The organism is Pseudomonas sp. Pme6b (genome assembly GCF_058129925.1).
In genome coordinates this window covers 2,347,497-3,270,242 of the sequence record NZ_CM176704.1, presented here as the reverse complement: position 1 = coordinate 3,270,242, position 922,746 = coordinate 2,347,497, and the positions used below count along the sequence as shown (strand labels likewise).

General features: G+C 58.5%; 734 protein-coding genes, 8 tRNA genes, 69 pseudogenes and 8 other annotated features (2 of these 819 running past the window's edge). Of the genes and pseudogenes, 311 read left to right on the top strand and 500 right to left on the bottom strand.

What is annotated here, in order from left to right; all coding sequences use genetic code 11:
• Positions 1 to 141, top strand: the 3' portion of a protein-coding gene (locus tag AC4ANE_RS14780) for a DUF3829 domain-containing protein (protein ID WP_002553467.1). 822 nt of this gene lie to the left of the window's left edge; only the last 141 of its 963 coding nucleotides appear in the window; the start codon falls outside the window, past its left edge; it ends in the stop codon at positions 139 to 141.
• 66 nt (positions 142 to 207) lie between these two features.
• On the opposite strand, the gene AC4ANE_RS14775 is transcribed toward AC4ANE_RS14780, so the two are convergent.
• Positions 208 to 516, bottom strand: coding sequence for a putative quinol monooxygenase (locus AC4ANE_RS14775; RefSeq protein WP_002553466.1), 309 nt, complete (start codon positions 514 to 516; stop codon positions 208 to 210).
• A gap of 26 nt (positions 517 to 542) precedes the next feature.
• A complete protein-coding gene (locus AC4ANE_RS14770; protein ID WP_002553465.1) occupies positions 543 to 1,727 on the bottom strand; it encodes an L-dopachrome tautomerase-related protein in 1,185 nt (394 codons plus the stop codon).
• A gap of 72 nt (positions 1,728 to 1,799) precedes the next feature.
• Between AC4ANE_RS14770 and AC4ANE_RS14765 the strand changes: the two genes are divergently transcribed.
• A complete protein-coding gene (locus tag AC4ANE_RS14765) occupies positions 1,800 to 2,012 on the top strand; it encodes a hypothetical protein (protein WP_223216219.1) in 213 nt (70 codons plus the stop codon).
• A 29-nt stretch (positions 2,013 to 2,041) separates the two neighbouring features.
• Here the strand turns inward: AC4ANE_RS14765 and AC4ANE_RS14760 are convergent.
• Positions 2,042 to 3,050, bottom strand: a pseudogene (locus AC4ANE_RS14760) (aldo/keto reductase).
• Between the two features lie 209 nt (positions 3,051 to 3,259).
• On the opposite strand from AC4ANE_RS14760, the gene AC4ANE_RS14755 reads away from it, so the two are divergent.
• A complete protein-coding gene (locus AC4ANE_RS14755; RefSeq protein WP_002553464.1) occupies positions 3,260 to 3,832 on the top strand; it encodes a TetR/AcrR family transcriptional regulator in 573 nt (190 codons plus the stop codon).
• 6 nt (positions 3,833 to 3,838) lie between these two features.
• On the opposite strand, the gene AC4ANE_RS14750 is transcribed toward AC4ANE_RS14755, so the two are convergent.
• From AC4ANE_RS14750 to AC4ANE_RS14740, 3 genes are all read right to left on the bottom strand, one after another.
• Positions 3,839 to 4,813 (bottom strand): 5-oxoprolinase subunit C family protein, encoded by a 975-nt coding sequence (locus AC4ANE_RS14750; protein ID WP_002553463.1) that lies wholly within the window; start codon positions 4,811 to 4,813, stop codon positions 3,839 to 3,841.
• Entirely contained in the window at positions 4,810 to 5,682 is an 873-nt protein-coding gene (locus AC4ANE_RS14745; RefSeq protein ID WP_002553462.1) for a 5-oxoprolinase subunit B family protein, read from the bottom strand. The genes AC4ANE_RS14750 and AC4ANE_RS14745 overlap by 4 nt, the downstream gene beginning before the upstream one ends.
• An 86-nt stretch (positions 5,683 to 5,768) precedes the next feature.
• Positions 5,769 to 6,524 (bottom strand): 5-oxoprolinase subunit PxpA, encoded by a 756-nt coding sequence (locus tag AC4ANE_RS14740; protein WP_002553461.1) that lies wholly within the window; start codon positions 6,522 to 6,524, stop codon positions 5,769 to 5,771.
• Positions 6,525 to 6,681: 157 nt separating this feature from the next.
• Between AC4ANE_RS14740 and AC4ANE_RS14735 the strand changes: the two genes are divergently transcribed.
• Positions 6,682 to 7,599 (top strand): LysR family transcriptional regulator, encoded by a 918-nt coding sequence (locus AC4ANE_RS14735; protein ID WP_002553460.1) that lies wholly within the window; start codon positions 6,682 to 6,684, stop codon positions 7,597 to 7,599.
• A gap of 5 nt (positions 7,600 to 7,604) precedes the next feature.
• On the opposite strand, the gene AC4ANE_RS14730 is transcribed toward AC4ANE_RS14735, so the two are convergent.
• The 3 genes from AC4ANE_RS14730 to AC4ANE_RS14720 all read right to left on the bottom strand — a co-directional run bounded on the left by AC4ANE_RS14730 (position 7,605) and on the right by AC4ANE_RS14720 (position 10,469).
• Positions 7,605 to 8,066 carry a hypothetical protein gene (locus AC4ANE_RS14730; protein WP_005731821.1) on the bottom strand — a complete coding sequence of 154 codons (462 nt, stop codon included), beginning with the start codon at positions 8,064 to 8,066 and terminating at the stop codon, positions 7,605 to 7,607.
• A complete protein-coding gene (locus AC4ANE_RS14725; RefSeq protein ID WP_031595650.1) occupies positions 8,063 to 9,379 on the bottom strand; it encodes an AAA family ATPase in 1,317 nt (438 codons plus the stop codon). The genes AC4ANE_RS14730 and AC4ANE_RS14725 overlap by 4 nt, the downstream gene beginning before the upstream one ends.
• Positions 9,380 to 9,533: 154 nt before the next feature.
• Entirely contained in the window at positions 9,534 to 10,469 is a 936-nt protein-coding gene (locus AC4ANE_RS14720; protein ID WP_002553459.1) for a LysR family transcriptional regulator, read from the bottom strand.
• 154 nt (positions 10,470 to 10,623) lie between these two features.
• Between AC4ANE_RS14720 and AC4ANE_RS14715 the strand changes: the two genes are divergently transcribed.
• Positions 10,624 to 11,028, top strand: coding sequence for a RidA family protein (locus AC4ANE_RS14715; protein ID WP_002553458.1), 405 nt, complete (start codon positions 10,624 to 10,626; stop codon positions 11,026 to 11,028).
• Positions 11,029 to 11,042: 14 nt separating this feature from the next.
• On the opposite strand, the gene AC4ANE_RS14710 is transcribed toward AC4ANE_RS14715, so the two are convergent.
• The 5 genes from AC4ANE_RS14710 to AC4ANE_RS14690 all read right to left on the bottom strand — a co-directional run bounded on the left by AC4ANE_RS14710 (position 11,043) and on the right by AC4ANE_RS14690 (position 17,176).
• Positions 11,043 to 11,387 carry a hypothetical protein gene (locus AC4ANE_RS14710; RefSeq protein ID WP_002553457.1) on the bottom strand — a complete coding sequence of 115 codons (345 nt, stop codon included), beginning with the start codon at positions 11,385 to 11,387 and terminating at the stop codon, positions 11,043 to 11,045.
• Positions 11,388 to 11,526: 139 nt separating this feature from the next.
• Entirely contained in the window at positions 11,527 to 12,771 is a 1,245-nt protein-coding gene (locus AC4ANE_RS14705; protein ID WP_002553456.1) for a thiolase family protein, read from the bottom strand.
• Positions 12,768 to 14,654 carry a feruloyl-CoA synthase gene (locus tag AC4ANE_RS14700; RefSeq protein WP_057443004.1) on the bottom strand — a complete coding sequence of 629 codons (1,887 nt, stop codon included), beginning with the start codon at positions 14,652 to 14,654 and terminating at the stop codon, positions 12,768 to 12,770. Before AC4ANE_RS14700 ends, AC4ANE_RS14705 begins: the two co-directional genes overlap by 4 nt.
• A gap of 152 nt (positions 14,655 to 14,806) precedes the next feature.
• Positions 14,807 to 16,255: an aldehyde dehydrogenase gene (locus tag AC4ANE_RS14695; RefSeq protein WP_002553455.1), complete on the bottom strand. Its 1,449-nt coding sequence runs from the start codon at positions 16,253 to 16,255 to the stop codon at positions 14,807 to 14,809.
• A gap of 90 nt (positions 16,256 to 16,345) precedes the next feature.
• Complete coding sequence (locus tag AC4ANE_RS14690; protein WP_002553454.1) at positions 16,346 to 17,176, bottom strand: p-hydroxycinnamoyl CoA hydratase/lyase; 831 nt, start codon at positions 17,174 to 17,176, stop codon at positions 16,346 to 16,348.
• A gap of 211 nt (positions 17,177 to 17,387) precedes the next feature.
• On the opposite strand from AC4ANE_RS14690, the gene AC4ANE_RS14685 reads away from it, so the two are divergent.
• Entirely contained in the window at positions 17,388 to 17,876 is a 489-nt protein-coding gene (locus tag AC4ANE_RS14685; RefSeq protein ID WP_002553453.1) for a MarR family winged helix-turn-helix transcriptional regulator, read from the top strand.
• Positions 17,877 to 17,920: 44 nt separating this feature from the next.
• Here AC4ANE_RS14685 and AC4ANE_RS14680 read toward each other — a convergent pair.
• The 4 genes and pseudogenes from AC4ANE_RS14680 to AC4ANE_RS14665 form a co-directional block, all read right to left on the bottom strand.
• Positions 17,921 to 19,096, bottom strand: a pseudogene (locus AC4ANE_RS14680) (OprD family porin); the annotation flags it as partial.
• A gap of 103 nt (positions 19,097 to 19,199) precedes the next feature.
• Positions 19,200 to 19,955, bottom strand: coding sequence for an IS21-like element ISPsy14 family helper ATPase IstB (gene istB / locus AC4ANE_RS14675; protein ID WP_002552598.1), 756 nt, complete (start codon positions 19,953 to 19,955; stop codon positions 19,200 to 19,202).
• Between the two features lie 20 nt (positions 19,956 to 19,975).
• Positions 19,976 to 21,490, bottom strand: a complete 1,515-nt coding sequence (istA, locus tag AC4ANE_RS14670) for an IS21 family transposase (protein WP_460408373.1) — start codon at positions 21,488 to 21,490, stop codon at positions 19,976 to 19,978.
• A 201-nt stretch (positions 21,491 to 21,691) separates the two neighbouring features.
• Positions 21,692 to 21,847 (bottom strand): annotated as a pseudogene (locus tag AC4ANE_RS14665) (outer membrane porin, OprD family); the annotation flags it as partial.
• A gap of 326 nt (positions 21,848 to 22,173) precedes the next feature.
• Between AC4ANE_RS14665 and mhpT the strand changes: the two are divergent.
• Positions 22,174 to 23,394, top strand: coding sequence for a 3-(3-hydroxy-phenyl)propionate transporter MhpT (gene mhpT / locus AC4ANE_RS14660; protein ID WP_002553451.1), 1,221 nt, complete (start codon positions 22,174 to 22,176; stop codon positions 23,392 to 23,394).
• Between the two features lie 363 nt (positions 23,395 to 23,757).
• Here mhpT and AC4ANE_RS14655 read toward each other — a convergent pair whose 3' ends face one another.
• The 3 genes from AC4ANE_RS14655 to AC4ANE_RS14645 all read right to left on the bottom strand — a co-directional run bounded on the left by AC4ANE_RS14655 (position 23,758) and on the right by AC4ANE_RS14645 (position 27,125).
• Positions 23,758 to 24,705 carry a SphA family protein gene (locus AC4ANE_RS14655; RefSeq protein ID WP_002553450.1) on the bottom strand — a complete coding sequence of 316 codons (948 nt, stop codon included), beginning with the start codon at positions 24,703 to 24,705 and terminating at the stop codon, positions 23,758 to 23,760.
• Positions 24,706 to 24,789: 84 nt separating this feature from the next.
• The gene (locus AC4ANE_RS14650) at positions 24,790 to 25,557 is read right to left on the bottom strand and encodes a coniferyl-alcohol dehydrogenase (protein ID WP_002553449.1); all 768 of its coding nucleotides are present in this window, start codon (positions 25,555 to 25,557) and stop codon (positions 24,790 to 24,792) included.
• Positions 25,558 to 25,643: 86 nt separating this feature from the next.
• Positions 25,644 to 27,125, bottom strand: coding sequence for a benzaldehyde dehydrogenase (locus tag AC4ANE_RS14645; protein ID WP_002553448.1), 1,482 nt, complete (start codon positions 27,123 to 27,125; stop codon positions 25,644 to 25,646).
• Positions 27,126 to 27,404: 279 nt separating this feature from the next.
• Here AC4ANE_RS14645 and AC4ANE_RS14640 point away from each other — a divergent pair, with 279 nt between their 5' ends.
• Positions 27,405 to 29,177 (top strand): sigma-54-dependent Fis family transcriptional regulator, encoded by a 1,773-nt coding sequence (locus tag AC4ANE_RS14640; RefSeq protein ID WP_057442678.1) that lies wholly within the window; start codon positions 27,405 to 27,407, stop codon positions 29,175 to 29,177.
• On the opposite strand, the gene treS (AC4ANE_RS14635) is transcribed toward AC4ANE_RS14640, so the two are convergent.
• From treS (AC4ANE_RS14635) to AC4ANE_RS14620, 4 genes are all read right to left on the bottom strand, one after another.
• On the bottom strand, positions 29,174 to 31,237 hold the full coding sequence (treS, locus tag AC4ANE_RS14635; protein WP_002553446.1) for a maltose alpha-D-glucosyltransferase: 2,064 nt from the start codon (positions 31,235 to 31,237) through the stop codon (positions 29,174 to 29,176). The two genes, AC4ANE_RS14640 and treS (AC4ANE_RS14635), sit on opposite strands and share 4 nt — an antisense overlap.
• Before the next feature lie 158 nt (positions 31,238 to 31,395).
• Positions 31,396 to 31,965 carry a LysR substrate-binding domain-containing protein gene (locus AC4ANE_RS14630; protein ID WP_230848522.1) on the bottom strand — a complete coding sequence of 190 codons (570 nt, stop codon included), beginning with the start codon at positions 31,963 to 31,965 and terminating at the stop codon, positions 31,396 to 31,398.
• A 35-nt stretch (positions 31,966 to 32,000) separates the two neighbouring features.
• A complete protein-coding gene (locus AC4ANE_RS14625) occupies positions 32,001 to 32,261 on the bottom strand; it encodes a helix-turn-helix domain-containing protein (RefSeq protein ID WP_002553444.1) in 261 nt (86 codons plus the stop codon).
• Positions 32,262 to 32,490: 229 nt separating this feature from the next.
• Positions 32,491 to 33,096, bottom strand: coding sequence for a DJ-1/PfpI family protein (locus tag AC4ANE_RS14620; RefSeq protein ID WP_005734627.1), 606 nt, complete (start codon positions 33,094 to 33,096; stop codon positions 32,491 to 32,493).
• 142 nt (positions 33,097 to 33,238) lie between these two features.
• On the opposite strand from AC4ANE_RS14620, the gene ftrA reads away from it, so the two are divergent.
• The gene (ftrA, locus tag AC4ANE_RS14615) at positions 33,239 to 34,192 is read left to right on the top strand and encodes a transcriptional regulator FtrA (RefSeq protein WP_002553443.1); all 954 of its coding nucleotides are present in this window, start codon (positions 33,239 to 33,241) and stop codon (positions 34,190 to 34,192) included.
• Here ftrA and AC4ANE_RS14610 read toward each other — a convergent pair.
• The 11 genes and pseudogenes from AC4ANE_RS14610 to AC4ANE_RS14560 all read right to left on the bottom strand — a co-directional run bounded on the left by AC4ANE_RS14610 (position 34,152) and on the right by AC4ANE_RS14560 (position 47,709).
• Complete coding sequence (locus tag AC4ANE_RS14610) at positions 34,152 to 35,345, bottom strand: serine hydrolase domain-containing protein (protein ID WP_002553442.1); 1,194 nt, start codon at positions 35,343 to 35,345, stop codon at positions 34,152 to 34,154. The two genes, ftrA and AC4ANE_RS14610, sit on opposite strands and share 41 nt — an antisense overlap.
• A gap of 3 nt (positions 35,346 to 35,348) precedes the next feature.
• A pseudogene (locus AC4ANE_RS14605) lies at positions 35,349 to 36,390 on the bottom strand (iron-containing alcohol dehydrogenase).
• A gap of 24 nt (positions 36,391 to 36,414) precedes the next feature.
• The gene (locus AC4ANE_RS14600) at positions 36,415 to 37,059 is read right to left on the bottom strand and encodes a LysE family transporter (protein ID WP_002553440.1); all 645 of its coding nucleotides are present in this window, start codon (positions 37,057 to 37,059) and stop codon (positions 36,415 to 36,417) included.
• Positions 37,060 to 37,086: 27 nt separating this feature from the next.
• Positions 37,087 to 38,835, bottom strand: a complete 1,749-nt coding sequence (locus tag AC4ANE_RS14595) for an FAD/NAD(P)-binding protein (RefSeq protein WP_031596890.1) — start codon at positions 38,833 to 38,835, stop codon at positions 37,087 to 37,089.
• Complete coding sequence (gene sbnB, locus AC4ANE_RS14590) at positions 38,835 to 41,018, bottom strand: 2,3-diaminopropionate biosynthesis protein SbnB (protein ID WP_002553438.1); 2,184 nt, start codon at positions 41,016 to 41,018, stop codon at positions 38,835 to 38,837. The genes AC4ANE_RS14595 and sbnB overlap by 1 nt, the downstream gene beginning before the upstream one ends.
• Before the next feature lie 5 nt (positions 41,019 to 41,023).
• Positions 41,024 to 42,343, bottom strand: coding sequence for a lysine N(6)-hydroxylase/L-ornithine N(5)-oxygenase family protein (locus AC4ANE_RS14585; RefSeq protein ID WP_002553437.1), 1,320 nt, complete (start codon positions 42,341 to 42,343; stop codon positions 41,024 to 41,026).
• Positions 42,344 to 42,397: 54 nt separating this feature from the next.
• A pseudogene (locus AC4ANE_RS14580) lies at positions 42,398 to 43,374 on the bottom strand (ABC transporter substrate-binding protein).
• Positions 43,371 to 44,510: an NAD(P)/FAD-dependent oxidoreductase gene (locus tag AC4ANE_RS14575; RefSeq protein ID WP_002553435.1), complete on the bottom strand. Its 1,140-nt coding sequence runs from the start codon at positions 44,508 to 44,510 to the stop codon at positions 43,371 to 43,373. Before AC4ANE_RS14575 ends, AC4ANE_RS14580 begins: the two are co-directional and overlap by 4 nt.
• A gap of 13 nt (positions 44,511 to 44,523) precedes the next feature.
• Positions 44,524 to 46,023, bottom strand: coding sequence for a methionine--tRNA ligase (locus AC4ANE_RS14570; protein WP_002553434.1), 1,500 nt, complete (start codon positions 46,021 to 46,023; stop codon positions 44,524 to 44,526).
• Positions 46,016 to 46,408 (bottom strand): cupin domain-containing protein, encoded by a 393-nt coding sequence (locus tag AC4ANE_RS14565; protein ID WP_002553433.1) that lies wholly within the window; start codon positions 46,406 to 46,408, stop codon positions 46,016 to 46,018. Before AC4ANE_RS14565 ends, AC4ANE_RS14570 begins: the two co-directional genes overlap by 8 nt.
• Before the next feature lie 335 nt (positions 46,409 to 46,743).
• On the bottom strand, positions 46,744 to 47,709 hold the full coding sequence (locus AC4ANE_RS14560; protein WP_031596904.1) for a site-specific integrase: 966 nt from the start codon (positions 47,707 to 47,709) through the stop codon (positions 46,744 to 46,746).
• A gap of 232 nt (positions 47,710 to 47,941) precedes the next feature.
• On the opposite strand from AC4ANE_RS14560, the gene AC4ANE_RS14555 reads away from it, so the two are divergent.
• The gene (locus AC4ANE_RS14555) at positions 47,942 to 48,415 is read left to right on the top strand and encodes an antitoxin Xre-like helix-turn-helix domain-containing protein (protein WP_002553430.1); all 474 of its coding nucleotides are present in this window, start codon (positions 47,942 to 47,944) and stop codon (positions 48,413 to 48,415) included.
• 5 nt (positions 48,416 to 48,420) lie between these two features.
• Here AC4ANE_RS14555 and acuI read toward each other — a convergent pair whose 3' ends face one another.
• Together acuI and acuR are read right to left on the bottom strand one after the other, a co-directional pair.
• Positions 48,421 to 49,404: an acrylyl-CoA reductase (NADPH) gene (gene acuI / locus AC4ANE_RS14550; protein ID WP_002553429.1), complete on the bottom strand. Its 984-nt coding sequence runs from the start codon at positions 49,402 to 49,404 to the stop codon at positions 48,421 to 48,423.
• A 50-nt stretch (positions 49,405 to 49,454) separates the two neighbouring features.
• On the bottom strand, positions 49,455 to 50,090 hold the full coding sequence (gene acuR / locus AC4ANE_RS14545; RefSeq protein ID WP_032074467.1) for an acrylate utilization transcriptional regulator AcuR: 636 nt from the start codon (positions 50,088 to 50,090) through the stop codon (positions 49,455 to 49,457).
• Between the two features lie 142 nt (positions 50,091 to 50,232).
• Here acuR and AC4ANE_RS14540 point away from each other — a divergent pair, with 142 nt between their 5' ends.
• The 6 genes from AC4ANE_RS14540 to AC4ANE_RS14515 all read left to right on the top strand — a co-directional run bounded on the left by AC4ANE_RS14540 (position 50,233) and on the right by AC4ANE_RS14515 (position 55,365).
• Positions 50,233 to 51,312 (top strand): NAD(P)H-dependent flavin oxidoreductase, encoded by a 1,080-nt coding sequence (locus AC4ANE_RS14540; protein ID WP_002553427.1) that lies wholly within the window; start codon positions 50,233 to 50,235, stop codon positions 51,310 to 51,312.
• 101 nt (positions 51,313 to 51,413) lie between these two features.
• A complete protein-coding gene (gene modA / locus AC4ANE_RS14535) occupies positions 51,414 to 52,181 on the top strand; it encodes a molybdate ABC transporter substrate-binding protein (RefSeq protein WP_002553426.1) in 768 nt (255 codons plus the stop codon).
• On the top strand, positions 52,182 to 52,862 hold the full coding sequence (gene modB / locus AC4ANE_RS14530) for a molybdate ABC transporter permease subunit (RefSeq protein WP_002553425.1): 681 nt from the start codon (positions 52,182 to 52,184) through the stop codon (positions 52,860 to 52,862). It begins immediately after the preceding gene.
• A gap of 3 nt (positions 52,863 to 52,865) precedes the next feature.
• Positions 52,866 to 53,954, top strand: coding sequence for a molybdenum ABC transporter ATP-binding protein (gene modC / locus AC4ANE_RS14525; protein ID WP_002553424.1), 1,089 nt, complete (start codon positions 52,866 to 52,868; stop codon positions 53,952 to 53,954).
• 87 nt (positions 53,955 to 54,041) lie between these two features.
• The gene (locus tag AC4ANE_RS14520) at positions 54,042 to 55,112 is read left to right on the top strand and encodes a DNA topoisomerase IB (protein ID WP_002553423.1); all 1,071 of its coding nucleotides are present in this window, start codon (positions 54,042 to 54,044) and stop codon (positions 55,110 to 55,112) included.
• 167 nt (positions 55,113 to 55,279) lie between these two features.
• Positions 55,280 to 55,365 (top strand) — tRNA-Leu (locus tag AC4ANE_RS14515).
• A 316-nt stretch (positions 55,366 to 55,681) separates the two neighbouring features.
• On the opposite strand, the gene AC4ANE_RS14510 is transcribed toward AC4ANE_RS14515, so the two are convergent.
• The 3 genes from AC4ANE_RS14510 to AC4ANE_RS14500 all read right to left on the bottom strand — a co-directional run bounded on the left by AC4ANE_RS14510 (position 55,682) and on the right by AC4ANE_RS14500 (position 57,478).
• On the bottom strand, positions 55,682 to 56,317 hold the full coding sequence (locus tag AC4ANE_RS14510; RefSeq protein WP_044424107.1) for a DUF2625 domain-containing protein: 636 nt from the start codon (positions 56,315 to 56,317) through the stop codon (positions 55,682 to 55,684).
• 596 nt (positions 56,318 to 56,913) lie between these two features.
• Positions 56,914 to 57,129, bottom strand: a complete 216-nt coding sequence (locus AC4ANE_RS14505) for a recombination protein NinG (RefSeq protein WP_031599121.1) — start codon at positions 57,127 to 57,129, stop codon at positions 56,914 to 56,916.
• Positions 57,130 to 57,289: 160 nt separating this feature from the next.
• Positions 57,290 to 57,478: a hypothetical protein gene (locus AC4ANE_RS14500; RefSeq protein ID WP_080394808.1), complete on the bottom strand. Its 189-nt coding sequence runs from the start codon at positions 57,476 to 57,478 to the stop codon at positions 57,290 to 57,292.
• 312 nt (positions 57,479 to 57,790) lie between these two features.
• On the opposite strand from AC4ANE_RS14500, the gene AC4ANE_RS14495 reads away from it, so the two are divergent.
• Positions 57,791 to 58,771, top strand: coding sequence for an IS5 family transposase (locus AC4ANE_RS14495; protein ID WP_044424202.1), 981 nt, complete (start codon positions 57,791 to 57,793; stop codon positions 58,769 to 58,771).
• A 365-nt stretch (positions 58,772 to 59,136) separates the two neighbouring features.
• Positions 59,137 to 59,583: an NUDIX hydrolase gene (locus AC4ANE_RS14490; RefSeq protein WP_002553759.1), complete on the top strand. Its 447-nt coding sequence runs from the start codon at positions 59,137 to 59,139 to the stop codon at positions 59,581 to 59,583.
• Between the two features lie 4 nt (positions 59,584 to 59,587).
• On the opposite strand, the gene AC4ANE_RS14485 is transcribed toward AC4ANE_RS14490, so the two are convergent.
• From AC4ANE_RS14485 to AC4ANE_RS14385, 21 genes and pseudogenes are all read right to left on the bottom strand, one after another.
• On the bottom strand, positions 59,588 to 60,226 hold the full coding sequence (locus tag AC4ANE_RS14485; protein ID WP_002553758.1) for an RraA family protein: 639 nt from the start codon (positions 60,224 to 60,226) through the stop codon (positions 59,588 to 59,590).
• Complete coding sequence (locus AC4ANE_RS14480) at positions 60,223 to 61,002, bottom strand: IucA/IucC family C-terminal-domain containing protein (protein WP_002553757.1); 780 nt, start codon at positions 61,000 to 61,002, stop codon at positions 60,223 to 60,225. Before AC4ANE_RS14480 ends, AC4ANE_RS14485 begins: the two co-directional genes overlap by 4 nt.
• The gene (locus AC4ANE_RS14475; protein ID WP_002553756.1) at positions 60,999 to 61,790 is read right to left on the bottom strand and encodes an ABC transporter ATP-binding protein; all 792 of its coding nucleotides are present in this window, start codon (positions 61,788 to 61,790) and stop codon (positions 60,999 to 61,001) included. The genes AC4ANE_RS14480 and AC4ANE_RS14475 overlap by 4 nt, the downstream gene beginning before the upstream one ends.
• 10 nt (positions 61,791 to 61,800) lie before the next feature.
• Positions 61,801 to 62,831: pseudogene (locus AC4ANE_RS14470) on the bottom strand (FecCD family ABC transporter permease).
• The gene (locus AC4ANE_RS14465) at positions 62,824 to 63,813 is read right to left on the bottom strand and encodes a FecCD family ABC transporter permease (RefSeq protein WP_002553754.1); all 990 of its coding nucleotides are present in this window, start codon (positions 63,811 to 63,813) and stop codon (positions 62,824 to 62,826) included. Before AC4ANE_RS14465 ends, AC4ANE_RS14470 begins: the two are co-directional and overlap by 8 nt.
• The gene (locus AC4ANE_RS14460; protein WP_010214057.1) at positions 63,810 to 64,730 is read right to left on the bottom strand and encodes an ABC transporter substrate-binding protein; all 921 of its coding nucleotides are present in this window, start codon (positions 64,728 to 64,730) and stop codon (positions 63,810 to 63,812) included. The genes AC4ANE_RS14465 and AC4ANE_RS14460 overlap by 4 nt, the downstream gene beginning before the upstream one ends.
• Positions 64,720 to 66,603 (bottom strand): IucA/IucC family protein, encoded by a 1,884-nt coding sequence (locus AC4ANE_RS14455; RefSeq protein WP_002553752.1) that lies wholly within the window; start codon positions 66,601 to 66,603, stop codon positions 64,720 to 64,722. Before AC4ANE_RS14455 ends, AC4ANE_RS14460 begins: the two co-directional genes overlap by 11 nt.
• 4 nt (positions 66,604 to 66,607) lie before the next feature.
• Complete coding sequence (locus AC4ANE_RS14450; protein WP_002553751.1) at positions 66,608 to 67,381, bottom strand: HpcH/HpaI aldolase family protein; 774 nt, start codon at positions 67,379 to 67,381, stop codon at positions 66,608 to 66,610.
• Entirely contained in the window at positions 67,381 to 69,234 is a 1,854-nt protein-coding gene (locus tag AC4ANE_RS14445; RefSeq protein WP_002553750.1) for an IucA/IucC family protein, read from the bottom strand. Before AC4ANE_RS14445 ends, AC4ANE_RS14450 begins: the two co-directional genes overlap by 1 nt.
• 24 nt (positions 69,235 to 69,258) lie before the next feature.
• Positions 69,259 to 70,662: a DHA2 family efflux MFS transporter permease subunit gene (locus tag AC4ANE_RS14440; RefSeq protein ID WP_031596321.1), complete on the bottom strand. Its 1,404-nt coding sequence runs from the start codon at positions 70,660 to 70,662 to the stop codon at positions 69,259 to 69,261.
• Entirely contained in the window at positions 70,659 to 71,867 is a 1,209-nt protein-coding gene (locus AC4ANE_RS14435; protein ID WP_002553748.1) for a type III PLP-dependent enzyme, read from the bottom strand. The genes AC4ANE_RS14440 and AC4ANE_RS14435 overlap by 4 nt, the downstream gene beginning before the upstream one ends.
• Positions 71,860 to 73,644 (bottom strand): IucA/IucC family protein, encoded by a 1,785-nt coding sequence (locus AC4ANE_RS14430; protein WP_005734302.1) that lies wholly within the window; start codon positions 73,642 to 73,644, stop codon positions 71,860 to 71,862. Before AC4ANE_RS14430 ends, AC4ANE_RS14435 begins: the two co-directional genes overlap by 8 nt.
• Before the next feature lie 238 nt (positions 73,645 to 73,882).
• Positions 73,883 to 75,259 (bottom strand): diaminobutyrate--2-oxoglutarate transaminase, encoded by a 1,377-nt coding sequence (locus tag AC4ANE_RS14425; RefSeq protein ID WP_002553746.1) that lies wholly within the window; start codon positions 75,257 to 75,259, stop codon positions 73,883 to 73,885.
• A 345-nt stretch (positions 75,260 to 75,604) separates the two neighbouring features.
• The gene (locus tag AC4ANE_RS14420; protein ID WP_002553745.1) at positions 75,605 to 78,013 is read right to left on the bottom strand and encodes a TonB-dependent receptor; all 2,409 of its coding nucleotides are present in this window, start codon (positions 78,011 to 78,013) and stop codon (positions 75,605 to 75,607) included.
• 69 nt (positions 78,014 to 78,082) lie between these two features.
• Positions 78,083 to 79,048, bottom strand: coding sequence for a FecR domain-containing protein (locus tag AC4ANE_RS14415; RefSeq protein ID WP_002553744.1), 966 nt, complete (start codon positions 79,046 to 79,048; stop codon positions 78,083 to 78,085).
• A complete protein-coding gene (locus AC4ANE_RS14410) occupies positions 79,045 to 79,554 on the bottom strand; it encodes a sigma-70 family RNA polymerase sigma factor (protein ID WP_002553743.1) in 510 nt (169 codons plus the stop codon). Before AC4ANE_RS14410 ends, AC4ANE_RS14415 begins: the two co-directional genes overlap by 4 nt.
• Before the next feature lie 232 nt (positions 79,555 to 79,786).
• Positions 79,787 to 80,503 carry an ABC transporter ATP-binding protein gene (locus AC4ANE_RS14405; RefSeq protein WP_002553742.1) on the bottom strand — a complete coding sequence of 239 codons (717 nt, stop codon included), beginning with the start codon at positions 80,501 to 80,503 and terminating at the stop codon, positions 79,787 to 79,789.
• A complete protein-coding gene (locus AC4ANE_RS14400; protein ID WP_002553741.1) occupies positions 80,500 to 81,348 on the bottom strand; it encodes an ABC transporter ATP-binding protein in 849 nt (282 codons plus the stop codon). The genes AC4ANE_RS14405 and AC4ANE_RS14400 overlap by 4 nt, the downstream gene beginning before the upstream one ends.
• On the bottom strand, positions 81,338 to 82,192 hold the full coding sequence (locus AC4ANE_RS14395; protein WP_002553740.1) for an ABC transporter permease: 855 nt from the start codon (positions 82,190 to 82,192) through the stop codon (positions 81,338 to 81,340). The genes AC4ANE_RS14400 and AC4ANE_RS14395 overlap by 11 nt, the downstream gene beginning before the upstream one ends.
• Positions 82,189 to 83,223, bottom strand: coding sequence for an ABC transporter permease (locus AC4ANE_RS14390; protein WP_044423760.1), 1,035 nt, complete (start codon positions 83,221 to 83,223; stop codon positions 82,189 to 82,191). The genes AC4ANE_RS14395 and AC4ANE_RS14390 overlap by 4 nt, the downstream gene beginning before the upstream one ends.
• Positions 83,220 to 84,797 carry an ABC transporter substrate-binding protein gene (locus AC4ANE_RS14385; RefSeq protein ID WP_002553738.1) on the bottom strand — a complete coding sequence of 526 codons (1,578 nt, stop codon included), beginning with the start codon at positions 84,795 to 84,797 and terminating at the stop codon, positions 83,220 to 83,222. The genes AC4ANE_RS14390 and AC4ANE_RS14385 overlap by 4 nt, the downstream gene beginning before the upstream one ends.
• Positions 84,798 to 85,255: 458 nt before the next feature.
• Between AC4ANE_RS14385 and AC4ANE_RS14380 the strand changes: the two genes are divergently transcribed.
• The 3 genes from AC4ANE_RS14380 to AC4ANE_RS14370 all read left to right on the top strand — a co-directional run bounded on the left by AC4ANE_RS14380 (position 85,256) and on the right by AC4ANE_RS14370 (position 89,814).
• Positions 85,256 to 88,021 carry a toxin VasX gene (locus AC4ANE_RS14380; RefSeq protein WP_460408369.1) on the top strand — a complete coding sequence of 922 codons (2,766 nt, stop codon included), beginning with the start codon at positions 85,256 to 85,258 and terminating at the stop codon, positions 88,019 to 88,021.
• Between the two features lie 51 nt (positions 88,022 to 88,072).
• The gene (locus AC4ANE_RS14375; RefSeq protein WP_054082596.1) at positions 88,073 to 89,332 is read left to right on the top strand and encodes an IS256-like element ISPsy17 family transposase; all 1,260 of its coding nucleotides are present in this window, start codon (positions 88,073 to 88,075) and stop codon (positions 89,330 to 89,332) included.
• Between the two features lie 68 nt (positions 89,333 to 89,400).
• Entirely contained in the window at positions 89,401 to 89,814 is a 414-nt protein-coding gene (locus AC4ANE_RS14370; RefSeq protein WP_460408367.1) for a hypothetical protein, read from the top strand.
• Positions 89,815 to 89,889: 75 nt separating this feature from the next.
• Here AC4ANE_RS14370 and AC4ANE_RS14365 read toward each other — a convergent pair.
• From AC4ANE_RS14365 to AC4ANE_RS14335, 7 genes and pseudogenes are all read right to left on the bottom strand, one after another.
• A pseudogene (locus AC4ANE_RS14365) lies at positions 89,890 to 90,914 on the bottom strand (ABC transporter ATP-binding protein).
• Positions 90,904 to 91,902 carry an ABC transporter ATP-binding protein gene (locus AC4ANE_RS14360; RefSeq protein WP_002553736.1) on the bottom strand — a complete coding sequence of 333 codons (999 nt, stop codon included), beginning with the start codon at positions 91,900 to 91,902 and terminating at the stop codon, positions 90,904 to 90,906. The pseudogene AC4ANE_RS14365 and the gene AC4ANE_RS14360 overlap by 11 nt, the downstream one beginning before the upstream one ends.
• The gene (locus AC4ANE_RS14355; RefSeq protein WP_031596326.1) at positions 91,899 to 92,819 is read right to left on the bottom strand and encodes an ABC transporter permease; all 921 of its coding nucleotides are present in this window, start codon (positions 92,817 to 92,819) and stop codon (positions 91,899 to 91,901) included. The genes AC4ANE_RS14360 and AC4ANE_RS14355 overlap by 4 nt, the downstream gene beginning before the upstream one ends.
• On the bottom strand, positions 92,816 to 93,790 hold the full coding sequence (locus AC4ANE_RS14350) for an ABC transporter permease (protein WP_002553733.1): 975 nt from the start codon (positions 93,788 to 93,790) through the stop codon (positions 92,816 to 92,818). The genes AC4ANE_RS14355 and AC4ANE_RS14350 overlap by 4 nt, the downstream gene beginning before the upstream one ends.
• Positions 93,787 to 95,230 (bottom strand): annotated as a pseudogene (locus tag AC4ANE_RS14345) (NAD(P)-binding domain-containing protein). The gene AC4ANE_RS14350 and the pseudogene AC4ANE_RS14345 overlap by 4 nt, the downstream one beginning before the upstream one ends.
• A gap of 241 nt (positions 95,231 to 95,471) precedes the next feature.
• The gene (locus AC4ANE_RS14340) at positions 95,472 to 96,422 is read right to left on the bottom strand and encodes a LysR family transcriptional regulator (protein WP_002553730.1); all 951 of its coding nucleotides are present in this window, start codon (positions 96,420 to 96,422) and stop codon (positions 95,472 to 95,474) included.
• Between the two features lie 108 nt (positions 96,423 to 96,530).
• On the bottom strand, positions 96,531 to 97,586 hold the full coding sequence (locus tag AC4ANE_RS14335) for a GGDEF domain-containing protein (protein WP_002553729.1): 1,056 nt from the start codon (positions 97,584 to 97,586) through the stop codon (positions 96,531 to 96,533).
• Positions 97,587 to 97,988: 402 nt separating this feature from the next.
• On the opposite strand from AC4ANE_RS14335, the gene yghX reads away from it, so the two are divergent.
• Complete coding sequence (gene yghX, locus AC4ANE_RS14330; RefSeq protein WP_002553728.1) at positions 97,989 to 98,876, top strand: YghX family hydrolase; 888 nt, start codon at positions 97,989 to 97,991, stop codon at positions 98,874 to 98,876.
• A gap of 94 nt (positions 98,877 to 98,970) precedes the next feature.
• Here yghX and AC4ANE_RS14325 read toward each other — a convergent pair.
• Positions 98,971 to 99,621, bottom strand: a pseudogene (locus AC4ANE_RS14325) (IS3 family transposase); the annotation flags it as partial.
• Positions 99,622 to 99,668: 47 nt separating this feature from the next.
• On the opposite strand from AC4ANE_RS14325, the gene AC4ANE_RS14320 reads away from it, so the two are divergent.
• A protein-coding gene (locus AC4ANE_RS14320; protein ID WP_095178853.1) for an IS3-like element IS51 family transposase occupies positions 99,669 to 100,891 on the top strand; the annotation gives its coding sequence in 2 pieces (ribosomal slippage) (positions 99,669 to 99,954 and positions 99,954 to 100,891; 1,224 coding nt in all).
• Positions 99,947 to 100,063, top strand: a sequence feature (AL1L pseudoknot). Its footprint overlaps the gene before it by 117 nt.
• 39 nt (positions 100,892 to 100,930) lie before the next feature.
• Here AC4ANE_RS14320 and AC4ANE_RS14315 read toward each other — a convergent pair.
• Together AC4ANE_RS14315 and ydiJ are read right to left on the bottom strand one after the other, a co-directional pair.
• Positions 100,931 to 101,637 (bottom strand): annotated as a pseudogene (locus AC4ANE_RS14315) (transposase); the annotation flags it as partial.
• A gap of 135 nt (positions 101,638 to 101,772) precedes the next feature.
• Positions 101,773 to 104,820: a D-2-hydroxyglutarate dehydrogenase YdiJ gene (gene ydiJ / locus AC4ANE_RS14310; RefSeq protein ID WP_002553727.1), complete on the bottom strand. Its 3,048-nt coding sequence runs from the start codon at positions 104,818 to 104,820 to the stop codon at positions 101,773 to 101,775.
• Between the two features lie 154 nt (positions 104,821 to 104,974).
• Here ydiJ and AC4ANE_RS14305 point away from each other — a divergent pair, with 154 nt between their 5' ends.
• The 4 genes from AC4ANE_RS14305 to AC4ANE_RS14290 all read left to right on the top strand — a co-directional run bounded on the left by AC4ANE_RS14305 (position 104,975) and on the right by AC4ANE_RS14290 (position 109,570).
• Positions 104,975 to 105,880, top strand: a complete 906-nt coding sequence (locus AC4ANE_RS14305) for a LysR substrate-binding domain-containing protein (protein ID WP_002553726.1) — start codon at positions 104,975 to 104,977, stop codon at positions 105,878 to 105,880.
• Between the two features lie 24 nt (positions 105,881 to 105,904).
• Positions 105,905 to 106,816, top strand: a complete 912-nt coding sequence (locus AC4ANE_RS14300) for a LysR substrate-binding domain-containing protein (RefSeq protein WP_002553725.1) — start codon at positions 105,905 to 105,907, stop codon at positions 106,814 to 106,816.
• A gap of 187 nt (positions 106,817 to 107,003) precedes the next feature.
• Positions 107,004 to 108,314, top strand: coding sequence for an MFS transporter (locus AC4ANE_RS14295; RefSeq protein WP_002553724.1), 1,311 nt, complete (start codon positions 107,004 to 107,006; stop codon positions 108,312 to 108,314).
• Positions 108,311 to 109,570: a metal-dependent hydrolase family protein gene (locus tag AC4ANE_RS14290; protein WP_002553723.1), complete on the top strand. Its 1,260-nt coding sequence runs from the start codon at positions 108,311 to 108,313 to the stop codon at positions 109,568 to 109,570. Before AC4ANE_RS14295 ends, AC4ANE_RS14290 begins: the two co-directional genes overlap by 4 nt.
• 7 nt (positions 109,571 to 109,577) lie before the next feature.
• Here AC4ANE_RS14290 and AC4ANE_RS14285 read toward each other — a convergent pair whose 3' ends face one another.
• Both AC4ANE_RS14285 and AC4ANE_RS14280 read right to left on the bottom strand, forming a co-directional pair.
• A complete protein-coding gene (locus tag AC4ANE_RS14285) occupies positions 109,578 to 110,480 on the bottom strand; it encodes a polysaccharide deacetylase family protein (protein WP_002553722.1) in 903 nt (300 codons plus the stop codon).
• Positions 110,477 to 111,637, bottom strand: coding sequence for a peptidase C39 family protein (locus tag AC4ANE_RS14280; protein ID WP_002553721.1), 1,161 nt, complete (start codon positions 111,635 to 111,637; stop codon positions 110,477 to 110,479). The genes AC4ANE_RS14285 and AC4ANE_RS14280 overlap by 4 nt, the downstream gene beginning before the upstream one ends.
• A gap of 93 nt (positions 111,638 to 111,730) precedes the next feature.
• Between AC4ANE_RS14280 and AC4ANE_RS14275 the strand changes: the two genes are divergently transcribed.
• Both AC4ANE_RS14275 and AC4ANE_RS14270 read left to right on the top strand, forming a co-directional pair.
• The gene (locus AC4ANE_RS14275) at positions 111,731 to 113,317 is read left to right on the top strand and encodes a RimK family ATP-grasp domain-containing protein (protein WP_031594795.1); all 1,587 of its coding nucleotides are present in this window, start codon (positions 111,731 to 111,733) and stop codon (positions 113,315 to 113,317) included.
• Between the two features lie 4 nt (positions 113,318 to 113,321).
• Positions 113,322 to 114,253: pseudogene (locus AC4ANE_RS14270) on the top strand (magnesium transporter CorA family protein).
• A gap of 4 nt (positions 114,254 to 114,257) precedes the next feature.
• Here AC4ANE_RS14270 and AC4ANE_RS14265 read toward each other — a convergent pair.
• The 8 genes from AC4ANE_RS14265 to lexA form a co-directional block, all read right to left on the bottom strand.
• Positions 114,258 to 115,109, bottom strand: coding sequence for an urea carboxylase-associated family protein (locus AC4ANE_RS14265; RefSeq protein WP_002553718.1), 852 nt, complete (start codon positions 115,107 to 115,109; stop codon positions 114,258 to 114,260).
• A gap of 105 nt (positions 115,110 to 115,214) precedes the next feature.
• Positions 115,215 to 115,565 carry a hypothetical protein gene (locus AC4ANE_RS14260; protein WP_489981738.1) on the bottom strand — a complete coding sequence of 117 codons (351 nt, stop codon included), beginning with the start codon at positions 115,563 to 115,565 and terminating at the stop codon, positions 115,215 to 115,217.
• Positions 115,566 to 115,578: 13 nt separating this feature from the next.
• Positions 115,579 to 117,159 carry a hypothetical protein gene (locus AC4ANE_RS14255; protein ID WP_460408366.1) on the bottom strand — a complete coding sequence of 527 codons (1,581 nt, stop codon included), beginning with the start codon at positions 117,157 to 117,159 and terminating at the stop codon, positions 115,579 to 115,581.
• 111 nt (positions 117,160 to 117,270) lie between these two features.
• Entirely contained in the window at positions 117,271 to 119,190 is a 1,920-nt protein-coding gene (locus AC4ANE_RS14250) for an NACHT domain-containing protein (protein WP_144001797.1), read from the bottom strand.
• A 99-nt stretch (positions 119,191 to 119,289) separates the two neighbouring features.
• Positions 119,290 to 122,391: an error-prone DNA polymerase gene (locus AC4ANE_RS14245; protein WP_031594794.1), complete on the bottom strand. Its 3,102-nt coding sequence runs from the start codon at positions 122,389 to 122,391 to the stop codon at positions 119,290 to 119,292.
• Positions 122,388 to 123,803, bottom strand: a complete 1,416-nt coding sequence (locus tag AC4ANE_RS14240; protein WP_010215271.1) for a Y-family DNA polymerase — start codon at positions 123,801 to 123,803, stop codon at positions 122,388 to 122,390. Before AC4ANE_RS14240 ends, AC4ANE_RS14245 begins: the two co-directional genes overlap by 4 nt.
• Positions 123,804 to 123,810: 7 nt before the next feature.
• On the bottom strand, positions 123,811 to 124,431 hold the full coding sequence (imuA, locus tag AC4ANE_RS14235) for a translesion DNA synthesis-associated protein ImuA (RefSeq protein ID WP_032074412.1): 621 nt from the start codon (positions 124,429 to 124,431) through the stop codon (positions 123,811 to 123,813).
• Entirely contained in the window at positions 124,431 to 125,048 is a 618-nt protein-coding gene (gene lexA / locus AC4ANE_RS14230) for a transcriptional repressor LexA (RefSeq protein WP_031594792.1), read from the bottom strand. The genes imuA and lexA overlap by 1 nt, the downstream gene beginning before the upstream one ends.
• Before the next feature lie 181 nt (positions 125,049 to 125,229).
• Here lexA and AC4ANE_RS14225 point away from each other — a divergent pair, with 181 nt between their 5' ends.
• A complete protein-coding gene (locus AC4ANE_RS14225; RefSeq protein WP_031594791.1) occupies positions 125,230 to 126,225 on the top strand; it encodes an aldo/keto reductase in 996 nt (331 codons plus the stop codon).
• A gap of 19 nt (positions 126,226 to 126,244) precedes the next feature.
• Here the strand turns inward: AC4ANE_RS14225 and AC4ANE_RS14220 are convergent, their stop codons facing one another.
• Positions 126,245 to 126,931 (bottom strand): hypothetical protein, encoded by a 687-nt coding sequence (locus AC4ANE_RS14220; RefSeq protein ID WP_002553713.1) that lies wholly within the window; start codon positions 126,929 to 126,931, stop codon positions 126,245 to 126,247.
• 190 nt (positions 126,932 to 127,121) lie between these two features.
• On the opposite strand from AC4ANE_RS14220, the gene AC4ANE_RS14215 reads away from it, so the two are divergent.
• The 4 genes from AC4ANE_RS14215 to AC4ANE_RS14200 are packed head-to-tail and all read left to right on the top strand — an operon-like array spanning position 127,122 to position 130,004.
• Positions 127,122 to 127,517: a hypothetical protein gene (locus AC4ANE_RS14215; protein WP_154618438.1), complete on the top strand. Its 396-nt coding sequence runs from the start codon at positions 127,122 to 127,124 to the stop codon at positions 127,515 to 127,517.
• Positions 127,432 to 128,442, top strand: coding sequence for an aliphatic sulfonate ABC transporter substrate-binding protein (locus AC4ANE_RS14210; RefSeq protein WP_002553712.1), 1,011 nt, complete (start codon positions 127,432 to 127,434; stop codon positions 128,440 to 128,442). The genes AC4ANE_RS14215 and AC4ANE_RS14210 overlap by 86 nt, the downstream gene beginning before the upstream one ends.
• The gene (locus tag AC4ANE_RS14205; RefSeq protein WP_031594790.1) at positions 128,439 to 129,290 is read left to right on the top strand and encodes an ABC transporter permease; all 852 of its coding nucleotides are present in this window, start codon (positions 128,439 to 128,441) and stop codon (positions 129,288 to 129,290) included. Before AC4ANE_RS14210 ends, AC4ANE_RS14205 begins: the two co-directional genes overlap by 4 nt.
• Complete coding sequence (locus AC4ANE_RS14200; RefSeq protein WP_002553710.1) at positions 129,291 to 130,004, top strand: ABC transporter ATP-binding protein; 714 nt, start codon at positions 129,291 to 129,293, stop codon at positions 130,002 to 130,004. It begins immediately after the preceding gene.
• A 19-nt stretch (positions 130,005 to 130,023) separates the two neighbouring features.
• Here the strand turns inward: AC4ANE_RS14200 and AC4ANE_RS14195 are convergent, their stop codons facing one another.
• Entirely contained in the window at positions 130,024 to 131,103 is a 1,080-nt protein-coding gene (locus AC4ANE_RS14195; protein WP_002553709.1) for a polyamine ABC transporter substrate-binding protein, read from the bottom strand.
• 388 nt (positions 131,104 to 131,491) lie between these two features.
• Between AC4ANE_RS14195 and AC4ANE_RS14190 the strand changes: the two genes are divergently transcribed.
• A complete protein-coding gene (locus AC4ANE_RS14190) occupies positions 131,492 to 131,758 on the top strand; it encodes a DUF1652 domain-containing protein (RefSeq protein WP_002553708.1) in 267 nt (88 codons plus the stop codon).
• 10 nt (positions 131,759 to 131,768) lie between these two features.
• Here AC4ANE_RS14190 and AC4ANE_RS14185 read toward each other — a convergent pair whose 3' ends face one another.
• The 14 genes from AC4ANE_RS14185 to AC4ANE_RS14120 all read right to left on the bottom strand — a co-directional run bounded on the left by AC4ANE_RS14185 (position 131,769) and on the right by AC4ANE_RS14120 (position 144,034).
• Positions 131,769 to 134,261: a UvrD-helicase domain-containing protein gene (locus tag AC4ANE_RS14185; protein WP_002553707.1), complete on the bottom strand. Its 2,493-nt coding sequence runs from the start codon at positions 134,259 to 134,261 to the stop codon at positions 131,769 to 131,771.
• Positions 134,262 to 134,390: 129 nt separating this feature from the next.
• Complete coding sequence (locus AC4ANE_RS14180) at positions 134,391 to 135,257, bottom strand: sugar kinase (protein WP_460408365.1); 867 nt, start codon at positions 135,255 to 135,257, stop codon at positions 134,391 to 134,393.
• A 28-nt stretch (positions 135,258 to 135,285) separates the two neighbouring features.
• Positions 135,286 to 136,491: an amino acid deaminase gene (locus tag AC4ANE_RS14175; protein ID WP_002553705.1), complete on the bottom strand. Its 1,206-nt coding sequence runs from the start codon at positions 136,489 to 136,491 to the stop codon at positions 135,286 to 135,288.
• A gap of 31 nt (positions 136,492 to 136,522) precedes the next feature.
• The gene (locus AC4ANE_RS14170; protein ID WP_002553704.1) at positions 136,523 to 137,287 is read right to left on the bottom strand and encodes an IclR family transcriptional regulator; all 765 of its coding nucleotides are present in this window, start codon (positions 137,285 to 137,287) and stop codon (positions 136,523 to 136,525) included.
• A 59-nt stretch (positions 137,288 to 137,346) separates the two neighbouring features.
• Positions 137,347 to 137,733, bottom strand: coding sequence for a RidA family protein (locus AC4ANE_RS14165; RefSeq protein ID WP_002553703.1), 387 nt, complete (start codon positions 137,731 to 137,733; stop codon positions 137,347 to 137,349).
• A 40-nt stretch (positions 137,734 to 137,773) separates the two neighbouring features.
• On the bottom strand, positions 137,774 to 138,565 hold the full coding sequence (locus AC4ANE_RS14160) for an amino acid ABC transporter ATP-binding protein (RefSeq protein ID WP_002553702.1): 792 nt from the start codon (positions 138,563 to 138,565) through the stop codon (positions 137,774 to 137,776).
• Positions 138,562 to 139,224: an amino acid ABC transporter permease gene (locus tag AC4ANE_RS14155; RefSeq protein WP_002553701.1), complete on the bottom strand. Its 663-nt coding sequence runs from the start codon at positions 139,222 to 139,224 to the stop codon at positions 138,562 to 138,564. The genes AC4ANE_RS14160 and AC4ANE_RS14155 overlap by 4 nt, the downstream gene beginning before the upstream one ends.
• Before the next feature lie 9 nt (positions 139,225 to 139,233).
• Positions 139,234 to 139,896: an amino acid ABC transporter permease gene (locus tag AC4ANE_RS14150; RefSeq protein WP_002553700.1), complete on the bottom strand. Its 663-nt coding sequence runs from the start codon at positions 139,894 to 139,896 to the stop codon at positions 139,234 to 139,236.
• Between the two features lie 63 nt (positions 139,897 to 139,959).
• Complete coding sequence (locus AC4ANE_RS14145; protein WP_002553699.1) at positions 139,960 to 140,811, bottom strand: transporter substrate-binding protein; 852 nt, start codon at positions 140,809 to 140,811, stop codon at positions 139,960 to 139,962.
• 347 nt (positions 140,812 to 141,158) lie between these two features.
• Positions 141,159 to 141,518 carry a hypothetical protein gene (locus AC4ANE_RS14140; RefSeq protein ID WP_002553698.1) on the bottom strand — a complete coding sequence of 120 codons (360 nt, stop codon included), beginning with the start codon at positions 141,516 to 141,518 and terminating at the stop codon, positions 141,159 to 141,161.
• A 49-nt stretch (positions 141,519 to 141,567) separates the two neighbouring features.
• Positions 141,568 to 142,011 (bottom strand): hemerythrin domain-containing protein, encoded by a 444-nt coding sequence (locus AC4ANE_RS14135; RefSeq protein ID WP_002553697.1) that lies wholly within the window; start codon positions 142,009 to 142,011, stop codon positions 141,568 to 141,570.
• Between the two features lie 115 nt (positions 142,012 to 142,126).
• Entirely contained in the window at positions 142,127 to 142,552 is a 426-nt protein-coding gene (locus AC4ANE_RS14130) for a DUF3830 family protein (protein WP_002553696.1), read from the bottom strand.
• Positions 142,553 to 142,669: 117 nt separating this feature from the next.
• On the bottom strand, positions 142,670 to 143,236 hold the full coding sequence (locus AC4ANE_RS14125; protein ID WP_161938528.1) for a GNAT family N-acetyltransferase: 567 nt from the start codon (positions 143,234 to 143,236) through the stop codon (positions 142,670 to 142,672).
• 96 nt (positions 143,237 to 143,332) lie between these two features.
• A complete protein-coding gene (locus AC4ANE_RS14120) occupies positions 143,333 to 144,034 on the bottom strand; it encodes a DUF3053 domain-containing protein (protein ID WP_002553694.1) in 702 nt (233 codons plus the stop codon).
• An 858-nt stretch (positions 144,035 to 144,892) separates the two neighbouring features.
• Between AC4ANE_RS14120 and AC4ANE_RS14115 the strand changes: the two genes are divergently transcribed.
• Positions 144,893 to 145,741: an LPS biosynthesis protein gene (locus AC4ANE_RS14115; protein WP_002553693.1), complete on the top strand. Its 849-nt coding sequence runs from the start codon at positions 144,893 to 144,895 to the stop codon at positions 145,739 to 145,741.
• Between the two features lie 397 nt (positions 145,742 to 146,138).
• Positions 146,139 to 147,728, top strand: a complete 1,590-nt coding sequence (locus AC4ANE_RS14110; protein ID WP_002553692.1) for an ABC-F family ATPase — start codon at positions 146,139 to 146,141, stop codon at positions 147,726 to 147,728.
• A 63-nt stretch (positions 147,729 to 147,791) separates the two neighbouring features.
• On the opposite strand, the gene AC4ANE_RS14105 is transcribed toward AC4ANE_RS14110, so the two are convergent.
• Positions 147,792 to 148,862 (bottom strand): lactonase family protein, encoded by a 1,071-nt coding sequence (locus AC4ANE_RS14105; RefSeq protein ID WP_460408993.1) that lies wholly within the window; start codon positions 148,860 to 148,862, stop codon positions 147,792 to 147,794.
• 22 nt (positions 148,863 to 148,884) lie between these two features.
• Between AC4ANE_RS14105 and AC4ANE_RS14100 the strand changes: the two genes are divergently transcribed.
• The 3 genes from AC4ANE_RS14100 to AC4ANE_RS14090 all read left to right on the top strand — a co-directional run bounded on the left by AC4ANE_RS14100 (position 148,885) and on the right by AC4ANE_RS14090 (position 154,592).
• Positions 148,885 to 150,236, top strand: a protein-coding gene (locus tag AC4ANE_RS14100) for an IS3 family transposase (RefSeq protein ID WP_095077641.1) whose coding sequence is annotated in 2 segments (ribosomal slippage) — positions 148,885 to 149,344 and positions 149,344 to 150,236 — 1,353 coding nt in all. Because the reading frame shifts where the segments join, the coding sequence is not laid out codon by codon here.
• 288 nt (positions 150,237 to 150,524) lie between these two features.
• Positions 150,525 to 151,718, top strand: a complete 1,194-nt coding sequence (locus tag AC4ANE_RS14095; protein WP_057442612.1) for an MFS transporter — start codon at positions 150,525 to 150,527, stop codon at positions 151,716 to 151,718.
• Positions 151,719 to 151,970: 252 nt separating this feature from the next.
• Positions 151,971 to 154,592 (top strand): autotransporter family protein, encoded by a 2,622-nt coding sequence (locus AC4ANE_RS14090; RefSeq protein WP_095178867.1) that lies wholly within the window; start codon positions 151,971 to 151,973, stop codon positions 154,590 to 154,592.
• Between the two features lie 30 nt (positions 154,593 to 154,622).
• Here the strand turns inward: AC4ANE_RS14090 and glgB are convergent, their stop codons facing one another.
• From glgB to AC4ANE_RS14075, 3 genes are read right to left on the bottom strand one after another with little or no spacing between them, the layout of a single operon-like run.
• Positions 154,623 to 156,848, bottom strand: a complete 2,226-nt coding sequence (gene glgB, locus AC4ANE_RS14085) for a 1,4-alpha-glucan branching protein GlgB (protein ID WP_031594785.1) — start codon at positions 156,846 to 156,848, stop codon at positions 154,623 to 154,625.
• The gene (treS, locus tag AC4ANE_RS14080; RefSeq protein WP_460408364.1) at positions 156,845 to 160,171 is read right to left on the bottom strand and encodes a maltose alpha-D-glucosyltransferase; all 3,327 of its coding nucleotides are present in this window, start codon (positions 160,169 to 160,171) and stop codon (positions 156,845 to 156,847) included. Before treS (AC4ANE_RS14080) ends, glgB begins: the two co-directional genes overlap by 4 nt.
• Positions 160,172 to 160,190: 19 nt before the next feature.
• Positions 160,191 to 162,209: an alpha-1,4-glucan--maltose-1-phosphate maltosyltransferase gene (locus tag AC4ANE_RS14075; protein ID WP_002553687.1), complete on the bottom strand. Its 2,019-nt coding sequence runs from the start codon at positions 162,207 to 162,209 to the stop codon at positions 160,191 to 160,193.
• 293 nt (positions 162,210 to 162,502) lie between these two features.
• On the opposite strand from AC4ANE_RS14075, the gene AC4ANE_RS14070 reads away from it, so the two are divergent.
• Positions 162,503 to 162,661, top strand: coding sequence for a hypothetical protein (locus AC4ANE_RS14070; RefSeq protein ID WP_080393906.1), 159 nt, complete (start codon positions 162,503 to 162,505; stop codon positions 162,659 to 162,661).
• 48 nt (positions 162,662 to 162,709) lie between these two features.
• On the opposite strand, the gene AC4ANE_RS14065 is transcribed toward AC4ANE_RS14070, so the two are convergent.
• The 11 genes from AC4ANE_RS14065 to AC4ANE_RS14015 form a co-directional block, all read right to left on the bottom strand.
• Entirely contained in the window at positions 162,710 to 163,456 is a 747-nt protein-coding gene (locus AC4ANE_RS14065) for an SDR family oxidoreductase (RefSeq protein WP_002553686.1), read from the bottom strand.
• A 102-nt stretch (positions 163,457 to 163,558) separates the two neighbouring features.
• Positions 163,559 to 165,670, bottom strand: coding sequence for a putative bifunctional diguanylate cyclase/phosphodiesterase (locus tag AC4ANE_RS14060; protein WP_460408363.1), 2,112 nt, complete (start codon positions 165,668 to 165,670; stop codon positions 163,559 to 163,561).
• 168 nt (positions 165,671 to 165,838) lie between these two features.
• A complete protein-coding gene (locus tag AC4ANE_RS14055; protein ID WP_002553684.1) occupies positions 165,839 to 167,308 on the bottom strand; it encodes an efflux transporter outer membrane subunit in 1,470 nt (489 codons plus the stop codon).
• Positions 167,305 to 170,412: an efflux RND transporter permease subunit gene (locus AC4ANE_RS14050; RefSeq protein ID WP_002553683.1), complete on the bottom strand. Its 3,108-nt coding sequence runs from the start codon at positions 170,410 to 170,412 to the stop codon at positions 167,305 to 167,307. Before AC4ANE_RS14050 ends, AC4ANE_RS14055 begins: the two co-directional genes overlap by 4 nt.
• On the bottom strand, positions 170,409 to 173,519 hold the full coding sequence (locus tag AC4ANE_RS14045; protein WP_460408361.1) for an MdtB/MuxB family multidrug efflux RND transporter permease subunit: 3,111 nt from the start codon (positions 173,517 to 173,519) through the stop codon (positions 170,409 to 170,411). The genes AC4ANE_RS14050 and AC4ANE_RS14045 overlap by 4 nt, the downstream gene beginning before the upstream one ends.
• Positions 173,516 to 174,817 carry an MdtA/MuxA family multidrug efflux RND transporter periplasmic adaptor subunit gene (locus AC4ANE_RS14040; RefSeq protein WP_031594783.1) on the bottom strand — a complete coding sequence of 434 codons (1,302 nt, stop codon included), beginning with the start codon at positions 174,815 to 174,817 and terminating at the stop codon, positions 173,516 to 173,518. Before AC4ANE_RS14040 ends, AC4ANE_RS14045 begins: the two co-directional genes overlap by 4 nt.
• Positions 174,818 to 174,969: 152 nt before the next feature.
• Positions 174,970 to 175,470, bottom strand: a complete 501-nt coding sequence (tpx, locus tag AC4ANE_RS14035) for a thiol peroxidase (RefSeq protein ID WP_002553680.1) — start codon at positions 175,468 to 175,470, stop codon at positions 174,970 to 174,972.
• 90 nt (positions 175,471 to 175,560) lie between these two features.
• Positions 175,561 to 176,478: a LysR family transcriptional regulator gene (locus AC4ANE_RS14030; RefSeq protein ID WP_002553679.1), complete on the bottom strand. Its 918-nt coding sequence runs from the start codon at positions 176,476 to 176,478 to the stop codon at positions 175,561 to 175,563.
• A 105-nt stretch (positions 176,479 to 176,583) separates the two neighbouring features.
• On the bottom strand, positions 176,584 to 180,264 hold the full coding sequence (locus AC4ANE_RS14025) for a translocation/assembly module TamB domain-containing protein (RefSeq protein ID WP_460408360.1): 3,681 nt from the start codon (positions 180,262 to 180,264) through the stop codon (positions 176,584 to 176,586).
• A 5-nt stretch (positions 180,265 to 180,269) separates the two neighbouring features.
• Positions 180,270 to 181,994 (bottom strand): autotransporter assembly complex protein TamA, encoded by a 1,725-nt coding sequence (locus AC4ANE_RS14020; RefSeq protein WP_002553677.1) that lies wholly within the window; start codon positions 181,992 to 181,994, stop codon positions 180,270 to 180,272.
• A 59-nt stretch (positions 181,995 to 182,053) separates the two neighbouring features.
• On the bottom strand, positions 182,054 to 182,725 hold the full coding sequence (locus AC4ANE_RS14015) for a GNAT family N-acetyltransferase (protein WP_002553676.1): 672 nt from the start codon (positions 182,723 to 182,725) through the stop codon (positions 182,054 to 182,056).
• A gap of 191 nt (positions 182,726 to 182,916) precedes the next feature.
• Between AC4ANE_RS14015 and xthA the strand changes: the two genes are divergently transcribed.
• Together xthA and AC4ANE_RS14005 are read left to right on the top strand one after the other, a co-directional pair.
• Positions 182,917 to 183,729, top strand: coding sequence for an exodeoxyribonuclease III (xthA, locus tag AC4ANE_RS14010; protein WP_002553675.1), 813 nt, complete (start codon positions 182,917 to 182,919; stop codon positions 183,727 to 183,729).
• A 132-nt stretch (positions 183,730 to 183,861) separates the two neighbouring features.
• On the top strand, positions 183,862 to 185,205 hold the full coding sequence (locus AC4ANE_RS14005; protein ID WP_031594781.1) for a substrate-binding domain-containing protein: 1,344 nt from the start codon (positions 183,862 to 183,864) through the stop codon (positions 185,203 to 185,205).
• Between the two features lie 26 nt (positions 185,206 to 185,231).
• Here AC4ANE_RS14005 and AC4ANE_RS14000 read toward each other — a convergent pair whose 3' ends face one another.
• Positions 185,232 to 186,461, bottom strand: coding sequence for an acyl-CoA dehydrogenase (locus tag AC4ANE_RS14000; RefSeq protein ID WP_002553673.1), 1,230 nt, complete (start codon positions 186,459 to 186,461; stop codon positions 185,232 to 185,234).
• 183 nt (positions 186,462 to 186,644) lie between these two features.
• On the opposite strand from AC4ANE_RS14000, the gene AC4ANE_RS13995 reads away from it, so the two are divergent.
• From AC4ANE_RS13995 to AC4ANE_RS13985, 3 genes are all read left to right on the top strand, one after another.
• On the top strand, positions 186,645 to 187,574 hold the full coding sequence (locus tag AC4ANE_RS13995; protein ID WP_002553672.1) for a LysR family transcriptional regulator: 930 nt from the start codon (positions 186,645 to 186,647) through the stop codon (positions 187,572 to 187,574).
• Positions 187,575 to 187,739: 165 nt separating this feature from the next.
• Positions 187,740 to 188,132, top strand: a complete 393-nt coding sequence (locus AC4ANE_RS13990; RefSeq protein WP_002553671.1) for a MerR family transcriptional regulator — start codon at positions 187,740 to 187,742, stop codon at positions 188,130 to 188,132.
• Positions 188,133 to 188,150: 18 nt separating this feature from the next.
• Positions 188,151 to 189,050: a hydroxymethylglutaryl-CoA lyase gene (locus AC4ANE_RS13985; RefSeq protein ID WP_002553670.1), complete on the top strand. Its 900-nt coding sequence runs from the start codon at positions 188,151 to 188,153 to the stop codon at positions 189,048 to 189,050.
• Between the two features lie 283 nt (positions 189,051 to 189,333).
• Here the strand turns inward: AC4ANE_RS13985 and AC4ANE_RS13980 are convergent.
• A pseudogene (locus AC4ANE_RS13980) lies at positions 189,334 to 189,590 on the bottom strand (hypothetical protein).
• A 181-nt stretch (positions 189,591 to 189,771) separates the two neighbouring features.
• Between AC4ANE_RS13980 and AC4ANE_RS13975 the strand changes: the two are divergent.
• From AC4ANE_RS13975 to AC4ANE_RS13960, 4 genes are read left to right on the top strand one after another with little or no spacing between them, the layout of a single operon-like run.
• A complete protein-coding gene (locus AC4ANE_RS13975; protein WP_002553669.1) occupies positions 189,772 to 190,935 on the top strand; it encodes an isovaleryl-CoA dehydrogenase in 1,164 nt (387 codons plus the stop codon).
• A gap of 13 nt (positions 190,936 to 190,948) precedes the next feature.
• Positions 190,949 to 192,556: a carboxyl transferase domain-containing protein gene (locus AC4ANE_RS13970; RefSeq protein WP_002553668.1), complete on the top strand. Its 1,608-nt coding sequence runs from the start codon at positions 190,949 to 190,951 to the stop codon at positions 192,554 to 192,556.
• A gap of 14 nt (positions 192,557 to 192,570) precedes the next feature.
• The gene (locus AC4ANE_RS13965; RefSeq protein ID WP_002553667.1) at positions 192,571 to 193,431 is read left to right on the top strand and encodes a gamma-carboxygeranoyl-CoA hydratase; all 861 of its coding nucleotides are present in this window, start codon (positions 192,571 to 192,573) and stop codon (positions 193,429 to 193,431) included.
• The gene (locus AC4ANE_RS13960; protein ID WP_002553666.1) at positions 193,428 to 195,377 is read left to right on the top strand and encodes an acetyl/propionyl/methylcrotonyl-CoA carboxylase subunit alpha; all 1,950 of its coding nucleotides are present in this window, start codon (positions 193,428 to 193,430) and stop codon (positions 195,375 to 195,377) included. The genes AC4ANE_RS13965 and AC4ANE_RS13960 overlap by 4 nt, the downstream gene beginning before the upstream one ends.
• 68 nt (positions 195,378 to 195,445) lie before the next feature.
• On the opposite strand, the gene nfuA is transcribed toward AC4ANE_RS13960, so the two are convergent.
• From nfuA to AC4ANE_RS13945, 3 genes are all read right to left on the bottom strand, one after another.
• Positions 195,446 to 196,039, bottom strand: coding sequence for a Fe-S biogenesis protein NfuA (gene nfuA, locus AC4ANE_RS13955; RefSeq protein WP_002553665.1), 594 nt, complete (start codon positions 196,037 to 196,039; stop codon positions 195,446 to 195,448).
• A gap of 70 nt (positions 196,040 to 196,109) precedes the next feature.
• Positions 196,110 to 197,132 (bottom strand): acyltransferase family protein, encoded by a 1,023-nt coding sequence (locus AC4ANE_RS13950; RefSeq protein ID WP_002553664.1) that lies wholly within the window; start codon positions 197,130 to 197,132, stop codon positions 196,110 to 196,112.
• 180 nt (positions 197,133 to 197,312) lie between these two features.
• Positions 197,313 to 199,445: a fatty acid cis/trans isomerase gene (locus AC4ANE_RS13945; RefSeq protein ID WP_031594779.1), complete on the bottom strand. Its 2,133-nt coding sequence runs from the start codon at positions 199,443 to 199,445 to the stop codon at positions 197,313 to 197,315.
• Positions 199,446 to 199,777: 332 nt separating this feature from the next.
• On the opposite strand from AC4ANE_RS13945, the gene metH reads away from it, so the two are divergent.
• Entirely contained in the window at positions 199,778 to 203,497 is a 3,720-nt protein-coding gene (gene metH, locus AC4ANE_RS13940; RefSeq protein WP_460408358.1) for a methionine synthase, read from the top strand.
• 6 nt (positions 203,498 to 203,503) lie between these two features.
• Here metH and AC4ANE_RS13935 read toward each other — a convergent pair whose 3' ends face one another.
• Positions 203,504 to 204,604: an ABC transporter substrate-binding protein gene (locus AC4ANE_RS13935; RefSeq protein WP_002553659.1), complete on the bottom strand. Its 1,101-nt coding sequence runs from the start codon at positions 204,602 to 204,604 to the stop codon at positions 203,504 to 203,506.
• Positions 204,605 to 205,158: 554 nt separating this feature from the next.
• Here AC4ANE_RS13935 and AC4ANE_RS13930 point away from each other — a divergent pair.
• A complete protein-coding gene (locus AC4ANE_RS13930) occupies positions 205,159 to 206,817 on the top strand; it encodes a nitrite/sulfite reductase (protein ID WP_002553658.1) in 1,659 nt (552 codons plus the stop codon).
• Complete coding sequence (locus AC4ANE_RS13925; RefSeq protein ID WP_002553657.1) at positions 206,801 to 207,295, top strand: DUF934 domain-containing protein; 495 nt, start codon at positions 206,801 to 206,803, stop codon at positions 207,293 to 207,295. Before AC4ANE_RS13930 ends, AC4ANE_RS13925 begins: the two co-directional genes overlap by 17 nt.
• A gap of 501 nt (positions 207,296 to 207,796) precedes the next feature.
• Here the strand turns inward: AC4ANE_RS13925 and sohB are convergent.
• Positions 207,797 to 208,824 (bottom strand): annotated as a pseudogene (sohB, locus tag AC4ANE_RS13920) (protease SohB).
• Between the two features lie 205 nt (positions 208,825 to 209,029).
• Here sohB and AC4ANE_RS13915 point away from each other — a divergent pair.
• The 6 genes from AC4ANE_RS13915 (at position 209,030) to AC4ANE_RS13890 (ending at position 214,312) form a co-directional block, all read left to right on the top strand.
• Positions 209,030 to 209,740 carry a histidine phosphatase family protein gene (locus AC4ANE_RS13915; protein ID WP_002553653.1) on the top strand — a complete coding sequence of 237 codons (711 nt, stop codon included), beginning with the start codon at positions 209,030 to 209,032 and terminating at the stop codon, positions 209,738 to 209,740.
• Positions 209,741 to 209,795: 55 nt separating this feature from the next.
• Positions 209,796 to 210,113, top strand: coding sequence for an SCP2 sterol-binding domain-containing protein (locus AC4ANE_RS13910; protein WP_002553652.1), 318 nt, complete (start codon positions 209,796 to 209,798; stop codon positions 210,111 to 210,113).
• Between the two features lie 213 nt (positions 210,114 to 210,326).
• Entirely contained in the window at positions 210,327 to 211,394 is a 1,068-nt protein-coding gene (locus tag AC4ANE_RS13905) for a phosphotransferase family protein (protein ID WP_002553651.1), read from the top strand.
• A gap of 27 nt (positions 211,395 to 211,421) precedes the next feature.
• Positions 211,422 to 212,189 carry an SDR family oxidoreductase gene (locus AC4ANE_RS13900; protein WP_002553650.1) on the top strand — a complete coding sequence of 256 codons (768 nt, stop codon included), beginning with the start codon at positions 211,422 to 211,424 and terminating at the stop codon, positions 212,187 to 212,189.
• A gap of 102 nt (positions 212,190 to 212,291) precedes the next feature.
• Positions 212,292 to 213,440 (top strand): Gfo/Idh/MocA family protein, encoded by a 1,149-nt coding sequence (locus tag AC4ANE_RS13895; protein WP_031594776.1) that lies wholly within the window; start codon positions 212,292 to 212,294, stop codon positions 213,438 to 213,440.
• Positions 213,441 to 213,532: 92 nt separating this feature from the next.
• Positions 213,533 to 214,312, top strand: coding sequence for a TSUP family transporter (locus tag AC4ANE_RS13890; protein ID WP_005732809.1), 780 nt, complete (start codon positions 213,533 to 213,535; stop codon positions 214,310 to 214,312).
• On the opposite strand, the gene nudC is transcribed toward AC4ANE_RS13890, so the two are convergent.
• Both nudC and AC4ANE_RS13880 read right to left on the bottom strand, forming a co-directional pair.
• Positions 214,280 to 215,116 carry an NAD(+) diphosphatase gene (nudC, locus tag AC4ANE_RS13885; RefSeq protein WP_002553648.1) on the bottom strand — a complete coding sequence of 279 codons (837 nt, stop codon included), beginning with the start codon at positions 215,114 to 215,116 and terminating at the stop codon, positions 214,280 to 214,282. The two genes, AC4ANE_RS13890 and nudC, sit on opposite strands and share 33 nt — an antisense overlap.
• A gap of 39 nt (positions 215,117 to 215,155) precedes the next feature.
• A complete protein-coding gene (locus tag AC4ANE_RS13880; protein WP_002553647.1) occupies positions 215,156 to 215,968 on the bottom strand; it encodes a crotonase/enoyl-CoA hydratase family protein in 813 nt (270 codons plus the stop codon).
• 228 nt (positions 215,969 to 216,196) lie between these two features.
• On the opposite strand from AC4ANE_RS13880, the gene AC4ANE_RS13875 reads away from it, so the two are divergent.
• A complete protein-coding gene (locus AC4ANE_RS13875; protein WP_002553646.1) occupies positions 216,197 to 217,681 on the top strand; it encodes an ATPase domain-containing protein in 1,485 nt (494 codons plus the stop codon).
• A complete protein-coding gene (locus AC4ANE_RS13870) occupies positions 217,678 to 219,708 on the top strand; it encodes a response regulator (protein WP_002553645.1) in 2,031 nt (676 codons plus the stop codon). The genes AC4ANE_RS13875 and AC4ANE_RS13870 overlap by 4 nt, the downstream gene beginning before the upstream one ends.
• 69 nt (positions 219,709 to 219,777) lie before the next feature.
• On the opposite strand, the gene AC4ANE_RS13865 is transcribed toward AC4ANE_RS13870, so the two are convergent.
• From AC4ANE_RS13865 to AC4ANE_RS13845, 5 genes are all read right to left on the bottom strand, one after another.
• Entirely contained in the window at positions 219,778 to 220,155 is a 378-nt protein-coding gene (locus AC4ANE_RS13865) for a response regulator (protein WP_002553644.1), read from the bottom strand.
• A 144-nt stretch (positions 220,156 to 220,299) separates the two neighbouring features.
• A complete protein-coding gene (locus tag AC4ANE_RS13860) occupies positions 220,300 to 221,481 on the bottom strand; it encodes a hybrid sensor histidine kinase/response regulator (protein WP_002553643.1) in 1,182 nt (393 codons plus the stop codon).
• The gene (locus AC4ANE_RS13855; protein WP_002553642.1) at positions 221,475 to 222,089 is read right to left on the bottom strand and encodes a chemotaxis protein CheB; all 615 of its coding nucleotides are present in this window, start codon (positions 222,087 to 222,089) and stop codon (positions 221,475 to 221,477) included. Before AC4ANE_RS13855 ends, AC4ANE_RS13860 begins: the two co-directional genes overlap by 7 nt.
• The gene (locus tag AC4ANE_RS13850) at positions 222,086 to 222,907 is read right to left on the bottom strand and encodes a CheR family methyltransferase (protein ID WP_002553641.1); all 822 of its coding nucleotides are present in this window, start codon (positions 222,905 to 222,907) and stop codon (positions 222,086 to 222,088) included. Before AC4ANE_RS13850 ends, AC4ANE_RS13855 begins: the two co-directional genes overlap by 4 nt.
• A 49-nt stretch (positions 222,908 to 222,956) precedes the next feature.
• Entirely contained in the window at positions 222,957 to 226,475 is a 3,519-nt protein-coding gene (locus tag AC4ANE_RS13845) for a response regulator (RefSeq protein ID WP_002553640.1), read from the bottom strand.
• Between the two features lie 333 nt (positions 226,476 to 226,808).
• On the opposite strand from AC4ANE_RS13845, the gene AC4ANE_RS13840 reads away from it, so the two are divergent.
• Both AC4ANE_RS13840 and AC4ANE_RS13835 read left to right on the top strand, forming a co-directional pair.
• Complete coding sequence (locus AC4ANE_RS13840) at positions 226,809 to 227,168, top strand: response regulator (protein WP_002553639.1); 360 nt, start codon at positions 226,809 to 226,811, stop codon at positions 227,166 to 227,168.
• Complete coding sequence (locus AC4ANE_RS13835) at positions 227,161 to 228,495, top strand: glycosyltransferase (protein WP_002553638.1); 1,335 nt, start codon at positions 227,161 to 227,163, stop codon at positions 228,493 to 228,495. Before AC4ANE_RS13840 ends, AC4ANE_RS13835 begins: the two co-directional genes overlap by 8 nt.
• On the opposite strand, the gene cobF is transcribed toward AC4ANE_RS13835, so the two are convergent.
• Positions 228,492 to 229,250 (bottom strand): precorrin-6A synthase (deacetylating), encoded by a 759-nt coding sequence (cobF, locus tag AC4ANE_RS13830; protein WP_002553637.1) that lies wholly within the window; start codon positions 229,248 to 229,250, stop codon positions 228,492 to 228,494. The two genes, AC4ANE_RS13835 and cobF, sit on opposite strands and share 4 nt — an antisense overlap.
• Before the next feature lie 129 nt (positions 229,251 to 229,379).
• On the opposite strand from cobF, the gene AC4ANE_RS13825 reads away from it, so the two are divergent.
• The 8 genes from AC4ANE_RS13825 (at position 229,380) to AC4ANE_RS13790 (ending at position 238,800) form a co-directional block, all read left to right on the top strand.
• Positions 229,380 to 230,285, top strand: a complete 906-nt coding sequence (locus AC4ANE_RS13825; protein WP_002553636.1) for an AraC family transcriptional regulator — start codon at positions 229,380 to 229,382, stop codon at positions 230,283 to 230,285.
• A gap of 240 nt (positions 230,286 to 230,525) precedes the next feature.
• Positions 230,526 to 231,848, top strand: coding sequence for an ABC transporter substrate-binding protein (locus AC4ANE_RS13820; RefSeq protein ID WP_002553635.1), 1,323 nt, complete (start codon positions 230,526 to 230,528; stop codon positions 231,846 to 231,848).
• Between the two features lie 87 nt (positions 231,849 to 231,935).
• Positions 231,936 to 232,868, top strand: coding sequence for a carbohydrate ABC transporter permease (locus AC4ANE_RS13815; protein WP_002553634.1), 933 nt, complete (start codon positions 231,936 to 231,938; stop codon positions 232,866 to 232,868).
• 10 nt (positions 232,869 to 232,878) lie between these two features.
• The gene (locus AC4ANE_RS13810; RefSeq protein ID WP_002553633.1) at positions 232,879 to 233,712 is read left to right on the top strand and encodes a carbohydrate ABC transporter permease; all 834 of its coding nucleotides are present in this window, start codon (positions 232,879 to 232,881) and stop codon (positions 233,710 to 233,712) included.
• Between the two features lie 30 nt (positions 233,713 to 233,742).
• Positions 233,743 to 234,849, top strand: coding sequence for an ABC transporter ATP-binding protein (locus AC4ANE_RS13805; RefSeq protein ID WP_002553632.1), 1,107 nt, complete (start codon positions 233,743 to 233,745; stop codon positions 234,847 to 234,849).
• A gap of 17 nt (positions 234,850 to 234,866) precedes the next feature.
• Positions 234,867 to 236,348: a mannitol dehydrogenase family protein gene (locus tag AC4ANE_RS13800; protein ID WP_044320720.1), complete on the top strand. Its 1,482-nt coding sequence runs from the start codon at positions 234,867 to 234,869 to the stop codon at positions 236,346 to 236,348.
• A 9-nt stretch (positions 236,349 to 236,357) separates the two neighbouring features.
• Positions 236,358 to 237,839, top strand: coding sequence for a xylulokinase (gene xylB / locus AC4ANE_RS13795; RefSeq protein ID WP_002553630.1), 1,482 nt, complete (start codon positions 236,358 to 236,360; stop codon positions 237,837 to 237,839).
• A 22-nt stretch (positions 237,840 to 237,861) separates the two neighbouring features.
• Entirely contained in the window at positions 237,862 to 238,800 is a 939-nt protein-coding gene (locus AC4ANE_RS13790; protein ID WP_002553629.1) for a carbohydrate kinase family protein, read from the top strand.
• A gap of 221 nt (positions 238,801 to 239,021) precedes the next feature.
• Here the strand turns inward: AC4ANE_RS13790 and AC4ANE_RS13785 are convergent, their stop codons facing one another.
• Together AC4ANE_RS13785 and AC4ANE_RS13780 are read right to left on the bottom strand one after the other, a co-directional pair.
• Positions 239,022 to 239,576 (bottom strand): hypothetical protein, encoded by a 555-nt coding sequence (locus tag AC4ANE_RS13785; protein ID WP_002553628.1) that lies wholly within the window; start codon positions 239,574 to 239,576, stop codon positions 239,022 to 239,024.
• Positions 239,577 to 239,754: 178 nt separating this feature from the next.
• Positions 239,755 to 242,637, bottom strand: coding sequence for a bifunctional diguanylate cyclase/phosphodiesterase (locus tag AC4ANE_RS13780; protein ID WP_002553627.1), 2,883 nt, complete (start codon positions 242,635 to 242,637; stop codon positions 239,755 to 239,757).
• 267 nt (positions 242,638 to 242,904) lie between these two features.
• Here AC4ANE_RS13780 and AC4ANE_RS13775 point away from each other — a divergent pair.
• The 3 genes and pseudogenes from AC4ANE_RS13775 to istB (AC4ANE_RS13765) form a co-directional block, all read left to right on the top strand.
• Positions 242,905 to 243,384, top strand: a pseudogene (locus AC4ANE_RS13775) (alcohol dehydrogenase catalytic domain-containing protein); the annotation flags it as partial.
• An 81-nt stretch (positions 243,385 to 243,465) separates the two neighbouring features.
• Entirely contained in the window at positions 243,466 to 244,965 is a 1,500-nt protein-coding gene (gene istA / locus AC4ANE_RS13770) for an IS21-like element ISPsy20 family transposase (protein ID WP_122302115.1), read from the top strand.
• Positions 244,958 to 245,761, top strand: coding sequence for an IS21-like element ISPsy20 family helper ATPase IstB (gene istB, locus AC4ANE_RS13765; protein WP_031598096.1), 804 nt, complete (start codon positions 244,958 to 244,960; stop codon positions 245,759 to 245,761). Before istA (AC4ANE_RS13770) ends, istB (AC4ANE_RS13765) begins: the two co-directional genes overlap by 8 nt.
• A 735-nt stretch (positions 245,762 to 246,496) precedes the next feature.
• On the opposite strand, the gene AC4ANE_RS13760 is transcribed toward istB (AC4ANE_RS13765), so the two are convergent.
• A tRNA-Val gene (locus AC4ANE_RS13760) sits at positions 246,497 to 246,573 on the bottom strand.
• Between the two features lie 166 nt (positions 246,574 to 246,739).
• Positions 246,740 to 246,816: transfer RNA gene (locus AC4ANE_RS13755), tRNA-Val, on the bottom strand.
• A gap of 181 nt (positions 246,817 to 246,997) precedes the next feature.
• Here AC4ANE_RS13755 and AC4ANE_RS13750 point away from each other — a divergent pair.
• Complete coding sequence (locus AC4ANE_RS13750; protein ID WP_002553626.1) at positions 246,998 to 248,281, top strand: NAD(P)/FAD-dependent oxidoreductase; 1,284 nt, start codon at positions 246,998 to 247,000, stop codon at positions 248,279 to 248,281.
• 59 nt (positions 248,282 to 248,340) lie between these two features.
• Here the strand turns inward: AC4ANE_RS13750 and AC4ANE_RS13745 are convergent, their stop codons facing one another.
• Complete coding sequence (locus tag AC4ANE_RS13745) at positions 248,341 to 249,036, bottom strand: peptidase C39 family protein (protein ID WP_031597430.1); 696 nt, start codon at positions 249,034 to 249,036, stop codon at positions 248,341 to 248,343.
• A gap of 219 nt (positions 249,037 to 249,255) precedes the next feature.
• Between AC4ANE_RS13745 and AC4ANE_RS13740 the strand changes: the two genes are divergently transcribed.
• A complete protein-coding gene (locus tag AC4ANE_RS13740; RefSeq protein WP_002553624.1) occupies positions 249,256 to 249,438 on the top strand; it encodes a hypothetical protein in 183 nt (60 codons plus the stop codon).
• 97 nt (positions 249,439 to 249,535) lie between these two features.
• Here the strand turns inward: AC4ANE_RS13740 and AC4ANE_RS13735 are convergent, their stop codons facing one another.
• Both AC4ANE_RS13735 and AC4ANE_RS13730 read right to left on the bottom strand, forming a co-directional pair.
• The gene (locus tag AC4ANE_RS13735) at positions 249,536 to 250,294 is read right to left on the bottom strand and encodes a TerC family protein (RefSeq protein WP_460408981.1); all 759 of its coding nucleotides are present in this window, start codon (positions 250,292 to 250,294) and stop codon (positions 249,536 to 249,538) included.
• Positions 250,295 to 250,337: 43 nt separating this feature from the next.
• The gene (locus AC4ANE_RS13730) at positions 250,338 to 250,574 is read right to left on the bottom strand and encodes a hypothetical protein (RefSeq protein ID WP_460408979.1); all 237 of its coding nucleotides are present in this window, start codon (positions 250,572 to 250,574) and stop codon (positions 250,338 to 250,340) included.
• Positions 250,575 to 250,706: 132 nt separating this feature from the next.
• Here AC4ANE_RS13730 and nhaR point away from each other — a divergent pair.
• A pseudogene (gene nhaR / locus AC4ANE_RS13725) lies at positions 250,707 to 251,609 on the top strand (transcriptional activator NhaR).
• Here nhaR and AC4ANE_RS13720 read toward each other — a convergent pair.
• Together AC4ANE_RS13720 and AC4ANE_RS13715 are read right to left on the bottom strand one after the other, a co-directional pair.
• The gene (locus AC4ANE_RS13720; protein ID WP_460408978.1) at positions 251,606 to 252,760 is read right to left on the bottom strand and encodes an MFS transporter; all 1,155 of its coding nucleotides are present in this window, start codon (positions 252,758 to 252,760) and stop codon (positions 251,606 to 251,608) included. The pseudogene nhaR and the gene AC4ANE_RS13720 sit on opposite strands and share 4 nt — an antisense overlap.
• A gap of 210 nt (positions 252,761 to 252,970) precedes the next feature.
• On the bottom strand, positions 252,971 to 253,480 hold the full coding sequence (locus AC4ANE_RS13715) for a DUF1993 domain-containing protein (protein ID WP_002553619.1): 510 nt from the start codon (positions 253,478 to 253,480) through the stop codon (positions 252,971 to 252,973).
• A gap of 154 nt (positions 253,481 to 253,634) precedes the next feature.
• Between AC4ANE_RS13715 and AC4ANE_RS13710 the strand changes: the two genes are divergently transcribed.
• The gene (locus AC4ANE_RS13710) at positions 253,635 to 254,297 is read left to right on the top strand and encodes a YceH family protein (protein WP_002553618.1); all 663 of its coding nucleotides are present in this window, start codon (positions 253,635 to 253,637) and stop codon (positions 254,295 to 254,297) included.
• Between the two features lie 40 nt (positions 254,298 to 254,337).
• Here the strand turns inward: AC4ANE_RS13710 and AC4ANE_RS13705 are convergent, their stop codons facing one another.
• Positions 254,338 to 255,153 (bottom strand): shikimate 5-dehydrogenase, encoded by an 816-nt coding sequence (locus AC4ANE_RS13705; protein ID WP_002553617.1) that lies wholly within the window; start codon positions 255,151 to 255,153, stop codon positions 254,338 to 254,340.
• Between the two features lie 210 nt (positions 255,154 to 255,363).
• Here AC4ANE_RS13705 and AC4ANE_RS13700 point away from each other — a divergent pair, with 210 nt between their 5' ends.
• Together AC4ANE_RS13700 and AC4ANE_RS13695 are read left to right on the top strand one after the other, a co-directional pair.
• Entirely contained in the window at positions 255,364 to 255,720 is a 357-nt protein-coding gene (locus tag AC4ANE_RS13700) for a hypothetical protein (RefSeq protein WP_002553616.1), read from the top strand.
• A 172-nt stretch (positions 255,721 to 255,892) separates the two neighbouring features.
• On the top strand, positions 255,893 to 256,075 hold the full coding sequence (locus tag AC4ANE_RS13695; RefSeq protein ID WP_005733406.1) for a hypothetical protein: 183 nt from the start codon (positions 255,893 to 255,895) through the stop codon (positions 256,073 to 256,075).
• Between the two features lie 96 nt (positions 256,076 to 256,171).
• Here AC4ANE_RS13695 and AC4ANE_RS13690 read toward each other — a convergent pair whose 3' ends face one another.
• Positions 256,172 to 256,732 carry a hypothetical protein gene (locus AC4ANE_RS13690; RefSeq protein WP_005757910.1) on the bottom strand — a complete coding sequence of 187 codons (561 nt, stop codon included), beginning with the start codon at positions 256,730 to 256,732 and terminating at the stop codon, positions 256,172 to 256,174.
• A 267-nt stretch (positions 256,733 to 256,999) separates the two neighbouring features.
• Between AC4ANE_RS13690 and pbpG the strand changes: the two genes are divergently transcribed.
• Positions 257,000 to 257,935 (top strand): D-alanyl-D-alanine endopeptidase, encoded by a 936-nt coding sequence (gene pbpG, locus AC4ANE_RS13685; protein WP_002553614.1) that lies wholly within the window; start codon positions 257,000 to 257,002, stop codon positions 257,933 to 257,935.
• Between the two features lie 72 nt (positions 257,936 to 258,007).
• On the opposite strand, the gene AC4ANE_RS13680 is transcribed toward pbpG, so the two are convergent.
• From AC4ANE_RS13680 to AC4ANE_RS13665, 4 genes and pseudogenes are all read right to left on the bottom strand, one after another.
• Positions 258,008 to 259,438, bottom strand: coding sequence for an NAD-dependent succinate-semialdehyde dehydrogenase (locus AC4ANE_RS13680; RefSeq protein ID WP_002553613.1), 1,431 nt, complete (start codon positions 259,436 to 259,438; stop codon positions 258,008 to 258,010).
• A 43-nt stretch (positions 259,439 to 259,481) separates the two neighbouring features.
• Positions 259,482 to 259,877, bottom strand: a complete 396-nt coding sequence (locus tag AC4ANE_RS13675; protein WP_005733403.1) for a low affinity iron permease family protein — start codon at positions 259,875 to 259,877, stop codon at positions 259,482 to 259,484.
• Between the two features lie 232 nt (positions 259,878 to 260,109).
• Positions 260,110 to 260,970: an SDR family oxidoreductase gene (locus AC4ANE_RS13670; RefSeq protein WP_002553611.1), complete on the bottom strand. Its 861-nt coding sequence runs from the start codon at positions 260,968 to 260,970 to the stop codon at positions 260,110 to 260,112.
• 105 nt (positions 260,971 to 261,075) lie between these two features.
• Positions 261,076 to 261,627: pseudogene (locus AC4ANE_RS13665) on the bottom strand (zinc-binding dehydrogenase); the annotation flags it as partial.
• Between AC4ANE_RS13665 and AC4ANE_RS13660 the strand changes: the two are divergent.
• The 6 genes and pseudogenes from AC4ANE_RS13660 (at position 261,589) to AC4ANE_RS13635 (ending at position 266,460) form a co-directional block, all read left to right on the top strand.
• On the top strand, positions 261,589 to 262,080 hold the full coding sequence (locus AC4ANE_RS13660; RefSeq protein WP_460408976.1) for an amino acid synthesis family protein: 492 nt from the start codon (positions 261,589 to 261,591) through the stop codon (positions 262,078 to 262,080). The pseudogene AC4ANE_RS13665 and the gene AC4ANE_RS13660 overlap by 39 nt on opposite strands.
• A gap of 49 nt (positions 262,081 to 262,129) precedes the next feature.
• On the top strand, positions 262,130 to 262,978 hold the full coding sequence (locus AC4ANE_RS13655) for an alpha/beta fold hydrolase (protein WP_002553608.1): 849 nt from the start codon (positions 262,130 to 262,132) through the stop codon (positions 262,976 to 262,978).
• Entirely contained in the window at positions 262,975 to 264,456 is a 1,482-nt protein-coding gene (locus AC4ANE_RS13650; protein ID WP_002553607.1) for an aldehyde dehydrogenase, read from the top strand. Before AC4ANE_RS13655 ends, AC4ANE_RS13650 begins: the two co-directional genes overlap by 4 nt.
• 13 nt (positions 264,457 to 264,469) lie before the next feature.
• A pseudogene (locus tag AC4ANE_RS13645) lies at positions 264,470 to 264,954 on the top strand (flavin reductase family protein).
• 188 nt (positions 264,955 to 265,142) lie between these two features.
• Complete coding sequence (locus AC4ANE_RS13640; RefSeq protein ID WP_002553605.1) at positions 265,143 to 265,895, top strand: GntR family transcriptional regulator; 753 nt, start codon at positions 265,143 to 265,145, stop codon at positions 265,893 to 265,895.
• A 1-nt stretch (position 265,896) separates the two neighbouring features.
• Positions 265,897 to 266,460 carry an NUDIX hydrolase gene (locus AC4ANE_RS13635; protein ID WP_002553604.1) on the top strand — a complete coding sequence of 188 codons (564 nt, stop codon included), beginning with the start codon at positions 265,897 to 265,899 and terminating at the stop codon, positions 266,458 to 266,460.
• 51 nt (positions 266,461 to 266,511) lie between these two features.
• On the opposite strand, the gene AC4ANE_RS13630 is transcribed toward AC4ANE_RS13635, so the two are convergent.
• A complete protein-coding gene (locus tag AC4ANE_RS13630; protein ID WP_031595592.1) occupies positions 266,512 to 266,802 on the bottom strand; it encodes a DUF1330 domain-containing protein in 291 nt (96 codons plus the stop codon).
• Positions 266,803 to 266,896: 94 nt separating this feature from the next.
• Here AC4ANE_RS13630 and ribBA point away from each other — a divergent pair, with 94 nt between their 5' ends.
• The 5 genes from ribBA to AC4ANE_RS13605 all read left to right on the top strand — a co-directional run bounded on the left by ribBA (position 266,897) and on the right by AC4ANE_RS13605 (position 272,236).
• Positions 266,897 to 268,006 carry a bifunctional 3,4-dihydroxy-2-butanone-4-phosphate synthase/GTP cyclohydrolase II gene (gene ribBA, locus AC4ANE_RS13625; RefSeq protein WP_002553603.1) on the top strand — a complete coding sequence of 370 codons (1,110 nt, stop codon included), beginning with the start codon at positions 266,897 to 266,899 and terminating at the stop codon, positions 268,004 to 268,006.
• Positions 268,007 to 268,296: 290 nt separating this feature from the next.
• Positions 268,297 to 269,322, top strand: coding sequence for an ABC transporter substrate-binding protein (locus tag AC4ANE_RS13620; RefSeq protein WP_002553602.1), 1,026 nt, complete (start codon positions 268,297 to 268,299; stop codon positions 269,320 to 269,322).
• The gene (locus AC4ANE_RS13615) at positions 269,307 to 270,263 is read left to right on the top strand and encodes an ABC transporter permease (RefSeq protein ID WP_031595590.1); all 957 of its coding nucleotides are present in this window, start codon (positions 269,307 to 269,309) and stop codon (positions 270,261 to 270,263) included. Before AC4ANE_RS13620 ends, AC4ANE_RS13615 begins: the two co-directional genes overlap by 16 nt.
• A gap of 6 nt (positions 270,264 to 270,269) precedes the next feature.
• Positions 270,270 to 271,085: an ABC transporter permease gene (locus tag AC4ANE_RS13610; RefSeq protein WP_031595588.1), complete on the top strand. Its 816-nt coding sequence runs from the start codon at positions 270,270 to 270,272 to the stop codon at positions 271,083 to 271,085.
• A complete protein-coding gene (locus AC4ANE_RS13605) occupies positions 271,082 to 272,236 on the top strand; it encodes an ABC transporter ATP-binding protein (protein WP_002553599.1) in 1,155 nt (384 codons plus the stop codon). The genes AC4ANE_RS13610 and AC4ANE_RS13605 overlap by 4 nt, the downstream gene beginning before the upstream one ends.
• A 16-nt stretch (positions 272,237 to 272,252) precedes the next feature.
• Here AC4ANE_RS13605 and AC4ANE_RS13600 read toward each other — a convergent pair whose 3' ends face one another.
• Entirely contained in the window at positions 272,253 to 273,164 is a 912-nt protein-coding gene (locus AC4ANE_RS13600; protein WP_002553598.1) for a LysR substrate-binding domain-containing protein, read from the bottom strand.
• Positions 273,165 to 273,277: 113 nt separating this feature from the next.
• Between AC4ANE_RS13600 and AC4ANE_RS13595 the strand changes: the two are divergent.
• A pseudogene (locus AC4ANE_RS13595) lies at positions 273,278 to 274,371 on the top strand (tartrate dehydrogenase).
• Positions 274,372 to 274,385: 14 nt separating this feature from the next.
• On the opposite strand, the gene ptrR reads toward AC4ANE_RS13595, so the two are convergent.
• The gene (gene ptrR, locus AC4ANE_RS13590; RefSeq protein ID WP_002553597.1) at positions 274,386 to 275,264 is read right to left on the bottom strand and encodes a putrescine utilization regulator PtrR; all 879 of its coding nucleotides are present in this window, start codon (positions 275,262 to 275,264) and stop codon (positions 274,386 to 274,388) included.
• A 102-nt stretch (positions 275,265 to 275,366) separates the two neighbouring features.
• Between ptrR and AC4ANE_RS13585 the strand changes: the two genes are divergently transcribed.
• On the top strand, positions 275,367 to 276,758 hold the full coding sequence (locus tag AC4ANE_RS13585) for an aldehyde dehydrogenase family protein (RefSeq protein ID WP_002553596.1): 1,392 nt from the start codon (positions 275,367 to 275,369) through the stop codon (positions 276,756 to 276,758).
• Between the two features lie 240 nt (positions 276,759 to 276,998).
• Here AC4ANE_RS13585 and AC4ANE_RS13580 read toward each other — a convergent pair whose 3' ends face one another.
• A complete protein-coding gene (locus tag AC4ANE_RS13580) occupies positions 276,999 to 277,583 on the bottom strand; it encodes a flavin reductase family protein (RefSeq protein ID WP_002553595.1) in 585 nt (194 codons plus the stop codon).
• A 128-nt stretch (positions 277,584 to 277,711) separates the two neighbouring features.
• On the opposite strand from AC4ANE_RS13580, the gene AC4ANE_RS13575 reads away from it, so the two are divergent.
• Positions 277,712 to 278,335: a nucleotidyltransferase family protein gene (locus tag AC4ANE_RS13575; protein WP_002553594.1), complete on the top strand. Its 624-nt coding sequence runs from the start codon at positions 277,712 to 277,714 to the stop codon at positions 278,333 to 278,335.
• Here AC4ANE_RS13575 and AC4ANE_RS13570 read toward each other — a convergent pair.
• From AC4ANE_RS13570 to AC4ANE_RS13555, 4 genes and pseudogenes are all read right to left on the bottom strand, one after another.
• Entirely contained in the window at positions 278,316 to 279,284 is a 969-nt protein-coding gene (locus AC4ANE_RS13570; protein ID WP_002553593.1) for an XdhC family protein, read from the bottom strand. The two genes, AC4ANE_RS13575 and AC4ANE_RS13570, sit on opposite strands and share 20 nt — an antisense overlap.
• Before the next feature lie 2 nt (positions 279,285 to 279,286).
• Positions 279,287 to 281,502, bottom strand: a pseudogene (locus AC4ANE_RS13565) (xanthine dehydrogenase family protein molybdopterin-binding subunit).
• A 9-nt stretch (positions 281,503 to 281,511) separates the two neighbouring features.
• Entirely contained in the window at positions 281,512 to 282,495 is a 984-nt protein-coding gene (locus AC4ANE_RS13560) for an FAD binding domain-containing protein (RefSeq protein WP_002553591.1), read from the bottom strand.
• Positions 282,495 to 283,166 (bottom strand): (2Fe-2S)-binding protein, encoded by a 672-nt coding sequence (locus AC4ANE_RS13555; protein WP_002553590.1) that lies wholly within the window; start codon positions 283,164 to 283,166, stop codon positions 282,495 to 282,497. Before AC4ANE_RS13555 ends, AC4ANE_RS13560 begins: the two co-directional genes overlap by 1 nt.
• Before the next feature lie 894 nt (positions 283,167 to 284,060).
• Here AC4ANE_RS13555 and mqo point away from each other — a divergent pair.
• The 3 genes from mqo to AC4ANE_RS13540 all read left to right on the top strand — a co-directional run bounded on the left by mqo (position 284,061) and on the right by AC4ANE_RS13540 (position 289,431).
• Positions 284,061 to 285,704 carry a malate dehydrogenase (quinone) gene (gene mqo / locus AC4ANE_RS13550; RefSeq protein WP_002553589.1) on the top strand — a complete coding sequence of 548 codons (1,644 nt, stop codon included), beginning with the start codon at positions 284,061 to 284,063 and terminating at the stop codon, positions 285,702 to 285,704.
• A 359-nt stretch (positions 285,705 to 286,063) separates the two neighbouring features.
• The gene (locus AC4ANE_RS13545) at positions 286,064 to 289,057 is read left to right on the top strand and encodes an ATP-binding protein (RefSeq protein ID WP_460408975.1); all 2,994 of its coding nucleotides are present in this window, start codon (positions 286,064 to 286,066) and stop codon (positions 289,055 to 289,057) included.
• Entirely contained in the window at positions 289,054 to 289,431 is a 378-nt protein-coding gene (locus tag AC4ANE_RS13540) for a response regulator (protein WP_002553587.1), read from the top strand. The genes AC4ANE_RS13545 and AC4ANE_RS13540 overlap by 4 nt, the downstream gene beginning before the upstream one ends.
• A gap of 5 nt (positions 289,432 to 289,436) precedes the next feature.
• Here the strand turns inward: AC4ANE_RS13540 and AC4ANE_RS13535 are convergent.
• Positions 289,437 to 290,196: pseudogene (locus tag AC4ANE_RS13535) on the bottom strand (COG4705 family protein).
• A 162-nt stretch (positions 290,197 to 290,358) separates the two neighbouring features.
• Positions 290,359 to 293,718, bottom strand: a complete 3,360-nt coding sequence (locus AC4ANE_RS13530) for a type III effector HrpK domain-containing protein (protein WP_460408974.1) — start codon at positions 293,716 to 293,718, stop codon at positions 290,359 to 290,361.
• Between the two features lie 669 nt (positions 293,719 to 294,387).
• Here AC4ANE_RS13530 and AC4ANE_RS13525 point away from each other — a divergent pair.
• Entirely contained in the window at positions 294,388 to 297,240 is a 2,853-nt protein-coding gene (locus AC4ANE_RS13525) for an ATP-binding protein (protein WP_460408973.1), read from the top strand.
• 23 nt (positions 297,241 to 297,263) lie between these two features.
• Here AC4ANE_RS13525 and AC4ANE_RS13520 read toward each other — a convergent pair whose 3' ends face one another.
• The 13 genes from AC4ANE_RS13520 to AC4ANE_RS13460 form a co-directional block, all read right to left on the bottom strand.
• Entirely contained in the window at positions 297,264 to 298,310 is a 1,047-nt protein-coding gene (locus AC4ANE_RS13520) for an EscU/YscU/HrcU family type III secretion system export apparatus switch protein (RefSeq protein WP_002553583.1), read from the bottom strand.
• Positions 298,307 to 299,125 carry a type III secretion system export apparatus subunit SctT gene (sctT, locus tag AC4ANE_RS13515; protein WP_002553582.1) on the bottom strand — a complete coding sequence of 273 codons (819 nt, stop codon included), beginning with the start codon at positions 299,123 to 299,125 and terminating at the stop codon, positions 298,307 to 298,309. The genes AC4ANE_RS13520 and sctT overlap by 4 nt, the downstream gene beginning before the upstream one ends.
• A 6-nt stretch (positions 299,126 to 299,131) precedes the next feature.
• Positions 299,132 to 299,401: a type III secretion system export apparatus subunit SctS gene (gene sctS, locus AC4ANE_RS13510; protein WP_002553581.1), complete on the bottom strand. Its 270-nt coding sequence runs from the start codon at positions 299,399 to 299,401 to the stop codon at positions 299,132 to 299,134.
• A gap of 4 nt (positions 299,402 to 299,405) precedes the next feature.
• Positions 299,406 to 300,062: a type III secretion system export apparatus subunit SctR gene (gene sctR, locus AC4ANE_RS13505; protein WP_002553580.1), complete on the bottom strand. Its 657-nt coding sequence runs from the start codon at positions 300,060 to 300,062 to the stop codon at positions 299,406 to 299,408.
• Positions 300,059 to 301,114, bottom strand: a complete 1,056-nt coding sequence (gene sctQ, locus AC4ANE_RS13500; protein ID WP_031595575.1) for a type III secretion system cytoplasmic ring protein SctQ — start codon at positions 301,112 to 301,114, stop codon at positions 300,059 to 300,061. Before sctQ ends, sctR begins: the two co-directional genes overlap by 4 nt.
• Positions 301,111 to 301,596: a hypothetical protein gene (locus AC4ANE_RS13495; RefSeq protein ID WP_005733364.1), complete on the bottom strand. Its 486-nt coding sequence runs from the start codon at positions 301,594 to 301,596 to the stop codon at positions 301,111 to 301,113. The genes sctQ and AC4ANE_RS13495 overlap by 4 nt, the downstream gene beginning before the upstream one ends.
• A gap of 73 nt (positions 301,597 to 301,669) precedes the next feature.
• Positions 301,670 to 302,998 carry a FliI/YscN family ATPase gene (locus AC4ANE_RS13490; RefSeq protein WP_002553577.1) on the bottom strand — a complete coding sequence of 443 codons (1,329 nt, stop codon included), beginning with the start codon at positions 302,996 to 302,998 and terminating at the stop codon, positions 301,670 to 301,672.
• Positions 302,995 to 303,588, bottom strand: a complete 594-nt coding sequence (locus tag AC4ANE_RS13485; protein ID WP_002553576.1) for a FliH/SctL family protein — start codon at positions 303,586 to 303,588, stop codon at positions 302,995 to 302,997. The genes AC4ANE_RS13490 and AC4ANE_RS13485 overlap by 4 nt, the downstream gene beginning before the upstream one ends.
• Entirely contained in the window at positions 303,581 to 304,201 is a 621-nt protein-coding gene (locus AC4ANE_RS13480; RefSeq protein WP_002553575.1) for a hypothetical protein, read from the bottom strand. The genes AC4ANE_RS13485 and AC4ANE_RS13480 overlap by 8 nt, the downstream gene beginning before the upstream one ends.
• Positions 304,198 to 304,977, bottom strand: a complete 780-nt coding sequence (sctJ, locus tag AC4ANE_RS13475; protein ID WP_002553574.1) for a type III secretion system inner membrane ring lipoprotein SctJ — start codon at positions 304,975 to 304,977, stop codon at positions 304,198 to 304,200. Before sctJ ends, AC4ANE_RS13480 begins: the two co-directional genes overlap by 4 nt.
• Before the next feature lie 3 nt (positions 304,978 to 304,980).
• Positions 304,981 to 305,412: a hypothetical protein gene (locus AC4ANE_RS13470; protein ID WP_002553573.1), complete on the bottom strand. Its 432-nt coding sequence runs from the start codon at positions 305,410 to 305,412 to the stop codon at positions 304,981 to 304,983.
• Between the two features lie 9 nt (positions 305,413 to 305,421).
• The gene (locus tag AC4ANE_RS13465) at positions 305,422 to 305,640 is read right to left on the bottom strand and encodes a hypothetical protein (protein ID WP_002553572.1); all 219 of its coding nucleotides are present in this window, start codon (positions 305,638 to 305,640) and stop codon (positions 305,422 to 305,424) included.
• 21 nt (positions 305,641 to 305,661) lie between these two features.
• Positions 305,662 to 306,273, bottom strand: coding sequence for a hypothetical protein (locus tag AC4ANE_RS13460; protein WP_002553571.1), 612 nt, complete (start codon positions 306,271 to 306,273; stop codon positions 305,662 to 305,664).
• Positions 306,274 to 306,424: 151 nt separating this feature from the next.
• On the opposite strand from AC4ANE_RS13460, the gene AC4ANE_RS13455 reads away from it, so the two are divergent.
• Entirely contained in the window at positions 306,425 to 307,207 is a 783-nt protein-coding gene (locus AC4ANE_RS13455; protein ID WP_031595571.1) for a tetratricopeptide repeat protein, read from the top strand.
• A 2-nt stretch (positions 307,208 to 307,209) separates the two neighbouring features.
• On the opposite strand, the gene AC4ANE_RS13450 is transcribed toward AC4ANE_RS13455, so the two are convergent.
• The 7 genes from AC4ANE_RS13450 to AC4ANE_RS13420 form a co-directional block, all read right to left on the bottom strand.
• Positions 307,210 to 307,626, bottom strand: a complete 417-nt coding sequence (locus AC4ANE_RS13450) for a hypothetical protein (RefSeq protein WP_002553570.1) — start codon at positions 307,624 to 307,626, stop codon at positions 307,210 to 307,212.
• A gap of 12 nt (positions 307,627 to 307,638) precedes the next feature.
• Entirely contained in the window at positions 307,639 to 308,934 is a 1,296-nt protein-coding gene (locus AC4ANE_RS13445; protein ID WP_460408972.1) for a type II and III secretion system protein family protein, read from the bottom strand.
• Positions 308,931 to 311,114, bottom strand: a complete 2,184-nt coding sequence (gene sctV / locus AC4ANE_RS13440) for a type III secretion system export apparatus subunit SctV (protein ID WP_044317900.1) — start codon at positions 311,112 to 311,114, stop codon at positions 308,931 to 308,933. Before sctV ends, AC4ANE_RS13445 begins: the two co-directional genes overlap by 4 nt.
• Positions 311,111 to 311,449: a type III secretion apparatus assembly chaperone SctY gene (gene sctY, locus AC4ANE_RS13435; protein ID WP_002553567.1), complete on the bottom strand. Its 339-nt coding sequence runs from the start codon at positions 311,447 to 311,449 to the stop codon at positions 311,111 to 311,113. Before sctY ends, sctV begins: the two co-directional genes overlap by 4 nt.
• Positions 311,446 to 311,805 (bottom strand): hypothetical protein, encoded by a 360-nt coding sequence (locus AC4ANE_RS13430; protein ID WP_002553566.1) that lies wholly within the window; start codon positions 311,803 to 311,805, stop codon positions 311,446 to 311,448. Before AC4ANE_RS13430 ends, sctY begins: the two co-directional genes overlap by 4 nt.
• The gene (locus AC4ANE_RS13425; protein WP_002553565.1) at positions 311,802 to 312,740 is read right to left on the bottom strand and encodes a SctD/MshK family protein; all 939 of its coding nucleotides are present in this window, start codon (positions 312,738 to 312,740) and stop codon (positions 311,802 to 311,804) included. Before AC4ANE_RS13425 ends, AC4ANE_RS13430 begins: the two co-directional genes overlap by 4 nt.
• A 122-nt stretch (positions 312,741 to 312,862) precedes the next feature.
• Complete coding sequence (locus tag AC4ANE_RS13420) at positions 312,863 to 313,024, bottom strand: hypothetical protein (RefSeq protein ID WP_003377029.1); 162 nt, start codon at positions 313,022 to 313,024, stop codon at positions 312,863 to 312,865.
• 550 nt (positions 313,025 to 313,574) lie between these two features.
• Between AC4ANE_RS13420 and AC4ANE_RS13415 the strand changes: the two genes are divergently transcribed.
• Positions 313,575 to 317,069, top strand: a complete 3,495-nt coding sequence (locus tag AC4ANE_RS13415) for a hypothetical protein (RefSeq protein ID WP_002553564.1) — start codon at positions 313,575 to 313,577, stop codon at positions 317,067 to 317,069.
• A gap of 50 nt (positions 317,070 to 317,119) precedes the next feature.
• Here the strand turns inward: AC4ANE_RS13415 and AC4ANE_RS13410 are convergent, their stop codons facing one another.
• The gene (locus AC4ANE_RS13410) at positions 317,120 to 318,007 is read right to left on the bottom strand and encodes a CAP domain-containing protein (RefSeq protein WP_080718884.1); all 888 of its coding nucleotides are present in this window, start codon (positions 318,005 to 318,007) and stop codon (positions 317,120 to 317,122) included.
• A gap of 198 nt (positions 318,008 to 318,205) precedes the next feature.
• Between AC4ANE_RS13410 and AC4ANE_RS13405 the strand changes: the two genes are divergently transcribed.
• The gene (locus tag AC4ANE_RS13405; RefSeq protein ID WP_031595561.1) at positions 318,206 to 319,522 is read left to right on the top strand and encodes an APC family permease; all 1,317 of its coding nucleotides are present in this window, start codon (positions 318,206 to 318,208) and stop codon (positions 319,520 to 319,522) included.
• 44 nt (positions 319,523 to 319,566) lie between these two features.
• Here the strand turns inward: AC4ANE_RS13405 and AC4ANE_RS13400 are convergent, their stop codons facing one another.
• Positions 319,567 to 319,761 (bottom strand): nitroreductase family protein, encoded by a 195-nt coding sequence (locus AC4ANE_RS13400; RefSeq protein ID WP_230851579.1) that lies wholly within the window; start codon positions 319,759 to 319,761, stop codon positions 319,567 to 319,569.
• A 404-nt stretch (positions 319,762 to 320,165) separates the two neighbouring features.
• Here AC4ANE_RS13400 and AC4ANE_RS13395 point away from each other — a divergent pair.
• Positions 320,166 to 320,981, top strand: a pseudogene (locus AC4ANE_RS13395) (sensor histidine kinase); the annotation flags it as partial.
• Positions 320,982 to 321,246: 265 nt separating this feature from the next.
• Entirely contained in the window at positions 321,247 to 321,489 is a 243-nt protein-coding gene (locus AC4ANE_RS13390; protein WP_005733063.1) for a hypothetical protein, read from the top strand.
• A 186-nt stretch (positions 321,490 to 321,675) separates the two neighbouring features.
• On the opposite strand, the gene araH is transcribed toward AC4ANE_RS13390, so the two are convergent.
• From araH to AC4ANE_RS13375, 3 genes are read right to left on the bottom strand one after another with little or no spacing between them, the layout of a single operon-like run.
• On the bottom strand, positions 321,676 to 322,641 hold the full coding sequence (gene araH / locus AC4ANE_RS13385; protein ID WP_004664988.1) for an L-arabinose ABC transporter permease AraH: 966 nt from the start codon (positions 322,639 to 322,641) through the stop codon (positions 321,676 to 321,678).
• A 41-nt stretch (positions 322,642 to 322,682) separates the two neighbouring features.
• Complete coding sequence (araG, locus tag AC4ANE_RS13380; protein WP_002553558.1) at positions 322,683 to 324,206, bottom strand: L-arabinose ABC transporter ATP-binding protein AraG; 1,524 nt, start codon at positions 324,204 to 324,206, stop codon at positions 322,683 to 322,685.
• Positions 324,207 to 324,261: 55 nt separating this feature from the next.
• A complete protein-coding gene (locus tag AC4ANE_RS13375) occupies positions 324,262 to 324,447 on the bottom strand; it encodes a hypothetical protein (protein ID WP_152561431.1) in 186 nt (61 codons plus the stop codon).
• Here AC4ANE_RS13375 and AC4ANE_RS13370 point away from each other — a divergent pair.
• The 3 genes from AC4ANE_RS13370 (at position 324,446) to AC4ANE_RS13360 (ending at position 327,936) form a co-directional block, all read left to right on the top strand.
• Positions 324,446 to 325,480: an IS110-like element ISPsy16 family transposase gene (locus AC4ANE_RS13370; protein WP_015060660.1), complete on the top strand. Its 1,035-nt coding sequence runs from the start codon at positions 324,446 to 324,448 to the stop codon at positions 325,478 to 325,480. The genes AC4ANE_RS13375 and AC4ANE_RS13370 overlap by 2 nt on opposite strands.
• 399 nt (positions 325,481 to 325,879) lie before the next feature.
• On the top strand, positions 325,880 to 327,100 hold the full coding sequence (locus tag AC4ANE_RS13365; RefSeq protein WP_002553551.1) for a putative DNA modification/repair radical SAM protein: 1,221 nt from the start codon (positions 325,880 to 325,882) through the stop codon (positions 327,098 to 327,100).
• Positions 327,097 to 327,936 carry a TIGR03915 family putative DNA repair protein gene (locus AC4ANE_RS13360; RefSeq protein ID WP_031595991.1) on the top strand — a complete coding sequence of 280 codons (840 nt, stop codon included), beginning with the start codon at positions 327,097 to 327,099 and terminating at the stop codon, positions 327,934 to 327,936. Before AC4ANE_RS13365 ends, AC4ANE_RS13360 begins: the two co-directional genes overlap by 4 nt.
• A 68-nt stretch (positions 327,937 to 328,004) precedes the next feature.
• On the opposite strand, the gene AC4ANE_RS13355 is transcribed toward AC4ANE_RS13360, so the two are convergent.
• Entirely contained in the window at positions 328,005 to 328,850 is an 846-nt protein-coding gene (locus AC4ANE_RS13355; RefSeq protein ID WP_002553549.1) for a PhzF family phenazine biosynthesis protein, read from the bottom strand.
• A gap of 165 nt (positions 328,851 to 329,015) precedes the next feature.
• Here AC4ANE_RS13355 and AC4ANE_RS13350 point away from each other — a divergent pair, with 165 nt between their 5' ends.
• Positions 329,016 to 329,861, top strand: a complete 846-nt coding sequence (locus AC4ANE_RS13350; RefSeq protein ID WP_002553548.1) for an NAD-dependent protein deacetylase — start codon at positions 329,016 to 329,018, stop codon at positions 329,859 to 329,861.
• Here the strand turns inward: AC4ANE_RS13350 and AC4ANE_RS13345 are convergent.
• Positions 329,858 to 332,221, bottom strand: a complete 2,364-nt coding sequence (locus tag AC4ANE_RS13345) for a DNA polymerase II (RefSeq protein ID WP_002553547.1) — start codon at positions 332,219 to 332,221, stop codon at positions 329,858 to 329,860. The genes AC4ANE_RS13350 and AC4ANE_RS13345 overlap by 4 nt on opposite strands.
• Positions 332,222 to 332,443: 222 nt before the next feature.
• Between AC4ANE_RS13345 and AC4ANE_RS13340 the strand changes: the two genes are divergently transcribed.
• Positions 332,444 to 332,884 carry a CBS domain-containing protein gene (locus AC4ANE_RS13340; RefSeq protein ID WP_002553546.1) on the top strand — a complete coding sequence of 147 codons (441 nt, stop codon included), beginning with the start codon at positions 332,444 to 332,446 and terminating at the stop codon, positions 332,882 to 332,884.
• A gap of 53 nt (positions 332,885 to 332,937) precedes the next feature.
• On the opposite strand, the gene AC4ANE_RS13335 is transcribed toward AC4ANE_RS13340, so the two are convergent.
• The gene (locus AC4ANE_RS13335) at positions 332,938 to 333,483 is read right to left on the bottom strand and encodes a DUF4174 domain-containing protein (RefSeq protein ID WP_002553545.1); all 546 of its coding nucleotides are present in this window, start codon (positions 333,481 to 333,483) and stop codon (positions 332,938 to 332,940) included.
• Between the two features lie 124 nt (positions 333,484 to 333,607).
• Positions 333,608 to 334,810, bottom strand: coding sequence for an aspartate aminotransferase family protein (locus tag AC4ANE_RS13330; RefSeq protein WP_002553544.1), 1,203 nt, complete (start codon positions 334,808 to 334,810; stop codon positions 333,608 to 333,610).
• Positions 334,811 to 334,913: 103 nt separating this feature from the next.
• On the opposite strand from AC4ANE_RS13330, the gene AC4ANE_RS13325 reads away from it, so the two are divergent.
• On the top strand, positions 334,914 to 335,819 hold the full coding sequence (locus AC4ANE_RS13325) for a LysR substrate-binding domain-containing protein (protein WP_002553543.1): 906 nt from the start codon (positions 334,914 to 334,916) through the stop codon (positions 335,817 to 335,819).
• A gap of 70 nt (positions 335,820 to 335,889) precedes the next feature.
• Here the strand turns inward: AC4ANE_RS13325 and AC4ANE_RS13320 are convergent.
• Together AC4ANE_RS13320 and AC4ANE_RS13315 are read right to left on the bottom strand one after the other, a co-directional pair.
• Positions 335,890 to 336,489 (bottom strand): annotated as a pseudogene (locus AC4ANE_RS13320) (methyl-accepting chemotaxis protein); the annotation flags it as partial.
• Positions 336,490 to 336,744: 255 nt separating this feature from the next.
• Positions 336,745 to 337,782 (bottom strand): annotated as a pseudogene (locus tag AC4ANE_RS13315) (methyl-accepting chemotaxis protein); the annotation flags it as partial.
• Positions 337,783 to 338,014: 232 nt separating this feature from the next.
• Between AC4ANE_RS13315 and AC4ANE_RS13310 the strand changes: the two are divergent.
• Both AC4ANE_RS13310 and AC4ANE_RS13305 read left to right on the top strand, forming a co-directional pair.
• Positions 338,015 to 338,518, top strand: a pseudogene (locus AC4ANE_RS13310) (GAF domain-containing protein).
• A 392-nt stretch (positions 338,519 to 338,910) separates the two neighbouring features.
• Entirely contained in the window at positions 338,911 to 339,450 is a 540-nt protein-coding gene (locus tag AC4ANE_RS13305; protein ID WP_002553539.1) for a BRO-N domain-containing protein, read from the top strand.
• A 66-nt stretch (positions 339,451 to 339,516) separates the two neighbouring features.
• Here AC4ANE_RS13305 and AC4ANE_RS13300 read toward each other — a convergent pair whose 3' ends face one another.
• Together AC4ANE_RS13300 and AC4ANE_RS13295 are read right to left on the bottom strand one after the other, a co-directional pair.
• Entirely contained in the window at positions 339,517 to 339,753 is a 237-nt protein-coding gene (locus AC4ANE_RS13300) for a hypothetical protein (RefSeq protein WP_004661480.1), read from the bottom strand.
• Positions 339,754 to 339,845: 92 nt separating this feature from the next.
• On the bottom strand, positions 339,846 to 340,685 hold the full coding sequence (locus AC4ANE_RS13295) for a TauD/TfdA dioxygenase family protein (protein WP_002553538.1): 840 nt from the start codon (positions 340,683 to 340,685) through the stop codon (positions 339,846 to 339,848).
• 138 nt (positions 340,686 to 340,823) lie between these two features.
• On the opposite strand from AC4ANE_RS13295, the gene AC4ANE_RS13290 reads away from it, so the two are divergent.
• Together AC4ANE_RS13290 and AC4ANE_RS13285 are read left to right on the top strand one after the other, a co-directional pair.
• Positions 340,824 to 341,327: a GNAT family N-acetyltransferase gene (locus AC4ANE_RS13290; protein ID WP_002553537.1), complete on the top strand. Its 504-nt coding sequence runs from the start codon at positions 340,824 to 340,826 to the stop codon at positions 341,325 to 341,327.
• Between the two features lie 309 nt (positions 341,328 to 341,636).
• Positions 341,637 to 342,215: an ATP phosphoribosyltransferase regulatory subunit gene (locus tag AC4ANE_RS13285; RefSeq protein WP_002553536.1), complete on the top strand. Its 579-nt coding sequence runs from the start codon at positions 341,637 to 341,639 to the stop codon at positions 342,213 to 342,215.
• A 58-nt stretch (positions 342,216 to 342,273) separates the two neighbouring features.
• Here the strand turns inward: AC4ANE_RS13285 and AC4ANE_RS13280 are convergent, their stop codons facing one another.
• Positions 342,274 to 343,173: a LysR family transcriptional regulator gene (locus AC4ANE_RS13280; protein ID WP_031595995.1), complete on the bottom strand. Its 900-nt coding sequence runs from the start codon at positions 343,171 to 343,173 to the stop codon at positions 342,274 to 342,276.
• Between the two features lie 181 nt (positions 343,174 to 343,354).
• Here AC4ANE_RS13280 and AC4ANE_RS13275 point away from each other — a divergent pair, with 181 nt between their 5' ends.
• Together AC4ANE_RS13275 and AC4ANE_RS13270 are read left to right on the top strand one after the other, a co-directional pair.
• Positions 343,355 to 344,371, top strand: coding sequence for a zinc-dependent alcohol dehydrogenase family protein (locus tag AC4ANE_RS13275; protein WP_002553534.1), 1,017 nt, complete (start codon positions 343,355 to 343,357; stop codon positions 344,369 to 344,371).
• 123 nt (positions 344,372 to 344,494) lie between these two features.
• A complete protein-coding gene (locus AC4ANE_RS13270; RefSeq protein WP_002553533.1) occupies positions 344,495 to 344,953 on the top strand; it encodes a metallophosphoesterase family protein in 459 nt (152 codons plus the stop codon).
• A gap of 43 nt (positions 344,954 to 344,996) precedes the next feature.
• On the opposite strand, the gene tssM is transcribed toward AC4ANE_RS13270, so the two are convergent.
• The 12 genes and pseudogenes from tssM to AC4ANE_RS13210 form a co-directional block, all read right to left on the bottom strand.
• Complete coding sequence (tssM, locus tag AC4ANE_RS13265; RefSeq protein WP_031595997.1) at positions 344,997 to 348,500, bottom strand: type VI secretion system membrane subunit TssM; 3,504 nt, start codon at positions 348,498 to 348,500, stop codon at positions 344,997 to 344,999.
• Between the two features lie 13 nt (positions 348,501 to 348,513).
• Positions 348,514 to 349,377 (bottom strand): type IVB secretion system protein IcmH/DotU, encoded by an 864-nt coding sequence (gene icmH / locus AC4ANE_RS13260; RefSeq protein WP_005734665.1) that lies wholly within the window; start codon positions 349,375 to 349,377, stop codon positions 348,514 to 348,516.
• An 8-nt stretch (positions 349,378 to 349,385) separates the two neighbouring features.
• The gene (gene tssK / locus AC4ANE_RS13255) at positions 349,386 to 350,717 is read right to left on the bottom strand and encodes a type VI secretion system baseplate subunit TssK (RefSeq protein WP_031595998.1); all 1,332 of its coding nucleotides are present in this window, start codon (positions 350,715 to 350,717) and stop codon (positions 349,386 to 349,388) included.
• Positions 350,714 to 351,214 carry a type VI secretion system lipoprotein TssJ gene (tssJ, locus tag AC4ANE_RS13250; RefSeq protein WP_031595999.1) on the bottom strand — a complete coding sequence of 167 codons (501 nt, stop codon included), beginning with the start codon at positions 351,212 to 351,214 and terminating at the stop codon, positions 350,714 to 350,716. The genes tssK and tssJ overlap by 4 nt, the downstream gene beginning before the upstream one ends.
• Before the next feature lie 321 nt (positions 351,215 to 351,535).
• Positions 351,536 to 352,477: pseudogene (locus tag AC4ANE_RS13245) on the bottom strand (sigma-54 interaction domain-containing protein); the annotation flags it as partial.
• A 1-nt stretch (position 352,478) separates the two neighbouring features.
• Positions 352,479 to 355,073, bottom strand: a complete 2,595-nt coding sequence (gene tssH, locus AC4ANE_RS13240) for a type VI secretion system ATPase TssH (RefSeq protein ID WP_031596000.1) — start codon at positions 355,071 to 355,073, stop codon at positions 352,479 to 352,481.
• Positions 355,061 to 356,089 (bottom strand): type VI secretion system baseplate subunit TssG, encoded by a 1,029-nt coding sequence (tssG, locus tag AC4ANE_RS13235; protein ID WP_002553526.1) that lies wholly within the window; start codon positions 356,087 to 356,089, stop codon positions 355,061 to 355,063. Before tssG ends, tssH begins: the two co-directional genes overlap by 13 nt.
• Positions 356,053 to 357,840 (bottom strand): type VI secretion system baseplate subunit TssF, encoded by a 1,788-nt coding sequence (gene tssF, locus AC4ANE_RS13230; RefSeq protein ID WP_002553525.1) that lies wholly within the window; start codon positions 357,838 to 357,840, stop codon positions 356,053 to 356,055. The genes tssG and tssF overlap by 37 nt, the downstream gene beginning before the upstream one ends.
• A 92-nt stretch (positions 357,841 to 357,932) precedes the next feature.
• Entirely contained in the window at positions 357,933 to 358,340 is a 408-nt protein-coding gene (tssE, locus tag AC4ANE_RS13225; protein ID WP_002553524.1) for a type VI secretion system baseplate subunit TssE, read from the bottom strand.
• 8 nt (positions 358,341 to 358,348) lie between these two features.
• Entirely contained in the window at positions 358,349 to 359,824 is a 1,476-nt protein-coding gene (gene tssC, locus AC4ANE_RS13220) for a type VI secretion system contractile sheath large subunit (protein ID WP_002553523.1), read from the bottom strand.
• 28 nt (positions 359,825 to 359,852) lie between these two features.
• Positions 359,853 to 360,353 (bottom strand): type VI secretion system contractile sheath small subunit, encoded by a 501-nt coding sequence (tssB, locus tag AC4ANE_RS13215; RefSeq protein WP_002553522.1) that lies wholly within the window; start codon positions 360,351 to 360,353, stop codon positions 359,853 to 359,855.
• A 31-nt stretch (positions 360,354 to 360,384) separates the two neighbouring features.
• A pseudogene (locus tag AC4ANE_RS13210) lies at positions 360,385 to 360,549 on the bottom strand (type VI secretion system protein TssA); the annotation flags it as partial.
• Positions 360,550 to 360,591: 42 nt separating this feature from the next.
• Here AC4ANE_RS13210 and AC4ANE_RS13205 point away from each other — a divergent pair.
• A protein-coding gene (locus AC4ANE_RS13205; RefSeq protein WP_095178853.1) for an IS3-like element IS51 family transposase occupies positions 360,592 to 361,814 on the top strand; the annotation gives its coding sequence in 2 pieces (ribosomal slippage) (positions 360,592 to 360,877 and positions 360,877 to 361,814; 1,224 coding nt in all).
• Positions 360,870 to 360,986, top strand: a sequence feature (AL1L pseudoknot). (Overlaps the previous gene by 117 nt.)
• A 44-nt stretch (positions 361,815 to 361,858) precedes the next feature.
• Here the strand turns inward: AC4ANE_RS13205 and tssA are convergent.
• Positions 361,859 to 363,250, bottom strand: a pseudogene (gene tssA, locus AC4ANE_RS13200) (type VI secretion system protein TssA); the annotation flags it as partial.
• Positions 363,251 to 363,851: 601 nt separating this feature from the next.
• Here tssA and AC4ANE_RS13195 point away from each other — a divergent pair.
• The 4 genes and pseudogenes from AC4ANE_RS13195 to AC4ANE_RS13180 form a co-directional block, all read left to right on the top strand.
• On the top strand, positions 363,852 to 364,370 hold the full coding sequence (locus AC4ANE_RS13195) for an Hcp family type VI secretion system effector (RefSeq protein WP_005759943.1): 519 nt from the start codon (positions 363,852 to 363,854) through the stop codon (positions 364,368 to 364,370).
• A gap of 69 nt (positions 364,371 to 364,439) precedes the next feature.
• Positions 364,440 to 366,473, top strand: coding sequence for a type VI secretion system Vgr family protein (locus tag AC4ANE_RS13190; RefSeq protein ID WP_031596001.1), 2,034 nt, complete (start codon positions 364,440 to 364,442; stop codon positions 366,471 to 366,473).
• Positions 366,470 to 367,351, top strand: a complete 882-nt coding sequence (locus tag AC4ANE_RS13185) for a DUF4123 domain-containing protein (protein ID WP_031596007.1) — start codon at positions 366,470 to 366,472, stop codon at positions 367,349 to 367,351. The genes AC4ANE_RS13190 and AC4ANE_RS13185 overlap by 4 nt, the downstream gene beginning before the upstream one ends.
• A pseudogene (locus AC4ANE_RS13180) lies at positions 367,341 to 369,917 on the top strand (toxin VasX); the annotation flags it as partial. The gene AC4ANE_RS13185 and the pseudogene AC4ANE_RS13180, both read left to right, overlap by 11 nt.
• Positions 369,918 to 369,981: 64 nt before the next feature.
• Here the strand turns inward: AC4ANE_RS13180 and AC4ANE_RS13175 are convergent.
• The 3 genes and pseudogenes from AC4ANE_RS13175 to AC4ANE_RS13165 all read right to left on the bottom strand — a co-directional run.
• A pseudogene (locus AC4ANE_RS13175) lies at positions 369,982 to 370,749 on the bottom strand (IS256-like element ISPsy17 family transposase); the annotation flags it as partial.
• A gap of 31 nt (positions 370,750 to 370,780) precedes the next feature.
• A protein-coding gene (locus AC4ANE_RS13170; RefSeq protein ID WP_095178853.1) for an IS3-like element IS51 family transposase occupies positions 370,781 to 372,003 on the bottom strand; the annotation gives its coding sequence in 2 pieces (ribosomal slippage) (positions 370,781 to 371,718 and positions 371,718 to 372,003; 1,224 coding nt in all).
• Positions 371,609 to 371,725, bottom strand: a sequence feature (AL1L pseudoknot). It overlaps the preceding gene by 117 nt.
• A 53-nt stretch (positions 372,004 to 372,056) precedes the next feature.
• A pseudogene (locus tag AC4ANE_RS13165) lies at positions 372,057 to 372,557 on the bottom strand (transposase); the annotation flags it as partial.
• Positions 372,558 to 372,580: 23 nt separating this feature from the next.
• Here AC4ANE_RS13165 and AC4ANE_RS13160 point away from each other — a divergent pair.
• The 4 genes and pseudogenes from AC4ANE_RS13160 (at position 372,581) to AC4ANE_RS13145 (ending at position 375,466) form a co-directional block, all read left to right on the top strand.
• Positions 372,581 to 373,264 (top strand): hypothetical protein, encoded by a 684-nt coding sequence (locus AC4ANE_RS13160; protein ID WP_460408970.1) that lies wholly within the window; start codon positions 372,581 to 372,583, stop codon positions 373,262 to 373,264.
• Between the two features lie 20 nt (positions 373,265 to 373,284).
• A complete protein-coding gene (locus tag AC4ANE_RS13155; protein ID WP_044424202.1) occupies positions 373,285 to 374,265 on the top strand; it encodes an IS5 family transposase in 981 nt (326 codons plus the stop codon).
• A 131-nt stretch (positions 374,266 to 374,396) separates the two neighbouring features.
• Positions 374,397 to 374,834 (top strand): annotated as a pseudogene (locus AC4ANE_RS13150) (permease); the annotation flags it as partial.
• A gap of 56 nt (positions 374,835 to 374,890) precedes the next feature.
• On the top strand, positions 374,891 to 375,466 hold the full coding sequence (locus tag AC4ANE_RS13145; protein WP_005734614.1) for a GNAT family N-acetyltransferase: 576 nt from the start codon (positions 374,891 to 374,893) through the stop codon (positions 375,464 to 375,466).
• A 71-nt stretch (positions 375,467 to 375,537) separates the two neighbouring features.
• Here the strand turns inward: AC4ANE_RS13145 and AC4ANE_RS13140 are convergent, their stop codons facing one another.
• Positions 375,538 to 377,106: a TerC family protein gene (locus AC4ANE_RS13140; RefSeq protein ID WP_031597214.1), complete on the bottom strand. Its 1,569-nt coding sequence runs from the start codon at positions 377,104 to 377,106 to the stop codon at positions 375,538 to 375,540.
• A gap of 652 nt (positions 377,107 to 377,758) precedes the next feature.
• On the opposite strand from AC4ANE_RS13140, the gene AC4ANE_RS13135 reads away from it, so the two are divergent.
• From AC4ANE_RS13135 to AC4ANE_RS13115, 5 genes are all read left to right on the top strand, one after another.
• Positions 377,759 to 378,040, top strand: coding sequence for a hypothetical protein (locus AC4ANE_RS13135; protein ID WP_002553776.1), 282 nt, complete (start codon positions 377,759 to 377,761; stop codon positions 378,038 to 378,040).
• Positions 378,041 to 378,190: 150 nt separating this feature from the next.
• Positions 378,191 to 378,532, top strand: a complete 342-nt coding sequence (locus tag AC4ANE_RS13130) for an FKBP-type peptidyl-prolyl cis-trans isomerase (protein ID WP_002553777.1) — start codon at positions 378,191 to 378,193, stop codon at positions 378,530 to 378,532.
• A gap of 122 nt (positions 378,533 to 378,654) precedes the next feature.
• Positions 378,655 to 378,882: a hypothetical protein gene (locus AC4ANE_RS13125; protein WP_002553778.1), complete on the top strand. Its 228-nt coding sequence runs from the start codon at positions 378,655 to 378,657 to the stop codon at positions 378,880 to 378,882.
• Positions 378,883 to 378,933: 51 nt separating this feature from the next.
• Positions 378,934 to 379,638, top strand: a complete 705-nt coding sequence (locus tag AC4ANE_RS13120) for a YoaK family protein (protein ID WP_002553779.1) — start codon at positions 378,934 to 378,936, stop codon at positions 379,636 to 379,638.
• Between the two features lie 65 nt (positions 379,639 to 379,703).
• Positions 379,704 to 380,666, top strand: coding sequence for a class I SAM-dependent methyltransferase (locus AC4ANE_RS13115; RefSeq protein WP_002553780.1), 963 nt, complete (start codon positions 379,704 to 379,706; stop codon positions 380,664 to 380,666).
• 62 nt (positions 380,667 to 380,728) lie between these two features.
• Here the strand turns inward: AC4ANE_RS13115 and AC4ANE_RS13110 are convergent.
• The 3 genes and pseudogenes from AC4ANE_RS13110 to AC4ANE_RS13100 all read right to left on the bottom strand — a co-directional run bounded on the left by AC4ANE_RS13110 (position 380,729) and on the right by AC4ANE_RS13100 (position 385,319).
• A pseudogene (locus AC4ANE_RS13110) lies at positions 380,729 to 382,344 on the bottom strand (methyl-accepting chemotaxis protein).
• 310 nt (positions 382,345 to 382,654) lie between these two features.
• Entirely contained in the window at positions 382,655 to 384,274 is a 1,620-nt protein-coding gene (locus AC4ANE_RS13105) for a methyl-accepting chemotaxis protein (protein WP_031597219.1), read from the bottom strand.
• A gap of 198 nt (positions 384,275 to 384,472) precedes the next feature.
• Positions 384,473 to 385,319, bottom strand: a pseudogene (locus AC4ANE_RS13100) (IclR family transcriptional regulator).
• Between the two features lie 241 nt (positions 385,320 to 385,560).
• Here AC4ANE_RS13100 and AC4ANE_RS13095 point away from each other — a divergent pair.
• The 9 genes from AC4ANE_RS13095 (at position 385,561) to moaA (ending at position 394,955) form a co-directional block, all read left to right on the top strand.
• Positions 385,561 to 386,589 (top strand): ABC transporter ATP-binding protein, encoded by a 1,029-nt coding sequence (locus AC4ANE_RS13095; RefSeq protein WP_002553784.1) that lies wholly within the window; start codon positions 385,561 to 385,563, stop codon positions 386,587 to 386,589.
• On the top strand, positions 386,586 to 387,458 hold the full coding sequence (locus AC4ANE_RS13090; RefSeq protein ID WP_002553785.1) for an ABC transporter permease: 873 nt from the start codon (positions 386,586 to 386,588) through the stop codon (positions 387,456 to 387,458). Before AC4ANE_RS13095 ends, AC4ANE_RS13090 begins: the two co-directional genes overlap by 4 nt.
• A gap of 3 nt (positions 387,459 to 387,461) precedes the next feature.
• Positions 387,462 to 388,256 carry an ABC transporter permease gene (locus tag AC4ANE_RS13085; protein ID WP_005734602.1) on the top strand — a complete coding sequence of 265 codons (795 nt, stop codon included), beginning with the start codon at positions 387,462 to 387,464 and terminating at the stop codon, positions 388,254 to 388,256.
• Positions 388,257 to 388,273: 17 nt separating this feature from the next.
• Positions 388,274 to 388,564: a (2Fe-2S)-binding protein gene (locus AC4ANE_RS13080; RefSeq protein WP_002553787.1), complete on the top strand. Its 291-nt coding sequence runs from the start codon at positions 388,274 to 388,276 to the stop codon at positions 388,562 to 388,564.
• On the top strand, positions 388,561 to 389,952 hold the full coding sequence (locus tag AC4ANE_RS13075) for an FAD/NAD(P)-dependent oxidoreductase (RefSeq protein ID WP_002553788.1): 1,392 nt from the start codon (positions 388,561 to 388,563) through the stop codon (positions 389,950 to 389,952). The genes AC4ANE_RS13080 and AC4ANE_RS13075 overlap by 4 nt, the downstream gene beginning before the upstream one ends.
• A complete protein-coding gene (locus tag AC4ANE_RS13070) occupies positions 389,949 to 391,133 on the top strand; it encodes an NAD(P)/FAD-dependent oxidoreductase (RefSeq protein WP_460408968.1) in 1,185 nt (394 codons plus the stop codon). Before AC4ANE_RS13075 ends, AC4ANE_RS13070 begins: the two co-directional genes overlap by 4 nt.
• Positions 391,130 to 392,182, top strand: a complete 1,053-nt coding sequence (locus AC4ANE_RS13065) for an ABC transporter substrate-binding protein (RefSeq protein ID WP_002553790.1) — start codon at positions 391,130 to 391,132, stop codon at positions 392,180 to 392,182. The genes AC4ANE_RS13070 and AC4ANE_RS13065 overlap by 4 nt, the downstream gene beginning before the upstream one ends.
• Before the next feature lie 149 nt (positions 392,183 to 392,331).
• A complete protein-coding gene (locus AC4ANE_RS13060) occupies positions 392,332 to 393,678 on the top strand; it encodes a cation:proton antiporter (protein ID WP_002553791.1) in 1,347 nt (448 codons plus the stop codon).
• 278 nt (positions 393,679 to 393,956) lie between these two features.
• A complete protein-coding gene (moaA, locus tag AC4ANE_RS13055; protein WP_002553792.1) occupies positions 393,957 to 394,955 on the top strand; it encodes a GTP 3',8-cyclase MoaA in 999 nt (332 codons plus the stop codon).
• Positions 394,956 to 394,994: 39 nt separating this feature from the next.
• Here moaA and AC4ANE_RS13050 read toward each other — a convergent pair whose 3' ends face one another.
• The 13 genes and pseudogenes from AC4ANE_RS13050 to AC4ANE_RS12990 all read right to left on the bottom strand — a co-directional run bounded on the left by AC4ANE_RS13050 (position 394,995) and on the right by AC4ANE_RS12990 (position 409,366).
• A complete protein-coding gene (locus AC4ANE_RS13050) occupies positions 394,995 to 395,528 on the bottom strand; it encodes a DUF3833 domain-containing protein (RefSeq protein WP_002553793.1) in 534 nt (177 codons plus the stop codon).
• A gap of 17 nt (positions 395,529 to 395,545) precedes the next feature.
• The gene (locus tag AC4ANE_RS13045) at positions 395,546 to 396,064 is read right to left on the bottom strand and encodes a chalcone isomerase family protein (RefSeq protein WP_002553794.1); all 519 of its coding nucleotides are present in this window, start codon (positions 396,062 to 396,064) and stop codon (positions 395,546 to 395,548) included.
• Positions 396,065 to 396,288: 224 nt separating this feature from the next.
• Positions 396,289 to 396,606, bottom strand: a complete 318-nt coding sequence (locus AC4ANE_RS13040; protein ID WP_002553795.1) for a hypothetical protein — start codon at positions 396,604 to 396,606, stop codon at positions 396,289 to 396,291.
• 656 nt (positions 396,607 to 397,262) lie between these two features.
• The gene (locus AC4ANE_RS13035) at positions 397,263 to 398,603 is read right to left on the bottom strand and encodes a DUF6531 domain-containing protein (RefSeq protein WP_460408966.1); all 1,341 of its coding nucleotides are present in this window, start codon (positions 398,601 to 398,603) and stop codon (positions 397,263 to 397,265) included.
• A gap of 341 nt (positions 398,604 to 398,944) precedes the next feature.
• Entirely contained in the window at positions 398,945 to 399,232 is a 288-nt protein-coding gene (locus tag AC4ANE_RS13030) for a hypothetical protein (RefSeq protein ID WP_031597223.1), read from the bottom strand.
• A 427-nt stretch (positions 399,233 to 399,659) separates the two neighbouring features.
• Positions 399,660 to 400,910 (bottom strand): annotated as a pseudogene (locus AC4ANE_RS13025) (RHS repeat-associated core domain-containing protein); the annotation flags it as partial.
• A pseudogene (locus AC4ANE_RS13020) lies at positions 400,903 to 401,290 on the bottom strand (chemotaxis protein); the annotation flags it as partial. The pseudogenes AC4ANE_RS13020 and AC4ANE_RS13025, both read right to left, overlap by 8 nt.
• Positions 401,291 to 401,375: 85 nt before the next feature.
• Positions 401,376 to 402,098 carry a general secretion pathway protein GspK gene (locus AC4ANE_RS13015; RefSeq protein ID WP_044423844.1) on the bottom strand — a complete coding sequence of 241 codons (723 nt, stop codon included), beginning with the start codon at positions 402,096 to 402,098 and terminating at the stop codon, positions 401,376 to 401,378.
• Positions 402,095 to 402,517 (bottom strand): type II secretion system protein, encoded by a 423-nt coding sequence (locus tag AC4ANE_RS13010; protein ID WP_002553800.1) that lies wholly within the window; start codon positions 402,515 to 402,517, stop codon positions 402,095 to 402,097. The genes AC4ANE_RS13015 and AC4ANE_RS13010 overlap by 4 nt, the downstream gene beginning before the upstream one ends.
• A gap of 188 nt (positions 402,518 to 402,705) precedes the next feature.
• Positions 402,706 to 404,667 (bottom strand): methyl-accepting chemotaxis protein, encoded by a 1,962-nt coding sequence (locus AC4ANE_RS13005; protein ID WP_002553801.1) that lies wholly within the window; start codon positions 404,665 to 404,667, stop codon positions 402,706 to 402,708.
• A gap of 372 nt (positions 404,668 to 405,039) precedes the next feature.
• Complete coding sequence (gene poxB, locus AC4ANE_RS13000; RefSeq protein ID WP_002553802.1) at positions 405,040 to 406,758, bottom strand: ubiquinone-dependent pyruvate dehydrogenase; 1,719 nt, start codon at positions 406,756 to 406,758, stop codon at positions 405,040 to 405,042.
• Positions 406,759 to 406,909: 151 nt separating this feature from the next.
• Positions 406,910 to 408,799: a penicillin-binding protein 2 gene (mrdA, locus tag AC4ANE_RS12995; protein WP_002553803.1), complete on the bottom strand. Its 1,890-nt coding sequence runs from the start codon at positions 408,797 to 408,799 to the stop codon at positions 406,910 to 406,912.
• Positions 408,800 to 408,937: 138 nt separating this feature from the next.
• Entirely contained in the window at positions 408,938 to 409,366 is a 429-nt protein-coding gene (locus AC4ANE_RS12990) for a winged helix-turn-helix transcriptional regulator (protein ID WP_002553804.1), read from the bottom strand.
• Positions 409,367 to 409,454: 88 nt separating this feature from the next.
• Here AC4ANE_RS12990 and AC4ANE_RS12985 point away from each other — a divergent pair, with 88 nt between their 5' ends.
• The 3 genes from AC4ANE_RS12985 (at position 409,455) to AC4ANE_RS12975 (ending at position 411,732) form a co-directional block, all read left to right on the top strand.
• Entirely contained in the window at positions 409,455 to 410,312 is an 858-nt protein-coding gene (locus tag AC4ANE_RS12985) for an SDR family oxidoreductase (RefSeq protein ID WP_002553805.1), read from the top strand.
• Between the two features lie 97 nt (positions 410,313 to 410,409).
• Complete coding sequence (locus AC4ANE_RS12980) at positions 410,410 to 410,715, top strand: RcnB family protein (protein WP_002553806.1); 306 nt, start codon at positions 410,410 to 410,412, stop codon at positions 410,713 to 410,715.
• Positions 410,716 to 410,898: 183 nt separating this feature from the next.
• Positions 410,899 to 411,732 carry an AraC family transcriptional regulator gene (locus tag AC4ANE_RS12975; RefSeq protein ID WP_031596177.1) on the top strand — a complete coding sequence of 278 codons (834 nt, stop codon included), beginning with the start codon at positions 410,899 to 410,901 and terminating at the stop codon, positions 411,730 to 411,732.
• A gap of 9 nt (positions 411,733 to 411,741) precedes the next feature.
• On the opposite strand, the gene AC4ANE_RS12970 is transcribed toward AC4ANE_RS12975, so the two are convergent.
• On the bottom strand, positions 411,742 to 412,326 hold the full coding sequence (locus AC4ANE_RS12970) for a LysE family translocator (protein WP_004667690.1): 585 nt from the start codon (positions 412,324 to 412,326) through the stop codon (positions 411,742 to 411,744).
• 198 nt (positions 412,327 to 412,524) lie between these two features.
• Here AC4ANE_RS12970 and AC4ANE_RS12965 point away from each other — a divergent pair, with 198 nt between their 5' ends.
• From AC4ANE_RS12965 to AC4ANE_RS12955, 3 genes are all read left to right on the top strand, one after another.
• On the top strand, positions 412,525 to 413,013 hold the full coding sequence (locus AC4ANE_RS12965; protein WP_031596179.1) for a DUF3828 domain-containing protein: 489 nt from the start codon (positions 412,525 to 412,527) through the stop codon (positions 413,011 to 413,013).
• Between the two features lie 63 nt (positions 413,014 to 413,076).
• Positions 413,077 to 413,280, top strand: a complete 204-nt coding sequence (locus AC4ANE_RS12960; protein WP_002553810.1) for a hypothetical protein — start codon at positions 413,077 to 413,079, stop codon at positions 413,278 to 413,280.
• Positions 413,281 to 413,439: 159 nt separating this feature from the next.
• Positions 413,440 to 413,637: a hypothetical protein gene (locus tag AC4ANE_RS12955; protein WP_002553811.1), complete on the top strand. Its 198-nt coding sequence runs from the start codon at positions 413,440 to 413,442 to the stop codon at positions 413,635 to 413,637.
• 8 nt (positions 413,638 to 413,645) lie between these two features.
• Here AC4ANE_RS12955 and AC4ANE_RS12950 read toward each other — a convergent pair whose 3' ends face one another.
• The gene (locus AC4ANE_RS12950; RefSeq protein ID WP_002553812.1) at positions 413,646 to 415,097 is read right to left on the bottom strand and encodes an MFS transporter; all 1,452 of its coding nucleotides are present in this window, start codon (positions 415,095 to 415,097) and stop codon (positions 413,646 to 413,648) included.
• Positions 415,098 to 415,158: 61 nt separating this feature from the next.
• The gene (locus tag AC4ANE_RS12945) at positions 415,159 to 416,466 is read right to left on the bottom strand and encodes an Nramp family divalent metal transporter (protein WP_161938286.1); all 1,308 of its coding nucleotides are present in this window, start codon (positions 416,464 to 416,466) and stop codon (positions 415,159 to 415,161) included.
• A 316-nt stretch (positions 416,467 to 416,782) separates the two neighbouring features.
• On the opposite strand from AC4ANE_RS12945, the gene AC4ANE_RS12940 reads away from it, so the two are divergent.
• On the top strand, positions 416,783 to 418,201 hold the full coding sequence (locus AC4ANE_RS12940) for an MFS transporter (RefSeq protein ID WP_057425673.1): 1,419 nt from the start codon (positions 416,783 to 416,785) through the stop codon (positions 418,199 to 418,201).
• A gap of 22 nt (positions 418,202 to 418,223) precedes the next feature.
• Here the strand turns inward: AC4ANE_RS12940 and AC4ANE_RS12935 are convergent, their stop codons facing one another.
• Positions 418,224 to 418,448 carry a DUF6555 family protein gene (locus AC4ANE_RS12935; RefSeq protein ID WP_004658504.1) on the bottom strand — a complete coding sequence of 75 codons (225 nt, stop codon included), beginning with the start codon at positions 418,446 to 418,448 and terminating at the stop codon, positions 418,224 to 418,226.
• A 116-nt stretch (positions 418,449 to 418,564) separates the two neighbouring features.
• A complete protein-coding gene (gene norR / locus AC4ANE_RS12930) occupies positions 418,565 to 420,115 on the bottom strand; it encodes a nitric oxide reductase transcriptional regulator NorR (protein WP_002553816.1) in 1,551 nt (516 codons plus the stop codon).
• Between the two features lie 371 nt (positions 420,116 to 420,486).
• Between norR and AC4ANE_RS12925 the strand changes: the two genes are divergently transcribed.
• The 5 genes from AC4ANE_RS12925 to AC4ANE_RS12905 are packed head-to-tail and all read left to right on the top strand — an operon-like array spanning position 420,487 to position 426,432.
• Entirely contained in the window at positions 420,487 to 421,938 is a 1,452-nt protein-coding gene (locus AC4ANE_RS12925) for a UbiA family prenyltransferase (RefSeq protein ID WP_002553817.1), read from the top strand.
• On the top strand, positions 421,935 to 423,251 hold the full coding sequence (locus tag AC4ANE_RS12920) for an FAD-binding oxidoreductase (RefSeq protein ID WP_002553818.1): 1,317 nt from the start codon (positions 421,935 to 421,937) through the stop codon (positions 423,249 to 423,251). The genes AC4ANE_RS12925 and AC4ANE_RS12920 overlap by 4 nt, the downstream gene beginning before the upstream one ends.
• On the top strand, positions 423,248 to 423,988 hold the full coding sequence (locus tag AC4ANE_RS12915) for an SDR family oxidoreductase (RefSeq protein WP_002553819.1): 741 nt from the start codon (positions 423,248 to 423,250) through the stop codon (positions 423,986 to 423,988). Before AC4ANE_RS12920 ends, AC4ANE_RS12915 begins: the two co-directional genes overlap by 4 nt.
• On the top strand, positions 423,985 to 424,950 hold the full coding sequence (locus tag AC4ANE_RS12910; protein ID WP_031596188.1) for a lysylphosphatidylglycerol synthase transmembrane domain-containing protein: 966 nt from the start codon (positions 423,985 to 423,987) through the stop codon (positions 424,948 to 424,950). The genes AC4ANE_RS12915 and AC4ANE_RS12910 overlap by 4 nt, the downstream gene beginning before the upstream one ends.
• 54 nt (positions 424,951 to 425,004) lie before the next feature.
• Positions 425,005 to 426,432 carry a DUF2723 domain-containing protein gene (locus AC4ANE_RS12905; protein WP_002553821.1) on the top strand — a complete coding sequence of 476 codons (1,428 nt, stop codon included), beginning with the start codon at positions 425,005 to 425,007 and terminating at the stop codon, positions 426,430 to 426,432.
• 48 nt (positions 426,433 to 426,480) lie between these two features.
• On the opposite strand, the gene AC4ANE_RS12900 is transcribed toward AC4ANE_RS12905, so the two are convergent.
• The 7 genes from AC4ANE_RS12900 to AC4ANE_RS12870 all read right to left on the bottom strand — a co-directional run bounded on the left by AC4ANE_RS12900 (position 426,481) and on the right by AC4ANE_RS12870 (position 435,357).
• Positions 426,481 to 428,307, bottom strand: a complete 1,827-nt coding sequence (locus AC4ANE_RS12900; RefSeq protein WP_002553822.1) for a glycoside hydrolase family 15 protein — start codon at positions 428,305 to 428,307, stop codon at positions 426,481 to 426,483.
• Positions 428,300 to 429,100, bottom strand: coding sequence for an SDR family oxidoreductase (locus AC4ANE_RS12895; protein WP_002553823.1), 801 nt, complete (start codon positions 429,098 to 429,100; stop codon positions 428,300 to 428,302). Before AC4ANE_RS12895 ends, AC4ANE_RS12900 begins: the two co-directional genes overlap by 8 nt.
• Before the next feature lie 67 nt (positions 429,101 to 429,167).
• Positions 429,168 to 430,205, bottom strand: coding sequence for an NADP(H)-dependent aldo-keto reductase (locus AC4ANE_RS12890; protein WP_002553824.1), 1,038 nt, complete (start codon positions 430,203 to 430,205; stop codon positions 429,168 to 429,170).
• An 87-nt stretch (positions 430,206 to 430,292) separates the two neighbouring features.
• Positions 430,293 to 432,104: an ABC transporter ATP-binding protein gene (locus AC4ANE_RS12885; RefSeq protein ID WP_460408963.1), complete on the bottom strand. Its 1,812-nt coding sequence runs from the start codon at positions 432,102 to 432,104 to the stop codon at positions 430,293 to 430,295.
• A 307-nt stretch (positions 432,105 to 432,411) separates the two neighbouring features.
• Positions 432,412 to 433,482 carry a DUF1615 domain-containing protein gene (locus AC4ANE_RS12880; RefSeq protein ID WP_002553826.1) on the bottom strand — a complete coding sequence of 357 codons (1,071 nt, stop codon included), beginning with the start codon at positions 433,480 to 433,482 and terminating at the stop codon, positions 432,412 to 432,414.
• A gap of 80 nt (positions 433,483 to 433,562) precedes the next feature.
• A complete protein-coding gene (gene glsB / locus AC4ANE_RS12875) occupies positions 433,563 to 434,471 on the bottom strand; it encodes a glutaminase B (protein WP_002553827.1) in 909 nt (302 codons plus the stop codon).
• Between the two features lie 70 nt (positions 434,472 to 434,541).
• On the bottom strand, positions 434,542 to 435,357 hold the full coding sequence (locus AC4ANE_RS12870) for a class II aldolase/adducin family protein (protein ID WP_002553828.1): 816 nt from the start codon (positions 435,355 to 435,357) through the stop codon (positions 434,542 to 434,544).
• Between the two features lie 233 nt (positions 435,358 to 435,590).
• On the opposite strand from AC4ANE_RS12870, the gene AC4ANE_RS12865 reads away from it, so the two are divergent.
• Positions 435,591 to 436,628 carry an ABC transporter substrate-binding protein gene (locus tag AC4ANE_RS12865; RefSeq protein ID WP_002553829.1) on the top strand — a complete coding sequence of 346 codons (1,038 nt, stop codon included), beginning with the start codon at positions 435,591 to 435,593 and terminating at the stop codon, positions 436,626 to 436,628.
• Between the two features lie 452 nt (positions 436,629 to 437,080).
• On the opposite strand, the pseudogene AC4ANE_RS12860 reads toward AC4ANE_RS12865, so the two are convergent.
• From AC4ANE_RS12860 to AC4ANE_RS12845, 4 genes and pseudogenes are all read right to left on the bottom strand, one after another.
• Positions 437,081 to 439,483 (bottom strand): annotated as a pseudogene (locus AC4ANE_RS12860) (TonB-dependent receptor plug domain-containing protein).
• A 279-nt stretch (positions 439,484 to 439,762) separates the two neighbouring features.
• The gene (locus AC4ANE_RS12855; protein ID WP_002553831.1) at positions 439,763 to 440,164 is read right to left on the bottom strand and encodes an ExbD/TolR family protein; all 402 of its coding nucleotides are present in this window, start codon (positions 440,162 to 440,164) and stop codon (positions 439,763 to 439,765) included.
• Position 440,165: 1 nt separating this feature from the next.
• Complete coding sequence (locus AC4ANE_RS12850) at positions 440,166 to 440,894, bottom strand: MotA/TolQ/ExbB proton channel family protein (RefSeq protein ID WP_002553832.1); 729 nt, start codon at positions 440,892 to 440,894, stop codon at positions 440,166 to 440,168.
• A 117-nt stretch (positions 440,895 to 441,011) separates the two neighbouring features.
• Positions 441,012 to 441,335: pseudogene (locus AC4ANE_RS12845) on the bottom strand (energy transducer TonB); the annotation flags it as partial.
• A gap of 51 nt (positions 441,336 to 441,386) precedes the next feature.
• Between AC4ANE_RS12845 and AC4ANE_RS12840 the strand changes: the two are divergent.
• A protein-coding gene (locus AC4ANE_RS12840) for an IS3-like element IS51 family transposase (RefSeq protein WP_095178853.1) occupies positions 441,387 to 442,609 on the top strand; the annotation gives its coding sequence in 2 pieces (ribosomal slippage) (positions 441,387 to 441,672 and positions 441,672 to 442,609; 1,224 coding nt in all).
• Positions 441,665 to 441,781, top strand: a sequence feature (AL1L pseudoknot). Its footprint overlaps the gene before it by 117 nt.
• A 29-nt stretch (positions 442,610 to 442,638) precedes the next feature.
• Here AC4ANE_RS12840 and AC4ANE_RS12835 read toward each other — a convergent pair.
• The 4 genes and pseudogenes from AC4ANE_RS12835 to AC4ANE_RS12820 all read right to left on the bottom strand — a co-directional run.
• A pseudogene (locus AC4ANE_RS12835) lies at positions 442,639 to 443,157 on the bottom strand (energy transducer TonB); the annotation flags it as partial.
• 292 nt (positions 443,158 to 443,449) lie between these two features.
• A protein-coding gene (locus tag AC4ANE_RS12830; protein WP_095178871.1) for an IS3 family transposase occupies positions 443,450 to 444,825 on the bottom strand; the annotation gives its coding sequence in 2 pieces (ribosomal slippage) (positions 443,450 to 444,354 and positions 444,354 to 444,825; 1,377 coding nt in all).
• A gap of 78 nt (positions 444,826 to 444,903) precedes the next feature.
• Positions 444,904 to 445,398, bottom strand: coding sequence for a copper chaperone PCu(A)C (locus tag AC4ANE_RS12825; protein ID WP_031596194.1), 495 nt, complete (start codon positions 445,396 to 445,398; stop codon positions 444,904 to 444,906).
• Entirely contained in the window at positions 445,392 to 445,997 is a 606-nt protein-coding gene (locus AC4ANE_RS12820) for an SCO family protein (RefSeq protein ID WP_002553835.1), read from the bottom strand. The genes AC4ANE_RS12825 and AC4ANE_RS12820 overlap by 7 nt, the downstream gene beginning before the upstream one ends.
• 394 nt (positions 445,998 to 446,391) lie before the next feature.
• Here AC4ANE_RS12820 and AC4ANE_RS12815 point away from each other — a divergent pair, with 394 nt between their 5' ends.
• On the top strand, positions 446,392 to 448,893 hold the full coding sequence (locus AC4ANE_RS12815; protein WP_460408962.1) for a TonB-dependent receptor plug domain-containing protein: 2,502 nt from the start codon (positions 446,392 to 446,394) through the stop codon (positions 448,891 to 448,893).
• Between the two features lie 17 nt (positions 448,894 to 448,910).
• Here AC4ANE_RS12815 and AC4ANE_RS12810 read toward each other — a convergent pair whose 3' ends face one another.
• Entirely contained in the window at positions 448,911 to 449,465 is a 555-nt protein-coding gene (locus AC4ANE_RS12810; protein ID WP_002553837.1) for a TetR/AcrR family transcriptional regulator, read from the bottom strand.
• A gap of 179 nt (positions 449,466 to 449,644) precedes the next feature.
• On the opposite strand from AC4ANE_RS12810, the gene AC4ANE_RS12805 reads away from it, so the two are divergent.
• Together AC4ANE_RS12805 and AC4ANE_RS12800 are read left to right on the top strand one after the other, a co-directional pair.
• Positions 449,645 to 450,805: an efflux RND transporter periplasmic adaptor subunit gene (locus AC4ANE_RS12805; RefSeq protein WP_031597984.1), complete on the top strand. Its 1,161-nt coding sequence runs from the start codon at positions 449,645 to 449,647 to the stop codon at positions 450,803 to 450,805.
• 33 nt (positions 450,806 to 450,838) lie between these two features.
• A complete protein-coding gene (locus tag AC4ANE_RS12800; RefSeq protein ID WP_002553839.1) occupies positions 450,839 to 453,982 on the top strand; it encodes an efflux RND transporter permease subunit in 3,144 nt (1,047 codons plus the stop codon).
• A 45-nt stretch (positions 453,983 to 454,027) separates the two neighbouring features.
• Here the strand turns inward: AC4ANE_RS12800 and AC4ANE_RS12795 are convergent, their stop codons facing one another.
• Both AC4ANE_RS12795 and sfnG read right to left on the bottom strand, forming a co-directional pair.
• Positions 454,028 to 455,611, bottom strand: a complete 1,584-nt coding sequence (locus AC4ANE_RS12795) for a sensor domain-containing diguanylate cyclase (protein ID WP_002553840.1) — start codon at positions 455,609 to 455,611, stop codon at positions 454,028 to 454,030.
• A 334-nt stretch (positions 455,612 to 455,945) separates the two neighbouring features.
• Positions 455,946 to 457,046, bottom strand: coding sequence for a dimethylsulfone monooxygenase SfnG (sfnG, locus tag AC4ANE_RS12790; protein WP_002553841.1), 1,101 nt, complete (start codon positions 457,044 to 457,046; stop codon positions 455,946 to 455,948).
• A 323-nt stretch (positions 457,047 to 457,369) separates the two neighbouring features.
• Between sfnG and AC4ANE_RS12785 the strand changes: the two genes are divergently transcribed.
• Both AC4ANE_RS12785 and AC4ANE_RS12780 read left to right on the top strand, forming a co-directional pair.
• The gene (locus AC4ANE_RS12785) at positions 457,370 to 457,705 is read left to right on the top strand and encodes a hypothetical protein (protein ID WP_002553842.1); all 336 of its coding nucleotides are present in this window, start codon (positions 457,370 to 457,372) and stop codon (positions 457,703 to 457,705) included.
• A gap of 208 nt (positions 457,706 to 457,913) precedes the next feature.
• Positions 457,914 to 458,951 carry an LLM class flavin-dependent oxidoreductase gene (locus tag AC4ANE_RS12780; protein ID WP_002553843.1) on the top strand — a complete coding sequence of 346 codons (1,038 nt, stop codon included), beginning with the start codon at positions 457,914 to 457,916 and terminating at the stop codon, positions 458,949 to 458,951.
• A 137-nt stretch (positions 458,952 to 459,088) separates the two neighbouring features.
• On the opposite strand, the gene AC4ANE_RS12775 is transcribed toward AC4ANE_RS12780, so the two are convergent.
• The 3 genes and pseudogenes from AC4ANE_RS12775 to glnT form a co-directional block, all read right to left on the bottom strand.
• Positions 459,089 to 460,440, bottom strand: a protein-coding gene (locus AC4ANE_RS12775; protein WP_095077641.1) for an IS3 family transposase whose coding sequence is annotated in 2 segments (ribosomal slippage) — positions 459,089 to 459,981 and positions 459,981 to 460,440 — 1,353 coding nt in all. Because the reading frame shifts where the segments join, the coding sequence is not laid out codon by codon here.
• Between the two features lie 52 nt (positions 460,441 to 460,492).
• Positions 460,493 to 461,041 (bottom strand): annotated as a pseudogene (locus AC4ANE_RS12770) (class II glutamine amidotransferase domain-containing protein); the annotation flags it as partial.
• 124 nt (positions 461,042 to 461,165) lie between these two features.
• Positions 461,166 to 462,500, bottom strand: coding sequence for a type III glutamate--ammonia ligase (gene glnT, locus AC4ANE_RS12765; protein WP_002553848.1), 1,335 nt, complete (start codon positions 462,498 to 462,500; stop codon positions 461,166 to 461,168).
• Between the two features lie 290 nt (positions 462,501 to 462,790).
• Between glnT and AC4ANE_RS12760 the strand changes: the two genes are divergently transcribed.
• Positions 462,791 to 463,396 (top strand): helix-turn-helix domain-containing protein, encoded by a 606-nt coding sequence (locus AC4ANE_RS12760; RefSeq protein WP_002553849.1) that lies wholly within the window; start codon positions 462,791 to 462,793, stop codon positions 463,394 to 463,396.
• A gap of 48 nt (positions 463,397 to 463,444) precedes the next feature.
• On the opposite strand, the gene AC4ANE_RS12755 is transcribed toward AC4ANE_RS12760, so the two are convergent.
• The 4 genes from AC4ANE_RS12755 to AC4ANE_RS12740 form a co-directional block, all read right to left on the bottom strand.
• The gene (locus tag AC4ANE_RS12755; protein ID WP_002553850.1) at positions 463,445 to 464,611 is read right to left on the bottom strand and encodes an acetyltransferase domain-containing protein; all 1,167 of its coding nucleotides are present in this window, start codon (positions 464,609 to 464,611) and stop codon (positions 463,445 to 463,447) included.
• Between the two features lie 51 nt (positions 464,612 to 464,662).
• Positions 464,663 to 465,223 (bottom strand): gamma carbonic anhydrase family protein, encoded by a 561-nt coding sequence (locus AC4ANE_RS12750; RefSeq protein WP_002553851.1) that lies wholly within the window; start codon positions 465,221 to 465,223, stop codon positions 464,663 to 464,665.
• Positions 465,224 to 465,234: 11 nt separating this feature from the next.
• On the bottom strand, positions 465,235 to 466,140 hold the full coding sequence (gene folE2 / locus AC4ANE_RS12745) for a GTP cyclohydrolase FolE2 (protein ID WP_002553852.1): 906 nt from the start codon (positions 466,138 to 466,140) through the stop codon (positions 465,235 to 465,237).
• 173 nt (positions 466,141 to 466,313) lie between these two features.
• Entirely contained in the window at positions 466,314 to 467,222 is a 909-nt protein-coding gene (locus AC4ANE_RS12740; protein ID WP_002553853.1) for a LysR substrate-binding domain-containing protein, read from the bottom strand.
• A gap of 205 nt (positions 467,223 to 467,427) precedes the next feature.
• Here AC4ANE_RS12740 and AC4ANE_RS12735 point away from each other — a divergent pair, with 205 nt between their 5' ends.
• The 12 genes and pseudogenes from AC4ANE_RS12735 to AC4ANE_RS12680 all read left to right on the top strand — a co-directional run bounded on the left by AC4ANE_RS12735 (position 467,428) and on the right by AC4ANE_RS12680 (position 480,184).
• Complete coding sequence (locus AC4ANE_RS12735; protein ID WP_031596833.1) at positions 467,428 to 468,948, top strand: ABC transporter substrate-binding protein; 1,521 nt, start codon at positions 467,428 to 467,430, stop codon at positions 468,946 to 468,948.
• 102 nt (positions 468,949 to 469,050) lie between these two features.
• On the top strand, positions 469,051 to 469,968 hold the full coding sequence (locus AC4ANE_RS12730) for an ABC transporter permease (RefSeq protein WP_002553855.1): 918 nt from the start codon (positions 469,051 to 469,053) through the stop codon (positions 469,966 to 469,968).
• Between the two features lie 8 nt (positions 469,969 to 469,976).
• Positions 469,977 to 470,885: an ABC transporter permease gene (locus AC4ANE_RS12725; protein WP_002553856.1), complete on the top strand. Its 909-nt coding sequence runs from the start codon at positions 469,977 to 469,979 to the stop codon at positions 470,883 to 470,885.
• A 16-nt stretch (positions 470,886 to 470,901) separates the two neighbouring features.
• A complete protein-coding gene (locus AC4ANE_RS12720) occupies positions 470,902 to 471,903 on the top strand; it encodes an ABC transporter ATP-binding protein (RefSeq protein ID WP_002553857.1) in 1,002 nt (333 codons plus the stop codon).
• The gene (locus tag AC4ANE_RS12715; RefSeq protein ID WP_031596834.1) at positions 471,900 to 472,913 is read left to right on the top strand and encodes an ABC transporter ATP-binding protein; all 1,014 of its coding nucleotides are present in this window, start codon (positions 471,900 to 471,902) and stop codon (positions 472,911 to 472,913) included. Before AC4ANE_RS12720 ends, AC4ANE_RS12715 begins: the two co-directional genes overlap by 4 nt.
• Positions 472,910 to 474,337, top strand: coding sequence for a M20 family metallopeptidase (locus tag AC4ANE_RS12710; protein ID WP_002553859.1), 1,428 nt, complete (start codon positions 472,910 to 472,912; stop codon positions 474,335 to 474,337). The genes AC4ANE_RS12715 and AC4ANE_RS12710 overlap by 4 nt, the downstream gene beginning before the upstream one ends.
• Positions 474,334 to 475,340: pseudogene (locus tag AC4ANE_RS12705) on the top strand (M20 family metallopeptidase). Before AC4ANE_RS12710 ends, AC4ANE_RS12705 begins: the two are co-directional and overlap by 4 nt.
• Before the next feature lie 118 nt (positions 475,341 to 475,458).
• Complete coding sequence (locus AC4ANE_RS12700) at positions 475,459 to 476,982, top strand: amidase (RefSeq protein ID WP_031596835.1); 1,524 nt, start codon at positions 475,459 to 475,461, stop codon at positions 476,980 to 476,982.
• Between the two features lie 347 nt (positions 476,983 to 477,329).
• Positions 477,330 to 478,700 (top strand): DUF6861 domain-containing protein, encoded by a 1,371-nt coding sequence (locus AC4ANE_RS12695; RefSeq protein WP_002553862.1) that lies wholly within the window; start codon positions 477,330 to 477,332, stop codon positions 478,698 to 478,700.
• Positions 478,700 to 479,173 carry a hypothetical protein gene (locus AC4ANE_RS12690; protein WP_004665578.1) on the top strand — a complete coding sequence of 158 codons (474 nt, stop codon included), beginning with the start codon at positions 478,700 to 478,702 and terminating at the stop codon, positions 479,171 to 479,173. The genes AC4ANE_RS12695 and AC4ANE_RS12690 overlap by 1 nt, the downstream gene beginning before the upstream one ends.
• Positions 479,174 to 479,274: 101 nt before the next feature.
• A complete protein-coding gene (locus AC4ANE_RS12685) occupies positions 479,275 to 479,736 on the top strand; it encodes an SMI1/KNR4 family protein (protein ID WP_031596836.1) in 462 nt (153 codons plus the stop codon).
• 145 nt (positions 479,737 to 479,881) lie between these two features.
• The gene (locus AC4ANE_RS12680) at positions 479,882 to 480,184 is read left to right on the top strand and encodes a contact-dependent growth inhibition system immunity protein (protein WP_031596837.1); all 303 of its coding nucleotides are present in this window, start codon (positions 479,882 to 479,884) and stop codon (positions 480,182 to 480,184) included.
• A 79-nt stretch (positions 480,185 to 480,263) separates the two neighbouring features.
• On the opposite strand, the pseudogene AC4ANE_RS12675 reads toward AC4ANE_RS12680, so the two are convergent.
• The 16 genes and pseudogenes from AC4ANE_RS12675 to AC4ANE_RS12600 all read right to left on the bottom strand — a co-directional run.
• Positions 480,264 to 482,622, bottom strand: a pseudogene (locus AC4ANE_RS12675) (glucose/quinate/shikimate family membrane-bound PQQ-dependent dehydrogenase).
• Between the two features lie 138 nt (positions 482,623 to 482,760).
• Complete coding sequence (phnP, locus tag AC4ANE_RS12670) at positions 482,761 to 483,510, bottom strand: phosphonate metabolism protein PhnP (RefSeq protein ID WP_002553864.1); 750 nt, start codon at positions 483,508 to 483,510, stop codon at positions 482,761 to 482,763.
• Positions 483,501 to 484,067, bottom strand: a complete 567-nt coding sequence (gene phnN, locus AC4ANE_RS12665) for a phosphonate metabolism protein/1,5-bisphosphokinase (PRPP-forming) PhnN (protein ID WP_002553865.1) — start codon at positions 484,065 to 484,067, stop codon at positions 483,501 to 483,503. The genes phnP and phnN overlap by 10 nt, the downstream gene beginning before the upstream one ends.
• Positions 484,067 to 485,212, bottom strand: coding sequence for an alpha-D-ribose 1-methylphosphonate 5-triphosphate diphosphatase (locus AC4ANE_RS12660; protein ID WP_005732942.1), 1,146 nt, complete (start codon positions 485,210 to 485,212; stop codon positions 484,067 to 484,069). The genes phnN and AC4ANE_RS12660 overlap by 1 nt, the downstream gene beginning before the upstream one ends.
• The gene (phnL, locus tag AC4ANE_RS12655; RefSeq protein ID WP_002553866.1) at positions 485,206 to 485,922 is read right to left on the bottom strand and encodes a phosphonate C-P lyase system protein PhnL; all 717 of its coding nucleotides are present in this window, start codon (positions 485,920 to 485,922) and stop codon (positions 485,206 to 485,208) included. The genes AC4ANE_RS12660 and phnL overlap by 7 nt, the downstream gene beginning before the upstream one ends.
• A gap of 41 nt (positions 485,923 to 485,963) precedes the next feature.
• Positions 485,964 to 486,785, bottom strand: coding sequence for a phosphonate C-P lyase system protein PhnK (gene phnK / locus AC4ANE_RS12650; RefSeq protein ID WP_031596842.1), 822 nt, complete (start codon positions 486,783 to 486,785; stop codon positions 485,964 to 485,966).
• Positions 486,782 to 487,654 (bottom strand): alpha-D-ribose 1-methylphosphonate 5-phosphate C-P-lyase PhnJ, encoded by an 873-nt coding sequence (locus AC4ANE_RS12645; RefSeq protein WP_369812060.1) that lies wholly within the window; start codon positions 487,652 to 487,654, stop codon positions 486,782 to 486,784. Before AC4ANE_RS12645 ends, phnK begins: the two co-directional genes overlap by 4 nt.
• A gap of 11 nt (positions 487,655 to 487,665) precedes the next feature.
• Positions 487,666 to 488,745 (bottom strand): carbon-phosphorus lyase complex subunit, encoded by a 1,080-nt coding sequence (locus AC4ANE_RS12640; protein ID WP_002553868.1) that lies wholly within the window; start codon positions 488,743 to 488,745, stop codon positions 487,666 to 487,668.
• Positions 488,745 to 489,341, bottom strand: coding sequence for a phosphonate C-P lyase system protein PhnH (phnH, locus tag AC4ANE_RS12635; protein ID WP_005732946.1), 597 nt, complete (start codon positions 489,339 to 489,341; stop codon positions 488,745 to 488,747). The genes AC4ANE_RS12640 and phnH overlap by 1 nt, the downstream gene beginning before the upstream one ends.
• The gene (gene phnG / locus AC4ANE_RS12630; protein WP_002553870.1) at positions 489,341 to 489,805 is read right to left on the bottom strand and encodes a phosphonate C-P lyase system protein PhnG; all 465 of its coding nucleotides are present in this window, start codon (positions 489,803 to 489,805) and stop codon (positions 489,341 to 489,343) included. Before phnG ends, phnH begins: the two co-directional genes overlap by 1 nt.
• Before the next feature lie 14 nt (positions 489,806 to 489,819).
• A complete protein-coding gene (gene phnF / locus AC4ANE_RS12625; RefSeq protein WP_002553871.1) occupies positions 489,820 to 490,554 on the bottom strand; it encodes a phosphonate metabolism transcriptional regulator PhnF in 735 nt (244 codons plus the stop codon).
• Positions 490,555 to 490,590: 36 nt separating this feature from the next.
• Positions 490,591 to 491,379, bottom strand: coding sequence for a phosphonate ABC transporter, permease protein PhnE (gene phnE, locus AC4ANE_RS12620; RefSeq protein WP_002553872.1), 789 nt, complete (start codon positions 491,377 to 491,379; stop codon positions 490,591 to 490,593).
• A 28-nt stretch (positions 491,380 to 491,407) separates the two neighbouring features.
• Positions 491,408 to 492,418 carry a phosphonate ABC transporter substrate-binding protein gene (gene phnD, locus AC4ANE_RS12615; protein WP_002553873.1) on the bottom strand — a complete coding sequence of 337 codons (1,011 nt, stop codon included), beginning with the start codon at positions 492,416 to 492,418 and terminating at the stop codon, positions 491,408 to 491,410.
• Positions 492,419 to 492,456: 38 nt separating this feature from the next.
• The gene (phnC, locus tag AC4ANE_RS12610) at positions 492,457 to 493,290 is read right to left on the bottom strand and encodes a phosphonate ABC transporter ATP-binding protein (protein WP_002553874.1); all 834 of its coding nucleotides are present in this window, start codon (positions 493,288 to 493,290) and stop codon (positions 492,457 to 492,459) included.
• Between the two features lie 257 nt (positions 493,291 to 493,547).
• Entirely contained in the window at positions 493,548 to 494,312 is a 765-nt protein-coding gene (locus AC4ANE_RS12605) for a methyl-accepting chemotaxis protein (RefSeq protein ID WP_369812061.1), read from the bottom strand.
• 93 nt (positions 494,313 to 494,405) lie between these two features.
• Positions 494,406 to 495,437 (bottom strand): annotated as a pseudogene (locus tag AC4ANE_RS12600) (HAMP domain-containing protein); the annotation flags it as partial.
• Positions 495,438 to 495,770: 333 nt separating this feature from the next.
• Between AC4ANE_RS12600 and AC4ANE_RS12595 the strand changes: the two are divergent.
• From AC4ANE_RS12595 to AC4ANE_RS12585, 3 genes are all read left to right on the top strand, one after another.
• Positions 495,771 to 496,598, top strand: coding sequence for an HDOD domain-containing protein (locus AC4ANE_RS12595; RefSeq protein ID WP_002553876.1), 828 nt, complete (start codon positions 495,771 to 495,773; stop codon positions 496,596 to 496,598).
• A 158-nt stretch (positions 496,599 to 496,756) separates the two neighbouring features.
• The gene (locus AC4ANE_RS12590; protein WP_002553877.1) at positions 496,757 to 498,730 is read left to right on the top strand and encodes a DNA topoisomerase III; all 1,974 of its coding nucleotides are present in this window, start codon (positions 496,757 to 496,759) and stop codon (positions 498,728 to 498,730) included.
• 77 nt (positions 498,731 to 498,807) lie between these two features.
• A complete protein-coding gene (locus tag AC4ANE_RS12585) occupies positions 498,808 to 499,206 on the top strand; it encodes a RidA family protein (RefSeq protein WP_002553878.1) in 399 nt (132 codons plus the stop codon).
• A gap of 8 nt (positions 499,207 to 499,214) precedes the next feature.
• Here the strand turns inward: AC4ANE_RS12585 and AC4ANE_RS12580 are convergent, their stop codons facing one another.
• The 3 genes from AC4ANE_RS12580 to AC4ANE_RS12570 form a co-directional block, all read right to left on the bottom strand.
• Entirely contained in the window at positions 499,215 to 499,526 is a 312-nt protein-coding gene (locus AC4ANE_RS12580; protein ID WP_031595366.1) for a DUF6482 family protein, read from the bottom strand.
• A gap of 106 nt (positions 499,527 to 499,632) precedes the next feature.
• Positions 499,633 to 501,429 carry a methyl-accepting chemotaxis protein gene (locus AC4ANE_RS12575; RefSeq protein ID WP_460408961.1) on the bottom strand — a complete coding sequence of 599 codons (1,797 nt, stop codon included), beginning with the start codon at positions 501,427 to 501,429 and terminating at the stop codon, positions 499,633 to 499,635.
• Positions 501,430 to 501,594: 165 nt separating this feature from the next.
• Positions 501,595 to 503,208: a methyl-accepting chemotaxis protein gene (locus AC4ANE_RS12570; RefSeq protein ID WP_002553881.1), complete on the bottom strand. Its 1,614-nt coding sequence runs from the start codon at positions 503,206 to 503,208 to the stop codon at positions 501,595 to 501,597.
• Positions 503,209 to 503,418: 210 nt separating this feature from the next.
• Between AC4ANE_RS12570 and AC4ANE_RS12565 the strand changes: the two genes are divergently transcribed.
• Complete coding sequence (locus AC4ANE_RS12565; protein WP_460408959.1) at positions 503,419 to 504,378, top strand: DNA/RNA non-specific endonuclease; 960 nt, start codon at positions 503,419 to 503,421, stop codon at positions 504,376 to 504,378.
• Positions 504,379 to 504,513: 135 nt separating this feature from the next.
• Here AC4ANE_RS12565 and AC4ANE_RS12560 read toward each other — a convergent pair whose 3' ends face one another.
• The 7 genes and pseudogenes from AC4ANE_RS12560 to AC4ANE_RS12530 form a co-directional block, all read right to left on the bottom strand.
• Positions 504,514 to 505,434, bottom strand: coding sequence for a substrate-binding domain-containing protein (locus tag AC4ANE_RS12560; RefSeq protein ID WP_002553883.1), 921 nt, complete (start codon positions 505,432 to 505,434; stop codon positions 504,514 to 504,516).
• Between the two features lie 17 nt (positions 505,435 to 505,451).
• On the bottom strand, positions 505,452 to 507,437 hold the full coding sequence (locus AC4ANE_RS12555; protein WP_002553884.1) for a methyl-accepting chemotaxis protein: 1,986 nt from the start codon (positions 507,435 to 507,437) through the stop codon (positions 505,452 to 505,454).
• A 199-nt stretch (positions 507,438 to 507,636) separates the two neighbouring features.
• A complete protein-coding gene (locus tag AC4ANE_RS12550; protein ID WP_460408957.1) occupies positions 507,637 to 508,470 on the bottom strand; it encodes a DUF1206 domain-containing protein in 834 nt (277 codons plus the stop codon).
• A 72-nt stretch (positions 508,471 to 508,542) separates the two neighbouring features.
• Positions 508,543 to 509,615, bottom strand: a pseudogene (locus AC4ANE_RS12545) (SMP-30/gluconolactonase/LRE family protein).
• A 122-nt stretch (positions 509,616 to 509,737) separates the two neighbouring features.
• Positions 509,738 to 510,007, bottom strand: coding sequence for a hypothetical protein (locus tag AC4ANE_RS12540; protein ID WP_016981348.1), 270 nt, complete (start codon positions 510,005 to 510,007; stop codon positions 509,738 to 509,740).
• 25 nt (positions 510,008 to 510,032) lie between these two features.
• Positions 510,033 to 510,552: pseudogene (locus tag AC4ANE_RS12535) on the bottom strand (DUF2778 domain-containing protein).
• A 23-nt stretch (positions 510,553 to 510,575) separates the two neighbouring features.
• A complete protein-coding gene (locus AC4ANE_RS12530; RefSeq protein ID WP_460408991.1) occupies positions 510,576 to 511,076 on the bottom strand; it encodes an Hcp family type VI secretion system effector in 501 nt (166 codons plus the stop codon).
• Between the two features lie 341 nt (positions 511,077 to 511,417).
• Between AC4ANE_RS12530 and AC4ANE_RS12525 the strand changes: the two genes are divergently transcribed.
• The 3 genes from AC4ANE_RS12525 to AC4ANE_RS12515 all read left to right on the top strand — a co-directional run bounded on the left by AC4ANE_RS12525 (position 511,418) and on the right by AC4ANE_RS12515 (position 513,333).
• Entirely contained in the window at positions 511,418 to 511,789 is a 372-nt protein-coding gene (locus AC4ANE_RS12525; RefSeq protein ID WP_002553888.1) for a hypothetical protein, read from the top strand.
• A gap of 1 nt (position 511,790) precedes the next feature.
• Positions 511,791 to 511,973, top strand: a complete 183-nt coding sequence (locus AC4ANE_RS12520) for a DUF1289 domain-containing protein (RefSeq protein ID WP_002553889.1) — start codon at positions 511,791 to 511,793, stop codon at positions 511,971 to 511,973.
• Between the two features lie 106 nt (positions 511,974 to 512,079).
• On the top strand, positions 512,080 to 513,333 hold the full coding sequence (locus AC4ANE_RS12515) for an MFS transporter (RefSeq protein ID WP_031595374.1): 1,254 nt from the start codon (positions 512,080 to 512,082) through the stop codon (positions 513,331 to 513,333).
• Between the two features lie 6 nt (positions 513,334 to 513,339).
• Here AC4ANE_RS12515 and AC4ANE_RS12510 read toward each other — a convergent pair whose 3' ends face one another.
• Entirely contained in the window at positions 513,340 to 514,080 is a 741-nt protein-coding gene (locus tag AC4ANE_RS12510) for a carbon-nitrogen hydrolase family protein (protein ID WP_002553891.1), read from the bottom strand.
• Between the two features lie 162 nt (positions 514,081 to 514,242).
• On the opposite strand from AC4ANE_RS12510, the gene AC4ANE_RS12505 reads away from it, so the two are divergent.
• The 11 genes and pseudogenes from AC4ANE_RS12505 (at position 514,243) to AC4ANE_RS12455 (ending at position 527,862) form a co-directional block, all read left to right on the top strand.
• Positions 514,243 to 515,544: an Nramp family divalent metal transporter gene (locus AC4ANE_RS12505; RefSeq protein ID WP_002553892.1), complete on the top strand. Its 1,302-nt coding sequence runs from the start codon at positions 514,243 to 514,245 to the stop codon at positions 515,542 to 515,544.
• A 225-nt stretch (positions 515,545 to 515,769) separates the two neighbouring features.
• Positions 515,770 to 517,881, top strand: a complete 2,112-nt coding sequence (locus AC4ANE_RS12500) for a TonB-dependent siderophore receptor (protein ID WP_031595376.1) — start codon at positions 515,770 to 515,772, stop codon at positions 517,879 to 517,881.
• Positions 517,882 to 517,919: 38 nt separating this feature from the next.
• A pseudogene (locus AC4ANE_RS12495) lies at positions 517,920 to 518,648 on the top strand (DUF4198 domain-containing protein).
• A gap of 272 nt (positions 518,649 to 518,920) precedes the next feature.
• The gene (gene purU / locus AC4ANE_RS12490; RefSeq protein WP_031595378.1) at positions 518,921 to 519,787 is read left to right on the top strand and encodes a formyltetrahydrofolate deformylase; all 867 of its coding nucleotides are present in this window, start codon (positions 518,921 to 518,923) and stop codon (positions 519,785 to 519,787) included.
• A complete protein-coding gene (folD, locus tag AC4ANE_RS12485; protein WP_002553896.1) occupies positions 519,784 to 520,686 on the top strand; it encodes a bifunctional methylenetetrahydrofolate dehydrogenase/methenyltetrahydrofolate cyclohydrolase FolD in 903 nt (300 codons plus the stop codon). Before purU ends, folD begins: the two co-directional genes overlap by 4 nt.
• The gene (locus tag AC4ANE_RS12480; RefSeq protein ID WP_002553897.1) at positions 520,668 to 521,909 is read left to right on the top strand and encodes an FAD-dependent oxidoreductase; all 1,242 of its coding nucleotides are present in this window, start codon (positions 520,668 to 520,670) and stop codon (positions 521,907 to 521,909) included. The genes folD and AC4ANE_RS12480 overlap by 19 nt, the downstream gene beginning before the upstream one ends.
• Positions 521,910 to 521,922: 13 nt before the next feature.
• Positions 521,923 to 522,228: a sarcosine oxidase subunit delta gene (locus AC4ANE_RS12475; protein ID WP_002553898.1), complete on the top strand. Its 306-nt coding sequence runs from the start codon at positions 521,923 to 521,925 to the stop codon at positions 522,226 to 522,228.
• Complete coding sequence (locus AC4ANE_RS12470) at positions 522,225 to 525,131, top strand: 2Fe-2S iron-sulfur cluster-binding protein (RefSeq protein WP_002553899.1); 2,907 nt, start codon at positions 522,225 to 522,227, stop codon at positions 525,129 to 525,131. The genes AC4ANE_RS12475 and AC4ANE_RS12470 overlap by 4 nt, the downstream gene beginning before the upstream one ends.
• Before the next feature lie 3 nt (positions 525,132 to 525,134).
• Positions 525,135 to 525,707, top strand: a complete 573-nt coding sequence (locus AC4ANE_RS12465; protein WP_002553900.1) for a sarcosine oxidase subunit gamma — start codon at positions 525,135 to 525,137, stop codon at positions 525,705 to 525,707.
• Positions 525,708 to 525,849: 142 nt separating this feature from the next.
• Positions 525,850 to 527,004, top strand: a pseudogene (locus tag AC4ANE_RS12460) (HAMP domain-containing protein); the annotation flags it as partial.
• Positions 527,005 to 527,094: 90 nt separating this feature from the next.
• The gene (locus AC4ANE_RS12455; protein WP_371875232.1) at positions 527,095 to 527,862 is read left to right on the top strand and encodes a methyl-accepting chemotaxis protein; all 768 of its coding nucleotides are present in this window, start codon (positions 527,095 to 527,097) and stop codon (positions 527,860 to 527,862) included.
• 120 nt (positions 527,863 to 527,982) lie between these two features.
• Here AC4ANE_RS12455 and AC4ANE_RS12450 read toward each other — a convergent pair whose 3' ends face one another.
• Positions 527,983 to 528,879, bottom strand: a complete 897-nt coding sequence (locus tag AC4ANE_RS12450) for a LysR family transcriptional regulator (RefSeq protein ID WP_002553902.1) — start codon at positions 528,877 to 528,879, stop codon at positions 527,983 to 527,985.
• Between the two features lie 109 nt (positions 528,880 to 528,988).
• Here AC4ANE_RS12450 and AC4ANE_RS12445 point away from each other — a divergent pair, with 109 nt between their 5' ends.
• Together AC4ANE_RS12445 and AC4ANE_RS12440 are read left to right on the top strand one after the other, a co-directional pair.
• Entirely contained in the window at positions 528,989 to 529,864 is an 876-nt protein-coding gene (locus AC4ANE_RS12445) for an MBL fold metallo-hydrolase (protein ID WP_031595383.1), read from the top strand.
• A gap of 94 nt (positions 529,865 to 529,958) precedes the next feature.
• Positions 529,959 to 530,357, top strand: coding sequence for a hypothetical protein (locus AC4ANE_RS12440; protein WP_002553904.1), 399 nt, complete (start codon positions 529,959 to 529,961; stop codon positions 530,355 to 530,357).
• A gap of 87 nt (positions 530,358 to 530,444) precedes the next feature.
• Here AC4ANE_RS12440 and AC4ANE_RS12435 read toward each other — a convergent pair whose 3' ends face one another.
• The 5 genes and pseudogenes from AC4ANE_RS12435 to AC4ANE_RS12415 all read right to left on the bottom strand — a co-directional run bounded on the left by AC4ANE_RS12435 (position 530,445) and on the right by AC4ANE_RS12415 (position 534,232).
• Complete coding sequence (locus AC4ANE_RS12435; RefSeq protein ID WP_080164905.1) at positions 530,445 to 530,570, bottom strand: hypothetical protein; 126 nt, start codon at positions 530,568 to 530,570, stop codon at positions 530,445 to 530,447.
• 65 nt (positions 530,571 to 530,635) lie between these two features.
• Positions 530,636 to 532,117, bottom strand: a complete 1,482-nt coding sequence (locus AC4ANE_RS12430; protein WP_002553905.1) for a chemotaxis protein CheW — start codon at positions 532,115 to 532,117, stop codon at positions 530,636 to 530,638.
• Positions 532,114 to 532,581 (bottom strand): annotated as a pseudogene (locus AC4ANE_RS12425) (methyl-accepting chemotaxis protein); the annotation flags it as partial. The gene AC4ANE_RS12430 and the pseudogene AC4ANE_RS12425, both read right to left, overlap by 4 nt.
• 207 nt (positions 532,582 to 532,788) lie before the next feature.
• A pseudogene (locus tag AC4ANE_RS12420) lies at positions 532,789 to 533,394 on the bottom strand (PAS domain-containing protein); the annotation flags it as partial.
• Positions 533,345 to 534,232, bottom strand: coding sequence for a PAS domain-containing protein (locus AC4ANE_RS12415; protein ID WP_223216191.1), 888 nt, complete (start codon positions 534,230 to 534,232; stop codon positions 533,345 to 533,347). The gene AC4ANE_RS12415 and the pseudogene AC4ANE_RS12420, both read right to left, overlap by 50 nt.
• An 819-nt stretch (positions 534,233 to 535,051) precedes the next feature.
• Here AC4ANE_RS12415 and AC4ANE_RS12410 point away from each other — a divergent pair.
• From AC4ANE_RS12410 to AC4ANE_RS12395, 4 genes and pseudogenes are all read left to right on the top strand, one after another.
• Positions 535,052 to 535,198, top strand: a pseudogene (locus tag AC4ANE_RS12410) (arginase family protein); the annotation flags it as partial.
• Between the two features lie 172 nt (positions 535,199 to 535,370).
• Positions 535,371 to 536,717 (top strand): LLM class flavin-dependent oxidoreductase, encoded by a 1,347-nt coding sequence (locus AC4ANE_RS12405; protein WP_031595384.1) that lies wholly within the window; start codon positions 535,371 to 535,373, stop codon positions 536,715 to 536,717.
• Positions 536,714 to 537,673 (top strand): D-isomer specific 2-hydroxyacid dehydrogenase family protein, encoded by a 960-nt coding sequence (locus AC4ANE_RS12400; RefSeq protein WP_031595385.1) that lies wholly within the window; start codon positions 536,714 to 536,716, stop codon positions 537,671 to 537,673. Before AC4ANE_RS12405 ends, AC4ANE_RS12400 begins: the two co-directional genes overlap by 4 nt.
• A 76-nt stretch (positions 537,674 to 537,749) precedes the next feature.
• The gene (locus tag AC4ANE_RS12395; RefSeq protein WP_031595386.1) at positions 537,750 to 538,724 is read left to right on the top strand and encodes an aliphatic sulfonate ABC transporter substrate-binding protein; all 975 of its coding nucleotides are present in this window, start codon (positions 537,750 to 537,752) and stop codon (positions 538,722 to 538,724) included.
• 60 nt (positions 538,725 to 538,784) lie between these two features.
• Here AC4ANE_RS12395 and AC4ANE_RS12390 read toward each other — a convergent pair whose 3' ends face one another.
• The 3 genes and pseudogenes from AC4ANE_RS12390 to AC4ANE_RS12380 all read right to left on the bottom strand — a co-directional run.
• Positions 538,785 to 540,455 carry an amidase gene (locus AC4ANE_RS12390; protein ID WP_460408953.1) on the bottom strand — a complete coding sequence of 557 codons (1,671 nt, stop codon included), beginning with the start codon at positions 540,453 to 540,455 and terminating at the stop codon, positions 538,785 to 538,787.
• 88 nt (positions 540,456 to 540,543) lie between these two features.
• The gene (locus AC4ANE_RS12385; protein ID WP_058887073.1) at positions 540,544 to 541,176 is read right to left on the bottom strand and encodes an ANTAR domain-containing response regulator; all 633 of its coding nucleotides are present in this window, start codon (positions 541,174 to 541,176) and stop codon (positions 540,544 to 540,546) included.
• Positions 541,173 to 541,508 (bottom strand): annotated as a pseudogene (locus tag AC4ANE_RS12380) (transporter substrate-binding protein); the annotation flags it as partial. The pseudogene AC4ANE_RS12380 and the gene AC4ANE_RS12385, both read right to left, overlap by 4 nt.
• 107 nt (positions 541,509 to 541,615) lie before the next feature.
• Between AC4ANE_RS12380 and istA (AC4ANE_RS12375) the strand changes: the two are divergent.
• The 4 genes from istA (AC4ANE_RS12375) (at position 541,616) to AC4ANE_RS12360 (ending at position 545,570) form a co-directional block, all read left to right on the top strand.
• Positions 541,616 to 543,115, top strand: coding sequence for an IS21-like element ISPsy20 family transposase (gene istA, locus AC4ANE_RS12375; RefSeq protein WP_122302115.1), 1,500 nt, complete (start codon positions 541,616 to 541,618; stop codon positions 543,113 to 543,115).
• A complete protein-coding gene (istB, locus tag AC4ANE_RS12370) occupies positions 543,108 to 543,911 on the top strand; it encodes an IS21-like element ISPsy20 family helper ATPase IstB (RefSeq protein ID WP_031598096.1) in 804 nt (267 codons plus the stop codon). The genes istA (AC4ANE_RS12375) and istB (AC4ANE_RS12370) overlap by 8 nt, the downstream gene beginning before the upstream one ends.
• A gap of 210 nt (positions 543,912 to 544,121) precedes the next feature.
• A complete protein-coding gene (locus tag AC4ANE_RS12365) occupies positions 544,122 to 544,577 on the top strand; it encodes a topoisomerase DNA-binding C4 zinc finger domain-containing protein (RefSeq protein ID WP_081050545.1) in 456 nt (151 codons plus the stop codon).
• A gap of 354 nt (positions 544,578 to 544,931) precedes the next feature.
• Entirely contained in the window at positions 544,932 to 545,570 is a 639-nt protein-coding gene (locus AC4ANE_RS12360) for a hypothetical protein (protein ID WP_058886976.1), read from the top strand.
• Positions 545,571 to 545,591: 21 nt separating this feature from the next.
• Here AC4ANE_RS12360 and AC4ANE_RS12355 read toward each other — a convergent pair.
• Positions 545,592 to 545,789: pseudogene (locus tag AC4ANE_RS12355) on the bottom strand (SGNH/GDSL hydrolase family protein); the annotation flags it as partial.
• Between the two features lie 167 nt (positions 545,790 to 545,956).
• Here AC4ANE_RS12355 and AC4ANE_RS12350 point away from each other — a divergent pair.
• Genes AC4ANE_RS12350 through AC4ANE_RS12340 form a run of 3 tightly spaced genes read left to right on the top strand, consistent with a single transcriptional unit; the run spans position 545,957 to position 547,330 of the window.
• Positions 545,957 to 546,460, top strand: coding sequence for an Hcp family type VI secretion system effector (locus tag AC4ANE_RS12350; RefSeq protein ID WP_002553420.1), 504 nt, complete (start codon positions 545,957 to 545,959; stop codon positions 546,458 to 546,460).
• Between the two features lie 11 nt (positions 546,461 to 546,471).
• A complete protein-coding gene (locus AC4ANE_RS12345) occupies positions 546,472 to 546,903 on the top strand; it encodes an STM2901 family protein (protein ID WP_460408952.1) in 432 nt (143 codons plus the stop codon).
• Positions 546,881 to 547,330, top strand: a complete 450-nt coding sequence (locus AC4ANE_RS12340; RefSeq protein WP_058886975.1) for a DUF1493 family protein — start codon at positions 546,881 to 546,883, stop codon at positions 547,328 to 547,330. Before AC4ANE_RS12345 ends, AC4ANE_RS12340 begins: the two co-directional genes overlap by 23 nt.
• A gap of 81 nt (positions 547,331 to 547,411) precedes the next feature.
• Here AC4ANE_RS12340 and AC4ANE_RS12335 read toward each other — a convergent pair whose 3' ends face one another.
• The 10 genes and pseudogenes from AC4ANE_RS12335 to AC4ANE_RS12290 all read right to left on the bottom strand — a co-directional run bounded on the left by AC4ANE_RS12335 (position 547,412) and on the right by AC4ANE_RS12290 (position 558,306).
• Positions 547,412 to 548,656: an SGNH/GDSL hydrolase family protein gene (locus AC4ANE_RS12335; protein WP_460384846.1), complete on the bottom strand. Its 1,245-nt coding sequence runs from the start codon at positions 548,654 to 548,656 to the stop codon at positions 547,412 to 547,414.
• Positions 548,653 to 548,832 carry a hypothetical protein gene (locus AC4ANE_RS12330; protein WP_019741277.1) on the bottom strand — a complete coding sequence of 60 codons (180 nt, stop codon included), beginning with the start codon at positions 548,830 to 548,832 and terminating at the stop codon, positions 548,653 to 548,655. Before AC4ANE_RS12330 ends, AC4ANE_RS12335 begins: the two co-directional genes overlap by 4 nt.
• Before the next feature lie 56 nt (positions 548,833 to 548,888).
• Positions 548,889 to 549,333, bottom strand: a pseudogene (locus AC4ANE_RS12325) (DUF2514 family protein).
• On the bottom strand, positions 549,330 to 549,863 hold the full coding sequence (locus tag AC4ANE_RS12320; RefSeq protein WP_058887065.1) for a glycoside hydrolase family 19 protein: 534 nt from the start codon (positions 549,861 to 549,863) through the stop codon (positions 549,330 to 549,332). Before AC4ANE_RS12320 ends, AC4ANE_RS12325 begins: the two are co-directional and overlap by 4 nt.
• 64 nt (positions 549,864 to 549,927) lie before the next feature.
• Positions 549,928 to 551,268, bottom strand: a complete 1,341-nt coding sequence (locus AC4ANE_RS12315; protein ID WP_058887066.1) for a tail fiber domain-containing protein — start codon at positions 551,266 to 551,268, stop codon at positions 549,928 to 549,930.
• Between the two features lie 23 nt (positions 551,269 to 551,291).
• A complete protein-coding gene (locus AC4ANE_RS12310; protein ID WP_058887067.1) occupies positions 551,292 to 552,017 on the bottom strand; it encodes a hypothetical protein in 726 nt (241 codons plus the stop codon).
• A gap of 426 nt (positions 552,018 to 552,443) precedes the next feature.
• Positions 552,444 to 556,184, bottom strand: coding sequence for a TipJ family phage tail tip protein (locus AC4ANE_RS12305; protein ID WP_460408951.1), 3,741 nt, complete (start codon positions 556,182 to 556,184; stop codon positions 552,444 to 552,446).
• A gap of 54 nt (positions 556,185 to 556,238) precedes the next feature.
• A complete protein-coding gene (locus tag AC4ANE_RS12300; protein WP_058887069.1) occupies positions 556,239 to 556,826 on the bottom strand; it encodes a tail assembly protein in 588 nt (195 codons plus the stop codon).
• Entirely contained in the window at positions 556,823 to 557,605 is a 783-nt protein-coding gene (locus tag AC4ANE_RS12295) for a C40 family peptidase (RefSeq protein WP_058887070.1), read from the bottom strand. Before AC4ANE_RS12295 ends, AC4ANE_RS12300 begins: the two co-directional genes overlap by 4 nt.
• Positions 557,606 to 557,607: 2 nt before the next feature.
• The gene (locus tag AC4ANE_RS12290; RefSeq protein WP_003370693.1) at positions 557,608 to 558,306 is read right to left on the bottom strand and encodes a phage minor tail protein L; all 699 of its coding nucleotides are present in this window, start codon (positions 558,304 to 558,306) and stop codon (positions 557,608 to 557,610) included.
• Between the two features lie 181 nt (positions 558,307 to 558,487).
• On the opposite strand from AC4ANE_RS12290, the gene AC4ANE_RS12285 reads away from it, so the two are divergent.
• On the top strand, positions 558,488 to 558,715 hold the full coding sequence (locus AC4ANE_RS12285; RefSeq protein WP_223216248.1) for a protein L: 228 nt from the start codon (positions 558,488 to 558,490) through the stop codon (positions 558,713 to 558,715).
• A 199-nt stretch (positions 558,716 to 558,914) separates the two neighbouring features.
• Here AC4ANE_RS12285 and AC4ANE_RS12280 read toward each other — a convergent pair whose 3' ends face one another.
• Positions 558,915 to 559,895: an IS5 family transposase gene (locus AC4ANE_RS12280; RefSeq protein WP_044424202.1), complete on the bottom strand. Its 981-nt coding sequence runs from the start codon at positions 559,893 to 559,895 to the stop codon at positions 558,915 to 558,917.
• Positions 559,896 to 559,969: 74 nt separating this feature from the next.
• Between AC4ANE_RS12280 and AC4ANE_RS12275 the strand changes: the two genes are divergently transcribed.
• Complete coding sequence (locus AC4ANE_RS12275) at positions 559,970 to 560,131, top strand: hypothetical protein (RefSeq protein WP_460408949.1); 162 nt, start codon at positions 559,970 to 559,972, stop codon at positions 560,129 to 560,131.
• A gap of 14 nt (positions 560,132 to 560,145) precedes the next feature.
• Positions 560,146 to 561,405, top strand: a complete 1,260-nt coding sequence (locus tag AC4ANE_RS12270) for an IS256-like element ISPsy17 family transposase (RefSeq protein ID WP_054082596.1) — start codon at positions 560,146 to 560,148, stop codon at positions 561,403 to 561,405.
• Positions 561,406 to 561,779: 374 nt separating this feature from the next.
• On the opposite strand, the gene AC4ANE_RS12265 is transcribed toward AC4ANE_RS12270, so the two are convergent.
• From AC4ANE_RS12265 to AC4ANE_RS12205, 13 genes are all read right to left on the bottom strand, one after another.
• Positions 561,780 to 562,124, bottom strand: coding sequence for a phage tail protein (locus AC4ANE_RS12265; protein WP_057446852.1), 345 nt, complete (start codon positions 562,122 to 562,124; stop codon positions 561,780 to 561,782).
• Positions 562,124 to 564,694, bottom strand: a complete 2,571-nt coding sequence (locus AC4ANE_RS12260; protein WP_095178994.1) for a phage tail tape measure protein — start codon at positions 564,692 to 564,694, stop codon at positions 562,124 to 562,126. Before AC4ANE_RS12260 ends, AC4ANE_RS12265 begins: the two co-directional genes overlap by 1 nt.
• 47 nt (positions 564,695 to 564,741) lie before the next feature.
• Positions 564,742 to 564,894: a hypothetical protein gene (locus AC4ANE_RS12255; RefSeq protein ID WP_474200106.1), complete on the bottom strand. Its 153-nt coding sequence runs from the start codon at positions 564,892 to 564,894 to the stop codon at positions 564,742 to 564,744.
• A gap of 50 nt (positions 564,895 to 564,944) precedes the next feature.
• Positions 564,945 to 565,382 carry a phage tail assembly chaperone family protein, TAC gene (locus AC4ANE_RS12250; RefSeq protein ID WP_024691401.1) on the bottom strand — a complete coding sequence of 146 codons (438 nt, stop codon included), beginning with the start codon at positions 565,380 to 565,382 and terminating at the stop codon, positions 564,945 to 564,947.
• Positions 565,383 to 565,391: 9 nt separating this feature from the next.
• The gene (locus AC4ANE_RS12245) at positions 565,392 to 565,892 is read right to left on the bottom strand and encodes a phage tail tube protein (protein ID WP_236471192.1); all 501 of its coding nucleotides are present in this window, start codon (positions 565,890 to 565,892) and stop codon (positions 565,392 to 565,394) included.
• 62 nt (positions 565,893 to 565,954) lie between these two features.
• The gene (locus AC4ANE_RS12240) at positions 565,955 to 566,323 is read right to left on the bottom strand and encodes a DUF3168 domain-containing protein (RefSeq protein WP_057446206.1); all 369 of its coding nucleotides are present in this window, start codon (positions 566,321 to 566,323) and stop codon (positions 565,955 to 565,957) included.
• The gene (locus tag AC4ANE_RS12235) at positions 566,323 to 566,808 is read right to left on the bottom strand and encodes an HK97-gp10 family putative phage morphogenesis protein (RefSeq protein WP_057446205.1); all 486 of its coding nucleotides are present in this window, start codon (positions 566,806 to 566,808) and stop codon (positions 566,323 to 566,325) included. The genes AC4ANE_RS12240 and AC4ANE_RS12235 overlap by 1 nt, the downstream gene beginning before the upstream one ends.
• Complete coding sequence (locus AC4ANE_RS12230; RefSeq protein ID WP_057446204.1) at positions 566,801 to 567,139, bottom strand: phage head closure protein; 339 nt, start codon at positions 567,137 to 567,139, stop codon at positions 566,801 to 566,803. The genes AC4ANE_RS12235 and AC4ANE_RS12230 overlap by 8 nt, the downstream gene beginning before the upstream one ends.
• Positions 567,139 to 567,615 (bottom strand): head-tail connector protein, encoded by a 477-nt coding sequence (locus AC4ANE_RS12225; protein ID WP_057446203.1) that lies wholly within the window; start codon positions 567,613 to 567,615, stop codon positions 567,139 to 567,141. Before AC4ANE_RS12225 ends, AC4ANE_RS12230 begins: the two co-directional genes overlap by 1 nt.
• A gap of 3 nt (positions 567,616 to 567,618) precedes the next feature.
• A complete protein-coding gene (locus tag AC4ANE_RS12220; protein WP_223216226.1) occupies positions 567,619 to 568,023 on the bottom strand; it encodes a hypothetical protein in 405 nt (134 codons plus the stop codon).
• Between the two features lie 62 nt (positions 568,024 to 568,085).
• Positions 568,086 to 569,279 (bottom strand): phage major capsid protein, encoded by a 1,194-nt coding sequence (locus AC4ANE_RS12215; protein WP_057446201.1) that lies wholly within the window; start codon positions 569,277 to 569,279, stop codon positions 568,086 to 568,088.
• Positions 569,276 to 570,139, bottom strand: coding sequence for a head maturation protease, ClpP-related (locus AC4ANE_RS12210; protein ID WP_095178991.1), 864 nt, complete (start codon positions 570,137 to 570,139; stop codon positions 569,276 to 569,278). The genes AC4ANE_RS12215 and AC4ANE_RS12210 overlap by 4 nt, the downstream gene beginning before the upstream one ends.
• A 3-nt stretch (positions 570,140 to 570,142) precedes the next feature.
• Positions 570,143 to 571,306 carry a phage portal protein gene (locus AC4ANE_RS12205; RefSeq protein WP_420803542.1) on the bottom strand — a complete coding sequence of 388 codons (1,164 nt, stop codon included), beginning with the start codon at positions 571,304 to 571,306 and terminating at the stop codon, positions 570,143 to 570,145.
• Here AC4ANE_RS12205 and AC4ANE_RS12200 point away from each other — a divergent pair.
• The gene (locus AC4ANE_RS12200; RefSeq protein ID WP_157063155.1) at positions 571,287 to 571,598 is read left to right on the top strand and encodes a hypothetical protein; all 312 of its coding nucleotides are present in this window, start codon (positions 571,287 to 571,289) and stop codon (positions 571,596 to 571,598) included. The genes AC4ANE_RS12205 and AC4ANE_RS12200 overlap by 20 nt on opposite strands.
• 8 nt (positions 571,599 to 571,606) lie before the next feature.
• On the opposite strand, the gene AC4ANE_RS12195 is transcribed toward AC4ANE_RS12200, so the two are convergent.
• From AC4ANE_RS12195 to AC4ANE_RS12175, 5 genes are all read right to left on the bottom strand, one after another.
• Positions 571,607 to 573,340, bottom strand: a complete 1,734-nt coding sequence (locus AC4ANE_RS12195) for a terminase large subunit (RefSeq protein ID WP_057446198.1) — start codon at positions 573,338 to 573,340, stop codon at positions 571,607 to 571,609.
• Positions 573,341 to 573,826: a phage terminase small subunit P27 family gene (locus tag AC4ANE_RS12190; RefSeq protein ID WP_057446197.1), complete on the bottom strand. Its 486-nt coding sequence runs from the start codon at positions 573,824 to 573,826 to the stop codon at positions 573,341 to 573,343. It lies immediately after the preceding gene.
• Between the two features lie 166 nt (positions 573,827 to 573,992).
• Complete coding sequence (locus AC4ANE_RS12185) at positions 573,993 to 574,388, bottom strand: HNH endonuclease (protein WP_057446196.1); 396 nt, start codon at positions 574,386 to 574,388, stop codon at positions 573,993 to 573,995.
• Positions 574,379 to 574,738, bottom strand: coding sequence for a hypothetical protein (locus tag AC4ANE_RS12180; RefSeq protein ID WP_046235914.1), 360 nt, complete (start codon positions 574,736 to 574,738; stop codon positions 574,379 to 574,381). Before AC4ANE_RS12180 ends, AC4ANE_RS12185 begins: the two co-directional genes overlap by 10 nt.
• 465 nt (positions 574,739 to 575,203) lie before the next feature.
• Complete coding sequence (locus AC4ANE_RS12175; protein ID WP_156174823.1) at positions 575,204 to 575,380, bottom strand: hypothetical protein; 177 nt, start codon at positions 575,378 to 575,380, stop codon at positions 575,204 to 575,206.
• Positions 575,381 to 575,677: 297 nt separating this feature from the next.
• Between AC4ANE_RS12175 and AC4ANE_RS12170 the strand changes: the two are divergent.
• Positions 575,678 to 576,448 (top strand): annotated as a pseudogene (locus AC4ANE_RS12170) (MCP four helix bundle domain-containing protein); the annotation flags it as partial.
• The gene (locus tag AC4ANE_RS12165; protein WP_412779094.1) at positions 576,422 to 577,303 is read left to right on the top strand and encodes a methyl-accepting chemotaxis protein; all 882 of its coding nucleotides are present in this window, start codon (positions 576,422 to 576,424) and stop codon (positions 577,301 to 577,303) included. The pseudogene AC4ANE_RS12170 and the gene AC4ANE_RS12165, both read left to right, overlap by 27 nt.
• Before the next feature lie 37 nt (positions 577,304 to 577,340).
• Here the strand turns inward: AC4ANE_RS12165 and AC4ANE_RS12160 are convergent, their stop codons facing one another.
• From AC4ANE_RS12160 to AC4ANE_RS12100, 13 genes and pseudogenes are all read right to left on the bottom strand, one after another.
• A complete protein-coding gene (locus tag AC4ANE_RS12160) occupies positions 577,341 to 577,724 on the bottom strand; it encodes a hypothetical protein (protein WP_031598203.1) in 384 nt (127 codons plus the stop codon).
• Positions 577,721 to 578,044 (bottom strand): phage holin, lambda family, encoded by a 324-nt coding sequence (locus tag AC4ANE_RS12155; protein ID WP_031598201.1) that lies wholly within the window; start codon positions 578,042 to 578,044, stop codon positions 577,721 to 577,723. Before AC4ANE_RS12155 ends, AC4ANE_RS12160 begins: the two co-directional genes overlap by 4 nt.
• A 99-nt stretch (positions 578,045 to 578,143) precedes the next feature.
• The gene (locus tag AC4ANE_RS12150; RefSeq protein ID WP_031598199.1) at positions 578,144 to 578,611 is read right to left on the bottom strand and encodes a hypothetical protein; all 468 of its coding nucleotides are present in this window, start codon (positions 578,609 to 578,611) and stop codon (positions 578,144 to 578,146) included.
• Positions 578,612 to 578,771: 160 nt separating this feature from the next.
• Positions 578,772 to 579,158, bottom strand: a complete 387-nt coding sequence (locus tag AC4ANE_RS12145) for an antiterminator Q family protein (RefSeq protein ID WP_031598197.1) — start codon at positions 579,156 to 579,158, stop codon at positions 578,772 to 578,774.
• A 2-nt stretch (positions 579,159 to 579,160) separates the two neighbouring features.
• The gene (locus AC4ANE_RS12140) at positions 579,161 to 579,481 is read right to left on the bottom strand and encodes a hypothetical protein (RefSeq protein WP_002553180.1); all 321 of its coding nucleotides are present in this window, start codon (positions 579,479 to 579,481) and stop codon (positions 579,161 to 579,163) included.
• Positions 579,482 to 579,653: 172 nt separating this feature from the next.
• Complete coding sequence (locus AC4ANE_RS12135) at positions 579,654 to 580,931, bottom strand: tyrosine-type recombinase/integrase (RefSeq protein ID WP_002553179.1); 1,278 nt, start codon at positions 580,929 to 580,931, stop codon at positions 579,654 to 579,656.
• Complete coding sequence (locus AC4ANE_RS12130) at positions 580,928 to 581,242, bottom strand: hypothetical protein (protein WP_002553178.1); 315 nt, start codon at positions 581,240 to 581,242, stop codon at positions 580,928 to 580,930. Before AC4ANE_RS12130 ends, AC4ANE_RS12135 begins: the two co-directional genes overlap by 4 nt.
• Positions 581,239 to 581,604 (bottom strand): hypothetical protein, encoded by a 366-nt coding sequence (locus AC4ANE_RS12125; protein ID WP_025168077.1) that lies wholly within the window; start codon positions 581,602 to 581,604, stop codon positions 581,239 to 581,241. Before AC4ANE_RS12125 ends, AC4ANE_RS12130 begins: the two co-directional genes overlap by 4 nt.
• Positions 581,601 to 581,804 (bottom strand): hypothetical protein, encoded by a 204-nt coding sequence (locus AC4ANE_RS12120; protein ID WP_002553176.1) that lies wholly within the window; start codon positions 581,802 to 581,804, stop codon positions 581,601 to 581,603. Before AC4ANE_RS12120 ends, AC4ANE_RS12125 begins: the two co-directional genes overlap by 4 nt.
• A complete protein-coding gene (locus AC4ANE_RS12115) occupies positions 581,801 to 581,995 on the bottom strand; it encodes a hypothetical protein (RefSeq protein WP_031598189.1) in 195 nt (64 codons plus the stop codon). The genes AC4ANE_RS12120 and AC4ANE_RS12115 overlap by 4 nt, the downstream gene beginning before the upstream one ends.
• A 1-nt stretch (position 581,996) precedes the next feature.
• Entirely contained in the window at positions 581,997 to 582,791 is a 795-nt protein-coding gene (locus tag AC4ANE_RS12110; RefSeq protein ID WP_031598188.1) for an ATP-binding protein, read from the bottom strand.
• Positions 582,781 to 583,571, bottom strand: a pseudogene (locus AC4ANE_RS12105) (LvrA C-terminal domain-related protein). Before AC4ANE_RS12105 ends, AC4ANE_RS12110 begins: the two are co-directional and overlap by 11 nt.
• Positions 583,572 to 583,811: 240 nt before the next feature.
• Positions 583,812 to 584,051: a helix-turn-helix domain-containing protein gene (locus AC4ANE_RS12100; protein ID WP_020304837.1), complete on the bottom strand. Its 240-nt coding sequence runs from the start codon at positions 584,049 to 584,051 to the stop codon at positions 583,812 to 583,814.
• A gap of 83 nt (positions 584,052 to 584,134) precedes the next feature.
• Between AC4ANE_RS12100 and AC4ANE_RS12095 the strand changes: the two genes are divergently transcribed.
• The gene (locus AC4ANE_RS12095; RefSeq protein ID WP_031598186.1) at positions 584,135 to 584,830 is read left to right on the top strand and encodes a S24 family peptidase; all 696 of its coding nucleotides are present in this window, start codon (positions 584,135 to 584,137) and stop codon (positions 584,828 to 584,830) included.
• A gap of 103 nt (positions 584,831 to 584,933) precedes the next feature.
• Positions 584,934 to 585,431: a hypothetical protein gene (locus AC4ANE_RS12090; protein ID WP_031598185.1), complete on the top strand. Its 498-nt coding sequence runs from the start codon at positions 584,934 to 584,936 to the stop codon at positions 585,429 to 585,431.
• Positions 585,432 to 585,873: 442 nt separating this feature from the next.
• Here the strand turns inward: AC4ANE_RS12090 and istB (AC4ANE_RS12085) are convergent, their stop codons facing one another.
• Positions 585,874 to 586,629, bottom strand: a complete 756-nt coding sequence (gene istB, locus AC4ANE_RS12085) for an IS21-like element ISPsy14 family helper ATPase IstB (RefSeq protein ID WP_002552598.1) — start codon at positions 586,627 to 586,629, stop codon at positions 585,874 to 585,876.
• A gap of 20 nt (positions 586,630 to 586,649) precedes the next feature.
• Positions 586,650 to 588,164 (bottom strand): IS21 family transposase, encoded by a 1,515-nt coding sequence (gene istA / locus AC4ANE_RS12080; protein ID WP_054082386.1) that lies wholly within the window; start codon positions 588,162 to 588,164, stop codon positions 586,650 to 586,652.
• A gap of 144 nt (positions 588,165 to 588,308) precedes the next feature.
• Between istA (AC4ANE_RS12080) and AC4ANE_RS12075 the strand changes: the two genes are divergently transcribed.
• The 6 genes from AC4ANE_RS12075 to AC4ANE_RS12050 all read left to right on the top strand — a co-directional run bounded on the left by AC4ANE_RS12075 (position 588,309) and on the right by AC4ANE_RS12050 (position 591,537).
• Entirely contained in the window at positions 588,309 to 588,740 is a 432-nt protein-coding gene (locus tag AC4ANE_RS12075) for a response regulator transcription factor (protein ID WP_460408946.1), read from the top strand.
• Positions 588,741 to 588,771: 31 nt separating this feature from the next.
• A complete protein-coding gene (locus AC4ANE_RS12070; RefSeq protein ID WP_031595194.1) occupies positions 588,772 to 588,969 on the top strand; it encodes a hypothetical protein in 198 nt (65 codons plus the stop codon).
• A 358-nt stretch (positions 588,970 to 589,327) separates the two neighbouring features.
• The gene (locus AC4ANE_RS12065) at positions 589,328 to 589,666 is read left to right on the top strand and encodes a hypothetical protein (protein WP_031595196.1); all 339 of its coding nucleotides are present in this window, start codon (positions 589,328 to 589,330) and stop codon (positions 589,664 to 589,666) included.
• Positions 589,666 to 590,256, top strand: a complete 591-nt coding sequence (locus tag AC4ANE_RS12060; RefSeq protein ID WP_031595198.1) for a hypothetical protein — start codon at positions 589,666 to 589,668, stop codon at positions 590,254 to 590,256. The genes AC4ANE_RS12065 and AC4ANE_RS12060 overlap by 1 nt, the downstream gene beginning before the upstream one ends.
• A gap of 88 nt (positions 590,257 to 590,344) precedes the next feature.
• Positions 590,345 to 590,692: a YfdP family phage-associated protein gene (locus tag AC4ANE_RS12055; protein WP_002553171.1), complete on the top strand. Its 348-nt coding sequence runs from the start codon at positions 590,345 to 590,347 to the stop codon at positions 590,690 to 590,692.
• A gap of 29 nt (positions 590,693 to 590,721) precedes the next feature.
• Positions 590,722 to 591,537, top strand: coding sequence for a YfdQ family protein (locus AC4ANE_RS12050; protein WP_031595200.1), 816 nt, complete (start codon positions 590,722 to 590,724; stop codon positions 591,535 to 591,537).
• Positions 591,538 to 591,673: 136 nt separating this feature from the next.
• Here the strand turns inward: AC4ANE_RS12050 and AC4ANE_RS12045 are convergent, their stop codons facing one another.
• The gene (locus AC4ANE_RS12045; RefSeq protein ID WP_002553169.1) at positions 591,674 to 592,540 is read right to left on the bottom strand and encodes a hypothetical protein; all 867 of its coding nucleotides are present in this window, start codon (positions 592,538 to 592,540) and stop codon (positions 591,674 to 591,676) included.
• A gap of 72 nt (positions 592,541 to 592,612) precedes the next feature.
• Between AC4ANE_RS12045 and AC4ANE_RS12040 the strand changes: the two genes are divergently transcribed.
• From AC4ANE_RS12040 to AC4ANE_RS12020, 5 genes are all read left to right on the top strand, one after another.
• Positions 592,613 to 594,670: a DNA cytosine methyltransferase gene (locus tag AC4ANE_RS12040; protein WP_002553168.1), complete on the top strand. Its 2,058-nt coding sequence runs from the start codon at positions 592,613 to 592,615 to the stop codon at positions 594,668 to 594,670.
• A 209-nt stretch (positions 594,671 to 594,879) separates the two neighbouring features.
• Complete coding sequence (locus AC4ANE_RS12035) at positions 594,880 to 595,194, top strand: hypothetical protein (protein ID WP_002553167.1); 315 nt, start codon at positions 594,880 to 594,882, stop codon at positions 595,192 to 595,194.
• A 419-nt stretch (positions 595,195 to 595,613) separates the two neighbouring features.
• On the top strand, positions 595,614 to 595,805 hold the full coding sequence (locus AC4ANE_RS12030) for a hypothetical protein (protein WP_031595204.1): 192 nt from the start codon (positions 595,614 to 595,616) through the stop codon (positions 595,803 to 595,805).
• A gap of 36 nt (positions 595,806 to 595,841) precedes the next feature.
• On the top strand, positions 595,842 to 596,054 hold the full coding sequence (locus tag AC4ANE_RS12025; RefSeq protein WP_005753573.1) for a hypothetical protein: 213 nt from the start codon (positions 595,842 to 595,844) through the stop codon (positions 596,052 to 596,054).
• A complete protein-coding gene (locus AC4ANE_RS12020; protein ID WP_031595208.1) occupies positions 596,054 to 597,166 on the top strand; it encodes a tyrosine-type recombinase/integrase in 1,113 nt (370 codons plus the stop codon). Before AC4ANE_RS12025 ends, AC4ANE_RS12020 begins: the two co-directional genes overlap by 1 nt.
• A gap of 88 nt (positions 597,167 to 597,254) precedes the next feature.
• Here the strand turns inward: AC4ANE_RS12020 and AC4ANE_RS12015 are convergent.
• From AC4ANE_RS12015 to thrS, 9 genes are all read right to left on the bottom strand, one after another.
• Positions 597,255 to 597,331 (bottom strand) — tRNA-Pro (locus tag AC4ANE_RS12015).
• 88 nt (positions 597,332 to 597,419) lie between these two features.
• Complete coding sequence (locus AC4ANE_RS12010; protein ID WP_002553165.1) at positions 597,420 to 597,776, bottom strand: MerR family transcriptional regulator; 357 nt, start codon at positions 597,774 to 597,776, stop codon at positions 597,420 to 597,422.
• Positions 597,757 to 598,059 carry an integration host factor subunit alpha gene (gene ihfA / locus AC4ANE_RS12005; protein WP_002553164.1) on the bottom strand — a complete coding sequence of 101 codons (303 nt, stop codon included), beginning with the start codon at positions 598,057 to 598,059 and terminating at the stop codon, positions 597,757 to 597,759. Before ihfA ends, AC4ANE_RS12010 begins: the two co-directional genes overlap by 20 nt.
• Before the next feature lie 3 nt (positions 598,060 to 598,062).
• On the bottom strand, positions 598,063 to 600,441 hold the full coding sequence (gene pheT / locus AC4ANE_RS12000) for a phenylalanine--tRNA ligase subunit beta (protein ID WP_002553163.1): 2,379 nt from the start codon (positions 600,439 to 600,441) through the stop codon (positions 598,063 to 598,065).
• Positions 600,442 to 600,469: 28 nt separating this feature from the next.
• Complete coding sequence (gene pheS / locus AC4ANE_RS11995) at positions 600,470 to 601,486, bottom strand: phenylalanine--tRNA ligase subunit alpha (RefSeq protein WP_002553162.1); 1,017 nt, start codon at positions 601,484 to 601,486, stop codon at positions 600,470 to 600,472.
• 104 nt (positions 601,487 to 601,590) lie between these two features.
• Positions 601,591 to 601,947 carry a 50S ribosomal protein L20 gene (gene rplT, locus AC4ANE_RS11990; RefSeq protein ID WP_002553161.1) on the bottom strand — a complete coding sequence of 119 codons (357 nt, stop codon included), beginning with the start codon at positions 601,945 to 601,947 and terminating at the stop codon, positions 601,591 to 601,593.
• 29 nt (positions 601,948 to 601,976) lie between these two features.
• Positions 601,977 to 602,171, bottom strand: a complete 195-nt coding sequence (gene rpmI / locus AC4ANE_RS11985) for a 50S ribosomal protein L35 (protein WP_002553160.1) — start codon at positions 602,169 to 602,171, stop codon at positions 601,977 to 601,979.
• A 60-nt stretch (positions 602,172 to 602,231) separates the two neighbouring features.
• Positions 602,232 to 602,783: a translation initiation factor IF-3 gene (gene infC, locus AC4ANE_RS11980; protein ID WP_170855886.1), complete on the bottom strand. Its 552-nt coding sequence runs from the start codon at positions 602,781 to 602,783 to the stop codon at positions 602,232 to 602,234.
• Positions 602,783 to 604,705 carry a threonine--tRNA ligase gene (thrS, locus tag AC4ANE_RS11975; protein ID WP_002553158.1) on the bottom strand — a complete coding sequence of 641 codons (1,923 nt, stop codon included), beginning with the start codon at positions 604,703 to 604,705 and terminating at the stop codon, positions 602,783 to 602,785. Before thrS ends, infC begins: the two co-directional genes overlap by 1 nt.
• 360 nt (positions 604,706 to 605,065) lie before the next feature.
• On the opposite strand from thrS, the gene AC4ANE_RS11970 reads away from it, so the two are divergent.
• Positions 605,066 to 605,365 (top strand): hypothetical protein, encoded by a 300-nt coding sequence (locus tag AC4ANE_RS11970; protein ID WP_002553157.1) that lies wholly within the window; start codon positions 605,066 to 605,068, stop codon positions 605,363 to 605,365.
• A 300-nt stretch (positions 605,366 to 605,665) separates the two neighbouring features.
• A complete protein-coding gene (locus AC4ANE_RS11965) occupies positions 605,666 to 605,878 on the top strand; it encodes a cold-shock protein (RefSeq protein WP_002553156.1) in 213 nt (70 codons plus the stop codon).
• A 65-nt stretch (positions 605,879 to 605,943) separates the two neighbouring features.
• Here AC4ANE_RS11965 and AC4ANE_RS11960 read toward each other — a convergent pair whose 3' ends face one another.
• Entirely contained in the window at positions 605,944 to 606,285 is a 342-nt protein-coding gene (locus tag AC4ANE_RS11960) for an I78 family peptidase inhibitor (protein ID WP_002553155.1), read from the bottom strand.
• A gap of 309 nt (positions 606,286 to 606,594) precedes the next feature.
• Here AC4ANE_RS11960 and AC4ANE_RS11955 point away from each other — a divergent pair, with 309 nt between their 5' ends.
• Positions 606,595 to 606,789: a hypothetical protein gene (locus AC4ANE_RS11955; protein ID WP_002553154.1), complete on the top strand. Its 195-nt coding sequence runs from the start codon at positions 606,595 to 606,597 to the stop codon at positions 606,787 to 606,789.
• A gap of 27 nt (positions 606,790 to 606,816) precedes the next feature.
• Here the strand turns inward: AC4ANE_RS11955 and AC4ANE_RS11950 are convergent, their stop codons facing one another.
• The 8 genes from AC4ANE_RS11950 to AC4ANE_RS11915 all read right to left on the bottom strand — a co-directional run bounded on the left by AC4ANE_RS11950 (position 606,817) and on the right by AC4ANE_RS11915 (position 614,209).
• Positions 606,817 to 607,842 carry a nucleoside hydrolase gene (locus AC4ANE_RS11950; protein WP_460408944.1) on the bottom strand — a complete coding sequence of 342 codons (1,026 nt, stop codon included), beginning with the start codon at positions 607,840 to 607,842 and terminating at the stop codon, positions 606,817 to 606,819.
• A gap of 22 nt (positions 607,843 to 607,864) precedes the next feature.
• Complete coding sequence (rbsD, locus tag AC4ANE_RS11945; protein ID WP_002553152.1) at positions 607,865 to 608,269, bottom strand: D-ribose pyranase; 405 nt, start codon at positions 608,267 to 608,269, stop codon at positions 607,865 to 607,867.
• Positions 608,266 to 609,186, bottom strand: a complete 921-nt coding sequence (rbsK, locus tag AC4ANE_RS11940; RefSeq protein WP_031595216.1) for a ribokinase — start codon at positions 609,184 to 609,186, stop codon at positions 608,266 to 608,268. Before rbsK ends, rbsD begins: the two co-directional genes overlap by 4 nt.
• A 30-nt stretch (positions 609,187 to 609,216) precedes the next feature.
• A complete protein-coding gene (locus AC4ANE_RS11935; protein ID WP_002553149.1) occupies positions 609,217 to 610,233 on the bottom strand; it encodes a LacI family DNA-binding transcriptional regulator in 1,017 nt (338 codons plus the stop codon).
• A gap of 1 nt (position 610,234) precedes the next feature.
• Positions 610,235 to 611,227, bottom strand: a complete 993-nt coding sequence (locus tag AC4ANE_RS11930; RefSeq protein WP_460408943.1) for an ABC transporter permease — start codon at positions 611,225 to 611,227, stop codon at positions 610,235 to 610,237.
• Complete coding sequence (locus tag AC4ANE_RS11925; RefSeq protein WP_002553147.1) at positions 611,224 to 612,777, bottom strand: sugar ABC transporter ATP-binding protein; 1,554 nt, start codon at positions 612,775 to 612,777, stop codon at positions 611,224 to 611,226. Before AC4ANE_RS11925 ends, AC4ANE_RS11930 begins: the two co-directional genes overlap by 4 nt.
• A gap of 53 nt (positions 612,778 to 612,830) precedes the next feature.
• The gene (locus tag AC4ANE_RS11920; RefSeq protein ID WP_369812058.1) at positions 612,831 to 613,751 is read right to left on the bottom strand and encodes a sugar ABC transporter substrate-binding protein; all 921 of its coding nucleotides are present in this window, start codon (positions 613,749 to 613,751) and stop codon (positions 612,831 to 612,833) included.
• Positions 613,752 to 613,984: 233 nt separating this feature from the next.
• Positions 613,985 to 614,209 carry a YgdI/YgdR family lipoprotein gene (locus AC4ANE_RS11915; RefSeq protein ID WP_002553145.1) on the bottom strand — a complete coding sequence of 75 codons (225 nt, stop codon included), beginning with the start codon at positions 614,207 to 614,209 and terminating at the stop codon, positions 613,985 to 613,987.
• Positions 614,210 to 614,342: 133 nt separating this feature from the next.
• Between AC4ANE_RS11915 and AC4ANE_RS11910 the strand changes: the two genes are divergently transcribed.
• The 3 genes from AC4ANE_RS11910 to AC4ANE_RS11900 all read left to right on the top strand — a co-directional run bounded on the left by AC4ANE_RS11910 (position 614,343) and on the right by AC4ANE_RS11900 (position 615,771).
• Positions 614,343 to 614,594, top strand: coding sequence for a DUF1654 domain-containing protein (locus AC4ANE_RS11910; RefSeq protein WP_004662361.1), 252 nt, complete (start codon positions 614,343 to 614,345; stop codon positions 614,592 to 614,594).
• Positions 614,595 to 614,598: 4 nt separating this feature from the next.
• Positions 614,599 to 615,300, top strand: a complete 702-nt coding sequence (locus AC4ANE_RS11905) for an endonuclease (protein WP_002553143.1) — start codon at positions 614,599 to 614,601, stop codon at positions 615,298 to 615,300.
• A gap of 234 nt (positions 615,301 to 615,534) precedes the next feature.
• Positions 615,535 to 615,771, top strand: coding sequence for a DUF6555 family protein (locus AC4ANE_RS11900; protein ID WP_002553142.1), 237 nt, complete (start codon positions 615,535 to 615,537; stop codon positions 615,769 to 615,771).
• Positions 615,772 to 615,848: 77 nt separating this feature from the next.
• Here AC4ANE_RS11900 and map read toward each other — a convergent pair whose 3' ends face one another.
• From map to AC4ANE_RS11880, 4 genes are all read right to left on the bottom strand, one after another.
• Positions 615,849 to 616,640 carry a type I methionyl aminopeptidase gene (gene map / locus AC4ANE_RS11895; protein WP_460408942.1) on the bottom strand — a complete coding sequence of 264 codons (792 nt, stop codon included), beginning with the start codon at positions 616,638 to 616,640 and terminating at the stop codon, positions 615,849 to 615,851.
• Positions 616,637 to 616,894, bottom strand: coding sequence for a ParD-like family protein (locus AC4ANE_RS11890; RefSeq protein ID WP_002553140.1), 258 nt, complete (start codon positions 616,892 to 616,894; stop codon positions 616,637 to 616,639). The genes map and AC4ANE_RS11890 overlap by 4 nt, the downstream gene beginning before the upstream one ends.
• An 87-nt stretch (positions 616,895 to 616,981) precedes the next feature.
• The gene (locus AC4ANE_RS11885) at positions 616,982 to 617,179 is read right to left on the bottom strand and encodes a hypothetical protein (protein ID WP_031595220.1); all 198 of its coding nucleotides are present in this window, start codon (positions 617,177 to 617,179) and stop codon (positions 616,982 to 616,984) included.
• Positions 617,180 to 617,281: 102 nt separating this feature from the next.
• Positions 617,282 to 618,313, bottom strand: a complete 1,032-nt coding sequence (locus AC4ANE_RS11880; protein WP_002553139.1) for an Ldh family oxidoreductase — start codon at positions 618,311 to 618,313, stop codon at positions 617,282 to 617,284.
• A gap of 255 nt (positions 618,314 to 618,568) precedes the next feature.
• On the opposite strand from AC4ANE_RS11880, the gene AC4ANE_RS11875 reads away from it, so the two are divergent.
• Both AC4ANE_RS11875 and AC4ANE_RS11870 read left to right on the top strand, forming a co-directional pair.
• The gene (locus AC4ANE_RS11875) at positions 618,569 to 619,597 is read left to right on the top strand and encodes a FecR family protein (protein ID WP_460408941.1); all 1,029 of its coding nucleotides are present in this window, start codon (positions 618,569 to 618,571) and stop codon (positions 619,595 to 619,597) included.
• A gap of 229 nt (positions 619,598 to 619,826) precedes the next feature.
• Entirely contained in the window at positions 619,827 to 620,219 is a 393-nt protein-coding gene (locus tag AC4ANE_RS11870) for a Fe2+/Zn2+ uptake regulation protein (protein ID WP_002553137.1), read from the top strand.
• 33 nt (positions 620,220 to 620,252) lie between these two features.
• Here AC4ANE_RS11870 and AC4ANE_RS11865 read toward each other — a convergent pair whose 3' ends face one another.
• Positions 620,253 to 620,441, bottom strand: coding sequence for a hypothetical protein (locus tag AC4ANE_RS11865; protein ID WP_005779813.1), 189 nt, complete (start codon positions 620,439 to 620,441; stop codon positions 620,253 to 620,255).
• A 243-nt stretch (positions 620,442 to 620,684) separates the two neighbouring features.
• On the opposite strand from AC4ANE_RS11865, the gene AC4ANE_RS11860 reads away from it, so the two are divergent.
• Entirely contained in the window at positions 620,685 to 622,493 is a 1,809-nt protein-coding gene (locus AC4ANE_RS11860; protein ID WP_002553134.1) for a monovalent cation:proton antiporter-2 (CPA2) family protein, read from the top strand.
• A 42-nt stretch (positions 622,494 to 622,535) separates the two neighbouring features.
• Here AC4ANE_RS11860 and AC4ANE_RS11855 read toward each other — a convergent pair whose 3' ends face one another.
• From AC4ANE_RS11855 to moaB, 3 genes are all read right to left on the bottom strand, one after another.
• On the bottom strand, positions 622,536 to 623,462 hold the full coding sequence (locus AC4ANE_RS11855; protein ID WP_002553133.1) for a glycosyltransferase family 2 protein: 927 nt from the start codon (positions 623,460 to 623,462) through the stop codon (positions 622,536 to 622,538).
• A gap of 87 nt (positions 623,463 to 623,549) precedes the next feature.
• On the bottom strand, positions 623,550 to 624,761 hold the full coding sequence (locus tag AC4ANE_RS11850; protein ID WP_002553132.1) for a molybdopterin molybdotransferase MoeA: 1,212 nt from the start codon (positions 624,759 to 624,761) through the stop codon (positions 623,550 to 623,552).
• Between the two features lie 6 nt (positions 624,762 to 624,767).
• Complete coding sequence (gene moaB / locus AC4ANE_RS11845) at positions 624,768 to 625,307, bottom strand: molybdenum cofactor biosynthesis protein B (protein WP_002553131.1); 540 nt, start codon at positions 625,305 to 625,307, stop codon at positions 624,768 to 624,770.
• A gap of 75 nt (positions 625,308 to 625,382) precedes the next feature.
• Here moaB and mobA point away from each other — a divergent pair, with 75 nt between their 5' ends.
• Positions 625,383 to 625,988 (top strand): molybdenum cofactor guanylyltransferase MobA, encoded by a 606-nt coding sequence (gene mobA / locus AC4ANE_RS11840; RefSeq protein WP_002553130.1) that lies wholly within the window; start codon positions 625,383 to 625,385, stop codon positions 625,986 to 625,988.
• 97 nt (positions 625,989 to 626,085) lie between these two features.
• The gene (locus AC4ANE_RS11835; protein ID WP_002553129.1) at positions 626,086 to 626,310 is read left to right on the top strand and encodes a YgdI/YgdR family lipoprotein; all 225 of its coding nucleotides are present in this window, start codon (positions 626,086 to 626,088) and stop codon (positions 626,308 to 626,310) included.
• A gap of 83 nt (positions 626,311 to 626,393) precedes the next feature.
• Here the strand turns inward: AC4ANE_RS11835 and AC4ANE_RS11830 are convergent, their stop codons facing one another.
• On the bottom strand, positions 626,394 to 627,284 hold the full coding sequence (locus tag AC4ANE_RS11830) for a pseudouridine synthase (RefSeq protein WP_460408940.1): 891 nt from the start codon (positions 627,282 to 627,284) through the stop codon (positions 626,394 to 626,396).
• A 184-nt stretch (positions 627,285 to 627,468) separates the two neighbouring features.
• Here AC4ANE_RS11830 and AC4ANE_RS11825 point away from each other — a divergent pair.
• Positions 627,469 to 627,996: pseudogene (locus AC4ANE_RS11825) on the top strand (shikimate dehydrogenase); the annotation flags it as partial.
• A gap of 266 nt (positions 627,997 to 628,262) precedes the next feature.
• Here the strand turns inward: AC4ANE_RS11825 and AC4ANE_RS11820 are convergent.
• The gene (locus AC4ANE_RS11820) at positions 628,263 to 629,150 is read right to left on the bottom strand and encodes a DMT family transporter (RefSeq protein WP_002553127.1); all 888 of its coding nucleotides are present in this window, start codon (positions 629,148 to 629,150) and stop codon (positions 628,263 to 628,265) included.
• 90 nt (positions 629,151 to 629,240) lie between these two features.
• On the opposite strand from AC4ANE_RS11820, the gene AC4ANE_RS11815 reads away from it, so the two are divergent.
• Positions 629,241 to 630,500 (top strand): IS256-like element ISPsy17 family transposase, encoded by a 1,260-nt coding sequence (locus tag AC4ANE_RS11815; RefSeq protein ID WP_054082596.1) that lies wholly within the window; start codon positions 629,241 to 629,243, stop codon positions 630,498 to 630,500.
• A 291-nt stretch (positions 630,501 to 630,791) separates the two neighbouring features.
• Positions 630,792 to 632,048, top strand: coding sequence for an OprD family porin (locus AC4ANE_RS11810; RefSeq protein WP_031595227.1), 1,257 nt, complete (start codon positions 630,792 to 630,794; stop codon positions 632,046 to 632,048).
• Between the two features lie 252 nt (positions 632,049 to 632,300).
• Here the strand turns inward: AC4ANE_RS11810 and pcaC are convergent, their stop codons facing one another.
• The 8 genes from pcaC to AC4ANE_RS11770 all read right to left on the bottom strand — a co-directional run bounded on the left by pcaC (position 632,301) and on the right by AC4ANE_RS11770 (position 639,329).
• Positions 632,301 to 632,699: a 4-carboxymuconolactone decarboxylase gene (gene pcaC / locus AC4ANE_RS11805; RefSeq protein WP_002553125.1), complete on the bottom strand. Its 399-nt coding sequence runs from the start codon at positions 632,697 to 632,699 to the stop codon at positions 632,301 to 632,303.
• On the bottom strand, positions 632,696 to 634,057 hold the full coding sequence (locus AC4ANE_RS11800) for a 3-carboxy-cis,cis-muconate cycloisomerase (protein ID WP_460408939.1): 1,362 nt from the start codon (positions 634,055 to 634,057) through the stop codon (positions 632,696 to 632,698). The genes pcaC and AC4ANE_RS11800 overlap by 4 nt, the downstream gene beginning before the upstream one ends.
• Positions 634,058 to 634,081: 24 nt before the next feature.
• Positions 634,082 to 635,431 (bottom strand): 4-hydroxybenzoate transporter PcaK, encoded by a 1,350-nt coding sequence (gene pcaK, locus AC4ANE_RS11795; RefSeq protein WP_002553123.1) that lies wholly within the window; start codon positions 635,429 to 635,431, stop codon positions 634,082 to 634,084.
• 86 nt (positions 635,432 to 635,517) lie between these two features.
• The gene (gene pcaG, locus AC4ANE_RS11790) at positions 635,518 to 636,120 is read right to left on the bottom strand and encodes a protocatechuate 3,4-dioxygenase subunit alpha (protein ID WP_004665140.1); all 603 of its coding nucleotides are present in this window, start codon (positions 636,118 to 636,120) and stop codon (positions 635,518 to 635,520) included.
• Between the two features lie 11 nt (positions 636,121 to 636,131).
• On the bottom strand, positions 636,132 to 636,851 hold the full coding sequence (pcaH, locus tag AC4ANE_RS11785) for a protocatechuate 3,4-dioxygenase subunit beta (protein ID WP_002553121.1): 720 nt from the start codon (positions 636,849 to 636,851) through the stop codon (positions 636,132 to 636,134).
• A gap of 125 nt (positions 636,852 to 636,976) precedes the next feature.
• Positions 636,977 to 637,906 (bottom strand): pca operon transcription factor PcaQ, encoded by a 930-nt coding sequence (pcaQ, locus tag AC4ANE_RS11780; protein WP_002553120.1) that lies wholly within the window; start codon positions 637,904 to 637,906, stop codon positions 636,977 to 636,979.
• Between the two features lie 52 nt (positions 637,907 to 637,958).
• Positions 637,959 to 638,201: a glutaredoxin family protein gene (locus AC4ANE_RS11775; protein ID WP_005732565.1), complete on the bottom strand. Its 243-nt coding sequence runs from the start codon at positions 638,199 to 638,201 to the stop codon at positions 637,959 to 637,961.
• 57 nt (positions 638,202 to 638,258) lie between these two features.
• On the bottom strand, positions 638,259 to 639,329 hold the full coding sequence (locus AC4ANE_RS11770; RefSeq protein ID WP_002553119.1) for an acyltransferase family protein: 1,071 nt from the start codon (positions 639,327 to 639,329) through the stop codon (positions 638,259 to 638,261).
• A 243-nt stretch (positions 639,330 to 639,572) separates the two neighbouring features.
• On the opposite strand from AC4ANE_RS11770, the gene AC4ANE_RS11765 reads away from it, so the two are divergent.
• The 7 genes and pseudogenes from AC4ANE_RS11765 to AC4ANE_RS11735 all read left to right on the top strand — a co-directional run bounded on the left by AC4ANE_RS11765 (position 639,573) and on the right by AC4ANE_RS11735 (position 647,395).
• The gene (locus AC4ANE_RS11765) at positions 639,573 to 639,887 is read left to right on the top strand and encodes an ElaB/YgaM/YqjD family protein (RefSeq protein WP_002553118.1); all 315 of its coding nucleotides are present in this window, start codon (positions 639,573 to 639,575) and stop codon (positions 639,885 to 639,887) included.
• A gap of 4 nt (positions 639,888 to 639,891) precedes the next feature.
• On the top strand, positions 639,892 to 640,284 hold the full coding sequence (locus AC4ANE_RS11760; protein WP_002553117.1) for a phage holin family protein: 393 nt from the start codon (positions 639,892 to 639,894) through the stop codon (positions 640,282 to 640,284).
• A complete protein-coding gene (locus tag AC4ANE_RS11755) occupies positions 640,281 to 640,637 on the top strand; it encodes a hypothetical protein (protein ID WP_002553116.1) in 357 nt (118 codons plus the stop codon). Before AC4ANE_RS11760 ends, AC4ANE_RS11755 begins: the two co-directional genes overlap by 4 nt.
• A gap of 173 nt (positions 640,638 to 640,810) precedes the next feature.
• Positions 640,811 to 642,142 (top strand): deoxyguanosinetriphosphate triphosphohydrolase, encoded by a 1,332-nt coding sequence (locus AC4ANE_RS11750; protein WP_002553115.1) that lies wholly within the window; start codon positions 640,811 to 640,813, stop codon positions 642,140 to 642,142.
• Between the two features lie 250 nt (positions 642,143 to 642,392).
• Positions 642,393 to 642,785 carry a response regulator gene (locus AC4ANE_RS11745; RefSeq protein WP_002553114.1) on the top strand — a complete coding sequence of 131 codons (393 nt, stop codon included), beginning with the start codon at positions 642,393 to 642,395 and terminating at the stop codon, positions 642,783 to 642,785.
• A gap of 357 nt (positions 642,786 to 643,142) precedes the next feature.
• The gene (locus AC4ANE_RS11740) at positions 643,143 to 643,769 is read left to right on the top strand and encodes a response regulator transcription factor (RefSeq protein ID WP_005732559.1); all 627 of its coding nucleotides are present in this window, start codon (positions 643,143 to 643,145) and stop codon (positions 643,767 to 643,769) included.
• 56 nt (positions 643,770 to 643,825) lie between these two features.
• Positions 643,826 to 647,395, top strand: a pseudogene (locus tag AC4ANE_RS11735) (transporter substrate-binding domain-containing protein).
• 82 nt (positions 647,396 to 647,477) lie between these two features.
• On the opposite strand, the gene AC4ANE_RS11730 reads toward AC4ANE_RS11735, so the two are convergent.
• Entirely contained in the window at positions 647,478 to 647,822 is a 345-nt protein-coding gene (locus AC4ANE_RS11730; RefSeq protein WP_002553059.1) for a YggL family protein, read from the bottom strand.
• 330 nt (positions 647,823 to 648,152) lie between these two features.
• Between AC4ANE_RS11730 and dacB the strand changes: the two genes are divergently transcribed.
• Positions 648,153 to 649,619, top strand: a complete 1,467-nt coding sequence (gene dacB, locus AC4ANE_RS11725; protein ID WP_002553058.1) for a D-alanyl-D-alanine carboxypeptidase/D-alanyl-D-alanine endopeptidase — start codon at positions 648,153 to 648,155, stop codon at positions 649,617 to 649,619.
• A 52-nt stretch (positions 649,620 to 649,671) separates the two neighbouring features.
• Here dacB and AC4ANE_RS11720 read toward each other — a convergent pair whose 3' ends face one another.
• Together AC4ANE_RS11720 and rlmKL are read right to left on the bottom strand one after the other, a co-directional pair.
• Complete coding sequence (locus AC4ANE_RS11720; protein ID WP_002553057.1) at positions 649,672 to 652,062, bottom strand: sensor domain-containing diguanylate cyclase; 2,391 nt, start codon at positions 652,060 to 652,062, stop codon at positions 649,672 to 649,674.
• Between the two features lie 140 nt (positions 652,063 to 652,202).
• A complete protein-coding gene (gene rlmKL / locus AC4ANE_RS11715) occupies positions 652,203 to 654,455 on the bottom strand; it encodes a bifunctional 23S rRNA (guanine(2069)-N(7))-methyltransferase RlmK/23S rRNA (guanine(2445)-N(2))-methyltransferase RlmL (RefSeq protein WP_002553056.1) in 2,253 nt (750 codons plus the stop codon).
• A gap of 590 nt (positions 654,456 to 655,045) precedes the next feature.
• Here rlmKL and rmf point away from each other — a divergent pair.
• Positions 655,046 to 655,261 (top strand): ribosome modulation factor, encoded by a 216-nt coding sequence (rmf, locus tag AC4ANE_RS11710; RefSeq protein WP_002553055.1) that lies wholly within the window; start codon positions 655,046 to 655,048, stop codon positions 655,259 to 655,261.
• A gap of 138 nt (positions 655,262 to 655,399) precedes the next feature.
• On the opposite strand, the gene AC4ANE_RS11705 is transcribed toward rmf, so the two are convergent.
• A complete protein-coding gene (locus AC4ANE_RS11705; protein WP_002553054.1) occupies positions 655,400 to 656,431 on the bottom strand; it encodes a quinone-dependent dihydroorotate dehydrogenase in 1,032 nt (343 codons plus the stop codon).
• 251 nt (positions 656,432 to 656,682) lie between these two features.
• On the opposite strand from AC4ANE_RS11705, the gene AC4ANE_RS11700 reads away from it, so the two are divergent.
• Positions 656,683 to 657,894 carry a CmpA/NrtA family ABC transporter substrate-binding protein gene (locus tag AC4ANE_RS11700; RefSeq protein WP_460408936.1) on the top strand — a complete coding sequence of 404 codons (1,212 nt, stop codon included), beginning with the start codon at positions 656,683 to 656,685 and terminating at the stop codon, positions 657,892 to 657,894.
• A 14-nt stretch (positions 657,895 to 657,908) separates the two neighbouring features.
• The gene (locus tag AC4ANE_RS11695; RefSeq protein WP_002553052.1) at positions 657,909 to 658,484 is read left to right on the top strand and encodes an ANTAR domain-containing response regulator; all 576 of its coding nucleotides are present in this window, start codon (positions 657,909 to 657,911) and stop codon (positions 658,482 to 658,484) included.
• Between the two features lie 63 nt (positions 658,485 to 658,547).
• On the opposite strand, the pseudogene AC4ANE_RS11690 reads toward AC4ANE_RS11695, so the two are convergent.
• Positions 658,548 to 659,069, bottom strand: a pseudogene (locus AC4ANE_RS11690) (glycoside hydrolase family 68 protein); the annotation flags it as partial.
• Between the two features lie 64 nt (positions 659,070 to 659,133).
• On the opposite strand from AC4ANE_RS11690, the gene AC4ANE_RS11685 reads away from it, so the two are divergent.
• Positions 659,134 to 660,114 (top strand): IS5 family transposase, encoded by a 981-nt coding sequence (locus AC4ANE_RS11685; RefSeq protein WP_044424202.1) that lies wholly within the window; start codon positions 659,134 to 659,136, stop codon positions 660,112 to 660,114.
• A 123-nt stretch (positions 660,115 to 660,237) separates the two neighbouring features.
• Here AC4ANE_RS11685 and AC4ANE_RS11680 read toward each other — a convergent pair.
• Positions 660,238 to 660,966: pseudogene (locus AC4ANE_RS11680) on the bottom strand (glycoside hydrolase family 68 protein); the annotation flags it as partial.
• A gap of 900 nt (positions 660,967 to 661,866) precedes the next feature.
• On the opposite strand from AC4ANE_RS11680, the gene AC4ANE_RS11675 reads away from it, so the two are divergent.
• The 5 genes and pseudogenes from AC4ANE_RS11675 (at position 661,867) to cobA (ending at position 669,743) form a co-directional block, all read left to right on the top strand.
• Positions 661,867 to 663,078: a nitrate/nitrite transporter gene (locus AC4ANE_RS11675; RefSeq protein ID WP_002553050.1), complete on the top strand. Its 1,212-nt coding sequence runs from the start codon at positions 661,867 to 661,869 to the stop codon at positions 663,076 to 663,078.
• Between the two features lie 7 nt (positions 663,079 to 663,085).
• Positions 663,086 to 664,747: a bifunctional protein-serine/threonine kinase/phosphatase gene (locus tag AC4ANE_RS11670; RefSeq protein WP_031596331.1), complete on the top strand. Its 1,662-nt coding sequence runs from the start codon at positions 663,086 to 663,088 to the stop codon at positions 664,745 to 664,747.
• 277 nt (positions 664,748 to 665,024) lie between these two features.
• Positions 665,025 to 666,230: pseudogene (locus AC4ANE_RS11665) on the top strand (NAD(P)/FAD-dependent oxidoreductase); the annotation flags it as partial.
• A gap of 20 nt (positions 666,231 to 666,250) precedes the next feature.
• Positions 666,251 to 668,971: a nitrate reductase gene (locus AC4ANE_RS11660; protein WP_002553046.1), complete on the top strand. Its 2,721-nt coding sequence runs from the start codon at positions 666,251 to 666,253 to the stop codon at positions 668,969 to 668,971.
• A gap of 10 nt (positions 668,972 to 668,981) precedes the next feature.
• The gene (cobA, locus tag AC4ANE_RS11655) at positions 668,982 to 669,743 is read left to right on the top strand and encodes a uroporphyrinogen-III C-methyltransferase (RefSeq protein ID WP_460408935.1); all 762 of its coding nucleotides are present in this window, start codon (positions 668,982 to 668,984) and stop codon (positions 669,741 to 669,743) included.
• A gap of 87 nt (positions 669,744 to 669,830) precedes the next feature.
• Here cobA and AC4ANE_RS11650 read toward each other — a convergent pair whose 3' ends face one another.
• The 8 genes from AC4ANE_RS11650 to ppsA form a co-directional block, all read right to left on the bottom strand.
• Positions 669,831 to 670,865 carry an OmpA family protein gene (locus AC4ANE_RS11650; RefSeq protein WP_002553044.1) on the bottom strand — a complete coding sequence of 345 codons (1,035 nt, stop codon included), beginning with the start codon at positions 670,863 to 670,865 and terminating at the stop codon, positions 669,831 to 669,833.
• A gap of 105 nt (positions 670,866 to 670,970) precedes the next feature.
• On the bottom strand, positions 670,971 to 671,561 hold the full coding sequence (sigX, locus tag AC4ANE_RS11645) for an RNA polymerase sigma factor SigX (protein ID WP_002553043.1): 591 nt from the start codon (positions 671,559 to 671,561) through the stop codon (positions 670,971 to 670,973).
• 82 nt (positions 671,562 to 671,643) lie between these two features.
• Positions 671,644 to 672,468, bottom strand: coding sequence for a mechanosensitive ion channel family protein (locus AC4ANE_RS11640; RefSeq protein WP_002553042.1), 825 nt, complete (start codon positions 672,466 to 672,468; stop codon positions 671,644 to 671,646).
• 2 nt (positions 672,469 to 672,470) lie between these two features.
• Positions 672,471 to 672,719, bottom strand: coding sequence for a hypothetical protein (locus AC4ANE_RS11635; protein ID WP_002553041.1), 249 nt, complete (start codon positions 672,717 to 672,719; stop codon positions 672,471 to 672,473).
• A gap of 86 nt (positions 672,720 to 672,805) precedes the next feature.
• Positions 672,806 to 673,801 (bottom strand): zinc transporter ZntB, encoded by a 996-nt coding sequence (locus tag AC4ANE_RS11630; protein WP_002553040.1) that lies wholly within the window; start codon positions 673,799 to 673,801, stop codon positions 672,806 to 672,808.
• Between the two features lie 11 nt (positions 673,802 to 673,812).
• Positions 673,813 to 674,301 (bottom strand): ribonuclease E activity regulator RraA, encoded by a 489-nt coding sequence (rraA, locus tag AC4ANE_RS11625; RefSeq protein ID WP_004659258.1) that lies wholly within the window; start codon positions 674,299 to 674,301, stop codon positions 673,813 to 673,815.
• An 87-nt stretch (positions 674,302 to 674,388) separates the two neighbouring features.
• Positions 674,389 to 675,381 carry an alpha/beta fold hydrolase gene (locus tag AC4ANE_RS11620; RefSeq protein WP_002553038.1) on the bottom strand — a complete coding sequence of 331 codons (993 nt, stop codon included), beginning with the start codon at positions 675,379 to 675,381 and terminating at the stop codon, positions 674,389 to 674,391.
• A 161-nt stretch (positions 675,382 to 675,542) separates the two neighbouring features.
• On the bottom strand, positions 675,543 to 677,918 hold the full coding sequence (gene ppsA / locus AC4ANE_RS11615; RefSeq protein ID WP_002553037.1) for a phosphoenolpyruvate synthase: 2,376 nt from the start codon (positions 677,916 to 677,918) through the stop codon (positions 675,543 to 675,545).
• 205 nt (positions 677,919 to 678,123) lie between these two features.
• Between ppsA and ppsR the strand changes: the two genes are divergently transcribed.
• On the top strand, positions 678,124 to 678,942 hold the full coding sequence (gene ppsR / locus AC4ANE_RS11610) for a posphoenolpyruvate synthetase regulatory kinase/phosphorylase PpsR (protein WP_002553036.1): 819 nt from the start codon (positions 678,124 to 678,126) through the stop codon (positions 678,940 to 678,942).
• A gap of 53 nt (positions 678,943 to 678,995) precedes the next feature.
• Here ppsR and prpF read toward each other — a convergent pair whose 3' ends face one another.
• The 5 genes from prpF to AC4ANE_RS11585 all read right to left on the bottom strand — a co-directional run bounded on the left by prpF (position 678,996) and on the right by AC4ANE_RS11585 (position 685,992).
• Positions 678,996 to 680,177, bottom strand: a complete 1,182-nt coding sequence (gene prpF / locus AC4ANE_RS11605; protein WP_004667523.1) for a 2-methylaconitate cis-trans isomerase PrpF — start codon at positions 680,175 to 680,177, stop codon at positions 678,996 to 678,998.
• Positions 680,178 to 680,311: 134 nt separating this feature from the next.
• Positions 680,312 to 682,900, bottom strand: coding sequence for a Fe/S-dependent 2-methylisocitrate dehydratase AcnD (gene acnD, locus AC4ANE_RS11600; protein WP_002553034.1), 2,589 nt, complete (start codon positions 682,898 to 682,900; stop codon positions 680,312 to 680,314).
• A gap of 69 nt (positions 682,901 to 682,969) precedes the next feature.
• Positions 682,970 to 684,097: a bifunctional 2-methylcitrate synthase/citrate synthase gene (gene prpC / locus AC4ANE_RS11595; RefSeq protein ID WP_002553033.1), complete on the bottom strand. Its 1,128-nt coding sequence runs from the start codon at positions 684,095 to 684,097 to the stop codon at positions 682,970 to 682,972.
• Positions 684,098 to 684,394: 297 nt separating this feature from the next.
• Positions 684,395 to 685,288: a methylisocitrate lyase gene (gene prpB, locus AC4ANE_RS11590; protein WP_002553032.1), complete on the bottom strand. Its 894-nt coding sequence runs from the start codon at positions 685,286 to 685,288 to the stop codon at positions 684,395 to 684,397.
• Positions 685,285 to 685,992 carry a GntR family transcriptional regulator gene (locus AC4ANE_RS11585; protein ID WP_460408933.1) on the bottom strand — a complete coding sequence of 236 codons (708 nt, stop codon included), beginning with the start codon at positions 685,990 to 685,992 and terminating at the stop codon, positions 685,285 to 685,287. The genes prpB and AC4ANE_RS11585 overlap by 4 nt, the downstream gene beginning before the upstream one ends.
• 296 nt (positions 685,993 to 686,288) lie before the next feature.
• On the opposite strand from AC4ANE_RS11585, the gene rloA reads away from it, so the two are divergent.
• The 4 genes from rloA (at position 686,289) to pabB (ending at position 690,776) form a co-directional block, all read left to right on the top strand.
• Positions 686,289 to 686,840: a retropepsin-like aspartic peptidase RloA gene (gene rloA / locus AC4ANE_RS11580; RefSeq protein WP_002553030.1), complete on the top strand. Its 552-nt coding sequence runs from the start codon at positions 686,289 to 686,291 to the stop codon at positions 686,838 to 686,840.
• Positions 686,841 to 686,844: 4 nt separating this feature from the next.
• Complete coding sequence (gene rloB, locus AC4ANE_RS11575) at positions 686,845 to 688,380, top strand: osmotic stress tolerance membrane protein RloB (RefSeq protein ID WP_002553029.1); 1,536 nt, start codon at positions 686,845 to 686,847, stop codon at positions 688,378 to 688,380.
• The gene (locus AC4ANE_RS11570; RefSeq protein ID WP_161794680.1) at positions 688,380 to 689,357 is read left to right on the top strand and encodes an alpha-L-glutamate ligase-like protein; all 978 of its coding nucleotides are present in this window, start codon (positions 688,380 to 688,382) and stop codon (positions 689,355 to 689,357) included. The genes rloB and AC4ANE_RS11570 overlap by 1 nt, the downstream gene beginning before the upstream one ends.
• A 75-nt stretch (positions 689,358 to 689,432) precedes the next feature.
• Complete coding sequence (gene pabB / locus AC4ANE_RS11565) at positions 689,433 to 690,776, top strand: aminodeoxychorismate synthase component I (protein WP_002553027.1); 1,344 nt, start codon at positions 689,433 to 689,435, stop codon at positions 690,774 to 690,776.
• 118 nt (positions 690,777 to 690,894) lie between these two features.
• On the opposite strand, the gene thrH is transcribed toward pabB, so the two are convergent.
• A complete protein-coding gene (gene thrH, locus AC4ANE_RS11560) occupies positions 690,895 to 691,512 on the bottom strand; it encodes a bifunctional phosphoserine phosphatase/homoserine phosphotransferase ThrH (protein WP_002553026.1) in 618 nt (205 codons plus the stop codon).
• 139 nt (positions 691,513 to 691,651) lie between these two features.
• Here thrH and AC4ANE_RS11555 point away from each other — a divergent pair, with 139 nt between their 5' ends.
• Positions 691,652 to 692,386 carry a phosphoadenylyl-sulfate reductase gene (locus AC4ANE_RS11555; protein ID WP_002553025.1) on the top strand — a complete coding sequence of 245 codons (735 nt, stop codon included), beginning with the start codon at positions 691,652 to 691,654 and terminating at the stop codon, positions 692,384 to 692,386.
• Positions 692,387 to 692,477: 91 nt separating this feature from the next.
• On the opposite strand, the gene cysB is transcribed toward AC4ANE_RS11555, so the two are convergent.
• The 4 genes from cysB to AC4ANE_RS11535 all read right to left on the bottom strand — a co-directional run bounded on the left by cysB (position 692,478) and on the right by AC4ANE_RS11535 (position 696,072).
• Complete coding sequence (cysB, locus tag AC4ANE_RS11550; protein WP_002553024.1) at positions 692,478 to 693,452, bottom strand: HTH-type transcriptional regulator CysB; 975 nt, start codon at positions 693,450 to 693,452, stop codon at positions 692,478 to 692,480.
• Between the two features lie 159 nt (positions 693,453 to 693,611).
• Entirely contained in the window at positions 693,612 to 694,100 is a 489-nt protein-coding gene (locus AC4ANE_RS11545) for a universal stress protein (protein WP_002553023.1), read from the bottom strand.
• A gap of 76 nt (positions 694,101 to 694,176) precedes the next feature.
• Positions 694,177 to 695,097 carry a 5'-nucleotidase gene (locus AC4ANE_RS11540; RefSeq protein ID WP_002553022.1) on the bottom strand — a complete coding sequence of 307 codons (921 nt, stop codon included), beginning with the start codon at positions 695,095 to 695,097 and terminating at the stop codon, positions 694,177 to 694,179.
• Between the two features lie 3 nt (positions 695,098 to 695,100).
• Positions 695,101 to 696,072: a putative 2-dehydropantoate 2-reductase gene (locus AC4ANE_RS11535; protein ID WP_002553021.1), complete on the bottom strand. Its 972-nt coding sequence runs from the start codon at positions 696,070 to 696,072 to the stop codon at positions 695,101 to 695,103.
• A gap of 243 nt (positions 696,073 to 696,315) precedes the next feature.
• Between AC4ANE_RS11535 and AC4ANE_RS11530 the strand changes: the two genes are divergently transcribed.
• Positions 696,316 to 697,392 carry a 3-deoxy-7-phosphoheptulonate synthase gene (locus AC4ANE_RS11530; protein WP_002553020.1) on the top strand — a complete coding sequence of 359 codons (1,077 nt, stop codon included), beginning with the start codon at positions 696,316 to 696,318 and terminating at the stop codon, positions 697,390 to 697,392.
• Positions 697,393 to 697,477: 85 nt separating this feature from the next.
• Here the strand turns inward: AC4ANE_RS11530 and AC4ANE_RS11525 are convergent, their stop codons facing one another.
• A complete protein-coding gene (locus tag AC4ANE_RS11525) occupies positions 697,478 to 697,765 on the bottom strand; it encodes a GNAT family N-acetyltransferase (protein WP_002553019.1) in 288 nt (95 codons plus the stop codon).
• A gap of 475 nt (positions 697,766 to 698,240) precedes the next feature.
• Here AC4ANE_RS11525 and oprI point away from each other — a divergent pair, with 475 nt between their 5' ends.
• Entirely contained in the window at positions 698,241 to 698,492 is a 252-nt protein-coding gene (oprI, locus tag AC4ANE_RS11520) for an outer membrane lipoprotei OprI (RefSeq protein ID WP_002553018.1), read from the top strand.
• 183 nt (positions 698,493 to 698,675) lie between these two features.
• Here oprI and AC4ANE_RS11515 read toward each other — a convergent pair.
• The 8 genes and pseudogenes from AC4ANE_RS11515 to AC4ANE_RS11480 form a co-directional block, all read right to left on the bottom strand.
• Positions 698,676 to 699,661: pseudogene (locus AC4ANE_RS11515) on the bottom strand (IS3 family transposase); the annotation flags it as partial.
• 40 nt (positions 699,662 to 699,701) lie between these two features.
• A protein-coding gene (locus tag AC4ANE_RS11510; RefSeq protein ID WP_095178853.1) for an IS3-like element IS51 family transposase occupies positions 699,702 to 700,924 on the bottom strand; the annotation gives its coding sequence in 2 pieces (ribosomal slippage) (positions 699,702 to 700,639 and positions 700,639 to 700,924; 1,224 coding nt in all).
• Positions 700,530 to 700,646 (bottom strand) — a sequence feature (AL1L pseudoknot). Its footprint overlaps the gene before it by 117 nt.
• 50 nt (positions 700,925 to 700,974) lie before the next feature.
• A pseudogene (locus AC4ANE_RS11505) lies at positions 700,975 to 701,343 on the bottom strand (transposase); the annotation flags it as partial.
• A 414-nt stretch (positions 701,344 to 701,757) separates the two neighbouring features.
• Positions 701,758 to 703,109 (bottom strand): IS3 family transposase gene (locus AC4ANE_RS11500; RefSeq protein ID WP_095077641.1). Its coding sequence is split into 2 segments (ribosomal slippage): positions 701,758 to 702,650 and positions 702,650 to 703,109, totalling 1,353 coding nucleotides; the frame shifts between segments, so codons are not numbered across the junction.
• A gap of 439 nt (positions 703,110 to 703,548) precedes the next feature.
• A protein-coding gene (locus AC4ANE_RS11495; protein ID WP_095178871.1) for an IS3 family transposase occupies positions 703,549 to 704,924 on the bottom strand; the annotation gives its coding sequence in 2 pieces (ribosomal slippage) (positions 703,549 to 704,453 and positions 704,453 to 704,924; 1,377 coding nt in all).
• Positions 704,925 to 705,462: 538 nt separating this feature from the next.
• Entirely contained in the window at positions 705,463 to 706,428 is a 966-nt protein-coding gene (locus AC4ANE_RS11490) for a L,D-transpeptidase family protein (RefSeq protein WP_002553017.1), read from the bottom strand.
• A 112-nt stretch (positions 706,429 to 706,540) separates the two neighbouring features.
• Positions 706,541 to 706,822: a hypothetical protein gene (locus AC4ANE_RS11485; RefSeq protein WP_002553016.1), complete on the bottom strand. Its 282-nt coding sequence runs from the start codon at positions 706,820 to 706,822 to the stop codon at positions 706,541 to 706,543.
• 56 nt (positions 706,823 to 706,878) lie between these two features.
• Positions 706,879 to 707,484, bottom strand: a complete 606-nt coding sequence (locus AC4ANE_RS11480; RefSeq protein ID WP_004664750.1) for an arylesterase — start codon at positions 707,482 to 707,484, stop codon at positions 706,879 to 706,881.
• A 10-nt stretch (positions 707,485 to 707,494) separates the two neighbouring features.
• On the opposite strand from AC4ANE_RS11480, the gene AC4ANE_RS11475 reads away from it, so the two are divergent.
• Positions 707,495 to 708,178 (top strand): ABC transporter ATP-binding protein, encoded by a 684-nt coding sequence (locus tag AC4ANE_RS11475; RefSeq protein WP_002553014.1) that lies wholly within the window; start codon positions 707,495 to 707,497, stop codon positions 708,176 to 708,178.
• Positions 708,178 to 710,694 (top strand): ABC transporter permease, encoded by a 2,517-nt coding sequence (locus AC4ANE_RS11470; RefSeq protein ID WP_031598287.1) that lies wholly within the window; start codon positions 708,178 to 708,180, stop codon positions 710,692 to 710,694. The genes AC4ANE_RS11475 and AC4ANE_RS11470 overlap by 1 nt, the downstream gene beginning before the upstream one ends.
• 37 nt (positions 710,695 to 710,731) lie before the next feature.
• Here the strand turns inward: AC4ANE_RS11470 and greB are convergent, their stop codons facing one another.
• The 5 genes from greB to AC4ANE_RS11445 all read right to left on the bottom strand — a co-directional run bounded on the left by greB (position 710,732) and on the right by AC4ANE_RS11445 (position 714,198).
• Positions 710,732 to 711,205: a transcription elongation factor GreB gene (gene greB, locus AC4ANE_RS11465; RefSeq protein ID WP_002553012.1), complete on the bottom strand. Its 474-nt coding sequence runs from the start codon at positions 711,203 to 711,205 to the stop codon at positions 710,732 to 710,734.
• A 46-nt stretch (positions 711,206 to 711,251) separates the two neighbouring features.
• Positions 711,252 to 711,581 (bottom strand): hypothetical protein, encoded by a 330-nt coding sequence (locus tag AC4ANE_RS11460; RefSeq protein ID WP_002553011.1) that lies wholly within the window; start codon positions 711,579 to 711,581, stop codon positions 711,252 to 711,254.
• 104 nt (positions 711,582 to 711,685) lie between these two features.
• Positions 711,686 to 711,994, bottom strand: coding sequence for a hypothetical protein (locus tag AC4ANE_RS11455; RefSeq protein WP_002553010.1), 309 nt, complete (start codon positions 711,992 to 711,994; stop codon positions 711,686 to 711,688).
• 242 nt (positions 711,995 to 712,236) lie between these two features.
• Positions 712,237 to 712,671 (bottom strand): DoxX family protein, encoded by a 435-nt coding sequence (locus AC4ANE_RS11450; protein WP_002553009.1) that lies wholly within the window; start codon positions 712,669 to 712,671, stop codon positions 712,237 to 712,239.
• Positions 712,672 to 712,776: 105 nt separating this feature from the next.
• Positions 712,777 to 714,198 carry an MltF family protein gene (locus AC4ANE_RS11445; RefSeq protein ID WP_002553008.1) on the bottom strand — a complete coding sequence of 474 codons (1,422 nt, stop codon included), beginning with the start codon at positions 714,196 to 714,198 and terminating at the stop codon, positions 712,777 to 712,779.
• A gap of 182 nt (positions 714,199 to 714,380) precedes the next feature.
• On the opposite strand from AC4ANE_RS11445, the gene AC4ANE_RS11440 reads away from it, so the two are divergent.
• From AC4ANE_RS11440 to AC4ANE_RS11430, 3 genes are all read left to right on the top strand, one after another.
• Positions 714,381 to 715,217, top strand: coding sequence for a TatD family hydrolase (locus AC4ANE_RS11440; RefSeq protein WP_002553007.1), 837 nt, complete (start codon positions 714,381 to 714,383; stop codon positions 715,215 to 715,217).
• Positions 715,218 to 715,301: 84 nt separating this feature from the next.
• On the top strand, positions 715,302 to 716,792 hold the full coding sequence (locus AC4ANE_RS11435) for a methyl-accepting chemotaxis protein (protein ID WP_460408931.1): 1,491 nt from the start codon (positions 715,302 to 715,304) through the stop codon (positions 716,790 to 716,792).
• Between the two features lie 105 nt (positions 716,793 to 716,897).
• Positions 716,898 to 717,140 carry a hypothetical protein gene (locus AC4ANE_RS11430; RefSeq protein ID WP_002553005.1) on the top strand — a complete coding sequence of 81 codons (243 nt, stop codon included), beginning with the start codon at positions 716,898 to 716,900 and terminating at the stop codon, positions 717,138 to 717,140.
• 13 nt (positions 717,141 to 717,153) lie between these two features.
• Here the strand turns inward: AC4ANE_RS11430 and AC4ANE_RS11425 are convergent, their stop codons facing one another.
• The 12 genes from AC4ANE_RS11425 to kdpF all read right to left on the bottom strand — a co-directional run bounded on the left by AC4ANE_RS11425 (position 717,154) and on the right by kdpF (position 731,434).
• Positions 717,154 to 717,951 (bottom strand): acyl-CoA thioesterase, encoded by a 798-nt coding sequence (locus tag AC4ANE_RS11425; protein WP_005746099.1) that lies wholly within the window; start codon positions 717,949 to 717,951, stop codon positions 717,154 to 717,156.
• Positions 717,952 to 718,072: 121 nt separating this feature from the next.
• Positions 718,073 to 718,834 (bottom strand): CHAD domain-containing protein, encoded by a 762-nt coding sequence (locus AC4ANE_RS11420; RefSeq protein WP_031597556.1) that lies wholly within the window; start codon positions 718,832 to 718,834, stop codon positions 718,073 to 718,075.
• A gap of 24 nt (positions 718,835 to 718,858) precedes the next feature.
• Complete coding sequence (locus AC4ANE_RS11415) at positions 718,859 to 720,868, bottom strand: transglutaminase TgpA family protein (protein WP_031597555.1); 2,010 nt, start codon at positions 720,866 to 720,868, stop codon at positions 718,859 to 718,861.
• Positions 720,865 to 721,848, bottom strand: coding sequence for a DUF58 domain-containing protein (locus AC4ANE_RS11410; RefSeq protein WP_057446434.1), 984 nt, complete (start codon positions 721,846 to 721,848; stop codon positions 720,865 to 720,867). The genes AC4ANE_RS11415 and AC4ANE_RS11410 overlap by 4 nt, the downstream gene beginning before the upstream one ends.
• On the bottom strand, positions 721,818 to 722,735 hold the full coding sequence (locus AC4ANE_RS11405) for an AAA family ATPase (RefSeq protein ID WP_002553000.1): 918 nt from the start codon (positions 722,733 to 722,735) through the stop codon (positions 721,818 to 721,820). The genes AC4ANE_RS11410 and AC4ANE_RS11405 overlap by 31 nt, the downstream gene beginning before the upstream one ends.
• A 393-nt stretch (positions 722,736 to 723,128) precedes the next feature.
• Complete coding sequence (locus AC4ANE_RS11400) at positions 723,129 to 723,407, bottom strand: hypothetical protein (RefSeq protein WP_002552999.1); 279 nt, start codon at positions 723,405 to 723,407, stop codon at positions 723,129 to 723,131.
• Between the two features lie 96 nt (positions 723,408 to 723,503).
• Positions 723,504 to 724,196 (bottom strand): response regulator, encoded by a 693-nt coding sequence (locus tag AC4ANE_RS11395; protein WP_002552998.1) that lies wholly within the window; start codon positions 724,194 to 724,196, stop codon positions 723,504 to 723,506.
• Positions 724,193 to 726,859: a sensor histidine kinase gene (locus tag AC4ANE_RS11390; RefSeq protein WP_031597553.1), complete on the bottom strand. Its 2,667-nt coding sequence runs from the start codon at positions 726,857 to 726,859 to the stop codon at positions 724,193 to 724,195. Before AC4ANE_RS11390 ends, AC4ANE_RS11395 begins: the two co-directional genes overlap by 4 nt.
• Positions 726,860 to 726,925: 66 nt before the next feature.
• Positions 726,926 to 727,498: a potassium-transporting ATPase subunit KdpC gene (gene kdpC / locus AC4ANE_RS11385; RefSeq protein ID WP_002552996.1), complete on the bottom strand. Its 573-nt coding sequence runs from the start codon at positions 727,496 to 727,498 to the stop codon at positions 726,926 to 726,928.
• A gap of 54 nt (positions 727,499 to 727,552) precedes the next feature.
• Positions 727,553 to 729,631 carry a potassium-transporting ATPase subunit KdpB gene (gene kdpB / locus AC4ANE_RS11380; RefSeq protein ID WP_031597552.1) on the bottom strand — a complete coding sequence of 693 codons (2,079 nt, stop codon included), beginning with the start codon at positions 729,629 to 729,631 and terminating at the stop codon, positions 727,553 to 727,555.
• 10 nt (positions 729,632 to 729,641) lie between these two features.
• On the bottom strand, positions 729,642 to 731,336 hold the full coding sequence (gene kdpA, locus AC4ANE_RS11375; protein WP_044344885.1) for a potassium-transporting ATPase subunit KdpA: 1,695 nt from the start codon (positions 731,334 to 731,336) through the stop codon (positions 729,642 to 729,644).
• A gap of 2 nt (positions 731,337 to 731,338) precedes the next feature.
• Positions 731,339 to 731,434: a K(+)-transporting ATPase subunit F gene (gene kdpF, locus AC4ANE_RS11370; protein ID WP_003406089.1), complete on the bottom strand. Its 96-nt coding sequence runs from the start codon at positions 731,432 to 731,434 to the stop codon at positions 731,339 to 731,341.
• 242 nt (positions 731,435 to 731,676) lie between these two features.
• Here kdpF and AC4ANE_RS11365 point away from each other — a divergent pair, with 242 nt between their 5' ends.
• Positions 731,677 to 731,940, top strand: a complete 264-nt coding sequence (locus AC4ANE_RS11365; protein ID WP_004659166.1) for a helix-turn-helix domain-containing protein — start codon at positions 731,677 to 731,679, stop codon at positions 731,938 to 731,940.
• Between the two features lie 84 nt (positions 731,941 to 732,024).
• Here AC4ANE_RS11365 and AC4ANE_RS11360 read toward each other — a convergent pair.
• A pseudogene (locus AC4ANE_RS11360) lies at positions 732,025 to 734,982 on the bottom strand (RHS repeat-associated core domain-containing protein); the annotation flags it as partial.
• A gap of 49 nt (positions 734,983 to 735,031) precedes the next feature.
• Here AC4ANE_RS11360 and AC4ANE_RS11355 point away from each other — a divergent pair.
• Positions 735,032 to 736,254 (top strand): IS3-like element IS51 family transposase gene (locus AC4ANE_RS11355; protein WP_095178853.1). Its coding sequence is split into 2 segments (ribosomal slippage): positions 735,032 to 735,317 and positions 735,317 to 736,254, totalling 1,224 coding nucleotides; the frame shifts between segments, so codons are not numbered across the junction.
• Positions 735,310 to 735,426: a sequence feature (AL1L pseudoknot), on the top strand. Its footprint overlaps the gene before it by 117 nt.
• A 38-nt stretch (positions 736,255 to 736,292) precedes the next feature.
• On the opposite strand, the pseudogene AC4ANE_RS11350 reads toward AC4ANE_RS11355, so the two are convergent.
• The 4 genes and pseudogenes from AC4ANE_RS11350 to AC4ANE_RS11335 form a co-directional block, all read right to left on the bottom strand.
• Positions 736,293 to 738,176: pseudogene (locus AC4ANE_RS11350) on the bottom strand (sugar-binding protein); the annotation flags it as partial.
• A gap of 92 nt (positions 738,177 to 738,268) precedes the next feature.
• On the bottom strand, positions 738,269 to 738,754 hold the full coding sequence (locus AC4ANE_RS11345; protein WP_031598855.1) for a hypothetical protein: 486 nt from the start codon (positions 738,752 to 738,754) through the stop codon (positions 738,269 to 738,271).
• 51 nt (positions 738,755 to 738,805) lie between these two features.
• Complete coding sequence (locus tag AC4ANE_RS11340; protein WP_058886730.1) at positions 738,806 to 743,998, bottom strand: hypothetical protein; 5,193 nt, start codon at positions 743,996 to 743,998, stop codon at positions 738,806 to 738,808.
• A 53-nt stretch (positions 743,999 to 744,051) separates the two neighbouring features.
• Positions 744,052 to 748,344 carry a hypothetical protein gene (locus AC4ANE_RS11335; protein WP_081029278.1) on the bottom strand — a complete coding sequence of 1,431 codons (4,293 nt, stop codon included), beginning with the start codon at positions 748,342 to 748,344 and terminating at the stop codon, positions 744,052 to 744,054.
• A 281-nt stretch (positions 748,345 to 748,625) separates the two neighbouring features.
• Here AC4ANE_RS11335 and AC4ANE_RS11330 point away from each other — a divergent pair, with 281 nt between their 5' ends.
• The 5 genes from AC4ANE_RS11330 (at position 748,626) to AC4ANE_RS11310 (ending at position 759,356) form a co-directional block, all read left to right on the top strand.
• Complete coding sequence (locus AC4ANE_RS11330) at positions 748,626 to 753,875, top strand: RHS repeat-associated core domain-containing protein (protein WP_460408928.1); 5,250 nt, start codon at positions 748,626 to 748,628, stop codon at positions 753,873 to 753,875.
• 356 nt (positions 753,876 to 754,231) lie between these two features.
• Entirely contained in the window at positions 754,232 to 754,786 is a 555-nt protein-coding gene (locus AC4ANE_RS11325) for a fimbrial protein (protein WP_031594896.1), read from the top strand.
• A 107-nt stretch (positions 754,787 to 754,893) separates the two neighbouring features.
• The gene (locus AC4ANE_RS11320; protein ID WP_031594897.1) at positions 754,894 to 755,640 is read left to right on the top strand and encodes a fimbrial biogenesis chaperone; all 747 of its coding nucleotides are present in this window, start codon (positions 754,894 to 754,896) and stop codon (positions 755,638 to 755,640) included.
• Between the two features lie 36 nt (positions 755,641 to 755,676).
• Positions 755,677 to 758,193 carry a fimbria/pilus outer membrane usher protein gene (locus AC4ANE_RS11315; protein WP_031594898.1) on the top strand — a complete coding sequence of 839 codons (2,517 nt, stop codon included), beginning with the start codon at positions 755,677 to 755,679 and terminating at the stop codon, positions 758,191 to 758,193.
• 47 nt (positions 758,194 to 758,240) lie between these two features.
• The gene (locus AC4ANE_RS11310; RefSeq protein ID WP_031594899.1) at positions 758,241 to 759,356 is read left to right on the top strand and encodes a fimbrial protein; all 1,116 of its coding nucleotides are present in this window, start codon (positions 758,241 to 758,243) and stop codon (positions 759,354 to 759,356) included.
• Between the two features lie 41 nt (positions 759,357 to 759,397).
• On the opposite strand, the gene AC4ANE_RS11305 is transcribed toward AC4ANE_RS11310, so the two are convergent.
• From AC4ANE_RS11305 to AC4ANE_RS11295, 3 genes and pseudogenes are all read right to left on the bottom strand, one after another.
• Positions 759,398 to 760,930 carry a hypothetical protein gene (locus AC4ANE_RS11305; protein WP_031594900.1) on the bottom strand — a complete coding sequence of 511 codons (1,533 nt, stop codon included), beginning with the start codon at positions 760,928 to 760,930 and terminating at the stop codon, positions 759,398 to 759,400.
• Between the two features lie 89 nt (positions 760,931 to 761,019).
• Positions 761,020 to 763,217, bottom strand: a pseudogene (locus AC4ANE_RS11300) (autotransporter outer membrane beta-barrel domain-containing protein).
• Between the two features lie 318 nt (positions 763,218 to 763,535).
• Positions 763,536 to 765,593, bottom strand: coding sequence for a hypothetical protein (locus AC4ANE_RS11295; RefSeq protein ID WP_031594901.1), 2,058 nt, complete (start codon positions 765,591 to 765,593; stop codon positions 763,536 to 763,538).
• A 365-nt stretch (positions 765,594 to 765,958) separates the two neighbouring features.
• Between AC4ANE_RS11295 and AC4ANE_RS11290 the strand changes: the two genes are divergently transcribed.
• The 3 genes from AC4ANE_RS11290 to xopAW all read left to right on the top strand — a co-directional run bounded on the left by AC4ANE_RS11290 (position 765,959) and on the right by xopAW (position 768,604).
• Positions 765,959 to 766,708 (top strand): response regulator, encoded by a 750-nt coding sequence (locus AC4ANE_RS11290; protein WP_031594902.1) that lies wholly within the window; start codon positions 765,959 to 765,961, stop codon positions 766,706 to 766,708.
• Complete coding sequence (locus AC4ANE_RS11285; protein WP_005732413.1) at positions 766,705 to 767,730, top strand: sensor histidine kinase; 1,026 nt, start codon at positions 766,705 to 766,707, stop codon at positions 767,728 to 767,730. Before AC4ANE_RS11290 ends, AC4ANE_RS11285 begins: the two co-directional genes overlap by 4 nt.
• A 115-nt stretch (positions 767,731 to 767,845) precedes the next feature.
• Positions 767,846 to 768,604, top strand: coding sequence for an EF-hand domain-containing protein (gene xopAW, locus AC4ANE_RS11280; RefSeq protein WP_031594903.1), 759 nt, complete (start codon positions 767,846 to 767,848; stop codon positions 768,602 to 768,604).
• Positions 768,605 to 768,649: 45 nt separating this feature from the next.
• On the opposite strand, the pseudogene AC4ANE_RS11275 reads toward xopAW, so the two are convergent.
• From AC4ANE_RS11275 to AC4ANE_RS11235, 9 genes and pseudogenes are all read right to left on the bottom strand, one after another.
• Positions 768,650 to 769,698: pseudogene (locus tag AC4ANE_RS11275) on the bottom strand (AI-2E family transporter).
• A gap of 91 nt (positions 769,699 to 769,789) precedes the next feature.
• A complete protein-coding gene (locus AC4ANE_RS11270) occupies positions 769,790 to 770,608 on the bottom strand; it encodes a DUF4892 domain-containing protein (RefSeq protein WP_031594904.1) in 819 nt (272 codons plus the stop codon).
• Between the two features lie 139 nt (positions 770,609 to 770,747).
• Entirely contained in the window at positions 770,748 to 771,602 is an 855-nt protein-coding gene (locus AC4ANE_RS11265; protein WP_460408927.1) for an alpha/beta fold hydrolase, read from the bottom strand.
• Positions 771,599 to 772,408 (bottom strand): alpha/beta fold hydrolase, encoded by an 810-nt coding sequence (locus AC4ANE_RS11260; RefSeq protein ID WP_031594906.1) that lies wholly within the window; start codon positions 772,406 to 772,408, stop codon positions 771,599 to 771,601. Before AC4ANE_RS11260 ends, AC4ANE_RS11265 begins: the two co-directional genes overlap by 4 nt.
• Before the next feature lie 130 nt (positions 772,409 to 772,538).
• Complete coding sequence (locus AC4ANE_RS11255; RefSeq protein WP_005732408.1) at positions 772,539 to 772,826, bottom strand: hypothetical protein; 288 nt, start codon at positions 772,824 to 772,826, stop codon at positions 772,539 to 772,541.
• A gap of 317 nt (positions 772,827 to 773,143) precedes the next feature.
• Positions 773,144 to 773,587 (bottom strand): hotdog fold thioesterase, encoded by a 444-nt coding sequence (locus AC4ANE_RS11250; RefSeq protein WP_002552994.1) that lies wholly within the window; start codon positions 773,585 to 773,587, stop codon positions 773,144 to 773,146.
• 60 nt (positions 773,588 to 773,647) lie between these two features.
• A complete protein-coding gene (gene sixA / locus AC4ANE_RS11245) occupies positions 773,648 to 774,103 on the bottom strand; it encodes a phosphohistidine phosphatase SixA (RefSeq protein WP_002552993.1) in 456 nt (151 codons plus the stop codon).
• Positions 774,100 to 774,444 (bottom strand): DUF4389 domain-containing protein, encoded by a 345-nt coding sequence (locus AC4ANE_RS11240; protein ID WP_002552992.1) that lies wholly within the window; start codon positions 774,442 to 774,444, stop codon positions 774,100 to 774,102. The genes sixA and AC4ANE_RS11240 overlap by 4 nt, the downstream gene beginning before the upstream one ends.
• A gap of 25 nt (positions 774,445 to 774,469) precedes the next feature.
• Positions 774,470 to 775,495 carry an NAD(P)H-dependent glycerol-3-phosphate dehydrogenase gene (locus AC4ANE_RS11235; RefSeq protein ID WP_002552991.1) on the bottom strand — a complete coding sequence of 342 codons (1,026 nt, stop codon included), beginning with the start codon at positions 775,493 to 775,495 and terminating at the stop codon, positions 774,470 to 774,472.
• A 285-nt stretch (positions 775,496 to 775,780) separates the two neighbouring features.
• Here AC4ANE_RS11235 and AC4ANE_RS11230 point away from each other — a divergent pair, with 285 nt between their 5' ends.
• The 3 genes from AC4ANE_RS11230 (at position 775,781) to fabB (ending at position 779,688) form a co-directional block, all read left to right on the top strand.
• Positions 775,781 to 777,718: an ATP-binding protein gene (locus AC4ANE_RS11230; RefSeq protein ID WP_031594907.1), complete on the top strand. Its 1,938-nt coding sequence runs from the start codon at positions 775,781 to 775,783 to the stop codon at positions 777,716 to 777,718.
• A 220-nt stretch (positions 777,719 to 777,938) separates the two neighbouring features.
• The gene (gene fabA / locus AC4ANE_RS11225) at positions 777,939 to 778,454 is read left to right on the top strand and encodes a 3-hydroxyacyl-[acyl-carrier-protein] dehydratase FabA (RefSeq protein WP_002552989.1); all 516 of its coding nucleotides are present in this window, start codon (positions 777,939 to 777,941) and stop codon (positions 778,452 to 778,454) included.
• Between the two features lie 10 nt (positions 778,455 to 778,464).
• Positions 778,465 to 779,688: a beta-ketoacyl-ACP synthase I gene (fabB, locus tag AC4ANE_RS11220; RefSeq protein WP_002552988.1), complete on the top strand. Its 1,224-nt coding sequence runs from the start codon at positions 778,465 to 778,467 to the stop codon at positions 779,686 to 779,688.
• A gap of 260 nt (positions 779,689 to 779,948) precedes the next feature.
• Here fabB and AC4ANE_RS11215 read toward each other — a convergent pair whose 3' ends face one another.
• Positions 779,949 to 780,677, bottom strand: a complete 729-nt coding sequence (locus AC4ANE_RS11215) for a dienelactone hydrolase family protein (protein WP_002552987.1) — start codon at positions 780,675 to 780,677, stop codon at positions 779,949 to 779,951.
• A gap of 90 nt (positions 780,678 to 780,767) precedes the next feature.
• A complete protein-coding gene (gene htpG, locus AC4ANE_RS11210) occupies positions 780,768 to 782,675 on the bottom strand; it encodes a molecular chaperone HtpG (RefSeq protein ID WP_031594909.1) in 1,908 nt (635 codons plus the stop codon).
• A 313-nt stretch (positions 782,676 to 782,988) separates the two neighbouring features.
• Here htpG and AC4ANE_RS11205 point away from each other — a divergent pair, with 313 nt between their 5' ends.
• Entirely contained in the window at positions 782,989 to 783,249 is a 261-nt protein-coding gene (locus tag AC4ANE_RS11205) for a lipoprotein (RefSeq protein WP_002552985.1), read from the top strand.
• A gap of 107 nt (positions 783,250 to 783,356) precedes the next feature.
• On the opposite strand, the pseudogene brnQ reads toward AC4ANE_RS11205, so the two are convergent.
• The 10 genes and pseudogenes from brnQ to sdhC all read right to left on the bottom strand — a co-directional run bounded on the left by brnQ (position 783,357) and on the right by sdhC (position 796,488).
• Positions 783,357 to 784,669 (bottom strand): annotated as a pseudogene (brnQ, locus tag AC4ANE_RS11200) (branched-chain amino acid transport system II carrier protein).
• 371 nt (positions 784,670 to 785,040) lie between these two features.
• Positions 785,041 to 785,922, bottom strand: a complete 882-nt coding sequence (gene sucD, locus AC4ANE_RS11195; RefSeq protein ID WP_004664700.1) for a succinate--CoA ligase subunit alpha — start codon at positions 785,920 to 785,922, stop codon at positions 785,041 to 785,043.
• On the bottom strand, positions 785,922 to 787,088 hold the full coding sequence (gene sucC, locus AC4ANE_RS11190) for an ADP-forming succinate--CoA ligase subunit beta (protein WP_002552981.1): 1,167 nt from the start codon (positions 787,086 to 787,088) through the stop codon (positions 785,922 to 785,924). Before sucC ends, sucD begins: the two co-directional genes overlap by 1 nt.
• Before the next feature lie 208 nt (positions 787,089 to 787,296).
• On the bottom strand, positions 787,297 to 788,733 hold the full coding sequence (gene lpdA / locus AC4ANE_RS11185) for a dihydrolipoyl dehydrogenase (protein ID WP_002552980.1): 1,437 nt from the start codon (positions 788,731 to 788,733) through the stop codon (positions 787,297 to 787,299).
• A gap of 163 nt (positions 788,734 to 788,896) precedes the next feature.
• Complete coding sequence (gene odhB, locus AC4ANE_RS11180; RefSeq protein ID WP_460408925.1) at positions 788,897 to 790,126, bottom strand: 2-oxoglutarate dehydrogenase complex dihydrolipoyllysine-residue succinyltransferase; 1,230 nt, start codon at positions 790,124 to 790,126, stop codon at positions 788,897 to 788,899.
• 41 nt (positions 790,127 to 790,167) lie between these two features.
• The gene (locus AC4ANE_RS11175) at positions 790,168 to 792,999 is read right to left on the bottom strand and encodes a 2-oxoglutarate dehydrogenase E1 component (protein ID WP_002552978.1); all 2,832 of its coding nucleotides are present in this window, start codon (positions 792,997 to 792,999) and stop codon (positions 790,168 to 790,170) included.
• A 259-nt stretch (positions 793,000 to 793,258) separates the two neighbouring features.
• Positions 793,259 to 793,963 (bottom strand): succinate dehydrogenase iron-sulfur subunit, encoded by a 705-nt coding sequence (locus AC4ANE_RS11170; protein ID WP_002552977.1) that lies wholly within the window; start codon positions 793,961 to 793,963, stop codon positions 793,259 to 793,261.
• Between the two features lie 12 nt (positions 793,964 to 793,975).
• A complete protein-coding gene (gene sdhA, locus AC4ANE_RS11165; RefSeq protein ID WP_002552976.1) occupies positions 793,976 to 795,748 on the bottom strand; it encodes a succinate dehydrogenase flavoprotein subunit in 1,773 nt (590 codons plus the stop codon).
• A 3-nt stretch (positions 795,749 to 795,751) separates the two neighbouring features.
• Entirely contained in the window at positions 795,752 to 796,120 is a 369-nt protein-coding gene (gene sdhD, locus AC4ANE_RS11160) for a succinate dehydrogenase, hydrophobic membrane anchor protein (RefSeq protein WP_003382006.1), read from the bottom strand.
• Complete coding sequence (gene sdhC, locus AC4ANE_RS11155) at positions 796,114 to 796,488, bottom strand: succinate dehydrogenase, cytochrome b556 subunit (protein WP_002552975.1); 375 nt, start codon at positions 796,486 to 796,488, stop codon at positions 796,114 to 796,116. The genes sdhD and sdhC overlap by 7 nt, the downstream gene beginning before the upstream one ends.
• 362 nt (positions 796,489 to 796,850) lie before the next feature.
• Here sdhC and gltA point away from each other — a divergent pair, with 362 nt between their 5' ends.
• Positions 796,851 to 798,140: a citrate synthase gene (gene gltA / locus AC4ANE_RS11150; RefSeq protein WP_002552974.1), complete on the top strand. Its 1,290-nt coding sequence runs from the start codon at positions 796,851 to 796,853 to the stop codon at positions 798,138 to 798,140.
• A 66-nt stretch (positions 798,141 to 798,206) separates the two neighbouring features.
• On the opposite strand, the gene AC4ANE_RS11145 is transcribed toward gltA, so the two are convergent.
• From AC4ANE_RS11145 to AC4ANE_RS11105, 9 genes are all read right to left on the bottom strand, one after another.
• Positions 798,207 to 798,818 carry an START domain-containing protein gene (locus tag AC4ANE_RS11145; protein WP_002552973.1) on the bottom strand — a complete coding sequence of 204 codons (612 nt, stop codon included), beginning with the start codon at positions 798,816 to 798,818 and terminating at the stop codon, positions 798,207 to 798,209.
• A gap of 57 nt (positions 798,819 to 798,875) precedes the next feature.
• Positions 798,876 to 799,133 carry a YkgJ family cysteine cluster protein gene (locus AC4ANE_RS11140; RefSeq protein ID WP_002552972.1) on the bottom strand — a complete coding sequence of 86 codons (258 nt, stop codon included), beginning with the start codon at positions 799,131 to 799,133 and terminating at the stop codon, positions 798,876 to 798,878.
• 94 nt (positions 799,134 to 799,227) lie between these two features.
• On the bottom strand, positions 799,228 to 799,869 hold the full coding sequence (locus AC4ANE_RS11135; RefSeq protein ID WP_002552971.1) for a hypothetical protein: 642 nt from the start codon (positions 799,867 to 799,869) through the stop codon (positions 799,228 to 799,230).
• A 116-nt stretch (positions 799,870 to 799,985) separates the two neighbouring features.
• Positions 799,986 to 801,425, bottom strand: coding sequence for an aminotransferase-like domain-containing protein (locus tag AC4ANE_RS11130; RefSeq protein WP_002552970.1), 1,440 nt, complete (start codon positions 801,423 to 801,425; stop codon positions 799,986 to 799,988).
• Between the two features lie 217 nt (positions 801,426 to 801,642).
• A complete protein-coding gene (locus AC4ANE_RS11125) occupies positions 801,643 to 802,458 on the bottom strand; it encodes an OmpA family protein (RefSeq protein WP_031594911.1) in 816 nt (271 codons plus the stop codon).
• On the bottom strand, positions 802,455 to 802,808 hold the full coding sequence (locus AC4ANE_RS11120) for a DUF4398 domain-containing protein (protein ID WP_004658957.1): 354 nt from the start codon (positions 802,806 to 802,808) through the stop codon (positions 802,455 to 802,457). The genes AC4ANE_RS11125 and AC4ANE_RS11120 overlap by 4 nt, the downstream gene beginning before the upstream one ends.
• 10 nt (positions 802,809 to 802,818) lie before the next feature.
• Complete coding sequence (locus tag AC4ANE_RS11115; RefSeq protein WP_031594912.1) at positions 802,819 to 803,646, bottom strand: substrate-binding periplasmic protein; 828 nt, start codon at positions 803,644 to 803,646, stop codon at positions 802,819 to 802,821.
• 119 nt (positions 803,647 to 803,765) lie between these two features.
• Entirely contained in the window at positions 803,766 to 804,695 is a 930-nt protein-coding gene (locus AC4ANE_RS11110; protein WP_002552967.1) for an electron transfer flavoprotein subunit alpha/FixB family protein, read from the bottom strand.
• Entirely contained in the window at positions 804,696 to 805,445 is a 750-nt protein-coding gene (locus AC4ANE_RS11105; protein WP_002552966.1) for an electron transfer flavoprotein subunit beta/FixA family protein, read from the bottom strand.
• A 519-nt stretch (positions 805,446 to 805,964) separates the two neighbouring features.
• Between AC4ANE_RS11105 and AC4ANE_RS11100 the strand changes: the two genes are divergently transcribed.
• On the top strand, positions 805,965 to 807,620 hold the full coding sequence (locus AC4ANE_RS11100) for an electron transfer flavoprotein-ubiquinone oxidoreductase (protein ID WP_460408923.1): 1,656 nt from the start codon (positions 805,965 to 805,967) through the stop codon (positions 807,618 to 807,620).
• A 47-nt stretch (positions 807,621 to 807,667) separates the two neighbouring features.
• Here AC4ANE_RS11100 and AC4ANE_RS11095 read toward each other — a convergent pair whose 3' ends face one another.
• Entirely contained in the window at positions 807,668 to 808,561 is an 894-nt protein-coding gene (locus AC4ANE_RS11095) for an AraC family transcriptional regulator (protein WP_002552964.1), read from the bottom strand.
• A 179-nt stretch (positions 808,562 to 808,740) separates the two neighbouring features.
• Here AC4ANE_RS11095 and AC4ANE_RS11090 point away from each other — a divergent pair, with 179 nt between their 5' ends.
• Positions 808,741 to 809,793 carry an NAD(P)-dependent alcohol dehydrogenase gene (locus tag AC4ANE_RS11090; protein WP_031594913.1) on the top strand — a complete coding sequence of 351 codons (1,053 nt, stop codon included), beginning with the start codon at positions 808,741 to 808,743 and terminating at the stop codon, positions 809,791 to 809,793.
• 11 nt (positions 809,794 to 809,804) lie between these two features.
• Here AC4ANE_RS11090 and AC4ANE_RS11085 read toward each other — a convergent pair whose 3' ends face one another.
• From AC4ANE_RS11085 to leuC, 9 genes are all read right to left on the bottom strand, one after another.
• Entirely contained in the window at positions 809,805 to 810,614 is an 810-nt protein-coding gene (locus AC4ANE_RS11085) for an IclR family transcriptional regulator (protein ID WP_031594914.1), read from the bottom strand.
• A gap of 76 nt (positions 810,615 to 810,690) precedes the next feature.
• On the bottom strand, positions 810,691 to 812,001 hold the full coding sequence (locus AC4ANE_RS11080) for an MFS transporter (RefSeq protein ID WP_002552961.1): 1,311 nt from the start codon (positions 811,999 to 812,001) through the stop codon (positions 810,691 to 810,693).
• Positions 812,002 to 812,304: 303 nt separating this feature from the next.
• Positions 812,305 to 813,483, bottom strand: coding sequence for a galactonate dehydratase (dgoD, locus tag AC4ANE_RS11075; RefSeq protein ID WP_255872618.1), 1,179 nt, complete (start codon positions 813,481 to 813,483; stop codon positions 812,305 to 812,307).
• A gap of 23 nt (positions 813,484 to 813,506) precedes the next feature.
• The gene (locus tag AC4ANE_RS11070) at positions 813,507 to 814,142 is read right to left on the bottom strand and encodes a 2-dehydro-3-deoxy-6-phosphogalactonate aldolase (RefSeq protein ID WP_002552959.1); all 636 of its coding nucleotides are present in this window, start codon (positions 814,140 to 814,142) and stop codon (positions 813,507 to 813,509) included.
• A 1-nt stretch (position 814,143) separates the two neighbouring features.
• Positions 814,144 to 815,148, bottom strand: a complete 1,005-nt coding sequence (locus AC4ANE_RS11065) for a 2-dehydro-3-deoxygalactonokinase (protein WP_002552958.1) — start codon at positions 815,146 to 815,148, stop codon at positions 814,144 to 814,146.
• A gap of 179 nt (positions 815,149 to 815,327) precedes the next feature.
• On the bottom strand, positions 815,328 to 816,440 hold the full coding sequence (asd, locus tag AC4ANE_RS11060) for an aspartate-semialdehyde dehydrogenase (RefSeq protein WP_002552957.1): 1,113 nt from the start codon (positions 816,438 to 816,440) through the stop codon (positions 815,328 to 815,330).
• A 70-nt stretch (positions 816,441 to 816,510) separates the two neighbouring features.
• Positions 816,511 to 817,593: a 3-isopropylmalate dehydrogenase gene (leuB, locus tag AC4ANE_RS11055; protein ID WP_002552956.1), complete on the bottom strand. Its 1,083-nt coding sequence runs from the start codon at positions 817,591 to 817,593 to the stop codon at positions 816,511 to 816,513.
• A 147-nt stretch (positions 817,594 to 817,740) separates the two neighbouring features.
• The gene (leuD, locus tag AC4ANE_RS11050; RefSeq protein WP_031594915.1) at positions 817,741 to 818,382 is read right to left on the bottom strand and encodes a 3-isopropylmalate dehydratase small subunit; all 642 of its coding nucleotides are present in this window, start codon (positions 818,380 to 818,382) and stop codon (positions 817,741 to 817,743) included.
• A 10-nt stretch (positions 818,383 to 818,392) separates the two neighbouring features.
• Positions 818,393 to 819,817: a 3-isopropylmalate dehydratase large subunit gene (leuC, locus tag AC4ANE_RS11045; protein WP_002552954.1), complete on the bottom strand. Its 1,425-nt coding sequence runs from the start codon at positions 819,815 to 819,817 to the stop codon at positions 818,393 to 818,395.
• Between the two features lie 145 nt (positions 819,818 to 819,962).
• Here leuC and AC4ANE_RS11040 point away from each other — a divergent pair, with 145 nt between their 5' ends.
• The gene (locus tag AC4ANE_RS11040; protein WP_002552953.1) at positions 819,963 to 820,832 is read left to right on the top strand and encodes a LysR family transcriptional regulator; all 870 of its coding nucleotides are present in this window, start codon (positions 819,963 to 819,965) and stop codon (positions 820,830 to 820,832) included.
• A gap of 70 nt (positions 820,833 to 820,902) precedes the next feature.
• Positions 820,903 to 823,091, top strand: a pseudogene (locus tag AC4ANE_RS11035) (putative bifunctional diguanylate cyclase/phosphodiesterase).
• Positions 823,092 to 823,136: 45 nt separating this feature from the next.
• Here AC4ANE_RS11035 and AC4ANE_RS11030 read toward each other — a convergent pair.
• The 10 genes from AC4ANE_RS11030 to uvrB form a co-directional block, all read right to left on the bottom strand.
• Positions 823,137 to 823,580 (bottom strand): Hsp20 family protein, encoded by a 444-nt coding sequence (locus tag AC4ANE_RS11030; RefSeq protein ID WP_002552950.1) that lies wholly within the window; start codon positions 823,578 to 823,580, stop codon positions 823,137 to 823,139.
• A 204-nt stretch (positions 823,581 to 823,784) separates the two neighbouring features.
• Positions 823,785 to 825,007 (bottom strand): IS3-like element IS51 family transposase gene (locus tag AC4ANE_RS11025; protein WP_095178853.1). Its coding sequence is split into 2 segments (ribosomal slippage): positions 823,785 to 824,722 and positions 824,722 to 825,007, totalling 1,224 coding nucleotides; the frame shifts between segments, so codons are not numbered across the junction.
• Positions 824,613 to 824,729, bottom strand: a sequence feature (AL1L pseudoknot). (Overlaps the previous gene by 117 nt.)
• Positions 825,008 to 825,019: 12 nt before the next feature.
• Entirely contained in the window at positions 825,020 to 825,991 is a 972-nt protein-coding gene (locus AC4ANE_RS11020) for a tRNA dihydrouridine synthase (protein ID WP_460408921.1), read from the bottom strand.
• A 29-nt stretch (positions 825,992 to 826,020) separates the two neighbouring features.
• Entirely contained in the window at positions 826,021 to 826,482 is a 462-nt protein-coding gene (locus AC4ANE_RS11015; protein WP_004658990.1) for an acyl-CoA thioesterase, read from the bottom strand.
• 318 nt (positions 826,483 to 826,800) lie between these two features.
• Positions 826,801 to 826,876 (bottom strand) — tRNA-Glu (locus AC4ANE_RS11010).
• Between the two features lie 46 nt (positions 826,877 to 826,922).
• Positions 826,923 to 826,998: transfer RNA gene (locus tag AC4ANE_RS11005), tRNA-Ala, on the bottom strand.
• A gap of 52 nt (positions 826,999 to 827,050) precedes the next feature.
• Positions 827,051 to 827,126 (bottom strand) — tRNA-Glu (locus AC4ANE_RS11000).
• Between the two features lie 88 nt (positions 827,127 to 827,214).
• A tRNA-Ala gene (locus tag AC4ANE_RS10995) sits at positions 827,215 to 827,290 on the bottom strand.
• A gap of 148 nt (positions 827,291 to 827,438) precedes the next feature.
• Positions 827,439 to 828,920 (bottom strand): glutamate--tRNA ligase, encoded by a 1,482-nt coding sequence (gene gltX, locus AC4ANE_RS10990; RefSeq protein ID WP_005734390.1) that lies wholly within the window; start codon positions 828,918 to 828,920, stop codon positions 827,439 to 827,441.
• A 557-nt stretch (positions 828,921 to 829,477) separates the two neighbouring features.
• Positions 829,478 to 831,493 (bottom strand): excinuclease ABC subunit UvrB, encoded by a 2,016-nt coding sequence (gene uvrB / locus AC4ANE_RS10985; protein ID WP_002552947.1) that lies wholly within the window; start codon positions 831,491 to 831,493, stop codon positions 829,478 to 829,480.
• A 378-nt stretch (positions 831,494 to 831,871) separates the two neighbouring features.
• Here uvrB and AC4ANE_RS10980 point away from each other — a divergent pair.
• Positions 831,872 to 833,057, top strand: a pseudogene (locus tag AC4ANE_RS10980) (amino acid aminotransferase).
• Positions 833,058 to 833,292: 235 nt separating this feature from the next.
• Positions 833,293 to 833,616 carry a hypothetical protein gene (locus AC4ANE_RS10975; RefSeq protein ID WP_002552945.1) on the top strand — a complete coding sequence of 108 codons (324 nt, stop codon included), beginning with the start codon at positions 833,293 to 833,295 and terminating at the stop codon, positions 833,614 to 833,616.
• Between the two features lie 55 nt (positions 833,617 to 833,671).
• Here the strand turns inward: AC4ANE_RS10975 and pvdQ are convergent, their stop codons facing one another.
• A complete protein-coding gene (pvdQ, locus tag AC4ANE_RS10970) occupies positions 833,672 to 836,011 on the bottom strand; it encodes a bifunctional acylase PvdQ (protein WP_044423753.1) in 2,340 nt (779 codons plus the stop codon).
• Positions 836,012 to 836,214: 203 nt separating this feature from the next.
• Between pvdQ and AC4ANE_RS10965 the strand changes: the two genes are divergently transcribed.
• The 3 genes from AC4ANE_RS10965 to AC4ANE_RS10955 are packed head-to-tail and all read left to right on the top strand — an operon-like array spanning position 836,215 to position 840,754.
• The gene (locus tag AC4ANE_RS10965) at positions 836,215 to 837,387 is read left to right on the top strand and encodes an efflux RND transporter periplasmic adaptor subunit (protein WP_002552942.1); all 1,173 of its coding nucleotides are present in this window, start codon (positions 836,215 to 836,217) and stop codon (positions 837,385 to 837,387) included.
• A complete protein-coding gene (locus AC4ANE_RS10960) occupies positions 837,388 to 839,358 on the top strand; it encodes a MacB family efflux pump subunit (RefSeq protein ID WP_002552941.1) in 1,971 nt (656 codons plus the stop codon).
• A 7-nt stretch (positions 839,359 to 839,365) separates the two neighbouring features.
• Positions 839,366 to 840,754, top strand: a complete 1,389-nt coding sequence (locus AC4ANE_RS10955; RefSeq protein ID WP_002552940.1) for an efflux transporter outer membrane subunit — start codon at positions 839,366 to 839,368, stop codon at positions 840,752 to 840,754.
• Positions 840,755 to 840,890: 136 nt separating this feature from the next.
• Here the strand turns inward: AC4ANE_RS10955 and pvdP are convergent, their stop codons facing one another.
• Positions 840,891 to 842,525 carry a pyoverdine maturation tyrosinase PvdP gene (gene pvdP / locus AC4ANE_RS10950; protein WP_002552939.1) on the bottom strand — a complete coding sequence of 545 codons (1,635 nt, stop codon included), beginning with the start codon at positions 842,523 to 842,525 and terminating at the stop codon, positions 840,891 to 840,893.
• Between the two features lie 183 nt (positions 842,526 to 842,708).
• Between pvdP and pvdM the strand changes: the two genes are divergently transcribed.
• The 6 genes from pvdM to AC4ANE_RS10920 all read left to right on the top strand — a co-directional run bounded on the left by pvdM (position 842,709) and on the right by AC4ANE_RS10920 (position 853,177).
• On the top strand, positions 842,709 to 844,109 hold the full coding sequence (gene pvdM, locus AC4ANE_RS10945) for a pyoverdine-tailoring dipeptidase-like protein PvdM (RefSeq protein ID WP_002552938.1): 1,401 nt from the start codon (positions 842,709 to 842,711) through the stop codon (positions 844,107 to 844,109).
• Positions 844,102 to 845,382 (top strand): pyoverdine-tailoring periplasmic protein PvdN, encoded by a 1,281-nt coding sequence (pvdN, locus tag AC4ANE_RS10940; protein ID WP_031594917.1) that lies wholly within the window; start codon positions 844,102 to 844,104, stop codon positions 845,380 to 845,382. Before pvdM ends, pvdN begins: the two co-directional genes overlap by 8 nt.
• Positions 845,383 to 845,430: 48 nt before the next feature.
• Positions 845,431 to 846,297: a dihydropyoverdine dehydrogenase gene (gene pvdO / locus AC4ANE_RS10935; protein WP_002552936.1), complete on the top strand. Its 867-nt coding sequence runs from the start codon at positions 845,431 to 845,433 to the stop codon at positions 846,295 to 846,297.
• A 69-nt stretch (positions 846,298 to 846,366) separates the two neighbouring features.
• Positions 846,367 to 848,043: a cyclic peptide export ABC transporter gene (locus tag AC4ANE_RS10930; RefSeq protein ID WP_002552935.1), complete on the top strand. Its 1,677-nt coding sequence runs from the start codon at positions 846,367 to 846,369 to the stop codon at positions 848,041 to 848,043.
• Between the two features lie 307 nt (positions 848,044 to 848,350).
• Positions 848,351 to 850,582: a TonB-dependent siderophore receptor gene (locus tag AC4ANE_RS10925; RefSeq protein ID WP_002552934.1), complete on the top strand. Its 2,232-nt coding sequence runs from the start codon at positions 848,351 to 848,353 to the stop codon at positions 850,580 to 850,582.
• A 189-nt stretch (positions 850,583 to 850,771) separates the two neighbouring features.
• Positions 850,772 to 853,177 (top strand): TonB-dependent siderophore receptor, encoded by a 2,406-nt coding sequence (locus AC4ANE_RS10920; RefSeq protein ID WP_002552933.1) that lies wholly within the window; start codon positions 850,772 to 850,774, stop codon positions 853,175 to 853,177.
• A gap of 135 nt (positions 853,178 to 853,312) precedes the next feature.
• Here AC4ANE_RS10920 and AC4ANE_RS10915 read toward each other — a convergent pair whose 3' ends face one another.
• From AC4ANE_RS10915 to AC4ANE_RS10895, 5 genes are all read right to left on the bottom strand, one after another.
• The gene (locus AC4ANE_RS10915) at positions 853,313 to 861,940 is read right to left on the bottom strand and encodes an amino acid adenylation domain-containing protein (RefSeq protein WP_460408919.1); all 8,628 of its coding nucleotides are present in this window, start codon (positions 861,938 to 861,940) and stop codon (positions 853,313 to 853,315) included.
• A gap of 1 nt (position 861,941) precedes the next feature.
• Positions 861,942 to 868,397, bottom strand: coding sequence for an amino acid adenylation domain-containing protein (locus tag AC4ANE_RS10910; protein WP_460408917.1), 6,456 nt, complete (start codon positions 868,395 to 868,397; stop codon positions 861,942 to 861,944).
• A 14-nt stretch (positions 868,398 to 868,411) separates the two neighbouring features.
• Positions 868,412 to 876,352, bottom strand: a complete 7,941-nt coding sequence (locus AC4ANE_RS10905) for a non-ribosomal peptide synthetase (RefSeq protein ID WP_031594920.1) — start codon at positions 876,350 to 876,352, stop codon at positions 868,412 to 868,414.
• Positions 876,349 to 879,759, bottom strand: a complete 3,411-nt coding sequence (locus AC4ANE_RS10900; protein WP_002552926.1) for a non-ribosomal peptide synthetase — start codon at positions 879,757 to 879,759, stop codon at positions 876,349 to 876,351. Before AC4ANE_RS10900 ends, AC4ANE_RS10905 begins: the two co-directional genes overlap by 4 nt.
• A gap of 415 nt (positions 879,760 to 880,174) precedes the next feature.
• Positions 880,175 to 881,152, bottom strand: a complete 978-nt coding sequence (locus AC4ANE_RS10895; protein ID WP_002552925.1) for a TauD/TfdA family dioxygenase — start codon at positions 881,150 to 881,152, stop codon at positions 880,175 to 880,177.
• Between the two features lie 296 nt (positions 881,153 to 881,448).
• On the opposite strand from AC4ANE_RS10895, the gene AC4ANE_RS10890 reads away from it, so the two are divergent.
• Genes AC4ANE_RS10890 through AC4ANE_RS10855 form a run of 8 tightly spaced genes read left to right on the top strand, consistent with a single transcriptional unit; the run spans position 881,449 to position 887,652 of the window.
• Entirely contained in the window at positions 881,449 to 882,675 is a 1,227-nt protein-coding gene (locus AC4ANE_RS10890) for a PepSY-associated TM helix domain-containing protein (protein WP_002552924.1), read from the top strand.
• Positions 882,672 to 883,214, top strand: coding sequence for a hypothetical protein (locus AC4ANE_RS10885; RefSeq protein WP_002552923.1), 543 nt, complete (start codon positions 882,672 to 882,674; stop codon positions 883,212 to 883,214). Before AC4ANE_RS10890 ends, AC4ANE_RS10885 begins: the two co-directional genes overlap by 4 nt.
• Positions 883,211 to 883,543 carry a hypothetical protein gene (locus tag AC4ANE_RS10880; protein WP_002552922.1) on the top strand — a complete coding sequence of 111 codons (333 nt, stop codon included), beginning with the start codon at positions 883,211 to 883,213 and terminating at the stop codon, positions 883,541 to 883,543. The genes AC4ANE_RS10885 and AC4ANE_RS10880 overlap by 4 nt, the downstream gene beginning before the upstream one ends.
• A complete protein-coding gene (locus AC4ANE_RS10875; RefSeq protein ID WP_002552921.1) occupies positions 883,540 to 884,106 on the top strand; it encodes a DUF6162 family protein in 567 nt (188 codons plus the stop codon). The genes AC4ANE_RS10880 and AC4ANE_RS10875 overlap by 4 nt, the downstream gene beginning before the upstream one ends.
• A 35-nt stretch (positions 884,107 to 884,141) precedes the next feature.
• Positions 884,142 to 885,074, top strand: coding sequence for a metal ABC transporter substrate-binding protein (locus AC4ANE_RS10870; RefSeq protein WP_002552920.1), 933 nt, complete (start codon positions 884,142 to 884,144; stop codon positions 885,072 to 885,074).
• Positions 885,071 to 885,835 carry a metal ABC transporter ATP-binding protein gene (locus AC4ANE_RS10865; RefSeq protein WP_002552919.1) on the top strand — a complete coding sequence of 255 codons (765 nt, stop codon included), beginning with the start codon at positions 885,071 to 885,073 and terminating at the stop codon, positions 885,833 to 885,835. The genes AC4ANE_RS10870 and AC4ANE_RS10865 overlap by 4 nt, the downstream gene beginning before the upstream one ends.
• Positions 885,835 to 886,734, top strand: a complete 900-nt coding sequence (locus AC4ANE_RS10860) for a metal ABC transporter permease (RefSeq protein ID WP_031594922.1) — start codon at positions 885,835 to 885,837, stop codon at positions 886,732 to 886,734. The genes AC4ANE_RS10865 and AC4ANE_RS10860 overlap by 1 nt, the downstream gene beginning before the upstream one ends.
• On the top strand, positions 886,735 to 887,652 hold the full coding sequence (locus tag AC4ANE_RS10855) for a metal ABC transporter substrate-binding protein (protein ID WP_031594923.1): 918 nt from the start codon (positions 886,735 to 886,737) through the stop codon (positions 887,650 to 887,652).
• Positions 887,653 to 888,014: 362 nt separating this feature from the next.
• On the opposite strand, the gene AC4ANE_RS10850 is transcribed toward AC4ANE_RS10855, so the two are convergent.
• The 4 genes and pseudogenes from AC4ANE_RS10850 to AC4ANE_RS10835 form a co-directional block, all read right to left on the bottom strand.
• On the bottom strand, positions 888,015 to 888,233 hold the full coding sequence (locus tag AC4ANE_RS10850; protein ID WP_002552917.1) for an MbtH family protein: 219 nt from the start codon (positions 888,231 to 888,233) through the stop codon (positions 888,015 to 888,017).
• Positions 888,234 to 888,314: 81 nt separating this feature from the next.
• A complete protein-coding gene (locus tag AC4ANE_RS10845) occupies positions 888,315 to 889,727 on the bottom strand; it encodes an aspartate aminotransferase family protein (RefSeq protein ID WP_002552916.1) in 1,413 nt (470 codons plus the stop codon).
• Between the two features lie 163 nt (positions 889,728 to 889,890).
• A pseudogene (locus tag AC4ANE_RS10840) lies at positions 889,891 to 902,900 on the bottom strand (non-ribosomal peptide synthetase).
• 96 nt (positions 902,901 to 902,996) lie between these two features.
• Positions 902,997 to 903,755, bottom strand: a complete 759-nt coding sequence (locus tag AC4ANE_RS10835) for a thioesterase II family protein (protein ID WP_002552914.1) — start codon at positions 903,753 to 903,755, stop codon at positions 902,997 to 902,999.
• Positions 903,756 to 904,071: 316 nt separating this feature from the next.
• Here AC4ANE_RS10835 and AC4ANE_RS10830 point away from each other — a divergent pair, with 316 nt between their 5' ends.
• The gene (locus AC4ANE_RS10830) at positions 904,072 to 904,608 is read left to right on the top strand and encodes an RNA polymerase factor sigma-70 (RefSeq protein WP_002552913.1); all 537 of its coding nucleotides are present in this window, start codon (positions 904,072 to 904,074) and stop codon (positions 904,606 to 904,608) included.
• Positions 904,609 to 904,680: 72 nt separating this feature from the next.
• Here the strand turns inward: AC4ANE_RS10830 and AC4ANE_RS10825 are convergent, their stop codons facing one another.
• A complete protein-coding gene (locus AC4ANE_RS10825; RefSeq protein ID WP_002552912.1) occupies positions 904,681 to 905,205 on the bottom strand; it encodes an SgcJ/EcaC family oxidoreductase in 525 nt (174 codons plus the stop codon).
• A 193-nt stretch (positions 905,206 to 905,398) separates the two neighbouring features.
• On the opposite strand from AC4ANE_RS10825, the gene AC4ANE_RS10820 reads away from it, so the two are divergent.
• Genes AC4ANE_RS10820 through AC4ANE_RS10805 form a run of 4 tightly spaced genes read left to right on the top strand, consistent with a single transcriptional unit; the run spans position 905,399 to position 910,042 of the window.
• Positions 905,399 to 906,583: a sensor histidine kinase gene (locus AC4ANE_RS10820; RefSeq protein WP_005746811.1), complete on the top strand. Its 1,185-nt coding sequence runs from the start codon at positions 905,399 to 905,401 to the stop codon at positions 906,581 to 906,583.
• Positions 906,580 to 907,248, top strand: a complete 669-nt coding sequence (locus tag AC4ANE_RS10815; protein ID WP_002552911.1) for a response regulator — start codon at positions 906,580 to 906,582, stop codon at positions 907,246 to 907,248. The genes AC4ANE_RS10820 and AC4ANE_RS10815 overlap by 4 nt, the downstream gene beginning before the upstream one ends.
• The gene (locus tag AC4ANE_RS10810) at positions 907,245 to 909,581 is read left to right on the top strand and encodes an ATP-binding protein (RefSeq protein ID WP_460408916.1); all 2,337 of its coding nucleotides are present in this window, start codon (positions 907,245 to 907,247) and stop codon (positions 909,579 to 909,581) included. The genes AC4ANE_RS10815 and AC4ANE_RS10810 overlap by 4 nt, the downstream gene beginning before the upstream one ends.
• On the top strand, positions 909,578 to 910,042 hold the full coding sequence (locus AC4ANE_RS10805; RefSeq protein WP_002552910.1) for a response regulator: 465 nt from the start codon (positions 909,578 to 909,580) through the stop codon (positions 910,040 to 910,042). The genes AC4ANE_RS10810 and AC4ANE_RS10805 overlap by 4 nt, the downstream gene beginning before the upstream one ends.
• Before the next feature lie 7 nt (positions 910,043 to 910,049).
• Here the strand turns inward: AC4ANE_RS10805 and AC4ANE_RS10800 are convergent, their stop codons facing one another.
• From AC4ANE_RS10800 to dusA, 3 genes are all read right to left on the bottom strand, one after another.
• Positions 910,050 to 910,481 carry a universal stress protein gene (locus tag AC4ANE_RS10800; RefSeq protein WP_002552909.1) on the bottom strand — a complete coding sequence of 144 codons (432 nt, stop codon included), beginning with the start codon at positions 910,479 to 910,481 and terminating at the stop codon, positions 910,050 to 910,052.
• A 180-nt stretch (positions 910,482 to 910,661) separates the two neighbouring features.
• The gene (locus AC4ANE_RS10795) at positions 910,662 to 912,149 is read right to left on the bottom strand and encodes an OpgD/OpgG family glucan biosynthesis protein (RefSeq protein WP_031594926.1); all 1,488 of its coding nucleotides are present in this window, start codon (positions 912,147 to 912,149) and stop codon (positions 910,662 to 910,664) included.
• A 194-nt stretch (positions 912,150 to 912,343) separates the two neighbouring features.
• Positions 912,344 to 913,363, bottom strand: coding sequence for a tRNA dihydrouridine(20/20a) synthase DusA (dusA, locus tag AC4ANE_RS10790; protein WP_460408914.1), 1,020 nt, complete (start codon positions 913,361 to 913,363; stop codon positions 912,344 to 912,346).
• 101 nt (positions 913,364 to 913,464) lie between these two features.
• Between dusA and AC4ANE_RS10785 the strand changes: the two genes are divergently transcribed.
• Positions 913,465 to 914,637, top strand: a complete 1,173-nt coding sequence (locus AC4ANE_RS10785) for a tyrosine-type recombinase/integrase (RefSeq protein ID WP_460408913.1) — start codon at positions 913,465 to 913,467, stop codon at positions 914,635 to 914,637.
• Between the two features lie 61 nt (positions 914,638 to 914,698).
• A complete protein-coding gene (locus tag AC4ANE_RS10780) occupies positions 914,699 to 915,193 on the top strand; it encodes an Hcp family type VI secretion system effector (protein WP_460408912.1) in 495 nt (164 codons plus the stop codon).
• A 63-nt stretch (positions 915,194 to 915,256) separates the two neighbouring features.
• Here AC4ANE_RS10780 and AC4ANE_RS10775 read toward each other — a convergent pair whose 3' ends face one another.
• The 3 genes from AC4ANE_RS10775 to AC4ANE_RS10765 form a co-directional block, all read right to left on the bottom strand.
• Positions 915,257 to 915,559, bottom strand: coding sequence for a hypothetical protein (locus tag AC4ANE_RS10775; RefSeq protein WP_460408910.1), 303 nt, complete (start codon positions 915,557 to 915,559; stop codon positions 915,257 to 915,259).
• A 4-nt stretch (positions 915,560 to 915,563) separates the two neighbouring features.
• Positions 915,564 to 916,193, bottom strand: coding sequence for a hypothetical protein (locus tag AC4ANE_RS10770; protein WP_460408908.1), 630 nt, complete (start codon positions 916,191 to 916,193; stop codon positions 915,564 to 915,566).
• Positions 916,194 to 916,286: 93 nt separating this feature from the next.
• Positions 916,287 to 917,081, bottom strand: a complete 795-nt coding sequence (locus tag AC4ANE_RS10765) for a DNA adenine methylase (protein WP_460408906.1) — start codon at positions 917,079 to 917,081, stop codon at positions 916,287 to 916,289.
• A gap of 270 nt (positions 917,082 to 917,351) precedes the next feature.
• On the opposite strand from AC4ANE_RS10765, the gene AC4ANE_RS10760 reads away from it, so the two are divergent.
• Positions 917,352 to 918,574, top strand: a protein-coding gene (locus AC4ANE_RS10760) for an IS3-like element IS51 family transposase (RefSeq protein WP_095178853.1) whose coding sequence is annotated in 2 segments (ribosomal slippage) — positions 917,352 to 917,637 and positions 917,637 to 918,574 — 1,224 coding nt in all. Because the reading frame shifts where the segments join, the coding sequence is not laid out codon by codon here.
• Positions 917,630 to 917,746: a sequence feature (AL1L pseudoknot), on the top strand. Its footprint overlaps the gene before it by 117 nt.
• 1 nt (position 918,575) lies before the next feature.
• Here the strand turns inward: AC4ANE_RS10760 and AC4ANE_RS10755 are convergent.
• From AC4ANE_RS10755 to AC4ANE_RS10730, 6 genes are all read right to left on the bottom strand, one after another.
• On the bottom strand, positions 918,576 to 920,555 hold the full coding sequence (locus AC4ANE_RS10755) for a phage terminase large subunit family protein (protein ID WP_460408904.1): 1,980 nt from the start codon (positions 920,553 to 920,555) through the stop codon (positions 918,576 to 918,578).
• Positions 920,556 to 920,559: 4 nt separating this feature from the next.
• A complete protein-coding gene (locus AC4ANE_RS10750) occupies positions 920,560 to 921,129 on the bottom strand; it encodes a hypothetical protein (protein WP_054080297.1) in 570 nt (189 codons plus the stop codon).
• Positions 921,130 to 921,342: 213 nt separating this feature from the next.
• The gene (locus AC4ANE_RS10745; protein ID WP_460408903.1) at positions 921,343 to 921,531 is read right to left on the bottom strand and encodes a hypothetical protein; all 189 of its coding nucleotides are present in this window, start codon (positions 921,529 to 921,531) and stop codon (positions 921,343 to 921,345) included.
• Positions 921,491 to 921,877, bottom strand: a complete 387-nt coding sequence (locus AC4ANE_RS10740; protein WP_096114789.1) for a hypothetical protein — start codon at positions 921,875 to 921,877, stop codon at positions 921,491 to 921,493. The genes AC4ANE_RS10745 and AC4ANE_RS10740 overlap by 41 nt, the downstream gene beginning before the upstream one ends.
• A complete protein-coding gene (locus tag AC4ANE_RS10735; RefSeq protein WP_460408902.1) occupies positions 921,874 to 922,200 on the bottom strand; it encodes a phage holin, lambda family in 327 nt (108 codons plus the stop codon). The genes AC4ANE_RS10740 and AC4ANE_RS10735 overlap by 4 nt, the downstream gene beginning before the upstream one ends.
• A gap of 526 nt (positions 922,201 to 922,726) precedes the next feature.
• Positions 922,727 to 922,746, bottom strand: the final stretch of a protein-coding gene (locus AC4ANE_RS10730) for a PA0613 family protein (protein WP_011104541.1). It continues 340 nt past the right edge of the window; only the last 20 of its 360 coding nucleotides appear in the window; its start codon lies off the right edge, out of view; it ends in the stop codon at positions 922,727 to 922,729.

Below are 922,746 nucleotides of genomic sequence, written 5' to 3'. Positions count from 1 at the left end.
CTATCAGCTCTGGACACCTTGCAACGGCAGTGGGCCGCTCATGCCGATGTTGACCAATTGAACAAGAGTCTGCTGACGGTAGAGCAGCAGTACGATCAACTTCTGAAGCAATACAACGCATCGGTGCTTGGACAGTACTAACCGCTTCAAGTGAAGCCGGCAGAGAAATGTATCGGCAGATACATTTCTCTTGAGAGATGAATGAACTCAGCCAGACACCTGATCCAGAAATATCAGCTGCGGTGGCTCTGCCAGCCACTCGCCGCTTGCAGCTGCAAACTGTTGGTAATGCGGCGTGGCAACGTGCGCATCCAGTGCCGCCTGATCCTTGAAGCATTCACGCATGTAAAACGTGCCGTGCTCATCGCGCGCTTCGAACAGTGTGTACTCGATATTGCCCGACTCTGATCGGGACGGTTCCACCAGTGCTGATAATGCTTCTTTCAATGCGGACTCTTTGCCCACAACGGCTTTCAGAACGGCGATCAAGGCCAACGGCTTTGCAGGTGTATTCATTATCAATGCTCCGGTATTCAATTCGATCAATGAGTGGGGGCAGGCGCAGCGTCGACTTTCACGCGTAGCAGGCTATAAGGTTTGGCACGCTTGTCGTGGCCCGAATTGAAACCGGCCTGACGGTGCAATTGGTTGACGATGAAATACAGGTAGCCATCCGGACCGATAGACAACGTATCAGGCCACAGCATGCGAGGATCGTGCGCCACGGTTTGCCATACACCGCTCGGCAGGCGTTTGCGAATTGCATTGTGCTCGTAGTCACCTGCATATACAGCACCGTCTGCATCAGCCTCAAGACCATCGGAGGCGCCCTTTTCACCGAGGTCCTGAACAGCCGCGGCCAGTTGCTGCTCACTTACACCGCTGTCGTTCAACAGCTCGGTCGCGACGGAGTACAGGTGGCGGCTGGACAGTGGCGAGAAATAAAGCGTTTTGCCATCGGCCGACAGCGCAATGCCGTCTGCGGCTACGTGAACCGGTTTGCGCGATCCGTCCGGGCCATCACCCAGCACCGGCACGCCCTCGACCACGGGCACGAAAGCCGGGTCGGCAGACGTCGACTTCGCGCCGCTCAGGCGCCGTACGGCATGCCCACTGGCAATGTCCATGACAATGATTGCACCCGGACCGCTTACCGAAGAGTCAGTCACATAGACAGTCCCCTGCGATCCTTTGCGAAAGTCGAAGCGCATGTCGTTGACATAAGTGCTGGGCAATATGACGTTATCGGGAAACACCAGCCGATTGACGATTCGGTTGGTGGCCAGGTCTACCGCAACCAGCTTGGCACCACCCGGACGCGGAGCAGCAAACTGCGGTGCGGCAGTGTCCAGAAGCCAGACGCGTCCTTTGCCGTCAGCCACCACACTCTGCACGCTGATCAGTCCGTCGCCGGGGTCCTTCGGATTCTCGTGGTTGACCGCCAGATCCGGGTAGGCAACAACTTTGCCTTCACGAATCTCGCCCACCGTAAAAGGCACCTTGTCGCCCCAACGAGGGAAGTTGACGAAGATTCGCCCGGTTTCAGTGACTGTCACACCGGTAGGCATCGCATCGTAAAAGGCATGCACCTGTTCAAGCTTGCCTACCGACCTGTCGGCAGGGGCGCTTGCAGGGAGCCCGGTGATGGTCGCGCCGTAGGCCAGTGAGGTGGTGAGTGTGGCGGCGGACAGGATGGCCAGTGCTGCGCAAATTGATTTTCGATGCATGGTGCTCTCCTGATGGGACAGCCAGGGCTGCTCATCGGTATTCAGTAATACGGGCTGTGCGCACGGAAGGTGATGACGTTCATCACTCTACGTGGCTCAAGGACGATGGATGGACAAGACTGCGAGTATTTTGGTCTTTCTCATTACAAAGAAAAACGCGGGGAATACGCTAACACTTTCAACGCCGAGGCGAAGATCACCGCCTTTGCCAAGACACGCAAGCACCACGCTCATGCGGCAACGCTGCGCCTGGAAGGACTCCAGCCGCTCATTTGGCGGCTATAAACAAATATCCGAGTCAGGCCAATAACAACTCAGGCCACTCCCCTTGCACGAGTCTCATCCGACCAATCAGCCGCCGACCTTGGCCCAGCGGAGGGATCCAGACTGCTGACCGCATCCAGGCGTTGAATCTGTTCGTCAGTCAGCGTCAGCGACAAGGCGCCCAGATTATCGGCAATCTGCTCGTGCGAACGAGGCCCGATGATAGGAACAGCACCGTGCGAACCTGCCCAGGCAATGGCTACCTGACCCGCGCTGACACCAAGCTCACCGGCAACCTCCAGAACAGTATCGAGAATCCGTGTGCGCTGCGCCGAGTTCTCAGGCTGGAATACCTTGCCGCCAAACCCCTCAGCGCGCCCGCTCTCCCCTTTGCGATATTTGCCGGTCAGCATGCCACCCCCCAGAGGTGACCAGGTGACGACGCCAAGGCCAAGCGCGTAAGAAGCCTGAATAAAGATCAGCCTCAGGCTCGCGATGCACCAGGCTGTGCTCGAACTGAGCGGCTGCAATCGGTAATGCACGGCTGATTTCGGCCAGCGTAACCGCGCGAGCAAGCAGCCATGCAGGGAAATTGGACAGGCCTGCGTATAGGATTTTCCCTGCACGCGCCAGATCTTCAAACCCTCTGACAATTTCCTCGATGGGTGTAACAGCGTCTGGATGGTGCGCCCAATAGATGTCGATGCGATCCGTCTTCAAGCGTTTGAGACTTGCTTCCACCGAGCTGACCATTGCCTTGCGATTGTTGCCGATGGCCAGTCGGCCGGGATTGGCCGAGGCACCGTTGGTAAATTTGGTCGCCAGCACGAAATCATCGCGCCGGCCTTCCAGCAGCGTACCGAGTAACTCTTCGGACTGACCGAACTGATATATGTCTGCAGTATCGATGAAGTTGCCACCCGCCTCTGCATAGGCGTTGAAAATTGCCTTGCTGGCAACCGGGTCTGCGCCGTAGCCCCAGCCCGTGCCGAAGTTTCCTGTGCCCAGCGCCAGTTGCGAAACATTGAGCCCGGTTTTGCCAAACGTTCTGTATTTCATGGTTTTGCTCCTGCCGATTGAGGATCGCCCGTGGCGCGATCCTGTTGCCGAGAAACAAGGTGGACAGCTAACAGTCAGCTTTGAGCGGTTATGATTACGATCAGCATCTTAACTGTCAATCATTTTGATGATGGTCAGCATCAATGCTATATTCACGCCCTGCCGAACCCGGACGGGTAAAAACCAAGCAGGCAAGAGAGGCAACTCACATGAGAGTCACCAAGGCGCAGGCCCAGGCCAACCGGGCACACATTGTCGAGACGGCATCCATCCAGTTTCGCGAGCACGGCTTTGACGGTGTCGGGGTGGCAGACTTGATGGCCGCAGCGGGTTTTACCCACGGCGGGTTCTACAAGCATTTCGGCTCCAAGTCCGATCTGATGGCCGAATCGGCTGCCTGTGCCATCTCGCGCACCGTGGAGCAATCGAAAGACGTCGATCCTGCGCAGTTCATCGAGTACTACCTGTCCAGAGAGCACCGGGATAACCCAGGCACAGGCTGCACGATAGCCGCACTCAGTGCTGATGCTGCACGTCAGTCAGACGACGTCAAGGTAACCTTTGCCGAGGGCATAGAGAGCATGCTTGCCGCCCTGGCTCCGGCAGGCACGTCTCCTGGCGACAACGAATGGAAACAGGCGCGGGCAAACACCATCGATATGTTTGCCCATGCACTGGGCGCGCTGCTGCTATCGCGCAGTTGCCCGAACGACTCGCCACTGGCAGACGAAATACTCGATGTGTGCCGTACGAAAATGCTTGAGCAACTGCAGGCTCTTTGACCGCTTCTATGAAGGAAACAGTTTGCTCAGGCACGCCAGCTTCTTTTTGTACGACTTTCGCGCTTCGAGAGCCTCCTCCAGCGTTACCGCCACGAATCGCGCTTTCTGGTTGGGTTGCATCTGACCGATCAGGTCGAGGTCGGCACTGATCACCGTACCGATCATCGCGTAGCCTCCGCCGGACACCGCGTCACGGTGCAAGACAATGGGCTCAAGCCCGGCAGGCACCTGAATCGAGCCGATCGGGTAGCAGCTGTCGACGATATTCGATGGATCGGAGCCTGCCCCGAAAGGCTGCTCCCTGGGCTGGAACGTCAACGCCCTGCCGCCCTTGAAGCGATAACCGATGCGGTCGGCTTCCGAGCCTACGCTCCAGGACTCGGAGAAAAAGCTGGTGGCTGCGAATTCGGTCAGACGCTCGTAATACAGGCCAGGCACCACACGCAGATACACTTCCCCGCCCAAAGACTGTCGCAAAGCCATCGGCAGGCTCGCCCCGGCCCGGCCTTTGCCGCCAGGAATACCTATCGGCAACTGATCATCAGCCATCAGTCGGCGGCCCTGAAAGCCGCCAAGCGCACCCAGCGTGTAAGTCGACCGACTGCCCAACACCAGCGGCACATCAATCCCCCCGGCAACCGCCAGATAGGTGCGCGCGCCGTCCTTGGGGAAGTCGAAACGCAGCACCTGTCCGGCCTTTACCGCAAAGGCAGTGTCGTGGTGCATTTCCACACCGTCGAGGCGCGCCGTCATGTGCGCGCCACAGACAGCGGCCAATGTATCGCACTGAAACTCCAGCTCCGGCCCCAGCAATGTGCATTCAAGCCCGGCGGCACCGGGTGGGTTGCCGACCAGTTGATTGGCAGCGCTGAGCGCATACTGGTCCAGCGCACCCGAGGGCGGAATGCCCAGGTGGTAATAGCCTTCGCGGCCAAGATCCTGCACCGAGGTCGCCAGACCGGGTTTGAGCACCTTGATCATGCCAGCACCTCCTGCAACGACTTGGGATAACCAGCGGGATCAGCCAGAAAGGCATCCAGGGAAAACTTGACCGGACGAATCCGCAAATCGAAGCGTCCGGCTTCAACCTCTGCAACGGCCATATCATAGGTGTCCCGATCAACCGGTTTGAACTGGACGATGTCGCCTGGCCGGAAAAACACCATGTGCTCTTTCAGATAAGCCAGCCCCTGCTGCGGATCGTAGATCGGAGCGGGCGTAACGCCGAACATCTGGTAGCCACCCGCTCCGCGCACCGAATAGATGCAGCCGAAGCAGCCACCGTGACCTAGCGTAAGCTTGGGTGTATCGGTACGTGGCCGCAGGTATTTGGGCACTTGCAGTTGGCGCTCGCGTTCGACCATCTGAAACATGAACGGCAGACCGGCCACAAAACCGACCATCGAGACGAACCACGGCGCGCCGCTATGAGCCGCAATAAAGGCATCGACATCCGCCAGGTTATTGATGCGCGCAGCGTATTCCAGGTCCGTCGAACCCGGGTCCTGGTGGCGGTCACGAAAACGCATCAGGGTTTCATGGGTCCAGGGATCGTTGTAGAGCACCGGAATCTCGATGATACGGGTTTGCAGCGTACGTTCGGCCACCGCATCGACCTCGGCAGCTCTCACCGCTTCGAGCAAGGCATGCGGTGCGATACGGTCCGGGTCGAAGCGGATCTGGAACGACGCGTTGGCCAGGCATACGTCCAGTACACCGTCCAGTTCCAGACGCTCGACTGCACGGGTCACCGCCAGCCCTTTGAAAAATGCCTCCAGCGACATACTCTCGCTGACTTCCGCGAACAGGTGTTCATCAGCGCCAAAGCTGTAGCGAATCGGATCAGCCATGTCTGTTCCTTGTTGAATTTGTTGTAGAACGGCAGGCAAATATCAGTAACGTAGCTCGTGTGTCTGTGCACACGATGCCATTTGACTCAGCGCGGCTTACGCACCGTGATTCCGGCAGCGTCCAGCGCCTTGCGGGTCGCTTCGGCAAGGGCCAGAGCGCCCGGCGTGTCGCTGTGCAAGCAGATCGAATCGAATTCGATGCTCAGGTCCTCGCCCTCGACGGTGCGCACCAGACCTTGCTGGCACGCCCGAACCACGCGTGCCGCGACCTCGGCCGGGTCATGCGCGCGCACATTACGGGTGAAGACGATGGAACCGCTAAGGTCGTAGTCGCGATCAGCGTAGAACTCGCGAATCACCGGCTGACCGAGCTCCTGAGCGATCTTGCAGATAACCGAACCGGGCATGCAGTAAAGCAGTAATTCGGGCTCCAGGCGCTGAAGGTTTTCCACCAGTAGACGGGCAGCGGCTTCATCCCGGGCGAGGTGCATATACAACGCCCCATGAGGTTTGAAATGCTGCAATGCCACGCCCTGAACCCGGGCCAGCTCACGTAATGCACCCAGTTGGTAGAGCATGTCATCGACCAGCTCCTGCGGCGCTGCGTTGATGTGCCTCCGCCCGAAGCCGACCAGATCGCGGAACCCTGGGTGCGCGCCAATGGCAACGCCCAGCTGTTTAGCCTGTTCGATGGTGCGGCGCATGGTGCCGGGGTCACCCGCGTGAAAACCGGTAGCGACGTTGGCGGAACTGATGAAGGCCATCAATTCGTTATCGACACCATCACCAATGGTCCACGCGCCGAAGCTTTCACCCATGTCCGAGTTGAAATCCACCTGCATGGCTTTTGCTCCTGGGGCTATCGGGTTAAGGGTCAGTCCGGAAAAGAAGCTATCCGGCTTCCTGCAAAACACGTTAGATTCGCTTGCACCCCTTGGGTAGATCTATTTACAGATACATCATCTTCTGAAAAACAGATACCCGCCGATTGGAGTGCTTATGTCCCTGACGTTGCGCCAGGTTCGTTATTTCGTAGCAACGGCCGAGATCGGGCAAATCTCGCAGGCGGCCATTCACCTGAACATTTCCCAGTCTGCGGTGACCACGGCCATCAAGGAACTGGAAAGCATGCTCGGCACGCTGTTGTTCCAGCGCTCGGCCCAAGGCATGAGCCTGACCGAAGCGGGTCGACATTTTCTCAACCGCGCCTACGTGATCCTGCGCAGCGTCTATGACGCACTGAACAGCCCGCTACCCGATATTCGCGCCAGCGGCGTATTGCGCCTGGCCGCCAGCTACACCGTGATTGGCTACTTTCTGCCTCACCACCTGCAACGTCTGGAACATTGGCACCCGGATGTAGCCATCGAGGTTCATGAGCGCGAAAGGCAAGCCATCGAACAGGGTCTGTTGCAGGGGCGCTTCGATATGGCAGTGGTGCTGACAGCCAACATCACTCACCCGGATATCGTCTCGGAGACGCTGTTCAACTCCGAACGCCGTCTATGGCTGTCCAGCCATCACCCGCTGTGCCAGCGCGCCGCCGTGAGCCTTGCCGATGTGGCACAAGAGCCCTATATCCTGTTGACCGTCGATGAGGCGGAGCAAAGTGCAATGCGTTACTGGGAACTGGCCGGCCAACGACCTAATGTCAGAGTGCGCACCAGCTCCGTGGAAGCAGTGCGCAGCATGGTCGCCAACGGCAGCGGCGTGGCGATTCTCTCCGACCTGGTACATCGTCCCTGGTCGCTGGAAGGCAAACGTATTGAAACGTTGACTGTCACCGACTCGGTAACGCCAATGAGCGTCGGCCTGGCCTGGCACCGCGAGCGAGAGCTGAGCCCGGCGATGCAGGCGTTTCGTAACTATTTTCACGATGCGTTTCTGGCACCGCAGCAGCTGTCGGCGCGGCGTTGAGGATATTACAACCGGGGCAGTTGATCGAACGCACCGAGATGTACATCTTCAGACCAGATATAAACCCGTCTCGATGGATTCAGAGAACAGAGTCGTCTCCAGTCATGAATGATGGAAAGATCGCCAAGCCCGCTGCCACACATTGCATGCTCTGGAAACTCGCGCAACCAACCGCTCATTTCATCCTCTTGCAGGAAGCTGATGGCTTTGAACGGGGAACGCCCTTTCAATGCATCCTGTACCTGCCTGACAAAACGCTCTGCACATTTACGTCGAGCGCCTCCGTCTCCATTCTGTCCAATATGATTGCCGGTTTCGAGTATCGTAGCCATCGGCAAAAACAGCGACTCTCCAGCAAGTATGCGTTGTTCTAACTGACGAAGGGTTTCAATGTGTTGTTGCGCCTTGATGGGCACATTGAGAATTTCGACGAAGACAGAGGTATCAATCAAGCAGACGGCTGTCATTCTGCTCCTCCATCTGTGTTTTGGCGCAATTCAGCCAACCAGTCCAGCGCTTGTGCCTTGCGCTCATCTTCCGTTGTATCGTCCTTCAAGAAACGATCCAGGATCCTCCGCGTCATGAGTTGCCCTAATGGCCCCTGCGCGACCAGTTCCGGATAGCGACTCAGGTCTCCCAGGCGCACCAGACGGCTGTCGCCGTGTTCAGGATCGCGATAGCAGGCAACCACATCAGCCAGCGCACTATCAGGCAACGCATCCATCAAAGCAGGGTTGTGTGATGTCAGCAGGACTCGCAGCTTTCTTTCGGCAGCGGTAGCTCGGAGTTGTCTTACAAGGGTTTCCGCACGACTGGGATGGACACCATTGTCAATCTCTTCGATAACCACCAGCGCTCCTTCAGGAGCGGTTAAAAGCGTTGCGCCGACGGCTAAAACGCGAAGGGTCCCATCAGAGAGCAGCGGTGCGTCCACGGTTCTGCTTTTCTGTCCGAAAGACTCCACCAGCCTCACCATGACGTCGTTGCGATCAGTCTTTATAAACTCTATGTCGGTGATGTCCTGTTCGGGCAAGGATTTGATAAAGGCGAGCAGTCTGGTTTTCTGTTCCGGCTCTTGAGAAATCCTGTAGAGGACCGCAGACAGATTGCTGCCGTCCTCTTTGATGAGGTCGTCCTTCACATAAGCATAGTCACGCATCAGCGCAGGACGCGGATCAAGAAACACCACATTGCGCAAGGTTTCACGTATGGCTTTTGTAACAGCAGGAATGATGCGCTGTGAGTCATGATGAGCCGACTCAAATCGACCTGGCGTTTCGAGCTGATAGAAAATGGCTTGTCGGTTTGAACAAGGAATATGAGGCTTGTTTTTTCCTCGTTTGAAGTTGTTGTAGGCAACCCTGATCTCATCGGTATGGTCATTGGCGCGACCGTCGACCTGGTACAGAGGAACCGCTTCACCCGGTTTCACTACGCTTTCCGCTGTGACGACCAACTGATCGGCTACCAGGCCAATCGATATTTCAAAATGCCCCCACCCCTTTGGCATGCCCTCAAACCTGCCCCCCAAACTGAAACTCGCAAGAGGATCGCGCAGCAAATCATTTGCCTGCCCACGAACAACCGCATCGCCACTCTGAATTGATCGTGTGATGTCTTCAAGACGGCTGCCTTTGGCCAGCCAGTTGAGCAAGCGAATAGCTTCAAGGACGTTGCTCTTGCCCGAAGCGTTGGCACCGATTAAAAAGGTCATGGCTGCCAGCGGAAGACTTGCACTCTCGTAACTCTTGAAGTTTTTCAGTTCAATCGAAATCAACATGCTTTCGAAACTCGCACACGCGTCATCAAGTCGTTCTCCAATAATCGATGTTGCCCAAGTGCATGAAATCCCCGCCGCCTTGAGCTTTTCATACTCAGGTCAAGAATTTAACACTATTCCTGACATGGCAAGTCGCCAATGCTGCGAGCGCAGATTACGATTGCTCGGCTCCGTGACGCTGACTGACAGGCGCATGCTCGGCCATCAGCTCGGTAATCCAGTCAATGAACACACGCACCTTGATGCTGATATGCCGGTTCGGCGGGAATGCCACGTACATCGGCATGCTGTCCAGCTGCCAGTCTTTGAACAGCGGTATCAGGTCGCCGCGCACCTGATGCTGCCTGGCCATGTAGTCCGGTAGCCAGAGAATGCCCATTCCGGCCAGACCTGCGGCAATGTAGGCATTGCCATCATCCACCGCCAGCGCATAGCGGCCCTGCACATGGACCTTTTCACCGTCGCGGTGCATTGCGTATGGCAGCGCCTTGCTGGTGCGCGCCCACAGGTAGCCAACGATACGATGGGCAGAATCTTCAAGTTCGCGCGGGTGAACAGGCGTGCCCATTCGCGTTAGATAATACGGCGCGGCGTACACACCCAGTTGCAGGTCGCCCACCCGCCGCGCGATCAGTGACTGATCGGTTATTTCACCACCGCGCACGACGCAGTCAACATTTTCGCCAATCATGTCGACAATACGGTCGCTGACACCCATGTCGATCTGGATGTCCGGATAGCGGGCATGGAAACCAGGCAGCGCAGGCATCAACAGCATGCTGGCAAACGGGCTCGGCACGTCCACGCGCAATCGACCTCTGGGCAGCGACGTCGCGTCGGAAAGGCTGGTCTCCGCGTCATCCATGTCGGCCAGCAGCCTGACCACGCGCTCGTAATAGGCTGCGCCGTCGGCAGTCACGTTGACCTTGCGTGTGGTGCGGTTGAGCAGCCTGACCCGCAGGCGTGCCTCCAGTTGCTGCACCAGCTGCGTCACGCTGGTCTTGCTCATGTGCAGCGTGGCGGCAGCTTTGGTGAAGCTGCCTGTTTCCACCACTCGGGCAAACGCTTGCATCGCGTCAAAACGGTCCATTCTCGCCCTGCCTGTCTCGTCACGCTGGCCTGCCGGATTGTTTGGGTTCTCCAAACAGTGCTGAGTACGGTTGCTCGTTTATCGGTTCGGCGCAAGTCCCTACAGTGGCTTCACCACTGATTTCAGGTCACTCGACCCTTTGATGGAGGCACCCATGCCACACCGTGACGTCGTTTTCCCCGCTGGTCGTCAGGCGCTTTACGAGCGCAATCGCTATTCGCCCGCGGTACGTTCCAATGGTTTTCTGTTTGTTTCTGGACAAGTGGGCAGTCGCCAAGATGGCTCACCGGAGCCGGATCTCGAAAAGCAGGTGCGCCTGGCGTTCACCAACCTCAACGCCATTCTGCTGGCCGCTGGCTGCACGTTCGATGATGTGGTCGACGTGACGGTGTTCATTGTCGACCCCGAAGCGAAGTTCGAGCGTATATGGAAGGTGGTCCCGGAATTCTGGGGCAACGCGCCGAACCCGACCCTGACGGGAGTCGGCGTCACCTGGCTTTATGGCTTTGATTTTGAAATCAAGGTGATTGCCAGGTTGCCGGAAACTGCACGCGGCTAGCCGCAGCCGGCAGCTCAGTTGCTGCGAATCGGTACCACGCGGTCGCTGGCATAAACAGCCGCGGGCTCTTCAAACTGCTGGAAGAATTTTCCGGACACCACATGATCAAGAAACTGTGCCTGGTCTTCAGTGGCGTGCAGCATCGGCGAGTAGCCATCGGCATCGGGCACTGCAAAAAGACGAGCCTTGCGTTCATGCGCCACAGCGATGAACGCTCTTTTCTCTTCGTCGGACATCGCCGAAAAGTAGTCAGACAGATTTTCCAGCGAGCGCACCGCCAGATCCTGGTCGAGCTGATCGTCATCCGTGAACATCAAATGCCAGACGAAATCGAAAGAAAGCTCAGCGAGGGCACGCATAGACGGGTTCCGTAGTGTTGAGAGACGCGAGAGTCACTGTTCACTTCAATTCGGTCAAGCGCTAAAGGATGACCTGCGTCAAGTGCAGCGCTTTAAATGGCTGAGTGTCGCTTTCGAGTCATGGATAAGGGGGGCAGGCTCAGCGGGCAATGAATGCCGGATTCTCGATCAGCAGCGCCATACCCTGCCCGCCGCCTACGCAGGCGGCGGCAATCCCGTAGCGCAGGTTTTTTTCGCGCAATTGCCGCGCCAGAGTCATGACCAGACGCAATCCGGTGGCAGCCAGCGGGTGGCCCAGGCCCAGTGAACCGCCCAGACAGTTGAGTCGTTCGTTGTCCAGTTCCAGCGTTTGTGTCACCGCCAGCATCTGGGCCGCCTGCGCTTCGTTTATTTCCAGCCGGCCAATGTCGCTCAGCGCCAGCCCGCTGCGCTGCAATAACAGCTGGATGGCAGGCGTCGGGCCAATGCCCATTAACTCCGGAGCGACGCCAATCACAGCACTGGCCAGCAGGTGCGCCAGTACCGGCCTTTGTGACTGCGAAGCGCTGCCCACCAACGCCGCTGCCGCACCATCGACCACCGCACAGCTGTTGCCTGCAGTCTGCACACCATCAGCATGAATAGCACGCAAACGGGACAACGCCGCCAGGGTGGTCGCTCGCGGATGGCTGTCCTGCGTAACCGTTTCAACCCCGCGCGGCAACTCGATGCCGCGCGGCTGATACCCCTCCAGCTCAAAGCGCTGGCTGTTGACCGGCACAATTTCGCCAGCCCATTGGCCGCCAAACTGCGATTGCAGTGCGCGCTGATGGCTGAGCAATGCATAACCGTCGACGGCTTCACGGCTCAAGCCGTAACGTTTTGCAAGATTATCCGCCGTAGCGATCATGTCCATTGCCGGTGCCGGGTCGTACAACGCTTCCCAGAGAAAGTCCTTGAACTGCACGGCACCGCCCAGCGGGAAACCGTCACGATGGGTATAGGCCGCAATCGGGTTGCGCGACATCGATTCGGCAGCAACGCACAGCGCCATCTGCCCGCCTTCGCTCGCATGCTGAGCGGCCTGACGCAACAGTTCAAGACCTGTGGCGCAGATGCGTTGCACGCCCAGCGCCGGAACGCTTTGCGCGACGCCGCTGTAGAGGCCGATATGCCGGGGCAGCAGGTACGCATCGAAACTGGCTTGCGCCATTGAGCCAGCCAGTACACTGTCGACCTGATCAGGCTGAATGGCAGCACGCGCCAGAACCTCACGACCGACCTTTATACCCAGATCGATGGGTGAAATATGCCCCAGAGCGCCGCCCAGATCGACCCACGGCGTGCGCACTGCGTCGACAATGGCCACGTCGCTGAACGCCAGATATTGCCCGCCGCTGCTCATGCCGTCGGCTCGGCACTGATTTTGTCCGGGGACTGATCACGATAAAGCGCTTCGACTATTTCTGCCCGCCACTGCAGCACCGCACGCTGGTTGATAGACCCCTTATCGGTGATTTCGCCACGATCAATAGACGCGGGTTCGTCAAGCAGCACGATCCACTCCAGACGGCTGGCATTGCCATTCGCACCTTGATTCAGGCGGATCAGCCATTCGCCAAACCACGCACGTACCGGCGCACTGGCCAACACCTGCGCATCAGAGGCCTGCGCATCCAGCCCGGCCAATTGGCGACATTCATGCAACCTTGGAAACACCAGCGCACCCAGGCATTCACGATCAGGCGCGGTGATGACCACATCCTGCACGTACGGCGAGCCTTCCAGCACGGCGCGGTTGCGCATGGGGCCGACACTTACAAACACGCCGGACGACAGTTTGAAGTCCTCGGCAAGACGCCCGTCGAACATCAGGCCCAGCTCGGGCGCCGCAGGATCGGCGAGCTTGATCGCATCGCCGGAGCAATAAAAACCGTTTTCGTCGAACACGTCGGCAGTCTGCTGCGGCGAGCGCCAGTAGCCGGGCATGATGTGCGGACCGCGGAAACGGCCTTCCAGCTTGCCGTCCACCGGCACCAGACACACTTCGCAACCGGGCGCAGGCAAGCCGATATAGCCAGCCATCGACAGCGGTCCGGTGGTGAACGTGCAGGAAGGCGCAGCCTCGGTCATGCCCAACCCCGCCATCATGCGAATCCGTTCGCCACAATGCTGCTCGGCGACACGGTCAAGGCGATCCCAGATACTTTGCGACAGGCCGGCTGCGGCGAAGAAGAACAGTTTCATGCGCGAGAAGAATCGCTCACGCAGTTCGGCGTCCTGCTCCAGCGCGTTGACCAGCTCTTCCCAGCCCTTGGGCACGGTCAGGTAGGCCGTCGGCGAGATTTCCTTAAGGTTGCGTAGGGTTTCGGCAAAACCCTGGACGGTCGGTTTGCCGTTGTCCAGATAGAACGTGCCACCGTTGTACAACACGATACCGAGGTTATGGCTGCCGCCGAAGGTGTGATTCCACGGTAGCCAGTCGACCAGCACGGGCGGCTCTTCGCCGAACACCGGAAATGTCTGCAGCAGCATCTGCTGATTGGCACACAGCATGCGCTGCGTGGTCACTACGGCCTTGGGCAGTTTGGTCGAGCCCGAGGTGAACAGGAACTTGGCGATACTGTCCGGACCACTGGCCAGAAAAGCCGCCTCGGCTTCACGGCCGCCAGGCTGATCGAACAGGCTGGCGAAGCTCAGTGGACGCCTGCCAGCGAGTTGGCCGCGTACAGTGATGATCGGCGTATCCGCTGGAATGACCGCATCAATGGCGCGCTGAAACGGCGCGGCTTCGCTGACAAACACCAGCCCTGGCTGCACCACTTCGCAAACATGCCGCAGCTTGGCGAAATCCTGGGACATGACTGAATACGCTGGCGATACCGGGCAATAGGGAATCCCCGCGTACATGGCACCCAATGCAAGCTGCAAATGCTCGATGTCGTTACCCGAGAGCAGCGCCAACGGCCGCTCGGCGGAGAGGCCATACGCCAGAAGGCTCTGCGCGATGGCGCGCACGTCTGTGAGCATGTCGGCGTAACTGACCTTGCGCCAGCCACCACGGCTGTCGCGGGCGGCAATAAAGGTTTGCTGCGGACGGATGCTGGCCCAGTACAACAATCGGTCGAGCAAGCGATCGGGCAATTGCGCCAGTGGTTCCAGAGCGCGCATATGCAAAATGCCCTGCTCTTCCCGCACCTCGATGGGCGGATGACCGATGGAGACCTGGCGATAGCGTGGTGAGCTATCTTCACTGTGCAGCGTTGATGATCTGATATCGGAACTCACGTGCGTTCTCTCCATCAAGGTACGCAGACACCCAACGGCTTGCAGCGGTTCGGGCGGGGCGTAGCAGCACAGGCTGCAGCCTTGTTATTGTTATGCCTGACTTGCTGGCGACACCGTCTTTTGCAACATCGGTGACGCCAGCGCCGGAGGATTCAGATCGGGTAGTGCCGCGGCCCGTTTTGCAAGGTCACCCAGCGCAACTGAGTAAAATGCTCGACAGAAGCCTTGCCACCGAAACTGCCATACCCGCTGGACTTGACCCCGCCAAAGGGCATTTGCGCCTCGTCGTGCACAGTCGGTCCGTTGATGTGGCAGATACCCGACTCGACCCGCTGCGCAAGCGCCAGAGCACGGCTGGTGTCGCGACTGAAAATTGCCGCCGAGAGGCCGAATTCCGAATCATTGGCCAGCCGCAATAACGCCTCGTCACCTTCGCCACGGATCACCACAGCCACCGGCCCGAAGGACTCTTCGCGGTACAGGCGCATGGTGTCAGTCACGCCATCGAGCAACGTCGGTTGCAGAATGCTGCCCTGTAACTGCCCGCCAATCACCAGCGTTGCGCCCAGATCCACAGCGTCATCGATCAACGCCTTGATGCGCGTGCCAGCCCCGACGTCTACCAGCGACCCCAGCACCGATTCACTGTCATCCGGGTTGCCGGCACGCAACGTTTCGATCTTGGCGCTCAGTTTTGCAACAAAGGCATCCGCCACCTTCCGATCAATGATCAACCGTTCGGTGGACATGCAGATCTGGCCCTGATTGAAATAGGCACCAAATGCGGCCGCTTCCACCGCCGCGTCCAGATCAGCGTCGTCCAGCACCAGAAACGGTGCCTTGCCGCCCAGTTCAAGCAGTGCCGGTTTCAGATGGCGTGCCGAGAGCTCACCGACGATACGCCCCACATGGGTCGAACCGGTGAAATTGACTCGACGCACGGCCGGGTTGGCGATCAGACGCTCGACAATCGCCGCAGCATCGGCAGGCGCATTGCTGATCACGTTGACGACACCGTCGCCCAGCCCGGCATCCTGCAATACCTGACCGATCAGCCGATGCACTGCAGGGCTGAGCTCCGATGCCTTGAGCACCACGGTGTTACCGCAGGCAAGCGGCATGGCGATGGCGCGGGTAGCAAGAATCACCGGCGCATTCCACGGTGCGATGCCGAGCACCACGCCGCAGGGTTGGCGCAGCGCCATGGCAAAGCAGCCGGGCACATTGGAGGGAATGACTTCACCGGTAATCTGCGTGGTCATCGACGCAGCTTCGCGCAGCATGCTGGCGGCCAGTTGTACGTTGAAGCCATACCAGTTGGCCATCGCCCCGGTTTCGCCAGCGGCAGCGATAAATTCGCCACTGCGCGCCTGCAACTGCTCGGCAGCCTTGAGCAGGCGCGCTCGGCGCTCGCCGGGTGCCAGCGCCGCCCAGGCAGGGAACGCAGCCTGAGCAGCCCCGACTGCTGCATCGGCATCTTCCAGGGTCGCTGCGGCCACACGCGAAACCACTTCGCCAGTCACCGGGTTACAGCGTTCAAATGTACGTCCATCATGGGCGGGGCACGACTGGCCGCCGATCAGCAGGGGCACGTCCAGCATGATCATTCCTCTTTGTTATTGTTGTTCAAGGGCTGCCTCGAACCTTGCAATGCAAGCCTCAAGTCAAAGCCTTACGCGTGCAGCTGCCATCTACCGCTTATAAGCTTCCAACCCTGGTTTGATGCTCTTGTCGTCGAGGAATTGCTTCATGCCTTGCTCGCGCCCGCCTTCCTTGTCCAGCAGTCGTGACTGATCGAGTTTGGCATACAGGTAGTCTTCGTTCTGCTCCCAGGTCAGTTCGCGGCAGCGCTTGAAGCCGTGCTTGGCGGCGCGCAGTACCACCGGGTTCTTTTCCAGCAGGTTGAGGGCCAGGTCGATGGTCACCTGACGCAGTTGTGCCAGCGGCACGCTCTCATTGACGAGCCCCATTTCAGCGGCTTTCTTACCATCGAAGGTCTTGCCGGTCATGATGTAGTAAAGCGACTGGCGATGACCCACGGTATCGGCCATAGCCTTGCTCACCAGGTTGCCAGGCGGAATGCCCCAGTTGATTTCCGACAGCCCGAAGGTCGCTTCATCGGCGCAGATCGCCAGGTCACATGCCACCAGCGGGCTGAAGCCCCCGCCGAAACACCAGCCGTTGACCATTGCGATGGTCGGTTTGGCGTACATGCGCAACATCTTCCATTGCCACTGGGAGGCCTCGCGACGGATTTTTTCCTGAAGAATCTCCGGTCCGGCGTCCACCTCACGAAAGTACTCCTTGAGGTCCATGCCGGCAGTCCAGGCCTCGCCCGCACCGGTCAACACCAGAACACCTGCGTCGGGATCCTGCTCGAGTGTTTCCAGCACATCGATCATTTCACGGTTCAGGGTCGGGCTCATGGCATTGCGCTTTTCAGGCCGATTGAGTATGACCCACGCGATGCCTTGCTCAATTTCGACCTTGACGGTTGCCCAGCGACCTTCGTACTTGCTCATGGCGATACTCTCTTGTTCTTGGCTTGACGATAGCTCAAAGCTAAACGGCAAATATAGTTATGTCAATTAACTGTTATATTTATCAATCAAAAAGTCGGCACTCTGCCTGCACAGGCTGGTCACAGTGACGTATACCCCATAGCTATCGTTCGCTAACCTCGGCAAACTGATCGGCTGATTGACCCACCCCATCAAAAGGACTGCACTTTCAATGGCCAAGCCATCCGACATTGCCGACATTTGCCAGGCCTCCGCACAGGTTGCCGAAGCAGCTTTGCCAACGGATTCTGCGCTGGATGATCTGATCGGTTATGCCATGCGCCGGGCACAGCTCAAGCTGTTCCAGAACCTGATCGGACGTCTTTCCGCCCACGACCTGCGTCCGGCGCAGTTTTCGGCGCTGGCGATCATCGAGCAAAACCCGGGCCTTATGCAGGCAGACCTGGCCAAGGCGCTGGCTATCGAACCGCCCCAGGTCGTACCGTTGCTGAACAAGCTCGAAGAACGTGCACTGGCCGTGCGGGTTCGCTGCAAGCCAGACAAACGCTCGTATGGCATCTTCCTCAGCAAGAGCGGCGAGACATTGCTGCGCGAACTGAAACAGATCGCCGCCGACAGTGACCTCGATTCCACTTCGGCGCTGGATAACCAGGAACGTCAGGACCTGCTCAGGCTGTTGAAAAAGGTCTACCATTCGTAAAAATCCGTCATCAACGGCGATTTTTGCCGTCGATGACGGGCTGATTACCAGAGTGGCAAGCTGTACTGAACAATAAAGCGCGTCTGGTTTTCATCGCGAAAGGCGGCGCCTGCGGGGAAGTCGTTGCGATAGATCGACTTGCGCGCCAGCAGGCCGATATTCTTCAGCGGGCCGCTCTGAACGACGTAGCCCAGCTCCATCTGAAACTCACGCTCCTTGCGATCATCGGCATTGAAAGCGGCCAGTTCGATGTTGTCGCCGCGCACATAACGCAGGCGACTGCGTAACCCGACAAGCCCCACGGCAGTGAAGTCATAGTCGTAAATGGCTTGCCAGGTACGCTCCCTGGCATTGAGAAAGTCAGAACTCATGGTCATCTCGCTCAACCCCATCAGTTCGGTGCCCGATACATAGGGTGTAGCGGTATCGCCGCTCGAATGCATATAACCAAGGCTGACGCTGTGCCCTCCCCACTTGTAACCCAACAGCGCCGACAGGTTCTGGTTATCCACGTCTCCGGCTTTCGCGCTGCCCGTGTCGCTACTGAAAAAGCTGCGCAGATCAGTGGTAAGCACGCCATCGCCGATTGCCAGTTTGTGTAGTAGCGCGAGCGTGTTCTGAGTATAAAGATCAGCCACTTCAGCGTGATACGCGCGTATGCTGAGCTCCTTGTTGACCTGATAGTCGCCCCCGGCATAGGCCATGTGCGATGACGTTGCTGCACCATTGAAGCGCCGGTTCGGCGAAGCGATGGTCATTGCCTGATAGTTGCTGGAATCGCGCTTGTTGACCCGATCAATATAGCCGGCATTGAAGGTCAAGCCGTCGATGTCCTTTGAGGTCAGCGTCGTGCCCCGAAAAGTCTGCGGCAACAGGCGTGAGGGGCTGGCGAAAGCAAACGGCAGAAAAATCGACACGTCGCCAGTCTTGATTGTGGTTTCGCGGAATTTAAGCTTGCCGGTCAGCGCCAGTCGGGAATACTCGTCAGCAGCCCGTCCGTCACTGGCCGATATCGGCAATAGCTCGGTACCGCTGCGGTCTGGCGAAGAATCAAGCTTTACACCCACCAGCGTTCGCGCATCAAGACCGAAGCCCACCGGTCCTTCTGTGAAGCCGGATTCGGCGTTGATAATGAACCCCTGCGCCCACTCCCGCGTGGCTGTTTTGGCACCATCGTCCTTGTAATCACGGTCCATATAATAATTGCGCAGCGTCAAGGTGCGAATTCCACGTCATCCGGACACTCAGCCCACCAACATCCGGACACTCGTTCCACGCTTATCCGGACAGGCAGTCGGAGCGCAGCGACGCAGGTTTGCATTGTTAGTCTGAAGCCCCTGCCGCCGTCAATTTCGTTGCGCGCCTGCGCATCGATTCACCCTTCAGTTCAATTCGATAAGCGTTATGCACCAGCCGGTCGAGGATCGCATCGCCCAAGGTCGGATCGCCGATCAACGCATGCCATTTGTCCACTGGCATTTGGCTGGTCACCAGCGTCGAGCGGTTGCCGTAGCGGTCGTCCAGCAGCTCAAGCATGTCGCGCCGTTGCGCGGCGGTAAACGGTGCCAGGCCCCAGTCGTCCAGGATCAGCAGGTCAGTCTTGGCGTAGCCGGCCATCAATTTGGCGAAGCGGCCATCGCCGTGGGCCAGGCCTAGTTCTTCCATCAAGCGCGGCAGACGCAGATAGCGCACGCTGTAACCGTCGCGGCAGGCTTTGTGAGCCAGCGCGCAGGCAAGCCAGGTTTTACCTACGCCCGTCGGCCCGCCGATGATCAGGTTCAGGCCATCGCGCAGCCATTGGCCGCTGCCCAGTTGCAGGATCAAGGCCTTATCCAGGCCACGCGGGCTGCGGTAGTCGATGTCTTCCAGGCAGGCGTTGTGGCGCAGCCGCGCGGCTTTGAGGCGGGTGGTCAGGCGGGCGTCTTCGCGCTCGGTCAGCTCGCGATCGACCATCAGACCGAAGCGTTCGTCGAAGCTCAGATCATTGATATCAGGCGTTGCGTGTTGTTCGCCCAGCGACTTGATCATGCCGTGCAGGCGCAAGGTTTGTAGCTTGTCGAGCGTTGGATTCGGTAGCATTTCGAAGCTCCTTTCTCAGGTCAGTGGTAGTAGCCCGGGCCACGCAGGTTGATGTGCTCGTCAGGCAGCAGCGGCAGGTTTTGCTGGGCCAGCGGCAGGCGCTCCAGCCCTTGGCGCAGGATCGACTCGAGGCTTTTGTAGCTGCATGCGCCCAGTGCCAGCGCACGCTGGCACGCGGCTTCCAGCCGCGCTTCGCCGTGCTGTTTGCTCAGGCGCAGGATGCCCAGGCAGGCGCGGAAGCCGTGTTGCGGATGGATTCGGCGTTCGAGGATGTAGGTGATGACGCCGGCGGTGTTAGGCCCGGTCTGCTCTGCCCAGCGGATCAGCCGTTGCGGTGTCCATTCGGCGTGCTCGCGGTGGCTCTTGGGCATGTGCTCGGTTTGGGTGGTGTGGCGGCCTTTGTGCTGCGAGCGAAGGTGGCTGGCCACGCGCTGGTTGGCGTGGAAGCACTCGACGGTCTGGGCCGTGAGCCGCACTTCGACTTGGTGCTTCACCAGCTGGTACGGCACCGAGTAAAAGTGGCCATCGACCTCAACGTGATAGTCGATATGGACGCGTACCTTTTTCCATTCGGCATAGACGTACGGGTGTTCCGGCAGGCCTTCCAGGGCCGGTTGGTCGATGGCCTCGAAGGCTGACCGGCGTGAGCCGGGCAGCTTTTTGAAGGGCTTGTGGTTGAGGCGATCCAGCAGTAGCGCGATGGCTGTGTTGAGTTCGCCAAGCGAGAAGAACTGGCGGTTGCGCAGCACCGCCAGGATCCAGCGTTCGACCACTTGCACGCCGACTTCGACCTTGGCTTTGTCCTTGGGCTTGCGCGAGCGAGCAGGCAAGACGGCGACGCCGTAATGCTCGGCCAGATCGCGGTAGCTGGGGTTGATATCCGGCTCGTAACGGTGCGCTTTAGTCACGCCACTGCGCAGATTATCGGGCACCAGGATCTGCGTTGTGCCGCCGAAAAAAGCAAAGCATCGGACGTGCGAGCCCAGCCAGTCGGGCAGTTTCTGCGACCAGGTGGCCTCGGCAAAGGTGTAGCTGGACGCGCCGAGAACGGCGACGAAGATCTGAGCCTGACGGATCTCGCCGGTTTGTCGGTCGATGACCGGCGCTGTTTGCCCGGCGTAATCGACGAACAGCTTTTCGCCAGCACGATGCTCCTGGCGCATGACCACGTCGACCTTGGCGGTCCAAAGGCGGTAGTGCTCGCAGAACCAGCTGTATTGGAAGCCTTGCGGGTGAGCGAGTCGATATTCCTGCCAGAGCAAGGCCAAAGTGACGCCGGGGCGGCGCAACTCCGCGTGTACCCATGCCCAGTCAGGCATTGGGCGCTGGTAGGTCGGCACTGGCACTGCCGGTGGAAACAGCCGTCGATTCAACTCCGCGTCAGAAATATCGATGGGCCACTGAAGCCCACTGGCGGCGAACCGGCAAAGGTAATCCCCTGCACTCGAATGGCCGATGGATAAGCTGGCGGCGATCTTGCGCACGGACAGGCCAGCGTCGAACTTTAGGCGTAGTACCTCTCGGATTTTACGCATGGATAAACGCTCCACGACGACCTCTTCGCTTCGAAAAAAGAGGTCGATAGTAGTGAATAGTCCTGCGTTGCTGCCTGCCTGAAAGTGTCCGGATGGCCGTGGAATCGGTGTCCAGATGCTTGTGGAATGAGTGTCCGGATCAGCATGGAATCAGTGTCCGGATGTTGGTGGAATGGGTGTCCGGATAGTCGTGGAATCCGCAGTCAAGGTGCCGTGGCTGTCCTTCAGAAACCCCTGAGCCTGTGCGAGGTCAGGTACAGCGCTGACGCCCAGCAGGCCCAGCGCGAGACCGCAATTTTTTCCACGGAAAAAGAGAGTTGACACAGCTTTTGCTGCACCACGAGTGAGCGTTGGCATGTTGGATGTCCACTTATTGTTGTTGTTTTTGGATTCGGTCCGGCGCTGGCCGCAGGTCCGTGGAAGGAGAATTGGAGGATTTCGTATCGACGTCAATCCAGAGCGACCGATAATCGAACATTAATAATGTTAACTACTTGACTACCACTCTTTAAATACCTCCCTAACTAAATGTTTTAAAAAGACTAATTCGTGCTTTTATTGAATTCTTGGTCCGGATTCATTTTTTAGTTATTTTTGTTACCTTGATCAGCACCTGTCACAACGCCTCGTCGGCGCTCGGGAACAGGCTTTTCTCCACAACAAAAACAACAATGAGGCTTGCCATGAACAGTTCGTTGCGTCGTTCGACGCTGACCATCATCTTGTGTTTTATCGTCGCACTCATCGAAGGTTTCGACCTGCAGGCTGCCGGGACGGCGGCGGCGGGACTTCGTCAAAGCTTTGCCCTTGACCCGAAAATGATGGGCTGGGTATTCAGCGCAGGGATCATCGGGCTGCTGCCGGGCGCTTTTTTTGGCGGCTGGATTGCGGATAGCATCGGCCGCAAGAAGATTCTGGTAAGCGCAGTACTGCTGTTCGGGGTCTTCTCGCTGAGCACTGCTTATGTCGAAAGCTTTTCTGCCCTGTTGCTGGTGCGCTTCATGACCGGCCTGGGGCTGGGGGCTGCGCTGCCCAACCTGATCGCCTTGTGCGCCGAAGCTGTCGGCGAACGCCATCGCGGGCTCGCCATCAGCGTCATGTATGCAGGCGTTCCGCTGGGCGGAGCCCTGGCTGCGGTGGTCGCGATGTTTACCAGCGAGCACTGGCAGACAACTTTCATCATCGGTGGTCTGGTGCCACTGCTGGTGGTCCCGTTGATGATCCTGTTACTGCCCGAATCCAGTGCCTTTAAACAGCAGACGACTGCCAGCGCTGCCCGGCATTCAAGCGCCAGCGCACTGTTCGGCGAAGGCAGAGCTCGCACGACACTGGCCTTGTGGGTCGGCTACTTTTTTACCCTGACCGTCATGTACATGCTGCTCAACTGGCTGCCGTCGCTGTTGATCGGCCAGGGTTTCAGCAAACCTCAGGCGGGCCTGGTGCAGATGCTGTTCAATATTGGCGGCGCGCTGGGCTCGCTACTGGGCGGGCTGTTGCTGGATCGCTGCAACGGCACCAAGGTCGTGCTGTTCGTCTACGCCGGTTTGCTGGCTGCGTTGGCGGGCGTGGGCGTGTCGGTCGGCATCGTGCCGATGGCAATTGCCGGGTTTGCTGCCGGGGTATTTGTCATGGCCGCGCAACTGGTGCTGTATGCGCTGGCCCCTCCTTCGTACCCGACTTCGGTACGTGCCACCGGTGTCGGCGCTGCGGTAGCCATCGGCCGCCTCGGCTCTGTGGCCGGCCCTTTGGCTGCCGGGCATCTGCTCGGAGCCGGTGCGGGAACCGCTGGCGTACTGTTGGCCACCTCACCCGGCCTGGTGATTGCCGCACTGGCGGCGATCACGGTGCTGTCCAGGTCGGTCGCCCTCGAGAAACGTGAACTCAAGGTTGCAGAGTCGAGGTGATCAGGTCGCTATGTCCATCGTCATGCACAAGTCTTGAAGAGCCCGAAAACATAGCTGAAATCCCGATACTTCTCGCTCCCACGCTCCGCGTGGTAATGCATTTCGTGACGCTCTGCGTCACATTGCAGCCGTGACGCATCATTCAATTCGGCCCGAGATACAGGCAGCACCAAAGCCTGAGACTGCTTCGCCCTTGATACCGCGCAAGGCTGCAGATTTGTGACGCGGAGCGTCACCCAATGCATGCCAACGCGGAGCATTGGCACGATAGTCAGCTGGACTCATGTGTAACGCCGAGCACTCCGCGTAGCGCCGCGAACTGCACGCTACGCATTGGCCGATCGCTATACGACGAGTAATGCCTTACAGCTTGTGCAGAAAATTCAGCACCAGCTTGTTGCCTTCGGTGCGGTTTTCCGCACCCTGCTCGAAGTAGCGGTTGACCGTCAGGACGTTCTCCTTGCTAAAGGCGTACAGGAAGCCGGGGCCGATGGCCCAGACTTTTTCCTTGCGGCCACTGACATCATGGCCATCCACCTGGGTGTCCGTGAACTGCTTGAGCCAGTAGCCGTTGAGCCCCAGCGAAAGCTGTTCGGTCACTGCGTATTGCACGGTCAGGTTGGCATGCAGCGCCTGGCCCGCCTGAGTGTCGGAGACATTGCCGAACCCGGCTTGCGGGTCGTCATTCTTGCCGTTCCACAAGTACATGAAACGCCCGCTGGCCGACCATTTCGGGGAAAACCAGTAAGTCGCTGCGTAGTATGGGTTGAACGACCAGAAGTTGCTGCCGGGGTTGATCGAACGATTGCGATTGTAGGCACCAACCGGGATCGCAATATCCGTCTCGATACGCTGGGTCAACAGTGGGCTACCGTCAGCACGAGTTATCGTCGGTAACTGAAGAAACGGGCCGATGATCACATCGCCAAACCCTGCGCGCGAACTCAGCACGGTGTTATCCAGACCATCGTCCACGTCGACATGCGCCAGCGACGTGTTGATTGCGGTAATACCCGGCATCGCGCCATTGGCCAAAGGCTGGCCGACGTAAATGAGCTGCGTGGTCACGGCCAGTACATCCACATCCTGTTTGGAAAGTTGCAGTTTGTCGCCATTCACGTCATTGAAGCGATCGGCCCTGGCGTAGTTCAGGTACTCCTCCAGATACCAGCCTGGCCCTGCCGGGGCTGGCGATCCGTCGTAGAAGCTGGTGTTGCCCAGATTAAGGCCGGGCAAGTCATAGGCATAGGTGGTCGATGAAAGGCCGATGATTGATACGGTCGCAACGGTACGCAAGATAGACTTGGGCATCTTGTGATTCCTGTACTTATTGTTGTTGTTTTCAATATCCCCGACGCCACGAGCGTGCCATCGGGGTTGCACCGCTTGCAGCCATTACACGTAAGAAGCTGCCAGCCCTCCGTCTACCGGCAAGTTGACACCGTTGATCCAGCGCGATGCGTCGGAACACAGAAACGCAATCACCTCGGCCACCTCATCAGCCAGCGCAGGACGCTTCATGTGCAAGCCGTCACGGGTGACCCGCTCCTGGCCGACCATGCTGACAAAATCCCCCAGAATAGGTGTGAACACCGGGCCCGGCGCGACGCAGTTGACACGCACCGACTGCTCGCGAAACCACTCTTGCGACTGCTGAAAGCTCCAGACAATCAGCGCCTCCTTGAAGTACTGGTAGCAGGTCTCCTGAGCGACCGGATTGGCTGCCAGCCACGCCTGCCCTTCGCTGTAGCTTTCAGTGGCGGCCAGCGCCTTGTGCAACTCCAGCCGTTTAACCCATTGGTCACCGAGTATCGACGATACGTTGACGATACTGCCGCCTGGGGCCATGCGCGGCAGCAAACACTGGGTCAGATGGCGCAGCCCCAGGTAATTGACTCGGGCGACCGCCTGAACCGGCGCAGTGCCGGGCACGCCGGCGATGTTGCACAGGGCGTCGATCTGTCTGGGCAAGCGCTCGACCAGCGCATTGATACTGTCAGGATCAGCCAGGTCCGCCTGGAAGAATCCGTCCACGGTCAGTTGCGGTTCATGAAGATCGATGCCAATCACTCTGGCACCTTGAAAGCGCGCCACCCTCGCCAGCTCAGCGCCAATTCCGGAGGACACACCCGTAATGATCAGTGTTTTATTATTCAGGTTCATAGTCACGCGCTCTTATTGTTGTTGGATCACGTTTTGTCGTTGCATCACATCACTACTTGCAATAAAGCATGGAAGCCCAGGCACCCTCAGAATGGGTAGGTCGGAGCCTGATTCTTCACGGTCACCCACTGCCACTGGCTGTACTCCTCCCAGTCTGAAGGGCTGCCTGCGCTGCAGCCGTTGCCCGACGCTCCGCGCCCGCCGAACGAGTTGATGCACTCATCGGCCACGGTCTGGTCATTGATGTGCAGCATGCCGCACCGCAGTCGATCGCCAATCGCCGTCGCGCGGCCCACATTCGGGGAAATAACGGCAGCGGCCAGGCCATATTCAGAGCGATTGGCCAGTTCAATGGCTTCCTCATCGGTGGAAAAACTGACCACTACGGCCACCGGGCCAAAAATCTCCTCCTCGAATGCACGCATACCGGGCTTCACGCCGCTGAGCACTGTAGGGCGATAGAACAGGCCCTCGTATTCACCACCGGTTTCCAGCTGCGCACCAGCTTGCAGGCTGTCGCTGACCACCTGGTGTACGTGCTGCAACTGGCGTTTGTTGATCAGCGGCCCCAACGCAGCTTCACCGCGTGCCGCATTACCGACCGTCAACGCCCGTGCCTTGCCTGCCAGCTTGCGGGTCAGGTCGGCGACAATCGATTCGTGAACCAGAATCAGGCCGGTGGCCATGCAGATCTGCCCCTGATGGAGCCAGGCTCCAAACGCTGCATTGCTGGCAGCCAGATCAAGGTCGGCGTCTTCGAGAATGATCAGGGGGTTCTTGCCTCCCAATTCCAGCGACACTTTCTTCAGATTGCGCCCGGCAGCCTCGGCAACCTTGCGTCCGGCCGCAGTTGATCCGGTAAACGTGATCATCTGTACATTGGTGTCGCGGCACAGCGCTTCGCCCGCATCCGCCGCCCCCGGCAACACATGCAACAGCCCTTTGGGCAGCCCTGCTTCCTCGAACAGCCTGGCAATCAGAAAACCGCCACTGATCGGCGTCTGCGGGTCAGGCTTGAGCACCACGGCATTGCCAGCGGCAAGCGCAGGAGCAACCGAGCGCATGGACAGCACCAACGGAAAGTTGAACGGCGAAATCACCCCCACCACACCGTGTGCGACGCGCCGTGCATAAGACAGGCGACCGGCAGCGCTGGGCAGCATCAGACCGTGACCATGAGCCTGCGAAAGCATACCCGCGGCCTGGCGCAGCAACACAATGGCCTCATTCACTTCGTGCTGGCCCTTGTGCAGACTGCCGCCGCTCTCCCGAGCCACGTACAAAGCCAGTTCATCGAACGCACAGACCGCGTGATCGGCGGCCAGCAAAAATATTTCAGCCTTTTCACGAGGCCCCAGCGCCGCCCAGGCAGGCTGGGCAAGCGCAGCTTCCCGGCAGGCAACGGCGATATCCGCCGCGTCAGCCATGGCAGTGTTCATCAACAGCTCGCCGGTCGCAGGCTCGATGACGGGCAATAACGGGGATGAGGAAGGAATCCAGTCGCCATTGAATACACATTCGGCTTCAATCGCGCGGTGCAACAGGGGGGTGCCATCAGACGCTGACATATTCAGACTCCGGCTTTTATGGTTGTAATCGCCTGCTCCACTCCAATGGACAGCACGCGCCGTAAACAGGCCTGAGCAAAGCCTGTGCCGGGATTGCAATCAGGTTGTCATATAGCCGCTCAACCGCTCTGGAACAAGACTTTTCGGCAACCTCATTAACGGAGCAAACATCAAGGACCGGAAATACTGCGCGGCCGAGCTTGTTCATTTGATAAAGTTATGTTTATTAACCAAGTCATGAATTGATCATTTAGACCAATGCCGGGCCGAGGTACAAGAATGAGAATTCCTCACTGCGAGCTTCCCGACCACAGCGTCTCCACTGAGCACTTCCTGCCTCGGGGCGACAGTAGTCAGCCAGACGCCAGTGGCTCACCGACCGCCGAGGAATTGACCGGTTGCCTGTTCTTCTCGCCTGACGATGGGCGCATCTGGCTCAACGATCAGCGCATGTTGCTGCTGCACACCTCATCGTTCGGCACCTTGCGCCGCGAGATCATCGAGCGTCTGGGGCAGGAGCAGGCACGCGGAATGTTCACCCGTGCCGGTTATCTGTCTGGCGCGCGCGACGCCCGGCTGATTCGCGAACGCTGGCCACTGGCTGATGCAACATCGGCGTTTCGTGCCGGTACGCACTTGCACACGCTGGAAGGCATGACCAAGGTCGAGCCGTTGCACTTCAAGTTCGACGCCGAGTCCGGGTTCTACGAAGGGGAGTTTCTGTGGCACCACTCCTGCGAAGCCGACGAGCATGTTGCGGCATATGGCATCGGGCAGGATTCGGTGTGCTGGACCGAAATCGGCTACGCCATCGGTTTTGTCAGCGGCCTGTTCGGGCAGATGGTGGTCTTCCGCGAAGTGGAGTGCCGCGGCATGGGCCACGCGAACTGCCGGGTCGTTGGCAAGACCGCGGAACAATGGGGCGACGTCGAGCGCGACCTGGGCTACCTGAACGTGGTCAAACCACCTGCCCCTGAACAAACTCCTTCACTGGCAAAAGCGAACCATGACGCAAGTCCGCCCACCGGCACCGAGCAGCCGCTGATTGGTGCCAGCGCCGCATTCAACGCCGCCACCCAGGCACTGCAGCGTGTGGCAATGACCCCGGCAACGGTATTGATCAGCGGTGAATCCGGCGTCGGCAAGGAAATGTTCGCCCGCCAGTTGCACCAGCTCAGCCGCAACCGCGAAGGCCCGTTCGTGGCGCTCAACTGCGCAGCCATTCCCGATAACCTGATCGAGGCCGAGCTGTTCGGTGTCGAGCGTGGGGCATACACCGGGGCGACGCACTCAAGGCCCGGGCGTTTCGAGCGCGCCAATGGCGGCACGCTGTTTCTGGATGAAATTACCTCCCTGAGCCTGGCCGGGCAAAGCAAACTGCTGCGTGCCCTGCAGGAGCGGGAGATCGAACGCGTCGGGGGCGGCCACGGCATCAAGGTCGATGTTCGGGTGGTGGCGGCGACCAACGTCGACTTGCGCAAGGCGGTGGCCGATGGCGAGTTCCGCGAGGACCTGTTCTACCGCCTGAATGTTTACCCGATCACCCTGCCCCCATTGCGCGAACGCCGCGATGACATTCCGTTGCTGATCAACGCTTTTCTCAAAAGATTCTGTCAGGAGTACGGCAGGACGCCGGCCGGCTTGACCATGCGAGCATTGAAGACGTTGCTGCGTTATGACTTCGCCGGGAATGTGCGCGAGCTGCAGAACCTGATCGAGCGTGGGCTGATTGCCAGCGACGAGGGCCAGGCGATTGATCTGGTGCATATCTTCCGCAACGAGTCGTTACCGGAGGACTCCTACTCGTTGAACCCCGAGGGCACGTTGCGGCAGACTTCTGTTTCAGAAACCTGGCAGGCATCGACTGCCAGACTGCTGGACACTTTGGGGCAGTCAGGCCAGGCATTCTCCATCGACGACCTCGAACAGCGCCTGATCCACGAAGCGCTGGACGAGAGCGAAGGCAACCTGGCGGCCGCCTCGCGTTTACTGGGCCTGAGTCGCGCCCAGCTTGCCTATCGCCTGAAAAAACAGCAGCCAGGGGGCGCCTAGATCGGCAAGGTGCTCACCACACGCAGGGCAAGCCCTTCGTAGGCATCCAGCGTGATGGTGAACTCGCCCTGATCGGTCAGATCGCCCTCGACCCGCTCGTTGATGATATCGACCACCGGACCCGGCGCGATGCCAGGCAGGTGCAGCGTTTCGACAATAGTCTCTGAGCTGAAGTTGAGCGCGGTGATCTGCGTGCCCTTGCCGGCAGGCAACTCGTGCACCATGACCAACAGCCCTGGATGCTCGACGTCGGGAATCAGAATCTGGCGGCTTGCTGCAATGTCGTAGGCGCGGCGCACAGCAAGAATTTTCTTGAGCTGCGAGGCAAACGAGTCAGGTCGCTGGAGCTGACTGACCAGGCTGCCATACAGCGTCTTCGGACGCGGCATGTCACCAGCAGAAAATTCAGCTTCCGGGTCCAGATCCACCAGATCGTAGGCACCCCGATGAATCCAGCGCGTGTCACCGTCCTGCATCAGGTGGTCGACCTGCTCTGCCGGTAACGTCAAGGCGCCGACCAGGTCCCAGCCCGACAAGGCAAACACGCCAGGCTGCATGGCGTTGTACATCACCAGCAGCAGGTGGATGTGCTGGATCTGCTGAATGTCTGCATCGCTGATCGTGCTCAGGTCGCGAATGCCCAGCGCGGCGGTGATGATGCTGGCCGTTGTGCAGGAGACACCATTGGTGACGAACTTGAGGTTATACGGCGCGTGTTCACCGGACAACTTCTCGTACATCTCTTCACGGATGTGCTCGCGCAGGATATTACCCGGGAACGTCTGCCCCTGGTAATGGAAGGTGTCATGGGCGTGCAGCGTCCAGAAATGCACCAGCTCCAGAGTCAGCTCATCGTGATTCTGCAAGGCATGGATCAGCGATGCCGGATCAATGCCGTACGCATGCACCTGGCGCAGCATCAAGCGCAGGAACTCGGTGGTGCCGGTCAACAGTGCATGCTGATAGGCCGGTCGCGTGATGAAGTCGTAGGACAGGTCAGCGCCGCCCTGCCCCATGGACGCGATGTCATCGATGGTCAGGTTGAGTTCCTGGAAGCTGAAACCGCCTGCCTTGCGGATCGCACCGGCCAGTAGCTGGTTGCCGGTGATCGACAGCGGATGGCTTTCCGACCAGGCAGTGCCTTCGGCGCGACGCTCCACGCCAAGGAAGCCGTTGGCGTCCAGACGCAGTACCCGCGCGCCCATCACATCAATGGCATGCAGCGCGTCACCGATGATCATCTGCTGCGCGGCAAAACTTGGGTCCAGCCAGTTCAATGAAGGCTGACCGTCCTTGAAATAATGCAGATAGACCCAGCGGCGAGCCTTGCCATCGACGCCATGCACCACGTCGGTGGCGCTCCAGTCGGTTTCCTTGACGCCAGGCTCGAAGAAAATCACCCGTTGCAACTGACCGACGATGTAATGCTTGTCGCGTAACTGATCGACCACATCGGGCATCAGGTTGACGGCGTCGCGACCGGTCGGCACTTCAGGTAACAGCGGCCAGTCTTCCTCACGGATCTCGACCATGTGGAACAGGCCTGGGTAATCCTCGTACGCCAGCTCGGCAAGACGGAAATCTGCGCCCTTGCCGGTGTGCGACGGGATGATGTCATCGATGATCACCGCGTTGTGCGCTGCAGCGATGCGCGACAGGCTCAACAGTTGTGCTTCGGTGCCCAGATCAGGGTCGATGCCGAAACTGATGCGGTCGAAGTTGCCATCGATACTCGGAGTCCGCTCGCGGCCTTTCAGCCCGCCGGACAGCTTCAGCGGGCCGTTGTGAATGCCCTGAATGCCGATCTCCGACAGCGCGTGCCACAGGGTTTCATCACCCAGCGCTTCCAGCACCGACCCACCTTCGCGAGTGACGATAGAAGCCGGATAGGCGGTGAACCAGACTGACGCAATGGCGGATGCATCTCTGGGACGTGCAAGGGCGAAAGGACGCTGCCAGAGCCTGCCCTGCCCCGAATAGGTCTTGGCGCGCTGTCTTGCGGCATTAAGCATCGATTGCTCGACCAGCCAGTCCACGTACTGCTTGTCCGGTATCGTCATAGCGTCCAGTCTTCCTCTCGAATCGGCGACCTGAGACGCTCCGCAGGCGGAGCGCCCTGAATGTATTGCTTACGGATATGAGCCCAAAGGGCCCGATTCGTTGCATTCATGTCGCGGTCTGACGCTCGCCGACCGTGCTATGACGAAGTTTTGCGGCATCAATAAGGTTGAGGGATGGCAACAGGAGGCTTTTTCAGTGCCTGAATCACCGCATTGGCGGCATTGGAAAGCAGCGAGGCCGGCCGCGCCACCACACTGATGTGCCGCATCACGGTCAGCGGCAGCGGAATCGACTCCAGCTCACGGAAGCGCCCGTTCAACAACGCCCTGGGCAGAATCGAAATGCAATGGCGCTTGGCGACCAGATCCAGAAGTGTGTCCAGACAGGTCAGTTCGCCGCGTTGACTGAGCCGCACCTGCGCCGATGCCAGCTGCTGGTGCAAACGCTCGACCCCGGGATGCCGCCAGGCCACGTAACGTGACACCTGCGAAAGCTCGGCGAAGCTTTGCGGCGTTGCCTGTTTGCTGCGCGCCGCCACCAGCACGTAATGGTCCGACCAGCAATGATGCTCGAGATAATGCTCATTCAGGACAGTACCGGGCAGGATGAGGATGTCGGCTACTTCCTTTATCAACGCGTCCAGCGATGGGTTTTGTTCGGAGCGGTGCAGCACGTTCAAGTGAATATCGGGGTAGTGATGGGCGAGAAAGTCCAGCGAGGCGCTCAGGCTGGTCTCGAGGATATGCGAGTGGTAATGAATGGTTACGCTGCCGCTGACCCCATTTTTTTTAGTTGTTCGAGTGTGGCCATGATGTTTCCGAGGGTCTGGTTGATGACCTTGCCTTCAGGGGTGAGGGTGCAGCCCGTACGGCTGCGAATGAACAGGCGTTTTTCAAAGAAGTCTTCGACTTCCTTGATGGCATAGCTGATGTTCGACTGGCTGCAGCCCAGAATGGCTGCGGCCTCCGAGAACGAACCGTGCTGGGCAACGGTTTGAACGACTTTGAAGAAATGGGTTTTCATGTGTCCTGCACTCTGGTTTTGCAAAGGTGGGTGCGGCCCTGCCGCTGAGCCGAAGGCTCGGGAATACAGGAAACCCCCGCTGAAACACCGAACTGGCCGGGATATCGGCCGTTCGAATAAATGTCTCAAGCGGGGGTAAAGCGAACGCTGGCTATCAGGTTGAAGGCGTGGCTATGCACATTTCGGGTGCACGGCGTCTTCAGGGGTATCCGCAGCGGAACTGAGTGGCTCAGTCGTTCTCGGTCCAGTCGAAATCCATTTGCAGCGCCGTGCGTTCGGCCAATTCACGACTGTGCAGGCGCTCTACCAGGTGAAGACTCATGTCGATACCGGCGGAGATACCTGCCGATGTCACAAATGAGCCCTCGTCGACCCAGCGCAGGGTGCTGAGCACGTCTACCGAAGGGAACATTTCCTTGAGGTCGTCAATGTCTTCCCAGTGCGTGGTTACTTGCTTGCCTGCCAGCTTGCCGGTCCTGGCCAACAGAAAAGCACCGGTGCACACGGCAGCCACAACGCGCCCGGGTTCTGACTGATCGCTGATCCAGTGAATCACGTCGGGTTTTTCCAGTTCGGCAGTCACGACCCCGCCCGGGACGATCAGGCAGTCGATGGCCGGATGGTCGTTGATCGAAAAGTCCGGATCGACCTTGAGCCCGGCGCGGGCACGCACTGGTGCAGTGCTGCGCCCGATGGTGAACACATTGAACAACTGCCGGTCATCGCGGCTGTTGCGAGCATGCATGCGTGTTGCGGTGGTGAACACTTCGTAGGGGCCAGCGAAGTCGAGAACCTCGACGTCGTCATAAACGTAGATACCGATATTGAGTGGCACGAGTTGGCTCCAGGGCCTGCATGGCAGACCACTTGCATCATATTAAGGTTTAAGCAGTTTCAAGCGGTGACAGGGTGCAGATTACCCAGTAGCATCACGCCAAACTACTGGCTGAAATGCCAATATCCGGTAACATCGCGCCATGAAAAATCATCTCGTTGTCGCACTCATCTACAACCAGTTGTGCACCTTCGAATTTGGCTGCACGGTCGAAGTATTTGCGCTGAAAAGACCTGAACTGGGGGTCAACTGGTACGAATTCGCGACCTTCCCGGTCGACGATGGGCCGATCACCGCCGCCGGGGGCATTACCATCGTGCCAACGCCTGGCGAAGTGCTGCTGGAGAATGCCGATACAATCATCGTGCCAGGCTGGCGCGGAGTGGAGTCCGCAGTTCCGCAGCGGCTCATCGAACAGCTCCAGGCTGCTCATGCACGCGGCGCGCGGATCTGCTCGATCTGTACAGGCGCTTTCGTTCTGGCCGCGGCCGGTTTGCTCGACGGGCACAAAGTCACCACCCACTGGCGCTACACCGACCTGCTGGCAACCATGTATCCGGGCCTGACCATTCAACCCAACGAACTGTATGTGGACCAAGGCACTATCGTGACAGCTGCGGGCTCGGCCGCAGGGCTGGACATGATGCTGCACCTGGTGCGCAACGATCACGGCTCGCGCGTTGCCAACATGGTGGCGCAGCGCATGGTCATCCCGCCTCATCGCGAAGGCGGGCAATCGCAATATGCGTCCCGGCAACTGGTGTCGGCCAGCGACGGGCCGATTTCCAACCTGATGGACTGGATCCGCAGCGATCTGCAGCGCCCTCACACCATCAAGGAAATGGCCTCAAGGGCGGCGCTCAGTACCCGCACCTTGCACCGCAGCTTTATGGAAAGTACCGGCCTTACGCCTTACGACTGGCTGCTCGGCGAGCGCATTGCCTACGCCAAGGAATTGCTGGAATCCTCGAAGCTGCGTCTCAACGAAGTGGTGGACCGCGCCGGTTTCGGCTCCGAAGAGTCTTTTCGCCGACACTTCCGCAATCTGGTGGGCATCAGCCCGAGCAGCTATCGCAAGCAGTTTGCCCGGGCGTGACCTCGGGCCTGGCGTAGACCGCATCGACAAGCGTATCGGCAAACTCACCCCACGCGCCCGCAACAGCCGTGTTGGTCAGGACGACCATGCTGAGCGCAGAAACCGGATCAACCCAGTAATGACTGCCATACAAGCCGCACCACGACCAGGTCCCGACACCCTGTTGCTGCCCCCGCACCGCAGCGGGATCGGCAAGGATCATCGGCCCCAGGCCGAACTTCCAGCCAGGCCCCCGACTGGCAATGGTTATGCTTCCAATCGCGTTATTCAGCAAGCGCTCGGTACTGACGGCGCTCAATAACGGCGCGCCCCCCAGACGCAGGCACTCAAGCAGCCGAAGATAGTCATCAGCCGTGCCCAGCATGCCTGCCCCGCCAGATTCATATGCGCCAGCGTCGCGAGCCCGAGCCGACGACAACCGCGCCTGTCCGCTGTCGAGCAACAACACATCATTGGCACCGATACGCTGCGGGCCGTTGACACTGTCCTTGTAGGCGCTGGCCAGCGTTAGTTGCTGGTCGTGCCTGAAGGAAGTCGCATCCATGCGTAAAGGCAGGGTGACCCACTTGGCAACAGCCTCTGACAACGGCATGCCGGTGGCCTGTTCAATCACTGCGCCCAGCACATCAGTGCCCAACGAGTAACCCCAGGCGCTACCCGGCTCAAACAACAGTGGCAGGCGCGCCAACCGGGTCAGGTTTTCCGGTAGATCGAACGGCACCCAATCCAGCCCGTCCGACACCCCTGCCCGCTCATAGGCATTACCGGGCGTTTGTTCGAAGCCGTAGCTCAAGCCGCAAGTGTGCGACAGCAAATGCTGCAGTGTGATGACAGGCTCACGGCCGCTGACCAGCCGTGGGCGAAAGGCTGGCAGCCAGTCCGTTACCGAGGCTTGCAGGTTCAAGGTGCCCAGTTCGCAGAGCCGCAACACCAGCACCGAGGTCAACAGCTTGGTCAGTGACGCCAGACGAAAGCGCGTACTGCGAGTGACCGGAATCTGTTGCTCGCGATCTGCCCAGCCGAGTGCGCTGGCGTAAACCAGGCGTCCCTGCCGGGCCAGCAACAGCACCCCGCCAACGATCCGACGCTGGTCGATGAAGCGTTGCCAGACCTTATCGACACGCTGCACGGCGGGCTCATTCAAGGCAATCATCGCTCACAGGCCCTTCACTGCACGGCTGAAGATCTGCGCATACGCCTCGGCCGAATGACGAATCGGATTGGTGTGCGAGCAGCCGTCGGCAAATGCCATGCGTCCGACCCGCTCGGCGTCGCGATCGTCGATACCTATTTCGCCCAGCGTATGCGCAATGCCGATCTGCTCGCGTAGCGCCAGTAACCAGTCCATTACCCCGGTAAAACCGGGCGTGGGCAACCGCAGGTAAACCGCCAGATCATCCATTTGCTTCAGCAGCACCGAGCGATTGGCCTCCAGCACGTAGGGCAGCAGAATCGCGTTCAGTAAGCCATGATGCTGGTCGTAGAGCGCCCCAAGGCTCTGAGCAATCGCGTGTACGCCGCCCAGACCGCGCTGAAACGCGGCGGCACCCAGGCTGGAGGCCACCAGCATCTGCTGCCGCGCCTCCAGGTCCTGACCATCAGCAACAACCCGAGGCAAATATTCCTTGATCATCTGCATGCCCTTGACCGACACCGCTTCGGCCATCGGGTGCCAGGCCGGTGAACACCAGGATTCCATGCAGTGAGTCAAGGCGTCCGCACCCGTCGCGGCAGTCAGGTGCGTTGGCAGGTTCAGGGTCAGCGTGGCATCCAGAATCGCGATGCGCGGCATCATGCGAATGTGCAGGATGGTGCGCTTGACCTGTGCCTGTTCATCGGTAATCACCGACGCACGCCCCACTTCAGAGCCGGTGCCAGCCGTCGTCGGCAGCGTCCAGCGCCGAGCCGCCGCCAAACGCGATGACGCCGTCGTAGCCACCGGTTCTGTAGGCGTGCAGGCCCTCGGCGACGTTGGTGCCGGTGGGGTTACCCTTGACTCGGTCAAACAGGCCGCAATGGCCTAATTGGCTGCGGCAATCCTCCACGGCGCTGGCGATCATATCGGTGCTGCCGAGAAAGCTGTCGGTAATCAGTAACGGCCGTTTTATGCCGGTCTTCCGGCAGGCGTCGACCAGTTCATTGACGCGTCCAGCGCCTGCACGGATTGAAGTCGGGTAGTGCCAGTCGTTGCTGTGCATGTACGTAGTCCCTTGCAGGTTATTTCAGTAAAAGAAGTTGGCGGGCAGCAAACCGATCAGCAGGCGCAGACCGAAGGCGATCATGAAAAGACCGGTGACGATATCGATGGCCTTTTTCATCCGTTGATAGCGCACCTGCACGGCAGGGATCGAAAACAACGTGGCCAGCAGCACGAACCAGGAAATTGCCAGCACCGCGATGATCGATACACCCGCAGTGCGCACCCACATCGGCATGCCCGGCGTGGTCACGGTGGTGAACACGCTGGTGTAGAACGCCAACGCCTTGGGATTGGTCAGGTTAGTCAGCAGGCCAAACCGATAGGCGCGGCTCAGGCTACCGATGCCCAGCGCACCGATGTCCCTCGGTTTGGGCTGGCTGCCAGCACTGCGCAGGCTCTTGGCGCCGAGCCATGTCAGGTAAGCGCCGCCCAGCAATTGCAACGCCGGCTGCAGCCACGGCAACTGCTGAAACACAAGCCCTAACCCGGTGGCTGCCAGCAAGGCCCAGAGAATGCTGCCCGAGGCGACCCCCAGCCCGGCACAAATGCCCTGCTGCCGTGACTGGCTGAACGAGAGCTGGGTGATTACCAGGAAGTTCGGGCCGGGACTGATGATCAGCACGATGAACGCCCCCGCCAGCGCGGTCAGTAAAGTGACTTCATACATATCAGTAATTCCTTTTTAATTAATAAGTTAAACAGCTTTATTAAACTTGAATGTGATGCTACTTGAAGTGTGCTTTCCCAGCGTCTCCAGGCATGACTCGACCGCCCTGCGCGCTTCGATCAGTGCATGGCAGGTCGGGTCAGGCGTGGGCACGTAGTGGTTGTAAAAGGTGCAGCCTTCTACGGCCGGCCCCAGAACCCAGAGCCGCTGCTGCACAGAACCATCGCGGCCAATGGCACGAGCAGACTCATCGGTTTCAATACCGTCGGCAGGCCAGGCGTGCGCAGCGCGAATCAGCCCTTGCTCGTACAAATCACTGATCAGCCCCGGGCCATTGCCCGACAGACCGCCGTGGGCGACCCGCGCGCCAATCATGCTGTCGGGGCGAAAATCGGCCCTTTGCACATCGTCCATCGGCGGCAGGATCGTCACGACGCCAGCCTCGATCAGCGCCAGCAGATCTTCCTGGCGCTCCTTTTGCGGCCCGCCGACCAGCCGGTTGCTCAACCCGGCCCATGTGCCATAAAACTCCAGGGTCGACGATTCAGTCAGGCCGTTGCGATCTGCGATCAGGCGCAACAGGTCGCGATAATCTCGCCAGACCTCCAGTGCCTGGCAGATCGGACTGCCTGCCGTGCCCAGGCGACTCAGCGCCAGGTCCCGTTTGATCCAGTCGACGAACCATTGGCCATACGCGCCTTGCGCACCCGACCAGCGTTGGGTCAACAGCCATTGCTCAGGGTCAAATTCACCCCACAGCTCGGCCAGCCGCTCAAACGCTGCCGGTGTGGCGGTTGACTCGCTCAGCAGACGCTGCACCGATGCCAACTGCGCTGGCGCATCGAGCCGGACCCTGGCCTGATAAAATACGGCGCGCATTTCATCCTTGATCAGCGGCAGCACATCGGCCCGAAAGTCGAGTTGCCCGCCCTCCTTTTGCTCGCGCAAACGGGCTATGGCGGCAGCGGTGAAGAACAGCCTCGGCAAGGGGGGCTGGCTGCAGGCATTCCATTGCGGCCGTGCATGAAACGGCAGCCCTGTGCGCGAGTACAGGAACACCTTGGGCTCGCGGCCGGACGGCAGATATCGCCAACCTGCAAAGCCTCCATCCCGCACGTAGCGCCCGCCGCGCCCTTGAGTCAGGCGGGCCAGTGTGTCCATCGCGGTCAGTCCCAGTCCCTCGATGGCCACCGTATCGCCGACCTCCAGTTGCACGCCGGTTTTAAAGGCATGCCCGCTGGTGAGGAACACGGCATCGACATCCATCTCCTGACTTCGGGTGTGCAACCTGAAGCCGGGGGCTTCCAATAGCGGCCCACAGGTCATGACCTGCTCGGCGTGATAGCGCACCTGCACATGCGCCGGGCAGCACTGCAGGAGCAGGCGATAGCTGTCCTGCAAGTAGCGCCCGAGCAATGCACGCGGCAAAAAGTCGCCAAACGCCACCGCTCTGCCCTGCCCGTCCGTGCTGACATGGCCGCGCTCGTCAAGGCGCACATCCTGGCTGAGGCACCATTGCAGAAAGGTCGGACCCGGCGGCGCACACGCCGGGAATGCGGAAGAAAACGCGGATAACTGGCCGGCCATGGTGTTGAGCATCAGGTAATCCGCCTGCTGCGCATGGTGCAGCCCGCTGCCGGGCGGTTGCGGGTCGAACACTTCGATATTCAGCGACGGCCGACCGGCATGGCGACTCAGGCCGATCAGCTGCTCCAGAACGCTCAAACCACGCGAGCCCAGGCCGATAATCGCGACGGTATGTGTCTGCATGGCCATCACCAGCGCTTCGACTCAAAGAAGAACGTCGGCACCGGCAACGCACTGCCTTCGGCTACTGCCTGGCGATACACGCGCTGGCCTACGGCAAGGTCCAGTACGCCGAGACCGAATGGCGAGAAGATCGAGGCTCGATCCGGGCTCAGTTCCACCTGCCCGGTCATCAGTTGCGCCAGCGTCCCGGTGATGAACGATCGGTCCTGATACTGCTGCACGGCGAGATCAGGAGAAGTCTGAGCCTTGAGGCAGTGCTCAACGTCATCAAGAATGTTATTGGCCTGCGCAATGACGTCCGGGCCCAGGTCACGCAACGAAATGTTCAGCAGCAGTTGCCCTGGCCGAAGCAGTGGTTCCAGCACATAAGGGCGCGGCGCGGTGGTAGCGAACACCACCACATCAGCCTGCAAGGCGGTCGGCAAGTCGCTGGGCTGGCTGTTCAACTGATGTCGACTGGCGGCATGCCGGACCAACGCCAATGCCGAGTCGTCGTGTTGATCGAAGACGGTTATTGCGTCCATCGTCCAGCCATCGCTGACGAACATGTCGAGGATGGTTCGGGCGATGAAACCGGCACCGATGAACGCCATTCGTCCGACGTGGCGCTGATGGCGGTTCATCCAGCGCGCACCGAGCACCGCCGAGGCCGCCGTGCGCATGGCGCTGATGCGTGAGGCTTCCAGACAGGCAAACGCATAGCCGGTGAGCGGGTCATTGAGGATCAGCACAGCCGAGGCGCGTTGCAGGCCCATTTCGATATTGCCCGGAAAACTGGATATCCATTTGATGCCACTGACTGCCTGCTCGCCGGACAGGCTGGCGGGCAAGGCAATGATCCGATTGGCCGGTGCCTCGGGAAAACGCAGAAAGTAACTGTCGGGGTTGATCGTGCGCCCGGCCTCGTGGGCCAGATAAGCTGCCTGCACATCCTCGATGCAAGCCAGCGGATCAGCCGCCAGCAGGCGCGCGACCACTTCGCCATCGACCACATGAAACGCCGCCTGCTTCAGGCGCTCGGCAGCCAGCCAGAAGGTTGAACACTGCTCCTGCGCAAGCGCACCTGCACCCGAAGGCGCTGTCGCCGACCCACCGCTTTCGCGAGCAAGCTCGCTCCCACAAGGGCTTGCGCACGTGCATACAACAGATTCACACACATCCTGTGGGAGCGAGCTTGCTCGCGAAGGCGTTTTCACGCTTCCCGGAAATGTTGCAGCCTCTGGTGAGGAAAGATCCGCCAGGGTCATGTTCAGCACTTCACGGCCAAAACGCTGCTCGACCCACTGGTCATCGTAGAGGGTGTCCAGATAGCGCTCGCCCCAGTCTGGCGACAATGCCACGACCACCGAACCCGGCTCGATGCGCTCGCGCCAGGCATGTACCGCGGCGATCACCGTCGCGGTGGACCCGCCAACCAGCAAGCCCTTGCTGCGCGCCAGAATGCGACACATGGCGACGGTACGGGATTCCGGAACCATCTCCAGCGCGTAAATACCATCAGCCTTGAAGATCGGCGGATGCTGGCTGGTACCCAGCCCCGGTATGAAGCGACGGCTGGCCGGAGTGCCAAAGGTCACCGAACCGACGCTGTCGACGGCAATGATTCTGGTGCTCGGGTGATGCCGCTGAAAATGCTGGACACAACCCATCAGCGTGCCGGTGGTCCCGGCACCGACGAACAGATAGTCGACATGACCGAAGTGCTGGCTGATCGAGCGTGCCGTAGTCCGGGCGTGAGCACGCGGGTTGGCCGCATTCTCGTATTGATTGAGCCAGACGTATCGCGGGTCGCTGGCGAGCTTTTCCCGGATCAGCGCAATGCGTGTTCCCAGAAACCCGCCGTTGGCGTCCGGGGCCTGAACCTGAATCACCTCGGCGCCATAGCTGCGCATCATGCGGACGTTATGGCTGGAGCTGTTGGGGTCAACCACGCAGGTAAAGGGTATCGCCCGCTCAGCGCAGATCATCGCCAGCGCCACGCCAAGGTTGCCCGACGAAGATTCGACCAGAATCGTGTCAGGGCCCAGCAAACCCCGAGTCTGAAGGTCATTGATCAGCCCTACGGCGGTTTTGAGCTTGATCGAGCCAGCCGGGTTGAGTGATTCCATTTTCAGGAAAAAGTCTGCGCCCAGGCCAGACACCTTGAGGAAGGTCTGATCGTGAACGATGTCGCAAATAGAGTCGTACATAAGGGTCACTTCCACTGTGCCAGCAAAGGTTCGGCTGCCGGTTCTACCGCCCGCTCAAGCGCATTGGCGATACGCTCGGCGCGTAGCGCCATCAGCGAGAACGACTGGCTGTCGCTGATTCCGTGACTGCGTTCGGAAAGACCGTTGACCCAGATATTCACGTCGCACTCGCCCTGCATAGCGACGCGGTAATCCCGATCAATCAGCAGGCCGCCATCCAGATCGGCCTTGAGCCATGGCTGCAAACCACTCAATAACGGCGGTATCAGGTACTGCTGATAACCGGTGCCGAGCACAACGGCATCGACTTCCAGCACCTGGGTGCGCTGGCTGAAGGTGTCGGTCAACTCGATCCGGTAGCCCTCGGCGCTGTGCTCGATGGCACTGATCAGGCTGTAGGCATGGGTCTGCAGACGCTTGCGTCCGGCGATGGAGTCCTCGTAGATCAGCGAAAACAGCTTCTGACTTTCATCCGGGTCGATCCCGGCGTAGTTGGTCGAACGGCTCCAGTCGAGAAAGCGCTGCCGCGCTGCGGAGCTCAGGCTATGGAAGTAATCAACGTGATCCGGGGCAAACACCCGGTTGGGGAACTGCCCCAGTTGAGTGAGCTTGAAACCGGCAGAGCGATGCACTGACTGCACTTCGATAGCAGGATCGCGGCTGACCAGTTCCAGCACCGACTCACTGGCGCTCTGCCCCGAGCCCAGCACCAGCCAGCGCTTGGGCAATTGTTCGCCAAAGGCTTGCAGGCGGGTCAGAAACTGCGACGTGTGAAACAGCGTCGGGCCAAGCAGCGCCTCGAACGCGTGTGGAATGCGCGGTGCGCTGCCGCTGGACAGCACGACATTGCGCGTCGTGAAGCAGGTTTGCGGCGTGCAGACCCGTACTTCGTGCAAACGACCGTTGCGCAGCACAGGGTCAATCCCGGTGACCGGCGTGTTGAAGCAGGTCTGGCTGTCCACTTGCCTGGAAACCCAGGCCAGATAATCCGACCATTCATGGCGACTGGCGGGACGGCCCAGCAGGCCGAAATCGAACATCCGCCCCTGTTCCTTGAGGTACATGGCGAAGGAAAAGCGGCTGCGCGGGTTGCGCGGCGTCACCAGGTCGCGAAATACGTGATGGTTGATGTCAGTCCCGGCCAGCAACAGTTCGCGGTGCCATTGGCTGTCTTGCGCAGCTTCCAGATAGCGGATGGACAGCGCGCCGAGCGGGTCATTGGCCTCCCGTGCGTCTTCAAGAGCACAGGCCAGCGCGATGCCGGCTGGACCAAAGCCGATACAGACGGCGTCCGAGTGCAACGTGTGTGGTGTCGAGTTACCCATGAAATTCCTGTCCTTAGAGTTGGCGTGAAGCGGTGTTCTTGGTTTTTCTTGCGGCTATCGGGTGACGGGGGTCAGTCCTTTGGGGCCCGGGGTCCAGACGCAGGTCATCGCGCCTCGCAGCTCGCCCCGATCAAAGCTGACTGCGCCCAGCGGTGTGTTGAAGGTGGTGTGCTGCAACGCGTTCAGCAGTTGCCCGGCGTAAAGACGGCCGTTGGCCAGTTCGGCCAGCACGTAAAGCATCAGCAGGCTTTCGCGAAAGTAGGTGTGTGGCTCGGCAGCGAAAAACGTTTGGTGCAGCGCGCTGGCATGGCAGCCGTTTCCTGGGTGGTCAGGAGTCCCGAAACCGATGACGAACGTCTTGCCACGCTGGTCCTCTGCGCAGCCCAGATACGGCGAGGCAGCGTCGTCAGTCAGCACCAGCGGGCGGTACTCCCGGCCTGTCGTCGCGCCTGCCAGTGTTCACGACTGGGCTTGAGGCGGCCGGCAAATACCTCGACATCGGCGTGCTCAGGCCCTTCGACGCGCAGCAATCCGGCGCGTACCAGCGCTTCGCAGATAGCAACGCACAAGGCCTGACCGTGAGCGCTGTCATCAGACTGGACATGCACGCGGTGCCATTGACGGCTCGCCAGCCAGTTCACCAGGTCCCCCGCCAGTTGCCGGTCCGAAGGGCAAAAGCGAAAGACGTTGGGATGCGCAAGCGTCAGGCAATCTATCGTTGCTGCCGGTGTCAGCAGCGCGATACCGGCTTGCCGATACAGCGCGGCGGCGCTGACGGCTGCGTCCGAAGAGAAATGGCCGATGACCAGATCGGCTTTCCAGTCGACCATTTGCCGCGCCACTTCGGCCCCGCGAACGGCGTTGGCTCCGTCGTCGAGAAAGTGCCATTGCACCCGCGCAAGCCCCGGTACGCAATTGCGCGCCACGGCCAGCGCCCTCATGAAGGTCCGCGCGTGCGGCGTGTCGTGGGGGTCGAACAGTGCGCTGACCCCGACCCGCAGACCCGGCACAGGTGACGCGAGCGGTGTCATGGCTGTATCCCCGCCAGACTGGCAGCGGGCATGTGTCGGCGTGGCGACAATGCCGACCAGCCGAGGCTCGGCCGGTCCTTTCCTGCCAGATGACTGCGCAGTTGCTCGAAAGCGATACCGGCAACACCAGGAGCAAACTTGAACCCCAGTCCCGACATGCCTGCGGCCAGATAAACCGGGCTGTACTCGGCGCAGAAACCCAGCAGCGGACGACCGTCGGCGCTGTAACTGTCGAAACCCGGCAGCACATCCAGCACACGTGGGTGGGTTGCCGAACCGCACAGCCGGGCAATGCGCTTGCAGGCGTCTTCGGCATGCCGCGCATCAGGCTGTGCCAGATGCTCTGGCCAGAGGCTGTTATCGCGACTGCCGCAGCCGGTCTGCACGATATGGCGGGTCAGCGGTATAGCGTAGCTCTGAGTAACCGCATCGATCACCGGCATTGACCAATCGCTGTCAGTCAGTACCCGGGCAAAGGGAATAGAACGGGCTTCCAGCCCCGCCTGCGGCACCAGATGCTGACTCCAGGCACCCGCAGCCACCACTACGGCCCGACAACGCAATGTAGCGTCCCCTATGTCGATATGTACGAGGTCCGCAGCACGACAGTCGATGGCTTTGATCTCGCGATGCTCCAGCAGCAAGCCTTGCTGACGAACCACGTGGCACAGCGCAGCGACAGCCTGACGTACATTGCCGACGCAGGCACGAGGTTCGAACAGGTTGACCCGCTCAACTGCCGGGCAGTGCGGATAGCGACCGCCATCGAGTTCATGGCCCGCCAGCAGACGCATCGGGTAGCGCTCGCTGCCGTGCTGCTCGATAGCCCGGTACAGATTATCCAGCTGGTCCATGGCGGTCCGGTAGATCACCCCGGTACGTCGCAGCGCGCTTGCGTAAGTGGTCGCGAAAATGCCGTCGTCCATCAGGCTGATGGACCACGCCGCAAGCTCCATCAGCATTGGATCGCTGTCGTACAGGCGAACCAGTCCGCCGGAATAACCGCTCGCCCCCAGACTGCCGGCTGCGCCCTTGTCGATCAGAGCGACCGACACACCTGCGCTGCACAGCTTCGCCGCGATACTGGCGCCGGTAATCCCGGCGCCGATGACCGCTATCTCGTAATCGATGAACATGTGGTGCATCCGTTCAGATGGAGTATTCAGCGGCCGAGCCGTTCATGAGCGTGGCGTTGACCCGGGCTTCGGGCAGTCCGAATGCGGTCATGATCTGCGCTGACATTTCCGGAATCAGCGCCTTGCCAGCCACTGCGATGAACGCCGCCAGATGGCTGACGGGCCGACCTTCGGCCAGACGTGCGCGAGCAATGGCGATGACGTCGAGCAGCACCTGAGCCATGCCCTTCATAGAGAACTGCGCAGGCTCTGCAGCCCTGCTCCATTGCAGGCGTAACGCTTCCAACAGCCCGGCATCGGCCCCACAGATACCGCTCCACCAGTTGTCATCTCGATGCTTTCCAGCGTCCAGCAACGCGGGAAAAAATTCGTCGAATATCTGCTCCCGCCATGCGCGGAAATGCGTCAGACGAAAATCGCCTTCGCTTTGCTCGGGTGCGATGCTTGCCAGATACAGGCGCGCACTGTCGGCACAGGCTTCACGGGCCAGATCGCCGACCCAGATCGCATGATTGCGGCTGGTCGACAGGTTCAGGCCGTCCAGTTTCAGAAACTGATTGGGCATGAAGCGCTGGCGAACTTTGATATCGCGCAGCGCCGACAGCTGCGCCGGGTAGACGATGGCGTGGCTGAACACGCAGTCAAAACCGAGAAAATGCACCAGCGTGCCCTGTCCCGACTGCCAGTACTGACGGAACAGCTCCGGACGCCCGACACTGTCGGCATATTCACGAAATGCCGCCATATAGCCCGCCAGCCCCATGAACCAGGTGTGGACCCGGCACGAGCCGTCGGCCTGCAGGTCAAGCCCGCCGTCGCCCGGACGGGTTACGCCCCAGTCATGCAAGTGCTCCAGCGTATCGCGCAACCAGTTGTCGAGCGGCTTGCGCCATTGCTGGCCCAACAGACGATCACGCAAGTGCGGCTTGAAATCAGCCAGCTTCAGAAATGCACGATGGGCCTTTTTCCATTGCGACGGCTGCCTGCACAATTTGCAGTGCAGACCGGTCATCAACTCGGCGTCAGGGGCCTGAGCGCAGTTCTCGCACTGGCTGGCATCAGACTCGGCCCCACAGTAATTGCAGTTGCCTCGGGCAAATGCCTCGTAGCCCCACACATCGCAATCGGGGCAGTACGGCTCGCTGGAATCGCGAAACTCGATCGAGCCCGCTTCACGCAACGCGTTGAACACCTCGCCAACCGCCTGGGCAAACCATGGATTGTTGTGCGGACGCATCCAGTTGTCGGGTTTGATGTTGATCGCCGCCAGCGACGCTTCGATGCGGTCGGAATTACGCCCGGCCAGCTCGACCGGATCAACGCCCTGCTCCAGTCCTTTGCGCAGCATGTAGGACTGGTAATCGTCGGAATACGACACCAGCACACAGTCGTGACCGCGCTGGCGCTGGACCCGGGTGAACACGTCAGCGGCCAGAAACGGGCCGGCGATATGACCTATGTGCAAATCGCCATTCGGGGTGGGCGGCGTGATGGTCACGATGTACTTACTCATCGAGGCACCCCGTGGTTTCGCTGTGCTGAGCCACGAAAGCATTCACGTAGTTCATGTCCCACCACACCACATAGAAGTGGAAGTCCTCGGCGGAATCATTGATGACGTAATGATTGGTGTGTTTCGGAATCGCGGCGATATCGCCCACGACGAAATCCATCTGTTTTTCGCCGACCACCAGACGGGCGCTGCCCTTGATGGCAATGAAGATTTCCTGATCGATCTGGGTATGCGCTTCGCTGCTGGTGCCCGGACGGACCACGCACCAGCCGCCAGCGAACGGCATCGGGTAGCCTTCCCAAGGCAACAGACGACTGCCATCGAGCCCGTACTCGTGTACCAATGAGTCGAAGCGGGTTTTACGGTGTATATCGAACTTTTCCATGCTCAGTCCCGTACGTTTCAAGTCCGGTAAAGCATGAAATTGTTGCCAATTGTTGGCTATCCAATTGCCGGATAGCTCGGAGGTGAGAAATCGATTTTTGGAGATGGCTGGCCACGCAAACACGTGCGGGTCATATGTTTTTTGGCAATGACGGGTATCAATAACGCTGATAATTGAATCAGGGGCGGCGGTGTTACCGTTGTCAGCGATGAACGAACATATCTCCCGGCCTCGCGAATCCGCGTCGCGAGGCCAGTGAATCTCTGCTCTGCTTCATCACTCCTTTGGTTAGATCTTTTAAGCCACCCCGCTTGTGCGAGGTGGCTTTTTTTTGCCTAAAGATCAAACCCGTCCACCACATTGCGGCGCTCGTTCTCGCTGCGCATGTCGTAACTGGCGGTGGTCGAAATATGCGTGTGATGCGCAAGTTTCTGGGCAATCGACAGATCGAACTCTTCGATCACCCTGGTTATGAACGACCGCCGAAAATCGTGGGGCATGATGTTCACCCCCACCTGCCGCCCGCGTTGCTTGGCGATGAAGTAAATGGCATGTTTAGTGATTCTGTCGCGGGTGATGTGACTGCCGCGGCGAATCCGGTTGAACAGGAACGGGTCATCGCCCTGCCCCGGCTGCAGGCACGAGCGGCGCAGTTCCAGCCAGTCGTTCAGCGCCTTGAACGCCCACTCGGGGGCATATTTGATCAACTGCTTGTTGCCTTTGCCCAGCACCCGCAGGCTGCGTTCGGCGAAATCGATCTGTGACAGGTCCAGGTTGACCGACTCGGACTTGCGCATCCCAGAGCCGTACAGAATCGCAATGATTGCGGCGTCGCGACGCCCTTGCGGCCTGGGGTCCGCAGCGCAGGCCTCCATCAATTCACGAATCAGCGTGCGGCGGATATTACGGCCCTTGGCCAGACGCGTACCGCTGACCGGTTTGATCGAGCGAATCTTCAGTAATTGCTCGTGGCTGATCAGGTCGTGCCGCCAGGCTTCGTTCATTACACCGCGAATAGCGTTCACGTACAGCGAGGTGGTATTGGGTGCGTAGTCGTCTTCACGCAGCGTCGCGACCAGTGCGGTCACGTGGCCAGGCTGCAGGGTGTGCCAGGGAATGTCATGAATATCGACGTCAGCCATACCCAGACGATCTGCCGCGTCCTGCAAAACGTAAGTCATGGTCAGGCGGCTTGAGGGTGCCAGGCGGTCGAGATAGAGGCGCAGCGGCTTGTTGACGTCGGGCAGCGAAGGCTGGCTGACAATGCGTGCGTCCTGATCGGTACAAGGGTCTTGCGGCATGTGGAACGACGCCTTTTCTGGTGCAAGCGCGCGAACAGCTGCGGCGCTCTTCATTCATATTCAGGCAGCCGACTTTAGCACGAGGGCCCTGGTGCGACACCTCTGGCGCGGCTCGTTCAGCTCAGCAGCTTCAGCCCACCCGGCAATCATCGGTAACACCCTGCAGCTTGAACGACGCGCTGTCTGAGATAGCCTTGGCCGACTTTTCCGGCCCTCAAGGCAAGCACGTATCTTGATTCCGCCCCTCGTTAGCAAAGCACATGGCCGTCGCGACGCGGCTGCGCATTTCTGGTTGCTGGCCCATCAGGTCAGTCAGCGCAGCGAGGCCGAACGCCTGGCGAACATTCAGGCAGGCCTTGCGCATGGCTGGATCCGCGCGGTACGCGACGCGCTGGCCCTTGGCCCGCGGCAAATGGAGGCGCTGTTCAATGCATCAATTTCAACGCTGGAACGTCGCCAGCGCCAGAAACAGCCATTGGACCCCGTGGCTTCGGAGCGTCTGGACCGCCTCGCAATGATCGCCAGTCACATCCTTCGCGTGCTTGAAACACCCGAGCGCGCCGGTCGCTGGCTGGTGACACCCAACGCAGCAGTTGGCGGTTGCATCCCGTTGCAATTATGCGAAACCGGGCTAGGCACCGCCCGGATGCATCGCGCACTTGAACATGCGCAGTCAGGTGACAAGGGCGAACCCAGCGTTTTTTGACCGACTCAGCGCCCGGTGTCCACCACAACCCGGCCACGGATCTGACCCGCGATCAATTGCGGCGCGATGTCGATCACCTCGCTCAAACCGACTTCACGACTGATCAGCGGCAGCAGCGCCAAATCCAGGTCGCTCGCCAGCCTGGACCAGGCTTCCAGCTGGTCAGCGCGCGGGCGAGTAACGCTATCGATACCAGCCAGAGTGACGCCGCGCAGAATGAACGGTGCAACCGAGCCCGGAAACTCCATACCCTGCGCCAGACCGCAGGCCGCGACTACGCCGCGATAACGAATACCGGCGCACACATTGGCCAGCGTATGACTACCGACAGAGTCGATTGCCGCCGCCCATTGCTCCTTGACCAAAGGTCGCCCCGGCTGCGACAGGGTCGCCCGGTCGACGACCTGCGCTGCGCCGAGTTGATGCAAATATTCGCTTTCCGAAACACGCCCGGTGGAGGCAATCACCCGATAGCCAAGCCTGGCAAGAATAGCGATGGCGAAACTGCCAACTCCCCCATTGGCACCGGTCACCAGCACATCGCCGTGGTCGGGTGTCAAACCGTGCTTCTCAAGGGCCAGCACGCTGAGCATTGCGGTATAGCCCGCCGTGCCAATGGCCATCGCCTGCGCGGGCGTGAAAGCATCCGGCAATGGAATGAGCCATTCGCTCTTGAGCCGCGTCTTCTGTGCCAGACCGCCCCAGTGCCCTTCGCCAACACCCCAGCCATTGAGCAGAACCTTGTCGCCCACCTTGTACTCAGGCGTATCGCTGGCTTGCACCGTACCCGCCAGATCAATACCCGGCACCATCGGAAAACTACGCACAATAGGGCTTTGGCCGGTGATTGCCAGCGCATCCTTATAGTTCAGCGTGCTGTGCGACACGTTTATCGTCACGTCACCTGCAGGCAACTGTGCTTCGTCGATATCGGTCAGATTGACGCGATAACCTGCCTCGTCCTTGTCGATCAAAATGCCCTTGAACATGTGCGCCTCCAATTTAGACTGATCGTCTTTAAATAGCCCTGAAGAAAAAGTCATCGCGGTAAACCACGAAGATAACCGGCAATAAACGTGTTCAGCGGTGTGTCGCTTTTGACCAGCCGGGCGCGGAGCACCGCCCCTTCCCAGCCGATCCAGAAAAACGCGGCCAATTCATCGCAATCGGCACTTCTAGCCAACTCACCATGCGCCTGCGCGGCCCTGAGGCAGCAGGCCAGCTTTGACTGCCAGTCCAGCAGCGTCTGCTCCAGTACGGCACGAAACCCCTCCGGCAACAGACCGACTTCCTGGCCCAGATTACCGACCATGCAACCGCGTCGATAATCATGCCGCGCCATGCCGCTCTTGGCGCTTTGGACAAAGCCCACCAGTCGCTCCAGTGGCGAAAGCGCTTCGTCCAGCAGCCAGTGGTCCAACCGCTGTGCAAAATAGCGGGCGTATTCATCCAGTACCGCCCGGCCGAAGGCTTCCTTGCTGGTGAAGTAGTGATAGAACGAGCCTTTGGGGATGCCGATTTCCTTGAGGATGTAATCCAGCCCGGTGGCCGAGAAGCTTTGCTCGGTGAGCACTTCCAGACCGCGGCGCAACAGTGCCTCGCGGGTTTCGAGGTTATCGCGGTCCACTTTCGGTGGCCGCCCGGGGCGTCTGGTTTTTAAAGGCAATTGAGTCATGCAGGAATACTAGACCGATCGTTTTTTATGTCAACCTCGCCGCGCGGTCTATGTGTTGCGCCGGAAATGCCGTTTGCCATTCACGCTATTCTCGCGCTCAATGCCCTGTGCATGACTGCCCGAATACAAGCCGGAGAAACACATGAGCCAATGGCCGGACACCCGCATTATTGACCTGTTAACTATAGAGCTGCCGGTGCTGCAAGCGCCTATGGCCGGAGCCACCGGATCACAAATGGCCATTGCTGTCGCGAAGGCTGGCGGGCTGGCATCGCTGCCCTGCGCAATGCTGACCCCTGAGCAAATCGAACAGGAAGTCACCACCTTTCGGCAACATACCGGCAATCTGCCCCTGAACCTGAACTTCTTCTGCCATCAGGCTCCGGCCTACGATGCCGAACGCGCCGAGCATTGGAAACAGGCACTTAAACCCTATTACGAAGAGTTGGGGGCCGATTTCGATGCACCGACGCCCGTCTCCAACCGTGCCCCTTTCGACAGCGCCACCTGTGCTCTGGTCGAGCGCCTGAAGCCGGAGGTGGTGAGCTTCCACTTCGGCCTTCCCGAGCGAGCGCTACTGGAACGGGTCAGAGCCACCGGGGCAAAGATCATTTCATCGGCGACCACGGTCGAGGAAGCCGTCTGGCTGGAGCAGCATGGCTGTGATGCGGTAATCGCCATGGGCTACGAAGCCGGTGGTCATCGGGGCCTGTTCCTCAGCGATCAACTGCACACTCAAGTCGGCACTCTGGCGCTGGTGCCGCAAATAGTGGACGCCGTGCGCATTCCGGTCATCGCTGCGGGTGGTATTGCAGATGGTCGCGGGGTTGCGGCGGCGTTTGTACTGGGTGCCTCGGCGGTACAGGTAGGTACGGCGTATCTGTTCTGCCCTGAAGCCAGCGTCAGTGCACTGCATCGCCAGGCGCTGCACACTGCAACGGACAGCCAGACTGCGCTGACCAACCTCTTCACCGGGCGTCCGGCGCGCGGCATCGTCAACCGGATCATGCGCGAAGCTGGCCCCGTCAGCCCACTCGCCCCTGCGTTCCCTCTGGCAGGCGGTGCCTTGATGCCGTTGCGCGCACAAGCGGAAAAACAGGGCAGCAGTGACTTTACCAACCTCTGGGCAGGTCAGGCAGTTGGTATCAAACACCAGTTGGGTGCGACCGAACTGACTCGGCAACTGGCTGAAAACGCGCTGAAAATTCTCTCACCCCGGTAAAACAGTGCTTTCAGAACAACAGGCTATCGCTATATATTTAACTATATAGCGAAACGCCTTTATTTCGACGGCGTGCGTTTTCATCATCAAGGAGCTGTTCCATGCGAACGACCACGCTGCGCGCCATTCTCAAGTTCTCTGCCCTGGCCTTCGCCGTATCAGCTACAGCCAACGTGTTTGCCGACGAGGTGCAGGTCGCCGTCGCAGCCAATTTCACAGCGCCCATTCAGGCGATTGCCACTGACTTTGAGAAGGACACCGGCCACAAGCTTGTTGCTGCGTTTGGCGCTACCGGTCAGTTCTACACACAGATCAAGAATGGTGCCCCTTTCGAGGTGTTCCTGTCGGCCGACGACACCACCCCGGCAAAGCTTGAGCAGGAAGGCGACACCGTCAAGGGCTCGCGTTTCACGTATGCGGTGGGCACCCTGGCGCTGTGGTCGGCCAAGGACGGTTATGTAGACAGCAAGGGCGAAGTGCTCAAGGCCAATCAGTATCAACACTTGTCCATCGCCAACCCAAAAGCTGCCCCTTATGGTCTGGCAGCGACGCAAGTGCTGAGCAAACTGGGTCTGACCGACGCAACCAAAGCCAAGATCGTGGAGGGCCAGAGCATTACTCAGGCCTACCAGTTCGTTTCCACCGGCAATGCGGAACTTGGCTTTGTGGCCCTGTCGCAGATCTACAAGGACGGCAAACTGACCAGCGGGTCGGCCTGGATCGTGCCGGACGCCCTGCATGACCCGATCAAGCAAGACGCCGTCATCCTCAACAAGGGCAAGGACAACGCCGCTGCCAAGGCGCTGGTCGAGTACCTGAAAGGGCCGAAAGCCGCCGCCATCATCAAGTCCTTCGGATACCAGCTGTAAATGCCACTGGGAAGTGCCGACATCGCGGCGATCTGGCTGACACTGAAGCTGGCGTCATTGACCACCGTCATCCTGTTGATCATCGGCACGCCCATCGCGCTGTGGCTGGCGCGCACTGATTCATGGCTCAAGGGGCCGATTGGCGCGGTCGTCGCCCTGCCCCTGGTTTTGCCGCCGACAGTCATCGGCTTTTATCTGCTGCTGTTGCTTGGCCCCAACGGAGCTGTGGGCCAGCTCACCCAGAGCCTGGGACTGGGCACGCTGACTTTCAGCTTTGCCGGACTGGTGATCGGCTCGGTCCTGTACTCGATGCCTTTCGTCGTCCAGCCGCTACAGAACGCATTTGCAGCCATTGGCACCCGTCCGCTGGAGGTGGCAGCCACGTTGAGAGCGGGCCCATGGGACACGTTCTTCCACGTGATTCTGCCGCTGGCAAAGCCTGGCTTTATCACTGGGGCGATTCTGGGATTCGCGCACACGGTCGGCGAGTTCGGCGTGGTGCTGATGATTGGCGGCAACATTCCCGAGAAAACCCGCGTGGTGTCGGTGCAGATTTTCGATCACGTCGAGTCCATGGAGTACCTGCAAGCACACTGGCTGGCCGGAGCGATGCTGGTGTTCTCCTTCCTGGTGCTGTTGGCGCTGTATTCCAGCGGTAAATCCAAATCAGGATGGAGCTGAGTCATGGCCTCACCGATAGAAGTCCGCCTGCACATGACCTACCCGGATTTCACCGTGCGTACCGACCTGACCCTGCCGGGGTCGGGCATCACAGCACTGTTCGGGCCTTCGGGCTCGGGCAAGACCACCTGCCTGCGCTGCATTGCCGGGCTGGAAAAAGCTGGCCAGGGCTTCATTCGTGTTCATGATGAAGTCTGGCAAGACACTGAAAAAGGCGCTTTCCTCGCTCCGCACAAACGGGCGATCGGCTATGTATTTCAGGAAGCCAGCCTGTTCCCGCACCTGTCCGTGCGGGCCAATCTGGAATTCGGCATGAAACGCATCCCGCGTCAGCAGCGCAACATTCAATTGCCGCAGGCCACTGAACTGCTCGGCATCGACCATCTGCTGGAGCGCAGTCCTGACAAGCTGTCCGGTGGGGAGCGTCAGCGCGTGGGCATTGCACGCGCACTGTTGACCAGCCCGCGCCTGATGCTGCTCGATGAACCTCTGGCAGCGCTGGACGCCAGGCGCAAAAGTGAAATCCTGCCGTACCTCGAACGCCTGCATCGAGAGCTGGACATCCCCATGCTGTATGTCAGCCACGCTCAGGATGAGGTTGCACGCCTGGCAGATCATCTGGTGCTGCTTGAAGCCGGCAACGTACTGGCCAGCGGCCCGATTCGCGAAACACTGGCGCGGCTGGACCTGCCACTGGCCATGGGCGGCGATGCGGGCGTGGTCATTGAAGGCACGGTCAGCGCCTATGATCGTCATTACCAGTTACTGAGCGTGACGCTGCCCGACAGCACATTGTGCATGCGCGTCGCACACGCCGAAATGCAGATCGGCACCCTTCTGCGCGTCAAGGTTCAGGCCCGGGATGTCAGCCTGAACCTGCAACCCGACGATCAAAGCAGCATTCTCAACCGCTTGCCGGTCACGGTGATGGAGGAAGCGCTGGCTGACAACTCGGCACATGTGCTGGTGAAACTGGACGCCGGGGGCACGCCTTTGCTCGCGCGCATCACGCGCTACTCCAGTGACCAGTTGAACCTGCACAGAGGCCAGTCGCTCTGGGCGCAGATCAAGGCGGTTGCCGTACTGGCCTGATGCCCTGAAAACCGGTCAGTCAGCAAATAAACGGCACCACGGTAAAAGACCGAGGTCAGTGTTTTTAACTGCCTTTGGAAATTAGCCATGCCTGACTCGACTGCCATCAGCCAGCCCGCCAGTGACCTGCATTATGTAGACGACACTCAGCCGGGCCTTACGCGCAAGGTACTGCGCGGCAAATTCGCCTACTTCAACATTGAGGGTAAACGCATCAAGGACGAGTCGGAGATCAAGCGCATCAACGCGCTGGCAGTCCCGCCCGCCTACACCGATGTGTGGATCTGTGCCGACCCGATGGGCCACCTGCAGGCTACCGGACGTGACGCACGCGGCCGCAAACAATACCGCTACCACCCGCGCTGGCGCGAGATACGCGATCAGGACAAATACTCGCGCCTGATAGAGTTCGGTCATGCGCTGCCCAAGGTTCGCAAGCAGATAGAAGCACAACTCGCGCAGCCGGGCATGGGCCGGGAAAAGGTCATGGCGACGGTCATTTCATTGCTGGATGCGACGCTGATCCGCATCGGCAACAGCCAGTACGCCAAGGAAAACCGCTCATACGGCCTGACCACGCTGCGCAACAAGCATGTCGAGGTAAAGGGCGGCCAGATCCTCTTTGAGTTCCGGGGTAAAAGCGGCGTTGAACACAAGGTCAGCGTCAAAGACCGGCGCTTGGCCAATGTGATCAAGCGTTGCATGGAATTGCCGGGACAAAACCTCTTTCAGTACCTGGACGAAGATGGCGTGCGCCATGCGGTGACGTCATCCGATATCAACGCCTACCTGCAAAGCCTTACCGGCTCGGATTTCACCGCCAAGGATTACCGGACCTGGGCAGCGAGTGCGCTGGCGCTCGCGACGTTGCAGAAACTGCATTGGGAGCCGGAGGCCGACGCCAAGCGGCACATCGTCGATATGGTCAAGGCGGTCTCGAAACAACTGGGAAACACCCCTGCCATCTGCCGAAAATGCTACATCCACCCCGCAGTACTGGAAGGCTTCCTGCTCGGCAACCTGGCCAAACTCCCCCGCTCCCGGCAACGCAAAGGCCTGCGCCTGGAGGAAGTCGCCCTGGCGAGCTACCTGCGAATACTGGCTGACAAGGTCGAGGCTGTAGTGAACGATGCGGTGGTGAAAGAGAGCAAAGCCTGAGCCGTCTGAACGCTGCAAGTCAGCCTTTGCTCCAATAAAATTTCGTAGCCTCATGATTTACCAAGCATTTCCGGCAGGCAAAAAAGCGGCATTCCGAGTCATTTGTGACGCTTTCAAGCTTGCTTCATGGGGGCCGGGTGTATATATTCCCTGCTCTTGGCGCTACCGCCCCGATGGCGAAATTGGTAGACGCAAGGGACTTAAAATCCCTCGTCCTTTGGACGTGCCGGTTCGACCCCGGCTCGGGGCACCACATATATGAAGGGCTTACTGGGCATTTTGCTGGGTAGGCCCTTTTTGTTTTGTTCCGCAAAAACAGTCGTGGTCCGCAATTCTTGTTTCAATCCTCCGGCGGCCTTCAGCCCACCGACCACACCTCCAGATCTGAAGCACTCGACCGCTGAATGCTGTCACAGCGATTGGGGGTCGCTCTGCGCACGTCAAATACGCCAAAGAAAGCTCCATCGACCTTGACCCCGAACAGAAGACAGCGATGAAGAAGGATCAACCACGCAGTAGCCTTAATGAAAGCGGCGCAGAACATTATTTGTCCAGTTGAACACGGCAGTTTACAAGCGAGACAGATCGACGTTCATTTCAAACTGCTTGATGACATCAATCATTGCCCGGCTGCTTCTATCGATCGAGCCGTCCTGTGTCCAAAGAAACGGAAAGAACGAGAAGCATTGGTCTGAGCCAAGCGTTCTCAAGTCGTTACGCCAGCCTTCCCATCGCAATCCGTCGTAAAAAATAGCAATTCGGTCACTCAAAGCCCAGCTTAGAAAGTCCGTATAGCCAATTTCCAACTGTTCCCACTTCAACGTATCTGGCGCCCAGTAATACATCTCTCCAACATCATCGCCCAAGCCACCGCCATTGATAGCAAAGAACCCGCCGACGACATCGTCGGCAACAAGCAAGCAACCGTCTGCGCGACCTTCGTTCCAGTCAGCGAGATTTCGAGGCAATAGTGGATGGCCGGAACCCAAGACACGAAGCCAGCCGTGATCGATCAATAGCCCGCCCGTGTGGTAAGCAATGGTGCCCAGCGTTGATCTGGTTGTCACCTGAAGACGGGTGAGAACTCTCGAACTTTCGGCGGACGAAGGCAGCAATTGATGATTCACAGATGCGTCTGCCAGCATTTTCTCAACTAGAGGTAATGCAGGTTCCCGATGGTCTACAAGGTCTTTCAATTCTTTCATTGCTGATCCATGAGAACAGTAAACGTGGTATTTATGATGACTGTGTTCAGTCACTGATAGTGAGCCGGGGCCTGCGGGAAAACTGGTACACATCCAAGGTGCTGAATTCCAAATAGACAGAGTAACCATCGCCGTTACAAGTCGCACCCCTCCCGCTACGCAAGGAGCGACCATGCCACAATACACCTCGCCCGGCCCAGTCCAAATAGGCCCAGCTATCAGCACCCGGCTTAGGGTCCAACGCCTGACAGTGGTTGACACATCCACAGTTACTGCAAAGTAGGGTCCTCAACGTTTTTTCACCCCCCGACGTAATTGCCCTGAGCAATGTCACTCCTTCGAGCTTGAATGATTGACCGGTGCCAGTATTAACAGCGGATCAGAAAGCATATGGGGTTAGCGCATGGCAGACTTCCAGGCGGCGCTGAAGCCTCTTACGAAGGAACGAGCTCTTTTAGCGGTAAAGATGAGTCCCTACCAAAAGCAAACCTGACCTACTGAACACTCGGCTTCTTAACAAGCATCCTCACCAGCCCACCAGACTGGTAAGCGCGAGCAGCGGCCTCTTTACGAATCAGGCGTTCCGATTCAGTTGTTCATTCAGCATGGAGACGATGCCGATATGGCTCACAGCAGATGCACGGCAGATTCATGTACCTCTCACGAATGACGGCGTTGAATCCGGTTTGAGCATCTCTTATGAAGTCCGCCCCGCTCTTCAGCTTCTGCTTGAAGATTTTGAGATCTCGTGGCTCTAGGTCGGCAATTGCGTTTCGCGCCGTGTCTCTGTTCGCCGGCACGATCGCAAGCATGCAACCCGGGCCGCCGCCCCCCCACTGATGACGACGTTACAAATGCGAGGCACACGCTGGACTCATGCTCTTCCTCTTGGAAATGTTCAGGTTTGAAAGCATCATCTCCAGCCCCCTACTCAGTTGCCAGGCGCGGTCGTACAGATCCCGGATCTACTGCCTACTTTTCCCTGAATACTCTTGTGCAGATTCGATCGACAACAAATGCCATAGCGATCATCCAGCCGACGAAAAATACTGTCCGTGTGCCGTGATCTATTCCAGGTATCTCAAACCCAAGCCACGCACCTGCAAACATCAGAGGCACAAACAAAACAAGGGCAAGCAATCGTTCTAAAAGCCTGTTCACACTTGAAACTCCACATAAAAAGCGTGAGTCAGTTTAAGCCTTTTCATGTTGCCAGAGCCCAAGGCGCTGACTTCTCGCCCTCGGAAATATGCAAGGCTGCCCTTTCAGTTGAAATGGGTCGTAAAACCAGAACCATGAAGACGGTTCAGCAAAATCCACCTGAGATAGCCTATCGACGGGACGATGGCGACCGTTTCAGGTATCGCTGCAAACTGGAGAGTGAGCGAGTCATTTGGAGAACATCCCTTTAGGGAATCTCCGAACAAGTCCCGGTTATGCGAAAATCGCCTGACCACCTGATCCGAGCCTCCCATGAGCCAGATGAGCTTTTCCGATTTCGAATATGCCAGCAAGCGCAAGCAGACACGCCGCGAACGCTTCCTCGCCGAGATGGATCAGGTCGTCCCCTGGACAGGTCTGCTGGGCCTGATCGAACCGTTCTACCCCAAGGCCGGCGGTGGCAGAAAACCTTATCCGCTGGAAACCATGCTGCGCATTCACCTGCTGCAGAACTGGTTCTCCCTGAGTGATCCGGCCATGGAAGAAGCGCTCTACGAAATCACCCCCATGCGCCAGTTTGCACGCCTGACGTTGAGTGCGCCGATACCGGAAGACACCACGATCATGAACTTCCGGCACCTGCTGGAGAAACATCAACTGGCTCCTGCAATCCTCGCGGTCATCAACGGTTATTTGCAGGAAAAAGGCCTGTCGCTGCGCCAGGGCACCATCGTCGATGCCACCATTATTCATGCCCCAAGCTCGACCAAGAACAAAGACGGCGAGCGTGATCCCGAGATGCATCAGACAAAGAAGGGTAACCAGTATTTCTTCGGTATGAAGGCCCACATCGGCGCTGACGTTGAGTCTGGACTGGTTCATCACGTCCATGGCACTGCGGCCAATGTGGCCGATGTCACTCAAGTCGCCGAACTGCTCCACGGGGAAGAAAACGCGGTCTATGCGGACGCTGGCTACACCGGTGTCGAGAAGCGTGAAGAGCACGAAAATCGTAACGTGATCTGGCAAATCGCGGCGCGGCGCAGCACGTATTCCAAGCTGAACAAACGCAGCCTGTTGTACAAAGCCAAGCGCAAGATCGAGTACTGCAAAGCGCAGACACGCGCCAAGGTCGAGCATCCGTTTCGGGTCATCAAGCGCCAGTTTGGTTACGTGAAAGTACGCTTTCGTGGGCTGATGAAAAACACGGCCCAACTGACCACGCTGTTCGCCCTGTCGAACCTGTGGATGGCTCGAAAGCGACTAATGGGTTTGGGTGAGTTGCGCGCTTAACACGGAAAACCGAGCGAAAAACGCGCTCGACTCACACTGCATCAGACCGTTTTCAGAAAAATAGCGCTATGTGCCTGGCAAATTACGGCTTGCCACCGCTGCGCGGCAAGTTGATCGGAGCATCCTTAGCGCGCTGGTCAACTAAACGTCGGAAAATCCTGATGTAAATTCCGAAATCTGATTAGGATCCAGATTGCCTGTCTGGTCGTACGATAACGGTTAATACATGACAATTAATTGTAAGTTTGCACGGAATTAAATTGCAAGGTGGCTGTCGGTCAGCTATTCACCTGAATAATGGCTGAACAACAACTTGATGACGTCTGTGTGTGACTCATGCAGAACGCTGGAAAGGAGATTTATTCATGTCAGAACCGCGCATTCGTGCCCTCGCTCTTTGCGTTTTTCACCACCAGGGAAAAATACTGGTCAACGAATTCCACGACGTCGTTGGAAAGCAAACGCTTTTTCGCCCTCTTGGCGGAGGCATAGAATTTGGCGAACGGAGTATCGATGCCGTGGTCCGGGAAGTGTATGAAGAACTGGGCTTTTCGATCAGCAACGTTCGGTTGATTGGCACGTTGGAGAGCATTTTTACCTACGCGGGCAAGCCAGGGCACGAGATCGTGCAGGTCTACGATGCAAGATTTGACGACGCAGAAATCTATAAGAAGCCCTGGCTGGATGGCCTTGAAAGCGACGGGGCAACTTTCAAGGCCGCGTGGCATTCTGGTTCCAGTTTTACCCGCGAATCTACGCTTGTACCTGAAGGGCTGTTTGATCTACTCAAGAATGCGTCTCTGCTGGATTAATGTGCTAACCGGCAGCAGGTGCTTCATCCCTGTCCAGTCGTCGCAAAAACTCCTCCCGTTTGTCATGGTCCGCTTGTTCCTTGGCCAGCAACCCAGGCAACAACTCACTCGCCTGCTGCGCACTCAGAATGAACACTCCGTCGTCATCGCCAATGGCAATGTCTCCCGGATTAACAACAACCCCACCGATATTAATCTGCCCATTGAGTTCGCCACATTCCCCCAGGCTTCGCGTGGTCACAGCACTGATACCTCGGCTGAATACCGGCAGACGATGTTCGCGTAAGGCGGCGACGTCGGTAACCGCGCCTGATATGACTACGCCGGCCAGGCCTTTGATGAGCGCGGCCAGGGTGCGCAGCTCGCCCCAGCAGGCGCAATGATCGTCGCCGACGCACTCAATGACCAGCACGTCGCCAGGCAGGCTGTTAAGCAATGCATCGCGCAGGATGCTGCCGTCGGGTAGCTGTACTTTGACTGTAACCACGTTGCCGACCAGTCGCGCGCCGTCGAACAGCGGTCTGATCCCTGGCAGATAACCACTGTCAGTCAGGTGGCCGATGGTGGAGGCGGCAATGCCCCGGTATTGCTCTATCACGGCGTCACTGAGTTGTTGCTGACGGTGTGCAATGTGCTTGTTCATCGACATTTTTTTGGCCTCAATAACGGGCAGGTCGAGCAATACTCGACGGGGTTGCTGGCGTCGTAATAGAAGCAACAGGTGCGTCGAAAACGGATGCTTTTGCCCTCTGCTTCCAGCAAAACCGGTGGGCGGCGGAAGTGTTTCAGCGGGTTGTAGTTCAGGCCGAACAGTGCCGGCTCGGCCTGATTCAGCAGCCAGTCGAAATCTGCTTCATAGCGCTGTCGAATCGCCGGGTCTTCAACCTTTTCCATACGTTTGTCGTACAGCGAATAGACACGTACGGCGGTGTTTTCCCAAAGGATGCGCCGGGAAATGCCAGTGATACGGTTGAAGGTCTCCCACAGAGGCTGCAACAGGTCGCGGAACAAGGTGCCGACAATCACCTCCCGCCACGCCTCGCGAGTGCCCGGCTCATAACCCGCAGGTGTTACGTCGTCCAAGGGCATTGAAGAGGTCCACAGGCCCTCCTCGTGTGCGTATTCAATCACGCTATTGTCCAGCGACAGGATCAAGCCCTTGTCGTAGACCGACATGGCGTAAAGGCAGGCACCGGTGCTCAGGAAAGAAAAGCGCTTGGCCAGCAGCGACGCGGTGATCGCCTGCGTCGGAGAGCCGATGACCGGCCCCAATGCTGCAAGCAATTGTTCGCACACCTCGTCGTCCAGCAATGCACGGGCTGGCAACGAGCGGGTATCGCGGTCAACTGCGTGTTTGAGGCGCAGCGCCCCGGACAGCAGCGCCCATTCAGGCTCGCTGAAAGCCTGTGCCAGGCTCATTGCGGCAGTTCCCGGCCAAAGGGAATGCACAGCGGCGTACCAAAGAACGGGTCGGCGATGATCCGGCAATTAAGGCCGAAGACCTGCTTGACCAGTGCTTCACTGAGGATGTCGGCCGGACGTCCCTGGGCAAAGGCGGTGCGCTCGTGGACGGCGACCATGTGATCGGCATAACGGCAAGCCAGGTTCAGATCATGCAGGACCATGACGATGGTCTTGCCTTCCTGGCGATTGAGGTCGCGTAACAAGTCCAGCACTTCGATCTGATGAGCCAGGTCGAGAAAGGTCGTCGGCTCATCCAGCAATACGATGTCGGTATCCTGGGCCAGCGTCATGGCGATCCACGCGCGCTGACGCTGGCCGCCTGACAGCGCATCAACGGGCCGCTCGGCCAGTTCCTGCATACCGGTCTGCGCCAGCGCCCGTTCGACCATGGCTTCATCCTGAACGGACCACTGCTGCATCCAGTTCTGATAGGGATAACGGCCCAGTGCCACCAGCTGACGTACGCTGATGCCTTCCGGGGCGCTTGGCATTTGCGGCAGAATCGCCAGTTCGCGCGCGACCGTAGCAGTGGATTTCTGGTGGATATCGCCACCGTTGAGCACCACAGTGCCCTGCTGCGGCTTGAGCAGACGCGCCAGGGATTTGAGCAAGGTGCTTTTGCCGCAACCGTTACTGCCGATCAGAACGGTCACCTCGCCCGCGGGCAACTGCAGATCAAGGCTGTCGATGATCACCTGCCGCTGGTAACTCAGGGTCAGGTCGTGGGTTGCGATTGACGCCATCCGTAATTCCTTAATGCCGCTGGTTGATCAATAAATAGAGAAAAACGGTGTGCCCAGCACCGCGACAAAAATCCCTGCAGGCAGGTCCAGTGGCAGGAACAGCGTGCGGCCAGCCAGATCGGCGAGCATTACCAGGTTGGAACCGATCAGCGCCGCCATCAGCGCCTGTCCGGTAAACCCCGGTGGCATCAGGCGTTTGGCAATGTGTGGTGCAATCAGGCCGACAAAGGCAATGGCCCCGCCCCACGCAACCGCCAGACCTGCAAGCGCAACACTCACCAGCAGCAGCCCGGCGCGCAGCCATTGCACACGCACACCGATGCCCTGAGCCAGATCATCATCGAGCTGCTGCATGCGCACCTGTCGGGCGAGCAGCACCAGCAGCGGCAAAGTCAGCGCCAGCCAGCCCGCCAGGGCGCGAGGCTCCGGCCAACTGGCACCATACACGCTCCCGGTCAGCCAGACATAAGCCGACAAGGTAGTGGTCAGCGGGCTGAACACCAGAACGAATGTCGTCACCGCTGCCAGCAGGGCCGACACCCCTACCCCGATCAACACCATGCGCAATGGTGAAGCGCCCTGATTCCACGCCAGCAGATAGATGACCAGTGCGGCAAGGCCTGCACCGCAAATCGCCGCCAAAGGCAGGAATTGCGCCCCCAATGCAGCCGAGAAAAATGACAGATACAACACTGCCGCCGCACTGGCACCGCTGGTGATACCCAACAGGTCCGGCGAAGCCAGCGGATTGCGGATGATGCTTTGCAGGATCAGCCCGGACACCGCAAGCGCCGCGCCGACGAGTGCTGCCAACACCAGTCGGGGCATGCGCAGTTGTTCGACGATGAAAACCAGACTTGCATCCGCCTGACCGGTAAAAACATTCAAAAGGGTCGCGGGCGACAGGTTGATTTTGCCCACAGCCAGCGAGCCCAGAGCGATCAGCAATGTCAGCGTTGCGCCGATCAACAGACGTATCAATGCAGTCAGGCTGAACTGCCTGGAAAAACCGCGGTAGCGCAGGGTCAGATGCCTATCCATAACGTGCCCCCCGGCGAACCAGCGCAATAAAGAACGGCGCGCCGAACAGTGCGGTCATCACGCCCACCGGCACTTCCTGAGGCACGATCACCACCCGCGCCAGCGTATCGGCCAGCAGCAACAGCGTTGCGCCCAGCAACGCGCAGCCGGGCAGCAGCCAGCGATGATCGATGGACAGTGTCTTGCGTACCATGTGCGGCACCAGCAGCCCGATGAAACCAATGCTCCCGGCCAACGCTACAGCACTGCCCGCCAGGACAATGATCACGATGCTCATCAGCAGGCGAATCAAGCCTGTACGCTGGCCCAATGCGGTTGCGATGGTTTCTCCGGTATTGAGCACGTTGACCTGCCCGGCCAGCACCAGTGACCCGGCCAGTGCCACAACCACGCATATCAGTAATGGCGCGGCGGTGGCTAGATCGCGTTCCGACAAGGAACCGGCCAGCCAGAACAATACGGTGTCCAGACCGTCCTGATTGACTACCAGTAACGCCTGACTGAACGCAGTAAACAGCGCGGTAATCGCCGCGCCGGCCAACACAATTCGCAATGGGTTGAGACTGCCCTGCCCGCGGTTGCCGATTATCCAGACAATAGTCCCTGCTACCGCCGCGCCAATGAACGCGCACCACAGCCACTGGCTCATTGACGAAAGCGCAAACAACGACGAACAGGCAATGATCGAAAACGTCGCCCCGGCATTGATGCCGAACAGACCGGGCGAGGCCAGCGGGTTGCGCGTCAGTGCCTGCATCAGCGCGCCAGCAACCGCCAGACTGGAACCCACGGCGACGGCCATCAGGGTTCGCGTCAGGCGCGTATCGAGCAGCACATGCTCGATAGCGCTAAGCGCATCGGGCTGCCACACACTTCGGACAATCGCAGAGGGCGATATCCAGGTGGCTCCGGTTGCCAGGCTCAATCCCATGCACGCTATCAACACCAACAGTCCCAGACCCAGTTTTACCGCAGCGGTCATGAGGGACTATCCGCCATGGCCACGCGAGCGATTTCATCGAGCATGCGGTTGGCACCCAGAATGCCACCGGACAGGCTCCAGGCAACGGCATCCACGCGCCATACCTGACCATCCTGCGCTGCGCGCAACTGTTGCCAGAACGGGTGTCGGACCAGCTTGTCGTAGTTTTGCTGCGCGGCTTTGCTGTCCGCGCGCTGAAAAATGAAAAACAGGTCGGCATCGACCACAGGCAAACTCTCTTTGCTGCTGAGTTTAAGGGAAACGCCCGTTGCTTCGCGGGCAGTGGGCGTCCAGGCGAAGCCCAGTTCGGTCAGCACCGAACCTGCAAAGCTGGCGGGCAGATAGCTGCGGATATGATCTTCACGAATGTCGAGCACCGATACGGTGATCGGCCAGCGCCCGGCGAATTTTTCCTGCAACTGACTGCGTAACGCCGTCACACGCTGTTGCCATTGGTCAAGCAGGTCCATGGCTTGCTGTTGACGCAGCATGGCAGCGCCCATCATCGCCAGCGTGCGCTTGAACTCGAACACCTCTTCCAGCATCAGCACGGGGCTGATCTGCTCGAGCAACGGCGCGATGCGTTGATGGCGAAAGCGTGATGCGACGATAAGATCGGGTTTGAGCAGCACGATATCTTCAAGGCTAGGCTGGGTTTCCAGGCCCACATGCGGTACCACCGCCAGCGCCGGGCGCAGGTAGCGGTACATCGGTTTTTCGCTCCAGGAATCCACCACGCCGCACGGCGTCACGCCCAGGGCCACGGCGCTGTCGGACGCCCCCTGAAACAAGGTGACGACTCTTGGTGGCGTTGCGCGCAATGGCTCTGCCCAGGCAATGCCGGGCAGCGCCAGTAACCCCAATGACAGGCGCAATACCGTGCGCCGCGAAGGATGCAAATGTTGGTCAGGTTGCACGGCGCAACCTGTGGAACGGGTTGACCACCTCGCCCTTGCCGAACGGCATGCTGCCCGGTCCGCCTGCGCGCTCGATCATGGGTGTAAGCAGGAGTTTTTGCGGCCAGTTGGGGGCTTCGAACAGTTGATGCCTGATCATGGCACGCGCCTCGTCGTCAAATTCGATGGTTGTAATGAGATTATCCAAAACATCGCGCAATACCGTCCACAGCGCTGTTAACGGTACCTCATACACCTGGGCCAGAGTATCCATGATTGCCCGCACGTTTACCTGAATGCCCAGTGTCTGCAGCCAGAACAACAGGTCTTCAGGACGGTCATGATAAAGCGTATTGGCATGGCCTTTCTTGATTCGATATTCCGGGTCGCGCATGCCGTTACGCTCAAGCCAGGGCACGAAAATACGCAACGAGTCGTGGTCGCGCAACAACAGCCCTTGTGCCTGACCGGCTTTCCAGACCATGACTGCGTTCTGGCCATGCACCTCGCCGAGCATGCCCAGGCGGAACATGCGCAGGTTGATGTCGAAGAAACTGTGGCTCAGCTCGCGGAACAGTGTCAGTACCGAAGCCTGATTGCGCGGCAGGTCGCGATAGTCCATCCACTCATCGAAGAAATGCCGATTGCTGCCTGGCAACGGTGTACCCAGCGCCGCCATCGGCAGCAGGCGACATTCCGGATCGTCGAGCAAAGCTGCCGGATAGCCTCGCACCATGGCCGAAAGATGCCGGGGGCCTTCGTCGAACAGAGTGGCTTGGGGTGGCATGAACGCCCACCATTTGCGTTCGTCGCACAGGTGCAGCGAGCGACTCAGGGTTTCATCCTTGTCGACAACCTGGCGCAACAGTTTTTCACTCAGCCCGCCGTTGATCATTTTCACCGCTGGCAGGTAGCGGGACGCGCCGAGCGAATAGATCGCCATGGGCAATTTGAGGTAATCGGGGCTGTCGAGGCACGGTGTCATCGAACGCAGCGATGAGGTGGCGTATACCGCGGCCTCGTTGAAGGCCAGACGTTGACAATCGCCCCTGGTGAAGGCATCGCCCAGTTGGACCTGCAGAACATGCTCGAATTGCCAAGGATGAACCGGCAGCGCAACGTGACTGTCGGCAATGCCGCGCTGTTGCAGTTCCTGCTCAAGGACAGCTTGCAGATTCTCTGGCAGCAGGTGGCGAGCAGGGAAAGACTCGTGCAAATCCCCTACTCCGTCACCGCATTGCAGCAAGGTTTTGTCGACGGCGACCCAGTTCAGCGCCACCGGCCGGGCAAACTCAGCCTGATACTGTTGGTATTCCTGCTCGTTCAAGCCTTGCTTGGCTTTGGCCAGTGGATGGTATGGGCGATCACGTAGCGAAGCCCACTGTTCCATCGTCCTGAAGAACGTAGCGCCATCCTGTGCCATCAGGTTGTGCTCGTCGACTTTATGGTCCAGCGACAACGCGGTCTGCCAGACACTGATGCGCAACACCTCCAGAAACAGCGCTATGCCCTTTTCATTGTCCTGGCGCTCGCTGTCCTGAAGCAGGGTTGTTTTACCGGCGAATACCCATTTCATGAACTCTTCCGGGGACAACTGTGTCCAGCGCTCAGCCTGACGGCCCAGCACCGGCGTGCCGGGCACTTTCTCCCATTGTTGAGTAATGCCTGGGCGCAGCGCGGCGCTGATGAAGCGCTGCTCCGAGTCATCGCAGCACCATTCCCAGATTTGCTGTGTGCTGCTCTGCCCTTCAAGTTTTGGGGCGTGCGGGTGGCGCGCTTGCCAGTGAGCGGTGTCCTGCAGGCTCAATGGCTCGCGGCCAAAGAAATCTTCAGCCAGCAGGCAATCGACCAGATCCTGCATGACCAGGTCAGCGGCGAGTGAAGTGAAGTTCATCGGATTATTTTCCTTCTGCTGAATGTTGGGCCAGACGCGCCTGAAGTGCGCGAAAGGCAATGCCACGCTCATCGCCGAGGACGAAGGCATTGACGCCGCGAGCCTGCCAGCGGGCAGCGTCGCCGTCTTTACGGGGAATGGTGCAATAGGCGACGCCTGCTGCCTTGGTGGCTTGCCAGGTGGCCAGCAACGCTTGTTGTACATCGGGTTGATCGATCTGCCAGGGCATCCCGAGTGACTGCGACAGGTCTGCGGCCCCTTCCAGAATCATGTCCAGCCCCGGCACACGGGCAATCTCGGCGGCGCGGCGCACGCCTTCGGCGCTTTCGATCATCGCCACTACCATGATCTGTTGATTGGCGGCTTCAACGTACTGCGCCAGGCTGTGCTTGCCGAACGAGCCGGGACGACCGGCGTTGAGGCTGCGGCGGCCCAGCGGGTGGTACTTGCAGGCGGCAATGGCATCCGCCAGTTGCTCGGGGCTCTCGATCATCGGCAAAACGATGCCCTGCGCACCGCCATCAAGCAGGCGCAGCAGGGTTTTCGGGTTTAGATCGGCGACCCGCACCAATGGCGTGAGGGCGTAGCTCTCTGCAACACGGATCATGTTCTCCACGGTTTCCGGGTTGATCAGCACGTGTTCCATGTCGATGATCACGAAGTCGAAACCGGCCTCGGCGATCAACTCGATGGCGGCCGGGGCCGGGATCGAACTGATTAGCCCGTACACAGGCTGTCCGCTGCCAAGTCTGCTCTTGAGTGTATTGGTCCTCAGCATCATTGCGGCCTGTAGGTATGCAGCGGGTTAGGCACCGAGCGGAAGCGACGCTCACCGTCACCCAACAGGCGGCGCTTGGTCAGTTCTTCCACTTCATAGGATGGTGCGAAGACGTCAAACAGCTCGAAGCGCTCGCGATGCTGCGGGTGCGCACGCTGGTAGTCGAGAATGACGTCGGCGGTCATCTGCCAGAACAGCGCCTCATCCAGCTGGTATTGCTGGCGCAGGAAGATCGCCATTTCGGCCAGGCAGATGAAGAAGAAACAGTCGCAGGAGAAGTCGCGTACCGCATTCACGTCATCGGTAATGATGAACGAGTTACGGTTGAGTTTCGCGTGGCTGTCGGGCAGCGGGACCAGCTCCGGACACAGTTCAGGGCGGCCAAGATGTGCGGGTGAGTAACGCACACCGTCGTGGAAGTCCTTGAGGGCGATACGCTGCGGCCAGCCCTGCTTGACGATAAGCACGATGTTCTGACCGTGAGACTCCATGCCGATGCCCTCGGCGTAGAGCATATGGATGATCGGAGGCACCGTGACCTGCAGCAATTGGCGGGTCCACTCCTTGACGCCGTACTGGCGGATCCACGCATCGATGAACGGTGCCTGCTCACCATCGCCATAGCGGTTTTCCACATGGCTCAGGCCATTGAACGGCACCGCCTGCTCATCGTCCTTGAGGTACTGATGCAGGCTTTCGCGCCATATTGCACCCAGCGTGCCGTAGGTCTGCGCCGAGCGCGCTTCCGGCAGGTGGCGATAGTCGTAACTGACACCGGCAACTTCGCCGAGAATCACAAAATTCAGCGCACGCGCAGTGCTGTCGGTGGCGATCAACTGGTGCAGCCAGTCGGTGATGATCGGACCGTTGAGCACCGTATGCCGCGCCAGAATGCGCGTGCTGGAGGTGTTGGTCATACTCATCGCCAGTTTGACGTAAGGTCGTTTGGGCTGGCTGGCATTGGCCAGTGTACGAATCGACTGCTGAGCCTTGTAGACGTCGGTCGAGGTGCCCAGGTAAATCAGCTCGCCGCTGGCCAGTTCCGGGTAGAAAGTCGACACCGTGACGTTGTCCCATTGCCACGGATGCACTGGCATCAGTTGATAATCGTCAATGGATTTGCCCTGCGCGGCCAGGTCCCGGGACATTTCCTGCCAGCGCTGTGTGCCCAGTTCCTGGCGGATAAACGCCTGGAAATCCATGTTGCGCGCATGACCGACCGACGCGCTCGATTTCGCCACTGCCAGCCAGACCACCCCGAACGGCGTAGCAAATTCGGGCCCGTAGTGACGGTTGTCAGCCAACGAAAAACCGATCCTTGACTTGTAGCACGGGTGGTAGCTGTGGGCGTCCATGAAGTGCTGCTCCAAAGCGTCAACGTCCAGCTCATGTGCGGGTTTTGCGGGCTGATAACCCTGACTGCGCGCTTGCAGGTCCTTAAGTTGGGTTTGCTCGATTTCCTGGATGAAGCGTGCCAGGTGCGGGCTGTCTTTGAACGGGCTGAGTAGCTCGCTCAACGCCAGATGCAAATCCGGCACGCTACGCTCCCCGGCGCTGTCCAAGCGTTCAAGGGTGGCGTGATCCAGGCGTATCAGCTCGAAGCTGGTACTCAGCAGGCCTTCGCAGTGGTACTCCACACCATCACTGACAGCGACAGTGAAACGATGCCGATGATCGTCCAGCGGCTCGCACCGATAAGGCAGTGCAGCCTCGTACAGCAAGGTTTGCAGCAATTGACCGATTACCCGGCGCTGTACTTGTTGGTAGCGCTCGGGGTTGATATCAGCCAGCCAGGCACCGGTGGCCGTTGAGGGTGAAACGGTGTTGCGTTTCAGCGGTAAAGGGGTAGCCATGTTCATACCTCGAACGAAAAATTATCAGGGTTCGACCGCGCCGGGCTGTGCCTCGGTGCGTTCGTCGTTAAGGGGGAAACGCCAGGCACACGGCAGTGCCAGCAGGATCAGCAGGCCGGTGGCAATGAAGACTTCATTGATGGCCGAAGGCGTGGCGGCCGGTCCCGCAGTGTTCAGGCGAAATTCCAGCCACAGCGAGGCGATGACAATTGCCAGCGACGCCACAAGACGGCGGGAAATGTTGTTCATCGCAGCGCCCTGCGTGACCATCGGCTCGGGCAAGGCATTGAGCCCAGCCGTCGTCACCGGCATGTAGGACAGCCCGAGGCCTGCGCCACGAATCATCATCAGCATGAACACCACGCCGATCGCCGTATCCGTCTTGAGCATGCCCAGCGCCAGGGTTGAAGCACCGGTCAGCAGCAGGCCGATGGCGACTACGGTGCGCGGACCATGCCGGTCCAGCGCCTTGCCACCCCACTGCCCGAACAGGCTGGCGAACGCGGCGGTACACAGCAGGGCCAGGCCGGTCCAGATCGGGTTGTAGCCCAGTACCGTCTGCACCAGCAGCGGCAACAGGACCAGACATTCGAACATGCCGACCGACTGCACGACGGCAACGATCACGCTCAGACGGTAACCGCGCAGGTTGAACAGACGCAGATTCAGCAGCGGTGCCTTGCGACTCAACTCGACCCTGACGAAAGCAATCAGACAGGCCACTGCGACCAGCACCATGCCCTGATTGAACGGGTCGAGCAGCGCTTGAGCGTGATGCATGCGGCTGATGGCGATCATCAGCAAGCCGATGCCCGAGGCAACCAGCAAATAGCCGATCAGGTCGAACGGTTTGCGCTCGACAGGCTCGGAGTCTGGCAGCACGCCGACACCCAACAGCAAGGCCAGCAGGCCGATGGGCACATTCATCAGGAACAGCGAGCGCCAGCTGAACCACTCCAGCATCAGGCTGCCGCACAGCGGCCCCAATGCCGGAGCGAGCATTACCGCTGCGCTCCAGAGCCCGGTCACCCTGCCCCGCTCATGCTTTTCATACACGGAGAAAATGATCGCCAGCGACAGTGGGATCATCAACCCGCTAGCGATGCCCTGCACCACCCGCGCAGTGATCACCAATGCGATGGAGTTGGCCAGCGCGCCCAGCAGGGAGCCACCGATGAACAGCGCCACGCCCCACAGGTACAGGCGTTTGCGGCCAATGCGCTGACTGAGAAAGCTGGTCAGCGGCATGGTCATGCCCATGCTGGTCATGAACCCTGCAACGATCCAGGTGGCCAGCAACGGACCGACCTGAAACGCCTCCATGAAGGTTGGCAGCGCCGGGTTGAGCGAGCTATTGCTAAGGCTGACAGTCAGCGTACCGAGCAGCACATTGAACACCACCCAACGGCGTGGGACGTTCAGACTCATGTGCGAACCCGTTCGCCGTTGCGCACAAAGTGCTGTATCGGTCTTGGGTGGCAGAGAAAATCGACATGGGAGATGTTGTAGCCGTAAGCCCCTGCCAGCGGCAACACCAGCAGATCGCCGATGTTCACGCCTTTGAGCGGCTGCTGGCGGCTCAATACGTCCTTTGGCGTACACAACTGGCCGACCACGGTGTAGGCCTGCTCCTCAGATGCGCCCGTCGCTGGCGCACACGGCACATGGATAACCGGATGGTCATGGCCTTGCGCAACCGGCAGACGAAACTGGTGAGTGCCGCCGCGGCAGACCAGAAAATGCTCGCCGTGGCTGGTTTTGCTGTCCAGCACCTCGATGGCGTAATAGCCGCAATAGGCGCTGATGAAACGTCCTGGCTCAAAGCGCAGGATCGGCGCATCACGCTGCTCGCCCAGGCGTTTTTCCAGATAGCGGCACAGGCGCTGCCAGTCGAACTGCTGACTGTTCAGATAATCGACGCCAATGCCGCCGCCAACGTTGAAATGGGTCAACTGCTCCGGGTAGCTGGCCAGTGCTTTCCATTCCTGCCAGCGCTGCAGGTAGAAATCCAGCAACTGCTCGTGACGCTCAACCGACATCTGATGGGACATGGCGTGTACATGGAAACCCTTGAGCGTCAGGTGGCTGGCGCCGTCTAAGCGCCTGATCGCCTCGGCCAGATCGGTTTCGTCAATGCCGAACGGTGTGGCGGTGCCAGCCATCGCCAGCTTGCTCGACTGCGCGGCTGGCAACTGAGGGTTGATGCGCAGAAACACCGGCTGCACGCGCCCGGTTTCCTCTGCCAGATGTTGCAGTCGCGCAATTTCGTTGAGGCTTTCCAGATGGATGGCTTCAACCTTGTTCAGCAACGCCGAGCGCAAGTCGGAGTCAAGCTTGCCAGGGCCGGAGAACACGTAAGGTTTGCGTGTCGGGCAGGCCATCACACGCTCGATCTCGCCCCCCGAAGAGATTTCAAAGCCACTGACCAGCGGCGCGAGGGTTTCCAGCATCAATGCTTCGCTGTTGGCTTTGATCGCGTAATACAGCTCTACGCCCGCAGGCAGCGCTGCCATGACGTCAGTGACATGCTGTTGCAACGCATCCAGATCGTAGACGAAAGCCGCCAGCGGGTCGGTTTCCAGTGCCTGAGCTTCTTTGATGGCGCCCAGTACGGTTTCCGGCAACTTATGCATAACGTGCCTCCTTGGCCCATGGTGAAGCGAGGCGCACATAGTTGGCCTCACGGTCGGCCTTGGCGGCGAGCCGGACCTTCAGGTTGGTCTTGCAGGCAATTGACTGGCCGGCGATCAGCGCGTCCAGTTCTGGCGCGGGCAGCACCAACTCGTCGCGGATGCGTTGCAACTGCCGCTCGACCCGCTGCCACATCAGCGGCGCGAGGTGCGGACGTTCCCAACTCAAGGCCAGCACGGCCTCGGACAGGTTGTTGACCAGCAGGCAATAGGTGATGCGGTTCCAGCCTTGTTCGCGGGTGTAGAGCAATGACTGTCTAATCCGCGGGTGCAGCCCGACCTGAATCGCCTTGATGCCCAGTTCATCGGTCAGTTTGACGCCTTCGAAGTCACGTAATAGCAGCTGTTGAGGGCGTCCGTTATCGTGAATCAATACCGCGTTCTGCAAATGTGGCTCCATCACGATGCCGTGATTGAAGAACAGCGCCATGACCGGGCGCAGCAGCAAGGCCTGGTATTCATCGAACCAGTCCAGCAGGTGCGGGTCCTCAAGTTCACCGCCGTTGAAACGCTCAAGGAAATCGTGCACCAAAGGCCGCGAACGCAGATCACGCGCGAACAATGTACCCGCCATCACGCTGCAGTCCGCGCCGGATCGGCGACAGAAGTTTTCCCGCAGAATCGCGCCGGTCTGCTCGCGAAACCAGTGGCCGTCGGTCTCGCTGGAGCCTTTTGGAGCCCAACTCATCGAACCCGGTTCAGCCACGGTGGACAGCCCGCCGAGGGTTTGCGGGCGGGTCTGCTGCAAGCGCTGAAACAATTCGTCGATGATCAGCGTGCTTTCCAGTTCGTACCAGGCGTTTTTCCTGACGCAGTTGGTAATGCGCACATTCAGTGAGCCCTTGATGAAGTAATCATGCCCTTCGATGTACCAGGTGCGCATCGAAGCCGTCGGGCTGGCCAGCGGCCCGCTGGTGCCCAGATCGGTGATCTGCCCGAGTTCGATCAGGCGCTGCACACGGCGGTCCTGCATAAATAATTGGGCTTGTACCGGATGCATGCAGATCAGCGCATGCCCGGGCCTGGCCCGCGATTGATCCGCGAACCCTGACATCACCTCGGCTTCGCTCAAGCCATTGGAGGTGATTCGCAACCCGTCCAGAGGCACTTCGAACAGATGCAGCGCGGTCTGCGCCTGAAATTCCGGAGCGTAGGTCTCCTGCGCCAGATGCGCAGGCCACAGACGCGCCTTGGGTGCCGGGTGATTGGGATGGCCGAACCACAAGCCCTGTTCGCTGGCCAGATAACCGCTCAGCGGTGCCGGGTGCTGACCGGTCATGTTGTGGGCGACGATGGCGGCAGTCAGGTGCTGGCTTTGCAGGACCTGATCGAGCAGTTCGTCGTTGCTGGCCCGGGTCATGTGCTCGCAGGCGGCCAGCAATTGCCGGGCGAACTCGGCAAAAGCCAGGCAGCGCCAGGTACCCTGCCCCTGCCGCGCATAAACATCGGAAAGGTAGCGATGGCTGCCCAGATGGTCGCGGCGGTCCACCAGCACGAAAAACTGCTGCTCATTAGGCAGGCTGATGGTGAGTGGAATGCCCTTCCATTGCCCGCCATCCACGAAGCTGCCCGGCGCAATACCTTGCATGCCCTGTGGCCAAGTGTAATGAAGGCACTGTTCAGGCAGTGCGAATTCCTTGATCAGGCAATTAAGTAATGCACGAGTGGTTGCCAACTCGCTCACCATGTTTGATAAAACGGTGCGATCGGTATTAGTCATGTCTGCTCCACAGTCGCCTTGACGCTTACTGTTTAAGTGACGTCGCAACAAGCGTTGATTTATCGCTTGCGGCACAACGGCTTAACTGTCGGTGTGGCTTATTATCTGCAACAAGCCAATTGATAATCTGTGCACGACGTGCGATAGGGTCGCTCAGTCCAACGTTGTGTGCGTGTTCTGTTTCAAGCGCAGTGATGTCCTCACTGTTAGTACTGCTTACGCGCTGTTTACAAGCTGCTTACTTGCGCAGCTGGGCCAGTGCAGCCTTGAGGGCGTCCTCGAATCGCTGGATGACCAGTTGGCATTGTTCTTCGGTAATGATCAACGGCGGCAGCAAACGGATCACGTTGCCATTTCGGCCGCCGCGCTCAAGTAACAGCCCCTGCTTGAAACAGTGCTGCTGAATGGCAACTGCCAGTTCCGGATCCATTGGCAAGCTGCCTAGGCGGTCCGCCGGTTTGCGCTCATCGACAATCTCGATGCCCAGCATCAGCCCGCGTCCGCGCACCTGGCCCATCATCGGATAACGTTGCTGCAAAAGGCCAAGCTGTGCCTTGAGCCAGTCCCCGCGTTTTGCGGCCTGGGCAGCCAGGTTTTGCCGTTGCAGCACTTCAAGGGTCGCAAGGCCGGTGGCCATCGCCATTTGATTGCCGCGGAAAGTACCCGCGTGATTGCCCGGAGCCCAGGCGTCGAACTCGCGCTTGAAACCGAGCACGGCCAACGGCAGGCCGCCACCGACGGCTTTGGACATGACGATGACGTCGGGCTCGATCCCGGCGTGTTCGAAGGCGAACATCTTGCCGGTACGGCCGAAGCCGGCCTGTACTTCATCCAGAATCAGCAGAATGCCGTGCTTGCGGGTCACTTCGCGAATCTGCCGCAGCCATGCAGCGGGCGCTGGATTGACACCCCCTTCGCCCTGCACCGCCTCCAGAATCACGGCGGCCGGGAGCGACACGCCACTTTCCACGTCTTCGATGAACTGGGTGAAGTAATAACTCAGCGCCTCGGTGCCGGCTTCACCGCCAATACCCAGCGGGCACCGGTACTCATGAGGGTAAGGCAGGAATTGCACGCCGGGCATCAGGTTGGTGACGGCATTTTTCGGCGCGGTGTTGCCAGTCAATGCCAGAGCCCCGTGGGTCATGCCGTGGTAAGCGCCGGAAAAGCTGATGATGTTGTGCCGGCCGGTGGCAGTCTTGGCCAGCTTGATTGCGGCTTCGACAGCATCGGCACCGGACGGCCCGCAGAACTGCAGGCAGTAATCGCGTCCCTGGCCCGGCAGCAGGCTCAGTAGCGTCTCGCTGAAGGCATCCTTGACCGCGGTGGTCAGGTCAAGGGTGTGCATCGGCATTCCGGACGTCAGGAAGCTGTCGAGACTGGCCATGATAGCTTCGTGATTGTGACCCAGAGCCAGTGTTCCGGCACCGGCCAGGCAGTCCAGATACGTGGTGCCTTCAACATCAGTGACCCATACGCCATGTGCCTTGGCGATGGCCAATGGCAACTTCCGCGGGTAACTTCTTACATTGGATTCAAATCTGCTCTGCCTGTCCAGATAGTTGGCATTGGTTTTCTGCGACGTAGTAGACTGCAATAAGCCATTATTCAACATCGGTTAGTCCTCGCTAAATGCTGGATGCAAACTATTATCATTTCCTTGAAAGTGCAACCCGTTGTTTCAAAAAACAAGATGAAATTTAAATGAACGTTATTGCTTACTTAAAAAGTAGCCAAGCACATGAATAGGCCGCCCTGTAAGTCGGAATTATTCAAAGTGCCATCACTCAGTGGGACGATTGTTATTTATGTAAGGCACCTAAAGAGAGTCTTATATAACAGACTCTTCTATGCTTATACTCAGGTTAATTATTTATATAGCCGCACACGTTGTTCCTCGATGAGGACTGCCAGTTTGTTTACTACGCCGGTGAGCCCTTCCCTGGGCGTCGCGGTCGACTCAGAACCCGATAGTCGCTGACAGCAGATAGGTCCGGGGTGTCGACAGGGTCAGGCCCGGCTCGCTGTCATCCGACGCTCCTGCCGAACTCCAGTAATACTTGTTCATGACGTTCTCGACATTGGCCCGCAGTGTGATGTCCTTCTGATCGACCTTGAACGCATACCGCGCGCCCACGTCGAAGCGCTCGGAAGAATCGATGCTTTTGCTGTTGGCCTGGTCCAGGTACTGCGAGCTGGTGTAGATACCCCGCCCGGTCAGGGTCAGGCCCTTGACGCTCGGCACGTCCCATTCTGCGCCCAGATTGACGTTGTACTCGGGGGTGGCAGGTGCGCGATTGCCATCGAACGTGCCGTTGACGGTATTGGTCAGCTCGCTGTCGATGTACATCACCCCGCCCAGCAGACGGAAGCCCTTGAGCGGTTCGCCGAACATGGTCAGCTCGACGCCGTCGTTGCGGCGCTTGCCGTTCGGGCCGAAGACGCGCGAGATTGTGTTGGTCTCGTAGGCCGGTTGCTTGATACGGAATACGCTGGCAGTGAAGGCGTATGACCCCAGGTCATATTTGGCCCCGACCTCGATCTGGCGGCTGACGAAAGGCGGGAAGATCTGGTCTTCGTTCACCGACGTCGACGGCGCGATCTTGCCCTGGCTCAAGCCCTCCATGTAGTTGGCATACACCGAGAGGTCGTCGGTCACTTTGTACAGAATGCCGCCTGAAGGTGAGACCTTTTCCTCGTCGTAGGAGGTGTCGCCCTTGACGTTGTCGGTCCAGTCATCAACCTTGACTCGCTGCCAGCGGGCACCGAGTGTCAGCAGCAGGCGGTCATCGAAAAAGCCCAGTGTGTCGGTCAGGGCCACACCGCTGAAGCGGTTCTCGGTGTAAACCTTGGAGTCGGCCCGCGTGGGGTTGGAGGGTGTCGGCGTGTCGACCGGATTGTAGAGATTGCTCGGCGCGGCTGCGTAGCGTGCACCACCGTTTTCAAAGTCCATGTAGAAATAGCTGGCAGCCAGATTGACCTCGTGGCTGACCGGTCCGGTATTGAACCAGCTGCGTGCGCCGGCAGTGGCTGTGCGAACATTTTCGTCGCGGGTGAAGTCGCGCGGCTGAACGCTGAAGTCACCTGCGTCGTTGGTGACCGATACCGCATGGCGCAGGAAGTCATGGTTACTTTTGCGCGCGCCGACACCGCCGTACAGCATCACCGAGTCGCTGAAGTCATATTCGGCATTCACTGCGCCGAAGGTATCCTTGGTGCGCGCCTTGCTCCAGGACTGCGCATAGTTGTCGCGAACATCGTTGGCGTTGGGCACCTTTGCATTGGCACCCACCTGTACGCGCTCCTGCGGGGCATCGGTATCGCGCTCGGTGTGCCCGATATCCGTCGACAGGCGCAGGCGGTCGCCGCGAAAATCCAGGCCCAGCACGGCCATGTCGCGATCAACGCTCTGATGATCCCATTCAGTGTCGCCAGACTGCTTCACGCCATTGAAACGGATACCGAACTTGTCGTCCTCGCCAAAGCGACGCGCCACATCCACCGCCGCGCCTGCCTGCCCCTTGGACGCATAGCTGGTGGTCAGCTCGGTGATGGGTTTATCCGTTGCGCGCTTGGGGACCACGTTGATCCCCCCACCGACACTGCCGCGCGGCGAAATGCCATTAATCAACTGGCTTGGACCCTTGAGTATGTCTACCCGCTCGGCCATTTCCATGTCGATGGTGTATGTAGGCAGGATGCCGTACAAGCCGTTGTATGAGACGTCGCTATTGAACAGGCTGAAGCCGCGAATGGTGAACTGTTCGTAACGCCCGCCTGCCGGGTTGGTGGCACGCACCGACGGGTCGCTGGCAATCAGGTCGCCAAGGGTACGGGCCTGCTGGTTTTTCACCGCGTCCTTGGTGTAAGTGGTCATGCTGAAGGGCGTTTCCATGAAGTCCCGCGAACCCAGCATGCCTTGCGAGCCTTTGCGTGCCACTTGGCCGCCTGCGTATTCCTGGCCATCGGTAGAGCCGCTATCACCGACAATCGAGGTGGGTGCGAGTTGCAGGCCTGCGCTCGCGCTGTCAGGTGCCGGGATCAGCGTGTAAGCCTGCTCTCCGACGGAGATCAGTTGCAGACCGGAACCTTGCAGCAAGCGCGCAAAGCCTTCCTCGACCGCGAATTCGCCGGACAACCCCGAACTGTTTCGACCGTTCACCAGCGCAGGGTCTACCGAAAGGTTGACCCCGGCCTGACCGGCAAAGCGGGTGAGCGCGGCGCTCAGGCTGCCAGCCGGCACCTCATAGGCACGTTTGCCCGAGGTTTCGGCCCAACTGGTCGAGGCAAACAACGGACTGGAACTCAACGTCAGCAACAGGCTGAAATGCAAAAGCGGACGCAAACGGTAGGAAGACACTGCGGACATAGAGGGAAACTCTCGTATTTTTTGTGCACTTACCTGAAATGACCAGCGAGACAAAAAAAAGGGACAGCTTCACGCATTATTTTTTGTCGAAATGTTTTTTCGAGGTACCAGCGTGACCCAGTAACGGGTCCGCATCTGCACGTCCACCGGCAGGCTGGCAGCCAGTAACGAAAGCACGCGGTCGGTATTGTCGAGCCTGAAACTGCCCGTCACTCGCAGGGCTTCAAGTGCCGGCTCCCAGCGCAGCAAACCGGGGCGGTAGCGGCCAAGCTCGCGCAGGAAATCACCCAGAGACTGGTTCTGTGCGGTCAATACATCGTCGCGCCAGCCGGGCAGCAAGGCGTCGAAGGCGCTGACAGGCCCGGCTCCGTCCTGTTTGAGGCTGACCTGTTGTTGTGCATGCAATGCCAGCACCGGCCCCTGCAGCGGATAGAGTTGCACTGCGCCGCTGACCACCGATACACGGCAATCGCTCTGGTTGAGACGTACACAGACTTCACTCTGACTGACCACGACGCGCCCGTAGGGGCCCTCGATGGTCAGCGCTGCCCTGCCCGGCACCTTGAGTGCTATCTCGCCACGCACAAGGGTGACTCGACGTGCACCCAGATCGACATTCACCGCGCTGTCGGTGTTCAGTTGCAAGGTGCTGCCATCGGCCAGGGACAGACGCTTGTGCTCGCCGACGGAGGTTTGCAGGTCGGCACGCCAGACATCCAGCGGCAACTGACGGCCCACCAGCCAGGCGGTAGGGACCAATGCCACAGCGCCCAACGCTCTTTTGAGCGCCGCGCGTCTTGCTTTGTCGGGACGATCCAGAGTAGCCATAGCCAGATTGGCAGGCAGGCCGAAAAAACGCTGCCGCAGCTGTTGCGCCTTTTGCCAGGCGCGCTCATGACTGGCAGAGCTGTCGCGCCAGTGCTGCAGCATGGAGTGATCTTCTTCGCTGGCGCCGCCGGATTCCAGAAGCGCCAACCACTGCGCCGCCCTGCGTACTACCTCGCGTTCTTCGTTAGAAGGTGCCGAGCGAATCACCAATCCACCAGCAGGCAGTGTTCGTAGGCTTGCGCCATATAACGTTTGACGGTGCGTTCGGAAACATCCAGGCGCTCTGCGATTTCCCGATACCCCAGCCCCTCAAGCTGGCTCCAGAGAAACGCCCGGCGCACCACTGCCGAAAGACCGTCGAGCAACTCGTCCAGCGCCTGCAGGGTTTCCAGCAACAGCCAGCGCTGCTCAGGCGACGGCACGCTGTCTTCAGGCAACCGCTCCAGCGCTTCGAGGTAAGCCTGTTCCAGGCTGCGGCGAGTATAGAAGTTACTGAGCAGGCGCTTGCCCACCGTCAGCAGGTAAGCGCGTGGCTCCTGCATATCGGCGATCTGCTGAGAGCTGGACAGTACACGCAGGAATGTATCCTGACTCAGGTCCGCAGCATCCCAGGCATTGCCCATGCGTCTGCGCAACCAGCTTTCCAGCCAGCCATGATGATCGCGGTAAAGGGAATGCAAGGTCTGCTGTGATAGCGTCGCTGCTTCAGTCATGTCAAAAGCCTTGAGCGATGGGTGCGCCAAATGAGACTGATTCTAATTAGTGTTATATCCCGAGTCCACGCTCTTTTTTTCAAAAAGCCCGCCGCCGCTGCGTAAAATCGGGGTCATTGGTCCGCAACGCGTTGATCTGCGCTGTATACAAGTGATTCACTCGAGCGACAAATAAACGCGATGTGTAACTTTTTTGTACCACTTTCGACGTAAATTTCTTCCGGGAAATCGATCAGTGGTTCGCCCCCGCTAATACGCCAAGTGCCGCACGATCAAGATGTCGCTCGACACGTCCCTCGCGGATCAACAGTGCCCTGTCACACAAATGGGCAACGGTATTCATGTCGTGACTGACCAGAATCATGGTCATGCCCGTGTCGCGACGCAGGGCCTGGAGAAGATTGAGTATTTCCGCCTGAACGGTCATGTCCAGCGCCGAGGTCGGTTCGTCCAGCAACAACAGTGCTGGATTCAATTGCAGCGCACGAACGATGGCAACGCGCTGACGCTGGCCGCCGGACAGTTGATGCGGGTAGCGATCGAGCATGTCACCCGACAGGCCCACCTGTTCCATCGATGCAACCAGATTGGCCTCGTCGAAAGGAAGGCCGTTGATCTGCCGCGGCTCGCGCAGGCTGCGGCGGATCCGGTGCAGCGGATGCAATGACGCATAAGGGTCCTGAAACACCATCTGCACCTGCTGACGCAAGGTTCCCGTGAAGGCTTTCTGCGCGTGAAGCGGCTGCCCCAAGAGGTTCACACTGCCCTGCCAGTCGCGCTGGAGGCCGGCGAGCACTCGCAACAAAGTCGATTTGCCAGAGCCCGACGCGCCGATCAGGCCAAAGCATTCACCCGGTTCGATTCTCAACTCTGCCATCTGTAGTGCAGTAAAGGCATGCAGGCCGCGCTTGAAGCTTACCGTCAGTTCATTGATATCCACCACGCTCATGGCAGCGCCTCCATTAGTTTGCGATCAAGGGTCGCAAGTGCCTGACCATAGGTCAGAGCAGAGGGCTGACAGCGCCATAGCGTCTGCGTGTAGGGGTTACTGGCAGTTGCCAGTTCGGCGGCGTTGCATCGGTCGACAATCCGCCCGCGGTACATGACCAGCGCCCGGTCACAATATTTCGCCACCAGAGGCAGATCATGACTGATCAGCAGTAACCCCATGTTGCGTTGTTCGACAAGGCCCAGAATCAACTCCAGAATCTGATCGCGCAGGCCGCTGTCGAGTGCCGAGGTGGGTTCGTCGGCAATCAAAAGGCGCGGATCATTGATCAGCATCGCGGCGAGCATCACCCGCTGCCCCATGCCGCCGGACAGTTCGTGGGGGTAGCTGTCATACAGCGCCAGCGGGTTGGGCAAGCCTACAGCCTCCAGCATGTCGAGTGCTTTTTCGCGGCGCTCACGGCGTCCCAGCCGGGTATGCAGCACCAGCGCCTCTTCAACCTGAATGCCGACCCTGAGCACCGGGTTGAGCGAATACCTGGGGTCCTGCAACACCAGTGACAGACGAGTACCGCGCAGGCCCTGCCATTGCTTTGCCGTCAGGCTGCGCAGGTCATCGCCTGCCAGGCTCATGTGTTCGGCGGTCACCTGACCGGGGCGTGCGACAAGCCCCAGCAACGCACGCGCGGTGAGTGACTTGCCCGAGCCGGACTCACCCACCAGCGCGACCTTTTCAGTGCCCACAGTGAAATCGATCCCCTTGACCACCTCGATCAGTTCCGGGCCCGAGCCTGGAAAACCGATCCGCAAGCCCTGCACGTTCAACAGCGATTGTTCATGAGTCATGACGAGGATCCAGTACATCGCGCAGACCGTCGCCCAGCAGGTTGAAAGACAGGCTCGTCAGCAATATCGCGATTCCCGGTGCAGCGGCGACCCACCACTGATCAAAGATGACCCGGCTGCCGTCGGCAACCATCGAGCCCCATTCCGCAGTCGGTGGCTCGACACCCAGGCCAAGAAATCCCAGCCCTGCGGCGGCCAGAATGATGCCGCCCAGGTTCAGTGCTACACGCACGATCACCGAAGGCAGGCACAGCGGCAGGACGTGACCGATCAACAGACGCATGCCACGTATGCCCTGCAAGTGAGCTGCGGCCAGATAGTCGCTGTTGCGCAATACACTGGTTTCCGCCCTTGCCTGACGGGCATACGCGGGCCATGCCGTGAGCGACAGTGCCAGTGCCCCGTTGAGCAGGCCCGGCCCCAGAATTGCGACAAACGCCAAGGCCAGCACCAATTGCGGAAAGGCCATGATTATGTCGGTCAGGCGCATCAGGATTCGCTCGGCCCAGCCGCCGTAAAAGCCGGCAGTAACGCCCACCAGCAAACCGATGGGCAAGGTCAGCAGCAATACCAGCGTTACCAGCAGCAAGGTCGGGCGTGTGCCGTAAAGCAGGCGTGTGAACAGATCCCGGCCAAACGCATCGGTGCCCAGCCAGTGGGTGGCAGACGGCGGCAGCAGACGCTCCTGAATATTCTGCGTATTGGGATCAAAACCACTCAACAGCGGCGCCAGCAACGCCACAAGTACCAGCACCCCGATAATCGACGCGCCGATGAGTAATGCGGGTGAGCGACGCCATCCGCTGCGAGCCACTATATTGTCGAACGCTACGGAAACACTCATGACACCCCCCGTGTTCGCGGATCGATCATGCCAGCCAGCACATCGGCGATGCCGTTGACGACCACAAAACAGAGTCCGATAACCAGCGTGCTACCGAGGATCGCTGGTACGTCACCGGCAAACAACGCCGTGGTGAGGTAGCGGCCGATACCCGGCCAGGCGAAGACCGTCTCGGTGAGAATCGAGCCTTCGAGCAGACTTGCGTAAGACAGGGCAACGACGACCACCAGCGTCCCGGCAACGTTCGGCAACACATGGCGCAACAGCACCCGACCACGTCCCGCCCCCTTGGCCAGCGCAGTCACGACGTACTCCTTGCCCATTTCTCCCAGCAGCGCGGAGCGTGTCATGCGGCAAATGCCTGCCATCGAGTAAAACGCCAGGACTAGAACAGGCAAGACCAGATGACTGAAGGCGTTGGCCAGCGCGCCGCTTTCGCCAGAGCGCCAGGTGTCCCACAACATCAATCCACTGCTCAATTCAAGGGCGTAGAGGTACGAATCGTCCAGACGGCCTGGCCCGCCAGCCCATTCCAGCCTGGCGTAGAACAGCAGGAGCATCAGCAGACCGAGCCAAAAGATCGGCACTGAATAGCCAATCAGCGAGACCAGCCGCACCAGCCCGTCAACCCAGCCTCCCGGCCGCCACGCTGCCAGCAGGCCCAATGACAGGCCGAGGGTACTGCCCAGCAGAATGGCCAGGGTCGCGAGCTCAAGTGTGGCTGGCAGCGCACGGCTCAAACCTTCCAGCACGGGCTGTCCGGAGGTAATGGAAACTCCTAGATCGCCCTGCCTGAGGTTGTTCAGATATCGACCGAACCGCGCTGGCCAAGGTTGATCAAGGCCCAGATCGGTTCGAACCTGGGCCAGCGACGATTCGCTGGCGTGATCGCCAGCAATCCGTAGCGCCGGATCGACTGGCGATAGAGTGGTCAGCATGAATGTGAAGAACAACAGGCCGATCAGTGTTATCGACAACGACAACAGTCCGCTGGCCGCCACTTTAACTCTGCGTGAAGCCCCTGCTCTCACTTGCTTTTGCTCACCTGATCAAAATACGGCAGCGAAACGGTGATGTTCTGTAACACACCTTGCACGCCGTCATGTACCGCGACCTGGTTCTGACCTTGCAGCGCCACGACAAATGGCGAGCTTTGCTGCACAGTTTTTTGCAGGTCGGTATACAGCGCAACACGTTTTTGCGGGTCACGTTCGGCAGCAGCCGTGCGGGTTTCCTGGCTCAGTTGCGGGATATCCCACTGAGTGCGCAAGGCGATGGTTTTCGGACCGTTGGCGACGTTGTAAGTGAAGGCGCTCGCGTTGGAGTGAGGATCCAGATAATCCATCCCCCAGTAGGTGAAGATCAGCTGAAAGTCCCGGGCGCGCATTTTCGCCAGTAGCTCGCTTTCTACCAGCGGACGCACTGAAATCTCTATGCCGGCTTTGGCAAAACTGGCTTGCAGCGCCTGGGCAATATCTGTGTAGGGAGGTTGATTGAACACATTGAGTTCGATTTTCGTGCCTTCGGCAATACCACCCGCCTTTAAGGCGGCCTTGGCTTTATCGACGTCCAGTTTGAACGGTTTGTCGACCAGCGAGCCGATGACACCCTCAGGGAGGAATGCCTGGTGGACGCTGTACTGGTTTTTCAACAGATCTTTGGAAATGCCCTGATAATCAACCAGCCAGCGAGCAGCTTCCCAGAACGCCGGGTTCTTAAGTGCAGGCGCCTGCGTGCTGCCACTGTTGATGGCCAGGTAATAGATCATTGAGGACGGGAATCGCTGCACACTGACGCCCTTCTGCTTTTCCAGAGCGCTGAACTGGTCTGCACCCAGATCGAACGCAAGGTCAGCATCGCCCTGCACCACCAAAAGACGTCGGGTTGCCGGGTCAGTGACGTTCTTGAGGATTACTGTTTTCAGCTTGGGGGCCTTGATGGCATTAGGATTGGCCTGAAGCACCAGCGCCTCGTGCGGCACGTAGCTGCGCAGCGCATAGGAACCCGTACCGGCTGAATGATTTTTCAGCCAGCCGTTGCCCAGATCAGCGTCTTTCGTATGCTTGCCGACCTCTACCGCGTCGACAATGAAGCCCACTGGCGTCGCAGACAGAATGCTCAACGCAAATGAACTGCCTACCGCTGCTGGCCAGGAAATCTTCACATGCTGGTCATCCACCCGGGTCAGGAAGCTGTCGACGTTTTCCGCCGTCCAGCCCAACTCACCCAGGATGAATGCAGGTGACTTGTTCAGTTTGACCACGCGGCTCAGTGAGTAAATGACGTCTTCCGGGCGAACACTGTTGCCCGCGGCAAATCTGGCACCGTCACGCAGTTCGAAAACCAGACTCTTGTCGTCGTCACCCGCCTTCCATCTGGATGCCAGGGCAGGCACCAGACTGGCCGGGTTCTGCCGGTCTGGCTCAAGCAAGCGCTGATAGATATTAGCCAGGGTGTTGGTCGCGGTTATTTCAAAACTTTCGGCGGGGTCCAAGCTGGCAATGTCGTCTATTGAACGCGCCACCACCAGCGTATCCGGGGGCGTCGCAGCCCATGCTGAACCGCTGATTGTGATTGCCATAGCCAGAGCTGTCAGACGCCGCATCGTGAATTCCCTTATGAGCTTGAGTTATTGGGAGCAGACGATATAGCGCATTTGGTAATATAAAAAAGACTGTTTAGTCATTAACTTAGAACGTTTTTCCGGGTTGAGACGCTCGGGGATAGGGCTGCGTTGCGGTTTGGGGAGTGGTGCGCAATAGGTTGCGCAATCAGCGGTCGCTTTAGATCACTTAAGGGCTTGCGAGCCTCGCTTAGCGGCGCTTTGACGGCGTTGCGCAATATCTTGTAATCGCACGCAGAATCTCGCGCAGGTTTTTATTGGATTTTCGACTGAGAAATCACTCTCGAATCACATTTAAAATTAACCTTTTGATTTATATGAATAAAAAATATTTGGCACTGTTCTTGTTAGCTCTCACGGCATTCAACTAGCCCAACTGTCCGTTTCTGTCTGGGCCTCGACGGTATCGATCACCAACGCCAGAACAGGGAATTCACACAATGACCAACGGCAGCCTTAGCGCTGGACCATCCTGCGAAATGGACAAACTGATCGTCCAGATCGTGGGTAAGGATCATTCGGAACAGCAGCAGGTTTTGCTGCTGGGTTCTGATGGAACCCGTATCTATTCACCCAAATCAGAAGTGCTGGAAAGGGAGCTGTTCAGCAGCACCCTGAAGGTCTGGGATCACATCGAGGGCACGCACCTTCATCTGCAGATCGCGACCCTTGAAGGCGAGCCGATTCGCCTGCCGTTGCTCAGCGGCACGAAAGTCACGCCGCGACAGGCCGATGCGCAGTTCAACCAGATCGTTCCGGTATTACCGTTCGTGGCATTGCCCGGTTCGAAAACGGTGGACGATATGGGTACACCGGTGCTGGCTCGCGGGGGTTATGTGTATGTGTTTTATCAGGAGAAGCTGTGGCGCGAGCTGGAGATCCACGTCAGCGAAAACGGCAACACGTATCACGACATCGACGTGGCCCGATATCGTCAGCAAAGCGGGTTTCTAGCGGGCGAGCGCAAGGCCACTGGCCAGGCACTTGAGGACATCTGGCTGCCGGCACTCTGGAACAACCGGCACGTGCAGACGCTACAGTTGTGTTTCTCGGAAATACAGCTCAGCGCGGCACGCCTGGAGCATCTGGAAAAAGACGCGGCTTCAAGAGATCAGCGCTGCACCAGCCCTGATCTGAGCGGGTCGAAAATGCGCTTCACGGACCTGTACAAGGGCAAGCCCGATGGCAAGGCGATGCTCGATGCGTTTTCCGGCTTTGATGCCAAAAACCCTGTCGCCCAGGCACTCATCGCCCCGATCAAGGCGACCCGGCTGAATCTGCAATACAACGCGTTTCCGGTCAGCCTGGCTGCACCGCAGCGCGCCCGCCAGCCCGGTTATGAAAGGCTGCTCGATCATCCGGCGCGGTATCTGTGTGATCTGTCGGGGCAGTTTCCGGTCGAGTCCTTCAGAGAAGCCAAGGCATTTCTCGCTCAGGCTGGCAGAGGTGTTGCTGTGCAGGATGTCAGGCACCTGGAAATGACCGCTATGGCCGATGCGCTGCTCGCCAGTCTGCCGGTCGATGACGTTGCCGAGCCCGTCGATGCGGGCGTGCTCTGGGAAGCGCAGGCCGGTGTCGTCGATGTGCTGGACAAAGCGCGGCAGCGGCAGGTCTGCGGCGTGCTGCTGGACGATGCCTGCTATCGACTGCGTCATCTGCGACAACGTGTCGATACGTGCCAGCAACTGTTCGCGCTGTGCGCCCGACACGCCGTTCTTCACCTACACCATGCCAGCGCGTTGCTGGTGCAACAACTGGTGGTGCCGCGCAGTATTCGCGGTCAGGAAAACCCGCTGCATGCGGCGATGGCCAAGCTGCATGAGCCTGGCAGGCGAGCGATCAACCAATGCACTGCCACGGTCCAGCGCGCGGTGGTCTGGCGGCACATGCTCAGTGCTCAGGACGCGCTGGTCGCCAGCCTTAAACAAAGCGCCACGGAGCAAATGCTGGCGGATCACCTGAGCCTTGAAGGTTTCGACTACGTGGCGGCGATGTATGAGTTGAGTCGGACGCTGGCGACTCTCGCGCTGCTGCCATCCAACGTCGATCCGCTGGCACCCGGTGGCGACATGGTGGATGCGGTCACAGGTGTTGGGCTATGGGATCAGGCCGTGAGCCTTGGGCAGAAGTTTTTGAACCAGGCCGCCAGCGATGACACGTCGCCCCTGCACCTCATGCTCTGGCCCGAATGCGATCTACAGACCGCTTGCGCGCCTTATGTCGTGCCGGTTACAGATGACGAGAACAAAGGCGACGGCCGTTTTCGCGCCACCGAACTGGCCCGTTTCGAGACTCAGCCAGCGCCTGACCCCATCGCCCAAGTCACACTGGACGCCACCACCCTCGCTAACTTGCTGGCGGGCGACAGCCTGCAGAACTTCTTCCTGATCAACAACGGCAAAGCCACAACAGCGGCGCTGGTCGGGATCTTTGAAAACCTGCAAAGCGCCGCAGATGGCGCTGCGAACGCCGTCGCCAAAGCCAGCCAGACTCTTGCGTCAGCCAAAGGTAATGCAAACAGCGCCAATGCCAACGTCCGGTCGGCAAACGACCGACTGGCCCAGATGCAAGAACGACTCGGCGCAAACACTGACAAGATCAACGTCAACCGCCAGGGCCGAGGCGTACAACAACTGCGCAGCATGATGCCCGAGCATTTTGGTGCTGCTTTCCTGATCCGGCGCAATCAGGCCACCCCACAACACTACGTGTTCGGCCTGGAAGACCTGCCTGGCAGAGAGTCGCTGCCAAAAACACGTTACGGCGAATACCTGAGACCCGACGGAACGCCCTTCGGCGACATCGCCCCACCGCATCCCTCTTCTACCCGCCTGCCCAAGGGCGACCATCTGGTACTGGTGATTCCCCGCGGCCACAAAACCGCGCAGGTGGTCGGCGACATGAACCGAACGCTTAAAAAAGCTCGTGAGGCGGCCGGTGCGGTGGGTGATGCTGAACGGGGTCATATTCGGGCGAAGAGCGGGTTGAGCGAGGCGATAGAGGGACTGGATTCGGAGAAGAACAAGGCGGCTTATCGGGTGCTGGGGTCGACACCGTTTTGTCTGGCGGTGTTGATGTTGGAGGTTTGGAATGTGAGTTCGGAGAGTGAGGCATTTGCGCAGTCAATACGCGAAAAAGGATTTCTGAGAGCCGGCGCGGGATTGGGAGGAGCCTTATTGGATTTAGCAATTGCGGCCGAGGCCTGAGACTGTCAGAAATTTTGTGTTCGGGCATAACATGTAGCTAGAGGTGCATGTATGCCGACCAAAAAGAAGTCCGCCAATGCAACAGCGAGGGAGTTGCCCTCGATTCCCCAAGAGCTGATCGAGCAGTTTGTTAAAGGCCCGATGAGCGCCGAAGCCATTCAAGACGCGTCCATGGCGTTCAAGAAGGCTCTGATCGAGCGTGCGCTAGGCGCCGAGCTGGGTCACCACCTTGGTTACCCTCAGGGCGCGGAGCGCCCTGAGGAGTCGACCAATCAGCGTAATGGCAAAAGCAGCAAGACGGTTCTGACCGACGACGGGCCGCTTCGCCTGGATATCCCCAGAGACCGCGATGGTAGCTTCGCCCCGATCCTGATTCCCAAGCACGAACGACGTTTTACAGGCTTCGACGACAAGATAATTGCCATGTACGCCCGGGGCATGACGGTGCGTGAGATCCGCGCTTTTCTATCTGAGCAGTATGGAACTAACGTGTCCCATGACTTCATCAGCTCAGTCACCGATGCGGTCATGGAAGAGGTGGGCACTTGGCAGCAACGACCCTTGGAACCGATGTATCCGGTGATCTTCTTCGATGCGTTACGGGTCAAAATCCGGGACGAGGGGTTAGTGTGCAACAAGGCTATTTATCTGGCGCTGGGGGTATTACCTGATGGCACGCGCGACATTCTGGGTATATGGATCGAGAGCACCGAGGGTGCCAAGTTTTGGATGAAGGTGTTCAACGACCTCAAGACTCGTGGCGTTGAAGATGTTCTGATCGCCGTCACGGATGGCCTCAAAGGAATACCGGAGGCGTTGGGGGCGGTTTTTCCTGCCACGACGCTGCAAACCTGCATCGTGCATCTGATCCGCAACAGCTTGGACTATGCCGCTTGGGATAAACGTCGGGCACTGGCCAAAGCACTCAAGCCGATCTACCAGGCGATCAATGCAGATGTGGCTGAGCAAGAGCTTAACGCCTTTGAAGCGGGCCCCTGGGGCAAGCAGTATCCGACTGTGGTTGCTGCATGGCGTCGCGCCTGGGATCGGGTTATACCGTTTTTTGTTTTCCCGGCGGGCATCCGCAAAGTGGTTTACACGACCAATGCCATCGAGAGCATCAATGCCCAGTTACGCAAGATCATCAAGACTCGAGGGCACTTCCCGACCGATGAGGCCGCGACGAAACTGATATGGCTTGGGTTGCGCAACATCACCGCCAACTGGGGTCATGCGGCACACGACTGGAAAGTGGCAATGAATCAATTTGCGATCCTGTACGGAGACCGATTTACCAGACCGAGCTGGTAAAACAAGGGCCTGCCTGACGGCAGGCCCTAACCAGCCCGAACACAAAAAAACTGATACTCCCCGAGGCCTTGGCGGTCAAGCTGGCCAGTCAAAAAATATTATTTTCTTTAGGACGGAAAACTTTATTCAACATCAATTCAAAAAAGACAGCGATTTTCTTTGGTGAGTTGCTAGCCAAAAAACTCATTCATTCAGTGACGGGTCGGATAATAGGTATTTTTGTTTCCGGAGTAACTCTATCCGCAGTGAATGCAATAGATGCGTGGCAAGCATGGCAATGGAACGATAAAGCGCTGTACGGATATTTGCTGATATCTCTAGGTGGTCTAGCAGGTTCGCTGGGAACCTTGTTCGGGGCGGCTGTAACTCTTCTTAATCTCACCGCTTTGGGTTGGGCCGCATTACTGTTGGTCGGAGTGGGCGTAGGCCTGGTCATCTTGCTGAGTTCAACGGCGCTGGAATCATGGTTGGCCAACGGCTAACAACGAACGAACGAGTGGTTTCATGGGTGATTCCTTGTACGCAATGGCAGAGGGTGACGAGCTTCAGGCGCTCGTTCAGCGTTGATCATTCAAATGGCACGCGCTCTGGTGGTTCGGCGAAACCTCCCTCAGCGCTGGAACTTCCTCGCGGCAGCGCGCCATGGCGTGCGGACAGCGAGGGTGGAAATGACACCCGGTTGGCGGGTTCAGCGGGCTGGGGATTTCCCCTTGGATCGCGTCATAACAGGTACTGCGGATATCAAAGCGCGGGATCTGCGCCAGCAGGGCCTGGGTATACGGGGGATTGGCACGCGCAAACAGGTCATCGACCGATGCCGTCTCGACCACACGGCCCAGATACATCACGACCACGCGGTCGCACAGGTGCTCGACCACGCCCAGGTCATGGCTGATAAACAGATAGGTCAGCCCCAGTTCGTCGCGCAGGTCCATGAACAGATTGAGGATCTGGGCCTGAATCGACACGTCCAGCGCTGCTACCGACTCGTCGCATACCAACAGTTCCGGCTGCACCGCCAGTGCACCGCCAGTGCACGGGCAATGCCGATGCGCTGACGCTGACCGCCACTGAATTGATGCGGATAGCGCTGGCGCAACTGCGGGCTGAGCCCGGCACGTTGCAACTGGGCACTGACGTAATCATCAGCCCCTTTGCGGTCGGTCAGGCCATGCAGCAGCGCGCCCTCCCCGACGATACGGTCGACCCTCAGGCGCGGGTTGAGGCTTGACGACGGGTCCTGAAAAATCATCTGTACTTTCAGGCGCAGCGCCTTGCGCTCCTGCGTCGTCAGGCTGTCGAGCGGCTTGCCGTCCACCGATGCGACACCTGACGAGACCGGCAGCAGCCCAGCGACCATGCGCCCAAGGGTCGATTTGCCACAGCCCGACTCGCCCACCAGCCCGACCACTTCGCCACGCATGATCCGCAGATCGACTCGATCCACAGCATGGGTCACCGGTTTCGGACGTGTCAGGTGCAGTCGCTGCAGCAGTCCTTGAAGAGAGTGTTCGGCCACCGGTTTGCCGAAGGTCTTGCTGACCTGGTGCAGCTCGATAAGGGGAATCAGATCACTGGGCATCGGCAGCTCCCGGATGAAAGCAGCGAACCGTCTGGCGCGGTCCCGCCTCGTGGGGTTCGGGGTCGCTCTGTACACATATCTGCGACGCTCTGGAGCAGCGCGCCGCAAAGGCGCAGCCGGCAGGCATAGACAGAAGGTCCGGCGCCATGCCGGGTATCTGACGCAGGCGCTGGCCACGCTTGTTGCGACTTGGCAGGCTGTCGATCAGCCCCTGTGTATAAGGATGTTGCGGGCGATCCAGCACCTCGGCGACCGGGCCTTGTTCGACAATGCGTCCGGCGTACATCACTGCCACGTCATCAGCCAGCCCGGCAATCACGGAAAGATCATGGGTGATCCAGATCAGTGAGGTGCCCTGCTCACGTACCAGCTTCTGCACCTCACTGAGAATTTGCGCCTGAATGGTGACGTCCAGCGCAGTGGTTGGCTCATCGGCAATGATCAGGTCCGGGGCGTGCAGCAGCGCGATGGCAATCGCCACTCGCTGGCGCATGCCGCCAGACAGTTGATGCGGGTAGGCGCGCAGGCGTTCTTCAGGGCTGGCGATGCCCATCAGCGCCAGAGTACGACTGGCATGCTCACGGGCCTCTCGCCTGCCGAGCGGGCTATGCGCGCGCACCGCTTCGATCATTTGCGTGTCGACCCGCAGCACCGGGTTGAGGGTCATCATCGGGTCCTGAAAAATCATCGCCACCCGGTTGCCCTGAATGCCGCGCAGTTGCGAGGCAGACAGTTTGGTCAGATCACGCCCTTTGAACAGCACCTGCCCGCCACTGATGCGCCCTGGCTCATCGACAAGGCCGAGAATCGAAAACCCGGTGACCGATTTGCCCGAACCCGACTCACCAACCAGGCCGAGAATACGCCCCGGCTGCACGCTCAAGGACACATCACGCACCGCTGGCAGCACGCCTGCGCGGGTATGGAACGAAGTGCACAGGCCACGCACATCAAGGGTTGGCTGTGCTGACACCTCAGGCTGGCTCATCGCTGCAACCTCGGGTTGAGAACATCACGCAGACGGTCACCGACCAGATTGATCGCCACAATGGTGATCAACAGTGCCAGCCCCGGAAACAGGCTGATCCAGTATTCATTACTGAGCATGTACTGAAAGCCGTTGGCAATCAGCAGCCCCAGTGAAGGCTCGGTCACCGGCACACCCAGACCGAGAAACGACAGGGTCGCTTCCAGGGTAATGGCGCGGGCGATTTGCAGCGCGCCGATCACGATCAGCGGCGGCAGGCAGTTGGGCAGAATGTGGCCGATCACAATGCGCAGCGGACCAACGCCCTGCCCGCGCGCTGCATCGACGTATTCGCGACGGCTTTCGGTTAGCGCCTGACCACGCGCTGTACGGGCGTAATAGGCCCATTCAAGCACTATCAGGGTAAGCATCACGTTGCCGACGCCCTTGCCCAGCCAGGCGAGAATCATCAGCGCCATGAGAATGACCGGGAATGACAGCAGCAAGTCGACCAGACGCATCAGCAAGGCATCGACCCAGCCGCCGACATACGCAGATACAAGCCCCAACAACGTGCCGATCACTGCCGCAATCAGCGCCGAGCCAATGCCGACCCACAGGCTGATGCGCAGGCCATAGATAATCGCCGAGACCAGATCGCGACCCTGTCCGTCGGTGCCCAGCCAATAGGTATAGCCGCTGTCCATATTGAGGCTGCCTGGCGGCATTCGCGCATCCATCACGTTGAGCTGCATCAGGTCGTAGGGGTTCTGCACCACGATCCAGGATGCCAGGACAGCCACCAGCACAATGACCAAAAGGACCATCAGGCCTGTCACCGCAGTCGGTGAGCTGAAGAACTCGGTCAGCACCCGCCGCCATGGCGATTGAGCCTGCAACAGCGTGCTGCCGATCGGGGCTTTTTCAATGACATTCATCGGGAGGCCTCGATGCGTACGCGTGGGTCCAGCAGGTAATACAGGCCATCCACGATCAGGTTGAGCACCACGAAAATCACCACGACCACCATCAGGTAAGCGACCACCACCGGGCGATCAAGCATGTTGATGCTGTCGAGGATCAGCTTGCCGGCACCGGGCCAGGCAAAAATGCTCTCGGTTACCACGGCGTAGGCGATAGTCGAACCCAGTTCCATGGCCAGCACCGTCACCACCGGGATCATGGTGTTGCGCATGACGTGCATGCACATCACACGCATCGGCGAAAGGCCCTTGGCCCGGGCGAATTTGACGAATTCCTGAGGCAGCACCTCACGCACTCCGGCACGGGTCAGGCGCAGCACCAGCGAAATCTTGAACAGCGCCAGGTTCAGCGCAGGCAGTAGCAGATGTTGCAAACCGTCCAGCGTCAGCCATGACCATTGCACACCCAGCCATTCACGGGTTTCGCCCCGACCGCTGGCCGGCAGCCAGCCCAGCGTGATCGAGAACAGCATGATCATCATCAATGCCACCCAGAACGCCGGCAGCGAAAAACCGACGATGCTGGCCGCCATCATCAGCCGGGAAAGCGGGTGCTCGGGGTACATACCAGCGAACATGCCCAACGGCACACCGATGACTACGGCCAGAAACAAGGCGCTGAACGCCAGCTCAAAGGTCGCGGGCAAGCGCTGCAGAATCAGGCGCATTGCATCTTCGTGGTACACAAAACTTTGCCCAAGATTGCCGTGAACCGCGCCTTTGAGAAAAATCAGGTACTGCTGCCACAGCGGCTGATCCAGCCCCAGATGAGCGATGGCCTGCAGACGTTCGGCCTGATTGAGGTCTTCACCAACCAGAATATCCATCGGATTACCGATGGCGTTGAGGCCGACGAACACCACCACGGTCATCAACAGAATGACCAGCAACGACTGAGTGAGCCTGCGCAACGCCCAGCCGATCATTGGCGCAGCTCTTCGGCGGTCGGCTGGCTGGCCACCCACTCATCGCCCAGCAGCTCCGGTTCGGCGTAATCGAGCATGGTGTCGAAATGCAGCGCGATGTCCTCATTGAACAGCTGCCCGACCAAGGCATGGGCCAGACGCTTGGAGCCTTCGCTGATGGCAGGAATATCCCCGGACACCGCGCCATAGCTCAGCGCTGCCGGGTAACTGAAGCAATGGATATGGTTCAGCCCCGGACAGGCGCCGGGGGTCTTTTCCTGAAACTCGAAACAATTGCCCAAATCCGGCAGCACCGCCAGTTCGCTGTCGGTTTCGCCTTGCGGCGCTTCGAAACGATCCTGCCAGACGCGAATCTGCGACGAAAACGGGGCAAATTCAGGGCGCTGCCGGAAGTCGGTACGAAACCCGGTGGCAAACACCACAAAATCGGCCTCGATACGCGCTTTGGGCGTGTTCAGCCACACGCCGCCAGCCGGGTTCTGTTCGACTGAAAGCACCGGGCTGTCGAGCATGAAGCGGGCTTTGCCCGAACCAGAAGCGTGGCGGTGGCACTTGCTGAGTGTTCAGGTAGTGGCGAATGCGCCATTTCCAGATATCCGGCAGGCGCCAATAACCGTGAACCATGCCCGGGTTACCGACCCCCTTGCCTTTGTTGATGCGAGGCAGCTCGGCGCGCCGGATGAGCAGGTCAACCCGCGTTGCGCCCGCTTCAAGCGCAGTGGCGGCGCTGTCCATGGCCGATGCGCCACCGCCAATGACTGCCACACGTTTGCCGGTGAACCAGCCATCCTGCAGGCCCGCCGCCGAATGCGTCCACAAATGCTCCGGCAACTGCCGGGCAAAATCCGGCACCCAGGGGCCGCCCAGACCGTCACGGCCCGTGGCGAGCACCGCATGCCGGGCCAGCAGGAATTGCGTTTGCACAGGCGTCACGATATCCAGTTCGATCAGGCCGTCCGCTCTGGGTGCGACCCGGCTCACCCGGTGTTCGTTGCGTACGTCCAGCGCCAGCACCTTGCGATACCAACGCAAGTATTCGGCCCATTGCAGGCGTGGAATCTTGTCCAGTAATGCCCAGCCGTCGATACCGAATTGCGCTTCGTACCAGGCGCGGAACGTCAGCGCCGGCAGCCCCAGCGCCGGTCCGGTCAGTTGCTTTGGCGAACGCAGGGTTTCCATTCGCGCGGTGGTTGCCCAAGGGCCTTCGAAACCGGCCGGGGACTGATCGAAAATCACCGCCGCCACGCCGAGGTTGCGCAGTTCTGCGGCCAGAGCAAGACCGGCCATGCCACCGCCGATGATCGCCACATCAAGCACTGCCTGCCCGGCGCTCACCCTGGCTTTGACCCAGGGCCTGGCGGGCAGGTCCAGCCAGACCAGATCCTGCTGCAAACGAGCTTCCAGGGCCGCCAGACCAGCGGGTGCATTTACATCTGACATTGATCGGTACTCGAAAAAATGTTCGGGCCACAAGCCCAAGCAGTGACTCAAACACTTCAAGAATCATTCCAATGTCGCATTAAATGAATTCTTTAAGCCTTTGAATGCTTAATTCGAATAGTAAGAGGCGCTTTTTATTCTCGCAATGCGCAAAAAAAGCATATTGATATTCCTGAATGGAATTTTAACGGGCTCTGCGTGCGGTGCCGTGGAGCGTCACGACACGCATTGCACCTTACGCTCACTCGGCATAAATGCTCTGCAACAGGGCATCGTGCGCGCTGGCTTCGTGCATGATCATTGCCGGCAACAGGGTTTTTGCGCTGTCGGCAATCTCATCGATCAGCGCGCTTGCCACATCGGACAACGGGCTGGCGAAGGCTGAAATCAGACCGAAGAAAAACGGGATGTTGCAGGCGATCGGCCGGACCACTACACCTTGCAACGGCACGCCGATAGCGGTGAACGGATCGACCAGCGCAATGCCCAGCCCGACTCTGGCCATTTGCATGGCGATCAGGGACGTATTGGTGTCAAGCATGCGCGGCGGCTGACCGCCCGCGTCCTGAAACGCCTTGTCGATGCGTCGACGAAAGCGATACGGGTTGGCCATGGTGATCAGCGTTTGCTGACGCAGCAGCTCCATCGACAGCACTTCATGGGTGGCCAGCGCAGAATCGGCAGGCAATACCGCCACGCAAGGCGCTTCGCCGATCCAGTGGATTTCCAGGCCGCGATGCTCCAGCGGCAGGCTTACCGCGCCCAGGTCCATGGTTTTCGACAACACGGCCTGAACCACATTCTCCGGGGACATGCTCTGCAACTGGATCTGTTGCGGACGCAGATGTTCAGGCAATCGCGACAAGGCCGTAGGCAGCAAGCCAGCCGCCAGGGCCGAGATCGCCACCAGCTTGATCTGGTGATTTTCTTCCTGGGCAATATGCTGCGCACGTTGGCGGATATTCCGCACGCCCAGCAGCGCGCTCTCCACTTCGCCATACATCATGAACGCCTTGTGGGTAGGCGTGACCTTCGGCCCGCTGCGCTCGAACAAGGCAAAGCCCAATTCCTGCTCAAGCTCCTGAATAGCCCGTGTAACCGATGGCTGAGAACGGCCAAGCATTTTCCCGGCAGCAGTGACACTGCCTGCCGACATGACCGCCGCGAAGGCTTCGAGCTGACGCAAATCCATAAGCATGCCTTGATCGATACATAGCCAATGAGGAAGCGCGACGCAATGCGCCCTCTGTTCAAAGCGCGAAAGTCTACACGCTGATGGAGCACTGGGTGAATGAACACCTCACCCGGCGATCATTACCCGGTTTCGGCCTTGCTGTTTGCCCAGATAAAGCGACGTGTCGGCACGATTGAGGGTTATCTGAAAGGTCTCGCCCGCGGCAAGGGTTGCCATGGCAAGGGTTGCGGTGACCGCAATGCTGCGTTCATCGATCTGACCGGCCTCTTCAGCAATACGCCGCCAGATGCGCTCCGCCACCCGCAGCGCATCATCGGGCGCGGTGTCCGGCATCAGCACCAAAAACTCCTCACCGCCCCAACGGGCAGCCATATCGCTGTTGCGCACGCTTGAACTGATGACTTCGGCCACCCGCTGCAACACCGCGTCACCGGTCTCATGCCCGTGAAGATCATTGATCTGTTTGAAATGATCGATGTCGAGCAGGATCAGTGAAGCCGAGAACCCCTGACGCCTTGCCTCCAGCTCGCGTATGCGATGCAGGACTCTCCTGCGCGTATAAAGATTGGTCAGGCTGTCGCGGTTGGCAATATGAAACAGGCTCAGTTGCATCGACGACGTGAAACGTACCGAGAGTGCGGTGGCATAAATCGACAGGACAGTGGCCACCAGCGCATTGACGATACCGAACGCATCAAGCACGTTCTGGCTAAGGCCTGATTCCTGGCCCATGTGCCGGCGAAAGGCGAAGCATCCGACCAGCGACAGGAGTATCGCCAGGCTATAGGCAATGCGTCTGATAGCGACCAGTTGAAAGGTAAAGGCAATGATCGGGATCACGCAGAACAGGTAGAAGCTGAAGTTGCTTTCCCAGCCCAACTCCCATGTCGCGAGCAGTGCATGGCCGATGATTTCCAGACACATCAGCTGTCCGGCCTGGCGATAGCGCTGTCTGCGGATCAGGTAAAGGCAGTTGATGTAGAGCAGCGTGCTGACGATGTTCGCTACCCACAGGACCTTCATGCCCAGCCCCAGGAACACCATCAGCAAGACACAGTGAATGCCCAGCGCGACATACACGATCGGAGTGATGTGTTTCCAGAACTGGATAGCCGTGTCCTTGAATAGCTGGGTGCGGTCTTCCGTCGGGAGGGTCATCATCACGTTATCTCGAAATGCAGGTGGAATATGACCATGAGCGTGGGGTGAAGATCATGATGTGTTGTCGGCCTGAACCGACGCTGCTTGATACGGCGGCTCGATAATATGTTGTTTTGCACAGCGCAAACGCCGTGGCATGTGCCGAAGGAGTCAAATGGACATCACTGATGGCAAGTAGTGCAATTAGATGCCTGATTTTCCTGAACCACTGGCAGCAGGCACGGGCCTGCACATCAGGCTCGTTGGCGAGATCGGTAAGGGATGACGGCTTTTTTTCAATTTGCAGTAGCGATCCCGGTGTTCTGGAAATACTATCGGGACCGGACATTGTGTTGATCGCGCTGCGCCCATCAGCCCGCCAACACGCAGGCAGCCCTGTATGATTCAGAAGGAAGCGTACTGATGGAACGTCTCACTGCAAAAGACTTTGCCCCTGAATTGCTTGAGCTTTACGACTACTACGCGCACGGCCGGATCAATCGACGCGAGTTTCTCGATCGTGCTGCGTTGTTCACCTTCGGCGGCCTGACCGCCAGCGCGCTGCTCGCTTCCCTCAGCCCCAACTACGCGCTGGCCGAACAGGTGGAATTCACCGATCCGGATATCGTTGCCGAGTATGTGTCCTATCCCTCACCCAAGGGGCATGGTCAGGTTCGTGGCTATCTGGTACGCCCGGCAAAAGCCACCGGCAAAGTACCGGCAGTGGTCGTGGTGCATGAAAACCGCGGTTTGAACCCCTATATCGAAGACGTTGCCCGCCGTGTGGCCAAAGCCGGTTTCATCGCGCTGGCACCTGATGGCCTGTCCTCGGTCGGCGGCTATCCTGGCAATGACGACAAGGGCCGGGAGCTTCAGCAGACCGTTAACCCGGAAAAGCTCATGAACGATTTCTTCGCTGCCATCGAGTGGCTGATGAAGCATGACGCGAGCACCGGCAAGGTCGGCATCACCGGTTTCTGTTATGGCGGCGGCGTGGCCAATGCTGCAGCCGTGGCGTACCCGGAACTGGGCGCTGCCGTATCGTTCTATGGCCGCCAGCCCAACGTCGAAGACGTGGCGAAGATCAAGGCGCCGGTCATGATTCACTACGGCGAACTGGACACCCGCATCAACGAAGGCTGGCCGGCTTATGAAAAAGCCTTGAAAGCTGCGGGCAAGACGTACGAAACGTACATTTATCCGGGTGCCAACCACGGCTTCCACAATGACTCCACCCCGCGTTACGACGAAGCCGCGGCCAAACTGGCCTGGGACCGCACATTGGGGTGGTTCAACAAATACCTGGTTTAAGTTCTGGCCGAACGGCGCGGCACGGATCTGTGACACGCAGCATCACGCAAGGCATTCCCACGCAGGTGAACTGCCCCCCAAAAGTTGGACGGTTTTAGCTTGCCGCCTGAGCCCTGTATTTTACGGGGCTTTGGCCGTTGAGCTTCAGCTTGATGCGGTCATGGTTGTAGTAGTGGATGTACTCATCCAGACCTGCTTTCAACTCATCGATGCTTTCAAACTGTTTCAGGTAGAAAAACTCGGATTTCAGTGTACCGAAAAAGCTTTCCATTGCCGCATTGTCCAGGCAGTTGCCCTTACGGGACATGCTTTGTTTGACGCCTCGTACCGATAGCTTATGGCGATACTGCGCGTGTTGATACTGCCAGCCCTGGTCCGAGTGCATCACAAGCTTCGGCTCGTCCTGCAACTGCTGAAGCGCCTTGTCCAGCATGCTGGTGACCAGCTCAAAGCTCGGCCTTGTCGACACTTCATACGCCACGATTTCACCGTTGTACAAGTCCATCACGGGTGAGAGATACAGCTTTCGATTGCCTACCTTGAACTCAGTCACATCGGTCACCCACTTCTGGTTCGGGCGTTGCGCGCTGAAATTGCGCTCCAGCAAATTCGGCGCAATGGTTCCGATTACGCCCTTATAGGAGCGGTATTTTTTGGGGCGCACCACTGATCGCAGGCCCAGTTCTGCCATCAGTCGTTCTACAACCTTCTTGTTGACCAAAATACCTGCAGTGCGAATGACTGAACCGCCCCGGGTTTCTCGGAGACTCCAACCTTTGAGAGGATGGAGCGATGAAAAAACTACCGAAGTATTCCCCAGAGGTCCGTGAGCGGGCCATCAGGATGGTTTTCGAACACCTTCCTGAGTACGAGTCGCAGTGGGCCACCATCAGTGCCATTGCCCCCAAGATCGGCTGCACGCCCGAGACATTACGGCTGTGGGTTCGCCAATCTGAGCGCAACAGCGGCCAGCGTGATGGGCTGAGCACAGTCGAACGTGAGCGAGTCAAGCTCTTGGAGCGTGAGAACCGTCAGTTGCGTCAAGCTAACGAGATCTTGCGTAAGGCCTCAGCCTATTTTGCCCAGGCGGAGCTCGACCGCCCATTCAAACGATGAAGACGTTTATTGATGAAAACCGCCAGTCTTACGGGGTCGAGCCGATTTGCAAGGTGTTGCCAATCGCCCCGTCGACGTACTACCGGTACGCTGCTCAGCAGGCTGACCCCAGCCAGCAGTCAGCGCGTGCGCAGCGTGACCAGGAACTGGGTGAGCACATCCAGCGAGTCTGGGATGAGCACTTCCAGGTATATGGCGTGCGCAAGGTCTGGCGACAATTGCTGCGTGACGGACTGCAAGTCGCCCGCTGTACGGTGCAACGTCTGATGGGAGAGCTGGGCCTGCAAGGCGTGGTACGCGGCAAGCCCGTCAAGACGACGGTCAGCGACCAAGCCAGGCCGTGCCCGCAGGATCATGTCAACCGTCAGTTTGTGGCTGAGTGCCCGAACGCCCTATGGGTATCGGACTTTACCTACGTCAGTACCTGGCAGGGTTTTGTTTACGTGGCCTTCATCATTGATGTCTTTGCCCGATTCATCGTCGGTTGGAAGGTGTCCAGTTCAGCGCGTACCGATTTTGTACTCGATGCACTGGAGCAAGCCCTTTACGCCCGTCGCCCAGTCAAGCAGGGTGGACTCATTCACCACAGTGACCGTGGCGTGCAGTACGTGTCCATTCGCTATACCGAGCGTCTTGTCGAAGCCGGTATTGAGCCATCGGTCGGGAGTGTCGGTGACTCTTACGACAATGCTTTGGCTGAGACCATCAATGGTCTTTACAAGGCTGAAGTGATTCATCGACGCTCTTGGCCCACACGGGGGGCGGTGGAGCTGGAAACCCTGAAATGGGTGGACTGGTTCAATCACCGCCGCCTGCTGGAGCCAATCGGTCATATTCCACCGGTCGAAGCAGAAGCAATCTATTATCAGCAACTCACCGAGTCTGCCCAGGTGGCATGACTCAAACAAAAGGGTCTCCGAGAAACCCGGGGCGGTTCAGACCGCCGTGATACGCCGAGCGCCATAAAGGCCTTTCTCCTCGTGGTAAATGCTTTCGACTAACTGTTTCAAAGCAGCATAGGGATCGGGTCTGGATTGCACCTGAACCTGATAGTAAAACGTGCTGCGTGCCAAGCCCGCCAGCCTCAGCAGAGCGCAAAGCGGGAACCGGCCCCTCAGTTGCTTGATGCTCAGGGCTTTTTCGGTTGCCGTCGTTTCTGCTCCTTCAGCTCTTCCAACTTTTTTAGGTAAGCGTTCTCCATGCGCAGATATTCAAGCTCGCTCATCAACTGGTCGCGCGTCTTCTGCGTATCGTCGGCGGTTACTGGTTTGGCGGGATAAGGCTTCTTTGGCATGGCGACAGGCTTTCTTCTGGCAGGAACATACGGGGCTGTACCGCTACTGTAATGCCGCTTTTCCCAAATGACTATTTGGCCGGGATCCCCGATACCAAAATGCGCAGCGGCCTGACGGAGCGATAGCTTGTGTTCACGCCTGTGCTCAAGCACTGAGCGCTTGAAAGCTTCGCTGTATCGAAGACCAGGCTTGCGATGGCCGGTGTGACCATGACTCTTGTAGTTAGCGACCCAGCGTCGAAGCAGGCTGAAATCGATCGAGAACTGGCGGGCTACCATACGAAAGCCCATGTTGTCTTCAAGATACGCTTTGACGACAGTGAGCTTGAACTGCTCTGAATACTTACCCATTTGAACACCCCCGTGAGGTCGGATTGGTGTCCAACTTCTTGGGGGCAGTTCACAGGAGCGTGAGGAACGATAGTTTTGTAACTATCGTGCCCATGCTCCGCGTGGGCATGCCGTTATGGACGCTCTGCGTCCTCTCTATAGCGCCCTCACCCGTTCCAGCAGTACCTGTAGTGGATGCTGCACCACTTTGCCATCCTGGCGCTTGACCTGGCTGCGGCATGAGTAGCCATCGGCGACCAGTCGACCTTCACCGCCATGCCGGGCCACCAGCGGCTGCCAGGACTGACGATAGATGGTGTCGCTGGTTTTCGCGTTTCGGGTTTCATGCCCATAAGTGCCGGACATGCCACAGCAACCGCTGGCCAGCACATCAAGCCTGAGCCCGGCGCGAGCGAAGGCTTTCTGCCAAAGGCCGACACTGGCGGGCTCGTTGGTCTTTTCAGTGCAATGCGGCAGGAAGTAATACGTCTCACCTGACGGAGCGTCACACTGCTCCTCAAGCGCAGAAGCCAGCCATTCCTGCGGCAGCATGACGGTCGGTACGCTCTCGCTGCCCAGCGTCTTGCTGTACTCCTGGCGATAGACCAGGGTCATGGCCGGGTCCAGACCGATCAGCGGAATGCCATACCCTGCCAGCTTGACAAGCGACTGGCTGTTGAAACTGGCAGCCTTCTCGAACGCGGCCAGAAAACCCTGCACGTGCAGCGGCTTGCCGTTGGGTGCGAACGGTGCGAGATAAACCTGATAACCCATGCGCGAGATCAGCTCCAGCCAGTCTGCTGCCAGCGGGGTTTCAAAGTATCGGGTGAACGCATCCTGAACCAGCACCACCGTACGTTTGCGCTCCTGCTCGCTCAACGCGGCCAGACGCTGCGGCGTGGCAATGCCGACATTCCAGCGGGCGCAGGCCGCGCGAAAGTCCATCAGGCTGAGCAATGGGCTGTCGACCATACCGGCGACATGCTCAAGCAGGTAACGCACCGGTTTTGCGCCCATGATCGCGTTATACAGCTTCGGAAAGCGCGCCAGGTGCGGAGTGCTGAACTCCAGCGAGCCAATCAGGTAATCCTTGATCGGGCGCAGGTAGCGGCTGTGGTACAGCTCCAGAAAACGCGAACGGAACTCAGGCACGTTGACCTTGACCGGGCACTGCCCCGCGCAGGACTTGCAGGCCAGACAACCGGCCATGGCATCGTAGACTTCATGAGAGAAATCCTTCTGCCCTGCTACTCTGGCCACGCTGTTGACAGTTCGCTCGGCAAGACTTTTCAGCACATTGGCATTCCGCGCCCTGGCGCTGGCGGTCAGGACGTCGACATCCTGCTCGCCTTGCAGACGCAGCCATTCCCGGACCAGCGAAGCGCGGCCCTTGGGTGAGTGAATGCGGTCACGCGTGGCTTTCCATGACGGACACATGGCATCGTCGGTGTCGTAGTTGTAACAGGCACCGTTGCCATTACAGTGCAGCGCGCTGTCGTAGCTCTGCCAGACCCGTTCATCGATAGTGCGATCCAGATCACCGCGCAACGTCACTTCATCCACCAGCGTCAAGCGTGATTCCGGCACCGTCGCAGGCGTGGCGATCTTGCCGGGGTTCAGCTGGTTGAACGGGTCGCAGGCAGCCTTAAGGGCCTGCAATGCGGGATACAACTCGCCGAAATATTCAGGCACGTATTGCGAACGCAGGCCCTTGCCATGTTCGCCCCACAGCAGCCCGCCGTAGCGCTTGGTCAGCGCGGCGACGGCGTCGGATATTGGCCGAATCAACGCAGCCTGCGCAGGGTCTTTCATGTCCAGAATCGGTCGTACGTGCAGCACGCCTGCATCAACATGGCCAAACATGCCGTATTGCAGGCCGTAGCTGTCCAGCAGCGCACGAAACTCCTGAATGTAATCGGCAAGGTTTTCCGGTGGCACAGCCGTGTCTTCAACAAACGGCTGCGGCCGCGCTTCACCCTTGACGTTGCCGAGCAGCCCTACCGAACGCTTGCGCATGGCGTAGACGCGGTTTACCGCAGCGCTGCCAGTTGCCAGGGTATGACCTAGGCGCACCACCGAGGTGTCTTTTTGCAGGTGAGCGACGAATGCATGGACGCGCTGTTCCACTTCGTCCAGCTCATCACCACTGAACTCGATCAGGTTGATGCCCAGAGTCGGCGTGGCCGGGTCCTGCGGGAAATACTCGGCCACGCCGTGCCAGACGATATCCTGCATGGCCAGCATCAGCACTTTGGAGTCCACGGTCTCGATGGACAGCGGCTTGTGCGCCATCAACGCCTTGGCATCCCGCAGAGCGTCCATGAAACCGGCATAACGAACGTTGACCAGAATCGAATGTTTGGGGATTGGCAGGACGTTGAGTCGGGCCTCGACGATAAAACCCAGCGACCCCTCGGAACCGCAAAGCACGCTGTTGAGGTTGAAACGCCCGTCTTCCTCACGCAGGTGCGCCAGATCGTAACCGGTCAGGCAACGGTTGAGCGGCGGAAAAACGTCCTTGATCAATTGCGCCTGCGTATCGGCGATCTGCTGCGCACAGCGATACACATCGCCAGCACGGTCAACACGCGCTTGCTCGCTGGCCAGCTGCTCAGCGCTGAATGACTGACTGTTGACGTAGGAACCACCGAGCAGCACGGTCGTCAGTTCCAGCACATGGTCACGGGTCTTGCCGTAGGTGCAACTGCCCTGCCCGCTGGCGTCGGTGTTGATCATGCCGCCAATCGTGGCGCGGTTGGAGGTCGACAGTTCCGGCGCGAAAAACAGCCCGTGCGGCTTCAGCGCTGCGTTGAGCTGGTCCTTGACCACGCCGGTCTGCACCCGCACCCAGCGTTTCTCGACGTTGATTTCAAGGATATTGTTCATGTGCCGCGACAGGTCGACCACCACGCCGTCGGTCAACGACTGCCCATTGGTCCCTGTGCCACCACCACGCGGGGTCAGCACCACCTGCTTGTACTCGGGCCGCGCTGCCAGGCGGGCGACAATTGCCACATCGTGGCTGTCCATCGGGAACACCGCAGCCTGCGGCAGGCGCTGATAGATGGAGTTGTCAGTGGCCAGCACAGTACGCGAGCCGAGGTCCCTGGCTATTTCGCCGCGAAAGCCGCCCTCCACCAGGGCATTGAGGAAACGGTCATAGTGACCGACCTGCTCGGAGGTCGGTTTCAACAGCGCAATCATGGTGGTCTTCCTGGCTGGCTAGGCGTTTTATATGCAAAGCACGTATGCTTCGAAACGCTCGTATGCATGGCGTTATCAACGGTTATCGTGATTCTCCGGCGTGTCATGCTTCAGTGCAAACGTAAAAGATGCCGTTTTTCCATGAGTTTTATGAATGAACACCAGAAGACTGACGCCCTCCATGTCTTTGTTGCTCGCTTTCGAGGCGGCCGCGCGGCATGGCAGCTTCACCAAAGCCGCAGACGAACTGGCCTTGACCCAGAGCGCCGTCAGCCGCCAGGTGCAGGCGCTGGAAGCCCAACTGGAAGTCGAGCTGTTCAAGCGTGATGGCAGACGTATCGAACTGACCACTGCCGGTGCCTTGTACCAGCATGAGCTGGCCGCGGCGCTGGGCCGTATTCGCAGTGCAACCCTGCAAACCATTGCGCACAAGGCAGAAGGCGGCACGCTGCACCTGGCCGTGCTGCCCACCTTCGGCTCCAAATGGCTGCTGCCGCGGATGAATGATTTTTACACCCGGCATCCGGGCTATGTGGTGCACATCCACTCACGCATCGTGCATGCCGACCTGACGCCGGCAGCCAGCGAAATGAACGCGATCATCTGTGCGGGTAACGGCAACTGGCCCGGTTACATCGCCCACCCGCTGGTCAGCGAAAAACTGGTGGTCATTGCCAGCCCTGCTGCGCTTGTCGGCTACCAGACGATCACCCCGGCGCAGGTGGCCCAGCATTCGTTGCTGAGCGTGGTATCGCGGCCCAATGCCTGGTCGGACTGGTTCGACAGTAATCGGCTGGACCACCACATCATGCGCCCCGGCCCGAGTTTCGAACTGACCTCGCACCTGATCCAGGCTGTGGCGGCGGGCATCGGTATCGCACTGGTACCGCGCATTCTGGTGCAGGACGAAATCAACAGCGGCGAACTGGTCACCCTGTTCGAGCCGCTGGACAGCGGGCGCAATTACTACCTGGCGTACGCGACGCGCTTTCAGAACCTGCCATCGCTGTGCGTGTTCAGGGATTGGCTGCTATCGACACCGTTTCCCGACCCTTTGTAAAACCTGCCCGCAACAGGAGCCGCCGTGCGTATCGAGCCCCTTCCACCCTTGCAGAACCTGATCGCCTTCGAAGCCGCCGTTCGGCACGCTAGTTTTACCCGTGCCGCCAGCGAACTGAACCTCACCCAGAGCGCGATCAGCCGTCAGGTCGCGCAACTGGAGGAATTTCTCGGCCGCGCGCTGTTTCGTCGCGAGCACAAGCGCATTCATCTGACGGTCGCCGGGCAGATTTACGCCGAGCAGATCCAGCGCGTGCTGACCCTGTGTGCAGAGGCCACGGCACAAGTCATTACCCATAGCGGCGAACAACAACTGACGCTGGCGTGTTCCAGCGGCGTGGCCGCACTGTGGCTGGGCCCTTTGCTGGGACGCTATCGCGATGCCTTCCCCGCCGTGGATATCCGCCTGCGAGTGGTTGACGGGCTGGACTCGCTGATTCGCGCGGAATTCGATCTGGCGCTGTATTTCCTGCGCGAAACATCACCGACGGGCCTCGACAGTCGTTTGCTGTTCGCCGAATCGGTAAATGCCTACTGCTCGCCAGACTACCTGAACGGCCAACTGCTGGAACCTGCACAGTTGCTGGACCACTGCCTGCTGATGCTGGAAGACGGGCAACGTCAGTGGCTGTCCTGGGGAGACTGGTTCGGCCGTCAGGGCGTTGATGCGTCGCTGATCCGCAAGCGCATGACCGTCAACCTGTATCCGGTGCTGGTCGACCTGGCTGTCGCCGGGCACGGCATCGTGCTTGGCTGGCAGCCAATGATTGACCGCCATGTGCAATCCGGTGCACTGGTACCAGCCTGCAAGAAAAGCGTCGGCGCGGTAGGCGGCTATTACTTGCTGACACCCAGCGGTAAAACGCCCCGGCGCGCTGCGCGTGCGTTCGAGAAATGGCTGACAGATGAGATAACCACACTAGCGCCCCGCCTCTGACGCTTGCATGCACATAACGCATGCAAACCTGCGCAATGAGCGTTTTCTTAAAATCGGCCCAGCACCTACTCTCGACTGAAACGGGCAAAAAGACCTGACTCAGCCGCACTTACATCAACCCTGCCCCTTAATCAATGCAGCCACTGCAGGGGCTTCCCTGCGCGCATCGCATGCAGGAGCTTATCCAGTGAGCACATTACGATCCTCTGCTTCACGCACCCATGAACAAAAGACACGCCGCGCGGTGACCGCTACGGTGATCGGCAATGGCCTGGAATGGTTTGACTTCACGGTCTACAGCTTCTTCTCGGTGATCATTGCCAAAGTGTTCTTCCCCACCGGCAGCGAGCTGACCTCTTACCTGTTGGCGCTGGCGACCTTTGGGGTCGGCTTCTTCATGCGTCCGGTGGGCGGCATTGTTCTGGGCATCTACAGTGACAAGCGCGGGCGCAAGGCGGCTTTATCCCTGACCATCCTGCTGATGGCGCTGGGGACGCTGATCATCGGATTGACGCCCAGCTTCGCGCAAATTGGCTATCTGGCACCGCTGCTGATTGTTCTGGCGCGACTGCTGCAAGGGTTCTCTGCCGGTGGCGAGATGGGCAGTGCCACCGCATTCCTGACCGAGCATGCTCCGCCCGGCAAGAAAGCCTTCTACTCCAGCTGGATTCAGGCCAGCATCGGCGTTGCAGTGCTGCTCGGCTCTGCGCTGGGTGCCATTCTGTCCAGTTACCTTACCCAGGCGCAGCTGGAAAGCTGGGGCTGGAGGGTGCCATTTCTTATTGGCACACTGATCGGGCCGGTCGGCTTCTATATTCGCAGCCGGGTGGATGAGACGCCTGCCTACAAGGCCGCAAAACCAGTCGAGTCGCCTCTGCGCGAAGTCATCAAGACCTACCCGCGCCAGACCCTGATCAGCTTTTCGCTGGTCGTGCTGTGGACCGTCTGCACCTATGCCATCCTGTTTTACATCCCCTCCTACGCCCAGCGCTTGCTCGGCCTGCCGTCATGGATGGGCTTCAGCGCCGGCATGATGGGTGGTGCAGTACTGATCGTCGCCACACCGATTGTCGGCGCCCTGGCAGACCGTAGCGGGCATCGCCCATGGTTGTTGGGCTCGGCAATTGCCATCTTCTTCAGCGCCTACCCGATGTTCCTGTTCATCAACCAGATGCCGGGACTGTTTTCGCTGCTGGTCTTTGAGCTGGTACTCGGCCTGCTGATTTCCGGTTACATCGGTTCGATCCTTGCAGCCTTTGGCGAATTACTGCCCACCCACGTGCTGTCCACCGGGCTTTCGGTGGCCTACAACTTTGCCGTCACCATTTTCGGCGGCTTTGCCACCTTCACCATCACCTGGCTGATTGCCTCGACCGGCAGCAACCTGGCACCCGCTTTCTACATCATGTTCGCGGCCGTCGTCAGCGGCATTGGTGCGCTGCTGTATCGCGACCGTGCGCCTGCTGCCCATCGTCCCCTGTCTGGAGCTTTCCAATGAGTAGTGCTGATCCTACACGCCTGATCCTGCGCAACGGCCGTCTGCTGGACCTGCAAAAAGGGCAATTGATTTCCGGCCAGGAAGTCGTGATCGAGGGTGAGCGCATTATCGACGTGCGTGCCGAAGGCGAGCCTGCCGCGGTTGGCGCTCAGATTATCGATCTGGGCGGCAGAACCCTGATGCCCGGCCTGATCGACTGCCATGTGCATGTGCTGGCTTCCAACGCCAACCTGGGCATGAATGCCCTGCAACCCAACGCAATCATCATGTACCGCGCATTACCGATTCTGGCTGCGATGCTCAACCGCGGTTTTACCACTGTTCGTGATGCTGGGGGTGCCGACTGGGCGCTGGCGCGTTCGATCCAGATGGGGCTGATTCCCGGGCCAAGGATCTTCGCTTCGGGCAAAGCACTGTCGCAGACCGGCGGCCATGGCGACATGCGCGCACGGGGCGAATTGCTGCTCAACGAGCCTTGCTCGTGCTGCTTTCGGGCCGGGGCCATCGCCCGCGTAGTGGACGGCGTCGATAACGTGCGTCTGGCCGTGCGCGAAGAGCTGCAACAGGGCGCCAACCAGATCAAGATCATGGCTTCGGGCGGCGTCTCGTCACCAACCGATCCGATTGCCAACACCCAATACAGCGAAGCTGAAATCCGCGCCATCGTTGACGAAGCCGCCGCTGCGAATACCTACGTGATGGCCCATGCCTATACCGCACGAGCGATTCGGCGCGCCATAGAATGCGGCGTAAGAACCATCGAGCACGGCAACCTGGTGGATGCCGACACCGCCCGACTGATGGCCGAAAAAGGCGCATTTGCGGTGCCGACTCAGGTCACCTATGAAATGCTTGCCGAATACGGCGAGCGCTTCGGCCTGCCAGCGGACTCGGTGGCCAAAATCGAGGATGTGCGCCAGGCCGGCCGCAACGCCCTGCTGCTGTTCGCCGAAGCGGGCGTACCGATGGGCTATGGCTCGGATTTACTGGGGGAAATGCACGAGTACCAGACCCACGAACTGAAGATTCGCGCCGAACTGCTCGGTAATCTGGCGGCGTTACGCAGTGCAACAAGTGTTGCGGCGCAGATACTCCAGCGCGAGGGTGAACTGGGTTGCATCAGCGCCGGTGCGATAGCCGATCTGCTGGTGGTGGATGGCGACCCGCTGAGCGATATCGGTTGTCTGGTCGGTCAGGGCGAGCATCTGGCGATGATTGTTCAGGGCGGTCACGTGCGTAAGAACACCCTAGTCTGACCGGGCGTCAGTGAGCGTTGTGGTCCCAGATCCAGCTCCATGCGCCGGGTAGCCTTACAGGCTGCCCCGCGTCCTTGACCGTGCGCGCCAGGGCAGCGCGCTGCAACTGCGCGCTGTCATCGTAGAACGGCTTGTCGGCAAGTCGCACGCCGGTCTGATGGGCACTGTCGACCAGTATCTGCAGGTACTCCCGCGCATGCCGCGCGGTGTAGCGGTTCAGGTCGTGAAAGGTCACCACCACCGGAATCACCCCGTCCACCGCAGGCAGCTCTCCGGCGGCAATGCGCTCGCGCACCTGCGAGAGCTGACTGACCATGTTGGAACGGCGGCGCAGGCTGAAGTTATAGCCCCAGATCTTGCCGTCATTGGCGCTCAGGTCAGTCAGTAATACATGCAGGTCGTGACGCTGGTAGGCGCTGAACGTGCGCTTGTCGTAGTTCCAGAACGGCGGGCGCAACAACGTGGTCGGCACGCCGGTAATCGAGGCGATGATGGCGCAGCCTTGGGTCAGGGACTGCTCCAGCTCCTCATCGGTCAACGAACGATGATTGGTGTGGTGCGGCGTGGCGGTATGAAAGCCGAGCAAATGCCCCTCTTCATGCTGACGATGCATGATCGCCCGCCCCTGATCACTATTCCCTGCGCCTGTGGCGCCGGTCTGCACGAAGAACACGGCCTTGATGTTCGGCTGCAACGGATTGTCGGCCAGGCTGTCGAGTACGGTGATACTGGGGTTGTAAAAAGTCGTCGCACTGGGGCCGTCATCAAAGCTCAGCAGAAACCGCACTGGTGGCTGTTGCTGCAACTGTTCGGCAGTTTTTGGCGTCAGAGGGACTGGCGCGCTGATGCAGGCCGACAGGCTCGCGGCGATGGCCAATGCGCAAAGGGCCTTGAGGGCTGACTTGATCAATGTACGGGATCCTGTGGCCGGGCTGCTGAAGCCGCTTGGGAAGCGCACGCATGATCATCCACAGGCGCGGCAAACACAATCACTGCGGCGCGCAGTTTATCGGTGCCGAAACAACTCATGCGGTTGAAATCGGCATGGCTTACCGGCATATGCTGGCAGTCGATGGCCTGGCGATGCAGGCTGTGATCAATATCAGGATCGTGCAGGTAGACAAAATCGCTGTCGCAATCGGTGACCATCACCCAGTGCGGTGCCTTGGAGCGTGTCAGGCGATAGCTGCTGATCAACACCAGCGGCTTGCCGCCCTCGGCCAGTACGCGAGGCAGGTTCAATGAGCGGTTGGGCAGCGTCTCTACACCGCAGGTTCGCAGCTCATGACAGAACTGCTCGTGAACCAGGCGAATCACCTGTTTCTTGTTGTCGCTGCGCACGCCGCCCAGAAACAGCGGGCCTGCCACCGACACCAGCAACTTCACGGCGAAGCCCCGTCGCCGGGCAGCCAGCGCCAGCCCTTGAGGGCTGCATCCACCGTGGCCGGAGGTCATGAACACCGTGGTCGCCTCGCGCCAGATCTGCAGTTCTTCGGCGCGATCCATCAAACGCGCAGGTTGCAGAGCCTTCATCGCCATCAACAGGCAGGCCGGGCCACAGGTGAATTCCAGAGTCTGCTGGTAGTAAGGCACTGAACGACTGTCCAGCCGGGCATGCTCGACGATGCGCTTCTCGTAACGCAGCGCCGGCGCATGGTCCTGGTAATAGTCGTCGACCTGAGCGAAGCGCCGGTAACCGTTGCGTTCGTACAGCCCGATAGCCGCGTGGTTATCACGGCGCACCTCAAGGCGCAGGTAAGCGCAGTCGCGGCCCACGGCCTTCTGCTCGGCACGTTGCAACAACTGCTTGCCCAGCCCCTTGCCCCGCGCCGCATCGGCAATCGCCAGCGAATACAAACGCCCCAGCGAGGTGCCCCGATGAAACAGCACCAGCGCATAGCCGGTGAGCTTTCCGACCTGCTCGGCGACGATCAGGCTGGCATTGGCGCGGCGAATCATCCAGTGAAAGCTGCGCGCGGTCAGGCGGTCGCCGTCAAAGCACTGGTTCTCCAAGAGCAGCAATTCGTCGACATCGGTTTCAACTGCATCGCGAAATATAAAGTCCATCTGCACCGCCGTAAAAGTTGTGTAACGAAACGGGACATTTCAAAAAGCACATGCTTAATAGAAAGGACTTGTTTCCCATCGGATCGATTACACATGTCAGCGGCACAGGTGAAGATGAACGAAGTATCTGCGCAACTTGCGCTTTCAGCAACAACCCGACGAGCAGACCCCACAACACTCTTTGCAGCGCAGAGGCAACTGGTGATTATTGTCGAACGGCTCGAAGACTGGGCATCGTACTTCCCCAGCGAAGACTTGATCAGCGCCCAGGATTATCTGGAAAAGCCGCTGAAAGCCACGGCAGGCAAGCGTGTGCAAGTCATCAACCTGTGCCGCAGCTACAAATACCTGGGCCACGGTTATTACTGTTCCCTGCTGGCCGAAGCACGCCAGCACAATGTCATTCCCTCGGTAAAGACCATCAGCGAATTGACCCGCAAGTCACTCTACGGCCTGGCACTCGATGACCTGGACAAGTTGCTGGAAACCGCACTTCAGGATCACCCCTATGACGACACCGAAGGGTTTACCCTGACACTTTACTTCGGCCAGACCACACTTGAGCCGTTGAAGGATCTCGCCCGTCAATTGTTTGAAGTCTTCCCCTGCCCGATCCTGATGGTGGAGTTTCGCAAGCGCGACAATTGGCACATTGCCGGTATCAAGGCCGGTGCTTTGCCGCGCCTGCGCGATGATCAGCAGGATGAGTTCGCCATGGCGCTGGAAGGCTTCAGCCGCAACGTCTGGCGCCAGCCCAGCTCCCGGCGCATGGCCCGCTATGACCTGGCGATCCTGCATGACCCGCAGGAACAGCTGCCACCGTCCAACACCGAGGCGCTGGCCAATTTCATCCGCGTCGGTCAGCGCCTGGGCATCGATGTCGAGCTGATTGAAAAGAAAGACTACGCCCGACTGGCCGAGTACGACGCGCTGCTGATTCGCGAAACCACCAGCGTTGACAACCACACCTACCGCTTTGCCAAGAAGGCCGAGAGCGAGGGGCTGGTGGTAATGGATGACTCCACCTCGATCCTGCGTTGCACCAACAAGGTTTACCTGACTGACCTGCTAAAAAGCCACGATCTGGGCATGCCGCGAACGGAAATCCTCTACAAGGATCGCCCTGAAGAACTGCAGCACGTGGCCACACGCCTGGGTTTCCCGCTGGTATTGAAGATTCCCGATGGCTGTTTTTCCAGAGGCGTGATCAAAGTCAGTACGCCCGAGGAAATGCATACGGCGACAGCCCAATTGTTCGAGCATTCGGTGTTGTTGCTGGCTCAGGAGTTTTTCTACACCGAGTACGACTGGCGCATTGGCATTCTCAACCGCAAACCGATATTCGCCTGCCAGTACTTCATGTCCAAAGGGCATTGGCAGATCTACAACCACAAGGCAATCGGTGCCGAGGTCATTGGCGAATGCCGTACCCTGGCGGTGCACGAAGCGCCGCGCGCCGTGGTCGAACTGGCGCTCAAGACTGCCAACCTGATTGGTGACGGGTTGTATGGCGTGGACCTGAAACAGTCAGGCGATCAAGTGGTGGTGATTGAGGTCAACGACAACCCGAATCTGGACGCCGGCATCAAAGACGCTTATCTGCAGAATGATCTGTACAGCCTGGTGCTGGAAGAATTCGTCCGCCGTCTTGAGCTCAAGCGCCTCGGCCAGGCATGGTGAAACGATGATTCAGGGCCTGAAACTCGACAACAACCAGTTGCTGGCATGTGACCCGCAAAAGGCTCAGGTGCTGTGGTTCAGCAAACCCGATGCCGGGGAACGCAGATTATTGCTGGAGCGATTTCACCTTGATGAGCATGCCGTTGCCTCGGCACTCGACCCCGACGAAATTTCGCGCATCGAGTTTCACCCTGATGCGTTGTTCGTCATCTGGAAACGTCCCGAGAACTATTCGGGCAAGGACAGCTTCTCGTTCGACGTTTCGTCCTTTGGCGTGCTGTTGAGCCGGGACCAGCTGGTGCTGATCTGCGATGACGAGCAACCCTTGAGCGCGCTGGGGGCTCACCGCCCGTTGGACCAGCCGCTGGATATCCTTCTGGAGCTGCTGTTCAACAATATTCATCACTATCTGGGCCATTTGAAAGTCATCAAGATGGTCGCCCGGGAATTGCAGCAGAAATTCAACTCTTCCCTGGAAAACCGCCATTTGCTGCAGATGTTCAACCTCAGCGAAAGTCTGGTGTATTACATCAATGCCATCCACAGCAACGGTGCGGTCCTGACGCGTCTGCGCAACCATGCGCAAGGCCGGCAATACGCAGCCGACAGCCTGGCGCTGATCGACGACATGATCATCGAGAACGACCAGTGCTACAAACAGGCGGAGATCTATTCCACGGTGTTCGCCGGGTTGATGGATGCACGCGGAAATCTGGTCAATAACAGCACCAACACCCTGCTGCGCAAACTGACGCTAATCAATGTGGTGTTTCTGCCCCTGAACCTGATTGCCGGGATCGGCGGCATGTCGGAATTCAGCATGATGACCGCCCCCCTGCACTGGTGGGTGGCCTACCCGGCACTGCTTCTGGGGCCATGCTCGGGCTGGGGGCGGTGATGGTCTGGGGGCTGCGCAAGATGGCTCGCGCAGCCTGAGCGGTTATTTTTCCCATTCAGCCTTGGCAATCTGCAAGCCATGCTGACCGTTATAAGCTGCACGTTCGGGAGACTGCCAACCCTCCAGCAACGCAGCGTCGAGATCGTAGATTTCGACGCCCAGCGGACGGCAAACGCTTAACGGGTCCTGCGCGTCAGGCCCCCACATCGGCAGTGACAGGTCTCCCCCCGGACAGGTCGACAAGGCGCACAGCAGGTCGATTTCAGCAAAGAACTCCAGGTAATCGCCCTTTTGCGCCGGACAGGCTTTCATGAAGTACATGTCGTCATGGTTCAGGCCGGTGCACTGGAAGATATTCAACACGTCATGCACATCGAATTCGGTCAGCCCGTGCGGCAACACTGCGCGGGTCAGGTTCGAATGGCAGTGATGATGAAAGTCTTCGCCGGTCAGCATCTTGTTGACGTAGGGATCACAGCGCGTGCCGAGCAAATCGTGCAGGCGGCCACCATGCTCGTCGATCCCGTAGCTGGCCAGGCTGTCATCGGTGATGGTGACCAGCGGCCGTAAAAACGGCAGGTTCGACCACAGCCGGTCATGGGTGCTGACATGCGCGCCCTGCAACTGACGCGTGCGCGCCGCCCACAGGCGCTCCCGAGGGTCGTTGGCGTTCCACAGATTGAAATCGCCCACCTGCGGGCCAAACGGTGTGGTGACACGAAACACCTGACCGGCCTTGACCTTCCAGGCCCGCCCGGTACGAATCGGTACTTCGAACTGTTCGACGAGGGTGCGTTGCTGCGCATTCGTGCGGATGCGCTCATAAAAGGCAGTGTCCACTTGCAGCGCCGCGCCTTTGCTGACCTGGTAAGCGGCTGGATAGTCTTTGTACATACAGGGCTTCTCGTTGGCAGGATGAAAGTGTTCAACACTGCAAATTGCGGGCCTAATGCCTTTTTTGAAGGTGATGGGCTTGGCCAATCTATTTTCCGAGTGCCCCTAATTGTTGGATGCCGTTAAACGTGCCAAATCCAGCACAACCACGGCGACTCTCCCACTACATGCGGAGCTGCTCTCGCCAGCAAGCATATCTCTGAGCTCATCAGGAGTCGTAGGCGACAGCTTTTCCCTCCCGGGGCTGCGCAAGGATTTATTCTTCATTTCCTGCGCCCCAAACCAAAGTATCAGATATATTCCAAAACTATCAGCACGCCAGTCCCTGGTATAAAGCGTATCAAGCTGCTGGTCAGCGCTTTTCCAGAGTTGAGCGTGCCACTGCCCCTTTACCTCAATCGGTAAACGAAGTGCGCCAGCCGAACAGGTTATATCGACCTCTTTATCGTTAGCCACATGAGTTTCAGGATCATATGAAATATCTGACGATCCTTGATCGTAGTATGCCTAAAAGATGGTCGCGACAACGCTCTTCTGCGTAAGGATTTCCGCTATCATCATAAAAACCCCGCCAAGACTCGGCATCATCGCTTTTGATTTTTGCCTGCGCTATTAAAAGCTCTTCAATAACAATGGCTTGTAGATCCGGCATGCATGCTGGGAGGTTATCATGCATGATAGCGGCAATAGCATCCAAGGTTGGCGGCCTATACAAGCTTTCTACAATTTTTCTCGCCTGCTCCGCCACAACAGACTTAATCAATTCAGAGTAGCCATCCGTGCTAGCATCCCTTATACCCGCTAACGCACTCACGCCTTCTTCGTTGCAATAGTTACCTATTCGAGAAATTTGATTAGAAATAAAACTGCTTGCATCCCATGCATTTGAGTTACCTGACGTCGTACCGCTCGGGCGCCCAACCATAGGCCATGATGAGCGGAACGTTTCTACAATCCATTCACGTTGCCCCGCTGTAAGCGGTGAGATACTAACGTCGTTACTGCTTCGATCGCCGACCCTATCTCGTATATACCAAAAAAGCTCAGGAAGAATCTGCTGCGTCTTGAGATAGATTGCAGTGCTAGAGAAGTCCACTATTAGCCCAATAGCAATCCAATTAAGGCGACGCTCTTCGCTCGCCAAAATCAAACGCTGCCCAAGTAAATCTCTTAAAATTTCAAGTCGACTCGAACGAATCAGCCTTTCAATCAGCTCTATTTCTATACCGCTTACTAAATTTGTAAATCGCTGAAGCCATTCGCCAGCAAACACTGTACTCATTTCCAAGTCTAAGGGGTCGCGCATAAGCCTATACAATCCTTCAACGTGTTGATTGCACTCATGCAACTGTGGCTCATAAAACATTCTCATAGCCTCATTCCATATGCCGCGATCCCGAACGGCAGTCTCGACATACCTAAATAGCTCCGGAACTCCTGCATGGTGATCCACGCGACTATGAAGAAGCTGGAATAATCCAGCCATCAGGCGTTCGTTAGATAAGTCTTCTACACCTATCTTTTTTCTATACCTTTCTGCGAGAGCAGCAATAAGAATATAACCAGCCCCAGAGAATCGGCCGTTAGCATGACTATGCGCAATCTGTTGTGCAGTGGGCTCTGGAGAGGCAAGCATAAGAAAAGCTTCAAACCCTTCATGGACAGACTCGGCAATATCATCCCCCAACCATCGACTTACTCGCTCGTGAGCAGGAGCGTCCTCAATATCGTTATAGAGGTTAAGATAGGCTTGGGCAGGTGCCACGAGTTCCTCTGAAGAACCACGGCGCATTTTGTTGATGCGTGCAGCAAAGTAATTTCGATGCCCAGCATGCGCCGCTAAGCGCTTAGCCTCTCGTTGACGATCGTCCTCTATCTGCTGGATTTGCCATTCAGGCATAATGGGTTCTGCCAGATTTTTTATCCAGCTCATTTCTTCTAAGCTATGTGCTGCGAAAGGAATTGCAAGAGCACGAACCTGCACGCCATTCTGAGAGTCATGCGCAATGAGCTGAATAATATCCCGCCAACGCCTGTCGCTTTTGTCCAACGGATCAAGAAACCCCAACAAGATAATGAGGTCGGATTCGGAAACTCTGAAACCGCCTGAACGCTCGTATAATTTACAAGCTTGCTGATAGGAACCACGATCACCAGCCAGTTACAATATCACTAAGCGCTGTACTGCTTGTCGAAAACAATCGTTAACCAAGAGAAACTCATTAAGTTTCTGCCGCGACTCATATCCATATCCAGCACCACTTCGAAACGGCTCTATCCAACGCCAAAGCAACTTTGGATCAGTATTGCCAAAAACAATTCGGCGAGCCACCAAGTGATATACGAAGTCAGTTAGCACATCATTACCTGGACGCTCATAATACTTACCCATTGAGACCGCTAAAACCGCCAAGTTTTCAAGCACACTTTCCAAACTAGACTCTGGAAGATTTTTTTCCAGAGACATTAGAACACCAACGGTACAACTGCCACTTTTAGCGAAAGTAACAACAAGCTCAGCTATCAAACAACCGTCTATCCATTCGTAACCAATGTCATCAATCAACTCAATAGCCAAACGAACCGACAGCTCATCTTCGAAGCTGCGTAATAACGATAAAATCCCAGGCCAAGATAATGCACACTCTAAATCAACAAGTATTTCTCCCGCAACTTTCCTGCATGCAAAATCGGCTACAGGATCCAAAAAGAGCTTTTTTAAGTCATCCTTTAGCGCCGCTGCAATATTACTATCCTGCACTGCCTCCAACATTAGCAATCGAAGACCAAAGGGTGTTTCAGGGGAAACTATCAGTCGCCTAATCTCCTCTATAAGCACTGGAAATCCAAGGCCGTGCATTGCGTAATGGCGCCAATCTCGAAATCTGGGGTTCTCCATTGCTAATTTTTCTAAAGATTTAATTAGGCATTTTGCTTGATCAACTGTTAGCCCGCTTACATCTCCGTATTCAATCAAACCCATTGGATCTGCAGCAATCACATCTTTGGCCAAAGCTGGATCAAGTGCAAGCCATGCATGAATCCCTCGAAGGCTGGAGGGCACGAGCCCATTTACTTGCAACAACGAAAGAAGACGCCTGCGTTTAGTATGTGTATTAGCCTGTTTAGCCAGCCATTGGGCTCCTAAGTATTCTCCCACCCTGCGGTGAAGATAAGAAAATCGATCAGCCCCCTCGGCTTTGAATAGCCTAGTACCAAGAATCTCTTTTAGTACATCCCCACCCGGCAAGAGTGAGACGTCTGCAAGTTGTAGCTCGCCTTCAGAAGCACTTGCTTCAGAAAGTCGAACGATGGCTTCGCTACCGGTCAAAATCAGGCACGCGAACGCAGCACCTGCGCCGTTTAGGCTGGCATCTCTAGGTAGCTGATTTTGGGCATTGGAGTTCCGATGCTCAATTCGTAAAATCTCAATTGCTTGCTTGAATAGTTCGCCAGTCGTCTCAGGAAGTTTTTTCGAACTAGCAATACGGGCAATCAACTCAAGGGTTTGCGGATTACCAAGCAATCCTTCTAAGTGACGAAAATTAAAATGCTCAATTATCGACTGAGCGGCTTCTAGACCCACCGAAGCGCTTAAAAACCTTTCAGAGTCATCTTTATCAAAAGCATTCAAGTGCATTTCCAATGTGGTCTTGGGGTATTGTTCTTGAATGGCTTCTAGACTTGTAGCGCCCCACCAATCTGCCACCCGACAAGAAAGAATAAAGCGAGGGTATTCGAGCTCTCCTAATCGACGCAAAACAAGGTCAACAGCGTCGCCGTCTCTCTGGCTGCTTACCTCATCTAATGCGTCAATCACGATGGTCTGAGCGGTGCCCAAAATCGTTTGAGGATCACGGCGGTTGATGAGTTGCCGGGCAGTGCAAAACGCATATCCGGGATGATCGGCAAGCCACTTAAGTAGATGAGACTTCCCCATGCCAGCCTCGCCAAGGATGACTACCGGCTCTTCTTTTGCCAGGACGTCAGCTTGAGATATATGGGTTCGACCATCTGAGGACTCGTACCAAAGGGTACGCATTACGCTCGGAAGCACTTCCATATTTTCGCGTTCGCTCATGTGGTACTGTAACCTTAATAGGGTCAACCCGGATTAGCAGAGATTAAATGAAGGATGTCATAAACCACCATCATCAAGCGATAACCAACAATATGACTTTCACTGAAAATCCCGACTGCGCACATCCAGTCCGGTCAACAGCGGCGTCAGGTCATACAGCCGCTGGGCGATCAGGTGCCGTACGCCGCTTTTTGATTCCAGGCGCCCGAATACCTGCAGCAGTTGCGAGCCCACCAGCACCTTGCGCTGACGTTCGGCCAGGTCGCGCCAGACCACGATGTTGACCATGCCGAATTCGTCTTCCAGCGTCACGAAGGTCACGCCACTGGCGGTGCCCGGCCGTTGACGGCCAATGACCAGCCCCGCCACGCTGAGGGTCCGGTCGTTTTCCAGGTGTAACAAGTCTTGTGAGCTGCGAAAGCGCTTGGCAGCCAGTTGCCGGCGCAGCAAGGCCAGCGGGTGTGGGCCCAGGGTGGTGCCCAGCGTTGTGTAGTCGGCCACCAGGTCTTCGGCCACAGTCGGCAGTGGCAAGATCACTTGGGTTTCTTCGCTGGGCAGGTCGTCGAACAGCGGGCGCTGGGCCTCAACCCCGGCGACTTCCCAGCGCGCCCGGTGCCGATGGCCGATCAGGCCGCCCAAGGCACCGGAATCCGCCAGTGCTTCGGCGGCGCGCGAGTCCAGTTCGGCGCGCAACGTCAGGTCCGTGGCATCGACAAACGGGCGTTTCGCGCGCGCGACTTCGATGCGCAAGGCATCTTCCTCACGAAAGCCACGGACCATGCGCAGCCCGAGGCGAATCGCCAGATTGCGTGTGCGGTCGGGATGATCGAGCGGCTCCAGCGAACAATCCCAGTCGCTGTAGCGCACATCCACCGGGCGGATTTCAATGTGGTGGCGACGTGCGTCCTGCAGCAGTTGATCCGGGCTATAGAACCCCATCGGCCAGCTGTTGATCAGTGCGCAGGTGAACGCTGCCGGTTCATGGCACTTAAGCCAGCAACTGGCGTAGGTCAGCAAGGCGAAACTGGCGGCATGGGACTCGGGGAAACCATAACTGCCAAAGCCCTTGATCTGTTCGAAAATCCGGTCGGCAAAATCCGCTTCGTAGCCGTTTTTCAGCATGCCCGTACGCAGCCGTTCGCGATGCGGCTCCAGCCCGCCGTGACGTTTCCATGCGGCCATCGCGCGGCGCAACTCGTCCGCTTCGCCCGGGGTGTAGTCGGCAGCGATGATCGCCACTTCCATGACCTGCTCCTGGAACAGCGGCACGCCCAGGGTGCGCTCAAAGACGCTTTTTAGTTTAGGCGGATAGGTAATGGCTTCCTCTTTATTACGCCGACGCAGATATGGGTGAACCATGTCGCCCTGGATCGGCCCGGGCCGGACGATGGCGACTTCGATGACCAAGTCGTAGAATTTTTCCGGCCTCAGGCGCGGCAGCATGGCCATCTGCGCACGCGACTCGATCTGGAACACGCCGATGGTGTCGGCGCGGCTGATCATTTCGTAGGTTTTCCGGTCGTCTCCCGGCAGGTCTGCGAGGGTCCAGCGCTTGCCCCGGTGCAGATGCACCAGATCGAACGTGCGGCGCAAAGCGCTGAGCATGCCCAGTGCAAGTATGTCGACTTTCAACAGGCCGACCAGGTCCAGGTCGTCCTTGTCCCACTGAATGATCGTGCGGTCGGCCATCGCGGCGTTCTCGACAGGCACCAGCGTCTCCAGCGGATGCTCGGAAATCACGAAGCCGCCCGGATGTTGCGACAAATGCCGAGGAAAGCCGATCAGCTCGCCGGTGAGTGCCAGCACACGCTTGAGGATTGGCATGTCGGCATCGAAGCCGTATTCGCGCAGGCGTTCGGGCGACGGCAGCGAATCGCTCCAGCGGCTGAAGGCATCGGCCAGGGCGTTGATCTGGTCAGGCGGCAAACCCAGCACCTTGGCCACATCACGCACTGCGCCCGAGCCGTGATGCGTGCTGGCCACCGCCGTCAGCGCCGCCCTGCCCCGACCATAACGCCTGAATATGTACTGAATGACTTCTTCGCGGCGGTCGTGCTCGAAATCCACGTCGATGTCCGGTGGCTCGTTGCGCTCTTTGGAGATGAAGCGCTCGAACAGCAGGTTGCTCTTTTCCGGGTTCAGCTCGGTGATCCCCAGCGCATAACACACTGCCGAGTTGGCCGCCGAGCCACGTCCCTGGCAAAGGATATGCTGGCTGCGGGCAAACTCGACGATGTCATGCACGGTCAAAAAGTAGCTGTCGAACTTCTTTTCCGTGATCAGGGCCAGTTCCTTCTCGACCTGCGCGCGGGTGGCTGGCGTCAGCCCGTTCGGCCAGCGTTTGCGGGCACCGCGCTCGGTCAGTTCACGCAGCCACGACGTGGGTGTCTGGCCTTTGGGGACCAGCTCGTGCGGGTATTCATATTTCAATTGTTTGAGATCAAACGTGCAGCGCCGGGCAATACGCACCGATTCGGCCAGCAGCCAGTCCGGGTAATGCTCGGCAAGCGCATCCAGTGGCCGTAAATGACGCTCGCCGTTGGCAAACAACAGGTGCCCTGCTTCGGCCACGGTCGTGTGATGGCGAATGGCAGTCATGGTGTCCTGCAGGGCACGCCGACCGCGCGCGTGCATGTGCACATCACCGCTGGCAACTGCCGGGATACCCAACGATTGCGCCAGCGCCAGCGCCAGCAAGTCGGCCAGACGCTGCTCGTCATCCGCGCCGCGATGTAACTCCACGCCGAGCCAGAGGCGCTCGGCAAAGCGCTCACGCAACCAGCGTCCATGCGCCAGGCAGGCTTGCGCGTCGCCTTCGATGTCCGGCAGCCAGATGGCCAGCAACCCGTCCGGAGACGGCTCGAAATCTTCACGCAACAACCGGTACTCACCTTTCCTGGCTCTGCGGCGTGCCACCGTGATCAATTTGCACAACGCCTCATAACCTGTCTGGCTTTTCACCAGCAGCACGGCTTTCGGCCCGTTCTCGATGTGCATTTCGCTGCCGATGATCAACGGCAGGCCGGTGCTGATGGACGCCTGCCACGCACGTACGATACCGGCCAGCGTGCACTCGTCAGTGATGGCCAGCGCCTGATAGCCGTGGCGCGAGGCTCGTTCGAACAGCTCACGGGCGCTTGAGGCGCCGCGCTGAAAACTGAAGTTGGACAGGCAATGCAGCTCGGCGTATTCGCTGGTCATGCGAACCAGCCATGCAGCAGCAGTTCACCCTGCTCGCCCACGCTGCGATAGGCCCAGGCGCGCTGGCCGCTGGAGGTTTCGACCAGATAGTAGTCGCGACGTACATCGCCGCCGTCCCACCAGCCTGATTCGATTCGCTCGGGCCCCGCCACGATGCGCGTGGCATGAAGTGGCAGCGGCTGGGGTTCTCGCAGCAACCAGCCCGGGCGCATACAAGCTTTGGCCGGCAAGACCGGTTTGCTTGTGCTGTGTGGTTGCCAGGCACATTCAGGACGGTGATCGGCCTGGGCGCGCAAGCCATTCACAGACTCGTCACCCAGTCGCGCACGCAGGCGCTCGCGCAGTTGCTCCCAAGGCAGGGTCTGCTGCACGCGCTCATCGAACAACTGGCGGTGCGCCGGGACAAAATCCGGCAAATCCTGCGCCAGCAAGCGCACGGCACGTACCGGCGACGCCACCAGCACTTGTTCCAGCCTGCCGCGGGCCAGTTCGAACAGCATCGACGCATCGCGCTCGGCGCTCAGCAGTCCGACTGGCACCACAGTCTCCGGACCTTCAACGTGCTCCAGATGCAGGGAAAATCGCTGCACACCGCTGTCGCGTCCGGCCAGGAACAAAGCCAGATCGGCGATCAGCCGCTTGAGCGGAAACAACAGGGCCTGATGCGACTCGACGTCGAAATTCAGCTCGATGCGTACATCGAAGAAGTCCGGCGGTGTGTAGCACTCCAGTGCCACCGGTCGTTCGCCAAGCAATGTATCGAGATGCTGCAGCACGCTGGCCGGGAACCGCCGCGCCAGTGTATCGCGCGGCAGGGCCAGCACCTGCCGCACAGAGCGCAGCCCCATGCGTGTCAGGGCTGTGGCGGTTTCACGGCTCAGACCGATACGTTCCAGCGGCATATGCTCCAGGCTGCGGCGCAACGCCTGCGGGCAATCAATGCTCAGCCCGTCATGCATGTTGGCCAGCATGCGTGCGGCTATCGGGTTGGGCGCGACCACGATGCGATGCCGGAAGCCCTGCGCGGTCAACTCTTCACGCAAGCGTGCCTCGAACACCGGCCATGGGCCGAACAGCTTGAGGCTGGACTCGATTTCCATCAGCAGCACTCGAGGGTACTTGAGGCTGACATTGGAGCTGAAACCGTATGCCCAGGCCGCGAGCAGTTGCTGCAAGCGCTCGATGTCGGCTGGGTCATGCTCGACCATGGAGAAGTTCGACACCAGCGCCTGAGCGGCCGTCAGTGACTGCCCGGCTTTCAAACCCAGCGCACGCGCCGCCGGATTGACGGCTTGCAACACGCGACGTTGAGCACTGCCGCTGATCAGCGCCAGAGGCTCATCGGGATCGTTACGACGACGCATGACGCCGTCGAGCGCCAGTTGCGGCAGCAAGACACAGGCCCAGAGCATAAGAACCTCAAACGTCGGTCGAAAATGGAATGGGGAAAGGCGGCGCAAGCCCGCCACGGCACTTGAGCACCCGCAATTGTGCAGGACGGGTATCGATAGCGATGCGCAGGGCCGCCGGTGACGGGTTGGCGGCGGCCTGCTGCGGGCGGCAGGCAAACGCCAGGGTCTGCCCGGTTTCGGCAGCGACCTGCAAACGTCGCAGCGCACGGTCATCGACCATGCCGGGCCAGCACACGACCGCGCCACAGCTGCCGGAGCGCAGGCATTGTTCGGCAGCCCATAGGGCATCGCGGGGACCGGCCTCGCTGACGACCAGTTGGCGCAGATCGACCCCGGCGGCCAGCCAGGCTTGCGGGTACGGAATGTAGGGCGGTGCAACCAGCACAATGCGCTCACCGATCGCGGACAACCTTGCCAGACTTGGCCACAGCAGACGCAATTCCCCACTGCCATTGGCCGGGATGAGAATTTCAGTCAGGGCGGCAGCAGGCCAGCCGCCAGTGGGCAAGGCGCTGTCCAGCAATGCATGGCCACTGGGGTGCGGGCTGACCTGCGGCGCGCTCTGCTGACGGCCTTTCCAGACCCTGCGCTCATCCAGCAAAGCGTCAAGGCTGACCACCGCGCCCATCATTCGCGCCGGACCAGCCCGCAGAACACGCCTTCGATGGCGAAGTCCTGATCAGGCGTGACAATGATCGGTTCGTAGGCCGGGTTGCGCGGCAACAGGCGCACCTGATAGGCACTGCGTTGCAGGCGCTTGATGGTGACTTCGCCGTCCAGGCGGGCAACGACGATCTGCCCGTCACTGGCCTGCGGGTTACGGTGCACGCCGACCAGATCGCCATCGAGAATACCGTCTTCGATCATCGAGTCGCCCTGCACGCGCAGTAGGTAGTCCGGCACACGGGTAAACGTGCTGCGATCCAGATGCAATGTGGTGTGAATATCGAGATCCGGCCCGATAGGTACGCCCGCTGCTACGCGCCCCAACACCGGAATTTCGAGCAATTCGGGCCGCGGCTCACTGTTGAGCAGGCGAATACCCCGGGCCTGGTGCGCTACGACCTCGATCAGACCGGCTTCTGTGAGGGCCACAATGTGCTTGCGCGCCACGCTGCGTGAAGCAAAACCGAAAGCCTCGGAGATTTCCGCCAGGCTCGGCGATTGCCCTTGCTGCGCGATGCGATCGCGGATGAAGGTAAGGATTGCGCTGCGACGGGGAGATAATGTGTTCATGGAGTACATTTGTACTCCACTCGTGATTTTGTGACTAGTACGGTTTGTCGGATTGACGCCGCACGCTCTTGCGCTTCGTGGACGTTAATTATTCGGATTTTCACAACAGTGAAATAAGAAACTCCCGGTTTATTGCGCCAACTAAAGCGTAGAGACTTGACGGCTATTTCAACGATCAGGAGAGTTCATTGTGATCACTCGCCAACTGGGTCACCACGGTCCGCAGGTTTCTGCCATCGGACTGGGCTGCATGGGAATGTCGGACTTCTACACCACCGGCATCGACGAAAAGGAATCCATCGCCACCTTGCACCGCGCGCTGGAACTGGGTGTCACTTTTTTTGATACCGCTGACATGTATGGCCCGCACACCAACGAGACGTTGCTCGGCCGGGCTCTTGAAGGCAAGCGTGAAGGTATTTACCTGGCCAGCAAGTTCGGCATCGTGCGTGGCGATGACCCGCATGCGCGTGGCGTGAATGGCAGCCCGGCGTACATTCACCAGTCCATCGATGCCAGCCTGAAACGGCTGAATACCGATTATCTTGATCTCTACTATCAGCACCGTGTCGACCCCAATGTGCCCATCGAGGACACCATCGGTGCCATGGCCGAGCTGGTCAAGGCTGGCAAGGTTCGCCATATAGGTATCTGCGAAGCCAGCGCAGCGACCATCGAAAGAGCCCACAACGTGCATCCGCTGGCGGCCGTGCAAAGTGAATATTCGTTATGGTCACGCGATCCGGAGCACGACAATGTGCTCGCCACTTGCCGTCGCCTGGGTATTGCTTTCGTGGCTTACAGCCCGCTGGGCCGTGGTTTTCTGACTGGCGCATTGCGCACCCCGGACGATTTCGCTGCCGATGACTACCGTCGTTTCAGCCCGCGCTTTCAGGGCGAAAACTTCAATCGCAATCTGGCGCTGGTAGAAAAGGTCAAGGCACTGGCTGCGGCCAAAGGCGTCAGCGCGTCGCAACTGGCGCTGGCCTGGGTACTTGCTCAAGGCGACGACATCATTCCGATCCCGGGCACCAAACAGCGCAAGTACCTGGAAAGCAACGTGGCAGCGGCTTCATTGACACTGAGTACCGATGAGCTGGCTCAACTGGATGCGATCTTCCCGGCGCAAGGGGCCGTGTCGGGCGAGCGTTACAGCCCGGAGTCGATGAAGTCGCTCAACGGCTGAAAACGTTTGCGGTTCGAGATCAGGTCGCCTCAGGGCAGGTCTCGGTGCCGTTGTTTAGGCCCTGTTTTTGATTCTTGTAATCGAGCGTGGCCTTGCCATCGACCCATTTCAGGGTGACGACAATCACTGAGTCGAAATCATCGTTCGTCCAGTCATCAAGCAGGTTAGTGCTCTTGCCGGACGCTTCTTCAGCAACCTTGTTGATCAGCTCCGGCAGGTAGCCATGCGACCAGGCGGTGTAGATAACTGCGTTGTGGTACTTGTCCCGCATCAGCTCATCGGCCAGGTCTGCGGTGTCGTTGGCACCAAAGTCGAGGTTGACGGGCAGACCCAGTTTGATTGCGCTGGGCCCTACCGTCATCAGCGGACGCACGTAGTTGTAGGACAGGTCGCCCTCACCCTCTTCCACGTGTCGGCTGGGGTTGGCGGCGAAGATAAAGTCAGCTTTGCCGAATTCCCTGGGCAAGACCTCCGACAGTTCGATGGCCCGGTTGAGCCCTTGGCAGTTCAGTTGCCCCAGCCCCATGGCCGGTTTTTCGGCATGACGAAGAAATACCAGTGTCTGCGTGCCGTTCTTGGGCTCGGCATGAACCCCCTTGCCCATGGTGAACAGGGCCAGGGCAGAAGCCACCAGCAAGGAGGGGAAGAAGCACCATGCGATGCGGCGCTGGAGTCGGGTGATCGAAGGCATTTTCGGCATATTCATTATTTTCTGAGTCCGGTGCGCATTTGAAAGGGATCAGCCATCTGGCTGGTGCGAATACGCAGGCTTATGCAGCTCGCCCCAAGAATTTCTGCGGATCAGTCAAACAAGGGCGCAGTGGGCGCACACTCATGGATCACGCGCGAATCTTAGTGCTCACATGTTTCGAAATTAAGAATGTGGACGATTAGGAGTGTCAAAAAACGATTCTGTTGCAAACCTGGCGAAAAAAATCACCCGAAAAGCAGAAAACTGTCAGAAAATCGTCGAAAAACAGGCCGTGAGCCTTACTGTTTACCAGGCAACAACAGTTCAACACCTTGCTGCCAGATCAACATCACTTACACTGGAAAATTGCCCTGATACCTTGCTGTTCAAGCACCCGGACCCTTGGCACAGAGCATGCAATATTCCATTTGTGAATTTCATGCTCTCTGGACTGCTGTTTTTGAAATATGCAAACCAGTCTTGCAGCCCTTGCCTCCCCGATCTGGACGCTCACTATGCCACAACCCCCTATTTCTTTTTGGTTGCAAACGCCGCGAGCCCTGATTCGCTGGATGGTAACGACCTGCACATTGGCGATTAGCCTGCAGGGAGTAGCACAGGCCGCTGAAACCGCGCCTGCCGAAGTCCGCCTGGATTACGCCTATTATTCGCCGGTCAGCCTGGTGCTCAAGCATTTTGGCTGGCTGGAGAAAGCCCTGCCGGAGGCGAAAGTCACCTGGGTGTTGAGCCAGGGCAGCAACCGCTCGCTGGAATACCTGAACAGTGGCAGCGTCGACTTTGCTTCGTCGGCCAGCCTGTCTGCGGTGCTGGCCCGGGCCAACGGCAGCCCGATCAAATCGGTGTATGTCTACAGCCGGGCAGAATGGACGGCTCTGGTGGTGCGCAAGGATTCTCCCCTGCAATCGGTTGCCGAACTCAAAGGCAAGAAAATCGCCGCCACCAAAGGCACCGACCCTTATCTGTTCACCTTGCGCGCGCTGCAGAAGGCCGGGCTGAAAAAGGATGATGTCGAGTTGCTGCACCTGCAGCATCCCGATGGACGCACCGCCCTCGAAAAAGGCGACGTAGATGCCTGGGCAGGGCTTGACCCGCACATGGCGGCCAGTGAAATACAGTCCGGCTCGCGCCTGCTTTACCGCAACAAGGACTTCAACAGCTATGGCGTACTGAGCGTCACGGAAACCTACGCCAAGGAGCATCCACAGGCGATCAGAACAGTATTGAGCGCTTATGAGCAGGCTCGGGAATGGGCAGTAAAAAATCCTGATGAGCTGGCCAGGCTGCTGGCGACCGAGTCAGGTTTGCCGCTGGAAGTCGCCAGGCTGCAATTGACCCGCACAGACCTGAGCAACCCGCAACTGAGCGCGAAAGACATGGAAGCGTCCAAGGCCGCGGCGCCGATTCTGGTGTCCGAGGACCTGGTGCGCAAAGGCGTAAACGTCGAACAAGTGATCGATCAGTTGATCACGCCAGAGTTTTCCAAAGCCGTGATCGCAACGCCATGACCAGCCCAGACAAGTCCCTGCCTGCCTGTGCGCAGGCGGCCTTGCCTGACAGGGCGCAGCGCACGTTTTGGCAGCGCTACAAAACGCCGCTCAAAGGCCTGGTAGTCCCCGCTGCAATCATTGTTTTGCTGGAAATTATCGTGCGCATCGGCTGGCTGCCCTCCTACCAGATGCCAGCCCCCAGCGAGATCGTGCTGACATTAAGTGATCTGGCCGATGGTGCGTTGTGGAAACACATCAGTGCCAGCCTGTTGCGTGTGCTCAGCGGCTTTGTGATCGGCGCAAGCCTGGCCTTGGTATTTGCTGCGTGGGTGGGGCTCAGTCGTGAGGCGGAGGCGTATCTGGAGCCGACGTTCGCCGGGCTTCGTTCCATCCCCAGCCTGGCCTGGGTGCCGCTTCTACTGCTGTGGCTGGGCATTGGCGAGACCTCCAAGGTTGTGCTGATCGCCATCGGTGCGTTTTTTCCGGTCTACCTCAACGGCGTGGCCGCGATTCGGGGCATTGACCGAAAGCTGGTGGAAGTCGGCAAGATGTATGGCTTCAGCCGCTATCGCCTGACCCGGCGTATTCTTCTGCCCGCCGCCCTGCCCGGCCTGTTCACCGGTTTGCGCAGCGGCATGAGCCTGTCATGGATGTTTCTGGTAGCCGCCGAGCTGATCGCGGCCACCAAAGGCCTGGGCTACCTGCTCAGTGACGGACGCGAAACCTCGCGCCCGGACATCGTGCTGGCGGCCATCATCGTTCTGGCGACACTGGGCAAGTTGAGCGACGGCCTGTTGGCAGGCCTGGAAAAACGCTTTCTGGCCTGGCGGGACACATTCACCGGTCAAAGCCGCGAGGGTCGATAGATGCCGGAATCGTTGATGAACATACGCGTAGACCGCAAAGCATTCGCTGGCAATACCGTACTGCAGGATATCGATCTGTCATTACAGTCAGGTGAGATCGTCAGCCTGCTGGGGCCAAGCGGTTGCGGTAAAAGCACGCTGCTCAGAATTGTCGCCGGGCTGGAGCAGGACTTTCGTGGCTCGGTGGACAACATTGAGGGAGAAGTCGCGTTTGTGTTTCAGGAACCGCGCCTGATGCCCTGGCTGACCGTCGAACAGAATATCGGCTTCAGTGACGATGCCGGCTACGACCGCAGATGGGGCGGTCAATTGATCGAAGAAGTGGGCCTGTCCGGTTTCGCCGATGCCTTGCCAAAAGCATTGTCCGGAGGCATGGCGCAACGCGTGGCCATTGCTCGCGGCCTGTACTCGCACCCTACGGTACTGCTGCTGGATGAGCCTTTCAGCGCAGTGGACGCGTTTACCCGAATGAAGCTTCAGGACCTGCTGCTGCAATTGGCCGAGCGTCACGCTATCACCCTGTTGCTGGTGACTCACGATGTCGACGAGGCGTTGTACCTGAGCGACCGGGTATTAGTGATGGGCAGCCGCCCCGGCACGATCACCCAGCAACTGCCGGTCGGGCTGCAAGCACCAAGGGATCGCCGCGATCCGTTACTGGCTCGACTGAAAGCTCAGGCACTGACCGAGCTGCATCAGGCGCATATCATTTGACGTCGGTCGCCTCGCAGCCTTACTTGTCGGCCTTGAGCTCTTTCCAGAGTCCCTGGCGCAACGCCTCGATATTAACCGGGACCTGAGACATCACGAACAAGCGGCTCAGCATGTCGGCGTCTGGATAGACAGTGGTATCCGTCCACAGGCCGGGATTGATCAGGGCGTCGGCCTTTTCGTTACCGTTGGCGTAATGCACCGTATTGGTAATGTTGGCGATCACTTCCGGGCGCAGCAGGTAGTTCATGAACGCGTAGGCACCTTTGACATCAGGGGCATCAGCCGGGATGGCGATCATGTCAAACCACATTGGCGCGCCCTCCTTTGGAACCACATAGCTGATTGTGATGTTATTGCCCGCTTTTTGGGCCTGCTCCTGCGCCAGGGAAATATCCCCTGAGTAGCCTACTGCCACACAGATCTTGCCCGTAGCGAGGTCGCCAATATAGTCGGCTGAACTGAAATTGCGCACATACGGCCGTACCTCATCCAGCAGCGCCTTGGCCTTTTTGTAGTCGTCCGGCACCTCGCTGTGCGGTGGCAGGCCGAGGTAGTTCAGAGCGATAGGGATCAGCGCCGGTGCGCTGTCCAGAAAAGCGACACCACACTGGGCGAGCTTTTTCATGTTTTCCGGCTTGAGCACCAGATCCCATGAGTCAAGCGGTGTGTCCTTGCCAAGAATGGCCTTGACCTTCGCCATGTCATAGCCGATTCCGGTGCTGCCCCACAGGTAGGGAAACCCATGCTGGTTGCCCGGATCACTGCCCTCCAGTGCCTTGAGCAGAACCGGGTTGAGGTTTTTCCAGTTGGGGAGCTGCCGTTTGTCGAGGGTCTTGAGCAAGCCGTTTTCAATCTGTCGACCCATGAAATGAATGGACGGAAAGACCAGGTCGTACCCGGAATGGCCAGCAATCAGCTTTGTGTTCAGCGTCTCGTTGGTTTCGAAAGTCTCGTAAGAGGTCTTGAAACCGGTGGCCGCTTCAAAATTTTTTAGAGTGTCCGGGGCGATATAATCCGTCCAGTTGTAGATATTGACCGTCTCCGCCGCATGGCTGGTCGAGGCCAGCAACATCAGTGCAGCAAGGGATTTTCTCAGCATTTTCAGCTCCTCGGGTCAATAACGATAGCTTGCCCCAGACCGGGCATGAAAACCACCTTCGTCAAGCAAATTCAGTTCACTACGGGGCCTTCTCCGGGGTGAATGACAAATGCATGGAACGTGCCCATTGATACCTTGCGATGATGACAGCCATATAATTGATTTTTTTGTGCTGCGTCATAAAAAATTTTTCCAGAACGGTGCTGGCGAATGCTATTTTCAGTACTCGTCAGACCGCTCAGCGATCCTGCTGGAAAGCAACCCGACCGACCGATAGTCCGCTGCGCTGATTATCTTCTCGTCATCATGCTTTACCGGACGAATTCTGGCTGTCTGCCTACCCATTGGAGCAAGGGAAATGCTCGATTGATTAAGGTGGGCCATTGTCATGAACAAAGTCACATTCCCCAATGCGTGCCAGCTGATGCGCTGGCACTTCCATCCGGTAGGCTTTGAAGCCTCGATGGATGCTCCCGGCAGCATGATTGCACGACTTTTCGACCGCGCCAGCGGTGAGACAGTCGTCGCCATCGCCGGCCTTCCGTGTTCCACGGTGATGAATGCCGCAGATGTAGAGCGCATCATCGAAGCCATCGAGGATGAGCTGGAATTGTTCGGCACTCATACGCAGCAACAGGTCGCCGGTTTTTCCTGAGATGACAGCCTCAGCCTGTTCGGACTTTACCGCGCAAGTCTTCGAAGAAAGGCTTGTCCTGGGCAATTCTGTCTGAAGCTTTAGGCATCTGGGCACTTTCCCCGCCGCCGGTGCCTTGATCGATATACCAATAGCAATGCCGCGCCGCACGAGTAATGGCGACATAAGCCAGGCGCAAGACTTCATCCTTCTGCGCTGTATCAAAGGGCTGAAGATCGCTCGCATCACCCAGCCCTGCCAAACGGTAAACCTGATTCTTGTAAGGCGAGACAGTCAGATGCTGGCAGTCGCCCAACAAAAACACGGCATCCGCCTGCAAGCCTTTGGAACTGTGGTACGTCAACGTCCTGATGCGACGACCTTGCGCGCCCATCGCCGCATCAGCATCGATCAATGCCTGCAAACGCTCCGAGAACCGGCTTTTCTCGCTGCCTTTGCGGTACAGCAGCAGAATCGAGTCACCGTCGTTGTAGTGCTCGGCTACACGCTCGGCCAGTTCGTCTTCGTCACGATCCAGCACCGTGACCGGCAGCAACTCTTGCGGCATGCCGCTGGCACGAGCCTTCTTGCCCGCAATCGCCGGAGCTGCCCGGACAATATGCTCTGCGGCATCGATAATGTGCTGATGGCTGCGGAAGTTGTCACTGAGCATGACTCTGGTGGTCGCCGGTGACGAAAACTCCCTGGCGAACTCCATGAAATACTTGGGTGAGCTGCCGCGCCAGCCGTAGATCGATTGCCAGTCATCGCCGACACACAGCAGTGATGAATGCTGAGCGATCCGGCCTGTATGCAGAGCAGGACCACGACGCCGGATTTCGCGCAGGCTGGCGCGTATCCATGAGACGATCTGCGGCGACACATCCTGGAACTCGTCGATCATCAAATGCGACAGCGGTCTGAGCATCTGGTCACTGACGTGTTTGAGGTTTTCCGGCGATGTTTCACCGAACAACGCAAACATCCGGTTATAGGTCATGATCGGAGGCGACTGAGCCAGCAGGTGCGTTTCGAAAGCTTTCCAGAACAGACTCAGCGCTTCGAAGAAGAAACGATCCGGGTCGTCGCTGGCAAAGCTCATCTCGGACACGGCATTGGGTACATCCAGTCCCAGGTTCTCGATGAAGCTGGCGGCGGTGACAAAACAGTCCAGTAGCGGCGCAGCACCGAGCTCACCCTTGACCCGATAGTCGAATCCGGGCCCGGCAACCGCGTCGCCCGCCAATGACTGCAATAGCTTGTTGGCAGACTGATAGTTATCCAGCCAGATCAAAGGCTTACTGCAGAAAGCTTGAAACAGAGTGCGCTTTATGACCCCCTCGGCCCACACTGGCAATTTGGCACCCGGCCGCTTGAGTTGCTGGTCTTCACTGGCGTCCAGGCCCAGCACAACCCAGGCATCAAGCTCAGCGATATAGCCGTGAAAACAAAAGGAAAATCCATTTATTTCAACAGCTTGGCGCATAGGCTCAATGCCCTTTATAGGCCATGCTCCTGCGCGAATCCACAAGTCCTCGACGGTGTCACACCACTCTTCATCCCGTTTCGAGGATAGCTCGGTCACCGCGACACGCTTCTGCACGTCAGGATGGTCGCGATCCAGTTCCTTGAGCTGCAAGGCATGGCGATACAGCGGCGCCATGACTTCGCGGAAACGCTCGTTGCCGGCGTACAGATCGCGGTAGCAGAGATTGAGTTGCTGACGCTGCGCATCGTTGATCCGCAGGTCGAAAGGATTGCTGTCCGCCTCTTCCAGGCCGGATGACTGGCTGCTCAGGTTCTCGAACGCCCTGAGCTGCTCAAAACCCGGCAGGCTGCGCACCAGCGGCAGAATACGCGAGTGAAAGGTGCGAACCAGGTCACGAGCCTGTTTCTGCCCCGTCACATGCCCCCACAAGGCCATCACCTCGATCAGCTTGCCGATGAAGTCCTTGCGCGACTCACGGGTGAAGGTCACGACTGTCATCGCATTCAGTTTAAAGCCCAGGTAGTGATGCAACAGCAGAATGCGCAGCACCAGCGATGTGGATTTGCCTGCGCCCGCCCCGGCAATGACGTAGGTAGATGGCGTATCGCTGAAAATCATCTTCCACTGCGCCGTGCTGGGCTGAGCATGCGCAGGGAGCTTTTCGGCGACATCGGCCTTGATACGCTTTTTCAGTTCAGGCGTGAGCGCCAGCCGCCAGTCGTCGAACAGATGGTCGTCAACTCTGGGGCCGCGATGTCGGACAGGCCGGGTATCGTTGATGACCAGCACCTGACGCGCTGCTTCCTCACCATCCAGGTAGCCGTCGGCATAACCCTCGCGCACGCCCTCTATGTGCCCATTCAGATAGCCGTCGGCATGGCCCTGGAACCACGACGGCGTGTGCTGCGAGCCCAACGCTGTAAGGCCGCGGCCCATCAGGCGCGATAACAGACGCCTGAAGAACGGCAGTTGCCGAGGCGGCATGAGATCGACATCCAGGTCATGAGGAAGCGCAGAAGGAAGGTCGTCAGGCACGCAGACTCCGGTGGATGGCTTGCAGGCAAAAAGGTCGCCTATGGTGGCCGGATTTGCGCGCAGGTTCCAGCGAAATGCTTGTCTGTCAGTGCGTTAGCCGATCAACTGCATGTTCCGTCGCAGGTGCCATCAGACTGGCATGACCGATTTTGGTACCAGCGCACCCGGGTGTTGAATCACCACACTGGCCAGACGATGACCTGCTTCGGCAGCCTGTCGCGGGTGTTCCCCCATGAGCCGGGCGGCCAGATAGGCAGCGCTGAACGAGTCCCCTGCTGCCGTGGTATCGACGACACGCTCGACCTTTTGCGACGCAATGTCGAAACGCTCGCCGCCGGCTTCCACAAGACAACTTTGCGCGCCGCGCTTGACGACGATCTCACCGATGCCGCGACCTCGATAGGCCGCCAGTAATTGCTCACTGTCGGCATAACCATAGAGCGCCTGCTCATCGTCTTCTGTGAGCAACGCCAGATCCACATGCTGCAGGCATGCCTGATAGGCCTCGCGAGCCTGCTCCACGCTGGCCCACAGCCGAGGCCGATAGTTATTGTCGAAGGCAACCCTGACCCCACGTTGACGAGCACGGTCCAGTGCTTCCAGCAATCGGGCGCGGCCTTGCTCGCCAAGTACCGCCAGGGTGATACCACTGAAATACAGCACGTCGTAGCTGGCCAGCGCCGCGAGGATCGGCTCGGCCGCAGGCGTCATGAAACAGTCCCGCACGGCGGCTTCGTTGCGCCAGTAGAGGAAACGACGCTCGCCATTGGCATCGGTCTGAATGCAGTAGAGCCCGGGCAAACGCCCCGGCAGGCGTTGCACCTTGCCCAGACCAATGCCCTCATCGGCCCAGATCCGGCACATTGCATCGCTGAAGCTGTCGTCACCCAGCGCCGTGACGTAATCCACCTTGGCCCGCTCACCCAACAATCGGGCAAGGTAAACCGCCGTATTGAGCGTGTCACCGCCGATCAGGGCGACCCGTGGAAGGCTCATGAGACGATTACTCCCGCCAATACCGGAATTAGAAATACGTGCTGAAAGGCTCGATCACTCGCATGTCATTATCCACCAGACAACCTGAACGCCACTTGTCGAAGGTCAGACACGGGTGTGAGGTACCGAAGGAAATGATGTCGCCAACCTTCAACTCGCATCCGGGCGCGACTGTCATGAAAGCGTGCTGATCCATCACAGCGGTCACTTTGCAGGCACTGACGTCGTCGCCTGATGCAGGCTGCACACCCGCCTTGTAACGCAGCAGCGGGTTGGGCAAGCCGGCATCGTAGGCAACGTCGCGCTTGCCCATGGCGATCACCGCAAAACCCGGCTCCGGCATGGACTGCACATGCGCCCAAACCTCCAGCGCAGGGCGCAGCGCTTCGCTCAGCTCGGCACGTCGGTCCAGCACGCAGCACTGCGCGTCCTTGTAGATGCCGTGGTCATGCACCACATAACTGCCGGGGCGCAGCACGCTGAGGAACCGTTCGCGAACGGCCCGGGCATCGAATGCTTCAGCGATCAGGTCGTACCACGCCGAGCCGGATGCAGTGACAATCGGGCGATCCAAAGCGAATGCGCCCTTGTCCTGCAGGTCGACAGCCAGGCGCACCAGCGACGCCGCAAAAGCCTTGATGCCATCGATGGCATGGTCGCCGTGGATGACGCCTTCGTAACCCTCGATACCCGTCAACGCCAGCGCCGGTTGCGCCTGAACAGCATCCGCCAGGGCCAAGACCTGCTCTTCGCTACGACAGCCGCAGCGTCCACCGGGTACGCCATATTCGATCATCACGTTCAGGCGCAGGCCGCGTGCCGCGAAAAACTGGCCCAGTGCAGCGACATTGTCTGGGTGATCGACCATGCAGTGAAACTCGAACATCGGGTCAGCCAACAGATCGGCAATCACCGCCATGTTCGGCGCGCCGACCAGCTGATTGGCCATTAACACCCGCCGTACGCCATGCGCATAAGCGGCCTGGGTCTGGACCGCCGTGGCGAGGGTCATGCCCCATGCGCCCGCGTCCAGCTGTCGCCGAAACAGCGCTGGCACCATGCTGGTCTTGCCATGCGGTGCAAGCTCTGCACCGCTGTCAGTGACAAAACGTTGCATCCAGCGAATATTGTGATCCAGCGCCTGACGATGGATGACCAGTGCAGGCAGGCTGACATCAGTGACCAGGCTGTCGCCCGGCTGTGCAGTGCCCTTGTCCATGACGGCGGTGTCCATGACAGCGATGCTCATCAGTAATCTCCTGCAGTTATTCGTTGATTCGACGAGCCAGGCCGTTGGCGCTGTCGATCAGCACCCGCCGATAGTCGTCGTAATGGGTCTTGGCATCGGCACGCGGCGCGACAATGCACAGGGTTGCGATGCACTGACCGTGCTCGTTTTTCACCGGCGCGGCGAAACAGTGCGTGAAGGTGTCGGCCACGCTATCGAAGGAGAAGAAACCCTCTTCGCCTGCCTTACGGATCTCCCGCAAAAAGGTTTCCAGCGGCAGACGCTCGCCACCCGGGAGGATGAAATCGTCGGGATCAATCAGGTCGATGATCTGCTGATCGCTGAGGTGGCTGAGCAGCAGACGCCCGGAAGCGGTCCACGGGATGGGCGCGTTTTCACCGATGTCCGAGGAAATCCTGAAATGCCGCTCACCCTCTTTCATCAGCGCAACGGTGTATTTCCGGCCATTGAGCAGGCACATCTGCGCGGTTTCTCGCGTCTGGCTGACGATCTCGCCCAGGCAGACTTCCGCCTCGCGAGTGAAATCGAAGTGGCGCAAATGCGCCTGACCGAGAAAGTACAACTGACGGCCAAGGTAGACATGCCCGTCCTTGCTGACCGTCTCCAGAATACGCCGCTCCAGCAGCGACGCCACCAGCTCGTAAACCGTCGATTTGGGGCTGCCGATTCCGCTGGCAATTTCGTTGGGACGCATGGGTCTGGCCTTTTCCTTGAGGAAATCCAGAATATCGAACGCCCGGTCCAGTCCACGTGCCCGGCGCTTGATTGTGTCTTCAGTCATGGCTCATTCCTTAAGTAGAGCTGTAAGCCAGATAACCCGAGGCTTCTGGCTTGAAGCTGCTACTTGCGCCTATAAGCAATACAGTCGATTTCAACCTTGCAGTCGACCATCATGCTGGCCTGCACGCAAGCGCGCGCCGGTGCATGCTCGGGGCTGAAGTATTCACCGAACACCTTGTTGAAACTCCAGAAGTCCCGTGGGTCTTCCAGCCACACACCGACACGTACTACGTCTTCGAGCGCATAACCGGCTTCGTCGAGGATCGCGATCAGGTTACGCATGGTCTGGTGGGTCTGCTCGACGATACCGCCGACGATAATCTCGCCATCCTGCGCAGGCACCTGGCCAGAAACGTGCAACCAGCCGTCGGCCTCGACTGCTCGGGCGAATGGACGTGGCTGGCCGCCCCCTGCGGTGCTGCCTGCGCCATAACGGGTAATAGTCATGAGTTTTTCCTTGTCTTGAAGCATTGGACGTCGTGAAACGTTAAAAACGGATGTTCTTGAGAAACTCGCTCAAGCGCGTCGATTTCGGTTGTTCGAACAGTGTCTTGGGTGGCCCCTGCTCCTCGATGCGCCCCTGATTCATGAATACAATCTGGTCTGAAACCTCATAGGCGAAACGCATTTCGTGAGTCACCAGCAGCATGGTCATGCCGTCTTCGGCCAGGTCCTTGATAACGCTCAGCACTTCGCCGACCAACTCAGGGTCGAGCGCAGAAGTGACTTCATCGAACAACATCAGGCTGGGATTCATGGCAATGGCACGGGCAATTGCGACCCGCTGCTGCTGACCACCGGACAACTGGCCGGGGAAGTGATTGCGGCGCTCCAGCAGCCCGACCCGGTCCAGCCACTTTTCCGCCAGGGCAATGGCCTGATCCTTGGGCATCTTCTTGACCTTGAGCAGGCCCAGGGTCACGTTCTGCAGAGCGCTGAGGTGCGGAAACAGGTTGAATTGCTGAAATGCCATGCCAGTCATTGCCCGGTGCTGTGCAATAACCCGCTCCGGATGACGGGTGCGCTTGCCGTCTACGTCGCTGTAACCGATATCCTGCCCCTCGAGCCGGATATGACCGCCCTGAAACTCTTCCAGCAGATTGACGCAGCGCAGCAAGGTGGTCTTGCCCGAGCCACTGGAACCGATCAGGGTAACAACGTTGCCTTTCTGCATACGCAGATCGACCCCCTTGAGCACTTCCACTGCGCCATAGGACTTGTGCAGGCCTTCGATGCTGAGCAGCGCCGGGCCGGGGGTTGCGGTATGAGTCTGTGTCATGGCAATACCACCCGTTTTTCGATTTGCCGCCCAAGAAGCTCGATGGCGTAATTAATGAGAAAGAACAGAAAACCTGCAAACAGGTAGAACTCCAGGGTCATGAACGTGCGCGCAATCACCTGCTGAGTGCTCAACAACAGTTCAGCCACACCGATGACTGAAAGCAGTGTCGAAGCCTTGACGATCTCGGTCGAGGAATTGACCCACGTCGGCAGGATCTGGCGCATGGCCTGCGGCAACAACACATAGCGCAGCGACTGATTGAAACGCAGCCCGATCGCCTTGCCAGCCTCCAGCTGGCCAGCGGGAATGGCCTGCAGGGCACCGCGCACGATTTCCGATACGTGAGAGCCGCAGAACAACGTCAGGCCTATTGCGCCAGCTTGAAACGCGCTGATTTGCCAGCCCAGTGCTGGCACCATATAAAAGACTGCCAGTACCAGCACGAACACCGGCGTACCGCGTATCAGATCCACATAGAGTCGGATCGGCAACCGTGCGAAGAATCCGCCGTAGGTCAGCACCAGACCGGCCAGCATGCCGATCAACGTGCCCGCAGCAATCGCCAGCGCCGAGCACTGGATACTGGTCAAAAAGCCGGACCAGAGCACTTCTCTCGCGGTCCACAATTCCTGCAACCAGCCAGGGGGTTGATACATGACAGCCTCCTAGCGGCGAATCGCCAGACGTTGTTCGAGGGTGCGCAAGAGCATGGCGATCACATAGCAGGCCACTACGTAGAGTGCAGTGGTCACCAGCCAGGTTTCGATCACACGGTAGCTTTCGACATTGATCTTGCGCGCGTAATAGGTCAGCTCCGGCACCGCAATGGCGGCTGCCAGCGAGGTGTCCTTGAACAGCGAAATGAAATTGTTGGATAGCGCTGGCAACACGTTGCGCAACATCACCGGCACGATGATGTATGCCCTCACCTGCCACTCGCCCAGACCGATGGCCAACCCTGCTTCGCGCTGACCTTTGTGGATGCTCAGCAAACCGGCACGGAAAACTTCGGTCAGATAGGCGCCAGCGTACAGCGACAGCGTGACAATGAACGACGCCAGCTTGTCCAGACGAATGCCCAGCCCGGGCAAGGCGAAGTAGATCAGCAGGATCAACACCAGAATGGGCGTGTTGCGCACCACGGTGACGTAGATCGACGCGACAATGCGCAGTGCCTTGTAACGTGACAGCAGCGCAAATGCATTTGCCAACCCGATCACACAGCCGATGGCGATCGAGATCAGGGCCAGTTCCAGCCCCAGGCCCAAGCCCGCCAGCAAGCTGGGGAAGTCACGCCATACGGCATCAAAATTCAATTGATAATTCATGCTTGCCCGTACCTGGCAGGGAAAGCCCGAAGGCCTGCCCTGCCCTTGAAGGTCAGAGTGGACTTATTTGTATTCCATCGGGAAACCGATTGCAGGCACAGGCAGATCGACACCGAACCATTGCTTGAACGAGGCGGCGTAAGCCGGGAACTCGACACCGGTCATGGCTTCATGCAAGGCGGTGTTGACGAAGTTCAACCAGTCCTGATCGCCACGTTTGACGGCACAAGCGTAGGTTTGCGGGCTCCAGGCAAAAGCCGGCGAGCGGTAGCGGCCAGGGTTCTGAACCATCAGATACTTCACTGAAGACTGGTCGGTGGCGGCCGTGTCGGCGCGGCCCGAGTTGATCGCCTGGTACATCAGGTCGACGCTGTCGTACTGATCGACCTTGGCTTTGGGCAGCGCCTGATGCACCAGCTCTTCGGCATATACGTTCTGCAGCACGGCAACCGTCACTCCGTCGCCCGCGGCTTTAAGGTCATCTATTTCCTTGTATTTGCTGTTGGCAGGCAGCAACAACGCTACGCCTTCGCGGTAGTACGGCAAGGTGAACGCCACCTGCTGTGCACGACTGGCGGTAACGGTGATGAACTGGCAACTGATGTCGACCTTGTCGGTCAGCAGGTTGGGAATTCGCGCATCCGAGGACTGCACCACGAACTCGACCTTGCTCGGGTCATTGAACAGGCCCTTGGCGATGATCCTGCCGATGTCGATATCGAAACCCTGCAACTTGCCGTCCGCTCCCTGAAAATGCCACGGGGCATTGGTACTGCCTGTACCCACCACCAGATTGCCACGTTTCAATACTGCATCCAGCTTGCTGCCTTCGGCGGCCTGAGCCGCGTTGGCCAGCGTGAATGAGGCTGCAAGGACAAATGCACAAGCTTTCACAAAAGAAGGTCCGCGATGCATGACATAGACTCCGCCGAAGTATTTTTATTCCGCTATAGCGGACAATGGTATGTAACAACGGAATAGACAGCAGAAAGTGTGCCATACGAGGCCTGCGAAAAACACCGCATAAAAATGTCGAGGCAAATCAAAAGGCTGGAGATGAAGGAGTTGATGGCTGGGTGATATTACGGCTTGAGGGCATCGCTACCATTTGTCACGTTTGAGTGGTAAGGCCCCACTCTTGTGCGCGCGCGCTGTCGAGTACGCAGTACTGGTGCAGGCGCAATGGTCGCGCCGCAGTGATGATAGGGGGGCAAAGCGCCACGAACTACTTGCCAATGCGGGAGCATTGGCAAGAGATTCAGTCAGAGGCAGGTAGCAATCGCAGCAGATCGCAAGGCGGACTGGGTATCGCCCTGCGGGGCGTAGAACTCGACAGCAGTGGCAGGACCTTTGGCGTGTACGTCTGCGAAATACCTGGATTCGGTAGTGAACACGGTGAAGCCGCCACCGGAAAGATCATGCAGGAACACATCTGAAGATGTGCCAAACATCGCTTCGTTCTGCCAGGTCACCTGAATGCACTGGGCAACGGCGGCATCCTGTTTGGCACTCGACAGGACCTTGAATGGCCCTGCCGCACGTGCTGAGTTTGAAGGCGCTGCGCACCCGGCCAGAACCGTTGCCGCAATCACCGTTGCGCTCGTCAAAAACAGAAGCTTCATGTCGTGCCTTCGCTAATGAAAAAGCCGATTCTAGCACTGCACGGGCCTATTACCCCTCAGCCAATTGCTCTTCGTATTCCTTCACGTATTCGCCAGCCAGGCTCTGTTTCTGCTTTTCATCAAGTAACTTGCCCGCCATCTGAAAGAACTTCTGCTCTTCTTCCTTCAAGTGGTGATGCACTTTTTCCGACAGCTTTTTCGCAGTCGCCAGCCAGGCCGGGCTCGACATCTCGGTTTCATCGAGCTCTTCCATCATCTCGTCCATTTCATGATGCTCGGAAATGGCATGGCGACTGAGGTCCACGCCGTTGTCGTGGGCCATCAGGGGAATGTAGAAAAACCGCTCTTCGGCTGTCTCGTGAGCCTGAAGCTCATCCTTGAGCTGTTTGTAGGCTTTTTCCCGTTCGACACTGTCGCCGCTGGTCTGGATCAGTGCGTCAGCGTAACCGCGCTGACGATCATGGCTTTCACGCAATGCTTCAAAGATATTCAAGGTCTTGTCTCCAGGTCGGCTTCCGGGAGCTGGAAGCATTGTGGACTAGACCCCTGGCGAAGATCAGCAGTTCCGAGAAATGCTGGCAAATGACTACTGCGCAATAACCGCAGGCTCAGGCCAGCTCGAAAACCACATCCTGAGCGCCTTCCCAAAGCGTCTTGACGCCCAGTTTGCGCAGGTTTTCCTTGCCTTGAGTGATGGTCAGAAAGTGATTGCCGGCCAGTTGCCCCATCTTGCTGGCGAAACAGCACGAACCGTACGCCAGGATAATCTCGGTTTCGCTGTAACCACCCGGATAAAACAGAATGTCGCCCACAGAAGGATGACTCGTTGCGTTCTCGAAACCGATCAACGTGTCATTCAGCTTCAGTTGATAATCATCCAGCGGCACCCAGCAGCCTTCGCCACTCCAGCGCACATGGATGAATTTCTGCCGATAAGGCAGCAGCTTGAGAAACGCTTCCACCGTTTGCGGCGCATCCGGATTGGCTTCGGCCAGAAACTCGTATCCGCCCGCGGTAATTTTGATGGTGGTCACTGCAACGACTCCTTGAAGGCAACAATGCTCAGAATGATGCGCAAGGATAAACGCGAGTCTTGTGAGGCGTCACGGAGTTCCGCTGCGCTCACAGGGACACACATCTGCAATCGTTGATCAAACAGAATTCCGCGTCAGATTTGACCCGCCGAGCAGTTTGGCGAATAGCCTATTCTCATGCGTTTCGCCCTGAAACTCATAACGTGGCGAACCTTTCACTTCATGACCCTGCCGCGGGTAAAACCCCAACGCGCGCGGGTTGCCAACCCAGACAGTCGCCCACATCAACGCCGCCTTTCTGGCCGTAGCGCGCTGCTCGGCGGCTTCGAGTAGCAGTCGCCCTGCTCCACATCCAGTGAAACGTTCCTGCACATAGAGGCGTTGCAACTCGGCAGCCGTCGATATGCCAAGCATCGGGTGATCGACGCACAGCGTAACCTGAGCGAAGCCGATCAGATGCCCTAGAGATTCAGCCACGATAATGAGCGTTTCCGGTTTGCCAAGCAGATGCGCAAACGCCTGCGGGGAGAACGCGTCGAGGGCTTCGCGTGCGATGGACTCACGGATGCCCTGCGTTGCGTAGGTGTCGAGAAAGACCTGCATGCCCAGCGCGCTCAGGCATATAGCGTCAGCGGGCACTGCTTCACGCAGGGCAATCGTCGATAAGAGAGGTTTGATTATCAAACAGGCAGGCCCCGGGTCAGGCAAACAGACACGCGAATCATACCCGACACACGGCCTGGCCCGGCAACAAGGCCGGGGCAAGCCGCCAGATCAGTCTCAGCGACCGGTCATGAGCGATTGCAGGCGAGCCTGAGCCTGCTGAGCGTTTTTGCCCTGCTCGTTCAGCTCTTGCAGCAATTTGTTGAGTTCAGCCTGTACGACCGGGTCCTTGACGGTTATCGCCGAACCGGAGATATCGATTTGCGATTTGTGCGCGCCCACATAATCGGCAACCTTGAGGCCGCTCGAAAACGTGCCCTTTATTTGCGGCAAGACTTCACGGAACGTGTTGGCGGGCACGCTCACAGTCCGGTCATAAGCCTTGTCATAAACGACTTTCAAGTCATCGGGCTGCTTGAGTTTGGCATGTGCCGCATCGGCCTTGCCCTGCTCGATGGTCAACTTCTCGCCGACTTCATCCAGACCTGTCTGCACGGCAGCCAGGTCTGCGCGACGTTGAATGACATCGCTTACCGAGCGAAAGGATCCTTTCTGCATCAAGCCAGCGAGAGGCTGCACTGCAGTGTCCATGCCCGCGCCGAAGTCGGAAATAACGGCATAGTGCGAGCTGTAGTCACCAAAGTCTTTCTTTTCATCGTCCGTCAGTTTGGGAACGTGCACACCTGGCTTGTCGATAATTCGGGTTTGCAGGAACTGAGTGAACGCAGTGCGTTGTTCGGGCTCCTTATCCCCGCAGCCAGTCAGCAACAGGGGTAAAGCAACAGCCAGCAGCAAGACTGGACGGAAAAGGGACTTCATGTCAGGAACCTCCGGGTGATGAGAATGCGCGCTCATAGACACGGCCCGATGAACGCGAGCGTGCTTATAGTCTCGTCATCACCTCATCTAGTTCCGCGACGGGTGAATTTTGAGAAGTCCCGTCCCCAGACCGGCTCACGGAAAATCCGCTCCTTCTCAGCTATTTGAGTCAACAAACGCGAGTACTTCATAGCTTCGCCGCGACAGCACTAGCCAGGCAAAAGCTCGCCTCGCGGCCCCCGCCAGGAAAGTTCATTAAAATTTCTTCATGAGGTGAAGCGTTTCAGCGGCTAGTCTTCAGCGGACCGACAAAGTGAACAACAGGAGTCAATCACTATGTTTGCACACGAGGGCCTGGGCCTGATCCTTGTCTCCATCGTCTTTCTGCTCGGAGCGATTGCGATGTTCATTCACCCTTTCCACGCGCTGGGGAGCTGGTGCAGGAGGAAGCGGCAGGAACGGAAATCCGATTAGCTATCAATAAATTCGCCACAACAAGGAGGCCCGGTAATAGCCGGGCCTTGCAGCCTCACCCTCTCCCGCCTTCCTTCCCCCGCACAGCGCCAAGACTGTGTGCATACACAGTATTGTTGCGTTAAGTGCATCTAGCGGCAGGAGCATTAACCACTAGTTTGATACTAGCCAATTAACATTAAACAATGCCGCGCGCCATGTCTTACATCCGAGAACATTGTAAAGGAATGGCAAATTCTCAAAAATTAGTCATCAATCTGTGGCGTGATGTTTCCAGTATGATACGCTTTTGAAACTCTTTTATGTTGAACTAATGGCCACCAGCCAGTAGTATTGCGCGCAAAATGTCCCAACTAATTTGCCACTAGTGCTTACAGGGTAGTCATGACTAGTCAATCCATCAATGCGACTGCTTATCTTCGCAAATCGGCTGAAGACCACACTCCGAAGCCTACCCGCGTACTTGATTTCGGCAAATGCAGAGGCACCAGAAAAGGCCCGGTTCTTCTGATTGGCTCAGGTCAATCTGCCCGAAACTTCCCGATTCAAGATTTTTCGGACGTCCCCATGATTACCATGAACGGGGCGTTCTCGATGTTTGCAGAAACGAACATCAAACCATTGTTCTACGTGTGTACTGACCGGGACTTTCCCAATCAGCAGCCCGAGCTGTTCGCTGCGGCAATGCGCGAGAGCGAGAATGTCGGCCTCTGGGAAGACCAGTTCAGCTCCGGCATTCCCAGGCCTTCCGGGCGCGCCTATGCGCTGAAGAAATCACCGAGGTTATCCACGGTTGCGGCGCTCTGCTCACGAGACGACGCACTGGTCAGAAAAGTGTCTTTATGGAGTCATAGAAGCAGGGATATCGGCTTCAGCAAAAACCTGGAATTGGGGTTTTTCGACGCTCGCACGGTCATGTATCTCGCCTTGCAATTGTCTTATCACCTTGGTTTTGATAGCGTCTTTCTCGTGGGCTTCGATATGAATCAGTCTGCAGGCCGGTTCTATGAATCGTCGACAGACGTGTGCTCGCCTTGTGGACTGGACCAGCACTACGAATCAAGAATTCTCCCGTCACTGGAACTTATGTCGAAGCATGTAGTCGGGGATGATTTTCAAGTGTTCAATTTATCCGACAGCTCGCGAGTTCCGGATGAAGTCATTCCCAAGTTGAGCATTGATGAGGCCCGACTTAAAGTGAGCGTTGCCCATTACAACGCCAGCCGAACGTAAACGACCTCCCGATCAGTCAACTTGACGACCCTGTCTATTTCTTCTGCGACTTCCTTTGAAATCGCACCTGCCTCTGCCCTGCGCAAACGCCTTGAGCAATGCTAACCGACAGGCACCTGAGCGAACCGCAACGCAGACAACTCGGCAATCCGGCACTGTCCACCATGTCACTGCCGCCTGACCTATGCGACAATGCGCGCCAATGTCTGGGATGAACCCCCACATTCATATCCCGGCAACGCGGCCATGGCAGGCTGCCGTTGCTGTAGACGTATGCCTGTTGGATCAGCTCATGCTCAGGCGGAGCAGGCTGAACAGCTCCGGTCGTGTCTCGAACACGACACCGCTGACACCAGCGCTCCCCAGTTATTGCCCAAGTTATTGATAGGTAAAGTAATTGATCTCCACAGCTAACATCACGATGCAGTTCGGCCCCAAACCCTTGTTCGAGAATGTCTCGGTCAAGTTTGGCGCCGGTAACCGTTATGGCCTGATTGGCGCGAACGGCTGCGGCAAGTCCACCTTCATGAAAATCCTCGGTGGCGACCTCGAGCCTTCGGGCGGTCAGGTGATGCTGGAGCCGAACGTACGACTGGGTAAGCTGCGCCAGGATCAGTTCGCCTACGAAGAATTCACGGTACTCGACACCGTGATCATGGGCCATGAAGAGCTGTGGAAGGTCAAGGCCGAGCGCGACCGCATCTACTCGCTGCCGGAAATGAGCGAAGACGACGGCATGGCCGTGGCCGAGCTGGAAACCGAGTTTGCGGAAATGGACGGCTACACCGCCGAGTCCCGTGCCGGCGAACTGCTGCTGGGCCTGGGTATCGGCATCGAGCAGCACAACGGCCCGATGAGCGAAGTGTCGCCCGGCTGGAAGCTGCGCGTTCTGCTCGCGCAGGCACTGTTCTCCGATCCGGAAGTGCTGCTGCTCGACGAACCAACCAACCACCTGGACATCAACACCATTCGCTGGCTGGAAAACATCCTCACCCAGCGCAACAGCCTGATGATCATCATCTCCCACGACCGTCACTTCCTGAACAGCGTGTGCACGCACATGGCCGACCTGGATTACGGCGAGTTGCGCCTGTTCCCGGGCAACTATGACGAGTACATGACCGTCGCGACCCAGTCCCGCGAGCAATTGCTGTCCGACAACGCCAAGAAGAAGGCACAGATCTCCGAGCTGCAATCGTTCGTCAGCCGCTTTTCGGCCAACGCATCGAAAGCCAAGCAGGCCACGTCCCGAGCCAAGGCGATCGACAAGATCCAGCTGGCCGAGGTCAAGCCGTCCAGCCGTGTCAGCCCGTTCATTCGTTTCGAACAAACCAAAAAGCTGCACCGTCAGGCGGTCATTGTCGATCGCATGGCCAAAGGCTTCGATGGCAAGACACTGTTCAAGGACTTCAGCTTCCAGGTCGAAGCCGGCGAACGTGTTGCAATCATCGGTCCGAACGGCATCGGCAAGACCACCCTGCTACGCACCCTGGTCAACGAGTTGCAACCCGATGCAGGCACGGTCAAGTGGACCGAAGCAGCGGAAATCGGTTACTACGCTCAGGACCACGCTCACGATTTTGAAGACGAATCTACCCTCTTCGACTGGATGGGCCAGTGGACGCAAGGCGGCGAGCAAATGGTACGTGGCACTCTGGGCCGCATGCTGTTCTCCAATGACGAGATCCTCAAGTCGGTCAAAGTGATTTCCGGTGGTGAACAGGGCCGCATGCTGTTCGGCAAGCTGATCCTGCAAAAACCGAACGTGCTGGTGATGGACGAACCGACCAACCACCTGGACATGGAATCCATCGAAGCGCTGAACCTTGCGCTGGAAAACTACCCGGGCACCCTGATTTTCGTCAGCCACGACCGCGAGTTCGTGTCCTCGCTGGCAACCCGCATCATCGAACTCAGCCCAAGCGGCGTGATCGACTTCAGCGGTACCTACGACGACTACCTGCGCAGCCAGGGCGTTTCGTTCTAAGCCTGTCAGGCTGCCTCAACAAAAAGCCCTGTCTTGTGACAGGGCTTTTTATTTTCAAAACCGCTATTGGCCCGGCTGGCTGAGCATTTCAATCCACAGCGCACCCTTGCCCGAGGGCGCTTCGCTGACCCGCTGCAAGGCACCGTTCGCCGCAATGGCGTAACTGCCGACCTTGTCGCTTTTCTCACCGCTCACCAGCAACCAGCGCCCATTGGGTGACACCGCAATATTGCGTGGCTGTTTTTCCTGCACCAGATAGTTTTCGACAAACGTCACCTTGCCACTGGCAGGCTCGACCTTGAACACCGACAAGCTGCTGGTGGTGCGCTCGCTGATAAACAGCAACCTGCCATTCGGCGCGAGGCGAATGTCTGCCGCCCAGATACGCGGGGTGGGGTCATCCTTGAGATCATTGTTGCGCGCATCGCGGGCCTGCCCCGGCGCCAGATTCAAGCGTTTCGGGATACCGTCCGCCGTGCTTGTCTGCTTCAACGCACCGGTTTTCTGGTTGATCGCGAAGGCAGTGACGGTGCCACTCATTTCGCCAACCACGTACAGAAATTTGCCATCGGAAGAGAATGCCAAGTGGCGCGGGCCGGTACTCTCGGCAACCGCAACGTAGCCCTCGCCAATGGGAACAAGCTTGCCGTCTTTTGGCTCCAGCCGGTATTGCAGAACACGATCAACGCCAAGATTACCGGCGTATACAAAACGGTTGCTCGGGTCGGTGCGCACCGAATGCGCATGCATGCCGGTCTTGTAGGTCTGGATACTGTCGCTGGGGCGGTGTTGCGCATCGATGGGCTGTACGCTGAGCAAATCGGCACCATAGGATGCGCCGAACAGGAAGCGCCCGCTGCGATCGGTAGACAAATAGGCCAGGCTCTCGGCCAATGGTGCCTGGCTCAGCGGCTTGAGATGCCCTGTTGCAGGCTCGATGCTGAAACTCAGCACTTGATAAGGCTTGGAACGCAGCGCTGCAAATAACGCTTTGCCGTCCGGTGAGATGGCCATCGGATTGACCTGGTCTCCGGCTTTGGTCTGCTCGACCAGGCTGAGCGCGCCGCTCTGCTCATCCAGACGGTATTGGGATATAAGGCCGTCTGAACTGCCCCCAAGAAGTTGGACACCAATCCGACCTCACGGGGGTGTTCAAATGGGTAAGTATTCAGAGCAGTTCAAGCTCACTGTCGTCAAAGCGTATCTTGAAGACAACATGGGCTTTCGTATGGTAGCCCGCCAGTTCTCGATCGATTTCAGCCTGCTTCGACGCTGGGTCGCTAACTACAAGAGTCATGGTCACACCGGCCATCGCAAGCCTGGTCTTCGATACAGCGAAGCTTTCAAGCGCTCAGTGCTTGAGCACAGGCGTGAACACAAGCTATCGCTCCGTCAGGCCGCTGCGCATTTTGGTATCGGGGATCCCGGCCAAATAGTCATTTGGGAAAAGCGGCATTACAGTAGCGGTACAGCCCCGTATGTTCCTGCCAGAAGAAAGCCTGTCGCCATGCCAAAGAAGCCTTATCCCGCCAAACCAGTAACCGCCGACGATACGCAGAAGACGCGCGACCAGTTGATGAGCGAGCTTGAATATCTGCGCATGGAGAACGCTTACCTAAAAAAGTTGGAAGAGCTGAAGGAGCAGAAACGACGGCAACCGAAAAAGCCCTGAGCATCAAGCAACTGAGGGGCCGGTTCCCGCTTTGCGCTCTGCTGAGGCTGGCGGGCTTGGCACGCAGCACGTTTTACTATCAGGTTCAGGTGCAATCCAGACCCGATCCCTATGCTGCTTTGAAACAGTTAGTCGAAAGCATTTACCACGAGGAGAAAGGCCTTTATGGCGCTCGGCGTATCACGGCGGTCATTCGCACTGCAGGTATTTTGGTCAACAAGAAGGTTGTAGAACGACTGATGGCAGAACTGGGCCTGCGATCAGTGGTGCGCCCCAAAAAATACCGCTCCTATAAGGGCGTAATCGGAACCATTGCGCCGAATTTGCTGGAGCGCAATTTCAGCGCGCAACGCCCGAACCAGAAGTGGGTGACCGATGTGACTGAGTTCAAGGTAGGCAATCGAAAGCTGTATCTCTCACCCGTGATGGACTTGTACAACGGTGAAATCGTGGCGTATGAAGTGTCGACAAGGCCGAGCTTTGAGCTGGTCACCAGCATGCTGGACAAGGCGCTTCAGCAGTTGCAGGACGAGCCGAAGCTTGTGATGCACTCGGACCAGGGCTGGCAGTATCAACACGCGCAGTATCGCCATAAGCTATCGGTACGAGGCGTCAAACAAAGCATGTCCCGTAAGGGCAACTGCCTGGACAATGCGGCAATGGAAAGCTTTTTCGGTACACTGAAATCCGAGTTTTTCTACCTGAAACAGTTTGAAAGCATCGATGAGTTGAAAGCAGGTCTGGATGAGTACATCCACTACTACAACCATGACCGCATCAAGCTGAAGCTCAACGGCCAAAGCCCCGTAAAATACAGGGCTCAGGCGGCAAGCTAAAACCGTCCAACTTTTGGGGGGCAGTTCAGTCAGTGGGACTGGAAATGTAAGCAAACGTGGCTGCCTGGGCAGGCAGGCCAAACGAACAACCGACTGCAGCGGCCAGCAACAGAATATTTCTCATGGTGAACCTTTTTATTATTGTGGTGTGATCAGTCATCCTATGACCATATCTACAGAACAGCAACTGCCTGATAATCAGCCCGCATAAAACCGTTAGCCTGCTTTCTTTTAGTCACAGCGCACGCCATGATGAGGCACTCCCACCGCCTGCCAGCGAAGAGCCCAATGCCTGCCGCACACTCCGGTTCCATGACGATTACCCTGCAGATCGTTTCCATCGTTTTCTACACGTTCATCGCCTTCCTGTGCATCGGCCTGCCTATTGCGGTGCTGCCCGGCTATGTTCACGACCAGCTGGGTTTCAGCCCGTTGATTGCAGGCCTGACCATTGCCTCGCAATACCTGGCAACGCTGCTGAGTCGACCTTTTGCCGGCCGGGCGACCGACACGCTGGGCAGCAAGCGCTCTATCGTGTTCGGACTGTGGGGCATCGTCATCAGTGGCAGCATGACGTTACTGGCAACGCTGCTTCAGGAGTTTGCCACGCTGAGCCTGTCGATTCTGATCGTTGCGCGACTGTTTCTCGGCATTTCCCAAGGGCTTATCGGAGTTGGCACTATCAGTTGGTGCATCGGCAAGCTCGGCGCGGAACATACGGCCCGATCAATCTCGTGGAACGGCATCGCGTCCTATGGTGCGATAGCCATTGGTGCACCGCTGGGAGTGATTGTCATCGACGCCGTGGGTTTCAACAGCCTGGGGGGCGCCTTGATCGTGATGGCAGGGCTGGCACTTTGGCTGATCCGCAACAAGCCATCGGTACCGGTCGTAGTCGGTGAGCGCCTGCCCTATTGGTCAGTGTTCGGCCGGATCGCGCCTTATGGTCTGGGACTGACGTTGTCCTCCATCGGCTACGGCACGCTGACCACCTTCATCACCCTGTTTTATCTAAGCCGCGGCTGGGAAGGTGCGGCCTATTGCCTGAGCATGTTTGGCGTGTGCTTTATCCTCGCCCGCCTGCTGTTCATCGGTGCCATCAACCGCCTCGGCGGCTACAACGCGGCCATCGTCTGCATGGCTGTGGAGATCTGCGGACTGCTGATGCTCTGGCTTTCACCGAGCAGCGGCATTGCTCTGGCTGGGGCAGGACTGACCGGTGTGGGGCTTTCACTGGTCTACCCGGCGCTGGGCGTGGAAGCGATCAAAAGCGTACCTACCCCCAGCCGAGGCGCAGGCCTGAGTGCCTACGCTGTGTTCTTCGATCTGGCCCTGGCAATTGCCGGCCCTGTAATGGGGGCTATTGCCTTGGGTCAGGGCTATGACTGGATATTTTTTTACGCGGCGTTGCTGTCGGCGTGCGCGCTGGCGCTGACAATCTGGTTATCACGCCGCACCGCCAACCAAACATATCCAGCATGAACACTACCTTTAGCGCATAAGTTTTTTACTTGTAATTCCAATAGTTGGTAGCAAAAGTTTAAATCTCGCCACCGGTCGGTCAACTTCTTGACGCATCGGCCAACGACCTCTTGACTTCGTACTGCGGGCCTTGAAAACAGGCCCGCAAAGCGACCGTCGCCAGCCTTGGGGCGACGTCACTGAGCGTGGCAGTCTGGCGCCTTGATCCGTTTCGATTGCCTCCCTGCTGCCTGCCTGGCCGGGAGAGCTGTCATGAAAATTCGTTGTATTCATCTGTACCACACCCGTAATGTTCTGCCATTCATTATGCTGGCCATTATCCCGTCCTGTGCGGAGGGAGCCTGCGCACTTGGGTCCTCGACGTCGTCCGGCGTTCAAGTCTGCGACAGTGACATCAGCGGCTCATTTATCGGTCTGAGCGGCGATCACATTCTGATATTTCCCAAAGGCGGAACAGGCACGGTCGCCGGCGATATCAGCTATGGGTCAGGAATCGACAGCGTTGATATGCAGTCAGGCCGTATTCTCGGCAACGTAACCCAGAGTGCCGGAATCGACTCATTCACGTTGTCGGCGGGCGAGATCAGCGGCGGCCTGAACCAGGGCGACGGGCGAGATACCTTTCTGATGACCGGAGGCACCATCACTCGTGCGTTCGAGGACGGCGACGTTGCGGTGATGACCGGCGGCAGCATTGGCCGAGTTGACATGAAGCTCGACAACAACGTGTTCGAGATGTCCGGTGGCACGATCATCAACAACCTGGTAACCGGCTTTGGCAGGGATACGATCACCCTCTTGGGCGGCTCTGTGGGCGGCAATGTCAGCGTCAGCGGCGGCGACGACCTGATCACCCTCAGCGGTGGCGATATTCGTGGTGAAGTTCGTGCCAGCGCCGGTAATGACAGCTTCAATTGGCTGAACGGTGGCTACGCCCGCAACAGTGTGTTGATGGCCGACGGCGATGATGCGGCGCGGCTGTACAACCTGAGCGAATATTACCTGAGCGCCAACCCGCTGCTTGACGGCGGCCCTGGCAATGACGTGCTGACGCTTGATAACACTGTGTCTTTGCAGCCGGGTCGCTATGGCAACTGGGAGACCGTCAACCTGAGCAACGGCTCGCAGCTGGATCTGGCCGGTAAGCTGGTCCTTGGTGACGGCGTGAGTAACACCGGCGTTCTGAACATTGATTCCAGCAGTACGCTGATCTCGACCTCGGGCAGCATTGCGCCCTTCCGCGCAGCATCCCTCGCTTCATTAGAGAATGCCGGAACGCTGGACGTGCGCGATGCAGGCAGTGCGCTCACTGGCACATTGACGGTGAACGGCAATTACACCGGCCAGAACGGGCGGCTGCTGTTGCTCTCGGCACTGGGCGATGATGCATCCGCCAGCGACCGACTGGTGGTGGCACAGGGTAGGATCAGTGGTTCTACGCGCATGATCGTCAGCAACGCGGGTGGGCTGGGCGCCCTGCCCCTTGGCAACGGCATTGAAGTGGTACAAGCCATCAACGGTGCAACCAGCGATAGCAGCGCCTTTTCGTTGCAAAGTCCGCTGTCTGCAGGCGCTTATCAGTATTACCTGTTCAAGGGCGGCGCCACTGCCGGCTCGGAGAACAGCTGGTTCCTGCGCTCTGCGGTGATTGCGCCGCCAACGCCAGCGCCGCCCCCTGTAGAGCCCCTCCCCGAACCTGCACAGCCAACTCCCCAGCCAACTCCCCAGCCGACACCTGAGCCGACTCCCGAACCTGCTCCCGAGCCGACACCAACACCGCAACCTGTGCCCGCCCCGCTCCCAAACCCTGAGCCTGCGCCGACCACCCCGGCCCCGGTCCTCCCGGCAGCCGCACTGCCAGTGCCCGCGATCGGAACACCGCCACTGCCGGAACCCGTTCGCGGAGCCTCGCCCATCGCGTTGTACCGCCCCGAGGTCGCCAACTATTCAGTGGCAGCGCCAAGCGCTGCGGTCCTGGCGCTGAGTTCGCTGGGCACCTTTCATGAGCGCCAGGGTGATCAGGCGCTACTGACTGAATACGACATGGCGCCTGCCGGATGGGCACGTGTGTTTGGCAGCGACTTCAGGCAACGCTGGTCTGGAGACGTGAGCCCAGGCCTGGACGCTTCATTCAAGGGCTACCAGATCGGCCATGATCTGTATGCCTGGCACTTGGACAACGGGCGGAGCCAGCGCGTCGGGCTGTTCGTCGCGCATAACCGTCTGGATGGCAAAGTGCAGGGTTTTGCTGAGGGTTTCAGAAACTACGAAACAGGGCACCTGAAACTGAGCGGGCAAAGCCTGGGGGCCTACTGGACGCTGACGACACCCGGTGGCGGGTACGTTGACGCAGTCGCGATGTGCACTCGCCTGGACGGCCGCAGCCGCTCCGTCAGGGGCACAGGTGTCGACATTGAAGGCCATGTGATGAGCCTGTCTGCAGAGGCCGGGTATCCGCTGCCACTCTCACAGCGCTGGGTTGCAGAGCCTCAGCTACAGATCATCTACCAACGCATAGACCTTCAGGATCAGCATGACGGCATTGCCCATCTCGGATTCGACAGTCAGTCTTACACCACAGGGCGCATCGGCATACGTTTCAAGGGGCGCTATCAATTCAGTAGCGTACCGATAGCGCCTTATCTGCGAGCCAACCTCTGGCACACCAAAGACGGCCATGACACGCTGACATTCGATCATGCAGAGCAGATAAGAACCGAGCATCGATCAACGACGGGCAGTATCGGCGCCGGGATGATAGCGACATTGAGCAGCAAGGCCAGTCTGCACTGGAGCGCTGATTACCTTGTTGATCTGGGCGAACAAGGAACGGAGGGAGTAAACACCAGCCTGGGTTTCAGGCTGGTGTGGTAATGCGACCGTCAGCGCGGGGATGCGCCCTGGTCAGTCTTTCTTCGGTTTGAGGATAAGCACGGCAAGCGGCGGCAGGTTCAGTTTCAGTGAAGCCTCCATCCCATGTGCTGGCTCGTCTTCGGTGTTCACTTCCCCACCATTGCCCATGTTAGAACCTGCGTAGGTTTCCGCGTCGCTGTTCAGCAACTCAGTCCATGCACCTGATACCGGCGCGCCGACACGATAATCCAGGCGCGGCACTGGCGTCATGTTGGCCACCACCAGCAGCGGCTCGCCATCATTGCTCCAGCGCAGGTAGGCAAACACGCTATTGGCCTGGTCGTCGCCGATCAGCCACTGGAAGCCCGCTGGATCAGCATCGCGCTGGTACAACGCCTTTTCCTGACGATAGATTCGGTTCAGGTCACTGACCAGCTTCTTCACGCCAATATGTTCAGCGTATTTCATCAAGTACCAGTCCAGTTCACGGTCGTGATTCCACTCACGCCACTGACCGAATTCACAGCCCATGAACAGCAGTTTCTTGCCCGGGTGCGTCCACATGAACGACAGATAAGCGCGCAGGTTGGCGAACTTCTGCCAGTGGTCACCCGGCATCTTGTCGATCAGCGAATGTTTGCCGTGTACCACTTCGTCATGGGAAATAGGCAGTACGAAGCGCTCTGACCACGCGTACACCAGGCTGAAGCTCAGCTTGCCGTGGTGGTGTCCGCGATTGATCGGGTCCTCCTCCATGTACTGCAGCGAATCATGCATCCAGCCCATGTTCCACTTGTAGTTGAAGCCCAGCCCACCCTGCTGGGTCGGCTCGCTGACACCCGGCCACGCGGTCGACTCTTCCGCAATCACCATGGTCCCTGGGGCTTCCAGCGCAACTACGTCGTTCAAATGACGCAGAAAGTCGATTGCCTCGAGGTTTTCGCGTCCGCCAAAGCGATTTGGCACCCATTCGCCTGCATTACGCGAATAGTCGCGGTACAGCATTGACGCCACCGCATCCACGCGCAGACCGTCAATGTGATAATGCTTGAGCCAGTGCAACGCCGAGGCCAGCATGAAGCCGTGAACTTCGGTGCGCCCCAGGTTGTAGATCAGCGTGTTCCAGTCCTGATGGAAGCCTTCCTTGGGGTCGGCGTACTCGTACAGAGCGGTGCCGTCGAACTGCGCCAGGCCGTGGGTATCGGTCGGGAAATGCGCAGGCACCCAGTCAAGAATCACGCCGATTTCAGCCCGATGACAGGCGTCGACGAACGCAGCGAAATCTTCTGGCGAACCGTAGCGAGCAGTCGGTGCAAACTGGGCCAGCAACTGATAGCCCCATGACCCCCCGAACGGGTGCTCCATGATCGGCATCAGCTCAATGTGGGTGAAGCCGAGTTCCTTCACATAGGGAATCAAGCGGTCAGCCAGCTCGCGCCAGTTGTACTGTCGCCATTGACCGTCTTCGTGCTGCTCCATCTGCCACGAGCCTGCGTGCAGTTCGTAGATCGACAGCGGCGCGGCAACATCGTGGCGGCCTGTCCGTGTTTGCAGCCATTCCTGGTCGTTCCACTCGAATTGCAGTGGCGCAGAGACCTTTGACGCGGTGTCGGGCGGCAGCGTAGTGGCCAGAGCCATAGGGTCGCTTTTCAGCGGCAGAATCCCGTGGGCACCGAGGATCTCGTATTTGTAGACTTCACCGGGCTGCAGACGCGGAACGAAAATCTCCCATACGCCGGTCGGGTGACGCAGGCGCATCGGGTGACGACGACCATCCCAGCTGTTGAAACTGCCGACCACCGACACATGGCGGGCATTCGGCGCCCAGACCGCAAAGCGCACACCGTCGACGCCATCGACGTTGGTCACTTGCGCGCCCAGGCAACTGCTCAGGTCGCGGTGGTTGCCTTCGGCAAACAGATAAAGGTCCATCTCGCCCAGCAGCGGACCGAAGCTGTAAGGGTCCTCGGTGATCTGCTCGCCGCCAGCCCATTGGATTTTCAGCAGGTAAGGCTGTGGCTGTTCGAGATGACCGACGAAAAACCCCGGCACCTCGCTCATTTCCATCTCGCCCAGCTCGCGACCATCATCTTTGGCCAGCAGACGCACGCTCAACGCAGCGGGCAGATAGGCACGAACGTATTGCCCGCTGCCGCCGTCACCGTGCGGACCCAGGATCGAGAAAGGATCACGGTGTTCCGCGCGGATCAGCGCGTCGAGGTCCGCAGCAGCGGGAATCGCGCGGCGGCCTGTGCCGGTTTTGTGAGGCGCATTCATATTGGCTCTCCATCAGACGGTTGCAGCAACCCACGCAAGCCTTGCAAGGGAACGGCCAACCAGGCTGGACGATTCTCGGCTTCGTAGATCACTTCATAAGCAGCTTTTTCAAGGGTGAACAATTCCAGTGCGGCGTCCTCCCCTTTTGCATCTTTCCAGGCATGAGCCATTCCGCTCGTTGCCGAGCGATAACCTTCGATAAAGGCTTCCCGCGCCTGCGCCAGGTAGGTCTCGGCGACACGTTTGCGAGCACCGGCAGCCTCAGGCGAGGTATCGACGCTTTGTGCGCTGCGTACTGCCATGGCGGCAGCGTAGTCAAACGAGCGCAAAACACCGCTGACATCCTTGAACGGGCTGTGCTTGGCACGGCGTTCTTCAAGTGCGCGGGCCGGTTCACCCTCGAAATCGATCAGGTAGGCATCGCCTTTGACCACCAGCACTTGCCCGAGGTGCAAGTCACCATGCACGCGAATCCGCAGGCCACCTGCCGAGCGCTTGGCCAGACCTTCGACGCGCTGACGAATCTGCTTGCGCTGTGCAAGCAAATCGCTGACCAGTTGCTGATCGTCCTGTTCCAGATCGCCCTTGCGCTGCTCAAGCAGTTGCAAGGCGCGCTCAAGCTGAGCATTGACGCTGGTTCCGGAGGCCTTGCTGTCCTGACTGCTGGTGACTTCAACAGCGAAGTCTGCATTGTCGGTAGGCGACGCCAGAATCTGGTGCATTTCACCGAGACGCTGACCAAGGCTACGCGAAAAGTCCGCCAGCTCCAGCAACGCATTGTAATGCTGTTCCTGGCCGGAAACGCCATGCGCCAACTCATCGCGTACTGCGCGTTCCAGATTGTTCTGTGTCCACTCCCAAGCGTCACCCTGATTGCTCAGGTAGCCTTGGGCAATCATCAGCAGATTCGGTTTTCCGTCGTTGCCGACACGCACCACAGAGCCAAGCAACGGCGAGATATTCTTGAAGCCAGCGTTGGTCAGGAAAGCACCCATTTCCAGCTCCGGGTGCGTCCCGGCACTGACTTTACGAATCAGTTTGAGCACCAGGCTGCCACCGACGACCACCGAGCTGTTCGACTGCTCGGCAGACAGGTAGCGCACTTCCGACTCTGCGGTGAGGGCGAGCGGTGCCAGCTGAGAACTTTGCTCGAAACGCAACTCGCCGTCAGCGCAGGGGATGACCGTATCCGACTGCATGCCCTGAATCACTGCACGAATGAAGGTTTCCAGAGTAAACGCATCGGTGATCAGCCCTACATCACGATTACGCCGCACTCTGGCAAGTGCCAGTTGCTGTGGCAACGCGCTGCTGATGTCGTCTTCGGCGAGCAAGCCGAATGGCAGCTGATAGCGATCGGTCTGGCCGTCTGCAGTCACTTCTATTTCGCTGAGCAACACAGGGTGCGCCTCATCGCCGAAACGCACCGCATACGCGATATTGACCTGCTCTATGTCCTTGCCCTTGCCTGCGAACCAGCGGCGTTTTGGCAAATAAACAGCCAGTGACGTTTTTTCCATGGTGCTGCGCAGCGGCTCTTCGAGCAACTCCTCAAGGCGCTTCTTGAGCACCAGGGTCGGGAAGTCCGGCATGCTCTGTGCGGGTTCAACGTGCCAACTGGGCATTTGATTCTCCGAAGCCAGTAAAAACCAGTAAAAACCATACGGCGGGAGCGTCAGCAAATAGCTTAACTGCCCGATAGGCGGAAATGCGCTGCCACCGAGCATTTCCACCAGCACTGTGCCTGCGTGAGCCGACAGCTCAAGCTCTGCAGCCTGAGCGGCGCTGGAAACGTTGGCAACACACAACACCACTTCGCTGTGACCATCGGGTGCCGTGTACTCGCGGGTATACGCAAGAATGCGGCGGTTCGACGGCGAGAGCATTTTCAGCGTGCCACGCCCGAATGCCTTCTGCTGTTTGCGCACCGCCAGCATGCGTCGATTCCAGTTCAGCAGCGAGTGCGGGTCACGCTCCTGAATTTCGACGTTGACCGACTGAAAGCCGTACATCGGGTCCATGATCGGCGGCAATACCAGGCTGGCCGGATCTGCACGCGAAAAGCCGCCGTTGCGGTCGATCGACCACTGCATCGGCGTACGCACACCATCCCGGTCGCCTAGATAGATGTTGTCGCCCATGCCGATCTCATCACCGTAATACAACGTCGGCGTGCCGGGCATCGACAACAGCATGCTGTTCAACAGTTCGACCCGGCGGCGGTCCCGATCAACCAGTGGTGCCAGGCGTCGACGAATACCCAGGTTGATCCGCGCGCGGCGGTCAGCGGCATAGTAATTCCAGAGGTAATCACGCTCACGATCCGTCACCATTTCCAAGGTCAGTTCGTCGTGGTTGCGGAGGAAAATCGCCCACTGGCAATTATCCGGAATTTCCGGTGTCTGGCGCAGAATATCGGTGATCGGAAAGCGGTCTTCCTGCGCCAGCGCCATGTACATGCGCGGCATCAGCGGGAAGTGAAACGCCATGTGACATTCGTCGCCATCCGGCCCCTTGCTGTCGCCGAAATACAGCTGGGTGTCTTCCGGCCATTGATTGGCCTCGGCCAGCAGCATGCGGTCCGGGTAGTTCGCATCGATCTCGGCGCGAATACGCTTGAGCACCTGATGGGTTTCCGGAAGGTTCTCGTTATTGGTGCCATCGCGTTCGATCAGGTATGGGATAGCGTCCAGACGCAAACCGTCAATGCCCAGGTCCAGCCAGAAGCGCATGACTTCAAGCACCGCATCAAGTACGTGCGGGTTATCGAAGTTCAGGTCTGGTTGGTGGGAGTAAAAACGGTGCCAGAAGTATTGCTCGGCGACCGGGTCCCAGGTCCAGTTGGACGTTTCTGTGTCGAGAAAAATGATCCGCGTGCCGTCGTACTTCTGGTCGGTGTCCGACCAGACATAGAAATCCCGTGCCTTTGAGCCGGGCTTGGCATGACGCGCTTTCTGAAACCACGGGTGCTGGTCGGACGTATGGTTGATAACCAGCTCACTGATCACCCGCAGGCCACGCTTGTGCGCCTGAGCAATGAAGCGCTTGGCATCGGCCATGGTGCCGTAATCGCTATGCACATCGCGGTATTCGGAAATATCGTAGCCATCGTCCCGGCGCGGCGACGGGTAGAACGGCAGCAACCAGATGGTGTTGACCCCCAGCGCGGCAATGTAGTCGAGCTTTTCGATCAAGCCCGCGAAATCGCCGATCCCGTCGTTATTGGAATCGAAGAACGATTTCACATGAACCTGGTAAATCACCGCATCCTTGTACCAGAGCGGGTCTTTGATGAATGTCGCGTCACCGGGCTTCTTGGCCATTACTGACTCCTTGGGAGTGTTATTGCGCAGCCTGGATGCGCCAGATTCCAAACGGTTGTGATGGATCAAGACGCGTGTGCTGATACTTGCCGTACCAGGTCCAGCGGTGTCCGGTCATCAGGTCTTCACCCGACGTCGCCGCGTCATCCGGCAGGCCCATTTCCCACAGCGGCAGCTCGAAATCTGCTTCCTGTGCGTTGAAGGGGTCAAGGTTGACGGCAATCAGAATGAAGTTGCTGCCATCCGCCGAACGCTTGCCGAAGTACAGAATGTTGTCATTCCACGCGTTATACAGTTTCAAGCCCAAGTGCGTTTGCAGCGCGGGGTTCTGCCTGCGAATGCGGTTGAGCTGGGCGATCTCGGCAATGATGTTGCCCGGTGCGGCATAGTCCCGAACGCGAATCTCGTACTTTTCCGAGTCCAGATACTCTTCCTTGCCGGGAATCGGTGCCGCTTCACACAACTCAAACCCCGAATACATGCCCCACAGCCCGGAGCCCATGGTGGCCAGCGCTGCACGGATCAGAAATCCAGGACGGCCAGACTCGTGCAGGAAGCGCGGGTTGATATCAGGTGTGTTGACGAAAAAGTTCGGGCGATAGCAGTCACGCCAAGGCACTTCGTTGAGCTGGGTGAAATACTCGGACAGCTCTGCCTTGGTGTTGCGCCAGGTGAAATACGTGTAACTCTGGCTGTAACCGACCTTGCCCAGTCGCGCCATCATGGCAGGCTTGGTGAACGCTTCGGCAAGGAACATGACCTCAGGATGCTGATTGCGCACCTCGCCGATAATCCACTGCCAGAAAGGCAGCGGCTTGGTGTGCGGATTATCGACGCGGAAAATCTTCACGCCTTCATTCACCCAGCCCAGAACGATGTCACGCAATTCCAGCCACAGACCAGGAATGGCATCAGGCGCGTAGAAATCGACGTTGACGATGTCCTGATACTTCTTCGGCGGGTTTTCCGCATAGCGGATCGTGCCGTCCGGACGCCATGAGAACCAGCCCGGATGCTGCTTGAGCCAAGGGTGGTCCTGCGAACATTGAATGGCGAAGTCCAGTGCGATTTCCAGCCCGTGATCGGCCGCAGCCTTCACCAGGTTACGGAAGTCTTCACGGCTGCCCAACTGCGGGTGAATGGCTTCATGACCGCCATCCTCGCTGCCAATTGCGTACGGGCTGCCCGGATCATCCGGCCCTGCGGTAAGAGAGTTGTTCGGTCCCTTGCGATGGGCACGGCCGATCGGGTGAATCGGCGGAAAGTACAATACGTCGAAACCCATGTCGCGGATGATCGGCAAACGCGAATGGACATCGTTGAAGGTGCCGTGGCGCGCAGGGTCATCAGTGATCGAGCGAGGAAACAGCTCGTACCAGCTGGCGAACTGCGCCAGCTCACGCTCGACATCCAGCGGAAATTCAACGCTACGACTCAGGAAGGCCTGATTATCAGCCAGCTTCATCAGGTTTGCGGTTTCGCTGTGCAACAGCAACGCGACTTTCTCGTCTTTATCGCCCTGCTCCAGCTGACCTAGCAGGCTTTCAATCTGCTGGCGCTGATCGTGCTGGCTGCGCTCAGCGGCATGCACCAGATGAATGCGCCCCTCTTCCAGTTCCAGGTCGACAGGCACACCAGCGCCGAACTTCTTGTCCAGTTCGTAACGATAGCTGCCGAACTGATCGATCCAGGCTTCAAGGCGAAACACATAGCGACTGACCAAAGTCGGGGTGAACTCACCGACCCAGCTGTCATTGCCCAGTTCGTGCATTGGCGCGCTATGCCAGGTGTCCTCATCGGCAGCACGCCAGCGAATATTGACCGCCATTTTGTCGTGCCCGTCGGCGTAGACCTTGCTGGTCACGGTGACCGGTTGCCCGATGATCGCCTTGGCCGCAAACAGGCCACCGTCGATCACTGGCAGCGTGTCTTCGATCACGATGCGGGGCAATTGCAGCGCCTGGGTCAGTGACAAGGGTTGGGTTGGGTGCGGTACATCGGTGGCCAGGGAATCCGGACCATATGGCTGTTCACTCATCGAGCATCACTCCTCACGCCCCAGGGACGCTCCTGTGCATTCCATGCAATGGAAAAATTGACGGTATGGCAGCGGACAATCGCGAAATGCAGAAGACTCGTCGAATTCAGCTGCCTAGGTTCCGAGCGGTCAACGAAGGTAAAGTTCAAAGGTTTTGAGGTTGTCAGGTGGGCGCATTGAACATGAGCCAAAGGCAGGGCAGAACAATCGGGCAAGGGTGATCCGGTTAAAATCAATTGAATCATCAATCAAGCCGGGGGGTCGTAAAAAGGGTCAACAAGGAGGCTGCAACCATGACTCTACCCAATCCAGTAGAAGTACCTGATCCAAACATCGACGACCCCGTTCTGCCCGAGCCAGTACCCGAGCAGGAGCCCCCCCCCTCACCGCCTCTACCCGATCAAACACCGGTAGGCGACCCGCCCGCCAATGCGCCACCTGTAACGGTGTGACGAGTCAGTAAGCGGTATCTGAAGGCGCTTGCCAGACCATGCACGCCTTCAGCGCCCGCCCGCCAGATCGATGAACGTTCCTGTGGCATACGACGCATTGTCCGACAGCAGCCAGAGAATGGCCTCGGCCACTTCCTCCGCCGTCCCCCCACGGCCCATGGGCAGTGCGCCCTCGAGTTTGCTGACGCGGAACGGATCGCCGCTCAGGGCGTGAAAGTCGGTGAAGATGAACCCCGGCCGCACCGCGTTGACGCGAATGTTCTCCCCGGCCACTTCCCTGGAAAGTCCGATGGTGAACGTGTCCAGCGCGCCTTTCGAAGCGGCGTAATCCACATATTCGCCCGCCGAGCCCAGGCGGGCCGCGAGCGAGGATACGTTGACGATACTGCCACCGTGCCCGCCGTGACTCGGCAGCATGCGTAACAAGGCATGTTTGCTGCACAGCATCGGTCCGACCACGTTGGTCATCATCATTTTGAGCATTCGGAATTCGGACATGTCCTCGACTCTTGAAGCCTGAGCGAGCGTGCCTGCATTGTTGACCAGATGGGTAACGCGGCCGAGTTCCGAATCGACCCTGGAGAACAGGCGCATGATCTCGTCTTCGTTGCTGACGTCCGCCTGCAAGGTGATCGCCTGAGCACCCAGGGCCCTGACCTGCCCTGCCGTCTTTTCGGCTGCGGCATGGTCAGACAGATAATTGATACAGATCCGATAGCCCTGTACAGCGGCCAGACGCGCAGTGGCTGCGCCGATTCCGCGCGAGCCACCGGTAATAATGAGGACTTTTTCCATGATTTTTCTCAGAAGCCAGCATCAAGGCGCAGCTAACACCCGCAGGTTAGCCAGACGTTTCTGATCGTGCCAGCCTTTGCCGTCCAGCGCCATCCATGCGCTTCAGAAAGCCGGTTGCCCAACATCGGGCACGTCGACTGCCGCTTTCGCCTCGGCGGCGCGAATTTCGTCGAGAAATTGCTCAGCCGGCAAAGGATAACCGAGCAGGAAGCCTTGCAGGGAGTGACATCCCAAGTGCGTCAGGAAGCGCTTCTGAACCGCTGTTTCTACGCCTTCGGCGACGATCCGCAGGTTCAACGCCTGCCCTACCGCAACGATGGCCGACACGATGGCGGCATCGTCGGTGTCATGCTCAAGGTCACGCACAAAACCTCGATCAATCTTGATTTCATTGGCGGGCAGGCGCTTCAGGTACATCAGGCTGGAGTAACCGGTGCCAAAATCGTCAATCGATAGATCCACGCCCATTTCCGACAGCCTTTGCAACACCGCCAGGCTGGCATCGGCGTCATGCATGGCCGTAGTCTCGGTGATTTCCAGGGTCAGGCAGTTGGCCGGGAGCTGATGTCTGGCCAGGGTATCCGCCACCGCAGTGACCAGCCCGGCATGACAGAACTGCAACGCTGACAGGTTCACCGCAATGCGCCAGTGCGCGTAGCCCTGGGTGTACCACTCACGCATCTGTCGGCAAGCCTCATCCAGTACCCACTCGCCGATCTGAATGATCAGGCCGGTTTTCTCTGCCATGGCGATGAACTGATCGGGGCCCATAACGCCTTGTTCCGGATGGTTCCAGCGTAATAGCGCTTCTGCGCCCAGGGGCAGTCCGGTCAAAGCGTCGAACTTGGGCTGGTAATAGATACAGAACTGCCTGTGCTTGATCGCCTTACGCAAGTCCTGAGACATCTGCAGCTGATTGCGTGCGTTGCTGTTCATCGAGGCATCGAAAAAGCTGTAGCCGTTCTTGCCGGCCGCTTTGGTGTGATACATGGCGGCATCGGCGTTGATCAGAAGTTCGTGCTGGGTATTGCCATTGCCCGGGTACATGCAGATGCCGATGCTCAGCGAGATCTGCAATTGATGCTCGCAGATGGTAAACGGATTGCCTATTTCATTGACCTGACGCGTTGCGACAGCCAACGCATCCTGCGGGTCATGCAGTTCGACCAGCAGCACGAATTCATCACCACCGATCCTTGCCAGCGTGTCGTGCCGGTGCAGGTTGTTACGAAGACGCAAAGCGACCTGCCGCAACAGCAAGTCCCCGGTATGGTGGCCGAATGCGTCATTCACCGGTTTGAAACCATCCAGGTCCATGAACATCAACGCAAAGCAGCCGCCGCTTTCGCTGACTTTCTTCATCGCCTGCTCGATGCGATCCGTCAACAACACACGGTTCGGCAGCCCGGTGAGGTTGTCATGCAGAGCCAGGTGGGTAAGCTCCTGATTGGCTTCAGTCAGGGAATTGGCCAGGACAGCGGTACGTGTCTCGAGGTGGGAGTCGAGAATACAACTGAACAGCGCGATACCCAGTATCGAAAGACTGGCGACCAGAACAATCCTGTCCAGTCCATTGCTGCTCAATCCATCGGGCAACGCACCACAAAAGCTGCCATCGGCAAAGGTGGCCGCCGCCATGCCGGTGTAATGCATACCGATGATGGCCGTTCCCAGCAGAATTGCCGCTACCGCACGCATCAGGTATATCCTGGGCCTTTGCTGGCGAAGACGAAACGCTATCCATAACGCCGCCGCAGAGGCGGCAATGCTGATCGCCAGGGAAAGCGCAAACAACCAGGGCGTGTATTCGATGCCGGGTTGCATGCGCATTGCCGCCATGCCGGTGTAATGCGTGGCGCTGATGCCAAGCCCCAGCAACAACCCACCCAGGCCAATCTGCGCGGCGGATAATAGCGGCCGGGCGGCCAGCCACAGCGCGAAACCGGAAGACAGTATTGCGATCAGCAAGGACAACAGTGCCAACGGCACATCATAGCCAACGTCGATAGGCAGGACGAATGCCAGCATACCGATGAAGTGCGTCGACCAACTGCCAACGCCCATTGCGAAAGCACCTCCCGCAATCCATACATAAACGGCGCGGCCCCTGGCCGAAATAATACGGCCAACCAGATCGAGAGCAGTGTACGCAGCAACAATTGCGACGAGAACGGAGACCACGACGAGCGACGGGGTGTAGCTGCCAATCAACATAAACGCACCTGGAGCCCAATGAGCGCGTCCATGCCGATACTGCGGGGGATGATTGTACGCAATAGCTGCCAAATGTCGCGGTATCTGGTCGAAAAGATGGCAACCAGCTATTGATTTTTCATTTATCACGAACAGTTCAAGAAAAACCGCCTTTGCTCCGTGAAGCACTCACTCCCTGAGGGTCAAACCTGTTTCGGCATTCCAGCCGCCACCCAATGCGGCAATCAACTGAACGCTGGCAATCAAGCGACTTTGCAGAACGTTCAGCACACTGCGTTCATTGCTCAAAGCAGTGGCCTGTACGTTGACGACGTCAAGATAACCGATCAGCCCGGCCTTGTACTGGTTGTTGGTCAGGCGCAACGAGTCGCGAGCCGATACCAGCGCTTCCTGGCGCACGGCGGCCTCCTGCTCGTAGACTTTGAGTTGAACGAGGTAATTTTCGACTTCCTGAAAACCATTCAGCACGGTCTGCCGGTACTGGGCGACAGTCTGGTCGTACACGGCCTCGGTACGATCAACTTCCGCCGTCCGCCTGCCACCGTCGAACAACGTCAACGCCAGTTGCGGCCCTACCGACCAGAAGCGGTTGGGCAGGCTGATCCAGTTGGCGAACGTACTGCTGCTGTAACCGCCGCTCATGCTCAGCGTGAAGTCTGGGTAGTAAGCGGCCTTGGCGACGCCGATGTTGGCATTGGCGGCCATGACCGAGCGTTCGGCCGCGGCAATGTCCGGTCGGCGTTCAAGCAACTGTGACGGCAGCCCTGGCGGGATCTGCGGCAATTGCGGAATCGAAGTGCTGGCCGGCAGATTGAAGTCAGCGGGCGCCATCCCCATCAGCACGGCAATGGCGTTCTCGAATTGTGCACGCTGCCAGGCCAGATCGATCAAGTCGGCCTGAGTACTTTTCAACTGTGTCAGCGCCTGGGCGACAGCGTCACTTCCTGAAATACCGGCGCGGTATTGATTCCGGGTGAGGGTCAGGGAGCGCTGATAGGTGTCCACAGTGGATTCCAGCAGGCGTTTCTGTTCGTCAATGACCCGCAATTGCAGATAATTCTGCACCAGCTCCGATTGCAGGCTGAGGCGCATCGCTGACAGGTCCGCAAGACTTGCCTGCGCACTGGCGGTGTCAGCCTCCAGCCCACGGCGCAACTTGCCCCACACATCGGCTTCCCAACTGACGCCCAGTTGAGCGTTGTAACTGTTGCGAATTCCCGAGGCGCCGGTATTCGTACCGGTATTGGATGTGCCTGTGCCCTGCCCCGAGCGGGTCTTGCCGGTGGTCAGATCCAGTGTCGGCAGAAATGCGCCTCTGGAGCTACGCACCAGTGCTTGTGCCTGCCGGTACTGCGCATCGTACTGGGCGACGGTCTGGTTGGAGGTGTTGAGCCGTTCGACCAGCGAGTTCAGTTGCGGATCCCTGTACACCTCCCACCATGCACCTTTGGCCATCGCGTCACCGGGTGTGGCTGCACGCCAGCCTTCGGCGGCCTTGAACTGCGCAGGCGCGGCCATCGACGGCGCCTGGTAATCAGGACCAACAGCACAAGCGCTGAGCAGCACAACGCAGAGCCCCAGCGCGAGTGGACGAATCAGCCCTGTCGGGCGGGATATAAAGGCCAGGCGTTCGGTCATAGCGGGGTTTCCAGAGCAGCATCGGTACGCACGCCACGCCATTTATTGTAACGGTGGCGCAGACGGTCGAGATAAAGGTAAACCACCGGGGTGGTGTAGAGAGTCAGGACCTGGCTGAAGATCAGTCCACCAATAATGGTCAGGCCCAGCGGTTTGCGCATTTCAGCGCCTTCCGCAGTACTCAGCAGCAACGGCAATGCACCCAGAATGGCGGCCATTGTGGTCATCAGAATGGGTCGTAGGCGTTGCAGACAAGCGCTGCGGATCGACTCTTGTGGCGTCATTCCCTGATCACGCTCAAGGTGCAGGGCCAGGTCGATCATCATGATTGCGTTTTTCTTCACCACGCCAATCAGCAGGAACAGCCCTAACAGGGAGATCAGGCTGAATTCGCTGCCCAACACGTAGATCGTCAGCAATGCGCCCACACCGGCCGATGGCAGCGTCGAGAGGATCGTCAATGGATGGATGTAGCTTTCATAAAGAATCCCCAGCACCAGATACACCGCCAGCAACGCACCGAGAATCATCCAGGGCTGGCTTTTCTGGGTCGAGGCGAAGGCGTTGGCGGTCCCGGCCATCTTGGAAATGATGTCGGACGGCAGTCCGATGGCGGCAATTGCGCGCTCGATAGCCACCGTCGCCTTGTCGAGGCTGGCACCTTCGGCCAGATCAAAGGAAATGTTTTCGGCAGCGAACTGACCGTCATGCGAAACCCGATCATTCGCCAGACTGCGCTCGTAATGAGCAATGCTCGACAGCGGCACGCGCTGCCCGTCGGCAGTAATCACCTGAACCTGCTCCAGCGTCGCCGGGTCCTGAGCGTATTTGGGATTGACCTCCATCACCACCTTGTACTGGTTGAGGCTGTCATAGATGGTCGAGACCTGACGCTGGCTGTAGGCATTGTTGAGCACCGCCGTGACCATGTTCATATCGATGCCCAGCCGTTTGGCCGTATCACGATTGACCACCAGGGTCACTTGCTGCGCCCCGCGCCCTTCCCTGGCGTCGATAGCCGTCAGCTCCGGAATCGATTTGAGCGCCGCAACGATCTTCGGATACCACAGCCGCAGGCTGCTCAGGTCTGCACTTTGCACAATGTACTGATACTGCGAACTGGTCTGCTCGCGACCACCCCCCAGTTGCAGGTCCTGATCAGGCGCCAGGAATAGTCTGCCACCGGGCACATGCGGCATGTTCTTGCGCAGGCGCTCGACCACTTTTTCGGCAGACAGCTCGCGCTCGGCAATCGGCTTGAGGCGTACGATCATGAAGGCGTTATTGGTGCCACCGCTACCGCCGATAAAACCGGCAACGCTCTCCACCGCAGGGTCTGCCAGAATCGAACGGCGAAAGATTTCCATTTTCGGCTGCATGACCGAGAACGAAAGACCGTCGTCACCGCGTACAAAACCCATCAGTTGCCCGGTGTCCTGCTGTGGCAGAAAGGTCTTGGGCACCACCACATACAGCGCGACATTCACCACAACGGTAATCAGCAGGCTGAGCAGTGTCAGCCTGCGATGCCGCATGACCCAGCCGAGCGAGCGGTCATAGCCGGCGACCATGCGGTCGTTGACCCGCTCGCTCCAGCGCTGAAAGGCATTGTCCTTGCCCGAATCGTGGGGTTTGAGCCAGCGCGCGCACAACATCGGCGTCAGGGTCAGGGATACGATCAGCGAGACGACGATCGACACCGACAAGGTAATGGAAAACTCGCGAAACAGACTTTCGACCAGCCCACCCATGAACAGAATGGAAATGAACACCGCCACCAGCGAGACGTTTATCGACAGCAAGGTGAAACCCACCTCTTTGGCCCCCAGAAAGGCCGCTTTCATGGGGTCGAGACCGTTGTGAATGTGCCGGGAAATGTTTTCCAGCACCACGATTGCATCGTCCACCACCAGTCCGGTGGCGAGGATCAAAGCCATCAACGACAGATTGTTCAGGGAAAAACCGAGCAGGTGCATGATCGCAAAGGTGCCTACCAGCGATACCGGAACCGCCAGAGTGGGGATCAGCGATGCGCGAAAACTGCCGAGAAACAGAAATACCACCATCACCACCAGAACCACGGCAATCAGCAGGGTCATCTCTGCCTCGTGAAGCGTCGCCTTGATCACCGGCGAGCGATCCATCGCGACGTTGAGGCTCACGCTGGCAGGCAGCACGGCCCGCAGGGCTGGCATTTGCGCCTTGATCTGCGCCACGGTTTCAATGATGTTGGCACCCGCCTGGCGGTTGACGACCAGTAACACCGCCCGGTCATTGTTATAAAACCCGCTGTTGTAGCGATCTTCCACGGCATCGCTGACTTTCGCGACGTCCTTGAGGCGCAAGGTCGCCCCATCCTTGTAGCGAATGATCAGCGGCGCATAGTCCTTTGCGGTTTCCAGCTGGTCGTTGGCCTGAACCTGCCAGTTATGCTGATCATCCTCCACAAAACCCTTTGGCCGCCGCACGTTCGCACCGGTAATCGCGGTGCGCACGTCGTCAAGCGATACGCCGTACTGGGAGAGCATCTGTGGCTCCAGCTCGATACGAACCGCTGGCAGCGAACTGCCGCCGATCTGCACTTCGCCGACCCCGGAAACCTGCGACAGGCTCTGTGACAGGATGGTGGATGCCAGGTCGTAAAGCTGACCTTTTTCCAGCACCGTCGACGTCATAGACAGGACCATGATCGGCGCCTGGGACGGGTTGACCTTCTTGTAGGTCGGCATGCTGCGCATACCGCTGGGCAGCAGGTTGCGCGAAGCATTGATTGCCGCCTGCACTTCCCGCGCCGCACCATTGATGTCGCGATTGAGATCGAACTGCAGGATGATCCGTGTCGTGCCCTGGCTTGAATTGCTGGTCATGGTATTGACCCCGGCAATACTGCCCAGCGAACGCTCCAGCGGAGTGGCCACAGTGGAGGCCATCACCTCGGGGCTGGCACCCGCCAGACTGGCGGACACCACAATTACCGGGAAGTCCATGTTCGGCAACGGCGCGACCGGCAACAAGCGGAAGCTGACCGCGCCCAGCAGCAGGATCGCCAGGCTCAGCAGTACGGTCGCAACCGGGCGACGGATAAACGGCGCTGACAGGTTCATGCGTCAGCCCGTTCCAGCCGGTCCGGGTCGGCAGGCCTGCGACTCCAGCGACGGCCAAGCCGGTCGAAATACAGATAGATGACCGGCGTGGTAAACAGCGTCAGTACCTGGCTGACGAGCAGACCGCCGACCATCACCAGCCCCAGTGGCTGGCGCAACTCTGCGCCGGAGCCGCTGGCAAGCATCAACGGAATGGCGCCGAACAATGCTGCCAGGGTGGTCATGAGAATCGGCCGGAAACGCAGCAGCGCCGCTTCGTAGATCGCCGTTTCCGGTGCAACACCCCGGTTGCGCTCTGCGTCGAGCGCGAAGTCGATCATCATGATCGCGTTCTTCTTGACGATGCCGATCAGCAAAATGATACCGATGATCGCGATCATCCCCAGGTCATTGCCGCTGATCAGCAAGGCCAGCAAGGCACCCACTGCTGCCGACGGCAGTGTCGAGAGGATGGTGATCGGGTGGATATAGCTCTCGTAGAGCACGCCCAGCACGATGTACATGGTCACTACAGCCGCCAGAATCAGCAGCAACGTGCTCGACAACGATGCCTGAAATGCCTCGGCAGCGCCCTGAAACTGGGTCTGCACACCAATCGGCATGCCGATGTCGTGCTCAACCTGTTCGATGACCTGCACGGCCTTGCCCAATGCAACGCCGGGCGCAAGGTTGAACGACATCATCACTGCGGGAAACTGCCCGAGGTGAGCGATGGCCAACTGTGCCTGACGCTGCTCGACGCGTGCCAGGCTCGACAGTTTTACCTGTGCGCCATCGGTGGTCTTGACGTGTATCTGCTCAAGTGCGGCTGGGCCGAGCTCACTGCCCGACGCGGCTTGCAGCACCACGCGGTACTGGCTGACCTGGGTATAGATGGTGGAAATCTGTCGCTGACCGAATGCGTCGTACAGCGCATCGGTAATATTCGCAACGGTGACCCCTACCCGACTGGCCGCATCACGATCGATGCTCAGATATACCTGCAGGCCCTTGTCCTGCAGGTCGCTGGCCACATCCGTCAGTTCGGACCGTTTGCTGAGCGCCTCGACCAGCCTTTCGCTCCACAGCGTCAGCAGCTCGGCGTCGGGCGATGACATGCTGAACTGATACTGAGTACGACTGACCCGGTCTTCAATGGTCAGGTCCTGCACCGGCTGCATGAACAGACGAATGTCAGAAAGCTTGTCTACCTCTGGCTGCAGGCGCTGGATCACCTCGGATGCGGTGAGGTCACGCTCTGAATGGGGCTTGAGGTTGATCAGCAGACGCCCGCTGTTGAGCGTTGCGTTATCACCGTCAACACCAATGTAGGAAGACAGACTGACCACCGCAGGGTCCTTGAGAATGATGTCAGCCAGCGCCTGCTGACGCTGGCTCATGGCAGCAAAGGAGACCGACTGTGGCGCTTCCGAAATACCCTGGATCACGCCGGTGTCCTGCACCGGAAAAAAGCCCTTGGGCACAACGATGTACAGCAGCACAGTCAGTGCCAGAGTGGCCAATGCCGCCAACAGGGTCAGTGGTTGATGCCTGAGCACCCAGCGCAATCCGCCCGCGTAGATATCGATCAGCCAGTCGATCCAGGCACCGCTGGCACGATAGAAACGGCTCTGCTCTTCTTCCTTTGGCTCGCGCTTGAGCAACCGCGCGCACATCATGGGCGTCAGGGTCAGCGATACCACCAGCGATATCAGGATGGCGACTGCCAGGGTTATCGCAAACTCGCGAAACAGCCGCCCGACCACATCAGCCATGAACAACAGCGGTATAAGCACTGCAATCAGCGACAGGGTCAACGAAATCAGGGTAAAACCGATCTGTTTCGCGCCCTTCAGGGCGGCCTGCAGAGGTGTTTCGCCCTCCTCGATATGCCGGGAGATGTTTTCCAGCATTACGATGGCGTCATCAACAACGAAACCGGTCGCGATGGTCATGGCCATCAGCGTGAGGTTGTTGACCGAGAAGCCCGCCAGGTACATGACGCCGAAGGTGCCTACCAGTGACAGCGGGACGGCGATGGAGGGAATGATCGTCGCGCTGAAACGACGCAGGAACAGGAAGGTTACCAGCACCACCAGGATAATCGCGATCAACAGTTCGTGCTGAACATCGGTCACCGACGCGCGGATCGTCTGAGTGCGGTCCGTCAGGACCACGACGTCGAGGCCGGCCGGAAGGTTCTCGGTGATTGACGGCAGCAATGCCTTGATCCGGTCGACCACCTCGATCACGTTGGCGCCCGGCTGGCGCTGAATGTTCAGCAGCACCGCCTGACTCCGATTGGCCCAGGCCGCCAGGCGTTCGTTTTCGGCACCGTCGACGATTTCGGCCACATCCTTCAGACGCAGGGGAGCGCCATCCTTGTAGGCCAGAATAAGGTTGGCGTACTCCTCTGGAGACTTCAACTGATCGTTGGCATCCAGCATCGAAACCCGGGTTGGCCCGTCGAAGTTACCCTTGGGCTGGTTGACGTTGGACGCGCCGATCAGAGTCCGCACATCAGACAGGTTCAGGCTGTTGGCGGCCAGCGCTTCCGGATTGACCTTGATCCGCACAGCCTGACGCTGGCCGCCGGCAATGCTGACCATGCCGACACCGCTGATCTGCGAGATTTTCTGCGCCATGCGTGTATCGACCAGATCATTGAGCTTGGGCAGCAGCATGGTTTTCGAGGTAATCGCCAGGGTCAGAACCGGCGTGTCTGCCGGGTTGACCTTGTTATAGACCGGCGGTGCCGGAAGATCGGTAGGCAGAAGGTTGGTGGCCGCGTTGATCGCGGCCTGGACCTGCTGCTCAGCCACATCCATATTGATTTCGAGGCTGAAACGCAGGGTAATGACCGACGCGCCGCCCGAGCTCGTCGAGGCCATCTGGGTCAAACCGGGCATCTGCCCGAATTGACGCTCAAGAGGCGCAGTGACGGAGCTGGTCATGACCTGCGGACTGGCACCGGGATACAGCGTCATCACCCGAATGGTCGGATAGTCGACCTGAGGCAGCGCCGACACCGGCAGCAAGGTGTAGGCGATCAGACCCGCCAGGACGATTGCCAGCATACTCAGCGTGGTGGCAACCGGACGCAGGATGAACAGGCGCGACATGTTCATACGTTTGGTTTTTCCACCTTGCCGAGTGCTGCCGACTTGTCTGTCTTGCTGTCAGGCTTGCCCTGCAGCTTCTGAACCGGACCCGCCGGTACATCCTTGCTGTCGTTGACGACCTCGACTTCAGCGCCGTCGCGCAGACGGTCGGTGCCTTCTAGCACGACCCGTTCTCCGGCTGCCAGACCTTCGGTAATCACCGTCGATGTCTCGTCGCTCGGGCCGGTCTTCAACAGTTTGAGTTTGACCTTCTTGTCACCGTCCAGGACATAGACAAAGGTCCCGTCGGTGCCGAACTGCACGGCAGCCGTTGGCACCAGTGTCACCTGTTTCAACGTATCGGCGCGCAGACGCACATTGACGAACTGGTTGGGGAACAGGATCTCGTCACCGTTATCGAAACGGGCCTTGAACTTCAGTGTGCCGGTCGTCACATCGATCTGGTTATCGAGGCTGGCGAGTACACCGGAAGCCTGCATTTTCGTATCGCCCCGGTCCCAGGCTTCGACGGGCAGCTTGTCGCCGGTGCGGTAGCGGGAAATGACTTTCGACAGGTCTTTTTCCGGGAGCGTGAAGGCGACCGAAATGGGCTGGGTCTGGGTAATTACCACCAGCGCCGTGGTGTCGTTGGCGGCAACCAGGTTGCCGACGTCCAGCTGTTTGAGGCCGACACGACCTGCAATAGGCGCACGAATGCGTGTGAAGTCCAGGCTCAGCTTCGCATCAGCCACGGCCGCCTGATTGGTCTTGATCGTGCCCTTGTACTGATTGACCAGCGACTCGGCAGTGTCGAGGGTCTGTTTGGCGATGCTGTCCTCGGCAAAAAGCCCACGGTAACGCTGTACGTCGAGCTGAGCATTCTTGAGCAGCGCCTGATTGGTGGCCAGCGTACCTTCGGCCTGCTGCAACGCCACCTGATAACTGCGCGGATCGATTTCCGCCAGCAGGTCACCCGCCTTGACCATCTGCCCTTCCTGGAAATAAAGCTTGACCAGCTCTCCCGCCACCCGGCTGCGCACATTGATGGTGTTCATCGCCGTTACCGTGCCAAGCGCCTTGTAGTAGATCGGGAAATCGCCTTCGGTTGCCGGGGCTACCCGCACCGGGACAGCGACAGCCGATGCACCGAAGCCAGGACGCGCCACGCCACCTGCGCCATGCTTCTTGCTCTCGGCCCCTTTGCCGGGAGTGGAGGCAGGCCATAACCCCCAGCACAGGGCAACAATGGCCAACAGGATCAACAAACTGATCAACCAGCGACGGGATTTACGAGAGCCAGACGATTGCATGAATAAATCAACCATTACAGGTGGGGGCTTCTTCAGAAGGCTGAACAATAAGCACAGATGCGTTACAAGCAAAGCGCCTTTACCAAGCGCTTACTTTCGATAAACGTATGACGCACAAACAAAAAAACGGCCTGAGCGGATTCAGGCCGTCGAAGTGTTGCGGAAAGTTACTTAAGCACAGCCAATGCAGCGTCGTAGTCGGGTTCGTTAGCGATCTCTGTTACCAGTTCGCTGTGCAGCACTTTGTCGTTTTCGTCCAGAACAACCACCGCACGAGCGGTCAGACCTTTCAGCGGGCCGTCTGCAATTGCAACGCCGTAATGCTCGCTGAAATCGGCAGCGCGGAAAGAAGACAGGTTCTTGACGTTTTCCAGACCTTCGGAGCCGCAGAAGCGGGCCTGTGCAAACGGCAGGTCAGCAGAGATACACAGAACAACGGCATTGCCCAGCTCGTTTGCCTGGGCGTTGAATTTACGTACCGACGTTGCACAGGTCGGTGTATCGACGCTCGGAAAAATGTTCAGCACCTTGCGCTTGCCAGCGAAGTCAGCCAGGGTCTTGTCGGCAAGACCTTCACCCACCAGCGTGAAGGCAGGTGCCTTGCTGCCGACTTCAGGCAGCTTGCCATTGACTTGAACAGGGCCGCCTTTGAGGGTTACTTGAGCCATGAAACACATTCCTTTTTTGAGATGAATAAAAGAACCGGAAGTTAAACACGAAAGTGTGCCGTGTCCTATATAGGATAATTCCGAATTTTCTCAGGAAACCAGTCTGTCCCTGATATCTGGGTGGGCACATAATTCCACCAGCCAATCGACGAATACCCTGATCCGGCGTGACAACTGGCGATGAGGTGGGTAAAGCACCGTCAACGCCAGCGGCGGCGGACGATGCAACCGCAGCACCTCGACCAGTATGCCGCTGCGCAACTGTGCGGCGACATGGTAACGCGGCACTTGTATCAGGCCAAAACCCGCCTCGCAAGCCGCTACATAACCGTCGGCACTGTTGACCGAAATAGAACAGGCCAACGCTTGATCGACCTCCACGCCACCGGCCATGAACTCCAGACCATAGCGCTTGCCCGTGCTGGTCGAGAAATATTCGATTACCTGATGTTGCGCGAGGTCCGGCAGATTCAGCGGCGTACCGTATCGCTGCAGGTAATCGCGACTGGCGCAAGTGATCTGGGTCAGGCTGCCCAGCGGCCTGGCGACCAGCGTTTCGTCCAATGCTGCTCCGGCGCGCAAGACACAGTCCACGCCCTCGCGGATCAGGTCGACCGGTCTGTCGCTCATGCCGATTTCCAGCCGGATCTGCGGGTAGCGCCGGGCAAATTCAGGCAACGCGGGTATCACGATCATGCGCCCCAGGCTCACTGGCAGGTCAACACGCAGCAACCCCTTGGGCTCGGCACCTGCCGCAGAGAAGGAAGCTTCGGCGTCATCCAGATCGGCCAGCAGGCTTACGCAGCGCTGGTAGTAGGCCTTGCCGTCAGGCGTGGTGCTGACCTGACGCGTAGTGCGTTGCAAGAGCTGCACGCCCAGGTGAGCTTCCAGTTGTTTGATCAGAATCGTCACGGATGCACGGGGCATGTGCAGGCTCTCGGCCGCCCTGGCGAAACCGCCTAGCTCGACGATACGGGTGAATACGCGCATGGCGTTGAATCGATCCATGATTACCGGCAGCCTGAATAGAGAGAGCGTGTGATGGGTCACACTGTTTTAACAGGGTAAACCGGTTGAACGCAGGCCAGTGCCATTACAGCCGCTGGCCAGTATTCAGAAGTCTCTTTTATAGAAAATATCCAGCGAACTGGCAACACCGCTTGCAGCCTCAAGGTACACGCGCTTGCTGAGCAGATAGCGCAACGCAATGGTATTGGCCGGTTCAAACACGCCGACGCCATAACGCAGGCTGAGCTTCTCGGTGATCTTGCCGCTGGCAACCACATTGGTCTTGTCGCCGGTTCCCGAGGTATCCAGCTCGAAGTCCTTGATACCCAGATTGTCCGCGAGCTTGCCGGTGGTCGACGAGCTACCGGCAACGCCAAGCGCCAGTGCAGCCTGAGCGACCATGTTGTTGTCTTCGCCCGAGGTACTCAGCGGTCTGCCCATGACCAGATAGGAGAGCGCCTGCTCCTGGCTCATCGCGGGTTCGGAAAACACTTCGGTGGTGGGTTGCTCGGCACTGCCGGTCAGACGAATGCCTGCGATCACGTCATCTGTCTGGCGAATGGCCTCGATATCCAGATAGGGCTGGTCCACAGGGCCTGCAAACAGCAGGCGCGCCTTGCGGATGGTCAGCCGCTGCCCGTAGGCACGGTAACGGCCGTCGTTCAGGTTCAGCTCACCACGGGTGTCCAGGTTGTCGCCAATGTGCACCCTTCCGACCAGATTGGCAGTAAGCCCGAAACCGCTGAAGGCGAGCTTTTCCTGACCAACCTCCACATCGATATCCATGGCCACTGCCAGCGGTGGCGCGCCCTCCTCGGTCTGCTGCCCGACGATCACCGTATCGCCCGAGAGCTTGACCGTAGACGGCGGCAGCTCACGCACGGTGATCGCCCCCTTGGGCACCAGCACCTTGCCGGAAATGGCCAACCGCTCACCCTGCATGGAAATTTTCAGGTCAGGCGCTACCTCCACTTCCGCGTAGGGCTCGACATTGATCGGCAGACGCGCGCCCTTGAGGCTCACATCAACGTTCAGATTCTGCCCCCAGGCCACCTGACCGCCGATGCTCCCCTGCCCGGTGCTGCCACTTTTCCAGCCACCGGTGAGCTGTACGCTCTCCCCGGCGATAAACGCCTGCACCTTGAGGTCATGCAGTTCCATCGGCAACTCGGCACCCGCCACTTCACCGCCTTCAAGTGTCACGCTGCCGTTGACCAGAGGTGCCAGCAAGCTGCCTGACAATCGACCATTGCCGTTCAGGCGGCCATTGAGTTTCTGCACCATTGGCGCAAAGGGTCGTGCCACCGAGATGTCCAGCCCGGAGAGACCGAAATCGCCTGACAGAGGCTTGTCTTTGGCCAGCGGATCGATCTGCGCATTGACCAGCAACCGGCCCAGCTTTCCGCCTTCGAAATCCAGCCGCGTATCGATACGTCTGGGTGCCAGTGTGGTGTCGAGTTTGAGTGTCTGATACGGGAAGTCCAGCCACTGGTCATTGCTGCGCACCCGCAATGTGCCGCCTCCGGCATCAATCGTAACCTTGCCGGTGGGGCCTGCAGCCGGAAGATCAAGCTGAACGTCGGCATTCAGCGCGCCCTGCCAGGCAAAATCCTTTGGCATCCATTGCGCCAGACTGTCGAGTGGAAAATTCTTCAGCTGATAGCGCAAACGTGGCTCCGGCATCAGTCGTTGATCGCCACCGCACAGGCTGGAGGCACCGGACAGCCAGCAATGCGCACCGAAGTTCAGCCGACCGTCGGCCAGACGCTCGATCTTCGCCGGTTGCTGCAAACGCCAGTTCTGTCCGCCGCTCTGTACCGTGCCGCTGGCCAGCCGACCGCGCCAGTCGCCCTTGTCCAGGCCGCCGTCCAGTGCGATAGCAAGCTTGAGTAACGGCCCTTGCAGGTCCAGCTTCAATTGTTGCGCCTTGAGCGTACCCTGACCGTCCACCAGCAACGTCCCCAGCCCGGTGTCGCCGGCCTGAATGCCAACGCCCTTGAGGTTGATGGTCGCGCGCTGCGACTGATCCAGGCGGGCATTGAGAGTCAGGCTTTGCAGGCGATTGTCCTGCAGCGCGAGCTGACTGCCCTGCAACGCCAGTTGCCCTTGTGGTGCCTGAAGCGTTCCCGTCAGGTCGAGCCTGCCTTTGGCCTGCCCCTGCAAGCGCGGCCACAATTGAGCCAGACGCGGCAGGTCAAGGTCCAGCTGCCCTTTGAGACGTTCCTGCAAACTGCCATTACCCTGAACCCGGTTGTCACCCAATCGAATGTTCAGGTTGCTGACATTCCACTGCTGATCACGACCGTCAGCCTTGGCTTGCAGCAGCGCGGGCTGGCCACGCAGACGTCCCTTGAGGTCCAGGTCGGCAGTCAGTTCAAGCTCCTCGTTGACCCGTTGACCTTTGCTGCGCAAGGGCCCTGCCAGTGTGCCGGGCAATTCGGCAACCCAGAATGAAGGGTCCAGCGCGCTCAGATCAAGTGCAGTGTCCCAGCCGAAGCCATTGGCAAATTGCAGGTTCAGAAAACCGCTGGCCTTACCCTGCCCTGCGACCAGCTCCAGTTGCGGCAGATGGACTTCCTGCAAATTGCCGCTGAAGGGACTGATCAGCGTGAACGCACCAGCAGGTCCTTTGAGGCTGGCGTTGAAATTGCCAAGATAATTGCCGTCAGTGTAGGAAATTTCACCTTTGAAAGCGTGCAACGACACTTGCGGTTCGGACTCCAGCGGATACAGACGCTGCCAGGGGAAATCCAGCCAGTCGATGCTCGCATCAGCCGAGAAACCACTCTGCCAGTTCAACGTGCCGTTGATGGCCAGACGCTGTTGATCATTGGCGGCCAGATCAAGCGCTGCAATGGTTGCCCCGTTGGCATCCGTACGCCCCTGCAACGACAACGCCACAGGGCCTTTTTCTGCGGGCAGGCTGGCAGTGCCGTTGATCTGGTAACCCGAGTCGAGATCGCCTTCGGCAGTCAACAGCAGCTGGTCGAGTTGCAGGGTATCGGGCAATGCTGCGCTGGGTTTGAAATGTTCTGCAGTCAGTTTCAATCGTGCTGGCACATGCTCAGCCAAAGGTTGCAGCTCACCGGTCAGTTGCCCTGGTAGATAGCCGCTGCTGTCAGCCTTGAGTTGCAAGGTCTTGAGCACGTCACCTTGAATATCCAGCGCCAGCGTCCAGGGCTTACCGTCCTGTGGCGGCAGTTGCAGTTGACCTTTTACGCTCAATGGCCAGTCGCCCTCGGGCTTCAGCAGACCATTGAGGTCCAGCACCAGCGCATCGCGTTGCAAGTGCGCGCTGTCGATCTGCAAGCCTTCGGCGGTCCAGTGCGCCGCCAGTTTGAGGTCGCGCAACTGTTCGACGCCATCCAGTTGCAGGCTGCCCAGCTGTGTATCACCCAGTTGCAGGGCAAGCGGCAACTTGACGGCGGGCAGGCTCAAAGGATCTTCGTTGCTCGGCGCACCGCTCGGAGGAAAGCGCAGCATTACTTGCCCCGCGTGCAGGCGATCAATGCATAAGGTCATCTTCAGCAGGCAGGCGGGCGTCCAGGCGAAATCGACAGAATGCACCTCGACACGGTCTGCGCCTTGCTGCCAAACCAGGCGCTCGGCACTCCACTGCCCGCCCAGGCGGCCCTGAAAGTTTTCCAGTTGCACGCCGGGCACGCGAGCCAGCGCCCACCGGCTGCCTGCCTGGGTTCCAATCAACACCCCGACGCTGACGATCACCAGCAGTAGTAACGCGATCACGCTCAGTCCGGCAATCTTTGCGCCACGCTTGATGTTCATTCTGTTCAAAGTTCCGGCCCCATCGAGAAGTGCAGGCGGATGCCACCGTCGTCATCCAAAGCATGCGCCAGATCGAGACGCAGCGGACCCACCGGAGATACCCAGCGCACCCCAAAACCGACGCCGGTTTTCAGGTCTGGCTTGTCGAGACTGTTGAATGAGTTGCCCTGATCGATGAAAGTCGCGAGCCGCCATTTATCCGCAATGGAATACTGGTACTCGACGCTCCCGGCAAACATGTAACGCCCACCAATGCGGTCGCCGTCCGAGTTGGTCGGTGACAGTTTCTGGTAGTCATACCCTCGTACGCTTTGATCACCACCGGCAAAAAAACGCAGCGACGGCGGTATCGAGGTGTAACCGTCAGTCAGGTTGCCACCCAGTTGCACGCGCCCGAGAAAGCGATGGTTCTGAGCGACTGTCGTCAGCCCTTTGAGCAGCACATTGGCATGCACCAGATTGGCATCCGACAACATGCCCTCCTTGGCCACCTGGGTGTCGAACTGTAAACGGTAGCCCTGGTGGGGATCGATACTGTTATCGCTGCGCAGGTACGAATAACTGATGCCGGGCATTAGCAGCGTGCTCAGACCCGAATCGTCGCCCAGCCGGTATTCTTCACGCTGCCATTTCAGTGAGATAACCCGTTCCCAGCCGCTGGGCAGTTTGCTGTGCCATTCAGGCCCGGCAGTCAGCAGCTTGCTGAGGCTGTCGGTTCCAGCAATCTCTTCGTATTGATAGCCACCGGCATAACGCAGTTTATCGGTCAACGGCGGATCGAGCGGCACGTCGTACCACAGGCCGACATTCTGCCGAGGCGCGGATATTTCCGATTCGAACCCGTAGCTGTGCCCTTGTGGATTGGCCCAGTGCCGGGTCCAGTTGGCTTTGCCACGCGGACCGACATCGGTTGAGTACCCCAGGCCAAGGCCCATGGTTCGGGGTTTACGGGTTTCAAGCTGAACGGTTACCGGAATGACCTGATGGTCAGCTGCAGTAGGCGCGGCATCGACCCGCACGCCTTCAAAATAGCCACTGCCCTGCATGGCCTGGGTCAATTCGGCGATCAGTTGTGAATCGTAAGGAGTATTTTCCTTGAACGGCACCATGCGCTTGAGCAAATCTTCATCGAAGGGCGCATTGCCACTGAACATGACCTTGCCCAGCGAGTAGCGCGGACCACTGTCATAGACCAGCTCGATGTCGGCAAGCCCGGCTCGCGGGTCAATAGCCAGGCGCTGGCTGGTAAAGTGGCCGCTGAAAAAGCCGTAACGCGACGCCTGATTCTGGATCAGGCGTTTGGCATCCTCATAGTTGCCATGATTGAGCACCGCGCCGGTTTTCAGCGCGTCGCTTTTGGGTACCCGAAAGGCTTTCAGCGATGCTGCCGGACCCTCGACGCGGATTACCACATTGCGCAGGTGAATCGGCTCGCCCGGCTGGATATTGATCACCAGACGCGGCTGGTCAGCGTCCTTGATCTCGCTGTCGATCTGCGCCTGATAATAGCCAAGCGCCTGAGCCGCTTTCTCTGCCTGCTGTTCGGCACCCAGGCTGAAGTTACGCAACGCCTGAACGTCACGCTCGCCCAGGTCCCCCACATACCCTTCGACGTTGGCCTTGAGTTCCGGGTTGGCGGGCTTGATCCTGACGTCGAGGCGGGCCTGTGCAAGCGCCGCTGCACTCATGGTCATCAGAAACAGGCTGCTGAATAGTCTGAAAAGCTTCATGGGCGTAGATGCTAACACGATCGACGGGCCGCACTGGAAGCCCACGAATTGTCGGAGATTCAGACCGTTACGTCAGGCACCGGCAGTGAAACCTGAGGATTGGGGTGAAAAAACACGTGCTCTCGGACAGGTCCTACCGCAATCTCGCCGATTTCCTCATAGCCTTGACGCTTATAGAACTCGAGATAACGAGGATTTCCCGTGTCTACGACGATGCCCTGAGAGTGCTCATCCACCGCGCACCAATCGTGCAACGCCCCAAGCAGTTGTTCGCTCAAATCCTGCCCCAGCTTCTGACCCTGAAATTCCGGATCCAGGCCTATCAACGGCAGCACATGCACGGTTTCGGACGGAACACAGGCCAGCACCGCGTTGTAATAAGCCAGATAACGCTGGGTGCAACCAAGGCCGGTGTCCATCACCATGCGCAGACGCCAGGCCCAGCTTTCAGTGACGCCCAGACGACGTTGCGGTGGCGCGATCAGCGCTACGCCGACCAGCCGATCCTGCAAAAACAGACCGAGTGCAGGCTGGTCTTGCAGGAAGTGTTGTTTGACCAGTTGGCGAATGGTCGCCAATACGCGTTGCTCATATCCCTCGCGCTCGGCATTGAACAGATAGGCGAACGTCGGATCGTGCCGATAGGCCCTGAACAGCAAGGAGCGGGTTTCACGGGAATAACCACTGTCGAGTTGACGAACTTCACCCGTGATGGCAGCAGGTAGGGACATAAAGGGCCTCGTGTTAACGGAACTGCGTCTGGCGCAGCAGTTTTGGCAAGCAGGCTTTCGAGTGATGGCACTTGATAACAGTTCCAACGATTTGTCCGGGCCTGTGTTTGCGCGGTGCCTTACACGGTGCTGGTCCTGAAACCACAGGTCAGCTAGCATCGCTGTTTGTTTTTGCTCAGGACCGCCGTTTTATGAAAATCGTCTCGTTCAACATCAATGGTCTGCGCGCTCGACCTCATCAGTTGGCGGCGCTGATCGACAAACACCAGCCTGACGTAATCGGCCTTCAGGAAACCAAGGTTTCGGACGAGCAGTTCCCCCACGCGGAAGTCGAAGCGCTGGGCTATCATGTGCATTTCCACGGTCAGAAAGGCCATTACGGTGTTGCCCTGCTATCGCGCAATCCTCCGCTGGCCCTGCACAAGGGTTTTGAAGGCGACGACGAGGAATCGCAGAAGCGCTTCATCTGGGGCACTTGTGCCGACAGCAATGGGCAGCCGGTCACCATCATGAATGGCTACTTTCCGCAGGGCGAGAGCCGTGATCACCCGACCAAATTTCCAGCCAAACAGCGTTTTTACGAGAATCTGCAGACCTTGCTGGAGAGCCATTTCAGCAACGAGCAGCCGCTTATCGTGATGGGTGACGTAAACATTTCTCCGCAGGACTGCGACATCGGCATCGGTGCCGACAACGCCAAGCGCTGGCTGAAGACCGGCAAGTGCAGCTTTCTCCCCGAAGAGCGCGAGTGGATGGAACGCTTGAAAAACTGGGGCCTGGTGGACAGCTTCCGTCATCTGTACCCTGAAGTCGTCGACCGATTCAGCTGGTTTGACTATCGCAGCCGCGGCTTCGAAGACGAACCCAAGCGCGGCCTGCGCATTGACCTGATCATGACCTCCACCGGCCTGCAGCCACGCATCAAGGCGGCCGGGGTGGACTACGATTTGCGCGGCATGGAAAAGCCGTCGGACCATGCGCCGATCTGGCTGGAACTGAACTGAAAAAGCGCCCTATCGTGCGATCCGGCTTTATGCATAAACGGGTCGCGCGCGCAGTGGTCGAGCAATCGTCATACTCCGGAAATCTTTCTGTCTTATTCTCCCGGCACCCTCCCGTGACTCATGGTGACGCCGATGTTGCGCGCTTTGCTAACGGCGCTGACTCTGTCGAGCGCCACCCTGCCCGCCCTTGCGCTGGCGGCACTGCCGCTGCCCGCGGGTGAAATACCGGCCTTGCGCATTCAAGGCTCAAATACCATCAATGCCCAATTGGGCCCCGCACTGGCTGAAGGGTTGATGCGCCAGCAAGGCCTGCAATCAGTGCAGACTGTTGCCGGCAATGTCATGAATGAACAGCGCGTCGTCGGCACTACCGCCGCAGGGCAGACGGTCAGTATCGAAATCGCCGCACATGGTTCAGGCACCGGGTTTACTGCGCTCAAAGCAGGTAACGCCGATATTGCCACCTCTTCACGACCTATCAAGGATCAGGAAGCCAAGGACCTGGCGGGCCTGGGCGACCTGAAAAGCGCAGCAAGCGAACAAACCATTGCCATAGATGGCGTTGCTGTGATTCTGCATCCAGGCAATCCGGTCAGACAGCTGGATACGCTGCAGCTGGCGCGCATTTTCAGCGGGGAAGTCAGGGACTGGGCCGAAGTGGGTGGAAATCCGGGAGCCATTCATCTTTATGTTCGCGATGAGAAGTCCGGCACCTACGAAACATTCAAGGACCTGATACTTGTAAAGTACGGCAAGAACCTGTCCGGCACAGCCGCGCGCTTTGAATCCAGCGAGCAGCTCTCCGACGAGGTCAGCAAGGACATCAATAGCATCGGTTTTATCGGGCTACCGTCCATCAGGCGTGCCAAAGCGGTGGCCATTGCCGATGGTGATTCCAGACCCATGCTCCCGACTGTCAGTCTGATTGCCACCGAAGACTATCCTCTGTCGCGACGGCTCTACTTTTATGTGCCTACCTCAGCTCATCAACGCTGGGCGCAGGCGCTGGTCCGTTTCGCGCAAAGCGCCGAGGGTCAGGCCATCGTCGCGCAGAGCGGCTTTGTCGCGCAGACCGTGCAGGCACTCAAGGTGCAGCCTACCGCGCAGATGCCTGCGGATTATCAGGCGCTGGCGCGCAAGGCCGAACGGCTGTCGGTCAATTTTCGCTTTGCCCAGGGCAGTGCGAAGCTGGATAACAAGGCGCAGCAGGACCTCAAGCGGGTGGCGGAGTACCTGAAAACCAGCAACCAGCTCAATCAACATGTCACGCTGGTCGGCTTTGGTGATGCCAAAAGCGATCCGGCTCGCGCAGCCCTGCTCTCAAGGCTGCGCGCCATGGCGGTGCGCCGTGAGCTGCTGAAAAGCGGCGTGACATTTCGCGACATCGTCGGCCTGGGGGATGAGATGCCGGTAGCTACCAATGACATCGATGACGGCCGAATCAAGAACCGTCGGGTCGAAGTCTGGGTGCAGTAGCCTGGGCGCAGTTATCGGCTACCGGCTCAGGACTGGCTGCGCTCCCTGTCTGCCGGCAGGTATTTGCCCAGTTCATACTTGCCGATAGCGGCGCGGTGTACTTCATCCGGGCCGTCTGCCAGACGCAGTGTGCGCTGCATGGCGTACATATAGGCCAAGGGGAAATCATTGGAAACACCCGCCCCGCCGTGCATCTGGATCGCCCGATCGATGACCTTCAGCGCCACGTTCGGCGCTACCACCTTGATCTGCGCGATTTCGCTTCTGGCGACCTTGTTGCCTGCTGTATCCATCATGTAGGCAGCCTTCAGGGTCAGCAGACGGGCCATATCGATCTCCATGCGCGAATCGGCAATCCTGTCGATATTGCCCCCCAGCCTGGCCAGCGGTTTGCCGAAGGCAACCCGGTCTACGGAGCGCCTGCACATCAGCTCAAGTGCCCGTTCAGCCATACCGATGGAGCGCATGCAGTGGTGAATGCGGCCTGGTCCCAACCGGCCTTGAGCGATTTCAAAGCCGCGCCCCTCACCCAGCAAGACGTTTTCAAACGGCACCCGGACGTTATCGAACACCACTTCGGCATGCCCGTGGGGCGCGTCGTCGTAGCCGAACACAGGCAGCGGCCTGACAATCTTCACGCCCGGCGTGTCGACCGGGACCAGAATCATCGAGTGTTGCTGATGGCGCGGCCCGTCAGGATTGCTCAGGCCCATGAAAATCAGGATTTTGCAGCGCGGGTCGCAGGCACCGGAAGTCCACCACTTGCGGCCATTGATCACCCATTCATCACCATCGCGCTCGGCGCGCGCGGCCATATTGGTGGCGTCCGATGACGCCACGTCGGGCTCGGTCATGGCAAAAGCAGAACGAATTTCGCCGCGCAGCAACGGTTCCAGCCAGCGAGCTTTCTGTTCCTCGCTGGCATAGCGAACCAGCACCTCCATGTTGCCGGTGTCAGGCGCAGAGCAATTGAACGGCTCGGGTCCCAGCATCGAACGCCCCATGATTTCCGCCAGCGGCGCGTATTCCAGATTGCTCAGGCCGGCACCCAGCGCAGACTCCGGCAAAAACAGATTCCACAACCCCTCGGCTCTTGCACGGGCTTTCAGTTCTTCCATGATCGCGGTGGGCTGCCAGCGATGGCCTTCGGCCACTTGCTGTTCGAAAACCGGCTCGGCCGGATAAACGTATGCATCCATGAACGCGGTGACGCGCTCACGCAATGCCTGCACCTTCGGGGAATACGCGAAATCCATGGGCCACTACCTTCTCGATCAGGGTGTCGAATGCATGATCCTGATGCTAGAGAAACGCCGTACATTTATCTAATCTATTCTCGGCGTGTATAAACATTCATAACCGATATATGATCCATCACCGCTGCGGCGTCCCCAGCCTGCCGAACAGCGAATCAAAATAACAGCACGAGGCGCCCATCAATGAACCTGAGCAAGGTCGATCTCAATCTTTTCATTGTCTTCGACGCCATCTACACCGAAGCCAATCTGACCCGGGCCGGGCAGATCGTCGGCATTACCCAGCCTGCGGTGTCCAACGCCCTGGCGCGGCTGCGAGAGACCTTCAACGACCCGCTGTTTGTGCGAACGGCTCAAGGCATGGTGCCGACACCGATGGCACAGAACATCATCGGCCCGGTGCGCAATGCACTCTCATTGCTCAGGGTTTCGGTGCAGGAAAGCCGTATATTCAACCCGTTGCAGGCCAACAAGAACTACCGCATCAGCATGACCGACCTGACCGAGGCCGTGATCCTGCCGACGCTGTTCCAGCGCCTGCGACGCCTTGCGCCTGCCGTGACCATCGAGAGCTTTCTGTCCAAGCGGCGGGAAACCACCAAGGAGCTGGCTGCCGGGCGCCTCGACTTCGCCGTGGATGCACCGCTCAATACCGACCCGCAGGTTCGCCACGTCAAGCTGCTGGAAGACCGCTATGTGTGCGGCATGCGCAAGGCGCATCCGCTGGCGAACAAGGCCACGTTGACGCTGGATGATTACATGAGCCAGGCACACATCCATATTTCCAGTCGGCGTAGCGGACTGGGGCACGTGGACCTGGCGTTGGGCAAGATGGGCATTCAGCGCAGGATTGCGTTGCGCTCGCAGCATTACCTGATGGCGACACAGGTCCTGCAGCAGACTGATATGGTCATGACCATACCTGAACGCTTCGCCCGCCGTAACGATTTGCACTATGTCCACTTACCGGTCAACGATGTGCCTTCGGTCGAAACCCATCTGTACTGGCATGAAAGCACTGATCAGGACCCAGCCAACCGCTGGATGCGCGAACAGATCATCGAGCTTTCACAGCGGGTCGTGGCGCAGGAACAAAGCCTCGAGAAAGCATGAGATAAAAACACCAAGCCATTGTTTTTAAATTAAATATTTAAATTTGTTAAAGTCGTTTCTAATTTGGCAGGCGCGGCTTGGCGCGCCTTGACAACACGACTTCTGCTTGACGCTTACGTAAAGCACGCCGTAGGTTGAGTGCTGAATATCTCGTTGAGCGACACCATGAGCAGTCAGACCTACAGCATTTCCGAGCTCGCCCGTGAGCTGGATATCACCACCCGCGCGATCCGCTTTTACGAAGAGCAAGGCATGCTCAGCCCTGAACGCAAGGGACTGGAGCGCATCTACACCGCCCGTGACAAAGTCACCCTGAAACTGATCCTGCGCGGCAAACGCATTGGTTTTTCGCTGGCTGAATGCAAGGAACTAATCTCGCTGTACGACCCTTCCGGTGACAACCAGAAGCAGTTGCAGACCATGCTCGGCAAGATCGCCGAGCGCCGTGAACAGCTCGAACAACAATTGCTGGACATCCGGCAAATGCAACTGGAGCTGGACACCGCCGAAGAGCGTTGCCGGACTGCGCTCGATAAAACTGCTGCCACTTCACACTGACCACCAAAAGGCACTGCCATGTCTCTTCCACAAAAGGTAAATATCGTTGAAGTCGGCCCGCGTGACGGCCTGCAGAATGAAGCACAACCGATCAGTATCGACGACAAGGTGCGCTTGGTGGATGACCTGACGGCAGCCGGACTGAGCCACATTGAAGTCGGCAGCTTTGTCTCGGCCAAATGGGTGCCGCAGATGGCTGGCTCCGCCCAGGTGTTCGAAAATATCCAGCGGCGTGAAGGCGTTATCTACTCTGCCCTGGCACCCAACCTGCGCGGGTTCGAAGATGCGTTGGCGGCCGGCGTCAGAGAGGTCGCGGTGTTTGCAGCGGCAACCGAAGGGTTCTCCCGGCGTAACCTCAATTGCTCGATCAGCGAAAGCCTGGAGCGCTTTGCGACCATCATGGCGGCGGCGCAGATGCATGGTGTGCAGGTTCGGGGTTATGTGTCGTGCGTGTTGGGCTGCCCTTATGAGGGCAGTGTCTCGCCGCAGCAGGTCGCAGCCGTCGCCAACGAACTCTACGCGATGGGTTGCTATGAAGTTTCGCTGGGCGACACCATCGGCACCGGCACGCCGGGGGCCACGCGAGCGCTGTTCAACGCCGTCTCTGCGCAGATCCCGCGAGGCAAGCTTGCCGGGCACTTCCACGACACTTACGGTCAGGCGCTGGTGAATATCTACGCCAGCCTGGAGGAAGGTATCCAGGTCTTCGACAGTTCCGTGGCAGGCCTGGGCGGCTGCCCGTACGCCAAGGGTGCCAGCGGCAATGTTGCCACTGAGGACGTGCAGTACATGTTGCAGGGCATGGGTATTGAAACCGGGGTAGATCTGGACCAGGTCATCGCCGCAGGCCAGCGCATCTGCGGCGTACTGCAACGCAGCAATGGCTCGCGCGTGGCCAGGGCCCGGCTGTCTGCGTAACGACTGTCACCTGTCGGTAACAGGGTGCGACAACTTGTCACACAGTGTTACCCTGCCCCGCGTCCAGTCGAGACAAACCGGTAACACAGAAACACTCGGCAACTGAATCAGATGGCCCGATGCCCGAAAAAGACGTTCAGCTCCCGGTATTACGGGGCTTTTAAAAAACTGGCACGGGTCCTGCTATATCCTTTGTACAACAAAAATAAAAACACGCAGCAACCCAATAAAAACAACACGTACCGGCTCTGACACAACAAGAACAACACGGACAGAGACGTAGCTAACAGATTTTTTTGAAGTGGACAGCTTTTCTGAACTGCTTGCGTTGCAAGTCGTTCTGCAGCCAGACAGAGAATAACAAAACTGCCCCGAGGCAGCTCCCGAACTGGTGGATCACATGATGAAAGCTTGATCAGCGCTCAAAAAAATACGTTTGCTCTTGGTCCCGCATGCGGACCGCTCAAAAAAGCAGTAAAGGGCCAGGTCGCCAAAAACAACAACAGGCCACCCGAAAAACAAAAAAGAGCATAGAGACATACCTTGAAGGGGAGCCCAGGCTCCCCTTCGTGCTTTCCAGCGTTTGCTTTTGCCTCCCGACTCTCCCCCACCCTCTGCGCACAGCCTGATTGACAGCACACATCCGCAGGTTTACGTTAACGTAAAGGTCATAGCCAGTCCGCATAGAATCATCTCCAAGAATAAAACAGGAACGCTACCCATGAGTTACCCCAGCCTGAACTTCGCCTTGGGCGAAACCATCGACATGCTGCGCGACCAATTGCAATCCTTCGTCGCCGCAGAGCTTGCCCCGCGCGCCGCGCAGATCGACAAGGACAACCTGTTCCCAGTCGACATGTGGCGCAAATTCGGTGAGATGGGCGTGCTCGGCATCACGGTCAGCGAGGAATACGGTGGCGCAGGCCTGGGTTATCTGGCGCATGTCGTGGCGATGGAAGAAATCAGCCGTGGCTCGGCATCGGTGGCACTTTCCTACGGCGCACATTCCAACCTGTGCGTGAATCAGATCAACCGCAATGGCAGCCCGGCGCAGAAAGCCCGATACCTGCCCAAGCTGATCAGCGGCGAGCACATTGGCGCGCTGGCCATGAGCGAACCCAATGCAGGCTCGGACGTGGTATCGATGAAGCTGCGCGCCGACAAGCGTGGTGATCGCTATGTGTTAAATGGCAGCAAGACCTGGATCACCAACGGGCCTGACGCCAATACCTACGTGATCTACGCCAAGACCGATCTGCAAAAGGCTGCGCATGGCATTAGCGCATTCATCGTCGAGCGTGACTGGAAAGGCTTCTCGCGCGGCAGCAAGTTCGACAAGCTGGGCATGCGCGGTTCCAATACCTGCGAGCTGTTTTTCGACAACGTAGAGGTGCCTGAGGAAAACCTGCTGGGCGTACTGGACGGTGGTGTCAGAGTCCTGATGAGCGGCCTCGATTATGAACGCGTCGTGCTCTCTGGCGGGCCGACCGGAATCATGCAGGCCTGCATGGACGTGGTGGTGCCCTACATTCACGACCGCAAGCAGTTCGGCCAGAGCATCGGCGAGTTCCAGCTGATTCAGGGCAAGGTCGCAGACATGTACACCCAGCTCAACGCCAGCCGGGCCTACCTGTACGCCGTCGCCCAAGCCTGTGATCGTGGCGAGACCACGCGCAAGGACGCAGCGGGCGTGATCCTCTACAGCGCCGAACGCGCCACGCAGATGGCGCTGGATGCCATCCAGATTCTGGGCGGCAATGGCTACATCAACGAATTCCCGGCCGGTCGACTGTTGCGCGACGCCAAACTCTACGAGATCGGTGCAGGCACCAGCGAGATCCGGCGCATGCTCATCGGTCGCGAACTGTTCAACGAAACCCGTTGATTGCGGAGCTACCATGACCATTCTGCAGACTCGCATCAACGCCCGCTCGCCGGAATTTGCCCTTAATCGCACCACGCTGCTCAAGCAGGTCGAAGAGCTCCGTATGTTGCTGAGCATCGTTCGCCAAGGCGGCGGGCCCAAGGCACAGGAACGTCATACGTCACGCGGCAAGCTGCTGCCGCGCGAGCGTATCAACCGTTTACTGGACAGCGGATCACCGTTTCTGGAGATCGGCCAACTGGCCGCCCATGAGGTATATGGCGAAGAGGTTCCGGCCGCCGGGGTAATAGCCGGTATTGGCCGGGTCGAGGGCGTCGAGTGCATGATCATCGCCAACGACGCGACGGTCAAAGGTGGCTCCTATTACCCGCTGACCGTCAAAAAGCACCTGCGCGCGCAGACCATCGCCCAGCAAAACCGCCTGCCGTGCATTTACCTGGTGGACTCCGGTGGTGCCAACCTGCCGCGCCAGGACGAAGTGTTTCCGGACCGCGAACACTTCGGGCGAATCTTCTTCAATCAAGCCAACATGAGCGCACAAGGCATTCCCCAGATTGCCGTGGTCATGGGTTCCTGTACCGCAGGCGGGGCCTATGTTCCGGCCATGGCCGACGAAGCGATCATGGTGCGTCAGCAAGCCACCATCTTCCTCGCAGGCCCGCCACTGGTAAAAGCTGCCACCGGAGAAATAGTCAGCGCTGAAGACCTGGGCGGTGCCGATGTGCATTGCCGCACCTCCGGGGTGGCCGATCACTATGCCGACAGCGACGAGCACGCGCTGGCATTGGCGCGACGCAGCATCGCCAATCTGAACTGGCGCAAGCAGGGTCAACTGAACACTGTCACACCGATTGCGCCGTTGTACGCAAGCGATGACCTGTACGGCATTATCCCGGCCGACACAAAGCAGCCGTTTGACGTACGCGAAGTCATCGCGCGGTTGGTGGATGGCTCGGTACTGGATGAATTCAAGGCGTTGTTTGGCACCACGCTGGTCTGCGGCTTCGCTCGCCTGCATGGCTACCCGATCGCGATTCTAGCCAACAATGGGATTCTGTTCGCAGAAGCTGCGCAAAAAGGCGCGCACTTTATCGAACTGGCCTGCCAAAGGGGAATTCCCCTGCTGTTTCTGCAGAACATCACCGGTTTCATGGTCGGTCAGAAGTATGAAGCCGGGGGCATCGCCAAGCATGGTGCCAAGCTGGTGACCGCCGTGGCCTGCGCGAAGGTGCCGAAATTCACGGTCATCATCGGCGGCAGTTTCGGCGCAGGAAATTACGGCATGTGCGGCCGCGCCTACGACCCGCGCTTCCTGTGGATGTGGCCCAACGCGAGAATCGGCGTGATGGGCGGCGAGCAGGCAGCGGGCGTGCTGGTGCAGGTCAAGTGCGAGCAGGCGGAACGTGCCGGCCAGGCCTTCAGCGCCGAGCAGCAGGCTGAACTGAAGCAGCCGATTCTCGATCAGTACGAGCATCAAGGGCATCCTTATTACTCCAGCGCCCGACTGTGGGACGACGGAGTCATCGACCCGGCACAAACCCGCGACATTCTTGCGCTGGCCCTGTCCGCCTCGCTCAATGCGCCCATCGAACCTACCACCTTCGGCCTGTTCCGGATGTGAGGCGGGAAATGACCATGACTTCGACCTCATTCGCGACCATAGAGTTGATCACCGACCCACGTGGTTTCGCCACGCTGTGGCTAAATAGACCGGACAAGAACAATGCCTTCAATGCGCAGATGATTCGCGAGTTGATCCTCGCGCTGGACCAGGTGCAAAGTGATGCCGGCCTGCGCTTTCTGCTGGTGCGCGGGCGTGGCAGGCATTTCAGCGCCGGTGCCGATCTGGCCTGGATGCAGCAGGCCGCAGAGCTGGACTACAACACCAATCTGGATGATGCCCGTGAACTGGCAGAGCTGATGTACAGCCTCGCCAAATTGAAAATCCCGACGCTTGCGGTGGTGCAAGGTGCAGCGTTCGGTGGCGCGCTGGGCCTGATCAGTTGCTGCGACATGGCCATTGCGACGGCAGATGCGCAGTTCTGCCTGTCAGAAGTACGCATAGGTCTGGCTCCAGCGGTTATCAGTCCGTTTGTGGTACAGGCCATCGGCGAACGCGCCGCGCGGCGCTACGCCCTGACCGCCGAGCGTTTCGATGGCCAGCGAGCGCAGCAGATGGGGCTGATAGCTGAGTGCTACCCGGCTGCCGACCTGCAAGCCCGCACGCAGGAGTGGATCGACAACCTGCTGCTCAACAGCCCGCAGGCCATGAGAGTCAGCAAGGAGTTGCTGCGCGAAGTCGGTAGCGGCGAACTCACACCCGCATTGCGTCGCTACTGTGAAAGCGCCATCGCGCGCATCCGCACCAGCGCCGAAGGCCAGGAAGGCCTGCGTGCCTACCTGCAAAAACGCACACCCGGCTGGCAGCCACACGGCGATCAAACGCCAGCAGCGCTTGCAGCCCGGCAAGAATCACAGAAGGACTCGCAATCATGAGCACTCCCGAGCTGACCACGCTGCTGATTGCCAACCGTGGTGAAATTGCCTGTCGTATCATGCGTACCGCAAAAACCATGGGGCTCACCACAGTCGCCGTGCACAGTGCCATTGACCGTGACACACGGCATAGCCGTGAGGCTGATATCCGTGTGGACCTTGGAGGCAGCAAGGCAGCAGAAAGCTACCTGGCGATCGACAAGCTTATCGATGCGGCCAGGGCAAGCGGCGCGCAAGCGATTCACCCCGGCTACGGTTTTTTGTCCGAAAATGCCGACTTTGCCCGTGCCATTGAAGAGGCAGGGCTGATTTTCCTCGGCCCACCCGCCTCGGCCATCGACGCCATGGGCAGCAAATCTGCCGCCAAGGCGCTGATGGAGCAGGCTGGAGTGCCGTTGGTACCTGGCTATCACGGCGACGCACAGGACATCGAGACGTTCCGCAGCGCCGCTGAACGCATCGGTTACCCCGTGCTGTTGAAAGCCACGGCAGGCGGTGGCGGCAAAGGCATGAAGGTGGTGGAGCACAGCGGCGAACTGGCCGAAGCGCTGGCCTCTGCGCAACGCGAGGCGCTCTCATCGTTCGGCGACGCGCGAATGCTGGTGGAGAAATACGTCCTCACCCCACGCCACGTCGAGATTCAGGTGTTTGCCGACCGCCATGGTCACTGTCTCTACCTCAATGAGCGCGACTGCTCCATTCAGCGCCGACACCAGAAGGTCGTCGAAGAAGCACCTGCGCCCGGCCTGACACCCGAACTGCGCAAAGCCATGGGTGAAGCGGCGGTCAAGGCCGCACAGGCAATCGGCTACGTGGGTGCAGGCACGGTGGAATTCCTGCTGGACGCGCGCGGCGAGTTTTTCTTCATGGAGATGAATACCCGCCTGCAAGTCGAGCACCCGGTGACCGAGTACATCACGGGCCTGGATCTGGTGGAATGGCAGATTCGGGTGGCCAGAGGCGAACCGCTGCCTATTACTCAGGAACAAGTGCCACTGATCGGTCACGCCATTGAGGTCCGGTTATACGCCGAAGACCCGGCCAACGATTTTCTGCCTGCGACCGGCACGCTGGAACTCTACAGAGAATCCGCGTCCGGCCCCGGCAAGCGTGTGGACAGTGGCGTTAGCGAGGGTGACAACATTTCACCCTTCTATGACCCCATGCTCGGCAAACTGATTGCCTGGGGCGAAAACCGTGAGCAGGCCCGTTTGCGCCTGCTCGCTATGCTGGATGAGTTTGCAGTGGGCGGTGTCAGAACCAACCTCGCATTTTTGCGCAGAATCATCGCCCATCCGGCGTTTGCCGCCGCGGAACTGGACACCGGCTTCATCCCCCTTTATCAGGATAAATTGCTGCCGCAAACGGGTGAACTGTGTGAGGAACTCTGGCAGGCCGCCGCCGAGGCCTTCAGCCAGAGCGAACCGGCACGTGTCGATCAAGACGACCTGCACTCGCCCTGGGCGGTCACGACAGGCTTTCGTGCAGGCCTGCCTGCGGAGACGGATCTGCGGCTGAGCTGCAATGGTCAAACCCGAACCGTCTACCTGCGCAACAGCAGCGACTCACCATTTAAACTCAGCAACGAGCATCTGACTGTCGAACACAACGGCGTGCGCCGCTCGAATCTGGCAATACGCCGTGGCGATACGCTTTACCTCAAATGGCAAGGCGACCTGCACACCATCAACCGACTGGACCCCATCGCGCAGGCCGACGTCAGCGATAGCAAGCATGGCGGCCTGACCGCCCCCATGAATGGCAGCATAGTGCGCGTGCTGGTTGAAGTGGGTCAGGCGGTCGAGTCCGGGGCGCAACTGGTGGTGCTGGAGGCCATGAAGATGGAACACAGCATCCGCGCTGCCAGTGCCGGCGTTGTCACAGCGCTTTACTGCCATGAGGGAGAGATGGTCAACGAAGGCGCAGTACTGGTGGAACTGACCTGACCACCAGCGACGGCCGCACACGAAAACGCCCTGAACAGTCAGGGCGTTTTTGCGCAGCAGAGAAAGGCTTAGTAGTAAGCGTTTTCTTTCTGCGTATGGTCGGTCACATCGCGAACACCCGACAGCTCGGGAATGCGCTCAAGCAACGTACGCTCGATACCTTCCTTCAACGTGACATCGGCCTGACCGCAACCCTGGCAACCGCCACCGAATTGCAGAACGGCAATGTTTTTCGCTTCTTCTTCAACCACATCAATCAGCGTGACCTGACCACCGTGACTGGCAAGGCCGGGATTGATCTCGGTTTGCAGATAATAATTGATGCGCTCGTTGATCGGGCTGTCGGCGTTGACCATCGGCACCTTGGCGTTTGGTGCCTTGATGGTCAACTGGCCGCCCATGCGATCAGTGGCGTAGTCAACCACGGCATCATCCAGAAACGCTTCGCTGAAACCATCGATCCAGGCGGTGAAGCTCTTCAGGCCGATAGCCTTGTCTTCCGGCTTTTCTTCACCCGGCTTGCAGTAGGCAATGCAGGTTTCAGCGTACTGAGTGCCGGGCTGGGTAATAAATACGCGGATGCCAATGCCCGGGGTGTTCTGCTTTTCCAGCAGATCGGCCAGATAATCGTGGGCGGCATCGGTAATAGTGATAGCGGTCATGAAAATTCCTCGCAGACGTGCCAGCAGTTTACGCCAATCGGCACCGTCACACAAAGTCCTAGTATTTTTGTCAGGTTAATGCCTGCGCCTGGCTGACCGCTCGGCGTCCATCCAGCCAGGCTTTCATCCGGCGGTAAAGACCCTTCTCGATCCACTCATAACTGACCCAGGCACCGATGGCGATGATCGGCACGCAGAACGCGAAAACCACATAGGGGCTGAGGCCAAAGCGCTGCGCCATCAGCAAGCCGCCGTACAGCACCAGAACGTGCAGCAGGTAGACCGAGTACGAGCAGTCGCCCAGTACCTTGAGCAGCCTGTTGCCCTGGAAATACGGTTCCAGCGAGATGCACGATAGTACGATCAAGGCACTCGGCAGGCCCCAGTTAAGCAGACGCTGCTCGTTGGTCAGGTGATTGATCGCATACAGCCCTACCGCAATGCCCGCCAGCGGCAGCCATAGCGCCTGTTTGATCCAGCCACGGCGATAGAGGATGCCGATGCCGATACCCAGCAGGAATTCGTAAATGATGTCATTGCCATAGAAGCGGCTGATCAGCCCGGCGCGAGCCAGAACCTCACTGACCGCAAACAGTGCTGCGGCAATGATCAGCGGCCGGTGACGCTGTTGAAAGAGGAATACCACCGAGAACAGCAGGTAGAAAAACATCTCATAGTTGAGCGTCCAGCCGACGTTAAGCGTCGGGTAAAGGCCATAACCACCGGGGTTTTCGGAAGGAATGAATACCAGTGACAAGAGGAAGTTCTGCCAGCCGATGACCTGATGCGGGAGCATCGGTGCTGCAATCAGCAACAACAGAGCCATGGCGGCGGTGTACAGCCAATAGGCCGGAACGATGCGAATCAGACGATGCAGAATGAAGCGCCGTGCAGGCATATCGCTGTTCTGCGTCGACAAAAAGATAACCAGACCACTGATGACAAAGAAGATATCAACGCCGACCGCGCCCTTCGACACAAAGAACTGTCCCACCGGGCCGCTGGCCTTGAAATCGAAAAAAATCTGCATGAAGTGATGACACACCACGACCCACGCTGCGAACGCCCGTAGCGCCTGAACTGAAATCAACATCACAAAAAACCTCTACTGCCTGACTTTCAATCATGGGTCGTTTGATAAACCGGCCTATGACGCGCACCATTTCGGACCACCTTTTTGGAAAAAAGATCGCGCGAGATACATTTTGTTCAGGAAGTAAAGATGGCCGCAGGCCATGTTGCACAAGGGCCTGCGGCGTGAAGCCCCGGTTTTTCAGAGGTTCTCGTAGCGATTCATGTCCAGCACACCCGCTTCGCGTGGTTCAGTTTCCTGAACGTAGCGATTCAGATCGTGGAAGTAACTCCAGAACAGTGGATGAGTACGACGGATGCCCCAACGCTGGACGATTTTTCCGAAACTCGCCTGATCCTTGCTCTGCTGCATGGCATCGACAAAGGCCGGCACCTGTGCGACCGGAATATTGAAGATGAAATTCGGATAACTGCTGAGCACGCCCGGGTAGACGGTCAGTGTGTCCAGCCCCGGTATATAGCGATAAGACTCGCCCAGCAGAAACGCGACGTTACTGTGCGCACGGTTGCGCAGCATGCTGTAGATCATGCGTTTGCCGTCGCTGCCCTCAATGCGCAGCATGCTTGCTTCCGGCAATTGATCGATGACTTTCAGGCCCGCCGCCGGGCGTGAGGTCAAACGGCTCAGTGCCTGTTCCGCCTGGGCAAAACTGCTGTCGAGGTTTGGCCGAGAACAATACGCCCCGCTACAGCGGTTGATTGGATCAGGCGCGGCATTCAGGTTGCCGGAACGCTCGATCAGCTTGAACGCAAAGTCACGCTGCGGGGCCTTTTCATCGAGTTTGATACCGGTTGGCGTATCGTCATCGATCTTCTGGTAATCCAGCCACATCTTGATCTTGCCGCCATCCTGATAAAGATTGCTGAGTATGTCTTCCCGACGATCGGCAGGCATCAGGCGCAGGAAGTTGATCTCGGCACCGTTGCGGATCAAATCGAAATACAGCCGGGTCTGTGCCTGATGTGAAACGTTGCCATAGACATCGAAGTTCACCGCCAACTGGTAATAGGTACGCTCCAGCAACGGGAAGTCGAACAACCACATGGAGTGCGGCACGTCGCCAATCAGGCCTTTATTGACCGAAGCGCTGTCGAAATGACGGAAAACGGTCAGCAAGGCATTGTCGTTGCCAGCCCACAGCGTGCTCCACCCCGGTGCCGGCATTTTTGCGTAACTGTCGCGGCGCATGTCTTCATATTGATTACGCCGGTCCCGGTACGACAGCCACAGGCTGAGCACGCTGCCGACGTCATCGTTCTGCCCCGGCATGGCCAGTAAAGGCGTGGCCTGCCCGCGATAAGCCGCATCGGTGATGTAGTGGTCGTGCGCCGGGTCCTGGAACAGTACCCAGAACTGATCGCGAATCACATCGGTCGCGATCTGCCCGCGACAGACCGGCCCGCGAATGAAGGTGCGGACGAAATACTCGGCGTTGTCGAGCATGAACTGATAACGCGCCGCTGCCGGGATCGCTTCAAAGGTCAGGAACGGATTGGCCCGATGGCCAGGGCCATAGCCAGGCAGTGCGTTGACCTTCCAGTCGTTACCATAGAACAACTGCCTGACCCGCATCAGTTTCTGTGGGCTCATGGCATAGGTAATGTGGGTCTTGTGAACGATCACGCCCTGCACAGGGATCAATCGATAATAGAAGTCACTGCCCGGATCATCGTCGGGGCGACGAGTAGCGATCAGGTCCACAGGCTTGCCGCTTGGAGTTCGCGAGCGCACCCACTGGAAGAAGTGCCCCGCCTCACCGCCTTCGAAATAGATGTGCGCCAGGAACAGGTGCTCGAACAGCCAGCGACCGACCAGCGCCTGATTCGCGCCAGGCTCGTTGAGCTGCGCCTCCCAGGCATTGATCTGCGCGGCCTCGGTGACACTCGGGGTAATGGTCTGCTGCTCCACCGGCGCACCGGCAGCCAGCCAGCGCTGCAGCGTCTGGTATTCGGCATCGGTCAGGCCAGCCACCGCCAGTGGCATGCCTTGTTGCGCATGAGCTGCGGCATAGGCGTTGAATTCGCCGGGCAGCGGGCAGACATTTTCGCGATTGATGCCCAGCGCGATCTCGTCCGGAATTTTGCTGTTGGCCGGCAACGGCGCGCTGCGCCCCAGATCGAGCATGCGCGCCATCAGGGCAGCCTGACCGCCCTGGGCCTCCAGCACTGAGTAAAACCCCTTGCCGCGCCAAGCCTCGGTATCACGCGCATCATAAAACAGTCGGGTCGGCGCTACCGCCTCACTGCGCTCGCCCTGGTAAACCGGGATCTTGCTGGCACCACGGCTCACGCCTTCCCCGCTGCCCAGGTTCAGCTGGCAGGGAGCGTCGTTGCAGGCATGGCAGGCAACGCATTTCTCGGTAAGGATCGGCTGAATATGCTTTACGTAGGAAATAGCCGGGCTTGCGGGTATGGCTGAGGGTGTCTGGGCCTGTGCAGCACAGCAGATAAAAAGCAAGGCGATGCTTGCCAACAAACGGTGCGGCATATCCCGTAGGCTCTGTCATTAAAAATGGCACAATTCTACTAGGCCGTAATTGCCTCCAACATGAATGATTTTCATGCAAAAGCCGCAGCACCACCAAAACCGCTCCGGTTTGCTATCATCCCGTCCTTTAAAGTATCGACCTTCTCAAGGTAGCCCCCATGTCTGACCGCAGCGCCCGCCATCAAGCCTTTCTCACTGCTCTGAAACAGAGGATTCTAATCCTCGATGGCGGCATGGGCACCATGATTCAGAGCTACAGGCTTGAAGAGCACGATTATCGGGGCAAGCGCTTCGCCGATTGGCCAAGCGATGTCAAGGGCAACAACGACCTGTTGATCCTGACCCGGCCTGACGTGATCGGCGCCATTGAGAAGGCTTATCTGGATGCCGGTGCCGACATTCTCGAAACCAACACATTCAACGCCACCCAGGTGTCTCAGGCCGATTACGGCATGGAATCGATCGTCTACGAGCTGAACGTCGAAGGCGCGCGCCTGGCGCGCAAGGTCGCAGACGCCAAGACACTGGAAACCCCGGACAAGCCACGCTTCGTCGCCGGCGTGCTCGGCCCTACCAGCCGCACCTGCTCGCTGTCGCCGGACGTCAACAACCCCGGCTTTCGCAATGTGACCTTCGACGAGCTGGTCGAGAACTACAGCGAAGCCACCAAGGGGCTGATCGAGGGCGGCGCCGACCTGATCCTGATCGAAACCATTTTCGATACCCTCAACGCCAAGGCGGCGATCTTTGCCGTGCAGGGCGTGTTCGAAGAAGTGGGTTTTGAACTGCCGATCATGATTTCCGGGACCATCACCGACGCATCGGGACGCACCCTGTCGGGACAGACCACAGAAGCCTTCTGGAACTCGATCAGCCACGCCAAACCGATCTCGGTCGGCCTGAACTGCGCACTGGGTGCCAGCGAGCTGCGCCCTTACCTGCAAGAGCTGGCCAACAAGGCCAACACCCATGTATCTGCGCACCCCAACGCCGGTCTGCCCAACGCCTTTGGCGAATACGACGAGCTGCCGAGCCAGACGGCGAAGATCATCGAAGAGTTCGCGCAAAGCGGCTTCCTGAACATCGTCGGCGGTTGCTGCGGTACGACGCCGGCGCACATCAAGGCAATTGCCGAGGCTGTTTCGGGCTACGCGCCACGCGAAATTCCGGACATTCCAAAAGCCTGCCGCCTGTCGGGCCTGGAGCCGTTCACCATTGATCGTCAGTCGCTGTTCGTCAACGTCGGCGAGCGCACCAACATCACCGGCTCTGCCCGCTTTGCCCGTCTGATTCGTGAAGACAACTACACCGAAGCGCTGGAAGTCGCCCTGCAGCAGGTCGAAGCCGGTGCCCAGGTGATCGACATCAACATGGACGAAGGGATGCTCGATTCGAAGAAGGCCATGGTGACCTTCCTCAACCTGATAGCAGGCGAGCCGGACATTTCCCGCGTACCGATCATGATCGACTCCTCCAAGTGGGAAGTGATCGAGGCCGGCCTCAAGTGCATCCAGGGCAAGGGCATCGTCAACTCCATCAGCATAAAGGAAGGCGTCGAGCAGTTCATTCATCACGCGCGGCTGTGCAAGCGATACGGCGCGGCCGTGGTGGTCATGGCCTTCGACGAACAGGGTCAGGCCGATACCGAGGCGCGCAAGAAGGAAATCTGCAAGCGCTCCTACGACATTCTGGTCAACGAAGTGGGCTTCCCGCCGGAAGACATTATCTTCGACCCGAACATCTTCGCCATCGCTACCGGTATTGAAGAGCACAACAACTATGCCGTGGACTTCATCAACGCCTGCGCCTACATCCGTGACGAGCTGCCGTATGCGTTGACCTCGGGTGGCGTGTCCAACGTGTCGTTCTCGTTCCGCGGCAACAACCCGGTGCGCGAGGCGATTCACTCGGTGTTCCTGCTGCATGCGATCCGCAACGGCCTGAGCATGGGCATCGTCAACGCCGGCCAGCTGGAAATCTACGACCAGATCCCTGCTGAACTGCGTGACTGCGTCGAAGACGTGGTGCTCAACCGTAACGCCGAAGGCACCGACGCACTGCTGGCAATTGCCGACAAGTTCAAGGGTGATGGCAGCGTCAAGGAAGCGGAAACCGAGGAATGGCGCAGCTGGCCGGTCAATCAACGGCTGGAGCATGCGCTGGTCAAGGGCATCACCACTCATATCGTGCAGGACACCGAAGAGTCGCGTCTGGCATTCACCCGCCCCATCGAAGTGATTGAAGGCCCATTGATGGCGGGCATGAACGTGGTCGGTGACCTGTTTGGCGCAGGCAAGATGTTCCTGCCTCAGGTGGTGAAGTCCGCACGGGTCATGAAACAGGCAGTTGCGCACCTGATCCCGTTCATCGAGCTGGAAAAAGGCGACAAGCCCGAAGCCAAGGGCAAGATCCTCATGGCCACGGTCAAGGGCGACGTCCATGACATTGGCAAGAACATCGTTGGCGTGGTGCTGGGCTGTAACGGCTACGACATCGTCGATCTCGGGGTGATGGTGCCTGCCGAGAAAATTCTCCAGGTGGCGCGCGATGAAAAGTGCGACATCATTGGTCTGTCAGGCCTGATCACGCCGTCGCTGGACGAAATGGTCCATGTTGCCCGGGAAATGCAGCGCCAGGACTTCCATCTGCCCTTGATGATCGGTGGCGCGACCACCTCCAAAGCCCACACTGCGGTCAAGATCGAGCCTAAATACAGCAATGATGCAGTCATCTACGTCACCGACGCTTCACGTGCGGTGGGCGTGGCGACCCAGTTACTGTCGAAAGAACTGAAACCGGCCTTCATCGAAAAGACCCGCCTGGAATACGTCGAAGTACGTGAGCGTACCTCGGCACGCAGTGCGCGCACCGAGCGCTTGAGCTATGGCGCGGCGGTGGCGAAAAAGCCGCAATTCGACTGGGAAAACTATACCCCTGCCCAACCGACCTTCACCGGCACCCGGGTCCTGCAGGATATCGACCTTAACGTGCTGGCCGAATACATCGACTGGACACCGTTCTTCATCTCCTGGGATCTGGCCGGTAAATACCCGCGCATCCTGACCGACGAAGTGGTCGGTGAAGCGGCCACCGCGCTGTATGCGGACGCCACTCAGATGCTGCGCAAGCTGATCGACGAGAAACTGATCAGCGCCCGTGCAGTATTCGGCTTCTGGCCAGCCAATCAGGTCAACGATGATGATCTGGAAGTCTATGGCGACGACGGCAAGCCGCTGGCGAAGCTGCATCACCTGCGCCAACAGACCATAAAGCCTGACGGCAAGCCGAATTTCTCGCTGGCCGACTTCGTCGCGCCGAAAGACAGTGGCCTGACCGACTACATCGGTGGCTTCATCACCACAGCCGGCATTGGTGCCGAAGAAGTTGCCAAGGCGTATCAGGACAAGGGCGACGACTACAACTCGATCATGGTCAAGGCGCTCGCCGACCGTCTGGCCGAGGCCTGTGCCGAATGGCTGCACCAGCAGGTGCGCAAGGAATACTGGGGTTACGCGAAAGACGAGGCGCTGGACAACGAGGCGTTGATCAAGGAGCAATACATGGGCATTCGTCCGGCTCCCGGCTACCCGGCCTGCCCGGATCACACCGAAAAAGGCACCCTGTTCGCCCTGCTCGATCCACTGCCGGAAGGCACACCCGAACATACGCCCGGCAAAAGCGGCGTGTTCCTGACCGAGCACTACGCAATGTTCCCGGCTGCGGCCGTCAGCGGCTGGTATTTTGCCCATCCTCAGGCGCAGTACTTTGCGGTAGGCAAGGTGGATAAGGATCAGGTCGAAAGCTACACCGCCCGCAAAGGCCAGGACCTGAGCGTCACCGAGCGCTGGCTGGCACCCAACCTGGGTTATGACGAGTAAGCACGACTACTTGCCGCCTGGGCGATCAGGCGGCAACATGTTTTTCAGGGAAAACGGTGAGTCCTCGCCAAAAGCCCCCACGTTGAATGCCTGAATATCAAGCCGGTAGCGCTCCTCGCGGGTTGCGTTCAGAAAGCGTTGCGTGTCCTGTGGCTCGACCAGGTGCAACACATCGATAGTGCGTGCGCCGACCTGTTGCCGGGCTTGCCGCTGGGCAGTGTCATAGCGATGCAACAGGATGATTGCCCATCCGCCCAGGGTGAAATGCCCGGTAGCAACCACGCTCAGATTGCCATTGAGCTGGGCCTGCAATGAAAGCGAGGTGCCATTAATGGCACTGAACAACAAATCTTCACCCGGTTTACCGCCTTTTTCCCGCAATGCATCCATCGCACCGAACGCCATTTGCTCATTGGCAGCCCATACCAGGCGTGTCTGCGGGTAGCGTTTGAACAACACGCGCGCCTGCTCGAGTGCGCGATCCCGACGCCATCCTCCCAGCGCAACTTGCCGCAAATGCACCTCCGGGTGCTCTGACAAGGCGCGCAGCATGCCTTTTTCACGCAACAGGGACACAGGCGTGGTGTTGGTACCCGAGAACGCGAGCATTTCAACCTCCTGCCCGTCCATGACCGGGTGAGCAAGGCTGATAAGCCTTTTCGCCGTCAGGTAACCACCCTGCTCGTCGTTGCCGACCAGGCTGCCAATGAAATCCGGATAGCGCGACGGCAGATCACCCAGAATACGAATCTGATCCGCCGTCAGTGTATTGTTGACGGCGAACAGCTTGACCCCGCTGCCTGTAGACATACGCAGGATTTCAGGGGCGACATTCAGCTCATTGGAAAACATCAGGTAGTCCGGACGCACATACCCTTGCAGCGTATCGCGCGCCATGGCCAGCAACTTGCGGGTGTCGCGATCGGTATAGAGAATTTTGAGTGACATACCGGTGGTATCGGCGGCCGTCTGCATCACCCGGGCATGGCTCTGCCAATAGCCATCGGTCTCTGTACCGGGACTCAGAAATACCACCGAGGCGGCAAATGCGGATCCTGCCCACCAAAAGCCGAATAGCATTAGCCAGCCAACAAATAGCGCCTTCATATCAACGAACCTTGAGGTAGCAGGAATTTATCGCTACACGCGAGTTATCGGCTGCTACAGCAAGGTTCTGGAGACTCAGGCAAATTCTTTGTTCAGCCTGTCACTGGCTGCTGGCCCAGAACATCGCCGCGCCCACGGCCAGTATGACAATGAATAAAATGGCCCAGGTGTCCACGGATCTGCCCGGTTTGGTTACTTTCGGGTGCTTGCTCATCGCATCGCCTCTTGTCGGTCTTATGGGTGATTGCATATGAAAGGAAGGGTTACGACACTCATTCGGCATCGGTCAATGCACAGTTAAGTCGAGTCTTGCCCACACGGCAAGCAGGGATATGATCAAACCTTTTTTGCTTATCGCTTTTAGTGATTTGCATATATATAAACATCACTTTTATCGATATCTGCAAACTGCTATCGTCGCCTTCGCTCCCGACGGAGTGCGCGGCCGTGCGCGCAGAATTGACCAGATGAAGCAGGCTACCGCGAGTGACGGGCGTGTGCCCGGACTGACGCAACTGCCCTGCTTCATGACGAAGCCTGAGAACAGGACCTATATGTACGTATACGACGATTACGATCAGAAGATCATCGAGGACCGCGTCAAGCAGTTCCGGGATCAGACCCGACGCTATCTGGCCGGGGAACTGAGCGAAGAAGAATTTCGACCGTTGCGCCTGCAAAACGGCCTTTATGTGCAGCGCTTTGCGCCGATGTTGCGTGTGGCGGTTCCATACGGCCAGCTGACCTCGCGTCAGGCGCGCATGATGGCCAAAATTGCCCGTGACTACGACAAGGGCTACGCGCACATCAGTACTCGCCAGAACGTACAGTTCAACTGGCCTGCGCTTGAAGATGTACCGGATATTCTCGCTGAACTGGCGACCGTGCAGATGCACGCGATCCAGACCAGCGGCAACTGCCTGCGCAACGTGACCACCGACCAGTTTGCCGGTGTTGCTGCAGACGAGCTGGTGGACCCACGCCCATGGTGCGAAATCGTCCGCCAGTGGACCACGTTCCACCCGGAGTTCGCCTACCTGCCGCGCAAGTTCAAGATCGCAATCAACGGTTCGACCAGTGATCGCGCCGCCATCGAAGTACATGACATCGGTCTTGAACCGTTGCGCAACGAAGCCGGCGAGCTGGGTTTCCGCGTCCTGGTGGGTGGCGGCCTTGGCCGTACGCCGGTTGTAGGTGCCTTCATCAACGAGTTCCTGCCGTGGCAGGACCTGCTGAGTTACCTCGACGCCATCCTGCGGGTCTACAACCGTTATGGCCGTCGCGATAACAAGTACAAGGCGCGGATCAAGATTCTGGTCAAGGCACTGACGCCCGAGGTGTTCGCCGCCAAGGTCGACGCCGAAATGGCGCACTTGCGTGGTGGCCAGACCACCCTGACCGAAGCCGAAGTGCAGCGCGTTTCCCGGCACTTCGTCGACCCGCAATACAAGGCTCTCAGCGACCAGCACGCCGAACTGGCAGCACTGGACGCTCAACACCCAGGTTTCGCTCGCTGGCGTCAACGCAATGTGCTGGCCCACAAAAAGCCTGGCTACATTGCTGTGACCCTGTCGCTCAAGCCCACCGGCGTTGCGCCGGGCGACGTGACCGACAAGCAGCTTGACGCCATCGCCGATCTGGCCGATCGCTACAGCTTTGGTCAACTGCGCACTTCCCACGAGCAGAACATCATCCTGGCCGACGTCGAGCAGGCCGAGCTGTTCACCCTGTGGAACGAGCTGCGCGACAATGGTTTTGCCACACCGAACATTGGTCTTCTGACCGACATCATCTGCTGCCCTGGCGGTGATTTCTGCTCGTTGGCCAACGCCAAGTCGATTCCGATTGCAGAATCCATCCAGCGCCGCTTCGACGATCTGGACTACCTGTTCGATATCGGCGAGCTGGACCTGAATATTTCCGGCTGCATGAATGCTTGCGGCCACCACCACGTCGGCCATATCGGCGTGCTGGGCGTGGACAAGAAAGGTGAAGAGTTCTATCAGGTCTCACTCGGCGGCAGTGCCAGCCGTGATGCGAGCCTCGGCAAGATCCTCGGCCCTTCCTTTGCCCAGGAGGCGATGCCGGACGTGATCGAGAAGCTGATCGACGTCTACGTTGAAAAACGTACAGAAGACGAGCGCTTTATCGACACCTACCAACGTATTGGCATTGACCCTTTCAAGGAGCGCGTCTATGCAGCGAATCATTAAGAACAACGAAGTCATTGATGAAACCTGGCACTTGTTGCCGAAGGAAACCACCTTTGACAGCCTGTCGAACTGCGACGACCTGATCGTGCCGCTGGCACTGTGGCGCGAACACGCGCATGCATTGAAGGCACGCGATGGCGGTTTGGGCGTATGGCTGGACAGTGATGAAGAAGCCGAAGAGATTGGCGCAGATGTGGACCAGTTTCAGGTCATCGCCCTGAACTTTCCGGCTTTCACTGACGGTCGTAGCTTCTCGAACGCGCGCCTGTTGCGTGATCGCTTTGGCTACAAGGGCGAATTACGTGCCATCGGCGACGTGTTGCGCGATCAGTTGTTCTACATGCGCCGCTGTGGCTTCGACGCCTTTGCAGTGCGTGCCGACAAGGACCCGTACGAGGCGCTGGAAGGCCTCAAGGACTTTTCGGTGACCTATCAGGCTGCAACCGACGAGCCGCTACCGCTGTTCCGGCGCCGCTGATTCAGGCGACCTGCATTATCGTCTCTGTGCTCACTTGAGATGACTATCGTGCCTGCGCTCCGCGTAGGCATGCAGTTCGTGGTTCTGTGGTGTCAGGTGATTGGCGTTCGGCTCAGATTCTCGTTCCCACGCTCCGCGTGGTAATGCCTTTCGTGACGCTCTGCGTCACACGGTCGTCCTGCGAGATCAGGCGCCCTGTCACTAACGTCGCACTCTGCGTCGACAGTGCCATCGTGATAAAAAGCGCTTTGGTTTATGTGCCGTGATTACGGGCAAGGCATGACGTTACGCGGCAGCCCAATTGTGACGCAGAGCGTCACGAGACAGCGTGACGACGCGGAGCGTCGCACGATAGTTGGAGATTATCGTTCCGCACGCTCCAGCGTGGGAACGCGGCTCTGGACGCTCTGCGTCCGATCTTGATGTGCGACGCAGAGCGCCGCACGATAGTTGAGGTTATCGCGGAGCATTGGCACAAGTCGTTACCCCCCTAAACAATGCCTACCAGAACCGCTGCTGAGTCAAACGTCCCCACCACTTAGCAGCCAACTGATCCGCCGAGGTGGCTGCAGCCATACCCATGCGCTCTTGCAGGCTCTTGCGTTGCACGTAGTGCAGGTGGAACACGTCTGCATCCTTGGCGCGCTCGGCCAGGTACTCGTCGCTGGTCTTGAGTTCGTCGACCAGCAGTTTGTCGACCGCTGCCATGCCCAGCCATATCTCACCCGTCGCCACTTCGTCGATAGACAACTGCGGGCGGTAGCTGGCAACGAAGTTCTTGAACAGGTCGTGGGTGATGTCCAGGTCCTGCTGGAATTTCTCGCGACCCTTCTCGGTGTTTTCGCCAAACACCGTCAGGGTGCGTTTGTATTCGCCTGCGGTCAGCACTTCAAAATCGATGTCGTGCCGTGCTTCTTCAGCAAGCGATTGACGTTCGGCAACTGCGCCACGACGCCGATGGACCCGAGGATGGCGAAGGGTGCGCTGATGATCTTGTTGCCGATGCAGGCCATCATGTACCCGCCACTGGCCGCAACCTTGTCGATGCATACGGTCAGTGGAATACCGGCCTGCCGAATGCGTGCCAGTTGCGAGGACGCCAGACCATAGCTGTGCACCATGCCGCCACCGCTTTCCAGACGCAGGACCACTTCGTCCTTGTCGGTGGCCAGCGTCAGCAGAGCGGTAATTTCATGACGCATGCTTTCAGTAGCCGAGGCCTTGATGTCACCGTCGAAATCCAGCACATAGACACGGGATTTTGGCTCGACCTGCTTTTTTTCTTTTTTCAGGGCCTTGCCCTGCTCCTTGCGCAGCGTCTTGAGGCGCTCTTTGTCGAGCAAGGATTGCTCGAGCCGCTCACGCAGGCCTTTATAGAAATCATTGAGCCGGGTGACCTGCAGTTGCCCGGCCGTTTTGCGACGCCCCTTGCCACGCATGGACGCAATGGCAACCAGCACCACCACGATGGCGATCACCAGCGTCACGGTTTTGGCCAGAAAACTTGCGTAATCGACAACGAAATCCACGAATATCCCTCATTTGCGTCAGGCCCTTACCAATCAAGGGCCGCAATAAATGCAGCATACCGACGCCCCGTGCGACGCACCAGCTATCGAGCCGTTACAAACCATTAAAACGATGATTTCAAACGAGCGTATGTTTTTTCATTGACAGTCGCCCGGCATCCCTCATAACCTCGACCCACCTTCAACGTACCGAGACAACACGGACGTGGGCAGCATCTATCTGATACGACATGGCCAGGCCTCATTTGGTGCAGACAATTACGACGTCCTGTCGCCCATGGGCATTCGTCAGTCACAAGTGCTGGGTGCTCACCTCGCGCAGTCGGGCGTGACCTTTGACCGGTGTGTATCGGGTGAGCTCCTGCGCCAGAAAGACACGGCACAGCATGTGCTGGGCCAGTACACAGAAGCAGGTATTGAAACGCCTCCCGTACAGCTCGACAGCGCCTTCGATGAATTCGACGCTGAAGGCGTGATCAGGGCGTTGATACCGGCGATGCTTGTCGATGAACCGCAAGCACTGGATATTCTGCGCGACGTGGCTGGCAACCCCGCAGGGTTTCATCGGTTGTTCAACCTGATTACCAAACGCTGGCTGAGTGGCGAGCACGACACGCCGGGGCTGCAAAGCTGGCAAGGTTTCTTAGACCGCGTCAAGGCAGGCCTGGACAGAATTCTTCAGGACGCAGGTCCGCATGAGCGTATTGCCGTGTTCACCTCCGGCGGCACCATTACTGCCCTGCTCCACCTCGTTACCGGAATGCCTGCAGCAAAGGCACTGGAGCTGCACTGGCATATCGTCAACACTTCTCTGCATCAGCTCAAATTCAAAGGCAACGACGTTACCCTGGCTTCCTTCAACGGTTACACACACTTGCAACTGCTGAAGACGCCGGCGCTCATTACCTATCGCTGAGCCCGGCCAATCGCGTCCTTGCGGACGCAAGTACTCACCACAAAAGGATCAAGACATGACCTCAGTAGCAGACGCCGTACAAACCATGAAGAACAAGTTCAACCCGGCTGCTGCTGCCGGTCTGGACCTGGTCTTCGGTTTCCATATCACCGACGAAGACAAACACTACGCCCTGATCGTCAAGGACAGCACCTGCGAATTGCAGGAAGGCGAGAACCCGGACGCCAACGTGACCCTGGTCATGGACAGCGAAACCCTCAAGGGCATTGTCAGCGGCGAGACCGATGGCATGCAGGCATTCATGGGCGGCAAGCTGCGCGCCGAAGGCGACATGATGCTGGCCATGAAGCTCAGCGAACTGTTCCCGGTTTAAACACCTGACACTTTGCAAGCTGCACCAAAAAAACCGAAGCCCCGCCGGCTTCGGTTTTTTTGTCTGTGCCGTTCTGTACAAAGCAGCAATCAGAGCCGCTGATTGCCCGGCAACACGCTAGTCTATAACGCTGCCGCGAGCTTGCTCGTGGTTCAGACGGTCATTAGATTAGTCAATAGTTTGAGCTGACCATAATAAACACAAGGTATACGTATGGCACTGACTGACCAGTCCACCGGGATTCGCAGCGGCGAAGAACTGGACGCCTCCCTGATAGATCCGTACCTGAAGGCGCATCTGGCGGATCTGCATGGCACCCCGGCGATCAGTCAGTTCCCCGGTGGCGCATCGAACCTGACTTATCTGATTCAGTACCCCGAGCGCGAGTTAGTGCTGCGGCGCCCGCCGTTCGGACACAAGGCGCGATCGGCACATGACATGGGTCGTGAATACCGCATTCTCAATCAGCTCAAGAATGCCTTCCCCTATTGCCCGCAAGCGTACCTGCACTGTACGGATGAGTCGGTGATCGGCTCGGAGTTTTACGTGATGCAGCGCGTCAAGGGGATCATCCTGCGCTCTGACCTGCCGCCCGAATTGGCGCTGGATGCACGACAGACTGAAGACCTGTGCAAGAGCTTCATCAACAAACTGGTGGACTTGCACCGCGTTGATTACCAGGCGTGCGGCCTGGGTGATCTGGGCAAACCCCAGGGTTACGTGCAGCGGCAGATTTCGGGCTGGTCGGAGCGTTATGAAAAAGCGCGAACCCCGGACGCTCCGGCATGGGAGCAGGTCCAGGCGTGGCTGGCAGACAAAATGCCCGCCGACTCGCCCACCTCCAGCATCGTGCATAACGACTACCGCTTCGACAATGTGATCCTCGATCCGGATAACCCGATGAACATCATCGGCGTGCTGGACTGGGAACTGACCACGCTCGGTGATCCGCTGATGGACCTGGGCAATACCCTCGCCTACTGGGTCCAGGCTGACGACCCGCTGCCGGTTCAGTTGACGCGTCGCCAGCCGAGCAATGCCCCCGGCATGCTGACGCGCCAGGCGTTCGTCGACTATTACGCCGAACGTTCGGGCATCCGTATCGACAATTTCGACTTCTACTACACCTACGGCCTGTTTCGTCTGGCCGGTATCGTGCAACAGATTTACTACCGTTTTTTCCATGGACAGACTCAGGACAAGCGCTTTGCCCGGTTCATTGACATGAACAGGCTGCTGGAGCAGATGAGCCTGAATGTAATCACCAAATCCAGCCTTTGACCGCCAACGCCAAGACAAGGAAACGACATGTCCAGAACCCAGCTTTTCGACCTTGATGGCAAGGTTGCTTTTGTTTCAGGTGCGAGCCGGGGAATCGGTGAAGCCACTGCCAGGCTGCTCGCTCAACAGGGCGCGCACGTTGTTGTGTCGAGCCGCAAGCTCGACGGGTGTCAGGCGGTTGCCGACGCCATCATCAGCGAGGGCGGCAAGGCCACAGCCATTGCCTGCCATATTGGCGAGATGGAGCAGATAACCAGCGTTTTCGCCCAGATTCGCGAGCAATTCGGGCGCCTGGATATACTGGTCAACAACGCAGCCACCAACCCGCAGTTCTGCAATGTGCTGGACACCGACCTCAGCGCGTTTCAAAAGACTATCGACGTTAACATTCGCGGCTATTTCTTCATGTCGGTGGAAGCCGGCAAGCTGATGCGCGAAGGCGGCGGTGGCAGCATTATCAATGTTGCATCCATCAATGCGGTGTCGCCGGGTGCCTATCAAGGTGTCTATTCAATGACCAAAGCGGCGGTGGTCAACATGACCAAGGTGTTCGCCAAGGAATGCGCCGAGTTCGGAATTCGCTGCAACGCTTTGCTGCCCGGCCTCACAGATACCCGATTTGCATCGGCGCTGGTCAAGAACGATGCGATTCTCAATATGGCCCTGGCGCAGATTCCGCTGAAACGCGTCGCAGCGCCCAGCGAAATGGCTGGCGCGGTCTTGTATCTGGCGAGCGCAGCATCCAGCTACACCACCGGCGTTGCGCTTAATGTCGACGGCGGATTTTTATCCTGATGTCTGGAACTGACTACCACGCTGAAAAATGAATTAATTTTCCATATTTTATATTTATGGAATATATTTTCCGCACAACAACAATCCTCTCTGGAGAATGTCATGCGGGAAAACCCTTCTACGTCGCAGGCGCAACTGGGCATCGGGCTGATCGGCACCGGTTTCATGGGCCGTGCCCACGCCCTGGCCTTCGGCAATGCCAATGCCGCCCTTGATCTGCCGGCACGCATTCGGCTGACCGCCCTGGCGGATGCGGACAGCGTCAGGGCCGAGCAGTGCGCTAGCTCCTGGGGCTTCGATCACAGCCACGCTGACTGGCAGCACCTGATCAGTGATCCGCAGGTGCAGATCGTGGCGATCACAACGCCCAATCATCTGCATTTCCCCATGGCCATGGCCGCCATCGCCGCAGGCAAGGCAGTGTATTGCGAAAAACCGCTGGCGGTGAGCCTCGCCCAGGCCGACGACATGCGCCGTAGCGCCAAGGCCGCCGGGGTTGTTACTCAGGTTGGCTACAACTACCAGCACAACCCTATGATCGGCCTTGCCAGGGAAATGATCGACGCGGGCGAACTGGGCGATATCGTCAGTTTTCAGGGTGAGTTCAGCGAGGACTTCATGGGCAACCCGTCGTCCCCTTGGTCGTGGCGTTGCGAAGCGGCGCATGCGGGCGGCGCGCTGGCCGATCTGGGCAGTCACTTGCTGGCGATGGCTCGCCATTTGCTGGGCGATGTCGAAGCGGTCTGCGCAGACTCCAGCACCGTACACCGCCAACGCCCTGCGAGGAACGGAAGCCAGGAAATGCGCAGCATCGCAGTGGATGACCAGACCCACGCACTGCTGCGTTTTGCCAATGGTGCGCGCGGAACGTTCAGTAGCAGTTGGCTGAAACACGGCTACAAAAACCACCTGAGTTTCGAAATCAGCGGCACCAAGGGCACATTGGCATTCGATCAGGAGCGCCTTAACGAACTGCGCATCTATCGCACTGGCGCAGCTGGGCGCGATGGTTTTCAGCGTCTTCTGGCAGGCCCTGCGCAACCCGGTTACGCGGCATTCTGCCCGGCACCGGGCCATCAGCTGGGTTACAACGAACTCAAGGCACTTGAGGTACAGGCACTCATTCTTGCGGTATGCGGCAAGGGCAGCCGTGGTCCGGACTTCGAAGAAGCCTGGCAGATCGAGCGTCTGGCGACTGCCATTCGCCTCGCCGCCGCCGAGCAACGCTGGGTCGCGCTCAGCGATATCTGACTTCCTGCAACGCTTGGCAAGGGGGTAGAATGCGCCACATTCAGGCAGCCATTCTGCCCCCTCCCGCCTCCCCTATAAGCACGCTTGCCACCATGCCTTTTGAACTCAGCGTCGACCTGACCACCCTCGCCATTCTTGCTGTCGTTGCGTTCATCGCGGGTTTTATAGACGCCATCGCCGGTGGTGGCGGACTGCTTACTACACCCGCCCTGATGACAGCCGGTCTGCCACCGCATCTGGTGCTGGGCACCAACAAGCTCAGTTCGACGTTCGGTTCGGCAACCGCCAGTTTTACGTTCTATCGCCGCAAACTGTTTCATCCCAGACAGTGGATACACGCAGTGGTCGGCACTGCGGTGGGTGCCGCAGCCGGCGCGGTCATTGCTCATTACCTGCCAGCCGAATGGCTGAACCAGATGTTGCCGGTCATTGTGTTCGGTTGCGGGCTGTACTTGCTGTTTGGCGGCACGCCCAAGGCACCACTGGATAGCAATGCTCCGATCAAAAAGAAATGGCAACTGCCACAAGGGCTGGGGCTGGGCTTCTATGACGGTGTTGCCGGGCCCGGTACCGGCGCCTTCTGGACGGTCAGCACGCTGCTGCTCTACCCGGTGGATCTGGTCAAGGCCAGCGGCGTGGCGCGCAGCATGAATTTCGTCAGCAATGCCGTGGCGCTTTCGGTATTCATATTTTCCGGCCAGGTGGACTATATCATCGGCCTGAGCATGGGCCTTGCGGTAATGCTGGGTGCCTACTTCGGCGCAGGCACTGCAATCAAGGGCGGTGCCAAATTCATCCGCCCAGTGTTCATCACCGTGGTATTGGGCCTGACCGTGCGCCTAGCCTGGCAGCACTGGTTCGGGGGCGCCTGAGCGCTCGGCCAGATACGCCTCGATAAGATAGCGGGCGATAGAACGGTTGGCCGGTAACGGCGGCAAGTCATCAACATGAAACCAGCGTGCGTCCTCGATTTCTTCCGCCTGGGGCACTATGTCACCGCTATCATATTCGGCATGGAAGCCAAGCATCATCGAGTGCGGAAACGGCCAGCACTGGCTGCCCATGTATTTCAGGTTCTTGATGCGCACCTGCACTTCTTCCATCACTTCGCGGTGCACGCAGTCTTCGGCAGACTCGCCCGGCTCTACAAACCCTGCCAGCGCGCTGTACATGCCGGTGACAAACCGTGGTGAGCGGGCCAGCAGTATTTCATCGCCCCGCGTGACCAGCACGATCATGCTCGGGGAAATACGCGGGTACAGACGCAGGTTGTCGTGCTCGCAGAACATCGCCCGCTCTCCACGGATCTGCACCGTCGCACGACCGCAGGCTCCGCAAAAGCGATGTTCTCTGGCCCACGTACTGACTTGCGCGGCGTAGCCGAGCATCTGGAAGACCGCAAAATCGCCTTCCAGCATGAACTGACGCAAGCCTTGCCACGAACAGCCCTCAACCGCAACCGAGCGCTCAAGCACCAGCAGGTAGACAGGCTCACCCTCAAAATAGCCGATGCCGTGCTCGCTCTGCACTGGCAAATCCAGCCCCGCCAGCCAGCCTCTGGGGAACATTGCCCCATTGGTATCCAGCAAAAACCCCTGATCACTCTGGACCACAGCCAAACCACCATCGGCCTCGACATCCAGAACTGCAGTTGTCCAACGCTCCGGGTGCGCCATGGAAAAACTCCTTTGCTCAGATTCGAGCTCTATCATGAATCAATTATCGAAGACCGGCTTGTGCTTGTTCATCTGCGCAACCATCGCCAGCTTCAGGTCAGGTGATTGCAGCATGGCTGCGTTCCAGATGGCAACGTGTTCCAGGCCGTCCTCCACTCGGTGATCGCGCATGTAGCTGATCATTTGCTTGGTGCCTTCGATGGCAATGGGTGATTTGCCGGCTATCTCCCGGGCCACCGCGAAGACGCCCTGCAACAGACCTTCCAGGTCATCGAAGGTGCGATTGACCAGCCCGATCCTCTGCGCCTCTTCAGCTCCCACGGTACGTCCGGTATAAGCCAGCTCACGCAGCACGCCATCGCCGATGATTCGCGGCAGACGTTGCAGAGTCCCTACATCCGCTGCCATGCCCATGTCGATCTCGCGAATGGCAAACTGGGCGTCGGCGGCGGCGTAACGCATGTCACAGGCCGAAATCAGGTCTATGGCACCACCCAGGCAATAGCCCTGAATAGCAGCCAGAACCGGCTTTCGGCAATTTGCCACTGCAGTGAACGAAGCCTGCATGTCACGGATCTTGCGCCTCAACAGCCGGGCATTACGGCCTGGATCCTTGCCCATCTGGTTGGCAACAGAAGCCAGCAATGCCAGATCGATACCCGACGAAAAATGTTTACCCGCTCCGCTGAGTATTACTGCCCGCACTTCGTCATTGCGCTCAATCCAGTCGAATATGCCGATTATTTCAGTCCAGAACGCCTCGTTCATTGCGTTGAGCTTTTCAGGCCGGTTGATCTGTACGTGAGCAATGCTGTCAGCCAGCTCGACCCGGAAACTTTGATAATCGGTCACGACGTGATCCTCAGGGCATGTTGAGTATTCAGGCGCTGGACTATAACAACAGCGACGCAATCATCGTAACCGGGCTTAAGTGACATTTGCCGGACCGACCGCCAGCCGCGTTTATATATTCGCTGTACCCGCTACCGTTAAATAGTGTGAACGGTCAGAATGCCGGGAGGTCCAATAATCAGTGATAGCAAAACCTATATACCTATATGGGTTATTAGAGGGCGATACTTGAATACGTCAAAAGCGGCAACCGGGATTGAAGGTCTGGATGACATCCTTGCGGGTGGTCTTTCACGCAGTCATGTTTTTCTCCTTGAAGGAGAACCCGGAACCGGCAAGACAACCGTGGCACTGCAGTTCCTGAAGGCAGGCGCAGCAGCGGGTGAAATATCGCTGTACATCACCCTTTCCGAGACTGAAAGCGAGCTACGCTCGGGTGCTGCCTCACACGGCTGGGAGCTTGACGAGCAGATCAATATTTTCGAGCTGACGCCGCCTGAAAGCTTGCTTGATGCGGATCATCATCAAAGCCTGCTGTACTCCTCGGATCTGGAGCTGGGCGAAGCGACGCGGCAGATATTCGAGGTGGTGGAGCGGGTCAAACCCTCTCGCGTGGTGATCGACAGCCTCTCGGAAATTCGTCTTCTGGCGCAAAGTTCATTGCGCTACAGACGCCAGATTCTGGCCATCAAACATTACTTCACGCGTTATAACGCGACGGTATTGCTGCTCGATGACCTGACCACCGAAGCGCTGGATAAAACCGTACACAGTGTGGCCCACGGGGTTATCCGTCTTGAAGCGCTGACACCCACCTACGGTGCCGAGCGTAGACGGTTGAAGATCGTCAAATACCGCGGCCAGAAATACCGCGGCGGTTTCCACGACTTCACCATCGCCGAGAACGGCATCCATGTATTCCCACGCCTGGTAGCGGCCGAACACCGCTCCAATTACGCCCGTACTCAGGTCAGCAGCGGCATCACAGAACTGGACGACCTGCTGGGCGGCGGCATAGAAAGCGGCTCCAGCACGCTGATTCTGGGCCCTGCCGGGACCGGTAAATCGCTCATTTCACTGGTTTTCGCGGCACAGGCAGTGGCACGTGGCGAGCGCGTGGGGCTGTTCATATTCGATGAAGAAATGGGCCTGCTGTTCGAACGGATGCTCAAGCTCGGGATTGACCTGCGGGCGCTTCAGGAAACCGGCAATCTGGTGGTCGAGCAGATCGACGCGGCTGAGCTTTCTCCTGGCGAATTTGCGCACCGCGTAAGGCGCGCAGTGGACCGCAAGCAGATAAAGACCGTGATCATCGACAGCATCAATGGTTATCAGGCGGCAATGCCGGAAGAGAGCGCACTGGTTTTGCACATGCACGAGCTTCTGCTCTACCTCAATCGCCAGGGCGCATCGACCTTCATGACCGTTGCACAACACGGGCTGGTCGGTGACATGCGCTCACCGGTCGACATTACCTACCTTGCCGACAGCGTTATTCTGTTGCGTTATTTCGAAGCTTTGGGTCAGGTGCGTCGCGCGATATCCATCATCAAGAAGCGCACGGGCACTCACGAGTCCACTATTCGTGAATACCGCATCAGTGCCAACGGTCTGAAGATCGGTAAGCCGCTTGAAGCCTTCCAAGGCGTACTGCGCGGGGTGCCGTCATACTTTGGCGACAAGAAACCGCTGCTTGAGGATGACGACCTGTGAGTATTCCAGGACTGTTGTCGGAGCGCGCAATCATTCTGGCGCCCAGAGGTCGAGACAGTCAGATCGCTATGCGGATCCTCGATGAAGCCGGCTACCTGGCAACGGTGGCCCATGACTTGTTCGAACTGGTCAAAGAGTTGAGCTCGGGCGCTGGCCTGGCAATCATCGCCGATGAGGCGTTGCGCAATAGTGACATTAAACCGCTGCTGGACCTCATCAGTCGCCAGCCAGCGTGGTCGGATCTGCCGATCGTCCTGATGACTCATCATGGCGGTCCGGATCACAATCCGTCTGCACGGATGGGTAATCTACTGGGCAATGTGACCTTTCTCGAACGCCCCTTCCATCCTGCGACTCTGGTCAGCCTGGTCGTCACGGCCGTGCGCGGGCGCAGACGTCAGTATGAAGCACGAGCGCGCATGGAGGACCTGCACGAAAGTGAAGGCCGTCTGCAGAATGCGCTCAAGGCCGGCAGGCTGGGCTCCTGGTTGCTGGAAGCGGAATACCTCAAACTGACTTGTTCGGATATTACTAAAAGTCACTATGGCCGCAACGAACAGGACACGTTCAATTACGACGACTGGCTCGCCGCTGTGTATTTCGAAGATCAGCCCAGAATGCAGTCGGCGCTTCAGCGCAGCCTGGACACCGGTGTCGATCTGATCATCGAATACCGCAACGTCTGGCCGGATGGCTCACTCAGTTGGGTGGATGTGCGCGCCCGCGCCATTTGCGGCAAGAACGGTCTGGTCAGTTCTCTGGCAGGCGTGACCTCTGACATCACCGAACGCAAGCAAGCCGAGTCGCAATTGCGGCGTCTCAATGAAACATTGGAACAACAGGTCGAAGAACGCACCTCGCAGTTGCGCCACAAGGAAGACATTCTTCGTCAGTCTCAGAAAATGGAAGCAGTCGGCCAATTGACCGGCGGTATTGCCCATGACTTCAACAACATGCTGACCGGGATCATCGGCAGCCTGGAATTGATAAGAAGACGCCTGGCGCGCGGAAGTATAGAGGACCTCAACAGCCTGATCGACCTGGGTGTGACCTCGGCAAATCGCGCCGCAGCACTTACCCATCGCTTGCTGGCATTCTCGCGGCGCCAGTCACTGGACTCAAAGCCGGTGGAGATGAACCATCTGGTCAATGCCATGGACGAACTGTTGCAGCGCAGTGTCAACGAGAGCATTCATTTGCAATTGCGCATGGCCAGCGATCTGTGGACTGCAGAAGCGGACCCTAACCAGCTGGAGAGCGCCCTGCTCAACCTGGTGCTCAACGCACGCGATGCAATGCCCGACGGCGGCACGCTGGTGGTCGAAACCTTCAATCAGCAGCTGGACAGATCGTTTACCAATGCCCATGAGAACCTGCTGCCCGGTGATTACGTGGTGCTGAGCGTCAGTGACAATGGCTGCGGCATGCCGGAAACAGTGATCAGCCGTGCGTTTGACCCGTTCTTTACCACAAAGCCTATCGGTCAGGGCACCGGTTTGGGTCTTTCAATGATCTATGGTTTCAGCAAACAGTCGCATGGTCATGTTTCAATCAAGAGTGAAGTAGGCCGAGGCACTACCGTACAGCTGTTCCTGCCGCGCTTTAAGGGGCTTGCAGATGAAGCCGAGCAGAGTTTCCAGAGCAATGCCGTTTACGCCGAAAATGGCGAAACCGTGCTGATCGTCGAAGACGACCCGGCTGTTCGGACGCTGGTCAGTGAGGTACTCAGCGAATTGGGTTACACCTTCATCGAGGCCGGCGAAGCACTGGACGCCGTGCCGATACTGGAATCAGGCCAGCGTATTGATTTGCTGATCAGCGATGTAGGGCTGCCGGGCATGAATGGCCGGCAGCTTGCAGAAATCGCCAGGCAGCTGCGACCGGAACTCAAAGTGTTGTTTATCACCGGTTACGCAGAGCATGCCGCCGTCCGCGGAGGCTTTCTGGAGAACGGTATGCAACTGATTACCAAACCCTTTGCGTTCGACCACCTGACCTCGAAAGTGCGGGAAATGATAGAAGCCTGAGAAACGCTCAGGCTTTGCATGACTCCGGCCTGTAAGACGGCCTGCTCACTCGACGGTTAAAGCGCGTCTTCAGGCCAGCAGTTCCTGAATACGCGAATGCAGCGTTTCCATGGTGAACGGTTTGGCGAGAATGGGTGCCTTCAGCGCAATCGGGCTGCCTGAATCGAGTATTTCCGCCGGATAGCCGCTGATGAAGATCACTTTCAACTCCGGTCGAAGCATCACCGCAGGCTCGGCAATCTGTACACCCGAGACACCACCCGGCAATCGATAATCGGTGATCATCAGGTCAAGGTGGGGTTTGGTCGCCAGAATCTCGAAAGCCTGCTCACCATTCTCGGCTTTCAGGACTCGATAACCCTCACCAGACAGATAATCGGCCAGAAGCATCAGGATCAGGGGTTCGTCTTCGACGATTAATACGACGTTTTCTGCATCAGCGCTCATTGAACTGCCTTTGATCTTATAAATAGCTGCCATTACGACCACGGCATGCATGGGAGGTTGCGCCGATGTGTGATTAAACTTGATTGCCAGTGGCTATCATCTACATCGCCAACGGCTGTCACCTGTATCGACAGCAGCTGTCATCTATAAAGGCAGGCAGATACGAAAGACGGAACCCTTGCCTTCTTCGCTCTCCACCTCGATACGACCGCCGTGAGCCATGACGATCTGATCGGAAATGAACAACCCCAGGCCAAGCCCGGCAACAGCGTGATTGCTCGATACTCGCTCGAATTGCTGAAAGATGCGCTTCTGGTTTTCAGCAGTAATACCGATGCCTTGATCCCGAACCTCAATGAAGGCTTCGCCCTCCCTGCTGTACACATGCACTTCAATCGGTTTGCGCGCACCGTAGCGCAGCGCATTGGTCAACAGGTTGGCAACCACTTGCTCGATACGGAACTCATCCCAGACGCCGATCACGGGCTCTTCGGCAAACCGGGTGACCGTCGAATCGGCGGCGGCAATCTGTGCGGCAAAGCTTTCCAGCAACTGACAGACCAGTTCGCTCAAGTCAAAGGGGCTCGGCCTGATAGACAGCTTGCCGGTACGAATTCTGGAGACATCAAGCATGTCTTCTATCAGGCGGATAAGGCTCTGAATCTGCCGCTCGTCACGGTCGACCATTGCCCGCAGCTTTTCCATGGTGAACGCTGAAGCGTTGTCTTTGGCCAGGTGAAGTTTGCGCAGCTGGGTCTCCAGAATCAGACCGTTGAGCGGCGTACGCACCTCGTGGGAAACGATGGACATGAAGTCATCACGCATACGGATCGCGTGTTCCAGTTCGCCCTGGGTCGACTGCAGACGCTTGAGCAAGGCTTCCTGCTCCTGGCGACTGCGCTCCAGCTCTTCGACCTGTAGTTTCATGGCCTTGCGCTGCCGATACAGATCAACGAAAACATTGACCTTGCTCTTTACCGCATGGATATCCAGCGGCTTGTGCAGGAAGTCCACGGCACCACTTTCATAGCCCTTGAAGGCATAATTGAGCTCGCGACCGGCAGCGCTGACGAAAACGATCGGTATGCTCTTGGTCTTCTCGGTGCTGCGCATCATCTCGGCCAGCTCGAACCCGTTCATTCCAGGCATCTGGACGTCGAGGATGGCCAGCGCGAACTCGTGCTGCAACAGCAGTGACAACGCTTCGTCCGCCGAGAGTGCCTTGTAGACGAGTCGATCACCGCGCTTGATCAGCGCCTCGAGGGCCAGCAGGTTTTCCGGCAAATCATCGACGATGAGCAGTTTTGCCTGAATTTCACTTAACATGCGGTTCGTTCCAACTCGACCAGCAAGCGGCCAATATCGTTCAGGGAAAGAAGGTAATCCGGCGAGTGCAACGCCAGGCCCGCCTCGGGCATGGTCGACGCCTGGGCCTGCGAGGGGTCTTGAATCACCGTGAAACCACCATACTTCTTGATCTGCAGCAAACCTTGTGCGCCGTCATTATTGGCACCAGTCAGCAATACGCCAGCCAGTCGCGGGCCGTAGGCATCCGCGGCCGAACCGAACAAAATGTCGATACTGGGCCTTGAGTAAAACACCCTGTCTTCCTGACTCAATGACAGTGAAAAGTCAGACTCCACCGAGACGTGGTAACCCGCTGGCGCAACGTACAAAGTCCCCGGCACGATATCTTCCTTGTCATCGGCTTCCTTGACCGGGATCGCCAAGCGATTCTGGAATACATGGGCCAACTGGCTGCGCCGGTCATCCGGCAAATGCAACACCATCAATATAGGCAGACTGAAACCCGGCCGCAGGTTTCTGAATATTTTCAGCAGGGCCTCTACACCACCCGCTGACGCGCCTACGACAATAGCATCGACCACGGGCAACGGGCCGCAGGACAGGTCATCGTCAAAGGTGGTTCTCATAATTTCCGGTAGATCCGCTCGGGTTTCACCAGCGTCTCGAACGCCCCGCCGTAGGCAGAGAAATCCAGGGTTTCCTTACTGCCTAGCGCCAGAAAGCCGCGATGACACAGCGAGTCATGAAACAACCCGAAAGCTCGATCCTGAAGTTTTTTGTTGAAGTAAATCAGTACGTTACGACAGGAAATAAATTGCGTTTCGGAGAATACACTATCTGTGGCCAGACTGTGATCGGCAAAAGTGACGTTCTCGCACAGTGTCTTGTCGAAGATCGCGTAATCGTAGGCAGACGTGTAGTAATCGGCGAAATTGCGCTGCCCTCCCGAGTTACGGTAGTTCTCCGTATAGGTGCGCAGGTTATCCATGGAAAAGATGCCCTGCTTGGCCTTCTCCAAAGAGCTGGGATTGATATCGGTCGCATAAATGATGGTCCGCTCCAGCAGCCCCTCTTCGCGCAATAGAATAGCCGTTGAATAAACCTCCTCACCCGTACTGCAACCGGCAATCCACACCTTGATCGACGGATAAGTGCGTAGCACCGGCACGACCTCGTTGCGGATCGCCAAAAAGTGCGAGGGGTCACGGAACATCTCACTCACCGGGATGGTGAGAATCTGCAGCAGCTGCATGAATGCTGCCGGGTCATGAAGCACACGCTCCTGCAGGGCCGAGATGGTCGCGCAATCGAACTGACGCAACGCATGGATCACGCGGCGCTTGATCGACGCACCGGAATAGTCGCGGAAATCGTAGCTGTACTGGAGGTAGATAGCCTCTATCAGCAGGCGCAGCTCGATCTCTATGCTTTGATCAAGGTGCATGATGCCATCCGTTTTTGCGCCCCGGAAAGCACGGCCAGTGACCCCTCATTCAAATGCGCTCCATCTTCGGCAGCCAGACGCGAATCAGTGAAAACAGTCGATCCAGGTCAATGGGCTTGGCCAGGTAATCGTTGGAACCTGCCTGCAGACAACGCTCCTGATCATCTTTCATGGCCTTGGCAGTAACGGCGATGATCGGCAGCTTGCGCCAGCGCGGGTCTTTGCGGATCTCGATGGTGGCTTCGTAACCGTCCATTTCAGGCATCATCACGTCCATCAGGACCAGATCGATGTCTTCGACCTCATTGAGCTTTGCAATCGCTTCAAGACCATTGCGGGCAATTTCCACCACTGCCCCCTTGTGCTCCAGGGCGCTGGTCAGGGCGAAGATGTTACGCACGTCGTCATCGACCACAAGGATTTTGCGCGCTTCAAAGACCTTGTCACGGCTGCGCGCGGTCTTGAGCATCTTTTGTCGCTCGTTGGACAGTTGCGACTCGACCTTGTGCAGGAACAGCGTGACCTCGTCCAGCAGGCGTTCAGGCGAGCGTGCGCCCTTGATGATGATAGAGCGCGAATATTTCATCAGCTCGGCTTCTTCATCACGGGTCATGTTGCGCCCGGTATAGACAATCACCGGCGGAAAGGCGCAGATGTCTTCAGTGGACATGCGCTTGAGCAGCTCATTGCCGAGCATGTCCGGCAGTTTCAAGTCGATGATCATGCAGTCGTAGACATTCTCGCGCAGCAGGTCCAATGCCTCCTGGGCAAAACCCACCGCAGTGATTTCAATATCATCGTCGCCGATAAGGCGAGCAATGCTGTCACGTTGCAGCGCATCGTCTTCGACCAGCAGGATGCGTTTGACCTTCTGGGTCAGTTTGGCCTCCAGCTTGGCAAATACATCCTTGAGCTCTTCGCGGGTGGTCGGCTTGACGGCGTAGCCAATGGCGCCCATGTGCAGCGCAGCTTCCTGGCGATCCTCGACCGAAATTACATGCACCGGAATGTGTCGGGTAGGTGCCAGCTCCTTGAGACGCTGAAGCACGGTCAGGCCCGAGTGATCCGGCAGGCGCATGTCCAGCAGGATCGCGTCCGGCGTGTAGCGTGACGCCAGGTTGAACCCTTCATCCGCAGCATGCGCGACCAGACAGTCATAGCCCAGCTCATGGGCCAGATCGAAGAGGATCTGAGCGAAGCGCACTTCATCTTCGATGACCAGAATGCAGCGCCGCTGAAACGGTGCCTTGTCACGATCATCGGCAAACACGGCTACAGGTGTTTCCACCGGCACCGGGGCCGGGGCCGACTGCTGGATGACCGGCGCGGCAGGAACCGGCAATGAAGGCGCGGGAGGCGCAAGCATGACCGCAGACTCATTGCCTGGCTCTTGAGGGCCTTGCTCGACATAGCTTTCCGGCAACACCAGGCTGAAAATACTGCCCTGCCCTGGCGCGCTGGTCACACTGATGGATCCGCCCAGCAATGCCGCCAGATCGCGGGAGATCGACAACCCCAGCCCGGTACCGCCATAACGCCGGTTGGTGGTGCCATCTGCCTGACGGAATGCCTCGAATATACCCTGCTGATGCTCCTCGGCGATGCCGATGCCCGAGTCGCGCACGATAAACACGATGCCTGCACCCGGCTGGCGCGAAACGACCATGCTGACGGCGCCCGCTTCGGTGAATTTGATCGCGTTGGACAGCAGGTTCTTGAGAATCTGTTCAAGACGCTGGCGGTCCGTGAACAGCATGGTCGGCGCGCCTGCCTGTATGTCGACCGTGAACGCCAGCTTTTTCTCGGCGGCAAGCGGCTGGAACATGCTGCGCAGGCCTTCGACAAGGCGAGATACGCTGCTGTTTTCCGGGCGCATTTCGAGCTTGCCGGCTTCAACCTTGGAAATATCCAGAATGTCGTTGATCAGGTTCAACAGGTCATTACCCGCCGAATAGATCGACTCGGCAAACTTGACCTGTTCGGCGGTCAGATTTTCGCCCGGATTTTCGGCCAGCAGCTTGGCCAGGATCAACGAACTGTTGAGCGGCGTGCGCAGCTCATGGGACATGTTGGCAAGGAACTCGGACTTGTACTTGCTGGCGCGCTGCAGCTCGTCCGCACGCGCCTGCAACTCGGCCTGAGCGATGCTCAGTTCCTCGTTGTTGCGGTCCAGCGCATCACGCTGATCGGCCAGTGCCTGACTCTGATCGGCCAGCTGCTCGTTGGTCTGTTCCAGCTCGGCCTGCTGAGTTTCCAGGTGTGCCTGAGACTCCTTGAGAATACGCGACTGCTCTTCCAGCTCTTCGTTGGCCGTGCGTAATTCTTCCTGCTGCACCTGCAATTCTTCGTTGAGTTGCTGGGTCTCGGCCAGCACCTCTTGCAGACGCTGGCGATAACGGGCCGCTTCAATCGAAGTGCCAATGTTGTCCGCGATCAGCTCAAGAAACTCTAGATCCTGCTCGGTAAGCGGGCGCAGAAAGCCCAACTCGATCACCCCGTTGACCTGATCGTCATTGCTGGTAGGCACTGCCACTATGCTGCGCGGCGAGCCTTCACCCAGACCGGAAGCCACTTTGAAGTAGTTTTCGGGCAGTTCATCCAGCGTGATGATCCGGTCCTGTTGTGCGGCCTGCCCCACAATGCCTTCATCGCTGTGAATGGTCTGATCCTGCTGCTCCTGTTCGCGAGAGAAACCGTAGGAAGCAGCACGCGTCAAGCCGCCGTGATCCTGGCGAATATAGACCGCCGCCACCGACGCGCCCAGATAATGAGTCAGAAACTGAAGGATGTTTCGACCCAGCATATTGAGTGTCAACTGACCCAGTACCTGTTCGGCCAGTTCGCTCTGACCGTTGCGCAACCAGGCGACTTTTTGCAGACGCTCGGCATTGATTTCCTGCTGCCTGAGGTTTTCGCTGTAGGTGGCCGAAAGCGACAGCAAATCACGTCGTCCGATATACGCCAGGATAGCGCTGACAATCACCACGAATATCAGATACAGGCAGACGGAAAGAATGGTACTGCGCGTGACCTCTGCGTTACGGGTCAACCGAAGTTGCTGTTCCATTTCGACAGCCTGATCGTACTCGGTGCGGATCTGATCAGTAATTCGCTTGCCACGTCCGGCCAGCACAGCAGTTTGATAGTCGCCGTTGTTGCGCCGCAGATTGATCATCTCCTGAGCAAACGCATTCCACTCCTGCTGCATCGTGGACAGACGCCTGAACCGGTCCTGTTGCGTCGGGTTGTCTTCGACCAGACTCTTGAGTCCGTCCAGCTCGGCAACCAGCAACGGTTTGGCGATTTCATAGGGGTCGAGAAAGTGTTGATCGCCGGTCAGCAGAAAACCGCGCATGCCGGTTTCCATGTCTATCGACAGTTTCATCGAACGGTTGGTGTTATTGATCACCCGGTCAGTATGCTCGACCCACTGTATGGCCGTGAGCAGATAACTGATCAGCAAAATGAAGAAAACGGCGCTCAGTACCCCCACACCCAATGGCAAGCCGACGTTACGCCCCAGCAGTTTTCGAAAGCGTTGCTCATCGACAACAGACGTCCGATTCATGAAATATCCCTGACGAGTGGATCAAAACCGTAGAGTTTGCCGTAAACCCACGAAAAACACTCTTATTTCTGACATAGAGGATTGAAATTTCACACATAAATCGGTGATAAGCTCACGCACATATCGCGTTCATGACGTAAAGCCATCAATCACCCTCACAATTCACCGTATTTGTGCGCCGATTGAACTTCCACCCGGTTTTTATTTACTGATACAGGGACAGTATCAACAGTGGACAGGACGGCGCTCGGTTACTCTGAGCTGCCGGAAAAGGAAGCATGGCATTCCATGCTGTCTGCGCTATCACCATTTTTCAGGTTTAAGGAGTCAACAATGCCGGACACAGCCCGCACCATTCTCGTGGTCGAAGACGACGCCATTGTGCGCATGCTGATTGTCGACGTGCTCGAAGAGCTGGAATACAAGGTACTGGAAGCCGAGGACGCCACTTCAGCCCTGACTTTCGTTGTTGACGATACCAGGCACATCGACCTGTTGATGACTGATCAGGGGTTGCCCGACATGAAGGGCACCGCGTTGGCTAAAAAGGTCATCGAACTGCGGCCTCAATTGCCTGTACTGTTCGCCAGCGGTTATTCCGAGAACATCGATGTGCCGCCAGGCATGCATTCGATCGGCAAGCCTTTTTCGATCGACCAGTTGCGTGACAAGGTAAAAAGCATCCTTGACTGACATCAAAGCTGCTTTCAGTCACACCGACACGCACGCCAGTACACGTGTATTGATCATCGGCTACGTATGGCCCGAGCCACGCTCTTCGGCTGCCAGCGGGCACATGATGCAACTGATCCAATGCTTCCTCGAGCAGAACTGGCAGATTACCTTTGCCAGCCCTGCCACTGAAGGTGAACATAGGGCCGACCTGGTCAGCCTGGGCATCGAGGAAGTACGAATCGCGCTCAATGACAGCAGTTTTGACCTGTTTGTCAGCAAATTGCAGCCCGATATCGTTGTTTTTGATCAGTTCATGATCGAAGAGCAGTTCGGCTGGCGCGTCGAGCAACAATGCCCCGACGCCCTGCGCATTCTGGAAACGTCGGATTTTCAAAGCCTGCGCCATGCACGCCATCAGATGTTGAAGGACTCGCTGAACAGCGATTCCGCGGGTGATCCGAGCGATATTTGCGACACTTCAACGCCGGGGCTTTTCAAGCAGATCGCCTCCAGTGAGCTGGCGCAGCGCGAGGTCGCATCGTTGTATCGCTGCGACCTGAACCTGATGACATCCGACGTTGAAATGGCATTACTGACCGGTTCGTTTGGGCTGCCCGCCTCGCTGCTGCACTGGTGTCCGCTAATGATTGACGGCGTTCCCGACAGCGTTCGGCCTTTTGCAGAACGCGCGCACTTCCTCAGCATCGGTAATTTCCGTCACGCCCCCAACTGGGATGCGGTGCTATGGATGAAAACCGCAATCTGGCCGCTGATCCGTCAGCAATTGCCTGAAGCGCAGCTGCATATTTACGGTGCCTACACGCCACCCAAGGCAACAGCGCTGCACAATGGCGCTCAAGGGTTTCATGTGAAGCACTGGGCTGAAGATGCGTTGCGGGTCATGTCATCAGCACGCATTTGTCTTGCGCCGTTGCGTTTCGGTGCCGGCATCAAGGGCAAATTGATGGATGCCATGCTCTGCGGCACTCCGTCAATCACCACTGTGATCGGCGCAGAAGCCATGAGCGGCGGGCTGCCGTGGCCTGGCGTCATCGCCGATAACCCGAAAGACATCGCTGATGCTGCGGTCAGACTCTATCAAGACCAGACCCGCTGGCTAGAGGCGCAGAACGCCGGGCTGGCGTTGCTGCAGGCGCGTTACCAGCATCGGCAACACTGTGCGAGCCTGATCCAGCGCATTCAGACCCTTCGTAACCAGTTGCCCGAGCATCGTCTGGCGAACTTCACCGGCGCCATGCTTCGCCATCATCACCACAAGAGCACCAAGTACATGGCGCAGTGGATCGAAGCCAAGAACCGTAACAAGGCTGAAGATACGGTCTAAGCTGGTTTGCGCAGCAGATAGGTATCCATGATCCACCCCCTGCGGTCGCGCGCTTCGGCGCGCAACAGCTTGATCTGCTCACACACGTCATCGAGCCTGCCAGACACCAGTATCTCGTCCGCGGTGCCCAGATAAGCGCCCCAATAGATATCCAGCCCGTGCCCGACGTAACGCTCGAATGTGCACTGTGCATCCAGCATCACCACGACATTGCTGTGTTGCTCAAGCGCTGCCGCCGCCAGGCGTCGCCCTGTGGTGATGTGAATCGACTCACCAATACGATTGAGCGGTATCCGGTGTTGCGCCACCAGGCTCTGGACACTGGTGATGCCGGGAATCACCTGATATTCGAATGTTTCCCTGCCGCGCGCCAATACGCGGTCAAGGATGCGCATGGTGCTGTCATACAGTGACGGATCGCCCCAGACCAGAAATGCACCAACCTGATCTGCGCCAAGCTCATCGGTCAACAGCCGTTCGAACAATGCAGCGCGCTGCTCGTGCCAACTCTCGATACCCCGCTCGTAGACGTCAGGGTCGCCTTCGCGCCGTGGGTCCTGAACCTGTACCAAACGGTAGCCCTGATGAGTGATATGGCGCTGGCAAAGCGCTTTGCGCAGACGCAGCAGCTCATCGTCGACATAGCCCTTGTCGAGGATGAAGATCACGTCGGCACGGTTCAGCGCGGCAATGGCCTGCAAGGTAATCTGCTCGGGATCACCGGCCCCCATGCCGATCAGCAGGATCTGTTTCATCGGATAACCACTCCACTGTGGCAAATCATGTGAGACGCGTGATCGTAGGTGATTTTTGTCAGCGACCGGGCATTGAAGCTGAAAATCAGGCACATTATCGTTCTGGCAACTGCTGAACACGACATAGCCATGAGTAAAACAACAAGAATCGCCGACCCTTCCTACGAATTGATGGACGACCACAACGGGCTGTCGATCATTTATCGCGAGCACGGATTCCCCTGTCCGCTGGTGCGCTGGCACTTTCACAAGGAATACGAGCTGCATTTGATTGTGGCCAGCTCAGGCAAGGTATTTGTCGGCGATTACATCGGCAATTTCAACCCTGCCAGCCTGTTTCTGACCGGCCCCAACCTGCCGCATAACTGGATCAGCCAGATCGATGAGGGTGAAGTTGTGGCCAAACGCGACATGCTGGTCAACTTCACCGATGAACTGCTGGAAAGTGGCAATCAGGTGTTTGCCGAACTAAAAACCCTGACGCCATTACTGGAACGCGCCCGCTACGGCATCGAATTTCGCTGCAAACGTACGATTCGTCAGGCCATGAAGCTGATGCAGAAGATTGCCGACTCACGGGGCATCACCCGCCTGGGTCATTTCTTCATTCTTCTCGAGTTGCTGGCGGCCAGCGACGACTATCAGTTGCTCTCTGGCACTGCGGTCGCCCATACGGCTGACGAGCACAGCGTCGATCGCACCAACCGGGCGGTGGATTACATCTTTGCCCACTATGGCCGTGAGCTGCCGCTGGAGGAAGTGGCCGAGTATCTGGGCATGAAGCCAACCTATTTTTCCAGAGTGTTCAAGCAGGCCACGGGGCGATGCTTTGTAGAGTTCGTCAATCGACTGCGCATCAGCAAGTCGTGCGAATTGCTGGCTGATGGCGACAAACCGGTCACTGATGTGTGCTTTGAATCCGGGTTCAACAATATCTCCAACTTCAATCGGCGCTTCCAGCAACTCAAGGGCATGACGCCCTCGCATTATCGCCGCCTGGCCGTGCAGCGCCTGACCGAACAAAACCTGTACTGATTCACCCTGCCCTTGCGCCTATCGTCTACGCTGCAGATGCGGCGAAGCCAGCCTATGGGCGATTCGGCTCTATCGGCCTTTCGTGCATCAGTGCAAAAAAGTATCAGTCAGAGTGCGGCGCAGGATTTGTCTTTCCGACCGAACGCCGGTGTAATCAATCCACATCTTCCTCACCTCCGGAAGAGAAAAAAACAATAACCATCCTTCTACTGCTCACTGGGCGTGGAAGAGGAGTGATCAATGAAGAACTCAGCAAAACTTCTGCTCGCCAGTTCCGTGCTCAGCACCTGTTTCGTCTTCAGTGGCAGCGCCACGGCAGGCACCGTGACCATTGCCACGGTCAACAACAGCGACATGATTCGCATGCAGCGCCTCTCCAAGACCTTCGAAGAAAAGCACCCCGACATCAAGCTCAACTGGGTCGTGCTGGAAGAGAACGTCCTGCGCCAACGACTGACCACCGACATCGCCACCAAGGGCGGCCAGTTCGATGTGCTGACCATCGGCATGTACGAAGCCTCACTCTGGGGCAAGAAAGGCTGGCTGCAGGAAATGAAAGACCTGCCTGCCAGTTATGAACTGGACGATGTCTTCCCCTCGGTGCGTGAAGGCCTGTCGGCGGATGGCAAACTGTTCGCCCTGCCGTTCTATGCTGAAGCTTCGATCACTTACTACCGCACCGACCTGTTCAATGCCGCCGGCCTGACCATGCCCGAGCGTCCTACCTGGACACAGATTGCCGAATTCGCTGGCAAACTGACCGACAAGTCCAAGGAACAGTACGGCATCTGCTTGCGTGGCAAGGCTGGCTGGGGCGAAAACATGGCGCTGATCACCACGCTGGCCAACGCTTATGGTGCAAGCTGGTTCGATGAGCAGTGGACGCCACAGTTCGATCAGCCAGAGTGGAAGAATGCGCTGAATTTCTACGTCAACACCATGAAGCAGTCCGGCCCTCCGGGTGCCTCCAGCAATGGCTTCAACGAAAACCTTGCGCTGTTCAATAGCGGCAAGTGCGCCATCTGGGTCGACGCCAGCGTTGCCGGTTCGTTCGTGACCGACAAGAAGCAGAGCAAAGTGGCCGACAGCGTCGGCTTCACCTACGCCCCGCATGAAGTAACCGACAAGGGCTCGTCGTGGCTGTATTCGTGGTCGCTGGCGATCCCGACCAGCGCCAAGAACACCAAGGATGCTGCCGAGTTCACCCAGTGGGCCACCTCGAAAGAGTACGCCAAACTGGTTGCCGATACCGACGGTGTGTCCAACGTGCCGCCAGGCACCCGTGCCTCGACCTACACCGATGAGTACAAGAAAGCCGCACCATTCGCCAATATCACGCTTGAGTCGCTGAAGAAGGCCGATCCCAAATCGCCATCGCTCAAAACAGTGCCTTACGTAGGTATTCAATTGGTCACCATTCCTGAGTTTCAGGCCATCGGTACCAGCGTCGGCCAGCAGTTCTCCGCAGCACTTATAGGCCAGTCCACTGTGGATCAAGCCTTGCAGAATGCGCAAACAGCGACTGCACGTGACATGAAACGAGCGGGTTACCCGAAAAAGTAACCGTCACGCACCAGGGCGAAAGCCGATGCTTTCGCCCTGCCGCTCAACTGCGCAACAACTCTGGTGCAATCCGGTTCGGAGCTCTCCATGAATACCTCAGCCTCCCCTGAACGCACGGACCTGTCCGGCGAACAGCAACCGCTCAAAAGCCGTCGATTCAAGCCGGGCTGGTTTCTGGTCAGTCCTTCAGTGGCGCTTCTGCTGGTGTGGATGATCGTGCCGCTGGGCATGACCATTTATTTCTCGCTGATCCGCTACAACCTGCTCTCCCCCGGCGAAAACGAGTTCGTCGGGCTGGAGAACTTCCAGTATTTCGTCACCGACAGCGGCTTTCTGCCCGGTGCCGGTAACACCTTGCTGCTGGTCGGCAGCGTGCTGGCGATCAGTGTAATCCTCGGCGTGCTGATCTCGGCGCTGCTCGAAGCCAGTGAGTTTTTCGGCCGCGGCATCGTCCGCGTTCTGCTGATCTCGCCCTTCTTCATCATGCCCACGGTCAGCGCGCTGATCTGGAAAAACCTGATTTTCCATCCGGTGTCCGGCGTACTCGCGGCGGTGTGGAAGTTCTTCGGTGCGCAGCCCATCGACTGGTTTGCCCATTACCCGATGCTGTCGATCATCATCATCGTGTCCTGGCAATGGCTGCCGTTCGCGATTCTGATCCTGATGACCGCCATGCAGTCGCTGGATCAGGAACAGAAAGAGGCGGCGCGTCTGGATGGAGCCGGCCCCATCGCGATCTTCTGGCACCTGACCCTGCCGCACCTGGCACGGCCGATTGCCGTGGTGGTCATGATCGAGACGATCTTCCTGCTCTCGGTGTTCGCTGAAATATTCACCACCACCAATGGCGGCCCCGGTTTTGCCTCGACCAACCTGGCATACCTGATCTACATCCAGGCGCTGCTGCAGTTCGACGTGGGTATGGCCTCGGCGGGCGGACTGATCGCCGTAGTAATCGCCAACATCGCGGCGATCATCCTGATCCGGATGATCGGCAAAAACCTCACCGACAAGTCATGAGGACCTTGCCATGATGACCCTCAAACAATCACGCCGCCTGCAAAGCCTGCTACTCGGGAGCCTGTCCTGGCTGATCGCTGCGCTGGTGTTCTTCCCGATCTTCTGGATGGTGCTGACCAGCTTCAAGACCGAGATCGACGCATTTGCGACGCCGCCGCAATTGTTCTTTACCCCAACGCTGGAAAACTACCTGCACATTCAGGAGCGCAGCGATTACTTCCACTTTGCCTGGAACTCGGTGCTGATTTCCTTCAGCGCCACCGCCCTGGCCATGCTGATCGCCATTCCTGCGGCGTATTCCATGGCGTTCTTCGAAACCAAACGCACCAAAAGCACCCTGCTGTGGATGCTCTCGACCAAGATGCTGCCGCCAGTGGGCGTGCTGATGCCGATCTACCTGCTGGCCAAGACCTTTGGCCTGCTGGATTCGCGGCTGGCGCTGATCATCATCTATACGCTGATCAACCTGCCGATCGTGGTCTGGATGATCTACACCTATTTCAAGGATATTCCCGGTGAGATCCTCGAGGCCTCACGGCTGGACGGAGCCAGCACCCGCCAGGAGATCTTTCGCGTGCTGATGCCGATCTGCAAGGGCGGGCTGGCCTCTACAGCACTGCTATCGCTGATCCTGTGCTGGAACGAAGCGTTCTGGTCACTGAACCTGACCTCGTCCGCAGCGGCACCGTTGACGGCACTGATCGCCTCCTACTCCAGCCCCGAAGGGCTGTTCTGGGCCAAGCTGTCGGCGGTCTCGACCCTGGCGTGTGCGCCCATCCTGATTTTCGGCTGGATCAGTCAGAAGCAGCTGGTTCGCGGCCTGTCGTTCGGCGCTGTCAAATAGCCCGCCTCAAAGAACAAGAAGGAATCCAACATGGCTAACCTGAGCATCCGCAACCTGCAAAAAGGCTTTGATGGTCATCAAATCATCAAGGGTATCGATCTGGACGTGAATGACCGCGAGTTCGTGGTCTTTGTCGGGCCTTCGGGCTGTGGCAAATCCACCCTGCTGCGGCTCATCGCCGGGCTTGAGGAGGTCACCTCGGGGACCATCGAACTCGATGGCCGCGACATTACCCAGGTCACGCCGGCCAAACGCGATCTGGCGATGGTGTTCCAGACCTACGCGCTTTACCCGCACATGACGGTAGGCAAGAACCTGTCATTCGCACTGGACCTGGCGGGTGGCGACAAGGCCGAGATCAAGAAGAAGGTCGATGAAGCCGCGCGTATTCTGGAGCTCGGCCCGTTGCTGGAACGCAAACCCAAGCAGTTGTCCGGTGGACAACGACAGCGTGTTGCGATTGGCCGGGCCATCGTGCGCAATCCGAAGATTTTTCTCTTCGATGAACCATTGTCCAACCTCGACGCCGCGTTGCGCGTGCAAACCCGCCTGGAGCTGTCGCGCCTGCACAAAGAGCTGCAGGCCACGATGATCTATGTGACCCACGACCAGGTTGAGGCAATGACCCTGGCCGACAAGGTGGTGGTGCTCAACGGCGGCAAGGTCGAGCAGGTCGGCTCGCCGCTGGAGCTTTATCACCACCCGGCCAATCTGTTTGTCGCAGGCTTTCTCGGCACGCCGAAAATGGGCTTCCTCAAGGGCAAGATCAGTCGAGTGGACAACGCCGGCTGTGAGGTCGAGCTGGATGCAGGAACGCGCATCAGTCTGCCGGTCAATGTCGCAGGACAGAGCGTTGGCGCGGCTGTAACGCTGGGCATCCGCCCGGAACACCTGAACCTTGCCCAGAGCGAAGATTGCCAGTTGCAGGTGATTGCCGATGTCAGCGAACGTCTTGGCAGCGACACGTACTGTCACGTGCGCACCCGTTCGGGCGAGGCGCTGACCATGCGTATTCGTGGCGACCTGGCCAGCCAGTACGGCGAGACGCTGAACCTGCACCTGGACAGTGCCCAATGCCACCTGTTCGACGATCAAGGTCTGGTGATTGCCAAAGCCTTGCAGACTGTCGCCGCCTGAGTTCCGGAGAGCCCTTCATGAAACTGACCAAAAACAATCTGTCCCGACTGGACACCGACATTGCCCTGCCCGCCTACACCGTCGACAGCACTCGCCAGGGCATTGCCCATATCGGCGTTGGCGGCTTCCATCGGGCGCATCAGGCGTTTTACACCGATGCACTGATGAACAGCGGCGAAGGCTTTGAATGGAGTATATGCGGCGTCGGTCTGCGCCCTGAAGACAAAGCCGTACGTGACGCACTGGCGCAGCAGGACTATCTGTACACGCTCTACGAACTGGGCGACACGCCAGATACCGAAACCCGCGTCATTGCCTCGATCAGCGGCATGCTGCTGGCCGAAGACAGCACTCAGGCGTTGATCGACAAGCTAGCCAGCCCGGACATTCGCATCGTCTCGCTGACCATCACCGAAGGCGGCTATTGCATCGACGACAGCAATGGCCAGTTCATGGCGCATCTGCCACAGATCCAGCATGACCTGGCAAACCCGGACCAGCCAAAGACGGTATTCGGCTTCCTCTGCGCTGCACTGGCGCGCCGCCGTGCCGAAGGTACGCCAGCCTTTACCCTGATGTCCTGCGATAACCTGCCGCACAATGGCGCAGTCACTCGCAAGGCGCTGCTGGCATTTGCCACCTTGCGCGATGCCGACCTGCATGACTGGATCAAAGACAACGTCAGCTTCCCCAACGCGATGGTCGACCGCATCACCCCCATGACCAGCGCTGCTCACCGGCTGAAGCTGGCGGACGAGAAGCACATCGACGACGCCTGGCCGGTGGTCTGCGAACCGTTCGTGCAATGGGTGCTGGAAGACAAGTTCGTCAACGGTCGCCCGGCCTGGGAAAAGGTCGGCGTGCAGTTCACCGATGATGTAACGCCCTATGAGGAAATGAAGATCAAGCTGCTCAACGGCAGCCATCTTGCCCTGACCTATCTGGGCTTCCTCAAGGGTTATCGTTTTGTCCACGAAACCATGAATGACCCGTTGTTCGTGCGCTACATCCGCGCTTACATGGACCTGGACGTCACGCCGCAGCTGGCGTCGGTGCCGGGCATCGACCTGGAAGGCTATAAAGACACGCTGATCGAGCGCTTTTCCAACCAGGCGATCGCCGATCAGCTGGAGCGGGTTTGTTCGGACGGTTCGTCCAAATTCCCCAAATTCACCATTCCGACGATCAATCGTCTGATCGTCGATCAGGGCAATTTCGAGCGCGCCTCGCTGGTCGTTGCCGCGTGGGCGCTGTATCTGAAGGGTGTCGACGAGAACGGCACGACCTACAAAATTCCCGACCCGCGCGCCGAGTTCTGTCAGGCACTGGTGGCCGACGACGCGCTGATTACCCAGCGGCTGTTGCAGGTTGAGGAAATATTTGGCGTTGCCATTCCGAAATCAGCCGAGTTTGTCGCAGCGTTCGAGCAGAACCTCAATGACCTGCGCACACTGGGCGTCAGTGGCACGCTGGAAAAACTTCTGGCCAACCGCCTTTGAGGTGCGCCCATGTTTCTTGGAATTGACTGCGGCACCCAGGGCACCAAGGTACTGGTGCTCGATACCGAAAGCGGTACTGTGCTGGGCGAGGGTTCGGCCTCGCATAGCCTGATCAGCGACCATAACGGCCGCCGCGAGCAGGACGTAGGGCAATGGCTGAATGCGCTGCAACAGGCCACCCGCGATGCCTTGGCACAATCTGGCGTGTCGGGGCAGCAGATTCTCGGCATCGGCGTATCGGGCCAGCAACATGGTCTGGTGCTACTCGATGCTCAAGGTGAGGTGCTGCGCCCGGCCAAACTGTGGTGCGACACCGAATCGGCTCCTGAAAACCAGCGCTTGCTGGATTACCTGGGCGGCGCGCAGGGTTCCCTGCAACGCCTTGGCCTGGTCATTGCGCCGGGCTATACCGTGTCCAAACTGCTGTGGACCAAGGAACAGTACCCGCAGCTGTTTGAGCGTATAGACAAGGTGCTGCTGCCCCACGACTACCTCAACTATTGGCTGACCGGCCGCTGCTGCACTGAATTCGGAGACGCATCGGGCACCGGTTATTTCAATGTGCGCACCCGTGAGTGGGACCTGCCGCTGCTCGCGCACATCGACCCGAGCGGCCGTCTGGGCAAGGCGCTGCCGCAATTGGTGCAAGCACACGAAGCGGTTGGCGTGCTGCGTCCTGAAATCGCCCGACTGCTGGACCTGAACCCCGCAGCACTGGTGTCCAGTGGTGGCGGCGACAACATGATGGGCGCCATTGGCACGGGCAATATCCAGCCCGGTCTGATCACCATGAGCCTGGGCTCGTCAGGCACTGTCTATGCCTACGCCGATGAGGCGCGGGTCAGCGAGCATGAGTCGGTCGCTACCTTCTGCTCATCCTCTGGTGGCTGGCTGCCATTGATCTGCACCATGAACCTGACCAATGCGACTACGGCAATTCGTGAGCTATTCGCTCTGGATATCGCTGGTTTCAACCAGACCGTCGCCGAGGCTCCGATAGGGGCCGAAGGCGTGCTGATATTGCCTTTTCTGAACGGTGAACGCGTGCCCGCGCTTCCTGATGCCACTGGCAGCATCGTCGGGCTGGACAGTACCAATCTGACCCAGGCCAACCTGTCCCGCGCCGTGGTCGAAGGCACCACCTTCGGCCTTCGCTACGGATTGGATCTGCTGCGCGACAGTGGTATCAAAAGCGAGAAAATCCGCCTGATTGGCGGCGGTTCCAAAAGTGCGGTATGGCGGCAGATCGTAGCTGACATCATGAATACTCCGGTGATCTGCACCGACCACGCAGAAGCCGCCGCGCTGGGCGCGGCCATTCAGGCCGCATGGTGCTGGTCGCATGCCGACGGCAAGGCTGAGGGCCTGCAGCAACTGTGCGAACGCTGTGTAAGTCTCGATCAAAGCAGTGAGACGCACCCCGTGGTGCATAATGTGGCCGCCTATCAGCAGGTCTATCAGCGTTATCAGGCGCAACTGCGCAAGGTTTGAACCGTTTTTTCATGGAGCACTTATGTTTCTGGTTTGTGGCGAAGCACTGTTCGATATTTTTACCCGCGCTGATGACAGCGGTTCCCTGAACAGATTGGGGTTTGATGCGATTGCCGGCGGCTCTCCATTCAACGTTGCGATCGGACTGCGCCGCCTGGGTGTGGAGGCAGGCTTCTTTGCCGGGCTGTCCACCGATTACCTGGGCCGCCGTCTGCGTGCCGTGCTGGAAAAGGAAACGGTCAATACCGATCACCTGGTTGAGTTCGACGCGCCCACGACACTGGCCATGGTCGCCGTGGGCAGCGACGGCTCGCCGACTTACAGCTTTCGCGGCGACGGCTGCGCGGACCGGCAGTTGCGCCTTGAACATCTGTCGGAACTCGATGCGCAGGTACGCGGCATTCACGTCGGCTCGTTTTCGCTGGTGGTGCAGCCGATTGCCGACACACTGCTGGCGCTGGTCGCCCGCGAAAGTGCGACGCGCCTGATTTCACTGGACCCCAACGTGCGCCTCAACCCGGCACCGGACATTCAGCGCTGGCGCAGCCAGATCGCAGCGTTCGCCGAACATGCGCACCTGATCAAGGTCAGTGACGAAGATTTGCACCTGTTGTACCCGGACAGCGATCCACAAAAAATCGCCGAAGGCTGGCTCGGCAAGCGTACGCAACTGGTCATCGTCACCCGCGGCACGCAAGGTGCCAGCGTCTTTACCCGGCAGCATGGTACTTGGTCAGTGCCGGCAAAAACGGTGGTCACCGCCGATACCGTCGGGGCCGGGGATACTTTTCAGGCGGCGCTGCTGACCTTCCTCAGCGAGCGTCAGCTCGATACGCCAGAAGGCTTGTCGACGCTGTCACGGGAAACCCTGGACGAGATGCTGAATTTTGCCGTCGGCGCAGCCGCGCTGACCTGCACAAAGGTCGGGCCGGATCTGCCGTATCGGCATCAGTTGGGGTGATTCAGTTTTCGACGAGAAACAAAAACAGCGGTACATCCGCAACATGTAACGCATGAAATAAAGTCTTCGTGAGCAAGCTCACTCCCACATTCCGAACCTGTTCCAAGCGGGAGAAGTTTCAGGATTCACTCCCATTTGGAAAGCATTCCATCTGTGGGAGTGAGCTTGCTCACGAAAGAGCCATTACAGTCGCCGAACAAGCAACCGAACCCACTGCCTGGTCAAGCCACCATCCCGGCCTTGATACCTCTGATGCGGGTGTTGATGTCATCCGCAACGTTGTTCTGCTTGTCCTTGAGCGCGTCCTGGACTTTCTGGTCAATGGCCAGTTGGTCCTGAGGTGCCATGGCGTCGTAGTCTTTCTGGGTGATGCCCGTCAGCTTCTCGCGCACTTTCTCTTCGGCCGTCTGCTTCAGAGAGTCCATGAACTTCTGTTCTACCGAACCCGTCGATGCAGTGTCAGTGGTGCTGGTGGCGCTGGCCACTGAACCGATGACACCGTTGTCGCGATCAGCCGTCTTTTCCGACAGTGACGAATCACCGGCAGACTTGAGATTGATCATCATCCGCGCGAAGGATTCGTTGTAACCGCTGTTGTCCTGCTTGCTGTCTTGCGATGTTGAATTGCTGACCGGCGTGGTAACCGGTGCCGAACCTGATGTCAGGCCAGCGGCGGCAACCGAGCTGAATGCGTCCTGAGACACCTCATCTACGGTTTTGCGCCCAACCACAGCCCGGGAAACAAGCTGCTCAAGCGCACTCGTGCCAATAATCATCTTTCACCTCCTGATGAACCTGTTGCGCAGGTTCAACAGCAAGTCCAGTGCCAAGTGCACAGTAAATCCATAAGTTACTGATTTTTATAATTTAAATTCAGATACTCATGATCGGCACTGTCAAAAAAACCCATACATTCTGCCGTTTGCGGCAAACATTCACCGACACAGGCTGCTTTCAGCCTGCCGCACGACCGGTATTGACGTTCAACAGCTCGATCGGCAAAGGTTCAGAGAAGTAGTAACCCTGCGCCTGGGTCGCGCCGATCTCGCGCAGCAACTCGAGTGTTTCCAGATCTTCGACACCTTCGGCGACGACGTTCAGATCAAGGGATTCGGCCATGCGTACGATGGCCCGCACGATGGCCCGGCTGCGTATGCTGGAGGCCAGTCCGAAGATAAACGATTTGTCGATTTTCAAGCCGCTGAAATGGTACTGATGCACATAGCTGAGCGAAGAAAACCCCGCGCCAAAATCGTCCAGCATGACCGACATGCCCTGCTCGGCCAGTTGCTTCATTGACAGGCGTGCCTGCTCGGAGTCGGCCACCAGTGCCCCCTCCGTAAGTTCCAGGCACAGACGCCAGGGCGCAACATTCTGTTCAGCAAGCATCGCCAGCACTTCTGCAGCGAATGCCGGGCGGGTGATGCTGTAGCTGGAGCAGTTCACATGCACTGGCGGCCAGTGGCCGTTCTCGGGTTGCGCCAGGATGTTCACCACGCATTTGAGCATGTAGATATCCAGACGACCAATCAGGCGCAAACCCTCCAGCGCGGGCAAAAAGCTTTCCGGCCCGACGATCCGTCCATCCGGCATGCGCCAGCGGATCAACGCTTCGAACGCCAGTAACTCTCCGGTCCTGACACAGATGACCGGCTGAAAATAGGGGATCAGTTGATCAGTACGCTTCAGGGCCGTGCGCAACGCTCCCTCTTGCTCGACCTGATCCGACACCTCCCGACGCAGAGCCTGATTGAACACGGCGAAGCTGTCACGCCCACCATTCTTGACCCGGTACATGGCGGTGTCGGCATCACGCAAGAGGTCTGCCGGCTCCTCATGAAAGCGGCTGTCAGCACCCACCACGCCGATGCTGCAAGAAGAAAAGACACTGTGATCGTCAATCACGAACGGTTGCTCGAAGGCGGTCAGGATCCGCTGGGCTATATCCGTACCGGCCTGTAACGGTGCATCGATGCTTAGCACCGCAAATTCGTCACCTCCAAGCCTGGCCAGCAGATCCCCTTCACGCATGCAACTGCGCAGCCGCTCGGCGGCCTGCACCAGAAGGATATCGCCGCAGTGGTGGCCAAGGCTGTCATTGATCATCTTGAAGCGATCCAGATCGATGAACATGACAATCAGCTGCTGGCCGTTCAGGCAAAAGTCTTGCCATGCCTGTTTCAGGCGATGTTGCAAGTGACTGCGGTTGGGCAACCCGGTCAACGAGTCGTGGGAGTTTTCATGCTGCAACCTGGCGTTGGCCTGGTCCAGCTCCCGGGTCCGGTCGCGAACCCGGGCTTCCAGGAGCACATTGGCGGTATGGATCGCTTCTGCCGCACTGCGCCGGGACAGTGCCGTGTCGATGTGGCGAGAGACAAAGGTCAGCAGTTCCTGATCACGCAAGGTATAGCTGACATCCTTCGAATAGCTTTGCACCACCAGGACGCCGCGCACTTGCTCGCCATCGAACAACGGAATGCCCAGCCAGGAAGAAGAACGACCAGTGTTTTTTTGCACCTCGATTTCGCCGAGGCTTTCCAGCCTGCGGGCATCGTCGTAATCGATCAGACAGGGTCGCCGCTGACCTATCACATACTCGGTAAAGCCACGCTGCCCACGCCGTGAACGTGGCGGCGTGTGTTGGTATTCGTCGATGTAGTAAGGAAAGGTCACTTCGCCTGTGGCGCTGTCGTAAAGGGCGATGTAGAAATTGAGCGCTACCAGCAGCTCGCCGACAATCATGTGCAGGCTGCGAAACAGCTCATTCATGTCGCCGGGCTGGCTGGACAGCTCGGCAATCTGGAACAGGGCACTCTGCAAATGCTCGGCGCGTTCACGGTCGCGCACTTCCTGGCGCAGGGCGTCGTTGGCTGCCGAAAGCTGTTGCGTGCGCAGTGCCACAATCTGCTCCAGGTCGGTACGCCGCAACAGCCGGTCCAAGGCCATCGCCACATGTCGCGACACCACGGAAAACAACGCGCGATCCTGAGCACTGTAGACGCGGGACACGTCATAGACCTGCATCGCGACCATGCCGAATACTTCGTCCGAGGCGTTTTTCAAGGGCGCGCCCATCCAGAACTCCGGCAGACGCCCCACCCAGAAAAAACGACCTTCGGCTTTTGCCCGCTCGATACAGGCTGCTTCCAGAAACAAGGGTTGCCCGGTGCTCAAGACATACCCGGTGAGCGACATTCGATCGGCGTCGATGAATTCGAACGTCTCGTGGCCCATCGCTTCGTCATCGAAACGGTCGATGTAATACGGATAAGTGATCTTGCGGCTTTGCTGGTCATACAGCGCGACGTAGAAGTTCTCGGCATCGATCAGCGCACTCAACTGCTCATGAATACCCTGCAGAAAAGCCCCGCGATCCAGCGTGGAGCTGGCCAGCAGGCTGATTTCATAGAGAACCCGCTGGGTGTTCTGCGCCCGGATCAACGCAGCGGTCTGCAACAGTGAACCCAGTCTGGCAGCGAGATCCACCAGCGCGGGATGGTCTTTTTCAGCCATTGGCGCCAGCACCCAGCCCAACACGCCCTCGCCCTGCCCGGCGACTCGGCAATGAAGCTGCAATTGAGCACAGTATGTGTCGAAGTCTTCAGCAGCGATGTGCGCAGGCCAGACGACTGCAGGGTCGCCCTGCCCGAGCAGACATTTCAGCTCGCCTGCAGCGTAGGCCGCCCAGGCGATATCCGGTATCTGTTCCCGTGCAGCGCTCAAAAGTGCGTCGATGGGCGCGTGACTGGCGAATCTGTCATGGTTGGCAGCCAACGTGGTGTCTGGACTGAACGCTACGCTTGGGCATATACCCGTGGCCAGATGTGAGACTGTCATGGAAACACCAGATGCATGAGCCGACGACGGTCATCCGTAAAAACCATGACCAAAGGTAACAAGTGTGCTGCTGCATTGTTGCAAAGTTCATACCTTTTTGGCAGACCCTTTGCCTGTCAGATGACATCCATGTGACGTGGGGCACTACACGGCTGCCATACGGGTCAGATTCAGGTGTGTCGCGAGACCGCCAAGGTGAATGAGCAGGGCTCGGCTATGCTTGCTCGCGGCGTTACATATTCTTCCCCCACTGAACAGGTGACAGTCATGGTCAAGACTTACAGTTACGCAGCGCAGTCTGCTCAGGAAGTGCTAAAACCATATCAGTTCGAACGCCGCTCACCCGGTGCCGAAGACGTTCAGATCGACATTCTCTACTGCGGCGTTTGTCACTCGGACCTGCATACCGCACGCAATGAGTGGCACAACACACTCTATCCTTCGGTTCCGGGCCACGAAATCGTTGGCCGGGTAACGGCAGTCGGTGCAGACGTCAAACATTTCAAGGTCGGCGACCTCGCGGGTGTCGGCTGCATGGTAGACAGTTGCCAGCAATGTACACCCTGCGCAGAGGGTGACGAGCAATATTGCGAGAGCGGCTTCACAGGAACCTACACCGGCCCGGTATTTGGCGGCGAGAACACCTTCGGCGGCTACTCCGACAAGATCGTGGTCAAGGAGAAGTTCGTCCTGCGCATCTCTCACGACGCCAATCTGGCCGCCGTCGCGCCGCTGTTGTGCGCAGGTTGTTGCCGCTGACCGAAAACTGACCCAGGTGTTCAACTGCTTCTGCTCACTTTTTGAGCAGGAGAACACAGGGTGATCAGCATGGAAATGTTGGGAAAAATCCGGCGGATGTACTTCCGCGACAAGCTCTCGCTGCATCAGATAGCCAAGCGTACCGGGCTGTCGAGAAACACCATCCGAAAATGGGTCAGAGCGCCCGAAGCCAATCAACCAGCGTACCAACGGTGCGCATCCTTCAATAAGCTCAACCCTTTTCACGAGACCTTAGAGCAGGCGCTCAAGGCTGATTCGTTCCGGCCAAAACACAACCGTAGGAGCGCCAAGGCACTTTTTGAGCAGATCAAGGCCGAGGGTTATGACGGCGGTTACAGCCAGCTCACGGCGTTTGTCCGCTCTTGGCGGTGCGAGCAAGGCAAGTCTGTACGCGCTTTTGTACCGCTGACTTTTGCCCTCGGTGAGGCCTTTCAGTTTGACTGGAGCGAAGAAGGCCTGCTGATCGGTGGCCTGTTTCGACGTATCCAGGTCTCCCATATGAAGCTGTGCGCAAGTCGCGCGTTCTGGTTGGTTGCGTACCCCAGTCAAGGCCACGAGATGCTGTTTGATGCCCATACACGTTCGTTTGGAGCGTTGGGTGGCGTGCCACGTCGCGGCATCTACGACAACATGAAAACGGCTGTCGACAAGGTTAACAAAGGCAAAGGCCGCACGGTCAATGCCCGGTTTTCCGTGATGTGCGCGCACTATCTGTTCGATCCGGACTTCTGCAACGTGGCCTCTGGCTGGGAGAAAGGCATCGTCGAAAAGAACGTGCAAGACAGCCGGAGGCGAATCTGGCTCGATGCTCAAAATTGCATGTTCCATACCTTCGAGGAGCTGAACGTCTGGCTCGGCCAACGCTGTCGTACGCTCTGGGCTGAACTTGTACATCCGCAGTACAACGGTTTGACGGTGGCAGAAGTCCTGGAGCTGGAGCAGGCTGAAATGATGCCGATGCCGACGGCCTTTGATGGCTACGTGGAACGCACCGTCCGTGTCTCTAGCACCTGCCTGATCAGCGTGGCGCGCAATCGTTATTCGGTGCCTTGCGAGCGTGTGGGTCAATGGGTCAGCAGCCGTTTGTACCCTTCGCGAATCGTGGTCATTGCCGACGAAACGGTGATCGCCAGTCACGAGCGCCTCTTTGATCGAGATCAGATCGGTTTTGACTGGCAGCACTACATCCCACTCATCGAACGCAAGCCTGGTGCACTGCGCAATGGCGCTCCATTTGCTGATCTGCCAAAACCGTTACAGCTTCTTAAACGCGGACTGAGGCGTCACACCAACGGTGATCGAATCATGATGCAGGTACTGGCTGCTGTGCCCATCGCCGGTCTCGAACCAGTGCTGGTGGCGGTGGAGCTGGTACTTGAATCGGGAAGTCTGAGCGCCGATCACATCCTCAATGTCGTTGCCCGCCTGACCTCCACCGCACCACCTCCCTGTGTAGAAACCAGCCTGCAACTCAAAGTGGCGCCGGTTGCCAATACAGCACGCTACGACCGGCTCCGTACGACCGATGAGGAGAATCGCAATGCGTGACCTAATGACTGAACTCAAAGAACTGCGCCTGCACGGCATGGCCAGTGCTTGGGAAGAACTGGTCTCTCAAGGAACAGCGTCGACGGCTTCATCGAAATGGCTGCTGGAACATCTGCTTCAGCAGGAACATGCGGATCGCGCGGTGCGCTCGGTGAATCATCAGATGAACATGGCAAAACTCCCCATGCACCGTGACTTAGCTGGCTTTGACTTCAGCGCTTCCAGCGCTGATGCCCGGCTGGTCAGCGATCTATCCAGCTTGGCGTTCACTGAAACCGCGCAGAATGTCGTGTTCATCGGCGGCCCTGGCACCGGGAAAACACACCTGGCCAGTGCCTTGGCTGTATCCGGAATCACGGCCTACAACAAACGCGTGCGCTTCTTTTCCACGGTGGATCTGGTGAATCTGCTGGAGCGTGAGAAGTACGATGGCAAGGCAGGGCGAATCGCCCAGGCACTGCTGCGCACAGACCTGGTGATACTGGATGAACTCGGATATTTGCCCTTCAGCCAAAGCGGTGGCGCCCTGTTATTTCACCTGCTGTCCAAACTGTACGAACACACCAGCGTGGTCATCACCACCAACCTGAGCTTCTCGGAATGGTCGAGTGTGTTTGGCGACGCCAAGATGACCACCGCGTTGCTGGATCGGCTGACACACCACTGCCACATCGTCGAAACGGGCAACGAGTCCTACCGCCTACAACACAGCACATTGGCTGCCCAGACAAAGATCAAAACACGCGAACGAAAGCGAAAGGACGGAAATGATATCGAGGACGATGAGCCATTTTGATCCGCACCATAAATGCCCTGCTGCATGCGGTGGGGCTTGATGCGTCTTCAATCGGAACACTGCTGCTAAGCTTATCCACAATTGCTGGGGCAAAAATCAGCAATCCGTCCTGGGTCAATTTTCAATCGGCAGGGTGGGTCAGTTTTCAATCAGCGCCAACATGTATAGCCTTGCGGGCCAAATATGTGCTGATCACGAATCCAAAACCCTGTGTACATAGCGTCCTACCTGCTGAGACCTTTGCCCCTAAATATCAGACTGCCAGCATTTCTACCAGAAATTCCTGACCAGCAATGCATAAGAAAGGACAACCCCTAACCCCCCCCTGCCCACCCCTCGCCTTGATGACCCCACGCACACAGAAATAGCCCTGCCCCTTGAGCGTTAAGAAAACTCTACAGAGGGATTGGATAGCGTCCAGCCCACAGCAGGCACGTAGCTCAGTTGGTTAGGAGCCTGCCATTGTGAGGCCACGAACAATGAGCACCACCTTAACAAGAAGGTGTTCAAGTCATACAGATCAGTAGCTTAGGTATGGTCGTTCACATTTACTCGTGTGAATGCCACTGTGAATGAGGTGTGAACGTTCGTGTGAACGACGATTTGAACGAGAACGGACGTTCCCATTGCAGTGTGTGAACGATGCCTATAGATTGTGAACGTTTTCTCAAGGAACAAAAAAGGGGAACCCTTTCGGATTCCCCCTCTCGACCGCCCAGCAGAGCGGATTTTATCTGGTAGGCGCGATTGGACTCGAACCAACGACCCCCACCATGTCAAGGTGGTGCTCTAACCAACTGAGCTACGTGCCTGCTGTGGGTCGGCATTCTACGGATATTCGAATGCCTGTCAAATTCTTTTTTGCAGTAACTCTCTGAATACGCGAAATTTTTACCCTGGGGTTCAGCACCCAGAGACAAAAAAGGGCCAGCCTTTCGGCTGACCCTTTTCTTACCGCCCAGCAGAGCGGATTTTATCTGGTAGGCGCGATTGGACTCGAACCAACGACCCCCACCATGTCAAGGTGGTGCTCTAACCAACTGAGCTACGTGCCTGCTGTGGATCGGCATTCTACGGATATTCAGATACCTGTCAATCTGTTTTTTCTCTAAGCCTATGAATTACAGCGTTTTTTGCCCGTTGGCAGGGAATGACACTTTTCGCCTGTTGCTGGCAGAGCTTTTGGTTCTCGGGTACGATCCCCCCATCGTCAAGAATATTAAACGGAGTCTCAGGATGGCAAATACGCCCTATCCGCAGTCCTACTATGCCGCTTCAGCCAATGCCGCCCCGGAACGTCCAGCGTTGCAGGGTGAAGTCGAAACCGACGTGTGCGTCATCGGCGCTGGCTATACAGGCCTGTCGAGTGCGCTGTTCCTGCTGGAGAATGGATTCCGGGTCACGGTGCTGGAAGCGGCAAAAGTCGGCTTTGGCGCGTCGGGGCGTAATGGCGGGCAGATCGTCAACAGTTACAGCCGTGACATTGATGTGATCGAGCGAACCGTCGGGCCACGCCAGGCGCAGTTGCTGGGGCAGATGGCCTTTGAGGGCGCATCCATCATTCGTGATCGGGTTTCCCGCTACGGTATCCAGTGCGACCTGAAGGATGGCGGTGTATTTGCAGCGCTGACCGGCAAGCAACTGGCGCATCTGGAAGCCCAGCAGCGACTGTGGGAGCGTTACGGCCACACCGGCCTTGAGCTGATGGACAAGCGCCGGATCAACGAAGTCGTTGCCTGTGATCAATATATCGGCGGGCTGCTGGACATGACCGGCGGCCATATTCACCCGCTCAATCTGGCGCTGGGTGAAGCGGCCGCAGTCGAAACCCTGGGCGGCACGATTTACGAGCAGTCGGCGGCCATTCGCATCGAGCGCGGTGCCAGCCCTGTGGTCCATACGGCGCAAGGCAAGGTCCGCGCGAAATTCATCATCGTGGCCGGCAACGCCTATCTGGGCAATCTGGTTCCGGAGCTGGCTGCCAAGTCGATGCCTTGTGGCACTCAAGTGATCACCACAGAGCCGCTGAGCGATGAACTGGCCAAAACACTTCTGCCGCAGGATTACTGCGTCGAGGATTGCAATTACCTGCTGGATTACTACCGCCTCAGCGCCGACAAGCGCCTGATCTTCGGCGGCGGCGTGGTCTACGGTGCCAGAGATCCCGCCAACATCGAAGCCATTATCCGGCCGAAGATGCTCAAGGCGTTTCCACAGCTCAAGGATGTGAAGGTCGACTACGCATGGACCGGCAACTTTCTGCTGACCCTGTCTCGCCTGCCTCAGGTTGGCAGGCTTGGCGACAACATCTATTACTCGCAGGGTTGCAGCGGACACGGCGTGACTTACACGCATCTGGCGGGCAAGGTACTGGCCGAGGCGTTGCGCGGTCAGGCAGAGCGCTTTGATGCGTTCGCCGACCTGCCCCACTATCCTTTCCCCGGCGGACAGATGCTGCGCACCCCGCTTACTGCGTTGGGCGCCTGGTATTACAGCCTGCGTGACCGGCTGGGTTTTTAACTTCGCTGACAGTAAAACGGCACCTTATCGGTGCCGTTTTTATTTGTGCCGCGTTTATTTCATTTAACGCCGCGTGCCAATGTTCGTTTCGCCTCGCCCGCCGCCTGCTCCTGTCCGGACTTCGATAAAGCTTCAGCGGCCTGCAACCAGCGCTGCTGATCGACATTGGCGGGCAGCTGCCGGGGCGACTGAACCAGCACCGCCCAACTGCCGGCCTCTTTCCACGCCGATGTGAAGCGGCTGAAACTCATTGAATAGCGACGATCCATGCCTGCATTCAACAACACCGTCTCCTTTACCCGGTTGTAACCAATCAACACGGCATAACGTGGGCTCTTCCACAGTGCAGAGCCCTGGGCAAAGCGCAGCATGACCGGATAGCCCGCCGACACCTGAGTCAGCAGGTCCTGTAATTGACCATCAAGCGGATAGACCATGAAGCCGTATTCCCGCGCAACCTTCTGCATATTCTGTTCGAGCCGGTCTTCGGCACCTGGCAGTTGCAGCGGCTTGTCGAGCAAGCCGGGCGTGGTCTGTACCTGTTGGTTGGCCAGCATGCTTGCCAGCACCATTGGCCCACTCTGGTAGGCGTTACCCCGGAAGAACGGGACCGACGTCAGTTCGACCCGGTCCGGAAGGCGTTTCATCTCGGGCGTGACCATTGAAGAACAGCCGACAAGACCCATGAGAAAGGCTAAAACCAGCCATGAACGTAATGCACCGGCAGTACCGGAATAGAAAGAGACCGACAAGATGTTCACTCGCTTCAACTGATGCCGGGCAACCCACGACCCGGCCTGGACACCGATCATAGAGCTCTGGGGGTTCAGGGTATAGTCAGGCACTGCGGCTCATCGGGCCGAATGGAGAAAATAGTTCATAGCCCTGCGCCACTGGTCAATTAACCGAAACATGCCCCGTACTAGACTGTCAGTTATCAAGACCGCAACAAAAGCAGGAATGTGGAGGCACTTATGAGCCTGGAACTGACAATCGTGATGCTGCTCGCTTCGTGGCTTGCTGTAGCCAGTGCCATGCTGTGGGGCGTAATGCGCATATCCCGTCGCCATCACCAGCCGCGCAGTGCATCGCCACCTGCGGCAAAACGGCCGAACCTGGTTAAGGCTGTCAAAGTAGCCGCTGCTGTGGCCAGCTGATAGTTCGTTGTGCCGCTCGAATAAAGTTGTCGGCAGTGGAAATGCAAAAAGGTCGACCCGGTTACCCGGGTCGACCTTTTTTCAGCCTGGCCTGCTATCAGTGCGCGGACACCTGAGCAGCAGCCTTTTTACGTCTTGCTCTGCGTACCAGCATGTTCAGGCCTTCAATGGCTGCCGAGAAGGTCATGGCAGCGTAGATGTAGCCCTTGGGCACATGAGCGCCAAAGCCTTCGGCGATCAGCGTCATACCGATCATGATCAGGAAGCCCAGGGCCAGCATGACCACCGTCGGGTTATTGTTGATGAACTTCGCCAGCGGGTTGGCGGCAACAAGCATCACGACGACGGCAGTGATTACAGCAATGACCATAATAGGCAAGTGTTCGGTCATGCCCACGGCAGTGATGATACTGTCGATGGAGAACACCAGATCCAGCATCAGGATCTGCACGATGGCCGCGCTCATGCTCAATGCCACAACCGAACCCAGGGCTTTCTCTTCTTCGGTCTTGACGTCCATGCTGTGGTGAATTTCCGTCGTCGCTTTCCAGACCAGGAACAGGCCACCAGCGATCAGGATCATGTCCTTCCACGAGAACGCCTGGCCGAACACCTCGAATACCGGCTCTGTCAGTTGCACGATGTACGCCACGGTGCTGAGCAAGCCAAGGCGCATCACCAGCGCCATACCGATACCCAGTTTGCGGGCCTTTTCTCGTTGGTGCTCAGGGAGCTTGTTGGTGATGATCGAGATGAAGATCAGGTTATCGATACCCAATACGACTTCCATGACCACCAGTGTTGCCAGCGCGATCCAGGCTGCCGGACTTGTTGCGAGTTCCAATAGGTATTCCATAGATCACTGCCCTGCCTGAGCCAATATTAGTTGTAAGTCAGATTTATTTATCGGTCGTATTTTCGGTTTCAGCCGAGCTTTGTGGTGGCTGCTGCACTGAAAATTCCTGTTTTGCCTCATCAATCGCCTTGGTTGCGGCTTGATGTGTTTCGTCAATCGCCTGTTTTGCAGTGTCGGCTGCTGCATTCACCACATGCTTGGTGGATGACTCTATCTGATCGCATCCTGCCATTGCCAGCAGCGAGCAGCCCAGCAGTGCAGCGTAAAGGGTTTTATTCATGGCTTCCTCGTTAAGCAAGGCTGGGCGGCGTGTTCAGCCCGGCGTTGGAAGCAGATTCTAGACATTTTGAAACATACGGAAAATTCGATTTTATAAGGCTTATACTTCGGTTTTACCGAACCGGCAGAGATCATGCTTAATTACCGTCAGCTTCACTATTTCTGGGTAGTAGCCAAAACCGGGAGCATCGTGCGCGCCTGCGAGCAGTTGAATCTCACCGCGCAGACTGTCAGCGGACAGATAAGCCTGCTGGAGGCGTCACTGGGTGTCGATCTGTTCCAGCGCGTAGGCCGGCAACTGGAAATGACTGAAGCGGGTCGCCTGGCCCTGCCTTACGCCGAACAGATGTTTCAGTTGGGCAATGATCTGGAAAACCTGCTGCGCTCGCAGCCCGATGAGCAGCAACTGCTGTTGCGCATCGGAGTAGCTGATGTGGTGCCCAAGTCCATCGTGTACCGGTTGATTGCCCCGACCATGAACCTCAGCGAGTCCATTCGCATCACCTGCCGGGAAGACAAACTGGAAAGGCTGCTGGCAGACCTGGCAATCCAGCGTCTGGACCTGGTGATCTCGGACAGCCCCATGCCGCAGCACCTGGATATCAAGGGCTACAGCCAGAAACTGGGAGAATGCGGGGTCAGCTTTTTTGCGACCCGTGAAGTGGCAGAACGTATCGGAAGTGGCTTTCCGCAGTGCATGCACGGTGCGCCGCTATTGATTCCAGGCCAGGAAACCGTCGTTCGCGGCAGGCTGATGCGCTGGTTTGCCGAACAGAGCATCCAGCCGCGCATCATCGGCGAGTTCGATGACAGTGCGCTGATGAAGGCGTTTGGCAAATCCGGCAGCGGTGTCTTTGTTGCACCCAGCGTCATCGCCGATGAGGTGCAGAGCCAGTATGGCGTACAACTGATAGGCCACACTGATGCGGTGACCGAATCATTCTACGCCATCACCGTGTAGCGCAAGGTCAAACACCCCGGCGTTGTCGCCATCGCCGAAAGCGCACGAAACCAGCTGTTTACCGACGCAGGTTAGGCGGCAAGCGGGCCGGGATCACATCTGATCAGCAGCACTGCCAGCACAATCGCAAGAACGATAATGCCCGCAGCGGCAAAACCGACGTTACCCAGACCGAGATGATCGATGACCCTGCCGCCGATCATCGCACCGATGCCGATGCCAAGATTCGCTCCGGCGATGTTAAGCGACGCCGCGAACGCAGGTGCTTGCGGCGCGGCCTTGATCAACCGGACATGACTGACCAGAAACAAGGCGGCCTGGGTGATACCCCATATTGCCAGCGCGACTGGTAAGGCGAACACCGAATGAATGCTGGGCACCACAGCGACCATGCCGACTACCATGAAGGCGCAGAATACCAGGCTGGCAATCAGCGGATGCCGGTCAACCATGCGCCCGCCCAGCGAGTTTCCGAGCAAGCCGACCGCGCCAAACCCCATCAGGCACCAGCCCACCAGGCTGCCGTCGAACCCGGCGAGACGCTCCAGCATGTCCGCCAGATAGGTGTAGGCGGTGAACATGCCGCTGAATACCAGTACCGACAGCAGCACATGCCCCTGCATCATCCGGCTGCGCAAAATGCCGAACTGGCTGAGGATCGACACCGGGTTTTTCTTCGCCGCCGTCCGTGGCAGATAGACCGCCAGCAACAGTGCCTTGGCAAATGCCAGGCCGGCGAGCACCAGAAACGCACTGCGCCAGCCGAAAGCATCGGAAATCAGGGTGCCGATGGGAATGCCGAACACAGTGGCGCAAACGATGCCGAAACCGATTCTGGCAATCGCCCGACCAGCGAACTGCGGCCCGACGATGTCCACGGCGGTTTCACTGGCCAGTGCCCAGAACACCGGCAGCCCCAACGCAGGAATCAGCCGCGCCAGCCCCATCACGGCAATATTGGGTGCCAGCGCTGCCAGTAGATTTGAAAAGCCGAATAGCACAAGAATGCTGATGAACAGACGCTTGCGCTCGAAACGCGAGAAATAAGCGGTCAGAAAAGGACCGAACGCTGCAACCGTGAATGCGAACAGGGTGACCAGCAGCCCCGCTTGCGAAACCGTGACATCCAGATCGCGGGCAACCGCAGGCAAAAGACCGACAATGACGAACTCTGTGGTCAGCACGGTAAAACCGGCGGCCGACAACAGAAGTATGGGCAACAACATGAATACTCCAGAACAACACTACAGCCCGAAAAACAGGGCTGACACCCCAACAACTCTCGTTGCCACGCTCCGCGTGGTAATGCATTTCGTGACGCTCTGCGTCAGCCAATGCGTGCCAATGCGGAGCATTGGCACGATAGTCAGTTGGATTTGCGCATAACGCCGAGGGACAAGAAGATCAGCGAGGCTTCAGCCCCGCACTTTTCAGAATCAGAACTTGCCCATGAAGTCACGCTTGCCGATTTCAACGCCGTTATGGCGCAGCAGGTCGTAAGCGGTGGTGACATGGAAGAAGAACTGCGGCAAGGCGTAGCTGAGCAGATAAGCCTGACCGTTCAGACGCTTTTCCTTTTCGGTGCCGGGACGCAGGACGATTTCGATACCTTCCTTGCCGTCGACCTGCTCGGGCGTGATGCTGCCGATGAACGCAAGCGTCTTGGCAAGCAGTGCCTGCAGTTCGGCAAAGGTGGTTTCGGTGTCATCGTATTGCGGGATCTCGACGCCTGCCAGGCGGGCCGAAGCACCCTTGGCAAAATCGACGGCAATCTGCACCTGACGGGTAAAAGGCAACATGTCCGGGAACAGACGCGCCTGCAGCAGCGCTGGCGGCTGGATTTTCTTCTCGGTCGCGTAGGCTTCGGCCTTGGTCAGAACATCGCTCAGCGCATTGAGCATTTGCTGAAAGACAGGAATGGAAGCGGCGTACAGGGAAATAGACATGACATATCCTGATTGAGAAAGGCGCAATTATAGACCCACCTGATGGCAAACACCGTGACACTTTTCAGCGACCCTGCAGATCAGTGCAACAGACACTGGCAATAATGTGCGCCACGCCCTACGCTGATCCACCGCCATCACTCAGGGAAGCGTCATGTCCATTGAATCGTCCTCCTCCGAATCCTCCCCGAATGCCGACGCCCTGCACCTCAACAGCTCTGAAGTGCGTGTTCTGGGCTGCCTGATCGAGAAACAGGCGACCAACCCGGAAACCTACCCGCTGACCCTTAATGCACTGGTACTTGCCTGCAACCAGAAGACCAGTCGCGATCCGGTCATGAGTCTGACTCCGGGCCAGGTCGGGCAGAGCCTGCGCGCTCTTGAGGGTCGAGGCCTGACGCGTCTGGTGATGGGCAGTCGCGCTGATCGCTGGGAGCACCGGGTCGACAAGGCCGTTGAGCTGGTCCCCGCGCAGGTGATACTGACCGGCCTGTTGCTGCTGCGCGGCCCGCAAACCGTCAGCGAACTGCTCACGCGCAGTCACCGTATGCACGATTTCGAGGACAGCGAGCAACTCATCCATCAACTGGAACGGCTCATCGCCAGAAGCCTGGCGATGCTCGTACCCCGCCAGCCCGGTCAACGGGAAGATCGTTACATGCACCTGCTGGGCGACCCGGATGATCTGCAAGAGCTGCTTGCAGCCCGACAACACGCGCCTGAGCGTAATGCGGCAAACCCGGCTGCCAGCCAGCGTCTTGATGAGCTGGAAGCGCGCGTCGCTGCCCTTGAAGAGCGCCTTGCCAGACTGGAGTGATGCCCGGCGTTCCCCGTCCGGCCCGGCGCGCAGGCTAAGGCTATACAGCCCTGGCGAACGCCGCAGCCTGTTGATACTGCTCATCGGTCGGGCGGACGCCGGTATACAGCACAAACTGTTCCAGTGCCTGGATAGCCGCGACTTCATCGCCGCTCACGACGCGCTTGCCCAGGCGACGTGCAGCCTGGATCAGCGGCGTTTCGGCCGGGGTGGCCACCACATCGAAAATCGTCTCGGCCGCATCGATGGCCTGCAAGTCAAACGACAACTCGTCAGCCTGGGCACCTTGCATGCCCAGCGGCGTGACGTTGACCAGCAAAGGTGGTCGCGCGCTTCCCAGCTCCGCCTGCCAGCGAAAGCCACACGCCTCGGCCAGGCGTCGACCGGCCTGCTCGTTGCGGGCCACGATCAGGCCATCGGTGAAACCCGCATCGCGCAACGCGAACGCAACCGCCTTGGCCATGCCCCCGCTGCCGCGCAGGGCAAATGCGCTACGAGGGACGACGTGGCTCTCCATGAGTTGCGCAACCGCGATGTAATCCGTGTTGAACGCCTTCAAATGCCCGTCGGTGTTGACGATGGTATTGATCGACTGGATGGCGGCGGCGGAAGCATCAAGTTCGTCGACCAGTTCAATGCAGGCTTCCTTGAACGGCATCGAAACCGCACTGCCACGTATCCCCAGCGACCGAATACCCGCCACGGCAGCGGCAAGGTCATTGGGTGAGAAGGTCTTGTAATAGAAGTTAAGGCCCAACTGCTGATAAAGATGATTGTGGAAACGCACGCCAAAGTTGCCGGGACGGGCGGCCATGGACATGCACAACAATGTGTCTCTGTTTGCAGTAATGGGCATACGGGTTTCCTCCAGACGGTAATGGCTTGAATATTCGATAAAAGCGTATGCTACGCACCAGTGAACGCGAGGACACGCGCCGCACACCTTACATAAAATTTACTCAGCACTTTCGCAGATTCTTACAATTTCGATGTCATAGTGTTATCCCGTGGCAGTGCTTGAGAGTGATGCAGGCGCGCGACAACGGGTTGAGAGCGAGGAACAATCATGATTCGTCAAATCCCCAAGATCGCCTTGTTTGTAGGTGCCCTGGCCCTTGCTGGCCAGGCGAATGCTGACCGTGGCTGGGGTGGCCCTGCCGTGGTAGGTGCTATCGTAGGCGCTGCCGTTGTCGGGGCGGCGGTATCTTCAAGTCGCGATAGAACCGTGTACGTAGAGCGCGAGCCGGTTTATGTGCAACAACAGCCGGTCTACTACGCACCACCACCGGTCTATTATCAGCCGGCCCCGGTCTACCAGGTTGTCGAGCGCTACCCACCGCCTCCACCGCCAGGCTACTACCATCGCTACGGGCCACCCCCAGGCCCGGGCTATTACTACGGCCCGCCACGCGGCCGCTGGTAACCGAACAAAAAACCCGCCTCTTCAGGCGGGTTTTTCATTGGTGTGCTCACACTATCGCCTGCCGATGCAATGTGCCCGACCCTCGTTGCTATCAATGACCACTATTGAGACTGTCGATTTCTACCTTTCCCGATCGGCCACTACAGTAGCGGCATGGATTGAGGAGGCAGTTATGACCAAGGTACACATCATGTCCGTCGTCGGCAGTGCAGTTCCAGCGCCGCTCAGAGAGCGAGGTCTGCTGGCCTGCTGGTACCTGATTCAGGATGGCGAGCCGGTCAGCGGCCCTCTGGCGTCTTTGCCTGTCGCCGAAGAGCTGTCCCGACGAATGCAGTGCCAGCCCCTCAACAGCTGATTTTTTCTGCGAACCTCGTGCGTTGCTCCGCACATCCCCTTGCCCGCCTCTTTGAAGGCGGGCTTTTTTTGAGCCAGGGAAAGCAGACGATCCGCCTCAGCCGCGCTCGGCCATAGCGGCATTGACCTGACAACGATGCGCCAGCTTCTGCAGGCGCTTTTCCAGTGCCATGAACACCACACGATCGGTCCGACCACTGTCGAGTTCATCGATCAGGTCATTGGCAACCTGACGCAACTCGTGAGCCAGCACCACGCGATCATCGTTCAGGTCCTGTTTGTGAGACTCGAACAAACGATGCAGGTAATCCTGCAATGTGTATTTCAAGCTGTGCCGGTCAGTGGCGCGTAGGTGCGTCAGGTTGAGACTGATACGGCCCTGCAATTCGCTTAGCTCGCCACACAGATACTGCATGCGCCGTGCGTAGCCAACTTCGCGGTCACGTACCTGCTTGCGCGCCTGCTCCGCTTCCTGCTTGCGCTGAATGGCGGGTACAGCCACGGCAACCATCAAACCGACGATCAGGCCAATGGCCTGCATCCAGCCTGCCCAGTCACTGGGGCGTGATGTAAAGCCGACACCCAGCAGCAGGATGACAACCAGCGAAGCGATGATCACCAATACTGCGTAATCCTTGCTGACAAACCCCTTGAGCATTGCATGACTCCTTGAATCGGTGACCTGAATGGCATGGAATGCTAATCGGTGCAGGCCTTTCACACCACGACTATTCAATTGTGGTTCGGTTTTAAACAGGTTTGAGAGCAAAAAGCCACTTAACCGCAACTTAACGAAATCCCGTTTCCTGCATTTATTAATGAAACGCCCTACGACACCCATCGACATACCGCAAAGTCTGCTCATAAAATGCAGCGTTTTGACGCGATCCCTTCCATTACCACCTTTATCGAGTGAGCCTTGCTCTTGAAAATTCGTCTGTCTCTTCTGGGCCTATTATTTGTACTTACCGGCCCGGCGCTTTCCACTACCACGCTGGCAAACGAATCCGCTGTTCTGAATCGTGATCCTTCCAATCTGCACCTCGCCTCAGGCAGCGCAATGGTCATCGACCTGCAAACCGACAAGGTCCTGTACTCCAGCAACCCGGACGTGATTGTGCCAATTGCCTCGGTCACCAAACTGATGACCGCGATGGTAGTCCTTGATGCCAAACAATCGATGGACGAAGTCATACCGGTCAATATCTCCCAGACCCCGGAAATGAAAGGTGTCTTCTCCCGGGTTAAACTCGGCAGCGAAATGAACCGCCGCGACATGTTGCTGATCACCCTGATGTCGTCGGAAAACCGCGCTGCGGCGAGCCTGGCGCACAGCTATCCCGGTGGTTATCCCGCGTTCATTCTGGCGATGAATGCCAAGGCCAAGGCACTGGGCATGAAACATACCGCGTATGTCGAACCTACCGGCCTGTCGGTTTACAACGTATCCACCGCACGCGACCTCACCAAGCTGGTGATGGCGGCACGCAAATACCCGATGCTCAGTGAACTGAGCACCACCGAGCAAAAGACGGTGACGTTCCGCAAACCGACCTACACCCTGGGTTTCAGCAACACCGACCACCTGGTGCGCAAGGACAACTGGGATATCAAACTGACCAAAACCGGCTTTACCAATCAGGCCGGCCACTGCCTTGTGCTGCTGACCAGCATGGCCAATCGTCCGGTTTCCGTGGTTATTCTCGATGCTTTCGGCAAGTACACCCACTTCGCTGACGCCAGCCGTATACGCAAGTGGATGGAAACCGGCCAGAGCGGCCCGGCACCTGAAGTTGCCCTGCAGTACAAGAAAGAAAAGAATCTGGTCATGAGACAGACCGGTATTCAGGCCAAAGACTGACGGGTACGTGCGCCAAAAAAAACGGTCGCGATGCTTGCACATCGCGACCGTTTTTATTTACCCGTTGCGCACTCAGTTGTACTGAGTGACCAGCTTGGTGTTCAGGTAAGCCTCAATGGCCTCGGTGCCGCCTTCGGAACCGTAACCGGAATCCTTGATCCCGCCGAACGGGACTTCCGGCAAGCCGATACCCTGATGGTTGATCGACAGCATGCCCGCCTCAATGTAAGTACTCAGCGCCTGAGCGGTCTTCATCGAGGTCGTGAACGCGTAGGACGCCAACCCGAACGGCACCCGGTTGGATTCGGCAATAGCCTCTTCAACCGTGTCGAACGGCACCAGCAGCGCAACCGGCCCGAAAGGTTCTTCGTTCATGATGCGCATTTGCGGTGTCAGGCCACTCAATACGGTTGGCTCGAAGAAATAGCCCGGCCCCTCGACAGCCTTGCCTCCGGCAGACAGGGTTGCACCGCCACGCACAGCGTCTTCGATCAGATCGACCAGCGCAGGAATACGTCGCTCGTTGGCTACCGGCCCCATCGTGGTGCCCGCCTCCAGACCGTTGCCGACCTTGATCTCGCGGGTCAGGCCCACAAATCTCTCGGTGAACGCATCCAGCACCTTGCGTTGCACCAGAATCCGCGTCGGCGATACGCAGACCTGTCCGGCATTGCGGAACTTCGCGGTGGCCAGCACGCGCGCAGCGAGGTCGATATCAGCGTCATCGAACACCAGTGCCGGCGCATGACCACCCAGCTCCATGGTTGCCCGCTTCATATGTTTCCCGGCGAGCGCAGCCAGTTGCTTGCCGACCGGTGTCGAACCGGTAAACGTGACCTTGCGAATCACCGGATGCGGGATCAGGTAGCCAGAGATTTCAGCCGGATCACCGTAGACCAGACCAATCACGCCTGCCGGAACACCGGCATCGGCAAACGCCCGAATCAGCTCGGCAGGCGACGCCGGAGTTTCTTCCGGAGCCTTGACGATGATCGAGCACCCGGCTGCCAGTGCAGACGACAACTTGCGCACCACCTGATTGATCGGAAAATTCCACGGTGTGAACGCCGCAACAGGACCGACCGGCTCCTTGACGACCTTCTGCTCAATGGCCACGCCACGCGAAGGCACGATACGGCCATAGCTGCGACGCCCTTCCTCGGCCAGCCAGTCGATGACATCAGCGGCAGAAAGGGTTTCCATCCGCGCCTCGGTCAAGGGCTTGCCCTGCTCCTGGGTCATGATCCGGGCAATGTTGTCGGCACGCTCGCGAATCAGGTTCGCGGCTTTCTGCATCAGCTTGTAGCGATCATAGGCCGAGGTGGCGCGCCAGGTGGCAAAGCCACGCTCGGCCGCCGCCAGGGCTTCGTCAAGGTCGGTGATACCGGCATGTGCCACACTGCCCAGCGACTGGCCGGTTGCAGGGTCTATGACCGGAATGGAACGGCCATCGCGGCTCGCGCGCCATTGGCCATCGATATAAAGCTGTACGTCTGGATACATGAAAATCTCCATAGGTAATTGAAAAAACGGCGTTACTGAGCGATCAGACTCGCTGCTCGGCACCAGCCATTGGCAAAGGGGCCTCGATGTCGTGCTCGCCGCCCATGGCTTCGTATTTCTTGCGCAGGGCCCTGAGGTCCTTCTGCGTGAGGCCGTCGAGGTTCAGCAACGAGTTCTGCGCATCCTTGGTCACGCGCAACAGCTCGTCGACTTTCAGGTGCAAGACGTCGTTGTCACGGTTCTGCGTATTCTGGATCAAGAACACCATAAGGAAGGTAATGATGGTAGTCGACGTATTGATGATCAACTGCCAGGTATCGTTGTAGTGAAACCACGGGCCGGTGAATGCCCAGAGACAAATAAGCACGACGGCTGAAGCAAAAGTGGCCGGGCTGCCGGCCCATTTCGAAAGGGATTGGGAAAATCTGGAGAACTTCATTAACAACTGCCTGAACACGGAATGTCTTACATGGACACCGCTAACGCATTGAAATTTCTTGCAACAGTTGGATCCGTTCAGCTTACTGACAGGCTTCAATGCCTATTCAAACCCGGAAAGGTGTGTATCCACAGTGACACCGGACCATTCATCGCGCCTGAAATATCACGCCTGATGCGGGAGAAACGGCACCCGCCGGGCACCGCTTCAACCGCACAAACGTTCTATGAATTCACAGGATCGGCTTGCCGCCCGTCACTGCATAGCGCGAGCCGGAAATGTAACTGGCTTCGTCCGAGGCCAGCAAAACGTAGATGGGCGAAACTTCCACCGGCTGACCTGGACGGCCCAGCGGGGTCTCGCTGCCGAAGCTTTTGACGTCTTCGTCGGTCATGGTCGCCGGGATGAGTGGCGTCCAGATCGGGCCAGGGGCCACGCTGTTCACGCGGATACCCTTGTCGCCCAGCAACTGCGCCAGGCCACCGGTGAAATTGGCAATCGCGCCTTTGGTGGTCGCATACGCCAGCAGCGTCGGTTTGGGCATGTCCGAATTGACCGAACTGGTGTTGATGATCGAACCACCCCTCGGCATATGCGGGACCGCGGCTTTGCAGATACGAAACATCGCAGTGATGTTGATATCGAAGGTCTTGACCCACTCTTCGTCGGAGATTTCTTCCAGCGTCTCGTGATTCATCTGGAACGCGGCGTTGTTGACCAGCACATCGATACGGCCAAATTCAGCCACCGTCTTGCTCACGATGTCTTCGCACTGTTGCTTCTGGGCCAGATCACCCGGCAACAGCAGACACTTCCTGCCGGCCTCTTCGACCCAGCGCTTGGTTTCTTCCGCGTCTTCATGCTCGTTCAGGTACGAGATTGCAACCTGCGCGCCTTCTCGTGCAAAGGCTATGGCGACAGCGCGACCGATGCCGCTATCGGCACCGGTGATCAATGCAATCTTGCCCTGCAGGCGCCCGGAGCCCTTGTAGCTTTTTTCGCCGCAATCCGGATAAGGGTCCATCTTACCCTGCAACCCTGGAACCTCTTGCGGCTGACTGGCAAACGGTGGCTTTGGGTATTCTTCGTTCATCTGAATAAATCTCCCTGGCTCAATAAAAACTGACTGAAAAAATAGCGCTGCCCCTTGTCGCCGGGCACGGCCAAAGACGACAAGGGGGTTGATCAGTTGCAGCGATCAGGCACTCGGCTTGAGAACCACTTTGGTCCAACCTTCATCGCGCGCGTCGAAATGCTGATAGGCCGCAGGACCTTCCTCAAGTTTCAGACGATGGGAAATGATCTGCGAAGGCTTGGCCCGATCATGGTGGATCAACTCGGCCAGGCGACAGTTGTAGGCTTTGACGTTGGCCTGTCCGGTGCGAATCTGCTGGCCTTTGAACCAGAACGAGCCGAAATCGAAGGCCATTTTGCCTTCCTTCGCCAGATCGTTATGCGCGCCCGGGTCCTGTGGCACGAAAACACCCACGACACCGATACCGCCAGTGGCCTTGGTCGAGGCCACGAGGTTGTTCATGGTGACGTGATTGGCCTCATGCCCATGACGGTCGCAACACTGATAACCCACGCACTCGCAACCACGATCGGTGCCTTTGCCATTGGTCAGATTGAGAATCTGATCCACCGCACCCTGCTCCAGCGAATTGATCGGCGTCGCGCCCATTTTCGCTGCAAGTGCCAGGCGATCCGGGTGGTTGTCGACCACGAATACTTGCGAAGCACCCTTGTCGAAGACCTGAAACCGGAGATTCGCGCCAACTGCTCCGCACTGGGCGAGTTGATGGTCAAGCGCCTCACCGATGCGATTGGCGGCGCGCAGAACATCGAGGCCTACGGCAAGGCTGCAGTGGTCGGGGCGGAAGGCGAAATCGAACACGCTTCGGCGGTGATCCATACCTTGCGCTTTGGCAACCACTACCGCGAAGCGGTCAAGGCCAAGAGCTACCTGAGCTTTACCAATAAGCGCGGTGGCCCAGGCACGTCCATCCAGATTCCGATGATGCACAAGGATGATGAAGGCCTGCGCTCGCACTACATCACGCTGGAGATGCACATCGAAGATTCGCCCCGTGCCGACGAAATCATCGTAGTCCTCGGTGCCGCCAACGGCGGACGCCTGCACCCGCGGATCGGCAATCGTTATATCGACCTGGAAGAACTGGCTGCCGAAAAGGCTCAGTAATCGCAAAAAGCTGCGATCAATCTTCTTAACCTCTGCGCAGGAGCGGTCCATGATTCAGCTCACCGCTGAACACACCCCGGCGGGTACCAGCTATCTGGCTACCGGCCAAGGTCACCCCGTGGTGTTGATTCACGGGGTGGGCCTGAACAAGGAAATGTGGGGCGGCCAGATCGTTGGCCTGGCCACGAATTATCAGGTAATCGCTTATGACATGCTCGGCCATGGTGCCAGCCCGCGTCCGGACCCGGACACTGGCCTTCCGGGCTATGCCGAGCAACTTCGTGAGTTGCTGGAGCATTTGCAACTGCCCCAGGCGACGGTTGTCGGCTTCTCGATGGGCGGGCTGGTGGCCAGGGCATTCGCGCTGGAGTTTCCGAAGCTTCTCGCCGGGTTGGTGATTCTCAACAGCGTGTTCAACCGCAGCCCTGAACAGCGTGCAGGCGTCATTGCGCGCACCAGCCAGGCCGCCGAGCACGGGCCGGACGCTAACGCAGGCGAAGCTTTGTCACGCTGGTTCAGCCGTGAGTATCAGGCGGCCAACCCGGCGCAGATTGCGGCCATTCGGCAGAATCTGGCCAGTAACGATCCGCAAGGCTACCTGACTACCTACAAGCTGTTTGCTACCCAGGATATGTACCGCGCCGAAGATCTGGGCGATATTCGCGCACCGACTCTGATTGCCACTGGCGAACTTGACCCTGGATCAACGCCGGAAATGGCCCGTGAGCTGGCCATGCGCATCAGCGGTGCCGAAGTCGCGATACTGCCCGATCAACGCCATATGATGCCGGTTGAGTCGCCGCGCCTGGTCAACCAGGTGTTACTCGACTTCTTTGAAAAAACCGGTCTCGACAAATTGGCGACTGCCCACAACTCGATCAAGGGGATAGTTGCATGAGCCTTACCCGCTTTCAGATGTGCATCGACGGCCAATGGGTCGATGCGTTGTCCGGCAAGACTTTCGACAGCCTCAACCCGGCGCTGGCTGAACCGTGGGCGCAACTGCCCGACGCCGACGAAGCCGATGTCGAACGTGCTGTGCAGGCTGCTCAGAAAGCCTTCGAGGGCCCAGCGTGGCGAGGCCTTACCGCCACGGCACGCGGCAAGCTGCTGCGCAAACTGGGCGACCTGATTGCAGATAACAAAGAGCAACTGGCGCAGCTGGAAAGCCGCGACAATGGCAAGCTGATTCGCGAAACCCGTGGTCAGGTCAGTTACCTGCCGGAGTTCTTTCATTACACCGCCGGGCTGGCTGACAAGCTCGAGGGCGGCACCCTGCCCCTCGACAAGCCGGACCTGTTCGCCTACACCGTGCATGAGCCGATGGGCGTGGTCGCCGGAATCATTCCGTGGAACAGCCCGTTGTACCTGACCGCCATCAAGCTGGCCCCGGCGCTGGCGGCGGGCAATACCATCGTCCTAAAGCCATCGGAACACGCCTCGGCCACCGTGCTTGAGCTGGCGCGGCTGGCGCTTGAAGCGGGTATCCCGCCCGGCGTGGTCAACGTCATCACCGGTTACGGCCCGACAACAGGCGCTGCACTGACCCGCCACCCGCTGGTGCGCAAGATTGCCTTTACCGGTGGCGCGGCCACGGCTCGCCACGTGGTACGCAGCAGCGCCGAGAATTTCGCCAAACTGTCATTGGAACTCGGCGGAAAATCACCGAATATCATTTTCGCCGACGCCGATCTGGACAGTGCTATCAATGGTGCGGTCGCAGGCATCTATGCAGCGTCCGGGCAAAGCTGTGTTTCCGGCTCGCGACTGCTGGTGCAGGACGAAATCTACGATGAGTTCATTGAACGCCTGGCCGAGCGCGCCAGTCGTATCCGGATCGGCAATCCGCAGGATGAAACTACCGAAATGGGTCCGATGGCCACAGCCCAGCAACTGGCCGTGGTAGAAGGCCTGGTGGCGGACGCGCTGGCCGAAGGTGCACGCCTGCGTCTGGGCGGCAAGCGCCCGAGGCTGGACAGCAAAGGCTGGTTCTATGAACCTACGCTGTTCGAATGCGACCGCAACTCGATGAAAATCATGCAGGAAGAAGTGTTCGGCCCGGTGGCATCGGTGATTCGTTTCAAGGACGAAGCGGAGGCGCTGGCCATTGCCAACGACTCACAGTTCGGCCTGGCTGCCGGAATCTGGACCCGTGACCTGGGCCGTGCGCATCGCCTGGCGCGGGATATTCGCTCGGGTATCATCTGGGTCAACACCTATCGTGCCGTGTCGGCCATGGCGCCTATCGGCGGTTTCAAAAACAGCGGCTACGGCCGCGAGAGCGGGATAGACTCCGTACTGGCCTACACCGAACTGAAAACGGTGTGGATCAACCTTTCGCAGGCGCCCATGCCTGATCCATTTGTCATGCGTTAACGAGGCCGCTGCGATGATCGAACCGAGTATCTACAAAAAGTCATGGCGTCATTCCCTTCAGGCGTCACGATTGTCACCACGCTGGACCCCGAGGGCAATCTGGTCGGTATCACCGCCAGTGCGTTCAGTGCGCTGTCCATCGACCCGGCGCTGGTGCTGTTCTGCCCCAACTACGCATCGGACACTTACCCGGTGCTGCGCGACAGCAAAAAATTCGCCATTCACTTGCTGTCTGCCGACCAGCAGGTCGAAGCCTATGCGTTCGCCAGCAAGGGCAAGGACAAGACCAAAGGCATCGAGTGGCACTTGAGCGAGCTGGGCAACCCGCTGCTGGGCAAGGCAACCGCCATCATTGAATGCGAGCTGTGGCGCGAATACGACGGTGGCGATCATGCAATCATTGTCGGCGCAGTGAAAAACCTGATCCTGCCCGCTGTACCAGTCACACCAATGGTTTATCACCGCGGCAAGATGGGCGCACTGCCAGCCATCGTCTGAGGCTGCGCCGGGCGGTTTTGGTGGTTGCAGGCATCGGCGTGATAAACTCGGCCGCGACCCGGGTTCATCCGTCCGGGCCATGCAGCAGCCCGCGTGGTTCGTGGGCTGCCGACATGAGCGAGACTTTGTTTCCAGCCACGGTTTCCAGTCACGTTTTTACTTTGACAGCCCCATTCCGAGCACACCCGATGAAACGCCTGCCACTCGATGACACCTTCAAGGTCAACCGCAACCCCGTCACCCTGCGGGAGATTGTGCTGGACAAGCTGCGCAGCGCGATCATGAATTTTCAGCTGCTGCCGGGCGATCGTCTGGTCGAGCGTGATCTGTGTGACCGTCTGGGCGTCAGCCGCACCTCGGTGCGCGAGGCGCTGCGCCATCTGGAATCCGAAGGCCTGGTCGAGTTCGCCGATGCCAAGGGCCCGCGCGTTGCCATTATCACCCTGGCAGACGCGTGCGATATCTACGAGCTGCGGTGCGTACTGGAGGGCCTGATTGTTCAGCTGTTCACCCTGCGCGCCAAGCCCAAGGACATTCGCGCCCTGGAAAAAGCCCTGGAGGAAAATCGCCAGGCGCTCAAGGAAGGCGAGCTGCAGCAAGTGATCGATTCGGTTCAGGGTTTCTATGATGTGCTGCTGGAAGGCTCCGGTAATCACGTCGCCGCAACGCAGCTGCGTCAGTTGCAGGCGCGCATCAGCTATTTGCGCGCCACCTCGGTCTCCCAGGAAAACCGCCGCGGTGCGAGCAACAAGGAAATGGAACTGATGGTCGAGGCCATCAAGAGCGGCGACCCCATGGCCGCGCATCAGGCCTCGGTCGATCACGTGCGCAACGCCGCACGCGTGGCACTGGAATATTTGAAATCCAAGCAGGACGAAGACACCAAAGTCCGCGAAATCATCGCGCCCGTGGCACTCAAAGAACCCCGCATAGGGCGCTGACATGGTCACACCGCGCTTCTGCCCTCAATGCGGATGCGCTGACCTGGCTCAGCGCGTCCCCGAGGGCGATACCCACGCGCGGTTGATATGCGGCGGCTGCCAGTACATTCATTACGTCAACCCGAAGATCATTGCCGGCTGCATCATCGAGCAGGAAGGCAAATATCTGCTGTGCCAACGCGCCATACCGCCGCGCCCCGGCACCTGGACACTGCCTGCCGGGTTCATGGAAAGCGGCGAAACCACCGAGCAGGCGGCGCTGCGTGAGGTCTGGGAAGAAACCGGAGTGCTTGCCGAAATCGTCTCGCCCTACTCCATCTTCAGCGTGCCGCGGATCAGCGAAGTCTACATCGTGTTCCGTGCCATCGCCCTGGAAGTCACCGGCCAGTTCGGCCCGGAAACCCTGGACTACCAATTCTTCGCCCCTGAAGACATCCCGTGGGACAGCATCTATTACCCCGCCATCCGCCAGATACTGGAACGCTATATCGAAGAGCGTCAGGCGGGGGTGTATGGCATCTACATCGGCAACGACGACACCGGCAAGGTGCATTTTATTCGTTAAGTGCAGCTCCAGGCGAAGCAGTCCGGGCCGCACCTGGATTTTGCCTGCTGCTCAAGGCTGCCCCTCGACTATCACGATTTCGGCCTTGGCTGCGCCCTGTCGATGGCTCATGGCGTTCTGGTATTGCGGCGAGTGATAGCACGCAACTGCCTGCTCGTACGACTCGAATTCGATAATCACCGTGCGTTGTGGCGTCGCACGCCCTTCCAGCGCTTCGGAACGCCCGCCCCTCGCCAGAAATTTGCCACCAAACAACACGAACGCTGCCGGGGCACGCTGGGTGTATTCAGTGTACTGCTGAGAGTCAGTTACATCGACGTGTGCAATCCAATAAGCCTTCATCGTGATCTCACTGTTTCAATGATGGGGAATCTGTGAAATATTCTGTCTTATGGTATACCAAGACTCGTTTACCCATAAAACCGGGATACTGAACATGGCATTCGACCGCATCGAAGACATTATTGAAGACTACCGCCTGGGCAAGATGGTTTTGCTGGTTGATGACGAAGACCGGGAAAACGAAGGCGATCTGCTGCTTGCCGCTGATTGCTGTTCAGCACAGGCAATCAGCTTTATGGCCCGGGAAGCACGCGGGCTGATTTGCCTGACGCTGACCGATGAGCACTGTCAGCGTCTGGGCCTGGAGCAAATGGTGCCGAGCAAAGGCAGTGTCTTCGCCACCGCGTTCACGGTGTCCATCGAAGCGACAACGGGCGTGACCACTGGCATCAGCGCGGCAGATCGTGCGCGTACCGTTCAGGCCGCCGTCAACCCGCACGCAGTACCGGAAGACCTGGTGCAGCCGGGTCATATTTTCCCGTTACGCGCGCGTGACGGCGGTGTTCTGACCCGCGCCGGGCACACTGAAGCGGGCTGCGATCTGGCACGTATGGCTGGTTTTACCCCCGCCTCGGTGATTGTCGAGGTCATGAATGACGACGGCACAATGGCGCGTCGCCCTGATCTGGAGCTGTTCGCCGAAAAACACGGAATCCGTATCGGTACCATCGCCGACCTGATCCATTACCGGCTTAGCACCGAGCACACCATCGTCAGGATTGGGGAGCGCGACCTGCCCACGGTACACGGCACCTTCCGCCTGTTCAGCTACGAAGACCGCATCGAAGGTGGCGTACACATGGCCATGGTGATGGGTGATATCCGCCGCGACGACCCTACTCTGGTGCGCGTGCATGTGGTCGACCCGTTGCGCGACCTGGTCGGCGCCGAATACACCGGCCCGTCGAACTGGACGCTCTGGGCCGCGCTGCAACGGGTGGCGCAAGAAGGTCGCGGCGTGGTCGTGGTGCTGGCCAATCACGAGTCCTCACAGGCGTTGCTGGAGCGAATTCCGCAACTTACCCAGCCGCCGCGCCAATACACTCGCTCGCAATCGCGTATCTATTCCGAGGTCGGTACTGGCGCTCAGATCTTGCAGGATCTGGGTGTCGGCAAACTGCGCCACCTCGGCCCGCCACTGAAATACGCAGGTTTGACCGGCTACGATCTGGAAGTGATTGAAAATATTCCGTTTCCCGGCTGACCGGCAAAAGTACCACGGGCACGCCCCACGGCCTCCGCTCGGCAACCGCATGGGTTTACCGCAAAAACACTCGATGAAGGCATTTTGACAGGGCAAAACGCTTGCAGAAAGTTTGGAATACCATAATATGACATTCCATAAAAACACGATTTAGTCAGGCGCGCCCGCCAAGGGACAGCACTAATAACAGCTCCTGACCTGTACCAGGTTTCAAGGCCCATTGGACCTACTGCTCCCGATTACGCGGGCAAGAAAAGCCCGCTCAAAACACAACAAATGAGGGCGTGAAAATGGTGTTGAACAAACGTGCAGCAGCAGTTCTGGCGGCCGGCGTGCTGGCTCTCTCGAGTGTCGCCGCGAGCGCCGCCGAGAGCGTCAACTTCGTGAGCTGGGGCGGTTCCACCCAGGACTTCCAGAAAGAAGCCTGGGCAGCTCCGTTCAGCAAGGCCAGCGGGATCACGGTCGTACAGGACGGTCCCACTGACTACGGCAAACTCAAGGCCATGGTCGAAAGCGGTAACGTGCAGTGGGACGTTGTCGATGTCGAAGCCGACTTTGCCCTGCGTGCCGCCAGCGAAGGCCTGCTGGAGCCTCTGGACTTCAACACCATCAAACGCGACGAGATCGACAAGCGCTTTGTCACCGACCACGGTGCCGGTTCGTTTTTCTTCTCCTTCGTGCTTGGCTACAACGAAAGCAAAGTGGGTGCCAAACCACCCGTCGACTGGGCCGCCATGTTCGACACCAAAACCTACCCCGGCAAACGCTCGCTGTATAAATGGCCAAGCCCAGGCGTGCTTGAACTGGCCCTGCTGGCCGACGGCGTAGCCCCCGACAAGCTCTACCCGCTGGACCTCGACCGCGCCTTCAAGAAACTCGACACCATCAAGAAGGACATCGTCTGGTGGGGCGGCGGCGCACAGTCTCAACAACTGCTGGCCTCTGGCGAAGTGGCGATGGGCCAAATGTGGAACGGCCGGGTCTATGCGCTGCAACAGGACGGCGCACCGGTGGGTGTGAGCTGGAAACAAAACCTGGTCATGGCTGATTTTCTGGTCGTGCCAAAAGGCGCAAAAAACAAGGATGCCGCGATGAAATTCATCGCCAACGCAACCAGCGCCAAAGGCCAGGCAGACTTCTCCAACCTCAGTGCCTATGCCCCGGTAAACACTCAGAGCGTTGCGCGCCTGGACTCAACACTGGCACCTAACCTGCCGACCGCCCATGCTGCCGATCAAATCACTCTCGACTTCGCATACTGGGCCAAGAATGGCGCGGACATTGCGACACGGTGGAACGAATGGCTGGTCAAGTAAAAATGACAGCGGTCGCGCCTCGTCAACCCATCCCGGCCGGTGGTGCTCCGCGCACCGCCGGCGCGGCACACGACAAGGCGACGAGCATGCAGCGATCTCCTTCCCTCACTCAGCGCTGGCGTGGCAGCCGCAATCTGCTTCCGGCGCTGATCTTTCTCGGACTGTTTTTCTTCGCCCCGCTGATCGGCCTGCTGCTGCGCGGCGTGCTTGAGCCGGTGCCGGGCCTTGGCAACTACGAACAACTGTTCGCCAACTCGGCCTACTCGCGGGTGCTGCTCAATACCTTTTCCGTCGCCGGTCTGGTGACCTTGTTCAGCCTGCTGCTGGGCTTCCCGCTGGCCTGGGTCATCACCCTAATGCCGCGTGGCTGGGGACGCTGGATTCTGAACATTGTGCTGTTGTCGATGTGGACCAGCCTGCTGGCGCGCACCTACTCGTGGCTGGTGCTGTTGCAGGCGTCCGGGGTGGTCAACAAGGCGCTGATGGCGATGGGCATTATCGATCAGCCGCTGGAGATGGTGCACAACCTGACCGGTGTGGTGATCGGCATGAGCTACATCATGATTCCGTTCATCGTCCTGCCGCTGCAGGCGACCATGCAAGCCATCGATCCCATGGTGTTGCAGGCCGGCTCGATCTGCGGTGCCAGCCCATGGACCAACTTCTTCAGGGTATTCCTGCCGCTGTGCCGTCCGGGACTGTTTTCCGGGGGGCTGATGGTGTTTGTCATGTCGCTCGGTTACTACGTTACCCCGGCGCTGCTGGGTGGCGCGCAGAACATGATGCTGCCCGAATTCATCGTCCAGCAGGTGCAGTCGTTCCTCAACTGGGGGCTGGCCAGTGCCGCCGCTGCGTTGCTGGTGCTGATTACGCTGGTGCTGTTCTACTTCTACCTGAAGCTCCAGCCGGAATCGCCGGTCGGTGCCAGTAACGTGAGGTAAACCGCCATGCTCCTGACACCCAATGCCATGAGCCCCGGCCTGCGTACGGGTCTGTACCTGACCACTGGCCTGATCGCGCTGTTTCTGTTGCTGCCGATCCTGTTCATCGTCCTGCTGTCATTCGGTTCATCACAGTGGCTGGTATTTCCGCCACCCGGCTGGACACTGAAGTGGTATCAGCAGTTTTTCTCCAACCCGGACTGGATGGCCGCCGCCATGTCCAGCCTCAAGGTCGCGATTCTGACCACCATTGCCTCGGTGGCGCTGGGCCTGCCCACCGCTTTCGCGCTGGTGCGCGGCCGTTTCCCCGGGCGCGATTTTCTGTACGGCGTCTTCACCTTGCCGATGATTGTGCCGCTGGTGATTATCGCTGTTGCCGTGTACGCCCTGTTTCTCAAACTCGGTTACACCGGCACATTGTTTTCCTTCGTCGTCAGCCATGTGATCGTCGCCTTGCCGTTCACCATCATCTCGATCATCAACTCGCTGAAACTGTTCGATCAGTCCATTGAAGATGCCGCGGTAATCTGTGGCGCGTCACGCCTGCAGGCGATCTACAAAGTGACCTTTCCCGGCATCCGTCCGGGCATGATGGCTGGCGCGCTGTTCGCGTTTCTGGTCTCGTGGGACGAAGTGGTGCTGAGCGTGATGATGGCCAGCCCGACCCTGCAAACCCTTCCCGTAAAAATGTGGACCACCCTGCGTCAGGACCTGACGCCGGTCATCGCTGTTACCTCAACGCTGCTGATCGCCCTGTCGGTGCTGATCATGTTCATCGCCGCAACCCTGCGTCGCCGCAACGAAGCCAGGAGTACTTCATGAGTGCCGTGATCAAAGACCCCGCCCATCAGGATCAGAAAACGCTGGTCAGCCTGTGCAACCTGAACAAGCACTACGGTGACTTTGCCGCGGTCGACAACATTTCCCTGGATATTCAGGACGGCGAATTCCTGACCTTTCTCGGCTCCAGTGGCTCGGGCAAAAGCACCACGCTGTCAATGCTCGCCGGTTTCGAGACGCCCAGTTCGGGCGAGATTCTGGTCAGTGGCAAATCGCTGGTCAATGTGCCGCCGCACAAGCGCGACATCGGCATGGTGTTTCAGCGCTACTCGCTATTCCCGCACCTGTCGGTACGCGACAACATTGCTTTCCCGCTGGCGATCCGCAAGTTGCCTGCGGCTGAGCGCGAAAAGAAAGTCGATGCGATGCTCAAGCTCGTCCAGCTGGAAGAGTTTGCTCACCGCCGCCCTTCGCAACTGTCCGGTGGCCAGCAGCAACGAGTCGCCATTGCCAGGGCGCTGGTCTACGAGCCACGCATCCTGCTGATGGACGAGCCGCTGGGCGCACTGGACAAGAAGCTGCGTGAAGACCTGCAGGACGAACTGCGTCAGTTGCATCGCCGGCTGGGCATCACCATCGTTTACGTGACCCATGACCAGGAAGAAGCCATGCGCCTGTCACAGCGCATCGCCATTTTCAGCCATGGCAAGATCGTCGGTCTGGGCTCGGGCTATGACCTGTACCAGGATCCACCGAATGCCTTCGTCGCCTCGTTTCTCGGCAACTCGAACTTCCTCAGGCTCAAGGCTCAGGGCAATGCCGTGGCGACGTTCGAGGGCAGCACACTGGCGATTCGCCTGACCGCAGGGCTGAAGACCGATCAGGACGTGCTGTTGATGGTGCGCCCGGAGAAAGCCCAGGCGCTGAGCGTGTCCCAGGCTGCGGCCATGCCACTCGAAGCAGGCTGGAACGAGGTGAGCGCCACGGTCCATGAAGTGCTGTTCCTTGGCGAGAGCCAGACGTGCTCGGTAGTCACTGCCGGAGGTACGGCCATGACGGTCAAGGCGCTTTCCGCGAACGGCATTTCGCTCAAGGCCGGCGACCCGGTGCGCGTGCGCTGGGCCGCTGCAGACGCATGCATCTACACCGAATGGACAGACAGCGACCTGAACAAGGCAGCCGGCACCCACTGACAGTGTGTGCTGTGCCTCAGTGGTTGACCGGCGAAGGCTGCAGGGCAAGGTAGTCGCGCAGAAACTCCACCGTGACGCGGACCTTGGCCGAACTCATCAGCGGCGAGGTATGCACCGCCCAGATGTCTGCATCCTGACGGTATTCCGGCAGCATCTGAACCAGCCGACCCTCGGCCAGGTCAGTGCGCACATCCCAGAGCGAACGCAGCAACACACCGCGCCCGTCCAGGCACCACTGGCGGGCGATTTCGCCGTGGTTGGTGGACAGGCTGCCGGTTACCTTGACGGTTTCAGCGCCTTGCGGCCCATTGAGATGCCATATGCCGAACGGACGGTCGCGCTCCTTGATCACCAGGCAATCGTGGTTGGCCAGCTCACCGATACTCAATGGCACCCCATGATCTTTCAGGTAAGCGGGGCTCGCGCACAGCACGCGCCAGTTGCTGGCCAGGTGTCTTGCACGCAGGTGCGGGGCAATTTCGTTGCCGACGCGGATGTCCAGGTCGACGCCCTCCTCGATCAGGTCGACCAGCCGGTCCTGAATATCCAGACGTATATCCAGCTTCGGATAAAGCGCCGCCAGCTCCGACAAGGCAGGCGCTACGAAACGGCGACCGAAGCCCTGGCTGCTGACCACTCGCAGCAAGCCACTGGGCTCGCCGTGCAGCGCGGCAACTTCGTCGCCCATCTGCTGCACCGACTCCAGAATGCCTTTAGCCCACTCATAGACTCGCTCGCCGTCTTCGGTAATCGATACTTGCCGCGTTGAGCGGTGCAACAGCACCACGCCCATATTCTGCTCCAGCAGTTTGACCCGCTTGCTGACATAAGCAGCGGACATGCCCAGCTCATTGGCAGCACCCACGAAGCTTGAGCGTCGAGCAACGTGGATGAACACGTTCAGGTCATCAAGGTTTGGATAATTCACGATTCGTGTTTTCTCAATCCATTAATCGACTAATTATCTTTATATCGTGTGCTTATAGCATGGATGGCCTGTGTGACTCATCCCTGACAAACCGCCCGACAAGAGTGCCCGACATGAACAACAAGAAGCTGCGTATTGCTGCCATCGCCGGTGACGGCATCGGCCTTGAAGTACTGCCCGAAGGCGTACGCGTGGTTCAGGCTGCCGCCGCGAAGCACGGTCTGGAGCTGGAGTTCGAATACTTCGAATGGGCCAGCTGCGATTACTACCTGAAGCACGGCAAGATGATGCCGGACGACTGGTTTGAACAGCTCAAAGGCTTCGACTCGATCTTTTTCGGTGCCGTGGGCTGGCCGGAAAAAGTGCCAGACCACATCTCTCTCTGGGGCTCATTGCTCAAGTTTCGCCGCGAGTTCGATCAGTACGCCAACATCCGTCCGGTGCACCTGTTTCCCGGCGTGCCCTGCCCGCTGGCCAATCGCGAACCGGGCGACATTGATTTCATCGTGGTGCGGGAAAACACCGAAGGTGAATACTCGTCGCTGGGCGGGATCATGTTTGAAAACACCGAAAACGAGTTCGTGTTGCAGGAATCTGTGTTCACCCGTCGCGGTGTCGACCGTATTCTCAGGTTCGCTTTCGAGATGGCCAGCAAACGCGAGCGCAAGCACGTGACGTCCGCGACCAAATCCAACGGCATGGCGATCAGCATGCCCTATTGGGACAAGCGCACCGAGGCGATGGCCAGTCAGTACCCGGACATCAGCTGGGACAAGCAACACATCGATATTCTGTGCGCGCGCTTCGTGCTGCAACCCGAGCGCTTCGACGTCGTGGTGGCGTCCACCTGTTCGGCGATATCCTCAGCGACCTCGGCCCGGCGTGCGCTGGCACCATTGGCATTGCGCCGTCGGCCAACCTCAACCCGGAGCGTAACTTCCCGTCGCTGTTCGAACCGGTGCACGGCTCGGCGCCCGACATCTTCGGCAAGAACATCGCCAACCCGATTGCGATGATCTGGTCCGGCGCGCTGATGCTGGAATTCCTCGGCCAGGGCGATGAACGCTTCACGGCGGCTCATGACGAGATCATCACTGCTATCGAGCAAGTGATTGCCAGTGGCGACGTCACACCGGACCTGGGCGGCAAGCGTTCGACCCAGGAAGTGGGTGCAGCGATTGCCGGACGGGTATCTGCCGCGCAGTAACTGCCGGCGTTACCTCATCCGGCTTGCGGCGGTCTGGCCTGTTCTTCCAGCAACTCCACGAAGCGGGTCAGGCTGCGCGATACGGTGCCTCGACGCCAGATCAGCCAGGTGTGCAGGTAACGAAACTTTTCGGACAAGGGCCAGACACTGACTGTGGCACAACCGGGCATGCTTTCCAGCATGCTGCATGGCATCAGCGCCAACCCGGCACCGGCGCTGACGCAGGCCAGCATGCCGTGGTAAGACTCCATTTCGTGGATCTTGCCCGGCACTGCAGCGTCCTCGGTAAACCAGCGTTCGAAGTGGTGCCGGTACGAGCAGTTGGCACGAAACGCGTAGATGCTTTCACCGCTCACATCCCGCCCGCGCTTGACCGGCGTGTGGTTGAGTGGCGCGATGATGACCATTTCCTCTTCGAATACCGGCACACCCTCAAGTGATGGATGCAGCACCGGCCCGTCGACAAACGCAGCAACCAGGCGCCCGGCAAGCACACCGTCGATCATGGTGCCGGACGGCCCGGTGGACAGGTCCAGTTCGACCTTGGCGTTTTGCTGGTTGTAGACCGCCAACAGCGCAGGAATCCTCACGGCCGCCGTGCTTTCCAGCGAGCCCAGTGAAAAAGGCCCTTGCGGTTCTTCGCCAGAAACCGCCAGCCGCGCCTCCTGTATCAGGTCCAATATGCGCCGCGTGTAATCGAGAAAATTCCAGCCGGCAGGCGACAGCCGCAAACGGTGTTTTTCGCGAATGAACAGGTCTACGCCCAGATCCTGCTCCAGTTGCTTGATACGCGTCGTCAGATTCGAGGGCACGCGATGAATATGCTGAGCAGCGGCGCTGATGCTGCCGTGTTCAGCCACCGCTTTAAACATCTCCAGCTGGACCAAATCCATTTCATTCTCCAAACATGAACGATGCGATCATTATTATTCAGTTTTAGAAAGCATTGCACGCCTATATTCTGGTCCCACTTCCCACCTCAACAGGATGGCGCAATGACTACTGTCACCAGCAACACCCACGCAATCTCGATCAACCCCGCCTCAGGCGAACAGATCGGCCACTACGCCTTCGAATCCGACGCCATGCTGGATCGCAGCCTGTCGCGTGCGACGGCCGGCTTTGCAGGCTGGAAGCGCACGCCTGTCCAGCAACGTGCGCAACTGATCATCGCCATGGGCCAGGCCCTGCGCGATGACGCCGAAAACATTGCCCAGATGATCAGCCGGGAAATGGGCAAGCCCGTGACGCAGGCCAGAGGCGAAGTCGAGAAATGCGCGCAGTTATGCGATTGGTATGCAGCGCAAGGCCCGGCAATGCTGATGGCCGAGGCGACTCAGGTAGAGCATGACAAGGCACGCATCGAGTACCGTCCGCTGGGCCCTGTTCTTGCGGTGATGCCGTGGAATTTCCCGATCTGGCAAGTATTGCGCGGCGCAATTCCGACATTGCTGGCAGGCAATACCTACGTGCTCAAGCATGCACCCAACGTTATGGGTTGCGCTTACCTGATGCTCGACGCGTTCAAGCGCGCCGGTTTCCCGGAGGGCGTGTTTGAAGTCATCAACGTGGCTGCCGTGGGCGTCTCGAAGGCCATTGCCGACCCACGCATTGCGGCCGTCACGCTGACCGGTAGTGTTCGCGCTGGCCAGGCCATTGGTGCTCAGGCCGGTGCGGCGCTCAAGAAGTGCGTGCTGGAGCTGGGCGGTTCCGACCCGTTCATCGTGCTCAATGACGCAGACCTGGATCAGGCTGTGAAAGCGGCTGTCATCGGTCGTTTCCAGAACACCGGGCAGGTCTGTGCCGCGGCCAAGCGTTTGATCATCGAGCAAGGTGTGGTCGAGGAGTTCACGCGCAGGTTCGTTGAACAGACTCGCCAGTTGGTGATCGGCGATCCGTTGTCCAGCGAGACCTACATTGGTCCGATGGCACGCTTCGATCTGCGCGATGAACTGGATGCTCAGGTTCAGGACACCCTTGCCGAAGGCGCGAAACTGTTGCTGGGCGGCAAGAAGGCTGATGGCCAAGGCAACTACTACGAGCCGACCGTACTGGGCGACGTGACCGACCAGATGACTTCCTTCAGGCAGGAGCTGTTCGGTCCGGTAGCATCGATCATTACCGCCCGCGACGCGCAGCACGCTCTGGAGCTGGCCAATGACAGCGAATTCGGCCTGACCGCGACGGTCTACACACGTGATCTACAACTGGCAGAGCGCATGACCGAAGAACTGGAAACCGGTGGTGTGTTCATCAACGGCTACAGCGCTTCAGACCCGCGCGTGACGTTTGGCGGCGTGAAGAAAAGCGGCTTTGGCCGTGAACTCTCGCACTTCGGTGTACGCGAGTTCTGCAATGCACAGACCGTATGGCGCGATCGGCACTGAGGGTTGGGAAACACCAGTACACATGTCCCAGTGGGAGCGAGCTTGCTCGCGAAGGCGGACTCACATCAGCATAAATCTTTGGCGGTCATGCGGGTCTCTTCGCGAGCAAGCTCGCTCCCACAAGACCCTCTGGGTGCGTGAACTTCAACTATTGTGCGATGAATGTGCTTGTGTGGGAGTGAGCTTGCTCACGAAGAGGCCTTTACGGACAGTGGAGATCGTCAGGGCCAGACATCGCGATCATTCGTCGCCCGTTTCCACAATCGCAGGCTCACCAATCGTATAGAAATGCCCGCCCGCCACGTAATGAAGGCTGCGCCATTTCGGGTCGGCCTTTTCGAATTCCCAGTGCCCGTCGTTGAACACACGGGTGTCAGCCCAGGCGCCGATGACTTCGCCAATGAACAGGTCGTAGGTCTGTTGATTGTGCGGCTCCGGAATGACCTTGCAGATCAGCCAGGCAGAGCAACCGACAACCAGTGGCGTGACATGATCTTCAATCAGAAACAGGTCGACATTGGCTTTATCAAGCTTGTCCGGGGTGAAGACCTTGCTCTGGGTGCCGACGTCGAAGGTCATCTGCAATTGATCCAGATTGGGCACCTGCAACGCAAAATAACCGCTCTTCTCCACCAGCCCGCGGGTTTTGGTCATCTTGTCGATCACCAGTGTCACCTTGGGCGGCGAGAAATCCAGTGCACAGGCCCATGCGGCAGACATGACGTTGTGAGTGCCTTCATGACTGGAGGACACCAGCACCGTCGGGCCGTGATTGAGCAGACGGTAGGCTTTTTCCAGCTCGACAGGACGAATGTGATTGTCCACTTGAAACCCTCGAAAACATGATTCGTACCGCTACCGGCAGAGCAGCGAAATAAGGCATTCTGCGTACGCCAGCCGTACCGCATGGTGTGGCTGCACGCGACCCCTCTCACGACTCATAAGGCATCGGATTGAGCAGCATAGACAGCCAGAACCCCAAAGTGTTCGCCCTGGTACTGGCGGCAGGCCGAAGCAGGCGTTTTGGTGGCGATAAAAGACAGGCAGCATTGCCCTGTGGACGTACCTTGCTGACCGCAAGCCTTGAAAACACCGGAAACGAATTCGACTACGTGGGGCTGGTACTGCGTACGGACGATGACGCTGAGGCACTGGGTATTCCCGCACACGTAACAATCATCCGCAGCGAACATGCCGACCTGGGCATGGGCCACAGTCTCGCCAGCGGCATTGCCGCCTTAATGGACTCCGCTGCCGAGGCCGTCGCCATTCTGCTTGCAGATATGCCCTGGATAAAGCCGCAGACCCTGCGTGACCTGGCCGCAATGGCCAATCCTCAGCGCATTGCCGTGCCAATGCATGGCGGCCAGCGCGGCCATCCGGTGATCATTGGTCGGCAGTTCTGGCCGGCACTGCTGACGCTGGAAGGCGATCAGGGCGCTAAAGCCCTGATCATGAACAACTCGGAGGTGTGTGACGTACTGAATTGCGATGACCCAGGCATTCTGCGCGACGCCGACACTCCGTCAGCGCTGGCGCAAGCCTGTGCGCAATACCTTAAACCTCGGCACGACTGACACCGTTGGCCACGCGCAGGATGTCAGCCATCACCGCAATGGCGATTTCGGAAGGCGTCTTGCTGCCCAGGTTCAGGCCGATGGGGGCATGGATTCTCTCCAGCACCCTGGCATCCAGCCCGCCGATACGGCCCAGACGCTCCAGACGTTTGCTGCTGGTGCGCATCGAACCCATCGCGCCTATGTAGAAGGCCTCGGTGCGTACGGCTTCGAGCATGCTCAGATCGTCCAGTTTCGGATCATGGGTCAACGCCAGTACCGCCGTCGAACTGTGACAGCCACCTTCGGCAATGAACACCGCAGGCAATACACCGCGCACCTCGACACCCGGCATCGAAAACCCTGAGGTGACCTCGACACGCGGGTCACAGACGATGACTTCATAGCCCATCGCGACGGCAAAACTGGCGCAGAACTCCGCCACCGGCGATAGCCCGGCAAGCAGCACGCGATACACCGCCCCCATACGAATGCTGATGCGTTCGCCGTCCACCTGCACCCGCGCCTCGCCCATCGTTGCAGGCCCGATTTCTCTCTGCCCACCGCCCAACTGCACGTGCCTGCTGACCAGCTCGCGTCCGGCAAGCGCCTGCTCGATAGCCCCCAGATGTGCATCCGCTTGCGGACTCGGTGCAATGAACTCGATCAATACATCCAGCACACCACCGCACGGCAGGGCCCGCGTTGGTGCGAAGCCGCCGTCGCCGTAGCGAACGACCTGATTGACCGGCTGAAACTGCCCTGCAGCGACCCGTTCGAGAAAGTCCTCCTCCACACAGCCGCCAGACAGGGAACCGCGATGCTCACCGCTGCTCAGCCCCACCAGCATTGCCCCGGGCCCGCGTGGGGCCGAGCCGAACGTAGAGAGAACCGTGCATAGCCAGACGGCTTTGCCGCCAGCCAGCCAGTCACGAGCCTGTTGCACCACCTGCAAATCGAGCTGTTTCATTGCTACAACCCCGCCATCAGTTTTTCCTTGCTGATCGGCAGGCTGCGCACCCGTTTGCCGGTCGCGTGATACACCGCATTGGCCACGGCAGCTGCAAGCCCGGTCACACCGATTTCGCCGATGCCCCGCGCACCGAACTCACCCAGGTTGTAGTCCGGATAATCGAGCAGCAAGACGTCGATATCCGGCTGATCCGCATGCACCGGCACTACGTACTCGGCATAGTTGTTATTGACCGGCATGCCACTGCGCGGGTCATATTCACCGGCTTCGAACAACGCCATGCCGATACCCATCACGATTGCGCCTTCCACCTGATTGCGTGCTGCCAGCGGATTGACCACTTTGCCCACGTCAATGGCACTGACCACCCGCGAGACGCGCAGGCTGGAAATGCCCGGATCCCAGCGCACTTCGACGAAATGCACACCGAACGAGCGGAAGGAATACTTGCCCGCCTCCGGCATGCCGCTTTGAAAATTACCCTCAGCGCGCGACAGGCGCTGCCCCTTCAGCACGTCGACAAAGCTGGCGCGCTGTTCGCCGATCACCAGTTGCCCGTTTTCGACCTTGATCGACTCGGCGTCCTGCCCGGCGAACACCGCATCCTTGCTGACAGCGTACTGACGCAGCTTCTGCAACGCTTCACGCGTGGCCCCGGCAATCGCCGGCATTACGCTGGCCGTCACCCATGAACCACCGGAAACAGGGCCGGCCGGGAATGACGAACTGCCCAGCTCTACTTCAACACGCTCAACGGGAATGCCGGTCAACTGGCTGACGGTCTGCGCCACGATGGTGTACGTGCCGGTGCCGATATCCTGCAAGCCACACTGGGCCAGCGCCGTACCGTCAGAACGCAGAATGACCCGCGCATCGGTGGGCACCTGATAGGCTTCCCAGTTGCAGGCGCCCATGCCGTAACAATGATTTCATCACCTTCACGCATCGAGCCGATATCGGCCTTGCGCGCGTGCCAGCCGAATCGCTCGGCGGCTTTGTCGATAGCTTCCGGCAGGTGATTGCTGGACCACGGCAAGCCGACGCTCTGATCCTTGTCGGCCAGGTTCAGCTTGCGAAATACCAGCGGGTCCATGCCACTGGCCAGGGCCATCTCATCGATGGCCGACTCCAGCGCAAACAGGCCCGGTGCTGCACCCGGCGCGCGCATGGAGGTTGGCGTACCGCGGTTGATAGAGCTGATCTTGTGGCTGACCAGCACGTTGTCGCAGGCATACAGGCTTTTGGTCACGCCACCGCAGTTTTCGGTGTAATCATCCAGCATCGACGTGTTGTTGAACGACTCGTGACGGATCGACACTAGCTTGCCGCTGGCATCGGTGGCCAGACGCAAGCGCTGGCGGGTCTCAGGACGATGGCCCACGGTGGTAAACATCTGCGCGCGTGGCAACACCAGTTGCACCGGGCGACCGGTAACCCTGGCCGCGGCGCAGGCTGCCACGGAGTGCGGCCATGGCCAAAGCTTGCCGCCAAAGCCCGAGCCTATGAACGGTGCGCGCACTTCAACGCGGTCGGGCGAAAGGTCGAAAACGTTGGCCAGCAGGTTGCGGTGGTTGACCACGCCCTGAGTGCTTTCGTAAACAAACAGCTTGCCGTCCTGCCACCACGCTGTGCTGGCGTGCATCTCCATCGGGTTATGCACTTCAACCGGCGTGGTGTAAGTCTGATCGACTTTGACTTTTGCACTGTCAAACGCGCTGTCCGGCTTACCCCGGTTGTGCCCGGCACCGCCATCACGGGCACCATTGACCCGCATGCCTTGGTCAAGGTCCTTGACCGCCGGGCGCTCGTCATACTCGACCGTCACGTGGTGGGCAGCCGCCCTCGCCTGCTCGAAGCTTTCGGCCACCACCAGAGCGACAAACTGGCCAGGGTAATAGACCCGGTCATCCTCGAACGGCAGGCGATGCTCGTCCGCCTTGCTGGCCGAAAGCATCTTGGCGAAGCTCAGCTTGGTGTTCGGAGTACGGTGCAAAGCAGGAAAATTGCCATGATGGAAGATATCGACAACGCCAGGCATCGCCTTGGCCTGCTGATCCTTTACGGCAACCACGCGCCCGTTGGCGATGGTGCTGTAGACGCCATAGGCATACAGCATCTTGCCCATCGGATGGTCTGCGGCATAGCGCGCCTGACCACTGACTTTCTTGCCGCCGTCGATACGACGCTGCGGCACACCAATGATGTTTTCGCTCATGAGAGATTCCTAGGCCGTGAGGTCACGAAGATTGCGGACAATGACCTGCTGACCCAGCGGGATCTTGAAGGCGTTATGTTCATAGGCCCGGGAGCCCTTCATCGCCAGCGCTGCGACCCGCGCAAAGGTGTCCATGTCAGCACGCTGACCGATCAGTGCACGTTCAGCCTCCACGGCCCGCCACGGCTTGGTACCCACGCCACCCAGCGCGATACGCGCATCGGTGATTCGCCTGCCGTCCATCACCAGAATCACTGCACTGGACGCCAGGGCAAACTGGTAAGAGGTACGGTCGCGCAGCTTGAGATAAGAAGAACGACCACCTGCCAGCGGTGCATCCAGCGTCACGTGGGTGATCAGCTCGTGGGCCGCCAGCGCAGTTTCACGCTGCGGCGTATCACCGGGCAGCAGATGAAAGTCGGCAAAAGGAATATCTCGCGAACCATTGGCCCCCTGAACGGTTACCTGCCCGCCGATGGCCGCCATGCCGACACACATGTCCGAAGGATGCGTTGCAATGCAGTGATCGCTGGTGCCCAGCACCGCATGCACACTGCGGTTCATGCCGCCGATAGCCGCACAACCGGAGCCCGGCTGGCGCTTGTTGCAGGCTGAAATACCATCGCGGAAATACGGGCAGCGCACCCGCTGCATGACATTGCCAGCGGTGGTGGCCTTATTGCGCAACTGGGTCGAAGCACCTGCCAGAATCGCTTCGGACAACACCGGATAGCGCTGCTGCACCAGTGGATGCCTGGCCAGATCAGTGTTGCTCACCAGCGCGCCGATGCGCAGACGCCCATCGGGCAGCGACTCGACCTGTTTCAACGCCAGATGATTGATGTCCACCAGTTGCTGCGGTTGCATCACATCCAGCTTGACCAGATCAAGCAACGTGGTGCCACCTGCCAGATAGAAGCGCTGCCCCTCACCCGACGCAGTGCTGAATGCCTGCGCGGGCGATGCAGCCCGAGCGTAATCGAACGTTCGCATCAGGCAGCTCCTCCCATCTTCGAACGCGCAGACTGCACGGCCGAGAGAATGTTCTTGTAGGCACCGCAGCGGCAGATATTGCCGCCCATGGCTTCTCTGACGCTGGCGTCATCGGAAGGGATGTTCGGGTCCTGGAGAATCGCGACCGCGCTCATTATCTGTCCAGACGTGCAATAACCGCATTGATAGGCATCGTGCTCCCAGAAGGCTTCCTGTACCGGGTGCAGCTTGCCGTTCTCGGCCAGGCCTTCGATGGTGATGATGCTGTCGCCCTGATGCTGGACGGCAATGGAAAGGCAGGAATTGATCGCTACGCCATTGACCAGCAGCGTGCAAGCACCGCACTGGCCATGGTCGCAGCCTTTTTTGGTGCCCGTCAGTTGCAGGCGGTCACGCAGCACGTCGAGCAGAACGGCGTTGGCCGGCACGTTCAGGGTATGAACCTGGCCATTGACCTTCAACTGGATGCGCTGCTCGCCCGCTGCAGGCGCGTCACTGTCTTCGATTACAGGAGCCGCCGGGGCTGCCTGCAGCATGCCGTCGGAGGGTATCCAGGTAGACAGCGTGGCCGCAGCAATGCCGGAAGCACCGAACTTCAAAAAGTTTCGGCGCGAAGGCTGCACGGCACTGCTGTCCACAGCAGAATCCTTGTGCTTTTTGGGTTCACTCATCAGGGTCACTCGGTAATAGCCGACGCTGCTGTAAAGCGCCGGGCGTTATTGTCTGGTCAGCGGCCTGGGCGTACTCCTGCTCAACGGCGTGCTGCCTTGATCTTTCATCGGGCTTTCATGGGTGATCAGAGCCAAAACGCTATCACCGATTAAGTGTTTAACTGGCCAGCGCTGGTAAAGTTCCAACTGTTTGACGGGCGTCTGCATCCGGAGATTGCAGCCACCACACATCAGAGTCGTGTATTGACACTAGCAGGTGGTCGGGATGCTGATTAGCCAGGCAAATCCACACACCCTTGTGAAACTGGCTCATGAATGCCGTGCGGCAGTTAAAAATGTGCGCGGGCGACGGGGTCTGGCGGATTGCCACATTCTGGCAAGCGGCTAAAGACCCGCGCATAAACGACGATATAGATGGGGGGCAGGCTGTGAAGCGTCTAAATCAAAGCATTCGCGCCCGATTTGATGATGGCATCTCGCAACCGAGGTGCACATTATGCGAAAATGCCGCGTCTTTGCCGGTATGCCACCGTGGGAATGTCGCAGCACGCGTGCATTAAATTGCACATCAGGCGTGCCTCCATGCCCCGATGCGGCGTCTCAGACTCCGTGAACAGGCTGACCAGGTGTGTTTTCTGGAGGATGCCGAGGGGTGATATTCCCGGGCGTCACCGCACACCAACAGAGCAAATGTCACTCATGACGCTGAATCCAATGATGATAAGAAGTCAGCGCAGCAGGACATAAATTGAGGTCTCGAGCGGTATTATATTGGCCTTGTATGTCCACCTCTAGTCCCTGTGGGTGCGAGCGTTTGTCGCAGGCTTCGATGCATGTGACAGGCCGTTTCTTCAGGAGTAGTCGGCGGATGGCGTTTATCAGATGGATGACAGAATGTTTAAAAAAGTGAACACGGCCCTGCTGGGTCTGGCCATTTCCATGGGCCTGATGCCCGTGCAGGCGGCTGAAACCAAGAAAGTCGACGTATTGCTCGTCGGCGGCGGCATCATGAGTGCAACGCTTGCGGTCTGGCTCAACGAGCTGGAGCCGAGCTGGTCGATGGAAATGGTCGAGCGCCTCGATGGCGTGGCCGAAGAAAGCTCCAACGGCTGGAACAACGCCGGTACCGGCCACTCGGCCCTGGCCGAGCTGAACTACACCCCGGAAGACAAGAACGGCAACGTTGATATCTCCAAGGCCATCGAGATCAACGAAGCGTTCCAGATTTCCCGTCAGTTCTGGTCGTGGCAGGTCAAGACCGGCGTTCTGAAGAACCCGCGTTCGTTCATCAACTCCACGCCGCACATGAGCTTCGTGTGGGGCGACAACAACATCCAGTTCCTGCGCAAGCGTTACGCAGCATTGCAGGCCAGTCCGCTGTTCAGCGGCATGCAGTACTCCGAAGACCACGAGCAGATCAAGAAGTGGGTTCCATTGATGATGGAAGGTCGTGACCCGGCGCAGAAGCTGGCCGTGACCTGGAGCCCGATTGGCACCGACGTCAACTTCGGCGAGATCACCCGCCAGTTCGTCGCCAATCTGAAAGCCAAGCAGAATTTCAATCTGCAGTTGTCGAGCGAAGTCGAAGACATCAATCACAACGACGACGGCACCTGGCGCGTCAAGTACAAGAACCTGAAAGACGGTACTGTCACCGAGACCGACACCAAGTTCCTGTTCATCGGCGCTGGCGGTGCTGCCCTGCACCTTCTGCAGGAATCCGGTATTCCTGAAGCCAAGGAATACGGCGGCTTCCCGGTCGGCGGTTCGTGGCTTGTCACCGACAACCAGACTCTGGCCATGCAGCATATGGGCAAAGCCTACGGTATCGCGTCGACTGGCGCGCCACCCATGTCGGTTCCGCACCTTGACACCCGTGTTCTGGATGGCAAGCGCGTGATCCTGTTTGGCCCGTTCGCGACCTTCTCGACCAAGTTCCTGAAAAACGGCTCCTACTTCGACCTGCTGACCAGCACCACCACGCATAACGTGTGGCCGATGACTCGCGTTGGTATCGAACAGTACCCGCTGATCGAATACCTGGCAGGTCAGGTAATGATGTCTGACGACGATCGCTTCGCTGCTCTGCAGCAGTACTTCCCGAACGCCAAGAAAGAAGACTGGCGCCTGATGCAAGCCGGTCAGCGCGTACAGATCATCAAGCGTGACGAAGAAAAAGGCGGCGTTCTGAAGCTGGGTACCGAAATCGTTGCTTCCAAGGACGGCTCCATCGCCGGTCTGCTGGGCGCATCGCCAGGTGCTTCGACTGCAGCGCCGATCATGCTGGGCGTGCTTGAGAAAGTCTTCAAGGACAAGGTAGCGACTCCGGAATGGCAGGCAAAGCTGCGCCAGATCGTGCCTAGCTACGGCACCAAGCTGAACAACAACCCGGATCGCGTTGCCGAGGAATGGGCTTACACAGCCGAAGTCCTGCAACTGACTCCACCGCCGCCGGTGAACAAGACAGGTAATGCTCCAACACCTGCACCTGCTGCACAGCCAGCGAAAAGCAATCCAGCCAGTGACATGGCGCTCTAAGGCTTTCACAGCTTGAAGCAAAGCCCCGCCAGACAATGTCTGGCGGGGCTTTTTTGTAATTGGCGCCTTCTGGCCGAAAAAACAGTTAAAGCCACGCATCCTCTTGGCACCTGTTATGGTGGCACACCTCCTTCACTCTCTGGCTTGCATCAGCAGAGCTGTATTATCCAGGTCTCCACGCCGCACCTTCGCGGCAACCTCGCATTTTCTTGCGCTGTCCATCCGGGCTGTTGATCGCTCAAAGTTTTGTCACGGCTGACAAAAACTATCCGAATCGCTCTTTGTGCTTAACGACTGCATGTCGTACCAAGGCAGCGGCAGGCTGTTTCCGGTTGAAATACCCTATGGAGTTCACGCAAATGATCGAGCCCATGCTGGCTGCAGGCCCAGATGCAGCGCTTGAAGCCGCGCTTGCCGAGTGTGCCCGTGAACCGATTCGGGTGCCCGGCGCAATCCAGCCTCATGGCGTGTTGCTCAGCGTTGCAGGCAACCCGCTGTGTATCGAACAAGTCAGCGCCAATTGCGCAAATGAGCTTGGGCTGGACAGCGACGCGTTGCTGGGCAGGCCCCTGTCATTGTTGTTATCGCCCGAGCAGGCGACGATTATCGAAAATGCGTACCACCACCCTGCTGCTCCACACATTGATCCGATACGACTGACGCTGGGAAGCGCTCACTACAGTGCTTCGCTGCACCGTACCGATGACGTGCTGATTATCGAACTGGAACCCTTCGTCGAAGCCGGCCACGAACAGTCCAGAATCATTACCCGTGTATTGCGCAACCTGCAGGCAGCGACCACGCTGGAAACGCTGTTCGATATCAGTGTTCACGAGATTCAGGCACTTACCGGCTACGACCGGGTGATGATTTACCGGTTCGAGCCCGAGGGGCATGGCAAAGTCGTTGCCCAGGCGTTGACCGGGCTATTACCCAGTTACAGTGGTTTGAACTTCCCAGGCTCGGATATTCCTGCCCAGGCGCGAGAGCTGTATCGTTTGAACTGGATTCGGGTGATTCCGGACGCAACCTACGTTCCCGTCCCCCTGATACCGACACTGCGACCTGCAACAGGCCAGCCACTCGATCTGGGCTTCTCGACGCTGCGTAGCGTGTCCCCTGTTCACTGCGAATACCTCAAGAACATGGGCGTGCGCTCATCGATGAGCATCTCGCTGCTGGACGGCGGCGAACTTTGGGGTCTTATCGCCTGTGGGCATCCTGAACCGCTGCTGGTGTCCAGAGAGCTGCGCGATGCCTGTGCAATGATCGGGCAACTGTTGTCGGTGAAAATTTCCGCAATTGTTGCAACTGATATCCAGCGCGAACGGGAAGAGAAAGTTGTCCTGCTCGGGCAACTGGCAGACGCAATGAGTCGTGCCGACCATGAAATCCTCGACGGCCTGGTGAGCCGACCCGAACTGCTTCAGTCCTTGACACTGGCGGACGGCGTCGCGGTTTTGATTGACGACCGGGTTCACCTGTTCGGCGTATGCCCTACGACCGAGCAGGTGCAAGCGCTGTATCTCTGGATTCGGGACACAGGGCTGGCACGCCAGCGGTCGACGCAGCGAACTACAGGCTTGCAGGGTCTGGGTGTTTTTCATACCCACTCCATGTACAAGGAGTATCCCGAAAGCGCGGCCTACAGAGATGTCGCGAGCGGCGTGATTGCCTTTACATTGCCCAAGCCGATTGATAACGCGGTCATGTGGTTTCGTGCTCAGCTCACCTCGACAATGAACTGGAGCGGAAACCCGGCCCACCATGTGAGTACCAGCCCGGAAGGCTCCGCACGCCACCGCTTGCGCCCGAGACAGTCTTTCGACGCGTGGGAACAGCAGGTCACAGGCATCGCCAGCCCCTGGTCGCGGGGCGATCTTTATGGTGCTGAAGACATACGCCGCTCAGCGCTGGAGAACGACCTGGAGCGCCAGGTTCAGCGCGAGCAGGAGGCGGTGCGTTTGCGCGATGAGCTGGTCGCGGTGGTGTCCCATGACCTGCGCAACCCGATGTCGATCATCATGCAGTGCGGCATGATGCAGCGATGGGCAATCGGCGATACACACTCTGAAAACCGCAACATCCGGCGCGCACTGGGCACCATCGAGAAAGCGACAACCCGCATGAACAGTCTTCTTGAAGACTTGCTCGATACCGCACAGATTGAAGCAGGCCGTTATCAGCTCTCACGCTTGCCGCTGGGTGTCACCAGTCTGCTTGAAGAGGCATGCAGCCTTCTGGTCATGCTGACTACTGAAAAGAATATCGAACTCAATTGCACCGCCGCGCAGGGTCTGGTCATCAATGCGGATCCGGAGCGAATCTTTCAGGTGCTTTCCAACCTGGTGGGTAACGCCATCAAGTTCACCCCCAAAGGTGGCCGAATCAACATCGATGCGGTCGCCAGTGAAAATGAAGTCCTGTTCAAGGTCAGTGATGACGGGATAGGTATCCCGGCGGAACACTTGCCCTATATTTTCCAGCGTTATTGGTCTGTCAAGGAAGGCAACCCACGAGGCAACGGCCTGGGTCTTTATATATGCCAGGGTATTATCACCGCCCACGGTGGACGCTTGTGGGCCGAAAGCTCAGTCGATTCGGGAAGTGTATTTTCCTTCACGCTGCCTATGCATGAGGGGCAGGATGTCATTGGCGAGGCGACGTTTTTAAAACGGAGCGGCACGACTCATCGACTGGCGCAATCGATCTCCAGCAAACTGGAGCGCCAGCAACTGGAAGATCGCCTGACCCGAGCGGGGCTGCTGAACGAACTGAACCATCGGGTCAAAAACACCCTGGCAACCGTTCAGGCCATCGCCTCTCTCACGGTCAACAGCTCTGCCTCACTGGAGTCCTTTCGCAAAAGCTTCGATGCACGTCTGTTTGCACTGAGCCAGGTGCATGATGCCCTGGCCCGGGCAGAGTGGATATCCACTGAACTGGTCGACCTGATCGAGCAGCTTCAAGCGGTAAACGCGGGGGCGCACAAGATCAGCTTCACAGGCAATCCGGTAACTCTGGAGCCGCGCGTGTCATTGACGCTCTCAATGGTTCTGCACGAACTGATGGCTAACGCGGTGCAGCATGGTGCACTTTCATCAGCAGCAGGCCAGGTGACGGTGAGCTCCACCCTGGACGCCGGGCACAATCCTCCCACGCTGAAGATCGAATGGAGTGAAACAGGCGGCCCGCCGATTGGCGCAAGCACGGTAAAAGGCTTTGGCTTTCGCTTGATACGCCGCAGTATCGAACGGGAACTCAAAGGCAAGGCTGACATTCAGTTCGCCAGCACAGGCATTATCTGGTCGATGCTGATCCCTTGGCCAGACAAACCGGAAGGCAGCTTATGAGTTCAGAATCAGACGACCATACCTCGCTCCCCAAAGTGCTGCTGGTCGAGGACGAGACAATGCTCGCAATGCTGATGGAGATGATGCTTGAGGACCTGGGGTTCGCTACCGCTTACCACGCCAGTTCGCTTGGCGAAGGCATTGAATACGCGCGCAACGGCGACTACGACCTGGCCATTCTGGATATCAATATCATCGGCGGTAACTCATTCCCGATCGCAGCGGCCATTGCCCATCGCGGCATACCCTTCATGTTTTGCTCCGGGTATGGGCGACTGGGCATCCCCGAGGTATGGGTTGACCGGCGCTGCGTCGCCAAACCGTTCAGTGCAGAGCAGTTGAATGAAGCCTTGAGCGAACTGCTTCAGGCCTGACCGGGTCAGCTCTCAATCAGCCTGTTATCGGCTGGCGAAGGTTTACGCTCACGGTAAGTCGCCACCACCACCAGCACCAGCAACACCGCGAGCAGCACTGCGGACGACCCTATCGTGCCGAAATCCAGCCCGCCCTTCTCGTAGGGCTTGGTCAGCACATCACCCAGCGTTGCCCCGAATGGCCTCGTCAACACAAAGGCTATCCAGAAAAGCATGATCGAGGACAGTCTGGTAGTGAAATGCAGGACGACGACCAACGCTATCGCAGAACCGATCAGCACTGCCCCCCCGGCAAAACCGAGCCCCGAGTCGTCGGCCAGATAATCGCCGAGCGCTGTGCCCAGCGTGTTGGAGATGAGAATCGCGAACCAGTAAAAAAAGCTCACCTTTCAGCGTCGATACTCTGTCTACCGACAACGATTTCTCGCTGACATACCACGCGCAAAAAATGGCCATCAGCAGGGTAATCAGGATTGCAGAACCCGTTGCGTATCCAAGCCCGAGTGTTCGGTCCATGAAGTCCGACATCGTGGTGCCTGCGGTACTGGTGGAAAGAATGACCAACCAGTAAAGCATCGGGTGATAACGTTTTGCGGCAAGCTGTGTCACGAGCGTGGCTACAAACAGGCTTATCAGTATCAGAGAGCTGATCGCATACCCGACATCAAGCGTCATCGACAATAAGTCGCCCGCTGTTTCGCCAAGTGTGGTCGCGCAGATCTTCATGATCCAGAACGCCAGGGTTATCTGGGGCAGTTTGTTCATTGTGTCTACCTGGATGATCAATGGAGGCGTGTTTCGCAGAGCGCGAATGTCGCCATGATCAGGCTCCAGATGTTTGAAATGTGTGAGGCCGAAATGAAAAACTGATTGAAGCAGGCAGGGACTCGCATAAAAAACAGGCCGGGTTGCCCCAGCCTGTTCACATCACGAAGCGATCGTGGTTTCCTCTGGGCCCGGCCACTCGCTGTCCGGCACATCATAGATGTCGCCGTTCTCGACGCCGTCAATCTCGTACTGGGTCAGGTAGTCCCTGAGGTGATCGGAGAAGCGGTCAACGCGCGTTTCCTGCTTGCCTTCCTCGATCAGACCGGGAATCAGCAACGCCAGAGCGCCCACGCCGGCTGCGGCAATACCAAGGCTGCCAGCGAGCAGCGGCAAGGCACGGACCACGCTGCCCGTCAGTTGCAGAACGCCCGCAGCGCCTTCAGCTGCAGATGCCAGACCTGCCATAGCGCCAAGAGATCCGGCAGTGATGCTCATGCCACCGGCAACCAGCTCGCCTCTTCTGATCGACTTCACTCCATCAAAGATGCCGTAAGCACCCGCAGCCACACCGGCAAGTCCACCGAGCCCCTTCGCGGCGTTTTCCAATTTCGACAGATTAGTCGTGATGTCCTTGTAAACGTCCGGCTCCAGTACGTCCTTGATGTCCTTGAACATGGTCGTGACGTTCTTGATGCCGCCCTCGACCAGCAACGTTGCGCTTTGTACCGAACCGGCAGTGATGTCGACGATTTGCCGATCAGTCAGGGCCCCCGCGCCATTTGCACCTTTAGCAATGGTGATACCGGCCATGAACAGGCCGCTGACGCCATGCAGGACTCCGGCACCGGAAGCGGCCTTTATCGACGAGTTATCGCTGAACAGGCCCAGCTCGGAAATGGACTTGGTGCCCTGACGCAGCAAATCCCAATTGCCCCTGAAAACGCCAAGAATCTGGTCAGACGTAGCGGGTTTGCCATCGGCATTCATCAGCAGTTCGGGGTTGCTCTTGCTGATCTCGTCGATCAGTGCCTTGACCTTCTCCTCATCCAGCGCTTCACTGCCTTCCTTGCCGAACGCTTTTTTCAGGTCCTCGAAGCTGGCATCGTTGAAGACGTTCTCCTGAGCAATCGCGGTGTAGTTCTCTGTCAGCTTGTCGTCGTATTTACCCGTGAACTCTGGGTTCAGCGCGGCGTTGTACATCGCAACTTCCATGCTGAACTGGCTGGTCGCCACTTCAAAGCTTTCAGTCATGCTGAACTGGCTGGTCGCCACTTCAAAGCTTTCAGTTTTCAACAGCTCTTTGAGGCGCTCACCGGACACCAGCGATTTTTCATAGAAGGCCTCGAAATCCTTGTTATGCGAGGATTTCTGCACTGCTTCCTGAATTTCGCCCGGTTTGCTGAAACCCAGCGCGCCCTGAACGCTTTGCGCCGAGCTGTAGAACTGAGCAAGCGCTGTCTGCTGGTCGGTCTTGCCATCCTTGGTATTGGCGTCCCACAGCTTGTCCAGCGCAGCACCGGTCTTGATATCGTTGTCGTAAGTACTTTGCAGCGCGCGCTTGAGCCCGTCGCTGCCCTCCAGCACCTTGCTTGCCTCGCTGGTGGCATTCTCGTTATAGAACTTGACTACTGCGGCATCCTTTTCAAGCATCGCTACATGTTTGTTGACATCATCGAGCAGCTTCTGCGCATCGGGATGACTGCGTACATTGTTGGCGATCTGGACCTTGGATTTGTCGTCCTTCCACATCCCGGCACCGCTGCCCTGCACGATCAGACTCTGTGCAGCCTTGAGTTCCTGAAGTACCGCAGCCTTCTGCTCTGCGCTGTAATTTTGCGGGTTATCGAACACATCCTTGTTGAGCGGGTCGGTGTTGACCTTAGCCAGCAGATTGCCCTCGGCAACGGCTTCCAGCAATGTACCTACCGCCCCGACGTCCTTCGGCGAAGCCGTCTTGATGAAGGCCTGAATGTCACCGCGGCTGGCCTTGCCATCTGTGCCCTGCTCCAGGGGACTCTTCGCATTGTCGAGCAACGCAAAGGCACCGGGTTGCGACCAGAAGTCCAACGCTTCCTTGACCTCATCACTCAACTGAGGGTTTTTCTCTTTGTAGGCTGTCAGTGCTTCAGCGTTAAAATCCGAAGAGCCGGTCTTGCCTTTGATCGCGTCGTAATTTTCGTCGATGATCGCCGCATATCTGGCGATCTGCCTTGAAGCCTCATCGGCGTCAGGGTTGGCCTTGAGAAAATCCTTGTAACTACCGATCTCCTCGCTCTTTTTCAGCTCGGGTAGCGCGGCGAAGCCCAGCTTGCCAAAATCCTGTAACCGTCCGGCCTCGGTGCCATGCTTTGCCTCGGCGCCCTTGGTGAAGCCATCAATGCTGCTGTTGAACACCTGGCCACCTGACTGAGCCTCGCCCTTCTCGTTGTACAGGGTCACCCGGTCAAGCACCTGGGCCGCACGAAACGCGGCATTGGCATCTTTTTCGAAATCGCCGACCCGCTCCTTGAGCATGTCCTTGACGCCGCTCTGGTTGCCCAGATTCTTCAACAACGGATTAGCGTCGATGATCTCTTCGGCCGAACGCTTGTCATCCTTGGGCAACTCCCACAAAAAACCGAGTTTCTCGGCCTGTTCACGTGCTTCCTTGTTGTCACCCACTGACGACACATTGGTCATCTCGCCCTTGAGGCTTGCAAACCCGTCCTTGCCAAAGTCCTGCAGGCGACCGGCTTCAGTACCGTTCTTCGCCTCGCCACTCTTGGTGAAACCGTTAATGCTACCGTTCGCTACATCGCTACCGACAATCCGCACGCCGTTGCCATCGAACTGTTCGATGTGAGCCAGCACCTGGGTCGCGCGATAGGCTGCGTCGGCATCGCGCTCGAAATCGCCGACCTGCTCCTTGAGCATGTCCTTGACGTCACTCTGGTTACCCAGATTTTTCAACAACGGGTCACTGTCGATTATGGCCTGCGCGTCGCGCTCGTCACCTTTCGGTCGCTCCCACTGAATGCCCAGTTTCTCGGCCTGCTCACGGATGGCAGGGTCGTCAGCCGGGGATCGCACCTCATGCAGTTTGCCTTTCAGACTGGAAAAACCGAACTTGCCGAAATCCTTCAAACGACCCGCTTCGCTGCCATGCTTCGCGTCGCTGCTGCTGGTATACCCGTCGATGCGATTATTGCCGATGTCGTTACTGGCCAGACGGTTACCATTGGCGTCAAAGGTCTCAATGTGTTCAAGCAATTGCACAGCCCGGAATGCGGCGCTCGAATCCTTGGTGTAATCGCCCACCTGAGCGATCAGGTTCTGTTTGGCTTCGCCACGGTCGCCTCGTCCGCCCAGACTTTTGAGCAACGGGTTGTCATCAATGATTTCCTGTGCAGAGCGCTTGTCATCTGAAGGTAACTCCCACTGGATACCGGCATCCCTGGACTGCTGCACGGCCTGCTCCCAGGCCTTGGCGTCTACCGGGTCTTTTGGTTTTTCAGTGGTGATTTTGCTGACGGAGGTCATTGTCTTTATCCTTCCATTGGTCACCAGAAAAATCACAGCGACAACTGCTGCCCGCGCAAAAGAACGAGCTGCGCCATGAGTCAGACTGGTGCGAGCTGGGCCTGACTAAAAGGCAGAGGCACGGGACCTGATCAAAGACCAGGCATCCGCTATCACACGCGATTAAATCGGACTTGCGTTAAGAAGGGATGACACAGACCGGAAAGTTACCTCGAAACAGTTATCTCAGCGCCCTCATTACGCAACGCGTTACGGGTAACAAGACGATTTACTTCTGATGACACCCTGACAAGTCATACAGCCTTGAAGGCACGGTCAATACAGCACATTTCCGGTTTTTCACATGAATATCTCAACGGTCCAGGGCCCGAAGTCGTCGAACTCACCGAGACGCTTTATGAGGGTTGTAGAAAATTATCGCTCACTCGACAGACGGTACTCGGGTTGACCGGCAAATGGTGTCCATTACTACGGGCGTGGTTTATGCATGGCTAACTAAACGGTCACATCAGCTAATTAAGATTCAGCGTCCCACCCGAGCAGACGCGTCAAGCTCATCGAGCTGACGTTACGGGATGTAAGCAGATCAAAAAAACCGTTTACAGATCAATACCTCATGCTCCTGCAAGGTGCGGTAGCACAGCTGTTACTTCTGATACAGGTCTAAGCATGGATTTTGAAACAGGCGGCCCGGGTAAAACGGTCGATATCAGAACACGTGACGCTCTCCAGGGGCAGGAAGCTATCCGCTTCGGCTCTTTTGTGCTGCACCCGCAGCAGCAGCTGTTGTTCAGGCACTCGCAGCCGGTACCGCTGGGCAGTCGCGCCATGTCTCTGCTGGTGGCATTCGCAACACGCCCCGGCGAACTGCTGGAAAAGGCCGAATTGCTGACACTGGCCTGGCCAAAGGCAGTGGTGGAAGAATGCAACCTGTGCGCGCAGATCGTGACGTTACGCAGAACGCTGGAAGAGCAGGACGATTTCACCTATATCGTCACCGTGCCAGGCAGGGGTTATCGATTCAGCGCCCCGGTGAGCGTTCAACCAGCAACCGCTCCTGCGCTACCTGCACCTGCACCTGCACCTGCACCTGCACCTGCAAAAGACACATTTGCTGCGGCACCGGCGATAAAGCGCCAGGTGCTGGGCCGTGATGCGCTGATCCGTCAGTTGCATGAACTGACGCTGGAGCGTCGCTTGCTGACCTTGACCGGACCTGGCGGCGTGGGCAAGACCACCGTGGCGCTGGCGCTGGCAGATAGCCTGGCTGCACATGCCTCGTTGAGCACCGCATTCGTCGACCTGACGCCGGTCAGCTGCGCTCAGCCTGTCGTGGGCAGGATTGCCTTCGCCCTGGGTTTAAGCACTGAAAACGAACAGCCGCTGCGTGACATCCCGCCCTCACTGGCAAAGCGGCCGCAATTGCTGGTACTGGACAACTGCGAGCATGTACTTGATGAAACCGCCTCTGCCGTAGAAGCATTATTGGCCAATGCCCCACTGTGCTGCGTAGTGGTCACCAGCCGTGAGCCCTTACGCGTACAAGGCGAATGGGTGCATGAACTCAGCCCCCTGCAAGTACCGGACGAAAACCAGACTATCAGCGCCGAGACTGCCATTGCCTACTCGGGTGTGGAACTGTTTGTCACACGTGCCCGAGAGCAGGACCCCGCATTTGTGTTGACTGACAGCGATACCGAAGCGGTCGCAGCCATCTGCCGCAAACTGGACGGCAATCCGTTGGCAATCGAGCTGGCCGCTGCACGCGTCAGGACATTCGGCATTGCCGATCTGGTCGGGCTGCTGGACGGCAGTTTTCGCTTGCAGATGACCGGACTGCGCACCGCGTTACCGCGTCAGCGTTCGCTAAGCGCTACGCTGGACTGGACCTACGGCATGCTCACCGAACACGAGCAGGCACTCCTGCGCCAACTGTCCATTTTCAATGGCTCATTCACGCTTGATGGCGTCATGGCAATCGTCAATATCGGTTTGCCGGATGTACGCATGACGCTACCGATGCTGGAAAGCCTGCTCGAAAAATCCCTGCTCGGAACCTTTGACCACAGCCAGGGCAAGCGCTTTCGACTGTTGGAAACCACGCGCCTATATGCTCATGACAAGCTCGTTCAGCTCGATGATGTGCCGCGTTTGTGCCGCGCCCACGCCCAGTGGGCACTGCGCCTGCTCAACCAGGCCAGACTCGATCTCGATCAGCTGACACAAGACGTCTGGACTCAGCGCTACGCCGCAGAGATCGACACCATTCGCGCAGCACTGACCTGGGCCTTTTCAGCCGCGGGTGATCGACAACTTGGTGTAGAACTGACCCTGAGCAGCTCACCCCTGTGGCTCAGGCTGTCGCTGGTGCGCGAGTACCAGGACTGGGTCAGCCTCGGTACACCGCGTCACGTCGAAGAAAAGGCGCAGATGGATCGTCGTCAGCGTATGCGCTTGTTGACCATGTCTGGCAGTATTTTGATGCTTACCTACGGTGCCGGGCAGAAAATGCGCGAGGTCTGGCAACAGGTCAGTGAGGATGCCGAAGTGCTCAACGACTCCGAGTATCGCCTGCGCGCTTTGTGGGGCCAATGGAACGACCACACCTGTAGCAACAGGCACCGCGAGGCTCAAGAGGTAGCCTTGCGATTCCTCGCGCTGGGCAAGGATTACAGAATCGCCGACTGCCAGTTGCTGGGCAGGCGAATGCGCGCCACCAGCGCGTTTTACATGGGCGATATGAAAACCGCCGGGCAGGCGATCGAAGAAGCTCTGGGCGCTTCAAGGTCTGCTTCGTCACATATCATCGACATGCATTTCGACCAGCGAATTGCCGCACAATCATTGCGTGCCCAGGTACAGTTGCTGGTTGGCAATACCGGCCAGGCGATGGTTGCCCTGGACACCAACGTGAAGCAGGCCATTGCCCTGAGTCACCCCGCGACGCTCTGGTATACCCTGGCCATCAGTGCGATCCCCGCAACGCTGATTGCAGGTACGTTGCACAAGACACGTCACTTTCTGGATGTGCTTAAAAAAAGCAGCGAACGGCAACCGCTGCATATCTGGCGTCAGTTGACCAGTTGCTACGAGAGTATCCTGCTGATCCGTGAGGGCAACCCGGCAGCAGGCGTGCCATTGCTGGGAGAAGCCTTTCAACAGCTGCGCAACCATGTGGAAACGCCGCTGTGTTCGATGCTGCACACCGAGTACGTGTCAGGTCTGGCCGCGCTGCGGCTTGAACCCCTTGCGCTGGAAACGCTGGATGAAATTCACATCAACGCTGTTGAACACCATGATCGTTGGTATTTGCCGGAGATCATGAGAGTCAAGGCACAGCTGATGCTCAGTCAGCCACACACTCATGCGCTGGAAGAGGTACGCAAGATGCTGACCCAGGCACTGGACATCGCTCGGCAGGACGGTACACATTTCTGGGCCTGGCGCATCAACGCCGACCTCAACCGCCTGAAAATCGCGCCCGGTACACCAGCCCCTCGTCATTGCCCGGCGGTACATTGAAACACGGCGTCAGGCGTAAGGCGTCAGATCAGCCGCCGCGCCACCAGCGCATCGGCCACTGCCTGAAACGTATTTTCCGGCACCGGATCACCAGCTACGCTGCGCCGGGCGATCATTTCGGCGAGACTTGCGTCGGGCCAGCGGGCAATGCCCAGCGACAAGGCCTCTGCCAGCAAGGTGCTCGAATCCTGTGAGGAGGCACGACAGACCACTATCGGCACCGGTGTCTCACCGCGCACATAGCGTACGCCCACCACCCAACCTCCGCTGTCGCCAATCACCAAGGAGGCGCGCCCCAACCCAAGCTTTGTGGCCAGTGCCTGCATTTCGCGACGCTGACGCTGGCGTTCGCGCTTGACCATGGGGTCGCCATCAATGTCCTTGCGTTCGCGTTTCTGCTCGCTATGGCTCATTTTCATTTCACGGCCGAACAGCCAGCGTTGCATCAGCACGTCTACCGCGCCGACCAGCAGAAACGCTGCAAGCACGGTGAATACCAGTGGTTTGAGGACCAGATAGAACGTCGACTCGATGCAGCCTTCGCCGCATCGCGATGACTCCATCAGGGCCTGCAGCGCCTGGCGGCCGACGACATAGAATGCCAGCGCCAGTAACACAACCTTGACCAGCCCCTTCAGAAATTCGATCAGGTTGCGCATCGCGAAAATGCGCTTGAATCCCTCGGTAGGGTTGATACGTTTGATATCCGGCTGAATCGGCTCGATCGAAAACACCACGCCGCGCATGGTCACGATGTTGGTCAGGATCACCGCGCTGACAGTCACGGCTACCACTGGCACTGTAATGCCGATGACAATCTGCTCGGCGTGATCGAGCAGCCGTGGCCAGACCTCTGCAAACGGCTCGATATAGATCAGTGCGGTCAGATCTATCAGTGCCTCGACCTGCGCACGTGCCTTGGGCAGCAGCACCGATATGCACAAGGTACACAGCAGGATGACCATGCCCGACACGAGGTCCTGGCTCTTGGCAACCTGCCCCTTCTTGCGTGCATCGCGCAGCTTCTTGTCCGAGGCCGGCTGGCTTTTTTCCTCGCTCGACTCACTCATCCCGGGCCCTCGCTGGCCAGCGTTTTCAGAACCTCGACCGTTCCTCGAAATTGCGCCAGTTGGTCAATCATGACCGGAATCAGAAACCCGATATAAACAACCATCAACACCGCAAAAAACAGGTTCTTGACCGGCAGTGAAAGGTCAAAAATATGCAGGCTGGGTGCCATGCGCGACAGGTACGCGAGCATCAGATCAGTGATCAGCATCGCAATCAGCAAGGGCGCGACCATCAGCACACCAATGCGCATCACCTGGTCGAGAATGGCCAGAATGGAGGTCAGGGCAGCGCTGCTGAACAACGGCGTGAACTCGGTGACTGGCCAGAGCTGATAGCTATGGTAGTAACCGTCGACCATCAGAATAAAGCCGCCCGACATGAAAAACAGTGTAATGAGCATGACGGTCAGCAGCGTGGCCATCACGCTCGCTTCCCCCTGCCCCAAAGGGTCGACCAGCTGCTCCATGGTCGAACCCCGTTGCAGGTCGATCAGTTCGCCAGCCACCTCGGCAGCCCAGAACGGTATGCCGAACAACAGGCCGATCAGCAGCCCGATCAGCAACTCCTTGATCATCAGCCCCGCGAGGAAAAAACCGCTGTGCTCGGGCATAGAAGTGAACGCCGAGAACACCGGCAAGATCATCGGCACCGAGATCGCCACTGCCACGCAGCCACGGATCATACCGGTCAGGCCCAGACGATTGAATGCCGGGGTAATGATCACCACACCCATCGCCCGCGAAGCTGCCAGCGATGCGGAACTGATCACCGGATAAGCGATGTCGATGAACGCATTGGTCAGATCAGCGCCCATGACGACTCATCGGGTCCACAAGGGAAAGTTGTCCAGCACCTGATTGCCCAGCTCTGCCACCTGCCCGGCCAGCAACGGCCCGACAAACACGATCACCAGCAATACCGCTACCAGCTTGACCACTTGCGGCAGTGTCTGGTCCTGGATCTGGGTCAGTGCCTGTAACAGGCCCACACTGAGGCCGACGACAATGGCCACGATCAACGCCGGAGCGGAGAGCAGCAAGACAGTCATCAGCGCCTTGTTCATCAGCGAGAGAAAAACATCCTGGCCCACAGCGTCAGCCTCCGTAGCTCAGGATCAGACCGTGCATCAGTCTTGACCAGCCACTGAGCGCCACAAACAGAAAAATCTTCAACGGGATTGAAATCAAGGTGGGCGAGACCATCGACATGCCCATCGCCATGAGCACATTGGAGACCAACAGATCGACGACCAGAAACGGGATATAGAGCAGAAAACCGATCTCGAAGGCACGGGTCAGTTCAGAGCTGACGAACGCCGGAATCAGCACGACAAGATCGTCATCGCACAGATCGGCTCGCGCTTCGGGCGACCATATGGTTTCAGTGGCCTGGACGAAAAAACCGCGTTCGCTTTCATTGGCGAACTTCGAAAGGTGCGCCTGTAATGGCGGGCGCAAGGCGCTGCCGAGTTCCTCCAGTTGCTGGACATTCTGCAGGCTCAGATCGCGGCCTTGCACCTCCCGGTACATGTCACCGATCAGCGGCGTAGTCACGTATACCGACAGAATCAGCGCAATGCCGTAAAGCACCAGATTGGGCGGCGTCTGCTGCACGCCCAGCGCATTGCGGATCAGAAACAGCACCACGGATATCTTCATGAATCCCGTCAGCGTCACGACGGCCAGTGGAATCAAACCGATAGTAGCGACGACCAGAATGATTTCGATCAGGTTCGGCTGGTAACCGTTCATGAGGCAGTGAAACCCAGCAGTCGCACACCCAGACCGTCGCCGATACTCACCAACTCGCCACGGCCTATACGGCGGCCATTGACCATCAGGTCCACCTCATCGTGCCTCGAACCGGCCAGCGGCAACAGGCTGCCCGGCGCCATCTCGCGAAGTTGCGCCAGCGTCAGTTCAACGCTGCCCAGTTGGCAGACCAGCGTAAGCGGCAGCTCATCCAGCGAAGTATCCAGATCGGAACCGTCGGTCATTTCACTCATCGAATCGTTCCTGTTGAAAGTGTGGGAGACATAATGGGGACTGACGGTGCGCAGAGGCCCCAGCCATTCGAGGGTTTCACCCTGGTGCCTGGCAACCGTCCGGTAGCGCTTGCCCAGTCGCAGCAGCACCTGCGTGTCGGCCAGGGTGTCGAGCATGACCACATCACCCGGCACCAGACTGTGCAGCTCTGCGGTGGTTAATGGTGCCTGCCCGGCCTCGACACTCAACGTGAGCACCAATGCATCAAGCGGCTGCGGTCTTGTAACGGCGTTACGGTCGAGCAGCGCGATGACGTGCCGCGCGCTGTCAGCATTCAAATGTATTTCCAGCGCCTGTGCCTGCCCCTCATCCGGCCGCACTTCCAACGCGAGCCTGAGTGGATTTTCAAGTGGATGTGCAGGCCACGGGAGCACCTGAACAGGCTCGCCCGATAATGTTTCCAGAGGCTCGATCCAGCTCAGCCAGGCCTGCTCCAGTAACAAGGTGTCGGTCTGGGTATCGACTGACGCACCTGGTAGCCAGCCCAGCCCTGACAGCTCGAAAAGACGCGACGGAACGACAAGTTCGAGGTAGGCCTGCCCGAACCTGATGGCCACCCTCACCGGTCGGCGACACTCGCCACCTGCGCTGGCCAAGCTCACGTGCATGGGGCGCTGCCCAAGAACGATCCGCCACGGTGCTGTCTGGCGATGCAACAGGTTATGCAAACTCAACAGATCAGCATCGAACCGGGCAAGCCGGCTTCGGACTGAACCAATGCCTGGAGGCGAAGGCATTGGCTGTACGCACACCGTCATCGCTCGTCTCCAGGTGGGGATCCTTTGACGGGCAGGTCTGCCTGATCGGCCTCATCGCGCTGCTCACTGGCCCGCGCATCGTTGCGCATGCGCTGTTCGACGAGGTCCTGCCAGGCTCGGGACTTTTTCAGCTGTTCAAGGTGCGCCTGCCTGAGCCGCTTGCGTGCCTGCTCTTCAGTCTCAAGGTTCAACACCGCATTATCGGCATCGGCCTGCAATGCCTTGCGTTCGTCATGCAGTTGCTTCAAGCGCTCCTGAACGACCTTCCACTCGCTGACCGACAGGCCCTCGCTGAGCTGGCCGACCGCCTGCTCGGCCTCCTGAGCCAGTTGTTCCCGATGCAGGCGTAACTTTTCCCGTGCCTGATCCAGCTCGGTGTGGCTATCACGGCAGCGCTCCCGTTGAGCGCCAAGATGAGCGGCAGCGCGCTGCTCACGCAACAGACGCAAGGCTTGCAGGCTGTACAGGTCGGCCTTCTTCATCGTTTTTTTCCATAGCAAAGACCAATCGGCGTCGAGTCGTAGAGTGAATCAGGAGCCGAATCGAAAAACGGGCTCATGCCAGCACCTTGCGCAGGCGGGCCAGAGTTTGCGCAAGGCTGTCATGTTCGGAGGGCGGCTGACGCAGAAATGCCTCGATCGGCGAATGGCGGGCAATTGCCTCGTCGGCTATCGGGTCACTGCCAACCGCGTACTCACCCACCTGAATCAACAGTTCGATTTCCTGACGGCGGGCAATCAACTCACGCAGCCGTGATGCCAGTTGCCTGTGTTCGGCAGTCGCAATGTGGTCCATCAAGCGGCTGCGACTGCGCAAAACATCGATTGCCGGAAAGTGATCGCGCTGCGCCATTTCGGCGCTCAGCACGATATGGCCATCAAGGATTGAGCGAGTCTCCTCGGCCACCGGGTCCATGGCCGCATCACCTTCGGTCAATACGGTGTAAAGCGCCGTGATGCTGCCCTGCGGGCCAGGGCCGGCGCGCTCCAGCAGGCGCGGCAATGCCGAGAAAAAAGAAGGCGGATAACCACGCCGGGTCGGCGGCTCCCCCACTGCCAGACCAATTTCGCGCTGGGCACGGGCAAAACGGGTCAGGCTGTCCATCAACAAGAGCACATTGCGCCCCTGATCACGATGATACTCAGCCAGAGTGGTCGCTACGTAAGCCGCCCTGACCCGCTCGGCGGCGGGGCGGTCAGAGGTGGCAACCACCGCCACGGTACGTGCCCGGGCCGTGGCGTCGAGTTGCCCTTCAAGCAGTTCGCGTACTTCACGGCCACGCTCGCCGATAAGCCCGATGACGATCACGTCGGCATCGCTATTGCGAACGATACTCGCCAACAAGGAAGACTTACCCACACCCGGCTCGCCGAAAATACCCATGCGTTGCCCCTGGCCGAGGGTCAACAGGCTGTCGATAGCTCGTATGCCCAATGACAGTGGCTTGACGATTCGCTGGCGGCTGAAGGGCGCCGGAGGTTCTGCATGCAATGGATAATGCTGCATCCCGAGCGTGGCAGTCGGCGCAGGTCCGTCGAGAAACTCGCCCATAGGGCTGATCACACGACCCAGCAAGGCATCGCCAACCTGCACGCCGAGCGCCTGGCCTGTGGCGATGATCTGGGTACGCGTCGAAAGGCCCTCCATCGAGCCGATAGGCGACAGGATCGCGTCATCTTCATCGAAGCCGATAACTTCCGCCGACAGCTCTCGGCCGTTACCCGGATCGCGCAGCACACATAACTCTCCGATGCCTACGCCGGCGACGCTGGCGCGCAGCAACACGCCACGAATACTGCGCAGCGTCCCACGCATGGGCCTGGGCTGGGCGAATTGCAAGCGCAAACCGAGGTTGGGCAGCAGCGTCGTCAGGGCCTCAGTCATCGCGAATCACCTTCTGCCAGCGGTAACAACGCACGGCGCAGATTATCCAGCTGGGCCTCCAGCCCGAGTTCCACGGACCCCGCCGGGCCACCCAACCGCGCCTGCCCTGCTTCGAGCTGGTCATCGCCTTCGATACTCAGCGAATGCAAGGGCAGCGGCGCGTGGGCCAGGTGCTGGCGCAGACCTTCAACTTCAGTGCCGGGTACATGCAGAGTCAACGCCTGATCCTGACGAAACGCTGCCAACGCCTGCGCAGTACAGCGCAACAACCGCTCGCGCTCGTCAATCTCTCCCAGTACCTGTCGGGCGATGCCCAGTGCCAGTTCAGCCAGCGAAGTTTCCAGCCCGGCCAGGTAGCGGTCGACCTCGGCGCTGGTCTGTGCCAGCAATGCAGCGGCCCGTTCGGCGCCCTCCTGTCTGGCATGCTCGAAGCCTTCGGCGCGAGCCTGTTCAAGCCATTGCGCGCTGTTTTCCCGCACGCAACGTGCCTCTTCATGCGCGGCTTCGATGAAGGCAAATCCGTCGATCCAGCGAGCGGCGTCGGCAGCACGCAACACCCGGGAGCCTGGTCGTGTTGGCAGATCACTCATGGCTGCTGATCTCCGTCAGGTGTCGAGCAACGGTTTGCACCACCGTCATCTGTTTCGCATCATCCGGTGCAGCGTGCACAGGTTCAGCCAGACGCAGCCGCAGCCAGGCCTGCAGCTGTGCAGGACAGGACTGTAGCCAGGCGGCCACACAGGCAGCACCATCGCGATCGATGGCCTGGAGCAACTCGGCAGGTGTACGCAATAGATCGGCCGCACCGGCCAGATGCCGATGAGTGAGGGCCAGCGAGAATGTGTCGTTACCCAGCAGGCGACGGTACTCACTGACCACTTCGCCACGAATTTCCCGACTCAGCGTTGCCGCGTGCCAGACCGCACCACACAGGCGTGTCAAATGCGAAAAATCGCTTTCGCTCAGCAGCAGTACAGCCAGATCCTGTTCCGCAGGCAGGTCCAGCTGCGCCAGCGGCTGTAGCTTGAAATGTCCGGTCAGCAGTTGTTCAAGGCGTGCGGTAAAGCGCGGTGAATCGCGTAACGCTGCAAGTCGGGCCGCATCAATGTCACGTTCAAGGCATTCGGCCAGACAGCGCTCGCGGACAAAGGCCAAGGGACGTTCGGCCAGTGCATGCCACTGGCTGGTCAGCGCCGTATTCATGACGCTTCACTCAACACGTATGAGCCCTCGCCCCGGCGTCGCTTCCAGAACTGTCGGCCCAGCAGTCCGGCAAGCACCAGCGCAACCAGCAGCAGAGTGCCAAACAGCCAGCGTGCCGCTGGCAGGTCATCTTCAAGCATCCACAGGCCCAGGAAACTGCCCAATTGCGGCTGGGCACTGGCCTTGTCGGGAATGACTGCCTTGATCGCCGTGACTGAAACACCGTCGTAGCCCAGCCCGGAGATGCCGTTGGCAACCAGCGTCTTGATCTGCGGGATCAGCACATTGATGTCGGTTCGCGGGTCAAAACGGACCAGCACCGATGCCGAGGACGGCGAAATCACCCGTTTGAGTAAATCATTGTCAGGCAGCACCACATGCACCCGCGCGGACAGAATGCCATCTATCTGCGAAACGGTATGGGACAGCTCCTCACTCAGCGCATACACCATCTGCGCGCGCTCCTGCACTGGCGAGGACACCAGGCCATTGCCTTTGAAAATCTCTCCCATATTGGAAAAGCTCTGCCCTGGCAGGCCTGCGTCATCCAGCGCCGCCATCGCCTGGGCAAAGCGCTTTTCGTCGACCATCACCTTGAGCTGACCGTTGTCCTGAACCTTGCGTGACGCCGGGATGCCATCACGCAACAGCACCGCCAGCATGGCGTTGGCCTCACGCTCGCCGAGGTTGGTGTAAAGATCGATATCGCAGGCCTGCAACAGGCTTGCAAGCGTCGCCACTATCAACAGGCGCAAGACACGGCGGCGTTTGGGCATGGTTCATTGACCTTTTAGAAGGGTATTGGCAGAGCCGGATATCTGGGTTGCCCCGCGTACCACCATCTGGGTTTCGATGGAGTAATCGAACATCCGTCCAAGCGACTGGACGATGCGATCGACCTGCGGCTCACCTACCTTGCCCGGCGCCTGGACAGCGCTGGTGGCTGGGCTCGGAGCATGATTGGCGGACTGCAATGCATTACCCTGAGTCAGCGCATCGGCCCGCTCTGAGAACTGCCGCGAGCGGTCAATAAAACCATCCAGTCGCTCCATCAGGTTGCTACCGATCTGATGCGGGCTGGCACCCTGCGGCATGCCTTTGGAAGTCTCGGCCATGTGTTCGAAGAGGTTCTGGGAAGCCTGCGGAACCCCGCCTCCTCCCGGCGAAGGCAAGGCAGCCGCCGCCGGTGATGCAGCTGGATTGACGGTCATGGTCGGAACCTATTCAGAGTCGTCGTCAGATTGGGCTTCGTTGAGCATTTCCTGAGCGCGCGGCATGATAATGAACTGCCCGCCAATGGTGACCGCCTGGGTAATCAGGGCATCGTTGAACTCACTGTCGCTGGCAGCCTGCTCGGCGTTTTCGACGGCGGCGTTGAAGCGCGATTCCTGACTGGAAACATTGATGTCTACATTGCTGTCTACGGCGTTGATGGACATGGGTAGTGCTCCTTCTTCGGTTTACTGACGGTCGGTAGCGACTTGAGTGACGACACCGCCACGAAACACCCGCACGCCGCGCTCACGCACTACAGGCGCGACCTCGGCGGCAGGTTGACGATCCACATGGTGCTGAATCTGCGCCAGCCAGGCTGGCGGCCCTGAAACAAAAAGGCTGTCGCTGTCGGGGCTGACGCGGCTGGACATCGGCTGGCCGGACACTTCCAGCCGCGCCATATAACGCTGCAACTCTTCAAGCTGCGGCCCTTGCAGGTCGAACACACGGGTGGCGACCTCATCGGCACCGGCGATGTGCAGTACGTTGCCGTCGAAGTACCAGCTCAGTTGATTCGCATCGCACAAGCGGGTGAGAAACTCACCGGCATCCTCGCCACGTACCGTGCCTCGTGCGTTGCCCCGGACCTTCTCGGAAAACACCACGATCAGGCCAAGGTGTTGACCGAACTCAGTCAGCGCACCGCGAATATCCTGATCAACCAACACGTAGGCGTAAGGCTCTGAGAACCAGTCGGGCTGGCGCTCCGAGGCGGCCTTAAGCACGCCGGATAACAGGCACAGCAGGATCAGCATCAGCAATTTTGAAACTGGCGGGTCAGCCCTGAAGTGCTTCATGGCGCCCTCCGTGACAATGCGACGGCCGCTGGCAGACAGGCTTCAGAAAACGGTCGCTATTCAGCGCAGGGGCTATAAAATGGCGCTCGCCCTCAAAGGCTGTCGACGGCTGATACGCCTCGCCCCGCCCCCTTTCACAAGAGCCTTGCCCATGCCACCTCGTTCCGTCCCCACGTTGTTGTTGCTCGGCTGCCTGAGTCTGGCGGCGTGTTCGACTCAGCCCAAATCCGACGCCAGCTACGAGCGCTTCATGCAACTGGCCGCCGACCTGGAGAAACGCGGCGACTCGACGACGGCAGCGTCGTTCTACCAGCGCGCCACGCAGCAGCCCGAAGCGGGTGTCGAGGCGTGGCGCAAACTCGGTGCAGCCCTGCTCGTCAGCAACGACACGCGTGGCGCAGAGCGCGCTTATCAGCGGGCGCTTGAGCTGAAAGCCGACGACCCGGATGCGCTGCTGGGCCTGGGTACTGCGCAGTTGCGTCAGGGTAAGCTGGAACGCGCCATCACTGCGCTGACCCAGGCCGCCGAAACGTTGCAGCAGCCACAGGCCTGGAACCGTCTGGGCATCGCGCACATTCTGATTGGCCAGGCCGACGCTGCCCAAAGCGCCTTCGGCACCAGCCTGCGACTGGCCCCGAACGACCTCGACACCCGATGCAATCTGGCCTTGGCATACGCCCTGGGCGATGACGACCAGAAGGCCCTGGAGACCATCCGCAGCGTCAGCCAGTCGCCCCTTGCGCAACCGCGGCATCAACGCAACCAGCTGCTGGTCATGGTCCTGGCCGGAAAAGAGAAAGATCTCAAAAACATGACCTTCGACGATATCACCAAGGCCGAACGCGGCAAGCTGATCGCCGAAGCCCGGCGTGTCAAGGCCATACCGGACCGCGCCGAGCAGGCTCGTGAACTGGGGCTGATTGACGCTAACTGAGGTCATCGGGCCTCCTGCGTGTCAGTACTGGCCTGTTGATCTGCCTGACGCCGACGCAGCTCTTCGCGGTCATAGCCGTCGATGTAAACCTGCGCGGCGCGCCCGACCGGTGCAGCCATAACAGGCCCGGTGTCACGGCCGTGCATGACATCTACGCGCTGCTCGACCATTTGCAGCAGAATCAGGTTGCTGGCACAGCCCGGCGGCAACAATGGCTGAAAATCCTCACCTACACCGATCTCGTCCTGTGCAGCTGGTTGCACACAGGCCTGGGGCACCAGCTCCACACGGCCATCGGCACGGGTGATCGCCGCATAATCCGGTGAATAGCTCACTGGGTCGAGGTGGGTCTTGCAGCCTGCCAGTAGACATAAAAGCATCAGAACCGGCGGGCGTGACATAGCGCAGATGAGGTTCATGGCCATTCCCTTTCAGTTCATGTAAAAGCCGAAGGCACCGCCACTGCGCGGACCTGCCGACGCGGTACTGGCGGCGCGCTGTTTGTCCAGCGGCGTCGCCACCACGCGATCCTTGACCGGCTCGACCAGATACGGAGTGATCAGAATCACCAGTTCGGTTTCGTTGCGCTGAAAGCGCTTGGAGCGGAACAGATTGCCCAGCATCGGCACCTTGTCCATGTCCTGGCTGCTTTCACGCTGGAACAGCCCGGCAATGGCAAACGTCTGACCACTGCCGACTTCCACACGAGTGTCGGCACGTCGCACCCTGAACGACGGCACCTGATAGCCGTTAACGTCCAGTGTGATGGTACTCATCAGGCTGCTGACCTCGGGACGCACCTGCAACGCAATGCGCCCGTTGGGCAGCAGCGTCGGGCTGAACAGCAACGACACGCCGTAAGGCTTGTATTCGATACCGACGACTTCGCGGTTGACCGGCACCGGCACCGCCACTTCACCGCCAGCCAGAAAGCTCGCAGTCTGCCCGGTCATGGCGGTAATGTTCGGCTCGGCCAGAACTTCGAGCACACCGTTGCTTTGCAGCGCCTCCAGCATCGCGTCGATGTTGACATTGCCCGACGCAAGCCCGGCGCTGATTACGTTCGATGCGCCGCCCGCTGCATCGGCGGCCAAAGCGCCCCCCGTCAGCAAGCCGAATGAAAAAGTGCCGTTATTGAACAAGGCATTCCAGTTCACGCCATAGCGCAACAGCTCGGAGCGCGAGACTTCGGCGAAACGCACGCGGATATTCACCTGCGCCGACCCTGCGTAAGTGGCACTGTTTACCGTCGACTGAAAGTTCTGCCCCTCGGTGCTCAGCAAGGCATTAAGATCGGTTGCTTCACCGACATCCTGCACGGAGCCACTGGCAATCACCCGGCTGCCGGAGGCATTGATCCGCGCCTGACTCTGCGGGTGCAACGCCTTGAGCGGGCGTGTCACAGCAGCAGTGCCGCTGCTTACCGCCAGACTCAACGCAGCGGTCTCACGGCCCTCGCTGTCCAGGGCAATCAGACTGGTCTGCCCTGCGGCCTTGCCGAACACGTAGATCACGCCGGGTGACACCACCTGCAAGTCGGCAATACCCGGCTCGGCCACCATCACCGAGTCCACGGGGGCTGAAAAATGCAGAACGCGGCCTTCACCGATGGCCAGATCGACTGTGCCTTTGGCCCCTTTGGCAATGTTTTCGGCAAATGAAACTGTGCCAATGAGCAACGCGCCCACACCCACGAGAAACATCCGTATTACGCTTACTGAGGTCATGAGGCAGTCGCCAGAGGAGTGACAGCACCGGCCCTGGATGCCGGGCGTGCAAGGACATCGGTCAGGCTGACAGTGCCGACCGCTTGAAGGTTGTATTCACTGGCCAGTTCACGAAAGGACAGAACCGCCAGTTGCAGCTCGCCGCGCACGATGAGACGGCGCATACACCGACGCAGCTCCGAATGCACAAGCAACACCGTCAAATCATGTTCCGGCAGCATGTCGCACAGGCGACGCAGCTGTACCAGTACGGTCCGGCCGATGTCATCGGGCAGCGAATCACGGCTCTTTTCCTGGCGAGCCAGCGTGGCGCGCAGTTGTTCTTCGAGCGCAGGTGCCAGTACAAAGGCGCTGATCACCCGGTTGCGATCGGCATACTGATGACTGATCTGCCGCGCAAGTCCTGCGCGCAGATGCTCGGTCAGTCTGCCCGCGTCAGATTCAATACTGCCCCACTCCACCATCGACTCCAGCAGGCCGCGACGATTGCGTATCGATACCCCTTCAGAGACCAGCAAACGCAAGGCCTCTGCGATACGCTGCAGCGGCAGAATGCGCAGCACTTCCTTGATCAGCTCACCGTACTTACCCTCAAGCTGTTCCAGCATCAGGCGGGTTTCCTGAATACCCAGAAAGTCGGCGGCATAACGGCGCAACGTACGGTCCAGTACTTCGCGCAACACTTCATCGGCGAACAGAAAACCAATACCGGCATCCTGCAAACGTTCCGCATGCTCGCGCCCTGCCCAGCGGCCGGGACGGGAACCGATCGGCGAAGGCGCTTCAAAGGTTTCGACAGAAACCAGTTGTGCATGCACCGGATCGTCCTGCAGCAAAAGCGCCATGCCGCTGAATTCGCCCTCACTGACGGGTACACCTTCAAGCTCGACCTGGAAACGATCGGCTGGCAGGCTGCGGTCCAGATAAACCTCGGGCAGCGGCACCTCGACACCCAGATCGATGCGAATGTCGTGACACAACGCTTCGATACGCTGACGCAGGGGCTGCAATGGGGCGGCCTCGGCCAATCCGGTTCCGATACTCAGCAGCACCTGGCTGTCGCGTGGCCGCTCGGCGCTTTCCAAGGCATCTTCCGCGGCATCGTTCGAAGCCCCGGAAGCGCCAGAGGAAGCCCCGGGCTCGGCCATCGTTTCATGCTCTGGCAGCTCGTCCTTGACCAGTGACCGGGCAGCACGACGATCCCGGCGCCAGAGCACAAGCGCACTGCCGCCCAGCACGGCGGCCAGACCGACAAACACCAGCAACGGAAACCCCGGCAGCATGCCTACGCCCAGCAGGATCAGCGCAGTCAGACCCAGCGCACGATGGCTGGCGCTCAGTTGCCTGACAATCTCGGTGCCCAGGTCACGCTCTTCGCCGTCGCTGTTGACGCGGGTCACCACGGTCCCTGCGGCTACGGAAATCAACAGTGCCGGGATCTGCGCAATGAGGCCGTCACCGACGGTCAGTAACGAATAGACATGCGCGGCTTCGGCGAACGGCATACCGCGCTGGACCATGCCGATCATCATGCCGCCCAGCAAGTTGACGAACAGAATCACCAACCCGGCAATGGCATCACCCTTGACGAACTTCATGGCGCCGTCCATGGCTCCGAACATCTGGCTTTCACGCTCCAGGCGTGAACGACGACGTCTGGCCTCGAACTGGTCGATGTCACCGTTGCGCAAGTCGTTATCAATGCTCATCTGCTTGCCGGGCATCGCATCCAGGGTGAAACGCGCAGCGACTTCGGCGACCCGCTCAGCGCCCTTGGTAATGACCACGAACTGGGCAACCGTAATTATCAGAAATACGACCAGCCCCACAACGACCTGACCGGCAATCACGAAATCACCGAACGCCTTGACGATATGACCGGCATTGCCGTCCAGCAGAATCAGGCGAGTGGTGGTGATCGAGAGCGACAAACGAAACAGCGTGCTGAGCAGGATCAGCGGCGGCAGCGCGGAAAACTCCACCGAGTGGTTGATGTAGAACGCGACGATGAGAATCAGCAGGCTCAGGGCGATGTTGACTCCGATCAGCGCGTCCACCAGATAGGTCGGCATCGGAATGATCATCATCGCGATAGCCATCAGCATGAACGCAACGATGATCACATCTGTGCGTTTAGACGCAGTTACCGCCAGGCGATTCAGAGCATTCATGAGGGTCATTGCGCAGCCCTCCGGGCTTCCAGGTAGCGTCTGAAGCATTGCCGCGCGTCGTCCTTGCGGCCTGCCTTCCACAACGCGCGGCTACGCAACAGAAGCAGCGCGGCGCTCTCGCCTTGCTGCTCGACCAACCTGTCGAGTGCCGCAATGGCCCGGTCGGTGTCTCCGCTGTCGGTGAACGCCAGCACCAGGCTGTGCAGCAGCGCGCTGTTCGTCGGTGCCAGCTGTATCGCAATCAGCAACATCACAAGTGCACGTTGTGGCTGGCCACTGCGCCGGTACAGATCACCCATACCGTGGAGCAACTCTATGCATTCGCGATCCTGACTGATGCTCATGACTGCACCTCGGCGCGTTGCTGTTCCAATAGCAGCCGCATGTCGATCTCTTCACGAATCACGTCTTCGGCGAGCTCGCGGATCTCCGGTTCGGCATCCAGCACCGGTAACACTTCGTCCAGCACATAGCGAAGTACTTGTAGCGAACGCGCCGTACCAAAAAGCTGCGCATTGACACCAGAAGCCTGCCCGGTCTGCTCCAGCTCGCCACGCAACGAACGACGAACCTTGCGCTCGCGCTGATCAAGCAGCGCTTCGAAACGGGTTCCCTGACGCGGCTGCGCCGGAGCAACGCGCTCGACTGCGGGCAAAGAATCGGCTGAAGGCGGCGCTACGGGCCGCAGATCGACTTTCATAAAGTGAAGGCAAACCTTTCATCACCGCGTACAAGGCGGACCTGATTGCCCTCAATGCTCTCCAGCCTCCAGTTGTCGGGTAACAGTGCGCCGGGGTAGACACGCTTGCCATGCTCATCGATCACGTAGGGATTGCGACCGAACCACACCGCCTGAAAACGCACGCGAGGTGCCGCAAGCGCCGTGCTTGCCTGCACGTTGGGCGTCAAGACAATATGCTGGCCAAACCGAGTATCAAAGGCCTGTTGAATCTGCAGCCAACTGCTTTTTTGGGCAGCGGGAAAAGCGCCCTCAACACTGAGCTGCCCGCCCTGTTCCTCAACCCGCAATTGCGTGAGCCTGACGTCCTGCAGCGCACCCTCAAGCCAGCTTCGGGCCTGGGTCAGTGTGGGGGCGCTCTTGACGGGCGTTGACGAACCAGGGACGGAATCTGCAATGGAGTGCCGGGCCGACTCGGCAGGTGCACGAAAGGCAAATGCAGTGGCACATGTCACCAGCAACAAAAGTGCAGCCAGTGCTGGCCATTTAAGCAGCACCAGGCGGCGGGACACAGCAGGGATGGCTCGGGCACTTCGTGTGCTGCGCAAGCACAGCCTGCTCTGTCCGACCAGCAACTCGACAGGCAAGGAGATTCGTTGACCGTGGCCGACGTTGACAACCCGACGTTGGCCAAGGCTATCGAAAACCGTCACATCGCCTCCCAAGGCTTCTATTGCGACGTGTTCAACGGAGAATCGCAGACGAACATGTTGCTCGGCCACATCAGCATCGCCCAGCACAAGGTCAGCCGGAGCGGCACTGCCAATCACATAGACAGGATTGTCCAGGAGCAGCGAAACGCCCTGATGCAAACCATGAAGAATTTCGAGCCGGGCTACGCCGCTTTCTTGCACAGAAGCGTCGGGCGTTCCGCTCAATGAGATCAAGGCTGTCATGATCGAGTCACCACCGTGTGATCTACCGGAAACGGCATGTCAAAGCCGGGCAAAACTGTCGATCGGAAGAATTTCGATGCGCTGTGAATGCAGGCAGCTGTAGCGCTGCCTGCATGACAACGTCAGTTCTGTGGACGTTGCTTGGTAGCATCCAGCTCTGCTTTCTTGGCAGTGGAGATTTCAGTGATCTTGGCCGATTTCTCGATAGCCATATCAAAGGTCGCCGACATTTTTTCGATTGCTGCGTCTGAATTGCCGGAGCTTACGGGTGGAGTCGAACTCATGTTGTTTCTCCTTGCTTCGAGTAGGGATCTATCTGCGGATTAACAACCGGCTCAAGAACAGGTCAATGTGCCATTACACAACAGCGATGCAGAGACACTACGCTATTTGCCGCGTTGCCAATTAATAGTAATCAGCGAAACTTGTTCGATGCTGTGAAACGTTGTGAAATCAGATTTCACAACGAATTAATACCGCAAACCAACAGTGATATCAAAGTGATATTTATTTCTGGTTTATTTCTGGTGATATTAATTTTTTATGTACCACGAGTCGGGGCTCCAACGTTTACGGGGTGTTCGCCAGGGCCTTTATTATTTATCGACTCGTGTGAATTGTTGTGAAAAGAGATTAGCGATCCGCCACTTCACTTGTCGGAATGATAGTGTCGGCCCATAAGCCCTGTTCTTTTGATTTGAAAACGAGACGCCGTTCAAACTATTCACGCGAATAAAGAGTTCGTCATTGACACAGGGTTTCGTTCGCCTCGCGGCACTCAATTATTGAGTCGCCTGCTCCACGTCCAGCGGTTAACAACAGGAGTTATATGCTATGTCGACGTCCACGATCAGCCCGGCGCCTGGCCCTCTTCCGCCCCCCGCACCGGGCGCGAATGCCCGAACGCGATTCAACCAGGTGCTGCAGACCAGCAACCGCAATGGCGGCCAATACCGGCCAGCGGGCGCAGACGAAAAGGCACCTGCGCTGGGCAGTTACGCATCGATAGAAAAGCCCGGCACTGTGGCGGCTGACACCGTGCGCTACGTCACCCAGGAAGGCGATCAGGTACTGGTAAGCAAATCCACCAGCCCGGAGCTCTATCGTCAGGTCGTCGAAGACCAACCCCGAGTGGCAGGCTTCAGGGCCAGTGTGGCTGCTGGCTACTCCCCAGCCAGGGCTGATGCTGCCGCGCCAGCGACGCTGAGCGGCTATGCCCGTATCGGAGCACCGGACGAAATGGGGCCGGGGCTGATTCGCTATGAAGCCGCCGATGGCAGCAAGGTCATCGTTTCGCAGCAACAGAACCCGGAACTCTTCAAACAGGTGGCGTCGGATTTCAAATCGCTATCCGGCGTAGGCAGCAGTCAGCGGGAAGGCTACAGGGTGGCAGGCGCGGACGAAAAGCCGCCGGAAAACATTGCAGGCTTTGCAGTGGTCGGCCCGGTGGATGAAGTCGGGCCGGGCGTGATGCGTTATGTCGACCGTGACGGCAATAAAATCGTCGTGGCCAAGAGCGACAATCCTGAGCTGTACAGTGCGGCCAAAGACGCTTTCAATACCCTGACCGGGCTTAACACGAGCGAAGCGCAAGGTTATCGCAGGGCGGGTGACAACGAAGTATGGCCACCCGTATTCGGCACCACCGTCGGCCCGTTGAATGAGGTCGGCCCGGACACTATCCGTTACGAGCACAACGGAGAGAAGGTCGTGGTCACCCGTGACGACAATCCGAAGTTGTTCGATTATCTGGCAGCGCTGCAAACCATAGTGTCGGACCCGCAAAAAAGAACTGCGATGGAAACAGCAGTCAACGAAGGGCAGATTCTCGCTGACCGCAACACCCCCATTCCCAGCTTGAACGACATTACACAGTTCACTTGGGTGTCTGGCCAGGAAGGAAGCCAGATCAGCTATCAGAATCAGAGCGGTGAGCGGATTGTCGTCACTGAAGCATTGACCCCTGAACTATTTGACAAAGTAACCACCCTCCATGACGCCTGGAACAAGATCAACAGTAGCCGGGAAGAAGGTTACACGTTGGCAGAGCCTCATGACTTTTTGAAGAATCAGGACATAACCATCGGTTCACCGGACGAATTGGGCGCGGGTCTGATTCGTTTCGAGAACGGCGATGGCAAGTTCATCGTCTCCAAGGATTACAGCCCGCAGTTGTACGATGACGTGGTGGAAAAATGGAATGAGCTGGGCACCGGCAATATCGGTGAAACCCGCAGTCGGCATAACTTGCCGCCCGTGGCCGAGCTGGATCTGATGGGGCAGAAAACCGGCGTGAAAGCCGACAAGGATGACGAGAACTCCGAAGAGCTGAACGTCGGCGAACTGGCGACCAAGGAACTGCTCGACCAATACCGCGACGGTGTGAACAAAGGGGATATTGCCAAGGATGACCCTCGCGCAAAACTGGTCAGGGCAATCGAGGCGCAGGCCGCTTATGACAACGGTCGCGGCCTGACCGGTTATGAAGAGGCCAAAGGCGCTTTCGGCGGCACCTGGCGCGAATTCGACAGCAAACAGACCCAACTCAGTTCGGCCGACATGCACGACATCATCGATGGCGGCAAGCTGCAAGAACAACTGACCACACTGTTCTCTGATCCTACCGTGCAGCAGGACTACCAGAGCAAGATGACCGATGCACTGGGCAAAGTGCCCAACAAGGACGAAATCAAGCAGAAGCTGCTCGACCTCACCGCCAATCCCGATTACGTACTTTACCTCAAGGATCTGAAAAAGCAGGGCCTTGGCCAAGAGACGCAGAAAGACCTGAGCGACACCTTGTCCTCACTTGCACTGGTCGATCCAGAAGGCGCCAGCAAGGCGGCACAGTCTATTCAGGCCGACGGTTTGACCAGCGATCTCAACGATCTGGTCGCCGACCCGTCGAAGATCAGCGACGAGAATAACGCCCTCGCCACCAAGGACCTGTTCGGCCTGCTCAAGGCAGAGCTCAAGGGCTTTCTGGTCGATATGCCGCGCTTCCTGCAGCCCACCTTCGAAAAATTCCTTCAGGAAGGTGTCGTGGGCAACGCCAAGCCCGCAGACATCGCCAAAGCGCTCAAGGAGGTCGGTGATGCCTATCGGAAAAACGGCAAGGTCAGCGAAGCAGACATCAAGACAGCCCTTTCCAAACCCTACATACCGGTAGCTGATCGCGGCAAACTGGGCGAAATCTTCAATACGCTCAATAGCAAAGGCGTCATGGGCTCCGTTGCAGCAGGCGTGTCGCTGTTCTCGGCGATTTATCAACTGGTCGGCAACGGCGGCAAGCTAGGCGAGACACCGATTCAGCGCCTGGGCATTGCCAAGGACTTCCTGAGCTTTGCCGGCGGTGCCAGCCATTTCGTACGCCTGGCTGATCAGGTTGGCGACCTGATGGGCAAAGGCGGCCTGGTGGACATGCTGGGGCTGGACAAGACGTTACCGGAGATCTGGGGCAAGGAAAGCTTTGGCAAGGCCAAGGAAGTCAGGGTCAGTGGCATTTCCGCAAGCAACCTGAGCGAGATCCGCACCGCACTGGATGCGACTGATGAATATCGGCTCAATTCGACGCTGGGCGACATGGCTGGCGGTGCAGAAGCGGAACGCCAGGCCATGGGCGGCATCACCCAGCGGCTGGATAACGCCGTGCAGGCTTCAGGGGCCAAGCTGCCCTCTGGAACTGCCAATAAAATCGCAGGCTCGGTCGTCAAAGTGCTGGGGCCTGCAACGGATCTGGCTGGTGGTTTTGCCGATATCGTACTGGGTGCATTCACCATCAAGGACGGCGTGAAGTCAGGTGACAAGCTGGCTCAGGCCGCAGGCGGCCTGCAAATTGCCGGCGGTGCCTTCGGCGCGTCAGCCGGCGTACTGGGAACCGCGGCACTGGTGGGTGCAGGCGGCGCGGCGGCCACCGCGCTGGCCGGGCCATTCTTCCTCGTCGGCGTTGTGATTGCTGTCGTCGGCGGGATCATTGGCTATTTCGTCGACCATAACAAAAAGCAGAAAGCATCCGAAAAGGAAAACGACTGGTATCGCGATCTGGCGGCAGACGGTTTGCTGCAGTCCGACTGGGGCGACAAGGTCGAATATGCACACTACTCGATCCACCACTATCGCGAACGCGAAGCGCCTGAAGACGACAGCCTGTTCCGCTTCCAGAGTGCCGAGTGGAAGCATTTCGACGAAACGCCGCAGGAAGGCGGCTCTTCCACCAACCGCCTTGATGACACGTTACACGTGGAATACGGCGAGCCACACAAATCGCCGGATCAACAGAAGCGTGACGAATTGAGAGAAGCACCGCGCTGGAGCGGCTCGAAGGTCTGAGCCATTCATGCATGTTCGACAAGCCGCCGTTCAGGCGGCTTTTCGGTTGATCAGGGAGCGCCGAACAGCATGGTCCAGTACACACCGCAATCGGCGTTGGTAGCCGTCGCGTAGGCCGCGCCGACCTCGGTAAACATAGGGTTCATCAGGTTGGCGCAATGTCCCGGGCTGGCCAGCCAGCTGGTCATTGCCTTGCTGACAGTGCTCTGCCCTGCTGCGATGTTTTCACCGATCTGCCGTCCGCCGTAACCCGCTGCACGGGCGCGATCTGCCGGTGAATCGTTATCAAAGCCTCGATGCGTGAAGTAATTCTCGCTGGCCATCGACTGGCTGTGCCCCTGTGCAGCCATTTCCAGGGTCCTGTTCCAGCTCAGCGGTCTGGCCGAAGGAAACGGCTGCTTGCCACACATGCGCGGCTTGGCTCGTGCGGCATTGACCTGCGCCAGAAGTATGCGGCCAGCCGAGCGTGCATCTTCCAGGCTTTCGTCGATCAACGGTTTCGCCAATACCACACGCCAGTCGCCACGCTCGCGAGTAATACCGATGTCAGCGTATTGCGGGTCAAGCAAAGCGCCGCAATAGCGTTTTTCGAGCATGCCGAACGCTTCACCGGCGCTCTGCGCGCCAGCAAGTCGTATGGTCCGGACGGTGACCGCCTGATAACCGGATGCCTTGAGCGCATCACGTGAACTGCCAGCGAAACTGATCGGCAACGCTACGCTGGCGTTGAGCGTCAGCGCTCTGGAGATTTTTGTCGTTCGCGCTTCGCAGCGCTGAGGTTGCCCACGAAAATCGTTGATGGCCTGGACCAGCTGTCGCTCGTCACTGGCATGGCTGGCGTACATGGGCAGCAGAGGCACGAAGTACAGGCACATGCGCCAGAAATAACGGTGCGATTCAGGCATGAAGACAGACTCGAAAAGTAAAAGGCATGCCATGAATTTCAAGGCCCGAATAAGACCCTGAAAAAACCTCTTGGTTCATGCTGCATTTTCAAATGCAGGGGTTATTCAAATACCTGTTCCGGCAAAAAACACCGCTGATCCGGGCCTCTCGCGATCACGTTGAATTTACCCGAGCCATGGCGATCTTCCCTTACACACCTCTTGTACCTGCCGAGAAAGGATTCTTTCACCATGGCCACTCCTCCCGAAACTCCATCGCTGCGCCGGGCAATCACGGCGCCGATGCTGACACTGTTCATCCTCGGTGACGTGCTGGGGGCTGGCGTCTATGCGTTGGCAGGCACTATCGCCGGACGTGTCGGCGGAGCCATCTGGGCCCCCCTGCTGATTGCCCTGTGCTTCGCCTTGCTTACCGCTGCGTCCTATGCGGAACTGGTGACCAAATACCCTCGTGCGGGCGGTGCAGCGGTGTATGCCGAAAAAGCCTTCGGCAAACCGCTGTTGTCGTTTCTGGTCGGCTTTTCCATGGTTGCGGCAGGCGTCACCAGTGCTGCAGGGCTGGCAGTCGCGTTTGCCGGCGACTATTTCCAGGCATTGGTGAGCTGGCCCGCGCAGTGGGTATGTGTGGGCTTTCTGGTGATTGTCGCGCTGTTGAATGCGCGTGGCATCAAGGAGTCGTTGTCGGCCAATCTGGTAATGACCCTGATTGAGCTGAGCGGGCTGGCAATGGTGATTGCGGCCGCAGTCTGGTTCGTCAGTCAGGGTAATGGTGTGCCGCAACGTGTGTTTGAACTGGAGACGAACTCACCGGCCACCGCGATTCTTGCCGCATCGCTACTGGCATTTTATTCATTTGTGGGCTTTGAAACGTCTGCCAACCTGGCCGAAGAGATCAAGGATGTGCGCAGGGTGTATCCACGAGCGCTGTTCGGTGCGCTGCTCATTGCAGGCGCGGTTTATATGCTGGTCGGCGTGGGCGCGGCCATGGTGCTGCCCGTCGAACAGTTGAAAGCTTCGCAGGCCCCGCTGATGGATGTCGTCAGTGCTTCAGGGTTGGGGATACCTGCCCCATGGTTCGCGGTGATCGCGCTGATTGCGGTTGCCAATGGCGCACTGCTGACCATGATCATGGCCAGCAGACTGACCTTCGGGATGGCTCGTGAAGGGCTGTTGCCCGCGGTGATGGGCTCGGTTCTGCCTCAACGGCGCACACCCGGCGTGGCCATTTTCGCAACCACAGTGGTTGCCATCGCGCTGTCCTTTACCAGCACCCTCACCACGCTCGCTGAAACCGTGGTGTTATTGCTGCTGTTCGTGTTTCTCAGCGTCAATATCGCGGTTCTGGTGCTCAAGCGCGACAAGGTCGAAGCCGGCCATTTTCAGGTTCACTGGGTCATTCCGGTATTGGCGATTCTTTCCTGCCTGCTTTTGCTGACCCAGCAAGGCCCTGAAACCTGGTTGCGTGCCGGCATGATGCTCGCTGTCGGAGCCGCGCTTTATGGACTGACCCGATTAGGCAGTTCAGTGCTGGTTTCACACCCGCGCTGAACGGCATTTGTGATGCATGCCACGCGCGTGAGTCAGGCTTTACTTCAGTGTGTAACGACGATGTCTGAAATCGGATTGCGCCACCGCTCTTCGATTCTTGCATCGTCTGCTCGATAGCCAAGAGCGATAACCAGCGGTATGACGGCACCACGTGGCAGCTGGAGAAGTTTGGCAACTTTCGCGCCTGAAAATCCTTCCATCGGGCACGTATCGATGCCCTTCGCGGCTGCGCCAGGCATGATGGTTTGAGCTGCGAAGATGGCATTGCATGCCGCCCATTGCCGACCGCCGATATGGCCGATGGGGAGTAGCGAGAGGGTCGTCGGATCAGCGCTGCAAGCGCAACAATCGGCGACCACAAGACAGAAGATCCCACTCCGAGAACCTTCTGAAACATACCTATTTGTTTGCGGTAGTAGGCCTTCGAATCTGTTCCCAACACAGACGAACCTTCAACGTGGTCGAGTTGTGCGTTGGCTGTACGCAACCCCAGCGCAGGACTCGCCACGATCACGATGAGCTCGGCCGCTGATGCTGCAGCTTTCTGGCCGTTGCAAGCGACCGCCAAATTCGCTTTGAGCCCAGGATCGCGAACCCAGTGCAGTTGATAAGGCTGCATGTTCCCGCTGGAGGGGCATAGGCTGTGCGCCTGCACCGCCCGGTTCAGGCGCTTGCGCTAGGCATGAAGCAACTCGATCCGGAAAACCTTTCGCAACGCCTGCCAGTGCAATACGACCAGGAAGAACTCAAAGACATTGCCTGCGGTATAAACGCACATCTGGAACGGGTCGAGCAATTCATGGCCCGGGAACGCGCCCTTCTCGATCAGGCCAGTCATGAGTTTCGTACGCCGATCGCGGTGATCAGCGGCGCGCTGGATGTGCTGGCCAGGCAAGCGCTACCCGCGTGTGCAGCGCCACCGATTCAACGCATGCGGGCAACCGTGGATAACCTGACCGAGATCATGGTCGCGCTGCTGTATTTGTCGCGCGAGCCCATGTCCTCAGCGCCGGACGACCCCGTCGAGCTGGACCGCCTGTTGCCCGACCTGGTCAAGGACCACCAACACCTTCTGGACGGCAAACCCGTGCAGTTTTCGGTGCACATCCACCAGACGCTTTGCCTGCAAGTGCCCGAGGCGATGTTACGCATTGCCATCGGCAACCTGTTGCGTAACGCTGCCGAAAACACCTATGACGGAACAATCACCGTACGCCTCAAGGACGGTGTATTGAGCGTGACCGACTCGGGCGAAGGCTTCGACACTGCGCAGGCGTCCCTCCACTACCTGTCTCTGCTGAGAAACTCGACCAGAGCGGGCACCGGGAAAGGCCTGGGGCTTTTTCTGGTGCGGCGCATCTGCGAACGATTTCGGTGGACGCTGACCCTGGAGTCGATGCCGACGCCAGGCACTAGAGCGGAGCTGGATTTCCGGACTCGGCTAGTGCAGTACCGGTAAATTCGACAGCAAGCCTCTATAACTTCAGCGTCATGAATGGCATGAGAAACATCATGAGATTAACGGTGCGACACTATTAATAAGCACGCTAAGTTAAATTTTTTTCACAGGCCAAAAAAACAGCCTTACCGTCATAAAAAAAATATACATTATTCACGTGGCCAATAACCTGCTATTCAGAAACTTCAATGCAGTTATTTGTAGCCACCCCATCATTAAGCCACGCAGAGAAAACATCATGAATCGAGTAACAGCAAAGTCCGCATTGAAAGCTCTCGTTGTGACAACCATTGCAATCATCGGCCTGCAGGGCACGGCATTTGCCGCCACCGGTATACAAACCGCACCAGCTGTCGATGGCAAACACGCGCTCGTGCAAGAGGCCGGCAAGACTGAAGCCACCCGCACCACATCTGCACCACTGCAAGTAGCGACGAGGCTGAAAAACGGCTTACGTATCAACACCGCCTGCGACGATACCGGCCTCCCTTGCCCGCCTCGCGGCTAAAAGCACCGGTTAAAAAACAGCCGCAAAGTAGTCACTTTGCGGCTGCACTGCTATAGAACAATACCGTTGTTACCTGTCCACTCTGCAAGTGATCAGCCCCCTGAACTCAACCGCTACTTGCATCTCCATCCCTGTCGCTCATGCCCTCGCGACTAAACAGCAATGCCATAACAGCGGCCAACAGGTTCAGCGACGTTTCAGTCGGTCGATGATCACCGCCAGCAACAGAATCGTACCGCGAATCACGTATTGGTAGAACGTATCGATATTCTTCAGGTTCATCGCATTCTCGATGATCGCCAGAATCAGCACACCAGCGATTACATGGCGAATCATGCCGATGCCGCCGCTCAGCGAAACACCGCCCAGTACGCACGCCGAGATGATGGTCAGCTCGAAGCCCTGACCGATCATTGGCTGCCCCGAGGTCATACGCGAAGCCAGCACCACGCCAGCCAGTGCCCCGACAAGCCCGTGAACCGCGAAGATGATGATCTTGGTGCGATCGACATGCACACCCGCCAGCAATGCAGCTTCCTGGTTGCCACCGATGGCCATGGTGTTGCGCCCGTAGGTGGTGTAGTTGAGCAACCAGCCGAAGAATATGAAGCAGGCGATGGTGATCAGGATCGGCACCGGCACGCCATATATCTGGCCATTGCCGAAGATGAAGAAATCCTCGTTGGAGACGCCGACGGCCTTGCCGTTGGAGAAGATATACGCAAGGCCGCGCACGATCTGCATGGTCGCAAGGGTCGTGATCAGGGCATTGATGCGCAGCTTGGCAATCACGATGCCATTGATCAGACCAACCACCAGCCCCAGCGCCAGCGCGGCGGAAACACCGAGAAACACGCTGTCGGTGTCGCGGATAACAATCCCGGCGATGACCCCGGAACAGGCCAGCACCGAACCGACCGAAAGGTCGAAGTGCCCGGACGCCAGACAAAAGAGCATGGTGCAGGCAGCAATGCCCACGGTGGAAATCGCAAGGCCTAGCCCCCGCATGTTCAGCGGTGACATGAAGTTGTCGATGAACACGGCGCACAGCAGGAAGATTCCCACGGCAGCCAGGAGCATCACCCAGTCATCGGCAAAACGACGCAGGTTCATGCCCTGACGGGGAGCCTGCAGGCTGGATTCGGTAGACATATGCACCTCTTTATTATTGTTCATGGTCAGGGGACCGGTTATCAGCTGCGCGTGCGAGGCAGAGCCAATTGCAGGAGTCGCGATTCATCAGCCTCATCGCGGTTGAGTTCACCAGTGATCGCGCCTTCGCTCATCACCAGAATGCGGTCGGAAATACCCATGACTTCCATCAGGTCACTGGACACCACAATGACCGCAATCCCGTCGGCGGCCAGGTTGTGAATGATCTCGTAGATCTCGGACTTGGCACCGACGTCAATCCCGCGGGTGGGCTCGTCCAGCAACAGGACCTTCATCGGCATCGACAGCCAGCGACCGAGAATCGCCTTCTGCTGATTGCCGCCGGAGAGGAACATGATCTGTTGCTCGGGCGATGGTGTCTTGACGTTCATCGACTTGATCTGGCTGCGTGCGTTGTCGCGCTCCCAGCGGCCCTGAATCAGGCAGCCGAGATTCACATGCCGGGGCCGTGCACCGATGTTGATGTTCTCCGCGACGCTGGACAGCGGCACGATACCTTCCTTCTTGCGGTCCTCCGGGCAGAGCAGAATGCCTGCTTCGATCGAATCGCGTGGGGACTTGAGCGTCAATGGCTTGCCGTCCAGCTGCAACGTGCCTGCCGTGCTGCGCGTCAACCCCGACAGCAGACGGAACAGCTCGGTACGCCCGGCGCCCACCAGCCCGAAGAAACCCAGCACTTCACCTTTCTCTACGGCAAAACTCACGGGTTCGTGCAGCCCCGGCCCCAGTAACCCGGTCACTCGCAGGCTAGGCCCTTGATGCTGGCGCGGACGATAATTGTAGATGTCCTGAATATCCCGGCCCACCATGCAGGTCACCAGCCGGTCATGATCCAGATCAGCCATCTGCTCAAAGGTTTTTACAAAACGACCGTCCTTGAACACTGTTACGGCATCACAGACACGGAAGATTTCTTCCATGCGATGAGACACGTAGAGAATCACCCGCCCCTCGTCGCGCAGCCGCACGATAATCGCCATCAACCGGTCAATTTCACGTGCCGACAGGCTGCTGGTGGGTTCGTCAAAGGCGATGACGTGCGCATTGCGTGACATGGCCTTGGCGATCTCCACCAATTGCCGCTGGCCCAGTGAAAGATCACCCAGGCGAGTGCGCGGGTCGATTTCGTCAGCCAGGCCTTTGAGCAGCTCACCTGCCCGACGGTACATCGCACCGCGATTGATCAAACCAAAACGATTGGGCATGTGCCCAAGCAGCAGGTTCTCGGCGACGGTCATTTCCGGCACCAGATGCAATTCCTGGTGAATCACCGCCACACCCGCCGCAATACTCTCGGCGGTGGATTTGAACTGGTAGCTCTGCTCACCGATCTGCAAGGTGCCGCTATTGGGCTGATAAGAGCCGCCGAGGATTTTCAGCAGCGTGGATTTACCGGCACCGTTCTCGCCCATCAAGGCGTGAACACTGCCGGGGCGCGCTTCGAAGCTGATGTCCGAAAGCGCCTTTACGCCGGGGAAGACCTTGCCGATGCCATTGAAGCGCAAGGCACCGTTTATGGATGTTTGCTCGATAGCCTGTTGCATGAAACCAACCTCCTCGCACGTGTGAGGGACCTGAAAATCAGGCCCCTCAGTCAACTCACTTCCACAGACCGATCTTGGTCAATACTTCCTGGAAGTTGGCGCGGGTGATCAGTGTCACATCGTCCATAGCGAATGAAAGGGACTTCCCCGTCCAGAGGGCGCGGCGAAAGTCGCGAATCGGCATCGAAGTGCCATGATGAAGTGTCAAACCTGCATCAAAACCACAGGAGGGGAAGTCCATGCCAATTATTACCGTGGGAATCGATCTAGCCAAGGCCGTATTCGCCGTTCACGGCGTCGATGAGGCTGGTAAAGCCACCTTGGTGAAGCCCAAGGTTGCGCGGGATCAACTGGTGCCATTGATCGCCCAGTTGCCCCCGTGCTTGATTGGTATGGAGGCTTGCTCAGGCGCTCATCATTGGGCGAGGGTGTTCGCCGAGCACGGCCATACGGTCAAGTTGATGGCTCCTAAACTCGTTTCGCCTTATCGAATGTCGGGTAAGCGCGGCAAGAACGATGCCGCAGATGCTGCCGCGATCTGTGAGGCAGTGACCCGACCCAGCATGCGGTTTGTCCCTGTTAAAGACGAGCATCAGCAGGCCACTCTTTGCCTTCATCGAACCCGCCAGGGATTCATCGAAGAACGCACCTCTACGTACAACCGACTGCGCGGATTACTTTCTGAATTCGGCGTGGTCCTGCCACAAAGCCCAGAGCGATTGAGAAAAGAGATTGGTCCCTGTCTGGACACCTTGCCTGGCTGGGCAAGACGGTGCATGAGTGAACTGTTGGAGCACACCAGCCATATCGAGGATCGGCTGGTGGAACTTGATCGAGCCATCAATCAGATCGCTCGCGAAGATGATCGTAGCCGTAGGCTGCTGCAATTGCGTGGGGTTGGCTCGACCACTGCAAGTGCTTTAGTGGCCAGTATTGGAGATGGGCACGACTTCAGAAACGGACGCCAAGTGGCTGCCTGGCTCGGTTTGACGCCAGGCCAATACAGTAGCGGCGGCAAGCAGCGCCTGGGGAGTATCACCAAAGCCGGGGATGCCTATTTACGCAGTCTACTGGTGCTTGGAGCTCGATCTGTCATGGCCAACCTGGGCGATAAGCAAGACCCTCTCAGTCGCTGGATCCGCAACCTCATGGAGCGACGGGGTTACTGGCGTGCGGCCGTGGCGATTGCCGCCAAGAATGCGAGGATGGCCTGGGCCGTTCTGCATTACGGCGACACGTTCAAGCCTGAACAGGCAGAACCAACGGGCGCGTAAACACCAGAGGTCATGACTGATCACCTTGTAAGGCGTTAGGGCGAGGATCATGAGCGGATAAAAGGATCAATGTGCACTGCCGTCGTTGATGTGAAGCGGGTTGGACCTGCGTGGGGGATACCTGAAAAATCGTATGGGAAATTCAGTCCCGGTTAGCGAACGAGGCCCTCACGTGCGTCTTTCATCAGGGTCCGAGCGATCAGCTCAAGATGACCGTTTGTAGTACCGCAGTCCTTCACCTTCTTACGTCGATCCGGCATATGCAGCGGAGTCAAACAGAAACTATTGGGCTTGTGCTCAATGGGGAAGCCCTTGTAGATACGTACAGGCCCGCTGTACGGTACTTGTCGAGCTGCACCCGACCCTATACTGTACATGCAAACAGTAAAGGGGTACTTCATGCAGCTTATCGACAAGCTCAGCATTCTGGCGGACGCCGCCAAGTACGATGCGTCGTGCGCCAGCAGTGGAGCACCCAAGCGCAGCTCGCAGGACAAATCCGGTCTGGGTTCCACCAACGGCATGGGCATCTGCCATAGCTATACGCCGGATGGCCGTTGCGTGTCGCTGCTGAAAATCCTGTTGACCAATTTCTGCTTTTACGACTGCCAGTACTGCGTCAACCGCCGCTCCAGCGACGTGCCCCGTGCGCGCTTCACGCCCGAAGAAGTGGTCACCCTGACGCTGGACTTCTATCGTCGCAATTGCGTCAGCGGGCTGTTTTTGAGTTCCGGGATCATTCGCTCTGCGGACTACACCATGGAGCAACTGGTCGAGGTCGCCCGGTTGTTGCGCGAGGTGCACGAGTTTCGCGGTTATATCCACCTCAAGACCATCCCCGACGCCGATCCGGCGCTGATCGAAAAAGCCGGTCGCTATGCCGACCGCCTCAGCGTCAATATCGAGCTGCCGACCGACCTGAGCCTGCAAACCCTTGCACCGGAAAAAGACGTCGCGTCGATCAAACAGGCCATGCAAACCATTTACACCGGCGAGCAAACCGTGCGCAACGAGCCGCGATCGCCGCGCTTTGCCCCGGCCGGGCAAAGCACGCAAATGATCGTCGGTGCCGACGCTACCGACGACAGCACCATCCTGCACAGCGCGCAGTCGCTGTACAGCAACTTCAAACTGCGCCGGGTCTACTATTCAGCGTTCAGCCCGATCCCCAACAGCCCCAACAGTGTGCCACTGGCTGCACCGCCGCTGATGCGCGAGCACCGGCTGTATCAGGCCGACTTCCTTTTGCGCGGCTACGGTTTTACTGCAGGTGAATTGCTCAGCGGCCCCGGTGACCTGGCGCTGGACATTGACCCCAAGCTGGCCTGGGCGCTGGGCAACCGGCAGGTGTTTCCGCTGGACCTGAACAAGGCCGACGCGGCGCTGATTGCCCGGGTGCCAGGCATCGGCATTCGTACCACCCAGCGGCTGGTCGAGCTGCGCAGGCAGCGGCGTATCCGCTACGAAGACCTCACCCGCATGCGCTGCATACTGGCCAAGGCCAAGCCGTTTATCATTACCAGCGATTACCACCCGCCGCATGCGGAAACCACCAGCGAATTTCTGCATCACCAGTTGCGTGACCGGCCGCAGCCTGAGCAAATGGGGCTGTGGGGATGATCTGTCTGGACTGCGACGACCTGTTCGGCACCTGGCGGCAACAGGCACGCTGGCTGCTGAGCCATGAAATCGACCCCAGCCAGGTCAGCTGGAAGTCGCCGGATGCCGCCGACCTGTTCGGCAGCGAAGAAGAGTATCCCAGGGAGGCCGGGCCTTTTCAGGCAAGGGTTCCGCTGGAGCTGGTGCAGTTGCTGGAAAGCGCTTCGCGTTACCGGGGCGATCAGCGCTGGAGCCTGCTGTACGAAGTGCTGTGGCGCGTGACTCACGGCGACCGCACAGCGATGATGGCCGGCGACAAGCTTGGCAGTGAGCTGCACCGTCGTCTCAAGTCGGTCAGACGTGAGGCGCATCATCTGCACGCATTTCTACGCTTTGTCGCCTTGCCGCCTGTCGCTGATGACGCGGCCATCATGCGCCCGCAGTACGTGGCCTGGCATGAGCCAGCGCACGATATTCTGCTCAGTGCCAGTGAGCATTTCATCGGCCGCATGGGCCAGCACCGCTGGATGATCGCTACCCCTCAGGACGGCGTGTATTACGACGGCAAACAGTTGATCCACGAGCGCCGCTGCCCTGAAACGTGGCAGACCATGGCTCGGCAGGTCGAAGACCCGCATGGCGAGTTGTGGCTCACCTATTACAGCCACATCTTCAACCCTGCACGCCTGAACCCCAAAGTCATGGAGGGCCACTTCCCTTCGCGCTTCTGGAAGAATCTGCCCGAAGGCCCTTTGATTCCAGCGCTCATCACCCAGGCCCGGACTGGCAAACAACGCGACGGCCAGGCCAGCGATATCGCCGCCAGACGTGGCAAAAAGATTGCGCACAGGGATTGAGTCTTTCGCTCTCGGGCTCTTGTTACCCGGTATTCCGTGCTCTAGGTGTTGTCTATGACGACAAGCGCCTAAAGCGAAACGCGCCCTTCAATGCAGGTAACCGTCGAGCCGCCCACCCAGATATCCTCACCTACACGCTGAATGGAGACTCGCCCCTTGCGGCCGAGCACGGTGCCTTGGCTGACGATGTAATTGTCCGGTGCCAGCCCCTCTTCCAGAAACCAGCGAGCGATTCCGGCATTGAGGCTGCCGGTCACCGGGTCTTCCGCCATACCGTCGCCCGGGATAAAGGCACGCACTTCAAATTGCGCCTCATCCCCATCGACTGCCGGGTCCCATGGCGCAACGACGCCGAGTATCAGGCCGCTCAATAATAGTGTGTAATCCGGCTGCAAGCTCAGAACACTGGCGCGATCTGCCAGCCTGAAGGCGACCCAACCCGGGCCGTTATCCACCCAGCGCGCATCCAGAATCTCACCCGCACCCAGCTTCATACCGATGCGGATCTGCTCGATCAATTCAGGGTCTACCTCGCCCGAACGCAACAAAGGCGGCGCAGTGAATGCCAGCCCGCTGCCCTCGCGACGAATGCGCACCAGACCGATTCCGCACTCCTGGATAATTTCCTCACCCTGCGCCGCGCCACCGCTTTCGAGCCAGGCGTGACAGCTGCCCAAGGTGGGATGCCCAGCGAAGGGCAGCTCTTCAAGTGTGGTGAAGATACGCACACGATAGTCGGCACGCGGGTCTGTCGGTTTGAGCAGAAACGTGGTTTCACTCAGGTTGGTCCAGCGTGCAAAGGCGGCCATCTGTTCATCACTCAGCCCGTCCGCGCCCAGCACCACCGCCAGCGGATTACCGAGCAAAGGCTGATCGCTGAACACATCCAGTTGTTTGAAATGAAACGAGCGCATCTGAGCTTCCTTGGCAAGGTGTTAAAGAACCAAGGTTGCCACGCACGCCACCGGGTAGACAACGGTCTATTGAACCAACGCTCGCCTTGGCCGCTCACAGCTCGCACTCGCCTGCTAATCTGGCAGACACAGGTCCGGATAACATGAGTCATTCGAGGTTTGAAGATGCTGGACACTACAACCTACAGTCAGCTCGAAACACTTTGCGAGACAATGACCGGCAAGTCCTTTCTGGTCGTCACCGGCGCAGGTATCAGCACCGCGTCCGGCATTCCGGACTACCGCGACAAGGACGGCGTCCGGCGTGGCAAACAGCCGATGATGTATCAGGAGTTTGTCGGCAACCCCGCTGCGCGCCAACGTTACTGGGCGCGGGCGATGCTGGGCTGGCCGCGTATTCGCGCGGCGCAGGCCAATGCCGCGCATCGGGCACTGGCTGCATTGCAGGTTGAAAATGCCATCAGCGGACTGATCACCCAGAACGTTGATGCACTGCACAGTCAGGCCGTAAGCCAGGACGTCATCGAGCTGCACGGCAGCCTGCACCGTGTACTGTGCCTGGATTGTCAGCAACGCAGCGAGCGGGCGGATATTCAAGAGCAGATGCTGGAGCAAAACCCCTATCTGCTAGGCGTCGATGCCAAACAGGCACCCGATGGCGATACCCTGCTGGATCCGGCTTTCGAGACCGGTTTCAAGGTGCCCCGCTGCCCGCATTGCGAGGGCGACAGACTCAAGCCGGACGTTGTGTTCTTTGGTGAGAACGTCGCGCCGCAGACCGCTGCCAAGGCAACGTCGAGTGTCGAACAGGCGGAAGGCTTGCTGGTGGTCGGCACGTCATTGATGGCCTGGTCGGCGTTCCGTCTGTGCAAGGCAATGGTCGAACAGGGCAAACCGGTTATCGCCATCAACCATGGCAAGACCCGCGCGGAAGAATTGCTTGAAATGAAGATCGAAGCATCATGCGAGCAGGTACTGCCGTGGATCGCCGAGCAGCTCGGCGCGCGTTAGAACAACCCTAATTGCCCGCCGATCAGCGTGCTGAAATCATCGTCGACAAACGGCAGGATCGCATCAGCCAGTGGTTGTAACTGGCGAGTCACGTAATGGTCGTAGTCAATCGGCGCGTGACGAATCTCCAGAGGTTCCGGTCCGGCAGTGGTCATCACGTAGCTGATCCAGCCGCCGCTCTGGTATTGACGCGGACGACCCTGCTGATCGTTGTATTCATCGGCGAGCCTCGCGGCGCGCACGTGGGGCGGCACGTTGCGCTGATAATCATCGAGCTTGCGGCGCAGGCGCTTGCGGTAGATCAACAGGTCATCCAGCTCGCCTGACAGGGTGCACTGCACGTAGTCACGAACATAATCCTGATACGGCTGGCGCTTGAAGATGCGCAGGTATAGCTCCTGCTGAAACTGCTGAGCCAGCGGCGACCAGTCGGTGCGCACGGTTTCCAGGCCCTTGTAGACCATCTCCTCGGAACCGTCAGCGCGAGTGACCAGTCCGGCGTAGCGTTTCTTGCTGCCCTCCTCCGCGCCGCGCACGGTTGGCATCAGGAAGCGGCGAAAATGCGTTTCGTATTGCAGCTCCAGCGCGCTGTGCAAGCCATATTCATTGTGCAGGTGCTCGCGCCACCACTGGTTGACCTGTTGCACCAGCGTCTTGCCGATGCTTGCCGCTTCTTCCTGCCCGTGAGGACGGCCCAGCCAGACAAACGTCGAGTCGGTATCGCCGTAGATTACGGTATAGCCCTGTGCCTGGATGAGGTCGCGGGTCTTGAGCATGATTTCATGCCCGCGCAAGGTGATCGATGAGGCCAGCCGCGGATCGAAGAACCGGCAGCCACTTGACCCCAGCACGCCGTAGAAGGCATTCATTATGATTTTCAGGGCCTGGGACAACGGCGCATTGTGCTCGCGCTTGGCGGTCTCCCGACCTTGCCACACACGTTCCACGATCGCTGGCAGGCTATGGCGGGTGCGAGAAAAGCGCGCGCCGCGAAAGCCTGGCACCGACGCGCTGTCCTCGGGATGACGCATGCCTTCGATCAATCCCACCGGGTCGATGAGAAAGGTTCGAATGATCGACGGATAAAGGCTCTTGTAGTCCAGCACCAGCACCGACTCATAGAGCCCCGGCTGGGAATCCATCACAAAACCACCGGGGCTTGCCTCCGGCATGCGTTCGCCCAGATTAGGCGCGACGAAGCCCTGGCGGTGCATCAGCGGAATGTACAGATGGCAGAACGCGGCCACCGAACCACCGCTGCGGTCAGCGGGCAGGCCCGTTACGGTGGCTCGTTCAAGCAGAAAGGTCAGCAACTGGGTCTTGGCGAAAATGCGCGTCACCAGCTCGCAATCCTTGATGTTGTAACGCGCCAGCGCAGGCTTGTCCTCGGCGAACATGCGGTTGATTTCGTCCATGCGCTGGTAAGGCGTATCAATGGCCTTGCCCTCGCCCAGCAGGGTCTGCGCGACATTCTCGAGACTGAACGACGGAAAGCTCCAGGTCGCGGAACGCAAGGCCTCGATCCCGTCGATGATCAGCCGCCCGCTGACCTCGGCAAAAAAATGATTGTTACGGCTGCCATGCTCCCGCCAGCCCATTGCTTCACCGCCACGCCCGAGCCGCAATGGCACTTGCAGGCGCTGGGCATGTTCATGCAGAACCCGCAGGTCGAACTGCACGACGTTCCAGCCGATGATTGCGTCAGGATCGTGCAACGCCAGCCAGCCATTCAGGCACTCCAGCAACTGCGCGCGGGTATCGCAATAATCGAGCTGAAAATTCAGCTCCTCGTCGCCGCCATTGGGTGGCCCCAACATGTACACCTGGCGCTGACCACAGCCCTCCAGCGCGATCGAATACAGCTCGCCACGTGCCGTGGTTTCGATATCGAGCGACGCCAGCTTCAGGCTGGGACGGTAATCGGGTGCCGGCCTGATTTGCGCGTCGCAAAGCACGCCCTCGGCATCCGGCGTACCGCTGAATTGCACTGGCGCGGTGATGAAGCGCTCCATCAGATAGCGCTCAGGCGGGCGAATGTCTGCCTCGTAAACATCGACATTGCCTCTACGCAGCAGTTTTTCGATGTTCATCAACTGGCGGTGCTGCTGGCAATACACACCGAGCACAGGTCGATGACGAAAATCGCAAAGTTCCAGCGGACGCAATTCCACCCCGCGCTCGGTACGCAACAGCGACCGCGCACGCTCGCCCTGCTCGGCAGGAATAAAGGCGACAGAGGGCTGGCAAGGCAGGCGAATATGGCGAGGACCCTGATCGGTAGCCAACCAGAAGTCGACCTCGGTCCCGGCGGGCGTATCTTGCCAGTGCCGACTCAGGATGAAGCCCTGCTGTAAATCCAACGCTGCTACCTCGACCGCATGGCGAAACCGTTGATTCTACTTGGCTGTGAGGTCAAGCGCGCGGTCGACAGTCGAATTCAGGCCATTTTCAGGCGCTGTCAATTAATTGCGTCTATGCCCTTTATCCCTATTTATTTGTTGCTCGATTCTGCGCGCTGCACGATTCTGTAGTGCGCCTGAAAATGCACTACAGTCTTACAGGTCCCGATCACGGAGAGCACCATGAAAACCGTCGCCCAACTACTGAAATTGAAAGACCTGCAAAACCAGCAAGTACATACCATCGGCCCGGACCAGATGGTGCTCGATGCGCTCAGGCTGATGGCGGAAAAGAACATCGGTGCGCTGCCGGTGGTCGAGGGCAACGTGGTGGTCGGCGTCGTCAGTGAGCGCGACTATGCACGCAAGGTGATCCTCAAGGGGCGCTCCTCGGTGGGTACGCCGGTCAGAGAAATCATGAGCAACAAAGTCATTACCGTCGACTCGCAACAGAGCGTCGAAGCGTGCATGGGGATCATGACCGACAGCCATCTGCGCCATCTGCCGGTCGTGGAAGACGGCCAGCTGCTGGGCCTGCTGTCGATCGGCGACCTGGTGAAGGAAGCCATTGCCGAACAGGCCAGTCTCATTCAGCAGCTTGAGCAGTACATTCGCGGCGAGTGAGCCGAACGGCACGCCAGGCGCAGCGCGCGATTACCGCACGCTGCGCCGGTCACTCAGTCATCCAGCGTCTTGCCAGGTGCCCCGCCCTTGACTGGTTTGGCCGGTTTTTCGGCCGGTGCAGGCTTGGCCTCTGGTTCTGGTAGCGGCGCGGATGCCTCTTTCTCGCGCATTGGCATCTGGTCGATGGTGGCGAAGATCTCCTTAAGGTCTACCGATTCTGACTTGCCGATAGTCTTGTCGATCTTTTTCTCGCCGTCCTTGCCCACCAGAATGACCTTGGTACCGACACCCGCGCCCAGCTTCAATTCGCGAATCAAGGCCATGGTCGACTGGGGGTCCATGCTCTTGCCGTCACGCTCGCCGATAGTGTTCACCACCGTGAACAGCACCATATTGCGCTCTGTGAAGTCTTTATGATTGGCAGACTCCTTCAGCGCATCCTTCAGGTGGCTCAGCGCCGGATCAGCCGGGCTGGGTGCGATGATGATCAGCGGGCGCGACTTGCCGCGCTCCTGGGCCAAAGGGCCATCGCTGTCAGCGGCAAGCGCTGTACCTGCAGCGACAAGCAGGGTGGCGAGGGTCAGGGACCGGATGAACATGGTGGGCTCCTTTCAAATCCATTGGGTAGCCATCGCGCGCAGACATACGCGATGCTGGACTGTTCTACCGCATATGGGTCATCCCGGTACAGCCCGATGTAGTCCTTTTCCTTAATCCCTTGCTTCAGGCAGAGCGCTCAAGCGATTTGTAAAGGGCGCTGTCGAGGCTCGCCAGCAGGCCTTGAACGATCTGTTCCACCTCGGCAGCGTTCAGCACCAATGGCGGCAGAAGCCGGATGACCTTACCGCGCGTGACGTTGATCAACAGGCCGTAGTCCTCGGCCGCGATCCGGGTCAACTCGGGTATGGCCTGCCGCAATTCGATACCGATCATCAGCCCGAGGCCACGAATCTCCAGCACCTGCGGGTGAGCGCCAAGCACGTTGCGCAGCCGCTCCAGCAAGCGGCTGCCTTGCAGGGCGGCGTTTTCCACCAAGGCCTGCTGTTCGATGATGTCGATTACCGTGCAGCCGACCCGACAGGCCAGCGGATTACCACCGAAGGTGCTGCCGTGGCTGCCGGGGGTGAACAATTGCGCCGCCCTGCCCCTTGCCAGACAGGCACCTATCGGCACACCGTTGCCCAAACCCTTGGCCAGGGTCATGACGTCCGGCACGATGCCCTCGTGCTGAAAGGCAAACCACTTGCCGGTCCGCCCCATGCCGGTCTGGATTTCGTCGAGCATCAACAGCCAGTCACGCCGGGTGCAGCGCTCCCTCAGCGCCTTGAGATACCCGGTTGGCGCGACCTGCGCGCCGCCTTCGCCTTGAATCGGCTCCACCAGTACTGCGGCAATGCGGTGCCCGTGAGTCACGCAGACCTTGTCGAACGCCGCCAGATCGCCAAAGGGTACTTTGACGTAATCCCCCGGCAAGGTGCTGAAGCCCAGGCGCACAGCCGGTCCGTCACTGGCCGACAGTGTGCCCAGCGTGCGGCCGTGAAAGGCGTTTTCCATGACCACCACCAAAGGCCGTTCGATGTACTTGTGCCAGCCGTGCAGGCGCGCCAGCTTCAGCGCAGTCTCGTTGGCCTCGGCACCGGAGTTATTGAAAAACACCCGATCCAGCCCCGACAAACCGGTCAGTTTCTGCGCCAGACGCTGCTGCCAGTCAATGCTGTAAAGATTGGAAGTGTGCAACAGCAACCCCGCCTGATCCCGAATGGCCTCTACCAGCAGCGGATGCGAATGGCCGACATTGGTCACCGCCACGCCCGCCACAGCATCCAGGTATTGGCGCCCGCTCTGGTCCCACAGACGCGTGCCCAGGCCACGGGTGAAGCTCAGGGCCAGAGGTTGGTAAGTGCTCATCAGGCAGGCAGTGGTCATGACGTGAAGCTCCTTGGGTATGTTTCGATTTTTGCAGTATCGTTAACCACTCCTTATGGATAAACAGCCAAACACTTCAATCATTTTAAAGCAGGGCTTGATAATGGATTTGTTTCAGGCGATGCGTGTGTACGTAAAGGTGGTCGAAGCAGGCAGCCTGACGGCGGCAGCTCAGGCGTGTTCGATTTCTACCACTATGGTTGGCAACCACCTGCGCGCACTGGAACAGCGCCTGGGCGTCAGCCTGTTGCAGCGCACCACTCGCCGTCAGCGCTTGACGGAATTCGGCACTGCGTATTACGAGCGTTGCCTTGAAGTGCTGGGGCTGGTGGCCGAGTCCGAGCAATTGGCCGAGCAGGCCCAGGGCGATCCCAGCGGCACGTTGCGCATCACCGCGCCGCTGACGTTCGGTTCGGAAGTGCTGGCCCCGGCCCTTGCCGGGTTCTCGCTACGCTTTCCCGAGGTCAAACTTGATCTGGTGCTGACCAACCAGCGTCTGGACATGATCGACAATGGTTTCGATATCGCCATACGCTTGGGAAACATCCCGCAATCCTCGCCACTGATTGCGCGCCCCATGCAGGACTACACCCTGACCATCTGCGCTGCGCCGAGTTATCTGGCTCGCCATGGAGCGCCTGCGCACCCCGGAGACCTTGGTGCGCACAATTGCCTGGCGTTCTCCTACCCGGCAGGAGACGAGTGGCGCACGGCTGGCACCCAATGGCGTATGACCGGCCCCGAAGGTGAAGTGCTGGTGGATGTCGACGGCTCGATGGTTGCCAACACCTCTGCCGGTCTTTATCAGGCTGCGTGTGCTGGAATGGGTGTAGTGATGCTACCGGATGCGCTGGTTCAGCGAGACTTGCAGGAAGGCCGGCTGGTTGCGCTGCTGCCGGGCTATCACTTGCCCAGACGACCGATGAACCTGCTGTATGTGCAGGATCGTTATCGGCTGCCTAAAGTGAGAAGTTTTGTGGAGTACGCGATGGGGCTCTGGGGGCGGTAAGCACTTACCGCCCAAATGTCATCGAACCGACGCCGGTGCGCGCGTTGCTGCCCGCACCGGAGTTTGCCGGTCAGACCTTGAATCGGCTGACCATGCTCTGCAGATGCACACCCAGGCGCGCCAGCTCGACGCTGGACGCCGCGGTCTCTTCACTGGCGGACGCCGTTTGCTCGGAAATGTCGCGCACGTTCAGAACGCTGCGGTTGATCTCTTCGGCAACCGCACTCTGCTCTTCGGCAGCAGCGGCAATCTGGTGGTTCATCGTCTCGATGGTCGAGATCGCCTGGGTCATGTTATTGATGGAAACGCCAGCATTGCGCGTCAGCTCGACACTGTTTTCAGTCAGAGCCTGGCTGTTGTCGAGAATCGTAGCCACTTGCGATGTACGGCTGTGCAGGCCACTGATCAACGCAGCAATTTCTTCCGTCGATGTCTGCGTGCGCTGGGCCAGGCTTCTTACTTCGTCAGCCACCACCGCGAAGCCTCGTCCGGCTTCGCCTGCACGCGCCGCTTCGATGGCAGCATTGAGCGCCAACAGATTGGTTTGCTCGGCAACGGCCTTGATCACGTCCAGCACGCCGCCAATCTTGTTGCTTTCGCTCTTGAGCTCGTCCATTGCAGATTTGGAGTGTTTGACTTCAGTCGCGAGCTTCTCGATCTGGGCAACCGCCTTGGAAACCACACCTTCGCCATCGCGGGCTTCCTTCGAAGCATTAACCGCCGCATGGGAAGCCTGCTCTGCGTTGCGTGCGACCTCCTGAACAGTCGCAGACATTTCGTGCATTGCAGTGGCAACCTGATCCGTTTCGCTCTTCTGACTGTTCACCCCGGCACTGGTCTGCTCAGTGACAGCCGACAACTGTTCGGCTGCGCTGGCGATTTGTGTCACACCATCGCGCAGGCCGCCAATCAGCTCGCGCAGGTTGCTGGTCATGCGCAGCATGCTGCCTTGCAACAAGCCCAGTTCATCCTTGCGCGTGACCGGCTGGTTGTACGTCAAATCGCCATCCGCTACACGCTCGGCCAGCTTCAGTGTGTCAAGCAACGGGCCGACGATAAGACGAGTGATAACCCAGGCCGCCAAAGCGCTCATGATCAACGCTGCAATCAGCCAGACAGACAGAAGGGTCTTGGCCTCGCCCACGTCTTCTATTCTCAGACTGACCTGATTGGCTGACAGCTTGTCGGCAGAATCAAACAGAATGGCGATAGTTTTATTGATCCCTGCCTGTGCCTGATCGATCTTGTCCTGCGCCGCAGTGAACTGATTCAACGTGTTCTGATAGCCGAGCAGAGCGTCCACAAGGTGCTTGATCGTCGCTGACTGGCTATCGAAGCCTTTCAGATTTTTAACAAAATTAATAACCGTGTTCATCGACGTTTCAGCCGGTGCCCGGTTCTCGGTTTTCAGGGAATAGGTGTAACCACGCAAGTCGAAGCGCATTTTCTGAAACAACGTCATCGCCTGAATAATGTCGTCACGCTGCGAGGCGCTGCCGTCATCTGATCGGGCAATGGCGTTCAGTTTCTGCAAATCGTCAGCGGCTGCGTCAGCGTACTGGCCAAACACTGACCGGGTCGCCTCGCGGGCGGCAGTGGCCTGCATCAGATTATCGTAGTGGACACGATAATCCTTCATCGCTTCAGCAGAAGCATTTACCAGCGGGGTGTTCAGCGGAGAGTCGAAAACTTTCTGCGCATACTTCACATGATTTTCGAGACTATCGATAGCTTTCAGCCAGTTGCTGGCGCGCTCGGCATCGTAGTTGAGCGCATAAGCCAGGCGGGCTATACGGACATCACGGGTCAGCGTGCTCAGCTTGCCGATATCGGCAATCCTCTCGCTTCGTTCGCTCAGCGAACTGATCCCCGTCCAGCCTGTGAGTGCAATCAACACGGTCAGCACAATGACCAAGGCAAACCCGAGCACAAGCTTGGACCTTACAGAAATATTGTTCAGCATAGCGTTCACCGTAAATTGCTCTTGTCTGGTCATTGTGGGGGTTATAAGCGGCTTGTCCTTGCCATTTATACAACCCACAGTTGTCGGCGGGGCAGCTTCAAACTTTAAAAGTTGACGTCAAAATTCATGCTCGAAAATAAACATCGACTCGTCGAATAACCCGTATGGCCTTTCACGCCAGTCGGTTAGCATGGGCCGCTGTACCTACACATCGAGTATTTCGGAGAATTGCATGAGTCTGGAGTTGACAGCTTCTCGAGACGGCCTGACCACAGAGGAACGTTCTGCGATTGCCGAAATAGAGTCAACGACCAACATTTTAAGGCTGGTCACCCGACTGACAGGCATGCGCTTTGCCGGTATCGCAAAGTTCACCGACGCGGATTGGATCGCCTGTTCTGTATACGACCCGACTGACCTGGGCATCGACGATGGGGACGTGTTCAAACTGGAGACCACGCTGTGCAGTGAGTTTTGCGTCAACCCCGAAGCGTTGTTCGTACCGCAGATCAGCAAAAACGGCCGCTACGCGAACCGGCCGGTGGTAAAGCGCTAAGCCATCGAGAGTTATGCAGGCGTGCCGGTCCATCTTCCGAACGGACAGTTGTACGGCGCGCTATGTGCGCTCGACTCCGACGTGACGTTGTTTGACGACCCCGATCTGGCGGAAACACTGACTCTGTTTGCCAGATTGATCGGCTGTATTTTCTTCGCCAACATCAGCGAAACAGACTGATGTAGCTGCCGCTTGATGCGAGTGAAAAACACGTTTCATGCGGACGAAGCGTTGGTTTTGCAGGAAAGGATGAAGTCGCTCGACTGAAAAATCTCTTCGCCCTGTGTGAAGTTTCCGAGAAGACTTCAGTTGCTTGCGCGGGCTGTATCGAGGATTTAAGGTGCGCCGTCGCTGCAAAATCAGCGGCCGGATTTAGCGATCCGAATCTCTATTCTCGACATCGCGTTTCATGCTCAACATGAACATCGCGTTATGGCGGCTGTGCGTCGGAGACCTTCGGGTCTGCCGGTGTGCGAAAGATTAGAGACCGGTTCGCTAACCTTCGCACAGCTGCCACCTTCTCGTTTAGCGACGTGATTGGGGCTCTATGTTCGCTATGGAGCGTTTAATCAATGGATCTCCCATTCCCCCTTCTTCCCTGCACCGAAAACCACGAGCCCACCCTATTCCTGCGCCACCGTCGCATGTTGCGTGCTGTTGTCATGCACGCAGAAGCCTGGTTCCCGCTGGAGGACATCGCCCGCCTGATGGGCAAGCGTCTGGACGAGCGCAACACCCGCAAGCTCGACGCCGATCAGCGCCGCACCGCATGGTTGTTGACCCACGGCGAATGGCAAAAATGCCTGCTGATCAGCGAGTCTGCGGTATTCGCCCTGTTGATTCACCATTACATCCCGGAAAACCGCGCCCTGCGACGCTGGCTAACGCAAGACGTGCTGCCCGCACTGAGCGCCCGCCCCGTTGATATCAACAACGACGGCCCCACTCACTGCCAAATGCAGTGGCAGGGCACAACCCTGAGTACGCTGCAATGGCGCGGGGATATCTGGGTGAAGTTGCGCGACATGCCGGAAATCGTTCAGGTCCAGACGACCGGCAAGAAAGATGGCTGGCTGAAACGCCTGAAGTTGCTGGGCAAACGGGCTGCTTGAGCGCTTCAAACAGGCTCTGTACAAAAAGTGGCCACGCTGGCCGACTTTTCGTACACAGCCTACGGTTTACTCTACGGTCGCGTACATGGGCACGAGTTCAAGCATGGCGCTACTGAACTGGCTTTCATCAAATTGCGTTCGGTGTCGAGGCGACACAGGTTTGACCGGGCGCTCGCCGTCCAATAACGCCTCGGCAGGCAGATCAATCCCGAAATGAGGAAATGGCTCCTGAGCCACCCAGCCTCCGGCCGCCAGAACCAACAGTAGAAATACGCCCGCGATGGGCTCTTTAGGTCTGCACATTCTCGTTTCTCCAATCCGGCAAAACGATTCAGCTCACAATGAGCAACTCGATATAACAGCCACGGCGTCACCCGTGTGTCGCGCCCGGCAGATCACTCGAAAGGCTCTTCGCCCTGCAACTTGGTGCGGTGCATCATTCGCCCGCACGCGGGGTCGTAAGCTTCCGCACGGTGCATGGTGCCGGCGTTGTCCCATATCACCAGATCACCTGCCTGCCACGCATGGCTATAACTGAACGCCTCGGCTGTAGCCCACTCGCGAAGGCCGACCAGAATCTGCGCGCTTTGCGCCAGGCTGCTGCCAACGACCTGCTGCGCAGTGCATCCCAGAATCAGCGACTTACGACCGGACCGGTGCCTCCAGACCAGCGGCAACTCCTTCTCGCCGATAGCCTGCATGGCCTTGAGCATCGCAAGGCCAGGCTCGGGATTGTAATAGAGTAACGATGCCCATGGCGCGTGAATTACTCGTAAGCGTTCGTAATGTTGTTTATCAGCGCTCGATAACGCCTCGTAAGCCGCATAGGTATTACAGAAACCGGTATTGCCTCCCCAACTGGCGGGCACCTTGCAAGACAGCAACGACGCCAGAATGGGCACATCGCTGCTCGTACCGTCGATATGCCAGTAGAGCGAGCCCTTGAGAAACTCAGCGCCTGCCGGGTTCTCTTTGACATCAAGGCTGATCTTGGTGATGTTCTGGCCATCACTGGCTTCCGGACAGAAAGTGCCCAGCGTACGGGTGAAAGCGATCTGCTCTGCATCGGAAAAATTAATCTGCGGAAACACCAGCACACCTCGCTGCTCCAACAGTTCCCGGATTTCCCCGGCGAATTGACCCGACAGCAGCTCCTGCTTGCTGTTGAAAATACGCGTACCAATACCTGGCTTGATGGGCTCCTGGGACAGCTGAACGAGCGAAGTGGCTAACATGATGCGACCCTCTTCATAAGTGAACACAACGGTACACTTATGGAAAAATCTGCGCAACCTCTTATTGAGCCGACTGGCCGCACACCTTGCCTGCGCCTTACACTGGCCAGCCACTGACCGTTCAAGGAATGAATCAACGTGCACGCCCCTGCCCCGCAAATCCTCATTCAGCGCATGGCCGAAATCCACCTTGAAGGCGTTACTGCGCTCTACAACGAGCCTGCAGTCTGTCGTCAGGTGCTGCAAATGCCTTATCAATCCATCGAAGTGTGGCGCAAACGCCTGGCAGCCAGCACAGAGCGACATGTGAAGCTGGTCGCGCTGAGTGGCGGCGAAGTGATCGGCAGCCTCGGCCTGGAACAATATTCGCGCAGCCGACAAAGCCATGTCGGCGCTATAGGCATGGGCGTCGCGTCGGCCTGGCACGGCAAAGGCATCGGCTCGAAACTGCTGGCGGCAGCGCTGGACATCGCAGACAACTGGATGAACCTGCACCGGGTAGAACTGACCGTGTTTGCCGACAATGAGGCAGCAAAAGGCCTTTATCGCAAGTACGGTTTTGAACTGGAAGGACGCCTGCGCAACTACGCCGTGCGCGATGGCGTATTCGTCGATGCCTTGAGCATGGCGCGGCTGAGGTGAGCGGTGCTCCTGAAGCTACCGCTTGAGCGATAGCCGAAAGCATGCAAGGATCAGCCATGAATCAAGTCCTTAAAAGTAACCGACATCACCCTCACGGCCCCACCTCAGGTGCCGCGGTTGCTTGCGCTCATCGATTGGCCAGACATAGATCCACGTTCTGACCCATCAGTGAAACAAACCAAGGCGCCCACGGCGCCTTTTTTATTGCCTATTACTTTGAAAACAACCACCTGAAAACAACGGAGATCACCACCATGACCATGCTACGCGGAACCCGCATCGTGACCGGAACAGAAGCCGCAACCCTGCGTGAGACAGAAAGCCGTTTCCGGAGCTATCTTCATCGAAGCGGGTGCTGAAGAAGCGATAGTCCCCGCGTTATGGGGTGAGGACACTTTTATCGAAAAAGCCGGCGGCAGCGAGATCATCAGCCAGATGTGGGCATTCAACGACAAGGCCGGACGCGCCTGTTGCCTGATCCCGGAAGCAACGGCCCTGTTCCAGGAGCGCAGTGAAGCCCTGCTCAACGGGCGACGCGAAGCAGTGTTTTTCTATGTCGCACGTTGTTATCGCTACGAGCGACCGCAAGCCGGACGCTACCGTGAGTTCACCCAGTTGGGGCTGGAAATTCTCGGCCCGTCACCGCAGCAAGCCTTGCAACGCAGCCAGACCATCTGCACAGGCTTTCTGGACTCGCTGGGGCTGGACTATGAACTCAATACCGCCGTCAAACGCGGCCTGAGTTACTACCTGAACGGCAACGGCTTCGAGGTACGCTGCTCACGCCTGGGCGCACAGCAACAGGTGGTCGGCGGCGGAGCCTACAGGGAAGGTGCCGGGTTTGGCATCGGGCTGGAGCGGCTGGTGTTGGCGCTTGAGCGTAATTAATCCCGCTTGGCCAGGAGCGCCTTTGCAAGGAGGCGCTTCTCTACTCTGCTACACGTATTTAGCGTACTTCAAACCAACGAGGATGAAGTTTCGGAAAATGCTCTTTCAGCCAAGCGACGAATGCCTGCACCTGCGGCGCAAGGTGTGTACGGCTCGGGTACAGTACAGAAACCGGGCGCGGCAACGGGCGAAACGCTTCAAGCACTTCGACCAACTCTCCGCTGGCCAGAAACGACTCAACGGTAATGCCCGGAGCCTGAAGAATACCGAACCCGGCAAGGCCGCACTGCACATAGGCGTTGGACTCGTTGACAGTAATGCCACCACGCGGCGGAACAGGAAAGTCGTCGCCATTCAACGAGAAATGCCAGGGTAACGGCCGATTGCTCTGACCAGACAGAAAGCTGACCCCGCAATGACCTGCCAGCTCGTCCAGCGTTTCCGGCGTGCCGAAGGCTTGCAGGTAGGACGGCGCAGCGCAGGTGACCATCGTGGCCCTGCCTATTTCCCTGACCACCAGACTTGAATCGGGCAGCTCCCCGATGCGCAGCGCGCAGTCGATGCCTTCTGCGACCAGGTCCACCGTGCGGTCCGTTACTCCCAGCGCCAGCTCGATTTCGGGGAATGCCTGGGTAAACCCTTTCAGGCTCTCCATGAAACTACGCTGGCTGAACGCTGCCGGGATATCAATCCGAAGCCGCCCCCGCAGGGTCGAGCCGTTTCGGTCGAACATGGAGGTGGTTTCGGCAAGATCAGCCAGATTGTTCTTCACGCGCTCGTAAAAACGCTGACCTTCCGCAGTGAGTTTTACGCTGCGGGTCGTACGTTGAAACAGCCGGACATCCAGCGACGCTTCAAGGTCCTGAATGATCCGGGTCACATGGGGACGCCCTATCTGCGTGGCCTCCGCCACTTTAGTAAAACTGCCCAGCTCGGCAAGTTTCGCGAACACCTGCATTGACTGTAAAAGGTCCACCGACGAATCCCTCTGAACAAATACCGAGCCATTGTTGCCTGGCAGGATAACAATCCTGTCGATTTGCGCCCATTTATCTGCACCAGCGTTTTACCAACAATGACTTCAGCGCCCACAAGGCAACCGCCTCTGTGAGCCCAAACATGATTGCTGGAGACATTGAATGAAAGCGTGGCTGTTAAAAGATTTCGGGCTCGACAATCTGGTGCTCGGAGAAGCTGAAACGCCGGTTCCCAAAGCAGGTGAACTGCTGGTGAAAGTCGGTGCGGTATCCCTCAACTTTCGCGACAAGGCCATCGTCGACGGTATCTACGAACCGCATCGCGTACCCAAGCCATTGATTCCGGTCAGCGATGCAGCCGGTACTGTCGTGGCGGTAGGCGAAGGCGTCAGTCGCTTTTCAGTAGGCGATCGCGTGAACTCGCACCTCTACTCGCGCTGGATCGACGGCCCACCAGGCCCGGACGAACCGGATTATTGCTTCGGTTCGCCGTTGCCGGGTGGCCTTTCTGAATACATGATCATCCATGAAGACAGTGCCGTACGTGCACCGGATGCCATGTCGGATGAAGAAGCCGCCACATTGCCGATTGCCGCACTCACGGCCTGGTACGCACTGGTTGACTTCGGTCAGATAGAAGCCGGGCAAACTGTCCTTGTACAGGGCTCAGGCGGCGTATCGATCTTCGCTGTGCAGATCGCGACAGCCCTGGGTGCCAAGGTCATCGCGACTTCCAGCAAGGACGATAATCTGCAAGCGGTGAAGAAGCTGGGCGCTGTCGCCGGAGTGAACTATCGAACCCATCCCGAGTGGGCAGACGAAGTACTGAGACTCACTGACGGCAAGGGTGTGGACCTGTTACTGGACGTAGCCGGTGGCGACGGCATCAATCAGTCGGTTGCGGCCACCAAAGCGGGCGGGCGCATCGCGCAGATCGGTTTTCTGACCGGCCAGACTTCGGCGCTGAACCTGATGCCGATGATCTTCCGCCAGACTACCTTTCGCGGTATCGCCGTAGCACCTCGCTCGTCGTTTGACCGGATGAACGCCTTCCTCAACGAGCACAAGATTCGTCCGGTAATCGATCACGTCTACCCGTTCGAGCAGGCTCTCGAGGCATACGAGCACTTGGCCAGAGGCGCGTTTGGCAAGGTGGTAATCAAGGTTGATCAGGCCTGACACGGTATTGAGGTTGCGACGCGCGGATACTTCCTGAGCGTCGCACGCCACAGTCCCCCATCAACCATTCGAACTCAAAGGGTTACACTGCCTCCCTACCCCGCTCCTGACCCGAGGCCCCTGATGAAAGTTGGCGTGATTTCCGACACCCACGGACTGCTTCGTCCTGAAGCCATTACGGCGCTTGAGGGCTGCGAAGCCATCCTCCATGCCGGTGACATCGGCAGCCAGGACATCGTCGAGCAACTCGGCGCCATCGCCCCGCTACATATCGTGCGCGGCAACAACGACCAGGACGCCGAGTGGGCAAAAAACATCGCCGATCACCTGCGCTTCGACATCGAAGGCTGGCAAACCCTGCTGGTTCACGACATCGCCGATGTTCCGGCGCTACTGGATGACAGCGTGAAAATGGTCGTTACCGGCCATTCACATAAACCCCTCATCGATTGGCGCGGCGACACGCTGTATCTGAACCCGGGCAGCGCCGGGCGGCGGCGTTTCAAGTTGCCGGTGACGCTGGCGTTGCTTGAGGTGGGCGCGGATTCGATGGAGCCGACGCTGGTGCAGTTGGTTGACTGACAATTCAGATAGGCATCAAGTGTGAGAGCCCATCTGAATATCATCACAACTGAGCAGGCATACGAAAATCGCGTAATGCACTCATATCAAAAGGATTCGGCGCACGCTGGCTCGACAACAGGTAGTTGGCCCGCATGCCTCCGACATCGGCCTTGAGCACAAGTACATCACGGCCCTTCAGGGGCTCGGTCTGCATCAGGTCAAAGAGGCGGAACAGCGACCATGGGCCGCTATTCTTTTCGATGCCCAGCGGCCGGCCGACCATGCCTTCCATCACCAGACTTGTACGTCCATCCTCAGTATCAGCGGGCCACCTGAATAACATCGGTACGATGGGGCCGTGACGATACTCAAGTGACTGATCACCCAAACGGAACTGAGCGCGGCGTACAGCAGGGTCGAGGGTGTGAGGTTCTAGAGTGAATTGCACCTGCGGTTCCTGCGTGCGGTGAGCAAAGAAGCTACTGCGGATTTTATAAACACCCGCCATCTGATCCAGATAAGCGCGACTCATCGGCAGACTATAGCCGTCAATCGTGCGCAGTCGATAACGACCAGGATCGCCACTGACGAAGGGCTTCAGGTAGCTATCGAAGAAGCGCTCGGCTATGCCCTGCGCGCCGAAGAACTCGCGAAAATCATTAAGCGCTACATCACTGCTGCTGTGCGCATGGAATGGATAGCGTTTGGCGAGAGACTGTTCATAGAAACTGTAAAGCTCTGCCTTGTAGCGTTGGTTGAGGTAATGGTGAGACTGATACAGCACAAAGCTCCAGGTATCTTCAGCCAACGCGCTCAACCAGCCGCCCAGAGGCTGGGGTAACACAGTCGCGGCATTACGCAGATTGCTCAAGGCGTCTCGCTGTCCAGACATTCGTCCCTTTGCCATCTCGTAGGCCGCCAGTTCAGGCTGACCGGAGCGACCCAATGCGGCCATTTGCATCTGCAATTCATTAATGGCGTTCAATGCTGTAATCAGATCGGCGGCAGGACCATTCTCGTCATCCAGCAAGCGGTGCAAAGGATCGAAGCGACGCTGCAATGATTGCTTCGCCATTGTGGGCAGGCTATCGGTAACGGTCTGCTGCAACGTATCGCCAATCGCAGCAACCTGGGTGAGCGCCACAGGGCCCGGTGCAATCTTTTCAGCCTCGGCTTTCATAGCTCCGAGACTGTCTGCAAGGACGGGGAAAAGTGTGTTGTCACGCACCTCGACCAGCAACTGCAGCAAAGGCGAATGCGCTGCCGTCAGCCCGGCCAGTTGCACGGCAGCCTGGCTGGCTCCTTCAAAGGGCTGCAGTGAAACCCGACCGATCGCTTCGGCCCAATGATCGGCGTAATCACGAAAGTACAATTTTTCCAGTTCGACCATCAATGCTCGCAACTGATGTGCGTTGTACTGTTCACTTTCACCCAGGACCCAGTTGTCACGCATGATTTCAGTTACCACGGCTGTACCACGGGTAACGAAATACTGCTCGTAGCCCTGGCGTGTATAGAACCCGGGAATCCGATAGTCAGTACCAGCCAAATGCTTTGCCTGAGGGCCGGTGTTGTGGCCAAGGCTGTAGTCCGGAAGTACACGCGCTTTTTCACGCAATACCCGATAAACCACGTTGGCGAAGGATTCGTTACGCAGCACCTGCCGAGCCTGCGCCACTAATGCGTCGTTTAGCGGATAGGCAAAAGACTGTTCGAGCAAACGCCCAAAATGCTGATTCAACTCGTGCTGAGCCTGTGCATGCCCGACATAACGAATTGACCAGTCGGTCGCCACTCGCTCCTTCAGCGCAGAAGGTATCCGGTGTTCACGCTGAACCAGCATCAGATAGGCGCGCAAGTTGTCCAGTAACTGCTCGCGATCCTGCAGGCTGGCCATTATGCGGGCTTCAAACATCCGCACCACTCGTGGCAGCAACTGGCCCTGCAACTGGGCATGATAAGCGCGCAAAAGCACATCATTTGCAGGCTCGCCCTGATAAAGACCGTTGCGCTCATACAGAGTGACATCGCTGTTGTCCGGAAATACCTGAGCGGCCTGATAAAGGGTGTTCAGGCTATCAAGGACTGTCAGTAGATCATCCTCGGCGGTGAGCGATGAACGTTGTTGCGCCCACTGCTCACCCAGAATACGAAGCCGTTCCAGCCGGTCGTGGTTAGCACTGAAACCGGTCGCCCATAGCACACCAAACCCAGACAAAAACAATAGCGCAGCGCAATACACTGCCCTCTGACGCCAAAGAATCTTTCCGCGTGCTTCCTTGTTGAGCACAGCGAGATCGGACTCAGGGAAAATCACATGTCGCAACAGATCATGAATGAACCGTGCTTTTCCAGGTTGTGGAACCTGTAATCCGGTACCAACCTCCCCATCAGCTCTTTGGGAGCTCTGAGCAAGTTGCGGCGCACGGGTCAGATAGAACCCACGAAGGTGACTGGCGCGCTGATAGCGATTTCCGGAGAACGCGAGTTCGACAAAAACACCCAGTCTGTGTGCGATACCTCCAAGCAAGTTGGGGAATTCAAGCATTTTGCCGCGGCGCTGGCTGTCTCGTTCCTGATGAATGCGGGTGATGACCTGGCTGCCAAGCCGTTGCAGCAACGTTTCAAACTCCTGAATGAGAACACCGCTATCAGTGCCACTCTGACCGTTTTGAAATGTGCCCCCAAGGACCTGCTCACTCTCCTCGCGAGACAGTTGATCAAAAAAATCATCGAAACCTGCTATCGAATCGGCCTTGGTCAGTATCAGATAAACCGGTACATCAACATGCAGCTGCTGAAAAACTTCGTCCAGGCGCGCGCGCACATCTTCAGCCAGTTTCTCCAGACGCTTGTCACGCTCGTCAACCAAAATGTCCACTGGCAATGTCACCAGCACACCGCTGAGCGGCTGTACGCGGTGACGGCCCCGTAACAACCCCAGAAGGGTCATCCAGGCGCTGCCGTCGACCTCGGGTACAGGCTGGTCAAGATAGCGGCCCGATGTATCCAGCAAAATAGCCTGCTCGGTAAAATACCAGCCACAACTGCTGGTGCTGCTCGTGTCGTGCGTCAGTTTGCGCCCGACCCTGTCGAGGGGAAAGTCGAGTCCGGAAAAATCCAGCAGGCTGGTCTTGCCGCTGCCCTGCGGGCCGATCAGTGCATACCACGGCAGCTCGACTCGACCCCGGGCACCCAATTCGCCATACAGCGCAGAATCCTTGAGCACGCGCAGGGCATCCTTGAAACGACTGACAAGCTCCAGGTGCTCTTTTTCCACGGCGACAGACTTACGCAGAAGTTCGTGACCTGCATGGCTGTCTTGCGCCTGTTTTTTCTGCAAACCAATGCGCCAGTTGTTGAAGACAATCCCGAGGCCCCAGACCAGAAACAACACACTGATCGATACGAGACGCGCAATGGGGCTATCCCAAAACCTGTTATCCGCCACCGCCAGCAGTGGCCCGAACATCCAGATACATGCAGCCAGCACAAGCACCAACAGCAGCGACCAGGCCCAGGTACTGCACAGCAGCGCGATGAATTTTTTGAGCAGGGTTTTCATTGCATTTCTCATTTCAAGATCGGAGCTCAAGCGCTGCCAGATACGCTGGCTGATAGGATTTGAGTACGACCTCACGCTGCTCGCCGAGTACCCAGGTAAATCCGCAATACAGCACAGCCAGGCTGATAACGGTGAACAGCACGACCAGCCATACCGGTACGACACGCAGCCGTTCAGAAGCCCTGGACTGTGCGCCCTGCCAGCGAGGTGAAAGAGTTCGGGACACGTCGCCTCTCACATGCCTTATCTGCCGATAAAGGCTGTCGCGGATGTCTTCCAGTTCATGGCCATTAAGGCGGTGCGAGCGGTATTTCCCCTCGAACCCGAGCGCCAGACACAGGTACATCAGCTCGAGCATGGGCAGATGCTTGAACGGACTGGCAGAAAGCTTTTCGAGGAGTTGAAAGAATTTTTCGCCGCCAAATGTCTCCTTGTGAAAACGGCTCAGCAGACTGATCTTCGACCAGTCACTCTTGCTGCCCCAGGGCGTGTTCAACACAGCTTCATCCACGACCGTACACAGCACATAGCGCGCAGCCAACAGCTGATCATTTTCTATAGCGTTTCGCCGACCCTCGGCCTCGAACAGCTTGATCTGGTCCGACAGCTGTACGTTCAGCAGCGCAATATCGCCAAAGTCTTCGGCTGCAGACAGCCTGGACACCTGAGCCAGCAATTCGCTCGCAGCAGCGACCAGCGGATTGACATGGATACTGACCCGCTTTTCGGCTACCTGCCGGGTGTTGTTGATCAACCGTTCCTGCAGACCTTCGAAAAGATTCGCATCGTGGGGACTCGTGAACATGTCATCACCCGGCCAGACATTGTCCCGACCATAGGTAACGGCATGGTCTTCGCGACTGCTTTGCATATCCATCACTCTGCTCAATTTCTGATCGCCCAGAACTGCAACTCAAGCCCCGGAAATTCACCTGATACATGGAAAGCAAATCCCCCTGACTTATCGATTCCGCTTTGGTCCCGGTCATCGATATCGAGAATGAAATAGGCTTTTGCAGCGTGAAACGGTATTTGCCGCGGAGCCACAGGCAGCGGCCTGAGCCGCATACCCGGCAGGTGCAGACTCACCAGTTCGCGAATACTTTCCACAGAGCCCACTTTGAGGTGCGAAGGCAGTCGCCCACGCAGCTCTTCGGTATCGCAATCAGCACGAGCGGCAATGACAAATGAGGCATCCCCCAGCAACTCACGATCCACCCGAGGCGAGACCAGAACGCCGTACTGCCTGGGCTGCAACTCAAGCTCCTGCGCGTGCTGCTCGAGAACCATCGACAGCATTTGTCGTATGGCAAACATTAAACGTTTGAACGTTGCGCCCTGATCACTGTGCTGATAGCTGCCCTCCAGTCGAGGACGTCTGCTTTCATCGCCGAACGTCGACAACTCGCCAAAAAGAGATAACAGCGCCCGATACAGTTCTTCGGGGTGCACCTGCCGGGTAGTGAGATAGTGTTGAAGTACCAACGCGTTGCGATTAATCAGTTGCAACATCATGAAATCGCCCGTCTCTGCACCACGCGCCTGGCCGTATGTACCGATGCGCTCGGCGATGATGTCGCCTCGATGCTGCAGCAGACCTACAACTTCCTTGAGGCACGACATCAAGTAGCGTGAACCACTGGCGTTGATGAAGGCCGGTGAAAAACCGGTGTCCAGCGTTATTGCCTTGTCAGGGCTGCAGATAAGAATATGCCCCAACTTGAGCAAGGTGTAGGCGTGCTCTCCGCGAGGTTCTCCCACTAACAGACGAAATTCCGGGCGCGCGCATAACACCGAAGTGGAACAGTCTGCTCCGGCGTTCGAATCCAAAACATCCGTTGCGTAGGCTGTAAAGCGTGCGATCACCTCCGGCTGTTCGTGGCTGCGTGTCTCAATGCAATTACCCGCCATTGTCGGCAGCGCTATGTACACTGGCATGTTTGAAGTGTTTGCAGGAATATCCAGCGCCAATGGACTGTTACGGTCGCGTATGTCGAACACGCTACCGTCCGGCAGGATACCCGAGGCCTGAGCAAGTACGATCTGTCCCGAGCCCAAAAAATGCGGATCAATTTCAAGGGCTGTGAACCCCCAGTTGTAGGCGCCCGCCAACTGAGTGCGAACCCGCAATTGATGGTCGTAGTAACGATCGTTATGTTGAAAGTGCTGCGGCCGCAGCAACATGCCTTCCTGCCAGATAACCTTGTGCGCGTTCATGTCGGATTTCCTGTGCCTGTCTGGCTATCTGCCCGTTGAAGGCCGGATTCACCCAGTACGAAAACGGCTCGATTCTGCTGTTTGGGGTGAACCTTGATCACGTGACGCCATTGGGTTTCCGGCAAATTTCGATAGGCAGCCAGTACACCGATGTAACGACTGCCTTGATCCAGTTTCAGCTTCAGTTCAATACTCTCGCCTGGACGAAGTTCAAACTCTTCGCTTGCAATCAGGTCTTGCCCGAGTGCCTGAACAGTCCGTTGGTAAAGCGAAAAGAAATCCATATTCTCGAAGGTCACCGGACGCCTGAGTTCCAGGACCTTGAGAACAATCGGCGAGGGCCTGCCATTGACATCAGGGTTAAGCTGATTGTCTGCATTCAGTCGAATATCCATACGGGTTTGCGTTGAGTACGGAGAGAGAGCTGAACAACCGTTGAGCATGAGTAGCAGCAGTAACAACAGTGACCGTTTGACTCGGCTAACGTGAAGATTCATTGAATTCAGCCCTGTAAATCCTGATGGAGGCAGCGATACAACCGAACGGCGGCTCATGACAGCTCACGCCCATAGAATGCGCTGACACGGGGGTGGGCAATGTCCAGGAGCCCCACACTCGATTCGTCTACTACTTCGTTTCGGCTGGTGGGTTCAGGGCTGCCCAAAGCCCGGTATTGATCATCGCTGAACTTGAAATGGCCAGTGCACCCTCCAAGGCAAATCATCGCAGCGAGCACAAAAGGCGCAGAGCGCCGACAATGAACGTTCATTGGAAAAAGGTCCCAGATAATGAGTTAGGCAATCGTGGTGATTCAGCAGTTAATCAGGCCGTCCGTGAGCAGCACCGATCTTCAAATGCGCCAGGCGATAAAGCAGCGTGCGTCGTGACACCCCGAGAGTGCGTGCTGCACGACTCCGGTTGCCGTTACAATCGCGCAAACACTCAAGCAGTACGTCGCGTTCGAACTGTTCGATGCGCTCACGTAGCGAAAGGCAAGTCGGATTGCTTATCGGGTTGGCGGGGATGGGAAAGTTTTCCGGTTTCAACTCACCGTCTTCGCATAACAACACTGCCCGCTCGACGAACCCCTTCAACTGTCGAACGTTGCCCGGAAAGGCGTATCCCGATAAAGCAGTCACGGCAGCCCGCGACCATTGCACCGGATCTCGTTGTGAGTGCTGACATGCCTTATCGGAAAAATGCCGGGCCAATATTTCTATATCACCCACGCGTTGACGTAACGGAGGAAGCTCAATGGGAAACTGTGCCAGACGGTAGTAAAGGTCTTCACGAAAACGCCCTTCTGCAATGAGCGTTGGCAAATCGCGATGAGTAGCGGCAATGATTCGCACATCGACCTTGCGAACCTTGTTGGCGCCCAGCGGCCGAATCTCTCCTTCCTGTAACACTCGCAGTAGCTTTGCTTGCAGCAGCATCGGCATATCGCCAATTTCGTCGAGTAGAAGCGTGCCGCCATGAGCAACATCGAACAGACCAGGTCGATCACGATCAGCGCCGGTAAACGCCCCTTTGCAATAGCCAAACAGCTCGCTTTCCAAAAGAGCTTCGGGAAACGCAGCGCAATTCTGTACAACAAATGCGTTGGAACGGCGAGGTCCGTACTCGTGGATAGCACGAGACACGACCTCCTTACCCGTTCCGGTCTCGCCAGTAAGCAATACAGTGCAGGTGCTGTCGAGAATCTTGCCCAGAAGATGGGTTGTTCGGCCCAGGGCAGCGCTACGTCCTGTAAGCCCATAGTTATTCGAATTCACAGACAACTCCGCCTGAGCTGTCCAGCGTCGCATGAACCCTGCATAAGGCTTTACCGCTGCTCATGGCGCTGAGCAAACGGTCCGCTATCAACGGGGTCAGGGAGGACTCGAGTAACTGATCGATCAGTCGGGCGCCGCTGTGGCTTTGTGTGCAATGCTCCAGCAGATGACAAACCAGACTCTGCGAGTAGCTGAAGGTGAGGCCACGGGATTCAAGTCTCTCTCCAAGGCGACTCAGCTTTAGTTCGACCAGTTCACGAAGCGCTACACCCGTGATGGGGTAGTAAGGCACAACGCGCATTCTGGCCAGCAATGCCGGTTTGAAATGTGCGCTGAGTACTGGCTCTAGCCGCATCGCCAGCTGTTTGGCATCCGGGAGCGTGCTCTCGTGGCAGTTGGCATGGATCACCTCGGCGCCGAGGTTGGAGGTCATCAGAATGAGTGTGTTGCGAAAATTGATTTCCCGGCCCTCTCCGTCGTTGGCTACGCCTTTATCGAAGATCTGATAGAACAGATTCAGTACATCCGGGTCCGCCTTCTCCACCTCATCAAGTAGAATCACCGAGTAAGGCTTCTGTCGAACAGCGTCAGTCAACATGCCTCCCTCGCCATAACCGACGTAGCCCGGCGGTGCGCCGATCAAACGGGAAACGGTGTGTTTCTCCTGAAATTCGGACATGTTGATCGTCGTGAGAAAACGCTCGCCGCCATACAGCAGGTCAGCCAGAACAATAGCTGTTTCGGTTTTGCCGACCCCGCTGGGCCCTACCAGAAGAAATACTCCGGTTGGGGCACCGGGTTTGTTCAAACCGGCAGCCGATGCCCTCACCGATTTCTCGATGGTCTGCATCGCCTGCTCCTGGCCCCTGATGCGCAAACGTAGTTCTGAAGAGAAGCGGTCAATCCGTTCACTGTGTTCCTGAGCCAATCGCGACACCGGAATTCCAGTCCAGGCACTCACCACTTCTGCGATCAGTCTGGGGCACACTTCAAAGCTCACCAGACGCTCATTCACTTGCGTATCGATCAGGGCCTGTCGGACCTCAGTCAACTCGGACTCCAGCGCCTGCGTGTATTGAGAGTCGCTACCCTCGCCTGCCTGCTGTACTTTTCGGTCGGCCAGTTGACTGCGCAGATTAATGAGCCGCTTGACGGCTGCGAGTTGATCAACCCACCTGCACTCAAGCGCATCCGCGTCGCTCTGCATTAGTGACAGGTCAGAAACCAGCGTATTCAGCAAGCTTTCATCAACCGACAACCCGGCATTGGCATCACGCTGTATTGCCTCGAAATGCCTTCGTTGCCGAGCAAGTTCACCTCGCAGATGCTCAAGACGTTCAGGCACGGCAACCAGACCGATTCGCACACGAGCACACGCTGTATCGAGCAGGTCAACTGCCTTATCCGGCAACTGACGCCCGGAAAGGTAGCGGGCCGAAAGCCGGGCAGCGGCAACCACAGCGTCATCGCGCAGATAGACGCCATGACTGCGTTCATATAACGGCGCGAGCCCACGCAGAATGGTGATGGCCTGCCCCACCGTGGGTTCCATTACGCGGACCGGTTGAAAGCGACGTGCAAGCGCCGGATCCTTTTCGAAATATTGTCTGTATTCGGCCCACGTTGTCGCTGCAATGGTACGCAGCTCCCCGCGTGCCAGCGCAGGCTTCAACAGGTTGGCCGCATCCGACCCTCCGGCCTGAACACCGGCCCCGATGAGCGTGTGGGCTTCGTCAATGAACAGAATGACAGGCCTGAGTGAAGACTGGACTTCCTCAATGACCCCCTTCAAACGACGCTCGAACTCACCCTTGATACTGGCGCCCGCCTGGAGCAACCCCATATCCAGCGACAGTAGCTCGACATTCTTCAACAGATCAGGCACTTCACCATGAACGATCCGCAGCGCCAGTCCCTCGACAACTGCGGTTTTGCCGACACCCGCCTCGCCCACCACAATCGGATTGTTCTTGCGTCGACGAGCCAGTATGTCGACCATCTGGCGCAAGCAGTCATCACGACATAGTACGGGATCCAGCAAACCCTCTCGGGCCTGCTGCGTCAGGTTATGAGTGAAACGTGCAAGTAGCGATTCACTTTGATTCAGGGCTGGCTTTGCGACGTCCGGTGATTGCTGGGCAAGGGCGTAATCGCGAAAGCGTTCAATGTTGATCCTGCCCAATAACGGCTGGTATGGACGGTCCGCATAGCGCGAAGGATTGCGCAGCAAGGCAAGAATCAACGCAGCCTGGTCAATGAGGCTTTCGCCCAAATCCAGATTGGAAATCAACAGCGCGTCTTGAAGCCACTGAACAAGCTCGGCAGAGAATACCGGGTTACGGATTGCACTTTGCTCGATCGGCTGGCGAAGGAAGCCTGCAAATTCGTCAGCTGCAACATCGGCCTCCAGCAGCGCACGCGCAAGCATTCCATCAGGCCGTTCCAGTAGGGCAACCAGCAGATCCTCAACCGAAATTTTACTACTGCCTCTGGAAACACAACGTTCGGCGGCCCCCTCAAGCTCGCTGCGTGTAGGGGCATCAAGGGCTCTGACGAGCTGCTGCAGGTCTACATCGATGATGAATAGTCCTTATTAGTCGGTCTGTTGAACGTCACAAGCCCTTGGGCATGCTCGCGCCCGAGCCAACTGGTCCAACCCAGGTGGCAAGTGTTCGATTGGCCAATGCGCAGATCCCTGATATCCGAATTAAGAAGCTCGAGACAAACGTCGTAATCCAGTGGATCGCGCAACGTGAACCGCACAAGTGCGCCCAACGGTTGGTAGCTCCGGCCGGCGGGTAGAAATTCGTGGAAGCGCTCCCAATCAAGCTGTTTTATATGAATGCGAAACTTGCCACTCCGATCTGGAACACGAACACCCAGCACCATATTCCGCCCTGGCTGGTTGTTGGCTTTGCCAAGGCAATTGAGCTGAGCACGACTGATCTCAACCGTTCGCTCAACACATTGTTCGATGAACATCCGGGCATGCTTGAAGTAGTAACGAAGCACCGACTCGATCAACGCGGCAGAATGAGCACGCAGGCTCAAGAGCCCCAGATAGGGCAACAGCCGCTTCCAGTTCAACTCGGTTGTTTCTCGAATGCGCGCGCCATGTAAACCGATCAATGCAAAGAGATGTTCGGAAAAAGGATCGGTTGCGCCACTGGCGAATACCGCGTGATAGCGGTACTTGCGCCAGACAGGCAACATCAGTTTTTGCAGGCGATGATTAAAAATATCCAGGAAATCCCGAGTGGCATTAGGCTTGTCCCGTTCCCCCAACGCCTGCTCGGCATAGAAAGCCGGCAGCGGTGAACCGGACCCGACCAGGCTCATCACGTTGAGGTACAACCGGACATACAGGTCAGTGTGCTCATGAAAAAAATCCAGACGTTCTATGTCGCTACAGGGAAATCCAAGACTGGGATTTGCCCTTAATTCAAGAAAAGCATGCAGTTGCTCATCATCGGCATCCGGGTGAACTTCACGTAAAACCCCGAGGATCAAAGGTATCGCCTGATACACGGAATATTCCCGTATATGCTGACTGAGCGTAGTCAGAGCAGCGGCTGCTGCCCCATGCGTGGCGTCCATTCGTAACCACCTCCCTGAGCGGTTTTTACATGCAGTTCATGGAAAGAATTCAAACTGGCATAAAGCGCAAAGAATTCGTTTAGGACTGACGCAAACAGAAACAGACTGGCTTCGTCTGCAAGCGCGCCAGGGGCAATGAGCAGCTCGGTTTTAATGCCTCGCACCGGCCGGCCATCATGCAAGCGATCAACGTGCTGGTGACGTATCGATTTCAGCCCACTTAACAAATGCTGACTGACCTTCTCCGCTTGCTTGTCGTAATAACGCGGCAAGTCGTAGGTCTCGATAATGACCTTTAAAGCTTCGATACTTGCCAGAGACAGATAATTCAGCGACATGTTACTAATGACGCGCCATAGAAAGTCACGTCCAATCGGCGGCGCATAGCTTTTAGTTGCTGGTGTAATATTTCTGAACCGCAGGAAGTCTGGAGTGCCTTCGCACGGCTTGCATATCCCGCCGGCCCTGATCTGCTGTGGAAGATTATGGTTGGTGCAGGTCAATCCAATCGAGATCGTTTCGTTGTCTCGGTCGCCACGCGTATCGAAACTCAGGTAAGTATCCAGCCCTCCATGCGCTACGGAGTCACGATGACGCACGCTGTAATAAGGGGCGTTGCTCTGCACATCGACGGCCGGATCATGTTCGAAGGACTCAAAGGGCACATAGTTCTGATATCCCCTGCCTCCTGGCTGCCATCCGGTGACGGTATCAACCGAGTAAACCCCGCACTTGCCATGACCGTAGTGCGCAGGAATCAGCAGATACTCATCCTGTCGTGCGTCGGCCAAAATGGGGAGTGCATCCTGTTTGAACAAGTTGACCACGGGTGTGCAATATAATTTTATATGTTCAACCTTCGGCCGAAGATGCAGCATATCCTCGCCATGCACTTCAAAGATCAGCTGAAAGCCACGAGCAACTTTCAATACATCTTCACTCACTGATGCGATGATCTGAAGACCGCCAATATCAGAAAAAAGGAATTTCTCCGGAAAGCAAAAATACTCTTGCAGGTAGCGATAACCGCGAAAAGTGTTCAGCGGATAAGGGATCAATGACTCATCTTCTGCAAAGCCCACTGGCTGTACTTGATCTACAGAAATGCTCAGTTCATATGATTTGCCATCCCCATCCAGAAGCGGCTTGCCCTGTTCATCCAACAGTAATATCTTAACGCTTTTAAGTTTGCGCATGAGGCCAAGATACAGCGCTTGGCTAATAGCGCGATCGCCTGCAAAGTGCAGGCGTAGCCTATTCAGCTCCAGTGCCCCCAGGTGCCCGTCACCTGTCATCTCCAGAGACAACGTCAAAGTCGTCGCCTCCGCGCTGGCCGAGTAGGAAACATTTGCCAACTTCAGTGGAAGAATGTCGGTTGGAAAGCAGGTACGAAATTGACAGACCTGCCCCTTCACGGGCTCACTTTCTACCGGGGTATCGCGCTCGACCCTTATGCCAGGCCCTACAGCCATCAACGGATCGAACTGCAACATGCTCACTGCCGGCATCGGTCGCATATAATTGGGCCATAACAATTGCATAAGCGAATGAGTCAACTCAGGCAGATCATCATCGAGTTTTTGACGCAAACGACCCGTCAGGAAAGCAAACCCTTCAAGCAACCGTTCAACGTCGGGATCCTGACCTGCCTGCCCCAAAAAAGAAGCCAATGCCGGATTCCGATCAGAAAACTGCCGGCCCGACTGACGCAGGGCCATCAGCTCCTCTTGATAGTAATGGTTAAATGACAATGCTCACCTGCCGGATCTTGTTTTATGAATAAATAACGGAGTTTATGTAAAGAAATAGGAAACAACCGATTCGCGAGAATCACTTGGCATAGTCAACTCACCCTTACCCTTCCGGCTTCGCTGACAGTTGCGGAAAACCGAACAGCCTTTTTAATGCCGTCAGCTTTTAAAATTGCATCAATAAAAAATTGCAGTGTCAGCCTATTTTCCGAGTGCCCTTCAGACATGACGTAAACCTCTGACAAGCGGGGCTCATAGAGCCTGACAGCTTTCTCGATCGCCACTCGGGATTGCCTCAATATATCGTGAGCGCTCATGCTCATGTCATTCAAGTCAGGCAAGCCATAATCAGGTAGCATTTTCACGCTTCCTGCACGAGCGCCAAGCATGTTCGACAAATGTGTCGCTATCGATGCCGTTAACTGTTCTTCCTCAGAAAAGCCTGGCGGCTGTAACCTCACTTCGGCAAGGCGTTCAAAAAGACTACCGAGGCCTCTCATGGCGTCACCTATTCCTTTTCCATTTTCCCGACCAGCGACAGAGTAAAATCAGCCCCCATATATTTGAAATGAGGACGGATATTCAAACTGACACGGTACCAGCCAGGATCACCTTCAACGTCGCTAACAATAATTTGCGCTGAGCGTAACGGGCGTCTTCCTCGCACTTCCGCGCTCGGGTTTTCCTGATCTGCAATGTACTGGCGAATCCATTTATTAAGTTGACTCTCCAGATCCGCTCGCTCTTTCCAGGACCCGATCTGCTCTCGCTGCAACACCTTGAGGTAGTGCGCGAGGCGGTTGACAATCATCATGTAGGGCAGTTGGGTCCCCAGTCTGTAATTAAGCTCGGCTATTTTGCCATCCGAATGGTTGCCAAAGAACTTGGGCTTTTGCACCGAACTCGCGGAAAAGAACGCGGCGTTATCGCTTCCTTTGCGCATGGTCAGCGCGATAAACCCCTCTTCTGCGAGTTCATACTCTCGGCGATCAGAGACCAGGACCTCCGTCGGAATCTTTGTCTCGATTTCACCCATGCTGTGGAATCGGTGCAAGGGAAGGTCTTCCACCGCACCACCACTCAGTGGCCCGATGATGTTGGGACACCAACGAAATTTGGCAAAACTGTCTGTCAGCTTCGTCGCAAATGCATAGGCCGTATTTCCCCATAGATAGTGCTCGTGGCTATTCGCAACGTTTTCCTTGTAGGCAAACGTTTTTACCGGGTTTTCCTCTGGCTCGTAAGGACTGCGCAGCAGGAAACGCGGCACGGTCAAGGCAAGATACCGAGCGTCTTCTTGCTGCCGGAAGCTCTGCCATTTGGCGAACTGCGGCCCTTCGAAATGATCGCTCAGATCCTTGAGGTCAGGCAGACCGGTGAACTGCTCAAGCCCGAAAAAATTGGCACCCGCAGCAGCGATGAAAGGTGCATGCGCCATACAGGCAACGCTTGAAACGTATTGCATGGTTTTGACATCAGGGGCGCTTGGCGAGAAAAAATAATTGGCGATGATTGCGCCAACGGGATTACCGCCAAACTGGCCGTACTCAGCGGTGTAGACGTGTTTATAGAGGCCCGACTGAACAACTTCAGGTGAATCTTCGAAATCCTCTAGAAGATCCTGTTTGGAAACGCTTAATAACTCGATTTTTATATTTTCACGAAAATCGGTTCGATCAATCAGTAACTGCAACCCACGCCATGAAGCTTCCAATGCCTGAAATTCTACATGATGGATGATCTCGTCCATCTGGCGACTCAGCTTGACGTCAATCTCGGTAATCATCCGGTCAACCAGCGCTTTTTTGACCGGTTCGTTGTTATTACGCGGCTTCAGCAACTCTTCAATAAATGCAGCCACCCCTCGTTTGGCAATGCCATAGGCGTCGTCACAAGGCTCTAATCGGGTATGCGCAATAATCTGATCGAGAATTCCATGGTGAAGCTCATTTACGTCGCGCTGCGGTATGGCTTTTGTGTTCATATATTAATTCCTGACAATAAATCCGACATTACCGTTGCGACGCGACATCCAGGCCAAGCTCATCCAGCACGTTCTTACGCGACGTTTCATCCGTAATGACATGCTCGATGGCCTTGCGAAAAGAAGGCATGTTCCCCAGCGGCCCCTTGAGCGCCATTAGGGCGTTGCGGAGCTCCATCAGTTTTTTAAGCTCCGGAATCTGTTCGACGAGACTGGCAGGGTTGAAGTCTTTCATCGAAGAGACCTTGATGCTGACAGTCAGCTCGTCAGCCCCGCTATCAGCCTGCAAGCGGTCAGGTATATTCAGTACCAGTTCAAGCTCCTGTTTCGCCAACACATCATCGAAATTATTCTTGTCGATACTGATTGATTTACGGTCCTCAAGCTTTCGCTCGTCCGCGCGTTGTATGAAATCGCCAAGAACCAGCAACTTCAGCGGCAGCTCTATTTCTTCCTGTGCGCCACCAACAGCAGGTTTGAACGTCACGTTAATCCGTTCTTTGGGCGCTACAGAGCCTTCTCTGGCCATCTCATTTCCCCTCAATTCATTCAACTGTGCATTAGCTATCAATAAACCGCTCAAGGTCGTGATGACACAACCTCTGGTAAATTACTTCTTTGCGCGCTACTGCCTTTTCGTTCAGAGCAATGCGCTCGTAACAGCTGTATAACAAGCGCGACACATCCAGGAAGACCGTGGGTTCCCATGCCGGCAACTGAACCGCCCCGGGTTTCTCGGAGACTCCAACCTTTGAGAGGATGGAGCGATGAAAAAACTACCGAAGTATTCCCCAGAGGTCCGTGAGCGGGCCATCAGGATGGTTTTCGAACACCTTCCTGAGTACGAGTCGCAGTGGGCCACCATCAGTGCCATTGCCCCCAAGATCGGCTGCACGCCCGAGACATTACGGCTGTGGGTTCGCCAATCTGAGCGCAACAGCGGCCAGCGTGATGGGCTGAGCACAGTCGAACGTGAGCGAGTCAAGCTCTTGGAGCGTGAGAACCGTCAGTTGCGTCAAGCTAACGAGATCTTGCGTAAGGCCTCAGCCTATTTTGCCCAGGCGGAGCTCGACCGCCCATTCAAACGATGAAGACGTTTATTGATGAAAACCGCCAGTCTTACGGGGTCGAGCCGATTTGCAAGGTGTTGCCAATCGCCCCGTCGACGTACTACCGGTACGCTGCTCAGCAGGCTGACCCCAGCCAGCAGTCAGCGCGTGCGCAGCGTGACCAGGAACTGGGTGAGCACATCCAGCGAGTCTGGGATGAGCACTTCCAGGTATATGGCGTGCGCAAGGTCTGGCGACAATTGCTGCGTGACGGACTGCAAGTCGCCCGCTGTACGGTGCAACGTCTGATGGGAGAGCTGGGCCTGCAAGGCGTGGTACGCGGCAAGCCCGTCAAGACGACGGTCAGCGACCAAGCCAGGCCGTGCCCGCAGGATCATGTCAACCGTCAGTTTGTGGCTGAGTGCCCGAACGCCCTATGGGTATCGGACTTTACCTACGTCAGTACCTGGCAGGGTTTTGTTTACGTGGCCTTCATCATTGATGTCTTTGCCCGATTCATCGTCGGTTGGAAGGTGTCCAGTTCAGCGCGTACCGATTTTGTACTCGATGCACTGGAGCAAGCCCTTTACGCCCGTCGCCCAGTCAAGCAGGGTGGACTCATTCACCACAGTGACCGTGGCGTGCAGTACGTGTCCATTCGCTATACCGAGCGTCTTGTCGAAGCCGGTATTGAGCCATCGGTCGGGAGTGTCGGTGACTCTTACGACAATGCTTTGGCTGAGACCATCAATGGTCTTTACAAGGCTGAAGTGATTCATCGACGCTCTTGGCCCACACGGGGGGCGGTGGAGCTGGAAACCCTGAAATGGGTGGACTGGTTCAATCACCGCCGCCTGCTGGAGCCAATCGGTCATATTCCACCGGTCGAAGCAGAAGCAATCTATTATCAGCAACTCACCGAGTCTGCCCAGGTGGCATGACTCAAACAAAAGGGTCTCCGAGAAACCCGGGGCGGTTCAAACCCTGCTGTTTGAAGTTCTTGATCAAGGTGCTCAAGTTGAACCTTCGCCAACTCGTATTTTTTTGCATCTATACAGAGACGTGCGATGCATAGCTTGCAGAAAAATCGCTCTCGCCCGCCCTCCACGCCTTTCAAATGATCATTCACCAATCGCACAGCGGCCTTCAGTCCTTTTTTCTGCAAAACCGGCAGTGCATCGTGATACAACGAGCTTTGTTCTAAGGCGTCATGCTGACTTTCGCTGCCACGCGCATTACTGACATGAACTTCAGGAACCAGGATATGAGCGGCGATCCACTGTAACGTCTCCTCGTCTGCAAACGGCACACCATCATGAAAGCGAAGTTCAACAAGGTCTGGAATGCGCTTTAAAAGTAAAGCAAATTGAACCTCCACCTCGCGCATTGCCGCTTCGCCACCCAAGGCTTTCAGACAGTTCCAGACCATTCGCTGACCATCAAACCAAAAAGGCGAGCCTGCAAGACTTGCTTCAAGGTCTACAATGAGGTCTGCGTAAAGACCCTGTTCGAATCGCTCTTGGTAATTACTCAGTTTGTCAGCGGGCAATCTCCTTAACTGCGTTATTTTCTCACTATTTCTTTCAGGAAGACTATCCACCGCATACCAGACCTGCGAGCGACCAAGGCGAAAAGCCCGCAGATCTGTAGTTTTTTGCTTGAGCCACCATCTGCAAAGGCTGCGTACGGAGTTCTCTTGCATACTTAAAGCCCGCTGCGCATCTCTCTCGTTGTCAATGTCGGAGTCACTTGAAAATAACTGAACCGCAGCCTGCTTGACGCGCTCCACCACCTTGACAGGCTCTTGCTCAACCTGCTCAGCACGCTGAATCATACGGGCGAGCCGTCTTCGCAACGGCAGCAGCAACGGGGCGTCACTTCCCAGATACAGATTAAATATTTCATCCAGGCCATCAAGCTGCCTGAGCAGTTGCTGGAACTCAGGAAGCTGGTGAGTAATGGAAATATCTTCTCCCAGTGCCTTTTCAAGTTTCAGCAAGAGCCATTGCATGCTCGCCGAACGTGTTCGTAACTTTCTGGGATGAAAGAGCAGCCAACGCTCTTTGCACAAATAATGAATCAACCCCAGGCCCGCAGCTAATCCGCTGACAGACTCGCATTCATATAGAGCCCAGGCCAGCCAGCTGGCGACGCGCAGGTCTTTGGACTGGTTTGAAAGAATATGTTCACAGCCCTCTCTGATCCGCAGCCAGTCTACATTTACTTCCCCGAAAACGGCCTGCGTACAGCCCAGCTCACGCTCCAAGACTTCAAACATCGTAGAAAAACGAATGTCTTCGCCTGCGTAATCGTCCGCAGCTACAGGGTGCCGAGCCAGATCCAGATATAGAATGGAGAGCTTGTCTTTACCTGCCACTGCTCATACACCCCACATAGCGTACACTTCATTGTGAAAAGCTTTTCCAGCTACTCATAAAACCAGGCAAACCTTATCTTCATAAAAACCAGCAAGCAAGGTGACACCTGAAAGATATTAAACTTTCGGAAAATTCTTACACCCGAGCAGAGCAAATATGTAGGAAGCAATTAATTTATGTACCAAAATATTTATAGCTTTAATTATCCATTGACCGGATACGCTGCTATATGCGTATCAGAACTCACAGATATATTCGGTCTAAAATTCACCGAAAGGGACTACTGAACGGCCAAAAATCTTGTCAGGAGAACGTGCGAAAAATGTGACTTTCCACACAGAAAGACCAGATATGAAAATATTAATATTTTCAGATAGCAGCTTGGAAAGCTGCGCAAAAAAAATGATAACGGTGCGCAAAAGCCTGCACAATTTACTCGAAGAAAACTCACTACAAGCGTCTTCTGCATATCCTGTAAATGGCCAAACCAGCTGACATTACTGACTTAAGAGATACCTGGCACGTAACTTGTTATAGCAATGCTTCGATCTCCAAGCCGATTCGCTTGTGAGGTACCATCGACTGTAAGGAAGAACGTTAATGCCTACACCCGCCTATATGACTGTCATAGACGCCAATCAAAAAACGCTGACAGCAGGAGCTTTCACAGCAGACTCTGTCGGTAACGTCTATCAGGAAGGCCATGAAGATGAAGCGATCATCCAGGCATTCAGCCATAACATTATTACACCCTGTGATACGCAGTCAGGTCAGCCTACTGGCCAACGCATTCATGGGCCTGCCTGTGTCACAAAAATTTTCGACAAAACCTCGCCATTGCTTCTGGAGGCCCTTTGCTCAGGCTCAACACTGAGCAAAGTCGAAATCAAGTGGTACCGGACGTCTATCGATGGCAAGCAGGAACACTATTACACCACCACCCTTGAGGATGCGGTCATCGTCAACATCAAGTCCTATATGCACAACTGCCAGGATCCGAAGAACTCACACTTTGGACACCTGGAGGACGTTCAATTCAGCTATCGCAAAATAACCTGGGATCACGTAAAGGCCACTACTACCGGATCTGATGACTGGAGAAGCCCAAAGTCGGCATAACTCCACTGCTCCGTCGGTCCGACAGGATCGGCGGGGGTTTTCATAAACCGGCTAGGCACGGTGGTCCATATGACGCTGAACCCCGCTGATCGACCTTACTTCAGCCTGAGCGTCGACGGCCTTGAGCATGACTTTCAAATCCTTTCATTTACCGGCCATGAAGCTATCAACCAGCCCTTCTGCTTTACGCTTGAGCTGGTCAGCGAGCGCACGGCGCTGGACCTTGAAGACCTGCTGAATCGTCCTGCATTTCTGCAGTTCGTGCCTGACGGTGGGGGCATTCACGGCTTGATTGATCAGGTATCTCAAGGCGACTCCGGCAGGCGTCTCACGCACTATTCGATAACCCTGCGCCCGCATCTGGCCCGGCTCGGGCATCGCACCAATCAGCGTATTTTCCAGAATCGCACAGTGTCGCAGATCATCGCGCAGATACTGGAAGAACATCACTTGCTGGCCAATGCCTACCGCTTCGAACTCGGCACGACATACGCCGAACGGGAATACTGCGTGCAGTACAACGAGTCGGATCTGCACTTCGTCCAGAGACTGTGCGAAGAGGAAGGTCTGCACTATCACTTTGAGCACAGCCCCACAGCGCATCAACTGGTGTTTGGCGATGACCAGACGGTGTTTGCGAAACTCGATTCGGTGTTTTATCGCCGGGACAATGGTCTGGTGGCCGATGAGCCGGTCATCAAGCGTTTCAAGCTGCGCCTGGAAACCCGCGCCAACCGCACCGCTCGCCGTGATTATCACTTTGAAAAACCGCGTCTTAACATGGAAGGGTCGGCGCATATCGAGGCGCAGCCTGATCTTGAGGACTATGACTACCCTGGCGGTTTCACCCACCGTGATCAGGGTCTGCAACGGGCGAATCGAGCCCTTGAACGCCACCGCCATGATTACCGGCTGGGCGAAGGTCAAAGCGATCAGCCTCGCTTGGTCAGCGGTCATTTTCTGCCATTGGATGGACACCCCAACGAGGACTGGAATGATCGGTGGTTGCTCACTGAGGTGCGTCACGAGGGTCGCCAGCCTCAGGTTCTTGAAGAGTCCGCACATAAAATCCAGAGCCCTGACAACTTTCAACAGGGCTATCGCAATACCTTTTTCGCTACCCCCTGGCAGGCCTTGTATCGCCCGCCTCTGCATCATCCCAAACCGAGAATATTCGGCAGTCAGACTGCAGTGGTTACTGGCCCGAAAGATCAGGAAATTCACTGCGACCGGCATGGCCGAGTCAAGGTGCAGTTTCATTGGGATCGTGAAGGCAGCGGCGATGACAAGAGCAGTTGCTGGCTGCGCGTGTCGTCCAGTTGGGCTGGTAATCGCTACGGTGGCATGACCATTCCGCGGGTCGGCATGGAAGTGCTGGTGACGTTTCTGGAGGGCGACCCTGACCAGCCATTGATCAGCGGTTGCCTGTACCACGCCGAACACATCCCGCCCTACGACTTGCCTGCGCATCAGACGCGCAGCGTGTTCAGAACCCTGAGCAGCCCCGGCGGCAATGGCTCCAACGAACTACGCATCGAAGACCGGGCTGGTCAGGAGCATATCTACATCCATGCACAGCGCGACTGGGACCAAAACATCGAGCACGAGCAGAAAATAAGAGTCGGTCATGAGCGACACGACCGGGTCGAGGGCAACAGCTACAGCGAGTTCAAGGCTGAGGAGCATTGCACTGTCGATGGCAACCGGCTGACCGAAGTCAAAGCGGACGATCACCTGACGGTGGGTGGAACACAGCACATCAGGGTAGTTGATGGGTTACTGGCACACGCCGGGCAGGAAATTCATCTCAAGGCCGGTAACAAGCTGATCATCGAAGCAGGGCTGGAGATCACCTTCAAAGCCGGTGGCTCTTTTATCAAAATCGACGCCGGCGGCGTGACGGTCAGCGGATCGCAAGTGAAGCTCAACTCAGGAGGCAGTCCTGGGAAAGGCTCGGAGGCGGCCCCGCTCTTGCCAGATCTGGCAGTACAGCCAGATGGGGGCGATTCAGGTGAAATGCTGGTTCCCGCACAGACACAGGCGATAAAACGCACGCCATTTTGTGAGGAATGCGCACAAGCAGCCGAGAAGGCAAACAAATGAATCAGGCCAATTATCTGCTGGTTGATGGCATGTTGCGGTCTGAGGCCGTAAAGCAGCTTTATCAGCGTGACGAGCATCTTGAGATCGTTCCGCTGTATCTGGGCACACGTTGGGCAGGCGTCATGGATCTAGGGCCGATACTTGTACACGCACCTTATCCATCCAGACTGATAGAAGAGTGGCACCAACATACTGAACAGCGGGCCGACGGCTGCATTTTTTTCAGCGATGCGCCTTTGAAAATCGTCTCGGCGCATTTGCAGCAGTTTATGAACCCGGTCGATTACCTGGGTAACTCAAGTCTGCTGCGCTTTGCAGATCCGCTGGTGATGCATTACTGGCTATCCAGCTACGGGGCTGAACAGTTGAGCCTGACGCAGGGGCCTATAGATCAATTGTGGGTCCAATCCCCTTTACGCAGTTGGCAGCATAGTCTCGGCTCAACCATCACCACATTTGTTAATCAACGTCCGCAACAAACCTCTCAGCAGGGCTTCACTCTGCTAGGCGATCCGCAGTTGAAAGCCTTTGAAAGCTGTTATCGATGGCTGTTCGAAGAACGCATTCATGACTGGGTCAAGGCTCACGATCCGCAAGCCTTCGTGAAGCAAAGTGATGATCAGATCGAAAGCTGGCTGAATCAAGCTTTGGACAGCGGGCTCTCGTGGGGACTTATCAGTGAATACGCATTAGCGACATGGGCCGACATCTGCCACGACTGGGGTCTGGATTTCATCAACTCGCCACAAGGTCACTACACCTCCTGGCAGACTTTATACCCCGAGCATCAGCACCTGGCCCCGGAACTGCGCATAGCCGCGCTTGATGAACACCGTCAAAAAGTCCGTAACGACAGGGATGCCCCGCATGACCGATAAACACGGCACACACCAGCAACGACGCGCCGCACTGTTCCCCAAGACTCCGGCGACGGCCACCAGCCTTTGTCCTTTCAGAGGACCGAACGTCGCCATCGTGCCGGTGCGCTACGCGCTGGATCGCTCCCGCTACGACGCCGCGCCGGAGCAACTGAAGCCGTTGCCGAAACAGGGCAAATGGGCGCTGATGCCGACACTGAAAACACGCAGCTACACCCTTCGCCAGCTGTACGATGGCTACGTCTATGTGTTCGACGAAACGGCCGGGACGCTGCATGAATATGTCGCCTCAGCAAACAACGGCCATCTGAGCCGCATTGTCTGGACGGACGCGCAGATCGGCAATGACCAGCGAAGTGGCGCCAGTGATGGCAAGCCCTTTCTGCTCTACCCGCGACGTAACACACTGCACATCGCCTTTTCCCCGCAGCAATGGACATGGCGAGTTTGCGAGCATATGCGCTCCAGCGCCCCAAGCCGTGCGCTGTGGATGAAAGCGCTGGATCTGGCCAGCTACTGCATCACCATGGCCGAGCCGGACACCCTGCCGTTGAACCGTATCGCCGAGGCCGTGGCGGACATCGACAAGGGCCATGTTGCCGACGACGGCCGTTTCGCTGACTCGGCGATCCCCACTGCTCGCCCGCTGTCGGAAGACGCCGAAACACATCCGTTATGGGCACCACTGGGTGCTGATGTTTTTTGGCAAGGCAGCGTCGACGATCAGGACAGTTCCCTGCTCATCGCCCTTGATGACCCGCTGGCCGTTTTCAATGATCTGGGCATGCAACTGGCCGCTGATCAGGCGGCTTTTCGCGACTGGCAAGCCGAGCACGAACACAAGATCCAGATCGCCCAGACTGTCTCCGGACTGTGTGGTGCCGAGAGCGACCCGCAAAAACTGCCAGCGTCGGTGCGCGGCAATGCGGCTCGCACGCACCAGTACCTGAGCGAGGTCGAAGCGTACTTCGAGCAATGCATCCTTGAAGAGGCACAGATCAGCAGCAGCAACGTTCCCGGAGATTTTCTACTGCTGCCGGACATGTTCAAGAGCCTGGACATGCGCAAATCGATCGAAGCACGTTACGGCAGCGCCCCTACTGAAGAGGCCGCACAGACCTGGAAAGATCGCCACAAATGGCGACGCGAAGTCGATCTGGGCAGCGCGCGTCAGTATCTTCAACAGCATCTGCCAAGCGGAGACGCACTGCTGCAACAGGTGCGTGACACTCAACGCGATTTTCAGCTCTGGGCAACACATATCGGCACAGACCCGCTCAAGCTGTTTATCGATACCACCCGTCCAACACAGCTGCTGTACCTGCAAACGATCATGCTCAACCTGCAGATCATTTACGCCCAGGACAGCGCAGCCACCACCTGGCTGGCCGAGCAGGAAGCCAACGCCAGCACGCTGTTTGGTACCTTGCGCTACGGCTTCTCACCCGCGCTCAAACAGGCGTTGCACCAAGAGGCCGACGCGCTATTGAACGGCCTCGGCGACGTCACTAACCTAGCCACGCGCATTGGCGAACTCAATGGTGCTCTCAATCACCAGGGCTTTGCCGACAAACCGTGGATGAAGGCGCTGAAGCAACCCGTTCAGGGCACCTTCAAAGCCCTCGGCGAACTGGCCAGCGGCGCAGGTAAAACGACGCTTGAGAGCATCCTGCTGGCCTGGGTACCCATCGACAGCCGCATGGCCCTGGGCAAACAGCAGAACATCGTCGCGTTGCTTCGCACCCTGTTGATTGGCCAGATTTTGCTTGGTTCGACGGCACGCATCGCAGTCGATCAACAGGTATTCACCAAGCTCAAACAGTGGACCCGCGAATGGCAGGTCCTCAACAAGCAGATCAGCGATACCCGTCGCCGGTGGCTCTATCCGAATGCCTACAACACACGCCAAAGCACCGCTCGCAACCTGCACGCCCATAAACAGAAACTGCGCGTCCACGAACTGAGCATCCCCGCTCTGCTCGACTTCCAGAACAACGAATACGCCAAATTACTGCAGGACGAGATTCGCCAGTACTTCCAGTCCGGCAAAACCCTGGCCAAGGACTGGCTGGCCCAAGCCAAACGCTGGACCGACCGACTCGGCGGCACTGCGGGCTCGATCACCTGGGGTGTGATCATGCTCAACTTCATCAATACCGCGCTCACTTACCGGGACGTTACTCGTGATGGAGACTTCAGTGCCAAGGATATTGGCAAGGTCACGTATGGACTGGGTTACAGCTTCAATCTGTTGATGGCGGTGTTTGTTGAAGCGCCGTGGAGCGTAATAAGGGATGCGACGCCGGAGCTGATTGACGGCAAGAATGTGGCAATTCTGGACAGGTCCAGTGCGTATTGGAAAACCAAGGGAAATGCGACGTGGGGTAATGCAATACGTGGGTTCAGGGTTTCGATGGTGGCGATGGGTGGGTTTGGGATAGCGGCTGCTGCTTTAGAAGTCTTGGATATCCAAAATGACCTAACGCAAGCCAAGACTTCCGAAGAGAGGATAGCGATGCAGGTAAAATTTGCATCAGTGCTCATGATGGGAGCAGGCAGTGCCTCAATTGGGAGTATCAGTTTTTTTGTGTTCGGGCTGGTTAGGGCCTGCCGTCAGGCAGGCCCTTGTTTTACCAGCTCGGTCTGGTAAATCGGTCTCCGTACAGGATCGCAAATTGATTCATTGCCACTTTCCAGTCGTGTGCCGCATGACCCCAGTTGGCGGTGATGTTGCGCAACCCAAGCCATATCAGTTTCGTCGCGGCCTCATCGGTCGGGAAGTGCCCTCGAGTCTTGATGATCTTGCGTAACTGGGCATTGATGCTCTCGATGGCATTGGTCGTGTAAACCACTTTGCGGATGCCCGCCGGGAAAACAAAAAACGGTATAACCCGATCCCAGGCGCGACGCCATGCAGCAACCACAGTCGGATACTGCTTGCCCCAGGGGCCCGCTTCAAAGGCGTTAAGCTCTTGCTCAGCCACATCTGCATTGATCGCCTGGTAGATCGGCTTGAGTGCTTTGGCCAGTGCCCGACGTTTATCCCAAGCGGCATAGTCCAAGCTGTTGCGGATCAGATGCACGATGCAGGTTTGCAGCGTCGTGGCAGGAAAAACCGCCCCCAACGCCTCCGGTATTCCTTTGAGGCCATCCGTGACGGCGATCAGAACATCTTCAACGCCACGAGTCTTGAGGTCGTTGAACACCTTCATCCAAAACTTGGCACCCTCGGTGCTCTCGATCCATATACCCAGAATGTCGCGCGTGCCATCAGGTAATACCCCCAGCGCCAGATAAATAGCCTTGTTGCACACTAACCCCTCGTCCCGGATTTTGACCCGTAACGCATCGAAGAAGATCACCGGATACATCGGTTCCAAGGGTCGTTGCTGAACCGCCCCGGGTTTCTCGGAGACCCTTTTGTTTGAGTCATGCCACCTGGGCAGACTCGGTGAGTTGCTGATAATAGATTGCTTCTGCTTCGACCGGTGGAATATGACCGATTGGCTCCAGCAGGCGGCGGTGATTGAACCAGTCCACCCATTTCAGGGTTTCCAGCTCCACCGCCCCCCGTGTGGGCCAAGAGCGTCGATGAATCACTTCAGCCTTGTAAAGACCATTGATGGTCTCAGCCAAAGCATTGTCGTAAGAGTCACCGACACTCCCGACCGATGGCTCAATACCGGCTTCGACAAGACGCTCGGTATAGCGAATGGACACGTACTGCACGCCACGGTCACTGTGGTGAATGAGTCCACCCTGCTTGACTGGGCGACGGGCGTAAAGGGCTTGCTCCAGTGCATCGAGTACAAAATCGGTACGCGCTGAACTGGACACCTTCCAACCGACGATGAATCGGGCAAAGACATCAATGATGAAGGCCACGTAAACAAAACCCTGCCAGGTACTGACGTAGGTAAAGTCCGATACCCATAGGGCGTTCGGGCACTCAGCCACAAACTGACGGTTGACATGATCCTGCGGGCACGGCCTGGCTTGGTCGCTGACCGTCGTCTTGACGGGCTTGCCGCGTACCACGCCTTGCAGGCCCAGCTCTCCCATCAGACGTTGCACCGTACAGCGGGCGACTTGCAGTCCGTCACGCAGCAATTGTCGCCAGACCTTGCGCACGCCATATACCTGGAAGTGCTCATCCCAGACTCGCTGGATGTGCTCACCCAGTTCCTGGTCACGCTGCGCACGCGCTGACTGCTGGCTGGGGTCAGCCTGCTGAGCAGCGTACCGGTAGTACGTCGACGGGGCGATTGGCAACACCTTGCAAATCGGCTCGACCCCGTAAGACTGGCGGTTTTCATCAATAAACGTCTTCATCGTTTGAATGGGCGGTCGAGCTCCGCCTGGGCAAAATAGGCTGAGGCCTTACGCAAGATCTCGTTAGCTTGACGCAACTGACGGTTCTCACGCTCCAAGAGCTTGACTCGCTCACGTTCGACTGTGCTCAGCCCATCACGCTGGCCGCTGTTGCGCTCAGATTGGCGAACCCACAGCCGTAATGTCTCGGGCGTGCAGCCGATCTTGGGGGCAATGGCACTGATGGTGGCCCACTGCGACTCGTACTCAGGAAGGTGTTCGAAAACCATCCTGATGGCCCGCTCACGGACCTCTGGGGAATACTTCGGTAGTTTTTTCATCGCTCCATCCTCTCAAAGGTTGGAGTCTCCGAGAAACCCGGGGCGGTTCATTGCTGCCAAGTGCCCACCTCTTCCATGACCGCATCGGTGACTGAGCTGATGAAGTCATGGGACACGTTAGTTCCATACTGCTCAGATAGAAAAGCGCGGATCTCACGCACCGTCATGCCCCGGGCGTACATGGCAATTATCTTGTCGTCGAAGCCTGTAAAACGTCGTTCGTGCTTGGGAATCAGGATCGGGGCGAAGCTACCATCGCGGTCTCTGGGGATATCCAGGCGAAGCGGCCCGTCGTCGGTCAGAACCGTCTTGCTGCTTTTGCCATTACGCTGATTGGTCGACCCCTCAGGGCGCTCCGCGCCCTGAGGGTAACCAAGGTGGTGACCCAGCTCGGCGCCTAGCGCACGCTCGATCAGAGCCTTCTTGAACGCCATGGACGCGTCTTGAATGGCTTCGGCGCTCATTGGGCCTTTAACAAACTGCTCGATCAGCTCTTGGGGAATCGAGGGCAACTCCCTCGCTGTTGCATTGGCGGACTTCTTTTTGGTCGGCATACATGCACCTCTAGCTACATGTTATGCCCGAACACAAAATTTCTGACAGTCTCATTCAATTCATTGCGGGGCTTTTTCCATCAATCACCATCACTGCTGTAGCGATGAGTCCGTGGTTTAGTCTGACTTTACTGCTTATAGGTGCAGTGTACCTATTCGCTACAACGGCCTTAAACTACTTCAAGCAGGATAGTATAGGTTGGTGGTTACGAAGATGCTGCTGGTCCAAATCGATTGACTCCCGATACTCAACGGACGCAGGAGGCCAGCACGAAGAAAGGCTTGCCCTCCTCACAATCCAGTTAAGCCCTCAGGTTCACGTAAAAACCACCACGCGCATTGAAAGTCGTTATCTTGGCAAAGGTGACTACTACAGCACACAAGTGCAAGACGGCGCTGGCGTGCAGATTCTTTTGCCAAGCGCGGTACGCGGACAATCAGTGCACTTCAATATCATCAGTAGCAAACGCCCATGGGGTGTGCTTCCCGTGGAAAAAATAGATTCTCCGGTGCAGCAGCCATTCTTGGAGCGAGGGCAGTTCAAGCAGGCTGGACAATTTGGAAAACTTGACAATCAAGCGGCCCGAAACGCTTACGAGGATTTTACCTTTCCGCTTATGCCCCCGGAAGGTGAAGACTTGATCTGGGAAACCTGGATTCCCCTTGGGAATCTCCGAACAAGTCCCGGTTATGCGAAAATCGCCTGACCACCTGATCCGAGCCTCCCATGAGCCAGATGAGCTTTTCCGATTTCGAATATGCCAGCAAGCGCAAGCAGACACGCCGCGAACGCTTCCTCGCCGAGATGGATCAGGTCGTCCCCTGGACAGGTCTGCTGGGCCTGATCGAACCGTTCTACCCCAAGGCCGGCGGTGGCAGAAAACCTTATCCGCTGGAAACCATGCTGCGCATTCACCTGCTGCAGAACTGGTTCTCCCTGAGTGATCCGGCCATGGAAGAAGCGCTCTACGAAATCACCCCCATGCGCCAGTTTGCACGCCTGACGTTGAGTGCGCCGATACCGGAAGACACCACGATCATGAACTTCCGGCACCTGCTGGAGAAACATCAACTGGCTCCTGCAATCCTCGCGGTCATCAACGGTTATTTGCAGGAAAAAGGCCTGTCGCTGCGCCAGGGCACCATCGTCGATGCCACCATTATTCATGCCCCAAGCTCGACCAAGAACAAAGACGGCGAGCGTGATCCCGAGATGCATCAGACAAAGAAGGGTAACCAGTATTTCTTCGGTATGAAGGCCCACATCGGCGCTGACGTTGAGTCTGGACTGGTTCATCACGTCCATGGCACTGCGGCCAATGTGGCCGATGTCACTCAAGTCGCCGAACTGCTCCACGGGGAAGAAAACGCGGTCTATGCGGACGCTGGCTACACCGGTGTCGAGAAGCGTGAAGAGCACGAAAATCGTAACGTGATCTGGCAAATCGCGGCGCGGCGCAGCACGTATTCCAAGCTGAACAAACGCAGCCTGTTGTACAAAGCCAAGCGCAAGATCGAGTACTGCAAAGCGCAGACACGCGCCAAGGTCGAGCATCCGTTTCGGGTCATCAAGCGCCAGTTTGGTTACGTGAAAGTACGCTTTCGTGGGCTGATGAAAAACACGGCCCAACTGACCACGCTGTTCGCCCTGTCGAACCTGTGGATGGCTCGAAAGCGACTAATGGGTTTGGGTGAGTTGCGCGCTTAACACGGAAAACCGAGCGAAAAACGCGCTCGACTCACACTGCATCAGACCGTTTTCAGAAAAATAGCGCTATGTGCCTGGCAAATTACGGCTTGCCACCGCTGCGCGGCAAGTTGATCGGAGCATCCCTAGGTGTCCGCCAAAAAACCATCTACAACTACACCATAAAAACCAACTGCGCCCACCTGGAGTACTACCTCCATTACCCCGACTTCGCCTCGTCCTTCTTCAAGGGCATTGCCATAGCCGTCATCCTGATATTCGTCTTCATAGCCGCCCTCACCGGCTCACTGCTCTTCCTGATCGGCCCGGCAGCCATGGCCTGTATCGCAGCCCTCAATCTACTAAACTGGGAAAACCCCATTCATCATGAACAAAGCCTGCCCTGGGATGAGTACAACTTTGTAACCGTCGACCGTAAACGCCTCATGATCATCACGCACCGCACTGACGTCACGCTAGGCTTTGAGGCCCGTTTCCAGCACGAGGTACTGTTCAACAAATACCTGAATTTTCTCCACACCGTACTCCCCTCCACCGCCGAGTTCACCGAAAAAGCCTGGAAGTGGTAGCACACCCAAGCTAACGTACACGCCGGAATTCAAGCCATACCCACCAAGGCCTCACCATGATCCAGATCCGCCCCATGACCCCGGAAGACTTCGAGCGCTTCTGGCCCACCTTTCAGGCTGTCGTCATCGCTCAGGAAACCTACGCCTACGACCCTGCCGTCACTCAGGAGCAGGCCCGCAGTCTGTGGATGGAGCTGCCGCTGCACACGCTGATTGCCGAGGAAGACGGCCAGCTGTTAGGCAGTTACTACTTGAAGGCCAATGCGGCAGGTCCGGGGAATCATGTCTGCAATTGCGGCTATATGGTGACGGATGCGGCGCGGGGTCGTGGTGTGGCGCGGTTGATGTGCGAGCACTCGCAGCAACTGGCGCGCGACAGCGGGTTTCTGGCGATGCAGTTCAATTCGGTGGTGGCCAGCAATGAAGTAGCTGTCGCGCTGTGGGCCAAGCTGGGTTTCGAGACAGTCGGGCGTTTGCCCAAGGCTTATCGTCACGCCCGATTGGGGCTGGTGGATTGTCTGGTGATGTTCAAGTGGCTGGCTGACGCGCCGATGGCCAAAGAGCCTGCGCAGCCCAAGCTGATCGGCCGCAAGAATATCGAATCTGTGGTGTCGCGTCCGCGTCGCAAATAAGCGCGACGCTCACATGAAAAACGGGGCCTGCTCACCATGAGCAGGCCCCGTTTTGTATTACAGCTCCGTGCTTATTTGCCAGCCCCGACCTCAGGCTGTTTCTGCAACAACACCCGAGTCACCCGGCGCTCTTCCACGCCGACAACCTGAAGGTTCCAGCCCTGCCAGTCCAGGCTATCGCCGGTGGACGGCAGGCGATCCAGCAGGCTCATGACCAGTCCGGCGAGGGTCTGATAATCCTCGGTGGCCTTGGCCTGGAAGCCGGTGCGTTCGCGAATCAGACTCAGGTTCAAGGCACCCGATACCACGAAGTCCTCGCCTTGCTTGACGATGTCCGGGCCTTCCACTTCGCTGGCGTCCGGCAGCTGGCCGGCGATGGATTCCAGAATGTCGGTCATGCTCAACACGCCGATGAAATCACCGAACTCGTTGACCACAAAAGCGATGTGCGTCGACTCCTTGCGCATCTGCTCCAGGGCATTGAGGATGGTGAAGCTTTCCAGCAGGTTGATTGCCTTGCGCGACATCAGCTTCAGGTCGGGCTCGTTGCCGGACAACAATTCCTTGAACAGCTCTTTCTTGTGCACGAAGCCCAGCGGCTCATCGATGCCTCGCTCGCCAATCAACGGCAGACGCGAGTAGGACGAGTGCATCAGTTTCAGACGGATTTTCTCGGCATCGTCTTTCAAGTCGATATAGTCGATTTCGGCCCTCGGCGTCATCACCGTGCGAATCGGCCGCTCTGCCAGTTGCAGTACGCCGCTGATCATCACCCGCTCACGACGGTCAAACACCGGCTCGCTGCTTTCGCCTTCCAGCATGTCGGTGATTTCCTCATCGACATCGCCAGACTCCAGCTTGCGACCGCCCAGCAGACGCATCACCGCATGGGCAGCCCGCTCGCGACGCGGCAGGTGGCCATGAGCAGACTTCTTGCTGCGCTTGCGAGCGATCTGGTTGAACACCTCGATGAGGATCGAGAAACCGATGGCCGCGTACAGATAGCCCTTGGGAATATGGAAACCCAGACCCTCGGCGGTCAGGCTGAAACCAATCATCATCAAGAAGCCCAGACACAGCATGATCACTGTCGGGCGGCTGTTGACGAATTTGGTCAGCGGCTTGCTGGCAATCATCATCAGGCCGATGGAGAAGATCACAGCAATCATCATCACCGACAGGTGTTCGACCATGCCGACGGCCGTGATTACGGCGTCCAGCGAGAACACCGCGTCGAGTACCACGATCTGCGCAACGATGGGCCAGAACAACGCATAACCTGCGTTACCGGCGCGCTGGGCAACATGGCCTTCCAGCCGTTCGTGCAGTTCCATGGTGGCCTTGAACAACAGGAACACACCACCAAACAGCATGATCAGGTCACGACCGGAGAACGTCTTGTCGAAGATCTCGAACAACGGCTCGGTCAGCGTCACCATCCAGGAGATGCTCGCCAGCAGGCCCAGGCGCATGATCAGTGCCAGCGACAGGCCGATGACGCGCGCCTTGTCGCGTTGCTCGGGGGGCAGTTTGTCCGCCAGAATGGCAATAAACACCAGGTTATCGATACCCAGCACCAGTTCCAGCACGATGAGGGTCAGCAGGCCAAGCCATGCCGTGGGGTCAGCGATCCATTCCATGGTAGTTATGCAGCCTCACGAGAAAAATGGCGAGAAAACTCATCGTTGGCCACAGCTGGCCAAGCACTGCAATGAATTGCCATGCGCAAAGGTGCCTTGCGACCATGCACAGGCATGTCGGGGCCATTGCAACACGAGAGAGAGTGTAAACCGGCGTTCGAATCAAACGGCCTGCCTGGTGAATGGGATATCACTGGCCAGCCATCAGCGGTGAAGGGAAGGCAACTCGGAGGCTCCTGGAGGGTATTCATACGGTCCTGAAAATCAATACGGGCGTTGATCGTACAATACACACAACTGTTTCGTATTTTGTATAAGTATTACAAGACTTGACCAAAAGCACGGCGTATTCCTAAGCCTCGCTCAACCCGGAGCGACGTTTTGCCGCACCTCCAAGTACGACCAGTTGTCTGACAACGGCAGTGTCCGGGTAGATCACACAAATCATTTGTTTTAAAATGTTGCAATAACGTCAGGCCTGCGCAGTGTCCAACGCGACTTGTGTGAATGCACGATCCCCTGCCCTCTGACCAGAATCATAAAAAGAAAGCCCGTCATAGACGGGCTTTTTTCGTTTTCAGCTTTTGCACCCCGAAGCCGGTGACCGGCATCGCGGACGACCCGTTTCTTTTAACCTTTGAGGTGATTTCCCATGCTGCGTATCGTTGTCGTTCATTTGTTCCAGTGGCTCAAGCGCCTATCGTCCGCGCTGTTCTTCCGCAGCGCCGAGGACAACTATTCCCGTAGCTTCACTCGGGAAAACGATGACGAAGGCCGCTGGACCTTTGTTTCAATCGTCATCGTTCTGACCCTCAGCCTTTACTGCCTGGCTGGTCTGGGTTACTACGCCAAGACCAATATCTGGGACGGTTTCACCCAGGAGCAGAAAGAGAATATCGCTCAGGCCATGGTGGTCAGTTCGCAGAATCTCTGACGAACGACACAATCGGAATACGACGGGGAAGCGAAAGCTTCCCCGTTTTCGTTTCGCCCGCTTGTCACAGGCATGCTTTTCTGCGAGAAAGCGCTGCGAAAATGCACGCTCTCGGCATTCATTGAGCGCGCTAAAAACGGAAGCCTTGTAATGAGCAAAGAATTACAGATTACCGACCTGCATCCCGGCGAAGGCAAGGAAGCGGTCAAAGGTGCGCTGATCACCACGCATTACACCGGAACCCTCGAAGACGGCACTGTCTTTGATTCCTCTCACCAGCGTGGCAAGCCGTTTCAGTGCGTGATCGGCACCGGACGCGTTATCAAGGGCTGGGATCAGGGCCTTATGGGCATGAAGGTGGGCGGCAAACGCAAACTGTTCGTGCCTGCCCATCTGGCCTATGGCGACAGAACGATGGGCGCGCACATCAAACCGGGTGCCGACCTGACGTTTGAAATAGAGCTGCTGGAAGTGCTGACCCGCGACGATTGAGCGAGCTGCCTTGCAGATCGCCTTGAATCGGCCGATAACCCTAGCTGACAGGCATAAGCCTGATTGCTTGTTATCGCGAAAAAAGCCATGCTCCGGGTATGGAACTTGGCACAGGAACACGTATGGCGCTCAATAAGTCGACTCAGGAGCTGAAGCGGCACCTGAAAGGGACAGCAACCAATCTGGAAAACACGGCGGAAGAAATTCTCAAACTCGCCTCGCAAATGAAAGATGTCGACGTGACGGCAGTACTGCAGATGGTCAACCGCCTTTACAGCGATGCCGATCAGCTCAAGGCCTATGCCGATGAGGTCAGGGCCAAGCGAATCGTACGCGCCAAGCCACTATGAACCGCTGAAACCAACGATCAGACGCGCTTCCATTGGTCCAGAGGGCCTTCGATGCTGCCACAGCCCGCCAGAATCAGCGCCAGCCCCAGGCACCTCAACATGCAGAAATGGCGTGGCCGGGTCGGCATGTGCCTGGTGGCGAGCCTTTCGGTTCTGGCGGGCATGACCGACGCCATCGGTTTCATGGCGACCGGCGACTTCGTTTCGTTCATGAGTGGCAACACCACCCGGCTTGCCGTCGCCATCAGTGCCGGCGACCTGAGCGTGACCCTTCGCCTGGCACTCGCAATCTTCGCCTTTATTGCCGGCAATGCGCTGGGCGTCGTCGTTGCACGGCTTGGCGGCCGGCGCGCCCTGCCCCTGCTGCTGGGGATCGCCACGCTGCTGTGCGCCGCAGCCGCATGGCCGCTGGAAAGCAATATGCTCGCACTGATCTGGGCCATTCTGGCAATGGGCATGCTTAACGCCGCCGTGGAACAGGTCAACGGGCTGCCGGTCGGCCTGACCTACGTAACCGGCGCGTTGTCGCGTTTCGGGCGTGGCCTGGGCCGCTGGATACTGGGCGAGCGCCGGGATGGCTGGCGCGTGCAACTGGTGCCGTGGGTTGGCATGTTCATCGGGGCGGTCATCGGCGCACTGCTTGAACAACGCCTGGGGCTTAATGCCCTGTTGATCAGCGGCAGCCTGTCGGCATTGCTGGGGCTGGTTTCATTGAAAATCCCGCATCGCTGGCAACGTCAGTACATGCCTCGCTGAACCCTGCGATTCCCATCTGCTGAAATACGTTTACCATACGCCGCCTTTCATAACCGACCTTCGTCATGACCCCTGAAGCACTCGCCATCCTGCAACAGCATCTACCCGCCGCCCTGAACAACGTTCCGACTGAAACCCGCCGCCTGTTTCATGGCCGTGGTCGCGTATGGCCGGGGCTGGAGCACATTACCGTCGACTGGATGCAGGGCGTGGTGCTGGTCTCACTGTTCAAAGAGCCTCTTGAGCCCGAACTGGCAGCTCTGACGCAGCTGTTGAACGAGTTGATCGAAACGCCGCAGTGGCAACAAAGTCAGGCCCATACCCTGTTGTTGCAACACCGCTATTTGCCGCAAAGCACTACACAATGGCTGACCGGCGAGGTGGTCGATGAATGGGTGATCACCGAAAATGGCCTGCGTTATAAAGTCGATTTCGGCAAGAAGCAGAACAGCGGTCTGTTTCTGGACATGCGCTATGGCCGCGAATGGGTGCAGGCCCAGGCAAAGGGCAAGCGCATCCTGAACCTGTTCGCCTACACCTGCGGCTTCTCGGTCGCCGCCCTTGCCGGTGGTGCAGACCATGTAGTGAACCTGGACATGGCCCGCGCGGCATTGAATCGCGGTCGTGAGAATCACCGGCTCAATGATCAGGATCTGAGCCGGGTGACCTTTCTCGGGCACGACCTGTTCAAGTCATGGGCCAAAGTCACCCGCTCCGGCCCTTACGACCTGATCATCATTGACCCGCCGTCTTTCCAGAAAGGCAGCTTCATGCTCGACAAGGACTACCAGCGAGTCCTGCGCCGTCTGCCAGAGTTGCTGGATGAAGACGGTTCGGTGCTGGCATGCATGAACGATCCGGCGCTGGGGCCGGACTTTCTGATTCAGCACACGGCAATCGAGGCACCGTGCCTGCGCTTCGAGCAACGCCTGGAGAACCCGCCGGAATTCCCGGATGCGCGGGTCGATGGCGGCCTGAAGGCTTTGGTGTTCAAGGCTGAAGGCTTGAGTCGCACAGGGTGGGCGTGAACCCCGTAACGACTTTCAATCAAGCCTTCAAAACAGTGGCCCGTGCTCGGACCGGGTTTGGATCAGACTGAAAACCTCGATACTAGGCGACTCAGATCCACAGCCAGGCGGGACAGCTCCTGACTGGCTGTGGAGGTCAGGCTGGAGGCAGAAGAGCTCTGGACTGACAAATCGCGAATGCTCACCAGGTTCTCATCGACAGAGCGGGCAACATGCGCTTGCTGCTCCGAAGCCGTTGCAATCATCAGGTTGCGCTCATTGATGTGGCTGATCGATGTGGTGATCTCCTTGATTGCAACACCAGCCTGCTGAGCGATCAGCAACGTCGCGTCGGTTTCCGCATTGCTCTGCTTCATCGACTGGACGGCACCGCTGGAGTTTTTCTGAATACCCTGGATCATCTGTTCTATTTCCTGGGTAGACGTCTGAGTACGATGGGCCAGCGCCCTGACCTCATCGGCGACCACGGCAAATCCACGACCCTGTTCACCCGCGCGGGCGGCTTCGATAGCGGCGTTGAGCGCCAGCAGATTGGTCTGCTCGGCAATCGCGCGGATGACATCGACCACCTTGGCGATATCCTGCGCCTGATGGGCCAGTCCTTCTACTTCAACTCCAGTCTTGTCCACTGTGGTACTGAGTTTTTCCAGCGCAGCGATGGTCTGGCCGACGCAATCCTGGCCGGTCTGCGCAGACTTTTCACAGGCTTGCGTGGAGGTCGAAGCAGCGACCGCATTGCGTGCAACTTCTTCAATGGCTGCGGTCATCTGGTTGACCGCCGTGGCGGCCTGCTCGGTTTCCATCGTCTGGCGTTGGATACCTTGCGCGGAGTCCTGAGTGATGGAGCTCATTTCTTCAGCAGCCGACGCCAACAGGCCCGAGGCATCAGAGATGTGCTGAATGGTGCCCTTGAGGCTTGAGAGCATGGTTGCAGTGGCTTTTTGCAGTTCGGTCAGCTCATCGGCCCCGTTGACTTCCACCGTGGTACGCAAGTCGCCCTCGGCGATTTTGCGTGTCGAGTCGAGCAATGCCTGAACGGGTCTGGCGATGCTGCGGGTGAATAAAGTGGCAACAATCAGGGTAATAATCACGGCCAGAACAATAAGTGTAAGGGTGACGGTTAGTCCACTTTCATAGTTTTTGTCTGCTATGGCCCCTGATTGTTCTGCACCCTTGACGTTGACTTCGATCAATTGTTCTATAGATGATTGCAAGGCCTTCGCCTGCGGGCTGGTAATATCACGGATAAATACGAATAGTTCGCTGTCGGATTTGCTTTTGCTACCAGCTGGTCGATCTTGTCGCTGTAGGCCAGCGCATCGGCTTTGACTTGTTTCCAGACCTGTTCTTCCTGTGGGCTCGACACCAGCGAGCCGTAAGTGTCGGCTGTTTGCAGTAAGGCATTCTTCAATCCGTTCAGCTTATTGACAGACTCCGGCGACTGCCGCTGGTCATCCATCACAAAACGTCGCGCGTCGAGGCGATACAACAGGCCCGCCGTCTCTATGCGTCCAGCCTGTCTGACGCTGGGCAGCCAGTCTGTCTGCAACTGGTCGGCGGACTGGTGTAACCCGTTCATTTTAAAGACTGCGTTCGTGCCAACCCCGGCAAGCAGCAGGCAAATAATGCCGAAGCTGAGAAGCGCCCTCAAGTTCAAACCTATATTTCTTATTGGCATTTTATAGATCCCCTTGCTGTCACAACGGTAGGGCGGGAACCATGCACAAATGATGGCACCCAAACATCACTTTAATGATTTAAAAATAAAAAAACTACTGTTTAGTGCAAAAACTCCTGGCACCACATAACGCCTTTAATAGTGCTTTAAACCCACCAATAGTCAGACTTTTCAGTTGAGACTATGCTTTTAGTATTACTACCTCATCAGGGTAAATCCCGTAACGCTTGATGCTCTGTTTATACTGACAAATAACACCCGCAGTGTTACCTCTCTCCATGACCGGAGAGCGGTAACACTGTTAAGCGGATCACGCACTCAAGCGCGAGATCACATCGTTAAGGCCAGCTGAAAGGCCTTTCAGTTCATGGCTGGCGTTCTGGGTACGTTTGACGTTGTCCTGATTGGTCACCGCGATTGCGGTGATTTCAGTCAGGTTGCGCGAAATATCCTCTGCCACAGAAGTCTGCTCTTCGGCAGCAGTCGCTATCTGGCGATTCATGTCGCGAATATTCTCGACTGCCACGGTAATGCGCTGCAGTGTAGCGCCGGCATGCGTAACCTGCTCGACACTCTCTTCGCTGTGCGCCTGACCGCCCTGAATGGCTTGCACCGCGTCGCTTGCGCCGGTCTGCACCGAATTAATGATCTGATTGATCTCGGCCGTGGACACGGCGGTACGTTGTGCCAATGTCCGGACTTCGTCAGCCACCACGGCAAAACCGCGCCCGGCTTCACCTGCACGTGCAGCCTCGATGGCGGCGTTGAGCGCCAGTAGATTGGTCTGATCAGCGATCCCGCGAATCACCTCAAGCACCTTGCCGATACGACCGCTGTCTGTTTCCAGGCGCTGAATGACGTTGGCCGTCGAGGAAATCTCACTGCGCATCCGGGTGATGGTGGCGATGGTCGACTGCATGACTTTCTCACCGTCCTGCGCGCTTTGGTCAGCCTCATCCGCAGCCCGTGCAGCATGTGCCGCATGGCGGGCAACTTCCTGGGCAGTAGCGGACATTTCGGTCATCGCGGTAGCGACCTGATCGGTACGCTCAAATTGCTCGTGAGTGCCCTGAGCCATTAATTCGGCAATGGCATTCAGCTCGCCGCCAGCAGTATCGAGGTCGGTGGTACTGCGCTTGAGGCGACTGAAAGTATCTGCCAGAAAATCACGTAGCGTGTTCGCTGCGACGGCCAGACGGCCGAGTTCGTCCTGGCGCGTCACGTCAACGCGTGCAGCGAACTTGCCTTCACTCAACTGGGCGACGTATTCGATAAGCATGCGAATCGGCGCAACCAGATTGCGATTGACAATCCACAGGGCAAGCAGACCTACCAGCAGCGCAGAAACGAGCATTACAACTGCACCAGTCAGGATCGTGCGGTCGGCTTGCTGACTGATTGCAACCGACTGGGCATCGCTGGACTTGTGCAGTTGATCAACCAGGATGGCCATCTGCTCGCTCGTCGGACGGTCTACGCCTTTGACTGCGGCGTCGCCAGCAGAAGCATCGTTGCCCGCCGCGATGAATGCATCACGGCCAGTGCGATAGGCAGTGCCCAATGTGCGGTGCGCCTGCTGCAGTGCCTGCACCTGGCTTTTCAACGATTGATCGGTGCCTTCCATTTCTGCCAGCAGACCCAACGTACTTTGCACCTTACGTTCCTGCTCTTCGAATTGCCCCCAGAATTTGTCGCGGTCTGCCGATGCCTTGCCGCGCAACAGAACGTTTTTCCACTCCTGGACCTGAACCTTGAATTGCAGGTTGGCCTCATCAACGAACTGCGAGGCACGGACCGGACCTTCAAGAAGACTGCGATAGGACTGCACGTTACCGGACAGGAAGTTGAAACAGGCCAGCGCAATGATCAGCACCAGTACAAGACTGCCGCCAAGCAAGCCAAGGATTTGGAGCCTCAGGGATTTCGACATCATGATGATCTCTTGAGAAAAGCGGGTCTGCGTCAGCACGCAGAATATGACGAGCCTCATCCCTTACGGCCGAGCCAGCCCGGCACGTGTGCTCTATGAGATCATCATCGGCTTGCGCCAATTTTTCTTTAAAAACAGCGACAGTCGGTATAAATGTCAGAAATACGTCAAAAAAATGCCAAAAAGAGAGTAAAAGATCTAATCCGCCTGCCCGAATACCTGACTGGGCCGTCGCAGCGAAGGATCGAAGGGATTGATTCTGGCACTGATGGCCGTGGCTTCACGCTTGAGTAGTTCTACCACGGTCATCAGGCGATCAGGCCCCAAGCGGTCGGAGATAGTTGCCACGCTGAGCGCTGCCACTGCCCGGCCGCTGCGGTCCAGGATCGGCACGGCCAGCCCGGCCATGCCCGGTAGCGCGCCGGTGTTGCGCCCGGCGTAGCCGAGGCGGCGCACGTTTTCGACCTCTGAACGCAGAAACACCTCGTCGTACAGGTGAAAATCCTTGAGCCGTGGCAGGTTGTAGGCAATCACCGTTTCCCGCTCGTCCTCGGGGAGAAACGCGAGAATCGCCAAGCTGCCCTGCCCTACGCCCAACGCCCAACGCAACACGGCCACCAATGTCGCCGGTGAACGTGCGAATCGGGTACGGGCCCTCACTGCGGTCCAGACAGATCGCGTCAAAGCCACTGCGTGCCAGCAGAAACAGCGAGTCGCCCAGCGATGCAGACAGGCGTAACAGACTGGGGCGTACCACGTCGCGCAGATTGCCGGTGTTGCCCGCCTTGGCGGCCAGCGCAAAGAATTCGATGCTCAACCGATAGCGCTTGCTGAGCAGGTCCTGCTCGACCATGCCCTCATCCATCAGGCTGCGCAGCAAGCGGTGCGTGGTGGGTTGCGAGAGCCCGACACGCTGGGCGAGTTGTGTGACCCGCTCGCCGCCCTCGTCGCAATCGCCCAGGCAATGCAATACGGCGAACAGACGCGACACCGCGCTGACGCCCACTTGCGCAGAATAAGTATTCCGATCAGTGGAATTATTCATGAATATAGCTCGCTATTTTTCCACTAAAAGAATTAATTCGAAGAAAGATGTTATTCAGTGAAATTCCTTATTGAGCCCATCCTAGCCTTCGACCTACTCTCAGTCCACAGGGGCGATTTGAACAATCATCGGTAGCCGACTCAGAGCGAGCACCAACGTCCACAGAACTGCATGACTTCATTTCGCATCTGCCCATGACAAACGCGTGCTTCGGCGCGCATGCACACAGGTGGAAGCAGGCATGGCATTTCTGCAGCTCGAAGGTCTCTCCAAACGCTACGGCTCTATTGACGCGGTCGTTGCCACCAACCTGGCCGTCGACAAGGGCGAATTCGTTTCACTGCTCGGCCCTTCCGGCTGCGGCAAGACCACCACTCTGCAAATGATCGCCGGCTTCGTTGAAGTCAGTGACGGGCGCATCGTGCTCGACGGCCGCGACATTACCCACGCCAAGCCCAGCAGTCGGGGTCTGGGCGTTGTATTTCAGAGCTATGCATTGTTTCCGCACATGACCGTGGCCAACAACGTTGCGTTTGGCCTGCGCATGCGCAAGGTGCCTGCTGCCGAGTTGCAACAGCGTGTCACACGGGTGCTGGAACTGGTTCGTCTCGGTCAGCATGCCGAGCGCTACCCGCGCGAGTTGTCTGGCGGGCAACGGCAGCGGGTCGCGCTGGCCAGAGCACTGGTGATCGAGCCGCCGGTGCTGCTTCTGGATGAACCGCTGTCCAACCTTGACGCCAACCTGCGCGAAGAGATGCAGTTCGAAATTCGCCGTATTCAGAACGAAGTCGGCATCACCACGCTGATGGTTACCCACGATCAGGCTGAAGCCCTGTCGATCAGTGATCGGGTAGTGGTCATGCAGGCCGGGCGTATAACGCAGATCGACGAGCCCTACACGCTCTACGAACACCCGCGCACGCGCTTTATCTCGGGGTTTGTCGGCAAAGCCAATATGTTGCAGGGCGACCCGGACAGCAGCGGCAACCCGCAGATCCGTCTGCTACCCGGCGATGGCACGCTGACACTCAGCCTGCGTCCAGAGAAAATTGATCTGGTCGAACCCGGCTGCGGAAAGCTGTCAGGGCGTATCGTCACGCGTTATTTTCTCGGCAGCCAGTGGCTATATCGCATCCAGACCGGCATCGGCGAAATAACCGTAGTGCGTCGCAACGACGGCCAGGCACCGCTGGAACAAGGTGCTGCGGTCGGCATCGATTGGCCAGCCGAATTGCTGCGCGTGCTGGACGCCGACGAGGTGCGCGCATGAGCCTGATGAGCGAAATGCGTCAGGGTGGCCGCGGTTATTGGCTGTCAGCCCCGGCACTGGCGTTGTATATCGGCTTGCTGGTGCTGCCGCTGGGCCTGACGCTGCTGCTGTCATTCAACGTGTTCGACTATCAGGTCGGGGTGAAAAGCGACAGCTATACGCTGGCCAATTACACGGCCGTGGTCACCGATTCGTATTTCTATGAAATCTTCCTGCGCACCTTCTGGATCAGCGCGCTGGTAACGTTGCTCTGCGTGTTGATCGGCGTGCCGGAGGCCTACATTCTGAGCCGCATGGGCACACCGTGGCGCTCGATCTTTCTGATTCTGATCCTCACGCCGCTGCTAATCTCGGTGGTGGTCCGGGCCTTCGGCTGGAGCCTGCTGTTGGGGGCGGACGGTCTGATCAACCAGGCCATCCAGTTAATGGGCGGTCGCCCGGTGAAACTGCTGTACACCCCGTTTGCCGTGATCATCGCGCTGGTCCACGTCATGTTGCCGTTCATGATCATTCCGGTCTGGACCTCGTTGCAAAAGCTCGACCCCACCGCCGAACAGGCCGCGCTGTCGCTGGGTGCCAGTCAGGCAAAAGTCATGCGCCTGATCGTCCTGCCACAGGTCATGCCGGGCGTGCTGTCCGGCTCACTGATTGTCTTTGGCCTGGCCGCCAGTTCGTTTGCCATTCCCGGCCTGCTCGGTGGTCGACGTTTGAAGATGGTCTCCACGGTGATCTACGACCAGTACCTCTCGGAGCTCAACTGGCCGATGGGCGCGACCCTGGCGGTGGCGCTGCTGCTGGTCAACCTGCTGGTCATGCTGTCCTGGAACCGCATGATCGAAGGCCGTTACAAAAAAACTCTGGGGGAATGATCCATGTCCAAGAACGGTCCTTTGGCCCTGTCGTTTCATGCGCTGGTAGTGATCTTCATGATGGCCCCGCTGGTGGTGGTGTGCCTGGTGGCGTTTACCCCGGAAAACACGCTGAGCCTGCCCACTACCGACTTCTCGCTGCGCTGGTTCAAGGCGGTGTTCGAACGCGCCGACTTTATCGACTCGTTCTACAACAGCCTGATTCTGGCGTTTGTGTCCGCAACGCTGGCGACGTTGATCGCGGTGCCTGCTGCGCTGGCGATCACCCGCCATACATTTCCGGGCCGCAACTTTTTCAATGCGCTGTTTCTTTCGCCGATCATCATTCCGCACCTGGTGCTGGGGGTGGCGATGCTGCGCCTGTTTGCGCTGATGGGCGTAAACGGCAGCTTCACCTGGCTGATCTTCGCCCACGTGCTGGTCATCACGCCTTACGTACTGCGTCTGGTGCTGGCGGCGGCGATCGGTATCGACCGCAGCGCCGAACACGCCGCCGAGTCATTGGGGGCCAACCGTTTCACCCTGTTTCGGCAGATCACCCTGCCGATGATCCTGCCCGGCGTGGCAGGCGGCTGGTTGCTGGCGTTCATCAACAGCTTCGATGAAGTCACGCTGTCGATCTTCGTCACCTCGCCTGCTACCCAGACCCTGCCGGTGCGCATGTACGTTTACGCCACCGAATCCATCGACCCGATGATGGCTGCCGTATCGGCACTGGTCATCGCCCTCACCGCCGCCACCATGATCCTGCTCGACCGGGTCTATGGGCTGGATCGGGTGCTGGTCGGCAAACACTGATCCGGAGCTTTCACGTTATGGCATTGCTGAAACGACTGGCTGAACATGATCGCCCCGTTCTGCCCTTCACCCTCGATGGGCAACCGGCCAATGGTCTGTTGGGCGACACCGTGCTGACTGCGGTATTGACCGCCAGTGAGCACCTGCGCGGCAGTGACTTCAGTGCCGAGCCGCGCGCCGGGTTCTGCATGATGGGCGCCTGCCAGGACTGCTGGGTAAGACTCGGCAACGGCCAGCGAGTGCGTGCCTGTTCGACGCTGCTGGAAGCTGGCCAGGCGATTATTCGTGAACCGGGGCGGCGGCCATGAGCAAAGACCGCGTTGCCATTATCGGCGCCGGCCCAGCCGGGATTCGCGCTGCCCAGACGCTGCTGGAGCACGGTGTCAAAGCCTGCCTGATCGACGAAGGTCTGCGCGGCGGCGGGCAGATCTATCGTCGCCAGCCAGAGAATTTCCAGCGTTCGGCCAAGGCGCTTTACGGCTTTGAAAGCGGCAAGGCCGTTGCACTGCATCAGGCACTCGATGCACTGACAACACAGATCGACTACCGACCGCAGACGCTGGTGTGGAACGTCGAAGGCAATCAACTCGATACCCTGCACAACGGAACAGTCGCAACCCTGGATTTCACCCGACTGATTGTCGCCACAGGTGCCACCGACCGCATTCTGCCAGTGCCCGGCTGGACACTGCCCGGCGTGTATAGCCTGGGTGCAGCGCAGATCGCACTTAAATATCAGGGCTGTGCGATTGGCGAACGCGTGGTGTTTTGCGGCAGCGGCCCCTTGCTGTATCTGGTCGCCTATCAATACGCCAAGGCTGGCGCGAACGTGCTGGCGGTACTCGACAGCGCGCCGTTTTCAGCCCAATGCAAGGCGCTGCCTGCGCTGCTCGGCCAACCGGCAACCCTTGCCAAGGGCCTGTATTACCGCGCGTGGCTGAGTGCGCATGGCATTCCCGTGCACCAGGGCGCACACCTCACCCGCATCAACGGTGACAAACGCGTAGACGGCATTCACTGGCAACGCAACGGCCAATCAGGCCAACTGGCCTGCGACGCAGTAGCCTTTGCCCATGCGCTGCGCAGCGAGACACAACTGGCCGACCTGCTCGGCTGTGAATTCGGTTGGAGCCCGCTTAACCGAGCGTGGCTGCCCATTCGCGATGACTGTGGGCGCAGCAGCGTGCCAGACGTGTATCTGGCAGGCGACGGTGCTGGAATCATGGGCGCAGACGCGGCGGAAATGGCCGGAGAACTGGCCGCGCTCGGGCTGCTGCAAGACAGCGGTGTCACCGTCGACGCCGTGCGTATCAGTGACCTGCAAACCGCACTGCAACGCATCGAACGCTTCCGCCACGGGCTGGAAACCGCTTTCCCGTTCCCCGAAGACTGGGCCGCCAATGTAGCGGATGACACTGTTGTCTGCCGCTGTGAAGAAGTCTCTGCGGGCGATATTCGCACCACCGTGCAGGACGGTCATTGGGAGATCAACCGGGTCAAGGCCATGTGCCGGGTTGGCATGGGCCGCTGTCAGGGCCGGATGTGCGGCCTGGCAGCCGCCGAGATCATCGCCCGCGAGAGCGGCCGACCACTTGAGCAGGTCGGCCGTCTACGCGGCCAGGCACCGATCAAGCCACTGCCGTTCGGCCTGGAGATGCTGCCCGTGGACAAACAATCAGCGGAGAAACAACCATGAGCACGCTGATTGAAAGCGATGCGATTGTCATCGGCGGCGGCATTGTCGGCTCGTCGGCAGCCTTGGCGCTCGCCCTGAAGGGCAAGCGTGTGGCCCTGCTGGAGCGCGACTTTTGCGGCTCGCACTCCAGCGGCGTCAATTATGGCGGTGTGCGCCGTCAAGGCAGGCCCTTGTCGCAACTGCCCTTGTCGCAACGGGCGCATCAGATCTGGAGCGGCCTGCGTGAGCTGATCGGTATCGACGGCGAATACCAGCGCTCCGGCCACCTCAAACTGGCGCGCAGCGAGCGGGACATGGATGCGCTGCGCAGCTACGCCGAAGCCAGCCGGGGGTTCGGGCTGGATTTGCAACTGCTGGATCGAGAGCAACTGCGCGCCCGTTACCCTTGGGCGGGCGATGTCGCCGTCGGTGCATCGCTGTGCGCCGACGACGGGCACGCCAATCCGCGTCTGGTATCGCCCGCCTTTGCCAGCGCAGCTCGCCGAGCGGGCGCTCAGGTATTCGAGCAGGCGCCGGTCAGCGAAGTCAGTCACGACGGCAACGCCTTCATCGTCACGACCGCCAGCGGCCTGACACTGCGAGCCCCCTGGCTACTGAATTGCGCTGGCGCCTGGGCAGGAGCGCTGGCGGCACAATTTAACGAACCGGTGCCGATGTATTCGGGGCATCCGGCGATGCTGGTGACAGAACCACTGCCGATGTTCATGGACGTCAGCACCGGTGTCGAAGGCGGCGGCATCTATGCCCGGCAGGTGGCACGCGGCAATTGCGTGCTGGGCGGCGGACAAGGCTTTGCCCTCGGCCCTGCGCATGCCAGGCCGGGACAGGCGGCAGTGCTCGACATTCTGCGCAACGCCGTCGAACTCTACCCGCCATTGGCCGGCGCCCAGGCCATTCGCACCTGGAGCGGCACTGAAGGCTACCTGCCTGATCGCGAACCGGTGCTGAGCCCGAGCCTGACCCGGCCCGGGCTGCTGCACGGCTTCGGCTTTGCCGGGGCAGGCTTTCAGATCGGCCCGGCAGCGGGCGAAGCGCTGGCCGAATGGGTCTGCGACAGTGCCTCAACGATCTCGCTCGAGGCCTTTTCCATCGGCCGCTTCCGCCAGGCAGCTAGCCAACCCACTGCGATAGAACCCGCTACTAACGTCATCCCATTGCACAGAGGAAGGTCGTCCCTATGAAAAGCACCAAACGTCTCGCCCTCACCGGCTTGTCATGCCTGCCCTTGGCGGCCGCACTCGTGTCGTTGCCTGCCCAGGCCGAAACCACGCTGTACCTGGGCATGAACGGCGGAACCATGGAGCGCCTGTACGCCGATCAGGTTATGCCTGCTTTCGAGAAGGCCAACAACGTCAAGGTGGTGATCGTGCCCGGCACCTCGGCCGATATCCTTGCCAAGGTGCAGGCGAGTAAAGACAACCCGCAGATGCACGTCATCTTTCTCGACGACGGCATCATGTACCGGGCTATTTCCATGGGCCTGTGTGACGCCCTGCAGCCCAGCGCCAGTCTGGCTGACCTGCCTGCCAAGGCCAAAATCAAGGAACAGGCAGCGGCTGTCAGCCTGGGTGTGACCGGCCTTGCTTACAACACGCGGATGTTCAAGGAAAAGGGCTGGAGCGCGCCCACCTCGTGGATGGACCTGGCCGACAAACGTTTCAAGGACAAGGTGGTGTTCCAGTCACTGGCCTCCTCGACCTTCGGCCTGCATGGCTTTCTGATGTTCAACCGTATCCAGGGCGGCAGCGAGAAAGACGTCGAACCCGGCTTCAAGGCCTGGCCGAAAACTGTCGGCCCGAACGTGCTGGAATACATAGCCAGCTCGGCAAAGATCTCGGAAATGGTGCAAACCGATGAAGCCGCGCTGTTCCCGCTGACGCCTACGCAGGTGACCGCCTTGAAGATCAAGGGCGTGCCGGTGGAGTACGCCTCGCCCAAGGAAGGCGGCGTGGTGTTGAACGTGGCTGAATGTGCAATCGCCAATAACAACCAGCCAGAGCTGGCCCAGAAGCTGGCGGCCTACCTGCTGACACCGGAAGCACAGGCACCTGCGTTGGAATTCGGCGATCAGATCCCGTCAAATCCGAAAACCCCCACCTCCGAGAAGACGCGCGCGCAAGTCGAGGCCATGGAAAAGTACCTGGAAACAGCGGTAACCATCGACTGGGATCAAGTCAACCAGATCCGCCCCGAGTGGAACGCACGCTGGAGCCGCAGTATCGAGCGCTAGTCGCAAGCGGCAAGGTCAAAAGGCCGTGCCGTTTACAGGCAAGCACCGGCTGATCACCGCCCGGCAAATTATTTCAACTTATTACCGCACAAGAGAGTCCCACCGTTACGCCCTCTTCTTGAGGCGCATTTAACGGTGGTTCTTTCTTTATGAGTTTTATTGTCTGCATGAGCGTGCTTGGCGTGCTCTTGATGCTATTGGCACTCACGTCCTCGTACCTGCGCTGGATGCCGGTGACCACGTCAGCGGTATGCCTGGGATTCGGCTTTGGCATCGGGCCGATGGGCCTGGATATCGTCAATCTGGATTTCGAAAAATCCTACGAATGGCTGGAGCGCCTGACCGAGGTGGCGGTGCTGTTTTCCCTGTTCGGTACGGGCATCAAGTTGCGCCTGCCGCTGCGCGGCAAGGCCTGGCACTCTGCCTACTGGCTGGCCGGGCCAGTGATGCTGGTGACCATTGCTGGCGTGACGGTCGCGGGGCACTACATCATCGGCCTGGACTGGGGCGTGTCGTTGTTGCTCGGTGCCATGCTGTCGCCGACCGACCCTGTACTGGCCGGGATGGTCCAAGTGAACAACGCCCAGGACCAGGATCGCCTGCGGTTTGGTCTGTCCGGCGAAGCGGGCCTCAACGACGGGACGGCGTTTCCGTTCGTGATCTTTGCCTTGCTGTACCTGAGTTCCGGGGGCGCAATGAGCGACTGGGTCCAGGGATGGCTGATCAAGGACCTGATCTGGGCGGTTCCGGCCGGTTTGTTGATTGGTTACGGCATGGGCCGCGGCGTTGGCCATCTGATGATCTTTCTGCGCATCAAGAACGCCGACAGCACCACATCACCCAATGACTTTCTGGCGCTGGCATTGATCGCCCTGGCCTACGTGGTCGCGCAAGGTGTGGGAGCCTTCGGTTTTCTTTCGGTCTTTGCCGCCGGATTCGGGCTGCGTCAGGCTGAAGTACGTGTCACGCGCTCAGAGCTGCCATCGGAGCATGCCGCGCAACCGGTCCTGGGGCATATGACTGCATCCCTTGAACAGGGCACAGTAGCGCAGGGCGAAGACATGAGCGACTCGCAACTGGCTGCCGGGGTAATGATGGGCGATATGCTCGCGTTCGGCAGCCTGGTGGAACGCGCGATGGAAGTGTTGCTGATCACCCTGCTGGGCGCTGCGCTGGCAATGTACTGGGACTGGCGCGCGATTGGTCTGGGTATCGCGCTGTTCTGCGTGATTCGTCCTGCCAGCGTTTGGTTGCTGGTGAGTCGTCGCCTGCTCAACGTCCGACAAAAAGCACTGGTTGGATGGTTCGGTATTCGTGGGATCGGCAGTCTTTATTACCTGTGTTTTGCGTTGTCACACGGTCTGGCACACGATGTCGGCCACGTTGTGATCGGCATGACACTTTCGGTCGTAGCGCTGAGCATTCTGGTAAACGGCATCAGCATCCAGCCTTTACTGGAACGCTACGAGCGCAGCGCCGCCGCCAACCCTGATTAACAGGCCTGCTACGGCAAAGGGCCATAGATGAGGTCGATGAGGGTATTGGAAGAAGCAATTGGACTGCGGCATTTCGACTCGGTAGCGTGGCGGCCATGTAGCAGGTGCATAGCCGCCAGTGCAAAGCTTGAGGCGTGCAGCTAATATGTGGGCAGGCTTGGGCACTTTGCCAGCCTGCGCAAAGGCCCGGATGCTGCACCTTGCAAAAGAGCTGAACCCCTGTAGCACGCTGGCCTCCAAACCTGGAATACAGCTCTCTCGATCATTTAGAAGGTGAAATGTCAGAACCCGTCCTGATGGACCGCTTTGCACGTAAAGTCGATTATCTGCGCATGTCGGTCACCGACCGGTGCGATTTCCGCTGCGTGTACTGCATGGCCGAAGAGATGACGTTTTTGCCTCGGCAACAGATTCTTTCGCTGGAGGAAATCCTTCAGGTAGCCGAGCGCTTCGTGGCGCTGGGTACACGCAAAATTCGTCTCACCGGTGGTGAGCCACTGGTACGCTCGGGTGTCGTGGGTCTGTGTGAAAAGATCGCCGCCCTGCCCGGCCTGCGTGAACTGTGCATGACCACCAACGGTTCACAACTGGACAAACTGGCCGCCCCGCTGTTCAAGGCCGGCGTCACCCGTCTGAACATCAGCCTGGACAGCCTCGACCCGCAACGTTTTCGCGAGCTGACCCGCACGGGTGATCTGCACAAGGTCATTGCCGGTATCGACGCCGCCAATGCTGCCGGTTTTGTGCACACCAAGCTCAACTGCGTGGTAATGCATGGTCGCAATGATCACGAGATCAACGACCTGCTGGCGTTCGCCATCGATCGCAATCTGGATGTCTCGTTCATCGAAGAGATGCCGCTGGGCATCATCAGCGAGCACAGCCGTGCCGAGTCCTTCTACTCCAGCGATCAGGTTCGCGAGCGCATTGCCGAACGTTACACGCTGGTGCCTTCCACCGACTCGACTCAGGGGCCGTCGCGCTACTGGCGTCTGGCTGAAGCGCCGGGCATTCGCATTGGCTTCATCTCACCGCACAGTCATAACTTCTGCGGCACCTGCAATCGCGTGCGCCTGACGGTCGAAGGCCGCTTGCTGCTGTGCCTGGGCAACGAGCACTCCGTGGACTTGAAAGCGGTACTGCGCGCCAATCCCGGTCAGCCTGAGAAACTCGAAAAAGCCATCATCGATGCCATGCAAATCAAGCCGTGGAGCCACAACTTCACCCACGACGATGGCGTGCAGGTGGTGCGCTTCATGAATATGACGGGCGGCTGACAGCCGCCCTGAAGGATAACGCCTCATACGAGGCGTTATTTATTTGCCGGCCTTGCGAAAGAACAAGGTGATCTGCCCGACTTCGACACCCAGCTTGGTCATCGACGAACGATTGGCCATGGTCTGCTTGTCGATCAGGTACATCCAGTCATCCAGGCTGACGTCATACTCGGTGCCGTCCACCGGCAACCTGAGCACATAGTTCCAGTGGAAGCTGTTGCCTGACACTTCGCCATAGGCCTCGCCAACCACGTCACCTGCCGTGCCCTTCCAGCGTCCCGGACCATCGGGACGCAAACGCCACTCCCGAACCTGCTTGGTGCCATCGCTGTAGCTGAAGGCCTCGTGCATGACCAGCACTTCGCCTTCACTGTGCCCGTCGATCACCACGGTAAAGCGCTTGGTGACTTCACCGGAGCGCTTTTGAAACATTCCCCAGGCCTCGACACGCCCGGTGAAGTACTGGCGCAGATCGAGCTTGGGCTCTTCCTGACTGTAACGGGTTACCGGCACACCGCCGCAGCCGCTCAGTACAAGCCCCGCAAACAACATCAACATCCACTTTCTCAGCATGCGCCCTCCTTGATGGGTCATGAGCCGGTACTGCCGAGCAACTGCTCACGCAGCTCGGGGTTACGGGTTTTCGGGTCAAGCCAGATGGAAAAGAAAGCCTTGGCGAACTCACTGTCGGGCACGACATGCTGGAGTTTGTCGCCGACATAGAAACGCGCTTCGCGGCCGGGCAGGTAAACCCCGGTAATCTTCATGCCCGGCTTAACATCGACAAATGACTGGTTCATTTGCTGACGCCATTGCGCCAGTTGCTGATCGTTCACCTTCGACCCGGAAATACGCTTGATCTCATCGATACTGGCATCGACCAGATCTTCGCGGTCAATATCGCGATGGTAAGTCAGCTCAAGAGCCAGCGGCGCACTCGCTACAAAGGGTTTGGCGGGACTAAGCAACCTGGCCGTGTAGACACGAAAGCCGAACAGGCTGAGATCACCGCCACCGACAACCTGGGCATTGGGCAATGCCTCCCGCCAATCCGCCGAAGCGCCAGCGCTGAGCAACATCACCAACCATAGCCATCGTGGCGCACGCATCGGCAACCTCTGTGTAGGTCAGGTGCAGGCGCTGCCATGAAAGCATCGGCAGGCCGGGAATGAGAGAAGCCAGATAACTGACTCATGGCCGGAATCTATACCAGCAAAAACACTTTGTACAACCAATAAGGCAATTACCCTTTCGGGCGCTGAAAATAAAAAAGCCTGTTCCCGATCAGGTTCGGGAACAGGCTTCAGGGCTCAATACTTATCGCACCTTGAATTCAGGCGACCTGAGAGTGTGCCTGCAGACGGCTCTTTTGCCATTCGCTTTTCAGCGCCTGCAGCGTATTTTCCACATACGTGCGGTCGGCAGCCGCTTTTTTGCCGACATAACCCTGACCGCGGCGAAACATCTTCAGCGCAGTGCGCATCTGTGGATGAGCGTCACGGAATTCGTCTTCCTGGGTGAATGGCGACATGGCGTCGACATGGACTTCACCCGAATCGGCAATCCATACGATGTGGTTGTCCAGCGTGTCTTTGCATGCTGCAAACAGACGAGCCAGTTCATCAATAGTCGGTTGCTTGTTGATATTCATGTGATGCTCCTTCGCTCGTAGACCGTTCAATAATTGATACATCAAGTTCATGCGCCAGAGCGTCATCAATGCAACACACGTAAGTGTTGGTCGAATGTCGCTCCAGCCCCTCAAGGACATGCAGGTAGCCTTGATGAAGAGCCGCTACACAGCGGCATCAGCGTAGAGAGAAGAAGTCACGAAACCCAAAGACCTGGCCCAGGATCGGCAATCGATCCATTACAAGCATCATGAGGACGTTTCGCCAGCTTCTCGCCCTTATCGACGACAAATGCCAGTTCAGCTCCATCAATCTGCCTTGTGGGCAGCCTACATCCGGGAACATCTCGACGGCTTGCCGAGCCTGTTCAGTACACTTTTGCAGCGCTCCCGATCGGGGAGACAGCTGCATAATGCAAAAGGAAAACGGGTACGTCAACGATTATGTAGTGATTATTTTTAGTCACTACATAATCGTATGCGGGGCGGGGGGTTAGGTGAAATGGTGACTGGAGGGTCATGATTGGGGTCGACGATTATCGTGCCAATGCGCGTTGGCGTGCAGTTCTGGGCGCTCTGCGTCCGCCAAGCTTCATGATCAGCTCTACCTGAGCGCCGCCCGCTTGAAATACCCTTCGCAACCTACAAATTCCCGACAGCGCGCACATAGAATAAAACTACCGAGCGACAGACTGCCGACTGATTTCTCTCCCTTGGTCATCATAACGATAAGAAGTGATCCGCTGGTCATCGACAGTTTTGACAGGTAGAAATCGCGCTGGGTCCCACTCCGTTGTAATGGTACGAGCGACTGGTGTGCCACTTGCTTCGGTACGACTGACCTCAAGACCGCGATCATCGTAGGTGTAGGTAGTCACCAGGCCTTTCGCATCGGTCTTGGTCAGCATCAGACCGCGCTCGTCATACGTATAGGTGGAGTTGCTAGCAGGGCAATTTGCAGATGGCTCGCCTTCAACGGATATGACACGCTTGATGCCACCGATCTGTTGATAATGATAAATGGTGGTTTTGCCCAATTCGTTTGTGACCGTGCTGGAGCCGTCTGTGTTGTAAGCAACCTGAGTGAGGCCTGCACCATCGCTGTGCTGGCTACTGACTGCTCTCCCCTTCTCGTCGTAGGACCACGTTGCAAACCGGCCCCCGCGCTCGTCTGTGATGCCAGTGAGCAAACCAGTGTTTCGGGGGTCTTCGTAATGGTAATGCCTGCGGGCTGTCACTCCATTCTGAACACGCTCTACCTCAGTCAGATGAAGATTGGCATCGTACTTATAGTTGATGATTACTCCCTCAGAGCTGAAACTCAAAGGCTGATGTCTTGCGTCCTCCGTAAACGTCAATACTTGACCATTTAATGCAATGACTTTCACCTCCCGACCAGCGTAGGCCAGCGTGTATTGAATACTACCGGCCTCAGTTACCGACGTTAACCGACCTGCAAGGTCAAATTGATAAACTGTATTAGCTGGGCTCCTGTACTCCCATCCAGCCTCCAGCCTGACCAGACTACGATTGCCAGAATCATCGACGTACACGCCTTCAGACAACTTATAGAAAATGGCTTTTCCGTCCGCACTAACGAAACTTACATACTCACTTTCACTGGTTATATTTAAGTGAGCGGAATAACTATGCCTCCAAGAGCCATCCAGGCTATTGTAGAATCGCCCAAAAGCCAGACCCGATGAATGAACGTAATCTTTTTCATACTCGAACTTGTTACCCGATGCAGGCAAGATAGGGTTACCCACCCAGTCATTTTTTGCGGGCAAACCTTGCATTTTATCTACGCCGCACGTTCCAGTTGTGGGATTGTATTCGAGGCCATTAGCACAGCCATCACCAACCCGAAAAACAGTATAGTTTTCAGTAGAATAAAGCACGCTAAGGTCCGGCTTCATCCTAAAAGAAAACCGGCACCCCGCAACAGCCTTTACAGAATAATTAACAGGGTAATAAATATTAGCAATCGATATAGTATTTTCCTCGACTATAGTCATACTAAACTCTAGCTGTCGCAACACAGTGTCTCGACATGCTGCTTCAGCCGGCGGAAAAAAATTTATATTTTTAAAAGTCCACTGATATTCATCTGCAGCCGCGTCCGACGCTGCGACGCTGCGACGCTGCGACGCTGCGACGCTGCGACGCTGCGACGCTGCGACGCTGCGACAAGAAAAATAATGCTTATATACAACTTAAAACCCGTGATGCATCCTTTTTTATTATATCCACGCTCTGAAAAACTAAAATAATTATAGCAAAACCAACAACCAGCACAAAGGCAGTTAGCGCATTTAAATCTGCAGACACAGTAAAACGCAGCCATAAAAACTGACGATCAAAATAAACTTAGACGTGAAATTATCGCATCGAGTTCAATCAGCGAACTGTCTATCAATTTTTTCTCATCTACAGTCAAATGACGCCCAGCATCAAGAGTAACTCCATTTATTTCTTCCATCAAAGAAATCAGCGGAAATACAGCTTCTGCCCATTCTTCGGAATCGATTATCGCCCTAACACCTTCAACCCCTTGAATAAGACTATTTAAATTGAGCACACCGTCACGGTAATCGCTCACAAGACGATGCAATACAGAGACTTGGCGATCAAGAAACTCATTCATCATTAGATCCTTACTTAGGGATAACGTTGATTACTCTACCACCGCTGTTAGTGACTACCGTGACGCCGTTCGAACCAACGTGGACGGTAGTTCCTGGAGTATTACCCGAAGATGACTTACCATTCTGGATTGCATCTTCAACTGCTGACGGGGGCACACCTCGCCCCTGCATACGATCCAACGCATGTCCTGAGTATTCGCGGCCATCTATTTCAGTAGGCTCATTTGTACCAGACTCAACATCAATAGGACTTCCTCGTTGACCCGTCGGGGTACTTGCATCCTTGTCGCCACTATTGGGGAATTCTTCTGCAAAAAACCCTCCCAACAGGGCTCCCGTTACAGCGGTGCCTATGGCAGCACAAGCAGAAGCCGCTGCTTCTGCCGTAGCTGTACACGCTGCCCAACCGATACCAGGAACGAAACACAGTGCTAAAGGATTGAGTCCTTTAGGGTCGGTATATTTCAGCGGGTTGCCAAGCACGTATCCGAAGGTGTTGAGCCCACCACCCAACCCAATCGGGTCACTCTGCACATAACGCCCGGTATCCGGATTGTAATCCCGATAATAGTTATAGCTTAGCTGCGTTTGTGCATCGTAAATCTGTCCCGGAAACCGCAGCGCGATGCTTGTAGCCTTGCCATCACCGTCCACATCCTCCTCGGGTGAGCCGACACCATACGCATCGCTGTTCCATCGCCACAGCAGTGCCTGGGTGCTGTCTGTCGCCAGTCTTGGCGTGTTCAGGTGATCGACATGCAGGTAGATCAGTTTGCTGCTGCTTACCTCGCCCAGCGTGGAGAAGTTGGCCGTCAACTGTGCCAGTGGCATGTTGTCCAGCCAGAACCAGTATTGACCGCTGGTTTTCTGGCCGTTTCCGTCATAGAAGGTTTGGCCGATCAGTTTGCCGTTTGGATCATACAGGTAGGTGGTTGTACCCGCCAACGCCTGGCTTCCCATCACGTAAGCGCGCTTGATGATTCGTTGGCCTAACGCGTTGTACTTGTAGTCGGCAATTTTGTAGATGTTTGCCTGATAAACCTCGCTCAGACGGCCTTGGCTGTCGTAGGTGAATCGACGGCCATTGATCTGCGTGTGGTTACCCGCAGCGTCCACAGGCAGTGTGGAGCCATTGATGCTGGTAAGCCGGTTACTGTCTCTGGCATAGTTTAACGACTGAGTCTCAGTGGCATCGCTTGTGGTCAGATTGGTGGTGGTACGCTGAGTCCTGTTGCCTGTGGCGTCGAAGCTGTAAGCCTTTTTGACGCTGTTGGTTTGCTCCTGAGTCAGACGGCCCAGCGCATCATATTCATACTGGACCGCGCCCCACAGGCTGGTGGCCGTTTCGGAAATGTTGCTGTCAGCGTCGTAACGATAAGTCGTCTGCCAGTTACCGACCTGCTGCTGGGTCAGTTGATAATCCTGGTCATAGGTTCTCGACAGCAGGATACCGTTGCCCCAGGTCAGCGAATTGACTGGGCCGAATGGCTGGTAGGAAATGTTGCTTGCCAGTGTCGCCGTCTTGTTGCCAATTGCCAGCTTGACGCCTGTTACCTGTGCCGCGCTATTGCGGGTGTAGGTCAGGTTGATACTTGATGGATAGCCGATTTGCACCAGATTACGGGCAGCGTCATAACCGTAATTCAGCGTTTCGTAATAGTCGCCGCTGTTAACGCCCCACCAGCCCCTGCTGCTCAGCAAACCTGGCCAGTTCACGACTCCTGACTGCTGTCTGCTCTGCACCGGCACTCACCTTAATGACCAGTGAGTTGATGTCATTAACGTTGCGGTGGATCTCTATCGGCCACCAGGCTTTGCTCTTCAGCGGCCGAAGCGACCTGAATATTGCGGTCACTGATGTTCGCGATGCCTTCGGCGATTTCTTCCAGCAGTTCGCCAGCGCGTACGACGTTGCTGGCACCCTCCTGCGCAATGCCCAGGGTTTCCTGCATGGACGCGGCAGCGCGTTCGGAGCAGAACTGCAAGTTGGTCTGATCGGCGACGCCTCGGATGACACCCAATACCGAGGAAATGGCGTTGCTCTCGCCCTTGAGCTCGTCACAGCCTCAGGCAGATATTGCTGGGGCCAAGGCTCTTGCTTAGCCTGCGTCCATAGATATGACGCTCTGCTGCAATCCTGCCTCACTCCTCCCACCGCAACACCGTATAGGCCTTGCCTCGCCCCTCCATCGAATTCAACAACACCGTCACCTGCAGCCGCGCCATAGACCCCTCTGCCCTCTGCGCGCGGCTCTCGATCACCAGCACCTCCCCAGGATCGACGCCCACCGCGTTTCCTGTTGGCAGATTGAGTGCCATGCGCATCAGCGGGCTTGCGAAGGCCGGATCAGGTCGGTCGAAGCCGCTCCACAGCGTGATTTCAGGCAACAGCCTGCTGTACAGCGCTTGCGTCATGCTCGGCAGTTGCCGAACTTCTTCAAGCAAGCGAAATGGCGGCTGGCCGTGATTTCGCCGAACTTCGAGTTCACCGGCTATTTGACTGGCTTGCGCCTGACTCGCGCCGCACGCCATTGCCAGACGGGAAAAGTCTTCCGCTTGAGCGTTGTTCAGGTAGAGCTTGCCGTTCTCGCTGTGCAGGCTGACGTAGAGCTGCGTGTCGTCGAATTTCAGGGCTATTTCACGTGCGTCGGCGACCCACTTTTTGCGCTGCACAGGGTCAGCCAGGGCCTGCACCGCCAGCTCGACGCCAACCTCTGCGGCCAGCAGTGCCTGGCTGTGCTGGCGAAGATGCAGCGCCTGGCGATTTTCCAGTTGCACCCAGCCGGCCAGTGACCCCAGCAGCAGGCTGAGCAAGGCCATGACCCAAAGCACCACCAGCAATGCAATGCCACGCTGCGGCATCATGCACACACGCCATCGTTGGGGATTAACAGGTGCACCTGATCAGTCGCCGGACGCAGTCTCAAGGTACTGAAACGCGCCTGATGCCGGGCGTCGCTTACCGTCAGGTCCAGGCGAAACAGGCGCAGTTGGCCTTGACGTGTCGGTTGCCGGGCGACGCTCAGTTGCCAGTTGATACCGCCACCCAGACTGCCCTGGCGGATACCGTCAGCCAACGGCCCTACTGCTTCCTGATCCATCACGCTCATGGCGGCTTCGGTCAGGCGGTCGCTCTGCTCGGCCTGCGACAGGGAATGCACACTCTGGCCGAAGGCGACCAGCAGGACCGTGCTGCAAATGGCCATAAGGGTCAATGCGGCAAGCATCTCCAGCAAAGTGAACCCACGCTGGTGGCGTGCGGCGTCGGCTCGGCTCTCACACATGCGGTTCAGCCTCGGGGTCGCGGTAGGGCCCTTCAGGACGATGCTATTTTCTTTGAGTTCCGAAAGTATGCCGAGCCAAGCCGTCGCACAAGAACTGCCACTCGAATTCCTGCCGCCCGACAACCACTACAAAAAAGCCCGAGAGCTAACGCTCCCAGGCCTCTGAACACCCAACAACCCCCTTATCGTCAGCTCACTTTAAACCGTCCCACCAGCCCCTGCTGCTGCTCAGCAAGCCTGGCCAGTTCACGACTCGTGACCGCTGTCTGCTCGGCACCGGCACTCACCTGGATGACCAGCGAGTTGATGTCGTCGACGTTGCGGTGGATCTCTTCGGCCACCAGGCTTTGCTCTTCAGCGGCCGAAGCGACCTGGATGTTGCGGTCGCTGATGGTCGCGATGCCTTCGGCGATCTCTTCCAGCAGTTCACCAGCGCGTACGACGTTGCTGGCACCCTCCTGCGCCTTGCCCAGGGTTTCCTGCATCGACGCTGCTGCGCGTTCCGAGCCGGACTGCAGGTTGGCGATCATTTTCTGGATGCTGACGGTAGAGTCCTGAGTCTTCTTGGCCAGATTGCGTACTTCGTCGGCAACCACCGCAAAACCACGCCCCTGCTCGCCGGCACGTGCAGCCTCGATGGCTGCGTTGAGCGCCAGCAGGTTGGTCTGGTCGGCGACGCCACGAATGACATCGAGCACCGAGGAGATCGAGTTGCTCTCGCCCTTGAGCTCGTCGATGATCCGCGAAGTCTCTTCAGCCTGCACCGAGAGCTCCTGAATCAGGCCGATGGTGTTGTCGATTTCGGTCTTGCCCTGCACGGTGCTGTTGTTGACGCGTTGCGACATCTCGGCCGCGTCGGTGGTGCTGCGCGCTACATCCTTTACCGTGGCGCTCATCTCGCTGATGGCAGTAGCGACCTGATCGGTACCCTGGCGTTGTTGCGCCACGTTCTGATTGGTTTGCAACGCCACTGCGGAGGACTGCTCGGCAGCGGTGGCAACCTGCGCCGTGGCGCTGCCGATTTCGCTGATAACCTCACTGATCTGATGCGCCATGTTGTCAAGATTGCGTGAGATCTCGCCAAACTCATCCTTGCCGATATAGCCGGTCCGCGCGGTCAGGTCGCGGGTGGAAAGTGCCATCAATGTGCGGTTCACATCGACAACTGCGACCTTGATGTTGCGGATGATGACCGACGCCAGCCACAGCACTACGATCAGCATCAGGACGACAGTAGCAACCGCCACATACAGGCTGCTTTGAGCAGAGCTGCGCGCATCCGTTGCCAGGCCGACCACGTTCTGGCCAAGCTCTGCTTCTACCTGAGCCATCATGTCGATACGTACGGTGGCAAGGTTGAACCAGTCTTCCGGATTGACGTTGAGCGGATCACCCATCGGGGTATCGAAACCCAGGCGTTGCAAGCGCGCCACTTCCAGCGAGCCCGGCTGCTGCATGACGTCATTGAGTTTGGTCTTGAATACTTCAGGGGACCAGCGTTGAAACGCTTCGAGGTAACCGGAGAACTCTCCGAGGTTACGACTGAAGCGTGACAACAGGGGCGCGTCAAAGCGGTTCTGGTTGAATGCCTGGACCAGCAGCACGCGCTCGCGACCGGCACGTTCCTTCATGTCGATGAACTGGTTGAGCGAACTCAGGCCACGCAGTATTTGCGGATCTTCGATACTCGCCTCCAGCGAATAGGAGAACCCGACAAGTGTTTTGATAACGTCGGTGAAGCGCGTAGAGGACTCGGTGTTGTTGATCCCCAGCGTATCGATCTTGAGGCGCAACGCAGTCAGGTCATCCAGTGCACGGTAGACTTTGTCCGGACCGGGAATACCGTCGGTCGACTGGGCACGCATCTCGCTTATCGCCTTGTCGGTTTCCTGACGGAAGGTCTTCAATTTGTCCTGCATGGGCTTGCCGCCGCTGCCCAGAAACACGCCGCTGGCACCGCGCTCGCGCTGGATGGTAGTGACCACGTTGCTCAGTTTCTGTGCAACTGCGGTGGCTGTTACTGCTCGCCTCATGTCACCGAGGTTTTCGCTTTTGTCAGCGACGAACAAACCTGCAAAGGCCAGGAAGCCCAATAGGGGGAATATTAAAATAAGCAGCAGTTTCATACTCAAAGGAGCATTTCTAAGCATTGCAGACCTCATGACGTGCAGACTTTTCTATAAAGGCTATCCAGGGCGTAACGTTCTGTATTCGTCGACGTTTTTTTGTCGCCAGGGACTATTGGTTTATCAGCCTGCCGTAGCCGGTCTTGCTTCCGTATCACTGTCTCGGCTGCCTTCCGGGAAGCTTTACCCACTATTTGGATTTGTTAATTCAAATAGCGAACTTGATAAAGCAGAGGGCGTGAGAAGTTTGGATCCGCAAAGAAATGACCGCCTGGGGCGGTCATGATGAGAAGATAAATATAAAACACCGAGAGCGTCACCTGTAACAGCGATGACAATCTCGATAGAGAGAAGTTGCAACTTTTTTCTATTAAACCCATACGTTTTTATAATTGATTAACGCAGGTTGGTTTTCGCCAGCTCCAGCACCTCACTGCCCCGCCCGCTCATGATCGCGCGCATCATGTACAGGCTGAAGCCCTTGGCCTGGGCCAGCTTGATTTTCGGCGGGATGCCCAGCTCCTGCTTGGCAGTGACCACGTCGATCAGCACCGGACCGGGATGATCGAACGCCTTGCGCAAGGCGGCAGGCAACTCTTCGGCATCCTCGACACGCAGGCCGAGAATGCCTGCGCCCAAGGCAATCCCGGCGAAATTGGTTTCATGCAGGTCGGTGCCGTGCGGCACGTAGCCACTGGCTTTCATTTCCATATCGACAAAGCCCAGCGAGCTGTTGTTGAACACCACCATTTTGATCGGCAGGTTCAGTTGGCGGATGCTCAGCAGATCTCCCAACAACATCGACAGGCCACCATCGCCACACAACGCCACCACCTGACGATCCGGATGTTCGGCCTTGGCCCCCAGAGCTTGTGGCAAAGCGTTGGCCATCGAGCCGTGGTTGAACGAGCCGAGCAGACTGCGCTTGCCGTTCATGTGCAGGTAGCGTGCGGCCCACAGCGTTGGCGTGCCTACATCGACGGTAAAGATTGCATCAGCGTCCGCTTGCTCGTCGACCAATCGAGTGAGGTATTGCGGGTGAATAGGCGTGCCGTCTGGCGTAGGCGTGGCCAGTTCGTCCAGCTCTTCACGGGCCTTGGCGTAGTGCTTGAGGGCCTTGTCGAGGAAGCGGCGGTCGGCGTGCGGCTTGAGTTTTGGCTGCAATGCGTCGAGGGTTTCCCGTACCCCGCCGACCAGACCGAGCGCCACCGGCGTGCGGCGACCCAACTGTGTAGGGTCGAGGTCGATCTGGATGATGTTGGCTTTTTCCGGGTAGAAATTCCGATATGGGAAGCTGCTGCCGAGAATCACCAGCGTGTCGCAGGACAGCATGGCGTGATAGCCGGAGCTGAAGCCGATCAGGCCGGTCATGCCGACGTCGAACGGGTTGTCGTATTCAACGTGCTGCTTGCCACGCAAGGCATGAACAATGGGGGCGCCCAGCGTATCGGCCAGTGCAAGAATCTGCTCGTGAGCACCTGCACAGCCTGCACCGCACAGCAAGGTCACGGCTTTCGAGTCGTTGAGCATGTCGGCCATCGACTGCAAGTCGTTGTCTGCCGGGACGACAGCTGGCGGCGTGGGCTCAATCCATTTCGCTGCTACATCAGGGGATTCGCTGAGCGCTACATCGCCGGGCAAGACGATGACGGCAACACCTTTCTGGCTGATCGCCGCGCGCATGGCACGTTCCAGCACACGGGGGAATTGCTCGGGGTTGCTGACCAGTTCGACGAAGTGGCTGCACTCCTTGAACAGCTCCTGCGGGTGGGTTTCCTGAAAGTAATCCAGGCCGATTTCCGAGGAAGGAATGTGCGCAGCAATTGCCAGCACCGGCACGCGGTTGCGATGGCAGTCGTACAGGCCATTGATCAGGTGCAGGTTGCCCGGTCCGCAGCTGCCTGCACAGACCGCCAGCTTGCCGCTGGATGCCGCCTGGGCACCGGCGGCGAAGGCTGCGACTTCTTCATGACGGGTGTGCATCCAGCGAATCGAATCGGTGCGTTCCAGGCTGTCGGTCAGGCCGTTGAGGCTGTCACCGGACACCCCCCAGATGTGGGAAACACCTGCCGCTGCGAGGGTTTGCGCAAGATGGTCGGCGATGGTCTTGGACATTAGGGGTTCCTTGTCGAGGCAATAATGAATTCGGTAAAACGCGCGCAGCGCTCTGCTACGCCTGTTGTGGTCGACCCGATGAATTCTCGACAGTTCAGAAAACCTGAGCCCTGTTCAGGGCTCGGTCAGACAGTTTGCATTGGCAAACAATTCAGGCGTGCGGGTTGCCCGGCGCCTTGGCAGGGACTGCGTATTGCGGTTTGAGCTTGCCCTCGCTGTCGAGCAGCCAGGCATCGAGAATTTCCCGGACCACAGGACCCGCGACTCGACCGCCCGCTTCGCCGTTCTCGATGGTCACCGACACCACGATCTTCGGATGATCGGCTGGCGCGAAGCCGACGAACAAGGCGTTGTCACGGTTACGCTCCAGCGTCTTCAGACGGTTGTAACGCTCACCCTGCTTGATCGCCACCACCTGCGCCGTACCGCTTTTGCCAGCGATGCGGTACTGCGCGCCCTTGGCGGCATCGCGCGCAATGCCGCGCGGATCGTGCATGACCATCTGCATGCCGGTGTTGACCTGATTCCATTCATTGGGATCGCGCAGCACGATGTTTGGCATCGGGTGCTCATCAAGCGGCACGTCGTGGCCTACTTCCATCGCCAGGTGCGGTCGATGCCAGACGCCTTTGCTGGCAATCAGTGACGTTGCCTGAGCCAGTTGCAATGGCGTGACCTGCATGTAGCCCTGGCCAATGCCGAGAATCACCGTTTCGCCCGGGAACCAAGCCTGACGACGCGTGGCCCGCTTCCATTCGCGGGACGGCATAAGTCCTGCAGACTCCTCGAACATGTCCAGCGACACCTTCTGGCCGATACCGAACATGGTCATGTAATCGTGCAGACGGTCGATGCCGAGCTTGTGCGCCACCGTGTAGAAATAGGTGTCATTGGAACGCATGATCGCCGTGTCCATGTCCACCCAGCCATCGCCGCTGTGGTTCCAGTTACGGTATTTGTGGTCGAAGTCCGGCAGCTGGAAATAACCGGGGTCGAAGACCTTGGTCGAGGCTGTGACCACACCGCTGTCGAGACCGGCAATCGCCACCTCCGGCTTGACCGTCGAGCCCGGTGCGTAAAGGCCACGCAGCACCCGGTTGAACAGCGGCCGGTCAATGGAATCGCGCAGCGCAGCGTACTGCTTGAAGCTGATGCCGGTGACGAACAGGTTGGGGTCGAAGCTTGGTTTGCTGACCATCGCCAGCACTTCGCCGGTTTCCGGGTCCAGCGCAACCACCGAACCACGTCGATCACCCAGAGCGTTTTCCGCTGCGGCCTGCAAATGCGCGTCCAGCGTGAGGGTGATGTTCTTGCCCGGCACCGGGTCAGTATGTTTCAGCACCCGCAGCACGCGCCCCTGGGCGTTGGTTTCGACCTCTTCGTAGCCTACGTGGCCGTGCAGCTCGGATTCGTAGAAGCGCTCGATACCGGTCTTGCCGATGGATTGAGTGCCGCGATATTCGTTGTCGAGATGCGACGCTTCTTTTTCGTTGATACGCCCGACATAGCCAATCGAATGAGCAAAATGCGCGCCCAACGGGTAGTGACGAACGAACTGCGCTGCCACATCCACGCCCGGTAGCAGGTACTGATTGACCGCCAGTATGGCGATCTGCTCCTCGGTCAGCTCATACAGCAGTGTTGCGGGCTCGAACGGGTGGCGAACCTGTTTCAGTTCCTTGTCGAACAGAATCCGGTCTTCGTCGGGCAACTCCAGCAGGGTCATCAGTTCATCGATCACCTTGTGCCAGTCACCGGCGCGCTCACGGGTCAGGGTCAGGTTGAAACTGGGGCGATTGTCAGCGAGCACTTCGCCATTGCGGTCAAAGATCAAACCGCGCTCGGGCGGGATCGGCAGCACGTGAACACGGTTGTTTTCGGAAATGGTCGAGTGATAGTCGAACTCGGTGACTTGCAGGAAATACATGCGCGCGACCAGACAGGCAGCCAGCAGGCCGACCAGCACCGCGCAGGCAATCAGGCGCTGATTGACCAGCCGCGTCTCTTTTTCGTGGTCTTTCAGGGGAATTGGATTGGGCATTTCTACAGCTTCTCGGTGAAGGGCAAACGGCGCAACTAAACGTGTATATAAAGATTTCGGCGCGCACCATACCAAGAAGCGGCTGATTGCAGGCGATCAAGCCGACAATCGCAGGATGAAAAATCTGTCAGAAAAGACTCATTCGGGCGTGATCTGCAGCGTATTCGACGCTTCACGGGCCTGCATAATGCGCGGCAGATTGGTCTCGATCCAGGTAACGAGTGTTTCAACCTGCAAGGCGACTTCTTCGCCCATCGGGGTCAGCCGGTATTGAACATGCGGCGGCACCACCGGCAGTGACTTGCGGCTGACGAAGCCGTCCTGCTCCAGGTGCTGCCGGGTTTGCGCGAGCATTTTCTCGCTGACCCCGCCAATTTTGCGCCGCACCTCGCTGAAACGATGCATGCCGCCGCGCAAAACCACCAGCACCAGCACGCCCCAACGGCTGCAAACATGGTTGAGCACAATCCGTGAAGGGCAATCAGTGGCCAGTACCTGCCCCTGACGAACGAAGGCCAGCATGGACTCGACCGTTTCAGACTGTGGACGCGAGGCAGATTCACTCATGACGCTTACCTTTTTGTGCGTACTTACGAAAGGTAAGCATGATGACTATGCTGGCGCTTCCTTTCAACCTGATTCAAGGAATCCTTCCATGATCGTTGTCACCGGTGCCACTGGCCAGCTTGGCCGTATCGTCATTGAACAGCTGCTCACTCGTGTACCTGCCGGGCAGATCATTGCCGCAGTCCGCAGCCCGGAAAAGGCCAGTGACCTCTCGGCAAAGGGCATTCAAGTTCGTCATGCCGACTATTCGCAGCCGTCGACGCTGGACAGCGCGTTTGCCGGTGCCGACAAAGTGCTGCTGATTTCGTCCAGCGAAGTGGGCCAGCGCCTGCCGCAGCACAAGGCCGTGATTGATGCGGCGAAACGCGTCGGGGTCAAACTGCTGGCTTACACCAGTGTTCTGCATGCAGACGCCTCGGCACTGGGCCTGGCCAGAGAGCACCGCGAAACCGAAGATTACCTGCGCGACAGCAGGCTGCCTTATGTCCTGCTGCGCAATGGCTGGTACACCGAAAACTACACAGCAGGCATTCCCGGCGCGCTGGGCCATGGCGCGGTCATGGGCTGTGCCGACGAGGGCCGCATCAGTTCGGCGTCGCGCCTCGATTACGCTGAAGCTGCGGCGGTGCTGCTGACCTCCGGCGAGGATCAGAGCGGTCGCGTGTACGAGCTGGCTGGTGACGATTCCTACACACTTGCTGAGTTCGCTGCCGAGCTTTCAAAGCAGGCCGGCAAGACTCTGCCTTACGTCAACCTGCCGCAAGCCGAATTCAAAGCCGCGCTGATCCAGGCAGGCTTGCCAGACTTCGTTGCGCAGTTGCTGGCTGATTCCGACGCGGCCGCAGCCAAAGGCGCGCTGTTCGATGACAGTCACCAGTTGAGCGCACTGATCGGCCGTCCGACCACCAGGCTCTCTGCAACCATCGCCCAGACCCTGCAAGGCTAAGCGCGGCAAACCCGATCGAATGATTTGCAAACGTGAGGGTCCCAGTTGTTACGAGGCATTAAGCCATCGCCTGATACCAAAGACTGGGAGTCTTTACATGAATAGCAAATCGTTGATCGCCTGCATGACCTTGCTCGGCTGCTTCTCCGCCGTCACCCTGCCCGCTCACGCAGAGACGGCGGACCCGAAAGTCACCGAATCCAAGGACAACGCCCATGAGCTGGAAGTAGGCTCCCGCGTTCCGGAAAAATATCGCCGCAGCGACCTGGAAGTGAAGGACTGGAAAAGTAAAGGCCTGGAAACACCCGCCAAGGAAAGCGAATGGGTAAAGATTAACGACAAGTACGTGCGTTTCCAGAAGGTCAATGGTCAGATTATGGACATCGTGCCGGTGAAGAAGTAAGGCTTACGCGCTTCGCTTTTTATGCTCTGCGTGAGCATGCCTGAGTGACGCAGCTCGTCACGACACGCATGCCGACGCAGAGCATTTGCACTAGCCGGTGCTTTTTAACGCAATGCGACACATCGGCATCGCGCTGGCACATGAGTTCAGCTACCCTCGGTGCTCTGCCGACGGGATATCAGCATGAGCACCATCCACTCCAGCGACTCGACCGCAACCCCCTTTTTCTGGCGCGATGAGTGTCTGCCTTTCATTGAGGCGCGCTCGGTAGAAGATGGCCGGCTGGTCTGCTATGCCCCGCATTCGCATGAGACTTTTTCCATCGGCGCGATTACCGCTGGGCAAAGCACCTATTTGCACGAAAAGAGCTCACAGCGCGTAACGGCAGGCACCGCGGTCCTGATGAACCCCGGAGATGTGCATGCCTGCAACCCGATCAACAATCAGCCGTGGTCGTACCTGATGCTTTATGTGGACAGCCATTGGCTAGGCGACATACAGCAGGATATAGGGCTGAACGCTGAATCCGGCTTTCAACCCCTGCCCTATACGCACACTAGCGATCCGCTACTGTTCGGTAAATTGACGGCGCTGTACCAGACCCTGACCGACGCAAAAGCCGATACGCTGCAAAAACATTGCACGGCGGTAGCGTTCTTCACCCTGACGCTGGAGACATTTGATGCTGCGCCAGCGCCGCCCCTCCAACTCTCCCCCCGAGTCACGCGCGCCGCTGAGTACATCAACGACAACTTCACCCGACCCATCAAACTCGCCGACATCTGTGCTGCAGCCAATCTCTCAGCGTCATACCTGATTCGCTCGTTCGAGCAGCGTTATCACCTGACGCCGCATGCCTACTTGCTCAACCGCCGTATCCAGCACGCCCAAACACAGTTGAAAAGCGGCAAGATGATTGCCGACGTTGCGCAGGAAACCGGCTTTGCCGATCAAGCGCATTTTCAGCGTGAGTTTAAAAAACACCTGGCAGCGACACCGGGGCAGTATCGGTTGTGATTGCACGGGTCAGATCAACAGATACAACGCACAGCCAGCCAATAACAGCGCCATGATCCGGTTGAAAACACGCACGCTTGCCGCGCTGCACAAATAGTTGCTCAGAAAACTCCCGGCAAAGACCCAGCAACCCAGTGACAGGTAACACACCACACAATAGATGGTTGCGAATTGCCAGATCAACGTGGCCTCGCCATTGGCAACAAAAACACCCATGCCTGCTATCGATGCCAGCCATGCCTTGGGGTTGAGCCATTGCATGACCGCCCCTTGTATCATCGAAGGACCGACTGCCTTATCGCCCAGGCTCAGTTGACCGTTGTCGGTTGCAAGCCGGAACGCCATATACAGCAGAAATGCCACGCCGGACCATTGAATGATTCGGGTCAGAAATGGCCATTGCTGCAAGGTTTCGTACAGGCCAAAACCGATGAGCAGCAGCAATAGGGTAAAGCCCAGCGTTGCACCCAGCACGTGGCGCATGCCCGGCCAGACCCCATAGCGCGCACCGGCACTAAACGCCACAATGTTGACCGGTCCCGGCGTGATGGACGAAGCCAGTGCAAACGCAGCCATGGAAATCAGCATAGTCATGGAACACCCCTTGAACATGATCAGAAATGACCCGCTCAAGGTAATGACGGCAATGAACAGCGTATTGAAGGAAATTGCTCACAATATTATTCCAGCCATCCGCTTCACCTAAAACCATTGCTTTTTTGTCCGCATGCCTTACAAATGCAATGTTCTCAGTCTGTAACCTCACTGCCACCTTCTCTGCGAGCCTGCTCCATGTCCAGAACCGTCGCCATTGCCTTCGCCTGCCTGCTTTCATCAACGGCCCAGGCCGCCTGCCCCGCCGCGACCCCGGTCGATACAGCGCGCTGGGTCTACGAAAAGCATCAGGACTTCTACCTCAGTGGCAAAGGCTCGGCTGATTACCTGTCCAAGCCTTTGCTGGGCTTGCTGAAAAAAGACTGGGCCTGTCAGAACGGTGATCAGTGCGCAGTCAGCGCCAACCCCTGGACCGACGCGCAGGATGGCGATGTGCAGAAGCCCATCGACTGGACGCTGGTGTCCAATTCCGACAAGCAGGCGGTGGTCGAGATGACCTACAACCTGGGCTACAAAGACGCCCCGCAGCAGCCGGTCACCAGCCAGACCACTCGTCTGTTGTTGACTAAAAATGCCAGCAGTTGCTGGGTGCTGGACAATCTTCAAGGGCCGCAGGGTGTCGCACTGATGCAGACCCTGGAGGAATTTCCTTACGAAGGTGATTGATCGGCCTTGAAACAATCCGTCATTCTCGGTATCACAGGCACTTGAATTTCACGAGCGAGCACCATGAATACCTTTGAGCAATCGATTATTGAGGCTGCGCAGGCCGCCACGCCCAATAACACCGATGCCGAACGCGAAGCTGCCAGAATTGCCGCCACGCAGGCAGTGGCCGAAATCATGTCCAGCCGCAGCGGGCTGGACCGTACCCTGGCATTGGCCGAGTTGTTGGATTCCTACTCGGAACATGACGATCAGGAAGACGATTAGGCGGGGCGGCAGCGGGCAAAAATTTATTACCTGTTTATTTACCTGCGACGCTAAAGAAAGCTACTGTAGCGGTCGATAATTAGATTGAGGGGGTTCATCACAGCCCCCATTCATTTAGTCATTTAGTGCGCTCGGATGCGACCTATAGGGGAACCATCCGTGCAAGTCGAACAACTGAAAGACATCCAGGCCTACGTCAGGCGCACCGCCGACGACCTTGAACGCGTCTCGGCCAATCTTGCCGGACATCTTTTGTACCTGGAGCGTACTTCTCGCCCGCATGAAGCGCAGGAAGTCAGCGAACGGATCGTCGGCTTGCGTGCGTCAGTCGATGGCCTTCGTGGCGTGTTCCGGTAACTGACCATTTACCTTTCCCCGGCCTGCGACAGCGGCCTCGCTACTTCCTCCAGAGACTTGCGCTCGGCAGCCGCGCCCCATATCGACTGAACCAGCGCCGCGAACATCATCAACCCTGCCCCGATCAGATAGCCGATCAGCACATTGCTGCGTTCGCCGGTTTCTATCAACTCACCAAACAACGTAGGGCCTATCATCCCGCCCAGCCCCGTACCGAAGGCGTAGAACACTGCAATCGCCAATGCGCGGATTTCCAGCGGAAAGGTTTCGGCCACTGTCAGGTAGGCCGAGCTGGCCGCTGCCGAAGCAAAGAAGAAAATCACCATCCAGGCAATGGCCTGCTGGGTTACGTCCAGCAGACCTTGCTCGAACATATAGCCACTGATCGCCAACAGCACGCCTGACACACCATAGGTCAGGCTGATCATGACACGCCGCCCCACCACGTCAAACAACCTGCCCAGCAGCAGCGGACCGCAGAAATTACCCAGCGCCAGCGGCAACACATACCAACCGACGCGCTCGGACGGCACGCCATAGAAGTCGGTCAATACCAACGCGTAAGTGAAGAAAATCGCATTGTAGAAAAAAGCCTGCGCCGTCAGCAGCGTCAGGCCAACCAGCGATCGCTGGCGAAACGTCACCAGCAAGGTTCTGGCAACCTCCCCCAGCGGCGTGTGGTCGCGCACGTGCAGGCGCAAGGGTTTGCCCTGCACGGGAGGCAGCACATGGCCCTGGCGCTGCAAATCGGCCTCTATCTGTTCAACGATCTTTTTCGCCTGCGCGGCCTGGCCGTGAATCAACAGCCAGCGCGGGCTCTCCGGCAGCCACAGACGCATCAGCAGCACCAGCAGGCCCAATACCGCACCGATCCCGAAACACAGGCGCCAGCCCAGTTCGGCACCTACCCATTGCGGATCGAGCAACACAATCGAGCCAATCGCGCCCAGCGCAGCACCCAGCCAGAACGTGCCATTGATGGTCAGGTCGACCCATCCCCGGTAACGTGCCAGGGTAAATTCCTGGATTGTCGAATTGATTGCGGTGTACTCGCCACCGATACCCATGCCGGTCAGAAAGCGGAACAGCATGAAGCTCCAGACGCTGAATGAAAACGCCGTGGCAGCCGTGGCGCCGACGTACAGCAGCAAGGTGATGAAGAACAGTTTGCGACGCCCGAGACGGTCCGCCAGCCAGCCAAAAAATAATGCGCCGAGTACGGCACCGGCGATATACGCGGCACCCGCCAGGCCCACGTCACTGTTGGTCAGGTTGAGCGCCGGACTGGCTTTCAGGGCGCCAGCCACCGAGCCTGCAAGGGTCACTTCCAGGCCATCGAGCAACCAGGTGATACCCAGCGCCACAACCAGCAAGGTGTGAAACCGCCCCCAGGGTAAGCGGTCCAGACGGGCCGGCAAATCGGTTTCGAACACTGCACCCGTTTCATCGGTTGTGGTCATTTCCGGCTCCCTGACAGCGAACATTGGTGTCAGGTTTGAGAGTGACTTACGGCGATCAAGTTCAGCTCACCCAGAACCACAGCAGCGTCAGATTGGCCGCCGAGATCAGACCGAACAGACCCCAGGCGGCAATCTTGACCAACCGACTATTGACGAACGGCCCCATCAACTGCGGATCACTGGTAAAGCGAATCAGCGGCCAGAGCGCAAACGGCAGTTGCAGGCTCAGCACCACCTGGCTGAGCACCAGCATCTTGCCGACCGAACTGTCACCCAGCCAGATAACGCCGATCAGCGCCGGAATCAGTGCCAGTGCGCGAGTAATCAAGCGCCGCTGCCAGCAAGGAATTTTGGCCTGCAGAAAGCCTTCGAGCACCACCTGCCCGGCGATGGTTCCCGTGAACGTCGAACTTTGCCCTGCCGCCAGCAAGGCGACGCCGAAGAGCACGCTGGCAATGGCACCGCCGACCAATGGATCAAGCAGGTGATAAGCGTCCTGAATCTCGACCACTTCGGTATGCCCGGTCTTGTGAAACGCCGCAGCCGCGAGGATCAGAATCGCCGCATTGATCAGTAGCGCAAGGCTCAGCGAACCGATAGTGTCCAGCCGGGCGTAGCGAATGGCAGTGGCCTTGCTGGCCAGGTCAGCACCATTGACCCGGGTCTGCACCACTGACGAATGCAGATAAAGGTTATGCGGCATGACCGTGGCACCCAGAATACCGATGGCGATATACAGCGGCTCCTGGCTGCTCAGTACATCCCAGCTCGGTTTCAGGCCCGCCACCACATCCGGCCAGAATGGCTTGATCAGAAACAGCTCGATGGCAAAACAACTGGCAATGGTTGCAATCAACCCCAGCACGATAGCTTCCAGACGCCGGAAATTGGCGCCCTGCAAGGCCAGCACGATCAGGGTATCGAAAGCGGTCAACGCTACACCGGTGGTTATCGACACGCCCAGCAACAGATGAAACGCCAACGCCGCCCCCAGCACCTCTGCCAGATCGGTGGCGATGATCGACAGCTCTGCCAGCAGCCACTGGCCTTTGGCGACATTACGGCTGTAGCGGGCAGCAGACAACTGCGCCAGATCACGCCCGGTGGCGATGCCAAGGCGGGAACAAAGGTTTTGCAAGACCATTCCCGACAGACTGGCGAGCACCACCACAAACAACAATGAATAACCAAAGCGTGAACCGGCCTCGATAGCCGTCGCCCAGTTGCCGGGGTCCATGTAACCGATGGAAACCAGCAGGCCTGGCCCCACGAACAGCATCATCTTGCGTAGCAAGGATGCGTTCGGCGGGATGGTCACGCTGTCGGTGGTCGCCGATGGGCAGAAAGGGGCTGTTGCAGTGGTGGGCAGTTTGTACGTCACGGGAACCCGACAGGCAGAAAATCAAGACCCTCATCCTAAGGTTTTGCGACACATGTTGATACATCATTGGAGGCTTCATGCCTGCTGTTTTGACGCTTGCTGGTCTTTGAGGCTGGCGCTGCATTGCTAATCACAAGCTATTTCAACGGTGTACAGCCCGACCCAACCGGTATAAACACTCAAAAACCGCACCAACTAAACAATTATTAATCTTTTAGGGGCCATTAACCGCATTAAAAGAACATTCATTACAAATTGTAAAGAGTACCATTCAGGCCTCTACAAGAACTCAGGATGGCCATCTATGAACTCATCACCTCGCACAGGTGCACCCAAGGGCGAACAGCTGCGGGCAGCGTATATCTCGGCGCGTATTGATCGACTGCCTGCGGTTGCCACTATCTGGAAACTGGTCGCCCTGCTGTCTATCGCCGGTTTTTTCGAGCTTTACGACCTGTTTCAGACGGCCTATATCAGCCCCGGCCTGATTCGCGACGGAATCTTTGCCACGGGAAACCAGGGCCTGTTCGGCTTTTCCGATCAGGCAGCCTTTGCCTCGGCGACCTTTCTGGGTCTGTTTTTCGGTGCCAGTCTGGTTAGCCCGATTGCCGACCGTTACGGTCGCCGCGCAATTTTTACCTTCGCGCTGATCTGGTACACCATTGCCACGGTGATCATGGGTCTGCAGACCTCCGCTCTGGGCGTGATAGGCATGCGCTTTGTAGTGGGTATCGGCCTGGGCGTAGAGCTGGTGACCATCGACACTTACCTGTCGGAACTGGTGCCCAAACGCATACGCAGTTCGGCGTTCGCCTTCGCATTTTTCATCCAGTTCCTGTCAGTCCCCAGCGTGGCGCTAATGTCATGGTGGCTGGTGCCCCAGGCACCCTTCGGCTTTTCCGGATGGCGCTGGGTGGTGATTGGCAGCGCGGTATTTGCGCTGTTTGTCTGGTGGCTGCGTTCAGCACTGCCAGAATCACCTCGCTGGCTGGCGCAGCAGGGGCGTTTCGACGAAGCCGAACTGATCATGGACGGAATTGAAGCACGTTGTATCAAAGACCAGGGCAAGCCGCTGGATGAACCTGAACCGGAGAAAGTCGCGCTGTCAGGCAACGGCAGCTTCGCTGATATGTGGCAACTGCCATACCGTCGTCGTGCACTGATGCTGATCGTATTTCACGTCTTCCAGGCCATTGGCTTCTTCGGCTTCGGTAACTGGCTACCCGCCCTGCTTTCCGGCCAGGGCCTGAGTGTCACACACAGCCTGGGGTATGCGTTCGTGATCACGCTGGCCTACCCGCTCGGCCCGTTGCTGTTCGTGAAATTTGCCAACCGCTTCGAGAACAAATGGCAAATCGTCGGCTCAGCGTTGGGAGCTATGATCTTCGGCAGCCTGTTTGCCTTCCAGACCAGCGCGGCAGGCCTTATTTTCTGCGGGATCATGATCACATTCTGCAACGCATGGCTGAGCTTCAGTTATCACTCATACCAGGGCGAGTTGTTTCCGACCAACATCCGCGCACGTGCCGTGGGCTTTTGCTACTCGTTCAGCCGCCTGTCAACGGTGTTCAGCAGCCTGCTGATCGGGATTTTCCTCGACCACTTCGGCACACCGGGCGTACTGGCGTTCATCGTTGGCAGCATGCTGATCGTGATCATCACCATTGGCCGGTTCGGACCACGTACACGCAATCTGGCGCTGGAGCAGATAGCCCACCGTTGAGTGAACTGACCGAGGAGTGGGTTCAGGCCTGAGCCCACTCCACATTGGTGACACCAAAGTGTTCCGCATAAGGCTTGGACACTTTGGCGACTTTCTCCAAACGGTATTTCGGTATGCGCGCAAGACCCGCGTCGACACTTGCACAGTGCCATGCTTCAGCGTTGTCCATATTCTCGGTGCGTATATAAAAACTCTTGAACGAACCGTTCAGCAGATAATCAATGCGGTAATGCTTTGGAAGTGCCATTGAAAGCCTGATCCTTTTTTCAGCAGTGGCTTGAAGTATAGGTGACTGCATTCACTGCAAAGAAATTCATTCTTTTTTCAATATCGGCGACCAACGAACATCCCCATTCGGATATATCAGCGAATACCCAGGCGCTTGGCAAGTCGATTGAGATTGGCTCTGTCCACCGCTAAATCGCGCGCCACTTCTGCCCAACGGCCTTGATGTCGTTCAAGACAATCAACAATCAAGGAACGCTGAAAAGCATCCACCGACGCCTTGAGCCCTGCCCCCTGCACAGCCGCTGAAAGGGCTTTTTCAGCCGTGGGTAGTGGCGTGGCAGACGCCGAGCCGTCGAGGCCCAGCGCAGGCCCTTCGACCGTCAGGATGCGCGGTTTTTGCGGATGGGCAGACAACGCCTTGAGCACCGCCCGGCTGATCAGGTGCTCCAGCTCACGAACGTTACCCGGCCAGGGGTGCGCGAGCAGCAGCCGCTGCGCCTCGGCGCTCAGGCGCAGCCCACGTAGCCCCATGCGCACACGGTTTTCCTCGAGAAAATAGCCGGCCAGCAGCAACACATCCCGTCCGCGCTCGCGCAGTGCTGGCACGAGCAGCGGGTAGACGCTCAATCGATGATAGAGATCCGCCCGAAACCGGCCGGAGCGCACTTCCTCGGCCAGATCACGATTGGTGGCAGCGATGATGCGCACATCCACATGGTGTTCCTGATCAGCACCCACCCGTTGCAACTGACCACTTTGCAGCACACGCAACAGCTTGGATTGCACCGACAATGGCAGCTCACCCACCTCGTCAAGGAACAACGTACCGCCATCCGCCAGCTCGAACCTGCCGCTACGCCCATTGACCGCCCCGGAAAAAGCGCCTTTGACATGCCCGAACAATTCGCTTTCGACCAGCATTTCAGGCAGCGCGGCGCAGTTGAGGCTGATCAGCGGCTTGTGTGCCCGCGGCGAGTGCAGATGGATGGACTCGGCCACCAACTCCTTGCCGACACCGGTTTCACCCATGACCAGTACCGTCAGCGGGCTGTTGCCGACCAGTTCAATCTCCTGCTGCATACGCTGGTGAACCGCGCTCTGACCAATCAGCTCGCGAGGCGCTCGCCCTCCGGCAGCGCGCTTGTAGACCTCGGCCAACTGGCGCTGATCTTCAAAACCCCGCGCCAACTGGTTGATGCGCTCGCCCGCCATGACCGTTGCCGCGGCGAGGCTGGCGAAGGCCTGCAGGTTATCCAGATCGACGCTGCCAAAGCTGGAGGGGTCCAGCGAATCCAGGGTAATAAGCCCCCAGGGCCGCCCCTGAACAGACAGCACGCAGCCCAGGCAATCATGCACTTCCAACGCGCCATGACCGTCGACCAGCCCGTCATAAGGGTCCGGTAAATCGCAATCGGCAGCAAAGCGCAGCGGCCCGTCACTCGCAAGCAACGCCTCGAAGCGAGGATGCTCGCTGACCCGGAAGCGACGACCGAGCGCGTCCGGGCTGAGTCCGTCGACCGCCAGTGGAATCAGCACATCACCCTCAAGCCTGAGCAGTGCAGTAGCGTCGCAAGGCAGCCAGTGGCGCAGCGAGCACAGCAGACGCCGATAACGCTCTTCGTCCGGCAGTTCTCTGGACAGGTCGGACACCAACGGTATCAGCTCACGCAACAGGGGGTGGGTCATTACGACTCCAGCAGACGGCCAACAAAGGCGTCATTATGACTCGCCAGGCTGAATAAGTGGTCACCGCGATGTTTATCCAGGCTCGCCCGTTCTGGCACCGTATGTCGAACACGTTGTATCAACGCGCGAATCAGAGCTACCGCCGTTAATCAGCCCTCTGAAATGACTCATTAACTTTACAATTTCCGTACCAGATTCCGTTATTTGATCAATCAATGAATCAATAGCGTTCATGCAATTACAGTTGCCCGACCCTTAATTTTTCTGACGCCACAGGCACGGCTGAATGATGGATATCGTTTAATTTTATTGATGTGGCGATTGTCCGGTCTTGTTCCATAGTGCGCTCACTTTTACAGGAGCAACTGTTCATGCCCGGCACTCAAGGAGGAGTTCTTGAGGTTGATACACCTCTGGTTGTCGACCTCGATGGAACGCTGCTGCGTTCAGATTTGCTGTTTGAAACCGCAGTAGCTTTTATCCGAGGCCGACCACTACAGGTATTCAAGCTTTTTACCTGGCTGTTACAAGGCAAGGCGTCCCTCAAGCAAGGGCTGGCTCTGGGCACCGACATCGACATTGCGTTACTGCCCTACGATGCTGCGGTCATCGCTTATATCCAGACCAGTCGGCAGCACGGGCGCAGGGTGGTTTTGGCAACGGCCTCTCACGAAACCCTTGCCAACCAGATTGCAGCACACCTGCAAATGTTTGATCAGGTCTGGGCCTCGGACGGTAAAACCAATCTTTCTGCCCATCGCAAACGCGATTTGCTGGTCAGCCATTATGGTGAGGGCGGCTTTGATTACATCGGTAATTCCCGGGACGACCTGTGCATCTGGAAAGTCTCACGCAAGGCCATCGTCGCCAGCCCGCTCGCAGGTGTGGAGCGCGCGGCGCGGGCACAAGGAAAAGTCGAACAGGTGATCAAATCCACATCGTCCCGACGCAGTGCGTGGTACAAGGCGTTGCGCCTCCACCAATGGCTGAAAAACACACTGATTTTTGTGCCCCTGCTCGCTGCTCACCAAGTCCAGAGCACGCAATTGCTGCTCGACGGATTGCTGGCATTTTTGTGTTTCGGGCTCTGCGCATCAAGCGTTTACCTGCTCAATGACCTGCTTGATCTGGCAGATGACCGCCACCATCGAAGCAAACGCGAGCGCCCGTTCGCCAGCGGTCAGTTGTCGATCGAATCCGGCTTACTGGTGATCCCGCTGTTGCTCGCAGCAGCCTTCGCCGGCGCGGCAATCATGTTGCCATGGCAATTTGCGGCGGTGCTGGCTGCCTATTACTTGCTGACGCTGGTCTACTCGCTTTACCTCAAGCGCCACATGGCAGTGGACGTCATTGTTCTGGCGATGCTCTACACCACGCGCATCCTGGCCGGTGCAGCGGCGTTTCAGTTGCCGCTGACGTTCTGGATTCTGGCATTTTCAATGTTTCTGTTTCTCAGCCTCGCGCTGGTCAAGCGCTATGCCGAACTGCGCGACGCTAGGCTGTGCGATGTGACCGTCAAGACACGCGGCCGCGGCTACTACCCGGGCGATCTGGACATGATCGCCTCCCTGGGTGCATCGTCGGGCAATCTGGCGGTAATGGTCCTGGCGCTTTACATCCATGAGGGCGCGACGGTTGCCCTGTATCAGCATCCGCATGTGATCTGGCTGGCCTGCCCGTTGCTGTTGTTCTGGATCACCCGGATCTGGATGCTCACCCATCGCGGTCAGATGAACGAGGACCCGGTAGTTTTCGCAATCCGCGACCGGATCAGCCAGGGGATCGGTTTTCTGTTCCTGCTGGTGTTCTGGATCGCCGCATGAGCGCGCCTCTCTACTCCTGGGGGCGCTACCCGCAGGTTGCCCAGCAAGGTCATGACTGTGAGGCGGTAAATCGCTTGCCGGCGCACATCTCGGAAACACTTGCGCACCATCACACCAGCCTGCCGTTCGGCAACGGCCGTAGCTACGGCGACAGTTGTCTGGCCAGCAGTGGTCACGTACTGGACATGCGCAAGCTGGATCGCTTCATCGCCGCAGACTGGCAGAACGGCGTGGTGCAACTGGAAGCAGGCATGACCCTGTCACAACTGCTGGCGGCAGCAATCCCGCGCGGCTGGTTTCTACCGGTCACACCGGGCACGCAGTTTGTGACGATAGGCGGCGCACTTGCCAACGACGTGCACGGCAAGAATCATCATCTACGCGGCACCTTCGGCTGTCATGTCATGCGTTTCGAATTGATACGTCATGGCGAGCCGCCGATGGTTTGTTCGGCCGTGGAAAACCCTTTTTTTTTCGCTGCCAGCATCGGCGGCCTGGGCTTGACCGGCGTTATCAGTCGGGTCGAGCTGCAATTGATGCCGATCCGTACCAGTCAGATCAACAGCACGGTGGTGCGCTTCGCCAATCTGGCAGAATTTTTTACCCTGTCGCACGAGCTGGACGCGCAGCACGAATACAGCGTGGCCTGGATTGATTGCCTGGCGCGAGGCAGTAATAGCGGCCGTGGCGTGTACATCGTCGGCGACCACGCTCGTTACGGGTCGCTAACGGTCGATGCGCCCAAGCGTCTGAGCATACCGTTCATTGCCCCGCTTTCACTGGTCAACCATCTGTCCTTGCGTGCATTCAATTCGATCTACTGGCACGCCCATCCACAACAGGCCAAGGCCCGCCGCAGCGCGTGCGAAGCGTTCTTCTACCCGCTGGATCGCATCCAGCACTGGAATCGTCTTTATGGTCGCAAAGGGTTTCAGCAATACCAGTGCGTGATCCCCGGGCATTGCGCGCCCAAGGCCATGCAACTGCTGCTCGATGCGATTGCTGCATCGGGCCGGGGTTCATTCCTTGCGGTACTCAAGCGCTGCGGCGATATCGCTTCGCCGGGGCTGCTGTCCTTCCCGATGCCGGGTACTTCGCTGGCACTGGATTTTTCGCAGACGCGCGAGCTGGCCGAAACACTGTTCCCACGCCTGGATGCCATTGTCCGTGAAGCGGGTGGACGTCTATATCCGGCAAAAGATGCACACCTGACCGGGAGCGATTTCCGCCAGGCCTATCCAGCCTGGGAGCAACTTGAAGCCCTGCGTGACCCTTCCTTGATGTCCCGCTTCTGGAAACGAGTGATGCCATGAAAAAAATTCTGATCATCGGCGCGACATCAGCCATCGCCCACGCCTGTGCCCGACTCTGGGCCGCGCAGGGCTGTGATTTTTTTCTGGTGGCGCGCGACATGGAGAAGCTCGACAGCAATGCAGCCGATCTCAAGGCGCGCGGTGCCGGGCGTATCGACACACACCGACTGGACGTTACGCACTTTTCAGAACACCCGGCTATGCTGGCCGACTGTCTGGCTGCATTGGGGCAGATCGATATCGTCCTGTTGGCTCACGGCACCCTGCCCGACCAGAAGGCCTGCGAGCAATACGCAGGCCTGGCCATACAGGAATTCATCACCAACGGTGCATCGGTTATTGCCTTGCTGACCCTGCTGGCCAGGCATTTCGAAGTGCAGCGCTGCGGCACACTGGCAGTGCTTTCCTCCGTCGCTGGTGATCGAGGACGCCCTTCCAATTACCTGTACGGCTCGGCCAAGGCTGCCGTCTCGACGTTCTGCGACGGGTTGCAGGCGCGGATGTTCAAACTCGGCGTACACGTAGTGACCATCAAGCCGGGTTGTGTCGACACGCCCATGACCCACGGCCTGCCGTTGCCTGCCTTGCTGGTTGCGCAACCGGCAGCTGTTGCCGAGCGCATCGTCAAGGGCATCGCACGCCGGTCTACAAGCCTTTATGCGCCGGGCTTCTGGGCATGGATCATGTGGGTGATTCGCGCGATTCCACAGCCATTATTCAAAAGGCTCGACCTTTGAGCGACATGCCGCTGCTGTCAGGCTGGCGCTATCGGGCGGTGCTGCTGTCGGTCGTCTTCTCGGCACTGGGCTATCTGGGATTTTCCCTGTGGGGCGGCTGGCAGGCAGTCAGCGCAGCAACCGGCAAGGTCGGGGTGCAGGGCATTGGCTTGGTCTTGCTGATGTCGGCAATCAACTACGCGCTGCGCTTCGGACGCTGGCAGCTTTACCTTGAGGTGCTGGGGCATCCGCTTGCCTGGCGGCAAAGCCTGCGGATCTACCTGGCCGGCTTCGCCCTGACAACCACGCCCGGCAAGGCCGGCGAAGCATTGCGTGGCGTATTGCTCAGGCCGCTGGGCGTACCGTACCCACAAAGTTTTGCTGCATTTTTCAGCGAACGCCTGTCCGATCTGCTGGCCATCGTGCTGCTGACGCTGTTCGGTCTGTCGTGGTACCCGCAGGCGCAACCCATGATTTTTATCGGCCTGGCGCTGGTTCTGGCGGGGCTGCTGGTGCTGTCTCAGGGTCATTTTCTGAAGCGCATGCGAGGTGCGCTGCCGACGGAGAAGAGCACACGACTGCACAGGCTGCGGCGGCAGCTGTTCGACATCCTGCTCGCCGCCCGTCAATGCCTGCACGGGAGAGTGTTGCTGACCGCCAGCCTGCTCAGTCTGCTTGCCTGGAGCGCCGAGGCACTAGCGTTTTACTGGATGCTTGGCTGGATGGGCGCGCAGATCCCACTGACGTTTGCCGTGTTCACCTATGCACTGGCAATGCTCGCCGGAGCGTTGAGCTTCATGCCGGGTGGCCTGGGCAGTGCCGAAGCAGTGATGGTCGGGCTGCTGATGTTCAAGGGCATGCCTGGGGCCGACGCGATTGCCGCCACGCTGCTGATACGTCTGGCGACCCTGTGGTTCGCAGTGGCGATCGGTGCCGTGATGCTTTCCCGATTCAACGCTGCACCACCGGGACGTCAGCCTTGAGGCAGTAAAGCAGGCACCCGACACCTTTTGTTCACCTCACGGAGGAGCTGTTCAATGCTACCCGATTCGCGCACCTCGATTGCCATGCCCCTGTTTCTGCTGGGTGCCGCCATCGCCGCAAGTTTTCTGGCCTCCAGCGGGCCGGTGCAATGGATGGACAATGGCATGTTTCTGGCCAACGCCCGCGAAGGCCATTATTTCAGTGAGTCGCTCGGACCGCTGGAGCATCCGCTTTATCAACTGCTCAACTCGGTATTCTTCACACTGTTCGGCCCACGCGCGCTCAGCCTGCTGAATTCGTTACTCCTCGTGCCGTTGGCATGGATCGTCTATCGACTGGCGCAAAGCCTCGGCGCCGGGCCACGTCAGGCCGTACTCGCTGGCGCAGCGACGGTATTGGCGCACGGAGTGTTCTGGGTGTCGACCAAAGCCGAGGTTTATCTGCTGCACACGCTGTTCGTACTGCTGGCTTATACGCTGCAGTTCAATGACAGTAACCGTCTGACGCCGCTGAAAAAGCTGTTCATGATTGGCGTGCTGACTGGAATGGCGGCCTCGACTCATCAACTGACCTTCGTGGTCCTGCTGCCGCTGTACCTGCATCTGCTGTACCTGTATAAAGCGCGCGTTTTGATCACCCTGCCCGGCTTCATGCTCGGCTTCGCGTCGGCGGCTGTCGCGGTATTCAATGACCTGAACACCGGATTGGGCCTGCTGGATATTGCTCGACGTTACCTGACCGGTGCGTCCGCGACCATTGCGGGGCCTGAGTGGCAAGGCAGCCTGTTGCGTTTCGACGAACTCCTGGAGGAAAGGAACGCAGCCATACTGGTGCTGCTGTCACTGATAGGGCCGCAGTTGGCGGGGCTGCTGCTGTTTCCCAAGGAGAGTCGGCTGCGGTTGTTGTGGAGTGCGGCGCTGTTGAATCTGGTTTTTGCCATTTCCTATAACGTGACCGACCGTTTCACCTTTTTTCTACCCGGCGTGGCGATGCTGAGCATCATCGGCATGATTCAGCTGCGGCGGGTTTTGCCACACAATGTGACACGCAGCACCTTGCTCAATCTCTCGGTATTGTCCTCGCCGACAGTGGTTCTGTTGGCGTATTCACTTTACGCAAACGGGGTCATACATTTTCCTGAGCATAAGGAGAAGCTGCCCTATCGCGACGATATCCGTTATTTCATGGTGCCTTACCTGCGCGACCGCTCTGCCGAGCAGTTCGTGCGCGCCTATGAACAGGTCGTGCCCAACGGTGCGTTGATCATCGCCGACTGGACACCGATGGGTGCCATGCGCTCCGGGCAAGCCATCGGGCTGCTTGGCGGTCGCAGGCTGGCCATGTGCGACGACAACGTTGCCATTCGAGCGGCCTTGAACAGCAACGGCGTCTATCTGCCACGGTTGAGCTATTGCGGGACGCTTACACAGAACTACCGGCTGGAAGAACAGCCGGCAGGATATTCATTGCAGGCGAACTGATCATGAATGAACCTCTGACTCACATTCATGACACGTTCGCGCACACTCTCAAGGCTGCCAGAGCGCCTGCCCGCCGCCCAGTTTGCGGTCCAGAAAACTGGCCGCGCTGATCAACGCCAGATGGCTCAGGGCCTGCGGTGTATTACCGAGATGATGAGCATGCGCGTCGAATTCTTCGGCGTACAAGCCCAGCGGGTTGGCGTAACGCAGCAATTGTTCGAACTCCAGATGCGCCTGCTCGACCCGACCGGCACGGGCCAGACATTCGACGTACCAGAACGAACAGGCAACGAATGCGCCCTCTTCGCCTGCCAGTCCGTCATCGTGATCATCATCGTTGCGATAGCGGAATACCATCCCGTCACGCACCAGTGCTGCTTCGATGGCGTCCAGCGTCGCCAGCCACTTCGGGTCATTGGCACCGACAAAGCGTACCAGCGGCATCAGCAGCATCGAGGCATCCAGATTGCGGCTGCCCTTGTGCTGCACGAAGTGGCCCAGGTCTTCGTTCCAGAAATTCCCCCAGATGTCGTTGTGGATCTCTTCACGTACCCTGGTCCAGCGCTCGAAGGGCCCCGACAGCGAGCGCTTGAACGCCAGGCGCAGTGCCCGGTCCAGTGCAACCCAGCACATCAGCCGCGAATGCAGAAAATGCTGATCGCCACCGCGCATTTCCCAGATGCCCACATCGCGGTCGCTCCAGTGTTCGCACACGTAGTCGACCTGGCGAACGACATGCTGCCAGCCATCATGGGAAATAGCGTCTCCATACTTGTTGGCCAGGTAGACGGCGTCCATCAGTTCGCCATAGATATCCAGCTGAACCTGCTTGTAGGCCTCATTGCCGATGCGTACCGGCTGAGCACCGCCGTAGCCGGACAAATGATCGAGATTGTCTTCCGGCAATTCTGCGTGGCCATCGAGGGCATACAGAATGCCGAGTTTCTCGGTCTGTTCACAGCAGTCATCCAGTCGCCCGCGCACCCAGCTCATGAAGGCATTGGCTTCATCGGTGTACCCCAGGCGCATGAACGCATACACGGTGAATGATGCGTCACGTATCCAGGTGTAACGGTAGTCCCAGTTGCGCTCGCCGCCCTCGGTTTCCGGCAGACCGAACGTCGCGGCTGCGACAATGCCCCCATGCTTGCGCGAGGTCAGCAGCTTGAGCGCCAGCGCCGAGCGAGTGACCATTTCACGCCAGCGGCCCTTGTATTGCGATTGCCCGGCCCAGCGCCGCCAGAATTTCAGTGTGTCGTCGAAATAGCGCGAGCATTTGCCTGCGGCCACGTTCGGGTCGTCGATACCGCCAAGAATGAACTCGACGGTCTGGCCTTTATGCATGTGAAACTTGGCTACAGCGTCCTGCTGCTCCAGCTGTAGCGGCGTAGCAGCCGACAAGCGCATGCCTGGCTGCCCTTCGGCCTCGAAACAGATGTCCTGGCCATCGACGCGAGCGGTGGTTTCAGCACGGCTGTAGTCCATGCGTACCCGGCAGCGCATGCGAATGGTGGCCTCGCCAAAACGCACTTGAACCCTACGCACGATGCGCGGCAGATCGTCCTGATCTTCACCAATCGGCATCAGGTCGGTGACTTCCACCACCGCGCCCTCGGAAATCCAGCGGGTTTGCAGGACATTGGTGTCCGGCAGGTAGATCTGCAGCCGCCTGGCGTCAGGCAAATCGGGCGCCAGCTGAAAGATCCCGGCATCGGGCGTATCCAGCAGCGCGGTGAAAATCGACGGGCTGTCGAAATCCGGCCAGCAGCAGAAATCGATGCTGCCGGTGTTGGCGATCAACGCGGCGCTGCGCATATCGCCGATGATGCCGTGGTCTTCGATACGGTTTTGCGCTTCTTGGGGAAAGTCAGCCATTGCCACGGAACTCCGGATAAAGGGTCATCCCGCCGTCGATGTACAGGGTTGTGCCGTGCACATAATCCGAGGCATCGGAGGCCAGCCAGAGCACGGCATTGGCGACGTCTTCAGGCTCACCGATACGGCCATAAGGGATCAGCTTGAGCATTTCCTTCTCGGCGTCGCCCTTGCGCGCGTCGGCATTGATCGGCGTGCGAATAGCACCCGGCGCGACGCTGTTGACGCGAATTTTCAGCTCGCCGACTTCCTGAGCGATGCTGCGCATCAACAGGTCGACGCCGCCCTTGGACGCTGCGTAATTGACGTGCCCGGCCCATGGAATCAACTGATGCACCGAACTCATGTGAATGATCTTGCCCATCGCCCGTGACACATCAGGGCGCATGCCTTGCTTGATGAACTGGCGCAACGCCGCACGGGCACAGAGAAATTGCCCGGTCAGGTTGACATTGATGACCGTGTTCCAGTCTTCCAGGCTCATGTCGACGATGGCTGCGTCTTTTTGCAGGCCCGAGTTGGCGACCAGGATGTCCAATGCGCCAAAGTGCTCGATGGTCTGCGCAAACAGGCGCTCGACGTCTGCTTCTTTCGACACGTCGGCCCCGACAGCAAGGGCGCGACCGCCCGTTGCGCGAATCTCTTCAGCCAGCTTCTCGGCAGGTTCAGCCTTGGAGTTGTAATTGATCACCACCGCCGCCCCGGCGTCCGCCAGCGCTCGCGCGGCACCCGCGCCGAGACCGGAACTGGCTCCGGTGACGATAGCGACTTGTTGCTTGAGTGAGATATGCATCGAATTTCAGCCTCGGAGTAAGCGTACTAGTGCTGACTGACGAGGCTGAAAGTAAGTTCAGTTCGGCTTAGGGTGCCGGGTTGGGCTGAGTGGTATGAATGGCTTCGATGCCGGCGATGACCTCGTCGGACAGCGTGACGGCGATGCTCTCCAGGTTGATCTTCAGTTGATCCAGTTTCGTGGCACCAATGATGTTGCTGGTCACGAACGGACGGCTGGTGACATAGGCCAGCGCCATCTGCGGTGGATCCAGACCATGCTCGCGAGCCAGCGCGACATACTTGGCTGTGGCAGTGACGGCCTGCGGGTTGTTGTAGCGCTGGAAACGCTCGAACAGGGTCAGGCGGCCATCAGCCGGACGTGCACCGTCCAGGTACTTGCCGGCCAACACACCGAACGCCAGTGGCGAATAGGCCAGCAAGCCGATCTGTTCGCGAATAGCGATTTCTGCCAGACCCACTTCGAAGGTGCGGTTAAGCAGGTTGTAGGGGTTCTGGATCGAGACAGCACGTGGCAGATCGAGGGTTTCGGCAAGGTGCAGAAAACGCTGAGTGCCCCATGGCGTTTCGTTGGATAGGCCGAAGTGGCGAATCTTGCCCGCCTTGACCAGATCGCCCAGTACCGACAGGGTTTCTTCGATTTCGACAGCCTGATCATCCGGGTCGTGGGTGTAACCCAGCACGCCGAAGAAGTTGGTCTTGCGATCCGGCCAGTGCAACTGGTACAGGTCCAGGTAATCAGTATTAAGGCGCTTGAGGCTGGCTTCCAGCGCCGCAGTGATGTTCTTGCGGTCAAGCCGCGGATTGCCATCGCGGATATGATCCATGCGACCTGGACCGGCGACCTTGCTGGCCAGTACCCAGTCGTTGCGGTCCCCGTACTTCTTGAAGTACTCGCCGATGATGCTTTCGGTCTTGGTGTAAGTCTCGCCACGCGGCGGCACCGGGTACATTTCTGCCGTGTCGAGGAAGTTGACCTTGGCATCCTTGGCCATACGAATCTGTTCGAATGCTTCATCCTGGGTGTTCTGCTCGCCCCAGGTCATGGTGCCCAGACAGATCGCGCTGACCGACAGATCGGTTTTGCCCAATTTACGAAATTGCATCGATGTCTCCGTTTGATTCAAAAAGATACAGCTTGAAACAGGGCTCCCATAAAACGCCGACTGGTCATTCACTGCAACACTTTTTATCTAACGATAGCCTTGCGCCTGCAGATCGAACAGCGCGGCGTAGCGCCCTGCGGCGGCGATCAGGCTGTCGTGATCACCGCGCTCCAGCACCCGCCCATGCTCCAGCACCACGATATGTTCGGCGTTGCGCACACTGGAAAAACGGTGGGAAATCAGCAGCGTCATGCGTCCCTTGGCGTACTCGCGAAAGTGCTCGAATACCGCAGCTTCTGCCCCGGCATCCAACGCGGCAGTGGGCTCATCGAGAATCAGAATATCGGCATCGCGGCGCATATAGGCGCGTGACAGCGCGATTTTCTGCCACTGCCCGCCGGACAGCTCCTGACCGCCTGCGAACCAACGCCCCAACTGTGTGGCGTAACCCTTGTCGAGCTGTTCGATAAACTGCGCTGCCATGCCTTGCGCAGCGGCTTCGCGCCAGCGGGTTTCGTCGTGAAAGGCGTGGGTATCGCCGACCCCTAGGTTTTCACCGACCAGAAACTGATAGCGGATGAAGTCCTGAAAAATCACGCCGATGCGCGACCGCAGGGCGTCTTCGTCCCAGTCCTGCAGATCGCTGCCATCCAGCAGAATACGGCCTTGGTCGGGCTGATAAAGGCGCGTCAGCAACTTGATCAGGGTGGTCTTCCCCGAGCCGTTCTCGCCCACCAGCGCCACGCTACGACCCGGTGCAAGATGCAGATCGATGTTTTCCAATGCTGCGCGGCTGGTGCCAGGGTAAGTGAAGCTGACGTTCTCGAAACGCATGCCATCGCCGGGCAGCGCACCCTGGGTCAGGCTGCCAGCAGACGGCATGACCGGCTGACCGAGGTAAATGTACAGGTCGGCCAGGTACAGCCCGTCCTCGTACAAACCACTGATCGCACTCAGGCTGCTGCTCACAGCGGCCTGCCCTTGCTTGAACAGCACCAGGTACATGGTCATCTGCCCCAGGGTAATACGCCCATGCACCGCATCGACCACCACCCAGGCGTACGCCAGATAGAACGAAGCAGTGCCCAGCAAGCCGAGCAGAAAGCCCCAGCCATCACGGCGCACGGTCAAGCGGCGGTCTTCGGCATACAACCGTTCAAAGGTGTCGCGATATCGTTTGAGCAGCAGCGGCGCGAAGCCGAACAGCTTGACCTCTTTGATGTAGCCCTCGTGGGAGAGCAGTGTTTCGATGTAGTTCTGCCGACGGGTTTCCGGAGCACGCCGGGTAAACAGGCGGAACGCGTCGCCGGAAAAATGCGCCTCGGCAAAAAACACCGGCAATGCGCCGAGCACCAGAATCAGCAACGCCCAGGGCGAGAAATGCACCAGCAGTACGGCAAAGCTGATCAGCGAAATGAGGTTTTGCAGCAATCCCAGGGATTTGGTCACCAGCGCCAGAGGCCGGGTCGAGGCTTCACGCCGGACTCGTACCAGCTTGTCGTAGAACTCCGAATCCTCGAACTGCGACAGTGACAGGGTCTGGGCCTTCTCCAGAATCAACGTATTGACCTTCTGCCCCAGCAACACCCGCAACAGCGCCTGCTGCACCGACAGCCCGCGTTGCGCACCGGCCAGCAGCGCCAGTACACCGGCCTCCAGCAACACATAACGCAACACCGGCCATAGAGGCGCCTCGCCAGTGCTGGCATGCAGTTGCATGGCACTGACCACCGCATCGACAATCCGCTGCCCCAACCAGGCGGCCAGCGCGGGCAGCAAGCCTGCCACCAGCGTGGCAACGATCAAACCAACGGAGAGCGCTCGGGACGTGGTCCAGACCAGATGCATGGCCTGTAAGGCCTGCTGCATGAACGACGTGAAGCGTTTGAAAACCGGCATACGTTAAAAAATCCTGAAGAGCCTTACATATAGGGGGCAGTTCACTGGAGCGCTCATCGTTATACACAAAGCCTTGAGATGACTATCGTGCCAATGCTCCGCGTTGGCATGCAGTTCGTGACGCTCTGCGTCACACATCTTCAGTCTGGTGAAAACAGCAGGCGTAACCGGAGCTCAGGCCAGCATCTCGTACGACCTGAATCAGGTGTCGAGGCTCTAATGTGTGACGCGGAGCGTCACGAACTGCGTTACCACGCGGAGCGTGGTAACGATAATCGATGTGTGATCGCTTATTCCGGACTCACCCTCACTTCGGTGCGCGCTGTACGCAGCGTTCGCGGCGGTCGTCGACGCGTTCGGCGAACCAGGCGGTGGTCAGGTTGCGGGTGATTTTCGGGCTTTTCAGGGTGATGCCGGGCAGGATGGCTCTTGGCAAGGGCTTGCCTGCTGCCTTGTCCGCCAGTGCAAACACCTTGCTGTACAGATCGGTCTCTTCGAACTCCAGGGTATCGCCCTGCTTGAGCTGGTTCCATATCTGTGACTTGTTCATGCCCAGCCGGTCAGCCAGGGTTCGCACTGCCAGCTCGGTGGAGCCTGGCGAGGTGGAGTCGAAACGAATCAGATCGCCATCAAGCGCCAGCTCGATGCCGGTCGCACGACTCACCGCGTTCTGAAACGCGGCATTGCGACTGGCGTACCAACCGGCATTGAAATCGGCAAAGCGGTACAGGGACTGGGTGTAGTTCACCGGGTAACCCAGTAGATGAACGATGCCGAAATACATGCCGCCACGGCGAGTAAAGACTTCGCGTCGGATCGAGCCATCCACCGTGTAGGGATAATCTTCCGCATGCTTCTCGGCAAAGGCGATGCTGACCTGCATCGGGCCGCCGGTCTTGACCGGGTTGAAATTGCCGAACAGTGTCTGGCCCAGCGGTACCATGCCGATGAAATCATCAAAGATCGCGCTGAGGTCTTTCTCTGTGCGGGCTGAATCGAGCCGCTTGCCATAGGTCTTGCCGTCTGGTGAACGTACGCGCAATGCAGTGGCTATCAATGCATTGGGGATATGCAAGCGCGCCGCGCGGCGGTTTATTTCGGCACGGGCAATGCGGCCCATGTCCGGCACCGCAGGGTCGACCTGAAAGGTTGACTCCTGTTCGGTCACAGCCAATACCGAGCACAGGTTTTCGGTGGTCATCGGAATTTTCTGCGCGGCAAATGCGGCATGGATATCCGTTGCCCAAGCCTGCCGATCCGTAACAGTGGCAGGCATCAGGCGCACGATCTGCGCACGCGCCTGTTCCGGGCTCAGTTCAGGTTCCTGCACACGCTGGGTGCCACAACCTGCCAGCACCAGCAGCCCGACGCTCAGCATGAGCGATTTGCTTAGCCTTCGATTCAATCCATGACTCCTGCCAGGTTCGCGCTTTACCGCACCGTTCACTTCAGAAGGCTTTAAAACACCGACCAGTCGATCCTCGCGCTGAGTTTTTCCAGCGCAGCCATACCGACAAGGGAATTGCCCGCCGCGTTCAACTCCGGAGACCACACACAGACCGAAGCGCGCTCCGGCACAATCGCAACGATACCACCCCCTACTCCGCTCTTGCCCGGCAGGCCGACACGATAGGCGAAGTTACCGGCTTCGTCGTAAAGACCGCTGGTGGCCATGATCGAATTGACCTGAGTGGCCTGGCGTGCGGTGAGTATCTGCTCGCCACTGTGAGTGCAGAAGCCCTGATTGGCCAGAAAACCGAACGCCTTGGCCAGATCAATGCAATTCATGCTCAGCGCACAATGGTGGAAATAGCTGCGCAGCACGTCTTCCACATCGCCATGAAAATTGTCGAAAGACTTCATCAGATAGGCCGCTGCGGCGTTGCGCGAACGGTGCTGGTATTCGGATTCCGCAACTTTGGAATCGGAGGTGATCGCCCGGTTGCCGCACAGGCGTCGAACGAAGTCACGCATTGACAGCGACGGCGCCGCAAACCGTGCCTGATTGATGTCGCAGATCACCAGCGCGCCGGCGTTGATGAAGGGGTTGCGCGGCCTGCCCCGTTCGAATTCCAGCTGCACCAGCGAGTTGAACGGCTGGCCGGAGGGCTCGTGCCCCAGGCGCTGCCAGATGTCCTCACCGGAGTGCCCGATGGCCTGCACCAGGCTGAACACCTTGGAAATACTCTGTATCGAAAACTGCGTTTCGGCATCACCGGCGCTGAACACCTGGCCGTCGTTGCCGTACACCGCAATGCCCAGTTGATCAGGGCGCACCCCGCCCAGCGCCGGAATGTAATCGGCCACCTTGCCCTGACCAAGCAAGGGTCTTACTTCATCGAGGATTTCGTTCAGCAGGTCTTGCATGTGTGCGCCCCTTGTTTTGGCTGCGCACACTACACCAACCCCAGGCGCCTCGCATCACTGTGTGGCAGGCTCAGTCCCGGTAATCGGTGCCGCTACGCTCCAGCTCGCGGATCAGCGCATTCCAGTGTCGGGCGACACCCGGACCATTACCGTCCTTGATTGCCTTGGCCTGCTCTTCCACTTTGGCGATGACCTCCCGGGGCGGAAACACCAGCTCTGCGTTGCCGGCAGACTGCGCTGCAATCTGGATGTTGCAGGCGTACTCGAGGGCATGCAGCTGCTGGAATGCGTGCTCTACACTCACCCCGCCGGTGAGCAAGCCGTGATTGCGCAGGATCATCACGCTCTTGTCACCCAGATCCGCGACCAGTCGTTCACGCTCGCTCAGGTCCAGCGCAATGCCTTCGTAACCGTGATAGGCCACGCGCCCGGAGAAGGCAATGGAGTGCTGGGAAATCGGCAGCAGCCCGTCCTTTTGCGCCGACACTGCGATACCGTCACGGGTGTGGGTGTGCAGCACCGCTTGCAGGTCATGGCGCGCAGCGTGAATGGCACTGTGAATCACGTAACCGGCGTAGTTGATACCCAGCCCTGTCGGGTCATCGACAATCGTGCCGTCGATGTCGACCTTGACCAGATTGGATGCGGTGATTTCATCGAACAACAGGCCAAACGCGTTGATCAGAAAGTGCTCGTCCGGCCCCGGTACCCGCGCCGAGAAGTGTGTATAGATATGGTCGGTCCAGCGCTTGAGCGCGGCCAGCCGATAGGCCGCCGCCAACTTGACCCGGACTTCCCATTCCTGCGGCGAAACCCTGTCACGCACACTGCCGCCACCCGACGGCGTAGTACCTGGCTGGAGTGGCAAAGCGCTGACGTTGCTCATAATGTTGCTCCTTGGTGACTGCTGACTGGCCAGCCAGACTAGGCGCATTACAAATCAATTAAAAATCACATTTACTTCTAAGCTAATTATAGAAAATAAGAATATTAAGAACGACTGGTGTACAGGCTTCCCAAGCGTATCAGGCGGTCTATTCATATTCGTTAAGGTTATTTAAATAAATTTTTATATAGCGATATGCTCCATAAAATTCCGTTTCCGTTTTGGAGCCATGCATGTCAAAACCTGCCCCCTTTCTACCCTGTTTCAGCCGTCTGGCAGCGGCCATCGGGCTTGGTGCCGCGCTACTGACCGGAACGCTGATTGCGCCCGCCAGCGCACAGGCTGAAGGCGAAATTCGCATCGCCGAGCAGTTCGGCATCGTCTACCTGCTGCTCAACGTGGTGCGCGATCAACAATTGATCGAGAAACACGGCAAGGAAGACGGCCTGGAGATCAAGGTGGACTGGACCCAACTGTCCGGAGGTTCGGCGGTCAACGATGCGCTGCTGTCGGGCTCCGTCGATGTTGCCGGTGCCGGGGTTGGCCCGTTGCTGACCATCTGGGACCGCACCAAGGACAGGCAGAACGTCAAGGCGGTCGCATCGCTGGGCAACTTCCCCTATTTCCTGGTGAGCAATAATCCCAACGTCAAAACCATCGCCGACTTCACCGATAAGGACCGCATCGCGGTGCCGGCAGTCAGTGTTTCAGTGCAGTCACGCTACCTGCAATTCGCCGCCGCGAAACTCTGGGGTGATAAGGAATACGCACGCCTGGACAAGTACACCCTGAGCCTGCCGCACCCGGACGCCGCCGCCAGCCTGATCGCGGGTGGCACCGAATTGACCGGGCACTTTTCCAACCCGCCTTATCAGGATCAGGAACTGAAAAACCCCAACGTGCATGTAGTGCTCAACACTTATGACCTGCTGGGGCCTAACTCTCCCACGGTACTGTTCGCCACCGAGAAATTTCGCAACGAAAACCCGAAAACCTACAAGGCCTTCATTGAAGCGCTGGCCGAGGCAGAAGCTTTTGTCAGCAAAGACATTGGTGCTGCCGCCGACATCTACCTGCGCGTCACCAAGGCGAAGATCGACCGTGCCGAACTGTTGAAGATCATTGATCAGCCGGAGTTTCAATTCACCATCACGCCGAAGAACACCTACCCGCTGGCCGAGTTTTTGTACCGTGTCGGCGCGATCAAGAACAAGCCGGCGTCTTGGAAGGATTACTTCTTTCAGGATGCCACCCCGTTGCAGGGCAGTTGAGAGTGAAACGCAGAGCATTTTTGTGACGCTCTGCGTCACACAGGTTCTGCGAGGTCAGATAGATTCAGATAAGACTCAAGTCCCCTTTTCGCCCCTCGGCGCCTCACTTTGAGGGACCAAAGTGAGCAAAGTCCTCGCTCCTGTTTCCGGCCCGACTTCGTCGGGTTCCTTCGCCCTGTCACTGATCCGGGGGCCGCCGCAACGGGCCATCCTTGGCCCGGTGCGGCTTGCTCAGCGTCCTGCCTCGCATCCCCCGGATCAGCGTCAGGACTCAGCCGTCACTAACGTCGCACTCTGCGTCGTCAGTGCCGTCGCGACAAAAAATCGCTTTCATTTATGTGCAGTGACTACGGGCAAGACATGCCGTTGTGTTGCAGCACAGATATGACGCGAAGCGTCACGAGCTGTATGCCAACGCGAAGCATTGGGACGACAATCAGCGGCAAGTCAAATTACCAGTTGTACGTCACCTTGCCGTAGTAAAACGCCCCGCTATACCCGTAAGGCGAGAACGTGCTGTAAGCCAGGTTGCCGCCACTGGACGAGAAGTCGTTGAGTTTCTCGGGGTATTTGTCGGTGATGTTGTCGCCGCCCAGGGTGAAGACCCAGTTCTTGAGTGTGTAGTCTACTGCGAGGTCCAGCAGCCACGCCGCGCTGAAGGTCTGATCTTTGACCTTGTCGGCCTGGTAGCTGGTGAACTCGCCATAGCGAACCAGGTTGGAATGCAGTGCCCAGTTACCGAACGTCAGATCATTGCCCAGCGTCAGTTTGTGCTGCGGAGTGGTGTCACCCAGCAGACCGATGCGCTCCCTGCGATCCACCCGAACCAGATTCACCCCTAACTGATCGAGAATCGCCGGGTTGGCTTTCACGTCGGTGACTTTAGTGTGGTTGTAGTTGTAGCCCACTGTGCTGTTCCAACGGACGCCGTTATCGAACTGGTAGCGGTAATTGGCAACCAGATCGACACCATCGGTGCTGGTGTCTGTGGCGTTGGTGAAATAGCGCGCGCTGGTGTAGTTGATATCACCCACGCCATTGCTGCGCAGGTAGTTGATGGCCGTGTTGTTGAGCACCAGGTTAGAGGACAGCGAGATACGATCCTGAATATCAATGCGGTAGACGTCGGCCGTCACGGTCAGGCTGTCCAGTGGCTGGAGCACCAGGCTCAGGCTGTAGTTGCGCGACTTTTCGGGCTTGAGGTCTTCGGCGCCTAACAGTTGCGCAACGTTACTGCCGGCCGGAAACGTACCCGCTTCCTGGATAGTGTTGCCAATCAGTTGTGACGAGGTAAAGGTGAAATTCTGCTACGCCAGTGAAGGGGCGCGGAAGCCTGTCGATACGCTGCCTCGCAAAGCCACCTGCGGGGTGAAGTCATAACGCGCCGAGAGCGAGCCGCTGACGTTGGAGCCAAAATCGCTGTAGTCCTCGTGGCGAACGGCAGCCGACACACCGAGCTTCTCGGTCAGGTTGGTTTCCACATCCAGATATTGGGCGAAGTTGTGTCGCGAGTAGCTGCCTGCATCGGCGGCGCGGAAGCCGCCCAGCCCGGAACTGCCGGTCTGAAAATACGACTCGGCCTGCCCCGCTTCGATCTGATAACCCTGGTGCAGGTATTCGGCGCCGAACGAGACCGACACCGGGTGAGGCAGCCATGCCGCGCTGAACTCCCGCGACAGATCGAAGCCAAGTTGCTTCTGATCGTTGGTCAGCGTGCCGTTATCGAACGAGCGCGGCGTGTTCAGGCCAAGTGACGTATTGATGGTTTTGGTGCGCAGTTCATAGGTGTTTTTCCCGTAGTTGGCAGACACGTCGTAGTGCCAGTCATCCGCCAGCTCGCCGCGTAATCCCGCTACCAGCGAGGTGTCTTCCAGCGTGCCGTTAATCAGTGGCAGATAACCGTTGGGGTAAATCGCAGCGATGTTGTTGGAGGCGTTGCTCGGCCGATAAAACGCGGCCGTTTCACCACGGCGCTTGCTGTAGCCACCGAAGCTGTAGAACTCCGCCGCATCATTGAAACTGTACTCGGCGTTGTATTGCAGCTTGCCCTCGTGGGTTTGCGGCTCACCCTGACGGAACACCTGCTGACCGTAAGTAGTGGAACCTATGCTGGAAGTACGAAAATCATCACCGGCACGGTTGGTGTAGTCGTTGTTGGAGCCTTCACCCGACAGGTTCAACGTGCCGTTGTCGCCCAGCGCGAAACCGGTGTTGCCGGACACCTGACGCTGAATCCCGTCGCCCTTCTTGTACTGACCGTATTTGCTGGAAATCGAGCCGCCATGATCGGCGCTTTTGAGGATGATGTTGATCACCCCGGCAATCGCATCGGAACCGTATCGCGCTGAAGCACCATCGCGCAGCACTTCGATGTGGTCAATGGCAGACAGTGGAATGGCGTTCAGGTCGGCAGGTGCCGAACCGCGTCCCACCGCCCCACCCAGGTTGACGAAGGCCGATGTGTGGCGACGCTTGCCATTGACCAGCACCAGCACCTGATCCGGCGACAGCCCGCGCAATTGCGCCGGTCGGGTCAGCTCGGCACCGTCCACCAGGCTGGGCCGCGGAAAGTTTATCGAAGGGATCAAGCGCGCCAGCACCGTGCCCAATTCGCTGGAGCCGGAACTGCGCAGGCTGTCGCCGGAAATCACATCGATGGGCGACAGCGAAGCACTGGCGGTGCGCTCCTGCGCCCGAGTGCCGGTAACGATTACCGTGCTAAGGGTGGATGCGCCCTGGCTGTTTTGCTCATCTGTTGCCTGTGCAGCATGAGCACTTGCACTGATGCATGCGACGCTCAGCAAATTGGCTGAAAAAATCGCCGTGGCCAATACACTGCGTTTGAAATTCCCCATACCACTACCCCTTGAAATCCTTGATCCAGAAACTCTGTTCTGGTTACAACGAGCGATCCGTGCGGCGGACGGTAGCGATCATTAGAGTGTCTGATTGGTGTTCCGGAAGTCCGATGCTTTATAGCTTAATGACATTGATTTAAATATTTAAATATCAATAAAGAATAATCATCTACATTTGTGTCCAGACTGAAAAATGCCTGAAACGCGGACAAAAAAAGGCCGCACCTGCCTGAGGATGCGGCCCAAAACTGATGAAGCTGATGGACGAAGAATTGCTTACTTTGCGGTGATCACCGACAGTTTGGTAATGCCTGCGCGTTCGATGGAAGCCATGGCTCGTGCCACTTCGCCGTAATTCACGCCATTGTCCGCCTGCAACTGCACGCGCACGTCAGGGGCCTTGTCCTTGGCCGCCTTGAGGCTGGTTTCCAACAGATCTGGTTGAATTTCATCCTTATTGATGAACAGCTTGCCCTGCCCGTCGATACTCACCACTAGCGGGTCTTTCTGTTCCACCGGCGCAACCGATTCGGTCTTGGGCAGGTTGATCGGAATCGAGTTGGTCAGCAGCGGCGCGGTCACGATGAACACCACCAGCAGCACCAGCATCACGTCCACCAGCGGCGTAACGTTGATCTCGCTCAGCACTTCATCGGTATCTTGTGTGGAGAAAGCCATCTCAGGACGCCTCCTTCACTTTCTGTCCGGCCTGCCCGCCTGTAGCGCCAGACTTAAGGACCGGATGCAGCAGCACGCGAAATGCACTCTTCTGCGCCAGGCTATAGAAGTCGTGGGCAAAGTCATCCAGGTCGGCAGCGGTTAGTTTCAGGCGCCGCAGGAAGTAGTTGTAAACCAGTACCGCAGGCACGGCGACGGCGATGCCGACACCGGTTGCCACCAGCGCTGCACCGATAGGACCGGCAACGGTTTCGAGGCTTGCCGAACCGGCAGCACTGATACCCTTGAGCGCCGACATAATGCCCCAGACCGTACCGAACAGGCCGATAAACGGCGAGGTGCTGCCAATACTGGCGAGAATCGCCAGACCGGTCTCCAGCGAGCGGCGCTCCCGAACGATCTGCTGACGCAGGGCACGTTCAAGGCGGTCCTGATGGTTGATGGACTGACTGAGGTCGTTAGCCTGCGCGCCGTCCGGCACCTGAATGGCGGCGTAACCGGCCAGCGCAACACGAGCAGCAGCGCCGGGCTGTTCCTGGGCCAGTTGCGCGGCCGAATCCAGGCTCGATGCAGCCCAGAATTGCTTGTGGAACTTGCGGTCCTGGGACTTCAGGCGCGAGAACTGCACACCTTTGAGCAGGGCCAGGCCCCAGGTGGCGACGGAAAAAATGACCAGCAGCCAGATGACCGCGTGTTCGATGGATTCAAAAGGCGAAGCAAGTAGGTTCATGGCGCAGCTCTCTTTATGAACGAAGTCTGAACAAGGCATTGGGTGTATCGCGATGCGCCTTTGGTTCAGGTAGCTCGCCGGGTCAATCGAATGTCGTGTTTATTGGAACTTGAAACGTTATTTGATCTTGAAATCAATCGGCACACTGACCCAGCCGTCCTGGGCGACGTCGCCTTGTTTGGCGGGCACGAAACTCCAGCGCTTCACCGCTGCCAGCGCTGCGTCATCCAATTGATCGCGGCCGCTGCTTTTCTGTATCTGAATCTCGCCGGGCTTGCCGCTGGCCAATACATGGACGCGCAACAGCACGGTGCCTTCCCAGCCACGGCGCATTGCCAGCGACGGGTATTCCGGTGCCGGGTTGCGCAGATAGCCAGCGCTGGCAGAAGCCGGAGTTACCGGTTTTGGCGCGGGCGGTGCGGGAGCGACAGGTGCAGCGACATGAACCGCCCCGGGTTTCTCGGAGACTCCAACCTTTGAGAGGATGGAGCGATGAAAAAACTACCGAAGTATTCCCCAGAGGTCCGTGAGCGGGCCATCAGGATGGTTTTCGAACACCTTCCTGAGTACGAGTCGCAGTGGGCCACCATCAGTGCCATTGCCCCCAAGATCGGCTGCACGCCCGAGACATTACGGCTGTGGGTTCGCCAATCTGAGCGCAACAGCGGCCAGCGTGATGGGCTGAGCACAGTCGAACGTGAGCGAGTCAAGCTCTTGGAGCGTGAGAACCGTCAGTTGCGTCAAGCTAACGAGATCTTGCGTAAGGCCTCAGCCTATTTTGCCCAGGCGGAGCTCGACCGCCCATTCAAACGATGAAGACGTTTATTGATGAAAACCGCCAGTCTTACGGGGTCGAGCCGATTTGCAAGGTGTTGCCAATCGCCCCGTCGACGTACTACCGGTACGCTGCTCAGCAGGCTGACCCCAGCCAGCAGTCAGCGCGTGCGCAGCGTGACCAGGAACTGGGTGAGCACATCCAGCGAGTCTGGGATGAGCACTTCCAGGTATATGGCGTGCGCAAGGTCTGGCGACAATTGCTGCGTGACGGACTGCAAGTCGCCCGCTGTACGGTGCAACGTCTGATGGGAGAGCTGGGCCTGCAAGGCGTGGTACGCGGCAAGCCCGTCAAGACGACGGTCAGCGACCAAGCCAGGCCGTGCCCGCAGGATCATGTCAACCGTCAGTTTGTGGCTGAGTGCCCGAACGCCCTATGGGTATCGGACTTTACCTACGTCAGTACCTGGCAGGGTTTTGTTTACGTGGCCTTCATCATTGATGTCTTTGCCCGATTCATCGTCGGTTGGAAGGTGTCCAGTTCAGCGCGTACCGATTTTGTACTCGATGCACTGGAGCAAGCCCTTTACGCCCGTCGCCCAGTCAAGCAGGGTGGACTCATTCACCACAGTGACCGTGGCGTGCAGTACGTGTCCATTCGCTATACCGAGCGTCTTGTCGAAGCCGGTATTGAGCCATCGGTCGGGAGTGTCGGTGACTCTTACGACAATGCTTTGGCTGAGACCATCAATGGTCTTTACAAGGCTGAAGTGATTCATCGACGCTCTTGGCCCACACGGGGGGCGGTGGAGCTGGAAACCCTGAAATGGGTGGACTGGTTCAATCACCGCCGCCTGCTGGAGCCAATCGGTCATATTCCACCGGTCGAAGCAGAAGCAATCTATTATCAGCAACTCACCGAGTCTGCCCAGGTGGCATGACTCAAACAAAAGGGTCTCCGAGAAACCCGGGGCGGTTCAACAGGTGGCGCGGACACCGGTGGAGCTGGTTGCTCGACCGGTTTTGCCACTGGCTTGACGACCGGTTTGACCACCGGCTTGGGCGGCTGCGGCTTGGGTTTTGGAATCGGTTTGGGCGGTGGCGGCTTGACGGCCAGTTCATCTTCGACCGGGGGCGGCGGCTCGACCACAGGCTGCACGACAGGCTCGGGCGGTGGCGGCGGCGTCTCCGCAACCGGCGGCGCGGGCTGAGAGAACTCGATGGTCATCGGCGGAATTTCCGGCGGCACGACCGGCAATGCGGGTGTCGGGTTCTGGCTCAACCAGTAGATGACCGCGCCATGAAATACCAGCGCCAGTGCACCCAGCAGAATGGCTTCGCGTCGTCCAAGTATGGGTTTGGGGGTGCTTTGCAACCGCGATAACGCCAGAGGCGCACGGAAAGGACGCCCCAGATCGACCAGGTCGCCACTCGGCGTCTGGCGCCAGGGCACATCATGTGCGCTGGCTGCGGTCTGGACATTGCCCATTGATACACTCCTGCATTTTCATGATAAAAATCCAGGTTCTGTTGGTATCAGTCACCTTTCCAAAGTTGATGTGGCAAGGCAATCATCGCTGAAAGAGGCTTGTTCCTGAAAAGAATATTTGGTTCGTCGGTTAGACTTTAAATGAATATATGAACCAGCGCAGACCGTGATGCGAGAGCGTGAGGAACGATAACCTCAACTATCTTGCGACGCAGAGTTGTGACGCGGAGCGTCACAAGAGGCATTCCCACGCTGGAGTGGTATGCCCCCCGAAGGTTGGACAATTATCCACTTACGCTGCCTTGGCGGCCTGCATCCTGAATTCCACAGGACTCAGGCCGTTAAGCTTCAGTTTTATGCGTGAGTGATTGTAATACTCAATGTACTCTTCGATACCCGCTTGAAGCTCATCCAGATCGTTAAATTTGTTCAGGTAGAAAAATTCGGATTTCAGCGTGCTAAAAAAGCTCTCTATAGCCGCGTTGTCATAGCAGTTACCCTTGCGCGACATGCTGGCTGTGATCGAATTCTCATGGAGCAGTCGCTGGTAAATAGGCATCCGATATTGCCAGCCCTGGTCAGAATGCAAAATCGGCTTTTCATCCGGTCCAAGCCGCGTGAATGCTCCGTCAAGCATTTCGTCGACCATGGAGTACAGCGGGCGCCTGGCAATCGCATAGGAAATGATTTCGCCGTTGTACAAATCCATGATCGGCGACAGATAGAGTTTCTGGCCTCCTACTTTGAATTCGGTCACGTCGGTGGCCCATTTCTGGTTAAGGTATTGCGCTTTGAAATCACGCTTTAGCAGGTTAGGCGCGGCCTTACCTGTTTCGCCTTTGTAGAAACGGTATTTCTTCACGCGTATCAGGCTCTTCAGGCCTAGCTGCCCCATTAGTTTCTGCACCGTCTTGTGGTTCACAAGATGGCCCGCCCTGCGCAAGACTGCCGTGATGCGACGATAGCCATACCGGCCCTTATGCTCGTAGAACGTTGCCTGAATCAGGTCCTTCAGCCCTGCGTATTTGTCGTCTGCCAGCAGTACCTTTTGTTGATAGTAAAAAGTGCTGCGTGCCAGACCGGCAAACTTCAGCAGGCCGTCCAGAGAATGCAAAGGCCTCAGTTCTATTACGATTTGCGCTTTTTCTGCTGCGCTATTCGTTGCTTCTTCTGAACCAAGGCATCGAGCTTTTTTAGATAATCGACCTCCATCCGCAGTTGCTTCACCTCGGCAAGCAACTCGTCACGCGAACGCGATTCATCGTCGACTGGAGCGGAATTCACAGGGGGAAGGGTCGTCGTCATCTTTCTTGGGCGTCCAGCTTTCTCAGGGGGCTTTGAGGAGGCGTTAAGCGCACCTTCGTCAAAAAGGCGCTGCCATAGATTGATGATGCCGAACTGACGGATATCGAACAAGGCCGCTGTCTGGCGCAGTGATAATCGCTCATCATGCATGCGCTTCAAAACAGCTAGCTTGAACTCGTCACTGTAACGCTGCCGCTTTTTCTCTTTAAGAGCCGCTGGGCCGTGGATCTGATAAGCCGCGACCCACTGACGAAGACAGGAAAAGTCCACATCGTGGCGATGCGCAACATCCCTCAACCCTGCCTTGCCGGCACAATATTCTTTCACGGCTGCGAGTTTTGCCTGCACTGTATATTTACCCATGACGCCTCCAAAGGTTGCGTCCAACCTTCGGGGGTCATACCAGAGCGTGAGGAACGATAGTCGTCAGGTAGATCAGGCTCAATGACCGCTGTGATCACCATGCCCGCTGTGCTCGTCGCTGGTCAGTGACTTCGCAATTGCGGTGACTTGAATCGACTCTTTCACGCCCTTGGCGTCTTCCACGGTCAGGGTCAGAGGCACCTGATCACCCTCTTTGACCTGCGCTGCAAGGCCCATGAACATCACGTGGTAGCCGTCGGAATCGAGCATCACCGGTTTGCCGGCTGGCAGGTCAACCGAGTTGACGCGCTGCATGCTCATCACGTCGCCTTTCATGCTCATCTCATGGATCTGCACGGTTTTCGCAACAGGTGAAGCAACATCGACCAGCTTGCTGTCCGTGTCCGAAGTGATGCGCATGAACGCACCAGTGGCGGACTGGCCCGGCACAGTGGCACGCACCCAGGCGTCATCGACTTTGGTTTCGGCCAGCGCCTGAGCGCTCAGGCCCAGCAGCGAAAGGGTCAGCAACAGAGGCTTTGCGACGTTACGAATAAGAACGGTCATCAGCATACTTCCATCAAAGTGAGCAGATCTTCAGTGCATTGTTGGGCGGACAGCCTGTGCGACAAGCCCAGGCGCAGCACGCCGCGGGTGTCGTAGACATAACTGGTGGCGGTATGCGAGATCGTATAGGTGTCGCCCAGCGGGACCTTTTCGAAGAATACGCCGAACTCCTTTGCCGCTGCGGCCGTTTCTTCAAGCGTACCGGACAGGGCGACGAAGGTCGGATCGAAAGCCTTCACGTAGGCGTCGATCACCTCGGGCGTATCACGCTCCGGGTCGAGGGTAATGAACACTACCTGGAGGGTCTTGCCCTCTTCGCCCATCAGCTTTCTGATCTGTGCAGCTCGCGCCAGTGCCGTCGGGCAAATGGCCGGGCATTGGGTGAAGCCGAAGAAGATCATCGGCATCAGGCCACGAAAACTCGACAGGGTCTTGACGTTGCCTTGTGCATCCTTGAGTCGGAAGTTGCGGCCAACTATCTCGTTGCTCATGTCTTTGCCGTGCTTGAACGGCAAGGCATTGGAATTGCCGCAGCCAGTCAGCAGGCCAAGGCTCAGCAACGAGAGGCCTGTGACCACCTCGCGGCGGGTCGGTTGGTACGTCATGTCTTGCGTCCCCTGGAGGGTTAGGCGCGTGGGTTCTGACACATTCAAAGGCCGCGAATTTACCACCCCAAGGCAACAGGGAATACCGCCAATCCTGTTTCAAACCATGAGCAGGCGCGCAAACGTCGGCCTCATGGGCTGCAATACGTCGTGCGACAAAACAGCACAGGCAGCTTTACCACCCTCAAGTACTGTTACCGACCCCCCGTGCGCAACGCTTTAAATGCATACAAAACATATAATAAATAGAAATAATTCAATATTTTTATAATTAACATATAACCAAAAGGCCTTTCACAGGCTCTTTTCATAACCCTATATTCGCCAGCAAACCGACCCTTGCCTTGTGGAGGTGCCCAGAACTTTCTCAGCATTGCCCAAGGATCACTCCGTCATGGCCTTACCCGCTCACGCTCCCCGCCACGCCCTGCGCAACCCGCTGATCAAAAGCATAGCGCTTGTCGGCCTTGGCCTGATGAACCCCGCTCAGGCCGCCGATGAAACCCTCGACCGTGAGGCCCGGCTGGAGAAGGTCACGGTGATTTCCACCGGGGTTCGCGGTACACAGCGCACCGTGACTGAAAGCCCGGCCCCGATTGATATCGTAACCAGCGATCAGTTACTGAAAACCGGTCGCGCCGACCTGACCGAAGCCATCGCCAAACTGCTGCCTTCGTTCAACTATGGCACCAACGTCGCAGGCTATAACTCGACCATCCGCCCGTTGTCCAACCGCAGCCTTGCACCGGCCTACACGCTGGTGCTGGTCAATGGCAAACGCCGCCATAACAGCGCCCTGCCCGCCAATGGCTCGACCGACAGCAGCGGCGCGAACTCGGTGGACATCGACATGATCCCGATCAGCGCGGTGGAGCGCATCGAGGTGCTCAAGGACAGTGCCGCTGCGCAATACGGCTCGGATGCGATTGCCGGGGTGATCAACGTGATTCTCAAATCCAGCGCCGAGGGTGGCCATCTGGGGGTGACGTACGGCAAGCTGTACAGCGGTGAAGGCGAAGTGACCAAATTCGAAGGGGACACCGGCTTCGAACTGGGTGACGGCGGCTTTCTGCATCTTTCGGCCGACGCACGCAAGCGTGGCGATGCCAGCTGGAACGAAAAAGCCACCAATAACGCCTACTTTCCTGGCGACCCTCGAGAGGCGACGTGGGATCGGGTCGGCGTGAAGAATGGCGACCCGCAGATCAAGGCGTTCAACCTGGCCTACAACGCCGAACTGCCGCTGGATGATCAGATCATCACACTGTATTCCTACGGCACCTATGGGCAGCGTGACGCCATCATCAACAATTACTTCCGCTATCCCAACAGCAACGCCAACATTCCCGAACTGTTTGCCGACGGTTACTACCCGCTTAACAATCTGGACGACACCGACTATCAGTACCTGATTGGCGCCAAGGGTGAAGCGCTGGGCTGGAACTGGGACCTGAGCACTACATACGGGCGCAACAACAACCATCAGTACAGCGATCTGACCATCAACCCGTCGCTGGGACCGGCCTCGCCGACGTCGTTCGACGACCTGGCGACTTACCGATTCGAGCAATGGGTCAACAACGTCGACATCACCCGTGCGTTCGACGGGCTGTTTGGCGTGCCGCTGCAAGTATCCGCAGGGCTTGAGCATCGCTGGGAACGGTTCCGGACGTTTTCCGGCGACGCACAGGCCTATCAGGTGGGCGGCTATCGCTTTCCGGCTACTCTGCCCAATGGTCAGGCCAACCCGCTGGCAGGGCAGCTGGCGTCGATTGCCGCCCAGGCCGCAGCGGTCATCTCGCCGCAGGATGCCACCAGCCTGCAACGCAACAACTACGCAGCTTACGTCGATTTCGGTATCACCCCGATAGAACCTTTGTTTGTCGACCTGGCGCTGCGTGCAGAGCATTTCGACGATGACTCGGGCAACACGGTCAGTGCCAAGCTCAACTCGCGTTACGAATTTACCGACACCTTCGCCGTACGCGGTACCGTCGGCACGGGCTTTCGTGCGCCCTCGCTGACCCAGGTCGGCTACAGCATCTCGGACAACCGGGTCGGTGCTGCGCCGGATGGCACCATAGTGCCCGCCGTGACGCGCATCGCGCCGGTCAACTCGGCGCTGGCCCAGGCGCTCGGTGCGACCACCCTGGACCCGGAAAAATCGCGCAATCTGGGGTTCGGCGTGACCTGGCAACCGGCACCGCGCACCAGCCTGACCGCAGACGCCTACTGGATCGAGATCGACGACCGCATCGCCCGTACCGAAAGCCTGTACGGCCCAGCGCTGGCGCCCATCCTGGCGGCTCAAGGTGTGGACACCAGCACCTGGACTTCGTATTACGCCAACGCGTTTGACACCCGCACCCGCGGCCTGGACATCGTCCTCGACCATTCCAGCCAGTACGGTGCATGGGGCAACGTGCGCTGGAGCGCCGGGTTCAACTACAACAAGACCATTATCACCGACGTCAAGGACGCACCGGCAGCCTTGCAGGGCCTGGGCAGCAACCCTGGCGGCAGCCTGACCTGGGTCGGCCGGGCCCGCGAAGGCGACCTGACCGATGCTCAACCGAAAACCAAATGGGTACTGGGCGGCAAATGGACGCTGGGCGACCTGGGCGTGAATCTGCAAACCACCCGTTACGGCAAGGTCAAGACTCTCCAGCAGCTGGAGAGCGGGGATCGCAGCTTCGGGGCCAAGTGGATCACCGACCTGGATGTGTCCTACACCCTCTACGACAACATCACCCTCAGCGTCGGCGGCACCAATATCTTCGATGTGCGCCCGGACAAGCACGCAATTCCTTCCGCCGTTGGACTCAACCTGTACGGCAACTCACCGTTCTATCCGGGCGGTGGCTTCTGGTACAGCAAGATTGCCTATGATTTCTGACGTCTGCAAAGACTTGCTTAGCGTGCCGCCGCGCCGTGCAGAAAAAACTGCGTCACCAATGCGCCCATACCGGCGCGAGCCACACGGCCGCGGCGTTCGGCGTCGACCATCCCGGAGAGCAGCGCTGCGAACATTTCGGTAAGGACGGCGGCACTGACGTCGATCCGGAACAGACCTTCATGCTGCCCACGCAGGAAAAACGCATCGAGGGCGTCGGAGTAAGGCAACCAGCGGCGCCCTCCGCTGCTTTCATCGAGCGAATCCGGGCGCCACTGAAATACCAGAAAGACCAGCATTTCGCGGTGCATGAGGTGGTTGTCGACCAGTCGCTGAAGCGCTTCCAGCGGCGGAGCATGCTGCAGATCCGCGTTGGCAACCATCTGGTTCATCAGGTCCGAGGCGTGATTGAGCAACAGTTCCACGAGGTTGGCGCGGGTGCCGCAGAAGCGGTTGAGCGTCGCCTTGCTGACGCCAGCCGCTTGAGCAATGTCCTTGAGCGTACCGTTGGAGTGGTCAACCAGCGCAACGGCCAGGGCTTTCAGAAATTTGTCGTCAGCAGCAGGTAATTCCATTGGGTACGTCTTCAACTCGTATAAGTGGCAGGCGGCGCATTGTGCAGAAACCTTACCGCGTTCTCAAAGCCTATACACAATTAGTCACTAAAGTCTCACATGAGTCAATATTGACTCATTCTCATACACAGTAGATCATTCGCGGCTTTAGTGTCTGATGGGCTGCGCCCGGGTGAGCGATGAGTAGTTTGAGCGATTGGCGTGTCATGCCTGCAGTAGCCCTGCTGGCAGTGTTGGGTCTGGCCGGGTGCGAGCAGAAACAGCAGCAGGATCACGCTGCATCGACAGCACCCAAAGAGGTGGAAGCCATCGAGGTCAAAGCCGAATCATTCACTGTCGTCGACGAACTGCCGGGCCGTATCGAACCGGTTCGTGTGGCGCAGGTACGCGCCCGGGTGTCCGGTATCGTGCTCACGCGCAATTTCGAGGAAGGCGCCGATGTGAAAGCGGGCGCGGTGCTGTTCCAGATCGACCCGGCACCGTTCAAGGCCGCGCTGTCCAAGGCTCAGGGCGACCTGGCCCGTACAGAGGCCACGCTGTTCGAAACTCAGGCTACGGTCAAACGTTACGAGTCGCTGGTCGAAATCGAAGCGGTCAGCCGTCAGACCTTCGACACCGCCCGCTCTGCGCTGCAAAACGCCATCGCCGCTAAAAAGTCGGCTCAGGCAGATGTCGAAACCGCTAGGCTGAACCTGGGCTATGCCACGGTCAAGGCGCCTATTTCAGGACGCATCGGCCGCGCGATGGTCACTGAAGGCGCGCTGGTCGGTCAGGGCGAAACCACCCTGCTGGCAACCATTCAGCAACTCGACCCGGTCTACGCCGACTTCACCCAGCCGGTCGCCGACGCCTTGCAAATGCGCGCGGCCATTCAGGAAGGTCGCCTGCCCAAGGGTGGCGAAGACGCGCTGTCGCTGAGCGTCGACGGTACTGACTATCAAAGCACTGGCACCCTGTTGTTTACCGACGTTGCAGTAGACCGGACCACCGGCCAGGTGTCGTTACGCGCCCGCTTCGCCAACCCCAAAGGCGTGTTGCTGCCGGGCATGTATGTGCGGGTGCGCACACCTCAGCGGGTCGATGCCAATGCCATCCTCGTCCCGCAACGTGCCGTTCAGCGCTCCAGTGATGGCGCAGCCCGCGTAATGGTGATTGCCCAGGACGGTACGGTCGAAGTCCGCCCGGTCAAAACCGGCGCAATGCAGGATTCGCGCTGGCAGATCACCGAGGGGCTGAAGGCAGGTGAACAGGTTGTCGTCGGCAACATGACCGGGCTCAATTCCGGTGACAAGGTCGTCGCCAAATCGCCCTCCGCCCAGCCGCAATCCAAGTCGCAATAAAGCCGCCTTCAGCGCGATCGAGGATCACCGTTCATGTCTCTGTTCTTTATCAAGCGACCCAACTTTGCCTGGGTGCTGGCCCTGTTCATTCTGCTGGCAGGTCTGATGGCCCTGCCCGCCTTGCCAGTGGCGCAGTACCCTGATGTGGCACCGCCGCAGATCACCATTACCGCTACTTACCCCGGCGCATCCGCGAAAGTGCTGGTCGATTCGGTGACCAGCGTCATCGAGGAAGAGCTGAACGGTGCCAAGGGCATGCTGTATTACGAGTCGACCAGCAACTCGACCGGCAGCGCTGAAATCAACGTGACATTCGTACCGGGCACCAACCCGGACCTGGCACAGGTTGAAGTTCAGAACCGTATCAAGAAAGCCGAGGCGCGCCTGCCGCAGACGGTACTCAGTCAGGGCCTGCAAGTCGAACAGGCCAGTTCCGGGTTCCTGTTGATCTTTACCCTGAACTACAAGGACGGCTCGGCTACCAAGGATACGGTCGCGCTGGCCGACTACGCGGCCCGCAACGTCAATAACGAAATCAGTCGGGTGAACGGCGTCGGCCGGTTGCAGTTTTTCGCCGCCGAAGCCGCGATGCGGGTCTGGATTGACCCGCAGAAGCTGGTTGGTTTCGGGCTGTCCATCGATGACGTGAACGCGGCCATTCGGGCGCAGAACGTACAAGTTCCCGCAGGCAGCTTCGGCAGCAGTCCGGGCTCATCACTGCAGGAATTGACCGCGACCCTGGCGGTCAAGGGCACACTGGACAACCCGGAAGAGTTCGGCCGCATTGTTCTGCGCGCCAACGAAGACGGCTCTGCTGTGCATTTATCCGATGTGGCACGTGTGGCCATCGGCAGTCAGGATTACAGTTTTGAATCGCGCCTGAACGGGCAGCGTGCAGTGGCCGGTGCCGTGCAACTGTCACCAGGTGCCAATGCGATCCAGACCGCCCGGGCAGTCAAGCAGCGCCTCACCGAGCTGTCGGTCAATTTCCCGGAAGGCGTCGAGTTTTCGATACCGTACGACACCTCACGCTTCGTCGACGTGGCCATCGACAAGGTGATCTACACCCTGATCGAGGCCATGGTGCTGGTTTTCCTGGTGATGTTCCTGTTTCTGCAGAACATTCGCTACACGCTGATCCCGACCATTGTGGTGCCGGTGTGTCTGGCCGGGACCCTGGCGATCATGTACCTGATGGGCTTCTCGGTGAACATGATGACCATGTTCGGCATGGTGCTGGCCATCGGTATCCTGGTCGACGACGCCATTGTGGTGGTGGAAAACGTGGAGCGGATCATGGCCGAAGAAGGCCTTTCTCCAGCAGCCGCAACGGTCAAGGCAATGCAGCAGGTCTCCGGCGCGATTTTCGGTATCACGCTGGTACTGGCAGCAGTGTTTCTGCCGCTGGCGTTCATGGGGGGTTCGGTCGGGGTCATCTACCAGCAGTTCTCGCTGTCGCTGGCCGTGTCGATTCTGTTCTCGGGTTTCCTGGCCCTGACCTTTACCCCGGCACTGTGTGCCACGTTGCTCAAGCCGATTCCGGCCGGGCACAGTGAGAAGCGCGGGTTCTTCGGCGGCTTCAATCGGCTGTTCGGTAGATTCACCGACCGTTACGAGCGGGTCAGTTCCGGCATGATCAAACGCGCTGGCCGCTACATGCTGTTGTACGTCGGTATCGTCGGTCTGCTGGGTTTTTTCTACCTGCGTCTGCCGGAATCCTTTGTGCCCGTGGAAGATCAGGGCTACCTGATCATCGACGTGCAACTGCCGCCCGGCGCGACCCGGTCGCGTACCGACCTCACCGCGCAATTGCTCGAGAACTACATGCTGTCCCGCGAAGCCACGGGTGCGGTGACCATGCTGCTGGGGTTCAGCTTCTCGGGCATGGGTGAAAACGCCGGTCTTGCGTTCCCGACCCTGAAGGACTGGTCGGAGCGCGGCAAGGGCCAGTCGGCAGCTGAAGAAGCGGCGGCGTTCAACCAGCATTTTTCCGGGCTCGCCGACGGTACGGTGATGGCGGTGACGCCTCCGCCCATTGACGGCCTGGGCACCTCGGGCGGCTTCTCGCTGCGCCTGCAGGACCGTGCAGGCCTGGGCCGCGAAGCCCTGCTGGCGGCACGCGACAAGCTGCTCGGCGAGGCCAACGGCAACCCGAAGATTCTCTACGCGATGATGGAAGGTCTGGCCGAAGCGCCGCAATTGCGCCTGAATATCGACCGCGAAAAAGCCCGTGCGCTTGGCGTGAGTTTCGAATCGATCAGCAATGCGCTGTCCACCGCCTTCGGCTCCTCGGTGATCAGCGATTTCGCCAATGCCGGACGTCAGCAGCGTGTGGTCGTGCAGGCAGAACAAAGTTCGCGAATGACTCCGGAAAGCGTACTCAAGCTCTACGTGCCCAACAGCAGCGGCACGCTGGTGCCGCTGGGCGCATTCGTTTCGACGCAATGGGAACAAGGCCCGGTGCAGATCGCCCGCTACAACGGCTACCCCGCGTTCAGGATTTCCGGCGATGCAGCACCGGGTGTGAGTACAGGTGAAGCGATGGCGGAAATCGAACGGATCGTTTCCGAGCTGCCGCAAGGCATCGGCTATGAATGGACCGGCCTCTCCTATCAGGAAAGAGTCGCCAGCGGCCAGGCAGCAGGCCTGTTCGGCCTGGCGCTGCTGGTGGTGTTCCTGCTGCTGGTTGCGCTGTATGAAAGCTGGGCGATTCCGCTGGTGGTGATGCTGATCGTACCGGTCGGTGCGCTGGGCTCCGTGCTGGCAGTGACTGCGGTCGGCATGCCTAACGATGTGTATTTCAAGGTCGGGTTGATCACGATCATCGGGCTGGCAGCAAAAAACGCGATTCTCATCGTCGAATTCGCCAAGGAGCTGTGGGATCAAGGCCATTCGCTGCGTGACGCGGCACTTCAGGCTGCGCGACTGCGCTTTCGGCCGATTGTCATGACATCGCTGGCCTTCATCCTTGGCGTCGTGCCCCTCACGCTGGCGACCGGCGCAGGCGCTGCGAGCCAGCGCGCGATCGGCACCGGCGTCATAGGCGGCATGCTCAGCGCTACACTGCTGGGCGTGATTCTGGTGCCGATATTTTTTGTCTGGGTGCTGTCAGTGTTGCGCCGTAAGCCGCATGTACAGCAGGTTGATGACGATAAACACCTGCCCGAGAAACAATAAACGATAAACAGTAAGCGGCCAGCGGGCTGGCGGGCTTCAATCCCGTCACTCCGCCGTTGGTCTGCTGCCGGTTTGCGGGTCCGCCGATGCCTTGACGCGGGTCCAGGCCGGCAGTGTGCTGGTGGCGATTTCCGACGCCACATTCACCCGGTTGCGACCCTGCGACTTGGCAGCATACAGCGCACGGTCGGCAAGTTCGATCAGGCTGCGCTGGTCGAGCTGCCGATCCGTGCCGACGAATGTGGCAACACCGAGGCTGACCGTCACGATGCCAAACGGGCTGGCGGGATGCTCGATCTGCTCGTCGCGGATAGCCTGCAGGATGTTCTCGGCCACCTGACGAGCACTCGACTCGTCAGTGCCGGGCAGCACCACCGCGATCTCTTCACCGCCATAACGAGCAGCGACATCACCGGGGCGGCGGATGCATTGTTCGACCACACGGGCCAGTGCCACCAGGCACTCGTCACCGGCCAGATGGCCGTAATGATCGTTGTAGCGCTTGAAATGATCGGCATCGATCAGAATCAGTGACAGAAGGCTGCGCTCGCGTCTGGCACGCTTGAATTCAACCTCCAGAAACTGATCGAACCGTCTGCGATTGGCCAGCCCGGTGAGCTTGTCTTCCGAAGCTATGAACTCCAGGTGCTGATTCAACTGGATGAGGGCTGCCTGAGAATCGAGTAACTGATCTTCCGCGCGTATACGGCTGTGAATGTGCCCTATCAGGCGGATGCCGAGGCCGACCACCAGCCCGAGCAGCACCAGCATGACCAGAATCGACTGTTTGGTCTGGCCCAGCCAGTCGAGCATGGCCTCTTTCTGGCCCAGCGCGACGACAGTGACAATCGGGTACACGGCGCTGCGCTTGAACGCATAAAAGCGCGCGACGCCGTCGATTCTGGAGACAAACTGAGTGGTGCCAGAGGGTCGATTGCGCTCAGAAGTAAAGATCGGCGTCGATGAGAGGTCACGGCCGATTTCCGCTTCAAGGTGCGGATAGCGCACACGCAACTGCCCGGCCGTCGACGTGAGGCTGATGATGCCGGTTTTGCCGACCTGAATATCCGAATAGAACTTCAACAGATGATCGACACCAATGGTCACGACCATCAGCCCGGCAAAACTCGAATCAGGGTGGTTGATGCGCCTGCTGACCGATATGACCCATTCGCCGGAGGCGCGACTGCGAATCGTCGGGCCGATGTAAGGTGCTTTGTCAGGCGTCTGCAGGTGGTGCTGAAAGAACTCGCGCTGGGTACTGTTGACGCCAATCGCCTTGGGATTGGTTGAAAAGGTGCAAATACCGTCAGCGTTGTACAGCGAAACCGTACCGATTTGCGGCAACGCGCCCATCTCACGGGCAATGACCCATCTGAGACGCTCGATCTGCTCAGGTCCGGCACCGTCTCTTTCGACACGCTCCGTCAGGCCGATCAGCATCAGCTCGCTTTGCTTGAAAATGCCATCGGTGTAAGTGCTCAGCGCCCCAGCCAGATTAATCGTGCTGGTCTGGATGTTCTCCAGCGTGTTGCGGCGCGCGGTCCATGCTTGCCAGGCCATCAACATCACCACGCAGGCGCACACTACGAAGATCAGCCATGACGCAAGCCGAAGGTCGCGTTTCAAAAATTGCCTCCACAACAGGTGAGAACCAGTGCATCTGGTTTTTCTGAAAACCGGACCTGATTGCTCAGGGGCCATCGACAATCCTTTCGCTATCAACTGCCATTGTCGGCAAGCGCTCGGCCGTACCTGAAGGCCTGGCATCAATGAAGCATGCCAGAGAGTGGCATCATAATGCCACGTACAGCGGTCTATTGGTTGATCGGGGTTCAACATACGCAGGCAGGCACGCACTGGATCACAGTGGTGCCTGAGTTTCTGGAGGGCTGTTTTCTGAAGGGGCTGTAAGCGAAGCTCGCTTACAGGGGCAAGGCAGGACGCACGTATTTGCCGGGCTTCATGCTGTTTCGGCGACAGGTTTGCGCAGTGCCGCAGCTTCCAGCTCGCGCACTAAAGGCAGCACGTGCTCGCCGAAATAGGCGACTTCTTCCTGGAAATGCAGAAATGCGGAAAGTACCAGATCGACACCAACGGACTTGAGCTCGACAATGCGCTCGGCAATCTGACGCGGCGTGCCGATCAAATTGGTCTTGAAGCCATCGTTGTACTGCACCAGATCCTGAAAGGTGGATTTGGCCCAATTGCCCTCGCCTTCCGGGCTGGCCTTGCCGGCCTGTTTCGCGGCATCACCAAACGCATTGACGGCTTTCGGATCTGCCTTGTCGACAATTTCAGCCAGCACCGCTCGCGCCTCTTCTTCGGTGTCCCGGGCAATGATGAAGGCATTGACGCCGATCTTCACTGAATGGCCGTTCGCGGCAGCCTTGGCTCGAATGTCATCGACCTGGGCCTTGATGCCTTCGACGGTATTGCCATTGGTGAAATACCAGTCCGACACCCGGGCCGCCATATCCCGCGCGGCACGTGAACTGCCACCCTGAAAGATCTCGGGATGAGGACGCTGGATCGGTTTGGGTTTGAGGGTGTAATCGTGGAAGCGATAGAAGTCGCCCTTGAAGGTGAAATTATCGGTGGTCCAGATACCCTTGAGGGCCCGAATGAACTCTTCGGAACGGCGATAGCGCTCGTCGTGCTCCAGCCAGGGTTCACCAATGGCCTGAAATTCGCCCTTGAACCAGCCGCTGACGATATTGACCGCCACGCGCCCGGCGGTGAGCTGATCAATGGTTGCCAGTTGCTTGGCCGCCACAGAGGGCGTCCACGGTCCTGGCAATATTGCTGCAATGACTTTGAGCTTTTCGGTGGCCGCCAACAGGGCATGGCTGAACGCTACGGACTCATGCTGGAATTCCGCACCGTAACCGGCAGTGAAGCGAATTTGCGTCAGCGCATATTCGAAACCGGATTGTTCGGCGATCTGCGCCAGCTTGCGGTTGTAGTCGATGGTCCAACTGGTACGCTGTTCGATCTTGCTGACGACCAGACCACCGCTGACGTTTGGCACCCAGTACGCAAATTTTATGGAAGATTGGCTCATATCGGCACTCCTCTGACTGCAGGCTTCCCGAGCGCATTAGTCGAACGGGCTTGCAGAACCACAGAGCAGCAACCGTGCCAGACAGTTAAATGAATACAGATCAAAGAGTTGCAGCGCCTGGAGGTTAGCGTCAACTGTTTGCACTTCGGCAAGCTGTCGAAACACTGTTGCCAGGGCAACAGTGTCTGGCCGGGTTGCGCATTCATGCAGTGTTTAATTTAGCGGAAACAAACCGACGGAAGGCTGACCGCGCAGCTATCCAGAATTAAATGGCTAGGGTATTTTTGGATCCAATGAAACCGCGTTCATCCGCAGGAGCACCGATGAAACTGCATGCCTTTTTACTTGCCTTGATGATCCCCGCACTGTCGGCGCATGCCGAAGCCAAAACCATAAACGTCCCCCATGACCCGACCGGGCAGCACGCGCTGGTGGAGAAAAGCGGCAGTCCCCAAGCGCGCGTCGTCGTTACTCGACGTGAAGGTCTGCTGGGCGTGATCTACTCCAAGCGCGTCTACAACTGCGCCAATCACACAGTGAACCTGGTGGGTACCGGCTCTACTCTGGAAATCATGGAACAGGCTCGCGCCGTCAGCGGCATGGGTCCGGTGATACGCGATTCCACAGCCGACTACATCGAGTCCGAAGCCTGCAGTTGATGTCGCACTGATCAAGCACCTCCCCGGCTGAATTAACTACGCCCGAAAGCGCCTCACATGAGGCGCTTTTTTCGTTTCGGCTGCCTCGCCATTCAGCCAACACGTCGGACGCAAAAAACGCTTGCACGTAAAGTATTACGGTATACCATCAGACAGAAATAACTCACCATGCCCGTGCAGGCAGCAGGATTCAAGCGAGGTAAGTGTCATGAAGTTTTCGTTGTTCGTGCACATGGAACGCTGGGATGAAAGTGTTAGTCATCGCCAGCTTTTCGAAGACCTGACCGAGCTGACGCTGATGGCCGAGCAAGGCGGTTTCAGCACCGTGTGGATCGGCGAACACCATGCGATGGAATACACCATCTCGCCGAGCCCCATGCCGCTGCTGGCGTATCTGGCCGCCAGAACAACGCGCATTCATCTGGGCGCGGGCACCATCATTGCGCCGTTCTGGCATCCGTTGCGGGTGGCAGGAGAATGCGCGCTGCTGGATGTGATCAGCAACGGGCGCATGGAAGTCGGCCTGGCGCGCGGTGCCTATCAAGTGGAGTTCGACCGCATGGCGGGCGGCATGCCGGCCTCCGAAGGCGGCAAGGCGTTGCGCGAAATGGTGCCGGTAGTCCGTGCGCTGTGGCAGGGTGACTATGCCCACGACGGCGATATCTGGAAATTCCCGACTTCGACCTCCGTACCCAAGCCAATCAACACGCCACCCATGTGGATCGCTGCTCGCGACCCTGATTCGCATAACTTCGCCGTGCAGAACGGCTGCAACGTGATGGTCACGCCATTGATGAAAGGCGACGAAGAAGTCGTCGACCTGAAGAACAAGTTCGAAGCAGCGCTGGCCAATAACCCTGACGTACCTCGGCCACAACTGATGGTGTTGCACCACACGCATGTGCATGCTGCGGACAACCCTGAAGGCTGGAAAACCGGTGCTGCCGCCATCGCGAAGTTCTACCGCACCTTCGACGCCTGGTTCGGCAACAAGCAGACGCCGGTGAATGGTTTTCTGGCACCCAGCCCGGAAGAGAAATTCAAGGAGCGTCCGGAGTTCGAGCTGGAGAATATCCGCAAGAACACCATGATCGGCACGCCGGAAGAGATCATCCCGCGCATCCGCCATTACCAGGAGCTGGGGGTCGACGAGTTCAGCTTCTGGTGCGACAACAGTCTGCCGCACGCCGAGAAGAAAAAATCACTTGAGCTGTTTATCAAGCACGTGGTGCCGGTGTTTCGTTGAGCTGAACGAGAACGACAGCTCGCTTGCCAATGCTCCGCGTTGGCGTGCAGTTCAGGACGCTCCGCGTCCCTTGCGACGCAGAGCGTCGCGAAATGCATTCCCACGCTGGTGAACTGCCCCCCAAAAGTTGGACGGTTTTAGCTTGCCGCCTGAGCCCTGTATTTTACGGGGCTTTGGCCGTTGAGCTTCAGCTTGATGCGGTCATGGTTGTAGTAGTGGATGTACTCATCCAGACCTGCTTTCAACTCATCGATGCTTTCAAACTGTTTCAGGTAGAAAAACTCGGATTTCAGTGTACCGAAAAAGCTTTCCATTGCCGCATTGTCCAGGCAGTTGCCCTTACGGGACATGCTTTGTTTGACGCCTCGTACCGATAGCTTATGGCGATACTGCGCGTGTTGATACTGCCAGCCCTGGTCCGAGTGCATCACAAGCTTCGGCTCGTCCTGCAACTGCTGAAGCGCCTTGTCCAGCATGCTGGTGACCAGCTCAAAGCTCGGCCTTGTCGACACTTCATACGCCACGATTTCACCGTTGTACAAGTCCATCACGGGTGAGAGATACAGCTTTCGATTGCCTACCTTGAACTCAGTCACATCGGTCACCCACTTCTGGTTCGGGCGTTGCGCGCTGAAATTGCGCTCCAGCAAATTCGGCGCAATGGTTCCGATTACGCCCTTATAGGAGCGGTATTTTTTGGGGCGCACCACTGATCGCAGGCCCAGTTCTGCCATCAGTCGTTCTACAACCTTCTTGTTGACCAAAATACCTGCAGTGCGAATGACCGCCGTGATACGCCGAGCGCCATAAAGGCCTTTCTCCTCGTGGTAAATGCTTTCGACTAACTGTTTCAAAGCAGCATAGGGATCGGGTCTGGATTGCACCTGAACCTGATAGTAAAACGTGCTGCGTGCCAAGCCCGCCAGCCTCAGCAGAGCGCAAAGCGGGAACCGGCCCCTCAGTTGCTTGATGCTCAGGGCTTTTTCGGTTGCCGTCGTTTCTGCTCCTTCAGCTCTTCCAACTTTTTTAGGTAAGCGTTCTCCATGCGCAGATATTCAAGCTCGCTCATCAACTGGTCGCGCGTCTTCTGCGTATCGTCGGCGGTTACTGGTTTGGCGGGATAAGGCTTCTTTGGCATGGCGACAGGCTTTCTTCTGGCAGGAACATACGGGGCTGTACCGCTACTGTAATGCCGCTTTTCCCAAATGACTATTTGGCCGGGATCCCCGATACCAAAATGCGCAGCGGCCTGACGGAGCGATAGCTTGTGTTCACGCCTGTGCTCAAGCACTGAGCGCTTGAAAGCTTCGCTGTATCGAAGACCAGGCTTGCGATGGCCGGTGTGACCATGACTCTTGTAGTTAGCGACCCAGCGTCGAAGCAGGCTGAAATCGATCGAGAACTGGCGGGCTACCATACGAAAGCCCATGTTGTCTTCAAGATACGCTTTGACGACAGTGAGCTTGAACTGCTCTGAATACTTACCCATTTGAACACCCCCGTGAGGTCGGATTGGTGTCCAACTTCTTGGGGGCAGTTCAAAAGTGATTGGACAGCGAGCCGTTGTGCACCAGACACAGGTCCGAACCCGTGGAAAACGGATGACTGCCTTCCATGGTCACCGCACTTTCAGTGGCCATGCGCGTATGGCCGATGATGTGGCTGCCCTTCATGGACGCCAGACCGAAGCGCTCGGAAATCTCCCTCGGCAACCCCATGCCCTTGAGGATCTCGATACTCTGTCCGGCGCTCATGATGCGCACGGTGGGCGCCAACTGCGCCAGTGCAGCACGCACCGGGGCTTCTTCTGCCTGAATCTTCAATACCACGGCGCTGGCGTTCTGAAACCAGTCCAGTGGTGCATCCAGTCTGCTTTGCAGCGCCGCGATCAGCGCCTTGAAATCATACTGTTCGGTGGTGGCCTGCAAGGTCAGCTTGACCCAGCCCTGCGCCACTTCATCGCCATAAATGGCAAACCCGGCGCTGTCCGGCCCGCGGTCCGTCATAGCCTCGAGCATCGGTTCGAACAACCTGCCGAGTTGTGATTCCAGCGCCGGGTTCTTCAGATACAAACCAACGATTCCGCACATAAGCCTCACCTTGTTCGGAAGCGGCAAGCTTTTAGCTACAAGCTGCAAGCCAACCGCATAGACAGAAAAATTCAATACGCCGCAATCCAGCTTCTTATTGCAGCCTGAAGCTTGAAACGTGCAGCTAGAAAAACTCGATATAACGCTTCACTTCCCAGTCACTCACGTGGCGGCTGTACTCCACCCATTCCATGCGTTTGAGGCGGATGAACTCACCAACGATCTCGTTGCCCAGCACCTCGGCGAACAAAGGGTCGGCTTCGAGTGCATCGCAGGCTTCCTTGAGCGACTGCGGCAGGGTCTTGATGCCCCGTGCGGCGATTTCTTCCAGGCTCAATGTGTAAAGGTTCTCGTTGCAGACATGATCGATCTCCAGCTGCCGGTCGATACCGTCCAGCCCTGCGGCGATGATCGCGGCGCTGACCAGATACGGGTTGCAACCGGCATCCGGCAGGCGAAACTCGAGGCGGCCATAGGGCACCCGCACCATCGCCGAACGGTTGTTGGCGCCGAAGGCGATGAACGCTGGAGCCCAGGTCGCCCCCGACAGCGAGTTGCCGACCACCAGGCGTTTGTAGGAGTTGACCGTGGGTGCCGCGAAGGCACACAGCGCGGGGCCGTGAGCCAGCAGGCCAGCCGCAAAGTGATAGGCCATCTTCGACAGGCCCATGCCGCTGGGGTCGCTGGCGTCGTGAAACAGGTTCTTGCTGCTGGCACTGGCGATCGACAGGTGGAAGTGCATGCCGTTGCCCGCACGCTTCGGATCGGGTTTGGGCATGAACGAGCAGATCATGCCCATGTCGTTGGCGATCTCCCCGGCCGCCATGCGGAAGAAAGTGAAGCGGTCCGCCGACTCCATGGCCTCGCTGTAGGTGTAATTGATCTCGAACTGGCCGTTGGCGTCTTCGTGATCGATCTGATAAATGTCGAAGCCCACCGGCTGTAGCGCCTCGGTCAAGCGCTCGAGAAACTCACGTGAACGCGACAGCCCCTTGTAGTCATAGCAAGGCTTGTCGAGGTTATCGCTGGCATCGACCATTTGCAGGCTGCCCGCAGCATCGCGCTTGAACAGGCTGAACTCGGGCTCCAGCCCGGTATTGAGGGTCCAGCCACGCTGGCTGAGGCGTTCGACCTGCTGCTGCAACACATAACGGCTGTCATAGGGCCACGGCTTGCCATCCACATGACCGATGCACACCACCCGCCCATACCCCGGCTGCCACGGCACCGGGGTCAGCGACGACAGGTCGCCCCTGGCCATGAAGTCCGGGCCGTGGGGTTCCATGCCCATGCCGCAGATAGCGAAACCGGCGAACCCGGCACCGTCCTCTGCAACCATTTCCAGGCCCGTCACAGGAACCGACTTGGTCTTGGCCGAACCATGAATATCCACGAACTGAGCCAGCACATACTTGATGCCGTGCTGTTCGATCAGGCGCTGTGTTTCGGGTGGCAACATGGGACGTGTCTCCTGGCATGGCAAAACGTTTCAGGGAAGGAGCGTTGTTTCACTACCCGCCGAGAATATATTCTGAGCAGGAAAGTTACTTTCCTTTTAGGAATGCAAAGCGCTTGCCAGTTTGGTATGCCAGCAAATCGAAGAGACGTGGAAGGGGCAATTCAGCTGTTTATATGGGAAACTCGTTTTCTCTCCGGGAATAATTTGCAACTGAAGTACGCGATGACAGCGGCGAAATGCACATTCCCAGTGCGAAATAAAAATTATTGAACGGAAACTGTGCGCAGCCGATGAATATGCCGACCGAACCGCATCCGAAATTGAAGCTTGAGCAATACCTGGGTATTCAGATCAAACGCCAGCGCCAGGCTCAGGAGCTGAAGCTTGCCGACGTAGCGCGCATTGCCGGTATCAGCCAGGGCATGCTGAGCAAGATCGAGAACGCACAGGTGTCAACCAGTCTCGACAACCTCAGCCGTCTTTGCGACGTGCTGGGTATGCCCATGTCCAAGCTGTTCAGCCAGTACGATCAGCAAGGCAGCAGTGCACTGCTGGTGAAAGCCGATGAAGGGCTTGAGGTGGTAAGGCGCGGCACCGAGAAAGGCCACACCTATCACTTGCTCAACCATACCCGTGGGCCGAAGAAGAGTTTCGAGGCGTACATGGTGACGATGGACGATGCCAGCGAGGAGTTTCCGACCTTCTCACACCCTGGCACCGAGTTTCTCCACCTGCTCGAAGGCGAGCTGATCTACCGCCACGGCAATCAGCTGTATCCGATGCAGGCCGGTGACAGCCTGACCTTCGACGGCGACATTCCCCACGGTCCCGAGCAACTGGTGCAGGTGCCGATCAAGCTGCTGTCGATCATGAACTATGGTGCGCAGAGCGATTGAGGTCAGACCGGCAGCGGCGCGCCTGATGGCGCGCCGTGCCTACGGTGGTTACAGGTATTTCAACCAGCTGATATCGCGACGACGCGCCTTCAGCTCAGCGAACCAGCGCACGGCCGGAAACAGCAGCACCGCCAGTACCACCGAGGTCAGCCAGACACCCCATATGTGGTCGAAACCGAAGTATTTGCCCTGGTTGGTTCCCCAGATCGCTACGGCAATCAGGTACAGAATCTTCAGGACGTACAGGTGCAGCAGGTAGAAAAACATCGGTGCCGAGCCGAGCACCACCAAGGACCGCAACCAGCTTTTTTCCTGACTGCGTTCGAAGGCGATGAGAATCAGCAAACCGATCCCCAGCGTCAGGCTGATGAACAGCAACGACGGTGGGTATTTGGTGATGTTGAAGAAGCTCATGACCGTTTGCACACCGGTCTCGCCAACGCTCCACGGTTTTTCACCGTAGCCGTTGATCATGCGCAGGACCACAAAGCCCGACAGCGCTCCCCCACCCCACATCCACAGGTTTGCACGTCGTTTCGCCGCATCGTAACTACCGGCAAACCAAGGGCCTGCGGCGTAGCCCAGCGCGATAATGCCAATCCACGGCAATAACGGGTAAGAGGTACGGAAACGCAGGTTATCGGAGACCTCGATCCAGCCCCGATCATGCAGAATCGCCCACGGAATGTGCATGGCCGACTCGACACCAAAGTGCAGTGAGTCCAGCAGGTTATGCCCGGCAATGATCACCACGCCAATGACCACCAGCGCCCAGCGCGGCAGATACACCATCAGCGACAGCGCAACCATGCTCAGGCCGATGGCCCAGATCACTTGCAGGTAGATGATGGTCGGCGGGAACTGGAAGGTCCAGGCGAAGCTCACCAGGGTGAACTCCAAGGCAATCAGAAACAGCCCGCGCTTGAGCAGAAACGCCGACACGTCGGTCCTGCCCTGATATTTCTCGCCATACAGATACGCCGAAAGCCCGGTCAGCAGAACGAACAGCGGCGCACATAAATGCGCCAGTGTGCGACTGAAAAACAGGGCGGGTTCGGTGCTTGCGACCTCCATCGGGTCGAGGACCTGGCGGTGCAGGAAGAAGGTTTCCCGTACGTGGTCCAGCAGCATGAAGAGAATGATCAGCCCGCGCAGAGCATCGATAGAGCGCAGCCGTGATGCTGGCGCGCGGGTTGGTTGAACAACTGCTGTCATGAAAAATCCAGATCCGTAGCCGGAAGTGCAATGAGTCGATTGTGTTCTGTGTCAGAACTCGTTCTGAAGTGCCTTGTAGCCGCGCACCAGGTCAATGTTGGTGTGCGCCACGTCTTCGGAAAACTCCGAAGCCGAAATGCTCACCGGTGGGAATTGCGAAAGATCAGTATTAGGCCCGATCCGGGTGGTGGACGGCACGTAAAAATTCTCCGGCAAATCGCGACCGTCGACCACCGAGTTGTGTCTGACCACACTGCCTTTGCCGACCTGGCAGTTGAACAGCACGCTGTTGAAGCCGATGAACACCCGATCTCCGACTATGCAAGGTCCGTGCACGATGGAGCGGTGGGCAATCGAGGTGAACTCGCCGATGGTCACCGCAGCACCCGATTTGGAGTGAATCACCACGCCATCCTGAATATTGGAGTTGGCGCCGATGACAATCGGCTCCATGTCCCCTGTAGCGTCGACTTCGTCAGCGCGGATCACGGCATAGGGGCCGACAAACACGTTGTCCTTGATGATCACCTTGCCGCAGATGATCGCGGTTTTATCGATGTAAGCGGATTCGGCGATGACCGGCAGATGGCCGGAAGGATTTTTACGGATCACGGTATGAAGCCTCAGGACAGGTAGTTGGAAGTCTGGGCGGCCGCATCGTGCGGATGCAGGCTTTCGAAGTGACGCACACTGACGCTGGAGGCTGCATAGCGGCCTTCCAGCGCTTGCTGGACCTTGCGCGCGGCGTCTTCGACGTACATCAGATTCTGGCCGTTGAGCCGGGCGAATGCCTGCTCATCGGCACGCTTGACGGCGGTTTGTACCGGGGTGCCCAACGCCTGCTCGACCGCGTCGATCAGCGTCATCAGGCCCAGTTCGGTCGCCTGCTCTGCCACCCGCACCTGGACGGTAGCCACGCTGCGCTGGCTGTGCGGCGTGGCGAACGAGGCGTTCTCGCGCAGCCAGGTCGCAACCTGCATCGGGTCGACAAACGACTGCCTGCCAAAGCGTGCCGTAAAAGCCCCTTCCAGCAGTTGTCGAGACAGTGCAGCCGAGCACGGGCAGGTAGACGAATAAGTGATGTCGGCTGAAACGTCGAGGCACAAACGACCGGCGCGCCATGTGGCGTCAAGCTTCACCGGGTAGGATTTCCAGCCACTGAGCCCTTCGGTAATCAACGCCGGGCGACGGCACAGCAGATTGAAGCTCAGGGTGAGCCGGGCGCGGCTGGAATGGCAGTCCAGGTGACTTTCGACCATGGCTTCCATCAGCGCACCCAGCGTATCGGGGCTCAGTATCTGGTGCTCGGCATACCTGTCGAGGAGCCGGTAGAGCCGCGACATATGGATACCTTTGACACTCGGATCGGCCAGATCGACTTGCAGATCGACATGCGCATGGACCGGGTGCCGGACGCCCGCTTCGGCCAGCCTGACAGGCACTTCGACGACCTGCATGCCGACCCAGTCAAGTGAAACCAGGGCCGAGGAAACTTCCGTCAGGGCAACGTCTGGGAGGGGGTTGTTCATGTGCGTCAGTCGTCTCTTTGGCGAACCTCGCCGAGGGGCGAAGCCTGATGTTGGCGGTTCACGGCCGCACAGAGTGCAGCCGCAAATTCGTTACACTATAACATCATGCTTATGGACTTCATCAACCAAACGCTACCAGCCCGTTAAAGCGCACCACCGACGCCACCTGCGTGTCAGGTCTTTGCCAGCTCCTCGATCAGAAAATCCCGAAAGGCCGCAACCGCTGCGGGCAGGTTGCGTCCGGCCATGCTTTGCAGTTCGATACGACGCGCCTTCATGCCTTCGTCGCTGATCGGCAGCGACTTGAGCTGTTTTTCGTGTGCGCGCTTGTCCAGCGTCATCTCGCTGGACAGGCTGATACCGCCCTCCTCACGCACAAACCGCAGTAGCGCGCCAATGTAATTGCTGGTCAGCACCGGATCGAACAGCAGGCCCTGCACCCCGCAACAGATGTCGAACAACTGGCGCAAGGTCGTGTCGGGATTGGTCAGGGCGATGGCATAGGGTTGCAGCTCGGCCAGCGAGACTTCGGTGCGTGAGGCCAGCGGATGGTTATGACTGACCACCGCGCAGATCGCGCCGCTGTGAATGTGCTCGACCTTGATTTCGTTCTGCGGTGTCAGGCTGAAGGTCAGACACAGGTCCGCATCCCCGGAGCGCACCCGCTCGGTGGCCTGGGCCGGCGCGCAGACCTCCATCGAGAAATGAATGCCTTGATACAGCCGCCGGAATCGCGCAATGCACCGTGGCAGGAAATCCAGGGCAAAGCCTTCCGAGCAGGCAAGTCGTACATGACCACGCTGCAAGCCTTGCAGCTCGGTGATTTCCAGTACGACCTGCTCGGCTTCCAGCTGTGATTTGCGCGCATAGGCTGCCAGACGGATACCCGCCTCGCTAAGCATCATGCCGCGTGCCTGGCGCTCGAACAGCACGGCATCCAGCTCGCGCTCCAGCTTGCTGATCTGCCGACTGACTGCCGAGGACGCGACATTGAGCCGTATCGACGCCTCGCTGATCGACCCGCAACGCGCCACTTCAAGGAAGTAGCGCAACGCGGTGGACTGTACGCCGTAGAGTTGCATCGCGGCTCCTGCGTTGCCTTTTCGGCAATGAAAGGTTCGAAATATTGTGCTTGTGGCATTGATACGCTTTGCCTAGAGTCATGTCGAGGCGCAACATCAATACAACGCAATCAAAAGAACACTGCAGCCTCGTTTCTCCCCTCTTCTCGCATTTGCGACCCCACTGCCCTTTGATACATCCACTTTGCCTTTTGGAGACGACGGCATGGGAATCAAGGGTTTCGCTCGCAGCATCGCGCTATTGAGCCTGTTCAGCAGTTTTTCCGCCCTGGCTGGCAAGGCCGACGACACACTGGTCTACGCCTCCGACAGCGAACCGGAGAACATCAGCCCCTATCACAACGACCTGCGCGAGGGAGTGATTCTCGGTCGCCTGATCTGGGACAACCTGGTCTATCGCAACCCGGACAATGGCGAGTACCAACCCATGCTCGCCACCAGCTGGAAGCAGGTCGACGACACCACCATCGATTTCCAGCTGCGCGAGGGCGTGAAGTTTCACAACGGTGATCCGTTCACGGCAGATGACGTGGTATTTACCCTCAATTACGTGGTATCGCCCGAATCCAAGGTGGTCACGGTACAAAACGTCGACTGGATCAAGAGTGCCGAAAAACTGGGTGACTACAGCGTGCGCCTGCACCTGAAAAAGCCTTTCCCGCCTGCGCTGGAATACCTTTCCAACGCTGTGCCGATGTTCCCGAAAAAGTATTTCGAAGAAGTCGGGATGGCAGGCTTCAGCCGTAAACCGATTGGCACGGGGCCTTACAAGGTGACGGCCATTGCTACCGGTGAAGGCGTGAAGATGGACAAGAACCCGGATTACTTTCAGGGCAGCCCACAGGGCCAGCCGAAGATCGCTCACATCAATTTTCGCGTGATTGCCGATGCTGAAACACGTCTGGCCGAGCTGATGACCGGTGGCATCGACTGGACCTGGCGCGTAGCGCCGGATCAGGCCGAAAACCTCAAAGCCATGCCCAACCTGGTGGTCACCAGCGGCGCGACCATGCGTATCGGCTTTCTGATTCTGGATGCGCGCGGCACCTCCAGCGCCGACTCGCCGATGAAGCACCTGAAAGTACGCCAGGCAATCAACTATGCGATCAACCGTGACGGTCTGGCCTCGCAACTGGTCGGTGGTGAAAGCAAACCATTGCAGGTCGCCTGCTACCCCGGTCAGTTCGGTTGCGACACCACGGCAGCCACGGTCTACAACTATGACCCGGCCAAGGCCAAGGCGCTGCTCAACGAAGCGGGTTACCCGAACGGCTTTGAAACCGAAATATTCGCCTACCGCGACCGCGACTACGTTGAAGCAATCATCGGCAACCTGCGTGCAGTCGGCATCAACGCCAAGCTGCGCTACCTCAAGTACGCGGCCCTGCGTGATCAGCAACGTGGCGGCAAAGTGCCAATGTCGTTTCAGGCCTGGGGCTCGTTCTCGATCCTCGATACCTCAGCCTCGGCCGGCACCTGGTTCAAGGGCAACCCGGACGACAACATCAAGGACCCGCAAGTCCAGGGCTGGCTGCAGACCGCCGACAATGCACTGGACCCGCAGGTGCGCAAGGACAATTACCGCAAGGCCTTGCAGCGCATCAGCGAACAGGCCTACTGGGCGCCGTTGTTCAACTACTCGATGAACTACGCCTATGTCTCGGACCTGAACTTCAAGCCTTACCCGGACGAGTTGCCGCGCTTCGTGCTGTCGAGCTGGAAATAAGCGCCTGACCAAGACCGTCGGCAAGCCTGGCTGTGAGGCGCATGACGCGCCTTGCAGTTGGGTCAGCCACCCCGTCATTCCCTGAACACAAGGTCACTTGCCATGTTCGGATTTCTCTTGCGCCGCCTGGGCATTGCCCTGTGCGTAGCGATTACCGTGTCGGTGATCAGCTTTTCCCTGCTGCACCTGTCAGGCGATCTGGCCACTGCCATCGGCGGGCCGGAAGCCACCAGCGAGCAGATCGAACAGATCCGGGTGCAGTACGGCCTCAACAAGCCGTTGGTTACGCAGTATTTCGAATGGCTGGCCGACGTGGTGCGTCTTGATCTGGGCGACTCGTTCTTCTTCCAGGAGTCGGTCTACAACCTGATCGCCTCGCGCCTGTCGATCACCCTCGGGCTGGGCGCAATGGCCCTGAGTATTGCGCTGCTGATCGCCATTCCGCTGGGTGTGCTGGCCGCCGTGAAACGCGACACGTGGATCGATCGCCTGGCACTGAGCATCGCGGTACTGGGTCAGGCCATGCCGAGTTTCTGGTTCGCGCTGATGCTGATCGTGGTGTTCTCGGTCACCCTGAAATGGCTGCCGGTGTCGGGCAACTCGACCTGGGCGCACTTCGTCATGCCTGCCATCGCGCTGGGTTATTACGCCACACCGGCGATCATGCGCCTGACTCGCGCCGGCATGCTCGACGTGCTCAATTCCGATTACATCCGCACCGCGCGTGCCAAGGGCTTGCGCCCCGCCACCGTGCTGTTCAAGCATGCGTTGCGCAACGCGTTGATCCCGGTGGTGGCACTGGCCGCCGTGGAGTTCGGCTTCATGCTTGGCGGCTCGGTGGTCATCGAGACGGTTTTCTCGCTGCAGGGCATTGGCCAGTTGGCCTGGGACGCGATTGCCCGTGACGACTTCCCGGTGGTGCAGGCGGTCGTGCTGTTGATCGCGGTGATCTACATCGTCCTCACCCTGCTGGCCGACGTGCTCAACGCACTGCTCGACCCGCGCATCCGCGTGAAATAGGAGGCCCCATGAGCACAACCACTTCATCGCCGCTGCTGATCAACGATTACCAGCCTCCGGCGCGCAGCGTCTGGCGCACATTACGCAGCAGCTTCGCGCACCGCGGTTTTGCCATCGGCGCGGTGTTGTTGCTGATCATCCTGTTCGGCGCACTGTTCGCCCCCTGGCTGGCCCCCTACGACCCTTACACGCAGGATGTAATGCTGCGCATGAAACCACCGGTATGGATGGCCAACGGCACCTGGGACTATGTGCTGGGCACCGACAAACTGGGCCGCGATTACTTGTCACGCCTGCTGTACGGCGCACGCATCTCGCTATTCATCGGTTTCTCGGCGGCGCTCATCTCTGGCGTCATCGGCACCATCATGGGCCTGCTGGCCGGCTACTTCGGCGGCAAGACCGACGCTGTGATCAGCTACCTGATCACCACGCGCCTGGCAATGCCAGTGGTGATGATCGCACTGGCCTCCGCATCGCTGATCGGTGGTTCGCTGAAAGTGGTGATCGTGCTGCTTGGCTGCCTGCTCTGGGACCGCTTTGCCGTGGTGGTCCGCGCTGCTGTGCAGCAGATCCGCGACGCTGAATACGTTGCCTCGGCCCAGGCGCTGGGCTGCTCGACGCTACGCATTCTGGCCAGCGAAATCCTGCCCAATCTGGTCGGCGCGCTGATCGTTGTCGCTACCCTGGAAATGGCTCACGCGATCCTCCTCGAGTCGGCACTGTCGTTCCTCGGGGTCGGCGTACAGCCACCGATTCCGTCCTGGGGACTGATGATCGCCGAAGGCAAACCGTACATGTTCTTTTCCCCTTGGGTTATCGCGATTCCCGGCATCGCCCTGATGGTGCTGGTGCTGGGCATCAACCTGGTCGGCGACGGCCTGCGCGATCTGATCCTGCCCGACGGGCGCAACTAACAGAGGAGATACGCGCATGGCCCTGTTACAGGTTGAAAACCTGCGTGTCGAGATTCCTCTCGGCCAAGACACGCTCCACGCAGTGCGCGGCCTGGATTTTCAGGTCGAGCGCGGCGAAATGCTGTGCATCGTCGGCGAGTCCGGCTGCGGCAAATCCCTGACTTCGCTGGCACTCATGGACCTGCTGCCGCGCAAGGCCCGGCGTACCGCAACGACACTGAGCCTGGACGGCATCGACATGCTGACCCAGAGCGAGCGGCAGATGTGCGACCTGCGCGGCAACCGCCTGGCGATGATCTTTCAGGAGCCGATGACCTCGCTGAACCCAGCCTACAGCATCGGCGATCAGCTCAGCGAAGTGCTCACCCGACACCGCAAGGTGTCCCGCAAGGAGGCCCTGCAGCGCGCCGCGCAGATGCTCGAAAAAGTCGGGATCAGCAACGCCAGCGAACGCCTGCGTCAGTACCCGCATCAATTGTCGGGCGGCATGCGCCAGCGGGTGATCATCGCCATGGCACTGATGTGCGAACCGGACGTGATCATCGCCGACGAGCCGACCACCGCACTGGACGTGACCATTCAGGCACAGATCCTGCGCCTGATCCGCGACATTCAGAAGGAGCTGGGTCTGGCCGTGATCTTCATCACCCACGACCTGGGGCTGGTAGCACGTATCGCCGACCGGGTTGCGGTGATGTACGCCGGACAGATCGTCGAAACCGCCCCGGCCATCGAGTTGTTCGAGAACCCGCAACACCCCTATACCCGCGGCTTGCTGGCGAGCATACCGATCCCCGGGCGCACCCAGCCAGGCCAGCCGCTGGGTTCGATTCCGGGGCTGGTGCCCAGCCTGGTGGGCGAGCAACATGGCTGTGCATTTCGCAATCGCTGCTCGCTGGCAATCCCGGCCTGCGCCGAAGACGTGCCGCCAATCAATAGCCAGGACCACATGACCCGCTGCCTGTTTGCTTCAACGGGCGAAGAAACTGTATTGCACCGTGAGGGCATGACGTCATGAATAATCAGGCCCTTAACACGAGCGCCAAAAAAGACATTGCTCTGGAGCTGTGCGACATCCGTCGCGAATTCAGCATCAGCCGTGGCTTTTTCAAACCCAATGCGACTTTGAAAGCAGTCGACGGTGTGTCACTGCGCCTGATGCGCGGCGAAACCCTCGGGCTGGTCGGCGAATCGGGATGCGGCAAGAGCACCCTGGCCAAGATGCTGCTGGGCCTGCTCGCGCCCAGCAGCGGCGATGTGCTGGTCAACGGCAAACACCTCGCCGGAACCGACCGCAAGGAGATGGCACGGCGCATCCAGCCGATCTTTCAGGATCCTTACTCGTCGCTCAACCCGCGCAAGACCCTGCGCGAAATCGTCACTCTGCCGCTGATCGTGCATGACATCGGCACCCATACCGAACGTCGCCAGCGTGCCGAGGCGATGATGGACGTGGTCGGCTTGCCCAAGCGCGTGATCGACAGTTACCCGAGCCAGCTTTCCGGTGGCCAGCGCCAGCGGGTAGCGATTGCGAGGGCCCTGGTGATGCGCCCGGATGTGTTGATTTGCGACGAGCCGACCTCGGCGCTGGACGTTTCGGTGCAGGCGCAAATTCTTAATCTGCTACAGGACCTGAAACAGGAATTCGGCCTGACGTACCTGCTGATCAGCCACAACCTGGCCGTCATCGAACACCTCGCCGACCGCGTCGCGGTGATGTACCTGGGGCGGATTGTCGAAGAGCGCAGCCGCGAATCGCTGTTCGCCAGACCCGGTCATCCCTACACCCAGGCGTTGCTGGACTCGGTACTGACCCCTGACCCGCATCTGGGCATTCCCGATCTGGGTTTGCACGGGACCTTCCCCAACCCTATGTCGCCGCCATCCGGCTGTGCCTTTCACCCGCGCTGCCCGGCCTGCATGGCGGTGTGCAAGGAGAAGTCTCCGGTGATTGGCCGCATGGAAGGCGGAACCGTGCGCTGCCACTTGCGCGACACCTCGAAAACCCTGGAGCTGATGCCCTCATGAGTAGCCGTTCGCACGCCATCGAAAACGTCACTGAACAGTTCGACAACGGCGCATTTTTCGCCCTGCTTGGCGAAAGCGTCGCCTATCCGACCCAGAGCCAGGAGGCCGAGAGCCTGCCGGAGCTTTATCGCTATCTGCACGAATTCATTACACCGCATGTAGAGCGTTTAGGCTTCAGCGTGGCGGTGCATGACAACCCGGTCGCCGGGCGTGGCCCCCTTATGATCGCGACCCGTATCGAAGACCCGGCCCTGCCGACCCTGCTCAGTTATGGTCATGGCGATGTGGTTCGCGGTTATGACGCGCAGTGGCAACCGGGCTTGTCGCCGTGGCAGGTCATCGAACGTGGCGAACGCTGGTACGGACGTGGCACTGCGGACAACAAGGGCCAGCACCTGATCAACCTGACCGCTCTGGAGCAGACCCTCAAGGCACGCGACGGCAAGCTGGGTTTCAACGTCAAACTGCTGCTGGAAATGGGCGAAGAAGACGGCTCGCCGGGTCTTGGCGCGTTCTGCCGGGCCCACGCAGAAGAACTCGCCGCAGACATTTTCATCGCCTCCGACGGCCCACGCCTGGCAGCGGCGCGCCCTACCCTGTTTCTTGGCTCGCGCGGGGTGTTCAACTTCGAGCTGACGGTGAACCTGCGTGAAGGCGCGCACCATTCCGGCAACTGGGGCGGGCTGCTGGCCAACCCAGGCATCATTCTGGCCAACGCAATTGCCAGCATGGTCGATGCGCATGGCCGCGTGAAAGTCGCGGGCCTGATGCCGACAGCAATTCCCGATGCCGTGCGCACTGCGCTGGCGGATATCGAGGTCGGCGGCGGCCCCGGCGACCCGGACATCGACGCTGGCTGGGGCGACCCGGCACTGTCGCTCAGCGAAAAAGTCTTTGGCTGGAACACCCTCGACGTGCTCGCCTTCAAGACCGGCAACCCGGACGCCCCGGTACACGCCATTCCCGGCAAGGCTCACGCGTTGTGTCACATTCGCTTTGTGGTCGACAGTGATTACAACGCGTTCATCCCCGCGGTGCGCGCGCACCTGGATGCCCATGGCTTCGATCGTGTCGAGGTCAGACAAACGCGCATGGACGTGATGCACGCCACGCGCCTGTCACCGGACAGCCCGTGGGTCGGCTGGGCGCTGGATTCGCTGGCCGCCACCACGGGCAAGAAACCCGCGCTGCTGCCCAATCTGGGCGGTTCGCTGCCCAATGACGTATTCGCTGAAGTGCTGGGCCTGCCGACGGTCTGGGTGCCACACTCATACCCGGCGTGCTCGCAGCATGCACCTGACGAGCACTTGCTGGCTCCGGTGGTCAAGGAGAGCCTGCAAATCATGGCCGGACTGTTCTGGGACCTGGGCACGGACGGCGCACGACTGACCCGGGAGCAGCGGGCACAGGAGCTGAGTGAATGAATGAGGCACAACTGCACGCCACCGCGTGGCTGGCCGAGCAATATGAGGCGATGTGCTGCTGGCTGAATTGCCAGGCGGCCCCGGCAAGCCGGTGCTGCTGCTCGGCCATCGCGACACGGTATTTCCCAAAGGCACCACGTCCACTCGCGGCTATACCAAAGATGCCGAACTGGCTTATGGCCCTGGCGTGGCGGATATGAAAGGCGGACTGGTGCTGAACTGCTTTGCGCTGAAAGCGTTGAAGCGCATCGGCCCGCTGCCATTTCCGGTACAGATCCTCTATACCGGAGACGAAGAAATCGGCTCCGCCAGCGCTCGTGTTCACATCGAAAAGTATGCCCGTCAGGCCCGCGCGGTGCTCAACCCGGAACCGGGACGCGCCAGCGGCAACGTGGTCAGTGCCCGCAAAGGCGGTGCCACGCTGATCATTGAAGTCAGCGGCCGTGCGGCGCATTCCGGGGTCAATCACGCCGACGGTGCCAGCGCGATTCAGGCGCTGGCGCACAAGGTGATCAAGCTGCATGCGTTGACCGACTATGCAGCGGGCATTACCACCAACGTCGGCTTGATCTCAGGCGGCACCTCCAGCAACACCGTTGCACCCAGCGCGACGGCGAAACTCGACGGGCGCTTTGTCGAACTGCGCCAATGGGATGAAATTCTCGCCGCCGTCCAGGCCATCGTCGCCGAAGAGGAACTGCCCGGCACATCGGCCAGACTGCTGGAAGCCACGACCTTCCTGCCCATGGAAGCCCGGCACAGCACTGAACTGTTGAGTATCTATCAGGGGCTTGCGCAGGAACTGGGTTTCAGCGCGGAAGGTGAGTTCACCGGGGGCTGCGCCGACTCTGGTTTCACCGCCAGCCTGGGCATCCCTACCCTGTGCGGTCTCGGCCCGGTCGGCGGCAAGGTACACACCGACCGTGAATATCTGGAGCTTGATACCCTGGTGCCCAGAGGCCAGGCGCTGGTGGCGACGATATTGGCGCTGGGGGATGTTTGAAGAGACTGCCCACGTGCTGTGCCCGACCTGGAAAAAGAGGCGCGACGCAGATGTGTGACGCAGAGCGTCACGAAATGCATTCCCACGCGGTGAACGATTACATTCGGGAGAACACTCCATGCAAAACCCATCCGGGCTGCTCGGCAAATCCGCCACCGAACTGCGTGCGCTGATCGGCAACAAACAGATCTCGCCAGTGGAATTGCTCGACGCCTGTATCGAGCGGATTGAAACCCTCAATCCGAAAATCAATGCGTTCGCCGCCACCTGTTTCAAGCGCGCCCGCGACGAGGCGCTGCTGGCCGAGCATGCAGTCCTGCAAGGCAAACCGCTGGGGCTGCTGCATGGCCTGCCAATCGGCATCAAGGATCTGGAAGAAACTGCCGGGGTACTCACCACTTACGGCTCACAATTGTTCCGCGACAACATCCCCGCGCAGGACAACCTGTTCGTCGCCCGCCTGCGTGCTGCCGGGGTAATCGTCGTCGGCAAGACCAATGTCCCGGAACTCGGCGCCGGAGCCAACACCCGCAACGTAGTGTGGGGCGCGACCGGCAACCCGTTCAATCCGGAACTCAACGCAGGCGGTTCCTCGGGTGGTTCAGCCGCCGCATTGGCTGTGGACATGGTGCCGTTGTGCAGCGGTTCAGATACCGGTGGCTCGTTGCGCATTCCCGCAGCACTGTGCGGCATCGTCGGCCTGCGACCTTCACCCGGCTTGGTACCGAGCGAACGCAAAAAACTCGGCTGGACGCCGATTTCCGTTGTTGGCCCGATGGGTCGCAATGTCGCCGACACGCTGCTGCAACTGCGCGCCAGCGCCGGGCTGGGGCAGTCCGATCCGTTGAGCTATGCCATTGCCGATGACGAATTTGCACCACGCACCGTCGACCTCAGCCAACTGCGGGTCGGCTATAGCGAAGACTTCGGCGCGTGCGCAGTCGATGACACAATCCGTGCCGTTTTCCGGGAAAAAATCAACGCACTGAAGCCGCTCTTCAAATCCTGCGAAGCCATCGACCTGAATCTGGGCAGCGCCCATCACACCTTCGACGTACTGCGTGCCGAAGCCTTCGTTGCCGGGTTGCAGGACGCCCACGACCGCGATCCTGATGCGTTGGGACCCAACACCCGCGCCAACTTTGAGATGGGCGCCGCCATGTCGCTGCAGGACTGCGTAAAGGCACATGGCGAGCAGAGCCGGATCTTCCGCGGTTTCCAGAAGCAATTCGAACACTACGACCTGATCCTCGCGCCGACCACACCAGTCTCGCCCTTCCCCTGGAGCGAACTGTACCTGCGCGAAGTCAACGGCGTGCCACTGGACAATTACTATCGCTGGCTGGCGCTGTGCTACACCATCACCCTGACCACCAACCCGGCACTGTCCCTGCCCTGCGGCACCGACCACAACGGCATGCCGTTCGGGCTTCAGGTGATCGGCGGGTTTCGCGGCGACGCAAAACTGCTCGCCTGCGCCGAAGCGCTCGAACAGGCGACGGAGAATGACCCACGTTTGTCCCGGCCACGCCCGGACCTGCAAAAACTGCTGGCCTCGGCAGTCGACCTGACGCACATCGTCACGCATCCACCGGTTTATGGCGGGTCGAGAACGGGCAAGCCGGAGATTGGTGCGATGTAGTTGGGGATGTGTGAAGGAGCAAGACCAATACCAGGCGTTCAACAAACGTGCCGCACTTCACTTTTTAGCGATCAACTTAGCGATCAACCAAAAAAACTTTCAAACCACAGCGGTGAGAAAAAGCGCCGGGAATTCAATGCGTCACCTAGCTATCACAGTCGTGAACATCCAACTGCTATCTCATTGACATCATTGCGATCGTCGCACAAATGAGAAAAATGGCAGTATCTGAGATCGAATTGGCATGCCAGACGGTCAGGCAAAGGTTACCTCTAGCGCAGGCTGTAGTCCGATGACTCAAGGATCGAGAATCGGAATTTACTCTTTTCAAGGACAGAGATGAATAAATGGATCTTTTAGCCAACGTCCCCAAATGGGAAGACATCGAGCGAACCCTCGATAACAAATTCAACCATCTGAATCAGTCTTTCGATCAAGGCTGGGAAAGCGCTTTCGATGGTTGGAACGGTTTCACTCGGCGAGTCAGTAACGAGGCCACACTGGCATTCGGCAGTATCGGCGGAAACCGCATTGAGTCGGTGAAGCTGGCGATGTCCAAGTCTTACCCAATCATCCAGCTGAATCTGATGCGCAAGTGGGCTTCCATAGACATTACGGAAATACTTCCTGTCTTGCTGCAACTGGTAAAAGAGGTCGCCATGATCATGGGCGGCAGCGTAGCCGTAGGAACTCTTGTTGGTGGTGCGGCTGGATCGCTAGCATTTGGGGCGGGCGCTGTACCAGGGGCCATAGCAGGCAGCGGCATAGGCTTACAGGTCGGCAACCTAATTCTGCTGGGCATGGGGCTTTCAGCCATTGCCGAGTACTTTTATCAAGGGCTCCCTGCCTGTCTTGCAACTCTCTATGAAGGCATTGTGACTGCCTGGAATGCAGAGGAAGGTGTCAAACCGCCGGGTCTTGATCCCACAGGAGCCTCCGCGTGGTTGATTGATGAGCGTATAGATGCTGCCGCGCGGCAACTCGCAAAAGGTCAGGAGCAATTGGTCATGCTCCTGCTGACTGCCATCGTCACCTACATCACGCGAGGTCAGGTCAAAGCAGGGATCGTAGGCAGTCTGGACGGCATCGCCGCAAGAAGCGCGAAGCTTCAAGCAGACATGACCAACAAGCAAATTGCGGGTTGGTTGGCTCGGAATGAGCAGAAGTTGCTGGCTCATCCTGAGTTGCGGAGGAGTGAGCCTTCACCGCTCCGGGGAGTAATGGACACCCAAGAGCCGCCAACTACACCCTCGCCATCTAATCGGCCAGGTGCAAAAAAAGAATCCAACGACGTGGCAAATACCTCATCAAAACCAGAGTGGCTGCAGCGACTCGATGCAGGTAACGAGTTTAATAGAGTTCAATCAAAAAATTACCCCTACAATGAGGTCTACATACAGAGGCCTGACGGCAATGGCTATTACCGACTAGATTCATACAACCCAACAACTGGGGAAATCATATCACGTAAATTAACTCAATTTTCAAAAATATCTGAACCCACCGCCAAAAGCTATATAAATGAAGCAATATCAAAGTACCCGAGCGGCTCTACTATAGCGAATGTTCCATCCAGTGGCTCTTTGGCAGGACAAAAATTACAGGGCGCTTTGATACTGGAAGTTCCACCTCAAACAGGTATAATACCCCAAACTATTTTAGACTCTGCAGACAAAGCAGGAGTTTTAATTAGAGATATCAACGGAAAGGTGTATTGATGAGTCCTTCTATTTTTTATTGCAAGTCCTGGTTCCGCCTTAAGCATCGTGCAATCGACCCTATGGACGAGGCTACCGCCAACGCTTTGCATTTGGCTAAAAAGCCTTATACAGCGTTGATAGGCTCAGACTCTAAACCAGCTTGTTTCGTAGAAATGATTTTAGACAAGAACATGGTGGGCGTTGGATTTCTGGATGACCATCAGCGCGAATACCTTACCTATCAGTTTCAATGCCTGGATTCAGAAACGCTTTTCCTCACGATGGCAACCCATCGTGAATTTGATGACGCTGGGAAAATCTCAGTTGGAACCAGCTACATCTTCAAAGAAAGCGGCGAGCTTTTGATTCGTCGGGAGCAGCTAAACCCACATAAGCTTGAGGAAGCCAAATCGCATTTCGAGCCTAAAGACAATTACGAAAAAATCCCCGAGTTCGGCGATTACTCAAACGTAACCAAAGTCAACAGATGAGCGTGGAAAGCCTCTAAAAAATACTGAACTATTTGAATTTTCAGGAGCAGATACAAGAGGTGGAACTAGATTTAACTGCGCGAATACTCACGAGTAATGAAATGACTAATTTGACAGCATTTGATCTTGGAAACCTTATAAAGACACATGAGGATGTAGCAGCATTTGGAACACCTGCCGACGCTGTGGCCGATGAGTTGATTATTAAGGCAGAACAGCGTTTAGGTCACCCACTGCCTGACTCCTACAAATGGTTTTTACGGAATTATGCGGGAGGAGAAGTAGGCACCGAGGAGATTTGCAGTATCTACGGCATGGACTTCGATGGCATACAGGGTGGAGATATTGTCTTCCAACATATTAACGAACTCAAAAACAAGTCGACCACCCCAGAAAAATTGGTCATCAGCAGAACGGACCTGGGCGAAGTTTTCTTCTTTGACTATAATACTTACAAAAACAATGAATGCCAGATCTTCTTGAAAATACCTTCAGGAGCAGCGATCCTCTATGCAGCGATTTTTTATGAGTATCTTGTCAAAAGAATAATCGCCCACTCCTAAACGCAAAGCCAAACTGCAGCCTAATAACATATAACATCCCATCAACAATTCCGCCTCGCCCATTCATATCAAATAGATTCGCACCTTATATCATCAATTATCAAAAATTGAAGCCTGCCCCCATAACAAAAAGCCGGACATCCTCATGAAAACAGATCAATACGCCAACCTGAGCCGATTACTAGGCTGCTATTTTCATCAGGACTGGACGGAAGAGTTCTCGGACAGCAATCACGTGTTTGAAGAGATCGTAAAATGTGAACCCTTGAGCTGTTTGCGAGATAGCGTAAAAGAAATTGAGCATCTGTTAAGCCAGCCCATGACGGAAACAGACTACAGCGAAATAATGACAACCACATCGGGGTGCCATTTCGAGCCCAGCAGTGAACACACTCATTATTCGGATTGGCTATCCAAAATGGCCATTTACTTCACAAGCCAACAATAGCATCCATCTGTACGCAAGACATCCAGCATGTGACATGACAAATCGAGGGGCAAAATCTGCCCCTCAACGTTGAAGCACGTTACTTGGGTAACGCGTAGGCAATCACGTAATCGCCACGATCCGGCGATTGGCGGGCGCCGCCGGCGGTGAGCAGGATGTACTGCTTGCCGGTTTTGGGCGATACGTAGGTCATCGGGCCGGACTGGCAGACGGGCCTTCCAGATTTCGTTGCCGTTGCCGCTGTCGAAGGCGCGCAGGTAGAAGTCCTGAGTACCGGCGAAGAACAGCAGGCCCGACTGGGTGGACAACGAAGCGCCCAGCGTCGGCATGCCAATCGGAATCGGCAGGCCCATGCGGATGCCCATCGGGCCTGTGTCTTTCACGGTGCCGACCGGAACCTGCCACATCAGCTTTTTGGTTTTCAGGTCAATCGCCGACATGGTGCCGAACGGCGGTGCCTGGCACGGTATGCCGACGGCAGACAGGAAGCGCTGGCGCATGGCACCAAACGGCGTGCCGGTCTGCGGCACGACGCCCATCTCGATACCACTGGCACCGGCGGCGATCTTGTCGCGCGGGATCATGTAGTTGGCCAGGCCCAGGCGCATGTCATTGACGAACATATAGTTGTTGGTCGGGTCGACCGAGACGCTGCCCCAGTTCATGCCGCCCAGCGAGCCGGGGAACTGCAACGCAGGGTCCAGGCCTGGCGGTGTGTAAACGCCCTCGTGACGCATGCCTTTGAAAGCGATGCGGCACATCAGCTGGTCGAACGCCGCAGCACCCCACATGTCCGACTCTTTGAGGGTCTGGTTGCCAATCGACGGCATGTCTACCGAGAACGGCTGGGTCGGCGAATAGCGCTCGCCCGGCACATTACCCTGCGGCACAGGGCGTTCTTCGACACGCGAGATCGGCACGCCGGTTTCGCGGTTGAGCAGGAAAATCTCGCCCTGCTTGGTGACTTGCGCCAATGCCGGCTGCGTACCGCCCTTGCCGTCCGGAATGTCATACAGCAACGGCTGCGCCGGAATGTCGAAGTCCCACAGATCATGGTGGGTCATCTGGAAGTTCCAGCGCACCTGACCGGTTTTGGCGTCTACCGCAACCACTGACGAGGACCATTTGTCGTCCTGCTCGGTACGCGTCCCGCCGAAGAAGTCGGGTGTAGCGTTACCGGTCGGCAGGTAGATCAGGCCGAGCTTGTCATCGTAGGACATGGCCGACCAGACGTTAGGCGTGCCACGGGTATAGGTTTCGCCTGCGGGCGGACGTTTGGTGGTATTCGGGTTACCCGGATCCCATGCCCAGACCAGCTCGCCGCTGTGTACGTCGAAAGCACGCACCACGCCTGGAGGTTCGCCGGTGGAGAAGTTGTCGGCAACCCGACCGCCCACCACAACCACATTGCCCGCCACCAGCGGCGTCGAGGTCTGCTGGTAGTAGCCTTCCTTGACTTCGCCCATGTCGGTTTTCAGATCGACTACGCCTTGATTACCAAAGTCCTTGCAGGTCTCGCCGGTCCTGGCATCGAGTGCGATCAGGCGAGCGTCGCCAGTCGGCAGAAACACGCGTGTGGCGCACGCGGCGGCTGGCTGGGCAGGTGCGTCGGGTGCAGCTGCGGGTGCGGCGAAGTAGCCCAGGCCTCGGCAGCGCTGCCAGTTGGGCGCACTGCCCTGCGGATCGAACTTCCAGCGCTGAGTGCCGGTGTCAGCATCCAGTGCGAATACTTTGCCGTAGGCGGTGCAGGTGTACACCGTGTCGCCGATCTGCAGCGGGGTGTTCTGGTCTTCTGCACCGGCACCTGTGCTCTGCGGAATGTCGCCGGTGTGGAAGGTCCAGGCAACCTGCAGCTTGTCGACGTTGCTCTTGTTGATCTGATCCAGAGCAGCGAACCGGTTACCTGCCGGCGTATTGCCCCAGTGTGCCCAGTCCTTCTGCTCGGCACCCGGCGCCACCGGGACAATAGGCGGCACGCTGCTGGCGCTGACCACATGGCTCGGAACGAACATGTAGCCAATGGTCGCCACAACACCGATGGCCAGCATGCCGGTCAGGCCATATGCGCCACGACCCGCCTGAGCACCCGAAGCGCGCACCAGTGCCGGGTAGATCAGCGCAATCACCAGGCCGATCACGGCAAAGGTCAATAGGCGGGACACCAGCGGCCAATAGTGCAGGCCTGCATCCCAGATAGCCCAGATGGCGGTCAGTACCAGGGCGATGCCATACAACAAAGCACCTTTGGGTTTGCGCGCGGCGATCAGCGCACCACTGACCAGCATCGCCAGTCCCATCAGCAGGAAGAACCAGCTGCCGCCCAATGTCACCAGATAGCCGCCGCCACCTGCCAGACCGAGCCCGATCAGGGCGATCAGTACTCCCAGCCCGAGCAGCAGCAACCTGCCGCCAGTTCCTGTGTCTTGCTTGTTTGTCATTTTTCAAACCTGTCGGATTTTTACAGCCGAACAGAATGTACCAAACGGTTCATAATGACAAATTGTCGCAGGCTGCCAAGCTTCTGGAATAGGCTTTTGCGGGCGATCAGCGCACAATTTTTGCGTTTATGCGCACGCCTATGGCGCCATGCCGTCCCGACCGATCAATACATGGCCCGGCAGTCCTGGCGGCAGCCCCATCAACCACGCATCCAGCGTATGGCCGATGTGCGTCAATACCGCCTTGCCCGGTCGCAACTGGTCGATGGTTTGCAGCGCCAGGGTCAGGTCATTGTGATTGCGTGGCGGCTGAGGCTGTGGGGGCATGGAACAATCGAGAATCAACACATCCAGCGGTTGGCGTTGCAAAAACTCGCAGGTCGCGTCGGGCAAGCCGACTGTGTCGGTCAGGTAGGCAAAACGTTGCCCGTCGCCTTCAAACATGTACCCGAACGTGGGCTTGGAGTGCGTCAGCGGCAACGCCGTGACCTGCAGTGCGCCCAGTGCCCGGGTTTCGAAGGCTGCAAACGGCTGGCTGAAATCGAGAATGCCGGGGTGCTTGTAGAGGTCGGCCAGGCCTTCCGGGTCCGCCGGGCCGTGGACCGGAATCACCAGCCCCTGGCCCCAGCGCAGATGCAGCAGGCCCTGGGCATGGTCGGCATGGTAATGCGTCTGCAGGATGCCACTCAGGCTGCGCGGCGGGAAACGTTCGGTAAGGTCGGTCAGGCCGCTGTCGATCAACCAGCGCTGATCGGCGCATTCAATCAGCGCACTGCACGGCAAGCGTCGCAGGTCCTGATTCGCCCGCGCCGCCGAGCAGGCCGGGCACTGGCAACCGTAGACGGGCACCTGTCGTGCGTCACCGGTGCCCAGCAGGGTCAGGCGCATGCGTCACGCCGCTCCATCAGGCCGATAAGCGTGGCGACGGTCTGTTGCAGATCACCCGAATTATCCAGCGGGAAGACCTGTGGATTGTTCGCCAGTAAATCCCCGGCAAAGCGCGAGTTGCGCGCTAGGCGCTCCTCGATTTCCGCAAGGGTTTCCCTGTTGCGCGCCAACAGCCGTTGGCGCAGCACGTCCTGATTGACGGTCAGCAGCACCGCCAGCAGCGTCGGGTAACGCATTTGCGCTTTCTGCAGATGCGCCCGGGAGCCGTTGATCAACACGTCGTGGCCCTCCAGCAGCCACTGATCGATCTCGATGGGGATGCCGTAGTGCAAGCCATTCGCCTGCCAGCTCAAGGCAAACGCACCACGCTCGCGCATCTGCTCGAACTGTTCGACCGTCACCGCCTGTGCCGCCTCGCCCACCGCTTCGGCAGAACGGGTGATCACCCGCCGTACAACCCGGCAGTTGCGTTGCGCCAACGTTTCACGGGCCGCATCCAGCAAGCTGTCCTTGCCTGAACCGGACGGCCCGATGAGATAGATCAACCTGCCAACCATCAAAACACCCTCTTGCCTTGTCGCCAGACCTTGTCGATAACCGGCAGGCCTGCATGATTGCGCGCCTGAATCAGATCAGCGCGCAGACCGATGCGAATCTCGCCCCGATCCGCCAACCCTGCCGCAACGGCGGGCGTGCGGCTGACCATATTGATCGCGTGCGGCAGCTCGCAGTCGTTGTCCTGTTCGGCCAGCATGAACGCGGCCTGCAACAGGCTGGCCGGGTAGTAATCGCTGGACAGAATGTCCAGCAGCCCGTGTCGGGCCAGCGATGCTGCCGCCACGTTACCGGAGTGCGAGCCGCCGCGCACGATGTTCGGTGCGCCCATCAGCACACTCATGCCCAGTTGCCGACAGCCACGGGCCGCTTCGAGTGTGGTCGGGAATTCGGCGATGTTCATGCCGAAACCTGCCGATTCCTCGACATGCGCCATGGTTGCGTCGTCGTGGCTCGCAATCGACAGGCCGCGCGCCAGGCACAGTTCGACAATCGCGCGCCGGTAGCGGTCGGCATACTCGGTGGAATTGGCCACCTGTTCGACGATAAAGCGGTCCATTTCCTCATGACTCATGTGGTACTTGCCCATGTAGTACTCGCGGTACTTGGACTCCAGGGCAAATTGGCGCTGGCCGGGCGCGTGGTCCATCACCGAAACCAGTTGCACCAGTGGCTGGTCCACCAGGTCACGAAACACGCTCAGGGTATCCGGATGACTGACCTCACAACGCAGGTGCAACAGGTGCTCGGCGCGGGTCAGGCCCGCTGCGTTGGCGTCGGCAATCGCCTGAAGCATTGCGGGCAGTTGCTGCATGCGCTTGCCTTTGGGGTTGATGTCGCCAATCGACAGTGCATCGAATACCGTGGTAATCCCGGCCGCGACAATTTGCGCATCATGGCTGATCACCGCCGACATCGACGGCCAGTCGACACCCGGCCGCGGCGACAGGTGCTTCTCCAGATTGTCGGTGTGCAACTCCACCAGGCCCGGCAGCAGGTAATCGCCCTGCATGTCCTGAGCCTGGCTCAGTTGGCTGCGCCCGCTCTGAACCTCGGCAATCAGGCCGTCGCGGACCACGACTGTGCCGACGAACACCTGCTCGGCAGTCACCACACGGGCGTTACTAAAGATCTGTTCGTTCAGCATTGCAGCAACTCCTTGGCGGTGAGGTCCACCGGGCTCATGTCGAGTTGACGATTGGCGACTGCCTCGCGGGCGTCGCGGTCATGAAAAATACCGATCAGTGCGGCACCGGCCTGTTTAGCCTCGTCGACCAGCTCCAGCACCACCTGACGGTTGGCGTCGTCCAGCGAAGCCGTCGGTTCGTCGAGCAATAAAACCGGCCACGGCACCATGAATGCCCGGGCGATGTTGATACGCTGCTGTTCACCACCGGAAAACGTGCTGGGGGCCAGTGGCCAAAGGCGCTGGGGAATGTTCAGCCGGTTCAGCAGCAGTTGCGCGCGCTCCTGAGCCTGTTCGCGCGACCATCCGCGTGCGAGTGCCGGCTCCATCACTACATCCAGGCTGGAGACACGCGGAATGACGCGCAAGAACTGGCTGACATAGCCGAGCGTTTTGCGCCGCACCTCAAGCACCTGGCGCGGGGTTGCCCCGACCAGTTCGGTCCACTCGCCTTCGTGCTGTACGCGGATGCTGCCAGCGGCAGGCAGGTAGTTGCCGTACAAAGTGCGCAACAATGTGCTTTTGCCCGCGCCGGACTGCCCGCTGAGCACCAGGCATTCGCCAGCGCGCACCGAGAAACTGAGCCCGCGCAGCACATTGAGGACCACGCCGTTGTGCTGGTGCAGGGTGAAGGTTTTCGACAGGTCACGGACCTCGATCAAGGTTGTCATCGGGCTCACCTCTTCTTTACAGGCTGTTCGGACAGTGCGGCTCATGGCTGCAATACCGAGGACACCAGCAGTTGTGAATACGGATGCTGCGGGTCATCGAGAATCTGATCGGTCAGGCCGCTTTCGACCACTTCCGAGCGACGCATGACCATCAGCCGATCAGCCAGCAACCGCGCGACCGCCAGGTCGTGAGTGACGATGACCACGGCCAGGTCCAGCTCTCGAACCAGACCACGCAACAGGTCGAGCAACCGCGCCTGCACCGACACATCCAGCCCACCGGTGGGTTCGTCCATGAATACCAGTCTGGGACTGGACACCAGGTTGCGGGCGATCTGCAGGCGTTGCTGCATGCCGCCGGAAAACGTGCGCGGCAGATCATCAATGCGCAGCGGGTCGATCTCGACCTGGCTCAGCCAGTCCACCGCCGCACTGCGCAATTGCTGATAATTGCGCACGCCCTGAGCCATCAGGCGCTCGCCGATATTGGCTCCGGCAGACACGCCCATGCGCAGGCCATCGCGCGGGTTCTGTTCGACAAAACCCCACTCGGTGCGCAGCAAGGTGCGCCGCTGCGCCTCACTGGCGCTGTACAGGTCGAACCAGTCGCCCGCCTTGCTGCGATAGTCGATGCTGCCGCGGTCCGGCGGGCAGCGCCCGCTCAACAGCGACAGCAGCGTGGACTTCCCTGAGCCGGACTCGCCAACGATGCCCAGCACTTCGCCGGGGTACAGATCGAAACTGACGTCCTGACAGCCCTTCTGCACACCGTACAGGCGAGTCAGGCCGCGTACCTTGAGCAGCGGCTGCACAGCGTCAGGAAGGCGCCCGCCCGCCGCGTCCAACGAACGTGCACTGATCATCGGTCGTTCTCCTGCTGTTTGACGCGCTGGGCGCAGTAATCGGTGTCGGAGCAGACAAAGCTCTGCGTCCCGGCATCGTCGAGAATCAGCTCGTCGAGAAAGGACTCATGGCTGCCGCAGATTGCGCAGGACTGCTCCCAGCGCTGCACTTCAAACGGGTGATCTTCAAAGTCCAGACTTACCACCCGGGTAAACGGCGGTACGGCATACAGACGCTTTTCCCGTCCAGCACCAAACAGCATCAGCGCAGGGCTCATGTGCAGCTTGGGGTTGTCGAATTTAGGGATCGGCGACGGGTCCATCACGTAACGCTCATCGACCATGACCGGGTAGGCGTAACTGGTAGCGATGTGGCCGAAGGTAGCGATGTCTTCGTAGAGCTTGACGTGCATGACACCGTAATCATCCAGCGCGTGCATGGTGCGGGTCTCGGTTTCCGAAGGCTCGATGAAACGCAGCGGCTCGGGAATCGGCACCTGATAGACCATGATCTGATCGGCGTGCAACGGTGTTTCCGGAATGCGGTGACGGGTCTGGATGACAGTCGCCTCGGGGGTGCGCTCGGTGGTGGCGATACCGGCCGTACGGGCAAAGAAACGCCTGATCGAGACTGCGTTGGTGGTGTCGTCAGCGCCCTGGTCGATGACCTTGAGCACATCATCAGCGCCCAGGATCGCAGCGGTCAGCTGCATCCCGCCGGTGCCCCAACCATAAGGCAGCGGCATCTCGCGCCCGCCGAACGGTACCTGATAACCGGGAATCGCTACCGCCTTGAGCAAGGCACGGCGAATCATGCGTTTGGTCTGCTCGTCCAGATACGCGAAGTTGTAGGCGTCATCCCGTGCGGGCCTTTGCTCTGCGGTGTTCATCGGTGCATTAGTCATTGGTCGCTCTCCGGTTGCGGTGCGGACTTGCGCAGCTTGCGGATCAACTCCAGCTCGGACTGGAAGTCCACGTAATGCGGCAGCTTGAGGTGCGAGACAAAACCGGCCGCCTCGACGTTGTCGCAATGCGCCAGCACGAACTCTTCCTGCTGGGCCGGCGAGCGGACTTCTTCGTTGAATTCCCCGGCGCGCAATGAGCGGTCCACCAGTGCCATGCCCATTGCCTTGCGCTCTGCGTTGCCGAATGCCAGGCCGTAGCCACGGGTGAACTGCGCAGGTTCGCTGGCCGAGCCGACGAACTGGTTGACCATCTCGCACTCGGTCACTTCGATGTCGCCGATCACAATCGGAAAACCCAGTTCTTCAGGCTCTATCCAGACCTCTACCTCGCCGATGCGGATTTCCCCGGCGAACGGATGGTTGCGGCCGTAACCACGTTGGGTCGAATAACCCAGCGCCAGCAGGAAACCCTCATCGCCACGGGCCAGCGCCTGCAAACGCTGGGCACGACTGGACGGATACTCCAGCGGTTCGCGGGTGATGTCCGCGACGCTCTCGCCATCGTCCACTTCAGGTTTGATCAACCCTTCTTTGGCCAGCAACCCCAGCACTCGCGGGCAGGGTTGCAGCGTTGCATCCGGCGCCACGTCCGGGCCAGGGTGCTCGCCTTCGGCCAGCAAGGTGAAATCCAGCAGGCGGTGGGTGTAGTCAAAGGTCGGGCCCAGCAATTGCCCGCCGGGGACGTCCTTGAACGTGGCAGACAAGCGCCGGTTGAGCTGCATGTTCGAGGTGTCGATGGGCACGCTGGCGCAAAAACGCGTCAGCGTCGTGCGGTAGGCGCGCAGCAGAAAGATCGCTTCGATCAAATCCCCCGCCGATTGCTTGATCGCCAGTGCGGCCAGCTGCGGGTCGTACAGCGAACCCTCGCTCATGACTCGCGCAACCGCCAGTGGCAACTGCTGGCGGATCTGCTCGACATCGAGCTCGGCAATGCTTGTATCGCCACGGCGCTTGTTGGCCAGCAGGCGGTGGGCGTTATCGATGGCCTGTTCGCCACCCTTCACGGCGACGTACATCAGGCACACTCCTGCACGCGGGTGCTGCGTGGCAAGCCGAGCATTTGATTGCCCGACACAAAGAACACGTCCAGCCCGCAGGGGAAGACATTCCGTGCTTCACGCTCGGTCCAGAACGCTTCGTCCAGCGGCAACGCCACAGAATTTTGCTGCTCGATGCCGGGACCGCTCCAGGCAAGGGTCTGTCCGCCTTGCAGGCCTGGCAACTGAATCAGCAAGGTGCAGGACTGATCAGGGTAACGGTCGTTGCCGGTATCGAAACCGTGCAGGTCCCCGACAGTCGACGCATCGAGCAACGCGAAACGGGCAGCACTCCGGTCAGTGACAATCGGGCTGCCGCAATGAAAGGCAATGTTCGCGCGAATCGCCGGGGTATCAAATGCAGGGGCGAGCCAGAGCGGAGTGTCCAGATCCAGCAGCGCCAGGCACAAGGCATGAGTTGCGCTGTCCAGGCCCTGCAAGGCAGGCGGCTGATGTCTGGTGGGCAGGGTCTGAATCACACCCGGACCGGACAAGGCCTTGAGCGCTACGCGAAAACTGCGCTGGGCATCCAGCACCGGATCGGTGAAGGCAGGTTGCAGAAGGACGGCATTCATCAGTCTTCTCCTCGGACCAGGGTAAAGAATTCCACTTTGGTTGCAGCGGCTTCTGCGTCCTTGCGTGCACGACGCTCGGCTTGCGCACGCGCCAGGGGCCCGATCAGTTCGGACAGCCACCAGGCCTGTTGCGCGCCTTGCAAATGGGCATCAGCCAGCGCCGCCAGTTCGGCATGGCGCTTGTCGCGTCCGGCCAGGTAGCTGTAACCCGTGCGGCCATCGGCCAGACGGACCACGCAGCGGGTAACGCTCATCTCGCCAAGATTGAACGCCGAACCGGTGCCGCCCATGCGACCACGCACCAGGGTCATGCCGATTTCCGGGGCGCGGATCATCTGGTAATCGGTGTCGCGCAACGCCGCCTCGTGACGCTGCAACTGTTCGCGGCTCGGCTCATCGACAAGGGCGCGCGCCAGTACGCCCATCCAGTGCTGCCGTGCGGCCGTTTCAGGGGTTGCTTGCATGGAACACCTCAATGTCAGTCAGTCGTTGGGGTGACGGCGATCTGGTTGAACGCCACCTGATACTGGAAGCGGTCGCAGCGGCTGGCCGAGCGGGAAAGCTCCACCGGCCGCCCCGATCGGTCACACGAAACCGTCAACACCGTCAGCGCCGGCATGTGCCGGGGCATCAGCAGCAGCCCGGCCTCTTCACGGGACGGCAGGCGGGCTCCGATCAGGCTCTGCGCACGGCTCAGCGGCAACTCGCGCTCAGCCAGGTACTGGCGAACCGAGCCACCCTGATAATCAGCCAGCACATCGCTGTAGCGGGCGCTGTAGCGATGGCAGATCAGGCTCACAGGCTGGCCATCCAGCTTGCGCAATGTCTGCATTTCGATCAGCGGCGCATGCTCGGCCAGCCCCAGATGCAGCGCATCTTCGTGACTGGCGAGGCATTCGCGGCGCAACAGCAGAATCGCTTCCACGCCGATGCCTTGTGCCGAGAGCGACTGGCTGTAGGCGCTGTCGGCCTGCATCGGGTAGATCAACGGACGTTCCAGCACTTGCGTGCCCTTGCCCTGGCGTCGCAGCACACTGCCCTCACGGACCAGTTCATCGACCGCTCGGCGGATCGTATGGCGGTTGACACAGAAGCGTTCGGCCAACTGAAACTCGGCAGGCAGATAATCGCCGGGCCGATACGAGACCAGCTCATCGCGCAGGGTTTCAGCCAGTTCGAGGTACATCGGCTCAGCTTGTCTAGACAACTGCATGATTAAAAAAAGTGTTCATTGAACACCCCTCTTCTGTCAGATGAATTGCTTGCGCAGGCGCTGCGACATGATGTCGATGACGCTTACCACAACGATGATCACCAGCAGCACGGCGCTGGTCTGGACGAACGCAAAGGCCCGGATATTCTCCCAGAGAATGACCCCGATGCCGCCTGCACCGACCATGCCCACCACGGTCGCCGAGCGCACATTGGATTCGAACCGGTATAAAGCATAGGAGATCCATAGCGGCATAACCTGAGGAATTACACCGTAGATGACTTCCTGTAAAGCACTGGCACCGGTCGCACGTACCCCTTCGACAGGACCAGGCTCTATGGCCTCGACGGCTTCGGCGAACAGCTTGGCGAGCACACCGGTGGTACTGATCCAGAGCGCCAGCACCCCGGCAAACGGCCCAAGCCCGACCGCGACCACAAACAACATCGCAAAAACCATCTCATTGATCGAGCGAAAGGCGTCCATGCAGCGCCGCAATGGCAGGTGAATCCACCACGGCGTGATGTTCTCGGCGCAAAGAACGCCCAGCGGTATCGAACAGACAATCGCCAGCGCCGTACCCCACAGGGCAATCTGGATGGTCACCAGCATTTCCTTGAGGTAGCTGCGCCACTCACGGAAGTCCGGCGGGAAGAAATCGGCGGCGAAGGTCGCCATGTTCGACGAGTCCCGAACCAGCGTCATCGGGTTCATTTCCGCGCCCTGCCAGGCCCAGGCCAGTGCCGCAAGCAACAGCCCCCAGCCCAGGTAACGAGACCAGTTGGGCTTGCCCGCAGCCTGGGCATAGGCAACTTGAGTGGTCATGGCGAACTCCTGATAGTGATCGATTGGCTCAACCTGCAGAGCTGTCTGCCGTTTTCTGGTTCAGCTCGGTGATGCGCTCCTGCAACTTGTTCAGGCTGGCGTCGATGTCCTTGAGGCGGGTCGCTTTCTCCTGAGCATCCAGCGTGGTGCTGGCGGCCACCTCAGTACGCTGCTTGAACAGCTCAAGCTGGCGAATGGGCAACAACTGGTCGTCGCTGGACTTGAGGAACTTGCCCATCTGCATGTTCTTCAGGACGGTTTTCTCTTCAGCGGTATCGCCATAATCGGCGAAGAAATCACGGATCTTCGCCTTGTTTTCGTCCGACAGAGCTTTGCTCCAGACAATCGGGTCGGCTGGAATCAGCGGCGACTTCCAGATCACCTTCAACTGCTCGACCTTGTCCGGTTGAGTCACGGCCAGGCGGTCCCAGCTTTCGGTATTGAAGGTCGCGACATCCAGCTGACCTTTGGCAACACTCAGGGCATTGACCTCATGGCTGGAGTTCAAGGTGCGCTTGAAGGCGGTGGAGGCATCCACGTGGTTTTTGGCAAATACGTAATAGCCAGGCACCAGATAACCCGACGTGGAGTTCGGGTCACCGTTGCCGAAGGTCAGACTCTTGGCGTTCTTGAGCATGTCTTCGACGGAGTTGATCGGGCTGTCCTTGCGCACGATCAACAGGCTCCAGTAGCCCGCATCGCCGTTGGCGGCAGACGTCTGGGCAAAGATCTCGCCATTGGAGCGGTCTACCGCTTCCATCGCGGCCTTGTTGCCCAGCCAGGCCACATCGACCTTGTTGAAGCGCATGCCCTGAATCAGACCGGCGTAGTCCGAGGCAAAGGTGGCATTGACCTTCAGACCGGTTTTGCGGCTCATGTCATCGAGAAACGGCTGCCAGATACTTTTCAGGTTCTGCGATGACTCGGTGGACATGATGCCGAAATTGATGGCTTTTTCTTCTGCAGCCTGGACCGTGCCCAACGCGCAGGCGGTCAGCAAGGCGGCAGAGGCGAGAAGACGACCGATACGCTCGAACATGCAGGCTCTCCTGATAAATAGGGTGATGTTGAAAAGCTTCAGACTTTGGCCAGTTCCAGACGCGGCTTCTGCCGAACGCGACGGCTTCGTTCGGTGATCATCAGGCTCGCGTCCGCGTCTGCACCGTAGAGGTCATTGAGGAACTGTTTGCTGAGATCCTGCGCCAGGCCATCAAAATGGATCCGCCCGCCCTTGAGGGCCACGGCACGCGGGCAATAGCGCACCGCGTAATCCACCTGATGCAGGGTGACGACGACGGTCTTGCCATCGCTGCGATTGATGTCGGCAAGAATTTCCATGACCCTGCGGGCCGATTCGGGGTCCAGCGAGGCAATCGGTTCGTCGGCCAGGATCACTTCGGCGCGCTGGGTCAAGGCACGAGCAATCGCAACTCGTTGCTGCTGGCCGCCAGACAGGGTCGAAGCCCGCTGGGCGGCAAGATCTGCCAGCCCTACCCTGTCCAGCGCGGCCATCGCACGCTGTTTTTCCTCGCGATTGAACAGCGCCAGACTGCCGCGCCAGCGCGGCATGCGTCCCAGACAACCGAGCAAAACGTTGTCCAGCACACTGAGGCGATTGACCAGATTGAATTGCTGGAAGATATAGCCGATATCGGCGCGCAGACGTCGCACCTGACTGTTGAGACGACCGGACGACTGAACCTCGCGCCCCAGCACCTGAACCTGACCGCCATTGCTGCGATCACAGCACGCCAGGCCGGCAAGATGGCGCAGCAAGGTTGACTTGCCAGAGCCGGAAGCGCCAATCAGCGCAACCATCTCACCAGGTTGTATAGACAATGCAAGGTCAACCAACGCACTTTTGTGCGAGAAGGTCTTGTTCAGGCCCTGTACATGAATGGCATCGTTCATGAGGCTTCTCGGTCTGCGCACGACCCGGGACAGGTCGTATTCGGTTGTCAACCAAACTGAACCTGTGTTGTTGCAGCCTCATGAACCGTGAGTGACTAGCTGATAACAGTTTGTCGCAGAAGGTGTTGCAGCGTCACGAAATGCATTACCACGCGGAGCGTGGTAACGATCGTCATCGTGGTTTGAGCCCTATTTACAGGCCCATCGGGACCTGTACATCACGATGAGCCCTCCGCTTGGTGCAGACAGCTGCCGGATCAGATCCGGAAGCTGCCGACCAGTTGCTGCAAGCGGGCAGCCTGCTCTTCCAGCGAGTTGCAGGCGTCCAGGGTCTGGCGCAGATTGTCGACGCCCAGCTGGTTGAGGGTGTTGATATGAGTGATGTCGACATTGATCGACTCCACCACCGAGGTCTGCTCCTCCGTTGCTGCGGCCACCGACTGGTTCATGCCGTTGATCTCTTCGATGCGTCGGGTCACGCTGCTCAGGCGTTCGCCGGCGAGGTTGGCGATGCCTACGCTGTCCTCACTCTGACGCTGGCTTTCAGTCATGTTGACCACTGCCTCACGAGCGCCGACCTGCAGCTCTTCAATCATTTTCTGCACTTGTTGCGCCGAATCCTGAGTGCGGTGCGCAAGGTTACGCACCTCGTCAGCCACCACGGCAAACCCGCGCCCGGCTTCACCGGCACGCGCCGCTTCGATGGCCGCGTTGAGCGCCAGCAGGTTGGTCTGCTGGGAAATGCTGGTGATTACCTCGAGAATCTGCCCGATGTTGGCGGTCTTGCCATTCAGGCTTTCGATGTTCACGCACGACTCGCTGATCTTGCCGGACAGCTCGTTCATGGCCTTGATGGTCTGCTGCACGACGTTCTGGCCGTCGCTGGCCAGGCCGCTCGCATCGCTCGACTGCTGCGAGGTACGCGCGGCGTTCTGGGCGATTTCCTGGGCGGCGGCACCCAATTCGTTGATCGCCGCTGCCACGCTTTCAGTGCGGTTGGCCTGCTGGTCGGAGTTGTCCATCGACGCGTTGGAGACCTTGACCACTTGTGTGGCCACCGCCCCCAGTTGCGCGGCAGTCGAGGCCACTTCGCGGATCGAGGTATGGATACGTTCGACAAAATGGTTGAACGACTGCGCCAGTGCACCGAATTCGTCCTGCGATGTGATGGCCAGACGCTTGGTCAAATCGCCCTCGCCGTCAGCGATATCTCGCATCGCGCGGCCCATCTGATGCAAGGGTTGCATCAACACCCGGATCAACAGGCCCAGCAGCAGGATGATCACCATCACCACAACCACCATCGCAGTGATGGCCGAGGTACGGAACTCGGTCAACATGGCGTAGGCGGAATCCTGCTCCAGTACCAGTGCCACGTACCAGTTGGCCGTCGAGACACCTTGAACGGGCGTGAAGGAAATGATCTCCGGCTTTTTACCGGAGTCGATTTCACTCACCCCGGCAGCAATTTTCGGAGTGTTGGTCGGGTAGGCTTCACTGATGTTCTTGAGCACCAGTTTGCTGTCCGGGTGCACCAGAATCTTGCCGTCGGCACTGACCAGAAACGCATAACCATGGCCATCAAAGTTCAGCGAGTTGATGATCTTGGTGACGTTGTCCAGAGCGATATCAGCACCGGCCACGCCCACGAACTGATTCTGAAACTTGACCGGTGTGGCCATGGTCATGACCAGCTTGCCGGAAGATGCCGCGATGTAGGGTTCGGTCACAATGGTGCCGGGCGCATTCTGTGCCGCCTTGTACCAGCCACGTGCACGCGGATCGTAGTCAGCGGGGCGATTGGCCGACGGCACCGAGAACATCACGCCATCGGTGCTGCCAAAGTAACTCAACTGAAAACTTTCGCTGTAGGCAGGCAGGCCAATCGCGCGCTGCAACTGTGGCAGCTCCTTGCCATCCGCGGCGACTTGCTGCGACATCGATTGCAGCAATTGCATGCGGCTTTCCAGCCAGGTCTGGATGTTCTGCGTGGTGAGCGTACCCAGTTGTTGCAACTCGGACCTGACGCTGGATTTGAGCGACTGACGTTGTCGATAGTCATTGATGACAATGAACACACTGAACGCGACAACCACAATCAATGCGGCGGCGAGAAGAATTTTCTTGCTGAAACCCAGACTTTTCATAGCGGTTACTTCCACGGCAAAAACCAATAAGGACGATCTCTGAATCGCCAATCAAACTTCCAACTGTGCCGTCCTTTTCACGTAACAACCTACAGGCCGTTCAGCAACCGGAGTCGATACACCAGCGCCTGCCATGTCGATCATCAGGTAGGTTCAGGTACCGAAACCTTACAGAGACGCTTGTATCGCCTTATCGGCCGCGATGGACGAGTCCTTGATTATTTTTTTCGAAGCGTGCTGAGACCTGTCTCCCACAATCGACGGTGAAACGTGCAGAGCCGGAAAAACTGGCTATGGTTGAATCATCCCCGCCGTGCAGAGGATGGTCTTGCCATGCTGAGTATCGAAAAACTTTTTGACGATTTGCACAGTCTCCCGAGCATCCCCAAAGTGGCTCAGGACCTGATGCTGCAATTTGACAACCCTTCCTCGAACCTGGAAAGCATTGCCCGAAACATCGAGAAAGACCCGGTGATTGCTGCCAAGGTGCTGCGCCTTGCCAACTCGGCGCGGTTTCGCGGCTCGCGAGAATCCTCCAGCATCGAAGACGCGGCCATGCGCCTGGGTTTCAACACCCTGCGCACCCTGGTAATGGCCTCGGCAGTGACCGGCGCGTTCAAAGCCGGGCCAAGTTTTGACCTCAAAGGGTTCTGGCTCAAAAGCTTTCAGGTGGCAGGGATCTGCCGGATGCTGGCGAAACAGACGGGTGTCGACCCAGAAATCGCCTTTACCTGCGGGGTCATGCATAACATCGGCGAACTGCTGATCCAGACCGGCGCGCCCGACGTTGCAGAGCGCTTGAACAACGCAGCCAAGGCCGGTACACCGGGGCGTGCAGCCAACGAAACCCTGCAACTGGGTTTCAGCTACCCGGAAGTAGGCGCAGAACTGGCCAGTCGCTGGCATCTGCCAGAGCTGATCAAACAGGCTATCGCCTATCAGGCAACACCGCTGAAGGCTCCGGCCGACGCACCGCTGCCAAAGATCGTTGCTCAGGCCATCACCATCTCCGATGCACTGGAAGCCCACGGCGGCGCAACTGTGCAAGCGCAGCAGGCCTGCGGCGGGCCATTGATGGAAGGAGTCGATCTGGACGCACTGTTTGCCGGGCTGCCAGCGGTGCTTGAAGCCGACAAGGCGTTCTCCGACCTGTTGAGCTAAGCCGGCCACTCTCCGCGGCTGCAAGAGCGGTCATGGCGTGAGTGCTTCACCCCATGGCCCTCCTTATTTATCTGTATATCCATACAGATAAAACTTGCCCGTAGCGTATTCAACGTTCATCCTTGCAGCCCTTGCACCGGTAATCGACGACGGTAGTCATGCGGCTGTTTCTTTGCGAAAAACCCTCCCAGGCCAAAGACATTGCGGCTGCGCTCGGCGCGACCAGGCGTGGCAACGGCTGCTGGGTGGGTGCCAATGCCACCGTAACCTGGTGCATCGGCCACTTGCTGGAAACCGCCCCGCCCGACGCCTACGATGCGCGTTACAAACGCTGGGTGCTGGAAGACCTGCCCATCATTCCGGAAAAGTGGAAGATGCTCGTCAAGCCGAGAACTGCCAGCCAGTTCAAGGCAGTCAAGCGATTGCTGGGCGAGGCTCAAGAGCTGGTGATTGCCACCGATGCCGACCGCGAAGGCGAGATGATCGCCCGCGAGCTTGTCGAACACTGCCGCTATCGCGGGCCGATTCAGCGTTTGTGGCTGTCGGCACTCGATGACGCTTCCATCCGCAAGGCGCTGGCAGCGCTCAAACCCGGTGCCGATACGTTCAGCCTGTATCACTCGGCGCTGGGTCGATCCCGTGCCGACTGGCTGATCGGCATGAACATGAGCCGCCTGTTCACCCTGCTGGGTCGCCAGTCGGGTTATCAGGGCGTATTGCCAGTCGGACGGGTACAAACCCCGACCCTGCGGCTGGTGGTGGACCGTGATCGCAGCATCGCCAACTTCGTACCGGCACCCTACTGGGCCATTGACGTCAGGCTGCTGCACGACAACCAGGCTTTTATCGCCCAATGGCGCGCACCGTCCGACGCCTGCGACGATCAGGACCGCTGCCTGAATCAACCGCTGGCGCAACAGGCTGCCCAAGCGATGCGCAATGCGGCCAGCGCACGGTTGGTCAAACTGCGCACCGAGCGGATTCGCGAAGTTGCCCCACTGCCTTTCGATCTGGGCACCCTGCAGGAAATCTGCTCGAAAAAGCTCGGGCTTGGGGCGCAGGAAACCCTTGATATAGCCCAGTCGCTGTATGAAACCCACAAGGTCATCACGTACCCGCGCAGCGATTGCGGTTACCTGCCGAACAGTCAGCATGGCGAAGCTGCGGGTATCATCGCAGCGCTGTGCAAGGCAGACCCGACGCTGGCCAGCCTGTCGCCACACCTTGACCCGCAACGCCGATCGCGGGCCTGGAATGACGGCAAAGTGACTGCCCACCACGGCATCATTCCCACTGCTGCCGTGCGCGGCGTCGAGCGTCTGACCGGCAAGCTGCGAGCGGTGTACACCCTGATCAGGGCGCGCTATCTGGCGCAGTTCCTGCCCAACCACGAATACGACCGTACCCAGGCCGACTTCGACTGCGCAGGCCATGCGCTGCGGGCGGTCGGCAAACAAATTGTCGAGCCAGGCTGGAAACGTGCCATGCCCGAGGCACTGGCACCGGCCAAGGGTCGCGAAGCGCCTGCGCCGCAGCCGTTGCCGGCATTGTTCCAGGGCTGCGAGTGCGCCGTCGCTGAGGTCATCCTCAAGGACCTCTGGACCCAGCCGCCCAAACCATTCACTGAAGGCGACCTGATCAAGGCCATGAAAAACGTCGCCAAACTGGTGGAAGACCCACTGCTCAAGCAAAAGCTCAAGGACACGACCGGCATCGGTACCGAAGCCACCCGCGCCGGCATCATTCAGGGCCTGCTGGACCGTGGCTATCTGACCAAACAGGGCAAGGCCCTGTGCGCAGCGCCCGCAGCATTCAGCCTGATCGACGCCGTCCCCCGCGCCATCGCCGACCCAGGCACTACAGCGATCTGGGAACAGGCACTCGACATGGTACAGAGCGGCGAAATGAGCCTTGAAGAGTTCGTCGCCAAACAGGCAGCGTGGATGAGCAAACAGGTCAGCCGCTGCGTCGGCATGCGCATGAGCATCAGCGGCCCGGCCAGCCCGGCAGGCGTTGCGCCGCCCTGGAAGAAAAAACGCAAAATCGCCAAGCGCAGCACTGCTACGTCCTCTGCTGCAACGGGCACTGCGACGAAAAAACCGCGACGTACAGCCAAACCGGCGGCCAGATGACTGGCTCATATACAACCCGATCAGCCATCGCATAGTCGGGTGTTACACACTCAAGCGTTACAAACAGGTGTTACAACATGTCAGACCGAGAGATCATCGTTCCGCCCACCATGCAGCCGATCATGGACCGAGCAGGCTATGCACCCGCAGTCAGAGTCGGCGACACCCTTTACTGCGCCGGGCAGGTGGGACGCACACGGGAAATGGAAGTCATCCTCAACCCCGAAGCGCAGTTCATCGCCTGCTGGGAAAACCTGCGCACGGTACTGGCTGAGGGCGACTGCACGTTCGACGATATAGTCGACATGACGACTTATCACGTAGCCATGAGCGAGCACATGGCGGTGTTTCGTGACGTGAAAAACCGTATATTTCCGCGCGGCCAATGTGCATGGACCTGCATCGGCGTTGCCGAGCTGGCGCATCCCGGGCTGCTGCTGGAAATCAAGTGCATCGCGGTCAGGCGCGGCGCCTGACATCGCGATCAGTGGCTTGAGCGCAACGGGATCTCCTGGCGTGATGACTCTGCCTGAACGCTGCCCAGACCGACCATTTCGTCGTGAGCCACAGCCTGGGTCAGGAACAGCTTTACATCAGATACCGAAGAAAGCACCTTGCGCTCCTCTTCCACCGAGGCAACGTGCAAGGTTTTGCCAGTCGAGTCTTCAACCGGCACAGACTTGCCTTCCAGTTGCGCATGGAGCACATAGGAACCGCCCTCGATGGAGATCAGATCGAGTTCACGAACCTTTTTATCCTTCGCATGTTTTGTCAGATCTTGAATGTTCAAAGTCACACCTCCGGTGGCGTTCTGAAAATCAGCGCCTTGTAGAAGTGGAGCTTTTACCGGCGCGAACGTTCAGTCGTGTTGTATGCCTTATCGACGCAACAGTAGCGCTGCCTCACTTGCCTAGCAACAGCGCTGCGTCGAAGCCCATCCGCAAGTTGCCCCAATGACGCCCTTCAAAAAAGAACGGCACATCGATTTCGGTCATGATCTCGCCGGTATCACGCAGGTAGGTCTGCAATAGAAAACGCTGCTGGTTGCCCGCCGCACGCAAGCCTATCGGGTCGGAGAACATGCGTTTGTTGCGGCACACCGGCAAGTCGACGGCACGGTCGCCGGTCGGTTTCAGTGACACCCAGCTGTTGTTGACCGGGCAGTAACCTTTGTTATCCACGATAAAGGTGACCTTGCCGCCCCGGGTGCCCTTGGTGAGTTTGTCGCACTCTTCCTGACAGACTTGTGCGAAGCGCTCTGTGTAACCGGTCATGTACTGCTTGGGGTCGGTGCCGGGAATCAGCTTGTAGCTCTGATCGAACAGATTGACGCCTTGCTTGTGCAGCTCGGCCAGCCGCACCTGCAGGATGTCCCGGCACTGACTCGCGCGGGTAATGGCAGCGTCCAGTTCGCCATGCCCCAGCACGAAACGCCCCAGCAAGGCCTGAACCTGCTCGGCTACACCGGACAGGTCACGGGTGGCGGTGGCAGAGTGCTGCATACGCTGATCGATAGCCTGGCTGTCGGAGTAAATCCGGGTCACCCGTTCGTTGATGCCAGTGTTGGTGGTTGCGAACTGCTGGATGTGCGCAGCGATGTCGGCCAACTTGTCATTGGTGGACTCTAAATCACCGATCATGCTCTCGAAATGGCCGGATGCGCGCTCTACGACCTGCTGGGTTTCGCGGGCGCTGTGGCTGATCTGAATGGTCTGTTCGTGGGTGGAGCTGACCTCCTGAAGCATCGCGTCGATGTTCCGGGAGATATCGTCAGTGGCTTTACTGACGTTCTGCGCCAGGGTGCGCACCTCATCCGCCACCACAGCAAACCCTCGACCGCTTTCACCGGCCCGCGCCGCTTCGATGGCCGCATTGAGCGCGAGCAGGTTGGTCTGCGAGGATATCTGCTGGATGAGCCCGACAATCGACTTGATGCTTGAAGAACGCTCATTCAAGCCGGATACCAGCCCGCCGAATTCATTGAGACTGCTGGATATCTGGCTAATGTTTCCAGTCACCTCCAGCAATTCGGCATAAGAGTCACGCGCCATGCTCAGGTTCTGCGCAGTGGTAGTGGAAATGCCCTGCGTCTGCTGCGAGACGTCCTCAATGCTGCCCACCGCCATATTGCTCTGGTCCATCACCTCTCTGGCGAAACGCGCCTGATCGGTCGCGCTGTCGCTGGAATCACTGATGTTTTTCAGCGAGCGTGCCGATTCGACTGCGATCTGCACCGTCAGCGCCTGAATACTGCTGATAACCTCGCGCTGCTTGGCCAGAAAACGATTGCAGGTACTGGCCAGCACTCGAATTTCGTCATGGGTCAATAATGGCAAGTCACGGGACAGGTCGCCCTCGCCGTTGGCGATTTCTTCGAGTGCGTGAGTCATGAACATCACTGGACGCACAATCAAATGGCGGAAGTACCAGACCATGAAACTGACCATGACCAGCGTAAACAGGGTGCTCAGCAGGATTGCGTTGCTGAGGACATCCAGTTGGCCCTGAATTTTGCCCAGTTCGGCCGCATCCAGTTGCGTGCCGTGGAGTTGCAGCATGATGTCAGAGCGGATGTTCAGAGCCACCCAGTACAGCAGCGCGCTGACCAGGACCAGCAGAAAAAGGCTCGAGAGCTTTTTGGTCAGTGTGTCGAAAAACTGCTTTTCGACTGACTCGTATAAGGCCTTTAACGTCTGCATGTCGCTGCTCCTGGGGTGAAAAATGATTCATCCACGAAAATTAACGCTTGTCGGTGCCGAAGATTCAATGGCTGAACCGGCCAATACAGGCCTGTGATGACCCCTGCGCGACTCGACCGGGGGTCGAATGCGCCGGAGAGTACTGCAGGTCGGGGCTATTTGATATCAAAGACGGAAACGATCCACCGATTGCGAAAGCTGTCCGGCCATTGCCGAAAGTTCATCGGTAGTGCTGGCGGTCTGCCCGATGACCCGGCTATTGCCCTCGGACATACTGGCAATCATCTCCACTTGGTGAGCGATTTCGTTACTGGCCAGGCTCTGTTCACCAATGGTGCGAGTGATGTCGTTGACCAGTTGTGTGGTGCTCAACGTGGCCTCCAGTATCTCGCTGATCGAGCGTTGCACTTCAGCGGTGACGGCCATGCCCTTGTCGACCTGGGCAACGCCTGCTTCCATGCTGGTCACCGCCTCGCGGGTACTTTGCTGAATACGAGCGACCATCGCGGTGATTTCCTGGGTCGAGGTGCTGGTGCGCCCCGCCAGATTGCGAACTTCGTCGGCGACTACGGCAAAACCTCGACCCTGCTCGCCAGCGCGTGCAGCTTCAATGGCTGCGTTAAGCGCCAGCAGGTTGGTCTGATCGGCAATGCCCTTGATCACCTGAATAATATTGAAAATTCCTTCCGAGTCCTTGTCCAGCGTACGGATAACCTGCGCCGACAGCTGCGCCGAGCGGGCAATGCTGTCCATGTCACTGACCACCTGATGAATCACCCGGCCACCATTTTTTGCCAGTGTTTCAGCCTGATTTGCCATTTCCAGCGCGTGCCCGGCATGCCGGGTGATTTCTTCGATGCTCGCCGTCATCTCGCTGGTCGCTGCCGACATGGTGCCCGCTGCCGAGCTCTGCTGCCGACTGCTGTCGGCCACTTCATGGCAGCCACTGCTGAGCTGGCGGCTCATACCGCTGACGCCATGCGCGTTACTGCGCACCACTTCGATCATCCCCCGCAGGTCGCGCTGCATGACCGCCAGACTGCGAATCAGCATGCTGGCCTCGTCACGGCCACGAGGCTCGTTGATAGGTTCACTGAGATTGCCGTGAGCAATGCTATCGGCAATGCGGCTGGCAGAGGCAAGAGGAATCATGATGCTGCGGGTTACCCAACGGCCCTGAACCAGAAGCAGCAGGATACTGGCCACCAGCACCACAACCAGAGCGATGTTGGCGCTGCGGATTGCCTGACGGGCACCTTCGCCGCTTGCCTTGAAATTCCCCTCGATCAGGTCGCTGAGACTGGACATCTGCTCTTCCAGTTGCGTGAAGGCGCTGGTGAACGTGCCCAGTTCCTGTTGCGCTCGTTCCGGATTATCCAGAGCCAGACCGACAATACGCTCGCCACTGGCAATATAGGTATCGAGGCTGGGCTTGATCCTGTTCAGCTCCGCCTTGATCGCTTCGGTGATGGGAAGTTTGAGGTTATCGTTCAGCACAGCTCGAAAATGTGCAGCATGCTCATCAAGGGATTTCTGCACCTCTTCACGCGTGCTGTTGCTTTTGCCCAGGCCGACCAGCATCGCCGACAGCACATCGGCACGCAGCGCATCGTGCATCATGTCGGCTTCCAGATGATTGCTGAGCGCGGTCATGCTGACCTCGCTGTCGATCATCGCCGTCTCCGTGCGGGTATTGCCCACATAGTTGACCAGGCTGATGATCAGAGCCGTCAGCACGCTGGTGCCAATCAACAACAATAGACGTAGCTTTATCGACATCCTGATGTCCCCTGCGATCAGTGAAATAACATGAACTGCGGAGTGCTCTTATTCAGAGCTTATCGACGCCTGTTACCCGTAACTTGAACCCGTTTACAGTTTTTTACTGTATGAGTGCCCGCGAACGATCGATTACCCGGCCTGACGTCGACCTGTAACGCGGCTATGGTGAACTGTAATGAACTCACGCCCACCGCAGGAGCCAACCAAGTGTCTGACAAAAAGCCCGCTATCGATCTCACCTACCGACCACGCCTCGCCGACCTCAAGCCACTGCTCCCTTCGGCCGAATTGCTTGCACCGCAACCTCTTGCATCGCCACGCACCACACCGGCGAGCGAATTGCAGAAACGCGAATTGCAGAAACGTAAGGGGTATGTCGAGAATTTTCTCGGTGACTTCGTCGTGCCATGGCCCTCGACCGACGCGGAGCTGGCACCGGATGTCTATCCGCTGGACAACGCCGGAAATCGCCTCGATTACACCCACTTTTCAATCACCATGTCGCGCAGTCGGCGTCTTGCTCTGTATGTCGGTGTCAATATCGACGGTGCCAGCAGCGTCGAGGTCAAGCGTGGCAAGGATTCGTGGTCTTTTGATGGCAGGCTGCCTGCCGAGGCGCAGATCGGCGAAAGCCTGTACGCCGACAATCTGCTGGATCGCGGTCATCTGGTCAGGCGTCAGGCCCCTAATTGGGGCAAGGAAGCCGAAACGGCCAACAGCGATACCTTTCACTTCACCAACTGCTCACCGCAGATGGCCGCCTTCAATCAGAAGACATGGCTGGAACTTGAGGACTACATCCTTGAGAACACGCGACGCTGGAAATCCCGGGTAACCGTTTTCAGCGGGCCGGTGCTGCGCGAAGACGACCGCAACTACCGCAACCTCAAGATCCCTTCGGCATTCTGGAAGGTCGTGGCGTTTCTTGGCGACGACGGCAAACCTTCAGCCAGTGCCTACATGATCGACCAGAGCAGCGAGCTGGGTAAGCTGGAGATCGTATTCGGTCCACTCAGAACCTGGCAGCGCAGCGTCCTGCAGATCGAAAAACTCACTGGCATCAGCTTCGGCGACCTGGCCAGCTACGATGGTTTCTCCAACGAAGAGCGCCTGACCGGCACACGCATCGAAGCACAGATTCGCGGGCCGCAGGATATCCGGTTATAGCGCGTTATAGACAAGCCCTGAGATGCCGTAGAGTGGGCTTGTGCCCGGAAAGCATGGAGCTTCCGGGCTAATTGAAACAACGCTGAGCGCTCCGCGTGCGGTTCACTGGAAAGACAGTCAGCCCACACCGCGGCCCTATTCGAACTGCTGGCGATTCTCCGGGGTGATGAGTTTGAACGGTACCCAAATGACCGGAGATGCCAGTGTTTCGCCACGCGCCATGCTCAGCGCGGCATCTACTGCGCGGTTGGCCTGGCCGACCGCATCCTGAAACACGCTGACGGCCATCTTGCCCTCGGCCATCAGCTTCAAGCCGTCCGGGGTGCCGTCGATGCCGCCCACCAGATAATCCCTGGCATTCTTTCCGGCCTTCTCCAGCCCCATGATCGCACCGATCGCCATTTCGTCGTTGTTAGCCGCGACGATAGAGAAGTCCACACCCTGCTTGACCCAGTCAATCACGATTGTCGCGGCCTGGCTGCGCTCCCAGTTGCCGATTTTCTTCTGCACGACCTTCATGTTCGGGTACTTTGCGACCACCTTTTCCACGTCCTCGGTGCGCATGACCGACGACTTGTTACTCGGATCACCCACCAGAATCACCACGTTACCCTTGTAACCGGCACGACGGGCCAGCTCTTCCATTTGCAAAGTGCCGGACTCCAGTTCGTCAGAGCCGACAAATGCCGTCAGCGCAGGCCACTTGGCCGGTTCCGGATTGCGGTTGACGAATACCAGCGGAACCTTGGCCTCATTGGCCAGGCGCATCATTTCCGCTGCGCTTTTGCCGTTCACCATCGCGACAACGATGGCGTCGACTTTCGAATTGACCAGATTGCGGAATTGACGCATCTGCAGCTCGACGTCGTCCTGACCGTTCTCCATGAAGATGTCGGCATCCAGCAGCGCCACCTGCTTTTCCACCCCGTGGCGCAGAATGGTCTGAAAATTGTCGTTGTACTTGGCCATACCCACGCCGATCAATGGCGTGGCCGCCTGTGCCAGGCCCGCGACCAGCAGGCTTGCACTCAGGGAAATCGATAACCACTGTTTCATGTTCTGACTCCCGGGCATCAAACGCTGAAATGATGGAGCAGCTCGCGCTGATCCCTGGCCATTTTCGACAGGTCCTGACTGCTGCTCGCAGACTGTTCGGCACCGTCGGCGGCCTGCTGGGCAGAATCGTTGATGTGCGTGACCATGCGACTGGTTTCCTGCACCGTTGCGCTTTGCTGCTCGGTGGCAGCTGCGATCTGGATATTCATGTCGCGAATCGTGTCCACCGCCTCGCCCATTTCCACCAGCAACTGGTCGGCACCGGAAGCCAGCGTCACGCAGTGATTGGACTGGATCTGGCTTTCGTTCATCACCTGCACAGCAGAGTGGATCTTGCTCTGCATCTGGCCGATCATTTCCTGAATCTCGCTGGTAGAGGTCTGGGTGCGACTGGCCAGCGAGCGTACTTCATCGGCCACCACCGCAAAGCCCCTGCCCTGCTCGCCAGCGCGTGCCGCTTCGATGGCCGCGTTGAGCGCCAGCAGGTTGGTCTGCTCGGCAATGGTACGAATGGCATCGACAATACCGTCAATGTTTTGCCCGTACTTCTGCAGCTCGTCGGTGACCGCAGACGCCTTGTTGACCTGTTCAGCCTGCTGACGAATGTTGACGATGGTTTCAGCCACGCGCTTCTGCACCTTGTTGGTCAGTTCGCTGGTGCTGTCCACCGCGCCACGCGTATCCTGAGCACGACGGGCCACTTCTTCCACGGTGCTTTCCATTTCATTCATGGCCGACGCGGCAGAATTGAGACGGTCTTTCTGCTCGTCGACCACGCGGGTGGTCTGCTCACTGATCTGGGCGTTCTGACTGGCAGTCAACGCCAGGGTGTCGGCAGAGCCGATCAACTGCCGAAACGTCTGTTGCAACGACTGGGTGAACTCATTGAGGTAACCGCCCAGCTCGCCGAACTCGTCGCGACGGCTGACATCGAAACGCACCCGCATGTCGCCGCTGGTGAGGGTCTTGAGCACCTCGCGAAACGCCGCCAATGGACGCCGAAGGCTGAACGCGACCCAGGTACCGATGACTGCCGCTGCAACTACCGCCAGCAGGCAAGCGATCAGCAGCAGGCTGAGGCTGGTGGCGATGGTCGAATCCGCACCCGCCTTGGCCTCGTTGGCCACCGCCAGTGACTGATTACCGAACTCGCCGATCTTGTCCAGTGTTGCCTGAAGCCGGGTTTCCGCCGCCTGGCGCTGTTTACCAACCTGCTCGGCGAGCGCCGCCTCCTGCCTGTAGGCCTGATAAACGCCGTCACTGCCGGTGAGGTCGTTGAGCAGGCGGTTGACCATCACACCAGCGATACGACCGCCGCGTGGATCTACTGCCGTGAGTTCGCGCGCCCGAGTACTGATTACCTCATCCTGCAGGTTGAGCACACGCTGCAAGGTCTGGATATCCGGCGTCGCCGCGTGGGCAGCCAGCCCCTCGTAGGATTTGCCGACTTCCAGCAACAGCTTTTCACCTGCGGCCACGTTATCCGCAGCCCCTGCACTGCGCTCGCGGGCAATGTAATCACGAAGATAACCGGTCAGTTGGGCGCCCTGGCTGCTGCTGTAGCCCTGCAATACCCGGCTCTGGAGTGACTGCAAAACGTGCTGTCGGTGACTGGCAATCAGAGTCTGCGCCTGTTCGGCATAAGCAGCGCTCAACTGACGCTGCTGATTCAGGTTGTCGCGCAGTTCAGCGCGATCGCCGATGTAGGCAGGCGTGCTGTCCAGCAACTGATTGAACCGGGCCATGCTGTCGTTGAAGGGCTGCTTGCCATCGTCAATCTGCTTGGGGTCATTGCTGACCAGAATCCCGAGCAGTGCCTGATTGGCGCGCAACACATGTACATAAAGCTCGCTCGCCGCCCTGCTCAAGGGTGCCGACTGCCCGGTAATGATGCTGATCCGGTCGCTTATGGAATGGGTGCTTTGGTAGCTGATACCTGCCATGGCGAGCAGCAGCACAACCAGCACGGCAAACCCACCGATCACTCGCTGAAGAATGGTCATGGCTATCCTCTTTTATTTTTATTGCGCCGAATCTGATCCGGGCCTGCGTAGAGAACGTCAGTCCGGAAAATGATCGGAGCTCAAGAGGGAATGTCGGCCGGGCGGAAGGCGACTTGAGGCATGGTTCACATTATTTTTATCGAAAAAAGGGCCGCCTGACCTGAAGAGTCACGCAGCCCTCTTACTACCCGAATGGAGATCAGCGGAAATGACGCGCTACCGCCTCCGGTGCATCGGGCACATCCATGTTGATCCTGCGCCATGCGGCCTGGGCGAAGCTGTATACCGAAAACGCGATCAGACCCAGCGCCACGATCAGTAGCACCAGACCACCGGCCGGCAGATCCTGCAAACCGTTGAGCGCATCCTTCATGCCAGGCGGGTGCATGGCCTTATAGCTGGAACCGCTTACGGCCAGCAACACTGCAATTTCGATAAACGCCACGCCGCGGGCGATCAGCCCGAAGCGCGACACCGGACGCACATATTTCATGACGTCTTCATCAGCCTCGAAATACTTCTCGAAGGACGCCTTGTAGCCCTTGATGATATGCACAATGCCCAGCGCCAGTGGCACCAGTGCCACGACGTAGACCAGCAGGTTGGAGTGATCCCAGGACAGAAGGGTTGCCAGCAGGTCCTTGGCCTGACCACCCGATGAGCCACCGGAGCTCTTGAGCCCACTGACCAGCAGGCCCAGCGCGAAAAACGCCAATGCCCCATAAGTAAAGCCGCCCACCAGAAGACCGCCACGAATCACCAGCCCCTTGAGTTCGCGGCCATGATGGTCCACATCACGCGTGGCCTGCAGCACACGCCATGCGGCGAACGCCAGTAGACCGACAATTACCACCCCGACCAGCACGCTGCCGAACGGCTGGCTCAACAAGGCTTCAAGACTGCTGTGGCTGTCGGCAGGCTGTGAAGATCCCTGCGCCGCCAGTACTGCGAACAAACCAATAATCAGATAAACAACACCACGGGCGGCATAACCGCCTCGTGCAAGTAGAACAAGGCCGCGTTGCGCCGACATAAATAACTATCCCTGAGAGTAATTACAGGAACAGACCCGGCATGTTCACAGGGGTTCGACCCGATTGACCCTTCAGGCAAACGTGGCGCCTCGCGTATTCACGAACACCGAGTAAAGTGAATGGCTGCTGGCCATGAACAGCCGATTGCCCTCTCGCCCGCCAAAGCAGACATTGGCGCAGCGCTCCGGCAAGCTGATATGGCCGATGGCATTGCCTTGAGGGTTGAACACTCGCACGCCGTCGAGTTTCTCCATATCGGCCTTGGGATCACCGTTACCGCCCCAGCCACACCACAGATTGCCGCTTTCGTCGCATTTGATGCCGTCGATGGCCGCGTAGTCCAGACCTTCGATGTGTTTACGCCGCTCGCCCAGCGTGCCATCTTCGTTGACCGCTATCGCCCAGATGAGGCCGTGGGGTTTGGCGCGCCCTTCGACCACATGCAAGGTTTTCTCGTCCGGCGAGAAGCACAAACCATTTGGATCTGCCAGATCATCGATAACCCTGGAGACCTTGCCGTTCGACGGGTCTATGCGATAGACGCCGAAGGGTTGCTCCTGCTTGACCTTTTGACCTTCATAGTTGCTTTCGGCCTGGAAGGTAGGATCGGTGAACCAGATAGACCCATCGCGTTTGCAGGCAATGTCGTTGGGCGAATTGAAAGGCTTGCCCTCGAAACTGTCGGCCAGCACGGTAATACGCCCGTTGTATTCGGTACGCGTCACCCGCCGTCCTTCGGTGGTGGTGCTCGACCCCTCACAGACCAGCAGCCTGCCCTGGCGATCGCGGCACATGCCATTGGAAAAGTTCGAATGCTCGCGGTACACCGACAGCTGACCCGTTACCTCGTCCCAGCGCATGATCCGATTGTTGGCGATATCGCTGACCAGCAAGTAGCGACCGTCTCCAATCCACACCGGCCCTTCGGCCCAACGCATGCCGCTGGCCAGCTTCTCGACGCTGGCATTGAATATTCGTATTTGGGTAAAGCTGTCATCCAGAACACTGACCAATGGGTCGGGGTAGCGCTGGAAAGACGCGGCAATGCGCCAATGGCGGCAACCGTGGCCGAAACAGCCAGTGATTGTTTCAGGAAGCCTCTACGGCTTTGGTCTGCGGTGGTGGTTAGGGGTGAGAAATCCATGGTGCGTCTCCTTGTTGTTATTTTTGGAACGGCGCCCGCCTTGCAGCCGCAAGGCATCCTACAAGATATCTTCAGTCACGACAGGGCTCTGGTAAACCTCCAATTCCCATGCCCTGCGTTTATCACCTTACTGATCTGAATCGACAAAGAGTTTTAGCCGCACCCCGTACAATAAATGTTGACGGCACCAACATCACCAATACCATTATGACAAGAAGCATGAACTCTCCATTTTCTCCGCCGATTATACCCAAAGCACTTGCAGCCGAAACATACATATCGAGGCCTGTTTCAGTTTGAAGCAGCCAGCCCATCAGGCCTAGCGCGACAAGCCATTTAGTGAGCAGCGCAGCCAACACTAAAATTAGCGTGCTCTTTGTGATGAGCTTCATTATTTTTTTCATTGAGATATCTCCACTATTCGCTAAAAGCAGACACATCTATTACGCCATAGTACTTCAGATTCGTCCCCGGAAGAATTTCGCCATGCTGACTGCGAAGAAAATTTTTAAGCTCATCGAATCCAATCTGAGAGTTAAGAGTGATACAGCCTTGGCTTATACCACGCGGCCCAACGGGATGAAGCCTAAACGCGCCTCGTCTTATGTTATCAATGGTTGTCTGATCATCAACCTCTCCATCATCTCTGTAAAGACCAAACCACTCCCCCCCTATCTGTACCAGCTAAAAAGTCCTGTATAGGCTCTTTAATCCAACCAAGACTACCCCCACTTTGCCGATCAACAATAAAATATCGAACAACTGGAATTGCACCCTTTCCCTCCACAGACTGATACTTCGGACTGTTGACAAAAGGGACGCCCATACCCGAGAAAGCTTCATAGGTAGCTTGCCCGCAACGCAAATTGCTTACAGGCTCACCATTTAAAGAAAAACTGCAGTACGCGATATTAGGATTATTGGTATTTCCAGACATGCGACGCCCGTCCCTTGCCAAAATCAAGCGTAAACCTTATTTTTTATACCATCCCATCCGCCAACAACTTGCCCGCCACCTTGACCGTCGGAGCGCTTTTGCTGAGTATAAAGCATTTTTATTCGCCCATAATTAAGGCGTATAGCTTCGGTTGGAAAACCATTCTCTACCGAACCATTACCATTGAGAGATACCGACGAAAGTATAACCTCTTCAAGTTTAATCTCTAGGTATTTTATTTTTTCCGACCCCGCACGATTTACAGCAATAGTAACCTCTTTAAAATGCTTTCCACTACAGCAGGCCTCATGAAGCTTAGGTGTAGACTTGTCCACAGCCTTACGAAAGAAAAAATCGCTCATACTGGCTCGACCACTGCTTGCACCGCCGGCACTTGTTGCAGTCGCTGACGCTGACTGGCTGGCACCAATATCGAAATCAGAAAGCTCGATCCAATCTTTAAATACCGCATCAAGAGATTCGCCTGGAATACCCTCAATCTGCATATAAGTGTCAAGCACCATAGTAAAAACCCTATTAAAACGAAGAAAACCCTTTACTAACTGAGTCTTGTGATTTTGAAAGCCACTTATTAACCGCGTCAGAATCGTAAGCATTCGTGCATCAAGTAAAAGACTACATGAGCATACTCGCCAAAACCATCATCTTTATCTGAAGATGATGAAGGAATGATCGTCAAAAAAAGTTTAAATACAAACATCGATTTTTTTGCGTGCCGCATTCGAACTGGTTAAGTTACCTGTCAGCACGGTATCCAAAAAAATCATGATTGCTCGGTACTGCGAAGCTGCCGACAATTCAGGTATCGTACGCAGCTATCCCTTTTACTGCCCGAGCACACCAGATGCCCTCAAGCAAACGCGAGCAGGCCCGCACTGAGCGCCAGCTTGTTACAGCGCTGACGCATGCCTGTGAAACGGCCAAAACGGAAATGCCCGGTTTCTGCTGGCTGACTCACGAAGTTGATTACGCAGCCTTCCCTGCCAGCTTGCAGGTGGTATGGGTGTTCGACACGCTGGCCGACAAGAACACTGCGCTGGCGCGCGGGCTGATGGAGCGGATGATCGGTCTCACGGTAGAGGCACTTGACGATGCACAGGTTAGCCTGTCGAATGCAGCGGCTCATGTGCATGTCGACTGCGAAGAGCAGTGCCTGCGCGAGAACGGTGGCGACTGGCAGCAGCGTATCAAGCGCAAATACGCCAGGCGGAGTTGATATGGCCAAGGACATCGAAAACCCGTGCATTTCCGTGTGCCAGCTCAGCGGCGATCTGTGCGTGAGCTGCGGGCGTACCAAGGACGATATCCGCAAGTGGAGACGCATGAAACGTCCGGAAAAGATGGCCGCCGTGCAACGTGCCACACAGCGCATGAAAAGCCTGCAGAAAAAGAACGTGTGAAACCGAAAATTTCATCTTCGGTGCGGAAACTTCTTTAAAACGGCCCCGGTCAGTATTACCCGAGACTCGGCTACCTGGAGTCTGACGAATTACGGGAATTCCGCTCTTGGCCAGTCATGCAGATCGCCGCAACACCCTTTCACTGGATAGCCTGAATTTCTTCCTCGCCGATGTGCGCGACGGCCTGGGGCCTTACCTGGCGATCTATCTACTGGCCGTGCATAAATGGGACCCGGCCAGCATAGGCGTGGTGATGACCATCGCAGGTATTGCCGGGCTGCTGACCCAAACCCCTGCTGGCGCGCTTATCGACCGTACGCCTTACAAGCGCGCCATGATTGGTGTGGCGGCGCTGCTGGTGACCCTGAGTTGCCTGATTCTGCCTTTCACTTCGTCCTTCTCGGTCGTCGCCCTGACCCAGGCGCTGAGCAGCATCGCGTCCTCGGTGTTCGCACCGGCCATCGCGGCCATCTCTCTGGGCATAACCGGGCCGAAAGCCTTTACGCGTCGTACCGGACGCAATGAAACATTCAACCATGCCGGTAATGCCTGCGCAGCCCTGTTAGCGGGCGGCTTTGCCTACCTCTTCGGGCCTATTGCGGTGTTCTATCTGATGGCAGCGATGGCCCTGGCGAGTGTTATCGCGATCAGCTTCGTTTCTGCGGATGCCATCGATCACAACGTCGCCCGGGGTTTTGATGCGAACCACAACGCTCATGGAGCTCAGCCTTCCGGACTTGCTACGTTACTGAGCAACAAGCCGCTGCTGCTTTTCGGTATCTGTTGCGCACTGTTCCATCTGGCCAACGCAGCCATGTTGCCACTGGTCAGTCAGAAGCTTTCGCAAATCAATATGCAGATGGCGACGCCGCTGACCTCGGCGTGCATCGTTGCAGCCCAACTGGTCATGGTACCTGCGGCGCTGCTGGTGGGTATGAAAGCGGATGACTGGGGTCGCAAGCCGCTGCTGCTGGCAGGCTTTCTGATTCTGCCGATTCGTGGTGTGCTTTATACCCTGTCAGACGACCCCTACTGGCTGGTGGCGGTGCAGATGCTCGACGGTATTGGGGCCGGCCTGTTCGGCGCGCTGTTTCCATTGATGGTCAAGGACCTCACTCAAGGCAGCGGACGTTTCAATGTAAGCCTCGGGGCGCTGTCCACTCTGTTCGGACTGGGCGCGGCGCTGAGCAACGGCCTGGCAGGTTTCGTGGTACATGCAGCGGGCTACAGCGCTGCGTTCCTGACCCTCGCAGGTGTTGCGGCGGCGGCGTTTTGTCTGTTGCTGGTGGCCGTACCGGAGACACTTTCACGTTCGAATAATGAACCTGACCTCAAACCAGACCACGCGGTGAGCACTTAAATCTGTTTACGCCACCCGAACCTGCCAGCCTTCGCGCTGGCAGGTCACGATGACCAGCCCGCTTCCTGCGCCCTGCATCCCGCCTATCCAGCGCCCTGCCCCGTCCCATAGACCGCTGCGGCCTGCCGACTCCCAGCCGCCAGTCGGTGCACCGTGATTGGCCACCAGCACCGGCAGGTTATGACGTCGGGCATGCCCCGCGAGCAGCTCTGCATCCTGTGCATAGCCACCCGGCGAAATCAGTACGCTCGCTGCATACACCCAAGCGCCACCTGCTGCCATACGCTGCACATGCTCAGGCTGCGTGAAGTCGGCACACACGCACAGGCCGATCCGATGCTGATCAATGGACAGATAGCAGTCTTTGTTTCCCTCACTGAACACCTTGTCCTCACCGGGATGCAGGTATTGCTTGGCATAGGTAGTGACGTCGCCGTCAGCGGTGAAGGTCAGCGCACCAATCAGGATGCTGTCATTTGCTCCTTTGAGCGGTACGCCAATGGTGGTAACCAGGCGCAGCTTCATGGCCAACGCCTTAATCGGCTCAAGACGGGCGTCGTCCGCATGCAACGCCAGCGCTCGGGCCAGATCGGGTTCGTAGCCTGTCAATGAGAGCTCGGGAAACAGCAGGTAACTGGCCCCAAGATCAGCGGCGCGCTGCATGAACGCGAGGTGTCCGGCGAGGTTCTGTTCGATATCTCCCCTTGCAGAGCAGAACTGAGCAACAGCGAGTATCGGAAACTTCATGGACTCTCCTGAGAACACAGTGGTGACAAGTCGGACATTATCTAACACGCGCTGCCCGGTTCACACCTGGTTACATTTTCAACCACGACCAATGTTGTACGACGTCCTATCTTAGCTGGCAGTGAATGACATCTCATTACAATAAAAACGGAGATTCAACGCATGCCTCATACCCCGTCTCTCAAAGAAACAGCTACACCCGCCAGCGAACCTCGTCTCAAAAAACTCGCCAAACTGCTGGGCCCCGGCATCATCGCGGTGCTGTCCTGGCTGGGCGCGGGTGATCTGATCACATCGTCGGTGGCAGGTGCCAGTTATGGCTACGCCATGATGTGGGTGCTGGCGATTTCGCTGTTGCTCAGGTTCCTGATCGTCAACATCATTGCCCGCTTCCAGCTCTGCAATAACCAGGGCATGACCATTCTGCAGGGCTATGCGCAACTGCATCCGCTGTTTGCCTGGTTCATGCTGGGCTACGCGTTGTTGATGGGCCATCTGATCAACGCCTACATGATCAAGGGTGCCGGTGAAGCGCTTGCCATGCTGCTGCACATCAATCAGCCGTTGCTCTGCTCGGTTGCGGTGGTGATCGCCGTATGGCTGCTGGTGGGACGCAATATCTACACGATGATCGAAGGCGTCATGAAGGTATTGCTGGCAATCATGACCCTGGCGTTTCTTACCCTGGCGATCATGTCCGGTCCGGATGTCAGCGGCATCATCAAGGGCACTATCGGTTTCAGCATTCCACCCGATGAAGGCGTGCATGGGGCGCTGCTGGTGGCGGTCTCGGTGATCGGTGCCGTAGCCGGCTCCATCGCCAACTTCGTCCACCCTTACGTGATGCGTGAAAAAGGCTGGACCGGCCCCGAGCACAAACGTATTCAGCGCAACGATCTGCTGTTCGCCGTGATCGTCGGCATTATCATCAACCTGGCCATCTGGGTGGTGGGCGTCGAAATTTTGCGACCCAACGGTATTCAGGTGAACACTCTGGCTGATCTGGGCAAGGCGCTGGAGATATTCTTCGGCCCGCTGGGCTGGTACATCTTCTTCATCGGTGTGTTCGCCACGCTGTTTGCCAGTATTTCCGGCAAAACCACCGCCTTCCCAATGCTGATCACCGATGCCTTCCAGCACATTCGCCCGAAGCGTCGCGAACGCTACGGCAAAGTGTTCCACAACGACCCGATGCACAAATGGTTCATGCTGTTCATTCTGGTCACCCCGCTGATCTGGTCGCTGCCCGGCATGCCGGACTTCGTGACCCTGACGCTGGGCGTCAACGCACTGAACATCGTGGGGCTACCGGTCATCTCGCTGGGGCTGCTGATCATGTCCAATCAGAAGTCGCTGCTAAGCAAGGAATACCGCAACAACTGGTTCGAGAACATTGCGCTGACCTTTGCGACCGGACTGGCCTTGTGGGTGGCGTTTCAACTGGGGACAGAGTTGCTCGCCTGAGCAGATAGAACGCTACATGTGCGCTGAATAAACCTTCCTCGAGTCCATTTCCGTCCATGGAAATGGACTCGGTTTCAATGACCGAATCTTCCCCATATCTCAAGCCCTACCTTCACGCGTCAGGCTCCTGCTGATGGGTACAACTGTCACATCCCGCCAAAAACAAACAGAAATAATTCTCAACGGAGATGTTATATTGTATCCATTATCATCAGGAAGTCTCACATGTCGTCTCGTAGAATCGCGTCTCTGGCAGGCTTGGCAATCGGGGTTTTTGGCAATACCGGCTATGCGGAGGAACATCCGCAAACCATTGAACTGGAAAGCGTCAACGTAACCTCCGACTATCAGTACGAGACAGCCACCAGCCCGGTTCAGGGCTATCGCGCTACCCGTTCGGCCACCGCCACCAAAACCGATACCGCCATCCAGGACATTCCGCAGTCGATCAGCGTAGTGCCCGCTTCGGTGCTCAAGGACCTGGGCAGTAACAGTGTCGAGCGCGCGCTTGAGTTTGCCGGGGGCGTGTCGAAGCAAAACAACTTCGGAGGCCTGACGCTCTACGAATACAGCATCCGCGGCTTCACCACCTCCGAATTCTACAAGGACGGCTTCAGCGCCAACCGCGGCTACCCTGCCACGCCGGATGCCGCCAACATCGAGCGTATCGAAGTGCTCAAAGGCCCCGCTGCCAGTCTGTATGGCCGTGGCGACCCTGGCGGGACGGTCAACATTGTCACTAAAAAACCCCAGCGTGAAGCATTCACCACCCTGCAAACTAGTGCGGGTAGCTGGGATCGCTATCGCACCGCACTGGATGTCAACACACCGCTGGATGAGGAAGGCAGGCTGCTGTCTCGCGTCAATCTGGCCGTCGAAGACAACAACAGCTTTCGTGACCATGTCGAAAGCAAGCGGGTCTTCGTCGCCCCCTCATTCAGTTGGCAGTTGAACCCCGACACCAGTCTGTTGGTGGAAACCGAATTCGTGCGGCAGACATCGACTTTCGACCGGGGTGTGGTCGCCCCCAACAATAAATGGAGTGGCGTGTCCCGCTCGACCTTCCTCGGCGAACCGGACGACGACATCGATAACGACAACAACATGGTTCAGTTTGCCCTCGACCATCAACTCAGTGATGTGTGGTCGCTGCGTCTGGCCAGCCACTACAAGCAAGGCGAAATGTCAGGTTTTGCCAGCGAGGCACGCTCCCTGAATGCCGACGGTCGTACCGTCAACCGTCGTTACCGCGAACGCGACAACAACTGGCACGACAGCATCACCCAACTGGAATTGCGCGGCCATTTCGACGCGGTCGGTCTGGAGCACGAAGTGCTGATCGGCACCGAATACGAGAATTACCGTAAGAACGAGCGGGTGACTACCATTGCAGGCAGCCCATACGCCATCGACATCTATAACCCGGTGTACGGCCAGCCGAAACCCAATGGCGCGCGTTCCGGCACTGATTTCTACGAGCACATTGAAAGCCGTGCGCTGAACCTGCAGGACCAGATTGTCTTTACCGACAAGCTGCGCGGGATGATCGGCGCGCGCTACGAGCACTTCGATCAGCAGGTCGATGACTTCACCACCAATGCCACCTCCGGTCAGCGTCACGACGCTTTCACCCAGCGCGCCGGGCTGCTTTATCAGCTCACACCGCAGGTTGGGCTGTTCGCCAACGCGTCCACCTCGTTCAAGCCGAACAATGGCCTGGACGCCGCCGGCAAAACCTTCGACCCGGAAGAAGGCATCGGTTATGAGGCCGGGATCAAGAGCGAACTGTTCGACAACCGCCTGAGTACCACCCTCGCCGCCTTCCACATAGAAAAGGAAAACGTTCTGGCCCTGGACCCGGGCACCGACACAAATCGCGCCGTGGGCAAGGCCCGCAGCCAGGGTTTCGACATGCAATTCACCGGACAAATCACTGACGCGGTGCGGATCATCGGAGCATTCGCCTACATTGATGCCGAAGTCACCAAGGGCGACCGGACCATCCCGGCAGGCAGTCGCATCCTCGGGGTCGCCAAACACAGTGGCAGCCTGTTGAGCGTCTATGAATTTCAGGAAGGCGTATTGCGCGGTTCGGACGTAGGCGCGGCATATACCTACGTCGGCGATCGTTCCGGCCAGTCCGGCACCGACTTCGAGCTGCCGGCCTACCAGACCGTCGACCTGCTGGCTCACTATAAAGCCAGCGAGAACGTGACAGTGGGCTTGAACCTCAACAACATTTTCGATGAAAAATACTACGAGCGCTCCTACAGCAATTACTGGGTCGCGCCCGGCGAACCGCGTAACTTTACGGTCAGCCTGACACTCGGCCTTTGACTCCTGTAACCCTCGCTTCACAACAATAAGGATGCACCATGCTGTCAACAAAACCTTTCGTGGCCCTGGGCCTGCTCGGCGCATTGTTCGCCAGTCAAGTGAACGCACACGGCCTGTGGACCGAACAGCGGCGCGGCAATATCGAGGTGGTCTACGGTCATGGCGCGGAAGACAACGCGTTCAAAGCGCAAAAAGTCAGCGGCGCATGGGCGTATGACCAGCAGGGCAAAATGATCCCGGTGACGGTACAACGCCTTGAGGATCACGCGCGACTGGTGCCGCTCAAGCCGCCCGCCGTGATGACGGTGGCGCTGGACAACGGCATGTGAACACGCAACGCCGAGAAAAAGTGGATCAACGAAGGCCGTAGCAAAGTGCCCAATGGCACCGACTCGATTCATACCTTCAAATACAGCGTGGCAATCTACGCAGAAGACGCGCACCTGCCCTCGTTCAGCAAACTGAATTTTGTGATCGTGCCACAGGCTGATCCATTGAAGGTCGGGGTTGGCAAACCCTTACCGGTACGCGTACTGATCGACGGTAAACCCGCTGCCGGTATCAAACTGATCGGCGATTACCGCAGCGCACCGGATGTCGTCAGCGCCGAAACCGACGCCCAGGGCCTGGCCAGCGTGATCGTGCGCAACGAAGGGCTGAATATCATCGCTGCCGAGGTCACGCAGCCGGTCAAGGATAATGTCGATATCGCCGAGCGTGGCTTGTTTACCTCATTAACGTTTGTCGGTGAGGCGCATCACGACTGACCCTTACTGCTTCCTGAAAACGCCTGCCTTGGGCGTTTTCTGCCTCAGGGTAACTGAAAAAAAGGCACCCGCTCCCCACCACGCCAGCCCCCCATATTCCCTTTAGTAAACAAAGTTTCCAGAAACCCCTGGACGCTGCTCTTCCTTTCGCCTATAAAACAGCCTTCAAGAATATTAAATTCCTGTAGAGAATTTTATTCGCCACTCAAAAACCTCTGTATCTGACTTTTGCCCCCTTTGCCGAGCTGCCGCCCTATTCCAGAGGACAAGCCATGCAACACGAGAAGAACCATTTCATCCTGAAGATCAGCTGCCCGGCGACCTCCGGCATTGTCGCGGCAGTGGCTTCCTGCCTGGCTGGCAACGGCTGCTACATCGGTGAAATGGCCCAGTTCGACGACGAGTACAGCGGCACCTTTTTCATGCGCGCAGTGTTTCGCTTCAACGACGGTCACGACGGCGACATCCAGCAGTTGAAAACCGGTTTCGATGTGGTGGCCAAAGACTTCGCCATGCAGTGGGAACTGCATGACACGCGTCGTCCGATGCGCGTTTTGTTGATGGTCAGCAAGTTCGATCACTGCCTGACAGACCTGCTGTACCGCTACCACAAGGGGGAAATGGACATGACCATCACCGCCATTGTGTCCAACCACTTGGACTTACGACCGATGGCCGAGCGGGAAGGCATTCGTTTCATTTACCTGCCTGTGAGTAAAGAAACCAAGGCTGCGCAGGAAGCTGCGCTGATGAAGGTGGTCGACGAAACCGGTACCGAACTGGTGGTGCTGGCGCGCTACATGCAGATTCTCTCCGACGACCTGTGCAAGCAACTGGCGGGGCGGGCAATCAACATTCATCACTCGTTTCTGCCAGGTTTCAAGGGCGCCAAGCCGTATCACCAGGCTTATGAGCGCGGCGTGAAATTGATCGGTGCCACTGCGCATTACGTCACCAGCGACCTGGACGAAGGCCCGATCATCGAGCAGGAAGTGCAGCGTGTCGATCACTTCTACCTGCCTGAAGACCTGGTCGCAGCAGGCCGTAATAACGAAACCATCGCGCTGTCGCGGGCAGTCAAGTACCACCTTGAGCATCGGGTGTTTCTCAACACTGACCGAACGGTGATCTTCCGATGAGCGCGCGCATCATCGATGGCAAGGCAGCCGCCGCTCGTGTTCTGGAACAGGTCAGCACCGAAGTGAAAATCTTGAAGGCCGACGGCATCGAACCGGCACTGGCGGTCATTCTGGTCGGTAACGACCCGGCCAGTGAGGTGTATGTGCGCAACAAGATCCTGCGCGCCGAGGAAGCAGGCATTCGTTCGCTGGAGCACCGCCTGCCTGCCAAGAGCAGCCAGGCACAGGTGCTGGCGCTGATTGCCGAACTGAACGCCGACGACTCGGTAAACGGCATCCTGCTGCAACTGCCACTGCCGTCGCACATGGAAGAAGCCCGCGCCTTGCAGGCCATTGATCCGGGCAAGGACGTCGATGGCTTTCACAGTGAAAACGTGGGCGGCCTCAGCCAGGGACGCAGCGTACTGACGCCCTGCACGCCCAGCGGCTGCATGCACTTGCTTGAAGAGACCTGCGGCGATCTGAGCGGCAAACATGCGGTGGTTATCGGTCGCTCCAATATCGTCGGCAAACCGATGGCCGCCCTGCTGTTGCAAGCGCATTGCTCGGTGACAGTGGTTCATTCGCGCAGTACCGACGCCAAGGCCTTGTGCCAGCTGGCAGACATCGTCGTCGTAGCAGTGGGTCGCCCGCGCATCATCGACGCCAGTTGGCTCAAGCCCGGCGCAGTGGTGATCGATGTCGGCATCAACTGCATCGAGGATCAAGGCCGCAGCCGCCTGGTGGGCGATGTCGATTTCGACAGCGCCCTGAGCGTGGCTTCTGCCATCACACCGGTACCCGGTGGCGTCGGGCCGATGACCATCGCCTTTCTGATGAAAAACACAGTGACTGCTGCCAGGCAGCAAGCCCTCGCACAGCGCAGCCAATCGGAGGCCGTATGCCTTTCAACCTATTGAAATACGGGCTCAGCCCGGAGTATCCGGTCGAGGTGGATCTGCCTGCGCCCAAGGAACTCAAGCCTTCCTACGACGTGGTGATCATCGGCGGCGGTGGTCATGGCGTGGCGACCGCGTACTACCTGTCGAAATACCACGGCATCACCAATATCGCCGTGCTGGAAAAAGGCTATCTGGGCGGCGGCAACACGGCGCGCAACACGGCGGTTATCCGCTCCAATTACCTGACCAGCGAAGGTGTGAAGTTCTATGCCGAGTCGGTGAAGATGTTTCAGGGCCTGTCCAACGAGTTCGACTTCAATATCATGTATTCGGAGCGCGGCCAGCTAACCCTCGCGCATACCGACGCCACCGTACGCTCGTTCCGTCAGCGCGCCGAGGTCAATAAGCATTTCGGCGGCCGCACCGAAATGATCGACCGCCAGCAGATCCACGAACTGGTGCCGAGCCTCAATCTGGACCCTGGCCATCTGCCGGTGCTCGCGGGCCTGTGGCATATCGACGGCGGCACCGCACGTCATGACGCGGTGGCCTGGGGCTATGCCAAACAGGCGGCCAAGCGCGGCGTCGAGATTCATCAACTGACCGAAGTGCAGGAACTGGTAATCGAGAATGGCGCCATCATTGCTGTGAAAACCAATCGCGGCACCATCCAGTGCGGTTGCGCCGTACAGGCGGTCGCGGGCATGAGTTCGCAGATGATGAAAAAGGCCGGAATTCGCTCACCGATCCAGACCTTCCCGCTGCAAGCGATGGTCACTCAACCCTTCAAGCCGTTCCTCGACCCGTTGGTGAGTTCGTCCGCCCTGCACTGCTATGTCCAGCAGACCAGCCGTGGCGAGGTGGTGTTTGGCGGCGGCTCGGACCCGTATCCACTGTTCAACACGCGCTCGACGCTGGACCTCAAGGAAAGCCTGCTGGCCCACGCCATCGAGATGTTTCCGTTTCTGGCCAACGCCAAATTGATGCGCCAGTGGGCCGGAATCACCGACATGACCCCCGACTACAGCCCGATCATGGGCCTCTCGCCGGTCAGGAATTATTACCTGGACGCAGGCTGGGGCACATGGGGCTTCAAGGCGACGCCGATCTGCGGCAAGACCATAGCCGAACTGGTGGCCAGTGGCGGCAAGGTGCCTGAGTTGATCAGGCCATTCGCGCTGGAACGCTTCTCGACCTTCCAGCAAGTCAACGAAATGGGCGCGACAGCGGCCAGCCACTGACGGAGAGCGACACATGAAAATCATGACCTGCCCGCTCAACGGGCCGCGCAACATCAGCGAATTCACCTACGGCGGCGAATTCAAGCACATGCCTGACCCGCAAACCTGCAGCGATGCGCAATGGGCCGATTACGTGTTCAACAGTGAGGACACCCTGGGCGTGGTGCGCGAGTGGTGGATGCATAACCCGTCCAGCTACTGGTTTCTGGCCGAACGTCATACCGGCAGCGACGAGATCATTCGCACCTTCGACCCGCGGGAAATATTTACCGCACGTATCGACTTCGCTCCCCTCCCATCCAAGGAGATCGCAGGATGACCACCCCAGCCCGCTTGCCCGAGCCCATGGGCCTGCTGATCGATCGCAACCAGCCGCTCACCTTCAGCTTCGATGGCAAAACGTATCAGGGCCTGCAAGGCGACAGCATTGCCAGCGCACTGCTGGCCAATGGTCGCTTTCTGCTCTCGCGCTCGTTCAAATACCATCGCCCGCGCGGACCGCTGAGCATGGCCGGACAGGACGCCAACAGCCTGATCCAGTTGCCACACGAGCCTAACGTGCTGGCCGACACTTTTGTCTTGCAGGATGGCTTGCAGGCAACCGGACAGAATTTCAGCGGCTCGCTGGACCACGACAGGGACGCCTGGCTGGGCAAGTTCTCGAAGTTCATGCCGGTGGGTTTCTACTACCGCTCGTTCTACAAGCCCAAAGGCATGTGGAAAGTCTGGGAGCCGATCATTCGCAGGAAAGCGGGCCTCGGCGTGCTGGATCTGGACTTTCAGCCTGAATACTACGACAAGGCGTACCTGTTCACAGATCTGGCGGTAATCGGTGCAGGACCTGCCGGGTTACAGGCGGCTCTGACCGCAGCCAACGCCGGAGCCAGGGTGCTGTTGATCGAACAGCAGCCGATACTCGGAGGTTCGCTGACTTACGCGCGCTTCGATATCGACGGTCAGCGTGCCGGGCAACTGCGGCGCGAACTGGTCGACGCCGTGCAGGCGCACGCCAATATTCAGGTCCTCACACAGGCCACTTGCAATGCCTGGTTTACCGACAACTATCTGCCAGTGATTCAGGGCAAGCGTCTGTACAAGGTGCGCGCTACGCAATGCCTGGTGTGCAGTGGCTCGTTCGACCAGCCGGTTATTTTTCGCAACAATGATTTGCCCGGTGTGATGCTGACCAGCGCCGTGCAGCGTCTGATCAGGCTGTACGCAGTCAAGCCCGGCAAGCGCGCGGTGGTGCTGACCGGCAATGATGACGGTTACCTCGCTGCACTGGATTTGCACGATCAGGGTGTCGAAGTGGTCGCGGTCGCCGACATGCGCGCCAATCCGTCGGATCGGGGATTGCAGGTTGCGCTGGAGCAACGCGGCATCGTCTGCCACATGAGCACCACCGTGTATGAAGCGCTGCACGAGAAAGGCATGCGTCACGTAAGCGGGGCCGAGCTGCGCAAGATCACCGGCCAGGGTCAGGTGGCCAACAAGGGTTTGAGTGTCGAGTGCGACCTGCTGTGCATGTCCGGCGGCTACATGCCGGCCTACCAGTTGCTGTGTCAGGCGGGCGGCAAGCTGGCCTATGACGATCGGCAGGCCGAGTTCGCGATCAGCAGCCTGCCGCAGAACCTGGGCATCGCTGGTTCGGTCAACGGTTATCACGCGCTGGATAACGTGCTGACCGATGCGGCGAATGCCGCCGCCGGGGTGCTCTCGGCGCTAGGCCTGGAATCGACCGACAAACCGGCCGCACTGCGCAGCGAAGCGCAGGTCAACTTTGCCTGGCCGATTTTTCCGCATCCCGAAGGCAAGGATTTTGTCGATTTCGACGAAGACTTGCAGGTGCGCGATATCGTCAATGCCACCCGCATTGGCTATCGCGACATTCAGTTGGTAAAGCGTTATTCCACTGTCGGGATGGGGCCGTCGCAGGGTCGTCACTCAGCGTTGCCAACCGCACGACTGGTGGCCGCGTTTACCCAGCGCAGCATCAGCGAAACCGGTGTGACCACTGCCCGGCCGCCCTTCGAGGCAGAGAAACTGGCGCACGTCGCGGGACGGGCCTTCGACCCCTACCGCCAGACGCCCATGCACCAACGGCATGTGCAGGCAGGCGCGAAGATGATGCCGGCCGGGATCTGGCAGCGTCCAGCGTTCTATGGCAAGCCATCGCAACGCGATACCTGCATGCAGCAAGAAGCACTGCATGTGCGCAACAAGGTCGGGATTATCGATGTGTCGACACTAGGTGGCCTGGACGTGCGCGGACCCGATGCCGCCGAGCTGCTCAACCGCATGTACACCTTTGCGTTCCTCAAGCAGCCGGTCGGGCGTTCACGCTATGCGCTGATGACCAACGAGCAAGGCGTGGTCATTGACGACGGCGTTTGTGCACGCTTTGCCGACCAGCACTTCTACGTCACCGCCACCACCAGCGGTGTGGATCGCATCTACCAACAGATGCTCAAGTGGAATGCCCAGTGGCGTCTGAATGTGGACATCACCAACGTCACAGCGGCCATTGCTGCGGTCAACGTGGCGGGCCCGGATTCACGCAAGGTACTGGAGCAAGTGTGTACCGACCTTGATCTGTCCGCCGCAGGTTTCCCCTATCTGGGCGTGCGCCTGGGCACTGTTGCCGGCATCAAGGCGCGGCTGTTGCGAGTCGGTTTCGTCGGCGAACTGGGCTACGAAATCCACGTTCCGGCCCGGCATGCCCTGACACTGTGGGACGCGCTGACCGAGGCTGGCAAGGCGTTTGATATGCGTCCGTTCGGCGTCGAAACTCAACGTCTGTTACGCCTGGAAAAAGGCCACGTCATCATCAGCCAGGACACCGATGGCATGACCCATCCAGCCGAAATCGACATGGGCTGGGCGGTCAGCCGGAGCAAGCCGTTCTTCGTCGGCCGCCGCTCAGTGGATATCCTCGAAGCCCAGCCACAGAAACGCAAGCTGGTGGGCTTCACCCTGTCCAAGGCCAGTCCGCTGCCGCTTGAAGGTCATCTGGTGCTCAAAGGTCCGGACATCAGTGGCAACGTGACCTCCTGCGAATACTCGTCAACCCTCGGCATGATTATCGGCATGGCTTATGCCGCGTTCGACCAAAGCACACCCGGCCAGCAGATCCCGATTCGCGTCGAAGACGGTGTGGTGGTTCAGGCGACCGTCGTGAAAATGCCCTTCTTCGATCCTGAAAACCAGCGCCAGGAGCTCTGAACCATGAATAGCCTTATCCAGGACCGCCCGGTCAGAGCTGGCGCGCCCTCACTGTGCACACTGCAAGACCTGACCGATCTGCCGCGCGTGGGGTTTCGCGGTACGCAAAGCGCCGAATACCTGACAGCACGTGGTTTCAGTCTGCCCGACACGCCGAACCGCGCGGTTACTCAGGCCGACGGCAGCCATGTTGCACGTCTTTCGCAGACCGAATACCTGCTGCTCGGCAGCCCGCTTGATAAAGGCCAGCGCATAGCCGATGAGGAAGCCCGTTGGGAACTGGACCATAACGCCAACTACCTGCTGCCTCGCGAAGACAGCCATGCGTGGCTGCAACTGAGCGGCCCGTGCATCCCCGAGGTGATGGCTAAATTGTGCGGCGTGGACCTGCGTCCGTCAGCATTCGCAGTCGGCTCGGTGGCGCAGACCTCGGCAGCGCGAATCAATGTGATCGTGATCAATGTTGGCGCGCAGAGCGAACCCTGTTTTCAGATTCTCTTTGATCGGGCTTCACTGGCTTACTTCAAGGAAGCGATGCTGGATGCCATGACCGAGTTTGGAGGGCGCCTCTCATGAACAACGGGTTACTGCTTCAGTGAATAAAGGCCGTTTCGTGCTCATGAACGACAACAAGTGTCTGTTACCGCCAAGCCGCCTAAAGAATGCTGGCAAAAAGTCGTTGACCTCTTGGTAGACCATAAGAGCGACCCTCAGCTCAATGCCTCGGGTCGCAGACTGCATCCATGCAGCACCCGACACTTGCGGCAGTAACACGCCCCCCGGAGCTCAAATGAATATCAAACAGAAATTGACGTGGGCGTTCGCAGTCATTGCGTGCTTGCCCATATTAGTCGTCGCCGCCATCGTGGTCGTGAACCTGCGCGACAAGGCGACCAGTGATTTCGTGGACAGCAGCGCACGCGAGATTCGCCAGGTCGACAATGCCATGCAACTGTTTTTCGACGGCATTACGCAGAACGTCAATTACATCGCGGCGCACCCGCTGATCGCCGGGGCGAGCGATGATTTCCGCAACTACATGGGCGCAACGCCTCCCCCGCAGTCCGAGAATGACAGGCAGGCGACCGAGCTGTTCGCCAATATCGCCAAGGCTCACCCGGCCTACTCCTACGTCTCTTACGGGTTGATCAACGGCAGCTACATCATGACGCCGGAAGACCCGAAAATGAGCAACTACGACCCACGTGTTCGCCCGTGGTACAAGACCGCAATGGCCAATGCTGGCAAAACCGTGCGCAGCGATGCCTATTACTGGGCCAACGATGACGCGGTGCTGGTCAGCACCATTCGGGCGATCCCCAATAAACTGGGCAACCCTGGTGGCGTGGTCAATATCGACGTATCGCTCAAGCAACTGACCAACATCGTCAAGCAGATCAAGCTCGGCGAAAGCGGCTACCTGATGCTGATGGAAAAGAACGGCACCGTGCTGGTCGATCCCAAACAGCCCGAGCATAACTTCAAGAAACTGGGTGAACTGGGCGACGGTTTCACCGAGCTGGCCAAAACCGGCAGCGGTCTGGTCGAGGTAACACTCAACGGCGAACGCTACATGGCCAACGTGTACCCGTCCGAGCAACTGGGCTGGAACTTCATCGGTCTGATCAAACAGGACGAAGTGATGGCCTCGGCCACCCGCCTGACCTGGCTGATCGGCGTTATCGCTGCGGTATTGGCGGTGGTCTTTGCGATTGTCGGTGCCAGCTTTGCCAGCGTCATCGTGCGTCCGATCCACAGCGTGTCGAGCGGCCTGGAAGGCATTGCTGGCGGCGAAGGCGACCTGACCCAGAACCTCGCCGTGCGCGGCAAGGATGAAACTGCGCAACTGGCAGGCTGGTTCAACAAGTTCCTTACCGCGATTCGCAACCTGATCCAGCACATCGGCCAGGCTGCCGGGAAGATTCTTGAAGCCTCACACAGCTCCACCCGTGTCTCCAACGACATGGCCGAAGCCGCTGGACGTCAGCGCGAGGCGGTGGACATGGTCTCCACGGCCTTCCATGAAATGGTCGCCACCTCCAACGAAGTCGCTCGTTCCTGCAGCCAGGCCGCCGATTCGGCCGACAGCGGTCAGCAGCAGGCGCGTGAAGGTCAGCGACAGATCGACGATGCGGTGCGCAGTGTCGACCAGCTCAGCGAGGAACTCACCCGCTCGGCCAAGGACATGACGCAACTGGAAAAGGACAGCGCAGGCATTCAGTCGATCCTCAACACCATCCGTTCGATTGCCGAGCAGACCAACCTGCTGGCCCTCAACGCGGCCATCGAAGCAGCTCGCGCAGGCGAGCAGGGTCGCGGCTTTGCCGTGGTAGCCGACGAAGTCCGCGCGCTGGCCAAACGTACCTCGGACTCGACCGCCGAAATCGACAACCTGCTGGGCAATCTGGCCAAACGCACCGCTTCGGTGGCGCAACAGATGCACGCCAGCCTCGACGTGTCGCAGCAATCGGTGACCAAGATCGGGCAGGCACGCAGCAGCTTCGGGCAGATCCGTGAGTCAGTTGATGTGATTCGCGACATGAACACCCAGATTGCAACCGCCGCCGAAGAGCAGCATCAGGTGGCCGAAGACATCAACCGTCACATCAGCCAGATCCATGGCGACGCCCAGTTGATCGCCGACCTCTCGGACTCCGCCCGTGCGGATTCCAGAAGTCTGGAACTACTGTCCAGCGAACTCGACGGCCTGGTGCGCAAGTTCAAGACCTGATACTGCACACTCGGAGCGTGAGAAACGATAGGTGTCTGTGTGTCCCCTATCGTGCCCATGCTCCGCGTGGGCATGCCGTTCTGGACGCTCTGCGTCCTTTGCGCAGCAGGTGATCCAACCTCAAGGCTCTGCGCCGCTCCTCTCAAACCATTCAGTCAGAAAATCCAGCATGGTGCGCAAGGTGGCCGACTGGTGATGCCGCGAGGTGTAGATCGCGTGGATGCCCAGCGCCCTTGGCTGGTGGTCGGGCAGCACCGCGATCAGCTTGCCACTTGCAATCAGCGGCGCTGCCGAATGCACCGGTTGCAAGGTGATCCCCGCGCCAGCCACTGCGGCCTCCAGCAACACCACTGAATCGTTGGCGCTGAGGTTGCCGCCCACCGGAACGCTGAGCGGCAACTGCTGCCGGGTGAACTCCCACAGGCTCTTGCCGAAGTACGAATAGGTCAGGCAGTTGTGTGCAGCCAGTTCTTGCGGACTGGAGGGAGTGCCGTGCATGGCGAGGTAGGCTGGAGAGGCACAGACAACCGAATCGCAATGCCCCAATGGACGGGCAATCACATTGGGGTCCAGCTGATTGGTGATGCGGATTGCCAGATCGATGCGCTCGCTGACCAGGTCCACGGCCTCGTTGCCAATCAGCAGATCCACCGAGGTGCCGGGGTAGCGTTGCAGGTAAGCCGTCACCGCTGGGGCCAGAACCGCCAGTGCCAGTGACTGCGAACAGGCAATACGCAGCATGCCACGCGGCTCATCGACTTGCGTATCGGCTGCCAGCGGCACTGCGTCAGCCAGCTCGACAAGCCGCTGGCAACGCAGCAACGTCACCTGTCCGGGCGCAGTGAGCCCCAGCTTGCGCGTGGTGCGGTGCAGCAAGCGCGCTCCCGCCCAGGTTTCCATCTGCGCCAGATAACGGGTCACCATCGCCCGTGACATGTCCAGCGCCTCAGCGGCAGCAATGAGGCTGCCGCGTTCGTTGATGGCCATGAACACCCGCGCCGCCATGATCCGATCCATGATTCATCCGATATAAGCAATCAATAGTTGCCAATATTGAGGCTTTTGTTTCATTTTAAGCAACATAAGATAACGACCTCAGTCTTGCTCTATAAAAAGGTCGTACCCCATGCTACGCAATTCCCTGCTTGCTCTATCGTTCGCGGTGCTATTCCCGCTTGCAGCCCAGGCCGCTGATCCACTGGCGATCGAGGTCTACAATCCGGCCGAAAAAGCCATCTTCCCGGTGTCATCCGAACTGATCACCGGCAAGCATGATGCGGTGCTGATCGATACGCAGTTTCAGCGTAACGATGCTCAGGCGCTGGTAGAGAAGATCAAGGCCAGCGGCAAGAAACTCACTACCGTGTACATCAGCCACAGCGACCCGGATTACTACTTCGGGCTGGACGTCATCAAAGCTGCTTTCCCCGATGCGAAGATCGTTGCCAGCGCTCCTACCGTGAAAGCGATCAAGGCGTCGATGCAGGGCAAGCTTGCCTACTGGGGACCGATTCTCAAGGACAATGCTCCGGCCAGACTGGTCCTGCCAGAGGTGCTCAAGGGTGACCATCTTACCCTTGAGGGTCAGCCATTACAGATCAAAGGCCTGAACGGCCCGGCCCCCGAGCGCAGCTACGTATGGATTCCATCGCTCAAGGCGGTGGTCGGCGGCGTCGTGGTGTCCAGCGGCATTCATGTATGGATTGCTGATACCCAAAGCCCGAAATCGCGTCAGGACTGGCTCGCGACCCTCAAGGGCATTGAGGCGCTGAAACCGGTCACGGTAATTCCGGGCCATTATCTGGGCGAGGTTCCAGCGGGCACCAAGGCTGTGACGTTCACCGCCGACTACCTGAAGTCCTTTGAACAACAAGCGGCCAAAACCAAGGATTCCAAGGGCCTGATCGATGCCATGCAGAATGCCTGGCCACAACTGGCCGAACCGAGTTCGCTGGAACTGAGTGCCAAGGTCATCAAGGGCGAGATGAAGTGGCCGAACTGATCTGAAACCAGGGAACTGTTGCCGCATCGCCGCAGTTGCGCGCAGCAGTTCCGGGGTATGGTCAGACGCCCCCGTCAATCGCTATGCTGCACCCATGAATGCTCCCGTCAAAATCCGTAACCCCTGTCCGCCCGGCGCTTGCGACTGCGAGCGCGAACGGCTGGATGCGGAAGACGCCGACCTGCGCATCCTCAAGCTGACCCGTGATGCGGAAAACACGCTGCTTGAGCGCCTGAGCCGTGTCGAAAGCCTGAAGGATCTGGAGCACATGCAGCGCAGGATTTTCGAGCAACTGGGTGTGCGCGTCGAAATCGCACCGGGCTTCAACGAAGTACGCACCATGCGCGGCATCAGCATTGTCGTGCAGAAAAAGACCGGCCTGTGCCGCAAGACGCGCAAGTCGGTTGCAAGCGCAATCCGCAGTGCACTTGAGGCACGCCCGCAGATCGCCTATGAACTACTCAACGCCAACGACCTGCTACGCGACGCGTGAGTCAATACAGAGCCCGAACAGGCCTTTGAAACCATAACGCCCGATCTAAAACAGACCGGGCGTCATGTGCATTGTCCTGTTGACTGATCAACAGGCCCCCGGCGGAATACCACCCTTGTTGAAGTCCTTCAGGCGTTCCTTCTCTTCTGGCGTCGAGTGCGCAGGCACATCGTTTGCCGGTTCCGGCTTTTTCTCGTCTTTCTGGTCAGTCATGGTCATTCTCTCCGCTCGTGGACACTCAAAATAAGGCCACGCGCGAAGCATTCGGTTCCGATTGATTAGCGCGCTGCCACTCGTTCGGCGACATTGCACTCCAGTTGCCTGGCCAGCCCCTGCAAATCGAGCAGGGTTGCGCGCCAACTGCGTTCCTGACTGCCGACGCTGACCAGCGAGCGCACTCGGTCATTGACCGAGATCCCCTTGCCGGTATTGGCCTGCCAGCCCTGCTCGAGCATGGCCGGGTCGAACTGATTGAACGCGTCGATCGCATCGACCCGGCTCACGGCAAAACCGAAGCACAGGCGCTCGCCACGCACGATCAGGACACGGGACGCTTCACACGGGGTTTGCGCCCCCTCGCCCAGCAGGCTGCTCAGGCAGATCAGCGGCACTTGCTCGCCACGCAGATTGAATTGCCCTAGCAGGTGCGTCGCCGGTTGCGACAAACCGATCAGCTGTTGCGGCACGCTCATGATCTCGACGATCTGACTCAACGGCGCGACGAAGCGGGTCGGTGCGTCAAACAGCAGACAGGCATGGCGCAACATCGCCTTGGTCACATCGTGCGAGGCTTGTGCAGGTTTGACGTCGTGCTGGTAAACCTGGGTGTAGCTTTTGACTTCCGGGCGCTGCAACAGCATTGGATGATCCAGCAACAATGCCTGTTGCCCCTCCTCCAGGTTCATGACCCCGGCCAGCAGTTCAGGATGCGGCAGGCCGTAACCCGGTGCCGCCAGAAGGCTGCCCGGGTCCTGACGCTGGATGGCGACCATGCGGTCGTAACCAAACCCGCATACCCGACCGTCCGGAGCCGTCAATAGCAACAACTGCGGCTTGGAGGTCTGGCGTTTATGGTCCAGACCAAGGACTTCGGACAGATTGAGCGCCGGGACCTTGGTGCCACGCACCGACGTAACGCCAAAGCAGCAGTCACTGGCAAAGTCCGACGCCGAAATTTCAGGATTATCCACCAGTTCGGTCACGACGCTCGCATCGATACAGAAGTTGCGACCGTCACACTCGAACACCAGGTAATGCAGCAAACGATTCTTGGCCGCGAGCGCTTCTTCCTTGAGCACCTGCGCGCTCGGATCAGCAGCAAACAGTACGCCTGGCAAGCTACTCAGAAAACCCAGGTCGAGCTTGTAGATCATCCGCGATTCTTCTGCGCCCAGCAGCAGTGATGGCAGCAACCCGACACTGGTGCCGCCAGGGCCCAGCGGGCTGAATTGAGAGTCGCGGGCCTTGAGAATGTCGCATACCGCATCAATCGCCAGCCCCAGGTAGCCACCGCCGTACTTGAGAATAGCGACCAGCGGCGTGGGCAACGATGTATCGCCGCCCTCCGCCAACTGGCCCCGCAGGTCCACCAAAGGCACCGGTTTGCCGCGCAAGGTAAACACCCCGCGCAACGCACCGCGAGTCAGCGGATGGGGGTACAGGTCGGCAGGCCAGTGCACGGCCTCCATCAGCGCTTCGGCAACCACCGCCAGATAAACGCCATTGATCTGCACGACGCCGTAGGCATTTAGGCCGCTCATGCAGGTTGTCCGATGGATACCTTGTTCAGAGTTTCGGTGTAGCCGGTCAGGTTGGCTTTATGCAGCTCCACGATCAGTGTTTCCACTTCCTGCGCCGACAAGCGTTGTTTCTCGGTCGCGGTGTTGATCCCGTCGATTGCCTGAGTCGTCTGCATCACGCCTTCCACGATGTGTTCGAAGGCTTCGCCGGCACTGCGCGAAATCTCGTTGCCCGACTCGATCCGGCTGACTGTTTCGAGGATCAGCTTGTTGATTTCCTTGGTCGCACGCGAGGACTTCTCGGCCAGCTTGCGCACTTCATCGGCCACCACCGAGAAGCCCAGGCCGTGCTCGCCAGCCCTGGCCGCCTCGATAGCGGCGTTGAAGGCCAGCATGTTGGTCTGACTGGCGATCTCGCTGATCACCTGGATGATGTCCTGAATGCCCTCGGCCGACTTGGCGATCATGCCCATCGCATCGGACGCCTTGACCAGAGTCTGCGAACCGGTACTGGCCTGCTCACGCGTCATTCTGGCCAGATCGGTGGCCGTCTCGGTGCTTTGTGCCACGTAGGAAATGGCGTTCATCAATGCTTTAACCGACTCGCCCATGGCGCGGGTCTTGGCTTCTATCGCCTGCTCCATCTCGACCTGACGGGTAATGTCAGTGGCGAATTTCACCACTTTGAACGGCAGCCCGTCATGGTCTAAAATCGGGCTGTACGTCGCCTGAATCCAGATTTTCTGCCCGTACTTGCTGACGCGCATGAAGCGTCCGGAATAGAACTCGCCCTGCCCCAGCCCGTGCCAGAACTCCCGGTATTCAGTGCCACGCACATATTCCTCATCACAGAAAATACGGTGATGCTGGCCCTTGATCTCCTGCAGGCCATAGCCCAGCGCTTTGAGGAAGTTGGCGTTGGCCGTAATAATGTTGCCGGCCATGTCAAACTCGATGACGGCCTGGGCGCGGTCGATTGCATTCACCTTGCCGTGGTGCTCGACGCTGGTTTCCTTGGCAACTGTCACGTCGAGCGCGAACTTGACGATCTTGTAAGGTTTGCCCTGCGCGTCGAAGATCGGGTTGTAGGTCGCCTGAATCCAGATTTCCTTGCCATCCTTACGCTTGCGTTTGTACTCATTGGCGTCGTATTCGCCACGCCCCAGTTTTTCCCAGAGCTCGCGATACTCCAGACTGCTGACAAACTCCTCAGAGCAGAACATCCGGTGGTGTTCGCCGACAATTTCCTCAAGGTCGTAGCCGAATACCGCAAGGAAGTTGCGGTTGGCATGCAGCACCTTGCCGGTCAGATCGAATTCGATAACCGCCTGAGAACGCTCGATCGCCGTCACCTTGCCGGCGGACTCGGCTCTCGGTGACGTCGTTGGCGAACTTCACCACTTTGTAAGGACGACCATCAGGGTCAAAAATCGGGTTGTAAGTGGCGCTGATCCATAGCTCTCGACCGTTCTTGCCGATTCGTTTGTACTCGCCGGAGTCATACTCGCCACGCTCGAGCTTGGCCCAGAAAGCACGATAGGCCGGGCTGTTCAGGTAGTCGTCTTCACAGAACATGCGGTGATGCTGGCCCTGTATCTCATCCAGACGATAGCCCAGCACCTTGAGGAAGTTTTCGTTGGCGTTGAGCACGCGGCCGTTCAGGTCGAACTCGATGATGCTCTGCGAACGATCGATCGCTGCGACCTTACCTTCGTACTCGGCGTTGGTCTTGCGTTGCTGCGTGACGTCGGTGGCGAATTTTACGACCTTGAACGGGTTGCCCTGTTCGTCGAAAACCGGGTTGTAGGTTGCCTGCAACCAGATCTCGCGACCGTTCTTGCCCAGGCGCTTGTACTGCCCTTCGTCAAAGGCACCTTTGCCCAGTTTTTCCCAAAACGTCGCATACTCAACGCTGGAAGCGTGTTCCGGGGTGCAGAACATGCGGTGATGCCGACCCTGGACTTCGTCCAGGCGATACCCGACGCAATCCAGAAAATTGGTATTGGCCCGCAGAATATTGCCTTCAAGATCAAACTCGATCATCGCCTGCGAACGGTCAATGGCCGCCATCAGCGAGTGCAGGTCCATCTCTAGCTCGGCCCGGTCCCTGGGAGTGCTTTCAATTGTGGTCGACATGTAAAATACTCTGCGAGTCAGCATCTATGGAAGTATTGTTATAAAGCGCCGGTCTGTGCGGGCCCGGTCAAACGCTTCAAACATGAGGAGCGGACTGACTATGGTGCCTGCCGATAAAGCCGGTTAATCGTCTTTCTCAATGCCTTCCATAGCACAAACTTCAAGGCCGTCAGAGCCAGGTGGAACTATCGAAGTCACTCGGCAATGAGCCGTTACATAAACATCGGCTTCAGTCAGATTAGCTTTAGCGCTGCCAGACCACTATTTAGCCACTATCAACGCACACACTTCTTGGCCCTACCGATCACCGGCAAGGACCGCTTCGTACACAACGTCCTTCCCCTGCTGAAAACCGTTGCGTCATCAAGCATAAAACCAGATGACGAGAATCACGGCCCCCGTCCATCCCAAGGTGAGTAAGAAAGAAAGCCCAGCAAGGCGCGGGTCCATGGAACTCCTATTCTAGAAGGCTTGGGTAAGCAGAGCGCTGCATACGTAGGGATATAACGGCTGGATCACAGGTATATAAACTATTTTCACCACCTTGAAACACTGCCGGAACAGGGGTCTTGCTCTGGATCAACGTCTGATAACCGACGTATGGCCTGGTCACCAGCAAGTCTTTGAACGAAGCGCCGTTTGACGGCAGACTGAATGTCAGGGATCAGAGTAGCGTTACCTTCACCCGCATCCAGTCTTCCTCTACATCACCGGCGATTGCAGCAAGACAGGGAGTCTCGGCAAGGCGCTGGCGATATCGTCCTTTACGATAGCGCACAACCTTATGCATGCAGTTACCCCTAAGGTGACGATCGGAGCTTGCTGACAGACGTAGCCAGCGCCGTGGACGTGGTCGGCCTTGGCATTGCCGAGCACCTGCCGTGGGATGCTCTGGCGCTGCAGAAAATGCTGACGAAACTGCCGTTGCTTGGCGATGGGCTGCCAACCCTCGGGGCTGACTCCTGAAACAGCGAGCAAAATTCAATTTATGCATATTTAAATAATTAATAATTATTTAATTAACATATAACAAAATAGAATTTCACTGCGGGTTTTTATAGGCATATCGTCATCCTATACCGACCCCTTTCTCCAGGCGGAGGTGCATCCACCTTTCTGAACCGTCCGGAGCAAAACCATGAGCAGACAACGACACCTTAAACTTGGCGCAATGGTCCACGGGGTCGGCCATGGCTGGGGCGAATGGCGCCATCCGCACGCACTGGCCAACGCCAGTGTGAATTTCGGCTTTTATCAGCAGCAGACCCAGTTGGCCGAAGCGGCGCGCTTCGATTTTGTGTTCATCGCCGACAGCCTGCACATTCACGAAAAATCCAGTCCGCATTACCTGAATCGTTTCGAACCGTTGACCATTCTCTCCGCACTCGCAGCCACCACCCGGCATATCGGTCTGGTGGCAACGGTGACGGTCAGCTACACCGAACCCTTTCAGGTAGCTCGCCAGTTTGCTTCGCTGGACCACATCAGTGGCGGTCGGGCTGGCTGGAATGTGGTGACTTCCTGGCTCAGTGGCACCGCTGACAACTTCAGCAAGGGCGAACACCCACCGCACGCCGTACGCTACCGCATCGCCAAAGAGCACATCGAGGTGGTCAAAGGTCTGTGGGATTCCTGGGAAGACGACGCCTTCGCCTACGACAAGCAGAAAGGCGAATTTTTCACGCCTGGCAAACTGCACGCGCTGAACCACAAGGGCGAATTCTTCTCGGTGAAAGGCCCGCTCAACATCGCCCGGTCGAAGCAGGGTCAGCCGGTGATTTTTCAGGCAGGCACCTCCGAGGCCGGGCGTAACTTCGCCGCTCAGAACTCAGACGCGATCTTCGTCCACGCCGAGAGTTTCGATGAAGCGCGCGTCTATTATCAGGACCTGAAACAAAGGGCTGGCGGCTTTGGTCGCGACCCTCACGCACTGTCGATTCTGCCGGGCATTCGCCCGATTGTCGGGCGCGATGAGGCTGAGGTGGAGAGCCGCTATCGCCAGGCCGTGGAGTTGGTGACGATCGAAGACGCTATTGTCGCCCTTGGCCGCCCCTTCAATGATCACGATTTCAGCCAGTATCCACTGGACGAACCCTTCCCGGAACTGGGCGATCTGGGCTCCAACAGCCAGAAAGGCGGTTCGGACCGGGTCAAGCAACTGGCCAAAGACGAAGGCCTGAGCCTGCGTGAAGTCGCCCTGCGCTTCTCCCTGCCCCGCCGTGACTTTGTCGGCACACCGCAACACGTCGCCGACGCGATACAAACGTGGTTCGAAGCAGGCGCAGCCGACGGTTTCATCATCAATAGCGTCCTGCCGGACGGCCTGCAGTACTTCACAGAATGGGTGGTGCCGGTGCTGCAACAACGCGGACTGTTTCGCACCGAATACAGCGGCAATACGCTACGTGAAAACCTCGGCCTTGAGGTGCCTGTCAATCGTCATGCGAAGGCTGTCGCCCATCAATCTGACGAGGCGGTGGCATGACTCGACTCGTGATTGCCAGCCAGCTGGATGATGATTTCAATCAGGTGATTCGCGAACGGCTTGCAGTGACCCACCCTGAAGCCAGGCTCATCGGCGTACCTGCCGGAGTGCCGAGCGACTTGCCCGGCGAGGTCAGCATTCTGCTGGCGCGCCCTATCAACGTGCGTGGTTATGAAGCCCCGGCCTCGCCGCCTCCGGGCTGGCCCTATGGCCTTAAGTGGATTCAGGTGGTGTCTTCGGGTATCGACTTCTACCCAGGCTGGCTGTTCAACGGGCCGCCGGTGAGCACCTCGCGGGGCAGCGCGGCAGAAAACATCGCCGAGTTCTCGCTGGCCGCCATTTTTGCCGCAGCCAAGCATCTGCCGGATATCTGGGTGCATGACTCGCAATGGAACTTCACCGCCCTGACGCAGCTCAAGGGCACCACGCTCGGGATTCTCGGCTTTGGTGCCATCGGCCGCAGTCTGGCCAGCAAGGCCCAGGCGCTGGGTATCAACGTGATCGCATTGCGGCAAAGTTCGGCTCCGTTCGAGGTTGACGGTGTCGAGGCTGCACGCGACATTCATGACCTGTTCGCGCGCGCAGACCATTTGGTACTGGCCGCGCCGTTGACACCGGCGACACGGCACATAGTTAACGCCGCGGTGCTGAACAGTGCCAAACCCGGCCTGCACTTGATCAACATCGCCCGTGGCGGCTTGCTTGACCATGAAGCGCTGCTCAATGCGCTGGATAATGGAAACATCGGCCTGGCCTCGCTGGACGTCACCGAACCCGAGCCCCTGCCGGACGGGCATCCACTGTACTCACACCCTCGCGTGCGCCTGTCACCGCACACCTCGGCGATCTCCAGCAACAGCCGTAACGAAATAGCCGACAGCTTTCTGGCCAACCTTGAGCGTTTTCTCAATGGGCAGGCCTTGCAGAATCAGGCTGATCGCCAGCGCGGCTACTGACACAGATCACACCCATTACGCTGCGTGGAAATACAACTCCTGAAACTCAGCGTCACCCTCAAATACCGAGCGTGCCATGCCCAAACCGATAAAAAACACACAACCTGGATACCGCCCTCCGCTGCTGGCAGGTCTGCTCGGGGCGTTGGTGTTATGCATCGCCCTCCCCGTCGAAGCACAGCAAACGTTGCGGATCGGTTACCAGAAGTCTTCCACGCTGATCACCCTGCTGAAAACACGCGGCACGCTGGAAAAAGCCCTTGCGCCACAGGACGTCACCGTCACCTGGCATGAGTTTCCGAGTGGTCTGCCGCTGCTGGAGGCGCTGAACGTCGGCAACGTCGATATCAGCGCGGATGTGGCAGACACCGTACCAATCTTTGCCCAGGCAGCGCAGGCCAGGCTGACCTACTTTGCCCAGGAAGCGGCCTCGCCTTCCGCGCAGGCAATCATCGTCCACAAAAACTCGCCCGTGCAGCAGTTATCGGATCTGAAAGGCAAAAAAGTCGCTGTCACCAAGGCAGCGGGCTCTCACTACCTGCTGATTGCTGCGTTGAAAAAGGCCGGTCTGGCATTTTCGGATATTCAGCCCGCCTACCTGTCGCCCGCCGACGGCCGGGCGGCCTTCGAAAACAACAAGGTGGACGCCTGGGTCACCTGGGAACCCTTCCTGACCAGCGCACAACGGCAACTGCCAACGCGCACCCTGGCTGACGGCAAGGGGCTGTCCAGCTACAAACGCTATTACCTGACCGGCACTGGTTACGCCAAGGCTCATCCGCAAGTGCTCAGCGTGGTTTACGAGCAGTTGCACAGCGCTGGCATCTGGCTCAAAGCCAACCCGCGCGAAGCCGCCCAGGTGCTGAGCCCTTTATGGGGCAATCTGGATATCGAAACGGTCGAAATCGCCAACAGCCATCGGACTTATGAGATCCAGCCAGTCACGCACGATCAACTGGACGAACAACAGCATATCGCCGATGCCTTCTTGGCAGCGAGCCTGCTGCCCAAGGCGGTGGATACGCAGGATGTGGAGGTATGGAAGCCTTGAGGAATGAAGGGGCACACCCGCTCGCATGGAGCGAGTATGCCACTCGATCAGTCTCTGAACTCAAACACCCGGCGGCCTGGGAAACGCTCCGCGGGCGGTTTCATAAGCCTGCGCGACACGCAACGCCAAGGCATCCTTGAAGCGCGGCGCGACAATCATCATGGCGACCGGCAGGCCCTCGGCCAGGCCTGCCGGGATTGACGTGGCCGGGTGGCCGGTCAGGTCGAACGGCGCGGTATTGGCGAGCATGTTCAGGGCGCTGTGCACGTACTCTTCAATCGGCGCATCGGCGGCGGTCAGCGTGGTAGCTACAAAGGGCATGGTCGGCAACACCAGCACATCAAAATTCTTGAATGCTTCGTCGTATTGACGGGTGAGTTCCGGCACCAGCATCCGCGCCTTGGCGTAGTAGGCACCGTGCAGGTTTTTCAGGCTGTAATGCCCGGTAAGTGCCACGGCACGCACGCTGCTGGACAATGCGTTGGCATGCTCACGACGCCTGGCACCGAAGTAGCTCATGATGTCGGGGTCGTAATAGCCGTCGACATTCATGCCATAGCCGTTGCCTTGCAGCATCTGATACGCCGCACCATCGGTGGCGATGACATTCCACATGTCCAGCGCCACACCGCGGTGCCACGGAGCGCTTGCCTCTCCGAGCGTCGCACCAAGGCTTTCCAGCTGTGCCACTGCGGCGCGAACCAGGGCGTCTACCTGCGGTTCGGACATGCCGGGAATCGCAAAACCTTCGCGCAGCAGGCCGATTTTCAAGCCGGCAACGCCCTGATCGAGGGTCGCGACACAACTGACCGCCGGCGGGTTTTTCTGCCTTGAATCAAGCCCGTCGGCCCCGGCGATTACGTCGAGCATCACCGCGCAGTCGCGCACGTTATTGGCCATCGGACCGACATGGTCGATGGTCCGCTCGATCGGAAAAGCCCCGGTATAAGGCACAAGGCTATAGGTCGGCTTGTGCCCGACGATGCCGCTCCAGGCCGACGGCATGCGGATCGACCCGCCCTGGTCGCCGCCGATGGCCATGTCCACTTCCTGCAAGGCGACCAGCACGGCGCTGCCGCTGGAGGAGCCGCCTGCGTTGCGAGTCAGGTCCCACGGGTTTTTTACCGCACCGGTAGCCGAGGTAAAACTGGCTCCGGAGAAACACAAGTCTTCACAGACTGATTTGCCGACCACCGTCGCGCCTGCGGCCAACAAGCGTTTGACCACCGTGGCATCTTCGGACGGCACGTAACCATCAAGGCTCAGCGAGCCGTTGGCCATCGGTACGCCGGCCACTGATACGTTGTCCTTGATGACCACCGTTCTACCCGCCAACGGGCCGCTCGCCGCACCGGCTATGTGCGTCTTCACGTACCAGGCGCCATGCAGGTTTTCGGCCTCTGTCGGTTTGCTGTGCTCGCGCAGCGGCGTGGGCTGCGCAACGTGAGCGGCGTACAGCTCATCAATGGCTTCGTAGGAGCCCAGGGTTTCGTCAGCAAGGCTCAGGAACGATGCCATCTGGCTGTCTGACAGGTCGTACCCGTGATCCTGGGCGGCAATCAGAAAGTCGGCTTTGTCGGGGCGTTTTACGGACATGGTGTTCTCCAGATAACGGTAAGGGCCGCCCGGGATCGGGCAGGCACTGACTGGAGCCGCCTGCGCAGGATGCGCAGGCATGGGCTCGATCCGGAGGACGCCGTTGTCCATGCAGGTCGCCACGCGGTGTTCCATACCTGCCGGTTCAGGGCGTATGGCAAGCGTCCGCGCAGAAGAGGATCAGACCGATGAGGCCCGACACTCGAAGCGAGTCTGCAGCCTGTCAGGAACAGGCTTGTTGAAACAGTTCGTGGGCCTTGACCAGCGCCTCGGCGATTTTCTCCACGGGCTCACGCTTGGCCATCGCCTGATCCCGCAGCGCGTTGTAAGCGTCTATTTCAGACATACCCTTGGTTTCCATCAGGATGATTTTTGCCTGCTGCACGGTACGCATCACCGCCATGCGCCCTTCCAGACGCTTGACGTGTTTTTCCCGTTCCCGTGTTTTGCGTGCCTGGCTAAGAGTGATGGCCAGCGCCGTCAACAGGCCGAAAGACCTGACCGGCGAGGGAATAACCGAACAGGCATTGAGCTGCACCAGCGCCTCGACAATGGTCGGGTTTTCATAGGCGATCACCGGAATGATCGGCGGCGTCGAGCTGTGCAGCAGCCAGGGCGTATTGGTCGACAGGCTTTCCGGCGACACCGCCAGCACGATCACGTCAGCCTCACTCTGCAACCGTTCGGGGATCGGCCACTGCACGCGTACCTGGCAACCAATACGCTGCAACTGGGCGATCAGGTTGCGACCGTCTACATCATCGGGGTGCATCACCAGCACGCTGATGTCGCGCAGGTCCTTGATGCCGCCTGCGCTGTCGTTACGCAAACGTTTCTTGGCGGCACGCAGGGTCATGGACGCCTCCCGGTCAGGCTGGACCAGCCGTTGAAGTCAGGCGCAACGGCATAAGGATCAGGCTTAAGCGCTTTCTGACTTTCGTAAAGGATGTCGAACTGCCCGTCGCCATTGGCCCGGCCGATCCGCGAGTACAGGTAGGTATGGTGATTGTGCTCATCGATGCGGACCCGTCCCTGAGGCGCGTCGTATTCCAGACCGCGCATGGTCTGCAAGACGTCCTCCACCTCCGTGCTGCCCGCCCGGGCTATCGCCTTGGCCAGCAGATGGACCTGAAAATAAGCGGCTTCCCAGCAGCGATCGGTCACTTGATGCTGGCCAAACTGTTGCCGCTGACCGAAAACTGACCCAGTAGAGGCTGTTCTGCCGACTGAAAACTGACCCAGGTGTTCAACTGCTTCTGCTCACTTTTTGAGCAGGAGAACACAGGGTGATCAGCATGGAAATGTTGGGAAAAATCCGGCGGATGTACTTCCGCGACAAGCTCTCGCTGCATCAGATAGCCAAGCGTACCGGGCTGTCGAGAAACACCATCCGAAAATGGGTCAGAGCGCCCGAAGCCAATCAACCAGCGTACCAACGGTGCGCATCCTTCAATAAGCTCAACCCTTTTCACGAGACCTTAGAGCAGGCGCTCAAGGCTGATTCGTTCCGGCCAAAACACAACCGTAGGAGCGCCAAGGCACTTTTTGAGCAGATCAAGGCCGAGGGTTATGACGGCGGTTACAGCCAGCTCACGGCGTTTGTCCGCTCTTGGCGGTGCGAGCAAGGCAAGTCTGTACGCGCTTTTGTACCGCTGACTTTTGCCCTCGGTGAGGCCTTTCAGTTTGACTGGAGCGAAGAAGGCCTGCTGATCGGTGGCCTGTTTCGACGTATCCAGGTCTCCCATATGAAGCTGTGCGCAAGTCGCGCGTTCTGGTTGGTTGCGTACCCCAGTCAAGGCCACGAGATGCTGTTTGATGCCCATACACGTTCGTTTGGAGCGTTGGGTGGCGTGCCACGTCGCGGCATCTACGACAACATGAAAACGGCTGTCGACAAGGTTAACAAAGGCAAAGGCCGCACGGTCAATGCCCGGTTTTCCGTGATGTGCGCGCACTATCTGTTCGATCCGGACTTCTGCAACGTGGCCTCTGGCTGGGAGAAAGGCATCGTCGAAAAGAACGTGCAAGACAGCCGGAGGCGAATCTGGCTCGATGCTCAAAATTGCATGTTCCATACCTTCGAGGAGCTGAACGTCTGGCTCGGCCAACGCTGTCGTACGCTCTGGGCTGAACTTGTACATCCGCAGTACAACGGTTTGACGGTGGCAGAAGTCCTGGAGCTGGAGCAGGCTGAAATGATGCCGATGCCGACGGCCTTTGATGGCTACGTGGAACGCACCGTCCGTGTCTCTAGCACCTGCCTGATCAGCGTGGCGCGCAATCGTTATTCGGTGCCTTGCGAGCGTGTGGGTCAATGGGTCAGCAGCCGTTTGTACCCTTCGCGAATCGTGGTCATTGCCGACGAAACGGTGATCGCCAGTCACGAGCGCCTCTTTGATCGAGATCAGATCGGTTTTGACTGGCAGCACTACATCCCACTCATCGAACGCAAGCCTGGTGCACTGCGCAATGGCGCTCCATTTGCTGATCTGCCAAAACCGTTACAGCTTCTTAAACGCGGACTGAGGCGTCACACCAACGGTGATCGAATCATGATGCAGGTACTGGCTGCTGTGCCCATCGCCGGTCTCGAACCAGTGCTGGTGGCGGTGGAGCTGGTACTTGAATCGGGAAGTCTGAGCGCCGATCACATCCTCAATGTCGTTGCCCGCCTGACCTCCACCGCACCACCTCCCTGTGTAGAAACCAGCCTGCAACTCAAAGTGGCGCCGGTTGCCAATACAGCACGCTACGACCGGCTCCGTACGACCGATGAGGAGAATCGCAATGCGTGACCTAATGACTGAACTCAAAGAACTGCGCCTGCACGGCATGGCCAGTGCTTGGGAAGAACTGGTCTCTCAAGGAACAGCGTCGACGGCTTCATCGAAATGGCTGCTGGAACATCTGCTTCAGCAGGAACATGCGGATCGCGCGGTGCGCTCGGTGAATCATCAGATGAACATGGCAAAACTCCCCATGCACCGTGACTTAGCTGGCTTTGACTTCAGCGCTTCCAGCGCTGATGCCCGGCTGGTCAGCGATCTATCCAGCTTGGCGTTCACTGAAACCGCGCAGAATGTCGTGTTCATCGGCGGCCCTGGCACCGGGAAAACACACCTGGCCAGTGCCTTGGCTGTATCCGGAATCACGGCCTACAACAAACGCGTGCGCTTCTTTTCCACGGTGGATCTGGTGAATCTGCTGGAGCGTGAGAAGTACGATGGCAAGGCAGGGCGAATCGCCCAGGCACTGCTGCGCACAGACCTGGTGATACTGGATGAACTCGGATATTTGCCCTTCAGCCAAAGCGGTGGCGCCCTGTTATTTCACCTGCTGTCCAAACTGTACGAACACACCAGCGTGGTCATCACCACCAACCTGAGCTTCTCGGAATGGTCGAGTGTGTTTGGCGACGCCAAGATGACCACCGCGTTGCTGGATCGGCTGACACACCACTGCCACATCGTCGAAACGGGCAACGAGTCCTACCGCCTACAACACAGCACATTGGCTGCCCAGACAAAGATCAAAACACGCGAACGAAAGCGAAAGGACGGAAATGATATCGAGGACGATGAGCCATTTTGATCCGCACCATAAATGCCCTGCTGCATGCGGTGGGGCTTGATGCGTCTTCAATCGGAACACTGCTGCTAAGCTTATCCACAATTGCTGGGGCAAAAATCAGCAATCCGTCCTGGGTCAATTTTCAATCGGCAGGGTGGGTCAGTTTTCAATCAGCGCCAACACGTGTGCTGCTACATTGTGAATAACCCGATCAAGCGCAGGAAGCTCGTCATGGATGGAAAGCAGTTTTCACGCCGCGCGTTGTTGCTGTTAGCTGCCGCAGTGCTTACCGACACAGCGTCCGCTCGCGGTGGAGGCCGCGGTCGGCGTGGATGGGGAAGGAGTCGTGGCGGATCATCGGGCGGCCTTGGCCTGATCTTATTTATCGCTGGCAGCATTGGCTGTATCTGGCTATACGGTAAGTTCTTCGGGCGGTCCTCAGCCCGACATATAAAGCCCCTTTCCGGTCTACCGGCCAAGCCAGCGCATGGTCCCACCGCACACACGCACCCAATAGGATCAGTCAAGCCGCCTGCCGATCTGGAAAATTTGGGGCTGTGCCCCAGGTGTGGCAGCACTATGCGTCGTAGAACAGTGAAGAGAGGAAGGTATGCGGGACGCACATTTATGGGCTGCTCCACCTACCCTAATTGCGTCGGGACTCGTAAACCCCGTCTCCCTGGATAAATTCTTACTGACCATATTGCAGCAGTATGGGAAAAGGTCGATCCAAGCCCTTGCAGGTAAAGGCTCAAGCCAAGAAATTGTCTAATGCACATCGGCGTTTTTGGCTCGGTTTCGACCAATAAAACCGATTTATCATGCCCGAGTATTAGACAGAAACCCCCTCCCCCGGCGTCCTGCCGACGAACACCACTCCCCAAATCTGAAAGACCCAACTACTGTATGCCCATACAGCAATTGAGAATCACCCCCATGAACGAGAGCAACAGCTCAGAAGCCTTGGCCGAATGGCACAAAAGGCTCAACGACAGGAGGCAGTGGACGAACCCCGGGGTCACTTACCGGTTTCTGGCACGCATGGCCGAAGACATGCAGGCTGGCGGGCTGGTCGATCCATTGGAGCGCTTTGAGCTCTTCGAGCTGGCCAGCGCTGCTTTCTGCCACTTCACCGAGGAAGGCAACCACGAATGGCGGCATCAGGCGTCGGACTATCTGGCCTACAACAAGGGCGGTGTAATAGTCGGCAGCCTGCTCAACTCCCGATACGTGCTTCATGAGGCCGACCAGTCGCCCTACCATGCCGCCCACTTTGCATTTCTCGACGAGAAAAACGAACTCATCATGAGGGATTACAAGAAGTACGGCGTGCTCGAGGGTCGCTACATCTACACCGAAACCGGCCAGACGCTGACGCTGGTTGAGCAATCCAGGCAGATCAACGGTGTGAGCTATCAACGCCTGAGCGATGAAGATCAATATCGAGCGCTCGTCGACGCCTCAGCGGTAGCCCTCGAACAAGGCGACTTCAAGGCCTACGTTTCGCTGTGGGAGCGTCATAGCTACTCGATATTTATCAGATGCCTTCACTGCCTGGACGGATTCGCAGTGCGTGACGATTGCACGCACTGCGATGGACGAGGCTTTATCGAAGACCCGGAATGCCCGAACAAGCTGCCGCAGTCACTCAGCCGCCAACGAGGCGTTCCGACAGAGTAGCGGAGCGGCCCGCTCGCCCACCTATATCTTGGGTATCCCGAACTGCGCGGCCTTGACCGTCGAGTCCTGCGGCACGCCTGCTGCCAGGTACAGGCCCATGCGCGAGGTGATCACGGTTTCACTCAGGTCAATAGTGCCGCGCTGCGTTTCCAACGCCCCGGCAAAGCTGGCCAGCATGGTGAACGGCTCTTGGTACTTGCCCATCGACCGGCACTCGAACTTGGTCGGGTTCCCACTCCAAGGATGTGGTGGCGCAAGTTCAGAGTGCAGTGTTGCGGGACGCCAATCTGCGCCGACGAAAAGGGCGCTCACGAGTCGCAAAGGCAGACTTTATGCTATCGTGCTACGGCAATAAATTACATTAAGAGATGTTCCAAGGAGCCGGAATGAGTATAGATGCATATCTTTGGATTGATGGCATTAGTGGAGAGTCTACGGACTCTGACTGCAAAAACTGGGTTGAGATTACCACTTTTTGCTTGTCAGCCGCTCAGTCGGTGTCAAGAACCGCAAGCTCGGCTGGTGGGGCTACAGTTGGTCGAGTTTACTTAAGCGACTTCAGCATTGTAAAAGCTGTTGACATTGCGACCCCTAAGATTCTCGAGGCATGTTGCGCAGGGCAACATATTAAGCAAATGAAGCTGTACGTACGTCGTGCTGGCGGCGAAAAGCAAAAATATCTGGAATATGTGTTTGACGAAGTCATCATAAGCGGCGTTGCCTCCGGCAATCTATTTGAGCGATCGCCTTCAAGTTTTCCAGAGGAGGTGATAAGATTTAGTTACGCCAAAGTCAGCATGCAGTATTCACAGCAAAGCCGAACCACCGGCTTGATAATTGGACAGATCTCCGGTGGCTGGGATCAAATACGAAATAGCACTTACGCATAAGGATATTTTAAGTGGCGAGAATATATTGTTATGACGGTGACTGCGGACTAACTGCAAATGAACTACTTTATGTTATTGCCACAGAGGTGGCAATGGAGGAATTTGGACTGGACGATGTAGGGGCTGCATTAGGCATCGTCTTAGGCGCCAACATAATACCAACTAGAACAAAGCCTGGCGGAGCGACTAATAACACTTCCGTCATGTCTATAGTAATGCGGCGCACTCTAAACAACCGCAAGTTTCCTGGAGACTTCAGAGCACCATCTCTTACAGGATGGTTTCCGCCGCACCTCCGATGGACAAGAAGCATTGGTGGCTTCATCGCACGAGCAACACCCGTTATAGGATGGTCCTATACTGCATACGAGCTTGGCAAAATAGGTTACGTAACGGTGAATACCTACAATTCTATCGTAGATGAACAAGATCAGGTTTTTTAAAATGGATAGAAGCGATCTAAACTATGAAGTAGTTGATTATCTTGTAGAGAGAATCTACTTTTATGTAGGATTTAGCCGAAAGGCATTCGAGACTCTCAGCCTCGCTACTAGAGTCAGTTGGGAGCTAGGGCTTGATGGTGACGACGCCAGTGACTTTATGGAGAATTTTTTCGAACACTTTGGTGTTGAATCCGGCGACTACGACCACTACCGTTACTTCAAGCCAGAAGGGACTGACATTTTCGTATTCTTTAGATCTAAAGATCGGCGCGCAAAGACGGCAATGACGTTAGGCATGTTGTATAACGCAGCCCAAACCAAGGCATGGAACTGCGAAACTCTTGAAAAGACCAACTTTAGCACTTTGCCAATTTACAATCGAACCGAAGAAATCCCTATTGAGGGTTTTAGCATAAACACCAGGTAATATTTATATTAGAGGATAGCTTAGCAAAAACCCAAGTGACTGAGCTCGTTCAAAAGCGCACCTCATCCTCGGCATAAATATTTAAACCTTGCGAATCCCGAACTGCGCTGCCTTGACTGTTGAGTTCTGCGCCACACCTGCAGCCAAGTACAGGCCCATACGCGAGGTGATCACGGTTTCACTCAGGTCAATAGTGCCGCGCTGCGTTTCCAACGCCCCGGAAAAGCTGGCCGGCATGGTGAACGGCTCTTGGTACTTGTCCATCGACCGATAGTAAAACGTGGACGCAGCACCGCTGACCGTCTTGGTGATGGTTAACTCAGCCTCCCAAGCCAGAATGCCGCGCGACGAACCCATGATTTCCACCGCCGACACCATTTCGATAACGTCGCCGGCTGCCAGGTTGGTCTGTACCACGTTGGCCGTGGGCTGCATGTAGATGTAGCCGCCCGCCGCCGCCATGTTGCCACGCAGCTCGATGCACTGCGCCTCGCCATAGGCGGCAGGCTCCTTGAACCAGCGCGTGGTGATACCGGTCAGGCCAGAGCCAATGGCTTTGTAGCCGTCCGCAAGCACCGACCCGGCCAGAGCGTTCACGCCAGCAGGCAGAGAACCGCCGGTGCCCGCCAGCAGAGGGTTGGCATTGAGGCAGCCGAACGGGCGGATGGCCGAGTAAACGTCGCCAGCGTCAGTGGGCAGCGGGATGCCGGGGAATTCGAAGTTGGCGGTGATGATCGGCACCACCCGTGAACTGATGAACTCGGCGCCCAGGATGTTGGGATGCAGGCCCTCGACTGTCATCGCTTCGGTGAAGCCGTCCCAGATGTTCACGACCGGCACGAACTGGCTGACATAGTTCAACACCCAGTCCTTGTAAGCGATCGCATCGGCCAGCGCCTGCCCGGTCAACGCCCTGCTACCGAAGCGCGGCGTACCAGTGCCGACGATCAGGTGCTTGCCGGGCGTGTTCAGGAACGCGGTGACGATCTTCATCACGTTGGCTTTCGTGTCGGCCAGGCTCATACCTGCCGTGGTGCTGTCATTGGTGCGCGACAGCAGCAGCCACAGGTCGGCAGTGGACGATGCAATGCAGGCGGGAAGCCTGGCCAGAAACTGCCCGGTGTGGTCCCCGAGCTTGCCCTGGTTGTCGACGTAGCTCGGGAACAGGCCGGTACGCGCCGCGATCCAGCCCGCATAGCCATAGGCCTCGGTGCCAAACGCCGTCGCCGCGATGGTGTGGCAGTTGCCCGAGAAGCTATCGCCGAGCAGACCCAGGCCGCGCCGGATCGGTTGGCGACGTGGGATTGGGTTGACCAGAAGGCTCATGCGTAGACCTCAAATGAAGCGCCAGCAGCGGGCACGTAGCGGATCGTCGCGGGCGGAATGCTCAGCTGATAGCCACCGTCTTTCCAGAACGTGTCGGTGGTGATCCAGTTATCACCGGCCTGGATCTGGACCGTCACCGACCCGCCGTTCGCCTTCACTGCCAACGTCACTTTCATCGTGCGGTCGTAGGTTTCTTGCTTCGTTGCTGTCTGCACAGTGCTTCCCCGGCGGCCTACGGCCTGGCTGAATTGGTGGTACTGGATAGCTCATCGACAAAGCGGTTACACGCCTGCCCTGCTATTTGGGACTGGTCATAATCCTTAGCCAGCTCTCGCGCTCGCGCGTCAGCCCTGCCGAGCAAGTCGGAGAGCACCATTGCGGCGCGGGTGGCTGCCTTGCCTCGCTCGGAAGCTCCGGTATCGCTGGGCACGCAACTTGCCGTGGCTGCCATTTTTCCGGCTTCGATGCGCATGAGCTCACCAGAAGCATCATCGACAGAGCCATCAGTAATCGCAGCGGGCCACCGCTTCGGATTGGGTGCTGACTTCCTCGGCCCACTTCGCCTTCCAGGCCAGATCGGTGACGGTCACGCCGTGCAGGTATGCCCCGTACAACGCACCGGCCAGCGCCAGCAGGATCAGCAGCAGGCCGACCGCCTTCCACGGCAGGGCCTTCACGCCAGCACCTCAAGCGCCCGGGTGTGCAGCGCCTGCCGGTCGGCAAGGCCGTTCGTGCCGCCGTTGATGCGACGGGTGATGGTCAAGAAGTCGCCCTTGTCCGCCAGCGTGTTGAGCGCGGCCCGGTGCCAGAACCACCCCGCCGACATCGCGGCGTGCTGCGCCAGCTCGAGCAATTCGGGATGGTTGATCAGATCCAGGCCCAGCGCTTCGGCGCACTCGGCATAGTTCGCCCGACCAGTGATCTGGATCAGGCCGCGCCCACGGTATTTGGAGCCATCGCCCGGCACGGTATTGCCCAGATCTTTGCGCCCCTCGTACCCCAACTGCTGCGGAGTCGGCCCCCAAATCTCGCGGACGTAACGCAGCTGACCGGACTCATGACCAACCTGGGCGATGAATGCAGCAATGCGCAGCGGGGTCACGATCTGGTACTTGCTCATCGCTGTGTTGAGGACGGGTGCAAAAACGCTGGCTTTCTGGCCGGCGTTCGGGAGGATCTGCAGTAGTTGCTGCGCGGTGATCGGCATCGGTGTTTCTCCAGGCAAAAAAATACCCGCTCAATGGCGGGGTGCGGGTGCTGCTGTTCTGGTGTTATGCGGCGGCAGGTTCTGGGGCTGGTTGAATCGATGCCTTGAGCGCCGCCAGTTCGGCACGCAGCTCTACCGATTCTGAGTGCAGCTCTTTGACAGCGCCCATCAGATCGGTGATCAAGGCCATCGGGTCCAGCTGCTGAATGCGTGCGTTGCCATTTTCGTCGACGCCGTCCTTCTCGCCGGTCACGGCCAGTGGATTTACCGCCTGCGCCTCATGTGCAATCAGGCCTTGATAGGTGGTGCCATCGCCACGAAACACTGCGCCGAACACCTTGCGCTGGTAGGTGACGATTCTGTAAGCGTTGATGCGATCGCGGTACGAAGGCACTTTCGCATCGGCGATGTACTTCTTGAACCGGTAGTCAGACCCGAACAGGGTCATCGTCCCGACGTAGGTGTTGTCGATCCAAACATCAACGTTCGAGCCGGTCCAGTTGTAGTTGTAGACAGTTCCGCCACGACCGGCGCTCAGACCTGCCCTGCACCAGGTGCCTGCTGACTCAAGTCTCCCTGTGATCTGCATCGCACCCTGTAGTGTCAGCACGCCCCCTGCTTGGTTGATCAGCCTGACGTCATAGTCTGCTGTAGTGTTGTTATAATGAAAGTCGATATAGGGAGCGTTGTTGCTGAGTTCCAAGCCGGCAAACGTGGGAGCAGAGGCCGGGCCGATACCTAACGAATTACGCGCTGTAGTCTGGCTGTTGCCGCCGGTGCCGCCTGATGCAATGCTGATCGGGGCAGCAGTCACAGAAAGCGACGAAACCGTAAGCAACCCTTCGTAGCTGTACGTCATTGCTGGCCCGGTGGCTGTATTACCAGCATTCACTGACCGCCAGGTGAACCCGCCAGCACCGCCGCCACGGTTTACAACGAAGTGGCCTTCACCCTGAGAATTAGAGTTCCAGCCCATGTACATGCCTTGCACGTTGTAAAGCGCGCTGGCCTGCTGAACACCGACCTCAGAAAAAATAACCCGTCCGTCCGAGCGGCCAGTGCCGCCCTTGGCTACCGGAAGCGTGTCGTAGTTACCGGTGGTGCCGAGTGCGGCCAGCTGCGTACCGAACTTGTTCACCAGCGCGCGCAAAGCATCCGCTGATTCTTTGACGTAGCCCTGCAGAGGGGCAAGCGCATAGCCGCCCGCGCTGTTGCTTGCGCCTTGGTAGTTCGGCGCGATCGACATCGCCGTGTCGCTGGCGATGTTCGTTACCTCGTACCAGCCACCGTCAGGGCCGCGAAATCCATCGCCTACTCGGCTATTTGCAATGAAGGCCGTACCACTACCGATAACGGCGTTCGAATTTTGGGTAACGGAAACCGTCCCGGCTTTATACCAAGGCATGCGTGCAACTCCAAAAAAGGTGCTTAGTTATAATATCTAGAGACAGGGAACTTACAGACCGGAATAGCAAAGCTTGTCTCATTTACTCCTTGGTAATACCAGTATCCGCCGCCCGCGATTTGAGCGTTTATTTGCAAAACTGGCACGCCGTTAGCGAGCAGGGTAAGCCCCGCGAATTGGACACCATCTGCAAACCACATAACTCCCCGATCTATACTGGAAATGCAGACAAAGTCATCAGCATCGATAGTTAGATTGCTGTTATAAATATCGACCAAATCGCCTTTTTGTAATGTCCAGCCTTTGGCAAACTTACTATATCTGACAATTTTGTCAGAGGACGAAAATACTATGCGCCCACCTTCATCCCGAATATTCATTCCGTAGACCTGGGAGCTTGGCTGATCAGCGAACTTGCAAGAGACGAATTCCATAGAATAATTCTGAAGCGTCCCGCCAGGCCTAACTGCCGACGTCACCAAAAAACCAGTCCAGTTACCGGGACTTCCAGACATGGTGGTATAAACACCCAAGCTTGGATGACTACCACTTATATGCCTGACAAAAATCTGGGGCGGCTCTTGGGTCAGAATTGGCCGGGCGAACACTACAGATCCAAACCCTTCCCTATCGGTATATTGGGAAGTGATAGCGAACTGGCCTCGCTCGGAAAATACCAGCACCTTGTACTTGCTACCGATAATAACCGAGCTTGCCCCATTAACTGCAGAGAAACCATAGTCCACCATCACCCTACCCTCACAACTTCCACTACAGACTCAACAGCATGCTCTATCCATTCATCCCTGAAGCGCCCGCCCACACCGGTAGGGCGTTTTCTGTTGACGTAAGTGAATATTCCAATTCTCGTCCCTCCCAAATCTTTATACGTGGGAACATACCCCCACGCATCGGGGGTGCCAGGTTGACCATAGGAAGCGTATTGTCTAGGGGTAATTAATACGAAGCACTTCGCAGGATCATAGTTAGGAACATCCATTAGAATATAATCACTTCGAACGCCCTCACCGCTTGTGCGAGAGGCTGGAATAACAATCGAAGCCAGCTTTCTAATAGTAAAATCTTCCATCCCTAAAGTCTGAGCATTGCTAGCGTCTCGCACTCGCACTCCATAAGTATCCATCTTTTCTCCGAAATGGTTTATCAGTACGAGATTAAGACGCGGTCAGGCGGCCTACTGCCGTGCGTTCTACAAGGTTGGCGTCATACACATAGAGCCCGCGATTATTAAGCAGAGTCGAACCGTCAGCATCTTGGCTCCGGATATTCACTGCTCCAGTCACAAAGTTGAGATCTAACAAAGGTTCGCCACGCGAGTTCTTTGCCTGGGATGTGATCGACATTCCCGCAATGATTTCTTTGATGAAGGCCGTGTTGATGATCGCGGTGTTGATAAACACCTGCCCGCCTTGCACCACAAACGGCGCAATCATCGTTCCGCTGGCCTCGTCCAGAATTGCGAAGCGCTGCGCAAAAGCAAGTATCTGCGACTCCTGCTGCTGCCCCTCAACACCTATTGCCAGCCCTGCCATGACCGTACGGCCACCGACCGTGGTCGAAGTTTTTATGGTCGTGAGAGATGAAACCTTGCCTCCTAGCGCCGAAACGGTGTTAGTTGCCGTTTCAGCACTGGCGCTCGCCCCGTTGGCTGTCGATTGCGCAGTGGTTACCTGGCGGGACAACGCACCATCAGCGTCCGCTCTTGCTGTTGCCTCGCTCCGGATGGCGGCCTGACTCGCATCGACTGCCGCACTCAGCGTTGTGATCTGCTGAGCAGTGGCCTGCCTGTCAGTCGCAATCGTCGTTTCAACGACGCTGATTTTCGACTCATTGCCGCCGACCCGAGAATCAAGCAGTGTGGTGCGCTGGGCCTGTGCGAAGTCCTGTTCCGTCCTGACTTTCACTTCCTGTGCGTAGCTGGCCGTGCTGTCCCACCCCTTGAGCGCGTCTAGCAGATCGCCTTCCCCACTGTCGGCACGGTACTGAGCCTGCACCGCCTGAAGCTGGCTAGCGGTAACGCTGGTCTTGCCGTCCACCGTACTGATGTCAGCGGTGTTTTTCGTTACCTGAGCTGCCAGAGCGTTGGCGGTTCGGATTGACTGGCCGCTGTTAACCCAGTAGGTCGGGTTCGGCGGAGCATTCGATCCGTTGGCAGCCGCTGGCACCGCCGCGATAGCAGTCCAGAGGTTATCGCCCACGCGCACGGTGTTGTCCCGCACGTAGGCGTCGGTCGCCACGTAGGCCAGCGCGTCGGTGATTTCGCCGATCTCACTTTTCAGCTCGGCAATCCGTTGATTTACCGAGCCATCCCCATCCCCGGATATTTTGCCGAACTCGGAGAACAGCTGCTCACCCAGGGCGGACGCGTTGATCTTGCCGAGGAAATACTGCTCATAAGCGGGCTGGTCAACACTTACCTGTCCGAGCACACCTTTATCTGCTGGGAACCAAGGCCCGACGTTTCCAGACCGATCGACAATACGCGCCCAGAAGAACAGGTTTGTCCCCGGCGTGATGTTTTGCAGTTCGTGACTGGATTGTGGATAGGCAAAATCTGCAAGCTTTGTCGCGGTGGTTAGATCGTTGATCCTGCTGTTCCATATCTCGGTGCGCTGCGCATCTTCCGCGCCAGCCGGGAAAGTCCACTTCAGGCCTATCCCATAGATCAGCGGGGTGGCAGTCAGCGACGTGACGGCGGGCGGCAAGCTGGTCTTACCCTGCAAGTTCGTCAGCAGTGACGTGGCGGGCAGAGACGAAACCTTCAGGGCACTGACAGCGCGCACCCTGGCCATGTACTGGCCGGAGTAGATGCCCGGCACGTCAACCGACTGCTCGCCCGTGCGCGGCACCTTGACCCACTCACGCGAGCCCCAGCGCCATTCAACATCATATCCGACTGCGCCCGGCGCAGCGTCCCAACTGATGGTCATGTTGGTGACGGCGATACCCTGCTCGATCACGACGTGCTGGGTCACGAACACGGCGCCCGGCGCAGCCTGCACGCCCACCGGAATGCCGCTGATTGGGCGGATATCCACCACGGCGCCGAAGTCGATGGCGTCAAATTTGCTCGGCTCGTGCTGGATGCACTCGAGCTGGTACTGGTGCCATTCCGGGCGCGTGATGTTGCGCACCAGAAACTGCATGGTTTTCAGGTCGTCGTATTCAAGTATCCAGCCGCATTCGGCTTCCGGTACTTCGCTGAAGTTAGCAGCCAAGGTGACCCGACGACCGCTGAGCGAAGTGATCACACGCGCTTCGGTCTTGCCGCTGGGCAGGTTTACCCGCAGCTTGGCACCTGTCGAAAGATCGATATCGCGGTCAACGGTGATGACGCGCCCCGCCACCGCGCTGATACGCCCACCGTTGGCACGACCGGCCAGCATGGGGTCAGCCACAGCGATAACCTGCCCGGTCTTGGGAATGCCGCCATCAAGGCCGACACGAAAGGTCGCGCCTCGTGTCTGCGTCTGCTCGGTGATCAGCGCGTACTGGCCTGCCCGCTGCGCTTGGCCAAGCGAGGTGCAACCGTAGGCGTCCACCGCCAGTTCGTTGACTGATCCGCTTTCAGCCAGCGCCACGTCATCGAATACAGGCTCTTTGTCTGTCTCGAAATCCTGCGCCGGGTCATCCCACGTCACCATCGCCAGGTTGTGGCGGTCGCGCGCGCGGGTGCCCGAATACTGAATCTCGCCGTTGTTCAGGATCTGCGACGGGTTGTAGGTGTAGACCGGGTCGCCGGGCATATCAGCGTTGAACGTGATCTGGCTGCCGTCCCATGTGCTCGCGCCGTGGAAGATGGCCGACAGGTCTTGCAGCACCGCGTATGCGTCAGCCTGCTTTTGCAGGTAGATATTGCAGGTCAGCCGAGGATGCAGACCCCCCATGCCGTTCGGCACCATCTGGTCGCAGTACTGCGCGATTCGATACAGGTTCCAGCGGTCCACCATCGTGGCGTCAATACGATGCCCGAGACCGTAATACGGATTCAGTGCCAGGTCGTAGCACACCCAGGCCGGGTTGTTGGTGTAAGCCTCTTTGAAAGTGCCGTCCCAGATACCGTTGGTGGTGCCTGCGCCAGACGCGGCATAGGTCCGCGTCTCTGGGTCGTAGTTCGTCGGCACGCGCACGATGCGACCGCGCATCAGCACTGCAATCTTGGCGATATCGCCGCCGAACTGCTCGGCGTCATATTCGACGCAGCCCACGGCGGTGAGCGGAAACTCCTGATCGCTGTCTACGACCTCGGCCACCGCCTCGATAAACATGCTGTCCTGAATCAGCGAGCTGTTGGCCTCCGGCGTGATCCGGCGCACGCGCATAGTCCAGCGGCTGCCCGCAGGCAGGTTGATGCGATGACTGCGCTCGTACTTGGTGACGTTCTTGCGGTCTACGGAGTCCGCCAGGACCTGAACAAACGGCCCGCCATCAGTGGCCAGGTCGATCGCGTAATCGATTCGCACGCCGTTTATATTGCCGCTCTGGTCCTGCGACTGGAGTTGTGGCCAGCTGAACCGGATGCGAAGCGCATCCAGCACCGGGTTATTCACGGTGCGCAGGTAAGGTGTAGTGCTGAGCAACTGCTGGTTTACGTCGACTTCGTTGCTGGACTCGGCAATGCCCTCAAGGCGCTGCTGGTTCAGCTCGCCATTGCGGAACTGCCACTTCACGCCCGGAAAATTATCTGTGCCGTCCTCGGCCTCCAAAGGAGTGCCGTCAAGCTTGATTGACCGACGACCGTTCACTGGGCCGACGATCGGCCCCCAGCTCCACAGGTAGACGATGCGCGCGGTGGCAATGGAAGCTGTGCTGTTTAACGCAATCGTCGGCTGCTTCTGTGTGGCCTCGCCGCCCTTGCTCCCGCGAATGCTTCGCGCTGCTACCGCACTTGCCATACCGCCCCCAGAAAAAAGAAAACCCGCCGAAGCGGGTCTGGTGTTACCTGATGATCAAATCTGATCTTGTGTGTAAATGCCGCCCGACTCGACGGCACCGCCGATCTCTCGTTCGCCGTAGAGCACGGGATAGGGGTTGCCCTGGGCAACAGTGGTCACTGCGCCGCCGAAACCGTAGCTGGGGTTGTTGCCGTCATCGTTGTTGTTGCCCACGCTGGCAGTCGTTGTGGGAGAAAGCATCTGCACCACACCACCGAGGCCGACCGCCGCACCCGCGCCAAGCAGACCCATGCCCAGCGCTGTAGTCGTACCGCCAGAGAACAGGCCGCCCACGACGAGCGCCACGCCCAGCACCACCTGGAACAACCCGGCCTGCTTGCTACCTTGGATCAGCGGCACGATGCGGATATCGGTGTTGTCGCTGCCCTGCATATCGAACTCGGCCTCGCCGGCGTTGCGCTTGCCGCAGAAGACGCTGAACACCAAGCCACGCTCTTCGCCGGTCCGCAGAAACTTCTCGAAGCCGGGCTTCATCGCGCAAAGGGCATTCACGGCATCGCGCACGCTGTGCACGTCGATACGGTACTCCCGGCCGAAATGCTTGCGCAGAACGCCGTAGAGCACGATGGTGCGCATGGTCATGGGGTGTATTCCTTGTGGCGCAGGATCAGTTTCACGCGGTTGGCCATCGACCAGCCGTAGACCTCACGGGCAGCCAGGCGACCGGGCATGTGGTGATAGATGAACGGACCAGACCCGCCCAGTGCCGGCGCGTCCTCGCTGTGCAGGCTGGCATCGGCCCCGAGGTAGATCGCGGCGTGGTTCGGGAAGTGACAAGGCCTGCCCACGGTAGGGACCTGGAACACCAGCAGGTCGCCGCGCTGGGGCTGTTCGACCCGGACGAAGCCGCAGGCCTCGTAGTTCTCTTCGTAATGGCTGGGGCTGTCCGGATCTTCCCACCACAGTTCCTTGCGTTCGAAGTTCGGCAGCGGGAGTGAGGCCTCGCGGGCGTACCAGTCGCGGCAGGCCGCCCAGCAATCGAGCAGGCCATGAGAGAAGTCCCGGCCCAGCAAGGGGGCCTGGAAACCGCTCGGCTTGAACCACTGAATGTCACCGACAGGCCAGCTCACAATCGCCCAAGGCAATTCATGCAGCTCACAGCTGACCAGATCGGTCATGCTCGGCGTTGCGGCTCGGTCAGGGTGGCTGTGCACGATGGCCAGCACCTCGCCCCTGTCTTCTGCCGCCGCAGCGTCGTGCTTGTCGATCAGGAAGTGCTGCAGCGGGTTGGTGGCCACATTGCCGCACGGCACGTATTCACGCCCGGCCTCGGTCTTGATCAGCAGCCCGCAGGCCTCGGCCGGGTGTGACTGCTCGGCGTGCGCCCTCATGTCGTCCTGAAGCTTTTGATTGATTCGCATGGTTATCCCTTGGCGATCAGGCTTGCGCCCATGGAGCCGCCGAACCGGCGGGTATTGCCGCGCAACTTGCAGCTGCTCCACCAGCCCCCGCAGCGGTCAAGCGCAGGGTTGTCGGTGGGTTCGTTCTTCTTGTCGAAATACGCGGTGCCTGTGTAGGCGCAAGCCTCCTGCCGGTACTGGCCACGCATCGCCCAGCGGCACAACTTGGTGATCTGCTGGGACGGCAGCTGCTGGCCTTCCATGTCGATGGGGCTGGAAAGCTCGAAGCCGACCGCCGAAAAGTTCTCTTCGGTCTTCTGCTCGATCCTCCAAAGGCTGGTGCGGCTTTGATCTGCGGCATCTGGGTTGCCCCCGTCGAAGTTCGCGGCATCCAGGAAGTGCTTGAAGGTTTCGATCACCTTGAAGTCCGCGCCAGCGAGGTCCTTGAACTGAAGGCAAAGCGCTGACACTGCTCGCGGAATACCCGACAGCTCGTTGGCCAGCCTGAGCTTGGGTGTGGCTGGGCGGCCATCACCACGGATATCTAAACCGGTGACCTCGATCTGGATAGGCGAATACAGCTGGCCCTGCCAGATGATGTCGCCCTCATGCTCATGCCCGTGGAAGCGCCAGAGCGTGGCTCCCAGCCTCGTCGCATCCAGTTCGTACAGGCGAATCTGGTTCCCGGGCTCCAACTTTTGGATGTCCGCGCTGTAAATCATGGTAATTACCTATAAAAAACCCCGTACTTGGCGGGTGATTAGGGTCAAAAATTCCCACACCCACTGTTTATACAACCAGGAATGGATGAAAATCCAGTGGCGACGGTAGGATGCATGCGGTAGCGTCAAAGTTTTAACGGACTATAGGAATCAAATGGCTCTCGTGACTGAAGAGACAGTAATGCATCTGTCCAAGGCCAGAGCGTCGCTTCTGGGCGATGTCGAATGGAACAGGCTTCATGTTCCTGGAGAAAGTGCTCTGGCATCGGGAATTTATCGTTGCGAAGGATGTGGGGATGAAACTATTTCATTAAAAGGCGCATGCCTTCCTTTGCATGATGAACACAAGCATAGAGACGCGCGTAAAGTTCAATGGCGCTTGATAGTTAAAGCACAAACAAAGTTCTAAATAGTTCCTAAAATCCGTCGCGCTTTGCAGCTGAAGACTGAAAAACGACGATATTTATGTAAATGATGACCTAGGGATGCTCCGATCAACTTGCCGCGCAGCGGTGGCAAGCCGTAATTTGCCAGGCACATAGCGCTATTTTTCTGAAAACGGTCTGATGCAGTGTGAGTCGAGCGCGTTTTTCGCTCGGTTTTCCGTGTTAAGCGCGCAACTCACCCAAACCCATTAGTCGCTTTCGAGCCATCCACAGGTTCGACAGGGCGAACAGCGTGGTCAGTTGGGCCGTGTTTTTCATCAGCCCACGAAAGCGTACTTTCACGTAACCAAACTGGCGCTTGATGACCCGAAACGGATGCTCGACCTTGGCGCGTGTCTGCGCTTTGCAGTACTCGATCTTGCGCTTGGCTTTGTACAACAGGCTGCGTTTGTTCAGCTTGGAATACGTGCTGCGCCGCGCCGCGATTTGCCAGATCACGTTACGATTTTCGTGCTCTTCACGCTTCTCGACACCGGTGTAGCCAGCGTCCGCATAGACCGCGTTTTCTTCCCCGTGGAGCAGTTCGGCGACTTGAGTGACATCGGCCACATTGGCCGCAGTGCCATGGACGTGATGAACCAGTCCAGACTCAACGTCAGCGCCGATGTGGGCCTTCATACCGAAGAAATACTGGTTACCCTTCTTTGTCTGATGCATCTCGGGATCACGCTCGCCGTCTTTGTTCTTGGTCGAGCTTGGGGCATGAATAATGGTGGCATCGACGATGGTGCCCTGGCGCAGCGACAGGCCTTTTTCCTGCAAATAACCGTTGATGACCGCGAGGATTGCAGGAGCCAGTTGATGTTTCTCCAGCAGGTGCCGGAAGTTCATGATCGTGGTGTCTTCCGGTATCGGCGCACTCAACGTCAGGCGTGCAAACTGGCGCATGGGGGTGATTTCGTAGAGCGCTTCTTCCATGGCCGGATCACTCAGGGAGAACCAGTTCTGCAGCAGGTGAATGCGCAGCATGGTTTCCAGCGGATAAGGTTTTCTGCCACCGCCGGCCTTGGGGTAGAACGGTTCGATCAGGCCCAGCAGACCTGTCCAGGGGACGACCTGATCCATCTCGGCGAGGAAGCGTTCGCGGCGTGTCTGCTTGCGCTTGCTGGCATATTCGAAATCGGAAAAGCTCATCTGGCTCATGGGAGGCTCGGATCAGGTGGTCAGGCGATTTTCGCATAACCGGGACTTGTTCGGAGATTCCCTAGGAGGTCAAGATGTCTGATGTAGAAAAGAGCGCGTTCGAAGCAGGCGTAATGTCTGCTCTTGCGGCAATCGCCGCCGCTCTGAAATCTTCGCCCGAATTCAACAATGAGGCACTGGTGAATATCGCACAACACGAGACTGTCAGAAATTTTGTGTTCGGGCATAACATGTAGCTAGAGGTGCATGTATGCCGACCAAAAAGAAGTCCGCCAATGCAACAGCGAGGGAGTTGCCCTCGATTCCCCAAGAGCTGATCGAGCAGTTTGTTAAAGGCCCGATGAGCGCCGAAGCCATTCAAGACGCGTCCATGGCGTTCAAGAAGGCTCTGATCGAGCGTGCGCTAGGCGCCGAGCTGGGTCACCACCTTGGTTACCCTCAGGGCGCGGAGCGCCCTGAGGAGTCGACCAATCAGCGTAATGGCAAAAGCAGCAAGACGGTTCTGACCGACGACGGGCCGCTTCGCCTGGATATCCCCAGAGACCGCGATGGTAGCTTCGCCCCGATCCTGATTCCCAAGCACGAACGACGTTTTACAGGCTTCGACGACAAGATAATTGCCATGTACGCCCGGGGCATGACGGTGCGTGAGATCCGCGCTTTTCTATCTGAGCAGTATGGAACTAACGTGTCCCATGACTTCATCAGCTCAGTCACCGATGCGGTCATGGAAGAGGTGGGCACTTGGCAGCAACGACCCTTGGAACCGATGTATCCGGTGATCTTCTTCGATGCGTTACGGGTCAAAATCCGGGACGAGGGGTTAGTGTGCAACAAGGCTATTTATCTGGCGCTGGGGGTATTACCTGATGGCACGCGCGACATTCTGGGTATATGGATCGAGAGCACCGAGGGTGCCAAGTTTTGGATGAAGGTGTTCAACGACCTCAAGACTCGTGGCGTTGAAGATGTTCTGATCGCCGTCACGGATGGCCTCAAAGGAATACCGGAGGCGTTGGGGGCGGTTTTTCCTGCCACGACGCTGCAAACCTGCATCGTGCATCTGATCCGCAACAGCTTGGACTATGCCGCTTGGGATAAACGTCGGGCACTGGCCAAAGCACTCAAGCCGATCTACCAGGCGATCAATGCAGATGTGGCTGAGCAAGAGCTTAACGCCTTTGAAGCGGGCCCCTGGGGCAAGCAGTATCCGACTGTGGTTGCTGCATGGCGTCGCGCCTGGGATCGGGTTATACCGTTTTTTGTTTTCCCGGCGGGCATCCGCAAAGTGGTTTACACGACCAATGCCATCGAGAGCATCAATGCCCAGTTACGCAAGATCATCAAGACTCGAGGGCACTTCCCGACCGATGAGGCCGCGACGAAACTGATATGGCTTGGGTTGCGCAACATCACCGCCAACTGGGGTCATGCGGCACACGACTGGAAAGTGGCAATGAATCAATTTGCGATCCTGTACGGAGACCGATTTACCAGACCGAGCTGGTAAAACAAGGGCCTGCCTGACGGCAGGCCCTAACCAGCCCGAACACAAAAAAACTGATACTCCCCACAACACATTTTGGATGCCGGGACACCGCACTCTTTTGACGGCCTTGAGGCAAAGCAAGCTTTTGCGCGCCCCTTACGCGTCTTGGTCAGCGATCAAGCTGCCTTGACACAATGGCTAGAAACAGGCAGCTCAAAGCATTAACGATATACTTTCATCGGCAGCATCGTCCTCAAGAATTAACCGGATGAATTGCTGCCGCCCCTCTGCATGCTCGGCATAGCCCCGCTACGTAATACTCCTTACACTCGGATACTTGAGTACGCATGACTCTTTTACTCTTGCTCCCTGAGCTCGGCTAAATTCTCAAGTTGTCACGGGTTAAAAGCTTGTTTGAAACTCACGGACAGTGAGTGTAATCCACCTCCCAAAGTAGCCGGCTTGTAACCTTTCGCTCTATAACGACCTTGGGAGCCACCAGGGGGCGTCCAGTAAAACGACTTGTAGCCTTCATGTCGGTCGAGAAAGTCCCGCACCTGTTGCAGCTTCTGCCCAGGCCCGTACCTTCCAGTGACGGTTACGTCCCAAGCTTCAGATCGGTTGTTAATGCCCACTCCACCGGATTGGCTGTAACCGTCACCGAAGTCGTTCTCCCAGGTGCGCTGTGAAACATCGCCCGAGGCGCCTACCTGCACATCAAAATCGAATGTCTCAGCCATTACGCGCGCCTCCAGAGCAAACCGCCCTGCCTCATCTCCTGCTGGAGAACCTGACGGACCTGTGCAGCAGCACTGTCGCCTATTGCTTTACCCTGACTTGCCGCTTCAGCAGCGCTCATACCGGGCTGAGCCTCGACGGTGACAGGTACGCTGATACTGATCGGCGTAGACCCGCCGCCACCGACAGACTTGTCAGCCAGGTACTTGGTCAGGTCGCGGTTTTGGTTCGGGTTGAGCACGCGCTCACCGCCATCGAGCAGCCAGGTGCCTTCCTTCGGAATATTGTCCATACCGTTGTGAGCCATACCGGCGAGCGCCGATGAGGACACTGCGGCGACCATTGGCGCAGTTGCAGCAGCAGCGGCGAGTGCGGCAGCCGGCGCAGCAGCTGGACCGATCAGCGGGATACCGGCGGTCGATGCGTAGGCGTTCAGCGCTGCCTGCGCAGACGCTGCCTGCGCGTTGGCGATCAAGCCGGTTGCCGCCGTCGATTGGCCGCTTTTACCAACGAGCAGTTGAATGCCCTGATAGACCAGCCATTGCGCCGCCATGTCGCTCAGAGCGTTGATGACCGACTTGGACATGCTCCCAGCGAAGTCAGCGATAGCGTCTCCAGCATCCTCTGCACCGGTGACCACGTCCGAGAACACGTTGCCCAGGCCGCCGGTCAAATCATTCAGGCTGCCCGACACGAAATCGGCCGCGATCGCCGAATAGTCTTCGGCCGCATCAACGTAGTTCTGCCAAGCATCACTCACGCCAGCCATCCAGTTGGACTGGGCCTCGTCAATCCGATTGTAATAATCCTGCTGGATGACCATTCGTTCGGCCAGCGCCTCGGAGAGCATGCCGGTCTCTATGGCGTACAGCTCATCGCTTAAATCGCCGGAGTTGCGCTGCGCTTGGAGGTCCGCAGCCTTGCGCGCGTAATCCTCCTGAATGGCCATATCCTGCTTCAGGCGGTCCCGGGCTTTGTCGCCCATCCCGGCGCCAGCTAGCTCCATGTCGAAGCCAGCATCGACGGAAGCATTTTCATCCTTGAGGGTCGCCAGGAAGCTGACCGCCTTGGCCTCCTCCTCGTTGGCAACCTTGAGCTTTTGGAGAGCATCCAGCTCCGATGCCAGTCCCTCGAGGCGCTTCTGCTGAACAGCGTTGATCCCGACCAGCTTGCCCGATGCAACTTCGAAGCGAATCTTGTCCACTTCCGTAGCGTTTTTCTGCGCGTCCTTGCTGGTATTGATCAGCGCGATCTGACGCTGCAGGTCGGTCTCTGAGCCCTTGACGGTATCGCTCAGTTTCTTCGCCGCCGACGCGGCGTCCTTTGCAGCCTGCTTGGCCGCTTCCAGAGCTTTAGGATCGACTCCGCTGCCCTTTCCACCCTGATCACTGAAGCCGGTACCACCAAATAGGCGCTGGTACTCGCCCGCAGCAGCCCGCGCATCGGTGATGTATTTCTGAATCGTATCGCCCGCGAGTGGCGTTTCGAGACTTGCCTTGATCCCAGCTGCCGCCTCAGCGGCAGCGCCAAAGTTCACTTTAGCCTCATCGCGCAGACGCACACTGTCTGCTATGAACTGTTTGGACACATCACCAATGGTGAACTTTGCCAAACCCGCCGCGACATCCGCCATCATCGAAGATGTATAGCCAACTGCCGTCGCATACATACCTACAAGGGTATCCGAAACGATCTTGAATACTCTCGTAACTCCATCGCCAGCGCTAACGACAAATGCAGTTGCGGTAACGAGCTTGTCGCCCATATCCCCCACGACCTTTGTTACACCGCCGCCCGCTTTGACGCTGTCGTTAAGGTCTTTTGTCAATTGCTGAACCACTGGCATGAAATCATCAGCGATCTTGTTTTTTGTCCCCTGCAAGTTCTGCATGAGCCCCACAAGCTCGCTCGAAAACTGTTTCGAGACGGCTATGGTTTGAACGCTGAGAATAGCGCCGGCGGACTCCGCAGCATCACCCAGCTGCTTGAACTCTTTCCCACTGTTGCGCAATAAGGGAACGAGCGCACTAGCCTCGTCGGCAATGCCTTCCATATAGAATGTCATTTCAGCCTGGGAGACATTCGCTTTCTCAAGGGTCGAAACATACAACTGAAGAGCTTCGGCGCTGTTGAGCTTTTTGAAACTTTCCGCTGTCACGCCGACTTTCGGCGCGATGACCTCAAAGAAGTCTTTCAGCTCGCCGCCGCCGGTGTTGAAGAAGTCACCCAGCTTGTCGTTGGTATCCTTGAAGATGTCCGCGAGCTTGTCCTGCTCAACGCCAACAGTTTTCGCGCCAGCCGCGTACTTCTGGAACTCGGTTGTTCCAAGACCGGCCAGCGCTGCAAGGTTGGAGATTTCCTTAGCGCTGCCGGCCGTGTAGGCGACCAGCCCTGTCAGAGCGGCAGGGACAGCTGCGATGGCAACGCCCACACCCTTGGCCAGGTTTTCAAAAGACTTGGCGATTTCCGCGTTGCGTTTCTTTGCCTCTTGGCTCGCCCTGTCAAGAGGGCCAGTGAAGGAACCGATCCTGGCCACCAAATCCAGCGTGAGCGTGCCCAGTGACTTGCTCATTCAACTCGCCTCCAAAGGTAAAGCCCGCTGTGCGGGCCTTTTAAGTTTTATGCCCAGCTTTCCATAGCCTGCTCGAGACTGATGGGCGGCTCGACCTCATGCTGCATGAAGTCGAAAATCTTGTACGGACCGTCCTTGTAATTCACGTTGGCGTACATCATTGCGAGCAATGCCGATCCGCGTTCCACCCGCATGCCGATGTTCAGAGAGCCACGTAGCTCCCGGTACTTCAGCCAGGACCTGAACTCATTCAGGCTGAGGGTTTCCTTGGCTTCCGCGATCGTACGCCCGCCGATGCCGGCGAGGACGAGCTCGTGCCAGAACTCTTCTTCGTCGGAGAGGGCGCCGTCTTTCCCAAGTTGTTGACCTGGGCGATGACTGTCAGCAACGCGAAAGTCAGGCTGGGGTCGAGCGAGCCACGCGTTGGATCAGCTTCACCGGTGATGTCTTCAACCGTGAAGACGGGCTTCCCCTCTTCGTCGCAGATACTTGCGGCAATTCGGCCCGCGTGAACCTGCACCTTGCCAGCGGCGGATAGCGCATCGTTGATCGCCGTTTGAAACCCCAGCGGCCTGACGTAGACCGTGGCGACGATTTCTTCTTCGCCCTGCTGCCATTTGATTTCTTTCTCAACGGGGCGGCCGGTAAACGCACCGACGCCGCGCAAGCTTTCAAGACTTAATTTCATCGCGATGCCTTATGCGTTAGCCGACTTGCGAATCCAGGCGGAGCCGCCGGAGCGCTGGATGGTGCCCGCAGTCTTCACGACTGTGTTTCCTGCGAAGTCGAACGGGAAGTCGGCGACATAGCCGTCGAACACGAACCAGGTGCGTGTCGGTGGCAGCTCGAAATCATCGCCATCCGTATTTAAGGTGGGCTTGACATCGAAGCCATCAGCCCAGCCAACGACCCACGACGTATTTTCGACCGAGTCGTCCTCGGAAAGCTGGTAAAGCCGGACGTGCGAGGCGTTTTTCGGATCAGCGTCTACTGAAAACGAAGCCTGTCCAGGCGTGCGCAAGCCGCGCAGGTATCGCCTTACCTTGTCACTCAGACACGTAATTTCAACTTGGTCTGCTGGGTTGCCGCCGGGGTTGAACGCTGTAATGCATTCCACCTCGATAACCTCCAGCTTTTTCGGGTCTGCGGATGTAGGCACCAGCGCATACATCTGAGTGCCTTGAGTCAAAATCGCCATTGTGTTCTCCAAATGTCGGGCATAAAAAACCCGCTCATGGCGGGCTGAAAAATTGGTTGGGACTACCTGAGCACTATCCAGTCGATATCGAAGCTCGACCGGTACAGCTTTGTTTCGGTGTCTTTGCTCTCGCCGCCCCAGCGGACCACATACGCTTTGAGCTCAATGGCGTGTCTGATGGCGTCGGTCACTGCCCTTGCCTGCGCGCCTGTGGCGGCATACACGTCGACTTGCAGAGTGAAGCTGTCGGCATCAGGACGGCCTGCGAGGTAGTTTTCTGGGCTGCCGGTGATGAGCTGCCAGACTGCATACGGCTTCGCCACGCCTTCGGGTGCATCATCGAACGGATAGAGCCTGGTGGGGCTGACGCCGAGTAGTGCCGTCACGCCTGCGTCAGCAGCGCATACCGCGAATATGGGTGCATATGACATCACGCCCCCCCTGAGGCCTTTGCCGCTTTTTTAATCGCGCGGTCAATGGCCTTCTCGTATTCAGTGATGAATGTGTTGGTTGCCTCGGCTATGTTGTCGGCCAAGGCTTTTCGCGCGAATGGATCCGCCCGCATTTTGGAAGTACCGAATTCGATCAAGCGCCAATGAGGCGTCGCAGCGTTCGCAGATTTGTCGCCGCCCTTCTTGAGGACAGCGCCTTGCAGAACACCAACCCGGAAACCCAGGTCCCCGCTCGACTTGAACAATTTCCCGTTCCAGCGAAGCGCGACGTTGTCAGCGATGGATCGGCCTGTTTCAGGGTCGTCTATCCGCTGCGCGCCTTCTTTCATCTTGTTGGCCACCAGCTGGGCAGCCTTACGCAGCGCCGACCGTCCGCCCTTACGCTTCATGTCCTGAGTGATCGATTCGAGTTTCCCAACGAGAGAGTCAATACCCCCCAGTTGGAAATCCACTGAGTCAGCCATCGTTGACCCCCTTGGCCACCAAGATGGTGAGATAGTCCAGACCTGAATCGGGATCGGGCAGCGGCGGGCCTTTGATGTCGTAGACATCACCCCGGTAAAGGATTCGCATCGTCGGCAGCACGCCGGCTCGGTAGCGGATAACCATCCTCGCGGTCGCCTCCGACTGGCTGGCCTGGGCAGCAATGAAATCCCTGGCGCTCAACGGCTCGACCGATGCGGGCACCGTGTCCCAAACTGTTTGCCAGCTCTCCAGCTCTTCGCCGGTTTGGGGGTCCTGCAGTCGGCCCAGCGCCTGGAACGTAATGCGATGTCGAAGTCGGCCGGCACGCATTACACGCCCATCCCGATGCGGTATGGCATAAGCAGCGACTTGGAGGCCAGTGGCAGCTCCGCGGCAATCGTGCCGATTACCACTTCCTCGCGGTTGGCGAAGAGGTTGCCCAGCTTGAGCAGGCATGCTGCCTGTATGGCCTTGTTGATCACGATGCCGAAGTCGTCCATATCTATCTGCTCAAAGCTTTCAGACAATGACTGGCGAGCGCGCTCGCGAAGACGGCAGCGAATATCAGAGTTTTCTGGCTCGTCGGCCAACTCCAGCGCGGCCCGGTATGCAGCTCTCGCGGCTTGAGTGCGCTGAATGGTGTCAGCCTTCACCTTATCGAGATCAGCCTGATCGGCATAGAACCGGCGCTGCAAAAACTGCATGACAGCTTCCTCCGCCGCGCCCAGAAATTCATCCACGAGCGGCTGATCCTCGGATTCTGCGTGCAGGTGATGCATGGCCGTTTCTATACTGATGACGGGCATGTGTCACTCCTGAGGTGGTTGGTTCTGCTCGGTTTTCGGAATCGAATTCTCGCCCTGAACCGGCGGCCCTTCGATAGGAGCATCAGGTTCAGGATTGACGGCGGGATCCGGTGTGGTGGAGGCTGAAAGTTTGGCCAGTTCGCTTTCGGCCTCTTCTTTCTTGCCGATAAACTCACCGACCTGAGCGCCCTCAGCGTCAATAACAATCCAGCGCTGCCCCTTCTTAGCAATCGTCAGCGCCGAGCGTTCACTGGAATTGGTGGTCAAAGCTGCTCCGACTTCGCCCACGATCTCGCAAAGCTTGAGCTGCTCCAGCTCCTTGGCCAGCCATACAGGCGCGGCATAAGGCTCGTTGTCGGTATCACGGATGATGCCGCGGTCCTCGTAAGCCCGCAGCGGTTTGATCAATAACTCTGACATGTCTCACCTCGGTGGGCCGGCGGTGCCGGCCACTTTAGGGGTTGCGCAGCTTAAGCCGCAGCGGCCGCAGCCGTGAGCTTGCCAGTGACGAAGGCTTCGGTACGGTAGATGGAAAACGCCAGACGCTCTTCGGCGCGAAGCGTGACCATGTTGTTTTCGAAGTCCTTGTCGTTCTCGGTAGAAATCAAAACTTCAATTTCCATCCGGTCGAAGATCTGCGCACCCAGTTTGAAGGCTCCCACCAGGAAGTCGTTTGGCTTCATTGCTTGGGTCGCGACTACCGGGCGATTCCACAGACGAGCCGCAGTGCCTTCCTGCGGTTGACCGATCAGATAGCGACCCTGGCTGTCTTTGATCAACTCGATCAGCGCCCAGTCAGTTGGGTTGAGCACGATGCCATCCGAAGGAAACTCTGCAAGCTCGGATTGAAGAAGGGCCAGGCGAATCCGGTCGATGCGCTGTTCGCCGGTTACGGTCCAGCCAGCTGGAGACGCGTATTGGTTTGCAACCGGAACGAGCCCTTGCAGATTTGCACCTGCTCCGCTGCCGTACAGCAACTGAGCCTCTTCAGCGAGCAGCAACCCATAACGAGCGCGCGCATCGATGTAGCTCTGCAAAGCCTTTGCGTCATCCAAAATCTGACGCGAGGCTTTGAACAGATGGGCGATGGTACGAACCGACGCCGTGACCAAGGCGGTCTCGATTTCGGAATACGGTTTTGCAGAGCCCTCCGGTACGGTCGCGGCATTGTTTGTAAAGCCTGTTTCGCGGACATACTCAAGGGAGCCCGCCTCAGTCTCGCCGGGTGCAATCAAATCTCGAATGGTGGCCCGACGCATGCCCGGCAGCGCGACAGTGTCCAGACGCTCCGTGGCCGCCAAGCCACCAGCGGATGTCGTGGTGATTGCGGCGCGGGGTACGGAAACACGACGAGAGCCACGGAACGACGAATTGACGCCTTCCATATGTTCGCTGGTAACAATCAACTCGCCAGCGGATTTTGGGGTCTTGATGCGCTGAGTGTCACGGTTGGCATTGACAAGCTTTTGCTCAGCTTCCAGAACGCGAGCCTGCAGTTCGCCCTGCTTCATCAGCAGCTCGTCCACCTTGGCACGAGTCTCGGCGTTCATCTCGCCGTGACGGGCGATTTCCTTGTTGCTGGTCTCCGCCTGGGATTTGATCTGGTCGCCAATGGTCTTAAGGCTGGCATTCAGCTCGGTGTATTGCTTTTCGAAGTCGCTCATTGCGATGGTCCTTGGAAAGATTTGAGGATGTCGGATGCCGCGCTCAGGGAGGCGGTGAGGTCTGGCGCGACAGCGCGGGGCTTATCGGACGAGGCAGCGTATTGCGTACCCCCGCCAGCAGCGCGCGGCGTGCTGGACTTGAAATTAGCGAAGAGTTCGCGGCGTTCGCTGCGGGCCATTCCAGCTTTTGCCAAAGCGATATCCATAGCCTTCAGCGCGTTACTCTGCTGGGTCTGCTCGTCTTCACGCTCGGTGATTTCGTCAGAAGAGAGAACGGCAGTTGCAAAGCCGAGCTCAACTGCTCGTCGGCCGCGTATGAACGTCTCGTCATCCATCATCTCGGCAATGTCAGCAACGGCCTGGCCGCTGCCTTCCGAGTAAAGGTCTGCCATCGCAGCGTCGAACTCTTCCATCGTGTTCGCGACATCGCGCAAGTCATGGCGGTTGCCGACTGCAAGCGTCCAGCAGTTGTGGATCATGAGAAACCCGCTGCTGGCCACTTCGCGTTTGGCGCCGGCCATGTAAATCACCGATGCAGCCGATGCGGCCAAGCCCAGAACCTTGGTGGTGATCGCCTGGCTGTGCTCTCGGAGCCGGTTGTAGATGGCCAGGCCTTCGAACATGTCGCCACCTGGCGAATTGATGTAAACGGTGACTGGCTTGTCGCCGATTGAGCGAAGGGCCGCGTCGATGCGCGAGACGGTAACGCCTTCCCCGTACCAGTCCTGGCCAATAACGCCGTAGATGGTGATGGTATCGCTGGTGGACTCCACGGCCGCTTTGATGGCCGGATTCCATCTGTCGAGCGCGCGCGGGCTCAGCTCGCAGTTAAAACTGCCAGCCTTGGATTTTGGTTGCATGATTTATTCCTTCGAGTTTGCCGGCTGATCTAGCCAGTTCTGTAGAGCTGCCCTTGCGGCTTGCCCGTCATCGCCCTGACCCAGTTTGTCGATCGGCGAAAGGTTGGTTTGCACAGTTAGCACACCGGCATTTCCGCCCATCTTGGGCAGGTTCTCTTTCATGCGGCATTCGTCGCGGGTGTAGATGCCGTTTTGCACCATCCCCGAATACAGCGTTGCCCGTGCGGCGCTATCAGCACGCATCAAGCCTTCAATGGAAAACTCGGGGTAAATCTGACGGCGCTGCGCAGGCGCCAGCAAACTGCGACTGATCCCTTCCTCGATGCGGCGCATGTAGCTGCGCAGCGTGAAGGTCAGGAATCGAAGCAGCTTCTGCTCAAGGCCGGTACCCCAATTCGATGCCTTATCGCTGTAACCGACCAGCGTCGGGTCCACCATGTAAAAGCGACAGATCTCCTCGGCGCTGTACTCTCGGGATTCCAGCAACTGAGCGTCCACTGGATTGATACCAATCACCTTGGCGGAAACACCCTTTTCCAAAACCGGTGATTTACCGGCATTCATCGCCCCGCTGATGCGTTGGACATAGTCGCGAAAATCGTCGCGCTGCTGCTTGTTCAGCGTTGCATCAACCTCAAAGGCCACGGTTTGGTGCATGCCGTTTTTGAACGTGAAGCTCGCAACGTCCTCTGCCGACATTGCCGCGCCGAATACGTCGGCGCCGTAGGCGATGGGTGATAGCCCGATTTGCCCGTCCAGAGAGAACGCAGGGATATGCATCATGTTGCTGCCAGCAATATCGCGGAGCTGCCCGTTTTTTTCCCGGTATCGGTAAAGAATCTCGCCGTTGTCCGCGACATCCAAATCCATGCGGTTGGGCAGCAGGAATTCAAGCGCTACGATCCGGCCGCTTATACGGATGATCTCGACAAAAGCGTTACCCCGCAGCAGCATCGAAGCTACTACGGCCTCCCAAAACTGCACAGCAGTCATACGGCTGTTCGGGTTGGTGTTGAGAATCCAATGCAGGTCATTGTCACCGGCCACCTCACGACCGCCATCAGGCATGCGCCGGTATAGGCCGAGCGGCAGCGTTGCGATCGTTTCGGAGATGAGGCGAACGCAAGACCAGCAAGCGGCCAGGCGCATGGCTTTGTTGATCGTCACGGTTTTCCCGTTGGCGGATGTGCTGCCCACGGTTTGCGCCCAAATTCCGGAAGCGCTGCCGGAGAGAGACCTGCCCACCCAATCGATTATCGATGACCGAGGCGCGTTGATTGCACCGCTCAAGACGGATTTGAAAGACTTAGCCACCGGTCAGTCCCCTTCGAATGAATGCTGCCGCGACGAAGCACGACGAAGCGGCGGCAAGAAGCGCCCAACCCACGCCAAGCAGTACGTAAACACCTGCCACAGCAAGGGCAAAGCCCAGCACTGCAGTCAGCAGGTAAATGATTGATGCTGTGTTCATTCGAATATTGGGTCCCGGATTGAATCCATGAATCGGTCCACGCCGCCATCGCCGGCAACGACTTGCATCATCGCCCGCCCGACCGACATGATCAGTGCAACAGCGCCATCGATCTTGTTGTCATCGCCCTGTTTGATGGGGCGTACTACGTCGTCGTTACCGGGCATGTTTTTGCCGATCACGTTGCCGATACACCAGGTCATGATCGGATTGCCGTCATGGTGGAACCTTCCAGCGGTGATAGCCGCTTCCAGCTCTTTCATGGCGTCGGACATGTTGGTGTAGTTCTGGGTGATGGTGACCGGGTTGAAACCCTCGTCGTCGAAGTCATGGCTCAACCCAGTAGCACCGTGTGGGTCAATCGGCGACTCGCGCAGCGGTGCGTGTTTGTTTGCCTCTTTGGTGTCTTCGAGGATTTCGCGGTAATCGATCTCGGCACCATCGGTTACCTCAAGGTGTTTCGAGTTCAGCCAGGCCTGGAAGCGCTCGGACATCCGCTTGTTGTCGCTGTCATAAGCGGTGTCGTATGGCACCCAAAACTTGGGAGCCACGCTGTAGTAGTGAGTCTTTCCGTCGATCACCTTCCAAAACAGGCGCGCCCTCGAGTTCATGTCCAGCTTTCGCGCAAGGTCGAAACCGGCGATCCACTCTTGCCCCTCGAATTGATCGAGCGTAAGGGAGGTGTCCTCGCAGGACTTCCAGTCCTGCATGTTGAAGAAGCCAGACTTGGCGCTCACCCAAAGGTTGAGGTGCTTCGTTTTGAAGGTGTTGGTGAACCGAGCCGAGCGGATCGCCCGCGCCTGCTGGCTTTCCAGATATTCCTGGAACACTGACACGCCGTGGTTGGGGTTGGCCTTGGCCAACATCTTGGGGTCGGTCCAATCGTCGCCCTCATCAAGCGTCCAGATCCAGCCGAACAGTTCATCGTCTGGGACAGTGCCCTCCAGCATCTCAATGACCTGTCGACGCTTGTCGTAGCAAGGCCCCTCGATATCGGCGCCGGAAGTGGTGATGATGAACATCAGCGGTTGCCGGCGGGCGCCCATACCGGTGAGCATGGTGTCGTACTGGGCCGAGGTGCGGTGCTCATGATATTCGTCCACGATCGCGCAACTGGGTGATGCGCCGTCACCAGGGTCGCCAATAAGTGGCTCGAAGCGACTGAAGTCGGACGGAATATTCATGTTCGAGGCGTTGACCTCAATGCCCGCCGCCTGGACCAGCATCGGTGACTTGGCCACCATCAGTTTCGCAGGGCGGAAAACCTCCCAAGCCTGCTTCTCAGTGGTGGCACCTGCGTACACCTCGGCGCCGTACTCACCATCCGCAACGAACATGCTGATGCCGACACCGGCCGCAACTACCGACTTTCCGTTCTTGCGGGGAATCTCCCAGTAGCTCTCACGAAAACGGCGGTACCCGCCCTTCTTCTTGACCCACCCGAAGGTGACGGCGAGACCGAAAAGCTGCCATGGCTCAAGGCTGATTCGCTGACGCTTGAACGCCCATTCACCCTTGGTATGCGGCAATAGCTGAATCAGCTTGAGTTTTTTCTCTGCCTTCGCTGGATCGAACTTGAATCTGAACCCGCGCTTGCGGCTGGCTGCCATGTCATCGAAATGGCGCTGCACTGCTTGATGGATGTAGCGACAAGCTGGCACTTTCCCACTCAGAAGAGACCTACCCCACACCATCGCTTTATCAACGTTGGGGTGGGCGGACTTGGCCATTCAGGATCTCAATAGTTCGGCGAATTCGTTGGTCTCTTTTTCCTTGTTTCCTCCGATCAGACGTGTGCGGCTGGCTGGATCAAGGCCGAGCATCGACCCGAACGTAACCATTTGCCGCATCGTTTCGTTCGCCGCGGTCAGTGCGGGGTTTTTCATCGGTCCGCCGGTGGCACCGGTAACCACGATGCCGTGGGCCTGGACTGACTGCTGCGCCATTCGCCAGTTGTCGTATGCAACGCAGAACGCTTCGACGTTGTGTAAATCAGTTATCGCAACCACGTTTTCGCGCAGAAGCTCGGGAACAATCATCTTCCACATCTGCGAAGCGCGGTCGCTGAGCCATCCGGGCGGATCAACATTTGTGATCTTCGAAAAAGCGGGCTCGGCCTTATTCAGCGCGCGTTTGCCGGGATTTCCGGCTAGTGCTTTCTTGGCGGTCGGCTTGGGTTTGCGACCACGGCCGGCGACCGTGGCGGTACCTCCCATCGCGCAACTCCAGAATTTTTAATTTCGCGGGTGTAAAAAAACGACTGAGGGCGCGGTCTAGAAGCCAAAGGGACCAGACTTTTGACCCTCCCCCACCGCACCAGACTGGTGCGCGCACCATACCGGTGCATTCCGTGAAGCCCGCCGAGAACCGTTCTCATTTCGGTCAGCACGACCGGGCAACCTGGGTGTTGCCCCACCCGCCGTCCTCTGCGGCCGTCTTCGTGCTGTGGCATGGATGACACATGGTCTGCCAGTTGGATCGATCCCAGAACAGGTCCATGTCACCCTTGTGAGGAACGATGTGATCAACGTCTGTCGACGCTGTGACACGTCCAACGCGCTCGCACTCTACGCAGAGCGGATGCTTAGCCAAGAAGCCCTTGCGCGCCTGTTGCCACTTGTAGCTGTAGCCGCGCTGGCTGCTGGTCTCGCGTTGCTTCTCCCGCTGCTTCACATCGAACTGCTTGCCTACATCCTTATGGGCGTCACAGTACCGAGGGTTGCGGATCAATGTGTTGCAGCCCTGGGCATTGCATGGTTTCTGCGGCCTCAACGGCATGGTGTACCGTCCAGGTAAGTCTGGGGCGCTGCATCAGGGTCTTCTGGCTCTTCTTCACTCAGTGCGTCGATCAGCAGCGTCTGTTGCTCTGTCATCAGCCGAAGCAGTTCTGTCTGCTTGCGCATCTCTTCAAGGATCGCAGCACCATTCGGCTGCAGAGCCACCTGAATGCCAGGTTGACTTACCAGCAAGTTGCACCCAATCCGCTGAGCAAATGGCTCAAGGCTCTTGGTCACTCGTTCGTGCTGAAGGACTGTCATAGGGTTCTCTGGGTAGATCACCAGTAGATCGCCCTTGCTCGGTGTCAGCTTTTGTATCTGGCTTAGCAATGAGTTGCTGTGCTCGTTCATATGCCACCTTGCTCCACTTCTTGAACTACTAACGCCGAAAGGCACCCCCAATGCATCTCGCCACCAAACCCCGCAAGAAAACTGTTTGCGGTCAGATTGATACCGTTCGGCTGGATTCCTTGACAACCGCTCAAGCCGAGAAAGTCTGTGCCGATATAAGATTCTTGAAGCTTGGCAAGATAGCTCAGGAGGAGCCATGCCCGACTTGAACCAAATAATTAATAACCATCAATTACTCTCAGACACAGTCCTAAAGCTGAAGGCGATATACGCTTCAGAAGACCCGATAGTTGTTGGGCTTTTGGAAAAACTTAATAACTCATTAGTTGCGCAGCACGAATGCATGACCCGTTTATATGAGCTATCCATTCTGAACGCTAATTTGGCTGAAAATTCGCAGCCCGTATTATGCTTGGTAAACTCGAATAGACGTTCGATTTTTTAAGCGTTTGCTTCCTTGGAATATCACTTTGATTTGCTACGTTGTATCTGCGCATCCACCTGGTCAGCACAGGTATCCAGCAGGTTGATGGCGCGATTTTTCAACGCCCAAAGATCGCCATTCAGGGCTAGCTCGTCGTCGCTTTCACTTACCCGCTCACACGGGACCATTTCCAGTGCTTCCAGTCTTACCGATGTCATCTTTACCGCCACTGGCTGCGGACTTGTCGCACAGGCCGTTAGGCAGAGGCTGAGGAGTCCAGGCAAAATAAGTCTTTCTGTTGACTCTGAGCGTATCAACGGTCTTTTGTGGCTAAAAAAACGGCCCTTCAGCCCCCGAGCAATCCGATGGAACAAAGGGCGCCGCAAAGGCTGCGAAACGAGGGAAGGGCTGCGACCTTTATACGTGCTTGTCGTGGATTGCCGCTCAAGTTTAAGCCGATCTGGCAGATATATCCGTAAAGCCCAACTCACAGTACATTACCTAGGAATGACTTCATGAACTTTAGATCCTTTCGCATAGCTCCCAGGGCAGCTATTGCCTTTTCTATTATTACGGTTTTCGTACTGTTGCTGGGCGCCTTTGCCTTCGAGCAAATACGCGAACTTAGATCGACTCAACAGACTCTCGAGAACGACTGGCTACCTAGTATTCAAAAGGCAGACGACATTCAGATAGCATTGCTTCATACTCGACTTGAAGGTATCCGATTACTTGCCTCGACAGACTCCGAAGTGTTCGAAACTACAGCAGAGACAATAAAACGAAATCGTGATGAACTCAATACACTCACAGAGTATTACAAAAAATATTTAATTTCTGGCGAACAAGAAAAAGCACGATTTGAAGAAGCGTCCACCCTGATGAAGCAATACCTTGACGGGTTAGACCATTTGGTTGGACTCGCCCGAGCAGATCGGGGTGCTGCTATTGAGTACGCTAACGGTCCACAAGCAGATAACGCCAAGAACTATCAGATTAAACTTACAGCCCTGCGCGATGTAAATTCCGAGGGAGTGAAAGAATCTGGCGAGCACTCTGCCGTTGTATACGAGCACAGCCTTAAAGTCATGTTTTTTATCGTCAGCATGTCTCTTCTGGTCACAGTGTTACTTGCTTGGAGACTTACAAAAAGCATGTCTAGCCCCATAGGAGATTGCCTGGGTGTCGCTGAGGCGATAGCTAGAGGTGAATTGAATCGCTCCATCAACGTGTCTGGAAAAGATGAAGCCGCCGGTTTGATGCAAGCCCTCAAACAAATGCAAGAAAATCTTAGGCAGACGATTCAGGGTATCGTGAATTCTTCTGCTGAACTGACATCGTCAGCCACGCAGATGCAAACAGTCACCGACAAAGCTGGTTTAACTCAAGAACAGCAAAACGGCCAAATCGATCAAGCAGCCACGGCGGTTACCCAGATGAGCGCTGCCGTTGAAGAGGTGGCACGGAATGCAACATCCACATCCGAGTCCGCACGCGAATCGAGTCACGCGGCAAAACTTGGAAATAGTAAGGTGACTCAGACACTGGACGCTATGAAGCAACTCACTTCTCAGGTGGAAAGTACCTCAGAACAAGTACAAGATGTTGCGGACCAGGCCCAGAATATTGCTGAAGTCGTCAGCGTCATTCAAGCGATCGCCGGTCAAACCAACCTGCTTGCATTGAACGCTGCCATTGAGGCAGCACGAGCTGGAGAGCAAGGCAGAGGCTTTGCTGTTGTAGCTGATGAGGTTCGTGCGCTAGCCCAACGCACCCAGGAATCGACTAAAAAAATCGAAAGCATGATCATTGCTATCCAAGAAGGTACTAAGGGCGCTGTGAGCTCAATGCAAACAAGTACATCTCAGGCGCATGCTACGTACGACATAGCTCAGGAAGCGGGTAAAGCATTACAAGAAATTATGGACGCCGTACAACTTATTGAGGAGCGCAACATGCAAATTGCTACAGCCTCAGAGGAACAGGCCTATGTAGCAAGGGAGGTGGACCGCAACTTAATAAGCATTCGAGACCTATCTGGCGAAACTGAAAAAGGTACACACCACATAATGAGCGCAAGTAAGAAAATGTCAGGTTTGGCCGTCGTCCTCGAGGGCATGGTGAAGAAGTTCACACTTTAAGCTTGACCAAAAAACAATGTAGCCCGACCTAATCAAGTTAAATTAGGTCAGGCGCCAAGACGGCATCGCCACTGCCAGCGCCCTTGCCGCGTAGGCCGTCAGGCAAAGGCTGATCAGCCCACTTACGAACAGCCGGGCTCTTACGCTTGAGGTCTTCAAAGTCTTTCGTCGCTTGGCGGGCCTTGTCTTCGCTGGCCTTGAGGCGCTGCTGCAGATCGGCCGTGTAGTTGGCATTGCGCTTGGCCTCGGCCTGGAGCGTGGTAATTGTCTTCTGGCTTTCGGTGTTGGCGTCGGTGGCATCCTTGGCAGTCTTCATTTGCAGAGTCACCTGCCCTTCCAGCGCGAGGACGCGGTACTGCTGGATACCCACCAGCAGCAGGCCTACTAGACCGATGATGATTGCAGCGGCAATAGCATTCATACGGAATCCACCTTGCGGCCAATGAATCGGGTCACCAACTCGCGTATGGCCGTAACGCCGAGAAAGCCGATGGTTCCACCAGCGGCAACAGACAGACTGGGCGGCCATGCCATCCACTCGATCAAGCTTGAAGCAACCAAGCTGAGGGCACCGCAGATCAACGCTTCAAAGAAGATCCGGCGTTTGCTGGTTTCTTTGGCGTCATAGAGGATGCGAAGTAGAGAGACGACGATGGCCATAATCATGCCCTGCCACAGTGGGTTTGAAATGGCCGCCACGATCCTGGCCCATGTATCTGGTTTGTCAGGCATGGTGCGCATCCGGTCTCAACCCTTTCGGGATCTACAAAACAAAAAGCCCCAGCAATCGCTGGGGCTAACGATGAAAGTTATGCCTTGAATATACTCACCAAAAGGCCATTACCTCGTTGCACTACGAGCCTTAGCGATCGCTCGATTGAACATTTCATCAAACAAAGGATGCATATCATAAATACCGACATCGAAAGATGTTTCATCGTCGAGAAAAACTGTAACACCAGCTTCTGATCGCTCCATATGGAGCTGAAACAAGAGGATGCCCTGCTCAAGACCAATAGAGTCTGGGTCGAAGTTTAGACGGATGACAAATTGGATTTGTGAACTGGATACTCGAGGAAAAGCCGTGCGTGTAACACTTTTAAATCTGCCTTGCTCATCGAGCACACCAATCGCAACAGCGGGCTGATTCTGTACATCGATTAGATTGGAATTGGTTTCGGACAAACCAAGGTATTTCGCAAACTCTTTGCGCAATGTCAAAGCGGTACCACGTAAGCTTTTAAGATCCTGGTCATCATCTTCCAAGGACTTTCGATATGCGTTGGCGATTTCTGAAAATTTCGTCATCGTCTTGCTCCGCGATTTGAGCAATCACAATGCCACACGTGGGCACCACATCCAACAAAAAGCCCAGCGTTTGGCCGGACTAGATCATGAGTGGTGCCGCGCTGGTACAGCTGAACACCGTGCAATGAAAACAGGTGTTTATCAGGCCTGAAAGAACTTTCTACGCAGCTGCGCAAAAATCTCCCAAAGCACCGTCAACCCATGCCACCCCTTGGCGGATTATTTCGCGCGCGGACCGTTCCGACATCTTGTGAGACTCAGCGATCCGGACCATCGTCCACTTGAAGCCGAAGTACCACCAGATGAAATCGCCCATTTGCTGGTTGCGCGCGATCAGCCTTGCGATAGCCGCATCCACAAGCATTGCCGTTTCGTCGGTGATGACATAAGTCATCGCAGTCGGCTCTGGGCAGCACTGGTTCATCAGCGCCGCCAGCGGGGAGACATATTGCGGCACGCCCATGCCAGATATACGCCAAGAGCCCCAGTTTTCCAGCAGGTACTCGGTATCGCCCAAAGGCTTGTCGACATATGTACGTTTTTTCATGGTCAATCCCCTGTGTAATTCGCTCCACCGGCACCGCGGCGGTTGTTCTGGTTATAAATGGCGGCAGGTCCAGTCATCTGGGCCGGGCGCTTCAATTGTTCGATCTGTCGGTCGGCGGCCTGCAAGCGCATGCTCAATTGGGTCACCAACACTTCCAGCGGCAGAGGTTGACCTGTCTCGGCGGCGACCCAGCCAGAGGCGTTGCACTGCACGCAGGCCATTTCGTGGAAAACACCCTTGATCACAGCGCGACCTCGGCAGGCCGCGCACTGGGCCAGGTCGAGTTGGTCGGCGCGGAACGCTGGGCCGTGAGTCTTCTTCATTTAATGGACCGTCCCTTTTTGCGGCGCAGCCAAGGACGCGGCGTGTTGCTAACCGGGCGGTCTTTCTTCCAAAAACGCGCAGCACCATAGGATTCCAAAGCCTGAAGACACCCGGCAAATCCGAGATTCGGCGACCGGCACATCATCAGCTTTCTATCTGAAGTGGTCATTTTTAAACCTCGCCTATGGTTGATTCTTGAATAGGGTCACAGCCCTTATGTTCCGTGGCCTGTAGCCCGTTACCAGAATCTCCCGATCTAAAGCCGGTCAATGTCTGAATGCGGTTCAGGCCCTTTGAATCTAGATGCGCGTGCCACTTCTCAAGGGCATCGCGCTTGCGGCTCATCACGTCCGACTGGATGTACACCTCCACGTTGTGGCCCATCGCGTGGTTGATCAGCAGTTCGCCAATCAGGTGGTCGATGCCGATGTCTGCCCAGCCGGTGCGCGCGACCTTGCGCAGGTCATGGCTGGTCCACTCGCCCTGCCCCAACCGGGTGAACACGGCGCTCGCCTGGCCCTCGCTGAGCGCGTTGCCGCTGCGGGACGGAAAAAGGAACTGACCTCTGTACCCGCCGGCCAACTGAATGTCCCGATAGCTGATCAGCAGGTTGCGCACCTGGTCTGTCAGTGGCAGGTGATGCTCGACACCGGTCTTGGTGTTCTCGGCCGGGATGAACCATTCACGCTCTGCCAAGCTGATGTGCGACCAGCGCGCCTGCCGCGTCTCGCCGATGCGGGTGCCGTGACAGAGCATCATCAGCGCCAGCAGGCCGTCCGCCGGTTCGTCCTCGAGCACGGTCAGCAGGTGCGCGATAAGGTCCTGCAGCTGGGTGCCGCGCAGCCGGGAAGGCTTGATGCCGACCTTGGCTTTCGAGAAGTCGCTGAACTTGATGTCCTTCATCGGGTTGGCCGCGATCAACCGGAGTTTGAAAGCTTGTCTAAACGCCAGGGCGAGCAGCTGGAACGCCGACCGCACGTAGTCAATGCCGATGGTTTCCTGCGCTGGCCACATGAACTGATCGTCCAGGCTGGCCTTGTCGATACCGGTCAGCGGCAGGTCGCCCAGACGCGGCTTGAGGTGGCATTTGATCAGCGAAGCGCCGGTCTTCTTCCGTTTCTCGGACAGGCTGCGGTCGCGTGCCATGCGGTCTGCGTACCAGTCCAGCAGCTCGCCGGTCGTGACCCACTTCGACAGGTTCGAACCGGCACCGGCATCGAGGCGCAAGCGGATGGCAGGCAGTGCCGCAACGACCTGCTTGGCTGACAGATCGGGAAAGCTGCCGACGAGGTTCCATTTGCCCTTGCTGACCAAGTACCACGACGCCCGTGCGCGATCCCGCGTGAAGCGCAGGTACAGGCCACGGTTCTCCACGTCGCGCAGGTCACGCTCGGTGCCAGCGGCCTGGCGCTTGATTTCCGCGTCGGTGATGCGCACGGCGGCTGTCATGCTGGCTGCGCCTCATTGGCTTTTTGCTGCTCTGGGACGAAGTCGTCGCGTAGAGGCATTAGGTGAACGGGCGCGCATAAGCCCCAGTCACTTTGCTCAACCGTGCCATCTTCGAACCAGCGGCAAAGGCCTTCACCACGAACAATCCAAACGGGAACGTCCGCATGCTGATACTTAAGCCCATTAGGCGCGGTGTAAATTTCATCGAGCTGGACCAGCTGGATCAGCTCACATTGCTTACCAATGTTCTCGACCATGCTGAATGCCCCGACGATCAGCGCCAGGTCGCCCGGCTTGAATTGATTGTTCATGCTGGAACCTCAACGTAGTCAGAAATTCGAACGCGTACAGCGCCACCTTTGATGGTTTCGGCACTGATCTGCAGCTGGGTAACGAACCTGCTGTCGTCGATGCCCAGGGCCTGGGCGACGCCATCGCGTCCGGACTTGAACGCAGCGATGCAGTTGTCATCGTCACGCCGGCGCCGATCCGGCGGTATGAACTCAAGCGCAAGCAAGGCACGACCTTGGGGTACGGGTAGTCCAGCCTGACGGCAAAGCAGATAGCAGGTGTTCCGGTACGCCTTTGCGGCACGGCTTTTGGTAGCCCAGTGCGTCCGGGCGTTGGGACTCAGAACCTTTGGTGGCCAAGGCAACATCAGATCGGTGCTCATAGCGGCTGCCCCGTAACCACGTCGACGACCTCGAAAGTGCTTGGCCACATCCATGCTCCGTAACGCTTGGCCATCGCCAAATCAACGAACAAGGCCAATGCATGGTCAGGCGTCGAGCTCAGGTCATACTTGAACGAGCAGCAGAACACCGCATACCGGTAAGTTTCGATTTCTGGTAGGGCCAGGCGTCTGCCGGTCATTGCGAGCCCCCGAGGTGCATGGCGAGAATTTCAATGGTCAACGCAGCGCGATGAATCCAGAGAGCCCAAGCGTGCTGGGTCCCTTGATCGGCATAAAACCCGCCGGGGAGCTTGTCTAGCCGCATACTCATGGCGGCAGCAGCCCTCTCGAACATCAGATTTTCTTGTTCAAAATCAAGTTGCATGCCCATGTCAGAAACCCTCCTTGCCGCGCTGGGATTCCCACTCGAAGGGCAGCACGATCACTCCGCCCTCGCGCAGTCGATCAACGCAGCGCTCGCCCATCGCCACTGGCAGTGCCTGTCCGTCGAGGTTTGAAATAATCACGGTCGGGCGCATCTGCTCGTAACGGCCATTGATGATCGCGAACAGCGTGGTCAGCTCGAAATCACTCGGAGCCTCTTTGCTGACGCCGATTTCATCGAGAACCAGCAAAGACGGCATTACGAGAGCCGCAATGATCTGCCCTTCGGTACGTTCGCTGCCTTGCCGGTAGGTCGACCTGATGTCATGCAGGATCGTGCCGAGCGTTCGGTAGACGGCCGTGGCGTCAGTCTTGCGCATCAGCTCGTTGGCAATGGCAGTGCCCAAGTGCGTCTTGCCGGTGCCAGGCTTGCCGAGCATCAGCAGGCAGCGACCCGTTTCGGATATTTCCGGAAACCTGTCGACGTACTTTCGAGACACCCGTAGGGCCTCTTTCTGGCCCGCGTTATCGGCGATGTAACCGTTCAGGGTCTTGGCTGCAAAACGCTTCGGAATCAGCGCTGCGCCGAACTTGAGAGATAGCTCGTATCGCTCATTGATCCTTGCACGCTCCGCGTCCTCATCCTTCGCGATACGCATGCATTCCGGGCAGCCCGTTTTGAATACCCTGCCGAAAATCACGTTTACGGTCTGAGGAAATTGCCCATGGTCATCGCAGATCCCGGTCGTCTGTTGCGGCGGGGCCGTGGCGCTGGGCATGGAAACGACGTTTTCAGATCGCATAGCTGCCATCCTCCCGAGCGATCAGTCCAGCGGTGTAATCGCGATCAGCAAAACCGTGGTGCCGGGAATTGGGGAATTGATGCACGTTGGTTGCAGGCTGCACCTCATCCTCCCAGCGCTGGCCGTTGAGCCAAGTGGCTGGGTGCGGAACGAACCGGCCGCCGTCCTTGATCCAGGCCAGCGAAGCGCATTGCGTGGCCAGGCCCTGGGCGATCAGGGCGAACAGCTCGTCATTGACCTTGAGTTTCCGCCAAACCTTCTCGGCTGCCGCCTTCCCCTTCTTGTTCGGGTAAAGCTTCCAGAACTTGGGGAACAGATCGCCAGTCGTCGGCGACGATGCCGAAGGCGTCGGTGTGTTGAGGGGATCAGGAATCAGAGAATCAGAGAATCAGCCGGAGCGCTACCGATAATGGCAGTAGCAGTACCGCCAAAATCGGTACTGATACAACCTTCTGATACAGAAGGGATAACTGACTCCGGTTCATTACGATGCGGGTTCTGATGTTTGTCAAAATTCTCGACTTGGATGTAGCGCTTGCCGGATACCGTATAGCGGACAATGAAGCCCTCGGCCGCCAGCCAGGCCAGCATGCCATCGACATCAAGGCCGTCACGGTACGGAAAGAGCTCGCCTTTGATCCGAAGAGGACGATCCTCAAGGCGGCCAGCTTTATCAGCGAGCAGCCACAGACCTTCGAACAGCAAGGTCAGCATGGGATCAGCCACGCCAAGCACTTCGTTCTTGAACAACGCTGGTTTGATGTTGCGTGCGCGGGCCATATCACAGCCCTCCATGCGTGGGGGTTGAGAAATGACGCGTCAGATTTCGCGTTAACGACGAAGCTGACAACCCTTCGCAGGTATTGCTCGTCGCTGAATTGGTGGGCATAATTGACCTCGTTATGTTGTGAAGAAGCCGGTCTAGCCACCGGCTTTTTTTTGCCTGAAATTTGGTACTGGATGAATCAACAGCCCATCCGCTGTACTACCTGCCCTTCCCGCCTGAGCGGATAATTCACGTCACGCCGCTGACTTGTTCGGATGCGCTTCGGCAAGCAGCCAGGAAGCCTCAAAAGGCTTACCCCGGGCAGCAGCGAGCGCTGAGATTCGCTCGGCGTAATGGGTTTCACCTGTGTACTCGGTGCGCGGCAAGCACTCGGCGGAGAGCCATTTGTAAACGGCGCGCGGGGTCTTCCCGCACGCCAAGGCCACCACCGGAACGCCGCCGGCGTCGTCAATCGATTTCTTTAGCGGGCTCATGTGGCCTCCGGGTAAAATATGAACTTGCAGTACATATTATGTCGGAACTGAAAGTACATGCAAGCCAGTGCAGAATTGAACCTATGGTTCAGATCGAAGATTTGAGAGCGGCCTTCGCGGTTCGCCTAAAGAAAGCACTTGCAGAAAACCACATCGAGCCGTGGGGAGCGGGCGTTCGTCTCTCAAAAATGACAGGCGTCACTCCGAAGGCGGCCAGCAAATGGTTGAACGGAGAGGCAATGCCTGGCCCAGCCAAAATGAGGTCGCTATCGGAGGAGCTGAACGTGCCGCTGGCATGGCTCCAGAATGGTGTTGACGACACCTCAATGACCTCACGATCTGTCGCCAGTGCGCCATCCAACGTAGCGATGGTTGAACAACCCGCGGTCATGTACCGCTATCCGGTAGTAAGCACTGTTGCTGCTGGCGCCTGGATGGAAGCTGTCGAGAGCTCTTTTTCAGACCGATACGAGACGACTGACTACAAGGCCAAAGGCCGCGCCTTCTGGCTTGAAGTGGCTGGAGACTCGATGACGGCACCGACAGGCGTGAGCGTTCCAGAGGGAATGCTGATACTGGTGGACCCTGGCGTTGAAGCGAGGCCCGGCAAGCTGGTGGTTGCGAAGCTCCCCAGCAGCAATGAAGCAACCTTCAAAAAGCTCATAGACGATGCAGGCCAGCTCTATCTGAAGCCGCTGAACCCTGGTTACGCAATGATTAAATGCACAGACGACTGCAAAATCATTGGCGTAGCGGTACGTGTTACAGGTTTTTTGTAGGCTAGATCGGGTCATCCGGCGAGCGCTTTTGTTTAGCGTTCATCCAGTTGGGTTTTCGGCACGCGTGGTAGAATCCGAGCACAACTCTATGGAAGGATGAAAAATGCAATCGTCGAAAATCTTTGTCTTGCTATCCGTCGCAATTTGCATGGCCGGTTGCGCTGCTCCGCAGCAAAAGCCGCCCCGAGCTGCCCCGCACGAAACTCACGTCTTCAAGCCGATAGCTTTCGAATACGACTCGAAAAGGCCGGCGGCCGCTAACTTTGCCCAACAGCTTGACACCCCTATATTTCAATGCGATCTGGAAGCTGTCACAGGGAGCTATGCCGTTCGATACGGTGATCGACAGGGGATAGCTGAGTACACGCAATCGTTGCTGGATTGCAACAAGCACGCTAGATCTGAGGGTGATGCCGCAGTTGCCAGGCTGAAAGCCGCAGGGGTAAGTGCAAGGCAGTCAGAATTGGCAAAGGATCTTTATGCTAAATGGGCGGCGTATCTTTCTACGATGAGTCCCTACAGCAGGCCAAACATCCGAGCTAAGGCGGACTACGTTACCGCCAAAGAGGCGCTGGCGACCGAGGTAAAATTCGCGCAGTAGCAATACATACCTTTTGACTAAAGCCCGCCATTGAGCGGGTTTTTTTTCGCCCTGCAAACATTATGTACTTTTGGTACTTGACTCATCATGAACTGATGGTTCATATTTCACCCACCGCAGCGACAAACCGCAGCGACACAAGACTGGTGAAGCCGCCAGATAGCACGGGATCAGCGAAGTGATCTCCCAGCCCCGGATAACGGGACCGACTGGACGAAGCTCTTTACAGAGAACGGAATCACCTGTTGGACAGCATCACTGAAGCACCTGGCTTGCCGGGTGCTTTGGGATGACAACCACCGAGTAAAACGTAATGGACACCACCATCGTATGTGGGGTGCGAATTCCACGTCATCCGGACACTCAGCCCACCAACATCCGGACACTCGTTCCACGCTTATCCGGACAGGCAGTCGGAGCGCAGCGACGCAGGTTTGCATTGTTAGTCTGAAGCCCCTGCCGCCGTCAATTTCGTTGCGCGCCTGCGCATCGATTCACCCTTCAGTTCAATTCGATAAGCGTTATGCACCAGCCGGTCGAGGATCGCATCGCCCAAGGTCGGATCGCCGATCAACGCATGCCATTTGTCCACTGGCATTTGGCTGGTCACCAGCGTCGAGCGGTTGCCGTAGCGGTCGTCCAGCAGCTCAAGCATGTCGCGCCGTTGCGCGGCGGTAAACGGTGCCAGGCCCCAGTCGTCCAGGATCAGCAGGTCAGTCTTGGCGTAGCCGGCCATCAATTTGGCGAAGCGGCCATCGCCGTGGGCCAGGCCTAGTTCTTCCATCAAGCGCGGCAGACGCAGATAGCGCACGCTGTAACCGTCGCGGCAGGCTTTGTGAGCCAGCGCGCAGGCAAGCCAGGTTTTACCTACGCCCGTCGGCCCGCCGATGATCAGGTTCAGGCCATCGCGCAGCCATTGGCCGCTGCCCAGTTGCAGGATCAAGGCCTTATCCAGGCCACGCGGGCTGCGGTAGTCGATGTCTTCCAGGCAGGCGTTGTGGCGCAGCCGCGCGGCTTTGAGGCGGGTGGTCAGGCGGGCGTCTTCGCGCTCGGTCAGCTCGCGATCGACCATCAGACCGAAGCGTTCGTCGAAGCTCAGATCATTGATATCAGGCGTTGCGTGTTGTTCGCCCAGCGACTTGATCATGCCGTGCAGGCGCAAGGTTTGTAGCTTGTCGAGCGTTGGATTCGGTAGCATTTCGAAGCTCCTTTCTCAGGTCAGTGGTAGTAGCCCGGGCCACGCAGGTTGATGTGCTCGTCAGGCAGCAGCGGCAGGTTTTGCTGGGCCAGCGGCAGGCGCTCCAGCCCTTGGCGCAGGATCGACTCGAGGCTTTTGTAGCTGCATGCGCCCAGTGCCAGCGCACGCTGGCACGCGGCTTCCAGCCGCGCTTCGCCGTGCTGTTTGCTCAGGCGCAGGATGCCCAGGCAGGCGCGGAAGCCGTGTTGCGGATGGATTCGGCGTTCGAGGATGTAGGTGATGACGCCGGCGGTGTTAGGCCCGGTCTGCTCTGCCCAGCGGATCAGCCGTTGCGGTGTCCATTCGGCGTGCTCGCGGTGGCTCTTGGGCATGTGCTCGGTTTGGGTGGTGTGGCGGCCTTTGTGCTGCGAGCGAAGGTGGCTGGCCACGCGCTGGTTGGCGTGGAAGCACTCGACGGTCTGGGCCGTGAGCCGCACTTCGACTTGGTGCTTCACCAGCTGGTACGGCACCGAGTAAAAGTGGCCATCGACCTCAACGTGATAGTCGATATGGACGCGTACCTTTTTCCATTCGGCATAGACGTACGGGTGTTCCGGCAGGCCTTCCAGGGCCGGTTGGTCGATGGCCTCGAAGGCTGACCGGCGTGAGCCGGGCAGCTTTTTGAAGGGCTTGTGGTTGAGGCGATCCAGCAGTAGCGCGATGGCTGTGTTGAGTTCGCCAAGCGAGAAGAACTGGCGGTTGCGCAGCACCGCCAGGATCCAGCGTTCGACCACTTGCACGCCGACTTCGACCTTGGCTTTGTCCTTGGGCTTGCGCGAGCGAGCAGGCAAGACGGCGACGCCGTAATGCTCGGCCAGATCGCGGTAGCTGGGGTTGATATCCGGCTCGTAACGGTGCGCTTTAGTCACGCCACTGCGCAGATTATCGGGCACCAGGATCTGCGTTGTGCCGCCGAAAAAAGCAAAGCATCGGACGTGCGAGCCCAGCCAGTCGGGCAGTTTCTGCGACCAGGTGGCCTCGGCAAAGGTGTAGCTGGACGCGCCGAGAACGGCGACGAAGATCTGAGCCTGACGGATCTCGCCGGTTTGTCGGTCGATGACCGGCGCTGTTTGCCCGGCGTAATCGACGAACAGCTTTTCGCCAGCACGATGCTCCTGGCGCATGACCACGTCGACCTTGGCGGTCCAAAGGCGGTAGTGCTCGCAGAACCAGCTGTATTGGAAGCCTTGCGGGTGAGCGAGTCGATATTCCTGCCAGAGCAAGGCCAAAGTGACGCCGGGGCGGCGCAACTCCGCGTGTACCCATGCCCAGTCAGGCATTGGGCGCTGGTCGGTCGGCACTGGCACTGCCGGTGGAAACAGCCGTCGATTCAACTCCGCGTCAGAAATATCGATGGGCCACTGAAGCCCACTGGCGGCGAACCGGCAAAGGTAATCCCCTGCACTCGAATGGCCGATGGATAAGCTGGCGGCGATCTTGCGCACGGACAGGCCAGCGTCGAACTTTAGGCGTAGTACCTCTCGGATTTTACGCATGGATAAACGCTCCACGACGACCTCTTCGCTTCGAAAAAAGAGGTCGATAGTAGTGAATAGTCCTGCGTTGCTGCCTGCCTGAAAGTGTCCGGATGGCCGTGGAATCGGTGTCCAGATGCTTGTGGAATGAGTGTCCGGATCAGCATGGAATCAGTGTCCGGATGTTGGTGGAATGAGTCGTGGAATCCGCAATGTGGGGCATGGAGAGGCCACCTCGGCCGTGGTCTTGCGCCGCGAGAGTTGCAGTTTTTGTTGTCAGCCGCCCAGGGCTGCACAGCCAAGGAAATCGCCCGCACGTTCGGCATCGCGCCGGGCACGGTCGTCAAGCGGCTGTCGGTCGCCATGTTCAAGCTCGGCGTGAATCGCCAAACAGCGATGATCGCCGAGGCCATGCGCCGACAGATCATTTCCCCGCTCTGCCTGTTGTTCATGTCGGTGATCGTTCTGCACGCAGTGCTGGGCGATGAATCGATGAGGCGCGAGCGCAGAGCCCCCGAGTCACGCCGAGGCGGGTACGAACAGAAGATCAGCCGTAAGGGCTCGGACAAGCTCCGGCCAGTGGCGGCGATCTGCTGACCAACACCAATACAGTCCGGAGCAAGACAAGATGATCATCATCGAAGACAAGTTCACAGGCGGCGCGCAGGTGAGCATGGAGATGGACAAAGAGGCGAGCGAGCTGTTTGTGTTTCATTGCCCTGCTGGCCAAGGCTGCAAAGTTAGTAAGTGGCCTCTGGATAGTTACCACATGCCAATCGCGGTGGCTCATTACGAGCAGTGCTGCGAGCTGGAACGCACCGACTGAGCAACAGCTACACGTCGGCCTGACGAAAACTGCCCGAACCCTGTCATAGCGTCAGGCTGCATCGGAGATTGATCGGAGCGTGCCCAAGCGGGCTGCAGCGCTAGGATCGCAAAGCCCCGGAAAAGTCCTGAGCCGAATCTGTCGGCCAATACCTGAAACGCGGCGGAAATCAAGCAGGGGTAGCGCCCTGGTGTTCCGATCAATCTCCGATGCGGATGAGTTCAAACCGTTAAATCGGCCCCCTGCATCACCCTCCCCCCTAAATCAAACGACCGCATCGGCAGGTGCCAGGCCAGTCTCACGGCTGGGTTTGTTCACCCGCGCCTGTCATCTGACCAATGCGGTCAAGGAGCCTCACATGCATCAGACAATCAGCCAGCGTCGTGCAATCCTTGAAGGCCTGCGCCAGCGCTGTACCCTTTCCACTGCCGAGTTTTACGACAAGGTCGGCCGCAAGAATCCGGCAGCTCTGCCGCGCTTCACGGTCGTACCGAACGGCAATAACGAGTTCGGCATCGTCGAGCGCTCGACCGGCACTGTGCGCGGCGTGCATCGCGGGCACAGCGCGGCTTGCAAGGTCGCTCAGCAACTGGAAGCCCAGCCTGTACGTCAGCGGTCGTTCGCCACCCACGTGCTGCGCTGGACTGCTGCCATCGCCACCGGCCTGGCGCTGTTCGCCCTGTACGGTGCCAGCTGATGATCAGTCCAGAGCTGAGCATGATTCAGCGCAACAAAGAGCGGTCCGCCGTCCTCGAAGCCGAAGTGGCTGAGTTCCTGAAGAGCGGCGGCGTGATCGCCACGCTGCAGGGCTTCGCATACAAGCCAAGGCCCTATGGACGCATGATGCCGCCAGCAACGCCAGCGCCTCGCCGCCGGACCAAGGAAGCGATGCGCGCAGCTGCTCCACCGCCCCCTGAGCCGAATCTGCCACGGGGCCACGTCAGCGATGAGGTGGTCGCGCAGATCCGCCACATGGCACAGACAACCACGATCACCGATGTGAGCCGTAACACCGGGGTCAGCCACCACATGCTTCGCAAGATCGCCGCCGAGCACCGGTTCGAGTACAAGCGCTTCGATCCAAGCCCAGGCCTTGCGTGTGTGAAGGCCGAGCGCATAGACCCTGTCGCGGATGCGTTGAACGTGCTGCGCATCAAGGAAGCGCGAGACCGGGGGCTTTCGCGTTACGCCGCCAAGAACCTGATCGGCATCAGCAGCACGCTGATGGAGCGACTCATCGCCGACTTCAACATCGATTACCCGGCGAACAGGATTTACCGCAAGTGAGGCGCATGCAGTCCCGCGCCAACCATCGCCGCCGCCCTCTTCAACTCAACATCCCACCCAGTGGAATCAAGCCCCCGGAGAAACAACCATGTCGAAGCCGACAGACACCAGCGAATTCCTGAACGAACTGAATGGCGGGGCTTTCGCCAGCCAGATCGGCCACGCCCTTTCCGAAGTTGCCGCCGGTGTGGTCGACCACGGCAAGGCCGGGAAAGTGGTCATCACCCTGGACTTCTCGCAGATCGGCGAGTCCAGCCAGGTGAAGATCAAACACAAGCTCGATTACAAGGTGCCGACCAAGCGAGGCACCCGCAGCGAGAACACCAGCCTCGACACGCCAATGCACGTTGGCTCCGGCGGCAACATCACGCTGTTCGCCGAAAAGCACGACCAGCTGTTCACGCGTGACGATGCGCCAATCCCACGCCGCGACTGATCACCACCCCACCAAGCGAGACTTGAAATATGTCCCTCACAAAAGAAGCAATTCAACTGATCACTGACACCGCGCTGATCGCAGACGGCAAAGAGCTGAACACCGTCACGCCTACCATCGTGCTACCCGAAGGCGCGAAGATCGTGAACCTTGAGCAGTTCGGCGCAGGCCGCAGCCGCTTCCGTGGCACGTTCTCCACCAACTCCTTGGCGGACTTCGCCAAATACGTGTCCGACCGCGCAGTCGCCGACGCAAAAGGCTTCATCAATCAGGACGAAATGACCTGTTCGGTGCTGTTCAACCTGGGCAATGAGGAAGTGCCAGGCCACGCAGATGATCGCGCCGTGCTGAAGCTCAAGCCCACCGCTGCCTATCAGGCCGTGCAGGCGATCAGTGGCCGGGCCATGTCGCAGAAGGATATGAGCGACTGGATTGAAGACTGGCACAGCACCCTGTCGGCGGTCGGCGATGAGCTGCAGAACATCCCGTTGGCCAAAGCCATCGCCGCCGTGCGCACGATCACGGTCAAGGCGTCGTCGGAAAGCGATCACACCGTCAGTGAGACCCGCGCCAGCCGCAGCGCAATGGATGCAATCGAGGCAACCAGCAAGGAAACCCTGCCCACGTCGCTGATCTTCTCAGCCGTGCCGTTTGAAGGCCTGCAGCAGCGCGAAATCATCCTGCGAATCTCGGTCATCACGAGCGGCGCACAGCCGGTGTTGAAGCTGCGTTGGGTCGGGGAGGACGTGCAGCGCGAAGAGATTGCGCAAGAGTTCAAGTCAGTGCTCGACGCTCAGGTTGGTGAAGCGGCCAAGCTGGCACTTGGCACATTCAGCCCGAATTGAACGAATTCCATCTGGAGTAAATCCAGCCTCAGTATGGCGCGCAGCCCTGTCTCCGAGTAGCACGGCTGCGCTGATATTTTCTTTCGAATCCTGACGCTTCGGCATCGTAAACCGCATGGCTGTCCTCATTGTCAGCTTACCCCAGTGTTGACATATATCGCGGAAGCCAATTATCTCCATATAGAACTTGGCTCCGCACCATTTTGGCAACAGCATGGAACTGCGGGTGAATTCCAGAAATAGTATTCTGAAGAGGAAACAGTTCAAAACCAACATGCAGCCCATCCGTAAAGCAATTAGCAAACGTTCCTCCGCCCAATGGGCCTCCGATCACTAGTTCGGTTGCGCTGGCAGATATTTGTACACACCCATATGTCATATTAAGCCGCTCAATTATTAGTCCAGAAGGTGGCTCTGCGACTAGCTTAAGCACGATATTGCCAGGCCCATTCCTTATAACTATAGACCTCCCCTCAGTAACAACATCCCAACTATCTACTGAAGCCCTCCACTCGTTTTTATCAATTACGAGTGTAGGTCTTCCATTGGTATCAAAGAATGTACCGCTCAACAAAAAGGTCTCACCCTCTACTTCTGGCGGATCTATACGAAGAATATCCGTCCCAAAAATACGAAGTGGGATCCGGCAGGTCCTGAGTGTCGCACCACCGATCGTGATAAAAGGATGATCTCCGCAGAAGTCAAAGCAATCTCTGGAAAATCCTTCCTTTAAGGCGGCAGGAGATTTCATAGCCCGCTTAACTTTTTCTTTCGAGTACATGCCAGTCGTCACCCTTCCATGGCAGCCTGGACACAAAAGCGTAATAAATGCAGCGTCGTGCTCTTCGGCATCCTTAAATTCGGGATCTACGTGCTCATATTGCACAATTCCTGTGCCGCATATGACACACCCAAATCCTGAATTAATTCGAACAGCACGCCTAACAGCAGCCGAAATTTTTCTTGATAGACCGTGTTTATTAACTTTCTTTTTGTCTGTCATCGGCCTGCTCCATAGCGAAGCGTCATAAATACACCACCTTAACGACTCACGCCACCCCGGCGAGGATGAACTATGTCCGCTCACCAGAAGAAACACCTCTTCGATTTTAAAACCCAGTACGGCCTTGGCTTCGATCCGCAAGACGATGAGATCGTTGTGGACTTCTTCTGCGGTGGCGGCGGCGCCGGTACCGGGCTGGAAATGGGCCTTGGGCGCACCGTCAGTGTGGCCAAGAATCACAGCCCGGCAGCGATCAGCATGCACACCGTGAATCACCCGGGCGCGAAGCACTTCACGACCGATGTATTCGACGGCGATCCGGATACCGAATGCGGTGGCAAGGCCGTGGGCTGGTTCCACATGAGCCCGGATTGCACCCACCACAGCCAGGCCGCTGGCGGTCAGCCGCGCAAACGCGAGATCCGCAACCTGTCTTGGATCGGCTTGAAGTGGGCAGGCAAGAAGAAACCCCGCGTCATCAGCCTGGAGAACGTGAAGCAGATCCTGCAATGGGGTCCGCTGGTCGCCAAGCGTTGCAAGTCAACCGGTCGGGTAGTGAAGCTGGGCGGCGGTGTTGCTGCACAGGGTGAGGTTGTGCCGGTCGACCAGCAGTTTCTGGTGCCAGACCCTGCCCGGCGCGGCCAAACGTGGGCGGTGTTCGTGGCCGAGCTGGAGCGCCTGGGCTATGCCGTCGAATGGCGCGTGATCCGAGCGTGCGACTTCGGTGCGCCCACCAGCCGGGAACGCCTGTTCATGATTGCCCGCTGCGATGGGCAGCCGATTGTGTGGCCGGAGCCTACGCACGCCAAGCGTCCCGCCAAAGGCCAGAAGCCTTGGAAGACCGCCGCCGAATGCATCGACTTTACAGACCTCGGCAAAAGCATATTCGGACGCAAGAAAGACCTGGCACCGGCTACCTTGCGCCGGGTCGCCAAGGGCATGAAAAAGTTCGTCATCGACAACCCGGCCCCGTTCATCGTCCCGATTGCGAACTGGTCAGGCGAGACGGTGCAACCCGCCAACGAGCCGCTGCGCACGGTGACGTCATATCCAAAGGGCGGCGCTTTCTCGGTCGTCAGCCCAGTCATCGCGCCAGCAACCCATCAAGGTAGCGACCGCATCAACGACCCGTTGGAGCCATTGCCGACGATCACCTGCGCCAACCGTGGTGAGCTGACGCTGATCAGCCCTACCCTGATCCAGTCAGGTTATGGCGAACGTGAAGGCCAGCAGCCTCGCGTGCCGGGAATCGATCAGCCTCTAGGCACCGTTGTCGCTGGCGGCGTTAAGCACGCGCTTGCAGCGGCGCATCTGGTGAAGTTTCGATTCAACGATGCAGGCAAAGCGCTGGATGAGCCCCTGCCAACCATTACCAGTGGCGGGAACTACCAACGGCCCGCTGGTGCAGCTCACGCAATGGGTGTGTCCACGGTGTTCATGGCTCAAATGAACGGCGGCTTCAACACAACCCACGCCAAGGGTGTCGACGAACCCATGACGACGGTCACCAACACCGGAAGCCAGCAGCAACTGGTAGCCGCAAACCTGGTGCACCTGCGCGGTAACTGTGATGCGCGGGACGTCAGCGACCCTCTGCACACAATCAGCGCCGGCGGCCAGCACCACGGACTGGTCACCGCGTTCATGGAAAGGCAGTTCGGCGCCAGCGTAGGCCAGCCTCTGGATGAGCCAGCGCCTACCGTTACGGCAGGTGGTGGCGGTAAAAGCTCTGTCGTATCGCTCAGGCTCTCCCCAGAGCATGAGGAAGGCGCACTTCGCGTCGCCGCGTTCCTGATCAGCTATTACGGGACCGAGAACGTAAGCGGCGCGGGCGAACCAGCGCCCACGATCACGACCAAGGATCGCTTGGCGCTGGTCACCGTCATGGTCAAGGGCACGCCCTACGTGATCGTCGACATCTGCCTTCGGATGCTCAAGCCGTCGGAGCTGTACAAGGCTCAGGGCTTCCCAGCCGACTACGTCATCACCCATGGTGCAGACGGCAAGCCGTTCACCAAAACTCAACAGGTCCACATGTGCGGCAACAGCGTGAGCCCGCCGCCTATGGCAGCGCTCGCTCGAGCGAACGACCCGTGGCGCACATCAGCTCAACATCAGGTGGCAGCATGATCAACAGGCCAACCTGCTGGCGTGCAGCGGCCCAGGCAGTGCCGAAACAACCGAGTATCACCGCCGAAAGGCCGTTAATTGAACTCATAAAGCGCTTCTCCAAGGGTTTGACAGGGCCTCACTTTTGCCCGGTGCGCCCCAACACCCCGCAGTAACCACCCCCTCTCAATCAATTCAATGTCAGCCGCGTGTGCGGCAAGGACGAAGTCATGCCCGAAGAAAAGTTGATTGGCCCCGTCGAAGTCACTCGCGACGAAGACGGCTACTGGTATCACCCAGGAATCCCGAATTTCGATGAAGACCATGCCGCCTACAAAGCGTGGCTTGATGGCCAGCAGCTGCAGGTGGTCGGCTGGCACATGGATGCCGAACTTGAATCGCACCCGTACTGGGAAGAAGGGGCAGCCAACTGCCTCGGCTGGGAGCCTGAAGCACCCGCTGAGCCCGGCTGGTTCCTTCTGGGCATCTTCGACACGGACGATGGCCCATACGCGCAGTGGGCTCGGCGGGTGGTGACGCCATGACCCAGGCCAAGGAATTCTACTCTCCCGAGCAAGCCGCTAAGCACGCAGCTGAGTGGTGCAAGCGCCATCCAGCATGGCGCCGGATCTGTGATATCCCAGATCACTCAGTGTTCGTGAAACCTACGATGAGATCAGTAAGCGTGAGCGCGCGTACTGGGATCAGAACGGCGGCGAAGAGTGCTGGCGCGAATTCGGGGTCGAGAGAAAAAAGGTGCCTACGGGGTTTATCTCCGGGAAGGGCGAATTTTACGACAGCGTGCTCAAGGTTCCGCTTCATCACAACCTGATGATGGTTTTCCGCGTCGGCAAAAACTGGAAGCCATAACCCCCCTTCCCTACAGAGCCTGCTGGTGATCGGCGGGCGAGGTGTACCCATGAAAGCATCAATAAAAATGCAGCCGAGCGGTTCAGGAATCACGATGGGCTGCGTTTTCCCCAGCGCGATCAAGTGTCCCAAGTGCGATTACAAGGGGCACGCCCAATTGACCACCAAACGGCGAGCGTACTGCCCGGTCTGTTTCGACGAGTTCATTCGCCAGCACGTGCCAGAGCTGATCCCCGACCCAGAAGGAAAACCCTTCGACCCCAATAGCCAGTTTGTTTACCTCTAACCCCTTCCGCCGCCAGCGCGGCCCGGAGCCAAGAAAATGAGAAAAGAACTGATCAAGATCAGTGAGTTTCAGCGTCGGCGCTGGGGCGAGAACGGCACGCCGCCGTGCCCCCAGGCGATCCGAAATTACATCCGCAACGGCCAGCTCCCAGGTGAGCAAATCGGAAAGCTCTGGTATATCGACTGGGCCGCCTACAACAAAGCAGCAGGCAATGACCTGATCGCGATGGTATTGAAAGGAGCTGCATGATGGTCCCCCGGCCGCGCAACAAATCAAACAAGGGCCTGCCCCAGAATCTGTACATGGACGACCGGCGCGGAACCTATCGATATCGCAGGCCGACTGACGGCAAGTGGTTTCAGTTTGGGACCGACCGCGTCAAAGCGGTCGACGCGGCTAAGCAACTGAATCTGGCATTCATGCAGGGGGCCGATCTGGTCGAAACGGTACTGGGCGTGACCTCTGAATCGTTTGCTGGCTTCCTTGATCACTATGAAGCAACCGTGCTGCCGCCGAGGGAACTGGCGAAAGGAACACTTCAGCTGTACGCGGTTCACTTTCGGCGTTTCCGGAAAGCGTTTGAAGGCAAGGCCGTGGATCAGATCAGCATCCGCATGGTTGCTGTGATGCTCGACGAATTGACGCCGCGTACCGCCAATCAGTGCCGAGCCCTGCTAATCGACATATTCAATCATGCCGCTGCTAAAGGCTTGTGCCCGGACAATCCTGCGGCCAGCACCATCAACCGAATCGAAAAGAAACAGCGCAAGCGCCATACCGTCGAGGGCCTGAAACTAATACGCGAGAAGTCGCAGGCCTGGCTACGGAACGCGATCGATCTGGCACTGATCACAGCCCAGCGCCGAACCGACATTTTGGACATGAAGTTTGAGGACGTGCGGGAAGGCTTTCTATATGTCATCCAGCAGAAGACGGCCAAGGCCAGTGACGCAGCCTGGATTCGATTCCGAGTGACGCCAGAGTTGCAGGCTGTCATCAGTCGGTGCCGAGACAACGTGGCTTCGCCCTATCTCGTTCACCGGCGCCCGGAGCGCCTGAAGCAAAAGCAGGCCCAGACCAAGGATCACTGGACGAAGATCGAAGAGCGATATTTGACACGCGCGTTCAAGGCAGCGCGAGAGGATGCTGGGTGCTACGCGGATTGGAGTGACGAGGAAATGCCGGGCTTTCATGAAGTGCGGGCACTGTCACTGCACCTGTACAAGAAAGCCGGAAAGGACGGGCAAAAGATCGCAGGGCATGCGAGCGAGGACATGACGAAAAACTACCAGAAAGACCACGCCGAAATCGTCTGGTCAGAGGCAGTTCCCGACCTCGATATCAGCCAGTTTTCGAATTAGTTTTGCGCAAGTTTTGCGCGGGTTTTGCGCAGGCCGGAAATCAAAAAGGGGATCAGCACCGTAAGTGACTGATCCCCTTAACAAAATATGGTCGGGACGGAGTGATTCGAACACTCGACCCCTAGCACCCCATGCTAGTGCGCTACCGGACTGCGCTACGCCCCGACTAGGCGTCTATCTGTTTTGCAACCTGCGAAAACGTTGAGAAATATACCCTAAGCATTTGAATTTTGGAAGTATCCTGGTTGCTCAATTACGCTTTGAGCATAACCAGTACGTCTTCCAGCTCGGCAATCATCTGCCGGATCATCTGCTTGTACTGCTGGGTATCGTCCTTCGGTTCCCCGGTGGTAAGACGAAGTCGGGCACCACCAATGGTGAAGCCCTGATCGTAGAGCAAGCCGCGGATCTGACGGATCATCAGCACGTCCTGGCGCTGATAATACCGGCGGTTTCCGCGTCGCTTGACGGGGTTGAGTTGAGGAAACTCCTGCTCCCAATAACGCAAAACGTGCGGTTTTACCGCGCAGAGCTCGCTAACCTCACCGATGGTGAAGTAGCGTTTGCCGGGGATCGGCGGTAGCTCATCGTTATGACTTGGTTCCAGCATATGCCTCAACTCGGGCCTTCAGCTTCTGCCCTGGACGAAAGGTGACCACACGGCGCGCCGTAATCGGAATTTCTTCACCGGTCTTGGGATTTCTCCCAGGCCGTTGGCGCTTGTCTCGAAGGTCGAAGTTGCCAAAACCTGACAACTTCACCTGCTCGTTATCTTCCAGAGCGTGCCTGATTTCTTCAAAAAACAGTTCAACCAGTTCCTTGGCTTCCCGTTTATTCAGGCCCAGCTCTTCGTACAGACGTTCGGCCATCTCAGCTTTCGTCAGAGCCCCCATACGCTACTTCCTTAACGTGGCGTTTAACCTCTCCTCAAGCGAGGTGAGGATAGCAAGTGTCGTTGCGTTTACCTCATCGTCATTAAGAGTGCGCGATGGATGCTGCCAGGTCAAGCCGACTGCAAGGCTTTTTCTATGCGGATCAATGCCTTTACCCTGGTAAACATCAAATAACCTGAGGTCTGTGAGCCACTCGCCTGCATTTTCACGAATAACGTCCAGAACGGCACTGGCCGAAACGTCGCGATCAGCCAGCAATGCCAGGTCGCGACGCACTTCCGGGAAGCGCGACAGCTCGTGGAATTTCGGCAGACGGCCTGTCGATACTTCAGCCAGAACCAGCTCGAAAACAAAGACCGGACGATCCAGGCCCAGGGTTTTCGACAGTTCCGGGTGAATGGCACCCAGGAAGCCGACTTCGCGACCATCACGCTCGATGCGAGCTGTCTGGCCTGGGTGCAAGGCGGGATGCTGGCCCGGTTTGAAGGTGAACTCACCCAGCGCACCGGCAAACCCCAGAACCGCTTCGACGTCAGCCTTGACGTCGAAGAAGTCGACCGCATCACGGCCTTGCGCCCAACCTTCCGGCAGACGGCTGCCGCATACCACACCCGCCAGCATCGGCTCTTGCTTCAAGCCGTCAAGCTGACCGACGAAGCGCAGGCCGCTTTCGAACATGCGTACGCGGTCCTGCTGGCGGTTGAGGTTGTGCTGCAGCGCTTTGACCAGACCCGGCCATAGCGAGGCGCGCATGGCGGCCATGTCATTGGAAATCGGGTTGGCCAGCAACAGTGGCTTGGCGCCCGGCGAGAACAGTTCGAACCATTTCGGGTCAATGAAGCTGTAAGTAATAGCTTCCTGATAACCGCGGGCAACCAGCAGGCGGCGCAGCTCGGGCAGATCGCCCTTGGCTTCGGCCTTGGCCTGAGGAGCAAGACGGGCTTGCGGGTAGCGGACCGGCAGACGGTTGTAACCGTACAGACGTGCCAGCTCTTCGATCAGATCTACCTCAAGGCTAATGTCGAAGCGATGACTTGGCACTTCTACACGCCACTGGCCGTCGGCTTCGGCAGCCACAGCAAGGCCCAGACCTGTCAGCAGACGCTCGATTTCGGCGTTTTCAATGACCAGACCGAGCATCTGCTCGACGCGACTGGCGCGCAACGTAACCGGAGCAATCGATGGCAAATGCTGTTCGCTGACCACTTCTGTTATCGGACCAGCCTCACCACCGATGATTTCCAGCAGCAGGCCAGTCGCACGCTCCATGGCTTCACGGGCCAGTTGCCAGTCAACACCACGCTCGTAACGGTGCGAGGCATCGGTGTGCAGACCGTAGGAACGCGCCTTGCCAGCCACCGAGATGGTGTCGAAGAAAGCACTTTCCAGGAAGATGTCACGAGTACCGGCAGTTACGCCGCTATGCTCGCCACCCATGACACCGGCAATTGCCAGAGCACGCTGGTGGTCGGCAATGACCAGGGTGTCGGCACGCAGGCTGACTTCCTGACCGTCGAGCAGAACGAGCTTCTCGCCCTCCTCCGCCATGCGCACACGAATGCCGCCGTTGATTTCGGCCAGATCGAAAGCATGCAGAGGCTGACCCAGCTCGAGCATCACATAGTTGGTGATATCGACAGCGGCATCGATGCTGCGCACGTCGGAACGACGCAGACGCTCGACCATCCACAACGGAGTAGGACGCGACAGATCAACGTTGCGGATGACGCGGCCCAGGTAACGCGGGCATGCAGCCGGAGCCAATACTTCAACCGGGCGCACTTCATCGTGTACAGCAGCGACAGCAGCGATCTGCGGACGGGTCACGTCAGCGGCGTACAACGCGCCGACTTCACGCGCCAGGCCTGCTACTGACAAACAGTCGCCACGGTTCGGGGTCAGGTCGACCTCAATGCTGGCGTCATCCAGGTTCAGGTAGACACGAATGTCTTCACCGACCGGCGCATCGGCGGCCAGCTCCATCAGGCCATCATTACCCTCGCCGGCCTGCAACTCGGCAGCCGAACACAGCATGCCGTTGGACTCGACGCCACGCAGCTTGGCTTTCTTGATCTTGAAATCGCCCGGAAGCTCGGCGCCGATCATGGCAAATGGAATTTTCAGACCGGGTCGCACGTTCGGCGCGCCACACACAACCTGAAAGGTTTCGCTGCCATTGCTGACCTGGCACACGCGCAGCTTGTCGGCATCGGGGTGTTGTTCGGTGCCCAGCACCTCACCCACGACCACCCCACTGAAAACGCCGGCGGCCAGCGTGACGCTGTCAACCTCAAGACCGGCCATCGACAGACGAGCAACCAGCTCGTCGCGGGAAACCTGCGGGCTTACCCAGCCACGCAGCCATTGTTCACTGAATTTCATCCTGCTCTCCTGAAAGGTTAGTTACGACTTAGCGAAATTGCGCGAGGAACCGCAAATCGTTGTCGAAGAACAGGCGCAAATCATTGACGCCGTAACGCAGCATGGCCAGACGCTCTACGCCCATGCCGAACGCGAAGCCCTGAAACTCTTCAGGGTCGATGCCCGACATGCGCAGCACGTTCGGGTGGACCATACCGCAGCCCATGACTTCAAGCCAGCCAGTCTGCTTGCAGACACGGCAGCCCTTGCCGCTGCACATCACGCATTCCATATCCACTTCTGCCGACGGCTCGGTGAACGGGAAATACGAAGGACGGAAGCGCACGGCCAGCTCTTTCTCGAAGAACACCCGCAGAAATTCTTCGATGGTGCCTTTCAGGTCGGCAAAGTTGATGTCGCGATCAACCAGCAGACCTTCGATCTGGTGGAACATCGGCGAGTGGGTGATATCGGAGTCGCTACGGTACACACGGCCTGGGCAGACAATGCGGATCGGCGGCTGTTGCGATTCCATGGTGCGGACCTGTACCGGTGAGGTATGGGTGCGCAGCAGCATGTTCGCATTGAAATAGAAGGTGTCATGCATCGACCGGGCCGGGTGATGGCCTGGGATGTTGAGCGCCTCGAAGTTGTGGTAATCGTCTTCGACTTCAGGGCCTTCGGCGATGCCGTAGCCAATGTGCGTGAAGAATTGTTCGATACGTTCCAGAGTACGGGTAATCGGGTGCAGACCACCGGAGGTCTGGCCGCGGCCCGGCAGGGTCACGTCGATGCATTCGGCGGCGAGTTTGGCAGTCAGTTCTGCCTGCTCGAACGATGCCTTGCGTGCATTGAGAACCTCTGTGACACGCTCCTTGGCAACGTTGATCAGCGCACCGACTTGCGGACGCTCTTCAGCTGGCAGGTTCCCCAGGGTCTTCATCACCTGAGTCAACTCGCCTTTCTTGCCGAGGTAGTGAACCCGGATTTGCTCCAGGGCATTGATATCTTCGGCGCTTTGCACAGCCTCAAGAGCTTGAGAGACCAGCGCGTCCAGGTTTTCCATGTACAGACTCCAGATACAAAATAGGGGAAGAGCTGAAGGCTCTTCCCCTATTTATGACGTTTAACACCGACCCCGGAGAACCGGGGCCAGTGATTGTCGGGGACTTAGGCCAAGGTGGCTTTAGCTTTCTCGACAATCGCAGCAAACGCCGCTTTTTCGTTCACTGCCAGATCAGCCAGAACCTTACGGTCGATCTCGATGGACGCTTTTTTCAGGCCGGCAATGAAACGGCTGTAGGACAGACCGTTAACACGAGCACCAGCGTTGATACGAGCGATCCACAGAGCGCGGAACTGACGTTTTTTCTGACGACGGTCACGGTAGGCGTATTGGCCTGCCTTGATTACCGCTTGCTTGGCAACACGGAATACGCGTGAACGCGCGCCGTAGTAGCCTTTTGCAAGTTTCAGAATTTTTTTGTGACGCTTACGGGCAATGACGCCACGCTTTACACGAGCCATGAGTTACTTCCTCTATATCTTGATCAAAATTAACGAAGGCGCAGCATGCGCTCGACTTTTGCCACGTCAGACGGATGCAGCAAGCTGCTACCGCGCAGTTGACGCTTACGCTTTGTCGACATTTTGGTCAGGATGTGGCTCTTGAAAGCGTGTTTGTGCTTGATGCCGTTGGCGGTTTTCAAAAACCGCTTAGCTGCACCACTTTTAGTCTTCATCTTTGGCATGTTCGGATACTCCGCATTCAGTTGATAAATATAACCGCAAGGCCTGCCGTGCCCTGGTGGTTATTTCTTCTTTTTCGGGGCGATGACCATGATCAGCTGGCGTCCTTCCATCTTAGGATGCTGTTCGACGGAACCGTATTCGAGCAGGTCACCTTCAACCCGCTTCAACAGCTCCATACCCAGCTCCTGGTGGGCCATCTCACGACCGCGGAATCTCAACGATACCTTGGCCCTGTCCCCGTCACTCAGGAAACGTACCAGGTTGCGTAGTTTTACCTGGTAATCCCCTTCCTCCGTCCCTGGACGAAACTTGATTTCTTTAACCTGGATCTGCTTCTGGTTTTTCTTCGCTGCAGCAACCTGCTTCTTCTTCTCGAAGATCGATTTGCCGTAATCCATCACACGGCAGACCGGAGGAAGTGCGTCGGCAGAAATCTCTACCAGATCCAGCTTAGCCTCTTCGGCAATACGAAGCGCTTCATCAATCGAGACGATGCCAATCTGCTCGCCGTCAGCGCCAATTAAACGAACCTCGCGGGCCGAGATATTTTCATTGATCGGGGCCTTGGGTGCAGCTCGTTTATCTTGTCTCATTTCACGCTTAATAATAATTACTCCGTATCTTGGCGACCACGCCGGGAAACCGCTTGTGCGAGGAATTCAGCGAATTGGGCAACCGGCATCGAGCCAAGGTCAGCGCCTTCACGTGTACGCACAGCGACAGTTTGCATTTCAACCTCCCGATCTCCAATCACGAGGAGATAAGGAACCTTGAGCAAAGTATGCTCGCGGATTTTAAAGCCGATCTTTTCATTTCTCAAGTCGGACTTGGCACGAAACCCGCTTTCAGCCAGAGTTTTTTCCACTTCAAGGGCAAAATCGGCCTGTTTGTCAGTGATATTCATGATCACTGCCTGAGTAGGCGCCAGCCAGGCTGGAAACGCGCCCTCGTAATGCTCGATCAGAATTCCGATGAAACGCTCGAAAGACCCAAGGATCGCACGGTGCAACATGACCGGATTCTTGCGACTGTTGTCTTCCGAAACGTACTCGGCGCTCAAACGGATCGGCAAGTTGAAGTCCAGCTGCAAGGTGCCGCACTGCCAGACCCGGCCGAGGCAGTCCTTCAGGGAAAACTCGATTTTCGGACCGTAGAACGCGCCTTCGCCCGGCTGCAGATCATAGGGCAGACCAGCACTGTCGAGCGCAGAGGCCAGCGCCGTCTCGGCACGGTCCCAAAGCTCGTCGGAGCCTACACGCTTTTCAGGGCGAGTGGACAATTTGAGTTCGATGTCCTTGAAACCGAAATCGGCGTAGACATCCAGCGTCAGCTTGATGAATGCGGCAGATTCGGCCTGCATCTGATCTTCGGTACAGAAGATATGAGCATCGTCCTGAGTGAAGCCACGCACACGCATGATGCCATGCAAGGCCCCCGACGGCTCGTTACGGTGGCAGGCACCGAACTCGGCCAGACGCATCGGCAGCTCGCGATAGCTCTTCAGGCCCTGATTGAACACCTGCACGTGGCAAGGGCAGTTCATCGGCTTGATCGCGTAGTCGCGGCTCTCGGACTCGGTGGTGAACATGTTGTCAGCGTAGTTGGCCCAGTGCCCGGATTTCTCCCAGAGCGAGCGATCGACCACTTGTGGGGTCTTTATCTCGAGGTAGCCATTCTCGCGCTGCACTTTGCGCATGTACTGCTCGAGCACCTGATACAGGGTCCAGCCCTGCGGATGCCAGAACACCATACCCGGCGCTTCTTCCTGGGTATGGAACAGGCCGAGGCGCTTGCCGATCTTGCGATGATCGCGCTTTTCGGCTTCTTCGATGCGCTGAATGTAGGCAGCCAGCTGCTTCTTGTCAGCCCAGGCAGTGCCGTAGACACGCTGCAATTGCTCGTTCTTGGCGTCACCGCGCCAGTAGGCACCGGACAGCTTGGTCAGCTTGAACGATTTCAGGAAACGCGTATTCGGCACGTGCGGGCCACGGCACATGTCGACGTATTCTTCGTGGTAATACAGGCCCATGGCCTGCTCGTTCGGCATGTCTTCGACCAGGCGCAGCTTGTAGTCTTCATGACGGGCGGTGAACACCTCGATCACTTCAGCGCGCGGGGTGACTTTCTTGATGACGTCGTAATCTTTTTCGATCAGCTGCTGCATGCGCTGCTCGATCGCCGCCATGTCGTCAGGCGTGAACGGGCGCTCGTAGGCGATATCGTAATAGAAGCCGTCGTCGATCACCGGGCCGATGACCATTTTTGCAGTCGGATACAACTGCTTGACCGCATGCCCGACCAGGTGAGCGCAAGAGTGACGGATTATTTCCAGTCCTTCCTGATCCTTGGGGGTGATGATCTGCAGGCTGGCATCGTTTTCGATCAGGTCGCAGGCGTCGACGAGCTTGCCGTCAACCTTGCCGGCCACGGTGGCCTTGGCCAGCCCGGCACCGATTGAAAGCGCGACATCGGCTACGGAAACCGCATGATCGAATGAACGTTGACTGCCGTCGGGAAGAGTAATAGTTGGCATGGCGCCTCCTCTCCTAGTGGTGACCCCTACCAAAGGTCACGTGGGTTGGGATGAGCCAGTACGTGATCCGGTGGTATGCCTGCCTCACAGTGGCAGGAGCCTTGGGGCCAACCTTGAACCGGACCAGATGACTGGAATGTACGAAAAACCTGCCTGCGTCGCGTCCAAAGCCATCAGCCATGGGGACACTTGAAAATAACAGGACGCGCATCCTAGCACAGCTCGGCCGACACCGGACGTTCATATGCGTAAATCACGCCAAATAACACGTCACCTGAACTGGCAGGCGTGATGGGCGTCTTAACCAGTCAGGATCCTGTACGTTTCCTTGTTCACTAAAGTCAGCAAAAGGAGAACACCATGAAGCTTTCCCGTCTGTCCGCACTCCTCGCCTGCGCCGCCGTCATGGCCCCTTGGGGCGCTCAGGCTGCCATGGAAAAAACCGTGCAAGACACGTTCACCCAGGAATGCATCGCTGCGGCGAATCAGCACAAGCAAGATGCCAAGGCCGCGCAGGCTCATTGCGATTGCAGCGCCCGGGTAGTGAACAAGGAGTTTTCTCAGCAGGAAATCGAAGCATTGAGCAGTAACGATAGCGCTCCTGCCCCTGCATTGACGCAAAAACTGCAGAAACTGGTTGCCGAAAACTGCACCAAATAAAAATAAATCATTTTTTTAACGCAGTAAAGCAGATGCCTGAAATGCCGAGAGCTACGCCCCGCCGCCAACCTGAAAGCCTTGCAGAGCGGGGCTTTCAGCATATCCCGAATAGTCTTGATGCAAGACTGGCAGAGACATCATTTAGCCACTTTATGTGTATGACGCTTTGCATATGCAGCGACCCAGACTAAAGAGATCACCTTAGTAGCTGTCTTTTTGCGCATTTCGACTATGATAGGCCCGTGTGCCCAGTTGGCCTGAGCAGCACGTTATTGAAAATTATGTTTCTGGAGATACACCATGTCTAATCGCCAAACCGGCACCGTAAAATGGTTCAACGATGAAAAAGGCTTCGGCTTTATCACTCCACAGGGTGGCGGTGACGACCTGTTCGTACACTTCAAAGCGATCGAAAGCGACGGTTTCAAAAGCCTGAAAGAAGGCCAGACCGTTTCTTTTGTTGCTGCTAAAGGCCAGAAAGGCATGCAGGCAGAACAAGTCCGCGTTGACTGATTCATTCGGCGCAAAAAAACCCCGTCACTGACGGGGTTTTTTATGCGCCACAGAAAAGTGCCGACTCAACCGCAGTTGATGCGTGTCACCTTTCCCGAAGCGTCGGTATTGACGTTTACCCGCTCGGATCGGTATTCCAGCGTAACCATATCGTCAGGCCCGAGAATGCGGGCATCCTGAGAACCGGTACGGGCGCGCACTTGTGACAGAAGGTCGATGGACGCTGGCTTGCCGATTGCGAACTGGCCAAGCCCTGCATCACAACGGCCAGGTATCGCGTTACTGGCGGATGCGGGTGCGTCTGCCTTGACGGACGCTTCAGCGCCCTTATCAGAGGACGTGCTGCTGCATCCTGCCAGCAACGACGCCACGACCACAAAACCCAATGTTGCGAACTTCCGGGGCATACACCCTCCTCTGCCAATAAAACATTCCAGACCTGTCCGACCGCACTCAGGCGCGTTGGTTGCACACCTAAGTTGAGAAGCCATCGGTAACCTGTTGATCTGCCTGGGCCGAGAGTCTGCCTTGGGATCACACAAGGCGCGCGGTGAAATCGTCACAAAACGTTTACAACCTATGGCCATAGACTCGGACTATCGGGATGAGATGTAAGTAGAAGTGTCAAAATGTGCGCGGGATGGTTTACTGCGAGAGACGCAAGCGCCGGGAAGCGAACAGCGTAGTGCGTGACCCTTTACTGGAGATCAACAGACATGACAGCCATAACTCTGGATGCAGACATCAAGGCCAGATGGCCTCAGGGCCACTGCTCGCACAGCCCCGGAAACCCGGAAGAGCTGATGATCATTGCCGTCGACCTGCTGATCAAGGAACTGGGCACCGAGGGTGCCCGCGCCTTCATCAGCCAGGTACTGAGCCGTTATGCCACGGCAGGGCTGCCGGTCTGATGCACCTGTTGCAGCCCGCGTGATGGGTTACTTCAGTCGCGCCAGACGCTCGGTCAGCAGATCGAAGAAACCCTGAGCGTTGCCATTCTCGACCCAGAATACATTCTGCGGCTGCTTGAGCGTGCCGTACCAGTCAGCCACCGTCTGGCCGAAACCAATGCCCTCGCGGGTGTCGACCGCAACGTTGATCTGCCGCCCGGAAAACAACTCGGGCTTGAGCAACCAGGCAATGACACTGGCGTCGTGAACCGGCCCACCGGGCAAGCCGTAATGCTCCATGTCCAGTTTGACGTATTCATTGAGAATGCCGTCGACCAGCTTGCCGGCGTTATTGCCCAGTGCGGCAATCTGCTTGAGGCGTTGTTCGCTGGTCAGGATCTTGTGGGTCACGTCCAACGGTACGTAAGTAAGCTTCACACCACTGGCCAGAACGATCTGCGCAGCATGCGGGTCAGCAAACAGGTTGAATTCGGCAACCGGCGTGATGTTACCGCCGTTGAAATGCGCGCCCCCCATGACCACCACTTCCTTGATGCCCTGGGTGATTTCCGGTGCCTGCACGAGCGCCAGCGCCAGGTTGGTCTGCGGACCGAGCATGGCGATAGTGATGCTGTGCGGCTTGGCCTTGCTCAAGGTGCGGATCAGGTAATCGACTGCATTACCGTCGGCCAACCCCTTGGCTGGCTCATGCACGGGCACGCCGGGCAACCCCTCCTGACCGTGAACGTTTTCGGCGTAGATAGGTGTGCGCACCAACGGTTTGGGCGCACCGGCATACACCGGCACTTCTTCACGCCCGGCCCATTCACGCGCCAGCCTGGCATTGCGCGAGGTCTTGTCCAGACGGACATTGCCGGCCACGGTGGTGATCGCCATCACGTTCAATTCTTCGGGTGACGCCAGCGCCAGCAGCAACGCAACGACGTCGTCCGCGCCAGGGTCGGTATCGATGATCAGATAACGCTTTTCTGCCGCCTGAACGGCAGCGCTACTCAGTATGGACAAGAGCAATGCTCCACGAATGAACTGTCTGGAAAACTGCATCAACGTCATATGAAACTCCCTTTCTTGATAGCTAGAACACAACTCCGGAAACCAGCGCCACATTACTGTACGGCTGGCATTCTCCGGTACGGATGATTGCCCTGGCCTTGCGGCTCAATACTTTCAGGTCCTCATGGCTTATCCAGCGCTGCTGACCCAATTGATCATCGAGGTTCAGGCTTTCGATGACCTGCAATGCGGGAGGTTTGACCTCGGCCATTTCGTTGGCCAGCACATGGCTTTCGACCTGCATCTCACTCAGCACCACGTCCAGCACACTGACGAAATCAGGTACGCCGCGAGTCAGCGCCAGGTCGATCAGCTCGACGCCTGCCGGTACTGGCATTCCAGCGTCGACGATCATCAGGATGTCGCCATGCCCCAGCGACGCAATGACGCGAGACAGGGCAATGTTGAGTAGCGGGGTCTTTTTCATAGTGAATCGAATTCCTTTACTTCCTCGAACGTCGGGATGGACGGCTGGGCACCCGCGCGGGTCACGGATATGGCTGCCGCGGCCTGACCGAAGCGAATGGCCTGCGATTCACTCTGACCCGCCGCCAGTGCTGCGGCAAAACCACCGACAAAGGTATCACCTGCAGCGGTGGTGTCCACGGCCTGTACACGACGCGCAGGGATATGTTCCACGCCCGCAGCACTGGCGAACAGGGTTCCACGCTCACCCAGGGTAATGATTACGTTGCGCGCCCCGGCCGCCAGCATGGCCGCTGCCGCCTCTTCAGCCGCCGCCGAGGAGTCGACAGTCACACCGGTCAGGGTCTGTGCCTCGCTTTCATTGGGGATCAGATAGTCGATCAGGCCATACCAGTTTGCCGGCAAAGGCTCGCTGGCCGGGGCAGGATTGAGAATGACGGTCTTGCCCAGCGCGCGGGCGCGGGTAAGGGTGTGGAAAACTGTTTCAGTCGGTACTTCAAGCTGGCAAATGACGATCCCGGAACCCGCCAGCAATGCGTCGAAACGCTCGATCAATGCCGGAGTGAGCCGACCATTGCCTCCAGCAACGATGACAATTGCATTCTGACTGCTGGCGTCGACCACAATCGAAGCGATCCCGGTGGACACGCCTTCAACGACCGTCACGGCCTGACAGTCGATATGCTCGGCCAGCAGTGCTGCACGCAGCTGTTCCCCGCAGGCATCGGCCCCCACACAGCCGATCATCGCCACACTGCCACCCAGGCGCGCTGCGGCAACTGCCTGGTTGGCGCCTTTACCGCCAGGCACGGTGTCGAACGTCTCCCCGCTCAGCGTCTCGCCGGGGCGCGGCAGACGCTGGGCGCGGATGACCAGATCCATGTTCAGGCTGCCCACTATCACTATTTTTGCTTGCATGTCTCATTAATCCGTTGCTGTGCGTGCGCGTCATTCATTGGACAAAGTGTTCGGCGCTGCCGTGGACTCGCGCACCACGACGCAAGGCGTCACGAGTCTTTTTTCGACAGGAACTGTATGCGGTGCGGCGATTCGGTTTAACAACATTTCGGCGGCGGTTTCGCCCAGTTGCATGATCGATTGCCCCACGGTGGTGAGGGCCGGATAGACGTAGCGGCTCATCTGAATGTCATCAAAGCCGATGACCGACAGATCCTGAGGCACGCGAATCGAACGCTCGGCGGCAGCGCGCAGCACACCGATGGCGATGACATCGTTGCCGGCAAAGATCGCTGTTGGCGCATGACCGGCCAGCAGCAGCTTCGCAGCCGCATGGCCAGCCGAACTGGTAAATTCGCTGTGCACCGCCCAATCCGGGCCGACCTCGACAGATGCCTGCTGCATGGCCCGCCGATAACCCGCCAGGCGCATTTCGGCAACCATGCTGTCGCGCGGTCCGCCAATGCAGGCAATGTGACGATGCCCGAGATCCAGCAGATGTCGGGTTGCCAGCCAGGCACCCTGCTCGTGATCGATGCGCACCATGTCAGCTTCGATGCCTTGCAGCTCGCGGTCGACGATTACCAGCGGCGTGCGCACCTCGGTGAGGCCACAGGCAACACTGGCATCACCCGCCACAGACGAGACAATCAACCCGTCAACGCGCTTTTCCAGCAAAACACGCAGGTAACTGCGCTGTTTTTCCGGGTTGTCGTCGGAATTACAGAGGATCACGCAAAAACCGTTGCGCTCACAGTAGTCCTCGATGCCCCTCGCCAACTCGGCGAAATACGGATTCATGCCGTTGGGAATCAACAGGCCGATAGTCGATGTGCTCCTGGCCTTCAGCGAACGCGCCACGGCGCTGGGCACATAATCGAGCTGCGCGATGGCCGCCTCGACCTTGAGCCTGACCGGCTCGCTCACCGGCCGGGTCTTGTTCAGCACATGGGAAACCGTGGTGTACGAGATTCCCGCCAGCGCCGCGACATCCTTGATAGTCGCCATATCAGCCCTGGCGCCGTGCCCGGTGACTGCGGTAGGTGTCCAGCACTACTGCGATCACAATCACCGCACCAGTGATGATGCGTTTGGTCGGCTCGGTCGCACCGATCTGCGCCAGGCCTGCGGCCAGTACCGAAATGATCAGCACGCCGAAAAAAGTACTGATGATCGAACCGCGCCCGCCCATCAGGCTGGTGCCACCGATCACGACGGCGGCAATCACTTGCAGCTCAAGCCCGGCACCGGCATTCGGATCAGCCGCTTCCAGTCGCGATATCTGAAACAGCGCCGCCACACCGGCCAACAGGCCCATCAGCGAGAACACCAGAATCTTGTAGGGTTTGGGATTGATACCGGCCAGACGCACCGCTTCTTCATTGGTGCCGATGCCGATCAGGTAGCGACCAAAAACGGTACGGGTCAGCACCGCCTGAGGAATGAAAATAACCAGCAGTGCGATGATGAAGGACGGCGCGATACCGAACGCGATCGGGTCAGACAGCCAGGCGAACGAATCACCGATATAAGCGGTGCGCGAATTGGTCATCTGGTAGGCCGCGCCACGGGCCATCTCAAGCACACCGAGGGAGACGATGAACGAAGGGATGCGCCAGGCAACAGTAATGGAGCCGGTAATCGTACCGGCCAGGGTCGCGCAGGCGATGCCTAGCAAGGCGGCCGGGAACACACTCCAGCCCCAGCCCAGGATGGCCACACTCACAGCCGAAGCAGCCAGCGCCAGCACCGACCCAACGGACAGGTCGATACCGCCGATGATGAGGATAAGCGTCATGCCGACCGACAGCACCATCAGGTCAGGGATCTGGTTGGCCAGCATGCTGAATGTCTGATAGGACAGAAAGTGATCGCTGAGCAGGGAAAACAGCACGATCATCACCAGCAGCGCACCCGCCAGCCCGATGTAGGTGCCAAGACCAAAGTAATTGCCGCCGCGACGGGCCGGCACGGTCAGCGTCGGAGAAGGAGTATTTTTCATGAGTCGTTCCTGGGCGCGGCGTTATTGAGCAGCGCGTCACGTTTCTGATAACCGGCAAAGGCAGCGGCAAGCAATTGGTCCTGGGTCCAGCTGTCGCGCTCAAACGTGTCGATCAGGCGACCGGCAGACAGCACACCGATACGATCGCAGATCAACATCAGTTCGCGCAGATCACTGGAAACCACCACCAGCGCCCTGCCCTGACGGGTCAATTCGGCCAGCAGCGCGTAGATATCGAATTTGGCACCGACGTCGATACCTCGGGTCGGTTCGTCGAACAGCATCACCGGGCAATCACGTTCCAGCCAGCGACCGATCACGACCTTCTGCTGATTACCGCCTGACAGCTCGGAGACCAGCTGGTCCGGACTGGAACTGCGAATACGCATGGCAGCCACCTGGCGCTGCGCCAGCTTCAGTTCGTCATCGGTGTTGACCAGGCCTGCTCTGGAGATCGAATGCATATTACCCAGCGCAATGTTGGCGCTGATTGACTGCGACATCAGCAGTCCTTCACTCTTGCGGTCTTCCGTGATCAGGGCAATACCGTGCCCCACGGCGTCCGAGGGTGAACGGATGGTGACGGCTTGCAGTGGCTGCCCAACTTCAATCGCACCACTGTCGGCAACATCTGCACCGTAGATCAGGCGCAGCAACTCGGTGCGCCCGGCACCGATCAGCCCGGAAATACCGAAGATTTCACCTCGTCGCACATCGAAGGAAACATCCTGAACCTTGCCGGCACGACTGAGCCCCTTGACTGACAGCGCTACTTCGCCAATCTGCCGGGCACCCATGTCCATGTGTTCGCCAAGTTCACGGCCGACCATCAACGTGACCAGTTGCTCGCTGTTGTAAAGGGCAATCGGCTCGACGCACACCAGCTTGCCATCGCGCAGTACGGCTATGCGCTGAGACACCCTGGCAAGCTCCTCAAGCCGGTGGGAGATGTAGATGATCGAGACGCCACGAGCCTGCAATCGCGTGATCTGCTCGAACAGCATTTCCACCTCGCGGGAGGTGAGCATGGCAGTAGGCTCGTCGAGGATCAGCACATGGCAGTCGCCAACCAGGTTGCGAGCGATCTCGACCATCTGCTGATGACCGATGCCCAAATCGCCGACCAGCGTATCGGGATCAATAGCGTCCAGCCCCACTTGAGCCATAGCCTTGATCGCGTTTTCACGCAGGCGCTTGCGGTCGATCCAGCCAGCACGACGCGGCAGGTCGTCAAGGAACAGGTTTTCGGCAACGGTCAGGGTCGGCAGCAGGTTCAGTTCCTGCATGACCATGCGAACCCCGAGCCTTTCGGCCTGGGTACGACTCGCAGGTTCATAAGGCTGCCCTTGAAACTCCATGCGCCCGGTAGTGGGCGTCACCAGGCCGCCAATGATTTTCGACAAGGTGCTTTTACCGGCACCGTTTTCCCCGGTCAGGGCCAGCACTTCGCCACGCATCAACGTCAGATCGACGTCACCGAGCACGGGTTGAGCGTAGGTTTTACCGATGCCACTGACCGAAAGAACAGCTGTCTGAACAGACGCTGACATAGATTTCTCCCAGCGCCCGTCCTTCAAGGACGGGCACCTTTACGCGGCGTGGATCAAGGTTTGGTAACGAGCTCTACCGGCGTTTCGATGACGCCTTTTTCGTTGGTGTCGACCTTCTCGCCTTTGACCAGCTTCAACGCAGCTTCAATACCGAAGACCGCTTGTTTGGCTGCAAACTGGTCAGCAGTGGCCAACACTCGGCCGTCCTTGAGCATCGGTTTGATCGCGTTGATGTTGTCGTAACCCACCACCATGACCTTGCCAGCCTTGCCTGCTGCACGCACCGCAGAAACCGCCCCCAGGGCCATGCTGTCATTGCCGGCCAGCAGGGCCTTCAGGTTCGGGTATTCATTGAGCATCGCCGAAGCAACGGCGTTGCCCTTGTCGATTTCCCAGTTGCCGGACTGCACAGACACGATCTTCATCTGCGCCTTGTCCATGGCATCCTTGAAACCGGCGGTGCGTTGCTGAGCGTTGGTGGTGGTCGGCACGCCTTCGATAATGCCGACTTCGTCACCGCTCTTGAGTTGCTTGGCCAGGTAGTCGCCTACCAGCTCGGCACCTTTGCGGTTGTCCGGCCCCACGAACGGGATCATCAGGCTTTTGCTTTTGAGCACGTCGGGATCAAGCTGGTTGTCGATATTGACGACTTTGATACCGGCGTCTGTAGCTTTCTTGAGCACCGGCACCAACGCCTTGGAGTCGGCAGGCGCGATCACCAGGGCGTCGACTTTGGAGACAATCATCTGCTCAACAATACGAATCTGCGCAGAGGTGTCTGACTCGTCCTTGATCCCGTTGGAAATAAGGTCGAAGTCGGTGGCGTGCTCTTTCTGATAAGCCTTGGCACCGTCTTCCATGGTCAGGAAAAATTCATTGGCGAGCGACTTCATCACCAGTGCGACCTTGGGTTTTTCAGGCGTCTGAGCGTATGCAGCAGAGAGGGGCATGACTGCCGTGACAGCAGCGAACATGGCGACAGCGAGAAGGCGTCCAGCAAATGGCAGCTTCATGAGTTCATCTCCGATCTTGTGATTATTGTTCGGGCGAACGACGCAGGGTCGATGCAATGCATCAACACGCAAACGTTTGCGAGGGATGAACTATGAAAAAACCCGCAGGGTTTGTCAATCCGTCGGAAATGAAATCTGTGTGTACTGCTCGCCCCCAACTGCACAGCGAACGAGCATTAGCGTTCAGTCGGATTTCACTCCTCCGGTCTGACCGTAGCCACTTCGTCGGCCTTGATCCGGACTCTCTTGCCGGAGATGTCTTCAAACTCGTAGAAACCATCACGACTCTTGGTCTTGGGCATGTCCTTGGTGATGTATTGTGTGCCGTTCTGAAGCGTGACGACCGAAGGCGTGGAACAGCCTGCCAGCAGTACAGCAGTTGCGGCCAGTAACGGAAATGTCAGTGACTTGATATTCATGCGCGACTCCGGGAGCGTTGGTTTTTCAAGACAATAGTGTGCCATTTCAAGCGCTTTATCTTACATAGATGTTGCGAAAGATCCGACACTGAAATACTGTATGCCCGTACAGCGAAAATCAGGAACCCTATCCGTGGCCAAACAAACCGCAGCGACCGCCTCCACTCCCGGCCCTTACGAGCGCATGGGCATGCGGGTACAGAAGATCATCAACTCGCCTACCGCTCAGAAATCCAGGGCTGCCCTGCTTTTTCGTCAACCGGATGAGTCAGAGGACGACTGGGCGCAGCTTCTTGAAGAAATAGCCGAGAACGACAACGTCACCCTCGCCTGGCGCGACGATGGTGGTGTGCAAATATTCTGGACGTTGCCGAAGGAAGACTGACGGCATGATGTTTCGATTCTCGACACTGCTTTGCACCACCCTGCTCATCACCGCTTCATTCAGCGCTCAGGCCCAAGCTCCGCGTACTTTCAGCGAAGCCAAGAAAGTCGCCTGGGGGTTATACGCACCACAATCGACCGAATTTTACTGCGGCTGTAAATACACCGGCAACCGGGTCGATATTGCTGGCTGCGGCTATGTCCCGCGCAAGAGCGCCAAGCGCGCCAGTCGCATTGAATGGGAGCACATTGTTCCAGCCTGGCAGATCGGCCATCTGCGCCAATGCTGGCAGAACGGCGGGCGCAAAAACTGCACAAAGACCGATGCCGTTTATAAACGCGCCGAGGCAGACCTGCATAACCTGGTGCCCAGCATCGGCGAAGTGAATGGCGACCGCAGCAACTTCAGCTTTGGCTGGGTACCCGAGCAAAAAGGCCAGTACGGTTCTTGCCTGTCGCAAGTGGATTTCAAGGCGAAAAAGGTCATGCCTCGCCCTTCCATTCGCGGCATGATCGCCCGCACCTACTTCTACATGAGCAAGCAATACAACTTGCGCCTGTCGCGTCAGGACCAACAGCTTTATCAAGCCTGGGACAAGACTTATCCTCCGCAGGCCTGGGAGCGCCAACGCAATCAGCAGGTCGCCTGCGTTATGGGTCGGGGTAATGATTTTGTCGGCCCGGTAGACCTCAAGGCATGTAAATGAAGCTTGTTTCAAAACAGAAGATCTTCGCTTGGATGACCATTAGGTCATCCATTCATGCGTTTGAGTGAATCCAAAACCACTCATCGGACAACTGGCAACTACATCTCGAAACAACGCGATTTTCGTTCTACGCTCTGAAGACAGCAGCGTGACCGGAGAAGGCTTCTCGCGCATGCCCCACTGGAACAATCACACTATTTTGATGGCATGCCGTCAGGCTTACGAGCAGGAAAGATGAATCATCAAACGGAATTTGAAATTCACTATCAGTTCAATGGCGAACCTCGTTGCTTTCTGCACCAGACCAGGCAAATGTGCCAGTGCGACGCATTGCACTGCGCAACGCTACACGCCGGCGTCGGCACAGTGAGTGGCAATATGTCTGCTGGGCCGATAGGAATGGCGACCTTGCAAGCCGAGCGTTTTGGCGTAACAGAAGTACGCTGGAAAAGATCTTCGCCGCAGTACTGAAACATCACCCCTGATCAAAAAAATGGCCTTTCGACAAGGCCATTTTTTGTGTACATAAATCGCCAGACCACTGACGTTTAAATGGCAGGATAATCGCCCGTCCCCTCAGGCCAGGGCGTCAGCAGTTCAAAACCGGTCGAAGTGACTGCAACCATATGCTCCCATTGCGCAGACAATGAAAGATCGCTGGTCAGAACCGTCCAGCCATCCGGCAAGGTACGAGTACCGGCCCTGCCGGCATTGATCATCGGTTCGATGGTGAACACCATGCCCGGCTTTAGCCTGAGGCCCTTGCCCTGAGCGCCGTAGTGCAGAACCTGAGGCTCTTCATGGTACTTGCGGCCAATGCCGTGCCCGCAATATTCACGCACCACACTGAAGCCTTCACGATGAGCGATGCTCTGAATGGCATAACCGATATCACCCAGCGTCGCCCCCGGACGCACTGCATGAATACCGGCGCGGGTTGCTTCGTAGGTCGTCTCGACAAGACGTTTTGCCAAGGGGCTGACCTCCCCGACCAGATACATACGGCTGGTATCGCCGTACCAGCCATCCTTGATGACCGCGACATCGATATTGACGATATCGCCATCTTTCAGAATATCGGTGGCAGAAGGTATGCCATGACAGACCACTGCATTGGGAGAGATGCAGGTGGTCTTGGTAAAACCGTGATAGCCCACATTCGCGGGAATCACTTTCAACTCCTTGACGATGTACTCGTTGCAGATATCGTCCAGCACTTCGGTGCTTACGCCAGCCTTGACGTAAGGCGTGATCATTGCGAGTACATCGGCAGCCAGCCTGCCGGCTATGCGCAACTGCACAAGGTCCTGTTCGGTCTTGATACCGATGGCGCTGCTCATGAGGCCGCCTTGGAAAGGCTGGACGCAGAAAGCTCTGCAACGTTGAAGTTCGAAGCAGTCAGCACCGTGCCGCCTGCGTTCTCGATACGGATCAACATCTGGCAGATCTCGCTGTAATCCAGTGCCGGGTGCAATTCGGCAAGCATGCCGATGCGCATCCAGTGCTCAGCCTGCGCATTGATGGAGCGACTGAGCGCAACGCTGGCAGAGCGCAGGTTGGCGTGCATGTTTTCGGAAATCTTTACCAGACCCATGATTCACCTCAAATTTAATATATGAAGCATATACGCTACATATACTCACAATCAACCCGAGACGCATCATGGCCGCTACCAGCCGCACTATTCCATCGCGCTGGCCTGACGGAATTCGCCACTCGCGCGGGCTGCCGCAATGGCTATCGATACATCCTGCTCGTAGCCATTGAACTGACGAAGACCTGCCGCCAGCCGGAGGAAATCCTCACGCTGCATTTCATTGACGGTAGAGAGGGTACGATGCTGCTGAGCAACCGGGCTTTGCACTGACTTAAGGGACATGACAGACCTCGTTCGCTCTTTACTGTTCATGCATACAGTATTTAGAACCGAGCGCCGACACAAGACTGACTGCGACGAATGGTCAGCGAATTTGTAAACGGCTCAACCGCCCGCCAGACCCTGCAAGCGCTCCAGATCAGCCTCAGCGATGTCGATACCGTGCGCCATCGACCGCGCACGCTCGCTGTAGCGTCGGTCCCCCGGCAGTCGCTCCTGCCCTGCCCCGTGGAGCTGCCTTACCAGTTCCTCGCTACGCAGTGCAAAATGCTGACCGCTGCCTTTGTCCGGATCGATGACGATCAGCAACTGACCTGTCCAGGGTGTCCGCGCGCCGGGATGCTTCGACCAGTCGAACTCAAAGGAGAAGTTACCGCCTGTCAGCCCTGCCGCCAGCAGTTCGACCATCATCGACAATGCGGACCCCTTATGACCGCCAAAGGGCAGTAGTGCCCCGCCATCGAGAATGGCGCGAGGATCTTCAGTAGGCCGGCCCTCGCGGTCCACGCCCATACCCGCTGGTAGCAATCGCCCTTCCCGCGCTGCGATCTGAACATCACCATGGGCAATGGCGCTGGTTGCCAGGTCGAAAACAACAGGCTCGCCCCCCGCACGCGGTGCAGCGAAGGCAATAGGGTTGGTGCCGAACAGGGGCTGACGCGCACCGTGTGGCACAACGCAGGTCATACTGTTGACCATGCTCAGGGCGACCAGCCCCTGTTCGGCGAAAGGTTCGACATCCGGCCACAGCGCGGCAAAGTGATGAGAATTGCGTATCGCCAGAACCGCAATCCCGGCACTGCGCACTTTGTCGATCAGCAATGAACTGGCCGCCGCCAGCGCAGGCTGGGCAAAGCCGTTGCCGGCGTCGACCCTGACAAATGCAGCACCGACATCCTCGATCAACGGCACTGCCTTGCCATCCACCCAGCCGCTGTTCAGCGATGAGATGTAGCCAGGCATGCGAAAGATGCCATGACTGTGCGAGCCGTCGCGCTGAGCGCTGGCGCAGTTCTCGGCAAGCACATCGGCAACCTCCGGGGAGGTGCCGTGTGCAAGGAAGATCCGCCGCAATAAATCTTCCAGTTGCTGATATGAAATCGTCCGGACCGGCTGATCGTTAGGGATGGCGGACATCTGAGACTCCTGTTCATGTCATGGCAAGGTACCGGGAACAACCACACGAAATAACAGCACCGAGAGTAGCGCTGCAGGCCCTGCAAAAAAACTCCCTGCGCACTACACGTACTCGATTGTCGCGGAAAGGTTTCAATGAGAGCTGCTTGCATTCACAAGGAATTACGCTGTGCGTTGACGGGTAATATCCTGCAAATGTTCTCTCTCCCTGACATCCAAGGGTAGAATGCGCCGACGGTATAGGCCGGAGCGCCCATGAGCGACCCTCTTTTCAGCAAGGCAGAACACGACGCGATCACCGATGCCGCTGCGCATTGGTGCATGCGCCTGCACGCCGAAGACTGCACCGCCGCAGAACGGAAAGCGTTCGAGCAATGGCTGAAAGCCCATCCTTTGCATGCGGTGGAGTATGAGGCGATGCGGGAAGTCTGGGACATTACCGGACAAATCGAACCGCTCAATCCGGCCCCGGCACTCCCGATTCAGGCTACACAGAGCAACCAGCCCGTACTTCGTCGCAAGCGCCGCGTGGCACCACTCGCGGCTGCCGCGGCGGTCATTGCTCTGGCTGTGCCGGTCACCGGTTATGTGGGCTGGAATCAGGGCTGGCTGCCTGACACCTACGAGTCCTACAACGCCGATACCGCGACGCGTCTTGTGGTACTGGCAGATGGCAGCCGTGCCGAACTGAACCTCGGCACCGAGCTGACCTACGCCAGCTACAAGGATCGACGCAGCGTCACGCTGAAAAAGGGTGAGGCGTTCTTTGAGGTCAGCCACGACAACACACACCCTTTTGTAGTCGATGCCGGCAAGGGCAGCATCAAGGTCACGGGCACACGCTTCAATGTGTGGATGTATCAGGACCAGGTACGTGTAACGCTGGTCGAGGGCTCGGTTCAGGTCAGCAGTGATCGCGCACATCCGTCGTCAAGCCATCATCTTGACCCTGGCATGCAGGCCAGCTACAAGGCAGGCGACGACGCGCCCCTGATCAGCCAGACCGACACAAAGGATTCGAGCCTGGCGTGGCGTAATGGCAAGCTGATCTTCAATGATCTGCCTCTCAGCCAGGCCTTGCCACTGATCAATCGCTACCTGCAAACGCCTATTCTGCTGGCCGATACCGCAACCGGTGCCATGCGCCTTGGCGGCAGTTTCAACACGCGCGACCTGTCCAGCCTGCTGGCCTCTCTGCCCAAGGTGCTGCCGGTTTATGTCACGCAGAACCAGAACGGCAACCCGGTGCTCAACCGCCGGATACCCGACGCTCCGAAAGGCTGAGCGCTCTCGCGCACCTGACTGACGCAGAGCGATTTTGTATCCGCCGATCGCCGGATCAACCGTCCCCTCGCGACTGCCCGATCTTCATCTACCCTGAAACGCACAGCGCTGCGGCCACCCCGTGCGTGTTGGCGTTTTTATTTTTTTCCATTGATAACTGAGGTTTTGCTGCGCTCGTTCGTCTTAGTAACTGAGATTGTTTAAAAAAAGCCTGAAAAGGAGTTTGTGGATGTTCAATCGCCAAGGAATCACGACTCGCACCCTGCTGCGCCAAACAGCACTGGCTGCGCAGGCACAGTCGCCCGCTCTGGAGACAGAGCGGCCCGGAAACGAGCACATCCGACTGCTCCTGAAAAGCTTTGGTCTGCGTACCAGCCTGGTCAGGCTCAAGGTGCTCGATGCGCTTCTGGTATCGAGCGAGGAAGGCCAGCCATTGGGAGTACGGGGCGTGCACAGCCAGCTGCTCAGGCTTGATGTACCGCTGTCGTTTCTAAGTGTGCGCGAAGTGCTCAAGCGCCTGTGCGATGAAGGCGTGATTCACCTCAATGACGACAAGACCTACAGCCTGCACCCTCGTGCCCGACAATGGCTGGGTGATGCGAGCAAGGATGGTGCCCAGTAAAACGGGCCTCGTCATCCTTGCCACTTGCCGCGCTTACCGCTTGACCTTGCGGCGCATGATCCCGTTAAGAATCACGACCAGTACGGCCACGCTGATTGCGATGTACTGAAAGGTTTTTTCGGTGATGACACCGCTGTTTTGCAGGTGCGACAAGCCCAGCATGATCGCCAGAACGCCGAGGGCGATCAGAATCGAGTAAATCAAACGCTGCTTGTTGGTCATAACGGTTTCCTGAATGCTCGTGAGCGGGCAGTTGGCACTGCCTGTTTGCGCGCATAGCTTACGCCGATGCGCGACGAATGGCATCGTCAGCCTGCCCTGCTCCCCTCCTTCGCATCCTTCACGCGCGCTCTATCAACCGCGTTGATTATTGTCATGCCGCGATGAACGTTGCCGTGTAAAACTCCCATGCTTTAATACCGCCCTGCTCAAACAGTGTGTTCAATTATTACCAAGGAGTTTTACATGCCCCATGAAGGCAGCCTGTTGCAGGCCGCAGTAGTGTTTCTACTCGCCGCCGTGCTGACAGTACCGCTGGCCAAGCGCCTGAAGCTGGGCGCGGTGATCGGCTATTTGTTCGCGGGAGTGATCATCGGCCCTTCGGTGCTGGGCTTGATAGGCGATACGGAGAGCGTCAGTCACATTTCCGAGCTGGGCGTGGTCTTGCTGCTGTTCATCATTGGTCTGGAGCTGTCGCCAAAGCGTTTATGGGTCATGCGCAAATCGGTGTTCGGCGTAGGCATGGCGCAGGTGTTGCTGACGGGCCTGGTCATTGGCGGGATCGCGTTGTTTGCCTTCGGCCAGTCGCTGAACACTGCGGTCATTCTGGGTCTTGGCCTGGCGCTGTCATCCACAGCCTTCGGCCTGCAGAGTCTGGCCGAGCGCAAGCAGTTGAATAGCCCGCATGGCCGGATGGCGTTCGCTATCCTGCTGTTTCAGGACATTGCAGCAATTCCCTTGATTGCCATGGTGCCATTCCTGGCCGGGGCCGATCACGCAATGGACACCGGCGAAAGCATCAACCACGGCCTGCGCGTGCTGGGCAGCATTGCCATTGTGGTGATCGGCGGCCGCTATTTGCTGCGTCCGGTATTTCGCATCGTTGCCAAGACCAAAATCCAGGAAGTCTCGACCGCCACTGCCTTGCTGGTAGTGATTGGTACGGCGTGGCTGATGGAACTGGTGGGCGTGTCCATGGCGCTGGGCGCATTTCTCGCCGGTCTGCTACTGGCAGACTCCGAATACCGTCACGAACTGGAAGCACAGATCGAACCGTTCAAAGGGTTGTTGCTGGGGCTGTTCTTCATCAGTGTCGGCATGGGTGCCAACGTCGGCTTGCTGCTCAGTTCGCCCCTCGCGGTGCTGGGCCTGACGCTGCTGTTGATCGGAATCAAGCTGCCGATGCTGTTCCTGATCGGTCGTACCGCTGGCGGTCTCAATAAGCGCAGCGCGCTGCAATTGGGCCTGGTGTTGGCAGCCGGTGGCGAATTTGCCTTCGTGGTGTTCAAGATCGGCAGCGCTCAAGGGCTGTTCGAGGCGGGGCTTTACGACATGCTGGTGCTGACCATCACCTTGTCGATGGCGATCACGCCGTTGCTGTTCATTGCCCTGGCGCGCTGGATCAAACCCAGGATCAAGCCTGTCGAGGTGCCGGACGAGTACCGCGATATCCAGACCGACAAACCACGCGTGGTCATCGCTGGCATGGGCCGTATGGGGCAAATCGTAGCGCGGATCCTGCGGGCGCAGAAAATCCCTTTCATCGCTCTGGATACCGCTGTGGAATCGATCGAGTTTTCGCGCAGCTTCGGCAATGTGCCGGTGTTTTATGGCGACCCGCTGCGCCCGGAAATACTGCGTGCAGCCAAGGTTGATGAAGCGGAATACTTCGTCATTGCGACGGATGATCCGGACACCAACATCAAGACCGCCGAGTTGATCCGCAAGCTGTATCCGCACATGAAGATCATTGCCCGTGCACGTAACCGCCAGCACGTTCACCGGTTGATGGACATTGGCGCTCATGCCGTGCGTGAGACATTCTATTCAAGCCTGGAGATGAGCCGTCAGACCCTGATGGGGCTGGGCCTGACCGAGGCACAGGCCGATGCGCGCATCAGTCGCTTCAAGCGCCACGACGAACAGGTGCTGGCCGCACAACATGAAGTGTATGACGACGACGCCAAGGTTCTGCAGACCGCCCGTGAAGCCAGGGCCGACCTCGCGCAACTGTTCGAGGCCGACCGTCTGGACGAAGAAGCTGCGAAAAGCTGATGTGCCAGACGCCGGGCGCTCAGCGTCCGGCGCAGGGTTCGGTCAGGCGTAAGGACTGTCCCAATAGCGCTTGTACATCCCGAGTTTTTTCTTCACACCACGGGGCAGGCGCTTTTCCTGCTTGCTCAGCTTGTAGGCCAGCAGCTTCAGCGCATTACGTACGAACGACATGGGCCACCAGAGAATTCGCCGGGGGCCGAGGAATTTAAGCTCGGACTTGACGTAACGCATGCCCTCGCCGCCGATGCCGCCAAAGGTTTCGTAGATCCACGCTTCACGGGACTGGAACACACCGATATCAAAGTAACGGCAAAACTCCTCACGCAGGCTGTAGTTATGCGAATGACGGCATACAGCCGAACCTTCATAGGCTGCTTTCCAGCCATCGATCAGCATTTTGGCGGTGACGTACATGTCTTCGGAAAGAATCACATGCCGGGGAAAGCCGCCAATCGCCCGCAACGCTTCACCGCGATAGGCCGCGAACGAGTTGGACATGAATGGCGTCTTGATGCCCAGCGTGCGTGCATCGGCCAGAGTCTTGATCTGCGAAGTCGGAGGGTAATTGAACAACCGTGCATGCTGGGCCAGCAGGTTGGCGTTCTTGTGCGGCAATTGACGCCCGCAGACCGCGCCGACCTTGGGGTCTGCGAAAGGCAGCAGAATGTTGGCAATGGCATTGATATCTTCAACGTAGGCGTCCTGGGTCAGATAGACATAGACGTCGTAGTCGGGATGCAAATCGACCATCATCTGCCGGGTACCACCGTGGTTGAAGTCCTTGCTGTCGATGCGCAATACGTTGGCACAACGGGCTTGCGCCAGCTCCAGCGTGCCATCTGAAGAACTGGAGTCGACGATCAGTGTATCGAAGCTCGCAGTCTGCGTAGCCAGCGAGTCCAGTAGACGTTCCAGATCCTTGCGTCCGTTGTAGGTCGGGATCACACAAGCCACTCTCAATGGCGCCATAACAATACTCCAGGGCGAAGTCCGGTTGCCCAACTTGTCAGCGATGTTGAGAGTAGCTCATGCGTGCCCGCCCAACCATTAATCCACTCAGCCCAGCACTTCACTCAACGGGATGAAGTTGACCCAGTCCCCTTCGGCCACGGTTGAGCCTTCACGCACTTCAATCAGGCCGTCAGCCCAGGCAGCGCTGCGCAATACACCCGAGCTCTGGTTGCGATAGGCCACGGCCCTGCCCTGTTCCAGACGCCCGCGCAGGTATTCGCGACGATTGCCCGGGCGCGTCCAGACGAACCCTGCGGGCACCGGAAACTGCAACGGCGCTACGTCAATCACACCTTGGCGACGCAGCAGGTAAGCACGCGCCAGCAAAGCGAAGGTGACCAGCGTGGAGGCGGGATTGCCGGGCAGGCCAATCACCGGTACGCCACGAAAATGCCCGAAAGTCAGCGGTTTTCCGGGCTTGATGGCCAGCTTCCAGAGCGTCAGTTCGCCTTCCTCACGCAATGCGTGACCAAGGAAATCCGCTTCGCCTACCGAGACGCCGCCCGTGGAGAGGATCAGGTCGACATCGTGCAGATTCGCCAGCGCAGTACGAGTCTTCGCCAGATCGTCCGGCAGGATGCCTGCATCCACGACCTCGCATTCGAGTCGCTTCAGCCAACTGCACAGCAACACCCGGTTGCTGTTGTAGATCTGCCCCGGCCCCAATGGCTGACCTGGTTCAATCAACTCGTCGCCGGTGGACAGCACCGCGACACGCACCCGTCGGATCACCTCAAGCTCGGCGAGGCCCAACGAAGCGGCCAGGCCCAATTCAATAGGACCAAGCCGCGTCCCAGCCGCCAGTACGGTGTCGCCGACGCGGGTTTCCTGCCCCTGTGGGCGAATGTTCTGCCCAACGCTCAGCGGCTCGCTGAAGCACACGCGCTGATCCGCCAGCACCTCGGCGTTTTCCTGCATCTCGACGCAATCGGCACCTTCAGGCATCGGCGCACCGGTGAAGATTCGTGCACAGGTGCCAGGTGCCAGCGGCTCGGGTGCCTGACCGGCAAAGATGCGCTGGCTGACCGTCAACGGCTCGCCGCTCCAGTCCGCTACGCGCAGGGCATAACCGTCCATGGCGCTGTTCGGCCAGGGCGGCAGATCCAGAGTGGAGATCAGATCTACCGCCAGCACACGGCCTTCGGCATCGGCCAGCGGAACACGCTGGCGATCAGTGATCGGCGTGGCCTCGGCCATCGCCAGCAGCCGTGCGATAGCCTCTTCGACAGGCAGCAAGGTTTTCGGCTCGTTGTTCATCAGCACTCAACCACGAGTCGCACAGGGCTCGGCCTGCTTGAGGTGCGGCACGAAGTTGCAGGGCCGGAAGCGCGAATCCAGTTGCTGGGCGAGAATCCCGTCCCACGCCGTGCGTACCGCATTGGTGGAGCCCGGCAGGCAGCACACCAGGGTGCCATTGGACAGGCCCGCCAACGCACGGGACTGAATGGTCGAGGTGCCGATATCCGGCACCGAAATCTGCCGGAACAGTTCACCGAAACCATCGACCTGCTTGTCGAGCAAACACGCCACGGCTTCCGGCGTGCTGTCACGGCCAGTGAAGCCAGTGCCGCCGGTGATCAGCACGACCTGCACCTGATCGTCGGCAATCCAGGTCGCTACCTGAGCGCGGATTTTGTACAGGTCATCCTTGAGCAGCACGCGCTCGATCAGGCCATGACCGGCGTCGGTCAGACGGTCGACGAACATTTGGCCCGAGGTATCGGTTTCACGGGTGCGGGTATCGCTGACGGTCAGCACGGCGATATTCAGGGGTACGAAAGGTGTGTCAGCCTTGGCTTTCATGGCCTCATCCAGTTGTTAAGGAAACAGGCCGGTGTTATATCACAGCACTCCTTTTGACTGCCCGCCGAGTGTTTGATGAATGTCCCTGCCGCACTGCCTCCCTGCTCTATCCTGCTGCTGGCCGGAGGTCGCGGGCAGCGCATGGGCGGGCGTGACAAGGGCCTGATCGAGTGGCAGGGCAAGGCGCTGATCGAGCACCTGCACCGGCTGACCCGGCCGCTGACCGACGACCTGATCATTTCCTGCAACCGCAACATCGAGCGCTATGCGCAGTACGCCGATCAACTGGTGCAGGACGACGATGCCGATTTCAACGGTCCTCTGGCCGGAATTCGCGCCGCCCTGCCACTCGCCCGGCATCAGTGGTTGCTGGTTCTGCCCTGCGACGTACCTTTGGTCGATGAACCGTTGCTGCAAGCGTTACGCGAAAAGGCTGTTGAATGCCCGGAGCGACCAATAATGGTGCGTGAAGGCCAGCACTGGCAGCCGCTTTTATGTATGATCCCCATCGCTCACGCCGCAACGCTGGAAGCCGCATGGCAGGCCGGCGAACGCAGCCCGAGAAGGGCCCTGGAACCGCTGCAACCAGTCGCCCTGCAACTGGAAGCTGGCGATCCACGCCTGGCCAACCTGAATACTCCCTGTCTGTTGACCGGGATCAGCGAAAACTGTGGCAAGTGACTGGCTATTGAACTTGCTGACGGTGTATACGGAACTTTGCCGACGGTGTATCCGTCTGAGAGTTCAGTAAATCAAGAATCCATCTGGAGACACAGTAATGAAACAACGGACCCTTCCCGCTGCCTTCCTGCTTGCATTGAGCATTGCCTCCCTCGCCGGCTGCGCATCGCCCACTGTGATCACCTTGAACGATGGTCGTGAAATCCAGGCTGTCGATACGCCAAAGTACGATGAAGAATCGGGCTTCTACGAGTTCAAGCAACTCGACGGCAAGCAGACCCGCATCAACAAGGATCAGGTACGTACCGTCAAGGATCTGTGATCCGGGCGTCGTGTGACTTGTGACTGATTTGAAAAAACCCGCCGAGTGCGGGTTTTTTTTGGCCGTCAGCCCGGCTTTACCGCTTACCAGTCGAGTTCAAGCAGGCTCTCGAACTGACGCTGTTTACCGCTGAGCGGGTCGATGAAGCGCAAGCCCTTGGCCAGCAGCTTCAGAGGGTTTTGATAATCGTCGACAGGGTTCTTTACCACGGCCGGGTAGAACGGGTCGTTGCAGATGCCCGCGCCCAGTGCCGCCATGTGCACGCGTAGTTGATGTTTCTTGCCGGTCACCGGATAAAGCCCGTACCGCCACAATTGATCCTGCCGTTCGAGCACCTCGATCTGCGTCAGGGTATTGCTCGCCCCTGCTCCTTCCTGCATGCGAAAGAATGGTTCGCCTTCGACCAGACGGCTTTCGTGCAAACGTGGAAACTCCAGCCCCGGCAACGCTGGCGCAATGGCTTCGTAGAACTTGTCGATCTGCCGGGTGGGAAACAGCGCCTGATAAGCCGAGCGCGTCTGCTGGTTGGCGGAAAACAGCACCAGCCCGGCGGTGTGCCGGTCGATACGGTGCAGCGGCACCAGATCGGGGTTGCCCAGGCGATGGATCAGACGGCGCAGCAACGTCTGCTCGACGTACTCACCTGCGGGTGTCACCGGCAAAAAGTGCGGTTTGTCCGCCACCACCAGATGCTCGTCGGCGTACAGAATCGTTTCGAGCACCGGGATCGGCGTTTCGTTGGGCACCTCACGGAAATAGTGAATGCGCAGGCCCTCGCGGTACGCAAGGTCAGGCGCGATGGCCTTGCCGTTTTCGTCCAGCACCCGTCCGCGGGCAATACGGTCCAGCCATTGTTCGCGGCTGATGACGGTGAATTTCGCGCACAGGCAATCGAGCACTGTGGCCCACGCGCCTGGCGGCAGGTACAACGTGCTGGCTTGTTGCTGTGCGGCGCTAAAAACGGAATCGGGCATGTGCGGCGTGAACTCTGGCTGATCTGAAGCGGCTGGCCGTGGATTATCACTGATTAGGGCGATCACCGCACAATATCGCTGCATGGCAATCGCCTGCCACCTGCGGCACTATTAACCATCTGGTACATTCCGCTCAACACCTGCTCTGGACCGGGCAGTGGCACAAAAACAAGAGACGTATTCTATGACCCATGCTGAAAAAAAATCCGTTCTTGCCGGCCTGATCGGCTCGGGCATTCAGGCCTCGCGAACGCCCGCCATGCACGAGCACGAAGGCGACGCCCAGGGCCTGCGCTACTTGTATCGGCTGATCGATATCGACGCCCTGCAACTGGATATCAGCGCCCTGCCCCAGCTTATCGAAAGCGCACAAAACTGCGGCTTCACCGGCCTGAACATCACCTTTCCGTGCAAGCAGGCGGTTATCCCATTACTGGACGAGCTGTCCGCCGAAGCCCGCGGTATCGGCGCAGTGAATACCGTGGTGTTCAAGGACGGCAAGCGCATTGGTCACAACACTGACTGCCTGGGTTTTGCCGAAGGCTTCCAACGCGGCCTGGACAAGGCTCCACGTCAGCAGGTGGTGCAAATGGGCGCAGGTGGCGCAGGCGCTGCCGTGGCTCATGCGTTATTGAGCGCTGGCGTCGAATGCCTGACAGTATTCGAAGTCGAGCCGCAACGCGCCCAGGGGCTGGTGGACAACCTCAACGAGCCATCCTTGGCCCGATGCGGCTTGCTCGGCGTCCTGCCTCGCATCCCCCGGATCAGTGCCAGGACTCAGCCGTCACTAACTTCGCACTCTGCGTCGTCAGTGCCACCGCGATAAAAAGCGCTTTATCTATGTAAAGTGATTGCGCGCAAGACACTACGTTGTGCTGCGGTACAGATGTGACGCAGAGCGTCACGAACTGCGTACCAACGCGGAGCATTGGCACGATAGTCAGTCAGATTTGTGTATTCGTACGAAGGAACAGCTCATCACCCACCCTTACGCCGCTGTTGCCAAGCCGCCGCCAGGCCGCTGAGGCAGATGATGGCGATACCGGCCTGTGCGGTCGGTGATGGCATGTGGTCGAACACCACGAAACCCAGCAGCCCGGCAAACACGATCTGGCAATAGCTGAACGGTGCGAGCATTGCCGGGGCGGCGAAGCGGAAGGCCTGGGTCAGCAGCAAGTGGGCCGACATACCACATGCCCCCAGCGCCAGCAGAAACGGCAGATGTTTAAGCGCAGGCACTTCCCAGAAGAACGGCACCAGCGCGCTCATCAACAGGGTATTGAACAGCCCGGCAAAAAAGTTGCTGGTGGTCGGGCTGTCGAACGGGCTGACCAGCCGCGTCAGGAGTTGATACAGCGCAAAGCACAAGGCTGATGACAGCGGCAGCAGAATCGCCGGGGTAAACAGCTCGCCCCCCGGATGAATGATGATCATCACCCCGATAAACCCGACAACCACCGCAACCCATTGCCCGCGCGTCACACGCTCATGCAACAGCGGCACCGACAGTGCCGTGACCAGCAACGGAGCGAGAAAGTTGACCGCGGTCGCCTCTGCCTGCGGGATGAACATCAGGCTGCTGGTAAACAGCAGACTGGTGCCCAACAGCGCCAGCGCACGCAATGCCTGCAAGCCGGGACGCTTGGTACGCAGCACGCGCAACCCCGCCGATGGCATGAAGATGCAGGCCATGAGCAGCGTGTGCACCAGATAGCGCGCCCAGACCACCAGAATGATCGGATAGAAGCCGGACAGGTACTTGGAGAGTGTGTCGTGACTGGCGAACAGAAAAGTCGCCAGAAGAATGAAACCAATCCCTTTCAGTGGTTGGTTGACGCCGGACAAAGGCGTGCTGGCAGTGCTCATCGCGCTTCCTTGTTCAAGTTTCAGCAGCCGGACGCCGGAGACTGTCAGAAATTTTGTGTTCGGGCATAACATGTAGCTAGAGGTGCATGTATGCCGACCAAAAAGAAGTCCGCCAATGCAACAGCGAGGGAGTTGCCCTCGATTCCCCAAGAGCTGATCGAGCAGTTTGTTAAAGGCCCGATGAGCGCCGAAGCCATTCAAGACGCGTCCATGGCGTTCAAGAAGGCTCTGATCGAGCGTGCGCTAGGCGCCGAGCTGGGTCACCACCTTGGTTACCCTCAGGGCGCGGAGCGCCCTGAGGAGTCGACCAATCAGCGTAATGGCAAAAGCAGCAAGACGGTTCTGACCGACGACGGGCCGCTTCGCCTGGATATCCCCAGAGACCGCGATGGTAGCTTCGCCCCGATCCTGATTCCCAAGCACGAACGACGTTTTACAGGCTTCGACGACAAGATAATTGCCATGTACGCCCGGGGCATGACGGTGCGTGAGATCCGCGCTTTTCTATCTGAGCAGTATGGAACTAACGTGTCCCATGACTTCATCAGCTCAGTCACCGATGCGGTCATGGAAGAGGTGGGCACTTGGCAGCAACGACCCTTGGAACCGATGTATCCGGTGATCTTCTTCGATGCGTTACGGGTCAAAATCCGGGACGAGGGGTTAGTGTGCAACAAGGCTATTTATCTGGCGCTGGGGGTATTACCTGATGGCACGCGCGACATTCTGGGTATATGGATCGAGAGCACCGAGGGTGCCAAGTTTTGGATGAAGGTGTTCAACGACCTCAAGACTCGTGGCGTTGAAGATGTTCTGATCGCCGTCACGGATGGCCTCAAAGGAATACCGGAGGCGTTGGGGGCGGTTTTTCCTGCCACGACGCTGCAAACCTGCATCGTGCATCTGATCCGCAACAGCTTGGACTATGCCGCTTGGGATAAACGTCGGGCACTGGCCAAAGCACTCAAGCCGATCTACCAGGCGATCAATGCAGATGTGGCTGAGCAAGAGCTTAACGCCTTTGAAGCGGGCCCCTGGGGCAAGCAGTATCCGACTGTGGTTGCTGCATGGCGTCGCGCCTGGGATCGGGTTATACCGTTTTTTGTTTTCCCGGCGGGCATCCGCAAAGTGGTTTACACGACCAATGCCATCGAGAGCATCAATGCCCAGTTACGCAAGATCATCAAGACTCGAGGGCACTTCCCGACCGATGAGGCCGCGACGAAACTGATATGGCTTGGGTTGCGCAACATCACCGCCAACTGGGGTCATGCGGCACACGACTGGAAAGTGGCAATGAATCAATTTGCGATCCTGTACGGAGACCGATTTACCAGACCGAGCTGGTAAAACAAGGGCCTGCCTGACGGCAGGCCCTAACCAGCCCGAACACAAAAAAACTGATACTCCCGACGCCGTGGCCGAAAACGCCAGAGCACGCCGCCTATGTTTACAGACCCGTATCTACAGACCAGTGAGCATCGCACACACGTTTGCAACGCCCTCCACAAAATGTTCGAACCGGTTCATTAACGTTCGATTATCGCCCGAAACAGTTATTTCACAATTGCACGGCACCTTCCGGCCTTTCACTATCGTAGCCAGCTACACGACTCAATAACTACAAAAAAGGTCTGTTCCATGCGCGCCAATTCCTCCTGCAAACTCCTTTGCGGTCTGTCTGCGGCCATTGCTGCAAACCTGACACCCATCAGCGGCAATGCTGCCGGGTTCGTCGAAGACGCCAAGGTCAATCTGAACCTACGCAACTTCTATATCAACCGCAACTTCGTCGACCCGGCCAATGCGCAGAACTACGCCGAGGAGTGGACGCAGAACTTCATCCTCGATGCCCGCTCCGGCTTCACCCAAGGCACCGTTGGCTTTGGTGTGGATGCGCTGGGCCTTTACTCGCTCAAGCTAGACGGCGGCAAGGGAACAGGCGGCACGCAATTGCTGCCGATCCACAGCGATGGACGCCCGGCCGACGACTTCGGGCGACTGGCCGTGGCGGGCAAGGCGCGCTTCTCGAAGACCGAATTGAAGGTCGGCGAGTGGATGCCCGTGTTGCCGATCCTGCGCTCGGATGACGGCCGCTCGCTGCCGCAAACCTTTCAGGGCGGGCAAATCACTTCCAAAGAGATCGACGGGCTGACCCTGTACGGCGGCCAGTTCCGCGGCAACAGCCCGCGCAACGACGCCAGCATGGAAGACATGTCCTTGAACGGCCGCTCAGCGTTCACCTCAGACCGTTTCAACTTCGGCGGCGGCGAGTACGTGTTCAACGAAAAGCGCACCCAGGTCGGCGTGTGGTACGCCGAGCTTGAAGACATCTACCACCAGCAATATTTCAACCTGCTGCACAGCCAGCCGTTGGGCAGCTGGACGCTGGGGGCCAACCTTGGCTACTTCCAGGGCAAAGACGACGGCCAGTCGCTGGCCGGTGATCTGGACAACAAGACCTGGTCAGCGATGCTCTCGGCACGGCACGGCGGTAACACCTTTTACCTGGGTTTGCAGAAGGTCAGCGGCGACAGCGCCTGGATGCGCGTCAACGGTACCAGTGGCGGGACGTTGGCCAACGACAGTTACAACTCCAGCTTCGACAACGCCAGGGAGAAATCCTGGCAGCTGCGTCACGACTACGACTTCGCAGCCCTGGGCGCACCCGGCCTGACCCTGATGAACCGCTACATCAGCGGTGACAATGTACACACCGGCGCTATCACCGATGGCGAAGAGTGGGCACGGGAAACCGAGCTGGCGTACGTGTTCCAGAGTGGCGCGTTCAAAAGTCTGTCGCTCAAATGGCGCAACTCCACCATGCGGCGTGACTACAACACCAACCAGTTCGACGAAAACCGCCTGATCGTCAGCTACCCGCTGTCGCTGCTCTAAAAACAAAAACGCCGCCACGGTTGATCACTCATCGTTATACAGAAATCTAACTGACTATCGTGCCGACGCTCCGCGTCGGCATGCAGTTCTGGACGCTCTGCGTCCTCTTTGTGGCGCTACGCGCCACGCGCTGGTTCTGCGAGTCAGTGAGATTGAGGCCCGACTTCGTGATAAAACAGCGCTTTCATTTATGGGCAGTGAACGCGGGTAAGGCATGACATTTCGCTGCAGCACTCCTTGTTATGCGACTTTTCAATCCTCCTTCAACGACTCCACGCCCATTTCATCCCACACCGTTTCGGCGAGGTGGAACGTCGCATTGGCCGCCGGAATGCCGCAGTAGATCGCGCTCTGCATCAGCACTTCCTTGATTTCCTCACGGGTCACGCCATTGTTTTTTGCGGCCTTCAGGTGCAGGCGCAATTCGCCCTCGCGATTCATGCCGATCAGCATCGCAATGGTGATCAGGCTGCGCGTGTGGCGCGGCAACCCTGGACGTGTCCAGATATCACCCCAGGCGTGACGGGTAATCATCTCCTGGAATTCTTCATTGAACGGCGTCAGTTTGCTCAGGCTGTTGTCGACATGCGCATCGCCCAGCACTGCGCGGCGCACCTGCATGCCAGCTTCGTAACGTTCGTCTTCGGTCATCGGGAAATCCTTGTGTGTTCAGCCACGGCACGCTCGACCCATTGTCGGGCCTGGCCAAGGTAATGGGCCGGATCAAGCAGACGATCCAGCTCGTCGGAAGAAAACTGCTCACTGACTTGCGGGGTTTCGCCAAGCACCTGACGCAAATGCGCGCCCTGCTCTACCGCACGACGGCAGCACTGTTCGACCAGATGGTGGGCAGCATCGCGCCCATTGCGCTGAGCCAGCGCAATGCTCACTGCCTCGGCGAGCACCAGCCCTTTGGTGGATTGCAGATTGCTCGCCATACGCTCGGCATCGACCTGCAGACCGGGTAGCACCTGCAACGCTTGCTGCAGCGAACCGGAAACCAGACAGCACAGCTCCGGCAAAGTCTCCCACTCGGCATGCCACAGGCCCAGACTGCGCTCGTGCTCCTGCGGCATGGCGGCCAGCATCGTGGCGACCAGCCCCGGTGCGCGGGTGGCGGTGCTGATCATGACCGCAGCACCGACCGGGTTGCGTTTGTGCGGCATGGTCGAAGATCCGCCCTTACCCGGTGCCGAAGGCTCGAAGACCTCGCCCACTTCGGTCTGCATCAGCAGGCTCACGTCGCGCCCCAGTTTGCCGAGGCTGCCGGCGATCAGGCCCAGCAGACCGGCAAACTCCACCAGTCGGTCACGCTGGGTGTGCCAGGGCTGCTCGGGCAACGCCAGTTGCAATTCACCGGCCAGCGCTTCGGCCACCGAAAAGGCCTGGTCGCCCAGCGCCGCGAGGCTGCCGGAAGCACCGCCGAATTGCAGGCACAACAGACGCGGTTTGATCTCGTTCAAGCGCTGTCGATGACGAGTCACCGCGCCCAGCCAGCCAGCGATTTTCATCCCCAGAGTGACCGGCGTGGCCTGCTGCAGCCAGGTGCGTCCAGCCAGCGGCGTGCCAGCATGACGCTGTGCCTGCTCAGCCATCGCATCGGCCAGTAGGGTGAGATCACGCTCAAGCAGCACGATCGCTCGACGCAGTTGCAGAATCAGCCCGCTGTCCATCACATCCTGGCTGGTTGCGCCCATATGCACATAGCGCTCGGCCTCAGCACTGCGCGCGGCTATCTGTTTGCCCAGCGCCTTGACCAGCGGAATCGCCGAATTGCCGGCACTGCCGATGGCAATTGCCAGCGCGTCGAAATCGAACAGCCGTGCGTCGCAGCTCAGTTCGATGTCGGCGACCACCTCGGGCGGGATCAGGCCGACGCGTGCCTGTGCCCGAGCCAGCGCAGCCTCGAAATCGAGCATGCACTGTACCCGGCCTTCATCCGAAAAGATCTCGCGCATTTCGGGTTGCATGAAGTAGGCATCGAAAAGTTGATTGCTCACTCTGTTCACATCACCACTCCAGATTGAAAGGTTTCAGGTAGCGTCCGAATGACTGACCCAGCCCTTGATCAGCACCGCTATCGCGGCCAGGGCAGCCGGGACCACCAGCGCCGTCAGCACCTGTTCGAAGCTCCAGCCCAGGCCCAGCAGTGTGGCACCGGCCCAGGCGCCGAGAATCGCGCCGAAGCGGCCGATCCCGAGCATCCACGACACGCCAGTGGCACGCCCCTGAGTGGGGTAGAAACGCGCTGCCAGTGAAGGCATTGCCGACTGTGCGCCGTTGATGCACATACCGGCCAGCAGCACCAGCGTGGCCAACAAGGCGACATTGCCCAGACTCTGCCCGACCAGCCAGGCGAACACACCCGCCAGCGCATAGGCCAGACCAATGACCTTATGCGGATTGTAACGATCCATTGCCCAGCCGACCCCCACTGCACTCAGCACCCCGCCGAACTGAAACAGCGCACCGATGAACGCCGATTGCTCCATGCTCGCGCCACTGTCGCGCATCAACGTCGGCAGCCAGCTGGTCAACAGGTAGACGATAACCAGCCCCATGAAATACGTCAGCCACAGCAACAGCGTGCCAGCGCTGTATGTACCGGAGAAAATCACTTTCAGCACGTTGCGGCTACTGACCGTTTTCTGCTCGGGAACGCTGAAATCGGTGATGCCAGCCAACGCCTTCGGCGCAATCGGTGCCAGCACTTTGCGAATACGCTCCGCACCGCGATTGCGCACCACCAGAAACCGCGCTGATTCCGGCAGCCAGACCATCAGTACCATCGCCAGTATCAACGGCAGAATACCGCCCAGCATCAGCAGGCTGTGCCAGCCCATGCTCGGGATCAGTTTGGCCGACACAAACCCACCACAGGCCATGCCCAGATTGAAACCACAGAACATGCTGGTAACCAGCAGCGACTTGAGCCGCTCGGGCGTGTATTCCGACAACAACGTGGTGGCATTGGGCATCGCTGCACCGAGCCCCAGCCCGGTCAGAAGGCGTAATACCAGCAGTTGATCAATGTTGCTGCTGTAAGCAGACGCCAGGCTGAACAGACCGAACAGAAACACCGCGAACACCAGCACGACCTTGCGCCCGAACCGGTCGGCCAGCGGGCCGGAACCCAGCGCGCCGAATACCATGCCGATCAGCGCAGCGCTCATCACCGGGCCCAGGCTGGCCCGGTCGATGCCCCAGTCCTGGCTGAGCGCTGGTGCAATGAAGCCCATTGCGGCGGTATCGAGGCCATCGAGAAACACGATCAGAAAACACAGCGCAACCACCCGCCACTGATACCCGGACAGCGGTTGCGCATTGATGAAGGCCTGAACGTCGAGCGTACACGGCACAGGCCGGCTGGCGGAAAGCGTCATGGAGATGTCCTTTTATTTTTATAAGGTCGCCTGCCGATGCAGGCGCCGGGAACGCACGCACATTGATACGCAAATCGACAACCGATTCAGAAATCGAAAAACACTGTTTCGCCTTCACCCTGCACGCGGATATCAAAACGATAGGCCGTTTGCCCATCATGCGTGCAGCGGCGCGCGACCAGCGTTTCGCGACGCGGCGGCTGCTCGATCAGATTGAGCACCGGGTCCTGAGCATTGGCCTGCGCTTCGTCGTCGAAATACAGCCGCGTCTGCAGATGAATATTGATACCACGGGCAAACAGCGAAACGTTGATGTGCGCAGCCATCGGCACCCCGGCCGCATTATGTGCCGAGCCTGGCTTGATGGTCTTCAGAATCCATTGGCCGTCGTCAGTGGTCGCCGTGCGGCCGAAGCCGTTGAACGGCCGCTCCGGATCGAATTCGCTGTGATACGCACCTTGATGGTCGGCCTGCCAGAATTCCAGATACGCATCGCGGATCAGATGACCGTTGCCGTCGAAGACGTTGCCCAGCAGCACGATGTGCTCACCCGGCGCGTCGGGCCTGGCCATCTCGTTCCAGATTTCCAGCTCGCGGGTCGGATTGCCGGCCACTTGCGGTGCCAGACCGATGTGCACGTACGGGCCAGCGGTTTGCGAAGGGGTTTCCTGCAGTAATTGAACGGGCATGTCGGGCCTCCTCAGCAATTTTCGAAGTGTGTCTTGCGCTGGCCGCGCAACACGATGTCAAAGCGGTACGCCAGGCAATCCATTGGATTACCCATCCCCAGATCGAGCCTGGCAATAAGGCTCTGCACGGCGTCCGGGTTGGCGATGGCCTTGACAATCGGGCAGATAGGAATCAACGGATCGCCTTCGAAATACAGCTGGGTGACCAGGCGGGTGGCAATCGACGGGCCGCTGATCGACACATGAATATGCGCCGGACGCCAGTCGTTAGGGCCGTTGCGCCACGGGTAAGGGCCTGGCTTGACGGTGCGGAAGCTGTAATTGCCTTCGCTGTCGGTCAGCGCTCGCCCTACACCGCCAAAGTTGGGGTCGATGGGTGCCAGATAGGCATCGCGTTTGTGGCGATAACGCCCGCCGGCATTGGCTTGCCAGATCTCCACCAAGGTATGCGGAATCGGCTTGCCGTATTGATCACAGACCCGGCCGGCCAGCAGGATGCGCTCACCGATGGGCAGCCCGCCGTTGTTGAAGTTGAGCAGCAGATCGTTGTCGTGCTGACCAAACTTCAAATGCGAGAAATCCGGGCCCGTGGTTTCGGAAATGGATTGCGGGATACTGACCAGCGCCTGACGCGGCGAGCGCAGGATCGAGGTCTTGTAATCAGGTGTCAGGGCTTTGGGGTGCCAGTTTCGGTCACGAATGACGAAGCGGCTATTGTCCGCGGCAGACATGGCGTTCTCCTTGTTTTTCTTATGGGCGCAAGCGTCGATCACTTACGCTACAGGCTGCGGCGAAGTGTCGCGCGATCCATGCTTATAGAAAATTGAAATAAAACCGGTTATCCATAACCAAATGGTTATGCATACTGCGCTTTGCGGTAGGTCTCTCCGACGCCTCGCAGTTCATCCACACACCATTGCGCCGCACGTGTCAGCGGCAGGGCCGGGTTGCTGCACAGGCCGACTGATCCGCCCGGCTCGCGAATACCCATGTCCAGCTCCACCAGCGTGCCGCCTTTCAACTCCAGTAATACGGCATCCAGCGGTGCTATCCAGATTGCATCGCTGCACTGCACATAGCGGCGGCTCAGGGTGAGTGACAGGGTTTCAAGGCGCTGACGCGGCATGCGGATACCGCATTGTACGAAAAGACTGTCGGCAAACTTGCGGATGGTGGTGCCCGCCAGCGGCAACACCAGCGGGAACTGCTCCAGACTTTCAGGCTTGAGCGGCGCCGCCAGTAACGGGTGATCGCTGCGCACCACCAGCGTCATCGACTCGTTGTACAGATGCTCGAACGTCAGCCCCTGAATCTGCGGGCTGTCAGTCATGCGCCCGACCACGAGGTCCAGCTCCCCTACCCTCAGTTGCGACAGCAGGTAGGCACTGGGGCCGGTCATCACGCTGACGATCAACGCGGGGTGGCGCTCGTGCAGACGATGGACCACCTCCGGAACCAACAGGCTTTCAGCCGTGGACAGCACGCCCAACCGTGCGGTAACAGTTTCATGTTCACCCGAGCGCAGGCTACTGACACCTTCACGCAAGGCCTGGACGCTCGGCCCGGCGAAACGCATGAATGCCACCCCCGCCTCGGTCAGCGCCGCACCGCTCTTGCTGCGCACAAACAAGGTGGTGGCCAGCAGTGTTTCCAGCTCCTTGAGACTTTTCGACAGCGCGGGCTGACTGATTGCCAGTACATCGGAGGCACGCGCCAGGCTGCCCTGCCGAGCCACCTCGAGAAAGCACACCAGATGGCGAAATTTGATGCGGGTATCAATATTCAATGCGCGTCGGGTCCGGGGGATAAAGAAGAATGCAGCTCTACGACAATGCCGCTCAACGACTCAAAAACGAAGCTACCTGAGGCGCGTCAAATGGCCAGTCCAGCTCATCCCCGGTGTCGACTCGACGCAACACAGGGACGCGCAACTCGTAACGCTCGAACAGTTGTTCATCCTCGCAGATGTCGACCAGCTCAACCAGCAGGCCGTGCTCGATGGCGAACGGCAGTAAAACCGCTTCGGCAACCTCGCACAGCGGGCAGCCCAGGGTACTGAACAGCTGGCATTCGGGCGGCATGAATTGATCCTCGGCAAATCCTCTACAACCGAAAATTATTCTAGGCGCACCCCGCGATCACGTCGACACCCGGAAATGCGTCTTGCTGAACGCGTTGGCGCGGTCCAGTACCGGTTTCTCGAAACAACGGTAACCGACCCAGCCGTAACACACCGTTGCCGCCATCATCAGCAGCGCGAAAAACAGGTTGTCCAGATAGCTTTCGGGCCAGGCACCGACCAGGCTCCACACCCGCCCGATCACCCCCAACACCAGCAGATGAGACAGATAGATCGTGTAGGACATGTCGCCCACAGCGACCAAAAACCCTGGCACAGCCAGTTGTCGACGTCGTTCGAGCAGGGCAAGGGTCAGTACCAGCAGGCCGAAAGTACCGCCGACCATGAGCATGCGCAGCAAGCCCTGACTGTCGTATAACCGGAAATAACCGATCAGGGGCACGCCCAGCAGCAGCGCACCTCCCAGCGAGGCAAGGACGGCAGCGGTCGGCACGCGCGCGCTGTGCCGACCATAAAAGAACAACGCCAGCGCTGCGCCGAGAATGAATTCAAGGGCGTAGGGATGCAGGATGATCTTCAATGCGGGCGAATAGTCCTGCCAGTCGGCCAGCACGTTAAACACGATGATGATCAGCGCCCAGCCGCCGAGCAGAAGCGGCACGCTGCGTTCACGAAACAACAGAAAGCCGGAGTACACGACGTAGAACCACAGTTCGAACAGCAGCGACCAGGCCACCATCACCAGCAGCACTTTATCGTTGGGCAGCAGCAGGAACGACATAATCAAGTTGGAAGCCCCATGCCCGCTGTTGACCATGCCCGGCTGCACCAGGTACACCGCCAGCGTAATGAAAAAGTACAGCCAGTACGTGGGGTAGATCCGCGACACCCTGTTGAACAGAAAGCGCCGGGCCTCGACCCCACTCTGGAAACGGCCACGACTGACGATCACCATCACGAAACCGCTGATGACAAAGAACAGATCGACACCCAACTGAAAAAAATCGAGCATTGGCGGCAGAAGGATATCGCCACCGGAAAACTTGCTCTCTACCGACATCATGTGAAACAACACCACACCCAGGACAGCTATGCCCCTGAGCCCCTGCAGGGAATACAGCCGCTCCATGCCTCTCTCCATTCAGCTCTCATATCGCGCGCCATGTACGTGATCACGCGTGTGGAGCATAGCCAATGGCCAGAAATACGGAACCCCAATCTTCAACACGTCGCGGTTTTTCCTGACAGATACTTTTGGAGTAAGGTGCAGCGGCAGCACGCAGCCTGATCGAACACCAGACGGCAATCGAAGTGAACCTTCAGGAATCACCTGTACTCGAAACATTCATACGCCCACCAAACGGAGAACATCATGGCCCGCCAAACTGCACAGAATGCTCAGGAAATCCTGAGAGCCGACTTCCAGGTACTGGTCGCCGACACTGAGAAATTGCTGGCGCATACCGCATCACTGGCCGGTGATCAGGCCGATGAACTGCGTGCCCAGATTCGTGAGAGCCTGCTGCGTGCCAAGGAAACACTGAAGACCACTGAAGATTCGCTTCGTGAGCGCGGTGAGGCTGCAGTGATCGCTACCGAAGATTACGTTCAGAACAACCCCTGGCAGTCAGTCGGTATCGCCGCAGGCGTCGGCTTTCTGATCGGTCTGCTGGCTACAAGGCGCTAACATCATGACTCTGGGAACGGAATCAGCACCGCCCGAGGGAACTCCGGGCTCTTCACCGCGGCGTCTTGGCGCTGCTTTCCTTGGCCTGCTGCACACGCACGTCGAGCTGTTCGGCATCGAATTGCAGGAGCAGAAGGCACGTACCGTCAGCCTGCTGCTGTTCGCGGGACTGGCGCTGGTTTTCGGCCTGTTGCTGCTCACTGGGCTCTCGGCCTTGTTGCTGATCGTTCTGTGGGACAGCTATCGCCTGGCCGGTATCGTCGGCCTTTGCACGTTCTACCTGCTGGCCGCCATCTTCTGCGGGCTGCGCCTCAAGGCAGCGATTTTCGATGAGTCGTCGCCATTCCACGCAACCCTTGAAGAGCTGGCCAACGACCGCGAGCGATTGATGCCATGAGTGAACCCAAGTCGCACCAGAGTAATACCCGTCGAGAACTGCGCAAGGCGTTGATCCGCCTGCGCATGGAGATGCACCGTCAGGAAATTCGTCATGAGTCGACGCAACTGCTGCAGCCGTTGCAACGCTTTCGCGGGATCCGCCATGACTGGAAAAGCGCGCTCGGCTTTCGCCACGCGCCACTCTGGGGAGTGGGCTCGGTCGCCCTGCTGGGGTTTCTGAGCGGCAAACGTGCCAAGACCGGACGCACCAGCCTGCTGGGTCGCCTGTTGAAGCTCGGCATCACGCTGACGCCACTGATCAAGGTCGCCATGCAGAGTCGCGCCATCCAGAACCGCAACCGCAGGCTCTGATTACGCCAGACCTTTTGCGTGATTCGAGCCTTGTGACAAATGCCTGCTCCGGTGCTCCGGGGCGGGCATTTGCTTTTTAACACACCCTGTTTCTGTCTGTCCGCGCTTCAGGCCTTGCGGCAGGCATGCCGAACCGGGAAGCTACGGCCAACATTACTGACGGAGTGAACGCCTTGGATTGGCAAACCCTGCTTAACCGCGAACGACTTGGCAAGACACTGCACAGCCCCGAAGAATTAGGGCGCAGTCCGTTTCACAAGGACCATGACCGGATCATCTTTTCCGGTGCGTTTCGCCGTCTGGGACGTAAGACGCAAGTCCATCCGGTGTCCAGCAACGACCATATTCATACCCGCCTGACTCACTCTCTGGAAGTCAGCTGCGTCGGCCGCTCACTGGGCATGCGCGTTGGCGAAACCCTGCGCACTGCGCTGCCCGACTGGTGCGACCCAAGCGACCTGGGCATGGTTGTACAATCCGCCTGCCTGGCACACGACATTGGCAACCCACCGTTCGGCCATTCTGGCGAAGACGCAATTCGCAACTGGTTCAATCAGGCTGCCGGACGTGGCTGGCTCGACGCGATGAGCGAGACAGAGCGCAATGACTTTCTCAATTTCGAGGGCAATGCCCAGGGCTTTCGGGTGCTGACGCAGTTGGAGTACCACCAGTTCGACGGCGGTACCCGTCTGACCTACGCCACACTGGGCACTTACCTCAAATACCCGTGGACCGCTCGCCACGCAGACTCGCTGGGCTACAAGAAGCACAAGTTCGGCTGCTATCAGAGTGAACTGCCAATCCTTGAGCAGATCGCTGGCAAGCTGGGTTTGCCGCAGCTTGAGGAACAACGCTGGGCGCGCCATCCACTGGTTTACCTGATGGAAGCCGCCGATGACATCTGTTATGCACTGATCGATCTGGAGGACGGCCTGGAGATGGACCTGCTGGACTACGCGGAAGTGGAGTCACTTCTGCTTGGACTGGTCGGCGATGATCTTCCGGAAACCTATCGGCAACTGGGCCCTGGCGACTCACGGCGGCGCAAGCTGGCCATCCTGCGCGGCAAGGCCATCGAGCACCTGACCAACGCAGCGGCCAGAGCATTCGTCGAGCAACAGGACGCCCTGCTTGCGGGCACGCTGCCCGGGGATCTCGTGGAACACATGCACGGCCCGGCCAAACGCTGCGTACTGAACGCCAAGGACATGGCGCGCAAGAAAATCTTTCAGGACAAGCGCAAGACGCTGCATGAAATAGGTGCCTACACCACACTGGAAATCCTCTTAAACGCCTTTTGCGGTGCAGCGGTCGAACAGTTTGGCGGCAGGACGCCCTCCTTCAAGCACCGACGTATCCTCGACCTGCTGGGCAACAGCGCGCCGGATCCCAAGGCACCGCTGCATGCATCGTTCCTGCGCATGATCGACTTCATCGCCGGCATGACCGACAGCTATGCCAGTGAGATGGCCCGGGAAATGACTGGCCGCTCCGGACAGATTTAGCCTTGATAAGACCAGCCGAGTACCTGCGCGCATGCAGATACAACGCTGGTCAGACCTGATTGCCTCGCAAAACTCAGACAGGCCCTACATGCATGTCAGACGAGTCCTATCGCAGCTTTTCTTGCATCCCTCAATAATTACAGCCACTTCGAATGCCACTCCGGCTCGTCATCCATCCGCCTGCGATACTAACGGTCCGCACGCCGTCTGCGAGGCCTGAACGTCTCGCCAGGGCCTTTCCGGAAAACTCATGTCCACACACAGCCTGCGCATCCTCCTGGTGGAAGATCACCCGTTTCAACTGATCGCCACTCAGGTGCTGCTCAACAATCAGGGCTATTTTCTACTGACTCCCGCACTCACCGCCGCAGAGGCCATGGCTGCCATGCAACGCAGCCCGGAGCCCTATGGGCTGTTACTGTGCGATCAGTGCCTGCCGGATATGTCAGGCCTTGACCTGATCGACGAGGCAGCCCGTCAAGGCTTGCTGCATCAGGCCATTCTTCTCAGCGGCCTGCCTGATGTACAGCTTGAAAACCTGCAGCAGCTTGCCACGCAGCGCGACCTGCCCCTGCTCGGCTGCCTGAGCAAACCCCTGCATGGACCTGACCTCAGCCGCTTGCTGGGGCACAGCCCTGAGTGACATCTGCATTCCTGTTTCAAGCGACTTCGGAAATGCCTCGCAACTATGTAAACGGCAACTGATGCAAAACCGCGCTGCTTGTGAATTCACGTTCAGTCTCGTAGGAAATCATCAACCCACATGAATGATGATTCCATAAAGTAATAAACACCCCGTGCATCAATAACCAAATACACACCGAAATAAGCATTAACGTTTAAACACACTTGTGTTCAACGTAGGCTTTTACGTACTCCGATACGCTAATTATTGTAGGACTTTTCCTATATATGCCTGCCGAGCAAGTCTCTTTATGTGCCTGCCCGAACATCTGAGCTAAGGTGCGCGCTTTCTTCACTGCTTGTTATGGAATGGAATATGAACTCAGTTTTTATCATCGACGACCATCCGGTTATCCGGATGGCAGTCAGAATGCTTCTGGAAAACGAAAATTACGAAGTGGTGGGCGAAACCGATAACGGCGTCGACGCGATGCAAATGGTTCGCGAATGCATGCCTGACCTGATCATTCTCGACATCAGCATTCCCAAGCTCGACGGCCTTGAGGTACTGGCGCGCTTCAATACGATGGGGCTGCCCTCCAAGATACTGGTGCTTACATCGCAAACCCCCAACCTGTTTGCCATTCGTTGCATGCAATCGGGCGCTTCCGGTTATGTATGCAAGCAGGAAGACCTGAGCGAACTGCTCAGTTCGGTGAAAGCGGTATTATCCGGCTACAATTACTTTCCCAGTCAGGCATTGGCGTGTGCCGTTCGCGAAGACGGGCAGACGAACGAGCTGGAATTGTTCAAGTTGGTCAATGATCGCGAATTGATGGTGTTGCAATTGTTTGCTCAAGGCCGCTCCAACAAGGAAATAGCCAAGGGCATGTTTCTCAGTAACAAGACCGTCAGCACTTACAAAACGCGACTTATGCAAAAGCTGAAAACCAGAACCTTGGTAGAACTTATCGAGATGGCAAAACGCAACGCGCTAGTGTGAGAAACCGGATGCCCACACGCTTTAGACAATTATTAATACTGGCCACAGGCCTGTGCATGGGCTGGAGTGCTCAGGCCAGCCTTTATGCGGCCGAACATTACACACTGCTTGGTCGCTCGAGCCCGGCACACATGGACGTGAAGCTGGACAGCAACCAATGGCAATGGGTGCGCGGTCAACGTGAACTGACTCTCGGCATCTCGAACCCTGATTACCCGCCCTTCGATATCACAATGTCAGGCAACGACTATGAAGGCATCACTGCCGATTACGCGGGCACCATTTCGGATGCGCTGGACCTGCCGGTCAGGGTGCAGCGCTTCGAAACCCGCGATGCAGCGATCAAGGCACTGATCACAGGCCAGGTCGACCTGCTGGGCACTGCCAACGGCTTTGAAGCAGTTGATCGCAACATCAGACTGTCACAGCCCTACTCGGTGGATCAGCCCGTGCTGGTCACCCGGGTCGGAGACACGCGCCCCCTCAACGATGGCCTGAAAGGCATGCGGCTGAGCATGGTCTATCACTATTTGCCACCCGCAGAGGTCGAGGCGACGTACCCGGGTGCAACACTGAAGACCTACCCCTCGTTTCAGAACGCCATCAACGCCGTAGCCTTCAACCAGGCCGATGTCTTTCTGGGCGATACGATTTCCACCCAGTACATCATCAACAAGGGCTATCTGAACAATGTGCAAATGTCGAATTTCGGCAAGCACGAGCCCAATGGCTTCAGCTTCGCCGTCAGCAATGAAAACACACAATTGCTGGGTGTCATCAACCAGACACTGAAAGCGATTCCAGTCGATGAGCGCATCAACATTTCCAGGCGCTGGAGCACCGGCAGCGACCTGATGCTCACCGACCAGAAGCTGCAACTGACGCAACGCGAGGAACGCTGGATCGCTCAGCACCCGACCGTGCGCGTGGTGGTCAACGAAGCGTACGCACCGCTGACCTTCTTTGACGCCAAGGGCAACTTTCGCGGCATCACCGCCGACCTGCTTGAACTGGTCCGCCTGCGCACCGGCCTCAGGTTCGACGTCAAGCGCTCGCCCAGCCTGACCGATATGCTGAACCAGGTCAGCGAGGGCCAGGCGGACCTGATCGGCGCACTGGTGTCCAGCGATGAACGAGAAGACCACCTGAGCTTCAGCCGGCCGTATATCGACAACTCATTTGTACTGGTCACCCGCAAGGACCAGGGTTCGCCCAGCTATCTGGAACAGATGGACGGCAAACGCCTGGCAATAACCCAAGGCAGCCCGATGCTGGACTGGCTGCGACGCAAATACCCCAGAGTCGTACCGCTGGAAATCGACAACCCGTTCCAGGCGCTGGACATGTTGTCACTGGGCAGAACGGAAGGCGCGGTCATTTCGCTGCTCAGCGCAGACTACTTTCTGTCTTCAGGCATCTTCGAGGAACGCCTGCAGACGACCGCCACCATCGGCGAGGACCCGGCGCTGATTTCCATGGCTACCTCACGCAATGCCACCGAGCTGAGTTCGATTCTCGACAAGGCGCTGGCAAGCATCGCGCCGCAGGATCTGGCGGCGATCAACAATTGATGGCGCGCCTATGCCCCTTCAAGCGCCAGCTGGCATGACTACGAACGCCTTATCTATCAGATTCTGATCAGTGCAGGCCTGTTGCTGCTGGGCCTGCTGGCCTGGAATGCCTGGATGCGGCGGCAGATACGTCAGCGTGAAGCGGCAGAGCGGGCGCTGGGCGACCAGTTCGAATTCATGCGCGCACTGGTTGAAGGCACGCCCCATCCGATCTACGTGCGGGATCGCGAAGGCATGCTGCGCATGTGCAATGACAGCTACCTGAGGGTCTTCTCAGCGCAACGTGAAGACATCATCGGCAAGAGCGCTACCGAAGGAGTGCTGGGCAATGCCTTCGAAGCGCGGGAATACGCTGCCGACTATCAACGGGTCATGGCCAGTAACACTGCATTGATCCTCGACCGGCCCCTGCGCATTGGCGACCGGCAGATGACCATCTACCACTGGATCCTCCCCTTTCGCGACTCTCTGGGCGAGGTGCAGGGCATCATTGGCGGCTGGATCGATATCAGCGAGCGTCGCCAGCTTATTGAAGACTTGCAGGCCGCCAAGGAACAGGCTGACGCTGCCAGCCGTGCCAAGAGCACCTTTCTTGCCACCATGAGCCATGAAATCCGTACGCCCATGAATGCAGTGATCGGAATGCTGGAGCTGGCGCTCAAACGTGCCGATCATGGCGAACTGGACCGCTCAGCCATCGAAGTCGCCTACAGCTCGGCCAACGACTTACTGGACCTGATCGGTGACATTCTCGACATTGCGCGCATTGAATCCGGCCGGCTGTCACTGAATCCAGAGCGGGCGAACCTGCGTCGACTGGTAGAGTCGGTACTGCGGGTATTCGACGGTCTGGCTCGCCAGAAGGACCTCGACCTGGTGCTGGAACTGGACAGCCGGATCAACGCCGATGTGCTGATCGACCCTCTGCGCTTCAAACAGATACTGTCCAACCTCGTAAGCAACGCCATCAAGTTCACCCCTATGGGACGGATCAAGATCGTGCTGCAGGCAGCCGAGAGCCCGGACCCGCAACTGCTGCACCTGCACATTACCGTTCAGGACAGCGGTATAGGCATCAGCGCCGAAGACCAGCAGCGTTTGTTCGAGCCCTTTGCCCAGGCCGATAACACCGGGCAGATGGCGCGCACCGGTGCCGGGCTGGGCCTGGTGATTTGCCGCAGCCTTTGCATGATGATGGGCGGCAACCTCTCGCTTGATAGCGTACCAGGCCAAGGCACCCGGATCAGTATGAACCTGGTGCTTACCACGCTTGAACCACTCACAGGCCAGCCCGTTACTACGCCACCGCTAGCCGTCGCTCACCAGACGCTACGGATCCTGATCGTCGACGACCATCCTGCCAACCGGCTGCTGCTCTGCCAGCAACTCGGTTTTCTAGGTCACCACTGCGAAATGGCCGAAAACGGCGCGCAGGGGCTTGAGCACTGGAAGACCGATACCTTTGATCTGGTGGTTGTCGACTGCAACATGCCGGTCATGAACGGCTATGACATGACCACTGCAATCCGCGCGATTGAAGACGCAGACGGCCAGCCACGCTGTCCGGTCTGGGGCTTCACGGCCAATGCGCAGCCTGACGAGATCGAGCGCTGCCGCGCAGCAGGCATGGACGACTGCCTCTTCAAACCCATCAGCCTTTCGATGCTCAGCGAACGGCTGACAGGCGTTTCGCCGCTGGCGCGCACACCTCTGCCGTTCAGCCTCGACAGCCTCAGCAACCTGACCGGTAACCGTCCGAAAATGGTTGAACGCCTGCTTGCGCAGCTACTGCAAAGCAATCACGAGGACCGGCTGTTGCTGGCCAGACTGATACCGGAAAACAATCGCAGGAAAACCCGCGACCTGGCCCACAGGATCAAAGGTGCCGCACGGATCATCAGCGCTTCAAGGGTGGTCGATGCCTGCGATGCACTTGAGCAGGCCTGCGAAGCGGACACGCCGGATGAACAGTTCCATACCTGTCAGCAGGTTGTCGAGCTGGCGATGATCGAGCTTGAGGACGCGCTGATTCTGCAGCAGGCGAAACCTGACTGAAGACGTTTCAAAGACGATGTAGCGAAGGGGAACAAGCGGGGGAAAAGCAAGAGAGGCAGGCGCTGGCCTGCCTCCCGTTACATCAGGCGGCCGGGTTGATTTCTTTTTCCGGGTACCAGACGTCGATCAGCGGGCTGACAGTGACTTCTGTCAGTTCACTGCGGCCTTTGAGCCAGGCTTCGACAGCAACACGCTGTTCTTCGCTGACCGAGCCACGCTTGCTCAGGCAAACCAGACCGAAGTCGTCGCCGCCCACATAACCAAGACCGTTGGCTTCCATTGCTTCTTTCAGAAAAGCGTCAAGGAAAACATCGATTGCCTTGTCATCCAGCTCTTGCTTGAAGTCCAGGTTCAGTTCAAACCCCAATTCCTGGAACTCGTCCACACACAGTTTTTTGCGCAGACGGCGGGAGCGGTTAGTGGCCATGGGACAATCCTCATCAATAAATATCGGGCGGCACTTTACCAGCTTGACGATTTAAAAGCCCGACAATTGCGGTCCGTCATGGATATCCGGTCTTGCGACAGTGATGCAGGCCCAATCGATAAAAAATAACGTTTACCGGCCTGCCCCCTATCACAAGCCTGCTCTGCTTGGGGCATAATGCGGGTCGTTTCATGCGTGGCACTGTATGTTACAAAAAAAGCCCGCTACGCATTCACTACTATAGTTATCAACATCGCAGCGAAATAGTTACCGAGGGAATTCATCCATGCCCTCTTTTTTATGTCCCCCCTTGCAGTAGGGTTTTATTCAATGATCAAGTCGCTACGTCCATTGTTGCTCGCGTCAATTCTTTTGCCACTGGCTCTGCCCTCCTACGCTGCCGTCATCAACACCACGCTGCCCCCCAAGGTTCAACAGGCTCTGAAAGCCAGCAAACTCGGCGATGACGCGCTTTCGCTGGTGATGTTGCCGCTCAACGGGCCGGGCACGCCGACCGTGTTCAATGCCGACGTATCGGTCAACCCGGCCTCAACCATGAAGCTGATCACCACCTACGCCGCGCTGGAAATGCTCGGCCCTACCCACCAGTGGAAAACCGAATTCTTCACCGATGGCACCCTGAGCAACGGCGTGCTGCGCGGCAACCTGTACCTCAAGGGCGGCGGCGATCCAAAGCTGAATATGGAAAAACTCTGGCTGCTGATGCGTGACCTGCGCGCCAATGGTGTGCAACAGGTGACCGGTGACCTGGTATTGGACCGCAGCCATTTTGTGCAGCCGCAATTGCCCGAATTCAATGATGACGGCAACGATGATAACAAGCCGTTTCTGGTCAAGCCTGATGCGCTGATGGTCAATCTCAAGGCATTGCGCTTCGTGACCCGAAACGATGACGGCAGGATTCTGGTCTCGGTCGAGCCGCCGATTGCGACCATTCGCATCGACAACCAGGTGAAGGCGAGCGCATCAAAGCAATGCACCGGGGATGTGCGCTACAACCCGGTCACCCAGCCTGACGGCAGCGTCAATGTGACGGTGACTGGCCAGTTGGGCAACGGCTGCAATTCGCAGACCTACCTTTCGCTGCTTGACCATCCGACCTATGCGGCAGGCGCAGTACGGGCCATCTGGCAGGAACTGGGCGGCACTATCCAGGGCAAGGACCGCGTTGGCGTTTTGCCCGGTAACGCCAAGCTGCTGGCCAAGGCTTTTTCGCCGGATCTGGTGGAAGTCATTCGTGACATCAATAAATTCAGCAACAACACCATGGCCCAGCAACTGTTTCTGAGCCTGGGTGAAGAGTTCCGCAATGAAGCTGACGGTGACGACGGCAAGGCTGCCCAGCGCGTCATCCGCCAGTGGCTGGCGAAAAAAGGCATCACCGCGCCGCATCTGGTCATGGAGAACGGCTCCGGCCTGTCGCGTGCGGAACGTGTCAGTGCCCGTGAGATGGCCATTATTCTGCAGGCTGCGTGGCGCAGCCCGTATGCTGCCGAATTCATGAGTTCGATGCCGTTGGCAGGCATGGACGGCACCATGCGTAAACGTCTGAAGCGCACCCCGTTGCTGGGTGAAGCGCACATCAAGACAGGCACGCTGAACACGGTTCGCGCTATTGCCGGCTTCAGCCGCGACAGCAACGGCAACACCTGGGCGGTCGTGGCGATCCTCAACGACCCGCGTCCGTTTGGCGCATCCTCGATACTGGACGAGGTACTGGTCGATCTGTATCGACAGCCGAAACTGACCAACACCACGGTCTCGATCCAGCAATAACCACCCGCCGCTTGTAACCAGCAGACCCGCTTTCGAAGCGGGTCTGTGTGCGTCAGATCTGCTCAGGCTCGACCCGATCGCGACCGGCCTGTTTGGCGGCATAGACACCCGAGTCAGCGCGCAACAACATTGTGTCGATCCCCTCACCGGCTCTCCAGCTGGCGATGCCGAAGCTGGCCGTCACAACCTGATCGACGCCTTCGATAACCTGGTTACGCAGGCCCTCGCGCAGGCTCAAAGCCAGTTGATACGCCTGCGAGCCCCGTGTGCCCGGGCAGATCACCATGAACTCTTCACCCCCAAGGCGGCAGAACACATCATCGCTACGCAGGCGCTGGCTGATCTTTTCCGAAATCGCCTTGAGCACCTGATCGCCTGCGGCATGCCCGAAACGATCATTGATGCGCTTGAAATGATCGATATCGAGCATGATGATCGACAGGTTACCGCCGTGCCGGTCGATCCTTTTCAGCTCGGCCTGCATGCGGTCCTGGAAATAGCGCCGGTTGTAGGCACCCGTCAGTACGTCGGTGACCGACAGCGCGCGCAACTCCTGTTCGACACGCTTGAGGTCGGTGATGTCGGACACAAAACCGTGCCATAGCACGCTGCCATCTACCAACCGTTCTGGCGTGGACGCAGCGCGCAGCCAGCGCTGGCCCTTGCGTGGCAGGTCGACACGGTACTCCTCGCTCCAGGGTGTCAGATGCTTCGCGCTGGCCAGAATAGAGCTTCTGACGCGCGTCAGATCCGGTGGCTGGATACGTCGCAGAACGGCCTCGGAATCGCCCAGCAACTGCGCTTCATCGACTTCAAACAGCTCGCACATGCCAGCGCTGGCGTATCTGAAGCGCGCACTGCCGTCGATAGCCAGGTGATACTGATAAATGCCGCCAGGCACCTGCGAGCCAAGTTTTTTCAACAATTGCCCTTGTTCGGCAAGCGCTTCGTTGACGCGCTTGTGCTCCGTGACGTCGATGCACACCGCCAGATACCCGGTCCAGAGCCCCTGATCGTCGCGCACGGCGGTAACCAGCATGTTCACCACCAGGGTGCTGCCGTCACTGCGCTGCAGGGTCCACTCCTGCGAAGGGTGATGACCGTCTTGCACGGCGTCGAGAAACATCAGCCGGGAAGCGCTGATCGGGTGCCCGCGGTCCTTGCTCAATACACTCGCGCGGGCCTCCAGCTCGGCCGGCTGATAAAGGTCCATGAGGCGCAGCCTGCCCAGTACCTCTTCCTGAGAATAACCCAGCATTTTCTGCGCACCGACGTTGAACGTCTTGATCAACCCATCCAGGTCGGTTGCAATGATCGCCACTTCGGTCGCGGCGTCCAGCACACTGCGCAATTGCCCGTGCGCCGCCCGTAACTGCTGCCCGCGCTGGCGCAACTCGCGGGTACGCTGCGCCACACGCTGCAGCGCTCGCTGACGCTGGCTGATCAGGCTGTAGAGCAACGCGCTGAGCATCAGGCTCAAAAGCCCGCCAAGCCAAAGCACCCGGCCCGGCATCATGGTCTGATTGCTCTGGCTGAAGATTTCCGTAGGGCGAACCTCGACCAGATAATCCCTGTCACCGAGGCTCAGCAGGCTGCTGGCATACAAATGATTGCGTACTGCTACGACCGGCGACTGGTAAACCTGCTCAGGCTTTGCCGGCGAACTGAGGTCAAGCATGGTGACCGCAAGATTGTCTTGCTCCGCTGTGCCGATGCTCATTAATTGCGTCAGGCTGATCACTGCAGTGACATAGCCTCTCAATTCGGAAGGCGACTGGCCGATGGAGAACACCGGCGCCACCAGCAAAATTCCGTACGTGTCTGACGGGTCAAGGGCCAACAGGCTGATACGAGGCGTTGCAACAATGCGCTTGAGCAAACGCGCACGCTCAAGGGCGACATGACGTACCGGCTCTGAGGCTATATCAAACCCCGACGGCGTCGGAACTTTGCTGAGTGTCTGGATGAATCGAACCGGAAAATACTCGTTGCGTACAGTGGCGGTTTTCAACGCACCGTTTTCATCCATTTCACGTATGGCGTATCCGGCTGAGCCCTCCTCACGCGCCTGCTGTTCAAAAGCGGCCCGCTCCGCCAGCGTCACTCTGGGGTTCCAGGCGTAGGCCTGGGTTCCAATCAGCAATGGCGCGACAAAGCCGTCGAATTCCGACTGCTCGACCTGATGGGAAAAAATAAAGAAGCGACACAGGGTGTCCAGCCGAGTGACCTGCCGGTCCAGACGCTCCTGAAGATGACTGAAGCGCTCCGCAGCAAGCATGTCGAAACGCTGGCGCAATTGACGCTGGTACAGCTCATTGTCGGCCAGCGCCAACATGATGGTAAGTGCTGCTCCGACCATCAATGCCAAAACGGCTATTGGCCACGCTGAGAGCTGGCCGTTGATGAAACTCAGAACTCTGAGCCTGAACCGTTTCGCTGTCATACACAGAAACTCATGACGCCAACATGCTGAAGCGTCAAGCTGGCTATGACTTCTGTTATAGCTATTCGCCAGTAATTTTCATAGGGAGCGATGAGCAAACCTGTACAAAACTGTTACAGGCAAGCTCATCACACACCGTATCAGGCACGCGCCATGATTTTCCAGGCGCGATGAATCTTGCCGTTGCGGGCAAAATCCTGGTCGATGGTTTGCGCGGTAATATCCTCGACCGCATAGCGCTGACTCAGATTTTCATCGAGCACGAACTTGCGGAAGTTGTTGGAGAAGTACAGCACGCCACCCGGAGCCAGACGCGCCATGGCCAGATCGATCAGCTCAACCTGATCACGCTGCACATCAAAAATGCCTTCCATGCGCTTGGAGTTGGAGAACGTCGGCGGATCGATGAAGATCAGGTCGTATTCGTCGCGATTGGCCTGCAGCCAGGCCATCACGTCGCCCTGCTCCAGACGATTCTTGTCGGAGAAACCGTTCAACGACAGGTTGCGCCGCGCCCAGTCCAGATAGGTCCGCGACAGGTCAACGCTGGTGGTGCTGCGCGCACCGCCCTTGGCGGCATGCACGCTGGCAGTCGCGGTGTAGGCAAACAGGTTCAGGAAGCGCTTGCCGGCCGCCTCGCGCTGAATACGCATGCGCATCGGACGATGGTCGAGAAACAGGCCGGTGTCGAGGTAGTCGGTCAGATTGACCAGCAACTTGACGCCGCCTTCACTGACTTCCAGAAACTGGCCCTGCGCGCTTTGACGCTCATATTGTTTGGTGCCGCTCTGACGCTCGCGACGTTTGATCACCACACGGTTCTTGTCGATGTTCAACGCCTGCGGAATCGCCGCCAGCGCATCGAACAGCCGGGCCGAAGCCTTTTCCGGATCGATGGACTTGGGCGCTGCGTATTCCTGAACGTGAACCCAGTCGTGATACAGGTCGATCGCCAGCGAGTATTCAGGCATGTCGGCGTCATACACGCGGTAGCAATCGATACCTTCGCGGCGCACCCATTTGCCCATCAGCTTGAGGTTCTTTTGCAGGCGATTGGCAAACATCTGCCCGCCTTCGCTCAGGCGCGCCTGTTCGACCACCACCGGTTCCGGCTTGATCGGGTTGCCGTTCTTGTTGAGCTTTCTTTCAACGACTTCAACTTCGACAGGGTTTTCGCGCTCGATCTGACGCTGCTCGGGTGTGCGACGCTCGCCCGTCACGAACTGGTCAGGCGTGACCTTGATCAGCAGCAATTTGCACGGCAAGGCACCGTTCCAGAACGAATACTGTTTGTGGCTGCGAATGCCCATGCGCTTGCCCAGGTCAGGCGCGCCGGTGAACACCGCAGCTTCCCAGTTAAGGCAGGCCTGACGCAGGCGCTCGCCCAGATTCTGGTAGAGATACAGCAGGCTGGCTTCATCACCCAGACGCTCGCCGTATGGAGGGTTGCAGATCACCAGACCTTTCTGGTTCTGGTCGGGACGCGGCTCGAAGGTCGCAACTTCGCCTTGATAGACCTTGATCCAGTCGCTCAGACCTGCACGTTCGATATTGTTGCGCCCAGGCTGGATCAGTCGCGGATCAGCCTCGTAACCGCGAATCCACGAAGGTGTTTTGGCCAACCCGGCTTCCGCGCGGGCCAGCGCTTCGTCGTGCAGCTTGCGCCACAGCGCCGGGACGTGGCCCAGCCAGGCCGAGAAGCCCCAGCGTTCACGCTTGATGTTCGGGGCGATGTCGGCGGCGATCATGCCTGCCTCGACCAGGAACGTACCGACACCGCACATCGGGTCAGCCAGCGCGCCGCCCTCGGCAGCGATGCGCGGCCAGCCAGCGCGGATCAGGATCGCGGCGGCAAGGTTCTCCTTCAGGGGCGCAGCACCTTGCTGCAGGCGATAGCCGCGCTGGTGCAGGCTGTGGCCAGAGAGGTCGAGAGACAGAATTGCCTCGCCGCGATCCAGGCGCAGGTGCACGCGCAGGTCAGGGTTGATCTTGTCCACTGACGGCCGCTCGCCATCCGGTGTACGCAGCTTGTCGACGATCGCATCCTTGACCTTCAGTGCACCGAAGTGGGTGTTATCGATGCCCGACCCGTGGCCACTGAACTCCACTGCGATGGTGCCATCGGACTCGAGATGATCATGCCACTCGACATCGAGCACGCCGTGATACAGGTCTTCGGCATCCTTCATCGGGAAGCGCTTGAGCACCAGCAGCACGCGGTTGGCTAGCCGCGACCAGAGGCACAGCCGGTAGGCGGTCTCCATGTCGGCCGAGCCGCGAATGGCCGATGTGTGCTCGCGGGTCTCTTGCAGACCCAGTGCCGTAGCTTCCTCGGCAAGCAGTCCTTCGAGGCCTTTGGGGCAAGTAAGGAAAAGTTCGTAGCGATCCGACATGTGTATTCCAGGGCCTGAGCCGTCTGCGGCGGGCAACGCATTGCCCTGCCAGATTTGAACAGGCGTCTTTCGTGGAGAACGCCTGCGTGGCACGTGATGTGTGCCGGTCCACCGCATGATCCTGTCATGTCATTGCGGCAGTTTTCGGGAGTATTAGAACAGATATCCGCCAGGACGATGTCGGCAATAAAAAGACGTAATTAAAAAGTCACGCTGGAAAAGTCACATTTCTACCGTGCCCATCGCGACCCTTCGTCGCTTAACCAGCCAAGGCATTAGGCCACCATACGAGACTGACAAGCGATCTCATCTGGCTCGCAAACCCCTGCGTCAAAAGGGCTGCGCCAAACAATCAGTGTTTGAACAGACCATTGCTTATTGCTCGACAGACCTGAATATGACGTGCTTATGACAAAACGATCATTCACACCGACCTGTGCTTTGGTTAGAAATCGTCTCAGGTCATCTCCGCAACGGTTATGACATCAAGGTCCGCGACGCCGGCAGCGGGCCCCAACGGCAGAAGATTCTGCCCGACCTCATCACGGGGTCTCAGGGATATTACAGTCAACAGACGAGGGCATTACCCTATGAGAAGACTTAAGCGTGATCCGTTGGAAAGAGCATTTTTACGCGGATATCAATACGGCGTTCATGGTAAATCCCGTGAGCTTTGCCCTTTTACTCTACCGTCAGTACGCCAGGCATGGATCAATGGCTGGCGCGAAGGACGCGGCGACAACTGGGACGGTATGACCGGCACTGCGGGCATCCACAGACTCAACGAACTTCACGCGGTCGGATGAGGCGATTCAAAGACTTTCAGGCCTCTGTCGGGCCACCCACATGATTGACTGATTCACACCTGTACCATGCACGCCCGACCCGGGCGGCGGGCCAACGCCCAGGGGCTCTCTCGAGGAGCCCCTTTTTTTGCCTTCGATTCAGCGTACGGCCGGTGGCATTGCCGCAATGGCGTCCACCGATTCGCGAATCAGCGCAGGGCCCTTGTAGATGAAACCGGAATAGATCTGCACCAGACTGGCACCTGCGGCTATCTTCTCGGCAGCATGCCGGCCTTCAGTGATGCCACCAGCGGCAATGATCGGCAGACGACCTGCCAGCTCACCGGCCAGCACCTTGACGATGTGCGTGCTTTTTTCCCGCACCGGCGCGCCCGACAGACCACCCGCTTCATCGCCATGCGGCAGCCCTTCCACACCCTGGCGGCTGAGCGTGGTGTTGGTGGCAATCACCGCATCCATGCCCGACTCGATCAGTGCAGAGGCCACCAGCACGGTTTCTTCATCGCTCATGTCCGGGGCAATCTTGATCGCCAACGGCACGCGTCTGCCGTGCTGCTGCGTCAGTTCCTGCTGGCGCAGGCTCAGGGCCTGGAGCAGTTGCTTGAGCGAGTCACCGAACTGCAGACTGCGCAGCCCCGGCGTGTTGGGTGAGCTGACGTTGACGGTGACGTAGCTGGCGTGGGCATAGACCTTGTCCAGGCAGATCAGGTAATCGTCCACCGCACGCTCGACCGGCGTGTCGAAGTTCTTGCCGATATTGATACCCAGAATGCCGCGATACTTTGCCGCCTGGACTCGGGACACCAGGTTATCGACGCCCAGATTGTTGAAGCCCATGCGATTGATGATCGCCTCGGCATGCGGCAGGCGGAAAATGCGCGGTTTGGGGTTGCCCGGCTGTGGACGTGGCGTCACAGTACCGATCTCGACGAAGCCGAAGCCCAGCTGCGTAAAGCCATCAATGGCTGCACCGTTTTTGTCCAGACCTGCTGCCAGCCCCACAGGGTTGGGAAATTCCAGCCCCATCACACTGACCGGCAACTTCGCCGGGGACTTGCTCAGCAGACCATTGAGGCCCAGCCGCCCGCCTGCACCGATCAGGTCCAGCGACAGGTCATGAGAGGTTTCCGGAGAAAGTTTGAACAGTAACTGGCGGGCCAGGTTATACATGGCGGGATGGGCTCGTGAGCAGCTGAATTCAGGGTGGCGATTATAGACGCGTGCAGGCCTGTCAGGCGAGGCGCGCGACAAACTTGTTGCTCACTCTTCCCCGGCGATGGCATATGCCTTGCTTGAAACCGCTATCGGCACTCACTCCAACGGCGGAGCGGTGCATGGACAACGGCGTCGCTTCGACACTTGCATTGCAATGGGTCGGACGACGCCTTTTTTCTGGACGGACCTTTGATGAAGCACGCGCGATGAACGAACGAACCGGTAATGCGCTGGACTGGGTGGCCGGTAGTGACGCCCCGGAAATGAACAGCCTGGACGTGGGCTTCATGGCATTGACCGACTGCGCCCCGCTGGTGGTTGCGGCCACTCAGGGTTTCGCCCAGCCATACGGCCTGAGCCTGAACCTCGAGCGTCAGACCTCCTGGGCCGGGCTGCGCGACAGGCTGGTCAGCGGGCAGTTGCAGGCGGCACACAGCCTGTATGGTCTGATCTATGCGGTGGAACTGGGCATCAGCGGTGGTCCGGCGACCGACATGGCCATCCTCATGGGACTCAACCAGAACGGCCAGTGCATCAACCTGTCCCGCGAGTTGCAGCAGGCGGGCGTGATCACTCCTGAAGCACTGGACAAACGCGCGCACCAAAGCGGATCAAGGCTGACCTTCGCGCAGACCTTCCCCACCGGCAACCACGCCATGTGGCTCTACTACTGGCTGGCCAGCCAAGGCATCCATCCACTCGATGATGTGACCAGTGTCGTGGTGCCACCCACGCAAATGGCGCAACACCTGCAGGCTGGGCGCATCGACGGTTTCTGCGTCGGCGAACCCTGGGGCGCCAGCGCCGTTCAGCAGCAACTGGGCTTCACCATGGCGACCAGCCAGTCGATCTGGCCGGATCACCCGAGCAAGGTGCTGGGCTGTACCCGTGAGTTCGTCGAGCAGAACCCCAACACCGCCAGAGCGCTGATCATGGCCGTACTGGAAGCGAGCCGCTTCATCGAGGAAAGCGACCATAACCGGCGCAGTACCGCACAACTGCTCAGCGGTGCGGATTATCTGGATACCTCGCCGGACTGCATCGAGCCGCGCCTGCTTGGCCACTACAGCGACGGCCTCGGCAATCACTGGCAGGACCCACATGCAGTCAGTTTCCATGATCAGGGGCAGGTCAATTATCCGTGGCTGTCCGACGGTATGTGGTTCATGACTCAGTTCCGGCGCTGGGGCCTGTTGCGTGAAGACCCGGATTACCTGGCTGTCGCCAGCCGTGTCCAGCAACTGGACCTGTATCGCCAGGCAGCAGATGCGCTGGGCATCGACGCACCCACTGCAACCCTGCGCAGCAGTCAGTTAATCGATGGCAGGATCTGGGACGGCAGCGACCCCGCAGGCTACGCGCGTAGCTTCAAGCTCCACTCGCTGGCCGACAACGCGCCCGCTGTGGCCAGTCGTTGACGGAGAACGTGACCATGCTGCGTATCCTGCTTATCAATGACACGGCCAGAAAAGTCGGTCGCCTCAAATCGGCATTGATAGAGGCCGGTTTTGAAGTAATCGACGAATCCGGACTGATCATCGACTTGCCCGCCCGCGTTGAAGCGGTGCGCCCGGACGTCATCCTGATCGACACCGAATCGCCAGGACGCGATGTAATGGAGCAAGTGGTGCTGGTCAGCCGTGACCAGCCGCGGCCCATCGTGATGTTCACCGACGAGCACGATCCGGGCGTGATGCGCCAGGCAATCAAGTCCGGGGTCAGTGCGTATATCGTCGAGGGTATCCAGGCCCAACGGTTGCAACCGATTCTGGACGTGGCGATGGCCCGTTTCGAGAGCGATCAGGCACTGCGTGCGCAACTGCATGCCCGCGATCAGCAACTGGCCGAACGCAAGCGCATCGAGCTGGCCAAGGGGCTGCTGATGAAAATGAAGGATTGCAACGAGGAAGACGCGTACACCCTGATGCGGCGTCAGGCGATGAGTCGCCAGCAAAAGCTGATTCAGGTGGCCGAGCAAATTATCGCGATGAGCGAGTTGCTGGGGTAAACGAGCGAAGAACGCCTGCTCGCACAGGCGTTCTTCCGCTACCAGGTTAATGGGTGCAGTCGGTCAGCTCAGCACCACGTTCTTCATCGCGGGGATGTAGCCGTAGTCATACACTTCCTGCACAAACGAGCGATCGCCCTCCAGTAGAATCCTCACCGTCGGTGCCTCGGTACCGCCAATGCGGTAATCCTCGCCAGAGGTGGGTACGCTGTCGATGAACGAGGTCACCAGACCGTTCGGCATCACACAGTGCGAGTAAGTCTGAAATGGCTGTGCAGGCGGATTGCCCAACACCAGGCCGGAAGCGTTCATCGGCCGGTAAGGCCCGAACAAATGCTCGCCGACAAACCCGTAAACACCATCCGGACCCGTAACACCATCGGCATAAGTAAACTTGTGGCTGATGGTGAACAAGTAATACTTGCCGTCCTGAAAGACATAATGCGGGCGTTCAGTCTGATCATTGACACCTACTGCGGTGACCAGCGGCGGAAGTATTTCCCACTCATCACCACTGAGGTCTTTCGCAACGGCCAGTCCGATACAGCCGACTTGAAATCTGGCACCGCCTATTTCCTCATGACCTAGGGAATCTCCGAACAAGTCCCGGTTATGCGAAAATCGCCTGACCACCTGATCCGAGCCTCCCATGAGCCAGATGAGCTTTTCCGATTTCGAATATGCCAGCAAGCGCAAGCAGACACGCCGCGAACGCTTCCTCGCCGAGATGGATCAGGTCGTCCCCTGGACAGGTCTGCTGGGCCTGATCGAACCGTTCTACCCCAAGGCCGGCGGTGGCAGAAAACCTTATCCGCTGGAAACCATGCTGCGCATTCACCTGCTGCAGAACTGGTTCTCCCTGAGTGATCCGGCCATGGAAGAAGCGCTCTACGAAATCACCCCCATGCGCCAGTTTGCACGCCTGACGTTGAGTGCGCCGATACCGGAAGACACCACGATCATGAACTTCCGGCACCTGCTGGAGAAACATCAACTGGCTCCTGCAATCCTCGCGGTCATCAACGGTTATTTGCAGGAAAAAGGCCTGTCGCTGCGCCAGGGCACCATCGTCGATGCCACCATTATTCATGCCCCAAGCTCGACCAAGAACAAAGACGGCGAGCGTGATCCCGAGATGCATCAGACAAAGAAGGGTAACCAGTATTTCTTCGGTATGAAGGCCCACATCGGCGCTGACGTTGAGTCTGGACTGGTTCATCACGTCCATGGCACTGCGGCCAATGTGGCCGATGTCACTCAAGTCGCCGAACTGCTCCACGGGGAAGAAAACGCGGTCTATGCGGACGCTGGCTACACCGGTGTCGAGAAGCGTGAAGAGCACGAAAATCGTAACGTGATCTGGCAAATCGCGGCGCGGCGCAGCACGTATTCCAAGCTGAACAAACGCAGCCTGTTGTACAAAGCCAAGCGCAAGATCGAGTACTGCAAAGCGCAGACACGCGCCAAGGTCGAGCATCCGTTTCGGGTCATCAAGCGCCAGTTTGGTTACGTGAAAGTACGCTTTCGTGGGCTGATGAAAAACACGGCCCAACTGACCACGCTGTTCGCCCTGTCGAACCTGTGGATGGCTCGAAAGCGACTAATGGGTTTGGGTGAGTTGCGCGCTTAACACGGAAAACCGAGCGAAAAACGCGCTCGACTCACACTGCATCAGACCGTTTTCAGAAAAATAGCGCTATGTGCCTGGCAAATTACGGCTTGCCACCGCTGCGCGGCAAGTTGATCGGAGCATCCCTAGCGGAACAGGACCAAGTTCTGCGGCGCCTACTGTATGCGTGCCGCGTTCGCCGGCGACATTGCCTTCAAAAACCATGTACAACTTGCCATCATTGGGATCAATAAACGGACTGGGGTCGCGAAAGTTCCAGGTCGAGTTCTGCGCTTCGGTTTGGTAATATTTGCCGTCGGCCTCGAACAGTGTTTTCACCTCCGTAAAGTCTTTCAATTCCACGCCCTTGTCGGACGTCACAATACGGCCACGTACTTTGGCAATTGCCGCACCCGGCGTTACACAGGTGTAGTACAGGTCGATATCGCCTTTATCATTCAACAGTACGGGTGTGCCCGCCCACTCCCGGGTGGTTGGCGACACACCTTCGGCCATTACCCGGCCACCAAAGATCCAGTCCTTTCCGGTGCGCGAGTACCAGTAGCACATGCGTGCCCGGCCATGACGATCTTCCCAGTCACGCTTGATGTCATAGCGGCCATTGGCACCGACATACTGCGGATCGTCGGGGTGGCGGTCAGCCGTCAGCGTGACGATCACCGACCAGCCGTTGACTGAAACCACGGTGCCGTCAAGCTCGCGCAACGGCATGGTGTCCCAGATGAATACGGTATCACTCATGACCGGAAAATCCGGGCTTACCAGAGGCTGCGTGGTAGTCGGATCATTTTCATTGACCTTCAGCGCATCAGCTCTGGACCAGATGGTGGGTGCGTAATTGATGTTACTCATGATGATGTCCTTTATTGGCGCCTGCAATGAAGCGCGAAGAGGAAGACAGCCCGGTCGGCGCGGCTGTATTGCCGGGAGGTACCCGGGATCGGTGTTTCAAGCCCTTGAGGGCAACTGAAAACCGGAAAAAGAGCGAGTAGACGATTACTTTTTAAAAAGTAAACATTTATCGAATATTGACAGGCAATTTGCAATTACAGATCGCCGCAGTGAAGAGTAAATTCATTTCCTGATGGATGAGCCGTGTTAATCACGGTGCAATGAATGCTGTCAGAGATACCGGGCAATGTAAATTAAATATTGAGACTGGTGTTATCGTACAACCTCAATAAACAGAATATTAATGAATATTAACACTTATTGATCAGCGCTATTAAAACCGTCATACAGGCACGTCAAAACAGCATCACAATGACAGTACTTAACACCAAAACCAATGGCACATGAAATAATAATACCGCCATTGAACTTTAATAAACTCTTCAATGGCCATGCGTGATCTTGCCCTTTCAGGCTGCAGACTGTCGCTCGCGGCGCGCCCTGTTTTACAGCGCTTTGCTGGCGAGCGCCCGCTTCAAGGTCACTGACCGGCCCTCGCCTGCTTCCCGGGAATCACCCAAACCCGCTCGCAGCTTGCGGCTAATCGCTTGCAACGCCATTGGCCCATCTCTTGCTTTAGCAATCGCACGGTAGCCAACGGCGGCTATCACCTTTTTACGACAAAGACGTCGCTCATCTCTTTCCGCTCACTTGGACAGAGAGGCGACGTTTTTTGCGTTTTGGCCCCGGCGACGGGGCCGGTGGAGTCGCCGTCATTCGGAACACTCCACCACAGCGTCTGGAAAACCCGTGTCGCGGTCATGGCCCGACTGACTAACTAGCAGATGATGAGGTGTACACATGGATACAAGCTTCTGGAAGGCAGGCCATAAACCGACCCTGTTTGCGGCGTTTCTCTATTTCGACCTGAGTTTCATGGTCTGGTATCTGCTTGGCCCGCTGGCGGTGCAGATTGCCACTGACCTGCACCTGACCACTCAGCAACGTGGCCTGATGGTCGCCACGCCGATTCTGGCGGGTGCCGTGCTGCGCTTTTTCATGGGCCTGCTGGCGGACCAGCTGTCGCCCAAGACCGCTGGCATCATTGGCCAGGTGATTGTCATCGGCGCACTGCTGGCGGCCTGGCAACTGGGCATTCACACCTACGGCCAGGTACTGCTGCTGGGCCTGTTCCTGGGTATGGCCGGTGCTTCATTCGCCGTCGCGCTGCCCCTGGCGTCGCAGTGGTATCCACCGCAGCACCAGGGCAAGGCGATGGGCATAGCCGGTGCGGGCAACTCGGGCACCGTACTGGCAGCATTGATCGCGCCGGTACTGGCCGCCAGTTTCGGCTGGGGCAACGTATTCGGCCTGGCGCTGATCCCGCTGGTTCTGACCCTGATCGCTTTCACGCTTATGGCGCGCAACGCCCCGGAGCGCAGCAAGCCCAAATCCATGGCGGATTACCTAAAGGCGCTGGGTGATCGTGACAGCTGGTGGTTCATGTTTTTCTACAGCGTGACGTTCGGCGGCTTCATCGGCCTGGCCAGCGCCCTGCCCGGCTATTTCAACGACCAATATGGCTTGAGCCCGATTACTGCCGGTTACTACACCGCTGCCTGTGTCTTCGGCGGCAGCCTGATGCGCCCGCTCGGTGGCGCGCTGGCTGACCGCTTTGGCGGGATTCGCACATTGACCGTGATGTACGCCGTTGCGGCCATCGGTATCGCGGCGGTGGGTTTCAACCTGCCAAGTTCGTGGGCAGCACTGGCTCTGTTCGTTGCCGCGATGCTGGGCCTGGGTGCCGGTAATGGCGCAGTCTTTCAGCTGGTTCCGCAGCGTTTCCGCAAGGAAATCGGGGTCATGACCGGCCTGATCGGCATGGCGGGCGGCATCGGTGGCTTCCTGCTGGCAGCGGGTCTGGGCACCATCAAACAGAACACTGGCGATTACCAGTTGGGCCTGTGGCTGTTCGCAGGCCTGGCAGTGCTGGCCTGGTTCGGTCTGCTGAACGTCAAGCGTCGCTGGAGAACCACCTGGGGTTCGGCGGCTGTGACCGCGGCGCGAGTCTGAACCGCCGATGACGCTGCAACTGCAGTTCGCTCAATTCAGCGCCAGCGGTCCGCGCGCGGAAAATCAGGATGCTCTGCGCCTGGTGACTCCGGCCCCGACACTGGCCGCAAGCAAGGGCTATCTGTTCGCCCTTGCCGACGGCGTCAGCCAGTGTGCTGATGGCGCACTGGCTGCGCAGTCCACGCTACAGGCGCTGGCGCTCGACTATTACGCCACGCCGGAAACCTGGGGCGTGGCCCAGTCTCTCGACCGCCTGCTGCTGGCGCAGAATCGCTGGCTGCTGGCCAACGGTTTGCTGACCACCCTCAGCGCTCTGGTGCTGCGCGGACGACGCTTCACCCTGGCCCACGTCGGCGACTGCCGGGCTTATCGCTGGCAGGCCGGTACGCTAAAGCGCATCAGTGAAGACCACGTCTGGGAACAGGCCGACATGCAGCATGTGCTCAAGCGCGCGCTGGGCCTGGACCAGTACGTGGTCATGGACTATCTGGACGGCGAGCTGTGTGAAGGTGAACGACTGTTGCTGGTCAGCGACGGTGTCTGGGCGACCCTTGGTGATGCCAGCATCCGCTCGATTCTGACCGAGCAGGACAACCTCGACTCGGCGGTGAAAACCCTGGTCAGCGCGGCGCATCTGGCAGGCAGCCAGGACAATGCCAGCGCCCTGCTGATTCAGGTCGATAGCCTGGGCGAGGACGATCTGGGTGACACACTGCTGCAATTGCAGCAATGGCCACTGCCACCCGCGCTCAAGGCGGGCCAGGGCTTCGAAGGCTGGACGGTTGGCGGCATCGTGGCGCAGTCGCGCCAGTCCATCCTTTATCGGGTGACCGATACCCACGGCCAACCGTGGCTGCTCAAGACCCTGCCGGCCAGCCGGCATGACGAGTCGGGTGCAGGCCAAGGGTTATTGCTTGAAGAGTGGTTTTTACGCCGGGTTGCCGGGCGCTTCTTTCCCGAGGTCCATCCGCTGGCAGACCGCCAGCACCTGTATTACGTGATGCGCGAGTATTGCGGAAATACACTGGCCGAGGTTTTCACGCGCAACGGGCCGCTGCCGCTGGCTCAATGGCAGGACCTCGCGACCCGACTGTTACGCGCTGCGGGCCTGCTGCATCGGCGCAACATCATTCATCGCGATATCAAACCGGAAAACCTGCTGCTGGCAGATGATGGCGAACTGCGCCTGCTGGATTTCGGCCTGGCTTACTGCCCGGGATTGTCAACTGGCAACGCTGACGACTTGCCCGGCACCCCGAGCTACATCGCCCCGGAAGCCTTCAACGGCGCTGAGCCGCATCCGCAGCAAGATCTGTATGCGGCAGGCGTCACGCTGTACTACCTGCTGACAGGCCACTACCCGTATGGCGAGATCGAAGCCTTTCAGCATCGCCGCTTCGGCACGCCAATCGCCGCCAGCCGTTATCGACCGGATCTGCCGCAATGGCTGAGCCAGAGTCTGGACAAGGCACTGCAAGCCGACCCGCACCAGCGTTACGAAACCGCCGAGCAGTGGTTGCTGGAAATGGATCAGGCCGAGCATCGCCCGGTGGTAGCAAAACCGCGCCCGTTGCTGGAACGCGAACCGCTCAAAGTCTGGCAAACGCTGGCACTGATCTCGATGCTGCTCAATCTTCTGCTGGCGATCTGGCTCATGAGCCATCACTGAACCAGACCGCCCTGCTTCTGTGCAGCACGCCTCAACGCAGTGCAGAAATAGCCTGAGGCATCGACCGAAATCCCCTTTACGCAAGTGAATGCGAGTTGGCACAGGCGCTGCATGATCTTGTGCAGATCATACATAACGCGTAGCCCTCAACGATGAAGGCTGCGCCTCCCGATAGAACGGGACCGGACAAAGGCGTCCCCGTCAGGCAACTGGCGGGACGCCTTTTTTTGTTTGCGCGAAACGTGTCGAGCACGCGCTGCAGTGACTCGGAGGCAAGATGAAAAAACTCAAACTGGTGATGATAGGCAACGGCATGGCCGGCGTGCGCACACTCGAAGAGTTGCTGAAACTGAGCGAAGACCTGTATGACATCACGGTCTTCGGTGCCGAGCCACACCCCAACTACAACCGCATCATGCTGTCCCCAGTGCTGGCAGGCGAACAGAATTTCGAAGACATCGTGCTCAACGATCTGGCCTGGTACGAAAGCAACAGTATCCAGTTGTTGCTGAACCGTCGCGTGGTGAAGATCGACCGCATCAAACGCGTGGTAATCGCCGATGACGGCACCCAGGCCTCTTACGATCGCCTGCTGATCGCCACCGGCTCACGACCCTTTATTCTGCCGGTTCCCGGCAATACGCTGGAAGGCGTCATCGGCTACCGCGACATCGGCCACACCCGTCAGATGATCGATACCGCCGTCACACACAAACGCGCAGTGGTCATCGGCGGCGGCCTGCTCGGGCTCGAAGCTGCCAACGGCCTGAGCCTGCGCGGCATGCAGGTCACTGTGATTCACAACGGCCAGACGCTGCTGGAGCGCCAACTGGACAAAACCAGCGGGCTGATGCTGCAAGCCGCGCTGGAAAAGCGCGGCCTGGGTTTTCGCCTCAACGAACAGACCGAAGCCTTGCTCGGCGATGATCTGGGCCGCGTACGCGCGGTGCAATTCAAAAGCGGCGAGGTGATCGACACCGATCTGGTGGTCATGGCCGCAGGCATACGCCCCAACACCGAATTGGCCGAACAGGCTGGTCTGCCCTGCAACCGGGGCATTCTGGTCAACGATACCTTGCAGACCTACGACCCGCGCATCTATGCGATTGGCGAATGCGTCAGCCATCGCGGCATCGCTTACGGGCTGGTGGCACCGCTGTTCGAGCAGGCCCGGGTGTGTGCCAATCACCTTGCCCAGTTGGGCTTTGCCCGTTATCCGGGGTCAGTGACCTCGACCAAGCTGAAAGTCACCGGCATCGACCTGTTTTCCGCCGGAGACTTTCTGGGTGCTGAAGGCACTGAAAGCATCACCCTCTCGGACCCCATCGGCGGCGTCTACAAAAAGCTGGTGATCAAGAACGACGTACTGGTCGGCGCCTGCCTTTATGGCGACACCGCGGACGGAAGCTGGTACTTGCAGCAGATACGTGATGGCCAGGGCATTGATGCCATACGCAATCACCTGATGTTGGGCAAACCCGCCGCGCCAGAGGCCGCCTGCGCATGACCAGCCTCGCCATTCAGACCACTCGGGTGACCGCGTCCACCTGCTGCTATTGCGGCGTTGGCTGCGGCGTGCTGATCGAGCATGACGGGCAGAATATCCTCGGCGTCAGCGGCGACCCGAAGCACCCGGCCAACTTCGGCAAGTTGTGCAGCAAAGGTTCAAGCCTGCACCTGACCGGGGACATCGAAGCGCGCGCACTGTATCCGGAACTACGCCTGAGCAAAGGCCTGGCACGCAGCGTCACCGATTGGGACACCGCGCTGGAGCACGCGACCAACGTCTTCGCCGACAGCATCCGCGAGCACGGCCCCGACAGCGTCGCATTCTATATTTCCGGCCAGTTGCTGACCGAGGACTATTACGCGTTCAACAAGCTGGCCCGTGCACTGGTCGGCACCAACAATATCGACAGCAACTCACGGCTGTGCATGTCTTCGGCCGTGGCCGGCTACAAGCGCAGCCTGGGCGCCGACGCACCGCCTTGCAGCTATGAAGATATCGAACTGAGCGATTGCGTGATGATCGTCGGCAGCAACATGGCCTACGCGCACCCGATTCTGTTTCGTCGCCTGGAAGAAGCAAAAAGCCGTCGCCCGCAGATGAAACTCATCGTCATCGACCCACGGCGCACCGATACCTGCGAACTGGCGGACCTGCACCTGGCGATTCAGCCTGGCACCGACGTTGCGCTGTTTCACGGCATCCTCCATGTGCTGATCAGTGAAAGCCTGATTGATCCCGAGTTCATTGCCGCACACACACAGGGCTATGAGGCGCTGTCAGCGCTGGTACGAGATTACCCGCCTGAACGCGTAGCAAACCTCTGCGGCATTACCCAGGAACAGCTATACACCTGCGCCAGTTGGGTGGGTGAAGCTCCGGGCTTTCTGTCGCTGTGGTGCATGGGGCTGAATCAATCCACTGCGGGAAGTGCAAAAAACAGCGCACTGATCAACCTGCACCTGGCCACCGGGCAGATCGGCCGACCCGGTGCAGGCCCCTTTTCGCTCACCGGCCAACCCAACGCCATGGGCGGACGTGAAACGGGCAGCCTGTCCAACCTGCTGCCCGGCCATCGCGACGCAGCCAATCCCGAACACCGTGCGCAGGTTGCGCACTACTGGGGCGTCGACAGCCTGCCCGCCAAGCCCGGTTTGTCCGCCATCGAACTGTTCGAACAACTGCAGAACGGTACGATCAAGGCATTGTGGATTGCCTGTACCAACCCGGCACAATCACTGCCCGATCAGAACAAAATCCGACAGGCGCTGGAAACCTGCCCGTTCGTGGTACTTCAGGAGGCTTTCAAGACCACCGAAACAGCGCGCTATGCCGACCTGTTGCTGCCTGCCGCAAGCTGGGGCGAGAAAGAAGGCACGGTGACCAACTCGGAGCGGCGCATTTCCAATGTCCGCAACGCCATTGCGCCCCCCGGCGAAGCGCGCTCCGACTGGGCAATTACTGTGGACTTCGCCCAGCGTCTGCAAAAGCGCCTGCAACCCGATGCACCTGCGCTGTTCGATTTCCACACACCCAAGGCCTTGTTCGATGAATTCAAAGGCCTGACGGACGGGCGGGATCTGGACATGTCCGGGATCGACCGCGAGCTCATCGACCTCCATGGCCCACAGCAATGGCCCTTCCCTCGCGGTGCCAGCGTGGGCACGCCACGCCTGTATACCGATGGTATTTTCCCCACTGACTCGGGCCGTGCGCAGTTTTTATCCGAGCCTTACATCGCCGCCAAAGAGCTGCGCGATGCTGACTACCCGCTGACACTCAACACCGGCAGGCTGCGCGATCAATGGCATGGCATGAGCCGCACCGGCACCGCTGCGCGGCTGTTCGGGCATGTCAGCGAAGCGCTGTTGAGCCTCAACCCTCAAGACATGCAACGTTATGACCTGCAACCTGGCGATCTGGTCAAGCTGATCAGCCGACGCGGCGAGCTGTTGTTGCCCGTCGGCGGCGATGACAGTGTTGCCTGCGGTCAGGCCTTCTTGCCGATGCACTGGGGCGACCGGTTTCTCAAGGGCGGCGTAAACGCTCTGACTCAGCCAGCCTTCGACCCGATCTCGAAACAACCGGAACTCAAGCATTCCGGGGTCAAAATCGAAAAAGCTCATCTGCCCTGGCAGTTTTTCGCGCTTATTGAAGGCAATGTGCAGCAGCAAATGGAAAGGCTGCGTCCCCTGTGCGACGTGTTTACCTACCTGAGCATGGGCCTTACCGGACGCGAACGTCCTGCATTGATCATACGCGCCGCCAGCGCCGAAGCGCCTGATCCGATGCTGCTGCAGCACATTGACCAGGTACTCGGCCTCGATGAAGGGCCAGTCATGGCTTATGACGACCCCAAGCGCTCAATTGGCAAGCGGGTGCGTATCGACAACGACCGAATTACTGCCATCCGCCTGGCCGGTGAAACGCTTGCCCGACACTGGCTCCAGGCGCTATGGCTGGAAGAACGCTTTGATGCTTCGCTGCGGCGCTGGCTGCTGGCCCCGCTCAGTAGCGAGCCTGGCAAAGACTCGACGCAGGCCTTCGACAAGACCTTGTGCAACTGCATGAACGTCAGCCAGAGCGCAGTAAAGGAAGGTATCGAGCGCGGCCTGGACCTGAATCAACTCAAGACACAACTGGGTTGCGGGACCCAATGCGGTTCCTGCGTGCCTGAAATAAAAAGACTGATCAACACCATGGCGGTTACCCAATGAGGAGTGCAGCATGAGCGCAAAAGTATGGCTGGTGGGCGCCGGTCCCGGTGACCCGGAACTACTGACCCTCAAGGCAGTGCGTGCCTTGCACGAAGCCGACGTGGTGCTGATAGATGATCTGGTCAATACCGCAGTGCTTGAGCACTGCCCGAATGCGCGAGTGATCGCGGTCGGCAAACGCGGCGGTTGCCGTTCAACGCCACAAGCGTTCATCCATCGCCTGATGCTGCGCTATGTACGTCAGGGCAAATGCGTTGTGCGCCTCAAGGGCGGCGATCCGTGCATCTTTGGCCGTGGCGGTGAAGAGGCGCAGTGGTTGCAGGAACGCGGCGTCGCGGTGGAACTGGCCAACGGGATCACGGCGGGGCTCGCCGGCGCAACACAATGCGGCATTTCGCTGACCCTGCGCGGCATAAGCCGTGGCGTGACATTGGTCACTGCCCATACCCAGGACGACAGCAGCCTCAACTGGCAGGCCCTTGCACAAGACGGAACTACTCTGGTGGTTTACATGGGCGTGGCAAAGCTGGCGGAAATTCGCGAGAGCCTGCAGGCTGGCGGAATGAGTGGCGAAATGCCGGTGGCGATGATCGAGAATGCTTCGCTGCCCTGGCAGCGCGAGTGCCGCAGCACGTTGAACGCAATGCAGCGCGACGCCAGCGCTTTCGAGCTGAAGAGCCCTGCCATTCTGGTGATCGGCGCGGTTGCTGCGTGCAGCAATGAGCTGCTGAATGAAACGCTGATTGATCACGCACAGCTGAGTGCTGGCTGACCGTGCCTCCTGAGTAGCGTCTGCCTGCGCAAATCGCAGGCAAAGAAAAGCCCGGCCTGAGCCGGGCTTTTCAGTACAAGCGGCTAATTACTTAGCTTGAGCTTCTACTTCTGCTTCTACGCGACGGTTAACTGCGCGGCCAGCTTCAGTTGCGTTGTCAGCAACTGGGCGGGATTCGCCGTAACCAACCGAGTTTACGCGGCTAGCGCCAACACCGTACTGGTTAACCAGAACCTGTTTAACGGCGTTTGCACGACGCTCGGACAGTTTTTGGTTGTAAGCGTCAGGACCGACGGAGTCAGTGTGACCTTCAACAGTGGTGGTGGTCTGTGGGTACTGCTGCATGAAGTCAGCGAGGTTCTTGATGTCGCCGTAGCTGTTAGGCTTGACTACGGATTTGTCGAAATCGAACTTCACGTCCAGCTCAACACGAACGACTTCGGCAACTGCTGGGCAGCCATCAGCGTCAACGGTAACGTTGGCTGGGGTGTCCGGGCACTTGTCGACGTTGTCGCACACGCCGTCGTTGTCGCTGTCGGAGCACACTTCAGCTACTGGAGCTGGTGCTGCTTCGACTTTCTTGCTGCCGCCGCCGAAGTTTACGCCGATACCGACGCTAGGCGCCCACTCAGTGTTGCCCTGGTCGATGTTGTACTGAGCTTCAACGCCTGCACGGGCATAGAAGTTGTCAGTGAAGTACAGCTTGGCGCCGCCGCCGATGTTGGCGAAGGTAGAACCGTCACGGCCGTTGCGAGCGTCTTGACCGATGCTTTGGTCAGAGAAACCGGCAGACAGGTAAGGACGCAGCATGTCGCCTGGGTTGTTGAAGTGGTACAGAGCGTCCAGAGCGGTGTTGGCGCCCTTGATGTTCTTGCCACTGTCGCTACGGACGTTGTGGACTTCGTCGTAGCCCAGACGCAGTTCAACATCGTCAGTCAGGAAGTAGCCAACGGAGCCGCCGAACAGGTTGCCGTCGTTTTTGAAGTTACGATCGCTGTCGTAGTATTCTTTCTTGGCGAAGCCTTCGATTTCGACCGCGCCTTGGCCTTGAGCCAGAGCGCCGAACGAAGTTGCGGCAACAATAGTGCCAATGGCCAAGCCCAAGGTGTTTTTCAGTTTCATCCGTTAAATCCCCATCTGATGATTATTAAGCAGTCCCACACAGGGGGACAACTCAGCGGCAAGTCTACCAGACCTTGCCAGTTTGTTAGAGATATTTGCACCGTATTAAGTTTCGGCGATTCCCGCAAATTTCTCTCGTAATTTATCTAAAGCCCGCTTGTAACGCATTTTCGTTGCGCTCAAGCCCATGTGCATGATGTCAGCAATCTCCTGAAATTCAAGTTCTGCAACAAAACGCAGGACCAGAATCTCCCGATCGATCGGGTTCACATACACAAGCCAGCGATCAAGTCCGCCCCGCTCTTCAGGTTTGGGCGTCTTTTCTTCCGACGCTTCCTCAAGTGGATCCAGACTCAAAGCGTCCATCAAGCGACGCTTACGCCGTTCCTTTCTGTACTGCGTGATGCATTCATTGTAGGTGATGCTGTAAAGCCAGGTCTTAAATTTAGATTTACCTTCAAAATTTTTCAACCCATACAACACCTTAAGCATCACCTCCTGACAGACATCGTCAGCATCGCGATCGTTCCCTAAATAACGTGCGCAGACGTTAAAAAGTGTTCTCTGGTAACGACGCATCAATTCTTCATAAGCCCGCGTCACATTGAACAGCTCAACATGGGCGCGCGCGACCAGCTCCTCATCAGAGAGCTCGCGGGGATCGTAGCGCGTCGAAAACGGTTGAGGTTTATTCAAAACAAATCTTGCCGACAGTCAGGTCAGTGTCCGCCACGGCCTGTATCGGCAACCTGGCGGCATACATTAGCAGGTTAGCCGCTTAACGGCTGCTTACTCTCTGCTCGAGAAGGATGCGGTTGGAAAACGACACCAGCTCCCCCTCGTCTGTCAGCAACGTTGTCTTGACCGTACCGATTTCCTCGATCTGACCTTCCGTATCGCCCACCCGCACCTGCTGGCCCACCTGAAACAGCTCACGAACATAAATTCCGGCGATGATCTGCCCTGCAATCTCCCGACTGCCGAGGCCCAGGGCAAGCGCCACTGTCAGACCAACGGTAATCAAGGCAATCACAATAACGTGGTTCAGCAGGTCGGTCTTCACCTCAAGCTGGCTGATCGCAACCGAAATACTGATGATGATGACCAGGCCTTGAGCAATTCGTCCCAGGCCGGCGGAGTAGTCGATACCTACGCCTTCGGCTGCGCCGCGTACCAGCCCATTGACCAGTTGCGCCAGCAGCACGCCGACCAGCAAGACCAGCGCCGCACCAAATACCTTGGGCAGATACAGCGCCAACATGTCCAGCGTAGCTGAAACCCGCTGCAGCCCCAGCGATTCAGCAGCCGAGACGAGGAAAATCAGTAACACAAACCAATACACGATCTTGCCGATCAGCGTTGAGATCGGCACCTTGACGCCGGCGCGGCCGATGATCTTGGTCAGACCTGTACCGCCGACCAGACGATCCAGGCCCAGTTTGGCCAGCAGTTTGGAAAGTAGCGCGTCAAGCAGTTTGGCCACGACAAAACCCAGCAGCACCACAACAAGCGCGCCGAACAGGTTAGGGATGAAATTTGCGACTTTGGTCCACAATGCAGTCATTGCAGCAAGAAGGCTCTGGGTCCAGAGATTCAATTCCATGCTCAATCAGCCTTATCGATAGAACGGGCACCCGGAATGGTGCGGCGAGAAACAGGAGAGACGTGGGCAGAGCCGTTGTTCACGGCGATCATCAGTGCCTCTGACCAACGGCCCAGCAACCCGAACAACACACCGGCACCGACCTGGCGATTGGCGGTTTTCAGGACGCGTCCCAGACATGCGTCATCATCCCGGCTGGAGGATGAAGAATTGAGCATGTCGCGTAAAGATTCTTCAAACGGATCGTGCATCAGGCACCTCACGTAATGTCAGTCAAAGACGCGACGCGAAAACAACAAGTCACACACGCCCATCAAAAACCCGGACAAGCCCACGCCTATACCCAGCGCAATCGCTTGAATAGCCACCACTGCCCGACGGCTAGCGCGACAATCAGCGAGCACGCCACCAGAAAGCCGTATGAACTGTCAGAACCGGGTATGCCGCCGACATTGATACCCAGCAAACCGGTAAGAAAACTCATGGGCAGGAAGATACCGGTAATGATCCCGAAACGGTACATGGTGCGGTTCATGTGCTCGCGCAAACGCCTGTCTTCGGACTCCAGCAGCAGCCCTACCCGCTCGCGGGTCAGCTCGAGCTCTTCCAGATAACGCGTCAGGCTGTTGTTCAGCTCATTCCAGTAATCGGCGTCGTCATGGGCGAACCACGACAGTTTGATCCGCGAGAGCTGGCCATAAATATCGCGCTGCGGCCCGAGAAACCGGCGCAGACCGGCTGCGCGTCGACGAATATGCAGCAGCTTGCCGTGCTCGGGACTGTACCGTTCGTCGGCGTCGGTCTTTTCTTCCTCTTCATCGACCGATTCGGTGAGTTCGCCGACCAGATCCTGAACCTTGTCGGTCAGGTATTGCGCCAGGTACAGGATCAGCTCCGAGGCACTGGTGGGGCCTTTACCCTGCCCCAGCATCTCGATCAGTTCCTCAGTGGCCCGCAGAGGACGCAGGCGCAGCGAGATCACCCGCTGAGCAGCAGCAAAAATGCGCACCGAGACCATGTCTTCCGGTTCGGCACCGGGGTTGAGGTTCACCCCGCGCAGAAACAGCAGCAACTCTTGCTCCGGCAACGGCAGCAGGCGCGGCCGGGTGTTCTCTTCAAGCAACAGGTCGCAGGCAAATTCGCTCAGACCACTACCAGTACGCAGCCACGTATGGGTCTGCGGATGACTGCGGTCCCAATGCAGCCACAGACTTTCCTGCGGCTGCAGCTCAAGGTCCTGCAACTCGGTTCGAGCGATGAAACGCGCCCCGCCCTTACCGTCCAACACAAGGGCATGAACCAGCCCCCACTGCGCGTTTGCTTCATCGAACATGGATATTTCGCTTATTCCGGCATGGTCAGGGGTGAAGGGGAAATGATGACGCCATTGTTGTCGGCATACAGATACTCTCCCGGGCGGAAGGTCACGCCACCGAAGGTGACCAACACATTCAGGTCACCGATTCCGCGTTTCTCGGTTTTTTTCGGATGGCTGGCCAACGCCTGAACACCCAGGTCGGTCTGCGCGATGACGTCAACATCGCGGATGCAACCGTAAATCAACATGCCTTCCCAGCCGCTTCTGGCCGCTTTCTCTGCCAGCATGTCACCGAGCAAGGCACAACGCAGCGACCCACCACCGTCGACCACCAACACCTTGCCCTTGCCGTCGAGCTCGACCTGCTCCTTGACCAGCGAGTTGTCTTCGAAACATTTAACGGTGACGATCTGGCCGCCAAACGAATCGCGACCGCCAAAATTGCTGAACATCGGCTCCACGACCTGAATCAGGTCCGGATAGGCGTCACACAGATCGGGGGTGATGTAGTGCATAAGGTCAACTCCTGTCTCGCGAATGGTACGGATCGGCCTGATGAATCAGACGCGACCGGCTGACGCTAACCATAGCGACTTTAACCGCTAACTGCCCACCGCCGCCTGAAACTCTACAACCTGTTCAGGAACAGACTGCCCGTTCAGCCACTCGATGACCCGCGGCCAGACCTGTTGCTGCGCGGCCTTGCTGACCAGCATGCGCACGTGGTCGAAGTCTTCGTCAAAACCGTGCTCGCGCCCCAGGCAAAGAAACTGTTTGTGCTGCGCTGCGCCGATCTGATCAAACAGCGTGCGACAGGCCCACACCGGGTCCTGATGATCGCCAGCCGCAGCAACGGCCAGCACCGGCACCTGAACCTCCTTCAGCCCCGCCCACCAGTTGTTGTCGCGCTCGCCAAAACGCCCGAACAGCCCGTGCCAGCGCAGGCTTTCCAGCACCAGCCCTATTGGCTCGTCTTCCGGCCCACGCTTGAAACGCGGCCCTGAAACATGTTCGAAGGACCTGAGCAACAGCCGCGCGGACCATTGCAGCGGCGGAATTTTCAGCGGCCAGTACGTGCGGCTGACCTGACTGCCGAATAGCGCCACCGACGCTGCAGTGTGCGGCCCCAGGTACTGGCCGCCCAAGGCCGCCGCCAGGGTTGTGCCGCCCAGCGAGTGCCCCATCCAGTGCGGTATCTGACCACTTTGCTCACAGACAAAAGCGGCAATGGCGGGCACGTCGAAACGGGCATAGTCAGCCACACAATTGGCGCGGTAGTTCTGGTTGCGTGCAGACAAGCCGTGCCCGCGCATTTCCGGGATCCATACGTCATAACCGGCACGCGCCAGATACGGCCCCAGACCGATACCTTTGGGCGAATACCAGAAGCGCCGGTTGGAAAAACTGCCATGCAGCAGAATCACCGGGATGCCGCGCACGTCGGGCTGATCGACCAGCCCCAGTCGGGTCACCACCAGCTCGACGCTGGGGTCGGGGCTGTTGGCTGGCTTGAGACGGTAGACGTCCTCGACAAGGTCGCCGCGACGCTCGGCGCTGATCAAGGCAACGGGAAAAAGCTGGCTACTGCTTTGCATATCACTCTTTATCTGGCTTGACAGACGGTATGAAACAACGCGCTCCGGGGCTATCGCGGCACGCCATAAAAAAGGCGGCTTCCGAAGAAACCGCCTTTTTCAAACACCTGAACCAAATGACGGTTCAGGCCACCCTCGCGTCACACGAAGGCCGTGTCGCCTCAGACAGGTGCCTGCGCCTCGGCGAGGAAGAACCAGGTTTCCAGCACCGAATCAGGGTTGAGCGATACGCTCTCGATCCCTTGATCCATCAGCCAGCGCGCCAGATCCGGATGATCGGAAGGACCCTGTCCGCAGATGCCGATGTACTTGCCCGCCTTGTTGCACGCCTGAATGGCATTGGACAGCAGCTTCTTGACCGCCGGGTTACGCTCGTCGAACAGGTGAGCAATCACGCCGGAGTCGCGATCAAGGCCAAGTGTCAGCTGGGTCAGGTCGTTGGAGCCGATGGAGAAACCATCGAAATACTCGAGGAACTCTTCGGCCAGAATCGCATTGGACGGCAACTCGCACATCATGATGATGCGCAGGCCATTTTCGCCACGTTTCAGGCCATTGGCCGCCAGCAGGTCGATGACTTGACTCGCTTCACCCAGAGTCCGGACGAATGGCACCATGATCTCGACGTTGGTCAGGCCCATCTCTTCGCGCACGCGCTTGAGCGCACGGCACTCCAGCTCGAAACAGTCGCGGAAGTTCTCGCTGATATAGCGCGACGCACCTCGAAAGCCCAGCATCGGGTTTTCTTCTTCAGGCTCGTATAGCTTGCCGCCGATCAGGTTGGCGTACTCGTTGGACTTGAAGTCCGAGAGGCGCACGATGACCTTTTTCGGCGTGAATGCGGCGGCCAAGGTGCTGATACCCTCGACCAGCTTGTCGACGTAGAAACCGACCGGGTCATGGTAACCGGCGATGCGCTTGTCGACGCTTTCCTTGATTTCCGGTGGCAGCAGCGAATAGTTGAGCAGCGCCTTGGGATGCACGCCGATCATGCGGTTGATGATGAACTCCAGACGCGCAAGACCAACACCGGCGTTGGGTAACTGGGCGAAATCAAACGCACGATCCGGGTTGCCGACGTTCATCATGATCTTGAACGGCAACTCGGGCATCGCATCGACCGAGTTGGTCTTGATGTCGAAACCCAGCTCCCCTTCAAAGATGTAACCGGTGTCGCCCTCTGCGCAGGAGACCGTTACGCCCTGGCCATCCTGCAGCGTCTGAGTGGCGTTGCCACAACCGACCACTGCCGGAATGCCCAGCTCGCGCGCGATGATCGCGGCGTGGCAGGTACGACCGCCACGGTTGGTGACAATTGCGCTGGCGCGCTTCATGACCGGTTCCCAGTCCGGGTCGGTCATGTCGGACACCAGCACGTCACCAGGCTGGACCTTGTCCATCTCGGACACGTCCTTGATGATCCGCACCTTGCCTGCGCCGATGCGCTGGCCGATGGCACGACCTTCGACCAGCACCTTGCCGGTCTCCTTGAGCAGGTAGCGTTCCATGACGTTGGCCGAAGCGCGGCTTTTCACGGTTTCCGGACGCGCCTGCACGATGTACAGCTTGCCGTCGTCACCGTCCTTGGCCCATTCGATATCCATCGGGCACTTGTAGTGTTTCTCGATGATCATTGCCTGCTTGGCCAGTTCCGAGACTTCGGCATCGGTCAGGCAGAAGCGCGCACGATCAGCAGGCTCTACGTCGATCACCTTGACCGAACGACCGGCCTTGGCTTCTTCGCCGTAAATCATCTTGATAGCCTTGCTACCCAGATTGCGCCGCAGAATCGCCGGACGGCTAGCAGCCAGCGTGTCTTTATGCACGTAGAACTCGTCCGGGTTGACCGCGCCCTGCACAACCGTCTCGCCCAGGCCGTAGGCACCGGTAATGAACACCACATCGCGGAAACCGGATTCGGTGTCGAGGGTAAACATGACGCCCGCCGTTCCGGTTTCGGAACGCACCATACGCTGCACACCCGCCGACAGCGCGACCAGCTTGTGGTCGAAGCCCTGGTGCACGCGATAGGAAATGGCACGGTCATTGAACAGCGAAGCGAAGACTTCCTTGGCAGCGCGGATAACGTTCTCGACACCGCGAATGTTCAGGAAAGTCTCCTGCTGGCCTGCGAACGAGGCATCCGGCAGGTCTTCAGCGGTCGCGGAAGAGCGCACGGCCACCGCCAGGTTCGGATTGCCGGCTGACAGCTCGGCAAATGCAGTACGGATCTGGGCGTTGAGCGTCTCGGGAAACTCGGCTTCCATGATCCACTGGCGAATCTGCGCACCGGTGCGGGCCAGGGCGTTGACGTCATCGACATCGAGCGCGTCCAGCGCAGCATGGATCTGATCGTTCAGACCGCTCAGCTCAAGAAAATCACGGTAAGCCTGGGCCGTAGTCGCGAAGCCGCCGGGCACTGAGACGCCAGCACCTGCGAGGTTGCTGATCATCTCGCCGAGGGACGAGTTTTTGCCCCCCACGTGCTCTACATCATGGACGCCGAGCTTATCGAGGGAAACTACGTACTCTACCAAGGTGATCTCTCCACTAACTGTGTTTGTTGTTGGGAAAAGCTCATTCACCCGAGCCACCGTTATGTGACCTCGGGCGTGTCTGGCCGGGCGCAGGCCCATGCCTTGAAACCGTGCCTTCAAAAAAGATGCACCTGCAGGCCCTCAGAGCCGGCAGGCACGCCTATGATAGCCAGAATTCGTCAACTGCTTAAGGCCTGGGTCAAAAATGAAACGATCTGCTTTCTTCATCTCGGACGGCACCGGTATCACCGCCGAAACCCTGGGCCAGAGCCTGTTGGCACAATTTGAAAACATTACATTCAACAAGTTCACCAGGCCCTATATCGACAGCGTCGAGAAAGCGCGGGCGATGGTACAACAAATCAATAATGCCGCCGACAAGGACGATGTGCGCCCGATCATCTTCGACACGATCGTCAATCAGGACATCCGCGAGATTCTGGCGACGTCCAACGGCTTCATGATCGACATCTTTTCGACCTTCCTTGCCCCGCTGGAGCAGGAGCTTAGTTCACACTCCTCCTATTCGGTGGGCAAATCGCACTCCATCGGGCATAACTCCAATTACATGGAGCGCATCGAGGCAGTCAACTTCGCGCTGGACAACGACGACGGCGCGCGGACGCATTATTACGACAAGGCCGACATAATCCTGGTTGGCGTGTCGCGCTGCGGCAAAACCCCGACCTGCCTGTACATGGCCATGCAATTCGGTATCCGGGCCGCCAACTACCCGCTGACCGAAGATGACATGGAGCGTCTGCAACTGCCTGCGGCACTCAAGGAACACCGCAGCAAACTGTTCGGCCTGACCATCGACCCGGACCGCCTCACCGCAATCCGTCACGAGCGCAAGCCAAACAGCCGCTATTCCAGTTACGCGCAGTGTGAATTCGAAGTGCGCGAGGTAGAGAGCCTGTTCCGCCGCGAGAACATTCCCAACATCAACTCCACGCACTTTTCGGTTGAAGAAATCTCTGCCAAGGTGCTGGTCGAAAAAGGTGTAGAGCGGCGCTTCAAATAACCGTTGAAGGTAGCCACGTCGGCTGATTTTTTCAGCTGACTGTTTCAGTCGTTTTACTGTGGCACTCGCACCCAGCCTTCCATCAGCACTCTGGCGCTGCGGCTCATGAGGGCTTTGGTGACCTTCCAGTCAGCGCCTTCCTGAACAGCCTGCGCACCGACTCGCAGTGTGCCGGAGGGATGGCCGAAGCGCACCGCACTGCGCGCCTGTCCGCCAGCTGCCAGACTGACCAGCGTGCCCGGAATGGCGGCGGCAGTGCCGATGGCAACGGCAGCGGTGCCCATCATCGCGTGATGCAACTTGCCCATCGATACGGCACGCACCAGCAGATCGATATCCTTTGCCGCAACAGGTTTGCCACTCGATGACAGGTAATCGGCAGGCGCTGCTACAAAAGCCACCTTGGGTGTGTGCTGGCGCGTCGCGGCTTCAGCAATGCTACGAATCAGGCCCATGCGCACGGCACCGTGGGCGCGAATGGTTTCCAGACGGGCAAGCGCCTGCGGATCACCATTGATATCGCCCTGCAACTCGGTACCGCTGTAGCCTATGTCGGCGGCGTTGACGAAAATTGTGGGGATACCGGCGTTGATCATGGTTGCTTTCAAGGTGCCGATGCCGGGCACTTCAAGGTCGTCTACCAGGTTGCCGGTGGGAAACATCGAGCCGCCTGCGCCCTCTTCGTCCGCTGCCGGATCAAGAAACTCCAGCGCCACCTCCGCGGCCGGAAAGGTCACGCCGTCCAGTTCGAAATCGCCGGTTTCCTGTACCTCACCGTTGCTGACGGGCACATGGGCGATGATGGTCTTGCCGATATTGGCCTGCCAGATACGCACGATGACGACGCCGTCTTGCGGCACACGACCAGCATCGAGCAGACCACTGGCGATAGCAAACGAGCCGACGGCCGCCGACAGGTTGCCGCAATTGCCGCTCCAGTCGATGAAAGGCTTGTCGATGGATACCTGGCCGAACAGGTAATCCACATCGTGGTCGGCCTTGGTGCTGCGCGACACAATGACCGTTTTGCTGGTACTGGACGTCGCCCCGCCCATGCCGTCGATCTGCTTTTCATAGGGGTCCGGGCTGCCGATGACTCGCAGCAGCAACGCATCCCGCGCCGATCCCGGAATCTGTGCAGCTTCGGGCAGGTCCGTCAGCCTGAAAAACACACCCTTGCTGGTGCCACCACGCATGTAGGTGGCGGGGATGCGGATCTGGGGTGAATGAGCCATGAATTCGTTGTCCTGTTCAAAGAGCGCTACGCGCTCAAAATCGGACGCAGAGCGTCCAGAACTGCATGCCCACGCGGAGCATGGGCACGATAGTGCTCTTGCGCACGCTTATCGTTCCTCACGCTCCAGCGTAGCTACGATGCAGTAGCTTCCAGAAAATCCTGAGCAAAACGCTGCAGTACGCCGCCAGCCTCATAGATGGAGAGTTCTTCGGCCGTGTCCAGACGGCACGTTACCGGCACTTCCACACGCTCACCGTTACGGCGCTGGATCACCAGCGTCAAGGTCGCGCGCGGTGTGCGCTGACCGACCACGTCGAAGGTTTCGCTGCCATCAATACCCAGAGTCAGGCGGCTGGTGCCCGGTTTGAACTCAAGTGGCAGCACGCCCATGCCCACCAGGTTGGTTCGATGGATACGTTCGAAGCCTTCTGCGGCAATGGCTTCAACGCCCGCCAGCCTGACGCCTTTGGCGGCCCAGTCACGGGAAGAACCCTGCCCGTAGTCGGCACCGGCAATGATGATCAACGGTTGCTTGCGGGCCATGTAGGTTTCAATGGCTTCCCACATGCGCGTAACCACGCCCTCGGGTTCGATCCGGGTCAGCGAGCCTTTCCTGACTTTGTCGTCGACCACCGCCATCTCATTGACCAGTTGCGGGTTGGCAAAGGTTGCGCGCTGGGCCGTCAAGTGGTCGCCCCGGTGGGTTGCGTAGGAGTTGAAATCCTCCTCCGGCAGGCCCATTTTCGCCAGATATTCGCCCGCAGCACTGTCCAGCATGATGGCGTTGGACGGTGACAAATGATCGGTGGTGATGTTGTCCGGCAGCACGGCCAGTGCGCGCATGCCCTTGAGCGTGCGCTCCCCGGCCAGCGCGCCTTCCCAATAAGGCGGGCGACGGATGTAAGTGCTCATCGGGCGCCAGTCATACAGCGGCTCGACTTTCGGCCCGGTGTGTTCTTCGATGGCGAACATCGGAATGTAGACCTGACGAAACTGCTCCGGCTTGACCGACGCCTGCACCACGGCATCAATCTCTTCATCGCTCGGCCAGATATCCTTGAGGCGAATCTCTTTGCCATTGGCCATCCCGAGCACATCGTTTTCGATATCGAACCTGATGGTGCCGGCAATGGCGTAGGCCACCACCAGAGGTGGCGAGGCCAGGAACGCTTGTTTGGCGTAAGGGTGAATACGCCCGTCGAAATTGCGATTACCCGACAGCACCGCAGTGGCGTACAGATCGCGGTCGATGATTTCCTGCTGGATCATCGGGTCCAGCGCACCGGACATACCGTTACAGGTGGTACAGGCAAACGCCACGACGCCAAAGCCCAATTGCTCCAGTTCGGACGTCAGCCCTGCGGCATCCAGATACAAGGCCACGGTTTTCGAGCCGGGCGCCAGCGACGACTTCACCCACGGCTTGCGCATCAGCCCCAGGCGGTTGGCATTGCGGGCCAGCAGGCCTGCCGAAATCACGTTGCGCGGGTTGCTGGTGTTGGTGCAGCTGGTAATCGCCGCGATGATCACCGCGCCATCGGGCATCTGCCCCGGCACGTCTTCCCACTGCCCGGCAATACCTCTGGCTGCCAGATCCGCGGTGGCGACCCGCGCATGGGGGTTGGACGGCCCGGCCATGTTGCGCACCACGCTGGACAGGTCGAAGCTCAGCACGCGCTCGTACTCGACCTCCTTCAGGCTGTCCGACCACAAGCCGGTGTGCCGGGCATACAACTCGACGAGCTTGACCTGTTCGTCCTCACGCCCTGTCAGGCGCAGATAATCGATGGTTTGCGAATCAATGGAAAACATTGCCGCTGTCGCGCCGTATTCCGGTGCCATGTTGGAAATCGTCGCCCGGTCACCGAGGGTCAGGCTCGACGCACCCACGCCATAGAACTCCAGATACGCGCCAACCACCTTCTGCTGACGCAGGTATTCGGTCAGAGCCAGCACCACATCGGTGGCGGTAATACCAGGCTGACGGCGTCCAGTCAGTTCGACACCGATGATGTCCGGCAGGCGCATCCACGAGGCGCGCCCCAGCATGACGTTTTCGGCCTCGAGGCCGCCAACGCCGATGGCAATCACGCCCAGCGCGTCGACATGTGGCGTGTGGCTGTCTGTCCCCACCAGCGTGTCGGGAAAGGCTACGCCGTCGAGCACCTGCACCACCGGCGACATTTTCTCCAGGTTGATCTGGTGCATGATGCCGTTGCCCGGCGGGATCACTTCGACGTTCTTGAACGCCTGTTTGGTCCAGTCAATGAAGTGAAAGCGGTCTTCGTTGCGACGGTCTTCGATGGCGCGGTTCTTTGCGAACGCCTGCGGGTCATTACCGTCGGATTCCACTGCCAGCGAATGGTCGACAATAAGCTGCACCGGCACCACCGGGTTTACCTGCGCAGGATCACCGCCCTGCGAGGCAATTGCATCGCGCAGGCCGGCAAGATCGACCAGTGCGGTCTGCCCCAGAATGTCGTGGCAGACCACCCGCGCAGGGAACCACGGAAAGTCCAGATCACGCTTGCGCTCGATGAGTTGGGTCAAAGAAGCACTCAAGGCCGCAGGATCACAGCGGCGCACCAGGTTCTCGGCAAGCACGCGCGAGGTATAGGGCAGCGTGGCATAAGCGCCGGGCTTGAGCGCCTCGACCGCTACGCGCGCATCGAAATAGTCCAGTCGGGTGCCAGGAAGCGTTTTGCGGAATTCACTGTTCATTGCGGGACTCGATCACGGAATGTTCGGAATGCGGGTGGGGAACTCGTCAGCGGTTCCCCTGCCCCCTTTTCAGCGCTGTTCGATGGGCACGAAGCTGCGCTGTTCGACACCGGTGTACTCGGCGCTCGGACGGATGATGCGATTGTTGGCGCGCTGTTCGAAAACGTGGGCGGCCCAGCCGGTCAGGCGCGAGCAGACGAAGATCGGTGTGAACAGCTTGGTCGGGATTCCCATGAAGTGGTACGCCGAGGCATGGTAGAAGTCGGCGTTGGGGAATAGTTTCTTCTGCTCCCACATGACCTTGTCGATGGCCTCGGAAACCGGGAACAGCACCGTATCGCCCACTTCGTCAGCGAGTTTCTTCGACCAGCCCTTGATCACCTCGTTGCGCGGGTCGGACTCCTTGTAGATCGCATGGCCAAAGCCCATGATCTTTTCCTTGCGTTCCAGCATGCCCAGCGTGCCTTTGGTGGCCTCTTCAGACGAGGCGAAGCTCTGAATCATTTCCATCGCGGCCTCGTTGGCACCACCGTGCAGCGGGCCGCGCAATGTGCCGATGGCTGCCGTGACGCAGGAATACAGGTCCGACAGCGTCGACGCGCAGACGCGGGCGGTGAAGGTCGAGGCATTGAATTCGTGCTCGGCGTACAGAATCAGCGAGACGTCCATGACCTTGCGGTGCAGTTCGCTGGGCGCCTTGTCGAGCAACAGGTGCAGAAAATGCCCGCCGATGGAGTCTTCTGCGGAGGTGCAGTCGATACGCTTGCCGTCATGACTGAAGCGATACCAGTAGCACATGATCGCCGGGAACGCTGCGAGCAGACGGTCGGTTGAGTCGCGCTGCTGATCGAAGCTGCGCTCCGGCTCCAGGGTGCCTAGCATGGAGGCACCCGTGCGCATGACATCCATCGGGTGAGTGTCGGCGGGTATGCGTTCCAGCACTTCCTTCAAGGCCTGCGGCAGATCGCGCAGGCCCTTGAGTTTGTCCATATAGGCAGACAATTCGGCTTTATCAGGCAGTTCACCGTACAGCAGCAGATAGGCAACTTCTTCAAAGCGAGCTTCGGCGGCCAGATCGCGCACATCATAGCCGCGATAGGTCAGCCCGGCACCGGCCATGCCCACCGTGGACAACGCCGTCTGCCCGGCCACCTGCCCGCGCAGTCCGGCACCACTCAATACTTTTGCTTCAGCCATGGTTCTCTCCAATTTTGTTTTTTTGATGTTGGACTGACTCTGGCTATCGTGCCAACGCCGGAGTGCTCATCGTTGTACACAAATCCGCTTTTGATTCTGGCCGAAGGCCGTGGGAGCGAACTTGTTCGCGAAAGGGCAGGTATGATCGCCAAAAATGTATAGCCTGAAACACCGTATTCGCGAACAAGTTCGCTCCCACGCCCTTCGGGCAGAAGCCTGAAGCCCTGATTAAGGGCTCCCCAATACTTTTTTATAGCGCTGAGCGCTGAAGCGTGGGAACGATAGTCAGATGTGCTTTTACCCTTTCTTCTGCGCAAACAGCGCGTCCAGTTTTTGCTCGAATGTGTGGTAGTCGATGGCGTCGTACAACTCCATGCGCGTCTGCATGCTGTCGACCACGTTCTTCTGGCTGCCATCGCGACGGATTGCGCCGTAGACATTTTCCGCAGCCTTGTTCATGGCACGAAAGGCAGAAAGCGGGTAAAGGACCAGCGACACGTCGGCCGCACGCAACTCATCGACGGTAAACAAGGGCGTAGCGCCGAATTCGGTGATATTGGCCAGGATCGGCACGCCTGCACGGTTGGCAAATTGCTTGTACATCGCCAGCTCGGTGATTGCCTCAGGAAACACCATATCCGCGCCCGCCTCGATACAGGCCGCAGCACGCTCAAGTGCCGACTCCAGCCCCTCGACCGCCAGTGCATCGGTGCGCGCCATGATCACGAAACTGTCGTCAGTGCGTGCATCTACAGCGGCTTTGATCCGGTCGACCATTTCCTGCTGCGAAACAATTTCCTTGTTCGGGCGATGCCCACAGCGCTTGGCACCCACCTGATCCTCAATATGAATCGCAGCAGCCCCGGCCTTGATCATCGAGCGCACGGTTCGCGCTACATTGAAAGCCGAGGAACCGAAACCGGTGTCGACATCCACCAGCAGTGGCAGGTCGCAGACATCGGTGATGCGGCGCACATCAATCAACACGTCTTCAAGACCGGTAATGCCCAGGTCCGGAATACCCAGTGAACCTGCTGCAACGCCGCCGCCAGAAAGGTAGATAGCCTTGAACCCGGCACGTTTTGCGAGCAGCGCGTGATTGGCATTGATTGCGCCGACCACTTGCAACGGCTGTTCACTGGCGACCGCATCGCGGAAACGCTGGCCGGGAGTACTGTTGTTGTGACTCATTGTTCACCTCGGCCGGGAGCCGCCTGAAAGTGGCGCTCGATGTTGCGTCTGGATGCACCGATATGGCGGCGCATCAACAATTCAGCCAGCTCACCGTCGCGATCAGCGATGGCATCGAGAATGCGGTGGTGTTCGGCAAAGGCCTGACGAGGCCGGTTGGGCGTTGTGGAATACTGGATGCGGTACATGCGCACCAGTTGGTACAGCTCGCCACACAGCATCTGGCTGAGGGTACGATTGCCGCTGCCCTGGATGATCCGGTAATGAAAATCGAAATCACCCTCCTGCTGGTAATAGCCGATGCCCGCCTGAAACGCAGCATCGCGCTCATGGGTGTCAAGGACGCCGCGCAATTCATCGATCTCGGCCTGGGTCATGCGCTCGGCGGCGAGGCGGCAGGCCATCCCTTCCAGAGACTCACGGATCTCATAAAGCTCGATCAGCTCGGCATGGCTGAGCGCGACGACCCGGGCGCCGACGTGCGGCACGCGCACCACCAGTCGCTGCCCTTCGAGCCGGTGAATGGCTTCACGTAACGGCCCGCGACTGATGCCGTAGGTGCGCGCCAGCTCCGGTTCGGAGATCTTGCTACCGGGGGCGATCTCGCCTTTCACAATAGCGGATTGAATGCGTCGGAAAACGTTCTCGGAGAGGGTTTCCGACTCATCAACGATTGCTACTGCCTTCTCGACCGCACCCAGCATTGTCGACACCTTTAGCCTTTTAAGACGCAAATCTAGCCATAAACCGCAAACCAGTCAAAGCAAAACAAAGGATTGTCGACAATATATCGAAAGGACGTCAAAGGCTCCTGCGAGAGAACCTGAACAGACATACAGGTTGATCACTGGCAGCGCCGAGGCTTCATGCTAGAATGCGCCGCGTCCGCACAGCACGCTCCGCACCGGAGCGGCGACTGCGAGCTGCCTGCCCTATCACCCTCAGGTCAACTCCATTTGCGCCCTGACCCTGAAGTTGTTCGCTCATCGCGCCAGGATTTATGAGACTGACTAGCCTGCCCACACTGCTCTACCTGCTGTTCTTTTCCGGCCTGCTGCTGCCCAGCGTCAGCCTGGCCGCCAACAAGACAGTCTATGGCCTCAACGAATACGCCAGCCTCATTGAAATCGACGTCGAGATTGCCGCCAAACTGGATACGGGGGCCAAGACCGCTTCACTGAGCGCCCGCGACATCAAGCATTTCAAACGCAATGGCGAAAGCTGGGTGCGCTTCTATATAGCCAGCGACAGCAAGCATGTACACCCCATAGAACGACCTCTGGCCCGGGTCAGCAAGATCAAGCGCCGCGCCGACGACGTTGACCCGAATGAAGAAAACAAATACTCGTCACGTCCGGTGATCAACCTCGATATCTGTATGGGTGAAGCTTTACGCACCATCGAAGTGAACTTGACTGACCGAAGTGCTTTCCAATATCCGCTTTTGATCGGCTCCGAAGCGTTGAAACGCTTCGATGCGCTGGTCGATCCAAGTCTTAAATATGCGGCAGGGAAGCCCGGCTGCGCTTCCGTCGCTCAAAACGCAGAGTAAACCCATGCGCTCTCTTACACTCCATCTGAAGATCCTGATCACTGCCCTTGTGACCCTGGGCATCGCGATCACGGCCTATCAGATACTGGCGCTCGGCATACCCGTCACCGAAGACGAAACCGATGACCTGTGGAATATCGACGCCAAAGTCGAATTCATCGCCAATCCAAAGGATTCGGTGAAGGTCCAGATGTTCGTGCCGCCACTGGCCCACGACTACATCAGCCTCAATGAAAGCTTCATCTCGAACAATTACGGCGTCAGCGTCAACCGCGCTGACGGCAACCGTAAGGTCACCTGGTCCGCCCGTCGCGCCACCGGCAACCAGACGCTTTACTACCGCCTGGTACTGACCAAGCGCTACAGCGGTGAGAAACCCAAGGTCAAAGGGCCGATCTTTCGCGACAGCATGACCGTCGAAGGCCCCGAAAAAATTGCAGCCGAGGCACTGCTGGCCCCCATTCGCCAGCACTCTGCGGACGTGGAAACCTTCATCACCGAGGCCATCAAACGCGTCAACAACCTGAATGACGATAACGTCAAGCTGCTGCTGGCCGGTGATAACTCGGCCTCCAACAAGGCCCGGGTCACCGAGCTGCTGCTGTCGATCGCCCACGTACCACTGGAAAAGGCCCACACCATTCGCCTGGATGCCGAGCAGCAGACGCCGGAACTCTGGTTGCGCAGCTTCAATGGCAAGGAATGGCTGTACTTCAACCCGGATACCGGTGAAGCCGGTCTGCCGGATGATCGCCTGTTGTGGTGGACCGGTGAAGACGCCCTGGTCAATGTCGAAGGGGGCAAGAAAGTGCAAGTCACGTTCAGCCTCAATAACAGTGAAATGAACGCCATGCGTCTCGCCAAACTGACCGATGCCAGCACCGACTCCGACTTCCTCGCCTATTCTCTCTACGGGCTGCCGCTGCAAACCCAGCAGACCTTCATGGTCATGGTCATGATCCCGATTGGCGTACTGGTCATCCTGATCCTGCGCAACCTGATCGGCCTGCAGACACTGGGCACTTTCACGCCGGTGCTGATTGCCCTGGCGTTCCGCGAAACCCAACTGGGCTTCGGCATTATTCTGTTTACGGTGATCACCGCCCTGGGCTTGTCATTGCGCTCGTACCTGGAGCACCTGAAATTGCAAATGCTGCCACGCCTGTCGGTTGTACTGACTTTCGTTGTGGTGCTGATTGCAGCCATCAGCCTGTTCAGCCACAAGCTGGGGCTCGAACGCGGGCTTTCGGTGGCGCTGTTCCCGATGGTGATCCTGACCATGACCATCGAACGCCTGTCGATTACCTGGGAAGAACGCGGCGGCAGCCACGCCATGAAAGTCGCGATCGGCACGCTGTTCGCGGCATCGTTGGCACACCTGATCATGAGCGTGCCGGAACTGACCTATTTCGTTTTCACCTTCCCGGCAGTGCTGTTGATACTGGTCGGCTTCATGCTGGCGATGGGTAGATACCGTGGCTATCGCCTGACCGAACTGATGCGCTTCAAGGCTTTTCTGAAAGAGGAAAAGACTAAATGATCGGCTGGTGGAAGACCTGGAAGGCGCTTGAGGCCCGCGGCATCATGGGCATCAATCGGCGTAACGCCGACTATGTGCTCAAGTACAACAAGCGCAGCCTTTATCCGGTCGTCGATGACAAGATCATCACCAAGGAGCGGGCCATCGCGGCAGGCATTCACGTGCCGGAAATGTACGGAGTGATTTCCACGGAAAAGGAAATCGACCGGCTTGACGATATCATCGGCGCGCACAGCGACTTCGTGATCAAGCCCGCCCAGGGCGCAGGCGGCGACGGCATTCTGGTCATCGCCGACCGTTTCGAAGAGCGTTTTCGCACCGTCTCGGGACGCATCATCAGCCACGCGGAAATCGAGCATCAGGTGTCCAGCATCCTCACGGGCCTTTATTCGCTGGGCGGCCACCGTGACCGGGCGCTGATCGAATACCGGGTTGTTCCGGACCCGATCTTCAAAAGCATCAGTTATGAGGGGGTGCCGGACATCCGCGTCATCGTGCTGATGGGCTATCCGGTGATGGCGATGCTGCGCCTCCCGACCCGTCAGTCAGGTGGCAAGGCCAACCTGCATCAGGGCGCGATTGGCGTCGGTGTGGACCTGGCCACCGGCGTCACCCTGCAAGGCACCTGGCTGAACAACATCATCAGCAAGCACCCGGACACCACCCATTCGGTAGACGGCGTGCAACTGCCCAACTGGGACGGTTTCATGAAGCTTGCCGCCGAGTGTTACGAGCTGTGTGGTCTGGGCTACATCGGTGTCGATATGGTGCTGGACCAGGACAAGGGCCCGCTGATTCTGGAACTCAATGCCCGTCCCGGCCTGAACATTCAGATCGCCAATGACAGTGGCCTGACCCATCGCACTCAGGCCGTCGAGGCGCGTCTGGAACAACTGGCTCTCGAAGGACGCCAGGAATCTGCGCAGGAGCGGGTCAGCTTTGTCCAGGAACTGTTCGGCCACGTGCCCGGCATCTGAACGGACATACCGCTAGGACTGCCGCATCGGCAAGGCTACAATCGACAGCCGCGTTTCCAAGACCGATATTCGACGATGCCGATCTGTTCGATACACCCCCTGCCCTACAGCGCCGACCCGATCGCGTTCTTTGCGCGAATCCGCGAAGCGCCGGGCGCGGTGCTGCTCGACAGCGGCAGGCCGACCGCCGAGCGCGGCCGATATGACCTGCTCAGTGCATGGCCGCTGCAGGAACTGACCGTTGCCGATGACGAGAATGGGGCCACCTATCTCCAGCGGTTGCGCGACAGTCTCAAAGCGCTCGGCACAGCGCAATTGCCTGACGGGTGCGAACTGCCCTTCGCTGGCGGCCTGATCGGTTATCTGAGCTATGAGTTTGGTCGACGCCTGGAACCGCTACCGGATCAGGCCGTCGACGACCTGCAACTGCCCGAAGCGCGCCTGGGGCTCTACGCCTGGGCGCTGATCAGTGATCATCAGGAGCAGACCAGTCAGCTGATTTTTCACCCGTCCCTGCACGCAAACGAGCGCAAACGGCTGATTGATCTGTTCTCTGTCTATATCCCTGAGCCGCACACGGAGTTCCGCCTCAGCCAGCCGTTTCAGGCCAGCATCAGCGCGGATCACTATCGACAGGCTTTCGAACGTATTCAGGCCTACATCCAGGCGGGTGACTGTTATCAGGTCAACTTCGCGCAACGCTTTCAGGCGCAGTGTACGGGCGACCCGTGGGCCGCTTATTGTGCACTGCGAGCGGCTTGCCCGACGCCGTTCGCCGGTTACCTGAGCCTGCCGGGGCACGATGCAATCCTGAGCCTATCTCCGGAACGCTTCGTGCGGGTCAGCGCCAGACAGGTCGAAACCCGCCCCATCAAAGGCACGCGGCCGCGCAGCCCGGACGCCACAGAGGATGCCGCGTTCGCCAACGAGCTGTTGGCCAGCGAGAAAGACCGCGCTGAAAACCTGATGATTGTCGACCTGCTGCGCAATGACCTGGGCCGCAGCTGTAAAATCGGTTCGGTAAAGGTCCCTGAGCTGTTCAGCCTGGAAAGCTACCCCAATGTGCATCATCTGGTGAGCAGCGTGACCGGGGAGCTGGCCGCTGGCAACGATGCACTGGACCTGATTGCGGGCAGCTTCCCTGGCGGCTCCATAACCGGCGCGCCGAAGATCCGCGCCATGCAGATCATTGACGAACTGGAACCGACCCGACGCAGCCTGTATTGCGGCTCGTTGATGTACCTGGACGTACGCGGCGAAATGGACAGTTCAATCGCCATCCGCAGCCTGCTGGTCAAGGATGGGCGCATTTCCTGTTGGGGCGGCGGCGGCATTGTGGCGGACTCGAGCTGCGAGGCTGAATATCAGGAAACCTTCACCAAGGTCCGCGTGCTGCTGAAAACGCTTGAGGCGCTCTGAGATCCTGCGCGATACGCCTACCTCGCTCCGACTATCGTGCCAATGCTCCGCGTTGGCATGCCTTTCTGGACGCTCCGCGTCCGATCTTGCGCAGGAGCCAGAAGTGTAAGCCCTGCGTCTAGAGCGCCAGATCCCGATTCGACGCCTTGATGAACTCTTTTTTCAGCTCATCAAAGGTATGCACCGCCGGAAACTGCGGAAACTCGCGGATCACGTTGTCGGGGGCATGAAACAGGATACCGGCATCGGCCTCGCCCAGCATGGTGGTGTCGTTGTAGGAGTCGCCTGCCGCAATGATCCGGTAGTACAGGCTTTTGAACGCCAGTACCGACTGACGCTTGGGATCTTTCTGACGCAACTGGTAACTGACGACACGGCCGGTTTCATCGGTGATCAGGCGATGACATAGCAGGGTCGGAAACCCCAATTGGCGCATCAGCGGCTGCGAGAACTCGTAAAAGGTGTCGGACAGAATCACTACTTGAAAACGCTCGCGCAACCAGTTGACGAACTCCACTGCACCTTCCAGCGGCTTGAGGGTGGCGATCACTTCCTGAATGTCCGACAGTTTCAGACCGTGCTCATCGAGAATACGCAGGCGCTGATTCATCAGGACGTCGTAGTCGGGAATGTCCCGAGTGGTTGCGCGCAGTGATTCGATACCGGTTTTTTCGGCAAAGGCGATCCATATTTCCGGGACAAGCACACCTTCCAGGTCCAGACAGGCAATTTCCACAGCGCACTCCTCAAGGCTTTGACTATCAACGCAGGCAGCACTCTAGCCTCTGGTAACGGCCACTGAACAGCGGATTTTGTTACCATTGCCGCCATCACGAGCGCTTAAGCGCCACTCTTGCATTTTAGGAAGCTGCCTGATGAGCCAACCTTTCGACGTCGCTGAACTGGCGACGACCTATGCGAACAAGTCTGCCCAAGACATTCTGAAACTGGCCTTCGAACACTTCGGTGATGAACTATGGATCTCCTTCAGCGGCGCCGAAGACGTCGTGCTGGTAGACATGGCCTGGAAACTGAACAAAAACGTCAAGGTCTTCAGTCTCGACACCGGGCGCCTGCACCCGGAAACCTATCGCTTCATTGAACAGGTCCGTGACCACTACAAGATCGAGATCGAAATCATCTCGCCGGACCAGAGCAAGCTCGAACCCTTCGTCAAGGAAAAAGGCCTGTTCAGCTTTTACCGGGATGGTCATGGTGAATGCTGCGGCGTCCGCAAGATCGAGCCGCTGCGCCGCAAACTGTCTGGCGTCACAGCCTGGGCCACCGGCCAGCGCCGCGACCAGAGCCCTGGCACACGCAGCGCCGTTGCCGCACTGGAAATCGACAGCGCGTTCTCGACCGCCGAGCGCACCCTGTACAAATTCAACCCGTTGGCGCAGATGAGCAGCGAAGAAATCTGGGGCTACATCCGGATGCTGGAACTGCCCTACAACAGCCTGCACGAGCGTGGTTTCATCAGCATCGGCTGCGAACCCTGTACCCGCCCGGTATTGCCGAACCAGCACGAACGCGAAGGTCGCTGGTGGTGGGAAGAAGCCACGCAGAAGGAATGCGGGCTGCATGCAGGCAACCTGATAGCGCGCAACTGACGTTGCGAGCGGCAAGCCTCAAGCTGCGAGCCTCAAGTCAGAGCGCGTAAGGCTCTGGCTCCGGCTTGTAGCCAAAAGCTTGCCGCTGCTACTAGTGCACCGGCAGTTCGACGTTGGCAAACAGCTCTTCCATTTCCTGTTTGTTGTGGCACTGAATCGCCTTGGCCATGACTTCGCGGGTCAGGTGCGGGGCGAACTTTTCGATGAAATCGCACATAAAGCCACGCAGGAAGGTGCCGCGACGGAAAGCGATCTTGGTCACGCTGGACTCGAACAGGTCGCTGGCGTCCAGGACCACCAGATCGCTGTCGACCTCTTCGTCTACCGCCATCCTTGCAACAATGCCCACGCCCAGATTCAGTCTGACGTAGGTCTTGATCACGTCAGCATCCGCAGCCGTAAACACGACCTTGGGCACCAGTCCCCGATGACTGAACGCTTCATCGAGCTTGGAGCGGCCGGTAAAACCGAATACGTAAGTCACAATCGGGTACTCGGCCAGCAGCTCCAGGGTGAGCTTGGGCACCTTGGTCAACGGGTGGCCCTGTGGCACAACGACGCAACGGTTCCAGCGGTAGCACGGCATCATTACCAGATCGCTGAACTGCTCAAGCGCTTCGGTGGCAATAGCGAAATCGACCGTCCCGTCAGCGGCCATTTCGGCGATCTGCATTGGCGAGCCCTGATGCATGTGCAGGGCCACGTCAGGGTACTGCTTGATAAAATTACTGATAACCGACGGCAACGCATAACGCGCTTGGGTGTGAGTGGTTGCGATCGACAGTGTGCCCTTCTTCTCGTTGGAGAACTCCTGGGCAATCTGCTTGATGCTTTCGACCTTGCGCAGAATTTCGCCTGCGGTGGTGATAATCCGCTCGCCTGCGGGTGTCACACGCGTCAGGTGCTTGCCGCTACGGGCGAAAACCTCGACGCCCAGCTCGTCTTCAAGCAGACGAATCTGCTTGCTGATGCCGGGCTGGGAGGTGTAAAGGCTCTGGGCCGTCGCAGAAACGTTGAGGTCGTGGTGCGCCACTTCCCAAATGTAGCGCAGTTGTTGGAGCTTCATATGTATCCCTCAAAGCAGATAAACCCTATGGGTATCAGCGACGGTATATAACTGGATTAATGGTGAGACGAATAATTCTAGAACTTTTTATCACCTTTGTAAGGTGATCGCACGCTCGATTTCACTAAAACCACCAATTGAACCTTCCTCTCCCTACCCTCACTCCTTTTTCAACATCATCGGAACCATGTAGACCGGCACGTCGGAAAATTGCAGGACCCGGGCAGCCGTCCGGCCTATCGAGGTGCCCTCTTCTATCCTGCGACTGTGACTGCCCACCACCAGCAAATCCACCTCCAGCTTGTGCGCCTGCTCGATAATCACACTGGCAGGCTCTCCCTGAACGACACGCACCGTACGAATCAGGGAGAGGTCCGCGTGGCCGTCTCCCAGTTCTTCACGAAACCCGTCGAGCATTCGTTGCTCTATGGCGTCCAGAAACGTATTGACCCCCTTGCCGCGAAGCTCTTTCAAGGCCTCCTCGCCCAGATGGCTCTGCAGTACCGACTCGGCGAACAGGCCCATCGGCTCAACGACATGGATTACATACAGCCCTGCGTTGAACGTTCGAGCCAGCGCCAGCGCGTGCTGCGTTACATAAGGCGCGTACAGACCAAGGTCTGTGGCATACAGCATCGAACGAACCATACAACCTCCCGAACAACCGGAATGGCGGAGATTGACTCAGCGTAGTAGCGCATCATCGGCTGCGACGACAGACTTCTCAGCTGCCGTCGGCAAGCGGCGTTAATTCATTGCTGATGCCATGCGGAACATGTCCGGTTGCCACCACTTCACGCGCCTTTTCGCAGTGACCGGGCTGATCGTCGAAAAACACATCGGCGGCAAATGCCTCAAGAAAAGCCGACTTCTGCAAGCCGCCGAGAAACAACGACTCGTCGAGACGAATGTCCCATTCGCGCAAGGTGCGGATCACCCGTTCATGTGCGGGTGCAGAGCGGGCCGTGACCAGCGCGGTACGAATCGGGCAGCTCGCGTCGGGAAACTCGCGCTGCAATTGGTAGAGCGCGGCGAGAAACGGCTTGAAGGGGCCGCCACGCAACGGCTCGCGCGCCGACTCACGCTCGCTGGCCTGAAAGGCAGCCAGGCCGTCGCTCTGGTAAACCCGCTCCGATTCGTCGGAAAACAACACGGCGTCACCGTCGAACGCGATACGCAGCTCGGCGCTGGCTGCACGTCGCGCACCGCCTGAAAGGATGGTCGCCGCAGCAAAACCGGCATCCAGTGCGCTGCGCACATCCTCGGCGTGGGTCGACAAAAACAGATGGCAGCCAAACGCCGCCAGATAAGGATAAGGACTGCGTCCGCCTGCAAAGGCAGCACGACTGATGTCCAGGCCGTAATGCTGGATCGAGTTGAAGACCCGCAAGCCGGTATCGGCGCTGTTGCGCGACACCAGCACCACTTCCACGCGCGCCTTGTCCAGGCTGGCATTGAGGCTCAGAAGTTTTTCAACCAACGGGAAAGCGTCGCCCTGTTCGAGAATCTCATCCTCGTGCTCAATCTGATACTTGCGGTAGGCCTCCACGCCGTCGGCCATATACACCTCGTGGCTGTCGCGAAGATCGAACAGCGCCCGCGATGAAATCGCCAGGACCAGCTTATGGCCATCAGCCTCTTTCATGAATCATTCCTCGTTTGCCGAGCGGTTGGCACGGTCAATAAATGCCAGTGCCTGATAAAGCGCCCGCACGCGGGGCATGTCAAACCCTGCGGCAAGCGCGGCTGCGAGGGGCCGGGCGTAAATGGCTTCAAGCTCCAGTGGCCGCTTCTCGACCAGGTCGTGATACATGCTGGGCCTGTAGTCCGGCATGCTCTGGGTCACGGTAAACAGATGCTGCGCGAACCCCGGCGGCAAGGCATGACCACAGGCCTGGGCACCCTGCACCACTTCATCCATCAGCGCCTGGATCAATGCCTGACTGTCAGGGTCGGTCATCAATTGGCTGGTACTGGTATGCAACAAAGCCGACAGACCGTTGTAGGGCACATTCCAGACCAGCTTCTGCCAGCGGGCCTGCTGCAGATTAGCCATGACAGGGGCGTCGATGCCGGCCGTCTTGAACAGCGCCGCGCAGGCTTCGACGACCGCCATGCGGCTCGCTTCGTCGCCTGCCGGGCCGCTGTGATAGCCGATACTGACCGCGCCGAAGGCTTCATGAGCGACGACGCCGGGCGCAACCCGGTTGACGCAGACGAAACATAGCCCGCCCAATATATGCAGGCTGTCGGGCAGCACGCTGCGCAACTGATCTTCGACGGCCAGACCGTTCTGCAGCAGCAACACTTTGGCGTCCGGCGCAGCAGCCTGGCTGATGATCGGACCCAGCGCGGCGTTGCCGGTGCTCTTGGTGCCAACCAGCAACCAGTCGCAAGGCGGCATGTCAGCCGCCGAGCGATAGGCTTGAACGGGCTTGAGATGCAAGTCGCCATGCACGGCACTATTGACCTGCAACCCCTCGCGCGCCACCGCCTCAAACTCGCTGCGCAGCAGAAAATGCACGTCGTATCCGGCACGCGCCAGCATCAGCCCGTAAAAGCCGCCGATGGCACCGGTACCTATAACGCCGACACGCGGACGACGGGAATCAACACTCATGACCTCTCCCTTGGCTGTCAGGTTATTTCGGGCCATACACTATCCGTCGCAGCGGATTGTCTTGCAATACAGCAGCGCGGCCCGGCGGGCAGTTACCCGTAACCTGCCCGATACCTCGTTTACTTATTGTCGAACAGCGCGATAACGCGCTAAGGTTCGGCTCCCCGCTGCGCTCAAACCTGCTGGGCACCGCCGCACGGGGTACCGTTGGCGGCCAGTACCCGCGACCTGATGAGTAACACGATGGCTGATTTACCGATTGACGACCTTAACGTTGCCTCCAACGAGACTCTGATCACCCCGGATCAGCTCAAGCGCGACATCCCACTGACCGACGCCGCCCTGCACACCGTCAGCCAGGGCCGCGAGGTGATTCGCAACATCCTCGATGGCAATGATCACCGCCTGTTCATCGTGATCGGCCCCTGCTCGATCCACGACCTGAAGGCAGCCAAGGAATACGCCGAGCGCCTCAAGGCATTGGCGGCAGAAGTGTCCGACACGCTGTATCTGGTCATGCGCGTCTATTTCGAGAAGCCACGTACTACCGTGGGCTGGAAAGGCCTGATCAACGACCCATACCTGGATGACTCGTTCAAGATCCAGGATGGCCTGCACATCGGTCGCCAGTTGCTGCTGGACCTGGCTGAAATGGGCTTGCCAACCGCCACCGAAGCACTGGACCCGATCTCCCCGCAATATCTGCAGGACCTGATCAGCTGGTCGGCCATTGGCGCGCGCACCACCGAATCCCAGACTCACCGCGAGATGGCTTCCGGCCTGTCGTCGGCAGTCGGCTTCAAGAACGGCACCGACGGCGGTCTGACCGTTGCCATCAACGCCTTGCAATCGGTCTCGAGCCCGCACCGCTTCCTCGGTATCAATCAGGAAGGTGGCGTATCGATCGTGACCACCAAGGGCAATGCCTACGGCCATGTCGTACTGCGCGGCGGCAATGGCAAGCCCAACTATGATTCGGTCAGCGTCGCGCTGTGCGAACAGGCCCTTGACAAGTCCGGCATTCGCCCGAACATCATGGTCGACTGCAGCCACGCCAACTCCAACAAGGACCCGGCCCTGCAGCCGCTGGTGATGGAAAACGTCGCCAACCAGATTCTGGAAGGCAACGAATCGATCATCGGCCTGATGGTCGAGAGTCACTTGAACTGGGGCTGTCAGGCGATTCCGAAGGACCTGTCGGAATTGCAGTACGGCGTATCCATTACCGATGCCTGCATCGATTGGGAAAGCACTGAAAAAACCCTGCGCAGCATGCACGCGAAACTCAAGACTGTACTGCCCGCTCGCAAGCGCAAGTAACTGCCTGACCGATTAACCTGCAATAACGAAAACGCCGAGCATATGCTCGGCGTTTTTCATGCTGACGGTCAGTAAACTCGATGTATCAGAGCTTGGCCGCCTGGGACTGCAGGTCATGCAGTTCCATGTATCGCTCGACGTAAGAGCAGGACGGTATGACGGAGTAGCCCATGCTGCCTGCATAGTCCAGGGCCTCCTTGGTCAGGGCGGCGGCTATACCGCGTCCACGCAAGGCATCGGGCACAAAGGTCCGGTAGAAATCCAGCGTCTGCTTGCCGAGATCCATGTACGTCAGGTAGGCACGGTGGCCGTCGATAATGATTTCGAAATGGTGGCCGACTTCGTCATGGTGGATGGACAACGCCTCGCTCATCGCTACTCCTCGCGGGTCTTGGAATTTGCCCCCTACCTTACCGGTCTTTTTCAGGCGAAGGAACATCTACGCCGCCCAGTGTCTGTTTTCGACACCGGATAAGAACATTGCCGATCTCGACGTACATCACATTCAGATAGTAGGCACCATTGCCGGATATCCTCAAGCGCAGTCGGATTAAAAACGCCTGGAAATGCCCATGCACCGACCGACAGTCAGACATCCAAGGTTTTTGCAGATGTTCAAGCGAGTCCTGAGGAACCGCCGATACGGGCGGGGGGGTCCAGTGAAAGTGGATAGTTTTTGTACAGAACGCTTGAGAAGTAACGCGGAACACTTTCAAAGCAGGGAATTTTAGCAGCTTCTTGCGCTGGGTCCGTTTACTTACTACAAACAATGGGTACTATGTACGCCGGTCGTTTTCTCATTTTCGAGAGATGACTAATTTGAACAAAATTCCTTGAAGGTGAACACGATGAACAACGTTCTGAAATTCTCTGCTCTGGCTCTGGCCGCAGTTCTGGCTACCGGTTGCAGCAGCGTATCCAAAGAAACCGAAGCTCGTCTGACAGCTACCGAAGACGCAGCAGCTCGTTCGCAAGCACGTGCCGACGAAGCCTACCGCAAGGCTGACGAAGCTCTGGCTGCTGCTCAAAAAGCTCAGCAAACTGCTGACGAAGCCAACGAGCGCGCTCTGCGCATGCTGGACAAAGCTAGCCGCAAGTAATAATCCACCGGGATTATTGAAAGCCGATCCGGCAACGGGTCGGCTTTTTTTATGCCTGTTATCTGACTGGGTGATGGCTTACAGATTGGCACGATAGTGAGGTTCGACTCAGGCTACCTTTGTTATCCCAGGCACCTCTCGTTCCTCACGCTCCGTGAACTGCCCCCCAAAAGTTGGACGGTTTTAGCTTGCCGCCTGAGCCCTGTATTTTACGGGGCTTTGGCCGTTGAGCTTCAGCTTGATGCGGTCATGGTTGTAGTAGTGGATGTACTCATCCAGACCTGCTTTCAACTCATCGATGCTTTCAAACTGTTTCAGGTAGAAAAACTCGGATTTCAGTGTACCGAAAAAGCTTTCCATTGCCGCATTGTCCAGGCAGTTGCCCTTACGGGACATGCTTTGTTTGACGCCTCGTACCGATAGCTTATGGCGATACTGCGCGTGTTGATACTGCCAGCCCTGGTCCGAGTGCATCACAAGCTTCGGCTCGTCCTGCAACTGCTGAAGCGCCTTGTCCAGCATGCTGGTGACCAGCTCAAAGCTCGGCCTTGTCGACACTTCATACGCCACGATTTCACCGTTGTACAAGTCCATCACGGGTGAGAGATACAGCTTTCGATTGCCTACCTTGAACTCAGTCACATCGGTCACCCACTTCTGGTTCGGGCGTTGCGCGCTGAAATTGCGCTCCAGCAAATTCGGCGCAATGGTTCCGATTACGCCCTTATAGGAGCGGTATTTTTTGGGGCGCACCACTGATCGCAGGCCCAGTTCTGCCATCAGTCGTTCTACAACCTTCTTGTTGACCAAAATACCTGCAGTGCGAATGACCGCCGTGATACGCCGAGCGCCATAAAGGCCTTTCTCCTCGTGGTAAATGCTTTCGACTAACTGTTTCAAAGCAGCATAGGGATCGGGTCTGGATTGCACCTGAACCTGATAGTAAAACGTGCTGCGTGCCAAGCCCGCCAGCCTCAGCAGAGCGCAAAGCGGGAACCGGCCCCTCAGTTGCTTGATGCTCAGGGCTTTTTCGGTTGCCGTCGTTTCTGCTCCTTCAGCTCTTCCAACTTTTTTAGGTAAGCGTTCTCCATGCGCAGATATTCAAGCTCGCTCATCAACTGGTCGCGCGTCTTCTGCGTATCGTCGGCGGTTACTGGTTTGGCGGGATAATGAACCGCCCCGGGTTTCTCGGAGACCCTTTTGTTTGAGTCATGCCACCTGGGCAGACTCGGTGAGTTGCTGATAATAGATTGCTTCTGCTTCGACCGGTGGAATATGACCGATTGGCTCCAGCAGGCGGCGGTGATTGAACCAGTCCACCCATTTCAGGGTTTCCAGCTCCACCGCCCCCCGTGTGGGCCAAGAGCGTCGATGAATCACTTCAGCCTTGTAAAGACCATTGATGGTCTCAGCCAAAGCATTGTCGTAAGAGTCACCGACACTCCCGACCGATGGCTCAATACCGGCTTCGACAAGACGCTCGGTATAGCGAATGGACACGTACTGCACGCCACGGTCACTGTGGTGAATGAGTCCACCCTGCTTGACTGGGCGACGGGCGTAAAGGGCTTGCTCCAGTGCATCGAGTACAAAATCGGTACGCGCTGAACTGGACACCTTCCAACCGACGATGAATCGGGCAAAGACATCAATGATGAAGGCCACGTAAACAAAACCCTGCCAGGTACTGACGTAGGTAAAGTCCGATACCCATAGGGCGTTCGGGCACTCAGCCACAAACTGACGGTTGACATGATCCTGCGGGCACGGCCTGGCTTGGTCGCTGACCGTCGTCTTGACGGGCTTGCCGCGTACCACGCCTTGCAGGCCCAGCTCTCCCATCAGACGTTGCACCGTACAGCGGGCGACTTGCAGTCCGTCACGCAGCAATTGTCGCCAGACCTTGCGCACGCCATATACCTGGAAGTGCTCATCCCAGACTCGCTGGATGTGCTCACCCAGTTCCTGGTCACGCTGCGCACGCGCTGACTGCTGGCTGGGGTCAGCCTGCTGAGCAGCGTACCGGTAGTACGTCGACGGGGCGATTGGCAACACCTTGCAAATCGGCTCGACCCCGTAAGACTGGCGGTTTTCATCAATAAACGTCTTCATCGTTTGAATGGGCGGTCGAGCTCCGCCTGGGCAAAATAGGCTGAGGCCTTACGCAAGATCTCGTTAGCTTGACGCAACTGACGGTTCTCACGCTCCAAGAGCTTGACTCGCTCACGTTCGACTGTGCTCAGCCCATCACGCTGGCCGCTGTTGCGCTCAGATTGGCGAACCCACAGCCGTAATGTCTCGGGCGTGCAGCCGATCTTGGGGGCAATGGCACTGATGGTGGCCCACTGCGACTCGTACTCAGGAAGGTGTTCGAAAACCATCCTGATGGCCCGCTCACGGACCTCTGGGGAATACTTCGGTAGTTTTTTCATCGCTCCATCCTCTCAAAGGTTGGAGTCTCCGAGAAACCCGGGGCGGTTCAATAAGGCTTCTTTGGCATGGCGACAGGCTTTCTTCTGGCAGGAACATACGGGGCTGTACCGCTACTGTAATGCCGCTTTTCCCAAATGACTATTTGGCCGGGATCCCCGATACCAAAATGCGCAGCGGCCTGACGGAGCGATAGCTTGTGTTCACGCCTGTGCTCAAGCACTGAGCGCTTGAAAGCTTCGCTGTATCGAAGACCAGGCTTGCGATGGCCGGTGTGACCATGACTCTTGTAGTTAGCGACCCAGCGTCGAAGCAGGCTGAAATCGATCGAGAACTGGCGGGCTACCATACGAAAGCCCATGTTGTCTTCAAGATACGCTTTGACGACAGTGAGCTTGAACTGCTCTGAATACTTACCCATTTGAACACCCCCGTGAGGTCGGATTGGTGTCCAACTTCTTGGGGGCAGTTCACCGCGTGGGAATGCAGTTCGTGACGCTCCGCGTCACACAGCGGTTCTGCGACGTCAGGTGGATCGGGGTTCGACTCAGATCACCTTTGTTATCCCAAACGCCTCTCGTTCCTAACGCTCCGCGTGGGAATGCAGTTCGTGACGCTCTGCGTCACACGGCGGTTCTGCGACGTCAGGTGGATAGGGGTTCGACTCAGGTCACCTTTGTTATCCCAGACGCCGCTCGTTCCTCACGCTCCGCGTGGGAATGCAGTTCGTGACGCTCCGCGTCACACAGCGGTTCTGTGATGTCAGGTGCATCGGGGTTCGACTCAGGTCACCTTTGTTATCCCAGATGAACTGCCCCCCAAAAGTTGGACGGTTTTAGCTTGCCGCCTGAGCCCTGTATTTTACGGGGCTTTGGCCGTTGAGCTTCAGCTTGATGCGGTCATGGTTGTAGTAGTGGATGTACTCATCCAGACCTGCTTTCAACTCATCGATGCTTTCAAACTGTTTCAGGTAGAAAAACTCGGATTTCAGTGTACCGAAAAAGCTTTCCATTGCCGCATTGTCCAGGCAGTTGCCCTTACGGGACATGCTTTGTTTGACGCCTCGTACCGATAGCTTATGGCGATACTGCGCGTGTTGATACTGCCAGCCCTGGTCCGAGTGCATCACAAGCTTCGGCTCGTCCTGCAACTGCTGAAGCGCCTTGTCCAGCATGCTGGTGACCAGCTCAAAGCTCGGCCTTGTCGACACTTCATACGCCACGATTTCACCGTTGTACAAGTCCATCACGGGTGAGAGATACAGCTTTCGATTGCCTACCTTGAACTCAGTCACATCGGTCACCCACTTCTGGTTCGGGCGTTGCGCGCTGAAATTGCGCTCCAGCAAATTCGGCGCAATGGTTCCGATTACGCCCTTATAGGAGCGGTATTTTTTGGGGCGCACCACTGATCGCAGGCCCAGTTCTGCCATCAGTCGTTCTACAACCTTCTTGTTGACCAAAATACCTGCAGTGCGAATGACCGCCGTGATACGCCGAGCGCCATAAAGGCCTTTCTCCTCGTGGTAAATGCTTTCGACTAACTGTTTCAAAGCAGCATAGGGATCGGGTCTGGATTGCACCTGAACCTGATAGTAAAACGTGCTGCGTGCCAAGCCCGCCAGCCTCAGCAGAGCGCAAAGCGGGAACCGGCCCCTCAGTTGCTTGATGCTCAGGGCTTTTTCGGTTGCCGTCGTTTCTGCTCCTTCAGCTCTTCCAACTTTTTTAGGTAAGCGTTCTCCATGCGCAGATATTCAAGCTCGCTCATCAACTGGTCGCGCGTCTTCTGCGTATCGTCGGCGGTTACTGGTTTGGCGGGATAAGGCTTCTTTGGCATGGCGACAGGCTTTCTTCTGGCAGGAACATACGGGGCTGTACCGCTACTGTAATGCCGCTTTTCCCAAATGACTATTTGGCCGGGATCCCCGATACCAAAATGCGCAGCGGCCTGACGGAGCGATAGCTTGTGTTCACGCCTGTGCTCAAGCACTGAGCGCTTGAAAGCTTCGCTGTATCGAAGACCAGGCTTGCGATGGCCGGTGTGACCATGACTCTTGTAGTTAGCGACCCAGCGTCGAAGCAGGCTGAAATCGATCGAGAACTGGCGGGCTACCATACGAAAGCCCATGTTGTCTTCAAGATACGCTTTGACGACAGTGAGCTTGAACTGCTCTGAATACTTACCCATTTGAACACCCCCGTGAGGTCGGATTGGTGTCCAACTTCTTGGGGGCAGTTCACCGCGTGGGAATGCAGTCGTGACGCTCGCGTCACACAGCGGTTCTGTGATGTCAGGTGAACTGGTGTTCGACTCAGGTCACCTTTGTTATCCCAGACGCCTCTCGTTCCTCACGCTCCGCGTGGGAATGCAGTTCGTGACGCTCCACGTCACACAGCGGTTCTGCGATGTCAGGTGAACTGGTGTTCGACTCAGGTCACCTTTGTTATCCCGGACGCCGCTCGTTCCTCACGCTCCGCGTGGGAATGCAGTTCTTGACGCTCCGCGTCACAAAGCGGTTCTGCGATGTCAGGTGAACTGGTGTTCGACTCAGGTCACCTTTGTTATCCCGGACGCCGCTCGTTCCTCACGCTCTGGTATGCCCCCCGAAGGTTGGACAATTATCCACTTACGCTGCCTTGGCGGCCTGCATCCTGAATTCCACAGGACTCAGGCCGTTAAGCTTCAGTTTTATGCGTGAGTGATTGTAATACTCAATGTACTCTTCGATACCCGCTTGAAGCTCATCCAGATCGTTAAATTTGTTCAGGTAGAAAAATTCGGATTTCAGCGTGCTAAAAAAGCTCTCTATAGCCGCGTTGTCATAGCAGTTACCCTTGCGCGACATGCTGGCTGTGATCGAATTCTCATGGAGCAGTCGCTGGTAAATAGGCATCCGATATTGCCAGCCCTGGTCAGAATGCAAAATCGGCTTTTCATCCGGTCCAAGCCGCGTGAATGCTCCGTCAAGCATTTCGTCGACCATGGAGTACAGCGGGCGCCTGGCAATCGCATAGGAAATGATTTCGCCGTTGTACAAATCCATGATCGGCGACAGATAGAGTTTCTGGCCTCCTACTTTGAATTCGGTCACGTCGGTGGCCCATTTCTGGTTAAGGTATTGCGCTTTGAAATCACGCTTTAGCAGGTTAGGCGCGGCCTTACCTGTTTCGCCTTTGTAGAAACGGTATTTCTTCACGCGTATCAGGCTCTTCAGGCCTAGCTGCCCCATTAGTTTCTGCACCGTCTTGTGGTTCACAAGATGGCCCGCCCTGCGCAAGACTGCCGTGATGCGACGATAGCCATACCGGCCCTTATGCTCGTAGAACGTTGCCTGAATCAGGTCCTTCAGCCCTGCGTATTTGTCGTCTGCCAGCAGTACCTTTTGTTGATAGTAAAAAGTGCTGCGTGCCAGACCGGCAAACTTCAGCAGGCCGTCCAGAGAATGCAAAGGCCTCAGTTCTATTACGATTTGCGCTTTTTCTGCTGCGCTATTCGTTGCTTCTTCTGAACCAAGGCATCGAGCTTTTTTAGATAATCGACCTCCATCCGCAGTTGCTTCACCTCGGCAAGCAACTCGTCACGCGAACGCGATTCATCGTCGACTGGAGCGGAATTCACAGGGGGAAGGGTCGTCGTCATCTTTCTTGGGCGTCCAGCTTTCTCAGGGGGCTTTGAGGAGGCGTTAAGCGCACCTTCGTCAAAAAGGCGCTGCCATAGATTGATGATGCCGAACTGACGGATATCGAACAAGGCCGCTGTCTGGCGCAGTGATAATCGCTCATCATGCATGCGCTTCAAAACAGCTAGCTTGAACTCGTCACTGTAACGCTGCCGCTTTTTCTCTTTAAGAGCCGCTGGGCCGTGGATCTGATAAGCCGCGACCCACTGACGAAGACAGGAAAAGTCCACATCGTGGCGATGCGCAACATCCCTCAACCCTGCCTTGCCGGCACAATATTCTTTCACGGCTGCGAGTTTTGCCTGCACTGTATATTTACCCATGACGCCTCCAAAGGTTGCGTCCAACCTTCGGGGGTCATACCACTCCGCGTGGGAATGCAGTTCTTGACGCTCCGCGTCACACAGCGGTTCTGCGATGTCAGGTGAACTGGTGTTCGACTCAGGTCACCTTTGTTATCCCAGACGCCGCTCGTTCCTCACGCTCCGCGTGGGAATGCAGTTCTTGACGCTCCGCGTCACAAAGCGGTTCTGTGGTTTCAGGTGGATTGACGTTCGACTCAGGTCACCTTTTCGCCCCTCGGCGACTCACTTTGAGGGACCAAAGTGAGCAAAGTCCTTCGCTCCTGTTTCCGGCCCGACTTCGTCGGATCCCTTCGCCCTGTCACTGATCCGGGGGCCGCCGTCACTAACGTCGCACTCTGCGTCGTCAGTGCCACCGCGATAACAAAACGCTTTATCTATGTACAGTGATTGCGGGCATGACACTACGTTGCGCTGCAGCACAGATGTGACGTGAAGCGGCGCACCATAGCTGAGGTTATCGTAGCGCTCGCTCTAGCGTCGTTATACATAACGAGGACTACTGAAAAATCACAGGCTCTTCAGCACTCGCAGGCGCTTTGCCCGGTTCTGCGATTTCCACCGGCATGCCGTCTTCGGCCGCAACTACATCACGTACTACGTCCCAGTTCATGCGCAGGTTGTTGGCCAGGTCGTCACGTTTGAGCAACGCATTAATGACCGCAGTGTGCTTGTCGACAACCGACGGGTTGCCCAGATCATCGACCGGTGTGTGTGCTTCAAGGTAAACCTTGCCGCCACTGATGCCGAATTTGTAGGGCTCGCTGATGATTCGCACGGTCGTACCGACCGGAGCCATGTCGGCCAGTTCCAGCACGTTGTTGTTGTACATGCGGAAACAGCCATGACTGGTGCGCATGCCAATACCGAACTTCTTGTTCGAACCGTGGATCAGATAGCCGGAAAGCCCAAGACCGAATTTGAACGGCCCCAGCGGGTTATCCGGACCGGCAGGCACTACGTCAGGCAGCGGATCACCATCGGCGGCATGTTCGGCCTTGATCGAGGCAGGTGGCGTCCAGGTCGGGTTTGGCGTCTTGGCCGTTACCTTGGTCACCCCGATGGGCGAACCCCAGCCTTCACGACCGACACCCAGCGGATAGGTGTGCACGACATTCTGCCCTTTGGGGTAGTAGTACATGCGGTACTCGGCAAGGTTGATGACTATCCCTTCGCGCGGGCCCGGCGGCAGAATGAAGCGGGTCGGCAGCACGATGTCCTTGCCTGCACCCGGCAACCATGGGTCAACACCAGGGTTGGCCGCGATCATTTCCAGATAACCCAGATCGTATTTTGTGCCCAGATCGGCAAAGGTGTCCTCGTATTTGGCCTTGATGACCTGCACCTGGCCCACGATGTCCTCGCCGGGCGGCGGCAACGGAAATTCCAGAGCATGGACAGAGCTCGCCGCGCACAGAGCAGCAAGCGACAGACAGCGGGTAACGGCTGGTATGCGCGACAACATCCGGGAAGATCCTTCGGGTAACGACTAAAGAGATGGAAACAGGACCTGAAGTGTACACCGGCCCTTGCAGGATCGGGGATATCTGCGGTTGGCCTTCAGGCAGTCATGACAGCTAGAGTTCAGGCCAGATCGGGTTCATGCCCCTGCGCTGCGCATCCATGATGGCCTTGCACAGCGGGCACAGGCGCTCATCGCGCATGGCTTGCAGTTCGACGGCGCGCATCTGCGGCTGGGCAGGCAACAACGTGCCACACAACGTCCGGTCGATCGAGCCGCCCAGCTCCAATTGGCGAGCAATCAGATGGACGCGCACTTCCTGACAGGCGAACAGATCCAGCTGCTCATGGGGCTCAAGCATTTGATAGGCATACAGGGACCAGGCGGGACGCGGCATGGGGGGCTCCAGATCGGGGGCGCCACATTAGCCGAAAGCCCCCGTCCGGGAAAGCCTCAAAGCAGCGGTTTCAGGCTCGGCCAGACATTTTCCAGCAACTTGCCCTGAGCAGCCGCCGCCGGATGCAGACCATCAGCCTGCATCAGTTCGGGCACTCCGCCCACACCTTCCAGAAAGAAGGGCACAAACGGGACTTTTTTCTGCTCGGCCAGGTTGCTGTAAACCTCTTTGAACGCGTTGGTGTAACGCGGCCCGTAGTTAGGCGGTATCTGCATACCGAGCAGCAACACTTTCGCACCGGCTGCCCGAGAGCTGTCGATCATCGATGAAAGGTTTTGTTGCAATTGAGCGGGCTGCTGGCCACGCAGTCCGTCGTTGCCACCCAATTCGAGAATAACCAGTTCCGGCTTATGCTCTGCAAGCAGCGCAGGCAAACGCGCCTGGCCCCCGGCACTGGTGTCGCCACTGATCGACGCATTGACCACCTTGTCGTCGAATCCCTCCTTGCTCAGACGCTGCTCCAGCAGGCTGACCCACCCTACGCGGGTATCCAGTCCGAAAGCCGCACTGATACTATCCCCAACGATCAATACCGTGCCCGCCAACGCGCCCTGTGACAGCAGCAGTAACCCCAGGCCAGCACTTAAAAACAACGCACGCATCGGATTCTCCATGAGTGAAAGTATTCTCAGTGCCCAAAGCCTCAGCAAAGTAGTCCCCAGCACCGAAGGTGACCTGATCATCCTGCACGAACTCTCCCTGGAACTAAACAAGGGCGACACACTGGCCATCGTCGGTGCATCCGGTTCGGGCAAATCCACCCTGCTCGGCTTGCTTGCCGGGCTTGACCTGCCCAGCTCCGGTTCGGTCATCCTCTCGGGCCGCAACCTGAGTGAGCTGGATGAAGACCAGCGCGCCAGAGTACGCGCCGAGCACGTCGGTTTTGTATTTCAGTCATTCCAGTTGCTCGACAGCCTCAATGCGCTGGAAAACGTCATGTTGCCGATGGAGCTTGAAGGCCGCAAGGACGCCCGCGAAAAGGCTCGCGACCTGCTGGAGCGCGTAGGCCTTGGCCAGCGCCTGACCCACACACCGCGTCAGTTGTCCGGAGGCGAACAACAACGTGTCGCCATCGCCCGCGCGTTTGCCGCCGACCCGGACGTACTGTTTGCCGACGAACCCACCGGCAACCTGGACAGCCACACTGGCGAGCGTATCAGCGACCTGCTGTTCGAACTGAACAAGGAGCGCAACACCACGCTGGTGCTGGTGACTCACGATGAGCGTCTGGCGCATCGCTGCCGCCGCCTGATCCGTCTTGAAGGGGGCCGACTGGTCGCCCCGCTGGAGCCTTGATGGCACGTTTGCCTTTTGCCCGTCTGCTAAGCCTCGCCGCCCGCCAACTGCTGCGCGATGCACGCGCCGGAGAGTTGCGGGTGTTGTTCTTTGCCCTTCTGGTAGCCGTGGCTGCCAGCACCGCCATCGGTTATTTCGGTGCGCGCCTGAACGGCGCAATGCTGTTGCGGGCAACCGAGTTTCTTGGCGCTGATCTGATTCTGGAGGGTTCCAGCCCGGCGCGCGCCGAGCAGGTCGAGGAAGGCAAGCGCCTGCAACTCAAGCAAGCGCAGATCGTGATCTTTTCCAGCGTGATCGCCACCGATGCCGGTATCCAATTGTCCAGCATCAAAGCAGTGGATGACGCTTACCCACTGCGCGGCGAGCTTAAAAGCGCAGCGGACCTGTATCAGACCGAGCAGGCTGGCAGCGGCCCCAGGCCCGGTGAAGCCTGGGCCGAGGCGCGACTGTTTCCAGCCGTTGATCTGAAGGTCGGTGATGATATCGACGTCGGCTCGAAAACCCTGAAACTGACTCGGGTACTGACGTACGAGCCAGACCGTGCGGGCAACTTCTACAGCCTGACCCCGAGGGTGATGATAAATCTCAAGGATCTCGCCGCTACCGGCGTAGTGCAACCGGGCAGCCGAGTCAGTTACCGGGAAATGTGGAGCGGCCCGCCCGAAGCGCTGGCCGCCTACCGTAAAGCCATCGAGCCGACTCTGGAACCGCATCAGGAAATCAAGGACGCCCGCGATGGCAGTCAGCAGATTGGTGGCGCGCTGGGCAAGGCTGAACGTTATCTGAATATGGCGAGCCTGGTGGCCGTACTGCTGGCAGGCGTTGCCGTGGCGCTTTCGGCATCCAGGTTTGCCGCACGGCGCTTCGATGCCAGCGCCCTGCTGCGCTGTCTGGGCCTGTCACGCGGCGAGACCATGACCCTGTTCAGCCTGCAACTGGCGATCATCGGCCTGCTGGCCAGCCTGAGCGGCGCGCTGCTGGGCTGGCTGGCGCAATTGGGATTATTTGCACTGCTGCAGAATCTGTTGCCGGCCGCCGTACCACCGGGCGGCCTTTTGCCTGCGCTGGCAGGCATGGGCACCGGGCTGGTGGCGTTGGCCGGTTTCGCCCTGCCGCCACTGGCAGCACTGGGTCGCGTGCCGCCGCTGCGCGTGCTGCGCCGTGACATGCTGCCGATTCCCGCCAGCTCATGGCTGGTGTATGGCGCGGCGCTGTTCGCGCTGGGCCTGATCATGTGGCGCCTGAGCCTGGACCTGGTGCTGACCTTTGCCCTGTTGGGCGGTGGCGTCGTCGCCGCGCTGATACTGGGCAGCCTGTTGCTGCTGGCGCTTAACAGCCTGCGCCGCCTGCTGGCCGGTGCGTCGCTGCCCTGGCGGCTGGGCCTGGGGCAACTGCTGCGTTACCCGCTGGCCGCTGCCGGTCAATCTCTGGCCTTCGGCCTGATCCTGCTGTCGATGGGTTTGATCGCGCTGCTGCGCGGTGAACTGCTCGACACCTGGCAAAACCAGCTGCCCAAGGACGCACCAAACTATTTCGTGCTCAATGTGTTGCCATCAGAGAAAGAAAACTTCGCCCAGACCCTGAGCAAGCTGTCCACCCACTCGGCTCCGCTCTACCCGGTAGTGCCGGGACGTCTGACCAGCATCAACGGTGAACCGGTGGGCAACTTCGTGACCAAGGACTCGCGTGGTGAAAACGCCACTCGCCGCGACCTTAGCCTGACCTGGGCCGCCGATTTGCCCGAAGGCAATACCCTGACTGCCGGTAACTGGTGGAAGGCGCTGCCGGCCTCAGGCCAGAGCGACGCGACGCCCGGGGTATCGATCGAGACCAAGCTGGCCGAAAGCCTGAAGATCAAGCCGGGCGACCGCCTGAGCTTCATTGTCGGTGGCCTGACGCGTGAAGCCTTAGTCACCAGCCTGAGGGACGTGAACTGGGATACCTTCCAGCCCAACTTCTTCATGATCTTCCAGCCTGGCACTCTGGCTGATTTGCCCACCACTTACCTGACCAGCTTCTACTTGCCGCCTGGCCAGGATAAACAGATTGTCGAGCTGTCGCGGGCCTACCCGTCGATCAGTATTCTGGGAGTGGAGGCCTTGCTGGCGCAGGTGCGCAGTATTCTTGATCAGGTTACGCTGGCCGTGCAATTCGTGCTGCTGTTTGTGCTGGCGGCCGGTATTGCCGTGCTGTTCTCAGGGTTGCAGGCGACCCTGGACGAACGCATCCGTCAGGGCGCGCTGCTGCGTGCACTCGGCGCAGAGCGAGCACTGCTGATCAAGTCACGGCGCATCGAATTCGGTTTGCTGGGGGCTGCAAGCGGCGTGCTGGCGGCGCTGGGCTGTGAGCTGGTGAGCTTCGTGCTGTACCGCTACGCCTTCTCACTGGAATGGCAGCCGCATCCGTGGCTACTGCTGCTGCCGGTAATCGGTGCCCTACTGGTGGGTGGCGCTGGCGTATTCGGCACACGCCGCGCACTGAACGTCAGCCCGTTGACCGTGCTGCGCGAGGGTTGAGGGCGACTGGCCGGACCACGACGCTGTGCGTCCGGCCTCACTTCTCGTAATCAATCGAATTCACGAACCACAGCTTTTCGCCTTCCGGCGTGTTGACCAGCACCTCATCGCCCTCTTCCTTCTTCAACAAGGCGCGTGCCATGGGCGAGTCGATGGAAATGTAATCGTTGCGCCCGTAGATCTCGTCATACCCGACAATGCGAAATTTCTTGAGGTCGCCCGCTTCGTTCTCGATCTCGACCCAGGCACCGAAGAACACTCGCCCTTCCTGCTCCGGCGAATACTGGACGACACGCATGTCTTCAAGGCGCTTGCGCAGGTAGCGCACGCGCCGGTCGATCTCGCGCAGCAGTTTCTTGTTGTACTGGTAATCCGCGTTCTCGCTGCGATCACCCAACGACGCTGCCCAGGCGACCTTTTGAGTAATGTCAGGCCGGTGCTCTCGCCACAGGTAATCGAGTTCTTTCTTCAGGGCTTCATGCCCGCCCCTGGTGATGATCTTTGTACTCAAGACGTTTCTCCAGCCCTGCAAAAATCAGTTCGACAGGCATAAAAAGTCAGCGACGCGCCACCTCATGCTGGATGCAGCCGTCGTAATACACCTTGCTGACAGCATCAGGCTTCAAACGCGACTCGCTGTCGTAGGTCTGCTCGGTGATACGCAATGCCATGGGTCGCATCCACTGTTTGGCGAACTTGCGCGCCTGCAGCTTTTGCCGCGCCCCGTAACGGGTAACGCCTGACAGCTTGGAAGCCTGCGCACCACCGGCAATGGTCGAGCCCCAGCGACAAAGATAACGCTCGTTCTCCGTCGCGTTTCTGGCCTGAACGGAAAAAGCCAGCCCGGAAAGCGTCAGGCACGCCAGAGCACAATAGACCAAACGCATGCGAAAACCACCTAATCCTTTGATAAGGCGGCGATTTTGCCTGTCAGTTCACCAGCCGGGGGCCAGCAATATGCCTTCTATGCCAATTGAATACGTCCGCCGTTTCAACCCAGCGTAATCAGGCCCTGACGGGCTATACGCGTCAGGTCACAAATGAGCTGCTCGACGTCGTCAGCCTGCGGCGATTGCACCACCGCCAGGTCGAACTCATCGTTGCCAAAGTGGCTCAACGACGAGTTCGTATCGACAAACTGAATTAGAAACGCACAGTTACCAGCGCCCCGACGAGGCCAGCCATCGAGATAGCGCAACAGCGTAGGCTGATGAGAGCCGCTCAGAAGGATTTTTGGGTTCTTGCGTGACAAGACCGTGCTGATCGGGGAAAGACGAATGAGGGGGCGCAGGTTGTTCATGGTTATATCTCTGCCTCGCAAGATCCGCTGGGCAGCGGTGAGAGGCAACACCGAACCAACGTTTTAGCGGTATTTCGACAAGACCTGAGCCTTGCCAGGCGCCCCGCAAGTAGTTGTTAAATCGGCGCTTGAGCACGCATCCTAGAGAAACGCCCCATTCATTGTCAATTGTCATCCGTGACGCGAGCCTGCAAACGCACAAGGCCCGCCAGAAGCGGGCCTTGCAGAACAAGCATAGCCGGTTATCGGGAGATGACGCGGTCCAGCGACAACTTGCCTGCACCTTCGATAAGCACTGCCAGAGCGCCGCCGAGCAACGCCAGCGCATACTCATAACCGTTATTGGCCATGAAGAAACCGTTATGGATATGCACGGTAAAGATCGCTACCAGCAACAACAGGATCACCACTACCGCAGCCGGACGAGCCAGCAGCCCCAACAGCAGGCCCAGACCGCCAAAGAACTCGGCGCTGCCAGACATCAGCGCCATCAGATAACCCGGTGTCAGGCCCAGGCTTTCCATGTACTGCGCAGTGCCTTCCAGGCCATAACCGCCGAAGGCCCCGAACAGCTTCTGACTACCGTGAGCGATAAAGGCAATACCGACAATAACGCGCAACAGGGTAAGGCCGTAACCGGCGCGAGTGCTGAGAACCGATTTGATCATTGTGTTCATGTGGGTAATTCCGGGATTGATTAAGTGAAAGTGGCGCCATCATAATCAAATTTACTTATGTGAAAACCGCAAATAACAGCACGTAACAATCCAATAAATCGATGATTAGCGTTTTACGGCGGTTTTCGGCCCACTCTTTTCCAGCGAGTCTCGCTCGCGATCAAATGCCAGGTAATACTTGTTCACGCTGTTGACGAACGCGACGACGTTGGCACCGCCCTGCTCCATTGCCACGCGCTCGGTCTGGAAAAACCACTGATCTGGATTGAGCCCCCGCCGCCGCGCTTCCTCTCGCATGCCTTGCACACGCCCCGGCCCCAGGTTGTAGGCGGCCATCACAAACGCCATACGCTCGCGCTCGTTGACTCGGCTGCTGGAGAAATACTTGCGCTGGATCAGCGCCATGTAACGCGAACCTGCACGGACGTTGTCGTCAGCGCTCTGAATGCTCGGTACTCCGACGCTTTTTGCCGCCGACGGAGTGATCTGCAACAGCCCTGTCGCGCCGCCACTGCCCTTGGCCGCCGGGTCGAGCTTCGACTCCTTGAACGCCAGGGCAGCGAGGTCCAGCCAGTCCATACCCTGCGCATCGGCGTGGCGTTGCAGCATCGGACGCAGTTGCTCAAGACGTTGCAGGTTGTTGCGTACCAGCGGGTTGTTGACCTTGTAGGTGTTTTTGTAAGCCTTGGCGAGCACCTGATCCTGCTGAGCCGAAGGTTTATAGCCTTTGAGGAAATCATCGATACTGGCCCGCAGCTGGGTTGCGTTGTCGCGTACAAACCAGCTGATGTCGCCGTGGGTCTGTAGGGTCAGGCCGCGCTCGATACGCAGCTTGGGCATGATCTTCGCCCAACGCTCGGCAATAGGCTGCTCGACCAGTGTCATCGGGTAAATACCGGCCTGGACCATTTCCAGCACATCTTCGACTGCCAGGCTAGGGTCGACCCATTCGATCTTGGCCAGCGGCAGCTTGCGCAGCTCCAGTTGCCGGTTGACCTGATGCAGGGCCTCGTCGGCCGCGCTGCCGGTGGGCAGGCTCAGTGTATGTCCCGACAGTTGCTCCACACGCCGTACGTTGCGCTGGCCACGCGCGCCGACCAGCACCAGAGGCACATCATGAATGATCGGCGCACTGGCCTGAACACCTTTGGCTTCGCTGACATCAAGCAGTTCGCCAGGCGCGATCATATCGCCTTCGCCGCGCTGCAACGCTGTCAGTAACTGGTTCTTGGCCTTGGGTATGACTTTAAGTGTGACCTTCTGAGCGCCGCGCGAATGGCTGTTGAGGTACTGTTCGAAGGCTTGCAGGCGATGATATTCGATGCCGATTTCCTGACCCTTGACGTCACCGGAGCTGTTGCGGCTTTGATTGACCAGCACGCGCAGCACCTTGCTGCTGCGAATGGCAGGCAGATCGCGCACCTGCGCGTTGTGCTGCACGGCCTGCGGGCCAGTCTGACGAGCAGAAACCTGCAGCGGCAGCAGCGCCAACAGACACATAAAAGACACAAGCGCGGATCGGATCATTCACTTCCCCAGGGCAACGCCGGAAAAAAAAACAGGAAAAAGGAAATCTTGAGGTCACGCAGCAGCATCGAACAGCGAAGGAAATCGTTGAACCATCCGGCTCAATCGCTTGAATACCCAGCGTTTTCTTATTGTGGCCGGAGCTCTGGTATGCTCGACAGCCTTCAGCTGGAGGTAGCACCATGCAACTCATCGACATCGGCGTCAATCTGACCAACGCAAGCTTCGCCTCGCAACGACAGGCGGTACTCGATCGCGCCTATGCCGCAGGCGTCGAGCAACTGGTGGTGACCGGCACCAGCGTCGAGGGCAGCGAACACGCCTTGCAGCTGTGTCACGAGCTGGATGAAAGCGCGCAACGCCTGTTCTGCACGGCAGGCATCCACCCGCACTCGGCGAGCGATTGGACCGGTGACACCGAGAAACAGTTGCATGCGCTGCTCAAGGAAAATCGCGTTCGCGCCGTGGGTGAATGCGGCCTGGATTTCAATCGCGACTTCTCGCCTCGTCCGCAGCAGGAAAAGGTTCTTGAAGCGCACCTGGCCATGGCGGTGGAACTGCAATTGCCGGTGTTTCTGCATGAACGTGACGCCAACCAGCGCCTACTGGAGATTCTGCGTGACTACCGCGACCGTCTGCCGGCTGCGGTGGTGCACTGCTTTACTGGCGAACGCGCCGCCCTGTTCAGTTATCTGGACCTCGACCTGCACATTGGTATCACCGGCTGGATCTGCGATGAGCGACGCGGCACGCATCTGCACCCGCTGGTGGGCAATATTCCTCGCGGCCGGCTGATGCTGGAAAGCGATGCGCCTTATCTTCTGCCACGCAGCCTGCGCCCGAAGCCGAAAAATGGCCGCAACGAACCCGCTTACCTGCCGGAAGTCTTGCGCGAAGTGGCTTTGCATCGCGGCGAAAGCCAGGAAGATCTCGCCCGTCACAGCACGGCCTGCGCGCGGGAGTTTTTCGATTTACCCTCCCTGGAACAGATAACCGGCGAAAATCTGCAGCTTTCTTGACCCGCATCAAGGGTCTCTTTGATGGCTGAGGCATCGTGATAGCATCTTGCTGCTACCTCACACGACCATCAAAGAAGACCGCTCATGGGCTCATGGCTTGGCAACCTGTCACTGAAATATAAATTCTGGGCCGTGAATGCGGTCGCCTTCGTCACAACCCTGTTGCTGGTGCTTTACGCCATGCAAGCAGAACAGCAGGCACGAGTAGATACGTCACGTCAGGCAGCGCAAGCTCAGGCCCGCTTGCTGGCCGCGTGGCCTGCCGACGCAGTGCTGCCCGCCAGTGATACGTTGCTGACTTACAACAAAGGTCAGACACCGACCTTCAATACCCTCGCGCTGCCGGAACTGGCTGACGCCCGCGACTGGGTTGCGCTCAATAAACCAGCCAACGACAGACTGCTGAGCGGCGCGCAGATCTTCACCCGCAGCACCGGCCAGCAGGTCGCGGTGCTGGCTTTTGCTCCGACCTTCCTGCAGGTATTTCAAGATCGCTTCAGCCATTACGCAGCCGCGGTTTTCGTGCTGATGCTGTTGATGCTCTGCGCCTCGCAACTGCTGATCCGTTTTCTGCTCAGCCAGCTCAACGCGCTCAAGGATGTGATGCTGCACGTCGAAAAAAGCGGCGATCTGGCGGCCCGCGTGCCTAACCGCAGTGACGATGAGGTTGGGCAGATGGCCAAGGCGTTCAATGCCATGCAGGCCGGGTATCAGCGAGTGGTCAATACGGTTTCGCAAACCGCTGGCCGCCTCGATCAGGGTGCAGCGCATCTGGCTGCGGGCATGAAAGATGTACGCCAGGGCATGCTCGGCCAGCAAAGCGAAACCGATCAGGTGGCCACGGCAATCAACGAGATGACCGCCACGGTACATCACATTGCCCAGCACGCCACGGCCACACGCGACCAGTCGCAGACCGCCGACGCGTTGGCGGGCAGTGGCAAGGAAGTGGTCGACCGCGTGCAGGTATCCATCGCCGGGCTCTCCAGCGGCGTGCAACAGACCGCCGAAATGATCCAGCGCATGGCCCAGGACAGCCAGAAGATCAACGGCGTGGTCAACGTGATCCACAGCATTGCCGAACAGACCAACCTGCTGGCCCTGAATGCCGCCATCGAAGCCGCACGCGCCGGGGAAATGGGCCGCGGCTTCGCCGTGGTAGCCGACGAAGTGCGCAATCTGGCCAAACGGGTGCAGACCTCGACCGATGAAATCACCACAATGGTTTCGACCCTGCAAAGCGGCACCCGCGATGCGGTGGATTTCATGCAGGAGAGCTCATTCAAGGCCGATGAATGCGTGCAGCAGGCCAAGGAAGCGGGCGAAGCGCTGGCGGCCATTGCCGGTGCCGTGGCACAGATGCGCGAAAGCAATACGCAGATTGCCGTCGCCGCGCAGCAGCAAAGTCAGGTGGCCGAGGAAATGAACCGTGCGGTGGTGAGTATCCGCGATGTCACCGAACGCACGGTGGTGCAGACCGTGGACTCGGCCAGCACCAGTGACGAACTCGCCATGCTGGCGGGCGAGTTGAATGCTGCAATCGGCCAGCTCAAGTTCAGGCTATCGCGGCGATAGACAGGCTTGAGTCGTCAGCGATCAGCAAGCGGGCCTATGCTTCAGGCATTGAACGGCGCTTTACGCACCGTCCTGAACAAGCGCTATCTTTAAGAGGACCGCAGCATGAACAAGCCACTTTCCGATCTGCAGCTCAATCAATGGCGTAACAACAACGACAATCAGGGGCACTCGGCCAGCCTGGCCATGTACCTGATTGCCGTACCATTGTTCATTCTGGCGGCCCTGCTGATACTCAACGGCCTGTTCTCCGAGAGCCTGCCATCGATTGCCATCGGCGTGATCGGCCTGCTGGCTGCGCTGGGTTTTCAACGCAAGGACGCCGCCCGCTCCGCCCGGAAATATTGACCTGCCTTGTCATTCAGCCAAACACCGTCACCGTCTGGCGGCTGATTGCGATCAGTTCGCCGTCGGGGCTCCACAACGCTGCGGCGGTGTGACCATAGCCATCCCGGGCGTGTTCGATGACTGCGCGATAACTGCACCATTGCAGCGTATCGAGCAATGGCTGTGGCTGGACGAATTCGATGGTCCAGGTCAGCGAACTACCCGGTGCGGGCTTGTTGAGGTGCGGCAATACCGCAGGCGGCCAGGTGTCGACCAGCGCCAGAATATGGGCCTCGCTCATGGGGCTGGCATGCGCCTCATCACGAAAACGCACATGACCACCAATTGCCGGTGACGGGGTATTGCTGAATGGCATGCCGCCCAGCGCCCAACGAATGTCCATGAAACGCAAGTAGTCGGGCATCACGCCCTTGGCAAAAGGCAGCTCCGGGCATTGTTCTACCGGCTTGAGCACTGGCGCGGCCTCTGCTGCAACCGCAATCATCGACTCACGAGGTGCGCCGAAGCTGCCTTGTATCAGGGTCATCACCTGACCGTTCTGCATGGCGCGCCCCGACACCTGACTGACAGCCTTGCCGTGACGCAGAATTTCAACGTCAAAGGCAATCGGCACGCCCGGCTCGGCCGGCCCGACAAAGGTAATCGCCAGCGAGCGAACCGGGCGCCCTTCCGGCACCTCGGCACGCATCGCTTCATAGGTCAGCGCCGCCATCAACCCGCCGAAGCAGGCGCGCCCCTGGGACCATTCGGCAGGGATCGTGACAGCACGCGGGTCGCGACGCACCGCATCGATCAATTCGGAAAAGGTCATGCTTACTCCAGCAAGTCGACACACAAGTGGATGGATGATAACCATCCTCTTAGTCAACGACATGCCGCATATTGGCCATTATTGCGGCCTGAATGACCTATTCCATAAAAAAGCCACTGCCTTAGAAACATGCCTTGGCCAGCCGCTTGAGCGACGCCTCGGCCTTGCGCTCGGCACGCACGATGCCGATCTGCCAACCCGCAATGCACGGCGCCAGATCCGGCTGCTCGGCAGCCTGCGCCAGCCATTGCAAATGATCATGCCAGTCGCCCAGCTCGCCTTGTGCGGCCTTGAGCCGGGCCTGCATGTTTTTCGGCTGGTGACTGAGTTCCGGGTACGCTTCGGCGGCGTAACGCACGCGTTTGATCAGCAGGCGCAGATCATGCCGATCATGCCCAGGCTCGGCGATGGCCACACGTAGCTTGCTCCACTGTTTGTCCATACGCTTTTCGATGGTCTTGCGCAGGCCGCGCAACATTCCCTGACGCTGTTGCAAACGCAGTAGCTCCGGAAATAGATCGATCAGTTTGAGCAAGCGGCTTAGTTCAGGCGACGTCGCAACCCTGGGGCAGGCATTTCCCAAGTACTGGTTGCGCTTGAAAGCCGCCTCGTTCAGGCCCCGCTCTTCGAGAAACGCGGCGAGCACCTGCATGTCACGCAAAGGCGTGGTCAGTTGCCCTACCGCTTTTGCGGCCTCTTCCAGTTCTGCGGCAGCCGGGTTTTCCCGCAGGGGCCGCAGTACGCTACGCAGACGACGCACGGTGGTACGCAAATCATGCAGCGCTTCGCTGTCCGTCGAAACTGCAAGGCGTGCCTGGCACGCGAGCAATTTGACATCCAGCGCCAGCACCTCGGCCACCAGATGATCCACCATTGAAGACATGCAATTCCCCTTCGACACACTCATTCATGAATGCCTGTCCCTGACGGCTGACAACCTCCATGGCAGACGACGACGCAACGTGCTTAATGCATGCCTCAAGCGGCTGGCCGAAGCAAGCCGCCCGGCATAGCGCTGCGCCTGAAATTCGCGGATGAAAGCTTCGATGGCCTCGGCATGCTGCGGAAAATACAGCACCGCTCTGCGGCAGAATGCGTCAGCGCCTTCACCCGGCATACGACGCAGACCATGACGGGCGAGCAAGCGTTCAAATGCGTTGAACACCCGCAGTTGCGAGTCGCTTTCGCGCTGCCAGGGTTTAAACAGCCATAATGCAATCAGGCCCAGTGAAAGCAAGGTCCCCAGGACGAAAACCGGTGCCTGAAACCCTGAAAACCAACGGCCGAGAATTTGTAACTGCTGTTGTCCCTGATAGCCCAGCACCCAGCGCTGCCAGCCATAGTTGAGGTTATCCCAGCTCAGGCGTATGGCGTTGACCCAAGGCACATTGCGATAGCGTAACGCTGAATAAGGCGAGTCCTGCAGAAAGGCTTCGCCTGCTGCCAGCGCTTGCTCCAAGCCCTGTTCGATACGCTGCGGTGCAACTGCTGCGGTGGGGTCGACACTGCGCCAGCCGATACCCGGCTGCCAGTATTCGACCCACGCATGCGCGTCGAACTGGCGCACGGTCAGGTAGTGCCCGTCAGGGTTCAGTTCACCGCCTTGATACCCGGCCACGACCCGCGCCGGAATACCCGCAGCGCGCAGCACAAAAGTCATTGCCCCGGCGTAGTGGGCGCAAAAACCCTGACGACTCGCAAACAGAAACTCATCAATGCTGTCATTGCCCAACGGTGCGGGCTTGAGGGTGTAGTGAAACGGCTGGTCGCTGAAATAACCCAGCATCGCGGCGACCATCGCATCCGCCGTAGTGTAGCGACGGCGCAGTTCAGCCGCCCACTGCCGGGCCTGATCATTCCCCTTGGCGGGCAATTGCAGGTTTTGGCGCTGGACCTGTTCGCTGGATTGCGGGTCGCGAATACTCAGCGGCCAGGAATTGACGGCATATAACAGCGATTGCTCAACGGGACGCCGGCGTTGCAGGCGGAAGTCGCTCATCTGCCGAACGTCCGGCAACGTGGTCTCGGCCACGTCGAGGCTCGGCAACCAGGGCCGACCGCTGGCTTCCATGACAATGCTGTAAGCCAGTGGATCGCCGCGCTTTTCCCACTGCGGGATCTGCACGGTCTGGGCACGTGCCGACTGTGACCAGCGCCGCCCATCGAACTGCTCAAGGGTCAGACCGCGCCAGTACAACTGATTACGCGCCGGTATCGGCCCTTCAAAACTGGCCCGAAATACCAGTGCCGGCGACTTGCTCAGCTCGGCCATGTCGCCCGGTGCCATGTTGTCGGACAGCCCAGTGACGCCCTTGTTGCTCGGTTGCGGCAACGACCAAAGCGGGTCCAGACGTGGAAAAAACAGAAACAGCACAAGCATCAACGGCACAGCCTGCGCCATCAGCTTGAACGCCAGCTTGAGCGTATCGGTTGATCTGCCAGCCAGATCCGCGTGCTGCAGCCCGATCAACGCGGCCAGCAGCGCGCCGACCGGCAGCAGGCTGAAAAGCGCCCATAGCAGGTTGTCTTCAAACAGATAGCCGACCGCCACGCAAAAGAAACCGAGGAAGATCAGCACCCGAGCGTCGCGATGGTTGTTCATTTCCAGCATTTTCAGAACGAATGCCGCAACCAGTAAAGCCGCACCGGCGTCCAGCCCGACCAGACTGCCACGCGCCAGATACACGCCCCCGGCGGTGCCCACCAGCAACCCTGACTTGATCCAGGTGCCGGGCAGCCGCGCGCGCATCCGGAACACCTGAACCCGCCAGCATGTGCAGCCCAGCCACAGAAGCGTGATCGATACCGGCACGTGCAGCGCGAACGGCAACACGACCAATGCCTGCGCCAATAGCAGCCAGGTAAGGCTGACACGCGGAATGGGTGCGGCTGCGAGCGCTTTATTCTTGTCACTCATGATCGATGACCATAAAGCGCCAAGGCGCGCAGGCAGGCTTCGCGGTGCGCATCACCGCTGTCGACCGTGGACAGAAAACCTGGCAGGCGCAAGGCAAACGGCTGACGACGCTGGGACAGCTCCAGCACCCAATAACACAGGCGCGACAAGCGCTCCTCGATATCGCCGCCCAGCGCCATGAAGTCCAGGCACAGGTCGTGGCCGCTCAAGTCAGTGAAGTCCTTGACCAGCAACCCCTGACCTCGGGAATAGGCTTTCCAGTGCAGGCGACTGAGGTTATCGCCCGGCTGGTAGCTGCGCAGCCCCTGATAATCATCGACACCGGCACCCTGAGTGGCCTGACCGTCGTCCTCGGCGTGGGGCTGCACGCCTTTTAGCAGCGGCATGGCACCCGACAGTGGCCGCGGATAGATCAAGGCGCTCTGCTCCAGATCCAGCCAGCTCCAGGCGCGGAAAATGCCCAGCGGAAACACACTCTCGACCCGCAGCCTTGGCGCATGCAGCCAGCCGCGCTTTTCGGCAGGCAGGGTCAGTTCCACATCGGTCAGCCCGCGAGGCAGTACATCGCCGGATTGCAGAGCTGTCGCAGTCCAACCCACGCCCAAGGCGTGGTGGGCCTGGCTGGCACTTTCCAGGCGCAGGCGCAATTGCACCGGTTCGCCGACAAACACTGAACGCGCCACACCCGCACTGAGAATCAGGCCGCTGACGTTGCGATACGTGTGCAAAATGGCCAGCACGCCAATCGACAACAACAGAAAGGTCAGCCCGTAGGCCAGGCTGTTTTGATAATTGATCGCCACCAGCAGCATGAGCACGATCACGACCGCAAAGGTCATGCCGGTGCGCGTCGGCATGATGAAGATGCGCCGATGGTCGAGCGTGATGCGTGACGCCGGAGGAATTCGTCTTGCCAGCCAGCGTTGCCAAAACGGTTTGAGCAGCTCGATCAAAGCACCGGCACCTCGCGCAATAACCACTGCACCAGCGCTCCGCCGCCATGCCCGGTCGGGTCGCTGCGCTCGCGCAGCCGATGGCCGACCACCGACGGCAATACCGCCTGCACATCCTCGGGAATGACGTAATCACGCCCCAGCAACATCGCCCAGGCCCGCGCTGCGGCCAGAATCGCCAGGCTCGCCCTGGGCGACAGTCCATAGGCGAATTGCGGCTGGCTGCGGGTTGCCTCGACCAGGCGCAGCACATAGTCGACCAGTGCATCGCTGGCCCGCAACTGCCGTGCATGCGCCTGCAACTGGCCAAGCATGGCGTGGTCCAGAATCGGCTGCAGGCGCGGTAAAAGTTCGCGACGTGACTCGCCAAGCAGCAACGCTTTCTCCGCCGCTCTCGCCGGATAGCCCATGGAGATGCGCATCAGGAACCTGTCCAGCTGAGACTCGGGCAAGGCAAAGGTGCCACCGGAGCTGAACGGGTTCTGCGTAGCGATCACGAAGAATGGATCGGGCAACAGACGTGTCGCGCCCTCGATGGAGACCTGCCCTTCTTCCATGGCTTCCAGCAACGCGCTCTGGCTCTTGGGCGTGGCGCGGTTGATTTCGTCGGCCAGCACCAGTTCGGCGAAGATCGGCCCGGGATGAAAGGTGAATTGCCCGCTGTCCCGATCAAATACCGACGTCCCCAGGATGTCACCCGGTAGCAGGTCGGACGTGAACTGAATGCGCTGATAACTCAGGCCCAGAATTTTCGCCAGCGCATGGCTGAGCGTGGTCTTGCCCATCCCCGGCAAGTCTTCGATCAGCAAATGCCCGCCGCCGATCAGGCAGGTCATCGCCAGCCGTACCTGCACTTCCTTGCCCAGTACCACTTCATTGATGGCGCTCAGGCATGCATCGAGTTTTCTACCCATCGAAAGCCCCTTCCGGCAACTGCTTAATGACTGTGGGACTGCAAGCGATGCTAGTGTCCGAACACTTTAAGATGAGCGTAGGCCGTTTCGCTAGAGTCGGTAGGGATTCGATGTGATGCGAGCATACGGAGCGAGAGGTATCTGGACAAACACTGTGCGGAACGGGCGACGGTTCGCTAGTCCGCGAAGGCGATGTTGAGAGCGATATATCTCCTGCGAATTTAAGGCCCTTTTCGCGGACAAGTCCGCTCCCGCGACTTGAACTACCGTAAGACGCTCCGCGTAAGCATGCCGTTTGCGGCTTTTGATTATCGTGCGACGCTCCGCGTCGGCATGCCGTTCTGGACGCTCTGCGTCCACGATGGCATGTACAACGCGGTGCAGGCTCAGCTATCAACGGCCAGCGCGGGACTCGCGGATGTAGAAGCGGGCTTTTTCGGCTTTTTCGGTGCAGCCTTCAAATGCTTCGAACTGTTGCTGGGTCTTGGCACCGGTCAGCAGCGACAGGGCCTTGGAGTAACTGACGGTGCCGGCGAAGCCTTCGGCCTTGGCCAGATCAAGCTCGTGCCAGGCAGCGTCTATCTGGGTGGCGCAGCTGTCTCGATACCCGGTCTTGCCAGCGCAACCTGCAAGAACCAAGACAAGCAATGGCAGACAGATAAAGGCTTTCATGGGGGTGTTACCTCAGGAGTGAATATGGAGTGTGCGGCTTTGACGGTTCGATGCAGTAAAAGTGCCGTGCCACGGGGGTATGGTCGCTTTTTTCATCTAATGGTCGGCCAGCAGACGATACCCTATTCCAGGCTCGGTGAGGATGAACCTCGGGGCGGTCGGATCGTCTGCCAGTTTCTGACGCAAATGCCCCACCACAATGCGCAGGTAGTGGCTGTCATCGGTGTGGGTAGGCCCCCAGATATCCTTGAGCAACTGCTGCTGGGTAATGACCCGCCCAGGGTGGCGTGCCAACTGCGCCAGCACCGCGTATTCCTTACGCGTCAGCGCCACTTCGTGACCATCGAGCAGCACCCGGCGATAGGCCAGGTCGACGGTCAGCGGACCGAATTGAAGGGCCGACTCCGGCTTGTCGCTACCGGAAACCTGCCTGAGCAGCGCCCTGATTCTGGCCAGAAACTCCTGAATGCCGAACGGTTTGGTCACGTAGTCGTTGGCCCCGGCGTCCAGCGCCTGGACTTTCTGTGCTTCGCTGGCGCGTACCGAAAGCACCAGTACCGGCACCGCTGACCACTCGCGAAACTCGCTGAGCACTTGCTGACCGTCCATGTCCGGCAGGCCAAGATCAAGCACCAGCAAATCCGGTTTGTTCAACGCAGCCTGGGTCAGTCCCTCCGCGCCGGTAGCCGCTTCGAGCACCTTGTAGCCCTGAGACACCAGACTGATGCGCAAAAATTTGCGAATCTGCGGCTCGTCATCGATGACCAGAATGGTCGCCGCCTGGCTCAAGCTGACTCCTCCATTTCCACATCTGGCTGCGCCTGCAACGGCAGGAACAAGGTGATGCGCGTACCCTGCCCGTCAATGCCTTCCTCGACGGTGAGACGTCCGCCATGCGCGCCAATCATGCCCTGACAGATCGCCAGCCCCAGACCCGTGCCCTGCCCGCCCCGATCACCGCGGGCTGCGGTATAGAACATGTCGAAAATCTTCGCCCGTTCATCCTCCGGAATGCCCGGCCCTTCGTCACTGACCGAGAAGAACAGCTCGCTGTCGAGCACACCCGCCGCCACCTGCAAGCGCCCGTCGACAGGTGAAAAGCGTGCAGCGTTTTCCAGCACATTGACCAGCGCCTGCTCGATCAGCGCCGCATGCACGTACAGCAATGGCAGCTCGCCGGTCACCTGGGTGCTGACCTGCAAGGGTGCCAGCACGGCGCGCAGCCGGTTGAGCGCACTGCCGACGATATCGGCAGGCGACACCCAGTCTCGTGCGAGTTTCAGCGCGCCATGCCCCAGGCGCGTCATGTCCAGCAGGTTCTGGATATAGCGATCCAGACGTTCGGCTTCGTCGCGTGTACCTTCCAGCAGCTCGCGGCGATCCTCCAGCGGGATGGCTTCGCCCAGCGCCAGCAGGCTGTCGATGCTGCCGCGCATGGAGGTCAGTGGCGTGCGCAGGTCGTGGGACACAGAGGCCAGCAAGGCGCTGCGCAATTGCTCGGTTTCACCATGCAGACGCGCGGCTTCAAGCTCTTGCGCCAGTTGTGCGCGAGCCAGCGCCTGCGCCAGCGGCTGGGTCAGCGCCGCCAGCAGACGCCGGTGTTGCGCGGTGAACGACTGGCCTTCACGCGCACTGACACCCAGCAGGGCCAGTGGTCCTTCTTCTGCGGTAATCGGCCACCACCACCACCAGCGCCCGGACGGTAGCGTGCCGGTGCCGCTGCCAGCCGGTTGATCGTGCTGCCAGGCCCACTCGGCGGCGGCACGTTCGGCTTCCGAGAAGGTCAGCGGCCCACCAGTCTCAACAACCAAACCGCCCTGACCGTCACGATCAACCAGGCACAGATACAATTCCTTCCAGCCGGAAAAATGCTGTTCGGCGGCATTGAGCACCGCTTTGCGATCCGTGGCAGCGGTCATCTTGCGCGACAGGTCGAGCAGTTCGCTGGTCTGTTCCTGAGTATCACGCAACGCCTGCAACTGCCTGCGCTGGCGCGCCGCAAGCTTGCCGGTCAGCGCCGACATCAGCAGGAAGAACAGCAGCGTCAGCACGTCTTCTTCGCGCTGGATGTTCAGGGAAAAACTCGGTGGAATGAACAGAAAGTCATAGGCCAGAAATGACAGCCCGGCACACGCCAGCGCCGGTCCCATGCTGCTGCGCACCGCAACCAGTAACACCGCCGCGAGAAAGATCAGGGAAATGTTGGGCAGCGCCAGCACGCCCGACACACCCCAGGCGACCAGACTGGCAAGCAGCGTGGCCACAAAGGCCAGGCCGTAATCGAACCACACCACTTCGCGAGCCGGGCGTGCGCGGGGCGGTTGATCGGGTAGCTCTTCACTGTCGTCGAGCACCGAGATTTCCAACCCGTGCCCTTCACGCAGCAAACGTGCGGCAACGCCGCCGCCAAACACCCGGCGACGCCAGTGCCGACGCGACTGGCCGACCAGCACCACGCTGGCACGCCGTTCGATGGCATGCTGCACCAGTGTTCTGGCAACCTCTCCGGCACGCAATGAAACCGCCTCGCCACCCAGCCGCTCGGCCAGTTGCTGAGCGCTTTGCAGGCGCGCGCGGGACTGCTCGTCGAGGGTTTGCCCGTCGTCCACATGCACGGCGCTCCACGGCAGGTGGCGACGCTGAGCAACCCGACTGGCGTGACGCACCAGGCGCTCGGCATGGGTATCACCGTCGATGCCCACCAGCATCCGCCCACGAACTGCCGGAGCCGACTGGCCCAATTGCCGGTAGCCCTGCGCCAGATCGTTATCGACCTGCGCCGCAGCGGTCTGCATGGCCATTTCGCGCAGCGCAGTGAGATTGGTTTGCGTGAAGAAAGCGTCGATGGCCGCGCGCGCCTGCTCAGGCACGTATACCTTGCCGTCGCGCAGGCGCTCCAGCAGTTCGCGCGGCGGCAGGTCGATCAGCACCAGGTCGAAAGCTTCCTGCAACACCCAGTCCGGCAGCGTTTCGCGCACCTGCACCCCGGTGATACCGCGCACCTGATCATTAAGGCTTTCCAGGTGCTGGACGTTGACCGTGGTGTAGACGTCGATGCCGGCAGCGAGCAGTTCCTGAATGTCCTGCCAACGCTTGGTATGCCGACTGCCGGGCGCATTGGTGTGCGCCAGTTCGTCGACCAGAACCAATGCCGGTGCCGCCTTGAGCAAGGCATCAAGGTCCATTTCTTCGAGGGTCATGCCGCGGTATTCGGTGCGCAGCAAGGGCTGTTGCGGCACGCCATTGAGCAGCGCTTCGGTTTCCGCACGGCCGTGGGTTTCCACCACGCCCGCCACGACCCTGACGCCCTGACGCAACTGCGCATGGGCCGCCTGAAGCATGGCGTAGGTTTTGCCCACGCCCGGCGCGGCGCCGAGAAAAACCTTCAGCCGCCCGCGCCCCTCGCGGGGCAGCTGGGCCAGCAGTGCATCAGCTCGACCGGAATCACTCACCTTGGTTACCACCCCTCTCTAATCATCTACAGCTTAGTGAATCTGCTGCGAACACGGCGCACTTTGTTACAACTGCGCGTCGCGCGGTGCAGACGGTAACTGATTCAGGCTCATATTCAAGGCCAATACGTTGACCACGGGCGGGCCTATCAGCGGACGTTGCGTGTTGGCGTCGATCAGCGCCTGTACTTTCTCCAGCGGCAACTGGCGCGCCGCGGCAACGCGACCGGCCTGCCAGGCAATGGCTTCAGGCGAGAGATGCGGGTCCAGACCGCTGCCGGACGTGGTCAGCAAGGCCAGTGGCACCGGTTCCTGCGAGGCATTGGCCAGTTTCGCAACGTCCTCTTTCACGCGTGTCACCAGTGCCGGGTTGCTCGGCGCGAAGTTGCTCGCGCCACTGGCTACCGTCGCAAACGCGCCTGCCGAAGGACGCGACTGAAACCACTCATCACCCGTAAACGACTGGGCGATGAGTGCCGAGCCGCGCACTTTGCCCGCCGCGTCGTACACCAGGCTGCCATTGGCCTGCGCCGGAAACGCCACTTGCGCAACCCCGGTGACTACCAGTGGATAGGCCACGCCGGTGATCAGGCTCATCAACACGATCAGGCTCAAGGCCGGACGCAATACATTGGACATCTGCACATCCTCAATCAGGTGAGGCTGCACGCCGACCGGCGTGCAGCACAGGCTTCAAACAAGGCCGAGTGCGACCAGCAGCATGTCGATCAACTTGATGCCGAGAAACGGCACAACGATGCCGCTCAGGCCATAGATCAGCAGGTTGCGACGCAACAGATGCGCCGCGCTGGCGGCCTGAACCCGCACGCCACGCAGGGCCAGCGGGATGAGCACAACGATGATCAGCGCGTTGAAGACGATGGCCGAGACAATCGCACTTTGCGGGCTGGCCAGTTGCATGACGTTGAGCACGCCCAGTTGCGGATAAATCGAGGCAAACAGCGCAGGCAGCACGGCGAAGTACTTGGCCACGTCATTGGCAATCGAAAACGTCGTCAGCGCACCGCGTGTGACCAGCAATTCCTTGCCGATCTGCACCACGTCCAGCAACTTGGTAGGGTCGCTGTCGAGGTCAACCATGTTGGCCGCTTCACGCGCGGCCTGGGTGCCATCGTTCATCGCCATACCGACGTCCGCCTGCGCGAGTGCGGGCGCATCGTTGGCTCCGTCGCCGCACATCGCCACCAGTCGGCCTTCGCCCTGCTCCTGACGAATTCGCTCCAGCTTTTTCTCTGGCGTGGCTTCGGCCAGCACATCATCGACACCCGCTTCAGCGGCAATGGCTGCAGCAGTCAATGGGTTGTCGCCAGTCACCATCACCGTGCGAATCCCCAGCTTGCGCAACTCCTCGAAGCGCTCGCGAATACCCGGCTTGACCACGTCCTTGAGATGAATCGCACCCAACAAACGACCGTTGGCGCAGACCAGCAGCGGCGTGCCGCCGGTCTTGGCAATCTTGTCGACTTCCCGCGCCAGGGCAGGCGGCAGGTCGCTACGCTGCATGTTGATGAAGGCCAGCAGCGAATCCACCGCGCCCTTGCGGTACACATGGCCCTGATAATCCACACCGGACAGACGTGTATCGGCGCTAAACGGTACAGCGGTTACCGAACTCAGGGTGGGCTCGTTCATCGGGTGCAGGTCGCGCAGGAACTCGACGATGGATTTGCCTTCCGCCGTATCGTCGGCCAGCGAGGCCAGCAAGGCGCCCTCGCCCAGTTCCTTCGGGGTCACGCCGGGTGCTGCGTAAACGGCAGCGCAGCGGCGATTGCCGAAGGTGATGGTGCCGGTCTTGTCCAGCAACAGCACATGCACATCGCCCGCAGCTTCCACGGCGCGACCGGACTTGGCGATCACGTTGAGGCGCACCAGCCGGTCCATGCCGGCAATGCCGATGGCCGACAGCAGGCCGCCAATGGTGGTCGGGATCAGGGTGACCAGGAGTGCTACCAGAAACACCAGCGGCAGGCTGCCCCCGGCAAAGTGGGCGAACGGCTGCAAGGTGATGACCACCAGCAGAAAGATCAGGGTCAGGCCGATCAGCAGAATATCCAGCGCGACTTCGTTAGGGGTCTTCTGCCGCTTGGCACCTTCCACCAGCGCAATCATGCGGTCCAGCGTCGATTCGCCGGGGTTGGTGCTGATGCGTATCAGCAGCCAGTCGGACACCAGCCGGGTGTTACCGGTGACGGCCGAGCGGTCGCCGCCGGATTCACGAATCACCGGCGCGGATTCGCCGGTAATCGCCGCCTCGTTGACCGCCGCGATGCCTTCGATGACTTCGCCGTCGCCAGGGATCATTTCCCCGGCGTCGACACGCACCACATCGCCCTTGCGCAACTCGCTGGCGTTGATGGTGCGCAGGCTGCCATTCTCATCGCGAATGCGCGCCTTGAGCCCTTCGCTGCCGGCCTTGAGGCTGTCGGCGCGTGCCTTGCCCCGTCCTTCGGCCAATGCTTCGGCGAAGTTGGCGAACAACACGGTGAACCACAACCACAGAGCGATCTGCACGCAGACCGAAGTCGGCACCTGCGGGTTGGGGATCACGCACAGCACGGTGGTCAGAATGGCAGTCAGTTCCACCACCAGCATCACCGGCGAACGCTTGAGCTGGCGCGGGTCGAGCTTGACGAACGCCTGCACCAGCGCCGGACGCCACAGGGCAGCGATGCCGGTCTTGGCTGACTCGCTGGCGGCCTGAGGCTCGGCAGTTTTTACAGCATCACGTCTTGAAAAATCAGTAGTGCTCATGATCGGTTCCTCAGAAACCCAGGCTCAGGTGTTCGGCAATCGGCCCCAGTGCCAGGGTCGGCAGGAAGGTCAAACCACCCACCAGCAAAATGGTGACGGTCAGCAGAGTGACAAACAGCAGGCCGTGGGTCGGGAAGCTGTTCTGACCCTGTGGTGCGGTTTTCTTCATGGCCAGGCTGCCAGCCAGTGCCAGCACCGGCAGGATGTAACCAAAGCGGCCAATGAAGATCGCCAGGCTGAGCATCAGGTTGTGGAACACGGTGTTGGCACTGAAACCGCCGAACGCCGAGCCGTTGTTTGCCGTGGCCGAGGTGTAGGCGTACAGCAACTGACTGAAACCGTGCGGGCCGGGGTTGCTGACCGCACCGGCCGGGCCAGGCAGGCTGGCAGCAATCGCGCCCAGCACCAGCACGCCGACCGGCATCACCAGCAGGGTGGCGACCAGCAGCCGGACTTCCTGCGCTTGCAGCTTCTTGCCGAGGTATTCCGGCGTGCGGCCAATCATCAGGCCGGAGAGAAATACCGCAATCAGTACGTTCAGCAGCATGCCGTTGAGGCCCACACCCACGCCGCCGAAAATCACTTCACCGACCATCATGTTGACCAGCGCAACCATGCCGGTCAGAGGGTTGAGGCTGTCGTGCATACCGTTGACCGAACCGTTGGAGGCCGCAGTGGTAGCGACTGACCACAGCACCGTGCCGGTGGTGCCGAAGCGGGTTTCCTTGCCTTCCAGCGGTGCGGTCTGCTCGACACCGGCGATGTTCAGTGCCGGGTTGGGCTGGTACTCGGTCCACAGCGACACCGCGCCGCCGATCAACAGCAGTGCCAGCATGCAGCCAAGAATCGCGCGGCTCTGGCGCATGTCCTTGACGTAGTGGCCAAAGGTGAACACCAGCGCTGCCGGGATCAGCAGGATCGACACCAGTTCGAACAGGTTGCTCCACGCCGTCGGGTTCTCGAACGGGTGCGCCGAGTTGACGCCGAAGAAGCCACCACCGTTGGTGCCCAGCTGCTTGATCGATATCTGGCTGGCCGCAGGGCCCATCGGCAGGCTTTGATCCGCGCCTTGCAGGGTCAGCGCATCAATGTAATGGCCGAAGTTCTGCGGCACGCCCTGCCAGACCAGAAACACGGCCAGCACGATACTGATCGGCAACAGCCCATAGAGCGTGGCGCGGGTCATGTCGGCCCAAAAGTTACCCAGGCTCTGCGACGAGCGACGGCTGATACCGCGACATAGCGCGACCAGCACGGCGAGACCTGTGGCAGCGCTGACGAAGTTCTGCACGGTCAGGCCGACCATCTGGCTCAGGTAGCTGAGCGACGCTTCGCCGCTGTAGGCCTGCCAGTTGGTGTTGGTGACAAAACTCATCGCCGTGTTGAAAGCCAGCGACCATTCCATGCCCGGTAGTTGCTGCGGGTTGAGCGGCAGCGCGCCTTGCAGCATCAGCATCGCGAACAGCACGACAAAGCCTGCCAGGTTGAACGCCAGCAAGGCCCACATGTATTGCTGCCAGGATTGCTCGGTTTTCGGGTCGACGCCGGAAATTCGGTAGCAGGCCCGCTCGACCGGCCCCAGCACCGGGCTCAGCCAGGTGCGCTCGCCTTCCATGACCCGATAATAGAAACGCCCCAACCAAGGCGCGGGTGCCAGCAGCAGGACCAGAAAGGCCAGGATCAACAGATAATCGTAACTGTGCATGATCACTCCTGACTCTGGTCGGCGCGCAACAGCGCCACCAGCAGATAGATGAACAGCCCGACTCCCATCAGCAGCGAGATACCATCCATAACGCTCATTGAAATTTCCCCCATCAGGCAACACCGATACGGCACAGGCCGCGTGGGGAGATTGTCCGCAGGCAGGGTGTAAAGGCGCGAGATCGACAGGCTGGTCGGGGCGTAAAGAAGCTGTAAAAAAGCGCTACAGCCTTGACGGCGCAAGGCCTTCGCGGACCTCCAGCGCTGTCATTTATGTCAGGTTCGCGTTGGGGATTGCGGGGGTATCGTGGTGCGGCGATCTTCAGGAAAAGGACTTCACCATGCTTCGCGACAACGGAAAACCACCCGGCACCACGCCGCCCTCCCACACCACACCCGCCACTGTCCAGTTGACCGTCAAGGAACGACAAGTCCTGGAATGGGTGGCGATCGGCAAATCCGCGTGGGAGATATCCCGTATTCAAGGGTGCACGGAAGCGACCGTGCACTTTCATACCAGCAATATCCGCCGCAAGTTCGGGGTGACGTCATTGAAGGCGGCGCTGGTGATGGCGATCAGGCAGGGGGTTATTTTGGTGGAGTGATGTAAAACGTATTTCAAGCTTTTGAGTTAAGCCGGGCAACAGTAAATCTGTTGTTGCCCGGTTATTCTGGGAAAACGCGTGCCATCAAGAATTCCCATCACCCAGGTAACTGCGCTGCGCTGTGGGAACTCTTATTCCATCTCTCTTTGCCAGAGCATTAGCCTGCGCTATCCTTTGTTGTTGAGCAGTGACAGCCTGATCAATATCAAACTCTTTCGCCGAGCGCTTGAACACATCTCTTGCATATGGAGTGATCGCTCGTTGCCCGACATTAGTTTTGGCAAACGTTGAAGCCTCGTACAGGTCCTGAAACGGTTGATAGTTTGCTTGTGCAGCTTTGTATTCGTTGGCGAGCCTTGAAGTATCAAGCCCTTTGGAAACTGCACGATCAAGTTTCGTCTGAACACTTTGCAGTTCCTTGAACGCGACATCCGATTTTACCGCCTTTCTCGCCACATGCTTGTCAATATTTACGACATCCTTAACCGTCACTCTACTTAATCGGGCTGACTCACCGTATCTGGTCTTGAGGAGGCTTTTGGGGATATTCTTGGCCGTCGAACTGAGAGGCGCCGTAAGAAGCCTGATCAACGCCCCCCAAGGACTATGCCCCGACGGATCCACCCTGTTCACCGGGTCCCCCTCGACATACGCATACCCATTCACCCCTCCCTTGCCAAACGGACTCCAGCTATCGGGACTGTTGAAGCGCATCAACACCGGGCTGTAGGCCCGATAACCATTCCCCAGCATTTGCCAGCCGCTATCCGCCTCGGCCAGTTCGCCATTGAACCCCAGTTTACCGAGTGGTGGAGCTTCACCGCTGGCATGGCCGTAGGCCGTATACCTCCTCCGATTGATCCCGTCGCCACCCACCTCGCCCAGCACACTGTCGCTGCCGTCTGTGGCAAGCAGCAGCGTGTGATCACTCTGCTGTTCGGCCAGCAGGTAGTCGTCGCCACGCATGAAGGTGCTCTGGACATGGCTGCCAAGTTGATTGGCCAGCCCTGCGTCGCTATAGAAGCGCAGGTCCCTGTCGTCGCCACGGGTCTCCCCGGTCAGTTGGTCCTGGGGGTCATACTGGTAATGAATGCCGGCCGAGGGCGTGCCTACTTCGATCAGGCGGCCGAGGGGATCGTATTTAAGCGTGCGCCCGGCTTCGTCGGTTTTGAGGTTGCCGTCCAGGTCGTACTCAAGTTTGATTTCAGACGGGTAGTATTTATCGTTAGTGTTCATCACCCGGCTCAACTGCACCGGGTCGTCACCTTCGTAAAAATACCTGGCATTGTTGCTCTCGACATTGCTGTTGTCGTCGCTGCCGTCATTGAAGCGGGTCGTGACGACCGTCAGGTTGTTCGCGCCATCGAAAGTGAAAACCTGCGCGCGGAGGGTCCTGCCATAGGGGTCCACTGGCCGCTGAGTTCCCGTGCATTGGTATTGACCCAGGCGACCGGACGTATCGTAAAGGTAGGTTTCGTCACGGAGTGTTTCAGTGCCTTGGCGCAGGATACGCTGGACCATGTTATCCACATCATCATAGACCTGAACCATCTGTTGCTCGACGCCGTCGAGGTCAAATGTACGCTTTACTTCCCGACCCAGATCATCATATTCAAGGCTGATCGCGACGGTTCTCTCGCGGCTGCCGTCGGTCTTGTCGGTGGTGGTGATTTTTGCGAGGCGACCAAAGACAGTGTCGTAGTCGAACGTTGAATAGACCTCACCCAGCGAGGTTTCGTAAAGACGACCGCAGCTGTCATAGCGGTTGACCTGCTCCTGTCCCAGTACGTCGGTGTAAGACAGCAGCAGGCCCAATCGGCTGTAGCTGTAGAACATGTCGTAGGTCTTGCCTGCCGAGGTGCGCTTCTCGCTTTTCAGCGAGCCGGTGCTGTAATACTCGCGATCCAGTATCTCGTCCTGCTCCGAGGAATGAAGCAGACGAGCATTCTGCTTATCGTAACTGTAATCGGCAGCCACACCCGGCTCCGCAGTCCGGACAGGCCCGGACTCTTTCAGCGGATCAACTTCGCAGGTGGTTTCAGGTTCAGGCACAGCTTCGGACTGCACCCTGCGCCACGGCTCATCGCCCACCTGGGGCTTGTATTCGTAGTCGATTTTCCGCTTGCTGGGCAGGGTTATCGTTTTGGGTTGCAGCAGACCGGGGTCGTAAACAAGCGTACGTTTACGACCCCCGGTGACAGAGCTGACCAGACGATCCAGCCCATCGAACTCCTGCTCTCCCAACACAATGCTTTTGCCGTTGTGCTCGATGCCGATACTGACGGGCAAGTCTTCGCTGCTGTAGCCAGCATAGCTGCGACGCACGATGGCCCTGCTTGGCAATGTGGACTCGATCACCCGATCAAAGACGTCGTAAACAGAGGTGGTGCGCCGCTCGCCGCCCGCTTCCCCGACAATTTCCTCGACACGGCGGCCAAGGCCGTCGTAATGGTACTGGCTCAGACTGACCGAGTTTTCAGCCTGATCCTTTCGCTCGCTGCGGGTCGGCTGTTCGAACAGGTTCATCCAGGTCTCGGTGAACTCGCTTTTACCGCCACCGTTGCCTTCGATCCAGCTACGTTGAATCGGGCCCTGCGATTGCGCCGTACCAATAGGGTCGGTCTCTTCGAACGTCTTGACGCCATCCGGCCCGGTGACGCAGCGCTGCTTGCCCCAATCGTCGTATTCGAAGACGCTCTTGAGCGCCAGATCCTGCTGGCCCAGCCAGTCAAACTCGGTCTCACTGACCATAAGCCCCCACGCATCATAAACAGCCTCGTAGGTCTGTCGGGGCTTATCGGCGCGTGCAGGATTATCTGCGTCATCCCGTTCCTCACAGACGACTCGGTTGAGGCCATCGAAGTGGCTGCAGGTTTTTACCCCTTTGACGTCGATGAGCGTCTGCATGGCCTGATCAGTCGCGTTGGCACATAGCTGATACTCGTAACTTCTGGTCGCGTTGTAGGTTTCATCATTTGGTGCCACGGTTTCACTCAGCACACGTCGCAGGCTGTCGTAGACATAACGAATTTCCACGTTGTTGAACCGCCCCGGGTTTCTCGGAGACTCCAACCTTTGAGAGGATGGAGCGATGAAAAAACTACCGAAGTATTCCCCAGAGGTCCGTGAGCGGGCCATCAGGATGGTTTTCGAACACCTTCCTGAGTACGAGTCGCAGTGGGCCACCATCAGTGCCATTGCCCCCAAGATCGGCTGCACGCCCGAGACATTACGGCTGTGGGTTCGCCAATCTGAGCGCAACAGCGGCCAGCGTGATGGGCTGAGCACAGTCGAACGTGAGCGAGTCAAGCTCTTGGAGCGTGAGAACCGTCAGTTGCGTCAAGCTAACGAGATCTTGCGTAAGGCCTCAGCCTATTTTGCCCAGGCGGAGCTCGACCGCCCATTCAAACGATGAAGACGTTTATTGATGAAAACCGCCAGTCTTACGGGGTCGAGCCGATTTGCAAGGTGTTGCCAATCGCCCCGTCGACGTACTACCGGTACGCTGCTCAGCAGGCTGACCCCAGCCAGCAGTCAGCGCGTGCGCAGCGTGACCAGGAACTGGGTGAGCACATCCAGCGAGTCTGGGATGAGCACTTCCAGGTATATGGCGTGCGCAAGGTCTGGCGACAATTGCTGCGTGACGGACTGCAAGTCGCCCGCTGTACGGTGCAACGTCTGATGGGAGAGCTGGGCCTGCAAGGCGTGGTACGCGGCAAGCCCGTCAAGACGACGGTCAGCGACCAAGCCAGGCCGTGCCCGCAGGATCATGTCAACCGTCAGTTTGTGGCTGAGTGCCCGAACGCCCTATGGGTATCGGACTTTACCTACGTCAGTACCTGGCAGGGTTTTGTTTACGTGGCCTTCATCATTGATGTCTTTGCCCGATTCATCGTCGGTTGGAAGGTGTCCAGTTCAGCGCGTACCGATTTTGTACTCGATGCACTGGAGCAAGCCCTTTACGCCCGTCGCCCAGTCAAGCAGGGTGGACTCATTCACCACAGTGACCGTGGCGTGCAGTACGTGTCCATTCGCTATACCGAGCGTCTTGTCGAAGCCGGTATTGAGCCATCGGTCGGGAGTGTCGGTGACTCTTACGACAATGCTTTGGCTGAGACCATCAATGGTCTTTACAAGGCTGAAGTGATTCATCGACGCTCTTGGCCCACACGGGGGGCGGTGGAGCTGGAAACCCTGAAATGGGTGGACTGGTTCAATCACCGCCGCCTGCTGGAGCCAATCGGTCATATTCCACCGGTCGAAGCAGAAGCAATCTATTATCAGCAACTCACCGAGTCTGCCCAGGTGGCATGACTCAAACAAAAGGGTCTCCGAGAAACCCGGGGCGGTTCATTGTTGTCGTCGCGATTGAGCAAGGGTTCGCCATCGAGCAGAGAATCCTCCAGCGTAATGACCTTCTTCGCGCCATCGAAGCCGGTTACGGTCTGTACGGTTTGCAGCACTGTCGCGGCATAACGGCTGCTCTCAGGGACGCTTTCGGGAGTGTTCTCGGGAGCACTTTCAGTGGTGTTCTTGGGGAGGCGCACAGGAATGCTGTAGGCGTACGCTGTGCTGGTCACCTTTCCACCCATGATCACTTGCTGCAATTTGAGCCGACCGTGCAGGACTGCATTGTTCGGCTCATCGAAGTATTCGTAGGTCGTGCGTTGCTGTTCCTGCTCACCGTCAGGGGCCTGCATCAGTAACGTCTCGCTTTGCGGTGCAAGCCATTTCTGTAGCTGGCCGCCACCCACTGCTGGCAACGCAAGGTAGCGATAGCGGGTGATCAGGACCGGTGCCTTGCCGTAGCCGGATATCGCCGGGGTGACCTTGCTACTTTTCATCCAGCGGACGAAGCCTTCAGGGTCCTTCGGGCATCCGTCCTCGCCGTCGGCCAGATACCACTCACTGGCCTCGACCACACCGTTGGCCTGAGTCTGAGTGAGCAGATTACCGTGCTTGTCATACGTGCTGCTGACAGTCTCACTGCGCGGCACACTGCCGTCTGACGACAGCCGCCAGGTGGTCTGGACCTCTTTGGGCAGCTGACAGTAGGCAATCTGAGTCGAAAAGGGTTCTCCCGGCTCGATGTAGTAACGAGTGTCCACCTGCATGACGCTAAGGTTCTTGCGCGTGGTTTCTCGAGTGAGCAGGTGAAACTGGTTGAAGGTTCGTTCGATGCTGCGCTCGGCATCAGCCTTGCCCGCGACCTCGACACGCAATGTTTCGGTCGACGAGTACTCGTATAGCTCCGCCCCGCGGTACAGATACAGATTGTCCAGACCATTGTCTTCCCAGGCGATATCCAGCCCTGCGCCCAGAAAATTATGCTCGCGCCCGAAACTGTCCTTGTAAGTGTAATAAACGTCCATTTGCGCCTGCCCCAGGCCGGGCGTCGTGCGATGGCGCGTGACTCTGGGGAGAGGCGCGCGTTCCGCCCTCTCAGGAAACTGATGGCCGCTGTCGGTATAAAAGATCTCTTCCCGGCCGCCAGCGGGTGTTTCCACCGCCGTCATGCATAAATGCTCACGGATCGTGTTGTATACAAAACGCCAGGAGGCAGCATTGTCGGTCGGCAATTCGATACGGTTGACACGGTGATCCGATCCACCCAGCACCATCACGAAGGTCGCATCGGGGCCCTCGCCAGTGGTCATACGCAACTTCACCGACGTTGCGTCGCGGCTGATGCCGAGCAGGAGCTGACCCGAGTCATCCTTGATTTCGCTGAGCATTTGATGCCCGCCGAAAGAAGCGTAATCCAGCGTGATACTGTGACCTTCAGGGGCGAATACGCGCACCGGCAGCGCGACTCTGTTGGTGCCGCTGCCGCGCATTTCGAGCTGCTCCACCAGACCGGACTTGTGCATCACCCGGTAGTGATTATCGTCCTCCTTGTACAAGTGGAAGCTGTCGATTTTCTTTTCCGACATCAGCATCTGGCCGTCGCCGGTGCCATCGACCTTGAATGTCTCGCCGCTGCTCAGCGATACGATCTGCTTACCCGGATCGTACTGCGACAATTGCAGGTTCCAGCCAAGACCAAAGCCGCTGTCCTGACGGTTGAGAGGATTATAGTTGAGTGCCAGTGGCATGCCCGGGCCACGCAATCCGTTGGTTTTGACATCGGGCAGGGTGATCGCCACCGTGTACTGCCCGGTGCGGGGGTCAACGCCGCTCTGTACATAACTGAGAAAGTTGAACGCGTTGGAGTGTACGGAAGTCGATGCTGTCATGTTCCATGAACCTCGAACTTTATGTATTAAGATAACCGCCGCCCACGGGGGCGACGGTTAAACAGGCCTGACACGTTCAGTTGTACTAACAGCTAATCCGATACATCGACACGCACGCAGGACAACTTGCCTTTTATATTTTCATCACCGTCATACGCCTTGATCACAAGAACGCCGCGACTGACGATGGTGCCGACCGGTTTGCTTCTGAGCTGGTCGATGGATATCCAGGGTGTTGTAAGGGGGTCGATATAAGTCTCGAGCCCAAATACCCAGCCTCCCGAATCATTACAATCTCTGGATTCCAGGTATATCTTCATGGCTGAGCGCACATTATCCAGCTTGATAAAACTCATCTCATCGTTCGTGCACTCATGATCTTCTTTGTTGAGATAAACCGTGTCGTCCTTGGCGGTAAAGGTGCAGTTCTTGCCTCCGCCATCAGCGTTTGCTGCGAGCATGATCAGTCGAACCGCCTGTGCCGGGGGCTTTGGCACAGGGCTGTGGGACGGGACGAGCGTACAGCCTGTCAAACCCGCAAGCACTACACACGCAAAGGTTTTACTTAGCGCATTCATAATAATAATGACTCCCTGTCGGTGTGTGGCATCAATGCCTCATTCGGGCTTCTATACCGAATAGAGGGTATGCATGAGACGGTTGCGCCTGCCGACGCCGGTGGCCAGAAAACCGATTCGTCGTTTATGGGCATTGCCCTGCTTATCGAGCAACAGGACTGCTATTTCCCCCATCAATTTGTCGCGTGCGAGGTGACCTGCCGGGATATATTCAAGGCCCCGGAGGCGGTGCAGGCTGATGACCAGTTTGCCGGTCTCGAATAAGGACATCTTGACGTCAATGTCCAACGTGTGAACATCCCCCATCACGTCCTGGAGCGCTTCGTCAAAGTTCACCTTGCTTACATCACCGATAACCGCAGGGTCGTCGAAAATAAAACCCGTCCAGCTGAACATTTTTTCTTCTTTCTGCTCGCTCTCCCAGAGAATGATCGACGTATTGATCACGTCACCGTCAGGCTTGGAGGGCAGAAACTTCAGCGTCTCGAAGTTCACCCATTGCCGGGTATCGGGGTTAATGAAAGCCAGCGTCCAGTAATCAGTGGTCTCGAACTGGTAATCGAAATGCACATCCTCCCCAAAGTCCGGAGCCCCACTCAACGGCGGATCAACCGGAGGATCTCCGCCATCCCCATGTGCACGCCGCGGAATGAAGGTGTAATTGCGGGCATCGAACCTGGGCAAGTGTCGCGGGGTGATTTCAACCTTGCTGTTCATCTCTTCAATCATCAAAGAGGTCCACCAATTGGCGTTGTCATCCTGAAATTTCGCGTGGAAGACGCCGATGAAACCCGATGCCGCCCGGCTGTGCAGGAAGAAGTTCTGCGTGATTGTCCGTGACGCATCCAGGCCCGATTCAGCAGCCAAGACGCCGGCCCCGGATAGCTCGAAGCGGTTATATTGACTGCGCACGCGCCACTCTTGGCTATCCCCCTCGGGTATGCCTTCAAGATGGGAGAGTACTGACTCGATACATTGATTGGATTCATCGTATACCAGACGCATGGAGGCCCTTTCGGTGGGACTCAGCTCGTACTCGATGCCGTTGTGCGGCGTTATCTGGGTCTTGATCTGCAGCCTGAGTTGCTGATAACCGTTGGGGTACAGATTGCCTGTATTACCGTAAGGCGATGACGAGCCAGGAACCGTGACGATAAACATCGACATTTCTTGCCAACTTTCTTCATCGATGACTTCGGATAATTCGATGACGCTATAGCCGTACGCCATAACCACCCCATTGCTCAGCACTTCACAGCTCACCACGCTACTGGCGACAAGCGCCTCATCGGGCGGCATGAAAAGCCCCTGCCGATCAACAGTGCCAAGCCCACCCACCACTTTCCAGCGCCGCTCAAGCCCGGGCAGCAGTGCGCTGTCATCGTGTAAATGCACCGCTACCTTGGGCCGTGCTCTGGGTACGAAAGACGGCTCGATACGCAGCGTTTGCTGCCCGTTGGCAATAAGCACCGTAGCGATACCACGGTCATTACCCAACGCCTCTATCTGTTGCACCGCCAGTGCTCTTTTTCCGGACCTGGCATCCGGACTGAAGAGCGCGCCCTTGCCGGCCTCACTCAACCTGCCAAGCTCGGGGTCCAGCAACGCCCAGCTCACCGGGCTGCCGTCAAGCGTCGAAGCCGCCAGCGAGACCGTTTGCAGCGCAGCCCCCCCTGGCACTACCGTTACACGTGGCGCCAACTCCATGCTGCGTGATACCACACCCACCAGCGCCGAGACCTTGACGACAGCGCCTGACTCTTCATACGTGGCTGTGATTACCACGCGCAGCGCGTCATGGCCGATCGCCTCAATACCCGCCGCCGTGTAGACGCCGCTGGAAGAGATGCTGCCGCTTCCGGTAGCCAGGTGGCTTTGAATGCTTAATGCACTCCAGCTGGTGGCCGGTACTTCTTCGCCTTGCGGGTTGTGCAGGACAAATCGCTGAGTCTGCCCGGCCTTCAGGGTCGAAAACAGGGGTGTAATGCTGGCCTGTGTCGAACGAAGGCTGCCAAACAACAGCAGGTCATGTGGACGGTATTGCTCAATTGGTTCGAATACGCGTCCACAGGTGAACTTCAGGCAGTCCGCCACGTGCAGACGTTCACGCTCGATCATCGACTGAGTCTCCTGCGAGAGCATCAGCACCGTGCCGTAGATTGGCTGACCATCTGCCCCACGATCATCAGGTATCGGATAAACGAAATCATCTGTCGGCGCAAACACGCCTTCAGCGTCGCCATCCTGCGCGCCCATGAACAGCACAAGCGCGCCATCACCGGTAGTAGTGTCCATACGCGCATCGCTTGAACGCGGCGCAGCGCGGGTAACAAGCCGCAAGCTGGCTGGCGTCTGAACATGATAGCGATTGAGCTGTGCCTGCAGCACAGAGAAAACCCGGCGATGAAGTGCAATCTGCTTAAACTCCTCAGCAAAGAAATCTGCCAGCCGCAGATTGATCACATCATCGAAGCCCCCCAGATTACAGGCAATGTCAACCCCGCCGGCCAGATCGAGCAGCACATGCCCCTCCTCCCCCACGAAGAGGTCAACAGTCATCGCCAGCCTGAAGCCCATGGGCTCGCTGATGATGAAGCTGCCGGACACGGTAGTTACACTCCCCTCCGGCTGATGCAAGCCGCTGTAACGGCCAGACACGATGTTCATCGTGACGAGGACACTGCTGGAGCCCGGCGAGTCAGGCAGAAACGACAGGACCGGCACGCCCAGCTCGACCTGTTTCAGACGAACAGTGTCGCCTTGTCGCTCATCCACCACGATGTCGCCGGTGAACAACGGCAAGAAGGCCAGATCCTGATAGCGTTCGATGTATTGTTGCTCTATATGCCGGTTGAGCTCGCTGCGACTGACCGCCGCGACGGCTCCCCAGCCTTGGGTCAAGGTACCTGCACCCGCTCGCTGCACGATACCGCTCAATGAACGGGGCATTGCAGTAGCCGCCGTGCCCTCCGCTGTCCCGGTCAGTGCCTGCAACACACCGGAGGAACCACTCAATGGCAGCGGCAGAATCAAGTGCCCGGCCATTGTGCCAAAATACTCGTCTTCAAATTCTGCAAACACGACAACGTAGCGTTCGGGTGCTTTGGCATCACTGCTGTACACACCCGTGGCGTCTATAGAGCCCGGCCCATCAATACTCCAGGTGACTGGAAGGTCACGGCCATTGACGACGACTTTCAGCTCGGCACGCTGATCATTGACGCTGGCAAGCGTTATGAACAGCATCGGAGGGTGGCGAACGACCAGTACCTGAATCGATTGGGTGTGCTGATCGTCGCTGACCGTTATTGTGTCAAGGACATAGGTATTCCCTGGCCCCCCTGCACCGGCGACGTAAAACTTCTCATGCGATGCATCTACGCCGTCCTCAAGCGTCCCGCTTTCTCCGGCTACCGGATCGACCACCGTCCATTTCAGGCTGGTTGCACGCGAACTGCGTGCTGTAAGCGCTACCCGCTGACCGTGATTACACACCTGAATCAACGGGCTGACGCTGACGCTGCTGGTGAGCACCGTCACCACAGCGGTACTGTAATGCCCCGACACCGGGTCCATCGCCTTGATCAGTACACGCTGAAAGCCCTGCTTTGCGGGCAGCGCTGCGGGCGCCGTATACCGACCCTGCTTATCGATTTCTCCCAAACCTTCAGTACCGTCATCCGATGGATCTTCCAGGGTCCAGACGATGCCCGACCGCGCAGGCTGGGTGGTCAATTGCAGCGCTTCTCCCGTAGCGATCAATGCCTGGTGCCCGGCGATACTGAACGTCGACGCACCGGGATCGATGCGTCCGAACACGACCTGGTCATAAGGCAGGCGCTTGAGTACAGGTTGTAACACTTGCTCGTCAGGCAATAGCCAGCCGCCCAGAAAACGCTCGGCGCCAGTTGCATCCAGGGTTTTGCTCAACCCTTGCAGCAACGCGTGTTTGACGGTGTAGGCCACGAAACCGTTGACCTGCTCCAGCTCCCCGGAACTCAGGTTGTCCAGTGTTCCTGGAACGGCGCTGACTTCATGGTCGAACAGGTAAGGTGTATAAAGATGCCCTTCCACTGCCTGACCATCCGACCCACCTTCGGTCAGATGAAACTCATGCCTGAGGCTGATGTTGAAGGTAGCGTTGTGCGATTGCCATTCATCGCTGTCCAGCGCTCTGTAGCGAAAGCCCAGCGTGCAGGGAAATTCCCAGGTCTGCGTGGTCTGGGCGTACTCGAAGTCAATGGTCAGGGGATGCTGGGCGTTGAAGGCCTGAACGCTGAACGGTTCCGATTCAAAGACGAATTCCGCGCTGCGATATTCTCCAGCCGGAACTGCAAACGTGCCGGCCTGAGCGACCATCCGCTGCAGCGGTTTATCGTCCGGAACGCTGAAGCTGAAGTCAGGCGCTTGCAGCATTTGTATCACCGCATGGCCAAAGGCAGCACGGTGCAGTGCGTGAGAGGAAAACACAGCGGTCGCCGAGTACGACTGCTGAGCATCGTTGGGAATCAGGTAACGGAAGTCGGAGTCGCCACCCGGAATCCCGCCCGTCACGCCGTATTCCATGGTCGCGAACAGCAGTAACGCGCCTTTTTTATGGACTGATACAGCATCGGGGCTTTCAAGCTGTGATCGCACATCGATTCTACGTACATTGAGCAATTCGTTGCTCTGCTCGTTGAAAATACCCAGCCTGAACTGCTGCTCATGATTTTCCGGGTTGCTGAACCAATCCTGAAAAAAGTCGCCGATCTTCTCTCGTTCGGTAGAACCGCCCGGAAAATCCAGTGAAAGATTTTTAGCCAGACCAAGGTCCACCACCAGATCCGCGCTTTGACTGCTCAGTTCCAGATCGAAATCCAGGCCTGGCGCGTTCAGTGGGTCGTAGGCTGCGATTCTGTGAATATTGTGTTGCCCTTGAGCGTTCTCTATCACGGTATGCAAACCGGCGATAACTGAAATGCGCCAGGCCAGCAGCGAATTCTCCAGAACGCTGTGCTTGAACGACAAGCCTGGTGGCCCGAGAACGCAGCCCGAGAAAAAATGGGAATCAAACGTATCGGGAATCGTGATACTTCCGTCCGGCACCGGACGCGACATTCCCTGAGCCAGACTCTGTTGGTAAACATGGTCGAGGAGCTCGTTGACCTTGTCGCCATCCAGAGCAATGATCGCGTCCCAGCCTCTGAGACGCGTGGTATTTTTCATCCATGCCAACAGACTTTCCGCTGAATAACCAGCCATGACATCACCTCCTGTGATGTTGATATATATATATAAGACCGATGTGCCTTGGGTCAGGACGCTGGGACTTCTTTGCCCTTCATCAATTCCAGCTCCTTGGCGAACCCGCCCACTGGTAGCGGCAATATGATATGCCCCTCCATGACGTCAAAGACTGGATGATCGGCCTCGGCAAAAATAAGCACAAACCGGTCAGTCGACGAGATGTCGGGGGTGTACAAGCCGTCACTGATGCTCCCGCTCCCGGCGCCTACTCTCCATCTGACGCCAGGCAGCGCAACGGCATTGGCAAACGCTTGCAGTTGAACCTGATCAGCACGAATGGTCACAACGTCCATGGGCTTGCCGACCTTCGCAACCTCCAGAACTTCAGAAACCTCCACGGTTTTTACGACTTTCACGGTCAACAGTGGGGTTTGATGCTTTACCAATACCCACGACGAAACACTCGCCTGCCCGCTGGTCACGACTATCTGATCCAGGACATAGGTTTTGCCGGGCACCTTGTGCGCCGCGACGTAACGGTGATCACCATCAGCCAGTGCACTGCCCTCCAGAACACCGCTTTCGCCGGGAACCGGATCCTTGAGCGACCAGTGCATTTCTTCTGTGCCGAGCGAACCTGCCTCGAGCTCCACAATCTGCCCGGCGTCACACACCTGAATCAACGGATTGACGGTGATCGGGTTGGTCACGATCGTGACCAGTGCCGAACTTCGATAGTTCGAGTTCATGTCAGTGGCCGTCACCCGAACACGCGTGAACGCAAGCTCGGTCAAAGAGGCTTCCGGCGCGTAATACCGGCCGGTGCCATTGATGGCACCGAAGTTCTGCGCATCGCCCTGCAGACGTTCGACACTCCAGGTCACATTCGCACCCGGCGGTTGAATGGAGAAGGTGGTGGAACTGTCGACCACCATCAGATGCTCCGCCGGGCTGACGACAAAGTCTGCCCCGGAACTGTTGATGCGGCCGAAGGCGGCTATGTCTCTGGGCGCACGCAATACATCAGGCACAATGGCTTCGTTGAAATTGAGATCGATACTGTCCCGGATGAACGAACTGATCGGCACACGAGTAGCGAGTTTGCGTGCCAGTGCGGCTTTGATGTCGGACTCGAACGGGTCCTTGTTCAACTTCTCAAAATTGCTTTTTACCGCCGCTATTAAAAACAGTAATGAAAAGCTGTTTGCTGGTGGAGGGATCTCCACGAAAGTCAGGCCATCGATGATGGTGTTTATCGTGAGGCTGGGGATCAAAACCAAGTCGTTGTTTTCCTCGGCGAAGGTATAAATGCACCGTACATCGACCGTGACGACCTTGCTCATGACCAGCAGCGCCCCATGGCCTGGCAACGTAAGCACAACGCCGGGGGTTGCTTTGGACTTCCAGGTCAATGCCACCGTGCCATCGGCAATGAGCTCCACAGACAAAGGCGTGCTCCCCAACGCATCAAGCCAGGTCTCGGTTTTGTAAACATTTGCCAGGACTGACACGCCATCGATTTGAACCTGGACATCCTGGCTGCTCGACTCGGACGTCTTCAGTCTGCCCGACGTGGCAGTCGCCTTGACCAGTCGGCCGGAGCCATCATGAACAGGTTTGAACACAACGCCTTCAATAACCGAAGCAATGGTCTTGGTCACTTCACCTATGAACAGTGCCGCCTTGAACGTACGCTCCGCACTGAACAACACGGTGGCCGAGTAATCTTTCCCGACATCATCCGGTATCAGGTATTGGTACTCTACCGGGATGTCGCCGCCTTCCTGACTGCCTTCCAGACGAATGAACACCAACACGGCCCCGTCGCCGTAGTTGGCGGCATGCGGGTCGAGAGGTGCAGCGGGATTGGTCTGGGTGCGCAGTTTGAAAGACTGTGGGTGCATCAGATTATTCGTGCCACGCTTGATCACGCCAAGCGTCCATATGCGCTCCTCGTCCGGCAACGCATTGAACAAGGCTTTGAAAAAAGCTCCGCCGAGTGCCCGGTCAGTCCTGTCAGCCGCGAAGGTAAGAATGAAATTGTCACTGTCCTTGAGGTCGAGCCGCAGCCGGCCATCGCTCTCGATATTGCCCGGGACCCTTTCCAGCGCGAGATCCAGTGTCAGCTTCGGACCTTGCAGCGCATCGATATGGATGACCCTGTAGGCTTCCCAATTATCGACGTTATTCTTCATCGTCAATTGGGTTCCGCCCAGGATCGAACAGGTCAATGTTGCATGAGACTGACCGAGGTTATCGTTCGAGAAGGCCAGCCTGGGCGCATCCAGAATAAAATTGTGAATGCTTTCTTTAAACCCTTCGCTCAGTCTCACCTCTCCGCTCACAGGCTTTAGATAGGTATCCGACGAAAAACGCGCGACATACTCCTGAAGCAACAGGTTATTCACCTTGCCTCGGGCCATTGCAGCGATGGAGTCCCAACCCCACATAACATTATTGTCGAGGTCTTTCATCCACTCGGTCAGGTGGTTCAGCGTGTTATTGGCCATGGGGTTACGTCCGTGTATGTGTGGGATCATGCCAGTGGCTGTTGCGTCCTGCGCCAGCCCGCCGGCCTGTAAAGAATGACCGTCCAGTGCGATGAAATCGATAGACGGAAACTGTGTGTAAGTCGCCCCGTCATCAAAGCTGACTTCAACCGTCACGGTGTTGGTCAGAGTTTTTCTCTGCAGACTCTCCAGAAAGTCCCTCGGGATGATCACCGACACCTGCCTGGATTGGTATTCCGCCTCACTGAGCGGTTCGGCTGCGCCGGTACGTAGCCCGACCGCTTGTGGCGAACCCGATTGTGACAAGCCAATGGCCTTGATTCGTACCCGTTGCCCGGGTGCCATGTAGGGCCAGGATGCGAGGTCCAGACCCGCACCTTCTGACGGCACAAGGTCGAGGTAAAGCAGGGTATCGGTAATGCGTGGTCGCATGATCTGGATAACCGGCCAAACGCCGACAAGGCCTCTGACTTCCAGTTTGAATACCGGCGAAGTGCCTGACTGCGACAGCGAAACGACCTTGTAATACACCTCTACCCACTTGCCCATATTGGCCGGAACCGCCGTGGACGGGATGATGAACAGGCGCGGATCGTCTGGTGAAGGATCAGCGATAAAGCTGCCCGTGCTTGTATTGCCCTCCCAGTGCATCTGTACCGTGGAATCGTCACCGATGAAAGCATCGTCCGGTATGCGAATTTTCACCCCGTTCTGCAGCAACGAGGCATAGATATAGCCCTTTACTCCCCATTCTTCAGCGCTCTCGATCTGGGCGTCGTCGATAACGGGCACAGGAAGATCGAGCGGAAGACTCAGCATGACCTTGCGCGGCAACGAACTGGCGGCATGGCCTGGTCGCGCGTACTGATACACCAGCTCGATTTCCTTGCCGTTATTGGCGCAAAGCCAGGCATTCGCCAGCGAGAACTGCAGTACGCCACTGTCGAGATTGGATATGTCGGCCCTCAGGGTCTGCACCAGCATATTGCCGCTGGAAACGTAAACCACGACATCGTCATCGATCTGCATGCCGAAAGGATCGATCAGCAGGGTGATGCCGTCAGGAAAGGCTTCCGGATCCAGTGAGCCACCGTTGAAATCCTTGATCCTCAATGGCGGCAATAACGCCGCTGACGGTGCGACGATGGCCAGTGACTGGGTGACTGAATCCGTTATAAATGTGGAATCGGCATACTCGATGCAGTAGCTCATCAGCGCGACGCCATTTTCAATTGACAAAAATTCGCCAGCGGTTATCGACCACCGCAAAGGCTGGCCCACCTCGTTCCCAGTCAATAACCGGGACTCGACCAGAGGGTACAAGGAGCAGCCGTCCTCGAAATAAAGATCCAGTGTGAGGGTCACTCTGTCGCCCTCGCGCATGGCCAGATACGGCGGCGTCACGATCGACACCTGACTGAGGCCCCACAGCAGGTCGGGATCAAGCTTCAGATCGTGAGACTCCTTGCATTGCGGCACCCCCAGCCCGGCAGCCGTTGGTGGACGTTTGCCAACATAGAAAAACAGTCGCCGGGACTCCTCGACGCTACCTTCGACTGTGTACGAGTAAAACACCCAGCCCTTGTCAAGCCTCATCAGCAACGGGTTATTGATCATCAGCGGCATGCCTTCAGGCTGCAGCCCCCTAACCTCGATAAAATCGCCGACATAGTCGTCCACTGCGCCCTCAGCGCCACAACCTCGCCAGTTGGGCATGAACAGATCGCCGTTCGTGATCCCTGGATAGTCGATCCAGGTGAGCAGGTCGGCGCTGCCCAACTGATCCAGGTCGAGGTAATTCCCGGGCTGCTGCAGGTCGGGCACCTTGGGGGCGGGAAAATCCAGCGCCATGAGTGAGACTCCTTTCTCGTTTCCGCCTGAATGGGTGTATCGCAAGGGTTGCCCCTGCAAATGCGGATAGGACTTTTTTACGCCGGTGCTCACCAGTTGCCCACTAGCACTACTGCTAGGTTGTTGCCCGGATACGGACTGTTAGGGTTAGGCAAGACCTCCAGCCACACGGACGCCTCAGGGAGTTCAGGCTTGGGGGGCGTCAATGACCAGAGCGCAAGGACTGCACAATTGTCAGACACCGCTGCGCTTGTCCCGCATCAATCAGCGAGGTCCGCTCCATGGCTGCTTCTACTTCCGTGCACTCCAACGCGTTCAATTTCATGAGTTGTCTGAAAAGCGGCGTTGACCCGCGCACCGGGCTGTACAACATATCGATCAGCATGCCCGAACTGCAAAGCAATGACCTGCGCGGACCAGGGTTCCGACTCGACCTGTCCTACAGTCAGCTAAATACGCTGGACAGCGGCTATGGCAAGGGCTGGAATCTACAGGTTTCGCAATACAACCCTGCCACTCAGATCCTGTCCCTCAGCACAGGCGAGACCTTCCGGGTCGACGGCACCGGCAGCAACGGCCTACGGACGATGAGCGAGAAAAAAATTGACACCTTCCACTTCTACAAGCGGGACGATACGTCCTACCGGGTGGTGCACAAATCAGGTCTGGTGGAAATCCTCGAGTTGCACATCAGCGGCAATAAAAGAATGGCCTGGGCGGTGAAAATCATCGCGCCGTCCGGGCACAGCATCACGCTCAAGCACAAGCCGTTCAACAGCAGCACCTACAGGCTTGCTTCGATCACTGACGACCTGGGTCAGACACTGTTGGAAATTGCACGCAGCGACGATTTCGTCGAGCTGAAGCTGCATCCGTATGAAGGCATTGGCGGTGCTCCACTGGCGCGCTTTTTGATGACCCTCGCCGGCACCGACAAACGCGTATCGCGCATCACCCTGCCCACCGAGAATAATGCGTCATGGCGCTTTGAATATACCCCGAAGAACGACCAGCAATTGTGCGTGAAGCATGTAGAGACACCGTCTGGAAGCAGCGAAGATGTTTACTACCAGGATGAAGGCCATGCGTTTCCATCCAGCGCCGCTCGCCAGCCCATACCCAGAGTGACCAGGCACGTCATCGATCCCTGCCTCGGTCAGCCAAAGGTCGATGTGCGATATACCTACAAGGACGGCCAGCAACGCTCACGAAATTTTCTCGGTGCAGGGCTGACCATCGCCTGGGAAGACAACGGCCTGGACAACCTTTACAAAACCTTGCAGGACTACAGCTATGTCTGTACCGAAAGCCTGTGGGTCGACAGCAAGGCCGTGCGCAGCATAGAGCGGACCTTCAACCGCTTTCACTTGCAGACCCTTGAAGTCACCACCCAGAACAACAACCAGCAAACGGTCACGACCGCCTATAACATTCGGCCGGGCGAGCGTTACTGCATGCAGCCCAACAATTGTCAGCTACCCAGCGAAGTCACCACCCGTTGGCAACGGCTGGACGAGCCTGAGCGGACGCGCACAGAAACCGTCACCTATACCTATGACCTTTACGGCAATCCGCTGGTGCATACACGCGCCGACGGGATCAAAGAAGTCAGCAGCTGGTACCCGGCCGGCGGTGGCGACGGTTGCCCGGCCGATGCGGAAGGGTTTGTCTCCCGACTGAAAGAAAAAGTGGTCAAACCCGCGCCATCGTCGCAGTCCGGGGCCCCTACCCTGTCCACACGTTATCGCTACAGCACGCTGCCTGCACTGACCGGCAGCGAGTTACCCGACTGGATCGTGCCGGAAACCGAAACACTGCTGCAGCTTGAAAGCGATGGAACCTCTGTGGAGTTGCAAAAGATCCTGCTGGAGCATATCAACCAGCCGGACGCGCCTTTCCAGCATGGTCGAACCGGGAGAAATATCGAGTCCCTGAATGGAAAGGACACCGTTACCGTCTACGAGTACAGCCACTCCAGCATCAGTCACAGCAACAGCAACAGCAACAGCACCAATAGCAGCAGCCGCAAGAAAAAGGGTAAGGGCAAGATCAGGATCAAGATCAAAGGCAAGGGCAAGGGCAAGGGCAAAGACCGGATCAAGATCAAGATCAAGATCAAGGGCAAAGGCAACAACAAGAGCAAGGGCAACAGCAAGGGCAACAGCAAACACTTGCAGGTCCCGGTACAGCTGATAGAGATCACCACTATCGGCTTCGACAACACTCGCATGAGCAAGCAGCAACAGCAGTCGTTGTTGACCGGCCAGGTGCTGCTGACCCTGGAAGAAGGCGTGGAGATCCGCTATGTCTATGACGCGCTCAACCGGCTGACCAAAGAAACGATCGCACCGAATTCAAGTGCTGGCTATGAAGCCAGTCGCGAGTACGAGTACACCCTGTGTTCCGATACGGGACAGTGGGCAGAACAAGTGCTGACCGACGCCCGCAAGGTCAAGACCCGCTCTGTCATGGACGGCCTGGGCCGGGCAATACTCGAGGAACGGGACCACATCGACAGCAATGATCTGCAAGCAATGTGCGTGATCCATACAGCGCAATACAACGCCTGGAACAATGTGCAATACGAAACGGATTACGACTGGTTCGACAACCAGCAACTGTTCGCTATGCAAAACACCTACACCTACGACGACTGGAACCAGCAATCTGTCATTGCCTCGGATCACGGCATGCAGACTCACCAGTACCACGACCCCATCGGCAGTAAAGAACATAACGGTCCTGTTCAGAAGACCTGGGTGCAAAGCGGTGACGCAGAACCTCTGATCAGTGGTCGTAGCGAGACCTGGCTGAACATGTTCGGCAAACCGGACAAGATCAAGAGCCAGGACGCAGCAGGAAAAGATCTGGGCTCACAAACTTTTCTCTACGACGGAATTGGACGCTGCACGGAACAGACCGATGCGTCAGACCACAAAACGCAGTTCAGTTATGACGCCTGGTCGCGCATGGTCAGCACACGCTTGCCCGATAGCAGCGAGGCACATCGTGAGTATGAACCGTTCAGCACCACCGAGCTGCCGACCAGCCTGAACGTGATTCATCCGGACGGTATTACCAAAACCGCGGCAGGCAAACAGACGTTCGACGGGCTCGGGCGTCTGACACTGGCCCAGGCAGGGCAACGTATCGAGCATTACGAGTATGAGGACGGTCACCGGCAGATCAAAACCCGCAAAACGGCCAAGGGTGATGACATTAGCTACACCTACAACCTGGCACTCACCGATCAGATCGTCTCCAGTGTCTCCAGTACTGCACCGGATGACGCTGCCCGTTTCGAGTATGACAACGTCAGTGCCCGCCTGATCTCTGCCACCAATAAGCAGGGCAAGCGCACTTACGCATATGACGCGCATAACCAGCTGACCAAAGAGACCTGGGAAGATCTGCAAGGCCGGACCTGGCAAACCCTTCATCGGACATCCTTGCAGGGCCGTGCGATGTATCGCACCGATGTCGAACAAAAAGACGTCAAAAACCCGGTTAAAGGTGTAGTCAAAGGCCGGAGCAAAGGCGGCGTCAAAAACAGTGTCAAAGGCGTTGAAACGATTTACCGGTATGACACGTTCGGCCGACTCGAAAGTGCCGTTCAGGGCAACGTGGAGGTGACCACCCGTTATGACACACTGGGTCAGCCCTGCGAGATGACGACCCATGACACAGTAGCCGGAACCAGCCTGGTAAACCGTATTGAATATGATGACCAGGGACAGGAAGTTCTCAGAACGCAGAATGCCGGCAATCACCCTGTACGTACGCTGACACAGCAATGGCAACCCGACGGGCTCATGCAAAGCCGTCATTTGCAGGAAGCGGGCAACCCGCTGCTGCTGGAAGAGTTCAAGTATGACGCTCGAGGTCGTCTGAGCGGCGTCACCTATTCAGGCAGTAACCGGCCAGTGCACGCATCCGGCAAAGCGATCATCAACCAGACGTTCATCTTCGACGAGCTGGACAACATGACCCTGACCACTACCAGATTTGACGACGTCAGCAATGAGGCCGGCTTCAGCACTGAGACGGCCATTTTCCGCTATGGCAAAGAAGGGGACCCCGATTCCAGGGACCGATGCCAGTTACTCGGCATCACCTACCGGCCTCCACGGGACACACCGCACCCGACGTTCAACTATGACGCCAACGGCAATCAGTCCGCTGACGAGCATGGCAACCTGTTGTACTACGACAGTGAAAGCCGCCTTGTACGGACGGACAAACCGACAGGTGAGCCGATCAACACATACGCTTACGACAGCCATGATCATCTGGCCACCACCCGCAATGGCAGTGACAGCGAAATACTGCGTTTTTATCAGGGCCAGCAGTTGAGCAGCACGGTGCAGGACGACCGACGAACTCAGTTTCTGCACATTGACGAGCAACCCATAGGCCAGCAGACCATCGGAGAACCTGCCGAAACCCTGCTGTTGCTGACGGATGCGAACCAGAGCGTTATTGGTGAGTTCCAGCAGGACACGTTGCGAACAGCTGTCTACAGCGCCTACGGAGAACGCCACAGCGATGACGCGCTGCTCAGCGTCGCTGGGTTCAACGGCGAGGTATGCGAAAAAGACACGGGCTGGTACCTGCTGGGCAATGGCTACAGAGCCTACAACCCCGGCATGATGCGTTTTCACAGCCCCGATTCCTTGAGCCCCTTTGGCGCAGGTGGGGTCAACCCCTATACCTATTGCCTGGGCAACCCCATTGCCTGGCGCGACCCCACCGGGCATGACGCCAGCTCCCAGAGCGGCAGGCTGCGACGGCCCGACGAGAATGCGATACCGGCAGAGATGCGGGGGGACCTGGGCCTATGGACCTGGGTCTCGCTCGCGGCTGGCGTAGTGTTCACGCTACTCAGTTTCTACGCGACAGTTACCACGTTTGGAATAGCCACCCCCGTCACGGGCCCTATAGCATTTCTAGGTTTATCGATGACCTCATACGCGGGCGCCAGCATTACAACCGCGGTGTTGGCGACAGGAACCTTTATCAGTGCTGCATCAACGGCTGCCAGTACTTATGGTGCAGTGACGGGAAACACCAAAGCCATGCAAGCAGGGCAATACCTCGCCTATATCGGGGCCGCTGTAGAGATCAGTGGGGGGATATTGAGACATACGCTTAAAAGAGCGGTCCATGCTGCGGTCCACGTTGGGGACGATGTAACCAAGCCGGTATTGACGGGCAGACTATTCAGGTTTTTGAACAGGTCGAAGTCCACGTCTGAGGATGGGGCTGCTCCAACGAATCCAGCGAACTCAGGCGCAGGTAACTTAGCAGAGAATACGTTGATTCCAAGAGCGGTCGGGAAGTCAAAGCCTGTGCCACCGCGACCCAACCCGCGGCCAAGGACAGGCCCTTACGCCAGGCGCGACCAGCAATTGGTAACTAATGAAGCATCACCCAGCAGCCCTTCATGGCTGGCACGAAGGACAGCTTTTACAAAACAGCTTGGCGAATTAGGACAGAACGTATACTTGGTTACATACATGATTCGCAGGTGAGAGAACCGAACTTCCCGCCGCCGATAAAAAGTCCATCGCTGTCGGCGGCATTTCAGTCAACGCCTCTATTTCCATACCGTTACATTTGCCCTTCGGATTCTCTGCCCGAACAGACAAGCACAGACCCATGAAAAACCCGGAACAACGTAAAAACTCAAGATTTTAAATGTATGACACTAATTTAGGAAATATCCTACACCTCCCGCCACTAACCAAAGCCCGCCAGAGACTTCGCAACTAACGCACCTGCTGTAAACTCCCGCGCCGTCATGACGCACAACACAAACCGTCTCTCAAGACACCATAAATAGTTACATTTCCACTCTTGTAACGTTAATACTTATAAGGTTTTTATCGTGAATAAAATGCTATCTGTACTGGGCCTTGCTCTGGCGACCACACTGACCGGCACTGTCGCATCCGCCAACTCCGGCACCATCCGTTTCGAAGGCAAGATAACCTCCACCACCTGCCCTATCGAAGTGGTCAATCCGGGCGATGGCTCTACCGGCAACCTGGTTAACATGGGCTCTATCGAGGCCAGCCGCTTCACCCGCATCGGTGACGAACTGTCTGGCAAGAGCTTTGCCCTGCGCGTCAATGACAACGGCAACTGCGGCCTGGCGAGTGGTAACTTGAATGCGGCCAAAGTCACCTTCACCGGTGACGCGGACAGCAGCGGCGACTACTTCGGCGTCACCCCTACTGCCGACGGGGCAAAGGGCGTTGCGATTGTCATCAAGGACCAGACCGGGGTCTCGATCAAACCAGGCGACACGTCGGCGCCTTACACACTGGTCGAAGGTGGTGTCACCGACATGGTGTTCAACGCCTACTATCGTTCGACAGCAGCTACAGTTGAAGCCGGTGCTGCCTCGGCGGATGTCCAGTTTGTTGTCGCGATTAACTGATACATCGACCCACTCGCTCACTGTGTAAGGATCGATAGTCTTTTCACGTGAAGCATCTTCAATACGTTCAGGTCCGTTTCGGATCTGAACGTACAAGGTAACTTTTCATGATGTGCCAACAGTCTTTTAAAAGACCTGCGCTCGCGGGGTGCACGATATTATTCATGTGCGCAGCCTATATACCTGCCAGCCAGGCAGCACTGACCGTCAACGCAACGCGCATAGTATTCGATGGCGACAAGCGCAGTACGTCGGTGGTCATATCCAACCCAAGTGATCGGCCGTTCGCGGTACAGACCTGGGTAAATACGGAGGCAGACGACACTGTCACCGTCGTTCCATTCGCACCTTCGCCGCCACTTTTTCGCCTTAATCCGGGCAAGGAACAACACGTACAGATCAATGGCCTGCCCCAAGACCTGCCCTCCGATCGTGAATCATTGTTCTACTTCAACGTGCAGGAAATACCTCAGGCCAACTCTTCGCAAGGCAATGTACTGAATATTGCCCTGCGTACCCGTATCAAACTGTTTTATCGCCCGGCTCTGCTGACTGACAACCCCACTGCCCGCCTCAAGGACCTGCAATGGTCGGTCCGGCAGATTGCCGGCAAGGCAGAGCTGACCGCCATGAATCCGACGCCCTTTCATGTGTCGTTCATTCGCCTCGACGTCTCCGGCGGTGGCAGGACTGAAAAGGTCAGTGAAGTCGCCATGCTTGGCCCGTTCAGCTCTCGCCATTACAAGCTCAACGAAACGAAAGCGGTACCGGGCCTTCAGGTGGTGTTTGCCGCGATCAACGATTACGGCGGCTACAGCCAGCCGCTGACAGCTACGGCCACGCTGACCGACTGAAACAGCGCAAGCCCGCTTCATCCCAGGACATTGAGCATGACCCTATTACCCGATTCCGGGCTCATACCAGTGCGCCTGCGCTTTATGCAGGTGCTGATTGTGTGCGGCAGCGTTACCGTTGTGCTGGAGCCGACCAGAGCGGCAACCGCCGTCAATTTCCAGCCTGGCTTCCTGCGTCAGGGCCAGAACTATGACAGTGCGGCCGCGGCCAGCGTGCTGAACCAGTTGTCAGCTGTCGAGAGCCTCGGGCCAGGCGAGCATTGGGTAGAAATCCACGTCAATATGCGCTATTTCGGCCAACGTCAGATCCGTTTCGATGCCGACCCACAAGGCAACGGCCTGCTACCCTGCCTGTCGCCGGAGTTGCTGGAGCAGATCGGCGTACGTCTCGGCAGTCTGGCCGACCCGGCCTTATTGCAAGTCGCCTGTGTCGCGCTGGGGCAACTGATTCCGGACGCCAGGGTCGTACTGGACGGGAGCAGACTGCAACTGTCGATCTCGATACCGCAGATCGCCATGCGCCGCGATGCCAACGGGCGAGTGGACCCGGCGCTTTGGGATTACGGCATCAACGCCGCCTTCATCAATTACCAGACCTCGGCGCAACAGACGACCCACAGGGAGACAGGCACCAGCAGCAGCGCAGACCTGTACCTCAACACCGGTATCAACCTAGGATCATGGCGATTGCGCAGCAATCAAAGCGTGCGTCAGGATGCACAGGGAAATCGCGAGTGGACCAGAGCCTATGCCTATGCACAGCGCGACCTGCCCGGCACGCACGCTAACCTGACCCTGGGTGAAACCTACACCGGCGGCGATGTCTTCCGGAGCGTGCCGATCAAGGGCGGGTTGATCAAAACCGATCAGGAGATGCTCCCCGATTCCCTGCAGGGTTACGCACCGGTGATTCGTGGCGTTGCGCAAAGCAGGGCCAAACTGGAAGTGCTGCGCAACGGATACCCGATCTACTCCACATATGTCAGTGCCGGCCCCTATGAAATAGATGACCTGAATACGGCGGGCAGCGGCGAACTGGAGATCGTGCTGACCGAAGCCGATGGTCAGGTACGGCGCTTTACCCAAACTTACTCGACCATGAGTAACCTGTTGCGCGAAGGCGCCTGGAAATACAGCGCAGCCCTGGGCCGCTTCAACGGTGCCTACGCCACCGAGCATCCCTGGCTGTGGCAAGGCACGCTGGCCGTTGGAACAGGCTGGAACTCGACACTTTATGGCGGACTTATAACCAGCGACTTCTACCACGCCGCTGCACTGGGCGTGTCACGGGACATGGGCACGCTGGGGGCGATGGCATTCGATGTGACCCGGTCAAGCGCCAGCATCGACCAACCCGGTCAGTCCAGCGCGCAAGGCATGAGTTACGCCATCAAGTATGGCAAGGCGTTCACTACCCAGACCAATCTGCGCTTCGCAGGTTATCGCTACTCCACCGAAGGCTATCGGGATTTCGACGAAGCCGTCAGTCAGCGCAGCAGCGACGCTACGTTCACAGGCAGCCGCCGAAGCCGCCTGGAAGCTTTGGTTCATCAGAGAATCGGCTTACGCAGCAGCGTTGGTCTGACGCTGTCGCAACAGGATTACTGGGGCAGCGATATCGAACAGCGACAATTTCAATTCAATTTCAACACCCATCGTGCCGGGATCACCTATAACTTCTACGCCTCACAGTCACTGAGCGCAGCCAGTAGTAGCCGCGGCAACGACCGGCAGTTCGGCCTGAGCATCTCGATGCCCCTCGACACCGGCCATTCGAGCAATGCCACATTCGACCTGCGAAGCAGCGCCAATCGCCACAGTCAACGGGGCAGCCTGAGCGGCAGCCTCTATGAAAACCGCGTCAACTATCACGCCAGTCTGAGCAACGATGACGGCAAGCAGCAAAGTGCAGGCCTCGCGGCCGGCTATCAGGCGCCCTTCGCCAGCCTCGGCGCCGGTGTGACCCAAGGCAATGATTATCGAAGTGCATCAGTCAACGCCAGTGGTGCCTTGTTGCTGCATGCGGACGGCATCGAGTTCGGCCCGAATCTGGGCGACACCATCGCCCTGATCGAAGTACCCGATACACCCGGCGTTGGCATACAGAACGCTACCGGTGTCAGGACCAATAGTCGCGGCTACGCATTGATGCCCTATCTACGTCCCTACCGCCATAACCCGATCACCTTGCAAACCGACCGACTGGGGCCCGAGGTGGAAATCGATAACGCCAGTACTCAAGTAGTACCTGCCAGGGGTGCCGTGATCAAGACCACTTTCGCTGCGCGCACGGTGACACGCCTGATCATCAATGCAACCACTGACGGTGGCAAACCGTTGCCATTCGGTGCCCAGGTGAGCGATGCGCAGGGCAACATTCTGGGCATCGCAGGTCAGGGCGGGCAGATTTTGCTGTCCACCGGCATGCAGGCACAAACCCTCGATGTCCGTTGGGGTGAGAAAAGCGACCCTCAGTGTCATCTGCACATAGACCCCGCCAGCATGCCTCTGGCCAAGGGCTACCGAATGCAAGACATGACGTGTGCCCAGTGACATCAGGTCTGAGCCATCCGCGACATTGTTATTTCAGGAATCCCCCCATGAACTTTGCATTGAACGCCCTGCTCCCCAGTCTGATCCTGTTGGGGACCAGCTATAGTGCTGCGGCTTATTCCGACGTACCGGATGACATACCGAGCAACGATTGCTATTGGATTTCCCCACCGGGAATAAAAGATTACCGTCGCGACATCGGCACGCTCTACGTCCCGAAAGACGCCGCAGTGGGCACCTTTATCGGCAGCATCGATATGCTTCACGCCACGCCAGACAAGGCAGGTCTGGAGGCGGCCTGCAGAAATGACGGCACGGCTCTTCTGGAATTCAATGCAACGGCTACGGTTCCGATATTTCCTGGCACGCTGGAGCCGATAAACGGGGAAGACCTCACAGGCAAGATACTGCAAACCAATATTCCGGGCGTCGGAGTGCGGATAAGACTGGGGTATCCGTATGACAGGAACTGCAGCAATTGCTTCACGCCTGTAGGAGGAAGCGCCTCCGTTCCGTTCATCGGCCTAAACGACCACCAGAAAATGCTCACGAGCCTGCCTTTGGTTCATTTGCACAACTATGTAACGCTGGTCAAGACCGGACCGATCCCCTCCGGACCCAATGTGCTCAATGGCAGCGAACTGTTCTCCGGAAGCGTGACAACGCTTGGCAGGATCATGAAGTACGGGCTAACCGGCACGATACTTCAGGCACAGTGCAGCGTTGGTGCAGATCCGGTCAGTGCCGACCCGGTGCAGTTGGGTGAGTGGGACAGCGCGGACTTCACCGGTCCCGGCTTCACCACACCGGCGGTGCCCTTCAGTATTGCGTTGAGTAACTGCGAGACCTACATGGACGCAGGCTTCGTGGCAACGGCGCATATCCAGCTCGATGGTGTCGAAGGCTCGGTTCCCGAGGGCCCTGTCGGCAGCGGGGTTTTCACCCTGACCAGCGACTCGGACGCCAAGGGCATGGGGATTCAGATTCTCAAAGGTGATGGAGTCACGCCCATGGAGCTGCAGACCGAAGTGCCAATGATGGTGATCACACCCGGTAACGTTGTGCTGAACTTTTACGCCCGCTTCTACCAGACACAGGCCAGTAGCGCGATCCGGCCGGGCAAGGCCAAAGGGGCCCTTAGCTTCACGATGACCTACAAGTAGCAATGCGCCGTGGACTGCCAACCTGGCGGTCCATGACCTCCTCAGGGGTACAACGTTGGTCTGAGCGAAGGGAAAGACTGCCAGGAGAGCGTCTGGTCGAAACTCACACGCACCCGGACATCCAGCTGAGTGCCGAGATTAAATGCCTTCAAATCCGTTTTGCTGATAACACCGGCGTCGATTCTATCGGCCACCCGCGGCACCGGGTATTCATCCAGAACGTTAACGATCAACAACTCTTTATCAGCACCGCTGACACCACGCACATCAATGGTGATGAACTGGTCAGTGCCCATGAATGACCAACTGTCGAGCGTGAACTGTGCGTAGCCTCCCTCGGGAATGTCCTGCAGGCTCAGAATCGCTCCGGAGACCTTGTCACACTGCACGACTGGAAAGCCTGTCATCCCCAGAATAGTCAGAGTATGCCGGTCCGAACGATAAGGTGGGTCGGCGCTATTTTCGAACACCTCGTAGTACACCGGGATCGCCTTGCCGAAATGCTGGGCAATCTGAGTGGAAGGCACGTTGAACAGCCTCGAGTCTGCTACCTCCGTAAGAAAGGAACCCACACTACCGGGCTCGGCCCACTGAACGCGGACGGTGTCACCGGGAGCAATCACGGCATTCTCAGGTATCGATACCACTGCGCCCCGATAAGCATCTACCGGATCGAGCGTACTGGCGCTTGGCCGGCCTGTGGCCTTCTGAACCCGAGGGGGTGGCAGCACACGGGGTACTGGCTGAGCGCACACCAGCAGCGAAACAGCCAGCGCACGGGGCCCGGCATTCCCCGAGCGATCCTTCAGCCTGTAGGACACATAACGCATGCCATCGCCACTCTCTAGAACCATTTGCTTATCGAAGGCAATACTAATCGTGCTACCGATGTCGGACGCTTCAAGCGGCAGGGTTCCGGTGTGCTCCGATCCCGTCGGCGTACTGCTCCAGTACCAGATAACGAGATCCCCGGGGCTCGGCGAAAAATACGCGGGCACTTCGGCCAGCACGGTGTCGTCATGAGTGTTCAGCCAGGCCGCGGTGAGACCGTCGCTGACGATTTCCTGCGGAAAAATCAGCGCACCTTCGTCTTCGAATATCGGTGCCGTTTTATCAATGACAAAGGCCAGTGTTTCGGATTCAGTCAGCATCTGGTTCGCGGTCTCGACGCTATAACGGAGTCGATGCCGGCCTTCGCCAAGGCGTTGCTGCGCGATCATGATGAACAGATCGACAGGCTGTACAGGTCCGGTCCAGACCTTCTCGTCCAGCAGCTCGTCATTCCAGTACACGCGCAGATACTCAGGGTAGTCCAGGCTGGGCTCGGAGTTTTGCCACATGGGAAAATCGACCCGCAACGGCACGAGCCAGGCACTGCTGGGAAGCAGATTGGGTTCGCCGCCGGGTACGTCAGGGAGGAGTTCGGCGATCAAGGGCGGCGCAAGCAGCACGCTCTTGCGCCATGAAGCCGGCCAGAAAAGGATTCTGATCCGTTCGATCCACTTTGAAATGACAGACATGAGCCGGGCCTCCAGCACGAGAAAGCGGTGGCCGACCCGTTTGCCGACCGCCATGCCCGTCAGTTAACACCCTGTTTTTTTTTGCGGATACTGGCACAAGTGATAGGACCGTTGGCGCATCAGCGCCAGTCGCTTCACTGTCGCTACCAGCTGTAACGCAAGCCTGCACTGGCACCCCACGGCTGTTCGATGGCATCGCTCTGTTGCTGTAATCGAAATCAACATGCAGCTGCAGGTTGTCAGACAGCGACACCGAAACGCCCGCACCCAATTCGCCACGGGAACCAGAGAGGTCGTTATTGAACATGTTGTCGTTGACCCTGACTTCGTTCCTGTTGACGAATTCGTGAGCCACGGCAACCCGCACGTAAGGTTGCAGCGTACGTCCCTGGCCCAGATCGAAACTGCTCCCCGCCGTCGTACCGATCTTGCCGAGCAGCGACCGGCTGCGGTCACTTTCAGCATGCATACCGTTATCCAGTGCATAGTCCTTACCCTGAACGACCAGGCCCGCCAGTTGGGTATAGGGTTCAAGAAAATAACCGTTGTTCAGTTTGATGTGCCGACCCAGCTCCAGCGACGCGCCAACCCCCAGATTGTCGTAGTTGCCGCGCGTGCGGGAACCATCGCTGAGATTGACTCTGCCTTTGTTTTTGAACTGATTGAGTTTGATCACGCCATCGATGTAGTAGCCACTCTCGCTGTCCAGCCATGTGCTGTAAGCGCCCAGCGAGTAGCTGTCGACCTTGCCACTGGCACCGTGATCCAGACTAAGGTCGGACGTGCTCTGCCCGATCATGAAACCCGCCAGCCATTGCCCCGACCCCATAGGCAGCTTGCCATCTGCGCCAAGAGCAACACCGCTCTGAACCTGCTGATATCCGAAGCCCGAGGCGTCGGCGACATTGAATTTGTTGCCGTAGGTACGCATCCAGCCGCCGGAACGGGCCTGGTCCATGCGCAACTCACCCATGCGCGAACGCAACGTGCTCAACTCCCCATACCAGACCGTCGGCGCCGTATTGAACAACGCCATGACGGTCTGTGCGGCCGGGCTGATGGTCCGGGTTGCGGTGTCCAGATACCAGTCGTTTGCGCCATGCTTGATCAGGTCATAGGACCAGGCGCCCAGATCCACGGCACCGCCTGCCAGGGAAAAACTGGCATCGCCGGCTGCGGCATGTACTACGTGCAGAGAGGTGTCACTGAGAGGATCGGTACCGGTGCTGCCGATAAGCAAGGAATGGCTGCCGGTTGCATTGCCGGTGATATCCAGAAAGTCTGTGGCCGCGCCGCCGAAATCCACGTCCATCATGAACGTGCCGCTCCCTGACAGGCTTGCAAGTGACAAGGTGTAAAACGAGGCCGCGTCACCAAACCTGACCGACCCGCCATTCATGGACACGTTACCCACCTGGCTTTTTTCGACCATCGTCCACTGCCCCCCGCTGGCGAGCGAAAAACTGGCGACGTTCTGCAGACGTCCGGTCAGGGTTGCATTGTTTTGTAATACCAGACCGGCAGTACTGCCTGCGTCAGCGGATATATCGCCCAGCAATTGACTGTTGTCGACGGTCATGTTGGCTGTAGAACCGTTGATCAGCTCCAGTATCTTGCCGTTGCCGCCGGTCAGCGTGGAGCCATTTTTGACGAAAATAGTGGCAGTGGCAGGCGCCCCGGTGGGCGTTCCGACAATCAGTGCCGAATCCGTGACACCTTCGACCCGGGTCCCTTCCAGGGTCAATAGATTGCTCGAAGGCACGCCGGGGTCGGCGCGCATCCGGATGCCATATTGCTGCCCGGTGATGGTACTGTCGGACGCCTTCACCGTGGAGTCAAACATCTCCACGCCTCTGCCGTTGGTACCCGTGGCCGTTACTGCGCTGCGCTCCAGTGTCAGATTGGCGAGCGAGCCAGCATTCACGCCACGATTGGTTGCCGTGATGGTACTGCCGATGACCGTTGCCGTGGAGCCAACCAGTTGCGCAGTGTTATTGCCCATCCCCATACCATCCGCGCCACCCGTCAGCTGGCTTCCGGTAATCAAGGCATTTGCCCCGGTCAACGAGACTGCTGTGCCGGTAGCCGCGCTGACCTGACTGCCATTGAGTATCAACTGCGCGCCGGTGACTGTAGATATTTGCAGGGTGGTCGCGCCATTGGCGGTCAGCACCCCATTGCTGCCCACCCGATAGCTGTCCAGCGGGGTCGTGGCATCAATGGTCGCGGGGCCATTGACAGAGGTTTGCGCAAAGACAGGACTGCTGGACAGGAAGGGGGAGAGAAACGCCATGATCTTTAGTGTTCGTGAGAGCGGAAGCAGCGCGAATAGAGCATTCATTATGATGTATTACCTGAATGAAGCGGCGTTGAACCCCGTGGTCCTTGCCCGAACTCGGCCACGAGAAAGAGGCCGGAAGACTACGGGGATCAAACTGAATGCTCTGTAGGACGTTTCCTATGTAAATGTAGGGAGGCTCTGGTATTGAGGCTCTGCCAATCGTTAATTTACGGGGAGGTGCCGGTAAGCGTAGGCAAAATGCCCCCATACGCACAGCTTCATTAAACTGTTTGGGAGCAACCTGGACCGGCGTAATAACTGAAAACACGGCGCACAGAGGATCGCAGGCTTCTGCCTGTGATCCGTCTTTAAAGCCCCCTACACGATAGGACACGATCCATTTGCATCGTACATACCCACCTTGGCAGTGGTTTCCAGTGAGGTAACGGTGGAGCCCTTCAGAATGAACGAATACTTGATCTTCCCGCGCCCGTTTGTGCCATGACCACTAGGGTCATAAGTGGGCAGAATGTGTGTCGCGTATGGCGTGACCAGCCAGGTAAAGCCCGTGACTGGATAATCGACCCCCAACACAATATCTTCGGTCTTTTCGGTACCTGAAATAGGCGTATCGTCTGGAGCCGACGGGAAAGCGTTCCAGTACAGAGTGACGGTATCGCCTGCCGCCAGATAGTTCGAAAGATCAGGAACGACCACCCGTACACCCGGCTCTCCTGAGGATGGATTGGCAGGATTCTTATAGAGCGAGTTGCAATTCAGCCAGCCGCTTGTACTGGTGCCTTCAAAAACCGGGGCATCGGGAATGATGACCACAGCATTCACGCCGACCCGCGTATCCGGCGATTGTTGCGTATTCTCTGAGTCGGCGGCACGAATGCTGTAATGAAACGGCAAATCAGGGCGATTACCTTCAGATTCGATATAACTCCAGGGTATTTTGACCTCGCGCTCGTCTCCGGCCGCATCAGTGACTGCCACGGTGTATTGCACCTCAGGCACATGGCTTGCGCCCCAGTAGAAATCTACAACTTCGTCCGGTAGAAGTGGGTCATAAAGTTTGAATCTGACACTGGCATCCTTCTTATCGTCCGACGGCTTCAGGACATTCAGCTCGTTGGAAACTTCGCCGTAGACCTCGGCCGGTAACAACTGATCGTTGATTGGATCAGGCCAGTCAGGATCAGGAACGGGAACGGGAACGGGATCAGGCCCGATAGTGGAGAAATTGACATTGACACTGATGCTTTTCACTTCGGACGGAACAACGCCACGCAGAACTCGATAACTCACTGTAGTCGGCTGATCACCGCCAGTCGCTTGAACGTACTGATCACGCAACACCGGATCAGGAACCCTGACCGAAAACGGAAACTGCGGGACGTCGCCCATTTCCTCAGGCCGCAGTACTGCTGTGCCCCAGGTAACCTCGATACGATCGGTAGGCTTCCAGTTATCGAACGACTCGATCAGCACCTCGACGCCCATTCGTGCGTCAGGCAGGTTGATCAGATTTTCCGGAGGCAGCGCCAGTGGCACCAGCGGGTCCTTCAGATTGTCGGGCAGCAGCCCCAACGCTACGTCTATGCGCTTGTAGTTGGAAAGCGGACTGCGGTTGGTCGCTTTGTCCACCAGAAAGTAAGCGACGTAGTAGGCCTCATCGTTGGAGTCGCCAATTATATCAACCGGGAATGTCACCTTATTATCCGTCGCGCTGGCCACGTCAACGACACCGACAGGAGCCGGCAGATCTGCGGGCTTGTCGGGCAACGGAGTGCCAACCCAATAGAACGCTACCTTGTCGCCGGGTGTCCAGTCGTCATAGTCAGGCAGCGTGCCGACAATACCGTCCGGATTGTTATCCAGAAACGCCTGGGTCAACTGATCTGTGTTCAGACTCATCTGCCCAGGCTCAACATGCCCGCCGGGCGGCGTGGTATCGACTATGAGCTTGAGCAGCGGGCTGATAGTCTCCTGGTCGTTCGGCTGCCTGATCCGGTAGCGAAGACTGTAAACACCGTCTGCCGGTTTGGGGAATCCAGGCGAAAGGGCGGTCAGCGGAATGTTGATCGACTTCGGAAAGGTGCCAACGGCCACTGGCGCAGTGACCTTATCTGTGAACACTTCCACGAATCCGTCGTCAGCCGGTACTTCACCCACTGCCCAATCGATGAAAAAGGTATCGGATTCGCCATCGTCAGTGACCAACTGTGCCCACTGTGCGAGAGTAACGTCCAGCGACGTACCGAGCAAAACGTCCTTGTTCAACGTCCCGTCCGTCGGGTCCACGATGTTGGCCACTTGCGCCACTGCGAGGTCTGCCTTGAGGTCCATACCGCGCTGACTGCGCGCCAGCCGGTACGCGATGCGCGCCGCCTTGCTTTGTTCAGGTGTCAGTGTTGTTTTCGAACCGACCATAATCAGCACTCCTTTGCTACCGATTGCCGCCCCCTCCCTTCACAGGAGCCCTGCGGCGGATTGATGGGTGAAAAGCTCTCTCGATGAGCGCTTCTCTTTCAGACCACAGGCCATCCGGGCCTGTGCTCCAGCTGATTAAACGGCAGTTACCGGAGACGGGATACTGTCAGAACTACCAGTAGCAGGGCCGAGCCGGAAAGCACGTTCGACAGTTTTTTGTATCAGGCCGGATACATTTCTGAAATGCCCCCGACATTCGATCACGTCACCCTTCCGCCGCAACTCCTGGCGAAGTAGCATGAGGAGCAGCGTTGATCTTCAACAGCGGCCAGACAACGGCGGCACACGCAGGCGACAGAAGCACTATGCAAGCACTTCCCGACACCCCCCTGGATGCCACATCGACCGATCAGCGCTGGAGCGTTCGCGCGCTGATTGTCGATGACGATGTGGCCATTCGCGAACTGCTCTGCGATTACCTGACGCGCTTCAATATCAACGCGCGTGGCGTCACCGATGGCACGCAAATGCGTCAGGCATTGACCGAGGAAACCTTCGACGTGGTGGTGCTCGACCTGATGCTGCCCGGTGAAGACGGCCTGTCGCTGTGCCGCTGGCTGCGCAGCACCTCGGACATCCCGATTCTGATGCTGACCGCACGCTGCGAACCCACTGACCGGATCATCGGTCTGGAACTGGGTGCCGACGATTACATGGCCAAGCCGTTCGAGCCGCGCGAGCTGGTCGCGCGTATCCAGACCATTCTGCGCCGGGTCCGCGACGAACGCAGCGATCAGCGCACCACCATTCGCTTTGACGCCTGGCGGCTGAACAGCGTGCTGCGTCAATTGACAGCCGCCGACGGTCTGGTGGTGCCGCTGTCCAACGCCGAGTTCCGTCTGCTGCGCGTATTTCTCGAACGGCCGCACCGGGTGCTGAGCCGTGAACAGTTGCTGGACGCCGCCCGGGGCAGATCAATAGAGGCGTTCGACCGCAGCATCGATTTGCTGGTCTCGCGTTTACGTCAGAAGCTCGGCGACGACCCGAAGAACCCGCAGTTGATCAAGACTGTGCGCGGTGAAGGCTATTTGTTCGATGCCAGGGAGCTGGGTTGATCCGTCGGTTCGACACGCTGTTTGCGCGCCTTTTCGGGGGCGCGCTGTTGGCTATTCTGCTGGCGCATTTATTAGCCTTCATCTGGTTCACCCAATACGGCATGCGCCCTCCACCTGATGACCGCCCCGACGCGCAGCATTCGCAGGATGATCAAGGGCGACGTCATCGACCGCCACCGGGTGGCCCGCTGGTGCTGCTGTTCTTTCAGTTCGTCACCCTCATCGTTGCCGCATGGTATGGCGCCAAGGCACTGAGCCGCCCGGTACAGCGCCTGAGCGAGGCCGCCGAGCGCCTCAGTGAAGACCTGGACAGCCCGCCCCTTGAAATAAGCGGCCCGCAGGAAGCACGCCAGGCTGCGCAGACCTTCAACCTCATGCAGCGCAAGATCCGCGAACAGATGCAGCAGCGCGGGCGCATGCTGGCTGCGGTATCCCATGACCTGCGCACTCCCCTTTCGCGGCTCAAGCTGCGTGTTGAACAGATCGAAGAGCCAAGGCTGCACGGCCAGATGACTCAGGACCTCAACGACATGATCAGCATGCTCGACGCCACGCTTGCCTACCTCAATGAACATCGGCGCAGCGAAGCGTTGCAGCAGTTCGACCTGCAGGCGCTGATCGAATCCCAGGCCGAGAATGCGCAGGACAATGGCGACGATGTGCAGTACCAAGGCCAGTGCAAGCCGCTCAGAACACAACCGATGGCACTGCGCTCGTGCCTGCAGAACCTGGTCGATAACGCGCTTCGCTATGCCGGTAGCGTCAATATCGTGATCGAGGACAGCGCTGAACGTGTACGCATATCGGTGGTTGATCACGGACCGGGCATTGCCCCTGAATTTCACGAAGCGGTGTTTGAGCCGTTCTATCGCCTGGAAGGTTCGCGCAACCGCAACTCCGGCGGCATCGGCATGGGCATGAGCATCGCCCGTGAGGCTGCGCGAAGAATCGGCGGCGAGCTGACGCTTGCGCAAACACCGGGTGGCGGCCTGACCGCGATACTGAATCTGCCGCGCCTCTGACACATTCTGTATCACACCGCGTACAAAGCTTAAATCTCCAGGACAACTGACGCCCCGAGGCTGCAAAAGCCGGTACACCGCTACCGGACACATTTATCTCAGGGGAGTGAGACTCATGATCAACGGGATCAGCAGCAGCTTTTCCAGCTACACCAGCTCGACCAGTGCCACCGCCAGCACCAACAGCAAGAAGTTTCAGGAAGAGTTGCTGGCAAAACTGGACACCGATGGCGACGGCAGCATCGGCAAGGATGAGCTGAGCTCGGCCTTGTCGTCGAACAGCAAGGACGGCATTACTGTCAGCCTGAGCAAGGCGTTCAGCGATCTGGACAGCAATGACGACGACAGCCTGGATGCCGATGAACTGGCCGCCATGACGCCGCCACCGCCGCCGCCCATGCAGTCGGTCGATGAGCAGGCAGAAGACCTGCTCGGCTCGCTGGACAGCGATGGCGATGGCGCGATCAGCAGCGACGAGCTGACCACCGGCCTGAGCAATTCGGGCAGCACGGCGAACAGCAACCAGGTGTTCGATGCACTGGACACTGACGAAGACGGCACAGTCAGCCTTGAAGAACTGGTCGCCGGTATGCAACCGCAACAGCCCCCTGCCGGTATGCCGCCTGCGCAAATGAGCACCTCCGGCAGCACTGACAGCGCCAACCTGTTCAGTACGCTGGACAGCGATAGCAACGACAGTATCAGCGCCTCCGAGTTGTCGGCCGCGTTGAAACAGAGTGACAACACCATTGATCAGGGCAACACCAACCAGATTGCGACTCAGGCCTTGAACAAGATGATCGCCGCACTCAGCGAAAAATATGACACCCAGAGCAGTAAGCCAGTCGGTAAGTACCTGAACACCGCTGCGTAAAGCGAGGCTCCGCCGCCCGTCCTGGTGCGGCGGAAACTTTCGCCGTCAGCGGCTGCTGCGGGCACGCTCGCTGCCGACCCAGTCGGTCAGCAGGCTGTAAGCGACTGCCAGCAGCGTCGGGCCGATGAACAGGCCGATGAAGCCGAACGCCAGCAATCCGCCGAACACACCCAACAAGACAATCACCAGCGGCAGATTGCCGCCCCTGCTGATCAGGTATGGCTTGAGCACGTTGTCCACGCCACTGATGATGAACATCCCCCAGATGCCCAGAAATATCGCCATGCCGTACTCGCCCTGCCAGACCAGCCAGGCAGTGGCAGGCAGCCAGACCAGGGGCGGGCCCATCGGAATCAGACTGAACAGAAAAGTCAGAATACCCAGCACCAACGCGCCGGGAATGCCCGCGATCAGGAAGCCGATCAGCGCCAGTACCGCCTGGGCCGCTGCCGTACCGATGACCCCGTTGACCACGCGTTGCACCGTGCCAGCGACCAGATCCAGATAATACTGGGCGCGATCACCGATCAGACGCTCCAGCAGGCTGAGCACGAATGCGGCCAGGCGCGGACCGTCCCTGTAAAAGAAGAAGGCGAAGACGATGCTCAGGGTCAGTTCCAGAATCCCGCTGCCAATCTGCGCACTGCGTGCCAGCACCCAGTTACCGACCTGACCCAGATGCGGTTTGAGCGTCGCCATGAACGCCGCGCCTTGCTGATCGATGGTGGTCCACAGCGCTACCAGTCGTTCGCCCACCAGCGGAATACCCGCCAGCCATTGCGGTGGATCGGGCAAGCCGTCGACCTGAATATCCTTGATCAGGCCTGTAGCGTCACGCACATGGTCGGCGAGATTGAAGCCCAGCCATACCAGCGGCGCCGCGACCAGCAGCATCCAGCACAGGCACATCACCAGCGCGGCCAACGACTCACGGCCCTTGAACCAGCGGGTCAGCAAACGCATCAGCGGCCAGCTGGCAAACGCCAGCACCGCGCCCCAGATCAGTGCCGACCAGAAAGGTGCCATCCCCAGAGGCAGGCACCGAATAGCGCCAGCAGCAGAATCTGCACCAGTAAACGATCATTGTTGAACATGCGGCATCCACTTATAGGCTCGGAGGTCACGAGCATAAGGCTGAACAAGGCTGACGTCAGCCATTGTTCGCCATAACCTTACGCATCAGGGTTAGCGGATGACCTCGATCACCAGCCCCTGGCTATCGGCAGCGCCCGCTTCCAGACGCGCAGCGCGCACGCCCTTGGCCACCAGAGCGTCGCGCCATGCACTTGCACTCGGGCCGGAGACGGTTGCGCGCAGCGTGCTGTCCAGATTCAGACCACGGGAAATCAGCGTGACCCAGGCTTCCTGTGGCTCGCCACCCAGCTTGGGCAGTACCAGCTTGCCCGTGCTTTTCAGTTGGCGCAGCAACGTGGCCGAGGTTGGCAGCAGTTCGCCCAGCGGCGCGGCGGATTCAAACTGCTCGACATGCAAGTAAGCCCTACGGTTGCCGCGTGTGATGCTGTATAGCGCGACGAGGGTTTCGCTCCGGGGCTCGGCCAGACGCAACAGCAGGTAGGCCTGCCGGTCGTCCGCGCCATACAGCTTGGCATTACCAAACACCTCGTTGGCCCACAGACTGCTTTCTCCGCAATCACGCGCCTGACACCAGAACAGCAATTCTGCACCCTGCTGCTGCAAGGCTTCACGCGCGGCGGTAAAGGCGTCGTCGGATGTGTGCTCGGCAGGTAACTGATAAGTAACCGACGTCAGAGTGCCACGCGCACTGACCTGGCCATCGAAACGCAACTGACCGCTGATCTTGCGGATCGAGCCCATCGGGTAGACACGCTCAAGCTCGGCGGCAGGACGATAGTCTACGATTTCGGTATCGGTCAGACGGGGCAAAATCTCCAGATCACGCCTGCCCGGCGCATCGGCAGCGAAAAGGACAGCGCTGCACAGCGACATGCACAACGCCGCAACGGGAACACTTGATAAACGCATGAGTGCTCTCATCGGCAGGCAAGCAGGGGGCGAGAATAAAAAAGATCGCCGACAAGGCGGTCGTGAGAGGCTGCGGATTGATCCATCACGGTTGACTCCTGTTTCAACCCGCCCAGCGTCGGCAGTTGCCGGTCTCAAGTCAAGAAGCAGCGAAAAAGCGATTGATACAGTGTGCAACAGAAAGTGCTCCGTGCTCATCGTTCAGGTGCAAATGATGTCCGCCGGCCAGCCGTTCGACGTCAAAGGGTAGCGCTGACAGCAGCTCCTGCCTTTGTGCCAGCATGCCATCGGAGGCAACCACCAATTGCGTCGGGCAACGAATGTCGTGAACGAACGCCATGGCCTGTTGATCCGTGAAGCGTATTGCGGAGGGCAAGGTCAGGCGGCTGTCGCTGCGCCAGGTGTAACCGCCCGGCACCGGCATCAAACCCCGCTGAGCCAGCAGCTCGGCCGCCTCGCGACTGACCGCCACCACGCCTTTCATCCGCGCCTGAATGGCTCGATCCTGATCCTGATAAACCGGTTTTTTCTTGTTCGCCAGTTCGAGTTGCGCCTGCATGGCGGCACCCATTCGCTCGGCGGCGGATTCGGCCTTGCCCGTCAATGGCAGCAGACCGTCGATCAGCGCCAGGCGCGTGACCCGCTCGGGTAGCGAGCTTGCCAGCAACACAGAGATGATCGCGCCCAGCGAGTGCCCCAACAGGGCAAAGCGCTGCCAGCCAAGTTGCTCGACGACGCGCAGCACGTCGAATGCATAATCAGCCGGTGTATAGGACGAGCCTGCCGGTCGGTGATCAGAATGACCGTGCCCCGCCAGGTCCAGCGCCACGACCTGTAGCCCCTCAAGACGTGGTGCGAGCCGGGCGAAACTGTTGGCGTTGTCGAGCCAGCCGTGCAGCGCGATAACCGGCTGACCGTCCTTGGGGCCGTACAGATGAACCGCCAGCTCGATATGCCCCAGGCTCAGGCGCACTTCCTCCACCGCAAGCGTCATGCACTGGCCCTGGAGGCGCTGCGGGCGTTCCAGCGAGCAAACAGCGTCTTGAGCAGCAACGCCGTTTCATCCGGTCGTTCAAGTGGAAACATATGCCCTCCGGGCATGGACAGGTATTCGCCTTCGCGCATGCGTCGGGCAAGGTAACCATGATGAGGCATGATCACCCGGCTGTGTTGGCCACGCACCATGGCCAGCGGTACCTTGAGCTGCCGCGACGGTACTGGGCTGGTGTGAGGAATGCTGCGGTAAATACTGATTTCCGTCGCCGGGTCAAAGCGCAGACGAAGTTGCTCGCCATCCTGCTGCAGACCGTGTTCAAGGTAAGCGGTCAGGCAGTCGGGATCGAAACGGCGAAACAGGGTCTTGCTGGCAAAGTAGGCGCGGGCTGCGTCCAGATCGGCAAATGCCTCGCGACGTCCCAGTGTGCGGCCCGCTGGCGTGATGCGGTCAATGAAACCCAGGCGTTTGGCTGCGCGGATGAACAACTGATCAGCCAGGCCCAGCACCGGCGAATCCAGCATCACCACGCCAAGATAAAGTTGCGGACAGCGCAGCGCGGCATGCAGGTGCAGAACCCCACCCAGCGAGTGCCCCACACCCCATACAGGGCCGGGCTGCTCACGCAGATGATGGATCAGCTCATCGACCAGGTTCAGCCAGTTGTCATCCACCGGGAAGCGAGGGTCGTGAGCATGCTGATCGAGGTGAGTGACGGCATATTCCGGTGCCAACGCGCAGAACAGCTTTCCATAGGTAGCCGATGGAAAACCGTTGGCGTGAGCGAAGAACACGGGTTGCGACATACCGATACTTCCAGAGGCCGTACGAGTCGCAATTGTGCGCAGCCGCTTCAAGCAACAGCAATGACTGGAACTGCCATCGCAGATGGCACTCCGGCCATCACCATCATAATGGCCGGAGCCACGTGAATGCCTACAGCGCCTGAGTGAAACGGTCCAGGCAAGCTTTGATGTACGCAACCTGGAAACCAAACGACTGCTTGGCGAGAGCCTTGGCTTCAGCGGAGGGTTTGCCTTTCTTGAACTCCAGAATACCGAGCTGCATGGCTTGTACCGCAACATCCGACAAAGGCTGGAACAGCGCGAGGGCACCATTGTCGGGAAACTGGACCTTCAGCTTGTCGAACAGCACGTCCGCATCATCGCGCAGTGCCATGAACTCGGCAGACGTCATGATCTGATCCGCATAAACCTGCTTCAAGCGCTTTTCCAGGTTCAACTCTGGGAGTGGGAGCGGGAGTTTTTCGGGAGACGGCGAAGCTGCAGCGGGCAGTGAAGTTCCTGTAGGCGTTTGGTTTGCAGACACAGACGGTTTGTCGGGCAAAGGTGGTAGTTCAGGAGCAAGCGAGCTTTCAGCCGGAGGAGTTTCTCCGGGCGGCACTGCCTTTTCTTCAGTCATTATCAATCCTCCTGGGAATGAATGTTCCCTCCAGGGAACACCCAGACACTAAGAGAAACGCCGCCTGACTACAACGCTCAATCCAGACCTGAAAAACCGTTCTTAATAGCTGAAAACACTCAACTGATTGGTGGCTCCTGGCCATGTGGCACAACCGCCACGGTCAGACGCGATATGCAGCTGAGCTTGCCTTCTTCGGTGCTGATGCGGATGTCCCATACATGGGTGGTGCGGCCGATGTGCACGGGACGTACAACACCGGTTACACGTCCGGTACGCACGCCGCGCAGATGGTTGGCGTTGACCTCGAGCCCGACGCAGAAATACTTGCTCGGGTCGACAATCAGGTAGCTGGCCATCGACCCCAGAGACTCGGCCAGCACCACGGATGCACCGCCATGCAGCAGCCCGAAAGGCTGATGGGTACGCTGATCGACGACCATGCTGGCCGTCAGGGAATCGTCCGTGAACGATTCGAAGCGGATATCCAGCACCTCGCCAATAGTGTTTTTCTGAGCCGCTATAAGGGCTTCGATATCAGGAGCCTGACGCCATACACTCATGTTAAATCCTTTTTCAAAGTGGGCCGCGTTCGCGGTGGTTCATTACTCGAACAGACCGTTTCAAACGTGTCGAACGCTGTTGAGCTGCATTGCGCCAGCCAGCACGAACTCGCCTTCCAGCTCGGCCAGACTGGCGGTACTCATAGGCTCGGCCTGCTGCGGACTGCCGTGAGCCAGCACGCCGATCAATTCGCCCACCAAGGGTTGATGACTGACCAGCAGCACTTCATCGACGCCCAGCTTGTCCAGCTGGAGCAACACCTCACGCGGGCTGCTGTCCGGCGTCAGCCAGGGCACCGTCACCACCGGATCATTGAACCCCAGCGACTGGCGTACCAACTCGGCAGTCTGCTGTGCACGAACATAGGGGCTGGCGATGATCCGTCGCACCGCCTTGTCAGTCAGGTGTACTGCACTTTTGAGCACCTCCTCACGCCCGTGTGCGGTCAGCTCGCGTTCGGCATCACTGCGCGCCCGCGACTGCGCTTCGCCGTGACGCAATACCCAGACCTTCACAGTTTTGGCTCTTCGTCACGCACCGGATGCGGCGCTGGCGGAACATGATGAGCCGCCTCGCCTTCAGGAGCGCGCGGCGCTGGCCAGTCGGCGAAGGGCCAGGGCTTATGGTCGCTGTGAAACGTCCCGAAACGACCAATCTGGGCCAGGTACTGGCTGATACTGTCGCCGAAACTCATCAGGCCGCCATTCGGCGCGCCATAGATAAGGCGATAAACTAATTGCACCAGCACTACGCCCGCCAGAATGATCTGCGCAACGTGCCATACACCCAGAAACAGCAGCATCCACAGAATGCGCAGCAGGATCGATTCGTTATGCTGGATTTTCGACTCGTTCAAGACATTCTCCCTGATCGGAATGAGTTCAATTAAAGCCGGTAATCGAAATGAAATCGACGTCCGTCTTGGGCTCGGCACGCATCAACGCCTCGATGACCTGACTGAGCGTACGGCCTTCAAAAAGAATCGCATGCAGCCCGGCGACCAATGGCATATAGACCTGAACCTCCTGCGCTTTGACCTTGAGCACCTTGAGCGTGTTCACGCCCTCGGCTACTTCGCCCAGACGAGTGACCGCCTCCTCCAGCGTCAGCCCCTGGCCCAGCGCAAACCCGACCTGATAATTGCGACTTTTGGGTGAGGAACAGGTGACGATCAGATCGCCCACCCCGGCCAGGCCGAGAAAGGTCATCGGGTTGGCACCCTGACTGACCGCAAAACGGGTCATTTCGGCCAGCGCCCGGGTGATCAGCATGCTCTTGGTGTTTTCGCCCATGTCCAGCGCTACGGCCATGCCAGCGATAATTGCGTAGACGTTCTTCAATGCCCCACCCAGCTCTACACCAAACCGGTCGTTGCTGGCATAGACCCGAAAAGTACGACCATGCAGCGCGGCCTGGACCTGCTGACACAGCGCCTCGTCTTCGCTGGCAACCACGGTGGCGGTCAACGCATGCTCGGCGATCTCCCGGGCCAGGTTGGGCCCGGACAATACGCCGATACGCGCCTGGGGAACGATCTCTTCGAGGATCTGGCTCATCAATTTGAAGCTCTGCGCTTCAATACCTTTGGTCAGGCTGACCAGCATCTTGCCGTTCAGGCGCTCGACATGGGGCGAGAGTACCGCGCGCAGTGCGCTTGAAGGCAGAGCGACGAAAATCAGCTCGCAGGCCTCAAGCGTGGCGGTGATGTCGGTTACCGGCTCGACTTCGGGCCGAACCTTGATGCCCTTGAGGTAACGGGGGTTCTCACGGTTGACGCGAATCGCCTGCGCCTGCTCCGGATCACGCATCCACTGGAGAACCTGATGGCCGTTCTCGGCCAGCAGATTTGCAATGGCAGTGCCGAAGCTGCCACCACCAAGAACCGCGACTGGTTGCTGTGTGGTCATAAAACTATCCATCCAGAGCCATTCAAGTGGCGATGCCAGCATTATACGGAGCGCCGCGGTATCGGCCAGCAACAAAGCTGATCTGTCGAGCATGCAGGGCGGCATGCGACAACAAGTTCGCTGGAAACGCGCGCTATCTCGGTTAACATGCGTGCACAGCATGAATTATCGAGACACCCGGCACTGCGCTGCACAGCCGGACCGGGTCGCGACCAACGGGCGAACAGGCATGGACGCATCAATCGAGTCACCAGCGCAAAGCATTGCGCGCAAGGCACGCAGCCGATGAAATTTCGGCACTGGGATATCAATACCCGCACTCAGATCATCAGCCTGGGCCCTGCCCTGTTGTTGACGGCTCTGCTGATCAGTTTTTTCACCTTCGTGCGTATTCAGGACTTGCGTCAGGAGCTCAATCACACCGGGCAGCTCATCGCCAATCAATTGGCCATGGCCGTCGAACCGGGTGTGGCGACAGGCGATATCGACGGGTTGAAGGCGTTGATGCGCGCCACCCTGTCCATGCCCAGCGTTCGCTATGTAGAGATTCAGGACAGCTCCAATACGGCCATGATCTATATAGATCAGCCCCGCGAAAACGAGCAGTTGGTACGGCAGATGGAAATATTCCAGGCCTCTGTCTACCCACAGCGCGCAAAGGCTAACAGTCACCCCGCCACGTCGCCCAAAGGCAATCGCCAGGCACCTGAAAATACGTCGCAGAGCTATCTGGGACGAGTATTGGTCGGGATGTCCAATGAAGCCTTCAGTCGACGGCAACAGGAAATATTGCTCAAGGCCGGTGTTCTGGCGCTGGGCGCGTTGCTGTTCGCTTTTTTGCTGGCCCGCGGCCTGGCCTTGAGCCTGTCAAGACCCGTCAAGGAAATGGGCGAAGCTCTCAAGGCGATTCAGCAGGGCGACTACCATGTGCCCCTGCCGGTCAGCGACGATGCCGAGTTAGGCGCACTGGCGCGGCACATCAACAATCTGGCAGAGAACCTGCACCGCACCAGCCTTGAACAGCAGCGCTCGGTGGCGCAGTTGATCCAGACACGTGAGGAAGCCGAACAGGCCAACCGCGCCAAGTCGGATTTTCTGGCAATGATGAGTCACGAGTTGCGAACCCCCATGAACGGCGTACTGGGCATGCTGCAACTGATGGAAACCACGCGCATGACCGCTGAGCAAAGCGAGTATGCGACGCTGGCGACCGAGTCAACCGAGCATCTGCTACGGGTCATCAACGACATTCTCGATTTTTCCCGCATTGAACGCGATGCCCTGCAAATGGAAGGCATAGCGTTCAACCTGGCCGAACTGGTCAGTGCCTCGACCCACGCGTTCAACCACAGCGCGCTGCAACGCGAGCTGCTACTGGAACTGCATATTCAGCCTGGACTGGACACAGTGACCGTCACAGGCGACCCGACCCGGATCAGGCAGATCCTGGTGAATCTGATCGGCAACGCACTTAAATTTACCGAGCAAGGCAAGGTCAGCGTTGTCGCCCAATGGGCGATGCTCGACAATGACCAACTGCACTTTACCTGTGCAGTGCATGACAGCGGCATTGGTATCGACGCCGAGCGACTGGAGTCGATGTTCGATGCGTTCAAACAGGCCGACAGCTCGATTTCCAGGCGCTACGGCGGCACGGGGTTGGGACTGCCGATTGCCCGTACCCTTGCCGAACGCATGGGCGGCACACTGCGTGCCGAGAGCCAGGAGGGTTCGGGTTCTGTTTTCACGCTGCAAATCCCGCTGCCCGTTTCACGCGATGTTTCAGTGGATATCGCCAAGCCGCTGTCGGTACTCGATGCACATGGCAAGGAGCGCAGCATATTGCTGGTCGAGGACAACCCGGTGAACCGCACCGTGGTGCAGGCCATGTTGCGTAATCTGGGTTGCGAAGTCGACGTGGCGGTGGATGGCGCCGAAGCGGTGATGAAGGCAAGCGCGGGAAACCACGCACTGATCCTCATGGATTGCCGACTGCCGGTCATGGACGGCTATGAAGCCACACGTAGAATCAGGCAACTTTCCGGTCTGGAACGAATCCCAATCATTGCCCTGACTGCCAATGCACTGCAGGGTGATCGGGACGCGTGTTTACATGCAGGTATGGATGATTACCTGGCTAAACCTTTCAAACACGCTGATTTACAGCAGGTTTTACACCGTTGGCTGCCCTTTGACGCACCTGTGACTGGCGATAAATGTTAAATTGCGGCAGTCTTGGCACGCAAATCAGCCAGCAAAATCGGCTGAATGACAAAATTCAGTGAACAGGTGTACCTTGATTTCACCTGATCTGTGACTTTCATTACAACGCAACAGTCTATGAGTAGGCTGCCGGACAGGGTCCTGGCGAATTGGTACGACAGGACCAGCGTTCTAGCCAGTGACGCCACAACCTGCCGCACGAGATTATTGAGGAGCTCGCATGACCAAACAACACGCCTTTACCCGGGAAGACCTGCTGCGCTGCAGTCGTGGCGAGCTGTTCGGCCCAGGTAATGCGCAACTGCCCGCCCCCAACATGCTGATGGTCGATCGCATCACACACATCAGCGACGAAGGTGGCAAGTTCAGCAAGGGTGAATTGGTCGCCGAACTGGATATCAACCCGGACCTGTGGTTTTTTGCCTGCCACTTTGAAGGTGATCCGGTGATGCCAGGATGCCTGGGCCTTGACGCCATGTGGCAACTGGTTGGTTTCTATCTTGGCTGGCAGGGTAACCCCGGCCGTGGCCGCGCCCTGGGTTCGGGCGAGGTGAAGTTTTTCGGTCAGGTGCTGCCTACCGCCAAAAAAGTCACCTACAACATTCATATCAAGCGCGTCCTGAAAGGCAAACTGAACCTGGCCATCGCCGACGGCTCAGTGAGTGTCGACGGTCGTGAAATCTATACCGCCGAAGGCCTTCGGGTCGGCGTGTTTACTTCCACTGAAAATTTCTAAGGGTACTCGCATGCGCCGCGTCGTTATCACTGGTCTGGGTATTGTTTCCTGCTTGGGCAATGACAAAGAGACCGTCACCGCTAACCTGCGTGCTAACCGCCCTGGCATCCGCTTCAACCCGGAATATGCCGAAATGGGTCTGCGCAGCCAGGTTTCCGGCTCCATCGACCTGAATCTGGAAGAACTGATCGATCGCAAGATCTTTCGCTTCGTCGGTCATGCGGCAGCTTATGCCTACCTGGCGATGAAAGACGCAATCACTGATTCGGGTCTTACCGAGGAACAGGTTTCCAACGTGCGTACCGGCCTGATCGCTGGCAGCGGCGGCGCATCGACCCTTAACCAGATGGAAGCGCTGGATACCCTGCGCGAAAAAGGCGTCAAGCGCGTCGGTCCTTACCGTGTCACGCGGACCATGGGCAGTACCGTTTCGGCCTGCCTGGCCACGCCGTTCAAGATCAAGGGCGTGAACTACTCCATTTCGTCCGCCTGCGCCACCAGCGCTCACTGCATCGGCAACGCTGTCGAGCAGATCCAGCTGGGTAAACAGGACATCGTCTTTGCCGGTGGCGGCGAAGAAGAGCACTGGAGCCAGTCGTTCCTGTTCGACGCAATGGGCGCACTGTCAACTCAGTACAACGAGACGCCGGAAAAAGCCTCCCGCGCTTACGACGCCAAGCGTGACGGTTTCGTCATTGCCGGTGGCGGCGGCATGGTCGTTGTCGAAGAGCTGGAACACGCTCTGGCACGCGGCGCGAAAATCTATGCTGAAATCGTCGGCTACGGTGCTACATCCGACGGCTACGACATGGTTGCGCCAAGCGGTGAAGGTGCAATTCGCTGCATGCAGATGGCCCTGGGTGATATCAACTCCGGCGACATTGACTACATCAACACCCACGGCACCTCGACTCCGGTCGGCGACGCCAAGGAAATGGAGGGCGTGCGCGAAGTATTCGGCGCCAAAGCTCCGGCGATCAGCTCCACCAAGAGCCTGTCGGGCCACTCGCTGGGTGCCGCCGGTGTTCACGAAGCGATCTATTGCCTGCTGATGATGGAAAACAACTTCATCGCAGGCTCGGCGAACATCGACGAACTTGACCCGGTAGTTGCCGACATGCCGATCCTGCTCAAGACGCGTGAAGATGCGAAGCTTGACCTGGTCATGAGCAACAGCTTCGGCTTCGGTGGCACCAACGCTACGCTGGTGTTGAAGCGCTGGGCGGGCAAGTAATACTGCTTTTGCGACAAACAAAAAGGCGCCTTTCGAGGCGCCTTTTTTGTGAATAGGCCAAAGTGGCTGTTGTTCTCCGGCATGGCTGCAGGAACGATGGATCTTCAGAACACCGCTCGTTCCTCACGCTCCAGCGTGGGAATGCAGTTCACGACGCTCTGCGTCGAAAGAGGACGCAGAGCGCCCAGACCGGCATGCCCACGCGGAGCATGGGCACGATAGTGTTCCCCTGCACGCCCTAGGGGACGATAGGTGTTCCTTCAGCCGAACACTTCGCTCAACAAATCATGCATCGACTTGAACGCACGGCTCGACACTTTGGCGTCGTACATCATCATGCCGGGAACATTGGCGTGCGGGTCGGTGAAGGAATGGAATGCCCCACCGTAACTGTGCAGCTGCCAATCCACACCAGCGGCGTTCATTTCCTCTTCAAAAGCAGGCAATTGCTCTTTTGGCACCAGCGGGTCCGACGCACCGTGGAGAACCAGTACCGAGCCCTTGATGTTCTTCGCATCAGCCGGGTTGGGCGTGTCCAGCGTGCCGTGGAACGAAATGGCAGCCTTCAGCTCGGCCCCGGTACGTGCGAGCTCCAGCGAGCAGCAGCCACCGAAGCAGAAACCGAATGTTGCGATCTTGCTTGAGTCCAGAGACACATCCGCCTGGCTCAACAACTGGTCGAGGCCTGCCTGCATACGCTTGCGCAGAAGACCGCGATCATTCTTGAGCGGCGTCATGGCAGCGCCCGCCTCGTCATTGTTACTCGGGCGAATCTGCTGACCGTAAAGATCAGCCAGCAGCACTACATAACCCTTCGCAGCGACCGCTTTGGCGATGTCTTCAGCACCCTGGCTGACACCCATCCAGTTAGGCGCCATCAGCAGCCCTGGCTGTGCAGCGCTAGCTTTCGGGTCGTACACAAGACGGCTTTCATAAGTCTGGCCATCGATCTGATAGACCACAGAACGAATTTCGATGTTGCTGCTCATTACTGACTCCTGATCGTTAGGGAGATGAAAAACGTGTCGCGGGAACTGAAACAAAAAACCCGCCGAGGCGGGTTTCTTGTCAACCGGCTATCAAACCGACAGTTCTACCAACAGCTTGTTCAGACGACGCACATACGCAGCTGGATCCTTGAGGCTGTCACCGGCGGCCAGCGCCGCCTGATCGAACAGGATGTGCGACAGATCGCCGAAGCGCTCTTCGCTCTGCTCGGCATCGAGCTTGCCGATCAGCGGGTGGGCCGGGTTGAATTCGAAGATTGGCTTGGAGTCCGGAACCTTCTGCCCGCTGGCTTCCAGAATCTGACGCATCTGCAGCCCCATGTCCTGCTCGCCAATGGCCAGAATCGCAGGTGAATCGGTCAGACGATGGGAAACACGCACTTCGCTTACAGACTCACCCAGCGCAGCTTTCAGACGCTCGATCAGGCCCTCTTTGTCCTTGGCGATCTCTTCCTGAGCCTTCTTGTCCTCTTCGGAGTCAAGATTGCCCAGATCCAAGTCACCACGAGCCACATCCACAAAGCCCTTGCCGTCGAAATCGCTCAGGTAGCTCATCAGCCACTCGTCGATACGGTCGGTCAGCAGCAGCACTTCGATGCCTTTCTTGCGGAAGACTTCAAGGTGCGGGCTGTTCTTGACCTGTGCGTAGGATTCGCCAGTGAGGTAGTAAATCTTGTCCTGACCTTCCTTGGCCCGCGCGAGGTACTCGGCCAGAGAAACGCTCTGTTCACCGCTGTCGTCGGACGTCGATGCGAAACGCAGCAGACCGGCGATTTTTTCCTTATTGGCGAAGTCTTCTGCCGGACCTTCCTTGAGGACCTGGCCGAAGTTTTTCCAGAAACCCTTGTACTGCTCGGGTTCGTTTTTCGCCAGCTTCTCCAGCATGTCCAGCACGCGCTTGGTCAACGCCGACTTCATCGAGTCGATGATCGGGTCCTTCTGCAGGATTTCGCGGGAAACGTTCAGCGAAAGGTCATTGGAGTCGACCACGCCCTTGACGAAGCGCATGTACAGCGGCAGGAACGACTCGGCCTGATCCATGACGAAGACGCGCTGCACATAGAGCTTCAGGCCGCGCGGTGCTTCGCGCTGATACAAATCAAACGGAGCACGCGCAGGCACGTACAGCAGCGAAGTGTATTCCAGCTTGCCTTCAACCTTGTTATGGCTCCAGCTCAGCGGGTTCTCGTAGTCGTGCGCGACATGCTTGTAGAACTCCTGATACTCCTCATCCTTCACCTCGGTGCGCGGACGGGTCCAGAGGGCGCTGGCGCGGTTGACGGTTTCCCACTCCGGCGCCGGTGCCTCCTCGCCTTCGGCTGCCGGAGCCTGCTCTTTGGGCAGCTCGATCGGCAAGGCGATATGGTCGGAGTATTTTTTGATGATGTTACGCAGACGGTAGCCGTCAGCGAATTCCTCTTCACCGTTTTTCAGGTGCAGAACAATACGGGTGCCACGATCAGCCTTGTCGACGGTGGCAACTTCGAACTCGCCTTCGCCCTTGGAGGACCAGTGCACGCCTTCATTCGCTGGCGTGCCGGCACGACGGCTGAACACTTCGACCTGATCGGCAACGATGAATGCCGAATAGAAACCCACGCCGAACTGACCGATCAGGTGCGAGTCCTTCTTCTGGTCGCCCGACAGGTTTTTCATGAAATCAGCGGTGCCGGACTTGGCGATCGTGCCCAGGTGGGTGATCACGTCTTCACGGCTCATACCGATGCCGTTGTCTTCAAGCGTAACGGTCTTCGCGTCCTTGTCGAAGCTCACACGAATTTTCAGCTCGGCGCCGCCTTCCAGCAACTCCGGCTTGGACAACGCTTCAAAACGCAATTTGTCGACCGCGTCAGACGCGTTCGAGATCAATTCGCGAAGGAAAATTTCCTTGTTGGAATACAGCGAATGGATCATGAGGTGCAGCAGTTGCTTTACCTCGGTCTGGAAGCCCAGGGTTTCCTTTTGAGTTTCCACACTCATAATCATCAAACTCCGATCTGGATGGTATAAGCCGTCACGATCAGGCATAAGCCCGTGTGACAGCGGGTAGTCATCAAGGTGGGGGCTGGGTCGGGGATTTCAAGAGCCAATGATGCGCGGAGCGTGTTTCATGCGCCGGATACCGCACGCATTGCGTTGGTGGGTGCTCGCCAGAACTGTCCGCAATCGGCACGGCGCTATCGGCCTGTAACGACCGCGAAACAACGGCCTCCGATATTGTCATCACGGGTGGAACTTAACTCATGACGGCAGGCTCTTAGCCTCGTGAACACTCAATAAGGAGAAACACCCCATGCGTAAATCTTTAGCCTATGCCTTGATGCTTTCTGCCACCCTGGGCCTTGCCGCCTGTGACAAAAAGTCCGAAAACACTCAGCAAGATGCCAACAAGGCAGCTCAGCAGTCCCAGGAGTCGATGGAAAAGGCTCAGGAAAAAGTGAATGACGCGGCCAAGGAAAGCCAGGAAGCCGCTCAGAAGAACGCTGAAGCCGCTCAGCAGCGTACCAATGAGAACGCCAACAAAGCGCCAGAAGCAGCGCCAGCCACCAAGTAAGGCTGAAACGCTTACAGAACTAAAAAAGCCCGCTTAAAGCGGGCTTTTTCATTTAACTCGTTTCACTTGGCACGTAACGTCAGTTCGACATTAATCGTGTACCGACTTCAAGCCAGCGCCTCGCTGCGCTTGCCCATGAGCCTGTCAACGGCTACAGCGCCCGCCAGCGTGATTACCGAGGGCACCAGCCATGCCAGGCCTTGATCACTCAGCGGCAGACTGGTCAGCACACCCGGCAGATAGTCAGTAAAACCGGCACCCTTCAGCGCGTCGATCAGGCCAAAGATGAGCGATACCAGCATCACCGGTGCAACAACCCGTCCCTGGCTCTGCCAAAAGCCTTTGCAGAAGCTCAGCGCCACCAGCACGATACACGGTGGATAGATAGCGGTGAGTACCGGAATCGAAAACTGGATCAGCTTGGTCAGCCCCAGATTGGATACCAGCAGCGAGAACACCGCCAGGATGATCACTAGCGTCCGGTAGGACAGCGGCAGCACCTTGGCAAAGTATTCAGCACAGGCACAGGTCAGGCCTACCGCAGTCACCAGACACGCCAATGAAATCAGCACGGCGAGAAAACCGCTGCCCAATGAACCGAAGGTGTGCTGCACGTAGGCATGCAGAACCGCCGCGCCGTTGCTTGCGCCTGCCGCGACCGCATGGCTGCCGGAACCCAGGCGAAACAGGCTGACATACACCAGCGCCAGCCCGACACCGGCAATGAGCCCGGCAATGATCGCGTAGCGCGTGATCAGACGTGGTGACTCGACACCACGAGAGCGAATGGCATTGACGATGACAATCCCAAAGACCAGCGCCCCGAGGGTGTCCATGGTCAGATAACCATTGATGAAACCCTGGGAAAACGGCGCAGCGGCATAGGCGGGCTCAGCCTCGCCTATTCCGCCTGCGGGTAATGCGAATGCCGCGATCCCCAATACTGCAAGGGCGATAATCTTGAGCGGTGCCAAAAAGCGCCCGACCGTGTCGAGCAAGCGCCCCGGATACAATGAAACCCAGAACACCACCAGAAAATACGCCAGGCTGTAGAGGAACAACGCGACTGGAGTGTCACCGGTCAGAGGTGCCAGGCCGACTTCAAACGAGACGGTCGCGGTACGCGGGGTCGCGAACAGCGGGCCGACCGCCAGATAGCAGACGGCTGCGAGCGCCCCGCCGGCAATCTTGCCGATCGGACTGCTCAGGGCATCCATTGCCCCCCTACCCTGGCCAGAGCAATCACCGTAACGACCGGCAGCCCGACCGCCGTGACCAGAAAGCCCAGCGCCGCCATCCAGACATGTGGTCCGGCCTGCAGGCCGACAATAGGAGGGAAGATAATGTTGCCAGCCCCGACAAACAGGGCAAATGTCATAAAACCGAGTGCCAGGATGTCCTGGCCTTTCAACACTTTCATTACGAGGGACCACACGGAATCGAAATAAGGGATGGGACGTCACCCATGAATGGGGCAGACGCAGCCCGTCGGCGTAAGACGTGGCAGTACCTTGCGAAACGCCCCTCGTGAGGGCAACGCAAAAACGGCGGACAGGGTAGCCAACTTCGACCGAAAATGCACTGTCTCAGGGCGCGCCAGCCGACGACGCACCGTTTGTTGGCGGATGTAAAGCCCCAGACAGTTGGAAATGCCGGCAATGAGAGGTCCAGGTGAACCAGACGGGGTAAGGCGAACCTTTTCAGGCGCCCAAACAAAAGCCACCCGAAGGTGGCTTTTGTCGATTGCTCGAATCAGGCAAGCGAGCTTACCTGATCAGCAAACAGTGAAGCTTACTTGGTTGGCCAGCCAGTCAGCTCGGCCAGGGCCTTGCCGATGTCTGCCAGGGAGCGCACGGTTTTTACACCAGCGTCCTGCAGTGCAGCGAATTTCTCGTCTGCAGTACCTTTACCACCCGAGATGATTGCACCGGCATGGCCCATGCGCTTGCCCGGAGGAGCAGTAACACCAGCGATGTAGGAAACAACAGGCTTGGTCACGTGTGCCTTGATGTAGGCAGCCGCTTCTTCTTCAGCCGAACCGCCGATCTCGCCGATCATGACGATCGCTTCGGTCTTCGGGTCTTCCTGGAACAGCTTCAGGATGTCGATGAAGTTCGAACCAGGGATCGGGTCACCACCGATACCTACACAGGTGGACTGACCGAAACCGGCGTCAGTGGTCTGCTTCACAGCTTCGTAGGTCAGGGTGCCGGAACGCGACACGATGCCTACCTTGCCTGGCAAGTGAATATGACCTGGCATGATGCCGATCTTGCACTCGCCCGGAGTGATGACACCTGGGCAGTTAGGACCGATCAGGATCACACCCAGCTCGTCGCACTTGACCTTGGCTTCCAGCATGTCGATGGTCGGGATGCCTTCGGTGATGCAGACGATCAGCTTGATGCCGCCGAACGCTGCTTCAAGGATGGAATCCTTGCAGAAAGGAGCCGGAACATAGATGACGCTGGCAGTAGCGCCAGTGGTGTCTACGGCTTCTTTCACAGTGTTGAACACTGGCAGGTTCAGGTGCGTGGTGCCGCCCTTGCCTGGAGTCACGCCGCCAACCATTTTGGTGCCGTAGGCAATGGCTTGCTCGGAGTGGAAGGTACCTTGCGAACCAGTGAAACCCTGGCAGATAACCTTGGTGTCTTTATTGATCAGGACGCTCATTACTTGCCCTCCGCGGCTTTGACAACTTGTTGAGCAGCGTCGGTCAGGCTGGTCGCAGCGATGATGTTCAAACCGCTTTCTGCCAGTACTTTAGCGCCCAGTTCAGCGTTGTTACCTTCAAGGCGAACAACAACCGGGATTTTCACGCCGACTTCTTTCACTGCACCGATGATGCCTTCGGCAATCATGTCGCAACGAACGATGCCGCCGAAGATGTTGACCAGTACTGCGGCGACGTTGGTGTCGGACAGGATGATCTTGAACGCTTCGGTAACGCGTTCCTTGGTGGCACCACCGCCAACGTCAAGGAAGTTTGCAGGCTTGCCGCCATGCAGGTTGACGATGTCCATGGTACCCATGGCCAGGCCAGCACCGTTGACCATGCAGCCGATGTTGCCTTCCAGCGCTACGTAGTTCAGTTCGAACTTGGCGGCGTGAGCTTCGCGAGGGTCGTCCTGCGAAGGATCGTGGAAGCCCTTCAGCTTGGGCTGACGGTACATGGCGTTGGCGTCGATGTTGATCTTCGCGTCCAGGCAGTGCAGATCGCCGTCAGCCTTGATCACCAGCGGGTTCACTTCCAGCAGGGCCAGGTCATGGTCCTGGAACAGCTTGGCCAGACCGGTGAAGATCTTGGCGAACTGAGTGACCTGCTTGCCTTCCAGACCCAGCTGGAATGCCAGATCGCGGCCCTGGAACGGCTGAGCGCCGACCAGTGGGTCGATCGTTGCCTTGAGAATCTTTTCAGGAGTGTCGTGAGCGATCTTCTCGATGTCCACGCCACCTTCGGTGGAAGCCATGAACACGATACGACGGCTGGAACGATCGACCACAGCGCCCAGATACAGCTCTTTGGCGATGTCGGTGCACGATTCGACCAGGATCTTGGTCACCGGCTGACCGTTGGCGTCAGTCTGGTAAGTCACCAGGCGCTTGCCCAACCACTGTTGAGCGAACGCAGCAGCGTCTTCCTTGCTGCGAACCAGCTTTACGCCGCCCGCTTTACCGCGACCACCTGCGTGAACCTGGGCTTTGACGACCCACTCGGTTCCGCCGATCTTGTCGCAGGCTTCTGCTGCTGCTTCCGGGGTGTCTACCGCGTAACCCTTGGATACTGGCAGGCCGTACTCAGCGAACAGCTGCTTACCCTGATACTCGTGAAGATTCATGCTTATTACCGTCTTCGTTTAGGTACTGCGCATTCGGTGCTGCACGTCAGCGTGCCGCACCACCTGTGACCGCTACTCCGGGTGGACTCCGCAAGTGCCGTGGGACACTCGTGAAGCCGCCTGAGAGGTCGAGTCCGGCGCAGATTCCGCGGTAAGCCCTGCTTGCAAGGCCAACGACGGGCACTGCGCCGTGGTTTCTCTTGTTGTCTCAGCGTTTCTTGCGATTCTGGATATGGATGGCGCCGCCATTCACAGCCAGTGCAGCTTCATGCAGCGCTTCGGACAGGGTCGGGTGCGAGAAGACCATCATGCCGATGTCTTCTGCGCTGCTGCCGAATTCCATCGCGATTGCGCCCTGCTGTACCAGCTCGGCAGCGCTTGGACCAATAACGTGAACACCCAGTACGCGGTCAGTCTTGGCGTCGGCTATGATCTTGACGAAGCCGCCGGTGTCGTTGGCTGCCATGGCACGGCCGCTGGCCGCGAACGGGAACGTACCGACATTGACTTCAACGCCTTCGGCCTTGAGCGTCTGCTCGGTCTTGCCGACCCAGGCGATTTCCGGGTGGGTGTAGATAACCGACGGGATCAGGTTGTAGTTCATCTGAGCCTTGTGGCCCTTGATGCGCTCGACAACCATGATGCCTTCTTCCGACGCCTTGTGTGCCAGCATCAGGCCACGCACCACGTCACCGATGGCGTATACGCCAGGAACGCTGGTGGTGCAGTAGTCGTCAACGTAGATGAAACCGCGCTCGTCCAGATCAACGCCGCTGTCCGATGCCAGCAGGTCAGTGGTCACTGGACGACGGCCAACGGCAACGATCAGACGATCAAAGGTAATCGACTGCTCGCCAGCGGCGTCGGTGTAGCTGACCACCACTTCTTCGCCATCGACCTTGGAACCGGTCACGCGAGCGCCCAGCTTGATGTCCAGACCTTGCTTGGTGAAGGTTTTCAGCGCTTCCTTGGAAACTGCTTCGTCGGCCGCCGGAATGAACTTGTCCAGTGCTTCCAGAACAGTGACCTGAGCGCCAAGGCGAGCCCATACAGAGCCCAGCTCCAGGCCGATCACGCCAGCGCCGATGACGCCCAGACGCTGTGGAACCTGTTGGAATTCCAGAGCGCCGGTCGAATCGACGATGACTTTCTGGTCAACCGGAGCTGGCGGGATGTCGATAGGACGCGAGCCCGAAGCCAGAATCACATGGTCAGCTTCGATGATTTCAACGGTGCCGTCGGCAGCCGTCAGCTCGACCTTCTTTCCAGCCAGCAGTTTGCCGTGGCCTTGCAGAGTGGTCACGCCATTGGCTTTGAACAGGCTGGCAACGCCGCCGGTCAGGCCTTTGACGATAGTCGACTTGCGACCGATCATGGCCGGCACATCGATGTTCACTTCAGATGTCGAGATGCCGTGCACGCTGAAGCCGTTCTTGGCTTCATAGAACTTCCAGGAGCTGTCGAGCAGCGCCTTGGAAGGAATGCAACCAACGTTGAGGCAGGTACCACCGAGGGCCAGTTTGCCCTCCTTGTCCTGGTACTTCTCGATGCAGGCAGTCTTGAGACCAAGTTGCGCAGCCTTGATGGCGGCAACATAACCGCCAGGGCCTGCGCCAATCACTACCACGTCGAATTTCTGGGACATAACAAAGAGTTCCTCTTTAGCTGCGAGCTTTTAGCTGCAAGCTGCAAGTCGATCCGCGATCAGGCAAAAACGACTTGCGACCTATTAATCAGGTGAAACACACCAGCCCCGGCTGCACGCTTTATCGCTTCTGACTTGAAGCTTGCAACCACGGGCTGCCTCATCAGATATCCAGCAACAGACGAGCCGGATCTTCCAGCAGGTTCTTGATGGTCACGAGGAAGGTTACCGCTTCCTTGCCGTCAATCAAACGGTGATCGTACGACAGTGCCAGATACATCATCGGACGAATCACTACCTGACCGTTGACTGCCATCGGGCGCTGAAGAATGTTGTGCATGCCCAGAATTGCAGCCTGTGGCGGGTTGACGATCGGCGTCGACATCATCGAACCGAAAGTACCACCATTAGTGATCGTGAAGGTGCCACCGGTCATCTCGTCGATGGACAGTTTGCCATCACGGGCCTTCTTGCCGAAGGTGGCGATGCCGCCTTCGATTTCAGCCAGGCTCATGTGCTCGGTGTTACGCAGAACCGGTACAACCAGACCACGGTCGCTGGACACTGCAACACCGACGTCAGCGTAGCCGTGGTAGACGATGTCGGAGCCGTCGATCGACGCGTTGACAGCCGGGAAGCGTTTCAGCGCCTCGGTAGCAGCCTTGACGAAGAACGACATAAAGCCCAGACGCACGCCGTTGTGCGACTTCTCGAACAGGTCCTTGTACTTCGAACGCAGTGCCATGACTTCGGTCATGTCGACTTCGTTGAACGTGGTCAGCATGGCCATGTTCGACTGGGCTTCGACCAGACGCTTGGCAACGGTTGCACGTACACGAGTCATCGGCACGCGCTTCTCGGTGCGGTCGCCAGCAGCGACAACCGGAGCGGCAGCAGGTTTGGCAGCAGGAGCGGCGGCTGGAGCGGATTTCTTCGCCTCAACGGCAGCGACCACGTCTTCCTTGGTGATACGGCCGTCTTTACCAGTGCCTTTGACGCTGGCCAGGTTAATACCGTTTTCTTCAGCGAGTTGACGCGCAGCAGGCGCGGCAATCGGGTCTTCTTCGCCAGCGGCAGCCGGTGCAGCGGCGGGTGCCGAGGCAGGCGCAGCAGAGGCAGGCGCAGCAGCAGGTGCTGGAGCAGCAGATGCCGTGGCACCATCATTCAAAGTGCCAAGCACTTCGTTGGAGAGGACGATAGCGCCCTCTTCCTTGGTGATCGAGCCCATCACGCCGTCAGCTTCGGCCAATACTTCCAGAACAACCTTGTCAGTCTCGATATCGACCAGCATCTCGTCCCGTTTTACCGCATCACCCTCTTTTTTGTACCACTTGGAAATGGTGCCATCGGCAACGGATTCCGGGAAAGAGGGGGCTTTGATCTCGATAGCCATTATCTGTAATTCCTTAATTCGGTTTCTAATGCTCGAAGGCGTTAAACAGTGAAGGCATCTTGCAACAGTTTTTCCTGCTGCTCGGCGTGCATCGAAGCGTAACCACAAGCTGGAGCGGCAGAGGCGTCACGACCGGCGTACTCAAGAACGAGTTCACGTTTGTGGTTGCCCATGCTGCGGCGCAGGTGGTGCTGACTGCTGTACCAAGCACCCTGGTTCATCGGTTCTTCCTGACACCAGACCACATGCTGCAGGTTGGTGTACGGCGCGATGGTTTCCATCAGGTCGTCTTCAGGGAACGGGTACAGCTGCTCGATACGAACGATGGCAATGTCTTCACGCCCTTCGGCACGGCGTTTTTCCAGCAGGTCGTAGTAAACCTTGCCGCTGCACAGCACCAGACGCGTGACCTTGGCCGGACCGAGGGTATCGATTTCCGGAATGACGGTCTGGAACGAGCCTTCGGCCAGATCTTCCAAGGTCGAAACAGCCAGTTTGTGACGCAGCAACGACTTGGGAGTCAGCACGATCAGCGGCTTGCGCAGCGGGCGGATGACCTGACGACGCAGCAAATGGTAGATCTGCGCCGGAGTCGTTGGTACGCACACCTGAATGTTGTGCTCGGCACACAATTGCAGGTAACGCTCAAGACGTGCCGACGAGTGCTCTGGCCCCTGCCCTTCGTAGCCGTGAGGCAACAGCATGGTCAGACCGCACAGACGGCCCCACTTGTGTTCACCGCTGGTGATGAACTGGTCGACAACCACCTGGGCACCGTTGGCGAAGTCGCCGAACTGCGCTTCCCAGATAACCAGTGCATCCGGCTGGGTGGTCGAGTAACCGTATTCGAATGCCAGCACGGCCTCTTCCGACAGGAACGAGTCGTACAGGTCGAAACGCGGCTGACCGGAGTACAGATTCTGCAGCGGGATATAGGTCCCGGCGTCTTTCTGGTTGTGCAGTACGGCGTGGCGGTGCGAGAACGTACCGCGACCGATGTCCTGCCCTGTCATACGGATCGGGTGACCTTCGAACGCCAGCGTGGCGTATGCCATGGTTTCGGCGTAACCCCAGTTGATCGGCAAGCCACCGGCCTGCATCTTCTGACGGTCTTCGTAGATCTTCTGAACCTGACGCTGCACGACGAAGCCTTCAGGAAGTTCCATCAGCTTGGCGGACAGTTCCTGCAGGGTCTTGAGGTCGAAGCGAGTGTCGTGACGCGCAGTCCAGGCGTGGCCCAGATAAGGACGCCAGTCGACGAACAACTCCTTGTTCGGCTCCTTGACCAGGCTTTTCACTACGTGCAGACCATTGTCCAGCGCGCTGCGGTAATCATCGACCTTGGCCTGAACACGGGCTTCATCGAGAATGCCGGTCTTGATCAAATGCTCGGCATACAGCTCACGGGTGGTGCGCTGCTTGGTGATCTGCTGATACATCAGAGGCTGAGTGCCACTCGGCTCGTCAGCTTCGTTGTGACCACGACGACGGTAGCAGACCAGATCGATCACGATATCGCGCTTGAACTGCATGCGGTAATCGATCGCCAGCTGGGTCACGAACATCACAGCTTCCGGATCATCACCATTTACATGGAGGATCGGTGCCTGGATCATCTTGGCAACGTCGGTGGCGTACTCGGTCGAACGCGAGTCCAGCGGGTTGCTGATGGTGAAGCCCACCTGGTTGTTGATGACGATGTGGATCGTGCCGCCCGTCTTGAAGCCGCGGGTCTGCGACATCTGGAAGGTTTCCATGACCACGCCCTGACCGGCAAAGGCCGCGTCGCCGTGGAGGGAAATCGGCAGAACCTTGTCACCGTTAGGATCGTTGCGACGATCCTGACGCGCACGCACCGACCCCTCGACCACCGGAGAAACGATCTCCAGGTGAGACGGGTTGAATGCCATGGCAAGGTGAACCTCACCGCCTGCGGTCATGACGTTGGAAGAGAAACCCTGGTGATATTTGACGTCACCGGAACCCAGTTCCACTTTTTTCTTGCCTTCGAACTCGTCGAACAGTTCGCGCGGGTTCTTGCCAAAAGTGTTGACCAGTACGTTGAGGCGGCCGCGGTGGGCCATACCGATCACGACTTCCTTGGTGCCATAGGACCCGGAACGCTGAATCAGCTCGTCGAGCATCGGGATCAGGCTTTCGCCACCTTCCAGACCGAAGCGCTTGGTACCCGGATATTTGGTACCCAGATACTTCTCGAGACCTTCGGCTGCGGTGACACGCTCGAGCAGGTGGCTCTGGATATCAGCCGAGAACGCTGGACGGCCGCGAACACTCTCAAGACGCTGCATGAACCAGTTGCGCTGCTCGGAATCCACGATATGGGTGAACTCGGAGCCGATGGTGCGACAATATGTCTGCTGCAACGCTTCATGAATTTCGCGTAGGCTCGCTTCCTCTTTGCCGATGAACAGGTCGCCGGCACGGAAGGTCGTATCAAGATCGGCATTGGTCAAGCCGTAATGATTGATCGACAGATCCGCAGGCGCAGGGCGCTGCCAAAGGCCCAACGGATCGAGCTGAGCAGCCTGGTGGCCACGCATCCGATACGCCTGGATCAGTCGCAGCACTTCAACCTGCTTCTTCTCGTGCTCGCTGCTCACACTGCCGGCGGACACCGGTTGAGCGCGGCGCTGGTTTTTGGCCAGCAACACGAAATGATCGCGAATAGTCGAGTGCGATACATCAGTGGCAGAGCTGCCGTCTGCTGGCAACTTCTGAAAGTAGGTGCGCCATTCTTCTGGCACAGCGTTAGGGTCGTGCAGGTAAAGCTCATAGAGCTCTTCCACATAGGCAGCGTTACCACCGGATAGGTGGGCACTGTTCCACATGCGCTGCATCACGCTTTCTTGCATGCTTGGTCACCCTCGGTAAGGGGACACCACCGGCGAAGACACCAGAGCAATCCTGAAATAGTCGTGTGCAGCGACTGTATCAAGTCACCAGGGATCACGCAGATAGTCCGGGTACCAGCCCGGATGCCCCTGCTGGTCTCATTTCTTCAAAATAAGAGCGGCAGCTTTGCGAGCTACTGCTCAGGTTAAAACTACGGCGCCGGTTGAAGCCTGCGCCGCAGCCACTTCAGTGCAACGGTGTAACAGATAAAACGATCAATCAGACGCCGCTTTGCAACAACATGTTGCGCACGTGACCGATAGCCTTGGTTGGGTTAAGGCCTTTCGGGCACACGTTGACGCAGTTCATGATGCCGCGGCAGCGGAACACGCTGAACGGATCATCAAGCGAAGCCAGACGTTCATTGGTGCGGGTGTCACGGCTGTCAGCCAGGAAACGGTAGGCTTGCAGCAGCGCAGCAGGACCCAGGAACTTGTCGGGGTTCCACCAGAAGGACGGGCAGGAAGTCGAGCAGCAAGCGCACAGAATGCACTCGTACAGACCATCGAGCTTTTCGCGCTCTTCCGGAGTTTGCAGACGTTCGATGGCCGGAGCCGGCGTGTCATTCTGCAGGAACGGCTTCACCTTCTCGTACTGCTTGTAGAAGATGCTCATATCGACGACCAGGTCACGAATGACCGGCAAACCAGGCAGCGGACGTACGATCAGCCTGTTCTTGGCAACAACGGCAGACAGCGGCGTGATGCAGGCCAGACCGTTCTTGCCATTGATGTTCATGCCATCGGAACCGCACACGCCTTCGCGGCACGAACGACGGTAAGAGAAGCCTTGATCCTGTTCTTTGACCAGGGCGAGCACGTCCAGCACCATCAGGTCCTTGCCACCGGTATCGACCTGAAACTCCTGCATGAACGGCGTGGCGTCCTGCTCAGGGTTGTAACGATAAACACTGACTTGCAACATATCGGTCACCCCTTAATAAGTCCGAATCTTAGGTTCAAAAGTCGGAACAGTCTTCGGCGAGAAGTTCACGGCACGCTTGGTCACGCGCTTGTCACCCGGGAAATACAGGGTGTGGCACAACCAGTTCTCGTCATCGCGATCTTCAAAGTCTTCACGGGCGTGAGCGCCGCGGGACTCTTTACGATGCTCTGCGGCGATCGCCGTGGCTTCGGCAACTTCCAGCAGGTTTTGCAGTTCAAGCGCTTCGATACGGGCGGTATTGAATGCCTGGCTCTTGTCATTGATCTTGACGTTGGCGATACGCACGCGCAGGTCAGCCAGCTGAGCAATACCCTTCTGCATGTATTCGCCGGTGCGGAACACACCGAAGTAGTTCTGCATGCAGCTTTGCAGCTCTTTACGCAGCGTGGCGACGTCTTCGCCGGTAGTGCGCTCGTTCAGGCCGGCAACGCGTGCCAGCGCAGCATCGATGTCGGACTCGGAAGCACGGGCGTAGTCGATACCTTCGCTCAGCGCTTTCTCCAGGTGGATACCCGCAGCGCGACCGAACACCACCAGATCGAGCAACGAGTTGCCGCCCAGGCGGTTGGCACCGTGAACCGATACGCAAGCCACTTCACCTACCGCGAACAGACCCGGAATGATCTGATCGACACCGGCGGCGTCCTGAGTGATCGCCTGACCATGAATGTTGGTGGCAACGCCGCCCATCATGTAATGGCAGGTAGGAACTACCGGAATCGGCGCTGTTGCAGGGTCGACGTGAGCGAAGGTCTTGGACAACTCCATAATGCCTGGCAAACGGCTGTGCAACACTTCTTCGCCCAGGTGATCGAGCTTGAGCATCACATGGTCGCCATCCGGACCACAGCCGTTACCGGCAATGATTTCCTTGACCATGGAGCGCGCAACCACGTCACGACCTGCAAGGTCCTTGGCGTTCGGAGCATAACGCTCCATGAAACGCTCGCCGTGCTTGTTGATCAGGTAACCGCCTTCACCGCGGCAGCCTTCGGTGACCAGTACACCTGCACCGGCAATGCCGGTCGGGTGAAACTGCCACATTTCGATGTCCTGAACCGGGACACCGGCGCGCAGTGCCATACCGATACCGTCACCGGTATTGATCAGGGCGTTGGTGGTCGAAGAGTAGATACGACCTGCACCGCCGGTTGCCAGCACGGTAGCGTTGGCACGGATGTAGGAAGTTTCGCCGGTTTCAATGCAGATGGCGATGATGCCGACAAAGGCACCGTCCTGATTCTTGACCAGATCCACGCCGTAGTATTCGTTGAGGAATACGGTGCCAGCCTTGAGGTTGGCCTGATACAGGGTGTGCAGCAGTGCGTGACCGGTACGGTCGGCAGCAGCACAGGTACGTGCAGCCTGACCGCCCTTGCCGAAGTCCTTGGACTGACCGCCAAACGGACGCTGGTAGATGCGACCCTGTTCGGTACGGGAGAACGGCAAGCCCATGTGCTCGAGTTCGAAAACAGCTTCAGGGCCTACGGAACACATGTATTCGATAGCGTCCTGGTCACCGATGTAGTCGGAACCCTTGACGGTATCGTACATGTGCCAGCGCCAGTCATCGTTCGGATCGGCAGAGGCAATTGCGCAGGTGATGCCACCCTGGGCAGAAACGGTGTGCGAGCGTGTCGGAAACACCTTGGTGACCACGGCAGTCTTGTGACCGCCCTGAGCGAGCTGCAGGGCAGCGCGCATACCGGCACCGCCACCACCAATGATGATGGCGTCGAAGGAAAGCGAATTTATGTTAGCCATGAATCAGATACCCCAAAGAATCTGCACGCCCCAGACGAAGTAGGCGAACATCAGAACGCCGCATACCGCCTGAAACAGAAAACGTACTGCAGTGGCGGACTTGCCCAGCGCCATCGGCGTCAGGTAGTCGGTCGCGATGGTCCACATGCCGACCCAGGCGTGAGCGCCAAGGGCAACGAGGGCCAGCAGACTGAAGATACGCATTCCGTTGTGTGCGAACAGATCATGCCATTGGGCGTAACTCAGACCCGGATGAAAGACCATGTATCCGATCAGGAATATGAAATAAGCCGCGAGCACGACCGCAGAAACACGCTGAGCCATCCAGTCATAGAGGCCCGAACGCGAAAGGTTGGTGACGTTGGTTACCATATCCATACTCCCGCCAGAAGAATCAGTACCACGGAAACCGCGATAACGATTTTGGAGCCCAGCTTGCCGCCTTCGAGCGTCTCGCCTACCCCGGAGTCCATGATGAGGTGACGGATACCGGCCACCATGTGATACAGCAGGGCAGACAGAAGCCCCCAGATGATCAGCTTGGCCAGCGGGCTGGTCAGACACGCCTTGACTTCACCGAACCCTTCTTCGGACGCCAGCGACTTGTCCATTGCATACAGCATGATTGCAATACCGACAAAGAGGATGACACCGGAGATGCGGTGAAGGATGGACGTGTAAGCGGTGACTGGGAGCTTGATGGTCCTTAGGTCTAGATTTACAGGTCGTTGGCTATTCACGGCTTTTTTTCACACTGAAGAGCCCCTAACAATCAGGGCAAGTTGTTGGGAAGTGCACTGGTCAGGTACCCACCACCCAGGAAGTGACGACCCCCTTGAAACAGGCCAAAAAGCCTTTGGCGGTCGGACGCCGAGTATAGACAGTTAGGTTACTAATGACAACGCGCAGACTTACCGCCAATGGCGCATTGCGTTGCCGGGACAAAAGGCGTAAACGGCAGGAAACGGTCTGAAAAAATCCACGGCGGGCCCTTGCGGAACACGACTTTAGGCAAATTGACTTTAGAATTTATCTCACTATAGTGATGCGGGCCCTGCGTGGGGGGCCTGTCTGATGATTTGAAGCATAAATAGGAGGCCACATGGCTGACAAAAAAGCGCAGTTGATCATCGAGGGCGCAGCCCCCGTCGAGCTGCCAATTCTGACCGGTACAGTGGGTCCGGACGTGATCGACGTACGCGGCCTGACCGCCACCGGCCGCTTCACATTTGACCCTGGCTTCATGTCCACGGCCTCTTGCGATTCGAAGATCACCTACATTGATGGTGACAATGGCATTCTGCTGCACCGCGGCTACCCGATCGAACAACTGGCCGAGCAGTCCGATTACCTCGAAACCTGCTACCTGCTGCTCAACGGCGAACTGCCGACCGCCGAACAGAAAGCCCAGTTCGTGGCCGTGGTCAAGAACCACACGATGGTTCACGAGCAACTCAAGACCTTCTTCAACGGCTTTCGTCGCGACGCCCACCCGATGGCCGTCATGTGCGGCGTAGTCGGTGCCCTGTCAGCGTTCTACCACGACTCGCTGGACATCAATAACCCGCAGCACCGCGAGATTTCCGCTGTACGCCTGGTGGCCAAGATGCCGACCCTGGCAGCGATGGTCTACAAGTACTCCATGGGCCAGCCCATGATGTACCCGCGCAACGACCTCAGCTACGCCGAAAACTTCCTGCACATGATGTTCAACACCCCGTGCGAGATCAAACCGATCAGCCCGGTGCTGGCCAAGGCGATGGACAAGATCTTCATCCTTCACGCCGATCACGAGCAGAACGCCTCGACATCCACCGTCCGCATGGCAGGCTCTTCGGGCGCCAACCCGTTTGCCTGTATCGCTGCCGGCATCGCCGCGCTATGGGGCCCGGCCCACGGCGGCGCCAACGAAGCGGTACTGACCATGCTGGATGAAATCGGTGACGTGTCGAACATCGACAAGTTCATCGCCAAGGCCAAGGACAAGAACGACCCGTTCAAGCTCATGGGCTTCGGCCACCGCGTCTACAAGAACCGTGACCCGCGTGCCACCGTGATGAAGCAGACCTGCGACGAAGTGCTCAAGGAACTGGGTATCACCAACGATCCTCAGCTCGAACTGGCCATGCGCCTCGAAGAGATCGCCCTGACCGACCCGTACTTCATCGAGCGCTCGCTGTACCCGAACGTCGACTTCTACTCAGGCATCATCCTCAAGGCCATCGGCATTCCGACCAGCATGTTCACCGTAATCTTCGCTCTGGCGCGGACCGTCGGCTGGATTTCGCACTGGAAAGAAATGCTCTCCAGCCCTTACAAGATCGGTCGCCCTCGCCAGCTCTACACCGGCAACGTGCAACGCGATATCGTCGCCCTGCAAGACCGCAAGTAAGCGTTACACGCAAAAACAAAGGGCTGCCACTGGCAGCCCTTTTTTGTGCGTACTGCGTACTGCAGATTATTGCGTCTGCGCAGCCCGCTCTCTGAGCGCTTTCAGCGTATTGAACGGCGCGTCGACAACGAACTTGTTGGCCAGCATCGATGGCACACTACCACCCGGCTCGGTGTGAACCTGATAAGTCACCTCAGTCTGGTTCGACCCCTTGGGCACCATCTTCCAGAACCCCTTGACCTCGGTCACACGCACGAAACCCTTTTCCTCGGGAATGTACGTGGGCTGCTCTTCAAGATTCCGGGTAATACTGCCGTCAGCCCCCTCCTGAGTAGTGATCAACAGCACCGAGTCACGAGGCGTCACCGGCCAGGGCGTGTTGAACTGGCTGTAGGTCCAGGTCTTGTTACCTTCATGCTTGAGTATCTTCTGTAACTTGCACTCATGAATCCAGGCGCAGGCCCCCGCAACATCCTCTTGAAGCGCACGCAGCTTGCTCACGCTGGCATTGATCAGCGTAATGCCCTGATAGGCCTTGTAATCGGACCCAGGCACATCACTCAACGAAACCTTGATGCCATCCTCGTTCTTGACCACTTTCCAGTCGTCAGCCTGCGCCGTTCCGGCAAGCATTACAGTCAAACCACAAGCAACAGCGATGCGATACAGCGGACTCATTGTTTTATTCCTTGTTTTGAAGTTCCGACAAAGCACTAGCGCCCAAAAACCGCCCTTTCATGCAACTGCTGTAGCTTTTTCCCACCAGCCAATAAGGCGAATGGCATCCGCCTGATCGACTCCGCAGACATCTTCCGCCGCCTTGAACTGACTGCATACCGCAGGGCGCTCGGGCCTGCCGAACAAGGCGCACAGAAGCTCGACCGACAAGTGCAGGCATCGCTCACATGCCGGTTTTCCATCGGGCATGCCGGGTATGGGAGACGTGATGGAAGGCGCTATGCAGCACGCACCACAATCGGAACGGCAGTCCATGACCAGACACCCTTACTGAAAAATAGAAAAAGAGGAAGGATATTAACCGTCAAAACGTCTGTTTGAAAACGCCGTATCGGACGATAGGCAGGGCTTACTGCTTGAATTTGAAATCCAGCGCAGCACCTTCGACATCGCGACGGTTTTCGTTGCGCATCTGCAATTGCATTTCGTTGGTCAGCAATCGACCTTCAAGCTCAAAGGGGCCGGGGTTGGCCGAAGCCCCCTTGTCGCTGAACATCTGCGGCAATATCGGCTTGCGCTTGCTGGTAATCACATTGGCGGGCGGGTCCAGCTCCTTGACAAGCTCGGGCGGCAAACTCAGGTCGAGCTTTGGCGACTTGATGCGCACATCCTTGGCACTGGCCGTTTTGGCGTCTTTGGCGTTCTTGCGCTTGCTGACAGGCGCCTTGGCCGCCGCTACTTTCGAAGGCGACTTTTCAGAAACTGCCGCATTGGCCACCGGAGGCGCTGATGGTTGTGATTTTTCCTTGCCCACCACTACCGGCACCACCGGGACACCTGGCATCAACTGATGCATGGTATCGGGTGCCTTTATCTGTTTTGCATCCGTCGCCACCGCCTCCACAGGAGCCTCGGTCTTCAAGTGCACTTCAGGCGAGACCGGAGCCGTAATAACCGCCTCGGTTTTAGGCTTGGGCACAGGAGGATCCTGAGCATCACAACCACTCAGAAGCACGACGACAAGCAATCCCAGACAGCGAAAAACATTCATAGGCAAAAAGTCAGGCAAGACAGTGGCAAATAGCCGGAAAAGAAACACATGCTGTGCTTTTGAGGCCAACCTGACAAGCCAAGAGTTCAAAACAATTGACAAAAAATCTTTACAACTCAGTACACATGTACCGCTTCCTGACACAACTGCTTGGCCAGAATACCCAGCGTCATCAGTGCCCGCTCAGCCTCTTTGTTCCAAGGCATCCCGCAGTTGAGGCGAATGCAATGATTGAACTGCTCGGTATTACTGAAGATCAACCCCGGCGCGATACTGATACCCTGCTCCAGCGCACGAACATGCAGCTCCTGAGTATTGACCCGGCCCGGCAGGCTAACCCACAGAATGAACCCACCCGCAGGGCGACTCATCTGAGTGCCCTCAGGAAAGAACTGCTGCACCGCCAATTGGAAGGCGCTGAGATTCTTGCGGTATTCCAGGCGAATGAAACGTAAGTGCCGATCGTAACCGCCGTTTTCGAGGTATGCGGCGACCGCCATCTGCGTAACACTGCATGCAGAATGCGTGCTGAAAGTCTGCAGACGTTGAATTTCTGCCTGGTATTTGCCAGCGATGATCCAGCCGATGCGTACACCGGGCGACAGCGTCTTGGAAAAGCTGGAACAGTAAATCACCCTCCCCAGCCGATCGAACGCCTTGAGCGCCTTGGTCCTCCCGACTTCGAACATCAACTCACCGTAGACATCGTCTTCAACCACTTGAATATCGAAGTCCGAGGCCAGACGCAGCAGGTTCTTCTGCCGCTCCTCCGGCATGGTGCCGCCCAGTGGGTTGCTCAGGCGTGAAGTCAGTACCAATGCTTTGATTGACCATTGATTGGCCGCCAGTTGCAAGGCCTCCAGACTGATGCCGGTGGCCGGGTCGCTGGGGATTTCGATGACTTTCAAGCCCAATAGGTCGGCAAGTTGCAACAACCCGTAATAAGCAGGCGACTCGGCAGCAATCAGGTCACCCGGCCGGGTCAGCACGCGAAGAGTCATCTGCAGTGCATCCACGCACCCGTGAGTGATCACCACCTCGGACGGATCGACCACCACGCCGGCGTCGCGCATACGGATGGCGACCTGCCTGCGCAGCGGCTCGAAACCCGGGCTGAACATATAGCTGAAGGCCCGCGGGCTGTGAAAACGCGTCACTTTCGCTAATTGCTGATGCAGCGCACGCACCGGCAGGTAGTCCACATGAGGCACAGCGGCGCCCAGAGCAAACACGCCCTCGCGTCGGGATTCCTCGAGCACTTGCTGGATGATACTGCTGCGCGTGACCAGACCAGGCCGCTCGACCCGCGCGATATCCGGGGTCGAAGCCGTAAGTGCCGGGGTTTGATGAACATAGTAGCCGGACTGAGGACGCGCCCGGATCAACCCTTGATCTTCAAGGTTCGCATAAGCCTGCAATACCGTCGCATGGCTGACATTGAGCTGCGAACTCATCTTGCGAACCGAAGGCACACGCTCACCGGGTTGATACACCCCACGACGAATATCTTCGGCAAGCTGCTGGGCGATACGCTGATAGAGCAAAAGATTGGTCATGACACAGCCTCGAAAAGACCGGTGATTTATTGTTTTTAAAAATACAGATACGGAATAACCGGCACAGTCCAGAAGTGTACGGGAACAGTTTACGTTCAAGCCAGCGGTCACGACCGCTGCACGAAAATAAACGCGGCTGAAAACGCCATGTGCAAAGCCTTTAAAGCCAAAAAAGCCCGAGACCGTTTCCGGCGTCGGGCTTTTTGAAAAGTTTTTATCAGCGCGCTGCGCCTAACTGACCCTTTTCATCAGAAAAAACAATTTCCACACGGCGATTTTGCGCGCGCCCGCGCTCGGAGGCGTTGGCGTTCACCGGGAACTGCTGACCGTAGCCCTCGACATGTATACGTTTTTCATCGACACCCAGATCCATCAGAACGTCTGCGACTGCTTGTGCACGATCCTTCGACAGCTTCAGATTCTCCTGACGGTCACCTGTGCTGTCGGTGTAGCCCTCGATCCGGACCACTCGACGCGGATTGATCTGCAAAAACTGCACAACCTTGAGAATGGTGCGACTGGCCGAGCTTTTCAGCTCGGCGTGGCCGGCGTCGAACAGCACATCTCCCAACGTCATGACCAGCCCGCGATCGGTCTCGGTGGTGGCCAGACTGAGGATCTGATCTTCCAGCCAGCGCCCCTGCTGCTGGGCACTGGCCAGCTTGGCCTCACGCAGCGCCAATTGCAGACGCTGGCGCTCCATGTCCATTTTCGCCAGGCGCTCCTGGCTCAGCATCAGATTGCTGTGCTCACGTGCGATCTCGCTGTAGCGGCTGCTGAGGTAGGCGTAATGACTGACGTCGGCACCGCTTCCCAGATAGCTGGACAGACGCTCGGCGCGAGCCAGAGATTCGCCAGCGCGAATGACATCCTTGGGCGCGCTGCGCAACACATCGGTATCTTCCTTGACCTTCTGGAAGTCGGCACTGGCCTGCTGCAAGGCCTGCCCGCTGTCCTGATGACCGGCACACCCGTAAAGGCCAGCCGAACCCAGCAACAGGCACACACTCAGTACACGCGGAAAACGGTTCATTGTGCCTCTCCCAGTTGCTTGCGTAACCGATTGAGGCGGGTATTCAACTGATTGACCTGCTCCTGACTCTTGAGGGTGAGCACTCGGGCCTCTGCCAGCCGGGCATCAAGCTCGGCCTGCTCGGCTTTCATGCGCGCGTCCTTGTAGGCGTGGGTCGCCATGGAGGCGCGAGCTTCGGCAAAGCGGGCCAGAGCAACTTCCATCTCGGGCTGATCATCACCCGCGCCAACGGCTTTGGCCTGCTCCAGCGCCTGCTCGGTCAGCTTGAACTGCTCGGTCGGTAGCGGGTCGCTGGCGCAGCCAGCCAGCGTGGCGATGGCCATGACGGCGATTGAAAAACGAATACTCACAAAAACATCCCTACTTGTCTGGTGCGCTGGCGCTGGCAGGTTGCAACAGCTGGGCTTTCCACAACTCCAGGTTGTGCCTGATGACATCACCCGCAAGGCCGGAGGCGGCCGATTCTGTCATCTTTTTCGCCAGTTGTCCGCGCAACCATGGTTCGTTGCAGGCCGAATTGAACGACAACGCCAGATAAAACCCGGGTGTATCGACCGGCAAGGGTTGCGCAGCCAGGTCTGCAGAAAGACCCAGCGTCTGCACCATGACCATCCCGGCGTAACGACCGGCAAGCACGTAATCCACCTCACCCAGCGCCAGCTTCTGAAAAGCCGGGGTCAGGCCTGGCAGGCGTGTCAGGCTCAAATGCTGCTTGGCCGCAGCCTCGAATGAAGGCGTCAATCGGGTCTTTTCCGACATGGCGCCAGGATGGTCGTGCAGCTCATCCAGGGTATTGAACGGTACGCTGTGATCGTGGCGCGTCCACACCATGATGTCGTTCTGCACGATCGGCGGGTGAATGTAATCAAGCGACTCAAGTTGCGCTGCATTGAACGGCGCGTCCGCCAACAGATCCATGCGTCCGGTGCGCACCTCTTCAAGTGCCTGACTGCGTTTGCCGCCGTACAGGAACTCGACCTTGATACCCAGCTCACCTGCTGCCTGTGTGAGCAGATCGGCATTGGCACCCATCAGATGGCGTGGATCCTGAGGGTCACGCCATAAATAAGGCGGCGCGTCCGGACTGCCGGTCACAATCAGACGCTCGCACTTGCCTGCCGCGAATGAAAGCGTCGGCAGCATGACCAGCCCGAGAAAAAGCGAAGACAGCAGCCGGGGATGCACCATGAAAAGTCCTTTGATACCCGATAAAAAACCCGCTCGATCCGGGGCTATGTACCGCAAACAATCTGCCGGCACACAAACCCCGAACGGAACGGGTTCTCTTTATAGTGGAAGCGCGTGGCTTAAACCAGCTTCTCCAGCTCGGGAATGGCTTCGAACAAATCAGCCACCAGCCCGTAATCGGCCACCTGGAAGATCGGAGCTTCCTCATCCTTGTTGATCGCAACGATCACCTTGGAGTCTTTCATGCCGGCCAGATGCTGAATGGCACCGGAAATACCGACAGCAATATACAGCTGAGGCGCAACGATCTTGCCGGTCTGGCCGACCTGCATGTCGTTGGGCACAAAACCGGCATCGACCGCAGCACGGGAAGCACCCACTGCAGCACCGAGTTTGTCGGCCAGCGTGTACAGGTGCTTGAAGTTGTCGCCGTTCTGCATGCCACGACCGCCGGATACGACGATCTTGGCCGCTGTCAGTTCTGGACGATCGGATTTGGCCAGTTCTTCGCCAACGAAGCTGGACTTGCCCGCATCGTGAGCAGCCGAAACCGCTTCGATAGAAGCCGAACCACCCTCGGCAGCGACCGGATCGAAACCGGTGGCACGCACGGTGATGACCTTGATCGCGGCAGTGGACTGCACGGTGGCAATGGCGTTACCGGCGTAGATCGGGCGGGTGAAGGTGTCGGCCGAGACCACCGAAACGATCTCGGATATCTGGTCGACATCCAGCTGCGCAGCAACGCGAGGCAGGACGTTCTTGCCGTTGGAGGTTGCAGCGGCCAGAACGTGACTATGGCCCGCAACCAGCTCTACGACCAGTGGCGCAACGTTTTCAGGCAATTGATGTGCATAGGCAGCGTTGTCGGCCACCAGCACTTTCGCCACGCCGGCAATTTTGGCGGCGGCGTCGGCAACGGCACTTACGCCTGAACCGGCAACCAGCAAGTGGATGTCACCGCCGATCTTCTGCGCGGCAGCCAGGGTATTGAGCGTAGCCGGGGCTACGGTCGCATTGTCGTGTTCAGCGATAACCAGGATCGTCATTTAGATTACCTTCGCTTCGTTTTTCAGTTTCTCGACCAGTTCAGCCACCGATTTGACCTTGATGCCCGCGCTGCGTGCAGCCGGTGCTTCAACCTTGAGGGTCTTGTTGGTCGAGGCCGTGGAAACGCCCAGTGCATCCGGGGTCAGCACTTCAAGCGGCTTCTTCTTGGCTTTCATGATGTTGGGCAGCGAAGCGTAGCGTGGCTCGTTCAGACGCAGGTCCGTGGTCACGATCGCTGGCAGGCTCAGGGAAACAGTCTGCAGACCGCCGTCGATCTCACGGGTCACGGCAACCTTGTCACCGGAGACTTCAACCTTCGAGGCGAACGTACCTTGCGGGTAGCCGCTCAGTGCGGCCAGCATCTGGCCGGTCTGGTTGTTATCACTGTCGATGGCCTGTTTGCCAAGGATCACCAGCTGTGGCTGTTCCTTGTCGACCACTGCCTTGAGCAGCTTGGCCACGGCCAGAGAGGTCAGTTCTTCGGTAGACTCGACCAGCACGGCGCGGTCGGCACCCAGCGCCAGGGCGGTACGCAGTTGCTCCTGAGCAGTGGTAGGACCAATGGTGACGACCACGATTTCCGTTGCCACGCCCTTCTCTTTCAAGCGCACCGCTTCTTCAACAGCGATTTCGCAGAACGGGTTCATGGACATTTTGACGTTGGCAAGATCGACGCCGGAGTTGTCCGCCTTGACGCGAACCTTGACGTTGTAGTCGACCACTCGTTTGACAGCTACAAGAACCTTCATGGATTCCTCACTCTCCGGTGAAAAGAAGTCGCCTGGCGATACCAGACGATCGATATGTGTCCTCAACAAGCAATCGCAATGCGCGCAGGCCGTCCGGGCGACTTCAAAAAGCCATATAAAAGCCGGGAGTCACCCGTCAAGCAGCGGCAGGGTGTGTAAAATGCGCCGTGCGACGTTGACCTGTTGCCTGCACCGCGTCCGCCTGATGCCTTTTGAGAGACTTCCTGCAACGCAGGTGCCTCGTTTCAGCCTACGGCAAACGCAAAACCGCCCGTATATTGACCGCAACGCCTTTTCCGGTCAATACGCCAAATCGGCCAGTTCCGAGTCCGGTGTCTTTGATTTATCTGGGCTGCGGGCAATTCAAACAAACGTTTGTATTGGACCCATGCAGTGGTGTAGATATAATGCGTGCCATTAAAAGACGGGTGGTGCCCAACACCTCCTGTGTCGGCCTGCAGCGACTCATAAAGCAGCGCCCATAAAAATACCGTGAGCCTTGAAAGTAGGAGATAGCCTGTGGAACGCGAATACATGGAATTCGACGTCGTCATCGTCGGAGCCGGCCCTTCCGGGCTTTCTGCCGCTTGCCGCCTTAAACAGAAGGCCACTGAAGCCGGGCAGGAAATCAGCGTCTGCGTGGTGGAAAAAGGCTCCGAAGTCGGCGCACACATTCTGTCCGGTGCCGTGTTTGAACCGCGCGCACTGAACGAGCTGTTTCCAAACTGGCAGGAATTGGGCGCTCCGCTCAATACACCCGTCAAGCGTGATGACATCTACGTCCTGCGCGACGCCGAAAAGGCGCAGAAAATTCCGGACTTTTTCGTCCCCAAGACCATGCACAACCAGGGCAACTACATCATATCCCTGGGCAATCTGTGCCGCTGGCTCGCCCAGCAGGCTGAAAACCTTGGTGTGGAAATCTACCCGGGCTTTGCCGCTCAGGAAGCACTGTTCGACGAAAACGGCGTGGTGCGCGGTATCGTCACCGGCGATCTGGGTGTCGACCGCGAAGGCAACCCCAAGGAAGGCCTGTACGCCCCCGGCATGGAACTGCGCGCCAAGTACACGCTGTTCGCCGAAGGCTGCCGCGGTCACATCGGCAAGCAATTGCTCAAGCGCTTCAATCTCGATGACGAAGCCGATGTACAGCATTACGCCATCGGCCTGAAGGAAATCTGGGAAGTCGACCCGGCGAAGCATGAACAGGGCCTGGTGGTGCACACCGCAGGCTGGCCGCTGGACGATGCCAATCCGGGCGGCTCGTTCCTGTACCACCTGGAGAACAATCAGGTGGTAGTCGGCCTGATCGTCGACCTGTCATACAGCAACCCGTACCTGTCGCCGTTCGACGAATTCCAGCGCTACAAGCACCACCCGGTCATCAAGCAGTACCTTGAAGGCGGCAAACGCATCAGCTACGGCGCACGCGCCATTGCCAAGGGCGGCCTGAACTCGCTGCCGAAGATGGTATTCCCTGGCGGCGCGTTGATCGGTTGCGACCTGGGCACCCTGAACTTCGCCAAGATCAAGGGCAGCCACACGGCAATGAAGTCCGGCATGCTCGCAGCCGATTCGGTGGCAGATGCCCTGTTCGCCGGCAAGGAAGGCGGCGACGTGCTGACCTCCTACGTCGATGCCTTCAAGGCCAGCTGGCTGCATGCAGAGCTGTTCGCCAGCCGCAACTTTGGCGTGGCGATCCACAAATACGGCGCTATCAAGGGTGGTGCCTTCAACTTCATCGATCAGAACATTTTCGGTGGCAAGCTGCCGTTCACGCTGCACGACACCACGCCGGACTACGCCTGCCTCAAGCTGGCAGCGGACTCAAAGAAAATCGATTACCCGAAACCCGACGGCAAGCTCAGCTTCGACAAGCTCAGTTCGGTATTCCTCTCCAGCACCAACCATGAAGAGGAACAACCCTGCCACCTGAAGCTGACCGATCCGAGCATCCCGATCAGCAAGAACCTGCCGCTGTACGACGAACCGGCACAGCGCTATTGCCCGGCTGGCGTGTATGAAGTCATCACTAAAGAAGATGGCGAAAAGCGCTTTCAGATCAACGCGCAGAACTGCGTGCACTGCAAGACCTGCGACATCAAGGACCCTTCGCAGAACATTACCTGGGTTGCACCGGAAGGCGCTGGCGGGCCGACATACCCGAACATGTAAGGCGGCGGCAAGCTACAGGCCCTGATCTTGCCGCTTGTAGCTTGCCGCTAAACCCTACAGCCCTCTTCTCCCGGACTGCGTTCAAAGTAGCGCTTGTATTCACGGCTGAACTGCGACGCACTCTGATAGCCCACCCTGAGCGCGACCTGCGACACATTCAGCCCGTCGGCCACCAGCAATTGCTGGGCCTTGAGCAGGCGCAGACGTTTGAGGTACTGCACCGGTGACAACAGGGTGCTGCGTTTGAAGTGCTCGTGAAAGGTCGAGGTACTCATGTTTGCGCAACTGGCCAGCGTGTCGACGTTAAGCGCGTGATCATAGTGCTCATGCAGATAGGTTACCGCCGAGGCAATCCGTGCGAATTGCCCCTGCTGTTCGACCAGCGCACGCAATACCCCTGATTGCGGTCCACGCAGCGCGCTGTACAGCACCTCGCGAATCCTTGATTGCCCCATCGCCTGACACTCCAGCGAATCGTGCAGACAACGCAGCAGGCGTTCGACGCTGTCACGCATCGCAGAGTCGATACGTACCGAGGTCATCGACTCCGGAGTCTGCATCTGGCTTTCCTGGCCGCTGGCCGGGCCCATCGCTTGCACCAACTCGCCAAGCAGCACGCGGTCGATGGCTACCGACACGCCATACAGCGGCTTGTCCGGGGTGGCGAAGGTCTCACATTTGAACGGCACAGAAAGCGCCTGAATCAGGTAATGCCCGGTGCCATACTCAAACGTACGCGGCCCCAGGCAGGCGACCTTGCTGCCTTGCACGACAATCATCAGGCTCGGCTCGTAAATCTGCGGGCTGCTGGCGACATAGCCGAACGCCGAAAGCACACGAACCTCGGGCAAATGCGTCGCCACAAAGCCGGGACGCACTGCCAGCGGCTGGATCAAGGAGACAAGCGTGGCATTGCCATCAATAACAACAGGTAACGTCATGGGAACAGCCTGACAGAGAAACAGACAGCTCTATCATCGCAGATTTGCGCTTCATAGCCGACCCTGAAACGCCAGGTCGGAGGAATAGGCATGAAACACGTAGGATTCACCATAGCCGTGCGGGACGCATATCAGGACAATTGACCGCCTCTATTCCGTAACACCTTGCGAGGTCAAACATGTACACAGCTATCGGTTATGCCGCACAGTCCGCTACCGCCCCCCTCGCCCCGATGACCTTCGAACGTCGCGCTCCGCGTGCCGACGACGTTGCCATCGAAATCCTCTACTGCGGCGTCTGCCACTCCGACATTCACCAGGCGCGCAACGAATGGGGCATCGCCGTCTACCCGCTGATGCCTGGCCATGAAATTGTCGGTCGCGTGACCGCCACTGGTGCCAACGCCAGCAAATACAAGGTCGGCGATCTGGTCGGTGTTGGCTGCATGGTCGACTCGTGCCGCGAGTGCTCGGCCTGTAAATCGGATCTCGAGCAGTATTGCCTGGAAGGTCCGACCATGACCTACGCCACGCCTGACCGCGTGGACGGCAGCAACACCATGGGTGGCTACTCCAACAGCATCGTGGTCGCCGAGCATTTCGTTGTGCGCATTCCAGAGAAACTCGACCCGGCCGCTGCTGCGCCAATCCTTTGCGCAGGCATCACCACTTATTCGCCGCTCAAGCACTACGGTGTAAAGGCTGGCGACAAGGTCGGCATTCTGGGCATGGGTGGTCTGGGCCACATGGGCATCAAGTTCGCCAAGGCAATGGGCGCTGAAGTGACCCTGTTCACCCGCTCCGCAGCCAAGGCTCAGGAAGCACGTCGTCAGGGTGCAGATCATGTGATCGTTTCCACCGACGCTGAACAGATGAAAGCCGCTGCCGGTCATTTCGACTTCCTGCTCGACACCATTCCGGTCCAGCATGACCTGAACCCCTACCTGGAAACGCTGCGTTTTGACGGCGTGCACATTCTGGTCGGTCTGATCGAGCCGGTCGAGCCGCCAGTCCATGCAGCCCACCTGGTGATGAGCCGTCGCGTATTGGCCGGATCGCTGATCGGCGGCATCGCAGAAACTCAGGAAGTACTGGATTTCTGCGCCGAGAACGACATCACCTGCGACATCGAAATGCTCGATATCCGCAACATCAACGAAGCCTACGAGCGCATGCTGGCCGGTGACGTGAAATACCGCTTCGTGATCGACATGGCCACGCTGCAGGCCTGATTCACTGCGAATCAGCCGCCGAGATCGGCCGAGAGTTCCGCTGCTATCTGCTTGATCAGCGGAACCAGCTCGGCCATCTTCTCCAGCGGCATGTAGGGCACGGTACTGGCGACACTGATGCCGGCAACAATCTGTTTGCTGGCATCACGTACCGGCGCTGCAACGCAACGGATCGACGGTTCGTTGTCCTCCAGATCGAACGCATACCCTCCCTGCACGTATTCTTCCCTTCGCGCCTGCAACTGCTCCCAGGTTTGCTGCTCATGAGCAGGCCATAGCGGATTCCTGCCACTGCTCGGCATGCTAGCGTCATACAAGCGCTGCCACTCCGGCAACCCGCTGCCCAGCAGCAACGCCTTGCCGATACCGGTTCGCACCAGCGGCATGCGATGCCCGACCCGCGAGCGCATTTCCGGGCCATTGCGACCAGGGTTCTTGTGCAGATAAAGCACGTCGTCCCCTTCCCGCACCGCCAGATGCACCGTATCGCCCGTCAGCTCCGACAGCCGATCCAGATATGGCCGGGCGAGAATTGCCAGTGGCACTTCTTCGCGCGCCTGAAACCCCAGCTCGATAAGTTTCGGCCCGAGCAGATAACCCACTTGAGGCACCACCCGAAGGTAGCGCTCTTCGACCAGGCAACTGGCCAGACGGTGAGTGGTGCTGCGCGTGGTACCGATCAGCCGGGCGATTTCCTTCAGGTCCCGTGCACCACCGGCCACCGCCTGCACCACGCCAAGCCCGCGCAGCAGAGTCTGGGTCCCTGTCGGCGCCGGTTCTTTGCCGGTAATTTTTTCAGGGATGATCGAATCGTTGTGCATGACAGGCCATTTTCATAAAAGGGGCGGATCGAAAAGCTGACGGCATTATCGCCGCCAGCATCCAGATACGTCGACATCAGAGCTCGATACGCTCTACTTTGCCTACCAGCAGGATGTAAGACAGCGCGCCCAGCAATGCCAGTACCGAAATGTAAGTGATGGCCGGCGCAAACGAGTCACCCGTTGCCAGAAAGCCGATCACGATCGGCGTGGCGATGGCGGCGAGGTTGCCGATGAAGTTGAACGTGCCGCCAGTCAGGCCCAGCAAGCGCGCCGGGGCCAGGGTCGATACCAGCGACCAGGTGATCGACGCCAGACCGTTGCCGAAGAATGCCAGCGCCAGAAAGGTGATGACCAACGGGGTGGAGTCAACGAAGTTGGCACCGATGATCGAGGTCGAGATCAGCAGCCCGGCAATGATTGGCAACTTGCGCGCAAAGCCTACGCTATGCCCGCGACGGATCAGCCAGTCGGAAAAGAACCCCGAACACAGCACGCCGACAAACGCCGCGAGAAACGGCAACGACGCCAGCAGCCCGGACTTGATGAAATCCATGCCGCGATATTTCACCAAATAGGTCGGGAACCAGGTCAGGAAGAACCATAGCGTGGAGTTCAGGCAGAACTGCCCCAGATAGATCCCCCACAGCTTGCGCTTACTCAACACAATACCCAGGTCCAGCCAGCTGAAACCCTGCTTCTGCTTTTCGACATCCTTCTGGATGTCTACCAGACCGCCGCCCTCTTTGATCAGGTCGATTTCCTGCTGATTGACGCCTTTGAAGTCACGCGGCTCGCGATACACCGTGTACCAGATCAGCGCCCACAACACGCCGACGCCACCGGTAGCGACAAATACCATGTGCCAGCCGTAGTGCGCCTGCAACCAGGCCAGCACCGGGGTCAGAAACGCCAGGCCGACGAACTGCCCCGAGGTATAGACGCCAATGGCAGTGGCCCGCTCGCGCTCGGGAAACCAGGTGGTCACGACACGGCTGTTGATCGGATAGGCAGGTGCTTCCAGCGCACCGACCGCCATGCGCAGTACGAACAGCGCAATAAAGCTGGCGGCAAAACCAAGCATGATGGTCGCGATGGACCACAGCAGCAGCGCCGCGGTGTAAAGGATACGCGGCGGCACACGGTCCACCAGCCAGCCACCAGGTAATTGCATGGCGGCATAGGTCCAGCCGAACGCGGAGAAGATCAGCCCGATGTGAACCGTATCAAGCCCCAGCTCGGCGGTCAGCGCCGGAGCGGCAATCGACAGGTTGCTGCGGTCCAGGTAGTTGATCACCACCGTAATGAACAGCAGCACCATGATGAAGAAACGTTTGCGGGACGGCGTCACCAGGGATGCCGCACCCTCAAGAGTTCGAGTGCGCATGGAATGTAGCCTCTTGTTGGATTTATTGAGGTCTGTGTTTCGATTGGCGAGCTCTCGTTCCCACGCTCCCGCGCTCAGTGCTATACAAATCCGCTTTTGATTCTGGCTGAAGGCCGTGGGAGCGAACTTGTTCGCGAAAGGGCCAGTGCATTCCCCAAAAACGCATCGGCTGAACTACCTTCTTCGCGAACAGGTTCGCTCCCACGCCCTCCGGGCAGAAGCCCGATCTACGGGCTTCTCAGGACTTATGTATAACGCTGAGTGCAGAGCGTGGGAGCGATGGTTACGGGGATTTACTGTGCTCTACCACTCGGCAAAACTGCCATCGGCATGGCGCCAGATCGGGTTGCGCCAGCGGTGGCCGATGGCCGCGCGTTCGATGACATATTCTTCGTTGATCTCGATGCCCAGGCCCGGCCCGTTGGGGATCTTGACCATGCCTTTGTCGTAATCGAAGACTTCCGGGTGCTTCACGTAATCGAGCAGGTCGTTGCTTTCGTTGTAGTGAATGCCCAGGCTCTGTTCCTGAATGAAGGCGTTGTAACAAACCGCATCCAGTTGCAGGCACGCCGCCAGCGCGATAGGTCCGAGCGGACAGTGCAGCGCCAGCGCGACGTCGTAGGCTTCGGCCATGTTGGCGATCTTGCGGGTTTCGGTGATGCCACCGGCGTGGGACGCATCAGGCTGGATAATGTCGACATAACCTTCGCTCAACACGCGCTTGAAGTCCCAGCGTGAGAACAGCCGTTCACCCAGGGCAATCGGCGTGCTGGTCAACGGTGCCAGTTCCTTCAGTGCTTCATAATTCTCGCTGAGCACCGGCTCTTCGATGAACATCAGCTTGTAGGCGTCCAGCTCCTTCATCAGCACCTTGGCCATGGGCTTGTGCACCCGGCCATGGAAGTCCACACCGATACCGACATTCGGCCCGACCGCATCGCGCACGGCCGCAACGTTGGCCAGCGCCAGGTCGACCTTGTCGAAGGTATCGAGAAATTGCAGCTCTTCGGTGCCGTTCATTTTCACCGCAGTAAAACCACGTCCGACCGCTTCTTTCGCAGCCCGCGCCGTGTCGGCAGGACGATCACCACCGATCCACGAATAGACACGAATCTTGTCACGCACCTGACCACCGAGCAGGTCACTGACGGAAACGCCCAGAGCCTTGCCCTTGATGTCCCACAACGCCTGATCGATGCCTGCCAGAGCGCTCATGTGGATCGCCCCACCCCGGTAGAAGCCGCCGCGGTACAGCACCGTCCAGATGTCTTCGATGTTGCGCGGGTCCTTGCCGATCAGGTAATCGGAGAGTTCTTCCACAGCAGCGGCCACGGTGTGCGCGCGGCCTTCGACCACTGGCTCGCCCCAGCCGACAACGCCCTCGTCGGTCTCGACCTTGAGGAAGCACCAGCGCGGCGGAACGATGAACGTGGTGAGTTTGGTGATTTTCATGGGTGCGGTTTCTCTTGTTGATTCTCTTATTGGATAACGACTACCGGAGCCGGTCAGTCTGCAAGCGCTGCGCTGTGCTGCTTCCAGGCAGCCACATAGGCTTGGGCGCGCTCAGTAACGTCGGCGACGCTCATGCCTGGCTTGAACAGCCCGGAGCCCAGGCCGAAGCCTTTCACACCTGCGTCAAGGAACACCTTCATGTTGTCCGGCGAGATCCCCCCGACCGGCAGCAGAATCGTGCCCTTGGGCAATACCGCCAGCCACGCCTTGACCACCGCGGGCGACATCTGCTCGGCAGGAAACAGCTTCAGCACATCAGCCCCTTCGGCCAGCGCGGCAAAGGCTTCGGTCGGCGTCGCCACGCCCGGTGAGAGGAACAGCCCGGCAGCCTTGGCTGCACGCAACACCTTGGCGTCGCTGTGCGGCATGACAATCACCTGCCCTCCGGCATCCTTGACCTGAGTCACCTGCTCCGGGGTCAGCACCGTTCCCGCACCGATCAGGCAATCGGCTGGCAGTTGCTGGCGCAACAAACGGATGCTGTCGAACGGCTGTGGAGAGTTGAGCGGCACCTCGATGACTCGAAACCCGGCCTCGTACAACACATCGCCAATCGCAGGCGCTTCCTCGGGACGCAGGCCGCGCAGGATTGCGACCAGACCGTTTTCCTTCAATGCTTGCTTGAGCATGTCAAACCTCTCGAATGTGTTGGGACGAGCGGCGCGCGATCAGACCGGCTTGAACGGCGACCTGCCAGAGGCCGCGCTCGGTCGCCTGCTCGGCCAATGTCACCCCGGGAAAGCCACAAACGGCCAGCCCGCGTGCATAGCGCGTGCACAGCGAATCGCTGCCGATGAGGATCACCGCAGGCAATTGTTCGTGGTTGTGCAGATGCAGCCTGGCGATGGCGCCCAGTTCATGGCCAATCAACAGGCCGGAAAGATAGTCAGGTTGCGCACTGGCAGCCAATTGCCCGGTCAGGCCGAGCGTTCGCGTGCTGAAAATCGTCGACAGCGGCCCCGCAGAGCCCGCGTCGGACAGGGCAATCGACAAGCCGCGGTCAAACGCCTGCTCGTCGAACGCCTCCGAAGGCTGCATGGTGCGTCCCAGAATAGTGTGCGCGCAGAGCGCGGCGTAGACCTCGCCGGTCATGAAGGTGTCGAAGTGAACAATGCGACCCCGTTCTACCTGCACCCATTTGGAGTGGCTGCCGGGCAGACCGATCAGCAGCTGCTGGCTGCTCTGCCCGGCGTCCAGGCCGGCCAGCACACCCAGCACCTGGGTTTCTTCGCCACGCATGACGTTGGGCAGGGTCGAGCGTTGCAGGACGCCGGGGATGATGTGCACCGTCACGCCGCGCACGCTGCGCACCGTCTGCAGCGCTGCGCTCAGCTCATTGACGCTGGCCGGCGTTTCCCGGTAAGCCGCCTCGCGCCAGCCCTGTGCGCTGCCGACCATGCCACAGGCAATCACCGGCAGGTCCGGTTGGGCATCGAGCCAGTCGCCGCACGCCTGGTCAAAGGCCAGTTCGAAACCGTCACTGCAGAACTGCCCCGCGATCAGCCGCGGCGTGGTCGGCAACTGCATGATGCCCGCGCTCAATGCGCGCTGTTCCAGTACCTGGCCATGTTCGCCAAGTCGATAAGCACGAAGTGAGGTTGTCCCCCAATCGAGCGCGATCAATTGCGCCTGCATTGCGTCACCTGTTGTTTTTTTGGAAGTGAGTGCAGGACGACTATAAACCCGTTGTTACATTTATCTCAATATGTAAATTTCAATCCCATATATAGGGAAAAAAGACAGTCAATCAAAAGTATCAGGCACTAAAAAACCCGCCTTCCTCTCGGAAAGCGGGTTTGCTGTAAAACCGAGCCTCAACGCTCCAGCAGGATTCTCAGCATGCGACGCAGCGGCTCCGCAGCGCCCCACAACAGCTGGTCACCCACGGTAAAAGCGCCCAGGTACTGCGAACCCATGTTCAGTTTGCGCAAACGCCCCACGGGAATGCTCATGGTCCCGGTCACCGCCGTCGGGCTCAGCTCATGCATGCTGGCTTCGCGATTGTTCGGCACCAGCTTGACCCACGGGTTGTGCTGGCTGATCAACCCTTCGATGTCCGCAATCGGCACATCCTTGTTGAGCTTGATGGTCAGCGCCTGACTGTGGCAGCGCATGGCGCCGATGCGCACGCAGATGCCGTCCACCGGGATCGGGCTCTTGAAGCGACCGAGGATCTTGTTGGTCTCGGCCTGGCCTTTCCACTCTTCGCGGCTCTGGCCGTTTGGCAGCGCCTTGTCGATCCACGGGATCAGGCTGCCCGCCAGTGGCACACCGAAGTTCTCGGTAGGGAATGACTCGCTGCGCATGGCTTCAGCCACCTTGCGGTCGATATCCAGAATGGCGCTGGCCGGGTTGGCCAGATCATCGGCCACCGAGGCATGCACCGCGCCCATCTGCCTGATCAGCTCGCGCATGTTCTGCGCGCCGGCTCCGGAGGCCGCCTGATAGGTCATGACGTTCATCCACTCGACCAGCCCGGCGTCGAACAGACCGCCCAGGCCCATCAGCATCAGGCTGACCGTGCAGTTGCCGCCGATATAGTTTTTGGTGCCCGCGTCCAGTTGCTGGTCGATGACCTTGCGGTTCACAGGGTCGAGCACGATAACGGCGTCATCCTGCATGCGCAGACTGGAGGCGGCATCGATCCAGTAACCCTGCCAGCCGGCTTCGCGCAGCTTGGGGAACACCTCATTGGTGTAGTCGCCACCCTGACAGGTCAGCACTACGTCCAGGGTTTTCAGCTCGTCGATGCTGTAGGCGTCTTTCAGTGGCGCAACATCCTTGCCCACCGAAGGCGCCTGGCCACCGACATTGGAAGTAGTGAAAAACACCGGCTCAATGAGATCGAAGTCCTGCTCTTCCCGCATCCGCTGCATGAGCACGGAACCGACCATGCCGCGCCAACCGATCAGACCTACACGTTTCATCGCAACTACACCTTGAATAAAAGTGGGACCACCGCTCTGCGCATGCACAGCAGGCGGCGGGCCAGAGAGATTACAGATTCCGCAGCGCGGCGACTACTGCATCGCCCATTTCCTGCGCACCAACTTTGACTTTGCCTTCCGACCAGATGTCGCCGGTGCGAATACCCTGATCCAGTACCACGCTGACCGCCTTCTCGATGGCGTCAGCCGCGTCGGTCAGGTTGAAGCTGTAACGCAGCATCATCGACACCGACAGAATGGTCGCCAGCGGGTTGGCAATGCCTTTGCCGGCGATGTCCGGCGCCGAACCATGACAAGGCTCGTACATGCCCTTGTTAGCGGTGTCCAGCGAAGCCGACGGCAGCATGCCGATGGAACCGGTGAGCATCGACGCCTGATCGGACAGAATGTCGCCGAACAGGTTGTCGGTCACGATTACATCGAACTGCTTGGGCGCACGAACCAGCTGCATGGCGGCGTTATCGACATACATGTGGCTGAGTTCGACTTCAGGGTAATCCTTGGCCACCTGCTCGACGATTTCGCGCCACAGCTGGCTGGACGCTAGCACGTTGGCCTTGTCTACCGAGCAGAGCTTTTTGCCACGCACCATGGCCATGTCGAAACCGACCTTGGCGATGCGGCGGATCTCGCTTTCGCTGTACGGCAGCGTGTCGTAGGCCTGACGCTCGCCATTATCCAATACGCGAGTGCCGCGTGGCGCGCCGAAGTAGATGCCACCGGTCAGTTCGCGGACGATCAGGATGTCCAGACCGGCAACGATTTCCGGCTTGAGGCTCGACGCATCCGCCAGTTGCGGGTAAAGGATCGCCGGACGCAGGTTACCGAACAGGCCCAGTTGCGAACGAATTTTCAGCAGACCGCGTTCAGGACGAATGTCGCGCTCGATGGTGTCCCATTTCGGGCCGCCGACTGCGCCCAGCAGTACGGCATGGGCCGCACGGGCGCGATCCAGGGTCTCGTCTGCCAGCGGCACGCCGTGTTTGTCGATGGCTGCGCCGCCGATCACGTCGTGGGTCAATTCAAAGCCCAGCTGATACTTTTCGTTGGCCAGTTCCAGCACCTTGACCGCTTCGGTCATGATTTCCGGACCAATACCATCACCTGGGAGAATCAGAATCTGCTTGCTCATAACATCCTCGATTTTGTGCATCGGCGTCGTGAACAACGCCTGTTTATAACGCTCGCAGCGGCGAAAAATTTATCACCTGTCTTAAACACTTTTGCCAGCAAGGCGCAGGGCCCCTTGCTGGCAAACAGACAGGTTGCGATGAATCAATCAGTCGCGGAACAGCCACGGCTGACTGGCGCGATGCCTGCTTTCGAAACTGGCAATGGCGTCAGCGTCCATCAGCGTCAGGCCGATGTCGTCCAGGCCGTTGAGCAGGCAATGTTTGCGGAACGCATCGATTTCAAAGCTCAGCACCTTGCCGTCGGGACGGGTCACGGTCTGCGCCTGCAGATCAATGCTCAACTGGTAGCCGGGGCTGGCCTCGACCTGCTTGAACAGCTCGTCCACCTCGGATTCAGACAGAATGATCGGCAACAGGCCGTTCTTGAAGCTGTTGTTGAAGAAAATGTCCGCGTAGCTCGGCGCAATAATCGCGCAGAAACCATACTCTTCCAGTGCCCACGGCGCATGCTCGCGACTGGAGCCACAACCGAAGTTTTCCCGGGCCAGCAGTACGCTTGCACCCTGGTAACGCTCATGGTTGAGCACGAAGTCATGGTTCAGCGGACGCTTGGAGTTGTCCTGATATGGCTGGCCCACGTCCAGATAACGCCACTCATCGAACAGGTTCGGGCCAAAACCCGTACGCTTGATCGACTTGAGAAACTGCTTGGGGATGATCTGGTCGGTGTCGACATTGGCACGATCCAGAGGAGCAACCAGGCCATTGTGTTGGGTAAAGGCTTTCATGCTGGATTCCTCAGAGCTGGATCAAGTCGCGAACGTCAATGAAACGGCCATTGACCGCCGCCGCGGCAGCCATCGCAGGGCTTACCAGATGCGTGCGGCCGCCAGCGCCCTGACGGCCTTCGAAGTTGCGGTTGGACGTGGATGCGCAATGCTCGCCGGAACCCAAGCGGTCCGGGTTCATCGCCAGGCACATCGAGCAGCCCGGCTCACGCCATTCAAAACCGGCTTCGATGAACACTTTGTCCAGCCCTTCCTTCTCGGCTTGTTCCTTGATCAGGCCCGAACCCGGCACCACGATGGCCTGCTTGATGGTCGCAGCCACCTTGCGGCCCTTGGCGACGTCGGCAGCCGCGCGCAGGTCTTCGATCCGCGAGTTGGTGCAGGAACCGATGAATACCCGGTCCAGCTGGATATCGGTGATCGGCTGATTGGCTTTCAGGCCCATGTACTTCAAGGCGCGCTCGATGGAGCCACGCTTGACCAGATCCGGCTCTTGCGCAGGGTCCGGCACGTTCTGATCGACGGCAAGCACCATTTCCGGCGAAGTGCCCCAGCTGACCTGTGGCTTGATCTGCGCAGCGTCCAGCCTGACCACGGTGTCGAATACAGCATCAGCGTCGGAAACCAGATCCTTCCAGGCCTCGACTGCCAGGTCCCATTCCGCACCTTTAGGAGCAAACGGACGACCCTTGACGTACTCGACGGTCTTCTCGTCGGTGGCAACCATGCCGACCCGGGCACCGGCTTCGATGGACATGTTGCAGATAGTCATGCGGCCTTCGATCGACAGGTCGCGAATCGCGCTGCCAGCGAACTCGATGGCGTAACCGTTACCTCCTGCCGTACCGATCTTGCCGATCACGGCCAGCACGATGTCCTTTGCTGTCACACCGAACGGCAGTTGCCCTTCGACCGAGACCAGCATGTTTTTCATTTTCTTGGCAACCAGGCACTGAGTCGCGAGCACGTGCTCGACCTCGGAAGTGCCGATACCGTGCGCCAGCGCACCAAATGCGCCGTGGGTCGAGGTGTGCGAGTCACCGCAGACCACGCTCATGCCTGGCAGGGTTGCGCCCTGCTCCGGGCCGATCACGTGAACGATGCCCTGACGCGGATCGTTCATCTTGAATTCGGTAATGCCGTACTCGTCGCAGTTGTCATCGAGGGTCTGCACCTGCAGCCGCGACACCTGATCTTCAATGGCGTCGATCCCCCCCTTGCGTTCCGATGTGGTCGGCACGTTATGGTCAGGCGTGGCGATGATCGAGTCGATCCGCCATGGCTTGCGCTTTGCCAGCCGCAGGCCTTCAAATGCTTGCGGCGAGGTCACTTCGTGGATGATATGGCGGTCAATGTAGATCAGCGCCGACCCGTCGTCGCGCTGCTTGACCAAATGCGAATCCCAGAGCTTGTCGTAGAGCGTTTTCCCGGCCATCGGACGTACTTCCTCATCAGCTTGTTTCTATGCCTTGGGCAATCGTGACGATGACCCCTTGGCTTGTGCGGTCATCCTATGGAATATGCTTAAATAACTCAAATCCATAATTTTCATACTTTGGATAACCAAATGGAATCCGACCATGGATCTCGCCAACCTTAATGCTTTTATTGCCATCGCCGAGACCGGCAGCTTTTCCGGGGCAGGCGAACGCCTCTACCTGACTCAACCGGCCATCAGCAAGCGCATTGCCGGTCTGGAGCAACAATTGAATGTGCGCCTGTTCGACCGCCTGGGTCGGGAAGTCAGCCTCACCGAGGCCGGACGCGCCCTGCTGCCACGTGCCTATCAGATTCTGAACGTTCTGGATGACACTCGCCGCGCGCTGACCAACCTGACCGGCGAAGTCACCGGGCGGCTGACTCTGGCGACCAGTCACCATATTGGCCTGCATCGCCTGCCCCCGGTATTACGGGCGTTTACCCGGACCTATCCAAAGGTCGCACTGGACATTCAGTTCCTGGACTCGGAAATTGCCTATGAGGAAATTCTTCACGGGCGCGCCGAACTGGCAGTCATTACACTCGCACCCGAACCGCATACGCTGATCCGCGCCGTGCCCGTGTGGGACGACCCGCTGGACTTCGTCGCGGCACCGGAACATCCGCTGGCCAACAGCGGCCCCATGAAACTGGAGGATGTCGTGCGCTATCCGGCAGTATTTCCGGGCGGTAACACGTTTACCCATCACATTGTCAGCGGCTTGTGCGAAGCCCAGGGCCTCAAGCCCAACATCGCGATGAGCACCAATTATATGGAGACCATCAAGATGATGGTCTCCATCGGCCTTGCCTGGAGCGTTCTGCCACGCACCATGCTCGATGAACAAGTGGCGCGCATTCCATTACCGGGCGTGCAACTCAATCGCCAGCTAGGCTACATCCTGCATACCGAACGCACGCTATCGAATGCAGCAAGAGCATTCATGAAACTGCTCGATGCGCAGACATAGTGGGTAGACCATGCTGCAAACCGCAGACTGATCGCTCTATCGGTTCTTTCGATTAAAGGCTCGTGATCACATGTCCAACCCACCGGATAACTCCGTGCTGAAAGCCCCTGCACAGGCAGCCGCCCCAAGTCTGCCGCTGACAGGCGCGGAGCGCGTCCTCCAGCAAACCCGGGACCGTCTGGAACTGGCGCTGGAACTGGCGCAGATGGGCACCTGGGATCTGGACATCACCGGCAACCGGCTGCAAGCCTCGGCGCGTGCGTCTGCGCTGCACGGCATGGCGGCACTGCCTTCGACGAGGATGGCCGGCAGTTCTTCGGCAGCCTGCCCGCTGAAGAGCGACGGCGCATGCGCGCAGTTTATGCGGCGGCACTGGAAAACCGGCAGGATTGCCTGCAGGTGACCTACCGTTTCCAGTTGCAAAACGGCACATCGCGCCTGCTTGAAAGCCGTGCACGAATCTATCGCAATGAACATGGCCAGGCCGTGAAGCTGTCCGGAACCGTGCTGGACATCACTCAACAGTGCGTCCAGTCAGCGCTGGAGGCCAGCAAGGAGAAGTTTGCCAAGGCATTTCACTCAAGCCCGGACTCGATCACCATCACTGAAATCGAGTCAGGCCGCTATGTAGAGGTCAATGACGGCTTCTGTCGCCTGACCGGCTTCAGCGCTCAGGAAGTCCTGGGGCGCACAGCCCACGAAATCGGTATCTGGTCCGACACCGTGCAGCGCGAATACATGATTGACGAACTACGCCAGAAAGGCCGCGTGCATCATCGGGAAATGAATGGTCAGGACAAGCACGGCGCGCCCCTGGTGCTGGACATCTCGGTCGAGTTCATCACCCTGAACAATACCGCCTGCCTGCTGATGAACGCCCGAGACATCGGCCAGCTGAAAACCGCCCAGGCACAGGTTCAGCATCTGGCTTATCACGACCCGCTCACCGGGCTGCCCAACCGCGCGCTGTTGATGGACCGCCTCAGCCAGCAAGTCTCGCTGCTCCAGCACCAGAACCTGCGCGGTGCCCTGCTGTTTCTCGACCTGGACCATTTCAAGCACATCAATGACTCACTTGGCCACCCGGTGGGCGACAGCGTGCTGAGCATCATCGCCGCGCGCCTGGAGGCCAGCGTACGTCAGGAGGACACAGTGGCCCGCCTGGGCGGTGACGAGTTCGTGGTGCTGATCTGCGGGCTGGACGGCACCCGTGATGAAGTCACTCAGCAGGTCCGCGTGCTGGCCGACAACCTTCGCGAGCTGCTGGCCGAACCGATGTTCCTCGACGGTCATCGCCTGCAGGTTACGCCGAGCATCGGCATCGTTCTGATTCCGGACGATGGCCTGGCCCCTGCCGATTTGCTCAAACGGGCCGATATTGCGCTGTATCGCGCCAAGGATTCCGGACGCAATGCGTCACAGTTTTTCCATGTATCCATGCAGCAGGCCGTCAGCCAGCGCCTGCGTCTTGAAAACGACTTGCGACTGGCGCTGACCCGCAACGAATTCCAGCTGCACTTCCAGGCCCAGATCGATTGCCGGGACCAGTACATTACCGGTGCAGAGGCACTGCTGCGCTGGGAGCACCCTGAATACGGGTTGCTGTCACCTGATCAGTTTGTCCAGATACTTGAAGAAAGCGGGATGATTCTGGAGGTCGGCAGCCATATTCTGGACGAGGCCTGCAAAACCGGAGGCCTGCTTTTAAAGCAGGGGCTGATCTCGAAAAACAAATTCCTGATGGGCGTCAATATAAGTCCGCGTCAGTTCCGCCAGAACGACTTTATCGAGCGCGTGCAACACAGCCTCAAGCAGCATCAATTACCTGCCTCCATGCTCAAGCTGGAAATCACTGAAGGCATCGTCATCCAGAACCTTGACGACACCATCCTCAAAATGCTCAGCCTGAAGGAATTGGGCGTGAGTTTTGCGATGGATGACTTCGGCACCGGCTATTCCTCACTGACTTACCTCAAGCGCTTGCCGGTGGATACGCTGAAGATTGACCAGTCCTTCGTTCAGGACGCCACCAGCGACCCCAACGACGCAGAAATCATCCGCGCCATCGTGGCCATGGCTCAGAGCCTGAACCTTAACGTCATCGCTGAAGGCGTCGAAACGCCGGAGCAACTGGCGTTCCTGGAAAGAGTGGGCTGTTACAACTATCAAGGCTACCTGTTCAGCGAACCACTGCCGGGTCCGCAGTTCGAGAACCTGCTGCTAAAACAGCAGTTTCAGGAAACTGCGTCTCTGGAGTGAAGACAGAAAAGGCGCCCGAAGGCGCCTCTTCTATAGAACAACTGATTAGCTGCCCAGTACTTTCTGGGTATTGAGCGGAATGCGCTTTGGTTTTGCCTCTTCCGGCACGTTGCGCACCAGGTCGATGCTCAACAGACCGTGAGACAGGTCGGCACCCTTGACCTCGATATTGTCGGCCAGCCTGAACGACAGCTTGAATTCACGCCGGGCAATACCCTGATGCAGATAGGTCACGTTGTCGGCTTCCTGCTCGCGCTTGTTGCCGATCACGGTCAATACGCCCTTCTCGACCTGTAGCTCAAGGTCCTGCTCTTGCATGCCTGCCGCAGCGATCACGATCCGGTAATGATCATCGGTATGCCGCTCCACGTTGTAGGGAGGGTAGCCGCTGGTTGTCTCATTTCGTGCCGCCGACTCGAACAGGTCGTTGAAGCGGTCGAAACCCACTGAGTTGCGAAACAGTGGAGCCAGAGAAAATGCAGTAGCCATAACAATTCTCCTGTTTATCAGCGAGTGGTGTACGCGACCCGTTTTCGGCATCGCTTGATCAGCAAAATAGGGATACCCATTCACTTTTCAAGAGACTTTTTTCAGGTTTTTTTCGACCGTTCGTCGGGGTTAGCTTTCGGGTAAGCATCCAGGCAGACAGCCCAGTGAACCGCCCCGGGTTTCTCGGAGACCCTTTTGTTTGAGTCATGCCACCTGGGCAGACTCGGTGAGTTGCTGATAATAGATTGCTTCTGCTTCGACCGGTGGAATATGACCGATTGGCTCCAGCAGGCGGCGGTGATTGAACCAGTCCACCCATTTCAGGGTTTCCAGCTCCACCGCCCCCCGTGTGGGCCAAGAGCGTCGATGAATCACTTCAGCCTTGTAAAGACCATTGATGGTCTCAGCCAAAGCATTGTCGTAAGAGTCACCGACACTCCCGACCGATGGCTCAATACCGGCTTCGACAAGACGCTCGGTATAGCGAATGGACACGTACTGCACGCCACGGTCACTGTGGTGAATGAGTCCACCCTGCTTGACTGGGCGACGGGCGTAAAGGGCTTGCTCCAGTGCATCGAGTACAAAATCGGTACGCGCTGAACTGGACACCTTCCAACCGACGATGAATCGGGCAAAGACATCAATGATGAAGGCCACGTAAACAAAACCCTGCCAGGTACTGACGTAGGTAAAGTCCGATACCCATAGGGCGTTCGGGCACTCAGCCACAAACTGACGGTTGACATGATCCTGCGGGCACGGCCTGGCTTGGTCGCTGACCGTCGTCTTGACGGGCTTGCCGCGTACCACGCCTTGCAGGCCCAGCTCTCCCATCAGACGTTGCACCGTACAGCGGGCGACTTGCAGTCCGTCACGCAGCAATTGTCGCCAGACCTTGCGCACGCCATATACCTGGAAGTGCTCATCCCAGACTCGCTGGATGTGCTCACCCAGTTCCTGGTCACGCTGCGCACGCGCTGACTGCTGGCTGGGGTCAGCCTGCTGAGCAGCGTACCGGTAGTACGTCGACGGGGCGATTGGCAACACCTTGCAAATCGGCTCGACCCCGTAAGACTGGCGGTTTTCATCAATAAACGTCTTCATCGTTTGAATGGGCGGTCGAGCTCCGCCTGGGCAAAATAGGCTGAGGCCTTACGCAAGATCTCGTTAGCTTGACGCAACTGACGGTTCTCACGCTCCAAGAGCTTGACTCGCTCACGTTCGACTGTGCTCAGCCCATCACGCTGGCCGCTGTTGCGCTCAGATTGGCGAACCCACAGCCGTAATGTCTCGGGCGTGCAGCCGATCTTGGGGGCAATGGCACTGATGGTGGCCCACTGCGACTCGTACTCAGGAAGGTGTTCGAAAACCATCCTGATGGCCCGCTCACGGACCTCTGGGGAATACTTCGGTAGTTTTTTCATCGCTCCATCCTCTCAAAGGTTGGAGTCTCCGAGAAACCCGGGGCGGTTCACCAGCATCACGCCGATGCGATCACAGTCGGTTTCGCGGCGTAGCGCATTGAACATCAGGGTCGCCTCAGGGTAGCTCTTGGTCAGTAGCACCAACCATTGCTTGAGACGACCCGGCGCCTGAATGAGCGTCATCTTGATCAGACAGGCCTGCCAGAAAGCGCGCAGCATGGGCTGCAACTCATCCCAGGTCATCGGCACGACCTCTTCACCCTTCTGTGCCGCAGCTATCTGCCGGGCCAGATCAGGGCGCGCCACCAGCCCGCGACCAATCATGATGTCGCGTGCGCCGCATATTTCCCGGCAACGACGCCAATCGTCAACGGTCCAGATTTCACCGTTGGCCACCACGGGGACCTTCACCACCTCCTGAATGCGTGCAATCCACTCCCAGTGCGCGGGCGGCTTGTAACCGTCGACCTTGGTGCGTGCGTGAACGACTATTTGCTCTGCTCCGCCGTCGGCCAACGCCCGCGCGCAATCCAGCGCGCCATCGGTGTTTTCGTAACCCAGACGCATCTTGGCTGTTACAGGAATATGTCTGGGCACGGCACGGCGTACCTGGCTGACGATCGAGTGCAGCAGTTCCGGCTCTTTGAGCAGGATTGCGCCACCACGGGAGCGATTGACAGTCTTGGCCGGACAACCGAAGTTCAGGTCCAATACCGGTGCGCCCAACTCACAGGCGAACGCGGCGTTCTCGGCCAGACACACTGGGTCGGAGCCCAACAGCTGGAGCCGCAAAGGCGTACCTGCGTCGGTCTTCGCGCCTTTGTGGAATTCCGAAGCGTATTTGTAAAAGTAGGGCGCAGGCATCAAACGCTCGGACACCCGGATGAATTCGGTCACGCACCAGTCGATACCACCTACTTTCGTCAGGGCATCGCGCAGGATGTCGTCGACCAACCCCTCCATGGGCGCCAGAGCAATTTGCATGGGTCACACTCGAAAAAAAGTCCGGCAGTTTACTGCCCGGCGTGCGGATTGGGAACGGTGCCGTCAGGGATGGCTGCGCCATAGCCCTCGATGAACTCGGCGGGCATGCGCTTGGGCCGACCGCTGGACAGTTCGATGCAGACAAAGGTGGTTTGCGCGCGCAGCAACGTCAGGTTGTCGGCGGGTCGCTTGAGCTGAAAGCAACGGGTCATTTTCAGGCGGCGATCCCAATCGACGATCCAGGTCGCCAGTTGCAGTTCATCGTTCTCATAGGCACTGGCCAGGTAGTCGATCTCGTGTCTGACCACCGCCATGGCCCGGTCCAGACGCCGGTACTCGGTCAGGTCCAGGCCCAGATACTGCGAATGCCGCCAGGCGCAGCGCTCCAGCCAGGAGACGTACACGGCATTATTGGCGTGCCCCAGCCCGTCGATGTCTTCAGCGCCGACGTTCAGATCAATGACGAAAGGCGTTGCCCGATCCCAGACCATGCGTGCTCCTGCTTGAGTGAATGTGATAAGCGGGAGTGTAGCGAAGTCAGGATAGTGGCGCGTCTGCTTTTGATTCTGGCCGAAGGCCGTGGGAGCGAACTTGTTCGCGAAAGGACCTGTACATTCCTCACGCTCCAGCGCTCAGTGTTATACACACGCCTGAATAAGCCCGGATAAAAGAGCTGAAACCGCAATTGCAGGCTGAACACATACCTGTGGGAATAAATAGAGGCAGGAAGGGCGATTTTTCAAACCCTGAAAAAACAAAAGGGCCATTCAATAATCGAATGACCCTTGGTCCCGCAGAGCGGGAAATCGTGGCGTCCCCTAGGGGACTCGAACCCCTGTTACCGCCGTGAAAGGGCGGTGTCCTAGGCCACTAGACGAAGGGGACGCAAAACCTTCAGTCAGGTTCATCGAACGATGAACCCTGGCGAATTTGGTGGAGCTTAGCGGGATCGAACCGCTGACCTCCTGCATGCCATGCAGGCGCTCTCCCAGCTGAGCTAAAGCCCCGGATTTATCGCCTCGCGGCGGAGATCAACGTTGAAGTATCACTCGGTGAAACTGGCGTCCCCTAGGGGACTCGAACCCCTGTTACCGCCGTGAAAGGGCGGTGTCCTAGGCCACTAGACGAAGGGGACAAAACCTTCTTATAAAACAAACGGTCGCTGGATCCGCTTGTTTCACATCGTTTCAGAGCAGTGTAGCAGCGCTCTGAAACGCTAAATTTGGTGGAGCTTAGCGGGATCGAACCGCTGACCTCCTGCATGCCATGCAGGCGCTCTCCCAGCTGAGCTAAAGCCCCACATCAGTGGACGGGGCGCATATTAAGCGTGAGTGACAGAGCTGTCAAATTTATTTTTTACATTTTCCAAACTTTTTTGTCGGTAATACAACCACTTACCTTTAAACCCCCGGAAAACCGGGGGCGTCTGACAGGAACAGGGAACGCCTCAGGCGATGGAGCCCAGCAGCTTTTCCCATTCCTTGTTTTCTTTCTTCGAAACACCACCCAACAAATCCAGGGCCTGACGCAGGCGGAAGCGGGTCAGGTCCGGACCGAGGATCTCCATCGCATCGGTCACCGAGACCGAGTTGGCCTGGCCGGTAATCGCCGCAAACATCAGGGGCATGGCGTCACGCAGCTTGAGCTCGAGGTGCTCGACGACGGCCTGGATGCAGCCCATGATCCGGTCCTTCTCCCACTGACGCAGCGACTCCAGCTTCCACAGAATCAACTGCATCACCTGACGGACCTGCTCCGGGGACAGCTTCTTGTGCTCGAACAGCTTCACATCGGGCGTAACGCCACCGGCGAAGAAGAAACCGGCCAGCGGAGCGACCTGACTGAAGGTCTCTACCCTGCCCTGCACGTGCGGTGCGATCTTCATCATGTAGTCGGGGTTCAGTGCCCACGTTTTCAACCGGCTGGCAAACTCCTCGACCGGCAGATCACGCAACCACTGACCATTGAGCCAGGACAGTTTTTCGATATCGAAGATCGGCCCGCCCAGCGAGACACGCGACAGGTCGAAATTGTCGACCATTTCCTGCAACGAGAACTTCTCGCGCTCGTCCGGCATCGACCAGCCCATGCGGCCCAGGTAGTTGAGCATGGCTTCAGGCATGAAGCCCATGCGCTCGTAGAAGGTCACCGAGGTCGGGTTCTTGCGCTTGGACAGCTTGCTCTTGTCCGGGTTACGCAGCAGCGGCATGTAGCACAGCTGTGGCTTGTCCCAGCCAAAGTACTCGTAAAGCAGGATCAGTTTGGGTGCCGATGGCAGCCATTCTTCGCCGCGCAGTACGTGGGTGATGCCCATCAGGTGGTCATCGACCACGTTGGCGAGAAAGTAGGTCGGCAGACCGTCGGTCTTCATCAGGACCTGCATATCCATGCGGTCCCACGGGATTTCGACTTCGCCGCGCAGCATGTCCGGCACGACGCAGACGCCTTCGGTCGGCACTTTCATGCGAATCACGTGGGGCTCGCCAGCGTCCAGACGGCGTTGCACTTCTTCCTTGGAGAGCAGCAAGGCGCGACCGTCATAGCGCGGGGTTTCACCCTTGGCCTGTTGCTCGGCGCGCATCTCGTCCAGCTCTTCGGCGGTGCAGAAACACGGGAAGGCGTGACCCAGCTCGACCAGTTGCTGCGCGTATTTCTGGTAGATATCGCCCCGCTCGCTTTGACGATACGGGCCGTGTGGACCACCGACATCCGGCCCTTCGCTCCATTCGATACCCAGCCAGCGCAGTGCGTCGAAGATCTGCTGTTCGGACTCGCGGGTCGAGCGCAGTTGATCGGTGTCTTCAATGCGCAGAATGAACTCGCCGCCATGCTGTTTGGCAAAGCAGTAGTTGAACAGCGCAATGTAGGCCGTGCCGACGTGAGGGTCGCCCGTGGGCGATGGCGCGATGCGGGTACGAACGGTGGTCATGGAAAATCCCGAAATAGGTCAATCAAGCGCGGAATGTTAACAGGCTGGGGGCATGCGGCTCCAGCGTGAAAGGTAATCGCCGGAACACCTATCGTTCCGCACGCTCCGCGTGGGAATGCAGTTCGTGACGCTCCGCGTCACACAGCGGTTCTGCGATGTCAGTTGGGTCGGGGTTCGGCTCAGGCCACCTTTGCGCCCTTACGGCGCCCTACTTTGAGGGACCAAAGTAGGCAAAGTCCCCGCTCCTGTTTCCGGCCCGACTTCGTCGGGTTCCTTCGCCCTGTCACTGATCCGTGGGTCGCCGCAACGGGCCATCCATGGCCCGGTGCGGCTAGCCTGGCGTCCTGCCAGGCTACCCCCCGGATCAGCGCCAGGACTCAGCCGTCACTAAGGTCGCAATTTGCGTCGTCTGTGCCATCGCGGTTGAAAAGCACTGCGTTGGCAACGGCTACGCGTAAAGCGTGGATGTTGTGCTGTAGCATAGATAGGGCGCAAAGCGTCACTAACAAAGTGCCAGAGCATTGGCACTGTGGTCAGTTGCGTATCCAGCACACAAATCAAACCGCCAGCAACCGCTCCCGCAACTTGCCGATCTCGTCGCGCATCTGCGCGGCGGCTTCGAACTCCAGGTCGCGGGCCAACTGGTACATTTTTTCTTCCAGTTGACGAATGCGCTTGTTGATCTCGCTCGGCGAGCGCAGTTCGTTTTCGTAGCGAGCGTTTTCTTCGGCGGCCTTGGCCATGCCCTTGCGCTTCTTGCTGCGCGAGCCGGGTACCGTGGCACCTTCCATGATGTCTGCAACGTCCTTGAACACGCCTTTTGGGGTAATGCCGTGCTCAAGGTTAAAGGCGAGCTGTTTATCGCGGCGCCGTTCGGTTTCGCCAATGGCGCGCTCCATGGAACCAGTGATGCGATCGGCGTACAGGATCGCCCGGCCATTGAGGTTACGCGCAGCCCGACCGATGGTCTGAATCAGCGAACGGTCGGAACGCAGGAAACCTTCCTTGTCGGCATCGAGAATCGCAACCAGCGACACTTCCGGCATGTCCAGGCCCTCGCGCAGCAGGTTGATCCCCACCAACACATCGAAGGTACCCAGACGCAGGTCGCGGATGATCTCGACACGTTCAACTGTATCGATGTCCGAGTGCAGGTAACGCACTCGCACCCCGTGGTCGCTGAGGTAATCGGTCAAATCCTCTGACATGCGCTTGGTCAGCGTGGTGACCAGCACCCGCTCTTCCAGCGCCGTACGTTTGTGGATTTCCGACAACAGGTCGTCGACCTGGGTCAGCGCCGGGCGAATCTCGATCTGTGGGTCCACCAGACCAGTCGGGCGTACTACCTGCTCGACGACACGTCCCGCGTGTTCCGCTTCATAGTTGCCCGGCGTCGCCGAGACAAAAATGGTCTGCGGGCTGATCGCTTCCCACTCGTCAAAGCGCATGGGCCGGTTATCCAGCGCCGATGGCAAACGAAACCCGTACTCAACCAGGGTTTCCTTGCGTGAGCGGTCGCCTTTGTACATCGCGCCGACCTGCGGCACGCTGACGTGAGACTCGTCGATCACCAGCAAGGCATCGGCAGGCAGGTAGTCGAACAGGGTCGGAGGCGGCGCACCGGACGGACGGCCCGACAGGTAGCGCGAGTAGTTTTCGATACCGTTGCAGTAGCCCAGCTCCAGCATCATCTCCAAATCGAAGCGGGTCCGTTGCTCCAGACGCTGGGCTTCCACGAGCTTGTTCTGAGTGCGCAGGTATTCAAGACGCTCCTGCAACTCGACCTTGATCCCTTCCATTGCCTCGATCAGCGTCTCGCGCGGGGTAACGTAATGGCTCTTGGGGTAGAACGTGAAGCGCGGCAGCTTGCGGATCACCTCACCGGTCAGCGGATCGAACGCCGACAGGCTTTCGACCTCATCATCGAACAGCTCGACGCGGATCGCCTCCAGATCGGATTCGGCCGGGTAGATGTCGATGACATCGCCACGCACCCTGAACGTCGCACGGGCGAAGTCCATGTCGTTGCGGGTGTATTGCAGGTCGGCCAGTCGTCGCAACAGGGCGCGCTGGTCCAGTTTGTCGCCACGGTCGATGTGCATGACCATGCGCAGATAGGTTTCCGGGCTGCCCAGGCCGTAGATGCACGACACCGTGGTGACGATGATCGCGTCCTTACGCTCCAGCAGCGCCTTGGTTGCAGACAGGCGCATCTGCTCGATGTGGTCGTTGATCGACGCATCCTTCTCGATGAAGGTGTCAGACGACGGCACATAGGCCTCGGGCTGGTAGTAGTCGTAATAGGAAACGAAATATTCCACGGCGTTGTTCGGGAAGAACGCCTTGAATTCGCCATACAACTGCGCGGCCAGGGTCTTGTTCGGTGCCAGGACCAGCGTCGGGCGCTTCACCTGAGAGATCACGTTGGCGATGCTGAACGTCTTGCCCGAGCCGGTCACCCCCAGCAAGGTCTGGTGCGCGAGCCCTGCGTCGATCCCTTCGACCAGTTGGCGAATGGCCTCGGGCTGATCGCCGGCTGGCTCAAAACGGGTAACGAGCTGGAACTCGGACATATCCTACCTCTTGGTTCATACGCGACTTGATTCGTACGCGACGGGATCGCGCAAAGGGCTCGCCTCACCTGAATGGACTGACAGGCCATGACGAAATCATCGCCAACGCCCGGTCCCGCCGGGAAAAGGCGTGCGATGTCTTGAAATGATGCTTACTAGATGGAGCCATATGCTGGCCTTTCAAGTCACGCACTTAAAGCATTGAGGCTCGAACGGGACGAACGTTCTGAAAATATGCACATAACCTCGAAAAAAGCCGCCCCGACCTGTCGCCCGGCGAGGGGATGCTCTCTATACTAAGCCCTGTTTGTGCACCGCTTTGGCGCATTCAGCCGCAGCGTGCATCCCTACCCACTCTTCATCAAGAGCCGCCGCACAATGAGCCTGTTCTCCGCTGTCGAAATGGCACCCCGCGATCCGATCCTGGGTATCAACGAAGCCTTCAACGCTGACACCCGCACCACCAGGCGTAGGCGTCTACTGTGATGAAGAGGGGCGCATTCCTCTGCTGCGTGCCGTGGCTGAAGCTGAAAAGATCCGTGTCGCCCAGCACGCGCCGCGCGGTTACCTGCCGATCGACGGCATTGCCGCTTATGACCAGGCCGTGCAAAAACTGCTGCTGGGAGCTGATTCACCGCTGATCGCTTCAGGCCGTGTGCTGACCACTCAATCGGTCGGCGGCACAGGTGCCTTGAAGATCGGTGCCGACTTCCTCAAGCAGCTGCTGCCCAACGCAGTGGTAGCGATCAGCGACCCAAGCTGGGAAAACCACCGCGCACTGTTCGAAACCGCAGGTTTCCCGGTGCAGAACTACCGTTATTACGACGCAGCCACCCACGACGTGAACCGCGCCGGCATGCTTGAAGACCTGCAGAACCTGCCGAACAACTCGATCGTCGTGCTGCACGCCTGCTGCCACAACCCGACTGGCGTCGATCTGAGCCTGGATGACTGGAAAAAAGTGCTGGAAGTGGTAAAGGCCAAGGGCCATGTACCGTTTCTGGACATGGCGTACCAGGGCTTCGGTCAAGGCATTCAGGAAGATGCACTGGCTGTGCGCCTGTTCGCCGAGTCGGGCCTGACCTTCTTCGCCTCCAGCTCGTTTTCCAAGTCGCTGTCGCTGTATGGCGAACGTGTGGGCGCGCTGTCGATCATTACCGAATCGAAAGAAGAAACTGCCCGCGTTCTGTCGCAGGTCAAGCGCGTGATCCGCACCAACTACTCCAACCCGCCGACCCACGGTGCGATCATTTCCGCTGCGGTGCTCAACGACCCGGCACTGCGCGCCCTGTGGGAAGAAGAACTTGGCGAGATGCGCGTGCGCATTCAAGGCATGCGCAAAGCCATGGTCGAGCGCCTGGCCGATAACCCGGCAGGTCAGGACTTCAGCTTTGTCGGCCGTCAGTGCGGCATGTTCTCCTATTCCGGCCTGACCGCCGCACAGGCACAACGCCTGCGCAGCGAATTCGGCATCTACGCGCTGGATACGGGGCGTATCTGCGTGGCGGCGCTGAACCAGAAGAATATTGATGCCGTGTGCGACGCAATCAAGAAAGTGCTGTAACCGCGCTGCCTATATCTTCTGTAGCGAACCTGTTCGCGAAGGCTATATTCCGTTCAATGCATCTCATGCAACTGTACGGCCCCCTTCGCGAACATCGCACCTCCCGTAGCCTCACACAACACCCAATCCTGCATCACCCTCCTTCAGCACCGTTCGGCAACTGAATCGAACGATCCATATGGCTACCTTTCGAAACCCTGTCAGACCATTTTCTGAAACAGATATCGAGGTACGCATGTCCATCGAACCGCAACGTCAGAAAGAACAGCCACCGGGCCACCATACGCCCGCTGACCAGGGCGCAGACCGCAACGACCCGGCCATCGAGCCACAGGTTGCGGACGTAGAACCAGAGACGGAAAAAGGTGGAGGCCAGAATCAGGGCCAAAGCCCTGCTCCCAGCCAGTCTCAGTCTCAAGGCCAAAGCCAAAGCCAAAGCCAGTCATCCGGCGACAGTGCTTACGTGCCCGACCATGAGCCAGAGGAAAAAACCGAAGATCTACGCAATCATCAGCCTACCCAGGGTGTTGACGCCGATATCGATACGCCCGGCGGCTAATCCCGACAGGCAAGCGCATTTGGGCCGCCCGGCCCAAACGCTTCTCCTGCCATGTTCAGCGGCTGCCCTCCTCGCTGATCACCTGCACCTGATACGCTGGATCAGCCTTGATTTGCTGTTCGGTGAACGGCAACTCACTCCACTGCTTTTTCGAAAACGCCTCGGTCTGGTCACTTGAGTGGGCCGACTGCGGGTTGCTCGATTCAGAAAATGCCAGCAGACCTTGCGCTCTGGGCCCCTGCTCATCAAACGTCACGACCTGCAGATAACTGGTGCCGCTGACCACCTCACGCTTGCCGTCCTTGCCAGCGATGGTCTGCATGGCGTTGTAGATGCCGAGCCCGGCCGGGCCACCATGAATCGGAATGGGTTTGCCGCTGAGGCTGGAGACCTGAATGTCGCCCCATTTACTCTCGGGCGAAAGACCGGCCTTGGCCACCTCATCAACCGCCGCAAGCATGGCGGCGCGCAGTGCGCTGGCAACCCGAGGGTTTTCAATGGCCAGCCCGCTTGGCGTGTGGGTCGGGTTCTGCGGGTCGAACACCACGCGCCAGCGCGAGGCAACGCCTTGCATGGATGTCATGATCCGCTGGAAGTACACGAACCCGATGCCACTGTTCAGATCAGCGCGTCCGTCCCAGGCTTTCAAGGCGGCGCACAACGGCGTCAGACGCGCTACATCATCACCCAGCTCCGAAGCACAGAACTTCAACAGATCCGGCAGCACTTGCCCGGCCTGATACACCTCGTTGTCCATGACCATCGCTTGCAGATTCTCGGCGCTGACCTTGCCAGCCTGTTGCAGGCTGCCCAGCCGATCCAGCGCAAAGCGCGCACGCTGACCGAGTGGCTGACCGTCCTGGCTGATCAACGGCGAAAATCCCTTCAGTGGTGCCGCGGGATTGACCATCCAGGCAGAGTCATTGGAATGCTGCACAAAGTCGCTACGCAACAGTTGCGGCTGGCGTGAGGACGGATAAATACCCGCCTGAGCCGCCTCCGCGGATATGTCCCAGTTACATTCACTGCGCGAGCCGTCGAGCACGATCAGCTCGGTGCCGATACGCGGGTCACTGCACTTGGCGAGCTTGGCGGCGTCCACGTTCGGTACTACCGAGAGGTTCATGTACAGCGCCTGCCCCTTGGCATCGACCGCCAGGGTATTGACCCACGGAATGCCCTGAATCTTGTGCACCGAATCCTGAAACGCCTTGAGGCTGTCAGCCTTGTCCATCGAATACCACTGCTGTAACACACGGTCGTTTTCCAGGTTGGCGTCACGCAGGCTGAAGGCGAACTTGTCATCCCAGTCCAGCTTGCCCGGCCACTGCACCACCGGGCCGAACTTCGAGGAATAAATGATGCGCGGCACAGCCTTGAGGCTACCGTCCGGCTGCTTCATCTCGACGCTGACTTGCTGCTGGCCCATAGCGATGGATTTTCCATCCAGCAGGTAACGGGTCGAGTCTTTCGGGTCGAGCTGCAAGCGATGCAAGGTGAAGTGTTTCGACGTGTCGACGGTATGGCTCCAGGCCAGATGCCGGTTGAAACCGATATTGATCAGCGGCAGGCCCGGCAATGCGGCGCCCATCACGTCGAGCTTGCCAGGAATGGTCAGGTGCATTTGATAGAAACGCATGCCGCCGCCCCATGGAAAATGCGGGTTGGCCAACAGCATGCCGCGCCCATTGGCGGACAGCTCGTGCCCTACTGCAACGGCATTGCTGCCACGCTCCAGGGCAAAGCGCTGGTTGCGCACAGCGGCCAATTGCAGCGCCTGAACCTGCTGGCTATCAACCTGCAATGGCTTTTGCGCAGAAGGCGGTTTGGCACCCGCCAGTGCCTCAGTGAACTGCCCTACGCCGCCCTCGACCAGCAAGCGGCGAGTCAGGCGCAGCAAATCATCGGTACTGATCGGTCGAACCCAATCGGCTGCGCAAGGCTGCGGCAGACCCTTGGCCTTCTGCTCACCCAGCGAGCGGTTGTAGCCGGCGACATAGCCCTGCATCAACTGGCGAATCTCGGGCGGCTGGGCTTTCCAGAAATCAGCCAGTGCCTCAGGCGTGTTGAGCCACTTGAACAGCAGGTCGCTGGCCATGTTGCTGCGTTGCTCAAGGGTCGCCTTGTCCGGCCCGAAATAGCGTGATCGCTCGCCGTTGACGGTCACAACTTCGTTGGCCAGCAGGCACAGGTTGTCCTGCGCATACGCATAACCGATGCCGTAACCCAGACCGCGCTCATTGGCGGCGACGATATGCGGCACGCCAAAACCGGTACGCCGGATTTCGGCACGGGCAGCCTGATGATCAGCGGCAACCAGGGCCTGGGCAGGCAATATCACCGCGAAAGAAAGACCTGCAAACACAAAACCGCACAGGGGTCTGGAAATAATCACGCTGACTCCAACTCGACAAGACGACCCGAATTAGCCGCTCCCCTTAAACGAAGCGCAGACGCAAAATTTACTCGCGCAATGCAACCCGCAGCCGACGCTAAATTCCCGTCCTCATCCCTCGTTTAAAGGGCAGTTCTATATAAAGGCCCGCTCTGCAGCCGGCGTCCGTCGATCGGTTGATTTTCCCCACCCCAGGAACCTGCATGAAACGCTCTCGCCCTCCTCGACGCGCCCTTCTCGTGGCGCTGTGCCTGTTCCCGGTCATCGCCGTGTGTGCCTGGCAGATCATGCCCGACAGCAAAGGTCATGCAGCGACCGTGACGGTGACCCGCAGCAACATCGAAAACAGCGTGACCGCACTGGGCACCTTGCAGCCGCGCAGCTATGTGGACGTTGGCTCGCAGGCCACCGGGCAGATCATGAAAATCCACGCGCAAGTCGGCGATCAGGTCAAGGAAGGCGACTTGCTGGTCGAAATCGATCCGTCGACACAAAAAGCCAGGCTGGACGCCGCGCGTTACGCGATCGAAAACCTCAAGGCCCAGCTTCAGGAACAGCGGGCGCTGCACGAGCTGGCCGAACAGAAGCAACAACGTCAGAAACGCCTTGCGGCGGGCGGTGCCACGCGTGCCGAAGACGTGCAGGCTGCGGAATCGGAATTTCGTGCCACCCAGGCACGGGTCGACATGTTCAAGGCACAGATCCTGGAAGCTCAGGCGGCGCTGCGCAGTGACGAGGCGGCGCTGGGCTACACGCGCATCTACGCTCCCATGAGCGGCACGGTGGTCGCACTGGATGCACGAGAAGGTCAGACCCTGAACGCGCAACAGCAGACGCCGCTGATTCTGCGCATCGCCCGCTTGTCGCCCATGACCGTCTGGGCCGAAGTCTCGGAGGCTGATATTGGCCATGTCAAACCCGGCATGACGGCCTACTTCACCACTCTCAGCGGTGGCAATCGACGCTGGAGCAGCACGGTGCGGCAAATCCTGCCGGTGCCGCCCAGACCGCTTGATCAAGCCAATCAGGGCGGCGGCAGTCCGAGCAGTGCGCGCAAGAGCGGCGGCGGTCGGGTTGTGCTGTACACCGTGCTGCTGGACGTTGATAACAGCGACCAGGCACTGATGGCAGAAATGACCACACAGATATTCTTCGTCGCCGGCAGCGCGCAGAACACCCTGACCGCCCCGCTCGCAGCCTTGCAGAACGGTCCTCAGGCCGATGTGCAGATCGCGCAGGTGCTGTCCGCCAATGGCGAAGTGCAAAACCGTCAGGTACGCACCGGCATCAGCGACCGCCTGCGCGTGCAGGTGCTCGACGGCCTGAATGAAGGTGATCGCCTGCTGGTGCCGGCTTCTGTCGGCAGCGGGGGCTGAATGCAAACGCCGCTGATCGACCTGCGCGCCATCCGCAAATCCTACGGCGGTGGCGACAGCCCGCTGGTCAACGTTCTGCGTGGCATCGATTTATCGATCCATGCCGGGGAATTCGTAGCGATTGTCGGCGCCTCCGGTTCCGGCAAGTCGACACTGATGAACATCCTCGGCTGCCTCGATCGCCCGACCTCGGGGGAATACCTGTTCGCCGGGGAAAACGTCGCCGAGCTGGGCAGCGACGAACTCGCCTGGCTGCGCCGCGAGGCATTCGGTTTTGTGTTTCAGGGCTACCACCTGATCCCTTCCGGCTCGGCACAGGAAAACGTTGAAATGCCGGCCATCTACGCTGGCACACCCGCCGCAGAGCGCCACGCCCGGGCTGCCGCACTGCTCGACCGGCTGGGCCTGGGGTCGCGCACCGGCAACCGGCCACACCAGCTGTCTGGCGGTCAGCAGCAACGGGTCTCCATTGCCCGCGCCTTGATGAATGGCGGGCATATCATCCTCGCCGACGAACCCACAGGTGCGCTGGACAGCCACAGCGGTGCCGAGGTCATGGCGCTGCTGGACGAACTGGCCAGCCAGGGCCATGTGGTGATCCTGATCACCCATGACCGGGAAGTCGCAGCCCGCGCCAAACGGGTCATCGAGATCAGCGACGGCCTGGTGGTCAGCGACACCGCATGCGATCTGTCTGCGCCACGTTCAGCCAACCCCGCTGCGCTACAGGCCGTCGACCTGCGCAAGCGTCTGAGTGAAGGCAGCGGCAGTCGCGGGGCGTGGAAAGGCGAACTGCTCGACGCGGTTCAGGCCGCGTGGCGGGTGATGTGGATCAACCGCTTTCGTACCGCGCTGACGCTGCTGGGTATCGTCATCGGCGTTGCATCCGTGGTGGTCATGCTGGCGGTCGGTGAAGGCAGCAAGCGCCAGGTCATGGCACAGATGTCCTCGTTCGGCTCCAACATCATTTACCTCAACGGCAAGGCCCCCAACCCGCGTGCGCCCAAGGGCATCATCACGCTTGAAGAGGTCGCGGCGCTGGGCGAGCTGCCCGAGGTAAAAATGATCATGCCGGTCAACGGCGGACAGGCCGGCGTGCGCTACGGCAACGTCGATCATTCCAGTTATGTCGGCGGCAACGACACGCACTTTCCGGCGATCTTCAACTGGCCGGTAGTGGAAGGCAGTTATTTCAGCGAAGCGGATGAGCAAAGTGCTGCCGCCGTGGCAGTGATTGGTTACAAAGTTCGCCAGAAACTGTTCGGCGAGCATACCGACCCTATTGGCCAGTACATCCTGATCGAAAACGTGCCGTTTCAGGTGGTCGGCGTGCTTGAAGAAAAAGGCGCCACTTCCGGTGACCTGGACAGCGACAACCGCATCGCCATTCCCTACTCGGCGGCCAGCATCCGTCTGTTTGGCTCGCAGGACCCCGAGTACATCACCATCGCTACACGCGATGCCAACAACGTCAAACACGCCGAAGAAGCAATACGCAACCTGCTGCAACGCCTGCATAACGGCAAGCAGGATTACGAGCTGACCAACAACGCCGCGATGATCCAGGCTGAAGCACGCACCCAGAACACCCTGTCGCTGATGCTCGGCTCGATTGCGGCGATCTCGTTGCTGGTCGGCGGCATCGGCGTGATGAACATCATGCTCATGACCGTGCGTGAGCGCACCCGTGAAATCGGCATCCGTATGGCCACCGGCGCGCGGCAGAGCGACATCCTGCGGCAGTTCCTCACCGAAGCGGTGATGCTTTCCGTGGTCGGCGGGCTGGCCGGTGTCGTGCTGGCGCTGGGCATGGGCGCAGCCTTGTTGCTGAGCAAGGTGGCGGTTGCGTTCACCGTGCCGGCAGTGGCCGGAGCGTTTGCCTGCGCACTGGTCACCGGCGTGATCTTCGGCTTCATGCCTGCCCGCAAAGCTGCCCGGCTCGACCCGGTTGCGGCCCTTACCAGTGAATGAACAATCAATGAAGCCGAGCCTTTCCCTTTTGACCGTCTGCCTGTTACTGACCGCCTGCAATACCCCGGCTCCGCGCCTGGACAGCGGCATTCAGCCACCTGCACGCTGGGCGTTTGCCCAGATCGCTGCCGCCCAGCGCAGCGACGCCCGCTGGTGGCAGCAGTTCGGCAGCCCGCAATTGAATCGCCTGATCGAACAGGCCAGTCGCGACAGCCACGAAGTCGCTGCAGCAATGGCGCGTGTGCGTCAGGCGCAGGCCAGCGCCATCATTGGCGGTGCACCTTTGCTCCCGGAGCTGGCCTTTGACCTGCGCGGCGAACGCAACAAGTTCGTGCGCAACAGCGACCGCAAGGCCAACCCTTCCGACGACAACAACACCAACAACTTCACCAGCGACCTGACCGCCAGCTATGAAGTGGATTTCTGGGGCGGTATCGCCGCCGGACGCGACAGTGCGCTACAAAGCCTGCGGGCCAGCGAATTCGATCAGGCGACAGTGGAACTGACCCTGCTCGGCAACGTCGCTGACCGCTATGCGCAAACCCTCGCGGCGCGCGAGCAAGGCCGGATTGCCGAGCTGAACCTGGCCAACGCGCAAAGCGTTTTGAGGCTGGTGCAGACCCGTTACGACTCGGGTTCGGCCACTGCACTGGAACTGGCGCAGCAGAAAAACCTGGTCGCGACCCAGCAGCGCGAACTGCCACGCGTTCAGCAACTGGCCAACGAGCAGTTGATCAGCCTGGCAGCGTTGCTCGGCCAGCCGGTACAGAATCTGAACCTCGGTGATCAGGCATTCGCCACCCTGAACTGGCCGGACATCGGCCCCGGTCTGCCCAGCGAACTGCTGACCCGCCGCCCGGATCTGGCCAAAGCCGAAGCTGAACTGGCCGCGGCGCAAGCCAATGTCACGGTGGCGCGCGCTGCCATGCTGCCAAAGCTGACCCTGAGCGCCAGGCTCGGCACCGAAGCCACCCGCGCCGAAGACTGGCTGCGCGCACCGTTCAGCAGCCTGGCTGCCGGTCTGGTCGGGCCGATCTTCAATAATGGCCGTCTGGCTGCCGAGCGCGACAGGGCCACAGCTCGTCAGGAAGAGCTGCTGGAAACCTATCGCGGAGCGATCATCAACAGCTTCGCCGACGTCGAAAAAGCCCTGAACAGCATTCAAGGCCTGGACCAGCAACGCTACTGGCACGAAGAAGAACTCAAACAGGCGCAAACCGCCTTCAACATCGCCCAGAGCCGCTATGAAGAAGGCGCCGAGGACTTACTGACGGTACTGGAAACCCAACGCACGCTGTACCAGGCACAGGACGTGAGCGTGCAGTTACGGCTGGCACGCCTTCAGGCGAGCATCGCGCTGTACAAGGCACTGGGCGGCGGCTGGCAGGTGCGCTGAGCGCACGATCCACTATCGTGCGACGCTCTGCGTCGCATGCCGTTCGGGACGCTCCGCGTCCTCTTTGCGCAGCAGGGCGTCGCGAACTGCACTCCCAAGCAGGGGCGCTGGGAACGATAACCTCCACTGCCGTCCGTTAGAACCACCTCTCCGGCAACAGATTCCTTGCATACCAAGGCCTGCGCGGCACGCGGCGTAGCAGGTTGCTCAATTTGTCATCCGCCGCAAAGGTAATACGCAGCGCAAGCTTCATGACTTCCGGGTCCATTTCCATGGTCGTGCCTGCCGCCTGCCCGGGCACGGTGCTGCAGCCGTGGGTTTCCGGCCCCAGCCACGGGTCGCTGACTTCAACCCAGCGGCCCGCCGCGAACCACGGCACGCCATTGACTTCCAGGCGCTTCACTTCACCCGGATGAAAGCGCTCGTGGGCGCGGAACCAGTCGTCGATGCGGTCGTCGATCCAGCCGTGAAACATCCAGAACACCGGGTTCACATGCGATGAAAACGGATCGGCGAGAAAGTCGTTTTCCGGCTCGAACCAGCGCTCGGCGAAGTCGTCCGAACGACGCGCCATGGGCACCGGCTGGCCGTTGGCGGGGTCGCGAGCGACGGAGGCCCAACGCATGTGCAACCAGTCGTGCAGTTCCAGCTCAACCTGCGAACCAAACTGCCCCAACGTCAGCTTCGACAGAAAGCGCGGGTCGCGGTACTGCGACTCCCAGACCTGAAAGTGCGTGTGAAACGTCTCGTGGCTTTTGATATCGCTGACCAGTTGCGTGTATTCCTCATCGCCCTGGGCCAGCCAGTTGGGCGGCAGCGAACAACCGTCGTGATTATCGAAATAACGTGCGAAACCCAACCGGTCACGCTCCAGCGCAGGCTGAGGCAACGGAAACCGCGGCCACGACGGCAGGTCCTGAATCTTGCGCGCCTGAATCAGCATGTGCCGGTGCATGTAAAAGAAGTCTTCGCCCGAACCGTTGCGGTCCTTGTGCGGGCCACGCGCATCACGCTCTTTCTCGCGCGGCCCCGGCTGCCAGCCGATACCACGCAGGGCGTTGCGCTTGTCTTCGGGCAGCTTGTGCCATTTGTCCCGAGAGGCATGCCACAGCTGGTGAAACAAGCGATGCTCCTTGGAAACCAGCCAGGCCAGAAACGGCGGACTCAGGCCGACCCGCTCGCGCGCCTCAGGGAACACCTGCTTGATGGCAATCAGGCGGTTTTCCAGCTCCGGCAGGGCCAACGGCCGGTCCAGACGCTCGATACGTCCGCTCAACGTGCCGCTGCCCGCATTGCCGAACGCGCCCCAGACTTCATCAAGGGTCAGGCTGAATTCGTAATCCGGAGTGTCGCTGTGCGGATCATTGCCAGCATGGCCATCCATGACCCGCAGATACAGCTTTGCCGCGTTGGCCGGTTGCAGGTCGCCAATCACCCGGAAGCGTGGCTGTGCGTCGCTGCGCAATTGCTCCGGCGTATCGATATAACCGCGCAGGCCGCGACCGCGCGGGGCAATGTCGAGAAACATTTCCAGACCTTCAAGCGGCGCATCGGCCAGCCCGGCATCACGCCCTTCGAAACGCAGCGTCCATACCCCGCGCAGCTTGTCGGCCAGGCGCTGGGTAGACGTATCTGCGGGCCCGGCCGTGGCCTCGCCCGGTGTCACGGGTTCCTCGACACGGGTGAATTCCCGATGCGCATAATAGGCAGCCGGAACTGCCGCGCCGGTCAGCGCCAGCCCTGCTATGAACCCTCGTCGAGAAATCGTCATTACCCTACCTGTTCCAGCACCGAGACAGCCGTTATCCAAGCTAGAACGTAAACCCGGCAGACAAATTTAGCTCAGCGTCTGAATCCAGGATACGGCGCTAAATTTTTCGCCCATCCGCTCGTTCTCCACCAGATAGCAACAGCCCTTGCAGGCTGCGCAACGGTTAATCTGAACGAGACGGAAATGACAAGACCGCGTTGGAAAAAGGCTCTCTTCATCGGCCTGCCGCTGGCCCTGGCCCTGGCCATCAGTGCAGGCGCGGGTTTTCTGGCCTGGAATTACTGGTCGCCTGCCGGTTACCCGGTCAAGGTCATGAAGCAGGCCGACGACCTGCAAGAGCGGATCATTTCCTTCGACAGCCACATCACCGTGCCGATGAAATTCGGCAGCGAGGGCAATGAAGCCGACAAGGACGGTTCGGGCCAGTTCGATCTGGTGAAAACCGCACGCGGGCGCTTGTCCGGCGCAGCACTGACGGTATTCGGCTGGCCGGAAATCTGGAACGGCGACAATGCCCCGCATCGCCCGACACCCGGCTTTGTCGACGAAGCGCGCCACCAGCAGGAAGTGCGCTACAAGATCATCACCGGCATGGTTCGGGATTTCCCCAATCAGGTCGGCATCGCCTATACCCCCGACGACATGCGCCGCCTGCACGGCGAGGGCAAGTTTGCGATTTTTATCAGCATGCTCAACGCCTACCCGCTGGGCAATGACCTGAGCCTGCTGGACCACTGGACAGCGCGCGGCATGCGCATGTTCGGCTTCAGTTACGTCGGTAATAACAGCTGGGCCGACTCTTCACGCCCCCTGCCCTTTCTAAACGACACGCCCGACGCGCTGGGCGGCCTGTCGGAAATCGGCAAGCAGGCAGTGCAGCGCCTCAACGACCTGGGCGTGATCATTGATGTCTCGCAAATGTCGAGCAAGGCACTGGAGCAGGTCAGCCAGTTGAGCCGTACGCCAATGGTCGCCTCGCACTCGGCCCCGCGTGCGCTGGTGGACATCCCGCGCAACCTCAGCGACGAGGAAATGCAGCTTATCAAGCGCAGTGGCGGCGTGGTGCAGATCGTGGCGTTCCCGGCTTACTTGAAGCCGCTGACCCAGAAGACTCAGGACAAGCTCAACGCCCTGCGCAAGGACTTCGACCTGCCGCCACTGCCCAACCTGGCCATGGCACTGATGCCCGGCGACGCGATTATCACGGTCTGGCCGGAACAGCGCTTCGGTGCCTACGCCAGCAAGCTGTACGCGATCCTTGAAGAAGAGCCCAAGGCCACGGTCAAGGATTTCGTCGACGCCATCGATTACACGGTCAGAAAGATCGGTATCGACCATGTCGGCATCAGCTCTGATTTCAATGATGGCGGCGGCGTAAAAGGCTTCAACGATGTCAGCGAGATTCGCAACGTGACCGCCGAGCTGATCGAGCGCGGTTACGCCGAAGCGGATATCACCAAGCTCTGGGGCGGCAATTTCCTGCGCGTCTGGGAGCAGGTGCAGGCTTCGGCGCGTCCGGATGCGAAACAAACCAACCTCTCGAATGCCGCTAGCCGAACATCAGGCGCAACCGCTCATGACTGACCGCAGAACCTTCCTCAAACAGGCCGGAGTGCTGGCCGCAGCATTACCACTGGGCTCTGGCCTTGCGTCAACGGCAATGGCGTCCGCACCTGTACCGACATCCACAGACAAATGGGTGCGCTTGAAACAGCTGTTCAATCAGGACCCGGATTACGTCCACCTTTCCAACTTTCTGGTCACCTCGCACCCCACTCCGGTTCGCGAGGCCATCGAACAGCATCGCGCGCGCATCGACCGCAACCCCGGACTGGCGATGGACTGGGACCTGGGGGAAACCGAGCGCCGCGAACATGAAGTTCGCGTCTGGGCGGGCAAGTACCTGAATGCCCAGCCTGGCCAGATCGCCCTCACCGGCAGCACCACCGAAGGGCTGGCGATCATCTACGGCGGTCTGCATGTGCGCCCGGATCAGGAGATCCTGACCACCGAGCACGAGCATTCCTGCACCCGCGACATCCTCAAATTCCGCCAGCAGCGCGAAGGCACACAGGTGCGCAAGATTCGCCTGTTCAAAGACCCGGCGACCGTGTCGGCGGACGAAATCATCGGCTCCATTGCGCGCAGTATTCAACCGAAGACGCGAGTGCTGGGCATGACCTGGGTGCAGTCCGGCAGTGGTGTGAAATTGCCTATCGGGGCCATCGGCGATCTGGTCGAGGAACACAACCGCAACCGTGACGACAAAGACCGCATTCTGTATGTGGTCGACGGCGTACACGGGTTTGGCGTCGAGAACCTGGATTTCCCGGACATGAAGTGCGACTTCTATGTCGCCGGCACTCACAAGTGGATGTTCGGCCCGCGCGGTACAGGCATTGTCTGCGCCCGCTCGGAGCAGGTCAAAGACCTCACCCCACTGATCCCGACGTTCTCGGAAGCCACCGGTTTCAGCACGATCATGACGCCCGGCGGCTATCACTCGTTCGAACACCGCTGGGCACTGAACGAGGCGTTCAAGCTGCACCTGCAACTGGGCAAAGCCGACGTGCAGGCGCGCATTCACGAGCTTAACAGCTACCTCAAGCAGCGCCTCAAGGCGCAGCCCAACGTCGAACTGGTGACACCGATGGACCCAGCACTGTCGGCGGGTTTCAGTTTCTTCCGGCTCAAGGGCCAGGAAAGTGACGAGGTGGCCGCCTGGCTGATGAAACAACGCATGGTCGTGGACGCCGTGAGCCGCGATGTCGGCCCGGTGGTGCGCACCGCGCCGGGATTGCTGAACAGCGAGGCCGAAATCGATCGATTCATGGCACTGCTCAGCCAGCGCAACTGACGTGCACGCACTGAATCCACTGTTTTCCGTTTTCTATCGAGACCCGTCATGAAAAAAACACTGCTGCCCCTTTCCGCTTTGCTCGGCCTGTTGCTCTGCGGCACCACCCTCGCCGCCACGCCTGCGGCGGTGCCCGCGCCCGGAAAAGTGTTCAAGGACTGCAAGGATTGCCCGGAAATGGTCGTGCTGCCTGCGGGCACTTTCACCATGGGTGCGCCCGAAGAGGAATTGGGTCGCCAGCCGGACGAAGGCCCGCTGCACGACGTGACCTTCGCCAAACCGTTCGCCATCAGCCGTTTTCAGGTGCTGAGCGGCGAGTGGAATGCCTATATCAAGAGCTCCGGCTACAAGATGCCGGATGGCGATACCCGTCCAGGCCGCGAGTGCAAGGCCGGCAAGCCACGCTACCCGCTGACGGCGCGCCAGCCCGCCGTGTGCATGGACTGGAACGAAGCCAAGGCCTATGTCGAATGGCTGTCGAAGAAGACCGGCAAGTCCTATCACATGGTCAGCGAAGCGCAGCGCGAATACGCGGCACGTGGCGACAGCAAGGGCTCTTTCCCGTTCCCGATGTACGAAGGCAAGCCTTACAGCATCGCCAAACACGCCAACACCTACGGCCCGGAAGACGGCTTCAGCTACACCGCACCCGCTGGCAGCTACAGCCCCAACGATTTCGGCATTTACGACGCCCACGGCAATATCTACGAATGGACCGCCGATTGCGAGACCAGCAACTACAACGGCGCACCCACTGACGGCAGCGCGTGGCTGGCCGGCGATTGCACCTGGAAAATGATTCGCGGCAATGACTGGACTGAAGCGCCGATCTTCTCCCGCTCCGGCAACCGCAACAGCCGTCAGCCGGATGTACGCGGCGACTGGCTGGGTTTCCGGGTCGCCCGCGACCTGTAACGGACTTCATGCGCGCCTGCGGCCTGCGACAGACGCGGGCCGCACTCACGGACACTGACGAGACACACCATGACCCGCAAAACTGAAAGCCTCGCCCGGGAAACCCTGAGAATCCTCAAGCCCTTCTGGTGGCTGGTGGCGCTGTCGACCGTGCTGGGTATTGTCAGCGGTCTGAGCGTCACCGGCCTGCTGGCCACCATCAACAATGCGATGAACATGCCCGGCGGCCCGGACACGCAGACCGCGCTGCTGTTCGCCGGGTTGTGTGTGCTGACCCTGGCCTGCTCGACACTGTCCAACCTGTCGACCAACTACGTTGGCCAGCGCGTGGTCGCCAACCTGCGCCGTGAGCTGGCTGCCAAGGTGCTGGTGGCACCCATCGAGCAACTGGAGCGTTATCGCTCGCACCGTCTGATTCCGGTGCTGCTCAACGACGTCAACACCATCAGCACCTTCGCCCTGTCGGTCGCACCGATGGTCATCTCGTTCACCGTCACCCTGGGCTGCCTGACCTATCTGGCACTGCTGTCCTGGCAGATTCTGGCGCTGACCGTGCTCACCGTGGTGCTCGGCACCGGCGCGCAGTACCTGGCCCATGCGTACGGCATGCGTAGCATTCTGGCGGCGCGCAACAGCGAAGACGAATTGCAGAAGCACTATCAGGCGCTGTCTGCGGGTGCCAAGGAGCTGCGCATTCAGCGCAAGCGTCGCCAGCACATGCTCGACGAGAAGATTCACGGTGCCACCGAGCACATCTGCCGCTCGAACATTCGCGCCGCCAATATTTTCGTCAGCGCGGAAACCTTCGGTTCGATGCTGTTCTTTGCCGTGATCGGCATCGCCATCGCCTTCCAGGCCATGTGGCCGACCACTGAAAAAACCGTGCTGGGCGGCTTCGTGCTGGTGATGCTGTACATGAAAGGCCCGCTGGAACGCCTGATCACAGCCCTGCCCGGCATCAGCCGCGCGCAGATCGCCATGCGCCGTATCGCCGAACTGTCGTGGAAGTTTTCCAACCCCGAACCCCACTTGCTGGTCAGCGACCGCCCCAATTCGCTGGCCAATATGCAAACCCTGGAACTGCACAACCTGCGCTATGACTACCCTCCGGTCGAGGGCAGCGACGCCTTTCATCTCGGCCCGGTCGATTTGAGCATCAAACAGGGCGATATCGTGTTCATCGTCGGCGAAAACGGCTGTGGCAAGACCACGTTGATCAAGCTGCTGCTGGGTCTGTACACGCCGCAACAGGGCGAAATCCGCCTCAATGGGCAGACCGTCACCCCGGAAAACCTGGATGACTACCGCCAGTTATTCACTACGATCTTTGCCGATTACTACCTGTTTGATGAGCCGTTGCAGGGGCAGGCCGCGCTGCCGCAAGACGCCGGCAAATACCTGGAGCGGCTGGACATCGCGCACAAGGTCAGCATAAAGGACGGTGCCTTCACCACCACCGACCTGTCGACCGGTCAGCGCAAGCGTCTGGCACTGATCAACGCGTGGCTGGACGAGCGTCAGGTGCTGGTCTTCGACGAGTGGGCTGCCGATCAGGACCCGGCGTTCCGGCGCGTGTTCTACACCGAACTGCTGCCGGAGCTGAAGCAGCAAGGCAAGACCATCATCGTCATCTCCCATGACGACCGCTATTTCTACATCGCCGACCAACTGGTGCGCATGCAGACCGGGCAGATTCAGGTCGAGCAGGTGCAGAACGACACTTACGAAAAAACCATTCCGGCCTGATTCATCCACGCCTCGAAAGCCCCGCCCGGCCAGTCCGCGAGCGGGGCTTTTTGTTACCCGGCGAAGCCATACCGGCCCCAGCCAGATAGCCAAGCGCCATCTTTTTTCCGGAATTGTGAAAAATTCATTAAATAAACGTTATTCGCTTTCGTTCTCATTAACAGCGAATTGCGTGCACAGCCATCTCCCACGCAGCGCCTTATAAAAAAGTTGCTCACGCCTGCCCCGTCGACGGCTGAACCCGACTGCGCAGACCTGAACAACGCTCTCAATCTCCTTGCCGATACCCACTGGAAAGAGCCAATTCATGCACAACCCGTCACGACTTACCCCGCTCAGCAAAGCGTTGATGCTCAGTCAGATGTTCCGCTCCCGGCCATCCATGGCGGCCATGGGCCTTGCGCTCTGTATGCCGGTGGCCAGCCAGGCACAGGAAACCGCCGCAGACGGTTCGACCACCACGGGCACGGTCAACCTGGCCCCGACCGCGATCGACTCGCAGTACCTGGGCACCGCCACTGACGGCACTGGCTCTTACACCACCGGCGCGGTAAGTATCGGCAAGGGCGCGCCACAGTCGCTGCGTGAAACACCGCAGTCTGTAAGCGTGGTGACTCGGCAAGTCATGGATGACAACAACCTCAACAGCCTGAGCAAGGTTCTGGAAGACACTCCGGGGATCACCTTCCAGTACCGTAACTTCGGCGGTCACGTGTATACCTCGCGCGGCTTCTCGCTGCTGGCGGAGAGCTTTCTGGTCGACGGCATTGGCGGCCAGGGCTATCAGATCACCGGCTGGATGCAGCCGGACATGGCCATCTATGACCGTGTGGAAGTATTGCGCGGCGCGTCTGGCCTGCTGGTAGGTGCCGGTCAGCCCGGTGGCGCGGTCAATCTGGTGCGCAAACGCCCGACCGCCGACAACAAATTTTCGATCACCACTCGCGCAGGTTCGTGGGATCAGTACCGCGTCGATCTGGATGGCAGCGGCAAGCTCAACGATTCGGGTACGCTGCGCGGGCGCATGGTCGCGGCTTACGATGACAGCGGTTCGTACCTGGATGGGCGCGACAGCCGCACCCCGCTGCTGTACGGCATCGTCGAAGCCGACCTGAGCGATGACACCACGCTGACCATGAGCCTGCGTCGCCAGGAACAGGTCATCAATGGCTACTCGATCTACGGCCTGCCGCGCTACAGCAACGGCCAGTCGCTGAACCTGTCGCGCTCGACCAATCTGGCGCAGAAGTGGAACCGTCTTGAAAGCGACATGACCGAGGTCTTTACCGAAGTCGCGCATCGCTTCAATGAGGACTGGACCAGCCGCACGTCGCTTACTTACTCGCAGGGCGGTTTTGATCAGAACATTGCCTACGCACGAGGCGCAGTAAACCCAACGACGCTGGCGGGCTCCAATTTTCAGGGCACACTGTTTCGCAAGGACGAGGTCGACAGCGTCGGTCTGAACAGTCAACTTGAAGGTAACTTCAACGCGTTCGGCCTTGAGCATCAGGTAACCCTGGGGGCTGACTGGTCAAAGCAGGACGCCAACACGCATCAGGCGACCGTGACGAGACGCACCGCAGTCAACGTCTTTGATGTCGACCAGAGCGCTTTCGCCAAACCGGTCCGTCCGGCCTGGACCACCGACATCGACACCACCGAAGAACGCGCAGGCCTGTACGCCAACACGCGTATTCACCTGAGCGAGCCGTTGAGCGTGGTTCTGGGCAGCCGCCTGAGCTGGTATGACTACAAGTACGACGTCAAAACCGGCGCAGCCAACAGTTACGAATCCAAGCAGACTCAGGAATTCACCCCGTTCGCCGGCCTGATCTACGACATCAACGACAACTGGTCGTGGTACGCCAGCTATGCCGACATCTTCACGCCACAAGCCAACTACGTAACCGCAGGCGGCTCGCCGCTGGACCCGGCCATCGGTCCCAACTACGAAACTGGCTTCAAGGGTGAACTGTTCGACAAGCGCATGAACCTGTCGATGGCGCTGTTCTACATCAAACAGAAAGATGTCGCCGCGCTGGACGTGAACACTACTCAGACCTGCCCGACCAGCTCCGACGGCTCCTGCTACCTGCAGGACGGCATCAGCCGCAGCAAGGGTGTCGACGTCGAAGCCAGCGGTGAAGTGTTGCCAGGCCTGCAAGTGTTCGGCGGCTATACCTTCAACATGCTGCGTAACAATGGCGATGCAGATGTAGCCTACGAAACACCGAAACACATGCTGCGCCTCAACACCAGCTACAACCTGCCGGGCGCATGGAACCGCCTGACCCTGGGCACCGGCGTGTCGGCAGATTCGGGCTATGAAGTGCCGTCCAACAAACAGCTGGGCGTTTCTGGCAAGGCCATCTGGGATGCGCGAGCCTCTTGGAAACTGGACGAGAACTGGAAGGTGTCGCTCAACGCCGAAAACCTCTTCGACCGCAAGTACTACAGCACCTCGATCGCCACCGACCGCTCCAACGTCTACGGCGAACCGCGCAGCTATGTCCTGACCTTGCGGGGGGATTTCTGATCTGAGTCCAGGCTTTTGATTCTGGCCGAAGGCCGTGGGAGCGAGCCGGGCGACGCTTCGTTTGTTCGCGAAGAAGTCAGTATGTTCTCCGAAAATGCATTGTCTGAACGACCGTCTTCGCGAACAAGTTCGCTCCCACAGGGATTTGCATTTATCCTGCACCCTCGATTTCAATGAGCCATCCTTCCCATGCCAACACCCTTCAGCCGTCTGCGCACAGGCCGCGTGAAAACGCTTGGCTTGCGTCTGGGCGGGCTGGTGCTGGCATTGGCTTTTCAGGGCGAGGCACTGGCTGAAGAGTTCGACTTCGATATCCCCGCACAACCCTTGAACAGCGCCCTTAAAGAGCTGGGGCGCCAGGGCGACCTGCAAATTCTTTACAACCCCGATGATGTGAACGGCAAGTTCAGCAGCCCGGTGCACGGCAGGTTGACGCCTGAACAGGCGGTCGCGGATCTGCTGAAACAGGCTGGTGTAACGCACAACCTCGAGGCCGACACCCTGACCCTCGGCAGCGCGGCGTCAGCGCAACCCATGAACCTTGGGCCAGTGGCGATCAAGGGCGACCCGTTCGGTATCACCACCGAGGGCAGCGGCTCGTATGCGGCGACCGGCGTGAGCATCAACAAGGCATCACAATCGCTGCGCGAAACCCCGCAATCGGTCACGGTCATGACCCGTCAGTTGATGAACGACAAAAACCTCAACGGCCTCGACGAGGTGATGGCGCAGACGCCTGGCATCACCTTTTCGCAACGCAACTTTGGCTCTCATGTGTTCAGCTCGCGGGGCTTCGCGCTGGAAGACGAGAGCTACACCATCAATGGCGTTGCCGGTCAGGGTTACAGCGTGACCGGCTGGATGACCCCGGACACGGAGATCTACGACCGCGTTGAAGTGCTGCGCGGTGCTGCCGGGCTGTTGATCGGCGCGGGCAACCCCGGTGGCGCGGTCAATCTGGTGCGCAAGCGGCCGACCGCCTTACCGCAGTTCTCGATCACCACCCGCGCCGGCAGTTGGGACCAGTACCGGGTCGATCTGGATGGCAGCAGCAAGCTCAACGACTCGGGCAGCGTGCGCGGGCGTTTTGTCACGTCTTACGAAGACCGTGGATACTACATCGACGGCCTGAAAAAGACTGCGCCGCTGTTGTACGGCATTCTGGAAACCGACCTGAGCGAAGACACCACGCTCACGCTGGGCCTGCGCCATCAAAGCGCGGATACCCACGGCTATTCGATTTTCGGCCTGCCCCGCTACAGCAACGGCAAAGCGATTGATCTGCCGCGTTCCACCTCCTTGGCCCAGGACTGGAACCGTCATCAGACCCGCACCGACGAGGTGTTCAGCGAACTGGAAACCCGCTTTGACGAGAACTGGAGCGGCACACTGTCTGCCACTCACTCCGATGGGGCTTTCGATCAGAAAGTCGCGTACGCACAAGGCGCCATAGACCCTGCGACCCAGAGCGGTTCACGACTGGTCAGAACCCTGTTTCGCTCGGACACGCTGCAAAGCGACGGTTTCGACAGCCATCTGGACGGTCGTTTCGACGCCTTTGGCCTGACCCACCAGTTGACCATCGGCGGCAACTGGTCTGAGCAAAAACGTGATTCGCGCTATGCCACCGTCAACAGCAATCGGCCGCTGGACATCTTCAATCCCGATCACGACGCGATTGCTGAACCTGCTCGTCCAGCCTGGCGCAGCACCGACTACAGCGACAAGCGTTATGGCGTTTACAGCAACCTGCGCCTGAGCCTGACCGAGTCGTTGAGCCTGGTCATGGGCGGCCGGGTCAGCTGGTATGACTATCAGAGCCAGTCCGCAGGCGTGACTACTCGCGCTCAGGAGGAAAACCAGGTCACGCCGTTCGTTGGCGTGATCTACGATCTGAACCGAGACTGGTCGTGGTACGCCAGCTACACCGATATCTTCCTGCCGCAGAGCGGTTATCGAACGGCATCCGGCGCATTTCTTGACCCGGCCATCGGTGCCAGCCATGAAACCGGCATCAAGGGCGAGTTGTTCGACAAGCGCCTGAACGTGTCTTTCGCGCTGTTCTATGTGAAACAGAAAGACGTGGCGGTCGAGGACGATGCCAATGCGGGCCAGTGCCTGAGCAACGACGCTTACGGCACCTGCTATGTGAATGGCGACATCCGGCGCAGCAAGGGTATCGACATGGAGATCAGCGGTGAGCCGTTACCGGGCTTGCAGACCCTCGCCGGTTACACCTTCAACCTCACGCGCGGCAGCGACGGGAAATCGATTTCAGCAGAAACACCCCGGCACATGCTGCGCTTGTCCAGCAGCTACAACCTGCCCGGCACCTGGCGTCGACTGACCGTCGGCGGCGGTGTGTCGGCGCAAAGCGGCTACTCGGAGCACGAGTCGACCCAGCCCATCGACAACCCTGGCCGCGCCATCTGGGACGCACGCGCCTCATGGAAGATCGACGAACACTGGTCGGTGGCCCTCAACGGCAACAACCTGCTGGATCGCAAATACTACAAGGCAACCGGCGACATCGACCGCGGCAACTACTACGGCGACCCGCGCAACTACGTCCTGACGTTGCGCGGCGATTTTTAGAAGCCCGCGCTCGCGTCTTACAATCAAGATCGGACGCAGAGCGTCCAGAACTGCATGCGACGCGGAGCGCCGCACGATAGCTGGGATTATCGTTCCGCACGCTCCGCGTGGGAATGCCGTTCGTGACGCTCTGCGTCACACAAGCCGCTCGGCAAGCCCGTGCAGAAACGCCTCGGCAAGCACCACGTTGTCATGCCGCTGATCAACCGTTGTCGAGCTGCGCAGCCCGTTGACCGAGCACTGTTCAAGCAGCACCGCTTCAGCCCGGGCAATCTGTCCTGGCGCACGGCTCTGCCCGGCCCACCAGCAATCGGCCTGTACGTTAAGCGTTTTCAGGGTAAATGCCTGGCTCAGTTGTGCGTTGGCTTCCAGTAGTTTGTAACCGGTTTCGATCTCGTCCTGCACGGCGATGTCCTGGAATATGCTGCGCAGGTTGTCGGCGTTCATGCCGGCCTCCAGCGCGACATGGTCGACCACCCAGTCAATCACCTCACCCTCGCTGGACAGCGACTGCCGGGCGGTTTCGATAAGCCCCACAATCGACGCTTCCTGCAAGCCCGGCACAAACGCCTGCAAGCTTTTGATCAGGCTGCGGTAGTAGTTTTCGCCCTGTTTTTGCGTGGTGACTTCCGGCGCTTCTTCGACCCACTCCATCCCCACCGAGGCAGGCAACTGGGTGTCCACCAGCCCGAGAAAGCTCACCGTGTCGCCCTCACGCTCAAGTACATGCGCCACCTCGATGGCCAACGCACCGCCCATCGACCAGCCCAGCAGGTTGTAAGGCCCGTGCGATTGAGTCATACGGATTTGCTCGACGTAGTAATCGACCATTTCCTGCCACGACGTATCAAACCAGCCCGGCACCACGTAAGCCTTGTTGACCAGCCCGTAAACCGGTCGGCTGTCGCTCAATTGGCCAGCCAGCGGGTAATACGAGTAGGTGCCGCCACCGCCCGGTGGCAGGCAGAACAACGGCGCATTGTCCGATCGATTGGCGTTCATGACGATGACCGCCGATTTGACCTTAGCCTCATTGGTACGCATGAAATCGGCCAGCTCACCGAGGGTCTGCATCAACAGGAAATCATGCAGTTTGATGGAGACATCAAACGTCTCGCGAATCCTGCCTGCCAGCGAAACCGCCAGCAGCGAGTGGCCGCCCAGGGCGAAGAAGTTGTTGTTGAGCCCTACCCGTTCGACTTGCAGCACCTGCTCCCACAACGCGGCAAGACGTTGCTCGAATTCCGTACGTGGCGCGACGTGGCCTTGCTGTGAACGAGCCACGTCCGGTTTGGGCAGTGCCCGGCGATCCAGCTTACCGTTGGCGGTCAGCGGCATCACATCAATGAAGACAAAGTATGTCGGCACCATGTAATCCGGCACGTGAGCCTTAAGGTGCGTTTTCAGGGTTTCGCGCAGAGCGTCCGAGTCCTGAGCAGCATCAGTGCGCACCAGATACGCCACCAACTGCTTGCCGGAAGGCCCGTCAATATCGATTACATTGGCTTCTCGCACACCGGCATGCTCATGCAGACGCGCTTCGATCTCGCCCAGCTCGATACGCAGCCCGCGAATTTTCACTTGATGGTCGATACGCCCGGCGTATTCGATAACGCCTTCGTCACGATAACGCGCCAGATCCCCGGTGCGGTAAAGACGCCCGCCCTGCTCGTCGAACGGGTCCGGCACAAAGCGTTCAGCCGTCAGCGCTGCACGGTTGTGATAACCCCGCGCCAGACCAACGCCACCCAGATACAGCTCTGCCGCAACGCCTTGCGCGGCAGGCAGCAAGCCGTCATCCAGAATGTGGGTTTTCAGGTTATCGATGGGTCGACCAATCGGCACGCTGAGCACGTCGTCCGGGGTGCAGGTCCAATGAGTGACGTCGATAGCCGCTTCGGTCGGGCCGTACAGGTTGAACAAACCCGCCTGCGGCAGACGCTTGAGCACCTGACCGGCCAGTTCGGCAGGCAGTGCTTCGCCGCTGCACACCACACGACGCAGGCTGTTACAGTTTTCCACCTGAGGATGGGTGAGAAACGCCTGGAGCATCGACGGGACAAAGTGCAGTGTCGTGACCTCATGTTCGCGGATGGTCTGCACCAGCCGCTCAGGGTCGCGATGATCGCCCGGCAACGCCACGGCCAAACGTGCTCCGGTCAGCAGCGGCCAGAAGAATTCCCACACCGACACGTCGAAGCTGAACGGGGTTTTCTGCAACACCGTATCGCTGCCATCCAGCGCGTAAGCCGTCTGCATCCAGTGCAAGCGGTTGACCAGGGCGCGATGGCTGTTGCCCGCGCCTTTTGGCTTGCCGGTCGAACCCGAGGTGTAAATCACATACGCCAGATTCAGCGGATGGCTGAGGTTTTCCGGGTTGGCAGTGCTGTATCCGGCCAGCCAGTCGCCGTCCTGATCCAGGCACAGACTTTGTACCTGAGCAGGAACCGGCAGACTTTCCAGCAACAAAGTCTGGGTCAGCAGCAAACCGATGCCGCTGTCCTGCATCATGTACGCCAAACGATCTTCAGGGTAATCCGGGTCCAGCGGCACGTAAGCGCCACCTGCCTTGATAATCGCCAGCAAACCGACCACCAGTTCCAGACTACGCTCGACACAAATCCCCACCAGCACGTCCGGACCGACACCCGCTTCACGCAAGCGGTGGGCAAGCTGGTTGGCGCGGGCGTTAAGTTGCGCATAGCTCAGTTGTTCAGCCGCAAAAATCAGTGCCGGAGCGTCCGGCGTGGCCTGTACCTGGGCTTCGATCAGGCTGTGCAGGCAGTGCTCATCAGGGAAATCGACAGCCGTGGCGTTCCAGTCGCGAACAATCTGCTGCTGCTCATGATCATCCAACAGCGCCAGCTCACCAATCGCCGCCTGCGGATCACGCACCAATGCCTGCAAAACCTGGCTCAGATGCGCCGACAACTGCGCCATGTGCTGCTCGCTGAAATGCTGGCGGGCATAGCTGAAGCGCATCGACAGGGTTTCGCCCAGATTGACCACCAGAGTCAGCGGGTAATGAGTCTGCTCCTGGGTGTGCAGGCCGCCGAACACCAGCCCCTGCGGCGCGGACTGTTGCAGCGCTTCGGAAACCGGGTAGTTTTCGAACACCAGAATGTTGTCGAACAGCGCCTCGCCAGCGCTGCGTGCCCAGCGTTGAATCTCGTACAACGGTGTGTGTTCATGCTCACGCAGGGCGATGTTCTTCGCCTGCACTTGCTGAACCCAGTCCGCCACCCGCTGTTCCGGGCGCGGGCTGGCGATTACCGGCAAGGTGTTGATGAACAGCCCCAGTTGCTCCTCGACGCCCGGCAGGTCAGCCGGACGCCCGGCCACGGTTGCGCCGAAGGTCACGCTGGACTGCCCCGTGTAGCGTTGCAGCACCAGCAGCCAGGCCGATTGCACCAGCGTGTTGAGGGTGACGCGCTGCTCGCGGGCAAACTCGCTCAACTGGCGGGTGCCATCGGCATCGATCAGTTGCAGGTAATCGCCATGCCCCTGCTCGCTCCCGGACGCTTTGAAGGCCTGAACCAGCCGGGTCGGCTCGTCCAGTTCGGCAAGCTGGCCGGTCCAGGAACGTTCACTGAGCGCAGCATCCTGGCGTTGCAGCCATTCGATATAGTCGCGATAACGACTGACTTGCCTCGGCAGCGTCTGGCCGCTGTAGCGTTGCAGCACCTCGCCCAGCAGGCGCGAGCTGCTCCAGCCATCCATGAGAATGTGATGGCTGGTGTAGATCAGTTGATGCGTCTGTTCGCCAGTGCGCAATACGGCCAGGCGCAGAAGTGGCCCCCGAGCCAGGTCGAAGCCCTGCTGGCGATCGGCATTCGCCCAATCGTCGATCCATTCGCCTGATTGCGCACGAGCATCCAGTTCGACAAACGGCATGCTGACATTGCGCAACACCACTTGCAGCGACTGCTCAAGATGGCTGACAAAGCCGCTGCGCAGTACTTCATGGGCATCCAGCGTGGCCTGCCAGGCGGCACGGAAACGCGGCACGTCCAGGCCACTGACCTCGACGCGCATCTGGTTAATGTAATTGCCCGCGTCCTGCTCGAACAGGGTGTGGAACAGCATGCCCTGCTGCATCGGTGCCAGCGGGTAGATGTCTTCGATCTGCGCCGCAGGGATTGGCAAACTGCTCAACTGCGACTGGCTCAGGCGTGCCAGTGGGAAGTCCGACGGAGTTACCCCAGCCACGCCGTCAGTGGTGCAATGCGCAATCAATTGTTGCAGTTCAACCGCGTATTCGTCGGCCAGCCGCTGCACGGTGTCGCGTTCAAATACCGCACCGCTGAAGGTCCAGCTCAGGCGCAATTCGCCGCCATACACCTGGCCATTGATGCTGACCGGCGCACTCAGCGGCGCATCGGCGCTCTGCGACGCGCCGCTGCTCTCGGCCGAGGGCGTGAACAACGCGCCTTGTGCGTCGAAGCTGCCGTCGAACTGCCCGAGGTAATTGAACACGATACTGCCCAGCGGCAACGCTTGCAGGGTCTGCCGCGCCGATTCACTGCCCAGATAACGCAGGGCGCCGTAACCAATGCCCTTGTCGGGCACTGCGCGCAGCTGTTCCTTGATGGTCATGAGCGAATCGGCCAACGTGGCCTGCGGCGTGAGCCGGACCGGATACAGGTTGCTGAACCAGCCGACCGTACGGGTGATGTCCAGTGTGTCGAAGAGGTCTTCGCGGCCATGCCCTTCCAGACGAATCAGGGCATGCGGTTGCGCGGTCCAGCGACTGACCACCCGCGCCAGCGCGGTCAGTAGCAGGTCGTTGATCTGCGTGCGATAAGCCGCCGGAGCGTCTTGCAACAGCTGCCGGGTCTGCTCGCCATTCAGTTGCGTGACCACCGACAGCGCGTGCTTCTGTTGCTGACCGCCGTGCGGGTGATCGCTGGGCAAGGCGTCGCTGACGTCCTGCAACTGCATCTGCCAATAATCCAGTTCCTGCGCCAGCACAGGGCTTTGCGCGTAGGCCTGCAAGTGCTCGGCCCAGCTTTGCAGCGAGCTGGTTTTCGTCGCCAGCGCCAATGGCTGGCCTGTTGCGATGGCGACATACGCCTGTTGCAGATCTTCCAGCAGCACCCGCCACGACACGCCATCCACCACCAGGTGATGGATCACCAGCAACAAACGCTGCTCGCCCTGCGGCAAGTCGACCAGCACCGCACGCAGCAACGGGCCGTTTTTCAGGTCCAGACTGCGTTGTGCTTCGTCGGCCAGTTCAGACAAGCGCTCGGCACTGTCCAGTTCGTGGGTCCACAGCAGGTCGCGAGTGTTCAGCGCGCCGAACGTGGCTTGCCATTGGCCGTTCTGTTGGGTGAAACCCAGACGCAGCGCGTCGTGCTGTTCGATCAGCGCGGTCAGTGCAGCTTGAAGGTGGATTGCATCCAGCGTTTGCAGGGGCTTGAGCATCAGCGCCTGATTCCAGTGCTGACGCTCGGGAATATCCTGTTCAAAGAAACGTGCCTGAATCGGCAGCAACGGCAGCGAGCCACTGACCTGTTCAGCCACCGCAGCAGGCTTTTTCTGGATCAGTTTTGCCACCGAGGCCAACTGGCCGATGGTCTGCTTTTCGAACAACTGCTTGGGGCTGAGCTTGATGCCCTGGCGCTTGGCGCGAGCGATGATCTGCAGACTGAGAATCGAGTCGCCGCCCAGTTCGAAAAAGTTGTCGGTGCTGCCGACCTGTTCCAGCTTCAGTACGTCCGCCCACACGGCGGCGAGCTTTTCCTCGATCTCGCCGACTGGCGCGGTGTAGCGCTGTTTGACCACGCCGGGTTTAGGCAAGGCGCGCTTGTCGAGCTTGCCGTTGGCCGTCACGGGCAGCCTGTCCAGCAGCATGATCTGCGCGGGCACCAGGTATTCGGGCAAGCGCGCAGCCAGTTGCTCGCGCAGGCCTTCGACATTCAGGCTCGCACCGGCCGCCGCAACGCAGTACGCCACCAGTTGCAGGCGTGTTTCGTCGCTTTCCAGCGGCTGCGCCAGCACCACGACTTCGGCGACGTTTTCCAGGGTTTGCAGTAACTGGCCGACTTCCCCCGGCTCGACCCGGTAACCGCGGATTTTCACCTGATCATCCGCGCGCCCCAGGTACTCCAGCACGCCGTCCACCCAGCGCGCGCGGTCACCCGCACGGTACAGGCGCTGACCATCGGCATGCGGGTCCGGCACGAAGCGTTCGGCGGTCATCGCCGCACGGCCCAGATAGCCCTGCGCCAAGCCTTGACCGCCCAGATACAGCTCGCCTGCCACACGCTCGGCAACCGGCTTGAGATAGGCGTCCAGCACCCGCGCTTTGCCATTGGCCAGTGGTTGACCGACCGGCACACTGCGGCAAGCGTCAACGCGCTCGGCGACTTCATGGGTGAGGATGCCGACCGTGGTTTCCGTCGGGCCGTAGTGGTTGACGATCCGGCAGCCCGGTTTGAGCGCGCGGATTTGCTCGATCAACGCCCAGGAACTGGCCTCGCCACCCAGAATCAGCAATTGGCCCGGCAGCACGTCGGCCGGGTTGGAGGCTTGCAGCAGCCCCTGCAAATGGCTGGGTACGATTTTCAGCACTTCAACCTGATGCTCAGCCATGTAACGGGCGAAGCCATCAGGGTCGAACGCCTGCTCATGAGACAGCAAATGCAGCGGCCGACCGGACGCCAGCGCACCGAACAGCAGCGTATGGCCCAGGTCTGCGGCGACCGTCGACACCATCGCCATGCTCGCCCCGTCATCCAGCGACAGGCGCTCAAGCACGCCCTGCACGTAGTTGGCCAGCGCGCCGTGGCTGATCACCACGCCCTTCGGCTGCCCGGTGGAGCCGGAGGTGTAGATGATGTACGCCGGTTGCCCGGCGATGACACGCACATTCAGCGCACTGCCATCCACCGCGGACCATAGCGCAGCATCGAAGGCCAGTACCGGGCACACACCCAGTTGCGCGGCCTTGTCGTCGCCGGACGCGTGAATCAGCAACGCCGCGCCGCTGTCACGAACCAGTTGCTGCAAACGCTCGGCAGGTTGTGCGCTGTCCAGCGGCAGGTAAACGGCACCGAGTTTGAGCACTGCCAGCAGGCTGACCACCCATTCCACAGAGCGGTCCAGGCACAGCGCAACGATCATGCCCAGCTTGATGTCCTGCGTATGCAGGTAGCGGGCGAACTGGTTACTGCGTTGTTCAAGTTCATCAAAGCTCAACACCTGCTGGCCAACGCGCAACGCGGTCTTACCACGTCCGATGCGCAGGCCCTGTTGCCACAGGCTGAGGAAGTCGTCGCAGGCAAAATCGGCGGTCTGTTCAGCAATCGGCAGCGACACCGTTTGCGGCTGATCGGCAAGTCGCTGGTCGGTGTCTGCGACCAGCGCTTGCAGTACAGCGCGCAGCGCCTCGGCCATGCGCTCGATGGTCGATGGCTCGAACAGGTCGGTGGCGTAAGTGAAATAACCGCGTATGCCGCCCGGCGTGTCGGTGAAGTCGAAGGCCAGATCAAAGCGCGCATCGCTGCTGCCAATCGGAAATTCATCGACGGTCAGGCCCGACACACGTTGCCCGCTGTCGTCGGCCGCCAGCACATGCTGATTGATCTTGAACTGGAACAACGGGTTGTGGCCCAGATTACGCTCGGGCGCCAGCGCATCCACCAGATGTTCAAAGGGCAGTTCCTGATGCGACTGGGCACCGGTCACGACCTGTTTCACCTGATCCAGCAACTGCGCAAAGCTCTGCTGTTCGTCCACCTGCACACGCAACACTTGAGTATTGATGAAGAAACCAATCAGGCCTTCCAGCTCGCTGCGGGTGCGCCCGGCATTGGGCGCGCCGATGCGAATGTCGGTCTGACCACTGAAGCGCGACAGCACCAACGACAGCGCCGCCAGAGTCAGCATGAACAAGGTCTGGCCGCTATTGCGCGCAAGGCTTTTTAGTTGCGCGGACAATTGTTCCGGCACATCGACGCGCACAGTCGCGCCACGCTGGCTCGGTTGCAGCGGACGCGGATGATCCAGCGGCAGGCTCAATAGCGGATGCTCTGTGCCCAACTGCTGTTTCCAGTAGTTCAACTGCCGCTCACCCTCCCCGGCTTCCAGCCACGCGCGCTGCCAGATCGCGTAGTCGGCGTATTGAACCGCCAACGCAGGCAATTGCGCTGTCTGCCCGGAGAGCTGTGCCTGATACAACTGCACAAACTCACGAATCAGCACTTCGCCGGACCAGCCATCGGAAACGATGTGATGCATGCACACGGTCAGGACGTGCTCGGTTTCAGCCAATTGAAACAGCCTGACCCGCAGTAATGTACCGCTGAGCAAATCGAAGGGCTTTTGCAGCTCGGCGCGCACCTGGTTTTCGATGTCGGCTGGCGCAACCGAGGCAAACTCAAGGGCAACGGTCGCCTGCTGAAGAATCTCCTGATAGAACGCGCCGTCCTCGGAAACAAACCGGGTGCGCAGGGTTTCGTGGCGCTGCACCAGCCTGTCCAGCGCTGCGCTCAATGCCTGGCGGTCCAGCCGGCCATTCAGACGCACTGCCATAGGCACGTTGTACGCGGCGTTGCCCGGTTCCATCTGCCAGAGAAACAGCATGCGCTGCTGGGCGTAGGACAGCGGGATACGCGCTACATCATGCCGGGTTACAGCGATGGGCAGCAGTTTGAAGCTCTGCCCGGTCTCTTGCATCTTGTTCAGAATCTGGCGGCGCTGTTCGACGGGCAAACCAACGAAACGCTGGGCGATACGCTCTGCTGCAGACTTGTCCATGTCAGATACCCGCCATTTCATTCATCATTTTTTCAATATCGGACAAGCCGTCCTCGGTCAGCGACAAACCGCTGCTCGCGAAAGCCTGAATAAATTCGTTCAATTGCGGTTTCTCGAAAATCAGGCGCAGCGGGATGTCGATCCCCAGGCCCGTGTGAATTCTGGAAATCAGTTGTGTGGCCAGCAGCGAATGGCCGCCCAGTTCGAAGAAATCGTCGCTCAACCCGACGCGCTCGACTTTCAGCACGTCGGCCCAGATCGCAGCCATTTGCTGCTCCTGTTCAGTCGACGGCGCGACGTACTGGCGCTGCAACTGGCTGGCGTCCGGTGCCGGCAGGGCTTTGCGATCCAGCTTGCCGTTGGCGCTCAGCGGCATGCTTGCCAGCCAGACGAAGTGGGTCGGCACCATGTAATCGGGCAGTGTTTCCTTGAGATACGCCTTGAGTGCATCCCGCAGGTGATCGCCACTGTGCTCAGCCACCAGATAGGCTGCCAGCTGCTTGCCGGATGAGCCGTCAACGTCGACAACTACAGCTTCCTGAACGTTTTCGTGTTCCAGCAGGCTGGCTTCGATCTCGCCCAGTTCGATACGCAGGCCGCGAATCTTCACCTGATGGTCGATACGACCGGCGTATTCGATAACGCCTTCATCGCGATAACGCGCCAGATCCCCGGTGCGGTAAAGACGCCCGCCCTGCTCGTCGAACGGGTCCGGCACAAAGCGTTCAGCCGTCAGCGCCGCGCGGTTGTGATAACCCCGCGCCAGACCGATACCGCCGATGTACAGCTCTGCCGCAACGCCTTGCGCGGCAGGCAGCAAGCCGTCATCCAGAATGTGGGTTTTCAGGTTATCGATGGGTCGACCAATCGGCACGCTGAGCACGTCGTCCGGGGTGCAGGTCCAATGAGTGACGTCGATAGCCGCTTCGGTCGGGCCGTACAGGTTGAACAAACCCGCCTGCGGCAGACGCTTGAGCACCTGACCGGCCAGTTCGGCAGGCAGTGCTTCGCCGCTGCACACCACACGACGCAGGCTGTTACAGTTTTCCACCTGAGGATGGGTGAGAAACGCCTGGAGCATCGACGGGACAAAGTGCAGTGTCGTGACCTGATGTTCGCGGATGGTCTGCACCAGCCGCTCAGGGTCGCGATGATCGCCCGGCAACGCCACGGCCAAACGTGCTCCGGTCAGCAGCGGCCAGAAGAATTCCCACACCGACACGTCGAAGCTGAACGGGGTTTTCTGCAACACCGTATCGCTGCCATCCAGCGCGTAAGCCGTCTGCATCCAGTGCAAGCGGTTGACCAGGGCGCGATGGCTGTTGCCCGCGCCCTTGGGCTTGCCGGTTGAGCCGGAGGTGTAAATCACATACGCAAGATTCAGCGGATGGCTGAGGTTTTCCGGGTTGGCAGTGCTGTAACCGGCCAGCCAATCGCCCTCCTGATCCAGACAAAGGCTCTGTACTTGAACCGGCAGGCGCTGTAGCAGCGCACTCTGGGTCAACAGCAAACCGATGCCGCTGTCCTGCATCATGTAAGCCAGACGGTCCTCGGGGTAATCCGGGTCCAACGGCACGTAAGCGCCACCGGCCTTGATGATCGCCAGCAGACCAATGACCATATCCACGCTGCGCTCGACACAAATCCCCACCAGCACGTCCGGACCGACACCCGCTTCACGCAAGCGGTGGGCAAGCTGGTTGGCGCGGGCGTTAAGTTGCGCATAGCTCAGTTGTTCAGCCGCAAAAATCAGCGCCGGAGCGTCTGGCGTGGCCAGCACCTGCGCCTCGATCAGGCTGTGTAGACAGTGCTCGCCAGGGAAATCGGCAGCTGTGGCGTTCCAGTCGCGAACAATCTGCTGCTGTTCGGCAGCGTCAAGCATTGGCACTTCAGCGATGCGCTGACCCGCATTGGCGCAAATGGCCTGCAACAGCGCGAGCCAGTGCCCGGCCATGCGCTCGATGGTGCTGCGCTCGAACAGCGCGGTGGCATAGGTCAGGCCCGCACTCAAACCGCCATCGTGTTCGGCGGTGTTGAGGGTCAGGTCGAACTGCGCCGGATAGCTCTCGGAAGTCAGCGCTTCGACCTGCAAACCGGGCAGTGCGCGCACCTCGGCGCTGGCCTGGCTCTGGTGGTTGAACATCACCTGGAACAGCGGGCTGTGGCTGAGGCTGCGTTGAGGTTGCAAGGCCTCGACCAGCTGTTCGAACGGCAGTTCCTGATGCGCTTGAGCTTGCAGGGCCGCATGTTTGACCTGCTGCAGCAGCTCGCTGAACGTGGTGTGCAGGTCGAATTCGGCGCGCAGCACCTGGGTGTTGACGAAGAAACCGATCAGGCCTTCGGTTTCCGCGCGGGTGCGGTTGGCAATCGGCACGCCGACACGAATGTCCGGCTGGCCGCTGTGGCGATGCAGCAAGGTCTGGAACGATGCCAGCAACAGCATGAACAGTGTGACGCCCTGTTGCCGCGCGACCTGTTTCAAGTCGTCGATCAACGCTGGCGCCAGCTCGACCGCCAGCCGCGCACCGGCGTGGCTTTGCACGACAGGGCGCGGATGATCGGCGGGCAATTCCAGAATCGGCTGCTGTTCGCCCAGTTGCTGCTTCCAGTAATCCAGCTGCCGCGCCTGTTCTCCGGCGTCCATCCAGTTGCGCTGCCACAGCGCGTAGTCGGCGTATTGCATGTCCAGCGCGGTCAACACCACCTCACGGCCCTGGCTGTAGCCTTCGTACAGGCGCACCAGTTCATCGACCATGATCGGCATCGACCAGCCATCGGAAACGATGTGGTGCTGGGTCAGAATCAGCACATGTTCGTCAGCAGCAAGGTTCAGCAAGCGAACGCGCAGCAGCGGGCCCTTTTCCAGATCGAACGGGCGCTGCATTTCCTGCTGCACGCAGGCTTCAAGGGTTTGACCGGCAGGCACGGACTCGACCATCAGGGTCAAGGCAAGCGGCGCATGGATGATCTGCACAGCCTGTTCGCCCTGCTGGCGGAAGGTAGTGCGCAGGGTTTCGTGGCGGGCAATCAATGCGCTGAAACTGTGCTCCAGCGCGGCAATGTCCAGCGAGCCGCTCAGACGCAGGGCCGCAGGAATGGTGTAAGCAGTGCTTTCTGGATCAAGCTGCCAGAGAAACCACTGGCGCTGCTGCGCGTAAGACAAGCCCAGCGGCTGGCTGCGGTCGGCCTTGATAAAGCGTGGCGCAGCATTGCCCTGCCCGTTGCCCGCCGCCTGGGCGAAGGCTGCCAGATCACGCGCTTCGAACAGGTCGCGCAACGACAGTTCGACGTCCAGTTGCTGACGGATGCGCGAGATCACCTGAGTGGCGAGCAACGAATGCCCGCCCAGTTCAAAAAAGTTGTCGCTACGCCCGACCTGCTCAACTTTCAGCACATCAGCCCAGATCGCCGCCAGTTGTTGTTCCAGATCGCCTTGCGGGGCGATGTAGGTCGCCTGCAACTGGCTGGCATCCGGCGCGGGCAGCGCCTTGCGGTCCAGCTTGCCGTTGGCGGTCAGCGGCATCTCGTCGAGGACGATAAAATGCGTCGGCACCATGTAATCCGGCAGATGCGCACGGAGCTCGGTCTTCAGGGTTTCGCGCAGGCTTTGCTGATCCTGATCAGGCTCGGCTGGGACTAGATACGCGGCCAATTGCCCGTCCACGGCCAGCACGATCACTTCGCGCACGGTCGGGTGCGCTTGCAGCCGCGCTTCGATTTCACCCAGTTCAATGCGGAAACCACGGATCTTCACCTGATGGTCGATACGCCCGGCGTATTCGATCACTCCGGCAGCGCGATAACGGGCCAGGTCGCCGGTGCGGTACAGGCGACCGCCGTCGCTGGAGAACGGGTCCGGCACGAAGCGTTCGGCAGTCAGCGCCGCACGGTTGTGATAACCCCGCGCCAGACCCGCATGGCCAATGTGCAGTTCGCCGCTGCAGCCTTGGGCGACCGGATTGAAATCAGCGTCCAGCACGTACCACGACAAATCCGGGATCGCCTCGCCAATCGGGCTGGCCGGGTTTTGCGTGTCGGCCTCGGTGATTGGTCGGTAAGTGACATGCACGGTGGTTTCGGTAATGCCGTACATGTTGATCAACTGCGCTGCCTGATCGCCGAAACGGTCGAACCACGGCTTCAGGCTGGCCACGTCCAGCGCTTCGCCGCCGAAGATGACTTTTTCCAGCGACATCGGCACGGGCGAATCACACGCCACACGCATCAACTGCTTGAACGCCGACGGCGTCTGGTTAAGCACTGTGACGCGCTGTTCCACCAGCAGCGCATGGAAGTCTTCCGGCGAACGGGTCACCTCGCGCGGCACGATAACCAGTCGGCCGCCATGCAGCAGCGCGCCGAAAATCTCCCACACCGAGAAGTCGAAGGCGAAGGAATGGAATAGCGTCCACACGTCCTTTTCGTTGAAAGCAAACCACTCGTCCGTGGCAGCAAACAGGCGCATCAGGTTGTGATGGGCGAGCAAGGTGCCTTTCGGCTTGCCGGTCGAGCCGGAGGTGTAGATCACGTAGGCCAGATTGTCCGGCGAGGTCTGGTTGACCGGGGTTTCCGTGCTGTAACCGTCCAGCGCATCCGCCAGATCCAGTGTCTGAACATGTGCAGGAATCGGCAGGTGCCCAAGCAAATGCGCCTGGGTCAGCAACAATTCGATACCGCTGTCGTGCATCAGAAAGCTCAGGCGATCCTGCGGGTAATCCGGGTCCAGTGGCACGTATGCGCCACCGGCCTTGAGGATCGCCAGCATCCCTACAATCATGTCCAGACTGCGTTCAGCGGCCAGCCCCACGCGAACATCCGGGCCAACGCCCTGCTCGCGCAGTTTATGGGCCACCTGGTTGGCGCGGCAGTTGAGCTGTTGATAGCTCAGTTGCTCGCCAGCAAAAGTCAGGGCAATGGCCAACGGCGTGCGCTCGGTCTGGGTTTCGATACGTTGATGGGCGCAATATTCACTTGGATAAACCGCAAGGTTAGGGTTCCAGTCGCGCAAGGCGTCTTGCCGTTCTTCGACGCTTAACAGCGGCAGATCAGCGATACGCTGGTTGGCGTCGCGGCACATGCCATTCAGCAGGTTGCACCAATGCCCGGCCATGCGCTCGATGGTTGCGGCGTCGAACAGGTCGGTGGCGTAGGTCAACGAAGCGGCTAGGCCGTTCGGGCGTTCGCAGGTGTCCAGGGCCAGGTCGAACTGCGCCGTGTGTTTGTCGGACACCTGATATTCCAGGCGCAGACCGGCCAGTTCGCGGGCCTCGTTGTGGCCTTCGCTCTGGTGGTTGTAGGCCACCTGAAACAGTGGGCTGCGGCTCAAGTCGCGCTGCGGTTGTAAGGCTTCGACCAGTTGTTCGAACGGCAGGTCTTGATGGGCTTGGGCCTCGACAGCAGTCTGCTTGATCTGTTGCAGCAACCCGGCCACGGTGGTTTGCGTGTCGAAGTCGGCCTTGAGCACCTGGGTGTTGACGAAGAAACCGATCAGCCCCTGGGTTTCGCTGCGGGTGCGGTTGGCGACGGGCACGCCGACGCGTATATCGGCCTGACCGCTGTAGCGGTGCAACAAGGTCTGTAACGACGCCAGCAACAGCATGAACAGGGTGATGCCCTGCTGCCGCGCCAGAGTCTTGAGGTCGTTCAGCAGCGCGGCATCCAGCTCGACATTCAATCGCGCTCCTTCGTAGCTGCGCAGCGCCGGGCGCGGTCGATCGGTGGGCAGTTCCAGAATCGGCTGTTGCTCGCCCAGCTGTTGCTTCCAGTACGCAAGCTGGCGTTCCTGCTCGCCCATTTCCAGCCAGTTGCGCTGCCAGAGGGCATAGTCGGCGTACTGAATCGGCAACGGCGTCAATTCGGCCTTGCGGCCCAGCGTGGCGGCCTGATAGCACTGCATCAGCTCGTCGACCATGATCGGCATCGACCAGCCATCGGAGACGATGTGGTGCTGGGTCAGCACCAGTACGTGCTCCTGCTCGCTCAGTTTGAGCAGCCTGACCCGCAACAGCGGCCCGTGTTGCAGATCGAAGGGCTGTTGCACTTCCTGATCGACATAACGCTCGACCGTTTCGCCAGCCGCCAGTTGATCAACTTCGAGCGCAAACGACGACGCCGGATGCACCACCTGCAACGCCTCGTCGCCCTGCTGTTCAAACGTGGTGCGCAGGGTTTCGTGACGCTCGATCAGGTGTTCGACGCTACGCCGTAATGCCTCGACATCCAGCGCGCCATGCAGGCGCAGCGCCAGCGGAATGTTGTAGGCCGCGCTGTGCGGTTCCAGTTGCCAGATGATCCATTGCCGCTGCTGCGCATAGGAGAGCGCAGACGGGGCCTGCGTCTCCCTTACAGCGATCGGCGTGACCCCGTAGAGATTCACCCCCTGGCGCTTGAGCAGGACCGCCAGCGCCTTGCGTTCACGGGCGGACAGCGATTTAACGGAGTCAAGCAACTGTTGCACTGGGGTCTCTCCTGCTAAGCAATCAAATTATCAATTTCCTCCGCTGATAAACGTTTGAGTGCCTCCAGTGATTTAGTCAATTCGTCCAGCGCATGGTCACTTTCGCCATTTTTTTCGTGCAGAGTGGCGCAGAAGTCCGCCAGCACCGGCTGTTCGAACAGGTCCTTGAGGCCGACCTCGCGCTGCAACTGCTCACGCACTCGCACCAGTATCTGTACCGCCAGCAGCGAGTGGCCGCCGAGTTCGAAGAAGTTGTCGCTACGCCCGACCTGCTCGACCTTCAGCACATCGGCCCAGATCGCCGCCAGTTGCTGCTCAAGCTCGCCTTGCGGAGCGATATAGGCCGCTTGCAACCGGCTGGCATCCGGCGCGGGCAGCGCCTTGCGGTCCAGCTTGCCGTTGGCGGTCAGCGGCATCTTGTCGAGGACGATGAAATGCGTCGGCACCATGTAATCCGGCAGATGCGACCGGAGTTCGGTCTTCAGGGTTTCGCGCAGGCTTTGCTGATCGTGATCAGGCTGGGCTGGCACTAGATACGCTGCCAATTGCCCATCCACGGCCAGCACGATCACTTCGCGCACGGTCGGGTGCGCTTGCAGCCGCGCTTCGATTTCACCCAGTTCAATGCGGAAACCACGGATCTTCACCTGATGGTCGATACGCCCGGCGTATTCGATCACTCCGGCAGCGCGATAACGGGCCAGGTCGCCGGTGCGGTACAGGCGACCGCCGTCGCTGGAGAACGGGTCCGGCACGAAGCGTTCGGCAGTCAGCGCCGCGCGGTTGTGATAACCCCGCGCCAGACCCGCATGGCCAATGTGCAGTTCGCCGCTGCAGCCTTGGGCGACCGGATTGAAATCAGCGTCCAGCACATACCAAGAGAGGTCTGGAATCGCCTCGCCAATCGGGCTGGCCGGGTTTTGCGTGTCGGCCTCGGTTATTGGCCTGTAGGTCACATGAACCGTGGTTTCGGTAATGCCGTACATGTTGATCAGTTGCGGTGCATGATCGCCAAAACGGTCGAACCACGGCTTCAGGCTGGCCACGTCCAGCGCTTCGCCACCGAAGATGACTTTTTCCAGTGACATCGGCACAGGCGAATCACACGCCACACGCATCAACTGCTTGAACGCCGACGGCGTCTGGTTAAGCACCGTGACCTGCTGTTCAACCAGCAGCGCATGAAACTCTTCCGGCGAGCGGGTCACTTCGCGCGGCACGATCACCAGTCGGCCGCCATGCAGCAGCGCGCCGAAAATCTCCCACACCGAGAAGTCGAAGGCGAAGGAATGGAATAGCGTCCACACGTCTTTTTCGTTGAATGTGAACCAGTCATCCGTGGCAGCAAACAGGCGCATCAGATTGTGATGGGCGAGCAAGGTGCCTTTCGGCTTGCCGGTTGATCCCGAGGTGTAGATCACGTAGGCCAGGTTGTCCGGCGAGGTCTGGTTGACCGGGTTTTCCGTGCTGTAACCGTCCAGCGCATCCGCCAGATCCAGTTTCTGAACATGTGCAGGAATCGGTAACTGGCCAAGCAAATGTGCTTGAGTCAGCAACAGTTCGATGCCGCTGTCGTGCATCAGAAAGCTCAGGCGATCCTGCGGATAATCCGGGTCCAGCGGCACGTATGCACCACCGGCCTTGAGGATCGCCAGCATCCCTACGATCATGTCCAGACTGCGTTCAGCGGCCAGCCCCACGCGAACATCCGGGCCGACGCCCTGCTCGCGCAGTTTATGGGCCAGTTGGTTGGCGCGGCTGTTGAGCTGTTGATAGCTCAATTGCTCGCCAGCAAAAGTCATGGCGATGGCCAGCGGCGTGCGCTCGGCCTGGGTTTCAATGCGTTGATGGGCGCACTGCCCGGTCGGGTAATGCTGCACGCTTTGCGTCCAGGCAGTCGGCAGGGTCAGCTCGCCGAGACGTGCCGTTGCGGATGTACTGAGGCTTTGCAGCAAGTGATCGAAATGCGCCGCCAGTTGCAAAATGCCTTCTGCACTGAAGTGTTGCCGGTCGTAACTGAAACGTACCGACAGCACGTCGTTGGCCTCGACCACCAGTGTCAGCGGGTAATGCGCTTGCTCCTGATTGCGCAGGTCGCTGAACGTCAGACCGTCCGGCGCGCGCTGCAAGGCTTCAGACACCGGGTAGTTTTCGAATACCAGTATGTTGTCGAACAGCGCCTCGCCACTGTTACGTGCCCAGCGCTGGATGTCATACAGCGGCGTGTGCTCATGCTCGCGCAGGGCAATGTTCTTCGCCTGCACCTGCTGCACCCAGTCGCCGACGGTCTGTTCCGAACGCGGGCTGGCGATCACCGGCAAGGTGTTGATGAACAGGCCCAGTTGCTCCTCGACGCCCGGCAATTCAGCCGGACGCCCGGCCACCGTGGCACCAAAGGTCACGCTGGACTGACCGGTATAGCGTTGCAGCAGCAACAGCCAGGCCGATTGCACCAGCGTGTTGAGGGTGACGTGCTGCTCGCGGGCAAACTCGCTCAAGCGCCGGGTGCCGTCGGCGTCGATCAGCTGAATGTAATCGCCATAGCCCTGCTGATCGGTTGATGTTTTGAAGGCTTGCAGCAAGCGGGTCGGCTCATCCAGTTCAGCCAGCTCTGCGGTCCAGAAGCGCTCGCTGACATCGGCGTCCTGATCCTGTAGCCACTGGATGTAATCGCGATAACGTCCCGCCTGTTTCGGCGGCGTCTCACCGCTGTAGCGTTGCAGCACTTCGCCCAGCAGCCGCGAGCTGCTCCAGCCGTCCATCAGAATGTGGTGGCTGGTGTAGACCAGTTGCCACGCGTCGTCGCCAGTGCGCACTACCGCCAGGCGCAACAGCGGACCGTGCGCCAGATCAAAACCCTGCTGACGGTCGGCCTGCGCCCAGTCGTCGAGCCAGTTTTGCGGCTTGTCACGCGCATCCAGCTCGACAAAAGGCAGTGTGACCTGACGTTGCACGACTTGCAGCGACTGTTCGCTCTGGCTGACAAAGCAGCTGCGCAGCACTTCGTGGTTGTTGACCGCTGATTGCCATGCGTTATGGAAACGCGGCACATCCAGCCCGCTGATGCTCACGCGCATCTGGTTGATGTAGTTGCCCGCACCCTCATCGAACAGCGAGTGGAACAGCATGCCCTGCTGCATCGGCGACAGCGGGTAGATGTCTTCGATCTCGCCCGCAGCAATCGGCAAGCCGTCGAGTTGCGTTTGAGTGAGGCGCGCCAGCGGGAAGTCCGACGGCGTGACGCCCTGATGCCCGGCGGTGCAGTGGTCGATCAGCGTGGTCAGCGCCTGCTCGTAGCGGCGCGCCAGGGTATCGATGGTCGAGGCGTGGTACACCTCGCGGCTGAAGCTCCAGTCCAGTTGCAACTGGCCATCGAACACCTGACCGTTGAGGCTCAGCCAGTTGCCCAGCGGGCCGTCTTCGCACAGCGCAGTGCCAGTTTTGTCGGCACTTGGCACGAACAACGCGCCTTGTTGTTCGTTGAAGCTGCCGCCGAACTGGCCCAGGTAATTGAACGTGACCCGTGCCTGCGGCAAGGCGGCCAATTGTTGCTTAAACGACGGCTCGCCGAGATGACGTAATACGCCGTAACCAATACCTTTGCTGGGCACGGCACGCAGTTGTTCCTTGATGCCGCACAGGCTTGCACCCGGCGCGATTTGCGGCGTGAGGCGAACCGGAAACAGGCTGCTGAACCAGCCGACGGTACGGCTGAGATCGGTGTCGTCAAACAAGTCTTCGCGGCCATGCCCTTCCAGCTGGATCAGCACCGACGGCTGCTGACTCCACTCGCACAACACTTGCGCCAGCGCGGTCAACAGCAGGTCGTTGACTTGTGTGCGGTACGCGGCAGGTGCAACTTTCAGCAGCTTGTGGGTCAGGTCCTTGCTCAACCAGGATGAGGCATGGGCCGCATCGCGATTGCGCATCGAACCTTCGGGCTTGTCGCGTGGCAACGGTTGATCTGTGCCCTGTAAAGCGTGCAGCCAGTAATCGCGCTCGGCGGTCAGCGTTTCGCCGGTCGCATACTGTTGCAATTGCTCGGCCCAATGCTTGAGCGACGTGGTTTTCGCTGCCAACGCCACAAGCTGGCCCTTAGTCAGGGCGACGTAAGCCTGTTGCAAGTCTTCCAGCAGCACCCGCCACGACACTCCGTCGACGGCCAAATGATGAATCACCAGCAACAAACGCTGCTCGCCCTGCGGCAGGTTGACCAGAAGCGCCCGCAGCAGCGGACCGTTTTTCAGGTCCAGACTGCGCTGCGCCTCGTCGGCCAGTTCAGGCAAGCGCTCAATGCTGTCCAGCTCATGAATCCACAGCAGGTCGCGAGTATTCGGTGCGCCGAACGTGGCTTGCCATTGGCCGTCTTGCTGGGTGAAACCCAGACGCAGCGCGTCGTGCTGTTCGATCAGCGCGGTCAGTGCAGCTTGAAGGTGGATTGCATCCAGCGTTTGCAGAGGCTTGAGCATCAGCGCCTGATTCCAGTGCTGACGCTCGGGGATGTCCAGTTCGAAGAAGCGCGCCTGAATCGGCAGCAACGGCAGCGAGCCACTGATCTGTTCGACCGGCGCAGCAGGCTTTTTCTGGATCAGTTTTGCCACCAAGGCCAACTGGCTGATGGTCTGTTTTTCGAACAACTGCTTGGGGCTGAGCTTGATGCCCTGGCGCTTGGCGCGGGCGATGATCTGCAGGCTGAGGATCGAGTCGCCGCCCAGTTCGAAGAAGTTGTCGGTGCTGCCGACCTGCTCCAGTTTCAATACGTCCGCCCATACGGCGGCGAGCTTTTCCTCGATCTCGCCGACCGGCGCGGTGTAACGCTGTTTGACCACGCCCGGCTTGGGCAAGGCGCGCTTGTCGAGTTTGCCGTTGGCGGTCAGTGGCAGGCTGTCCAGCAGCATGATCTGTGCGGGCACCATGTAGTCGGGCAAGCGTGCAGCCAACTGTTCGCGCAGGCTGTCGACGGTCAGGCTGGCACCGGCTGCTGCGACGCAATAGGCCACCAGTTGCAGGCGCGATTCGTCTTCATCGACAGGCAATGCCAGCACGCTGGCTTGCGCAACCGAAGGCAGGTTCAGCAGCACCCGCGCCACTTCGGCAGGCTCGACACGATAACCGCGCACTTTCACTTGATCGTCGGCACGGCCGATGAATTCCAGCAAGCCCTGATGATTGCGACGCATGCGGTCGCCGCTGCGATAGGCGCGTGCACCATTCTCTGCAAACGGGTCCGGCACGAAACGCTCGGCGGTCAGCGCAGGCTGACCGATGTAGCCCAGCGCGACACTGTCGCCACCGATGTACAGCTCGCCCGCCACCTGAGTGCCAACGGGGTTCAGCACATCATCCAGCACATAAGCACTGGCCCCCGGCAACGGCGCACCGACCGGCACCTTAGTGGATAGATATAGACCTTGTGGGAGCGAGCCGGGCGACGCTTCGCTTGCTCGCGAAAGCGGTAGTAGAGCCTCAGCCTTTTGCAAGCCTGTGCTGGCCTCTTCGCGAACAAGTTCGCTCCCACAGGGAATCGTGTCCACTTTCAATTCATGGGTCAGTACGCCAACTGTGGTTTCGCTCGGGCCGTAGTGGTTGATCACCCGGCAATCCGGTTTGAGCTGACGCACCTGCTCGACCAGCGCAGGCGAACAGGCTTCGCCGCCGACGATCAGTGCATGCTGCGGCAACACATTGGCAGGATGGCTGGCCTGCAACAGCGCGGCCAGATGACCGGGCACGATCTTCAGCACGCCAACCTGATGCTCGGCCATGTAAGCCGCGAAGGCATCAGGGTCGAAACCCAGCGCCTCGGTCAGCACATGCAGCGTGCGTCCTGAACACAGCGCGCCGAACAGCACGGTATGACCAAGGTCGGCGGCGATGGTCGAGACCAGCGCCATGCTCGCCTGGGGGGCCAGTTGCAACTGCTCCAGCAGACCACGCACGTAAGAGGCCAGCGCGCCCTGGCTGACCAATACGCCCTTGGGCTGACCGGTGGAGCCTGAGGTATGAATAACGTAAGCCGCTGAATCGGCTGACAGCGTGATATCAGGACGACTGACCGGCAAGTCCTGCCACAGCGCAGGTGTCCAGGCCAGGCCCTCACAACCGGCAACATCCAGTGACGTCTGACGCACATCGCCTTCGGCACACAGCAGCACTTTGGCCTGGGCGTTGCAGAGCATCTGTCGCAGGCGCGCATCCGGGGCTTTGACGTCCAGCGGCATGTACACGCCACCGGCCTTGAAGATCGCCAGCACCGCCGTGAGCCAGTCCATCGAACGCTCCATCAACACTGCAACCGGCTGGCCTTCGCTAATACCCGTCCGGATCAGATGATGAGCCAGCTGATTGGCGCCCTGATCCAGTTCCAGCGTCGTCAGGCTGCGATCCAGACACCGGGCAGCCAATGCATGCGGCTGGTGTTCAACTTGTTGGCCCCAGAGCTGCAGCATGTGCGGCGCGGGTTCGCGCACTTGGCGCGGTGGCTCGATTGCCAGTGCACCGAGGCTGAACAACGGCGCCTGCGGCGCATCGAGCAGGGTTTTGAACAGCGCAAGCATTTCGGGAATGAACCCTTCGACGGTGGCGCGTCGATACAGGTCGCTGGCGTAGGCCATGTCGCCATGAATCAGCGTGCCGTCGTCGGTGATATCCAGCGCCAGATCGAAATGCGCGCCCTGCTTGTCGAAGGCGTATTCGCTGACTTCCAGCCCGGCAAGCTTGAGCGCGGTTTTCTGTTTGAGGATTACGTTCTGGTTGAACTTGGCCTGAAACAAAGGGTTGTGGCCCAGGCTGCGCTCTGGTGCCAGTTGATCGACCAGTTGCTCAAAGGGTACGTCCTGATGGGCCTGCGCGCCGAACGAGGTGTCACGGATCTGCGCCAGCAGGTCAAGGTAGCTCAGGCGCTCGTCCACCTGGCAGCGCAAAACCTGAGTATTGATGAAGAAACCGATCAGCCCTTCGGTTTCAGCACGACCGCGGTTGGCGTTTGGCACGCCGATGCGGATATCGCGCTGCCCGGCCTTGCGCGACAGAAACAGCGAAAAACCGGCCAGCACCAGCATGAACAGGGTCATGCCCTGCGTGCGCGCAAAGGCGTTGAGCTGGCGCGACAGATCAGCACCGAAATCAAAGCGCAGGTGCTCGCCCTGATAGCTTTGTGTCACCGGGCGCGGGAAATCCTGCGCGGCGTCCAGCAAAGGTTGTTCGTCACCCAACTGGCTGCGCCAGTAATCCAGTTGCCGCGCGCCCTCGCCCGCCTCCAGCCAGCTGCGTTGCCAGATAGCGTAGTCGGCGTATTGCAGCGGCAGCTCCGGCAGCGCAGGTTCGCGACCTTCGCAATACGCCTGATAGCAGTGCACGAACTCCTGAATCATGACGTCCATCGACCAGCCGTCGGAGACGATGTGGTGCATGCTCACCACCAGCACATGCTCGTCGCTGGCAAGACGGAACAGGTGCGCACGTAGCAACGGGCCTGTGCGCAAATCAAACGGCTGGCTGGTGACTGTGGCAACTCGCAACGCCAGTTCGGCATCGCGCAGTTCGACATCAGCCAGACCGGACAAATCAATGCTGTCCAGTGCCACGGTCTGATCATGCAGCAGCACTTGCTGCGCCTGATCACCGTCGGTGTGGAACACGGTACGCAGCACTTCATGGCGTTCGATCAGATGATCAAAGGCGCGGCGCAAGGCCGGCTCGTTCAGCGGGCCTTGCAGACGCAGGCCGGTGGTCATCTTGTAGGCGTCGCTCAGCGGGTCGAGCTGCCAGAGGAACAGCAGGCGTTGCTGGGCGAACGACAGCGGAATCGTGCTGAAATCATGACGACTGACCGGCACTGGCAACAGGCTGAAATCCTTGCCTTCCTGGCGCAAGCGGGCGAGGAACTGTTGGCGTTGTTCCAGCGGCAGGCCGACAAATCGTTTCGCGATACGTGCAACAGTGGTCCCGGTCATGCGCCAAATTCCTCCAGTGAGTCCATGAACTGGTCCATGTCGCTCCAGTCGTTATCCGTAGTGTTGTCGGTCAGCGCGGCCACTTCGACGGCAAGGTCGCTGAGCAGCGGTTTTTCAAACAGGGTGCGCAACGGCAGGCTGATGCCCAGTCGCGTCTTGATCCGGGCTATGACTTGCGCGGCCAGCAACGAATGGCCGCCCAGCTCGAAAAAGTGATCGTCGAGGCCGACCTGCGGTGCGTGCAGGACTTCTTGCCAGATAGCAGCGAGGCAGATTTCCACTTCGCTGTGCGGCGCGCGATAACGCGCCTGCAACTGGCTTGCGTCGGGCGCTGGCAGTGCCTTGCGGTCCAGTTTGCCGCTGGGCGTGAGTGGCAGTTCCGGCAGCAGCAATAAATGCGTCGGCACCATGTAATCCGGCAGACTGGATTGCAACTGGCTCTTGATGCCCTGGCGCAGCGCCAGTTGCTCGGCATCGCCGTTCGCCATGACCTGCGGCACCACGTAAGCGACCAGTTGCGTGCTGCCCGCCAGCTCGACAGCCAGTACCACCGCTTCGCGCACGCCTGTGCATTGCTGCAGGCGCGATTCGATTTCGCCCAGTTCAATACGGAAACCGCGGATTTTCACTTGATGGTCGACCCGTCCGATGTACTCGACAGCGCCGTCAGCGCGCAGCCTGGCGCGGTCACCGGTGCGATACAGGCGCTCACCGGGCACGAACGGATCAGCCACGAAACGCTCGGCGCTAAGGCCGGGCTGGGCGTGATAGCCCCGCGCCAGGCCTGGACCGCCGATATACAACTCGCCCACCGCGCCCTGCGGCAGCAGATTCAGTTGATCGTCGAGCACGTACAGCCGTCGTCCCGCCAGAGCTCTGCCAATCGGCACACCGCGCCACGACACCTGTTCCGCAGTCAGTGCACTGCAATCGTGAATGCTCGATACCACCGTAGCTTCGGTCGGCCCATAGGTGTTGAGCAGGCGCACGTGCCCGAGCCCGGCCTTGTGCCACAGGCGCAGACCTTCGACAGCCATCGCCTCGCCGCCGACGTGAATCTGCCGCAGCGCGCCATAGTGCGCAGGCGGGCTGGCGGCAAAATCCTGAACCAGTGTCAGCCAGCAGGCCGCAGGCAGGTCAGCCAGGGTTACGCCGTGCTCGACGATGGCTTGATGGAAGGTGGTGCTGTCCCACAAACGCTTGTCACGCAAGACCACGGCCGCGCCGCGACACAGCGGTGGGTAGAACTGCTCGACGAAGCCGTCGAAGCTATGGGTGGCAAATTGCAGGACCCGGTCGCTTTCGCGCAGGTCGCTGTAGTTCGCGCCCAACGTTACAAATTCGGCCAGCGCACCATGACTGATCGCCACGCCTTTTGGCCGACCGGTCGAGCCCGAGGTGTAGATCACGTAGGCCAGATTGGCCGGATCAACGGCAATGTCCGGGTTTTGCGGGCTGGCTGCCGCACTGCTCATCTGATCGATGCACAGGCACTGAATACCCGCCAGCTCAGGCAGCGTCGTCTTTTGCTGGCTGTGGGTCAGCAGCAGTTTCAGGCCGCTGTCCTGCAGCACATGACGTAGACGCTCGCTCGGCGCGCTCAGGTCCAGCGGCACATAGGCACCGCCTGCCTTGAGCACCGCCAGCAGCGCGACGGGCATGTCCAGCGAACGGCCCAGCGCCACGCCGACCAGCACGTCCGGGCCGACGCCTTGCTCACGCAGTTGCCAGGCCAGACGGTTGCTGCGCTCATTCAGTTCGGTGTAACTCAGGCTGGGCGCCTGGCCTTCACGGGCGAGGATCAATGCCGGGGCGCTCGGTGTGCGCTGCACTTGCGCTTCGAACTGGCGATGCGCGGGGGTTGTGGTGTCGGCTTTGGCTGCGCTGTCGATATCCAGCAACTGAGCGCGCTCATCGGTCGACAGCATCGACAGTTCGGCAACGGTTTGCAGCGGGTCGGCACAGACCGACGCCAGCAGGTTGCGCCAATGTGCGGCCAGACGAGCGATGGTCGCCTGGTCGAAAATATCGGTGGCGTAGGTGAAAGCGGCGTTCAGCTGCTCACCTTCGCCGCTGGTGGCAAGCATCAGATCACTGGCCGCGGCGTGCGAACGCTGGGCAAGTGCCTGTTGCTCGGCAGGCAGATTGGCCACGCGCAGGCCGCCGCTCAATTGTTTGTCCAGCAGGTCGGCAACCACCGGCTGGTGGTTGAACATCACTTGAAACAGCGGGTTGTGGCTCTGGCTGCGCTCGGGTTGCAAGGTGTCGATGATCGCGTCGAACGGCAACTCCTGATGCGCCTGAGCACCGGTCGAGGCATTGCGCACGGTGTGCAGCAAATCGACAAAGCGCGTCTGCGCCGTCACTTCACTGCGCAGCACTTGGGTGTTGATAAAACAGCCGATCAGCCCTTCGGTTTCGCTGCGGGTGCGGTTGGCGATCAGGCCGCCGACACGAATGTCGGTCTGCCCGCTGTAGCGGTGCAGCAAGCTTTTGAAGGTTGCCAGCAGGACTACGAAAAGGGTCACGCCCTGACGTTGCGCGAGGGTTTTCAGGTTACGCAGCAGCTCGGGCTCCAGCGCCAGTTCCAGGCGCGCGCCATCATGGCTGGGCAGCGCCGGGTACGGGCGGTCTGTGGGCAGCTCCAGTACCGGGTGCTCTTCGCCCAGATGGCTGCGCCAGTAATCCAGCTGACGTTCCTGTTCGCCAGCCTCCAGCCAGCTGCGTTGCCACAGCGCATAGTCGCGGTACTGCACAGGCAGCGGCTGAAAAGGCAGCGGTTTACCAGCCAGCAGCGCGTCATAGCCGCGCAGCCATTCGTCGATCAGCACGTTCATCGACCAGCCGTCGGTGATCATGTGGTGCAGGTTGAGCAGCAGTAGGTGTTCCTGTTCGGCGAGGCGCAATACCTGCACGGTAAACAATGGCCCGCGCTGCAGGTCGAAGGTCTGCGCCGACTGTTCGGCCATCGCCTGCCGCGCACTCGCCCAGCGCTGTTCGCAAGGCTGCTGGCTCAGGTCGATCAGGCGGATGCTGACGGGTGTCGGCGACGCAACACGTTGAAACGCCCGGTCGCCTTCCTGACCGAAGGTGGTGCGCAGGCTTTCATGCCGCTCGACCAGCGCACTGAAGGCTCGCTCCAGCAACGGTAGCTCCAGCGGGCCATTCAGGCACACCGACATCGGCAGATTGTAGGCTGCGCTGTGCGGGTCCAGTTGCCAGAGAAACCACATGCGTTGCTGGGCATAAGACAGCCCGTCACGCTCGGCCAGCCCTGCGCAGGAAGGGATCGGGAACAGCGAGAAATCCATGTTCTCCTTGCGCATGCCATCGAGAAACAGACGACGCTTTTCAAGGGGCAACTCGACAAAACGACGAGCGAGTTTCTGGGCGTGTTCGGGGTTCATGGGTCGATCCTTGCTGAATGGGGCTGACCGTCGGGCGGGGTCGTATCAACAAGAACGAATTGGCGGAGAAATATTTAGAAAGGTTTGTTGTGGCGTGGAGCGACTCTTCAGGGTTAGGCACAAGTCCGCTTGTGCTTCTGGCCGAAGGCCGTGGAAGCGTCGCCCGGTCCGCTTCCACAAAAGCACCATTACTTGTGTTCATCAGTACCGGCGTCTACGCAGAGCATCGCACGGTAGTTAAAACCTTGTGGGAGCGAACTTGTTCGCGAAAGGGCAGGTACATTCTCCAAAAATGTACCGGCTGAACTACCGTCTTCGCGGACAAGTCCGCTCCCACAAAAGCACGATTACTTGAGTTCTGCAGGACCGGGGTATAACGCTGGCGCGGAGCGTTGGCACGGAAATCAATAAACAACTACTTATCCGAATGCCCCTGCGCCATGGCCACCACCACTTTGCGTTTGCCGGTGAACGGTGCACGGGAGTGGGCGGTGAGCATGTTGTCGAGCATCAGTACGTCGTTTTCCAGCCATGGAAAGCTGACGGTGCAGTCATCGAGCACGCCACGAATCTCGTCCAGCAGGCTTTCTTCGAGGGGTGAGCCGTCGCCGTAGTAAACATTGCGCGGCAGGTCTTCTTCATCCACGACATCCAGGAGGGTTTCGCGCACTTCCGGTTGCAGGTTGGAGATGTGAAACAGGTGCGCCTGGTTGAACCAGACGGTGTCGTGGGTCACAGGGTGGCGCGATATTGCCTGGCAGATCTGGCGGGTGCGCAGTTCGCCGTCGTCTTTCCATTCGCACTCGATGTTGTGCGCCCGGCAGTAGGCTTCGACCACGGACTCATCTTCGGTATTGAATACCTGACTCCATTCCACATCGAGCCCGTTGCCGTAGTTACGCACGTACATCAGCTTCTTTTCGATGAAGCGATCACGAATACGCGCCGGAATGCGCCGGTAGATCTCACGGCTGTCGGCAATCGGCGTTTCGCCACCGGTCTGCGCCGCGATCATGCTGTAGAACCAGATCTTCATCGGCCAGTCCAGCGTGTAGGCCTGCTCGTTGTGCAACGGGATGCTCTGATGCGCCGGGTATTCGGTGGAGGTATACACACCCTTGGTCACGTTACTGCGCGGCGTGGAGCCAAACTCGTAGTTGAGCAGCGGATCGCCGAAACCGGCAGCGAACTCACGAAACGCTTCCGCACCGCCGACGTCGAAGCCGCGAAACAGAATGCCGCCCGCGCTGTACAGGTGCGCGGCCACCAGCGGCTTGAGTTCGCCCAGCGCTTCCATCAAGTCCAGACCGGGCTCGGGTGCCTGTACCAGCATGGGCAAGCTGCCCGCCCCTGCAAGCAGCGGCCGGATATCCAAACTCAACGCATGACTCATGATGTCTCTCCCTTGATGGCAAAAGCGCCCGAGCCCCTGCGGCCTGGCGCAACACCAATGTCCAGATTGAACGTAGTTCGCCACGAGAAAATTAGCCGCCCAGCCCCTTTTCCTGCGCCATGTGGGGGCTTCAGATAGCTCTGAAACAATTTTTTTCATTTAAACGCAAAATATTCCTACAGGAATCTCATTCTCATTCGTCTTTAATTGAATGCGAGGCTTTATATCGCCCGCGCGTACAGACAGAAGGAGTCGCTTTGCGGCTGCTTTACATCGTGAATCGAGATTGTTTATCCATGTCGAAGAAGTCCCGTTCAAAAATCTGGTTTCTCGTCCACAGCTGGCTTGCCCTGCCCATCTGGTTTTTTGTGCTGATCGTCTGTGTGACCGGCACGCTGGCGGTCATCAGCAAGGAAATCATGTGGCTGGCCAACCCGGAGATGCGTGACAACCGCCCCTCCGACGACGCCCAACGCATGAGCTTCGAGCAGATTCGCGCAACCATCGAGCGCAACGAGCCGGACCTCATCGTCGGTACGATCATGCAGCCTGACGGCGATTACTTCGCCCTGAGCGTGTTCGTCACCTACCCGGACGGCCGCTCGGTGCCGGCTTACGTCAACCCTTACACCGGGGTGATTCAGGGCCTCACGCCGTCGTTCGACTTCCGCCGCTTCACCCGCGCGCTGCACGGCTGGTGGCTGGTGCCGTTCACCAATGGCTATTCGTGGGGCTGGTACCTGGTGTCGATTCTCGGCCTGCCCCTGCTCGCGTCGCTGGTGACCGGGCTGGTGGTCTACAAGAAATTCTGGCGCGGCTTTTTCAAGCCGGTACGCTTCAGCCAGGGCCCGCGGATTTTCTGGGGCGATTTGCATCGCCTCAGCGGCGTGTGGTCGATCTGGTTCATTGCGGTGATTTCCATCACCGGCACGTGGTTTCTGATTCAGGCGATTCTTGGCGATAACCAGATCAGTATCTCGAGCAAATCCCAGGTTGCCTCGATCATTCCACACAGCGCCGTGCCGCTGACTGCCGACGGCCGCCCGGCACCGACCATCAGTCTGGAAAAGGCCGTGGAAATCGCCAAGGAGCGAATTCCAGGTCTTGAAGCAAGCTTCATCACTCCGCCCTTCAATGCCTACAGCAACATGCAGGTTGGCGGGCGCAGCTGGTATCCGCTGATGTTTCAGACCGCCGAAATCAACCCGTACAGTGGCGAAATCGCAGCGTCACACCTGTTGTCGGACCGCAACAAGCTGGAGTTCGTCACCGAATCCATGCGCCCACTGCACACCGGCGACTTCGGCGGTATCTGGATCAAGCTGATCTGGGCGTTCTTCGGCCTGCTGTTGAGCATGATGGTGCTCAGCGGGTTGCTGATCTGGAGCAAGCGCACCGCGCTGGCGACGCTCAATGCCCTCAAGCGTGAGTCCAGAACCAGCCCGGCCACCTTCACCCCGGCATCGACTCCGGACACCACCCGCTCGCCACTGGCGACCCGCACCCCGGAGAACAGCCTGTGAGCAAGGCCGCTGTTGCACAACCTGCATCGTCGCTGAGTCGTTTCTGGCACGGATGGCGTTTCCACATCAACGTGCTGCTGGTGCTGATTCCGCTGGGCTTCATGCCCAAGTACTTCTCCGACAACGCGCTGGATCGCGGCGATCAGGGCCTTGGCCAACGCGACGTCGGCGAGATTCAGGTCGGCCCGTGGAGCCTGCGTCTGGCCGAAGACCGTAACGAAGCCCCGCGCCTGTCCGGCCCGTCGGGCTACATGAAAAGCTTCAATGCCGCGCTGTGCAACGCCTGCATCGACCGGGTCAAGGCCACTTACCTGCGCATCGGCAAACCACGCAGTCTGCGCACCGCCGGGGTTATTTTCTTTGGCGGTGGCTACCGCATGAGTGCGTTCATGCAGATTCCCGAAAACACCAGCGCCGACTCAGACCTGTGGATCACCATGGAAGGCTGGGACGGCGCCGTGCATCAGACTTCCATCCCGCTGCAACAGGCTTCGCCCACCACCGTGGCGTGGCTGAAAAAACAAGGAGCCAAACCATGAGTGCCCGCCCTTCCCTGCGCTGGCTGACGGCCAGCGCCCTGTGCCTGCTTGGCTTGAGTGGCAACGCACTGGCGCACAACCCGATGTGCGAATGCAAACAGATCGACAACGAGCAGATTCGCTGCACCGGCGGTTTTTCCGACGGCAGTGGTGCGCCGGGCGTGACCCTCGACGTGATCGGCTATGACGAAACCATTCTGGTACCCGGCAAGCTGGGTGAGGATTCGACCGTGACCTTCAAGCGTCCGGCTTCCGAGTTCTATGTGCTGTTCGATGCCGGCCCCGGCCATGTGGTGGAAATCGATCAGGCGGACATCCGCAGCCCATGAGTGCGCCAACCCGACAAATCGTCCGGCCGGCCGGCGCCGGGCATGAAACCCTGTACGTTCTGCTACTGTGCCTGCTGATCCTCGGTGTCGCGGCCGGAGTCGTCAGCCTGCACCGTGATACTCAGGAAACACACAGCCTTGCCAGCCATCAACTTGATGCGCGACGTGACCTGACCGCTGCCGAACAAGGCATCTACGCCGACCTGCGCGTGACTCTCGACGAAATTCGCCTGCTGGCAACCGAACAGCAACCCCCTGTTACCCCGCAACAACTGGGTGACGAGGGCTTTGCGCCGTTCTCCCAGGACGCCAGTTCGGTGAGCCGTGGCGGTCACGCGTGGCAAATGGTCGAGCAGTCCTATGTGGGCCTGAGCCAGACGCCGAACGTGGCCGGCTCGTTTCTGATGCGCATCGATTCGGACAACCAGCCTGACATCTGGATCAACCGCAGCGCCTCGATCGCACCTGTCAGCGACCTCGGCGACAAAGCCCTGGTCGACGCGGGCTGGAAACAGGTCGTCGCGCAATTCGATGCTGGCGTAACCCGTCAGCACCCACACTGAAACTTCGCATTCCTTTGAAAGAAGACCGCTTGCCCATGCCTATTTCATTCAAACGCCGTCCCTTGCTGCGCGTCCTGCTGGTGGGGTTGTTTGCCGCCCTGCTGGCACCGTCCAGCTACGCCGCCGACCCGGCCAAGCGCCTGCGCATCGGCATCACGCTGCGCCCGTATTACAGCTACGTGAGCAATATTGTCGGTGACAAGGCCGACGTCGTGCCGCTGATCCCGGCCGGTTTCAACCCGCATGCCTACGAACCGCGCGCCGAGGACATCAAGCGCATCGGTTCGCTGGACGTGATCGTGCTCAATGGCGTCGGGCACGACGATTTCGCCGACCGCATGATCGCGGCCAGCGAAACGCCGAACATCAAGACCATCGAAGCCAACGCCGACGTACCGTTGCTGGCCGCCACCGGGGTTGCAGCACGCGGCGCAGGCAAGGTGGTCAACCCGCACACCTTTCTGTCGATCAGCGCGTCCATCGCCCAGGTCAACAACATCGCCCGCGAGCTGGGCAAGCTGGACCCGGACAACGCCAAAACCTACACCGCCAACGCCCGCGCCTATGGCAAGCGACTGCGGCAGATGCGCGCCGACGCCCTCGCCAAACTGACCAAGGCCCCCAACGCCGACCTGCGCGTGGCCACGGTACATGCCGCCTACGACTACCTGCTGCGTGAATTCGGCCTGGAAGTGACAGCAGTGGTGGAACCGGCACATGGCATCGAGCCCAGCCCGAGCCAGTTGAAAAAGACCATCGACCAACTGCGCGAACTGGACGTGAAGGTGATCTTCTCGGAGATGGATTTCCCGTCCACTTACGTCGACACCATCCAGCGTGAATCCGGGGTCAAACTGTACCCGCTGTCGCACATTTCCTATGGCGAATACACCGCCGACAAGTACGAGAAGGAAATGGCCGGCAACCTCGACACCGTGGTGCGGGCCATTCAGGAGTCGGGCACATGACTGTCGCGCAGAACCTCGACATCGTCAGCCAGGGGCCAGGCATAGAGTTCAACCAGGTGAGCCTGAACCTGGGCCGCACAACGATTCTCGACCGCGTGCATTTCAACGTGCGCGCTGGCAGCGTACACGCGCTGGTCGGGCCGAACGGCGGCGGCAAAAGCTCGCTGATCAAGACCCTGCTCGGGCAGACACCGCATCAAGGCCAATTGAGCCTGCAATGGCCTGCCGCGCCGGGCCTGATTGGCTATGTGCCGCAGGCGCTGGAGTTCGATCGCGGCCTGCCGATGACCGTCGACGATTTCATGGCTGCCATGTGCCAACGACGCCCGGCGTTTATGGGCTTGTCGAAACACTACGCGGCAGCAATCGGCGATGCGCTGGAACGGGTCGGCATGCAGGACAAGCGCAAGCGGCGCATGGGCGCGTTGTCCGGTGGTGAGCGGCAGCGTGTGCTGCTGGCGCAGGGGCTGATTCCTGCGCCGCAATTACTGGTGCTGGATGAGCCGATGTCGGCTCTGGATGAGGCAGGGATTCAAGTTTTCGAGCGCCTGCTCGGTGACTGGCGCCGAAGCGGTATTACCGTGCTGTGGATCGAGCACGATCTGGATGCGGTGCGGCGTCTGGCGGATCAGGTGACCGGGCTCAATCGCCGCGTATTGTTCGACGAGCCTGCCGCCACGGCACTGACTCCGGAACGCCTGCTGACGTTGTTTTCTGCTCATCCGCGCACTGCCGATGCTGTTAACGGGAGCGTCGCGTGATGGATTACGAAACGTTTCGTCTGTTCATTCAGGGCCTCGCCTCATCCGGCTATCTGCCCGAAGCGCTGGCCTATGGCTTTGTGGTCAACGCCCTGCTTGCGGGCCTGTTGATCGGCCCGGTGCTGGGCGGTCTGGGCACGCTGGTCGTGGTCAAGCGCTTTGCGTTCTTCTCCGAAGCGGTGGGCCATGCGGCACTGACCGGCGTGGCCATCGGCATTCTGCTCGGTGAGCCGTACACCGGGCCTTATGGCGCGCTGTTCGGCTATTGCCTGCTGTTCGGTATCGTCCTCAACTACCTGCGCAACCGCACCGGACTGGCACCGGACACGCTGATTGGCGTGTTCCTCTCGGTGTCCCTGGCGCTCGGCGCAAGCCTGCTGCTGGTGCTGGCCGGCAAGATCAACGTGCACATTCTGGAAAACGTGCTGTTCGGCTCGGTACTGACTGTCAACGGCAATGACCTGCTGGTGTTGCTGATCGTTGGTTCGCTGGTCATGGGCCTGAGCCTGCCGTTGTACAACCGCATCATGCTGGCCAGCTTCAATCCGCAACTGGCTGCGGTGCGCGGCGTGGCAGTGAAGGCGCTGGATTACCTGTTCGTGATTCTGGTCACACTGATCACCGTTGCCGCCGTGAAAGTCATCGGCGCGATTCTGGTCGGTGCGTTGCTGGTGATTCCAGCGGCGGCGGCACGGCTGTTGAGCCAGTCGCTGAAAGGCTTTCTCTGGATTTCAGTGGCTATCGCAACCGTCAGCACCCTGTGCGGCATTCTGCTGCCTATCGTCTTCGACCTGCCTGTGCCGTCCGGCGCGGCGATCATTCTGGTGGCTGGCGTTGCCTTTGCCCTGGCCGCCATCGCCCGCGGCACGCTGCCCGCCCTGAAAGGGAATATTGGATAAATGCCTACTTTACGCACATTGACCCTGGCGCTGGCCATGACCGGCCTGTTCAGCAACAGCCTGTATGCCGCCGACGCCAAAGCCGACAGCGCTCAACCGGTACGGGTGCTGGCCAGCCTGCCGATTACCTACGGGCTGGGGGAAATTCTGCTCAAGGACAGCGGTGTCATGCTGGAACGCGCTGCCGCGGCCAACCTGCCCGGCTCGCGTCAGACGGCGTATTTCACCGGGCGTGGGGCCGATGCATTGCGCGGGCTGGCGAGCAATGCCGACGCGGTAATCGGCTTGCGTTCGATCTGGGCCGATGACCCGCTTTACCCTAATGCGCGCCGCAGCAATATTCGCATCGTCGAGATTGATGCGGCGCGGCCGGTGGACGGTGGTTTGCCGGGGATTGCTGTGCAGCCGGGTCAGGGCACTGACGGGCTGAACAGTCAGCCGTGGCTGGCGAGCAACAACATGGGGCGCATGGCCGATGTGCTGGCGGCGGACCTGGTGCGCCTGGCACCGAGTGCGAAGCCGAAGATCGAGGCCAATCTGGCGGCGTTCAAGCAGCAACTGCTCAAGCTGAGTGCCAGCAGCGAAGCGGCACTGGCCGGTGACGACAATTTAAGTGTGGTGAGTTTGTCAGACCGCTTCGGCTACCTGATCAACGGGCTGAATCTGGAGCTGATCGACAGCCAGGTGCTGACCGACGAACAGTGGACGCCCGAGGCATTGAGCAAACTGAGCGCGACCCTCAAGAATAACGACGTGGCGCTGGTGCTTGATCATCGTCAGCCGCCAGAACCGGTGAAGTCTGCAATTGAAGCGGCAGGCAGCACGTTGCTGGTGTTGGGGATTGATGGCGCTGATCCGCTGGCGGAGTTGCAGGGGGATATTCAGGGGGTTATCGAGGTGCTGGCTGGCAAGGGGTGAGCTTATCGTTGCTCACGCTCCAGCGTGGGGAATGCAGTTCATGACGCTCTGGGTCGCAAGAGGACGCGGAGCGTCCCGAACGGCATGACGACGCGGAGCGTCGCACGATAGTCTGGTTATCGTTGCGCACGCTCCGGCGTGGGAATACAGGTCGCGACGCTCTGCGTCGCAAAGAGGACGCGGAGCGTCCAGAACGGCATGACGACGCGGAGCATCGGCACGATAGTTGAGATTATCGTTCCGCACGCTCCAGCGTGGGAATGCAGGTCGCGACGCTCTGCGTCGCAAAGAGGACGCAGAGCGTCCAGAACGGCATGACGACGCGGAGCGTCGCACGATAGCCTGGTTGGTCTACCAGCCAATCAGGCCGTCTGCGCTTCCATTTTCTGGCGCAGGCTCAGGGGGCGCATGTCGGTCCAGACTTCTTCGATGTAGGCCAGGCACTCTTTCTTGAAGCCGCTTTTGCCAACGGTGCGCCAGCCGGTGGGGATGGCTTTGTAGTCGGGCCAGATCGAATACTGTTCTTCGTGGTTGACCACAACTTGAAAGACGATGTCTTCCCGATCGAATACTGAAGTCATTGCTGCTCTCCGTGTTGGTTCAGTGCTGCTGTGCCAATTCATAGCAGCTATAGGGATTGAACGTATCGCTACGTCGAAAAATTAAAGCTGTGCGACAGCGGCGTTGAGTGCGCGACCAAAGATTTCGGCCACTTCGTCGACCTGCTCGGCGGTGATCACCAGCGGTGGCAGGAAGCGCACTACGCTGCCGTGTCGACCACCCAGTTCCAGAATCAGCCCGCGCTTGAGGCATTCGCGCTGGACCAGCGGGGCCAGACGGGCAAATACCGGCGGATGACCCTGCGCATCGCGCACACCGGCCGGATCGACCAGCTCGACACCCAGCATCAGCCCGCGCCCGCGAATATCGCCCAGTTGCGGGAAGTCACGCTGCAAGGCATGCAAGTGCCTGGACAGACGCGCGCCCATCGCCGTCGCGTGCTCGCAAATATTGTGTTCCTGAAGATAGCGCATTACCGCCGAACCGGTAGCCATCGCCATCTGGTTGCCACGGAAAGTTCCGGCGTGGGCGCCCGGCAGCCAGGTGTCGAGCCATGACCGATAAACCACCACCGCCAGCGGCAGGCTGCCGCCGATGGCTTTGGACATGACCATGACGTCCGGGATGATCCCGGCGTGTTCGAAGGCGAACATCTTGCCGGTGCGGGCAAAACCGCTCTGGATTTCATCGACAATCAGCGCCACACCGGCCTTTTCAGTAATACGCCGCACGCCGCGCAACCAGTCAAGGTCAGCAGGAATGACCCCGCCCTCGCCCTGCACCACTTCAAGAATGACCGCTGCAGGCAACTGCACACCGGCTTCCGGGTCGTTGAGCAGGTTCTCCAGATAATGCAGGTTGGCGCGCACGCCCTGTTCGCCGCCGAGCCCGAACGGGCAGCGGTAATCATAGGGGTACGGCAGAAACTGCACGCCTGTGCCGAGCAACGCGCCGAGCGGCTTTTTCGGCCCCAGGCTGCCCATCAGGCTCAACGCGCCCTGGCTCATGCCGTGATAACCGCCCTGAAACGACAGCACCGTGCTGCGTCCAGTGGCAGTGCGTACCAGTTTCAGCGCGGCTTCCACTGCATCGGTACCGGTCGGGCCACAGAACTGTATCTTCGCGTCATCGGCCAGTTGTTGCGGCAGCAGGCCGAACAGGTCCTGAACGAACTGGTCTTTGACTGGTGTGGTCAGGTCCAGGGTGTGCAGCGGCAACTCATCACTGATCACCTGCTGAATCGCTTCGATGATCACAGGATGGTTATGCCCCAATGCCAGCGTGCCCGCACCTGCCAGGCAATCGATGAAGCGCCGCCCTTCGACGTCCTCGACGTGAATGCCCTTGGCTCGCTTGAGCGCCAGCGGGATGCGCCGCGGGTAACTGCGCGCATTGGATTCCTGGCGATTTTGCCGCGCCAGCAATGGCGACTCTTCGAATTGATAGAGCGTTTCAGCCGCTGCCGGGGCAACCCGTGTCAACTGATCATCGATAAGCCTGGTAGCAACTGACATCTGTGCAACCCTCAATACGCTGGTTGAATGACCTGATGCATGACGGTTGGTCATGCGGGTTCAGGCGTTTATTCCTTCCCTTGAAAACGCGCCAGCGAGCTGCGGATTTACACCCGGTAACGAGTTTTTTATCCGCAACGCCAGCGCGCCGACGAGAGGCCGATCAGAGCCCTTCCAGTTCCGCCATCAAGTCCGCCAGACGGTCGAATTTCTGCTCGTCGACCTGCGCTCCGCCAAGGCTTTGCAGATGCTCGGCCAACGCCTGAACGGTGTTGAATTCGAACATCGCCCGCAATGGCACGTTGCGCTGCAACAGCTTCTGCGCACGGGTGACGACCTGGGTAGCGAGCAGCGAGTGCCCTCCCAACTCGAAGAAGTTGTCGGTAATGCCCACCCGCTCGACCTTGAGCACATCGGCCCAGATGGTCGCCAGTTGCTGCTCCATCTCGGTCTGCGGCGCGAGGTATTCCTGCTGCGCCTGACTGACGTCCGGCGCAGGCAAGGCCTTGCGGTCAAGCTTGCCGTTCGGCGTCAGTGGCATGGCCTCCAGAATCACCAGATGCGCAGGCACCATGTAGTCCGGCAGGCTGGCTTTGAGGTGGTTTTTCAGCTCGTCTCGTAGCGCATCGGGATCCTGCGTGGCAGCGCTTGGCACCAGATAGGCCGCCAGCACTTTGCCCAGCGGACCGTCGACGTCCAGCACCACCGTCTCGCGGATCGCCGAATGCTCCAGCACGCGGGTTTCGATTTCGCCCAGCTCGATGCGATAACCGCGAATCTTCACCTGATGGTCGACCCGGCCGACGTATTCCAGCACGCCGTCCTTGCGCCGCCGCGCCAGGTCACCGGTGCGGTATAGACGCTCGCCCGGTGCACCGAACGGATGCGGCACGAACACCGGCACGCTGCGCGAGGGATCAGCGACGTAACCACGGCCGACTCCGGCCCCGGCCACGCACAGCTCACCCACTGCGCCCAGCGGCACGAGGTCCAGCGCTTCGTCGAGCAGGTACAGGCGGTTGTTGTCGGTCGGCGAACCGATCGGCAGATAAGCGCTGCGTGTGGACGCTGCATCAACGCGGAAGAACGCCACGTCGTCGGAACACTCAGCCGGGCCGTAGGCATTCACCAGACCGATCTGCGGGTAGCGTTGCAGCCACTGGCTGGCCAGCTCGGGCGGCATGGCTTCGCCGGTAGGCAGCATCCAGCGCAGGCTGTCAAGTGTTGCCTGTTGCTCGGCGAGCAGGCCGGTTATCAGCGACGGCACGCTTTCCAGCACGCTGATGCGCTGGGCCTGCACATGCGCCAACAAGGCCTGCGGGTCGCGGGCGATGTCGTTCGGCACAATGTCCACCCGCGCGCCAAACAGCGGCGCAGCGAGGAACTGCCAGACCGAGATGTCGAAACTCTGCGAAGCGGTCTGGGCGATGACATCTCTTTCGCTCAGGCTCAGGTACGGCACCTTGCTCAACTGGTTGTTGAGCATGCCGCGCTGCTCGACCATCACGCCCTTCGGCAGCCCGGTGGAGCCGGAGGTGAAGATCACGTAAGCGAGGTTATCCGGTGCGCTGTAGCGGCCGGGGTTGTGCTGCGCTGATTCGCGCTGCTGCACAGTTTCCCAGACCAGCAACTGCGGACGAGCGGACTCGGGCAGCGCTTCAAGTAGTGCCCTGCCCTGTTCCAGACATTGCGCGCTGCACACCAGCAGCGGCGTGCCGCTCTGGCCGATGATGCCGCTCAGTCGCGAATCGGGCAGCGCCGGGTCCAGCGGCAGGTAACCGCCACCGGCCTTGAAGCTGCCGATGATCATGCCCGGCAGTTCAACGCCACGCTCGGCGAGCAAGGCAACCGGCTGATCGAAACTGACACCGGCCTCGATCAGGGCATGGCCCAGACGGTTGCTGGCAATATTCAGCTCGGCATAACTGAGCTGGCGATCCAGGCAACTGACCGCAATGCGCTGCGGATGTGCTTCGACCTGCGCTTCGAACAGTTCGACGTAGCTTTTATCCAGCGGGTACGCGTGCTCGCTCTGGTTGCAGCCCTCGATCAGGAACGTGCGCTCCTGCTCGCTGACCAGTGCCAATTCGCTCATGTCGCCGTGGAAGCCCTCGATCAGCGCCAGCAGCAGACGCTTGAACTCGCCGAGCATGTTCTGCACGGTGGACTCATCGAAATAACGCTGGTCGTAAGACAGGTGCAGGCCCAGATCATCGCCCGGATAGCAGACGGCCGTCAGCGGATAGTTGGTGTGGGTGCGACCGGAATCCGACGTGGCGTTGAGGCTTTGCGCACGGTCGAGCACCGAAACTTCCACCGGTGCGTTCTCGAACACGAACAGGCTGTCGAACAGCGGCTGGCCTTTGGGCAGTTCGCTGTTTTCCTGAATGGTCACCAGCGGCAGGTATTCGTACTCGCGCAGTTGCATGTTGCTGTCCAGCAACTGGCTCAGCCACTGGCGCACGCTGCAACGCTGATCGTCGCCGGGCATGCCGACGCGCAGCGCGATGGTGTTGATGAACAGCCCAACGGTGCGCTGCATTTGCGGCAGTTCCACCGGACGACCGGCCACCGTGACGCCGAACACCACGTCGCGATCACCGCTCATACGCCGCAGGGTCAATGCCCACGCTGCCTGGGCGAAGGTGTTGACGGTCAGTTGATGCTGCTGCGCCAGCTCGCGCAGTCGTGCGCCGTCGCGCTCATCGAGACGGGTATAGCAATCGCCCACGACCATGCCGCCGCTGTCGCCCGCATGTTCACGCAGGAACGGCCGGTCGCTGGGGATCGGCGTCGGCCGTTCGAAGCCGTGCAGGTTGTCTTGCCACCAGTCACGCGCCTGCGCCAGGCCACGGCGTTGCAGCCAGCCAATGTAGTCGCGATAACGCGGTGCAGGCGTCAGTTGTGCTTCACGACCTTCGCCCAGCGCAGTGTAGATATCGAAGAAGTCGTTCATCAGCAGCGAACGGCACCAGGCATCGATGAGGATGTGGTGGTTGCTCATCATGAACCAGTAGCGCGCTTCATCGACGCGAATCAGGCGCAGGTGGAACGGCGGCTGATCGAGCAGATTGAAACCGGCTTCGCGCTCGGACTTGAGAAATGCCTGCAAACGCGGCTCCTGCTGGTCCTGCGGCACATCACGCCAGTCCAGATAATCAATCGGCGTGCTACCCGGCTTGTGGATGACCTGCAGCATGGTTTCGCCGATGTCCCAGCAGAACGACGCACGCAGCGCTTCATGACGGGCGATCACCGCCTGCCAGGCCTGGGCGAAACGCTCTGGGTCGAGCGCGCTGTTGATGCGATAGCGGTCCTGCATGTAATACAGGCCGGTGCCCGGTTCCAGCAGGGTGTGCAGCAGCATGCCCTCCTGCATTGGTGTCAGCGGGTAGACGTCCTCGATGTGCGTCGCAGCGACCGGCAGTGCGTCGAGTTGCGCCTGATCCAGATCGGCCAGCGGGAAGTCCGAAGGCGTCAGGCCACCGCTGCCATCGCTCAGGCAATGGGCAATCAGCGCCTGCAACCGGGCCAGGTAATCCTGCGCCAGCGCTTCGATGGCGGCGGGTTGATAACGCTCGGCACTGAAAGTCCAGCGCAGCAGCAGTTCGCCGCCATACACCTGGCTGTCGATGCTCAGCTCGTTGGGCAGCGGCGCATGCGGATCGTGGGCCGCGCCCGCTGACTCTTCCAGCGGACGGAACAACGCATCGCTGGTGAAGCTCTGGTCGAACTGACCGAGGTAGTTGAAGGTGATCGGTGCCACCGGCAGCGCCTGCATGGCGGCTTTACTGGCACTCTCGGCCAGATAGCGCAGCACGCCATAGCCCAGGCCTTTGTGCGGCACCTGACGCAGCTGCTCCTTGATCGCCTTGATCGACTCCCCCGGCGCTGCATCGCCAGCCACTGCTGGCGTGAGGCGCAGCGGATAAGCGCTGGTGAACCAGCCGACCGTACGGGTCAGGTCGATGTCGTCAAACAGGGTTTCGCGGCCGTGCCCTTCCAGTTGGACCAGCGTCGATGGTTGCCCGCTCCAGCGGCAGACCACTTGCGCCAGCGCCGTCAGCAGCAGGTCGTTGACCTGAGTGCGGTATGCGCTGGGTGCCTGTTGCAGCAGTTGTCGGGTACGTTCAGCATCCAGCCGCACGCTGACGGTTTGCGCATGACGATTCTGCTGGCCGCCCTGCGGGTTGTGGCACGGCAACTGCGCCACAGGACCGCCAAGCTGACGCTGCCATACGTGCAGCTCTTCACGTAACGATTCGTTACCCGCGTAGGCCTGCAAACGTGCGGCCCAGTCACGGAACGCACTGGTCTTGGCGGCAAAGCGCACTGGCGTTGCTTCGCTCAACTGTCGATAGGCAGTTTGCAAATCGTCGAGCAGCACCCGCCACGAAACGCCATCGACCACCAGGTGGTGAATGACCATCAGCAGACGTTGCTGACCCTGCGGACCATCGACCAGCAAGGCGCGCAACAGCGGGCCGTTTTGCAGGTCGAGGCTGCGCTGGGTGTCGGCGTACAGCGCGGCACATTCGGCCATGTCGGCGACCTGCGCCTGTATCAACAGGGTTTCTGCCGTCACTGCACGGTGTTCAGCCTGCCATTTGCCGTTTTGCCCGGTGAAGCTCAGGCGCAGGGCGTCATGCTGTTCGAGCAGTGCACGCAATGCCTGCTCCAGCAGACGCGGGTCGAGTGCAGTGAGCGGCTCCAGCACCAGCGACTGGTTCCAGTGCTGACGCTCGGGAATCGGCGTGTCGAAGAACCAGTGCTGGATCGGCGTCAGCGCGGATGCGCCTTGCAGTAAGCCCTGTTCAGCCTGAATCAGTTCGCTGGCGGTCGCCACGGCGGCCAGGGTCTGCACGGTCTGGTGCTGGAACAGATCACGCGGGCTGAAATGAATACCCACCTGACGCGCCCGGCTGACCACCTGAATCGACAGGATCGAATCGCCGCCCAGTTCGAAGAAGTTGTCGTTGAGGCCGACTTTCTCCACGTTCAGCACCGTACACCAGATCGCTGCCAGCTGTTGCTCCAGTTCACTGGCCGGGGCTACGTAATGCTGACGATTGAGTTCCGGGTCCGGTGCAGGCAATGCGCGTCGATCGAGCTTGCCGTTGGCGGTCAGCGGCATGCTGTCGAGCAGAATCAGGTGGGTTGGCACCATGTAATCCGGCAATTGCGCCTTGAGGTGCGACTTGAGCGATTCACGCAATTGCGCCTGCTGCTCGTCGCCCTGCCCGGCCACATCACTGACCAGATAACCCGCCAGTTGCTTGCCCGACGGCGTGTCCAGCGCCAGCACCACGGTTTCGCGGATGGCCTCGTGTTCCAGCAAACGGGTTTCGATTTCCCCCAGTTCGATACGGAAGCCGCGGATCTTCACCTGATGGTCGATACGCCCCAGGTACTCCACCAGCCCGTCGGCGCGCTGGCGCACCAGGTCACCGGTGCGATACAGACGCCCGCCGTTGCTGGCAAACGGGTCGGCCACGAAGCGCTCGGCGCTCATGCCGGGACGCTGATGGTAGCCCTGCGCCAGACCGGCACCGCCGATATACAGTTCGCCGCTCGCGCCCTGTGGCACCAGGGCCAGATCGGCGTCGAGAATATAGGCAACCCGCGCCCCGACCACACGACCGATCGGTACGCTGGCTTCGCCCTCTTCCAATTGCTGCGGGGCCAGGCTGGCCAACGGCATGACCACGGCTTCGGTCGGGCCATAGGCGTTGAACAACAGTTCCGGCTGGAAGACTGCGCGAATACGCTGCAAGTGTTCACCGGTCAGCGCTTCACCGCCGGTGATGCACATGCGCACCGGCAAGGTCTGGCCTTGAGTGGCCAGCCACTGCGCCAACTGGCTGCCATAGCTGGGGGTGAAGCCGAGAATATTGACCTGCTGCTGGCGAATCAGTGTGCAGATTTCTTCGGCGTCCCACTGGCCTTGGGCGCGCAATACCACGCGCGCACCGCTGAGCAGTGGCACCAGCAGGCGCTCAGTGGCGGCATCGAAGTTGATCGAATAGAAATGCAGTTCGCAGTCATCGGGCTGCATGTCGAAGCGACGAATCACCGCCTGACAATGCATGGCGATTTCACCGTGGGACACCACCACGCCCTTGGGCTTGCCGGTAGAGCCGGAGGTGTAAATCAGGTACGCCTGATGCTGCGGCAGGCTGATAAACGGCAGTTCATCGGTTGAGAAAGACGCCAGCAGCGGCTGATCGTCTTCCAGGCACCAGCGGGCCACACCGGCAGGCAGCTCGCCCAGCGCGGCAAACAGCGCACGGTCGCTCAACAGCAGGCCGACGCCGCTGTCTTCGATCATGTAGTGCAGGCGTTCCAACGGATATTCCGGGTCCAGTGGCACGTAGGCACCACCGGCCTTGAGGATCGCCAGCAGGCCGACAACCATATCCAGCGAACGCGGCAGCGCCAGGCCGACGCGAACCTGCGGGCCGACGCCGCGCTGGCGCAGCATTCCGGCCAGTTGGTTGGCGCGGGCGTCCAGCTCGGCGTAGCTCAGGGTTTCCCCGGCAAAGGTCAACGCAGGCGCATCTGCGCGCAGCCGGGCCTGCTCGGCGAACAGGCTGTGAATGCACTGATCAAGCCGTTGTTCGCCGGCTTCGACGCCCAGGCTGTCGAGCAGTTGCTGACGTTCGGCGTCCTGCAACAGCGGCAGTTCACTTAGGCGCTGTTGCGGGTCGGCGAGCAGTGCTTGTAGCAGGTTCAGCCAGTGCCCGGCCATTTGCGCGATGCGCGGCTCGTCGAACAGATCGGTGCTGTAGGTCAGGCAGCAACCCAAGCGGTGATCCAGCTCAGTGACCTCCAGGTTGAGGTCGAATTTGGTGGCACGCGCATCGTTGACCAGATAGTCAACGGTCATGCCCGCCAGCTCGCGACTTTGCTGGAATTCCCAGCGCTGCACGTTGCACATCACCTGGAACAGCGGGTTGTAGGCCGCGCTGCGTGGCGGTTGCAGGGCTTCGACCAGATGATCGAACGGCAGGTCCTGATGCGACTGGCCTTCAATGACGGTGTGACGAACCTGTTCGAACAGCTGCGCAACGCTCATTTGCCCGTCAAGCTGAACGCGCAGCACCTGGGTGTTGAGGAACGCGCCGATCAGCCCTTCGCTTTCCGGACGGATGCGGTTGGCCACCGGCGCACCGATGCGCAGGTCATTCTGGCCGCTGTAACGGTAGAGCAGCACCGCCAGTGTGGCGGTCATGGTCATGAACAGGGTCAAGCCATTGCGCGCATTGAACGCGCGGACTTTAGCGGCCAGTTCGGGATTCAGGTCGAAACGGTACAGTTCGCCCTGATGACTTTGTACCGCTGGGCGTGGCCGGTCAGCGGGCAGTTCCAGCAGCGGATGCTCGTTACCCAACTGCGCGGTCCAGTAATCCAGCTGGCGCTGGCGCTCGCCCGCCTCCATCCACTGACGCTGCCAGACACTGTAATCCAGATATTGCACCGCCAGCGGTTCCAGCGGCGACGGCTTGCCTTGCAGAAATGCTTCGTAGAGCAGGCCCAGTTCGCGAGCGAAAATGTCCATCGCCCAGCCTTCGGTGACGATGTGGTGCAGGGTCAGAACGAAGTAATGCTCAAGATCAGCCGCCTTGACCAGACAGGCACGCAGCAGCGGACCGGTCTCCAGATCAAAAGGCTGGTGCGCCTCGCTGTCGGCCAAAGCCCGAAGGCGCTGCTGACGAAGCTCGGCAGGCAGCGCTGAGTAATCCTGCCATTGCACGCGCAGGCCGGTCTGTTCGCTGACCTTCTGGCAGGCTACGCCGTTGACGCTCGGGAAGGTGGTGCGCAGGGTTTCGTGGCGCAGGATCAAGGCTTGCAGCGCGGCTTCGAAACGTTCGATATCGAGCACGCCGTTCAAGCGTGCCATGCCGCCGACGTTGTATGCCGGGCTGTCCGGTTCCATCTGCCAGAGAAACCACATGCGCTGTTGCGAATAGGACAGCGGCACCGGTTGACTGCGGTCGACACGGGCGATCGGTTGCAGGCTGCTGCGCTCGCCCGACAGCTGAATGGTTTGAACCTGTTCGACAAACGCGCCCAGCTCGCTGGCTTCGAACAGCGCACGCAACGGCAAATCGATATCGCAGGCCTGACGCACGCGGGAAATGATCTGCGTGGCCAGCAACGAGTGCCCGCCCAGCTTGAAAAAGTCGTCGCGCAGGCCGACGCGCGGCACGCCCAGCACCTGGCGCCAGACAGCGGCGATCTGCTTTTGCAGGTCGGTTTGTGGCTCGACATGCTCGTGAGTCTGCCATTGCGGCTCGGGCAAGGCGCGTCGATCCAGCTTGCCACTCGGGCTCAGCGGCATGTTGTCGAGGCGCACCAGCTGCGCCGGGACCATGTAATCCGGAAGTTCCAGAGCCAGCGCCGATTTGATGCGCTCGGCCTGAGCGTCCTGCCCGGCTTCGGCGGTGTAGTAACCGATCAGTTGCGGGCCCGCAGCGGTTTCGCGCACCAGCACGGCAGCATGACCAACACCCGGCTGGGCCAGCAGACGGGCTTCGATCTCCTGCGGTTCGACGCGGAAGCCACGCAGTTTGACCTGCTGATCCAGACGCCCAAGGTATTCCAGCGCACCGTCAGCGGCCCAGCGCACCAGGTCGCCGGTGCGGTACAAGCGCTCACCCGGCTGGCCCAGCGGATCGGCGATAAAGCGTTCGGCGGTCAGGTCCGGACGATTCAGGTAGCCACGCGCCAAGCCGATGCCACCGATGCACAGTTCCCCGGCAACCCCGCGCGGCAGCGGGTTGAGCTCGCTATCCAGCACCCGGCACAGCACGTTACCCAGCGGACGACCAATCGGTGAACGCAGGCCGTCGCTAACCTGACATTGCCAATGGGTGACGTTGATCGCAGTTTCGGTCGGGCCATAACGGTTGTGCAGTTGTACGCCCGGCAGATGCTCCAGCACCCGGTTGCGCAGTTCGCTCGGCAACGCTTCGCCGCCAGAGAACAGGCGACGCAGGCTGGTGCATTGCTGCGCCAGCGGCTCGTCGACAAACAGCTGCAACAGGGGCGGCACAAAGTGCAGCGTGGTCACACCGTGCTCGTTGACCAGTTGCGCGATGCGATGCGGGTCGCGGTGTTCGCCGGGGCCTGCCAGTAGCAGGCGGCAACCGGTAATCAGCGGCCAGAAGCATTCCCAGACCGACACGTCAAAGCTGATCGGTGCCTTCTGCATCAGCACGTCGCTTTCATCCAGCCCATAAGTGTCCTGCATCCATTGCAGGCGGTCGGCCAGTGCCGCGTGGGTGTTGCCGACGCCTTTGGGCTGACCGGTGGAGCCGGAGGTGTAAATCACGTAGGCCAGGTTGTCGCCGTGCAGGTGCAGGCCCGGCGCGCTGACCGGCCAGCTGTCCAGGTGCAGCATGTCCATCGCAACCGTGCAGACCCCGTCTGCGCTCGGCAGGTCGCCGAGCAGATGGCTCTGGGTCAACAGCAGCTCGACGCCGCTGTCTTGCAGCATGTACGCCAGTCGTTCAATCGGGTAATCCGGGTCCAGCGGCACGTAGGCGCCCCGGCCTTGAGGATTGCCAACAGACCGATCAACAGTTGCGGCGAACGCTCGGCGGCGATTGCCACCTTGACGTCCGGGCCGACGCCCTTGTCGCGCAGGTAATGCGCCAGACGGTTGGCCTGGGCATGCAGGCTGGCGAAATCGAGGCTGCCGCCCTCCCACACCAGCGCGATGCGTTCCGGGGTTTGCAGCGCCTGACGCTCCAGCATTTCAGGCAGCCAGACGTGTGCAGGCGTGCAGGCGGCAGCGCTCCACTGCGCCTGTTCGGCCAGCTCGTCAGCGCCAAGTAATTGCACGTCGCCCAGCGCGACCTGCGCCTGCTGACTGACCTGGGTCAGCAACTGAACGTAGTGCCGCGCCAGACGCACGATGGTGTCGCGCTCGAACAGCTCGTCGGCGTAATCGAAGGACAGATTGAGGCGACCCTTACGGTCTTCCTCGCTGTGCAGTTGCAGGTCGAACTTGGCCTCGCGGCTGTGCCACGGCAGTTCTTCGGCGAGCAGCCCCGGCAGACGACGCAGTGCGCCGAGGTCGCGTTGCTGGTGGTTGAACATGACTTGAAACAGCCCGTGTTCGCGGGCCTGCGGAAACGCTTCGACCAGTTGTTCGAACGGCACGTCCTGATGCGCCTGAGCGTCCAGCGCGGCCTGGCGGGTCTGGGCCAGCAGTGTGGAAAACGGCAGGCGCGGATCGAGTTGCGCACGCAGCACCAGGGTGTTGATGAAGAAGCCGATCAGGCCCTGGGTTTCATGACGAGGACGGTTGGCACCGGGCACGCCGATGCGAATGTCGGTCTGCCCGCTGTAGCGATGCAACAAGGCCTGGAAGCCCGCCAGCAAGAGCATGAACGACGTCGATTGCCACGCTTGCGCGGTGTTGCGTACGGCGGCGCTCAGCTCGGCACTCAGGCGCAGGCTGTAACGCGAAGCGCTGTGCTGCTGATGTGTCGAGCGCGGACGATCAGTGCTCAACTCCAGGGTCGGCTGCTCATCGCCCAGTTGCTGCTTCCAGTAGTCGAGCTGGCGCTCGGCCTCGCCGTTTGCCAGCCATTCGCGCTGCCATTGGCCATAGTCGGCGTAACGCAGTGGCAGAGGTGCCAGTTCCAGTGGCTGCCCCTGAACAGCCGACGCATAGAGCCGCGAGAATTCGTCGATCAGCACATTCAGCGACCAGCCATCGGCAATGATGTGGTGCAGCGTGACCAGCAACTGATGCTCTTCCTCGTCCAGTCGCAGCAGCGTAACGCGCAGCAACGGGCCGTTTTGCAGATCGAATGGCAGACGCGCCTGCTCTTCGCGGATCGCCAGCGCACGCGTCTGGCGTTCGTCGCTCGGCAGGTCGCTGATATCCAGAGTGTCGAAATGGAACTCACCGGGCGCGTCGATGCGCTGCAGGGCGACACCATCATGCTCATAGAAGCGCGTGCGCAGCGATTCATGGCGCTCGATCAGGCGCTGGAAGCTGGTACGCAACGCCGTGGTGTCCAGTTCGCCACGCAGGTACAGACCACCGAGAATGTTGTAGGCGCTGCTTTGCGGGTCAAGTTGCCAAAGGAACCACAGGCGGTTCTGTGCCAGCGATTGTGGCAGATGCTCGTTGCCCGGCAGGCGGACGATAGCGTTCTGCGTCTGGCTGTCGCCTTGCGATGCGGCGATTTGAAGCGCTTCGATCTGCGCCGCAAAGGCGGCCAGCGTCGGCGCTTCAAACAGCAGGCGCAGGTTAAGGTCAATGCCCAGTGTTTCACGCAAACGGGCCACTACCTGGGTGGCGACGATGGAGTTGCCGCCCAGCAGGAAGAAATGATCGTCGGCGCTGACCTGCTCACATTGCAAATGCTCGCACCAGACGCTGGCGATCTGAGCTTGCAGGTCCGATCCTGTGCTCAGGGTCCGGTTTTGATGCGTTGTATTGTTCGCGGGAAACACCGCGTAGCTGTCCAGGCTGCCATCGGCCAAACGCGTGCGGCAGGCCGAGCGCTGCAACTTGCCGCTGGAGGTTTTGGGCAGAGCGCCCGGATTGAGCAACACCACAACGCTCGGCGCTTCTTGAAACGCCTCGGCAACGGCCTGGCGAATGATCTTTATCAGCGCCTCGGCGGACAGCATTTTCTGCACGCTGCGGCTCACTTCGGCAGCGATCCCAATGCCTTCGCTACCGTCCTGATTGACCGCAAAGGCCGCAATACGGCCTTTGCGTACTACATCGACCTCGCGCTCGACGACTTTCTCGATGTCCTGCGGGTACAGGTTGTGGCCACGGACGATCAGCATGTCTTTCAAACGACCGGTGATGTACAACTCGCCATGCCGCTGAAAGCCCAGATCGCCGGTGCGCAGCCAGGTCTGGCCGTCATGCTGGACGAACGCCTTGGCGGTGGCTTCAGGGTTGCGCCAGTAACCGTGGGCGATGCTCGGCCCGCTGGCCCACACTTCGCCAATACGGTTTTCGTCCAGCACTTGCAGGGTGGCGGGGTCGGCAATCAATACGCCATGCCCCGGCTGGCCGGTGCCGCAACTCATGACCGGCTGACCGTCGCCCAACTCTGCCACATTGCGCGCCAGCGCCTGCGCATTCAAACGCAGCGAAGGAATACCCTTGCCGCGCTTGCCACCCGCCACGTACAGCGTGGCTTCGGCCAGCCCGTAGGAGGCCATGAAGCTGTCCGGCGTGAAGCCGCAACTGGCGAACTTATCGGCAAACGCATTCAGGCTGTCTTCGCGGATAGGCTCGGAGCCGGAATACGCCACGCGCCAGCGACTCAGGTCGAGCCGCTCCAGCGCCGAATCACTGACCCGCGCGCTGCACAGCTGGTAGGCAAAGTCGGGCCCGCCGCTGATGGTGCCGCCGTATTCGCTGATAGCTTCCAGCCAGCGCAATGGCCGCGTGAGGAAGTAAGCGGGGGCCATAAGGATGCACGGAACGCCACTGAAAATCGGCTGCAACAAGCCGCCGATCAGGCCCATGTCGTGGTACAGCGGCAGCCAGCTGACGATCACGTCGTCCGGATTGACGTCGATGCCAAAGCCATGACGAATCAACAGTTCGTTGGCAACCAGGTTGCCATGGCTGACCTGCACGCCCTTGGGCAAGGCGGTCGAGCCCGAGGTGTATTGCAGGAACGCGATGTCGTCGGCCTGCAATTGTGGCCCCTGCCAATTGTCGGCAGACGCACTGTTCAGCGTATCGACGCAGAGCAGTTGCGGGGCATCGGCAGCAGCCAGCTCATCCATCTGCAGCAAGGCGGGCTGCAGGTCGGAACCGGTCAGTACCAGCCGTGGCTCGGCATCGGCGATGATCGACAGCAGCCGTTCCTGATGATGACGACGATTGGATTCCGGCGGGTAAGCAGGCACCGCAATGACCCCGGCGTACAGGCAGCCGAAAAACGCAGCGACATAGTCCGGCCCACTGTGAAACAGCAGAATTGCCCGATCATCCGGCACGGCTTGACGTTGCAGCGCAGCAGCGATGGTCCGCGCGCGCAGGTCCAGGTCACGGTAGGTCAACACCAGCCCCTGGTCTTTCTCGTCGGTGAGGAAACGCAGCGCCAGCCGATCCGGCGTGTGCAAGGCGCGACGCTGAAGAGCCTGGGCCAGAGTGTCGGGGAGTTCAAACGCATCCATGATGGAGTTCCTGCTAGATTCGGCGTGCCAGATAAGATCTGAATTTCAAAAAAAGACACGCGCCCTGCAGAGAGGCCGCGCGCAAGGCAAACAGGGTCAACCGGCGGCCCGGTTCATTTGCCGTGAGGTGCTGTTGCGCCAGCGGGCCAGGTGCTGTTCGCAATAGCGCCGCAGCAGACGGAGCAGCTGTGTTTGCTCGTCGACCAGATAAAAGTGATGGCCCTCGAACATGTCCAAAGAGAATCCGGTGCGGGTCTCTTCCTGCCAGTCGAGCAGTTCCTCGACGCTGATGCTGTCCTGCTTGCCGCCAAATACATGGATCGGCACGCTGAGTGGCTCGCGCACGCCATACACAAAGCTGCCGCAGAGCAGAAAATCGGCGCGCAGGATCGGCAGCATCAACTGCATGAGCTCCTGATTGGCGATGACGTTTTCGCTGGTGCCCTTGAGCGTGCGCAGCCGGTCGATCAGTTGCGCATCGGTCTTGGCGGCGACGTATTCGCTGACATCGCGGCGCACCGGACCGGCAGTCGCTGATGCGAACAGCGCCAGCGGTGCGGGCAGACCGCGCTCGCGCAAGGCGTGCGCCAGCTCAAAGGCCAGCAGCCCGCCCAGACTGTGGCCAAACAACGCATAGGGCTTGTCCAGCTCGGCGCTGATTTCGTCGGCCAGACGGTTGGCCATTTGCACGATATCGGTCTGCAACGCCTCGTCCATACGCATACCGCGGCCGGGAAGCTCCAGAGGCCGTACGTTCAGCCACTCCGGCAATTTGCGCCGCCAGGGGCTGTAGAACATCGCGCTGGCGCCGGAAAAAGGCAGGCAGAACAGCGTCAGGCTCACGGACGTACTCATATCTGAACCGTCCGTCTGTTGGCGCGGATGTGAAAGCGGCGTTGCGCGTGATCGAAGCGCATGGGGTTCTCCTGAGGTATTCCCTGGCCGCAACCGTGGTCGGGCCTGTCACCAATGAGAACGGATGGCGTCTGCAAATAATTAGTGGAGATGCGCGTCGCGAGAGCGCGCCTGACGAGGCCGCACTGTTAAAGTGCGCTGATTGGCTTTCGCATTTGACAATAATTATCATTAAGGCTAATTTGTTGCCCCATGTGACGGCGCTGCCCCTCCTGCGGCCCTCCCCCTCAATTGTTCAAGCAGCAAGGTGAATTCCATGACGGAACACGTAATCACAAGTAAGTGCGACTCACCATTACTCCAGGCATTCGTCGACAACTACTTGCTGCTGGTCAAAATCGCGGCGCGCATCGTGGGTTGCCGGTCCCGGGCCGAGGACGTAGTGCAGGACGCCTTTTTCAGACTGCGCTCGGCACCTCAAGCCACGCTGACTTTCAAGGCCCAGCTCAGTTACCTGTTTCAGATCGTGCGCAATCTGGCCATCGATCATTACCGCAAACAGGCGCTGGAACAGAAATACACCGGCCCCGAGGCCGAGGGGCTGAATGTGGTCATTCAGGGTGCATCGCCGGAAACCTCGCACATCAACTTCTCCAGCCTGGAGAAAATTGCCGATGCCCTGACCGAACTGCCGCCCCGCACCCGCTACGCGTTCGAGATGTACCGTCTGCACGGCGTGCCACAAAAGGACATCGCCAAGGAACTGGGTGTGTCGCCGACGCTGGTCAACTTCATGATCCGCGATGCGCTTGTTCATTGCCGCAAGGTCAACGGTGCCAACGCTGAAGCGTGATAATTCAGAAATACAAAAAAATCCGGAGCACTGGCTCCGGATTTTTTGTTTCTGCCTTGAATAGACAGTCGATCAGCGGCTGACCTGATATTCAGGCTGTACTTCCGGCATGGCCGAAGAGTGGTGGTTGAGAATCTTCCACTCGTTGCCGATGCGGTGGTAAAGGAACGAATAACGCGCCTGTACCTTGGTTTTCTTGCCGTCTGCAGCCGTCAGAGTGAAGGTGTAGACACCGTTGTCCGCAGCGGCATCAGGCCCCAGACGACGAATCTCACGGTAGTTGATCTCGCCAACCGGTTTAAGCGCCAGGAAGTGATCGAAGTAGTCGGTGATCTCTGCCGGAGTAGCACGCACCTTGTTGGAGACCGTAGGCTGCAAGACTGCGTCCTGCGCATACAACGAGGCGACTGTCTTCGAGTTACCGGTCTGCAGGGCCTTGTTCCAACGGTCAAACAGACCGGCGATTTCCTTGTCATTCACATTGCTTGGCGTCTCGGCCACCATGCGGTAGGTGTAGCCGGACGGCTCGGCAGCAGCCTGAACCATCGGTGCACTCACAGCCAGCAACAGGGCCAGGGCGGTCAATTTAGTTTTCATCGCTACTCTCCTACGGGGTATCTGTTCAGGGATTCAGTGAGTGCCACTTTGCCCTCCCCGCCACTGCGCGCCATCGGCCAACCGGGGTTAACTGTGTATGCCAATCGGCAGATAGGCTTTATCTCCTGATAAAGTTCTAATAGCGTCACTTCCGTTATGCCCGCGCGGGCATCCACCCTCGCTGGAGCTCCCCATGCAAAGCCCCCCCCATGACCCGGCAAGCGCGCTGGCAATCCGCAATCAGTATCGCCAGTCGCAAAGCCGCGCTGCTCGCCTGCGTCTGTTAGTGGATACCGGTCAGGAGCTGACCCAATTACCTCCCGAGGCCATGCGCCAGCGAGTGCTGCAGCGCGCCTGCGCATTCGTCGCCATGGACCATGGCCTGCTGCTGGAATGGGGCACCGACAACAATGTGCAGACCACCGCCAGCCATGGCAATGCCGACCGCCTGAGTACCCTTGAAACAGTTGCCGACCCGCTGGCCATCGGCCCGCAATGGCTGGAGCGCAGCGGTCCCGACTTGCCTTGTGTGCTGTTATTGCCGTTGCGTGGTGCCGACGAAGGCTGTTTCGGCACCTTGATGCTGGCCAACAGCGTAGGCATCAATGCCCCGGACAATGAGGACATCGAGTCCCTGCAACTGCTGGCAACGTTGCTGGCGGCACATCTGGAAAACAATCGACTGCTTGAAGCACTGGTCGTCAGAGAGCGCACCATGTCCGAACTGGTCCGCCAGTTGTTCACCGCTCAGGAAGACGAACGCAAACGCATGGCCTACGACCTGCACGACGGGCTGGCCCAGACACTCGCCGGTCTGCACCAGCGACTGCAGGGTTTTGCCGGTCGCTGTCCGGAACTGCCTGAACCGCTGGATGCCGACCTGCAAGCCATTCTCAAGCTGGCGCAGCACTGCGTCGGTGAAGGTCGGCAGTTGATCAGCGGTCTGCGACCCAGCGTGCTGGATGATTTCGGGCTGTTGCAGGCAGTCGACAAGGAAGCCGACCGGCTGCGTGAAGCGGGCATCGCCGTGCAGTGGACTTCGCGTTCCCAGGCACGCTTGCCCAGCCATCTGGAAATTGCGTTATTCCGCATCGCTCAGGAAGGCATCAACAATGTCTTCAAACACGCCGGTGCCAGCCGCGTAGAATTGGCGCTGGAACTGAGTAACGACAATGTTTCACTAAGCCTGGAAGACAACGGCCGGGGTTTCATCACCGAAAAGCCGCGTAACGGCAGTAGCGTTCAAAAGCTGGGCCTGGTGGCCATGCAGGAACGCGCCAGCCTTCTGGGCGGTCGCCTGACCTGCTTCAGCCGCCTTGAGCGCGGCACCCGGCTGCGCGCCATCGTCCCTTTTACCGCAGACAAGGCAACAACATGACTGACACTGTGCGACTGGTTTTGGCGGACGATCATGAAGTGACCCGCACCGGGTTCGTCTCGCTGCTGGCGGGGCATCCGGAATTCGAAGTGGTCGGCCAGGCCGCAGACGGCCAGCAAGCCATCGACCTGTGCCAGGAACTGCAACCGGACATCGCAATTCTCGACATTCGCATGCCAGTGCTCAACGGACTGGGCGCTGCGCGAATTCTCCAGCAGCGTATGCCGGACCTGAAAGTGGTGATTTTCACCATGGACGACAGCACTGATCATCTGGAAGCCGCGATCAGCGCAGGGGCGGTGGGCTATCTGCTCAAGGACGCCAGCCGCGACGAAGTAATCGCCGGTCTGCAACGTGTGGCCCGTGGCGAAGAAGCCTTGAACAGCACCGTCAGTGCGCGCCTGCTAAGGCGCATGACCGAGCGCAACACCAGTGGCGCAGCCCTGCCGGAATCCCTCACACCTCGCGAACGTCAGGTACTGGGACTGGTGGCGGGCGGCTTCAGCAATCGTGAAATCGGCGAAAAACTCGGCATTACTACCGGCACCGCCAAGGCACACGTGGAAAAAGTCATCGGCAAACTGGGTGCCTCGGACCGTACTCAGGCCGCCGTGCGTGGCGTGGCGCTGGGCCTGGTGAGCCAGTCGACGAGCGAGTGGCGATGACGACAACCGGAAGCAGTCGCTGGGAAGACCTTCCGTTACGCGGCAAGGCGCTGGTGGCCATTTCTTTGCCCCTGGCGATTCTCATGTTCTCGCTGGTGCTCATCTATATCGCTGAACGCCAGACCGCTCAGGCAGAGGAAGATGTACGCCGTGTGCTGCTGGTGCAAGGCGACATCCAGACACTGCACACCCAGATCGCAGAAGGTGCGGCCAGCGTACGCGGCTACCTGCTGACTCATCAGGAAGACTTCCTGCCTGGCTACATCAACGCGCAGCCGCTGATCGGGGCGGCGTTGGCGCGACTCAACGACAATGTGCGCGATGAGCAGATGCGCGAACACCTCAAAGCCATCGAGCCGCTGATCAACGCCAAGGTCGACGGCCTGGAAAAACTGCGCTCGATGAGCATGGAAGATCAACAAACCGTTGCCCGCATTCTGGTCGAAAACAAGTACGTGCTCGACCAGTTGCGCGAGCGGATCGGCATCATGCGCGAGCGCGAAGACGCCTTGCTCGCCGAACGCACCGAAGCGGCGGCCGCTACCCGCGAACGCCTGCTGCGCTCGACCCTGCTGGCAGCCGCCTGCGGAATATTCGGAGCCATTCTTGCCGTGCTGATGCTGTCCAAAGGCATCGTGGCCAGGGTGCATCAGGTGCAACGCAATGCTCAGCGGCTGGCGCTCGGGCACCCGTTGCTGCCCCAACCCCCGGAAAAGGACGAAATAGGCCAGCTCGGCACCCGACTGGTCGAAGCCGGTCAATTGCTCGCCGAACGCGAACGCGCGCTGCGCGACAATGAAGAACGTTTGCGGCTGATCATCGAAGGCGTGAAGGACTACGGCATATTTGCGTTGGACCGCAACGGCTATGTCACCACCTGGAACGCAGGTGCCGAGCGTATCAAGGGCTACACAGAGCAAGAGATCATCGGTAAGCACTTCTCTGTTTTCTACCTGCCGGAGGAATGTCCGCAACACCCTGACATGGCATTGCGTGAAGCAACGGTCAACGGCCGCTACACAGAAGAAAGCTGGCGCAGACGCAAGGACGGCAGCCGTTTTTGGGCCAGCGTGGTGATTACCGCCCAATACGATGGCAATGATGAACTGCGCGGCTTTTCCAAGATCACCCGTGACATCAGTGATCGTCGTGTCGCCGAAATAGCCCTGGGTACGGCCCGCGAGGAAGCCGAGCGGGCCAGCCGGGCGAAAAGCGAGTTTCTCTCGCGCATGAGCCACGAGTTGCGCACGCCCCTGAACTCGATTCTGGGCTTTGCCCAGTTGCTGGACATGGACTCGCCTGCAAGCCAGCGACCGCAAATCGGCCATATCCTGAGAGCCGGTCAGCACCTGCTGAAACTGATCAATGAAGTGCTCGACATCGCCAGAATCGAAGCCGGGCATGTGTCCCTGAGCCTGGAACCGGTATCACTGTCGAGCGTACTTGAAGAAGCGCTGGTGCTGGTCTCGCCGATGGCGGCTGATGCCAACATCGAATTGAAGGCGTTGCCGCAATTGCCTGACAAGCTTGGCGTGGTCGCGGACCGCCAGCGCTTGATTCAGGTGTTGCTCAACCTGCTGTCCAACGCCATCAAATACAACCGTCCCGAAGGTCAGGTGCGGATTGAAGTCGAGCAGTCGGACGAGCGCGTTACCGTGAGCGTAATCGATACAGGCTACGGAATTGCGCCAGAGCGTATCGGGCAGTTGTTCAAACCGTTCGAACGACTGGATGCCAACCCGAGCGTCGAGGGCACCGGGCTGGGGCTGGCGCTGAGCAAAAGCATGCTGGAAATGATGCACGGTACCCTGTCAGTGCAGAACACACCGGCTGAAGGCTGCCGCTTCATACTCGAGCTGCCACTTGTTCTGGTGCACGCCCCCACAGCTCCCCTGCCACAGACTGGCATGCCTGCTGACGCCGCCCCTGTCGCCCGCCTGCCTGCTCGCCCTGCTTATCACGGCAAGCTGCTGTGCATCGAAGACAACCTTTCGAGCATGGCCTTGATCGAGACGCTGATGCAGCGCAGGCCCGGTATCCAGCTGCTGTCGAGCATGCAGGGGCAGCTGGGGCTGGATCTGGCCCGCCAGCATGCTCCTCAGCTGATTCTGCTGGACCTGAACCTGCCGGACATCAAAGGCCTTGAGGTGCTGCATCGTCTGCGGCGCTTGCCGGCTACGGCCAATACCCCCGTCCTGATGATTACAGCTGACACCAGTGATAAAGCCAGTTGCGAACTGAAACAGGCCGGTGCAACGGCCATTCTGACCAAACCCATTCAGGTGCCGGTGTTTCTTGCCCTCCTGGACCAGTATTTACCGGAGCCAACATGACCGGAGATTTTCGCATTCTGATCATTGACGACCAGCGGCCCAACCTTGATCTGATGGAGCAACTGCTTGCCCGCGAGGGCCTGACCAATGTGCTGAGCAGCACCGAGCCGTTGCGCACGCTGGACCTGTTCAACAGCTTTGAGCCGGACCTGGTGGTGCTTGATCTACACATGCCCGAATTCGATGGTTTTGCGGTTCTGGAACAGCTCAACCGGCGCATTCCGGCCAATGACTATCTGCCGATCATGGTGCTGACCGCCGACGCGACACGCGATACCCGACTACGCGCACTGGCGCTGGGCGCACGGGATTTCATCAGCAAGCCGCTGGATGCGCTGGAAACCATGCTGCGTATCTGGAACCTGCTGGAAACCCGCGCGCTGTATAAATCGCTGCGCAAGCTGGTGCCGCCGGAAAACATCGAGCTGTTGCGCCAGCCACGGACGCTGGCGCAGCAGTGAGGCGTCTTTATTTGATGAGCGTCACCGGCACTGACACTTCATGGATCACCCGCGTGGCTACCGAGCCCAGTAGCAGGCCGCCAAAGTTGCCTAGCCCGCGGGTGCCCATGACCACAGCATCACACCCCAATCGCTGAACCTCGGCTTCTACCTGCTCGGCGACGTTGCCCAGCTCGACATGGGCCTGGAACGGCACGCCCGCCGCGGTCAGCAGCGCAATCGCATCATCGAGCACCCGCTTGCCTTCATTGGTCAGCCCGGCCTTCACACCATCAATCATGTCGGGGGCCAGATAAAGGCTGTAATCAATGGGGCTGGCCTGCACATTGAGGATATGCACCTCAAGCGATTTGGTGAGGTCGCCAGACAATTCGATGACATAGCCCAAGGCACGCATGGCGTGCTCGGAGCCGTCGAAGGGAACCAAAACTTTGTGCATGTGCGCTTTCCTTGAGGGGGTATGCGATCAATATAATCCGTTGGCTGGTGGGCAACCACTGCTGAACGGCAGCTTGTTGATTCAGGACAATGTGTGCTGGCCTTTACAACCGGCGCGCCCCGACCTCTCCCCTCTGCCACTGTTGATAGCTAAAGCGCTGACTGCGACAGGTATCCTCCGTCAGAATGGATGGTATTGGTACAGCCAGCTCTCGGTTAAAGTTAGCTCACCCAGTCGCAGATACAGACGCATGTCTACCGGTTCTGCACCTTCTACCGTCAGGTCGAATTGCGCCCGCCAATGCCCCGCCAGACCGTCAGGCACTGCCTCGGTGAAAATATTGGAGAAAGTCCCTCTTGAGCTGGACAATACCGCTTCCGGAAACGTATTGAACGGCACTTTTTCCAGAGTGCGGCCCTGAAATTCGACGACAAATTTTCGCACGCCTTGCGGCCGCGTCTGTCCTGGCCGGCCACCATTACCGAAACGAGTCGCTACGCAATGAGCCAACTCACCGGGGCATGGCTCGTCCGCCAGCCAGTGCAGACGATAACGCAGCCGGTAATCTGTTCCAGGGCCTGCCGGTTTTTCAGGTACCCACATGGCGACGATATTGTCGTGGATCTCATCGTCTGTAGGAATTTCAACCAACTGTACGGCGCCTTTCCCCCAATCGCCCAAGGGCTCGACCCACAGGCTCGGCCGCCGTTCATAATGCACGCCATCCAGGTAATGGCTGAATTCGCGATCCCGCTGCAGCAGACCGAAACCTCGCGGGTTATTGTCGCTGAAGGCAGATGCCATGGTTCTCGGCGGGTTGTTCAACGGTCGCCATATTCGCTCGCCTGCACCGGTCCAGATCGCCAGTCCGTCGGAGTCATGCACCTCGGGCCGCCAGTCAGCAGCTGTTTTCTTGGTCTGTTCACTGAACCAGTACATTGAGCTGATCGGCGCGATGCCGAACCTTTGCACTTCGCCGCGCATGAACAGTGCGGCCTCGACCTCCATGACCACCCCTTTGCCCCGCTGTATGGCAAAGCGATACGCCCCACAGATGCTCGGCCCGTAAAGCAGTGCATAGACAACGACCGAGTCGGATGTATTGCTGTCCGGCGATTCAAACCAGAAGTGAGTGAAGTCGGGAAATTCTTCCGCACGCTCGGGCTGGGCGACATCCAGCGCGATACCACGTGCGGAAAGTCCATATTGATACAGCTCGCCAATGGCACGAAAGTACGCAGCGCCGAGAAAAGCCGTCCAATCGTTATTACGCCAATCCAGTTTTTGCTGATCGCCTGTTCGACTTTCCTGAAAGCGAAACCCGGCAAAGCCAACACCCTGAGTCAACTGACGCGCAGGGCTGTCTTCGGGCATGTCGAAATACGCCTGATCGTAGAGAATTTCCTTGGCAGCACCCTTATCGACGACATAGAGCCGCACCAGCTTGGGGAAAAACTTCCCCGGGTGAAAAAAAGTGATAGGAAACTGGCCCGGTCCCTCCGCGAACAATGCGTACTCCGGCTTGAAGCGAATCTTGCCGTGAGCGTCGTAGTCCAGTTTCGCCAGTACCTCCGCCGAAAGAGTTGACGGCACAATGTACGGCTGTGAGGCGGCCTCTTTTGCGCGCTGCCCTAAAAGATCAAACGAAAAGGGCTCGCTATCGCCCATTTTCAGCGGCTCGTCAGCCTGTGAGGAAGAAGGGATACCTGATACGAACAACAGAGCAGATATCGAAGAAAACTCGAGAAAGTTTCGTCGATTCAACATGGTGGGAAGTGACCTGGTGGGGGTAGATCTGGTGGGCGGTAGACCTGAGCATAGATCAGTCCGCCAAATACACCCGTTCAGCTCGTCCGATTAACTCAATGCCCCTCAAGGAACGCCGCTGCCTGATCCAGCAACAGCATGGGATTTTCGGCCTTGTGTATATCAACCGACAGCAACTGACGGAAACGCCGTGCGCCGGGGAAACCCAAACCAAGCCCGAGCATGTGCCGAGTGACATGGTGCATGTTGCCACCGCTGGCAATATGCGCCGCAATGTACGGCCGCATCGACTCCAACGCATCGTAACGACTGATAACCGGCGCAGTGCTGTCGAACAACTGCTGATCAACATGCGCCAACAGATACGGGTTGTGATAAGCCTCACGGCCCAGCATGACGCCGTCGAAGGTCTGCAAATGTTCGCTGCACTGCTCCAGCGTCTTGATGCCGCCGTTGAGTACAATCTCCAGGTCAGGAAAGTCAGACTTCAGTTGCGCGACCACGTCATAACGCAGCGGCGGAATATCGCGGTTTTCCTTGGGAGACAGTCCTTCGAGAATCGCGATACGGGCGTGAACCGTAAAACTCCCGCAACCCGCCTCCTGAACCTTGCCAACGAAATCACACAACTCGGCGTAGCTGTCGCGGCCATTGATACCTATCCGGTGCTTGACCGTAACCGGAATACCAACCGCATCGCGCATCGCCTTCACGCAATCCGCCACCAACTCAGGATGCGCCATCAGGCACGCGCCGATCATGTTGTTCTGCACCCGATCACTCGGGCAACCGACGTTCAGATTGACCTCGTCGTAGCCCGCCTCTTCAGCCAGCCGGGAACAGGCAGCCAGGTCCGCCGCCGTGCTACCGCCCAACTGCAACGCCAGCGGGTGCTCGGTCTCGTCATGACGCAAGAACCGCTCGCGGTCGCCGTGCAGCAAGGCACCGGTGGTGACCATTTCGGTGTAGAGCAAGGCATGCTTTGAGAGCTTGCGCATGAAGTAGCGGCAATGGTGGTCGGTCCAGTCCATCATCGGTGCAACGGAGAAGCGGCGGGACAGCGAAAACGCTGAATTCTCAATGTTTGCTGGGGTATCTCGTTTTTCGCTGATCATAATTACTGGTCTTTTATACAGCTATTTTTACCCGTTTTTGCTTGTTTTTCATGAGCGGTTGCTACAATGTAGCAAATCGATTCTGAAATGTAGCAAATGAAATGGGCACGATCACAGCACGGAAACGCAAAGACAAAAGCACTGGCTTCACAGCTCAGATTCGGATCAATAGGGTCGGCCTGCCAGTTTATCAGGAAACCCAAACCTTCGACCGTAAGCAGGTTGCCCAAGCCTGGATCAAGAAACGTGAAGCGGAGCTGACAGCACCTGGTGCTATCGAACGCATAAACCGCAAAACCGTCAGCATCAAGCAGATGATTGATCGATACCTAGACGAGTACGAGAAGGTTCGCCCTATAGGAAAGACCAAGCGGGCAACCCTTACTGCCATCAGCGAGAGCTGGCTGGGAGCGGTGGCGGACTCAGCTTTGACTAGTCAGAAACTGGTTGAGTACGCGCAATGGCGAATGGGCAAGGAAGGTGGAGGCGTCCAGGCGCAAACTGTGGGCAATGATTTGTCGCACCTGGGAGCAGTACTGTCTGTAGCAAAGCCAGCATGGGGATATGACGTTGCGCCTCATGCAATGTCGGATGCGCGAATCGTCCTGCGTAAGCTGGGAATGGTCAGCAAGAGTAAAGAGCGTACTCGGAGACCTACAAAAGACGAACTCGCCGCCCTGTTCACGCATTTTTTTGAGATGCAGATACGTAAGCCATCTTCGATCAATATGCCTAAAGTTCTGGGGTTCGCGATATTTTCCACGCGAAGGCAGGAAGAAATCACCCGCATTCGCTGGGACGATCTGGATGAAAAACGCCAGGCCGTGCTTGTCAGAGACATGAAAAACCCTGGACAGAAGATAGGCAACGACGTCTGGTGCTACCTGCCTAACGAAGCATGGGCGATCCTGCAAAGCATGCCCAAAGGATGCGCAGAGATTTTTCCCTATAACTCAGACTCGATCTCTGCCGCATTCACACGAGCTTGTAAGTATCTCGAGCTAAAAGATTTGCGCTTTCATGACATGCGACATGACGGCATAAGCAGACTTTTCGAAATGGACTGGGACATCCCCAGGGTATCGAGCGTATCAGGCCATCGTGACTGGAACTCTTTACGACGGTACACGCACCTACGAGGACGCGGCGACCCCTACCTTGGTTGGGAGTGGCTTAAGCGTATTGTGGATGCAAAAGTCGACCTCGGTGCACGTACTGAATATCAATCAACTGGCGAAGAGAAGAAGGCTGTCAGCCAAAAACTCCGATCTTGATAGCTCGCAGGATGGGTAGTAAGTTAGGATATGCTCTCAATTTTTAAAGCAGGAAGCTGATATGTCTTTTGACACATTTATGCAGGTAGAGGGTGTAGAAGGAGAGTCTCTGGACGACGCCCACAAAGGCTGGATAGAACTACTGTCCTACCATTACGACGCAGTTCAGTCGGTCAGTACAACTGCCTGTTCTAGCGGCGGCGCGACTGCAGGAGGCGTGACTCTGGGCGACCTTAGAGTGAGTAAATACATAGATAAAGCAACACCCAAACTATTTGAACTTTGCTGCCGCGGCTCGCACATCAAAAAAGTAACTATACGGGTACACCGCGCAGGCACCGAGAAATTTAAATATCTAGATATTGTTCTTGAAGAAGTGTTGATATCAACGGTTAGCGGTAATGGCGCGGAACATGCCGGCCTTCCCAAAGAAACGATTACACTAAACTACGGCCGCATAAAACTCGAGTACTCACAACAGCGGCGCGCTGATGGCGGCAGTGCAGGAATAGTTTCAGGAGGCTGGGACAGAACCGCCAAGAAACCTTTCGCCTAGCAGAGAACCATATTCAACATAGTAACTCAGAGCAGGCCCGCACCTTTGCGGGCCTAACTATGCCTACCAGTAGAAAAACAACACTAGACACATCAAGACAACTGTTGATATAGCTTCTTTTCTAGACAAAGCCAAACCGATAAAGATCTGCGAAACTATCAAGATAAAAACAAGAAGACCTCGAAACGTTTCCCGATTACCGGAATCATCTTCCAATGGCATTAGTGGTACATCTTGAGGTAACGGAGCCATTTCACTCGGCTCCATCCAATCATATGGCGACCCTTGAGTCCAAGCGTAAAACAGCAAACATGTAAAGAATATAAAATAAAGTACAACCCTGAGCAGAATATATTTTATCTTCATGATCTCACATCATCAATTTGTTATAGCGAAGCCAATGAGTCACAATAAAGTTTCCGTATCTAGTATCCTTCTTAATATCTTCAAGAGACGGACCCGTGCCCCGATTATAGCGAGCACCGATTATTCTGACCTCGTCCATACCGATGGATGTAAAATGATCATGATCAGCAAGCATACGCAAATGCCTAGCTGCAATATCGATATTATAAACATCATTCTCAATACAGTTTGCCAAACTTCGCAACTGGCTAATATCCATTTTCTCAGCATCGAGCCCCAACGTGATCGCCGCCGTGCGCAGCTGTATGCTAACCCAGCCAAAGCTAGTCTTTCTTTCCGGAGTCGAGATATTTAACGGATCATGAGCCCTAATCTCAAACATTACTCTGTCGACTATATTCGGATCCCCCGCAGCTTCAATCCAACAAACTCCGGCTAACAGCTCTACGGGAAGTGAATATTTTACTGCCGCAGCTTTTATATACTGTTTATTATGAACCAACCAAGCATCTTTAAAACGCTGTATAAAAGGAATACCTCCGCCCAGAATCGCTGGAAGGCCTTTCCATATTGCAAAATCAATAGGAGTCCAAGTGGGACTATTATTGGACTCTGGTGTGCAAAACTCGTTCATATCCACTCATCCGTGACTTAGCCTGCGTAAGCATACTGTATCACCATACTCAATCCTCAGTGTAGTATCCGTTAGCCTACTTGAAGGTGGAGATCAGAACAAACCACCAAGCTCGGCAGGCTCCCAATTCATGATAACCAGCTCACCGCTGACATCAGCCTTTCCCTTTCTCTGGTTTGCCGTGCTGTAGCGAATGTCGACCGTTTCAAAATGGAAGCCTTCAAACACACGTCGTATGTCAGGGTGGTCATTGATACTTACCATCACCCGTCCTTTGCACCGGCGCATGAAATCGGCCATACGCTCATAGTTCTCAAACGGAAAATCCACACCGTACCCGGCCGTCTGCCAGTAAGGCGGGTCCATGTAATGGAATGTGTGAGGCCGGTCGTAGCGCTCTGCGCAATCCAGCCACGGCAGGTTCTCCACGTACGTACCCGACAAACGCTGCCAGGCCGCAGAAAGGTTCTCCTCGATCCGCAGCAGGTTGATGGCCGGCCCGGTCGTGGCGGTACCGAACGTCTGCCCGCTCACCTTCCCTGCGAAGGCGTGGTGCTGCAGGTAGAAGAACCGGGCTGCACGCTGGATGTCGGTGAGGGTTTCGGGACGGGTCATCTTTTGCCACTCAAACACCTGGCGCGAGCTGAGTGCCCATTTGAATTGGCGGACGAACTCTTCAAGGTGGTTTTGGACGACGCGATACAGCGTCACCAGATCGCCGTTGATGTCGTTCAAGACCTCAACGGGGGCAGCCTGGGGACGCATAAAGTAGAGGGCCGCACCGCCAGCGAACACTTCGACGTAGCATTCGTGGGGTGGGAACAGCGGGATGAGACGGTCGGCCAGGCGGCGTTTGCCGCCCATCCAAGGGATGATGGGTGTAGACATGGAAAGCAAGACCTTTACTGTATGTATGAACAGGTGCTAGGCTCGCTCCGCTTTGTGCACGAAGCGAGAGCCTTGGCTGGACTTGCAGGGGCTATCTGCGGGGACGGCGACCAGCCTTGATGTTGACGCATCTAGGCTGGTCGCTCTTTTAGTTTGCGGCTTTAAGTCTGTTGACAATCAGTCTGGCAAGACAAGTCAGATGCCTTGCTACACAGGGCTATGAACCGCCCCGGGTTTCTCGGAGACTCCAACCTTTGAGAGGATGGAGCGATGAAAAAACTACCGAAGTATTCCCCAGAGGTCCGTGAGCGGGCCATCAGGATGGTTTTCGAACACCTTCCTGAGTACGAGTCGCAGTGGGCCACCATCAGTGCCATTGCCCCCAAGATCGGCTGCACGCCCGAGACATTACGGCTGTGGGTTCGCCAATCTGAGCGCAACAGCGGCCAGCGTGATGGGCTGAGCACAGTCGAACGTGAGCGAGTCAAGCTCTTGGAGCGTGAGAACCGTCAGTTGCGTCAAGCTAACGAGATCTTGCGTAAGGCCTCAGCCTATTTTGCCCAGGCGGAGCTCGACCGCCCATTCAAACGATGAAGACGTTTATTGATGAAAACCGCCAGTCTTACGGGGTCGAGCCGATTTGCAAGGTGTTGCCAATCGCCCCGTCGACGTACTACCGGTACGCTGCTCAGCAGGCTGACCCCAGCCAGCAGTCAGCGCGTGCGCAGCGTGACCAGGAACTGGGTGAGCACATCCAGCGAGTCTGGGATGAGCACTTCCAGGTATATGGCGTGCGCAAGGTCTGGCGACAATTGCTGCGTGACGGACTGCAAGTCGCCCGCTGTACGGTGCAACGTCTGATGGGAGAGCTGGGCCTGCAAGGCGTGGTACGCGGCAAGCCCGTCAAGACGACGGTCAGCGACCAAGCCAGGCCGTGCCCGCAGGATCATGTCAACCGTCAGTTTGTGGCTGAGTGCCCGAACGCCCTATGGGTATCGGACTTTACCTACGTCAGTACCTGGCAGGGTTTTGTTTACGTGGCCTTCATCATTGATGTCTTTGCCCGATTCATCGTCGGTTGGAAGGTGTCCAGTTCAGCGCGTACCGATTTTGTACTCGATGCACTGGAGCAAGCCCTTTACGCCCGTCGCCCAGTCAAGCAGGGTGGACTCATTCACCACAGTGACCGTGGCGTGCAGTACGTGTCCATTCGCTATACCGAGCGTCTTGTCGAAGCCGGTATTGAGCCATCGGTCGGGAGTGTCGGTGACTCTTACGACAATGCTTTGGCTGAGACCATCAATGGTCTTTACAAGGCTGAAGTGATTCATCGACGCTCTTGGCCCACACGGGGGGCGGTGGAGCTGGAAACCCTGAAATGGGTGGACTGGTTCAATCACCGCCGCCTGCTGGAGCCAATCGGTCATATTCCACCGGTCGAAGCAGAAGCAATCTATTATCAGCAACTCACCGAGTCTGCCCAGGTGGCATGACTCAAACAAAAGGGTCTCCGAGAAACCCGGGGCGGTTCACAGCAGCCACAGGCTGGGGTCGGGGTTCCGGCTTCGGCTCAGGTTTGGCCTCGACACTCAGACGCTCGGCCACAGGGGCTTTTGCGTGACCGGTGTCGTCGAACAGACCGGCTTGAGCCAAGGCATTTTTGAGCCTGCCCCAGTCATGTTCACCGTATCGATGCAGCCCCAGGTAATTAGCCATCGCCAAGCTGTACACCAGCAAGTCCAGCGCTTCGTTGCGCTCTGCCTTGCCCTTCACCCACTCGATGCGCTTGAAGCCTTTGACATAGCGAGTAACCTTGCGCTCGGCCACACATTGGGCGAAGAAGTCATCGGGCAAATCCTTGGCGAAGTGCAACGCGCCCGGCCCGCTTTCCAAATGGTAGCGGTTGTAAATCCAGTCCTTTGCAGTGTCGGTGCCGACCATCCACAGCTCCGCACCGTTGCGCTCGGTCTGACCTTTCCATGTGACGTCTACCAGTGAGGGCCGTTGAGCGATAACCGGTTTGCCGGGTTTGCTTGCGCCTTTGATGGCGAAGACATTGCGCCAGCGTCGAACGCGACAGAACTGATACACCTCGTGAGTGTGGTGCCCCCCTGAGTCGACACCCGTTGCCAGGATCGCCAAGCTCACGCCACACGGGTGGCGGTAGCGCTCTTTGAGCTTTTCATCCAGCACTAGCCAGGTGCGATCATCGGAGGGATCGCCCATGATCACTTGGAAGTCAACGATCCAGCGCTCCATGCCTTCGCCCCAGCCAACCACCATCATTTCCAGACGGTTGGCCTGCACGTCGACAGAGGCCGTGAGCGACAGAACACCGGCAGGCATAGAGCCCAGCACGTAGTTTTCCTGCAGGGCTCGGGCTTGCAGCACGGCTGCTTTGGTCTGCTCCTGAGCGCTGTCCCACACCTTGGCAAGACGGGTGTTGTAAAACACCTGCATCGGTTCAAGGTCGCCGCGATCCTGGGCCTTTTTGGCCTTCTCATATTGCTTGGCGAGCGTGACCCAACTCGTCCAACCGAGTGGTGCATACAGCGCATTGAGATGAAAACCGACGGTCTCTCCGTCGCCCTGGGCATGTGAGCGCCATTCGCCACGGGCGAGCATGTCCCCCTTGTGAAACTCCTCGATCAGGACATCGCAGTCAGGACCGGCGCACTGGTAATGGACGGTGCTAAAGTCCGGCGAATACAGCAGGCGCTCCCACTCCAGCGTCTGCATGTGCCCACATGTAGGGCATGGCACGTAGTAGTAGCGCTGGTCGCTGGTCGAGAACAGGTCATCGATACGCGAAGCGCCTTTAATGGTCGGCGAGCTGGAGAAGTAGAACTTGGCGTTGCGCCCGAAGGTACTGCCCCGCGTTTCGGCCAGTTCTATCGGATCACCCTCTTGATCGACATCCACGTCCCAGCGATCCACCTCATCACCGTAAACAAACCGTGCCGAAACTTCGGAAAGGTTGGCTGCAGAACCGGCCGTGGTGGCGTACAAAGATCCGCCCTCGAACTCTTTGGTGTCCATGGTATTGCGAGCGTCCCGCGAGCGCGGTGAAGCCACACGTTCGCGCAGAACGGGAGTCGCTTTGATGGTTTTGCTGATCCGCGATGACACACGCTTTGCCAGAAAGAGGCTAGGGAGCAATGCCAGAATGTTCGATGGCGACAGGTGGATCAGCGCGCCGATCCAGTTCAGCGCAATCTGGGTTTTCATCAACTGCGACGCCACCATGGTAACCACCCGCTTGCACGGGTGAGCCGGTGACAGACATCGCATTGGCTCACGCGCATAAGGCGTGCGGGCCGTCCGGTATTGGCCGGGCTCTGCTGCGCCAGTGTTACGCGGGATGCGCATGTACTCATCGGCCCATTCATCGACCCAGAGTTCCGGGTCGGGCTCAAGCCCACGGCAATACGCTTCGCGGTAAACCTCGGCACCGTCTGCATATCCAGTGGGCATAGGTTTATTTCTCGGTCATGGCATGTTCAAGGTCAGCGGTGGTCATGCGAATAGCATCCTCAAAGACGCGGCGGAATGCTCCCGTCAGGTGTTTTTCGATTTGCCACGGGTCGGTCATTGCAGCCAGCTCGGGAGCCAATTGGGGAGAGAGGCCGAACATGAGGTCGCGCACGGTACGGCCAGCGGTGAAGGCGGCTTTTGAAACCGCTTCCCGCAAAACCAGATTGCCTTGGACCTTATGAAACTCAGACTCGGCCAGCCGCCCGAGGTAGTACTCGCGATGCGCTCTGGACTTCTGAAAGTCCGGGCCTTTGCTCGGGGGCTGCACCGCAGGTGTTTCGGCGCTCGGCGAAAGCTCGCTGTAGACACCGCGATCAATACGACCTTCTTCATGGCGGGCCGCGACAGCGGCTTTGCTGGGATCAGCGGATTCGGCCAGCAGCGCTTCGGTTGCTTCCAGATCCACCTTCCCGTCCGGCGTGAGAACCAAGCGTTCCTGCTTTGCCAGTTTGGAAACGTAGGATTTGGCCCAGCCGCGCCGTGCTGCGAAGTCCGACTTGCTGATCACTGTCATGCTGAAATGTCCTGTTCACCCAATGAATATGGGGTGTTCACCTGTTCACCGCAGTTCACTAAGCTGGTGAACCGTCCGCTAACCAAATCCCGCGAGTCCGCAGCCCCGTATACCCCGAAATACCCCAGGGTCCCCCGCCACCTGGGGATTTCCGGGGGAACTCCAGCCGAAAAAATCGCCCTGCTGCCCTCCTGACCGAGGACAGGGGTCGCCCTACTTGCTCTGGCTGCGCAGGATCTGCGCGTCGACCTGATCGGCACAGGTGTCGAGCAGCTTGATGGCCTGATCCTTCAGCTCCCAGACGTCGCCGTTTGAACGAAGGTCAGCCTCATCGGCGTTGACGCGTTCGCAAGGGATCAGCTCAGGGGGTTCGATTCGGACTGCTGATGTTTTTGTTATCACTGCTGGCTTTGCCGCGCAGGCCGTCAGGCAAAGGCTGAGAAGCCCAATCACGAACAGGTTTGCTGGTGCGTTTGAGATCATCGAAGTCTTTCCTCGCCCGTTTGGCTTTGTCTTCACTGGCCTTGAGCCGCTTGTTCAGATCGATCTGGTAGTCAGCATTACGCTTGGCTTCTGCCCGTAGCGTGGTGATGGTCGCCTCGCTCTCTTTGTTGGCAGCGATGGCTTCGTTCTTGCTCTTTGTTTCAAGTTGCATGGCGCCGGTGATGGCGACGACCCGGTACTGCTGAATGCCGACAAGCAACAAGCCCACCAGCCCGATGATGATTGCAGCAGCGATGGCTTTCATAGGGAATCCACCTTGCGGCCAATGAATCGGGTAACCAACTCGCGAATGGCCGTGACGCCGAGAAAACCAATCGTTCCACCTGCAGCCACCGAGAGGCTGGGCGGCCAAGTCATCCATTCAATCAGGCTGGAAGCAACCAGGCTCAACGCGCCGCAGATCAGCGCTTCAAAGAAGATCCGACGCTTACTGGTTTCTTTGGCGTCGTAGAGGATGCGCAGTAGAGAGACGATGATTGCCATGATCGCGCCCTGCCATAGTGGATTGGAGAGGGCCATCCAGACGTGCGCCCATAAGTCGGGGTTCTTTTCGGGCATGGTGCGCATCCGGTTACCACCCTTCGGGGTGAGCTAAAAACAAAAAACCCGGCGCAAGGGCCGGGTTTGGGGGGTAGTGCGTGTGCCGCTGCGCGGTCGCACCTATCGAAGATGACTACTTTTTACAGGTGGATTCCGGTGGCAGCAAGCCAGAATTAATGCCACCGACGAATATGTAGGCAACACAGCACCAACGCCCCGGCAATGTAGGCGAATACCCTCACTCGGCTATTCGCTTTTTTGCGCATGTCCCACTGTCCCACTAGGCTAGAGACAGGTGGGACGCTTGAAGCCCCCGAAAACAAAGCGTTGTCCCACTGTCCTACCTTTATTGTTATTTCTCCGTGTAAAGAGAGAGTATTTAAACGCACGCTGACGCGCGCATAGCGCGTGATGGTGCCCGCTACGCTACATGTGGGAATGCTGGTTAAAGGTGGGACAGTGGGACGGAGCAACGCAGACGGGGCTGTAACCCGTCCCACCACGTATATAGGCAGTGGGACGAGGTAGGACAAGCGGGAAATGGCGAGAGCCCTCAAGCAGCCTTACCCCACA

What these genes read in the sequence shown, in the direction of transcription:
- AC4ANE_RS14775 (WP_002553466.1), bottom strand. Translation starts at nt 516, where the DNA reads ATGAATACACCTGCAAAGCCGTTGGCCTTGATCGCCGTTCTGAAAGCC.
- AC4ANE_RS14770 (WP_002553465.1), bottom strand. Translation starts at nt 1,727, where the DNA reads ATGCATCGAAAATCAATTTGCGCAGCACTGGCCATCCTGTCCGCCGCC.
- AC4ANE_RS14765 (WP_223216219.1), top strand. Translation starts at nt 1,800, where the DNA reads ATGACGTTCATCACTCTACGTGGCTCAAGGACGATGGATGGACAAGAC.
- AC4ANE_RS14755 (WP_002553464.1), top strand. Translation starts at nt 3,260, where the DNA reads ATGAGAGTCACCAAGGCGCAGGCCCAGGCCAACCGGGCACACATTGTC.
- AC4ANE_RS14750 (WP_002553463.1), bottom strand. Translation starts at nt 4,813, where the DNA reads ATGATCAAGGTGCTCAAACCCGGTCTGGCGACCTCGGTGCAGGATCTT.
- AC4ANE_RS14745 (WP_002553462.1), bottom strand. Translation starts at nt 5,682, where the DNA reads ATGGCTGATCCGATTCGCTACAGCTTTGGCGCTGATGAACACCTGTTC.
- AC4ANE_RS14740 (WP_002553461.1), bottom strand. Translation starts at nt 6,524, where the DNA reads ATGCAGGTGGATTTCAACTCGGACATGGGTGAAAGCTTCGGCGCGTGG.
- AC4ANE_RS14735 (WP_002553460.1), top strand. Translation starts at nt 6,682, where the DNA reads ATGTCCCTGACGTTGCGCCAGGTTCGTTATTTCGTAGCAACGGCCGAG.
- AC4ANE_RS14730 (WP_005731821.1), bottom strand. Translation starts at nt 8,066, where the DNA reads ATGACAGCCGTCTGCTTGATTGATACCTCTGTCTTCGTCGAAATTCTC.
- AC4ANE_RS14725 (WP_031595650.1), bottom strand. Translation starts at nt 9,379, where the DNA reads ATGTTGATTTCGATTGAACTGAAAAACTTCAAGAGTTACGAGAGTGCA.
- AC4ANE_RS14720 (WP_002553459.1), bottom strand. Translation starts at nt 10,469, where the DNA reads ATGGACCGTTTTGACGCGATGCAAGCGTTTGCCCGAGTGGTGGAAACA.
- AC4ANE_RS14715 (WP_002553458.1), top strand. Translation starts at nt 10,624, where the DNA reads ATGCCACACCGTGACGTCGTTTTCCCCGCTGGTCGTCAGGCGCTTTAC.
- AC4ANE_RS14710 (WP_002553457.1), bottom strand. Translation starts at nt 11,387, where the DNA reads ATGCGTGCCCTCGCTGAGCTTTCTTTCGATTTCGTCTGGCATTTGATG.
- AC4ANE_RS14705 (WP_002553456.1), bottom strand. Translation starts at nt 12,771, where the DNA reads ATGAGCAGCGGCGGGCAATATCTGGCGTTCAGCGACGTGGCCATTGTC.
- AC4ANE_RS14695 (WP_002553455.1), bottom strand. Translation starts at nt 16,255, where the DNA reads ATGCTGGACGTGCCCCTGCTGATCGGCGGCCAGTCGTGCCCCGCCCAT.
- AC4ANE_RS14690 (WP_002553454.1), bottom strand. Translation starts at nt 17,176, where the DNA reads ATGAGCAAGTACGAAGGTCGCTGGGCAACCGTCAAGGTCGAAATTGAG.
- AC4ANE_RS14685 (WP_002553453.1), top strand. Translation starts at nt 17,388, where the DNA reads ATGGCCAAGCCATCCGACATTGCCGACATTTGCCAGGCCTCCGCACAG.
- istB (WP_002552598.1), bottom strand. Translation starts at nt 19,955, where the DNA reads ATGCTACCGAATCCAACGCTCGACAAGCTACAAACCTTGCGCCTGCAC.
- istA (WP_460408373.1), bottom strand. Translation starts at nt 21,490, where the DNA reads ATGCGTAAAATCCGAGAGGTACTACGCCTAAAGTTCGACGCTGGCCTG.
- mhpT (WP_002553451.1), top strand. Translation starts at nt 22,174, where the DNA reads ATGAACAGTTCGTTGCGTCGTTCGACGCTGACCATCATCTTGTGTTTT.
- AC4ANE_RS14655 (WP_002553450.1), bottom strand. Translation starts at nt 24,705, where the DNA reads ATGCCCAAGTCTATCTTGCGTACCGTTGCGACCGTATCAATCATCGGC.
- AC4ANE_RS14650 (WP_002553449.1), bottom strand. Translation starts at nt 25,557, where the DNA reads ATGAACCTGAATAATAAAACACTGATCATTACGGGTGTGTCCTCCGGA.
- AC4ANE_RS14645 (WP_002553448.1), bottom strand. Translation starts at nt 27,125, where the DNA reads ATGTCAGCGTCTGATGGCACCCCCCTGTTGCACCGCGCGATTGAAGCC.
- AC4ANE_RS14640 (WP_057442678.1), top strand. Translation starts at nt 27,405, where the DNA reads ATGAGAATTCCTCACTGCGAGCTTCCCGACCACAGCGTCTCCACTGAG.
- treS (WP_002553446.1), bottom strand. Translation starts at nt 31,237, where the DNA reads ATGACGATACCGGACAAGCAGTACGTGGACTGGCTGGTCGAGCAATCG.
- AC4ANE_RS14625 (WP_002553444.1), bottom strand. Translation starts at nt 32,261, where the DNA reads ATGAAAACCCATTTCTTCAAAGTCGTTCAAACCGTTGCCCAGCACGGT.
- ftrA (WP_002553443.1), top strand. Translation starts at nt 33,239, where the DNA reads ATGAAAAATCATCTCGTTGTCGCACTCATCTACAACCAGTTGTGCACC.
- AC4ANE_RS14610 (WP_002553442.1), bottom strand. Translation starts at nt 35,345, where the DNA reads ATGATTGCCTTGAATGAGCCCGCCGTGCAGCGTGTCGATAAGGTCTGG.
- AC4ANE_RS14600 (WP_002553440.1), bottom strand. Translation starts at nt 37,059, where the DNA reads ATGTATGAAGTCACTTTACTGACCGCGCTGGCGGGGGCGTTCATCGTG.
- AC4ANE_RS14595 (WP_031596890.1), bottom strand. Translation starts at nt 38,835, where the DNA reads ATGGCCATGCAGACACATACCGTCGCGATTATCGGCCTGGGCTCGCGT.
- sbnB (WP_002553438.1), bottom strand. Translation starts at nt 41,018, where the DNA reads ATGTACGACTCTATTTGCGACATCGTTCACGATCAGACCTTCCTCAAG.
- AC4ANE_RS14585 (WP_002553437.1), bottom strand. Translation starts at nt 42,343, where the DNA reads ATGGGTAACTCGACACCACACACGTTGCACTCGGACGCCGTCTGTATC.
- AC4ANE_RS14575 (WP_002553435.1), bottom strand. Translation starts at nt 44,510, where the DNA reads ATGTTCATCGATTACGAGATAGCGGTCATCGGCGCCGGGATTACCGGC.
- AC4ANE_RS14570 (WP_002553434.1), bottom strand. Translation starts at nt 46,023, where the DNA reads ATGAGTAAGTACATCGTGACCATCACGCCGCCCACCCCGAATGGCGAT.
- AC4ANE_RS14565 (WP_002553433.1), bottom strand. Translation starts at nt 46,408, where the DNA reads ATGGAAAAGTTCGATATACACCGTAAAACCCGCTTCGACTCATTGGTA.
- AC4ANE_RS14560 (WP_031596904.1), bottom strand. Translation starts at nt 47,709, where the DNA reads ATGCCGCAAGACCCTTGTACCGATCAGGACGCACGCATTGTCAGCCAG.
- acuI (WP_002553429.1), bottom strand. Translation starts at nt 49,404, where the DNA reads ATGTTCAAGGGCATTTTGATCGACAAGGACGAGGCAGGTTATCGCGTC.
- acuR (WP_032074467.1), bottom strand. Translation starts at nt 50,090, where the DNA reads ATGACTCAATTGCCTTTAAAAACCAGACGCCCCGGGCGGCCACCGAAA.
- AC4ANE_RS14540 (WP_002553427.1), top strand. Translation starts at nt 50,233, where the DNA reads ATGAGCCAATGGCCGGACACCCGCATTATTGACCTGTTAACTATAGAG.
- modA (WP_002553426.1), top strand. Translation starts at nt 51,414, where the DNA reads ATGCGAACGACCACGCTGCGCGCCATTCTCAAGTTCTCTGCCCTGGCC.
- modB (WP_002553425.1), top strand. Translation starts at nt 52,182, where the DNA reads ATGCCACTGGGAAGTGCCGACATCGCGGCGATCTGGCTGACACTGAAG.
- modC (WP_002553424.1), top strand. Translation starts at nt 52,866, where the DNA reads ATGGCCTCACCGATAGAAGTCCGCCTGCACATGACCTACCCGGATTTC.
- AC4ANE_RS14520 (WP_002553423.1), top strand. Translation starts at nt 54,042, where the DNA reads ATGCCTGACTCGACTGCCATCAGCCAGCCCGCCAGTGACCTGCATTAT.
- AC4ANE_RS14510 (WP_044424107.1), bottom strand. Translation starts at nt 56,317, where the DNA reads ATGAAAGAATTGAAAGACCTTGTAGACCATCGGGAACCTGCATTACCT.
- AC4ANE_RS14505 (WP_031599121.1), bottom strand. Translation starts at nt 57,129, where the DNA reads ATGCTTGCGATCGTGCCGGCGAACAGAGACACGGCGCGAAACGCAATT.
- AC4ANE_RS14495 (WP_044424202.1), top strand. Translation starts at nt 57,791, where the DNA reads ATGAGCCAGATGAGCTTTTCCGATTTCGAATATGCCAGCAAGCGCAAG.
- AC4ANE_RS14490 (WP_002553759.1), top strand. Translation starts at nt 59,137, where the DNA reads ATGTCAGAACCGCGCATTCGTGCCCTCGCTCTTTGCGTTTTTCACCAC.
- AC4ANE_RS14485 (WP_002553758.1), bottom strand. Translation starts at nt 60,226, where the DNA reads ATGAACAAGCACATTGCACACCGTCAGCAACAACTCAGTGACGCCGTG.
- AC4ANE_RS14480 (WP_002553757.1), bottom strand. Translation starts at nt 61,002, where the DNA reads ATGAGCCTGGCACAGGCTTTCAGCGAGCCTGAATGGGCGCTGCTGTCC.
- AC4ANE_RS14475 (WP_002553756.1), bottom strand. Translation starts at nt 61,790, where the DNA reads ATGGCGTCAATCGCAACCCACGACCTGACCCTGAGTTACCAGCGGCAG.
- AC4ANE_RS14465 (WP_002553754.1), bottom strand. Translation starts at nt 63,813, where the DNA reads ATGACCGCTGCGGTAAAACTGGGTCTGGGACTGTTGGTGTTGATAGCG.
- AC4ANE_RS14455 (WP_002553752.1), bottom strand. Translation starts at nt 66,603, where the DNA reads ATGAACTTCACTTCACTCGCCGCTGACCTGGTCATGCAGGATCTGGTC.
- AC4ANE_RS14450 (WP_002553751.1), bottom strand. Translation starts at nt 67,381, where the DNA reads ATGCTGAGGACCAATACACTCAAGAGCAGACTTGGCAGCGGACAGCCT.
- AC4ANE_RS14445 (WP_002553750.1), bottom strand. Translation starts at nt 69,234, where the DNA reads ATGGCTACCCCTTTACCGCTGAAACGCAACACCGTTTCACCCTCAACG.
- AC4ANE_RS14440 (WP_031596321.1), bottom strand. Translation starts at nt 70,662, where the DNA reads ATGAGTCTGAACGTCCCACGCCGTTGGGTGGTGTTCAATGTGCTGCTC.
- AC4ANE_RS14435 (WP_002553748.1), bottom strand. Translation starts at nt 71,867, where the DNA reads ATGCATAAGTTGCCGGAAACCGTACTGGGCGCCATCAAAGAAGCTCAG.
- AC4ANE_RS14430 (WP_005734302.1), bottom strand. Translation starts at nt 73,644, where the DNA reads ATGACTAATACCGATCGCACCGTTTTATCAAACATGGTGAGCGAGTTG.
- AC4ANE_RS14425 (WP_002553746.1), bottom strand. Translation starts at nt 75,259, where the DNA reads ATGTTGAATAATGGCTTATTGCAGTCTACTACGTCGCAGAAAACCAAT.
- AC4ANE_RS14420 (WP_002553745.1), bottom strand. Translation starts at nt 78,013, where the DNA reads ATGTCCGCAGTGTCTTCCTACCGTTTGCGTCCGCTTTTGCATTTCAGC.
- AC4ANE_RS14410 (WP_002553743.1), bottom strand. Translation starts at nt 79,554, where the DNA reads ATGACTGAAGCAGCGACGCTATCACAGCAGACCTTGCATTCCCTTTAC.
- AC4ANE_RS14405 (WP_002553742.1), bottom strand. Translation starts at nt 80,503, where the DNA reads ATGAGCGTGGTGGATATCAATGAACTGACGGTAAGCTTCAAGCGCGGC.
- AC4ANE_RS14400 (WP_002553741.1), bottom strand. Translation starts at nt 81,348, where the DNA reads ATGACTCATGAACAATCGCTGTTGAACGTGCAGGGCTTGCGGATCGGT.
- AC4ANE_RS14395 (WP_002553740.1), bottom strand. Translation starts at nt 82,192, where the DNA reads ATGAGTGTTTCCGTAGCGTTCGACAATATAGTGGCTCGCAGCGGATGG.
- AC4ANE_RS14385 (WP_002553738.1), bottom strand. Translation starts at nt 84,797, where the DNA reads ATGCGGCGTCTGACAGCTCTGGCTATGGCAATCACAATCAGCGGTTCA.
- AC4ANE_RS14380 (WP_460408369.1), top strand. Translation starts at nt 85,256, where the DNA reads ATGACCAACGGCAGCCTTAGCGCTGGACCATCCTGCGAAATGGACAAA.
- AC4ANE_RS14375 (WP_054082596.1), top strand. Translation starts at nt 88,073, where the DNA reads ATGCCGACCAAAAAGAAGTCCGCCAATGCAACAGCGAGGGAGTTGCCC.
- AC4ANE_RS14360 (WP_002553736.1), bottom strand. Translation starts at nt 91,902, where the DNA reads ATGAGCCAGCCTGAGGTGTCAGCACAGCCAACCCTTGATGTGCGTGGC.
- AC4ANE_RS14355 (WP_031596326.1), bottom strand. Translation starts at nt 92,819, where the DNA reads ATGAATGTCATTGAAAAAGCCCCGATCGGCAGCACGCTGTTGCAGGCT.
- AC4ANE_RS14350 (WP_002553733.1), bottom strand. Translation starts at nt 93,790, where the DNA reads ATGATCGGCTGGGCGTTGCGCAGGCTCACTCAGTCGTTGCTGGTCATT.
- AC4ANE_RS14340 (WP_002553730.1), bottom strand. Translation starts at nt 96,422, where the DNA reads ATGGATTTGCGTCAGCTCGAAGCCTTCGCGGCGGTCATGTCGGCAGGC.
- AC4ANE_RS14335 (WP_002553729.1), bottom strand. Translation starts at nt 97,586, where the DNA reads ATGATGACCCTCCCGACGGAAGACCGCACCCAGCTATTCAAGGACACG.
- yghX (WP_002553728.1), top strand. Translation starts at nt 97,989, where the DNA reads ATGGAACGTCTCACTGCAAAAGACTTTGCCCCTGAATTGCTTGAGCTT.
- ydiJ (WP_002553727.1), bottom strand. Translation starts at nt 104,820, where the DNA reads ATGATTGCGCTGTTGAAACCGACCTCCGAGCAGGTCGGTCACTATGAC.
- AC4ANE_RS14305 (WP_002553726.1), top strand. Translation starts at nt 104,975, where the DNA reads ATGAACACCAGAAGACTGACGCCCTCCATGTCTTTGTTGCTCGCTTTC.
- AC4ANE_RS14290 (WP_002553723.1), top strand. Translation starts at nt 108,311, where the DNA reads ATGAGTAGTGCTGATCCTACACGCCTGATCCTGCGCAACGGCCGTCTG.
- AC4ANE_RS14280 (WP_002553721.1), bottom strand. Translation starts at nt 111,637, where the DNA reads ATGGACTTTATATTTCGCGATGCAGTTGAAACCGATGTCGACGAATTG.
- AC4ANE_RS14275 (WP_031594795.1), top strand. Translation starts at nt 111,731, where the DNA reads ATGTCAGCGGCACAGGTGAAGATGAACGAAGTATCTGCGCAACTTGCG.
- AC4ANE_RS14265 (WP_002553718.1), bottom strand. Translation starts at nt 115,109, where the DNA reads ATGTACAAAGACTATCCAGCCGCTTACCAGGTCAGCAAAGGCGCGGCG.
- AC4ANE_RS14250 (WP_144001797.1), bottom strand. Translation starts at nt 119,190, where the DNA reads ATGAGCGAACGCGAAAATATGGAAGTGCTTCCGAGCGTAATGCGTACC.
- AC4ANE_RS14245 (WP_031594794.1), bottom strand. Translation starts at nt 122,391, where the DNA reads ATGACCAGCGAATACGCCGAGCTGCATTGCCTGTCCAACTTCAGTTTT.
- AC4ANE_RS14240 (WP_010215271.1), bottom strand. Translation starts at nt 123,803, where the DNA reads ATGCTCTGGGCCTGTGTCTTGCTGCCGCAACTGGCGCTCGACGGCGTC.
- imuA (WP_032074412.1), bottom strand. Translation starts at nt 124,431, where the DNA reads ATGGGCGCGGTGGTCAGCCTTGACGCTTTGCTGGATGAGCGCAGGGTC.
- lexA (WP_031594792.1), bottom strand. Translation starts at nt 125,048, where the DNA reads ATGTACTCCATGAACACATTATCTCCCCGTCGCAGCGCAATCCTTACC.
- AC4ANE_RS14220 (WP_002553713.1), bottom strand. Translation starts at nt 126,931, where the DNA reads ATGAATATGCCGAAAATGCCTTCGATCACCCGACTCCAGCGCCGCATC.
- AC4ANE_RS14210 (WP_002553712.1), top strand. Translation starts at nt 127,432, where the DNA reads ATGCCACAACCCCCTATTTCTTTTTGGTTGCAAACGCCGCGAGCCCTG.
- AC4ANE_RS14205 (WP_031594790.1), top strand. Translation starts at nt 128,439, where the DNA reads ATGACCAGCCCAGACAAGTCCCTGCCTGCCTGTGCGCAGGCGGCCTTG.
- AC4ANE_RS14200 (WP_002553710.1), top strand. Translation starts at nt 129,291, where the DNA reads ATGCCGGAATCGTTGATGAACATACGCGTAGACCGCAAAGCATTCGCT.
- AC4ANE_RS14195 (WP_002553709.1), bottom strand. Translation starts at nt 131,103, where the DNA reads ATGCTGAGAAAATCCCTTGCTGCACTGATGTTGCTGGCCTCGACCAGC.
- AC4ANE_RS14190 (WP_002553708.1), top strand. Translation starts at nt 131,492, where the DNA reads ATGAACAAAGTCACATTCCCCAATGCGTGCCAGCTGATGCGCTGGCAC.
- AC4ANE_RS14180 (WP_460408365.1), bottom strand. Translation starts at nt 135,257, where the DNA reads ATGAGCCTTCCACGGGTCGCCCTGATCGGCGGTGACACGCTCAATACG.
- AC4ANE_RS14175 (WP_002553705.1), bottom strand. Translation starts at nt 136,491, where the DNA reads ATGGACACCGCCGTCATGGACAAGGGCACTGCACAGCCGGGCGACAGC.
- AC4ANE_RS14170 (WP_002553704.1), bottom strand. Translation starts at nt 137,287, where the DNA reads ATGACTGAAGACACAATCAAGCGCCGGGCACGTGGACTGGACCGGGCG.
- AC4ANE_RS14165 (WP_002553703.1), bottom strand. Translation starts at nt 137,733, where the DNA reads ATGACTATTACCCGTTATGGCGCAGGCAGCACCGCAGGGGGCGGCCAG.
- AC4ANE_RS14160 (WP_002553702.1), bottom strand. Translation starts at nt 138,565, where the DNA reads ATGACACAGACTCATACCGCAACCCCCGGCCCGGCGCTGCTCAGCATC.
- AC4ANE_RS14155 (WP_002553701.1), bottom strand. Translation starts at nt 139,224, where the DNA reads ATGTATCAACCCCCTGGCTGGTTGCAGGAATTGTGGACCGCGAGAGAA.
- AC4ANE_RS14150 (WP_002553700.1), bottom strand. Translation starts at nt 139,896, where the DNA reads ATGAATTATCAATTGAATTTTGATGCCGTATGGCGTGACTTCCCCAGC.
- AC4ANE_RS14145 (WP_002553699.1), bottom strand. Translation starts at nt 140,811, where the DNA reads ATGCATCGCGGACCTTCTTTTGTGAAAGCTTGTGCATTTGTCCTTGCA.
- AC4ANE_RS14140 (WP_002553698.1), bottom strand. Translation starts at nt 141,518, where the DNA reads ATGAAGCTTCTGTTTTTGACGAGCGCAACGGTGATTGCGGCAACGGTT.
- AC4ANE_RS14120 (WP_002553694.1), bottom strand. Translation starts at nt 144,034, where the DNA reads ATGAAGTCCCTTTTCCGTCCAGTCTTGCTGCTGGCTGTTGCTTTACCC.
- AC4ANE_RS14115 (WP_002553693.1), top strand. Translation starts at nt 144,893, where the DNA reads ATGACTAGTCAATCCATCAATGCGACTGCTTATCTTCGCAAATCGGCT.
- AC4ANE_RS14095 (WP_057442612.1), top strand. Translation starts at nt 150,525, where the DNA reads ATGCCTGCCGCACACTCCGGTTCCATGACGATTACCCTGCAGATCGTT.
- AC4ANE_RS14090 (WP_095178867.1), top strand. Translation starts at nt 151,971, where the DNA reads ATGAAAATTCGTTGTATTCATCTGTACCACACCCGTAATGTTCTGCCA.
- glgB (WP_031594785.1), bottom strand. Translation starts at nt 156,848, where the DNA reads ATGAATGCGCCTCACAAAACCGGCACAGGCCGCCGCGCGATTCCCGCT.
- treS (WP_460408364.1), bottom strand. Translation starts at nt 160,171, where the DNA reads ATGGCCAAGAAGCCCGGTGACGCGACATTCATCAAAGACCCGCTCTGG.
- AC4ANE_RS14075 (WP_002553687.1), bottom strand. Translation starts at nt 162,209, where the DNA reads ATGAGTGAACAGCCATATGGTCCGGATTCCCTGGCCACCGATGTACCG.
- AC4ANE_RS14070 (WP_080393906.1), top strand. Translation starts at nt 162,503, where the DNA reads ATGACTCTACCCAATCCAGTAGAAGTACCTGATCCAAACATCGACGAC.
- AC4ANE_RS14065 (WP_002553686.1), bottom strand. Translation starts at nt 163,456, where the DNA reads ATGGAAAAAGTCCTCATTATTACCGGTGGCTCGCGCGGAATCGGCGCA.
- AC4ANE_RS14060 (WP_460408363.1), bottom strand. Translation starts at nt 165,670, where the DNA reads ATGTTGATTGGCAGCTACACCCCGTCGCTCGTCGTGGTCTCCGTTCTC.
- AC4ANE_RS14055 (WP_002553684.1), bottom strand. Translation starts at nt 167,308, where the DNA reads ATGACCGAACGCCTGGCCTTTATATCCCGCCCGACAGGGCTGATTCGT.
- AC4ANE_RS14050 (WP_002553683.1), bottom strand. Translation starts at nt 170,412, where the DNA reads ATGAACCTGTCAGCGCCGTTTATCCGTCGCCCGGTTGCGACCGTACTG.
- AC4ANE_RS14045 (WP_460408361.1), bottom strand. Translation starts at nt 173,519, where the DNA reads ATGAACATGTCGCGCCTGTTCATCCTGCGTCCGGTTGCCACCACGCTG.
- AC4ANE_RS14040 (WP_031594783.1), bottom strand. Translation starts at nt 174,817, where the DNA reads ATGGTTGATTTATTCATGCAATCGTCTGGCTCTCGTAAATCCCGTCGC.
- tpx (WP_002553680.1), bottom strand. Translation starts at nt 175,470, where the DNA reads ATGGCTCAAGTAACCCTCAAAGGCGGCCCTGTTCAAGTCAATGGCAAG.
- AC4ANE_RS14030 (WP_002553679.1), bottom strand. Translation starts at nt 176,478, where the DNA reads ATGGATCGATTCAACGCCATGCGCGTATTCACCCGTATCGTCGAGCTA.
- AC4ANE_RS14025 (WP_460408360.1), bottom strand. Translation starts at nt 180,264, where the DNA reads ATGAACATCAAGCGTGGCGCAAAGATTGCCGGACTGAGCGTGATCGCG.
- AC4ANE_RS14020 (WP_002553677.1), bottom strand. Translation starts at nt 181,994, where the DNA reads ATGAAGCTTTTCAGACTATTCAGCAGCCTGTTTCTGATGACCATGAGT.
- AC4ANE_RS14015 (WP_002553676.1), bottom strand. Translation starts at nt 182,725, where the DNA reads ATGTCCCTACCTGCTGCCATCACGGGTGAAGTTCGTCAACTCGACAGT.
- xthA (WP_002553675.1), top strand. Translation starts at nt 182,917, where the DNA reads ATGAAAATCGTCTCGTTCAACATCAATGGTCTGCGCGCTCGACCTCAT.
- AC4ANE_RS14005 (WP_031594781.1), top strand. Translation starts at nt 183,862, where the DNA reads ATGTTGCGCGCTTTGCTAACGGCGCTGACTCTGTCGAGCGCCACCCTG.
- AC4ANE_RS14000 (WP_002553673.1), bottom strand. Translation starts at nt 186,461, where the DNA reads ATGGATTTCGCGTATTCCCCGAAGGTGCAGGCATTGCGTGAGCGCGTC.
- AC4ANE_RS13995 (WP_002553672.1), top strand. Translation starts at nt 186,645, where the DNA reads ATGAACCTGAGCAAGGTCGATCTCAATCTTTTCATTGTCTTCGACGCC.
- AC4ANE_RS13990 (WP_002553671.1), top strand. Translation starts at nt 187,740, where the DNA reads ATGAGCAGTCAGACCTACAGCATTTCCGAGCTCGCCCGTGAGCTGGAT.
- AC4ANE_RS13985 (WP_002553670.1), top strand. Translation starts at nt 188,151, where the DNA reads ATGTCTCTTCCACAAAAGGTAAATATCGTTGAAGTCGGCCCGCGTGAC.
- AC4ANE_RS13975 (WP_002553669.1), top strand. Translation starts at nt 189,772, where the DNA reads ATGAGTTACCCCAGCCTGAACTTCGCCTTGGGCGAAACCATCGACATG.
- AC4ANE_RS13970 (WP_002553668.1), top strand. Translation starts at nt 190,949, where the DNA reads ATGACCATTCTGCAGACTCGCATCAACGCCCGCTCGCCGGAATTTGCC.
- AC4ANE_RS13965 (WP_002553667.1), top strand. Translation starts at nt 192,571, where the DNA reads ATGACTTCGACCTCATTCGCGACCATAGAGTTGATCACCGACCCACGT.
- AC4ANE_RS13960 (WP_002553666.1), top strand. Translation starts at nt 193,428, where the DNA reads ATGAGCACTCCCGAGCTGACCACGCTGCTGATTGCCAACCGTGGTGAA.
- nfuA (WP_002553665.1), bottom strand. Translation starts at nt 196,039, where the DNA reads ATGACCGCTATCACTATTACCGATGCCGCCCACGATTATCTGGCCGAT.
- AC4ANE_RS13950 (WP_002553664.1), bottom strand. Translation starts at nt 197,132, where the DNA reads ATGTTGATTTCAGTTCAGGCGCTACGGGCGTTCGCAGCGTGGGTCGTG.
- metH (WP_460408358.1), top strand. Translation starts at nt 199,778, where the DNA reads ATGTCTGACCGCAGCGCCCGCCATCAAGCCTTTCTCACTGCTCTGAAA.
- AC4ANE_RS13935 (WP_002553659.1), bottom strand. Translation starts at nt 204,604, where the DNA reads ATGAAGGCGCTATTTGTTGGCTGGCTAATGCTATTCGGCTTTTGGTGG.
- AC4ANE_RS13930 (WP_002553658.1), top strand. Translation starts at nt 205,159, where the DNA reads ATGTACGTATACGACGATTACGATCAGAAGATCATCGAGGACCGCGTC.
- AC4ANE_RS13925 (WP_002553657.1), top strand. Translation starts at nt 206,801, where the DNA reads ATGCAGCGAATCATTAAGAACAACGAAGTCATTGATGAAACCTGGCAC.
- AC4ANE_RS13910 (WP_002553652.1), top strand. Translation starts at nt 209,796, where the DNA reads ATGACCTCAGTAGCAGACGCCGTACAAACCATGAAGAACAAGTTCAAC.
- AC4ANE_RS13905 (WP_002553651.1), top strand. Translation starts at nt 210,327, where the DNA reads ATGGCACTGACTGACCAGTCCACCGGGATTCGCAGCGGCGAAGAACTG.
- AC4ANE_RS13900 (WP_002553650.1), top strand. Translation starts at nt 211,422, where the DNA reads ATGTCCAGAACCCAGCTTTTCGACCTTGATGGCAAGGTTGCTTTTGTT.
- AC4ANE_RS13895 (WP_031594776.1), top strand. Translation starts at nt 212,292, where the DNA reads ATGCGGGAAAACCCTTCTACGTCGCAGGCGCAACTGGGCATCGGGCTG.
- AC4ANE_RS13890 (WP_005732809.1), top strand. Translation starts at nt 213,533, where the DNA reads ATGCCTTTTGAACTCAGCGTCGACCTGACCACCCTCGCCATTCTTGCT.
- nudC (WP_002553648.1), bottom strand. Translation starts at nt 215,116, where the DNA reads ATGGCGCACCCGGAGCGTTGGACAACTGCAGTTCTGGATGTCGAGGCC.
- AC4ANE_RS13865 (WP_002553644.1), bottom strand. Translation starts at nt 220,155, where the DNA reads ATGAGCGCTGATGCAGAAAACGTCGTATTAATCGTCGAAGACGAACCC.
- AC4ANE_RS13860 (WP_002553643.1), bottom strand. Translation starts at nt 221,481, where the DNA reads ATGTTAAGTGAAATTCAGGCAAAACTGCTCATCGTCGATGATTTGCCG.
- AC4ANE_RS13855 (WP_002553642.1), bottom strand. Translation starts at nt 222,089, where the DNA reads ATGAGAACCACCTTTGACGATGACCTGTCCTGCGGCCCGTTGCCCGTG.
- AC4ANE_RS13850 (WP_002553641.1), bottom strand. Translation starts at nt 222,907, where the DNA reads ATGCACCTTGATCAAAGCATAGAGATCGAGCTGCGCCTGCTGATAGAG.
- AC4ANE_RS13845 (WP_002553640.1), bottom strand. Translation starts at nt 226,475, where the DNA reads ATGAATCGGACGTCTGTTGTCGATGAGCAACGCTTTCGAAAACTGCTG.
- AC4ANE_RS13840 (WP_002553639.1), top strand. Translation starts at nt 226,809, where the DNA reads ATGCCGGACACAGCCCGCACCATTCTCGTGGTCGAAGACGACGCCATT.
- cobF (WP_002553637.1), bottom strand. Translation starts at nt 229,250, where the DNA reads ATGAAACAGATCCTGCTGATCGGCATGGGGGCCGGTGATCCCGAGCAG.
- AC4ANE_RS13825 (WP_002553636.1), top strand. Translation starts at nt 229,380, where the DNA reads ATGAGTAAAACAACAAGAATCGCCGACCCTTCCTACGAATTGATGGAC.
- AC4ANE_RS13820 (WP_002553635.1), top strand. Translation starts at nt 230,526, where the DNA reads ATGAAGAACTCAGCAAAACTTCTGCTCGCCAGTTCCGTGCTCAGCACC.
- AC4ANE_RS13815 (WP_002553634.1), top strand. Translation starts at nt 231,936, where the DNA reads ATGAATACCTCAGCCTCCCCTGAACGCACGGACCTGTCCGGCGAACAG.
- AC4ANE_RS13810 (WP_002553633.1), top strand. Translation starts at nt 232,879, where the DNA reads ATGATGACCCTCAAACAATCACGCCGCCTGCAAAGCCTGCTACTCGGG.
- AC4ANE_RS13805 (WP_002553632.1), top strand. Translation starts at nt 233,743, where the DNA reads ATGGCTAACCTGAGCATCCGCAACCTGCAAAAAGGCTTTGATGGTCAT.
- AC4ANE_RS13800 (WP_044320720.1), top strand. Translation starts at nt 234,867, where the DNA reads ATGAAACTGACCAAAAACAATCTGTCCCGACTGGACACCGACATTGCC.
- xylB (WP_002553630.1), top strand. Translation starts at nt 236,358, where the DNA reads ATGTTTCTTGGAATTGACTGCGGCACCCAGGGCACCAAGGTACTGGTG.
- AC4ANE_RS13790 (WP_002553629.1), top strand. Translation starts at nt 237,862, where the DNA reads ATGTTTCTGGTTTGTGGCGAAGCACTGTTCGATATTTTTACCCGCGCT.
- AC4ANE_RS13785 (WP_002553628.1), bottom strand. Translation starts at nt 239,576, where the DNA reads ATGATTATTGGCACGAGTGCGCTTGAGCAGCTTGTTTCCCGGGCTGTG.
- AC4ANE_RS13780 (WP_002553627.1), bottom strand. Translation starts at nt 242,637, where the DNA reads ATGACAGTCTCACATCTGGCCACGGGTATATGCCCAAGCGTAGCGTTC.
- istA (WP_122302115.1), top strand. Translation starts at nt 243,466, where the DNA reads ATGGAAATGTTGGGAAAAATCCGGCGGATGTACTTCCGCGACAAGCTC.
- istB (WP_031598096.1), top strand. Translation starts at nt 244,958, where the DNA reads ATGCGTGACCTAATGACTGAACTCAAAGAACTGCGCCTGCACGGCATG.
- AC4ANE_RS13750 (WP_002553626.1), top strand. Translation starts at nt 246,998, where the DNA reads ATGGCAAATACGCCCTATCCGCAGTCCTACTATGCCGCTTCAGCCAAT.
- AC4ANE_RS13740 (WP_002553624.1), top strand. Translation starts at nt 249,256, where the DNA reads ATGAGCCTGGAACTGACAATCGTGATGCTGCTCGCTTCGTGGCTTGCT.
- AC4ANE_RS13735 (WP_460408981.1), bottom strand. Translation starts at nt 250,294, where the DNA reads ATGGAATACCTATTGGAACTCGCAACAAGTCCGGCAGCCTGGATCGCG.
- AC4ANE_RS13730 (WP_460408979.1), bottom strand. Translation starts at nt 250,574, where the DNA reads ATGAATAAAACCCTTTACGCTGCACTGCTGGGCTGCTCGCTGCTGGCA.
- AC4ANE_RS13720 (WP_460408978.1), bottom strand. Translation starts at nt 252,760, where the DNA reads ATGTTGTTGCCCATACTTCTGTTGTCGGCCGCCGGTTTTACCGTGCTG.
- AC4ANE_RS13715 (WP_002553619.1), bottom strand. Translation starts at nt 253,480, where the DNA reads ATGTCTATTTCCCTGTACGCCGCTTCCATTCCTGTCTTTCAGCAAATG.
- AC4ANE_RS13710 (WP_002553618.1), top strand. Translation starts at nt 253,635, where the DNA reads ATGTCCATTGAATCGTCCTCCTCCGAATCCTCCCCGAATGCCGACGCC.
- AC4ANE_RS13705 (WP_002553617.1), bottom strand. Translation starts at nt 255,153, where the DNA reads ATGCCCATTACTGCAAACAGAGACACATTGTTGTGCATGTCCATGGCC.
- AC4ANE_RS13700 (WP_002553616.1), top strand. Translation starts at nt 255,364, where the DNA reads ATGATTCGTCAAATCCCCAAGATCGCCTTGTTTGTAGGTGCCCTGGCC.
- AC4ANE_RS13695 (WP_005733406.1), top strand. Translation starts at nt 255,893, where the DNA reads ATGACCAAGGTACACATCATGTCCGTCGTCGGCAGTGCAGTTCCAGCG.
- AC4ANE_RS13690 (WP_005757910.1), bottom strand. Translation starts at nt 256,732, where the DNA reads ATGCTCAAGGGGTTTGTCAGCAAGGATTACGCAGTATTGGTGATCATC.
- AC4ANE_RS13680 (WP_002553613.1), bottom strand. Translation starts at nt 259,438, where the DNA reads ATGTATCCAGACGTACAGCTTTATATCGATGGCCAATGGCGCGCGAGC.
- AC4ANE_RS13675 (WP_005733403.1), bottom strand. Translation starts at nt 259,877, where the DNA reads ATGAAGTTCTCCAGATTTTCCCAATCCCTTTCGAAATGGGCCGGCAGC.
- AC4ANE_RS13670 (WP_002553611.1), bottom strand. Translation starts at nt 260,970, where the DNA reads ATGAACGAAGAATACCCAAAGCCACCGTTTGCCAGTCAGCCGCAAGAG.
- AC4ANE_RS13655 (WP_002553608.1), top strand. Translation starts at nt 262,130, where the DNA reads ATGATTCAGCTCACCGCTGAACACACCCCGGCGGGTACCAGCTATCTG.
- AC4ANE_RS13650 (WP_002553607.1), top strand. Translation starts at nt 262,975, where the DNA reads ATGAGCCTTACCCGCTTTCAGATGTGCATCGACGGCCAATGGGTCGAT.
- AC4ANE_RS13640 (WP_002553605.1), top strand. Translation starts at nt 265,143, where the DNA reads ATGAAACGCCTGCCACTCGATGACACCTTCAAGGTCAACCGCAACCCC.
- AC4ANE_RS13635 (WP_002553604.1), top strand. Translation starts at nt 265,897, where the DNA reads ATGGTCACACCGCGCTTCTGCCCTCAATGCGGATGCGCTGACCTGGCT.
- AC4ANE_RS13630 (WP_031595592.1), bottom strand. Translation starts at nt 266,802, where the DNA reads ATGAAGGCTTATTGGATTGCACACGTCGATGTAACTGACTCTCAGCAG.
- ribBA (WP_002553603.1), top strand. Translation starts at nt 266,897, where the DNA reads ATGGCATTCGACCGCATCGAAGACATTATTGAAGACTACCGCCTGGGC.
- AC4ANE_RS13620 (WP_002553602.1), top strand. Translation starts at nt 268,297, where the DNA reads ATGGTGTTGAACAAACGTGCAGCAGCAGTTCTGGCGGCCGGCGTGCTG.
- AC4ANE_RS13615 (WP_031595590.1), top strand. Translation starts at nt 269,307, where the DNA reads ATGGCTGGTCAAGTAAAAATGACAGCGGTCGCGCCTCGTCAACCCATC.
- AC4ANE_RS13610 (WP_031595588.1), top strand. Translation starts at nt 270,270, where the DNA reads ATGCTCCTGACACCCAATGCCATGAGCCCCGGCCTGCGTACGGGTCTG.
- AC4ANE_RS13605 (WP_002553599.1), top strand. Translation starts at nt 271,082, where the DNA reads ATGAGTGCCGTGATCAAAGACCCCGCCCATCAGGATCAGAAAACGCTG.
- ptrR (WP_002553597.1), bottom strand. Translation starts at nt 275,264, where the DNA reads ATGGATTTGGTCCAGCTGGAGATGTTTAAAGCGGTGGCTGAACACGGC.
- AC4ANE_RS13585 (WP_002553596.1), top strand. Translation starts at nt 275,367, where the DNA reads ATGACTACTGTCACCAGCAACACCCACGCAATCTCGATCAACCCCGCC.
- AC4ANE_RS13570 (WP_002553593.1), bottom strand. Translation starts at nt 279,284, where the DNA reads ATGAAACAGCTCGATTTGCAGGTGGTGCAACAGGCTCGTGACTGGCTG.
- AC4ANE_RS13560 (WP_002553591.1), bottom strand. Translation starts at nt 282,495, where the DNA reads ATGCGAACGTTCGATTACGCTCGGGCTGCATCGCCCGCGCAGGCATTC.
- AC4ANE_RS13555 (WP_002553590.1), bottom strand. Translation starts at nt 283,166, where the DNA reads ATGAGTGAACCCAAAAAGCACAAGGATTCTGCTGTGGACAGCAGTGCC.
- mqo (WP_002553589.1), top strand. Translation starts at nt 284,061, where the DNA reads ATGTTTAAAAAAGTGAACACGGCCCTGCTGGGTCTGGCCATTTCCATG.
- AC4ANE_RS13545 (WP_460408975.1), top strand. Translation starts at nt 286,064, where the DNA reads ATGATCGAGCCCATGCTGGCTGCAGGCCCAGATGCAGCGCTTGAAGCC.
- AC4ANE_RS13540 (WP_002553587.1), top strand. Translation starts at nt 289,054, where the DNA reads ATGAGTTCAGAATCAGACGACCATACCTCGCTCCCCAAAGTGCTGCTG.
- AC4ANE_RS13530 (WP_460408974.1), bottom strand. Translation starts at nt 293,718, where the DNA reads ATGACCTCCGTCAGCAAAATCACCACTGAAAAACCAAAAGACCCGGTA.
- AC4ANE_RS13525 (WP_460408973.1), top strand. Translation starts at nt 294,388, where the DNA reads ATGGATTTTGAAACAGGCGGCCCGGGTAAAACGGTCGATATCAGAACA.
- AC4ANE_RS13520 (WP_002553583.1), bottom strand. Translation starts at nt 298,310, where the DNA reads ATGAGTGAGTCGAGCGAGGAAAAAAGCCAGCCGGCCTCGGACAAGAAG.
- sctT (WP_002553582.1), bottom strand. Translation starts at nt 299,125, where the DNA reads ATGGGCGCTGATCTGACCAATGCGTTCATCGACATCGCTTATCCGGTG.
- sctR (WP_002553580.1), bottom strand. Translation starts at nt 300,062, where the DNA reads ATGAACGGTTACCAGCCGAACCTGATCGAAATCATTCTGGTCGTCGCT.
- sctQ (WP_031595575.1), bottom strand. Translation starts at nt 301,114, where the DNA reads ATGACGGTGTGCGTACAGCCAATGCCTTCGCCTCCAGGCATTGGTTCA.
- AC4ANE_RS13495 (WP_005733364.1), bottom strand. Translation starts at nt 301,596, where the DNA reads ATGAAGAAGGCCGACCTGTACAGCCTGCAAGCCTTGCGTCTGTTGCGT.
- AC4ANE_RS13490 (WP_002553577.1), bottom strand. Translation starts at nt 302,998, where the DNA reads ATGACTGAGGCCCTGACGACGCTGCTGCCCAACCTCGGTTTGCGCTTG.
- AC4ANE_RS13485 (WP_002553576.1), bottom strand. Translation starts at nt 303,588, where the DNA reads ATGAGTGATCTGCCAACACGACCAGGCTCCCGGGTGTTGCGTGCTGCC.
- AC4ANE_RS13480 (WP_002553575.1), bottom strand. Translation starts at nt 304,201, where the DNA reads ATGAATACGGCGCTGACCAGCCAGTGGCATGCACTGGCCGAACGTCCC.
- sctJ (WP_002553574.1), bottom strand. Translation starts at nt 304,977, where the DNA reads ATGCCCAAACGCCGCCGTGTCTTGCGCCTGTTGATAGTGGCGACGCTT.
- AC4ANE_RS13470 (WP_002553573.1), bottom strand. Translation starts at nt 305,412, where the DNA reads ATGACCGTCAATCCAGCTGCATCACCGGCGGCGGCTGCCTTGCCTTCG.
- AC4ANE_RS13465 (WP_002553572.1), bottom strand. Translation starts at nt 305,640, where the DNA reads ATGTCCATCAACGCCGTAGACAGCAATGTAGACATCAATGTTTCCAGT.
- AC4ANE_RS13460 (WP_002553571.1), bottom strand. Translation starts at nt 306,273, where the DNA reads ATGAAGCACTTCAGGGCTGACCCGCCAGTTTCAAAATTGCTGATGCTG.
- AC4ANE_RS13455 (WP_031595571.1), top strand. Translation starts at nt 306,425, where the DNA reads ATGCCACCTCGTTCCGTCCCCACGTTGTTGTTGCTCGGCTGCCTGAGT.
- AC4ANE_RS13450 (WP_002553570.1), bottom strand. Translation starts at nt 307,626, where the DNA reads ATGAACCTCATCTGCGCTATGTCACGCCCGCCGGTTCTGATGCTTTTA.
- AC4ANE_RS13445 (WP_460408972.1), bottom strand. Translation starts at nt 308,934, where the DNA reads ATGACCTCAGTAAGCGTAATACGGATGTTTCTCGTGGGTGTGGGCGCG.
- sctV (WP_044317900.1), bottom strand. Translation starts at nt 311,114, where the DNA reads ATGACCCTCATGAATGCTCTGAATCGCCTGGCGGTAACTGCGTCTAAA.
- sctY (WP_002553567.1), bottom strand. Translation starts at nt 311,449, where the DNA reads ATGAGCATCAGTCAGGATCGCGAATGCATAGAGTTGCTCCACGGTATG.
- AC4ANE_RS13430 (WP_002553566.1), bottom strand. Translation starts at nt 311,805, where the DNA reads ATGAAAGTCGATCTGCGGCCCGTAGCGCCGCCTTCAGCCGATTCTTTG.
- AC4ANE_RS13425 (WP_002553565.1), bottom strand. Translation starts at nt 312,740, where the DNA reads ATGACAGCCTTGATCTCATTGAGCGGAACGCCCGACGCTTCTGTGCAA.
- AC4ANE_RS13420 (WP_003377029.1), bottom strand. Translation starts at nt 313,024, where the DNA reads ATGAGTTCGACTCCACCCGTAAGCTCCGGCAATTCAGACGCAGCAATC.
- AC4ANE_RS13415 (WP_002553564.1), top strand. Translation starts at nt 313,575, where the DNA reads ATGTCGACGTCCACGATCAGCCCGGCGCCTGGCCCTCTTCCGCCCCCC.
- AC4ANE_RS13410 (WP_080718884.1), bottom strand. Translation starts at nt 318,007, where the DNA reads ATGGCATGCCTTTTACTTTTCGAGTCTGTCTTCATGCCTGAATCGCAC.
- AC4ANE_RS13405 (WP_031595561.1), top strand. Translation starts at nt 318,206, where the DNA reads ATGGCCACTCCTCCCGAAACTCCATCGCTGCGCCGGGCAATCACGGCG.
- AC4ANE_RS13400 (WP_230851579.1), bottom strand. Translation starts at nt 319,761, where the DNA reads ATGCCTGGCGCAGCCGCGAAGGGCATCGATACGTGCCCGATGGAAGGA.
- araH (WP_004664988.1), bottom strand. Translation starts at nt 322,641, where the DNA reads ATGTCTACCGAATCCAGCCTGCAGGCTCCCCGTCAGGGCATGAACCTG.
- araG (WP_002553558.1), bottom strand. Translation starts at nt 324,206, where the DNA reads ATGCAACAGGCTATCGAGCAAACATCCATAAACGGTGCCTTGCGCTTC.
- AC4ANE_RS13370 (WP_015060660.1), top strand. Translation starts at nt 324,446, where the DNA reads ATGCCAATTATTACCGTGGGAATCGATCTAGCCAAGGCCGTATTCGCC.
- AC4ANE_RS13375 (WP_152561431.1), bottom strand. Translation starts at nt 324,447, where the DNA reads ATGGACTTCCCCTCCTGTGGTTTTGATGCAGGTTTGACACTTCATCAT.
- AC4ANE_RS13365 (WP_002553551.1), top strand. Translation starts at nt 325,880, where the DNA reads ATGCAGCTTATCGACAAGCTCAGCATTCTGGCGGACGCCGCCAAGTAC.
- AC4ANE_RS13360 (WP_031595991.1), top strand. Translation starts at nt 327,097, where the DNA reads ATGATCTGTCTGGACTGCGACGACCTGTTCGGCACCTGGCGGCAACAG.
- AC4ANE_RS13355 (WP_002553549.1), bottom strand. Translation starts at nt 328,850, where the DNA reads ATGCGCTCGTTTCATTTCAAACAACTGGATGTGTTCAGCGATCAGCCT.
- AC4ANE_RS13350 (WP_002553548.1), top strand. Translation starts at nt 329,016, where the DNA reads ATGCTGGACACTACAACCTACAGTCAGCTCGAAACACTTTGCGAGACA.
- AC4ANE_RS13340 (WP_002553546.1), top strand. Translation starts at nt 332,444, where the DNA reads ATGAAAACCGTCGCCCAACTACTGAAATTGAAAGACCTGCAAAACCAG.
- AC4ANE_RS13335 (WP_002553545.1), bottom strand. Translation starts at nt 333,483, where the DNA reads ATGTTCATCCGGTCCCTGACCCTCGCCACCCTGCTTGTCGCTGCAGGT.
- AC4ANE_RS13330 (WP_002553544.1), bottom strand. Translation starts at nt 334,810, where the DNA reads ATGACCACTGCCTGCCTGATGAGCACTTACCAACCTCTGGCCCTGAGC.
- AC4ANE_RS13325 (WP_002553543.1), top strand. Translation starts at nt 334,914, where the DNA reads ATGGATTTGTTTCAGGCGATGCGTGTGTACGTAAAGGTGGTCGAAGCA.
- AC4ANE_RS13305 (WP_002553539.1), top strand. Translation starts at nt 338,911, where the DNA reads ATGGATCTCCCATTCCCCCTTCTTCCCTGCACCGAAAACCACGAGCCC.
- AC4ANE_RS13300 (WP_004661480.1), bottom strand. Translation starts at nt 339,753, where the DNA reads ATGTGCAGACCTAAAGAGCCCATCGCGGGCGTATTTCTACTGTTGGTT.
- AC4ANE_RS13295 (WP_002553538.1), bottom strand. Translation starts at nt 340,685, where the DNA reads ATGTTAGCCACTTCGCTCGTTCAGCTGTCCCAGGAGCCCATCAAGCCA.
- AC4ANE_RS13280 (WP_031595995.1), bottom strand. Translation starts at nt 343,173, where the DNA reads ATGCAGGTGTTCGCGAAACTTGCCGAGCTGGGCAGTTTTACTAAAGTG.
- AC4ANE_RS13275 (WP_002553534.1), top strand. Translation starts at nt 343,355, where the DNA reads ATGAAAGCGTGGCTGTTAAAAGATTTCGGGCTCGACAATCTGGTGCTC.
- AC4ANE_RS13270 (WP_002553533.1), top strand. Translation starts at nt 344,495, where the DNA reads ATGAAAGTTGGCGTGATTTCCGACACCCACGGACTGCTTCGTCCTGAA.
- tssM (WP_031595997.1), bottom strand. Translation starts at nt 348,500, where the DNA reads ATGAAAACCCTGCTCAAAAAATTCATCGCGCTGCTGTGCAGTACCTGG.
- icmH (WP_005734665.1), bottom strand. Translation starts at nt 349,377, where the DNA reads ATGGATATGCAAAGCAGTCGCGAAGACCATGCCGTTACCTATGGTCGG.
- tssK (WP_031595998.1), bottom strand. Translation starts at nt 350,717, where the DNA reads ATGAACGCGCACAAGGTTATCTGGCAGGAAGGCATGTTGCTGCGGCCG.
- tssJ (WP_031595999.1), bottom strand. Translation starts at nt 351,214, where the DNA reads ATGAATCTTCACGTTAGCCGAGTCAAACGGTCACTGTTGTTACTGCTG.
- tssG (WP_002553526.1), bottom strand. Translation starts at nt 356,089, where the DNA reads ATGGACGCCACGCATGGGGCAGCAGCCGCTGCTCTGACTACGCTCAGT.
- tssE (WP_002553524.1), bottom strand. Translation starts at nt 358,340, where the DNA reads ATGAGAGGCCTCGGTAGTCTTTTTGAACGCCTTGCCGAAGTGAGGTTA.
- tssC (WP_002553523.1), bottom strand. Translation starts at nt 359,824, where the DNA reads ATGAACACAAAAGCCATACCGCAGCGCGACGTAAATGAGCTTCACCAT.
- tssB (WP_002553522.1), bottom strand. Translation starts at nt 360,353, where the DNA reads ATGGCCAGAGAAGGCTCTGTAGCGCCCAAAGAACGGATTAACGTGACG.
- AC4ANE_RS13195 (WP_005759943.1), top strand. Translation starts at nt 363,852, where the DNA reads ATGCCTACACCCGCCTATATGACTGTCATAGACGCCAATCAAAAAACG.
- AC4ANE_RS13190 (WP_031596001.1), top strand. Translation starts at nt 364,440, where the DNA reads ATGACGCTGAACCCCGCTGATCGACCTTACTTCAGCCTGAGCGTCGAC.
- AC4ANE_RS13185 (WP_031596007.1), top strand. Translation starts at nt 366,470, where the DNA reads ATGAATCAGGCCAATTATCTGCTGGTTGATGGCATGTTGCGGTCTGAG.
- AC4ANE_RS13160 (WP_460408970.1), top strand. Translation starts at nt 372,581, where the DNA reads ATGCCCGAACACAAAATTTCTGACAGTCTCATTCAATTCATTGCGGGG.
- AC4ANE_RS13155 (WP_044424202.1), top strand. Translation starts at nt 373,285, where the DNA reads ATGAGCCAGATGAGCTTTTCCGATTTCGAATATGCCAGCAAGCGCAAG.
- AC4ANE_RS13145 (WP_005734614.1), top strand. Translation starts at nt 374,891, where the DNA reads ATGATCCAGATCCGCCCCATGACCCCGGAAGACTTCGAGCGCTTCTGG.
- AC4ANE_RS13140 (WP_031597214.1), bottom strand. Translation starts at nt 377,106, where the DNA reads ATGGAATGGATCGCTGACCCCACGGCATGGCTTGGCCTGCTGACCCTC.
- AC4ANE_RS13135 (WP_002553776.1), top strand. Translation starts at nt 377,759, where the DNA reads ATGCTGCGTATCGTTGTCGTTCATTTGTTCCAGTGGCTCAAGCGCCTA.
- AC4ANE_RS13130 (WP_002553777.1), top strand. Translation starts at nt 378,191, where the DNA reads ATGAGCAAAGAATTACAGATTACCGACCTGCATCCCGGCGAAGGCAAG.
- AC4ANE_RS13125 (WP_002553778.1), top strand. Translation starts at nt 378,655, where the DNA reads ATGGCGCTCAATAAGTCGACTCAGGAGCTGAAGCGGCACCTGAAAGGG.
- AC4ANE_RS13120 (WP_002553779.1), top strand. Translation starts at nt 378,934, where the DNA reads ATGCTGCCACAGCCCGCCAGAATCAGCGCCAGCCCCAGGCACCTCAAC.
- AC4ANE_RS13115 (WP_002553780.1), top strand. Translation starts at nt 379,704, where the DNA reads ATGACCCCTGAAGCACTCGCCATCCTGCAACAGCATCTACCCGCCGCC.
- AC4ANE_RS13105 (WP_031597219.1), bottom strand. Translation starts at nt 384,274, where the DNA reads ATGTCGAAATCCCTGAGGCTCCAAATCCTTGGCTTGCTTGGCGGCAGT.
- AC4ANE_RS13095 (WP_002553784.1), top strand. Translation starts at nt 385,561, where the DNA reads ATGGCATTTCTGCAGCTCGAAGGTCTCTCCAAACGCTACGGCTCTATT.
- AC4ANE_RS13090 (WP_002553785.1), top strand. Translation starts at nt 386,586, where the DNA reads ATGAGCCTGATGAGCGAAATGCGTCAGGGTGGCCGCGGTTATTGGCTG.
- AC4ANE_RS13085 (WP_005734602.1), top strand. Translation starts at nt 387,462, where the DNA reads ATGTCCAAGAACGGTCCTTTGGCCCTGTCGTTTCATGCGCTGGTAGTG.
- AC4ANE_RS13080 (WP_002553787.1), top strand. Translation starts at nt 388,274, where the DNA reads ATGGCATTGCTGAAACGACTGGCTGAACATGATCGCCCCGTTCTGCCC.
- AC4ANE_RS13075 (WP_002553788.1), top strand. Translation starts at nt 388,561, where the DNA reads ATGAGCAAAGACCGCGTTGCCATTATCGGCGCCGGCCCAGCCGGGATT.
- AC4ANE_RS13070 (WP_460408968.1), top strand. Translation starts at nt 389,949, where the DNA reads ATGAGCACGCTGATTGAAAGCGATGCGATTGTCATCGGCGGCGGCATT.
- AC4ANE_RS13065 (WP_002553790.1), top strand. Translation starts at nt 391,130, where the DNA reads ATGAAAAGCACCAAACGTCTCGCCCTCACCGGCTTGTCATGCCTGCCC.
- AC4ANE_RS13060 (WP_002553791.1), top strand. Translation starts at nt 392,332, where the DNA reads ATGAGTTTTATTGTCTGCATGAGCGTGCTTGGCGTGCTCTTGATGCTA.
- moaA (WP_002553792.1), top strand. Translation starts at nt 393,957, where the DNA reads ATGTCAGAACCCGTCCTGATGGACCGCTTTGCACGTAAAGTCGATTAT.
- AC4ANE_RS13050 (WP_002553793.1), bottom strand. Translation starts at nt 395,528, where the DNA reads ATGCTGAGAAAGTGGATGTTGATGTTGTTTGCGGGGCTTGTACTGAGC.
- AC4ANE_RS13045 (WP_002553794.1), bottom strand. Translation starts at nt 396,064, where the DNA reads ATGCGTGCGCCACGATGGCTATGGTTGGTGATGTTGCTCAGCGCTGGC.
- AC4ANE_RS13040 (WP_002553795.1), bottom strand. Translation starts at nt 396,606, where the DNA reads ATGAATATCAACAAGCAACCGACTATTGATGAACTGGCTCGTCTGTTT.
- AC4ANE_RS13035 (WP_460408966.1), bottom strand. Translation starts at nt 398,603, where the DNA reads ATGACTATAGTCGAGGAAAATACTATATCGATTGCTAATATTTATTAC.
- AC4ANE_RS13030 (WP_031597223.1), bottom strand. Translation starts at nt 399,232, where the DNA reads ATGAATGAGTTTCTTGATCGCCAAGTCTCTGTATTGCATCGTCTTGTG.
- AC4ANE_RS13015 (WP_044423844.1), bottom strand. Translation starts at nt 402,098, where the DNA reads ATGATGCCGCAGCGTGGCATTGCATTGCTGGTGGTGCTTTGGGTCATG.
- AC4ANE_RS13010 (WP_002553800.1), bottom strand. Translation starts at nt 402,517, where the DNA reads ATGTGTGAGAGCCGAGCCGACGCCGCACGCCACCAGCGTGGGTTCACT.
- AC4ANE_RS13005 (WP_002553801.1), bottom strand. Translation starts at nt 404,667, where the DNA reads ATGCTTAGAAATGCTCCTTTGAGTATGAAACTGCTGCTTATTTTAATA.
- poxB (WP_002553802.1), bottom strand. Translation starts at nt 406,758, where the DNA reads ATGTCCAAGACCATCGCCGACCATCTTGCGCAAACCCTCGCAGCGGCA.
- mrdA (WP_002553803.1), bottom strand. Translation starts at nt 408,799, where the DNA reads ATGCCCAATCCAATTCCCCTGAAAGACCACGAAAAAGAGACGCGGCTG.
- AC4ANE_RS12990 (WP_002553804.1), bottom strand. Translation starts at nt 409,366, where the DNA reads ATGAGTGAATCTGCCTCGCGTCCACAGTCTGAAACGGTCGAGTCCATG.
- AC4ANE_RS12985 (WP_002553805.1), top strand. Translation starts at nt 409,455, where the DNA reads ATGATCGTTGTCACCGGTGCCACTGGCCAGCTTGGCCGTATCGTCATT.
- AC4ANE_RS12980 (WP_002553806.1), top strand. Translation starts at nt 410,410, where the DNA reads ATGAATAGCAAATCGTTGATCGCCTGCATGACCTTGCTCGGCTGCTTC.
- AC4ANE_RS12975 (WP_031596177.1), top strand. Translation starts at nt 410,899, where the DNA reads ATGAGCACCATCCACTCCAGCGACTCGACCGCAACCCCCTTTTTCTGG.
- AC4ANE_RS12970 (WP_004667690.1), bottom strand. Translation starts at nt 412,326, where the DNA reads ATGACTATGCTGATTTCCATGGCTGCGTTTGCACTGGCTTCGTCCATC.
- AC4ANE_RS12965 (WP_031596179.1), top strand. Translation starts at nt 412,525, where the DNA reads ATGTCCAGAACCGTCGCCATTGCCTTCGCCTGCCTGCTTTCATCAACG.
- AC4ANE_RS12960 (WP_002553810.1), top strand. Translation starts at nt 413,077, where the DNA reads ATGAATACCTTTGAGCAATCGATTATTGAGGCTGCGCAGGCCGCCACG.
- AC4ANE_RS12950 (WP_002553812.1), bottom strand. Translation starts at nt 415,097, where the DNA reads ATGACCACAACCGATGAAACGGGTGCAGTGTTCGAAACCGATTTGCCG.
- AC4ANE_RS12940 (WP_057425673.1), top strand. Translation starts at nt 416,783, where the DNA reads ATGAACTCATCACCTCGCACAGGTGCACCCAAGGGCGAACAGCTGCGG.
- AC4ANE_RS12935 (WP_004658504.1), bottom strand. Translation starts at nt 418,448, where the DNA reads ATGGCACTTCCAAAGCATTACCGCATTGATTATCTGCTGAACGGTTCG.
- norR (WP_002553816.1), bottom strand. Translation starts at nt 420,115, where the DNA reads ATGACCCACCCCCTGTTGCGTGAGCTGATACCGTTGGTGTCCGACCTG.
- AC4ANE_RS12925 (WP_002553817.1), top strand. Translation starts at nt 420,487, where the DNA reads ATGCCCGGCACTCAAGGAGGAGTTCTTGAGGTTGATACACCTCTGGTT.
- AC4ANE_RS12920 (WP_002553818.1), top strand. Translation starts at nt 421,935, where the DNA reads ATGAGCGCGCCTCTCTACTCCTGGGGGCGCTACCCGCAGGTTGCCCAG.
- AC4ANE_RS12915 (WP_002553819.1), top strand. Translation starts at nt 423,248, where the DNA reads ATGAAAAAAATTCTGATCATCGGCGCGACATCAGCCATCGCCCACGCC.
- AC4ANE_RS12905 (WP_002553821.1), top strand. Translation starts at nt 425,005, where the DNA reads ATGCTACCCGATTCGCGCACCTCGATTGCCATGCCCCTGTTTCTGCTG.
- AC4ANE_RS12900 (WP_002553822.1), bottom strand. Translation starts at nt 428,307, where the DNA reads ATGGCTGACTTTCCCCAAGAAGCGCAAAACCGTATCGAAGACCACGGC.
- AC4ANE_RS12895 (WP_002553823.1), bottom strand. Translation starts at nt 429,100, where the DNA reads ATGCATATCTCACTCAAGCAACAAGTCGCTATCGTCACCGGAGCCAGT.
- AC4ANE_RS12890 (WP_002553824.1), bottom strand. Translation starts at nt 430,205, where the DNA reads ATGCAATTTCGTAAATTGGGCAAAACCGATCTGTCGGTCAGCGCGATC.
- AC4ANE_RS12885 (WP_460408963.1), bottom strand. Translation starts at nt 432,104, where the DNA reads ATGCCGGTTTTCAAACGCTTCACGTCGTTCATGCAGCAGGCCTTACAG.
- AC4ANE_RS12880 (WP_002553826.1), bottom strand. Translation starts at nt 433,482, where the DNA reads ATGCTGAGCGTCGGGCTGCTGGTGCTGGCAGGTTGTGGCACCCAGCGT.
- glsB (WP_002553827.1), bottom strand. Translation starts at nt 434,471, where the DNA reads ATGCAAGACCTGCTGAACGAAATCCTCGATGAAGTAAGACCCTTGCTT.
- AC4ANE_RS12870 (WP_002553828.1), bottom strand. Translation starts at nt 435,357, where the DNA reads ATGAGCAACGTCAGCGCTTTGCCACTCCAGCCAGGTACTACGCCGTCG.
- AC4ANE_RS12865 (WP_002553829.1), top strand. Translation starts at nt 435,591, where the DNA reads ATGTCAAAACCTGCCCCCTTTCTACCCTGTTTCAGCCGTCTGGCAGCG.
- AC4ANE_RS12855 (WP_002553831.1), bottom strand. Translation starts at nt 440,164, where the DNA reads ATGGCTTTCTCCACACAAGATACCGATGAAGTGCTGAGCGAGATCAAC.
- AC4ANE_RS12850 (WP_002553832.1), bottom strand. Translation starts at nt 440,894, where the DNA reads ATGAACCTACTTGCTTCGCCTTTTGAATCCATCGAACACGCGGTCATC.
- AC4ANE_RS12825 (WP_031596194.1), bottom strand. Translation starts at nt 445,398, where the DNA reads ATGCTGATGACCGTTCTTATTCGTAACGTCGCAAAGCCTCTGTTGCTG.
- AC4ANE_RS12820 (WP_002553835.1), bottom strand. Translation starts at nt 445,997, where the DNA reads ATGACGTACCAACCGACCCGCCGCGAGGTGGTCACAGGCCTCTCGTTG.
- AC4ANE_RS12815 (WP_460408962.1), top strand. Translation starts at nt 446,392, where the DNA reads ATGGCCTTACCCGCTCACGCTCCCCGCCACGCCCTGCGCAACCCGCTG.
- AC4ANE_RS12810 (WP_002553837.1), bottom strand. Translation starts at nt 449,465, where the DNA reads ATGGAATTACCTGCTGCTGACGACAAATTTCTGAAAGCCCTGGCCGTT.
- AC4ANE_RS12805 (WP_031597984.1), top strand. Translation starts at nt 449,645, where the DNA reads ATGAGTAGTTTGAGCGATTGGCGTGTCATGCCTGCAGTAGCCCTGCTG.
- AC4ANE_RS12800 (WP_002553839.1), top strand. Translation starts at nt 450,839, where the DNA reads ATGTCTCTGTTCTTTATCAAGCGACCCAACTTTGCCTGGGTGCTGGCC.
- sfnG (WP_002553841.1), bottom strand. Translation starts at nt 457,046, where the DNA reads ATGAGCCAATCTTCCATAAAATTTGCGTACTGGGTGCCAAACGTCAGC.
- AC4ANE_RS12785 (WP_002553842.1), top strand. Translation starts at nt 457,370, where the DNA reads ATGAAACTGCATGCCTTTTTACTTGCCTTGATGATCCCCGCACTGTCG.
- AC4ANE_RS12780 (WP_002553843.1), top strand. Translation starts at nt 457,914, where the DNA reads ATGAAGTTTTCGTTGTTCGTGCACATGGAACGCTGGGATGAAAGTGTT.
- glnT (WP_002553848.1), bottom strand. Translation starts at nt 462,500, where the DNA reads ATGTTGCCACCCGAAACACAGCGCCTGATCGAACAGCACGGCATCAAG.
- AC4ANE_RS12760 (WP_002553849.1), top strand. Translation starts at nt 462,791, where the DNA reads ATGAATATGCCGACCGAACCGCATCCGAAATTGAAGCTTGAGCAATAC.
- AC4ANE_RS12755 (WP_002553850.1), bottom strand. Translation starts at nt 464,611, where the DNA reads ATGACAGCAGTTGTTCAACCAACCCGCGCGCCAGCATCACGGCTGCGC.
- folE2 (WP_002553852.1), bottom strand. Translation starts at nt 466,140, where the DNA reads ATGAACAACCCCCTCCCAGACGTTGCCCTGACGGAAGTTTCCTCGGCC.
- AC4ANE_RS12740 (WP_002553853.1), bottom strand. Translation starts at nt 467,222, where the DNA reads ATGCAACTCTACGGCGTACAGTCCACCGCGTTGCGCTACTTCCTTGAA.
- AC4ANE_RS12735 (WP_031596833.1), top strand. Translation starts at nt 467,428, where the DNA reads ATGGGAATCAAGGGTTTCGCTCGCAGCATCGCGCTATTGAGCCTGTTC.
- AC4ANE_RS12730 (WP_002553855.1), top strand. Translation starts at nt 469,051, where the DNA reads ATGTTCGGATTTCTCTTGCGCCGCCTGGGCATTGCCCTGTGCGTAGCG.
- AC4ANE_RS12725 (WP_002553856.1), top strand. Translation starts at nt 469,977, where the DNA reads ATGAGCACAACCACTTCATCGCCGCTGCTGATCAACGATTACCAGCCT.
- AC4ANE_RS12720 (WP_002553857.1), top strand. Translation starts at nt 470,902, where the DNA reads ATGGCCCTGTTACAGGTTGAAAACCTGCGTGTCGAGATTCCTCTCGGC.
- AC4ANE_RS12715 (WP_031596834.1), top strand. Translation starts at nt 471,900, where the DNA reads ATGAATAATCAGGCCCTTAACACGAGCGCCAAAAAAGACATTGCTCTG.
- AC4ANE_RS12710 (WP_002553859.1), top strand. Translation starts at nt 472,910, where the DNA reads ATGAGTAGCCGTTCGCACGCCATCGAAAACGTCACTGAACAGTTCGAC.
- AC4ANE_RS12700 (WP_031596835.1), top strand. Translation starts at nt 475,459, where the DNA reads ATGCAAAACCCATCCGGGCTGCTCGGCAAATCCGCCACCGAACTGCGT.
- AC4ANE_RS12695 (WP_002553862.1), top strand. Translation starts at nt 477,330, where the DNA reads ATGGATCTTTTAGCCAACGTCCCCAAATGGGAAGACATCGAGCGAACC.
- AC4ANE_RS12690 (WP_004665578.1), top strand. Translation starts at nt 478,700, where the DNA reads ATGAGTCCTTCTATTTTTTATTGCAAGTCCTGGTTCCGCCTTAAGCAT.
- AC4ANE_RS12685 (WP_031596836.1), top strand. Translation starts at nt 479,275, where the DNA reads ATGACTAATTTGACAGCATTTGATCTTGGAAACCTTATAAAGACACAT.
- AC4ANE_RS12680 (WP_031596837.1), top strand. Translation starts at nt 479,882, where the DNA reads ATGAAAACAGATCAATACGCCAACCTGAGCCGATTACTAGGCTGCTAT.
- phnP (WP_002553864.1), bottom strand. Translation starts at nt 483,510, where the DNA reads ATGCGCCTGACCCTGCTGGGCACCGGTGACGCACGACAGGTGCCCGTC.
- phnN (WP_002553865.1), bottom strand. Translation starts at nt 484,067, where the DNA reads ATGGTTGGCAGGTTGATCTATCTCATCGGGCCGTCCGGTTCAGGCAAG.
- AC4ANE_RS12660 (WP_005732942.1), bottom strand. Translation starts at nt 485,212, where the DNA reads ATGCTGAACGAACAGATCTTTAGTAACGCCCGTGTGGTGACTGCCGAG.
- phnL (WP_002553866.1), bottom strand. Translation starts at nt 485,922, where the DNA reads ATGACAACCTTGATCGAGGTCCGTGACCTGTCGAAAACCTTCACCCTG.
- phnK (WP_031596842.1), bottom strand. Translation starts at nt 486,785, where the DNA reads ATGATCAGTGCACGTTCGTTGGACGCGGCGGGCGGGCGCCTTCCTGAC.
- AC4ANE_RS12645 (WP_369812060.1), bottom strand. Translation starts at nt 487,654, where the DNA reads ATGAACACCGCAGAGCAAAGGCCCGCACGGGATGACGCCTACAACTTC.
- AC4ANE_RS12640 (WP_002553868.1), bottom strand. Translation starts at nt 488,745, where the DNA reads ATGTACGTCGCCGTGAAGGGTGGCGAACAGGCCATCGATAACGCCCAC.
- phnH (WP_005732946.1), bottom strand. Translation starts at nt 489,341, where the DNA reads ATGAATGCCGTCCTTCTGCAACCTGCCTTCACCGATCCGGTGCTGGAT.
- phnG (WP_002553870.1), bottom strand. Translation starts at nt 489,805, where the DNA reads ATGCAAGCAACCCCTGAAACGGCCGCACGGCAGCACTGGATGGGCGTA.
- phnF (WP_002553871.1), bottom strand. Translation starts at nt 490,554, where the DNA reads ATGCAGTTGTCTAGACAAGCTGAGCCGATGTACCTCGAACTGGCTGAA.
- phnE (WP_002553872.1), bottom strand. Translation starts at nt 491,379, where the DNA reads ATGACCACTCAAGTTGCCTATGCCCAGGCTGCGGGCAAGCCCAACTGG.
- phnD (WP_002553873.1), bottom strand. Translation starts at nt 492,418, where the DNA reads ATGTTCGAGCGTATCGGTCGTCTTCTCGCCTCTGCCGCCTTGCTGACC.
- phnC (WP_002553874.1), bottom strand. Translation starts at nt 493,290, where the DNA reads ATGAACGATGCCATTCATGTACAGGGCCTGAACAAGACCTTCTCGCAC.
- AC4ANE_RS12605 (WP_369812061.1), bottom strand. Translation starts at nt 494,312, where the DNA reads ATGGACAACTCCGACCAGCAGGCCAACCGCACTGAAAGCGTGGCAGCG.
- AC4ANE_RS12595 (WP_002553876.1), top strand. Translation starts at nt 495,771, where the DNA reads ATGCTGAGTATCGAAAAACTTTTTGACGATTTGCACAGTCTCCCGAGC.
- AC4ANE_RS12590 (WP_002553877.1), top strand. Translation starts at nt 496,757, where the DNA reads ATGCGGCTGTTTCTTTGCGAAAAACCCTCCCAGGCCAAAGACATTGCG.
- AC4ANE_RS12585 (WP_002553878.1), top strand. Translation starts at nt 498,808, where the DNA reads ATGTCAGACCGAGAGATCATCGTTCCGCCCACCATGCAGCCGATCATG.
- AC4ANE_RS12575 (WP_460408961.1), bottom strand. Translation starts at nt 501,429, where the DNA reads ATGCAGACGTTAAAGGCCTTATACGAGTCAGTCGAAAAGCAGTTTTTC.
- AC4ANE_RS12570 (WP_002553881.1), bottom strand. Translation starts at nt 503,208, where the DNA reads ATGTCGATAAAGCTACGTCTATTGTTGTTGATTGGCACCAGCGTGCTG.
- AC4ANE_RS12560 (WP_002553883.1), bottom strand. Translation starts at nt 505,434, where the DNA reads ATGAAACAGTGGTTATCGATTTCCCTGAGTGCAAGCCTGCTGGTCGCG.
- AC4ANE_RS12555 (WP_002553884.1), bottom strand. Translation starts at nt 507,437, where the DNA reads ATGACCATTCTTCAGCGAGTGATCGGTGGGTTTGCCGTGCTGGTTGTG.
- AC4ANE_RS12550 (WP_460408957.1), bottom strand. Translation starts at nt 508,470, where the DNA reads ATGTCGGCGCAACGCGGCCTTGTTCTACTTGCACGAGGCGGTTATGCC.
- AC4ANE_RS12540 (WP_016981348.1), bottom strand. Translation starts at nt 510,007, where the DNA reads ATGAAGCTCATCACAAAGAGCACGCTAATTTTAGTGTTGGCTGCGCTG.
- AC4ANE_RS12530 (WP_460408991.1), bottom strand. Translation starts at nt 511,076, where the DNA reads ATGGTGCTTGACACTTATATGCAGATTGAGGGTATTCCAGGCGAATCT.
- AC4ANE_RS12525 (WP_002553888.1), top strand. Translation starts at nt 511,418, where the DNA reads ATGCCCTCAAGCAAACGCGAGCAGGCCCGCACTGAGCGCCAGCTTGTT.
- AC4ANE_RS12520 (WP_002553889.1), top strand. Translation starts at nt 511,791, where the DNA reads ATGGCCAAGGACATCGAAAACCCGTGCATTTCCGTGTGCCAGCTCAGC.
- AC4ANE_RS12510 (WP_002553891.1), bottom strand. Translation starts at nt 514,080, where the DNA reads ATGAAGTTTCCGATACTCGCTGTTGCTCAGTTCTGCTCTGCAAGGGGA.
- AC4ANE_RS12505 (WP_002553892.1), top strand. Translation starts at nt 514,243, where the DNA reads ATGCCTCATACCCCGTCTCTCAAAGAAACAGCTACACCCGCCAGCGAA.
- AC4ANE_RS12500 (WP_031595376.1), top strand. Translation starts at nt 515,770, where the DNA reads ATGTCGTCTCGTAGAATCGCGTCTCTGGCAGGCTTGGCAATCGGGGTT.
- purU (WP_031595378.1), top strand. Translation starts at nt 518,921, where the DNA reads ATGCAACACGAGAAGAACCATTTCATCCTGAAGATCAGCTGCCCGGCG.
- folD (WP_002553896.1), top strand. Translation starts at nt 519,784, where the DNA reads ATGAGCGCGCGCATCATCGATGGCAAGGCAGCCGCCGCTCGTGTTCTG.
- AC4ANE_RS12480 (WP_002553897.1), top strand. Translation starts at nt 520,668, where the DNA reads ATGCCTTTCAACCTATTGAAATACGGGCTCAGCCCGGAGTATCCGGTC.
- AC4ANE_RS12475 (WP_002553898.1), top strand. Translation starts at nt 521,923, where the DNA reads ATGAAAATCATGACCTGCCCGCTCAACGGGCCGCGCAACATCAGCGAA.
- AC4ANE_RS12470 (WP_002553899.1), top strand. Translation starts at nt 522,225, where the DNA reads ATGACCACCCCAGCCCGCTTGCCCGAGCCCATGGGCCTGCTGATCGAT.
- AC4ANE_RS12465 (WP_002553900.1), top strand. Translation starts at nt 525,135, where the DNA reads ATGAATAGCCTTATCCAGGACCGCCCGGTCAGAGCTGGCGCGCCCTCA.
- AC4ANE_RS12455 (WP_371875232.1), top strand. Translation starts at nt 527,095, where the DNA reads ATGGCCGAAGCCGCTGGACGTCAGCGCGAGGCGGTGGACATGGTCTCC.
- AC4ANE_RS12450 (WP_002553902.1), bottom strand. Translation starts at nt 528,879, where the DNA reads ATGGATCGGATCATGGCGGCGCGGGTGTTCATGGCCATCAACGAACGC.
- AC4ANE_RS12445 (WP_031595383.1), top strand. Translation starts at nt 528,989, where the DNA reads ATGCTACGCAATTCCCTGCTTGCTCTATCGTTCGCGGTGCTATTCCCG.
- AC4ANE_RS12440 (WP_002553904.1), top strand. Translation starts at nt 529,959, where the DNA reads ATGAATGCTCCCGTCAAAATCCGTAACCCCTGTCCGCCCGGCGCTTGC.
- AC4ANE_RS12435 (WP_080164905.1), bottom strand. Translation starts at nt 530,570, where the DNA reads ATGACTGACCAGAAAGACGAGAAAAAGCCGGAACCGGCAAACGATGTG.
- AC4ANE_RS12430 (WP_002553905.1), bottom strand. Translation starts at nt 532,117, where the DNA reads ATGAGCGGCCTAAATGCCTACGGCGTCGTGCAGATCAATGGCGTTTAT.
- AC4ANE_RS12415 (WP_223216191.1), bottom strand. Translation starts at nt 534,232, where the DNA reads ATGTCGACCACAATTGAAAGCACTCCCAGGGACCGGGCCGAGCTAGAG.
- AC4ANE_RS12405 (WP_031595384.1), top strand. Translation starts at nt 535,371, where the DNA reads ATGAGCAGACAACGACACCTTAAACTTGGCGCAATGGTCCACGGGGTC.
- AC4ANE_RS12400 (WP_031595385.1), top strand. Translation starts at nt 536,714, where the DNA reads ATGACTCGACTCGTGATTGCCAGCCAGCTGGATGATGATTTCAATCAG.
- AC4ANE_RS12395 (WP_031595386.1), top strand. Translation starts at nt 537,750, where the DNA reads ATGCCCAAACCGATAAAAAACACACAACCTGGATACCGCCCTCCGCTG.
- AC4ANE_RS12390 (WP_460408953.1), bottom strand. Translation starts at nt 540,455, where the DNA reads ATGGAACACCGCGTGGCGACCTGCATGGACAACGGCGTCCTCCGGATC.
- AC4ANE_RS12385 (WP_058887073.1), bottom strand. Translation starts at nt 541,176, where the DNA reads ATGACCCTGCGTGCCGCCAAGAAACGTTTGCGTAACGACAGCGCAGGC.
- istA (WP_122302115.1), top strand. Translation starts at nt 541,616, where the DNA reads ATGGAAATGTTGGGAAAAATCCGGCGGATGTACTTCCGCGACAAGCTC.
- istB (WP_031598096.1), top strand. Translation starts at nt 543,108, where the DNA reads ATGCGTGACCTAATGACTGAACTCAAAGAACTGCGCCTGCACGGCATG.
- AC4ANE_RS12365 (WP_081050545.1), top strand. Translation starts at nt 544,122, where the DNA reads ATGGATGGAAAGCAGTTTTCACGCCGCGCGTTGTTGCTGTTAGCTGCC.
- AC4ANE_RS12360 (WP_058886976.1), top strand. Translation starts at nt 544,932, where the DNA reads ATGGCCGAAGACATGCAGGCTGGCGGGCTGGTCGATCCATTGGAGCGC.
- AC4ANE_RS12350 (WP_002553420.1), top strand. Translation starts at nt 545,957, where the DNA reads ATGAGTATAGATGCATATCTTTGGATTGATGGCATTAGTGGAGAGTCT.
- AC4ANE_RS12340 (WP_058886975.1), top strand. Translation starts at nt 546,881, where the DNA reads ATGAACAAGATCAGGTTTTTTAAAATGGATAGAAGCGATCTAAACTAT.
- AC4ANE_RS12335 (WP_460384846.1), bottom strand. Translation starts at nt 548,656, where the DNA reads ATGAGCCTTCTGGTCAACCCAATCCCACGTCGCCAACCGATCCGGCGC.
- AC4ANE_RS12330 (WP_019741277.1), bottom strand. Translation starts at nt 548,832, where the DNA reads ATGAAAGTGACGTTGGCAGTGAAGGCGAACGGCGGGTCGGTGACGGTC.
- AC4ANE_RS12320 (WP_058887065.1), bottom strand. Translation starts at nt 549,863, where the DNA reads ATGCCGATCACCGCGCAGCAACTACTGCAGATCCTCCCGAACGCCGGC.
- AC4ANE_RS12315 (WP_058887066.1), bottom strand. Translation starts at nt 551,268, where the DNA reads ATGCCTTGGTATAAAGCCGGGACGGTTTCCGTTACCCAAAATTCGAAC.
- AC4ANE_RS12310 (WP_058887067.1), bottom strand. Translation starts at nt 552,017, where the DNA reads ATGGTGGACTATGGTTTCTCTGCAGTTAATGGGGCAAGCTCGGTTATT.
- AC4ANE_RS12305 (WP_460408951.1), bottom strand. Translation starts at nt 556,184, where the DNA reads ATGGCAAGTGCGGTAGCAGCGCGAAGCATTCGCGGGAGCAAGGGCGGC.
- AC4ANE_RS12300 (WP_058887069.1), bottom strand. Translation starts at nt 556,826, where the DNA reads ATGACCATGCGCACCATCGTGCTCTACGGCGTTCTGCGCAAGCATTTC.
- AC4ANE_RS12295 (WP_058887070.1), bottom strand. Translation starts at nt 557,605, where the DNA reads ATGCGAATCAATCAAAAGCTTCAGGACGACATGAGGGCGCACGCCGAG.
- AC4ANE_RS12290 (WP_003370693.1), bottom strand. Translation starts at nt 558,306, where the DNA reads ATGATTTACAGCGCGGACATCCAAAAGTTGGAGCCCGGGAACCAGATT.
- AC4ANE_RS12285 (WP_223216248.1), top strand. Translation starts at nt 558,488, where the DNA reads ATGCATCTGTCCAAGGCCAGAGCGTCGCTTCTGGGCGATGTCGAATGG.
- AC4ANE_RS12280 (WP_044424202.1), bottom strand. Translation starts at nt 559,895, where the DNA reads ATGAGCCAGATGAGCTTTTCCGATTTCGAATATGCCAGCAAGCGCAAG.
- AC4ANE_RS12275 (WP_460408949.1), top strand. Translation starts at nt 559,970, where the DNA reads ATGTCTGATGTAGAAAAGAGCGCGTTCGAAGCAGGCGTAATGTCTGCT.
- AC4ANE_RS12270 (WP_054082596.1), top strand. Translation starts at nt 560,146, where the DNA reads ATGCCGACCAAAAAGAAGTCCGCCAATGCAACAGCGAGGGAGTTGCCC.
- AC4ANE_RS12265 (WP_057446852.1), bottom strand. Translation starts at nt 562,124, where the DNA reads ATGGCTGAGACATTCGATTTTGATGTGCAGGTAGGCGCCTCGGGCGAT.
- AC4ANE_RS12260 (WP_095178994.1), bottom strand. Translation starts at nt 564,694, where the DNA reads ATGAGCAAGTCACTGGGCACGCTCACGCTGGATTTGGTGGCCAGGATC.
- AC4ANE_RS12250 (WP_024691401.1), bottom strand. Translation starts at nt 565,382, where the DNA reads ATGAAATTAAGTCTTGAAAGCTTGCGCGGCGTCGGTGCGTTTACCGGC.
- AC4ANE_RS12245 (WP_236471192.1), bottom strand. Translation starts at nt 565,892, where the DNA reads ATGGCGATTTTGACTCAAGGCACTCAGATGTATGCGCTGGTGCCTACA.
- AC4ANE_RS12240 (WP_057446206.1), bottom strand. Translation starts at nt 566,323, where the DNA reads ATGTCATATGCACCCATATTCGCGGTATGCGCTGCTGACGCAGGCGTG.
- AC4ANE_RS12235 (WP_057446205.1), bottom strand. Translation starts at nt 566,808, where the DNA reads ATGGCTGACTCAGTGGATTTCCAACTGGGGGGTATTGACTCTCTCGTT.
- AC4ANE_RS12230 (WP_057446204.1), bottom strand. Translation starts at nt 567,139, where the DNA reads ATGCGTGCCGGCCGACTTCGACATCGCATTACGTTCCAGGCGCTGGGC.
- AC4ANE_RS12225 (WP_057446203.1), bottom strand. Translation starts at nt 567,615, where the DNA reads ATGCCCGTCATCAGTATAGAAACGGCCATGCATCACCTGCACGCAGAA.
- AC4ANE_RS12215 (WP_057446201.1), bottom strand. Translation starts at nt 569,279, where the DNA reads ATGAGCGACTTCGAAAAGCAATACACCGAGCTGAATGCCAGCCTTAAG.
- AC4ANE_RS12210 (WP_095178991.1), bottom strand. Translation starts at nt 570,139, where the DNA reads ATGCAACCAAAATCCAAGGCTGGCAGTTTTAACTGCGAGCTGAGCCCG.
- AC4ANE_RS12200 (WP_157063155.1), top strand. Translation starts at nt 571,287, where the DNA reads ATGGCTTTGTTGATCGTCACGGTTTTCCCGTTGGCGGATGTGCTGCCC.
- AC4ANE_RS12195 (WP_057446198.1), bottom strand. Translation starts at nt 573,340, where the DNA reads ATGGCCAAGTCCGCCCACCCCAACGTTGATAAAGCGATGGTGTGGGGT.
- AC4ANE_RS12190 (WP_057446197.1), bottom strand. Translation starts at nt 573,826, where the DNA reads ATGGGAGGTACCGCCACGGTCGCCGGCCGTGGTCGCAAACCCAAGCCG.
- AC4ANE_RS12185 (WP_057446196.1), bottom strand. Translation starts at nt 574,388, where the DNA reads ATGCCGTTGAGGCCGCAGAAACCATGCAATGCCCAGGGCTGCAACACA.
- AC4ANE_RS12180 (WP_046235914.1), bottom strand. Translation starts at nt 574,738, where the DNA reads ATGAACGAGCACAGCAACTCATTGCTAAGCCAGATACAAAAGCTGACA.
- AC4ANE_RS12175 (WP_156174823.1), bottom strand. Translation starts at nt 575,380, where the DNA reads ATGACATCGGTAAGACTGGAAGCACTGGAAATGGTCCCGTGTGAGCGG.
- AC4ANE_RS12165 (WP_412779094.1), top strand. Translation starts at nt 576,422, where the DNA reads ATGCAAGCCCTCAAACAAATGCAAGAAAATCTTAGGCAGACGATTCAG.
- AC4ANE_RS12160 (WP_031598203.1), bottom strand. Translation starts at nt 577,724, where the DNA reads ATGAATGCTATTGCCGCTGCAATCATCATCGGTCTAGTAGGCCTGCTG.
- AC4ANE_RS12155 (WP_031598201.1), bottom strand. Translation starts at nt 578,044, where the DNA reads ATGCGCACCATGCCTGACAAACCAGATACATGGGCCAGGATCGTGGCG.
- AC4ANE_RS12150 (WP_031598199.1), bottom strand. Translation starts at nt 578,611, where the DNA reads ATGACGAAATTTTCAGAAATCGCCAACGCATATCGAAAGTCCTTGGAA.
- AC4ANE_RS12145 (WP_031598197.1), bottom strand. Translation starts at nt 579,158, where the DNA reads ATGAAAAAACGTACATATGTCGACAAGCCTTTGGGCGATACCGAGTAC.
- AC4ANE_RS12140 (WP_002553180.1), bottom strand. Translation starts at nt 579,481, where the DNA reads ATGAAGAAGACTCACGGCCCAGCGTTCCGCGCCGACCAACTCGACCTG.
- AC4ANE_RS12135 (WP_002553179.1), bottom strand. Translation starts at nt 580,931, where the DNA reads ATGACAGCCGCCGTGCGCATCACCGACGCGGAAATCAAGCGCCAGGCC.
- AC4ANE_RS12130 (WP_002553178.1), bottom strand. Translation starts at nt 581,242, where the DNA reads ATGAACAATCAATTCAAGCCGGGCGACCTGGCGCTGATCGTCGGGGCA.
- AC4ANE_RS12125 (WP_025168077.1), bottom strand. Translation starts at nt 581,604, where the DNA reads ATGAGCACCGATCTGATGTTGCCTTGGCCACCAAAGGTTCTGAGTCCC.
- AC4ANE_RS12120 (WP_002553176.1), bottom strand. Translation starts at nt 581,804, where the DNA reads ATGACCGGCAGACGCCTGGCCCTACCAGAAATCGAAACTTACCGGTAT.
- AC4ANE_RS12115 (WP_031598189.1), bottom strand. Translation starts at nt 581,995, where the DNA reads ATGGGCATGCAACTTGATTTTGAACAAGAAAATCTGATGTTCGAGAGG.
- AC4ANE_RS12110 (WP_031598188.1), bottom strand. Translation starts at nt 582,791, where the DNA reads ATGCGATCTGAAAACGTCGTTTCCATGCCCAGCGCCACGGCCCCGCCG.
- AC4ANE_RS12100 (WP_020304837.1), bottom strand. Translation starts at nt 584,051, where the DNA reads ATGAGCCCGCTAAAGAAATCGATTGACGACGCCGGCGGCGTTCCGGTG.
- AC4ANE_RS12095 (WP_031598186.1), top strand. Translation starts at nt 584,135, where the DNA reads ATGGTTCAGATCGAAGATTTGAGAGCGGCCTTCGCGGTTCGCCTAAAG.
- AC4ANE_RS12090 (WP_031598185.1), top strand. Translation starts at nt 584,934, where the DNA reads ATGCAATCGTCGAAAATCTTTGTCTTGCTATCCGTCGCAATTTGCATG.
- istB (WP_002552598.1), bottom strand. Translation starts at nt 586,629, where the DNA reads ATGCTACCGAATCCAACGCTCGACAAGCTACAAACCTTGCGCCTGCAC.
- istA (WP_054082386.1), bottom strand. Translation starts at nt 588,164, where the DNA reads ATGCGTAAAATCCGAGAGGTACTACGCCTAAAGTTCGACGCTGGCCTG.
- AC4ANE_RS12075 (WP_460408946.1), top strand. Translation starts at nt 588,309, where the DNA reads ATGGAATCAGTGTCCGGATGTTGGTGGAATGAGTCGTGGAATCCGCAA.
- AC4ANE_RS12070 (WP_031595194.1), top strand. Translation starts at nt 588,772, where the DNA reads ATGATCATCATCGAAGACAAGTTCACAGGCGGCGCGCAGGTGAGCATG.
- AC4ANE_RS12065 (WP_031595196.1), top strand. Translation starts at nt 589,328, where the DNA reads ATGCATCAGACAATCAGCCAGCGTCGTGCAATCCTTGAAGGCCTGCGC.
- AC4ANE_RS12060 (WP_031595198.1), top strand. Translation starts at nt 589,666, where the DNA reads ATGATCAGTCCAGAGCTGAGCATGATTCAGCGCAACAAAGAGCGGTCC.
- AC4ANE_RS12055 (WP_002553171.1), top strand. Translation starts at nt 590,345, where the DNA reads ATGTCGAAGCCGACAGACACCAGCGAATTCCTGAACGAACTGAATGGC.
- AC4ANE_RS12050 (WP_031595200.1), top strand. Translation starts at nt 590,722, where the DNA reads ATGTCCCTCACAAAAGAAGCAATTCAACTGATCACTGACACCGCGCTG.
- AC4ANE_RS12045 (WP_002553169.1), bottom strand. Translation starts at nt 592,540, where the DNA reads ATGACAGACAAAAAGAAAGTTAATAAACACGGTCTATCAAGAAAAATT.
- AC4ANE_RS12040 (WP_002553168.1), top strand. Translation starts at nt 592,613, where the DNA reads ATGTCCGCTCACCAGAAGAAACACCTCTTCGATTTTAAAACCCAGTAC.
- AC4ANE_RS12035 (WP_002553167.1), top strand. Translation starts at nt 594,880, where the DNA reads ATGCCCGAAGAAAAGTTGATTGGCCCCGTCGAAGTCACTCGCGACGAA.
- AC4ANE_RS12030 (WP_031595204.1), top strand. Translation starts at nt 595,614, where the DNA reads ATGGGCTGCGTTTTCCCCAGCGCGATCAAGTGTCCCAAGTGCGATTAC.
- AC4ANE_RS12025 (WP_005753573.1), top strand. Translation starts at nt 595,842, where the DNA reads ATGAGAAAAGAACTGATCAAGATCAGTGAGTTTCAGCGTCGGCGCTGG.
- AC4ANE_RS12020 (WP_031595208.1), top strand. Translation starts at nt 596,054, where the DNA reads ATGGTCCCCCGGCCGCGCAACAAATCAAACAAGGGCCTGCCCCAGAAT.
- AC4ANE_RS12010 (WP_002553165.1), bottom strand. Translation starts at nt 597,776, where the DNA reads ATGCTGGAACCAAGTCATAACGATGAGCTACCGCCGATCCCCGGCAAA.
- ihfA (WP_002553164.1), bottom strand. Translation starts at nt 598,059, where the DNA reads ATGGGGGCTCTGACGAAAGCTGAGATGGCCGAACGTCTGTACGAAGAG.
- pheT (WP_002553163.1), bottom strand. Translation starts at nt 600,441, where the DNA reads ATGAAATTCAGTGAACAATGGCTGCGTGGCTGGGTAAGCCCGCAGGTT.
- pheS (WP_002553162.1), bottom strand. Translation starts at nt 601,486, where the DNA reads ATGGAAAACCTGGACGCGCTGGTCTCTCAAGCTCTTGAGGCTGTGCAA.
- rplT (WP_002553161.1), bottom strand. Translation starts at nt 601,947, where the DNA reads ATGGCTCGTGTAAAGCGTGGCGTCATTGCCCGTAAGCGTCACAAAAAA.
- rpmI (WP_002553160.1), bottom strand. Translation starts at nt 602,171, where the DNA reads ATGCCAAAGATGAAGACTAAAAGTGGTGCAGCTAAGCGGTTTTTGAAA.
- thrS (WP_002553158.1), bottom strand. Translation starts at nt 604,705, where the DNA reads ATGCCAACTATTACTCTTCCCGACGGCAGTCAACGTTCATTCGATCAT.
- AC4ANE_RS11970 (WP_002553157.1), top strand. Translation starts at nt 605,066, where the DNA reads ATGAAGCTTTCCCGTCTGTCCGCACTCCTCGCCTGCGCCGCCGTCATG.
- AC4ANE_RS11965 (WP_002553156.1), top strand. Translation starts at nt 605,666, where the DNA reads ATGTCTAATCGCCAAACCGGCACCGTAAAATGGTTCAACGATGAAAAA.
- AC4ANE_RS11960 (WP_002553155.1), bottom strand. Translation starts at nt 606,285, where the DNA reads ATGCCCCGGAAGTTCGCAACATTGGGTTTTGTGGTCGTGGCGTCGTTG.
- AC4ANE_RS11955 (WP_002553154.1), top strand. Translation starts at nt 606,595, where the DNA reads ATGACAGCCATAACTCTGGATGCAGACATCAAGGCCAGATGGCCTCAG.
- AC4ANE_RS11950 (WP_460408944.1), bottom strand. Translation starts at nt 607,842, where the DNA reads ATGACGTTGATGCAGTTTTCCAGACAGTTCATTCGTGGAGCATTGCTC.
- rbsD (WP_002553152.1), bottom strand. Translation starts at nt 608,269, where the DNA reads ATGAAAAAGACCCCGCTACTCAACATTGCCCTGTCTCGCGTCATTGCG.
- rbsK (WP_031595216.1), bottom strand. Translation starts at nt 609,186, where the DNA reads ATGCAAGCAAAAATAGTGATAGTGGGCAGCCTGAACATGGATCTGGTC.
- AC4ANE_RS11935 (WP_002553149.1), bottom strand. Translation starts at nt 610,233, where the DNA reads ATGGCGACTATCAAGGATGTCGCGGCGCTGGCGGGAATCTCGTACACC.
- AC4ANE_RS11930 (WP_460408943.1), bottom strand. Translation starts at nt 611,227, where the DNA reads ATGAAAAATACTCCTTCTCCGACGCTGACCGTGCCGGCCCGTCGCGGC.
- AC4ANE_RS11925 (WP_002553147.1), bottom strand. Translation starts at nt 612,777, where the DNA reads ATGTCAGCGTCTGTTCAGACAGCTGTTCTTTCGGTCAGTGGCATCGGT.
- AC4ANE_RS11920 (WP_369812058.1), bottom strand. Translation starts at nt 613,751, where the DNA reads ATGTTCGCTGCTGTCACGGCAGTCATGCCCCTCTCTGCTGCATACGCT.
- AC4ANE_RS11915 (WP_002553145.1), bottom strand. Translation starts at nt 614,209, where the DNA reads ATGAATATCAAGTCACTGACATTTCCGTTACTGGCCGCAACTGCTGTA.
- AC4ANE_RS11905 (WP_002553143.1), top strand. Translation starts at nt 614,599, where the DNA reads ATGATGTTTCGATTCTCGACACTGCTTTGCACCACCCTGCTCATCACC.
- AC4ANE_RS11900 (WP_002553142.1), top strand. Translation starts at nt 615,535, where the DNA reads ATGAATCATCAAACGGAATTTGAAATTCACTATCAGTTCAATGGCGAA.
- map (WP_460408942.1), bottom strand. Translation starts at nt 616,640, where the DNA reads ATGAGCAGCGCCATCGGTATCAAGACCGAACAGGACCTTGTGCAGTTG.
- AC4ANE_RS11890 (WP_002553140.1), bottom strand. Translation starts at nt 616,894, where the DNA reads ATGGGTCTGGTAAAGATTTCCGAAAACATGCACGCCAACCTGCGCTCT.
- AC4ANE_RS11885 (WP_031595220.1), bottom strand. Translation starts at nt 617,179, where the DNA reads ATGTCCCTTAAGTCAGTGCAAAGCCCGGTTGCTCAGCAGCATCGTACC.
- AC4ANE_RS11880 (WP_002553139.1), bottom strand. Translation starts at nt 618,313, where the DNA reads ATGTCCGCCATCCCTAACGATCAGCCGGTCCGGACGATTTCATATCAG.
- AC4ANE_RS11875 (WP_460408941.1), top strand. Translation starts at nt 618,569, where the DNA reads ATGAGCGACCCTCTTTTCAGCAAGGCAGAACACGACGCGATCACCGAT.
- AC4ANE_RS11870 (WP_002553137.1), top strand. Translation starts at nt 619,827, where the DNA reads ATGTTCAATCGCCAAGGAATCACGACTCGCACCCTGCTGCGCCAAACA.
- AC4ANE_RS11865 (WP_005779813.1), bottom strand. Translation starts at nt 620,441, where the DNA reads ATGACCAACAAGCAGCGTTTGATTTACTCGATTCTGATCGCCCTCGGC.
- AC4ANE_RS11860 (WP_002553134.1), top strand. Translation starts at nt 620,685, where the DNA reads ATGCCCCATGAAGGCAGCCTGTTGCAGGCCGCAGTAGTGTTTCTACTC.
- AC4ANE_RS11855 (WP_002553133.1), bottom strand. Translation starts at nt 623,462, where the DNA reads ATGGCGCCATTGAGAGTGGCTTGTGTGATCCCGACCTACAACGGACGC.
- AC4ANE_RS11850 (WP_002553132.1), bottom strand. Translation starts at nt 624,761, where the DNA reads ATGAACAACGAGCCGAAAACCTTGCTGCCTGTCGAAGAGGCTATCGCA.
- moaB (WP_002553131.1), bottom strand. Translation starts at nt 625,307, where the DNA reads ATGAAAGCCAAGGCTGACACACCTTTCGTACCCCTGAATATCGCCGTG.
- mobA (WP_002553130.1), top strand. Translation starts at nt 625,383, where the DNA reads ATGAATGTCCCTGCCGCACTGCCTCCCTGCTCTATCCTGCTGCTGGCC.
- AC4ANE_RS11835 (WP_002553129.1), top strand. Translation starts at nt 626,086, where the DNA reads ATGAAACAACGGACCCTTCCCGCTGCCTTCCTGCTTGCATTGAGCATT.
- AC4ANE_RS11830 (WP_460408940.1), bottom strand. Translation starts at nt 627,284, where the DNA reads ATGCCCGATTCCGTTTTTAGCGCCGCACAGCAACAAGCCAGCACGTTG.
- AC4ANE_RS11820 (WP_002553127.1), bottom strand. Translation starts at nt 629,150, where the DNA reads ATGAGCACTGCCAGCACGCCTTTGTCCGGCGTCAACCAACCACTGAAA.
- AC4ANE_RS11815 (WP_054082596.1), top strand. Translation starts at nt 629,241, where the DNA reads ATGCCGACCAAAAAGAAGTCCGCCAATGCAACAGCGAGGGAGTTGCCC.
- AC4ANE_RS11810 (WP_031595227.1), top strand. Translation starts at nt 630,792, where the DNA reads ATGCGCGCCAATTCCTCCTGCAAACTCCTTTGCGGTCTGTCTGCGGCC.
- pcaC (WP_002553125.1), bottom strand. Translation starts at nt 632,699, where the DNA reads ATGACCGAAGACGAACGTTACGAAGCTGGCATGCAGGTGCGCCGCGCA.
- pcaK (WP_002553123.1), bottom strand. Translation starts at nt 635,431, where the DNA reads ATGACGCTTTCCGCCAGCCGGCCTGTGCCGTGTACGCTCGACGTTCAG.
- pcaG (WP_004665140.1), bottom strand. Translation starts at nt 636,120, where the DNA reads ATGCCCGTTCAATTACTGCAGGAAACCCCTTCGCAAACCGCTGGCCCG.
- pcaH (WP_002553121.1), bottom strand. Translation starts at nt 636,851, where the DNA reads ATGTCTGCCGCGGACAATAGCCGCTTCGTCATTCGTGACCGAAACTGG.
- AC4ANE_RS11775 (WP_005732565.1), bottom strand. Translation starts at nt 638,201, where the DNA reads ATGCCGCCCGAATGCCAGCTGTTCAGTACCCTGGGCTGCCCGCTGTGC.
- AC4ANE_RS11770 (WP_002553119.1), bottom strand. Translation starts at nt 639,329, where the DNA reads ATGGAGCGGCTGTATTCCCTGCAGGGGCTCAGGGGCATAGCTGTCCTG.
- AC4ANE_RS11765 (WP_002553118.1), top strand. Translation starts at nt 639,573, where the DNA reads ATGGCCCGCCAAACTGCACAGAATGCTCAGGAAATCCTGAGAGCCGAC.
- AC4ANE_RS11760 (WP_002553117.1), top strand. Translation starts at nt 639,892, where the DNA reads ATGACTCTGGGAACGGAATCAGCACCGCCCGAGGGAACTCCGGGCTCT.
- AC4ANE_RS11755 (WP_002553116.1), top strand. Translation starts at nt 640,281, where the DNA reads ATGAGTGAACCCAAGTCGCACCAGAGTAATACCCGTCGAGAACTGCGC.
- AC4ANE_RS11745 (WP_002553114.1), top strand. Translation starts at nt 642,393, where the DNA reads ATGTCCACACACAGCCTGCGCATCCTCCTGGTGGAAGATCACCCGTTT.
- AC4ANE_RS11740 (WP_005732559.1), top strand. Translation starts at nt 643,143, where the DNA reads ATGAACTCAGTTTTTATCATCGACGACCATCCGGTTATCCGGATGGCA.
- AC4ANE_RS11730 (WP_002553059.1), bottom strand. Translation starts at nt 647,822, where the DNA reads ATGGCCACTAACCGCTCCCGCCGTCTGCGCAAAAAACTGTGTGTGGAC.
- dacB (WP_002553058.1), top strand. Translation starts at nt 648,153, where the DNA reads ATGATCAAGTCGCTACGTCCATTGTTGCTCGCGTCAATTCTTTTGCCA.
- AC4ANE_RS11720 (WP_002553057.1), bottom strand. Translation starts at nt 652,062, where the DNA reads ATGACAGCGAAACGGTTCAGGCTCAGAGTTCTGAGTTTCATCAACGGC.
- rlmKL (WP_002553056.1), bottom strand. Translation starts at nt 654,455, where the DNA reads ATGTCGGATCGCTACGAACTTTTCCTTACTTGCCCCAAAGGCCTCGAA.
- rmf (WP_002553055.1), top strand. Translation starts at nt 655,046, where the DNA reads ATGAGAAGACTTAAGCGTGATCCGTTGGAAAGAGCATTTTTACGCGGA.
- AC4ANE_RS11705 (WP_002553054.1), bottom strand. Translation starts at nt 656,431, where the DNA reads ATGTATAACCTGGCCCGCCAGTTACTGTTCAAACTTTCTCCGGAAACC.
- AC4ANE_RS11700 (WP_460408936.1), top strand. Translation starts at nt 656,683, where the DNA reads ATGAACGAACGAACCGGTAATGCGCTGGACTGGGTGGCCGGTAGTGAC.
- AC4ANE_RS11695 (WP_002553052.1), top strand. Translation starts at nt 657,909, where the DNA reads ATGCTGCGTATCCTGCTTATCAATGACACGGCCAGAAAAGTCGGTCGC.
- AC4ANE_RS11685 (WP_044424202.1), top strand. Translation starts at nt 659,134, where the DNA reads ATGAGCCAGATGAGCTTTTCCGATTTCGAATATGCCAGCAAGCGCAAG.
- AC4ANE_RS11675 (WP_002553050.1), top strand. Translation starts at nt 661,867, where the DNA reads ATGGATACAAGCTTCTGGAAGGCAGGCCATAAACCGACCCTGTTTGCG.
- AC4ANE_RS11670 (WP_031596331.1), top strand. Translation starts at nt 663,086, where the DNA reads ATGACGCTGCAACTGCAGTTCGCTCAATTCAGCGCCAGCGGTCCGCGC.
- AC4ANE_RS11660 (WP_002553046.1), top strand. Translation starts at nt 666,251, where the DNA reads ATGACCAGCCTCGCCATTCAGACCACTCGGGTGACCGCGTCCACCTGC.
- cobA (WP_460408935.1), top strand. Translation starts at nt 668,982, where the DNA reads ATGAGCGCAAAAGTATGGCTGGTGGGCGCCGGTCCCGGTGACCCGGAA.
- AC4ANE_RS11650 (WP_002553044.1), bottom strand. Translation starts at nt 670,865, where the DNA reads ATGAAACTGAAAAACACCTTGGGCTTGGCCATTGGCACTATTGTTGCC.
- AC4ANE_RS11640 (WP_002553042.1), bottom strand. Translation starts at nt 672,468, where the DNA reads ATGGAATTGAATCTCTGGACCCAGAGCCTTCTTGCTGCAATGACTGCA.
- AC4ANE_RS11635 (WP_002553041.1), bottom strand. Translation starts at nt 672,719, where the DNA reads ATGCACGATCCGTTTGAAGAATCTTTACGCGACATGCTCAATTCTTCA.
- AC4ANE_RS11630 (WP_002553040.1), bottom strand. Translation starts at nt 673,801, where the DNA reads ATGTTCGATGAAGCAAACGCGCAGTGGGGGCTGGTTCATGCCCTTGTG.
- rraA (WP_004659258.1), bottom strand. Translation starts at nt 674,301, where the DNA reads ATGCACTACATCACCCCCGATCTGTGTGACGCCTATCCGGACCTGATT.
- AC4ANE_RS11620 (WP_002553038.1), bottom strand. Translation starts at nt 675,381, where the DNA reads ATGCAAAGCAGTAGCCAGCTTTTTCCCGTTGCCTTGATCAGCGCCGAG.
- ppsR (WP_002553036.1), top strand. Translation starts at nt 678,124, where the DNA reads ATGAAACGATCTGCTTTCTTCATCTCGGACGGCACCGGTATCACCGCC.
- prpF (WP_004667523.1), bottom strand. Translation starts at nt 680,177, where the DNA reads ATGGCTCATTCACCCCAGATCCGCATCCCCGCCACCTACATGCGTGGT.
- acnD (WP_002553034.1), bottom strand. Translation starts at nt 682,900, where the DNA reads ATGAACAGTGAATTCCGCAAAACGCTTCCTGGCACCCGACTGGACTAT.
- prpC (WP_002553033.1), bottom strand. Translation starts at nt 684,097, where the DNA reads ATGGCTGAAGCAAAAGTATTGAGTGGTGCCGGACTGCGCGGGCAGGTG.
- prpB (WP_002553032.1), bottom strand. Translation starts at nt 685,288, where the DNA reads ATGAGTCACAACAACAGTACTCCCGGCCAGCGTTTCCGCGATGCGGTC.
- AC4ANE_RS11585 (WP_460408933.1), bottom strand. Translation starts at nt 685,992, where the DNA reads ATGCTGGGTGCGGTCGAGAAGGCAGTAGCAATCGTTGATGAGTCGGAA.
- rloA (WP_002553030.1), top strand. Translation starts at nt 686,289, where the DNA reads ATGAGACTGACTAGCCTGCCCACACTGCTCTACCTGCTGTTCTTTTCC.
- rloB (WP_002553029.1), top strand. Translation starts at nt 686,845, where the DNA reads ATGCGCTCTCTTACACTCCATCTGAAGATCCTGATCACTGCCCTTGTG.
- pabB (WP_002553027.1), top strand. Translation starts at nt 689,433, where the DNA reads ATGCCGATCTGTTCGATACACCCCCTGCCCTACAGCGCCGACCCGATC.
- AC4ANE_RS11555 (WP_002553025.1), top strand. Translation starts at nt 691,652, where the DNA reads ATGAGCCAACCTTTCGACGTCGCTGAACTGGCGACGACCTATGCGAAC.
- cysB (WP_002553024.1), bottom strand. Translation starts at nt 693,452, where the DNA reads ATGAAGCTCCAACAACTGCGCTACATTTGGGAAGTGGCGCACCACGAC.
- AC4ANE_RS11545 (WP_002553023.1), bottom strand. Translation starts at nt 694,100, where the DNA reads ATGGTTCGTTCGATGCTGTATGCCACAGACCTTGGTCTGTACGCGCCT.
- AC4ANE_RS11540 (WP_002553022.1), bottom strand. Translation starts at nt 695,097, where the DNA reads ATGAAAGAGGCTGATGGCCATAAGCTGGTCCTGGCGATTTCATCGCGG.
- AC4ANE_RS11535 (WP_002553021.1), bottom strand. Translation starts at nt 696,072, where the DNA reads ATGAGTGTTGATTCCCGTCGTCCGCGTGTCGGCGTTATAGGTACCGGT.
- AC4ANE_RS11530 (WP_002553020.1), top strand. Translation starts at nt 696,316, where the DNA reads ATGGCTGATTTACCGATTGACGACCTTAACGTTGCCTCCAACGAGACT.
- AC4ANE_RS11525 (WP_002553019.1), bottom strand. Translation starts at nt 697,765, where the DNA reads ATGAGCGAGGCGTTGTCCATCCACCATGACGAAGTCGGCCACCATTTC.
- oprI (WP_002553018.1), top strand. Translation starts at nt 698,241, where the DNA reads ATGAACAACGTTCTGAAATTCTCTGCTCTGGCTCTGGCCGCAGTTCTG.
- AC4ANE_RS11490 (WP_002553017.1), bottom strand. Translation starts at nt 706,428, where the DNA reads ATGTTGTCGCGCATACCAGCCGTTACCCGCTGTCTGTCGCTTGCTGCT.
- AC4ANE_RS11485 (WP_002553016.1), bottom strand. Translation starts at nt 706,822, where the DNA reads ATGCCGCGTCCCGCCTGGTCCCTGTATGCCTATCAAATGCTTGAGCCC.
- AC4ANE_RS11480 (WP_004664750.1), bottom strand. Translation starts at nt 707,484, where the DNA reads ATGCGTGCGTTGTTTTTAAGTGCTGGCCTGGGGTTACTGCTGCTGTCA.
- AC4ANE_RS11475 (WP_002553014.1), top strand. Translation starts at nt 707,495, where the DNA reads ATGAGTGAAAGTATTCTCAGTGCCCAAAGCCTCAGCAAAGTAGTCCCC.
- AC4ANE_RS11470 (WP_031598287.1), top strand. Translation starts at nt 708,178, where the DNA reads ATGGCACGTTTGCCTTTTGCCCGTCTGCTAAGCCTCGCCGCCCGCCAA.
- AC4ANE_RS11460 (WP_002553011.1), bottom strand. Translation starts at nt 711,581, where the DNA reads ATGCGTTTGGTCTATTGTGCTCTGGCGTGCCTGACGCTTTCCGGGCTG.
- AC4ANE_RS11455 (WP_002553010.1), bottom strand. Translation starts at nt 711,994, where the DNA reads ATGAACAACCTGCGCCCCCTCATTCGTCTTTCCCCGATCAGCACGGTC.
- AC4ANE_RS11450 (WP_002553009.1), bottom strand. Translation starts at nt 712,671, where the DNA reads ATGAACACAATGATCAAATCGGTTCTCAGCACTCGCGCCGGTTACGGC.
- AC4ANE_RS11445 (WP_002553008.1), bottom strand. Translation starts at nt 714,198, where the DNA reads ATGATCCGATCCGCGCTTGTGTCTTTTATGTGTCTGTTGGCGCTGCTG.
- AC4ANE_RS11440 (WP_002553007.1), top strand. Translation starts at nt 714,381, where the DNA reads ATGCAACTCATCGACATCGGCGTCAATCTGACCAACGCAAGCTTCGCC.
- AC4ANE_RS11435 (WP_460408931.1), top strand. Translation starts at nt 715,302, where the DNA reads ATGGGCTCATGGCTTGGCAACCTGTCACTGAAATATAAATTCTGGGCC.
- AC4ANE_RS11430 (WP_002553005.1), top strand. Translation starts at nt 716,898, where the DNA reads ATGAACAAGCCACTTTCCGATCTGCAGCTCAATCAATGGCGTAACAAC.
- AC4ANE_RS11425 (WP_005746099.1), bottom strand. Translation starts at nt 717,951, where the DNA reads ATGACCTTTTCCGAATTGATCGATGCGGTGCGTCGCGACCCGCGTGCT.
- AC4ANE_RS11420 (WP_031597556.1), bottom strand. Translation starts at nt 718,834, where the DNA reads ATGTCTTCAATGGTGGATCATCTGGTGGCCGAGGTGCTGGCGCTGGAT.
- AC4ANE_RS11415 (WP_031597555.1), bottom strand. Translation starts at nt 720,868, where the DNA reads ATGAGTGACAAGAATAAAGCGCTCGCAGCCGCACCCATTCCGCGTGTC.
- AC4ANE_RS11405 (WP_002553000.1), bottom strand. Translation starts at nt 722,735, where the DNA reads ATGGGTAGAAAACTCGATGCATGCCTGAGCGCCATCAATGAAGTGGTA.
- AC4ANE_RS11400 (WP_002552999.1), bottom strand. Translation starts at nt 723,407, where the DNA reads ATGAAAGCCTTTATCTGTCTGCCATTGCTTGTCTTGGTTCTTGCAGGT.
- kdpC (WP_002552996.1), bottom strand. Translation starts at nt 727,498, where the DNA reads ATGTCCAATGTATTGCGTCCGGCCTTGAGCCTGATCGTGTTGATGAGC.
- kdpB (WP_031597552.1), bottom strand. Translation starts at nt 729,631, where the DNA reads ATGAGCACTACTGATTTTTCAAGACGTGATGCTGTAAAAACTGCCGAG.
- kdpA (WP_044344885.1), bottom strand. Translation starts at nt 731,336, where the DNA reads ATGCACAGTTACGATTATCTGTTGATCCTGGCCTTTCTGGTCCTGCTG.
- kdpF (WP_003406089.1), bottom strand. Translation starts at nt 731,434, where the DNA reads ATGAGCGTTATGGATGGTATCTCGCTGCTGATGGGAGTCGGGCTGTTC.
- AC4ANE_RS11365 (WP_004659166.1), top strand. Translation starts at nt 731,677, where the DNA reads ATGCTTCGCGACAACGGAAAACCACCCGGCACCACGCCGCCCTCCCAC.
- AC4ANE_RS11345 (WP_031598855.1), bottom strand. Translation starts at nt 738,754, where the DNA reads ATGAATGCGCTAAGTAAAACCTTTGCGTGTGTAGTGCTTGCGGGTTTG.
- AC4ANE_RS11340 (WP_058886730.1), bottom strand. Translation starts at nt 743,998, where the DNA reads ATGGCTGGTTATTCAGCGGAAAGTCTGTTGGCATGGATGAAAAATACC.
- AC4ANE_RS11335 (WP_081029278.1), bottom strand. Translation starts at nt 748,344, where the DNA reads ATGGCGCTGGATTTTCCCGCCCCCAAGGTGCCCGACCTGCAGCAGCCC.
- AC4ANE_RS11330 (WP_460408928.1), top strand. Translation starts at nt 748,626, where the DNA reads ATGGCTGCTTCTACTTCCGTGCACTCCAACGCGTTCAATTTCATGAGT.
- AC4ANE_RS11320 (WP_031594897.1), top strand. Translation starts at nt 754,894, where the DNA reads ATGATGTGCCAACAGTCTTTTAAAAGACCTGCGCTCGCGGGGTGCACG.
- AC4ANE_RS11315 (WP_031594898.1), top strand. Translation starts at nt 755,677, where the DNA reads ATGACCCTATTACCCGATTCCGGGCTCATACCAGTGCGCCTGCGCTTT.
- AC4ANE_RS11310 (WP_031594899.1), top strand. Translation starts at nt 758,241, where the DNA reads ATGAACTTTGCATTGAACGCCCTGCTCCCCAGTCTGATCCTGTTGGGG.
- AC4ANE_RS11305 (WP_031594900.1), bottom strand. Translation starts at nt 760,930, where the DNA reads ATGGCGGTCGGCAAACGGGTCGGCCACCGCTTTCTCGTGCTGGAGGCC.
- AC4ANE_RS11295 (WP_031594901.1), bottom strand. Translation starts at nt 765,593, where the DNA reads ATGGTCGGTTCGAAAACAACACTGACACCTGAACAAAGCAAGGCGGCG.
- AC4ANE_RS11290 (WP_031594902.1), top strand. Translation starts at nt 765,959, where the DNA reads ATGCAAGCACTTCCCGACACCCCCCTGGATGCCACATCGACCGATCAG.
- xopAW (WP_031594903.1), top strand. Translation starts at nt 767,846, where the DNA reads ATGATCAACGGGATCAGCAGCAGCTTTTCCAGCTACACCAGCTCGACC.
- AC4ANE_RS11270 (WP_031594904.1), bottom strand. Translation starts at nt 770,608, where the DNA reads ATGCGTTTATCAAGTGTTCCCGTTGCGGCGTTGTGCATGTCGCTGTGC.
- AC4ANE_RS11265 (WP_460408927.1), bottom strand. Translation starts at nt 771,602, where the DNA reads ATGACGCTTGCGGTGGAGGAAGTGCGCCTGAGCCTGGGGCATATCGAG.
- AC4ANE_RS11260 (WP_031594906.1), bottom strand. Translation starts at nt 772,408, where the DNA reads ATGTCGCAACCCGTGTTCTTCGCTCACGCCAACGGTTTTCCATCGGCT.
- AC4ANE_RS11250 (WP_002552994.1), bottom strand. Translation starts at nt 773,587, where the DNA reads ATGAGTGTATGGCGTCAGGCTCCTGATATCGAAGCCCTTATAGCGGCT.
- AC4ANE_RS11235 (WP_002552991.1), bottom strand. Translation starts at nt 775,495, where the DNA reads ATGACCACACAGCAACCAGTCGCGGTTCTTGGTGGTGGCAGCTTCGGC.
- AC4ANE_RS11230 (WP_031594907.1), top strand. Translation starts at nt 775,781, where the DNA reads ATGAAATTTCGGCACTGGGATATCAATACCCGCACTCAGATCATCAGC.
- fabA (WP_002552989.1), top strand. Translation starts at nt 777,939, where the DNA reads ATGACCAAACAACACGCCTTTACCCGGGAAGACCTGCTGCGCTGCAGT.
- fabB (WP_002552988.1), top strand. Translation starts at nt 778,465, where the DNA reads ATGCGCCGCGTCGTTATCACTGGTCTGGGTATTGTTTCCTGCTTGGGC.
- AC4ANE_RS11215 (WP_002552987.1), bottom strand. Translation starts at nt 780,677, where the DNA reads ATGAGCAGCAACATCGAAATTCGTTCTGTGGTCTATCAGATCGATGGC.
- htpG (WP_031594909.1), bottom strand. Translation starts at nt 782,675, where the DNA reads ATGAGTGTGGAAACTCAAAAGGAAACCCTGGGCTTCCAGACCGAGGTA.
- AC4ANE_RS11205 (WP_002552985.1), top strand. Translation starts at nt 782,989, where the DNA reads ATGCGTAAATCTTTAGCCTATGCCTTGATGCTTTCTGCCACCCTGGGC.
- sucD (WP_004664700.1), bottom strand. Translation starts at nt 785,922, where the DNA reads ATGAGCGTCCTGATCAATAAAGACACCAAGGTTATCTGCCAGGGTTTC.
- sucC (WP_002552981.1), bottom strand. Translation starts at nt 787,088, where the DNA reads ATGAATCTTCACGAGTATCAGGGTAAGCAGCTGTTCGCTGAGTACGGC.
- lpdA (WP_002552980.1), bottom strand. Translation starts at nt 788,733, where the DNA reads ATGTCCCAGAAATTCGACGTGGTAGTGATTGGCGCAGGCCCTGGCGGT.
- odhB (WP_460408925.1), bottom strand. Translation starts at nt 790,126, where the DNA reads ATGGCTATCGAGATCAAAGCCCCCTCTTTCCCGGAATCCGTTGCCGAT.
- AC4ANE_RS11175 (WP_002552978.1), bottom strand. Translation starts at nt 792,999, where the DNA reads ATGCAAGAAAGCGTGATGCAGCGCATGTGGAACAGTGCCCACCTATCC.
- AC4ANE_RS11170 (WP_002552977.1), bottom strand. Translation starts at nt 793,963, where the DNA reads ATGTTGCAAGTCAGTGTTTATCGTTACAACCCTGAGCAGGACGCCACG.
- sdhA (WP_002552976.1), bottom strand. Translation starts at nt 795,748, where the DNA reads ATGGCTAACATAAATTCGCTTTCCTTCGACGCCATCATCATTGGTGGT.
- sdhD (WP_003382006.1), bottom strand. Translation starts at nt 796,120, where the DNA reads ATGGTAACCAACGTCACCAACCTTTCGCGTTCGGGCCTCTATGACTGG.
- gltA (WP_002552974.1), top strand. Translation starts at nt 796,851, where the DNA reads ATGGCTGACAAAAAAGCGCAGTTGATCATCGAGGGCGCAGCCCCCGTC.
- AC4ANE_RS11145 (WP_002552973.1), bottom strand. Translation starts at nt 798,818, where the DNA reads ATGAGTCCGCTGTATCGCATCGCTGTTGCTTGTGGTTTGACTGTAATG.
- AC4ANE_RS11140 (WP_002552972.1), bottom strand. Translation starts at nt 799,133, where the DNA reads ATGGACTGCCGTTCCGATTGTGGTGCGTGCTGCATAGCGCCTTCCATC.
- AC4ANE_RS11135 (WP_002552971.1), bottom strand. Translation starts at nt 799,869, where the DNA reads ATGAATGTTTTTCGCTGTCTGGGATTGCTTGTCGTCGTGCTTCTGAGT.
- AC4ANE_RS11130 (WP_002552970.1), bottom strand. Translation starts at nt 801,425, where the DNA reads ATGACCAATCTTTTGCTCTATCAGCGTATCGCCCAGCAGCTTGCCGAA.
- AC4ANE_RS11125 (WP_031594911.1), bottom strand. Translation starts at nt 802,458, where the DNA reads ATGAACCGTTTTCCGCGTGTACTGAGTGTGTGCCTGTTGCTGGGTTCG.
- AC4ANE_RS11115 (WP_031594912.1), bottom strand. Translation starts at nt 803,646, where the DNA reads ATGGTGCATCCCCGGCTGCTGTCTTCGCTTTTTCTCGGGCTGGTCATG.
- AC4ANE_RS11110 (WP_002552967.1), bottom strand. Translation starts at nt 804,695, where the DNA reads ATGACGATCCTGGTTATCGCTGAACACGACAATGCGACCGTAGCCCCG.
- AC4ANE_RS11105 (WP_002552966.1), bottom strand. Translation starts at nt 805,445, where the DNA reads ATGAAGGTTCTTGTAGCTGTCAAACGAGTGGTCGACTACAACGTCAAG.
- AC4ANE_RS11095 (WP_002552964.1), bottom strand. Translation starts at nt 808,561, where the DNA reads ATGACGTTACCTGTTGTTATTGATGGCAATGCCACGCTTGTCTCCTTG.
- AC4ANE_RS11090 (WP_031594913.1), top strand. Translation starts at nt 808,741, where the DNA reads ATGTACACAGCTATCGGTTATGCCGCACAGTCCGCTACCGCCCCCCTC.
- AC4ANE_RS11085 (WP_031594914.1), bottom strand. Translation starts at nt 810,614, where the DNA reads ATGCACAACGATTCGATCATCCCTGAAAAAATTACCGGCAAAGAACCG.
- AC4ANE_RS11080 (WP_002552961.1), bottom strand. Translation starts at nt 812,001, where the DNA reads ATGCGCACTCGAACTCTTGAGGGTGCGGCATCCCTGGTGACGCCGTCC.
- AC4ANE_RS11070 (WP_002552959.1), bottom strand. Translation starts at nt 814,142, where the DNA reads ATGCTCAAGCAAGCATTGAAGGAAAACGGTCTGGTCGCAATCCTGCGC.
- AC4ANE_RS11065 (WP_002552958.1), bottom strand. Translation starts at nt 815,148, where the DNA reads ATGCAGGCGCAATTGATCGCGCTCGATTGGGGGACAACCTCACTTCGT.
- asd (WP_002552957.1), bottom strand. Translation starts at nt 816,440, where the DNA reads ATGAAACGTGTAGGTCTGATCGGTTGGCGCGGCATGGTCGGTTCCGTG.
- leuB (WP_002552956.1), bottom strand. Translation starts at nt 817,593, where the DNA reads ATGAGCAAGCAGATTCTGATTCTCCCAGGTGATGGTATTGGTCCGGAA.
- leuD (WP_031594915.1), bottom strand. Translation starts at nt 818,382, where the DNA reads ATGAAAGCCTTTACCCAACACAATGGCCTGGTTGCTCCTCTGGATCGT.
- leuC (WP_002552954.1), bottom strand. Translation starts at nt 819,817, where the DNA reads ATGGCCGGGAAAACGCTCTACGACAAGCTCTGGGATTCGCATTTGGTC.
- AC4ANE_RS11040 (WP_002552953.1), top strand. Translation starts at nt 819,963, where the DNA reads ATGGATCTCGCCAACCTTAATGCTTTTATTGCCATCGCCGAGACCGGC.
- AC4ANE_RS11030 (WP_002552950.1), bottom strand. Translation starts at nt 823,580, where the DNA reads ATGGCTACTGCATTTTCTCTGGCTCCACTGTTTCGCAACTCAGTGGGT.
- AC4ANE_RS11020 (WP_460408921.1), bottom strand. Translation starts at nt 825,991, where the DNA reads ATGCAAATTGCTCTGGCGCCCATGGAGGGGTTGGTCGACGACATCCTG.
- AC4ANE_RS11015 (WP_004658990.1), bottom strand. Translation starts at nt 826,482, where the DNA reads ATGGTCTGGGATCGGGCAACGCCTTTCGTCATTGATCTGAACGTCGGC.
- gltX (WP_005734390.1), bottom strand. Translation starts at nt 828,920, where the DNA reads ATGACCACCGTTCGTACCCGCATCGCGCCATCGCCCACGGGCGACCCT.
- uvrB (WP_002552947.1), bottom strand. Translation starts at nt 831,493, where the DNA reads ATGTCCGAGTTCCAGCTCGTTACCCGTTTTGAGCCAGCCGGCGATCAG.
- AC4ANE_RS10975 (WP_002552945.1), top strand. Translation starts at nt 833,293, where the DNA reads ATGTCCATCGAACCGCAACGTCAGAAAGAACAGCCACCGGGCCACCAT.
- AC4ANE_RS10965 (WP_002552942.1), top strand. Translation starts at nt 836,215, where the DNA reads ATGAAACGCTCTCGCCCTCCTCGACGCGCCCTTCTCGTGGCGCTGTGC.
- AC4ANE_RS10960 (WP_002552941.1), top strand. Translation starts at nt 837,388, where the DNA reads ATGCAAACGCCGCTGATCGACCTGCGCGCCATCCGCAAATCCTACGGC.
- AC4ANE_RS10955 (WP_002552940.1), top strand. Translation starts at nt 839,366, where the DNA reads ATGAAGCCGAGCCTTTCCCTTTTGACCGTCTGCCTGTTACTGACCGCC.
- pvdP (WP_002552939.1), bottom strand. Translation starts at nt 842,525, where the DNA reads ATGACGATTTCTCGACGAGGGTTCATAGCAGGGCTGGCGCTGACCGGC.
- pvdM (WP_002552938.1), top strand. Translation starts at nt 842,709, where the DNA reads ATGACAAGACCGCGTTGGAAAAAGGCTCTCTTCATCGGCCTGCCGCTG.
- pvdN (WP_031594917.1), top strand. Translation starts at nt 844,102, where the DNA reads ATGACTGACCGCAGAACCTTCCTCAAACAGGCCGGAGTGCTGGCCGCA.
- pvdO (WP_002552936.1), top strand. Translation starts at nt 845,431, where the DNA reads ATGAAAAAAACACTGCTGCCCCTTTCCGCTTTGCTCGGCCTGTTGCTC.
- AC4ANE_RS10930 (WP_002552935.1), top strand. Translation starts at nt 846,367, where the DNA reads ATGACCCGCAAAACTGAAAGCCTCGCCCGGGAAACCCTGAGAATCCTC.
- AC4ANE_RS10925 (WP_002552934.1), top strand. Translation starts at nt 848,351, where the DNA reads ATGCACAACCCGTCACGACTTACCCCGCTCAGCAAAGCGTTGATGCTC.
- AC4ANE_RS10920 (WP_002552933.1), top strand. Translation starts at nt 850,772, where the DNA reads ATGCCAACACCCTTCAGCCGTCTGCGCACAGGCCGCGTGAAAACGCTT.
- AC4ANE_RS10915 (WP_460408919.1), bottom strand. Translation starts at nt 861,940, where the DNA reads ATGGACAAGTCTGCAGCAGAGCGTATCGCCCAGCGTTTCGTTGGTTTG.
- AC4ANE_RS10905 (WP_031594920.1), bottom strand. Translation starts at nt 876,352, where the DNA reads ATGACCGGGACCACTGTTGCACGTATCGCGAAACGATTTGTCGGCCTG.
- AC4ANE_RS10900 (WP_002552926.1), bottom strand. Translation starts at nt 879,759, where the DNA reads ATGAACCCCGAACACGCCCAGAAACTCGCTCGTCGTTTTGTCGAGTTG.
- AC4ANE_RS10895 (WP_002552925.1), bottom strand. Translation starts at nt 881,152, where the DNA reads ATGAGTCATGCGTTGAGTTTGGATATCCGGCCGCTGCTTGCAGGGGCG.
- AC4ANE_RS10890 (WP_002552924.1), top strand. Translation starts at nt 881,449, where the DNA reads ATGTCGAAGAAGTCCCGTTCAAAAATCTGGTTTCTCGTCCACAGCTGG.
- AC4ANE_RS10880 (WP_002552922.1), top strand. Translation starts at nt 883,211, where the DNA reads ATGAGTGCCCGCCCTTCCCTGCGCTGGCTGACGGCCAGCGCCCTGTGC.
- AC4ANE_RS10875 (WP_002552921.1), top strand. Translation starts at nt 883,540, where the DNA reads ATGAGTGCGCCAACCCGACAAATCGTCCGGCCGGCCGGCGCCGGGCAT.
- AC4ANE_RS10870 (WP_002552920.1), top strand. Translation starts at nt 884,142, where the DNA reads ATGCCTATTTCATTCAAACGCCGTCCCTTGCTGCGCGTCCTGCTGGTG.
- AC4ANE_RS10865 (WP_002552919.1), top strand. Translation starts at nt 885,071, where the DNA reads ATGACTGTCGCGCAGAACCTCGACATCGTCAGCCAGGGGCCAGGCATA.
- AC4ANE_RS10860 (WP_031594922.1), top strand. Translation starts at nt 885,835, where the DNA reads ATGGATTACGAAACGTTTCGTCTGTTCATTCAGGGCCTCGCCTCATCC.
- AC4ANE_RS10855 (WP_031594923.1), top strand. Translation starts at nt 886,735, where the DNA reads ATGCCTACTTTACGCACATTGACCCTGGCGCTGGCCATGACCGGCCTG.
- AC4ANE_RS10850 (WP_002552917.1), bottom strand. Translation starts at nt 888,233, where the DNA reads ATGACTTCAGTATTCGATCGGGAAGACATCGTCTTTCAAGTTGTGGTC.
- AC4ANE_RS10845 (WP_002552916.1), bottom strand. Translation starts at nt 889,727, where the DNA reads ATGTCAGTTGCTACCAGGCTTATCGATGATCAGTTGACACGGGTTGCC.
- AC4ANE_RS10835 (WP_002552914.1), bottom strand. Translation starts at nt 903,755, where the DNA reads ATGAGTACGTCCGTGAGCCTGACGCTGTTCTGCCTGCCTTTTTCCGGC.
- AC4ANE_RS10830 (WP_002552913.1), top strand. Translation starts at nt 904,072, where the DNA reads ATGACGGAACACGTAATCACAAGTAAGTGCGACTCACCATTACTCCAG.
- AC4ANE_RS10825 (WP_002552912.1), bottom strand. Translation starts at nt 905,205, where the DNA reads ATGAAAACTAAATTGACCGCCCTGGCCCTGTTGCTGGCTGTGAGTGCA.
- AC4ANE_RS10820 (WP_005746811.1), top strand. Translation starts at nt 905,399, where the DNA reads ATGCAAAGCCCCCCCCATGACCCGGCAAGCGCGCTGGCAATCCGCAAT.
- AC4ANE_RS10815 (WP_002552911.1), top strand. Translation starts at nt 906,580, where the DNA reads ATGACTGACACTGTGCGACTGGTTTTGGCGGACGATCATGAAGTGACC.
- AC4ANE_RS10810 (WP_460408916.1), top strand. Translation starts at nt 907,245, where the DNA reads ATGACGACAACCGGAAGCAGTCGCTGGGAAGACCTTCCGTTACGCGGC.
- AC4ANE_RS10805 (WP_002552910.1), top strand. Translation starts at nt 909,578, where the DNA reads ATGACCGGAGATTTTCGCATTCTGATCATTGACGACCAGCGGCCCAAC.
- AC4ANE_RS10800 (WP_002552909.1), bottom strand. Translation starts at nt 910,481, where the DNA reads ATGCACAAAGTTTTGGTTCCCTTCGACGGCTCCGAGCACGCCATGCGT.
- AC4ANE_RS10795 (WP_031594926.1), bottom strand. Translation starts at nt 912,149, where the DNA reads ATGGGCGATAGCGAGCCCTTTTCGTTTGATCTTTTAGGGCAGCGCGCA.
- dusA (WP_460408914.1), bottom strand. Translation starts at nt 913,363, where the DNA reads ATGATCAGCGAAAAACGAGATACCCCAGCAAACATTGAGAATTCAGCG.
- AC4ANE_RS10785 (WP_460408913.1), top strand. Translation starts at nt 913,465, where the DNA reads ATGGGCACGATCACAGCACGGAAACGCAAAGACAAAAGCACTGGCTTC.
- AC4ANE_RS10780 (WP_460408912.1), top strand. Translation starts at nt 914,699, where the DNA reads ATGTCTTTTGACACATTTATGCAGGTAGAGGGTGTAGAAGGAGAGTCT.
- AC4ANE_RS10775 (WP_460408910.1), bottom strand. Translation starts at nt 915,559, where the DNA reads ATGAAGATAAAATATATTCTGCTCAGGGTTGTACTTTATTTTATATTC.
- AC4ANE_RS10770 (WP_460408908.1), bottom strand. Translation starts at nt 916,193, where the DNA reads ATGAACGAGTTTTGCACACCAGAGTCCAATAATAGTCCCACTTGGACT.
- AC4ANE_RS10765 (WP_460408906.1), bottom strand. Translation starts at nt 917,081, where the DNA reads ATGTCTACACCCATCATCCCTTGGATGGGCGGCAAACGCCGCCTGGCC.
- AC4ANE_RS10755 (WP_460408904.1), bottom strand. Translation starts at nt 920,555, where the DNA reads ATGCCCACTGGATATGCAGACGGTGCCGAGGTTTACCGCGAAGCGTAT.
- AC4ANE_RS10750 (WP_054080297.1), bottom strand. Translation starts at nt 921,129, where the DNA reads ATGACAGTGATCAGCAAGTCGGACTTCGCAGCACGGCGCGGCTGGGCC.
- AC4ANE_RS10740 (WP_096114789.1), bottom strand. Translation starts at nt 921,877, where the DNA reads ATGAAAGCCATCGCTGCTGCAATCATCATCGGGCTGGTGGGCTTGTTG.
- AC4ANE_RS10735 (WP_460408902.1), bottom strand. Translation starts at nt 922,200, where the DNA reads ATGCGCACCATGCCCGAAAAGAACCCCGACTTATGGGCGCACGTCTGG.